This is a genomic window from Micromonospora sp. 050-3 (assembly GCF_046549335.1).
GTDB lineage: Bacteria > Actinomycetota > Actinomycetes > Mycobacteriales > Micromonosporaceae > Micromonospora > Micromonospora trifolii.
On the sequence record NZ_JAJPVX010000001.1, the window covers coordinates 280,742 to 1,200,842 of the forward strand.

782 protein-coding genes, 38 tRNA genes, 2 other RNA genes and 15 pseudogenes (2 of these 837 cut by a window edge) are annotated in these 920,101 nt (G+C 71.0%); 506 read left to right on the top strand and 331 right to left on the bottom strand.

The genetic code is table 11. The annotated features are described in order from the left end of the window. A protein-coding gene (locus tag ACLJOK_RS01360; protein WP_410815620.1) for an alkaline phosphatase D family protein crosses the window boundary here: on the bottom strand, nucleotides 1–453 show its 5' portion. 1,191 nt of this gene lie to the left of the window's left edge; the window shows 453 of its 1,644 coding nt (coding positions 1–453); its start codon is at nucleotides 451–453; its stop codon lies off the left edge, out of view. 204 nt (nucleotides 454–657) lie between these two features. Between ACLJOK_RS01360 and ACLJOK_RS01365 the strand changes: the two genes are divergently transcribed. From ACLJOK_RS01365 to ACLJOK_RS01395, 7 genes and pseudogenes are all read left to right on the top strand, one after another. Continuing rightward, nucleotides 658–1,137, top strand: coding sequence for a MarR family winged helix-turn-helix transcriptional regulator (locus ACLJOK_RS01365; RefSeq protein ID WP_410815622.1), 480 nt, complete (start codon nucleotides 658–660; stop codon nucleotides 1,135–1,137). A gap of 51 nt (nucleotides 1,138–1,188) precedes the next feature. Further along, a pseudogene (locus ACLJOK_RS01370) lies at nucleotides 1,189–1,534 on the top strand (transketolase); the annotation flags it as partial. Between the two features lie 170 nt (nucleotides 1,535–1,704). Continuing rightward, a pseudogene (locus tag ACLJOK_RS01375) lies at nucleotides 1,705–3,675 on the top strand (thiamine pyrophosphate-dependent enzyme); the annotation flags it as partial. Nucleotides 3,676–3,787: 112 nt separating this feature from the next. Then, nucleotides 3,788–4,228, top strand: coding sequence for a DUF3052 domain-containing protein (locus ACLJOK_RS01380; RefSeq protein ID WP_410815623.1), 441 nt, complete (start codon nucleotides 3,788–3,790; stop codon nucleotides 4,226–4,228). Between the two features lie 88 nt (nucleotides 4,229–4,316). Next, nucleotides 4,317–4,781: a peroxiredoxin gene (locus ACLJOK_RS01385; protein ID WP_410815624.1), complete on the top strand. Its 465-nt coding sequence runs from the start codon at nucleotides 4,317–4,319 to the stop codon at nucleotides 4,779–4,781. A 76-nt stretch (nucleotides 4,782–4,857) separates the two neighbouring features. Continuing rightward, nucleotides 4,858–4,929: transfer RNA gene (locus ACLJOK_RS01390), tRNA-Val, on the top strand. A gap of 128 nt (nucleotides 4,930–5,057) precedes the next feature. Then, nucleotides 5,058–5,606 carry a hypothetical protein gene (locus tag ACLJOK_RS01395; protein ID WP_410815625.1) on the top strand — a complete coding sequence of 183 codons (549 nt, stop codon included), beginning with the start codon at nucleotides 5,058–5,060 and terminating at the stop codon, nucleotides 5,604–5,606. Here ACLJOK_RS01395 and ACLJOK_RS01400 read toward each other — a convergent pair. The 3 genes from ACLJOK_RS01400 to ACLJOK_RS01410 form a co-directional block, all read right to left on the bottom strand. Then, complete coding sequence (locus tag ACLJOK_RS01400) at nucleotides 5,594–6,979, bottom strand: hypothetical protein (RefSeq protein ID WP_410815626.1); 1,386 nt, start codon at nucleotides 6,977–6,979, stop codon at nucleotides 5,594–5,596. The two genes, ACLJOK_RS01395 and ACLJOK_RS01400, sit on opposite strands and share 13 nt — an antisense overlap. Next, entirely contained in the window at nucleotides 6,976–7,479 is a 504-nt protein-coding gene (locus tag ACLJOK_RS01405) for a SigE family RNA polymerase sigma factor (RefSeq protein ID WP_410815627.1), read from the bottom strand. The genes ACLJOK_RS01400 and ACLJOK_RS01405 overlap by 4 nt, the downstream gene beginning before the upstream one ends. A gap of 92 nt (nucleotides 7,480–7,571) precedes the next feature. Further along, on the bottom strand, nucleotides 7,572–8,315 hold the full coding sequence (locus ACLJOK_RS01410; RefSeq protein WP_410815629.1) for an SDR family NAD(P)-dependent oxidoreductase: 744 nt from the start codon (nucleotides 8,313–8,315) through the stop codon (nucleotides 7,572–7,574). Nucleotides 8,316–8,553: 238 nt separating this feature from the next. Here ACLJOK_RS01410 and ACLJOK_RS01415 point away from each other — a divergent pair, with 238 nt between their 5' ends. Further along, on the top strand, nucleotides 8,554–9,183 hold the full coding sequence (locus ACLJOK_RS01415) for an HAD-IA family hydrolase (protein WP_410815630.1): 630 nt from the start codon (nucleotides 8,554–8,556) through the stop codon (nucleotides 9,181–9,183). Between the two features lie 10 nt (nucleotides 9,184–9,193). Here the strand turns inward: ACLJOK_RS01415 and ACLJOK_RS01420 are convergent, their stop codons facing one another. Continuing rightward, the gene (locus ACLJOK_RS01420) at nucleotides 9,194–9,787 is read right to left on the bottom strand and encodes a Pr6Pr family membrane protein (RefSeq protein WP_410815631.1); all 594 of its coding nucleotides are present in this window, start codon (nucleotides 9,785–9,787) and stop codon (nucleotides 9,194–9,196) included. Between the two features lie 9 nt (nucleotides 9,788–9,796). After that, nucleotides 9,797–11,113, bottom strand: coding sequence for a glycosyltransferase (locus tag ACLJOK_RS01425; protein ID WP_410815632.1), 1,317 nt, complete (start codon nucleotides 11,111–11,113; stop codon nucleotides 9,797–9,799). A gap of 127 nt (nucleotides 11,114–11,240) precedes the next feature. On the opposite strand from ACLJOK_RS01425, the gene ACLJOK_RS01430 reads away from it, so the two are divergent. After that, nucleotides 11,241–11,720: a GNAT family N-acetyltransferase gene (locus tag ACLJOK_RS01430; protein ID WP_410815633.1), complete on the top strand. Its 480-nt coding sequence runs from the start codon at nucleotides 11,241–11,243 to the stop codon at nucleotides 11,718–11,720. A 93-nt stretch (nucleotides 11,721–11,813) separates the two neighbouring features. Beyond that, complete coding sequence (locus ACLJOK_RS01435) at nucleotides 11,814–12,956, top strand: polysaccharide pyruvyl transferase family protein (protein WP_196925240.1); 1,143 nt, start codon at nucleotides 11,814–11,816, stop codon at nucleotides 12,954–12,956. A gap of 8 nt (nucleotides 12,957–12,964) precedes the next feature. On the opposite strand, the gene ACLJOK_RS01440 is transcribed toward ACLJOK_RS01435, so the two are convergent. Beyond that, entirely contained in the window at nucleotides 12,965–13,171 is a 207-nt protein-coding gene (locus tag ACLJOK_RS01440; protein WP_030488784.1) for a hypothetical protein, read from the bottom strand. A gap of 82 nt (nucleotides 13,172–13,253) precedes the next feature. On the opposite strand from ACLJOK_RS01440, the gene ACLJOK_RS01445 reads away from it, so the two are divergent. Beyond that, nucleotides 13,254–13,772: a DinB family protein gene (locus ACLJOK_RS01445; RefSeq protein ID WP_410815635.1), complete on the top strand. Its 519-nt coding sequence runs from the start codon at nucleotides 13,254–13,256 to the stop codon at nucleotides 13,770–13,772. Between the two features lie 27 nt (nucleotides 13,773–13,799). Here ACLJOK_RS01445 and ACLJOK_RS01450 read toward each other — a convergent pair whose 3' ends face one another. Beyond that, nucleotides 13,800–14,672 (bottom strand): carbohydrate kinase family protein, encoded by an 873-nt coding sequence (locus ACLJOK_RS01450; protein WP_410815636.1) that lies wholly within the window; start codon nucleotides 14,670–14,672, stop codon nucleotides 13,800–13,802. Nucleotides 14,673–14,865: 193 nt separating this feature from the next. Here ACLJOK_RS01450 and ACLJOK_RS01455 point away from each other — a divergent pair, with 193 nt between their 5' ends. After that, nucleotides 14,866–18,075, top strand: coding sequence for an SNF2-related protein (locus ACLJOK_RS01455; RefSeq protein WP_410815638.1), 3,210 nt, complete (start codon nucleotides 14,866–14,868; stop codon nucleotides 18,073–18,075). Continuing rightward, nucleotides 18,072–19,001: an SWIM zinc finger family protein gene (locus tag ACLJOK_RS01460; RefSeq protein ID WP_410815639.1), complete on the top strand. Its 930-nt coding sequence runs from the start codon at nucleotides 18,072–18,074 to the stop codon at nucleotides 18,999–19,001. Before ACLJOK_RS01455 ends, ACLJOK_RS01460 begins: the two co-directional genes overlap by 4 nt. A 46-nt stretch (nucleotides 19,002–19,047) precedes the next feature. Here ACLJOK_RS01460 and ACLJOK_RS01465 read toward each other — a convergent pair whose 3' ends face one another. After that, nucleotides 19,048–19,305 carry a DUF3040 domain-containing protein gene (locus tag ACLJOK_RS01465; RefSeq protein WP_091409372.1) on the bottom strand — a complete coding sequence of 86 codons (258 nt, stop codon included), beginning with the start codon at nucleotides 19,303–19,305 and terminating at the stop codon, nucleotides 19,048–19,050. A 431-nt stretch (nucleotides 19,306–19,736) separates the two neighbouring features. On the opposite strand from ACLJOK_RS01465, the gene ACLJOK_RS01470 reads away from it, so the two are divergent. From ACLJOK_RS01470 to ACLJOK_RS01490, 5 genes are read left to right on the top strand one after another with little or no spacing between them, the layout of a single operon-like run. Next, nucleotides 19,737–21,818: a DUF1800 family protein gene (locus ACLJOK_RS01470; RefSeq protein WP_410815640.1), complete on the top strand. Its 2,082-nt coding sequence runs from the start codon at nucleotides 19,737–19,739 to the stop codon at nucleotides 21,816–21,818. A gap of 8 nt (nucleotides 21,819–21,826) precedes the next feature. Further along, nucleotides 21,827–23,209 carry a DUF1501 domain-containing protein gene (locus ACLJOK_RS01475; RefSeq protein ID WP_410815642.1) on the top strand — a complete coding sequence of 461 codons (1,383 nt, stop codon included), beginning with the start codon at nucleotides 21,827–21,829 and terminating at the stop codon, nucleotides 23,207–23,209. After that, the gene (locus ACLJOK_RS01480) at nucleotides 23,206–24,624 is read left to right on the top strand and encodes a ferric reductase-like transmembrane domain-containing protein (protein ID WP_410815643.1); all 1,419 of its coding nucleotides are present in this window, start codon (nucleotides 23,206–23,208) and stop codon (nucleotides 24,622–24,624) included. Before ACLJOK_RS01475 ends, ACLJOK_RS01480 begins: the two co-directional genes overlap by 4 nt. Before the next feature lie 13 nt (nucleotides 24,625–24,637). Beyond that, nucleotides 24,638–25,216: an FMN-binding protein gene (locus tag ACLJOK_RS01485; RefSeq protein ID WP_410815645.1), complete on the top strand. Its 579-nt coding sequence runs from the start codon at nucleotides 24,638–24,640 to the stop codon at nucleotides 25,214–25,216. Between the two features lie 49 nt (nucleotides 25,217–25,265). After that, entirely contained in the window at nucleotides 25,266–25,988 is a 723-nt protein-coding gene (locus ACLJOK_RS01490) for an FAD:protein FMN transferase (RefSeq protein WP_410819195.1), read from the top strand. 263 nt (nucleotides 25,989–26,251) lie between these two features. Here ACLJOK_RS01490 and ACLJOK_RS01495 read toward each other — a convergent pair whose 3' ends face one another. Next, nucleotides 26,252–26,923, bottom strand: coding sequence for a bifunctional DNA primase/polymerase (locus ACLJOK_RS01495; RefSeq protein WP_091409390.1), 672 nt, complete (start codon nucleotides 26,921–26,923; stop codon nucleotides 26,252–26,254). A gap of 248 nt (nucleotides 26,924–27,171) precedes the next feature. Here ACLJOK_RS01495 and ACLJOK_RS01500 point away from each other — a divergent pair, with 248 nt between their 5' ends. The 7 genes from ACLJOK_RS01500 (at nucleotide 27,172) to mctP (ending at nucleotide 33,911) form a co-directional block, all read left to right on the top strand. Continuing rightward, the gene (locus ACLJOK_RS01500; protein WP_410815647.1) at nucleotides 27,172–28,401 is read left to right on the top strand and encodes a helix-turn-helix domain-containing protein; all 1,230 of its coding nucleotides are present in this window, start codon (nucleotides 27,172–27,174) and stop codon (nucleotides 28,399–28,401) included. Between the two features lie 16 nt (nucleotides 28,402–28,417). Further along, entirely contained in the window at nucleotides 28,418–28,990 is a 573-nt protein-coding gene (locus ACLJOK_RS01505; protein ID WP_410815648.1) for a flavoprotein, read from the top strand. A 118-nt stretch (nucleotides 28,991–29,108) separates the two neighbouring features. Next, nucleotides 29,109–29,945, top strand: coding sequence for a Nif3-like dinuclear metal center hexameric protein (locus ACLJOK_RS01510; protein ID WP_410819197.1), 837 nt, complete (start codon nucleotides 29,109–29,111; stop codon nucleotides 29,943–29,945). After that, nucleotides 29,935–30,672: a zinc ribbon domain-containing protein gene (locus tag ACLJOK_RS01515; RefSeq protein ID WP_410815649.1), complete on the top strand. Its 738-nt coding sequence runs from the start codon at nucleotides 29,935–29,937 to the stop codon at nucleotides 30,670–30,672. The genes ACLJOK_RS01510 and ACLJOK_RS01515 overlap by 11 nt, the downstream gene beginning before the upstream one ends. A gap of 3 nt (nucleotides 30,673–30,675) precedes the next feature. Beyond that, nucleotides 30,676–31,857: a bifunctional RNase H/acid phosphatase gene (locus ACLJOK_RS01520; RefSeq protein ID WP_410815650.1), complete on the top strand. Its 1,182-nt coding sequence runs from the start codon at nucleotides 30,676–30,678 to the stop codon at nucleotides 31,855–31,857. 162 nt (nucleotides 31,858–32,019) lie between these two features. Beyond that, entirely contained in the window at nucleotides 32,020–32,262 is a 243-nt protein-coding gene (locus tag ACLJOK_RS01525; RefSeq protein WP_410815651.1) for a DUF3311 domain-containing protein, read from the top strand. Further along, the gene (mctP, locus tag ACLJOK_RS01530; RefSeq protein ID WP_410815652.1) at nucleotides 32,262–33,911 is read left to right on the top strand and encodes a monocarboxylate uptake permease MctP; all 1,650 of its coding nucleotides are present in this window, start codon (nucleotides 32,262–32,264) and stop codon (nucleotides 33,909–33,911) included. The genes ACLJOK_RS01525 and mctP overlap by 1 nt, the downstream gene beginning before the upstream one ends. A gap of 510 nt (nucleotides 33,912–34,421) precedes the next feature. Here the strand turns inward: mctP and ACLJOK_RS01535 are convergent. After that, nucleotides 34,422–34,883 (bottom strand): MarR family winged helix-turn-helix transcriptional regulator, encoded by a 462-nt coding sequence (locus ACLJOK_RS01535; RefSeq protein ID WP_410815653.1) that lies wholly within the window; start codon nucleotides 34,881–34,883, stop codon nucleotides 34,422–34,424. A 54-nt stretch (nucleotides 34,884–34,937) separates the two neighbouring features. Here ACLJOK_RS01535 and ACLJOK_RS01540 point away from each other — a divergent pair, with 54 nt between their 5' ends. Beyond that, nucleotides 34,938–36,161: an MFS transporter gene (locus tag ACLJOK_RS01540; RefSeq protein WP_410815654.1), complete on the top strand. Its 1,224-nt coding sequence runs from the start codon at nucleotides 34,938–34,940 to the stop codon at nucleotides 36,159–36,161. Between the two features lie 16 nt (nucleotides 36,162–36,177). On the opposite strand, the gene ACLJOK_RS01545 is transcribed toward ACLJOK_RS01540, so the two are convergent. Further along, a complete protein-coding gene (locus ACLJOK_RS01545; RefSeq protein WP_410815656.1) occupies nucleotides 36,178–36,939 on the bottom strand; it encodes a sulfite exporter TauE/SafE family protein in 762 nt (253 codons plus the stop codon). A 127-nt stretch (nucleotides 36,940–37,066) separates the two neighbouring features. Between ACLJOK_RS01545 and rnpB (ACLJOK_RS01550) the strand changes: the two genes are divergently transcribed. Next, nucleotides 37,067–37,482, top strand: an RNA gene (gene rnpB, locus ACLJOK_RS01550) — RNase P RNA component class A. Between the two features lie 1,532 nt (nucleotides 37,483–39,014). Here the strand turns inward: rnpB (ACLJOK_RS01550) and ACLJOK_RS01555 are convergent. Together ACLJOK_RS01555 and ACLJOK_RS01560 are read right to left on the bottom strand one after the other, a co-directional pair. Continuing rightward, a complete protein-coding gene (locus ACLJOK_RS01555; RefSeq protein ID WP_410815658.1) occupies nucleotides 39,015–39,206 on the bottom strand; it encodes a DUF397 domain-containing protein in 192 nt (63 codons plus the stop codon). After that, nucleotides 39,193–39,999 carry a helix-turn-helix domain-containing protein gene (locus ACLJOK_RS01560; RefSeq protein WP_410815659.1) on the bottom strand — a complete coding sequence of 269 codons (807 nt, stop codon included), beginning with the start codon at nucleotides 39,997–39,999 and terminating at the stop codon, nucleotides 39,193–39,195. The genes ACLJOK_RS01555 and ACLJOK_RS01560 overlap by 14 nt, the downstream gene beginning before the upstream one ends. 264 nt (nucleotides 40,000–40,263) lie before the next feature. Between ACLJOK_RS01560 and ACLJOK_RS01565 the strand changes: the two genes are divergently transcribed. Both ACLJOK_RS01565 and ACLJOK_RS01570 read left to right on the top strand, forming a co-directional pair. Next, nucleotides 40,264–40,530 carry a hypothetical protein gene (locus ACLJOK_RS01565; protein WP_410819199.1) on the top strand — a complete coding sequence of 89 codons (267 nt, stop codon included), beginning with the start codon at nucleotides 40,264–40,266 and terminating at the stop codon, nucleotides 40,528–40,530. Then, a complete protein-coding gene (locus ACLJOK_RS01570) occupies nucleotides 40,527–40,793 on the top strand; it encodes a hypothetical protein (protein ID WP_410815660.1) in 267 nt (88 codons plus the stop codon). The genes ACLJOK_RS01565 and ACLJOK_RS01570 overlap by 4 nt, the downstream gene beginning before the upstream one ends. Before the next feature lie 74 nt (nucleotides 40,794–40,867). Here ACLJOK_RS01570 and ACLJOK_RS01575 read toward each other — a convergent pair whose 3' ends face one another. The 6 genes from ACLJOK_RS01575 to ACLJOK_RS01600 all read right to left on the bottom strand — a co-directional run bounded on the left by ACLJOK_RS01575 (nucleotide 40,868) and on the right by ACLJOK_RS01600 (nucleotide 47,762). Then, nucleotides 40,868–43,663, bottom strand: coding sequence for a TIM-barrel domain-containing protein (locus ACLJOK_RS01575; RefSeq protein ID WP_410815661.1), 2,796 nt, complete (start codon nucleotides 43,661–43,663; stop codon nucleotides 40,868–40,870). 192 nt (nucleotides 43,664–43,855) lie between these two features. Then, nucleotides 43,856–44,227: a hypothetical protein gene (locus ACLJOK_RS01580; protein WP_410815662.1), complete on the bottom strand. Its 372-nt coding sequence runs from the start codon at nucleotides 44,225–44,227 to the stop codon at nucleotides 43,856–43,858. A gap of 79 nt (nucleotides 44,228–44,306) precedes the next feature. Further along, a complete protein-coding gene (locus tag ACLJOK_RS01585) occupies nucleotides 44,307–44,804 on the bottom strand; it encodes a hypothetical protein (RefSeq protein ID WP_410815664.1) in 498 nt (165 codons plus the stop codon). A 534-nt stretch (nucleotides 44,805–45,338) separates the two neighbouring features. Continuing rightward, nucleotides 45,339–46,094 (bottom strand): hypothetical protein, encoded by a 756-nt coding sequence (locus tag ACLJOK_RS01590; RefSeq protein WP_410815666.1) that lies wholly within the window; start codon nucleotides 46,092–46,094, stop codon nucleotides 45,339–45,341. Between the two features lie 80 nt (nucleotides 46,095–46,174). After that, complete coding sequence (locus tag ACLJOK_RS01595; protein ID WP_410815667.1) at nucleotides 46,175–47,104, bottom strand: expansin EXLX1 family cellulose-binding protein; 930 nt, start codon at nucleotides 47,102–47,104, stop codon at nucleotides 46,175–46,177. 55 nt (nucleotides 47,105–47,159) lie between these two features. Next, the gene (locus ACLJOK_RS01600) at nucleotides 47,160–47,762 is read right to left on the bottom strand and encodes a TetR/AcrR family transcriptional regulator (RefSeq protein WP_410815669.1); all 603 of its coding nucleotides are present in this window, start codon (nucleotides 47,760–47,762) and stop codon (nucleotides 47,160–47,162) included. Between the two features lie 120 nt (nucleotides 47,763–47,882). Here ACLJOK_RS01600 and ACLJOK_RS01605 point away from each other — a divergent pair, with 120 nt between their 5' ends. From ACLJOK_RS01605 to ACLJOK_RS01615, 3 genes are all read left to right on the top strand, one after another. Then, nucleotides 47,883–48,719 carry an SDR family oxidoreductase gene (locus ACLJOK_RS01605; RefSeq protein ID WP_410815670.1) on the top strand — a complete coding sequence of 279 codons (837 nt, stop codon included), beginning with the start codon at nucleotides 47,883–47,885 and terminating at the stop codon, nucleotides 48,717–48,719. A 158-nt stretch (nucleotides 48,720–48,877) separates the two neighbouring features. Beyond that, the gene (locus ACLJOK_RS01610) at nucleotides 48,878–50,104 is read left to right on the top strand and encodes an epoxide hydrolase family protein (RefSeq protein ID WP_410815671.1); all 1,227 of its coding nucleotides are present in this window, start codon (nucleotides 48,878–48,880) and stop codon (nucleotides 50,102–50,104) included. Then, nucleotides 50,105–51,046, top strand: a complete 942-nt coding sequence (locus ACLJOK_RS01615; RefSeq protein WP_410815673.1) for a redoxin domain-containing protein — start codon at nucleotides 50,105–50,107, stop codon at nucleotides 51,044–51,046. It begins immediately after the preceding gene. Nucleotides 51,047–51,093: 47 nt separating this feature from the next. On the opposite strand, the gene ACLJOK_RS01620 is transcribed toward ACLJOK_RS01615, so the two are convergent. Then, nucleotides 51,094–51,969, bottom strand: coding sequence for a transglutaminase domain-containing protein (locus ACLJOK_RS01620; protein WP_410815674.1), 876 nt, complete (start codon nucleotides 51,967–51,969; stop codon nucleotides 51,094–51,096). Nucleotides 51,970–52,034: 65 nt separating this feature from the next. Between ACLJOK_RS01620 and ACLJOK_RS01625 the strand changes: the two genes are divergently transcribed. Continuing rightward, complete coding sequence (locus tag ACLJOK_RS01625) at nucleotides 52,035–52,610, top strand: GNAT family N-acetyltransferase (RefSeq protein ID WP_410815675.1); 576 nt, start codon at nucleotides 52,035–52,037, stop codon at nucleotides 52,608–52,610. Between the two features lie 122 nt (nucleotides 52,611–52,732). Here the strand turns inward: ACLJOK_RS01625 and ACLJOK_RS01630 are convergent, their stop codons facing one another. After that, nucleotides 52,733–53,323: a GrpB family protein gene (locus ACLJOK_RS01630; RefSeq protein ID WP_410815676.1), complete on the bottom strand. Its 591-nt coding sequence runs from the start codon at nucleotides 53,321–53,323 to the stop codon at nucleotides 52,733–52,735. A gap of 143 nt (nucleotides 53,324–53,466) precedes the next feature. Between ACLJOK_RS01630 and ACLJOK_RS01635 the strand changes: the two genes are divergently transcribed. The 4 genes from ACLJOK_RS01635 to ACLJOK_RS01650 are packed head-to-tail and all read left to right on the top strand — an operon-like array spanning nucleotide 53,467 to nucleotide 56,708. Further along, the gene (locus tag ACLJOK_RS01635) at nucleotides 53,467–54,339 is read left to right on the top strand and encodes an AraC family transcriptional regulator (RefSeq protein ID WP_112620297.1); all 873 of its coding nucleotides are present in this window, start codon (nucleotides 53,467–53,469) and stop codon (nucleotides 54,337–54,339) included. A 20-nt stretch (nucleotides 54,340–54,359) separates the two neighbouring features. Next, on the top strand, nucleotides 54,360–54,692 hold the full coding sequence (locus ACLJOK_RS01640; RefSeq protein ID WP_354942460.1) for a PadR family transcriptional regulator: 333 nt from the start codon (nucleotides 54,360–54,362) through the stop codon (nucleotides 54,690–54,692). Beyond that, nucleotides 54,686–55,711 (top strand): hypothetical protein, encoded by a 1,026-nt coding sequence (locus ACLJOK_RS01645; protein ID WP_410815678.1) that lies wholly within the window; start codon nucleotides 54,686–54,688, stop codon nucleotides 55,709–55,711. Before ACLJOK_RS01640 ends, ACLJOK_RS01645 begins: the two co-directional genes overlap by 7 nt. 31 nt (nucleotides 55,712–55,742) lie before the next feature. Further along, nucleotides 55,743–56,708, top strand: coding sequence for a hypothetical protein (locus ACLJOK_RS01650; RefSeq protein ID WP_410815679.1), 966 nt, complete (start codon nucleotides 55,743–55,745; stop codon nucleotides 56,706–56,708). Nucleotides 56,709–56,717: 9 nt separating this feature from the next. Here the strand turns inward: ACLJOK_RS01650 and ACLJOK_RS01655 are convergent, their stop codons facing one another. Next, nucleotides 56,718–57,215: an NUDIX hydrolase gene (locus ACLJOK_RS01655; RefSeq protein WP_410815680.1), complete on the bottom strand. Its 498-nt coding sequence runs from the start codon at nucleotides 57,213–57,215 to the stop codon at nucleotides 56,718–56,720. Nucleotides 57,216–57,390: 175 nt separating this feature from the next. On the opposite strand from ACLJOK_RS01655, the gene ACLJOK_RS01660 reads away from it, so the two are divergent. The 4 genes from ACLJOK_RS01660 (at nucleotide 57,391) to npdG (ending at nucleotide 60,837) form a co-directional block, all read left to right on the top strand. Next, nucleotides 57,391–57,594 carry a hypothetical protein gene (locus tag ACLJOK_RS01660; protein ID WP_030330129.1) on the top strand — a complete coding sequence of 68 codons (204 nt, stop codon included), beginning with the start codon at nucleotides 57,391–57,393 and terminating at the stop codon, nucleotides 57,592–57,594. A gap of 83 nt (nucleotides 57,595–57,677) precedes the next feature. Then, nucleotides 57,678–58,511 carry a histone gene (locus ACLJOK_RS01665; protein ID WP_410815681.1) on the top strand — a complete coding sequence of 278 codons (834 nt, stop codon included), beginning with the start codon at nucleotides 57,678–57,680 and terminating at the stop codon, nucleotides 58,509–58,511. A gap of 80 nt (nucleotides 58,512–58,591) precedes the next feature. Then, on the top strand, nucleotides 58,592–60,022 hold the full coding sequence (locus tag ACLJOK_RS01670; protein WP_410815682.1) for an RNB domain-containing ribonuclease: 1,431 nt from the start codon (nucleotides 58,592–58,594) through the stop codon (nucleotides 60,020–60,022). A 116-nt stretch (nucleotides 60,023–60,138) separates the two neighbouring features. Further along, a complete protein-coding gene (gene npdG, locus ACLJOK_RS01675) occupies nucleotides 60,139–60,837 on the top strand; it encodes an NADPH-dependent F420 reductase (RefSeq protein WP_410815683.1) in 699 nt (232 codons plus the stop codon). A 102-nt stretch (nucleotides 60,838–60,939) separates the two neighbouring features. On the opposite strand, the gene panB is transcribed toward npdG, so the two are convergent. Continuing rightward, a complete protein-coding gene (gene panB, locus ACLJOK_RS01680) occupies nucleotides 60,940–61,785 on the bottom strand; it encodes a 3-methyl-2-oxobutanoate hydroxymethyltransferase (protein WP_410815685.1) in 846 nt (281 codons plus the stop codon). A 210-nt stretch (nucleotides 61,786–61,995) separates the two neighbouring features. Further along, nucleotides 61,996–63,753 carry an NAD+ synthase gene (locus ACLJOK_RS01685; protein WP_410815687.1) on the bottom strand — a complete coding sequence of 586 codons (1,758 nt, stop codon included), beginning with the start codon at nucleotides 63,751–63,753 and terminating at the stop codon, nucleotides 61,996–61,998. Between the two features lie 284 nt (nucleotides 63,754–64,037). Here ACLJOK_RS01685 and glnA (ACLJOK_RS01690) point away from each other — a divergent pair, with 284 nt between their 5' ends. From glnA (ACLJOK_RS01690) to ACLJOK_RS01705, 4 genes are all read left to right on the top strand, one after another. Beyond that, complete coding sequence (gene glnA, locus ACLJOK_RS01690) at nucleotides 64,038–65,387, top strand: type I glutamate--ammonia ligase (RefSeq protein WP_238680543.1); 1,350 nt, start codon at nucleotides 64,038–64,040, stop codon at nucleotides 65,385–65,387. 89 nt (nucleotides 65,388–65,476) lie between these two features. Then, nucleotides 65,477–65,902 carry a DUF350 domain-containing protein gene (locus tag ACLJOK_RS01695; RefSeq protein WP_210787425.1) on the top strand — a complete coding sequence of 142 codons (426 nt, stop codon included), beginning with the start codon at nucleotides 65,477–65,479 and terminating at the stop codon, nucleotides 65,900–65,902. A gap of 114 nt (nucleotides 65,903–66,016) precedes the next feature. Continuing rightward, the gene (locus ACLJOK_RS01700; RefSeq protein ID WP_410815688.1) at nucleotides 66,017–66,709 is read left to right on the top strand and encodes a helix-turn-helix transcriptional regulator; all 693 of its coding nucleotides are present in this window, start codon (nucleotides 66,017–66,019) and stop codon (nucleotides 66,707–66,709) included. Nucleotides 66,710–66,858: 149 nt separating this feature from the next. Further along, nucleotides 66,859–67,242: a VOC family protein gene (locus ACLJOK_RS01705; protein WP_410815690.1), complete on the top strand. Its 384-nt coding sequence runs from the start codon at nucleotides 66,859–66,861 to the stop codon at nucleotides 67,240–67,242. 178 nt (nucleotides 67,243–67,420) lie between these two features. Here ACLJOK_RS01705 and ACLJOK_RS01710 read toward each other — a convergent pair whose 3' ends face one another. Beyond that, nucleotides 67,421–67,891, bottom strand: a complete 471-nt coding sequence (locus ACLJOK_RS01710; RefSeq protein ID WP_410819201.1) for a hypothetical protein — start codon at nucleotides 67,889–67,891, stop codon at nucleotides 67,421–67,423. A 181-nt stretch (nucleotides 67,892–68,072) separates the two neighbouring features. Here ACLJOK_RS01710 and ACLJOK_RS01715 point away from each other — a divergent pair, with 181 nt between their 5' ends. After that, nucleotides 68,073–68,957: a virginiamycin B lyase gene (locus ACLJOK_RS01715; protein ID WP_410815692.1), complete on the top strand. Its 885-nt coding sequence runs from the start codon at nucleotides 68,073–68,075 to the stop codon at nucleotides 68,955–68,957. Here ACLJOK_RS01715 and ACLJOK_RS01720 read toward each other — a convergent pair. Continuing rightward, the gene (locus ACLJOK_RS01720; RefSeq protein ID WP_410815693.1) at nucleotides 68,954–69,889 is read right to left on the bottom strand and encodes an LD-carboxypeptidase; all 936 of its coding nucleotides are present in this window, start codon (nucleotides 69,887–69,889) and stop codon (nucleotides 68,954–68,956) included. The two genes, ACLJOK_RS01715 and ACLJOK_RS01720, sit on opposite strands and share 4 nt — an antisense overlap. 113 nt (nucleotides 69,890–70,002) lie before the next feature. On the opposite strand from ACLJOK_RS01720, the gene ACLJOK_RS01725 reads away from it, so the two are divergent. From ACLJOK_RS01725 to mptB (ACLJOK_RS01745), 5 genes are read left to right on the top strand one after another with little or no spacing between them, the layout of a single operon-like run. Then, nucleotides 70,003–70,770 carry a type 1 glutamine amidotransferase gene (locus ACLJOK_RS01725; protein ID WP_410815694.1) on the top strand — a complete coding sequence of 256 codons (768 nt, stop codon included), beginning with the start codon at nucleotides 70,003–70,005 and terminating at the stop codon, nucleotides 70,768–70,770. Continuing rightward, nucleotides 70,770–73,793 (top strand): bifunctional [glutamine synthetase] adenylyltransferase/[glutamine synthetase]-adenylyl-L-tyrosine phosphorylase, encoded by a 3,024-nt coding sequence (locus tag ACLJOK_RS01730; RefSeq protein ID WP_410815695.1) that lies wholly within the window; start codon nucleotides 70,770–70,772, stop codon nucleotides 73,791–73,793. Before ACLJOK_RS01725 ends, ACLJOK_RS01730 begins: the two co-directional genes overlap by 1 nt. Then, the gene (locus tag ACLJOK_RS01735; protein ID WP_410815697.1) at nucleotides 73,786–75,399 is read left to right on the top strand and encodes a hypothetical protein; all 1,614 of its coding nucleotides are present in this window, start codon (nucleotides 73,786–73,788) and stop codon (nucleotides 75,397–75,399) included. The genes ACLJOK_RS01730 and ACLJOK_RS01735 overlap by 8 nt, the downstream gene beginning before the upstream one ends. Nucleotides 75,400–75,448: 49 nt before the next feature. After that, nucleotides 75,449–76,849: a polyprenol phosphomannose-dependent alpha 1,6 mannosyltransferase MptB gene (gene mptB, locus ACLJOK_RS01740; RefSeq protein ID WP_410815699.1), complete on the top strand. Its 1,401-nt coding sequence runs from the start codon at nucleotides 75,449–75,451 to the stop codon at nucleotides 76,847–76,849. 14 nt (nucleotides 76,850–76,863) lie between these two features. Then, nucleotides 76,864–78,339, top strand: coding sequence for a polyprenol phosphomannose-dependent alpha 1,6 mannosyltransferase MptB (gene mptB, locus ACLJOK_RS01745; protein ID WP_410815700.1), 1,476 nt, complete (start codon nucleotides 76,864–76,866; stop codon nucleotides 78,337–78,339). 60 nt (nucleotides 78,340–78,399) lie between these two features. On the opposite strand, the gene ACLJOK_RS01750 is transcribed toward mptB (ACLJOK_RS01745), so the two are convergent. The 3 genes from ACLJOK_RS01750 to glnA (ACLJOK_RS01760) all read right to left on the bottom strand — a co-directional run bounded on the left by ACLJOK_RS01750 (nucleotide 78,400) and on the right by glnA (ACLJOK_RS01760) (nucleotide 81,300). Beyond that, nucleotides 78,400–79,383 (bottom strand): hypothetical protein, encoded by a 984-nt coding sequence (locus ACLJOK_RS01750; protein ID WP_410815701.1) that lies wholly within the window; start codon nucleotides 79,381–79,383, stop codon nucleotides 78,400–78,402. Then, complete coding sequence (locus ACLJOK_RS01755; RefSeq protein ID WP_410815702.1) at nucleotides 79,380–79,745, bottom strand: PadR family transcriptional regulator; 366 nt, start codon at nucleotides 79,743–79,745, stop codon at nucleotides 79,380–79,382. The genes ACLJOK_RS01750 and ACLJOK_RS01755 overlap by 4 nt, the downstream gene beginning before the upstream one ends. Nucleotides 79,746–79,875: 130 nt before the next feature. Then, on the bottom strand, nucleotides 79,876–81,300 hold the full coding sequence (gene glnA / locus ACLJOK_RS01760) for a type I glutamate--ammonia ligase (RefSeq protein ID WP_112671701.1): 1,425 nt from the start codon (nucleotides 81,298–81,300) through the stop codon (nucleotides 79,876–79,878). A gap of 263 nt (nucleotides 81,301–81,563) precedes the next feature. Here glnA (ACLJOK_RS01760) and ACLJOK_RS01765 point away from each other — a divergent pair, with 263 nt between their 5' ends. Further along, nucleotides 81,564–81,962: an RDD family protein gene (locus tag ACLJOK_RS01765; protein ID WP_410815704.1), complete on the top strand. Its 399-nt coding sequence runs from the start codon at nucleotides 81,564–81,566 to the stop codon at nucleotides 81,960–81,962. A 151-nt stretch (nucleotides 81,963–82,113) separates the two neighbouring features. On the opposite strand, the gene ACLJOK_RS01770 is transcribed toward ACLJOK_RS01765, so the two are convergent. Next, complete coding sequence (locus ACLJOK_RS01770; RefSeq protein WP_347659390.1) at nucleotides 82,114–82,800, bottom strand: DUF4191 domain-containing protein; 687 nt, start codon at nucleotides 82,798–82,800, stop codon at nucleotides 82,114–82,116. Between the two features lie 207 nt (nucleotides 82,801–83,007). On the opposite strand from ACLJOK_RS01770, the gene ACLJOK_RS01775 reads away from it, so the two are divergent. Together ACLJOK_RS01775 and ACLJOK_RS01780 are read left to right on the top strand one after the other, a co-directional pair. Continuing rightward, nucleotides 83,008–83,178, top strand: a complete 171-nt coding sequence (locus tag ACLJOK_RS01775) for a hypothetical protein (protein ID WP_167362519.1) — start codon at nucleotides 83,008–83,010, stop codon at nucleotides 83,176–83,178. A 149-nt stretch (nucleotides 83,179–83,327) separates the two neighbouring features. After that, nucleotides 83,328–86,222, top strand: coding sequence for a helix-turn-helix transcriptional regulator (locus ACLJOK_RS01780; protein WP_410815707.1), 2,895 nt, complete (start codon nucleotides 83,328–83,330; stop codon nucleotides 86,220–86,222). 41 nt (nucleotides 86,223–86,263) lie between these two features. On the opposite strand, the gene ACLJOK_RS01785 is transcribed toward ACLJOK_RS01780, so the two are convergent. Next, nucleotides 86,264–87,982, bottom strand: coding sequence for a hypothetical protein (locus ACLJOK_RS01785; RefSeq protein WP_410815708.1), 1,719 nt, complete (start codon nucleotides 87,980–87,982; stop codon nucleotides 86,264–86,266). 53 nt (nucleotides 87,983–88,035) lie between these two features. Next, on the bottom strand, nucleotides 88,036–89,031 hold the full coding sequence (gene lipA, locus ACLJOK_RS01790) for a lipoyl synthase (protein WP_091407425.1): 996 nt from the start codon (nucleotides 89,029–89,031) through the stop codon (nucleotides 88,036–88,038). 453 nt (nucleotides 89,032–89,484) lie between these two features. Between lipA and aspS the strand changes: the two genes are divergently transcribed. Continuing rightward, nucleotides 89,485–90,771, top strand: coding sequence for an aspartate--tRNA(Asn) ligase (gene aspS, locus ACLJOK_RS01795; RefSeq protein WP_410815709.1), 1,287 nt, complete (start codon nucleotides 89,485–89,487; stop codon nucleotides 90,769–90,771). A gap of 40 nt (nucleotides 90,772–90,811) precedes the next feature. On the opposite strand, the gene lipB is transcribed toward aspS, so the two are convergent. The 3 genes from lipB to ACLJOK_RS01810 all read right to left on the bottom strand — a co-directional run bounded on the left by lipB (nucleotide 90,812) and on the right by ACLJOK_RS01810 (nucleotide 94,727). Then, the gene (gene lipB / locus ACLJOK_RS01800; RefSeq protein ID WP_410815710.1) at nucleotides 90,812–91,453 is read right to left on the bottom strand and encodes a lipoyl(octanoyl) transferase LipB; all 642 of its coding nucleotides are present in this window, start codon (nucleotides 91,451–91,453) and stop codon (nucleotides 90,812–90,814) included. 97 nt (nucleotides 91,454–91,550) lie between these two features. Then, the gene (locus tag ACLJOK_RS01805) at nucleotides 91,551–92,837 is read right to left on the bottom strand and encodes a hypothetical protein (RefSeq protein ID WP_410815711.1); all 1,287 of its coding nucleotides are present in this window, start codon (nucleotides 92,835–92,837) and stop codon (nucleotides 91,551–91,553) included. 57 nt (nucleotides 92,838–92,894) lie between these two features. Then, nucleotides 92,895–94,727, bottom strand: a complete 1,833-nt coding sequence (locus ACLJOK_RS01810) for a DUF2079 domain-containing protein (RefSeq protein WP_410815713.1) — start codon at nucleotides 94,725–94,727, stop codon at nucleotides 92,895–92,897. 218 nt (nucleotides 94,728–94,945) lie between these two features. On the opposite strand from ACLJOK_RS01810, the gene ACLJOK_RS01815 reads away from it, so the two are divergent. Then, entirely contained in the window at nucleotides 94,946–96,169 is a 1,224-nt protein-coding gene (locus ACLJOK_RS01815; protein WP_410815714.1) for a PHB depolymerase family esterase, read from the top strand. Nucleotides 96,170–96,265: 96 nt separating this feature from the next. On the opposite strand, the gene ACLJOK_RS01820 is transcribed toward ACLJOK_RS01815, so the two are convergent. Together ACLJOK_RS01820 and ACLJOK_RS01825 are read right to left on the bottom strand one after the other, a co-directional pair. After that, the gene (locus ACLJOK_RS01820; protein WP_410815715.1) at nucleotides 96,266–97,180 is read right to left on the bottom strand and encodes an LLM class flavin-dependent oxidoreductase; all 915 of its coding nucleotides are present in this window, start codon (nucleotides 97,178–97,180) and stop codon (nucleotides 96,266–96,268) included. 100 nt (nucleotides 97,181–97,280) lie between these two features. Then, nucleotides 97,281–98,180: a TIGR01777 family oxidoreductase gene (locus tag ACLJOK_RS01825; protein WP_410815717.1), complete on the bottom strand. Its 900-nt coding sequence runs from the start codon at nucleotides 98,178–98,180 to the stop codon at nucleotides 97,281–97,283. Between the two features lie 321 nt (nucleotides 98,181–98,501). On the opposite strand from ACLJOK_RS01825, the gene ACLJOK_RS01830 reads away from it, so the two are divergent. Beyond that, nucleotides 98,502–99,353, top strand: coding sequence for an NmrA family NAD(P)-binding protein (locus tag ACLJOK_RS01830; RefSeq protein WP_410815719.1), 852 nt, complete (start codon nucleotides 98,502–98,504; stop codon nucleotides 99,351–99,353). Between the two features lie 30 nt (nucleotides 99,354–99,383). Here the strand turns inward: ACLJOK_RS01830 and ACLJOK_RS01835 are convergent, their stop codons facing one another. Further along, entirely contained in the window at nucleotides 99,384–100,382 is a 999-nt protein-coding gene (locus ACLJOK_RS01835; protein ID WP_410815721.1) for an aldo/keto reductase, read from the bottom strand. 56 nt (nucleotides 100,383–100,438) lie between these two features. Here ACLJOK_RS01835 and ACLJOK_RS01840 point away from each other — a divergent pair, with 56 nt between their 5' ends. Further along, a complete protein-coding gene (locus ACLJOK_RS01840; protein ID WP_410815722.1) occupies nucleotides 100,439–100,825 on the top strand; it encodes a MerR family transcriptional regulator in 387 nt (128 codons plus the stop codon). Here the strand turns inward: ACLJOK_RS01840 and ACLJOK_RS01845 are convergent. Further along, nucleotides 100,822–101,304, bottom strand: a complete 483-nt coding sequence (locus ACLJOK_RS01845; RefSeq protein ID WP_410815724.1) for a hemerythrin domain-containing protein — start codon at nucleotides 101,302–101,304, stop codon at nucleotides 100,822–100,824. The genes ACLJOK_RS01840 and ACLJOK_RS01845 overlap by 4 nt on opposite strands. Before the next feature lie 121 nt (nucleotides 101,305–101,425). Next, the gene (locus ACLJOK_RS01850) at nucleotides 101,426–102,763 is read right to left on the bottom strand and encodes a low temperature requirement protein A (protein WP_410819203.1); all 1,338 of its coding nucleotides are present in this window, start codon (nucleotides 102,761–102,763) and stop codon (nucleotides 101,426–101,428) included. A 153-nt stretch (nucleotides 102,764–102,916) separates the two neighbouring features. Between ACLJOK_RS01850 and ACLJOK_RS01855 the strand changes: the two genes are divergently transcribed. Then, nucleotides 102,917–103,852: an SDR family NAD(P)-dependent oxidoreductase gene (locus ACLJOK_RS01855; RefSeq protein WP_410815726.1), complete on the top strand. Its 936-nt coding sequence runs from the start codon at nucleotides 102,917–102,919 to the stop codon at nucleotides 103,850–103,852. A 63-nt stretch (nucleotides 103,853–103,915) separates the two neighbouring features. On the opposite strand, the gene sucB is transcribed toward ACLJOK_RS01855, so the two are convergent. Together sucB and lpdA are read right to left on the bottom strand one after the other, a co-directional pair. Beyond that, nucleotides 103,916–105,754, bottom strand: a complete 1,839-nt coding sequence (gene sucB, locus ACLJOK_RS01860; RefSeq protein WP_410815728.1) for a 2-oxoglutarate dehydrogenase, E2 component, dihydrolipoamide succinyltransferase — start codon at nucleotides 105,752–105,754, stop codon at nucleotides 103,916–103,918. Between the two features lie 66 nt (nucleotides 105,755–105,820). Further along, the gene (gene lpdA / locus ACLJOK_RS01865; protein ID WP_410815730.1) at nucleotides 105,821–107,212 is read right to left on the bottom strand and encodes a dihydrolipoyl dehydrogenase; all 1,392 of its coding nucleotides are present in this window, start codon (nucleotides 107,210–107,212) and stop codon (nucleotides 105,821–105,823) included. Between the two features lie 178 nt (nucleotides 107,213–107,390). Here lpdA and ACLJOK_RS01870 point away from each other — a divergent pair, with 178 nt between their 5' ends. After that, nucleotides 107,391–107,720 carry a hypothetical protein gene (locus ACLJOK_RS01870; protein ID WP_354942500.1) on the top strand — a complete coding sequence of 110 codons (330 nt, stop codon included), beginning with the start codon at nucleotides 107,391–107,393 and terminating at the stop codon, nucleotides 107,718–107,720. Between the two features lie 48 nt (nucleotides 107,721–107,768). On the opposite strand, the gene ACLJOK_RS01875 is transcribed toward ACLJOK_RS01870, so the two are convergent. Beyond that, complete coding sequence (locus tag ACLJOK_RS01875) at nucleotides 107,769–109,343, bottom strand: leucyl aminopeptidase (protein WP_410815733.1); 1,575 nt, start codon at nucleotides 109,341–109,343, stop codon at nucleotides 107,769–107,771. Between the two features lie 162 nt (nucleotides 109,344–109,505). Between ACLJOK_RS01875 and gcvT the strand changes: the two genes are divergently transcribed. Next, a complete protein-coding gene (gene gcvT, locus ACLJOK_RS01880; RefSeq protein ID WP_410815735.1) occupies nucleotides 109,506–110,636 on the top strand; it encodes a glycine cleavage system aminomethyltransferase GcvT in 1,131 nt (376 codons plus the stop codon). Nucleotides 110,637–110,780: 144 nt separating this feature from the next. On the opposite strand, the gene ACLJOK_RS01885 is transcribed toward gcvT, so the two are convergent. From ACLJOK_RS01885 to ACLJOK_RS01900, 4 genes and pseudogenes are all read right to left on the bottom strand, one after another. Continuing rightward, nucleotides 110,781–112,076: a DUF2314 domain-containing protein gene (locus ACLJOK_RS01885; RefSeq protein WP_410815737.1), complete on the bottom strand. Its 1,296-nt coding sequence runs from the start codon at nucleotides 112,074–112,076 to the stop codon at nucleotides 110,781–110,783. Nucleotides 112,077–112,143: 67 nt separating this feature from the next. After that, entirely contained in the window at nucleotides 112,144–112,917 is a 774-nt protein-coding gene (locus ACLJOK_RS01890) for an adenosylcobinamide-GDP ribazoletransferase (protein ID WP_410815739.1), read from the bottom strand. A 198-nt stretch (nucleotides 112,918–113,115) separates the two neighbouring features. Beyond that, nucleotides 113,116–114,865, bottom strand: a pseudogene (locus ACLJOK_RS01895) (bifunctional adenosylcobinamide kinase/adenosylcobinamide-phosphate guanylyltransferase); the annotation flags it as partial. 59 nt (nucleotides 114,866–114,924) lie between these two features. Beyond that, nucleotides 114,925–116,724 (bottom strand): protein kinase domain-containing protein, encoded by a 1,800-nt coding sequence (locus tag ACLJOK_RS01900; protein WP_410815741.1) that lies wholly within the window; start codon nucleotides 116,722–116,724, stop codon nucleotides 114,925–114,927. A gap of 144 nt (nucleotides 116,725–116,868) precedes the next feature. Between ACLJOK_RS01900 and ACLJOK_RS01905 the strand changes: the two genes are divergently transcribed. Together ACLJOK_RS01905 and ACLJOK_RS01910 are read left to right on the top strand one after the other, a co-directional pair. Further along, entirely contained in the window at nucleotides 116,869–117,069 is a 201-nt protein-coding gene (locus tag ACLJOK_RS01905; protein ID WP_088949470.1) for a hypothetical protein, read from the top strand. After that, a complete protein-coding gene (locus ACLJOK_RS01910) occupies nucleotides 117,069–117,866 on the top strand; it encodes a site-2 protease family protein (protein WP_238680063.1) in 798 nt (265 codons plus the stop codon). The genes ACLJOK_RS01905 and ACLJOK_RS01910 overlap by 1 nt, the downstream gene beginning before the upstream one ends. A gap of 54 nt (nucleotides 117,867–117,920) precedes the next feature. On the opposite strand, the gene ACLJOK_RS01915 is transcribed toward ACLJOK_RS01910, so the two are convergent. From ACLJOK_RS01915 to nadA, 6 genes are all read right to left on the bottom strand, one after another. Then, the gene (locus tag ACLJOK_RS01915) at nucleotides 117,921–118,919 is read right to left on the bottom strand and encodes an aldo/keto reductase family protein (protein ID WP_354942507.1); all 999 of its coding nucleotides are present in this window, start codon (nucleotides 118,917–118,919) and stop codon (nucleotides 117,921–117,923) included. Nucleotides 118,920–118,963: 44 nt separating this feature from the next. After that, on the bottom strand, nucleotides 118,964–123,754 hold the full coding sequence (locus tag ACLJOK_RS01920) for a WG repeat-containing protein (protein ID WP_410815744.1): 4,791 nt from the start codon (nucleotides 123,752–123,754) through the stop codon (nucleotides 118,964–118,966). A 383-nt stretch (nucleotides 123,755–124,137) separates the two neighbouring features. Next, entirely contained in the window at nucleotides 124,138–124,698 is a 561-nt protein-coding gene (locus ACLJOK_RS01925) for a helix-turn-helix domain-containing protein (RefSeq protein ID WP_410815746.1), read from the bottom strand. A gap of 173 nt (nucleotides 124,699–124,871) precedes the next feature. Beyond that, a complete protein-coding gene (locus ACLJOK_RS01930; RefSeq protein ID WP_410815748.1) occupies nucleotides 124,872–125,465 on the bottom strand; it encodes a DUF3043 domain-containing protein in 594 nt (197 codons plus the stop codon). A gap of 113 nt (nucleotides 125,466–125,578) precedes the next feature. Continuing rightward, nucleotides 125,579–126,946: a UDP-N-acetylglucosamine 1-carboxyvinyltransferase gene (gene murA / locus ACLJOK_RS01935; RefSeq protein WP_410819205.1), complete on the bottom strand. Its 1,368-nt coding sequence runs from the start codon at nucleotides 126,944–126,946 to the stop codon at nucleotides 125,579–125,581. Between the two features lie 200 nt (nucleotides 126,947–127,146). After that, complete coding sequence (nadA, locus tag ACLJOK_RS01940) at nucleotides 127,147–128,346, bottom strand: quinolinate synthase NadA (RefSeq protein WP_410815750.1); 1,200 nt, start codon at nucleotides 128,344–128,346, stop codon at nucleotides 127,147–127,149. A 68-nt stretch (nucleotides 128,347–128,414) separates the two neighbouring features. On the opposite strand from nadA, the gene ACLJOK_RS01945 reads away from it, so the two are divergent. From ACLJOK_RS01945 to ACLJOK_RS01955, 3 genes are all read left to right on the top strand, one after another. Continuing rightward, a complete protein-coding gene (locus ACLJOK_RS01945; protein ID WP_410819207.1) occupies nucleotides 128,415–129,554 on the top strand; it encodes a glycerate kinase in 1,140 nt (379 codons plus the stop codon). Between the two features lie 181 nt (nucleotides 129,555–129,735). Then, on the top strand, nucleotides 129,736–130,104 hold the full coding sequence (gene erpA / locus ACLJOK_RS01950; protein ID WP_091407494.1) for an iron-sulfur cluster insertion protein ErpA: 369 nt from the start codon (nucleotides 129,736–129,738) through the stop codon (nucleotides 130,102–130,104). Between the two features lie 200 nt (nucleotides 130,105–130,304). Further along, nucleotides 130,305–131,285, top strand: coding sequence for a carbohydrate kinase family protein (locus tag ACLJOK_RS01955; RefSeq protein WP_410815752.1), 981 nt, complete (start codon nucleotides 130,305–130,307; stop codon nucleotides 131,283–131,285). A gap of 142 nt (nucleotides 131,286–131,427) precedes the next feature. Here the strand turns inward: ACLJOK_RS01955 and ACLJOK_RS01960 are convergent, their stop codons facing one another. Beyond that, on the bottom strand, nucleotides 131,428–131,661 hold the full coding sequence (locus ACLJOK_RS01960; protein WP_091407500.1) for a sulfurtransferase TusA family protein: 234 nt from the start codon (nucleotides 131,659–131,661) through the stop codon (nucleotides 131,428–131,430). Further along, nucleotides 131,658–132,809: a cysteine desulfurase family protein gene (locus tag ACLJOK_RS01965; RefSeq protein ID WP_410815754.1), complete on the bottom strand. Its 1,152-nt coding sequence runs from the start codon at nucleotides 132,807–132,809 to the stop codon at nucleotides 131,658–131,660. Before ACLJOK_RS01965 ends, ACLJOK_RS01960 begins: the two co-directional genes overlap by 4 nt. A 171-nt stretch (nucleotides 132,810–132,980) precedes the next feature. On the opposite strand from ACLJOK_RS01965, the gene coxB reads away from it, so the two are divergent. Beyond that, nucleotides 132,981–133,952 carry a cytochrome c oxidase subunit II gene (coxB, locus tag ACLJOK_RS01970; protein ID WP_266304854.1) on the top strand — a complete coding sequence of 324 codons (972 nt, stop codon included), beginning with the start codon at nucleotides 132,981–132,983 and terminating at the stop codon, nucleotides 133,950–133,952. A 9-nt stretch (nucleotides 133,953–133,961) separates the two neighbouring features. After that, a complete protein-coding gene (locus tag ACLJOK_RS01975) occupies nucleotides 133,962–134,387 on the top strand; it encodes a cytochrome c oxidase subunit 4 (RefSeq protein WP_196918976.1) in 426 nt (141 codons plus the stop codon). Nucleotides 134,388–134,542: 155 nt separating this feature from the next. Here ACLJOK_RS01975 and ACLJOK_RS01980 read toward each other — a convergent pair whose 3' ends face one another. The 4 genes from ACLJOK_RS01980 to ACLJOK_RS01995 all read right to left on the bottom strand — a co-directional run bounded on the left by ACLJOK_RS01980 (nucleotide 134,543) and on the right by ACLJOK_RS01995 (nucleotide 137,574). Beyond that, nucleotides 134,543–134,743 (bottom strand): hypothetical protein, encoded by a 201-nt coding sequence (locus ACLJOK_RS01980; protein ID WP_410815755.1) that lies wholly within the window; start codon nucleotides 134,741–134,743, stop codon nucleotides 134,543–134,545. A gap of 273 nt (nucleotides 134,744–135,016) precedes the next feature. Continuing rightward, nucleotides 135,017–136,063: an anthranilate phosphoribosyltransferase gene (gene trpD, locus ACLJOK_RS01985; protein ID WP_410815756.1), complete on the bottom strand. Its 1,047-nt coding sequence runs from the start codon at nucleotides 136,061–136,063 to the stop codon at nucleotides 135,017–135,019. A 91-nt stretch (nucleotides 136,064–136,154) separates the two neighbouring features. Continuing rightward, complete coding sequence (locus ACLJOK_RS01990; protein ID WP_091407513.1) at nucleotides 136,155–136,550, bottom strand: hypothetical protein; 396 nt, start codon at nucleotides 136,548–136,550, stop codon at nucleotides 136,155–136,157. Between the two features lie 103 nt (nucleotides 136,551–136,653). Then, nucleotides 136,654–137,574: a cytochrome c oxidase assembly protein gene (locus ACLJOK_RS01995; RefSeq protein WP_410815757.1), complete on the bottom strand. Its 921-nt coding sequence runs from the start codon at nucleotides 137,572–137,574 to the stop codon at nucleotides 136,654–136,656. Between the two features lie 108 nt (nucleotides 137,575–137,682). Between ACLJOK_RS01995 and ACLJOK_RS02000 the strand changes: the two genes are divergently transcribed. The 5 genes from ACLJOK_RS02000 (at nucleotide 137,683) to ACLJOK_RS02020 (ending at nucleotide 142,856) form a co-directional block, all read left to right on the top strand. Next, the gene (locus tag ACLJOK_RS02000) at nucleotides 137,683–138,282 is read left to right on the top strand and encodes a heme-copper oxidase subunit III (protein WP_112582810.1); all 600 of its coding nucleotides are present in this window, start codon (nucleotides 137,683–137,685) and stop codon (nucleotides 138,280–138,282) included. Nucleotides 138,283–138,352: 70 nt separating this feature from the next. Then, the gene (locus ACLJOK_RS02005) at nucleotides 138,353–139,189 is read left to right on the top strand and encodes a cytochrome c (protein ID WP_196925329.1); all 837 of its coding nucleotides are present in this window, start codon (nucleotides 138,353–138,355) and stop codon (nucleotides 139,187–139,189) included. Nucleotides 139,190–139,253: 64 nt separating this feature from the next. Then, a complete protein-coding gene (locus tag ACLJOK_RS02010; RefSeq protein WP_410815760.1) occupies nucleotides 139,254–140,342 on the top strand; it encodes a ubiquinol-cytochrome c reductase iron-sulfur subunit in 1,089 nt (362 codons plus the stop codon). Beyond that, nucleotides 140,339–141,970 carry a cytochrome b N-terminal domain-containing protein gene (locus ACLJOK_RS02015; protein WP_410815761.1) on the top strand — a complete coding sequence of 544 codons (1,632 nt, stop codon included), beginning with the start codon at nucleotides 140,339–140,341 and terminating at the stop codon, nucleotides 141,968–141,970. Before ACLJOK_RS02010 ends, ACLJOK_RS02015 begins: the two co-directional genes overlap by 4 nt. Before the next feature lie 193 nt (nucleotides 141,971–142,163). After that, nucleotides 142,164–142,856, top strand: a complete 693-nt coding sequence (locus tag ACLJOK_RS02020; protein WP_410815762.1) for a DUF4142 domain-containing protein — start codon at nucleotides 142,164–142,166, stop codon at nucleotides 142,854–142,856. Between the two features lie 107 nt (nucleotides 142,857–142,963). On the opposite strand, the gene ACLJOK_RS02025 is transcribed toward ACLJOK_RS02020, so the two are convergent. The 5 genes from ACLJOK_RS02025 to ACLJOK_RS02045 all read right to left on the bottom strand — a co-directional run bounded on the left by ACLJOK_RS02025 (nucleotide 142,964) and on the right by ACLJOK_RS02045 (nucleotide 148,467). Further along, the gene (locus tag ACLJOK_RS02025) at nucleotides 142,964–143,251 is read right to left on the bottom strand and encodes an Lrp/AsnC family transcriptional regulator (RefSeq protein ID WP_410815764.1); all 288 of its coding nucleotides are present in this window, start codon (nucleotides 143,249–143,251) and stop codon (nucleotides 142,964–142,966) included. A 79-nt stretch (nucleotides 143,252–143,330) separates the two neighbouring features. Next, nucleotides 143,331–144,200 (bottom strand): NDP-sugar synthase, encoded by an 870-nt coding sequence (locus ACLJOK_RS02030; RefSeq protein ID WP_410815765.1) that lies wholly within the window; start codon nucleotides 144,198–144,200, stop codon nucleotides 143,331–143,333. Continuing rightward, a complete protein-coding gene (locus ACLJOK_RS02035; protein ID WP_091407528.1) occupies nucleotides 144,197–144,739 on the bottom strand; it encodes an NUDIX hydrolase in 543 nt (180 codons plus the stop codon). Before ACLJOK_RS02035 ends, ACLJOK_RS02030 begins: the two co-directional genes overlap by 4 nt. A gap of 53 nt (nucleotides 144,740–144,792) precedes the next feature. Next, nucleotides 144,793–146,586 (bottom strand): RelA/SpoT family protein, encoded by a 1,794-nt coding sequence (locus ACLJOK_RS02040; RefSeq protein ID WP_410819209.1) that lies wholly within the window; start codon nucleotides 146,584–146,586, stop codon nucleotides 144,793–144,795. Nucleotides 146,587–146,712: 126 nt separating this feature from the next. Then, nucleotides 146,713–148,467, bottom strand: coding sequence for a DEDD exonuclease domain-containing protein (locus ACLJOK_RS02045; protein WP_410815766.1), 1,755 nt, complete (start codon nucleotides 148,465–148,467; stop codon nucleotides 146,713–146,715). A gap of 127 nt (nucleotides 148,468–148,594) precedes the next feature. Here ACLJOK_RS02045 and ACLJOK_RS02050 point away from each other — a divergent pair, with 127 nt between their 5' ends. Both ACLJOK_RS02050 and ACLJOK_RS02055 read left to right on the top strand, forming a co-directional pair. After that, entirely contained in the window at nucleotides 148,595–150,046 is a 1,452-nt protein-coding gene (locus ACLJOK_RS02050; RefSeq protein WP_410815768.1) for an NYN domain-containing protein, read from the top strand. A 72-nt stretch (nucleotides 150,047–150,118) separates the two neighbouring features. Next, nucleotides 150,119–150,838: a DinB family protein gene (locus ACLJOK_RS02055; RefSeq protein WP_410815769.1), complete on the top strand. Its 720-nt coding sequence runs from the start codon at nucleotides 150,119–150,121 to the stop codon at nucleotides 150,836–150,838. Between the two features lie 36 nt (nucleotides 150,839–150,874). Here ACLJOK_RS02055 and ACLJOK_RS02060 read toward each other — a convergent pair whose 3' ends face one another. Then, entirely contained in the window at nucleotides 150,875–151,408 is a 534-nt protein-coding gene (locus ACLJOK_RS02060) for a hypothetical protein (protein ID WP_410815771.1), read from the bottom strand. 221 nt (nucleotides 151,409–151,629) lie between these two features. On the opposite strand from ACLJOK_RS02060, the gene ACLJOK_RS02065 reads away from it, so the two are divergent. From ACLJOK_RS02065 to ACLJOK_RS02075, 3 genes are all read left to right on the top strand, one after another. After that, nucleotides 151,630–151,848 carry a hypothetical protein gene (locus ACLJOK_RS02065; protein WP_410815772.1) on the top strand — a complete coding sequence of 73 codons (219 nt, stop codon included), beginning with the start codon at nucleotides 151,630–151,632 and terminating at the stop codon, nucleotides 151,846–151,848. Nucleotides 151,849–151,950: 102 nt separating this feature from the next. Then, a complete protein-coding gene (locus ACLJOK_RS02070) occupies nucleotides 151,951–153,210 on the top strand; it encodes a M48 family metalloprotease (RefSeq protein WP_410815773.1) in 1,260 nt (419 codons plus the stop codon). Beyond that, nucleotides 153,207–154,331 (top strand): glycosyltransferase family 4 protein, encoded by a 1,125-nt coding sequence (locus ACLJOK_RS02075; protein WP_410815774.1) that lies wholly within the window; start codon nucleotides 153,207–153,209, stop codon nucleotides 154,329–154,331. The genes ACLJOK_RS02070 and ACLJOK_RS02075 overlap by 4 nt, the downstream gene beginning before the upstream one ends. 13 nt (nucleotides 154,332–154,344) lie before the next feature. Here the strand turns inward: ACLJOK_RS02075 and ACLJOK_RS02080 are convergent, their stop codons facing one another. From ACLJOK_RS02080 to ACLJOK_RS02110, 7 genes are all read right to left on the bottom strand, one after another. Next, on the bottom strand, nucleotides 154,345–155,007 hold the full coding sequence (locus tag ACLJOK_RS02080; protein WP_410815775.1) for a lysophospholipid acyltransferase family protein: 663 nt from the start codon (nucleotides 155,005–155,007) through the stop codon (nucleotides 154,345–154,347). Nucleotides 155,008–155,027: 20 nt separating this feature from the next. Further along, nucleotides 155,028–155,612, bottom strand: a complete 585-nt coding sequence (locus tag ACLJOK_RS02085) for a TetR/AcrR family transcriptional regulator (protein WP_410815777.1) — start codon at nucleotides 155,610–155,612, stop codon at nucleotides 155,028–155,030. Between the two features lie 238 nt (nucleotides 155,613–155,850). Then, nucleotides 155,851–157,509 (bottom strand): putative bifunctional diguanylate cyclase/phosphodiesterase, encoded by a 1,659-nt coding sequence (locus tag ACLJOK_RS02090; protein WP_410819211.1) that lies wholly within the window; start codon nucleotides 157,507–157,509, stop codon nucleotides 155,851–155,853. A 79-nt stretch (nucleotides 157,510–157,588) separates the two neighbouring features. Continuing rightward, nucleotides 157,589–158,398 (bottom strand): SAM-dependent methyltransferase, encoded by an 810-nt coding sequence (locus ACLJOK_RS02095; protein WP_410815778.1) that lies wholly within the window; start codon nucleotides 158,396–158,398, stop codon nucleotides 157,589–157,591. Between the two features lie 190 nt (nucleotides 158,399–158,588). Beyond that, on the bottom strand, nucleotides 158,589–159,257 hold the full coding sequence (locus ACLJOK_RS02100; protein ID WP_030337723.1) for a response regulator transcription factor: 669 nt from the start codon (nucleotides 159,255–159,257) through the stop codon (nucleotides 158,589–158,591). 7 nt (nucleotides 159,258–159,264) lie between these two features. Continuing rightward, nucleotides 159,265–160,956 carry a GAF domain-containing sensor histidine kinase gene (locus ACLJOK_RS02105; RefSeq protein WP_410815780.1) on the bottom strand — a complete coding sequence of 564 codons (1,692 nt, stop codon included), beginning with the start codon at nucleotides 160,954–160,956 and terminating at the stop codon, nucleotides 159,265–159,267. Nucleotides 160,957–160,970: 14 nt separating this feature from the next. Further along, the gene (locus ACLJOK_RS02110) at nucleotides 160,971–162,785 is read right to left on the bottom strand and encodes an AMP-dependent synthetase/ligase (RefSeq protein ID WP_410815781.1); all 1,815 of its coding nucleotides are present in this window, start codon (nucleotides 162,783–162,785) and stop codon (nucleotides 160,971–160,973) included. Nucleotides 162,786–162,903: 118 nt separating this feature from the next. Between ACLJOK_RS02110 and ACLJOK_RS02115 the strand changes: the two genes are divergently transcribed. The 6 genes from ACLJOK_RS02115 to ACLJOK_RS02140 all read left to right on the top strand — a co-directional run bounded on the left by ACLJOK_RS02115 (nucleotide 162,904) and on the right by ACLJOK_RS02140 (nucleotide 168,165). Next, nucleotides 162,904–163,359: an SRPBCC family protein gene (locus ACLJOK_RS02115; RefSeq protein WP_410815782.1), complete on the top strand. Its 456-nt coding sequence runs from the start codon at nucleotides 162,904–162,906 to the stop codon at nucleotides 163,357–163,359. A 31-nt stretch (nucleotides 163,360–163,390) separates the two neighbouring features. Continuing rightward, nucleotides 163,391–164,095 carry a hypothetical protein gene (locus ACLJOK_RS02120; RefSeq protein WP_410815783.1) on the top strand — a complete coding sequence of 235 codons (705 nt, stop codon included), beginning with the start codon at nucleotides 163,391–163,393 and terminating at the stop codon, nucleotides 164,093–164,095. A 76-nt stretch (nucleotides 164,096–164,171) separates the two neighbouring features. Continuing rightward, nucleotides 164,172–165,119, top strand: coding sequence for an ROK family glucokinase (locus ACLJOK_RS02125; protein ID WP_410815785.1), 948 nt, complete (start codon nucleotides 164,172–164,174; stop codon nucleotides 165,117–165,119). Nucleotides 165,120–165,130: 11 nt separating this feature from the next. Beyond that, a complete protein-coding gene (locus ACLJOK_RS02130) occupies nucleotides 165,131–165,823 on the top strand; it encodes an endonuclease/exonuclease/phosphatase family protein (protein ID WP_354942540.1) in 693 nt (230 codons plus the stop codon). A 117-nt stretch (nucleotides 165,824–165,940) separates the two neighbouring features. Beyond that, nucleotides 165,941–167,347 carry a flavin-containing monooxygenase gene (locus ACLJOK_RS02135; protein ID WP_410815787.1) on the top strand — a complete coding sequence of 469 codons (1,407 nt, stop codon included), beginning with the start codon at nucleotides 165,941–165,943 and terminating at the stop codon, nucleotides 167,345–167,347. Between the two features lie 23 nt (nucleotides 167,348–167,370). Continuing rightward, on the top strand, nucleotides 167,371–168,165 hold the full coding sequence (locus ACLJOK_RS02140) for an alpha/beta hydrolase (protein WP_410819213.1): 795 nt from the start codon (nucleotides 167,371–167,373) through the stop codon (nucleotides 168,163–168,165). 19 nt (nucleotides 168,166–168,184) lie between these two features. On the opposite strand, the gene ACLJOK_RS02145 is transcribed toward ACLJOK_RS02140, so the two are convergent. Continuing rightward, nucleotides 168,185–169,681 carry a trehalose-6-phosphate synthase gene (locus tag ACLJOK_RS02145; RefSeq protein WP_410819215.1) on the bottom strand — a complete coding sequence of 499 codons (1,497 nt, stop codon included), beginning with the start codon at nucleotides 169,679–169,681 and terminating at the stop codon, nucleotides 168,185–168,187. A 160-nt stretch (nucleotides 169,682–169,841) separates the two neighbouring features. Next, nucleotides 169,842–170,693, bottom strand: coding sequence for a DUF308 domain-containing protein (locus tag ACLJOK_RS02150; RefSeq protein WP_410815789.1), 852 nt, complete (start codon nucleotides 170,691–170,693; stop codon nucleotides 169,842–169,844). Nucleotides 170,694–171,247: 554 nt separating this feature from the next. Here ACLJOK_RS02150 and ACLJOK_RS02155 point away from each other — a divergent pair. After that, nucleotides 171,248–171,940, top strand: a complete 693-nt coding sequence (locus ACLJOK_RS02155; protein WP_238680101.1) for a lysophospholipid acyltransferase family protein — start codon at nucleotides 171,248–171,250, stop codon at nucleotides 171,938–171,940. A 52-nt stretch (nucleotides 171,941–171,992) separates the two neighbouring features. Here the strand turns inward: ACLJOK_RS02155 and ACLJOK_RS02160 are convergent, their stop codons facing one another. Then, nucleotides 171,993–175,481, bottom strand: a complete 3,489-nt coding sequence (locus tag ACLJOK_RS02160; protein ID WP_410819216.1) for an AAA family ATPase — start codon at nucleotides 175,479–175,481, stop codon at nucleotides 171,993–171,995. A gap of 132 nt (nucleotides 175,482–175,613) precedes the next feature. Between ACLJOK_RS02160 and ACLJOK_RS02165 the strand changes: the two genes are divergently transcribed. After that, complete coding sequence (locus ACLJOK_RS02165; protein ID WP_196918950.1) at nucleotides 175,614–175,871, top strand: hypothetical protein; 258 nt, start codon at nucleotides 175,614–175,616, stop codon at nucleotides 175,869–175,871. A 56-nt stretch (nucleotides 175,872–175,927) separates the two neighbouring features. Here the strand turns inward: ACLJOK_RS02165 and ACLJOK_RS02170 are convergent, their stop codons facing one another. Then, entirely contained in the window at nucleotides 175,928–177,148 is a 1,221-nt protein-coding gene (locus tag ACLJOK_RS02170) for an MFS transporter (RefSeq protein ID WP_410815790.1), read from the bottom strand. Nucleotides 177,149–177,359: 211 nt separating this feature from the next. On the opposite strand from ACLJOK_RS02170, the gene ACLJOK_RS02175 reads away from it, so the two are divergent. Then, on the top strand, nucleotides 177,360–177,509 hold the full coding sequence (locus ACLJOK_RS02175; protein WP_410815791.1) for a hypothetical protein: 150 nt from the start codon (nucleotides 177,360–177,362) through the stop codon (nucleotides 177,507–177,509). A gap of 148 nt (nucleotides 177,510–177,657) precedes the next feature. Here the strand turns inward: ACLJOK_RS02175 and ACLJOK_RS02180 are convergent, their stop codons facing one another. Beyond that, entirely contained in the window at nucleotides 177,658–178,350 is a 693-nt protein-coding gene (locus tag ACLJOK_RS02180; RefSeq protein ID WP_091407574.1) for a Crp/Fnr family transcriptional regulator, read from the bottom strand. 269 nt (nucleotides 178,351–178,619) lie between these two features. Here ACLJOK_RS02180 and ACLJOK_RS02185 point away from each other — a divergent pair, with 269 nt between their 5' ends. The 5 genes from ACLJOK_RS02185 to ACLJOK_RS02205 all read left to right on the top strand — a co-directional run bounded on the left by ACLJOK_RS02185 (nucleotide 178,620) and on the right by ACLJOK_RS02205 (nucleotide 182,178). Next, nucleotides 178,620–179,117: a polyadenylate-specific 3'-exoribonuclease AS gene (locus ACLJOK_RS02185; protein ID WP_238680272.1), complete on the top strand. Its 498-nt coding sequence runs from the start codon at nucleotides 178,620–178,622 to the stop codon at nucleotides 179,115–179,117. A 78-nt stretch (nucleotides 179,118–179,195) separates the two neighbouring features. Then, nucleotides 179,196–179,699 (top strand): pyridoxamine 5'-phosphate oxidase family protein, encoded by a 504-nt coding sequence (locus tag ACLJOK_RS02190; RefSeq protein ID WP_410815792.1) that lies wholly within the window; start codon nucleotides 179,196–179,198, stop codon nucleotides 179,697–179,699. 162 nt (nucleotides 179,700–179,861) lie between these two features. Then, entirely contained in the window at nucleotides 179,862–180,890 is a 1,029-nt protein-coding gene (locus tag ACLJOK_RS02195; protein WP_088949424.1) for a 6-phosphofructokinase, read from the top strand. Nucleotides 180,891–180,962: 72 nt separating this feature from the next. Then, nucleotides 180,963–181,781: a pyrroline-5-carboxylate reductase gene (gene proC, locus ACLJOK_RS02200; protein WP_410815794.1), complete on the top strand. Its 819-nt coding sequence runs from the start codon at nucleotides 180,963–180,965 to the stop codon at nucleotides 181,779–181,781. 46 nt (nucleotides 181,782–181,827) lie between these two features. Beyond that, nucleotides 181,828–182,178, top strand: a complete 351-nt coding sequence (locus ACLJOK_RS02205; RefSeq protein ID WP_036412622.1) for a DUF2203 domain-containing protein — start codon at nucleotides 181,828–181,830, stop codon at nucleotides 182,176–182,178. Between the two features lies 1 nt (nucleotide 182,179). Here the strand turns inward: ACLJOK_RS02205 and ACLJOK_RS02210 are convergent, their stop codons facing one another. Both ACLJOK_RS02210 and ACLJOK_RS02215 read right to left on the bottom strand, forming a co-directional pair. Then, the gene (locus ACLJOK_RS02210; RefSeq protein ID WP_410815796.1) at nucleotides 182,180–182,857 is read right to left on the bottom strand and encodes a class F sortase; all 678 of its coding nucleotides are present in this window, start codon (nucleotides 182,855–182,857) and stop codon (nucleotides 182,180–182,182) included. Continuing rightward, complete coding sequence (locus tag ACLJOK_RS02215) at nucleotides 182,854–183,723, bottom strand: DUF4397 domain-containing protein (RefSeq protein WP_410815797.1); 870 nt, start codon at nucleotides 183,721–183,723, stop codon at nucleotides 182,854–182,856. The genes ACLJOK_RS02210 and ACLJOK_RS02215 overlap by 4 nt, the downstream gene beginning before the upstream one ends. A gap of 206 nt (nucleotides 183,724–183,929) precedes the next feature. On the opposite strand from ACLJOK_RS02215, the gene ACLJOK_RS02220 reads away from it, so the two are divergent. Beyond that, entirely contained in the window at nucleotides 183,930–185,531 is a 1,602-nt protein-coding gene (locus ACLJOK_RS02220) for a glycosyltransferase 87 family protein (RefSeq protein ID WP_410815798.1), read from the top strand. Between the two features lie 32 nt (nucleotides 185,532–185,563). On the opposite strand, the gene ACLJOK_RS02225 is transcribed toward ACLJOK_RS02220, so the two are convergent. Beyond that, nucleotides 185,564–186,238: an NADPH-dependent F420 reductase gene (locus ACLJOK_RS02225; RefSeq protein ID WP_410815799.1), complete on the bottom strand. Its 675-nt coding sequence runs from the start codon at nucleotides 186,236–186,238 to the stop codon at nucleotides 185,564–185,566. 280 nt (nucleotides 186,239–186,518) lie between these two features. Further along, nucleotides 186,519–187,010 (bottom strand): glutathione peroxidase, encoded by a 492-nt coding sequence (locus tag ACLJOK_RS02230; RefSeq protein WP_410815800.1) that lies wholly within the window; start codon nucleotides 187,008–187,010, stop codon nucleotides 186,519–186,521. Nucleotides 187,011–187,177: 167 nt separating this feature from the next. Here ACLJOK_RS02230 and ACLJOK_RS02235 point away from each other — a divergent pair, with 167 nt between their 5' ends. The 4 genes from ACLJOK_RS02235 to ACLJOK_RS02250 all read left to right on the top strand — a co-directional run bounded on the left by ACLJOK_RS02235 (nucleotide 187,178) and on the right by ACLJOK_RS02250 (nucleotide 192,069). Beyond that, nucleotides 187,178–188,803, top strand: a complete 1,626-nt coding sequence (locus tag ACLJOK_RS02235) for a glycosyl hydrolase family 18 protein (protein ID WP_410815801.1) — start codon at nucleotides 187,178–187,180, stop codon at nucleotides 188,801–188,803. A gap of 181 nt (nucleotides 188,804–188,984) precedes the next feature. After that, nucleotides 188,985–189,521: a hypothetical protein gene (locus ACLJOK_RS02240; protein ID WP_410815803.1), complete on the top strand. Its 537-nt coding sequence runs from the start codon at nucleotides 188,985–188,987 to the stop codon at nucleotides 189,519–189,521. Nucleotides 189,522–189,589: 68 nt separating this feature from the next. After that, entirely contained in the window at nucleotides 189,590–190,996 is a 1,407-nt protein-coding gene (locus ACLJOK_RS02245) for a class II 3-deoxy-7-phosphoheptulonate synthase (protein ID WP_410815805.1), read from the top strand. A 38-nt stretch (nucleotides 190,997–191,034) separates the two neighbouring features. Further along, nucleotides 191,035–192,069, top strand: coding sequence for a threonine aldolase family protein (locus ACLJOK_RS02250; protein ID WP_410815806.1), 1,035 nt, complete (start codon nucleotides 191,035–191,037; stop codon nucleotides 192,067–192,069). 102 nt (nucleotides 192,070–192,171) lie between these two features. On the opposite strand, the gene ACLJOK_RS02255 is transcribed toward ACLJOK_RS02250, so the two are convergent. Further along, on the bottom strand, nucleotides 192,172–193,041 hold the full coding sequence (locus ACLJOK_RS02255) for a deoxyribonuclease IV (RefSeq protein ID WP_410815808.1): 870 nt from the start codon (nucleotides 193,039–193,041) through the stop codon (nucleotides 192,172–192,174). Continuing rightward, the gene (gene pknB, locus ACLJOK_RS02260; RefSeq protein WP_410815809.1) at nucleotides 193,041–195,029 is read right to left on the bottom strand and encodes a Stk1 family PASTA domain-containing Ser/Thr kinase; all 1,989 of its coding nucleotides are present in this window, start codon (nucleotides 195,027–195,029) and stop codon (nucleotides 193,041–193,043) included. The genes ACLJOK_RS02255 and pknB overlap by 1 nt, the downstream gene beginning before the upstream one ends. A gap of 188 nt (nucleotides 195,030–195,217) precedes the next feature. On the opposite strand from pknB, the gene ACLJOK_RS02265 reads away from it, so the two are divergent. Next, nucleotides 195,218–195,607 carry an Rv2175c family DNA-binding protein gene (locus tag ACLJOK_RS02265; RefSeq protein ID WP_410815810.1) on the top strand — a complete coding sequence of 130 codons (390 nt, stop codon included), beginning with the start codon at nucleotides 195,218–195,220 and terminating at the stop codon, nucleotides 195,605–195,607. Nucleotides 195,608–195,725: 118 nt separating this feature from the next. Here ACLJOK_RS02265 and ACLJOK_RS02270 read toward each other — a convergent pair whose 3' ends face one another. Both ACLJOK_RS02270 and ACLJOK_RS02275 read right to left on the bottom strand, forming a co-directional pair. Beyond that, nucleotides 195,726–196,808, bottom strand: a complete 1,083-nt coding sequence (locus ACLJOK_RS02270) for a polyprenyl synthetase family protein (RefSeq protein ID WP_410815812.1) — start codon at nucleotides 196,806–196,808, stop codon at nucleotides 195,726–195,728. A 9-nt stretch (nucleotides 196,809–196,817) separates the two neighbouring features. Then, a complete protein-coding gene (locus tag ACLJOK_RS02275) occupies nucleotides 196,818–197,207 on the bottom strand; it encodes a helix-turn-helix domain-containing protein (protein ID WP_410815813.1) in 390 nt (129 codons plus the stop codon). Nucleotides 197,208–197,543: 336 nt separating this feature from the next. On the opposite strand from ACLJOK_RS02275, the gene metF reads away from it, so the two are divergent. Continuing rightward, complete coding sequence (gene metF, locus ACLJOK_RS02280; RefSeq protein ID WP_112623915.1) at nucleotides 197,544–198,461, top strand: methylenetetrahydrofolate reductase [NAD(P)H]; 918 nt, start codon at nucleotides 197,544–197,546, stop codon at nucleotides 198,459–198,461. A gap of 41 nt (nucleotides 198,462–198,502) precedes the next feature. Beyond that, a complete protein-coding gene (locus tag ACLJOK_RS02285) occupies nucleotides 198,503–199,216 on the top strand; it encodes a CDP-alcohol phosphatidyltransferase family protein (RefSeq protein ID WP_410815814.1) in 714 nt (237 codons plus the stop codon). 60 nt (nucleotides 199,217–199,276) lie between these two features. Here ACLJOK_RS02285 and ACLJOK_RS02290 read toward each other — a convergent pair whose 3' ends face one another. The 6 genes from ACLJOK_RS02290 to ACLJOK_RS02315 are packed head-to-tail and all read right to left on the bottom strand — an operon-like array spanning nucleotide 199,277 to nucleotide 204,588. Next, nucleotides 199,277–200,764, bottom strand: a complete 1,488-nt coding sequence (locus ACLJOK_RS02290) for a phytoene desaturase family protein (protein ID WP_410815816.1) — start codon at nucleotides 200,762–200,764, stop codon at nucleotides 199,277–199,279. A gap of 12 nt (nucleotides 200,765–200,776) precedes the next feature. Then, complete coding sequence (locus tag ACLJOK_RS02295) at nucleotides 200,777–201,904, bottom strand: glycosyltransferase (RefSeq protein WP_410815818.1); 1,128 nt, start codon at nucleotides 201,902–201,904, stop codon at nucleotides 200,777–200,779. Continuing rightward, entirely contained in the window at nucleotides 201,901–202,779 is an 879-nt protein-coding gene (locus ACLJOK_RS02300; RefSeq protein ID WP_410815820.1) for a carotenoid biosynthesis protein, read from the bottom strand. Before ACLJOK_RS02300 ends, ACLJOK_RS02295 begins: the two co-directional genes overlap by 4 nt. Continuing rightward, entirely contained in the window at nucleotides 202,776–203,327 is a 552-nt protein-coding gene (locus tag ACLJOK_RS02305; RefSeq protein ID WP_410815821.1) for a GNAT family N-acetyltransferase, read from the bottom strand. The genes ACLJOK_RS02300 and ACLJOK_RS02305 overlap by 4 nt, the downstream gene beginning before the upstream one ends. Further along, the gene (locus tag ACLJOK_RS02310; protein ID WP_410815822.1) at nucleotides 203,324–204,103 is read right to left on the bottom strand and encodes a monooxygenase; all 780 of its coding nucleotides are present in this window, start codon (nucleotides 204,101–204,103) and stop codon (nucleotides 203,324–203,326) included. Before ACLJOK_RS02310 ends, ACLJOK_RS02305 begins: the two co-directional genes overlap by 4 nt. Next, nucleotides 204,100–204,588 carry a YbaK/EbsC family protein gene (locus tag ACLJOK_RS02315; protein WP_410815823.1) on the bottom strand — a complete coding sequence of 163 codons (489 nt, stop codon included), beginning with the start codon at nucleotides 204,586–204,588 and terminating at the stop codon, nucleotides 204,100–204,102. The genes ACLJOK_RS02310 and ACLJOK_RS02315 overlap by 4 nt, the downstream gene beginning before the upstream one ends. A gap of 445 nt (nucleotides 204,589–205,033) precedes the next feature. Here ACLJOK_RS02315 and ACLJOK_RS02320 point away from each other — a divergent pair, with 445 nt between their 5' ends. From ACLJOK_RS02320 to ACLJOK_RS02360, 9 genes are all read left to right on the top strand, one after another. Beyond that, on the top strand, nucleotides 205,034–205,483 hold the full coding sequence (locus ACLJOK_RS02320) for an SAV_6107 family HEPN domain-containing protein (RefSeq protein ID WP_007463070.1): 450 nt from the start codon (nucleotides 205,034–205,036) through the stop codon (nucleotides 205,481–205,483). A 102-nt stretch (nucleotides 205,484–205,585) separates the two neighbouring features. Continuing rightward, nucleotides 205,586–206,311, top strand: coding sequence for a hypothetical protein (locus tag ACLJOK_RS02325; RefSeq protein WP_196918923.1), 726 nt, complete (start codon nucleotides 205,586–205,588; stop codon nucleotides 206,309–206,311). Then, nucleotides 206,308–207,921 carry a DNA polymerase Y family protein gene (locus ACLJOK_RS02330; protein WP_410815825.1) on the top strand — a complete coding sequence of 538 codons (1,614 nt, stop codon included), beginning with the start codon at nucleotides 206,308–206,310 and terminating at the stop codon, nucleotides 207,919–207,921. The genes ACLJOK_RS02325 and ACLJOK_RS02330 overlap by 4 nt, the downstream gene beginning before the upstream one ends. Before the next feature lie 33 nt (nucleotides 207,922–207,954). After that, complete coding sequence (locus tag ACLJOK_RS02335; RefSeq protein ID WP_410815826.1) at nucleotides 207,955–211,329, top strand: error-prone DNA polymerase; 3,375 nt, start codon at nucleotides 207,955–207,957, stop codon at nucleotides 211,327–211,329. Between the two features lie 93 nt (nucleotides 211,330–211,422). Further along, on the top strand, nucleotides 211,423–211,599 hold the full coding sequence (locus ACLJOK_RS02340; RefSeq protein WP_334499276.1) for a hypothetical protein: 177 nt from the start codon (nucleotides 211,423–211,425) through the stop codon (nucleotides 211,597–211,599). A gap of 75 nt (nucleotides 211,600–211,674) precedes the next feature. Continuing rightward, entirely contained in the window at nucleotides 211,675–212,442 is a 768-nt protein-coding gene (locus tag ACLJOK_RS02345; RefSeq protein WP_410815828.1) for a methyltransferase domain-containing protein, read from the top strand. Continuing rightward, nucleotides 212,439–213,611, top strand: a complete 1,173-nt coding sequence (locus ACLJOK_RS02350) for an alkaline phosphatase family protein (RefSeq protein WP_410815830.1) — start codon at nucleotides 212,439–212,441, stop codon at nucleotides 213,609–213,611. The genes ACLJOK_RS02345 and ACLJOK_RS02350 overlap by 4 nt, the downstream gene beginning before the upstream one ends. Nucleotides 213,612–213,672: 61 nt before the next feature. After that, nucleotides 213,673–214,932 (top strand): DNA polymerase IV, encoded by a 1,260-nt coding sequence (locus ACLJOK_RS02355; RefSeq protein ID WP_410815831.1) that lies wholly within the window; start codon nucleotides 213,673–213,675, stop codon nucleotides 214,930–214,932. A 116-nt stretch (nucleotides 214,933–215,048) separates the two neighbouring features. Then, nucleotides 215,049–215,447: a DUF3040 domain-containing protein gene (locus ACLJOK_RS02360; RefSeq protein ID WP_030334542.1), complete on the top strand. Its 399-nt coding sequence runs from the start codon at nucleotides 215,049–215,051 to the stop codon at nucleotides 215,445–215,447. Between the two features lie 295 nt (nucleotides 215,448–215,742). On the opposite strand, the gene ACLJOK_RS02365 is transcribed toward ACLJOK_RS02360, so the two are convergent. From ACLJOK_RS02365 to ACLJOK_RS02375, 3 genes are read right to left on the bottom strand one after another with little or no spacing between them, the layout of a single operon-like run. Further along, nucleotides 215,743–218,217 (bottom strand): DUF3488 and DUF4129 domain-containing transglutaminase family protein, encoded by a 2,475-nt coding sequence (locus ACLJOK_RS02365; protein ID WP_410815832.1) that lies wholly within the window; start codon nucleotides 218,215–218,217, stop codon nucleotides 215,743–215,745. A gap of 16 nt (nucleotides 218,218–218,233) precedes the next feature. Further along, complete coding sequence (locus tag ACLJOK_RS02370) at nucleotides 218,234–219,532, bottom strand: DUF58 domain-containing protein (protein WP_410815833.1); 1,299 nt, start codon at nucleotides 219,530–219,532, stop codon at nucleotides 218,234–218,236. A gap of 1 nt (nucleotide 219,533) precedes the next feature. Continuing rightward, complete coding sequence (locus tag ACLJOK_RS02375) at nucleotides 219,534–220,589, bottom strand: AAA family ATPase (RefSeq protein WP_355494220.1); 1,056 nt, start codon at nucleotides 220,587–220,589, stop codon at nucleotides 219,534–219,536. A 403-nt stretch (nucleotides 220,590–220,992) separates the two neighbouring features. On the opposite strand from ACLJOK_RS02375, the gene leuS reads away from it, so the two are divergent. Beyond that, entirely contained in the window at nucleotides 220,993–223,833 is a 2,841-nt protein-coding gene (gene leuS, locus ACLJOK_RS02380) for a leucine--tRNA ligase (protein ID WP_410815835.1), read from the top strand. Between the two features lie 121 nt (nucleotides 223,834–223,954). On the opposite strand, the gene ACLJOK_RS02385 is transcribed toward leuS, so the two are convergent. Genes ACLJOK_RS02385 through ACLJOK_RS02395 form a run of 3 tightly spaced genes read right to left on the bottom strand, consistent with a single transcriptional unit; the run spans nucleotide 223,955 to nucleotide 226,591 of the window. Beyond that, nucleotides 223,955–224,638, bottom strand: coding sequence for a TVP38/TMEM64 family protein (locus ACLJOK_RS02385; protein ID WP_410815837.1), 684 nt, complete (start codon nucleotides 224,636–224,638; stop codon nucleotides 223,955–223,957). Beyond that, on the bottom strand, nucleotides 224,635–225,354 hold the full coding sequence (locus ACLJOK_RS02390; protein ID WP_196925380.1) for a type 1 glutamine amidotransferase: 720 nt from the start codon (nucleotides 225,352–225,354) through the stop codon (nucleotides 224,635–224,637). The genes ACLJOK_RS02385 and ACLJOK_RS02390 overlap by 4 nt, the downstream gene beginning before the upstream one ends. Further along, nucleotides 225,344–226,591: a MurT ligase domain-containing protein gene (locus tag ACLJOK_RS02395; RefSeq protein WP_196929998.1), complete on the bottom strand. Its 1,248-nt coding sequence runs from the start codon at nucleotides 226,589–226,591 to the stop codon at nucleotides 225,344–225,346. Before ACLJOK_RS02395 ends, ACLJOK_RS02390 begins: the two co-directional genes overlap by 11 nt. 355 nt (nucleotides 226,592–226,946) lie before the next feature. On the opposite strand from ACLJOK_RS02395, the gene mraZ reads away from it, so the two are divergent. The 25 genes and pseudogenes from mraZ (at nucleotide 226,947) to ACLJOK_RS02520 (ending at nucleotide 253,861) form a co-directional block, all read left to right on the top strand. Next, nucleotides 226,947–227,378: a division/cell wall cluster transcriptional repressor MraZ gene (gene mraZ, locus ACLJOK_RS02400; protein ID WP_124817664.1), complete on the top strand. Its 432-nt coding sequence runs from the start codon at nucleotides 226,947–226,949 to the stop codon at nucleotides 227,376–227,378. A 206-nt stretch (nucleotides 227,379–227,584) separates the two neighbouring features. Continuing rightward, nucleotides 227,585–228,695 (top strand): annotated as a pseudogene (gene rsmH, locus ACLJOK_RS02405) (16S rRNA (cytosine(1402)-N(4))-methyltransferase RsmH). Continuing rightward, on the top strand, nucleotides 228,685–229,290 hold the full coding sequence (locus ACLJOK_RS02410; protein WP_410815839.1) for a hypothetical protein: 606 nt from the start codon (nucleotides 228,685–228,687) through the stop codon (nucleotides 229,288–229,290). The pseudogene rsmH and the gene ACLJOK_RS02410 overlap by 11 nt, the downstream one beginning before the upstream one ends. A 3-nt stretch (nucleotides 229,291–229,293) precedes the next feature. Beyond that, nucleotides 229,294–231,501 carry a penicillin-binding transpeptidase domain-containing protein gene (locus ACLJOK_RS02415; RefSeq protein ID WP_410815840.1) on the top strand — a complete coding sequence of 736 codons (2,208 nt, stop codon included), beginning with the start codon at nucleotides 229,294–229,296 and terminating at the stop codon, nucleotides 231,499–231,501. A 52-nt stretch (nucleotides 231,502–231,553) separates the two neighbouring features. Further along, entirely contained in the window at nucleotides 231,554–233,116 is a 1,563-nt protein-coding gene (locus ACLJOK_RS02420) for a UDP-N-acetylmuramoyl-L-alanyl-D-glutamate--2,6-diaminopimelate ligase (RefSeq protein ID WP_410815841.1), read from the top strand. Then, a complete protein-coding gene (locus ACLJOK_RS02425) occupies nucleotides 233,113–234,510 on the top strand; it encodes a UDP-N-acetylmuramoyl-tripeptide--D-alanyl-D-alanine ligase (protein ID WP_410815842.1) in 1,398 nt (465 codons plus the stop codon). Before ACLJOK_RS02420 ends, ACLJOK_RS02425 begins: the two co-directional genes overlap by 4 nt. Beyond that, entirely contained in the window at nucleotides 234,507–235,631 is a 1,125-nt protein-coding gene (gene mraY / locus ACLJOK_RS02430; protein ID WP_030334519.1) for a phospho-N-acetylmuramoyl-pentapeptide-transferase, read from the top strand. The genes ACLJOK_RS02425 and mraY overlap by 4 nt, the downstream gene beginning before the upstream one ends. Before the next feature lie 375 nt (nucleotides 235,632–236,006). Beyond that, nucleotides 236,007–237,461 carry an FtsW/RodA/SpoVE family cell cycle protein gene (locus ACLJOK_RS02435; protein WP_410819219.1) on the top strand — a complete coding sequence of 485 codons (1,455 nt, stop codon included), beginning with the start codon at nucleotides 236,007–236,009 and terminating at the stop codon, nucleotides 237,459–237,461. Then, nucleotides 237,461–238,567 (top strand): undecaprenyldiphospho-muramoylpentapeptide beta-N-acetylglucosaminyltransferase, encoded by a 1,107-nt coding sequence (gene murG, locus ACLJOK_RS02440; RefSeq protein WP_354945337.1) that lies wholly within the window; start codon nucleotides 237,461–237,463, stop codon nucleotides 238,565–238,567. The genes ACLJOK_RS02435 and murG overlap by 1 nt, the downstream gene beginning before the upstream one ends. After that, nucleotides 238,564–240,129: a UDP-N-acetylmuramate--L-alanine ligase gene (murC, locus tag ACLJOK_RS02445; protein ID WP_410815844.1), complete on the top strand. Its 1,566-nt coding sequence runs from the start codon at nucleotides 238,564–238,566 to the stop codon at nucleotides 240,127–240,129. The genes murG and murC overlap by 4 nt, the downstream gene beginning before the upstream one ends. Further along, on the top strand, nucleotides 240,126–240,944 hold the full coding sequence (locus ACLJOK_RS02450; RefSeq protein ID WP_410815845.1) for a cell division protein FtsQ/DivIB: 819 nt from the start codon (nucleotides 240,126–240,128) through the stop codon (nucleotides 240,942–240,944). Before murC ends, ACLJOK_RS02450 begins: the two co-directional genes overlap by 4 nt. 245 nt (nucleotides 240,945–241,189) lie before the next feature. Further along, nucleotides 241,190–242,305, top strand: coding sequence for a cell division protein FtsZ (ftsZ, locus tag ACLJOK_RS02455; protein ID WP_238680143.1), 1,116 nt, complete (start codon nucleotides 241,190–241,192; stop codon nucleotides 242,303–242,305). 9 nt (nucleotides 242,306–242,314) lie between these two features. Beyond that, a complete protein-coding gene (locus tag ACLJOK_RS02460; protein ID WP_410815847.1) occupies nucleotides 242,315–243,058 on the top strand; it encodes a YggS family pyridoxal phosphate-dependent enzyme in 744 nt (247 codons plus the stop codon). A 191-nt stretch (nucleotides 243,059–243,249) separates the two neighbouring features. Further along, complete coding sequence (locus ACLJOK_RS02465; protein WP_410815849.1) at nucleotides 243,250–243,942, top strand: cell division protein SepF; 693 nt, start codon at nucleotides 243,250–243,252, stop codon at nucleotides 243,940–243,942. A gap of 30 nt (nucleotides 243,943–243,972) precedes the next feature. Next, nucleotides 243,973–244,278, top strand: a complete 306-nt coding sequence (locus ACLJOK_RS02470; protein WP_030334503.1) for a YggT family protein — start codon at nucleotides 243,973–243,975, stop codon at nucleotides 244,276–244,278. A gap of 44 nt (nucleotides 244,279–244,322) precedes the next feature. Continuing rightward, nucleotides 244,323–245,132 (top strand): DivIVA domain-containing protein, encoded by an 810-nt coding sequence (locus ACLJOK_RS02475; RefSeq protein ID WP_036411965.1) that lies wholly within the window; start codon nucleotides 244,323–244,325, stop codon nucleotides 245,130–245,132. An 80-nt stretch (nucleotides 245,133–245,212) separates the two neighbouring features. Beyond that, a complete protein-coding gene (locus ACLJOK_RS02480) occupies nucleotides 245,213–245,980 on the top strand; it encodes a hypothetical protein (protein ID WP_410815851.1) in 768 nt (255 codons plus the stop codon). Between the two features lie 10 nt (nucleotides 245,981–245,990). Further along, nucleotides 245,991–246,296: a DUF167 domain-containing protein gene (locus ACLJOK_RS02485; RefSeq protein ID WP_410815852.1), complete on the top strand. Its 306-nt coding sequence runs from the start codon at nucleotides 245,991–245,993 to the stop codon at nucleotides 246,294–246,296. A gap of 22 nt (nucleotides 246,297–246,318) precedes the next feature. Further along, nucleotides 246,319–247,818 carry a potassium/proton antiporter gene (locus tag ACLJOK_RS02490; protein WP_238680149.1) on the top strand — a complete coding sequence of 500 codons (1,500 nt, stop codon included), beginning with the start codon at nucleotides 246,319–246,321 and terminating at the stop codon, nucleotides 247,816–247,818. 228 nt (nucleotides 247,819–248,046) lie between these two features. Then, the gene (locus ACLJOK_RS02495) at nucleotides 248,047–248,466 is read left to right on the top strand and encodes a TraR/DksA family transcriptional regulator (protein WP_354945328.1); all 420 of its coding nucleotides are present in this window, start codon (nucleotides 248,047–248,049) and stop codon (nucleotides 248,464–248,466) included. Between the two features lie 64 nt (nucleotides 248,467–248,530). Continuing rightward, complete coding sequence (gene lspA / locus ACLJOK_RS02500) at nucleotides 248,531–249,145, top strand: signal peptidase II (RefSeq protein WP_410815853.1); 615 nt, start codon at nucleotides 248,531–248,533, stop codon at nucleotides 249,143–249,145. After that, nucleotides 249,142–250,086, top strand: a complete 945-nt coding sequence (locus tag ACLJOK_RS02505) for an RluA family pseudouridine synthase (RefSeq protein WP_091407730.1) — start codon at nucleotides 249,142–249,144, stop codon at nucleotides 250,084–250,086. Before lspA ends, ACLJOK_RS02505 begins: the two co-directional genes overlap by 4 nt. A 42-nt stretch (nucleotides 250,087–250,128) precedes the next feature. Next, entirely contained in the window at nucleotides 250,129–251,160 is a 1,032-nt protein-coding gene (locus tag ACLJOK_RS02510) for a hypothetical protein (protein ID WP_410815854.1), read from the top strand. Nucleotides 251,161–251,234: 74 nt separating this feature from the next. Continuing rightward, nucleotides 251,235–252,974 (top strand): AAA family ATPase, encoded by a 1,740-nt coding sequence (locus tag ACLJOK_RS02515; RefSeq protein ID WP_410815855.1) that lies wholly within the window; start codon nucleotides 251,235–251,237, stop codon nucleotides 252,972–252,974. Nucleotides 252,975–253,030: 56 nt separating this feature from the next. Further along, nucleotides 253,031–253,861: a DUF2567 domain-containing protein gene (locus tag ACLJOK_RS02520; RefSeq protein WP_410815857.1), complete on the top strand. Its 831-nt coding sequence runs from the start codon at nucleotides 253,031–253,033 to the stop codon at nucleotides 253,859–253,861. On the opposite strand, the gene ACLJOK_RS02525 is transcribed toward ACLJOK_RS02520, so the two are convergent. Further along, entirely contained in the window at nucleotides 253,776–254,483 is a 708-nt protein-coding gene (locus ACLJOK_RS02525; RefSeq protein ID WP_410815858.1) for an LON peptidase substrate-binding domain-containing protein, read from the bottom strand. The genes ACLJOK_RS02520 and ACLJOK_RS02525 overlap by 86 nt on opposite strands. A 106-nt stretch (nucleotides 254,484–254,589) precedes the next feature. Between ACLJOK_RS02525 and hisD the strand changes: the two genes are divergently transcribed. The 12 genes from hisD to hisF all read left to right on the top strand — a co-directional run bounded on the left by hisD (nucleotide 254,590) and on the right by hisF (nucleotide 262,750). Beyond that, nucleotides 254,590–255,912 carry a histidinol dehydrogenase gene (gene hisD / locus ACLJOK_RS02530; protein ID WP_410815859.1) on the top strand — a complete coding sequence of 441 codons (1,323 nt, stop codon included), beginning with the start codon at nucleotides 254,590–254,592 and terminating at the stop codon, nucleotides 255,910–255,912. After that, the gene (locus ACLJOK_RS02535; protein WP_410815860.1) at nucleotides 255,909–256,991 is read left to right on the top strand and encodes a histidinol-phosphate transaminase; all 1,083 of its coding nucleotides are present in this window, start codon (nucleotides 255,909–255,911) and stop codon (nucleotides 256,989–256,991) included. Before hisD ends, ACLJOK_RS02535 begins: the two co-directional genes overlap by 4 nt. Then, on the top strand, nucleotides 256,988–257,599 hold the full coding sequence (gene hisB / locus ACLJOK_RS02540; RefSeq protein WP_030334475.1) for an imidazoleglycerol-phosphate dehydratase HisB: 612 nt from the start codon (nucleotides 256,988–256,990) through the stop codon (nucleotides 257,597–257,599). The genes ACLJOK_RS02535 and hisB overlap by 4 nt, the downstream gene beginning before the upstream one ends. Next, nucleotides 257,599–257,769, top strand: a complete 171-nt coding sequence (locus ACLJOK_RS02545; RefSeq protein WP_167362522.1) for a hypothetical protein — start codon at nucleotides 257,599–257,601, stop codon at nucleotides 257,767–257,769. The genes hisB and ACLJOK_RS02545 overlap by 1 nt, the downstream gene beginning before the upstream one ends. Nucleotides 257,770–257,782: 13 nt before the next feature. Further along, nucleotides 257,783–258,415 (top strand): imidazole glycerol phosphate synthase subunit HisH, encoded by a 633-nt coding sequence (gene hisH, locus ACLJOK_RS02550; RefSeq protein ID WP_355580911.1) that lies wholly within the window; start codon nucleotides 257,783–257,785, stop codon nucleotides 258,413–258,415. 36 nt (nucleotides 258,416–258,451) lie between these two features. After that, nucleotides 258,452–258,775 carry a hypothetical protein gene (locus tag ACLJOK_RS02555; protein ID WP_410815861.1) on the top strand — a complete coding sequence of 108 codons (324 nt, stop codon included), beginning with the start codon at nucleotides 258,452–258,454 and terminating at the stop codon, nucleotides 258,773–258,775. A 14-nt stretch (nucleotides 258,776–258,789) separates the two neighbouring features. Continuing rightward, nucleotides 258,790–259,515 (top strand): bifunctional 1-(5-phosphoribosyl)-5-((5-phosphoribosylamino)methylideneamino)imidazole-4-carboxamide isomerase/phosphoribosylanthranilate isomerase PriA, encoded by a 726-nt coding sequence (gene priA / locus ACLJOK_RS02560; RefSeq protein ID WP_410815863.1) that lies wholly within the window; start codon nucleotides 258,790–258,792, stop codon nucleotides 259,513–259,515. Beyond that, entirely contained in the window at nucleotides 259,512–259,901 is a 390-nt protein-coding gene (locus ACLJOK_RS02565) for a RidA family protein (RefSeq protein ID WP_410815865.1), read from the top strand. The genes priA and ACLJOK_RS02565 overlap by 4 nt, the downstream gene beginning before the upstream one ends. An 81-nt stretch (nucleotides 259,902–259,982) precedes the next feature. Beyond that, the gene (locus ACLJOK_RS02570; protein ID WP_354945309.1) at nucleotides 259,983–260,429 is read left to right on the top strand and encodes a MarR family winged helix-turn-helix transcriptional regulator; all 447 of its coding nucleotides are present in this window, start codon (nucleotides 259,983–259,985) and stop codon (nucleotides 260,427–260,429) included. A 5-nt stretch (nucleotides 260,430–260,434) separates the two neighbouring features. Then, on the top strand, nucleotides 260,435–260,866 hold the full coding sequence (locus ACLJOK_RS02575; protein WP_274524390.1) for an organic hydroperoxide resistance protein: 432 nt from the start codon (nucleotides 260,435–260,437) through the stop codon (nucleotides 260,864–260,866). A gap of 47 nt (nucleotides 260,867–260,913) precedes the next feature. Then, nucleotides 260,914–261,909, top strand: a complete 996-nt coding sequence (locus ACLJOK_RS02580; RefSeq protein ID WP_410815868.1) for an NADP-dependent oxidoreductase — start codon at nucleotides 260,914–260,916, stop codon at nucleotides 261,907–261,909. Between the two features lie 73 nt (nucleotides 261,910–261,982). Next, the gene (hisF, locus tag ACLJOK_RS02585; RefSeq protein ID WP_112582731.1) at nucleotides 261,983–262,750 is read left to right on the top strand and encodes an imidazole glycerol phosphate synthase subunit HisF; all 768 of its coding nucleotides are present in this window, start codon (nucleotides 261,983–261,985) and stop codon (nucleotides 262,748–262,750) included. A gap of 5 nt (nucleotides 262,751–262,755) precedes the next feature. On the opposite strand, the gene ACLJOK_RS02590 is transcribed toward hisF, so the two are convergent. Together ACLJOK_RS02590 and ACLJOK_RS02595 are read right to left on the bottom strand one after the other, a co-directional pair. Beyond that, entirely contained in the window at nucleotides 262,756–263,217 is a 462-nt protein-coding gene (locus ACLJOK_RS02590; protein WP_091407765.1) for a hypothetical protein, read from the bottom strand. A 101-nt stretch (nucleotides 263,218–263,318) separates the two neighbouring features. Further along, nucleotides 263,319–263,990 (bottom strand): YczE/YyaS/YitT family protein, encoded by a 672-nt coding sequence (locus ACLJOK_RS02595; protein ID WP_410815871.1) that lies wholly within the window; start codon nucleotides 263,988–263,990, stop codon nucleotides 263,319–263,321. Nucleotides 263,991–264,049: 59 nt separating this feature from the next. Here ACLJOK_RS02595 and ACLJOK_RS02600 point away from each other — a divergent pair, with 59 nt between their 5' ends. Further along, nucleotides 264,050–265,504, top strand: a complete 1,455-nt coding sequence (locus ACLJOK_RS02600) for a PLP-dependent aminotransferase family protein (protein ID WP_410815873.1) — start codon at nucleotides 264,050–264,052, stop codon at nucleotides 265,502–265,504. Nucleotides 265,505–265,570: 66 nt separating this feature from the next. Here the strand turns inward: ACLJOK_RS02600 and ACLJOK_RS02605 are convergent, their stop codons facing one another. The 3 genes from ACLJOK_RS02605 to ACLJOK_RS02615 form a co-directional block, all read right to left on the bottom strand. Further along, entirely contained in the window at nucleotides 265,571–267,397 is a 1,827-nt protein-coding gene (locus ACLJOK_RS02605; RefSeq protein WP_410815875.1) for an AMP-dependent synthetase/ligase, read from the bottom strand. 137 nt (nucleotides 267,398–267,534) lie between these two features. Continuing rightward, on the bottom strand, nucleotides 267,535–268,482 hold the full coding sequence (locus ACLJOK_RS02610) for a terpene synthase family protein (RefSeq protein ID WP_410815876.1): 948 nt from the start codon (nucleotides 268,480–268,482) through the stop codon (nucleotides 267,535–267,537). A gap of 127 nt (nucleotides 268,483–268,609) precedes the next feature. After that, a complete protein-coding gene (locus tag ACLJOK_RS02615) occupies nucleotides 268,610–269,239 on the bottom strand; it encodes a TIGR03085 family metal-binding protein (protein WP_410815877.1) in 630 nt (209 codons plus the stop codon). Between the two features lie 172 nt (nucleotides 269,240–269,411). On the opposite strand from ACLJOK_RS02615, the gene ACLJOK_RS02620 reads away from it, so the two are divergent. From ACLJOK_RS02620 to ACLJOK_RS02630, 3 genes are all read left to right on the top strand, one after another. After that, nucleotides 269,412–271,295, top strand: coding sequence for an ABC transporter ATP-binding protein (locus ACLJOK_RS02620; protein ID WP_410815879.1), 1,884 nt, complete (start codon nucleotides 269,412–269,414; stop codon nucleotides 271,293–271,295). Nucleotides 271,296–271,350: 55 nt separating this feature from the next. After that, nucleotides 271,351–273,141, top strand: a complete 1,791-nt coding sequence (locus tag ACLJOK_RS02625) for an ABC transporter ATP-binding protein (protein ID WP_410815881.1) — start codon at nucleotides 271,351–271,353, stop codon at nucleotides 273,139–273,141. A gap of 83 nt (nucleotides 273,142–273,224) precedes the next feature. Further along, nucleotides 273,225–273,974 carry a DUF2470 domain-containing protein gene (locus ACLJOK_RS02630; protein WP_410815882.1) on the top strand — a complete coding sequence of 250 codons (750 nt, stop codon included), beginning with the start codon at nucleotides 273,225–273,227 and terminating at the stop codon, nucleotides 273,972–273,974. 18 nt (nucleotides 273,975–273,992) lie between these two features. Here ACLJOK_RS02630 and ACLJOK_RS02635 read toward each other — a convergent pair whose 3' ends face one another. From ACLJOK_RS02635 to ACLJOK_RS02645, 3 genes are all read right to left on the bottom strand, one after another. After that, complete coding sequence (locus ACLJOK_RS02635) at nucleotides 273,993–274,589, bottom strand: TetR family transcriptional regulator (protein ID WP_410815883.1); 597 nt, start codon at nucleotides 274,587–274,589, stop codon at nucleotides 273,993–273,995. Nucleotides 274,590–274,685: 96 nt separating this feature from the next. Further along, nucleotides 274,686–275,441, bottom strand: a complete 756-nt coding sequence (locus ACLJOK_RS02640; RefSeq protein ID WP_410815885.1) for an ABC transporter permease — start codon at nucleotides 275,439–275,441, stop codon at nucleotides 274,686–274,688. Further along, nucleotides 275,438–276,193: an ABC transporter ATP-binding protein gene (locus ACLJOK_RS02645; RefSeq protein WP_410815887.1), complete on the bottom strand. Its 756-nt coding sequence runs from the start codon at nucleotides 276,191–276,193 to the stop codon at nucleotides 275,438–275,440. The genes ACLJOK_RS02640 and ACLJOK_RS02645 overlap by 4 nt, the downstream gene beginning before the upstream one ends. Nucleotides 276,194–276,789: 596 nt before the next feature. Between ACLJOK_RS02645 and ACLJOK_RS02650 the strand changes: the two are divergent. The 4 genes and pseudogenes from ACLJOK_RS02650 to ACLJOK_RS02665 form a co-directional block, all read left to right on the top strand. Beyond that, nucleotides 276,790–277,074: pseudogene (locus tag ACLJOK_RS02650) on the top strand (phosphoribosyl-AMP cyclohydrolase); the annotation flags it as partial. A gap of 216 nt (nucleotides 277,075–277,290) precedes the next feature. Continuing rightward, on the top strand, nucleotides 277,291–277,725 hold the full coding sequence (hisI, locus tag ACLJOK_RS02655; RefSeq protein WP_410819221.1) for a phosphoribosyl-AMP cyclohydrolase: 435 nt from the start codon (nucleotides 277,291–277,293) through the stop codon (nucleotides 277,723–277,725). Then, nucleotides 277,722–279,275 (top strand): anthranilate synthase component I, encoded by a 1,554-nt coding sequence (locus tag ACLJOK_RS02660; protein WP_410815889.1) that lies wholly within the window; start codon nucleotides 277,722–277,724, stop codon nucleotides 279,273–279,275. Before hisI ends, ACLJOK_RS02660 begins: the two co-directional genes overlap by 4 nt. Beyond that, a complete protein-coding gene (locus ACLJOK_RS02665) occupies nucleotides 279,272–279,862 on the top strand; it encodes a Trp biosynthesis-associated membrane protein (protein WP_410815890.1) in 591 nt (196 codons plus the stop codon). The genes ACLJOK_RS02660 and ACLJOK_RS02665 overlap by 4 nt, the downstream gene beginning before the upstream one ends. A 27-nt stretch (nucleotides 279,863–279,889) precedes the next feature. Here ACLJOK_RS02665 and ACLJOK_RS02670 read toward each other — a convergent pair whose 3' ends face one another. After that, nucleotides 279,890–280,159, bottom strand: coding sequence for a hypothetical protein (locus ACLJOK_RS02670; protein ID WP_410815891.1), 270 nt, complete (start codon nucleotides 280,157–280,159; stop codon nucleotides 279,890–279,892). A 487-nt stretch (nucleotides 280,160–280,646) separates the two neighbouring features. Here ACLJOK_RS02670 and trpC point away from each other — a divergent pair, with 487 nt between their 5' ends. Genes trpC through trpA form a run of 3 tightly spaced genes read left to right on the top strand, consistent with a single transcriptional unit; the run spans nucleotide 280,647 to nucleotide 283,532 of the window. Further along, nucleotides 280,647–281,450, top strand: coding sequence for an indole-3-glycerol phosphate synthase TrpC (gene trpC, locus ACLJOK_RS02675; protein WP_030334428.1), 804 nt, complete (start codon nucleotides 280,647–280,649; stop codon nucleotides 281,448–281,450). A gap of 38 nt (nucleotides 281,451–281,488) precedes the next feature. Next, entirely contained in the window at nucleotides 281,489–282,727 is a 1,239-nt protein-coding gene (trpB, locus tag ACLJOK_RS02680) for a tryptophan synthase subunit beta (RefSeq protein ID WP_238667348.1), read from the top strand. Between the two features lies 1 nt (nucleotide 282,728). Then, nucleotides 282,729–283,532, top strand: a complete 804-nt coding sequence (gene trpA / locus ACLJOK_RS02685; protein ID WP_091407799.1) for a tryptophan synthase subunit alpha — start codon at nucleotides 282,729–282,731, stop codon at nucleotides 283,530–283,532. A 50-nt stretch (nucleotides 283,533–283,582) separates the two neighbouring features. Here the strand turns inward: trpA and ACLJOK_RS02690 are convergent, their stop codons facing one another. Beyond that, complete coding sequence (locus ACLJOK_RS02690) at nucleotides 283,583–284,206, bottom strand: NUDIX hydrolase (RefSeq protein WP_410815892.1); 624 nt, start codon at nucleotides 284,204–284,206, stop codon at nucleotides 283,583–283,585. A 102-nt stretch (nucleotides 284,207–284,308) separates the two neighbouring features. Here ACLJOK_RS02690 and lgt point away from each other — a divergent pair, with 102 nt between their 5' ends. Together lgt and ACLJOK_RS02700 are read left to right on the top strand one after the other, a co-directional pair. Continuing rightward, complete coding sequence (gene lgt / locus ACLJOK_RS02695) at nucleotides 284,309–285,490, top strand: prolipoprotein diacylglyceryl transferase (RefSeq protein ID WP_410815893.1); 1,182 nt, start codon at nucleotides 284,309–284,311, stop codon at nucleotides 285,488–285,490. A gap of 9 nt (nucleotides 285,491–285,499) precedes the next feature. Further along, a complete protein-coding gene (locus ACLJOK_RS02700; RefSeq protein ID WP_410815895.1) occupies nucleotides 285,500–286,687 on the top strand; it encodes an FAD-dependent oxidoreductase in 1,188 nt (395 codons plus the stop codon). 36 nt (nucleotides 286,688–286,723) lie between these two features. Here the strand turns inward: ACLJOK_RS02700 and ACLJOK_RS02705 are convergent, their stop codons facing one another. After that, nucleotides 286,724–287,569, bottom strand: coding sequence for a GNAT family N-acetyltransferase (locus ACLJOK_RS02705; protein ID WP_410815897.1), 846 nt, complete (start codon nucleotides 287,567–287,569; stop codon nucleotides 286,724–286,726). 144 nt (nucleotides 287,570–287,713) lie between these two features. Between ACLJOK_RS02705 and gltB the strand changes: the two genes are divergently transcribed. The 4 genes from gltB to ACLJOK_RS02725 all read left to right on the top strand — a co-directional run bounded on the left by gltB (nucleotide 287,714) and on the right by ACLJOK_RS02725 (nucleotide 296,099). Beyond that, nucleotides 287,714–292,426 carry a glutamate synthase large subunit gene (gene gltB, locus ACLJOK_RS02710; protein WP_410815898.1) on the top strand — a complete coding sequence of 1,571 codons (4,713 nt, stop codon included), beginning with the start codon at nucleotides 287,714–287,716 and terminating at the stop codon, nucleotides 292,424–292,426. Beyond that, entirely contained in the window at nucleotides 292,419–293,954 is a 1,536-nt protein-coding gene (locus ACLJOK_RS02715; RefSeq protein WP_410815900.1) for a glutamate synthase subunit beta, read from the top strand. The genes gltB and ACLJOK_RS02715 overlap by 8 nt, the downstream gene beginning before the upstream one ends. 174 nt (nucleotides 293,955–294,128) lie before the next feature. Beyond that, nucleotides 294,129–295,520, top strand: coding sequence for an MFS transporter (locus ACLJOK_RS02720; RefSeq protein ID WP_410815902.1), 1,392 nt, complete (start codon nucleotides 294,129–294,131; stop codon nucleotides 295,518–295,520). A gap of 69 nt (nucleotides 295,521–295,589) precedes the next feature. Further along, a complete protein-coding gene (locus ACLJOK_RS02725) occupies nucleotides 295,590–296,099 on the top strand; it encodes a hypothetical protein (RefSeq protein ID WP_410815903.1) in 510 nt (169 codons plus the stop codon). Nucleotides 296,100–296,420: 321 nt separating this feature from the next. On the opposite strand, the gene ACLJOK_RS02730 is transcribed toward ACLJOK_RS02725, so the two are convergent. Continuing rightward, complete coding sequence (locus ACLJOK_RS02730) at nucleotides 296,421–297,953, bottom strand: M1 family metallopeptidase (RefSeq protein WP_410815905.1); 1,533 nt, start codon at nucleotides 297,951–297,953, stop codon at nucleotides 296,421–296,423. Nucleotides 297,954–298,098: 145 nt separating this feature from the next. Here ACLJOK_RS02730 and ACLJOK_RS02735 point away from each other — a divergent pair, with 145 nt between their 5' ends. The 3 genes from ACLJOK_RS02735 (at nucleotide 298,099) to ACLJOK_RS02745 (ending at nucleotide 304,284) form a co-directional block, all read left to right on the top strand. Next, entirely contained in the window at nucleotides 298,099–300,795 is a 2,697-nt protein-coding gene (locus ACLJOK_RS02735; protein ID WP_410815907.1) for a hypothetical protein, read from the top strand. Between the two features lie 97 nt (nucleotides 300,796–300,892). Further along, on the top strand, nucleotides 300,893–303,427 hold the full coding sequence (locus ACLJOK_RS02740) for an FtsK/SpoIIIE domain-containing protein (protein ID WP_410815908.1): 2,535 nt from the start codon (nucleotides 300,893–300,895) through the stop codon (nucleotides 303,425–303,427). Between the two features lie 2 nt (nucleotides 303,428–303,429). Beyond that, entirely contained in the window at nucleotides 303,430–304,284 is an 855-nt protein-coding gene (locus ACLJOK_RS02745; protein WP_410815910.1) for a hypothetical protein, read from the top strand. Nucleotides 304,285–304,393: 109 nt separating this feature from the next. Here the strand turns inward: ACLJOK_RS02745 and ACLJOK_RS02750 are convergent, their stop codons facing one another. Genes ACLJOK_RS02750 through ACLJOK_RS02760 form a run of 3 tightly spaced genes read right to left on the bottom strand, consistent with a single transcriptional unit; the run spans nucleotide 304,394 to nucleotide 305,717 of the window. Continuing rightward, nucleotides 304,394–304,867 carry a hypothetical protein gene (locus ACLJOK_RS02750; protein WP_410815911.1) on the bottom strand — a complete coding sequence of 158 codons (474 nt, stop codon included), beginning with the start codon at nucleotides 304,865–304,867 and terminating at the stop codon, nucleotides 304,394–304,396. Continuing rightward, nucleotides 304,861–305,565, bottom strand: a complete 705-nt coding sequence (locus ACLJOK_RS02755; protein ID WP_410815912.1) for a hypothetical protein — start codon at nucleotides 305,563–305,565, stop codon at nucleotides 304,861–304,863. Before ACLJOK_RS02755 ends, ACLJOK_RS02750 begins: the two co-directional genes overlap by 7 nt. Further along, nucleotides 305,562–305,717, bottom strand: a complete 156-nt coding sequence (locus ACLJOK_RS02760) for a hypothetical protein (protein WP_410815913.1) — start codon at nucleotides 305,715–305,717, stop codon at nucleotides 305,562–305,564. Before ACLJOK_RS02760 ends, ACLJOK_RS02755 begins: the two co-directional genes overlap by 4 nt. A 345-nt stretch (nucleotides 305,718–306,062) precedes the next feature. Here ACLJOK_RS02760 and ACLJOK_RS02765 point away from each other — a divergent pair, with 345 nt between their 5' ends. The 3 genes from ACLJOK_RS02765 to ACLJOK_RS02775 all read left to right on the top strand — a co-directional run bounded on the left by ACLJOK_RS02765 (nucleotide 306,063) and on the right by ACLJOK_RS02775 (nucleotide 307,252). Continuing rightward, nucleotides 306,063–306,281 (top strand): winged helix-turn-helix domain-containing protein, encoded by a 219-nt coding sequence (locus ACLJOK_RS02765; protein WP_410815914.1) that lies wholly within the window; start codon nucleotides 306,063–306,065, stop codon nucleotides 306,279–306,281. Nucleotides 306,282–306,670: 389 nt separating this feature from the next. Continuing rightward, the gene (locus ACLJOK_RS02770; RefSeq protein ID WP_231394634.1) at nucleotides 306,671–306,958 is read left to right on the top strand and encodes a DUF6244 family protein; all 288 of its coding nucleotides are present in this window, start codon (nucleotides 306,671–306,673) and stop codon (nucleotides 306,956–306,958) included. Between the two features lie 6 nt (nucleotides 306,959–306,964). Then, nucleotides 306,965–307,252 carry a hypothetical protein gene (locus ACLJOK_RS02775; RefSeq protein WP_410815916.1) on the top strand — a complete coding sequence of 96 codons (288 nt, stop codon included), beginning with the start codon at nucleotides 306,965–306,967 and terminating at the stop codon, nucleotides 307,250–307,252. Between the two features lie 133 nt (nucleotides 307,253–307,385). Here ACLJOK_RS02775 and ACLJOK_RS02780 read toward each other — a convergent pair whose 3' ends face one another. From ACLJOK_RS02780 to ACLJOK_RS02800, 5 genes are all read right to left on the bottom strand, one after another. Then, a complete protein-coding gene (locus tag ACLJOK_RS02780; RefSeq protein WP_410815917.1) occupies nucleotides 307,386–307,796 on the bottom strand; it encodes a hypothetical protein in 411 nt (136 codons plus the stop codon). A 68-nt stretch (nucleotides 307,797–307,864) separates the two neighbouring features. Then, on the bottom strand, nucleotides 307,865–308,320 hold the full coding sequence (locus ACLJOK_RS02785) for a nitroreductase family deazaflavin-dependent oxidoreductase (RefSeq protein ID WP_410815918.1): 456 nt from the start codon (nucleotides 308,318–308,320) through the stop codon (nucleotides 307,865–307,867). Between the two features lie 78 nt (nucleotides 308,321–308,398). Then, entirely contained in the window at nucleotides 308,399–309,370 is a 972-nt protein-coding gene (locus tag ACLJOK_RS02790) for a hypothetical protein (protein WP_410815919.1), read from the bottom strand. After that, nucleotides 309,343–310,329 carry an SEC-C domain-containing protein gene (locus ACLJOK_RS02795; RefSeq protein WP_410815920.1) on the bottom strand — a complete coding sequence of 329 codons (987 nt, stop codon included), beginning with the start codon at nucleotides 310,327–310,329 and terminating at the stop codon, nucleotides 309,343–309,345. The genes ACLJOK_RS02790 and ACLJOK_RS02795 overlap by 28 nt, the downstream gene beginning before the upstream one ends. Nucleotides 310,330–310,435: 106 nt before the next feature. Next, a complete protein-coding gene (locus tag ACLJOK_RS02800; protein WP_410815921.1) occupies nucleotides 310,436–311,902 on the bottom strand; it encodes an MFS transporter in 1,467 nt (488 codons plus the stop codon). Between the two features lie 221 nt (nucleotides 311,903–312,123). Between ACLJOK_RS02800 and ACLJOK_RS02805 the strand changes: the two genes are divergently transcribed. After that, entirely contained in the window at nucleotides 312,124–312,705 is a 582-nt protein-coding gene (locus ACLJOK_RS02805; RefSeq protein WP_410815923.1) for a TetR/AcrR family transcriptional regulator, read from the top strand. Between the two features lie 13 nt (nucleotides 312,706–312,718). Here the strand turns inward: ACLJOK_RS02805 and ACLJOK_RS02810 are convergent, their stop codons facing one another. Then, on the bottom strand, nucleotides 312,719–314,077 hold the full coding sequence (locus ACLJOK_RS02810) for a pentapeptide repeat-containing protein (protein ID WP_410815924.1): 1,359 nt from the start codon (nucleotides 314,075–314,077) through the stop codon (nucleotides 312,719–312,721). A 204-nt stretch (nucleotides 314,078–314,281) separates the two neighbouring features. Between ACLJOK_RS02810 and ACLJOK_RS02815 the strand changes: the two genes are divergently transcribed. From ACLJOK_RS02815 to ACLJOK_RS02825, 3 genes are all read left to right on the top strand, one after another. Continuing rightward, nucleotides 314,282–315,058, top strand: coding sequence for an esterase/lipase family protein (locus tag ACLJOK_RS02815; protein ID WP_410815925.1), 777 nt, complete (start codon nucleotides 314,282–314,284; stop codon nucleotides 315,056–315,058). A gap of 174 nt (nucleotides 315,059–315,232) precedes the next feature. Continuing rightward, complete coding sequence (locus ACLJOK_RS02820) at nucleotides 315,233–317,443, top strand: M48 family metalloprotease (RefSeq protein ID WP_410815927.1); 2,211 nt, start codon at nucleotides 315,233–315,235, stop codon at nucleotides 317,441–317,443. A gap of 14 nt (nucleotides 317,444–317,457) precedes the next feature. After that, nucleotides 317,458–317,883: an effector-associated constant component EACC1 gene (locus tag ACLJOK_RS02825; RefSeq protein ID WP_410815928.1), complete on the top strand. Its 426-nt coding sequence runs from the start codon at nucleotides 317,458–317,460 to the stop codon at nucleotides 317,881–317,883. A gap of 24 nt (nucleotides 317,884–317,907) precedes the next feature. Here ACLJOK_RS02825 and ACLJOK_RS02830 read toward each other — a convergent pair whose 3' ends face one another. Beyond that, nucleotides 317,908–318,780, bottom strand: a complete 873-nt coding sequence (locus tag ACLJOK_RS02830; protein WP_410815929.1) for an aldo/keto reductase — start codon at nucleotides 318,778–318,780, stop codon at nucleotides 317,908–317,910. A 242-nt stretch (nucleotides 318,781–319,022) separates the two neighbouring features. On the opposite strand from ACLJOK_RS02830, the gene ACLJOK_RS02835 reads away from it, so the two are divergent. The 4 genes from ACLJOK_RS02835 to ACLJOK_RS02850 all read left to right on the top strand — a co-directional run bounded on the left by ACLJOK_RS02835 (nucleotide 319,023) and on the right by ACLJOK_RS02850 (nucleotide 323,498). Continuing rightward, complete coding sequence (locus ACLJOK_RS02835; RefSeq protein WP_410815931.1) at nucleotides 319,023–319,385, top strand: YciI family protein; 363 nt, start codon at nucleotides 319,023–319,025, stop codon at nucleotides 319,383–319,385. Between the two features lie 14 nt (nucleotides 319,386–319,399). Next, entirely contained in the window at nucleotides 319,400–320,899 is a 1,500-nt protein-coding gene (locus ACLJOK_RS02840; protein WP_410815932.1) for an FAD-binding oxidoreductase, read from the top strand. A gap of 269 nt (nucleotides 320,900–321,168) precedes the next feature. Continuing rightward, nucleotides 321,169–322,617: a pyruvate kinase gene (gene pyk, locus ACLJOK_RS02845; RefSeq protein WP_238680212.1), complete on the top strand. Its 1,449-nt coding sequence runs from the start codon at nucleotides 321,169–321,171 to the stop codon at nucleotides 322,615–322,617. Further along, nucleotides 322,614–323,498, top strand: coding sequence for an acyl-CoA thioesterase (locus ACLJOK_RS02850; RefSeq protein ID WP_410815933.1), 885 nt, complete (start codon nucleotides 322,614–322,616; stop codon nucleotides 323,496–323,498). Before pyk ends, ACLJOK_RS02850 begins: the two co-directional genes overlap by 4 nt. A gap of 69 nt (nucleotides 323,499–323,567) precedes the next feature. On the opposite strand, the gene ACLJOK_RS02855 is transcribed toward ACLJOK_RS02850, so the two are convergent. Further along, nucleotides 323,568–324,236 (bottom strand): YceI family protein, encoded by a 669-nt coding sequence (locus ACLJOK_RS02855; protein ID WP_410815934.1) that lies wholly within the window; start codon nucleotides 324,234–324,236, stop codon nucleotides 323,568–323,570. A gap of 291 nt (nucleotides 324,237–324,527) precedes the next feature. On the opposite strand from ACLJOK_RS02855, the gene ACLJOK_RS02860 reads away from it, so the two are divergent. Both ACLJOK_RS02860 and ACLJOK_RS02865 read left to right on the top strand, forming a co-directional pair. Further along, the gene (locus ACLJOK_RS02860) at nucleotides 324,528–324,992 is read left to right on the top strand and encodes an RrF2 family transcriptional regulator (protein WP_091407884.1); all 465 of its coding nucleotides are present in this window, start codon (nucleotides 324,528–324,530) and stop codon (nucleotides 324,990–324,992) included. Between the two features lie 154 nt (nucleotides 324,993–325,146). Further along, nucleotides 325,147–326,133 (top strand): sulfite exporter TauE/SafE family protein, encoded by a 987-nt coding sequence (locus ACLJOK_RS02865; protein WP_410819223.1) that lies wholly within the window; start codon nucleotides 325,147–325,149, stop codon nucleotides 326,131–326,133. Nucleotides 326,134–326,426: 293 nt separating this feature from the next. Here ACLJOK_RS02865 and ACLJOK_RS02870 read toward each other — a convergent pair whose 3' ends face one another. Continuing rightward, a complete protein-coding gene (locus ACLJOK_RS02870; RefSeq protein WP_410815936.1) occupies nucleotides 326,427–327,887 on the bottom strand; it encodes a pyridoxal-dependent decarboxylase in 1,461 nt (486 codons plus the stop codon). 227 nt (nucleotides 327,888–328,114) lie between these two features. Between ACLJOK_RS02870 and ACLJOK_RS02875 the strand changes: the two genes are divergently transcribed. Next, entirely contained in the window at nucleotides 328,115–330,349 is a 2,235-nt protein-coding gene (locus ACLJOK_RS02875) for a cellulose binding domain-containing protein (RefSeq protein ID WP_410815938.1), read from the top strand. Between the two features lie 200 nt (nucleotides 330,350–330,549). Here ACLJOK_RS02875 and ACLJOK_RS02880 read toward each other — a convergent pair whose 3' ends face one another. After that, a complete protein-coding gene (locus ACLJOK_RS02880; protein ID WP_410815940.1) occupies nucleotides 330,550–331,560 on the bottom strand; it encodes an LLM class flavin-dependent oxidoreductase in 1,011 nt (336 codons plus the stop codon). 72 nt (nucleotides 331,561–331,632) lie between these two features. Further along, nucleotides 331,633–332,112 carry an Lrp/AsnC family transcriptional regulator gene (locus ACLJOK_RS02885; RefSeq protein ID WP_410815942.1) on the bottom strand — a complete coding sequence of 160 codons (480 nt, stop codon included), beginning with the start codon at nucleotides 332,110–332,112 and terminating at the stop codon, nucleotides 331,633–331,635. An 83-nt stretch (nucleotides 332,113–332,195) separates the two neighbouring features. Here ACLJOK_RS02885 and ACLJOK_RS02890 point away from each other — a divergent pair, with 83 nt between their 5' ends. Beyond that, entirely contained in the window at nucleotides 332,196–333,374 is a 1,179-nt protein-coding gene (locus tag ACLJOK_RS02890) for a trans-sulfuration enzyme family protein (protein WP_410815943.1), read from the top strand. 3 nt (nucleotides 333,375–333,377) lie between these two features. Here the strand turns inward: ACLJOK_RS02890 and ACLJOK_RS02895 are convergent, their stop codons facing one another. The 3 genes from ACLJOK_RS02895 to ACLJOK_RS02905 all read right to left on the bottom strand — a co-directional run bounded on the left by ACLJOK_RS02895 (nucleotide 333,378) and on the right by ACLJOK_RS02905 (nucleotide 334,980). Then, a complete protein-coding gene (locus ACLJOK_RS02895) occupies nucleotides 333,378–334,028 on the bottom strand; it encodes an NAD-dependent epimerase/dehydratase family protein (protein ID WP_410815944.1) in 651 nt (216 codons plus the stop codon). 91 nt (nucleotides 334,029–334,119) lie between these two features. Next, nucleotides 334,120–334,656, bottom strand: coding sequence for a hypothetical protein (locus ACLJOK_RS02900; RefSeq protein WP_410815945.1), 537 nt, complete (start codon nucleotides 334,654–334,656; stop codon nucleotides 334,120–334,122). Between the two features lie 249 nt (nucleotides 334,657–334,905). Beyond that, nucleotides 334,906–334,980: transfer RNA gene (locus ACLJOK_RS02905), tRNA-Leu, on the bottom strand. A gap of 97 nt (nucleotides 334,981–335,077) precedes the next feature. Here ACLJOK_RS02905 and ACLJOK_RS02910 point away from each other — a divergent pair. The 8 genes from ACLJOK_RS02910 to polA all read left to right on the top strand — a co-directional run bounded on the left by ACLJOK_RS02910 (nucleotide 335,078) and on the right by polA (nucleotide 345,157). Further along, entirely contained in the window at nucleotides 335,078–335,701 is a 624-nt protein-coding gene (locus tag ACLJOK_RS02910; protein ID WP_130402813.1) for an ANTAR domain-containing response regulator, read from the top strand. Nucleotides 335,702–335,767: 66 nt separating this feature from the next. Next, the gene (locus tag ACLJOK_RS02915; RefSeq protein ID WP_410815948.1) at nucleotides 335,768–336,955 is read left to right on the top strand and encodes a hypothetical protein; all 1,188 of its coding nucleotides are present in this window, start codon (nucleotides 335,768–335,770) and stop codon (nucleotides 336,953–336,955) included. Nucleotides 336,956–337,321: 366 nt separating this feature from the next. Beyond that, nucleotides 337,322–338,473 carry a branched-chain amino acid ABC transporter substrate-binding protein gene (locus tag ACLJOK_RS02920; protein WP_410815950.1) on the top strand — a complete coding sequence of 384 codons (1,152 nt, stop codon included), beginning with the start codon at nucleotides 337,322–337,324 and terminating at the stop codon, nucleotides 338,471–338,473. Between the two features lie 66 nt (nucleotides 338,474–338,539). Then, nucleotides 338,540–339,523, top strand: coding sequence for a branched-chain amino acid ABC transporter permease (locus ACLJOK_RS02925; RefSeq protein WP_238680225.1), 984 nt, complete (start codon nucleotides 338,540–338,542; stop codon nucleotides 339,521–339,523). Beyond that, nucleotides 339,520–340,698, top strand: a complete 1,179-nt coding sequence (locus ACLJOK_RS02930; RefSeq protein WP_410815953.1) for a branched-chain amino acid ABC transporter permease — start codon at nucleotides 339,520–339,522, stop codon at nucleotides 340,696–340,698. The genes ACLJOK_RS02925 and ACLJOK_RS02930 overlap by 4 nt, the downstream gene beginning before the upstream one ends. After that, nucleotides 340,691–341,632, top strand: a complete 942-nt coding sequence (locus ACLJOK_RS02935) for an ABC transporter ATP-binding protein (RefSeq protein ID WP_410815955.1) — start codon at nucleotides 340,691–340,693, stop codon at nucleotides 341,630–341,632. Before ACLJOK_RS02930 ends, ACLJOK_RS02935 begins: the two co-directional genes overlap by 8 nt. After that, nucleotides 341,619–342,332 (top strand): ABC transporter ATP-binding protein, encoded by a 714-nt coding sequence (locus ACLJOK_RS02940; protein ID WP_354945233.1) that lies wholly within the window; start codon nucleotides 341,619–341,621, stop codon nucleotides 342,330–342,332. The genes ACLJOK_RS02935 and ACLJOK_RS02940 overlap by 14 nt, the downstream gene beginning before the upstream one ends. Nucleotides 342,333–342,457: 125 nt before the next feature. Next, the gene (polA, locus tag ACLJOK_RS02945; RefSeq protein ID WP_410815957.1) at nucleotides 342,458–345,157 is read left to right on the top strand and encodes a DNA polymerase I; all 2,700 of its coding nucleotides are present in this window, start codon (nucleotides 342,458–342,460) and stop codon (nucleotides 345,155–345,157) included. A gap of 157 nt (nucleotides 345,158–345,314) precedes the next feature. On the opposite strand, the pseudogene ACLJOK_RS02950 reads toward polA, so the two are convergent. The 4 genes and pseudogenes from ACLJOK_RS02950 to ACLJOK_RS02965 form a co-directional block, all read right to left on the bottom strand. Further along, nucleotides 345,315–345,659 (bottom strand): annotated as a pseudogene (locus ACLJOK_RS02950) (DUF3140 domain-containing protein); the annotation flags it as partial. Beyond that, nucleotides 345,646–345,864, bottom strand: a complete 219-nt coding sequence (locus ACLJOK_RS02955) for a DUF2945 domain-containing protein (protein ID WP_238680230.1) — start codon at nucleotides 345,862–345,864, stop codon at nucleotides 345,646–345,648. The pseudogene ACLJOK_RS02950 and the gene ACLJOK_RS02955, both read right to left, overlap by 14 nt. 36 nt (nucleotides 345,865–345,900) lie before the next feature. Beyond that, nucleotides 345,901–346,503 carry a Uma2 family endonuclease gene (locus ACLJOK_RS02960; protein WP_410815959.1) on the bottom strand — a complete coding sequence of 201 codons (603 nt, stop codon included), beginning with the start codon at nucleotides 346,501–346,503 and terminating at the stop codon, nucleotides 345,901–345,903. A 54-nt stretch (nucleotides 346,504–346,557) separates the two neighbouring features. Continuing rightward, nucleotides 346,558–347,364, bottom strand: a complete 807-nt coding sequence (locus ACLJOK_RS02965; RefSeq protein ID WP_410815961.1) for a class I SAM-dependent methyltransferase — start codon at nucleotides 347,362–347,364, stop codon at nucleotides 346,558–346,560. A 382-nt stretch (nucleotides 347,365–347,746) separates the two neighbouring features. Here ACLJOK_RS02965 and rpsA point away from each other — a divergent pair, with 382 nt between their 5' ends. Then, on the top strand, nucleotides 347,747–349,255 hold the full coding sequence (gene rpsA, locus ACLJOK_RS02970; RefSeq protein WP_406071547.1) for a 30S ribosomal protein S1: 1,509 nt from the start codon (nucleotides 347,747–347,749) through the stop codon (nucleotides 349,253–349,255). A 441-nt stretch (nucleotides 349,256–349,696) separates the two neighbouring features. After that, on the top strand, nucleotides 349,697–350,878 hold the full coding sequence (coaE, locus tag ACLJOK_RS02975) for a dephospho-CoA kinase (RefSeq protein ID WP_410819224.1): 1,182 nt from the start codon (nucleotides 349,697–349,699) through the stop codon (nucleotides 350,876–350,878). 8 nt (nucleotides 350,879–350,886) lie between these two features. Here the strand turns inward: coaE and ACLJOK_RS02980 are convergent, their stop codons facing one another. Then, entirely contained in the window at nucleotides 350,887–352,728 is a 1,842-nt protein-coding gene (locus tag ACLJOK_RS02980) for a hypothetical protein (RefSeq protein WP_410815964.1), read from the bottom strand. Between the two features lie 206 nt (nucleotides 352,729–352,934). On the opposite strand from ACLJOK_RS02980, the gene uvrB reads away from it, so the two are divergent. The 4 genes from uvrB to ACLJOK_RS03000 all read left to right on the top strand — a co-directional run bounded on the left by uvrB (nucleotide 352,935) and on the right by ACLJOK_RS03000 (nucleotide 357,448). Next, nucleotides 352,935–355,043, top strand: a complete 2,109-nt coding sequence (gene uvrB, locus ACLJOK_RS02985; RefSeq protein WP_210785907.1) for an excinuclease ABC subunit UvrB — start codon at nucleotides 352,935–352,937, stop codon at nucleotides 355,041–355,043. An 82-nt stretch (nucleotides 355,044–355,125) separates the two neighbouring features. Next, nucleotides 355,126–355,935 (top strand): helix-turn-helix domain-containing protein, encoded by an 810-nt coding sequence (locus tag ACLJOK_RS02990; protein WP_410819226.1) that lies wholly within the window; start codon nucleotides 355,126–355,128, stop codon nucleotides 355,933–355,935. Nucleotides 355,936–356,025: 90 nt separating this feature from the next. After that, nucleotides 356,026–356,394, top strand: coding sequence for a VOC family protein (locus tag ACLJOK_RS02995; protein WP_410815965.1), 369 nt, complete (start codon nucleotides 356,026–356,028; stop codon nucleotides 356,392–356,394). Between the two features lie 196 nt (nucleotides 356,395–356,590). Further along, complete coding sequence (locus ACLJOK_RS03000; protein WP_410815967.1) at nucleotides 356,591–357,448, top strand: helix-turn-helix domain-containing protein; 858 nt, start codon at nucleotides 356,591–356,593, stop codon at nucleotides 357,446–357,448. Between the two features lie 122 nt (nucleotides 357,449–357,570). Here ACLJOK_RS03000 and ACLJOK_RS03005 read toward each other — a convergent pair whose 3' ends face one another. Then, nucleotides 357,571–357,864: an antibiotic biosynthesis monooxygenase family protein gene (locus ACLJOK_RS03005; RefSeq protein WP_238680239.1), complete on the bottom strand. Its 294-nt coding sequence runs from the start codon at nucleotides 357,862–357,864 to the stop codon at nucleotides 357,571–357,573. A gap of 82 nt (nucleotides 357,865–357,946) precedes the next feature. Here ACLJOK_RS03005 and pnuC point away from each other — a divergent pair, with 82 nt between their 5' ends. From pnuC to ACLJOK_RS03020, 3 genes are all read left to right on the top strand, one after another. Further along, the gene (pnuC, locus tag ACLJOK_RS03010; protein WP_410815969.1) at nucleotides 357,947–358,603 is read left to right on the top strand and encodes a nicotinamide riboside transporter PnuC; all 657 of its coding nucleotides are present in this window, start codon (nucleotides 357,947–357,949) and stop codon (nucleotides 358,601–358,603) included. 35 nt (nucleotides 358,604–358,638) lie between these two features. Then, on the top strand, nucleotides 358,639–359,724 hold the full coding sequence (locus ACLJOK_RS03015) for an AAA family ATPase (RefSeq protein WP_410815970.1): 1,086 nt from the start codon (nucleotides 358,639–358,641) through the stop codon (nucleotides 359,722–359,724). 314 nt (nucleotides 359,725–360,038) lie between these two features. Next, nucleotides 360,039–361,037 (top strand): TerC family protein, encoded by a 999-nt coding sequence (locus ACLJOK_RS03020; protein ID WP_410815972.1) that lies wholly within the window; start codon nucleotides 360,039–360,041, stop codon nucleotides 361,035–361,037. A 100-nt stretch (nucleotides 361,038–361,137) separates the two neighbouring features. On the opposite strand, the gene ACLJOK_RS03025 is transcribed toward ACLJOK_RS03020, so the two are convergent. Then, nucleotides 361,138–362,061 (bottom strand): NlpC/P60 family protein, encoded by a 924-nt coding sequence (locus ACLJOK_RS03025; RefSeq protein WP_410815973.1) that lies wholly within the window; start codon nucleotides 362,059–362,061, stop codon nucleotides 361,138–361,140. Nucleotides 362,062–362,120: 59 nt separating this feature from the next. Further along, nucleotides 362,121–363,218 (bottom strand): mandelate racemase/muconate lactonizing enzyme family protein, encoded by a 1,098-nt coding sequence (locus tag ACLJOK_RS03030; protein WP_410815974.1) that lies wholly within the window; start codon nucleotides 363,216–363,218, stop codon nucleotides 362,121–362,123. A gap of 44 nt (nucleotides 363,219–363,262) precedes the next feature. Between ACLJOK_RS03030 and ACLJOK_RS03035 the strand changes: the two genes are divergently transcribed. Further along, nucleotides 363,263–364,060: a tyrosine-protein phosphatase gene (locus ACLJOK_RS03035; protein WP_410815976.1), complete on the top strand. Its 798-nt coding sequence runs from the start codon at nucleotides 363,263–363,265 to the stop codon at nucleotides 364,058–364,060. On the opposite strand, the gene ACLJOK_RS03040 is transcribed toward ACLJOK_RS03035, so the two are convergent. From ACLJOK_RS03040 to typA, 3 genes are all read right to left on the bottom strand, one after another. Next, nucleotides 364,029–364,730 (bottom strand): lysoplasmalogenase, encoded by a 702-nt coding sequence (locus ACLJOK_RS03040; RefSeq protein WP_410815978.1) that lies wholly within the window; start codon nucleotides 364,728–364,730, stop codon nucleotides 364,029–364,031. The genes ACLJOK_RS03035 and ACLJOK_RS03040 overlap by 32 nt on opposite strands. Before the next feature lie 62 nt (nucleotides 364,731–364,792). Continuing rightward, nucleotides 364,793–365,644: a serine hydrolase gene (locus tag ACLJOK_RS03045; RefSeq protein ID WP_410815980.1), complete on the bottom strand. Its 852-nt coding sequence runs from the start codon at nucleotides 365,642–365,644 to the stop codon at nucleotides 364,793–364,795. Nucleotides 365,645–365,757: 113 nt separating this feature from the next. After that, complete coding sequence (gene typA, locus ACLJOK_RS03050; protein ID WP_410815981.1) at nucleotides 365,758–367,626, bottom strand: translational GTPase TypA; 1,869 nt, start codon at nucleotides 367,624–367,626, stop codon at nucleotides 365,758–365,760. A gap of 133 nt (nucleotides 367,627–367,759) precedes the next feature. On the opposite strand from typA, the gene ACLJOK_RS03055 reads away from it, so the two are divergent. Together ACLJOK_RS03055 and ACLJOK_RS03060 are read left to right on the top strand one after the other, a co-directional pair. Beyond that, entirely contained in the window at nucleotides 367,760–369,181 is a 1,422-nt protein-coding gene (locus ACLJOK_RS03055) for a DedA family protein (RefSeq protein WP_410815983.1), read from the top strand. A gap of 35 nt (nucleotides 369,182–369,216) precedes the next feature. Beyond that, entirely contained in the window at nucleotides 369,217–370,092 is an 876-nt protein-coding gene (locus ACLJOK_RS03060; protein ID WP_410815984.1) for a transglycosylase SLT domain-containing protein, read from the top strand. A gap of 45 nt (nucleotides 370,093–370,137) precedes the next feature. On the opposite strand, the gene ACLJOK_RS03065 is transcribed toward ACLJOK_RS03060, so the two are convergent. Further along, nucleotides 370,138–372,264: an MMPL family transporter gene (locus ACLJOK_RS03065; RefSeq protein WP_410815986.1), complete on the bottom strand. Its 2,127-nt coding sequence runs from the start codon at nucleotides 372,262–372,264 to the stop codon at nucleotides 370,138–370,140. Nucleotides 372,265–372,387: 123 nt separating this feature from the next. Between ACLJOK_RS03065 and ACLJOK_RS03070 the strand changes: the two genes are divergently transcribed. The 5 genes from ACLJOK_RS03070 (at nucleotide 372,388) to ACLJOK_RS03090 (ending at nucleotide 377,578) form a co-directional block, all read left to right on the top strand. Then, nucleotides 372,388–372,903: a MarR family winged helix-turn-helix transcriptional regulator gene (locus ACLJOK_RS03070; protein WP_238680251.1), complete on the top strand. Its 516-nt coding sequence runs from the start codon at nucleotides 372,388–372,390 to the stop codon at nucleotides 372,901–372,903. Nucleotides 372,904–372,906: 3 nt separating this feature from the next. Then, the gene (locus tag ACLJOK_RS03075; RefSeq protein WP_410815987.1) at nucleotides 372,907–374,601 is read left to right on the top strand and encodes a CocE/NonD family hydrolase; all 1,695 of its coding nucleotides are present in this window, start codon (nucleotides 372,907–372,909) and stop codon (nucleotides 374,599–374,601) included. A 143-nt stretch (nucleotides 374,602–374,744) separates the two neighbouring features. Further along, on the top strand, nucleotides 374,745–375,617 hold the full coding sequence (locus ACLJOK_RS03080) for a hypothetical protein (RefSeq protein WP_410815988.1): 873 nt from the start codon (nucleotides 374,745–374,747) through the stop codon (nucleotides 375,615–375,617). A gap of 108 nt (nucleotides 375,618–375,725) precedes the next feature. Beyond that, on the top strand, nucleotides 375,726–376,301 hold the full coding sequence (locus tag ACLJOK_RS03085) for an ArsR/SmtB family transcription factor (protein ID WP_410815990.1): 576 nt from the start codon (nucleotides 375,726–375,728) through the stop codon (nucleotides 376,299–376,301). Next, nucleotides 376,298–377,578, top strand: a complete 1,281-nt coding sequence (locus tag ACLJOK_RS03090) for an MFS transporter (RefSeq protein ID WP_410815991.1) — start codon at nucleotides 376,298–376,300, stop codon at nucleotides 377,576–377,578. Before ACLJOK_RS03085 ends, ACLJOK_RS03090 begins: the two co-directional genes overlap by 4 nt. 48 nt (nucleotides 377,579–377,626) lie before the next feature. Here the strand turns inward: ACLJOK_RS03090 and ACLJOK_RS03095 are convergent, their stop codons facing one another. Further along, nucleotides 377,627–377,830: a cold-shock protein gene (locus tag ACLJOK_RS03095; RefSeq protein ID WP_007462771.1), complete on the bottom strand. Its 204-nt coding sequence runs from the start codon at nucleotides 377,828–377,830 to the stop codon at nucleotides 377,627–377,629. Nucleotides 377,831–378,023: 193 nt separating this feature from the next. Between ACLJOK_RS03095 and ACLJOK_RS03100 the strand changes: the two genes are divergently transcribed. Beyond that, nucleotides 378,024–378,707, top strand: coding sequence for a class I SAM-dependent methyltransferase (locus ACLJOK_RS03100; protein WP_410815993.1), 684 nt, complete (start codon nucleotides 378,024–378,026; stop codon nucleotides 378,705–378,707). Between the two features lie 100 nt (nucleotides 378,708–378,807). Then, a complete protein-coding gene (locus ACLJOK_RS03105) occupies nucleotides 378,808–379,416 on the top strand; it encodes a DedA family protein (RefSeq protein WP_410815995.1) in 609 nt (202 codons plus the stop codon). Between the two features lie 210 nt (nucleotides 379,417–379,626). Here ACLJOK_RS03105 and ACLJOK_RS03110 read toward each other — a convergent pair whose 3' ends face one another. Both ACLJOK_RS03110 and ACLJOK_RS03115 read right to left on the bottom strand, forming a co-directional pair. Next, complete coding sequence (locus ACLJOK_RS03110) at nucleotides 379,627–380,280, bottom strand: MBL fold metallo-hydrolase (RefSeq protein ID WP_410815997.1); 654 nt, start codon at nucleotides 380,278–380,280, stop codon at nucleotides 379,627–379,629. Nucleotides 380,281–380,287: 7 nt separating this feature from the next. Continuing rightward, nucleotides 380,288–381,004 carry a maleylpyruvate isomerase family mycothiol-dependent enzyme gene (locus ACLJOK_RS03115; protein WP_410815999.1) on the bottom strand — a complete coding sequence of 239 codons (717 nt, stop codon included), beginning with the start codon at nucleotides 381,002–381,004 and terminating at the stop codon, nucleotides 380,288–380,290. A gap of 178 nt (nucleotides 381,005–381,182) precedes the next feature. Between ACLJOK_RS03115 and rsgA the strand changes: the two genes are divergently transcribed. The 5 genes from rsgA to ACLJOK_RS03140 all read left to right on the top strand — a co-directional run bounded on the left by rsgA (nucleotide 381,183) and on the right by ACLJOK_RS03140 (nucleotide 389,778). Next, a complete protein-coding gene (rsgA, locus tag ACLJOK_RS03120) occupies nucleotides 381,183–382,253 on the top strand; it encodes a ribosome small subunit-dependent GTPase A (protein WP_410816000.1) in 1,071 nt (356 codons plus the stop codon). 205 nt (nucleotides 382,254–382,458) lie between these two features. After that, a complete protein-coding gene (gene uvrA / locus ACLJOK_RS03125) occupies nucleotides 382,459–385,404 on the top strand; it encodes an excinuclease ABC subunit UvrA (protein ID WP_410816001.1) in 2,946 nt (981 codons plus the stop codon). Between the two features lie 162 nt (nucleotides 385,405–385,566). Beyond that, nucleotides 385,567–386,052: a Rieske (2Fe-2S) protein gene (locus ACLJOK_RS03130; protein WP_410816003.1), complete on the top strand. Its 486-nt coding sequence runs from the start codon at nucleotides 385,567–385,569 to the stop codon at nucleotides 386,050–386,052. Nucleotides 386,053–386,236: 184 nt separating this feature from the next. Further along, nucleotides 386,237–388,225, top strand: a complete 1,989-nt coding sequence (gene uvrC / locus ACLJOK_RS03135) for an excinuclease ABC subunit UvrC (protein ID WP_410816005.1) — start codon at nucleotides 386,237–386,239, stop codon at nucleotides 388,223–388,225. Between the two features lie 890 nt (nucleotides 388,226–389,115). Further along, a complete protein-coding gene (locus ACLJOK_RS03140) occupies nucleotides 389,116–389,778 on the top strand; it encodes a C39 family peptidase (RefSeq protein WP_410816007.1) in 663 nt (220 codons plus the stop codon). Nucleotides 389,779–389,844: 66 nt separating this feature from the next. Here the strand turns inward: ACLJOK_RS03140 and recQ are convergent, their stop codons facing one another. Both recQ and ACLJOK_RS03150 read right to left on the bottom strand, forming a co-directional pair. Continuing rightward, entirely contained in the window at nucleotides 389,845–391,686 is a 1,842-nt protein-coding gene (gene recQ / locus ACLJOK_RS03145; protein ID WP_410816008.1) for a DNA helicase RecQ, read from the bottom strand. 76 nt (nucleotides 391,687–391,762) lie between these two features. Further along, nucleotides 391,763–392,107, bottom strand: coding sequence for a hypothetical protein (locus tag ACLJOK_RS03150; RefSeq protein ID WP_091403656.1), 345 nt, complete (start codon nucleotides 392,105–392,107; stop codon nucleotides 391,763–391,765). Nucleotides 392,108–392,358: 251 nt separating this feature from the next. On the opposite strand from ACLJOK_RS03150, the gene rapZ reads away from it, so the two are divergent. The 8 genes from rapZ to ACLJOK_RS03190 all read left to right on the top strand — a co-directional run bounded on the left by rapZ (nucleotide 392,359) and on the right by ACLJOK_RS03190 (nucleotide 399,460). Continuing rightward, entirely contained in the window at nucleotides 392,359–393,261 is a 903-nt protein-coding gene (rapZ, locus tag ACLJOK_RS03155; protein WP_238681786.1) for an RNase adapter RapZ, read from the top strand. Further along, nucleotides 393,258–394,325: a gluconeogenesis factor YvcK family protein gene (locus ACLJOK_RS03160; protein WP_410816010.1), complete on the top strand. Its 1,068-nt coding sequence runs from the start codon at nucleotides 393,258–393,260 to the stop codon at nucleotides 394,323–394,325. Before rapZ ends, ACLJOK_RS03160 begins: the two co-directional genes overlap by 4 nt. A 54-nt stretch (nucleotides 394,326–394,379) precedes the next feature. After that, nucleotides 394,380–395,360, top strand: coding sequence for a DNA-binding protein WhiA (gene whiA, locus ACLJOK_RS03165; RefSeq protein WP_210785006.1), 981 nt, complete (start codon nucleotides 394,380–394,382; stop codon nucleotides 395,358–395,360). A 268-nt stretch (nucleotides 395,361–395,628) separates the two neighbouring features. Continuing rightward, nucleotides 395,629–396,633 (top strand): type I glyceraldehyde-3-phosphate dehydrogenase, encoded by a 1,005-nt coding sequence (gene gap / locus ACLJOK_RS03170; protein ID WP_238649250.1) that lies wholly within the window; start codon nucleotides 395,629–395,631, stop codon nucleotides 396,631–396,633. Further along, a complete protein-coding gene (locus tag ACLJOK_RS03175; RefSeq protein WP_410816011.1) occupies nucleotides 396,630–397,829 on the top strand; it encodes a phosphoglycerate kinase in 1,200 nt (399 codons plus the stop codon). The genes gap and ACLJOK_RS03175 overlap by 4 nt, the downstream gene beginning before the upstream one ends. Further along, the gene (gene tpiA / locus ACLJOK_RS03180) at nucleotides 397,830–398,621 is read left to right on the top strand and encodes a triose-phosphate isomerase (RefSeq protein ID WP_410816012.1); all 792 of its coding nucleotides are present in this window, start codon (nucleotides 397,830–397,832) and stop codon (nucleotides 398,619–398,621) included. 96 nt (nucleotides 398,622–398,717) lie between these two features. After that, nucleotides 398,718–398,978, top strand: a complete 261-nt coding sequence (gene secG, locus ACLJOK_RS03185) for a preprotein translocase subunit SecG (protein WP_121653040.1) — start codon at nucleotides 398,718–398,720, stop codon at nucleotides 398,976–398,978. Between the two features lie 140 nt (nucleotides 398,979–399,118). Continuing rightward, nucleotides 399,119–399,460, top strand: coding sequence for an RNA polymerase-binding protein RbpA (locus ACLJOK_RS03190; protein WP_091403668.1), 342 nt, complete (start codon nucleotides 399,119–399,121; stop codon nucleotides 399,458–399,460). 17 nt (nucleotides 399,461–399,477) lie between these two features. Here the strand turns inward: ACLJOK_RS03190 and pgl are convergent, their stop codons facing one another. The 6 genes from pgl to tkt form a co-directional block, all read right to left on the bottom strand. Next, nucleotides 399,478–400,248, bottom strand: coding sequence for a 6-phosphogluconolactonase (gene pgl, locus ACLJOK_RS03195; protein ID WP_410816013.1), 771 nt, complete (start codon nucleotides 400,246–400,248; stop codon nucleotides 399,478–399,480). A 144-nt stretch (nucleotides 400,249–400,392) separates the two neighbouring features. Continuing rightward, nucleotides 400,393–401,409 (bottom strand): glucose-6-phosphate dehydrogenase assembly protein OpcA, encoded by a 1,017-nt coding sequence (locus ACLJOK_RS03200; protein WP_410816014.1) that lies wholly within the window; start codon nucleotides 401,407–401,409, stop codon nucleotides 400,393–400,395. Then, nucleotides 401,406–402,959 carry a glucose-6-phosphate dehydrogenase gene (gene zwf / locus ACLJOK_RS03205; protein ID WP_410816015.1) on the bottom strand — a complete coding sequence of 518 codons (1,554 nt, stop codon included), beginning with the start codon at nucleotides 402,957–402,959 and terminating at the stop codon, nucleotides 401,406–401,408. The genes ACLJOK_RS03200 and zwf (ACLJOK_RS03205) overlap by 4 nt, the downstream gene beginning before the upstream one ends. 2 nt (nucleotides 402,960–402,961) lie before the next feature. Then, on the bottom strand, nucleotides 402,962–404,611 hold the full coding sequence (locus tag ACLJOK_RS03210; RefSeq protein ID WP_410816017.1) for a glucose-6-phosphate isomerase: 1,650 nt from the start codon (nucleotides 404,609–404,611) through the stop codon (nucleotides 402,962–402,964). A 67-nt stretch (nucleotides 404,612–404,678) separates the two neighbouring features. Next, entirely contained in the window at nucleotides 404,679–405,854 is a 1,176-nt protein-coding gene (gene tal, locus ACLJOK_RS03215; RefSeq protein ID WP_410816019.1) for a transaldolase, read from the bottom strand. A gap of 16 nt (nucleotides 405,855–405,870) precedes the next feature. Then, nucleotides 405,871–408,009 carry a transketolase gene (tkt, locus tag ACLJOK_RS03220; RefSeq protein WP_410816020.1) on the bottom strand — a complete coding sequence of 713 codons (2,139 nt, stop codon included), beginning with the start codon at nucleotides 408,007–408,009 and terminating at the stop codon, nucleotides 405,871–405,873. Nucleotides 408,010–408,275: 266 nt separating this feature from the next. On the opposite strand from tkt, the gene ACLJOK_RS03225 reads away from it, so the two are divergent. From ACLJOK_RS03225 to ACLJOK_RS03235, 3 genes are all read left to right on the top strand, one after another. Continuing rightward, on the top strand, nucleotides 408,276–409,229 hold the full coding sequence (locus ACLJOK_RS03225) for a heme o synthase (protein WP_410816021.1): 954 nt from the start codon (nucleotides 408,276–408,278) through the stop codon (nucleotides 409,227–409,229). A 436-nt stretch (nucleotides 409,230–409,665) separates the two neighbouring features. Further along, nucleotides 409,666–410,001 (top strand): hypothetical protein, encoded by a 336-nt coding sequence (locus ACLJOK_RS03230; protein WP_088949242.1) that lies wholly within the window; start codon nucleotides 409,666–409,668, stop codon nucleotides 409,999–410,001. A gap of 13 nt (nucleotides 410,002–410,014) precedes the next feature. Next, a complete protein-coding gene (locus ACLJOK_RS03235) occupies nucleotides 410,015–410,935 on the top strand; it encodes a RimK family alpha-L-glutamate ligase (RefSeq protein WP_410816023.1) in 921 nt (306 codons plus the stop codon). A gap of 310 nt (nucleotides 410,936–411,245) precedes the next feature. Here the strand turns inward: ACLJOK_RS03235 and ACLJOK_RS03240 are convergent, their stop codons facing one another. Next, nucleotides 411,246–412,211: a COX15/CtaA family protein gene (locus ACLJOK_RS03240; protein WP_410816025.1), complete on the bottom strand. Its 966-nt coding sequence runs from the start codon at nucleotides 412,209–412,211 to the stop codon at nucleotides 411,246–411,248. 98 nt (nucleotides 412,212–412,309) lie between these two features. Here ACLJOK_RS03240 and ACLJOK_RS03245 point away from each other — a divergent pair, with 98 nt between their 5' ends. The 13 genes from ACLJOK_RS03245 to ACLJOK_RS03305 all read left to right on the top strand — a co-directional run bounded on the left by ACLJOK_RS03245 (nucleotide 412,310) and on the right by ACLJOK_RS03305 (nucleotide 422,452). Continuing rightward, complete coding sequence (locus ACLJOK_RS03245; protein WP_410816027.1) at nucleotides 412,310–413,110, top strand: helix-turn-helix transcriptional regulator; 801 nt, start codon at nucleotides 412,310–412,312, stop codon at nucleotides 413,108–413,110. Next, nucleotides 413,107–414,537: a Fe-S cluster assembly protein SufB gene (sufB, locus tag ACLJOK_RS03250; RefSeq protein WP_091403689.1), complete on the top strand. Its 1,431-nt coding sequence runs from the start codon at nucleotides 413,107–413,109 to the stop codon at nucleotides 414,535–414,537. Before ACLJOK_RS03245 ends, sufB begins: the two co-directional genes overlap by 4 nt. A gap of 57 nt (nucleotides 414,538–414,594) precedes the next feature. Then, a complete protein-coding gene (sufD, locus tag ACLJOK_RS03255) occupies nucleotides 414,595–415,737 on the top strand; it encodes a Fe-S cluster assembly protein SufD (RefSeq protein WP_410816028.1) in 1,143 nt (380 codons plus the stop codon). Then, nucleotides 415,737–416,063, top strand: a complete 327-nt coding sequence (locus ACLJOK_RS03260) for a non-heme iron oxygenase ferredoxin subunit (protein WP_091403693.1) — start codon at nucleotides 415,737–415,739, stop codon at nucleotides 416,061–416,063. The genes sufD and ACLJOK_RS03260 overlap by 1 nt, the downstream gene beginning before the upstream one ends. Continuing rightward, nucleotides 416,063–416,836, top strand: coding sequence for a Fe-S cluster assembly ATPase SufC (sufC, locus tag ACLJOK_RS03265; protein ID WP_410816029.1), 774 nt, complete (start codon nucleotides 416,063–416,065; stop codon nucleotides 416,834–416,836). The genes ACLJOK_RS03260 and sufC overlap by 1 nt, the downstream gene beginning before the upstream one ends. Nucleotides 416,837–416,856: 20 nt before the next feature. Further along, nucleotides 416,857–418,161 (top strand): cysteine desulfurase, encoded by a 1,305-nt coding sequence (locus ACLJOK_RS03270; RefSeq protein WP_410816031.1) that lies wholly within the window; start codon nucleotides 416,857–416,859, stop codon nucleotides 418,159–418,161. Beyond that, nucleotides 418,161–418,634 (top strand): Fe-S cluster assembly sulfur transfer protein SufU, encoded by a 474-nt coding sequence (sufU, locus tag ACLJOK_RS03275; RefSeq protein WP_410816032.1) that lies wholly within the window; start codon nucleotides 418,161–418,163, stop codon nucleotides 418,632–418,634. Before ACLJOK_RS03270 ends, sufU begins: the two co-directional genes overlap by 1 nt. A 67-nt stretch (nucleotides 418,635–418,701) precedes the next feature. After that, on the top strand, nucleotides 418,702–419,148 hold the full coding sequence (locus ACLJOK_RS03280) for a metal-sulfur cluster assembly factor (RefSeq protein ID WP_124821554.1): 447 nt from the start codon (nucleotides 418,702–418,704) through the stop codon (nucleotides 419,146–419,148). Between the two features lie 184 nt (nucleotides 419,149–419,332). Beyond that, nucleotides 419,333–419,941, top strand: a complete 609-nt coding sequence (locus tag ACLJOK_RS03285) for a TIGR03086 family metal-binding protein (protein ID WP_410816033.1) — start codon at nucleotides 419,333–419,335, stop codon at nucleotides 419,939–419,941. Between the two features lie 267 nt (nucleotides 419,942–420,208). Next, the gene (locus ACLJOK_RS03290) at nucleotides 420,209–420,841 is read left to right on the top strand and encodes a LysE family transporter (RefSeq protein ID WP_410816034.1); all 633 of its coding nucleotides are present in this window, start codon (nucleotides 420,209–420,211) and stop codon (nucleotides 420,839–420,841) included. 143 nt (nucleotides 420,842–420,984) lie between these two features. Then, nucleotides 420,985–421,632, top strand: coding sequence for an acVLRF1 family peptidyl-tRNA hydrolase (locus ACLJOK_RS03295; protein ID WP_410816035.1), 648 nt, complete (start codon nucleotides 420,985–420,987; stop codon nucleotides 421,630–421,632). Nucleotides 421,633–421,727: 95 nt separating this feature from the next. Then, complete coding sequence (locus tag ACLJOK_RS03300; protein WP_238682673.1) at nucleotides 421,728–422,027, top strand: muconolactone Delta-isomerase family protein; 300 nt, start codon at nucleotides 421,728–421,730, stop codon at nucleotides 422,025–422,027. Nucleotides 422,028–422,092: 65 nt separating this feature from the next. Then, a complete protein-coding gene (locus ACLJOK_RS03305) occupies nucleotides 422,093–422,452 on the top strand; it encodes a YybH family protein (RefSeq protein WP_410816037.1) in 360 nt (119 codons plus the stop codon). Nucleotides 422,453–422,523: 71 nt separating this feature from the next. Here the strand turns inward: ACLJOK_RS03305 and ACLJOK_RS03310 are convergent, their stop codons facing one another. Beyond that, nucleotides 422,524–423,447 (bottom strand): neutral zinc metallopeptidase, encoded by a 924-nt coding sequence (locus tag ACLJOK_RS03310; RefSeq protein ID WP_410816038.1) that lies wholly within the window; start codon nucleotides 423,445–423,447, stop codon nucleotides 422,524–422,526. 262 nt (nucleotides 423,448–423,709) lie between these two features. Here ACLJOK_RS03310 and ACLJOK_RS03315 point away from each other — a divergent pair, with 262 nt between their 5' ends. Then, nucleotides 423,710–425,314, top strand: coding sequence for an ABC-F family ATP-binding cassette domain-containing protein (locus tag ACLJOK_RS03315; RefSeq protein WP_410816039.1), 1,605 nt, complete (start codon nucleotides 423,710–423,712; stop codon nucleotides 425,312–425,314). A 22-nt stretch (nucleotides 425,315–425,336) separates the two neighbouring features. Here the strand turns inward: ACLJOK_RS03315 and ACLJOK_RS03320 are convergent, their stop codons facing one another. Then, nucleotides 425,337–425,936, bottom strand: coding sequence for a cadmium resistance transporter (locus tag ACLJOK_RS03320; protein ID WP_410816040.1), 600 nt, complete (start codon nucleotides 425,934–425,936; stop codon nucleotides 425,337–425,339). A 216-nt stretch (nucleotides 425,937–426,152) separates the two neighbouring features. Between ACLJOK_RS03320 and ACLJOK_RS03325 the strand changes: the two genes are divergently transcribed. The 3 genes from ACLJOK_RS03325 to ACLJOK_RS03335 all read left to right on the top strand — a co-directional run bounded on the left by ACLJOK_RS03325 (nucleotide 426,153) and on the right by ACLJOK_RS03335 (nucleotide 429,285). Beyond that, nucleotides 426,153–426,380: a helix-turn-helix domain-containing protein gene (locus tag ACLJOK_RS03325; protein ID WP_007462679.1), complete on the top strand. Its 228-nt coding sequence runs from the start codon at nucleotides 426,153–426,155 to the stop codon at nucleotides 426,378–426,380. Between the two features lie 46 nt (nucleotides 426,381–426,426). Next, nucleotides 426,427–427,194, top strand: a complete 768-nt coding sequence (locus tag ACLJOK_RS03330) for an enoyl-CoA hydratase/isomerase family protein (protein WP_112588650.1) — start codon at nucleotides 426,427–426,429, stop codon at nucleotides 427,192–427,194. Nucleotides 427,195–427,308: 114 nt separating this feature from the next. After that, nucleotides 427,309–429,285, top strand: a complete 1,977-nt coding sequence (locus ACLJOK_RS03335; protein WP_410819228.1) for an ABC transporter ATP-binding protein — start codon at nucleotides 427,309–427,311, stop codon at nucleotides 429,283–429,285. A gap of 39 nt (nucleotides 429,286–429,324) precedes the next feature. On the opposite strand, the gene ACLJOK_RS03340 is transcribed toward ACLJOK_RS03335, so the two are convergent. The 7 genes from ACLJOK_RS03340 to ACLJOK_RS03370 all read right to left on the bottom strand — a co-directional run bounded on the left by ACLJOK_RS03340 (nucleotide 429,325) and on the right by ACLJOK_RS03370 (nucleotide 434,233). Next, complete coding sequence (locus tag ACLJOK_RS03340; protein ID WP_410816042.1) at nucleotides 429,325–429,735, bottom strand: hypothetical protein; 411 nt, start codon at nucleotides 429,733–429,735, stop codon at nucleotides 429,325–429,327. An 84-nt stretch (nucleotides 429,736–429,819) separates the two neighbouring features. Then, nucleotides 429,820–430,338 (bottom strand): G/U mismatch-specific DNA glycosylase, encoded by a 519-nt coding sequence (gene mug / locus ACLJOK_RS03345; RefSeq protein ID WP_410819230.1) that lies wholly within the window; start codon nucleotides 430,336–430,338, stop codon nucleotides 429,820–429,822. Nucleotides 430,339–430,543: 205 nt separating this feature from the next. Further along, nucleotides 430,544–431,305 (bottom strand): SDR family oxidoreductase, encoded by a 762-nt coding sequence (locus tag ACLJOK_RS03350; protein ID WP_410816043.1) that lies wholly within the window; start codon nucleotides 431,303–431,305, stop codon nucleotides 430,544–430,546. Nucleotides 431,306–431,307: 2 nt separating this feature from the next. Continuing rightward, nucleotides 431,308–431,835 carry a hypothetical protein gene (locus tag ACLJOK_RS03355; protein WP_410816045.1) on the bottom strand — a complete coding sequence of 176 codons (528 nt, stop codon included), beginning with the start codon at nucleotides 431,833–431,835 and terminating at the stop codon, nucleotides 431,308–431,310. Continuing rightward, entirely contained in the window at nucleotides 431,832–432,650 is an 819-nt protein-coding gene (locus ACLJOK_RS03360; RefSeq protein WP_410816046.1) for a DUF692 domain-containing protein, read from the bottom strand. The genes ACLJOK_RS03355 and ACLJOK_RS03360 overlap by 4 nt, the downstream gene beginning before the upstream one ends. Continuing rightward, on the bottom strand, nucleotides 432,647–433,579 hold the full coding sequence (locus tag ACLJOK_RS03365; RefSeq protein ID WP_410816047.1) for a TIGR04222 domain-containing membrane protein: 933 nt from the start codon (nucleotides 433,577–433,579) through the stop codon (nucleotides 432,647–432,649). Before ACLJOK_RS03365 ends, ACLJOK_RS03360 begins: the two co-directional genes overlap by 4 nt. Nucleotides 433,580–433,660: 81 nt before the next feature. Next, on the bottom strand, nucleotides 433,661–434,233 hold the full coding sequence (locus ACLJOK_RS03370; protein WP_091403732.1) for a TetR/AcrR family transcriptional regulator: 573 nt from the start codon (nucleotides 434,231–434,233) through the stop codon (nucleotides 433,661–433,663). 77 nt (nucleotides 434,234–434,310) lie between these two features. Here ACLJOK_RS03370 and ACLJOK_RS03375 point away from each other — a divergent pair, with 77 nt between their 5' ends. From ACLJOK_RS03375 to ACLJOK_RS03385, 3 genes are all read left to right on the top strand, one after another. Beyond that, entirely contained in the window at nucleotides 434,311–435,171 is an 861-nt protein-coding gene (locus ACLJOK_RS03375) for a carbon-nitrogen hydrolase family protein (protein WP_410816049.1), read from the top strand. Nucleotides 435,172–435,236: 65 nt separating this feature from the next. Further along, nucleotides 435,237–435,881: an HAD family hydrolase gene (locus ACLJOK_RS03380; RefSeq protein ID WP_238681707.1), complete on the top strand. Its 645-nt coding sequence runs from the start codon at nucleotides 435,237–435,239 to the stop codon at nucleotides 435,879–435,881. 213 nt (nucleotides 435,882–436,094) lie between these two features. Next, nucleotides 436,095–437,027, top strand: coding sequence for a serine protein kinase RIO (locus ACLJOK_RS03385; RefSeq protein ID WP_410816052.1), 933 nt, complete (start codon nucleotides 436,095–436,097; stop codon nucleotides 437,025–437,027). A gap of 42 nt (nucleotides 437,028–437,069) precedes the next feature. Here the strand turns inward: ACLJOK_RS03385 and ACLJOK_RS03390 are convergent, their stop codons facing one another. Beyond that, on the bottom strand, nucleotides 437,070–437,318 hold the full coding sequence (locus ACLJOK_RS03390) for a DUF2630 family protein (protein WP_091403743.1): 249 nt from the start codon (nucleotides 437,316–437,318) through the stop codon (nucleotides 437,070–437,072). A 444-nt stretch (nucleotides 437,319–437,762) separates the two neighbouring features. Here ACLJOK_RS03390 and ACLJOK_RS03395 point away from each other — a divergent pair, with 444 nt between their 5' ends. The 9 genes from ACLJOK_RS03395 to ACLJOK_RS03435 all read left to right on the top strand — a co-directional run bounded on the left by ACLJOK_RS03395 (nucleotide 437,763) and on the right by ACLJOK_RS03435 (nucleotide 447,508). Further along, entirely contained in the window at nucleotides 437,763–439,100 is a 1,338-nt protein-coding gene (locus ACLJOK_RS03395; RefSeq protein WP_410819232.1) for a cytochrome P450, read from the top strand. Then, a complete protein-coding gene (locus ACLJOK_RS03400) occupies nucleotides 439,097–440,008 on the top strand; it encodes a terpene synthase family protein (RefSeq protein WP_410816053.1) in 912 nt (303 codons plus the stop codon). Before ACLJOK_RS03395 ends, ACLJOK_RS03400 begins: the two co-directional genes overlap by 4 nt. Next, on the top strand, nucleotides 440,005–441,621 hold the full coding sequence (locus tag ACLJOK_RS03405) for a prenyltransferase/squalene oxidase repeat-containing protein (RefSeq protein ID WP_410816054.1): 1,617 nt from the start codon (nucleotides 440,005–440,007) through the stop codon (nucleotides 441,619–441,621). The genes ACLJOK_RS03400 and ACLJOK_RS03405 overlap by 4 nt, the downstream gene beginning before the upstream one ends. A 124-nt stretch (nucleotides 441,622–441,745) precedes the next feature. Beyond that, nucleotides 441,746–444,325 (top strand): nitrate- and nitrite sensing domain-containing protein, encoded by a 2,580-nt coding sequence (locus ACLJOK_RS03410; RefSeq protein ID WP_410816056.1) that lies wholly within the window; start codon nucleotides 441,746–441,748, stop codon nucleotides 444,323–444,325. Between the two features lie 90 nt (nucleotides 444,326–444,415). Then, nucleotides 444,416–444,838 carry a roadblock/LC7 domain-containing protein gene (locus tag ACLJOK_RS03415; protein ID WP_238681720.1) on the top strand — a complete coding sequence of 141 codons (423 nt, stop codon included), beginning with the start codon at nucleotides 444,416–444,418 and terminating at the stop codon, nucleotides 444,836–444,838. A 5-nt stretch (nucleotides 444,839–444,843) separates the two neighbouring features. Then, on the top strand, nucleotides 444,844–445,230 hold the full coding sequence (locus tag ACLJOK_RS03420) for a DUF742 domain-containing protein (protein WP_238681702.1): 387 nt from the start codon (nucleotides 444,844–444,846) through the stop codon (nucleotides 445,228–445,230). Next, nucleotides 445,211–445,822 (top strand): GTP-binding protein, encoded by a 612-nt coding sequence (locus ACLJOK_RS03425; RefSeq protein ID WP_196924375.1) that lies wholly within the window; start codon nucleotides 445,211–445,213, stop codon nucleotides 445,820–445,822. Before ACLJOK_RS03420 ends, ACLJOK_RS03425 begins: the two co-directional genes overlap by 20 nt. Nucleotides 445,823–445,907: 85 nt before the next feature. Continuing rightward, nucleotides 445,908–446,243, top strand: a complete 336-nt coding sequence (locus tag ACLJOK_RS03430) for a YciI family protein (protein WP_410816058.1) — start codon at nucleotides 445,908–445,910, stop codon at nucleotides 446,241–446,243. A 29-nt stretch (nucleotides 446,244–446,272) separates the two neighbouring features. Continuing rightward, nucleotides 446,273–447,508 (top strand): RNA polymerase sigma factor, encoded by a 1,236-nt coding sequence (locus tag ACLJOK_RS03435; RefSeq protein WP_410816059.1) that lies wholly within the window; start codon nucleotides 446,273–446,275, stop codon nucleotides 447,506–447,508. A gap of 315 nt (nucleotides 447,509–447,823) precedes the next feature. Here ACLJOK_RS03435 and ACLJOK_RS03440 read toward each other — a convergent pair whose 3' ends face one another. The 3 genes and pseudogenes from ACLJOK_RS03440 to ACLJOK_RS03450 all read right to left on the bottom strand — a co-directional run bounded on the left by ACLJOK_RS03440 (nucleotide 447,824) and on the right by ACLJOK_RS03450 (nucleotide 448,529). Beyond that, nucleotides 447,824–447,976: a DUF397 domain-containing protein gene (locus tag ACLJOK_RS03440; RefSeq protein WP_410819234.1), complete on the bottom strand. Its 153-nt coding sequence runs from the start codon at nucleotides 447,974–447,976 to the stop codon at nucleotides 447,824–447,826. Next, nucleotides 447,956–448,159, bottom strand: a pseudogene (locus ACLJOK_RS03445) (Scr1 family TA system antitoxin-like transcriptional regulator); the annotation flags it as partial. The gene ACLJOK_RS03440 and the pseudogene ACLJOK_RS03445, both read right to left, overlap by 21 nt. A gap of 115 nt (nucleotides 448,160–448,274) precedes the next feature. Next, on the bottom strand, nucleotides 448,275–448,529 hold the full coding sequence (locus tag ACLJOK_RS03450) for a type II toxin-antitoxin system Phd/YefM family antitoxin (protein WP_410816061.1): 255 nt from the start codon (nucleotides 448,527–448,529) through the stop codon (nucleotides 448,275–448,277). 185 nt (nucleotides 448,530–448,714) lie between these two features. Here ACLJOK_RS03450 and ACLJOK_RS03455 point away from each other — a divergent pair, with 185 nt between their 5' ends. Beyond that, entirely contained in the window at nucleotides 448,715–449,188 is a 474-nt protein-coding gene (locus tag ACLJOK_RS03455; protein ID WP_410816062.1) for a hypothetical protein, read from the top strand. A gap of 77 nt (nucleotides 449,189–449,265) precedes the next feature. Here the strand turns inward: ACLJOK_RS03455 and ACLJOK_RS03460 are convergent, their stop codons facing one another. Beyond that, complete coding sequence (locus tag ACLJOK_RS03460) at nucleotides 449,266–452,118, bottom strand: aconitate hydratase (RefSeq protein ID WP_410816063.1); 2,853 nt, start codon at nucleotides 452,116–452,118, stop codon at nucleotides 449,266–449,268. Nucleotides 452,119–452,331: 213 nt separating this feature from the next. Between ACLJOK_RS03460 and ACLJOK_RS03465 the strand changes: the two genes are divergently transcribed. After that, nucleotides 452,332–453,096, top strand: coding sequence for a DedA family protein (locus ACLJOK_RS03465; RefSeq protein WP_410816064.1), 765 nt, complete (start codon nucleotides 452,332–452,334; stop codon nucleotides 453,094–453,096). Nucleotides 453,097–453,167: 71 nt separating this feature from the next. Here the strand turns inward: ACLJOK_RS03465 and ACLJOK_RS03470 are convergent, their stop codons facing one another. Further along, on the bottom strand, nucleotides 453,168–453,830 hold the full coding sequence (locus tag ACLJOK_RS03470) for a C39 family peptidase (RefSeq protein WP_410816065.1): 663 nt from the start codon (nucleotides 453,828–453,830) through the stop codon (nucleotides 453,168–453,170). A 536-nt stretch (nucleotides 453,831–454,366) separates the two neighbouring features. On the opposite strand from ACLJOK_RS03470, the gene ACLJOK_RS03475 reads away from it, so the two are divergent. From ACLJOK_RS03475 to ACLJOK_RS03485, 3 genes are read left to right on the top strand one after another with little or no spacing between them, the layout of a single operon-like run. Then, on the top strand, nucleotides 454,367–455,587 hold the full coding sequence (locus ACLJOK_RS03475; protein WP_410816066.1) for a macrolide family glycosyltransferase: 1,221 nt from the start codon (nucleotides 454,367–454,369) through the stop codon (nucleotides 455,585–455,587). A 3-nt stretch (nucleotides 455,588–455,590) separates the two neighbouring features. Next, nucleotides 455,591–456,076: a hypothetical protein gene (locus tag ACLJOK_RS03480; RefSeq protein WP_410816067.1), complete on the top strand. Its 486-nt coding sequence runs from the start codon at nucleotides 455,591–455,593 to the stop codon at nucleotides 456,074–456,076. Beyond that, a complete protein-coding gene (locus ACLJOK_RS03485) occupies nucleotides 456,073–457,017 on the top strand; it encodes a hypothetical protein (protein ID WP_410816068.1) in 945 nt (314 codons plus the stop codon). The genes ACLJOK_RS03480 and ACLJOK_RS03485 overlap by 4 nt, the downstream gene beginning before the upstream one ends. A gap of 4 nt (nucleotides 457,018–457,021) precedes the next feature. Here ACLJOK_RS03485 and ACLJOK_RS03490 read toward each other — a convergent pair whose 3' ends face one another. The 3 genes from ACLJOK_RS03490 to ACLJOK_RS03500 all read right to left on the bottom strand — a co-directional run bounded on the left by ACLJOK_RS03490 (nucleotide 457,022) and on the right by ACLJOK_RS03500 (nucleotide 459,260). Further along, complete coding sequence (locus ACLJOK_RS03490) at nucleotides 457,022–458,137, bottom strand: FUSC family protein (protein WP_410816070.1); 1,116 nt, start codon at nucleotides 458,135–458,137, stop codon at nucleotides 457,022–457,024. A gap of 146 nt (nucleotides 458,138–458,283) precedes the next feature. Next, entirely contained in the window at nucleotides 458,284–459,006 is a 723-nt protein-coding gene (locus ACLJOK_RS03495; RefSeq protein WP_410816071.1) for an alpha/beta hydrolase, read from the bottom strand. A gap of 65 nt (nucleotides 459,007–459,071) precedes the next feature. After that, nucleotides 459,072–459,260, bottom strand: a complete 189-nt coding sequence (locus ACLJOK_RS03500; protein ID WP_366337342.1) for a hypothetical protein — start codon at nucleotides 459,258–459,260, stop codon at nucleotides 459,072–459,074. Between the two features lie 19 nt (nucleotides 459,261–459,279). Between ACLJOK_RS03500 and ACLJOK_RS03505 the strand changes: the two genes are divergently transcribed. The 5 genes from ACLJOK_RS03505 (at nucleotide 459,280) to pulA (ending at nucleotide 467,700) form a co-directional block, all read left to right on the top strand. Further along, entirely contained in the window at nucleotides 459,280–460,095 is an 816-nt protein-coding gene (locus ACLJOK_RS03505; protein ID WP_410816072.1) for a hypothetical protein, read from the top strand. A gap of 38 nt (nucleotides 460,096–460,133) precedes the next feature. Next, nucleotides 460,134–460,523, top strand: a complete 390-nt coding sequence (locus ACLJOK_RS03510) for a hypothetical protein (protein ID WP_410816073.1) — start codon at nucleotides 460,134–460,136, stop codon at nucleotides 460,521–460,523. A gap of 97 nt (nucleotides 460,524–460,620) precedes the next feature. Further along, complete coding sequence (locus tag ACLJOK_RS03515) at nucleotides 460,621–461,301, top strand: hypothetical protein (RefSeq protein ID WP_410816075.1); 681 nt, start codon at nucleotides 460,621–460,623, stop codon at nucleotides 461,299–461,301. Between the two features lie 112 nt (nucleotides 461,302–461,413). Then, on the top strand, nucleotides 461,414–462,094 hold the full coding sequence (locus ACLJOK_RS03520; protein WP_410816077.1) for a cellulose binding domain-containing protein: 681 nt from the start codon (nucleotides 461,414–461,416) through the stop codon (nucleotides 462,092–462,094). A 110-nt stretch (nucleotides 462,095–462,204) separates the two neighbouring features. Next, the gene (gene pulA / locus ACLJOK_RS03525) at nucleotides 462,205–467,700 is read left to right on the top strand and encodes a pullulanase-type alpha-1,6-glucosidase (RefSeq protein WP_410816079.1); all 5,496 of its coding nucleotides are present in this window, start codon (nucleotides 462,205–462,207) and stop codon (nucleotides 467,698–467,700) included. 68 nt (nucleotides 467,701–467,768) lie between these two features. Here the strand turns inward: pulA and ACLJOK_RS03530 are convergent, their stop codons facing one another. From ACLJOK_RS03530 to ACLJOK_RS03540, 3 genes are all read right to left on the bottom strand, one after another. Beyond that, nucleotides 467,769–469,406 (bottom strand): hypothetical protein, encoded by a 1,638-nt coding sequence (locus ACLJOK_RS03530; RefSeq protein ID WP_410816080.1) that lies wholly within the window; start codon nucleotides 469,404–469,406, stop codon nucleotides 467,769–467,771. A 292-nt stretch (nucleotides 469,407–469,698) separates the two neighbouring features. After that, nucleotides 469,699–471,594 (bottom strand): right-handed parallel beta-helix repeat-containing protein, encoded by a 1,896-nt coding sequence (locus ACLJOK_RS03535; protein WP_410816082.1) that lies wholly within the window; start codon nucleotides 471,592–471,594, stop codon nucleotides 469,699–469,701. A 625-nt stretch (nucleotides 471,595–472,219) separates the two neighbouring features. Continuing rightward, on the bottom strand, nucleotides 472,220–473,701 hold the full coding sequence (locus tag ACLJOK_RS03540; RefSeq protein WP_410816083.1) for an aminopeptidase P family protein: 1,482 nt from the start codon (nucleotides 473,699–473,701) through the stop codon (nucleotides 472,220–472,222). A gap of 132 nt (nucleotides 473,702–473,833) precedes the next feature. On the opposite strand from ACLJOK_RS03540, the gene asnB reads away from it, so the two are divergent. Then, nucleotides 473,834–475,795 carry an asparagine synthase (glutamine-hydrolyzing) gene (asnB, locus tag ACLJOK_RS03545; protein ID WP_091405235.1) on the top strand — a complete coding sequence of 654 codons (1,962 nt, stop codon included), beginning with the start codon at nucleotides 473,834–473,836 and terminating at the stop codon, nucleotides 475,793–475,795. Between the two features lie 95 nt (nucleotides 475,796–475,890). Here the strand turns inward: asnB and ACLJOK_RS03550 are convergent, their stop codons facing one another. Further along, complete coding sequence (locus ACLJOK_RS03550) at nucleotides 475,891–476,979, bottom strand: lytic polysaccharide monooxygenase (protein ID WP_410819236.1); 1,089 nt, start codon at nucleotides 476,977–476,979, stop codon at nucleotides 475,891–475,893. Nucleotides 476,980–477,347: 368 nt separating this feature from the next. On the opposite strand from ACLJOK_RS03550, the gene ACLJOK_RS03555 reads away from it, so the two are divergent. The 3 genes from ACLJOK_RS03555 to ACLJOK_RS03565 all read left to right on the top strand — a co-directional run bounded on the left by ACLJOK_RS03555 (nucleotide 477,348) and on the right by ACLJOK_RS03565 (nucleotide 481,587). After that, on the top strand, nucleotides 477,348–478,499 hold the full coding sequence (locus ACLJOK_RS03555; protein ID WP_410816086.1) for an XdhC family protein: 1,152 nt from the start codon (nucleotides 477,348–477,350) through the stop codon (nucleotides 478,497–478,499). Between the two features lie 115 nt (nucleotides 478,500–478,614). Beyond that, complete coding sequence (locus ACLJOK_RS03560) at nucleotides 478,615–479,550, top strand: carbohydrate kinase family protein (protein WP_410816088.1); 936 nt, start codon at nucleotides 478,615–478,617, stop codon at nucleotides 479,548–479,550. 210 nt (nucleotides 479,551–479,760) lie between these two features. Further along, nucleotides 479,761–481,587, top strand: a complete 1,827-nt coding sequence (locus tag ACLJOK_RS03565; protein WP_410816089.1) for an alpha-galactosidase — start codon at nucleotides 479,761–479,763, stop codon at nucleotides 481,585–481,587. 14 nt (nucleotides 481,588–481,601) lie between these two features. On the opposite strand, the gene ACLJOK_RS03570 is transcribed toward ACLJOK_RS03565, so the two are convergent. Both ACLJOK_RS03570 and ACLJOK_RS03575 read right to left on the bottom strand, forming a co-directional pair. Continuing rightward, nucleotides 481,602–482,432 (bottom strand): MBL fold metallo-hydrolase, encoded by an 831-nt coding sequence (locus ACLJOK_RS03570; RefSeq protein WP_091403816.1) that lies wholly within the window; start codon nucleotides 482,430–482,432, stop codon nucleotides 481,602–481,604. Next, a complete protein-coding gene (locus ACLJOK_RS03575) occupies nucleotides 482,429–482,833 on the bottom strand; it encodes a thioesterase family protein (RefSeq protein WP_410816091.1) in 405 nt (134 codons plus the stop codon). The genes ACLJOK_RS03570 and ACLJOK_RS03575 overlap by 4 nt, the downstream gene beginning before the upstream one ends. Nucleotides 482,834–482,960: 127 nt before the next feature. Here ACLJOK_RS03575 and ACLJOK_RS03580 point away from each other — a divergent pair, with 127 nt between their 5' ends. Then, a complete protein-coding gene (locus ACLJOK_RS03580) occupies nucleotides 482,961–484,049 on the top strand; it encodes a phosphatase PAP2 family protein (protein WP_410816092.1) in 1,089 nt (362 codons plus the stop codon). Between the two features lie 114 nt (nucleotides 484,050–484,163). On the opposite strand, the gene ACLJOK_RS03585 is transcribed toward ACLJOK_RS03580, so the two are convergent. From ACLJOK_RS03585 to ACLJOK_RS03595, 3 genes are all read right to left on the bottom strand, one after another. Further along, a complete protein-coding gene (locus ACLJOK_RS03585) occupies nucleotides 484,164–485,681 on the bottom strand; it encodes a PH domain-containing protein (protein WP_410816094.1) in 1,518 nt (505 codons plus the stop codon). Nucleotides 485,682–485,724: 43 nt separating this feature from the next. Next, a complete protein-coding gene (locus ACLJOK_RS03590) occupies nucleotides 485,725–486,258 on the bottom strand; it encodes a PH domain-containing protein (protein ID WP_410819238.1) in 534 nt (177 codons plus the stop codon). Nucleotides 486,259–486,500: 242 nt separating this feature from the next. Beyond that, nucleotides 486,501–486,731 carry a hypothetical protein gene (locus tag ACLJOK_RS03595; protein ID WP_238682140.1) on the bottom strand — a complete coding sequence of 77 codons (231 nt, stop codon included), beginning with the start codon at nucleotides 486,729–486,731 and terminating at the stop codon, nucleotides 486,501–486,503. Between the two features lie 240 nt (nucleotides 486,732–486,971). On the opposite strand from ACLJOK_RS03595, the gene ACLJOK_RS03600 reads away from it, so the two are divergent. The 3 genes from ACLJOK_RS03600 to ACLJOK_RS03610 are packed head-to-tail and all read left to right on the top strand — an operon-like array spanning nucleotide 486,972 to nucleotide 489,990. Then, nucleotides 486,972–488,069, top strand: a complete 1,098-nt coding sequence (locus ACLJOK_RS03600) for an AAA family ATPase (protein ID WP_410816095.1) — start codon at nucleotides 486,972–486,974, stop codon at nucleotides 488,067–488,069. Beyond that, nucleotides 488,048–489,043 (top strand): DUF58 domain-containing protein, encoded by a 996-nt coding sequence (locus ACLJOK_RS03605; protein ID WP_410819240.1) that lies wholly within the window; start codon nucleotides 488,048–488,050, stop codon nucleotides 489,041–489,043. Before ACLJOK_RS03600 ends, ACLJOK_RS03605 begins: the two co-directional genes overlap by 22 nt. After that, nucleotides 489,040–489,990 carry a VWA domain-containing protein gene (locus ACLJOK_RS03610; RefSeq protein ID WP_238659225.1) on the top strand — a complete coding sequence of 317 codons (951 nt, stop codon included), beginning with the start codon at nucleotides 489,040–489,042 and terminating at the stop codon, nucleotides 489,988–489,990. The genes ACLJOK_RS03605 and ACLJOK_RS03610 overlap by 4 nt, the downstream gene beginning before the upstream one ends. Nucleotides 489,991–490,008: 18 nt before the next feature. Here the strand turns inward: ACLJOK_RS03610 and ACLJOK_RS03615 are convergent, their stop codons facing one another. The 5 genes from ACLJOK_RS03615 to ACLJOK_RS03635 form a co-directional block, all read right to left on the bottom strand. Then, nucleotides 490,009–490,164, bottom strand: a complete 156-nt coding sequence (locus ACLJOK_RS03615; protein ID WP_396795363.1) for a hypothetical protein — start codon at nucleotides 490,162–490,164, stop codon at nucleotides 490,009–490,011. 121 nt (nucleotides 490,165–490,285) lie between these two features. Further along, on the bottom strand, nucleotides 490,286–491,551 hold the full coding sequence (locus ACLJOK_RS03620; protein ID WP_410816096.1) for an acyltransferase family protein: 1,266 nt from the start codon (nucleotides 491,549–491,551) through the stop codon (nucleotides 490,286–490,288). Beyond that, nucleotides 491,548–492,453, bottom strand: a complete 906-nt coding sequence (locus tag ACLJOK_RS03625) for an alpha/beta hydrolase (protein ID WP_410816097.1) — start codon at nucleotides 492,451–492,453, stop codon at nucleotides 491,548–491,550. The genes ACLJOK_RS03620 and ACLJOK_RS03625 overlap by 4 nt, the downstream gene beginning before the upstream one ends. Nucleotides 492,454–492,551: 98 nt before the next feature. Further along, nucleotides 492,552–493,214: a response regulator gene (locus tag ACLJOK_RS03630; RefSeq protein WP_238682145.1), complete on the bottom strand. Its 663-nt coding sequence runs from the start codon at nucleotides 493,212–493,214 to the stop codon at nucleotides 492,552–492,554. Continuing rightward, nucleotides 493,211–494,440, bottom strand: coding sequence for a sensor histidine kinase (locus tag ACLJOK_RS03635; RefSeq protein WP_410816099.1), 1,230 nt, complete (start codon nucleotides 494,438–494,440; stop codon nucleotides 493,211–493,213). Before ACLJOK_RS03635 ends, ACLJOK_RS03630 begins: the two co-directional genes overlap by 4 nt. A gap of 155 nt (nucleotides 494,441–494,595) precedes the next feature. On the opposite strand from ACLJOK_RS03635, the gene fabG reads away from it, so the two are divergent. From fabG to ACLJOK_RS03655, 4 genes are all read left to right on the top strand, one after another. Further along, on the top strand, nucleotides 494,596–495,300 hold the full coding sequence (gene fabG / locus ACLJOK_RS03640; protein ID WP_410816101.1) for a 3-oxoacyl-ACP reductase FabG: 705 nt from the start codon (nucleotides 494,596–494,598) through the stop codon (nucleotides 495,298–495,300). 27 nt (nucleotides 495,301–495,327) lie between these two features. Continuing rightward, nucleotides 495,328–496,095 carry an enoyl-ACP reductase FabI gene (gene fabI, locus ACLJOK_RS03645; RefSeq protein ID WP_238682148.1) on the top strand — a complete coding sequence of 256 codons (768 nt, stop codon included), beginning with the start codon at nucleotides 495,328–495,330 and terminating at the stop codon, nucleotides 496,093–496,095. 100 nt (nucleotides 496,096–496,195) lie between these two features. Continuing rightward, nucleotides 496,196–497,224: a ferrochelatase gene (locus ACLJOK_RS03650; protein WP_410816102.1), complete on the top strand. Its 1,029-nt coding sequence runs from the start codon at nucleotides 496,196–496,198 to the stop codon at nucleotides 497,222–497,224. Between the two features lie 15 nt (nucleotides 497,225–497,239). Continuing rightward, nucleotides 497,240–498,019: an HAD-IIA family hydrolase gene (locus ACLJOK_RS03655; RefSeq protein WP_091403868.1), complete on the top strand. Its 780-nt coding sequence runs from the start codon at nucleotides 497,240–497,242 to the stop codon at nucleotides 498,017–498,019. A gap of 51 nt (nucleotides 498,020–498,070) precedes the next feature. On the opposite strand, the gene ACLJOK_RS03660 is transcribed toward ACLJOK_RS03655, so the two are convergent. Further along, nucleotides 498,071–498,865 (bottom strand): hypothetical protein, encoded by a 795-nt coding sequence (locus ACLJOK_RS03660; protein WP_410816103.1) that lies wholly within the window; start codon nucleotides 498,863–498,865, stop codon nucleotides 498,071–498,073. 296 nt (nucleotides 498,866–499,161) lie between these two features. Here ACLJOK_RS03660 and ACLJOK_RS03665 point away from each other — a divergent pair, with 296 nt between their 5' ends. After that, on the top strand, nucleotides 499,162–499,974 hold the full coding sequence (locus ACLJOK_RS03665; protein WP_410816105.1) for a DUF3097 domain-containing protein: 813 nt from the start codon (nucleotides 499,162–499,164) through the stop codon (nucleotides 499,972–499,974). Nucleotides 499,975–500,007: 33 nt separating this feature from the next. On the opposite strand, the gene ACLJOK_RS03670 is transcribed toward ACLJOK_RS03665, so the two are convergent. After that, the gene (locus tag ACLJOK_RS03670; protein WP_410816107.1) at nucleotides 500,008–501,309 is read right to left on the bottom strand and encodes a serine hydrolase domain-containing protein; all 1,302 of its coding nucleotides are present in this window, start codon (nucleotides 501,307–501,309) and stop codon (nucleotides 500,008–500,010) included. A gap of 120 nt (nucleotides 501,310–501,429) precedes the next feature. Here ACLJOK_RS03670 and ACLJOK_RS03675 point away from each other — a divergent pair, with 120 nt between their 5' ends. The 4 genes from ACLJOK_RS03675 (at nucleotide 501,430) to ACLJOK_RS03690 (ending at nucleotide 506,437) form a co-directional block, all read left to right on the top strand. Continuing rightward, nucleotides 501,430–501,903 (top strand): NfeD family protein, encoded by a 474-nt coding sequence (locus tag ACLJOK_RS03675; RefSeq protein ID WP_350853828.1) that lies wholly within the window; start codon nucleotides 501,430–501,432, stop codon nucleotides 501,901–501,903. A 5-nt stretch (nucleotides 501,904–501,908) separates the two neighbouring features. Continuing rightward, nucleotides 501,909–503,015 carry an SPFH domain-containing protein gene (locus ACLJOK_RS03680; RefSeq protein WP_354944501.1) on the top strand — a complete coding sequence of 369 codons (1,107 nt, stop codon included), beginning with the start codon at nucleotides 501,909–501,911 and terminating at the stop codon, nucleotides 503,013–503,015. 133 nt (nucleotides 503,016–503,148) lie between these two features. Further along, nucleotides 503,149–503,916 (top strand): hypothetical protein, encoded by a 768-nt coding sequence (locus tag ACLJOK_RS03685; protein ID WP_410816108.1) that lies wholly within the window; start codon nucleotides 503,149–503,151, stop codon nucleotides 503,914–503,916. A 319-nt stretch (nucleotides 503,917–504,235) separates the two neighbouring features. Then, entirely contained in the window at nucleotides 504,236–506,437 is a 2,202-nt protein-coding gene (locus ACLJOK_RS03690; RefSeq protein WP_410816109.1) for a transglycosylase domain-containing protein, read from the top strand. A gap of 146 nt (nucleotides 506,438–506,583) precedes the next feature. Here the strand turns inward: ACLJOK_RS03690 and ACLJOK_RS03695 are convergent, their stop codons facing one another. Then, nucleotides 506,584–508,431, bottom strand: coding sequence for a thiamine pyrophosphate-requiring protein (locus ACLJOK_RS03695; RefSeq protein WP_410816111.1), 1,848 nt, complete (start codon nucleotides 508,429–508,431; stop codon nucleotides 506,584–506,586). An 89-nt stretch (nucleotides 508,432–508,520) separates the two neighbouring features. Here ACLJOK_RS03695 and ACLJOK_RS03700 point away from each other — a divergent pair, with 89 nt between their 5' ends. The 4 genes and pseudogenes from ACLJOK_RS03700 to ACLJOK_RS03715 all read left to right on the top strand — a co-directional run. Beyond that, nucleotides 508,521–509,372: a TrmH family RNA methyltransferase gene (locus ACLJOK_RS03700; RefSeq protein ID WP_410816112.1), complete on the top strand. Its 852-nt coding sequence runs from the start codon at nucleotides 508,521–508,523 to the stop codon at nucleotides 509,370–509,372. A 47-nt stretch (nucleotides 509,373–509,419) separates the two neighbouring features. After that, nucleotides 509,420–510,871 (top strand): argininosuccinate synthase, encoded by a 1,452-nt coding sequence (argG, locus tag ACLJOK_RS03705; protein ID WP_410816113.1) that lies wholly within the window; start codon nucleotides 509,420–509,422, stop codon nucleotides 510,869–510,871. 47 nt (nucleotides 510,872–510,918) lie between these two features. Continuing rightward, a pseudogene (locus tag ACLJOK_RS03710) lies at nucleotides 510,919–512,208 on the top strand (PucR family transcriptional regulator ligand-binding domain-containing protein); the annotation flags it as partial. Between the two features lie 135 nt (nucleotides 512,209–512,343). After that, nucleotides 512,344–512,793: pseudogene (locus ACLJOK_RS03715) on the top strand (PucR family transcriptional regulator); the annotation flags it as partial. Nucleotides 512,794–512,849: 56 nt separating this feature from the next. Here the strand turns inward: ACLJOK_RS03715 and ACLJOK_RS03720 are convergent. After that, on the bottom strand, nucleotides 512,850–514,199 hold the full coding sequence (locus tag ACLJOK_RS03720) for a hypothetical protein (RefSeq protein WP_410816115.1): 1,350 nt from the start codon (nucleotides 514,197–514,199) through the stop codon (nucleotides 512,850–512,852). Between the two features lie 82 nt (nucleotides 514,200–514,281). Here ACLJOK_RS03720 and murD point away from each other — a divergent pair, with 82 nt between their 5' ends. Beyond that, a complete protein-coding gene (gene murD, locus ACLJOK_RS03725) occupies nucleotides 514,282–515,628 on the top strand; it encodes a UDP-N-acetylmuramoyl-L-alanine--D-glutamate ligase (RefSeq protein ID WP_410816117.1) in 1,347 nt (448 codons plus the stop codon). Nucleotides 515,629–515,635: 7 nt separating this feature from the next. Here the strand turns inward: murD and ACLJOK_RS03730 are convergent, their stop codons facing one another. The 3 genes from ACLJOK_RS03730 to ACLJOK_RS03740 are packed head-to-tail and all read right to left on the bottom strand — an operon-like array spanning nucleotide 515,636 to nucleotide 517,578. After that, the gene (locus tag ACLJOK_RS03730) at nucleotides 515,636–516,085 is read right to left on the bottom strand and encodes a hypothetical protein (RefSeq protein WP_410816119.1); all 450 of its coding nucleotides are present in this window, start codon (nucleotides 516,083–516,085) and stop codon (nucleotides 515,636–515,638) included. Then, a complete protein-coding gene (locus ACLJOK_RS03735) occupies nucleotides 516,082–516,567 on the bottom strand; it encodes a hypothetical protein (RefSeq protein ID WP_410816120.1) in 486 nt (161 codons plus the stop codon). The genes ACLJOK_RS03730 and ACLJOK_RS03735 overlap by 4 nt, the downstream gene beginning before the upstream one ends. A 39-nt stretch (nucleotides 516,568–516,606) precedes the next feature. Further along, nucleotides 516,607–517,578 carry a hypothetical protein gene (locus ACLJOK_RS03740; protein ID WP_410816121.1) on the bottom strand — a complete coding sequence of 324 codons (972 nt, stop codon included), beginning with the start codon at nucleotides 517,576–517,578 and terminating at the stop codon, nucleotides 516,607–516,609. 86 nt (nucleotides 517,579–517,664) lie between these two features. Here ACLJOK_RS03740 and ACLJOK_RS03745 point away from each other — a divergent pair, with 86 nt between their 5' ends. Both ACLJOK_RS03745 and ACLJOK_RS03750 read left to right on the top strand, forming a co-directional pair. Next, nucleotides 517,665–518,537: a hypothetical protein gene (locus tag ACLJOK_RS03745; RefSeq protein WP_410816123.1), complete on the top strand. Its 873-nt coding sequence runs from the start codon at nucleotides 517,665–517,667 to the stop codon at nucleotides 518,535–518,537. A gap of 31 nt (nucleotides 518,538–518,568) precedes the next feature. Beyond that, complete coding sequence (locus tag ACLJOK_RS03750; protein ID WP_410816124.1) at nucleotides 518,569–519,393, top strand: hypothetical protein; 825 nt, start codon at nucleotides 518,569–518,571, stop codon at nucleotides 519,391–519,393. Here ACLJOK_RS03750 and ACLJOK_RS03755 read toward each other — a convergent pair. Further along, nucleotides 519,377–520,273, bottom strand: coding sequence for a glutamate cyclase domain-containing protein (locus ACLJOK_RS03755; RefSeq protein WP_410816126.1), 897 nt, complete (start codon nucleotides 520,271–520,273; stop codon nucleotides 519,377–519,379). The genes ACLJOK_RS03750 and ACLJOK_RS03755 overlap by 17 nt on opposite strands. A gap of 239 nt (nucleotides 520,274–520,512) precedes the next feature. On the opposite strand from ACLJOK_RS03755, the gene ACLJOK_RS03760 reads away from it, so the two are divergent. Together ACLJOK_RS03760 and ACLJOK_RS03765 are read left to right on the top strand one after the other, a co-directional pair. Next, nucleotides 520,513–521,811: an aspartate aminotransferase family protein gene (locus ACLJOK_RS03760; RefSeq protein WP_410816127.1), complete on the top strand. Its 1,299-nt coding sequence runs from the start codon at nucleotides 520,513–520,515 to the stop codon at nucleotides 521,809–521,811. Next, the gene (locus ACLJOK_RS03765; RefSeq protein ID WP_410816128.1) at nucleotides 521,808–523,295 is read left to right on the top strand and encodes a CoA-acylating methylmalonate-semialdehyde dehydrogenase; all 1,488 of its coding nucleotides are present in this window, start codon (nucleotides 521,808–521,810) and stop codon (nucleotides 523,293–523,295) included. The genes ACLJOK_RS03760 and ACLJOK_RS03765 overlap by 4 nt, the downstream gene beginning before the upstream one ends. On the opposite strand, the gene ACLJOK_RS03770 is transcribed toward ACLJOK_RS03765, so the two are convergent. Further along, nucleotides 523,267–523,434 carry a hypothetical protein gene (locus tag ACLJOK_RS03770; protein ID WP_410816129.1) on the bottom strand — a complete coding sequence of 56 codons (168 nt, stop codon included), beginning with the start codon at nucleotides 523,432–523,434 and terminating at the stop codon, nucleotides 523,267–523,269. The two genes, ACLJOK_RS03765 and ACLJOK_RS03770, sit on opposite strands and share 29 nt — an antisense overlap. A gap of 597 nt (nucleotides 523,435–524,031) precedes the next feature. On the opposite strand from ACLJOK_RS03770, the gene ngcE (ACLJOK_RS03775) reads away from it, so the two are divergent. From ngcE (ACLJOK_RS03775) to ACLJOK_RS03785, 3 genes are all read left to right on the top strand, one after another. Beyond that, the gene (gene ngcE / locus ACLJOK_RS03775; protein WP_410816130.1) at nucleotides 524,032–525,447 is read left to right on the top strand and encodes an N-acetylglucosamine/diacetylchitobiose ABC transporter substrate-binding protein; all 1,416 of its coding nucleotides are present in this window, start codon (nucleotides 524,032–524,034) and stop codon (nucleotides 525,445–525,447) included. A 64-nt stretch (nucleotides 525,448–525,511) separates the two neighbouring features. Further along, nucleotides 525,512–526,420: a carbohydrate ABC transporter permease gene (locus tag ACLJOK_RS03780; protein WP_238681805.1), complete on the top strand. Its 909-nt coding sequence runs from the start codon at nucleotides 525,512–525,514 to the stop codon at nucleotides 526,418–526,420. Continuing rightward, nucleotides 526,417–527,316 (top strand): carbohydrate ABC transporter permease, encoded by a 900-nt coding sequence (locus tag ACLJOK_RS03785; protein WP_410816131.1) that lies wholly within the window; start codon nucleotides 526,417–526,419, stop codon nucleotides 527,314–527,316. The genes ACLJOK_RS03780 and ACLJOK_RS03785 overlap by 4 nt, the downstream gene beginning before the upstream one ends. 384 nt (nucleotides 527,317–527,700) lie before the next feature. Here the strand turns inward: ACLJOK_RS03785 and ACLJOK_RS03790 are convergent, their stop codons facing one another. Beyond that, nucleotides 527,701–528,687 (bottom strand): N-acetylglucosamine kinase, encoded by a 987-nt coding sequence (locus tag ACLJOK_RS03790; protein WP_410816133.1) that lies wholly within the window; start codon nucleotides 528,685–528,687, stop codon nucleotides 527,701–527,703. Nucleotides 528,688–528,893: 206 nt separating this feature from the next. On the opposite strand from ACLJOK_RS03790, the gene ACLJOK_RS03795 reads away from it, so the two are divergent. From ACLJOK_RS03795 to ACLJOK_RS03815, 5 genes are all read left to right on the top strand, one after another. Further along, entirely contained in the window at nucleotides 528,894–529,847 is a 954-nt protein-coding gene (locus ACLJOK_RS03795) for a MurR/RpiR family transcriptional regulator (protein ID WP_410816134.1), read from the top strand. Next, nucleotides 529,844–530,593, top strand: a complete 750-nt coding sequence (locus ACLJOK_RS03800) for a sugar isomerase domain-containing protein (RefSeq protein ID WP_410816136.1) — start codon at nucleotides 529,844–529,846, stop codon at nucleotides 530,591–530,593. Before ACLJOK_RS03795 ends, ACLJOK_RS03800 begins: the two co-directional genes overlap by 4 nt. A gap of 25 nt (nucleotides 530,594–530,618) precedes the next feature. After that, entirely contained in the window at nucleotides 530,619–532,031 is a 1,413-nt protein-coding gene (gene ngcE, locus ACLJOK_RS03805; RefSeq protein WP_410816138.1) for an N-acetylglucosamine/diacetylchitobiose ABC transporter substrate-binding protein, read from the top strand. Nucleotides 532,032–532,062: 31 nt separating this feature from the next. Continuing rightward, entirely contained in the window at nucleotides 532,063–533,004 is a 942-nt protein-coding gene (locus ACLJOK_RS03810) for a carbohydrate ABC transporter permease (protein ID WP_410816139.1), read from the top strand. Between the two features lie 165 nt (nucleotides 533,005–533,169). Next, nucleotides 533,170–533,973, top strand: coding sequence for a carbohydrate ABC transporter permease (locus tag ACLJOK_RS03815; RefSeq protein ID WP_410819242.1), 804 nt, complete (start codon nucleotides 533,170–533,172; stop codon nucleotides 533,971–533,973). A 45-nt stretch (nucleotides 533,974–534,018) separates the two neighbouring features. Here ACLJOK_RS03815 and ACLJOK_RS03820 read toward each other — a convergent pair whose 3' ends face one another. Both ACLJOK_RS03820 and ACLJOK_RS03825 read right to left on the bottom strand, forming a co-directional pair. Then, nucleotides 534,019–535,716 (bottom strand): ABC transporter ATP-binding protein, encoded by a 1,698-nt coding sequence (locus tag ACLJOK_RS03820; protein WP_410819244.1) that lies wholly within the window; start codon nucleotides 535,714–535,716, stop codon nucleotides 534,019–534,021. Nucleotides 535,717–535,766: 50 nt separating this feature from the next. Further along, nucleotides 535,767–537,473, bottom strand: a complete 1,707-nt coding sequence (locus tag ACLJOK_RS03825; protein WP_410819245.1) for an ABC transporter ATP-binding protein — start codon at nucleotides 537,471–537,473, stop codon at nucleotides 535,767–535,769. Nucleotides 537,474–537,623: 150 nt separating this feature from the next. Between ACLJOK_RS03825 and ACLJOK_RS03830 the strand changes: the two genes are divergently transcribed. Both ACLJOK_RS03830 and ACLJOK_RS03835 read left to right on the top strand, forming a co-directional pair. After that, nucleotides 537,624–539,303, top strand: coding sequence for a bifunctional 3'-5' exonuclease/DNA polymerase (locus ACLJOK_RS03830; protein WP_410816140.1), 1,680 nt, complete (start codon nucleotides 537,624–537,626; stop codon nucleotides 539,301–539,303). 171 nt (nucleotides 539,304–539,474) lie between these two features. Next, entirely contained in the window at nucleotides 539,475–540,068 is a 594-nt protein-coding gene (locus tag ACLJOK_RS03835; RefSeq protein WP_410819247.1) for an NTP transferase domain-containing protein, read from the top strand. Here the strand turns inward: ACLJOK_RS03835 and ACLJOK_RS03840 are convergent. From ACLJOK_RS03840 to ACLJOK_RS03850, 3 genes are all read right to left on the bottom strand, one after another. Beyond that, complete coding sequence (locus tag ACLJOK_RS03840) at nucleotides 540,065–540,901, bottom strand: helix-turn-helix domain-containing protein (protein ID WP_410816142.1); 837 nt, start codon at nucleotides 540,899–540,901, stop codon at nucleotides 540,065–540,067. The two genes, ACLJOK_RS03835 and ACLJOK_RS03840, sit on opposite strands and share 4 nt — an antisense overlap. 9 nt (nucleotides 540,902–540,910) lie before the next feature. Continuing rightward, nucleotides 540,911–541,747 (bottom strand): alpha/beta fold hydrolase, encoded by an 837-nt coding sequence (locus ACLJOK_RS03845; RefSeq protein WP_410816143.1) that lies wholly within the window; start codon nucleotides 541,745–541,747, stop codon nucleotides 540,911–540,913. Nucleotides 541,748–541,840: 93 nt separating this feature from the next. Further along, nucleotides 541,841–542,902 (bottom strand): LacI family DNA-binding transcriptional regulator, encoded by a 1,062-nt coding sequence (locus ACLJOK_RS03850; protein WP_410816145.1) that lies wholly within the window; start codon nucleotides 542,900–542,902, stop codon nucleotides 541,841–541,843. 16 nt (nucleotides 542,903–542,918) lie between these two features. Between ACLJOK_RS03850 and ACLJOK_RS03855 the strand changes: the two genes are divergently transcribed. Then, nucleotides 542,919–544,103 carry an MFS transporter gene (locus tag ACLJOK_RS03855; protein ID WP_410816146.1) on the top strand — a complete coding sequence of 395 codons (1,185 nt, stop codon included), beginning with the start codon at nucleotides 542,919–542,921 and terminating at the stop codon, nucleotides 544,101–544,103. 259 nt (nucleotides 544,104–544,362) lie between these two features. Here ACLJOK_RS03855 and ACLJOK_RS03860 read toward each other — a convergent pair whose 3' ends face one another. The 12 genes from ACLJOK_RS03860 to ACLJOK_RS03915 all read right to left on the bottom strand — a co-directional run bounded on the left by ACLJOK_RS03860 (nucleotide 544,363) and on the right by ACLJOK_RS03915 (nucleotide 561,678). Beyond that, entirely contained in the window at nucleotides 544,363–545,772 is a 1,410-nt protein-coding gene (locus ACLJOK_RS03860; protein WP_410816147.1) for a GH1 family beta-glucosidase, read from the bottom strand. Further along, the gene (yicI, locus tag ACLJOK_RS03865; protein WP_410816148.1) at nucleotides 545,769–548,000 is read right to left on the bottom strand and encodes an alpha-xylosidase; all 2,232 of its coding nucleotides are present in this window, start codon (nucleotides 547,998–548,000) and stop codon (nucleotides 545,769–545,771) included. The genes ACLJOK_RS03860 and yicI overlap by 4 nt, the downstream gene beginning before the upstream one ends. After that, nucleotides 547,997–548,884 (bottom strand): carbohydrate ABC transporter permease, encoded by an 888-nt coding sequence (locus ACLJOK_RS03870; protein WP_091404006.1) that lies wholly within the window; start codon nucleotides 548,882–548,884, stop codon nucleotides 547,997–547,999. Before ACLJOK_RS03870 ends, yicI begins: the two co-directional genes overlap by 4 nt. A gap of 1 nt (nucleotide 548,885) precedes the next feature. Next, nucleotides 548,886–549,854, bottom strand: a complete 969-nt coding sequence (locus ACLJOK_RS03875; RefSeq protein WP_410816150.1) for a carbohydrate ABC transporter permease — start codon at nucleotides 549,852–549,854, stop codon at nucleotides 548,886–548,888. A 67-nt stretch (nucleotides 549,855–549,921) separates the two neighbouring features. Further along, entirely contained in the window at nucleotides 549,922–551,226 is a 1,305-nt protein-coding gene (locus ACLJOK_RS03880; protein ID WP_410816151.1) for an ABC transporter substrate-binding protein, read from the bottom strand. A gap of 76 nt (nucleotides 551,227–551,302) precedes the next feature. Beyond that, nucleotides 551,303–552,334, bottom strand: coding sequence for a LacI family DNA-binding transcriptional regulator (locus tag ACLJOK_RS03885; protein WP_410819248.1), 1,032 nt, complete (start codon nucleotides 552,332–552,334; stop codon nucleotides 551,303–551,305). 581 nt (nucleotides 552,335–552,915) lie between these two features. Continuing rightward, nucleotides 552,916–553,824 carry an amidohydrolase family protein gene (locus ACLJOK_RS03890; RefSeq protein WP_410816152.1) on the bottom strand — a complete coding sequence of 303 codons (909 nt, stop codon included), beginning with the start codon at nucleotides 553,822–553,824 and terminating at the stop codon, nucleotides 552,916–552,918. Continuing rightward, nucleotides 553,821–554,630, bottom strand: a complete 810-nt coding sequence (locus tag ACLJOK_RS03895; RefSeq protein ID WP_328653024.1) for a metal-dependent hydrolase — start codon at nucleotides 554,628–554,630, stop codon at nucleotides 553,821–553,823. The genes ACLJOK_RS03890 and ACLJOK_RS03895 overlap by 4 nt, the downstream gene beginning before the upstream one ends. 103 nt (nucleotides 554,631–554,733) lie before the next feature. Then, entirely contained in the window at nucleotides 554,734–556,359 is a 1,626-nt protein-coding gene (locus ACLJOK_RS03900; protein ID WP_410816154.1) for a protein kinase domain-containing protein, read from the bottom strand. 120 nt (nucleotides 556,360–556,479) lie between these two features. After that, entirely contained in the window at nucleotides 556,480–558,180 is a 1,701-nt protein-coding gene (locus tag ACLJOK_RS03905) for a serine/threonine-protein kinase (RefSeq protein ID WP_410816156.1), read from the bottom strand. A gap of 83 nt (nucleotides 558,181–558,263) precedes the next feature. After that, nucleotides 558,264–559,598 (bottom strand): glycosyltransferase family 4 protein, encoded by a 1,335-nt coding sequence (locus tag ACLJOK_RS03910; RefSeq protein ID WP_410816158.1) that lies wholly within the window; start codon nucleotides 559,596–559,598, stop codon nucleotides 558,264–558,266. A 136-nt stretch (nucleotides 559,599–559,734) separates the two neighbouring features. Beyond that, nucleotides 559,735–561,678 carry an amylo-alpha-1,6-glucosidase gene (locus ACLJOK_RS03915; protein ID WP_410816160.1) on the bottom strand — a complete coding sequence of 648 codons (1,944 nt, stop codon included), beginning with the start codon at nucleotides 561,676–561,678 and terminating at the stop codon, nucleotides 559,735–559,737. A 42-nt stretch (nucleotides 561,679–561,720) separates the two neighbouring features. On the opposite strand from ACLJOK_RS03915, the gene ACLJOK_RS03920 reads away from it, so the two are divergent. Then, nucleotides 561,721–564,429, top strand: coding sequence for an MGH1-like glycoside hydrolase domain-containing protein (locus ACLJOK_RS03920; protein WP_410816162.1), 2,709 nt, complete (start codon nucleotides 561,721–561,723; stop codon nucleotides 564,427–564,429). 68 nt (nucleotides 564,430–564,497) lie between these two features. After that, nucleotides 564,498–564,965 carry a hypothetical protein gene (locus ACLJOK_RS03925; RefSeq protein ID WP_410816163.1) on the top strand — a complete coding sequence of 156 codons (468 nt, stop codon included), beginning with the start codon at nucleotides 564,498–564,500 and terminating at the stop codon, nucleotides 564,963–564,965. A 146-nt stretch (nucleotides 564,966–565,111) separates the two neighbouring features. Here the strand turns inward: ACLJOK_RS03925 and ACLJOK_RS03930 are convergent, their stop codons facing one another. Together ACLJOK_RS03930 and ACLJOK_RS03935 are read right to left on the bottom strand one after the other, a co-directional pair. After that, on the bottom strand, nucleotides 565,112–566,002 hold the full coding sequence (locus ACLJOK_RS03930) for a hypothetical protein (protein ID WP_410816164.1): 891 nt from the start codon (nucleotides 566,000–566,002) through the stop codon (nucleotides 565,112–565,114). Nucleotides 566,003–566,093: 91 nt separating this feature from the next. Next, a complete protein-coding gene (locus ACLJOK_RS03935; RefSeq protein WP_410816165.1) occupies nucleotides 566,094–567,251 on the bottom strand; it encodes an FAD-dependent oxidoreductase in 1,158 nt (385 codons plus the stop codon). A 100-nt stretch (nucleotides 567,252–567,351) separates the two neighbouring features. On the opposite strand from ACLJOK_RS03935, the gene ACLJOK_RS03940 reads away from it, so the two are divergent. Then, nucleotides 567,352–567,951 carry a TetR/AcrR family transcriptional regulator gene (locus ACLJOK_RS03940; protein ID WP_410816167.1) on the top strand — a complete coding sequence of 200 codons (600 nt, stop codon included), beginning with the start codon at nucleotides 567,352–567,354 and terminating at the stop codon, nucleotides 567,949–567,951. A gap of 53 nt (nucleotides 567,952–568,004) precedes the next feature. Here ACLJOK_RS03940 and ACLJOK_RS03945 read toward each other — a convergent pair whose 3' ends face one another. Together ACLJOK_RS03945 and ACLJOK_RS03950 are read right to left on the bottom strand one after the other, a co-directional pair. Continuing rightward, nucleotides 568,005–568,394 (bottom strand): hypothetical protein, encoded by a 390-nt coding sequence (locus tag ACLJOK_RS03945; RefSeq protein WP_410816168.1) that lies wholly within the window; start codon nucleotides 568,392–568,394, stop codon nucleotides 568,005–568,007. 53 nt (nucleotides 568,395–568,447) lie between these two features. Then, nucleotides 568,448–568,831, bottom strand: a complete 384-nt coding sequence (locus ACLJOK_RS03950) for a DoxX family protein (protein WP_410816170.1) — start codon at nucleotides 568,829–568,831, stop codon at nucleotides 568,448–568,450. 159 nt (nucleotides 568,832–568,990) lie between these two features. On the opposite strand from ACLJOK_RS03950, the gene ACLJOK_RS03955 reads away from it, so the two are divergent. Beyond that, on the top strand, nucleotides 568,991–569,905 hold the full coding sequence (locus ACLJOK_RS03955; protein ID WP_410816171.1) for an RNA polymerase sigma-70 factor: 915 nt from the start codon (nucleotides 568,991–568,993) through the stop codon (nucleotides 569,903–569,905). A 134-nt stretch (nucleotides 569,906–570,039) separates the two neighbouring features. After that, complete coding sequence (locus ACLJOK_RS03960) at nucleotides 570,040–571,128, top strand: serine hydrolase domain-containing protein (protein WP_410816172.1); 1,089 nt, start codon at nucleotides 570,040–570,042, stop codon at nucleotides 571,126–571,128. Between the two features lie 26 nt (nucleotides 571,129–571,154). Here the strand turns inward: ACLJOK_RS03960 and ACLJOK_RS03965 are convergent, their stop codons facing one another. Continuing rightward, entirely contained in the window at nucleotides 571,155–572,357 is a 1,203-nt protein-coding gene (locus tag ACLJOK_RS03965) for a low temperature requirement protein A (protein WP_410816173.1), read from the bottom strand. A gap of 178 nt (nucleotides 572,358–572,535) precedes the next feature. Here ACLJOK_RS03965 and ACLJOK_RS03970 point away from each other — a divergent pair, with 178 nt between their 5' ends. Further along, complete coding sequence (locus tag ACLJOK_RS03970; RefSeq protein WP_112602341.1) at nucleotides 572,536–573,114, top strand: TetR/AcrR family transcriptional regulator; 579 nt, start codon at nucleotides 572,536–572,538, stop codon at nucleotides 573,112–573,114. 30 nt (nucleotides 573,115–573,144) lie between these two features. Here the strand turns inward: ACLJOK_RS03970 and ACLJOK_RS03975 are convergent, their stop codons facing one another. Continuing rightward, on the bottom strand, nucleotides 573,145–573,789 hold the full coding sequence (locus tag ACLJOK_RS03975; protein WP_410816174.1) for a hypothetical protein: 645 nt from the start codon (nucleotides 573,787–573,789) through the stop codon (nucleotides 573,145–573,147). A 117-nt stretch (nucleotides 573,790–573,906) separates the two neighbouring features. Between ACLJOK_RS03975 and ACLJOK_RS03980 the strand changes: the two genes are divergently transcribed. Together ACLJOK_RS03980 and ACLJOK_RS03985 are read left to right on the top strand one after the other, a co-directional pair. After that, the gene (locus ACLJOK_RS03980; protein WP_410816175.1) at nucleotides 573,907–574,617 is read left to right on the top strand and encodes an HAD family hydrolase; all 711 of its coding nucleotides are present in this window, start codon (nucleotides 573,907–573,909) and stop codon (nucleotides 574,615–574,617) included. Nucleotides 574,618–575,026: 409 nt separating this feature from the next. Beyond that, nucleotides 575,027–575,812 (top strand): L,D-transpeptidase family protein, encoded by a 786-nt coding sequence (locus ACLJOK_RS03985; RefSeq protein WP_410816177.1) that lies wholly within the window; start codon nucleotides 575,027–575,029, stop codon nucleotides 575,810–575,812. 13 nt (nucleotides 575,813–575,825) lie between these two features. Here the strand turns inward: ACLJOK_RS03985 and ACLJOK_RS03990 are convergent, their stop codons facing one another. The 5 genes from ACLJOK_RS03990 to ACLJOK_RS04010 all read right to left on the bottom strand — a co-directional run bounded on the left by ACLJOK_RS03990 (nucleotide 575,826) and on the right by ACLJOK_RS04010 (nucleotide 578,616). Continuing rightward, on the bottom strand, nucleotides 575,826–576,101 hold the full coding sequence (locus tag ACLJOK_RS03990) for a hypothetical protein (protein WP_410816178.1): 276 nt from the start codon (nucleotides 576,099–576,101) through the stop codon (nucleotides 575,826–575,828). A 47-nt stretch (nucleotides 576,102–576,148) separates the two neighbouring features. Next, entirely contained in the window at nucleotides 576,149–576,580 is a 432-nt protein-coding gene (locus ACLJOK_RS03995; RefSeq protein WP_238678239.1) for a hypothetical protein, read from the bottom strand. Nucleotides 576,581–576,765: 185 nt separating this feature from the next. Then, on the bottom strand, nucleotides 576,766–577,467 hold the full coding sequence (locus ACLJOK_RS04000) for a VOC family protein (protein WP_410816180.1): 702 nt from the start codon (nucleotides 577,465–577,467) through the stop codon (nucleotides 576,766–576,768). A gap of 172 nt (nucleotides 577,468–577,639) precedes the next feature. After that, nucleotides 577,640–577,822: a DUF397 domain-containing protein gene (locus ACLJOK_RS04005; RefSeq protein ID WP_410819250.1), complete on the bottom strand. Its 183-nt coding sequence runs from the start codon at nucleotides 577,820–577,822 to the stop codon at nucleotides 577,640–577,642. After that, nucleotides 577,816–578,616, bottom strand: a complete 801-nt coding sequence (locus ACLJOK_RS04010; RefSeq protein ID WP_410816182.1) for a helix-turn-helix domain-containing protein — start codon at nucleotides 578,614–578,616, stop codon at nucleotides 577,816–577,818. Before ACLJOK_RS04010 ends, ACLJOK_RS04005 begins: the two co-directional genes overlap by 7 nt. Before the next feature lie 280 nt (nucleotides 578,617–578,896). Here ACLJOK_RS04010 and ACLJOK_RS04015 point away from each other — a divergent pair, with 280 nt between their 5' ends. The 6 genes from ACLJOK_RS04015 to malQ all read left to right on the top strand — a co-directional run bounded on the left by ACLJOK_RS04015 (nucleotide 578,897) and on the right by malQ (nucleotide 585,993). Next, nucleotides 578,897–579,151: a flavin reductase gene (locus ACLJOK_RS04015; RefSeq protein WP_112602373.1), complete on the top strand. Its 255-nt coding sequence runs from the start codon at nucleotides 578,897–578,899 to the stop codon at nucleotides 579,149–579,151. Nucleotides 579,152–579,479: 328 nt separating this feature from the next. Continuing rightward, on the top strand, nucleotides 579,480–580,766 hold the full coding sequence (locus tag ACLJOK_RS04020) for an ABC transporter substrate-binding protein (protein ID WP_410816183.1): 1,287 nt from the start codon (nucleotides 579,480–579,482) through the stop codon (nucleotides 580,764–580,766). Next, nucleotides 580,763–581,746: a carbohydrate ABC transporter permease gene (locus tag ACLJOK_RS04025; protein ID WP_410816184.1), complete on the top strand. Its 984-nt coding sequence runs from the start codon at nucleotides 580,763–580,765 to the stop codon at nucleotides 581,744–581,746. Before ACLJOK_RS04020 ends, ACLJOK_RS04025 begins: the two co-directional genes overlap by 4 nt. 1 nt (nucleotide 581,747) lies before the next feature. After that, nucleotides 581,748–582,584, top strand: a complete 837-nt coding sequence (locus tag ACLJOK_RS04030; protein ID WP_124816208.1) for a carbohydrate ABC transporter permease — start codon at nucleotides 581,748–581,750, stop codon at nucleotides 582,582–582,584. Between the two features lie 10 nt (nucleotides 582,585–582,594). Beyond that, nucleotides 582,595–583,803 carry an ABC transporter ATP-binding protein gene (locus ACLJOK_RS04035; protein WP_410816185.1) on the top strand — a complete coding sequence of 403 codons (1,209 nt, stop codon included), beginning with the start codon at nucleotides 582,595–582,597 and terminating at the stop codon, nucleotides 583,801–583,803. A gap of 180 nt (nucleotides 583,804–583,983) precedes the next feature. Beyond that, nucleotides 583,984–585,993, top strand: coding sequence for a 4-alpha-glucanotransferase (gene malQ, locus ACLJOK_RS04040; RefSeq protein WP_410816187.1), 2,010 nt, complete (start codon nucleotides 583,984–583,986; stop codon nucleotides 585,991–585,993). A gap of 9 nt (nucleotides 585,994–586,002) precedes the next feature. Here the strand turns inward: malQ and ACLJOK_RS04045 are convergent, their stop codons facing one another. Both ACLJOK_RS04045 and ACLJOK_RS04050 read right to left on the bottom strand, forming a co-directional pair. After that, the gene (locus tag ACLJOK_RS04045) at nucleotides 586,003–587,112 is read right to left on the bottom strand and encodes a winged helix DNA-binding domain-containing protein (protein ID WP_410816189.1); all 1,110 of its coding nucleotides are present in this window, start codon (nucleotides 587,110–587,112) and stop codon (nucleotides 586,003–586,005) included. A 107-nt stretch (nucleotides 587,113–587,219) separates the two neighbouring features. Continuing rightward, entirely contained in the window at nucleotides 587,220–588,143 is a 924-nt protein-coding gene (locus ACLJOK_RS04050; RefSeq protein WP_410816190.1) for an SDR family NAD(P)-dependent oxidoreductase, read from the bottom strand. Between the two features lie 56 nt (nucleotides 588,144–588,199). On the opposite strand from ACLJOK_RS04050, the gene ACLJOK_RS04055 reads away from it, so the two are divergent. The 5 genes from ACLJOK_RS04055 to wrbA all read left to right on the top strand — a co-directional run bounded on the left by ACLJOK_RS04055 (nucleotide 588,200) and on the right by wrbA (nucleotide 591,211). Then, nucleotides 588,200–588,643, top strand: coding sequence for a MerR family transcriptional regulator (locus tag ACLJOK_RS04055; protein WP_410816191.1), 444 nt, complete (start codon nucleotides 588,200–588,202; stop codon nucleotides 588,641–588,643). Between the two features lie 64 nt (nucleotides 588,644–588,707). After that, nucleotides 588,708–589,100: a hypothetical protein gene (locus ACLJOK_RS04060; protein ID WP_410816193.1), complete on the top strand. Its 393-nt coding sequence runs from the start codon at nucleotides 588,708–588,710 to the stop codon at nucleotides 589,098–589,100. A gap of 64 nt (nucleotides 589,101–589,164) precedes the next feature. Further along, entirely contained in the window at nucleotides 589,165–589,923 is a 759-nt protein-coding gene (locus ACLJOK_RS04065; RefSeq protein WP_410816195.1) for a HipA family kinase, read from the top strand. Further along, nucleotides 589,920–590,288 (top strand): DUF3037 domain-containing protein, encoded by a 369-nt coding sequence (locus ACLJOK_RS04070; protein WP_130402437.1) that lies wholly within the window; start codon nucleotides 589,920–589,922, stop codon nucleotides 590,286–590,288. The genes ACLJOK_RS04065 and ACLJOK_RS04070 overlap by 4 nt, the downstream gene beginning before the upstream one ends. Before the next feature lie 305 nt (nucleotides 590,289–590,593). Next, on the top strand, nucleotides 590,594–591,211 hold the full coding sequence (gene wrbA / locus ACLJOK_RS04075; RefSeq protein ID WP_410816196.1) for an NAD(P)H:quinone oxidoreductase: 618 nt from the start codon (nucleotides 590,594–590,596) through the stop codon (nucleotides 591,209–591,211). Nucleotides 591,212–591,306: 95 nt separating this feature from the next. Here wrbA and ACLJOK_RS04080 read toward each other — a convergent pair whose 3' ends face one another. Then, entirely contained in the window at nucleotides 591,307–593,229 is a 1,923-nt protein-coding gene (locus tag ACLJOK_RS04080; RefSeq protein WP_410816197.1) for an anthranilate synthase family protein, read from the bottom strand. A gap of 204 nt (nucleotides 593,230–593,433) precedes the next feature. On the opposite strand from ACLJOK_RS04080, the gene ACLJOK_RS04085 reads away from it, so the two are divergent. From ACLJOK_RS04085 to ACLJOK_RS04095, 3 genes are all read left to right on the top strand, one after another. Beyond that, nucleotides 593,434–594,846 (top strand): FGGY family carbohydrate kinase, encoded by a 1,413-nt coding sequence (locus ACLJOK_RS04085; protein ID WP_410816199.1) that lies wholly within the window; start codon nucleotides 593,434–593,436, stop codon nucleotides 594,844–594,846. Between the two features lie 99 nt (nucleotides 594,847–594,945). After that, nucleotides 594,946–597,483 carry a nitrate- and nitrite sensing domain-containing protein gene (locus ACLJOK_RS04090; RefSeq protein ID WP_410816200.1) on the top strand — a complete coding sequence of 846 codons (2,538 nt, stop codon included), beginning with the start codon at nucleotides 594,946–594,948 and terminating at the stop codon, nucleotides 597,481–597,483. Between the two features lie 5 nt (nucleotides 597,484–597,488). Further along, nucleotides 597,489–597,902 carry a roadblock/LC7 domain-containing protein gene (locus ACLJOK_RS04095; protein ID WP_196925059.1) on the top strand — a complete coding sequence of 138 codons (414 nt, stop codon included), beginning with the start codon at nucleotides 597,489–597,491 and terminating at the stop codon, nucleotides 597,900–597,902. Between the two features lie 82 nt (nucleotides 597,903–597,984). On the opposite strand, the gene ACLJOK_RS04100 is transcribed toward ACLJOK_RS04095, so the two are convergent. Beyond that, complete coding sequence (locus tag ACLJOK_RS04100) at nucleotides 597,985–599,328, bottom strand: GH1 family beta-glucosidase (RefSeq protein ID WP_410816202.1); 1,344 nt, start codon at nucleotides 599,326–599,328, stop codon at nucleotides 597,985–597,987. 848 nt (nucleotides 599,329–600,176) lie between these two features. On the opposite strand from ACLJOK_RS04100, the gene ACLJOK_RS04105 reads away from it, so the two are divergent. After that, entirely contained in the window at nucleotides 600,177–603,083 is a 2,907-nt protein-coding gene (locus tag ACLJOK_RS04105) for a glycoside hydrolase family 48 protein (protein ID WP_410816203.1), read from the top strand. Nucleotides 603,084–603,412: 329 nt separating this feature from the next. Here the strand turns inward: ACLJOK_RS04105 and ACLJOK_RS04110 are convergent, their stop codons facing one another. Then, nucleotides 603,413–604,021 carry a DUF3159 domain-containing protein gene (locus ACLJOK_RS04110; RefSeq protein ID WP_410819253.1) on the bottom strand — a complete coding sequence of 203 codons (609 nt, stop codon included), beginning with the start codon at nucleotides 604,019–604,021 and terminating at the stop codon, nucleotides 603,413–603,415. Nucleotides 604,022–604,251: 230 nt separating this feature from the next. Between ACLJOK_RS04110 and ACLJOK_RS04115 the strand changes: the two genes are divergently transcribed. Both ACLJOK_RS04115 and ACLJOK_RS04120 read left to right on the top strand, forming a co-directional pair. After that, nucleotides 604,252–605,139, top strand: coding sequence for a phosphatase PAP2 family protein (locus ACLJOK_RS04115; protein ID WP_410816205.1), 888 nt, complete (start codon nucleotides 604,252–604,254; stop codon nucleotides 605,137–605,139). Between the two features lie 8 nt (nucleotides 605,140–605,147). Continuing rightward, complete coding sequence (locus ACLJOK_RS04120) at nucleotides 605,148–605,816, top strand: maleylpyruvate isomerase N-terminal domain-containing protein (protein WP_410816207.1); 669 nt, start codon at nucleotides 605,148–605,150, stop codon at nucleotides 605,814–605,816. Between the two features lie 65 nt (nucleotides 605,817–605,881). Here the strand turns inward: ACLJOK_RS04120 and ACLJOK_RS04125 are convergent, their stop codons facing one another. Next, complete coding sequence (locus ACLJOK_RS04125) at nucleotides 605,882–606,745, bottom strand: DUF1028 domain-containing protein (protein WP_410816209.1); 864 nt, start codon at nucleotides 606,743–606,745, stop codon at nucleotides 605,882–605,884. 47 nt (nucleotides 606,746–606,792) lie between these two features. Then, nucleotides 606,793–608,013, bottom strand: coding sequence for a low temperature requirement protein A (locus ACLJOK_RS04130; RefSeq protein ID WP_410816210.1), 1,221 nt, complete (start codon nucleotides 608,011–608,013; stop codon nucleotides 606,793–606,795). 154 nt (nucleotides 608,014–608,167) lie between these two features. Here ACLJOK_RS04130 and ACLJOK_RS04135 point away from each other — a divergent pair, with 154 nt between their 5' ends. Together ACLJOK_RS04135 and ACLJOK_RS04140 are read left to right on the top strand one after the other, a co-directional pair. Continuing rightward, complete coding sequence (locus ACLJOK_RS04135; RefSeq protein WP_410819255.1) at nucleotides 608,168–609,151, top strand: LLM class F420-dependent oxidoreductase; 984 nt, start codon at nucleotides 608,168–608,170, stop codon at nucleotides 609,149–609,151. Then, nucleotides 609,148–609,939 (top strand): SDR family oxidoreductase, encoded by a 792-nt coding sequence (locus tag ACLJOK_RS04140; protein ID WP_410816212.1) that lies wholly within the window; start codon nucleotides 609,148–609,150, stop codon nucleotides 609,937–609,939. Before ACLJOK_RS04135 ends, ACLJOK_RS04140 begins: the two co-directional genes overlap by 4 nt. A 4-nt stretch (nucleotides 609,940–609,943) precedes the next feature. Here the strand turns inward: ACLJOK_RS04140 and ACLJOK_RS04145 are convergent, their stop codons facing one another. From ACLJOK_RS04145 to ACLJOK_RS04170, 6 genes are all read right to left on the bottom strand, one after another. Beyond that, entirely contained in the window at nucleotides 609,944–610,108 is a 165-nt protein-coding gene (locus ACLJOK_RS04145) for a hypothetical protein (protein WP_410816214.1), read from the bottom strand. A gap of 167 nt (nucleotides 610,109–610,275) precedes the next feature. Beyond that, nucleotides 610,276–612,633, bottom strand: a complete 2,358-nt coding sequence (locus ACLJOK_RS04150) for a DUF3488 and transglutaminase-like domain-containing protein (protein WP_410816215.1) — start codon at nucleotides 612,631–612,633, stop codon at nucleotides 610,276–610,278. Then, the gene (locus ACLJOK_RS04155; protein ID WP_410816216.1) at nucleotides 612,627–613,808 is read right to left on the bottom strand and encodes a DUF58 domain-containing protein; all 1,182 of its coding nucleotides are present in this window, start codon (nucleotides 613,806–613,808) and stop codon (nucleotides 612,627–612,629) included. The genes ACLJOK_RS04150 and ACLJOK_RS04155 overlap by 7 nt, the downstream gene beginning before the upstream one ends. A 14-nt stretch (nucleotides 613,809–613,822) precedes the next feature. Beyond that, a complete protein-coding gene (locus ACLJOK_RS04160; protein ID WP_112583044.1) occupies nucleotides 613,823–614,818 on the bottom strand; it encodes an AAA family ATPase in 996 nt (331 codons plus the stop codon). Between the two features lie 27 nt (nucleotides 614,819–614,845). Beyond that, nucleotides 614,846–617,470 (bottom strand): fibronectin type III domain-containing protein, encoded by a 2,625-nt coding sequence (locus tag ACLJOK_RS04165; protein ID WP_410816217.1) that lies wholly within the window; start codon nucleotides 617,468–617,470, stop codon nucleotides 614,846–614,848. Between the two features lie 193 nt (nucleotides 617,471–617,663). Continuing rightward, on the bottom strand, nucleotides 617,664–620,432 hold the full coding sequence (locus ACLJOK_RS04170; protein ID WP_410816219.1) for a tetratricopeptide repeat protein: 2,769 nt from the start codon (nucleotides 620,430–620,432) through the stop codon (nucleotides 617,664–617,666). Nucleotides 620,433–620,665: 233 nt separating this feature from the next. Between ACLJOK_RS04170 and ACLJOK_RS04175 the strand changes: the two genes are divergently transcribed. The 3 genes and pseudogenes from ACLJOK_RS04175 to ACLJOK_RS04185 form a co-directional block, all read left to right on the top strand. Next, a tRNA-Leu gene (locus tag ACLJOK_RS04175) sits at nucleotides 620,666–620,749 on the top strand. 430 nt (nucleotides 620,750–621,179) lie between these two features. Then, nucleotides 621,180–621,338 carry a hypothetical protein gene (locus tag ACLJOK_RS04180; protein ID WP_410816220.1) on the top strand — a complete coding sequence of 53 codons (159 nt, stop codon included), beginning with the start codon at nucleotides 621,180–621,182 and terminating at the stop codon, nucleotides 621,336–621,338. Nucleotides 621,339–621,477: 139 nt separating this feature from the next. Further along, nucleotides 621,478–621,773, top strand: a pseudogene (locus tag ACLJOK_RS04185) (VOC family protein); the annotation flags it as partial. Nucleotides 621,774–621,949: 176 nt separating this feature from the next. On the opposite strand, the gene ACLJOK_RS04190 reads toward ACLJOK_RS04185, so the two are convergent. Continuing rightward, complete coding sequence (locus ACLJOK_RS04190) at nucleotides 621,950–622,891, bottom strand: AraC family transcriptional regulator (RefSeq protein ID WP_410816222.1); 942 nt, start codon at nucleotides 622,889–622,891, stop codon at nucleotides 621,950–621,952. A 128-nt stretch (nucleotides 622,892–623,019) separates the two neighbouring features. Here ACLJOK_RS04190 and ACLJOK_RS04195 point away from each other — a divergent pair, with 128 nt between their 5' ends. After that, nucleotides 623,020–623,385, top strand: coding sequence for a nuclear transport factor 2 family protein (locus tag ACLJOK_RS04195; protein WP_410816223.1), 366 nt, complete (start codon nucleotides 623,020–623,022; stop codon nucleotides 623,383–623,385). Between the two features lie 311 nt (nucleotides 623,386–623,696). Here the strand turns inward: ACLJOK_RS04195 and ACLJOK_RS04200 are convergent, their stop codons facing one another. From ACLJOK_RS04200 to ACLJOK_RS04210, 3 genes are all read right to left on the bottom strand, one after another. After that, nucleotides 623,697–626,420, bottom strand: a complete 2,724-nt coding sequence (locus ACLJOK_RS04200) for an ATP-binding protein (RefSeq protein ID WP_410816224.1) — start codon at nucleotides 626,418–626,420, stop codon at nucleotides 623,697–623,699. A gap of 106 nt (nucleotides 626,421–626,526) precedes the next feature. Then, entirely contained in the window at nucleotides 626,527–626,799 is a 273-nt protein-coding gene (locus ACLJOK_RS04205; protein WP_410816225.1) for a hypothetical protein, read from the bottom strand. Continuing rightward, a complete protein-coding gene (locus ACLJOK_RS04210; protein WP_410816226.1) occupies nucleotides 626,796–627,164 on the bottom strand; it encodes a VOC family protein in 369 nt (122 codons plus the stop codon). The genes ACLJOK_RS04205 and ACLJOK_RS04210 overlap by 4 nt, the downstream gene beginning before the upstream one ends. Nucleotides 627,165–627,606: 442 nt before the next feature. Between ACLJOK_RS04210 and ACLJOK_RS04215 the strand changes: the two genes are divergently transcribed. The 5 genes from ACLJOK_RS04215 to ACLJOK_RS04235 all read left to right on the top strand — a co-directional run bounded on the left by ACLJOK_RS04215 (nucleotide 627,607) and on the right by ACLJOK_RS04235 (nucleotide 630,238). After that, nucleotides 627,607–628,146, top strand: coding sequence for a DUF308 domain-containing protein (locus tag ACLJOK_RS04215; RefSeq protein ID WP_410816228.1), 540 nt, complete (start codon nucleotides 627,607–627,609; stop codon nucleotides 628,144–628,146). Between the two features lie 36 nt (nucleotides 628,147–628,182). Next, nucleotides 628,183–628,440 carry a helix-turn-helix domain-containing protein gene (locus tag ACLJOK_RS04220; protein ID WP_410819257.1) on the top strand — a complete coding sequence of 86 codons (258 nt, stop codon included), beginning with the start codon at nucleotides 628,183–628,185 and terminating at the stop codon, nucleotides 628,438–628,440. 235 nt (nucleotides 628,441–628,675) lie between these two features. Next, nucleotides 628,676–629,506, top strand: a complete 831-nt coding sequence (locus ACLJOK_RS04225) for an oxidoreductase (RefSeq protein WP_410816230.1) — start codon at nucleotides 628,676–628,678, stop codon at nucleotides 629,504–629,506. Nucleotides 629,507–629,684: 178 nt separating this feature from the next. Next, complete coding sequence (locus ACLJOK_RS04230; protein WP_410816231.1) at nucleotides 629,685–629,954, top strand: TetR/AcrR family transcriptional regulator; 270 nt, start codon at nucleotides 629,685–629,687, stop codon at nucleotides 629,952–629,954. Next, a complete protein-coding gene (locus ACLJOK_RS04235) occupies nucleotides 629,930–630,238 on the top strand; it encodes a hypothetical protein (protein WP_410816233.1) in 309 nt (102 codons plus the stop codon). Before ACLJOK_RS04230 ends, ACLJOK_RS04235 begins: the two co-directional genes overlap by 25 nt. Nucleotides 630,239–630,367: 129 nt before the next feature. Here ACLJOK_RS04235 and ACLJOK_RS04240 read toward each other — a convergent pair whose 3' ends face one another. From ACLJOK_RS04240 to ACLJOK_RS04250, 3 genes are all read right to left on the bottom strand, one after another. Then, nucleotides 630,368–631,834, bottom strand: coding sequence for an arabinofuranosidase catalytic domain-containing protein (locus ACLJOK_RS04240; protein ID WP_410816234.1), 1,467 nt, complete (start codon nucleotides 631,832–631,834; stop codon nucleotides 630,368–630,370). 477 nt (nucleotides 631,835–632,311) lie between these two features. Beyond that, entirely contained in the window at nucleotides 632,312–634,387 is a 2,076-nt protein-coding gene (locus ACLJOK_RS04245) for a cellulase family glycosylhydrolase (protein ID WP_410816235.1), read from the bottom strand. A 511-nt stretch (nucleotides 634,388–634,898) separates the two neighbouring features. Further along, a complete protein-coding gene (locus tag ACLJOK_RS04250) occupies nucleotides 634,899–635,033 on the bottom strand; it encodes a hypothetical protein (RefSeq protein WP_410816237.1) in 135 nt (44 codons plus the stop codon). A gap of 176 nt (nucleotides 635,034–635,209) precedes the next feature. On the opposite strand from ACLJOK_RS04250, the gene ACLJOK_RS04255 reads away from it, so the two are divergent. After that, nucleotides 635,210–635,578 (top strand): CbrC family protein, encoded by a 369-nt coding sequence (locus ACLJOK_RS04255; protein WP_410816238.1) that lies wholly within the window; start codon nucleotides 635,210–635,212, stop codon nucleotides 635,576–635,578. Nucleotides 635,579–635,643: 65 nt separating this feature from the next. On the opposite strand, the gene ACLJOK_RS04260 is transcribed toward ACLJOK_RS04255, so the two are convergent. From ACLJOK_RS04260 to ACLJOK_RS04270, 3 genes and pseudogenes are all read right to left on the bottom strand, one after another. Further along, nucleotides 635,644–636,036, bottom strand: coding sequence for a PPOX class F420-dependent oxidoreductase (locus ACLJOK_RS04260; RefSeq protein ID WP_410816240.1), 393 nt, complete (start codon nucleotides 636,034–636,036; stop codon nucleotides 635,644–635,646). Between the two features lie 1,175 nt (nucleotides 636,037–637,211). Continuing rightward, nucleotides 637,212–637,484, bottom strand: a complete 273-nt coding sequence (locus ACLJOK_RS04265; RefSeq protein ID WP_410819374.1) for a hypothetical protein — start codon at nucleotides 637,482–637,484, stop codon at nucleotides 637,212–637,214. 14 nt (nucleotides 637,485–637,498) lie between these two features. Continuing rightward, a pseudogene (locus ACLJOK_RS04270) lies at nucleotides 637,499–637,906 on the bottom strand (BON domain-containing protein); the annotation flags it as partial. Between the two features lie 443 nt (nucleotides 637,907–638,349). Here ACLJOK_RS04270 and ACLJOK_RS04275 point away from each other — a divergent pair. The 3 genes from ACLJOK_RS04275 to ACLJOK_RS04285 all read left to right on the top strand — a co-directional run bounded on the left by ACLJOK_RS04275 (nucleotide 638,350) and on the right by ACLJOK_RS04285 (nucleotide 642,514). Continuing rightward, entirely contained in the window at nucleotides 638,350–639,534 is a 1,185-nt protein-coding gene (locus tag ACLJOK_RS04275) for a low temperature requirement protein A (protein ID WP_410816241.1), read from the top strand. Between the two features lie 346 nt (nucleotides 639,535–639,880). Further along, complete coding sequence (locus ACLJOK_RS04280) at nucleotides 639,881–641,479, top strand: GAF domain-containing protein (protein ID WP_410816243.1); 1,599 nt, start codon at nucleotides 639,881–639,883, stop codon at nucleotides 641,477–641,479. Between the two features lie 153 nt (nucleotides 641,480–641,632). Next, nucleotides 641,633–642,514, top strand: a complete 882-nt coding sequence (locus ACLJOK_RS04285; RefSeq protein ID WP_410816244.1) for a universal stress protein — start codon at nucleotides 641,633–641,635, stop codon at nucleotides 642,512–642,514. Nucleotides 642,515–642,671: 157 nt separating this feature from the next. Here ACLJOK_RS04285 and ACLJOK_RS04290 read toward each other — a convergent pair whose 3' ends face one another. Further along, a complete protein-coding gene (locus ACLJOK_RS04290; protein ID WP_410819259.1) occupies nucleotides 642,672–643,313 on the bottom strand; it encodes a response regulator in 642 nt (213 codons plus the stop codon). A 230-nt stretch (nucleotides 643,314–643,543) separates the two neighbouring features. On the opposite strand from ACLJOK_RS04290, the gene ACLJOK_RS04295 reads away from it, so the two are divergent. The 16 genes from ACLJOK_RS04295 (at nucleotide 643,544) to ACLJOK_RS04370 (ending at nucleotide 662,319) form a co-directional block, all read left to right on the top strand. Beyond that, complete coding sequence (locus ACLJOK_RS04295) at nucleotides 643,544–643,945, top strand: hypothetical protein (RefSeq protein ID WP_410816245.1); 402 nt, start codon at nucleotides 643,544–643,546, stop codon at nucleotides 643,943–643,945. Between the two features lie 23 nt (nucleotides 643,946–643,968). Then, on the top strand, nucleotides 643,969–644,916 hold the full coding sequence (locus tag ACLJOK_RS04300; protein WP_410816247.1) for a universal stress protein: 948 nt from the start codon (nucleotides 643,969–643,971) through the stop codon (nucleotides 644,914–644,916). 63 nt (nucleotides 644,917–644,979) lie between these two features. Beyond that, entirely contained in the window at nucleotides 644,980–645,852 is an 873-nt protein-coding gene (locus ACLJOK_RS04305) for a slipin family protein (protein WP_410816249.1), read from the top strand. Between the two features lie 124 nt (nucleotides 645,853–645,976). Beyond that, a complete protein-coding gene (locus ACLJOK_RS04310; protein ID WP_410819260.1) occupies nucleotides 645,977–646,657 on the top strand; it encodes a DoxX family protein in 681 nt (226 codons plus the stop codon). A 161-nt stretch (nucleotides 646,658–646,818) separates the two neighbouring features. Then, the gene (locus ACLJOK_RS04315) at nucleotides 646,819–648,375 is read left to right on the top strand and encodes an alpha/beta fold hydrolase (protein WP_410816251.1); all 1,557 of its coding nucleotides are present in this window, start codon (nucleotides 646,819–646,821) and stop codon (nucleotides 648,373–648,375) included. 72 nt (nucleotides 648,376–648,447) lie between these two features. Beyond that, entirely contained in the window at nucleotides 648,448–648,954 is a 507-nt protein-coding gene (locus tag ACLJOK_RS04320; RefSeq protein ID WP_410816252.1) for a flavodoxin domain-containing protein, read from the top strand. A 222-nt stretch (nucleotides 648,955–649,176) separates the two neighbouring features. Beyond that, nucleotides 649,177–650,628, top strand: coding sequence for a wax ester/triacylglycerol synthase domain-containing protein (locus ACLJOK_RS04325; protein WP_410816253.1), 1,452 nt, complete (start codon nucleotides 649,177–649,179; stop codon nucleotides 650,626–650,628). A 96-nt stretch (nucleotides 650,629–650,724) separates the two neighbouring features. Continuing rightward, nucleotides 650,725–651,243 (top strand): hypothetical protein, encoded by a 519-nt coding sequence (locus ACLJOK_RS04330; protein WP_410816254.1) that lies wholly within the window; start codon nucleotides 650,725–650,727, stop codon nucleotides 651,241–651,243. A 399-nt stretch (nucleotides 651,244–651,642) separates the two neighbouring features. Further along, nucleotides 651,643–652,677 (top strand): magnesium transporter CorA family protein, encoded by a 1,035-nt coding sequence (locus ACLJOK_RS04335; protein WP_410816256.1) that lies wholly within the window; start codon nucleotides 651,643–651,645, stop codon nucleotides 652,675–652,677. A gap of 188 nt (nucleotides 652,678–652,865) precedes the next feature. Beyond that, nucleotides 652,866–653,612 (top strand): cation-transporting P-type ATPase, encoded by a 747-nt coding sequence (locus tag ACLJOK_RS04340; RefSeq protein WP_410816258.1) that lies wholly within the window; start codon nucleotides 652,866–652,868, stop codon nucleotides 653,610–653,612. A 484-nt stretch (nucleotides 653,613–654,096) separates the two neighbouring features. Beyond that, nucleotides 654,097–656,502: a phosphoketolase gene (locus tag ACLJOK_RS04345; protein ID WP_410816260.1), complete on the top strand. Its 2,406-nt coding sequence runs from the start codon at nucleotides 654,097–654,099 to the stop codon at nucleotides 656,500–656,502. A 38-nt stretch (nucleotides 656,503–656,540) separates the two neighbouring features. Then, nucleotides 656,541–657,542 (top strand): Acg family FMN-binding oxidoreductase, encoded by a 1,002-nt coding sequence (locus tag ACLJOK_RS04350; RefSeq protein ID WP_410816262.1) that lies wholly within the window; start codon nucleotides 656,541–656,543, stop codon nucleotides 657,540–657,542. Between the two features lie 65 nt (nucleotides 657,543–657,607). Continuing rightward, nucleotides 657,608–660,295, top strand: a complete 2,688-nt coding sequence (locus tag ACLJOK_RS04355; protein ID WP_410816264.1) for a cation-translocating P-type ATPase — start codon at nucleotides 657,608–657,610, stop codon at nucleotides 660,293–660,295. A 48-nt stretch (nucleotides 660,296–660,343) separates the two neighbouring features. After that, complete coding sequence (locus tag ACLJOK_RS04360; RefSeq protein WP_410816266.1) at nucleotides 660,344–660,676, top strand: cupin domain-containing protein; 333 nt, start codon at nucleotides 660,344–660,346, stop codon at nucleotides 660,674–660,676. A gap of 78 nt (nucleotides 660,677–660,754) precedes the next feature. Beyond that, the gene (locus ACLJOK_RS04365) at nucleotides 660,755–661,642 is read left to right on the top strand and encodes a universal stress protein (protein ID WP_410816268.1); all 888 of its coding nucleotides are present in this window, start codon (nucleotides 660,755–660,757) and stop codon (nucleotides 661,640–661,642) included. A gap of 167 nt (nucleotides 661,643–661,809) precedes the next feature. Then, the gene (locus ACLJOK_RS04370) at nucleotides 661,810–662,319 is read left to right on the top strand and encodes a nitroreductase/quinone reductase family protein (protein WP_410816270.1); all 510 of its coding nucleotides are present in this window, start codon (nucleotides 661,810–661,812) and stop codon (nucleotides 662,317–662,319) included. A gap of 539 nt (nucleotides 662,320–662,858) precedes the next feature. Here the strand turns inward: ACLJOK_RS04370 and ACLJOK_RS04375 are convergent. The 4 genes from ACLJOK_RS04375 to ACLJOK_RS04390 all read right to left on the bottom strand — a co-directional run bounded on the left by ACLJOK_RS04375 (nucleotide 662,859) and on the right by ACLJOK_RS04390 (nucleotide 667,298). Beyond that, nucleotides 662,859–663,482, bottom strand: a complete 624-nt coding sequence (locus ACLJOK_RS04375; protein WP_410816272.1) for a universal stress protein — start codon at nucleotides 663,480–663,482, stop codon at nucleotides 662,859–662,861. A gap of 332 nt (nucleotides 663,483–663,814) precedes the next feature. Next, a complete protein-coding gene (locus ACLJOK_RS04380) occupies nucleotides 663,815–664,858 on the bottom strand; it encodes an NAD(+)/NADH kinase (protein ID WP_410816274.1) in 1,044 nt (347 codons plus the stop codon). Between the two features lie 291 nt (nucleotides 664,859–665,149). Beyond that, on the bottom strand, nucleotides 665,150–665,977 hold the full coding sequence (locus ACLJOK_RS04385) for an SDR family NAD(P)-dependent oxidoreductase (protein ID WP_410816276.1): 828 nt from the start codon (nucleotides 665,975–665,977) through the stop codon (nucleotides 665,150–665,152). Nucleotides 665,978–666,467: 490 nt separating this feature from the next. Next, on the bottom strand, nucleotides 666,468–667,298 hold the full coding sequence (locus ACLJOK_RS04390) for a hypothetical protein (RefSeq protein WP_410816278.1): 831 nt from the start codon (nucleotides 667,296–667,298) through the stop codon (nucleotides 666,468–666,470). Nucleotides 667,299–667,482: 184 nt separating this feature from the next. Between ACLJOK_RS04390 and ACLJOK_RS04395 the strand changes: the two genes are divergently transcribed. Genes ACLJOK_RS04395 through ACLJOK_RS04405 form a run of 3 tightly spaced genes read left to right on the top strand, consistent with a single transcriptional unit; the run spans nucleotide 667,483 to nucleotide 678,395 of the window. Then, on the top strand, nucleotides 667,483–670,671 hold the full coding sequence (locus tag ACLJOK_RS04395; protein WP_410816280.1) for a hypothetical protein: 3,189 nt from the start codon (nucleotides 667,483–667,485) through the stop codon (nucleotides 670,669–670,671). 3 nt (nucleotides 670,672–670,674) lie between these two features. Beyond that, a complete protein-coding gene (locus tag ACLJOK_RS04400) occupies nucleotides 670,675–674,532 on the top strand; it encodes a hypothetical protein (RefSeq protein ID WP_410816281.1) in 3,858 nt (1,285 codons plus the stop codon). A gap of 5 nt (nucleotides 674,533–674,537) precedes the next feature. Then, nucleotides 674,538–678,395, top strand: coding sequence for a hypothetical protein (locus ACLJOK_RS04405; RefSeq protein WP_410816283.1), 3,858 nt, complete (start codon nucleotides 674,538–674,540; stop codon nucleotides 678,393–678,395). Here the strand turns inward: ACLJOK_RS04405 and ACLJOK_RS04410 are convergent. Further along, entirely contained in the window at nucleotides 678,392–681,085 is a 2,694-nt protein-coding gene (locus ACLJOK_RS04410) for an AAA family ATPase (protein ID WP_410816285.1), read from the bottom strand. The genes ACLJOK_RS04405 and ACLJOK_RS04410 overlap by 4 nt on opposite strands. 538 nt (nucleotides 681,086–681,623) lie before the next feature. On the opposite strand from ACLJOK_RS04410, the gene ACLJOK_RS04415 reads away from it, so the two are divergent. Then, complete coding sequence (locus ACLJOK_RS04415) at nucleotides 681,624–682,100, top strand: YfbM family protein (protein ID WP_410816286.1); 477 nt, start codon at nucleotides 681,624–681,626, stop codon at nucleotides 682,098–682,100. Nucleotides 682,101–682,332: 232 nt separating this feature from the next. On the opposite strand, the gene ACLJOK_RS04420 is transcribed toward ACLJOK_RS04415, so the two are convergent. The 5 genes from ACLJOK_RS04420 to ACLJOK_RS04440 form a co-directional block, all read right to left on the bottom strand. Then, entirely contained in the window at nucleotides 682,333–683,829 is a 1,497-nt protein-coding gene (locus tag ACLJOK_RS04420; RefSeq protein ID WP_410816288.1) for a sulfatase, read from the bottom strand. Nucleotides 683,830–683,954: 125 nt separating this feature from the next. Continuing rightward, nucleotides 683,955–684,218: a hypothetical protein gene (locus tag ACLJOK_RS04425; protein WP_410816290.1), complete on the bottom strand. Its 264-nt coding sequence runs from the start codon at nucleotides 684,216–684,218 to the stop codon at nucleotides 683,955–683,957. Further along, nucleotides 684,215–684,646, bottom strand: coding sequence for a hypothetical protein (locus ACLJOK_RS04430; protein ID WP_410816291.1), 432 nt, complete (start codon nucleotides 684,644–684,646; stop codon nucleotides 684,215–684,217). The genes ACLJOK_RS04425 and ACLJOK_RS04430 overlap by 4 nt, the downstream gene beginning before the upstream one ends. A gap of 110 nt (nucleotides 684,647–684,756) precedes the next feature. Then, nucleotides 684,757–685,014 carry a recombinase family protein gene (locus ACLJOK_RS04435; RefSeq protein ID WP_410819263.1) on the bottom strand — a complete coding sequence of 86 codons (258 nt, stop codon included), beginning with the start codon at nucleotides 685,012–685,014 and terminating at the stop codon, nucleotides 684,757–684,759. A 21-nt stretch (nucleotides 685,015–685,035) separates the two neighbouring features. Further along, nucleotides 685,036–685,824: an SGNH/GDSL hydrolase family protein gene (locus ACLJOK_RS04440; RefSeq protein ID WP_357178101.1), complete on the bottom strand. Its 789-nt coding sequence runs from the start codon at nucleotides 685,822–685,824 to the stop codon at nucleotides 685,036–685,038. A gap of 53 nt (nucleotides 685,825–685,877) precedes the next feature. On the opposite strand from ACLJOK_RS04440, the gene ACLJOK_RS04445 reads away from it, so the two are divergent. The 3 genes and pseudogenes from ACLJOK_RS04445 to ACLJOK_RS04455 all read left to right on the top strand — a co-directional run. Further along, nucleotides 685,878–686,519 (top strand): TetR/AcrR family transcriptional regulator, encoded by a 642-nt coding sequence (locus tag ACLJOK_RS04445; RefSeq protein ID WP_410816292.1) that lies wholly within the window; start codon nucleotides 685,878–685,880, stop codon nucleotides 686,517–686,519. Nucleotides 686,520–686,522: 3 nt separating this feature from the next. Beyond that, a pseudogene (locus tag ACLJOK_RS04450) lies at nucleotides 686,523–686,702 on the top strand (DNA polymerase beta superfamily protein); the annotation flags it as partial. Continuing rightward, a pseudogene (locus tag ACLJOK_RS04455) lies at nucleotides 686,699–687,240 on the top strand (DNA polymerase beta superfamily protein); the annotation flags it as partial. The pseudogenes ACLJOK_RS04450 and ACLJOK_RS04455, both read left to right, overlap by 4 nt. A gap of 516 nt (nucleotides 687,241–687,756) precedes the next feature. Here ACLJOK_RS04455 and ACLJOK_RS04460 read toward each other — a convergent pair. Next, nucleotides 687,757–688,557, bottom strand: a complete 801-nt coding sequence (locus ACLJOK_RS04460) for a helix-turn-helix transcriptional regulator (protein WP_410816294.1) — start codon at nucleotides 688,555–688,557, stop codon at nucleotides 687,757–687,759. 95 nt (nucleotides 688,558–688,652) lie between these two features. On the opposite strand from ACLJOK_RS04460, the gene ACLJOK_RS04465 reads away from it, so the two are divergent. Both ACLJOK_RS04465 and ACLJOK_RS04470 read left to right on the top strand, forming a co-directional pair. Next, entirely contained in the window at nucleotides 688,653–689,129 is a 477-nt protein-coding gene (locus tag ACLJOK_RS04465; RefSeq protein WP_410816296.1) for a VOC family protein, read from the top strand. Between the two features lie 94 nt (nucleotides 689,130–689,223). Then, nucleotides 689,224–691,920, top strand: coding sequence for an AAA family ATPase (locus ACLJOK_RS04470; RefSeq protein WP_410816297.1), 2,697 nt, complete (start codon nucleotides 689,224–689,226; stop codon nucleotides 691,918–691,920). 59 nt (nucleotides 691,921–691,979) lie between these two features. Here ACLJOK_RS04470 and ACLJOK_RS04475 read toward each other — a convergent pair whose 3' ends face one another. Then, on the bottom strand, nucleotides 691,980–692,618 hold the full coding sequence (locus ACLJOK_RS04475) for an SRPBCC family protein (protein ID WP_410816299.1): 639 nt from the start codon (nucleotides 692,616–692,618) through the stop codon (nucleotides 691,980–691,982). After that, nucleotides 692,615–693,100: an SRPBCC family protein gene (locus tag ACLJOK_RS04480; RefSeq protein WP_410816300.1), complete on the bottom strand. Its 486-nt coding sequence runs from the start codon at nucleotides 693,098–693,100 to the stop codon at nucleotides 692,615–692,617. Before ACLJOK_RS04480 ends, ACLJOK_RS04475 begins: the two co-directional genes overlap by 4 nt. A gap of 502 nt (nucleotides 693,101–693,602) precedes the next feature. Between ACLJOK_RS04480 and ACLJOK_RS04485 the strand changes: the two genes are divergently transcribed. Further along, nucleotides 693,603–694,646 carry a DUF808 domain-containing protein gene (locus tag ACLJOK_RS04485; RefSeq protein ID WP_410816301.1) on the top strand — a complete coding sequence of 348 codons (1,044 nt, stop codon included), beginning with the start codon at nucleotides 693,603–693,605 and terminating at the stop codon, nucleotides 694,644–694,646. Between the two features lie 490 nt (nucleotides 694,647–695,136). Here the strand turns inward: ACLJOK_RS04485 and ACLJOK_RS04490 are convergent, their stop codons facing one another. Next, nucleotides 695,137–695,952 (bottom strand): hypothetical protein, encoded by an 816-nt coding sequence (locus ACLJOK_RS04490; RefSeq protein WP_410816303.1) that lies wholly within the window; start codon nucleotides 695,950–695,952, stop codon nucleotides 695,137–695,139. Nucleotides 695,953–695,991: 39 nt separating this feature from the next. On the opposite strand from ACLJOK_RS04490, the gene ACLJOK_RS04495 reads away from it, so the two are divergent. Next, nucleotides 695,992–696,618: a TetR/AcrR family transcriptional regulator gene (locus ACLJOK_RS04495; protein WP_410816304.1), complete on the top strand. Its 627-nt coding sequence runs from the start codon at nucleotides 695,992–695,994 to the stop codon at nucleotides 696,616–696,618. Between the two features lie 242 nt (nucleotides 696,619–696,860). Here ACLJOK_RS04495 and ACLJOK_RS04500 read toward each other — a convergent pair whose 3' ends face one another. Further along, the gene (locus ACLJOK_RS04500) at nucleotides 696,861–697,316 is read right to left on the bottom strand and encodes a DUF1772 domain-containing protein (protein WP_196926089.1); all 456 of its coding nucleotides are present in this window, start codon (nucleotides 697,314–697,316) and stop codon (nucleotides 696,861–696,863) included. 194 nt (nucleotides 697,317–697,510) lie between these two features. Here ACLJOK_RS04500 and ACLJOK_RS04505 point away from each other — a divergent pair, with 194 nt between their 5' ends. After that, complete coding sequence (locus ACLJOK_RS04505) at nucleotides 697,511–698,131, top strand: TetR/AcrR family transcriptional regulator (RefSeq protein WP_410816305.1); 621 nt, start codon at nucleotides 697,511–697,513, stop codon at nucleotides 698,129–698,131. Between the two features lie 515 nt (nucleotides 698,132–698,646). Here ACLJOK_RS04505 and ACLJOK_RS04510 read toward each other — a convergent pair. The 4 genes from ACLJOK_RS04510 to ACLJOK_RS04525 form a co-directional block, all read right to left on the bottom strand. After that, nucleotides 698,647–699,177 (bottom strand): YfbM family protein, encoded by a 531-nt coding sequence (locus ACLJOK_RS04510; RefSeq protein ID WP_410816306.1) that lies wholly within the window; start codon nucleotides 699,175–699,177, stop codon nucleotides 698,647–698,649. Between the two features lie 290 nt (nucleotides 699,178–699,467). Continuing rightward, entirely contained in the window at nucleotides 699,468–699,749 is a 282-nt protein-coding gene (locus tag ACLJOK_RS04515; protein ID WP_410816308.1) for a hypothetical protein, read from the bottom strand. A 336-nt stretch (nucleotides 699,750–700,085) separates the two neighbouring features. Beyond that, nucleotides 700,086–701,291, bottom strand: a complete 1,206-nt coding sequence (locus ACLJOK_RS04520) for a hypothetical protein (protein WP_410816310.1) — start codon at nucleotides 701,289–701,291, stop codon at nucleotides 700,086–700,088. Then, nucleotides 701,288–701,812 carry a SigE family RNA polymerase sigma factor gene (locus tag ACLJOK_RS04525; protein ID WP_410816312.1) on the bottom strand — a complete coding sequence of 175 codons (525 nt, stop codon included), beginning with the start codon at nucleotides 701,810–701,812 and terminating at the stop codon, nucleotides 701,288–701,290. The genes ACLJOK_RS04520 and ACLJOK_RS04525 overlap by 4 nt, the downstream gene beginning before the upstream one ends. Before the next feature lie 451 nt (nucleotides 701,813–702,263). On the opposite strand from ACLJOK_RS04525, the gene ACLJOK_RS04530 reads away from it, so the two are divergent. Then, entirely contained in the window at nucleotides 702,264–702,776 is a 513-nt protein-coding gene (locus ACLJOK_RS04530; protein WP_410816314.1) for a hypothetical protein, read from the top strand. 239 nt (nucleotides 702,777–703,015) lie between these two features. Here the strand turns inward: ACLJOK_RS04530 and ACLJOK_RS04535 are convergent, their stop codons facing one another. Together ACLJOK_RS04535 and ACLJOK_RS04540 are read right to left on the bottom strand one after the other, a co-directional pair. Continuing rightward, nucleotides 703,016–703,852, bottom strand: coding sequence for an SDR family oxidoreductase (locus ACLJOK_RS04535; protein ID WP_410819265.1), 837 nt, complete (start codon nucleotides 703,850–703,852; stop codon nucleotides 703,016–703,018). After that, nucleotides 703,842–704,204, bottom strand: a complete 363-nt coding sequence (locus tag ACLJOK_RS04540; RefSeq protein WP_410816316.1) for a nuclear transport factor 2 family protein — start codon at nucleotides 704,202–704,204, stop codon at nucleotides 703,842–703,844. The genes ACLJOK_RS04535 and ACLJOK_RS04540 overlap by 11 nt, the downstream gene beginning before the upstream one ends. A 78-nt stretch (nucleotides 704,205–704,282) precedes the next feature. Between ACLJOK_RS04540 and ACLJOK_RS04545 the strand changes: the two genes are divergently transcribed. Further along, on the top strand, nucleotides 704,283–705,077 hold the full coding sequence (locus ACLJOK_RS04545; protein WP_410816318.1) for a MerR family transcriptional regulator: 795 nt from the start codon (nucleotides 704,283–704,285) through the stop codon (nucleotides 705,075–705,077). A gap of 558 nt (nucleotides 705,078–705,635) precedes the next feature. Here the strand turns inward: ACLJOK_RS04545 and ACLJOK_RS04550 are convergent. The 3 genes from ACLJOK_RS04550 to ACLJOK_RS04560 all read right to left on the bottom strand — a co-directional run bounded on the left by ACLJOK_RS04550 (nucleotide 705,636) and on the right by ACLJOK_RS04560 (nucleotide 708,332). Next, a complete protein-coding gene (locus tag ACLJOK_RS04550; protein WP_410816320.1) occupies nucleotides 705,636–706,418 on the bottom strand; it encodes a hypothetical protein in 783 nt (260 codons plus the stop codon). A gap of 722 nt (nucleotides 706,419–707,140) precedes the next feature. Next, entirely contained in the window at nucleotides 707,141–707,713 is a 573-nt protein-coding gene (locus ACLJOK_RS04555; protein ID WP_410816322.1) for an OmpA family protein, read from the bottom strand. A 16-nt stretch (nucleotides 707,714–707,729) separates the two neighbouring features. Further along, nucleotides 707,730–708,332, bottom strand: a complete 603-nt coding sequence (locus ACLJOK_RS04560; protein WP_410816324.1) for a hypothetical protein — start codon at nucleotides 708,330–708,332, stop codon at nucleotides 707,730–707,732. 240 nt (nucleotides 708,333–708,572) lie between these two features. On the opposite strand from ACLJOK_RS04560, the gene ACLJOK_RS04565 reads away from it, so the two are divergent. After that, nucleotides 708,573–711,656: a BTAD domain-containing putative transcriptional regulator gene (locus tag ACLJOK_RS04565; protein ID WP_410816326.1), complete on the top strand. Its 3,084-nt coding sequence runs from the start codon at nucleotides 708,573–708,575 to the stop codon at nucleotides 711,654–711,656. On the opposite strand, the gene ACLJOK_RS04570 is transcribed toward ACLJOK_RS04565, so the two are convergent. Then, nucleotides 711,641–712,180, bottom strand: a complete 540-nt coding sequence (locus tag ACLJOK_RS04570) for an RNA 2'-phosphotransferase (protein ID WP_410816328.1) — start codon at nucleotides 712,178–712,180, stop codon at nucleotides 711,641–711,643. The two genes, ACLJOK_RS04565 and ACLJOK_RS04570, sit on opposite strands and share 16 nt — an antisense overlap. Before the next feature lie 221 nt (nucleotides 712,181–712,401). Here ACLJOK_RS04570 and ACLJOK_RS04575 point away from each other — a divergent pair. Beyond that, a pseudogene (locus ACLJOK_RS04575) lies at nucleotides 712,402–712,693 on the top strand (GNAT family N-acetyltransferase); the annotation flags it as partial. A gap of 7 nt (nucleotides 712,694–712,700) precedes the next feature. Here the strand turns inward: ACLJOK_RS04575 and ACLJOK_RS04580 are convergent. Continuing rightward, a complete protein-coding gene (locus ACLJOK_RS04580; RefSeq protein WP_410816330.1) occupies nucleotides 712,701–713,696 on the bottom strand; it encodes a DUF418 domain-containing protein in 996 nt (331 codons plus the stop codon). A 146-nt stretch (nucleotides 713,697–713,842) separates the two neighbouring features. Between ACLJOK_RS04580 and ACLJOK_RS04585 the strand changes: the two genes are divergently transcribed. The 4 genes from ACLJOK_RS04585 (at nucleotide 713,843) to ACLJOK_RS04600 (ending at nucleotide 717,129) form a co-directional block, all read left to right on the top strand. Next, on the top strand, nucleotides 713,843–715,000 hold the full coding sequence (locus ACLJOK_RS04585; RefSeq protein WP_410816332.1) for a sensor histidine kinase: 1,158 nt from the start codon (nucleotides 713,843–713,845) through the stop codon (nucleotides 714,998–715,000). Next, the gene (locus ACLJOK_RS04590) at nucleotides 714,997–715,635 is read left to right on the top strand and encodes a response regulator (protein WP_410816333.1); all 639 of its coding nucleotides are present in this window, start codon (nucleotides 714,997–714,999) and stop codon (nucleotides 715,633–715,635) included. The genes ACLJOK_RS04585 and ACLJOK_RS04590 overlap by 4 nt, the downstream gene beginning before the upstream one ends. A 248-nt stretch (nucleotides 715,636–715,883) precedes the next feature. After that, the gene (locus tag ACLJOK_RS04595; protein WP_410816334.1) at nucleotides 715,884–716,027 is read left to right on the top strand and encodes a hypothetical protein; all 144 of its coding nucleotides are present in this window, start codon (nucleotides 715,884–715,886) and stop codon (nucleotides 716,025–716,027) included. Nucleotides 716,028–716,184: 157 nt separating this feature from the next. Continuing rightward, entirely contained in the window at nucleotides 716,185–717,129 is a 945-nt protein-coding gene (locus tag ACLJOK_RS04600; RefSeq protein WP_410816335.1) for a TIGR01777 family oxidoreductase, read from the top strand. 74 nt (nucleotides 717,130–717,203) lie between these two features. On the opposite strand, the gene ACLJOK_RS04605 is transcribed toward ACLJOK_RS04600, so the two are convergent. From ACLJOK_RS04605 to ACLJOK_RS04625, 5 genes are all read right to left on the bottom strand, one after another. Beyond that, entirely contained in the window at nucleotides 717,204–717,332 is a 129-nt protein-coding gene (locus ACLJOK_RS04605) for a hypothetical protein (protein ID WP_410816337.1), read from the bottom strand. Nucleotides 717,333–717,407: 75 nt separating this feature from the next. Beyond that, the gene (locus tag ACLJOK_RS04610) at nucleotides 717,408–718,988 is read right to left on the bottom strand and encodes a multicopper oxidase family protein (protein ID WP_410816339.1); all 1,581 of its coding nucleotides are present in this window, start codon (nucleotides 718,986–718,988) and stop codon (nucleotides 717,408–717,410) included. Continuing rightward, on the bottom strand, nucleotides 718,985–719,401 hold the full coding sequence (locus ACLJOK_RS04615) for a hypothetical protein (RefSeq protein WP_410816341.1): 417 nt from the start codon (nucleotides 719,399–719,401) through the stop codon (nucleotides 718,985–718,987). Before ACLJOK_RS04615 ends, ACLJOK_RS04610 begins: the two co-directional genes overlap by 4 nt. Continuing rightward, nucleotides 719,398–719,754 carry an antibiotic biosynthesis monooxygenase family protein gene (locus ACLJOK_RS04620; RefSeq protein WP_410816342.1) on the bottom strand — a complete coding sequence of 119 codons (357 nt, stop codon included), beginning with the start codon at nucleotides 719,752–719,754 and terminating at the stop codon, nucleotides 719,398–719,400. Before ACLJOK_RS04620 ends, ACLJOK_RS04615 begins: the two co-directional genes overlap by 4 nt. Continuing rightward, nucleotides 719,751–720,290 (bottom strand): DUF3159 domain-containing protein, encoded by a 540-nt coding sequence (locus ACLJOK_RS04625; RefSeq protein WP_410816343.1) that lies wholly within the window; start codon nucleotides 720,288–720,290, stop codon nucleotides 719,751–719,753. Before ACLJOK_RS04625 ends, ACLJOK_RS04620 begins: the two co-directional genes overlap by 4 nt. Before the next feature lie 370 nt (nucleotides 720,291–720,660). Between ACLJOK_RS04625 and ACLJOK_RS04630 the strand changes: the two genes are divergently transcribed. From ACLJOK_RS04630 to ACLJOK_RS04655, 6 genes are all read left to right on the top strand, one after another. Continuing rightward, nucleotides 720,661–721,026 (top strand): MarR family winged helix-turn-helix transcriptional regulator, encoded by a 366-nt coding sequence (locus ACLJOK_RS04630; protein WP_410816345.1) that lies wholly within the window; start codon nucleotides 720,661–720,663, stop codon nucleotides 721,024–721,026. Nucleotides 721,027–721,115: 89 nt separating this feature from the next. Further along, entirely contained in the window at nucleotides 721,116–722,366 is a 1,251-nt protein-coding gene (locus tag ACLJOK_RS04635; protein WP_410816346.1) for an FAD-dependent oxidoreductase, read from the top strand. Nucleotides 722,367–722,701: 335 nt separating this feature from the next. Further along, nucleotides 722,702–722,878, top strand: a complete 177-nt coding sequence (locus ACLJOK_RS04640; RefSeq protein ID WP_410816347.1) for a hypothetical protein — start codon at nucleotides 722,702–722,704, stop codon at nucleotides 722,876–722,878. Nucleotides 722,879–723,273: 395 nt separating this feature from the next. After that, complete coding sequence (locus tag ACLJOK_RS04645) at nucleotides 723,274–730,215, top strand: amino acid adenylation domain-containing protein (RefSeq protein ID WP_410816349.1); 6,942 nt, start codon at nucleotides 723,274–723,276, stop codon at nucleotides 730,213–730,215. 26 nt (nucleotides 730,216–730,241) lie between these two features. Then, complete coding sequence (locus tag ACLJOK_RS04650) at nucleotides 730,242–731,153, top strand: pyridoxal-phosphate dependent enzyme (protein WP_410816350.1); 912 nt, start codon at nucleotides 730,242–730,244, stop codon at nucleotides 731,151–731,153. A gap of 31 nt (nucleotides 731,154–731,184) precedes the next feature. Beyond that, nucleotides 731,185–732,138, top strand: a complete 954-nt coding sequence (locus ACLJOK_RS04655; RefSeq protein WP_410816351.1) for a fatty acid desaturase family protein — start codon at nucleotides 731,185–731,187, stop codon at nucleotides 732,136–732,138. Nucleotides 732,139–732,575: 437 nt separating this feature from the next. Here the strand turns inward: ACLJOK_RS04655 and ACLJOK_RS04660 are convergent, their stop codons facing one another. The 4 genes from ACLJOK_RS04660 to ACLJOK_RS04675 form a co-directional block, all read right to left on the bottom strand. Continuing rightward, entirely contained in the window at nucleotides 732,576–732,956 is a 381-nt protein-coding gene (locus tag ACLJOK_RS04660; RefSeq protein WP_410816352.1) for an Mth938-like domain-containing protein, read from the bottom strand. 168 nt (nucleotides 732,957–733,124) lie between these two features. Continuing rightward, nucleotides 733,125–733,247 (bottom strand): hypothetical protein, encoded by a 123-nt coding sequence (locus tag ACLJOK_RS04665; protein WP_410816353.1) that lies wholly within the window; start codon nucleotides 733,245–733,247, stop codon nucleotides 733,125–733,127. Between the two features lie 14 nt (nucleotides 733,248–733,261). Then, complete coding sequence (locus ACLJOK_RS04670; protein WP_410816354.1) at nucleotides 733,262–736,147, bottom strand: glycosyl hydrolase family 95 catalytic domain-containing protein; 2,886 nt, start codon at nucleotides 736,145–736,147, stop codon at nucleotides 733,262–733,264. A 440-nt stretch (nucleotides 736,148–736,587) separates the two neighbouring features. Continuing rightward, nucleotides 736,588–737,190, bottom strand: coding sequence for a helix-turn-helix domain-containing protein (locus ACLJOK_RS04675; protein WP_410816356.1), 603 nt, complete (start codon nucleotides 737,188–737,190; stop codon nucleotides 736,588–736,590). Between the two features lie 79 nt (nucleotides 737,191–737,269). Here ACLJOK_RS04675 and ACLJOK_RS04680 point away from each other — a divergent pair, with 79 nt between their 5' ends. The 3 genes from ACLJOK_RS04680 to ACLJOK_RS04690 all read left to right on the top strand — a co-directional run bounded on the left by ACLJOK_RS04680 (nucleotide 737,270) and on the right by ACLJOK_RS04690 (nucleotide 740,325). Then, on the top strand, nucleotides 737,270–738,247 hold the full coding sequence (locus ACLJOK_RS04680) for an NAD(P)/FAD-dependent oxidoreductase (protein ID WP_410816357.1): 978 nt from the start codon (nucleotides 737,270–737,272) through the stop codon (nucleotides 738,245–738,247). Nucleotides 738,248–738,382: 135 nt separating this feature from the next. After that, complete coding sequence (locus ACLJOK_RS04685; RefSeq protein ID WP_410816359.1) at nucleotides 738,383–740,023, top strand: MFS transporter; 1,641 nt, start codon at nucleotides 738,383–738,385, stop codon at nucleotides 740,021–740,023. A 32-nt stretch (nucleotides 740,024–740,055) separates the two neighbouring features. Next, the gene (locus tag ACLJOK_RS04690) at nucleotides 740,056–740,325 is read left to right on the top strand and encodes a hypothetical protein (protein ID WP_410816360.1); all 270 of its coding nucleotides are present in this window, start codon (nucleotides 740,056–740,058) and stop codon (nucleotides 740,323–740,325) included. Between the two features lie 131 nt (nucleotides 740,326–740,456). Here the strand turns inward: ACLJOK_RS04690 and ACLJOK_RS04695 are convergent, their stop codons facing one another. Then, nucleotides 740,457–740,948 (bottom strand): hypothetical protein, encoded by a 492-nt coding sequence (locus tag ACLJOK_RS04695; RefSeq protein WP_410816361.1) that lies wholly within the window; start codon nucleotides 740,946–740,948, stop codon nucleotides 740,457–740,459. Nucleotides 740,949–741,399: 451 nt separating this feature from the next. Here ACLJOK_RS04695 and ACLJOK_RS04700 point away from each other — a divergent pair, with 451 nt between their 5' ends. After that, nucleotides 741,400–745,452, top strand: coding sequence for a hypothetical protein (locus tag ACLJOK_RS04700; RefSeq protein ID WP_410816362.1), 4,053 nt, complete (start codon nucleotides 741,400–741,402; stop codon nucleotides 745,450–745,452). Nucleotides 745,453–745,765: 313 nt separating this feature from the next. On the opposite strand, the gene ACLJOK_RS04705 is transcribed toward ACLJOK_RS04700, so the two are convergent. After that, nucleotides 745,766–746,326: a hypothetical protein gene (locus ACLJOK_RS04705; RefSeq protein ID WP_410816364.1), complete on the bottom strand. Its 561-nt coding sequence runs from the start codon at nucleotides 746,324–746,326 to the stop codon at nucleotides 745,766–745,768. A gap of 482 nt (nucleotides 746,327–746,808) precedes the next feature. Between ACLJOK_RS04705 and ACLJOK_RS04710 the strand changes: the two genes are divergently transcribed. Then, a complete protein-coding gene (locus ACLJOK_RS04710; RefSeq protein ID WP_410816366.1) occupies nucleotides 746,809–747,156 on the top strand; it encodes a hypothetical protein in 348 nt (115 codons plus the stop codon). A 98-nt stretch (nucleotides 747,157–747,254) separates the two neighbouring features. Here the strand turns inward: ACLJOK_RS04710 and ACLJOK_RS04715 are convergent, their stop codons facing one another. Next, nucleotides 747,255–747,974, bottom strand: coding sequence for a VOC family protein (locus tag ACLJOK_RS04715; RefSeq protein ID WP_410816368.1), 720 nt, complete (start codon nucleotides 747,972–747,974; stop codon nucleotides 747,255–747,257). Nucleotides 747,975–749,510: 1,536 nt separating this feature from the next. On the opposite strand from ACLJOK_RS04715, the gene ACLJOK_RS04720 reads away from it, so the two are divergent. Next, nucleotides 749,511–750,620: a hypothetical protein gene (locus ACLJOK_RS04720; protein ID WP_410819267.1), complete on the top strand. Its 1,110-nt coding sequence runs from the start codon at nucleotides 749,511–749,513 to the stop codon at nucleotides 750,618–750,620. 373 nt (nucleotides 750,621–750,993) lie between these two features. Here the strand turns inward: ACLJOK_RS04720 and ACLJOK_RS04725 are convergent, their stop codons facing one another. Together ACLJOK_RS04725 and ACLJOK_RS04730 are read right to left on the bottom strand one after the other, a co-directional pair. Next, complete coding sequence (locus tag ACLJOK_RS04725) at nucleotides 750,994–751,482, bottom strand: hypothetical protein (protein WP_410816369.1); 489 nt, start codon at nucleotides 751,480–751,482, stop codon at nucleotides 750,994–750,996. Nucleotides 751,483–751,613: 131 nt separating this feature from the next. Continuing rightward, entirely contained in the window at nucleotides 751,614–752,504 is an 891-nt protein-coding gene (locus ACLJOK_RS04730) for an alpha/beta fold hydrolase (RefSeq protein WP_410816370.1), read from the bottom strand. A gap of 56 nt (nucleotides 752,505–752,560) precedes the next feature. Between ACLJOK_RS04730 and ACLJOK_RS04735 the strand changes: the two genes are divergently transcribed. The 7 genes from ACLJOK_RS04735 to ACLJOK_RS04765 all read left to right on the top strand — a co-directional run bounded on the left by ACLJOK_RS04735 (nucleotide 752,561) and on the right by ACLJOK_RS04765 (nucleotide 761,687). Beyond that, entirely contained in the window at nucleotides 752,561–753,244 is a 684-nt protein-coding gene (locus tag ACLJOK_RS04735) for a TetR/AcrR family transcriptional regulator (RefSeq protein ID WP_410816371.1), read from the top strand. Nucleotides 753,245–753,427: 183 nt separating this feature from the next. Further along, nucleotides 753,428–754,606, top strand: coding sequence for a class I SAM-dependent methyltransferase (locus ACLJOK_RS04740; RefSeq protein WP_410816373.1), 1,179 nt, complete (start codon nucleotides 753,428–753,430; stop codon nucleotides 754,604–754,606). Nucleotides 754,607–755,253: 647 nt separating this feature from the next. After that, nucleotides 755,254–756,666 carry a hypothetical protein gene (locus ACLJOK_RS04745; protein ID WP_410816374.1) on the top strand — a complete coding sequence of 471 codons (1,413 nt, stop codon included), beginning with the start codon at nucleotides 755,254–755,256 and terminating at the stop codon, nucleotides 756,664–756,666. A gap of 20 nt (nucleotides 756,667–756,686) precedes the next feature. Further along, nucleotides 756,687–756,757 (top strand) — tRNA-Arg (locus tag ACLJOK_RS04750). A 10-nt stretch (nucleotides 756,758–756,767) separates the two neighbouring features. Next, nucleotides 756,768–756,839, top strand: a tRNA-Pro gene (locus ACLJOK_RS04755). 261 nt (nucleotides 756,840–757,100) lie between these two features. Next, the gene (locus ACLJOK_RS04760) at nucleotides 757,101–760,319 is read left to right on the top strand and encodes a discoidin domain-containing protein (RefSeq protein ID WP_410816375.1); all 3,219 of its coding nucleotides are present in this window, start codon (nucleotides 757,101–757,103) and stop codon (nucleotides 760,317–760,319) included. Nucleotides 760,320–760,778: 459 nt separating this feature from the next. After that, on the top strand, nucleotides 760,779–761,687 hold the full coding sequence (locus ACLJOK_RS04765; protein WP_410816376.1) for a hypothetical protein: 909 nt from the start codon (nucleotides 760,779–760,781) through the stop codon (nucleotides 761,685–761,687). 89 nt (nucleotides 761,688–761,776) lie between these two features. Here the strand turns inward: ACLJOK_RS04765 and ACLJOK_RS04770 are convergent, their stop codons facing one another. Beyond that, on the bottom strand, nucleotides 761,777–762,445 hold the full coding sequence (locus ACLJOK_RS04770) for an SAM-dependent methyltransferase (RefSeq protein WP_410816377.1): 669 nt from the start codon (nucleotides 762,443–762,445) through the stop codon (nucleotides 761,777–761,779). A 61-nt stretch (nucleotides 762,446–762,506) separates the two neighbouring features. Between ACLJOK_RS04770 and ACLJOK_RS04775 the strand changes: the two genes are divergently transcribed. Continuing rightward, on the top strand, nucleotides 762,507–763,145 hold the full coding sequence (locus ACLJOK_RS04775) for a TetR/AcrR family transcriptional regulator (RefSeq protein WP_410816379.1): 639 nt from the start codon (nucleotides 762,507–762,509) through the stop codon (nucleotides 763,143–763,145). 67 nt (nucleotides 763,146–763,212) lie between these two features. On the opposite strand, the gene zwf (ACLJOK_RS04780) is transcribed toward ACLJOK_RS04775, so the two are convergent. From zwf (ACLJOK_RS04780) to ACLJOK_RS04790, 3 genes are all read right to left on the bottom strand, one after another. Then, on the bottom strand, nucleotides 763,213–764,706 hold the full coding sequence (gene zwf / locus ACLJOK_RS04780; protein WP_410816381.1) for a glucose-6-phosphate dehydrogenase: 1,494 nt from the start codon (nucleotides 764,704–764,706) through the stop codon (nucleotides 763,213–763,215). A gap of 369 nt (nucleotides 764,707–765,075) precedes the next feature. Then, nucleotides 765,076–767,853: a TIM barrel protein gene (locus ACLJOK_RS04785; RefSeq protein ID WP_410816382.1), complete on the bottom strand. Its 2,778-nt coding sequence runs from the start codon at nucleotides 767,851–767,853 to the stop codon at nucleotides 765,076–765,078. Continuing rightward, the gene (locus ACLJOK_RS04790) at nucleotides 767,834–768,742 is read right to left on the bottom strand and encodes a shikimate dehydrogenase (RefSeq protein ID WP_410816384.1); all 909 of its coding nucleotides are present in this window, start codon (nucleotides 768,740–768,742) and stop codon (nucleotides 767,834–767,836) included. Before ACLJOK_RS04790 ends, ACLJOK_RS04785 begins: the two co-directional genes overlap by 20 nt. Nucleotides 768,743–768,870: 128 nt before the next feature. Here ACLJOK_RS04790 and ACLJOK_RS04795 point away from each other — a divergent pair, with 128 nt between their 5' ends. Continuing rightward, nucleotides 768,871–769,521, top strand: a complete 651-nt coding sequence (locus ACLJOK_RS04795) for a TetR/AcrR family transcriptional regulator (RefSeq protein WP_410816386.1) — start codon at nucleotides 768,871–768,873, stop codon at nucleotides 769,519–769,521. Nucleotides 769,522–769,572: 51 nt separating this feature from the next. On the opposite strand, the gene ACLJOK_RS04800 is transcribed toward ACLJOK_RS04795, so the two are convergent. The 4 genes from ACLJOK_RS04800 to ACLJOK_RS04815 all read right to left on the bottom strand — a co-directional run bounded on the left by ACLJOK_RS04800 (nucleotide 769,573) and on the right by ACLJOK_RS04815 (nucleotide 773,653). After that, nucleotides 769,573–770,550, bottom strand: coding sequence for a ThuA domain-containing protein (locus tag ACLJOK_RS04800; protein ID WP_410816387.1), 978 nt, complete (start codon nucleotides 770,548–770,550; stop codon nucleotides 769,573–769,575). A gap of 246 nt (nucleotides 770,551–770,796) precedes the next feature. Continuing rightward, nucleotides 770,797–771,600, bottom strand: a complete 804-nt coding sequence (locus ACLJOK_RS04805; RefSeq protein WP_410816389.1) for a citryl-CoA lyase — start codon at nucleotides 771,598–771,600, stop codon at nucleotides 770,797–770,799. Further along, the gene (locus ACLJOK_RS04810; protein WP_410816391.1) at nucleotides 771,597–772,793 is read right to left on the bottom strand and encodes a CaiB/BaiF CoA transferase family protein; all 1,197 of its coding nucleotides are present in this window, start codon (nucleotides 772,791–772,793) and stop codon (nucleotides 771,597–771,599) included. Before ACLJOK_RS04810 ends, ACLJOK_RS04805 begins: the two co-directional genes overlap by 4 nt. Before the next feature lie 56 nt (nucleotides 772,794–772,849). Next, a complete protein-coding gene (locus ACLJOK_RS04815; protein ID WP_410816393.1) occupies nucleotides 772,850–773,653 on the bottom strand; it encodes an IclR family transcriptional regulator in 804 nt (267 codons plus the stop codon). 145 nt (nucleotides 773,654–773,798) lie between these two features. Between ACLJOK_RS04815 and ACLJOK_RS04820 the strand changes: the two genes are divergently transcribed. The 7 genes from ACLJOK_RS04820 to ACLJOK_RS04850 all read left to right on the top strand — a co-directional run bounded on the left by ACLJOK_RS04820 (nucleotide 773,799) and on the right by ACLJOK_RS04850 (nucleotide 784,044). Continuing rightward, nucleotides 773,799–775,289: an aldehyde dehydrogenase family protein gene (locus ACLJOK_RS04820; RefSeq protein ID WP_410816395.1), complete on the top strand. Its 1,491-nt coding sequence runs from the start codon at nucleotides 773,799–773,801 to the stop codon at nucleotides 775,287–775,289. Further along, complete coding sequence (locus ACLJOK_RS04825) at nucleotides 775,286–777,064, top strand: thiamine pyrophosphate-binding protein (protein ID WP_410816397.1); 1,779 nt, start codon at nucleotides 775,286–775,288, stop codon at nucleotides 777,062–777,064. The genes ACLJOK_RS04820 and ACLJOK_RS04825 overlap by 4 nt, the downstream gene beginning before the upstream one ends. Nucleotides 777,065–777,170: 106 nt before the next feature. After that, nucleotides 777,171–778,325 carry an ABC transporter substrate-binding protein gene (locus ACLJOK_RS04830; protein ID WP_410816399.1) on the top strand — a complete coding sequence of 385 codons (1,155 nt, stop codon included), beginning with the start codon at nucleotides 777,171–777,173 and terminating at the stop codon, nucleotides 778,323–778,325. Between the two features lie 66 nt (nucleotides 778,326–778,391). Then, nucleotides 778,392–779,261 carry a branched-chain amino acid ABC transporter permease gene (locus tag ACLJOK_RS04835; protein WP_410816401.1) on the top strand — a complete coding sequence of 290 codons (870 nt, stop codon included), beginning with the start codon at nucleotides 778,392–778,394 and terminating at the stop codon, nucleotides 779,259–779,261. Further along, on the top strand, nucleotides 779,258–781,072 hold the full coding sequence (locus ACLJOK_RS04840; RefSeq protein ID WP_410816403.1) for an ABC transporter permease subunit: 1,815 nt from the start codon (nucleotides 779,258–779,260) through the stop codon (nucleotides 781,070–781,072). The genes ACLJOK_RS04835 and ACLJOK_RS04840 overlap by 4 nt, the downstream gene beginning before the upstream one ends. After that, complete coding sequence (locus ACLJOK_RS04845) at nucleotides 781,069–781,824, top strand: ABC transporter ATP-binding protein (RefSeq protein ID WP_410816405.1); 756 nt, start codon at nucleotides 781,069–781,071, stop codon at nucleotides 781,822–781,824. The genes ACLJOK_RS04840 and ACLJOK_RS04845 overlap by 4 nt, the downstream gene beginning before the upstream one ends. A gap of 93 nt (nucleotides 781,825–781,917) precedes the next feature. Continuing rightward, nucleotides 781,918–784,044 (top strand): PQQ-binding-like beta-propeller repeat protein, encoded by a 2,127-nt coding sequence (locus ACLJOK_RS04850; protein ID WP_410816407.1) that lies wholly within the window; start codon nucleotides 781,918–781,920, stop codon nucleotides 784,042–784,044. On the opposite strand, the gene ACLJOK_RS04855 is transcribed toward ACLJOK_RS04850, so the two are convergent. Next, entirely contained in the window at nucleotides 784,038–787,178 is a 3,141-nt protein-coding gene (locus ACLJOK_RS04855) for a hypothetical protein (RefSeq protein ID WP_410816409.1), read from the bottom strand. The genes ACLJOK_RS04850 and ACLJOK_RS04855 overlap by 7 nt on opposite strands. Nucleotides 787,179–787,209: 31 nt before the next feature. Between ACLJOK_RS04855 and ACLJOK_RS04860 the strand changes: the two genes are divergently transcribed. The 5 genes from ACLJOK_RS04860 (at nucleotide 787,210) to ACLJOK_RS04880 (ending at nucleotide 792,062) form a co-directional block, all read left to right on the top strand. Next, on the top strand, nucleotides 787,210–788,346 hold the full coding sequence (locus ACLJOK_RS04860; RefSeq protein ID WP_410816410.1) for a histidine kinase: 1,137 nt from the start codon (nucleotides 787,210–787,212) through the stop codon (nucleotides 788,344–788,346). Next, complete coding sequence (locus ACLJOK_RS04865; RefSeq protein ID WP_410816411.1) at nucleotides 788,343–789,011, top strand: response regulator; 669 nt, start codon at nucleotides 788,343–788,345, stop codon at nucleotides 789,009–789,011. Before ACLJOK_RS04860 ends, ACLJOK_RS04865 begins: the two co-directional genes overlap by 4 nt. Before the next feature lie 58 nt (nucleotides 789,012–789,069). Continuing rightward, nucleotides 789,070–789,993 (top strand): ATP-binding cassette domain-containing protein, encoded by a 924-nt coding sequence (locus ACLJOK_RS04870; RefSeq protein ID WP_410816413.1) that lies wholly within the window; start codon nucleotides 789,070–789,072, stop codon nucleotides 789,991–789,993. Then, entirely contained in the window at nucleotides 789,990–790,721 is a 732-nt protein-coding gene (locus ACLJOK_RS04875) for an ABC transporter permease (RefSeq protein WP_410816414.1), read from the top strand. The genes ACLJOK_RS04870 and ACLJOK_RS04875 overlap by 4 nt, the downstream gene beginning before the upstream one ends. A 276-nt stretch (nucleotides 790,722–790,997) precedes the next feature. Then, nucleotides 790,998–792,062 (top strand): trypsin-like serine peptidase, encoded by a 1,065-nt coding sequence (locus ACLJOK_RS04880; protein WP_410816415.1) that lies wholly within the window; start codon nucleotides 790,998–791,000, stop codon nucleotides 792,060–792,062. Between the two features lie 166 nt (nucleotides 792,063–792,228). On the opposite strand, the gene ACLJOK_RS04885 is transcribed toward ACLJOK_RS04880, so the two are convergent. After that, nucleotides 792,229–793,272 carry an NAD(P)-dependent alcohol dehydrogenase gene (locus ACLJOK_RS04885; RefSeq protein ID WP_410819268.1) on the bottom strand — a complete coding sequence of 348 codons (1,044 nt, stop codon included), beginning with the start codon at nucleotides 793,270–793,272 and terminating at the stop codon, nucleotides 792,229–792,231. Nucleotides 793,273–793,518: 246 nt separating this feature from the next. On the opposite strand from ACLJOK_RS04885, the gene ACLJOK_RS04890 reads away from it, so the two are divergent. Beyond that, the gene (locus ACLJOK_RS04890) at nucleotides 793,519–795,315 is read left to right on the top strand and encodes an NAD-binding protein (protein ID WP_410816417.1); all 1,797 of its coding nucleotides are present in this window, start codon (nucleotides 793,519–793,521) and stop codon (nucleotides 795,313–795,315) included. 115 nt (nucleotides 795,316–795,430) lie between these two features. On the opposite strand, the gene ACLJOK_RS04895 is transcribed toward ACLJOK_RS04890, so the two are convergent. From ACLJOK_RS04895 to ACLJOK_RS04920, 6 genes are all read right to left on the bottom strand, one after another. Continuing rightward, nucleotides 795,431–796,774, bottom strand: coding sequence for a M1 family metallopeptidase (locus tag ACLJOK_RS04895; RefSeq protein ID WP_410816419.1), 1,344 nt, complete (start codon nucleotides 796,772–796,774; stop codon nucleotides 795,431–795,433). Next, a complete protein-coding gene (locus ACLJOK_RS04900) occupies nucleotides 796,771–800,682 on the bottom strand; it encodes a Pls/PosA family non-ribosomal peptide synthetase (RefSeq protein WP_410816420.1) in 3,912 nt (1,303 codons plus the stop codon). The genes ACLJOK_RS04895 and ACLJOK_RS04900 overlap by 4 nt, the downstream gene beginning before the upstream one ends. A 196-nt stretch (nucleotides 800,683–800,878) precedes the next feature. Beyond that, nucleotides 800,879–801,133 carry a three-helix bundle dimerization domain-containing protein gene (locus tag ACLJOK_RS04905; protein WP_410816421.1) on the bottom strand — a complete coding sequence of 85 codons (255 nt, stop codon included), beginning with the start codon at nucleotides 801,131–801,133 and terminating at the stop codon, nucleotides 800,879–800,881. A 333-nt stretch (nucleotides 801,134–801,466) separates the two neighbouring features. Next, complete coding sequence (locus ACLJOK_RS04910) at nucleotides 801,467–802,411, bottom strand: hypothetical protein (RefSeq protein WP_410816423.1); 945 nt, start codon at nucleotides 802,409–802,411, stop codon at nucleotides 801,467–801,469. Continuing rightward, nucleotides 802,408–802,764 carry a PadR family transcriptional regulator gene (locus tag ACLJOK_RS04915; protein ID WP_410816424.1) on the bottom strand — a complete coding sequence of 119 codons (357 nt, stop codon included), beginning with the start codon at nucleotides 802,762–802,764 and terminating at the stop codon, nucleotides 802,408–802,410. Before ACLJOK_RS04915 ends, ACLJOK_RS04910 begins: the two co-directional genes overlap by 4 nt. 136 nt (nucleotides 802,765–802,900) lie before the next feature. Beyond that, on the bottom strand, nucleotides 802,901–803,323 hold the full coding sequence (locus ACLJOK_RS04920) for an ATP-binding protein (RefSeq protein ID WP_410816426.1): 423 nt from the start codon (nucleotides 803,321–803,323) through the stop codon (nucleotides 802,901–802,903). A gap of 207 nt (nucleotides 803,324–803,530) precedes the next feature. On the opposite strand from ACLJOK_RS04920, the gene ACLJOK_RS04925 reads away from it, so the two are divergent. Next, on the top strand, nucleotides 803,531–803,893 hold the full coding sequence (locus ACLJOK_RS04925) for an STAS domain-containing protein (protein ID WP_410819270.1): 363 nt from the start codon (nucleotides 803,531–803,533) through the stop codon (nucleotides 803,891–803,893). Here the strand turns inward: ACLJOK_RS04925 and ACLJOK_RS04930 are convergent, their stop codons facing one another. Continuing rightward, nucleotides 803,894–805,126, bottom strand: coding sequence for a PP2C family protein-serine/threonine phosphatase (locus tag ACLJOK_RS04930; RefSeq protein ID WP_410816427.1), 1,233 nt, complete (start codon nucleotides 805,124–805,126; stop codon nucleotides 803,894–803,896). Nucleotides 805,127–805,642: 516 nt separating this feature from the next. Then, on the bottom strand, nucleotides 805,643–806,857 hold the full coding sequence (locus ACLJOK_RS04935; protein WP_410819271.1) for an FAD-dependent monooxygenase: 1,215 nt from the start codon (nucleotides 806,855–806,857) through the stop codon (nucleotides 805,643–805,645). A gap of 103 nt (nucleotides 806,858–806,960) precedes the next feature. On the opposite strand from ACLJOK_RS04935, the gene ACLJOK_RS04940 reads away from it, so the two are divergent. Then, a complete protein-coding gene (locus tag ACLJOK_RS04940; RefSeq protein WP_410816429.1) occupies nucleotides 806,961–807,473 on the top strand; it encodes a MarR family winged helix-turn-helix transcriptional regulator in 513 nt (170 codons plus the stop codon). An 85-nt stretch (nucleotides 807,474–807,558) separates the two neighbouring features. Here the strand turns inward: ACLJOK_RS04940 and ACLJOK_RS04945 are convergent, their stop codons facing one another. Next, nucleotides 807,559–807,954, bottom strand: a complete 396-nt coding sequence (locus ACLJOK_RS04945) for a hypothetical protein (RefSeq protein ID WP_410816431.1) — start codon at nucleotides 807,952–807,954, stop codon at nucleotides 807,559–807,561. Nucleotides 807,955–808,051: 97 nt separating this feature from the next. Then, nucleotides 808,052–808,255 carry a cold-shock protein gene (locus ACLJOK_RS04950; RefSeq protein WP_043326981.1) on the bottom strand — a complete coding sequence of 68 codons (204 nt, stop codon included), beginning with the start codon at nucleotides 808,253–808,255 and terminating at the stop codon, nucleotides 808,052–808,054. A 411-nt stretch (nucleotides 808,256–808,666) separates the two neighbouring features. On the opposite strand from ACLJOK_RS04950, the gene ACLJOK_RS04955 reads away from it, so the two are divergent. The 3 genes from ACLJOK_RS04955 (at nucleotide 808,667) to ACLJOK_RS04965 (ending at nucleotide 810,543) form a co-directional block, all read left to right on the top strand. Then, nucleotides 808,667–808,840 (top strand): hypothetical protein, encoded by a 174-nt coding sequence (locus ACLJOK_RS04955; protein WP_357177827.1) that lies wholly within the window; start codon nucleotides 808,667–808,669, stop codon nucleotides 808,838–808,840. Between the two features lie 405 nt (nucleotides 808,841–809,245). Continuing rightward, nucleotides 809,246–809,908 carry a DsbA family protein gene (locus tag ACLJOK_RS04960; protein ID WP_410816433.1) on the top strand — a complete coding sequence of 221 codons (663 nt, stop codon included), beginning with the start codon at nucleotides 809,246–809,248 and terminating at the stop codon, nucleotides 809,906–809,908. Beyond that, the gene (locus tag ACLJOK_RS04965) at nucleotides 809,905–810,543 is read left to right on the top strand and encodes a vitamin K epoxide reductase family protein (RefSeq protein ID WP_410816434.1); all 639 of its coding nucleotides are present in this window, start codon (nucleotides 809,905–809,907) and stop codon (nucleotides 810,541–810,543) included. Before ACLJOK_RS04960 ends, ACLJOK_RS04965 begins: the two co-directional genes overlap by 4 nt. 78 nt (nucleotides 810,544–810,621) lie before the next feature. Here the strand turns inward: ACLJOK_RS04965 and ACLJOK_RS04970 are convergent, their stop codons facing one another. Next, entirely contained in the window at nucleotides 810,622–811,338 is a 717-nt protein-coding gene (locus ACLJOK_RS04970) for a cation transporter (RefSeq protein WP_410816435.1), read from the bottom strand. Continuing rightward, nucleotides 811,338–811,667, bottom strand: coding sequence for an ArsR/SmtB family transcription factor (locus ACLJOK_RS04975; RefSeq protein WP_410816437.1), 330 nt, complete (start codon nucleotides 811,665–811,667; stop codon nucleotides 811,338–811,340). The genes ACLJOK_RS04970 and ACLJOK_RS04975 overlap by 1 nt, the downstream gene beginning before the upstream one ends. Nucleotides 811,668–812,223: 556 nt before the next feature. On the opposite strand from ACLJOK_RS04975, the gene ACLJOK_RS04980 reads away from it, so the two are divergent. From ACLJOK_RS04980 to ACLJOK_RS05115, 28 genes are all read left to right on the top strand, one after another. After that, on the top strand, nucleotides 812,224–812,451 hold the full coding sequence (locus ACLJOK_RS04980; protein ID WP_410816438.1) for a hypothetical protein: 228 nt from the start codon (nucleotides 812,224–812,226) through the stop codon (nucleotides 812,449–812,451). Between the two features lie 125 nt (nucleotides 812,452–812,576). Further along, a complete protein-coding gene (locus tag ACLJOK_RS04985; RefSeq protein ID WP_410816439.1) occupies nucleotides 812,577–813,098 on the top strand; it encodes a SigE family RNA polymerase sigma factor in 522 nt (173 codons plus the stop codon). Next, complete coding sequence (locus tag ACLJOK_RS04990) at nucleotides 813,098–813,595, top strand: hypothetical protein (protein ID WP_410816440.1); 498 nt, start codon at nucleotides 813,098–813,100, stop codon at nucleotides 813,593–813,595. The genes ACLJOK_RS04985 and ACLJOK_RS04990 overlap by 1 nt, the downstream gene beginning before the upstream one ends. A 185-nt stretch (nucleotides 813,596–813,780) precedes the next feature. Next, nucleotides 813,781–815,010 carry a cytochrome P450 gene (locus ACLJOK_RS04995; RefSeq protein ID WP_410816441.1) on the top strand — a complete coding sequence of 410 codons (1,230 nt, stop codon included), beginning with the start codon at nucleotides 813,781–813,783 and terminating at the stop codon, nucleotides 815,008–815,010. Continuing rightward, the gene (locus ACLJOK_RS05000) at nucleotides 815,007–815,234 is read left to right on the top strand and encodes a ferredoxin (protein ID WP_410816443.1); all 228 of its coding nucleotides are present in this window, start codon (nucleotides 815,007–815,009) and stop codon (nucleotides 815,232–815,234) included. The genes ACLJOK_RS04995 and ACLJOK_RS05000 overlap by 4 nt, the downstream gene beginning before the upstream one ends. Nucleotides 815,235–815,565: 331 nt before the next feature. Beyond that, nucleotides 815,566–815,638: transfer RNA gene (locus ACLJOK_RS05005), tRNA-Trp, on the top strand. Between the two features lie 109 nt (nucleotides 815,639–815,747). After that, nucleotides 815,748–815,823, top strand: a tRNA-Pro gene (locus ACLJOK_RS05010). A gap of 176 nt (nucleotides 815,824–815,999) precedes the next feature. Then, nucleotides 816,000–816,074, top strand: a tRNA-Glu gene (locus ACLJOK_RS05015). Nucleotides 816,075–816,085: 11 nt separating this feature from the next. After that, nucleotides 816,086–816,158, top strand: a tRNA-Gly gene (locus ACLJOK_RS05020). Between the two features lie 143 nt (nucleotides 816,159–816,301). After that, nucleotides 816,302–816,381 (top strand) — tRNA-Gln (locus tag ACLJOK_RS05025). A 1-nt stretch (nucleotide 816,382) separates the two neighbouring features. Further along, nucleotides 816,383–816,458: transfer RNA gene (locus ACLJOK_RS05030), tRNA-Leu, on the top strand. An 88-nt stretch (nucleotides 816,459–816,546) separates the two neighbouring features. After that, nucleotides 816,547–816,645 (top strand) — tRNA-Gly (locus ACLJOK_RS05035). Beyond that, nucleotides 816,611–817,207: an LAGLIDADG family homing endonuclease gene (locus ACLJOK_RS05040; protein WP_410816444.1), complete on the top strand. Its 597-nt coding sequence runs from the start codon at nucleotides 816,611–816,613 to the stop codon at nucleotides 817,205–817,207. Before ACLJOK_RS05035 ends, ACLJOK_RS05040 begins: the two co-directional genes overlap by 35 nt. Further along, nucleotides 817,193–817,263: transfer RNA gene (locus ACLJOK_RS05045), tRNA-Gly, on the top strand. The genes ACLJOK_RS05040 and ACLJOK_RS05045 overlap by 15 nt, the downstream gene beginning before the upstream one ends. A 61-nt stretch (nucleotides 817,264–817,324) precedes the next feature. Further along, nucleotides 817,325–817,768: an HNH endonuclease gene (locus ACLJOK_RS05050; protein ID WP_410816445.1), complete on the top strand. Its 444-nt coding sequence runs from the start codon at nucleotides 817,325–817,327 to the stop codon at nucleotides 817,766–817,768. Nucleotides 817,769–817,880: 112 nt separating this feature from the next. After that, nucleotides 817,881–817,956: transfer RNA gene (locus ACLJOK_RS05055), tRNA-Leu, on the top strand. Nucleotide 817,957: 1 nt separating this feature from the next. Next, nucleotides 817,958–818,035: transfer RNA gene (locus ACLJOK_RS05060), tRNA-Thr, on the top strand. 6 nt (nucleotides 818,036–818,041) lie between these two features. After that, a tRNA-Thr gene (locus ACLJOK_RS05065) sits at nucleotides 818,042–818,114 on the top strand. A gap of 5 nt (nucleotides 818,115–818,119) precedes the next feature. Beyond that, nucleotides 818,120–818,193 (top strand) — tRNA-Met (locus tag ACLJOK_RS05070). A gap of 70 nt (nucleotides 818,194–818,263) precedes the next feature. Next, on the top strand, nucleotides 818,264–818,890 hold the full coding sequence (locus tag ACLJOK_RS05075) for a group I intron-associated PD-(D/E)XK endonuclease (protein ID WP_410816447.1): 627 nt from the start codon (nucleotides 818,264–818,266) through the stop codon (nucleotides 818,888–818,890). Beyond that, nucleotides 818,881–818,954, top strand: a tRNA-Leu gene (locus tag ACLJOK_RS05080). The genes ACLJOK_RS05075 and ACLJOK_RS05080 overlap by 10 nt, the downstream gene beginning before the upstream one ends. Nucleotides 818,955–818,968: 14 nt before the next feature. Then, nucleotides 818,969–819,041: transfer RNA gene (locus ACLJOK_RS05085), tRNA-Ala, on the top strand. Between the two features lie 26 nt (nucleotides 819,042–819,067). Beyond that, nucleotides 819,068–819,140, top strand: a tRNA-Asp gene (locus tag ACLJOK_RS05090). A gap of 5 nt (nucleotides 819,141–819,145) precedes the next feature. Continuing rightward, a tRNA-Ser gene (locus tag ACLJOK_RS05095) sits at nucleotides 819,146–819,235 on the top strand. A 1-nt stretch (nucleotide 819,236) separates the two neighbouring features. Further along, nucleotides 819,237–819,309 (top strand) — tRNA-Ile (locus tag ACLJOK_RS05100). A gap of 9 nt (nucleotides 819,310–819,318) precedes the next feature. After that, nucleotides 819,319–819,681: RNase P RNA component class A (gene rnpB / locus ACLJOK_RS05105), an RNA gene on the top strand. 12 nt (nucleotides 819,682–819,693) lie between these two features. After that, a tRNA-Arg gene (locus ACLJOK_RS05110) sits at nucleotides 819,694–819,766 on the top strand. A gap of 4 nt (nucleotides 819,767–819,770) precedes the next feature. Continuing rightward, nucleotides 819,771–819,844 (top strand) — tRNA-Pro (locus ACLJOK_RS05115). Here ACLJOK_RS05115 and ACLJOK_RS05120 read toward each other — a convergent pair. Next, complete coding sequence (locus ACLJOK_RS05120) at nucleotides 819,836–820,390, bottom strand: hypothetical protein (RefSeq protein ID WP_410816448.1); 555 nt, start codon at nucleotides 820,388–820,390, stop codon at nucleotides 819,836–819,838. The two genes, ACLJOK_RS05115 and ACLJOK_RS05120, sit on opposite strands and share 9 nt — an antisense overlap. 51 nt (nucleotides 820,391–820,441) lie before the next feature. Here ACLJOK_RS05120 and ACLJOK_RS05125 point away from each other — a divergent pair. The 14 genes from ACLJOK_RS05125 (at nucleotide 820,442) to ACLJOK_RS05190 (ending at nucleotide 821,652) form a co-directional block, all read left to right on the top strand. Continuing rightward, nucleotides 820,442–820,515 (top strand) — tRNA-Pro (locus ACLJOK_RS05125). A 5-nt stretch (nucleotides 820,516–820,520) separates the two neighbouring features. Continuing rightward, nucleotides 820,521–820,608 (top strand) — tRNA-OTHER (locus tag ACLJOK_RS05130). A 1-nt stretch (nucleotide 820,609) separates the two neighbouring features. Beyond that, nucleotides 820,610–820,685 (top strand) — tRNA-Lys (locus ACLJOK_RS05135). 3 nt (nucleotides 820,686–820,688) lie between these two features. Then, nucleotides 820,689–820,762 (top strand) — tRNA-Arg (locus ACLJOK_RS05140). 6 nt (nucleotides 820,763–820,768) lie between these two features. Beyond that, nucleotides 820,769–820,840: transfer RNA gene (locus ACLJOK_RS05145), tRNA-Lys, on the top strand. Nucleotides 820,841–820,842: 2 nt separating this feature from the next. Further along, nucleotides 820,843–820,920: transfer RNA gene (locus tag ACLJOK_RS05150), tRNA-Met, on the top strand. A gap of 86 nt (nucleotides 820,921–821,006) precedes the next feature. Then, nucleotides 821,007–821,078, top strand: a tRNA-Val gene (locus ACLJOK_RS05155). Nucleotides 821,079–821,090: 12 nt separating this feature from the next. After that, nucleotides 821,091–821,167, top strand: a tRNA-Glu gene (locus ACLJOK_RS05160). Nucleotide 821,168: 1 nt separating this feature from the next. Next, nucleotides 821,169–821,242: transfer RNA gene (locus tag ACLJOK_RS05165), tRNA-Asn, on the top strand. A gap of 1 nt (nucleotide 821,243) precedes the next feature. After that, nucleotides 821,244–821,315, top strand: a tRNA-Val gene (locus tag ACLJOK_RS05170). Nucleotides 821,316–821,335: 20 nt separating this feature from the next. Continuing rightward, nucleotides 821,336–821,409: transfer RNA gene (locus ACLJOK_RS05175), tRNA-His, on the top strand. 1 nt (nucleotide 821,410) lies between these two features. Further along, nucleotides 821,411–821,494 (top strand) — tRNA-Tyr (locus ACLJOK_RS05180). A gap of 5 nt (nucleotides 821,495–821,499) precedes the next feature. Then, nucleotides 821,500–821,572, top strand: a tRNA-Arg gene (locus tag ACLJOK_RS05185). Nucleotides 821,573–821,581: 9 nt separating this feature from the next. Then, nucleotides 821,582–821,652, top strand: a tRNA-Cys gene (locus tag ACLJOK_RS05190). Between the two features lie 34 nt (nucleotides 821,653–821,686). Here ACLJOK_RS05190 and ACLJOK_RS05195 read toward each other — a convergent pair. Further along, nucleotides 821,687–822,121, bottom strand: a complete 435-nt coding sequence (locus ACLJOK_RS05195) for a hypothetical protein (protein ID WP_410816450.1) — start codon at nucleotides 822,119–822,121, stop codon at nucleotides 821,687–821,689. A 167-nt stretch (nucleotides 822,122–822,288) separates the two neighbouring features. Next, on the bottom strand, nucleotides 822,289–824,559 hold the full coding sequence (locus tag ACLJOK_RS05200) for a glycoside hydrolase family 44 protein (protein ID WP_410816451.1): 2,271 nt from the start codon (nucleotides 824,557–824,559) through the stop codon (nucleotides 822,289–822,291). Between the two features lie 333 nt (nucleotides 824,560–824,892). Here ACLJOK_RS05200 and ACLJOK_RS05205 point away from each other — a divergent pair, with 333 nt between their 5' ends. The 3 genes from ACLJOK_RS05205 to fxsT all read left to right on the top strand — a co-directional run bounded on the left by ACLJOK_RS05205 (nucleotide 824,893) and on the right by fxsT (nucleotide 831,553). After that, a complete protein-coding gene (locus ACLJOK_RS05205; protein WP_410816453.1) occupies nucleotides 824,893–825,666 on the top strand; it encodes a hypothetical protein in 774 nt (257 codons plus the stop codon). Nucleotides 825,667–826,232: 566 nt separating this feature from the next. After that, complete coding sequence (locus ACLJOK_RS05210; protein ID WP_410816455.1) at nucleotides 826,233–827,735, top strand: effector-associated domain 2-containing protein; 1,503 nt, start codon at nucleotides 826,233–826,235, stop codon at nucleotides 827,733–827,735. After that, entirely contained in the window at nucleotides 827,732–831,553 is a 3,822-nt protein-coding gene (fxsT, locus tag ACLJOK_RS05215) for an FxSxx-COOH system tetratricopeptide repeat protein (RefSeq protein WP_410816457.1), read from the top strand. Before ACLJOK_RS05210 ends, fxsT begins: the two co-directional genes overlap by 4 nt. Before the next feature lie 12 nt (nucleotides 831,554–831,565). Here the strand turns inward: fxsT and ACLJOK_RS05220 are convergent, their stop codons facing one another. Both ACLJOK_RS05220 and ACLJOK_RS05225 read right to left on the bottom strand, forming a co-directional pair. After that, entirely contained in the window at nucleotides 831,566–833,380 is a 1,815-nt protein-coding gene (locus tag ACLJOK_RS05220) for an HEXXH motif domain-containing protein (RefSeq protein ID WP_410816458.1), read from the bottom strand. A gap of 23 nt (nucleotides 833,381–833,403) precedes the next feature. Next, complete coding sequence (locus ACLJOK_RS05225; protein ID WP_410816460.1) at nucleotides 833,404–833,580, bottom strand: hypothetical protein; 177 nt, start codon at nucleotides 833,578–833,580, stop codon at nucleotides 833,404–833,406. Nucleotides 833,581–833,716: 136 nt separating this feature from the next. On the opposite strand from ACLJOK_RS05225, the gene ACLJOK_RS05230 reads away from it, so the two are divergent. Beyond that, a complete protein-coding gene (locus tag ACLJOK_RS05230) occupies nucleotides 833,717–834,817 on the top strand; it encodes an alpha/beta fold hydrolase (RefSeq protein ID WP_410816461.1) in 1,101 nt (366 codons plus the stop codon). 111 nt (nucleotides 834,818–834,928) lie between these two features. On the opposite strand, the gene ACLJOK_RS05235 is transcribed toward ACLJOK_RS05230, so the two are convergent. Next, the gene (locus tag ACLJOK_RS05235) at nucleotides 834,929–835,165 is read right to left on the bottom strand and encodes a hypothetical protein (protein WP_410816462.1); all 237 of its coding nucleotides are present in this window, start codon (nucleotides 835,163–835,165) and stop codon (nucleotides 834,929–834,931) included. Nucleotides 835,166–835,563: 398 nt separating this feature from the next. On the opposite strand from ACLJOK_RS05235, the gene ACLJOK_RS05240 reads away from it, so the two are divergent. Continuing rightward, a complete protein-coding gene (locus ACLJOK_RS05240) occupies nucleotides 835,564–836,484 on the top strand; it encodes a fatty acid desaturase family protein (protein WP_410816464.1) in 921 nt (306 codons plus the stop codon). A gap of 149 nt (nucleotides 836,485–836,633) precedes the next feature. Here ACLJOK_RS05240 and ACLJOK_RS05245 read toward each other — a convergent pair whose 3' ends face one another. Then, complete coding sequence (locus ACLJOK_RS05245) at nucleotides 836,634–838,124, bottom strand: protein kinase domain-containing protein (protein ID WP_410816465.1); 1,491 nt, start codon at nucleotides 838,122–838,124, stop codon at nucleotides 836,634–836,636. 203 nt (nucleotides 838,125–838,327) lie between these two features. Between ACLJOK_RS05245 and ACLJOK_RS05250 the strand changes: the two genes are divergently transcribed. After that, nucleotides 838,328–839,599: a hypothetical protein gene (locus ACLJOK_RS05250; RefSeq protein ID WP_410816466.1), complete on the top strand. Its 1,272-nt coding sequence runs from the start codon at nucleotides 838,328–838,330 to the stop codon at nucleotides 839,597–839,599. A gap of 40 nt (nucleotides 839,600–839,639) precedes the next feature. On the opposite strand, the gene galE is transcribed toward ACLJOK_RS05250, so the two are convergent. After that, nucleotides 839,640–840,668, bottom strand: a complete 1,029-nt coding sequence (gene galE, locus ACLJOK_RS05255; protein WP_410816467.1) for a UDP-glucose 4-epimerase GalE — start codon at nucleotides 840,666–840,668, stop codon at nucleotides 839,640–839,642. Nucleotides 840,669–840,863: 195 nt separating this feature from the next. Between galE and ACLJOK_RS05260 the strand changes: the two genes are divergently transcribed. From ACLJOK_RS05260 to ACLJOK_RS05320, 13 genes are all read left to right on the top strand, one after another. Further along, nucleotides 840,864–842,042, top strand: coding sequence for an inositol-3-phosphate synthase (locus tag ACLJOK_RS05260; protein WP_410816468.1), 1,179 nt, complete (start codon nucleotides 840,864–840,866; stop codon nucleotides 842,040–842,042). After that, nucleotides 842,039–842,965 carry an HD domain-containing protein gene (locus tag ACLJOK_RS05265; RefSeq protein WP_410816470.1) on the top strand — a complete coding sequence of 309 codons (927 nt, stop codon included), beginning with the start codon at nucleotides 842,039–842,041 and terminating at the stop codon, nucleotides 842,963–842,965. Before ACLJOK_RS05260 ends, ACLJOK_RS05265 begins: the two co-directional genes overlap by 4 nt. Next, nucleotides 842,962–844,110: a class I SAM-dependent methyltransferase gene (locus tag ACLJOK_RS05270; RefSeq protein WP_410816472.1), complete on the top strand. Its 1,149-nt coding sequence runs from the start codon at nucleotides 842,962–842,964 to the stop codon at nucleotides 844,108–844,110. Before ACLJOK_RS05265 ends, ACLJOK_RS05270 begins: the two co-directional genes overlap by 4 nt. A gap of 3 nt (nucleotides 844,111–844,113) precedes the next feature. Continuing rightward, nucleotides 844,114–845,100 (top strand): Gfo/Idh/MocA family protein, encoded by a 987-nt coding sequence (locus ACLJOK_RS05275; RefSeq protein ID WP_410816473.1) that lies wholly within the window; start codon nucleotides 844,114–844,116, stop codon nucleotides 845,098–845,100. Between the two features lie 2 nt (nucleotides 845,101–845,102). Then, complete coding sequence (locus tag ACLJOK_RS05280) at nucleotides 845,103–845,930, top strand: MBL fold metallo-hydrolase (RefSeq protein ID WP_410816474.1); 828 nt, start codon at nucleotides 845,103–845,105, stop codon at nucleotides 845,928–845,930. After that, nucleotides 845,927–847,411: a YcaO-like family protein gene (locus tag ACLJOK_RS05285; protein WP_410816475.1), complete on the top strand. Its 1,485-nt coding sequence runs from the start codon at nucleotides 845,927–845,929 to the stop codon at nucleotides 847,409–847,411. The genes ACLJOK_RS05280 and ACLJOK_RS05285 overlap by 4 nt, the downstream gene beginning before the upstream one ends. Further along, the gene (locus tag ACLJOK_RS05290; protein WP_410816477.1) at nucleotides 847,408–848,277 is read left to right on the top strand and encodes a sugar phosphate isomerase/epimerase family protein; all 870 of its coding nucleotides are present in this window, start codon (nucleotides 847,408–847,410) and stop codon (nucleotides 848,275–848,277) included. The genes ACLJOK_RS05285 and ACLJOK_RS05290 overlap by 4 nt, the downstream gene beginning before the upstream one ends. A gap of 44 nt (nucleotides 848,278–848,321) precedes the next feature. Continuing rightward, nucleotides 848,322–849,515, top strand: coding sequence for a glycosyltransferase family 4 protein (locus ACLJOK_RS05295; protein ID WP_410816479.1), 1,194 nt, complete (start codon nucleotides 848,322–848,324; stop codon nucleotides 849,513–849,515). 55 nt (nucleotides 849,516–849,570) lie between these two features. Beyond that, nucleotides 849,571–850,356, top strand: coding sequence for a PIG-L deacetylase family protein (locus tag ACLJOK_RS05300; protein ID WP_410816480.1), 786 nt, complete (start codon nucleotides 849,571–849,573; stop codon nucleotides 850,354–850,356). Between the two features lie 288 nt (nucleotides 850,357–850,644). Further along, a complete protein-coding gene (locus ACLJOK_RS05305; protein ID WP_410816482.1) occupies nucleotides 850,645–851,403 on the top strand; it encodes an SDR family NAD(P)-dependent oxidoreductase in 759 nt (252 codons plus the stop codon). Nucleotides 851,404–851,465: 62 nt separating this feature from the next. Then, nucleotides 851,466–852,365, top strand: a complete 900-nt coding sequence (locus ACLJOK_RS05310; protein ID WP_410816483.1) for an AraC family transcriptional regulator N-terminal domain-containing protein — start codon at nucleotides 851,466–851,468, stop codon at nucleotides 852,363–852,365. A gap of 105 nt (nucleotides 852,366–852,470) precedes the next feature. Continuing rightward, nucleotides 852,471–853,307 (top strand): helix-turn-helix domain-containing protein, encoded by an 837-nt coding sequence (locus ACLJOK_RS05315; protein WP_410816485.1) that lies wholly within the window; start codon nucleotides 852,471–852,473, stop codon nucleotides 853,305–853,307. Nucleotides 853,308–853,373: 66 nt separating this feature from the next. Further along, a complete protein-coding gene (locus ACLJOK_RS05320) occupies nucleotides 853,374–853,955 on the top strand; it encodes a dihydrofolate reductase family protein (protein ID WP_410816486.1) in 582 nt (193 codons plus the stop codon). On the opposite strand, the gene ACLJOK_RS05325 is transcribed toward ACLJOK_RS05320, so the two are convergent. Continuing rightward, nucleotides 853,937–855,298: an FAD-binding oxidoreductase gene (locus tag ACLJOK_RS05325; RefSeq protein ID WP_410816487.1), complete on the bottom strand. Its 1,362-nt coding sequence runs from the start codon at nucleotides 855,296–855,298 to the stop codon at nucleotides 853,937–853,939. The genes ACLJOK_RS05320 and ACLJOK_RS05325 overlap by 19 nt on opposite strands. Before the next feature lie 47 nt (nucleotides 855,299–855,345). Between ACLJOK_RS05325 and ACLJOK_RS05330 the strand changes: the two genes are divergently transcribed. The 4 genes from ACLJOK_RS05330 to ACLJOK_RS05345 all read left to right on the top strand — a co-directional run bounded on the left by ACLJOK_RS05330 (nucleotide 855,346) and on the right by ACLJOK_RS05345 (nucleotide 870,540). Continuing rightward, a complete protein-coding gene (locus ACLJOK_RS05330; RefSeq protein ID WP_410816488.1) occupies nucleotides 855,346–856,815 on the top strand; it encodes a PLP-dependent aminotransferase family protein in 1,470 nt (489 codons plus the stop codon). A gap of 40 nt (nucleotides 856,816–856,855) precedes the next feature. Continuing rightward, nucleotides 856,856–857,830: a hypothetical protein gene (locus tag ACLJOK_RS05335; RefSeq protein ID WP_410816489.1), complete on the top strand. Its 975-nt coding sequence runs from the start codon at nucleotides 856,856–856,858 to the stop codon at nucleotides 857,828–857,830. Nucleotides 857,831–858,245: 415 nt separating this feature from the next. Continuing rightward, nucleotides 858,246–869,837, top strand: a complete 11,592-nt coding sequence (locus ACLJOK_RS05340; protein WP_410816491.1) for a putative Ig domain-containing protein — start codon at nucleotides 858,246–858,248, stop codon at nucleotides 869,835–869,837. Between the two features lie 16 nt (nucleotides 869,838–869,853). Then, nucleotides 869,854–870,540 (top strand): hypothetical protein, encoded by a 687-nt coding sequence (locus tag ACLJOK_RS05345; RefSeq protein WP_410816493.1) that lies wholly within the window; start codon nucleotides 869,854–869,856, stop codon nucleotides 870,538–870,540. A 67-nt stretch (nucleotides 870,541–870,607) separates the two neighbouring features. Here ACLJOK_RS05345 and ACLJOK_RS05350 read toward each other — a convergent pair whose 3' ends face one another. Beyond that, nucleotides 870,608–871,105, bottom strand: coding sequence for a hypothetical protein (locus tag ACLJOK_RS05350; protein ID WP_410816495.1), 498 nt, complete (start codon nucleotides 871,103–871,105; stop codon nucleotides 870,608–870,610). Nucleotides 871,106–871,470: 365 nt separating this feature from the next. Then, nucleotides 871,471–874,209, bottom strand: a complete 2,739-nt coding sequence (locus tag ACLJOK_RS05355; protein ID WP_410816497.1) for an ATP-binding protein — start codon at nucleotides 874,207–874,209, stop codon at nucleotides 871,471–871,473. A 136-nt stretch (nucleotides 874,210–874,345) separates the two neighbouring features. On the opposite strand from ACLJOK_RS05355, the gene ACLJOK_RS05360 reads away from it, so the two are divergent. Next, the gene (locus tag ACLJOK_RS05360) at nucleotides 874,346–874,942 is read left to right on the top strand and encodes a dihydrofolate reductase family protein (RefSeq protein ID WP_410816499.1); all 597 of its coding nucleotides are present in this window, start codon (nucleotides 874,346–874,348) and stop codon (nucleotides 874,940–874,942) included. A gap of 78 nt (nucleotides 874,943–875,020) precedes the next feature. Beyond that, nucleotides 875,021–875,365 (top strand): DUF1801 domain-containing protein, encoded by a 345-nt coding sequence (locus ACLJOK_RS05365; RefSeq protein ID WP_410816501.1) that lies wholly within the window; start codon nucleotides 875,021–875,023, stop codon nucleotides 875,363–875,365. 144 nt (nucleotides 875,366–875,509) lie between these two features. On the opposite strand, the gene ACLJOK_RS05370 is transcribed toward ACLJOK_RS05365, so the two are convergent. Continuing rightward, the gene (locus ACLJOK_RS05370) at nucleotides 875,510–875,833 is read right to left on the bottom strand and encodes a hypothetical protein (protein ID WP_410816503.1); all 324 of its coding nucleotides are present in this window, start codon (nucleotides 875,831–875,833) and stop codon (nucleotides 875,510–875,512) included. Nucleotides 875,834–876,059: 226 nt separating this feature from the next. Next, nucleotides 876,060–878,852: a BTAD domain-containing putative transcriptional regulator gene (locus ACLJOK_RS05375; RefSeq protein WP_410816505.1), complete on the bottom strand. Its 2,793-nt coding sequence runs from the start codon at nucleotides 878,850–878,852 to the stop codon at nucleotides 876,060–876,062. Nucleotides 878,853–879,269: 417 nt separating this feature from the next. Here ACLJOK_RS05375 and ACLJOK_RS05380 point away from each other — a divergent pair, with 417 nt between their 5' ends. After that, nucleotides 879,270–879,662, top strand: a complete 393-nt coding sequence (locus ACLJOK_RS05380) for a nuclear transport factor 2 family protein (RefSeq protein WP_410816507.1) — start codon at nucleotides 879,270–879,272, stop codon at nucleotides 879,660–879,662. 87 nt (nucleotides 879,663–879,749) lie between these two features. Here the strand turns inward: ACLJOK_RS05380 and ACLJOK_RS05385 are convergent. Next, nucleotides 879,750–880,232, bottom strand: a pseudogene (locus ACLJOK_RS05385) (sensor histidine kinase); the annotation flags it as partial. Nucleotides 880,233–880,566: 334 nt separating this feature from the next. On the opposite strand from ACLJOK_RS05385, the gene ACLJOK_RS05390 reads away from it, so the two are divergent. From ACLJOK_RS05390 to ACLJOK_RS05450, 13 genes are all read left to right on the top strand, one after another. Further along, nucleotides 880,567–882,096 (top strand): esterase/lipase family protein, encoded by a 1,530-nt coding sequence (locus ACLJOK_RS05390; protein WP_410816509.1) that lies wholly within the window; start codon nucleotides 880,567–880,569, stop codon nucleotides 882,094–882,096. 8 nt (nucleotides 882,097–882,104) lie between these two features. Then, on the top strand, nucleotides 882,105–884,084 hold the full coding sequence (locus tag ACLJOK_RS05395; protein ID WP_410816511.1) for a hypothetical protein: 1,980 nt from the start codon (nucleotides 882,105–882,107) through the stop codon (nucleotides 884,082–884,084). A 4-nt stretch (nucleotides 884,085–884,088) separates the two neighbouring features. After that, nucleotides 884,089–885,045, top strand: coding sequence for an AAA family ATPase (locus ACLJOK_RS05400; RefSeq protein WP_410816513.1), 957 nt, complete (start codon nucleotides 884,089–884,091; stop codon nucleotides 885,043–885,045). Nucleotides 885,046–885,048: 3 nt separating this feature from the next. Further along, the gene (locus tag ACLJOK_RS05405; RefSeq protein WP_410816515.1) at nucleotides 885,049–887,937 is read left to right on the top strand and encodes an SAV_2336 N-terminal domain-related protein; all 2,889 of its coding nucleotides are present in this window, start codon (nucleotides 885,049–885,051) and stop codon (nucleotides 887,935–887,937) included. Then, nucleotides 887,934–888,143, top strand: a complete 210-nt coding sequence (locus ACLJOK_RS05410) for a hypothetical protein (protein WP_410816516.1) — start codon at nucleotides 887,934–887,936, stop codon at nucleotides 888,141–888,143. Before ACLJOK_RS05405 ends, ACLJOK_RS05410 begins: the two co-directional genes overlap by 4 nt. A gap of 515 nt (nucleotides 888,144–888,658) precedes the next feature. Further along, complete coding sequence (locus ACLJOK_RS05415) at nucleotides 888,659–890,110, top strand: Mur ligase domain-containing protein (RefSeq protein ID WP_410816517.1); 1,452 nt, start codon at nucleotides 888,659–888,661, stop codon at nucleotides 890,108–890,110. Beyond that, nucleotides 890,107–891,387, top strand: coding sequence for an ATP-grasp domain-containing protein (locus ACLJOK_RS05420; RefSeq protein WP_410816518.1), 1,281 nt, complete (start codon nucleotides 890,107–890,109; stop codon nucleotides 891,385–891,387). The genes ACLJOK_RS05415 and ACLJOK_RS05420 overlap by 4 nt, the downstream gene beginning before the upstream one ends. Nucleotides 891,388–891,796: 409 nt before the next feature. Continuing rightward, entirely contained in the window at nucleotides 891,797–893,044 is a 1,248-nt protein-coding gene (locus tag ACLJOK_RS05425; protein ID WP_410816520.1) for an FAD-dependent oxidoreductase, read from the top strand. An 8-nt stretch (nucleotides 893,045–893,052) separates the two neighbouring features. Then, nucleotides 893,053–893,541 carry a MarR family transcriptional regulator gene (locus ACLJOK_RS05430; protein ID WP_410816522.1) on the top strand — a complete coding sequence of 163 codons (489 nt, stop codon included), beginning with the start codon at nucleotides 893,053–893,055 and terminating at the stop codon, nucleotides 893,539–893,541. 435 nt (nucleotides 893,542–893,976) lie between these two features. Further along, nucleotides 893,977–894,342, top strand: coding sequence for a hypothetical protein (locus ACLJOK_RS05435; protein WP_410816523.1), 366 nt, complete (start codon nucleotides 893,977–893,979; stop codon nucleotides 894,340–894,342). Between the two features lie 273 nt (nucleotides 894,343–894,615). Continuing rightward, a complete protein-coding gene (locus ACLJOK_RS05440) occupies nucleotides 894,616–897,801 on the top strand; it encodes a penicillin acylase family protein (RefSeq protein ID WP_410816524.1) in 3,186 nt (1,061 codons plus the stop codon). A 135-nt stretch (nucleotides 897,802–897,936) separates the two neighbouring features. Further along, complete coding sequence (locus ACLJOK_RS05445) at nucleotides 897,937–899,439, top strand: hypothetical protein (RefSeq protein WP_410816525.1); 1,503 nt, start codon at nucleotides 897,937–897,939, stop codon at nucleotides 899,437–899,439. A 233-nt stretch (nucleotides 899,440–899,672) separates the two neighbouring features. After that, entirely contained in the window at nucleotides 899,673–900,200 is a 528-nt protein-coding gene (locus tag ACLJOK_RS05450; protein ID WP_410816527.1) for a hypothetical protein, read from the top strand. Nucleotides 900,201–900,262: 62 nt separating this feature from the next. Here the strand turns inward: ACLJOK_RS05450 and ACLJOK_RS05455 are convergent, their stop codons facing one another. Continuing rightward, nucleotides 900,263–901,225, bottom strand: coding sequence for a zinc-dependent alcohol dehydrogenase family protein (locus ACLJOK_RS05455; RefSeq protein ID WP_410816528.1), 963 nt, complete (start codon nucleotides 901,223–901,225; stop codon nucleotides 900,263–900,265). Between the two features lie 81 nt (nucleotides 901,226–901,306). Here ACLJOK_RS05455 and ACLJOK_RS05460 point away from each other — a divergent pair, with 81 nt between their 5' ends. Then, nucleotides 901,307–901,876, top strand: coding sequence for a TetR/AcrR family transcriptional regulator (locus tag ACLJOK_RS05460; RefSeq protein WP_410816530.1), 570 nt, complete (start codon nucleotides 901,307–901,309; stop codon nucleotides 901,874–901,876). Between the two features lie 36 nt (nucleotides 901,877–901,912). Continuing rightward, nucleotides 901,913–902,182, top strand: coding sequence for a hypothetical protein (locus tag ACLJOK_RS05465; RefSeq protein WP_410816531.1), 270 nt, complete (start codon nucleotides 901,913–901,915; stop codon nucleotides 902,180–902,182). Between the two features lie 66 nt (nucleotides 902,183–902,248). On the opposite strand, the gene ACLJOK_RS05470 is transcribed toward ACLJOK_RS05465, so the two are convergent. The 7 genes from ACLJOK_RS05470 to ACLJOK_RS05500 all read right to left on the bottom strand — a co-directional run bounded on the left by ACLJOK_RS05470 (nucleotide 902,249) and on the right by ACLJOK_RS05500 (nucleotide 909,693). After that, a complete protein-coding gene (locus ACLJOK_RS05470; RefSeq protein ID WP_410816532.1) occupies nucleotides 902,249–903,460 on the bottom strand; it encodes an esterase-like activity of phytase family protein in 1,212 nt (403 codons plus the stop codon). Between the two features lie 180 nt (nucleotides 903,461–903,640). Further along, a complete protein-coding gene (locus ACLJOK_RS05475) occupies nucleotides 903,641–904,345 on the bottom strand; it encodes a hypothetical protein (RefSeq protein WP_410816534.1) in 705 nt (234 codons plus the stop codon). Next, the gene (locus ACLJOK_RS05480; RefSeq protein ID WP_410816536.1) at nucleotides 904,342–905,943 is read right to left on the bottom strand and encodes a hypothetical protein; all 1,602 of its coding nucleotides are present in this window, start codon (nucleotides 905,941–905,943) and stop codon (nucleotides 904,342–904,344) included. The genes ACLJOK_RS05475 and ACLJOK_RS05480 overlap by 4 nt, the downstream gene beginning before the upstream one ends. Further along, complete coding sequence (locus ACLJOK_RS05485; RefSeq protein ID WP_410816537.1) at nucleotides 905,940–906,812, bottom strand: ABC transporter ATP-binding protein; 873 nt, start codon at nucleotides 906,810–906,812, stop codon at nucleotides 905,940–905,942. Before ACLJOK_RS05485 ends, ACLJOK_RS05480 begins: the two co-directional genes overlap by 4 nt. Next, a complete protein-coding gene (locus ACLJOK_RS05490; RefSeq protein WP_410816539.1) occupies nucleotides 906,809–907,636 on the bottom strand; it encodes a hypothetical protein in 828 nt (275 codons plus the stop codon). Before ACLJOK_RS05490 ends, ACLJOK_RS05485 begins: the two co-directional genes overlap by 4 nt. Next, nucleotides 907,633–908,175, bottom strand: coding sequence for an RNA polymerase sigma factor (locus ACLJOK_RS05495; RefSeq protein WP_238680895.1), 543 nt, complete (start codon nucleotides 908,173–908,175; stop codon nucleotides 907,633–907,635). Before ACLJOK_RS05495 ends, ACLJOK_RS05490 begins: the two co-directional genes overlap by 4 nt. A gap of 177 nt (nucleotides 908,176–908,352) precedes the next feature. Continuing rightward, nucleotides 908,353–909,693 (bottom strand): carbohydrate-binding protein, encoded by a 1,341-nt coding sequence (locus ACLJOK_RS05500; protein ID WP_410816541.1) that lies wholly within the window; start codon nucleotides 909,691–909,693, stop codon nucleotides 908,353–908,355. Between the two features lie 228 nt (nucleotides 909,694–909,921). Between ACLJOK_RS05500 and ACLJOK_RS05505 the strand changes: the two genes are divergently transcribed. Next, entirely contained in the window at nucleotides 909,922–911,193 is a 1,272-nt protein-coding gene (locus tag ACLJOK_RS05505) for a CehA/McbA family metallohydrolase (RefSeq protein WP_410816543.1), read from the top strand. Between the two features lie 196 nt (nucleotides 911,194–911,389). Continuing rightward, nucleotides 911,390–912,475, top strand: coding sequence for a branched-chain amino acid aminotransferase (locus ACLJOK_RS05510; protein WP_410816544.1), 1,086 nt, complete (start codon nucleotides 911,390–911,392; stop codon nucleotides 912,473–912,475). A 42-nt stretch (nucleotides 912,476–912,517) separates the two neighbouring features. Here ACLJOK_RS05510 and ACLJOK_RS05515 read toward each other — a convergent pair whose 3' ends face one another. Beyond that, on the bottom strand, nucleotides 912,518–913,747 hold the full coding sequence (locus ACLJOK_RS05515) for a PucR family transcriptional regulator (protein WP_410816545.1): 1,230 nt from the start codon (nucleotides 913,745–913,747) through the stop codon (nucleotides 912,518–912,520). 242 nt (nucleotides 913,748–913,989) lie between these two features. Between ACLJOK_RS05515 and ACLJOK_RS05520 the strand changes: the two genes are divergently transcribed. The 5 genes from ACLJOK_RS05520 to ACLJOK_RS05540 form a co-directional block, all read left to right on the top strand. Beyond that, entirely contained in the window at nucleotides 913,990–914,907 is a 918-nt protein-coding gene (locus ACLJOK_RS05520) for a dihydrodipicolinate synthase family protein (RefSeq protein WP_410816546.1), read from the top strand. Nucleotides 914,908–915,126: 219 nt separating this feature from the next. Then, the gene (locus ACLJOK_RS05525) at nucleotides 915,127–917,130 is read left to right on the top strand and encodes a M6 family metalloprotease domain-containing protein (RefSeq protein ID WP_410816547.1); all 2,004 of its coding nucleotides are present in this window, start codon (nucleotides 915,127–915,129) and stop codon (nucleotides 917,128–917,130) included. 84 nt (nucleotides 917,131–917,214) lie between these two features. Continuing rightward, the gene (locus tag ACLJOK_RS05530; RefSeq protein ID WP_410816549.1) at nucleotides 917,215–917,649 is read left to right on the top strand and encodes a hypothetical protein; all 435 of its coding nucleotides are present in this window, start codon (nucleotides 917,215–917,217) and stop codon (nucleotides 917,647–917,649) included. Further along, the gene (locus tag ACLJOK_RS05535) at nucleotides 917,646–918,224 is read left to right on the top strand and encodes a TlpA family protein disulfide reductase (protein ID WP_410816551.1); all 579 of its coding nucleotides are present in this window, start codon (nucleotides 917,646–917,648) and stop codon (nucleotides 918,222–918,224) included. Before ACLJOK_RS05530 ends, ACLJOK_RS05535 begins: the two co-directional genes overlap by 4 nt. Nucleotides 918,225–918,351: 127 nt before the next feature. Further along, a protein-coding gene (locus ACLJOK_RS05540; protein ID WP_410816553.1) for a CocE/NonD family hydrolase crosses the window boundary here: on the top strand, nucleotides 918,352–920,101 show its 5' portion. 146 nt of this gene lie beyond the right edge of the window; 1,750 of the gene's 1,896 nt are visible here — the first part of the coding sequence; it begins with the start codon at nucleotides 918,352–918,354; the stop codon falls past the right edge of the window.

The window sequence follows — 920,101 nt, forward strand, 5'->3', positions numbered from 1 at the left end:
CGCCAGGGCGGCCGGCATGCTCCACGGTGCCGGGGCGGTGCGGGTGCGTCCGGTCGGCGAGACGTGGCGCTCGGCACGGAACCGGTAGAAGTACTCGCGCCCCGGCAGCAGGCCGGCCAACTCCACGTGCACGCTGTGCGCCGAGCGGGTGCGGGCGACCGCGACCCCGCGGCGCACCACATGCCGGAACCGCTCGTCGGCGGCCAACTCCCAGTGCACCGGCACGTCGCGGTCCGGCATGCCGCCGAGGCCGTCCTCGGCCAGTGGCTGCGGGGCCAGGCGGGTCCACAACACGAACCCGTCATGGTCGGGATCGCCGGAGGCCACACCGAGGGTGAACGGATAGGCCAGCGGCCGGCCCGCCGCCGCGCCGGCCGCCGCCGGCAGCCCGGTGGCCGCGCCCGCGGCGCCGAGTGCGCCGGACAGCAGGATGGTACGTCGGGACAGTGACACGAAATCCTCCCCAGAATCCGATCTCTCGTGACTAGGGGAGCCTCGCGAGCGTTGGTGGCCGGGAGGTGACGACGAGAGCCCCGGTCCGTCGCCGGCAGTCGAACACCGACGATCGCTGTCGATCCGTACCTGCCAGGCTTCAGCCCTCGCCGAGGAGTTTGATCGATGACCCGGGCGGCGAGATGGCGTGCGTACGATGTGGCGGTGGCGCCGCAGGTCGTTCCCGCAACAGGTGAGCCGGTGGACCGCGCCGGCCTCGCGGTCGACGTGGTGCGGCGGATGGCGCACGTCACCGACGCGCTGCGACACCGGCAGGGCACCGCGTTCGCCGAGTTGGGGCTCACCCCGGCGGCAGCCCGGGCACTGCGGGAGTTGGACCCGGACCACCCGCTGCCGGCCCGGGATCTCGCCGGTCAGTTGGGTTGCGACAGGTCGAACGTGACGGTGCTGGTCGACAAGCTGGAGCAGGCCGGGCTGGTCGAGCGCCGCACCGACCCGACGGATCGGCGGCAGAAGACGCTGCTCGTGACCGAGGAGGGCCGCGTCGTGCGGGCCCGGGTGATCGAGGTGATGTCCGACTCCCGACTCCTGTCCGGGCTGAGCGACGAGGAGCTGAGCACCCTTCGTGACCTGGTCTGGAAGGTGTCCGACGGCGGCTGTCCAGAGTCCTTCGGGCCGGAGTGAGCGCACCCCTGCCGGCCGTGTCCCACTGGGCGAGCAGGGCTTCCGTCGGTAATGCTGTCCGACGTGACCACCCCGCAAGATCTCGACGACCGGTTCCGGGAGACGCTGGCGGCGCTGCCTGCCGCCGAGCGGCGGCGTGACCCCGCCGACCCGGTCACCGACGACGCCCCGCTGACCGGCGCGCAGGTGCTGGACCTGTTCGACGCGCAGGTGACCAGTCGGCAGCTCGACCTGGCCGGCCGCTGGTTGCGCAGCTTCGGGGAGGGTTTTTACACCATCGGCTCGGCCGGGCACGAGGGCAACGCCGCGGTCGCCGCCGCGCTGCGTCCCACCGATCCGGCGCTGCTGCACTACCGCTCGGGCGCCTTCTACTGCCTCCGCGCCGCCCAGGCCGCCGCCGACCCGATGCTGGCCGCCGACTCCGAGTCGTCCGCCGACAGTGAGTCGGCAGTCGACGGCGCATCGACCCGCGACCCCGAGCCGACCGCCGATCCGCAGGTGTCCGAATCGGAGAAGGACGGGACCGAATCGACCTCGGCGACCGCGGCCGCCAACGGGTTCGGGACGTACGCCGACGCGGCCCGGGACGTGCTGCGCGGGATGGTCGCCTCCAGCCTCGAGCCGATCGCCGGGGGCCGGCACAAGGTGTTCGGCCGGGCCGACCTGGCCATCGTGCCGACCACCTCCACCATCGCCTCGCACCTGCCCCGCGCGGTCGGGATGGGACTGGCAGTGGAGCGGCTGCGCCGGCTGGACAGCGCCGGACGGCGTACCGGAGCCGGGGTGCGGGTCGGCAGCGGCGCGGGCGCCACGCACGCCCCCTGGCCACCGGACGCGATAGTGGTCTGCTCCTTCGGCGACGCCTCGGTCAACCACGCCAGCGCCACAGCCGCCTTCAACACCGCCGGGTGGTACGACCACGCCGGGCTGCGGATCCCGGTGCTCTTCGTCTGCGAGGACAACGGGCTGGGCATCAGCGTCCGCTCGCCGGAGGGCTGGGTCGAGGCGACCCTGCGGGCCAAGCCGGGCATCCGCTACTTCAGCGCTGACGGAGCCGACCCGGTGCGGACGTACGAGGTGGCGGCGGAGGCCGCGGCCTGGGTGCGCCGCAACCGGCGGCCGGCCGTGCTGCACCTGCGCACCGTACGGCTGATGGGGCACGCCGGGGCGGACGCGGAGTCGGCGTACCGCAGCCCGGCCGAGCTGGCCGAGGACCTGGACCGGGACCCGGTGGCCGCCACCGCGCGGCTCCTGGTCGATGCCGGCGTGGTGACCGGCGAGGAGTTGCTGGCCCGGTACGACGAGACCGGCTGGCAGGTACGCCGGCTGGCCGAGGAGGTGCTGGGCGAGCCGAAGCTGGCCTCCGCGGCCGACGTGGTGTCGGCGCTGGCGCCCCGCCGTCCGGTGCGGGTGGCGCGGGCGGTGGCCGACGCCGCGGCGCGGGCCAGCGGGCCGGGCGCGGGCGCCCGCGCGGAGGCGTTCGGCGGCAAGCCGCCGGAGTTGGCCGGGCCGATGACCCTGGCGCAGAGCATCAACGCCGCACTCGCCGACGGGATGCTCGACCACCCGCAGATGGCGCTCTTCGGTGAGGACGTGGCCGCCAAGGGCGGCGTGTACGGGGTGACGAAAGGGCTGCGCGACCGGTTCGGGGCGGCGCGGGTCTTCGACACCCTGCTCGACGAGACGTCGGTGCTCGGGCTCGGCCTCGGCGCCGGGCTGGCCGGGATGTTGCCGGTGCCGGAGATCCAGTACCTGGCGTACCTGCACAACGCCGAGGACCAGCTGCGCGGTGAGGCGGCCACCATGCGGTTCTTCTCGCAGGGGGCGTTCCGCAACCCGATGGTGGTGCGGGTGGCGGGCCTGGCGTACCAGGAGGGGTTCGGCGGGCACTTCCACAACGACAACTCGGTGGCCGTACTGCGGGATGTGCCCGGTCTGGTGGTCGCGGTGCCGGCGCGGCCGGACGACGCCGCGCCCATGCTGCGGACCTGTCTGGCGAGCGCGGCGGTGGACGGCAGTGTCTGCGTGTTCCTGGAGCCGATCGCGCTCTACCACACCCGCGATCTGTACGCGGATGGTGACGGGGAGTGGTTGGCCGGCTATCCGGAGCCGGGCGGGTGGGTGGCCGGGCACGTGCCGATCGGCCGGGCCCGGGTCTACCGGGTCGGCTCGGCGGACGACCTCACCATCATCACCTTCGGTAACGGGGTGCGGATGTCGCTGCGGGCAGCGGCCGTCCTCGCCGAGGAGGGCGTGGGCACCCGCGTGGTGGATCTGCGCTGGCTGGCTCCGCTGCCGGTGGCCGACATCATCCGGGAGTCCTCGGCGACCGGCCGGGTGCTGGTGGTGGACGAGACGCGCCGCTCCGGCGGGGTGGGCGAGGGCGTGATCGCCGCGCTGGTCGACGCCGGATATGTCGGTGCCGCACGTCGAGTGGCGGGAGTTGACTCGTTTGTACCATTAGGTCCGGCAGCACGCCACGTACTGGTCTCTGCGGAAGCCATTACCGACGGTGCCCGTACGCTGCTGGCACGGTAAATTCCGTTCCACCCGGTGCGCCACTTGCGCGCAGACCAACAACTGTGTGGACTTTGCCTGACGGCGTCGCAGCGACGCCGCGAGCAGGGACGAGATGAGGAGGCACGCGACAGTGAGCGCGACCGCTGGTCAGGCCGCCGACGGGGTACGCAGCCTGGCGGACCGGTTCGGGATGGAACCGGGGATGGTCGTCATGGAGATGGGGTACGACGACGACGTCGACCAGGATCTCCGAGACGCCCTGACCGACCGCTGTGGAGATCTGGTCGACGAGGACACCGACGAGGTGGTCGACGCGGTGCTGGTCTGGTACCGGGACGGCGACGGTGACCTTTTCGAGCTGCTCGTCGATGCCCTCGGCCCGCTGGCCGACAACGGCGTCGTGTGGCTGCTCACCCCGAAGGCGGGGCGTGAGGGGCACGTCGAGCCGAGCGAGGTCGCGGAGTCCGCGCCCACCGCCGGCCTTCAGCAGACCTCGACCGTCAACGCCGGCCGGGACTGGAGCGGCGCACGCCTGGTGCTGCGTCGAGGGGCCGCCAAGGCCAAGAAGTAGCCAGCGCCGCTCCGCTCGCCCGACGGTCCGCCCACCGCCGGGTGGCAGGCTGGTGCCGGTCACCCGACTCGACGCGAGGAGAGTTCGCATGCCCATCGAGGTTGGTGCCGAAGCACCCGACTTCGTGCTCAAGGACCAGAACAACCAGGAGGTCCGCCTCTCGGACTTCCGGGGCAGGCGCGCCGTGCTGCTGGTCTTCTACCCGCTCGCCTTCACCGGCACCTGCCAGGGCGAGTTGGGCGAGGTGCGCGACAACCTCGGCGAGTACGTGAACGACGACGTCCAGGTGCTGACGGTCAGCGTCGACTCTGCCTACAGCCACAAGATCTGGGCCGACCGTGAGGGCTACCAGTTCCCGATGCTCGCCGACTTCTGGCCGCACGGTGCCGTCGCCCAGGCGTACGGGGTCTTCAACGACGTGGCCGGCTTCGCCAACCGGGGCACCTTCGTCATCGACAGGACCGGCGTGGTCCGCTTCGCCGAGATGAACGGCCCGGGCGAGGCCCGCGACCAGCAGGGCTGGCGCAAGGCCATCGCCGAAGCGACCAGCTGACCGGGGTACGCCGTGCGCCCGGGTCGGTGGCGGGCAGGTAAGCTTGCCAGCCACCGGCCCGCCACACGGGCGATCCGGGCGCGTAGCTCAGTGGGAGAGCACCCGCCTTACAAGCGGGGGGTCGCAGGTTCGAAACCTGCCGCGCCCACACTCTGATCGGCAAACGAAGAGAGCCACCGGGATTACCGGGGCCCTCTTCGTTGTCTCAGTCGGCCTCCTGCGGCAGGATCCGCCACCGGCGACGACGTGCGCTCTGGGCACCGCCATGATGGGCGGGTGCAGGACACCGTCGCCGTCGCGCTGATCACCTCACTGTCCACCTTGGCTGCCGCCGCCCTGACCGGGCTGGTCGGCGCGCTCAGCACCCGTCGGCAACTGGCCCACCAACTCACCGTCGCCCGACAGGAAGGTGTCGAGCGCCGGGCGACGCGTCGGGATGAGCTGCGGCGGGACGCGTACGTCGGGTTCCTGAGCGCCTGCGACCAGGCGTACCGGCAGCTGGACCGGCGGTGGCTGGACACCGGCGGGGGTGAGCCGGTGCCCGGCTACGACGAGGCGTACGCGGCGATGCGTGCAGTGGACGAGGCGTACAACCTGGTGTTGCTGGAGGGCCCGGCGGAGGTCGCGGTGGCCGGTCGGGCCGTGTTGACCAGCCTCACCACCGAGTACGCCGACCAGCGCCGGTTCGGTGACGAGCCGGGCGACGGGAGCGCGCCGCTGCGCGACCGGCACCGGGAGCGCTGGCTCGCGGCGATCGAGGTACGGACGAAGCGCCGTCTCTCGTTCGTCGACGCGGTACGCCCGGTGGTGGGTCACGACGGCTGACGAGTCGACACTGTCCGGCGCGTCCGCCGATCGTCGAGCCACCGCCGGGTTTGTCCGCGGGTGCCGTAGAGGACAGCCCCGCCGACAAGCATCGTCAGTAGTCCCGTCCAAAGCCAGAACCGCCCGCCCACCCCGCCCGGTGGCTGTGCGTCGCGGACCCGTCCGTCGCGGATCACCTGATCGGCGACGTCGACGGCGTTCACCTGGGCGGGCGCGGTCAGCACGGTCCGTGGTGCGGTGTCACCGGCTGTGAGCGCCAGCACCCGTACGCTGCTCACCTGCTCGGCCGTCGCGGGCGGCCCGGTCTGCTCCTCCAGCGGACGCTCGGGCGCGTCAGGGTCCTGCTGGTAGGCGGCCACCAGCGCCGAACCGTCCGGCGCCCAGCCGAGCAGCCGGATGGAGACCATCCCCGTCACGGGGGGCAGGCGTAGTGGTTCTCCGTCGCGCCCGGTACGGGGGTCGACCCGGCGCAGCGTCCACTCACCGGTGGTCGGCTGTCGGGTGGCCAGCGTCAGCGTGGCCCCGTCGGGGCTCCACGCACCCTTGCCGGCCAGCCAGGATTCGTCGGGTAGAAGGAACGAGGAGAGTTCCCGACCCTGCACGTCGGCCACCGCGACGGTGCGGCCGTACTGGTAGGCGAGTCGGCCCGGGGCGGCGGCGACGGTCGACCCGAAGCGCGCCTCCTGCGCGCCGGACGCCAGCGTGGTCCACCGCCCACCGTCCCGCGGGACGATGCTCAGCACCGACGTGTAGGTGGCTCCGTCGAAGGCGACCGGCACCTCGTCCCGGACGACCAGCGACGCGCCGTCGGCGGACCAACCGACAGGTGTGCTCGCCACTGTGTTGGTGACGCTCGACTTCAGGTGCCGGGTCCGGCCGCTGGCCAGGTCGACGACGTCGACGCCGGGCTCGTCGCCGTCGGGCCGGGCGAGGTGCTGGCCGTCCGGAGAGAGGTGCACCGTCTCGCCCGCCGCCGCCTCCTGACCCGTGCGCATGATCCGGTAGCGGTCGGAGTCCGCGCCGACCAGCCCGACGATGCTCGCGTCGTTCCAGCCGCGCAGGCGTGGTGCGGGGCCACTGAAGATGACCGACGCGGAGCCGAGCCGGGGACGGTCGGTGACGTGCAGCGTGCCGATCGGCGGCAGGCCGAGCCGGTCGGGCAGCGCGGCGTCCGCGGCGGCGGGGTCGAGGGCAGAGGTACGGGTCAGCGGCACCGTCACCCCGGCCAGCGCGAGCAGCACCACAGCGCCGGCAGCGGCGGCCAGCCGGCGGCGGCGGGAACGACGGGCGATGGCGAGAGCGCGCTCGTACACCGGGTAGGTGGGCACGTCCTCGGCGGTGGACCGCAGCGCGTCGCGAAGTCGGACGGTCATCGGGTGCTCCTCTCCGCGGTGTCCCGCACCAGCTCCGGAGCGACGGCTCGCAGCCGGCGCAGCCCGTCGTGGCCGTGTCGCTTCACGGCGCCGATCGAGCAGCCCAGCACCTCGGCGACCTGGGCCTCGGTCAGGTCCTCGTAGTAGCGCAGCACGATCACCGCCCGCTGACGAGGGCTGAGCTGGAGCAGCGCCGCGTTCAGGGTCAGCCGCAGCGTGGTGGCCTCGCTGTGATCCGCGTCGGCCCGTTCGGTGGGCGTCGACTCCAGCCGCTCGATCAGCCGACGGCGTCGCCACCAGGAGATCTGCTGGTGGTACATGACCCGCCGCACGTACGCCTCCGGGTTGCCGTCGCGGACGCGCCGCCAGTGCCGGTAGGTCCGGGCGAGGGCGGTCTGCACCAGGTCCTCGGCGAGTTGGTGATCACCGGTGAGCAGGTACGCGGTCCGGCACAGCGCCGGCGAACGGTGCACCACGAACTCGTGGAACGACTCGACCATGCCCACCCCCTCTTTCAGGAGAAACGCCTCCCGCCCCGGAGATGGTTGAGGCCGGGCGGCGCCGGATGGCACGGCGACGCCGCCCGGGCTCCTCAGCTGGTGAAGCCGCCGTCCACGTTGACCACCGCACCGGTCACGTAGCCGGCCTCGGGGCTGGCCAGGTGCGCGACGGTGGCCGCGATCTCGGCGGGGCGAGCGTACCGGCCGACGGCGGTGAATCCGCTGATCGCCGCCGCGTTCGGCCCGTCCGCCGGGTTGGCGTCGGTGTCCGTCGGCCCGGGGTTGACCAGGTTGACGGTGATGGCCCGTGGGCCCAGTTCACGGGCCAGGCCCCGGGTCAGCCCGACCAGAGCTGTCTTGCTCATCGCGTAGAGCGTCAGCCCGGGAAAGACCGCCCGCTCACCGACGTTGCTGCCGATGCTGATGATCCGTCCGCCGTCGCCCAGGTGCCGCAGGGCCGCCCGCGCGGCGACGTACGGTGCCCAAATGTTGACGGCGATCGTCTGCTCCACCTCGGCCGGGCCGAGCTCGTCCAAGGCACCGACCAGGAACACCGCGGCATTGTTCACCAGGATGTCCAGCCGACCCAGTTCGGCGGCCGCCCGGTCGACCGCGCCCCGCACAGCGGCCGGGTCGGCGCCGTCCGCCTGGATCGCCAGCGCTCTGCGGCCCAGCGCCTCGATCTGCTTCACCACGATCGCGGCCCGCTCGGCGTCCTGCCGGTAGGTCAGCGCCACGTCGGCCCCGTCCTGTGCCAGGCGCAGCGCGATGCCGGCCCCGATGCCCCGGGAACCGCCGGTCACCAAGGCGACCTTGTCGTTGAGTGTCGTCGTCATGCAAACGATCATCTGGCCGTGCCGAGCTCCCGTCTGGCGGTCATCGGACGCCTCGCTCCGACCGCCAGGTCCGATACCCGCGATCCTCGGTGGCCTGCCGACCCGGCGGGCACCCAAGATCCGCGCAACGGCACGGATCCTGCTGCCTCAACAGGTGGGGAGGCAGCAGGATCACCGAAGTTGCGCGGATCTTGCGAGGCGGGGCAGGGTGGTGCGAGCGATTCGGGGAGCGTGTGTAGTGGAACTGGCAGGCATTGGCGCGGTGCTGTTCGACATGGATGGCACCCTTGTCGACTCCGACGCCGCCGTCGAGCGGGCCTGGGAGCGGTGGGCCGCCGAGTACGCCGTCGACCCGGCGGCGGCGTTGGCGATCGCGCACGGCAGCCCGGCCGACCGGACCATCCGTCGGCTGCTGCCCGCGCTCGACGAGGCCGCTGTCGCCGCTGCCGCAGCCCGGCAGTTGGCGTTGCAGTACGACGATCTGTCCGACGTGACGGCCACCCCGGGGGCGCACGAACTGCTGGACGCGCTGGCCCGGTTGGGGTTGCCCTGGGCGGTGGTGACCAGCGCCGACAGGCGGCTCGCCGAGGCCCGGCTCGGCGCCGCCGGCATCAAGGCGCCGGTGCTGGTCACTGTGGAGGACGTCAGCCACGGCAAGCCGGACCCGGAGGGCTATCTGCGGGGCGCGGCGCTGCTGGGCGTACCCGTGGCGCGCTGCCTGGTCGTCGAGGACGCCGAGGTCGGCCTGCGGGCCGGCCGGGCAGCCGGCGCGATGACCGCGGCGCTGAAGGGGCTCGACGGTGACCTGCGGCTGCACGACCTGGCGCAACTGGCACGCGGCCTGGAGGCGGCGCAGACAGCACCCTGAGCCGGCACTGTCAACCGGTGCGCCGTCCGCTCAGGCGGACGGCGGTCAGGGCGATCAGCAGCAGGGTTCCGCCGAAGAGCAGGGCGTTGAGGGCGAGGGTGGGATACCCGAGTCGGGGTACGTCGAGGAACGGGTAGAGGTAGCGGCCCTCGGCCCCGCCGAAGGCGCCCCTGACCAGGATCACCGTCAGCCACAGCAGCGGGTAGCCGAGCAGACTGACCGCGTACGCCGGACGCAGCACGGCCCGAGGTCGGCGGTGGAGCCACTGCGCGGCGGCCAGTGGCGGCACCACGGCGTGCAGCAGCAGGTTGGCGGCGTCGGAGACCAGCCCCCGAGCCTCGGGGGTCGCCACCATGGCGTAGCCGCTCCACGGGTTGGCCAGTACGAGGACGAAGACCACTGCGGTGCCGACGAGGTAGACGGTGAGCGCGGTGCGCACCCGGTCACCGCACCCGACCAGTAACACCACCAGGTAGGCCAGGTCCACCTGCACGGTGAAGTAGAAGAGCAGCTCGACGGGGTCCTCGCGGGCGGCGATCCCGGCGAGCACCAGCCCGACGGCGAGCACCAGCGCGGTGCTCACCCGCAGGACCCGATCGGCCACCGGCGGACGCTACCACCGCCGCATCGATGAACGCCACGACGAGAAGCCCCGCCCGGTTTCCGGCGCCGGGTCGACTGGCCGTTCCGACCTGGCCCCCGCATCACCTCGCCGCGCCCCGGGGATGGCAGCGCCTCCCGCCGGGCTGACGGGCGGCAGCGACGCGTACACCGTGACCAGCTCGGCCAGGTAGCGCTCCGCGGACCAGGCCGTCGCCGCCGCCCGGCCGTCCCGGATCACGGCCCCGCGCAACTCCCGCTCGGTCAACAGCCGGGTGAGCAACGCCCCGAACGCCGCCGGGTTAGGCTCGGCGACCGGCCGGGTGGTGCCGGTGCCGGGCCGCTCGGCGAGCAGAGTGTCCACCATGGCCACCGGCAGTCCGTACGCCTCGGCCTCGGCCAGCACCAGGCCCTGCGTGTCGGTGGTGGAGGTGAACGCGAGCACGTCCGCCGCCCGGTAGTGGGCGCCGACCCGGTGGCGTGGCACCGGACGGAGCAGGTGCAGCGCGTCGGTGACGCCGTACCGACGGGCCATCCGGCGGATCGCGAGCCGGTGTCGCCGGGCCCCGAGCAGCACCAGCCGGGCGGCCAGCAGCTCGCGGCGGACCTGGGCGAACGCGGCCAGCAGCAGCTCGGGGTTCTTCTCCGGCGTGGCCCGTCCCACAGCGAGCAGCACCGGCGCGTCGGCCGGAATGCCGAGCCGGGCCCGCAGCCGCCGCCGGTCGTCGGCGTCGGCGTGCGGTGCGGCGGCCGGGGTCGGCAGGACCACGATCGGGGTACGCCCCGCCATCGCCGCCATCATCGCCGCGGTCTTCGCCGAAGGGGCGATCAGGACGGTGGTGTGGGCCAGGAGGGTTTGCCCGAGCGCCGCCAGTCGGGCCTGTCGACCCGGTCCGGGGTGGGCGAGCGCCCACAGGTCGCCCGCCCGCCAGCGTAGGCCCAGCCGCAGGCCGGCGTACGCGGCCCCGATCGGGATCTCCGGGTAGTGCGCGGCGTACGCGACGAGGTCGGTGTGCCAGGTCAGCACGCTCGGTACGCCCCGGGTGGCGGCCCAGCGCAGGCCGGCGACGCCGAGCGGGCCGGTGGTGTGCACGTGCACCACGTCGACCGGTGCGCTGGGCGGCCGGGGCAGCGCCAACCGGTACGGCCGGGTCGGCACCGACAGCGAGGGCACCTCGCCCGGTCGGCGGCGACGCCGGGACAGTGGGCCGGGGCAGTGCAGCACGACCCGGTGCCCGGCGGCGCGCAGCAGCGCCACTGTGGTGCCGACCGAGGTGGCCACCCCCTCCGGGTTGGTGAGGTGGCTGTCGCTGACGTGGGCGATCCGCACGTTGCCATCGTCGCCCGCCCGCGCACCCCCGGCCGTCCCGTCCACTCCGGGCGGAGAAACAGTTGGCGTGGCCGGACCGGTTCTGCTGCACTACGTACCCGCTGGAGACGATGAAGGGGGAGACGCTGTGGAGTTGACGTTGACGCCGATGACGGCACAGGAGTTGGCCCGTCTGCTCGGATCACTGGAGCAGGGGTACGCCGAGGACCTGGTGGCGCACCGGGGGATGACCCCCGAGGCGGCCCTCGATCGGTCGGTCACCCAGATCCGGGAGTCGCTGCCGGCGGGCGCGGCCACCGAGGGGTCCCTTCTGCGGGTGGGCCGGGTCGGCGACACCGAGGTCGGCTGGATCTGGGTGACCCTGCCGACGGCCTCCGCCCCGGACCAGGCCTGGATCCACAACATCGAGGTGCACGAGGAGCACCGGGGACACGGATACGCGCGGCGGATGATTCAGCTCATCGAGGCCGAACTCACCCAGTTCGGCGTGCCCGAGCTGGGTCTGAACGTTTTCGGGACGAACACGGTGGCGATCGGCCTCTACCGCAGTCTGGGCTTCGAGGTCACCTCGCAGCAGATGGCGAAGCGCCTCACCTCGGCGAGCTGAGCCGGCGGCGGCCCGGGGACGGGTCCCTTCGGCAGGACTGTTCACCTGCCCAGCGGGAAACCGGCGCGGACCGCACCTGGGGAGGAGCGACGGATGACGCACGGCGCCGGACTGACCATCGGTGTGCTCGGCTCGTACGGTGGGCGAAACCTCGGCGACGAGGCGATCCTCACCGGCCTGCTCACCGATCTGCGCACGCAGGAACCGAACGCCCGGATCATCGTCTTCTCTCGGAACCCGGAGCACACCCGGGCCGCACACCCGGACGTCGAAGCGGTGCCCTGGGAGGGCGTGAGCCGTACCGACTCGGCCCTGGTCCTGGCCCAACTCGACCTGCTCATCCTGGGCGGCGGCGGCATCCTTTACGACCGGGAGGCCCGCCGCTACCTACGGGTGGTCCGGGTGGCCCAGGAACGGGGCCTGCCGTTGATCACGTACGCGGTGGGGGTCGGGCCGCTCAGCGACGGGGTGGACACCGGCATGGTCCGGGAAACGCTCTCCAGTGCGACCCAGGTGACCGTCCGGGACCAGGAGTCCCGGATGGTGCTGGAGGAAGCTGGCCTGCTCAACCCGATCACGGTAACCGCGGACCCGGCGTTCCTCCTGCAGCCGGAGGAGTTCCCGGCCCACCTGCTGGCCGAGGAGGGTGTGCCGGTCGGCAAGCGGTTGGTCGGGATAAGCGTGCGGGAGCCGGGCCGGGCCGCCGAACGCCTCGACGTGGACGGCTACCACCGGCTGCTGGCCCAGATCGGTGACTTCCTGGTGCACCGGATCGACGCGTACGTGCTGTTCGTGCCGATGGAGCGCGACGACATCCGGCACGCCCACGGGGTGCTGTCGCACATGGTCGCCGCCGAGCGGGGTCGAATCCTGCACGGCACCTACTCTCCGCAGCAGGTGCTGGGGTTGATGCGCCACTTCGACCTGGCCGTCGGCATGCGCCTGCACTTCCTGATCTTCGCGGCGATGGTCGGTACGCCGTTCCTGCCCCTGCCGTACGCCGGCAAGGTCTTCGACCTGGCCCAACGGCTCGGCGTGCCGGCGCTACGCGGCGTGGAGCGGGAGGTCGAGGGGCCGCTGCTGGCCGAGGTCGACCGACTCTGGGACGAGCGGGAGCAACGCGCCGAGGCCACCGCACGACGGGTGGCGGAGGTGTGCGATCAGGCGCGAGGCACCTCGGAGGTCACCCGTGGCGTGTTGGAGAGCCTGCGCAGCCAGACCCTGACCCGGGTCTGAGCGGGCGGTCACACCGCCGGGCCGGTCCACCGGTAGCGCCACTCGCGGGCCTCCTCGCGGGCGGTCTCCAACTCGTAGATCTGCGCGTCGGCCAGCCCACCGGAGCCGAGGTGATGGTGGGTCAGCGGCGGACGGCCGTTGCTGTCCAGTTCGACGGTGATGGTCTGCCCGTCCGCCGTGCCGCCGACGAGAAGGATCTGCACGGATGAAGCCATGCGCCCATCCTGCCCGGCGTAACGCCCGCCCGCAGCGGATAGCGGGGCAGCGGGGCGCCCGGCCCGTGGCTAGGGTCGGCGGATGGAGCAGACGATCGATCCCACGCTCGGTCCGGTGCTCGCCCGCACCGGCGACGAACGCGCCGTCCTGACCTCGTTCCTCGACTTCCACCGGGCCGTGCTGCTGCGCAAACTGCGCGGTCTCTCCGACGCCGACGCCCGCCGCCGGCTGGTGCCGTCGGCGACCACGCTCGCCGGGCTGGTCAAGCACCTGACCCTGGTCGAGCGGAACTGGCTCCCGACCCTGTTGGCCCCCGAGCCCGGCGACGTCTACCTGACTTCCGAGGAGGACGCGGTCGCCAGCTTCACGCTCGGCGACCAGGAAACAATCGCCGGGATCACCGAGGCGTACGAGCGGGCCTGCGCCCGATCCCGGGCGGTCGCCGCGAGCGTCGACCTCGACCACGTGGTGCCGCACGCGCAGCTCGGTGAGGTGTCGGTGCGTTGGATTCTGGTGCACATGATCGAGGAGACGGCCCGGCACGCGGGCCACGCCGACATCCTGCGCGAGCTGACCGACGGCGAGGCCGGCGCGCTCTGAGCCTCGGTCGGCGCACGCCGTCGGCCGTCAACCGGTGGGCAACAGGCCCGGCGGATACTCCATCCCGTCATGCGTACAGGCCGCAGCGGCAACCCGCGCCGCGTACCGGGCGGCACGCGCCAGTGGCTCGCCGCGCAACCGAGCGGCGATCAGGCCGGCCGCGAAGGCGTCGCCCGCCCCGTTGCTGTCCACCACCGGCTTGTCCGGGACGGCGGGCGGCACGGGCACCGCGGTGCCGTCACCCGGGTACAGCTCGGCGCCGTCCGCGCCGCGGGTCACCACCACCGTCCGCGGCGCCAGCGTGCCGGCGAGCGACGCGGCCCGGTCGCCCAACCGCACCCCGCTCAGCAGAACCAGGTCGGCGACTTCAGCGAACGGCTGATGGTAGGTGGTCTCGCCGTCCCAGTCGTGCAGGTCGGTGGAGAGCGCCACGCCCGCCGGAAGGGCAGCCCGCACGGCGGGCAGCGACGGCACCGCCCAGTCCATGATCGAGAGGTGGACGTGCCGGGCGTCGCGGACCAGCGCGGCCAATTCGGTGGTGGGAAACGGTGGACCACCCTGCCATGGGCGCGGGTCGTACAGCGACGTGCGTCGTCCGCCCGGGTCCACCAGGTTCACCGACCGGCGGGTGCCGCCCTGGTGCTCGGCCAGCAACGCCGGCACCTCGGCCCGGGTCAACGCCGCCCGGACCAGCTCACCCGCCGGATCGGCACCGAGGGTGTCGACCACCAGTACCCGCAGGCCGAGCGCCCGGGCGGCCAACGCCACCCCGGCACCGGTGTTGCCGATCCGCAGCTCGATCGGCTCGACGGCGTGGGAGTCGGCAGCCGGTAGCGGCAGCGCGGGCACCCGAACCCGTACGTCCACGCCAAGCCCACCAACAACAAGCAGATCAACCACGACACCGACGCTAACCCGTTGCCGCCCCCACCTCCAGCGCCCCGCGATCTTGCACTGACTGTGGCGACAAAAGGTGCACCCTTTGCAGAACATCGACACGAACTGCAAGATCGGCGCAGGTGGGGCGGTGGGTGCGGACGCCTGGTCAGGCGGGCCGCCTATCCTGGGGGCGGGCGGCGACTAGGGGGAGCAGGTGCTGGTCATCCACGGGCTGTGGTTGCCCGGCGGCAGCTCGACCGGCGGCCTCGCCGTCTGGGCCGAGGACAGCGCCGCACCGATCCCCGCTCCGCGTTCGGGCCGGCCGGCCCGGGAACGCCCGCACCCCTTCGCCGCCGGGCACACCGACCTGGCCGCCGTCCTCGCCGATGCCGCCGAGCCGAGCCGGCCGGACACCGCGTTGCTCACCCTGCCCACCCTGGCGGGCGCGCCGACCGACTCACCCGAGCTGATCCGGACCACCGTCGCACCTGCGGCCCGCGGCCGGCTCAACCTGGCCGGTTGGCGGGTCCCCACCCTGGTGTACGCCCCGGACGACGCCCTTTCGCTGCTGCAAGCCCTGGACGACATCCCGGCGGTGGCCGGGGCCACCCTGCGGCACCTCGCCGAGCTGGCCGACTTCGCCGCCGACCTGGTGACCCGTGGCCGCGTCCTCCCCGGCGTGCGCACGACGACGGCCGACCGGATGCCCGGCGCTGGCGCGACGGCGGCGTCGGGCCGTGCCGGGCAGGTGCCCGCGCAGGCGGTCTGGCGTCCGCTGCTGACCGGCACCGACGCCGCTTGGGCGCGCTCGCTGGCGCTGGCCCTACCACCGGCCGCCCGAGCCGTCGTCCTGCCGCCCGCTACCGAGTTGACCGCTGCCGCGCTGGTCGCGGATGCGCTGGACGCGTTGACCGACGCCGCCGCGAGGGCTGCGCTGGCGACCACCACGCTGGCCCGGGGGCTGCGCCCGGGTGGTCCGGCACCGGCCTGGCTGGCCGCGCTCGCCGGCCCGCAGCGCAACTTCACCATCGACCCGGCCGGGCTGGCCACCCTCTCCGGCGAACTGGACGCCTGGCAGCTCGACGCCGCCGGTGGCCCGGTGCGGGCCAGTTTCCGCCTGGTGGAACCGGCCCCCGACGAGGTCACCGAGCCGATCCTGGCCACCCGAGCGGTGCCCGCCGGCAGCGCGCCGGTGCCCGCCGGCGGTGCGCCAGTGCCGGTGCCTGTCGACAGCGCGCCGGTGTCGGTCGGGTCGATCGGTGCCGGGCGCTGGCGGTTGGAGTTCGGGTTGCAGGCCGCGGACGAGCCCGGCCTGCACGTCGACGCCGGGGAGATCTGGCGTTCGCCGCAGACCCTCGGCGGCCTGGTCGGTCGGACGACCAGCCCGCAGGAGACGCTCCTCGCCGAGCTGGGCCGGGCCAGCCGGCTCTGGCCGGACCTGGACGCCGCGCTGCGTACCGCCGCCCCGGAGGCGATGGACCTCGACGTCGAGGGTGCGCACCGGTTCCTCAGCGCGGGTGCCCCGGTGCTGCACGCGGCCGGTTTCGGGGTGCTGCTGCCGTCCTGGTGGCAGCGTCCGTCGGCGCGACTGGGCGCCCGGTTGCGAGCGCGCAGCCGCACCGCGCCGGGCACTGTGGGTGGCACCGATGCCGGTGTCGGTCTGGACGCCCTGGTCGACTACCGCTGGGAGATCGCGCTCGGTGACCAGCCGCTGTCCGCCAAGGAGTTGGCGGCGCTGGCCGAGACGAAGACCCCGCTGGTACGGCTCCGCGGCCGGTGGGTGGAGCTGGACCCGGGGCGGCTCGCGGCCGGTCTGCGCCTGCTCCGCTCCGCAGGCGAGTTGACCGTCGCCGACCTGCTCCGCCTCGGGCTGGCCGACGGCGAGGCCACCGGCGAGCTGCCGGTGCTGGAGGTGACCGCCGACGGGGCGCTGGGGGACCTGCTCGCCGGCGCTGTCGAGCGGCGGCTCACCCCGCTGGACCCGCCACCGGGCTTCCGGGGGACGCTGCGGCCGTACCAGCAACGGGGACTGGCCTGGCTGGCCTTCCTGCGCTCACTCGGCCTGGGCGGTGTGCTCGCCGACGACATGGGGCTGGGCAAGACTGTGCAACTGCTCGCGCTGCTCGCCGGGGACCCACCGGAGGCCGGGCCGACCCTGCTGGTCTGTCCGATGTCGCTGGTCGGCAACTGGCAGCGGGAGGCGGCCCGGTTCACCCCGGAGCTGCGGGTCCACGTACATCATGGTGCCGAGCGGGCGCGCGGGGCGGAGTTCACAGCGGCCGCGCACGGCGCGGACCTGGTCCTCACCACCTACTCGGTGGCCGCCCGCGACGCCGCCGACCTGGCCGGTATCGACTGGCACCGGGTGGTGGTGGACGAGGCGCAGGCGATCAAGAACGCGTCGACCCGGCAGGCCGAGGCGGTTCGCGCGCTGCCCGCCCGGCAGCGGGTGGCGGTGACCGGTACGCCGGTGGAGAACCGCCTCGCCGACCTTTGGTCGATCATGCAGTTCGCCAACCCGGGTCTGCTCGGGCCGGCCGCGACGTTCCGCAAACGGTTCGCCGAGCCGATCGAGCGGCACGGCGACGCCGAGGCCGCCGAGCGGCTGCGCCGGATCACCGGCCCGTTCGTGTTGCGCCGGCTCAAGACCGACTCGTCGATCATCTCGGACCTGCCGGAGAAGCTGGAGATGGAGGTGCTCTGCAACCTCACCGCCGAGCAGGCCGCGCTGTACCGGGTGGTGGTCGACGACATGCTCGCCCGGATCGAGACCAGCGACGGCATCGAGCGGCGCGGCCTGGTGCTGGCCACCATGACCCGGCTCAAGCAGGTCTGCAACCACCCCGCCCAGCTGCTGCGCGACGGCTCGCCGCTGGAGGGCCGCTCCGGCAAGCTGGCCCGGCTCACCGAGATTCTGGAGGAGGTGCTGGCGGCGGGGGAGCGGGCACTGCTCTTCACCCAGTACGCCGAGTTCGGTGCGATGTTGCGGGGTCACCTGTCGGCGCGGTTCGGCCGGGAGGTGCTGTTCCTGCACGGTGGCCTGGGCAAGGCCGAGCGCGACGCCATGGTGCAGCGCTTCCAGTCCGCGGAGGGTCCGCCGTTGTTCGTCCTGTCCCTCAAGGCCGGCGGCACCGGGCTGACCCTGACCGCCGCGAACCACGTGGTGCATGTGGACCGGTGGTGGAACCCGGCGGTCGAGGACCAGGCCACCGACCGGGCGTTCCGGATCGGGCAGAGCCGACGGGTGCAGGTCCGCAAGTTCGTCTGCGCCGGCACTGTCGAGGAGAAGGTGGCCGCGTTGATCGCCGACAAGCGCAGCCTCGCCGAGCGGGTGGTCGGCACCGGCGAGCAGTGGATCACTGAGTTGTCCACCGGCCAGTTGCGGGACCTGTTCGCCCTGGAAGCCGGCGCGGTGGTCGAATGAGCGAGCGAAGCTCTGACGTGAGCACCGACCGGTTCGCCGACTACGGGCGCCCGCGTCGGGTCGACGGGGGTCTGCGGGCGCGCAGCGCCCGGGGCGCGATCGGCCGGTCGTGGTGGTCGCGGCGTTTCCTGGAGGTGCTGGAGTCGTTCGCGCTCGGCACCCGGTTGACCCGAGGCCGGTCGTACGCGCGGGCCGGTCAGGTGCTCACGCTCGACATCACACCCGGGCGGGTCGACGCGGTGGTGCAGGGTTCCCGGCCGCAGCCGTACCAGGTGTCGATCGCGCTGAAGCCGTTCCCGGCGGCGCTCTGGTCCCGAATCGAGGACGAGCTGGCCGGGCAGGCGTTCTTCAGCGCCCGGTTGCTCGCCGGGGACCTCCCCGACGAGTTGGAGGAGCTGTTCGCCGCTGCCGGCGCGCCGCTCTTCCCGGCCGCAGTGGGCGAGTTGACCCAGCGCTGCAACTGCCCCGACTTCGCGGTGCCGTGCAAGCACCTCGCGGCGACGTTCTACCTGCTGGCCGAGGCGTTCGACGCGGACCCGTTCGAGCTGCTGCACTGGCGCGGTCGATCTCGGGCAGAGTTGCTCGACGAGCTCCGCGCCCGGCGGGCCGCGACCACCGGTGCCACCCCACCGCCCCCACCTGTCGACTCACCGTCCGGACCGGACGGTGCGGTGTCGACAGTGGATGCTGTGGTGCCGGTCGGTGCCGCCCGGGCGCTCACCGGGCTGTCGGCGACGCCACTGGCGGAGACGGCGGACCGGTTCTGGTCAGCGCCGGTGCCGCTGCCGGATCGGCCGCCCCGACTGGTGACCGGCACCGACCTGCTGCTGCGCCAGCTCGGAGCGCCGGCCCCGGCCATCGGTGGGCCGGGGCTGCTCGAACGGTTGCGCCGCGCGTACCGGGCGTTCGGTCCGGCCGACCGGTGAGCTGTCACATCCGCCAGTTGAGCCGTCCCGTTGAGCGGTTGAACAGTCACGTCCAGCGGCGGCGGAACCGCCACATGATCGCGGCATTGGCCACCAGCACCACCGCGCAGATCGCGCCGGTGAGTCGACCGGCGAACACGGCTATCGCCGGCAGCGACGCCCACAGCACGATGGTCAACAACATCAGGTAGCGGCCCCTGCGGGCCCGGGCCCTGTGGTCCAGCCGGTTGAAGAAGGCCGGGTCACTTTCCCGGAGCTGACGGGTGATCTGGTCGAATCTGCGCTGATCCTCTTTGCTGAGCATGGCGCTGCCTTCCCCTCACGCGTTCAGCGGTTCGGCGGCATACCCGCTGCGGTGGCGGCTCACGCTCGCCCGCTGCTGCTACTTTTCCTCCGCGCGAGCGCGCTTCACGTCCGGCTTACCTGAACCTTAAGTTTGCCTTTGGTGGTGAACGACGCCGAAACTGTCGCGTACGGCGGCGAGGTCCGGTCCGTGCTTGGCTGCCGCGCGTACGCCCTGCTGGGAAGGTCTGCGGGCAGGCCCATCCCCCCGCCCGCCGCCGCTGTCGCACTGAACGCTGTCTTAAGTGCCCTCACGAGTGGGTTCCGGCCACCTTGAAGGGCCCTGGGGCCTTGGTTACCTTGCCGTAGCAACCCCCTCAGGCAACAGTCGCCGCACCTGCCGCACCTGCCCGGTAGCAGCTTTCGGCGCTCATCAGAAATCGGGATTGGTACATGGCCGACCAGAATGTGCCACCACGCCGACCGCGGGACGACCGCGGTTGGGACGGACATCAGCACCCCAGCGCTGACGGCTACGGCGACCCCCACACGCCAGCGCCCTACGGCTACGACTCGCCCCACCCCTACCAGGGCGGCTACGCCGCGCAGGCCGACCCGCGTGAGCAGTACGCCGGGCAGCCCGCGCCCGCCCCGCGCGGTCCGCAGTGGGTCGGCCCGGAGGGCCTTGGCCGCCCGGCCCCGGCACGACCGGCCGGCACCGGACTGCCCACCCTCGACGATGACAACGAGCCGGGTCGCAAGGTCGGCCGACGTAAGGCGATGGTGGCCCTCGGCGGCACCGCCGCCGTCGTCGCCGGTGGCGCGGCGCTCGCCATGACCCCGCAGATCCGTGGCCTCTTCGGCGACGAGGCGGTGGCCGGCGACGCGACCGGCAGCACGGTGACCGACGGCACCGCGGCGCGGCCCAGCGGCCAGCAGCCCAGCACCGTGCGTACCTACACCGAGCAGAACGAAAGCTACATGGGCTCCCGGGCCGGTGAGGCGCTGAAGAAGAACGCGCCGGCCGGTGGGCGGACCTTCTCCGGCCCGGCCGCCGCGGCGGCGGCGACCACTGTGACAGTGAAGACGGTGCTGGCCAAGGACCCGATCCTGCACCTGGCCCGACGCGCCACCTTCGGCGTGACGCCCGCGGTGGTCGCCGACATCAAGCGCGAGGGCATGGACGCCTGGATCCGCGCCCAGCTGGCCCCGGAAAAGCTGGAGCCGAGCAAGGGCGAGCTGAAGCTCGCCGAGCTGCCGACCCAGAAGCTCTCCGTGCAGCAGCTGCGCGACCAGCGGGACAAGCTCAACGAGCAGGACGCCCAGCCGGAGCGGGAGATGGTCGACGCCACCATCGCCCGGCAGATCTGGTCCAAGCGCCAGCTGTTCGAGGTGATGGTCGACTTCTGGAACGACTTCCTGCACGTCGCCGCGGACTTCGACGGCGGCGAGGTGTACCGCAACTCGTTCGACCAGGACGTCGTGCGCAAGCACGCGCTGGGCAGCTACCCGGAGATGCTGGTCGCCGCCAACAAGCACCCCGCGCTGCTGATCTACCTGAACCAGAAGGACTCCCGCAAGGACGCGATCAACGAGAACCTCGCCCGGGAGAACCTCGAGCTCTACTCGGTCGGCGTCGACGGCGGCTACAAGGAGCCGGACGTCCGGCAGGCCGCCATGTTGCAGACCGGCCGCGGTGTCGACGACAAGGGCAAGTACGTCTTCCGCCCCGAGCAGCACTACGTCGGCAAGGTGAAGATCCTCGGTTTCACCCACGCGAACAACTCGGCCGACCCGAAGAAGGCCGAAGCGGCGATCGACGCCTACATCACCTACATCGCGACGCACCCGTCGACGGCGAAGTACGTGGCGCAGAGCCTGGCCACCCGGTTCGTCTCGGACACCCCGCCGAAGTCCCTCGTGGACCGGCTGGCCAAGACGTACACGACCAACAAGGGCATGATCAAGCCGGTCCTGATGACGCTGTTCTGCTCCTCGGAGTTCTGGGCCGGTGTGGGCCAGAAGGTGCGCCGGCCGATGGAGTACCTGGTCGCCACGTACCGCACCCTGGGCGTCTCGCCGGAGGCGTCGCCGAAGCACAACAACGGCGACAGCAAGCGCACCGCGTACGCCCGGGGGCTGCGCCAGATCCACGACAAGATGCGCGAGCTGGGCCAGTCCCCGATGGGTCATCCGACCCCGGACGGCTACCCGGACGTCTACGTCGCCTGGACCTCGGCCGGCACGATGGTCAACGGCTGGAACGAGGCGGGCGAGATCCTCGCCGGCTACCGGACCACCTTCACGTACTCGGCGCCGGAGAAGCTGGTCGCCAAGCCGCCGGCGACGGCCGGGGCGTACGTGGACGCGCTCTCCCAGCGGCTGGTGGGCCAGAAGCTGAGCACGCGGGAGAAGAACCTCATCCTCGGCGTGGCCGGTGTGGTGGCGACCACCAAGGTCGACGCCACGTTCAACGGGGCCATCACCGCCGTCGCGCGGGCGATCCTCGCTTCCCCCCAGCACCACCTCCGGTGAGGCACCCGATGGAGAAGACTGTGTACAACTCTTTCCCCCTGCACCCCGAATGCCCCGACGTGCAACGGCTGGCCGACAACCCGGCCGAGGCGTTGCTGCGCGCCGAGGCGGACATCGTCGCCGCCGAGAACGCCGCCGAGTTCGACAGGTACCGCACCCTGGAGGATCTGGAGGAGGCCCAGCAGGACGGTCGCGGCGTGACCCGGCGGACCTTCGTCGCCGGTGCCGCCGCCACCGCCACCGCGCTGGCCACCGCCCAGTTCGTCACCACCTCGGCGTCGTTCGCGGCGACCAAGACCGGCACTCTGATCCACGTCTTCCTCTACGGCGGGCTGGACGGCCTGAGCCTGATCGCGCCGGACAACGACGCGGTGCTCAACAAGGCCCGGCCCGACCTGCTGCTCGGCAACGACTCGCTGGCACTGGGCCGCGGCTTCAAGCTGACCAGCGCGTTCAAGCCGCTGGAGAAGTGGCTCACGGGCGGTCAGCTGGGCTTCATCCCGGCGGTCTCCGACGAGCGGCTGTCCCGCAGCCACTTCCAGGCCGCCGACGCCTGCAACCTGGGCGGGCTGCCCAACGAGACCGGCGGCCGGGGTTGGCTCGACGGTCTGGTCGACAACCTGGGCAAGGGCACCGCGTTCCGCAGCGTCGGCATCGGCAGCACCCTGCCCCGCTCGCTGGTCGGCAACAACGGCGCGCTGTCGCTGAACAACGTCGGCTCCCTGCGGCTCAACGGTGACGAGCGGTTCCGGGCCGCCACCGAGAAGGCCATCAAGGGGCTCTTCACCGGGATCAACCACCCGGTCGAGGAGGCCGTGCAGGAGGGCATGGGCGCGCTGGCCACCGCCCAGAAGCTCGCCGCCAAGCCGTACCAGCCCGCCGAGGGCGTCAAGTACGAGGGCGTCGGCAACGCGTTCCAGCAACTCGCCCAGCTGATCAAGGGTGGCGCCAACGTGCGGGTCGCCACCGTCGGCATGGGTGGCTACGACACCCACGAGAACCAGGGCACCCGTGAGGGCGGTCAGCTGCACCGCCGGCTGAACGAGCTGGCCAGCGCCATGGCCGCCTTCTTCACCGACCTCGGCCCGAAGGCCGCCGACGTGACGATCATGGTGTCCAGCGAGTTCGGCCGTCGGGTCGGCTCCAACAACAACGGCACCGACCACGGGCACGGCGGCGTGGTCACCCTGCTGTCCGGCAAGAAGCTGGCCGGTTCGCTGCTCGGCACCTGGAACGGGCTGGACAAGCTCGATTCCGGTGACGTGCCGGAGTACAACAACATGTTCAACGTCTACGGCGCGGTGGCGCAGGGCCGGTTCGGGCTCACCAACGCGGAGGTCGACAAGGTCTTCCCCCGCCAGAAGTACGCCCCGATGAAGCTGTACGCGTGACGCATTCGCACACCCACGCCGCCGGCCGTCGTACCGGGACCTCGTCCCGGCACGGCGGCCGGTCGGCTGCGCCCGTACCCCCGCAGAGCCCGGCCCGGCGCGGACCCGGCGGCCGACGGCTGCTGGGCGTGCTGCTCCTGGTCGGTCTGCTCGCCAGCGTGCTGCCGTGGTGGTTGGGCACCCCCGCCGGATCGTTGCGGAGCACAGCGGCCACCGTCACCGCGGCCGGCCGGATCACCGGACTGATCGCCGGCTACCTGCTGCTGGTGCAGGTGCTGATGATGAGTCGACTGCCGGTGCTGGAACGGTGGATCGGCGGCGAGCACATGGCCCGCTGGCACCGGGACATCGGCGCGACCCTGCTGGTCACCGTGCTGGCGCACATGTCGCTGATCCTGGTCGGCTACGCCGACCTGCGTAACCAGTCGATCCTCGCCGAGGTCGGCACGTTGCTCGGCGACTACGAGGACATGGTCTCGGCGTTCGTCGCCACCGGCATCATGATGCTCGTCGGGTTCAGCAGCGTCCGGGCGATCCGGCGGGCACTGCCCTACGAGCTGTGGCATTCGCTGCACCTGTCCAGCTACCTGATCCTGCTGCTCGGCTTCGGCCACCAGTTCACCCACGGCGCGCAGCTGTACAAGCCCGGCCCGGTGCGCACCGGCTGGATCGCGCTCTACCTGCTGGTGATCGCCGCCCTGCTCTGGGGCCGCGTGATCGCGCCGCTGGCGTTCAACCTGCGCTACAAGCTGCGGGTCGCCGACGTGGTCGCCGAGAGCACCGACACCATCTCCATCTACCTCACCGGGGAGCGGCTCGGTCGGCTGGCGATGCTCGGCGGCCAACACTTCCGCTGGCGGTTCCTCACCCGGGGCTGCTGGTGGCAGTCGCACCCGTTCTCCGTCTCCGCCGCCGCCAACGGCCGCTGGCTGCGGGTCACCGTCAAGGTGGTCGGCACCCACACCGCCGACCTGCGCGACCTGGACCCGGGCACCCGGGTCTGGGCCGAAGGCCCGTCGGGCACCTTCACCGCCGCGCACCGGCTGCGCGAGCGGGCGCTGTTGATTGCCGGCGGCAGCGGCATCACGCCGATCCGGGCGATGCTGGAGGAGCTGCCTCCGGGCGCCGCGCTCATCTACCGGGCCCGCACGCCGGCTGACGTGCTGCTCAGCCGCGAGTTGGACTGGCTGGCCCAGGAGCGCGACACCTCCGTCTGGTACGTCATCGGCTCCCGCGACGACCCCGGGCCCCGCCAACTGATGAGCCCCGACGGGCTGCGGCAACTGGTGCCCGACGTGGCCCGACGCGACGTCTACCTGTGCGGGCCGCCCGGTTTGGTGGAACAGTCGGTGCGTGCGCTGCGGCGGGCCGGCGTGCCCCGGCGGCAGATCCACCTGGCAACGTTCGAACTGTAGGAAGGGCATCCCCATGCGTCGCGCGCTCCTCGCGATCACCGGTCTGGCCGCCAGCACCACCGCGCTGGTGGTGTTCAAGGGCACGCCGGGCACCACCCAGGTCGCCCAGAACCTGCCGACCGCCCAGCCGGTCAACCCCACCCCGCAGGGTGTCGAGCCGAGCGCCGACCCGTCGAGTGTGGCACCGAAGCCGTCGAAGACCGGCGACGCGCCCACGTCGCCCAAACCCACAAAGAGCACCGCCCGGCCGTCCGGCACCCGCACCACCACGAAGGCCGCACCCCGGACCACCACCAAGGCACCCCAGTCGACCACCCGCCGGGTCACCGGCAACGGCTTCGAGAACGAGTACGGGTACGTGCAGGTGCAGATCGTCGTCTCGGGTAACCGGATCGTCGAAGCCGTCGCGCTGTCGCTGCCCAGCGGGGGTGAATCCGACATCCACAGCGGCGACGTCCGCAACCGTTACGACGGTGGCGGCGGCGAGGTGGTGCAGAAGCAGAACGCCAACCTCAACACCGTCTCCGGGGCCACCGAGACCAGCAACTCCTACAAGCAGTCGCTGCGGTCCGCCATCGAGCAGGCATTCTGACGTGCGGGCCACGCTGACCCGACCCGGGCTGTGCCGGGTCGAACAGATCATGGGTACGGCGATCACCCTGGACCTCGCCGACGATTTGCCACCGGCGGCGCTGCGCGAGTTGGCGGATGAGGTCTTCGCCTGGATGCGTGAGGTGGACGCCCGGTTCAGCACCTACCAGCCGGACAGCGAGGTGTGCCGCTTCGACCGGGGTGAGGTGCTGCTCTCCGAGGCGTCCGCGGACCTGCGGTACGTGCTGGAGGCCTGCGCCGACCTGTGGGGCGCCACCGACGGCTTCTTCGACGCGTACGCCACCGGTCGGCTCGACCCGTCCGGCTTCGTCAAGGGCTGGGCGGCCCAGGTCGCCTCGGACCGCCTCGTCGCCGCTGGTGCCGTCAACCACTGCGTGAACGCCGGCGGTGACGTACGGGTGCGGGGCCTGTCGCCGTCCGGGGAACCGTGGCGCATCGGCATCCGGCACCCGTGGGACGCGATGGCGGCCTGCCTGGTGCTCAGCGGGACCGACCTGGCCGTGGCCACGTCCGGCGTGTACGAGCGGGGGCGGCACGTGCTGGACCCGCGCCGAGGTGCACCGGCCAGTGGGCTGCGCTCGGTGACTGTGGTCGGCACCGACCTCGGGGTGGCCGACGCGTACGCCACCGCCGCCCTCGCCATGGGCACCCCCGGCCTCAACTGGCTGGCCCGCCTGGACGACCACACCCACGCGGCAATAACCGACAACGCCCGCCAGTACCAATCCGCAAATCTCCCCCTAACCGACTAGCGGAGGGGGCGGTGGGTGCCGGCTGGGCGGGAGCCGGTGGGGCGTGGGCGGCCGGGGCGGGAGCCGGACGGTCGGGTGCCGGCCCAGCGGCGCCCTGGGTGGCTGCGCCGGGGCGGCTCGGTGCCGCCGGGGTGAGGCGCTCTGTCGTTTGTGGACATCGTTCCCCCGTTCGTGGCGCGCGTTCGCGCTCTTGCCATGTCAACGAGGACCGGTGGCCCGGCGACGCTGTCGGGCACCGGATCGAATCGTCGACCGGGCCGGTTTCACATGCCTCGTCGGGGCAGCGGCAGGTGGCCGGGGAGCAGGTCGGGGGCGAGCGTCACCCCGGCGGCGCGCAGCGCCCCGATCAACGTGTTCTGCACGAGGTACGAATCCGGAAGCTGCCAGCGCGCCTGCTCCGGGGCGACCGCCCAGCGGACCGTGCCCTCCGGCAGCCGGGTGGGCGGCGCGGGGATCCACGAGCCCGGCCCGTGTCGGACCACGTGGAAGCAGTGCTCCAGCTCCGGCCGGAGCGGATCGCCGGGGCGGACCAGGAACATCCACCGCCCGGTGGGCGTGACCAGCACCGGCCCGCGTACGCCGGTGCCGGCCGGGTGGATCTGGACCGCGTCGAGTACGTGCCGGCCGAGGTGGGCGGGCACCTCCAGCACGTCGAAGGCCCGGCCGGTGGGCAGCAGCACCCCGTGCGGTCGGCTCCGCCACCAGGTCGCCACCCGGGCCGGGTCGGCGCTGGCGGCCAGCTCCCAGTTCTCCAGGGCCGGGTGGCAGCCCACTGTGGGACAGCCGGCCCGGCCGCAGACGAAGCGGCTGCGGGCCAGACAGGCACCCGGGGTGACCTCCCAGCCGTGTACGGCGTACCGGATGGCGACCCGGCGGAGCCGGACCCGTTCCAGCGGCGACAGTTCGGCAACGCGCGGTACGACATTCCCCCACATGTGTGCCAACTCCTCTCGTCGGGCCCGGCCTTCGCCAGGTCGCATGTCGAGCACCGTCACTGCCGTAACCCACGATCGTTGAGGTTGACGAACGGCTCGTGCAACTTGCACGAAAAGTACGAGGACCAGCTGTACGGCTGACGTACATCCTGTGCGACCAGCGAAAACCTGAAAGTGAACGGCAGTCGCCGCACCCGCGGACATCGCTCCGACTCGATTGGTCGTCGGTGGCAGGGGAGGATGGGGAGATGGACGAGCTACCCATAGGACGGCGAGTTGCCTACTGGCGGGGGCGACGCAAGATGTCGCAGCAGGTCTTCGCGGACCGGCTGGGCAAGTCCAAGAGCTGGGTGGACAAGGTCGAACGCGGCGTCCGGCGGTTGGACAAGTTCTCCGTCCTCTACGAGATCGCCGACATCCTCCAGATGGACGTCCAGCTGCTGATGGGCAAGGACCCGGAGCGGCGCGCCGACGCCCTCAACTGCATCGACCAGGTCGAGGTGCAGGAGATCCGGGCGGCGCTGGAACGCTACGACTCGATGAGCGCGTACTTCGACGCGGCGCCGTACCCGCCGCCGATGGACGACATGCGCAAGGCCGTCAACCACGCCTGGCTCACCTACCAGTACGGCCGCTACGGGATGCTCACCCGGGCGCTGCCGAAGCTGCTGCGCGACGCCCAGGCGGCCGACGCCGCCTACGGCGGTGAGCAGGCCGCCGAGGCGGCCCACCTGCTCGGCCAGGTCTACCAGATCGCCTCCTCGGTGCTGCGCAAGCTCGGCGAGTGCGAGCTCGCCTGGTTGGCCGCCGACCGGTCGATGGCGGTGGCCCAGCGGGCCGACGACCCGCTGCTGGCCGGGATCGCCACCACCCGGGTGTGCAACGCCCTGGTCGCGATGGGGCGCGCCCGCCCCGCGCTGGAGCTGAACGTCCAGATCGCCAACCGGCTGGCACCGGGCGGCAGCAACGAGGTCTCCCCGGCCCGCCTCTCGGTCTACGGGATGCTGCTGCTCCAGGGCGCGATGGCCGCGTCCCGTATCGGCGACTCGGCCAGCGTCGACGACCTGATCAACTGTGCGCAGGAGGCCGCCACCCTGCTCGGAGGCGACCACAACCACTACTGGACGTCGTTCGGCCCGACCAACGTTGAGCTGCACCGGGCCGCCGCCGCTGTGGAGCTGGGCGACGGAGGGCGGGCCGTGGAGGTGCACCAGCTGCGCATCGCGGAGCCCTCCTTCAACGCGCTGCTGCCCGAGCGCCGCGCCCACCACCTGCTCGACATCGCCCGCGGGTACGCCCAGATCGGTGACGTGGCGAACGCCGGCGAGATGCTTCTGCTCGGTGATCGGCTCGCCCCGTCGGAGATCCGCTGCCGGCCGATCGCGCACGAGGTGATGTCCGACATCCTCCGTCGCACACGTGGTGCGCCGCCTTCTCCGATAGCGGAGTTGGCTGAGCACATGGGAGTAGGGGTATGAGCGCGGAGCCGGTCTGATGGCCGGTGCAGCGCACAACAGCGGGCACCGCGAGGTGCTCTACGTCATCGCCTGCGGTTCGCCGCTGGCCCGGCACGTCGGTCGTCTGGTCGACCTCGCCCAACAGGACGGTTGGGACGTCTGCGTGGTCACCACGCCGGACGGCGCGAAGTTCGTCGACCAGTCGGCCCTGATCCGGCAGACCGGCCACCCGGTGCGGACGCACTACAAGAATCCCGGTGACCCGGACGTGCTGCCGCCCGCCGACGCCATGATCGTCTGCCCGGCCACCGTCAACACTGTCAACAAGTGGGCCGCCGGAATCACCGACACCCTGGCGCTCGGGCTGTTGGTCGAGGCCCAGGGCAAGGGCGTCCCCATCGTGGCGGTGCCGTACACCAACGCGGCGATGGCCTGCCACCCGGCGTTTCGTGCCGGAGTGGCCCGGTTGGCCGAGTGGGGCGTCACTGTGCTCTTCGGCGATCATGTGATCGCTCTGCATCCGCCCGGCACTGGGGAACAGCACCTGCACGCCTTCCCCTGGGCGATGCCGCTGGCCGCATTGCAGACCGTCTCCTGGAGCGCCGCCTAGCGCGTCCTGCAGATCTTCCACCCGACGCGGCCGGGCCGGGTGTCACCGCCCGGTGGCCCCGACGCCGGTAAGCTGGCCCGCCGTGAGCACAAGCGGATCCGCCCCCACAGTCAGCGAGGTGGTGGCCGCGCTCGAACGGCGCTTTCCGCCGGTCTGGGCGGAGGAGTGGGACCGGGTGGGCCTGGTGCTCGGTGAGCCGGCCGCCCCGGTCCGCCGGGTGCTCTGCGTGGTCGACGTGGTGCCCGAAACGGTCGACGAAGCCCTCGCTGCCGACGCGGACATGATCGTCTCGCATCACCCGCTGCTGCTGCGCGGGGTGTCGTCGGTCGCCGCGACGACCTTCAAGGGGCGGATCATCCACCAGTTGATCCGGGCCGGGGTGGCGCTCTACGCGGCGCACACCAACGCCGACGTGGCCTCCCCGGGCGTCTCCGACGCCCTCGCCGCCCGCTTCGGGCTCACCGGTCTACGCCCGCTTCAACGACCCGCGCCCGGCTCGCCCGCCCACGGCGACGACAGGGGTTTCGGCCGGATCGGCGAGCTGCCCCAGCCGATGACCCTCGCCGAGCTGACCCGGCACGCCGCCGCGGTGCTTCCCGTCACGTCCTGGGGAGTTCGCGCGGCGGGGGATCCCGGGCGTATGGTTCGTACCCTCGCCGTCAGCGGCGGGTCGGGGGACAGCTTCCTCGGCGCCGCGACCGCCGCCGGGGTGGACGCGTTCCTCACCGCCGACCTGCGGCACCACCCGGCCGGCGAGCACCTCGCCGCCGATGGTCCCGCCCTGATCGACGCCGCCCACTGGGCGACCGAACGACCGTGGCTGGACGACCTGGCCGCCTTCCTCCGGGAGGCGCTTGACGTCGAGACGCTGGTGTCCGACCTGGACACCGACCCGTGGACCGTGCACGCCGCCGCACCCGTTGTGGACGACAAGGAGCCCGACCGTGAAGGCTGACCCTCAGGTGCAGCGCCGCCTGCTCGACCTCCAGGCGATCGACACCAACCTCGCCCAGCTCGCCCACCGCAGGCGAACGCTTGCCGAGCGGGCCGAGCTGGAGTCGCTGGCCCGGGAGCTGTCGTCGATGGAGGACGAGCGGGTTCGCGCCCAGGTGGCGGTGGACGACCTGGACCGGGACATCGCCCGGTTGGAGAAGGACGTCGAGCAGGTCCGGGCCCGCAAGGAGAAGGACGAGAACCGGCTTGCCGCCGGCGGCGGCCCGGCCCGCGAGCTGGAGGCGCTCCAGCACGAGCTGGTCTCGCTCAAGCGGCGCCAGGGCGATCTGGAGGACGCCGAGCTGGAGCTGATGGAGCAGCGGGAGACCGCGCAGGGCGTACTGGACGGCGTGGAGCAGCGGCTGGCCGAGACCCGGGACAAGCGGGCCGCGACCGAGCAGCGCCGCGACGAAGCGCTGGCCGAGATCACCAAGGAGGAGGAGTTCAAGCGGGGCGCCCGTCAGCCGCTCGCCGGCGACCTCCCCAGCGAGCTCGTCAACCTTTACGACAAGATCCGCGAGGACACCGGGTTGGGTGCCGCGCTGCTCACCGGAGGCCGCTGCGGCGGGTGCCGCCTGGACCTGTCCGGCGCCGACCTGGCCCGGATCCGCAAGGCCGCCCCCGACGACGTGGTCCGCTGCGAGGACTGCCGACGGATCATGGTCCGCACCAACGAGTCGGGCCTGTAGGTCGTGGCGCCGCGCGTGGTCTCCATGGAGGCCGACGGTGGGTCCCGGGGTAACCCCGGCCCCGCCGGCTACGGCGCTGTGGTCCGCGACCCGGAGACCGGCGAGGTGCTCGCCGAGCGCTCCGAGTCGCTCGGCACGGCCACCAACAACGTCGCCGAGTACCAGGGCCTGATCGCCGGGTTGACCGCCGCCGCCGAACTGGGCGCCGCCGAGGTGGACGTCCGGATGGACTCCAAGCTGGTGGTCGAGCAGATGTGCGGCCGGTGGCAGATCAAGCACCCCGGCCTGCGGCCCCTCGCCGCCCAGGCCGCCGCGCTGGTGGGCCGGTTCACAGCGGTCCGGTTCAGCTGGATTCCGCGCGAGCAGAACCGGCACGCCGACGCCCTCGCCAACGCCGCCATGGACGCCGCCGCGGGTCGTCCGTCGGCGACTGCGGCCCCCGCCCGTCCTGCGACGACTGCAACCACCGGCCAGCCCTCGACGACGCCCGCCACCCTGATCGTCGGCAGCGACCCGGCGACCGCCCCGGCCTCCTGGGAGCCACGGCCGAGCTTCACCGCCACCCGGCTGATCCTGGTTCGGCACGGCGAGACCGCCTACACCGAGCAGCGGCGCTACTCCGGGCGCGGCGACGTGCCGCTCTCCGAGCGTGGCCGGGCCCAGGCCCGCGCCACCGGCACCCGGGTGGCCGAGCTGGCCCCGTCCGTCGCGGCCGTGCTCAGCTCACCGTTGTCCCGGTGTACGGCCACCGCGGCGTCGATCGCCGAAGCGCTCGGCGGCGACGTGCCGGTGCGCACCGAGGACGACCTGATCGAGTGCGACTTCGGCCAGTGGGAGGGGCGCACCTTCGCCGAGGTGCGCCAGCAGTGGCCGGGGGAGATGGACGCCTGGCTCGCCTCACCCCGGATCGCGCCGCCGGAAGGGGAGTCGTTCACCCAGGTCGCCGAACGCGCGCACCGCGTCATCTCGGGGCTGCTCACCGCGTACCCCGGTGAGACCGTTGTGGTCGTCTCGCACGTCTCGCCGATCAAGCTGGTGCTGCGCGACGCCCTCGCGGCCGGTGACGGCTTCCTGCACCGGCTCTTCCTGGACGCGGCCGGCATCTCGGTGCTCGACCTGTGGCCCGACGGCGGCGTGGCAGTGCGCACTGTCAACGACACCGCCCACCTCGCCACCCTCGACTGAGCCGCCGCACCCTCAGTTGGTAGGGCCGGTCGGGCGCGCCGTTCGGCGCAGCCGGCCGGCCGTTCGGCGCAGCAGCCTCCGGACGGGTCAGGTGACCGCCATCACAGAGTCGTAGCCTCCGGCCGTTACATCGAGAGCCACGACTCCCCGGAGGTGTGTCAGATGGCTGCACCCGAACCGGAGGCGCCGCCCACGGCGCCGACCAGGGCGAAGGACCACAGCCCCTGGAACTGGTTGCTCTTCATCCCCATCCTGGTGCCGCTGATCCCGGCGTTCTTCAATGGCGACTCGCCCCGGGTCTTCGGCTTCCCGCGCTTCTACTGGCTGCAACTGGCCTTCATCCTGCTCGGCGTCGGCACCACCACGCTGGTCTACCAGATGACGAAGAAGCGGGGTGGTTCCTGATGTGGCGTGACCATCTCACCGAGATCATCGTCTTCTCCCTGCTGTTCCTCCTGGTCAGCGCGATGGGCTTCGTGGCCGCCCGCTGGCGGGCACCCAAGGACATGGCGCACCTGGACGAGTGGGGGCTGGGCGGGCGCAGCTTCGGCGGCTGGATCACCTGGTTCCTGATCGGCGGCGACCTCTACACCGCGTACACCTTCGTGGCAGTGCCGGCGTTGATGTTCGGTGCCGGCGCGGCCGGGTTCTTCGCCGTGCCGTACACCATCGTCATCTACCCGCTGGTCTTCCTGGTGCTGGTGCGGCTCTGGTCGGTGTCACACCGGCACGGGTTCGTCACGCCGGCCGACTTCGTCCGCAAGCGGTTCGACTCGCCGGTGCTGGCGCTGCTGATCGCGATCACCGGCATCGTCGCCACCATGCCGTACATCGCATTGCAGCTGATCGGCATCGAGGCGGTGCTCAAGACGATGGGCGTCACCGGCGACAACGCGCTGGCCCGACACCTGCCGATCATCATCGCGTTCGCCATCCTGGCCGCCTACACGTACCAGTCGGGGTTGCGCGCGCCCGCGCTGATCGCGTTCGTCAAGGACAGCCTGATCTACATCGTGATCCTGGTGGCGGTCATCTACCTGCCGTACAAGCTGGGCGGCTGGGGTGACATCTTCGCCGCCGCGGACGCGAAGTTCGACGCCTCGCCCAACCCGAACGACGGCATCCTGCTCAACGGCAACAACCAGCTTCAGTACGTGACGCTGGCGCTCGGCTCGGCGTTGGCGCTCTTCCTCTACCCGCACAGCATCACCGGTGTGCTGGCCAGCAGGAACCGCGACGTGATCAAGCGGAACATGTCGGCGCTGCCCGCGTACAGCCTGCTGCTCGGGTTGATCGCGCTGCTCGGCTACATGGCCATCGCGGCCGGCGTGAAGCCGCTGCCCGGCGCGAAAGAGGGCACTGTCGACAGCAACACCGTCGTGCCGTTGCTGTTCGACCAGCAGTTCCCGGACTGGTTCGCCGGTGTCGCGTACGCGGCGATCGGCATCGGTGCGCTGGTGCCCGCGGCGATCATGTCGATTGCGGCGGCGAACCTGTTCACCCGCAACATCTACAAGGAGTACCTGAAGCGGGACGCCTCCCCGTCCCAGGAGGCGAACGTCTCGAAGATCACCTCGCTGGTGGTGAAGGTCGGTGCGGTGGCCTGCATCGTCTTCCTCGACCCGCAGTTCTCCATCGACCTCCAGTTGATCGGTGGCGTGATCATCCTGCAGACGCTGCCGGCGGTGGCGCTGGGCCTCTACACCCGCTGGTTCCACCGCACCGGCCTGATCGTCGGCTGGGTGGCCGGCATGGGCCTGGGCATGTGGATGCTCTACCAGGTGGCCAGCCCGACCCGGAAGCACTTCGGCGGCTCGGCGTTCCCGCTGTCGGAGTTCGGGTTCGACACCACCCGGACGATCTACGTCGGCATCGTCGCGGTGGCGGTCAACCTGGCCGTGGCGGCGCTGGTGACGCTCGCGCTGCGGGCAGCGAAGGTCGAGGAAGGCGTCGACGGCACCGAGCCGGACGACTACTTCGCCGACGAGGGCGACCCCCGCATCACCCCAGGCCCCGACCGCGACGCCGACTCGGCCCGCGAACCGGTCGCCTGACCCCGGGTACGCCCGGGCGCCGGCGTGTGTCGGCGCCCGGGCGTCCCTGTATCCGCGCGTTCTCGCGTGCGGCGCGTTCTCGCGTGCCCCGCGTTCTCGCGTGCCCCGCGTTCTCGCGTGCCCCGCGTTCTCGCGTGCCCCGCGTTCTCGCGTGCCGCGCGTTCTCGCGTGCCGCGCGCCGGGCGTTCTCGCGTGCCGTGCGTCGATCTTGCAGTTATGGCGCCCGTTCGGTACCGATTCGCCCCTGTTCCTACCCACGGTAAGTGCAAGATCGGCGAAGCTGGGACGTGCCCCGCGCCGATCTTGGACTTGTGGTGCCCAGTATGTGGCGCTTCACACCTCTTGTCCCCCACCATAAGTCCATGATCGACGAGCTGGGGGGCGGGCAGGGCAGGGCAGGGCAGGGCGGGGCAGGGCGGGGCGGGGCGGGGTGAGGCTGGGGTGAGCGGGGTGAGGCTCGGGGCTGCGAGGGCGGGAGGGTGCGGGGTGTAAGAGCAGGGGATTGGCGGGTTAGCGGGGGCGGTTGCGGTTTATTAGGGCCTGGTTTAGGCGGCCTAGTAGGGCTGCCAGGGTGTTGCGGTCTTCGGGGCTCCAGTCGGCCAGCATGTCGCCGTAGAGCCGGGTGCGGGCGGCCTGCACGGCGGCCATCCTCTGGAGGCCGGCGGCCGTGGGGGAGATGACGGTGCCGCGGCCGTCGGACGGGTCCGGGGTGCGGGTGATGAGGCCGTCGCGCTGGAGCGCAGACACCTGCCGGGTGACTGTCGAGCCGTCCAGGTTGAGGCGGGCGGCGAGCGCCGAGACGTTCTGCGGGCCGGCGTCGGCCAGGTGGCGCAGGATGACGTACGCCGCGCGGTCCAGCACCCGGTGCTCGGCGGTGCCGGTGGCCCGCCGGGTGGCCTCGCCGAAGCGCATCAGCAGGGCCACCTCGGTCTCGATCTGCCCGAGGGTGCTCGCGTCATGGTCGTCGCTCATAGCTGTATGATACAGAATAAGTACCTGTACCATACAGCTATCTGAGGAGTCGGAGTGGATCGGCGTTCCGAACCGAACCGCAGTGCCATCTACGCCACCACACTGGTGGCCTTCCTCGCCATCGCCGGCATCGCCGTCGTCGACCCAATCCTGCCGGCCATCGGCGAGGCGATCGGGGTCACCGCCTGGCAGGTCGAGCTGCTGTTCACCGCGTACATCGCGGTCATGGCCCTTGGCATGATCCCCGCGACGCTGGCCAGCGGCCGGTTCGGCTTCAAGCCGGTGCTCATCACCGGCGTCTCCGTGGTCGGCCTCGCCGCGATCCTCGCCTCGTTCAGCGACAACATCGTGCAGCTCTCCGTGCTGCGCGGCGTCTGGGGGCTGGGCAACGCGATGTTCTTCGCCACCGCCATGGTGGTGCTGGTCAACCTGGCCATCGACCGGGAATGGGTGGTGGGCCTCTTCGAGACCGCCCTGGGTCTCGGCTTCGCCGTCGGACCGCTCATCGGTGGTCTGCTCGGGCAGGTCAGTTGGCGGCTGCCGTTCTTCGTCTGCGGCGTCTTCATGGTCCTCGCCCTCGGCGTGGCCTCCCGCAAACTGCGCGAGCCCACCAACCGCCAGGCACCGGTACGCGTCGGCCAGATCTTCGCCACCTACCGCCGGCCGGCGTTCATCGCCCTCTGCGTGGTCACTGCCGCGTACAACTTCGTGTTCTTCGTGGTGCTCGGCTACACGCCGCTCTTCCTCGGCCTGGACGTCATCCCGCTGGGGCTCGCGTTCACCGGCTGGGGTCTCGGCCTGGCCGCCGGCATCATGGTGATCGGCCACCGCCTGGCCCACCGGATCGGCGCCGTGCAGACCGTCGGCGTGGCCATCGCCGGGCTGCTGGTCTGCATGGTCCTCTTCGCCACCTCCACCAGCACCGCCGAGGCGTTCGTGGTGCTGGTGCTCGCCGGACTCTGCATGGGCCTGGCCAACGCCAACCTCACCGACCTGGCGCTCGGCCTCGGCTCCAGCGACCGGCGCGTCGCCACCGGCGCGTTCAACCTGGTCCGCTGGGGCGCCGCCGCGCCGGCACCGATCATCTCCGGCAAGCTCGCCGAGCAGTCGCTGGCGCTGCCGTTCTGGGTCGGCTTCGGGGTGCTCGCCGTCGGCGTGCTCGTCTACCTGGCCTTCGCGCACCTGATGGCCGCCGGCTACGGCGAGCGGGTCCTCTGGTCCCGCTGGAACCGCGCCGCCGCCGACACCGAGCACGAGCCCGTCGGCGAGACCTACTGACCGCCGGTCGGGCGGTTCAGTGCAGGGCGCGCCAGAGCAGGTAGAGGCCGATCGTCGTACCGAACACCACGATCACCGTCTTGAGCACCACCGGCGGGAGCCGGCGGACGAGCCGGGCGCCCGCGTACCCCCCAATCAGGGTGGCCGGCGCGACCACCGCGACCGCCGCCCAGTTCAGGGGGCCGAACAGGGCGAACACCACGAGCGTCGTGAACCCCACCACCGCGGAGAGCAGATTCTTGATCGCGCTTACCCGGGCCAGGGTCGCGTCCAGCACCAGGGCCAGCCCGGCCACCAGCATCACCCCGAGCGCCGCGCCGAAGTAACCGCCGTACACCGCACCGAGCGCGACCATTGTCTGCACCGCGACCGTCCGCCGGCGTGGCGACAGGTCCCGGGGGTGACCGACCAGGCGGCGCAGCGGGTCCTGGAAGGCCAGGACCGCTGTCGCGCCGAGGACCAGAAAGGGTACGACCAGCTCGAACGCGCGGGCCGGAGTGGCCAGCAGCAGCAACGCCCCGACGATCGTGCCCGCGATGGTGGTAGGCACCAGCGTGGCCAGTGCGCGAGGGCGCGGCAGGTCCTGCCGGCTGCCTGCCACGCTGGCCAGGTAGCCGGGGAAGACGGCGACGGAGTTGCTGACGTTCGCCGGCACCGGGGGCAACCCGATCGCGATCATCGCCGGAAAGGTGATCAGCGAACCGCCACCGGCCACCGCGTTGACAGTGCCAGCGGCGAGACCGGCGGCGAGCAGCAGCGCGGCGTGGGAGAGATCCATAGCCCCACGAGGCTAGCCGTCGCCCCACGACACGCATTCGCCGGACCGTTCGTGAGCTGCGCGATCTTGCCCAGACGGGGCGGGAGTGTTGGAGCAGCGTCTGTCGTTAGGATGAGAGCGCGACGGACGAGTCGACCGGGCGGCCGCGTCGGCGGGCTTCGGCCCGCCGCCGAGGAACGTCCGGACTCCACAGGGCAGGGTGGTTGTTAACGGCAACCCGGGGCGACCCGCGGGACAGTGCCACAGAAAACAGACCGCCGACCCCTTCGGGGACGGTAAGGGTGAAACGGTGGGGTAAGAGCCCACCAGCACCCCGGGTGACCGGGGTGGCTCGGTAAACCCCACCCGGAGCAAGGCCAAGCAAGGGCCGTCACCGCAAGATGACGGCCCGGCGCAGACGCTTGAGGGCTGCCCGCCCGATGTCTGCGGGTAGGCCGCTGGAGCCTGCCGGCAACGGCAGGCCGAGATGGATGGCCGCCGCCGGAGCAAACCCCTCGGGGTACGCGCCGCGCACAGAATCCGGCGTACAGGTCGACTCGTCCGTCGCCCACCAGCTCAGAGCCTCGATCATGGCTCTGAGCTGGTTCTATGTTGGGGTGTCGATGGTCGTTCATGGTCAACATTGGGCGGCGTTTGACGCCCTGTCGACGCCCTGGAGACGCCCTGAGCGCCGGCTCAGTTGGGCTTGCCTCCGTCTGGGCGCAATCCCGTCGTGAGGGCTTTCGGGGTCGCGTTTCGGGGTCTGAGTCGATGCCTGGCGGCTGAGGGGAGAGCCGGGCACGTCCTGGCGGTGGAACTGGTGCCGTGACCCTGTTACCCGGTGGCAAGCCAGTCCTGGGGTTGGACTGGCGAGGCAGCCGGAAGCCCCGACCATCCGACCAGAGAAGCCGCGCCGGCTTCCGTCACGGCGCTGGGGCTGGTTCCTGTCCTCGGTGGGGCGGTGTCCCGGCGGCTGTCGGTGGCTCACCGCCCCGGCGCCGAAGGCGGTACCGGTGGGAGAAGGATCGCGTCCTGCTCGACGAGGACGAGCGGCTGAAGACTGGCGCCACCGAGCACGACATCCGTGGTGTCGCTCGTGTGATTCACCAGACGGTCATACCGCCAGCCCGCTTGCACTAGGTGCGCTCCTCCGAGCTGCGTTCATTGTTCGGGATCGCCGTATTAGCAGTATCGCCGAAAGTGCTGTGGAGACTACCCCGACTACCCAGACTACTGCAGCACCAACTCTCGCGGCAGTCCCCAGTTCACTGCTCAAAAATACCGGCACAAGAGTCCAGCCGAGCGCGAGTAAGCTCACGCCCGGAAACGTGAGAAGGGTAGGAACAAATGATCCGAGCAGGTGGGCTTCGCGCCTAGTGCGCAGGTTCCATCCCTCCCATTTGAGGCCTCCTGGAACCCGGCCATCCAGTTCTTCCCTGATATACCGGGCGACCTGCAAGGTTATGAAGTGTTGGGCGACCAAGCGACCGCATAAGAGGTAAGAACTTACGGGAATTATGAGAACAAGCAGGCTTGTCTGTTTGTTTGAAATAGCAAAGCCAAAAACGGCACCGGTAGACGTCAGCTGCAGGACCAAGATTTGATGCTGCACCCTTATTCGCTCCATGATTTCTTCCCGAAGTGCTGCGAACTCCGCGAGCGGACCTTCGTGCCCATTGGCATCCACCAGAGCCTCCTCTCGGTTTGTCCCAGGGTAGGCTACCGATGCAGCTCGACAGCGACTGACGTCAATCCGACTGGAAATATCCCTGGTGCGCAGCCGTATGGTAGGAAGGCCGCGTTCATCCGTTCCATGGACGGATGATCGTTTAACACTTGGGCGTCAGGCGTGACGGCCCCGGCGCGGGCAGCGGCACGGCGCGCTCGAGCGGCAACGCGTGTGCCTCGTTGCAGGGGCGCTTGAGAACGTGCGGAAGGGTCCTCCCACATCGGCGAGAGCGGACCAGGGCCCATCACAGCACGCGACATGGTTACGCGTGTCGCCGGCATCGTGTTAACGGGGGCACGTCATCTCGACGCATTGCGCCCACATCCCCCCGGCGTTAGGCACGGGCGCTTTGTGCGGCGGGAGTTGATTACCGCCGCGCGGCGATCTGAGCGACGAACGCCCGCCAAGCTGCCGGACCGAAGGCCAGGGTCGGGCCGGTAGGATCCTTGCTGTCCCGGACGCCGACGACGCCCGGCAGGTTGTCGGCGACCTCGACGCAGTTGCCCCCGGACGATCCGCTGCGCCGAGACTTGCGCCAGATGGCGTTAGTGAGGTCCATGATGGCTGTGCACTTCCTTCATCAGCTCGTTGGACTGGCGACGCGGGAGCGCTTCGTTCCTCACGTTTTCCCACCTCGTCTGAAGAGTATGTAGCCCATCTTCGTTGTCGACCACGATCCCGCCTAGCTGATTTTCGAGGTGCCCGACCCAGGTCCCGTCACCGGCCCGCGCCAGCGCGAACGGCCCGGACAGCCCGATGTGGAGGCCGGCACCCGCCGGGATCACGTGGATGTGAACGTGCGGCAACTCGGCGACGGTGACGAGGTGGGCGACCTGCTCAGCCATGATGCCGGCGTGCTCATCGCCCGCGCGGCGGAGCGTGGACTCATCCAGCACGGCCACCACCTGCGGCGGCGTATCGCCGGTCAGGATCTTGTGGCGGCTCATGCGAGCGCTTACCTGCTGGTCCACCTCAGTGGCCGACATGAGGTCGTTCAGGCGCATCACGACGCGGGCGTAGTTCTCGGTCTGGAGCAGGCCCGGGATCAGTAGTGGCTCGAAGAGACGAAGCTGTCGCGCGCCGCGCTCGGCGTCCAGCCATGGCAGAAACCACGACGGTGCGCCGAGTTTCACCACGAGGCGTCCGAACAACCCGTCGTTGTTGAAGGCGCGGTCCGCTCCCCGGATGAAGTCCATCGTCAGCGCCCGGGTGCCGCTCTCCACGGCACTGACGTGTGACGCGCTGAAGCCTGCCGCTCGCCCGAACGACTCTTGCGTCATCCCGGACGCTCCACGAGCACGACGGATCTCGCTCACGATGAAGTCCGCGAGGGGACTTGGCACGTCAGCCATACAGCTCTCCTCAAATCGGAGATCGACTACCCGAGGTGCCACACGCCTGGAGCCTGTTCTGCCAGCTCCGGCCCGGACACCTGGAACGCCTTCCGAGCGTAGTGCTCTCCACAGCAGAGTGTCACCAAGCGGCGCGGCTGGCAGGCCCACGAGATCCGGCGGTCGCGTTCGTAGCGGGGCCGCTCCCGACGGGCGTGCACTCACGGGAGCGGCCCTTCCCAACGGCACAAGGGGGAGACCGTGCCCGACGACAAACCCGAGAAGATGACGGCCGGTGACGTGGTTTACCTGACCACTGCGGCGAGCGTGCAGTTCCTGCGCCCGATCTTCGTCCGCGTCATCCGTGAGCTGCCCGAGCGGCACACGTACGACGGATGGGTCTGGATTGAGGGTTACCAGCTGAACGCGGCGGGCGACGCGGTGGCGCGGCGCGAGTTGTACGTGATGCGTGCGGGCGTGCGGTTGCAGGCCCTGCCCGTCAAACCGACCAGCAAAGCCAACCGCCGGCGGCGCCCGGTGCGGATCGGATGACCGCGCGCCCTCGCCCGCACCTGCCGATGCGCCCGGCGTGGTTGTGTCGCAACTGCGCCGCGCCCTGGCCGTGTGGCCCGGCTCAGCTCGCCCTCATAACCGAGTTCAACGGTCATTCGATCGCGCTGGCGTTCTACCTGGCTGCGTCGATGCAGGAGGCGATCGACGACGCGTACGGCCTGGGGCTGCGTCCGGACCCGTCCGCGATGCACGCCAGGTTCCTCGGCTGGTTGGCGCTGGCCCGCCGGCCCCACCGACGCTGAGCCCAGCCAAGCAACGAACCGGCCGGGTGGGTTGCCCCACCCGGCCGGTGTGCGGATCCCTGCAAAAACAGGCTCTAGTGCTTCTTGAACACCGGCATGGTGTCCAGCGTGGTGGTGATGTTCTGCGTGGTGCCGCCCCGGTACGTCTTCCCGGTGAAGATGTCCGTCCAGCTGTTGCCCGGCGGGAACCACACCGACGTGGTGGCGGTGGTGCCGGGCGTCGTCACCGGTGCCACCAGGTAGTCCGGGCCGTAGAGGTACTGGGAACCGGCAGTGGCGTACGCGGCCTGCTCATTCGGGTACGCCAGGTACATCGAGCGGACGATGGGCGTACCCGTGCGGGTGGCCTCCTTGGCGGCGGCGTAGGTGTACGGCAGCAGCTTCTCCCGCAGGTTCAGGAACTTCTTGGCCGACGCGTTCGCCGCCGGGCCGTACTGCCAGGGCAGCCGGTCGCTGTGGTTGGAGTGCAGCCGGTCGATCGGCTGGAACGTGCCGAACTGCACCCACCGGGCGTAGAGGTCGTCGGGCAGCTTCGTGCTGCCCGGTTCGGTGCCCGGCTCCTGGAGGCCGCCGGTGTGCCCGCCGATGTCGTGGCTGACCGCTGCCAGCCCGGTCGCTGCCGACTCGCCAGGCGTGTAGCCGACCTCCATCTGCAGGGTCGACCAGTCGGAGGTGGTGTCGCCGGTGAAGTGCAGCGTGGTGCGCTTGTCGGCCCACGGTCCGGTCGACACCGGGGTCGGGCTGCTGTAGCCGCCGGCCTGCAAGGAGCCGTACGCCCGGGAGAAGGCGAAGCCGGTCTTGTCGGCGTACTGCTGGTTGATCCACGCGTCACCGGTCACCCCGGCGAGCGAGGACTTCGTGTTGTCGCAGCACCAGTCCAGCCACCAGAGGTCCGGGCCCTTGCTGCCCTTCGGGATCATCCCGTCGTGGAGCTGCATGTACGCCTTGAGCTGGTCCGGGTCGCCGAAGTCGAACGCGTAGCAGTCGGGACCGCCGTTGCAGCCGACGCGCTGGAGCTTGCCCTTCGCGGTGGCCTGCGCCTGCGCGAACTTCGGGTCCGAGCCGAGGATGCTCGGGTGGATGTTGATGCCGGTGTGCAGGCCCTGCTTCCTGGCCCAGTCGAAGAACGCCTTCGGGTCGGGGATGCGGGTGGGGTCGATGCTCCAGCCGTTCCACTTGTCCGGCGCCTTGACGTCGGTGTCGAGGACGAGCACATCCAGCGGCACACCCTCGGCCTTGGCCCGGGTCACCAGGTTCTGGAACTCGGTGGCGGTGCGGTCGTAGTACTCGGAGTACCACACGCCGTACGCCCACTTCGGCAGCAGCTTCGTGGGCCCGGTCAGGGTCGACAGGTCCAACAGAGCACGGGTGAAGTCCTGCCCGTACGCGAAGACATAGCCGTCCTGTTCGGCGGCGGGCCGGGGCTCGGTGGTGCTCAGGGCCGAGGCCGAGTCGTCGAGCAGGTACCAGCCGTCCTGGTAGAGCAGGCCCGGGGCGGTGAGCGCGGAACCTGTCACGCCGTCCAGGCCCCGGCGGTAGCCGCCGAGCGGCGCATGCGGGGCGAGCAGCGGTGAACCCTTGCTCGTGACGGCGACCGTGTCGACGTTGACGTTGCAGCTGGCGTCAGTGGGGCAGCCAAGCATCACGGTGTTGGTGCCGCGGGTGAGGTGGACCGGGACGGAAACGGTGTTCCAGTAGTCCCACCCGCTGGTCGGCGGAAGGGTCGCCGTGACCGGCGCCGCCGTTCCCGCAGTGACCGACATGGTGCGCGTCTGGCTCGGCTGGGCGCCGGCCTGGCCGTTGGCGTACCGGATCTGCACCTGGTAGTCACCGGCCGACGGAACATCCGTCACGGTGAGCGTGTCGGCGGACATGGTGCTCTCCAGGCCGGCCAGGAATCCCGTACCGGAAGCGCCGTTGTGGTCGTTCGCGGGCCTCGCGCCGCCGGTCAGCGCGCCGGCCTCGGCCTCTCCCAGGGTGCCGAACCGCAAGGGCTGCGGCTCGGGCGTGGTCGGCGCCGGGAACGAGTCACCCGGGTTGACCACCGCGAGGCTGTCGACGTTCACGTTGCCGGAGTCGTTGGGACCCCGCACGACACTGATCTCGTGCCGGCCGGCGGTGAGGTCGACCGGCACGTTGGCCAGGCCCCAGGTGTCCCAGTTCGCTGTGGGCGGCAGCGTCAGCGTGTGGCCGGCGTCGCCGTCGACCTGCACCGCCAGGGTGCGGTCCACGTTCTGGCCGTCGCCGCCGGTGCTGTTGGCGTAGCGGACGGCGAGCTGCTTCGTGCCGCCCTCGGGAGCGTCGAGCGCGAACGTGACCGAGTCGCCGGACGAGGCGAAACCGGACGCGAAGCCGCGTCCGGTGAATCCCTGGTGGTCGGTGGCCACGCCGGGGCCGTTCAACTGCAGCGATTCGGCCTCGCAGAGCGCGCCGAACGCGCAGGCCGGGGCGGTGTGGCCGGCCCAGGGTTGGCCCTGCACTACCTGCTTGCCGGTCTTGAGCTGCACTGTGAGGTTGTCGGCGGTGAACGCGCCCGAGCCGACCCGGTACCGCAACGTCATCGCGCCGGTGTCGATGGTGAGCCAGCCGTGGTCGACGTGCTTCGTGAAACGCGTACGGGGGAAATCATCGCGCCCGATGGCGTTGAACGTGGCGGCGTCGGTAAACCTGCCGTCCTTCTGGTACTCGGTGCGGATCAGGGTCGGGGACAGCACCTCGAAACGTGCGTCGCCCGACCGTACGGCTTCGTCTTGCGCCGTGCGGTGACTGGCCTGGGCCGGCGCGGACGGGGCGAGCGCCAGCCCCGTGATGAGAATGCCGGCTGCCGCGGCCGCTGTCGCGCTGCGGCGGGGTGAGTTCCGATAGAGCAAGATGCGCTCCTCGTCTCAAATGGAGGAAATGAGTCGATGACAACGCTGTCACTCGCCCGAAACGCATGTCAACGGGCCTCGGAGGGTGTCCCTTCTCTCTTTCGCCAGTGATCGCACTCGTCCGGCAGGCGTCGCTGCGGACGGTGACGAAGACGGGTCGCCAGGTAGGTGAACTACCGCACGATCACCAGCTCAGACGTACGGGGTCCAGGGCTCGGGCTGCTCGGCGTCCCAGCCCAGCTTGTCGAGTGCACGCAGGACCGCGACCGCGCGGGGAGTCCAGAAGAGCAGGATCTGGTCGCGTCCCTCGACGTCGAAGCAGACGGCGGTCGCCGGCACCGGGAACCGTCGGTGAAACGGATGGTGCGCCAGCGCGGCCACGTAGAAGTGTTCCAGGGTGTCCGATCCGGTACGCGACGTGAAGGTCAGCGTGCTGTCGTCGGCATGCAGCTTCACTGTCGGCCAGGCCAACCGTCGGACGGCTCGGAGGGGGTCGCCTCGGGTGAAATCGAGGCGGTCAACGTAGGTGAGCCCGCCACGCGCATCGAAGGTTTCCGAGATCATCGTCGGATGGTACGGCGGGTCCGAAGGTCCGAAGCACGGCGGTGGCGGCCCTGGTCGAGCTGCGAACGCCCTCGGTGTCCTACCGCGATCCGGATTCGCCCTCCCAGCGTTTCAACACCACGGGCTTCTCACTCGGGGCGGGCCACACCAGCACCCGCAGCCGCTCCATCGTCTGCGGGGCTTCGTCGGAGTCGACCCCCAAGCGCTCCGCCTCGACGAGGTTGCTGCTCGCTGCCCGGACACGCACGGGCCCTACCGGCACCCGGACCCTCGCGGCATCCGGCTCGTAATCGGTGCAACCCATCACCACGATGCGGCCCGACCGCACCTGCATGCTCCCCTCGACCACATGGTCGTAGTCGGCGGAGTCGTCGACAGGCGGAGCGTCCAACACGTCGACTCTCACCGCGACCGTGACGTTGACCGACGTGCCGATGGCCATCGCGTCGTCGACCACGGCCAGCCGGTCCACAACCGCCTGGTCCGTCCATGCCTCGCTCAGGTCGCCCGTCGACCCGTCGTCGCTCAGGTGGATCTGGTGGTAGTCCGCGAAGAGTTCCACGTCCAACGAATCCACGCCACGCTCCATCTATCGGTATCGGGGGAATGGGGATGCCGCTCCAGGGTCAGTCAATCGATGCGCTCAGTCGACTGATGACTCGGAGCAGCTCGTCCCGATTGTGTGCGGCCTTGAGCCAGTTCGGCAGACGTGCCACCAGCGTCATGCCACCAGGTTGCGGGCCCCGCTCCCGAAGTCGAGCGCCGATGTATCCTGACAGGAGGTCAAGGTGGGCGCGGTTGAACGCCCAGAGCGTGTGCCCGCCACAGCATTGGGCCCTCAGCCACAGGGGCAGGTGGAAGAACGGATCCGCTGGACCGTTCCAGGACGAGACCTGAGATCCCTGTGGGGACCAGAACGCTGAGTACGCGCACCCCGGGCACGTGAGTCGACGGGGCCACGAGGCCACCCACCTACTGTTGTTCGGCTGTGGGGCGTTGACCGCCCGGTGCCCACAGCGTGGGCAGACGACGTAGATGTCCTCGGCTGCCAGCTCGTACAGACTGACCAACGGATCGCGGAACCGATCCTCCTCGTCGCCCTGGCTTTCGTTCACGACGGAGACTTTGCCGTGTCTCGTCCAGCCGGCTTTCGTCGTCGAGGAGGCTGGTGGACCGAATTCGGCTTGAGGTCTTCCTGACCCAGCCGGTGTGCGATGGCCTGGGCTTGAACGTCCGGGTCGGAACCGTCGACCGGGAAGGTCACGACGTAGCTTCCCGGTACTGCATAACGCTGCCCGCTCAGGTCGCGGGCGTAGTAGCTGATCTCGACCACGTCCGGACGATCCTCGGGCGCGCGGATCGCTACGTAGCTGCGGATCCAGGCTCCGCCGTCCTGGTCCCACCCCTCGCGCCACAGCGTGGCCTCAAGGTTCTCGGCAACCAACCGGGCTGGCCACGCTCGGGTAGCGCGCTGCGTCGCCTGGGCTATCTCCTCCGCGTACGCGTGCGAGTCGAACCGGAAGCTGCCCAGCCCGAGCTCCGGCCCTTCCTTGTGCACCCTCTCGATGACCGTCAGACGCCAGCGGTCCCAGATCACCTCAGAGCCGGCCTGACGGACGTGGACTGTCAGCCGGTCCTCGCCCATGTCGGATCCGCCTACCGCGACCTCTCGGGCTTCCGGGGCGACAGTAAGCCCGCCCGGTCCCAGCACCGATGAGGGTGTGAATCCCGCAACCGGCTGTCCGTGAAAGCCGTCTGTCGGGTACGCGGTCGCAACAACGTCGAGGCCGTTGACGAGGATTCGCATGCGGTGCGCCGTGAATTCGGCGGGGAACAGCAGCGGCTCCAGCCTCAGGACGTCGACCACCGGGGCAGTCTAGCCAGCGCGAACCTCGGCCAGCCGCCGCTTATTCCGGCACCGCGACCGGGTGACTCAAGGTCAAGCGGTCAGCAGCCGGGGCGGTCGAGTGGAACGGCGGCACCAGCGAGCGCTTCGACAGTCGCCGTCGGTGCGGCCGACTCCGTCGGCGTCGCTGAGGGCGCGATGGTGGGGCTCGGCGGGGCCGAGGGTGAGCTGCTGGGCGTGGGGGAGGCGCTGGCGAGAGTGGCCGTGCTGCGTTGCACCTGCTTGGTGACCAGGCGAATGCCGGTGGCGGTCGTCTGGCGTCCGTACACGTCGATGACCCTGATGCTGTACGGTCCGGGGCCGATCCCGCCCTCGATGGTCCAGTGGTTGTCGCTCTGCCGGGCGGCCTTGCGGAAGCCGCCGCCCAGTCCCTTCGCCTCGACCGAGCGGAGCGGGTTGCCGTGGTTGCCGACCTGCACCGCGAACCAGTATTTCGAGGCGCCGCCCTTCATCCGGAAGGTGAGCCCTCCGTCGAGCGGCGGGTTCACCACCGCCCGGTACGTCACTGACGCGATGCCCTGCGACCGATCGGCGATCTTGGTGAACGCCTCGGTGGACAGGTCGATCTTGCTGGATCCGCAGCCGCCGCACTGGTCCATCACCATGACCCGGACCTTGCCCTTCGGACCGGTCACCTCCAGGTAACTGCCGCAGGCCGCCGATCCGGAGTACTGGGACGCGCCGAGGGCCACGTAGAGCCGGTCCGCCGGAGGACCGGGGAAGGAGCAGTTGCCGCCCGAGCGGCCCGCGTCGTAGAAGCTGGCCTTTCCCTTGTGGACGGCGTTGCCCGTCGGTGGCGCGGCGCAGGCCGGGGTGGCGCCCCCGCGGACGGCGAGGGTGATGCCCAGGACGGCGGCCAGGGCGGTGACACCGGCGCCGGCTAACCAGTGTCTGACCCGTCGACTCGACCGGAGCGTGCCGGTTTCGCCGGCCGGGGTGTCGTTGTCGGGGGTCGTGCCTGGTGCCGTCACGGCGCCTGATGTTGCCGCACCGCGCTGTGGCAGCGCAAAGCCGTCCCACCAATCGTCACTCGCCGGATCGGCGGGGGCGCAATCCGTTGAGGGCGGTGCCGACGACGAGGTCGGCGTACTCGGCGGTGAGCGGCCCGCTGCGTTGCAGCCAGCGGTTGAGCACCGGCCCCCAGATCATGTCCACCGCCACGCCGAGGTCGACGTCGTCGGCGATCTGACCGGCCCGCTGGGCGCTGCGCAGGCGCTGCCGTTTGGCCTCCTTCAACGGCCCGTCCAACCGCTCGGCGTACGCCGCGGCCAGCTCGGGGTCGAGCGCGATCTCGGTGGCCAGCGCCCGCATCGGTTGCTCGTACCGGGGGTCGTTCATCTCCTCGACCGTCGCGCGCAGCACCAGTGTCAGGTCCGCCGCCAGGTCACCGGTGTCCGGCAGCGTCGGCGGCCCACCCTCGGTGGCCTCGCTGAGCATGAGGAAGGCGTCGAAGATGACAGCGCCCTTCGACGGCCACCAGCGGTAGATGGTCTGTTTGCCGACGCCGGCCCGCGCGGCGATGCCCTCGATGCTGAGCTTCGCGTACCCCATTTCCTGGAGCAGGTCGAAGGCCGCGGTGAGGATGGCGCGTCGGGAGGTTTCTCTCCGGCGGGCCGTGTTGGGCGTCATGGGCGAAAACGATAGCAGCAGACGAGACGGACCGTATCGTCTTGACGGCGGTGCCACCGCGGACCTAGTCTCGGCACATCGCGAGACGGACCGTCTCGTCTTGAAGTGCTTGGAGAACAGATGCGTACCTGGTTCATCACCGGTGCCAGCCGCGGCCTGGGCCGCGCCTTCGCCGACGCCGCCCTCGACCGGGGTGACCGGGTGGTCGCCGCCGCCCGGACCATCGCCACTGCCGACTTCGACGAGAAGTACGCCGACCGGCTGCTGGCACTGACCCTCGACGTGACCGACCGCGCGGCGGTCATCGCGGCGGTGGACACCGCCGTCGCGCACTTCGGCGGGCTCGACATCGTCGTGAACAACGCCGGAACCCTGTCCATGGGCATGATCGAAGAGTTCACCGAGGCCGAGGCGCGCGCCCAGTTCGAGGTCAACCTCTTCGGCGCGCTCTGGGTCGGCCAGGCAGTGCTGCCGCACCTGCGCGCCCAACGGTCCGGCCACATCGTGCAGGTCTCCAGCATCGCCGCGCTAGGCGGCTTCCCGAGCACCGGCCTGTACAGCGCGAGCAAGTTCGCCCTGGAGGGCATGAGCGAGGCGCTGGCGATGGAGGCGGCGGCCTTCGACGTCACCGTCAGCATCGTGCAGCCGGGCGGATACTGGACCGACCTCTACACCAGCGTGCGTGCCACCACCCCGATGGACGCCTACGCGCCACTACGCGCCGAGCTGGAGCGGCAGTGGGCGGAAGGGTCGATCGACAGCGAACCCCGGCTGGCCGCCGAGGCGCTGCTGCAACTGGTCGACAGCGACGAGCCCCCGCTGCGCCTCCTGCTCGGCAGCATGGTCTACGACCTGGCATTCGACATCGCCCGCCGACGGATGGACACCTGGGCGAGCTGGGAGCAGGTCAGCCGCGCCGCCGAACACGCCGTCGCGGGCCCCGGAGCTGACAGATGAGAGGGCTGCTCGTATCGCCACGAGCAACCTGTGCGGCGTTCTAGGCTCCGAGATATGGCGGCGGCGTGCCCAATCGTTGGCAGCACATAAGTCCGGGCAGCCTTTCACCCCATGATTTCTCCTCGCGAGGCGCAAACCTAGACGGAGAGGAAACACGCATGGCTGTCAAGACCAAGACTCGTCCGGGCACCACGGAGATTCGGCCGTTCTCGGTCGACATTCCTCAGGCCGACCTTGATGACCTGAAGAGGCGCATCAAGGCAACCCGTTGGCCGGACAAGGAAACGGTGAACGACCAGTCGCAGGGCGTGCCACTCGCGACCATTCAGGCCGTCGCCCGCTATTGGGAGAAAGAGTACGACTGGCGCACTGTCGAGGCGCGGCTGAACGACGTACCGCAGTTCATGACCGCCATCGACGGGGTGGACATCCACTTCATCCACGTGCGCTCGAAGCACGAGGACGCGCTGCCGCTCATCGTCACCCACGGATGGCCGGGTTCGGTGATCGAGCAGATGAAGATCATCGAGCCGCTCACCGACCCGACGGCGCACGGCGGGAGCGCGTCGGACGCCTTCCACCTGGTGATCCCGTCGCTGCCCGGCCACGGCTTCTCCGGCAAGCCGACCGAGTCGGGGTGGAACCCGCAGAAGATCGCGACCGCGTGGACGGAGCTGATGAAGCGGCTCGGCTACGACCGGTTCGTCGCGCAGGGCGGCGACTGGGGCGCTGTCATCGTCGACCAGATGGGCATCCAGGCGCCTCCGGAACTGCTCGGCATCCACACCAACATGCCCGGTGCGGTCCCACCCGAGATCGACCTGCTGTTCCAGGGCGACACCACCGGCGCGAACAACGCCATGGGCTCGCTGCCGTCCGGGCTCTCCGACGACGAAATGCGTGCCGCCGAGGAAGTCAACTTCGTCTGGAAACACGTCGCGTACGCCCTCATGATGGCGACACGGCCCCAGACGCTGACCGGGCTGGCGGACTCTCCGGTCGGCCTGGCGTCCTTCCTGCTCGACCACGACGCGAAGAGTCTGGCCCTGATCTCGCAGGTCTTCGACGGGGCCAAGGCTGGCCTCACCCGCGACGACATCCTGGACAACATCTCGCTCTACTGGTTGACGAACACAGCGGTTTCCGCGTCCCGTCTCTACGCGGAGAACAAGCTGTCGTTCTTCGCCGCCAAGGGCGTGAAGGTCCCGGTCGCGGTGAGCGTCTTCCCCGACGAGTTGTACGAGGCGCCGCAGAGTTGGGCCGAGCAGGCGTACTCCAACCTCGTCTACTACAACAAGCTCGACGTGGGCGGGCACTTCGCGGCCTGGGAACAGCCGAAGATCTTCTCCGAGGAGCTTCGCACCGCCTTCCGGTCGCTGCGCTAGATGGCCGTGCACCTGCCCCCGCTGAACGGGGCGGCCGAGTGGCTCAACTCCGAGCCACTCGGCCCCGCCGACCTGGGTGGGCGCGTCGTCCTGGTCAACTTCTGGACGCTGACCTGCATCAACTGGTTGCGCCAGGAGCCGTACGTGCGTGCCTGGTCGCAGGCCTACCGCGACGACGGGCTGGTCGTCATCGGGGTGCACACCCCGGAGTTCGGATTCGAGCACGAGGTCGACTGGGTGCGGCGGGCGGTGGCGGCCCGATCGATCGACTACCCGGTGGCGGTCGACAACGACTACGCGATCTGGCGCGCCTTCGCCAACAACTACTGGCCGGCGCTCTACTTCGTCGACACCGACGGCGTCATCCGCGACGACCACTTCGGCGAGGGACGCTACGAGCAGTCCGAGCGGGTGCTCCAGCAACTGCTCGGCATCGAGCGGAAACCCGTACCAGTCAAGGGACTCGGCCCGGAGGCGGAGGCCGACTGGGGCACCCTGCGGACGCCCGAGACGTACCTCGGTTTCAGTCGCGGCGAACACTTCGCGTCGCCGAACGGCCCGGCGCTCGACGAACGCCGCGCCTACCAGGTGCCGGAGAGCCTCGGCCTCAACCAGTGGGCGCTGGCGGGGGAGTGGACGATCGGCTCGGACAACGTCGTGCTGGACGGGGCCGGCGGCGGCATCGCCTTCCGGTTCCACGCCCGCGACGCGCATCTCGTGCTGGCCCCCGGGACGGGGCAGTCGATCCCGTTCCGCGTATCGCTCGACGGCGCGGCTCCCGGCCCGTCACACGGCGTCGACGTCGACGCCGACGGCAACGGCGTACTCCAGGACGGCCGGCTCTACCAGCTCGTCCGCCAGGACGGCGCGGTCCGGGAGCGGACCCTGGAGATCACGTTCGGCGAGCCCGGCGCCGAGGCGTACGCCTTCACCTTCGGGTAGGGCGTGTGTCGAATCCCTGGCCGGGCTTCGACACACGCCTGGCCCGCTCAGCGGCGCAGGTCGACCATGCTGACGGTGCCGGAGACCGGCGAGACGCTTTCCACCCGGGAGCCGGGGCGCAGGCGGGCGTCGCTGGCATACCGGTCGGCGAGCGCCTTCTCCGCGGCCTCGTCGCCGTCGTCGGCGGCGAGCAGCAACGCGGCGATCTCGTCCACGAGAGTGAGGTCGGCGGTGGCGACGTCGTCGGTCATCGCGTCAAGGCTGTCCCAGAGCAGCAGCTCGTCCTTCTGCCGGTGGGCCAGCTCCAGCAGGACGTAGTCGTGGATGAACCAGTCGCCTCGGATCGGCAGTTCCGGGCTCACGCCGTAGACGTCGGGATCGATCGCCCCAGCCCGGTACGCGGACCACACCCGCGATGCCGAGTCGAAGAGGCCGGCCTTCGGGTCGATGGCGTAGCCGTCGAACCCCCAGTCGCGGGCCGGGTCGAGCTCCGGGTCGGCCCACACCCACCGGTCGCCGTTCCAGTACTCCACCAGGACGTGGTCGTGGTGCCAGCCGGGCACGAAGTACGAGGCGAAGCCGACCCGGCTGCGGCTGGGAATACCGTGCTGACGGAGGATCGAGACCGACAGCAGTGTGTGGTCCCGGCAGCAGCCGGCCACCCGGTCCACGGCCGGGCGCTCAGCGCTCAGCGCCAGGGGAAATCGGGCCTGGTCGGTGTCGAGTACGCGGTCCACCCAGCGGAGGTTCACCTCGTCCAGCCGGTCGTCGGGCAGCTCGACGCCGCCGGCGCGGTAGTGGACGATCACGTTGCGGGCGGTCGCCGCCACTGTGGGAATGTCGGACGCCACGGCGCCGAGGAGCCCGCCGTGCCGACCGGGGTCGCTGTAGGGGGAGTGTCTCCGGTAGTCATCGAGGTCCATGAGGCCAGTCTCCGGCCCGCCACAGTGTCAGGGTCAAGGCGCTTTTCCGGATAGTGTCGACTGCTGTGACAACGCCTGAGATCACCATCGCCACCCCAGCGGACCGCGACGCGGTGGTCAAATCGCTGGTAGCCGCGTTCGTCAAGGATCCAATCCTGCGGTGCCTCTTCCCCGACGAGGAAACCTATCCGCGGTACGCCGCCGCCTTCTTCGGGCACCTCTTCGACAAGCGGGTGCACCAGTCGTCGATCTGGACGCTCGGTGGGGGCGCGTCGGTCGCCATCTGGGAGCCACCGGCGGGGTCGCCGACCGGGTCACCGGAGGGCGGGCTCGCCGCTCACTACCCCGCCGACGTGCTGGCCCGCGTCCAGAGCTACGACGACGCCGTGCACGCCGCCCTGCCGACGTTCCCGTTCTGGTACCTCGGCGTCCTGGGCACCCACCCCGACAGCGCCGGACGCGGTTGGGGCCGTGCCGTCATGCGGGCCGGGCTGGCCCGTGCCGCCGCCGAGGGCCTGCCGGCGATCCTGGAGACCAGCAACCCGGTCAACGTCGAGCTGTACCGCCGCGCCGGCTGGGAGGTGGCGGGCTTCCTGTCGGAGCCCGTGCCCACCTGGATCATGCAGCAGCCGCCGCGCTGAACCCGCTGATGGTCACTGGCAGGCTCACAGCACCGGCCCACGGCCGAATCTTGGACAGTTTCCGTTAGCTGATAACGGAAACTGTCCAAGATCTACGCGTGGCCGTCGGCGACGTGGGGTCATCAGGCGGCGAAGATGCGCGCGTAGATCTCGTCGATGATGTCGTTCTTCGCGAGGCTGTAGGCGCGGGGCCGGTGCGCGGTGTCCCGTGCGAGGCGGCGCTTGGTAGCGGCGTACCGCTCCCGGTCGTGCGGATGCGAACGCAGCCAGTCGCGGAAGAGCCGGTGCCGGATCGGTTCCGGCGCACCCTGCGGCCAGACGTGCAGGTTGACGTCCTCGGCGGGGCTGAGAAGCATCCGGTGCCCGTGCCACCAGGGCTCCCGAAGGACGAGCCGGTACCCGAGCCGTTCCAGGGCGGGGAGATAGGCGGCCTCCTCGGCGGTGTCCTCGATGACGAGGTCGACATCGATGACGGGCTTGGCGGCCAGCCCCGGCACCGCTGTCGACCCGACGTGTTCCACCCCGATGATCAGCCCACCCAGCGCTGCGGTGAGCGACGAACGGACGGCGACGAACCGCTGCGCCCAGGACATGTCGTACTCCTCGATGACGACGGACTCCCACGTCCGCGGCGGTTCGCCCACCAGGCCGGCGTCGACCTGTTCGGGGGTGCCGTGAAAGCGCTGCACGACGTTCTGCGGATACTCGGCCACGTCAACCTCCTCGGAAAGCAAAGTCCGCCAGGCTACGACACGACGATCGGTGCGGCAGCACCCGACCGATGCGGGCATCGGATGTCGGGTGGGCGACCGACCCCCCGACCTAGCGTCAGTGCTCGAAAGGGAAGGAGGCCCGGGTGCTGGATCGGCTCAACGAGGCCATGGCGTACATCGAGCGTCACCTCGACCAGAAGATCGAGGTCGCCGAGCTGGCGCGGATCGCGCTGACGTCGGAGTACCACTTCCGGCGGCTGTTCTCCGCACTGGCCGGGATGCCGCTGTCGGAGTACATCCGTCGGCGTCGGCTCACCGTCGCCGGAGCGGACGTGCTGGCGGGGGAGCGGACGTTGCTCGACGTCGCTGTGCACTACGGCTACGGCTCGGCGGAGGCGTTTGCCCGGGCGTTCCACGCCGTGCACGGCGTGGGCCCCGGAGAAGCCCGGCGTACGGGGGCAGCGTTGCGCGCCCAGCCCCGGATGTCCTTCCGACTCACAGTCGAAGGGAGCGGCAGCATGGAGTACCGAATCGTCGACAAGGACGCGTTCGCGCTGGTGGGGCGCAAGGCACGGGTCCCGCTGGTGCACGAGGGGATGAACCCGGCGATCGTCGCGTTCATCCGGAGCATCGACAAGGAGACGACCGAGCGGATCGAGGCGCTCTCCGATCAGGAGCCGAAGGGGATCGTCAACGTCAGCGACAACCTCGCCGACAGCCGGCAGGAGGGCACCGAACTGGACTACTGGCACGGGGTGGTGACCAGCGCCGCGCCGCCGGAGGACCTGGACGCGCTGCCGGTGCAGGCCGGGTCGTGGGCGGTGTTCACCACCTCCGGTGCGTTTCCGCAGGCGGTGCAGTACCTGTGGCGTGACGTGTTCACCCAGTGGTTTCCGTCCAACCCGTACCGCAGCCGACCTGGACCGGAGATCTCCCGGGTCCGGGTGTCGGCGGACGGCACCCAGGCGGACGCCGAGCTGTGGATTCCCGTCGAACGGGTACCCACCCCTATGTAGAGTTCCGATAGAGTGGCCGGATGCGGATGACGATTCCGGTCGCGAAGGTGCTCGCGGCGCTGCTCGCCGAGCCTGACGAGCAGCGCTACGGGCTCGACCTGATGCGATTGACCGGCCTGCCCAGCGGCACCCTCTACCCGGTGCTGCACCGGTTGCAGGGGGCCGGCTGGCTGGCCGCCGACTGGGAGGCGATCGATCCCGTCGCGGCCGGACGGCCGGCCCGCCGCTACTACCGGCTCACCGCCGTCGGGGTGGCGCAGGCCCGCCAGGCGCTCGCCGACCTGCGTGCCGCGATCCCCGACGGCCGTCGTTCGTGGGGCGGCACCGAGCCCACCGGAGCGCCGGCGTGGTGACCCGCCGGGCCGCCGAGCTGCTGTTGGAGTTGGCCGCGCGCCGCTGGCCGACCGAGGTTCGCGATGACCTGCGCCGCGAGTGGGCCGCCGAGCTGCACGTGCTCGCCGAGAGCGGTCACCGGACGAGGATGCTGGGCTTCGCGGTGAGCCTAGCCGTCAGCCGGGCCGGTGCCCCGATCGTCGACCGCAGCCTGATGCGCGGTCGGGTCGGCCGCACCGCCGCCGCACTACTGCTGTCCCCGATCGCCTGCGTCGGAATCGTGCTCGTCAGTGCGTACGCCCTCATGCCGATCGAGCGCATGGTGACCCAGGACTGGTACGAGCGGGTGCAGAAGCCGATCTGGACGGCGCTCACCGTCGGGTTGGCGGTGCTGCTGGCGGTGTTCGCCGTGCGCTGGGCCCGGCGCACCGCACTCGACGGGCCGCTACGCATCGCGCTCGGCGTGGTGCTTCCCATCGGCGTGACCGCTGTCGTGTTCCTGGCTGCCATCTCCCCGGACGAGCTGGTCACCTTCGTACCCGGGCTGCTGCTCTGGTTGGCCGGCCTGACGCTGGCCCTCTGGGCCGCGGCGAGCCTCGCAGGCCGGAATCGACTCCGCGCAGCCTGGTGGGTGGGCGTCCTCGGCGCACTCGCCGCCGCCGACCTCGCGGTGATTCTCGCTGTCGTCGACGTCATCGCGGCGGGCGGTCGCGCCGGCCCGGTCAGCAGTCCGACGCCATTGGGCGGCGTCGACTGGATCTCCTCGCCGCTGTGGCTCCTCGCCACCTGGACGGAATGGAACATCAGCCTGCCCCAGCCCACCATCTCATGGGAGATCTTCCACATCGTCACCAACGAGGTGCGGGCGGAACCCATGCTCTACCTGGCCTGCACGCCGTACGCGCTCGCGTACGCCATCCGGGCGGCCCGGTCGGCACCCACCACGCCGGTCGCTCTGGTCCGGACGGGCAGCGCCACGGGCTGGACATACAAGGCGAGTGAAAGGCCCCATCGGGGTCCTCGAGCGGCGAACGGGTGAGGACAACGGGAGCAACCACCGGAGCGCCGGCATGGTGACCCGCCGGATCGCCGAGCTGTTGCTGGAGTTGGCCGCGCGCCGCTGGCCAACCGACGCCCGCGACGACCTGCGCCGCGAATGGGGCGCCGAGCTGCACGTCCTCGCCGAGAATGGTCGCTGGACGAAGATGGTCGGCTTCGCCATGAGCCTGGCCGTCAGCCGGGCCGGCGCCCCGCTCGTCGACCGCAGCATGATGCACCGGCGGGCCCGCCGTACCGCCGCCGCCCTGCTGCTGTCCCCAATCGCCTGCATCGTGATCGTGGTCGGCAGCGTGCTGGCCATGAATCTCGTCTATACCTGGCTGAGCATGTGGGTGAGCTGGTCGACGCGTGTGCAACTGCCGCTCTGGTCGACGCTCACGGCTGGGTTCGCGGCGCTCCTGGCGGTGTTCGCGGCGCGTTGGGCGCGGTACAACGCGCTCGACGGCCCGTTGCGCATCGCACTCGGCCTGGTGCTCCCCGTCGGCGTGGCCGTCACCCTGGTCCTGTACCTCACCGACGCCGACAACCTGGCCCGCGCCGCACCCGGAGTGCTGTTCTGGTTGGCCAGCCTGACGCTGGTCCTCTGGGCCGCGGCGAGCCTCGCCGCCCGAGACCGCGTCCGCGCGGCCTGGTGGGTGGGCATCCTCGGCGCGCTCGTCGCCGCTGACCTCGCGGTGATCCTCCTCGTGGTCGACACCATCCCCGGTGGCACCGGCGTCCTCTCCGCCGACGGAATGCCGGCCGACACCGTCGACCGGATCTCCGCGCCGCTGTGGCTGCTCGCCTGCTGGACCGACTGGAACTTCGGCCTGCCCCGGCCCACCCCGTGGGAGATGTTCCTCATCACCGATCAGGCGCTGGTGGAATCCATGCTTTACCTGGCGTGCACGCCCTACGCGCTCGCCTACGCCATTCGGGCGGCCCGCTCGGCGCCGACCGCACCTGTTGTCCTCGCGGAGACGCCGTCGTCGGTCTGACAGCGCAGCTCAGTCGGGCACGTCGTCCCACGTCGTACCCGGCTCCAGGTAACCGGCCAGTTGGTTCTCGCGCAGCGCGTACGCGATGACCAGCAGGGCGTGCTTGTCCAGCTCGGGCAGCCGGTCCAGCGGGAACCACCGCACGGCCAGCGACTCGTCGTCGTTGACCCGGGCGGTGCCGGCCACCAGCCGGCACAGGAACCCCAGGTTCAGGTATTCGCAGCGGTCCCCATTCGGGTACGTGTGCGGGTGCGACACGGCGCTGGACATCCGTACCGGGGCGACGACCAGGCCCGTCTCCTCGCGTACCTCGCGGACCAGCGCGGTGGCCGGCTGCTCGCCCGGCTCGACGAAACCGCTGATCACCGACCAGCGCCCGTCGTCGGAGCGCTGGCCGAGCAGCAGCTCACCGGCGTCGTTGCGGACCACAGCGCTGACGCTCGGCAGCCAGAGCAGGTCGTGGCCGACGTGCTTGCGCAAACCCACTATGTAGTCCGGTGTCGCCATCCGGCGATCATAGATGTGCCCAACAGTGAGGCTCACCTGCGCATCTTCTGAAGTTCCAGTCCCACACGTTTCGCCATTTCGGCCCGACGAACGCAATGCATATCTACTGTGGAGATCGTCGGCGACTTGTGCGATCCGGTGGCGGCCGGCCGGATCGCGGTGCACAGTGATTCCCATGAGCGACAGCGAACGTGGTGGGCAGTTCTACTGGTGCACCCGGCATCACCGGGTCGAGACGGACGCCAACGTGTGTCCGGCGAAGCACGTTCTCGGCCCGTACGACTCGGCGGCCGACGCGGAGAACGCCCTGCAACGAGTGCAGGAGCGGAACGAGGCGTGGGATGCCGAGGACGCTCGTTGGGCCGGGGACGACAGATAGGCGGCGCGGGACGGCTCGCGCCGAGGTATTTCGTGCTCCGCGAGGACGCACGCGAGAGCACGTCCCCCGAGGAGGGAACCACGATGGCCGAAGCACAGCAGGCCACCAAGCGCCCGGCCGCCCGACGCACCACCGCGAAGAAGACTGCCGCGGCGGAGCGGAACACGGCGGCGAGCCGGACCACCCCCGTGCGCAAGTCCACAGCGGCTGCCGCGAAGGCACCGGCCCGCAAGGCCGCCGGCGGGGCGGGCCGCGCCCCGGCCAAGAAGACCACCACGGCGGCCACGAAGGCCCCCGCGAAGAAGGCCACGACCAAGACCACCGCCGCGGCCAAGAAGGCCCCCGCGAAGGCCTCGACCACCACCCGCAAGACAACCACCGCCGCCAAGCGGGCCCCGGCGTCGACCGCGCGCAAGACCACCACCGCCGCGAAGAAGACCACCGGTACGGCGAAGAAGACGGTGAGCGCGGCGAAGAAGACCACCGCCTCGGCAACGAGGAAGACCACCACCGCGGCGAAGGCCCCGGCGCGCAAGACCACCACCGCCGCCAAGGCCCCGGCGCGCAAGACCACCACCGCGGCGAAGGCCCCGGCGCGGAAGGTGGCGACCAAGGCGTCCGCCGCCAAGAAGACAGCGACGAAGAAGACGGCAGCGGCGAAGAAGACCGCGTCGACCCGCCCCAGCGGCGGCGCGCGCAAGGCGCCGGCCAAGAAGGCCCCGGCCGCGAAGGCGACGGGTACCTCGTCGACCACCGCCCGCAAGGCAGCGGCGAAGAAGGCCCCGGCGAAGAAGACCGTCGCGGCCAAGGCACCGGCCCGCAAGGTGACCGCCCGCAAGTCTCCGGCCCGCCCGGTCGCCGCCCGGGCCACCGCCCCCAGGGGGGCCCGCAGCGCCGCCCGCAAGGCGACCGGCTGAGCGCGGACCATCCCCTCGCCCGGCGGATTTTCGGCCGGTCACCGGAAGCGGATCACTCGTGGCGCTGTCAGGATTGACCCGTGGTCATCCGACGCGTACTCGCGCCCCGCATCGACTTCGGCGCGTTGCGCCGCGAGCTCGGCCTGCCCGAGGAGTTTCCGGCCGACGCCCAACGTGAAGCCGACGAGGCGGCTGCGGCACCGCCGCAGCCGCCCGTGGACAGCACCGACATTCCGTTCGTCACTGTCGACCCCGCCAGCTCGCGGGACCTGGACCAGGCGATGCACCTCAGCCGCCGCCCGGGTGGGGGCTACCGGGTGCGGTACGCGATCGCCGACGTCGCCGCGCACGTCACCCCCGGTGGGGCGTTGGAGGCGGAGACGTGGCGGCGGGGGCAGACCATCTACCTGCCCGACGGGAACGTGCCGCTGCACCCGCACACCCTCAGCGAGGGTGCCGCCAGCCTGCTGCCCGACGACGACCGGGCCGCGGTGGTCTGGACCATCGACCTGGACGCCGACGGCGGCACCGTGGCCGTCGAGCTGGCACGCGCCCTGGTCCGCAGCCGCGCCAAGCTCGACTACACAGGGGTGCAGGCGGCAGCCGAGGCCGGGCGGCTACCCGACCCGATCGCGCTGCTGCCGGAGATCGGCGACCGGCTGACCGCGCGTGGGCTGCGGCGCGGCGCCATCAACCTTCCGCTGCCCGAGCAGGATCTGGAGCCCGACGGTGAGGGCTGGCGGCTGGTGCTGCGCGCGCCGGTGCCGATGGAGGAGCACAACGCGCAGATCTCCCTGCTGACCGGGATGGCCGCCGCCGACATCATGCTGGCCGGCCGTGTGGGCCTGCTGCGGACGATGCCGGCGCCCAAGCCGGAGGCGGTGCAGCGACTGCGGGCCGCCGCCGCCGCGCTGGGCGTGCACTGGCCGGACGACGTGGGCCCGGGGCAGGTCATCGCCGGTCTGGACGCCGCCCAGCCGCGCGCCGCCGCGTTCATCGACCAGGCGGCCGAGCTGATGCGCGGTGCCGCATACACCGCCTTCGACGGGGAGCTGCCGGAGCAGCCGGAACATGGTGGCGTGGCGGCCGCGTACGCCCACGTGACGGCGCCGTTGCGCCGACTGGCCGACCGGTACGCCACCGAGGTCTGCCTGGCCCTGCACGCGGGCCAGCCGGTGCCCGACTGGGCCCGCGCCGCGCTGCCCCGGTTGCCCGAGGTGATGGCGAACACCGACCGGGTCGCCTCGGCGGCCGCTCGTGGCGCCGTCGAGTTGGCCGAGGCGGCGGTGCTGGAGCACCGGGTGGGCGAGACCTTCGACGCGGCAGTCCTCGACGTCGACGCACCGCCCAACGGCAAGTCCCGGCCCCGACCTCCCGGTGGCACCGTCGCGCTGGACGCACCGCCCGTACGCGCCCGCTGCCTCGGCCAACTGCCGCTCGGCGAACGGGTCCGGGTCCGCCTGGTCACCGCCGACCCGGCGGCCCGTACCGTCCTGTTCGAGCTGGCCTGACCGGGCCCGCCGGCCCTGGCCCTGTTCTCGCCCGCTGGCGCGGTCGTCCACGGCAGCGGGGATTCTCACAGTGCTCGGCGCTGCTGACGGACCGGGCGGTTTGCGAGGATGAGGCCATGGCATACGACGCGAGCACGCTGCCCGACGTGTCCGGGCTGACGGTCGGCATCATCGGCGGCACCGGCGACCAGGGGCGGGGCCTCGCCTACCGGTTCGCGCGGGCCGGCCAGACGGTGCTGATCGGATCCCGCTCGGCTGAGCGGGCCGCCGAGTCCGCGGCCGAGATCGCCGCCCTGCCCGGGGTGCCGGCCGGCGGCAGCGTCACCGGCGCGGCCAACGACGAGGTGGCCCGACGCAGCGACGTGGTGATCATCGCGGTGCCGTGGGACGGGCACGCCGCCACCGTCGCCGCCCTCGCCGAGCCGCTCGCCGGCCGGATCGTCGTCGACTGCGTCAACCCGCTCGGCTTCGACAAGCAGGGCCCCTACGCGCTGACCGTCCCCGAGGGCAGCGCCGTGCAGCAGGCCGCCGCGCTGCTGCCCGACTCCCGGGTCTGCGCCGCGTTCAACCACGTCAGCGCTCCGCTGCTGGCCGACCCGGAGGTCGACCGGATCGACCTGGACGTGCTGATCTGCACCGAGGACCGCGAGCTGGTCGACATCGTCGGCGCGCTCGCCGCCCGGATCCCCGGCATGCGGGGCATCTACGCCGGCCGGTTGCGCAACGCCCACCAGATCGAGGCGTTCACCGCCAACCTGATCGCCATCAACAAGCGCTACAAGGCGCACGCCGGCATCCGCGTCACCGACCTCTGACCCGAGCGGCGTGATCCACACCGGTTCCATGAAATCGCGGTGTCCCGGCGTCCGGGACACCGCGATCTCGGCACAGCCGAGTGGATCACGCCGTGCTCGGCCCTAGAAGGTGTGTTCGGCGGCGGGGAACTCGCCGTCGCGGACCTCGTCGGCGAAACGGCGGGTGGCGTCGGTGAGAGCGCCGGCCAGATCCGCGTACCGCTTGACGAAACGGGGCGCCTTGCCGGTCCGCAGCCCGGCCATGTCCTGCCAGACCAGCACCTGCGCGTCGGTGTCCGGGCCCGCGCCGATGCCCACAGTGGGGATCGGCAGCTCGTGGGTGATCCGCTTGGCCACCTCGCCGGGCACCATCTCCAACACCACGGCGAACGCGCCCGCCTCCGTGACCGCCCGCGCGTCGGCCAGCACCTCGTCGGCGGCGTCGCCGCGACCCTGCACGCGGTAGCCGCCCAGGGTGTGCTCGCTCTGCGGGGTGAAGCCGATGTGCGCCATCACCGGAATGCCGGCGCCGACGATCGCGGCGATCTGTGCGGCGTTGCGGCGGCCACCCTCCAGCTTCACCGCGTGACAGCCACCCTCCTTCATGAACCGGACGGCGGTGCGCAGCGCCTGGGCCGGGCCCTCCTCGTACGAGCCGAACGGCAGGTCACCGACGATCAGCGCCTGCCGGGTCGCGCGTACCACGGCCCGGACCAGCGGAAGCAGCTCGTCGGCGGTGATCGGCAGGGTGGTCTCGTAGCCGAACACGTTGTTCGCGGCCGAGTCGCCGACCAGCAGCACCGGAACACCGGCCTGGTCGAAGATCGACGCTGTGTACTGGTCGTACGAGGTGAGCATCGGCCAACGCTCGCCGCGCTCCTTGGCGGCCATCAGGTCGCGGGTACGGACCCGTCGGGTGGCCGGGCCGCCGTACAACGCGGTCACCTCGTTCGGAGTGGACTCCACCATCTCTGTCTCCCTTCCTCGAGGCCGCCTGCGCGGTCCCCGGGTTCCGTCGCGATCGTCGCACCGTGAGGCGGGCTGACGGCAGGGCCCAGTGCAAGATGTCACTCCACCAGCGCGGGGCCGCCCGGGAGGCCACCGGAGGACCGCGCCGCGAGGGCACCGCGCGGCGGCGCCGGGCCGCGCCACCGACCCGGCACCCCCAAGGGGTACGGCTCAGCCGTGCTCGCGCCACCGGCTGGTGATCGGCAGACGGCGGTCCCGGCCGAAGGCCTTCATGGAGATCTTCGTGCCCGGCGCCGACTGCCGTCGCTTGTACTCGGCGGTATCCACCAGCCGCAGCACCTTGTCCACGATCGCCGGGTCGTGACCCGACTCGATCAGCCCGTCGCGGCCGAGGTCGCCGTCGACGTAGCCGATCAGGATCGGGTCCAGGACGTCGTAGTCGGGCAGGCTGTCGCTGTCGAGCTGGCCCGGGCTCAGCTCGGCGCTCGGCGGCTTGCCGATCGAGTTCTCCGGGATCGGGGCGGTCTGGCCGCGCCGCGCCGCGTCCCTGTTGCGCCACTTCGCTAGCCGCCAGATCAGCGTCTTCCAGACGTCCTTGACCGGGTTGAAGCCGCCCACCGAGTCGCCGTACAGGGTGGAGTAGCCGACCGCCAGCTCGCTCTTGTTGCCGGTGGTCAGCACCAGGTGGCCCTCCTGGTTCGACAGCGCCATCAGGATCACGCCACGGACCCGGGCCTGGAGGTTCTCCACGGCCACGCCGGACAGCGACAGGTTGGCCAGGAAGCCGTCGACCATCGGCTGGATCGGCTCGACGCGGTAGTCCAGGCCGGTGCGCTTGGCCAGGTCGGCGGCGTCCTCCCGGGAGTGCTCCGAGGAGTGCTGGCTGGGCAGCGACACCCCGACCACCCGGTCCGGCCCGAGCGCGTCCACGGCGAGCGCCGCCACCACCGCCGAGTCGATGCCGCCGGAGAGACCGAGCACCACCGACGGGAACCGGTTCTTGTTGACGTAGTCGCGCAGACCCAGCACCAGCGCCTGCCACACCTCGGCCTCGTCGGCCACCGGCTCGATCAGCCCGCCGGTGGCGGCCGGGCCGGACGGCGTGGGCGGAATGCCGTCCAGCGTGCTGTGCACGATCCGCATGCCGTCGGCCAGCGTCTCGGTGGTCGGCGGGGTGGCGGCGGCCGGCAACTCGATGTCGTGCACGAGCAGGTGCTCGACGAACTGCGGGGCCCGGGTGAGCAGCTCACCGTCGGCGCTCACGATCATCGAGTCGCCCTCGAAGACCAGCTCGTCCTGGCCGCCGGTCATGTTGACGTACGCGATGGCGGCCCCCGCCTCGGCGGCCCGGCGGCGGACCAGCGGCAGCCGGATGTCGTCCTTGTTCAGCTCGTACGGCGAGCCGTTGATGTTGACGACCAGGCCGACGCCGGCCCTCCGGGCGGCGGCGAAAGGACCGCCGGCCTGCCACAGGTCCTCGCAGATCGTCAGCGCGACGTCCACGCCGCCGATCCGGACCACTGTCAGCGCGTCACCGGAGACGAAGTACCGGTCCTCGTCGAAGACCCCGTAGTTGGGCAGGTGGTGCTTGAAGTAGCGGGCGGCCACGACGCCCCGGTGCAGCAGCGCGGCGGCGTTGCGGGCACCCCGGCCCGGCTCGGCGTCCCCGCTGACCTGCGGCGGGCCGTCGGCGTCCAGGTAGCCGACCACGACCGGCAACTCGCCGAGACCGTCGGCGGCCAGGTCGGCGGCCAGCCGCTCCACGGCGGCCCGGGACGCGGCGACGAAGGAGCGCCGGAAGACGAGGTCCTCGACCGGGTAGCCGGTCAGCATCATCTCCGGGAAGAGCACCAACTGGGCACCAGCATCGGCGGCCTGGCGAGTCCAGCTGCGGACCAGGTCGGCGTTTCCGGCGAGGTCGCCGACGCTCGGGTTGACCTGGGACAGGGCGAGACGCAGGGTGGGCATGCCTTCATCTTGCCTCAGCCTCCGCGCGGCAATCCGTACCCTCGGACGAGATTGCCGCCACCTGCCGCGACGGGTGCCCGCGAGGGCGTGGCGGCAGGAGCTCGGCCGTCGTGGCGGCGGACGCGGCGGCACGGCGGGGGCCCTCGCTCGCCGGGCGGGACACGAGGGGACGGCCGGCGGCAGTTCGCGTAACGTCTGCGTAACCAGGCCCGGGAACACTGGGCGATCAGGTCGGGTACAGCCCGGCCAAGGCGGACAAAAGAGTGTCGCGAGGGGTTGGGGAAGTGGACCGTCAGCAGGAGTTCGTCCTCCGCACGCTGGAAGAGCGGGACATCCGGTTCGTCCGGCTGTGGTTCACCGACGTTCTGGGCACGCTCAAGAGCGTTTCGGTGGCACCCGCCGAGCTCGAGGCGGCCTTCGAGGAAGGCATCGGCTTCGACGGCTCGGCGATCGAGGGCTTCGCCCGGGTCTTCGAATCGGACATGGTGGCCATGCCCGACCCGACCACCTTCCAGGTCTTCCCCTTCGAAGGCGGGGTCAGCGGCGAGAGCGCCCGGATGTTCTGCGACATCCTGCTGCCCGACGGCGGCCCGTCCTGGGCAGACCCCCGGCACGTGCTGCGCCGCGCGCTGTCGAAGGCAGCCGAGAAGGGCTTTACCTTCTACACCCACCCCGAGATCGAGTTCTTCCTGCTCGAGAATGGTCCGCAGGACGGCTCGGTGCCCATCCCGGTCGACACCGGCGGCTACTTCGAGCACACCACCCACGCCGTCGCCCGGGACTTCCGCCGTCAGGGTGTGCTCGCGCTGGAACGGATCGGCATCTCGGTGGAGTTCAGCCACCACGAGGTCGCCCCCGGCCAGCAGGAGATCGACCTGCGTTACGCCGACGCGCTGACCACCGCCGACAACATCATGACCTTCCGGCACGTGGTCAAGGAGGTCGCGCTCTCCACCGGTGTGCAGGCCAGCTTCATGCCGAAGCCCTTCACCGACCAGCCGGGCAGCGGGATGCACACCCACCTGTCGCTGTTCGAGGGGGAGCGCAACGCCTTCCACGACAGCGGCGACCCGATGAAGCTGTCCAAGGTGGCGAAGTCCTTCATCGCCGGTCTGCTGGTGCACGCCCGGGAGTACACGGCGGTCACCAACCAGTGGGTCAACTCGTACAAGCGGCTCTTCCCGCAGCACCTGCCAGACCGGATCACCGAGAGCCCGGCGTACGTCTGCTGGGGTCACCTCAACCGGTCCGCGCTGGTCCGGGTGCCCGCTTACGGCAAGCCCAACTCCGCCCGGGTCGAGGTCCGCTCGTTGGACTCGGCGGCCAACCCGTACCTCGCCTTTGCGGTGCTGCTCGGCGCCGGCCTGAAGGGCATCGAGGAGGGGTACGAGCTGCCGCCCGGCGCCGAGGACGACGTCTGGTCGCTGACCAGCGCGGAGCGACGCGCCATGGGCTACGAGGCGCTTCCGGAGAACCTTGCCGAGGCGATCGACGTGATGGCCGGCTCCGAACTGGTCGCCGAGGTGCTCGGCGAGCACGTCTTCGACTTCTTCCTGCGCAACAAGCGGGCCGAGTGGGAGCAGTACCGCCGCGAGGTCACCCCGTACGAGCGGCAGCGCTACCTGGCGCTGTAGACGCAGGGGCTGACGCCGTTGCGCGCTGCCGCTATCGTCTCGATCACCGCGCCGGTACCCCTCCGGGCGGAGAGTCGGGAGGCAAGTCGGTGCTGGAGGATCTGTTCAGCGGTGCCTGGCAGAGCGTCGTGTTCGGGCTCGTCGGCGTCGGCCTCATGGCCGCCGGCTTCGGGCTCGTCGACCTGCTCACCCCGGGCCGGCTGCGAGACCTGATCTGGGTCGAGCGCAACGCCAATGCGGGGTTGCTGCTCGCCGCCAACCAGCTCGGCATCGCCGGGATCGTCTTCACAGCGATCCTGACCAGCTACAGCGACTTCGGCAAGGGGCTCGCCTCCACCGTGGTCTTCGGGCTGGTCGGGTTGGCGATCATGGCGTTGGCCTTCGTGGTGCTGGACCTGCTCACCCCCGGCAAGCTCGGCGAGGTCATCTGCTCGCCCGAGCCGCACCCGGCCGCCCGGGTCAGCGCCGCCACCCACTTCGGGGCCGCGCTGATCGTCTGCGCCTGCATCGCCTGAGGCGACTGCCCGCGTCGCCGTGCGGGCGGTCGTCCGCGTCGGCTGTGGCGGCCCTCCGCCTCGCCGTGCGGGCGGTCGCCGGCGGCGTCGTACCCCGGCCGTAGCGTGCCGGGTATGAACCGCACGGATCGCCTCTACGCGCTGGTCGAGGAGCTGCGGGCGGTGTCACCACGGCCTCGCAGCGCCCGCTGGCTGGCCGCGCGCTTCGAGGTGAGCAGCCGGACCATCGAACGGGACCTCGGCGCGTTGCAGGAGGCCGGGGTGCCGATCTGGGCCGAGCCCGGGCGCACCGGCGGCTACGTCCTGGACCGCGCCCGCACCCTGCCGCCGGTCAACCTGACGCCCGCCGAGGCGGTGGCGATGGCCGTGGCGCTGCACCGGCTCGCCGGCTCGCCGTTCGCCGGGCCAGCCACCACCGCGCTGCGCAAGCTGGTGGCGGTGCTGCCGGCCGCCGACGCCGCCGAGGCGCATCGCCTCGCCGGCCGGGTGCACCTGATCGGCGACGGGCCGGCCACACCCGTCCCGGCCACCGTCGCCGACGCGGTGGCCGCGCGGCGCGTGCTGCGCATCCGGTACGCCGACCGCGCCGGCGCCGACTCGACCCGTGACGTCGAGCCGCTCGGCTACCTCGGCAACGCCCGACACTGGTACCTGGTCGCCTGGTGCCGTCTGCGCGACGAGCTGCGGTGCTTCCGCACCGACCGGATCCGGAGCGTCTGGGCGCTGCCCGATGTGGTGCTCCGGGAACTACGCCTGACGGACCTCGACATCCCGCACGAGCGGGTCCGCCAGCTGAGCCTGGTCTGAAACGCGTCCGCAGCGCGGCCGGCCCGGGTGTCGTCGTGAAAACCCCGCTGGGTGATCCGGAAACACCGACAGGACGCTGTCGCCAACGGCCCCGAAACTGCTTCAGACGACGGCCGAACGGCCGGCACGGAAAATTCTGGAGGCAGTAGATGTCCAGGTCCACGACGCCCATCACCTGGTTCGAGATCGGCACCGACCGGCCCGAGGACGCGGAGCGGTTCTACGGAGAGCTGTTCGGCTGGACCTTCGAGGAGCAGGGCTCGACCAGCGGCGGGTCCTACCGCGTGACCGGGGCCGGTGGCGACACCGGCATCGGCGGGGCGATCCGGGCGACCGACGGGACGTCGCCGAACTACGCGGTGTTCTACGCCGAAGTCGCCGACGTGGCAGAGACCTGCCGGCAGGCCGAAGCGGCCGGCGGCCGGGTGCTGGTGCCAGCGCGTACGGCACCGAGCGGTCTCACGCTGGCCCACCTGCTTGACCCGGCCGGCAACCACCTGGGCGTGTTCACGCCCCCGCCCCCGCAGTCCTGACCCCTCCAGCGCTGTGGCGACGAGATCGACTCGGTTTTCATGATGTCGGGGTGTCCGAGTGCGTCGAGTACCGCGACTTCACGGAACCCGAGTGGATCAAGCCGCGAGCGCGGCACCGGCCGGGGCGTGGCGAGGCCGGCCCCGGTAGGCAGTGCCTGCCGGGGCCGGGCCCGTCGGACTACTTGCCGGGCGTACCTGCGCCGTGGTGGCCGCCCGGGCCACGGTGGCCACCGGTGCCGGGGAAGACGCCGGCCTCGACGGCCTTGGTGATGGCGTCGGCCTGCTCCTGGGTGAGCTTGCCGTCCTTGACCGCCTGGTCCAGGCGCTGCTTGAGCGCGGCCTGCCGGTCCTCGGCGGACGGGCGCTGCGGGCGGTCGGCCGGCCGGTGCTGCTCGCGGACCTTCTCCAGTGCGGCGGTCACCTTGTCGGTGGGCACGCCCAGCTCCTTGGCGAGCGCCTCGGCGAACTCGCCCTGCCGGTCGGCCTTCGCGCCCTGAACCGTGCCCGGAGCCGGGGCGGTGCTGGCGCTCGGTGTCGGCGTGGGAGTGTCGGCGGCGAACGCGATCGTCGGGGCCGCGATCCCGACGCCGAGGACGCCGGCGGTGGCCAGACCGGCCAGCAGGTGCTTCCTACGGATGGTGCGGGACATGCTGTCCTCCAGAGGTTCGGTCATCCTGCGCTGTCGTCACCGACAGTGACCGGGCAGTCTGGGCGGAAGCCGTGGCGACCCTGTCAGCGAGCTGACAATCAAGGCGCTGGCGAAATCGGGTTGTGTCGTCGCTGGCCGAGCGGTCAGGGTGGACGATCCACCGACGGAAGGACACCGCGGAATGACCGTCGAGATTCGGGAGATTCCACTCGTCGAGCCGGACGCGGGGCCGTACGGCATCACGCCTGGCCCGGACGGCGCGCTCTGGCTGACGTTGGCCCATGCCGGCGGCATCGCCCGGCTGTCGCCCGACGGCGAGGTCCGGACCTACCCGCTGGATCCGGCCGGCGGTCGCCCGTTGATCATCACGGCCGGACCGGACGGGGCGCTCTGGTTCACCCGCTCCGGGGACGACCGGATCGGTCGGATCACCGTCGAGGGCGAGCAGCGCGCCATCGCCCTGCCGGCCGGCACCGGGCCGGGCGGCATCGCGGTTGGGCCTGATGGCGCGCTCTGGTACGCCGGGATGACCTCCGACACGATCGGCCGGGTGGAGACCGACGGCACCCACAGCGCATTCCCGCTGCCGGTGAGCGGCGGATTCGCCTCGATGATCACCGCTGGCGCGGACCAGGCTCTCTGGTTCACCCTCAACCAGGCGAACGCGATCGGCCGGATCGACCTCGACGGCCGGGTGACGCTCCACCCGTTACCCACACTGAAGGCAGGTCCGGTCGGCATCACCCTGGGCGTCGACGGCGTCATCTGGTTCGTGGAGATCGCCGCCGGTCAGCTCGGTCGGATCGACCCGGATGGCGAGATCGTCGAGTTCCCGCTGCCGGACCGGGCGGCCCGCCCGCACGCGATCGTGGCCGACCCGGACGGCGGCGCGTGGTTCACCGAGTGGGGTGCCAACCGGATCGGTCACCTCGACCCCACCGGGCGGATCGAGGGCCACGCCCTGCCCACCCCCAACGCCGAACCGCACGGCATCACCCGCACCCCCACCGGCATCTGGGCCGCCCTGGAAATCGGCGCAGTAGCCCACCTGACCCCACCCGGTTAGTGGACTGCGGGGGTTGCGGTGAGGGTGGCGGCGGTGGTGTCGAGGGTGGCGGTTGTTCCTACCGGGACTGTGAGCTGGTTGGGGCCGTGGCCGATGGGGAGGCCGCCGAGGACCGGAACGCCCAGGTCGCCCAGGCGTTCGGTGAGTACGTCGACGATGGTGGTGTCCCAGCCGTCGCCGCAGTCGGTGAACTGCCCGACCGCCACCCCGGCCAGTCCGTCGAGCACGCCGGCCCGGCGCAGGTGGGTGAGCATCCGGTCGACCTTGTACGGGGGTTCCTGCACGTCCTCGATCAACAGCACCGCACCGGTCAGGTCGGGCAGGTCCGGAGTGCCGATCGACGCGGCGATCATGCACAGGTTGCCGCCGAGCAGGGTGCCGGTGGCGCGACCCGGGACGCGTACGCCGAAGGTCTCCTCGGTGGGGACCGCGGTGATCGACACCGGTTCGGTAGTCATCAGCGCCGCGTGCAGGGACTCGGCGGAGCGCAGCGGCGTCCGCTCGTCGCGCCAGGCCGCCCCGGGGCCGTGCACCCCGGCCAGGCGGGCGCCCCGCCACAGTGCGAACTGCAATGCGGTGATGTCCGAGAAGCCGGCCACCACCTTCGGGTCACGGCGGACGGCGGCCATGTCGATGGCGTCCACGATCCGTTGGGCGCCGTAGCCGCCCCGGGTGCAGATCACCCCGCGCACCTGAGGGTCGGCGAAGGCCGCGTTCAGGTCGGCGGCGCGCAGGTCGTCGGTGCCGGCGAGGTAGCCGTGGCGGGCGTACGCGTTCGGCGCCGGCACCGGGCGCAGGCCCCAGCCGGTGAGCAGCTCCATGCCCCGGGCCACCCGCTCCGGCGAGGTCGGCCCGGACGGCGACACCAGCAGCACCGTGTCACCCGGGCGCAGCACGGGCGGGCGTACGACGGCGGTGTCCTCGCTGATCACAACCGCAGAGCCTAATCACCTCGCAGTGGCCGGGACCCGCGCACGGGCGGCGGGAGGCCGCGCAGCCCGTGCCGGGGCGTGGTGCCGTGCGACGTACCGGCTAGCCTCGACCTGTGGCAACCGCGCTGGTGATCGAGAACGACCCGACGGACGACGCGCGCCGGCTGGGTGAGTGGCTGACCGAGGCTGGGCTGGAGCTGTGGGTGGTGCGCCCGCACGCCGGCGACGAACTCCCCGCCGACCTGGAGGGGTACGCGGCGCTGGTGGTGCTCGGCGGCGACCAACAGGCGTACCCGTTGCCGGACGGTTCTCCCGGCGCAGAGTGGTTTCCGGCAGTGGAGGGCCTGCTGCGCAAGGCGGTCCGGTACCGGGTGCCGACCCTGGCGGTCTGCCTGGGCGCGCAGCTGCTCGCCACCGCGCACGCCGGGTTGGTGGAGCGCAGCCCGTCCGGGCCGGAGATCGGCCCCGGCGTGGTCGGCCGGCGGGACGCCGCCGAGAACGACCCGTTGTTCCGGTACGTGCCGTTGATCCCGGACGTGCTCCAGTGGCACTCCGACGAGATCACCGAGCTGCCTCGGGGCGCGACCCTGCTGGCCGCCTCCACCCGCTATCCGCATCAGGCGTTCCGCCTCGGCGACCGGGCGTGGGGGTTGCAGTTCCACATCGAGTGCGACGCCGCGATGATCGCCGACTGGGCCACCGACTCGACCCAACTCGCCGAGCTGGGCTACGACCCGGAGTTGGTGGTCGCGGCCTGCGCCTCGGTGCTGCCCGACGTCGAGGAGGTCTGGCAACCGTTCGCCGCCCGGTTCGCCGCGCTGGCCCTCGGCGAGTTGGACGACAGCACGATGCGGCGCGGCCTGCCGCTGCTCGGGCACTGATGGGCCGGCCGACCAGGGCACCGGGCCGGCTCGCCAGGTACGGCTTCGGCACCGCCGAAGGCGACGGCGGCGCGCGCGCCGCGGACCTGCTCGGCCCCGAGGGGCTGCGGCTGTGGCAGCCGGCCGAGCAGGAGCCGGTCGACGAGGGCGCTGCGGAGCTGCTCGCCGGGCTGTCCCGGGCCGCCGACCCGGACCTGGCGCTGCGCCAACTGCACCGCATCGTGGAGGCCGAGGGCCGCGCCACCACCGAAGGCACCGCCGAATCGCCGCTGCTCGCTGACGTGCACGCCGATCCCGGGCTACGGCGGCGACTGATCGCGGTGCTCGGCGCGTCGGCGGCGCTCGGTGATCACCTGGTGGCCCACCCCGAGCACTACCAGGCGCTGCGGACCGCCCCGGACGGGCTCGCCCCGATCGCCGAGGGGCGGCTGGAGCCGGCCGACGGCGGCAACGCGGTGGCCGCGCTGCGGACCGCGTACCGCCTGGCGTTGCTGCGGATCGCGGCGGCCGACCTGACCGGCGGTCGCGGCCTGGAGCAGACGATGGCCGCGCTCTCCGCGTTGGCCGACGCGACGCTGTCCGCGGCGTACGAGATCGCGGTCGCGGAGCTGGCGGAGGGGACCGAGCGGCCCCGGCTCGCGGTCGTGGCGATGGGCAAGTGCGGCGGCGGCGAGCTGAACTACGTCTCCGACGTGGACGTCATCTTCGTCGCCGCCGAGGACGCCGACCTGTCCGCCGCGACACTGGTGGCGACCCGGTTGATTTACATCTGCGGGCTGGTCGCCTGGCCGGTGGACGCCGCGCTTCGCCCCGAGGGCAGCCGGGGCCCACTGGTGCGGACCCTCGCCAGCCACCTGGCCTACTACCGGCGGTGGGCGCGCACCTGGGAGTTCCAGGCGCTGCTCAAGGCCCGCCCGGCCGCCGGCGACCTGCCGCTGGCCCAGGAGTGGATCGACCAGCTCGCGCCGCTGGTCTGGCGGGCGGCCGAGCGGCCCGAGGCGGTCGAGGACGTTCGCGCCATGCGCCGCCGGATCATCGACCACATCCCGCCGAAGGAGCTGGAGCGCGAGATCAAGCGTGGTCCCGGTGGGCTGCGCGACATCGAGTTCGCCGTCCAGTTGCTGCAACTTGTGCACGGTCGCGGCGACGAGACGCTGCGCCCGCCCGGCACCATCCCGGCGCTGCGCGCGCTCGTCGCCGGCGGCTACGTCGGTCGGGCCGACGGCGAGGCCCTGTTGCGCGGCTACCGCTTCCTGCGCAGCGTCGAGCACCGGCTGCAACTCCAGGGCCTGCGTCGTACGCACACAGTGCCCGCCGATCCGGGCGCGCTGCGCTGGCTCGCCGCCGCGCTGGGTTTCACGGCCGCGCCGGGGCGCAGCGCCGTGGAGAGCTTCCGGGCCGAGTGGGTCACCCACGCCACCGAGGTACGCCGACTGCACGCCAAACTGCTCTACCGGCCGCTGCTGGAGTCGGTCGCCCGGGTGCCGGCCGACGGGTTGCGGCTCACCCCGGAGGCAGCCCGGAACCGCCTGGAGATCCTCGGGTTCGCCGACCCGGCCGGGGCGTTGCGCCACCTCCAGGCGCTCACCGGCGGGGTGAGCCGCACGGCGGCCATCCAGCGCACGTTGCTGCCGGTGCTGCTCAGCGAGTTCGCCGACGCGCCGGAGCCGGACCGGGGGCTGCTCAACTACCGCAAGGTCTCCGACAAGCTGGGCAGCACGCCCTGGTATTTGCGGCTGCTGCGCGACGGCGGCCCGGTCGCCCGTCGGCTGGCCCGGGTGCTCGCGCTGTCCCGGTACGTCGCCGACCTGCTCGCCCGCGACCCGGAGGCGCTGCGGCTGCTGGCCGAGGAGAACGAGCTGGCGCCACGCCCGCCCGAGGTGCTGCGGGAGGGGTTCCTGGCGGCGGCGGCCCGGCACACCGACCCGGTCGAGGCCACCAGCGCGGTGCGCGCGCTGCGACGTCGCGAGCTGGTCCGGGTGGCCTGCGCCGACGTGCTGTGCCGGGCCGGCGCGCTCGCGCCCAGCCCCACCCGGGCGGACGGCGCGAACCGTCCTGCCCGCGGGCTGTCCGACATCACCGCTGTCGGTACGGCGCTCGCCGACGTCACCGACGCCACGCTGGCCGCCGCGCTGCGGGCCGCCCAGGCCAGCCAGCCGGCACCAGCGGGGCTGCGGTTCGCGGTGATCGGCATGGGCCGGCTCGGCGGGTACGAGTCGAACTACCTCTCCGACGCCGACGTGCTCTTCGTCTACGACCCGCCGCCGGGCACCAGCGAGAGCGCCGCCAGCGCCGCCGCGCACGCCGTCGCCGAGGAGCTGCGCCGACTGCTCGGCGTACCCGCCCCCGACCCGCCGCTGGGCGTCGACGCCGACCTTCGACCGGAGGGCCGCCAGGGTCCGCTGGTACGCAGCCTCGCCGCGTACGCGCAGTACTACGCCCGCTGGTCGCGGGTGTGGGAGGCGCAGGCTCTGCTGCGCGCCCGGTTCGTCTGCGGCGACGCCGAGCTGGGCGCCGAGTTCGAGGCGATGATCGAGCCGGTGCGCTACCCGGCCGACGGGCTGACCCGCGAGCAGGTCGTCGAGATCCGGCGGATCAAGGCCCGGGTGGAAACCGAACGGCTGCCCCGTGGCGCCGACCCGGCCACCCACACCAAGCTGGGTCGCGGTGGGCTCGCCGACGTGGAGTGGGCTGTGCAGCTCGTCCAGCTCCGGCACGCCGGCGCGAATCCGGCACTGCGCGGCACGCGTACCCTCGACGTCCTCGCGGCGGCCGAGCGGGCCGGCCTGATCGACAGCACGGACGCCGCGGAGATGGCCGCCGGTTGGGCCCTGGCCGCGCAGGTCCGCAACGCGTTGATGCTGGTCCGGGGCCGGGCCGGCGACCAGTTGCCCCGGCACGGGGTGGAGTTGGCCGGGGTGGCCCGGCTGCTCGGCCGCGACGACCCGGGGGAGTTCCTCGACGAGTACCTGCGCACCGGCCGCCGCTCCCGCGCCGCGGCCGAACGGGTCCTCGATGCCTGACGCGTCGCCGCGCCCAACCGGGCTACGCATCGCGGGCACGGCGACCGGGGCCGCTGTGGTGCTCGCCGTCGCGTTCCTCCTCGCGCCGCCGATGGGCACCGACCTCGCTGCCCAGGTGGCCCGTGCCGGGTTCACCGAGCGGTACGGGGCCGCGCCGGTCGACTTCGGCTGGTACGGCGGCGTCAACCAGTACGGCTACAGCCTCTTCACGGCCCGGTTGGGCGCGCTGATCGGGGTGCGTCCGCTGGGCGCGGTCGCCGCCGTGGTCGGCGCGGCCGCGCTGGGATGGCTGTTCACCCGCAACCGGGCCCGCCGACCGCTGCTGGCCGGCGTCCTCGGCGCTGTGGTGCTGTTCGGCAACCTGGCGAGCGGTCGGATCACCTTCGCTGTCGGGCTGGCGTTCGGGCTGCTGGCGCTCTGCGCGGTCAGCGCGGAATGCCCACCGCGCTGGCTCCGGTTGACGCTCGCCGCCGGCTGCGCCGCCCTGGCGACGGCGGCGAGCCCGGTCGCCGGCCTGTTCACCGGGCTGGCAGGCGCGGCGCTGCTGCTGGGCGCCCTGCGAACCGGTGACGGGCCGGGCCGCCCGCTGCCCGGAGGCTGGCGAGCCGAACGACCACTGTCCGAGGGGTTCGTCCTGGCCGTGGCGCCCGCCGTCACGCTCGCCCCGATGGCGTTCGTCTTCGGCAACGGCGGCACCCAGCCGTACTCGGCCGAGTCGATGCGCATCAACGTCGCGCTCGCGGTGCTGGTGGCGGTCGTGCTGCCGCGCCGCCGCCGGGTGCTGCGCGTCGGCGCGGTGCTCACCGTGCTGCTGTTGATCGGGGCGTACTACCTGCCCAGCCCGATCGGTTCCAACGCGCTACGACTGCCGATGCTGTTCGCCCTGCCCGTGCTGGCCGGGTACGCCGCGTTGCCGGGGCCGTGGCTGGCCGCGCTGCTCGCCGCGACAGTGTGGTGGCAGTCCCCGGTGATGACGAGCGACGTGACCCGGGCCGGCGCCCCGGAAAGCGCCGAAAGCTTCTACCGACCGCTCGTCGCCGAACTCGACCGGCGGCAGCCGGCCGGGCGGGTCGAGGTGGTGCCGCTACGCGACCACTGGGAGTCCGCGTACCTGCCGCCGACAGTGCCACTGGCCCGGGGCTGGGAACGCCAGGTCGACAGCGACCGCAACGCGCTGTTCTACGACGGCAACCTGAGCGCGCAGACGTACGAGCAGTGGCTACGGCACGAGGCGGTGACCTACGTGGTGCTCGCCCCGGACGCACCCGCCGACCGGTGGGGCCGCGACGAGGCCGCGCTGATCCGCGCCGGCCTGCCGTACCTGCGGGAGGTCTGGCGAGACGCCACCTGGCAGATGTACGCAGTGGTCGATCCGACCCCGCTGGTCGGTGCCCCGGGCCAACTTGTCGCCGCCGACCGCGGTGCGGTCCGGCTGACCGCCACGCCGGGGGACGTGCCGGTCCGGGTGCGCTGGTCGCGCTGGCTCACCTTGAGCGGCCCGGACGGCTGCCTGCGACCGGGCGCGGACGGGTGGACCGAGGTGCGGGTCCGCGCCGCCGGCGACTACTCGATCTCCAGTGGGTTGGCACCGGCGCGCCACTGCTGAGCCGTGCCTGCCGTCGGCCTCCCACCGACGGGCTGGCAGCATGTCCGGCGTGCCCCCCCACCTCGCGCGCTGGACCGGCCTGGCCGGCTCGATGCTGCTCGCGCTCTCCGCTTTCCTCGGCGGCGCGTTCCCCAGCGGCCCCCTGCGCAGCACCCCGGTCAGCATCTGGCAGGGGCCCAACGGCCCGCTGATCCTCGCCGCCTGGGTGGTCGGCACCGGCCTGATGGCGTACGCCTGGTGGGCGTTGCGCGACGGGGGACCCTCGACGCGGTGGGCACTGGTCACCGTCGGGCTCTGGTTGCTGCCGTTGCTGATCGCGCCGCCCTTCGGCAGCCGGGACGTGTACGCGTACACCTGCCAGGGCGCCAGCTTCGTCGGCGGCATCAGCCCGTACGAGCAGGGCGTCTCCGCGCTGCCCTGCCCCTGGCTGGACACCGTCTCGGTCATCTGGCGCGACACCCCGGCGCCGTACGGGCCGCTGTTCGTTCTGATCGCGGGCGCCGTGGTGAAGGTCACCGGTTCGCTGACCGCCAGCATCGTGCTGTTCCGTGCGCTGTCGCTGGTCGGCTTGGTTTTGACCGCCTGGGCCCTGCCGGCGCTGGCGCGTCGGGCCGGTGTGCCGGCGAAGCGGGCGGTGTGGCTGGCGTTGGGTTCCCCGCTGGTCGCCGCGCACCTGATCGGTGGCCCGCACAACGAGGCGCTGATGCTCGCCGCGCTGGTCGGTGGGCTGGCCGTGGTGGCGGTGCACCCGGGCCGGCGCGGAATGCTGCTGGTCGGCGGGTTGCTCCTCGGATTCGCGGTAGCGATCAAGGTGACCGCCGTGGTGGTGGTGCCGTTCGCCGCGCTGGCGGCCACCGCCGGGCCGTACCGGATCCGCACGCTGATCCGCGACGGCGGCTGGGTGGTCGGCGGCACTGTCGCCACAGTGGTCGGCGTGACCGTCGTCGGTGGGCTGGACTTCGGTTGGATCGGCGGGCTGTCCCAGGGTGGCGCCGCCATCGCCTGGACGTCCCCGTCGACAGCTGTGGGCCAGACGGTCGGGTACGTCGCGGCGCTGTTCGGCGGTCACATCGACGCGCTGCCGGTCACCCGCGGGATCGCCGTGGTCCTCCTGGCCGTCCTGCTCGTCTGGCTCTGGTGGCGGGCCCGCACCCGTGACCCGCTGTACCACGCCGGCCTCGCGCTCGCCCTCACCGTCGCGCTCGCCCCCGTCGTGCACCCCTGGTACTGGACCTGGCCGCTGTTCGTGCTGGCGGCCACCGCCCAGCGCACCAGATGGTTCATCGTGGTCGCCCTGGTCGCGTCCTTCCTGGTGCTGCCCGACGGCACCGGGCTGCCCCGGTACACCAAGACGGTCGGGGCGCCGCTGATGACGCTGTTGGTGATCGTGCTGGTCATCCGGTTGGTACGGTCGGCTCGGGCGGCCCGTCAGCCGGTCGCCGCCGATTGAGGGAAGGTGCGCCGGTGACCGCTCCCGGCCCGCCCGTCTCGCCGCCGCCCGTGTCGTTGGCGGCCTCGGGTGCCCGGTACGTCGGTCTGGCCGGCGCGGTCCTGCTCGCCGTGGCCGGATACCTCGGCGGGGCGCTGCCCGATGCCCCGCTGGGCGTGACACCAGCGTCGATCTGGCGAACCCCGGACGGCCCGGCGACGTTGACCTGCTGGCTGATCGGCACCGTCCTGCTGGTCGGGGCGTGGTGGTCGCTGCGCGAGGGTGCGCCGTCGACCCGTTGGGCGTACGTCACCGCCGGGCTGTGGGCGCTACCGCTGCTGCTCGCGCCGCCGCTGGGCAGCCGGGACGTCTACTCGTACGCCTGCCAGGGCTGGACGTACGCGCACGGCGTCGACCCGTACACAGTGGGGGTGGCGGCGGCGGGCTGCCCCTGGCTGGACACGGTGGCCCCGATCTGGCGGGACACCCCGGCACCGTACGGGCCGGTGTTCGTCCTGCTCGCGGCGCTCGCCGTCGGCCTCGGCGGCGGGCTCACCGGCACCATCGTGGCGTTGCGCGTGATCGCCGTGGCGGGGCTGCTGCTGGCCGCGCTCTGCCTGCCCGCTCTGGCGCGGGCGGCCGGGGTGCCGGCCCGGCGGGCCGCCTGGTTGGCGCTGGCCGGTCCGCTGGTCGGCGTACACCTGGTGGCCGGCGCGCACAACGACGCGGTGATGCTGGGCCTGCTGCTGTGTGGCCTGCTGGTCGTGGTCCGTCGACCGGGTCGGCCGGCGGCGCTGCTGCTGGCCGGAGCGCTGCTCGGGCTGGCCGTCACGGTGAAGGCCACCGCCGTGGTGGTGGTGCCGTTCGCCGTGCTGGCCGGGATGCCCGGCCGCTACACCGTACGGGCGTTGCTGCGCCACTGTGGTTGGCTGGTCGGCGGGCTGCTCGCCGCGTTGCTGGTCACCTCGGCGGTGTCCGGCCTCGGCTTCGGCTGGGTGGGCGGGCTGACCCACAGCGGCGACTCCGAGCAGTGGACGTCACCACCCACCGCCGTGGGCTTCGTGGTCGACTACGCCGGCGCGCTGGTCGGCCGGGACCCGCAGGCGGTGCCGTTGGTCCGGGCGGTTGCGCTGCTGCTGCTCGTCGGAGTGCTGGTGGTGCTCTGGTGGCGGGCCTGGCAGACCCTGCGCGGGTCCAACGACGCCGGGCGGGTGGCGCGGGTCGAGACGACGGCGCCCCGAGTGGCGCTGCACGGCGCGGCGTTGGCGCTGGTCGCCACCGTCGTCCTGTCCCCGGTCTTCCACCCCTGGTACGCGACTTGGCCCCTGGCGCTGCTCGCGCTCACCGCCGCCCGTACGACGTGGTTCGTGCTGCCCACCGCGGCGGCAGCCTTCCTCGCCCTGCCCGACGGCACCAACCTGGCCCGCGTCACCAAGGCACCAGGTGCCCTGGCGATGACCGCCCTACTCCTGACCGTGCTCGTGCGCACCCTGCGCCGCTGGCGTCGTTGACCATGAGGTTGACGGGGGCGATCTGGACGGAACGCCTCGCCAACCTCATGATCGTCATCGTCAGGCTCGCGCCCCGCAGGTGGGGCACTGTTGGCCTGAGGGCTGGGGGGTGGGGGTTCGGCGGGAGCGGAACAGGATGGTCAGGAGTAGGACGGCGGGGCCGGCGAGCGCGACGGCGATGGCGGTAACGGCCAGTTCCGCGAAGGTGATGGCGCCGTATGCCGGGCCGAAGCTGTCGGCCAGGCCGGGCACCGCCAGGAAGCCGGCGGGGGTGAGCAGTGTGACGAGCGCCCAGCCGCCGCGGGTGTCCCCGCCCAGTGCCAGCCCCATGGCCAGCAGGGTCCCGACGACCAGCAGCAACCCACCGACGATGGGCAGGAAACGCGTCGCGGTGGGGGCGTAGTAGCCGCCCATCGCGTCGGCCCCCACCAGGAAGTGCGTCGCAGCCACCGCCAACATCGCGGACAGCAGCGGCGCGAGGCGGATCGCCCGCGATGGCCGGTCGGGCAGGGCGAGCCCCAGCAGGCCCAGGACCATCTGCGGCACCAGCACGAACAGCGGCGGTCGAGGTGCGTCGAGCACCGCTGCCACCGGTGGCAGCGCAATCGTGAGCAGGAGCGCGACTGTGATGGCCCACCGGGCGACCCGGCTCGGCGCGACGGCGATCACCACCGCCGCCAGCAGCCATGCCGCCCACGTGACGACACCGAGCGAGACGAACGGGCCGACGTGGGGGACGCCCCACTCCACGGGCGGCGGATGCAGCTCTGCCGTACCCCAGACTCCGGCGAGAGCGCTGGCGGTGACCAGGGCCAGCAGCGCCGCGAGGCGTACCCCCGGGATCAGGTCGGTGACGCCCGCGGCCCGCAGCCGCTGGCGGAGGCCGCCGCGCACCAGGTCCGCGGCGTCCGCCGGCGCCGGCCAGCGTTGGTCGGCGGCGGCCAGGTCGAGGTAGGTACCGACGATTTCGGCGCCGCGGGCGCGCCGGTAGTCGGCGGGGTACGCGCGCAGCAGCCGGAGGTAGCGGCGTTCCAGGTCGTTCATGCCAAGCCTCCGGCCAGGCGTGGGGTGGTCGGGAGGGCGGCGCGAGTCCGCTTGGACAGCCGGGCGGTGGCGGCTTCGACGTTGCGGCGCAGTCGTTCGGTCTCGGTGCTCAACGTGGTCTCGCCGCCGGGGGAGAGGCGGTAGTAGCGGCGCAGTCGGCCGTCCACCACCTCTTCCCGGTCGACCTCGACGAGGCCGGCGTCGACCAGCCGGTCGAGCGCCCCGTAGAGCGTCCCAGGGCGTAGCGACACGCGGTCGTCGGAGAGTGCGGCAACCTCACCGATCAGCCCGTAGCCGTGCATCGGCTGGGCGGCCAGCGCGGTGAGGATCAGGAATGTCGGTTCGCGTAGAGGTGTGTCCACGCCAGCAATATATCGGACGCGAAGGTATGCCGGGGGATGGCGCACAGCGAGCCGGGCCGGCTCCGCGTGAGCGGAGCCGGCCCGGCCGGTGTTCCAGCGACTGCTCAGCAGCCGTCGTGCGTCTGACTGCTCAGCAGTCGTAGTACATGGCGAACTCGTGCGGGGTCGGGCGCAGACGCACCGGGTCGACCTCGTTGGCGCGCTTCCAGTCGACCCAGGTGGAGATCAGGTCGGGGGTGAAGACGCCGCCGTCGAGCAGGTAGTCGTGGTCGGCCTCCAGCGAGTCGAGCACGGCCGACAGCGAGCCCGGCACCTGCTTGACGTCGCCCCACTCCTCCGGCGGGAGGTCGTAGAGGTCCTTGTCGATCGGCGTCGGCGGCTCGATCTTGCTCTTGATGCCGTCGAGGCCGGCCATCATCATGGCCGAGAAGGCCAGGTAGACGTTGGCCGACGGGTCCGGGACGCGGAACTCGACGCGCTTGGCCTTCGGGTTCGCGCCGGTCACCGGGATGCGGGTGCAGGCGGACCGGTTGCGCTGCGAGTAGACCAGGTTGACCGGCGCCTCGAAGCCCGGCACCAGACGACGGTACGAGTTGATCGTCGGGTTGGTGAAGGCCAGCAGCGACGGCGCGTGGTGCAGCAGACCACCGATGTACCAGCGGGCCATGTCGGACAGGCCGGCGTAGCCGGTCTCGTCGTAGAACAGCGGCTCACCGTTGAGCCAGAGGCTCTGGTGGGTGTGCATGCCGGAGCCGTTGTCGCCGAAGAGCGGCTTGGGCATGAAGGTCGCGGTCTTGCCGTTGGCCCAGGCCTCGTTCTTCACGATGTACTTGAAGAGCTGGAGCTGGTCGCCGGCGTGCAGCAGGGTGGAGAACCGGTAGTTGATCTCAGACTGGCCGGCGGTGCCCACCTCGTGGTGCGAGCGCTCCACGTTGAAGCCGGTGTCGACCAGGCGGCGCACGATCGAGTCACGCAGGTCGGCGTAGTGGTCGACCGGCGGGACGGGGAAGTAGCCGCCCTTGTACGCGGTCTTGTAGCCGCGGTTGCCGCCCGGCTCTTCGCGGCCGGTGTTCCAGGCGCCCTCGATCGAGTCGATGTAGTAGAACGACTGGTGCGCCGAGGTCTCGTGGCGGATCGAGTCGAAGATGTAGAACTCCGCCTCGGCACCGAAGTAGGCGGTGTCGGCGATGCCGCTCGCCGCCAGGTACGCCTCGGCCTTCTTCGCCACGTTGCGCGGGTCGCGGCTGTAGGCCTCGCGGGTGAACGGGTCGTGGATGAAGAAGTTGAGCGCGAGCGTCTTCTGCGCGCGGAACGGGTCGATGAACGCGGTGGCGACATCCGGGAGCAGGAGCATGTCCGACTCGTGGATCGCCTGGAAACCGCGGATCGACGAACCGTCGAACGCGAGGCCGTCGGTGAAGAGGTCGTCGTTGACGGACTCGACCGGCAGATTGAAGTGCTGCATCACGCCGGGCAGGTCACAGAAACGAACGTCGACGAACTTCACGTCCTCGTTCTTGAGGTATCGCAGCAGTTCCTCGGGATTGGCGAACACACATCCTCCTGGCACGTCCACGGGGTGGCTAGGCTTCTGGCGACGCTAGGGCCGGGGGGTTGCCCGGCCGTGTCTCCGTTGTTTCTGCCGTGTTACGTCCCTCGCGGAGCGTCAGCGACGCCCCGGTCCGCGCCTCCGGCCCGCCAGGAACGCCGTACCGACTGTGCCAGTGTAATGACATCTGATGCCTTTGGCCTGAATCGGCACACAGCGACGGCGGCACCCGGCAAGCCCTCATCGCGGCGCGGATACCCTTGACCGCTGTGACCAATCCGCACCTCCCGGCAGCGCCGGCCACCGACCCCACCTTCACCGCACCGAGCCTCGGTCGGCGGTTCGGAGCGCTGATCATCGACTGGGTGCTCTGCCTGCTGGTGTCCAACTTCTTCGCCGACCCGGTACGCGACGGCTGGGCCCCGGTGCTGGTGCTCGTCCTGGTGTACGGCATCTTCCTCGGCCTGTTCGCCCAGACTCCGGGCATGTACATCACCAAGATCCGCTGTGTGAACTGGAACGACGGTGGCCGGATCGGCGTGCTCCGAGGGCTGATCCGTGGCCTGCTGCTGGCCCTCGTCGTTCCCGCACTGATCATGGACGAGCACCGGCGCGGCCTGCACGACCGAATCGCCGGCTCGGTCATCGTCGACGCCCCCCGAGGCTGAGGCCGCCCCCAACAACGCCGGTCCGGGACCGCCACCTCGCCATCATGGCGAGGGTGGCCCGAGGCGGGCGCCGCGTCGGGGGCGGGCACCTGAGGGTGTACGCGAAGGAGCCGGACCCGTGCGGGTCCGGCTCCTTCGCGTACACCTGGGGTCAGCGGCCCCGCGACTGGCGGAAGGCGCCTGGCGGCCGCATGTTCTTCGGGATCGCGCCCTTGGGCATCTGCGGCCGGGCGGTGAGCGCCTTGAGTCGCTTGTCCAGCGAGTTGACGTCCTTGCCGGAGAGGGCGCGGGGCAGGCGCAGCAGCGTCGTCCGGAGCTTGCGGATCGGCAGCTCGCCCTCCTCCTGCCCGATCACGTAGTCGTGCAGGGGAGCGGAGCCGATCACCTTGGACAGCCGCCGCTTCTCCTGGCCGAGCAGGCCGCGCACCCGCTGCGGGTTGCCCTCGGCCAGCAGGATCACGCCCGGGCGGCCGATCACCAGGTGGATCATGTCCATCTGGGTGGTCGAGCTGACCGCCGGGGTCACCCGCCAGTCGCCGCGCATGTTCTCCATGATCTGCGCCGCCGCGCCGGGTTGCCCCTCGGCGGCGTTCATCATCGCCTTGTTGGAGCGCAGGTTGAGCACGATCAGCACCGCGAGCAGGATGAACAGGATGCCCAGCGGCAGCCAGATCCAGCCCCAGAGGATGACAGCGACCACGGTGAGCGCGAGCGGGAGCAGCACCGCTGCGGCGACCAACGGCGCGAACCACCGGTCCTGCTTGGCGGTGAACTGGAACACCATCCCGATCTGCTTCAGCCGCTGGCCGAACGAGACCTTCTCCTGGGGCTTTGCCATGCCGCAGAGTCTAGTGGTCGCCGCTGGCCCGGTTGATCCGCGTCCGGGTGCCGGGGCAGCTGAGTACCTTACGTCGCCGTACGCGCCCGGAGCGGCCGGGTAAGGAGGCTGCGGGTGGGGAAGATGAGGCGCCATGCCCATGCCCGGGTGGGGCCTTCGCGCGAAGAGTCGTCAGCAGAAGACGACGACGCCACGAAGGAGCCCGACATGTTCGGCAACGACGCAGATTTCCTGCTCACCCTGCACCGTACCCACGCCGCCGAGCTGCGCGCCGACGCGGCCGCCGACCGGCTCGCCCGGTCGCTGTCCCGCCCGGTCAGCCGCGGGTGGTTGGGCCGGCGCAGGCAGGCCGGTCGCACCGGCGACGCCCGCCGGTGACCGCGCCCAGCACGGCCGCCACGTCCAGCTCGGCCGCCCCGCCCACAGCGCCCGGCGGGCTGGCCGCTCGATCCGATCCGACCCCGCCGCCCGGCCGCCGGCCGATCGGCGGGGCCGGCGGGGCGGGCCGCCATGGCATGCTCGAACACGTGACAGTACGCGCCGCCAGCTCCGTCCTCGTCGGACGCCACAGCGAGACCGCAGCGCTGCGGGACGCGCTGGGCCGGGCGCGGGCCGGGGAGCCGACCACAGTGCTGGTCGGCGGCGAGGCGGGCGTGGGTAAGACCCGGCTGCTGGAAGAGTTTGCCGGCTGGGCCACCGACGGCGCGGCGCGGGTGCTCGTCGGCCAGTGCCTGGAACTGGGCGAGGCGGGTCTGCCGTTCGCCCCGTTCGCCGCCGCGTTGCGCGCGGTGCTCCGCGCCGACGGCCCCGAGGTCTTCGCCGGCTACGAGGCGGAGTTCGCCCCGCTCCTGCCGGAGCTGGGCCGCGCCTCCGCGACGCTCGCCACCCCGCGTGCCGTCCCGCTCAGCGACGCCCCGCGCGGCTACCTGTTCGACCTGGTCGCCGAGCTGTTCCAGCGGCTGGCCGATGCTCGCCCACTGGTCCTGATCATCGAGGACCTGCACTGGGCCGACCGTTCCACCCGCGACCTCATCGGGTTCCTCGTCCGGGCGGCGAGGCCGGGTCGGCTGCTGCTGGTCTGCACCTACCGCACCGACGAGTTGCAGCGCGGACACCCGCTGCGCCCGTTCCTCGCCGAGCTGGACCGGGCCCGGGGTGTGGAGCGGGTCGAGCTGGGTCGCCTGGACCGCGACGGCACCGCCGCGATCCTCGCCGACCTGCTCGGCGCCGAGCCACTCGCCCGCGCCGTCGACGATGTCCACGACCGCACCCAGGGCAACCCCTTCTTCATCGAGGAGTTGGCCGTCGCCGGTGACCCGATCGGCTGCGCGGCGCTCCCCGAGACGCTGCGTGACCTGCTGCTGGCCCGGGTGGACCGGCTCCCCGAGCCGACCCAGCGGGTGTTGCGGATCGCCGCCGCCGGCGGCACCCGTTTCGCCCACGACCTGCTCGCCGAGGTCGCCGGGCTGCCCGAGGCCGAGCTGGAGGACGCGCTGCGCGCCGCCGTCGCCGCCCAGTTGGTGGTGGCCGACCGGGACGGTGACTACGAGTTCCGCCACGCGCTGGTCCGCGAGGCCGTGCACGACGAGTTGTTGCCTGGTGAACACGCCCGGCTGCACGCTCGTTTCGCCGCCGCCATCGAGGCCCAGCCGCACCTGGTAGCCGCCGGCCGGGCCCCGGCCGAGATCGCCCACCACTGGTACGCCGCGCACAACCACCCGAGGGCCCTCGTCGCCGCACGAGCCGCCGCGTGCGCCGCCGCCGACCGGTACGCGTACGCCGAGCAGCGCCGGCTGCTGGAGCGGGCGCTGGAGCTGTGGGAGCTGGTGCCGGACGCCGCCGACCTGCTCGGCATGGACCACCTGGCGTTGCTGGAGCAGACGCTGGCCGCGGCGGTCACGGCCGGCGACTTCAGCCGGGCCATCACGCTGACCCGGGCCGGCCTGGCCGAGGTGGACGCCGACGCCGCACCGCTGCGCGCCGCCCGCCTGCTCAACCAGCGGGGTCGGTTGATGGCCCTGCTCGGCAAGAGTGACGGTCGCCAGGAGCTGGATGAGGCGTACCGGCTGGCCGCCGGCGGCCCCCGTGACGTGGCGCGGGTTCGGCTGCTCGCCGACATCGCCGCGCACATGGTCAAGATCGACCCCAAGCAGGCGGCCCGGGTGGCTGCCGAGGCTGCCGTGGACGGCGAGGCACTCGGCGAGGACCTGGCGCTGCTGCACACGCGGATCGCCCTGCTCTGCCACGGCGAGCGTGACCTGGAGCGGGGGTTGGCCGAGCTGAGCCAGGCCGAGGCCGTCGTCCGCGCGTCCGGGGACCCCACAGCCCTGGTGCTCGCCCGGGTGTACCAGTCGGACGTGCTCTGCGAGCTGGGCCGCTACGCCGAGTCGGCGCAGGCCGCCGAGGCCGGCGTGGCCGAGGCGCGACGGGTGGGGATCAGCCGTTCCACCGGGGCGTACCTGCTCTCCAACCGGGCCGAGGCGCTCATCGCGCTGGGTCGGTGGGACGAGGCCGAGGCGGTCTGCGCGGAGGCCGCCCGGATCGACCTGTCCGGTGTCACAGGGCTGCACTGGCTCCAGTTGGGCGCCGGGCTGCGGCTGGCCCGCGCCCACCCGGGCGCCGACGAACTGGTGGACCGGGCGCTCACCTTCCTCAACCGGCCGTACCTGTGGCCGAACCACCGCCTGCCCCTGCACGAGCTGGCGATCGAGGCGGCGCTGGCCGCGGACGACAAGGTCGAGGCGGTACGAGCGGCCCGCGTCGCGGTGGCCGACGAGAGCCTGCCGCAGCTTCCCCGGGAGGGTTGGCCGGTGCTCAGCGCCGTCGCGCGTACCGCGGCCCGGGTGGGTGACCGGGAGTTGGCCGCCGCCGTGGCGGCGCTCGCCACCGACCTGCCGGCGCGGCACCCGGCGGCCCGTGCGCACGCCGCCCAGGTCACCGCGCTGCTCGCGGTCGGCGACCAGACGCTGCCGGCGTGGCGTACGGCGGTCGACGCGTGGCGGGCCGACGGGCAGCCCTACCCGTTGGGTAGGGCGCTGCTGGCGCTGGCCGAGTCGACCGCGGCGGCCGGGGAACGCGACGAGACGGCGGCGGCGGTCACCGAGGCCACCGAGATCGGCCGGCGGCTGGGCGCGACCCCTCTGGTCGAGGCGGCCGCCACCCTGGCACGGCGGGTCGGCCTGCGCGGTGCCGGGGGCGGTGCCGGCGCGGACCTGCTGACCGCTCGGGAGCGGGAGGTGCTGCGCCTGGTCGCCGAGGGGCACAGCAACAGTCGGATCGCCGAGCGGCTGTTCATCTCACCGAAGACGGCAAGCGTGCACGTCTCCCGGATCATCGCGAAGCTGGGTGTGACCAACCGGGTGGAGGCCGCCGCCCTGGCCCACCGCCTCGGCCTGCTCACCGAGGCCGCCGCGCCACGCTGACGAGAGCACCGGGGCCGCCGCGCTGACGTGTACCGCCGAGGTCAGCGCGGCAGGTAGATGCGCCAGCCCTCGATGGTGACCAGGTCGAGGCTGCCCGGTGTGGATCGCTGCCGCTCGTCGAGCACCTCCGCCAGCGGTGAGCCGGCCGGCGCAACCCAGGCCGGTGCCGCCGCGCCGTCCACCTCCCGCCGGTACGCGGGGTAGCGGTCGAACCCGGGGCGCAGGGTGTCGTCGACGACGGCGCAGACCACCTGCTCCGCGCTGGCGAAGGTGAGCCGGTTGCAGGTCCAGTAGCCGGCCCGCACGTGCCGTACGCCGAGCTGACGCAGGGTGCTCACCAACTCGGTGTGCCGGGCCTCGGCGGCCCGGGTCGCCGGGACGGTCTGCGCTGCGCGCCAGGTGGCGTTGGCGGCGGTGCCGAGCGTGGCCGCGAGCAACACCACAGCTACCGACCGGGCCAGCGTCGACCCGACGCCGCGCCGGCCCGTCTCCGGCGGACGCAACCCGTGCCGGGCCGCCGCCCACACCGGCCAGAGCAACGCCGGAAGGGAGATGAGCAGGCAGGACAGGTAGCGGGAACTCTCCACCGGGGTGAGCCCGGCGGAACTGCTCACCGTGTACGCGCCGAGGGTGGCCGCCGCGGCCAGCACGAGCGCCAGCCGGGCCGCCGCCGCCACCCGAGGCGACACGACGTCGGGGCCGACAGCGGCAGGGCCAGCGGGGTCGAGGTCGGGGGTGCGCAGGGCCCGCCAGGCGGTGGCGGCGGCAATGGCCAGCAGCAACGGCAGCGCGAGCGCCCACCACAGTTGCCAGGTGGCGCACTGGCCGGGAGCGCAGAAGCCCATGCCCAGCGGCGGGCCGAGCACCAGGCCGCCGTGCAGCCGGTCCGGCCAGCCGGCTGTGGCGTTCGCACCGCCGGCCGCGAGCACGGCGTGCAGCGGGTTGCGCCCGGTCAGCAGGCTGTGCACCAGCAGTGGGGCCGCCCCCAGCACGGCCGCCGCCCCGAGCAGCGCCCCGGCGGCACCCCACAGCTCCCGGCGGCAGAACCCGACGAGGACCGCGCCGGTCGCCGCGACGTACGGCAGCACGAGCGGGTCGACCCAGATCATCAGCCCGGCCAGGAGTCCCCACGCGGCCCAGCGCGCCAGCCGCCAGCCGGGTCGCCCGGTGTCGGCCGTCGGCCCGTCGGGTCGCCCGGCGTCGGCCGATCGCCGCCCCGGTCGACCGGTGGCCAGATCCACGGCGAGCAGGGCCAGCGCCGCCCCGGCGGCGTTCATCTCGGGGTAGCCGCCGCCGGCGATCAGCTGGTTCTTGACGATCCGGTCGGAACCGAGGGCCAGCAGCGCCACCATCAGCAGCCCGAACCACCGGTCCCCGGTCAGCCGCAGCGTCAACCGCCAGATCAGCAGCAGGAACAGCGCGTACAGGGCCAGCGTGGGCAACCGCAGCCCGAGCAGCGACGGCCCACCGGCGAGGGCGAACACCGGCGCGGCCAGGTACGCCTCCAGCGTGCCCATGTAATGCTGGCCGTAGAACCAGACCGGAAAGTCCTCGCCCCGGGCGATGTGCAGCGCGGCCAGCCCCATTGTGGCCTCGTCGCTGTTCGTCGGCGGGGCGGCGCGCAGCAGCAGCCAGAGCCGGTAACCCACCCCGGCGAGCACTGCCAACCCGGTGAGCCAACCGACCAGGCCGGGGCGTGCGCCGGGTCGCGGGCGGGGCGAGTCCGCGCCGCGCGGCTGCTCGCGTACGCCGACGGTCATCACAGGATCATGACACCCGGGCGCCGAACGGCCGCGCGGCGCTGCCGGCGGAGTCAGCTGGCGGTGGCGACCGAGGCGGCGGCGCGGGCGTCGATGGCCTGCTTGTAGAGGCGACCGGCCCGGTACGACGAACGCACCAGCGGCCCGCTCATCACCCCGGCGAAGCCGATCTCCTCGGCCTCCTCGCGCAGCTCCACGAACTCCTCCGGCTTGACCCAGCGGGTCACCGGGTGGTGCCGGGGGGAGGGCCGCAGGTACTGGGTGATGGTGATCAGCTCGCAGCCGGCCTCATGCAGGTCGCGCAGCGCCTGCGAGACCTCGGCCCGCTCCTCGCCCATGCCCAGGATGAGGTTGCTCTTGGTGACCAGGCCGTCGGCGCGGGCCTGGCGGATCACGTCCAGTGAGCGGTCGTAGCGGAACGCCGGCCGGATGCGCTTGAAGATGCGCGGCACGGTCTCCACGTTGTGGGCCAGCACCTCGGGCCGGGAGCTGAAGACCTCGGCCAACTGCTCGGGGACGGCGTTGAAGTCCGGGATCAGCAGCTCGACGCCGCAGCCGGGCTGGAGGGCGTGGATCTGTCGGACGGTCTCGGCGTACAGCCAGGCGCCGCCGTCGGGCAGGTCGTCACGGGCGACACCGGTGATGGTGGCGTACCGCAGCCCCATCGAGACCACCGACTCGGCGACGCGACGCGGCTCGTCGGCGTCGAACTCGGCCGGCTTGCCGGTGTCGATCTGGCAGAAGTCGCAGCGCCGGGTGCACTGGTCACCGCCGATGAGGAAGGTGGCCTCCCGGTCTTCCCAACACTCGTAGATGTTGGGGCAGCCGGCCTCCTGGCAGACGGTGTGCAGCCCTTCGCGCGAGACGAGCCCGCGCAGCTGGGTGTACTCCGGGCCCATCTTGGCCTTGACCTTGATCCATGGCGGTTTGCGCTCGATCGGGGTCTCGGCGTTGCGCGCCTCGATCCGCAGCAGGCGCCGCCCCTCGGGGGCCGCCGTTGCGGTGCGCGCTGCCTGGCCGGTCGTCGGCGCGGAGTGCTCGATCGTCACGAAAATGAGCCTACGCCGGACGGCGGGTGTCTATGTGCGTCAGGCGACCGGCGTCACGCCCCGAACGTTGTGACGCCGGACACCGGGGTGTCGAAAATGTGCGTCACACGAGCGGGAATCGGGTGCTACGGTCTCCGCCAACAGCGACGACGGAGCCGAGTAGTGCCCCGACCCGCCAGTGCAGAGAGCCGCCGGTGCTGAGAGGCGGTCTGGCGCCGGGGTGCGAAGACCCTCCCGAGCTGCGGGAAGAACGGCCGCGGGTCATCCGCGCCCAGTAGAGCCCGCCCGGCTGGCCCCGGTCATCAGGCGACGAACGAGGCCCCCGTTTCGGCGGGGGTGAAGGTGTGGTGGCACCGCGAGGTTCCCGCTCGCCCACACCTCCCTGGGGCTGATGCGACGCTTTCGCCACCCCAGGGCGGCGCGGCGTGGCGATCGACCGAGGAGCAGCCCGCCATGCAACGAACCCTGTCCCAGCACCTGCCCGCCAGGATCGGCACGACAGTGCGGATCGCCGGCTGGGTGCACCGCCGCCGCCTGCTCAAGTCGGTGGCCTTCCTGATCGTGCGCGACGCCACCGGCCTTGCCCAGGTGGTCGTCACCGACCCGGCCGTCCGGGCCGAGCTGGAGAAACTCACCGAGGAGTCGGTCGTCGAGGTCACCGCGACTGCCACCGCGAACGGCACGGCGCCCGCCGGGGTCGAGCTGACCGACCCGACGGTACGTCCCCTCGGGTCGCCCGCCGCACCGCCACCGTTCGACCTGTACCGGCCGGCACTCACCGCGAGCCTGCCCACCCAGCTGGACAACGCGCCCACAGCGTTGCGGCACCCCACCCGGTCGGCTGCGCTGCGGATCTCGGCAGCCGCGGTGGCCGGGTTCCGGGTCGCACTCGACGCCCAGGACTTCGTGGAGGTCCACACGCCGAAGGTGGTCAGCTCCAGCACCGAGAGCGGGGCGAACGTGTTCGCGCTGGACTGGTTCGGCCGACCCGCGTACCTGGCCCAGTCGCCGCAGTTCTACAAGCAGCTGATGGTCGGCGTCTTCGAACGTGTCTACGAGGTGGGGCCGGTCTTCCGGGCTGAACCGCACGACACCGTCCGGCACCTCGCCCAGTACACGTCGCTCGACGCGGAGCTGGGCTTCGTCACCGACCACCGGGACGTGATGCGCGTGCTACGCGACACAGTGGCCGGGATGCTGGACGCGGTGAGCGGGCGGGCCGGCAGCGCCCTGGCGACGCTCGACGTCACGCCGCCGCAGGTGCCGGCGCAGATCCCGGCGGTGCACTTTACCGAGGCGCTGACGATCGCCGGCGCGCCCGCCGACGAGCCGGACCTCGCGCCCGCCCACGAACGGGCGCTGGGCGAGTGGGCCCTGCGCGAACACGGGTCGGACTTCCTCTTCGTCACCGGCTACCCGATGGCGAAGCGACCCTTCTACACCCACCCGGACCCGGCGCGGCCCGCGTACTCGAACGGTTTTGACCTGCTCTTCCGTGGTCTGGAGCTGGTCACCGGCGGGCAGCGGCTGCACCGGCACGCCGACTACCTGGCGGCGTTGGCGGCCCGGGGTGAGCCGGTCGAGCCGTACGTCGGCTACCTGGACGCGTTCCGGCACGGCATGCCACCGCACGGTGGCTTCGCCATCGGCCTGGAACGGTTCGTGGCCCGGCTGGTCGGAGCGGCCAACATCCGGGAGGTCACCGCGTTCCCGCGTGACCTGCACCGCCTGACTCCCTAGGAGGGGGGCGGCCCTCGGCGGCGACGTCGGGGGCCGCCGCTCAGATCATGACGAGGGTGGAGAGCCGGCGCTCGACCACCGGCAGCACGTCGGCAACGCTGATCGGGCGGCCCAGCTCGGCGGTGAGCGAGGTGACGCCCGCGTCCCGGATGCCGCACGGCACGATCCGGTCGAAGTACGTCAGGTCGCAGTCGCAGTTGATCGAGAAGCCGTGCAGGGTGACGCCCCGGGCCACCCGGATGCCGATGGCCGCCACCTTGCGGGCCGGCCCCCGGTCGTCCTCGGGCACCCAGACCCCGCTGCGCCCCTCGACCCGGCCGGCGGTCAGCCCGAACTCGGCGCACACGTCGATGAGCAGCTCTTCGGTCCGGCGCACGTAGGCGACCACGTCCACCGGGTCGGGCAGGCGCAGGATCGGGTAGCCGACGAGCTGCCCCGGCCCGTGCCAGGTGATCTTGCCGCCGCGGTCCACGTCGACGACCGGCGTGCCGTCCATGGGCCGGTCCCACGGTTCGGTGCGCTTGCCCGCGGTGTAGACGCTCGGGTGCTCCAGCAGCAGCACTGTGTCGCCGCGCTCGCCAGCCACCACCGACTCGTGCAGGCGCCGCTGCTCGTCCCAGGCGGCCTGGTAGTCGAGCAGGCCGGCACGGACGGCCGTCAGGCCGGGGGTCGTCGTTGTCACGGCATCCAGCCTAGTCCCGCTAACGACGATCATCCCTGGTGAGCCGCCTCACGAGGACCTCGTCCTGCCGGTTTCGGCACCGCTGGGCGGCTCGTTGTCACGCCGGAGCCGGGCCTGTCACAGCGCGGCGGCGGCGGATTCGGCGGAGGACGAGGGCGATTGCGAGCAGCATCGGCACGGCCAGCGTCAGGTAGACCCAGAGGGGGGCGGCGAACGGTGACGGCCGAGGCTCCGACCCGCCGAACGCGCCCCGGCTCAGCAGGTCGCCCGGCACCATCAGGTCGGTCGACCCGACCGGCCCGGTCACCAGCACCTCGCGGCCGCCGGAGGGTGACAGCACGGCGAGAACGGCCTGCCGATCCGTGTGTTGCTCAGTCCCGCTGACCTCCGTCACCACCGGGTCGCCGCCGCGCCAGCCGACGATCTCGCTGGTCGAGGCGGCGACCGGCAGCGGCTGACCGACGGCCTGACCGTTGGTGGAGTCCACGAACTCGATCCGCCAGGTGCGTGCCGCCGTCTGCTCCGGTGTGCAGCCCAGGCCGGCGCAACCCTCGAAGGCCAGCAGCGCGATCCGGCTGCCGTCGGGGTGCCAGGCGGCGGGGCCGGCCAGCATCCGCCGGTCGCCCAGGTCGACCTGCCAACGAGGATCGCCGCCGGCCGGGTCGACGACCACCAGCCGCTGCCGCTCGGCGAGCCGGGCAGGCAGGTCCGGCGAGCCGGTGACCGCCACCAGGTCGCCTCCGGGTGACCAGGCCGCCCCGTTGTGGACGGCGAAGGTGCCGGCCGCGACCACCCGCTCGGTGCCCTGGTACGGGTCGACGACGAGCAGGTCGTCGGGCTTCTCCGGGTCGTTGAGCTGCTGGTTGTCCGGCCCGTAGCTGATCACTTGATCGTCGTTGTTGCGGGTGCCGAGCACGCTCCGCCTATCAGGTGACCAGGCGTAAGGGTGCAGCCCGGCTTTCACTGCGCGGCGCTGCCGGCCGGTGGTGAGGTCCAGCAACTCGCCGGACTGCGGCCGCAGGTAGTGGCGCCCGTCGGGGGAGAGCAGCCCGTGCCCCTCGGCGATGCGGATCGGGATGAGCCGGTAGGCGCCGTCCCGGGCGACCAGCACCCCTGTCGACTCGAAGTAGCGGGTGCGGTCGGTGAAGAACAGCAGCGCGGCCGGACCGGCCGGGCGTTGCCCCACTGTGGCCTGCCACAGCCACGGATCGCGCACCCGGGTCGGCACCACCCCGACCGTGCTGTCGGCGACAGTGCTCCCGCCGGCCGTGCCGCCGGTGACAGTGCTGGTGGCGGCCGTGGCGGGTGGCGCGCCGAGCGCGCCGAGCCCCAGCGCGAGCCCGGCCACGGCGGCACGCCGCAATCGCCCGCCGGTCAATCTCATCGGCCCATTAGACGCGATGGCGGCCGGTCGTGATGCCCCGGCTGGCCGCGTCGCGGTCTACCGGTCGGCAGGGGGAACGCGCCAGAGCCAGACATCGTCGACCCGTTGCGGCTCGCCGAACAGGGCGGTGCCGGTACGCAGCAGCGCCCCCTCGTCGACCTCGAACTTCGCGCCGTGCACCTCGTCGGCGAGCACCACCGTCTCGATGCGCCAGTGCCGCAGGTCCGACTGGACCTCCCGGATCGTTCCGTCGGTGACGATGGGGACCAGCCCGGTGCGTCCGGCCTGGTCCATCAACGCGCTCAACGTGCGCGGCACCGGGCCGATCCGGCCCCGCCCGTCCGGCCCGCCGGGGCCGAGGAAGAAGCCGCCCGGGATGGCGAACTCGCCCTGCCGGTGCGACAACGCGTACGCCTGCCAACGCTGGCCGTCCGGGTAGATGTCCACAGTCAGCGGCACCGGGGTCAGCACCCCGTCGGGTGAGACGTAGTCCCGCCACGTGCCGGAGGTGATGAAGCGCGGGATCGGCTCCCGCTCGTCGGTCAGCAGCGGGGTGGGCAGCAGCGGCACGAGGGCCACCGCGAAACCCAGCAGCCAGGCCAGCTCCGTGGAGCGGTGCCGGGGTGGCGCGGCGCGCAACTGGTCGACGACGTACGCCAGCAACAGCCCGACCACCGGCGCGACCACCAGCGCCAGCCGGGCCGGTAGCGCGGCGTTCACCACCGGCAGTTGTCCGACCAGGTCGAACGGCATGGGCAGATCGGTGCGTCGGCCGTCGACCTTGGCGACCGGTCCGAAGGACAGCACCGTGAAGATCAGCGCGACGGCGCCCAGCGCCCAGAGGGTGGCCCGACGGTGCGGGTCGGCCCGCCGCCAGAGCACGACGAAACAGACCACTGTGAGCACCAGTAGCGGGATGCCGAAGAACGAGTTCTCCTCGGTCGGGTTCGGCGCCAGCGAGGTGCCCAACCCGGCCTCGCCGGCCAGCGAGCGGCGCGGGAAGGCGGCGAACGCCGCGATGTCCTCGGAGTGGATCACCGGGTCGAAGCCGGTGCCGTGGAACCGTTGCGGCCCGGCGAAGTGCAACCACAGGGGGTACGACAGCAGCACCCCGGCGACCACTGCGGTCACCCCGAGCCCGCGCAGGAAATTCGGCAGCGCGGCGCGGGCCTCCACCCGGTTTGCCGGGTGCAGGGCCCAGATGGCGACGAACACCCCCAGCGCCAGCGCGGTGAAGAAGAGCCCCTCGGCGGCGATCGAGAAGGCCACCGCGACCAGCACGCCGAGGATCACCCCGTCGCGAAGCCAGTGCCCGGCGCGGCGCAGCGCGAACAGCCGCCAGATCAGCAGCGGCACCAGCCAACCGGCGGTCCAGTTCAGGTGCGCGTTGGCGTGCGACACCATGCCGGGGGAGTAGGCGATGAACAGGGCGCCGACCCCGGCGGCCAGCCGGCTGCGGACCAGGTGTCGAGAGAGCAGCCAGTACCAGACCAGCGCGGTGGCGAGCAGGTTCAGGGTGAGGATCACCAGGAACGTCGCCGGCGGCCCGATCAAATACGTGAGCGGGGCGAAGACCACCGCGTACACAGTGATCGTCGTGTTGACCGCGAGATTCACGCCGTCCGGGACGTTGATCAGGTAGGTGAAGAGCGGGTTGTCCCCGTGGGTGACAGCGTGCCCGCCGAAGGCCAGCAGCCATTCGAACAGCGCCTGGTCGCTGGAGTTGACGGTGATGGTGCGGACGTTCGGGTCCCGCCACAGCCCACTGGTCACCCAGACGGCGAGCGCGAGCGCCACCAGCGCGACGATCAGGTCGGCCCGGCGGTCCCGGACGGTGCGCGGCGGTGACGCGGGTGCGGGCCCGGTGGCCAGCGACGGGGAGGACGGCACGCAGCGGACGTTACCAACCGGACCTGGACGGGCCGGTCAGACCTGCAAGGACGGGACCGTTGGGGACGGATTCGGTCCGCCACGTCCACGGTTTGGCGTACACAGCGTCCGTCGTGAATGTGTGAGTGTGCCCCATGTCATAGCGGCGACACATCGTCGTAACGTCACGGCAATTCGACCGTGACCCAGTTCACAGTCCGCCCCTTCAGGAGGCCGCCGTGCGCCGCTCCTCGTCCACCCTCACCCGGCTGCTCGGTGCGGTCGCAGGGCTCGCCCTCGCCGTAGCGGGCGCGGTCGCCGTCGCCGCACCAGCCCAGGCCGCCACCCTCACCCAGGTCACCGGGTTCGGCTCCAACCCCGGCAACCTCGCCATGTACGCCTACCGGCCGGACGGCCTCCCGGCCAACTCCCCGGCCGTCGTCCTGCTGCACGGGTGTACGCAGAACGCCTCCGGCTACTTCGCCAACTCCGGCTGGCAGAAGTACGCCGACCAGTGGAAGTTCGCCCTGATCGTCGCCCAACAGCCCTCCGGCAACAACGCCAACTCCTGCTTCAACTTCTTCGAGGCGGGCGACACCACCCGGGGTCAGGGCGAGGCGCTGTCGATCAAGCAGATGGTCGACCACGCCAAGGCGAACTTCGCGGTGAACGGCTCCCGGGTCTACGTCAGCGGGCTCTCCGCCGGCGGGGCGATGAGCGCGGTCATGCTGGCCACCTACCCGGACGTCTTCGCCGCCGGATCGATCATCGCGGGGATCCCGTACCGCTGCGCCACCAGCATGGTCAACGCGTTCAGCTGCATGAACCCGGGTGCGGACAAGACCCCGGCCGCCTGGGGCGACCTGGTCCGTGGCGCGTACTCCGGCTACGCCGGCCCGCGCCCCCGGGTGGCCATCTGGCACGGCACCTCGGACACCACTGTCACCCCGCTCAACGGCACCGAGTCCCGCGACCAGTGGACAAACGTGCGGGGCGTGTCGCAGACCCCGACCAGCACCTCGTCGCTGTCCGCCAACACCAGCCTCGAGGTGTACGGCAACGACGACGTGCGGCTCTACCGGATCTCCGGGATGGGCCACGGCACCCCGGTCGACCCGGGCTCGGCGGCCGAGCAGTGCGGCACCGCTGGCGCGTACTTCCTGGACACCATCTGCTCGACGTACCGTGACGCGCTCTTTTTCGGTCTGAACGGCGGCGGGACCAACCCGACCCCGACCCCGACGGCCACCCCCACCCCCACGCCGACCCCGACGGCCACCCCGACCACGCCGCCGACCTGCGTGACGGCCAGCAACTACGCGCACGTGGCGGCCGGTCGGGCGTACCAGTCCGGCGGCTACGCCTACGCCAACGGCTCCAACCAGCGCATGGGCCTGTACAACACCTTTTACACCAGCGCCCTCAAGCAGACCGCCCCCAACCACTGGGTAATCGGCTGCTGAGTCCCATCCCCAACCCCTGTTGATCAAGAGGTTTGCGTCATCCGGAAGCCGGAATCTGACGCAAACCTCTTGATCAACACGGCCGTCGGCGCGGGCTCAGGTCAGCCGGGCCAGTACCGGCGTTAGTGGATCCAGCGCGTCGTCGCGGACCACGAACCGGGTCACCCCCCAGCGCTGTTCGTGCTCGGCGACCGCCGTGACGATCTCGTCCACAGTGCCGATCAGCACGAACGGGGTGGCCAGCAGTTCGGCGGAGGTCATGCCGTTGCGCCGGGCCTGCTCGGCAGCGGCAACCTCCGCGTCGTCGGTGACCACCACCGTCTGCACCAGTGCCTCCAGCGCCGGCGGGTCGGTCCGGCCGGCCGCGCCGGCCGCCACGCAGGCCAGCTGCACCTCGATCTGGTCGGCCCGCCAGCGCGCCTCATGCTGGTGGCCGTCGGCGAGGGTACGCCCGAACCCGGTCAGCCCGACCACGTCGGCGTGCGCGCCGGCCCAGCGCAGCAGCGTCGAGTTCGCCGTACCCATTGTCAGCGGGACCCGGTCCTGCACCGGCCGGGGCTCGCGCAGCACCGCCTCGCGCATCGTCAGCTCCGCCGAGTCGACGGTGACCGAGGCACCGTCGAGCAGGGCGCGGACCGCCTCGGCGACGGCCACGCAACGGCGGACCCGGCCGGCCACGTCGGGCCGTTCCCGGCCCACCGCGCGCCACTCCGCCGGCGTGTGACCGGCGCCGACACCGAGCCGGGCCCGACCACCGGAGATCAGGTCGAGGGTGGCCACGTCGGCCGCGAGCAGCATCGGTTCCCGTACGCCGAGGTTCGACACGTACGAACCGAGCCCGATCGTCGAGGTGACCGGGGCGGCGGCGGCCAGCGCCACGAACGGTGACGTCACGTCGCCGGGGTGGTCGGCGGCGAGCAGGGCGTCGAAGCCGGCGGTCTCGGCCCGGCGGGCCAGCTCGGCCCAGCTCGCGGCGTCGGTCGGGGTGGCCTGGAGGGAGAAGGTCGCCATTGGTCCAGCATCGGCCTCCACCAGCTCACCGGCGACCCGCTGACCGCCGATTCTGCCGAGGGCCGAACCACCGGGCTGGGCGGGGCTCCCCGGGGTGGGGTTAGGCGGTCAGGGCTGCTTTCAGGGCTTGGGGGAGGGTGGGGTGCTGGTAGGGGTAGGCAGCTCTCGCCAGGACTCCGGGGAGGACTCGCGTGCTGGTGAGGGCCTCGTGGGCGAAGCCGCCGAGGACCACCTTGAGCGCCAGTGCGGGGATCGGGATGATCGCCGGGCGGTGCAGCTGCCGGGCCAGCTCGCTGGTGAACTCGATGTTCGTCACCGGGTTCGGCCCCACCACGTTCACCGGGCCGGCGACCTCGTCGTGGTTCAGCAGAAAGCGGGTCGCGTTCAGCCAGTCGGCCATCGAGATCCACGGCAGCCACTGCCGGCCGCTGCCCAGCCGGCCGGCGATGCCCAGCTTGAACGGCAGCAGCTGCGGCTTGAGCAGCCCGCCGTCGCGGTCCAGCGGCAGACCGGTACGCAGCCGGACCACGCGTACCCCGGCGTCCTCGGCCGGCCGGGTCGCGGCCTCCCACACCCGGCAGACGTCGGCCAGGAAGCCCTCGCCGGCCGGCGCGTCCTCCTCGACCGCCCGGTCGCCCGTGTTGCCGTACCAGCCGACGGCCGATGAGTTGAGCAGCACCCGGGGTCGGTCCGCGGCGGGCAGCCCGGCGATGGTGGTCGCCAGCGTGGTGGTGCTGTCCACCCGGCTGGTACGGATCAACCGGCGGTAGTCGTCGTTCCAGCGTTTGTCGCCGACGCCCGCGCCGGCCAGGTTGACCACGGCGTCGGCCTCGGCGGCCACGGCCGGGTCGAGCTGCCCGGCGGCCGGGTCCCACCGCCGCTCCTGCGGCCCGCCTGGCGCCCGACGGACCAGCCGGGTCACCTCGTGCCCGTCGCGGACGAGCAGGTCGGCCAGCCGGGTGCCAAGGAAGCCGGACGCGCCGGCCAGAAGGATCCGCATACCCCCATCTTCGTCCAGAACACCCCCGATGGATGCACGGCGCGGCCGACGTCACCGGCTGCGGGACGAACCGGCGAAGAAATTTGCAAACGCCCCCGGGTGGCGCGAAGAACGCAGGTCAACGGGCCTCCCGGGGGCCGAAAAATGCTCTCGCGCGCTTTCGGTGCCGGTCGCGTTTCCGCAGGTCAAAGCGAACGTGAATGCAGTGTTCGCGATTGCTTCCGGCATCGATCTGGCTGACCATGAGCCATCCGAGAGCGCCCCCGGGATGGCGGGGTCGGCTCACCGTGCCCGCCGTCGGGCGATACCTGAGGAGGAACAATGCCGATCCTGGTGACCGGAGCGACCGGAACCGTCGGAGGCAGCCTGGTCCGGCAACTGGTGGCCGCCGGCCACGACGTACGCGCACTGACCCGCGATCCCGCGTCGCCGGCGGCCGCCGCGCTGCCCAGCGGGGTGGAGGTGCTGGCGGGCGACTTCGCCAGGCCCCACACGCTGGCGCCGGCGCTGCGCGGCGTGACACGCATGCACCTGGTCGCAATGGATGGGTACGGACCGCTGAGCACCGGTGCGGAGATCCTGGAGCTGGCCCGGAAGGCCGGCGTTCGTCGGGTCACCCACCTCGGTCACAACGATCCGAGCCGGGCCGACGACGACCCGCTCGAGGCCCCGCACCGGCCGCTGCACCGGGCGATCGAGAACTCGGGTCTGGAGTGGACGCACGTGTTTCCCGGCGAGTTCATGGCGAACACCCGGGACTGGGCGCCCGCCATCCGGGCCGAGGGGGTGGTCCGGGCACCGTTCGGTGACTGGAACAGCGCCCTGGTCCACGAGGCGGACATCGCCGCGGTCATCCTGGCGGCGCTCACCGACGACGGCCATGCCGGCCAGGTCTACCAGCCGACCGGTCCGGAGCCGGTCCGGCGCCGGGACGCGGTCGAGATGATCGGTGCGGCGATCGGTCGCCCGGTGCGGTTCGAGGAATTGACCCCGGAGCAGGCCCGGGAGTACTGGAAGGACGACTATCCCGCCGAGGTGATCGAGTGGTTCCTCGAGATGGGCCGGTATCTCGACGGCAACGCCTGGGTCGCCCCGGACGTCGAGCAGGTGACCGGCCGCCCCGGGCGCACGTTCCGGCAGTGGGCCGGCGAGCACGCTGACGACTTCCGCTGACGACGCCCGGGGCGTGGACCGGCCCGGCGGTCAGGCCGCGGGGGCCGGACGAAGGTCGGTGAGGAGACGCTCCACCTCGGCGTAGGACTCGGGGCTCAGCGGGCCACGCTCCAGGGTGGCCAGGTTCTCGTCGGCTTGGGCCACAGTGCGCAGGCCGGGGATCGGCACGGTACGGGGGCTGCGCGCCAGCAGCCAGCCGAGCGCGCCCTGCGCCAGGGTGCGGCCGTCGGCGGTGAGCGCCTCGCGGACCTGGTCGACCCGGGCCGCCCAGCGTGGTGTCGGTCGGCCGTCGGTGAACCACTCCAGCCACTCCGGCGCCCGTCCGCGCACATCGTCGCTCCCGACCGCCCGGGTCGACCCGGTGAGCAGCCCCATCGCCAACGGCCCGCGGTTGAGGCTGGCCAGGTCGTGCTTGTCGCAGACCGCCAGCACCGCCGCGTTGTCGCGCAGCACCGACTCGTCGTGCTGGATCGCCGCGCAGCGCGGGCCGGCAGCCGCGAACGCCTCTGCCGAGGCCGGATCGTCGGTGCTCCAGCCGTACGCGCGAATCTTGCCCTGGTCGACCAGGGCCTCCAGGGTGTCGACCAGATCGAGCGCGGCGGGCACCGGCAGTGCGTTGATGTGCAGTTGGTAGAGGTCGACGTAGTCGGTGCCGAGCCGGCGGAGCGAGTCGTCCAGGCTGCGCACCGCGAAGGCCGGGCTGGCGTCGGTGCCGAGCGCCCGCCGGGTGCCCTCCTCGCTGACGTTGCCGAACTTGGTGGCGATCACCACGCTGTCCCGCCGCCCGGCCACTGCTTGACCGAGGATCCGCTCGCTGTGCCCGGCGCCGTAGTTGCTGGCGGTGTCGAACAGGGTCACCCCGAGGTCGAGCGCCCGGTGGATGGTGCGGATGGACTCGTCGTCGTCCACCTCACCCCAGCCGAACGGCTGCCCGTCGTCACCCCAGAGCGGGCCGCCGATGGCCCAGCACCCCATTCCGATAGCGCTCACAGTGATGCCGCTGCGTCCCAGCGTCCGTGTCGTCGTCATGGTCGCCAGCCTCCAACCTGGAGCGCGCTCCAGGTCAAGCACTACCATCTCGCGACATGAGCGGTTACGCCCCCTCGGAGGCCGCCCGCCGCAGCGGCTTCAGTCTGGACACTCTGCGGTACTACGAGAAGATCGGCCTCCTCGCTGACGTGGAGCGGACGACAGGCGGGCAGCGGGTCTTCACCGACGACGACCTCGGCTGGCTGGTGCTGTTCCGCTGCCTGCGCGACACCGGGATGCCGATCGCGCAGATGCGCCGCTACGCGCAACTGGCCCGCGACGGCGAGCACACCGCCGACGAGCGGCACGAGCTGCTGCGCCACCACGCGGCGCGGGTCGAGGAGCAGATGCGCCTGCTCCAGCGCCAGTACGACCACCTCCGGGAGAAGATCCGCTTCTACGAGCGTCTGCCCGGCACCGCACCGAGGTCGGAGGCCGGCTAGAGGGAACCGGGCGTGGTCAGGCCGAGTAGTTCCTCGGTCGTGCCGGTTCGACCGGTGAGCGCGTTCAGGGCGGTGACCAGCCGCTTCTCCTCGTAGCGGAAGTGCGACTCCAACAGGGCGGCCAGCCCGCCCAGCTCGGCGCGCACCTGGGCGACCGGCACCGCCGCGTCGCCGCCCAGCAGTGCCTCGACCCGTTCCAGGATCCCCGCCACCACCTCGTGATCGGTGATCAGGTTGTCGATGACCGGGCGCAGCTCGGGGGCCTCCTCGGCCAGCAACCGGAACGCGCCCGCGTCCTCGCCGGTGTGGTGTCGGCCGAGCGCGGCGCAGAAGGTCAGGCAGTGCGCCCGCAGGTCCCGGGACGGGGTGTCGAGGCTTGCCTGGAGCCGGGCCAGTTCCGCGCTGAGCCAAAGGTGGATTTCGATCATCTGATTGCCGACGGCGGCGAGCCGGCCGGCCGGTGAACCGGTTGGGTGCACGTTCGTCCCATGCTGTCCCCGCGCCTCCATGCCCACGGCGGCCTTCGGGCCGGGTGCACTGCGACGCTGCGTCGAAGTCTAGGGCCGGCCGGTCACGCCTCGAAACCCGGGAACGCCGCCGTCACGGAGTGGTCGGTTCGTCGGTCTCCCGGACGTCGTGCCAGCGCGCCCGCCAGGCGGCCTCGTGGGCCTCGTGGGAGGTCCGCTCCTGGAAGACGGCGGCCCGCAGGGCGTGCCGGGATTGCGCCATCACCATCACCTCCACGGCCACCAGCGCCACGCAGATCACTGTCGCGAGGGTGAGCGCGCCCAGCGCTGGCAGGTGTTGGCCGATCGGAAGGGCCGCCGTGAGGACCACTATGACGCCGACGCGGGTCCAGCTGACGGTGTGCAGGGTGCGTAACTGGAAGAGCAGGTTGACGGCGAAATAGCAGATCAGCCCGCCGAAGAGCATCGGCACCGCCGGCCCCTCGACAGTCTCGGCGATCCCGCCGGACGGGTCGGTGATCTTGTGCAGGACCTCCTCGTTGCCGATCGAGAAGAGGATCACCCCGGCGATCATCGGCAGGTAGAGATACGCGTACGCGTCGCGGGCCATCGCCACCCGGGGGGCGCCCTCCGCCGCGTGCAGGGCGATCCGGGCGGCCGGTCCGATGAAGTCGAAGTGCGCCCACCAGAGGGCGGCGGTGACCACGATGCCGAGCGCGGCGGCGGCCACCGCCGGCCAGGTGACCGGCTTGCCGAGCAGGTTGCCGCCCACGCCCGTCGAGATGATCGACTCACCCAGCGCGATGATCAGGATGAGGTCGTAGCGCTCGGTCCAGTGTTCGGCGCTGGTCACCCCCCAGCCCCAGGTCCCGACGATGAAGCCGGTGGCGTACTGCACCACCACCACCGTGATCCACAGCCCGTCGCGGACCAGGGCGGCCCGGTCGGGGTCGGTGATCTGCGGCGGGATGAGCGCGGCGGCCAGCAGCAGCACGATGCTCACCGCCAGCTCCGGGGCGAACCGCCGCAGTTGCCGCCGTTCCTGCGGACTGTCCCGCACCACGTGTTGATAGAGGAACATGTGCACGGCCCGGACCACGACATAGCTGATGGCCACCAGCATCGGGCCGGCGGCACTCCCCTTCGGGTCGTTGAACGCCTGCGGCAGCGCCAGCGCGAACGCGAACAGGGCGACCATCGCGATCACCATGAGCACCGGGACGTAGCCCTCGCCGAGCCGCACCCGGGTGGCGACCAGGCTGTGCACCACCCAGATCCACCAGAGCACGGCGAGCACCAGGCCGGCGTGCAGCAGCTGCCGACCGGAGATGTTCGCGGCGGTGGCCCGGGTGATGATGAAGAACGAGAAGACGAAGACCAGGTCGAAGAAGACCTCGAACTTGTCCACCCGGGCGCCCGGGGCGATCGGGACGGCCGGTCCCAGCTGTCCACCCCGCCGGTAGCCGCCCACGATCCCACTCTGGCAGCGTCCGGGCTGGTCGGAGGCCCGAACGGCGATGGCGACGGGGTCCGGCGTTACCTCCGGCCCGGGTCGGGGAAACACCGGGGCCGCGGCCTCCCGCAGCGGGCCGGTCGGTCCGCCCACCCCGGACAAGGATGGACAATGACGACCAACAACCCGATCACCACTTCGTTCGCCCATCACTCCACGGCCATGGACGTGATCCGGGGCGTGGACCTCGTCGGGCGGCGGGCGATCGTCACCGGCGGGTCCTCCGGGATCGGCGTGGAGACTGCCCGCGCCCTGGCCAGCGCCGGCGCGGAGGTCACCCTGGCCGTCCGCAATCCCGACGCGGGTCAGCAGGCCGCCAACGACATCACCGGCACCACCGGCAACGACCGTGTCCTGGTCGCCCCGCTCGACCTCGCCGACCAGGGTTCGGTCGCCGACTTCGTGGCCAACTGGGACGGCCCGTTGCACATTCTGGTCAACAACGCCGGCATCATGGCCGCGCCCCTGTCCCGCACCCCGCAGGGCTGGGAGATGCAGTTCGCCACGAACCACCTGGGGCACTTCGCGCTCGCCACCGGGCTGCGCCCGGCACTCGCCGCCAGCGACGGGGCCAGGATCGTCTCGGTCAGCTCCGCCGCCCACCTGCGCTCACCGGTGGTCTTCGAGGACATCCAGTACGACAAGCGGGAGTACGAGCCGTGGCAGGCGTACGGGCAGTCCAAGACGGCCAACGTGCTGTTCGCCGTGGAGGCCACCCGGCGCTGGGCCGACGACGGCATCCTCACCAACTCGCTGATGCCCGGCGCGATCCGGACCAACCTCCAGCGCTACGTCAGCGAGGAGGAGCTGGACCGGCTGCGCGCCGGTAACGCGGCGACCTGGAAGACCGTCGAGCAGGGCGCCGCCACCTCGGTGCTGGTCGCCGCCTCACCGCTGCTCGACGGGGTCGGCGGGCGCTACTTCGAGGACTGTCAGGAGGCCGCCCCCCACCAGCCCGGTGGGCGGACGGGAGTCGCCGCGTACGCGCTGGACCCGGAGGCCGCCGAGCGGCTCTGGCAGGTCTCGACCGCCCTGCTGAAGGGCTGAGGACCGCAGACGAGAGGGCGCCCCGGTCGACGACCGGGGCGCCCTCTCGGCGTTGCGGGTGGATCAGGCCAGGCCCAGCTCCGACTCGAAGTTGCCGGCCTCCAGCCGCTCCTTGACCGCGGTCAGGAAGCGGGCCGCGTCGGCGCCGTCGATCAGCCGGTGGTCGTAGGACATGGCCAGGTAGACCATCGACCGGATCGCGACGACCTCGCCCAGCTCCGGGTCGTTGACCACGACCGGCCGCTTGACCACGGCACCGGTGCCGAGCATCGCCGACTGCGGCGACGGCACGATCGGGGTGTCGAAGAGAGCGCCCCGGCTGCCCGTGTTGGTCAGCGTGAAGGTCGCCCCGGCCATCTCGTCCGGGGTGATCTTGTTGGCCCGGGTGCGCTCGGCCAGGTCGGCGATCCGCTTGGCGATGCCGCCCATGTTGAGCTCACCGGCGTTGTGGATGACCGGCACGAGCAGCCCGCGCTCGGTGTCCACGGCGATGCCCAGGTGCTCTGCGGCCGGGTAGGTGATCGTGCCGCCGTCCAGGTCCATGCTGGCCTGGATGATCGGGTGGGTCTGGAGCGCCTCGATGGCGGCGAGCGCGAAGAACGGCAGGAAGGACAGCTTCACGCCGTGCTTGGCCTGGAACGACTCCTTGGCCCGCGTCCGCAACTTGGCGACCCGGGTGACGTCCACCTCGACCACCGTGGTGAGCTGGGCCGTCTCGTGCAGCGACTGCTGCATCCGCTTGGCGATGGTCGCCCGGATGCGCGGCAGCTTCTCGGTGGTGCCCCGCTTGCTGCTCGGCTGCGGCTTCTCGGCCGGCTTGGCCGCAGCCGCGGCCGGTGCGGCCGTCGGCGCCGCGGCGGGAGCGGCCTTGGCGGCCTTGGCCTTCTCGGCGGCCTCCAGCACGTCCTGCTTGCGGATCCGACCACCCACGCCGGTGCCGTTGAGCGCGGCCAGGTCGACGCCGTGCTCACTGGCCAGCTTGCGCACCAGCGGGGTCACGTAACCGGCGGCCTCCTCGCCGGCACCCGGTGCCGGGGCGGACGGGCGCGGCGGCGTCGAGGTCGGCGCGGCCGGCTGCGCGGCCTGCTCGGTCTTCGCCGGCTGCGCCGAGCTCTCGGTCTCCGCGGCGGGCTCGTTGTACGACATGCCGGGGGTCGGCTCCTCGACCTTCGGCTCCGGCTTCGGCTCGGCCTTCGGCGCCGGCTTGGCCTCCGCCTTCGGCTCGGGCTTCGGCTCGGGCTGCGCCTGGGCCGGGGCCCCGCCGGCAGCGCCGATGATCGCGAGGTCGGCGCCGACCGCTGCGGTCTCGTCCTCGGCGACCTTGATCTCCAGCACCGTGCCGGCGACCGGCGACGGGATCTCGGTGTCCACCTTGTCGGTGGAGACCTCCAGCAGCGGCTCGTCGACCTCGATAGTCTCGCCGACCTGCTTCAGCCAGCGGGTGACAGTACCCTCGGTGACGCTCTCGCCCAGGGCGGGCATCTTCACCGCGGTGCCCTCGCCCGACGAAGCGGCGGCCGGAGCCGGCGCCTCGGCCGGGGCCTCGTCCTGGGCCACCTCGTCCGCGGTGCCCTCGGCGGCGGCCGTCGGCTCGGCGGCCGGCTCGACCGACTCGGCCGGGGCCTGCTCCTGCGGGGCGGCCTCGCCACCGCCGGTCGACTCGCCCTCACCGGCGATGACGGCCAGCTCGCTGCCGACCTCGGCGGTCTCGTCCTCGCCGACCACGATCCGGCTCAGCACGCCCGCAGCGGGCGACGGGATCTCGGTGTCGACCTTGTCGGTCGAGACCTCGAGCAGGGGCTCGTCAACCTCGACCGTGTCGCCCTCCTGCTTGAGCCAGCGAGTGACGGTGCCCTCGGTGACGCTCTCGCCGAGCCGGGGCATGGTGACCGATACCGGCATTTTCTGAGACTCCTTCATTCCCCTGGTGGGATCTTCGCCCGTCGCCGGACGCCGCGGTTTGGATGATCAGGCGTGCGCGTGCAGCGGCTTGCCGGCGAGGGCCAGGTGCGCCTCGCCCAGGGCCTCGTTCTGGGTCGGGTGGGCGTGCACGAGCTGGGCGACCTCGGCCGGGTACGCCTCCCAGTTGTAGATGAGCTGAGCCTCACCGATCAGCTCACCGACCCGGGCGCCGATCATGTGCACGCCGACCACCGGGCCGTCCTCGACCCGGACCAGCTTCACGAAGCCGGTGGTCTTGAGGATCTGGCTCTTGCCGTTGCCACCCAGGTTGTAGTTGTACGTCTTGACCTTGTCGGCGCCGTACTGCTCCTTGGCCTTCGCCTCGGTGAGACCCACCGACGCCAGCTCCGGGTCGCAGTAGGTGACGCGCGGGATGCCGACCTCGTCGATCACGGCGGGGGTCTGCCCGGCGATCTCCTCGGCCACGAAGATGCCCTGCTGGAAGCCCCGGTGCGCGAGCTGGAGGCCCGGGACGATGTCGCCGACCGCGTAGACGTTCGGCACGCTGGTGCGCAGCCGCTCGTCGGTCAGCACGTAGCCGCGGTCCATCTTGACGCCCTGCTCCTCGTACCCGAGGTTGGCGGTGTTCGGGCCGCGACCGACGGCGACGAGCAGCAGCTCCGCCTCGACGGTCTCGCCGCCCTGGATGGTCAGCTTGACGCCGCTCTCGGTCTTCTCGACCTTCTCGAACGGCTTGCCGACCTTGAAGTTGATCTTCCGCTTGCGGAACGCCCGCTCCAGCGCCTTCGACGACTCCTCGTCCTCGGCGGCGACCAGCCGGGGCAGCGCCTCGACGATCGTCACGTCCACGCCGAAGGACTTCCACACGCTGGCGAACTCGACCCCGATCACGCCGCCACCGAGCACGATCACCGACGACGGCACCCGGTCCATCGTGAGGGCGTGGTCGCTGGTGATGATCCGCTCGCCGTCGACCTCCAGGCCGGGCAGGCTCTTCGCGTACGAGCCGGAGGCCAGGACGATGTTGCGGCCGGTGTAGCGCTTGCCCGCCACCTCGACCACGTTCTTGCCGACCAGCTTGCCGGCGCCCTCGACGACTGTGATGTTCTTCGAGCCGCCCACCAGGCCCTGCAGGCCCTTGTACAGGCGGGAGATCACGCCGTCCTTGTACGAGTTGACCCCGGCCATGTCGATGCCGATCAGCTCGGCCTTCACACCGAACTGCTCAGACTCGCGAGCCTGGTCGGCGATCTCGGCCGCGTGCAGCAGCGCCTTCGTCGGGATGCAGCCGTTGTGCAGGCAGGTGCCCCCGAGCTTGCCCTTCTCGACCAGCGCGACCTTCAGGCCCAGCTGGGCGGCGCGCAGCGCGGTCGCGTAGCCGCCGCTGCCACCTCCGAGAATGACAATGTCGAAGGTCGCTTCGTTCGGCTCGCTCACGTCCAACTCCCAGGTCGCGTCGCTGCATCGGGGGTCACGGGGATGTAACACGGACACACCCCACCTCGGTCATCTTGTCACCACTGAGCACAGGGTGCGTACTGAGGTGCCCAACGACACGTCATCGACACGTACCCTTGGCACCGTTGTCGATGACGCACGGTGGGGGAGAGATCCGGTGGGCTTGTTCCGGCGCCGCAAACAGGCGGCTGTGCCGAGCCATGACCGTGCCGCCGATCGTGGCGATCTGGAGCATCTGGAGAACTTCATCCGGAGTCGGCGCGGCGTCGAGGCGTACATCGAGCCCCGGACGACCGTGACGGAGACCACTGTCATCCTGATCGCCGACGACGGGGAGTGGACCCGCCGGCGCATCGACGGCCCGGACGGGGCCCGGCGCTTCGCGTACCGGATGGGCATTCCGGTGTACGACGTCCGGCTGATGGGCTACCCGCAGCGGATGCGTGACTTCAACGAGCGCCGCAAACGGCGCCCCGAGCGGTACTGACCTACGCGAAGGGGCCCCCTGCTCGAGGGGGCCCCTTCGCGTGTCCCGTCAGCCGTTGGTGGCGACGTCCTCGACGAGCTGCACCAGCGTGCGGACCGGTACACCGGTGCCGCCCTTGGTCCAGTAACCGGTCGGCTCACCCGAGTGGTAGCCCGGCCCGGCGATGTCGATGTGCGCCCACGCCACGTCGTCGGTCACGAACTCGCGCAGGAACACACCGCCCTGCAGCATGTGACCGGCCCGGTCCATCCCGGCGTTGACCTGCGAGATGTCCGCGACATCCGACTCCATGCCCTTACGGACGTCGTCGGGCAGCGGCATCGGCCAGGCCGGCTCGCCGACGGCGTCGCCGACCACCTTCACCCGGTCGCACAGCTCCGGAGTGCCCATCACGCCGGCCATCCGCTTGCCCAGCGCGATCACCTGGCCGCCGGTCAGGGTGGAGGTCTCGAACAGGTAGTCGGTGCCGTCCGCGCAGGCGCGGGCGATGGCGTCGCCCAGGATCATCCGACCCTCGGCGTCGGTGTTGAGCACCTCGACGCGCTTGCCGTTGAACATGGTGATCACGTCACCCGGCCGGTAGCTGGTGCCCGACGGCATGTTTTCCGCCATCGGCAGGTACGCGCTGACCGCCACAGTCGGCTTCAGCGCGGCGATCGCCAGCATGGCCGCGCCCACCGCGGCGGCGCCCGCCATGTCGGACTTCATCTCCCACATGCCCTGCGCCGGCTTGATCGAGATGCCGCCGGTGTCGAAGGTGATGCCCTTGCCGACCAGCGCGACCCGCTTGCCGTTGCCGCCGCCCTGCGGGGTGTAGGTCAGCTTCACCAGCCGCGGCGGGGCCTCCGAGCCCTGCCCGACCGCGACGATGCCGCCGTACCCGCCGGCGGCCAGCGCCGCCTCGTCGAGCACCTCGACGCCGAGGCCCGCCTCGCGGGCCGCGCTGGCGACCGCGTCGGCGAACGACGGCGGACGCAGCTCGTTCGGCGCGGTGTTCACCCAGTCCCGGCTGAGCCGGACCGCGCCCGCCACCGCCTGCGCCCGGGCGATCTCCGCCTGGGCGCCTGCGTCGCCGGCGTCCGGCACCGCGATGAGCACCTCGGCCACCGGCTCCCGCCGGGTCGGCTGGGGCCGCGTCTTGTAACCGGCGAACCGGTACCCACCCAGCAGCGCGCCCTCGGCGACCGCGCGCAGCTCCGCCGACGCGTCAGTGTCGTCCGGCAGCGGCAGCGCCAGCGCGACCTTGGGGGCGCCCGCCAGGGCCCGGATCGCCGCACCGGCGGCCCGGCGCAGCGTCTCCGGGGCCGGGGCGGCACCCGACGGCTCCGGGCCGAGCCCGACCGCGGTGACCAGCGGGGCGGTCACGGTGCCCAGCGTGGCCAGCTTGATGACCTCACCCGGCCCGCCGGTCGCGCCGAGCAGCGCGAGGGTCTCGGTCAGCTTGCCGTCGAACGCGGCCGCGATGCTCTCCGCGCCGCTGGCGAGCAGCAGGGTGCCGGCGAGGCCGCTGGTGGCGCCCTGCTCTCCGGTCTGGCTGTGCACGCCGATCACGATCGCGTCGACGGCGAGCTCGGCCGGGTCGGTGTCGACCAGGCTCAGGTTGGTGGTGCGGGGTGAAGTCACTGAAGCTACTCCGGGCGGGCCGGGCCGGTCGCGGCGTCGCGTACCAGCGGTGAAGGTCTCCGGCGGAACCTACCCGCCGGACGTCATGGCTGTCCCGCCGACAGCGCCAGCGGGCTCCCGCCGATGCTAACCAGCGACGTTGCCCCCGGTAAGTTGCCACCCATGACCGACGTGACCTCCGACGCCGCCGCGACCCGGCTGCGCCGTTCCCCGCTGCACGAGCGGCACACCGCCGCCGGAGCCAAGTTCGCCCCCTTCGGGGGCTGGGAGATGCCGCTGGAGTACGCCGGCGGCGGAGTGCTCAAGGAGCACACCGCTGTGCGTACGGCGGTCGGGGTATTCGACGTGTCACACCTGGGCAAGGCCCGGGTGAGCGGCCCCGGCGCGGCCGACTTCGTCAACTCCTGCCTCAGCAACGACCTCGGCCGGATCGGCCCGGGCCGGGCGCAGTACACGCTCTGCTGTGACGACGCCACCGGCGGCGTGGTGGACGACATCATCGCCTACCTCTACGCCGACGACCATGTCTTCCTCATCCCGAACGCGGCGAACACCGCCGAGGTGGTGCGCCGGTTGCGCGCCGCCGCGCCCGCGCAGGTGACCGTCACCGACGAGCACGAGGCGTACGCGGTGCTGGCCGTGCAGGGCCCCCGCTCGGCCGAGTTGCTGGCCGCCCTGGACCTGCCCACCGAACACGGCTACATGAGCTTCTCCGCCGCCAGCCTGGCCGGCTTGGAGCTGACCGTCTGCCGTACCGGCTACACGGGCGAGCTGGGCTACGAGCTGGTGGTGCCGGCGGAGCACGCTGTGGCCGTCTGGGACGAGCTCTTCGCCGTCGGCGCGACGTTCGGGCTGCGTGCCTGCGGGCTGGCCGCCCGGGACACGCTGCGGACCGAGATGGGTTACCCGCTGCACGGGCAGGACCTCTCCCTGGACATCAGCCCGGTGCAGGCCCGCTCCGGCTGGGCGGTCGGCTGGGACAAGCCGGCCTTCTGGGGCCGCGACGCGCTGCTCGCCGAGAAGGCCGCCGGCCCCCTGCGTACGCTGCGCGGCCTGGTGGCCGTCGACCGGGCCATCCCCCGCCCCGGCATGACCCTGCACGTGGGCGACACCCAGGTCGGCACCGTGACCAGCGGCACCTTCTCGCCCACCCGCAAGCAGGGCATAGCGCTGGCCCTGTTGAACACCAACGCCAACCTCGCGGACGGCGACGAGGTCGAGATCGACATCCGAGGCCGCCGAGCCCCCCTGAAGCTGACGAAGCCCCCCTTCGTAACCCCCTCAGTGAAGTAACCCCCCACCCGGCCCCGCCCCCCACCCACTCCAGACCTGGTTGATCATGAAGTTATTGCCGCGACACGCCGACGGCGGTGGCAATAACTTCATGATCAACGCGGAAGGGGGGCCCGGGGACCGGGCGGGACCTGGGGTTGGGGGTCAGCGTGAGGGGGTTGGGGGTTCGCCTGAGTCGAGGACTGCTTGGGTCCAGCCGCCCTCGATGACGCCTGTCGCGTCCAGGACGGCCCAGTCGACTACGTCGGACGCCTCCACGACCACCGGGGCGCCGATGCGGACGCTCTGGTCGGTGTTGGCGTCGCTGGCGCTCACGCCGACGATGCGTTCCGGGGTCTCCCACGAGGTGACGCCCGCCCAGACGTACTCCGGGCCGTCGTCTCCGGGCAGGCCGTACTTCACCACCAACTGCGACTCGGTGGGGAGAAGGCCTGCGACGAACCGGGCCCGCGCGTCATCCAGCGCGGCCCGGGCGGTGGCGACCGCACGGCTCATCGCGTCACCGGAACGGGCGTAGCGCACGTCCGGCTGGATCCCGGAGAACAGGGTCGCGCAGGCGGCTGCGTAGTAGCGCCCGTCCGGGCCGGGGTGCCCGGCCGGCGGGCGCAGGCTGAGGAACGAGTCGGCCTCCGGGTCGGTGGCCGGGTCCAGTTCGAGGCGGAGCAGCACCGGGGCGGTGGCGCCGTGCTGCTCCGGGTTGCCGTACGCCACAGCGATGTCGTGGCCGGTGACAGTGGCGAGCACCGGCAGCTGCACGAACGCCGGCACCTCCTCGCCGGTGAGCCCGTCGGTCCAGTCCCGCAGCAGTCGGCGGGCCGCACCGGTCATCACCGCACCCCAGGCGCGGGTGAGATGGTCGGGCACCCCCTGGGTCTGCAACTCCAGCAGACCGAAGCGGCGCAGCCCCTTCGTGGTGAACCAGAGACCCTCGGTGTCCGAGGAGTACGGCACCAGCACCCAGTCGACAAGTCGGATGCGGCCCTGCTCGTCGGGGAGGGAGCGCAGCGCTGTCGCCGGGTCGAGGAACTGGAGGCCGAAGACGTCCACCACGTCGCTGTCGACGGACTCCGCCACGGCGGCCGCGACCGCACGGGCGGCCCACTCGTGCGCGGGTGGCCAGCCGGGCCGGTACTCGGCCTGTACGACCACCAGGTGCGTCGCCGCCGCCAGCCGGTCCAGCTGCTCCTTGGTGGCGCCGAACGCGGTGAGCAGGTCCGGTGGCAGCTCGGGGAACTCGGCGATCGGTCGGGTGTCGACGCTCATCAGCGGGCTGTCGAGCATCTGCCGGGCCAGCCCGTGCACCGGCTCGGCCAGCCGGCCGGTCAGGGCCGCCACCGCGGTCTTCGCACTGACCTTCGGTAGCCCCGCCATCGGCACCAGGTAGGTCGCGCTGAGCGACTCCGGCACCGGAACGGGCAGGAAGTCGTCCGTGATGAGCATTGTGGGATCCCCCGGTGGCCGCGCCGGTGTTGTCGAGCCGAACGCTACCCGGCCCGCCGGGCCCGGTTCAGCCGGACAGCACCAGACCCAGGTAGACCAGCGTGGTGACCACCTCGACGGTCGCTCCCAGGACGTCGCCGGTGATCCCGCCGAGCCGGCGTACCACGTGGTTGAGCAGCGGTAGCGCGACGGCGATCGCGGCGACGACGGCCAGCGGCCCCTGCCACGGACGGCCCGGCACCGCTGGCACCGCCAGCAGCACGACGGCGACCGCGCCGGCGGCCACTGCCACCGGGCCGACAGTGCCGGCGACCAGCGCACCCAGCCCGTCGGGCCGGGCCGCCGGCACTCCCCGCCGGCAGGCCACAGTGACGCCGAGCCGCCCGGCCGCGGTCGCCGCGACCACCGCCGCGAGGCACGCCGGCCAGGACCGGCCGGCGAGGTCGGCGAGCGCTGCCGCCTGCACCAGGAGTACGACCACCAGGGCGACCACCCCGAACGGGCCGACGTCGGGCTTCTTCATGATCTCCAGGGCGGCCGCGCCCCGCCGGTACGAGCCGAGCGCGTCCACGGTGTCGGCCAGCCCGTCCAGGTGCAGCCCCCGGGTGAGCAGCGCGGCGACGCCGACGGTCACGCCGGCCGCCACCAGCGGTGGGGCGAGCGCGCCGGTCAGCAGCAGCACACCGGCCAGCAGGGCGCCGAGCAGCGCGCCGACCACCGGGGCGAGGGCCATCGCCGTGCCGGCGACCGGGCGGTCGATGCGTCCGGCCCGCACCGGCAGCGTGGTGAACGTGGTGACCGCCAGCCGGGCTCCCGCGAGCAGGCGTGGCTCAGCCGGCACGCCAGCCCGACGCCGGCTGCTCGTCCGCCCCGGTGCTGGCCGGGCCCGGCCCGGCCGGCTCCGGCTCGGCGAAGTTGGGCTCGGTCGAGTTGGGCTCGGTCCAGTCGGGCTCGGTGAGATCCGGGTCGGCGTAGCTCGGGTCGGCGTAGCTCGGGTCGGTGGACTCCGGTTCGTCGGCGGGCGGGTCGGTGTCGTCCGTGCCGCCCAGCGACGGGTGCACCGGCAGCGCGGCGGACAGCGCCAGCACCGAGCGCAGCAGCGGCAGCGCGACCAGCGCGTTCGCGCCCTCGCCGAGATCCAGCCGCAGGTCGAGCAGCGGGGTGAGGCCCAGCACGTCGGCGGCGAGCCGCACGGCCGGGTGCCCGCCGTGGTCGGCCAGCAGACACCAGTGCCGGGCCTGCCCGGCCAGGTCACGGCTCACCATGCCGGCGGCCAACCCGACCGGCCCGTCGAGCAGCACCGGCACCCGGCGGGCGGTGGCGCCGAGCAGCACGCCGGTGGCCACCGCCACGTCGCCGCCGCCCAGCTCGGCCAGGATGTCCTTGGCGCCGCGCGACGAGCGTCGGGTGCGGTGCAGCGCGTCGCGAACCGCCGCGCAGCGGATCATCCACGCCGCGTCGTCGATCTCACCGGCTTCGGTGATCACCCGGCCCAGCACGGCGGGCGGCTCCGCGCCCGCGGTCGCCGCGAGCACCGCCGCGGCCGCCGCCTCGGTGCCGGCGCCGCACGCGCCGAGCACCAGCAGTTGTACGCCGGCGTCGGCGGCTTGTTCGGCCAACCGCCAGCCGTAGCGCAGCGCGGAATCCACCTGCTCCGGCGCGAGGGCCGGCTGGTCCTCGATCGGCGCGGAGGCCGGAGCGTCCACCACCTGGAGACTGGCGCCGCCCTCGGCGGCCAGGCGTGCCAACGCCCCCTGGCCGGCGCGGGCCTGTGCGGCACGGCGCGCCGACTCACCGGCGACGGTGCCGGCCGCCGCCCCGCCGGCGTGGTCGCCGTGCAGCAGCAGCACCCGCACCGAGCCCCAGGCGGCGGGGGTCGAGGTGCCCTGGGTGGCGGCGGCGAAGCCCACCACCCGGTCCAGCACGCCCAGACCGGCGCCCGGTACGTCCAGCGTGGCCAGCCGGTCCACCGCCTGCGGGCCGGCGTACTCGTCGGGCATCGGCAGCTCCATGCCGGGCTGGATGACCAGCCCGGTGGCCACCATCGGCAGCGCCATGGTCGGTGCGGCCCACGGGTTGCCCGATTCTGCGGTCGGGGTGGCCGGCGGCGTGTGGGTCAGCACGTCGGGCAGCTGCACCTCGGGGGTCGGCTCGCTGTCGGCCAGGCTCGCCACCACCGCGGCGTTGGCAGCGGCCGTCGGCGCGGTCACTGTGGTCGGAGCGGGCGACTCGGTCGCGCTGGCGACCGACTTGAGCCAGACCGGCTGACCGGCGACGACCAGCACCACCGCGTCGCAGGCGTCGGCGACCGCGCGGTTGGCCGCGCCCAACGCGTCGGTGAACGCCCGGCCCAGCGGGGTGGTCGGCACCAGCGACAGCCCCACCTCGGGGCTTACCAGCACCACTCGCGCCGCACATCCGCGGATCGCCTCGGCCAACTCGGCGATGGTCGCCACGTCGTCGGCGGGCTGGTGGTCCGGGTCGAGCAGCACCGTCACCCAGCCGCCCAGGTCGTCGACGAGCAACAGCTCGTTGGGCTCGGCGGACTCCAGCACGTCGGCCAGCCGGCGCGGATCCTCGGTGGTTTCCTCGGTGGTCCAACTGCCCGGCCGTCGGGCGCGGTGCGCCGCCAGCCGGGTCGCCCACTCGGTGTCCTCCGGGTCGCCCTCGGGCGCGGTGGCGACGTAGCGGACCACCGGCGCGTCGGTGACCAGGGACTCGGCGAACTCGGACTTGCCGGACCGGATACCGCCGAGCACCAGGACCGTGTTCCACCCGTCTACGGACATGCCCGTACCTTAAGGCCGCCCAGGGTTGCGGTGCCTGCCGGCCCGGTGCTCCCCGTCGTTCAGTCGCAGTGTTCGAACCCGCTGCCGTAACTGACCCCGCCGGTGGAGCCGCCCCACTTGACGCACGTCCCGGCGGCGCTGGCCCGGACCGGCCCGGCGTAGTAGTCGAAGGACCCGCTGTCGGTGCTGCGCGCCCGCCCCTGCACCTCCAGGTACGCCGAAACCGCCGACTTCGCGCCGACCGCGGTGTCCTTGAGGGTGACCACGCAGTTGGTGCCGGTGCCCGCGTGGAACAGCAGGAACACCCGGCCCTTGCGCTGACCGTCACCACCGGTCAGCGTCGCCGAGTCGATCACCTGGTAGCCGCTGCCGCACGCCTGTGCCGCCGTGTACGGGTTGGGCCGGCTCGACGGGGTGCGGGTGGGCGTTGGTCGGCTGCTGGTCGTACCTGTCGGTGTGCTGCCCGGCGTCGTGGTGCGCGGGTCCGGGGCGTCGGTCGGCGCGTGGGTCCCTGCCACGGTCGGTGCGGCGGACGCGCTGCGGCGGGTGCCCGGTGCGCCGCTGGGCGAGGATCCCGAGGTGCTCGCACCTGCGGCGTCGAGCGCGCCACCCTCCGGGGCTGCCACCGATTCGCCGGCCAGCGCGGGCGGACTGTCCGCCCCACCCCCGTCGGGCCGTAGGGCCGCCACGGCCACGGCGATCATCGCCACGCAAGCGACAGCGCCGACCCCGACCAGCAGGTGCCGGCGTCGGCCGGACGGCCCGGTCCGCAACACGTCCTCACGGGTCGACTCCGGGCCGGTCACCGACGAGGCCGCGAAGCCTGCCGGCGTGCGCACGGCGGCGGCCCCGAGAGGCGCGGGCTGCCCGGTCGGCGTCGGCCCGGCCGAGGGCGTCTGTGCCGCCGGCGGCGCGGGGGCCGGGACGGACGGCGCGGGGGCGGGCGCGGCCGGGAGGGCCGAGAGGGCTCCCGGGGTGGGTGCGGCCAGCGCCCACGGTGGGCGGGCCGACATCGGAATGCTCGCCAGGGTCGCGTCGCGGGCATCGGCGGCGGCAGCGGCCAACTCAGCGGCGCTGCCGAACCGGTCCTCCGGACGCTTGGCCAGCGCGCGGGCCACCACTGCGGCAACCGCCGGTGGGGTGGCCGCCGGCAGCGCCGCCGCGTCCTCCTGGGCGTGCCGCAGCGCCACCGCGAGGGGGTTGTCACCGTGGAAGGGCGGCTGCCCGGCCAGGCAGAAGTACGCCACCGCGCCGAGCGCGTAGATGTCGGTGGCGGCCGAGACCGGCTGCCCGGTGGCCTGCTCGGGAGACATGTACGAGGCGGTGCCGAGCACCATGTTCGCGGCGGTGAGCCCGGCCATGTTGCGGGACCGGGCGATGCCGAAGTCGACGAGCACCACTGTGCCGTCGGCCTTGACCAGCAGGTTGCCCGGCTTCACGTCCCGGTGCACGATGCCGGCGAGGTGGGCGGTGTGCAGCGCCTCGGCGGCCTGGGCTAGCACCGACATGGTGGTGGCCGGATCCAGCCGCCCCACCCCGCGCACCCGGGCGGACAACGGCTCGCCCTCGACGTACTCCATCACCAGGTAGTCGACCTGGCTGCCGTCGTCGAGCGCGGCCTGCCCCACGTCGTGCACCGGGACCACGCCGGGGTGCCGCAGCGCTGCCAGCATCCGCGCCTCGGCCCGGAACCGGGCGGTGAACTCCGGATCGGCCACCAGCGACGGCAGCAGCACCTTCACGGCGACCTCGCGTTCCAGCAGCACGTCAGTGCCGCGCCAGACCGCTCCCATACCCCCCGTCGCCACCCGCTCGCCCAGCCGGTACCGGTCGCCGAGCAGCACTCCCCGTGTCAGCACCGAGCCACCGTACCGGCCGACGTCGATCGGACTGATCCACCCCGTGGGTCCCGCCGGGGCGAGCGAGCGGCCGTTGCGCGCCGGGCCGACTACGCTGGCGAGGGTTCGTCCCACGGGGACTTCAGCGGCGAGGGGAGACGCGGCATGGCGTGGAGCTGGCGGTACGAGGGCACGGACGGTCAGACGGTCGAGGGACCGGCGGAGTCGTTCGGCAGCCAGGCCGACGCCGAATCCTGGATCGGTCAGACCTGGCGGGAGCTCGCGGCGTCCGGCGTCACCTCGGTCGCGCTCATGGAGGACGACCGGGTGGATTACCGGATGAGCCTGCTGCCCACGGCCGAGTGATGGCCTACGACCGCCCGGGCGGCGACGGGCTGGTCCTCGGCGTACCCAAGGCGGCGTTCCGGCCCAGCCCGGTCTTCCTCGGCCTGGTCGCGCTCTTCGCGGTCAGCGGGGTGCTGACCTGGAACGGGTACGGCAACGTCCGGTTCAACGTGTTTCTCTTCGTGGTGTCCGGCTGGCTGGTGTCGCTCTGCCTGCACGAGTACGCCCACGCGGTGGTGGCCTACCGGGCCGGCGACCGGGACATCGCCCACCGCGGCTACCTGACGCTCAACCCGTTCAAGTACACCCACCCGCTGCTGTCGATCGTGCTGCCGGTCGTGGTGGTGCTGCTCGGCGGCATCGGCCTGCCGGGTGGCGCGGTCTGGGTGGACCGGCACTCCATTCCGGGCCGGCTACGGCACACCCTGGTCAGCCTCGCCGGCCCGGCGACCAACGTGCTGTTCACCTTGGTGTTGGTGGCGGTGGTGCGGCTCGGCGCCCAGTCGGATGGGCCGGTGGAGTTCTGGGCCGGGGTGGCGTTGCTCGCCTTCCTCCAGCTCACCGCCAGCGTGCTGAACCTGCTGCCGGTGCCCGGCCTGGACGGCGGCAACATGATCCAACCGTGGCTCAACCCGCAGTGGCGCAAGATGTACGACCTGTTCGCGCCGTACGGCTTCATCCTGCTCTTCGCGCTGCTGTGGAACCCGCGCATCGGCGGCTGGTTCTTCGACGCGGTCTTCGCGGTCGGTGACCTGCTCGGTCTGCCGTCGTGGCTCTACGCCACCGGCCTGGAGCTGATCCGCTTCTGGCAGAGCTGACCTGACCCGGCCCGGTCGGCGCGAGAGTTTCGCGCCGACCGGGCCGGAACGGCGTCAGGGACGCTGCGCGGGGGACTCGGTCTTCGCCGGGTCCCGCTCGACGATCGGCCCGACGATGTCGTCGATCGCCTGGAGCAGGTCGGCGTCGAGCTTCACCCCGGCCGCCTTCACGTTGTCGTGCACCTGCTCGGGGCGGGACGCGCCGATGATCGCCGACGAGACGTTCGGGTTCTGCAGCACCCACGCCACGGCGAGCTGGGCCATGCTGAGCCCGGCCTGCTCGGCGAGGGGCTTGAGCTGCTGAACCCGGGTCAGCACGTCGTCGTTCATGAACCGGGAGATGAAGCCCGCACCCGACTTCTCGTCGGTGGCGCGGGAACCGGCCGGCGGCGGCTGGCCCGGCAGGTACTTGCCGGAGAGCACGCCCTGCGCCATCGGCGACCAGACGATCTGCCCGATGCCGAGCTCCTCGCTGGCCGGCACGACCTCGGTCTCGATGACCCGCCAGAGCAGCGAGTACTGCGGCTGGTTGGAGACCAGCGGGATGTGCAGCTCCCGGGCGAGCGGGTGGGCGGCGCGCAGCTGGGCGGCGGTCCACTCGGAGACGCCGATGTAGTGCGCCTTGCCGGAGTGGACGACGTCGGCGAACGCCTCCATCGTCTCTTCCAGCGGGGTGCTGCTGTCGTAGCGGTGGGCCTGGTAGAGGTCCACGTAGTCGGTGCGCAGTCGGCGCAGCGAGCCGTTGATCGACTCCATGATGTGCTTGCGGGACAGGCCACGGTCGTTGCGGCCGGGCCCGGTCGGCCAGTAGACCTTGGTGAAGATCTCCAGGCCCTCACGGCGCTCGTTCTGCAACGCCCGGCCGAGCACGTCCTCGGCCCGGGTGCCGGCGTACACGTCGGCGGTGTCGAAGGTGGTGATCCCCGCGTCGAGAGCGGCCCGGACGCAGGCGAACGCGGCGTCCTCCTCGACCTGCGAACCGTGGGTGATCCAGTTGCCGTACGAGATCTCGCTGACCATCAGGCCGGAACGGCCCAGGTGTCGGAATTCCATGTACCGACCCTAGCTCTAGTGGATCAACAGTGACGACCGGTGACTCAGAGCACCGGGTTGGCATCGGTGAGTAGCCGGTCGATCTCCTCCAGCACCTCGGCGCGATCGCGGTGCACAGGGTTGATGAGCGGCACGCCGCGCCGGTCCAGCGCGCCCCACCGCCCGTTGTCGTTCTTGACCAGGAACGCCACCGGGTGGATGACCAGCATCGGGTGCGCCGGCGGCACCAGCACCGTGCCGGTGCGGTCCACCACGCCCCGCCGACCCGCCACGTCGACCACGGCGAGCCCTTCGTCGGTGAAACCATCGATCTGCTGGCCGTCGGCCAACTCGGTGACGAAGCCGTGGTAGCGGGTGGGCACGATGACCCGACCGGTCCGGTCGACCGCCCCCCACCCCTCGCGCCGCACCGCGGCCAGCCCGCGCCGGAACGGTCGTACCTCGGCGAAGTTGGGCGCGACCTGCACCGCGCCGGTCGCGTCGATCGCCGTCCAACCGCCCTCGCCGACCACCCAGGCCAGGCCGTCGCTGAACGGGTGCGCGGCCCGGAAGGACGGCGGGATCACAGTCGTACCGAGCAGGTTGATCAGCGACCAGCGGTCGGTGTCCGGCCGGCGGACCCAGGCCAACCCGTCGTGGAAGGGCTGCGCCTCGGCGTACCGGGCGGGGATGACCACGTCGCCGTCCTGGCTGGTGTAACCCCACAGCGGCCCGTCCCGGTCCGGCAACGGGGGTCGGTCCCGGTCGAGCACCTCGTCACGACCCCGGGGGTACGGCCCGAAGCCATCCGCCTCGGCCCGGACGGTGACCGCGTCGAGGGCCACCCGGACCCGGTCGAGCAGTTCGGCGTCGCCCGCGCCGCGCAGGTCGAGCGCCTTCTCGAAGTGCTCGCAGGCCTCCATGAGCCGTCCCTGGTCGTAACACGACCGCCCGGCGTGCTCGTGCAGCGCGGCCCGCAACCGGTCGGGCAACTCCACCGAGTTGGCCTGGGCGAAGAGCTGGTCGGCCTCGGCGAAGTCGCCGCGCCAGCGCAGCACGTGGGCCAGCCGGGCCTGGGCCAGCGCGGTCCGACGCAGCTCGCCGGTGGCCTCGGCGTAGGTGAGGGCGAGCCGGCCATCGGCCAGCGCGTCGTCCAGGTCGCCGAGAATCCGCGAGGCCACCGCCCGCAGGCTGAGCAGCCGGGCCCGGGCACGGTTGTCGACCGCCGAGCCCAACTTCTCGGTCAGCCGCCGCCGCATGGCCCGCAGGTCGTCCGGCTCCGTCAGCTCCTCGCGCAGGGTGACCGGGTCCAACCGCCACCGGTACGCGGCCAGCACCTGCTCCGGGTCGCCCGGGTCGGCCAGCGACGGGCGGGCCACCACCGGCGGTGCGTCGTCGGGTGGCGCGGACACCGGCTCGTTGTCCCCGTCCGAGCCGCTCCTCGGGCCGGGTACGGCCGAGGCGGGTGGCCCGGACGTCGGCGCCACCGACGCCGGCGGCCCGGACGTCGGTACCGCTGTCGCCGGCGGCCCGGATACGGGTGCCGCGGCGGGCGGTGGTGTCGAGGCCGGTGGCGCGGAGACGGGCGCCGCTGCGGGCGCTGGCGGTGCGGAGACTGGCGCTTCGGAGTACGGCTGCGCCGAGGCGGGTGGTGCGGACACCGGGGCCGCGGTCGGCGCTGGCGGCGCGGAGACGGGCGCGGCGGCGAGGGGCGGCGCGGAGACGGGGGCTGCGGTCTGCGCTGGCGGCGCGAAGACGGGCGCTGTCGCGGACGCTGGTGGCGCGGAGACGGGTGCTGCGGGCGGGGCCGATACCGGCGGCGCCGGGGGAGCGGAGACCGGCGTGATCGAGACTGGCGGTGCTGAGAACGGCGGTGCCGAGACGGGCGGGCTCGTGTCGTCCGCAGACGTTACGGACGGTGCCGCCTCGCCCGGCCACTCGTCGGCTCGCGAGTCATCCGCCGGGCTGGTGCTCGGATCGTCGACCGCGTCCGTCGGCTCGTCGGGTGGCGCGAGTTCGTCCGTCGGGTCGTGCTCGACCGGATCGGTGTCGTCGTCGGGAGAAGCGGTGAAGGGCTGCCGGTCGACCTCGGCTTCGAGGTCGGCTTCGGCCGGCTGGTGCGGGATTGCGACGACAGGTGCGCCGGAGACGGGCTGGTCACCGTCGAGCATTGCCGTGTCGAAACTGGGCTGCGGGTCGTCGTCCAGGTCGTCCGCCCAGAGCCGGGGAGCACCGGAGACGGGATGGGCAGGCGGCGCGGAGACCGGGTCGGAGGCGTCGTCCGGTGTCGACCCGCTGGCGTGCTCGTCGGCCACGTCGACGTGGGTGTCGGCCGCCGGCGTCGACGTCTGCGCGTCCGGTGCGACAGGTGTCGCGGAGAGGTCGGGGTCCCCGGCCGTCGACTCGTCGCCCGGGTCGAACGACCGCTCGTCCGTCGTCGGCTCGCCCTGGTCGGATTCGGCGGGCTGAGCGGGGCTGAACCACGCATCCGGCCCGCGGGTGCCCGGGACGTCGTCCGGCTCGTGAACGGCCGCCACCGGCTCTTCCGAGGGCGGCGGCGGGGGTACGTAGCGGCGCGGCGTACCGGGGGCCGGCGGGAGCGGCGGCGCGACCTCCGCCGCAGGCGGCTGCGAGGCCGCCGGAACCGGAGCCGCGCGGGTCGGGTCGGCCGGGGTCGGGTCGGGTCGGGTCGCCGGTGGCGGCGGTGCCTGCCAGGTGGGTGGCGGGGCCACCGACGGGCGGGCGTCCGCCGTCGGGGCCGGTCGCTCCGGCGAGTACGGGCGCTGCGGCGCGGCCGGTCGATCCGGGGCGGCCGGTCGGTCGGCGGGGTGCTGCCGCTCCGCGGGGGACGAGCGGTCCGGGGAGACCGGGCGGCGGTCGGTCGCCGGGGTGCCGGCCAACGGGTCGCTGACCCGACGGCGGTCCGGACCCGGCTCCTCGCCGCGCCGCTGGTCCGCCGGACGGTCCCTGGTGTCCGGGCCGGGGTAACGCGGGGGCGGTGCGGGATGCGCTCCGGATGCCGGTGGCGGTTCGGCCAGCGGCCGGCGTCCCGATGGCGGGGCATCCGAGCGTTCGTCGGCGACGGGCGGGTCCACCGGCGCGGGCAGGTACTCCAGCCGCAGGCGCGCGGCGGGTGGCCCCGAGACGGGCCGGTCGGAGGCGGGGGAGACCGGGGCGGCCGACACCGGCCGGTCCCAGCCGGGCGCGGCGGGGGAGACGGGGGCGGCCGACACCGGTCGGTCCCATCCGGGGGAGACGGGTGCCGGTGACACCGGTCGCTCCGGGGAGACCGGCATGGCACGGCCGGAGGCGGGCGGCGCCGTCGCGGCCGGGCGTACCGGTCGCTCGTCGTACCGCGCCGGAGTGGCCGCCGGACGCTCGTCGGGCCGCGACTTGGCCGCCGGCCGGTCGGGCCGGGCGGCCGGCCGCGGCGCGACGCCCGGCTCGGCGCTGCGGTACGGGTCCGTGGTGCGGTGCTGCTCGGCGCTGCGGTGCGGGTCGGTGGTGCGGTGCGGGTCGGCGCTGCGGTGCGGGTCGGTGGTGCGGTGCGGCTCGGAGCTGCGGTGCGGGTCGGCGCTGCGGTGCGGGTCGGTGGTGCGGTGCGGGTCGGTGCGGTGGCCGGGCTCCCGGGTGCGGTCCGAGGTGCGGTCCTGCCGCACCGGACCCGGTGCTGGCCAGGGCAGGCTGCCGTCCGACCGTTGGCCCGGCTGCGGCCGGGGCTCGCGGTACGCGTCCTCGCGGTAGCCGTCCTCGCGGTGGCCGTCCTCGCGGTACGTGTCCGGGCGGGCCTGCTCGCGGGGTCGCCGGTCCGGGTACGCCTCGGCGCGGGCCGCCGCCTCACGGGGCTGCTGCCGGTGCGGGTCGGTGTCGGGCCGCCGCCGGTCGTCGTCGAGGCGGGGCTGATCGGGCAGGTCCGGCTCGGGGCGACGTCGTCGTCCACCGTTGGGTGAGGCCGCAGCGCCGATCCCGTCGTCCGCGCGGTAGCGCGGTTCCGGGCGGCGCTGGTCGTCGGCGGCCCGGTCCGGGTACCCGTCGGCGCGGTATCGCGTGCGGCCGTCCACGGGTGCCCACGGGTCGACCCCGTCGGCGATGCGGCCGTCGTTGTCGCGGGTGGGTCGGACGCCGTACCCGTCGCCGGGGTGCCGTTCGTGACCAGCTGCCGGTCGTTCCGGTGTGCCGCGCCGACGTGGTGCGTCGTCCGGCTCGGGCACCCAGCCGGGTTCGGGCCGGGGCGCGGGGGAGACCGGCGGGGAGCCCCGGTAACCCCGATCCCGCTCGGTGGGCTCCTGCCGGGGACGGCGGCTGTCGTACCGCTCGGGGGTGGGCTGGTCCCGGTGCCAGGCGGCTTCCCGCGCGGGCCCCCGCTCGTCGGCGGGGCGTCGGTCGGACCAGGCGGTACGTCGGTCCGACTCGGGCGAGCGGCGTTCGTCGCGGCGGGGCGGTTCGGGCAGCGGACGACGGTACGGCTCGTGGTCGTAGTGGCGGGAGTCGGCGTTGTCGGGCCGGCCGTAGGCGGAGGCGTCCGCCGAAAGCTCGTCGTCGCGGAGTCGGCTGTAGGCCGATGCCTCGCCCGGCTCGTCGTCCACCCAGGATCGGCCGTGAGGCGCCTGGTCCGCCGGTGGTTCGTCGGACCAGGACCGGCCGAGGTAGGTGCCGTCAGGGCGGGTGGGCGCGAGCGGCGGCACCTCGGCGCGTCCGGACACTGTCGCGCGCCCGCGCGGTGGCGGCTGGTGCGGCATGCCGATGTCGCCGGGGTAGCGCTGGCCGGGGAACTGGGGGTGCCACTCGGAGGTCGGCTCGCCCACCCAGGACGGTTCGTTCGGGTCTGGCCACCGGTCGGTGTAGCGGCCGTTCATCCGTCGAGCCCGTCGCCACACCCGGCCGCTGGGCCGATTCTCGCCGGGGGTGAGGTGTCCGCAGCCGCCGTCGGGTGACCGCTGGGCGTCCGGTCGCCGCCTGCCACGCCCCGGTGGCCGGCTCGCGTCCGCTCGCTCACGCGTTGTCACCTCGTTGCAAATTGTCGCGCTGGGGCCGCACGTGCCGGTCAGATCGCCGCTCCGGCAGGCCGTGGCTGCGGATGGAGGGTAACGGCGTGGGCTCGCTCACCGCCACTGTGGCGCCGCCCACCGGCGCAAACGTTATCCCATTGGTTTCGGACATTTGGTCCTATAAGCGAAACTGAACTCCGACCCTACCGCACGCGAGGACCCCCCGGCTGCGGCGGGATCGCCGTCCTCGTTCAGGGGTGCTCCATGATGAGGACGGCGAACGTACCGGGAGCGAGCGCCTCGTAACGGTGCGGGGCGTCACCGGGGAACGTGGCGTAGTCGCCGGGGTCGAGTTCGACCGGCGCCGCCTCGGGCCCCACCCGCAGCCGGCCGGCAGCGACCACCACGTGCTCGATGCTGCGCGGGGTGTGTCCGTGCCCGGCCCGGATCGCGCCGGGTTCCAGCCTGATCAGGTAGACGTCCCGGCGCAGGTGCGCGGCGCCGGCGCTGAGCAGCGTTCCGCTGAAGTCGGCCTGCTCGGAGCGGACCTGCGGCCCGTCCCCGGCCCGGATGACCCGTACGCCGTCGTCGACGGGCTCCACCAGCCGGCTGAACGGCACACCGAGTGCGACGCCCAGCGCCCAGAGGGTCTCCACGCTCGGGTTGCCGGTGCCCGACTCCAGTTGGGAGAGGGTGGACTTGGCCACCCCCGCCCGGCGGGCCAGCTCGGTCAGCGAGATGCCGACCCGTTCCCGCTCCCGGCGCAGGGCGGCGGCGATGGTGGCCAGCGGGGCAGCCGGTTCCGAAGGCATGCCTTCGCTCCATTGGGTCAAACGTTCGGTCTGGCGAACAACGGCAACCCGTTCAGCATGATGAACGCACGACAGGATCCGCGCAGTTACGGCGAAACTGCTGCCTCGGAGATCTCCTGAGGCAGCAGTTTCGCGGAAGTCGCGTGGATCCTGGAGGTGCGGGAGCCCGGGGGTCAGACCTTGTCGCCCAGCTTGACCTGGGGCGCCGGAGCGCGCATCCGCCGGAAGGTGATCGACCGCATGACCGCGTAGAGGAAGAGCGAGCCCATCCGCTGGTCGCTCTTCGGGAAGCGCTCCCGGACCAGCTTGCTGATCTTGCGGCAGATCAGCACCGAGTCGACGACCACGCCCAGCGCCAGCGCGCCCCAGAGCACGTTGGAGACCAGCCGGACCAGCGGCGGCATGGCCCCGTTCGACCCGACCAGCACGACCAGCGCGCCGCCGAAGAACCAGGTGCCGACGGTACGCCGGGAGTCGACAACGTTGCGGGCCAGCAGCCGCTCCGGGCCACGGTCGCGGGGGCCACCCTCGCGGCGGAACTCCGACGCCGCCTCGGCGCGCAGTTGACGGCGGCGCTCCCGCTCCTCCTCCTTGGTCAGGGGGCGAGTGGGGCCGGCCGGGCGACGGCCGACGGTCGGCCGCTTGGGCGTCTCCCGACCCTTGGCCGGGGTGTAACCCCGGGAACGCTCGGCGGTCTCCTCGGGGGTCACCGAGGAGACGGCCTCGTCGACGAGGTCGGTGGACTTGCGGCGAAAGAGCGACGGCACGCGGCAAGGGTAGCCAACGGTCCGCGCCCGGTGCACATCGCGGTACAGCGGCCGACGGCTCCAGGTCGCAGTGCGACCTGGAGCCGTCGTAGCCGAACGATGGGTGACCGAGGTTACGGACGCTCGGCGTGCGCGCCCAGGTCGGCGAGCTTCGCCTCGAAGTCCTCGTAGCCCCGGTTGATCAGGTCCACGCCGTACACCCGGGAGGTGCCCTCGGCCGCGAGCGCCGCGATCAGGTGGCTGAACCCGGCCCGCAGGTCCGGGATGACCAGGTCGGCCGCGTGCAGCTTGCTCGGCCCGGCGATCACCGCGGAGTGCTTGAAGTTACGCCGGCCGAAGCGGCACGGGGTGCCGCCGAGGCAGTCCCGGTAGACCTGGATGTTGGCGCCCATCGAGTTGAGGGCCTCGGTGTAGCCCAGCCGCTGCTCGTAGACCGTCTCGTGGACGATCGACAGGCCGCGGGCCTGGGTCAGCGCCACGACCAGCGGCTGCTGCCAGTCGGTCATGAAGCCGGGGTGCACGTCGGTCTCCAACGCCACCGCGTTCAGCTCGCCACCCGGGTGCCAGAAGCGGATGCCGCCCTCCTGGCCGGGGTCGCCCAGCTTCGGCGCGCGGGCGTCGGTGACCTCGTACTCGCCGCCGACCGAGCGGAAGATGTTCAGGAAGGTCATCATGTCGGCCTGCTGCGCGCCCAGCACCTCGACGTGACCACGGGTCGCCAGGGCGGCGGCCGCCCAGCTCGCCGCCTCGATCCGGTCCGGGATCGGCCGGTGGGTGTAGCCGTGCAGCTTGGGCACACCCTGAATCTCGATCACCCGGTCGGTGTGGACCTTGATGATCGCGCCCATCTTCTGCAGGATGCAGATCAGGTCGATGATCTCCGGCTCCACTGCGGCGTTGCGCAGCTCGGTGACGCCCTCTGCCATCACGGCGGTCAGCAGCACCTGTTCGGTGGCGCCGACGCTCGGGTACGGCAGGGCGAACTTGGTGCCGTGCAGCCCGTTCGGCGCGGACAGGTGCAAACCCTCGGGCCGCTTGTCGACGGTGGCGCCGAACTCGCGCAGGGCCTGGAGGTGGAAGTCGATCGGGCGCGGGCCGATGTGGCAGCCGCCCAGATCCGGGATGAACGCGTGCCCGAGGCGGTGCAGCAGCGGGCCGCAGAACAGGATCGGGATCCGGCTGGAACCGGCGTGCACGTTGATCTGGTCGGTGCTGGCGCTCTCCACGTTCACCGGGTCGAAGACGAGCTCGCCGTCCTCGGTGCCGTCGGTGACCTTGACGCCGTGCAGGCCGAGCAGACCTCGCACCACCTCGACATCGCGGATCTTGGGCACGTCGAACAGTCGGCTCGGGCTGTCGCCAAGCAACGCGGCGACCATCGCCTTCGATACCAGGTTCTTCGCGCCGCGCACGCGGATCCGCCCTTCGAGCGGAGTGCCTCCGTGCACAACCAGGACGTCGTCGGTCAACGCAACCTCCAGCGCGTCGGTGCTGCCGTGTTGATGGTGGGGCGCCTGAACGTCGTCGCTACCCCGGATGCGGCCATGTCGAAACGGCCCGCGTGTGTCGTCGCTTGGGCAGCATAGCCCTCGGTGACGAGAAAGGACTCGGTCACATCGGCGTGTGTGGCATTAATCGGTGATCCGGCACTTTTGCGTACCAAGAGCGCTACGGATCGTGATCAGGACACCGCCGGCGGCGGAGTGTCCGCGCCGGGCAGCGCGAGCATCTGATCCAGCGCCACCCGGGCGTGGTGCGCGGTGTCGACGTCCACCGTGATCTGGTTGACGACCCGGCCCGCGACCAGCTCCTCCAGGGCCCAGACCAGGTGCGGCAGATCGATCCGGTTCATTGTCGAGCAGTAGCAGACGGCCTTGTCCAGGAACATGATCTGCTTGTCCGGGTGCGCCAGCGCGAGCCGGCGGACCAGGTTCAGCTCGGTACCGAGCGCCCACGCCGAGCCGGCCGGAGCCGCCTCGATCGTCTTGATGATGTATTCGGTGGACCCGACGTAGTCGGAGGCCGTGACCACCTCGTGCCGGCACTCCGGGTGGACCAGGACGTTGACCCCGGGCACCCGCTCCCGTATGTCGTTGACGCTGTCCAGCGTGAACCGGCCGTGCACCGAGCAGTGCCCCCGCCACAGGATCATCTTGGCGTCGCGCAGCTGCTGCGGGGTGAGCCCGCCACCGGGCTTGTGCGGGTCGTAGAGCACGCAGTCGTCCAGCGACAGGCCCATCTCCAGCACCGCGGTGTTGCGGCCCAGGTGCTGATCCGGCAGGAAGAACACCTTCGACCCCTGCTCGAAGGCCCAGTCCAGGGCGCGCTTGGCGTTGGACGAGGTGCAGACCACGCCGCCGTTGCGGCCCACGAAGCCCTTGATGTCGGCCGAGGAGTTCATGTACGTCACCGGCACGGTGTCGCCGGCGATGCCCAGCTCGGACAGGGTGTCCCAGGCCGCCTCGACCTGGCCCAGCACCGCCATGTCCGCCATCGAGCAACCCGCCGCGAGGTCGGGCAGGATCACCCGCTGGGTGTCGGTGGTGAGGATGTCGGCGCTCTCGGCCATGAAGTGCACGCCGCAGAAGAGGATGTACTCCGCGTCCGGGCGGGCCGCGGCCTCCCGGGCCAGCTTGAACGAGTCGCCCGTCACGTCGGCGAACTGGATCACCTCGTCGCGCTGGTAGTGGTGCCCCAGCACGAAGACCTTGCTGCCCAGCTTCGCCTTCGCGGCGGTGGCACGGGCCACCAGATCCGGATCGCTGGGCGCCGGCAGGTCGCCCGGACACTCGACGCCGCGCTCGGTGTCGGGGTCGCTGCCCCGGCCGAGCAGCAGCAGAGCCGTCGCCGTGTTGGAGGGTTCCACCCAGGTCGAAGTCACGTAGCCCATGGTCCCACAGCGCGAGCGCGACGCAGCTTCGCTCGGTGTGGGCTGCCACACTGCTCGGCATGCGCGTGCTGCTCTGCCCGGACAAGTTCGCCGGCACCCTGTCCGCACCGGAGGTGGCCACCGCCGTCGCCGAAGGTTGGCGCACCGTCACCGACGGAGACGATCTGCTGATCCGGCCCCTCGCCGACGGCGGGCCGGGCTTCGTGGAGGTGCTCGCCGAAGCCCTCGGCGGCCGGCGGGTGCCGGTGTCGACGGTCGACCCGCTGGGCCGGCCGGCTGCCGGTGAGATCCTGCTCACCGCCGACGGCGCGACCGCCTATCTGGAGAGCGCGCAGGCGTGCGGCCTGCACCTGCTCTCCGCGGCCGAGCGCGACCCGAAGACCACCACCTCGTACGGGCTGGGTCTGTTGGTGGCCGCCGCGGTGGAGAGCGGTGCCCGCACTGTGGTGATCGGGCTGGGCGGCTCCGCCACCAACGACGGCGGCGCCGGAATGCTCGCCGCGCTGGGCGTGACAGCCCTCGACCAGGGCGGCGCCGCGCTGCCGTACGGCGGGGCGGCGCTCGCCGCAGTCGACGCGCTGGACGGCGTTCCTCGACTGCGTGGCGTCCGGCTGGTCGCTGCCACCGACGTGGACAACCCCCTGCTCGGCCTGCACGGCGCGAGCAATGTGTTCGGCCCGCAGAAGGGCGCCGACCGCGCCGACGTGCTGCTGCTCGACGCGGCCCTGGAGCGTTTCGCGGCGGTGCTGGAACGGGACCTGGCCGGTTGCCCGGCGGGGCTCGGCGTGCTGCCCGGGGGCGGGGCCGCCGGTGGCATCGGCGCGGCGCTCCTCGCCCTGGGCGGCGACTGCGAGTCGGGGATCGGCCTGGTCACCCGGGCCACCCGACTCGACGCCGCGCTGGACACCGCCGACCTGGTGATCACCGGTGAGGGGTCGTTCGACCACCAGTCGCTGCGCGGCAAGGTCGTCGCCGGGGTGGCCGGCGCCGCCCGCGACCGGGGAGTTCCCTGCGTGGTGGTGGCCGGGCAGGTGAGCACCGGCCGGCGGGAGGCCGCCTCGGCCGGGGTGACCGACGCGTACAGCCTGGTGGAGCACTTCGGCGGCGATGAGGGCGGCGGGCTCGACGCGGCGCTGAGACGGCCCGCCGAGGGGCTGCGCGAGTTGGGCGCCCGGCTGGCCCGGCAGTGGAGCCGCTGAGCGTCCCGACCGCCAGCGAGCCCGCCCCGACCGAGGGCCGACCTGCGGCGGGGGTCACGCCACGCGGGTGAGCCCGGCCAAGGCGGCGTACGATCGGCTGAGGACCACAACCGGGAATCACTGGACGGCGCGCGACGTTGGCCAGTGCGTCCGGACCCAAACCGCGCAGGGAGACTTCCACGTGACCACGCCAGCGCAGACCGAGTCGACCGAGGCCAAGGCCCCCACTTCCGTCGTCCTCACCGACGTCGCGGCGCAGAAGGTCAAGGCCCTGATCGAGCAGGAGGGCCGCGACGACCTGCGGCTCCGCGTCGCCGTGCAGCCGGGCGGCTGCTCCGGCCTGCGGTACCAGCTCTTCTTCGACGAGCGTTCGCTCGACGGTGACGTCGTGACCGACTTCGGTGGTGTCGAGGTCGTCGTCGACCGGATGAGCGCCCCGTACCTTTCCGGCGCGACGATCGACTTCGCCGACCGGATCGACGCACAGGGCTTCACCATCGACAACCCCAACGCGGGCAGCTCCTGCGCCTGCGGTGACTCGTTCAACTGAGTCACGCACCACACACCAGCGACGATGGGGCCGTTCTTCGGGACGGCCCCATCGCCGTACCGGCCGGCGGTCGCACCGGCCTGGGAGCGGTCCCGAAGGGGGCCGTGGCGGGCTGGTTGCCGTTGTCCGACCGAGCGGTGACCATCGGGTTGCCGTCCCGGTAGGCTGACCGCGCCCTGCTCCCGACCCCGAGGGTTGACATGAAGATCGCCGTCACCGGCTCGATCGCCACCGATCACCTGATGAGCTTCCCCGGTCGCTTCGCCGACCAGCTCATCGCCGATCAACTACACAAGGTGTCCCTCTCCTTCCTGGTGGACGACCTGGTGCTCCGCCGCGGCGGCGTGGCGGCAAACATCTCCTTCGGGATGGGTCAGCTCGGGCTGCGCCCGGTGCTGCTCGGCGCGGTCGGCGCCGACTTCGCCGACTACCGCTCCTGGCTGGAGCGCCACGGTGTGGACTGCGACTCGGTGCACATCAGCGAGGTGGCGCACACCGCCCGCTTCGTCTGCACCACCGACACCGACATGTGCCAGATCGCGTCGTTCTACGCCGGTGCGATGAGCGAGGCCCGCAACATCGAGCTGGCCCCCGTCGCCGACCGGCTCGGCGGTCTGGACCTGGTGCTGGTCGGCGCGAACGACCCCGAGGCGATGCTCCGCCACTCGGCCGAGTGCCGCACCCGCGGGTACGCCTTCGCCGCCGACCCGTCCCAGCAGCTCGCCCGGATGCCCGGCGAAGACGTGGTGGCGCTGATCGAAGGCGCCGACTACCTGATGACCAACGACTACGAGAAGTCGCTGTTGCAGAGCAAGGCGCAGCTCAGCGACGACCAACTGCTGGACCTGGTCAAGGTGCGGGTCACCACGCTGGGCAAGCACGGTGTGGAGATCGCCGGGCGCGACATCGACCCGATCCACGTACCGATCGCACGGGAGATCCGGGCGGTCGACCCGACCGGCGTGGGCGACGGCTTCCGGGCCGGTTTCTTCACCGCGCTCTCCTGGGGCCTCGGCCTGGAGCGCGCCGCCCAGGTCGGCTCGCTGCTGGCCACGCTGGTCCTGGAGACCGTCGGCACCCAGGAGTACGACGTCCGCCGCGACCTGTTCGTCAAGCGGCTCGCCGAGTCCTACGGCGACACCGCAGCGGAAGAAGTCCGCCCCCACCTCCTCCCGGCGTAACCCCCTCCTACCTCGTCGATCATGGAGTTGTGGTGCCCGAATGGTCGCCTTCTATGGCTTCTGTCGCCCACCACGACTCCATGATCGATGCGCGGATGGGCGGGGTGGCTTTGGCGGGACGCCAAGCCCTCGCCGCGCCGGGTTAGTGGGTGCGGCGGACGTCGTAGGCCGGGCCGTCCGGGCCGTTGACCGAGCCTAGGAACTCCTGGCCGCGCATCCGGCACCAGGCGGGAATGTCGACAGCCGCCGCCGGGTCGTCGGCCAGCACCCGGACCACAGTGCCGACCGGCACCTCGGGCATCCGTCGCGCCGCCGCGATCACCGGCAGCGGGCAGCGTTGCCCCCGGCAGTCGATCACCTCGTCCGGCATCGTCACAGCCCCACCACCCCGGCCTCGGCGCGCAGCCCGGTGACGATCCCCGGCAGCTCGGTCAGGAACCGCTCCACGTCCGCCTCGGTCGTCTCCCGGTGCAGGCTGACCCGCACGTTGCCGTGCGAGAGCACCCCCATCGCCTCCAACACGTGCGACGGGCGCAACGTGGACGAGGTGCAGGACGAGCCGGACGACACGGCGAAGCCCCGCCGGTCCAGTGCGTGCAGCAGCGCCTCCCCGTCAACGTACAGACAGGAGAAGGTGACCAGGTGGGGTAGCCGGAGCACCGGGTCGCCGACCACCTCCACGTCGGGCACCTCCGCCGCGACCCGCTCCCGGACCCGGTCCACCAGGGCGGCCAGCCGGGTCGCCTCGGCCGCCGCGTCGGCCGCCGCCGCGCGCAGGCTCGCCGCCGCCGCCACGACCGCGGGCAGGTTCACCACCCCTGGGGTACGTCCGCTCTCCCGCTCGTCAGCCGGCCAGGGTGACTCCCAGCGAGTGCCCTTCCGGACCGCCAGAACCCCCACGCCGGGTGGCCCACCCCACTTGTGGGCGCTCGCCGTGAGCACCGACCAGCCGGCCGGCAGGGGCACCCGGCCCACCGACTGCGCCGCGTCCACGTACAGCGGCACACCAACCTCGGCGCACGCCGCCGCCGCCTCGGCAACCGGCTGCACCGTCCCCACCTCGTGACTGGCGGTAATCAACGCGGCCAGCGCGACCCCGGGAGCCCGAACGGCTGTCGACCACGCCGTCAGGTCCAGCCGGCCCAACCGGTCGACCGGCACCGCGGTGGCGGTCCCGCCCGCGCCGACGTGCCGCTCCGCCGCGTGCAGCACCGCCGAGTGCTCGATCGCCGAGTGCACCAGCGTCGACCCGACCCGGCGTCGCCCCGCCAGGCCCCCGAGCACCGCGCCGTGGGCTGCGGTCGTACCGCTCGGTGTGAAGGAGACCTCGTCGGCGCGGACGCCGAGCGTCAGCGCGGTGGCCTCGCGGGCGGCGTCGAGCAGTTGCCGGGCCCGGCGGGCCTGCGTGTACAGCTTGCCCGGGTCGGCCCAGCCGTCGTCGAGCGCGGCCAGCAGCGCCTGCCGCGCGACCGGATGCATCGGCGCGGCGGTCGCCGCGTCCAGGTAGACCGGGGATGCGCTCACAGAAGAAGACGCTATCGCGGCGGTATGCCTAGGATCCCCCCGATGGGGGTCGGACAGTGACCCCACCACGGCCGAGTCCGTCATGGTCGAGTAATCTGCGACCGTCGGTGACGCCTTTGCCGCAGGTGCTGAGGAAAGACGCACCGCGGCGCGCTAGGGAGGCAGGACCAGGTGGTCGCAAGGAGTTCGGAGGTACGGCCGTCGGCCGTACGGCACAGCGCTTCCCCGGGGGTCGGTGGACGCCGGGGGCGTGGTGCTGGTCGCCTGGCCGGGCTCGGTCTCGGTGGCGTGGCGTTGCTGGTTCTGCTCACGGGCTGTGACGTGGGTCAGACGTTCCACGGCTTCGGCTGGCCGCAGGGCGGCATCTCGCCGGAGTCCAAGCGGATGTACGACCTGTGGATCGCCTCCTGCATCGCCGCGCTCGCGGTCGGCGTCTTCGTGTGGGGCCTGATCTTCTGGTGCGTCGTGCGCTACCGCAAGCGTGGCAACGCGCTGCCGGTGCAGACCCGCTACAACATGCCGATGGAGTTCCTCTACACCATCGCGCCGATCCTGATCGTCTCCGTGCTCTTCTACTACACGGCGATCGTGCAGACCGACGTCGACAAGTTGTCGAAGAACCCGGACGTCACTGTCGAGGTCGTCGCGTTCAAGTGGAACTGGCAGTTCAACTACCGCGACGGTCAGGGCACGGAAGCCCGCACCACCGCGTCGACGCTCGGCACCAGTGAGGTCATCCCGGTGCTGGTGCTGCCGACCAACCGGTCCATCCGGTTCGAGGAGACCAGCCGCGACGTCATCCACTCGTTCTGGGTGCCGGAGCTGCTCTTCAAGCGGGACGTCATGCCGGGCAAGATCCGCAACGTGTTCGAGGTCTCGAGCCTGGACGCCGAGGGTGCCTACGTCGGGCGCTGCGCCGAACTGTGCGGCAGCTACCACGCGTTCATGAACTTCGAGCTGCGGGTGGTCTCGCCGGAGAAGTACGACCAGTTCCTCGCGGCCAAGCAGAGCGGCAAGTCCACCCAGGATGCGCTGTCCGCGATCGGTGAGCAGCCGTACGCGACGACCACGCAGCCGTTCGACACGCGGCGGACGCAGGACAACTTCAACCCGGACGACGTTCCGGCCCGCACGGGAAGCTGAGGCAGCCGCATGAAGACCGAGTGGCGTATCTTCCTGATCATCGCCGGGTTCCTCTTCGGTGCCACCATCCTCTACGGCGCCTGGACGCACGGCGAGTCGGGCGGCGTCGAGTGGGTCGGCACCGTCGCCCTGCTGCTGTCGTTCCTGCTCTGCTCGATGTGCGGTGGCTTCTTCTGGTTCGTCTCCCGCCGCATCGACCTGCGCCCGGAGGACCGCCCGGACGCTGAGATCGCCGACGGCGCTGGTGAGGTCGGCTTCTTCAGCCCGGGCAGCTACTGGCCGTTCGGTCTGGCGCTGGCCGCCGCGATCGCCGCGCTCGGCATGGTGTTCTGGCAGTACTGGCTGATCGGCGCCGGCCTGCTGGCCGTCGTCTTCTCCGCCTGCGGGCTCCTGTTCGAGTACTACAGCGGCACCCGGCGTACCGCCGAGCACTGACCCACCCGGTCGCCGTCGCGACCGACACGGCACGACGAAGGCCCGTTCCCCGAGTGGGGGAGCGGGCCTTCGGCCATGTTCCACCCCGCCTCGGGTGGCGCGGCGGTCAGGGGGTCAGGCGGTCAGGCGGTGCGGGTGGCCAGGCGGCGCTGCGGTCAGGCGGCGCGGCGGGCGGGCTGGCTTCGGCGGGCGGCCAGCCGGGTGACCGGGAAGGCGACCGTGCCGACCACCACTGCGGCGCCGCAGTCGGTGCAGATCAGCTCCGGACAGTCGGTGCCGTGGCTGTCGACGCAGGGAGGCGCCTCGAACAGCGCCACGCCCTCGCAGACGTCGCAGTAGAGCTCGCGGTGCGACACGGGCGTCTCCTCTCGGATACCAGGCGGACCGCGATCGGATGCGACAACGACGCACCGACGGCAGCAGAGAACTACTCAGCTGTAGTTTCCCAGACGGGTCCGACAAATCTCCGCGCACGGTCGCCGCTGGTCGGCATCGGCGCGTGATCCACTCCACTTCAGTGAAGTTGGGGCATCCGGGCTGCACGGACACCACGGATTCAAGGAACCCGAGTGGGTCACCCGCCGAGACGCCGACCGCGGACGGCACCGGCGGGTCGGGTGGTGGTGAGGTCAGGCGGCGGTGGCGGTCTCGATCCAGCGGTCCAGGGTCGCGGCGGCCGCGCCGGAGTCGATCGACTCGGCCGCGCGGGCCAGGCCGGCGCGCAGCGCCTCGGTCAGGTCGCCGTCCAGTGGGCCCTGGGTGGCCAGCGCCGCCGCCGCGTTGACCAGCACCGCGTCCCGGACCGGGCCCGTCTCGCCGGCCAGCAGGCGACGGGCCACGCCCGCGTTGTACGCGGCGTCACCGCCCCGCAGGTCAGCGAGGGTGGCCCGGGGTACCCCCAGGTCCGTCGCGTCCAGCACAGCCTCGCGTACGGTGCCGCCCTGCGCCGCCCAGATCCGGGTCGGCGCGGCGGTGGTGAACTCGTCCAGCCCGTCCTCGCCGCGCATCACGATCGCCGAGTCGCCACGGCCCGCGAACACGCTGGCCATCACCGGGGCCATCCGCAGGTCGAAGCAGCCGACCGCGCCGGCCCGGGGCCGGGCCGGGTTGGTCAGCGGGCCGAGGAAGTTGAAGAAGGTGGGCACGCCGACCTCGCGGCGGACCGGGCCGGCATGCCGCATCCCGGGGTGGAAGCGGGCCGCGAAGCAGAACCCGATGCCGGCCTCCTCGACACAGCGGGCGACCTGCTCCGGGCCGAGATCCAGCGGGATGCCGAGGAACTCCAGCAGGTCGGCGGTGCCGCACAGGGAGGAGGCGGCCCGGTTGCCGTGCTTGACGACGCGGACGCCCGCGCCGGCGACCACCAGCGCCGTCATCGTGGAGATGTTGACCGTGTGGGCGAGGTCACCGCCGGTGCCGACCACGTCGAGCGCGGTACGGCGCAGTTCCTCGGGGAGCTTCACCGGGACCGCGCGACCCAGCATCGCCTCCACCAGGCCGGCCAACTCCGCGGGGGTCTCCCCCTTGGCCCGCAGCGCCACGGCGAAGGCGGCGATCTGCGCCGCGCTCGCCGAGCCGGTCATGATCTCGTCCATCGCCCAGGCGGTGTCGGCGGTGGAGAGTTCGTCACCGCGCAGCAGCGCGTTGAGCAGGTGCGGCCAGGTCCGATCGCCCATGGCGGGCCTCCCGAGCATGCGAAGTGCGGGTGGGCTGGAACCGGCGCCGAGGAGATCCGGCGCCGTGGGGGTGCCGGAGGAGCGTGGGACGTCAGGCGGGTGCGTGCGTCCGCAGCAGCTCGGCCACCGTGCCGCCGGTGGTCACCGGGTCGAGCGGGTGCACCAGCGTCGCGTCGACCTCGGCGTACGCGGCGAGCCATCGGTCGGCGGCGCGGGCGATCACCAGACAGGTCGGGGGAGCGTCGTCCCGGTCGTCCTTGACCTGGCGGGCGATGCCGATGCCACCGCCCGGGCTCGCCTCACCGTCGAGCAGCAGCAGGTCGATCTCGTAGTCGTCGACCAGCCGGATGGTCTCCGCGTAGGTCGACGCCTCGACGAACTCGATCTGCAGACCGGGAGCTGGCCGGGTGCCGACAGCCATCCGCATCCGATCACGGACCTGCGGGTCGTCGCTGTAGAGCAACACGGTGCAAAGACGATCGGTCATGCCGGAACTCCCACCTCGTAGCTGCCCGCAGATCGTACCGGTCGGCGTGACGTAGCCGACATCCCGCCCGGCGTCGCGCGTCGGGGCGAACCGTCCGGGCAGCTCAGGCGGGCGCGGCGTCGGCGGCGCGTTCGCGGGCCTCCTGGCGGTCCAGCTCGCGGTCCACCCGGCGGGCCTCCCGCTCGGACTGCTTGACCCACTGCACCACCAGCACCGCGAGCATGGTCACACTGACGAACTCGCCACCGGCCCAGAGGATGCCGCCGGCGACCACCTGGTCCTGCCACGGGTCGGCCCAACCGAGGTTGAGCGACGGGTACCAGTCGCCGCCGAAGAGCGTGCTGCTCTGCATGATGGTGAGGCCGAGCACTGTGTGGAACGGCACGGAGAGCAGCATCAGCAGCGCACGCGCCGGGTACGGCCAGCGGCCGGGCAGCGGGTCGAGGCCGAGCAGCGGCCAGAAGAACACGCAGCCGGTCATGATGAAGTGCGCGTGCACCAGCTCGTGCGCCCAGGCGTGTTCGAGGGTGTAGCGGTACAGATCACTGAAGTAGAGCACGAACGGGTTGACCACGAAGATGGCGAACGCCACCAGCGGGAAGCTGTAGACCCGGGCGACGCGGCTGTGCACGATCGCGAGCAGGCGCTTGCGTGGCCCGACCGGCAGGGTCCGCAGGGCCAGGGTCATCGGCGCGCCGAGCGCCAGGAAGATCGGCGCCACCATGGAGAGCACCATGTGCTGGATCATGTGCACGGACAGCAGCGCGGTGTCGTACGCGTGCAGCCCGCTGACCGTGACGAGCGCGATGCCGCCCAGGCCGGGGCCGAGGAAGAACACGGTACGGGCGATCGGCCAGCGGTCGCCCCGCAGGCGCAGCCGGTACACCCCGTAGAGGTACAGGCCGGCGGCGAGCACCAGGCCGAGGGCCAGCCAGCTGTCCAGCCGGGTCTCGGTCAGCACCGCGCCGACGGTGAACGGCGGCGGGTCCGAGGTGGCGGCGAAGATCGGATCGACGTGCAGCACGCTTTTCAGGCTAGGCCAGGCGAACCGGACCCTGACGCTCGGGCCACGGAAGGCGCAGGTTTGCCACCCCGCTGATCGGCGGCCCCGGTCAGGGGCAATAATGACGGCGTGACTGCGGCCCCAGCCATTGACAAGAGCCGGATCCACTCTCTGACCCGACCAAACATGGTCAGCGTCGGGACGATCGTGTGGCTCTCCAGCGAACTCATGTTCTTCGCGGCGTTGTTCGCGATGTACTTCTCTATCCGCGCGGCTGCGCCGGAGCAGTGGGAGAAGCACACCGAAGCGCTGAACATCCCGTACGCGACCACCTTCACGGTGATCCTGGTGCTGTCCTCGGTGACGTGCCAGCTCGGCGTCTTCGCGGCGGAGAAGGGTGACGTGCACGCGCTGCGGCGCTGGTTCACCGTCACCTTCGTGATGGGCCTGATCTTCGTCCTCGGCCAGCTGAACGAGTACCGGCACCTGGTCGCCGACGGCATCAAGATCAACGAAGACGGGTACGGGTCGGTGTTCTACCTGACCACCGGCTTCCACGGCCTGCACGTGACAGGTGGTCTGATCGCCTTCATCATCTTCATGGTCCGCACGACCATGGGCCGGTTCACTCCGGCGCAGGCGACGTCGGCGATCGTCGTGTCGTACTACTGGCACTTCGTCGACGTCGTGTGGATCGGGCTGTACGCCATGATCTACTGGCTCCAGTGATCTTGCGCGTCACATTCCGCGCTGCTGCTCCGTCCCCTGAGACAGGTCCAACCGGTTAAGGACACCGCTCATGACTTCTGACAACGACCGCCGACGCGGTCTGCTCGCGCGGCTGCGTGAGCGGCCCGCCGCGCGCAGCAGGGGCCGCCGCCGGCTGGGCGCCGCGGTCCGGCTGATCGCCGCGCTGATGCTCGCCGGCGGCGCATACACCGTCTTCGCCCCGGGCGCGCAGGCGCAGGACAACCCGCAGCTGACCGGCGCCGCCGCCGAGGGCAAGGCGCTGTTCGACGTGAGCTGCGTGACCTGCCACGGCCGCAACGCCCAGGGCGTCGAGGGCCGCGGGCCGAGCCTGATCGGCGTCGGCGCGGCCTCGGTCGAGTTCCAGGTCAGCTCCGGGCGGATGCCGCTGGCCCGCCAGGAGGCCCAGGCGCACCGCAAGCCCCCGGTCTTCACCGACGAGCAGACCCGTCAGCTGGCCCAGTACATCCAGGAGCTTGGCGGCGGCCCGGTCGTGCCCGAGGGCGACGACCTCCGCGAGGACGGCAACATCGCGTCCGGCGGTGAGCTGTTCCGGATCAACTGCTCGCAGTGCCACGCCTTCGGTGGTGGCGGCGGTGCGCTCTCGTCGGGCAAGTTCGCCCCGAGCCTGCACCCCGCTACCGACCGCCAGATCTACGCGGCGATGTTGAGCGGCCCGCAGAACATGCCGGTGTTCGGCGACAACCAGCTCCGGCCGGAGCAGAAGGCCGACATCATCGCCTACATCCAGGAGACGCTGAAGCACGACCAGGACCCGGGTGGGCTCAACCTCGGGCGGTACGGCCCGTCCACCGAGGGCCTGGCGATCTTCCTGGTTGGCATCGTGGCGCTCGTCTTCGCTAGCCTGTGGATTGCGGGTAAGTCGTGATCGAGCAGGCCATCCGATTCAGTGCTGTGGTGCCGCTCGGCGCCACCCGTAGCGAGGTGACGGCATGAGCACCCACCCCGAGCACCAGGCCCCGGAGGGCCGGGAGCCGCTCGACGTGAACGACCCCAAGCTGACCCGGTTCGACATCGTTCGTGAGGGCGCACGCCGCGACGACATCGAGATCGTCCACTACGAGCCGCAGGTGCTGCCGGGCACCAAGGCGGAGCGTCGGCTGACCCGGGTCGTCGCCGGCTTCTTCCTGCTCACCGGCCTGGCCGCGACCGCGTTCATGGTCATCTACATCGCATGGCCGTGGAAGTACGAGGCGGGCCGGGGCGGCGACAAGTTCTACACCCCGCTGCTCGGCTTCACCCTCGGCGTGGCGCTGCTTGCCGTCGGCTTCGGCATCCTGACCTGGGGCAAGAAGTTGCTGCCCAAGGAGGTCTCGATTCAGGACCGGCACGAGGGCCAGGTGGACTCCGAAGGCCGCACGATCACCAGCCAGACCATGCTCTACATGGCGGACGAGCTGGGCGTGAAGCGTCGCCCCCTGCTCGGCATCTCGCTGCTGGCCGGTCTCGCGCCGGTCGCCGCGGTCGCCGCGGCGCCGCTGGTCGGCGGCCTGATCTCGCAGCCGCACAAGAACAACCAGATGTTCACCACCGGGTTCGCCACGGCCGAGGGCGGCGAGCGCATCCGCCTGGTCCGCGAGGACGGCCGTCCGGTCCGTCCGGCGGACATCAGCACCGGTGGTCAGATCACCGTGTTCCCCGGCATCGACCACGGTGTGAGCAACAAGCACGCCGACTCGCCGACGCTGCTGATCCACCTCCGTGACTCGGACGCGCAGGAGTCGCGCCGGGCCAACGAGAAGATCGGCCACGGCGACTACATGTGGGGCAACTACGCGGCGTTCTCCAAGATCTGCACGCACGCGGGATGCCCGGCCAGCCTGTACGAGCAGCAGACCAACCGGCTGCTCTGCCCGTGCCACCAGTCCCAGTTCCTGATCACCGACAACGCCCGGCCAGTCTTCGGCCCCGCCAGCCGGCGGCTGCCGCAGCTGCCGATCGAGGTGGACTCCGAGGGCTTCTTCGTGGCGAAGTCCGACTACACCGAGACCGTCGGGCCTGATTTCTGGGAGCGGCCATGAAGCGTCGAAAGTTTGACCTTGCGGCGACGCCGGGCAAGGCCGCGGTGGGAGTGGACGACCGCTTCCAGGTGGCCACCCCGCTGCGCAAGCTGCTGAACAAGGTCTTCCCGGACCACTGGTCCTTCCTGCTCGGCGAGATCGCGCTGTTCTCGTTCGTCGTGCTGCTGCTGACAGGTGTGTTCCTCACCTTCTTCTACGAGCCGGCGATGACCGAGGTGGTCTACGACGGCAGCTTCGCGCCGTTGCAGGGCACCCCGATGTCCGCCGCGTACGCCTCCAGCCTGGACATCTCGTTCGACGTCCGTGGTGGTCTGGTGATGCGGCAGATGCACCACTGGGCGGCGCTGCTGTTCATGGCCGCGATCGTCGTGCACATGCTCCGCGTCTTCTTCACCGGCGCCTTCCGCAAGCCGCGCGAGACCAACTGGATCATCGGTTCGCTGCTGTTCTGGGTTGGCTTCCTGGCCGGCTTCACCGGCTACTCGCTGCCGGACGACGGCCTGTCCGGCACCGGCCTGCGGATCGCCTCGGCGATCATGCTGTCCATCCCGGTGATCGGCTCCTGGGTCACCTCGTCGATCTTCGGCGGCGAGTTCCCGGGCACGATCATCATCAGCCGGTTCTTCATCGCCCACGTGCTGCTCATCCCGGGTCTGCTGGTCGCGCTGATCAGCGTCCACCTGGGTCTGGTCTTCAAGCAGAAACACACCCAGTGGCCCGGCCCCGGCCGGACCAACAACAACGTGGTCGGCGAGCGGATGTTCCCGCGGTACGCGCTGAAGCAGGGCGGCTTCTTCATGGTCGTCTTCGGCGTCATCGCGCTGATGGGCGGTCTGTTCCAGATCAACCCGATCTGGTTGTTCGGCCCGTACGAGGCGTGGGTGGTCTCGGCCGCCAGCCAGCCCGACTGGTACGTCATGTTCCTCGACGGGTCGACCCGACTCATGCCGGCCTGGGAAATCAACATCCCGCTCGGCGACGGGTACGTCATCCCGCCGCTGTTCTGGCCGACAGTCGTGCTGCCCGGCATCCTGGTGGGCCTGTCGACGATGTACCCGTTCCTGGAAGCTCGGCACCTCAAGGACCGCAAGAACCACAACCTGCTCGAGCGTCCCCGGGACGCCCCGGCCCGGACCGCCGTCGGCGCCATGGCCGTGTCGTTCTACATCGTGCTGACGCTCTCCGGCGCCAACGACGTGATCGCCGACAAGTTCCAGATCAGCTTGAACGCGATGACCTGGGCGGGCCGGATCGGCCTGCTGGTGGTCCCGCCGCTGGCGTACTACGTCACCTACCGGCTCTGCCTGGGTCTGCAGCAGCACGACCGGGAGGTGCTCGCGCACGGCGTGGAGACCGGCATCATCCGGCGCCTGCCGGACGGCCGGTTCGTCGAGGTGCACCAGCCGCTCAGCGCGTCCAACGGGCGCGCGGACGGTCACGGTCAGCTCGACTACGTCGGCTGGGTAGTGCCCAAGAAGATGAACCGGCTGGGGGCCCTCGGCCCGGCCATCCGGGGCTTCTTCTACCCGATCGAGAAGCCGGTCGAGGCGCCGGTCTCGCCGGGGCACCCGCCGGTCGAGGCCCGACCCGAGCGCGAGGAGATCGGCAGCGGCGAGAGCCGCCGCTGACCGCCCAATCGCACAGTTAAGGGGCGCCCGCCGGATTCCGGCGGGCGCCCCTTCGTATTCACACCCCGCGACCCATCCGACCAGGAGTCGGACGGCCCTGATGGGACCGGTCGACCCCGCGCGACGGGCGATCGCAGGAATAACCCCGGTGAGCCGGGTATCCGTGCGGTCCAACGTCTCAAGGGGGGGAAGCATGTTGGGTATCAAACGCCTCGGCCTGTTGGCCGCGCTGGTACTGGTCGGTGTCGCGCCGGCTGCGGCCGCGCAGGCCGCGGCACAGCCGTCAACGCAGGACACCCAGTACCTGCAGGCGGTACACCAGGTCAACCTGTTCGAGATCACCGCTGGTGACCTGGCTCAGCAGAAGGGTCAGGACCAGGGGGTCAAGGACCTGGGCGCAATGCTGAAGACCGACCACACCCAGCTGGACCAGACGGTGCAGCAGACCGCGTCGCAGCTCGGGGTGGAACTGCCGAACGAGCCCAGCGCCGATCAGCAGGCGGTCATCGACAAGCTGAACAACGCCAGCGGTGCGGAGTTCGACCGGCTCTGGGTGACCAGTGAGCTGGCCGGCCACGTCCAGTCCATCCAGGCCACCCAGACGGAGATCTCGCAGGGCTCCGAGCAGTCGGTGGTCCAGTTGGCGCAGACGGCGCTTCCGACGCTGCAGACGCACTACGACGAGTTGGTGGCGCTCGCCAACAAGCTCGGCATCCCGGTTCCGCAGACCAGCGCCAGCGGTACGCCCAGCCCGGGCGGCACCGGCACTGAGTCGCCGGCTCCGGGCGGCACTGTCACCGAGTCGCCGGCTCCGGGTGGCACCGGCACCGAGTCGCCGGCTCCGGGCGGCGGCACCACCGAGGTACCGGCTCCCAGCGAGAGCTGACGTAGCCACAGTAGACGGCCGGTCCACCCAAAACGGGGTGGGCCGGCCGCCCTGCGCGCGCTACGCGCCGCCGTGGGGGCGGCGCGGGCCCCGCAACGGCGAGCGGGTCAGTCGGTGCTGGCCAGACCGATCGCGAACGCCTCCTCCAGGTCGTGCTGGGAGTACGCCCGGAAGGCGATGTGCGACTCGGTGTTGAGCACGCCCGGGACCTTGGAGATGCTGCCCGCGATGACCTGTGCGATCTGGTCGAACTCGCGGACCCGGACGATGGCGATGAGGTCGACGTGCCCGGCCACCGAGTAGACCTCGCTGACGCCGGGAAGGTTGGCCAGGTTCTCCGCCACTTCGGGGATCGCATCGGTGGCGCAGTCGATCAGCACGATCGCGGTGATCACGGGGCATTTCTCCGTTCGTCGGCGTCGTCGCCCATGCTAGATGTTCCGGCCCGAGACCGGAGGCGGGAGCCGTCGGGGCTCAGCCCTGGGCGGGGCAGGGCACTGTCAGGTCGCTCCCGGCCCGGATCACGTTCCGCAGCCGCTCGCCGGCCCGTACTGTCGCGCCCGGCCACACCACTGTGCGGGACACGTCGCCGGCCACCCGCGCGCCCGCGCCGACGACCGACTCCACGCAGTGGCCGGTCACCGTCGCGGACTCCTCGACGAGAACGCCGCCGGCCGCGGCGTGCAGGTTGGCCGCCAGGTAGTCGGCCGGGGTGCCGGTGTCGAAGAAGGTGCCCGGGTAGGGCACCACGGCCAGGGAGCCCGCCGCCTCGGCCGGACGCCACACGGCGCGGACCAGGTCCGAGAAGACGACCGGCAGGTCCCGGACCAGCCGCCAGGGCAGCAGCGAGAAGCCCGTGAAGCAGTGCCCGGAGAAGGTGCCCGGCGCCGCCGGGTCCGGCGCGGGCTGGCCGAGCAGGCGTACGGTGTGCCCGTCCCAGCCGTCGAGCAGGGCGGCGACGTCCGGGCCCGGGGGAGCGGCCGGGTCGGCGAGGTACGCGTCGGCGTTGCCGACCAGGACCGGCCGCCCGTCGATCCAGTCCCGCAGGTTGGCCACCCCTCCCGCGGTGCCCAGTGGGTCGCCCGGCTCCACCGACAGGTGTGCGCGGTCGCCGACGTGCGCCACCACCTGGTCGCCGAGGTAGCAGGCGTTCACCGCAACCCGGCCGGGACCGGTCAGGCCCAGGCCGGCCAGCCGCGCCAACGCCCGGTCCAGCAGGGGTACGTTGCCCACCGGGCAGAGCGCCTTGGGCACCCGTTCGGTGAGCGGGCGCAGCCGCGTGCCCTCGCCGGCGGCCAGCACCACCGCGCACAGCTCCGCCGGAACACCGGCCGCGACGGTCACGGAGTGTCGTCGGGCACCGGCGGCGGGAACTGCCCGGCCAGAGGCCCGATGTCGTAGTAGGCGAGCAGCCGGGCCGTCGGCCAGGTCAGCTTGGGCAGGTCGTCCAGAGGGTGCCAGGCGGCCTCGAAGACCTCCCCGCCGTCGACGGTCAGCTCGGTGCTGGACGCCGGCACCTCGGCCTCGAAGACCATGTCCACCCAGCCCTTGGCATGCACGATCGCGTTCGGCACCGCCGGGCGGAGCCGGGACGGTGGGAGCCGGACGCCGGACTCCTCGAACAGCTCACGGGCCGCGCCCACCACCGGGGCCTCGCCCCGGTTGAGCAGGCCGGCGGGGAGTGACCAACCCTTGCCGGGGGGCTGGCGCAGCATGAGCAACCGACCCGCGCCCGTCGCCTCGGTGTCCCGGACCAGGGTCACCGCGCCGACGATGTACTTGGGTACGGCCAGCCGGACCAGACGCCGACGCACCGGCAGCGGCAGTCGGTAGAAGGCCTGGTAGAAGAGGGCCCGACCGGTGGCGCGGGAGCGGGGGATCATGACTCCAGGCTAGTGGTCACGAATGTCCTTCGGACGCGCCGGGGCCTGTCTGGTCACTGTCGATGGTCGACCAGGTCGATGAGCTGGCGAACCACGGTGTCCGGTTCGATCACCCGGTCGAAGACCGCGACCAGCAGGGTCTCCAGGTCGGGGTAGCCCAACTCCTCGGAGAGGCGCAGCAGCGGCAGGTCACTGGCGAGGCCCCGGTTGTGCTGGCGCAGGGCGAGCCCGATGGTGGCCCGACCGAGGCGCACCTTGTCACTGATCGTGATGCCCGGTTCGGTGTGCTCGGCGAACCACCTGTTGATCTGCATCTGCGCGTGCGGCGACTTGACGAAGGTCAGCCACTCCCGCCGGGGGCCGCGCGGCGCCACACCGGCCTCGAAGCCGTTGTCGCCGTCGTTCTCGGTGAAGATCTCCACCACGTCGCCCTCGTCCAGCTCCGAACTGAGCGGGGCGAGCCGACCGTTGATGCGTGTGGCGAGGCAGTGGTCGCCCCGGTCGTTGCCCAGCTCGTACGCGAGGTCGACAGGCGTGGCGCCGGCCGGCAGCACTACCTGCCGTCCGTCGGCGAAGACCTGGATCTGCCCCTCGGCCAGGTCGCAGCGCAACGACTCGTAAAACTGTGCCGGGTCGGCGGCGTCCGGCTCCCAGTCGAGCACCCGGCGCAGCCAGTCCAACTGCTCGGCGCGGGCCGCGGCGGTGCTGCTGCCGGAGTGGGGGAAACGGAAGTCGGCGGCGATGCCGTACTCGGCCGAGCGGTGCATCTCCTCGGTGCGGATCAGCACCTCCACCGTGCGGTCCTGGGGGCCGCAGACGCTGGTGTGCAGCGAACGGTAGAGGTTGTTCTTCGGTGAGGCTATGAAGTCCTTGAAACGGCCGGGCACCGGTCGCCAGGTGCCGTGGATCGCGCCCAGCGCGGCGTAACAGTCGGTGGCCGGGCCGTCGACCACCACCACGATGCGGGGCAGGTCGTACGGGGCGGTGTGGCCGCCGGCGATGGTGTCCTTCCAGATCGAGTACAGGTGCCGGGGACGGGGGCTCACCTCGGCGTCGACCCGGCTGCGGCGCAACGCCACCCTGGTCCGGGTGACCACCGAGTCGAGGTACGAATCCCAGCCCGGCCGATCGTGCACGTGCCGGGCCAGCCGGGCGTGCTCGTCGGGCTCAAGGTGCAGCAGCACCACGTCGTCCAGCTCGCGTTTGAGGGTCTGGATGCCCAGCCGGTCACAGAGCGGGACCAGCACCTCCTGGGTCTTGCGGGCGATCCGTTCCCGCGACGACGCCGAGCGCACCCCGAGCGTCCGCATGTTGTGCAGCCGGTCGGCCAGCTTGATGATCAGCACCCGGACGTCCTTGGCGGCCGCGACGATCATCTTGCGGACCGTCTCCGCCTCGGCGGCCTTGCCGTAGAAAGCCTTGTCGAACTTGGTCACCCCGTCGACCAGGTGGGCAACCTCGCCGCCGAAGTCCTCGGAGAGCGCCTGGAGGGTGTAGCGGGTGTCCTCCACAGTGTCGTGCAGCAGCGCCGCGACCAGGGTGGTGGTGTCCATCCCCAGCTCGGCGCAGATCTGCGCCACCGCGAGGGGATGGGTGATGTACGGTTCCCCGCTCTTGCGGAACTGCCCGCGGTGCATGTTCTCCGCGATCGTGTAGGCACGGCGCAGCACCGCGGGGTCGGTGCCGGCGTGGATGCCCCGGTGGGTGCGGACCAGTTGGGTGACCGGGTCCGAGTCGGTGGTTGGCCAGCTGAGCAGCGACCGCAGCCGGCGGGCGAGCGGCAGCTCACCCGGCTGTGTCGGCAGGGCGCCCCCCAGGGCGGCGCCGTGTCCGGCGTCGACGTCCACGAGGGACACCTCCTCACCCCGGCTCCGCATCGCCGGGACCCGGCGGGGGAGCAGGCCCACGAATCGGGCAGGACTGCACTTCTCTAACAGCCTAAGCGAGTCGACGTCGTCCGATCGGTCAGTTGGTCATGAGCGTTCGGTCGAGAGTTGGTGGGACGCGCCGCCCTCGGCCTTCGCCAGCAGGTCACGGAACCGGGCCGCGCCACTCGCCGGAGAGGACCAACCGGAGGACATCTCGACGAGTCGGGTCTCCGGTCGCTCCAACCAGGACAGGATCCGCTCGGACTCCTCGGCGGTGGCGGCCGGCACCGGGCCGTGCCCGCCCGACACCGTCTCGGCGGTGGCCCGGATCGTGGTCAAGGTGGGTCGCGGGTGCACGCCCGGCGGGGACACCCCCGCGCCGGCCAGCCGGCCGTGCCGGACCAGCGCCAACTCCCAGCCGCCCCGGGCGGCCGGCCGGGCGGCGGCCAACTCGACGATCCCGGTCAGCGCGGCCAGCCGCTGCATCCGCACGGTGGCCCGCAGCACGGCGGCCAGCCGGGACCGCACCACTGCGGCCTCCTCGTAGCGCTGGTCACGGGAGAGCACGTCGATCCGCGCGAGCAGGGCGTCCACCACCGGCTGGGGGTCGCTGGCCGTCGCTGTGCGGAAGGGCGCGGCGGCGCTGTCGTCGTACTCCTCGGGGGTGATCTTGTGTTCGCAGGGCGCCGGGCAGCGACCCAGCTCGGCCAGCGCGCAGGCCGGCGTGACGGTACGCAGCGAGAGCCGGTGCGTGCACTGGCGCAGCGGCACCGCGTCGTGGAAACCGGCGGCGGCCAGCTCGGCGGCCCGCCGGGAGGTGAACGGCCCGAGGTACGCGGTGTCGGTGGGGGAGAGATCGCGGACGATCGACAGCCGAGGGTACGGACCGTCGGTCAGTTTGAGCCAGACCATCCGTTCCGGGTATTTGGACCGGCGGTTGTACGGCGGGGCGTGCGCGGCGATCAACCGCAGCTCACGGACCTCGGCCTCCAACGAGTGGGCGCACTCCACCGCCTCGACCCGCTCCGCCGCGCCCAGCATCTCGGAGATCCGGGCACGCTTCTCGCCGGCGGTGAAGTAGCTGCGCACCCGGGTGGCGATGTCGACCGAGGTGCCCACGTAGAGCGGCCGGTCGTCGGCGGCCCGGAAGATGTAGACCCCCGGAACCTTGGGCAACCCCTCGGCCAGGTGTCGTTTGCGGCGCTGGGTCGGGGTGACCGCGCGGGCGAACTCGATGGCGTCGCCGACCGTGTCCACCCGGTGCCCGCCCAGCCGGCCGATCAGCCCGTGCAGCACGTCGACGGTGGCCTTCGCGTCGTCCAAGGCCCGGTGGGTGGGCTGGGTGGGGGTGCGGAAGTAGGCGGCCAGGGTGCCCAGCTTGCGGTTGGGCACCTCGTCGCGGGTCAGCACCCGGCGGGCGAGCGCCGCCGTGTCCAGCACTCGGGGGTTGGGCCAGCGGTATCCGTGCTTGGCGCAGGCGGCCTTGAGGAAGCCCACGTCGTACGGGGCGTTGTGGGCCACCAGCACCGCGTCGTCGATGAACTCCAGGAAGCTCGGCAGCACCTGCTCGATCGGTGGCGCCGGCACCAGCATGGCCTGGGTGATGCCGGTCAGCACTGTGATGAACGGCGGAATCGGCTGGCCCGGGTTGACCAGGGTCGCCAGCACCCCCAACTGCTCGCCACCGCGCACCTTGACCGCGCCGATCTCGGTGATGCCGCCGCCGTCCGGCGCGCCGCCGGTGGTCTCCAGGTCGACCACCACGAAGGTGGTCGCGTAGAGCGGCAGCGCCGGGTCCACCCCGCCCACCGCCGGGTCGAGACCGGCCAGTGACTCCTGGACGTACTCCGCCTGTGCCATCGGCGGCACGCTAGCGCCACGGTCCGACACTCCCGTCGCAGCGGTCCCATCCGTCACCATGGGGCTAGGATGAGAGATCGGCTCACTCACCGGGCGGTGGGCCCGGTCGCGGTGGGAGACTTGCCACATGCCCCTCACCGAGCCGTACGACGACCACCTCCCGCAGGAGGATCCGGTCGCGCTCGACGGGGCCCTGGGCAACCCGGACGACAACGTAGTCAACGACACATCTGGCGCATCGGGCCCGACCACGGGCGACGGCCCCGCCGCCGAGCCGGAGCCGACCCTGCCCGAGCCGGTCCGGCAGCGGATCGTGACGCTGACCGCCGCGGTGCTGCCCACCCTTCCCACCGACGAGGTCCCGGTGCCGTTGCGCCGGGTGGCCAAGTTCGCCCCCAACCGACGCGCCCGGCTCGGCGCGCCGGTCATCGCCGCTCAGCTCACCGCCGACCCGCTGTTCCGGCAGCGGGTCACCGCACGGGTCCTGGCCGACGCCGGTGACCTCGGGGCGGCAGTGGTCGAGGGCACCGCACCGGCCGCCGCCGACCCGGTCGAGGTGGCCGCGCTGGCCTACCTGGCCCGGCCCCGTGGTTGGCGGGAGCTGATCGACGCCAGCGGCGCGGCCGTTCGCGCCGAGGCGGACAGCGCCGTCGTCGCCGAGTTGGTCCGCGAGGCCGAGCAGCGGGCCACCCGGGCCGAGCACGACCGCGCGGTGGCCCGGGTCGAGGCCGAGAAGCTCCGTGACGAGCTGGCCCGCGTCCGCGAGGAGCTGGGCCAGCTCCGCGAGGAGTCCCGGCAGGTGGCCCGTACCTTGCGGGAGACCCAGGCCCGCGAGCGGAAGGCCACCGAGCTGCTGGCCACCGAGCGCGGCCGGGCCGCCCGCGCCAGCGCCGACGTGGACGCCGAACTCCGCCGCGCCCGAGCCCGGCTGGCCGAGGCCGAGGCCTCCGCCGGGGTGGCCCGGGCCAGCGCCAAGGAGGCGCGCTCGGTCGACGACGCCCGGCTCTGGCTGCTCCTGGAGACCATCGGCCAGGCCGCCGTCGGGCTGCGCCGGGAGCTGGCGCTCGACCCGGTGGACAAACTCCCCGCCGACTTCGTCGCCGACGCCTTCGCCGAGCAGCCGGGCACCGCCCCGGCCGGCCCCGCCGCCCGCGCGCGGGACACCGACGACCCGGCCCGGCTCGACCAACTGCTCGCCCTGCCCCGGGCGCACCTCGTGGTGGACGGCTACAACGTCACCAAGCGTGGCTTCGGCGAGATGTCCCTGGAGCAGCAGCGCAAACGCCTGATCACCGGGCTGGGCGGGATCGCCGCGCAGACCGGCGACGAGGTCACAGTGGTCTTCGACGGCGCCGAGCGGATGCACGGGCTGCCGCCCGCGCCGCGCGGCGTACGGGTGCTCTTCTCCCGCAAGGGAGAGACCGCCGACGAGCTGATCCGGCGACTGGTGCGCGCCGAGCCGTCGGGCCGGCCGGTGGTAGTGGTCTCATCGGACCGCGAGGTCGCCGACGGGGTACGCCGGCACGGGGCGTACCCGCTGGGCGCGGACTCGCTGCTACGGCGGCTCGCCCGCTCCTGACCCGCCGTGGGCTGTCCGGCTGTCGTACCCGAGCGCTAGCGTCGCTGCTGTCGCTGACGGGAGGGAGTCGCCATGGCACAGGACGACGTCAAGGACTTCGTCGACCGGGACCTGCGGGGTGCCCGGTTCAACAGGTCGACGCTGGCCGCTGCGGTGATGCGCGGCGTCGATGTGGATGCTCTGGACATCGACGCGCCGTGGTTGGCCGAGGGCACGTTCCTGATCAACGGCGTCGATGTCGTGCCGCTGGTCGAGGCCGAGCTCAACCGACGATTTCCCGGGCGCGACCTCCGACAGGCCAAGAATCCGGACGACCTCCGCGTGGCGTGGGCGGCACTCGAACGGGCCTGGGCGGCGGCGGTCGACCGGGCTGTGTCCATGCCCGAGGGTGCCGTCGACGTGTCGATCGACGGGGAGTGGTCGTTCGCGCAGACACTGCGCCACCTCGCGTTCGCCGCCGACACCTGGCTGGGCAAGGCGATCCTGCGCCTGCCGCAACCCTTCCACCCGCTCGGGCAACCACACGCCGAGTACGAGACGGACGGCTTCGACATCTCGATCTTCGCCGTCGAGCAGCCGACGTTCGCCGCGACCCTGGAGCTACGGGCCGAGCGGCAGGCGATGGTGCGCGACTTTCTCGCAGCCGTCACGCCGGACCTGCTCGCCGAGACACGGCCGGCCGCCTGGTGGCCCGAGAAGCAGGTGTCCGTCCTGCACTGCCTTCACGTGATCTTCGACGAGGAGTGGCAGCATCTCCGCTTCGCCCTGCGTGACCTCGACGCACAGGGCTGAGCTCTCGCCCCCGACGGCCGCTCGGGCTGTGGCCGGTCAGGTTGTCGGTAGTCGCCGGGCCAGCTCACGACGCAGCGCGTCGGGGCCCGGCGTCATCCAGGTGAGCCGGACGACCAGCTCGTAGGGGCCGCGTCCGGGAGTCGACCACTGCCCGGGTCGCATGGGGGGCCGCGTCTGCTCCGGGTCGAGTGGCCTGACCACCAGCCGCGGGTCCAAGCGGCCTCGCACCTGGGCGCTGGCCATGTTGACCCAGTCGATGCTGAGCCCGGTCCCGTTCGGTCCGCTCAGGTGCAGCGTCTCGTCGGTCAGCCGCAGCGGCAGACGAGGCTGACGGCGCAGCTGCCAGTTCGTGGTCAGCCCGACGATGGCGCCGATCATGCCGAACCGCAGCAGCACCTGCCACCACACCTCGTCGAACACCATTGTGTAGAAGGCGAGGAGAGCCGCGGCGCCCAGCACAACGAGGACCATGGCGAGGCGGTGTCGGCGCGGGGAGTACCGGAAGTCCACGACGGACGAAGCATCGAGGTCGGCCACCATCGCCCAGTGCCCGGGTGGCCGGTCGGTCAAACGATGCCCTTCTTCGCTTGATCGACACGAGTTCCTTGATGTCGGGGGTTCCGGCCGGGTGGGATACCCCGATTTCGCTGATCTGGAGTGGATCTAGCCCTGAAACGGGCGGTCGGACGGGGTTCCTGTCGTACCCGGTGGATAGTGTCGATGTCACCGACGGTGCTCGGTCGGCGACGGCGAGAATCGCCCCGGGCGCCGCGAGCCGATCAGGAGGCGTGATGCTCATCGACTGCGACGGGTGCGCGAAGCGGGCCGACGGCTGTTCCGGCTGCCCGCTGACCGCCCTGTTCGACGAGACGTCCCCGGCGGCCGGGTTGGTCGCCGCCGAGGTCGAGGCCATCGAGGTGTTCGCCCGGGCCGGCTTCGACGTGGAGGTGTTGGCCGCACCCGCGCGCCCGGAGGCGGCTCGGCCTCGTGCCATCCGCCGCGTCGCCTGAGCGCGACACCGCGCCCGGAAGCGGGCTTCTCGCGGGCCATAGGATGAGCGGTCACGGCGGGAGGAGCGGCGCGATGAACGGGGAACAACGGGCGGTGACGCGGTGACCCCGCGCGGCTGGGCGCTGCTGACCCTGGCCGGGCTGACCCTCGCGCTGGTAGTGCTGGCCGCGCTGCTCATCCCGTGGCACCGCCCGCCGGCACCCCGGGCCGACCAGCTCGCCGCGCTGGGTGACCTGCCGGCCGAGCAGGTGGCAAAGGGTAGGGAGTTCCGGGCCGCGCTGCGCCCCGGCAGCTATGCCGCGCTCGCCGTGGGGCTGCTGATCGCCCTCGCGCTCGGGTTGACACCGCTGGGCAGTCGCCTGGTGGAGCTGGTGGGCCGGCCGTTCGGTGGGCACTGGGCCGCACAGGCGGTGCTCGGCGGGTTGGCGGTGGTGCTCGTCGCCGACCTGGTGACGCTCCCGTTCGCCGCCTGGCGGCAGAGCGTGCTCACCCGCTACGGGTTGAGCACCAACGGCTGGAGCGGCTGGGCGGTCGACCTGCTCAAGTCGTACGCGGTCAGTGCGGTGATCGGCGCGGTGGCGCTGTTCGGCTTCTACGCGGTCATCCGGCTCGCGCCGCGCTGGTGGTGGGCGTTCGGCGCGGCCGGCGCCGCGGTGCTGGTGGTGCTGCTGTCGTTCGTGCTGCCGGTGCTGGTGGAGCCGGTGTTCAACCGGTTCACCCCGATGGAGCAGGGCCCGTTGCGCACCGAGCTGATGAGCATGGCCGCCCGCGACGGGGTGCCGGTTCGCGACGTGCTGGTCGCCGATGCATCCCGCCGCACCAGGGCGGTCAACGCGTACGTCTCCGGTCTCGGGCCGACCCGACGGGTGGTCGTCTACGACACGCTGCTGCACGAGGCGACCCCGGCCGAGGTGACCGCCGTCGTGGCGCACGAGTTGGGGCACGCGAAGGACTCCGACGTGGCGGCCGGCACGCTGACCGGGGCGCTGGGCGCCGCGGCCGCCGTGGTGGCGCTCTACCTGCTCGGCTCGTGGGGGCCACTGCTGCGGCTGGCCGGTGTCGACTCGGTGGCCCAACCGCGCGCGTTCCCGCTGCTGGTCGCTCTGGTCACGGTGGCCGGGTTGGTTGCCGCGCCGGTGCAGGCGCTGATGTCCCGACAGGTCGAGGCCCGGGCCGACGCGCACGCGCTCGCGCTCACCAACGACCCGGAGTCCTTCGAGTCGATGCAGCGCCGGCTGGGCTCGGTCAACCTCGGCGACCCCGACCCGCCCCGCTGGGAATACCTCTATTCGGCCTCACACCCGTCCACAGTGGAGCGGATGGCCGCCGCCCGCGCGTACGCCCGGGAGGCCGGCCGATGAACCGCACCCTGCTGATCACCAATGACTTTCCGCCCCGCCCGGGTGGGATCCAGTCGTTCGTGCACAACCTCGCGGTCCGTCAACCGGCCGGCTCTGTTGTCGTCTACGCGTCGAGCTGGCGCGGTGCCGCGAAGTTCGACGCCGACCAGCCGTTCGAGGTGATCCGGGAGCGCACCCGGGTGCTGTTGCCCACCCCGTTGATCGCCCGCAGGGCGGCCAGGTTGGCGCGCGCGTACGACTGCGACACCGTCTGGTTCGGCGCGGCGGCCCCGTTGGGTCTGCTCGCGGCCGGCCTGCGGCGTCGGGCCGGCATCCGTCGGGTGGTGGCACAGACCCACGGCCACGAGGTCGGTTGGGCGGCGGTGCCGGCCGCCCGGCCGGCGCTGCGGCGCATCGGTCGAGGTGTGGACGTGACCACCTATCTCGGCGAGTACACACGTAGTCGGTTGGCCCGGGTGCTGGACGGGGTGACCGATCTGCGCCGTCTCGCGCCCGGGGTCGACGTGGACACCTACCATCCGAGCGTGGACGGTGAACAGGTCCGGGCCCGGCTCGGGTTGACCGACCGGCCGGTGGTCGTCTGTGTGTCCCGGCTGGTGCCGCGCAAGGGTCAGGACACCCTGATCCGGGCCCTACCGGAGATCCGCCGCCGGGTGCCCGACGCGGCGCTGTTGATCGTCGGTGGCGGGCCGTACCGGGCGACCCTGGAGAAGCTGGCCCGCCAGACCGGTGTGGAACGGGATGTGGTGTTCACCGGCACGGTGCCGTCGGTCGAGTTGCCGGCGCACTACGCGGCCGGCGACGTCTACGCGATGCCGTGCCGCACCCGCAACCGTGGCCTCGACGTCGAAGGGCTGGGCATCGTCTACCTGGAGGCATCCGCGACCGGCCTGCCGGTGGTCGCCGGTGACTCCGGGGGCGCACCGGACGCGGTCCGGGAGGGGGAGACCGGCTACGTCGTGCGCGGCCGGGACGTCGCCCAACTCGCCGACCGGGTCGCCCGGCTGCTCGCCGACCGGGACCTGGCTCGTCAGCTGGGCGCGGCCGGCCGGGCGTGGGTGGAACGGGAGTGGCGCTGGGAGGCGCAGGCGGAACGCATGGCGGCACTGCTCGCCGGCTGATCGCCGCCCGCGTTCAGCTCTCCCGGGTGGGCGCGTAGCGCGGCACGTACTCCTGGCCCGTGAGCTGCTGGATCGCCGCCATCACCTCGTCGGTGACCGTCCGGATGTCACGCGGCCCGGTGATCCGGTCGGCGACCGGGATCGGCGGGCCGAATCGCAGTGTGACGGGGTGTCGACGGGGCAGCCGCGCGTCGACCGGCAGCACCTCGGCGGTGCCGAGCACGCCGACCGGGATGATCGGCACCTCGGCGTCGCGGGCCAACCGGGTCATCCCGACCCGGCCCCGGTAGAGCCGCCCGTCGGGGGAGCGGGTGCCCTCCGGGTAGACGGCGACCAGGCCGCCGGCGCGCAGCACCGGTATGGCGGCGTCGAGGGCGCGCAGGGCGGCCCGGCCGTCGGCGCGGTCGACCGGGATGGCGCCCATGCCGGCGACGATCCGCCGGTTGAGCCAGCCGGCCGGACCTCGCCCGTTGAAGTACTCGACCTTCGCCCAGAAGGTGACGTGTCGGGGCGTCGAGGCGACGAGAAACAGCTCGTCGGCGACGGACAGGTGATTGCCGGCGAGGATCGCGCCGCCGTGTCGGGGCAGATGCTCCAGCCCTTCCACCCGGGGTCGCCAGCCAAACCGCAGCGTGGTGCGGACGGTCAGCTTGGTGACGTCGTACAGCAGGGGCACGTGTCCTCCGGGGTCGAGTTTCAGGCGGGCGCGGGGCCGAGGTGGGCCTCCAACGCGGCGCGCAGCAGGGCGTCGTCGTCGGTGGCGCCGGTGGCCAGCGGCAGGCTGCCCCAGGCCCAGAGTTGGGCGATGCCGTGCAGGTTCGCCCAGAGCGCGCCGGCCAGCACCGCCGCGGGCGCGTCGGTGGGCCGGCGCGTCTGCGCCACCAGATCGGCCAGCATTGCGAACAGCGGCAGGCTCGTCTCGCGCAGCCGAAGCCGGCCGCTGTCCAACAGGTCGTGGCGGAACATCAGCTCGAACATGCCGCGGTGGGCCGCCGCGAAGTCCAGGTACGTCCGGGCCAGCGCGGTCAATCGGGTACGCGGGTCCGGATCGACGTCACGCAACGTCCGCTCGACCTGTGCGGTGAGGTCGGCGAAGCCCTCCCTGGCGATGGCGGAGAGCAGGTCGACGTGGGTGGGGAAGTAGCGGCGCGGCGCGCCGTGCGAGACCCCGGCACGACGGGCGATCTCCCGCAGCGACACCGCCGACTGGCCCTCGCGCAGCAGCAGGTTCACTCCGGTGGCCACCAGCCGCGCCCGCAGCCCGGTCTCGTCCGCGTCCATAGACAGTGTCTACCAGCCGTAGTAGACGCTGTCTACCTCCAGTGGGGGATCCCGCTCGTCCACTCGTCAGTTGGGGCCGGCTCAACCGCCGACCAGCGTGTCGCGGCATCACGCTCAACGGAGAGTCTCGCCCAGACTCACCCCGTGCCGCCGATGTCTTCGATCAGCCGGCTCGACCCGAACCTCGTGTGATCCACCCCGGTTTCATGAAGATGCGGCGTTCTGGTGTCAGGGATGTTCAGCGGATGCGGGCCAGGATGCGATCGGCGGGGGCCGGGCGGCCGAAGTGCCAGCCCTGGGCGGCGTCGCAGCCGATCGCGCGTAGCCGCTCGGCCTGCCCGGCGGTCTCCACCCCTTCGGCGGTGACGGTCAGGTCCAGCGCGTGCGCCAGCGAGACCAGCGAGGCGAGGATCCGCTCGTCGGTGCGGCCGACGGAGGGCGACCGCAGGCCGGCCACGAACTCCCCGGCCACCTTCAGTTCGGTCACCGGCAGGTCCCGCAGGTACGCCAGGTTGCTGTAACCGGTGCCGAAGTCGTCGATGGCGATGCGTACCCCGAGGTCGGCAAGGACCCGCAGTGCGCGGACCGGCTCCTCGGCGGTGCTCATCATCGTGCTCTCGGTGATCTCCAGTTGGAGCCGCTCCGGTGGCAGGCCGGTCTGCCGCAGCAGCGCGCGGACCTCCTGCACCAACCCGGGCCGGTGCACCTGTCGTACGGCCAGGTTGACGCTGACGAACGGCGCGGCGGCACCCCCGGCCGACCACGCCTCGGCCTCGCGGCACGCCTCGGCCAGCACCCATCCGCCCAACTGGACGATCAGGCCGGTCTCCTCGGCCAACCCGATGAAGCTGTCCGGGCGCAGCACCCCCAACTCGGGGTGCCGCCAGCGGACCAGCGCCTCCACGCCGACCAGGCTGCCGTCGCGCAGTGAGGTCAGCGGCTGGTAGTCGAGGTAGAACTCGCCTCGCTCCAACGCCGCCGGGATGGCCGCGGAGAGCGCGTAGCGGGCCAGTTCACGTTGGTTGCGCTCGGCGTCGTAGAGCGCCCAGCGCGCCCCACCGGCGGACTTCGCCCAGTGCAGCGTGCTGTCGGCGGCCCGCATCAGGTCCGTGGGGTTGGCCCCGGCCACCTGGCGCTCGACGATGCCGATGCTCGCCGAGATCTGCAGCTCGTGCCCGTCGACCAGTGCCGGTGTGCGTACCGCGGCGAGCGCGGTCTCGGCCACCGCCACCATGTCGTCGGTGCCGGCGGTGCGCTCCACCAGGATGACGAACTCGTCGCCGCCGAGCCGGGCCACCAGGTGCTCGCCCATGGCCTTGCGCAGCCGTTCGGCCACAGTGGCCAGCAGCAGGTCACCGATCTGGTGGCCCAGGGTGTCGTTGACCACCTTGAAGCGGTCCAGGTCCAGGAAGCACACCCCTACCCGCTGCGCGCCCCGGCCCGGCTCGTTGAGCGCGGCGGCGAGGCGTTCGGTGAACAGCGTCCGGTTGGGCAGGCCGGTGAGCGGGTCGTGGGTGGCCTGATGCCGGAACCGGGCCTCGCTGGCCCGCAGCGCCCGCTCGGCCTGGGTGCGGGCCCGCATGGCGGCGCGGCGGATCGACTCCTGCTCGTCGAGCGTCCGGTCGCGCAGCGCGCGGGCGTAACCGGTCGCCACTGCCGCCAGCAGCCGGGCCATCCGGTCCTCGACGTCCTCGGCCACCAGACCCAGGTCGCGCACCAGACGGAGCTGGATGACCTCGACGGTACGACCCAGCCCCTCGGCGGAAGCGATGTGCGCGGCGACCAGTTCGGCGCCGACCCGGTGCCCGGCACGCAGGTCGAACGGCTCGGTGAGCAACGCCCCGGCCAGTTGCCCGGTGAGCCGGTCCAGCAGGGACTCCAACTGGGCCTGGGTCATCGGTAGGTAACTGGTGCCGGAGACCGCCTTCGCCCAGGCCCGGGCGAACGTCCCCGGGTAGGGGGTCGCCCCGGGCGACTCAGTCACCGAGGCGCCCGACGCCGCCCATGAAGACCGCGCGCTCGGCGTCCTCCGCGCTCTCCGGGGTGTCCGGTCGCCACTCGGGCACCCAGACCACGCCGGGGTCGAGAAGCTCGAACCCGTCGAAGAGCGCGGTCAGCTCGGCCCGGCTGCGCACTGACAGCGGGTTGTCGGTGCGCCGGTAGACCCGCTCCGCCTCGGCGCGTTCGTCCTCGCTGCGCCCGTCGTCGCTGGCCTGCGACAGCACCAGGAAGCTGCCGGGCGCCAAGGCGTCCCGCAGCGTCCGCAGCAGCTCCGCCGGCCGGTCGTCGTCGGAGACGAAATGCAGGACGGCCACCACCATCACGGCCACCGGTTGACTCAGGTCGAGCAGCTTGCGGACGTCCGGATGGGCCAGGATCGCCTCCGGGTTGCGCAGGTCCTCCTGCACGACCACGGCCTGCTCGTTGCCGGCGAGGATCTCGCGGCTGTGCGCCACCGCCACCGGGTCGACGTCCACATAGACCACTCGCGACCGCGGGTCGAGCTGCTGGGCGATCTCGTGCACGTTGCCGACGGTCGGGATGCCCGAACCGATGTCCAGGAACTGCCGGATTCCGGCGTCGGCGAGGTGGTGCACGGCCCGGCGCAGGAACGCCCGGTTGGCCTGGGCCATCAACGGCGCCTCGGGCACCGCGGCGACCATCGCCTGCGCCGCGGCCCGGTCGGCGGCGAAGTTGTGCGAGCCGCCGAGGTAGTAGTCGTACATCCGCGCGACGCTCGGGCGCTCGATGTCGATGGTGTCGGGTGCCCAGTCCGGCCGCTGCATGCGTTTCACCCCTCGAATCCGCGATGCGAGCGTCGTCGCCCGCGCGGGTATTGTGCACCCGCCACGCACGCCAGACCATAGCGCGCCGAAGGTTGCCCGCCGACGTCGGTCGATGCGCGACGGTCCGCGCCGGGGAGAAGCTGGCGCGGACCGTCGGTCGCGTCGTCCCGCTCGACGAGCGGGAGGCCTGTCAGAACTTCGGCGCGTCCGGTGCCTCGAGCAGGCCGAGCCGGAGTGCGGTCATCAGGGCCTGAGCCCGGTTGGCCGCGCCGAGCTTCTCGTAGAGCTTCGAGATGTGCGTCTTCGCCGTGGACTCGCTGACGAACAGCTGCTTGGCGATGCCCGCCACGCTCATGCCGTCGGCGAGCAGCCGCAGCACCTGCCCCTCGCGGGGAGACAACTGCGGGCCGGACGGGGCGAGCCGACGCTTCATCGCCTCGGCCAGGTCGGCCGCTGTGAACGCGCTGGGGGAGGAGGCGGCGTGCCGTGCGGCGGCCACCACCTCGTCGGCCGGGGCGGTCTTCGGCACGAAGGCGCTCGCGCCGGCCTCCAGAGCCCCGAAGAGCTGGTCGTCGCCGGCGTACATGGTCAGCACCACGATGCCCATCGACGCGCTGGACTTGCGCAGTGCGCGGGTGGCCTCCAGGCCGCTGCCGTCGGGCAGCCGCAGATCCATGATCACCACGTCCGGCTGCAAGGCGCCGGCCTGGCGTACCCCCTCCGCCGCCGTGGCCGCCTCACCGACGACCTCGAACTGGCGGTCGCGCTCGAAGGCGTGCCGCAAACCCTTGCGAATCAGGTCATGATCGTCGACAAGGAGGACCTTGGTACGGGTGGCCGGTATCGGACTTGTGGTCATCCTCGGGTTACTCCCCTTCTGGTGCTGCGCTGCCGCGCACGTTATCGCGCCGGGCCGAGGTGCCGAGAACCACCGCCACAGTCGTGCCGCTGGGTTGCCGCGGCCTGATCTCCAACCGGCCCCGGATACGTTCCGCCCTCTCGGCCATGATCGCAAGACCGTACCGCCCGTCCGGGCGCTGGTCAGCCATCCCCTGACCGTCATCCGACACTTCTATTTGCGCGTACGGGGGGTCGATCTCACACGTGACCCACAAATTCGACGCCCCGGCGTGCTTGCGCGCGTTGGTCACCGCCTCCTGCGCGATGCGCAGCAACTCGGCCTCGGTGGCGGCCGGCAGGCGGGCGGTGGACTCGTCCAGCGAGAGGTGCACCCGCAGCCCGCCGGACGCGCCCACCGTGCGCGCGTACTCGGCGATCGCCGCGGCCAACCCACCCTGCCGGTCCACCTCGCTGCGCAGCTCGAAGAGGCTCAGCCGCAGCTCCTGGATCACCCGGGTCACCTCGCCGCGCAGCGTACGCAGGGCCTCGGCGGTCTCGTCGGCGTCGTCGAAGACGGTGGCCAGGGCGTTGTCGATGCCGTAGCCGACCATCACCAGTTCCTGGGCCACCCCGTCGTGGATCTCCCGGGCCAGCCGCTGCCGCTCCTCGTTGGTGGCCAGCGAGCGCACCTCGTCGAAGAGCAGCGCCGCCTCCAGTCGCAGCGCGGCCGGACGGGTCAGCGCGGTCACCCGGGACACCACCGGCGGCGGGTACGCCTGCGCGACGTCGGCCTCCAGCACCACCAGCCCCACGGTGCGCACCCCGGCGACCAGCGGAATGATCAGCGCGGACACGTCGCCGCCGCGGTGCGAACGGGACTGCGAACGGGCGGCAGTGGTGGCCTGCTGGGTGGCCCAGGCGTCGGCGATCGCCGAGTCCGCGTCCAGCGTCGTCTCCCAGTCCACCCGGTCGACGCCGGCCTGGGCGAGCACCACGAGCCGACCCCCGCCGCTGGCCGACAGCACCGCGCCCCGGTCCGCGCGGGCCACGGTGCGCAGCTCCTCGATCAGGTGCTCGGAGATGCCGCCCGGGTCCAGGGTCGCCCCGGGCAGTTGCCGGGCCACAGTGCGCAGCTGGGTCAGCAGCCGGGTGGCCTCGGCGTACGGCTGGGGTTTGCCCTCACCGCGGACCGCCATCACCCGGTGTAGCGTGCCGGCGGCGTAGAGCCCCAGCGCGGCCAGGATCAGCCACTGCGCGCAGACCGCGAGGTAACCCAGCTGGCCGAGCTGGGGCCCACCGTCGACCCGGGTCAGCGCACCGCTGAGCAGCAGGGTGGCGGCGGTGACCACGAGCAGCGCGGCGCCCTCCGGGAAGCGGCGGCGCAGCGCGGTGACGGTCACCGGCACCGCCAGGTAGGGCAGCACCGCCGACGCGCCCAGGCCGTCGACAGTGCCGCCGATGGACGCCACCGCGGCGACGTGGCTCGCGGCCAGCCCCAGCACCACCACCTCGGCCACCCGGCCCAGCGTGCCGACCAGCCGGTGCTGCGGTGCCAGCAGCGACGGCAGCCCGGCCACCGCCAGCAGCGCGATCCACCACAGCTGGGTGACGTCGCGGGTGGCGAACAGGGTCAGGATGGCGACCAGCGCCAGCATCACCAGGCGGGCGGCCGCGGCGAGGGGATGCGGGTGCGGTGCGGTGGCTGTGGATGCGGGCACGTGACGGATGGTAGTCAGCCTCGGTAGATATCGGCGATCTCCGCCGCGTACGTCTTGTGGACAACCTGGCGCTTGACCTTGAGCGACGGGGTCAGCTCGCCGGTCGCCTCGGTGAAGTCGTGGGGCAGGACCCGGAACACCTTGATCGCTTCGGCCTTCGACACGGCCTGGTTCGCGGTGTCGATCGCGGCCTGGATCTCCTTGCGGAGGCCCTCGTGCTCGCGCAGCTGCTCGATGGTGGTGTCGAGGGGCATCCCGGCGTTCTCCAGCCAGGTCGGCAGCGCCTCCTCGTCGACGGTGACCAGCGCCGCGATGAACGGCTTCCGGTCACCGACCACGACACACTGGCTGATCAGCGGGTGCGCCCGGACCAGGTCCTCCAGCACCGCCGGGGCGACGTTCTTGCCGCCGGCGGTGACGATCAGCTCCTTCTTGCGGCCGGTGATGCTCAGGTAGCCGTCCGAGTCGAGCTGGCCCAGGTCGCCGGTGCGGAACCAGCCGTCGGCGCTGATCGTCTCGGCGGTCGCGGTCTCGTTGCGCCAGTAACCCTGGAAGACCAGCTCGCCGGAGATCAGGATCTCGCCGTCGTCCTCGATCCGCACGGTCACGCCGGGCAGCGGACGGCCCACACTGCCCATCCGGGTGCCGCTGGGCAGGTTCGCGGCGGCGGCGGGCGAGGTCTCGGTGAGGCCGTAGCCCTCCAGGACCGTCACGCCGATGCCCCGGAAGAAGTGGCCCAGCCGGGCGCCGAGTGGCGCGCCGCCAGAGATCGCGTCCCGGCACCGTCCGCCGAGCGCGGCCCGCAGCTTGCGGTAGACCAGCCGGTCGAAGACGACGTGCTGGGCGCGCAGCGCCAGGCCTGGTCCGCCCGGGGTCTCCAGCGCCTCGCTGTACGCGATGGCCACCTGCTCGGCGCGGGCGAAGATGCCGCCCTTGCCGTCCGCCTCGGCCTTCTGCTTGGCGGCGTTGTAGACCTTCTCGAACACCCGGGGTACGGAGAGCACGAAGGTCGGCCGGAACGCCTGCAGCTCGGCGACCAGGTTCTTGGTGTCGGCGCAGTGCGCCATCGTGGCTCGTGCCTGCACGACGCCGATCTGGATGAGTCGGGCGAAGGCGTGCGCCAGCGGGAGGAAGAGCAGGGTGGTCGCGCCGGCGTTGAACAGGTTCGGCAGCACCGGCACCGCGTTGGCGATGTCGGCGTACATGTTGCGGTGGGTGAGCACGCAGCCCTTGGGTCGGCCGGTCGTGCCGCTGGTGTAGATGATCGTGGCCAGGTCGCCGGCGCGGACGGCCTTGCGCCGCCGCTCGACCTCGGCCAGCTCGACAGTGGCGCCGGTGGTGACCAGCTCGTCGACCCCGCCGCTGTCGATCTGCCAGACCTGGCCCAGCTCGGGCAGCCGGTGCCGGACACCGGCGATCAGGGCGGCGTGCGCCTCGCTCTCCACCACGACGGCGACCGCGTTGGAGTCCTCGAGGATCCACGCGGCCTGCTCGGCGCTGGACGTCTCGTAGATCGGCACGGTCACCGCGCCGACGGCCCAGATGGCGTAGTCCAGCAGTGTCCACTCGTAGCGGGTGCGGCTCATCAGCCCGACCCGGACACCGGGCTCGATGCCGGCGGCGATCAGCCCGCGGGCCACGGCGGCCACCTCGTCGCGGAACTGGAGGCAGGTCACCTCGGTCCAGGCGGTGACGGCGCCGTCACCGCTCGCGGTGGGTCGGGCGAACTGGACGGTGTCGGGCGCGACTTCGGCGTTGTCCCAGACCGGATCGGTGAGGTTGGCCGCGTCGCCAACTGTGACGATCGGCGGGACGGAAAACTCGCGCACCTGCACTCCTTCGTGCTCGCACTGGCTGGGCCGGCCGCCGCCGTGGCGTCGGCATGTGACGAAACCTACCCGGCGGGCGGTCGGGGTGAGACATCCAGGAGGCGGGTAGCCTCCCCCCATGGCGGACTCCTCCACCCAGTCGATCATCATCGGCGCCGCACCGAATCGGGTGACGGCGGTCATCTGCGACTTCGCGCGCTACCCGGAGTGGACCGACGCTGTGCGTCGCGCCGAGGTCGTCGAGGAGTACGAGGACGGCTACGCCAGTCAGGTGCGTTTCACCATCGACGCCGGGGTCATGGCCGACGAGTACGTGCTCGCCTACGAGTACGCCGAGGACCTGTCCCGGATCGAGTGGCACCTGGTCGCGCCCTCGAAGATGCAGAAGGCCCAGCGTGGTTCGTACGACCTGGTGGGTAACCCGGACGGCAGCACCACTGTGACCTACACGCTGGAGGTCGACCTGTCGGTCGGCATGCTCGGGATGTTTCGGCGCAAAGCCGAGAAGATGATCATGGACACCGCGTTGAAGCAGCTCAAGCGCCGGGTAGAAGCAACCGGGGCGGCGCAGTGACGTGTCCGGTGGCACGGTAGAGGAGCCGACGGTGAGCGGAACGGATCCGGGTTCGGCCCGGGAAGAGGCGGAGCGGCTGGTCGCCACCCTGCTGGCGGGGGCGCGACTGGCCTCCGCGGGCTCGGCGGGCGGCGCGTTCGGCTCGTTGGGCGGGATGCTGTCCGGTGTCCTCGGTCACAGCGCGGGCCCGGACGCACGCTCCGGCACCGGTGGTGCTTTCGCCACCGGTTCGGCCGAATGCTGCGTCTGCCCGGTCTGTCGGGGCATCGCCGCGTTGCGGGACCCGAGTCCGGAATTCGCCGAACGGCTCGCGACCGGCGCCGGCGACCTCGCCGCGGGCGTCGCCAGCCTGCTCCGCGCGTTCACCCCGGCGGAACCGTCTGCACCGAGCCCCGCCGAGCCGACCGCGGAGCCGACCGCCCCGCCCTCGCCGGCACCCACCGCGAGCACCGACGACGTGTTCCCCGCGCCGGCACCGAGCGCCCCGCCCACCGCGACCGTCGACGACCACGTGTGGCGCGATGCCACCCGTACCGGGCATGATTCTCAGCCGGCGCCGGAGCGGGATGTCTGGTCGGTCGCCACCCGGACGGCGGACCCACTCGCCCCGGCCGCCGTACCACCCGTCGACGAGGCCGGGACGGCGACCGTACCGGCACCGACCACCCGTCCCGTGGTGCCCGCCTCGCGGGTGCCCGATGACGCCGACGCGGAAGCATCGGGCGACGGCGCCTGAGCGCGGGACCTTCCGACCCGGACCGGCAATGGGCCGGGACCGGGGCCGGAGAGCACAGCAGAGGGGGGCGGTAGCGGTGACGCTGACCATCGGAGTCGACGTCGGTGGCACGAAGGTGGCCGGCGGTGTCGTGGACGACACCGGCGCGGTCCTCGTGCAGACCCGACGGGACACTCCCGCCGATGACGTGGCCAAGACCCGCGACGTCATCATCGAGTTGGTCGGCGAGCTGGCTGCCGGGCGGACCATCGAGGCCGTCGGCATCGGCGCGGCCGGTTGGATCGACGCCAGCCGTTCGACTGTGCTCTTCGCTCCCAACCTGGCCTGGCGTGACGAACCGCTGCGCGAGTACGTCAGCGAGGCCGTCGGGCTGCCCGTGATCGTGGAGAACGACGGGAACGTCGCCGCGTGGGCCGAGTTCCGCTACGGCGCGGCCCGCGACGCCGACGACTCGATGATCATGTTCACCATCGGCACGGGTGTGGGCGGCGGCATCGTCCTCGGCGGCGACCTGATGCGCGGCGCGCACGGCATCGCCGCGGAGTTGGGCCACATGCTGGCCGTGCCGGACGGGCACCAGTGCGGCTGCGGCCGGCTGGGCTGCATCGAGCAGTACGCCAGCGGCAGCGCCCTGGTCCGGTTCGCCCGGGCCGGCGCCCGGCAGGAGCCCAACCGGGCCGCCGCCCTGCTGAAGCTGGCCGGCGGCGAGGCCGAGGCGATCACCGGCCCGATGGTGACCGCCGCCGCGCAGGGCGGCGACCCGGTCTCCGCCGAGGCGTTCGCCCAGATCGGCCGGTGGCTGGGCACCAGCCTCGCCGACATGGCGCAGATCCTCGACCCGCAGACCCTGGTGGTCGGCGGCGGGGTGATCGACGCCGGTGAGCTGCTGCTCGGCCCCACCCGCCGCTCGTACCTCGACGCGCTCGCCCAGCGTGGTCGCCTGCCGGTGGCCGAGGTGCTCCCGGCGGAGCTGGGCAACAGTGCCGGGGTGATCGGCGCCGCTGACCTGGCTCGCCGGATCTGAGGCGGTCCAGGATGGGCGTGCCGCTGCGCGTGGTGTCGTACAACATCCACAGCCAGCGCGACGACACCGCCGCCCTGGCGGCGGTGGTCCGGGCCGCGACACCGGACGTGGTGATCGTGCAGGAGGGGCCGCGCCGGTTCCGGTGGCGGCAGAAGTCCGCCACGTTGGCCGAGTCGTTCGGTCTGGTGGTGGCCGCCGGTGGGCTGCCCGCCCTGGGCAACCTGCTCCTGACCAGCCTGCGGGTCCAGGTGCTGGGCACCCGCTGCCAGCGCTTCCCGCTGACCCCCGGCCGGCACCTGCGCGGCGCCGCGTACGCCGACTGCCGGGTCGGTGACGCCCGGTTCACCCTCGCCGGCTCGCACCTGTCCACCGACCCGGCCGAGCGGCCCTCCCAGGCCACCGAGTTCAAGCGTGGCCTGGACGCGGCGACCAGCCCGGTGCTTGCCGGGGCGGACCTCAACGAGGGCCCGGACGGTCCCGCCTGGGCCACCGTGTCGCGCGGGTTGACCGACGCGGCGGTGGCGGCCGACCGGGCCGAGCGGCTCACCTACTCCTGCGCCGACCCGCGCCGGCGCATCGACGCGCTCTTCGTCGACCCGCGGATCACAGTGGTCGACTACGACGTGGTGGACACCCCGCAGACCCGCCGGGCCAGCGACCATTTCCCGGTCCTGGTCGACCTGCTGCTGCCCACCACCGGCTGACCCCCGACCCCGGCTCGACAGTCCGCGGGTCCGGCTCAGGACTGGACATCCGGCTCGGTTGTGGAGAGGATTTCGCGGCGACCGGCACGCCTGCCGTACCAAAAGGAGATGTCCCCGGTGTCCACCTCCACCGACCACGGCCGGCCCGACCCGGAGGCGACCTCGCCCGCGTCGAACAGCGACGGCCGCCCGGTCTCCGACCGGGGCGACACGGTCTGCGTCATCGGGGCCGGGGCCAGCGGCCTGACGGCCATCAAGAACCTGCGCGAACACGGGTTCGGCGTGGACTGCTACGAGCGGGAGACGGGCGTCGGCGGCGCCTGGAACTGGCGGCACGACCGCAGCCCGGTGTACGCCAGCACCCACCTGATCTCGTCGAAGCCGTTCACCCAGTTCCCCGACTTCCCGATGCCGGACTCCTGGCCGGACTACCCGCACCACGGTCAGCTGCTGTCCTACTTCGAGCGGTACGCCGACCACTTCGACCTGCGCTCGCACATCTGGTTCGGCACCGAGGTGATCCGGGTCGAGCCCGTCGAGGGCGATCGGTGGGACGTGACCACCCGCTCCACCGGCGGTTACGGCCCCGAACGCACCGCCCGGTACGCCGCAGTGGTGATCGCCAACGGCCACAACTGGTCGCCGAAGCTGCCCCGCTACGAGGGCCTCGAACAGTTCCGCGGCGAAATCATGCACGCCTCGTCCTACAAGGACCCGGCGCAGCTGCGCGGCAAGCGGGTGCTGGTCGTCGGCGCCGGCAACACCGGCTGCGACATCGCCGTCGAGGCCGCCCAGCAGGCGTCGCGCTGCTGGCACTCCACCCGCCGCGGCTACTGGTACGCGCCGAAGTACGTGCTCGGTCGCCCCGCCGACCAGGTCAACGACAGCCTGTTGGCGCTGCGGGTGCCGCTGCGGGTGCGGCAGTGGCTCTACCACTGGACGCTGCGGCTGACCGTCGGCGACCTGACCCGCTTCGGCCTGCCCAAGCCCGACCACCGGGTGTACGAGACGCACCCGATCGCGAACAGTCAGCTCGTCTACTACGTGGGTCACGGCGGGATCGGCCCGGTGCCGGACGTCGCACGGTTCCACCCGTACGCCGTGGAGTTGGCCGACGGTCGCGAGATCGACCCCGAGGTGGTCGTCTTCGCCACCGGTTACCTGCCGCGCTTCGAGTTCCTCGACGCGTCGGTGTTCGGTGACAGCGCGGGAGCGGGCCGGCCCACGCTGTGGCTCAACGCGTTCACCCCGGGGCACCCGACCCTGGCCGTCGCGGGCCTGCTGCAACCGGACTCCGGGCTGTTCACCCTGTCGCACTGGCAGACGGTGCTCTTCGCCCGGCTGCTACAGGCTCGCCGGGACCGGCCGGAACGGGCCACGGCGTTCGCGCAGCGGGTGCGGGACCGGGCCGGGGAGCGGTACTCCGGGCCGGTCAAGGACAGTAGCCGGCACTGGTTCGAGGTCGGGCACGCCGACTATCTGCGCGCGATCCAACGCGCCCTGAGCGAGCTGGAGGGCAAGTGAGCGCGAGTAGTGACCTGCGGATCATGCGGGGTCGGGAGTGGTCCCGGCCGGTCCGGCCGGCCCGGCGGGAGGTGCTCAGCGCGGTCCCCGAGCTGGAGGAGGGGCGTCCGCCTCTGCTCTTCGTACCCGGGTTCGGGCACGGCGCGTGGGCGTTCGCCGAGCACTGGTTGGGTCACGCGGCGTCGCGGGGGTTCCCGGCGTACGCGGTGAGCCTGCGCGGGCACGGTGGCAGCGAGCCGGCGCCGGAGGCGACGCTGCGGGCGTACGCCCACGATGTGGTCCAGGTGGCCGCGAGCCTGCCTCGGCAGGCGGTGCTGGTGGGGCATGGCGCCGGCGCTCTGGTCGTGGCGCACGCGTTGGCCCGCTACCCGGCGCGGGGCGCGGTGCTGGTGGCGCCGGTCTTCGGCGGCTGGGGAGTGCTGGGCGCGGCGTTGCGCCGCAACCCGGCGGGCACGTTGCCGGCGGTGTTCGGCGGGCCGTTGCGGCTCAACCGGGGGCAGTTGTTCAGCCGTGAGTTGCCCGACGAGGAGGCCCGGCGGTACGTCGGACGCCTCGGTCGGGCGGGTCGGCGGGCGCAGTGGGCGCTGCTGGGTGAGCCGGAGGCCGAGCCGGCCGTGGGCGCGCCTCCGGTGTTGGTGCTGGGCAGCCCGGACGACCGGGTGGTGCCGGCGTCGACGTTGACCCGGGTGGCCCGCCGGTACGGGTCGGCCCCGCTGCTGTTCCCCGGGATGGGCCACGACCTGATGCTGGACGCGCGGTGGGCGGAGCCGATCGACGCGATCCTGGACTGGCTGGAGAAGGAGCCGGCGGCGCACTGAGCAGCCGGGCCGTCGGCGGTCAGCCGCCGGGCTGGTGGACGGCCGGGCTGCCGGTCGGGGTGGCCGGCCGGGGCACCCGAGCGGTGCCGTCGGAGCCGGCGTCGGTGCTGGTCAGGCGACTGACCAGGGCGCCGCCCTCGTCCAGGGCGTGCAGGTAGGAGCGGGCCCAGGCCCGGATGTCGTGCTGGTGCAGGTGGGCGCGCATGGCCCGCATCCGCTGGGTGGTGTCGGCCGGGTCGGCCCGCAGCGCCGCGCGCAGGCCCTGCTTGAGCCCTTCCAGGTCGTGCGGGTTGACCAGGTACGCCTGGGACAGTTCGGCGGCGGTGCCGGCGAACTCGCTGAGCAGCAGTGCGCCAGTGTCGTCGACCCGCGCGGCCACGTACTCCTTGGCGACCAGGTTCATTCCGTCGCGCAACGGGGTCACCGCCATCACGTCGGCGACCCGGTAGAGCGCGGCCAGTTCGGCCCGGTCGAAGGGCTGGGTGAGGTAGTGGATCGCCGGCTCGCCGACCCGGCCGAACTCGCCGTTGATCCGGCCGACCTCGCGCTCGATACGCTCGCGCAGGATCTGGTACTGGCCGACGCGTTCCCGGCTCGGCATGGCGACCTGCACCAGCACCGTGTCGCGGACCTTGACGTCGCCGCTGGCGAGCAACTCGCTGTACGCCTTGAGGCGCTGCTCGATGCCCTTGGTGTAGTCCATCCGGTCCACGCTGAGGACGACCTGCCGGGGATCGCCGAGGTCCTGGCGGAGCCGGTGGGCCCGGGCGGCCACGTCCGGGCGGTCGGCGAGCGCTGCCATCTCGGCGGTGTCGATGGAGACCGGGAACGCGCCGATGCGGACGACCCGGTCGTCGATGCCGATCCGCCGGTCGGTGGCCGGCAGCTCCAGCACCCGGGTCACCAGCTGGGCGAAGTTGTGCGCCGCCTGCACCCGCTGGAAGCCGACCAGGTCGGCGCCGAGCATGCCACGCAGCAGTTCGGCCCGACGGGGCAGTTGCATGAACAGCTCCGGCGGCGGGAACGGCACGTGCAGGAAGAACCCGATGCGCAGGTCCGGCCGGAGCGCGCGCAGCAGACCGGGGACCAGTTGCAGGTGGTAATCCTGCACCCAGACCACCCCGCCCGGCTCGGCCACCTCCGCGGTCGCCGCTGCGAAGCGCTGGTTGACCCGCTGGTACGCCTCCCACCAGCGGCGGTGGTGCTGCGGCTGCTCCACGGAGTCGTGGTAGAGCGGCCAGAGGGTCGCGTTCGCGAACCCCTCGTAGTGATCGCGCAGGTCTTCCGGGCTGAGCGCCACGGTGTGCATCCGCACGCCGTCCACGTCCGGCAGGGCGGGGGCCGCCCCGGTGCCACCGGCCCAGCCGACCCAGGTCGCCGGGGTGTGCCGCAGGAGCGGGTGCAGCGCGCTGACCAACCCACCCGGGCTGCGCCGCCACTCGCAGGCCCCGTCGGGGGCCTGGTTGTCGTCGATGGGGAGGCGGTTGGCGACCACCACGAGAGAACTCTGTCGCATCTCGGGCATTCCGATCAGCAGAGGGCTGACCGCCGCGAGCAAGGAAAAACCGGTCAGTCAGCGGGGGAAGTGACGTACAGCGGTATTCCTACTGACAGTAAGTTACACCACTGTTACGCCCCCGGCGGGGCCGCTGCCGTCCCGGGATGCGGGCCCGACCTCAGACGACGGCGCCGTTGTCCGGGTCGTCCTCGTCCTCGTCGCCGGGGCGCAACCGCCAGATCAGCGTGACGAAACCGGCCAGGATGCCGGTGAACCCGAACAGGGTGACCGCCGAGCGGTCGATCGGAAGCAGCCACGGGAAGAGGAACAGCACGAACCCGACGACCACCCCGAGCACGCCGATCACCGCGTACTTGCTGACCCGCGGCAGCGGCGGCGGGGGCGGCGGGTGGTAACCCTCGTCGTCCTCGTCGTCGGGCAGGTCGGCGCCGAAGGTGTCCAACCCGTCGAGCAGCGACGGCTCGTCCGGTCGGGTGCCGCGCCCCACGGAGATCCCGGAGATGTCCGTCGCGGACGGTAGCCGGCGAACGTCGGTGGCGGTCGGACCGGGTTCGTCGGTGCCGGAGCGGGTCAGCGGCCCGGAGGTCGGTTCGTCCCGAGTCTCCCGTTCGTCCACGTCCTCCGAGGCCGGCCACGGGTGGTCACCGGGAGTGGAGGTGGTGTGGAAGCCCGCCACGATCCGCGCCCACTCGGCGTCGATGTCCGGTTCGTCGCGGGCCGGCGGCTGCTCCGGAGCGGTCTCGTCGGCGAGCTGGGTCAGATAGTCCCGTGCGGTGGTCAGGTGCGAGCGGTCGACGTAGAGCCGGTCGACCGGCCGGGCCGGCACGGTGGTGGTGCGGGTGACCGGGTTGAGGTCGGCGGAGGGCTGGAGGTAGGCGGCGATCCCACCGGCGGCCAGCACGTCGAGCAGGTGCTCACCGACGCGCGGATCGACGTCGCCGACGACGGCGTACTCGTTCGCGTCGAGCCCGTTGTCCCGCCGTCCCCGGCGGGCCCCACCCGCTGACACCCGGACATCCCCCTTAACGCGCCTTTCGGCGCGGCCACCGCTGCCCTTCGGCGCCCGTGCGCACGCCGTGCTCTGAATCGTGACACGTCAGGGCATGGTTCCGGGAGTGCGTTGTGTCGCGTCTTCCAAAGTCACGGCTGCTTCCGCAGGTCGCGGCGGGGCTTCTTTGTCCGTTCTTGCGCGACAAGTGCGATCTCGGTGATCGTTGGCAGCTGGGCGACGTGACACGCCGAGCGAGCCTGGTTCGTTGCGTTCGGTGCGACGTTCACCGTCGGCGCGCTCGTCCTGGTCCCGGTGTCCGTCTTCGCCGACCAGCGGGTCAAGGACCCGGCATTCGACATCGGCGAATGGGTGATCCTCTTCCCGTTCTGGATGGCAGCAGTGCACGCCCGACCACCTGCTCGCGGCCCCGCTGACCGGGGCCAATGCCCTCTGGTGGTGAGCGTGGGCCTGGGTCTATGCGTCGGCTCCGTTGTGGTGAGAGCGCTCGCTTCGTAGGCTCGGCGGCGACGACGGCTGGCGCTGTCGCGGGCACACCACGGGAAAGGACGCCGGTGCTCTACTGGCTGCTGAAGTACGTCATCCTCGGTCCGCTGCTCAAGCTGATCTTCCGCCCGCAGGTGGAGGGCCTGCGCAACGTGCCAGCGACCGGCCCGGTGATCCTGGCGAGCAACCACCTCTCGTTCTCCGACTCGATCTTCACGCCGTTGATCACCGCCCGGAAGGTCACCTTCGTCGCCAAGGCCGAGTACTTCACCGGCAAGGGGATCAAGGGCTGGCTGACCAAGATGTTCTTCGTCGGCACCGGCACGATTCCGGTGGACCGTTCCGGCGGCCGGGCCGCGCGCGCCGCCCTGGACACCCAGTTGCAGGTGCTGCGCGCCGGGGGAGTGGCCGGCATCTACCCCGAGGGCACCCGCTCCCCGGACGGGCGGCTCTACCGGGGCAAGACCGGGGTGGCCCGGCTCGCCCTGGAGAGCGGCGCGGTCGTGGTGCCGGTGGCGATGCTCAACGCCGACGAGATCCAGCCGCCGGGCAAACTCATTCCCAAGATCGATCGGGTGAAGATCCGGTTCGGGGCGCCGCTGGACTTTTCCCGCTACGCCGGGCTGGCGGGCGACCGGTTCGTCGAGCGCGCGGTCACCGACGAGATCATGTACGAGTTGATGGAGCTCTCCGGTCGGGAGTACGTCGACGTCTACGCCCAGAAGCTCAAGGAGCCCGTCCCGGCGCCGCTGGCCGCCTGAGCCACCGCCCTGCCGGCCCCGCCCTGCCGGCCCTGCCGGGTCCGCTCGGCGGTCAGGGCAGGTGGAGCAGGGCGGGGGCGTGGTGACGGGTGGCGAAGTCGTGCAGGCGGGCGCGGGTCGCCACGGCGGCGGGTGGGTCGGTCTCGGCCAGCGGACCGATGGCCAGCGCCAGCGTGATGACCTCGTCGGTCACGTCGGTCATCCGGGCGTAGCTCGCCGCCGCCGAGCGCAGCAGGTTCGCCGCGGTCGAGGCGTCCCCGGCGTGCCGGGCCAGCGTGGCGTCGGCGACCTGACCGGCGGCGTCAGCCCACGGCGTCATCCGGGGCGCCCGGTCGAGCAGCTGCCGGACGAGCCGGGCCGCGTCCGCGCCGAGCACCCCGGCGACGTGCCCGACGGCCGGCACCCACTCCGCGAACGGAATCATCCGGGTCCGTTGCCAGTCCTCGTCCAGCTCGGTGAGCAGCGCCATCGCCTCGTCGCGGCGGCCCTGCACCGCCCGGCAGAGGGCGGCGTGCGCCAGGGTGGAACGCAGCACCCGGTGGAAACCGGTGCGCCGCGCCGCGACCAGCGCCTGCTCGACCAGATCCCCACCCGGTCCGTCCGGCCCCGCGGTTTCGTCGGGCCCGACCAGCTCGGCTCCGGCCAGCCCGCGCATCCAACCCGAGACCGCCACGATGTGCAGATCCCACTCCGCGGTCGGCCGCCGGGTCGACTCGGCCGCCATCGCCAGCGCCGCCGTCCAGTCACCCGCGTAGTACGACCGCGCCCACTCGTCGGCGAAGCTGGTGGCCAGGCTGTGCTCGCCGCCCAGGTCGAGGGTGAGCTGCTCGTCGACCAACCGGGCCGAGCCGGCCAGGTCGCCCTCCTCCTGCAACGCCCAGGCCAGGTTCTGCACCGCCCGGCGTCGACTGGTCAGCCGCTCCACCCGGCAGTGCTCGGTCACCTCCGCCAGCTCCGGGAACGCCGAGGCGGAGCCGGCCAGGTAGCGCGCCACGGCCAGGGTGATCCGCGCGTTGGCCTGGACCTCGCGCAGCTGGAGCCGCTCGGCGAGGGACGCTGCCGCCCGCGCGGCGGTGCACGCCGGCTCGGTCTCCGCGTTGAGCATGTGCACCCGGGCCAGCTCCAGCAGGGCGCCCGCCTTCTCCTGACTGTCCGGTAGGTCGCCGTAGATGCCGATCGCCTGGTCCAGGCAGTGCAGGGTCGCCGACCGGTCGGCCCGACTCCAGGCGGCGGTGGCGAGCAGCGTCCAGGCCCGCGCCGCCCCCGTCCGGTCGCCGCTCGTGGTGAGCCGCTCGGCCAGCCGGGTGAGGGTGTCAGTGCCCCCCGCCACCAGGAAGGCGTCCCCGTCCCGATAGAACGCCAGCTCGGCGTCGAACAGCTCCAGCGCCGGGTCCGGCCCGACGTCCAGGGCCAGCGCCCGCCCGACCAGCGCGGCGGCGGTGTCCAGCGCGTGCAGCTCGTACGCACGGCGGGCCGCCCGGTGCAGCGCGGCCCGCGCCGACGGGGCGTAGGGGGCGGTGTCCAGCCCGACCGTCCGGGCGATCTCGTGCGCCGCCCAGCGATGGTTGGCCAGCACCTCGGCCAGGTCGTACTGCCGGCCGTCGGTGAGCTGCGCCATCCAGTCGGCGGTGCGTTGGTGGCGCAGCACCCGCTCGGCCCTGGGCAGCCGCTGGTAGCAGACGTCGCGCACCAGGATGTGCCGGAACCGGTACTCGGACTGGCCGGGCATCGTCGACGTGCTCTGCTCGTACACCAGGTCGCGACGTTGCAGGCGGTCCAGCGCGCGCTCGACCCACTCCACTGGCCGTCCCAACGCCATGGCCACCGGCGCGGCCCAGAACACCACGCCCACCACGGCGGCGGCCTGGAGTACGGCCCGGTCCGCCGGGTCCAGCAGGTCGAGCCGGTTGGCGATGACCGCCTGCACGGTGCGGGGCATCTCCGCGCCACCGTCGAGGTCGGGGCGGGCGGCCGAACCGACCGCGTCGAGCAGGCCGCCGTCCAGCAGCATCCGGGCGTACTCCTGGGCGTAGAGCGGGTTGCCGTCGGCGAACTCGATCAGCGGGGTACGTGAGCTGGACGGCAGCGTCGCCTGCCCGAGGAGCAGCGAGTAGAGCGCGTCGATGTCGGTGTCGTGCATCGGCGGCACCGAGATGGACATCGCGCCACTGATCGTGCCGGTCCAGGCCGGGTGCCGTTCCCGCAGCTCCGGCCGGGCGGTCGCGACGACAAGCAGCGGTACGCCGCGCGCTGACGCGCCCAACTGCTCGACGAAGGCGAGCATCGCCTGGTCGGCCCAGTGCATGTCCTCGAAGACCAGCACTGTCGGGCCGGTGGTCGCCAGGGCGATCAGGAACCGCCGCCAGGCGGCCTCGGTCTCACCGGGGGTGAGTCGTTCGCCGGGTACGCCGATCAGCGGCCCGAGCGCCTCGGCCAGCCGGGTCGCGTGCGGATCGGCGAGCTGCCCCAGCCGGGCCCGCAGCCGTTCGCGCAGCGCGGCCGGGCCGTCGACCTCCGGCACGCCCACCCAGGTCTTCACGATGTCCGACAGGGCTGCCCAGGTGACGTTCTCGCCGAACGGCGGGCACTGCCCGACGAGCCAGGTGATCGGCGGGCCGGGCAGGCTGCCGGCGTGCCGGGCCAGTTCGCGCAGCAGCCGGCTCTTGCCCACACCGGCCGGGCCGAACACCGTCACCAGCTGGGAGGTCCGCTCGGTCACCATCCGGTGCAGCGCGTTGACCAGCAGACCGCGCTCGTGTTCCCGGTCCACCATCGGGGTCAGCTCGGCGCCGCGCGGGTCCCGGTGTGGTCGCACCTGGACGGCCAGCCAGATCCGGCTCACCGCGGAACGGCCGCGCAGGGTGACCGGTGGTTGGTCGGCGTACTCCATCTCGTGTCGGGTGGCCGACCAGGTGCTCTCGTCGACGACGACACCGCCCGGCGGGGCGAACCCCTGGAGGCGGGAGGCCGTGTTGACCACGTCTCCGGTCACGAAGGCCTGCCCACCGTCGCGGGTGGCGGAAAGGTCGACCAGGGCCTCGCCGGTCGCGATGCCGACCCGGAAGCCCAGCGGCGGCTGCGGACCGGCGGGCTGGCGGGCCAGGTTCCGTTGCAGCTCCAGGCCGGCGCGGACGCACCGCAACGCGTCGTTGTCGGTGGCCACCGGTGCGCCGAACAGCGCCATCGCCGCATCGCCGATGTACTTCTCGACCACCCCGCCGTACTGGTGCACGATCCGGCGCACAGTGGCGAAGTAGGTCTGTTGCAGACTGCGGGCCTGCTCCGGGTCGGCCTGCTCCGCGTAGCTGGTGAAGTCCACGATGTCGACGAAGAGCACGCTGACCTGACGCCGGTCCTCCTGCACCGTGACGACGTGGTCCCGCAGCGGTTGGCCGCAGCTGGTGCAGAAGTTGACCTCGGTGCTGTTGGCGTGCCCGCAGTGCGCACAGTTGACCCCGAGCGGCTGGCCACACCCGCCGCAGAAGCGGTCGTCCGGCCCGGCCGCGCGTGCGCAGTGTCCACACTTGAGGTCGATGTTCAGCTCCGTGGGCGAAAGAGGTCAGTATCGCGGCCGGTCGGCCCAGTCGGGTACCCGACGTGCGGACGGGCAACGGCGTCGATCGGTCGGGGTTAGTGTTCCGTACCAGGAAGTTTCATGTCAGGGAGAGTGCCCGTGCAGGTACGACTGTCCGCCTCGTGGACCGATCCGGGTGGCACGCAGTGGGCGCCGGGCGACACGATCGACGTCGATGCGGTCACTCTCGCCGAACTTGAGGAGCAGGGCATGGTGGAAGAGCCTGAGGGTCAGTCGGGCGGGTCGGGGGAGACCACGACCACCTCGTCGAGCACGTCCACGGCTGGTAAGCCGACCGATCCGAAGAAGATCGGTCCGGGGCCGGGTGCGCCGCCGGCCGACGGCAAGGAGAACTGATCGTCCGGGTGCGGTCGGCGGGCCAACGGTCCGTCGGCCGCACCCGTCGTGCAGCCTCACCCGTTGGCCGCCGCGAACCTGCCCGGTGTCGGCAGCCGTAGCCCGAGGGCCCGGGTGAGCAGGGGAGCGATCAGCCCCAGGGTGGCCAGCACACCCAACCCCGAGATGACCAGCACCCATCGTGGCCCGACCACCGCCAGCAGCGGTGCGCCGACGGCGTAGGCCAGTGCCTCCGCCGCGTACGGGAACATGTAGACGGTGCCGAACACCACGCCGAGCCGTTCGGCCGGCACGTTCTGCTGGATGAGGGTGTCGGCGGCGACGTTGTGCCAGCCCGCGCCGACACCGGCGACCGCCTGACCGGCTATGGCGAGCGCGATCACCGGGCTGAGGCCGGTGGCCAGCGTTCCGGCGCCGAGCGCGAGCAGCGCGCCGTAGAGGACCAGGTCCATCCGGATGCGTACGCCGGTTCTCGCCAGGCACATCGGACCGAGCACCATGCCGACGCCGTAGGCGGTGCCCAGCAGACCGATCGTGACCTCGGTGGCACCCAGTTCGGCGCGTCCGAGGGGGACGATGGCGAGGTTGTCCAGCGCGGCGAACATCACCATCACCAGGAACCCGACCGAGACCGCCCGGACGACGCTGTGCCCTCGGACCACCCGCAGCCCTTCGCGCAGCACCGTGTGCAGTGGCTCGGACCGGCGGGTCGCGCCGGTCGTCGAGAGTGTCCGGACTCCGCCGATCAGCAACGCGGAGAGGACGAACGTCGCCGCGTCCACGAGCAGCGTGGCGGTCAGCCCGAGAGTCGCCAGCAGGAGGCCGCCGGCGGCTGGCCCGGCAGCGAGCCCGATGTTGACACCGGTCGCGAGTTGCGCGTTCGCCGCCGGCAGTTGTTCGCGTTCGACCAGGCGGGGGAGGAGGCTGCGCCCGGCGGGAGTGAACGCGGTGGCGGCCGTGGTAGCCGCGGTGATCAGCGCCAGCAGGACGGGCAGGGGCGGCGCGAGCAGCGCGACGGCGAGGTACGTCAACGCCTGGGCGGTGTCGCAACCGATCATCAGCCGGCGCTGGTCGAACCGGTCGGCCAGGGCGCCGAGCAACGGTCCGAGCAGCCGGGGCACCGTCGACGCCAGCAGCAGCAGGGCGACCGCGCCGCCACCGTGCCGGTCGTAGACGGCGATCAGCAGCGCCGTCCGGGCCAGCTGGTCACCGGTGTACGACACCAGGCGCGCCGACCAGTACCGACGAAATGCGACATTGCCGCGGAGTAATGACATGACCGGTGGCTCCTCACTGCTGCGGGTATGTCGGCACGGGCCCTGGAACAGGGGCGGGCGCGGCAACCTTGTCAGCGCGGTGTGGGGGCCAACAACCGCTCTTCAGCCAGTGATTCATGTCGATTTGTCCTATTTCGTCCCACGGTTTTGCGCCGTAGCGTCCTCGGCAAGACAGGCACGACAGGCACCACACATCGACCAGGAGGACGGCATGGCAACCACGACGACGACCACCACGACCGCGAGCGGCTGGGCCGGACCGGGTATCTGGGTCGGACCGGGCTTCTGGGCGGGCCCTGGCTTCTGGGCGGGCCCCGGCTACCAGTCGGCCGCGACCCGTTGGCCGGGCGCGACCCGCTGAGCCCGATCCGCTGAACCGCGAGAACGGTGACGCCGGCTGCCACTGGCAGCCGGCGCAGCCGTGCGTACGGATGGGGGAGCGGGCGGCGACGAGTGGCGCCTGTCCAGATCGGATGTTCGGCCGGCGACGAACCGGGCGGGCCGGTCGGTCAGCGGTCGGCCATGCCGGCGCGGCGGCGCAGCGCGGCCACGTCGGTCACCACGATCCGGCGGCCCTCGGTACGCAGCCAGCCTCGGCTGGCGAACGAGCCGATCGCCTGGTTGACGCTCTGCCGGGAACCACCGGCCATCTCGGCCAGTTGGCTCTGGTTGAGCTCGATCGTGATCATCGGGGCCTGGCTCTCGCCGGCCAACCGGACCAGCGTCTTCGCCACCCGACCGGGCAGGTCGAGGAAGACGTGGTCGGCGTTCTGCTCGGTGAGTCGGCGGATCAGCCCGCCCAGTGAGCGCATCACCGCGTCCAGGATGCGTGGGTTGGAGTGCACCAACTCCATGAACGCGCCCCGCGAGAGAGCGAGCGCCGCGCAGTCCTCGATGGCCTCGGCCGAGGCGGACCGGGTGGACGCGTCGAGCAGGGAAACCTCACCGAGCACGTCCGGTGGACGGATAACCGACAACACGGCCCGCTCGCCGGTGGGTGCGGTGCGAAAGACCGCCACTGCGCCGCGGCGCAGCACGATCAGCGACTCACCGGGGTCGTTCTCCACGAAGAGCAGTTGGCCCTTGCGGTAGGTGCGCGGAACGGCGGCGGCGATGACGCGCTGCCGCACCTCGGGCTCCAGCCCGGCGAACATCTCAACACCCGTGAGCGCGTCACCCGGCTCTGGCAGGCGAACCTCCACGGCCCAACCCCTCCCCCGGTCATGGACCACAACTCGCTCACCGGGCGAACCTGATGGGCCCCGACAAGGTGAACTGACACCGATTCGGCGTCCGGTAGCGGTACACATCAGATCATGACGGTCCGGTCGCTTGCTGTACACCCCTCGAAGCACTTCCGTGACCGTCACGAGCTGCGACGTGCCGTTCACGAGGTGTCGCCGTGGCTCGGTCGACCTCGGGGCGGCCCCCGCCTGGCGCGGCCGTGCGGCGGTGGGCGAGGATGCCCGGAATGGTCTACCGCTACTTCTACGACTGCGAGTTCATCGAGGACGGCACGACCGTCGACCTCGTCTCGATCGGTGTCGTCGACGAGTACGGCCGCGAGTTCTACGCGGTCTCCACCGAGTTCGACGACTCCCGCGCCGTGCCCTGGGTCCGACGCAACGTGCTGGACAAGCTGCCCTCCCCGGCGGACCGGGCCTGGCGCTCGCGGGAGCGCATCCGCGACGACCTGTTCGACTTCCTGGTCGAGCCGATCCGGGACCGGCCGGGGGAGCAGCTGGAGCTGTGGGCCTGGTTCGCCGCGTACGACCACGTGGTGCTCGCCCAGCTCTGGGGTGCGATGCCGGCGCTGCCCCGGGAGATTCCCCGCTACACCAAGGAGCTGCGGCAGCTCTGGGACGACCGGGGCCGGCCGCCCCTGCCGGACGCGGACGCGGCCCGGCACGACGCGCTGGTCGATGCCCGGCACAATCTGGCCCGCTGGCGGGCGATGACCGCCCGTTGAGCGGTGGCCGCGCCGCCGTAGGTTTGACCGGTTCTGTCCCGGGCAACGGTTCGACCAGCCGAGCCGAGGGAGATTGCCATGAGCGACCAGCCGAGCAGCGCCGCGGAGGCACGCGCCCGGGTCACCGGCCTGGCCCGGGCCGCGCGAATCTGCATGCTCACCACTACTGCTCTGGACGGGCGGCAGGTGAGTCGACCGATGGGGCTCCAGGAGGCCGAGTTCGACGGCGAGTTGTGGTTCTTCGCCTACGCCGACTCGGCCAAGGTCCGCCAGATCCGGGTGAACCCGGAGGTCAACGTCGCCTTCTCCGACCAGAAGCACAACGCGTGGGTGTCGATCTCCGGCACCGCCACCGAGGGGTTCGACCGGGCGCGGGCCGAGCGGCTGTGGAACCCACTCCTCAAGGCGTGGTTCCCCGACGGGCTGGACACCACCGGTCTCACGCTGATCAAGGTGCACACCAGCTCCGCCGAGTACTGGGACTCGCCGAACAGCACAGTGGTGAACCTGCTCGGCTACGCGAAGGCCGCGGTCACCGGCCGGCCACCGAAGGCCGGCGAGAACCACGAGGTGACCTATTGACCGGGGGCTGCTGCCCGGGGCGCGCTGTCGTCGTACTGGCGGGCCGACTACAGTTCGCAGTGACGGCCCGCCCCGGGCCGGCAACGGCGCCGATGGTCTGACCTGACACATACCCTGGGGCATATCGGGCTTTACCTGATGCTCCAGGAGGATGAGCGGATCATGCGTATCGGCGTGCTCACCGGCGGCGGCGACTGCCCCGGTCTCAACGCGGTCATCCGGGCGGTGGTCCGCAAGGGCGTCGCCACTTACGGTCACGAGTTCGTGGGCTTCCGGGACGGCTGGAAGGGCCCGCTGGAGGGTCTGTCCCGCCCCCTGGATATCGCCGACGTTCGCGGCATCCTGCCCCGCGGCGGCACCATCCTCGGTTCGTCCCGGACCAACCCGTTCAAGATCGAGAACGGCGTCGAGCGGATCAAGGACAACCTCGCCGCCCAGGGCGTGGACGCGCTGATCGCGATCGGCGGCGAGGACACCCTCGGCGTGGCCACCAAGCTCTACGAGCTGGGCGTGCACGTCGTCGGCGTGCCGAAGACGATCGACAACGACCTCGGCGCCACCGACTACACCTTCGGCTTCGACACCGCTGTCAACATCGCGATGGAGGCCATCGACCGGCTGCACACCACAGCGGAGAGCCACCACCGCACCCTGGTCGTCGAGGTGATGGGCCGGCACGCCGGCTGGATCGCCCTGCACGCCGGCCTGGCCGGCGGCGCCAACGTGATCCTGCTGCCCGAGCGCCAGTTCGACGTCGAGCAGGTGGCCGGCTACGTCGAGAAGCGCTTCCAGCACCAGTACGCCCCGATCGTCGTGGTCGCCGAGGGCGCCCAGCCGCTCGACGGCCAAATGGTCCTCGCCAACCAGGAGCTCGACTCGTTCGGCCACGTCCGCCTCGGCGGCATCGGCCAGTGGCTCGCCGAGCAGCTGGAGGCCAAGACCGGCAAGGAGGCCCGCACCGTGGTGCTGGGCCACATCCAGCGCGGTGGCACCCCGACCGCCTTCGACCGGGTGCTCGCCACCCGCCTCGGCCTGCAGGCCATCGACGCCGTCAACGACGGCGACTGGGGCAAGATGGTCGCGATGCAGAGCACCGACATCGTCCGGGTGCCCCTCGCCGAGGCCACCCGCGAGCTGAAGACCGTGCCGCTGGAGCGGTACGCCGAGGCCGAGGTCTTCTTCGGCAGCTGATCGATCGTCGGCGGCGCGGCGGGCCTACGGGTCCGCCGCGCCGCGACCCAATGCGAGGGGGTACGGGCCGACATGTCCGCCGCAGTGCACACGGTCGCGGTGATCGGCGCGGGCAAGATCGGTGAGCTGATGCTCTCCGGGTTGCTGCGCTCGGGATGGCCGGTGGACCGGCTGCTGGCCACCGCCCGCCGGCCCGCTCGCGCCGAGGAGCTGACCGCCCGTTACGGCGTACGGGTGGTCGACAACCTGACGGCTGTGGACGAGGCGGCGGTGCTCGCGGTCTCGGTGAAGCCGCAGGACGCCGCCGCGCTCCTCGACGAGATAGGCCCCAAGGTTCCGGCCGACAAGCTCGTCATCTCGCTCTGCGCCGGTCTGCCCACCAGCTTCTTCAGCCGCCGGTTGCCCGACGGCACCCCTGTGGTGCGGGTGATGACCAACACCCCGGCGCTGGTCGACGAGGCGATGACCGCGATCTCCGCCGGCGCGCACGCCACCGGGGCGCACCTGACGTTGGCCGAGGAGATGTTCAAGCCGCTCGGCCAGACGATCCGGGTGCCCGAGTCGCAGCAGGACGCGGTCACCGCGCTCTCCGGCTCCGGCCCGGCCTACTTCTACCTGCTGGTCGAGGCCATGATCGACGCGGGGATCCTGCTCGGGCTGCCCCGCCAGGTGGCGCACGAGCTGATCGTGCAGACCGCGATCGGGTCGGCCGTGATGCTGCGCGACTCCGGCGAGCACCCGGTCAAGCTGCGCGAGGCGGTCACCTCACCGGCCGGCACCACCATCTCCGCGATTCGTGAGCTGGAGAAGCACGGCGTACGCGCGGCGCTGCTCGCCGCGTTGGAGGCCGCCCGGGATCGGGCCCGCGAGCTGGCGGCACAGGCCGACTGAACGGTCGGGGCGCGTCGCGGGGCCGTGCGTGCCGCATACTGGCCCGGTGTTCACACTTGCCCAGGCCCGGCACCTGGTGGCCACCCTGCAACCGCGCGTCGACGAGTTGATCCGGGTCCGGGCCGACCTGGCCGAGTTGCGCGCCGACCTGGCCGACCACGGCGTGAGCGCCCTCGGCGGGCTGGCCGAGGTCAAGGCGCTGGAGGCTCGGCTGCACGCCGTCGTCGACGAGCTGCACCAGCACGACATCCAGGTCAAGGGCATCGCCCCGGTGCTGCTCGACTTCCCCGGCGAGCGGGCCGGCCGCGCCGTGCTCTGGTGCTGGCTGGAGGGCGACTCCGACGTGCGCTGGTACCACCGGGCCGAGTGCGGCTTCGCCGGCCGCCGCCCCCTCTGACTCAGCCCGCCGCGGACGTCGGCAGGACCGGGTCGGGGGCCTCGGTCACCGCGAACACCACCACGTTGTCGACGTAGTGGCCCCGCCGCCTGTCGAAGTCGCCCCCGCAGGTGACCAGGCGCAGCTCCGCCCCGGGCGTCGGACCGTAGACCACCGCCGTCGGAAACTGGTCCTTGCGGGTACGCAGCGACCCGGTCACCCGGAACGGCAACCGCTGGCCGCCGCGCCACACCTCCACGAGGTCGCCGGGCCGTAGCTCGCCGAGCCGGGCGAAGACCGCAGGGCCGCGTCGTGAGTCCAGATGCCCGGCGAGTACGGCCGGGCCGGTGTCGCCCGGGGCCGGGCCGCCGCCGTACCAGCCGGCGGTGTGGAAGTCGGTCGGCGGAATCAGCGCGCCGGCGCGGTCCAGACCCAGCACGGTGAGCGGTGAGTCGACGTCGATACGCGGTACGCGTACCCGCGTGGGTGGACCGTGTGGCGTGGGCGCGGCGGCCACTGACGGGCAGTCGTCGTCGCAGCCGGGGTGCCAGGTCGCCACCGGCGGTGGCGGGCCGGTGGTGGCCAGCCCGACCCCGGTGCCGACGGCCAGGCAGACCGCCGCGCCGGCCGCGACCAGCGCGACCAGCGGTACCCGGCGGTCACGGTGCCGCCGGATCGACGGGTCCGGCCCGGCGCTCACCAGGTGGTGCGCCGCCGCCGACGCCAGAGCAGCAGGGCCACCGCGCCGACCGCCGCGGCCAGACCGCCGGCCACCAGGGGGTACGCGTCGAGCCCGGCCCCGGCGGTGCCACCGGCGCCGGTGTCCACCCCGCCGGCCGGGACGACGATGCCGCCCTCGGCGTCGCGGCGCAGCTCGGCGGTGAGCCCGCCCTGTTTCGCGTCGAGCACCAGCAGCGAGTAGACCGCGCCGCCGGTGAGCCGCACCTCGGCGTCGGCGCTCGGCCCGCCGGCACCCGTCAGCTTCAGCCGCCAACTGCCCGGCTCAACCTGCTGGTAGTCGGTGGTGGTGGCGAACTGCACCCCGTCGGCGATCATCGGGCCGTCGGCGGCGGCCACGTCGAGCACCGGGGTCCGCACCGACGCCTGCACGACCCGCACCTTGGCGCGGCCGTCGGTGGGGGCGCTGAGATCGTCGTTGAGGACCCGCAGGCCGAGGTCGGCGTGCCGGCCGACACCGGCCACAGTGAACGCGTCGCCGCTGGTCACCGCGACCTCGGTGGTCAGCACCGGGGGGTCGCTGGCGGGGGCGCCGGCCTCGCGCATGGCCACCGCGTACCGGCCCGGCGCGAGTTCGAGGTAGTCGGAGACCACGCCGTAACCGACACCGGGAAAGACCTGCGGCTTCGCCGCGCCCGGCGCGGCCAGGTAGACGTCCACCGCCGGGGTGTCCGGGGAGAGGTGCGCGAGCCGGACGTATCCGACGGTGTCCGCGCCGGTCGCGGCGTTGGCCGGAATCGGAATGGCGGCGGTGGCGAGGGCGGTGCCGAGCAGGAGCGCGCCGGAGCCGGCCAGCAGCCGGCGGGGCACGGTACGGAGCGTGTGCATGTCGCCTCCGGGGGCACGTTCGGTGAGCGGGCGGCAACCCAGAGAACAGGGTCCCGTGAACAGGACTGTGGCGCAAGTTGCCACAGCGATGTTTTTGTAGTCGCTGTGCCGCGCTCGCCTCGCGCGGTCCGACCTGACCCGGCCGAAGCCCCGTGTCTGCCGTTACGGGGCCGTCGCGGGCCGCAGTGGTCGCCTATTCTCGGGCGATGCGGGATCGCCGGGTGGCGCTGGCGTGGGCGGCCTTCGTCGTCGTCGCGCTGGTGTCCTGTGTGCTCGTTCTGCGCCGCTCGGACCGCCTCCCCGACCTGCACATCTACTACGGCGCGCTGTCCGATCTGCGCGTCGGCAGGCCGCTGTACGGGTATGTGGCGGAGAACGGCGGGCCGTTCACCTATCCGCCGTTCGCCGCTCTCGTGCTGTGGCCGATCACCGCCGTCAGCGAGGGCGTACTCCAGGGGATCTGGCTGGTGGCGACGTGCGCGGCGGTCGTCGCCATCGCTGGGTCGGTCGGCGTCGCGCTGACCACCCGACGTGCGCGGCGCCCGCTCGTCGTGGCGCTGGTGGCCACAGTGCTGATGCTCTCCGCGCCGGTGCAGAGCAATCTACGCTTCGGGCAGGTCAGCATCTTCATCGTGCTGATGGCCCTGCTCGACGGGCTGGGCGTCGTCCCACCCCGACTGCGCGGGACGTTGGTCGGGGTGGCAGCGGCGATCAAGCTCACCCCGCTGCTGTTCGTGGTCTACTTCCTCGCCGTCGGGCGCTACCGCGACGCCGGCCGGTCGGCGGCCACGTTCGTGGCCTGCGCAGGGCTCGCCGCGATCGTGCTGCCCCGGGAGAGCTGGTCCTACTGGACCGAGACCATGCGACAGACCTCCCGCATCGGCAATCTGGCCTCGTTGGGCAACCAGTCCCTGCACGGAATGTTGCTGCGCGTCGGCGTCGACGAGACGGCGCTGCCTCTGCTCTGGGCCGGCATGGTGGCGGTGGTCTGCGCGGCGGCGCTGCTCCGGGCCCGACAGTTGACGCGGCAGGGCCTTCCCGGGCACGCCGCAGTGCTCGTCGGCTGCGCCACAGTGGCCGCGTCCCCGGTGTCCTGGACCCACCACCAGGTGTGGCCGGTGCTCGCCGCGATGCTCCTGATCGGCGCGTCCGGCGTCACCCAGCGGGCCGCCGGAGCGGCGCTGCTCGCCGCCATGGTCGTCTCGTTGGGCGCGGTGCTCAGCCCGATCTCGACACGGCCGGGGGTGCAGTTCCTCTTCGAGAACGCCCGCGCCGTCGGGGTGTGCCTCCTGTGCCTCGTCGGCTTCGGCGGTGTCGCCGTCGCCGCCCAGCGCACGAGCAGACGACCGGCCACCGGCCGTGCCTGGCTGCGGGTGGGCGTCACGGCCACTGTGGCGGTCGCGTTCTTCGCCGTGCAGCCGCTGCCGGCCGGGGCCGACCCCACCTTCAAGGCGTACCGCCTCGACGACGTGGTCAACCCGCGATACTTCTTCGTCTGCCGTGGTCCGGCCGAATGCGCTGCCTACGCCACCGACGTGCCGGTCACCTTCGGCGCCCGCGCCGAGAAGACCAAGGTCCGGGTCAACGGCGTGGTCTCCCCGCAGGTGACCCGCCTGGAGTACTACTCCGCCCCGGGTGGCGCACCCAGGGCCATTCCGCTGCTCGCCGCCTACCCGGGCACGCGTACCTTCTCGTTCCGGTCGGCGACGATGGCGCACGGCCGGCTCGTCGCGTACGCCTCGGACGGGCAGCAGATCGCCAGCTACGAGGACGAACTCGCCGCCGCCCTCCGCACGACCACCCGGTAGGCGATCGCGGGGAGGGCCGCGGCGGGCCTTGCTCAGCGGGTGGCGGCGGCCAGGGCGGTGCGCAGCTTCGCGGCGTCGCCCGGGGCGGGGTGCTCCCAGTCGGTCGGGCTGGCGGAGTAGAGCGTGCCGTACGCCGGGGTGTCCGGCTGGTAGCGCCACCCCTCGGCCAGCGGGCCGACGTCCACCGCGTCGTAGCCGATCCGGTCCAGGAAGGCGGTCACCTCGGCCTTCGCGGCGACGTCGTCACCGGCGATCGCGATGGCGCTGCGGTCGGCCGCGCCGGACGGCCTGGGGAGCGCGGCCAGGCCCTTGAAGTAGATGTTGTTGAAGACCTTGACCACCCGCGAGTCCGGCAGGTGCCGCTGGAGCAGCTCGCTGCTGGTGGTCTCGCCCGAGTCCAGTTCGGGAAAGGTGCCGTCGCGCTGCGGGTAGTAGTTGTTGGTGTCGATGACGACCTTGCCGGCCAGCGGTTCCACGGGCACCGCGCGGTACGCCTTCAGCGGCACACTGACCACCACCAGGTCGCCGACCTGCGCCGCGTCCTGCGTGGTGCCGGCGCTGGCGTGCGCGCCCAGGGTCTCGACCAGGTCGGTGAGGGTCTCCGGGCCCCGCGAGTTGCTCAGCACCACGTCGTAGCCGGCGTCGACCGCCAGTCGGGCCAGGGTGCCACCGATGTTGCCACTGCCGATCAGTCCCACAGTTGTCATGCTCGTTCCCAACCTCGTTCACCCACGACGCATTCCCGACCAAACTGGTGGGTTATTTCGATTGCCCGCCGCCGGGTAGCTGCGCAGGCTGCTCGCGACCTTCGCCGTCGCGGCGGGTGCCTGGTCGCGCCGCGAGCCCGCCCTGCACAACGTACTGCTCACCCTGGTCGCCGACCGGCTCTCCGGCGACGTGCCACTCTCCGGTGACGAGCGGTTCGGGAGGCCACTACATCCGTGTTCGAGCGAGATCAAGGCGGCGCCGTGGAGCGCCCCGGGGGCGTCAGGAGGTGGGGAGGGCCTTCTCGACGGCTACGCGCAGGTCGTCGGAGTCGGGCTCGACAGTGGGGGCGAAGCGGGCGGTGACCGAGCCGTCCGGGGCCACCAGGAACTTCTCGAAGTTCCAGCGCACGTCTCCGGTGTGCCCGTCGGCGTCCGGGGTGCCCACGAGCGCGGCGTAGAGCGGGTGCCGGTCGGGGCCGTTGACGTCGACCTTCTCGGTCAGCGGGAAGGTGACCCCGTAGTTGACCTGGCAGAAGTCGCTGATCTCGGCGGCGCTGCCCGGCTCCTGCCCGGCGAACTGGTTGCACGGCACCCCGAGCACCACCAGGCCTCGGTCGGCGTAGGAGTCGGCGAGCGTCTGGAGGCCGGCGTACTGCGGGGTGAGGCCGCAGCGCGAGGCCACGTTGACGACCAGCAACGCCTTGCCGCGGTAGCGGGCCAGGTCGGCGGGGCCGCCGTTGAGGGCGTCGATCGGGATGTCGAAGACGGTCATGGGCCGAGGCTACGCGTCGACCGGGCGTCCACCCGGGGTGGGCGCAGCGTATGCACTCCGTGCACCAGGAGAAATCGAAACATTCACATCTTGACGAACTGATGACGCCGTGAGTACCGTCTCACCATCTCTTTTGGAAAGTTTCCTAACAGTTCGGGAGACGCCGCATGAAAAGATCGCTCCGCCGGGCCCTCTGGGCCGGTGCCGTGGTCGCCGTGACCGTCGCAGCGGTGCCGGTGACCACCGCGTTCGGCGCCGGCACGGTCACCACCACCTTCACCAAGGCGCAGGACTGGGGGACCGGTCACGAGACGAGGGTGACCGTCACCAACGGTTCCAGCGCCACGGTCACCACCTGGCGCATCGAGTTCGACCTGCCGTCGGGCACCACCATCAGCAGCGCGTGGGACGCCGACGTCACCAGCAGCGGCAACCACTACGTCGCGGTCAAGAAGAGCTGGGCAGGCGGCATCGCCCCCGGCGCCTCGTTCAGCTGGGGCTACAACGGCAGCGGCGCCTACAAGGCACCGCTGAACTGCACCATCAACGGTGCCGCGTGCGGCGGCGGGACGACCCCGCCGACCACCACTCCGCCGACCACCACCCCACCGACGACGACGCCGCCCACCACCCCTCCGCCCACCACGCCACCGCCGACCACCAACCCGCCGAACCCGGGTGGCAAGAAGATCGTCGGCTACTTCGCCGAGTGGGGCGTCTACGGGCGCAACTACCACGTCAAGAACATCCAGACCAGCGGCTCGGCCGCCAAGCTGACCCACATCCTGTACGCCTTCGGCAACACCACCGGCGGTCGTTGCGCCATCGGTGACAGCTACGCCGACTACGAGAAGGCGTACACCGCGGCGGAGAGCGTGGACGGCGTCGCCGACACGTGGGACCAGCCGCTGCGCGGCAGCTTCAACCAGCTGCGCAAGCTCAAGCAGCTGAACCCGCACCTCAAGGTGATCTGGTCGTTCGGTGGCTGGACCTGGTCCGGCGGCTTCACCCAGGCCGCGCAGAACCCGGCCGCGTTCGCCGAGAGCTGCTACAACCTGGTCGAGGACCCGCGCTGGGCGGACGTCTTCGACGGCATCGACGTCGACTGGGAGTACCCGAACGCCTGCGGTCTGACCTGTGACACCAGCGGCCCGAACGCGTTCAAGAACGTGATCAGCGCGCTGCGGTCGAAGTTCGGGTCCAACGCTCTGGTCACCGCCGCCATCACCGCGGACGGCAGCAACGGCGGCAAGATCGACGCCACCGACTACGCCGGTGCCATCGGCAACCTCAACTGGTTGATGCCGATGACCTACGACTACTTCGGCGCGTTCGCCGCCCAGGGTCCGACGGCACCGCACTCGCCGCTCACCTCGTACACCGGCATCCCGCAGCAGGGCTTCAACTCCGACGCGGCGATCCAGAAGCTCAAGAGCAAGGGCGTCCCGGCCAACAAGCTGCTGCTCGGCATCGGCTTCTACGGTCGGGGCTGGACCGGTGTCACCCAGGCCGCTCCGGGTGGCAGCGCCACCGGCGCGGCGCCGGGCACCTACGAGGCCGGCATCGAGGACTACAAGGTCCTCAAGAACACCTGCCCGGCCACCGGCACGATCGCCGGCACCGCGTACGCCAAGTGCGGCAGCAACTGGTGGAGCTACGACACCCCGTCGACCATCAACGGCAAGATGACGTACGCGAACAACCAGGGCCTCGGTGGCGCGTTCTTCTGGGAGCTCTCCGGTGACACGAGCAACGGTGAGCTCATCGGCGCCATCAAGGGCGGTCTCGGCTGAGCCGAGGGCCGACGCACCACCCACACGGCGGGAAGGGGCCCGCACCGTCCCTTCCCGCCCGTGACACAGCGGCCCGGTCGACGCCCAGCGTCGGCCGGGCCGCCGCCGTTGGGCTCGGTCAGTTGGATGTGGCAGACTCGCGGCTCGGCACGTCTCGATCTCACCGCCGACGGAGGTGATCATGCGCCCGACCCACCGCAGGCTGGCAGCGACCGCCGCCGGGCTGGTGCTGCTCCCGGTTAGCCTGGTCGGCTGCGGAATCGGCGACAAGGACGAGGAGAAGTCCGCCGCCAAGCCGGCCCGAGCCCCCGCCGAGGAGGCCACCACCCGCTCCCGTGAGCGCGTGCAGGCGTACCTCGACGCGATGGCGGCCAAGGACGTCGCCGCCGGCCGCAGCCAGCTCTGCGCTCTGCTGCACGACGGCTTCGACCTGGGTGCCACCGGCCCCAACGGTGACTTCGCCGACCACTTCCAGGTTCCGGAGGCGGCCATCACCGACGTCCGGTCCGGTCCGCTCGGGCAGGAGGTCCGCGTCTCGGTCTCGGTCGCTGTCGGCAAGCGCACCGTCATCCGGCCGCTGGTCTTCACAGTCACCCGGGACGGCAGCGACTGGTGCATCGCCGGGGAAGCGCCGGGCAGGTCGGACACTCCGTCGTCGCCCCCACCGCGTCCTGAGGGGGCGCCCCCACCGATTCCTGGGCCGAGCCCGGGGGTTTGATCTCCCATCTGCCGGAACCGTCCCCCTCGCCGCCCGGCCACCCCGACCGTCGCCGTACGCTTTCTGTCATGCGCCATGAGTGGCATCAGCTGAGCCATCCCGCGGTGGGCAGCCCGGGCCTACAGACCAGCCGACCGACCGTCGACTCCGCCGAGGACGCCGCGCTCGGTCTGGACCGTTGGCGGGAGCTGCCCCGCGAGCAGGTCCCGCCGTGGTCCGACCCGGCGGCAGTGGCAGCGGTCTGCAAGGTCCTCGACACCGTGCCGTCGGTCGTCGCGCCCTACGAGGTGGACCAGCTCCGGCAGAAGCTCGCCCTGGTCTGCGAGGGCAAGGCGTTTCTGTTGCAGGGCGGTGACTGCGCCGAGACGTTCGTGGACAACACCGAGAGCCACCTCTTGGCCAACGCCCGCACCCTGCTCCAGATGGCGATCGTGCTCACCTACGGCGCGTCGCTGCCGGTGGTCAAGGTCGCCCGGGTCGCCGGGCAGTACACGAAGCCCCGCTCGCTGCCGACCGACGCCCGCGGCCTGCCCGCGTACCGCGGCGACATGATCAACTCTCTGGAGGCCGACCCGGCCGCCCGGGTCGCCGACCCGCAGCGCATGATCCGCGCGTACGCCAACTCGGCGGCGGCGATGAACATGCTCCGGGCGTACCTCGCCGGCGGACTCGCCGACCTGCACGCCGTGCACGACTGGAACAAGGGCTTCGTGAAGAACTCCCCGGCGGGGGAGCGTTACGAGGCGATCGCCCGGGAGATCGACCGGGCGCTGGCCTTCATCCGGGCCTGCGGCATGACCGACGACGAGGCGCTGCGCACCGTCACGCTCTACTGCTCCCACGAGGCCCTCGCCCTGGAGTACGACCGGGCGCTCACCCGGGTCTCCGACAGTCGGGCGTATGGGCTCTCCGGGCACTTCCTCTGGATCGGCGAGCGCACCCGGCAGATCAGCGGGGCGCACATCGACTTCATCTCCCGGATCGCCAACCCGATCGGGGTCAAGCTCGGCCCGACCACCTCCCCGGACGAGGCGATCGAGCTGTGCGAGAAGCTCAACCCGGACAACATCCCCGGCCGGCTGACCCTGATCAGCCGGATGGGCAACCACCGGGTACGCGACGCGCTGCCGCCGATCGTCGCCAAGGTCACCGCCGCCGGCGCCAAGGTGGTCTGGCAGTGCGACCCGATGCACGGCAACACGCACGAGTCGTCCAACGGCTACAAGACCCGGCACTTCGACCGCATCGTCGACGAGGTGCTCGGCTACTTCGAGGTGCACCGGGGGCTGGACACCCACCCCGGTGGCCTGCACGTCGAGTTGACCGGCGAGGACGTCACAGAGTGCCTCGGCGGCGCCCAGGGCATCGAGGACCTCGACCTGCCCGACCGGTACGAAACCGCCTGCGACCCGCGACTGAACACCCAGCAGTCGCTGGAGTTGGCGTTCCTCGTAGCGGAGATGCTGCGTGGCTGAGCTTGCGAGCCCCGCAGTCGCCAGCCGAGAGGATGACAGTGCCTGATCTGTTCGTGGACCTGCGGTCCGACACGGTGACCCGACCCACCGCCGGGATGCGGGAGGCGATGGCCACCGCCGTTGTCGGTGACGACGTCTACGGCGAGGACCCGAGCGTCAACGCGCTGGAGGCCGAGGTCGCCGCGTTGTTCGGGCACGAGGCGGCACTGTTCGCCCCGAGTGGGTCGATGGCGAACCAGATCGCCCTGCAACTGCTGGTGTCGCCCGGCGACGAGTTGCTCTGCGACGCCGACGCGCACGTGGTCACGTACGAGATCGGCGCCGCGGCCGCGTACGGCGGGATTTCCTCGCGGACCTGGCCCGCCGTGGGCGCGGACATCGACCCGGAGGTGGTGGCCGGGATGATCCGGCCGGACGGCTACTTCGCCGTCCCCACCCGCGCGATCGCCGTCGAGCAGACCCACAACCGCGGCGGTGGCGGAGTGATTCCGCTGGCGACCCTGCGGGATCTGCGCGGGGTCGCCGACGAGGCGGGCGTCGCGCTGCACTGTGACGGCGCCCGGATCTGGCACGCGCACGTCGCCGACCGGGTGCCGCTGATCGAGTACGGCCGGCTCTTCGACACGCTGTCGGTGTGCCTCTCCAAGGGTCTCGGCGCGCCGGTCGGTTCGCTGGTGGTGGGCAGCGCGGAGAAGATCGAACGTGCCCGGCTGATCCGCAAGCGGATGGGCGGTGGCATGCGCCAGGCCGGCATTCTCGCCGCCGCCGGTCGGTACGCGCTCGCGCAGCACATCGACCGGCTGGCCGACGACCACGCGAAGGCGGCCCGGCTCGCCGAGGCGGTCGCGCCGTTCGGTGTGCTGGCCACCACGGTCCGTACGAATCTGGTCGCGCTGGATCTCACCAAGCACACCCTGGACGCCCGGGCCCTGGCCGCCGCGGCGCGGGCGGAGGGCGTACTGATCTCGGTGCTCGGCCCCCGTACCGCCCGCCTGGTCACCCACCTGGGCGTCAGCGACGCGGACATCGACCGCGCCCTAACAGCCCTACCCCGAATCCTCGCCGCCCCCTAAAACGCCCCTACCCCCAACCCTTCGTTCACGGCGGTGATCAAGAGGTTCGCGTCAGATCCCGGTCGCCGGGTGACGCAAACCTCTTGATCAACGAGGTTGGGTTCAGGGGTGGGACAGTCGGGTGAGGGTGCTGATGTCGGCGGCGTGGCCTACGTGCTTCTCGCTCGGGGTTTCCACGACGATCGGGACGCCGGCGGTCGCCGGGTGGGCCATCAGCTCGGCGAAGGCGGGCTCGCCGATGCTGCCCTTGCCGATGTTCTCGTGCCGATCCCGGGTGGAGCCGCACAGATCCTTCGAGTCGTTGGCGTGAACCAGCCGCAGCCGGTCCGCACCGACGGTGGCCACCAGGGTGTCCAGGGTCGCCGTCATGCCGCCCTCGGCCGCCAGGTCGTGGCCGGCCGCCCAGGCGTGGCAGGTGTCGAAGCAGACCCCGAGCATGGGGTGCCCGTCCACCGCGTCCAGGTAGGGCCCGAGCTGCTCCACCCGGGAGGCCAGTGACCGGCCACCGCCAGCGCTCGGCTCGACCAGCAACATCGGCCCGCCCGCGTCGGCAGCCCAGTCGAGCAGCGGCAGCAACACCTCGCGGACCTGTCGCATCGCCGCTTCGGCGTGCCCCTCGTCCACCGAACTGCCCGCGTGGAACACCACCCCGCGCGCGCCGATCGCCACGCCCCGACGCAGCGCGTGCGACAGCGTCTCGGCCGACTTCTCGACAGTGGCCGGCGTTGGCGAGCCCAGGTTGACCAGCAGCGCGGCGTGGATGAACGCGGGAATGCCCCGCTCGGCGCAACCATCGCGGAACAACGCGTCCTGCACCGGGTCGCCGGCGGGCAGTGCCCAGCCTCGCGAGTTGGAGACGTAGACCTGCACCACCTGCGCACCGGTAGCGTCGGCGTACGGCAGGGCAGCCTTCGCCAGCCCACCCGAGGTCGGAGTGTGCGTGCCCACCGGCCGCGCGGAGACCGTCGGCATCAGAAGCACGTCAGGGTGACCGGGGTGCCGGGCGCCACCTGCGAATTCTCGCCCGGGATCTGGATCCGGACCACGGCGTTCGGGTTGATCGCCAGCGTCACCGGGAAGCCCTGGCCCTCCAACGCCTGCTTGGCCTGTTGGCAGGGCAGGTCGATCACCCGCGGCATGGCTACCAGCGGTGGCCCCTTGCTGACGTCCAGCTTGACCTCGGTGCCCTTCTCCACGCCGGCGCCATCGGCCGGGCTCTGGCCGAGGATCTCGTCCCTCGGCTTGTCGGAGTCCTTGTAGGTCTCCTTCAGCACCAGGTTGAGCTGGGCCAGGGCCGTTCGGGCGTCGGTCAGGCTCTTGCCGACCAGGTTCGGCACCGTCACCGGCGCCCTGCCCCGGCTCAGGATGAGGGTGACCTTCGCACCGGGTTTGACCTCGGTGCCCACCTTGGGGGAGCTGTCCACCACGACCCCGGCCGGCAGGCTGTCGTCGTAACGGGCGGTGCCCTTGGCCACCACCAGCTTCACGTTGACCAGGTCCGCCTCGGCGAGCTCGAACTCCTTGCCGATCACATCCGGTACGGGGAAACGCTCCGGGCCGAGGGAGAGGGTCAGGGTGACAGTGCCACCCTTGACGATCTTGGCAGCGGACGCCGGGGACTGCTCCAGCACGCTGTCCTTCGGGGCCTTCTCGTCGAAGCGCGGCTCAGCGTACTTGAGGAGAAGCCCGGAGCGGTCGGCCCGCGCCTGCGCCTCTGCCTTGCTCAGGCTCACCAGCTGCGGAGCGTCCGTGTAGCGACCGACGCCGAACCACCAACCCCCGATCGCGGCAACCAAGCCCAGCGTCACCACCACGGCAGCGACGGCCAGCCGGCCACGGGGGTTGCTCAGCGCCGCGCTGCGCAGCGCGGCGAGCCGGGCACCCAGGCCCTCCGCCGGCTCCGGGGCGGCCCTACGTCGCCCCGGACCCTGGCTGCTGGCACCCTCGGGCAGTCGTGCCCACGACGGGCGGTTGGGCGGCTGGACCGTCGCGACCATCATGGTCGGCTGGGAGAGCGACGGTTCGTCGCTGACCGGGCGGAGTACTGCGGTGTGGCTGTTGGCGTCGCCCAGACGATCCCGCGCCACCTGCACCTCGGCCAACAACGCGCCGGCGTCCGCCGGCCGCGCGCCCGGATCACGCCGGGTGGCCCGCTGCACCAGGTCGTCGAGGACCGACGGCAGGCCCGGCACCAGCGTCGAGGGCGCTGGCACGTCCCGGTCGACGTGCTGCCAGGCGACGTCCACCGGGCGGTCCCCGTCGTACGGCACCCGGCCGGTGAGCATCTCGAACAGCACGATGCCGGCCGAGTAGACGTCGGTACGCGGATCGGCGCGGCCCTCGGTGACCAGCTCCGGGGCGACGTACGCCACGGTGGCCATCAACTGGTTGCCCTGCTCCTCGTCGGCGCTCGCCTCGACCGCCCGGGCCAGCCCGAAGTCGGCCACCTTCACGACGCTGTCGACAAGGTTGGCGACGCCACCGGTGGGCGCTTCCGCGACCAGCACGTTCTCCGGTTTGACGTCGCGGTGCACGAGACCGGCGCGGTGCGCGGCGGCGATCGCGGCGAGCATCTGCTCGGCGATGGCCAGCGCCTCGTCCGGGTTGAGCCGGCGTCGCTCGGCCAGCACGTCACGCAGCGTGCGGCCCCGGACGTACTCCATCACCAGGTACGGCAGGCCGGCGTGTGTGCCCTGGTCGTAGACCGCCACCACGTTCGGGTGGGTCAGGCGGGCGATGGTCTTCGCCTCGTCGGTGAACCGGGCCACGAAGTTGGCGATCCGGGCCCGTGCCTCGCTCGCCTGGGTCGGATGAATGATCTTGACAGCGACGGTGCGCTCGAGGCGTTCGTCGGTGGCGGTGTACACGGTCGCCATGCCACCACGGGCCACGCGACCGCGAATGCGGTAGCGCCCGTCGATAAGCGAGCCCAGCAACGTGTCGGCGACCTGAGTGTCCATCGGCAGGCAGTCTATGTGTCCAGGGGGTGAAGGATGAACAGGATGCTACAGCCGTACGCCGAACCGGTCCGCCCCGCCGCGCTCCCCGCCCCTTATTCGCTGGTCAGCGGCGATCAACAGAGTGGGTGCCGACGGGTCGCCCGGGGTGCCGGTGGCTCGTCGCGGCGGCGGCGTGGCAGGGTGGTCGGGTGACCGAACCCGTACCCGACCAGGCCGCGCCCGGCCTGGAGCTCGCCGGCCCCACCGACCCGGCCGACTGGTTGACCCTGCCCGACGTCGCCGAACGCCTCGACGTGTCGATCAGCAAGGTGCACCAGATGATCCGTGACCGGGAGCTGTTGGCGGTCCGCCGCGACGGCGTCCGCCGGATCCCAACAGATCTGGTTGCCAATCAGACCGTGCTCAAGCACCTACCCGGCGTGCTCAATCTGCTCGCCGACAACGGCTACGACGACGAGGCCGTCCTGCGCTGGCTCTACGAGCCGGACGACACCCTCCCCGGCGCCACCCCGGCCGCCGCCCTCTCCGGCGACCAGGCCCGCGAGGTGAAACGCCGAGCCCAAGCCCAAGGCTTCTAACCCCCGTCCCGCCCCCGTTTCCCCGCGTTTCCACGCGTTGATCATGAGGTTGGCAGCACGACACGCCGAGGCGAAGGTCGCTAACCCCATGATCAACCCTGGGGGTGGGGGTGGGGGGTTAGTCGGATCGGCGGGTTGCGGCTATGGCCAGGTCTACCAGGGCCTGGCGGGCTTCGGTGTCGAGGTCGACGGCGGTCAGGGCGGCCAGGGCGGCGTCGGTGAGTGTGACGATCCGCTGTTCGGTACGGGCCAGCGCCCCGCTCCCCGAGATCACCTCGCGGAGCCGGGCCACCCCCTGCTCGTCCAACTCCGGGTCGCCGAGCCGGCCGAGCAGCAGCTCGCGGCCCGCGTCGTCGGTGGCCTCCACGGCCGCCGCCACCAGATAGGTGCGCTTGCCCTCGCGCAGGTCGTCCCCGGCCGGTTTGCCGGTCAGCGCCGGGTCGCCGAAGACCCCCAGCACGTCGTCGCGGAGCTGGAACGCCTCGCCCAGCGGCAGCCCGTACGCCGAGTAGGCCGTCCGAACCTCCTCCGGCGCGTCGGCCAGCGCGGCGCCGAGCAGCATCGGACGCTCGACTGTGTACTTCGCGGACTTGTACCGGGCGACCTTGCTGGCCCGTTCCACCGAGGTGTCCCCGGTGACCTGCGTCAGCACGTCGAGGTACTGCCCGACGGTGACCTCGGTGCGCATCTCGTCGAAGACCGGCCGGGCCCGGGCCAACGACCACAGGTCCAGGCCGGCGGAGTGCAGCAGCTCGTCGGACCAGACCAGGCACAGGTCACCGAGCAGGATGGCCGCGGCGTCGCCGAAACCGTCCGGGTCGCCGCCCCAGCCGGCCTCCCGGTGCCGGGTGGCGAACCGTCGGTGTACCGCGGGCTCGCCGCGACGGGTGTCGGAACGGTCCATCAGGTCGTCGTGGATCAGGGCGCTGGCCTGGACGAACTCCAGCGCGGCCAGGGCGGTCACCACCTGGTCGGCGTCCAGCCCGCCGGCCCCCCGGAACCCCCAGTACGCGAATGCGGGACGCAGCCGCTTGCCGCCGCCGAGCACGAACGCCTCGATCGCCTCGGCCACCGGACCCAGCGCGTCGTCCACGGCGGCGAGCCGGACCCGTTGGCCGGCCAGGAACTCGGTGAGAGCCTTGTCGACCCGCTGCCGCAGGCCGGCGCGGTCGACGGGGGACTCGGGAGCAGCGTGGGTCACGCACCGACGCTAGCCGGTCGCCCGTGCCCGTGCTCCACCGCCACGCGTAGTCCCGCCGGTGCGGCCGGGGCCCGTCCGCCCGGCCGGTCGCGCGCCGGCCGCCGCGACGCGGCCCGGCCCGGTGGCCCGCGTCGAGCCGGCCCGACGGGTGGCCACGGCGGCCTCGGCGAGCGCCACCAGCGGCACGTCCAGGACGACGGCGAGCCAGCCGAGCCAGAACCCGCCGGGCACGCGACGCTGTCGTTCCCACCGGGAAACCTCGTGCCGACTCAACGTCGGCACCCCGGCGGCGGCACACAACTCGGCGGCGGCTCGCTGCTGGCTCCAGCCACGGGCCAGTCGGCACCGGGCCAGCAGCGGCCCGAGCTGCGCGGGGCGCGGCGATGCGGGCGGGATCATATGTCCTCCTGGCGGGCGTCGGTGCGGTGACGACCTACCCGCCCGACCGGACGGGACCGGCGTCACCGCTCGGTTGCTGACCCCCGCGCGGGACTCGGGCCACCCCCGCCGCCCCTCCCGCACCATCCCTTCCTACCTCGGAGGTACGACGCCTTTCCGCCCGTCGGGTCGGTGCGCGCGCTGCGACACCGCCCAGGGGCGCACGGCGCGACACCGCCCAGGGGCGCACGGCGGGCGTGTTGTGACACCGCCCACCGGGTCGGGCAGACCGGGCGGCACCGGCCGCTGGGTGGGAAGGGCCTGGGTCCTGGTGCCATCGACCGCTAGAGTCGGGTCGTGGCGCTCGGTCTTCCCTCGACACTCCCCAATCCGCAGCCGGCGATCGGGGAGCTCATCCGTGAGCACCAGCCGACCTTCTCGTTCGAGTTCTTCCCGCCCAAGACGGAGGCGGGGGAGCAGCTGCTCTGGCAGGCCATCCGCGAGTTGGAGTCGCTGCGCCCGTCGTTCGTGTCGATCACGTATGGCGCCGGCGGCTCGACCCGGGACACCACAGTGGCGGTGACCGAGCGGATCGCCACCGAGACCACCCTGCTGCCGATGGCCCACCTCACCGCGGTCAACCACTCCGTCGCCGAGCTGCGGCACGTGGTCGGCCGGCTCGCCGGGGTGGGGGTGCGCAACGTGCTGGCCGTTCGCGGCGACCCCCCGGGCAACCCGGGTGGTGAGTGGATCCGCCACCCCGAGGGCGTGGACTACGCCGAGGACCTGGTCCGGCTGGTGCGCGACGCCGGCGACTTCAGCGTCGGCGTGGCGGCCTTCCCGTACAAGCACCCCCGCTCGCCCGACGTGGCCAGCGACACCGCCCAGTTCGTCCGCAAGTGTCGGGCCGGCGCGGAGTTCGCGGTCACCCAGATGTTCTTCGACGCCGACGACTACCTGCGGCTACGCGACCGGGTGGCCGCTGCCGGCTGTGACACCCCGATCCTGGCCGGCGTGATGCCGGTGACCCAGTTCAGCACCATCGAGCGCTCCGTGCAGCTGTCCGGTGCGCCGTTCCCACCGGCGTTGGCGGCCCGCTTCGAACGCGTCGCCGACGACCCGGACGCCGTCCGCCGGCTCGGCATCGAGCAGGCCAGCGAGATGTGCCGCCGGCTGCTGGACGAGGGCGTGCCCGGAATCCACTTCATCACCCTCAACCGGTCCACCGCGACCCGCGAGGTCTGGCAGAACCTGAAGGCCGGCGCCCGCGTGTGAACGCTGCTGCGACACCTGTTGCCCGGCACGACGGTTGATCCGTGGTGGGCACACAGCTGAACTGGGATCAGTACGCCACGGCGTGGGCGCGGTTGCACGGCGGGTTCGACCCTCGGGTCGCGGCGCCGGTGGTGCGTGCCTGGCTGCGATTCGCGTACCACGTGGGATATGTGCTGGGTCGGCTGCGGGTCAGCCCCACCGCGGTCACAGTGGCCGGGGTGCTGCTCTGCTTCTGCGTACCGTTGCTGGTGGGCCGGCCGGGGGACGGGCCGTTCCTCGGCGCGCTGTTCGTGCTGCTCGCCGCTGTGGCGGACAGCGTGGACGGTGCGGTGGCGGTCGCCACCGGCCGCACCACACGGCTCGGCTACGTCTACGACTCGGTCGCCGACCGGCTCGGTGAGGTGGCGTGGCTGCTGGCGTTCTGGCTGGTGGGCGCGCCGGGTGGGCTGGTCGTCGCGGGTGGCGCGCTGTCCTGGTTGCACGAGTACGTCCGGGCGCGGGCGGTCGCCGCCGGCATGCGGGAGATCGGCGCGGTGACAGTTGGCGAACGCCCCACCCGGGTCTCGGTGGCGCTGGCCGGCTTGCTGGTCGCCGGGCTGGCCGGGCTGATCGAGCCGGACCTGGCCGCCGGCACCATCACCATGGCGACCGCGGTCTGGGTGCTGCTGGCCGCTTTCGGCCTGGGGCAACTGCTCTCCAGCATCCGCCGCACCCTGCTCGACGCCGACCGAGCGGGCCAACCCGACGCCGGCTGAAACAGACACCGGCTGAAACAGGCGCCGACCGAAACAGACACCGGCTGGAGCAGGCCGGGTCTACCAGGCGGGGCCGATCTCGTCGGCGACGATCTGCGCGGAGAGCGTCACCATCGGCAACCCGCCGCCCGGGTGGGTGGAGCCGCCCACCAGCCACAGCCCGTGCGCCGGGCCCCGGTTCGCGGGGCGGAGCAGCCCACCGGCGGTGCCGTAGATCGAGCCACCTGGCGCGCCGGTCGCCACGTCCAGGTCGGCGGGGGTGCGGATCTCGCGGAACAGCAGCCGGTCGCGCACGTCCACCCCGCGTCGCGCCAGCACGTCCAGGATCCGGTCGGCGTACGCGTCGGCCAGCCCCGGGCGTCGCCAGTCGACAGCGCCCGCCGCGGTGCCCTGCCGAGCGGCGTTGACCAGGACGAACCACGCCTCGTGCCCGGCTGGGCGGACCATCGGGTCGTCGGCCACGGTGACGAACACCGCCGGGTCGGCCGCCGGCCGGGCCCGTACGCCGCGCCCGGGGTCACCGAAGACCGCGTCGAACTCGGCGTCGTAGTCGTCCGGGAAGAAGACGTTGTGGTGGGCCAGCCCGGTGCTGCCGGAGACGCCGAGCAGCAGCACGAAGCCGGCGAGGCTGCGGTCGGTCAGCCCGGCCAGCCGTCGCGGGTTCGGCAGCAGGTCACGGTAGACGGTGAGCGCGTCCACGTTGGCCACCACCACGTCGGCGGGCACCGGGGCGGTGACGCCGGCGAGGCGTACCCCGTGCACCCGGCCGCCGGTGGCGTCGATCCGGGTGACAGTGGCGTCGGTCTGCACGACCACGCCGAGGTCTAGGCAGCGGGTCAGCAGCGCGTCGGCGAGCGTGCCCAGCCCGCCGCGCAGGTACCAGCCGCCGAAGGCCAACTCGGCGTAGGGGACCGCGACCAGCGCCGCCGGTGCCCGACGTGGGTCGGCGCCGGTGTAGGTGGCGTACCGGTCCAGCATCATCCGCAGCCGTGGGTCGGACAGGTGCCGGCGGCCCAGGCCGCGCAGACTGCGGCCCGGGGCGATGGCGGCCAGGTCGCCGACGCGCCAGGCCAGCGACGCGAGGTCGCGGGGAGAGTCGACGGTACGGCGCAGGATGTCCCGCGAGGAGGCCTGCCACACCCGCGCCGCCCGGCGCCACAGCCGCTGCCAGTCGGCTGCCGCCCGGTCACCGAACGCGGCCCCGATCCGGGCCGTGAACTCCACCGGGTCGGCGCACGAGTCCAGTGTCGGGCCACCGTCGGCGAAGACGTGCCGGACGATCGGGTCCAGCGGGACCAGGTCCAGGTACTCGTCGAGCTTCGCCCCGGTCGCCTCGAACAGGTCGTGGAAGACCTCGGGCAGGGTGAGCAGGCTCGGCCCGGTGTCGAAGTGGAACGACCCGGCCGGGGTGTCGTGCGCGTACCGGCCGAGCTTGCCCCCGACCGTGTCGGCCCGCTCGAAGACGGTCACCTGGTGCCCGGTAGCGGCCAGCCGGGCGGCGGTGGCGAGGCCACCCACCCCGGCGCCGACGACCACGATCCGCGCCATGCCGCGTCCTCCCTAGCTGACCGGGCGGCCCCGCCAGGTCAGGCGGCGTCGCTTTCGCAGATGGTACGACCGCAGGGTCAGCCAACCGAGGACCACGACCGACACGGGGTGTGCGAGCGCGTCGGGCCACCACCGACCACCGGTCGCGCGGGCGGTGAACACCCGTCCGGCCACCCCGAGCAGGTAGCCGGCCAGGCCCACGGCGGCCACCCCCCGTGCGCCGGCCGCCGCACCCGCGAGCGCGATCAGCGGTGGGGCGGTGTAGAGCAGCAGCAGCGCCGCCACCACGGCTGCCGCCGCGCTGGGGTGCCCGAACGACGCCCAGAGCGACTTCGAGTACCCGTCGCGCAGTTGCGGCCAGTCGTCGTACATCCGGCAGGTGGCCAGCCGGGAGCCGTCGGCCAGGGCGATCCGCCCGCCAGCCCGCTTGACCGCCCGGGCCAGCTCGACGTCCTCCAGGATCTTGTCGGCGACCGCGGCGTGCCCGCCGGCGGCGGTGTAGCCGGCCCGGTCCACCACCAGGAACTGCCCGCCCGCCGCGGCCAGCGACGGCCGCGGCGAGCGTTCCATCGCGCGCAGCGGCAGGAAGGTAAGCCACAGCCACTGCAACAGCGGCTGCACCAACCGGTCGCCGGCCGTCGCCACCACGATCCGGGGGTACGGCGACAGCAGCGTCACCCGGGCGGCGCGCAACTCGGTGACGGCGGCGGCCACGGCGTGCGGGGCGAGCACCACGTCGGCGTCGACGAAGACCAGCGCGGTGGCGTCCGGGTCGGCCCGGGTGGCCAGCTGCCAGCAGGCGTGCGGCTTGCCCAGCCAGCCCGGCGGCGGGGCGACCCCGGTGAGCAGCGTGACCCGGGGGTCGTCGCCGGCCACCGCGCGGACCACGTCGGCGGTGCCGTCGGTGGACCCGTCGTCGAGGACCATGACGCGCAGCCCGGGTACGCCGCGCTGGGCCAGCAGGGCGCGTAGGCAGGGCGTGACCCGGGTGGCCTCGTCGCGCAACGGCAGCAGCACGGTGACCGGCTCGTCGACGTCGTCGGGCCGGTCGGTGGGTCGGCGCAGCCACCGGGTGGCGTTGAGCCAGGTGTGCCCGGTCAACGCGGCGACGGCGATCAGCAGGACGAGCAGGACGGTCATCGGGTCGCGTCGACGCCGGGGCGGTGTGGCTGGTGGGCCTCCTGACCGGGGTCACCGCCCCGGCGGGCACGCAGGAGGGTCACCGCCAGGGGTACGGCGGTCACCGACATGCCGGCGGCACCCCAGAGCGCCGAGGCGGGCAGGTCGAGGAAGACGGCGTGGGCCAGGATGCTGGAGAAGTACGTCCACAGATAGAGCGCGAGCATCGGGTGGTCCCGCCGATCGGTGTGCTCGGCGGCCGGCCCGGCCAGCGGGCGCAGCGCGCTCATCATCAGCACCGCGAAGAGCAGCCAGCCCAGGTAGTTGCTGACCGGGATGCCGGCCAGGCCGGGCAGGGCCGGGGTGGCGTCGCGCCAGACCCAGTAGCCCTCGGCCACCATCTGCGGGTCGAGGAAGAGGTCCCAGGCGGCCAGCCCCACAGTGGCCAGCGCGATCCGCCCCGCCCATCGACCCACAGTCGGCCCACTGCCGCCGGCTGTCGACCCGCTGCCGCCGGCCGTGGCGGCCCTGCCGCCGGTCAGTCGGACCGCTGCCAGCCAGGCCGGCCAGGCCATCCAGGTCCAGGCCAGCGGAATGATCAGTGGCACGCCGGCCAGCTTCGGGCCCAGCTCTCCGGAGTAGTCGTAGCTGCCGAACGGCACGCCGGTGGCCACCCCGATCGCCTCGATCGCGAACCCGCCGCCGGTGGCCACCGCGACCAGCGCCGCCGCCACCCGTGGACCCCGGCTGAGCAGCGCGTGGCCGACCGAGAGCAGCCAACCGAGGACGACGGTGGCCACTGTGAGCCCGGCCCTGGTGGCGCCGGTGGTCAGCGGGTAGCAGATCTGGGCGAGCACCAGGACGGCCAGCAGCGTCCAGGAGATCCGCCGGGTCATGACGCCGGTGGCTCGAGCGGCAGATCCCGACCGAGGACGCCGAACGGTCGCTCGTCGCCGGGGAAGTGGAAGTCGCGCAGCACGTCGACGAAGCCGAACCGTCGGTACAACCGCCAGGCCCGCGAGGTCTGCTCGTCGGCCTCCGGGGTGGACAGCAGCGTGGTGTCGCCCTCCGCCATGCCGAGCAGCGCGCGCAGCTGACCGGTGCCCAGGCCGTGCCCCTGCGCCGGTGGCCGGACGTGCAGTTCGACCACCTCGAAGCAGTGGGTGAGCCAGCGCGTGCGAGTCGGGGCGTCCAGCGCGCGGTGCACCTGGTCGTGCCACCACTGACCGGAGGCGCCCAGGTAGCCGTAGCCGAAGCCGGCGAGCTGACCCTCGCTGGTCAGGCTGGCGACCGCCCGGAAACCCGGCCGGCGGACGTGGGTGGCGATGTAACCGCGCCGGGCCTCCAGCAGGTCGGTGCGGTATCCCATCGCCTCGCCGTAGACGGCCACCACGTCGTCCAGCCGCCGGACGAGATCGTCCGGCGTCCAGCGCACCAACCTCATGCCCGTCCACCCTTCACCGTTTCCGGGCCGCCGTCGGCGACCCACCCGAGCACCGACCGGTCGCCGACCACGTCGCGTACCTCGAACCGGGCGAACAGCTCCTCGGCGTACCAGCCCGCGGTGGGGGTTCGCATGATCGCCGCCCGATGCTCCGGGTGACGGTACGCGAACGCCACCAGGTCCGTCGGGTCGCGCCACACGCTCACAGTGCCCTGCCAACCCAACGGCGCCTCTCCGACCCCGAACCGGGCCAGCAGCCCGGGCGCGTCGCGCAGGGCGGCGGCCACCGGCGGGATCGCCCGCCAGAAGGTGGCCGCCCGGCGGGCCCGCAACCGGGCCCGGGTCAGCGCCAGCACAGGGCCGGTGACCCGACCGCCCGACGGGTCGCCGAACGGCCGCTGGCCGGACCACTCGCCCCGGCTGGTCAGCGGGCGTAGGTCGATCCGCGCCTGGGCGTGGGCTATGCGCGCCCAGGCCTGCCCGACCGACGAGTCGTCGAAGCCGGCCGCCGCGGCGGGAGAGTCCCAGACGGTCAGCGCCGCCCACCGGGTCAGGTCGGCGTCCCGTGGCCCGAAGTCGGTGCCGGTCCCGGTGCCCAGCAGCTTGCCGAACCGGACGCCGGGGAGGGCCCGCAACCGGCGGGGGTCCACCGCCATCCGGGTCAGCGCCCGGGGCAGCGCGCCGCGGGAGGTCCGCCACACGTGCAGCGTGACCAGCTCCGGAGCCGCGCTCGCGTCGCCGCTGTGCCTGCTGGTGCGCTCGCTCCGCTCGCTCACGCCACCTCGGCCGGGGTGCCGGCGGTGACCCGCAGCAGCTCGGGGTAGGTGGTCGGGAAGACCGCCTGGGGTACGCCACCCGCGGCCCAGATCTCCGGGTACGCCGCCAGCGCCGTGTCCACCAGGGTGCGCAGCGGGTGCGGGTGCCCGAGTGGGGCGACCCCGCCGATCGGCTGCCCGGTGTGGGTCCGGACGAACTCCGGGGTGGCCCGACGGAGTCGGGTGACGCCGATCGATGCCGCCAGGCCGGCGGTGTCGACCCGGTGCGCGCCGGAGGTGAAGACGAGCAGCGGTGTGTCGTCCGCGTCGAAGATCAGTGAGTTGGCGATCTGGCCGACCTCGACGTCGAGCGCCTCGGCGGCCGCCGAGGCGGTGTGCACCGCGTCGGGCAGCAGACGGACCATGCTGGGCTCACCGGCGCCGTCGAGCGTCCCGGCGGCGGTGAGCGCGTCCTGCACCGCCCGTGTGTTCGGGTGTGGCTGCATTCCGCCATTCTTCCCGGTCCGTTGGTGGCCGGTTCAGTCGGCCGGCACGCTCGGCGCGTCACACGTTGCATTTTCGTCGGAGGGGAGGTGTACTGTCAGCAGCAGTTAGAACGAGTGTTCGATTGCCTCGAACGCCCGTTCCAACCAGCCGGAGCGCGGCGTTTCGCGGCGCCACCTCCGGGCGGTGCGGCTCCGCGGGCCGCACCTGGGTTTCCGGGCAGTCGCGAGCCTGGTCCCAACAGGCAGGAGCGTCGCCCGCCGCCCACGACCCCCGGGCGGCGGGCGACGCACCCGCCGGTCCGCCGGCCGGGTGTGGTGTGGGGAAGCATCCACACCCGGCCGGCCACACCCGGTGCGTCTTCCTCCGCACCACCCCGACCTCGGCGTCTCGTCGGTGGCATCAGCCGCCGGAGTGACGTCTCGGCCACGTGGAGGAGAGACATCCATGCCGACCAACCCGGCTCAGGCACCGACGGTGCCGGCGCACGTGCTGCCGCACCGCACCCCCGCCCAGCTCCTCACGTTGGCCCGCCGTGGGCTGGTCGAGGCCGGCCAGACCCGACCTGACGGCCTGCGCTACGCGGCTGCCCACCTGGCCGCCCTGCGCGCGGCGGCGGCCCTGCTCGCCGCCCGGGCCCGACCCGCGCCGAGTCGACGCAACCGGATCACCAGCGTGTGGGTCCTCCTCTGCGCCGTCGCTCCGGAGCTCGACGAGTGGTCCCGGTTCTTCGCCGCAGGGGCCAGCAAGCGCGCCGCCGCCGAGGCCGGCATCCCCCGGGTGGTCAGCGCCCGGGAGGCCGACGACCTGCTCCGCGCTGCCGAACAGTTCGTCACTGTGGTGGAAACCGCGCTCGGCGTGGCCCACCAACCGGCCCTGGACGGCCTCGCCGCCTGATCCCGCCGTGCCACCGGCCGCCCCGTGGGGGGAGCCGGGCGGCCGGTGGCACGGCGTGCCGGTCCTGATCTGATCCACAGCAACGACGGGGGAGTTGGTCCAATGGCGGGCCGCATGGTGGTCGGTTCCGCCGCGCTGGCCGATCTGGTGCGCCCGGCGAGCGCGCCCGACCCGGTCGGTGGGCACCGGGTGCTGCCGGTGGTGCCCGAGCTGACCGGTCTGCTGCCCAACCGGGGCCTGCGCCGGGGCAGCACCATCGCTGTCGCCGCCGGCCAGCCCCGCCGCAGCGGTGGCACCTCGCTGATGCTGGCCCTGCTCGCCGAGGCGTCCCGGGCCGGCTCGTGGTGCGCCGTGGTCGGGGTGCCGACGTTCGGGGCGGGCGCGGCCGCTGAGCTGGGCATCGCCCTGGACCGGCTGGCCCTGGTGCCGAACCCCGGCCCCGAGTGGGCCACAGTGGTCGCCGCGCTGATCGACGGGGTGGACGTCGTGGTCACCACAGTGCCGGCCTCGGTCTCCGCCTCGGTCGCCACCCGGTTGGCCGCTCGGGCCCGGCAGCGCGGCAGCGTGCTCGTCCCGTACGGCCGGTGGGACGGCGCGGACGTGACGTTGCAGGTGGTCCGGGGAGTCTGGGAGGGGCTCGGACTGGGCCGGGGGCGGTTGCGCCGCCGGGAGATCACCGTCTCGGCGCGCGGGCGCGGGGCGGCCGCCCGGCCCAAGGAGATCAAGGTCTGGCTCCCGGGTGACGAGCTGACCCGGGTGATCCCTCGTACGCTGCCGTCGCCAGTGGGTCGATCGGCCGCGCCACTCGCCCTGGTCGGTCGGGGGTGACCGGCGCGCCGGCACGCACGCTGCTGCTGTGGTGCCCGGACTGGCCGGTGCTCGCCGCCGAGATCGTCGACGGGGTGCCGGCGACCGGCCCGGTCGCCGTGCTGCACGCCAACCGGGTGGTCGCCTGCTCCGAGCGGGCCCGCGCCGAGGGGGTGCGTCGAGGGCTGCGCAAGCGGGAGGCGCAGGGGCGCTGCCCGCAGCTCACCGTCGTGGAGTACGACCCCGGCCGGGACGCCCGGGCCTTCGAGCCGGTGGTCGCCGCGGTGGAGGAGCTGGTCGCCGGCGTCGAGGTGGTCCGTCCGGGTGCCTGCGCGGTGGCCGCCCGAGGGCCGGGCCGTTACCTCGGCGGCGAGGAGGCTGCCGCCGAGCGGATCATCGAGCACGTGGCCCAGTCGTGCCTGGTGGAGAGCCAGGTCGGCATCGCCGACGGGGTGTTCGCGGCCGGGTTGGCGGCTCGCGCAGGCCGGGTGGTGGCACCGGGCGGGACACCGGAGTTCCTGGCCGGGTTGCCGGTCGAGGCGCTCGGCCGGTCGGCGCTGGCCGACCTGCTGCGCCGGCTGGGAGTGCGCACCCTCGGCGACTTCGCCGCACTGCCGGCCGGCGACGTGCTGGCCCGGTTCGGGTTCGACGGTGCGTTGGCCCACCGGCTGGCCGCGGGGCGGGACCACCGCCCACTCGCCGTCCGACAGCCGCCGGCCGACCTGACGGTGACCGCCGAGCACGACGAGCCGATCGACCGGGTCGACGCGGCGGCGTTCGTGGCCCGGGCGTTGGCCGAGCGGCTGCACGAACGGCTGGCCGGGCACGGGCTGGCCTGCACCCGGCTCGGCATCGAGGCGGTCACCGAGCACGGGCAGGAGCTGCACCGGGTGTGGCGGCACGATGGCCTGCTCACCGCCGCGGCCATCGCCGACCGGGTGCGCTGGCAGCTCGACGGGTGGCTCTCCGGCAGCAACGGCCGCGCCGGTGCCCGACCGGCCCGACCGACGGCCGGCATCATCCGGCTGCGACTGATCCCGGACGGGGTGATCGCCCAGGCCGGTCTCCAGGCCGGCCTCTGGGGGGAGACCGGCGAGGAGCGGGAACGCGCGCACCGGGCGTTGAGCCGGGTGCAGGGCATCCTCGGCCCGGAAGCGGTGGTCACCGCGGTGCTCGGTGGTGGGCGCTCCCCGGCCGACCAGGTGCGACTGGTGCCGTGGGGCGACGAACGCGTCCCTGCCCGCCCTGGCCCGCCGGCCGATGCCGGTGCCGACCCGGCCACCGGCCGGGGTGCAGGCGGGTCTCCGCCGTGGCCGGGCCGACTGCCGGCGCCCGCGCCGGCGGTGGTGCTGCCCAGCCCGCTCGCGGCGACGGTGCACGACGCCGCCGGCGAGCCGGTGGTGATCAGCGCGCGGTTGGCGGTGAGCGCCCCACCGGCTCGGCTGGTGGTCGGCACCGGCCAGCCGGCGGAGATCGTGGGCTGGGCCGGCCCGTGGCCGGTGGACGAGCGGTGGTGGGCGCCGGTCGAGGCTCGCCGCCGGGCCCGGTTCCAGGTCAGCCTGGCCGACGGTGCCGCCCTGCTGCTGGCCGTCGAGGCCGGGCAGTGGCTGGTGGAGGCGATCTATGACTGAGCCGGTGCTCCCCAGATCGGAGGCGGATGCTCGATGAGCTTCCACAACCCGAAGATGCCCTGGTCGGAGCTGGAACGGGTGCTCTCCGGGCGGGCCAGTGGAGGCTCCGGCCGGCGGTCGCGCGAGGAGCGGCACCTGCACGTGGTCGACCCGCTCGCCGTGGACGCCGACGGCGGCGACTCCCCGGCCTGGAGTCGTCGCCGCGAGCAGTACCAGCCGCCGGAGCTGACCCGCCCCGACGGCGTGGTGCCCTACGCGGAGTTGCACGCGCACACCAACTTCAGCTTCCTCGACGGCGCCAGCCACCCCGAGGAGTTGGCCGAGGAGGCGGCCCGGTTGGGGCTCACCGCGCTCGCCGTCACCGACCACGACGGTTTCTACGGGGTGGTCCGTTTCGCCGAGGCGGCTCGTACGCTGGGCCTGCCGACCATCTTCGGCGCGGAGCTGTCCCTCGGCCTGCCCGGTCCGCAGAACGGCGAGCCCGACCCGCACGGCGCGCACCTGCTGGTGCTCGCGCACGGCCACGAGGGGTACGCCCGGCTGGCCACCACCATCGCCCGCGCCCAACTGCGCGGCGGGGAGAAGGGCCGCCCGGATTACGGGGACCTGGAGGAGGTCGCCGCCGAGCTGCGTGACCATGTGCTGGTGCTGACCGGCTGCCGCAAGGGACACGTGCCGGGGGCGCTGCTCACCGAGGGGGTGGACGCGGCGGCCCGCGAGCTGGACCGGCTGACCTCGCTCTTCGGCGCGGAGACGGTGGCGGTGGAGCTGACCGACCACGGTCACCCCATCGACGCCGACCGTAACGACGCGCTCGCCGAGCTGGCCGCCGCGGCCGGGTTGCCGACGGTGGCCAGCAACAACGTGCACTACGCCAGCCCCGGCCGGCGTCGGCTGGCCACCACCGTCGCCGCGGTCCGGGCCCGACGCAGCCTGGACGAGATCGACGGCTGGTTGCCCGCGGCGGCCACCGCCCACCTGCGCAGTGGCGCGGAGATGGCGGCCCGGTTCGCCGCGTACCCGGGTGCGGTGGCGCGGGCCGCCGAGTTCGGTGCCGAGTTGGCCTTCGACCTCCAGCTCGTCGCGCCGCAGCTACCGGCGTACCCGGTGCCGCCGGGGCACACCGAGATGAGCTGGCTGCGGAAGCTGACAGCTGACGGGGCGCACGAGCGCTACGGGCCGCCGCAGGCGCACCCGACGGCGTATGCGCAACTCGACCACGAACTGAACATGATCGAGGAGCTGGGTTTCCCCGGCTACTTCCTGGTGGTCTACGACATCGTCACGTTCTGCCGTGACCAGGACATCTATTGCCAGGGTCGGGGTTCGGCGGCCAACTCGGCGGTCTGCTACGCGTTGCGGATCACCAACGTGGACGCGGTCCGGCACCAACTGCTCTTCGAGCGGTTCCTCGCTCCGGAACGGGACGGCCCACCCGACATCGACGTGGACATCGAGTCCGACCGTCGGGAGGAGGTGATCCAGCACGTCTACACCCGCTACGGCCGGGAGCACGCCGCCCAGGTCGCCAACGTCATCTCCTACCGGCCCCGGTCGGCGGTGCGGGACGTGGCCAAGGCGTTCGGCTACTCGCCGGGGCAGCAGGACGCCTGGAGCAAGCAGATCGACAGGTGGGGCTCGGTCGCCACTGTCGATGTCGAGAACATCCCCGAGCAGGTGGTGGAGTACGCCAACGAGTTGCAGACGTTCCCACGGCACCTGGGCATCCACTCCGGCGGCATGGTGATCTGCGACCGGCCGGTGATCGAGGTCTGCCCGGTGGAGTGGGGGCGGATGCCCGGGCGCAGCGTCCTGCAATGGGACAAGGACGACTGCGCCGCGGTGGGCCTGGTCAAGTTCGACCTGCTCGGCCTGGGCATGCTCTCCGCCCTGCACTACGGCTACGACATGATCGGGTCCCGGCTCGACCTGGGCGACATGACCCTGGACGACCCGGAGGTCTACGACATGCTCTGCCGGGCCGACTCGGTCGGGGTGTTCCAGGTGGAGAGCCGGGCCCAGATGGCCACCCTGCCCCGGCTCAAGCCCCGCGAGTTCTACGACCTGGTGGTCGAGGTGGCGCTGATCCGCCCCGGCCCGATCCAGGGCGGTTCGGTGCACCCGTTCATCCGGCGCAAGAACGGCCAGGAGCCGGTGACCTTCGCGCACCCGCTGATGCGCAACGCCCTGGAGAAGACCCTCGGTGTGCCGTTGTTCCAGGAGCAGCTGATGCAGCTCGCCATCGACCTGGCCGGCTTCGACGCGGCCGAGGCCGACCAGTTGCGCCGGGCGATGGGCGCGAAACGGTCGGTCGAGCGGATGACCCGGATCGCCGACCGGCTCTACGCCGGGATGGCCGAGCGGGGCATCACCGGCGAGCTGGCCGACGACGTCTACCGCAAGCTCACCGCGTTCGCCAGCTACGGCTTCCCGGAGAGCCACGCGATGAGCTTCGCCTACCTGGTCTACGCCAGCTCCTGGCTCAAGCGTTACCACCCGGCGCCGTTCCTGGCCGCGCTGCTCAACGCCCAGCCGATGGGTTTCTACTCGCCGCAGACCCTGGTCGACGACGCCCGCCGGCACGGGGTGGAGGTCCGTCGTCCGGACATCAACGCCAGCGGGGCTCTGGCGGTGCTGGAGTCCACCCCGGAGACCCGGTGGGGCAGCGGGCCGGGGGAGCCGCCGCACGCCTGGGGGCTGGGCGGCCCCGCCGTCCGGCTCGGCCTGTCCAGTGTGCGGACCCTCGGCGCCGACGTGGCCGAACGGATCGAGGCCGAACGGGTCGCCGGTGGACCGTACCGGGACATGCCGGATGTTGCCCGGCGGCTCGGTGTCACCGCCGCGCAGCTGGAGGCGTTGGCCACCGCGGACGCCTTCGCCTGTTTCGGGCTGAGCCGGCGGCAGGCGCTGTGGGCCGCCGGTGCGGCGGCCCAGGACCGGCCGGGCCGGCTGCCCGGCACGGTGACCGGCGCGGCGGCGCCCACGCTGCCCGGGATGGAGGCGGTGGACCGGCTGGTCGCCGACGTGTGGGCCACCGGGTTGTCGCCGGAGAGTCATCCCGCCCGGTTCATCCGGGGTCAGCTCGACGTGCTCGGCGCGGTGCCGATCGCCCGGCTCGGCCGGGTGGAGCCGGGGCAACGGATCCGGGTCGGTGGCATCGTCACCCACCGGCAACGCCCGGCGACCGCGGGCGGGGTCACCTTCCTCAACCTGGAGGACGAGACGGGGATGCTCAACGTCACCTGTTCGCCGGGGCTGTGGCAGCGCTACCGGCGGGTGGCGCGGACCAGCGCCGCGCTGGTGGTCCGGGGGCGGTTGCAGCGGCACGAGGGGGTGACCAACCTGGTCGCCGACCGGCTGGACGCCATCGAGCCGCCGGTGAGTCCAGCCTCCCGTGACTTCCGGTAAGAGAGTGATCCACATTACGGTTTCCTGCGCCGTCGAGCGGGAGACTCGTCCCGAGCGGGCAGAGCGGCCCGTGATCCGTGAGGGGGAACAACAGTGACGGGAAATCACGCGTACACCGGTGGAATCGCCAACGCCCGGCGGACCCGACTGGGCACCGGCTGGGTGCCGTCGCACCTCGCCGACCCCCGCGAGTACGAGGTGACGAACGGTCCGGTGGCCAACGAGCGCCGGTCCCGGGCGGAGGACGAGGCCGAGGGCGCCGAGGCCTGACCGACCGCCGCCCCACGCACCGATCGGGCGTGTGGTGGGCGCGCCCGCCACACGCCCGCACCACCACCGGGCCGGGTGACTAGGCTCGGCCGGGTGGAGCAGACCCGAGGCCGGTTCGCCGAGCCGCCGCTGACACCCCGCACCGCCGTGATCTGGTCGGTGCTCCGCGCTGAGCTGGACCGGCGCGGCGACGCCGAGCTCACAGTGCTGGACGTGGGCGGCGGCACCGGCGGTTTCGCCGTTCCGCTGGCCCGTGCCGGGCATCGGGTCACCGTCGTCGACGCCAGCCCCGACGCCCTCGCCGCGCTTACCCGCCGCGCCGCCGAGGCCGGGGTGGCCGACCGGATCGCCGCAATGCAGGGCGACGGTGACGCCCTCGCCGGGCTGGTCGAGCCGGCCGGCGTCGACCTGGTGCTCTGCCACGCCGTCCTGGAGGTGGTGGACGACCCGACGCCGGTGGTGGCCGCGCTGGCCACCGCGCTGCGCCCGGGCGGCGCGGCCAGTGTGCTGGTGGCCGGCCGGGCCGCCGCCGTGCTGGGCCGCGCGATGAACGGGCACCTGGACGTCGCGACCACCCTGGCCGCCGATCCGGCCGGCACCGCCGGCCCGCGTGACACGCTGCGCCGACGCTACGACGCCCCCGGTGCCGCCGCGCTGCTCGGCGCCGCCGGGCTGGTGGTCGAGGAGATCCACGGGGTACGCGTGCTGGCCGACCTGCTGCCGGCTGCGGTCGCCGACGGGCAGTCCGCCGCCGTGGTCGAGCTGGAACGTGCGCTGGCCGCCCAACCGCCGTACCGGGACCTGGCCGCCCAACTGCACCTGTTCGCCCGCCGGCCGGCATGATCGCCGAGGCCGGTGGCCGGCCGGCGCCGCTGGAGATCCTCGGGCCGGACCACGGCGGCGGGCGTCTCGCCGACGTGCTGCCCAGCGCGCTGGCCGTGCTGGGGGTGCCCGGCTCGACAGACAGGCTCGGGCTCCGGCCCGAGCTGACCGGGGTACGCCGGATCGCCGTGCTGCTCGTCGACGGGCTCGGCTGGTACCAACTGCCGACCGCGGCGCCGTACGCGCCGACTATCGCCGGGCTCGCCGCGATGGTGGCCCGGCCGCTCATCGCCGGTTTCCCGTCCACCACGCCGACCAGCCTGGTGTCACTGGGCACCGGTGTCGCGCCGGGCGCGCACGGGGTGCTCGGCTTCACCGTGCGGGTGCCCGGCACCGATCGGGTGCTCACCCACACCGACTGGGCCGCGGATCCGTCGCCGCTGCGCTGGCAGCCGGTGCCCACCCAGCTGGAGCGGGCCCGCGCCGCCGGGGTGACGACGAGCGTGGTGAGCCGGCCGGAGTTCGGCGGCAGTGGGTTGACAGTGGCCGCCAACCGGGGTGGCGACTTCCGGGGTGCCGCCGGCGGGGACGCGGTGGCCACCGCCATGCTGACCGCGCTGGCCGCCGGGGCCGGGCCCACACTGGTCTCCGGCTACCACGCCGACCTGGACCGGCACGGCCACGTCAGCGGCGTCGACTCGGCACCCTGGCGGGTCGCCGCGACCGAGGTGGACGCCCTGGTCGCCCGGCTGGTCGACGGGCTGCCGCCGGACGCGGCGCTGCTGGTGACCGCCGACCACGGGCAGCTCGACATCCCTGCCGCGCACCGCTTCGACCTGGACACCGATTCGCGGCTGCGCGCCGGCGTTCGGCTGGTGGCCGGCGAGGCCCGGGTGCGCTACCTGCACGTCGAGCCGGGCGCTGTCGACGACGTGCGGGCCGCCTGGTCGGAGGTGTTGGGCGCCACGGCCCGGGTACGTACCCGCGACGAGGTGGTGGCCTCCGGCTGGTTCGGGCCGGTGCCCGAGGAGCACCTGGGCCGGATTGGCGACGTGGTGGTGACCTGCAACGACACGTACGCGGTCATGGCCAGCCGCACCGAGCGGCCGATGGCGTCGAAGTTGGTGGCCTACCACGGGTCGGACACCGCCGCGGAGCTGACAGTGCCGCTGCTGGTCGTGCGGGGCTGACCCGGGACGGTTCGGCCCGCTGGCCGATGGTGGTGTCGCACCCCCGGGTTAACCTGCCGGGATGGGCCGCAGCCAGTCGTTGCCCCGGGGCGACGATCCGCGCTTCGGGCCGGACGCCGACGACTCCGCCAGCCCGATCCTGCACGTCGACATGGACGCCTTCTTCGCCGCCGTCGAGGTGCGCCGCCGCTCCGATCTGCGCGGCCGACCGGTGGTCGTCGGCGGTGTCGGCCCGCGCGGGGTGGTCAGCTCGGCCAGCTACGAGGCCCGCCGGTACGGCGTCCGCAGCGCGATGCCGACCAGTCAGGCCCGGGCCCGCTGCCCCCACGCGGTCTACCTGCCACCGGACTTCTCCGCCTACACGGCCGCCTCCCGGGCCATCATGCAGATCTTCCGGGACGTCACGCCGTTGGTCGAGCCGCTCTCCCTCGACGAGGCGTTCCTCGACGTGACCGGTGCCCGTCGGCTCTTCGGCTCCCCGGCCACCATCGCCCGGCTGATCCGTCGCCGGGTCGCCGACGAGCAGGCGCTGACCTGCTCGGTCGGAGTGGCGCCGACCAAGTTCGTGGCCAAGCTGGGTTCCACCCGGGCCAAGCCGGACGGCCTGCTGGTCGTGCCCCCGGGGCAGGTGCTCGAATTTCTGCACCCGCTGCCGGTGGACGCCCTGTGGGGGGTGGGGGAGCGCGCCGCCGAGGCGCTACGCCGGCTCGGCCTGACCACCGTCGGCGACCTCGCCGAGGCGCCGGTGGGCATGCTCCGCCAAGCCGTCGGTGCCGCCTCGGCGTCGCACCTGCACGAGTTGGCCTGGGGGCGCGACCCGCGCGGGGTCAGCCCCGAGCACGTCGACAAGTCGATCGGCGCCGAGGTGACCTTCGACGTCGACGTGGCCGACCCGTTGGAGATCCGCCGTGCGTTGCTCGCGCTCAGCGCGAAGGTCGGTGTCCGGTTGCGCGGCTCCGACCTGGTCGGGCGCACCGTCTCACTCAAGGTCCGGCTGGCCGACTTCCGCACCGTCAGCCGATCTCGCACCCTCGACGTTCCCACCGACACCGCCCGCGAGATGTTCGACACGGTCTGGGCGCTCTACACCGCGTTGGACCCGGGCGAGCGGATCCGACTCGTCGGTGTCCGGGTGGAAGGGCTCGCCCCGGCGCAGGGCACTCCTCGGCAACTCACCCTCGGCGCGCCCGAGCGTGGCTGGCGCGAAGCGGAAGCTGTGGCGGACGCCGCCGCTGCCCGTTTCGGGCGGTCCGTCATAGGTCCGGCCAGTCTGATGTGCGACCGTGATCCCCGTCGAAACGAAAATCCACCCCGCCCATAGGTCGTCCCGCTTTCCGACGCGCGACCCCCCTCGTAGACTTGCGGGTAAGCAGCCGGTTGGCTGCCACGGTCTGTCGGCCCGAGTGGGCCCGACCAACGTGACCGGGGAGGAGTGCCGTGCCGCTCTCGGAGCACGAGCAGCGGCTGTTCGAGCAGATCGAGCGGTCGCTTGCCGAGGACCCCAAATTCGCCTCGGCCGTGCGCGCCAGCGATCCGCGCTTCCATGCGCGGCGTCGCCTGCTCGTCGCCGCCGGCGTCATCATCGCTGGCTTGGCTCTACTGGTCTATGGCGCGGTGATCAAGACTCCACCACTGGCGGTGGCGGGCTTCGTCGTCATGCTCGCGTCGGCCGCGTTCGCGGTGCAGTCGCACCGGCGGGCGCAGTCACCCGACCTGCACGTGGTGGGCGGCACGACGAGTCGTCGTCGTCCCCGCGGTGGCCGATCCGGTCGCCGGTCGTCAATCCTGGACCGCATGGAGGACAGGTGGCGGCAGCGCCCGGAGGGGCACCGCTGAGCCGGCCCCGCCGCTGAGGCGGGCCGTACGCCGCGACGAGCGGTCGCCGGGCAAAGGCCCCGGCGACCTCCGTCGTATCCGCGCGCCCTCTACGCTGCGCGCCTTCTCCGCTGCGCCCTCTCCCGCATGATCGTGCTCAGCCCTCTCCCGCATGATCGTGCTCGATCCTGCAAGTAGTGGCATCGTGCGCGAGGGGAGGGGCCTCTTTCCTGGATCGGGCACGACCGTGGAAGGCGGCAGCTGAGGCGGGTGGGGCGGCGGTGGTGACCGCCGCCCCGGACCTGGAACTGATCGGTCAGCGAGCGGCCCGGTCGGCCAGCAGCCGCCGAGGGTTCCACCGCAGCAGTCGGTACCGGGCCTGCCCGGTGAGCGCCACCATTCGGCCGGACCTGTCGGCCATGGCGGTGCGCCAACGCAGCAGCACCGACGGCGGCAGCACGGCGGCGAGCAGGCGGGTCCGTCGGTCCGCTCGTGTGGCGAGCGCCCCACGGACCGCGCGTAGCGCCGGCAACAACCGCTCACCGGTCAGCGGATCCCGCGCGTAGCGGGCCCGCTCCTCCGCCCGGCCGAGCAGCCGCGCCGACCCGATCGCGTCGTCATCGTCGAGGGCCTCCCGGACGAGCCGGTCCGCGGTCGCCCTGGGCGTCTCGGTCGGATCGACCGGGACCCGGAAGTCCACAAGCGTGTCGAGCAGCTCCGCCCAGGCGGCGTGCGCATCCGCGCGGGCCCGGTTGGCGTCCGCGCTGACCACCATCGGACGTGCTGCCCCCGGCTTGCTGTCGCCGTCGACCCTGGCAGATGCCATCGCCCCGCTCACCGCGCGGCCACTGCGTCGGCGGCGCAGGGCCATCCGGCGCAGCGCGGGCACCGCGAGCAGCAGCAGCAAGGCCACCAGGCCCGCTGCCCACCAGGGCCAGACCGGCGGTTGCTCGTTCGGCGTCGTCCCGCCGAGAGCGAGCCCGTCGTCGGTGTCCCGGTCGGCGTTGTCCACGTCAGACGGCTCGGCCGAGGCTCCCGGCTCCGTCGGGGCGCCCGTGGCCTCGCTGCTCGGGTTGGTCGCCTCCGGCGCGTCAGTGTCCGGTGCCCAGGCCGACCGCGTGGAGCCGGGCACCCCGTACGCCGGGGTGGCGTCGAACGGCACCCAACCGGCCCCGTCGAAGTAGACCTCGGTCCAGGCGTGCAGGTTGAGGTTGGTCAGCGTCAAGGTGTCACCGTCGCGCTTGCTGCCGTTGGTGAACCCGAACGCCACCCGGGCCGGGATGCCGGCCGCGCGGACCAGCCAGGCCATCGCCGCGGCGTACTGCTGGCAGTAGCCGACCTTGTTGGTCAGAAAGTTGACGATGTCCTGACCGCTGCTGCCGCTTTCGGTGCTCAGCTGGTACTTGAATCCGTTGTCCGCCGAGAAGTGCCGGTAGATCGACAGCACCCGGTCGTACTCCGTGCGTTTGCCCTGGATCAACCCCTTGACCAGCTCCTCCACCTCGGGCACCGGCCCGGGGGTAGCGGTCATCTGTCGGCGTACGGGGTGTTCGGTCGGCAGTACCTTCGCAGCCCGCAACGCGTCGGGCGTGAAGGTCGAGCGGACGTAGTCGAAGGAGTACTTCCGACCGCGGGAGTTCTCCCGGTTGGAGAAGACGACCTGCTGGTTGGCGTCGTAGAGCCAGTTGTCGCTGAGGTCGTCGGCGCTGGTCGGCTCGGCGTACACGGGCATCAGCGACATGCTCAGGCTCTTGGTGACCTCGACGGTCGCCTGGTAGGTGGCCTGCTGCACGCCTGGACCGGCACGGTCGGCCGGGTTCGGCAGGTCCCCGTTGACCGACCGGCCGCTGGGGTTGCGCGCCTGAAAACCAGCGGGACGCAGCTCGTCGGCGACCGCGTAGCGCAGGTAGAACGGGCTCTGCTCGGACGTCTTCACCTTGACCAGGTCGGCCACCTGGGACTGGTTGAGCTGACCGGCGAGCGAGGCGAACAGGTCGATCCGACCCGACGTGCCGCCCGAGCCGGACCCGTTGCCGGATCCGTTGCCCGGCCCCCGGCTGAGCGAGTCGAGCAGCCCGCCGGTCATGCCGGGCACCGCCAGCGGCAGCACCACCGCCAGGGCCACCCCGACCGCCGCCAGCCGGCGGCCGGCGGACGCCAGCGGAGAGGCCTCCCACACGTCGACGTCACGGCCGTCACCGGTGAACCGGCGCCCGAAGCGGCGCACCCGGTCGACGTTGTCGGTGACCAGCAGCCAGAGATAACCGGCGGCGCCCACCACGAACGGCACCGCGGGGACGCTGTCCACGTAGACGGCGACCGGCACGGAGTAGATGGCGAGCATCGGCAGCCCCGCCAGTGCGGGCCGGCGCAGCCCCACGGCCAGTACGTCGACCAGCACGGCGACCGCGCCGACGCCGAGCACGGCGATGAACAGCAGCGGGTCAGTGTCCGGGACCTCGACCCCGTACGAGCGCATGTCCTGCACGGAGCCGGCGAGCAGGTCGCCGAAGTACGCGAACGTGCCCGGGGTGGGCAGGATCGCGAGCAGCTCCTGGCCGCTGGGGAACAACCAGGTCAGGGCGAGCATCAGACCGGCCAGCATGCCTAGCACCTGACCCCACAGTGGTGCCCGGGCGAGGCGGGTCAGCGCGGCCACCCCGGCCACCACGGCGACCGCGATGATGGACTCGATCAACCACGTCCAGCCCTGGAAGATGGCCGACAGCGGCGCGGCGGCCAGCAGCGTGGCAGCGGCCGCCACCACGCCGATGTTCCGACTGCTGATCATGAGGGAAGCCTTCCGTTCATCGCACACCGCCGGCGACCGTCTCGGCCAGCGCGGCCCGCAGGGCGAACCCCTGGGCGCCCCGACCGACCTGCGGCCACAGCGCCGGCAGCCGGCCGCCGTGGTCGACGCCGACCACCCGCCAGCCACTCTGCAACATGGCGAGGACGGCGGCGGCGTGGGCGTGCTCCGCCTCGGACCGGGCCTTCTCCGGCAGGCTGAGCCAGGTGGAGCTGTTCAGCAGGAAGCCGACACAGGTGGCGCCGTTGCCCCGCAGCCCGGCCAGCAGCTCCGCCTCGGCGACGCTCACACTGCCGAACAGGCCGATGATCAGACCACCGTCGGCGCGCTGGCGGACCCGCTGCACGAGGCCGGTGACCTCGGCGCGCTGATCCAGTCGGACCTCCGCGAGGTGGTCGAGCAGCGCGCCGTCTCCGCCGGCCTCCGAGGCGTCCACATCTGCCCCCGAGCCGGTGACCAGGCGCAACTTGTAACCGGCCTGCCGCAGGTGGACGGCGATGCTCGCGGCGGCCGAGACCGACCACTCGAAACTGGCCGTCGGCCCCTCGCCGCGGTGGGCGTACGCCCGGGTGTCCAGGACGACTGTGGCCCGGCTCTCCCACGGTTGCTCCTCGCGGCGCACCATCAGCTCACCGGTGCGGGCGGTGGACTTCCAGTGCACCCGGCGCAGGTCGTCGCCGCGCCGGTACTCCCGGGTCGCCGCGTCGTCCTCGCCGTGCACCGCCACCGAGCGGGCCCGGCTGTCGCCGCTGCCCGCGTACTCCCCGGGGAGCCGGACCGACGGCAGCGGGGTGACCTGCGGGATGACCGTCAGGTGGTCGGTGCTGGGGAAGGAGCGGGTGAGCTCGCAGAGGCCGAACGGGTCGGTCATCCGGACGACCAGCGGGCCCACGTCGTAGCGACCCCGCACGTCGGCCCGCACCGTGTACGCCACGGAGCTGGCCTGGTGCGCGCCGAGGCGCTCCAACACCACCCGGGGCCGGCTGCCCAGCGCGTAGGGCAGCCGGTCCTCCAGGAGCAGGGTGCCGGTCGGCAGCCGGGAGAGGTTCTGTAGGCGCAGCACCACCCGGGAGTTGGCGCCGACCGGAACCCGGTGCGGGTCCAGCGAACGGTTGCAGGCCAGCTTGTAGCGGCTCCGCCCCACGTAGGCGGCGGCCAGCAACGGCAGGATGGCCAACAGCACAGCCACCCGGAGCAGGTCCTTCTCGCCGAGGATGCCGGCCGAGATCGCCGCCGCGACCGCAGCGGCGAGGAAGGACCGCCCGCGGGTGGTCAGCCCGCGTAGCCCGGCACGCACGTCATGGCCTCCGCGGCTCGTAGGGTGCGCGACCGTTGCCGGTGGCGGGGGGCCGGGTGTCGTACGGGTTGCGCTGCCGGTCATGTGGCAGCGGCAGGCGATGCACCAGCTCGGAGACGATCGCGTCGGTGGTGCGCCGGGCGAGCTGCGCGTCGGCGGTCGGGATGATCCGGTGGGCGAGCACCGGCACCGCCAGGGCCTGAAGATCGTCGGGAAGGACGTAGTCGCGGCCCTCCAGGGCGGCGACCGCCCGGGCGGTGCGCAACAGCTGCAGGGTCGCCCGGGGGGACGCGCCGAGCCGCAGGTCGGGGGCCTCGCGGGTGGCGGTGACCAGGTCGATCGCGTACTGCTTGACCGCGTCGGCGACGTGCACCTGGCGGACGGTGGCGATCAGCTGCCGGACGATGGCCGCGTCGGAGACCGCGCGCAGCTCGTTCAGCGGGTCGGTGGCGCCGTGCCCGTCGAGCATGGCCAGCTCGGCGTTGGAGTCCGGGTAACCCATGGCGATGCGGGCGGTGAACCTGTCGCGTTGCGCCTCCGGCAGCGGATAGGTCCCCTCCATCTCGATCGGGTTCTGGGTGGCGATCACCATGAACGGGGTCTGGAGCTGGTACGTCACCCCGTCGACGGTGACCTGCCGCTCCTCCATGCACTCCAGCAACGCCGACTGGGTCTTCGGCGAGGCCCGGTTGATCTCGTCGCCGACCACCAGGTTGGCGAACACGGCACCGGGACGGAACTCGAAGTCGTGCGTCTCCTGGTTGTAGACGCTGACCCCGGTGACGTCGCTGGGCAGCAGGTCGGGGGTGAACTGGATCCGCCGTACTGTGCAGTCGATGGACCGCGCGAGGGCCTTGGCAAGCTTGGTCTTGCCGACACCCGGGACGTCTTCGATCAGGAGGTGACCCTCGGCGAGCAGGACGGCCAGGGCGAGCCGCACGGTGGCGGTCTTACCCTCGATGACCTGCTCGATGTTGGCCACGATGGCCTCGCTGGCGGCGCGGAACTCGTCGTGCGGCAACAAGCCGCCCACCTCGTCCCAGGTCTGTTGTGTCACGGGCCTCCTCCTCGTCGCCGTCACGGCAGCTCTCTAGAGAGCACCTGGACCCGCCGTTGGGTTCGCGACGTCGAGCCTCGTTTGCCGCAGGAATCTCACTAGTCTCTCAGGCTAACCATGTTTGTCGTTATCGCCGACCCCCGCAGGTAGTCCGTCGGTTACGCACCGATATTCGCCAGCTCGGGGGAACGGGGTTCAACCGGCCCGGGGGCCGGCAGCGCGAACCGTGGAAGAGGTACACTGCGGGGCATGGCCGGAGTCTTCCTGCTTCTTACCGGGCCGTGCTGATGCGCTGAACGCAGCGACAGCACGGCGGCCCCTCCTGCGCGAGGGGCTTTTTTGTGCCCGCCGCCGGCCCGGCCCGGTGGTGCCGAGACGAAGCGAAGCGAAGCGAGGAGAGACGATGAGTGAGGCAGCCGCACCGGCGGGCGACATTCCCCCGTTCCGGTACACAGCGGCCCTGGCCGACGAGATCGAGATTCGTTGGCAGGACACCTGGGCGCGCGAGGGCACCTTCCACGCACCGAACCCGACCGGCCCCCTGGCCGACCCGACCCACCCGCGCGCGGGCGCGGAGAAGCTGTACGTGCTGGACATGTTCCCGTACCCCTCCGGAGCGGGCCTGCACGTCGGCCACCCGCTGGGCTACATCGGCACCGACTGCTACGCCCGCTACCAGCGGATGGCCGGCCGCAACGTGCTGCACGCGATGGGTTTCGACGCGTTCGGCCTGCCCGCCGAGCAGTACGCGGTGCAGACCGGCACCCACCCCCGGACCACCACTGTCGCGAACATCGAGCGGTACAAGGCGCAGCTGCGCCGGCTGGGGCTGGCGCACGACGAGCGTCGCTCGGTGGCCACCATCGACACCGAGTTCTACCGCTGGACCCAGTGGATCTTCCTGCAGATCTTCAACTCCTGGTACGACCGCGACGCCGGCCGGGCCCGTCCGATCGCCGAGCTGATCGCCGAGTTCGAGGGCGGTAACCGGTCCACCCCGGACGGCCGCGCCTGGGCCGAGCTGAGCGTCGCCGAGCGCCGCCAGGTCGTCGACGACCACCGCCTGGCGTACGTCTCGCAGGCGCCGGTGAACTGGTGCCCAGGGCTGGGCACCGTGCTGGCCAACGAGGAGGTCACCGCCGACGGCCGTTCCGAGCGGGGCAACTTCCCGGTCTTCAAGCGCAACCTGAAGCAGTGGATGATGCGGATCACCGCGTACGGTGACCGGCTGATCGACGACCTGGACACACTGGACTGGCCCGAGCCGATCAAGCTGATGCAGCGCAACTGGATCGGCCGCTCCACCGGCGCCCACATCGACTTCCCGACCAGCGCGTCGCCGGTGCGGGTGTTCACGACCCGCCCGGACACCGTCTTCGGCGCCACCTACATGGTGCTGGCGCCCGAGCACGAGCTGGTCGACACGCTGGCGCCGGCCAGCTGGCCCGACGGCACGAGGGACGCCTGGACCGGCGGGCACGCCAGCCCCCGGGAGGCCGTCGAGGCGTACCGCAAGGCGGCAGCCGCCAAGACCGACGTCGAGCGGCAGTCCGACTCCAAGGAGAAGACCGGCGTCTTCATCGGCGCGTACGCCACCAACCCGGTCACCGGTGGGCAGATCCCGATCTTCATCGCCGACTACGTGCTGGCCGGCTACGGCACCGGCGCGATCATGGCGGTGCCGGCGCAGGACGAGCGGGACTGGGCGTTCGCCGAGGTCTTCGAGCTGCCCATCGTCCGTACCGTGCAGCCGGCGGAGGGCTTCGACGGCAAGGCGTACACCGGGGACGGTCCGGCGATCAACAGCGCCGCGCCCGAGCGCGACCTGGACCTGAACGGCCTGGGGGTCGCCGACGCCAAGGCGGCGATCATCGCCTGGCTGGAGGCGAACGGGCACGGCACCGGCGCGGTGACCTACCGGCTGCGCGACTGGCTGTTCTCCCGGCAGCGTTACTGGGGCGAACCGTTCCCGATCGTCTACGACGAGACCGGCGCGGCCATCGCCCTGCCGGAGGAGATGCTGCCCGTCGAGCTGCCGGAGGTCGACGACTTCTCACCGAAGACGTTCGACGCCGACGACGCCAACAGCAACCCGGAGACCCCGCTGTCGCGGCGGCGCGACTGGGTCGAGGTCGAACTGGACCTGGGTGACGGGCCGAAGCGCTACACCCGGGAAACCAACGTGATGCCGCAGTGGGCCGGCTCCTGCTGGTACGAGCTGCGCTACCTGGACCCGACAAACAGCGAGCGGTTCGTCGACGCGGAGAACGAGCAGTACTGGATGGGCCCGCGCGCCGACGGTGACTGCGGGGGCACCGATCTGTACGTCGGTGGCGCCGAGCACGCCGTGCTGCACCTGCTGTACGCGCGGTTCTGGCACAAGGTGCTGTTCGACCTGGGGCACGTGTCGTCGTTCGAGCCGTTCCGCAAGCTGTTCAACCAGGGCATGATCCAGGCGTACGCGTACACCGACTCGCGCGGCAGCTACGTGCAGGCCGAGGAGGTCTTCGAGCGTGACGGCGCCTACTACCTGGGTGACCTGACGGTCAACCGCGAGTACGGCAAGATGGGCAAGTCGCTGAAGAACGTGGTGACCCCCGACGACATGTGCGCCGCCTACGGCGCGGACACCTTCCGGGTGTACGAGATGTCGATGGGCCCGCTGGAGGTCTCCCGCCCCTGGGAGACCCGGGCGGTGGTCGGCTCGTACCGGTTCCTGCAGCGGGTGTGGCGGGCCGTCGTCGACGAGCAGACCGGTGCCCTGCGGGTCACCGAGGACCCGGCCGACGAGGCGACCCGCCGGCTGCTGCACAAGGTGATCGACGGGGTCCGTGCCGACATGGACGACATCCGGTTCAACACAGCGATCGCCAAGCTGATCGAGCTGACCAACGGGCTGACCCGACTGTCGTCCACGCCCCGTGAGGTGGCCGAGCCGCTGGTGCTGATGGTGGCGCCGTTCGCCCCGCACGTGGCCGAGGAGCTGTGGCGCAAGCTGGGCCACGACACCTCTCTGACGTACGCGGACTTCCCGACCGCGGACCCGGCGCTGCTGGTGGCCGACACGGTGACCTACCCGGTGCAGGTCAACGGCAAGGTCCGTGGCCGTATCGAGGTCCCCGCCGACGCCGCCGAGGAGACGGTCCGCGCGGCGGCCCTGGACGCGGTGGCCGCGACCCTGGCCGGCAAGGAACCCCGCAAGGTCATCGTGGTCAAGGGCCGGATGGTCTCAGTAGTCGCCTAACCCTTCGAAGTCCCGCCCCGCCCCGCCTCCGCGATCTTGCAGTTTCGGTTTGGTTTTTGCCCTTTGTGTCCGGTAATGCCGTGACAGGAAGTGCAAGATCGCGGGGGTGGGTGGGGTGGGGTTAGACGGGCATGGTGCGGCGGCGGCGTTCGGCGCGCCACCACTGGTAAATGAGAACCAGGCTGGCGATCAGGCCGAGGCTGGCCGGGGCGGCCGCGTACCAGTTGACGTGGCCGGGGGAGCTGACCGCCGCGCCGAGCGCCGCGTAGCCGAAGGCGGTCGGCGCGGACGCGATCACGCTGCCGGCCAGGAACGGCAGCACTCGGGCGCCGGTCGTGCCGTAGCCGTAGCTGACCAGGCCGAAGCCGGCGATCGGCAGCAGCCGGACGGTGACCACACCGAGCACGCTCTGCCGGGCGAACCAGCCGTCGAGGCGGGCCAGGCGACCGCGGACCCGTTCGGCGACGAACTCCCGACCGAGCAACCTGCCGACAGTGAACCCGATCGCCGCGGCCACCAGTGCGGCGCCCAGGGCGTACGCGGCACCTTCCAGCGGGCCGAAGATCGCCCCCGCGGCGAGCGTGATGAAGGTTCGGGGCACCAGCGCGACCAGCAGCAGAGCGCCACCGAGGATCGCCGCCACCGGGGCGAAGTCGCCCAGCCGGTCGGCGATCAACGGCAACTGTGCCGGATCCGGCCGGGGCACCAGCAGCAGCAGTAACCCGCACCCGCCGATCAGCAGGACGAGCAGGGCGAACCGGGCGGCCGACGGCTGCCGGAGCAGCCGCCGGACGGCACGGATCATGCCCGGGCGGCGGCCACCGCGGAGCGGCGCTCGTTGCGGAGCCGGTCCGACCAGGTGTCGTCCAACGGCGGGAGCTGGTGTGCCCCGGTGGCCCAGCGCAGCAGCAGGTCGGCCAGGGCCGGGTTGCGCGCCAGCGCCGGCCCGTGCGAGTAGGTGCCCAGCAGCTTGCCGCGCCACGCGCCCTCGGTGGCGCCGTCGTTGCCCACCCCGGCGGTGACCCGGGCCAGCGGGGAGACCTCCGGACCGAGGTGGGTGCGGCCGCCGTGGTTCTCGAAACCGGTCAGCGGGGGCAGGCCCAGCCGGGGGTCGATCTCACCGGCCAGCTCACCCACGGCCCGGCTCTCGCCCCGGTCGGACTGCAGGTCGAGCAGCTCCAGCCCGCGGCACTGCACACCCTTGGCGAAGAACGAGGTGCCGAGCAGTTGGTAGCCGGCGCAGACGCCGAACACGACCGAGCCCTGCGCGACGGCGCGGTGCAGGCCGCCGTCGGCGAGCAGCCGCTGGGCGCCCAGCGCCTGCGGGCCGTCCTCGCCGCCGCCGACCAGGTAGATGTCGGCGGTCGCGGGCAGCCGCTGGTCGGAGCGGACCTCCAGCACCTCGACCGGCATCCCGCGCTGACGGGCCCGCCGGGCGAGGATCAGGGCGTTGCCCCGGTCTCCGTAGGTGGAGAGCAGGTCGGGGTAGATCCAGACGATGCGCAGACTCTCAGATGACACGGTCCAACTCCGCTCGGATGTCCTGGAACGCGGTGTAGTTCGCGATGACCTCCAGCCGCCCGGGCGGGACCGACCGGAGTGCGTCGTCGAACGTGCGGACGTGCTGGAACGGCACGTCGTTGACGTCGAGTCGAACCGCCAGGTCGTATGCCCGGTCGCCGGTGATCAACACCTGCCGGCCGCGGAGCGGGGCGAAGTCGACGTCGTAGAGCCAGGAGGTGTCCAGACCGTCGGGGTCGCGCGCGTTGATGGAGAGCAGGGTCGGCGCGTCGTCGGCCATGTCGAACGCCTCCAGCCAGCTGGCCGGGTTCTTGGCCAGCAGCAGCCGGATGTTGCGCCCGTCCTTGTCGACCTGCGCGTAGCGGCCGGCCACCGAGGTGACGATGCCGAGGCGGGACACCGCGTCGACCGGGCGGACGCCGAACTCGGCGGCCACCGCCAGCGCGGTCGCCGCGTTGCCGAGGTTGACCTTGCCGGGTAGTTGGAGCGAGACCTTGTGCCAGGCGCCGGTGGGGTCGAGCACGCCCTCGTCCTCGACGACCCAGTGCGGCTCCGGTCGGCGCAGCGGGCAGCCGGTGCACCACCACTGCTCGCCGGAGCGCTGGATGGTGGAGCCGCACTCCGGGCAGACCCAGGAGTCGTCGTGCCAGCGTTGGCCGGCACTGAACCACGTCACGTGCGGCGGTTTGATGCCCCGGGCGGGGTCGCCCGGTGGGGTGGCGGCCCACACCACCAGCGGGTCGTCGGCGTTGGCCACCACCCGTACGTCGGTGTGCCGGACCAGCGCCGCGCGCCAGAGCTGCGCCATCATGGCGACCTCCTTGGCGCGGTCGAGCTGGTCGCGGGAGAGGTTGAGCAGCGCGACAACGTGCGGCTCGGTGGCCTCCAGCACCTGCGCCAGGTAGTGCTCGTCGACCTCCAGCACCGCGTACGGGGTGCTGCCGGCCTTGGCCAGCGCCGAGGTGTGGCCGCTGGGCATGTTGGCGCCGAACGAGTTGGTGGCGACCCGGCCGAGCACGCCGACCGCGGCGGAGGTCAACCGGGTGGTGGTGGTCTTGCCGTTGGTGCCGGAGACGAGCGCGATGGCGCGCCCGGCCGACAGGTGAGCCAGCAGGTCCGGGTCGATCTTCAGGCCGATCCACCCGCCGATCACTGAACCGTCGCCACGGCCGGCCGCCCGGGAGAGCGCCGCGGCGGTCCGTGACACGGAGCTGGCCACCTTGGCCCGTAGGGGCATTTTCGCGTCCGTCACGCGAGCGAGGTTACCGGACCGCCGGCCCCACCAGATCGCCGCCGACGGTGAACCGTTCGGCCGTGGTGGCTGCGCGGGTGGCCGGGTCGGCGTCCCCCGGACGGAGTCGATCAATGTCGGAAAGCGGACCACGCCGAGGGGCGGCCGGAGCCCTCCACTCCGCTCCACCCCTTGTGACGTGCGGTTTTGCCTCCGGGTCAGGCGCGCCACGCGGGCGAATTTGGTTGCGGGTGGAGGGAAGTGGAGTAGAGTGGGGACCAATGGTGAGGCCGGGAGGGCTCACCGGCCCGGGGGGTCAGCGGCGCCGCGAACGCCGCTCAAGGGCGAGGGGGTTGGGCCGATGTTTCTCGGCACCCACACTCCGCGCCTGGACGAAAAGGGCCGGTTGATCCTTCCGGCCAAGTTTCGGGATGAGCTGGCGGGGGGTGTCGTGGTCACCAAAGGGCAGGAGCGCTGCCTCTACGTCTTCCCGACCCCTGAGTTCCAGCGGATCGCGGAGCAGTTGCGCGCACAGCCGATGACCCACAAGGCGGCCCGGGCCTACAGCCGGGTCTTCTTCGCCAGCGCGCACGACGAGGTTCCGGACAAGCAGGGTCGGGTGACCATCCCGGCTCACCTACGGGCCTATGCCGCGCTGGACCGCGAGTTGGTGGTCATCGGCGCGAGCACGCGGGTGGAGATCTGGGACAAGGTCGCCTGGGAGACCTACCTCGCCGACAGCGAAGACGACTTCGCCGACATCGAGGAGGGGGTGCTGCCCGGCGGTCTGTAGGGCGGTAACGGCGCCCGACGTACTGCGAGATCTCCAGCCGCTTTCGAGTTCCTGGCATCACTTCCCCGGTGCCAGGCGCACGATCCAGTCATCGGGCGACGGCCTGGTGTCAGGCGGGAGCGGATGGGGATCTGGCGGTACGACGGCAGCGCCGTCCGACGACAGGCGCACGAGAAGAACGGACGTTTCAACCAGTGGGGGTCATCATGGGGGAGTTGCGCGGCACGCACGTGCCGGTGCTGCTCGAGCGGTGTCTCGAGCTGCTGGCCCCCGCGCTGGGTCGAGGCGGCCGGACGGTCTACGTCGACGCGACGCTCGGCCTGGCCGGGCATGCGGAGGCAGTGCTCGAGGCGCATCCGGAGACGGTCCTGATCGGGCTCGACCGGGACACCGAGGCGCTCGCTCACGCGCGGGTCCGGCTGGCCCGGTTCGCCGATCGGGTGCACCTGGAGCACGCCGTCTACGACGAGTTGCCGGACGTACTGGACCGGCTGGGCTATCCGGCCATCGACGGCATCCTGTTCGACCTGGGTGTCTCGTCGTTGCAGCTGGACGCGCCCGACCGCGGGTTCGCGTACGCCCAGGACGCGCCGTTGGACATGCGGATGGACCAGACCCGGGGGGTGACCGCCGAAGAGGTGGTCAACACGTACGCGCACCCGGACCTGGCCCGGGTGCTGCGGGTCTACGGCGAGGAGAAGTTCGCCGGTCGGATCGCCTCGGCGATCATCCGGCAGCGGGAGCGGGCCCGGATCACCTCGTCAGCGCTCCTGGCGGAGCTGGTTCGGGACTCCATTCCGGCACCAGCCCGACGAACGGGCGGGCACCCGGCAAAGAGAACGTTTCAGGCTTTACGGATCGAGGTAAACAGAGAGCTGGCAGCGCTGGAGACAGCGTTGCCATTCGCACTCGACGCACTGACCGTGGGCGGTCGCATGGTGGTCCTGTCCTACCACTCGCTGGAGGACAGGCTCACCAAGGCGGCCCTCACGGACCGGGTCCGCAGTAAGGGCCCGATTGACCTCCCGGTCGAGCTTCCCGGGTCCGGTCCGACGTTCCGGCTGCTCAGCCGGGGCGCCGAACTGCCCGGGGAGGCGGAGGTCGCCGCGAACCCGCGGGCCGCCTCGGTGCGGCTGCGGGCCGCGGAGCGACTCGACCCGAACGCGACAGAGCAAGGGCGGACCGACCGCGAACGGTCTCGCCGACGGGTGAAGGGAATGCACCAACCGGGCACGGGGTCCGCCTGATCCGTGGGGGGTCAGGGGCACCGGGACGGTTAGAGGGACGGATGTTGAGGGGGAGGGACATGAGCATTGACAAGCGCGACCGCCGGGACGTCACCGGCGGCGGGCAGCGCGCACCGCGGTCGGGGGGCCGGACCGCGGCGGAGCGGGCTCCGCGCCTCGGAAACGGTACGCCACGCATCGATCGAACGAATCGGCAGGGGGAGACTCGCGCCCGGGGGGCGCGCGAGTTCCCGACTCAGGGCACTGCCGCGCTGCGACCGGTCGAGAAGGCCGCCAGTGCCGCCAGCGCCCGGCCACCGCGACTGCGGGTGGCGCCGCCGCCGCCGATCTCGGTGCCGCGTGCGCCGTTCGCGGCGCTGATCGTGGTGCTGGTGGTCGGCGGGGTGCTGGGCATCCTGGCGGTCAACACCAAGATCAATGAGAACGCGTTCCGGCTGGAGCGGTTGCAGCAGCAGCAGGCTCGACTGGACCTGGAGAAGCAGCAACTGGACAAGCAGATCGCCGACGCCGAGGCGCCGGGCAACCTGACCGCCGAGGCGCGGCGGCTGGGCCTGGTCGACGCCGGCGAGCCGGGCTACATCCGGCTGCCGGACGGCAAGACCATCGGTGTGCCGCAGCCGGCGAACGGCCAGCCGTCGGTGACCAGCCAGGGTGCGGGAGGCTGACCGGTGCCACCAAGGTCGGACGAACCGCGCCGGGACCCTACGGGGTCCCGGCGCGGTTCTGCACGTGATGCCGGGCCCGCCGATGGCGAGCCGCGCACCGGCGAGCCGGGTATCGGGGGCATCTCCGGCGCACGGGCGTACACCCCGAGGGGTCGGACCGTGCGTGAGGAGCGTGGCACGCCGGCGCGCGGTCAGGGCGCCGAGCAGCGGCGTACTCCGCGCAGCACCCGGTCCGGTGACCCGTTCCGGCCGGCGTTGCAGGTGCTCGACGGTGGCCGGGCCGCCGCCCGGGTCGGCCGGCGCGACGCTCCGGCCGCCGGACGCGGTGGTGTGGTGCGCACCGTCGCGCCGCGTACCCCCCGTGCCCCTGGTGAGGACGAGCCGCCGCCGCGTCGCCGGACCACGCCACGCGCGCCGCGGCGCACCGACCGACCGGCGGCCCGCCGGCCGTCCCGCAAGCCACGACGCCCGCCGAAGCTGGCCGACTCGCGGCTGCGGCTACGGCTGGGCACCGTGCTCGCCCTCACGCTCTTCGCCACCATCGGGATCCGGCTGATCTTCCTCCAGACGGTCGACGCTCCGGCGTACGCCGGGGGTGGCATCAGCGACCGCCTCCGCACTGTCGAGCTGCCGGCGCCGCGCGGCGCGATCTACGACAGCACCGGCGCGCCGCTGGCCCGCAGCGTCGAGGCGCGGTACGTGTACGCCGACCCGACCGAGGTGAAGGACTCGGCCGCCGTCGCCAAGGCGCTCTCCCCGCTGCTCGGCATCCCGGTGTCGAAGCTCGTCGAGCTGATGAAGCCCCGCAAGCTGGAGGACGGCAAGGCGTCCCGATTCGTGTACCTGGCGCGCGGGGTGGAGATCTCCACCGCCAAGCGGGTGCAGGCGCTGGAACTCCTCGGCATCGGGGTGCACCGCGACGAGCGCCGCGAGGTGCCCGGCGGTGACCTGGCGGCCAACCTGATCGGCTTCACCAGCCAGGACATGGTCGGGTTGGAGGGGCTGGAGGCCCGCTACGACGAGGTGCTCGCCGGCCAGGACGGCAAACGGGTGTACGAGGCCGGCCTCGGCGACCTCGGGGCGCCCATTCCGGGTGGCTACAGCCGGACCACGCTCGCCAAGCCGGGCAGTTCGCTCGCCCTCACCATCAACCGCGACCTCCAGTTCCGGACGCAGCAGATCCTCAGCGCGGGCATGGCCCAGGCGCCGGGCGGCACCGGCGCCGCAGTGGTCATCGAGATTCCCTCCGGCGCGGTGCTTGCTCAGGCAAGCAACCCCACCTATGACGCGGCGAAGCCGGTGCCCAGCGACCCGGTCGCCCGGGAGGACGCCGCGACCAGCTTCGTGGTCGACCCCGGCTCCGTGCACAAGGCGATCACCTACGGCGCGGCGTTGCAGGAGGGGGTGATCACCCCGGACACCACGCTGCCCATCGCCAACAGCATCAAGATGGGCGACACCTGGTTCTCCGACACCCATCCGGCCAACGGCAAGCGGATGAGCGTGCCGGGAATGCTCGCCTACTCGTCGAACGTCGGCACCATCACGATCGCCGAGGAGCTCGGCCGGGACCGGTTGATCGACTACCAGAAGCGGTTCGGGCTGGGCAAGCCCACCGGCGAGGGAATGCCCGGGGAGGCCAGCGGCCGACTGCTGCCGGCCGACGAGTGGAGTGGATCGTCGCACGGGTCGGTGCCGATCGGGCACAGCGTCGACGCCACGCCGTTGCAGATGGCCGCCGCGTACGCCGCCATCGCCAACAACGGCACGTACGTGCAGCCGCACCTGGTCAAGGAGGTGATCGGCCGGGACGGCAAGCGCACCCCCGCGCCCGCCCCGGCGACCCGGTCGGTGCTCAGCCCGCAGAACGCCGCGGCGCTGCGCACCATGCTGGAGGCGGTCACCACCGTCGACCATGCCACCGGCACTACCGCCGCGGTCCCCGGTTACCGGGTCGCCGGCAAGACCGGCACCGGGTGGCGGCTGGTGAACGGCAAGAAGCAGCCCGGTGAGGTGTCCTCGTTCATCGGGATGGCCCCCGCCGAGAACCCCCGCTACGTGATCGCCGTCTTCGTCTACGCGCCCAACGGCGGGGGCGCGGCGATCGCCAATCCAGCGTTCCGCGACATGATGCAGTTCACTCTGCGTCACTACCGGGTGCCGCCCTCGACTGGCGGATCCGCGCCCAAGTTCGTGGTCTATCCGCGCTGAGCAGCAACGGCGGGACATCATCGGTGAGTGCCGACGAACCACCGGGGCGGCTGTGCGGCCGGAACCGGACGACCGGGTAGGGTCTGACGCCGTGCCCGGCAATCCACGTCCACGTACCGTGACCGGAGTCCGGCTCGGTGATCTCGCCGTCCGGCTCGCCGTCGACCTTCCGGCGGACGCCGCCGCGGTGGTCGTCTCCGGGGTCACCCACGCCAGCCAGGAGGTTCGCCCCGGCGACCTGTACGCGGCGCTGCCCGGTGCCCGTCGGCACGGCGCGGAGTTCGCCGCCGGCGCCGTCGAGGCGGGTGCCGTGGCGCTACTGACCGACAGGGCCGGTGCGGAGTTGGCGGCGGGAACCGGTCTGCCCGCCCTGGTGGTGCCCGACCCGCGCGCCGTGCTCGGCGAGCTGGCCTCGGCCGTGTACGGCGACCCGACCGCCGACCTCACAGTGATCGGGGTGACCGGCACCGCGGGCAAGACGTCCACCGCGTACCTGATCGAGTCGGGGCTGCGGGCCGCCGGGCACACCACGGGGCTGGTCGGGACGGTGGAGACCCGGCTCGGTGATCTGGTGATCGACAGTGTCCGCACCACCCCCGAGGCGACCGACCTGCACGCCATGTTGGCCACCGCCCGGGAGCGTGGGGTCACCGCCGTGGTCATGGAGGTCTCCAGCCACGCGCTGGCCATGGGCCGGGTAGGCGGTGTGCGGTTCGCCGTCGGCGGTTACACCAACTTCGGCTCCGACCACCTGGACTTCCACGCCGACAGCGACGACTACTTCGCCGCGAAGGCCCAGCTCTTCGACGGGCGCTGCGCTGTCGAGGTGCTCAACCACGACGACCCGGCGTTGAAGCCGCTGCTCAAGCCGACCACTGTCACCTACTCGGCGGTCGGCGAGCAGGGCGCGACCTGGTGGGCCGACGGTGTTGACGGTGAGGGGTACGCGCAGCGGTTCACCGCGCACGGCCCGAACGGCGTGGCAGTGTCCGCCGGTGTCGCGCTGCCCGGCCGACACAACGTGGCCAACGCGCTGCTGGCCATCGCCGCGCTGGTCGGCGCCGGGGTGGACCCGGTGACCGCGGCGACCGGTGTGGCCGCCTGCGGGGGCGTCCCGGGCCGGCTGGAGCTGGTCGACGTGGCCGCGCCGGTGCGCGGGGTGGTCGACTACGCCCACAAGTCGGACGCGATAGTGGCCGCGCTGGCGGCGCTGCGCGAGTTGAGCGCCGGCCGACTGATCTGTGTGATCGGCGCCGGTGGGGACCGGGACCGGGGCAAGCGGCCGGTGATGGGCGCCGCCGCGGCGGAGGGAGCCGACGTGGTGCTGGTGACCGACGACAACCCGCGCACCGAAGACCCGGGGGAAGTTCGCGCCGAGGTGCTCGCCGGGGCGTACCGGGCCGGCACTGCCGCTCGGATCATCGAGGTGGCGGGCCGCCGCGCCGCGATCGACGAGGCGGTCCGGCTGGCCGAGCCGGGGGACGTGATCGCGCTGCTCGGCAAGGGCCACGAGCGCGGCCAGGAGGTGGCGGGTCAGGTGCTTCCGTTCGACGACAGCATCGAGTTGGCCGAGGCGCTGCGGGCCCGCTTCGGGGACCTGGCGGGTCAGCAGTGATCACGCTGAGCCTGGCCGAGGTGGCCGCGGCGGTCGACGGACGGCTGGTGGCCGCCGACCCGGCCGCCACCGTCACCGGCTCGGTGGAGTTCGACTCGCGCAAGGTGCGGCCCGGTTCGCTCTTCGTGGCCTTCCCGGGGGAGAAGGTCGACGGGCACGACTACGCGGCGACGGCGATCCAGGCCGGCGCGGTGGCGGTGCTCGGCAGCCGCGAGGTGCCCGGGGTGCCGATGGTGCTGGTCGACGACGCGCTGACCGCGATGGGCCGGCTGGCCCGCGCGGCGGTGGACCGGCTGCCCGGGCTGACCGTGATCGGCGTGACCGGCTCGTCCGGCAAGACCACCACGAAGGACCTGATCGGTCAGCTCACCGCCCGACTCGGGGCCACTGTGGCGCCACCCGGCTCGTTCAACAACGAGCTGGGGCACCCGTACACCGCCCTCCAGGCCGATCCGGGCACCCGCTACCTGGTCATGGAGAAGGGCGCGCGCGGGGTCGGGCACGTGCGGTACCTGTGCGAGCTGGTGCCGCCCCGGATCTCCGTGGTGCTCAACGTCGGCACCTCGCACATCGGCGAGTTCGGCTCGCAGGACGCCATCGCCCTGGCCAAGGGCGAGCTGGTGGAGGCGCTGCCGCCGGACGGGCTGGCCGTGCTGAACGCCGACGACCCCCGGGTGGACGCGATGGCGAGCCGCACGCAGGCCCGGGTGGTCCGCTACGGCGAGGCGCCCGACGCCGACGTGCGCGCCGAGGACGTCACGCTCGACGAGCGGGGGCACCCGTCGTACACCCTGGTCACCCCGGAGGGACGCGCGCCGGTGCGGCTCCGCCTGGCCGGCCGCCACCAGGTCGGGAACACGCTCGCGGCGGCGGCGGTCGCCCGGGAACTGGGCATGCCGCTGACCGAGCTGGCCACGGCCCTCGGTGAGCTGGGCCTGGTCTCGACCCGACGGATGGACGTCTTCGACCGCCCCGACGGGGTGACCGTGATCGACGACTCGTACAACGCCAACCCGGCCTCGATGGCGGTCGCGGTGCGGGCGCTCGCCAGCATGGGTCAGGGGCGGCGTACCGTCGCGGTGCTTGGTTACATGGCCGAGCTGGGCCCGTTCGAGTACGACGGCCACGCCGAGGTCGGCCAACTCGCGGCCGAGCTGGGTGTCGACCGGCTGCTCGTGGTGGGTGAGCCGGCTGCGCCGATCCACGAAGGCGCGAGAGCTGTAGCAAACTGGGGAGGAGGGTCGGTGCTGCTCACCGATCAGGCGGCGGCCGTCGAGGTGCTGCGGAGCGAGCTACGACCGGGTGACGTCGTCCTGGTCAAGGGCTCCCGGTACCGGACCTGGGAGGTGGCCGACGCCCTGCGCGCCGACGCCGGTGGGGAGTCGACCCGATGAGGGCGGTCATCGTCGCCATCGGGGTGGCCTTCCTCGTCTCGCTCTTCTGCACCCCGATCGCGATCAAGGTGTTCACCCGGCTCAAGGCCGGTCAGCCGATCCGCTCCGACGGCCCCGCCATGCACCAGGGCAAGAAGGGCACGCCCACGATGGGTGGCGTGGTCTTCATCCTGGCCACGGTGATCGCGTACGTGGCCGGGCACCTCGCCCTGACCACCCTGCCGGACCAGCAGATCGCCCAGGTGGAGCCGACCATCACGGCCCTGGTGCTGCTGGGGTTGATGGTCTTCTCCGGCGCTGTGGGCTTCCTCGACGACTTCCTCAAGGTGCGCAAGCGCAACAGCGCCGGGCTGAACAAGCGCGGCAAGTTGCTCGGCCAGATCCTGGTCGGCGCGGTCTTCGGGGTGATCGCGCTGTGGTTCCCGAGCACGATGACCAACGGTTCGGGCCTGGCGACCAACACCGAGACGGTGGGCAGCACCACGCTGAGCTTCATCCGGGACATCGACTTCCTGGAGGTCAGCAAGGTCGGCGCGGTGATCATCTTCATCTTCGTGGTGATGGCCGCGACGAACGGCGTCAACCTCACCGACGGCCTGGACGGTCTGGCCACCGGCGCGTCGGTCATGGTGCTCGCCGCGTACGCGCTCATCGCGTTCTGGCAGTACCGGCACTGGTGCGCCGACCCGAACTACACCCAGCCGTACTGCTACGAGGTCCGCGACCCGTTGGAGATCGCGTTGATCGCCGGGGCGGCGGCCGGGGCCTGTGTGGGCTTCCTCTGGTGGAACACCTCCCCGGCGCGGATCTTCATGGGCGACACCGGGGCGTTGGGGCTGGGCGGTCTGATCGCCGGCATGGCGATGTCCACCCGCACCATCCTGCTGCTGCCGATCATCGGCGGGCTCTTCGTGATCATCACGATGTCCGTGGTGATCCAGATCATCTCCTTCAAGACCACCGGTAAACGCGTGTTCCGAATGTCTCCGCTCCAGCACCACTTCGAACTGGCCGGCTGGAGCGAGGTCAACATCGTGGTGCGCTTCTGGATCATCGCCGGCATCGGCGTGGCCATCGCCCTGGGCCTGTTCTACAGCGAGTTCCTCGCCAACATGACCTGATCCCCGCGCCCCGCGTCCACCCCCTCGACCGTCGATTTGCACTTTCGGATGGCGGAGCGTCCTTTTAGGGGTGTTGTGTCGCCACAGAAAATGCAACATCGACGCGGGAGGGCGGCGGGAGGGCGGCTCGGGGGGCGGGTTCGACACGCCCGGTGGGGCGTTGTGGGGCGGTGGGGCGTGTTCAGCGGTGATGATGTCGGGGTGGGGGAGGAAATCGGCACCGAGGGCAGGGCAGGCGAGCGAGCGCGGCGGTCGCCGAGCGCGGCGCGTACACCGTTGGCGGCCGGGGCGCGCGGCCCGGAGCCCGGCGCGGCGGCCCGCGAATCCGGGTCGGGGGCGCGGGAGCCCGGGCCGCCGGGACGCGAGCCGGAGGCCGTGGCGGCGACCCCGCTGCGCGGTATCGACGCGGCCGGCGGGCTCGCCGCGCTGCGCGGCCTGCTGGACCGGCCGCTGACCTCCTACTACCTGCTGCTGTCCTGCGCCGGCCTGCTGCTGCTGATCGGGCTGACCATGGTCTTCTCGGCGACCAGCGTGAAGGACTACGCCGAGGACGGCAACGCTTCCGCCTCGGTGACCAAGCAGGCCATCTTCGCGGTGATCGGCATCGGCGCGTTCTGGGTCTGCCAGCGCCTGCCCGCCAGCACCTACCGGTCGCTGGGCCGGCCGCTGCTGTTCACCTCGATCGCCCTCCTGGTGGTGCTCAACCTGCTGGTCGCCTACGCCCGGCTGACCCATCAGGATTCAGGGCGGATCGGGCCGGTCGAGGCGCGACTGAACTGGCTCTTCGTCGGCGGGATCCAGCTACAACCGTCCGAGCTGGCCAAGTTCGCGATGGTGCTCTGGGGTGCGCACCTCGTCGCCCGCAAGGGCGCCGCGCTGGGTTGGTGGCGCGAGCTGGCCACCCCGCTCTTCCCGGTGGTCGGCCTGCTCTTCGTCCTGGTCGGTTACAACGACACCGGCACGATGCTCTGTCTGCTGGCCCTGGTCGTGGGCCTGCTCTGGGCCGCCGGAGTGCGGATGCGGGTCTTCGGTGCCCTCGCCACTGCCGGGCTGATCGGCATCGGCCTGCTCGTGGCGGTGGCCTCGCTGGGCGCCGGCTCCGGCGAACGCGGCGCTGACAACTACCGCCTCGCCCGGCTGGACATGTTCTTCAATCCACCGAACCCGGAAACCTGCAAACTGAACGACTGCCTCCAGTTCTACCAGGGGCGGCTGGCCATCGAGCACGGTGGCTGGTTCGGTGTCGGGCTGGGCAAGGGCAGCCTGAAGTGGGACTGGCTGCCCGAGGCACACAACGACTTCATCTTCGCGATCATCGCCGAGGAGCTGGGCGTGATCGGGTGCGTCGTGGTGCTCACCCTGTTCGCGGTCATCGCGTACACCGGTTTCCGGATCGCCCGGCGGGTCGACGACCCGTTCCGCCGGCTCGCCGCCACCGCCGTGACCACCTGGCTGGTCAGCCAGGCCGTGATCAACATCGGTGGTGTGGTGGGGCTGTTGCCGATCACCGGTCTGCCGCTGCCGTTCATCTCCGACGGCGGAAGTGCCCTGGTGGTGACGTTGGCCGGCATCGGCATGCTGGCGTCCTTCGCCCGCGCCGAACCCGATGCGGCCAGAGCACTGCATGCCCGTCCGCCGGCCCGGTGGGTCCGACTACTCTGGGCCCCGTTGCCGCCGCTTCCCGGCCGGCGTCGCCGACCGGCGACGCCGCCCGCCGGCCGAGGGTCCGTGCCCCGGTCCCGCGAGCGGCGCCATGACGATCAGGCCGCGCCGCGCGGGGTCCGACAGGACCGCAGCCGCCGGGGTACGGCGAGCGAGAGGAGACGCTGATGGGTCCGCTGCGTTCGGTGGTGCTCGCGGGAGGTGGCACCGGGGGGCACGTCTACCCGCTGCTCGCCTTCGCCGACTGCCTGCGCCGACACGACCCGGGCGTCCGGATCACCTGCCTCGGCACACCCCGGGGCATGGAGAACGACCTGATCCCGCCGCAGGGCTACGACCTGCGGCAGATCCCCGCGTACCAGTTGCCCCGGTCGGTCAACATGAACCTGGTCCGTACCCCGGGCCGGATGTGGACCGCGGCGCGCGCCGCGGGCAAGGTGATCGACGAGGTGCGCGCCGACGTGGTCGTCGGCTTCGGCGGGTACGTCTCGGTGCCGGCCTACCTGGCCGCGTGGCGCCGCGAGCTGCCCATGGTGATCCACGAGGTGAACGTGCCACCGGGCGTGGCCAACAAGCTGGGCATGAAGTTCACCAAGAACGTGGCCGTCGGCTTTCCGAACCAGCCGAGCCAGGCCGAGTCGCTGCGGGACGCCACAGTCGTCGGTGTGCCGCTGCGCCGCGCCATCGCCGGTCTGGACCGGTACGCGCTGCGCAACGCCGCCCGCGCCCACTTCGGGCTCCGCCCGGACCTGCCGGTGCTCTTCGTGTCCGGCGGTTCGTCCGGCGCCCGCTCGATCAACCTGGCGGTCTCCGGAGCAGCCAAGGAGTTGGCTCGCAACGGCGTGCAGGTGCTGCACGTGATGGGCGCCCGCAACGAGCCGGTGCCGATCCCCACCGACCTGCCGGTGCCGTACGTGACGTTGCCGTACCTGTCCGAGATGGAGTTGGGCTACGCCGCCGCCGACCTGATGCTGGCCCGGGGCGGGGCGATGACCGTCGCCGAGGTGGCAGCGATCGGGTTGCCCACGATCTACGTGCCGTACCCGCACAGCAACCAGGAGCAGCGGCGCAACGCCCTGCCCGTGGTGGAGGCCGGCGGTGGGCTGCTGGTCGACGACGGGGAGCTCACCCCGGACTGGCTGGAGCGCACCGTCATCCCGCTCATCCGGGACCCACAGCGGCTCTACAACATGGGTGCGGCCGCCGGGTCGTACGGCCGGCGCGACGGCGACGAGGCGCTGCGTTCCTTCGTGCTGGCGGCGGTGGCCCGATGACCGCGCAGTTCACCCCGGCCGGCACGCTCACCGCCGAGGACCTGGGCGCCGTCCACCTGATCGGAGTGGGTGGGGTGGGCATGCTCGGCGTGGCCCGGCTGCTGCTCACCCGCGGCATCCGGGTCTCCGGCAGCGACCTGCGGGAATGGCCTTCGCTGGCCGGCCTGCGGGCGCTCGGCGGCACCATCCACCTCAGCCACGAGGTGACCAACCTCGACGGCGTCGACACCGTCGTCTACTCCTCGGCCATTCCCCAGGACCACCTGGAGCTGGTCGAGGCGCGTCGGCGCGGCCTGCGGGTGCTGCACCGCTCGGAGGCGCTCGCCGCTGCGATGACCGGCCGTCGCGCGGTGGCCGTCGCCGGCACGCACGGCAAGACCACCACCACCTCGATGGTGACGATGGTGCTCCAGCAGGCCGGTGTGGACCCGTCCTTCGTGATCGGTGGGGAGATCTCCGAGGTCGGCTCGGGCGCCCACCACGGCACCGGCGAGCACTTCGTGGTCGAGGCGGACGAGAGCGACCGCTCGTTCCTCATCTACCGCCCGTACGTCTCGATCATCACGAACGTCGAGGCGGACCACCTGAACACCTACGGCGACTACGCGACGCTGGAGGCGGCGTTCGTGGAGTTCGCCCGCCTCACCGACCCGGACGGGTTCATCATCACCTGCGCCGACGATCCGGGCGGTCGGCGGTTGGCCGAGAGCCTGCGGTCCGAGGGACGACGGGTGTACACCTACGGCGAGGCCGCCGACGCCGACCTGCGGTTGACCGACATGGTCTCCTCCGCACGGGGGGTGCGCTACCTGGCCGCGATCGACGGCCGGTCGCTGGGCGAGTTCCGGCTGCCGGTGCCAGGGCGGCACATGGGGCTGAACAGCGCCGCCGCGGTGCTGGCCGCGTACCTGCTGGAACTGCCGCTGGAGTCGGCGGAGGCCGCGCTGGCGGTCTTCCCCGGGGTGCGACGGCGCTTCGAGCGCAAGGGTGTCGCGGACGGCGTGCTGGTCTACGACGAGTACGCGTACCACCCGACCTCGATGACATTGGCCAACCAGACGTTGCGCGAGGTCGCCGGGGACGGCCGGCTGATCGTCGTCTTCCAGCCGTACCGGCTGTACCGCACCCGCGACAACCAGGCGGAGATCGCGGAGGCGCTGGCCATCGCCGACGAGGTGGTGCTGTTGGAGGTCTTCGGGCCCGGTGAGTTGCGTCAGCCCGGCGAGGGCTCGGCGGCACTGATCGCGGCGGTGGATCTGCCCGCCGACCGCAAGGTCTTCGTGGAGTCGTGGGAGCAGGCCCCGGTCGAGGTGGCCCGTCGCGCCCGCTCCGGGGACGTGGTGGTGACCATGGGCGCCCCGCCGATCTCGCTGATGGGCGACGAGCTGCTGGTCGCCCTGGGTGAGCGTGCGGCCGGCTCGGCACCGAGCGCGACCGTCGACCCGGTGGCCACCACGCCGGCGATCGGTGATCCGGTGCCGGGTGGGGCAACTTCCGGTGGCGACGGCGCGGCTCTCGGTGGCACCGCCGTGCCCGGCGGCTCGGCGCCCACGGCCGGATGAGTCCCGGCCCGGCCCGCGGGCGGACCAGCGCCGCCGACGGTGGCGCCCCGCGCCGCGGTCCGGCCCGGCGGTGGCAGCTGGTCCGGGCGGGCCGCGACGCGGTACCGCCCTCGACCCGCCGGTTCATGGCCCGTGCCCGGCAGCGTCGCATGCGTGCGGCACTGCCGTGGGCGGTGGCCGCCGGGGTGCTCGCCCTGGCCGGGCTGATCGCCTGGACGGTGCTCGGCACCGGGCTGTTCGGTGTGCGCGAGGTACGCGTGGAGGGTGCCGACCTGGTCACTCCTGTCCAGGTGCACGACGCGGTCGGGGTGCCGGACGGTGTGCCGCTGGCCCGGGTGGACCTGGCCGCCGCCGCCCGTCGGGTCGGCGCGCTGCCAGCGGTGGAGCGGGCCACGGTCTCCCGGGACTGGCCTGGCGCGCTGGTGGTGCGGGTGACCGAGCGGAGCGCGGTGGCGGTGGTGCCGCAGGGCGAGGTGTTCGCCCTGATCGACAAGAGCGGGGTGGCGTTCCGGACGGTGGAGCGACGCCCCGCCGACCTGCCACAGGTGACTGTGGCCCGGCCGGCCGCCGACGACCCGGGCACCCGGGCCGCGCTGGAGGTGCTCGTCGCGCTGACGCCGCAGCTGCGCGCGGAACTGGTGGACGTGAACGTGGCGGGGCTGGCCCGGATCAGCCTGCGGCTGCGCGGGGACCGGACGGTGGTCTGGGGCGACGCGACCCGGGGTACGGACAAGGCTCGGGTGGCCACCGCGTTGCTCGACGAGGACACCGACCGGATCGACGTGAGCGCGCCGGATGTGGTGACCTTTCGGTGACCAGTGAGCGTGCGCGGACGTGACCCGTGGCGCTCCGCGCGGCGACACGCCGCCCGGGTCCTTGGCTCATCGCGCGGTGGCGCTTACGTTGCCTCGAAGAGCTTCAGTGGTTGACATAACTGTAAGCCTCTAGTAGAGGGTTAGGGTTTACCCCTGATCCTCGTTGGTGACAGCTGTCGTCGGCCGCTGGTCTGGCCACGCCGTAATCGGTCGGCCGAAGCCAATCTCGAAGGAAAGGACCGGAGATGACACCTCCGCACAACTACCTGGCGGTCATCAAGGTCGTCGGCATCGGGGGTGGCGGCGTCAACGCCGTCAACCGGATGATCGAGGTTGGGCTCAAGGGCGTCGAGTTCATCGCGATCAACACCGATGCGCAGGCGCTGCTGATGAGCGACGCCGACGTCAAGCTCGACGTCGGCCGCGAGCTGACCCGTGGCCTGGGGGCCGGGGCCAACCCGGACGTCGGGAAGAACGCCGCCGAGGACCACCGCGACGAGATCGAGGAGGTGCTCAAGGGCGCCGACATGGTCTTCGTGACCTGCGGCGAGGGCGGCGGCACCGGCACCGGCGGCGCGCCCGTGGTGGCCAACATCGCCCGCAAGCTCGGCGCGCTGACCATCGGCGTGGTGACCCGGCCGTTCTCCTTCGAGGGCAAGCGCCGCCAGGTGCAGGCCGAGACGGGGATAGACGAGCTCCGCAACCAGTGCGACACGCTGATCGTCATCCCGAACGACCGGCTGCTGGCCCTGGGCGACCGCAACATCAGCATGATGGATGCGTTCCGCACTGCCGACCAGGTGCTGCTCTCGGGTGTGCAGGGCATCACCGACCTGATCACCACCCCGGGTCTGATCAACCTGGACTTCGCCGACGTCAAGAGCGTGATGAGCGGCGCCGGCAGCGCGTTGATGGGCATCGGCAGCGCCCGCGGCGAGAACCGCGCGGTCGAGGCGGCCGAGGCAGCCATCTCCAGCCCGCTGCTGGAGCAGAGCATGGACGGCGCGCGGGGCGTGCTGCTCTCCATCGCCGGCGGCTCCGACCTGGGCCTGTTCGAGATCAACGATGCCGCCCAACTGGTCACCGACGCGGCCCACCCGGACGCCAACATCATCTTCGGCGCGGTCATCGACGACGCGCTCGGTGACGAGGTGCGGGTGACGGTCATCGCGGCGGGCTTCGACGGCGGCACACCGGCGTACAAGGCGGCCGAGCCGACCCGCAAGACCAACACCAACCAGCCGGCACCGCAGAGCACTCCGACGCCGGCGCCGGCCACCAACCCGGCTCCGGCCCAGTCGCCGCGTCGCGTGCTCTTCGACGACGTGGACGTTCCCGACTTCCTCAAGAACGGGTCCTGAGCACCGCCGATGACCGACAGCTCAGCCACTGTACGACCAGATCGGCAGGCCGAACTCGCGGCCGGTCTGGCCCAGGTTCGGTCCCGGGTCGATGACGCCTGCGCGCAGGCCGGCCGGGACCGTGCCGAGGTCACGATGATCGCGGTGACGAAGACCTACCCGGCCAGCGACGTGTTGGCGCTGGCCGGGCTCGGGGTTACCGACATGGGGGAGAACCGCGACCAGGAGGCGGCCGGCAAGGCCGCCGAGGTGGCTGCCGCCGGGGTGGGTCCCCGCTGGCACTTCATCGGCCAGTTGCAGCGCAACAAGGCCCGCTCGGTGGTCCGCTACGCCGACGTGGTGCACTCCGTCGACAGTGTCCGGCTGGCCCGGGCGTTGGCCACCGCGACCGCCGACCGGCAGGAGCCGCTCGACGCTCTGGTCCAGGTGAGCATCGACGGCGACGCGGCCCGGGGCGGAGCCCTGCCCGGCTCGGCGGATCAGGCCGCCGGTCTGGAGCCGGTGGCCGAGGCGGTGGCCGACGCGCCGGGGTTGCGTCTGGTCGGTCTCATGGCGGTCGCTCCGCTGGGGTGGGAGCCGGAGCGGGCCTTCGCCCGGCTCGCGGAGGTTGCCGACGCGTTTCGGGCCGTCCATCCGGGAGCCACCGCGTTGTCCGCCGGTATGAGCGGCGATTTCGAAATCGCGATCCGTTACGGCGCGACACATGTCCGCGTCGGTAGCGCGTTGCTCGGAATGCGTCCCACGCTGCGGTAGCCTGACCGCGAGACAAGCAAATTACATCAGTGTTGTTTCAGGGGCGGGCGTCTCCTAGTCGGGGGTCGTGGCGCGCGACGCGAATCGCGCGCTGGGGGATTGCCGTTCCGGTCCGATGGGCATGGTTGTCCACTCGCGACGGGCGACATGGCACGGGGGCGCGTGCCGCACGGCGGACGGAAGGGCGCGGGATGGGTGCACTGCGCAAGGCGGGGGTCTGGCTCGGTCTGGTCGAAGAAGACGACGAGCGGGCCTACGACGACAGTGGCTACGACAAGGGTGGCTACCGCGACTCGCGTTACCGGCAGAGCCGGTACGCCGAGGAGTTCGCCGACGACGACGAGGACGACGCCGAGGAGCCGCCGGCTCCCCGGCCGCGCGACAGCGGGCGGGGTCGACTGTCCGAGCGGTCGAGCGGGCGGTTGAGCGAGTCCGAGCGCGGTGACGGTGAGCGGCCGGAGCGGGTCGAGCGGTCCAGCGTCCGGTCGATCACCAGGTCGTCGGCGGGTGAGACCTCCGGTGCGTTGACCTACCACACTCGGGACAACCTGGCCCTCGCGCCGCAGGTCACGTCGCGTGAGCGGGCCCTGCCCGAGGAGGAGCAGCGTTACCAGATCACCACGCTGCACCCCACCACCTACCGGGAGGCGCGCACCATCGGTGAGCACTTCCGCGACGGCGTCCCGGTGATCATCAATCTCACCGAGATGGATGAGGCCGATGCCCGCCGTCTGGTGGACTTCGCCGCCGGACTGGCGTTCGGCCTGCGCGGTACGATCGAGCGCGTGACCAATCGGGTGTTCCTGCTCTCACCGGCTAACGTCCAGGTCACCGCAGAGGACAAAGCCAAGATCGCTGAGGGCGGCTTTTTCAGTCTGAGTTGACCCCGCCCGACCCGAGGGACGTCGCTGACCGTGTTGTCGATCTTACTGCAAGTGTTGTACCTGATCCTTTATGTCTTCCTGCTCCTTCTTCTGTCCCGGTTCGTGTTGAGCGCCGTCCTTCAGTACGGCCGTCGCTGGCAACCCGGGCGTGGAGCATCGGCAGGATTGGAATCCGTGTGGAGCGTCACTGATCCCCCTCTCAACGCGTTGAGGCGTGTGATCCCTCCGCTGCGAATTGGTACCGTGAGCATCGACCTGGCCTCCCTTGTGCTCCTGGTTATCCTGTTCGTGCTGATGGAGTTCGTGTTAGGGCCGTCGATCAGGGCATCTGCCTGATGACCGACGCGCTTTCGCGGCCGCAACTGACCCGAGGAGTTTCGATGCCGCTGACCCCGGCCGACGTCCACAACGTCGCCTTCAAAAAGCCGCCGATCGGCAAACGGGGGTATGACGAGGAGGAGGTCGACGCCTTCCTTGACGAGGTCGAGCGCGAGCTCGCCCGTCTCATCGAGGAGAACAACGAGCTGCGCGCCCAGGTGGAGCGCGGCGGCCGTGGCGGTGCCCCCGCCGGCCCCGGCGGCGACGCCCGACTGGCGGCGGAGCTCAACGATGTCAAGGCCCAACTGGACCGGGTGCAGCGCGACAAGTCGGCGGCCGAGCAGGCTGCCCGCGCGATGCAGGCCGAGCTGGAGCAGGTCCGCGCGACCGGCGGCCCGGCCGGCGGCGTCACCGGCGACGGTGAGCAGCAGGCCCTGCGCGTGCTGATGATGGCCCAGCGCACCGCCGACGACCACGTGTCCGACGCTCGCCGCGAGGCCGACCAGCTGCTGTCCGAGGCTCGCAGCAAGGCCGAGGAGGTGACCCGGGAGGCGCGCGCCAAGGCTGACGCCCTTGAGCGGGACGCCCGCCAGCGGCACCAGGAGGCCATGGGCGGCCTGGACGCCAAGCGCACGGCGTTGCAGAAGCACATCGAGGAGCTCAAGCAGTTCGAGCGCGAGTACCGCACCCGGCTCAAGGCGTACCTGGAGAGCCAGCTGCGTGACCTCGACGGTCGTGGCCAGGGCCTCGAGGCCGAGATGACCCGCTCCGAAGCCGGCCGGGTCGCTGGCGGCAACGGGCTGGCCGCAGCGGGTCTCGCTGGTTCTTACGGCGGCGGCGGGCGCTCCGGCGCCCTCGAAGCCGGACGCTGAGCACCGGCCGGCGATCGCTGTCCGCCAATGGTGACGGTCGCCGGCCCGGCCTGGACGGTTCGACGCGGCGGGGGTGAGCCGTGATAGTCGCAAGTCTTCTGCTCATCCTCGTCGCGGTGGTGCTACTGGTGCTCGGCCTGGCCGGTGGCTCCAGCTTCTTGTTGGTCATCTCCATCGCGGCCAGTCTGCTGGCCGCCGTGGCGTTGGTGGTGGGCGCCCGCCAGGCAGCCGCCAACCGCGCCATGGCGGATCCCGGCCGGACCGACCGGCGGCACCCCGACGCGCCCCGCACGGCCAGCCAGGCCACACCGGGGTTCGCGTACGGGCCACCGCTGGTCGAGCCGGAAGTGCCGGTCCAGCACGTGCCCACGACGTTTGGTACCGGCGGCACCGGGTGGCGGCAACCACCCGAGCCGCCGGTCGACCATGCGCCGCCGATCGACCATGCGCCGCCGATCGATGAGGCCTCGCCGGTCGCCCCGCCGTACGTCGATGACGCGTCGCCGTTCGTGAGTACGGCCGACGACGTGCCCTCGCGGGCCCGGCCGGTCAGCCCGGCGTCGCCGACCGCGGCGTCGAGCGACGACGTGTTCGACCCGGCGGTCGCGGCGGTCGACGAGCCGGCCGCCCAGCAGATCACGGCCGCCGAGGCGGCCCGGGTGGCCCGTCTGCTGGACGCCGTCGAGGTCGTCGACGGCCGCCCCCGATACCACCTCGACGGCTGCCCCCACCTGATCGGCTGGCAGCCCGAGACGTTGCCGGTCGCCGAGGCCGTGGACCTCGGCTTCAGTCCGTGCGCGCACTGCGCGCCGGCGACTGCTCTCCTCGCCGACGCCCGGCCGATCTGAAGCGGCGCCGGTGCCCGCTCAGGACACGCTCACCGTGGCGGTACGGGTGAAGCCAGGCGCCTCCCAGGGCCGGGTGGGTGGCCGCTTCGACGGCCCGCACGGGCCCGCCCTCGTGATCGCGGTCCACGACCCGGCCGTCGACGGTCGGGCCACCGAGGCCGCCCGCCGGGCGTTGGCCGGCGCGTTGGGCGTCCGACCGGCCGCCGTCTCACTGCGTGCCGGCGCGGCCAGCCGGGACAAGCTCTTCCTCGTCGATCGGCCCGGCCCGGAGTTGTCCGAGGTGCTGCGCCGCCTGCGCGACGGATCCGCCGAGTGAGGACAGCCCAGGCAAGGCAGCCGTGACGCCCGGGTTGGACATCGCGCTGCTGCTCGGTGCGGCGGTGCTGCTGGTCGCTGTCGGCGCGGTGCGACTCTCCACCCGGCTCGGCGTGCCCAGCCTCCTGGTCTACCTGGCTCTGGGCGTGGCGATCGGCGAGAGCGGGTTGGGAATCCGTTTCGACGACGTCGAGCTGACCCGGACCCTCGGCTTCTGCGCGCTGATCGTGATCATCGCGGAGGGCGGCCTCACCGCCCGGTGGACGACGCTGCGCCCGGTGCTGGGGCTGGCCTCCGCGCTCTCCACGGTCGGCGTGATCGTCAGCATCGTGGTGGTCGGCGTGGCCGTGCACCTGCTGCTCGGGCTGGACTGGCGGTTGGCGCTGCTCTACGGCGCGGTGCTCTCGTCCACCGACGCGGCGGCCGTCTTCGCCACCCTGCGCCGACTGCGGCTGCCGCCCCGGCTGGTGGCGACACTGGAGGCCGAGTCGGGGATGAACGACGCCCCGGTGGTGCTGCTGGTGGTGCTGCTGTCCCACCGGGGCTTCGCGCACCCGTGGTGGTACGAGGTCGCGCTGGTCTGTTACGAGCTGGGCGTCGGCGCGGCGGTGGGCGTGGCCGCTGGCGTCGCCGGCACCTGGGCGCTGCGCCGGGCGGCGCTGCCCTCGGCCGGGCTCTACCCGATCGCCGCGGTGGGCATCACAGTGCTGGCGTACGCCGCAGGGGCGGTTCTGCACGCCTCGGGCTTCCTCGCCGTCTACGTGGCCGGGGTGTTGCTGGGCAATGCCCGCCTGTCGCACCGTCAGGCGATTCTCGGTTTCGCGGACGGGCTGGCCTGGCTCGCCCAGATCGGGTTGTTCGTGCTGCTCGGGTTGCTGGCCTCGCCGGGCCGGCTGGACGCGGCGGTGCTGCCCGCGGTGGTCGCCGGGTTGGCTCTGGTGCTGTTGGCCCGGCCGCTGTCGGTGGCCGTGTCGGCGTTGCCGTTCCGGGTCGGCCTTCGAGAACAGGCGTTCCTGTCCTGGGCCGGGCTGCGCGGGGCGGTGCCGATCGTGCTGGCCACCATTCCGCTCTCCGAGCGGGTGCCCGGCGCGGAGCGGCTCTTCGACGTGGTCTTCGTGCTGGTGGTGATCTTCACGCTGGTGCAGACCGGGACGCTGGGGCCGTTCGCCCGCCGGTTGCGGGTGACCGCGCCGGCCGAGGCCGCCGAGATCCACGTGGAGACCGCGCCGCTGGAGCGGATGCGGGCGGATCTGCTCCAGGTGGAGGTGCCACCGGGTTCGCGCCTGGCTGGTGTGCACGTCGACGAGCTGCGTCTTCCACTGGGCGCGTCGGTGACACTGGTGCTGCGCGACGGCGTCGGCTTCGTGCCCGCACCGGACACCCGGTTGAAGACCGGCGACAGTCTGCTGATCGTGGCGACCGCAGGGGTGCGGGACGCGGCGGAACGGCGATTGCGGGCGGTCAGTCGGCGCGGTCGTCTGGCCCGATGGTTTGGTGAGTACGGGGATGAGGTGCCCAATTGATCTGCTAGCGTTCCCTTTGCCCCAGTTAGGCAGGGCTAGGGGCTGTTAGACGGTGCGACGGTGCGGCACGTTGTCGGACGCCTGTACGTTCCGTATTCTTGCCAACCTCCGGAGTGCGCGGCCATCGTCGCCGTGCGCCCCTTTTCGTACATAGGGGACGCCCTGGTCGGCGCCCCCTGACCAGGCGCCGCGGACCGCGCGGTTCCCCCCCGGCCGAGGGAGCGACCCATGGCGAAGCCATCCGACACCAGGACCGCCGGGCGCAAGCCGGCGGCGAAGGCCACCCGCAGCACCGCGGAGACCGAGAAGATCCGGGCGGCGCTGGCGGCGCGGCGGGACGAGCTTCGTGCCGAGTACGATCAGACGCTGAGTGAGATCACCGAGCTGCAGCGCGATCGGCTGACCGACTCGGCCGGGGACGACCAGGCCGACACGGGCACGAAGACGCTCGAGCGGGAGCAGGAGATTTCTCTCGCCAACAGCATTCTGGAACGGATCACGCAGGTGGAGCGCGCTCTGGAGCGCCTCGACGAGGGTGGTTACGGCTGGTGCGCGCGGTGCGGCAACCCGATCCCGGTCGAGCGCCTCGCCGCCTTCCCGTCGGCCACCCTGTGTGTGACGTGCAAGCAGCTGGAGGAGCGGCGCTGAGGTCCGTTCCCCGGCGGCGATGAGACGGTGAGCGATCACCGCCAAGACTGTCGATGGGGAGCGCATGACCGCAGTACCGTCCGCCGAACCCGGCCGCACCGACCCGGGCGGCGGCAACCGCCGGCCCCGGGCCGTCGCGATCCTCGCCGGGGTCGCCCTGGTGGCCCTGCTGGCCGACCTGGTCACCAAGCACCTGGCGCTGGCCGCGCTGACCGACCGGGAGCCGGTCCGGCTGCTCGGCGGGTTCGTCTACCTGAGCCTGACCCGCAACAGCGGCGCGGCCTGGAGCATCGGCGCGGACCACACCTGGATCTTCCCGCTGATCACCATCGGTGTGGTCGGTTGGATCGTCTGGATGGCGTTGCGGCTGCGCTCGCTGCCCTGGGCGATCTCGCTCGGCCTGGTGCTCGGTGGCGCGTTGGGCAACCTCGTCGACCGGATCTTCCGGGCGCCGTCCCCGTTCCACGGGCACGTGGTCGACATGATCAGCCTCTTCGACCCGTACGGTCAGGTGTGGCCGGTGTTCAACCTGGCCGACAGCTCGTTGGTCTGCGGCGTGCTGCTGGCCGTCCTGTTGGAGCTGACCGGCCGCCAGCGTGACGGCCGACGGGCGGGGCGCGACGACGACCCGGCCACGACTGACGCCGCGTCGGGCGCCGAGCAGCGGGAGCGGGCATGACCTCCGCGTTCGCCGCTGGCGGCGACCACCGTTCCCTTCCGGTTCCCGACGGCCTCGACGGCATGCGCCTGGACCAGGCCGTGTCCCGCCTGTTCGGGCTCTCCCGCACCGCCGCCGCGGCACTTGTCGACGCCGGTGACGCGCTGGTCGACGGCTCCGCCCGGCCCAACTCGCACAAGGTCAAGGCCGGCTCTTGGCTGGACGTCACGCTGCCCGCCCCTGTCGCGCCGCCGACCGTGGTGCCGCAGGCGGTGCCGGGCCTGCGGGTCGTCTACGCCGACGACGACATCGTCGTGGTCGACAAGCCGGTCGGGGTGGCCGCGCACCCGAGCCCCGGGTGGACCGGGCCGACGGTGATCGGCGCGCTCGCCGCGATCGGGCATCGCATCTCCACCAGCGGCGCCGCCGAGCGCCAGGGAGTGGTGCACCGGCTCGACGTGGGCACCACCGGGATCATGGTGGTGGCCAAGAGCGAGCAGGCGTACACGGCGCTGAAGCGGGCCTTCAAGTACCGCGAGGTCGACAAGGGCTACCACGCTGTGGTGCAGGGTCACCTTGACCCGCTGCGCGGCACCGTCGACGCCCCGATCGACAGGCACCCCACCCACGACTACCGGTGGGCTGTGGTCTCCGGCGGCAAGCCGAGCATCACCCACTACGACACACTGGAGGCGTTCCCGGCGGCGAGTCTGGTCGACGTCCGGCTGGAGACCGGCCGGACCCACCAGATCCGGGTGCACTTCTCCACCCTGCGGCACCCCTGTGTAGGTGACCTCACCTACGGCGCCGATCCCACCCTCTCGGCCCGTCTCGGCCTGGCCCGGCAGTGGCTGCACGCCCGCGAACTGAGCTTTTTGCACCCCCGAACGGGGGACGAGGTCCGGTTCGTCAGCGACTACCCTGACGACCTGGACCGTGCGCTTCAGATCCTGCGTGACTGAGCGGCGACCGCCCGACACCGTTCCACAGAGGGGATCCCGCCCGTGCGCGCCGGCAACCTGCTGCGGCAGCTGGACCAGCGGTTGCTGCCGCCGCTGACCCGGGCCGTGGCCCGGCTGGGCGACCGGTCGTCGCGATCCGGTGTGCTCAGTTGGGCCGCCGTGCTCTCTGCGGCGGCGGTGTTGGGCACCGCCGTCTGGGCCGTCGACGACACTCCGGTCGGCGACCGGACGGTGGGCGAGGTGACCCGGGTCGGCGTTGCCTACGGCGACTCCGTCCCCGGCTACCTGCGGTCCGCCGCGGCCGACCTGGCCGCGCTGCCCGCGTCCGCCAAGGCCGCCGAGGGTGGGACGTACGCGCTGGTCACGCTCGATGCGTACCTGCCTCCGCAGCGGCTGGCGACGGTGCTCGGCGACGTCGGGGTCTCGACCGTCTTCGGGCGGGTTCCGCTGCCCGGCCGGCAGACCGAGATCGTCAAGATCCCCGCGCTGCGGGTGCCTGACGACGTGGTCGCCGGGATGGAGCAGGTGGCGGCCCGCAAGGAGGCCGAGGCCGCCGACTACCGGGCCAGGGCCGCCGCTGTCGACGGCGACGGTGTGGGCGAGCGGGAGTTGCGGGAGCAGTACGCCAGCGGCGCCGAGGTGGCCGCCGCCGAGGCGGCCGCGTACCGCACCGGCTGCGCCTGCGTCTACGCGGCGGTGGTTCGCGCGACCCCGGTGGCGCTGCGCGGTGTGGCGGCCCGCCCGGATGTACGGGCGGTCGACCCCGCCCCCGAGGTGTACCGGCTGGACCGGACGGTCTTCACGCCGCCCCTGCCGGAGCAGCGCGACGTGGTGCGCCCGCCGGTCGACACCGGGCCGAGCCCTGCTCCGACCCAGTCCGAGCGGCCAGCGCCGGTGAACAGCGCACCAGCGCCCTCGACCCCCGTGGGCGAATCGTCGGAACCCGCACCAGTCGTGACGATTCCGTCACCCGAACCGTCGAAGCCGGAGCCCACCGAGTCGGCGCCGCCGAGCGTCACCACCTCGCCGGACGCCACCGCCGCCGAGCCGTCGCCGTCGTCACCGTCGTCGTGATCTGCGCCGGCTGGTGTGCGCTCTGAGGTGTGGTCCGAATAGGGTTGGGTTCGTAGCCTGTCAGACAGAGATCGATGGCGCTGGGAGGGCGGGCCGTGGAGGGCAGTGAGACCGGCTGGGGCCGGCCGGCCGAACCAGCGCCGCGGTGGCGCGCGTTGTTGGACCGTGCCCGGCTGGGCGGTCGCGGCGCGGAGCAGACCGAGCCGGAGCGGCGCGGCGAGGAGCCGCCGCCGGACCCGCTGCCACGGCGTGCGGCCCCCAACGGCTACGCCGGGCGGGCACCCGCCGTCGGGCATCCGGCCGACCTGTCGTACGGCGCGGAGCCCGGTTACCGGGCCGAGGCGACCTACCGGGTCGACCCCGCCTACCGGGCCGAGCCCACCTACCGGGCCGAGCCGGACTACCGGGCCGAGCCGGACTACCGGGCCGAGCCGGCGTACCGGACCGAGCCGGGTTATCGGACCGAGCCGGGTTATCGGGCCGAGCCGGACTATCGAGCGGAGCCGGCGTACCGGACCGAGCAGCCGGACTACCGCGCCGAGCCGGGTTACCGGGCGGAGCCGGGCTACCGCGCCGAGCCGGACTATCGCGCCGAGCCGGACTATCGCGCCACGCCCGGCTACCGCGCCGAGCCGGACTACCGGGAACAGCCGGACTACCGGGCCGAGCCGGACTACCGGGCCGAGCCGACGTACCGGGCCGAGTCGGAGTCTCCGGCACGCGGCCCCGATCCGGTCCCGTCGCGCTACGCGTTGCTGGACAACGGCTACCGACCGGGCGACCCGCCGGAGTCGCGCTACGCCCTGCTGGAGACCGGCTACCAGCCGGAGACCGGCTACCCGGCCGTCACGCCACCGCCCCCGCCGGTCGTCCCGCCGCCCGCGCCGCCGGTCGCCGTGCCCGTCCCGCCGTCCGTCCCGCCGCCGCCCGCCCCGGCGGTCGGCTCGGCGGTCGCCGAACGTGCCTATCCGACCCGGATCGAATGGCGCCCACCGGCCGTCGACCCGGAGCAGGAGCGCGCCAACGGGGTGCTCCAGCGGGACCTGGGCACGCCCCGGGTGTTCGCCTTCGCCAACCCCAAGGGCGGGGTGCACAAGACGACCGCCACAGTGCTCGCCGCGGCGACGGTCGGCAGCGTCCGCGGCAAGGGCGTGCTGGCCTGGGACGACAACGAGCTGCGCGGCACCCTCGGCCTGCGCGCCGGCAGCGCCCGGCACGCCCGGACGATCCGGCACCTGATCAGCGACCTGGCCCAGATCGAGATCCTGGAGGACGCGACCCTGCTGGACCGGCTGGACGACTACCTGCGGCACGCCTCCGACGGCTCGTACGACGTGCTGGCCGGCGAGGAGAGCCCGCGCTTCGCCCAGCGACTGGACCAGTTCACCGTCCGGCGGGTGCTGGAGCTGCTGCGGCGTACCCACGACGTGGTCTGCGTGGACACCGGCAACAACGTGGAGAGCCCCAACTGGCGCACTGTGATGCAGGCCGCCGACCAACTGGTGGTCACCACAGTGCCCCGGGAGGACGCGGCGTTCAGCGCGGACTGGATGCTCGACCTGCTGCACGAGGAGGGCATGGGCGAGTTGGCGGACAACGCGATCACCCTCATCTCCTGCCCGACGCCGGGTCGCTCGACGCTCCAGGACGACCTGGAGCGGCACTTCGCCACCCGTACCCGGGGCGTGGCCGTCGTGCCGTACGACCCGGCTCTGGAGACCGGGTCGTCGATCGAGTACCACCAGCTCCAGCCGGAGACCCGGCAGGCGTGGCTGCGGGCCGCGGCGATGATGGTGGAGCCGTTCGCCCGGTGAGCTGGTCTGCCGCCACCGGAGCCCCGGCCGCGCACCGGGCCTGAGAGGATCATCGGGTGAGCCCGGACAACCCCGACCGCGAGCGGCCCGTCGACGAGCCCGACCAACCCGCGCCACCCCGTACGCCGGACGCGAAACCGCCGGAGGTCGACCCGTCGACCGGGACAGCGCCCGGCGAGTTCGGCCCGGGCCACCTGCCGGCCTCGGCGGCGTACCAGAGCTCGCTGGAGCTTCGGTTCGACGAGCCGCGACGTCCGCTGCGTGCCCTGGCGACGGTGCTGGGCGCCGTGCTCGCGCTGGCCGCACTGGGTGTTCCGCTCGGCCTGCTGTGGGCCGCGCTCGCACCGGACACCCCGGTGCTCAAGACCGCCGAGGGGGCGATCTACGCCGAGCCGCAACCGGAGCAGCCAATCGCCGCCGACGGCTGGTTCAGCCTGCTCGGGCTCGCCTTCGGGCTGCTCGTGGCACTCGCCCTGTGGTTCGTGCTGCGTCGGCGGCGCGGCCCGGTCGGGTTGCTCGCCGCGGTGCTCGGCGCGCTGGCCGCCGCGCCGGTGGCCTGGCAGGTGGGACGGCGGATCGGCCTGGCCACCTTCGACCGGCTGCTGGCGACCGCCCCGGCCGGGCAGGCCTTCAGCAAACCCGCCGACCTGCGGGCCGGTGGGGTGGACTGGCTGCTCGGCGTGCTGCCGGTGCCGCACGGCAACCTGCTGCTGCCGGCGTTCGGAGCCGCGGTCATGTACACCCTGCTGGCCGGCTGGTCGCGGTGGCCGGGGTTACGCCCGGAGCCCGAGCCGGGGGACTTCAGTTGGGTGTCGGCGGGGACGCCAGCTCCGCCAGCGGCACCGGAACCGCCCGCACCTGACGCAGCAGAGCCGCCTCGCGGTTGAGCAACCGCAGCTCGGCGCGGAGCCGGGAGGCGGTGTCGTCGATCGCCAGCAGCCGTTGCCGGTCGTCGACGGTGAGCGCCGCGGTCGCCGCCACCAGGTGCGAGAGCACCGTCGGGTCCTCCGGCAACTGCTCAGAGATCTCCTCCGGGTCGGAGCGGATCAGGCCGAGGTACTGCCGGAACACCGCGATCACCCGGGCGGCCAGCAGATCGGCCACCTCGTCCGGGCCGCCCGGGTCGGGCAGCCACTCGACGTCGGCGGTCAGGTAGGGCTCGGCGCTGTCGTCGACCTCGGCGATCCGGAACCGGCGGCGGCCGACAGTGACGATGTCGTAGCCACCGTCGGCCAGCTCGGTCACCTGGCGCAGCTCGGCGGTGCAGCCCACCTCGTGCAGCGTCACCTCGCCGACGCTCGATGAGGCCGGGGCGCCGGCGGGGCCGGCGGGCGCGACCTCCCAGCCGGACTGGATGGCCACCACGCCGAACTCGCGCGGGGCACCCTCGGGCAGGTCGACCAGGTGTCGGACCAGCGCCCGGTAGCGCTCCTCGAAGATGTGCAGCGGCAGCACCAACCCGGGAAAGAGCACCGTTGCGAGCGGGAAAACCGGCAGCCGTGCGGTCACATGGTCGAGCCTAACCAATCTCGCCCCCGGGGGCGTGGCCCGGCTCACCGTCCCGGCGGACGGGCGGCTCGGGTGGACGTCGGGCCGGCCGCCTAGACTCGCAAGGGTGCTGAATCGGATCGACCTGCGCGACGGTCTCGGTGACCCGCGCCGCCTGCTGCCCCGTGCCCAGCTCGACGTGTCCGTCGCCGTCGAGCGCATCCGGCCCCTGGTCGAGGCGGTCCGTGAGCATGGGTACCCAGCGATCCGGGAGGCAAGCGAACGTTTCGACGGCATCTCCCCGGAGGTGCTGCGGGTGCCGGTCGAGGCGATCACCGAGGCGGAGGGCGTGCTCGACCCGGCGGTGCGTGCCGCGCTGCTGGAGTCCATCGCCCGGGCCCGTCGGGTGCATGCCGACCAACGGCGCACCGACCACACCACGAAGGTGGTGCCCGGCGGCACTGTCACCGAGCGGTGGCTGCCGGTCGACCGGGTCGGCCTGTACGTGCCCGGTGGCCTGGCGATGTACCCGTCGACAGTGGTGATGAACGTGGTGCCCGCCCAGGCGGCGGGGGTGCGCTCGCTGGTGGTGGTCAGCCCGCCGCAGAAGGACAACGGCGGTCTGCCCGACCCTCGGGTGCTCGCCGCGTGCGCGCTGCTCGGCGTCGACGAGGTGTACGCCGTGGGCGGGGCCCACGCGGTGGCGATGCTGGCGTACGGCGCGGCGGTGGACCCGGCGGGTGAGCTGCGGTGCGACCCCGTCGACCTGATCACCGGCCCCGGCAACATCTGGGTGACCGCCGCCAAGCGGCTGCTGCGCGGCGTGGTCGGCATCGACGCCGAGGCCGGGCCGACCGAGATCGCCATCCTGGCCGACGACACGGCCGACCCGGCGCACGTGGCCGCGGACCTGATCAGTCAGGCCGAGCACGACCCGCTGGCCGCGAGCGTGCTGGTCACCCCGTCGGTGGCGTTGGTCGAGGCGGTCGAGGCGGAGTTGGCCCGGCAGGTGCCGGCGACCAAGCACACCGAGCGGGTCACCACGGCGCTGACCGGTGAGCAGAGCGGTGTGGTCCTGGTCGACGACCTCGAGGCGGGGCTGCGGGTGGTCGACGCGTACGCGGCCGAGCACCTGGAGATCCAGACTGTCGACGCCCGGGAGTGGGCGCTGCGGGTCCGCAACGCCGGGGCGATCTTCGTGGGCGCCTGGTCGCCGGTCTCGCTCGGCGACTACTGCGCCGGCTCCAACCACGTGCTGCCCACCGGCGGCTGCGCCCGGCACTCCTCCGGCCTGTCAGTGCAGTCTTTCCTGCGCGGCGTGCACCTGATCGAATACACCGAGGCCGCGCTGCGCGAGGTGGCCCCGCACGTGGTCACCCTGGCCAACGTGGAGGACCTGCCCGCGCACGGCCAGGCGGTCCAGGCCCGTTTCCCGGGAGGGGCGGCGTGAGCGAACGCACCAGCCTGGACGATCTGCCGATCCGGGCGGACCTGCGGGGGTTGTCGCCGTACGGGGCGCCGCAACTGGACGTGCCGGTGCGGCTCAACACCAACGAGAACTCCCACCCGGTGCCGGAGCCGGTGGTCGAGGCGATCGGCAAGGCGCTCGCTGCCGAGCTTCGTGAGTTGAACCGCTACCCCGACCGGGACGCGGTGGCGCTCCGCGCCGACCTGGCCGAATACCTCGGGCACGGGCTCACCGTCGAGCAGGTGTGGGCGGCCAACGGCTCCAACGAGATCCAGCAGCAGCTGCTCCAGGCGTTCGGCGGGCCGGGGCGTACCGCGCTCGGCTTCGTTCCGGCGTACTCGATGCACCCGCTGCTGGCCCTCGGCACCAGCACCCGGTGGGTGCCCGCCGCGCGCGGCGTCGACTTCGGGTTGACCGCCGAGGAGGCGGTCGCCCAGGTCCGCGAGCACCACCCGGACGTGGTCTTCCTCTGCTCGCCGAACAACCCCACCGGCACTGCACTGGACCCGGCGGTGATCGCCGCGGTGCTCGACGTCGCGCCCGGCATGGTGGTCGTCGACGAGGCGTACGCCGAGTTCGCCCGGCCCGGGACGGTCAGCGCCCTCGCGGTGCTGCCCGGCCACCCGCGGCTGGTGGTCACCCGGACGATGAGCAAGGCGTTCGGCTTCGCCGGCGGCCGGCTGGGTTACCTGGCCGCCGACCCGGCGGTGGTGCGGGCGGTGCAGCTCGTCCGTTTGCCGTACCATCTCTCCGCGCTCACCCAGGCCGCCGCACGCGCGGCGGTGGCCCACCGCGATGCCCTTCTCGGTACGGTGACCGCGATCATGGCGCAGCGGGACCGGATCGTGGCGACGTTGCGCGAGCGAGGGTTGCGGGTCGCCGACAGCGACGCCAACTTCGTGCTCTTCGAGGTGGGCGGCGACCAGACCATCGTCTGGAACGCCCTGCTGGCGCAGGGGGTGCTGGTTCGTGACGTCGGCCTGCCCGGCTGGCTGCGGGTGACCGCCGGCACCGCCGCCGAGACCGACGCCTTCCTTTCTGCAATGGAGACTTCGCAATGAGTCGGACCGCCCGGGTGGAACGGATCACCAAGGAGACCAAGGTCCTCGTCGAGATCGACCTCGACGGCACCGGTGCCGCCGAGATCAGCACCGGCGTCGGCTTCTACGACCACATGCTGCACCAGATCGCCCGGCACGGCGGCTTCGACCTGACCGTGCGCACAGTGGGTGACCTGGAGATCGACGCGCACCACACGATCGAGGACACCGCGCTCGCCCTGGGTGCGGCGTTCGACCAGGCGCTGGGCGACAAGGCCGGCATCCGGCGGTACGGCTCGGCGACCGTGCCGATGGACGAGGTGCTGGTCCGGGCCGCGGTGGACCTCTCCGGTCGGCCGTACGTGGTGCACGACGAGCCGGTGCTCGCCCCCTACATCGGGCCGGTCTACGCGACCAGCATGACCCGGCACATCTGGGAGTCCTTCGGCCAGGCGGCCCGGGTCACGCTGCACGTCGACGTGCTGCGGGCAGCCCGGCCCGGTGGTCACCCGGACGCGCACCACGTGGTGGAGGCGCAGTTCAAGGCGGTCTCCCGCGCGTTGCGCGAAGCCACCTCGATCGACCCGCGTTCGGCCGGGGCGATCCCGAGCACGAAGGGCGCTCTCTAATGGGTGCCGCATTGCCGACGTTGCTGCTGATCCTGGCCGGGGTGCTGGTGGGCGGCACCTGGTCGCTCTACCGGCAGGGCGCGCCGAAGGCTGCCGTGCTGATCACCGCGGCGCTCGCGGTGCTCGCCACTGTCGCCGGGGTGCTGCGGCTGCTGCCGGAGAACGGGTGATCGGGGTGACGACATGAGTGATGTGGTGGTGCTCGACTACGGCTCGGGCAACCTGCGCTCGGCGGAACGGGCGCTGGCCGCCGCCGGAGCGGACGTCCGGGTGACCGACGACCTGGCCGCGGCGGCTGCCGCCGATGGCCTGGTGGTGCCGGGTGTCGGCGCGTACGCGGCGTGCATGGCGGGGATCGAGGCGCTGGGCGCCGGCCCGGTGATCGCCGAACGGGTGGCTGCTGGCCGGCCGGTGCTCGGCATCTGCGTGGGCATGCAGGTGCTGTTCGAGCACGGCGACGAGCACGGCGTGGTGACCAAGGGGCTGGGCCTGCTGCCGGGCGGGGTGACCCGGCTGGCCGCCACCCGGTTGCCGCACATGGGCTGGAACACGGTCCGGGCACCCCGGGAGTCGGTGCTGTTCGCCGGGTTGACGGAGCAGAGCCGGTTCTACTTCGTCCACTCGTACGCGATGGGCGACCCGGCGGCGCTGGCCGCTGCCGGTGCCACTGTGACCACCGCCCACCACGACACGGATTTCGTCGCGGCGGTGGAGCGTGGCTCGTTGTCGGCGGCCCAGTTCCACCCGGAGAAGTCCGCCGACACCGGTGCCGCGCTGCTGCGCAACTGGCTCGCCACGTTGCCCAGCGGTGACTGAGCGCCGTCGCGCGGTGCCCGAGCGGCGGGCGTCGCGGTGAGCCGGGAACGCGCCCGCCGGCGTGCGGAGCGGGAGGCGGAGCAGGCCCGGGATCGGGCGGTACGGCAGCGCCAGGTCGCCCGCCGGCAGCGCCGTCGCGCTGTGGTCCGCGGCTTGACGCCGCGGCTGCGGCGGGGTCGCTCCGGGCGGCTGGCCCGGCACACTCGGGGTGAGCGGGCCGCGATCGTGCTGCTCACCGGCGCGGCGTTGCTGCTGATCTGGACGTTCGTCGACAACCTGGCGTTGCGTATCGCGCTGATCGTGCTCCTGCTGCTCGTACTGCCGGCGATCGTCGTGATCGCCCTGGACCGTCGTACCTGATCGAGGAGAAGACCTTGAGCCTCACCCTGTTACCCGCCGTGGACGTCGCTGACGGCCGGGCCGTCCGGCTCGTGCAGGGCGCCGTCGGAAGCGAGAGCATCTACGGCGACCCGTTGGACGCGGCGCTGGCCTGGCAGCAGGACGGCGCGGAGTGGATCCACCTGGTCGACCTGGACGCGGCGTTCGGTCGGGGCACCAACGCGCACCTGCTCGCGGAGGTGGTGCGCCAGTTGGACGTGAAGGTGGAGCTCTCCGGGGGCATCCGTGATGACGAGTCGCTGCGCGCGGCGCTGGGCACCGGTGCGGCCCGGGTGAACATCGGGACCGCCGCCCTGGAGGACCCGGTCTGGTGTGACCGGGTGGTCGCGGAGTACGGCGACCGGGTGGCCATCGGGCTGGACGTGCGGGGTCACACCCTGTCGGCGCGGGGTTGGACCCGCGACGGCGGTGACCTGTACGAGGTGCTGGAGCGGCTGGACAAGGCGGGCGCGAGTCGGTACGTGGTCACCGACATCACCAAGGACGGCACGATGCGCGGGCCGAACATGGATCTGCTGCGCGAGGTGTGTGCCCGTACGGACCGGCCGGTGATCGCCTCGGGAGGGGTGTCCACACTGGACGACCTGCGGGCGTTGGCGACTCTGGAGTCGGCCGGGGTGGAAGGTGTGATCGCCGGCAAGGCGCTCTACGCGGGTGCCTTCACTGTGGCCGAGGCGCTGCGGACGCTGGCCGAGGCGTGACGACGACCCGGCTGGGGTCGGGTGGCCCGTGGGAGCAGCGTTACGGGTACTCCCGGGTGGTCCGGGCCGGTGAGCGGGCCTGGACGGCCGGTTGCACGGCGACGGTGGACGGCCGGGTGGTGCACGTCGGTGACGCGGCCGCGCAGACCGCGCAGGCGCTGCATATCGGGCTGGCCGCGCTCGCCGAGGTGGGTGCGGAGCCGGGCGACGTGGTCCGGACCAGGCTGTACGTGACGGACCGGCTGCACGCCGACGAGGTGGGCCGGGCGCACAACGTGGTCTTCGGCGCGGTCCGGCCGGCGGCCACCCTGGTCGTGGTGGCCGGTCTGCTCGACCCGGAGCACCTGGTCGAGGTGGAGTTGGAGGCGTACCTCGGCGATCGCTGAGGTAACGCGCCCGAGCGGCCTGCTGGTCGCCCTGCGGCCCATTAAGTTGTGCGCAACTTAATTGTGGGCTACGGTTCAGCGGTGACCGATGACCTGGTGCTGCGCCGGCAGGTGTGCTTCGCGCTCTACGCGGCGTCGCGCGCCCTCACCGACGTCTACCGGCCGATCCTCGACGAGGTTGGGCTGACCTACCCGCAGTACCTGGTGCTGCTGGTGCTCTGGGAGCGTCCCGACGACGCCCCCACGGTGTCCGAGTTGGGCGCCGAGCTGCGACTGGACTCCGGCACGCTCTCCCCGCTGCTCAAGCGGCTGGAGGGGGCGGGCCTGGTGGTGCGGCGGCGGTCGGCCCGCGACGAGCGGCGGGTCGAGGTGGGCCTCACCGAGCAGGGCCGGGCGCTGCGCGAGCGGGTCGGCGACGTCCCACTGCGGATCGCGCTGGCCACCGGGCTGGGCTTCGACGAGCTCGTCGCGCTGCGCGACACCCTCACCCGGGTCACCGACACCATCCATCGACAGAAGGAGCAGTGACTCTCATGCAGGTTATCTACACCGCGTCCGCGACCGCCTCCGGCGACGGCCGGGACGGCCACGTCGAGACCTCCGACGGCACGTTCGCGCTCGACCTGGCCGTGCCGAAGGAGATGGGCGGCGCCGGTGGGGCGGCCAACCCCGAGCAGCTCTTCGCCGCCGGTTACGCGGCCTGCTTCCACAGCGCGCTGCGGCTGGTGGCCCGCCGGGCCAAGGCTGACGTGACCGGTTCCGTGGTCGGCGCCGAGGTGGGCATCGGCCCGAACGGCAGCGGCGGCTTCGGTCTCACCGTGCAGCTCGTCGTCGACCTGCCCGCCGCGCCCCGCGAGGTCGCCGAGCAGATCGTCGAGCAGGCCCACCAGGTCTGCCCGTACTCCAACGCCACCCGTGGCAACGTCGACGTCACGCTGACCGTCCGCGAGACCCTGTCCGCGTGACCTCGCGGCCCCAGGCCCCCATCCGCGGACGAGAGGACGACCACCCCGTGACCAGCAACCGCGAGATCCACCTGGCCAGCCGCCCCCAGGGCTGGCCCACCGAAGACACCTTCCGGCTCGTCGAGACCGAGGTCCCGACGCCCGGACCGGGCCAGATCGTGGTCCGCAACCAGTACCTGTCCGTGGACCCGTACATGCGCGGACGGATGAACGACGTCAAGTCGTACGTGCCGCCGTTCGCGCTCGACGCGCCGCTCGACGGCGCCGCGATCGGTGAGGTGGTGGCCAGCGAGGCGGCGGACATCGCCGTCGGAACCACAGTCCTGCACGGGCTGGGCTGGCGGGAGTACGCGCTGCTCGACGCCACCGCGGCCCGCCCGGTCGACCCGAGCATCGCCCCGGCCAGCGCGTACCTGAGCGTGCTCGGCATGACCGGGTTGACCGCGTACGCCGGGCTGCTGGAGGTGGCCGCGATGAAGCCCGGCGAGACGGTCTTCGTCTCCGCCGCTGCCGGCGCGGTGGGCAGCCTGGTCGGCCAGATCGCCAAGCTCAAGGGCGCCGGCCGGGTGATCGGCAGCGCCGGCTCGCCGGCCAAGGTCGAGCGGCTGCGGGCGCTGGGCTTCGACGCCGCCTTCGACTACCACGACGGGGTCCGCGAGTCGCTGCGGGCGGCCGCCCCCGACGGCATCGACGTCTACTTCGACAACGTCGGCGGTGACCACCTGGAGGCCGCGATCTCGGCCATGAACCTGCACGGTCGGGCCGCCATCTGCGGCATGATCGCGCAGTACAACGCCACCGAGCCGCCGGCCGCCCCGCGCAACCTGGCGCTGGTCATCGGCAAGCGGCTCACCCTGCGCGGCTTCCTTGTCAACGACCACAACGACGTGCGAGCGGCGTTCGTGCGCGACGTCGCGGGCTGGCTGCGCGACGGCACGCTGTCCTACGACGAGACGATCGTGGACGGCATCGAGAACGCTCCGGAGGCATTCATCGGCCTGCTGCGCGGCGACAACCTCGGCAAGATGCTCGTCAAGGTGTGACGCAGAGCTCGTGCACGGCGGTCGACCCGATCGGGTCGACCGCCGGTGCGGGTGCGGAGGATAGGCTCGCGGCATGACGGTGGCGGTACGGGTGATCCCCTGTCTGGACGTGGACGCCGGGCGGGTGGTCAAGGGGGTCAACTTCCTCGACCTTCGTGACGCCGGCGACCCGGTGGAACTGGCCGCCGCATACGACCGGGCCGGCGCGGACGAGTTGACCTTCCTCGACGTCACAGCGTCCTCCAGCGACCGGGGCACCATGCTCGACGTGGTGCGCCGCACCGCCGAGTCGGTGTTCATCCCGCTGACCGTCGGCGGTGGGGTCCGGCAGGTCGCCGACGTGGACACACTGCTGCGCGCCGGGGCGGACAAGGTCGGCGTGAACACCGCCGCCATCGCCCGTCCGGAGCTGATCGCCGAGATCGCCGACCGGTTCGGCCGGCAGGTGCTCGTGCTCTCCCTCGACGTGCGGCGCTCGCCCAACGGCGGCACGCCCAGTGGCTTCGAGGTCACCACCCACGGGGGTCGGCGCGGCACCGGTATCGACGCCGTGTGGTGGGCGCACCGGGGCGCCGAGCTGGGCGCGGGCGAGATCCTGCTCAACTCGATGGACGCCGACGGCACCAAGGCCGGCTTCGACCTGGAGCTGATCGCCGCGGTGCGCGCGGTGGTGGACGTGCCGGTGGTGGCCAGTGGGGGCGCCGGCGAGGTGGCCCACTTTCCGCCCGCGATCGGCGCCGGCGCGGACGCGGTGCTCGCCGCCAGCGTCTTCCACTTCGGCGAGCTGACCGTCGCCGAGGTCAAGGACGCGCTGCGCCTCGGCGGCCATCCGGTGCGCTGAGCCGCTCAGCGCTCGCCGGAGTGCCCCTCCGGTGACCGACGCGGGGTGGGGATCGAACGGACCGCGTACTCCTGGACGGCCGCCGCGTGGTCGGCCTCGTCCAGGATCCAGTCCGCGCTGCCGGGCGCGTGCCGGCGGGTCAACACACCCTGCACGGTGTCCACCATGGTCGCCACACCCGCGCGCGGGCGGGTGCGCCACAGCTGCTCACCCTCGGCGGTGATCCGGAACCAGCCGTCGGCGACGCTGACCAGCCCGGCGCCGACCAGCCGTTGGACCGCGGCCTCCACCTCGTGTCGCTGCGGAATCGCGTGGTTGAGGTGGTCGGCGGTGGAGAGCACGTCGGTCAGGCGAACGCCCTCCGGCCGCCGGCTTGTCGCCGACCGACGGTGCCGTCCGGCCCCGCTCGCGATGACGAGCGACACGAAGATCCAGGCGTCGTTCCAGCGCCAACCGTTCTCCCCCATGCAGAGATGATGACGGCGCGCGTCGCGGAAGGGAACACCCACCCTCCAACCGGTGCGCGGCACCACCACCACGTACCGGTTCGCGGACGGTCGGTGAGGGTTCAGCCGGCAGGGGTGGCCGGCGCGGGGTTGCCCGGTGGGGGCGCGGCGCTGTCCGGCGCGGTGGCCTCCGGCACGGCGAACAGCGGGATGAAGAACTGGGCCAACGGGCCGATGGCCAGGGCGTACGCGACGGTTCCCACGCCGACCGTGCCGCCGAGCAGCGCGCCCAGCGCCAGCACGGTGACCTCGATGACTGTGCGCACCAGTCGGATCGACCGGCCGGGCCGGCGGGCCACGTACCCGGTCATCAGACCGTCGCGGGGACCCGGCCCCAACCGGGCACCGAGGTAGAGAGCGGTGGCGGCGCCGTTGGCGACGATTCCGGTGATCAGCATGGCGATCCGGACGCTGAACGGGCCACCCGCGGGCAGCAGGGCCAGTGTGGCGTCCACGACCAGGCCGATCACCACGACGTTGCTGACGGTGCCGAGGCCGGGCCGCTGCCGCAGCGGGATCCAGAGCAGCAGAACCAGCGCGCCGACGCCGATGGTGACAGTGCCGAAGGAGAGCTTGGTCAGCTCGGAGAGCCCCTGGTGGAACACGTCCCACGGGTCGAGGCCCAGGTCGGAGCGGATCATCAGGGCCATGCTGACGCCGTAGACAGTGAGCCCGAGGTAGAGCTGGACCAACCGTCGAACCGGCCGGTGCCGCAGATTGCCAAGCAGTGCCATGCATGCCACCCTAGGTGCCAATCCTCGTCGAGGAAGAAGCCAATATCCGAGGAGTGGCTATGACCGGGCAGGTGCGCGGCGTCCAATTGGCCCGTCTGCTCGGGCAGTGGCATGCCCTGCCGGGCCGCCGCCGCAGTCCCGACTACGCCGCGCTGGCCGGCTCGGTGCGCGGGCTGCTCGCCGACGGCCGGCTGCCGCTGGGCGTCCGCCTCCCGGCGGAACGGGAGCTGGCCGAGGCGCTGCGGATCAGCCGGACCACCGTCACCGCCGCCTACCGAGAGCTGCGCGAGACCGGGCACCTGGCCAGCCGGCGGGGCGCCGGCAGCTGGACGATGCTGCCCGGCAACCACCGGGTGGCCAGCACCGGCCTGTGGACCCCGCTGGACGACCGGGAGATGCTCGACCTCGGCGTGGCCGCTCTGGCCGCCCCGCCGCAACTGCTGTCGGCCGCGCGGGCCGCCACCGAGGACCTGCCTCGCTACCTGAGCGGAGCCGGTTACCACCCGACCGGCATCATCGAGCTGCGCGAGGCGGTGGCCGACGCGTACACCGCCCGGGGTCTGCCCACCTCGGCCGACCAGATCATGGTCACCAGCGGCACCCAGCACGCACTGGATCTGGTGCTGCGGCTCGCCCTGGCCCCGGGTGGCACCGTGCTGGTCGAGTCCCCGACCTACCCCAACGCCCTCGCCGCGCTGGCCGGCCGGCGGGCCCGGATCACCACCCACGGTCTGGCCGCCGACGGCGGCTGGGAGCCCGACCTCCTGCTGGGCAGTCTCCGACAGACCCGGCCCAAGCTGGCCTACCTGATTCCGGAGTTCCAGAACCCGACGGGGCACCTGATGCCCGCCTCACTGCGCGAGCGCGTGGTGGCCGCCGCGCACGCGGTCGGCACCGATCTGATCGTCGACGAGTCTTTCGTGGATCTGTCGATGGACGGCACCGAGGTGCCACCCCCGGTCGCCATCTACGACCGACACAGCCGGGTGGTCAGCATCGGCGGGATGAGCAAGCCCTACTGGGGTGGCCTGCGGATCGGCTGGGTGCGCGCGTCCGCGCCGCAGGTGCAGCGGCTGGCCGCCGTGCGGGTCGGGGTCGACATGGCCAGCCCGGTGCTGGACCAACTGGTCGCGGTACACCTGCTCGCCGACGCCGAGGCCATCGTCGCCGACCGCCGCGTCCAGTTGGCCGTCCAGCGGGACGCCCTGCTCGGCGCGCTGGCGCACCAACTCCCGGAGTGGCGGGTCACAGTGCCACGGGGAGGCGTGACGCTCTGGGCCGAGTTGGACGGCCCGGTCTCGAGCGCGCTGGCCCGGGCCGCGGAGGAGGTGGGCGTTCGGCTGGCTCCCGGCCCCCGGTTCGGTCTGGACGGCACCCTGGAGCGCTTCCTGCGGCTGCCCTTCACCCTGCCCGCGGCGGACCTCGTGGAGGCCGTCGGACGGATCGCGGCGATCCGCTACGACCTGGACCGCGCCGGCCGCCAGCGGTGGCGCGAGCCGGCTGTCATCGCCTGAGCACCCCCGCTGCCACGAACGCCGGTGGCCCCGCACCCGAGCGGGTGCGGGGCCACCGGCGACGCGTCAGAGCTCGGCGAGGGTGCCCGCGTACATCTTGTCGATCTCGGCGGAGAAGTTGCTCTCCACCCCACGCCGCTTGATCTTCAACGACGGGGTGATCTCGCCGTCCTCGATTGTCAGGTCGCGCGGCAGGATGGCCACCTTCTTGATCGTCTCCCAGCGGTTGAGCTTGGCGTTGAGCTGGGCGACGTACTCCTCGACCATCGTCTGGGCCTCAGCCGACGCGACGATCTCGGTGTAGCTGCGCCCTTCGAGGGGGCCGCCGGCGACCCAGCCCCGGATCGCGTCCGGGTCGAGGGTGACCAGCATCGTGCAGAAGTTGCGGGCCTGACCGACGACGACCGCCTGCGAGGTGTACGGGCAGATGGCCTTGAACATCCCCTCGATGTGCGACGGCGCGATGTACTTGCCGCCCGAGGTCTTGACCAGGTCCTTCTTGCGGTCGGTGATGCGGAGGTAGCCCTGCTCGTCGAGGGTGCCGATGTCACCGGTACGGAAGAAGCCGTCCTCGGTGAACGAGGCGGCGGTCTCCTCCGGCAGGTTGTGGTAGCCGCGCATCACCGGCCGACCCCGGACCAGGATCTCCCCGTCGGTGTCGATCTTGCACTCCAGGTCGCCCATCGCCCGGCCCACGGTGCCGATCCGTAGCCCGGCCGGTGGGTTGACGAAGTTGCCCGCGCTGGTCTCGGTCAGGCCGTAGCCCTCGGAGATCGGCAGGTTCGCGGCGGCGAAGAAGGTGGCGATCTCCGGGCTGAGCGGCGCGGCGCCGGACACCAGCACCCGCATCCGGCCGCCCAGGCGGGCCTGGAGCTTGCTGAACACCAGCTTCTCGGCCAGCCCGTAGCGCAACTTCAGCCCGGCCGGCACCGGCTTGCCGGCCTGCTCCAGGGTGACCTTCTCCTTGCCGACGCCGACGGCCCAGCCGAAGATCTTCGCCTTCGCGCCGCCAGCGCCCTGCGCGGTGGTCACGGCCTTGTTGTAGACCTTCTCGAACACCCGGGGAGCGCCGCACATCAGCGTCGGACGGATGACCGAGAGGAGATCGACCAGCCTGTCCACCCGCCCGTCGACGTAGGTGGGCAGGCCGACGTGGATGGCGCCGCAGAGCAGGGTCTTACCGAACGAGTGGGCCAGCGGCAGCCACAGGTACTGAAGGTCGTCGTCGCGTAGCAGCCCGACCTCCGCCTGCGCCACGGCCTCCCAGCACCAGCCGCCGTGCAGCAGCTCGACGCCCTTGGGTTGGCCGGTGGTGCCGGAGGTGTAGATCAGGGTGGCCAGGTGCTCCGGGCCGATGCCGGCCACCAGCATGTCGATCAGCTCCGGCTCGGCGGCCAGCGCCTGGGTGCCGCGCTCCTCCAGGTCGGCGAGCGTCAACTGCGCGATCGGGGCGTTCGGATCGACGGTGCCGTCGAGGAGCACCACGTGGGTGAGCGCGGGCAGTGTCGCCCCGGCGATCTTCGCCGCCTGGGCCGGGTTCTCCGCGAACAGCACCTTCGACCCGGAGTCGGCGATGATGAACGTCGCGTCGGCCGGCTCGGTGGTCGGGTAGACGGTGGTGGTCGCGCCGCCGGCGCACATGATGCCGAGGTCGGCGATCACCCATTCCAGCCGGGTGTTGGCGAGGATCGCGACCGGGTCCTCCTGGCCGACGCCCAGGCCGTGCAGGCCGGCGGCGACCGCCTTGGCGCGCTGACCGACCTGTGCCCAGGTCAGCCAGACGGGCCCCGAGTCGTCGGGGTTCGGGGACGCGAACGCGTTCCGGTCGGGGGTGGCCGCCACGCGCTTGAGGAACATGTCCGGGATGGAGCGGTACGGTACATCGAGAGCCATCGCTGTAGCCGCCTTCGGGGGTGGTGGCGTGACGGTCGTCACGTCATGATGGTTACCGAAGAGTATGGCCTGTCGCCGTGCATCGGCTAGCCCTGGTGATCGTCCGGCCGGCCCATCCCACCGACCGGTACGGCCGATCAGGCGTACCGGGCGGCCACCATTGACCAGTCGTAGGTGGCCCGGACCCAGTTGCGCCGAGCGGTCAGGGCGTCGCGGATCCCGTCGTCGTCGGCGGCGCGCAGCGCCTCCTCCGCGTCCAGGTAGGTCGCCAACCCCTGGTTGAACCGGTGTGCGGCACTCCGGAGCGCGGTCGCCTCGTCCGCGTCGCTGTCCTGGGCGATCACCGTGACCAGGTTGTGCGCGTCCGGGTCGACCTGGCTCTCCTTGCCGTAGGAGAAGAGGTCGTTGCACCAGCAGACCAGGTCCACCGCCAGCAGGTCCAGGGCGACCAGCCCCGGGTGGGCGCGCTGGGCTGGCCCGGAGGGCCGGGTCGACGCCAGGTCGGTCAGGGTGAGGCAGGGGTGCACGCCGCCGATGTGCCGGCGCAGCTGCACGTACTCCGCCACCTCGGGTACGCGCCGACGTTCCCGGTTGCCCGCCTCCCAGAGCAGCGCCAACAGGTACTCGCGCATCTGGCTGACGAACCGCAGCAGTAGTCCGGCGTGATCGTGCAGCCGGGTCCGGCGGCAGAGGTCGTGCAACGCGTCGCCCAGTGGTCCGACGGCGGGCGGTACGACGTACGGGTCACCACAGCGGTCCAGCACGTCGAGCAGGGTGCTGATCGCCGGGCCCAGTCGGACCGGGTCGGCGCCGAGGCCGTCCTCGTCGCAGGCGTCGTCCATCACGAAGAGCCAGCTGATCAGGTCTGTGAGCAGCCGCAGGCCCTCCACCGAGCCGTCCGGGCAGGCGCGGCCGGCCAGTCCGGCGGCGTCGGCCCGTTCCAGGCGGTGCACACGTTGGCTGGAATCGACCAGCCCGAACGTGCGCGCCCACTCGATGCTCTCACCCGCCACCTGGTCCGTGGCCCCGTGGCGTCCGGTGGGAAACGGGGGTTCCCGCAGCGCCGAAATCGCGAAGTCCCGCACAGTGCGCCCCCACTTCGTGCCGCCCGGCGCGGAGCGGCGCGGTGAAGCGTACGGGAGGAGGTATCAGCGTGTTTCGCTGGGTGTGGGAAATTCCACAGTAGTTTGGTGACCGTTTACGCACAGATAGTCACATGCCCAGGTTGGCGGCCCGTAGCCGCCGAGCCGCCTCCGCCGAGCCGTTCAGTTGGACCCGGGCCACCCGTTGCCGGCCGGAGAAGAACAGCACCAGCTCGGCCGGGGCGCCGACCAGGCGCAGTGGCTCACCACCGCGACCGAGGGAGATCTCACCGTGGCCGGGCGCCTGCACGTAGAGGTCCGCCGGGAAGCGACGCAGTGCCAGCCGGGCCATCGGGGCCGCGCGTTTCCAGAGCGCGCTCTGCAGGCCGGTGGACAGATCGCGCGGCTGCCACCCGGAGCCGGCCCGCCGGACGTCCTCGTGGTGGATGAAGAACTCCATCGTGTTGGCCAACTCGTCGGTCAGCGGGTTGCTGACCGGGCTCCACAGCGGCGGTCGGCGCACCTGTGCCACCAGTTCGGGGTAGGACCGTGCGGCGAGTCGCAGACGGACCCGCTCGGCGTAGCCGCGCAGCGGCGGCAGCACGATCCCACCCGCCGCGTCCGGTCGGCGCTCCCGCAGCACCAGATGCGCGGCGAGGTCACGGGTCGCCCAGCCCTCGTTGATGGTCGGGGCGTCCGGCCCGAGGGCCAGTAGAAGATCGGCCAGCGCCTCGCGCTCGGCTCGGGCGTACCGCGGCATGGCCCGATCGTAGGCCCGGTGGCCCGTCGGCGCGCGACAGCGGACGCGGGTCGGCGCCTGCGGCACGCCGCCGTCCGGTACGTGATGGTCGACATATCCAGTCAGGGTCGGCGGCACTGGCCCCGACCGGTAAGGATGAGGGAGATAATTGCGGCTTACGGCGGGGGAGAGTGTGGCGAGCAAGACAAGTCGGGACGTTCTCAGTCGAGGGCTGGGGGTCCTGCGGCAGGCGATCCGTGAGCAGCCGAGGATCTTCTCGGTGGCGGTCGTCGGAAGCGTGCTCTTCGGCGGGATGATCATTGTCAGCGCGCGGGTGGTCGGCTCGGTCATCGGTGAGGTGGCGCTCCCGGCCATCGAGCGCGGCGAGGCGGGCGCCGGCACCCTGGCGCTGGCCGCGGCAGCGTTGTTCGGGATCAGCGTGCTGCGGGTGGCGGGCATCTTCGGCCGCCGGCTCGGCGCCGGCTACATGCAGTACCGCCTCCAGGCCTCCTACCGCCGCAGGGTGACCCGTCGCTACCTGGAGCTGCCGCTGTCCTGGCACCACCGCAACTCCACCGGCACCCTGCTGTCCAACGCCAACTCGGACGTGGAGGCGGCCTGGTACCCGATCGCGCCGCTGCCGTTCGCCGTCGGCACGCTGGTGATGCTGGTCGGCGCGATCGTGTCGCTCTTCGCCACCGACTGGGCGCTCGCCCTGGTCGGGCTCGCGGTCTTCCCCGCGCTGTTCGCGCTCAACGTCGTCTACTCCCGCCGGATGGCCCCCCGGCAGGCCCGGGCGCAGCGCCTGCGCGCCGAGGTCAGCGGGATCGCCCACGAGAGCTTCGACGGCGCCCTGGTGGTCAAGACGATGGGCCGCGAGGCCCAGGAGACCGCCCGGTTCGCGGGCCGCGCCGGTGAGCTGCGCGACTCGCTGATCGCGGTCGGCCGCCTGCGCGGCATCTTCGACCCGCTGCTGGAGACGCTGCCCAGCCTCGGCACCCTCGCCGTACTGGTGGTCGGAGCGTTCCGGCTGCGCCAGGGCGCGATCAGCGTGACCGAGCTGGTCAGCGTGGCCTTCCTCTTCACAGTGCTGGCGTTCCCGGTGCGGGCCATCGGTTGGGTGCTGGCCGAGCTGCCGCGCAGCGTCGCCGGCTGGGACCGGGTACGCCGGGTGCTCGACGCCACCGGCGAGATGCCGTACGGGCAGCGGGTGCTCGACCCGGCCGGCACCGGCCCGGCCACCCTCACCTTCAGCGACGTGCACTACTCCTACCCGCCGGCCGAAGCGCACCCGCCCGGCGCGCAGGTCCTCGGCGAGGTCGGCTTCACTGTGCCGTCCGGTCGGACGGTGGCCCTGGTGGGGCCGACCGGCGCCGGCAAGTCCACCATCGCCTCGCTGGCGGTGCGCCTCGTCGACCCGGACTCCGGCACTGTGAGCCTGGACGGCGTGGACGTGCGCGAGCTGACCTCCGCGTCGTTGGCCGGCACTGCGGCCCTGGTCGCCCAGGTGCCCTTCATCTTCGACGACACGGTCCGCGCGAACATCGCCCTCGACCGGTCCGGCGTCGACGACGAGGTGGTCTGGGCGGCGCTGCGGCTGGCCGAGGCGGACGGTTTCGTCGCCGCGCTGCCCGACGGTCTGGACACCATGGTCGGCGAGCGGGGCACCTCGCTCTCCGGCGGTCAGCGCCAGCGGCTCACCCTGGCCCGCGCGCTGGCCGGTCGACCGCGCCTGCTGGTGCTCGACGACGCGACCAGCGCTGTCGATCCTCGAGTGGAGGCGGCCATCCTGGCGGGGCTGCGGTCGTCGACCACGGAGGCGGGGGTTCCGGCCGCGTCGATCCTGGTGGTGGCGTACCGCCGGGCCACCATCGCGCTCGCCGACGAGGTCATCTACGTGGAGCACGGACGGGTGGTCGCCCGGGGCACCCACAGCGAGTTGTTGGCCACCGTGCCCGGCTACGTGGACCTGGTCACCGCCTACGAGCAGGCCGAGGTGGAACGGGCGCAGGAAAGTTCGTACGGCGACGACGTGGCGCCGCTGCCGTCGGGCCTGGAAATCGAGGTGGACCGGTGAGCGCGAGGAGTGCAGCGCAGCGGAGCCCCGCAGCCGCGAACGGAAGGCGGGACCGGTGAGCGCGACTACGGTGAACAGTGACGAGCAGGAGGCCCGGCAGGAGACGACCTGGCAGACCCTGCGTCGGGGCCTGGCGCTCTCGCCGGAGCTGCGGATCGGTCTGGCCGGCACGTTGGCCCTGGCGTTGGTCTACATGGTCGGTCGGGTCGCCGTGCCGGTCGCTGTGCAGCAGGGCATCGACCGGGGCCTCGTCGGTGGTCTGAATCTGAACGTGGTCTGGACGGTGGTGGCGATCACCGCGGCGATCCTGACGGTCACCACGATCTGCGGCTACCTGATGATGCGCCGGCTGTTCACTGTCAGCGAGACGGCGCTGGCCAATGTCCGGACGCGCGCGTTCCGCCACGTGCACGACCTGTCGATGTTGCACCAGCAGTCGGAGCGGCGAGGTTCGCTGGTCTCGCGGGTCACCAGCGACGTCGACCAGATCACCCAGTTCCTCCAGTGGGGCGGGGTGATCCTGCTGGTCAACCTCGGTCAACTGGTGGTCACCACCGCCGTCATGCTGGCGTACTCCTGGCAGTTGACCCTTGTGGTGTTGGCCGCGTTCCTGCCGGCGGTGTTCGTGATCCGGCAGCTGCAGAGCCGCCTCGGCACGGCGTACGCGACGGTGCGCCAACGCACCGGGACGTTGCTCGGTGCGATCGGCGAGAGCGTGGTGGGCGCGCCGGTGATCCGGGCGTACGGGATCGCCGGGCGTACCGAGCGGCGGCTGGACGAGGCGATCGACCGGCAGCGGCTGGCGCAGCAGCGGGCGATCCGGATCAGCATCGTGGGCAGCTCCGTCGGGGAGTTGGCGGCGGGGCTGGCGCTGGCGGGCGTGGTGGTGCTCGGCGTGCTGCTGGGGGTTGACGGCACGCTGTCGATCGGCCAGCTGACCGCGTTCCTCTTCCTGGTGACGCTCTTCATCCAGCCGGTGCAGATCGCCACCGAGGTGCTCAACGAGGCGCAGAACGCGATCGCCGGCTGGCGTCGGGTGCTGGACGTGCTGGACGTCGCCCCGGACGTGGCCGACCCGGGGGAGCAGGGGCGGGAGCTGCCGGGCGGGCCGCTGGACATCCGGTTCTCCGGTGTGCGGTTCGCCTATCCGGGTGGTCCACCGGTGCTGCACGACATCGACCTGGAGATCCCGGCGAAGAGCCGGGTGGCGGTGGTCGGTGAGACCGGCAGCGGCAAGACCACCTTCGCCAAGTTGCTGACCCGGCTGATGGACCCGTCGGCCGGGGCGGTGCTGCTGTCCGGGGTGCCGCTGACCGACGTCCGGTTCGACTCGCTGCGCTCCCGCGTGGTGATGGTGCCGCAGGACGGGTTCCTCTTCGACGCGACGGTGGGGGACAACGTCCGGTTCGCCCGGCCGGAGCTGACCGACGATCAGTTGAGCGCCGCCTTCACCGAGCTGGGCCTGTCGGACTGGCTGGAGGGCCTGCCGGCGGGCCTGAACACCCCGGTCGGGGAGCGCGGCGAGGCGCTCAGCGTCGGGGAGCGCCAGCTTGTCGCGTTGGCCCGTGCGTACGTGGCCGACCCGGACCTGCTGGTGCTCGACGAGGCGACCAGCGCTGTGGACCCGGCGACCGAGGTGCGGTTGCAACGCACGCTGGACGCGGTCACCCGTGGTCGGACCACCCTGGCCATCGCGCACCGGCTTTCCACGGCGCAGGCCGCCGACGAGGTGATCGTTGTGGACCGGGGCCGGGTGGTGCAGCGCGGCCCGCACGACGAGCTGGTCCGCGACGCCGACTCGGTGTACGGCCTGCTCTACGCCTCCTGGCTGGAGCAGACGCGGTGAGGTGCGCGGTGTGGTGGACGCCGACGGGCGGGTGCTCTAGGCTCCGGGTTAGGTAAGCCTAACCTCTGAAGGAGGTCGCGCCCATGCGGCCCAACTCCGCCGAGATCGTCCGTACCCTCGTCGCCGGCCGCCTGCCCGGCCTCGTGCACCTGGCCCACCGGCCGGGTCCGCACCACGCCCGGCATGTCACCGACTCGGACGGGCGGGTGCTGCTGCTGGTGCCGGTGGCCAGCCACCTGGCCGCCGCCCTGCAGCCGGCCGCCGGGGGCAGCGACGTGGCGGTGGTGCTCGACGTGCTCGACCTGCCACCCGCCGCCGGCGCGCCCGGCCTGGGTCGCGCGTGGGTGTCCGGCTGGGCGGCCGAGCTGCGCGGCGACGAGGCCCGCCACGCGGCTGTCGAGTTCGCCGCTGTGGAGCCGACCGGCGACCTGCTCGACCTGGGCACCCGGTTCCGGCTGTTCCGCTTCGAGGTGGTCGAGGTCCGCTGGGAGCGGGCCGGCGTCGTGCAGCGGATCGACCCGGTGGAGTACGCCGAGGCCGAGCCGGACCCGGTGCACCCGGTCGAGGCCCGCCTGCTCGCCGACCTCGCCGAGTGCCACGGCGCCCAGGTGACGGAGTACCTGCGTCAGCAGCTCGGGTTGACCGAGCAGACCCCGGACGGGCCGCCCCGGGTGGTGCGCATCGACCGCTACGGGCTGGTGGTGGCCCTCGGCCAGCCCGGTGCCCGGCGTCGGGTCCGGCTGGCCTTCCCGGGCCCGGTGGCCGACCCGGCCGAGCTGCCCCGCCTGCTACCGCCACTCCGACTAGAAGCCAACGCCCGCCCCCCGCGCTGACCGGGCTTCAACGCCGAGTCAGCTGGGCAGGGGGCCGGTGAGGTAGCGCTGGATCGTGGGGCCGATCGCGGCCACCAGGGTTTCCGGATCCGCCGAGGCGACCGGCTCAAGGCGCACCACGTGCCGCATCATGGCCAGGCCGATCATCTGGGTGGCCACCAGGGAGCCCCGCAGCGGTAGCTCGGCCGGATCGACGTCGAGGTTCTCCAGCACCCGGCGCAGCACCTGGGTGGTGACGAACTCACGCAGCAGTCGAGCGGTCCACTCGTTGCTCACTGCGGAGCGCAGCAGTGCCTGTGCGGCGCTGCCGGCCGGGGAGTCCCAGACGCCGAGGAAGATGCGCACCATCCGCTCACCGGCACCGTCCGGGTCGCCGGCGAGCACCTTCGGCACCAGCTGACCGGGGTCGACCGGAAAGTTCATAGCGGCCAGGAAGAGCTGGTCCTTGCTGCCGAAGTAGTGGTGCACCAGCGCCGGGTCGACCTGCGCCGTACCGGCGATGCCCCGGATCGAGGCGGCGTCGTAGCCACGTTCGGCGAACGCCGTCCGCGCCGCGTCGAGAATCGCCTCCCGGGTGCCCGGGTTGCCGGGTCGCCGGCCGGTCCGCCGCGTCATCGCCGCCCTTCGTTAGTCCGCCTCGGCCCGTCGTGGGCCGGCCCGGCCCACGCCGGGGTCGGCTGCCGCGCTGGCCGCCGCCCCCGGCGCTGGCGGTCAGCCGCTGCGTCGGCGCAGGGTGGCCGCCGCGAGCACCAGCGCCAGCACCACCGCGCCGAGAACCACAGCGACATCGCGCCACATCCGGCCGGTCGGTTCGGCGTGGGCGCCGACCTCCTGCAACGCCTCGATGGCGTACGACAGGGGGAAGGCGTCACTGAGCGCCTGGAGCCAGCCGGCCATCTGGTCGCGGGCCACGAACAGCCCGCAGAGCAGCAGTTGGGGGACCACCACGACTGGCAGGAACTGTACTGCCTGGAACTCGGTGCGCGCGAAGGCACTGCACAGCAGCCCGAGGGCGACGCCGAGCACGGCGTCGAGCACGGCGATCCCGAGCACCAGCCCGATGCTGCCGGCGGTCTTCAGATCGAAGACCCAGTACGCCACCGCGGCGGCGACGGCTGCCTGCACGGCGGCGGCCAGCCCGAACGCGATGCCGTACCCGAAGAGCAGATCGAGCTTGCCCAGCGGTGTGGTGAGCAGCCGCTCCAGCGTGCCCGAGGTGCGTTCCCGCAGCATGGCGATGCTGGTCACCAGAAACATGATCACGAAGGGAAAGATGCCGAGCATCACCAGCGCGATCCGGTCGAAGGTGGTCGGCTGGCCGGGCGGGGTCGGCTGGTCGGCGTACATGAAGTAGACAAGGGTGAGCAGGGCGGCCGGCACCACCACGAGCAGCGCGATGGTCCGCCGGTCGTGCCGGAGCTGACGCAGGATGCGGCCGGTGGTGGCGGCGAGGATTCGCGGGTTCATGCTGTCTCCCGTGCGGCTGTCGCGTCGGTGCTGGTGGCGGCGGTCTCGCCGGCCCGGATGAGCCGCAGGAACGCCTCGTCGAGGTCGTCCACTCCGGCGGCGGCGCGGATCGCGGCCGGGCTGTCGTCGGCGATCAATTGACCCTGGCGGATCAACAACAGTTGGTCGCAGCGCGCCGCCTCGTCCATCACGTGGCTGGACACCAGCAGGGTGGTGCCGGCGGCGGCCATCGCGTGGAACCGGGCCCACAGGTCAGCCCGCAGCACCGGGTCCTGGCCGACTGTCGGCTCGTCGAGGATGACCAGCTCCGGCTCCCCGACCAGGGCGCACGCCAGCGAGGCTCGGCTGCGTTGACCGCCGGAGAGGGTGCCGACCAGCTGACCGGCGGCCTCGGACAGCCCGACATCACTGATCGCCCGGTCGGCCTCGACGCGCCCACGCCCGTACAGGGCCGCGAAGTACCTGGCATTCTCCCGGACGGTCAGGTCGGCGTAGACGCTCGGCGCCTGGGTCAGATAGCCCACCCGGTGCCGTAGCGCGGGGGTGCCCGCCGGTTGACCGAGCACGGTGACCGTCCCGCCACTGACCAGCTGCACCCCGACCACCGCCCGCATGAACGTGGTCTTGCCGCTGCCGCTGGGGCCGAGCAGCCCGGTGACCGCGCCGCGCGGAACCCGGCAGCTGATGCCGTCCAGCACCCGCCGCCCACCCCGGTCCACGACCAGGTCTCGGACGGCTATCGCATCGTCCATCACACACCTCCACAGAAACTCATCACCTGTTGAACTCAACGCTAGATGAAATACCGCGTCGGGCGCAACGCCCGCACCGGTGTCCGGCTGCCGACCGTCGCGCGGAGCGCGAGAACGGGCAGTAGGCTCCGGACCGGACACGAAGTCCGCCAACGGGCATTGCGCGCCGATCGGACGTACGGCACGATGGCGCGGTGGGTCACGCTCCGTTACCGAATAGCGGTTTTCTTGAGGATTGGGCCGCGCGGTTGCGGCAGGCCGCCGAGCGGCCGGTCGTCGGCATCCTGTTGCGCGGCAGCCACGCCCGCCGCGCCGCCACCGCGCACAGCGACGTCGACCTCGACGTGTTGGTCGGCGGCGCCCCGTACGCGGCCCGCCGGGCCTACCTGGCCGAGTCCGCAGGCCAGGTCACTCACGTCTCGGTGGCCGCCCGGGACGTCCGGTCCTGGGTGCACCGACTCGGCGAACCGGCCGACTGGGCCTTCGGACTGCCGGTCACCGCGCCGGCGCGGCTGCTCTGGGCCGACCCGCACTGGCGGCCCCGGATCGACCTGCCGGTGCTCTGCCAGCCCGCCGAACCACCCCGGCTGGAAGAGATGATCGCCACGCTGGGTAAGGCCGCCGCCGCCCGCGCTGCCAGCGATCGCCTCGGGGTGAGGCTCGCCGTCGCCGACCTGGCGCGGCTCTGCCCCTCGGTGCTGCGCCCGGCCAACCCCTCCGTGCGGGTCCACTCCCGCCGGGCGGCCTTCGCGGCGGCCCTGGAACTGCCGGTGTCCCCACCCGGCTACCGGACGGACATGCTGCTCTGCCTCGGGCTGCGCCCGGGTGCCACCGGGCAGCTCTGGGCCGCCGCCGTACGGCTGGTCGCCGGCACGCTGCCGCTGATCCGGCCGTACGCCGAGGAGATCGCCGACACGGCCGGCGCGGACCTGGCCGCCGCCCTGGTCGACGGCCGGCTGGACCGCTACGTCGCCCAACTGGCCCGGCCGGCCGGGCCCCCGCCGCAGCCTCGGCCCTTGTCGCAGTCGGGGCCCTCGCCGCAGCCCTGGCGGGAGCGGTCGGCGGTGCCCGCGCCGCGTGCGGGAGAATTGGTGACTGTGCCCGTACCTGACTCGCCGGTGACCGGCGTACCCAGCGATCCGAACGAGCTGGCCGCGCCCGTGCCGGCGCGCCCGTCCCGGCTCGACCCGGCCATCGCGGCCCAGCTGCGCCGCACCGCCGACGGTCTGGTTGCCGCAGTGGTGCGTGCGCACGACTCCGGTGAGGTGCTGATGGTCGCCTGGATGGACGACGAGGCGCTGCACCGCACCCTCACCACCGGCCGGGCCACCTACTGGTCGCGCAGCCGCAGCGAATACTGGGTCAAGGGCGCCACCTCCGGGCACCACCAGTACGTGCGGTCGGTCGCCCTGGACTGCGACGGGGACGCGCTGCTGGTGAGCGTGGACCAGGTCGGCGCGGCCTGCCACACCGGGCACCGGACGTGCTTCTTCACCGAGCTGCCCGTCACCGGGACGGAGGCGCACCAATGACCGACGGCACCCTCAGCCCCGACCTGGCCACCTTCACCGCGCTCGCCGCCGACTGGCGGGTGGTGCCGGTCACCCGGCGACTGCTGGCCGACGCGGAGACCCCGGTCGGGGTCTACCGGAAGCTGGCCGGTGGACCGGGCACGTTCCTGTTGGAATCGGCCGAGCAGGGCGTCGGCTCGGCCGGCATGGCCTGGTCGCGGTACTCGTTCATCGGCGTACGCAGCAGCGCGACACTGATCGAGCGCGACGGCGTGGCGACCTGGCTGGGCCAGCCGCCGGCCGGGCTGAGCACCGAGGGTGACCCGGTGCGGATGCTGCGGGAGACGGTGGCCGCGCTGGCCGGCCCGGTCGGGGACCCGTCCGACGACCTGCCGCCGCTGACCGGGGGCATGGTCGGCTACCTCGGCTACGACCTGATCCGGCGCTTCGAGCGGTTGCCCGAGCTGACCGAGGACGACCTGGGCGTCCCGGAGCTGGGCATGATGCTCGCCACCGACCTGGTGGTGCTCGACCACTACGACGGCTCGGCGATCCTGGTCGCCAACGCGGTGCTGCCGCCGTTGGACGCCCCGGACCGCGCCCCGCAGGTCGCCGCCGCCTACCACCACGCGGTGGGCCGGTTGGACGCGATGACCACGGCGCTGTCCCGGCCCATCCCGCCGATGATCTCCACGGTCGAGCGTCCGCCGGCCGGCGAGGTGCTCTGCCGTACGCCCGACGGCGGCTACCCCAAGGCGGTGGAGGCGGCCAAGGAGGCGATCCGGGCGGGTGAGTGCTTCCAGATCGTGCTCTCCCAACGCTTCGAGCGGACGACCCACGCCGACCCGCTGGACGTCTACCGGGTGCTGCGCACCAGCAACCCCAGCCCGTACATGTACCTGCTGCGCTTCGACGGGTTCGACATCGTCGGCTCGTCGCCGGAGGCGCACCTGAAGGTCACCGGGGCCGCGGACGGGCGGCGCCGGGCGTTGTTGCACCCGATCGCCGGCACCCGGCCGCGGGGCGGCACCGCCGCCGCCGACGCCGCGCTCGCCGCCGAACTGCTCGCCGACCCGAAGGAACGAGCCGAGCACGTGATGCTCGTCGACCTAGGCCGCAACGACCTGGGTCGGGTCTGTCAGCCCGGCAGCGTGGAGGTGCCCGAGTTCGCCACCATCGAGCGGTACAGCCACGTCATGCACATCGTCTCCACAGTCACCGGCACGCTGCGTGACGACCAGAGCGCCTTCGACGCGCTGGCCGCGACCTTCCCGGCCGGCACGCTCTCCGGGGCGCCCAAGGTGCGCGCCATGGAGATCATCGAGGAGTTGGAGCCGGTCCGGCGTGGCCTCTACGGCGGTACCGTGGGCTACTTCGGCTTCGGTGGCGACCTGGACATGGCGATCGCCATCCGGACGGCGCTCATCCGTGACGGCCGCGCCTACGTCCAGGCCGGGGCGGGGGTCGTCGCCGACTCGGACCCGGCCGCCGAGGACCAGGAGACGCGCAACAAGGCCGCGGCCGTGCTGGCCGCGATCGCGGCCGCCGAAACCCTCCGGCCCGCCCGTTGAGTGGCGGGGAGCGGTCCGTCGTGGGCCGGCGCGCGTTGACGTACGCCGTGCTGCTCTGCCTGGCCGGCGCGGGCCTGGCGCTGTGGGCCGCGACGCGCAGCTGGTCGGTCGAGCTGACGGTACGTCCGGCGCCGCTGCCGCCGGTGCGTGACACCCACAGCGGTGCGAGCCTGCTGCCCTGGCTGCCGGCGTTGGCTCTGGTGACCTTGGCCGGGGGTGGCGCGGTGCTGGCCACCCGGGGTCGCCTGCGTCGGGTGCTCGGGGTGTTGCTCGGCCTGCTCGGGCTGGCCGTTGCGGCCGGTGGCGGGTACGGGCTGGTGGCCGACGTGGGCGGCGCGGTGAGCCGGCAGTGGCCGGCGCTCTGCCTGCTCGGCGGTCTGCTGGCCGCCGTGGGCGGCTGGTGGACGGCGATGCGTGGCGGTGACTGGCCGGCGATGGGCGCCCGGTACGAACGTCCGGCGCGGACCGCTCCGGAGGCCGCGTCGGCGCAGGGCGACCCGGCCGGGCCGCCGACGCCCTTGGCGGGGCGGCGGACCACCGAGGCGTGGGACGCGCTGGACCGGGGCGAGGACCCCACCGCCGACTGACGCAGTGGCCGCAGCGCCGGCGGGCGGTCAGCCGACCGGCTGGCGCTCCCACTGGGCGCGGCTACTGACGGCGCGGGCGGCGGTCAGCTCGGCGACCAGGCGGTTCAGCTCGGCGCGTTGGTCGGCGCGGGCCCGGTCGGCGCAGACCGCCTCCCAGGCGTTGCCCCGGGCCGTCCGCATCCGTCCCTCGCCCACCACGGCGCGTTCCACGGTGTGCACCACTCCGACGGCGAGCGACGCCACCGTCCGCGAGATGGTGGTCAGTCCGATGGTCGGTTGCGGCTCGGAAATGCTCATGGTCACCTCGCACGAGGAGTTGCTGCGGTCGGGGCAGGCGCGCCATCGAGTCTGCCCGAGGACGATGCTCGCCGGTCGACGTTTCGCCGCGGTGACCGCCCGGTCAACTGTCTCGCCCCGGCCGTGACCAGGCACCGTCCGTTTGGCCTTGAGCTTGCTCACAGCATCGATCGACATCGTTGTGGTCAGGCGCGGAGGGGAAACTGGTGGCATGATCGATGGATCGGCCCGGTCTGACTGCGGCCGGCAGGCTCCATACCGCGTGACGGTGGTCGATACCGGAGGTGGCGCTGCGTGACAACCCCTTCACGGCAAGTCGGCCATTATGCCGCAGCCCTTTTCGTGAGCAGCGCCATACCCCCGGCATTCGGTGTCGGTCGGCTGCCCCTAGCATCGGCCCATGACGCCCGGAGAGGGGAGTCCGTTCGTGACTGCTGAGCATGCGCACGCGGAGGGGGACGAGGCCGGCCAGGCAGCGTCCGTAAGCGTGCTCGACGAGATTCTGGCCGGCGTGCGTGAAGACGTCGCCCGGCGCCAGGAGCAGGTTCCGCTGGAGCGGATCCGTGAACTGGCAGCGGCTGCGCCGCCGCCCATGGACGCGTACGCGGCGCTACGCAAGCCCGGCGTGGCCGTGATCGCCGAGGTGAAGCGCTCGTCGCCGTCCAAGGGCCGGCTGGCCGAGATCGCCGATCCGGCCGACCTCGCGGTCGACTACGCGGCCGGTGGGGCGCGGGCGATCAGTGTGCTGACCGAGGGCCGCTGGTTCGGCGGTTCGCTGGACGACCTGGCGGCCGTTCGTGCCGCGGTCACAGTGCCGGTGCTGCGTAAGGACTTCGTGGTCTCCAGCTATCAGATCCACGAGGCCCGCGCGCACGGCGCCGACCTGGTTCTGCTGATCGTCGCCGCACTCGAGCAGAACGTCCTGATGGGCCTGCTGGAGCGGATCGAGTCGCTGGGCATGACCGCTCTGGTCGAGGTGCACGACGAGGAAGAGGCCGACCGCGCGCTGGAGGCCGGCGCGCAGGTGATCGGGGTCAACGCCCGTGACCTGCGTACCCTGGAGGTCGACCGGTCGGTGTTCGAGCGGATAGCGCCGGGCCTGCCCAGCAGCGTCGTCAAGATCGCCGAATCCGGCGTTCGTGGCCCGCACGACCTGATCCGGTACGCCTCCGCGGGCGCCGACGCGGTCCTCGTGGGCGAGGGCCTGGTCACCCAGAAGAGCCCCCGCGAGGCGGTCGCCGAGTTGGTCAACGCCGGCAACCACCCGGCAACGCCCCGGCCGGTGCGCTGACCCCGCGCCGGTCTGACGTCCCACCGAGAGGATTTCCGATGAGCGCCGACGCGCTGGCCCCGGTGGCCGGCCCGCAGCCCGACTCCGCCGGCCACTTCGGCCGCTTCGGCGGTCGGTTCGTTCCCGAGGCCCTGGTGGCCGCGCTGGACGAGCTCGACGGGGCGTGGCGTACGGCGATGGCGGACGAGTCCTTCCGGGCCGAGTTCGGCGCGCTGCTGCGCGACTACGCCGGCACGCCGTCGCTGCTCTACGAGGCCCGACGGTTCTCCGCGAAGGTCGGCGCGCGGGTGCTGCTCAAGCGCGAGGACCTCAACCACACGGGTGCGCACAAGGTGCGCAACGTGCTCGGCCAGGCGCTGCTCACCAAGCGGATGGGCAAGACCCGGGTGATCGCGGAGACCGGCGCCGGCCAGCATGGTGTCGCCACCGCGACCGCCGCCGCCCTGTTCGACCTCGAGTGCGTGGTCTACATGGGCCAGGTCGACACCGAGCGGCAGGCGCTCAACGTGGCCCGGATGCGGATGCTCGGCGCCACTGTCGTCCCGGTCACCAACGGTTCGCGCACCCTCAAGGACGCGATGAACGAGGCGATGCGCGACTGGGTGGCCAACGTCGACGAGACGCACTACCTGATCGGCACCGCCGCTGGCCCGCACCCGTTCCCGGCGATGGTGCGCGACTTCGTGCGGGGCATCGGTGACGAGGCCCGTCAGCAGTGCCTGGACCTCACCGGTGGGCTGCCGGACGCCGTCACCGCCTGCGTCGGCGGCGGCTCCAACGCGCTCGGCATCTTCCACGCCTTCGTGGGCGACGAGGCGGTGCGGCTGTACGGCTTCGAAGCCGGCGGCGACGGGGTGGCCACCGGCCGGCACGCGGCGAGCATCACCGGCGGGTCCGCCGGGGTGCTGCACGGCACCCGCACGTTCGTGCTTCAGGACGCCGACGGGCAGACCCTGGAGTCGCACTCGATCTCCGCCGGCCTGGACTATCCGGGCGTCGGGCCCGAGCACGCGTGGCTGCACGACACCGGCCGGGCGAACTACCTGCCGGTCACCGACGACGAGGCGATGGCCGCGTTCGAGCTGCTCTGCCGCACCGAGGGCATCATCCCGGCGATCGAGAGCGCGCACGCGCTCGCCGGCACCGTCGCGCTGGCCCCGAAGCTCGCCGCGGAGCTGGGCCGGGAGCCCACCATCGTGGTCAACCTCTCCGGGCGGGGCGACAAGGACGTGCACACCGCCGGCGACTACTTCGGCATCCTCGACAAGGAGCGGTGAGATGAGCCGGATCGGGGTGGCCTTCGACAAGGCCCGCGCCGACGGACGGGCACTGCTGGTCGGCTGCATGCCGGCTGGTTTCCCCACCGTCGAGGGCAGCATCGCCGCGATGACCGCCATGGTCGAGGCCGGCGTCGACGTGATCGAGGTGGAGATCCCCTACTCCGACCCGGTGATGGACGGGCCGGTGATCCAGCGGGCCAGTGACATCGCGCTTGCCGGGGGCGTACGCACCGCGGACACGATGCGCATCATCGAGGCGGTGGCGGCCACCGGCGCCCCGGTGGTCACCATGACCTACTGGAACCCGGTCGAGCGGTACGGCGTGGACGTCTTCGCCCGTGACCTCGCCTCCGCCGGCGGCACCGGCCTGATCACCCCGGACCTCATCCCCGACGAGGCCGACGAGTGGCTGGCCGCCTCGGACGCGCACGGGCTGGACCGCACGTTCCTGGTCTCGCCGTCGTCCACCGACGCCCGGCTGGCGATGACTGTGCAGCATTGCCGCGGCTTCGTCTACGCGACCGCCGTGATGGGGGTGACCGGCGCCCGGGCGCGTACCTCCGACGCCGCCCCGACGCTGGTCTCCCGAGCGCGTGCGGTGACCGACCTGCCGATCGGTGTCGGCCTGGGGGTGGGCACCGGCGCGCAGGCCGGCACCGTCGCCGGTTACGCCGACGGGGTGATCGTGGGCAGCGCGCTGGTCAGGTGTGTGCTCGACGCACCCACCGAGGCCGACGGGCTGGCCGCCCTGCGCACGCTCAGCGCCGAGCTCGCCGAGGGTGTCCGTAACCCCACCCGCTGAGCCCGGCCCGTCCGCGACCACGCGGCGGACCTCGGGACGGTTGCGGCCCGTCAGGGGTGCAGGGACGACGGGTCCGCTGCCTCGCCGCGTTGCTCCGGTGGCTGCCCCGCTCCCGGATGCCCGTCCTGGTCGGTCCTCGGCCGCCGCGCGTCCTGGTCGGTTGCCGGCTGGCCGTCCTCGGCCGGGCGAGCCGCCGGCAGCGGCGCGGAGGTGACGGTACCGGTGGCGCAGGGGACGTCGCGGAGCACGCCGGAGCGGCCGGCCGTCGCGTCGATGACGGCGGCCCGGGTGAGCGGGGTGACCATCTCGGGCAGCGCGTCGGGGGAGTGCCAGGACAACCGGCAGCCCGGCGGTGGGTCGCTGGCGGGTCGGACCCCGGCCGCGCGGGCCCGGAACACGTGCACGAGGACGTCCGGCAGCGGCCCGGCGCGTCCGGCGGCGGCATCTCCCGAGGGGACGCTCAGGTGGTAGACCCCGACCAGGTCGATCAGCTCGATGTCCCAGCCGGTCTCCGCGCGAATGTCACGTAGCGCCGCCCCTACCGGGCCCTCGGCCGGGCGGAGCCGTCCGCCGGGCAACGCGTAGCGGCGGGAACCCCGACCCTGCTGGCAGAGCAGCACCCGACCGGTGTCGTCGGTGACGACCGCGGCGACCGCCCAGGTGAGCGCGCTCATGGACAAAGAGCCTACGGCGGTGCAAACCAGAAGTCACCGGGATGCGCCCTCCGGCGGCCCGGGGTGCCGCTGCGGGGGTGTGCAGCGGTAGCGTGTGCACCCGTGACCCTCGCCTCGCTCTCCCCCCAGGCGGCCCTGCCCAGCCCCAGCACCGCGGTCTGGCAGCTCGGGCCGGTGCCGATCCGGGCCTACGCGCTCTGCATCATCGCCGGCATCGTGCTGGCCTGCTGGGTGACCGAGCGCCGGCTGCGGCAGCGCGGCGTCGCGCCCGGCGCTGTGCTCGACATCGCCGTCTGGGCGGTGCCCGCCGGCATCATCGGCGCCCGGATTTACCACGTGGTCACCTCACCGGAGAAGTACTTCGGCGCCGGCGGGGACCCGATGAAGGCGTTCGCCATCTGGGAGGGCGGTCTCGGCATCTGGGGCGCCGTCGCCGGTGGCGCGGTCGGTGCCTGGATCGCGGCCCGACAGCTCGGCATTCCGTTCGGTGTGGTGGCCGACGCCCTGGCCCCCGGGCTGCCGCTGGCCCAGGCCGTCGGTCGGATCGGCAACTGGTTCAACAACGAGCTCTTCGGTGGCCGGACCACACTGCCGTGGGGTCTGGAGATCCACCGGATGGACCCGGACAACCCCGGGCACGCGTTGCGCGACGACGCCGGCCAGCCGATCCTCGAACCGGGTCTCTACCAGCCGACCTTCCTCTACGAGGCGCTGTGGAACCTCGGCGTCGTGGCCCTGGTCCTCATCCTCGACCGCCGGCTGAAGCTGGGCCGGGGCCGGGCGTTCGCGCTCTACGTGATGGGTTACACCGTCGGCCGGTTCTGGATCGAGCTGATGCGCACCGACGAGGCCAACCAGATCCTCGGCGTCCGGCTCAACGTCTGGACCGCCGCCCTGGTCTTCCTCGGCGCCCTCATCTACTTCGTACGCGTGCGTGGCCCTCGGGACTACCTGATCCCGCTCGGCCCGGCGGCGACGACGACCCCGCCCCCCACGTCCGACCTGTCCCAGGTCGACCTCTCCGAGCGGGAGACCCCCACACGGGCCGCCGCGCCGGAGGGCTACCGGGTGGTGAGCGAGGAGCAGTACGCCGCCTGGCAGGACACCGGCGTCGTGCCGCCGGCGAACGACGACGACTCCCGGCCGGATGACGGCGAGCCGTCCGACGACACGGCAGCCGCCGACCTCGCGTCGAGCGACGACGAGCCGGCGGACGATCCGTCCGCCGCCCGCACCGACCGGGCCGACGCCACTGGCGCGCGTCCCGCCGACCGGGACAGCTGAGCGGCACCGATGCGTAGCGCGGTGGTGGTCGGCGCGGGGGTCGGTGGCCTCGCGGTGGCCGGCGCGCTGGCCCGTTCCGGCTGGCAGGTCACAGTGTTGGAACGCGCCGAACGGGTCCGCCCCGAGCCGACCGCGGTGGTGCTCTGGCCCAACGGTGTCCGCGCGCTCCAGGCACTCGGCCTCGGCGCCGGCCTGGCCGCCATCGCCACCCCGTTGCCCGACGGTGGGGTCCGTCGCCCGGACGGGCACTGGCTCGTGCAGCCCCGGCCCATCCCGGCCGACCGGATGCCGGTGGTGGTGCACCGGGAGGATCTGCACGACGCGCTGATCGCCGGCCTCGGCGAGCGGGTCGAGTTGCGGACCGGGGTGACAGTGCGTCATGTCCGTGTCGAGCCGGGCGAGCGGCCGGGAGTCAGCGATGGGCGGCAGACCATTGAGGCCGACCTGGTGGTGGCAGCCGACGGCACGGACAGCGGTATCCGCCGGCAACTCGCGCCCGAGTCCCGGGTGGTCAGCTCCGGGTGCGCCGCCTGGCGGGCCGTCATCCCCTGGTACCAGGCACCTCGACTCCCCGACGATCAGCCGCTGGCCGGTGAGATTCTCGGCGCGGGCTACCGGTTCGTGGCCGCGTCGCTGGGCGAGCGCGGCTCCTCGGGCGGGTCCACCCGGGGCGGCATCTACTGGGTGGCCACCGCCGCCGGCGCGCCCCGCCCGGAACCACCGGAGACGCAGCTCGCCCTGCTGCGCCGCTGGTACGCGGGCTGGCCCGCGCCGGTCGGCGCGCTGCTCGACGCGACCGAGCCGGCCGACCTGGTCCAACAGGAGGTTCGCGAGCTGCGCCCGCTGCCCCGGGCGTACGGCTTTCCGGTCGGGCCCGGTGGGGTGGTGCTGCTCGGCGACGCGGCGCACGCCATGCCGCCGCACCTCGGGCAGGGCGCCTGCCTCGCGTTCGAGGACGCCGCCACGCTCGCGTCGCTACTGCGGGAGGCCCGACTGCCCGACGCCGTCCAGGCGTACGACCGGGTGCGCCGCCCCCGGGCCGCGACAGTGGTCCGGCAGACCCGGCGGATGTCGGCGGTGCTCCAGACCCGGGGCCGGCTGGCGCTGCGCGCCCGGGACGCCGCACTGGGCACGATCAACTCCCGACTGATCTCCAGCGCCGTCGCCTCCGCCGCCCAGTGGCGCCCACCGACCTGACCCCGGTCGCGGGGCAGGTCAGCGGGACGGGGCGGGTCAGGGAATGAGCGCGGCGGGTTCGGCGATGCAGGCGGTGCCGATTCGGCGGAAGCCGACCCGTAGGTAGACCCGCGCGATCTCTTCGCTGCCCGCGGAGAGGAAGACCAGCTCGGTGCCGGCCGCCAGCAGTTCCCGGGCCAGGGTGGCGGTGAGCGCGGCGCCCAGCCCGCGTCGTCGGGCGGACGGCAGGGTGGCCACCCCGGCGATCTCCGCGACGTCGTCGACCCGCATCGCCATGCCGCTGGCCAGCGCGCCCTCGGTCGGCGTGCCGGCCAGCGCGGAGATCCGTCGGCCATCGGCGATCCGGGCGCGCTCCTCGTCGAGCGCGGCCAGTTCGAGTTCGGTGACGGCGGCGTCGCGTTCGGCCGGGCCGGCCTCGCCGGGCGCGGTGCCGGCGGCGGCGAACGCCACAGCTGCCACCGCACGTCGGGCGGCGACATCGGCGGCGAAGCCGGGGGAGTCCGCCGCCAGCACCCGCACCGCCGCGTCGGAGATCGTCGCCGGGTCGGGCAGCGCGCTCGGGTCGAGCACCATCAGCGGCGCCTCCAGCACGCTGAGCCCCGCCGAGCGGGCCACCGCCAGCAGCTCGGGGGCCGTCTCGTGCACCCACTCGAAGGCCTCCGGCAGGCCCAGCTTTCGCTGGCGCTCGCGCACCGAGGTCACGTCGGCCAGCGACGGCGGCTCGGTGGCGTCGATGCGGGGGCGGGCGTAGAACGGCCAACCGGCGCCCTCGCGGACGAACAGCACCAGCCCGCCATGATCCTCCGCACCGGCGACGTCGCGGGGCACCGCGTCGTAGAAGCGTTCCAACCGGTCGAAGACATGCTTGTGTAGCGGATCCACCGCGCGAGACTACACGTCCCAGCCAATGGACGGTGTGATCAATCTCGGGTGGCCGTGCGACCCCGGCCCTAACGTAGACTCAATAGACCCACGGGCCGACGTCGTCCCCACCATGATCCAACCTGAGTGACGACAGGAGGCCCGGTGGCTCAGCCGTACGCGGACACAGAACAGCCGCACCCGCACAGCCCGCAGGCGTCCCCGACGCCCCACCCCCGTCCGTCTGCCCAGGGCCTCTACGACCCAGCGCAGGAGCACGATGCCTGCGGCGTGGCCTTCGTGGCGGACCTGCACGGCCGGCGTTCACACTCGGTCGTCGCCAACGGGCTCGGCGCGCTCTGTCGGCTGGACCACCGGGGCGCCCGTGGCGCGGAGCCGAACACCGGCGACGGCGCCGGCATCATGATCCAGGTGCCCGACGCGTTCCTGCGCGCGGTGGCCGACGTCGCGCTTCCCCCGGCGGGCGAGTACGCCACGGGACTGGTCTTCCTGCCCGACGACGATGCCGCCGAGGCGCGTGCCCGTCGGGTGGTCGAGAAGTACGCACTGGTCGAGGGCGCCGACCTGCTCGGCTGGCGGGACGTGCCGATCGACCCGAGTGACCTGGGCGAGACCGCCCTGGCGGCGATGCCCCGGGTCCGGCAGCTCTTCCTGGCCGCGCACCGCCTCACCGACGCGCCCGACGGGCCGGCCGGCTCCCCGCTGCGCGGCATCGAGCTGGACCGGGTGGCGTTCTGCCTGCGCAAGCAGGCCGAGCGGGAGACCGCCGAGCGCGGCGTCCCGGCGTACTTCCCGTCGCTGTCCAGCCGCACCATGGTCTACAAGGGCATGCTCACGCCCGACCAGTTGCCGGCGTTCTACCCGGACCTGCGCGACGAGCGGGTGGACAGCGCGATCGCGTTGGTGCACTCCCGCTTCTCCACAAACACCTTCCCATCCTGGCCGCTGGCGCATCCGTACCGGTTCATCGCCCACAACGGCGAGATCAACACGATCCGCGGCAACCGCAACTGGATGCAGGCCCGCGAGGCGCTCCTGCGCTCGCCGAACGTGCCGGGCAACATCCGGCGGGTCTTCCCGGTCTGCACCCCCGCCGCCTCCGACTCGGCGAACTTCGACGAGGTCCTGGAGCTGCTGCACCTGGCCGGGCGGAGCCTGCCGCACGCGGTTCTCATGATGATCCCCGAGGCCTGGGAGAACGACCCGGGGATGGACCCGGCCAAGCGCGCCTTCTACCGCTTCCACGCCAGCCTCATGGAGCCGTGGGACGGCCCGGCGTCGGTGGCCTTCACCGACGGCGAGATCGTCGGCGCGGTGCTGGACCGCAACGGGCTGCGCCCGGGGCGCTGGTGGCAGACCGACGACGGGCTCGTGGTTCTCGGCTCCGAGGCGGGCGTCCTCGACCTCGACCCGGCCCACGTGGTCGCCAAGGGGCGCCTCCAGCCGGGCCGGATGTTCCTGGTCGACACCGTGGCCGGGCGGATCGTGCACGACGAGGAGATCAAGTCCGAGTTGGCCGCCGCCCAGCCGTACGGCGAGTGGCTGCACGCCGGGCTGATCGAGCTGAACGACCTGCCGGCCCGCGAGCACACCGTCTACACGCACGACTCGGTGCGCCGCCGGCAGCAGACCTTCGGCTACACGGTGGAAGAGCTGAAGATACTGCTCGGGCCGATGGCCCGCACCGGCGCCGAGCCGCTCGGCTCGATGGGAACGGACACCCCGATCGCGCCGCTGTCCACCCGGCCGCGGCTGCTCTACGACTACTTCCACCAGCTCTTCGCCCAGGTCACCAACCCGCCGCTGGACGCCATCCGCGAGGAGTTGGTGACCAGCCTGGCGTCGACCATCGGGCCGGAGGGCAACCTGCTCGACCCGGGCGCCGCGAGCTGCCGGCAGATCGTGCTCCCGCACCCGATCATCGACAACGACGAGCTGGCGAAGATCCTCTCCATCGACGAGGACGGCGACCTGCCCGGCTTCAAGGCGGTCCGGGTCTCCGGGCTGTACCGGATCCGGGAGGGCGCCGCCGGGATCAAGGCACGGCTGACCGAGATCTGCCGGCACGTCTCCGAGGCGATCGAGGACGGCGTGCGCATCCTGGTGCTCTCCGACCGGGACTCCAACGCCGACCTGGCACCGATCCCGTCGCTGCTGCTCACCGCCGCCGTGCACCAGCACCTGGTCCGCGAGCAGACCCGTACGCGGGCGGCGCTGATCGTCGAGTCCGGGGACTGCCGGGAGGTGCACCACGCGGCGGTGCTGATCGGCTACGGCGCGGCAGCGGTCAACCCGTACCTGGCGTTCGAGTCGGTCGAGGACATGATCGCCACGGGCGCGTTGGCCGGGGTGGAGCCCGCTGCGGCAGTGCGCAACTACGCGAAGGCGCTCGGCAAGGGCGTCCTGAAGATCATGTCCAAGATGGGGATATCGACGGTCTCCTCGTACTGCGGGGCGCAGGTCTTCGAGGCGGTCGGCCTGGACAGCCGGCTGGTCGAGCGCTACTTCCGGGGCACCCCCAGCCGCATCGGCGGGGTCGCGCTCGCGGGCGTGCACACCGAGGTGGCCGCCCGGCACGCGCTGGCCTGGCCGCCGACCGGCACCGCCACTTCTGACCGGTTGGAGGTCGGTGGCGAGTACCAGTGGCGCCGCGAGGGTGAGCTGCACCTGTTCAACCCGGAGACGGTCTTCCTGCTGCAACACGCCACCCGCAGCCGGCAGTACGACGTCTTCCGGCAGTACACCGCCAAGGTCGACGCGCTCGCCGCGCAGGCCGGCTCGCTGCGCGGGCTGTTCACCCTGCGCACCGGGGTCCGTCCGGCGGTGCCGATCGAGGAGGTCGAGCCGGCCACCGAGATCGTCAAGCGGTTCGCCACCGGCGCCATGTCGTACGGGTCGATCTCGGCGGAGGCGCACGAGACGCTCGCCATCGCCATGAACCGGCTCGGCGGCAAGTCCAACACCGGTGAGGGCGGCGAGGACGTCGAGCGGCTGCACGACCCGGCCCGCCGTTCGGCGGTCAAGCAGATCGCCAGCGGCCGCTTCGGTGTGACGAGTGAATACCTGGTCAACGCCGACGACCTCCAGATCAAGATGGCCCAGGGCGCCAAGCCGGGTGAGGGCGGTCAGCTGCCCGGCAACAAGGTCTGGCCGTGGATCGCCCGGACCCGGCACGCCACCCCCGGCGTGGGTCTGATCTCCCCGCCGCCGCACCACGACATCTACTCCATCGAGGACCTCGCCCAGTTGGTGCACGACCTCAAGTGCGTCAACCCGGCGGCCCGGGTGCACGTCAAGCTGGTCAGCGAGGTCGGCGTCGGCACCGTCGCCGCCGGGGTGGCGAAGCTCAAGGCGGACGTCATCCTGATCTCCGGCCACGACGGGGGTACGGGCGCCTCTCCGATGAACTCGCTCAAGCACGCCGGCACCCCGTGGGAGTTGGGGCTGGCCGAGGCGCAGCAGACGTTGTTGCTCAACAAGCTGCGGGACCGGGTCACAGTGCAGGTCGACGGCCAGCTCAAGACCGGCCGGGACGTGCTGGTCGCGGCGCTGCTCGGCGCGGAGGAGTTCGGCTTCGCGACCGCGCCGCTGATCGTCGAGGGCTGCGTGATGATGCGGGTCTGCCACCTGGACACCTGCCCGGTCGGCATCGCCACCCAGAACCCGGTGCTGCGGGAGCGCTTCACCGGCAAGCCGGAGTTCGTGGAGAACTTCTTCCTCTTCCTCGCCGAGGAGGTCCGGGGGTACCTGGCCGAGCTGGGTTTCTCCTCGATCGAGGAGGCGATCGGGCAGTCCGAGCTGCTCGACGTGGCCCCGGCGCTGACGCACTGGAAGGCGCACGGGTTGGACCTGGCGCCCGTCCTGCACCTGCCGGAGCTGCCCGCCGGTGCGGCCCGACGCGGGGTCCGCGCGCAGGATCACGGCCTGGATCAGGCGCTCGACAACGAGCTGATCGCGCTGGCCCGTCCGGCTCTGACGGACGGGGCGCCGGTGCGCGTCGAGGTGGCGGTGCGCAACGAGCACCGCAGCATCGGCGCGATGCTCGGCGGTGAGGTGACCCGTCGCTTCGGTGGCGCCGGCCTTCCCGAAGACACCATCGAGTTCGTGCTGCACGGCACGGCTGGGCAGTCGTTCGGCGCGTTCCTGCCGCGCGGGGTGACCCTGCGCCTGCACGGCGACGCCAACGACTACGTGGGCAAGGGTCTCTCCGGGGGCCGGCTCATCGTCCGTCCGGACGCCGCCGCGCCGTTCCTCGACCCGGACGCCGAGCCGGGGCAGCGGGCCGAGGATCAGATCATCGCCGGCAACACCATCCTGTACGGGGCCACGGCGGGCGAGGTCTTCCTGCGCGGCCGGGTGGGGGAGCGGTTCGCGGTGCGTAACTCCGGCGCGATCGCCGTGGTCGAGGGCGTCGGTGACCATGGCTGCGAGTACATGACCGGCGGCACTGTGGTGGTGCTCGGCGCGACCGGCCGGAACTTCGCGGCCGGCATGTCCGGTGGCACGGCGTACGTGCACCACCTGGACCGGGCCCGGGTCAACGCGGAGCTGGTCGACCTGTTGCCGCTGGGCGAGCAGGAGCAGTCGCTCCTGCACGAGCTGGTCCAACGGCACGTGGCCGAGACCGGGTCGGCGGTCGCCGAGGAGTTGCTCAAGCGGTGGCCGGAGGCGGTGGTCGAGTTCACCGCTGTGGTACCCCGCGACTACCGCCGGGTGCTGGAGATCATGCGGGCCGCCGAAGCAGCCGGCCGCGACGTCGACGACGCGGTCATGAAAGAACTGACCGCGCCCGCTGTGCCGGCGATGCCGGTGCCGCCCGCCCCGCGGGTGGCTGCCCAGGAGGTGGCACGTGCCTGACCCGAACGGTTTCCTGCGCTACGACCGGCGACTGCCGGCCCGCCGCCCGGTGCCGGTGCGGATCAGCGACTGGCGGGAGGTGTACCCGCCGGCCGGCGAGGAGTTGGTCCGTGAGCAGGCCACCCGATGCATGGACTGCGGCATCCCGTTCTGTCACGACGGCTGCCCGCTGGGCAATCGCATCCCGGACTGGAACGACCTGGTGCGTACCGGCAACTGGGACGCCGCCGTGGAGTCGCTGCACGCCACCAACAACTTCCCGGAGTTCACCGGCCGACTCTGCCCGGCGCCCTGTGAGGCGGCCTGCGTGCTCGGCATCTCCGGCGGTCAACCGGTGACCATCAAGCAGGTCGAGGTGGAGATCGCCGACTTCGCCGCGGCGCGCGGGTTCACCCCCCGCCCGGTGCCGGCGCCGTCGGGCCGGTCGGTCGCCGTCGTCGGCTCCGGGCCCGCCGGCCTCGCCGCCGCGCAGCAGTTGGCCCGCGCCGGTCACGCGGTGACGGTGTACGAACGCGACGACGCGATCGGTGGCCTGCTCCGGTACGGCATCCCCGACTTCAAGTTGGAGAAGCGGCACATCGATGCCCGGTTGGCCCAGCTCACCGCCGAGGGGGTGCGCTTCCGCACCGGCGTGAACGTCGGGGTGGACGTCACCGCCGAGCAGTTGCGCGCCGAGCACGACGCGGTGCTGCTGGCCTGTGGCGCGTTGCAGGGCCGGGACACCCCGGAGACCCCGGGGCGGGCGCTTCGGGGCGTACACCAGGCGATGGCCCACCTGGTCGCGGCGAATCGCGCGGTCGCCACGGCGGCCATCGAGCAGGCTGGCGTGGTGGCCACCGGTGAGCGTCGGCTGGCGCGGGCGGTGTTGCCGGACGGCACCCCGATCGACGCGGCCGGCAAGCACGTGGTGATCATCGGTGGCGGTGACACGGCGGCCGACTGTCTCGGCGTCGCGCACCGCCAGGGCGCCGCGGGCGTGCACCAGCTCGACCTGTACCCGCAGCCGCCGCAAGAGCGCGACGAGGCCCGGGACCCGTGGCCGACCTGGCCGTGGGTGCTGCGCAGCTACCCGGCGCACGAGGAGGGTGGCTCGCGGGTCTTCGCCGTTGCGGTGCAGGAGTTCGTGGACGACGGCACCGGCCAGGTGCGGGCGGTGCGGATCGCCGAGGTGACAGTGGAGAAGCGCGACGGCCGGCGGGTCGTCACAGTGGTGCCGGGCTCCGAGCGGGAGTTGCCGGCTGATCTGGTGCTGCTGGCGATCGGCTTCGAGGGCACCGAGCAGCAGCCGCTGCTGGCCCAGTTCGGCGTGGCCCGCAACCCTCGGGGCGCCATCGACGCCCGCGACGACTGGCAGACCGACGCCGACGGGGTGTTCGTGGCCGGTGACATGCACCGGGGCGCCTCGTTGATCGTCTGGGCCATCGCCGAGGGGCGTGCGGTCGCCGCCGCCATCCACGGCTATCTGGGCGGTGTTGGTGCGTTGCCGGCCCCGGTCGGCCCGGCCGCGCAGGCTCTCGCCGCCCGCTGAGGTGCTGGCGTCCGGTCGGTGCGGCAGGTCCGCTGCCGTACCGACCGGACATTCCCGCTGGTGAAGCCGCTCACAAATATGGGCAAAGAGGTTTAAGTCGGCAAGACTTGCCGGCTGCCGAACCGCGCCGCGATCGGTGTGAATGATCATGCTGCCGATCGCTGGAGGTTCGTCGTGGCCAGAGGTGCCACCTTCGCCGCGTTGCGCCACCGCAACTACCGGATCTGGGCGCTCGCCGGATTCGTCTCCGTCATCGGCACGTGGATGCAGGTCCTCGGGGTCAACTGGTACGTCCTGAAGGAGACCGGCTCGGCGACGTCCATGGGCTTCGCCGTGCTGCTCCAGGCGGCACCCACGTTGCTGCTCAGCGTCTGGGGCGGTGTGCTGGCCGACCGACTGCCGGCCCGCCCGTTGCTGATTGCCGCCCAGGGCGCCCACGCGGTGCTCGCCGCCGGACTCGCGGCGGTCGCCCTGACCGGGGTCGGCGGCCTGCCGCTGATCTTCGCGATCTCGCTGGCCACCGGTGCCGTCTCGGCCATCGAAGGCCCGGTGATGGGGCGCTGGTCCGCCAGCCTCGTCGACCGGGAGACGCTGGGCAACGCCCTGGCGCTCGGTTCGCTCACCAACTCCGCCGGCCGCATCCTCGGCATGAGCCTCGGTGCCGTGGTGGTGGCCGCCGTCGGCCCCGCCCTGCTGTTCGGCATCAACGCGGCCAGCTTCGCCGCCGTGGTGGTGGCGCTGTTCGCCGTACGCCCGGGAGCCGCGCCCGACCTCCCGGTCCCGGACGCCGCCCGGGGCGGTGTGCGTGCCGGGTTCGCCTACCTGCGCGGGCAGCCGGTGCTGCTCCTCGCGCTCGCCCTGTCGTTCGTGCTCGGCAGCCTGGGCCGCAACTACCAGGTGACAATGGCCGCGATGAGCGACGGTCCGCTGCACGCCGGCGTCTCCGGGTACGGCCTGCTGTCGACGGTGTTCGCGGTCGGAACGGTGGTGGGTGCGCTCGTCGCGGCCCGCCGGAGTTCCCTGGGCTACCGGACGCTCGTCGTCGCGGGCCTGTTCGCCAGCGGGTTGCAGATCGTCGCCGGCCTCGCACCGGGCACCTGGAGCTTCGCCGCGGTGATCCTGCCGATCGCCGCCGCCGCGGTGGTCATCGACACCACCGTCGGCACCCGCGCCCAGCTCGACACCGACGGCGCGATGCGGGGCCGGGTGCTCGCCGCCCTGGCGGTCACCGGCTCGGTCTCCGCCGCGGTCGGCGCACCGCTGCTCGGCTGGCTCGCCGAACACGCCGGACCCCGGCAGACGCTCGTCCTCGCCGGAGCCGCAGCGGCGATCGCCACGGCGGCGGCGGGCGTCGCCCTGGACCGGCAGCGCGGCCAAGCGGCGACCCTCGCGCTGGTCATTCCGCGACCACGCCATCCGGTACGACGAGTGGCGTTCCGGGCCGCCCGCATCGTCCGGCCCACCGGTGCGGTCTGTGTCATCGCGCCCGCCGACGCTGGTGCGGTGCGCTCGGGCGGGGTACGGCTCCGGGAGTTGGCCACCGCCGGGGCGGTGACGAACCGCTGAGACAGCTGTCACCCCCGGCGGCCCGCTTTCGGGACCGGACGACATGAAGATCATCGTTACGCTGCGATCATGGACATTGAGGAGCGGCTACGGCGAACCCGCCGTTGGCTGTGGATCGTGCTGATCGGGCTCTTCCTCAGCGGTGTCACCGCCTTTCCGCTGGAGATCGAGGTGCGCTGGCTGCTGCGCGTACTGGACCCGCTCGCCGGCCAACTGCCCGCGCTGGTCGCCTGGATCGAGCGGGTGCACACCGGGCTCGTGACGGCCGGCGAGGACTACCCGTTCCTGCTCTACGGCACCGACTGGTTGGCCTTCGCCCACCTGGTGCTGGCGGTGGCCTTCTGGGGGCCGCTGCGCGACCCGGTGCGCAACGTCTGGGTGGTGCAGGTCGGCATGATCGCCTGCGCGGGCATCGTTCCGCTGGCGCTGATCTGCGGCCCGATCCGGGACATCCCCTGGTTCTGGACGCTCGTCGACCTGTCCTTCGCGGTCGGGGCGTTCCCGCCGCTGTGGTTTGCGTACCGGCACATCCGCGGAGTCGAGGCGAGCATTGCCGACGCGGCGACGCCGACGTCCTGAGCCGTCCGACCTCTGCCCGATCTGCGCACGCTGTTCCGCGCAGGCGCCGCCCCTGCTGCTGGCGACGGCCCCGCCGGTAGGCCAGCGCCCGTTGTACGTCCTCACGTCCTTTGCTCTGCTTCAACCCAGGCAACGCCGCACGTCCGATATTCGGACAACCGATGTTGCGTCCGTTGAAGCAGAGCAAAGGACGCGCAAGGGCGGGACCACCCCCGGGTCGCAGTGATGATGGCGACTGAGTCTGCTCCGGCACGACCAGCGAGCACCGACGGAAAGGGCCGCCGCGTCAGCGACGGCCCTCTCGTCGGTGCTGACCTGCCTCTAGTGCGACATCAGGTGGTGCGACTCGCGGATCTTGGCCCAGGACTTGGGCTCCGCCGGCGGGGCGGCCTTACGGGCGGCGCTGGCCACATCGGGTCGGCCGGCGGTGAACAGCCAGGTGGTGAAGAGGTCGTCCAGGTCCAGCCCGGAGATCCGCTCGGCCAGGGCCTGGAACTGCTCGATGGTGCCGTTGCCGTAGCGGCGCTCGGCGGTCCAGGTCGGCAGGATCTCGAAGAACGCGTCGTCGCCGACGGCCAGCCGCAGCTGGTGCAGTGTCATCGCGCCCCGGTCGTAGACGGCGTTGTCGAAGACCCGAGCGGCACCCGGGTCGCCGGGCAGCACCTGCCAGAACTCGTCGTCAGCCGGGTAGCTGGCGTAGGTGAAGTCGAAGACCTCCTGGGCGGTGCCCTCGCCCTGCTCCTCCGACCAGAGCCACTCCGCGTACGAGGCGAAGCCCTCGTTGAGCCAGATGTTGCGCCAGTCGGCCACCGAGACCGAGTCGCCGAACCACTGGTGGGCCAGCTCGTGCGTCACGACGTAGGTGTTGGCGCCGCGTCGCCAGAAGCCCGGCCCGTACACCGGTCGGGTCTGCGTCTCCAGGGCGAAGCTGATGCCGTCGATCGGCCCGGCCACGCCGCCCTGCGCCTCGAACGGGTACGGGCCGAAGATCCCGCTCTCCCAGTCGACGATCTCGGCGGTCCGCTCGATGCTGGCCCGCGCGGCCGGCCCGAGAGCGCCCAGCGAGGTGCTGTACGCGTTGATCACCGGCTGGCCGCTCGGCGTGGTGTCGGTGACGATGTCGTACTGGCCGATGGCCATGAAGGCCAGGTAGGTCGCGGTGGGGGAGGTGGTTCGCCAGATCCACCGGGTGCGGTTGCCGGCCTCGGCCAGCGGCGGCCTCGGCTGCACGCCGTTGCTGATCACCTCGACGCCGGTGGGCACCGACACCGAGATGTCGTAGGTGGCCTTGTCCAGTGGGTGGTCGTTGCTCGGGAACCACCACCACGCCGACTCGGGCTCGTTGACGGCGAGGGCGCCGTCGTCGGTACGCGTCCAGCCGGTGTAACCGTTGACCAGGGCCTCCGACGGGACACCGGAGTAGCGCACGACGATGGTGAGCTGCTGGCCCCGGGCCACAGTGCGGGCCGGGGTGACCACCAACTCGTGCGCCCCCGCGGTGCTGGTGCTCGCCGCCCAACCGTTGACCCGTACCGACTCGACGTCGAGCAGGAAGTCCAGATTGAACGTCGAGAGGTCCTGAGTGGCGGTGGCGAGGATGGTGGTGGTGCCGGTGAGGAGGTCGGTGGCCGGTTCGTAGCGCAGCCGGACGTCGTAGTGCTCGACGTCGTAGCCGCCGTTGCCGTAGTCGGGGAAGTAACTGTCGCCCAGTCCGGGCGCGCCGGGTTGCGGCGCGGCGGAGACGACCGGACGGCCCCAGCCCGTCGGGGCGGCCTGGCCGGGGGTGCCGGCGAGCATGGTGCCGGCGGTGGTGAGGGTCAGGGCGGTGGTGGCCGCCGTGAGGACTCGTCGCACGGGGTGGACTCCCTCCATCGGGTGTTCGCCAGGCCAACCTAATCGACAACTGTGAACGTCGCCGGCCCGCCACACCCATCGGCGGTCGTCGCCCTCTGGCGTGCCTTGCCCCGCAAGGTCACACTGTGTTGATCGGAGGTGACACGTGCGGCGCTCGGAGTTGCCCAAGCGGGAATTGATCGGCCAACGGCAGTCGACAGCGGGCCGGGAACGGCTACCGGCCGGCGGTTTGGAGTTGTTCGCGCTGCTCGCCCGGCTGTTGCGGCGACCCCGCCGCGGCGACCGCCGGCTGCCGCTACTGTGGCTGGTCCGCTCCGACACCGCGGATCTGATGGTGCCGCTGCGCCGGTTCCTCGGCCAGGGCCCCCGGCGGCGGGTCCCGCACGCCGTGCTGGACGCCGACGCGCCGCCCGGCGCCGGGGACGTGTCGGCGCTGCTGCGTGAGCTGCACCGGCAGCTCTCCCTGGAGGCCTTCGGCGCCGCCCGACTGCGCTTCCGGCACTATCCGCTCGCCGACTGGCTGATGCAGCAGAGCCTCAACCTGGGCATCGACGCCGACGACAGCCGCGCCGCCCTGGTCCGCCGGCTGCGCGACCGCAAGGGCCCGCGCACGCCGGAGGCGTTGCCCTCCGGAGGCGACGCGGTCAGCATCGTCTCCCAGGTGCTGCTCTGGCTGGTCCGTCGCGCTGTGCCGGGGGTGGTCTTCCGGGCCGCCGTCTCCGGTCGGGTGCCCGTGCTCGGGCGGCACTACAACTGGTTCATGCGCCAGCAGTATCTGGCGCCCCGGCAGTCGGTCACCTTCCTCGGCTTCGCCGAGCGCCTCACCGCGGGCTGGCGCGACGGGGAGCAACCCGACCAGGTCAACAAGCTGCTGCTGCACGCGTTCCTGGAGGACCTGCGGCAGGCGTACCGGCGTCGGCCGTGGCGACCGTCGGACTGGCGGCGCACCGCGTACCCGGCGCTGCTGATCGACCACGTCGCACCCGGCAACGTCGGCGGTGAACTGGTCCGCCTGATCGGCGACGTCCGCACCGAGACCGGCCGCAACGACCCGCTGCTGATCGTCGCGTCCGGCGGTCAACCGCCACCGGACCTGCCCGAACCGCACCCGTTGACCGAGGCCGACGAGGCGTACGACGAGTGGGCCGGGGCGCTGCCGGAGATGCGGCGGCTGCGCCGCCCGGCCACCTGGCTGGTGGCGCTGCGTCCCGACGAGACCGACATCGGCCCACCGTCACGTGGCGGGCTGCGGCCCTTCTCCGCTCCCGACCCGCCGTGGTGGTCGCGGCGCTTCCTGCCGACGGCGCTGTGCCTGGTGCTGGTGGCGACGCTCGGCCTGTGGGTGGCGAGCCGGTGGGGGCCGGGCTGTCACCCCTCGCTCACCGGCCAGGTGTCGGTCGAACTGGCGGCCAGCGGCGAGTGTGTCGGCTACAGCGACAGCGCCGCGCAGGTGTTCAACAACGACCCCGGCCAGGACCGGCTGCGCACCGTTCAGGAGCGCATCTTCGCGCAGAACCGCGCCGCCGAGGAGGTCTGGCAGCGCAGCGACAGACGTCGTCCCTTCCTCACCCTGGTCTACCTCGGCACCCTCACCGGCAACCGGACCCGCGCCGACGAGGAGTCGTACGTCTCCGAGCGCGAGGAACTCGAAGGGATGGCCACCGCCCAGTACGCGTTGCTGAAGGAGTCGGCCGGCGCCGACGGCGCCGCGCTGCTGCGGATCGTGGTGGCCAACGGTGGCCGCCAGATGATCTACGCTGATCGGGCCGTGGCGATGCTGGCCGAGCTGGCCCGGGACGACCCCACTGTGCTCGGGGTGGTCGGGCTGGTGGAAAGCCGCACCAGCACCGCCCGCGCGCTGCGCGAGCTGAACCAGGTCGGGCTGCCGGTGCTGGCGCCCACCCTCTCCGCCGACAAGATGGACGCCAACTCCCGCCTCTACCTCCAGATCTCCGCCCCGAACAAGGACCAGGTGAAGCTGGTCGACGCGTACGCCAAGCAGGTGCTGAAGGTCAACGAGGCGCACGTCTTCTACACCACCCTGGAGGGCAGCACGCTCACCGAGGACCTCTACGTGGGCACCCTCGTCGACGGGCTCCGACAACAGTTCGGCCCTCGGATCACCCGCCTCGACGAGTGGCGCAACGGGCAGCGGCTGATCGACGAGTGCGGCTACACCGGGATGCTCTTCTACGCGGGTCGTTGGTCGGAGTTCGACGGTTTTCTGCGGGCGCTGCGCGAGTGCGGCGGCAACCCGCCCCGACACCTCGTCGCCGACGACTCGGCCAACCGGTACATGGCCAACCCGGGGCTGCGCGCCGCCGCGCCCGGCAACCTGCCCGTCACGTACGTCTCCGAGGCGGCCCTGGCCACCTGCGCCGCGCTGCGGGCCGCCCAGGACCGGCGCGACGACGACGCGCGAGCCAGCTTCCTGTCCTGGATCCAGGCCGACGACCTGCTCGACCCGCCGCGCTGCCGGCCCGGCTCCGAGGAGCAGGTCGGCGAGCGGGTCAGCCTCGCCTACGACGCGTCGATGATGCTGGTCCGGGCGGTGGAGAGCCTCGCCGCCCGGCTGCACCACGCCGACCCCCGGCAACGCTGGCAGCCGGATTCGGTCAACCCGGTGGGCGTGCACGCGGAGGTGCTCCGGCAGAACGCCGGACAGGGCTACCCGGGGGTGGCCGGGCTGATCCGGTTCACGCCCGACTCGGGGGAGCCGGTCGACAAGCGGCTGGCCCTGATGCGGGTGGAGCAGGTGCCCGACGTGGCGAGGGCGCCGGTGGAGGTGTTCCGCTGCGGGGCGGCCGACGCGTCCGGCTCGGCGGCGTGCGGCCCCGCCTGACCGGTCCGGCGTGACACGTCCTCGCAGGACTGTCCGGGTGCCGTCGGTGTCCGTTAGGGTTCCTGGGACCAGGCGGCCGTGGCGTTGGGGGCAGAGGGTGGGCAGGCTCGCGTCGGCGTACGGGCAGGCGGTCAACTCCCACCGGGCGGCTCGGGCGCATCTGGACACTGCCCGCAGCGTCCTGGGGGCGGCGCCGACCTCCGTCGCGCCGATCGGCGCCGACGACCTGGTGGCCCGCCTCGCCGGCCTCGGCGGCGCCCTGGCCACCCCCGCCCCGGGTGTCACGCCGCTGACCGACGAGCCGGCCGCGGTGCGGATCGGCGAGGCGTCCACAGCGGACGGCACCTTTCCGGTGTTGGTCCCGCTGGGCGGCGGCCACCACCTCGCCCTGGACACCGACGCCCGGGACCCGCAGGTCGCCGGGCTCCTGCGGGCGTTGGTGCTGCGGCTGGTCGCCACCGCGCCGCCCGGTCAGGTCTGCGTCGCCGGCATCGACACCGCCGCGCTCGGCGCCACCTTCGGCCCGCTGCGACCACTGCTCGACGCCGGGGTGCTCGACCCGCCGGCCACCGGCGAGGCCGAGGTAACCGCGCTGCTGGACTCCGCCGAGCAGCACGCCCGCGCCGCGCAGCACGGTCAGCCCGCCGCCCGCCGCCTGCTGGTGGTGGTCGCCACCGCCGCGCCGCCGCCGCGCGAGCTGGCCCGGCTCGCCGCGCTCACCCACGCCGGCCCGGCCGCTGCCGTGTGCGTGCTGCTCGCCGGCCACCCGTCCCGGCTGCCCGGCGAGAGCGCGCCGCCGCTGGGCGGCACCACAGCGGTGCGGCTCAACCAGGGGTACGCGCACGTCGGCGACCCACCCGGCGCCCCCTTCAGCGCCGACGGCAGCGGGCTCGCCGCACCAGTCGTGCTCGACGGAGACCCGCCGCCCGCCTCGGTACGCGCGCTCGCCGAGCACCTCGGCACCGCCACCCGTCGCGCCGACGCGTTGCCCTTCACCGACCTGCTGCCCGAACGGCGCTGGGCCGAGTCCGCCGGCAACGGCCTGCGTACGGTGATCGGCCGGGCCGGCAGCGGTGCCGCGCTGACGCTCGCCTTCGACGACGCCACCCCGCACTGGCTGGTCGGCGGGCGCACCGGCGCCGGCAAGACCGTCTTCCTCCTCGACGTCCTCTACGGGTTGGCCGCCCGCTACTCGCCGGCCGAGTTGCAGCTCTATCTGCTCGACTTCAAGGAGGGCGTGAGCTTCACCGAGTTCGTGCCCACCGGTCGGGACCCGTCCTGGCTGCCGCACGCCCGTGCCGTCGGCATCGAATCCGACCGCGAGTACGGTCTCGCCGTGCTGCGCGAGCTGCGCCGGGAGGCGCAGCGCCGGGCCACAGCACTCAAACGGCACGGTGTCACCAAGCTCGCCGACCTGCCCCCTGACAGTCCGCTGCCGCGCATCGTGACGGTCATCGACGAGTTCCACGTGCTGCTCGCCGGCAACGACGCGTTGGCCCGCGAATCCGTCGACCTGCTGGAGGAGTTGGCCCGCAAGGGCCGCTCGTACGGCATCCACCTGGTGCTCGCCAGCCAGAGCATGACCGGCATCGAAGCCCTCTACGGGCGGGCCGAGGCGATCTTCGGGCAGTTCGCGTTGCGGGTGGCCCTGCCGGGCGGTGGTGGGGTGCTCGACCAGCTCAACGCCGCCGCCGCGGCCCTGCCGATCGGCTCCGCCGTGGTCAACACCGCCGCCGGCGCGGTCGGCGCCGACACAGTGCTGCGCTTCCCCGACGCGCACGCCGCCGCGGCGGACCTCGCCGCCCTGCGCCACGACCTGTGGCAGGCCCGCCCGCCGGGCTCGCGGGCCCCTGCGGTCTTCAAGGGGTACGAAGCCGCGCGGATCGAGGACGACAGCACGTTCGCCGGGTTGCGCCCCGGCGGTCGACGCCCGATGGCTCTGGTCGGCCGAACCGTCGACGTGCACGGCACCACAGCACTGTTCCTGATGGACACCACCCCCGGTCGGCACCTCGCCGTGGTGGGCACCGCGCCGACCGGCGCGGACGTGCTGCGCGCCGCGACGCTCAGCCTCGCCCGCCAGCACACCTCCGGCGACGCCCGCTTCCACCTGGCCTGCCTGGTCACCGTCGCCGACCCGATCGCCGACGACACCGAAACGCTGCTGCGGGCCGCCGGCCACCCGGTCCTGCGCCTCGACGCGGCCGGGCTGCGCGACCGGATCGCCGCGCTGGCCGCCGAGCCCACCGGCCGCGAATACCTGGTGGTGTTCGGCATGGACGCCGCCGCGCCCGTCCTCGGTGCCACCGACCCCGGCACCTTCCGCTCCGGCCTGGACGACCTGCGTACCGTCCTGCGTCAGGGCCCCGGGCAGGGTGTGCACCTGCTCGGCTGGTGGCGGGGGCTGCGCCGGCTCGCCGACGACCTCGGCGGCACCCAGAACCGCGACGACGTCGCCTGCCTGGTCGCGCTCAACGTGCCCGGTGCCGAGCTGGCCCTGCACCTCGGAGCGCACGACCTGGCCTACACGCCCCGCCCCGACCGGGCGCTGCTGATCGACAGGCACGACCAGCGCACCCGGCTGATCGTCCCGTTCGTCGGCGACGGGCACGAGCCGGACGGGGAGCGGTGACAGTGTCCTTCGAGGAGTACGCGGCGCTGGCCCGACAACTCTCCGCCCAGCACCGCGCCGGGGAACAGCACGCCGCCGCCGAATCCGCTCGCCGCCGCGACCTGCACGCCGCCGTCGACTACCTCCAGCAGCGGCTGAACGCCCAGGGGCAGCGCCTCGACCAGCTCGGCCGAGCCATCGGCGTCGACCAGCCACCCGCCGCCCCGGCCTCCGCGCCGGGCGGGCCGGGCGAGACTGCCGCCTGGCCCGGCCCACCCTCCGGGGCCGGCCCCTTCGCCGCCCCCGGCACCGGGGACGGGGAAACCGCCGGCGCAGCCGGCGCGCCGGGGCAGGCGGAGGTCGGGGCGTACCCCCAGTTGCCGGCGGGGGAGGCGCGGCTGGCGCTGCCGACGGCGGTGAGCCCGGCGGGCGGCGGGGTGCCCGCGCAGCGCGCGGCGGCGGCCGACCCGGCGGTGGAGTTGGAGCTGGCCCGGCGGATGGCCGACGAGGCCGACCGGCACGGGCAGCAGGCGGAGTTGCTGGCCCAGCGGCCGGCGCTGCTGCCGACGTGGTCGCCGCTGGCCCGGGCGGTCGCCGTCTACGCCGGGTGCGGCGCGGCGGCCGGGATGCTCGTGCTGATGCTGGTGCTCGCCTCCGGGGTCGGTCTGGTCGACGGGTTCACCCTCGGCGCGTGGATCTGCGCAGGGTTGCCGGCGGTGGCGTTCTTCGGCGGGTACCTGGTGCTGGGCCGGTGGGGACGGCCGGCGATGGTCGCCGGCACCCCGCCGCGGTACCTGCCGCTCGGGTTCCTGATCTGTTTCCTGGTGGTGCCGATGGCCTACTGCGCGTACCTGCTGATGGTCCGCGGCCTGCGCTGACCCCGCCGGCTGGCCCCGAGCATGATCCACTCGGCATCTCGGAAATCGGGGTATCCGCGCCAGCGGGATACCCCGACTTCAGCTATCCCGTGTCGATCTTCGGGCTGGTTTAGCGCCGGTCTGGTGCGACTGATGCGCCTGCCTGCTGGGGATCCGCGCCGTGGGCCCTGTCGTCGGCGGCGTGTGCGGCGGCCACGAGGACTTCGTCGAGTTCGCGGTCGGTGAGACCTTCGTCTTCGAGCAGGCCGAGCAGCAGCACCGTCCGCGCGACGATCGCCGCCGCATCGTGGGGCACGGGCGGACGCTCACCGAGCGCTGCCCACACCAGCGCCTCGGCCAGGACCGGGTCCACGTCGCGCCCGGTCGCGTCGTAGCGTTCCCGAGCGGACGCCACAAACCGGATCACCGGCGCGCGATCCTGCCCCGCGACGAACCGCCGCCGTACCGCCACCAACAGCGCACCGGCGAGCAGGTCCGCGTACCGCCGCCAATCCGACTCGGCGAACCGGCCCAGCCGGCGCTCGTGGCCGCGCAGCCGCCCGGTCAGCAGGCCGCGTAGGGCCGCCTGCGGGTCGGTCACCATCGTCGCCCCCTGATCATCGTGAGTGCTCTCCTGTGTGTGCGTGGCCTGGTCAGTCGATGCCGCTTGGTCACCAGAGCGCTCGCTGCCCGGCAACCGCGAGCGATCACTTCGGCGCTGCCGGCGTCGCGGGCCCTGCCGTGGTCGGCGTCGTGGTCGGCGTCGCGGTGGCTGGTGGGCCGTTGCGGCGTGGGCGTTGTCGCCGGCTCTCCAGCCACTGCCGCCGCCGAGCGCTCGGTGGGTGCCGCCACCGAACCGTCAATCAGTGCGGCTACCGAGCGTTGGATCCGGCAGCCGCCGACCGCGAGCCGGGCCACGACCAGGTCCAACCGGGTGATCGCCGCCGCGAGGTGCCGGGCCGCGACCATGTCCGCCACTTCCCGGGTACGCCGCAGCCGGTCCTCGGTCGCGCCCAAGCGCCAGCGGACACGGGCGGCCAGCGCGGCGGCTTGGTCCGCGTCGACCTGGGCGGCGCGCAGACCGGCGAGGAGGTCCCCGACCGAGCCGCCCGGTGACTCCCGATCGGCGGCCAAGCCGGCGTAGAGCAGGCTCAACGCCCGCCAGCACTCCGTGACCGCGTCCTGCCAGGGCAACCGCCGGCCGGGCGGCCCTGTCCCGTGCAACTGCGCGCCGGCCCGATCGGTGGCCGAGATCGTCGCCAGCCAAGCGGCACGCAGGTCGTCCACGGCATCGGTGCTCACTCGCCGGCCTCGGCACTGGACTTCACCAGCAGGGCGAAGCGCACATCGGTACAGGGGTAGTCGACGCCGCACCCGCAGAGCCAGCGACGGACCACCCGGGGCGGATGGGCGAAGAGGACGTCGTCGGCGTCTTCGACGTCCTCTTCGGACACAAGGCGATGGCCTTGCTCAGCTGGTGCTGGTGCTGGTGCTGGTGGGTCGGTGGGGGATTCGTCAGGTCGATCGGGCATCGGGGGCTCCCGTCGGGTCGTCTCCTAGCTGCTCACGGCTCTTGCGTCGGGGCGGCGTGCGGGCACGACCCCGGCACGCCCGGTCGAACGGGGGGACCGACCGACCGGGCGCTTCCTGCGCGGTGGGAACGAACCAGCTCCTCGGGTGCTGACCAGGGAACTTGCTCAGGTCGGAGCCTAGGATAACAAGCTATCGCAGTCAAGCTATCACTTGCGATAACAAGGTGAGGAGTGGTCGAATGGCGGTGCTGACCAGGGAGTACCGCCATGCCACCAAGCCCCAAGTGGGTTGCGCTTGCCGAGCACATCCGCAAGCAGATCGCCTCGGGCGAGTTGTCGCCCGGCGACAAGCTGCCCTCAACCGCGCAGCTCTGCCAGATTCACGGCGTCTCCGCGATCGTCGTGCGCAATGCGATGCTCACGCTGAAGGCCGAAGGGCTCGTGGTCGGTGTGCCCGGCGTGGGCGTGTACGTTGCGGAGCGTTGAGTAGCTGGGGCGAATCCCCCCCGCACGGCTTGATCTCGGATCTGCTGCTCGTAATGACCAACGCCGTTGCCCTAGCCGGGTGCTGTTCGTCAGCCGCACTGCCTCGTCGATCATGGAGTTGTGGTGAGAGACAAAGCACCCGTTGTTGGGCCAAATCAGGCACCCTAACCGCTTGATCGACGGGGGCCGGATTTCCCTCCCCGCGATCTTGCACATACTGTCCCGACGTAAGGGGCATTCCGCGCATCTCGGCGACCGAAACTGCAAGATCGGCCGAACGGCGCGTTCTGGATTAGCGAACCTGGTGTCGGGAGCGATCACGCGGTCGCGCTGGGTGCGCGAATCTCGTACGCTCCCATGTGGTCTCTGCCGGTGCGGTGGTGGAGGCGATGGTCGACCACGGGGAGGTGCGCGTGAGCGCAGCACAGATCATCGCGAGGTTGGCGGCGGCGTCGCAGAAGCTGGACGAGGCGAAGGCCAAGACCGCAGCGGCAGCACAGGACGCAGCCGAGGCGCGAGCACTCGTCGCCGGTGCGCTGGAAGGCGTAGCCGCTGGTCCGCTGGTCGGCATGATCGACTCGTACCGTCAGGCGCTCGCTCAGGCGTCTCAGGGTGGCGACCCGGCCAAGCAACATGTGCAGGAGACGATCGCCAAGGTCCGAGCGCTGGGAAACTGACCACGGGTGGTGGCAGCGCAATCCAGCCCGCCTTTCACCCACGAGATAAGCGAACTTTCGCCGGACATCGCTCAGCAGGAACGATGGGCCGAGGTCTCCGCAGACGACGTGCAAGCCATCCTGGCCGCCGTGACGACGGGCAATCCGCCACGAGTCGCGAACACCGCCGGCGGCGTGAGTGCGGTGTTCGTGGTCGCAGCCAATCTCCTCGCCACAGCCTCTCAACCCGATGAGGGGGAGTGGTGGTTCAACTACCTGGACAAGGTGGAGGCCGCCATTGAGGCGGCCGGGTGACGGGCGTGCCTGATCCGATCACCCGGGACGGCGCCAGTGATCCGGTGATGAAAAGTAGGTGTCGAAGAGGTTCTGACGTACTCCTCTTCACATGCCCCGTCAACGAGCGTGCGGCGATGGCACGGCTGCTCGCTCAGCGGGTGATGCGGAACGTCTGCTCGAAGTTCGGGTAGTCGCAGACGTCCTGGTTGCACAGCTCGAATCCTCCGCTGATCAGCGCGACACCCTTGTGCAGGACCAGCCCGCCGCCCTCCACCCACGCTCGTCCGGTCACTGCTTGCGGCTCGCCGGTGCAGCTGTTGAGAGGCGCCCAATCGCCTGCGTAGGCGACCCGGTTGCCCGACCGCTGCCGGACGATCAGCTCAGTGGCGCCGGACAGGCCGGCTGGGCAGGTCACGGTGAGGGTGATGTCCACGGCGACGCCGCGGGCGACCAGGGTCGCGGAGGTGACGTCGACGGTGCTTGCCGCGCTGGCCGGCGTTGGCGCCAGCATGACGGATAGTGACAGCCCGAGTAGTGCCATGGCGGTGATGATGCGGCGCACGAGGTCCTCCTTGCCGGAGTGGGGTGCTTACCTAGGGTCACCCTAGCCCTCCCCGGCACTGAGGGATATCAATCCATGGCGGGTTCACGCTCGATGACGATGACCGGGATCTCGCGGTCGGTTTCCTTCGCGTAGCGGGCGTACGTCGGGAAGACCTTCGTCATCACCGGCCACAGCCGGACACGCTCCTCGCCGGTCGCGGTCCGGGCCCGGCCGACGATCCGTTCCGCGCCGACCTGGATCTCCACCGCCGGGTCGGCGCTCAGGTTGAGGTACCAGGCGGGGTGCTTGGCCGCGCCGCCGTTGGACGCCACCAGCAGATAGTTGTCGCCGTCGCGCCCGTACATCAGGGCCGTGCGGCGCAGCGTGCCCGATCGGCGTCCGCGGGTGGTGAGCAGCAGCGAGGGTACGCCGTGGAAGGTGCCCCCGTCGGCGCCGTCGGTCCGCACGTAGCGCCGGATGTGGCTGGCGACCCAGCCAACCGGGCTGTCCTCGATCGTCTCGTGCTGCTCTGCCGCGGTCACGGGCCCACCTCCGCACTGGAGCCTAGCGGCGCGGCGAGCCTCCGCGCGGCCTGGCCCGCGTTGCGGCCCAAGCAGTCGTCACGAGGCCAGCAGGTCGAACAGGCCACCGACGACGAAGAGGACGGCCGCAGCCCACCGGAGGAGGCGAAACGGCCGAGTCTGGTTGAGCAGTCCGCCGTAGCCGGACAGTAGGCCGCCCCAGACGCGGTAGGGCGCCGCTGACACGAGAAGACGCAGTGTCGGGAAGGAGATGATCGTGGCTATCACGGTGAGTACGAGGCCGGGATAAGTCCAGGACGCCCCCTTGTTCGTGAAGCCGGCAGTAAAGGCGACGAGGCCGACGAGCACGCCGGCCGCGCCGAGGACGACGAGGCAGCCACTGTCGGAGCGCTCCATGTCCAGGACCAGGTTCCGTTCGTCCGCTGGTAACTGGCTGCCGATCAGCGCGTTGATTCGGCTCCGGGCGTAGGCCTGCTGTTGCGGACACACGTCAAGCTCGTGCCGTCCCCCGCAGGTGTGTGCATCGGGGATCGCGGCCATGACCTGACTGTGGAAGTCGAGGTAGGTGGCAAGTGCCACGTTGAGCCCCGCGGGAACGGCATCCGGAGGTTTGTTGACAAGGCGCACGTAAGCGAGTGCCTGGCCGGGCGAGACGAACGTGGTTGTCCGTACGACGTCTTTGAGGACGTTTGCCTGGAGCTTCAGTAGCCGACGAACCTGGCGTTTGCGCCGCGTCCGGCCCAACGGCCCGTCGGCGCGCTCAATGGTCCGCTGTCCCCACTCCTTGAGCTGCTCCGGATCGGGCAGGTCCAGAACGACGGTGAGCCCGGCCAGGTAGAGCATCGACTTGCCCAGCCGACCCCAGAGGACCATGGCCAGACCGAAAAGCTCCAGGTTCTCCGTGGGCCTACCCGCGAACCACGCGTCCAGGACGTCGCCCAAGCCCCACATCCAAGACTCCGACCGATAGCGATAGCTACGAACAGGTCGATGGTGGCAGGTGGGGGAAAGCGCGGGAACGGTCAGCCGCGCGAGCGCGGCAGGCAGCACTTCTTGTACTTGGCGCCGGACCCGCACCAGCAGGTGTCGTTGCGGCCGGGCGGCCAGGCTGTCACGCCCGACTCGTCGAGGCTGTCGGCGTACTCGTCGAGGGTTTCCTCGCCTGTGGGGTCGCTGCCGGTGCGTTCGGCGAAGGCCGCCAGGTCGGCGACCGTGCCGACGACCACGCCCAGGTCGGCGCCGCCCATCCCGGAGGCGTCGACGAGGGCGCGCTCGATCTGGGCGCGGTGCTCGTCCCAGGTGGCGGGGTAGCTGTCGACGAGGGTGGGCCAGCGCAGCAGCAGCGCGGTGAACTCCGCCTGCGGCCAGAACAGCAGCGTCGCCGGGCCGTCGTCGAGGGCGTCGAGCGCGTGGGTGCTCGCGGCACGCAGCCGGTCGGCGAGGTTGTCGTACTCGTCGTGGGGTAGGCCCTGCTCTTCGCGCAGGTCGTGCCGCCGTTGGGCCAGGCCGTAGATCATGGCCGCGGCCTCGTCCTGGGCGTCCTCGGACTCGTGCTGCTGGGCGCGGGTCCGTTCCAGGATGGCGTCCAGTGCCCCGGTGAGCCATTCCAACGCCGTGTCGGTGTGGTCGGACTCGGCCAGCTCGTCGATCAGGTAGGTGGCCGCGGGGTCGGTCTCCAGCAGCGGACGCAGGGCGGTCAGCTCAGCCATGCCCTCGTCCGAGCGGCCGAGGCGCAGCAGCAGACCGCCGCGCACCGCTCGGGCGTACGCGTTGTCGTCCGGCTGCTCGGCGATGGCTCGGGTGGCCAGGGCGAGCGCGTCGGCCAGGTCACCGGCCTGTTTGAGGATGTCCGCGGCGACCAGCAGGGCGTAGCCGGTGTCGTCGGGGTCCGCGACCCGCCCCTCGTCGACGGCGCCCACCAGTTCGGCGACGAACGCGGCCGGGTCGGGGCTCTTGAGGCCCAGGGCGCCGATCTCGTCGATGCGGTCGGCGGTCAACAACTCGGACATGGGCGCATCCTGAAAGACGACTGTCGGTGGGTGGGGAGAGCGGTCAGCGTACTCCTGAGCATGGCGCAGCCCGGGCGGCGAACCGCCCGGGCTGCGACACGTTTCCTCAGCGGGTCGCCGGCATGGTGGCGAACTCGCCGGCTAGCTCCGACTCGACGATCGTCGCGGCGGACGGCCGGCGACCGGCCGACGGCCGCCGGGCGGACGGGACGGCGAGGGCCGCGAGCGCGGCGGCAAGGGCGATCGCCGTGAGGACGAGAAACCCCATCGTGAAACCGGCCTCCCGGGGCAGGCCGTTGGCCTGCGGGTTGGCGGTGATCACGCCGCTGACCACTGCGGCGCCGATCGCGCCGCCGATGGTGCGGATGTTGGCGTTCATGCCGGTCGCCACGCCGGTCTGGCTGGCGGGCACGCTGGCGACGATCAGGTTGGCCATCGACGCGAAGGCCAAACCGATGCCGAGGCCGACCAGGCCACCGGCGATGGCGACCTCCCAGCGGGTGTCGTGCGCGGTGGCGAGCATCGCGGAGGCGGCCACGTTGAACGTGGCGCCGGTGGCGAGCTGCGCCTTGGCGCTGAAGACGGCCTGGAGTCGCCCGGCGATGATGCCCGCGACGAACATCGCGCTGACCATCGGGAGCATGAGCAGACCGGCCTGGCTGATGCTCGCCCCGAAGCCGTAACCGGCGGCGGTCGGGGTCTGCAGGAACTGCGGGAGGAACGCGTACACGGAGAACATCGACGCGCCGTAGAGCAGGGCGACCAGGTTGGTGGTCCAGACGCCGGGCAGGCGCATCATCCGCATGTCGATCAGCGGGTTGCTGGACCGCAGTTCGGTGACCAGCCAGCCGGCCAGCAGCACCACGGCCAGCGCCAGCAGACCGAGCACCCGGGGGGAGGTCCAGCCCCAGGTGGCTCCCTGGCTGATCGGCAGCAGCAACGCGACCAGCCAGGCGGAGAGCAGCAGTGTGGCGCGCCAGTCGATGCGACCGGGGGTTCGGACTGGTGACTCGGGCACGAACAGGTGCGCGGCCACGGCGGTCAGCCCGACGACGACCATCGGGATCCAGAACAGCCAGCGGTAGTCCAGCGTGCTGACGATCGGGCCGGCCAGCACGATGCCCAGGCCACCGCCGACGGCGACGATGGCCGAGATGGCGGCCACGGCGGTGGAGACCCGCGCGGCGGGGAACTCGTCGCGGATGATGCCGAACGACAGCGGGAAGACCGCTCCGCCGATGCCCTGCACGACCCGGGCGATGATGAGGACGCCGATGTTCGGTGCGATGGCGGCCAGCAGGCAGCCGAGGGCGAGGGCGGCGAGCGCGACGACGAGCATCCGCTCCTTGCCGACCATGTCGCCGACGCGTCCGAGGATCGGCGTGAAGATCGACGCGCTGAGCAGGTAGGCGGTCAGGACCCAGGTCACTGTGTTCTGGGAGGTGTGCAGGTCCTGCTGGATGGTCGGCAGCACCGGGGTGATCAGCGACTGGAGCATCGCGAAGAACCCGGCGCCGGCCGCGAGCACGGTGAAGGTGAGCCGACGCGAGCTGCGTCGGGAGGTCACTGCCACGAGAGAAAACTCCCTGATTACGTACGGGATGAAGGCTTGTCGCCCGTCGTCTGTGACGGGGTGGTCTGTCGGGGTCCGGGCGATCGGGGTGGCCAGGCGGCGATCGGGCGGGTCCCGAGGTAGAGTAACCGGAGGCAGGCCTCCGGGATTCCGGAGGGGTGCCTCCACTAAGCTAGCGGAGGGTTTCCTCCGGATGCAACCGGGGTGAGGTGACGCACGTCATGACCAGCGCGGGGCAGGCGCCCGAGGTCTTCGCCCAGCGGCCCAAGCGGGCCGACGCGCGGCGTAACTACGACGCCCTGATCACGGCGGCGCGCGAGGCGTTCGCCGAGAACGGCTCCGCCGCCTCCCTGGAGGACGTGGCCCGTCGGGCCGGCGTGGGCATCGGCACGCTCTACCGCAACTTCCCGACCCGGCGGCACCTCTTCGAGGCCGTCTACGTCGAGGAGGTCCGGGCGCTGTGCCACTCCGCCGAGGGTCTGGCCGAGCTGCCACCCTGGGACGCGCTGGTCGCCTGGCTGCACCGCTTCGTCGCGTACGTCGCCACCAAGCGGGCGCTCGCCGAGCAGTTGCTGCACGACTCCGAGATCTTCACCAGCTGCCGGGCGGAGATCTTCTCCGCCGGTGAGCCGCTGATGCGTCGTGCGCAGGCCGCCGGTGTGGTCCGTGACGACATCGGCTTCGACGACGTGGTGCGGCTGATCAGCGGCCTCACCATGGCCCAGTTCCCGTCGCCCGAGCAGCGTGACCGGGTGCTCGGCGTGGCCCTGGACGGCCTGCGCCCGCCGGCCGCGTCGCGCTGACGCCCCGTCCGGGTCAGCTGTCGACCAGCAGCAGCCACTCGTCGTCGAGCCGTTCGGCCGTCGTGCCGGCGGGCCACGCGTGATCGCCGCCGGCCGCCGCCCGCGCCTGGTCGAACTGCGGCGGCTGGCTGAACTCGGCACCGTCGAACCTGCCCGCACCCTGGAACCGCGCCCGGCCGAAGTTCGCCGCGCCCTCGAAGCGGGTCTGCTCGAAGCACGCCTCGGTGGCGAACACGGTCCAGCGGAAGAGCGCCATGTCCGCGAAGCGGACCGCGCGGAACCCGGCGTACCCGGCGAACGCGGTGCGCTCCATCGACAGGCCGCTGAGGAAGGTGGCTTTCCGGAACCTGGCCCCGTCACCGAAGTGGGTCGCGTCGAAACTGGTCGACTGGTCGAAGACCGCCCGGTGAAATGACGTCGGGCCGGCGAAGCGCGACCGCCGGCAGGACAGGCCGTCGGCGAACCCGGCTCGGTCGAAGCTGGCCTGACCCTCGAAGCGGGCGGCGTCCAGGAAGACCTCCGCCTCGGCGGTGAGATCGTCGAAGACCACGTCGCCGAAGGTCGCCGCCCCGAGCAGGAGCCGCCCTCGCGCCGTCGCGCCCGCGAAGGTGGTCGTGCCGGTGAACACCGCATCGGTGAAGTTCGCGTCGACGAGCGTGCAGCCGGCGGCGTCGAAGTCGACAAGCGTGGCGCCGGCCAGGTCGAGCCTCAGCTCCGGCCAGTGGGCCGCGTCGTCCGCGCGCAGGTGCCGGGTGAGCACGCGCTGCGCGCTGCGCCGGACCTCCGTCTCGCGCGGCTCGCCGTCGGGCGCCGGCATTCGCAGGTACGCGCAGAGCACCGCCGCGATCGTCGGGCGCTGCCCCGGGTTGTCCTGACCGAGGCGCTCCAGCGCGTGCAGGCCGCCGAGGCGTACCGCCGCGCTGTCGTTGCCGAGCAGCTCGACCGCCCTGGTGTAGAGCTCGGTCAGTCGACGCTCCGCCGCGTCGTGCTCGGCGGACCCGGACTGCCGGTCCTGGTGGTGCTGCGCGGCCTCGGCCACCGCCTCGGCGTGCGCCTGCACTCGGTCCCGGTGCACCTGGTCCCGTGCGGCGACGCCCTCCTGGTGCCGCTGCGCGCGTTCGGCGATCCACTGGCGGCGGGCGGCGAGCAGCAGCGCGAGCCCTCCGCCGGTGCCGGCGACGACTGTCAGGCCGGTGCGGATCGCGTCGATGCGCAGCGTGGCGCGGGTGTCCGGTTGGCTGGCCCGGTCGGCCTCGGCGAGCAGCAGGTCCAGTACCAGCCAGCCCAGGGCGATGGCGACCAGCAGGCCGACCAGGACCAGCCACCACGGCATCACCCGCAGCTCGCGCTCGGTGGGTTCGTCGACAGCCACGGCCACAGCATGCCAGTCACCATCGGTGTCCGATATGGAGCGCGGCGGTATGACCGTTTACACCCCCGCCGGAACAACGGGTTACCGGCGCGTAACAAGTCATTGACGTTTCTGAATTGTTGCGGGGATGATCGTCGCACGGTCGACCGGACACCCCCACCCACCTGCCCGGTTCGCCGGGTGCCTCCCCCCGGAGGTGCAGCGATGCTGCTCCGAAAGACCGCCCTCGTCCTGGCCCTCGCCACCGCCGCGCTGCTCGCGTCCACCGCCACGGCGACCGCCGCCCCCGCCGCCTCCACGACACCCCTCGCCACCGCCGCGGCGGCCAACCCCGTCATCGTGGTCGGCGGGCTCAGCGGCGTCGCCGTCGCGTACGAACCGATCGCCGCCCGCCTGCGCGCCGACGGCTACCGCACCTTCATCTACCAACTGCCCGGGCTGGGCCTCGGCGACATCCCCACCTCGGCCCGCGCCTTCGCCGGCTACGTCGACCAGGTTCGCGCCAGCACCGGTGCGGCGACCGTGGACGTCGTCGCCCACTCCGAAGGTGGCCTGGTCAGCCGGTACTACCTCAAGCGGCTCGGCGGCACCGCCACCGTCGGTCGGTACGTCAGCCTGGGCACACCGCAGTACGGCACGTACGTCGCCAACATCGTGGCGTTTCTGGGCCTGGGCAGCTGCGCCGGCGTCGTGGCCTGCCAACAGATGACCATCGGCTCGGCGTTCCTCGCCGACCTCAACGCCGGGGACGACACCCCGGGCGCGGTGCGCTACACCACCATCCGCACGTTGCAGGACGAGTTGGTCCGGCCGACCGGCAACGCCGCCGTCAACGACGGTGCGACGAACGTGCTGGTCCAGGCGTACTGCCCGCTACGGGTGGTGGGGCACCTCGGTCTGGTGCTCGACGGCACCGCGTACACCATCGTGCGTGGCGCCCTCGTCGACGGCCCGGTGCGACCCAACTGCCTCGCGCTCTGATCCGCTCCGGTGCGGCGGTCCCGGAGGGGACCGCCGCACCGGACCCGCGAGGGTGAGTGTCGGGTGCGCGACGATCCCGCGAAACGGTGTGGCAGACATCAGGTGTCCTCGATAGCCTGCTCCGGCTGTCCATCCCCGACAGTGGACGCCATCCTCCGAGAAGGAGCAGCGCTCATGACCGAGCCGCCCACAGTGCCGCCGGAGAACACCCCGCCGACAGTGCCGCAGCTCGACGTCCGGGCCGCTCAACCGCCGTCGGCCGACACCCCGCCACCGACCGGCGGGTTCGCCGACCGCCCACCGGGCTACCCCAGCGCGCTGGTCTGGCTGCGCGCCGGGATCCTGCGGGACTGGCGCGGTGTGCTCGGCGCGTTCGTCGCCACCTGGTTCTACCTGCCGGTCGCGCTGCTCCTGGCGTTCTGGGGCGGTCTCACGTTCGGCATCGCCGGGCTCTTCGCCATCGGGACCGGCGCCGACGACCAGGTGCCCCAGGTGCTGCGCGACGCCCCGCTGATCGGCTCCCTGATCGAGGCGTTCCTGACCCGCTCCGGCGGGCTGCTCGGCGGCATCGCCGGCTTCGCCATCGGCTTCCTGGTCGGCTTCCTCGCCGTGCTGGCCCTGCCCTGGATGGGCGTCGCCGACGAGCCCTTCGCACTGCTCACCGGCCTGATCGGCACTGTCGTCGCGGCGGCGCTGATCGGGGTCCTCTACACGCTCTACCGGGTGCTGCTCGAACCCCGTCTGCTGGTCGTTTCGGGAGCGCGCCAGCCCAGCCGCCGCGAGTACGCGCGGCTGCGCCCCGTGCTCGACGACTGCGCCCGACGGCTCGGCCTGCCCAGCGTGCCCCGGCTGCTCATTGAGGACGACCCGGTCCTGAGCAACGCGCGCACGTACGCCCGACACGTGGTGGTCACCACCGCCGTGCTGACCGAACCGGACGACGAGGTGGCCGCGCTGCTCAGCCACGAGCTGGTGCACTGGCGCACCGGGGACGAGATCACCAGCGCCTTCGTCCGCGGCGTCGGCCTGCCGCTGACCCTCGCGCACGCCCTGCCGACCTGGCTAATGCGGACGTTCCCGCACCCGGGCACCAACTTCGTGGTCTTCGTGTTCTTCTGGCCGGTGCTGCTCACCATGCGGTACGTGGTGCTGCCGCTGCACGCCCGCGACGTGCGGGCGGCCGAGTACCGTGCCGACCTCGGCGCGGTGCTCACCGGGCACGTCGACGGGCTGCGACGCATCCTGGAGCGGCGGCTGTCCTTCGAGACCGGGCGCAGCGGCTGGGACGAGGCGGTCTGCGCCACCCACCCGCCGCACGAGCTGCGGCTCGACGCGCTGGAGCGGGCGTCGCTGACCGGCGCGCCCGCCGGCGCGACCGAACCCGTCACCGTCGATCGGCTGTTCAACTCCGCCGGCACGGTCGGCACCCGCCGCACCTGGCTGCTGGTCGGCGCCCTCACAGTGGTCGCCTGCCTCGGCACCAGCGGGCTCGGCGTGGTGCAGTGGGCGTTCTTCCGCCCGCAGGCGGCGATCGACGGCTACTTCGCCGCCCTCGCCGACCGGGACAGCGAGGCCGCGCTCGGCTACCTGACCGACCAGGGCAGCGACACCGACACCAAGCTGCTCGCCCAACTGCTGCGTGGCAAGGGCTACCAACCACCGACCGACGTCGAGATCAGCTCGCTCGAGCGCGAGGGCGACAGCGCCACCGCCACTGTGGCGTACCGGCTGGGTGACGCGCGGGAGACCGCCACCCTCACCCTGCGCCGCGAGGACGAGACCACCGCGGGGCTGTTCCACGGCTGGCGGTTGAGTGGCGGGCCGACCCCGCTCAACGCCGCGATCGCCGACCCCGGGGTACGGCTCAACGGGGTGGAGCTGCCGGTCGCCACCGAGGGCCCGCCAGTGGTGCTGTTGCCCGGCGGCTACACAGCGACCGGCCCGTCCAGCGCCCTCAGCGAGACGCCGAGCGCGACAGTGCTGGTGGGCCCGGGGGAGACCGCCGCCGTCCTGCAACTGGCTCCGGTGCTCAAGCCTGCGGCGATCGAGGCGGTCGAGGCGCGGGTACGAGCCTGGTTGGACGAGTGCGCCAAGCAGACGGTGACCAACCCGCCGGGCTGTCCGTTCAGCTACTACAGCGGCTCCAGCTCGCCCCAGAAGGTCACCTGGAAGATCCTGGAGTACCCGAAGCTCGCCGTCGAACTCACCGGCCCGGCCAGCGCCCAGGTCTCCACCCCGACCCAGACCCAGGGCATGGTCGAGGTCAGCGGCACCACCACCTACTTCGGCACCAGCTCACCGTTCAAGGACGAGGACGCGTTCACAGTCGCGGGCGTCGCCACCGCCGACGGGGACGACGTCGCCTTCCGACCCGCCACCAACTGACCGGGAGACAGACCGTGACCGACAGCGACGCCGCAGCCCGGCTGCCCGTCCGGCTGACCATCAACCCCCGGCAGCGCCAGCCACCGTCGGTCGACCTGCTGACCTGGATCCACCGCCGCCCCGAGTACCGGCCGGTGGTCCGCCCGGCCGGCGGCGGCGGGGGCCGGCCCGGCTTCAGCGACGCGGTGATCATCGCGGTGCTGGCCCAGGGGCTGCTTCCGGGGTTGTTCAACCTGTTGCAGTCCTGGGTGGACCAGCAGCGCACCGAGGCCAGCATCCGGATCCAGACCGGGGACACCGAAGTGGAGTTGCAGGTGAGCGGGCGGACCGACTCGGCTCGGCTGCTGGCCCAGGCGACCGAAGCGCTACGCGCCGCCCGCGAGCCCGGTCCGGACGGACCGACGGCGCTCGGGAGCCCGGGTTCGGACGCCGCCGACTGAACCGACGGCGTCCGGACCGGTGGGTCAGCTCGCCTTGGCGAGCGACTCGAACTCGTCGTCGGTGAGCCGAACGTCGGCCGCGCCCACGTTCTCCTCCAGGTGCGCCACCGAGGACGTACCGGGAATCGGCAGCATCACCGGTGAGCGACGCAGCAGCCAGGCCAGCGCGAGCTGAGCGGGCGACGCCCCGTGCGCGGTGGAGATGGCGTCCAGCGGGCCGCCCGGGCGGGCCAGCTCACCCGTCGCGATCGGGAACCACGGGATGAACGCCAGGTCGTTGCGCTCGCAGTACTCCAGCACGTCCTCAGCGCTGCGGTTGGCGAGGTTGTACAGGTTCTGCACGGACGCGATAGTGGTGATCGCCCGGGACTCCTCGATCTGCGCGACGCTCACCTCGGACAACCCGATGTGCTGGATCTTGCCTTCCTCCCGCAGCAGCGCCAGCTCACCAAGCTGGTCGGCGAGCGGCACCTTCGGGTCGATCCGGTGCAGCTGGTACAGCGGGATGCTGTCCAGGCCGAGGTGGCGCAGGCTCAGCTCACACTGCTGGCGCAGGTACTCCGGGCGGCCCACCGGACGCCAGTCGCCCGGGCCGGAGCGGGTCAGCCCGGCCTTGGTCGCGATCACCAGGTCATCGGCGTACGGGTGCAGAGCCTCCCGGATCAGCAACTCCGAGACGAACGGCCCGTACGAGTCGGCGGTGTCGATGAACGTCACGCCCAGCTCGACCGCACGGCGCAGCACGCGAACCGCCTCGGCCGGGTCCTTCGGGTCACCCCAGACACCCGGGCCGGTGAGCTGCATGGCCCCGTAGCCGAGCCGGTTGACGGTGACGTCGCCGCCGATCCGGTACGTGCCGGACGCCTTCGCGGGCTGCTCACTGATATTTGTCGCCATTGCGCGATCCCCAATCGTCTCGTCGTGGCGGGCGTGGACAGCACGGGCATGAAGAGCCCACCCGCCACCGATCGATCATCCCCCGGAACCCCGCCGCCATGCCGGCGGTCGGCCGAGTGTGGGCGCGGACACGCAGTGGGCGCGCCGAGCCGAGTTGCCGGGAAGCGCCCGGTACGACCGGGTGGTCCGTGCGACGCTGGCCGAAGCCGGTGCGTTCCGGCGTGACGGCGGAGGGAGCACCCATGGGAGTGCCGCAGGTCAACTTCGCGCTCGACACGTACGAGTGCATCGTGATCTATCCCGGCGCGGCCGGGCGGGCCCTGCCCCCGGAGACCGTGCAGCGGTTGCAGGCCGAGCACGCCGAACACATGCAGGCGTTGCAGCGAAGCGGCATCGTCCTGGTCGCCGGCTCGGTGGACGGGCCGGCGCGCGAGCCCGATCCGCCGATCGGCTTCGGGCTGGCCCGCACCGGCAGCGTCGACGACGTCCGCAGCGTGCTGGAGGCCGACCCCGCGGTGCAGGCCGGGCTCTACCGGGTGGAAGTGCTCACCTTCCTCTGCCCGGCCGGTTCGTTGGAGTTCCCGCTGGTCAAGGCCGATAGCTGAGCCCTGGTCCATCGGTGGCTGTCGTGATGACGACGGCGCTCGCCCGGCTGCCGGTGCTACGGTCGCGCCCAGCGCGGGCCGCCGCCGGGGCGTACCCGGTGTCGTGGGTCGGCCCCGGTCGAGGAGTCGCCATGCTCTCCGCCGCCACCCCCGATGTCGCGTCGGCCACCGCCCGACTGCGCGCCCTGCTCGGCGACCGGCTGCACGAGCCGGGCGATCCCGGTTACGCCGCCACCACCCGAATCTGGAACGGCGCTGTGGCGCGCACGCCCGCGCTGGTGGCCCAGTGCCAGGACGCCGACGAGGTGGCCGAGGCGGTCCGCGTCGCCACCCGGTGCCACCTGCCCCTCTCGGTCCGCTCCGGGGGGCACGACTGGGCCGGCCGGGCGCTGCGCGACGGCGCTCTGGTGCTGGACCTGACCGGGCTGCGCGCCGTGCGGGTCGACAGGGAGGCGGCCACGGTGACCATCGGCGGCGGCGCCACGGCGGCCGATGTGCTCGCCGCCGCCCGCCCGTACGACCTGGTGGTCCCCACCGGCGTTGTCGACGCCGTGGGGATGGCCGGGCTCACCCTCGCCGGCGGGTACGGCCCGCTGTGCGGCCGGTTCGGTCTGGCCCTGGACAGCCTGCTCGGCGCCGAGGTGGTTCTCGCCGACGGCCGCCGGGTCACCGCCGACCCCCGGCACGACGCCGAGCTGTACTGGGCGCTGCGCGGCGGCGGTGGGAACCTCGGCATCGTCACCGAGCTGCGCTTCCGCGCGCACCGGCTGCCCGGCGTGCTGGCCGGCATGATCATGTTCGCGCTCTCCGAGGCGCCGGCCGTGCTGCGCGGCTACGGCGCGCTGGTCGCCGAGGCCCCGGACGAGCTGACCGTGATGGCCGGTTTCCTGCCCGGCCCGGCCGGCGAGCCGGTGATCTTCGTCTGCCCGTTCTACAGCGGCCCGGACCTGGCCGCCGGGGCGCCGTGGCTGGACCGGCTGCGGGCGCTGGGCACCCCGCTGGTCGACCAGATCGGCCCGATGCCGTACGCGGACGCGTTGCGGATGTTCGACGGCGGGATGGTCGACGGCAACCACTACCTGCTGCGGACCCGGTGGTTGCCAGCGCTCACCGACAGCGCGGTGGACACGCTCGTCGACGCCGCCCGGCAGGTCACCTCGCCGTTCTCCGCGCTGGCCGTGCACCACTTCCACGGCGCGGCCACCCGGGTCCGCCCCGCCGACACGGCGTTCGGGCTGCGCACCGACCACCTGATGACCGAGATCATCGCGGTCTGGGCGCCCGGCGACGAGGCCGGCCCGCACCGCGAGTGGGCCGAGCGGACCTCGGCGGCACTCGCCCCGCACGCCCTGCCCGGTGGTTACCCCAACCTGCTCGCCCCGCAGGAGACCGATCGGGTCCGGCTCGCCTACGGCGCGAACTGGGCGCGGCTGCGCCACGCCAAGCGCCGCTACGACCCCCGCGACCTGCTGCACGCGGTGCCCACCCTGCCGCCCTCCGGGCACCCGGAATGACCCGCCACGCGCGGCCCCCGGAGCACCCGACATGAGCCGCCGCCTGCCGCCCTCGGGGCACCCGCGGTGAGCCGCCGCCGGGAGCACCCCGACAGCGCACGCCGACAGAGGCGTACGATTCCCGGCGCGCGGTCGCTGATGCCCGTCGCCACAACGTTCCCGGTGTGGTTCCGCCCGCCGGCCCGACGCGCGCCGCGCGTCGTTGGACAACTGTTCCGCTGCCTGCAAGGGGTCGGCCCCGAGTCCGACCTGAAGGAGAGACTAGCCTGATGGGCGTGACACGCCGCGTAAAGATCGTCTGCACTCTGGGTCCCGCCACCTCGTCCCCGGAGCGCATCCGGGGTCTTGTCGAGGCCGGCATGAACGTGGCGAGGCTCAACTTCAGCCACGGCAGCCACGCCGACCACGAGGCGGTCTACCGACTGGTCCGGGAGGCGTCGGAGGCAACGGGTAAGCCGGTCGCCGTGCTCGCCGACCTGCAGGGCCCCAAGATCCGGCTCGGTCGGTTCGCCGACGGCCCGCACGAGTGGCGCACCGGTGACTCGGTCGTGATCACCGGCGACGACGTCATCGGCACCAAGGAGCGGGTCTCCTGCACCTACACGAAGCTGCCGCACGAGGTGAAGCCCGGCGACCGGCTGCTGATCGACGACGGTCGAGTCGCCGTCGAGGTCACCGACGTCACCGGCAACGACATCCGCTGCCTCGTCACCGAGGGCGGCCCGGTCTCCAACAACAAGGGCGTGTCGCTGCCCAACGTGGCGGTCAGCGTGCCCGCCATGTCGGACAAGGACGCCGAGGACCTGCGCTTCTCCCTGGGGCTCGGCGTCGACCTGGTGGCGCTCTCCTTCGTCCGCTCCGCCGAGGACATCAAGCTCGTCCACAACATCATGGCCGAGGAGGGCGTGTTCCGGCCGGTGCTCGCAAAGGTCGAGAAGCCGGAGGCGGTGGAGCACCTGGAGGCCATCGTGCTGGCCTTCGACGGCGTCATGGTCGCCCGCGGTGACCTCGGTGTCGAGATGCCGCTGGACGAGGTCCCGCTGGTGCAGAAGCGCGCCGTGCAGCTGTGCCGGGAGAACGCCAAGCCCGTCATCGTGGCCACCCAGATGCTCGACTCCATGATCGAGAATTCCCGCCCCACCCGGGCGGAGGCCTCCGACGTCGCCAACGCGGTGCTCGACGGCGCCGACGCGGTGATGCTCTCCGGCGAGACCAGCGTCGGCAAGTATCCGGTGCTCACCGTCAGCACCATGGCCAAGATCGTGACGACCACCGAGGCCGGTTCCATCGGGGTGCCGCGGTTGCAGCACGACCCGCGTACCCACGGTGGCGCCCTCACCGTCGCCGCCTCGTCGATCGCCCGGGCCATCAACGCCAAGGCGCTCGTCGCGTTCTCGCAGACCGGCGACACCGTGCGACGGCTGTCCCGCCTGCACTGCGACCTGCCGCTGCTGGCCTTCACGCCGGTCCCCGAGGTGCGTGACCAGCTCGCCCTCACCTGGGGCGTGGAGACCTTCCTGATGCCGTTCGTGCAGCACACCGACGACATGTTCCGCCAGGTCGACCAGGCGCTGCTCGGCCTGGACCGGGCCAACCCCGGCGACTACGTGGTGATCGTCGCGGGTAGCCCGCCCGGCACCCCCGGCTCGACCAACACGCTGCGCGTACACCAGCTCGGCTCGCTGGTCGACGCCGCGTCGGCGCGGGCCCTGCAGTGAGCGACGGTCGGGTCGCGGTCGGCCAGGCGGCGGTGGACCAGCTGCTGGAAGTGCTCGACCTCGACCCGACCGGGGAGATGTCCTTCCGGGGGATGAGCCCCCCGGTCGGCCCACAACGGGTGTACGGCGGCCAGGTCGCCGGTCAGGCCCTGGTCGCCGCCGGCCGCACCGTCGACCCGGAGCGGTTCGTGCACTCGCTGCACGGCTACTTCGTCCGCCCCGGCGACCCGGTCGAGCCGATCGTGTACCAGGTGGAGAACATCCGCGACGGCCGGTCCTTCTCGGTCCGCCGCGCTGTCGCCCTCCAGCACGACAAGCCGATCTTCTTCATGTCGGCGTCGTTCCAGCGGGCCGAGGAGGGCCTGGACCACCAGGCCACGTCCCCGCTGGACGTGCCCCCGCCGCAGGACGTGCCGACGATGACCGACCGGCTCTCCCGCTACCCGGAGCGGCTGGGCATCTGGGGTCAGATCCCACGACCGATCGACGTGCGCTACGTGGGTGAGCCCGGCTGGGTCCGCCCCGGCGACCGGCCCGCCGACCCGCACCAGCGCGTCTGGATGCGCATCGACGGCAAACTGCCCGACGACCCCCTGCTGCACGCCTGCGCGCTCACCTACGCCTCGGACCTCACCCTGCTGGACTCGGTGCTCTCCGCGCACGGCGAGGTATGGGGGCCGGGCGGGTTGGTCGGCGCGAGCCTGGACCACGCGCTCTGGTTCCACCGGCCGTTCCGGGCCGACGAGTGGTTCCTCTACGACTGCCTGAGCCCGTCGGCGTCCGGCGCGCGAGGGCTGGCCACCGGCCGGATGTTCACCACGGACGGCCGGCAGATCGCCAGCGCTGTCCAGGAGGGTCTGCTGCGCCGCGTCGGCGCCTGACGCTGTCGCTCATGCCCGCCAGGTAGTTGTCGCTCATCCCCGCCAGGTAGCTGGCGGGGATGACGTCGTTCAGGCCTGGTAGATGGCTTCGCCGGCGATCTCGATCTGCACCGTCTTGCCGACCAGCACCCCGCCGCTCTCCAGGGCGACATTCCAGAGCAGGCCGTAGTCCTCACGGTTCATCTCGGCCGTCGCGCTGAATCCGAAGATGTTCTGCCCGTACGGATCCTGACGAGCGCCACCAAAATTCACCTCCAGGTCGACAGCCCGGGTGATCCCCTTCACTGTCAACTCACCGGTGAGGACGAATCGTCCGGGAATGCCGTCGGACTGCGGCGGAACAATGTGACTCCGGCCTCGTCCGCCCAACCGGTGGTTGCGCAGACGCGCCCACTGGAATATGGGGTCCTCGTTGCCCTGCCATTTAATGCCGGTGCTTCGATATTCGAGGGTGGGAAAACGCTCCACGTCGAGGAAGTCGGCACTCTTCAGATGCGTGTCCCGATCAGCACTCCCGGTGGTGATGCTGGCCGACATGATGGTGGCCGTCACCGAGGAGAGCAGCGGGTCCTCCGCCACGAAGATCTGCGCCGTCGCCTCGGCGAACTCGCCGCGCACCGGGCTCACCATCATGTGCCGGGACAGGAAACCGATCCGCTTGTGCGCCTGATCGAGAAGATAGGTGCCGGCCACCGGGATGGTCATGCCGTCCCAGGTGCGTGTGGCGATATCGGTCATCGTGTTGCCTTCCCCCCGAGCAAACCCGGGTGTTTATCAATATGTTGCTGGCGGCCGGGTAAACGGCCAGACATTCGTACTCCCGCCCAGCATAGGGACGCTCCGGACCGGCATTTCCGCCGCCACCGTACGGTGGATCATGACGTACTTCACCGGTCCCTACCGGCGGCCGTTCATCGGTCCCCGCCGGCGGCCCGGACGCGCGCCGGCGGCGCTACTTTCCATCGATGCGTGGCCGATCGGCCGAGGGTCGCCAGCCCGCCCGGTTGACCAGGGACTAACCTTGCCGACATGCGCCTCTCCGCCCGGGTCGACTATGCCCTCCGCGCGGCCGCCGAGCTTGCCGCGACGGCCAGCGGCCCCGGGCGCGGCCGGCCGGTCACGGCCGACCAGATCGCCCGCGCCCAGGAGATCCCGCCGAAGTTCCTGGAGAGCATCCTTCTCCAGCTGCGCCGGGGCGGCATCGTGCACGCCCAGCGCGGCCCGGAGGGCGGCTACTGGCTGGCCCGCCCCGCCGAGGAGATCTCCCTCGCCGAGGTCATCCGGGTGATCGACGGGCCCCTCGCCCACGTACGCGGGCAACGCCCCGAGCAGCTCGGCTACCACGGCCCGGCGCACGCCCTTCAGGAAGTCTGGATCGCTCTACGGGCAAGCGAGCGGGAGATCCTCGAACTCGTCAGCGTCGCCGACGTGGCCGCCGGCACCCTGCCCGCGCGGGTCACCGAGCTGGCCGCCGACCCACGCGCCTGGATCTGAGCGCCGGCTCGCCTCCAGCTACATGCCACCTGGTCGCTGACCCGGCGTACCGCCCGGGCGCGTCCCATCCACCGATCGGGGGCTTGACCCTGGCTGCCCCATCCCGCATTGTCGACCAAGTCGATAGGAGATGCCGAAAAGTCTGGGGGCGCTCGTGCGCAAGCTGTTGGTCCTCGCTCTGGTCGGGCTCGTCGCGCAACTGATCGATGGTTCGCTCGGCATGGCGTACGGCTTGACCTCGTCCACTCTGCTGCTGGTCGCCGGGGTCGCCCCGGCCGCCGCCTCGGCCTCGGTGCACCTGGCCGAGATCGGCACCACGCTCGCCGCCGGGGTCGCGCACTGGCGGTTCGGCAACGTCGACTGGCGGGTGGTGACCCGTATCGCCCTGCCCGGCGCGATCGGCGCCTTCGCCGGCGCCACAGTGCTCAGCTCAATCTCCACCGAGGCCGCCGCACCGTGGATGGCCGGCATTCTCTTCACGCTCGGCGCGTACCTCCTGATCCGCTTCGCCCGACCACTGCGCACCGACCGGGTCGGCGGACGGCTCCGCGGTCGTTTCCTCGGCCCCCTGGGCCTGGTCGCCGGCTTCGTCGACGCGACCGGCGGCGGCGGGTGGGGCCCGGTGGCCACCCCCGCGCTGCTGGTCTCCGGCCGCATGGAGCCCCGCAAGGTGATCGGCTCCGTGGACACCGCCGAGTTCGTCGTGGCCGGCGCGGCCAGCATCGGCTTCCTGATCGGGCTGGGCACCGAAGGGTTCCTGCTGCCCACCGTCGCCGCACTGCTCATCGGCGGGCTCATCGCCGCCCCGCTGGCCGCCTGGCTGGTGCGAATCGTGCCCGCCCAACTGCTCGGCGCGGCAGTCGGCGGCGTGATCGTGCTGACCAACGCCCGTACCCTGATGCGTTCCGCCGAACTGGACGGTTCGGCCCGCCCGGCCCTGTACGCCCTGCTCGCCGCCGGCTGGCTGGCCGCCCTGGTGCTGGCCGTGCGCGCCCTACGCCGTACCCGCAGCGCCCGCGCCGAAGCCGCGAGCGCTTCACCCGCGGCCGCTGCTGTCGCGCCCGCCGATGCCCCCGACCTTGCATCCGCCGGCGAGGTCCCGGCCGATCTGGCCGCAACGGGTACGTCCACCCCGCGCTGAATCCCGTCCCGCCCGCCCGCCGATGCCCGGTCAAGGTCGTCATCGCCGAGGTTGAAACCCCAAGATCGCGCAACATCCTGGATGTAGTGGCATCCCGGTTTTTCGTGGCCACTACATCCTGGTTCGAGCGTGACCTTGACGGCGGTTACGCCCCGAATCCCACTTCCGGTCGGCACGGTGGTCGTCGTCAAGATCCGCGCAATATCAGGGATGTTGCTGTCTCTCGCGCGGCGGAGGCAGCAACACCTCGGAAGTTGCGCAGATCTTGGCGCGGGGCGCGGGGCGACGGCGGGTCAGGGGGTACGCAGGGTGTTGGCTGCCTCGGAGAGCAGGGTCCAGGCTTCGTCGATGTGCGCTTCGGTGGTCTGGGGTGAGCCGACCGCCAGCCGCAGCGTGTACCGGCCGGCGACCCGGGTGTGCGTGAGGTGCACCCGTCCGGTGGCGTTCGCCGAGGCCAGCAGCGCCGCGTTGGTGTCGTCGTCGGCGCGCAGTCGGAAGCAGACCAGTGAGAACGGGTGCGCCGCCGCCACCTCGAACCGGTCGTCGGTGCGGACCCGTTCGGCGAACCGTTCGGCCAGCGCCACCCCGGAGCGGATGTGCGCCCGCAGCCCTTCGGCGCCGTACCAGCGCAGCACGAACCACAGCTTGAGGGACCGGAACCGCCGGCCCAGTGGCACCTGCCAATCCCGGTAGTCGATCACCGCGCCGGATTCGGAGGCCGCGTTGCGGAGGAACTCCGGCAGTACGGTCAGCGCCTCGATCAGTTCGGCCCGGTCGGCCACCCAGAACGCGTCGCAGTCGAAGCCGGTGAGCAGCCACTTGTGCGGGTCGAAGCAGTAGGAATCGGCGTACTCCAGGCCGGCGTGCGTCCACCGCAGCTCGGGGCAGACGGCGGCGGCGCCCGCGTACGCGGCGTCCACGTGCAGCCAGATCCCGTACTCGGTGCAGATGGCCCCGATCTCCGGCAGCGGGTCGACGGCGGTGGTGGAGGTGGTGCCGATGGTCGCCACCACGATGGCCGGTACGTCACCGGCGGCCAGGTCGGCTTCGATGGCGGCCCTCAGTGCGTCCGGCAGCATCGCCTGGGTGTCCGGGTCCACGTCGATCGACCGGATTCCGTCGCTGCCCAGCCCGGCGATCCGTACCGCCTTCTCGATGGAGGAGTGCCCGTGGATGGAGGTGTAGGCGCGGTAGCGCCGATCGATGCCGGTGTGCCGCCAGCGGCCGCCGCTGGCCCGGTGCAGTGCGGCCAGGGTGGCCACCAGCGTCGCCGAGGACGCCGAGTCCTGGATGACCCCACCGCCGGCGCCGGTGGAGCGGAACCGCTGTGGCAGGTCCAGCAGGTGGGCCAGCCAGTCCATCATCACCGTCTCCAGCTCGGTGCAGGCCGGGCTGGAGGCCCAGAGCATGCCCTGGACGCCGAGCCCGGAGCTGACCAGGTCGCCGAGCACGCTCGGGCCGGAGGTGTTGCCGGGGAAGTAGCCGAAGAAGCCCGGGTGCTGCCAGTGGGTCAGCCCCGGTACGACGATCGAGTCCAGGTCGGTGAGGATCGCCTCGACCGGTTCGCCCCCGGTGGTGGGCGGTTCGGTGGGCAGGGCGGCGGCCACGGTGCCCGGGGGGTCGGCCGGGGCGACCGGTAGTTGTTCCATTGTCGCCCAGTAGTCGGCGATCCAGTCGACGACGGCGTGGCCGGCGCGACGGAATTCGGCGGGGTCCATGTGGTGAGCGCTCACCCGGACGAGTTGATCAGGCATCGATCACCGAGGCAAGAGTGCGATCCGCAGCCAAGCGATGATGGTCGATGTTGCATGTCGGAAAGCGCTTGCCTTACGATGCGCGGTGAGTCGGATCCGTGAGTTCCAGGGCGTTTCACCCCGATCAGATCGCCGTCCGCCGCCGTCGCGGTGGGGTCGGTCCACTGTGCTTCCCGGGCAGGGCCGGTGGGTCGTGGCGATCATCACCGGATCCCCGGAGGCAGTCCATGCACCCGTCCAGACATCGGCTGACCCTGCTCGCCGCCACGACGGCCGCCACCGTCGCGGCCGGCACCCTCGGCACGGTCGTCGCCTCGGCCGCCGCCGTCGGCTGCCGGGTCGACTATCAGATCACCAACCAGTGGCAGGGCGGCTTCGGCGCCAACGTCACAGTCACCAACCTCGGCGACCCGGTCAACGGGTGGGCGCTCACCTGGTCGTACGCAGCGGGCCAGCAGGTCACCCAGGCGTGGAACGCCGTCGTCACCCAGTCCGGCGCCCAGGTGACCGCGCGCAACGTCGACCACAACGTCGCCATCGCCACGAACGGCAGCGCCTCGTTCGGCTTCAACGGTTCGTGGGCCGGCAGCAACCCGGTGCCGGGCAGCTTCGCGCTCAACGGCACCACCTGCACCGGCGCCCCACCCACCGACGAGCCGACCACCCCGCCACCCACCACCCCGCCACCCACCACCCCGCCCCCGACGTCGGCCGGGGTGGTGCAGATGGAGGACCTGGACCGAGGGCTGATCAGCGTCCGCTCCGGCAGCGGCAACCTGGTCTCCTGGCGGTTGCTCGGCACCGAGACCTCCGGGGTGGCGTTCAACATCTACCGGGGATCCACAAGGGTCAACGCCAGCCCGATCGCCGGCGCCACCAACTACCTCGACAGCGGCGCGGCGGCCGGCTCGGCGTACACGGTGCGGGCCGTGGTGGGCGGCGCCGAGCAGGCGGCGTCGGCGCCGGCGCTGCAGTTCGGCGCGGGCTACCTGGACGTGCCGTTGCAGGTCCCGGCCGGGGGCAGCACCCCCAGCGGCGAGAGCTACTCATACAGCGCCAGCGACGCCTCCGTCGGTGACCTCAACGGCGACGGCAGCTACGAGATCGTGCTCAAGTGGGAACCGTCGAACGCCAAGGACAACTCGCAGTCCGGCTACACCGGCAACGTCTACGTCGACGCGTACACACTCACCGGCACCCGGTTGTGGCGGGTCGACCTGGGCCGCAACATTCGGGCCGGAGCCCACTACACCCAGTTCCAGGTGTACGACTACGACGGCGACGGCCGCGCCGAGGTGGCCATGAAGACCGCCGACGGCACCCGCTCCGGCACCGGTCAGCTCATCGGCTCCTCGTCGGCGGACTACCGCAACTCCAGCGGTTACGTGTTGTCCGGCCCGGAGTACCTGACCATGTTCAACGGGCAGACCGGCGCGATCGCCTCCACCGTCAACTACGACCCGCCGCGCGGCACAGTGTCGTCCTGGGGCGACTCGTACGGCAACCGGGTGGACCGGTTCCTCGCCGGCACCGCGTACCTGGACGGGCAGCGCCCTTCGCTGATCATGGCCCGGGGTTACTACACCCGCGCGGTGATCGCCGCCTGGGACTTCCGCAACGGCACGCTGACCAAGCGCTGGACGTTCGACTCGAACTCCTCCGGCAACGGCGCCGCCGCGGGGCAGGGCAACCACCAGCTCTCCGTGGCCGACGTCGACGCCGACGGTCGCCAGGAAATCGTGTACGGAGCCGCCACCATCGACGACAACGGCCGGCTGCTCCACTCGACGGGCAACGGCCACGGCGACGCCATGCACGTGGGGGACCTGGACCCGGGCCGCGCCGGCCTGGAGGTGTTCAAGGTCGACGAGGACGCCAGCAAGCCCAGCTCCTACTTCGCCGACGCCCGTACCGGTCAGGTCCTCTGGTCCACACCGGCGTCCGGCGACAACGGCCGGGGTGTCTCCGCGGACATCTGGGCGGGCAGCCCCGGCGCGGAGTCGTGGTCGTCAGCGGTCGCCGGACTGGCCAACACCAGGGGGCAGAACGTCGGTCGCAAGCCGTCCTCGGCCAACTTCCTCGCCTGGTGGGACGGCGACGCGGTGCGGGAACTGCTCGACGGCACGAAGATCGACAAGTACGGCACCGGCGGTGAGACCCGGCTGCTCGACGGCAGCGGGGTGGCGTCCAACAACGGCACCAAGTCCACGCCGGCGCTCTCCGGCGACATCCTGGGCGACTGGCGCGAGGAGGTGATCTGGCGGACCACCGACAGTCGGGCGTTGCGCATCTACAGCACACCCACGCCGACCAGCACCCGGATCTACACCCTGATGCACGACCCGCAGTATCGGGTGGCGATCGCGTGGCAGAACACCGCCTACAACCAACCGCCGCACCCGGGGTTCTTCATCGGCAACGGAATGGGCACCCCACCCACGCCGGACATCCACTTACGTTGATGCAACCCCTGGCGGTCCCGAGCGGGGTCGCCTAGGGTGGCAGGCACCGGGCCGCAGCCGCGGAATCCGCTCAGCTCCGGCCCGGTGCGCCACACCGCGGCATTCCCAACCCGTCCCGACCGGGAATGCCGTACCACCACCGGCACCAACATTAGGCACCGTCCGGGTCGGCGGGGTGACGCTGACGTGAAGATCGTGTTTCACGCGCTCTGGCGTAGACCGCCCACCACCTGCTCGGCGATCAATTCGTACGACCGCACCCGGTCCTGCACGTCGTACACCAGCGTGGTCAGCATCAGCTCGTCCGCGCCGGTGCGCTCCAGCAGCTCGGTCAGCTGTCGACGCACCGTCTCCGGTGAGCCCATCGCCTGACCGTCACGGCGCGCCACGACGAACTCCCGCTCGATCTCCGAGTACGGGTACGCCGCAGCCTCGTCCGGCGTCGACAGCGGCTCCGGCCGCCCGGAGCGCAACTTCAGGAACGACAGGGCGCTCGGCCCGGCCAACCATTCGGCCCGCTCGTCGGTCTCCGCGCACACCGCGTTGACCGCCACCATCGCGTACGGCTTGTCCAACCACTGCGACGGCCGGAAGTTCTGCCGGTACAGGGCCAACGCCGGCAGGGTGTTCTGCGAGCTGAAGTGGTGCGCGAAGGAGAACGGCAGACCGAGCAGGCCGGCGAGCTGGGCGCTGAAACCGCTGGAGCCCAACAGCCACACGGCCGGCTGCTCACCACGGCCCGGCGTGGCGATGATCTGCCCCGGCTTCTCCCCGCTGAAGTAGTTCATCAGGTCCGTCAGCTCGCGCGGGAAACCCTCCGCAGACAGACCCTCCATGGTGCGCCGCAACGCCAGCGCGGTCACCTGGTCGGTGCCCGGCGCCCGCCCGATGCCCAGGTCGATCCGACCGGGGTGCAGCGCCTCCAGGGTGCCGAACTGCTCGGCCACCACCAGCGGCGCGTGGTTGGGCAGCATCACCCCGCCCGACCCCAGCCGGATCGTCGAGGTGTTCGCCGCCAGGTGCGCCAGCAGCACCGCGGGGGCGGAGCTGGCGATCGCCGGCATGTTGTGGTGCTCGGCCACCCAGAACCGGTGGTAGCCCAACTCCTCGGTGCGGCGGGCCAACTCGGTGGTGGCCTGCAACGCCTGGCCAGCGGTGGTGCCCTTGGCGACCGGGGCAAGATCAAGAACAGACAACGGTACGGTGATCACACGGTCAGCCAACCCGTCACCGGCCGGCTTTGTTCCGGCATACGGGTTTTCGTCGGCCACCTCACCCGCCGCTCAGCCCATCCCACGCGCCTGCTCGAAGATCAAACTGGTCTGCGTGTGCTGCACCACCGGGTCGACCGCCAGGTGGTCCAGCACGAAGTCCCGCAACGCGTCGCCGGACGCCGCCCGTACATGCAGCACGTAGTCCTCCGCGCCGGCAACGTGAAACACCGACACCACCCCCGGCAGCCGCACCGACCGGGCCCGGAACGCGTCCACCGCCGCCCGCTCGTGCGCCGTCAACCGCACCGACACCAACGCCTGCAACGGCAGACCGAGCGCCGCCGGATCCACCTCGGCGTGAAAACCACGGATCGCACCGCGCTCGCGCAGCGCCCGGGTACGCGTCAGACACGTCGACGGCGCCACGCCCACCCGCTCGGCGAGGGCGTTGTTCGGCAGTCGACCATCCGCCGCCAGCTCGGTCAGGATCGCGCGGTCCACCTCATCCAGGGCCGGATACGGCCGCACATCATTCGGCTCAAGGGGCATTCCGCCATCCTCGCCCGAACCCAACACGGAAACCAACCCGGATCGCAGAATGATCTGCCGAACTGTTGCCCACCAGCCGCCAGATGTTCGACGCTACCGCCATGACAACGATGGACACCCGGGCCGTACACGCCGGCCGCGACGACCTCCGCACCCTCGGCGTGCACGTACCACCCATCGACCTGTCGACCACCAACCCACTGCCCTCCGTCGACGACGGAGGCGCCGCGTACGAGCAACTCGCCACCGGCGGCACCCTCCCCGCCGACGGCAGCGCCGTCTACCAACGGCTCTGGAACCCCACCGTCGCCCGCTTCGAAGCCGCCCTCGCCGAGCTGGAAGGCACCGCCCAGGCCGTCGCCTTCGCCAGCGGAATGGCCGCACTCACCGCCACACTGCTCGCCGCCGCCCGCGACGACCGCCGGCACGTCGTCGCCGTCCGACCCCTTTACGGCGGCACCGACCACGTCCTCGCCACCGGCCTGCTCGGCACCACAGTCACCTGGACGCGCCCCGACGAGGTCGCCGCCGCCATCCGACCCGACACCGCACTGGTCATCGTCGAGACACCCGCCAACCCCACCCTCGACCTGGTCGACATCGCCGCCCTCGCCGCCGCGGCCGGCGACATCCCACTACTTGTCGACAACACCGTCGCCACCCCCGTCCTGCAACAACCCGCCCGCCACGGCGCCACCCTCGTCCTGCACAGCGCCACCAAGAGCATCGGCGGACACGGCGACGTCCTCGCCGGCGTCGTCGCCTGCGACGACACCTGGGCCGTACGGCTACGCCAGGTCCGCGCGGTCACCGGCGCGATCCTGCACCCCCTCGGCGGCTACCTGCTGCACCGCGGCCTGCAAACCCTCCCGCTGCGGGTCCGCGCCCAACAGGCCACCGCCGAGAAAATCGCCGGCTGGCTCGCCGACCACCCCGCCGTACACCGGGTGCACCACCCCTCGGTGGACGACCCGGCGGCGCTGGTCGGGCGTCAGATGTCCGGACCCGGCAGCCTGCTCGCCTTCGAGGTACGCGGCGGCGCGCCCGCCGCGGCCGCCGTCGCCGGCGCCTGCCGCCTCATCACCCACGCGGTGTCCCTCGGCGGCGTGGACACCCTCATCCAGCACCCCGCCTCACTCACCCACCGGCCGGTCGAAGGCGACGCCAAACCCGCCGCCGCCCTGCTGCGCCTCTCAGTCGGCCTCGAAGACCCCGAGGACCTGCGCGCCGACCTCGCCCACGCCCTCGACACGATCGCCTGACCCTCAGCGCAGCTCGCGGTTGCCCAACACCCGCACTGGCGAACCCTGCCGAGCCACCCGCAACATCGCCCGACCGATCCCGTCGGTCGTGGTGACCTGGTTCGGCAGCAACCGACGTAGCAGCGGGAACAGCGGACGGGTGACCGCGTACCCGAACCGGTACCACCGCGTCTTCGACACCGCCCCGTACGTCGGCTGGATGAACCCCGGCCGCGCCGCGTAACCGTTGGGCAGCAGATCCATGATGGCGTTCTCGGCACGCCCCTTGACCCGCGCCCACATCACCCGACCCTGACCCGACGAGTCGGTCCCCTGACCCGAGACGTAGACGAACGTGACCTGTGGGCTCACCTCCGCGAACAACCGCGCCGCCGCCATCGGGTAGTCGTAGCTGACCCGCGTGTACGCCGCCTCGTCCAGGCCCAACGAGGACACCCCCAGGCAGTAGAAACACGCGTCGACACCTGTCAACTCGGCCCGCACCGCGTCCAACTCGCCCACGTCCGCGACCGTCAGCTCCCGCAGCTTCGGATCCTGCGCACCGGTCGGCCGCCGACCGACAGTCAGCACCTCCCGCACGTCATCGGCGAGCAGGCACTCGCGCAACACGCCCTGACCGACCATCCCGGTCGCACCGAAGACAACCACCCGCATCAGATCCACCCCTGTCGCCGCCCACCGCCACCGGCCGTCCGCCCGCGCGTCAGCCAGGCTCCCACGGTCGACGTGATCCGCGAGGTACCGGTCAGGACTTGGGGCCGACGTGCCGGTCCAGCGTGGCGACGGCGTCGCGCCGCGCCACCGACAGCGAGTTGCGTCGGTTCATCCGCCAGGCGATGCCGAGCAGGTCGAGGCTCCACTGGCAGAGCGCCATGATGTCGGCCGACTCGTTCACGAACATGTAGCGCGGGTAGACGTACGCCTTGCCCCGCACTGTCACCCGGTTGGCGAACCGACAGCCGTCGGAGTGGAACAAGCCACGCAGGAAGTCGCCCGGGTGTCGCTCGAGGATGGGTCGCTGCCAGTCGGCCAGGACGATCGGTCGCTGGTGCTTCTTACCTGGGCCGTGCTGAGGCAACAGGCACGGCCAGTGGGTGCCGTAACTCTGCACGCCCACGCAACCTTGCTTCTGGACCCGTTGTACCTTCGACGCCAGCACAGCCCGCATGGCCACGTCGCAGGCCTCGATCAGCCCGGGCCAGACGTCGGAGCAGTAGATGCGCAACACCGGAACGCGCGCCGACGTCACCAGGTGGCCATCGCTGAGGTAGAGACCGAGCAAATAGGCATAGGCTTCAGGGTCTGTCGGACTGTCGACACCGTCACGACAGCGGAAACAACGGAGCTGTGTGCCCGGGAACTTCGCCTCTGGCCGGTCGTTGCACCAGTGCCAGACCGTCGGGTAGGGCAGGCCTACAGCCCGAGCGGTGTCCGCGACAGTGCTGCCTGCGAGAAAGAACTGCCGCGTACGGGCACGGATCTCAGGTGGATGCACGAGACCATGCTCGAACACCCGTGCGACATTAATTTGTGCCCTCGGTGGGATTCGAACCCACACTGTATGGAGTTTGAGACCATTGCCTGCTGCCAGTTGGGCTACGAGGGCGCTTCCCTGATTCAGCCCTGACAGGATACCCACTACGCTGAAGGCGGTGACACCCGGCTGGGCGGGTGTTGGGTTCCGACTGGTGGGGGTAGGGCTGGTGGCTGAGATGCCGACGGATGCCGAGCGTAGGCGCGTACTGATCGCCGAGGACGAGGCGCTGATCCGGCTGGACCTCGCCGAGATGCTGGTCGAAGAGGGTTACGAGGTGGTGGGGGAGGCCGGTGACGGCGAGACAGCCGTCCGCCTCGCCGAGGAGTTGAAGCCCGACCTCGTCATCCTCGACATCAAGATGCCGATCATGGACGGGCTGGCCGCCGCCGAGCGCATCGCCGGTGCCCGGATCGCCCCGGTGATCATTCTGACCGCGTTCAGCCAGCGTGATCTGGTGGAGCGGGCGCGGGCGGCGGGCGCTATGGCGTACCTGGTGAAGCCTTTCCAGAAGAGCGACCTGGTGCCGGCGGTGGAGATCGCGCTGTCGCGTTACTCGGAGGTCGCGGCGCTGGAGGCGGAGGTCGCGAGCCTGACCGACCGCCTGGAGATCCGTAAGTCGGTGGAGCGTGCCAAGGGCGCGCTGATGACCACGTACGGGATGACCGAGCCGCAGGCGTTCAAGTGGATCCAGCGCACGGCGATGGACCACCGGATGACCATGAAAGAGGTTGCCGAGCGGATCCTCGCGGAGACCGCCGGCGGCGAGGTGTCGCAGCAGCCGACCGTCTGAGCGCTCCTGGTGACAACGGGCTGCGCTGGGCCACCGTGCGCGGTCTCCGGTGGTTAGCATCGACGGGTGTCCGTCCGACGGGTGATTGCGGTGTTCGGCCTCTTCGCGCTGCTGCTCGCCGGCTGCGACGGGTCGGCCGCGCCGAGTGGCGCGGGGTCGACGACGGCCGCGGTGCCGGCGCTGCGGCCGGGTTGGCAGCCGTTGACGCTGCCGGCGCCGCCGGGTGGCCCGGGCCGTCCTCTGCTGCGGGACGCGACGTCGTGCGCGGGTCGGTGGTTTGTGGTCGGTGGTGTCCTGGCCGCCGACGGTGGCACGCGTCCGGCGGCCTGGACCAGCGTGGACGGTACGACGTGGACGGTGCTGCCGGTGCGTCCGGATTCCTTCTACGGGCGGCAGAACGTGTTCCTGTCGGCGGCCTGCCGTGATGGTCAGGTGGCGTTGATCGGCGCGAAGGTCGGCGGTGCGCACGGTTATCCGCGGGTGAGCACGTGGCGGCAGGTGGCAGATGGCGCGCTGATCGAGGTGCAGGCGTCGTTCGAGACGTACGGCGGGCCGACGGCGGTGAACGTGTCCCGGCTGGCGGCCGGCCCGCAGGGTTGGTTGATCGTCGGTAACCGGTCGGCGGGTGCCGCGTCCTGGGTGGCGTCGCCGGCCGCGGCGGAGTTCGCGCTGGTCGAGGGCGCGCCGGAGCTGGCCAGTGACGCGGTGGGGGTGACCTGGGCGTTCGACGCGGTGGCGACGTCGTCGGGGTGGCTGGCGGTGGGTGGTTTGTTGCCGGCTGGGCGGATCGACCGTGATCCGGCGGTGTGGTCGTCGCCGGATGGGCGGTCGTGGCGGCGCACTGTGTTGCCGGGTGGGTCGGAGTACGAGGAGATGCAGCGGGTGGTGCTGGCCGACGGGGTGCCGGTGGCGGTCGGGCTGCGCGGGGGGACGTTCGGCGCGTGGCGCCAGGAGGCGGCGGGTTGGGTGGCCGTCGGGACGTTCGGGCGGCGGGCTGGGCCCGGGGTGCCGGGGGTGGGGTCGCTGGTGTCGTCCGGTGGCAGTCTGTTCGCCGCCGTGACGGATGGGGCTCGGAATTCGGTGTGGGTGTCGACCGACCGGGGTGGTTCGTGGCGGGAGGCGACGATGCCACTCGATGTGCCGGCGGGCGTGGACCGGGACGTGACGCTGGTGGCGGTGGGTGACCGGTGGTGGTTGGCGGCGGACGACGGCACCCGGGCCGGGTTGTGGTGGGCGGCCGGCGCGGGCGCCTGAACGTTGACGGTGCGGTGACACTTCCACCCGCTACGCGGCCCGCGTGGACGTTTCCGCAGGTCAGTCGACTTTTAGTCAGGTGCGCGCGGTCCGGGTTGCTGCGGGTGGAGTGCGACCGGGCGTGGGTTTAAGGACCGTCTGGCCGGTTCACCTGTTACGGACATCGACATGATTGCCCACGTCTTCGTAACGGTTTCGCAGACCCAGCCTTCAGGCCTTCCGGGACGGTATGTCGTGTCGGTACGCTCCGCCATCACGAGCCGTAACGCAGGGGGTGTCCCTGCGGGGTGGGTGGAATTGCGGGTTTGCTGCTGTCGCCGTCGCTTCGGGTCAGTCGCATCCGCATCTCGAGGAGGTCAGGAAGCCGTGAGGCGAAGCTATGTACGGGCGCTGGGTACCGTGGCGCTCGCCGCGACCCTGGTGGTTGCGGCTGGTTGCCAGGATTCCGGTGGCGGCGAAGGTGGGACCGCGTCGGGTGACTGCGGTGGCAAGATTGCGATCTTCGGTGCGTTCACGGGTGACAACGCGGGTCTGGTGATCCCGTCGCTCAACGGCGCGAACCTCGCCGTGGAGCAGTTCAACGCGGCGAACCCGAACTGCAAGGTCACCATGCAGCAGTTCGACACCCAGGGTGACCCTGCGGTGGCGACCCCGTTCGCGAACCAGATCGCGGGGGACAACTCGTTCCTCGGTGTCATCGGTGGTCACTTCTCCGGTGAGTCGGACGCGACGATGCCGATCTACCAGGCTGCCGGCCTGGCGATGGTCAGCCCGTCGGCGACCCGCACGGACCTGACCCAGAAGGGCAACACGTCCTTCTACCGGGTGGTCGGTAACGACGGCACGCAGGCCGGTGCCGTGGCCAGCTACCTGAAGACCCAGAACGCGCAGAAGGTCTTCATGGTCGATGACGCCAGCGCGTACGGCGCGGGCATCACCGAGGAGCTGGGCAAGCAGCTCGGCCCGCTGGTCGTGAACAAGGACAAGATCCAGGAGCGGCAGACGCAGTTCGACGCCACCGTCTCCAAGATCAAGTCGTCGCAGGCCGACTTCGTCTTCTACGGCGGCTACACCCGTGAGGCTGCTCCGCTGGTGAAGCAGATGCGTGCCGCCGGCGTCAACGCCAAGTTCGTCGGCCCGGACGGTCTCTACGACACCGCGTTCCCGTCGGGTGCCTCCGGCGGCGCCGAGGGCGCGATCATCACCTGCCCGTGCCTCCCGGCCGACAAGGCCGGCGGCACCTTCTCCGCCGACTACCAGAAGAAGTTCGGCATCCCGCCGGGCTCCTACGGTGCGGAAGGCTTCGACGGCGCCACGATCTACCTGGACGCCTTCAAGGCTGGCAAGAAGACCCGGGCGGACATCCTGGCGTTCGTGAAGGCGTACGACAAGCAGGGTGTGTCGAAGTACATCAAGTTCGATGCCAAGGGTGACGTCGACCCGACGAAGGTTGTCATCTGGGCTTACCAGATCAAGGGCAACGCTATCGAGGCGCTGCAGGAGCTCAAGCTCAGCTGACGCCCACGCAATGGAGTGCGGCCGGGGTGTTTCGCCCCGGCCGCTCTCGATTCAAGGAGACCCCCGGTGCATTTCGATGAACTGATCGGCCATCTCGGCCAGCACACGGTCGATGGCCTTTCCAAGGGCGCCATCTACGCCCTGATCGCCCTTGGTTACACCCTCGTCTATGGCGTCCTTCGTCTGATCAACTTTGCGCACTCCGAGGTGTTCATGGTCGGTACCTTCGCGGTGCTGATCCTGTGGACCCAGCTCGGGGTGCAAAATAACCCCCCTGTCGGCCAGGCGATCCTGTTCCTGGTGCTCGGTCTGGTCGTCGCTGCTGTCGCCTCGGGCGGTACGGCCCTGGCGCTCGAGCGGATCGCGTACCGGCCGTTGCGGCGCAAGAACGCGCCGCCGCTGATCTTCCTGATCACCGCTATCGGCCTGTCGCTGGTCTTCGTGGAGCTCTTCGGGCAGGTGCTGCCGAAGCTGCTCGGTACGGTGTTGCCGGAGGCGTTCGGCCGGCCCCGGCAGATCGTCGGTATGCCGACGATCATTCAGCAGGAAACCCTGTTCACCATCGGCAACACCGCGATCACGAACATCCAGCTGATCGTGTTCGTGGCGGCCGTGGCGATGATGGCCCTGCTGGACTGGTTCATCAACCGCACCCGGTACGGCCGGGGCGTGCGAGCGGTGGCCCAGAACCCGGAGACCGCCGCGCTGATGGGCGTCAACCAGGAGCGCGTGATCATGCTGATCTTCGTGCTCGGTGGCATCATGGCCGGCGCCGCTGCGCTGCTGTGGAGCATGCGGTTCGGCTTCACCCAGAACAGCATCGGCTTCGTGCTCGGCCTGAAGGCGTTCACCGCCGCCGTGCTGGGTGGCATCGGCAACCTGCGCGGTGCTCTGCTGGGTGGTCTCTTCCTCGGCGTCGTCGAGGTCTACGGCGCCACGCTCTTCGCGTCCAACTGGGAGGACGTCATCGCCTTCGTGGTGCTGATCGTGGTGCTGATGTTCCGGCCCACCGGCCTGTTGGGTGAGTCGCTCGGGAGGGCCCGCGCATGATCGACAAGATTCGCTCCGCAGACCGCCGTCGGGTCGGCATCCTGACCTCGGTCGGCGACCGTTGGGGGGCCCTGCCGAAGTGGCAGAAGGCCATCGGTGTGGTGGCTCTGATCGTCTTCCTCTACCACCTGCCGTACCTGGGCAAGCTGCCCGGCGGTCTCATGATCCCCGGTCTGAACAACCTGCGTACCGACTCGATCGAGGGCGGCAACAACTGGGCGGGCGTGCTCTTCGTCTGCGCCATCTACGTGCTGGTCGCCATCGGGCTGAACGTGGTGGTCGGTCTCGCCGGCCTGCTCGACCTGGGCTACATCGGCTTCTTCGCCATCGGGGCGTACAGCGTCGCGCTGTTCGGCTCGGTGAACTCGCCAGTGGTGAAGTGGATCCAGCAGGAGTTCAACCTGCCGCCGACGTGGGCGGTGACCTGGGGCATCTGCCTCCTGCTCGCGATCGTGCTGACGATGATCTCCGGTGTGCTGCTGGGTTGGCCGACGCTTCGGTTGCGCGGTGACTACCTGGCCATCGTGACGCTCGGCTTCGGTGAGATCATCCGCATCGTCGCCCGCAACGCCACAGGTGTCACCAACGGTCCGGTCGGCATCTCGGCCATCCCGGGTCCGGAGGGTCCGCCGTCGGCGGACAACAAGGTCTTCGGTCTGATCGACGCGAAGCCTTGGTACTGGCTGGCGATCACCTTCGTGCTGTTGATTGTGGTCCTGGTTCGCCGGCTGGAGCACAGCCGGGTCGGTCGCGCCTGGCTCGCGGTCCGTGAGGACGAGGACGCCGCCGCGGTGATGGGCGTGTACCCGTTCAAGTTCAAGCTGTGGGCGTTCGCCATGGGCGCGGCGCTCGGTGGCCTGTCGGGCTTCCTCTTCGGTAGCCGGAACGCGTTCATCGACCCGACCCAGTTCAACGCGAACCTCTCGATCCTCTTCGTCGCCATGGTCGTGGTCGGCGGTTCCGGCAACATGATCGGCGTCTCGCTCGGCGCGGTCCTGCTGGCGTATCTGCCGGAGCGGTTCCGCGACTTCGCCGACTACCGGTGGCTGGTCTTCGGGTTGGCCATGGTGCTGGTGATGATCCTGCGTCCGCAGGGCCTGATCCCCAGCCGGCGGCGGGCCCGCGAGTTGAAGGACCGCGCGGCAGAGGCAGAGGAGGCGCCCGCTCATGTCTGACCAGACCACCAGCACGTCAGCGCCGAAGATCCCGGCCCAGCCGGGGCCCCGGTCGGTACTGCTCGAAGTCGACGACGTCACGCTCCGCTTCGGCGGCGTGGTCGCCCTCGACAAGATCAATTTCCAGATCTACGAGGGCGAGATCCTCGGTCTCATCGGTCCCAATGGCGCCGGCAAGACCACCAGCTTCAACGTGATGACCGGGGTCTACAAGCCGACCTCCGGAGCGGTCCGGTTCCGCGGCCAGAAGGTGACCGGCCGTAAGCCGCACCAGATCAGTCAGTTGGGCATCTCCCGGACGTTCCAGAACATCCGTCTCTTCCCGGAGATGACGGCGTTGGAAAACGTCATGGTCGGCACCGACTCCCGGCACAAGACCAGCGTGCCCGGGGCGCTCTTCCGGCTGCCTCGGCGCAAGCCGAAGCCGCACGAGTTGCCGCAGGTCACCGCCGCGTCCGGGATCGTCCGGACCTGGCAGCAGGTGCGCCGGACGTTCGCCAAGACGTTCGGGTTGTCCCGGCACATCCTCGAGGAGCGGGCCGCCGAGGCCAAGGCGCTCGAGCTGTTGCGCTTCGTCGGGATCGCCGACCGGGCCAACGACGAGGCGCGCAACCTGCCGTACGGCTACCAGCGCCGGTTGGAGATTGCCCGCGCGCTGGCCACCGAGCCGAAGCTGATCTGCCTGGACGAGCCGGCCGCCGGCTTCAACCCGGCGGAGAAGGAGGAACTCCTCACCCTGATCCGCAACATCCGTGACATGGGCCTGACCGTGCTGCTCATCGAGCACGACATGCGGCTGGTCATGGGTGTCACCGACCGGATCGTGGTGCTGGAGTTCGGCCGCAAGATCGCCGAGGGTGCGCCCGCGGAGGTCAGCCGCGATCCGAAGGTGATCGCCGCGTACCTGGGGGAGCCCGCAGATGACGCTGCTTGAGCTGGAGAACGTCGCCGTCGCGTACGGCCGGATCGAGGCACTGCACGGGATCAGCCTCACCGTCAACGAGGGTGAGGTGGTGGCCCTGATCGGCGCGAACGGCGCCGGTAAGACCACCACCATGCGGGCCATCTCCGGGACCCGGTCGCTGGCCGAGGGGAAGATCACGTTCAACGGCGAGGACATCAGCAAGCTCCGGGCCGACCTGCGGGTGGTCCGGGGGCTGTGTCAGTCGCCCGAGGGACGGCAGATCTTCCCGGGTATGACCGTCATGGAGAACCTGGACATGGGGGCGTACACCCGGCGGGACTCCGCCGGCATCGCCGCCGACCTGGAGCGGGTGCTGACCCTCTTCCCGCGGTTGGCCGAGCGGCGCAAGCAGGCTGGTGGCACCCTCTCCGGCGGCGAGCAGCAGATGCTCGCGGTCGGTCGGGCGCTGATGAGCCGGCCGAAGCTGCTGCTGCTCGACGAGCCGTCGATGGGGCTGGCCCCGCTGGTGATCCGGCAGATCTTCGACATCATCACCGAGATCAACCAGCAGGGCACCACGATCCTGCTGGTCGAGCAGAACGCCCAGCAGGCGCTGTCGCGGGCACACCGCGGTTACGTGCTGGAGACCGGTCGGATCGTGAAGGAGGGGTCCGGTCAGGACCTGCTGCACGATCCGTCGGTCAAGGAGGCGTACCTCGGCGTGGCCTGAGCCACCCAGTTCGGCGGCCGGTCATCCCCTGGCGGGGGGTGGCCGGCCGTCGGCGTTCGGCTCGGCGTCGCGGCACCCCGTGCCGAGCGCCAGGGATGTCGGTGCGACGGACTAGAGTCGCTGCCGTGACAGCTACGACACCGCGCCTGCTTCTCGTCGACGGACATTCCATGGCATACCGGGCGTTCTTCGCCCTGCCTGTGGAAAACTTCTCCACCACGACGGGTCAGCCGACCAACGCGGTGTACGGCTTCACCTCGATGCTGATCAACGTGCTGCGCGACGAGCAGCCCACCCACATCGTCGTGGCCTTCGACGTCTCCCGCCACTCCTTCCGCACCGACAAGTACGCGGAGTACAAGGCCGGCCGCAGCGAGACCCCGACCGACTTCAAGGGCCAGGTCAGCCTGGTCAAGGAGGTCCTGGCCGCGCTGCAGATCCCGGTGGTGGAGAAAGAGGGCTTCGAGGCCGACGACGTCATCGCCACGCTCGCCTGCCAGGCCCGCGACCAGGGCATGTCGGTGCTGATCAGCAGCGGTGACCGCGACGCGTTCCAGTTGGTCGACGACCAGATCACTGTCCTCTACCCGCGCAAGGGCGTCTCCGACCTGGCCCGGATGGACCCGGCGGCGATCGAGGCGAAGTACGGCGTTTCGCCACAGCAGTACCGGGACCTCGCCGCGCTGGTCGGCGAGACCAGTGACAACCTGCCCGGCATCCCGGGCGTCGGCCCGAAGACCGCCGCCAAGTGGATCACCACGTACGGCGGGGTCGACGGCGTGATCGCCCGGGCCGACGAGATCAAGGGCAAGGCCGGCGACAGCCTGCGGGAGCGGCTCGCCGACGTGATCCGCAACTACGAGATCAACCGGCTCATCTCCGACCTGGAGCTGCCGCTGCGCCCGGAGGAAACCCGCTGGACGGGTTGGGACCGGGAGGCGGTGCACCAGGTCTTCGACACCCTGGAGTTCCGCATCCTGCGCGACCGTCTCTACCAGTACCTGGAGGCGGTCGAGCCGGAGGCCGAGTCCGGCTTCGACCTCACCGGCGAGGTGCTCACCGAGCCAGGCGCGCTGGCCGGCTGGCTGACCACGCACGTCACGGCCGGCACCCCGGTCGGGTTGGCGGTCAAACTCGACACCGGCCCCAACCGCCGGCACACCGCCTCCATCACCGGTCTCGCGCTGGCCACCGCCGGCGGCGCGGCTGCCTGGGTCGACCCGGCACGTCTCGATGCGACCGACGAGGGCGCCCTGGCCAGCTGGTTGGCCGACGCGCAGCGCCCCAAGGTTCTGCACGACAGCAAGCCGGCCGTGCTGGCCTGCGCCGCGCACGGCTGGCACCTCGCCGGCATCGTCCGGGACACCCAGATCGCCGCGTACCTGGCCCGCCCCGACCAGCGGTCCTACGACCTGACCGACCTGGCGCTGCGCTACCTGCACCGGGAGCTGCGGGTGGACGTCCCGGAGTCCGGCCAGCTCACCCTCGACGGCCTCGGCGACGAAGGGGTGGTCGAGCAGAACCTCATGCTCCAGGCCCGGGCCACCCTCGACCTGGCCGACGCGATCGACGCCGAGCTGTCCCGCGACGGCGAGCAGTCCGCCCGGCTGATGGCCGGCGTGGAGCTGCCGTTGATGCGGGTGCTGGCCACCATGGAGAGCACCGGCATCGCCGCCGACACCGACTATCTGTCCGAGCTGGAGGCCCACTTCGCCGCCGAGGTGAAGGCCGCCGCGCAGGGCGCGTACGAGGCGGTGGGTCGGGAGTTCAACCTCGGCTCGCCCAAGCAGTTGCAGGAGATCCTCTTCACCGAGCTGGGTCTGCCGAAGACCAAGAAGATCAAGACGGGCTACACCACCGACGCCGACGCCCTCCAGTGGCTCTACGCGCAGCAGCCGCACCCGGTGCTGGCCCACCTGCTGCGTCACCGGGACGTGGCCAAGCTCAAGTCGACAGTCGACGGGCTGCTCAAGTCGGTCTCCGACGACGGCCGGATCCACACCACCTTCAACCAGACCGTTGCGGCCACCGGTCGGCTCTCCTCCACCGAGCCCAACCTGCAGAACATCCCGATCCGCACCGAGGAGGGCCGGCGGATCCGGCGGGCCTTCGTGGTGGGAGACGGCTACGAGTGCCTGCTCACCGCCGACTACAGCCAGATCGAGATGCGCATCATGGCGCACCTCAGCTCGGACGACGCGCTGATCGACGCGTTCAACTCCGGCGCCGACTTCCACGCCGCCACCGCCTCGTCGGTCTTCGGGGTGCCGCTCGACGCGGTCACCCCCGACCAGCGCCGCAAGATCAAGGCAATGAACTACGGCCTGGCGTACGGGCTCAGCGCCTTCGGTCTGTCCCAGCAGCTCAGCATCAGCACCGAAGAGGCGCGCGGTCTGATGGAGAACTACTTCGCCGGCTTCGGTGGGGTGCGCGACTACCTCCAGCAGGTGGTCGCCCGGGCCCGCCAGGACGGCTACACCTCCACCATCCTCGGTCGGCGCCGCTACCTGCCCGACCTGGTCAGCGACAACCGGCAGCGCCGCGACATCGCCGAGCGGATGGCGCTCAACGCCCCCATTCAGGGCTCCGCCGCCGACATCATCAAGGTGGCGATGCTGCACGTCGACACCGCGCTCGGCGAGGCCGGGCTGCGCTCGCGGATGCTGTTGCAGGTGCACGACGAGTTGGTCTTCGAGGTCGCCCCCGGTGAGCGGGAGGCCCTGGAGGCCCTGGTCCGGCGGGAGATGGGCGGGGCTTACCCGTTGTCAGTGCCGCTGGAGGTGTCCGTCGGTCTGGGCCGCGACTGGAACAGCGCCGATCACTGATGTGGTTGCGGTGTGGGGGTTCCGGGGCAGCCCGACCCACTCCGGGCGGTCAGGCTTGATCCCTGCGTGGGTCGGGCTGCCCCGGAACCCCTGACCGGGTCGCCCTGGTCGCGGCCGCTGCCTGAGGATGTGATCTTGGGTCGTCCGGTGTCGGTTACTTCATGGGGTCGTGGCCCCAGTTCATGAGGGACCAGCGCCACTTGGTGTCGCGGACGTTGCCGGAGGGGCGCTGCGCCATGTGCCGGCGTACGTAGCCGACGACCTTGCGCATGTGCTTGTAGTCGCCCTCTGACAGGTCACCGCGTTTGCGGCGGAGCAGGTTGATGATCTTCCGTCCGGATTCGTGCCCGACGGACTCGCCACCACCAGCACGACCGCCCTTGTGCCAGCCGACCTGCTTCGACTCGTCGGTCTCCAGCCATGTGGACAGCTCACCGGGCTTCATGTTCACCGCTTCGGTGAACTCCCGGTAGGTGTCCCGCCCGTCGTCACCTCTGCTCATGACGCAGCGCCTCGGGGCGGTGGGCCACCTCGCGGCCCGTGCCGTCACTGCGGACCCGGTACTGCGGGTCGTCGGGGGCCGCGTTCACGGCCCGCCCGCGGATCCGCGTCCGCTCGGTGATCGTCCCCCGCACCACGCCGTACGCGCGGCTGCCGTGGGCCGACCAGGAGACATGGTCGCCCTTGTGGAATCGCTGTTCGGCCATGGTCCTCGGCTACCCGTGGCGGCCAGGGCGAAACGACTACGGGGTGATCTCGGCGACCGGCAGCTTGATCTCGAACGGCTCGGTCAGCTCGATCACGTCGGTACCGTCGGCGACCAGCTCGTACTGCCGCTCACCGCCCGGCCCCACCCGGTCGCCGATCCGGTACGCGTACACGTGCACCGGGTCCTGCTCGATCCGCCAGTAGAACGGGATGCCGGCGGCGGCGTACTCACCCGGTTTCGCGAACCGGTCGACCCGTCGGGTGCCGGGCGAGACGATCTCCACGGCGAGTACGACTTCGTGCGGCCGTAGCCAGGACCGGTCGGACAGCACGTCAGCGCGGCACAACAGGACATCCGGGCGTCGGCTGGTGTGGTCATCGAGCTCGACTGCTACGGCCTGGGTGGCCCGGATCTCCGCCGGCGCGTGGCTTCGCAGCCACCTCCAGAGCAGGCCTGAGATGTCCTGGTGACCGAGGGTTGGGAAGGGCATCACCCGGACGGCTTCGTCGACCAGTTCGACACGCGGGCAGTCGTCCGGCAGGTTCTGCAGGTCCGCGACCTGATAGTCGGCGCGTTGTTGTCGTGCCGGGTCCGGACGCCAGCGGTCCGGCGGCGTCGGGTTCGGCCATGCGCTCACCAGCGGACCGTAGCGTCCGTGGCGCGCGGGGCCGTCGCACTGAGCGTGCGGCGCTCAGGCGGTGGGCTTCTCAGTGACGAAGATGGCGGTGCCGGGAAAGAGTCGTCCGCGCAGCGGGCTCCACTGCCCCCAGATCCCCTCGTGTCCCTCCGGCCACTCCGGCTCCACCAGGTCCAGCAGCCGGAACCCGGCGCCGACCAGCTCGCGGATCCGGTCGCCGAGGGTGCGGTGCTGCTCGACGTAGGTGGCCACGCCGGTCTCGTCCTGTTCCACGTACGGGGAACGGTCGAAGTACGAGTGCACGGCCGTCAGGCCGCCCTCGCCGGGGTCGTCGAGAAAGATCCACCGCATCGGGTGGGTCACCGAGAACACCCACCGGCCGCCCGGGCGCAGCACCCGGTGCACCTCGGCGAGCAGCGCCGCCGAGTCGTCCACGAACGGGATCGCGCCGAACGCGGTGCAGGCGACGTCGAACGACCGGTCGGCGAACGGCAGGGCGAGCGCGTCGGCCTGCACCAGCGGTACGCGTACCCCGGTGCGGTCGGCGGCCTCGGCGGCGTGCCGCAACATGCCGGCGGACAGGTCGAAGGCGACCGGCCGGGCGCCCTGGGTGGCGAGCCAGCGGGCGGCGGCCGCGGCGCCGGCGCCCACCTCCAGCACCCGCCGCCCCGACACGTCGCCGAGCAGCCGGGCGTCGGCCTCGCGCAGGCCCTCGGGGCACCACACGAAGTCCACGTCGCCGAGGAACCCGCCGTGTTCGGCCTGGTAGTCGTCGGCGTCGGTGTCCCACCAGCCGCGGTTGGCGCGCCGGGCCTCGGCGTCACCCACCCGGCGCCGGGTAACCCGGCTGTCGTCATCCACGCGCTCACGCTAGGCCCCACCCACCCCATTGGGTACGGCGGCGCGTCCAGGATCCGCACGACTGTCGCGGAGCGGCCGAAGGGGCTGCTGTGACGCAGGAGACAGCAGGGGTGTTTTCCGGGCGATTGTTCGGCTTTCGCAGCTCATCGCACGAAGAGAACCCGGGAGGGCTTGCACGCTGTGGTAATGCGCACGGTAGGCTAGACGATGCGCTCGCGGATCGCGTTGCCTCGGCAGGGAGCAGGTGCGCGGTCGACGGAGCCACATCATGATCTCACTAGGCGATCGTTCGGTGTGCCCGGCGACGGATCCGCTGGCGCGAACAGGTCACTGCGACACACCAGCCTGCTGTGACAACCCACCGACCGGAGCAACCGCCCACATGACGAGCAGCATCGAGGCCCCCTCGAGCGCCACCCGGGTCACCCACGACGATCTCGGTTCCGAGGAGGCATTCCTCGCCGCGATCGACGAGACCATCAAGTACTTCAACGACGGCGACATTGTCGAAGGCACCGTCGTCAAGGTCGATCGGGACGAGGTCCTGCTCGACATCGGCTACAAGACCGAGGGTGTCATCCCCTCTCGGGAGTTGTCGATCAAGCACGACGTGGACCCCGCCGAGGTTGTGACGGTTGGCGACCACATCGAGGCCCTGGTCCTCCAGAAGGAGGACAAGGAGGGTCGTCTGATCCTCTCCAAGAAGCGGGCACAGTACGAGCGGGCCTGGGGCACGATCGAGAAGATCAAGGACGAGGACGGCGTCGTCCGCGGTTCGGTCATCGAGGTGGTCAAGGGCGGCCTCATCCTCGACATCGGGCTGCGCGGCTTCCTGCCCGCTTCCCTGGTCGAGATGCGTCGTGTACGCGACCTGCAGCCGTACGTCGGGCGGGAGCTCGAGGCCAAGATCATCGAGCTGGACAAGAACCGCAACAACGTGGTCCTGTCCCGTCGGGCCTGGCTGGAGCAGACGCAGTCCGAGGTGCGCACCGAGTTCCTCAACAAGCTGCAGAAGGGCCAGGTCCGCAAGGGCGTCGTGTCCTCGATCGTCAACTTCGGCGCCTTCGTGGACCTGGGCGGCGTCGACGGTCTGGTGCACGTCTCCGAGCTGTCCTGGAAGCACATCGACCACCCGTCCGAGGTTGTCGAGGTGGGCCAGGAGGTCGAGGTCGAGGTCCTGGACGTCGACCTGGACCGCGAGCGGGTCTCGCTGTCGCTGAAGGCGACCCAGGAAGACCCGTGGCGGCAGTTCGCCCGCACCCACGCGATCCAGCAGATCGTGCCGGGTAAGGTCACCAAGCTGGTCCCGTTCGGTGCGTTCGTCCGCGTGGACGACGGCATCGAGGGCCTGGTCCACATCTCCGAGCTGGCCGAGCGCCACGTGGAGATCCCGGAGCAGGTCGTCCAGGTTGGCTCCGAGGTCATGGTCAAGGTCATCGACATCGACCTCGAGCGTCGCCGGATCTCGCTGTCGCTCAAGCAGGCCAACGAGGGCTTCGTCGAGGGCGAGGAGCACTTCGACCCGACCCTCTACGGCATGGCTGCCACGTACGACACCGAGGGCAACTACATCTACCCGGAGGGCTTCGACCCCGAGACGGGCGAGTGGCTCGAGGGGTACGACAAGCAGCGCGAGACCTGGGAGAACCAGTACGCCGAGGCTCGTGTGCGCTGGGAGGCCCACACCAAGCAGGTGCAGACCTCTCGGGCTGCCGACGCCGAGGCTGCTGCCAACCCGACTCCGGTCGTCCCGGCCGCTGGCGGCGGCGGTGGCGGCACCACCTCTTCGTCCAGCCCGGCCCCGAGCCGGCAGGCCGAGGAGCCGGCCGGCACGCTGGCCACCGACGAGGCGCTCGCCGCACTGCGGGAGAAGCTCGCCGGCGGTAAGTGACCCGCTGAACGACGACGGGCCCCGTCCCCGCGATCTCCGGATCGCTGGGGGCGGGGCCCTCGCCGTACCCGCCGTGCCCCCGCGCCAGCTGCGGGCGGGGCGTGGCCAGGGGCGCGAGTTGCGGGCGCGGCGTGCCCCGGGCGAGTTGCGGGGGCGGTGCGCCGGCGGCTGGGCGCTGTGGCCGGCGCGGCATGCTCGGCGGCTGGTGCGACCGCCAAGATCGTGCTCGATCCATGATGTAGGGGCCTCCCGGGCACCGCACGCCACTACATCCTGGATCGAGCACGATCTTGCGGGCGCGGGCGCGGGCGCGGGCGCGGGCGCGGGGTCGGATGCCGGGCGCCGGGACGGGAGTGGTCGCGGCCGAGGCGGGGTGGGTTGAGAGGTCGCCGGGCCGTGGCTGGGTTTGGCGGCGGGCTGTCGATCCGGTTGACTGTTCGGGTGCTGAGGGTGGGGTTGACCGGCGGAATCGGGTCAGGCAAGAGCGCGGTGGCCGCGCGGCTCGTCGAGCGGGGCGCGGTGCTCATTGACGCCGACCGGGTGGCCCGGGAGGTGGTGGCGCCGGGTACGGACGGGCTGGCCGAGATCGTCGCCGCCTTCTCCGACGCGGTGCTGGACGCCGACGGCGCACTGGACCGTGCCGCACTGGGAGCTGTGGTGTTCGCCGACGAGACCGACCGCCGTCGACTGGAGGCGATCACCCACCCCCGGGTCCGGGCCCGCACCGCGGAGTTGGCCGCTGCGGCGGCACCCGACGCGATAGTCGTCAACGACGTACCGCTGCTGGTCGAGGTGGGCCTCGCTCCGACGTACCACCTGGTGGTCGTGGTGCAGACGGCCGTGTCGACCCGACTGGAGCGGCTGGCGCGCGACCGGGGGATGGGTCGCGCGGAGGCCGAGCGGAGGATCGCCGCCCAGGCCGACGACGCCCGCCGCCGGGCTGCGGCGGACGTGGTGCTGACCAACGACGGGAGTCTGACGGCACTGCACGATGCCGTCGACCGGCTCTGGAAGCAGCGGTTGGTGCCCTACGAGGACAATCTGCGCCAGCGGCGGGTGGTTGCGCCGGACGCGGCCGAGCCGGCCGGGGCCGACGCGAGTTGGCCGGAGCAGTACGCGCGGCTGGCCGCCCGGATCCAGCACGCGCTCGGCTCGGATGCCCTACGGATCGATCACATCGGTTCCACGGCGGTGCCCGGCCTGGCCGCCCTGAACGTCATCGACGTGCAGGTGGCGGTCGCCAGCCTCGCCGACGCCGACGGGCCGTTGGCCGATCGGCTGGCGAGCGCCGGGTTCCCGCGGGTGCCGGGGCAGTGGTGGGACGACCCGCGCCCGGCCGGCCAGGGCCGGTGGGAGAAGCGGCTGCACGGCAGCGCGGACCCGGCCCGGCCGGTTCGTCTGCACGTGCGGCTGACGGATTCGCCGGGCTGGCGGTACGCGTTGCTGATGCGCGACCACCTGCGTGCCGACCCGGATCAGCGGGCCGCCTACCTGGTGCTCAAGCGGGACCTGGTCGACGCGGCGCCGGAGGCCGGCGATTCCGGCACGGCCCGGAACCCGTGGTTCGACGAGGAGTACCTGCGGGCCGAGCAGTGGGCCGCGCAGACCGGCTGGCGCCCCTGAGGGTGCCGTCAGCGGGCACCGGGCCGAGGGGCCGAAGGTCGAGGGGCCGAAGGTCGAGGGTTGGCGGCCAGTCGGGGCACGACGGCGGGCTGGAGATCCAGGTGCGCCCACGCGCCCGCGTCGGTCCGCAACTCGAGCCTGCGGAGCGACCCCTCCCGGTCGAGCCAGTACCGCAGCCGGGCGTCGGCAGGACCCGACTCGATGACGTCCACGGTCCGTCCGGCGGTGAAGTCCTCGCGTACCCGAACGGCTGCGCCGCGCTGCCCGACCGACCCGGCGGCGATTGCGGCGTCGACCAGCACACTCAGGTCGTCCCGGCCGGGCCGGGAGACCCGCCAGGCCCCGGCCGGGGGCGGCAGCGGCGGCCGGGCCGGCGCCTCCGCGGTGCCGCCGCCGGCATCGACCGCCGGCAGGTCCGCCCGGGCCAGACCGGCGGCGTCGCGTCGCAGCAGGGTCCGGCGATCCGGTACGCCCAGGTCGGCGACCGCGAGGTACGCGGTACGCGCGGTCCAGCTCAACCAGCCGGCGCCCCGCAGGTTCGTGTCAGTGCCCATCGGCGCGGTCATTGTCACAGTGGCACCGCCCTGGGCGCGGAGCCGGGCCGGCAGCCGGTCGAGCCGACGCTGCTCGGCGTCGGTCAGCGCGCGGGGCAGACCGGGGCGGCCGCCGAGTGCGTCCACCGGTCGTAGTGTCGGTCGGTCCGCGCGGTTGAAGATCATCGTGACCGGGCCGGCGCCGGGCAGCCGGGTCACCAGTTTGTGCAGTCGGGCGTCGTGATCGAGCCAGTACCGGGTCTGTCCGTCCGGGGCGGGCGTCGCGGCGCCGGGGGTGCCGATGGCCGTGCTGGCGGCTGGCGCGCCGCTGGGCAGTGGTGCCTGTATGACGTCCAGTGGGCCGGCCGGCACGGTCTCCCGGGCGATCCAGCGCGCCCCGTCGGACGGTGCCGGGCGGGTCGTGGTGTCCGGGCGGTCGGCGGCGAGATCGAGGAGCAGGTCGAGCACCGGTGCCAGGTGCGCCCCGGGTGCCAGTCGGTGCAGCCGCCACCGGTCCGCCGGGGGCATCAGCGGTGGGGACGCGGGGGTGGGCACCGCAGCCGGATCGGGCCGGATCACCAGCACCGGACCGCTCCTCTGCAACAGCCCGCGTTCGGCACCCGCGCCCGGCCCGCCCACGTCGAGGTAGAGCAGCGACCGGGACCAGTCCACCCAGCCCACCAGTTCGATGCGGGCGGCGCCGGTGCCGGCAGTGACCCGTACGCCGGCGCGTAGGTCCCGCAGGTTGGTGACCCGCGTGGCGGCCAGCCGCTCGCCCTCCGCCAGTGTCAGCGGCCGGGCCGGCTCGGGCGGGTCGGGCGCCCAGCTCAACAGCCCGAGCACCAGGGCCGTCGCGGATGTCACCGCCGTCAGGCCGAGCAGCAGCAGCACCGTACGCCGACGACGCCCGGCCGAGGGCGGGCCGGCGGTGTCGGCGGCCTCGGTGGTGTCGGTGGTGTCCGGGGTGTCGTCGCGGCGGGTGGTCTCGCGGTTCCGCGCGGCGGCGGCCCGGCGCGTGTCGTCGGTCTTGCGGCCGGCGGTGGCTCGGCGCGAGCCGCCGCTGGTCCGGCCGGCAGTGGGCCTACCTCCGGTGTCGCTGGGGGTCCGGCTGGCCGCCGAGGCACTGCCGGCCGGACCGGTGCGGTGCCGCCCGGTGCTCGGGTCGTCCGGCCGGGGGGTGGCGGTGCGGGCGGTGTCGGGCGCCGGGGTCGGGGAGGTGTCCACGGAGATGAAACGGGCGGGGAGGCACCGGGGTGACGAGCAGGGGCGCTCGCGGCGGCCGGTCTGCGCCTCGAGCGCGACCACACGGGTGCGCACGCCGGACGAGCCGGGTGCTGCGACCGCAGTGCCGGGGGTGACCGGCCGTGATGTTGGCCTGGCCACCGGCCCGGTCGGCCGCCGCGAGCGGCCTACATGAAGAGGGTAGTCCCGGTGACATGGGCCACACAATGGGAATATTGAAGCCGATCACGTACCTGGCGTGACGGCCGTTCCTGTCGGACCTCCGGCGTACCGTTGATGGCATGGCGCTCGACATTCCCCGGCTGGACAGCCGCTTCCAGGTCGTCAGTGACTTCCAGCCGGCCGGCGACCAACCGGCGGCCATTGATGACCTTGAGCGCCGGGTTCGGCGCGGCGACCGCAACACCGTTCTGCTCGGCGCGACCGGCACCGGCAAGAGCGCCACCACGGCGTGGCTGATCGAGCGGCTGCAACGCCCGACCCTGGTGCTCGCCCCGAACAAGACGCTCTGCGCGCAGCTGGCGAAGGAGTTCAGCGAGCTGCTGCCGCACAACGCTGTCGAATATTTCGTCTCGTACTACGACTACTACCAGCCCGAGGCGTACATCCCGCAGACCGACACCTACATCGAGAAGGATTCCTCGATCAACGAGGAGGTGGAGCGGCTGCGGCACTCGGCGACGATGTCGCTGCTCACCCGCCGCGACGTGATCGTGGTGGCGACCGTCTCGGCGATCTACGGCCTGGGCACTCCGGAGGAGTACCTCAACCGGGCGGTGAAGGTGCAGATCGGGCAGGAGCTCGACCGAGACCAGTTGCTGCGCCGGCTGGTCGACATCCAGTACACCCGCAACGATATGGCCTTCCAGCGGGGCACCTTCCGGGTCCGCGGCGACACGCTGGAGATCATCCCGGCGTACGAGGAGCTGGCGATCCGCATCGAGCTGTTCGGTGACGAGGTGGAGAAGCTCTACTACCTCAACCCGTTGACCGGTGATGTGGTCCGCGAGGTCGACCAGCTGGTGATCTTCCCGGCCACCCACTACGCGGCAGGTCCGGAGCGGATGGAACGGGCGATCCGCGACATCGAGGTGGAGCTGGCCGAGCGCCTCGCCGAGCTGGAGCGGCAGGGCAAGCTGCTGGAGGCGCAGCGGCTGCGGATGCGCACCACCTACGACATCGAGATGATGCGGCAGGTGGGCTTCTGCTCCGGCATCGAGAACTACTCGATGCACATGGACGGGCGGCTGCCCGGCAGCCCGCCGCACGCCCTGCTCGACTACTTCCCCGACGACTTCCTCACAGTGGTCGACGAGTCGCACGTGACCATCCCGCAAATCGGCGGCATGTACGAGGGCGACGCGTCCCGCAAGCGGATGCTCATCGACCACGGCTTCCGGCTGCCCAGCGCGGCCGACAACCGGCCGCTGCGCTTCGACGAGTTCCTGGAGCGGGTCGGCCAGATGGTCTACCTCTCCGCGACTCCCGGCACCTGGGAGATGGAGCAGGCCCAGGGCGAGTTCGTCGAGCAGGTGATCCGACCCACCGGTCTGGTCGACCCGGAGGTCGTGATCAAGCCGACCAAGGGCCAGATCGACGACCTGATGCACGAGATCAAGCTGCGGACCGACCGGGACGAGCGGGTGCTGGTCACCACGCTGACCAAGAAGATGGCCGAGGACCTGTCCGACTACCTCCTGGAGAACGGCATCCGGGTGCGCTACCTGCACTCGGAGGTCGACACGTTGCGCCGGGTGGAGCTGCTGCGCGAGCTGCGCAAGGGCGACTACGACGTGCTCGTCGGCATCAACCTGCTCCGCGAGGGTCTGGACCTGCCCGAGGTGTCGCTGGTGGCGATTCTCGACGCCGACAAGGAGGGCTTCCTGCGCAGCGGCCGTTCGCTGATCCAGACCATCGGGCGGGCCGCCCGTAACGTCTCCGGTCAGGTGCACATGTACGCCGACAAGATCACCCCGTCGATGGCGGCGGCGATCGACGAGACCGATCGGCGTCGGGCCAAGCAGATCGCGCACAACGAGGCGCACGGCATCAGCCCGGAGCCGCTGCGTAAGAAGATCCACGACATCCTGGACGACATCTACCGCGAGGCGGAGGACACCGAGAACTCCAGGGTCGGCGGCGCGGTGCGTCAGCTTTCCCGAGGCAAGGCGCCGGTCAAGGAGACCCGCAGCCGGAGCCGGTCCGCCGCGACCACCACCTCACGGGAGGGGATGGCCCGCGCCGACCTCGCCCAGCTCATCCAGGAGCTCAACGACCAGATGCTGGCCGCCGCCCGCGAGCTTCAGTTCGAGTTGGCGGCCCGGATCCGCGACGAGGTCTCCGACCTGAAGAAGGAGCTGCGCGGCATGGACGCCGCCGGCGTGAAGTGACGGCCACCCGGTCGGCCCCGCCCAGCGCACCGCTCGGGCCCGGCCGACCGGGGCACGCGAAGGGCGGGCACTGTTGACGGCGGTGGTGCCGATCGGCGAGATGGTTCTCGGGCTGCCCGACGTCAGCCTGCGTCCGTTCGTCGACAGGTACATGGGCTACCGGGAACGGGCGGACGTGCCACTGGTCCGCCGGGAGTCGGCGGGCGTCTTCGTGGTGCTGATCCTGGGCTGGGGTGCTCCGCTGGACGTGACCGACCCGCGCAGCGCGCAGCGCGGCGTCACAGCTGTCGACTCGTTCGTGGCCGGCACCTTCGACAGTTGGTGCACCACGCGCACCGTGGGCGTGGGGGAGGGCGTCGAGTTGCTGCTCGCCCCCCTGACCGCCCGCCGGCTTCTCGGTCTGCCGCTGAGCGAGCTGACCAATCGGGCCGTCGGCGTCGGGCAGCTCCCGGGCCGTTGGCTGGATCGGCTGCGTGCCCGGCTCGCCGAGGCCCCCGCCTGGCCGGAGCGGTTCGCCCTGCTCGACCGTGCGCTCACCGCCCGGCTGGCGGCGTCCCCGCCGGTGGACCCGCGGCTCGACTGGGCGTGGCGATGGCTTGCCGCCAGCGGTGGGCGGGGGAGCGTCGGTGCGCTCGCCGACGAGATGGGCTGGAGCCGGCGGCACCTCGCGTCCCGGTTCCGGCAGGAGGTCGGGCTGCCGCCCAAGATGGCCGCCCGGCTGCTGCGTTTTCAGCGGGCTTCAGCCGCATCGACCCAGGTCGGGGTGGACGGGCGGGGAGTCGACTGGGCCGCCCTGGCGGCCGGCTGCGGTTACTACGACCAGTCCCACCTGATCCGGGACTTCCACCAGTTCGCGGGGGCCACGCCGGCCGCGCTGCTCGCCGGCCGGTGACGACGGCCGGTTGACCCGAGTCGGGTCGGCGATCCGCCGAGGTCACATTCGTCCAATCCGGATCCGCGTCGCCGGCCGCAGAATCGAGTCATGCGAACCATCTATCCGATCTTCCGTTATCCCGATCCCCGCGCCGCGATCGACTGGCTCGGCGCCGCCTTCGGTTTCCGGGTGCATGCCGTGCACGAGGCGCCGGACGGCACCGTCGCGCACGCCGAGCTGGTCCTCGACACGGGCATGATCATGTTGGGCGGTCGGGCCGACGCCGCAGCCCGGCCGGCCGACGACGACTGGTCGGTCTACGTGGCCGTGCCGGACGTCGACGCGCACTGCGCCCAGGCCCGCGCGGCCGGCGCCGAGATCATCCGCGAGCCGTTCGACACCGACTACGGCTCCCGTGACTACGCCGCCCGCGATCTGGCCGGCAACGTCTGGTCCTTCGGCACCTACCGACCCTGAGCCCAGCCACGCCGATCGGGGACGGGCGGCCCGCCGGGGCCAGCCTTCGCGGCCTGAAACTGCAGTGACCTGCGGAAACGGTGTGTGCGGGCTGGCCTGGCCGGCCGCCGGCGTCGAATGCCCTGATTGCGGTGCGCGAGCGCACTATTGCACTGGGTGATCGTCCTGCGTAGTCTCCCTCGGTGGGGAGGCCGGGATGCCGCTGCCAACAAGTCCTGTCATTCGACGTGCACGTCTCGGCGCAGAGCTGCGCCAACTCCGTCGGCGCGAGTCGCTGACCCTGGAGCAGGTCTGCGACCGGCTGGGCTGGGCCTCGACGTCGAAGCTGTCCCGCATCGAGCTGGGTCAGAGTCGTCCGGACCTCGCCGACGTGCTCGATCTGCTGGATGTCTACAAGGTGCCCACGCCCGCCCGGGAGGCGCTGATCGTCATCGCCCGGGACGCGGCGACCAGCAGAGGCTGGTGGAAGACGCTGGGCGAGATGAGCGAACGGCAGCGCACCTACGCCGAGTTGGAGGCGGGCGCCGCCGACATCGTCGAGTACCAGCCGTCGGTGGTGCCGGGGCTGCTCCAGACGCCCGCGTACGCCCGGGTGTGGGTCACGGCCGGCGCCCAGCTCACCCCGGAGGTCGATGTGGAGGCCGAGGTGCGCGCCCGGGCCCTGCGGCAGGAGGTGCTGCGGCGGGCCTACCCGCCGCGCTACACGGCGGTGCTCGCCGAGGCCGTCTGCGACCCGGGTGACCTGCCGGTGGCGGTCTGGCGTGAACAGCTACGTCATCTGGTCGCCGTGACCGGTCTGTCCCACGTCACGGTGCGGCTGCTGCCGCGCGGGGCGGCCGGTGGCGGGCTGCATCCGCTCACACCGTATTCCTGCTACGCCTTTCCCGACCCGGCGGACCCGCGCACGGTGATGCTCGAGGCGTTGACCACCGACGTCCGGTTGGCCACAGTGCTCGACGTCGACCGCTACGAGCGGATGACCGCGGCGCTGCTGGCCGCGGCGCTGTCACCGGAGGAGACGGTCACCGTGCTGGCCCGCCGCGTCGGCGAGTAACGGCTCAGGGGTGTCGACTGTGACGTGCCGCGCGGCCACCGGGCCCGGCGCCCCCGAGTCCGTCGGGACCGGCGGCCGGCGCGTGCGCCCGGCACGATAACCGTGGGGTACGACAGCCCGGCTCAGGCCGGTACGTCGAGGAAGTGTTCGACCACTGGCGGTCCAGCGAAATGCGGCCCGATCAGCGCCCGCCACGTGTCGAACCGTTCGGTGGCCCGGAAGTTCTTCTCGTGCGCCTCGACCGAGTCCCATTCGACGAGCAGCACGAAGCGGGTCGGTGACTCGATTCCTCGGGTCATCCGCACGGACCGGCAGCCGGTCGCCCCGGCGAGCACCGGGTGACCCTCGGCGTACGCGGCGGCGAAGGCGTCTTCGTGTCCGGGTAGTACGTCGATCAGCGCGACCTCAAGCACCATGTCGGACAGCCTCCCACGGCGATCGGGGCAGTCGGTGTCGCGGGGTCTGTTCCGACGTCGCCGACGCACCTAGGGTGGCCTCGTGATCATCGATTGGCTCACCGGCACCGCGTTTCGGGTGGCCGGTACGGGCACCACCTGGGCGGAGCTGCTGGGGTTTTTGACAGGTGTGCTCAACGTGTGGCTGGTGGCCCGGCAGAAGATCGCCAACTGGCCGATCGGCATCGCCAACGTGCTGCTGCTCATGGTGCTGTTCTGGACCGCCGGGCTGTACGCCGACGCCGGGCTTCAGGTCGTCTACGTGGCGCTGGGCTGCTACGGCTGGTGGCACTGGCTGTTCGGCGGCGAGCGGCGCACACGGCTCACGGTGAGCCGGACGGGGGAGCGGGAGTGGCTGGCGCTGGCCGCCGCCGGGGTGCTGCTCACCGGGGCGCTCTGGGTGTTGCTGGACCGGGGCACCGACTCGACGGTGCCGCTGCCGGACGCCTTGACCACGGCGCTGTCGCTGCTGGCCACGTACGGGCAGACCCGCAAGCGGGTGGAGAGTTGGTGGCTCTGGATCGCCGCCGACCTGATCTACATCCCGTTGTACGCGTACAAGGGGCTGCACCTGACGGCCGTCCTCTACCTGGTCTTCCTCGCCCTGTGCGTACTCGGGTTGCGCGCCTGGCGGGCCGACCTGCGTCGGGCCGACCGGCCGAGCGCGGTCCCGCCCGGCCCGGCCCCGGCCACCGCGTGAACGCCGAGACATCCGGCCGTGCGCCGGCGCCACGCGTGCCGGCGCGCTCGGCCGCGGCGGAGTTCGGGCACGGAATGGTGGTGGGCAAGTTCTATCCACCGCATGCCGGCCACCACGCGCTGATCCGTGCCGCCGCCGCCCGCTGCGCCGAGGTGACAGTCGTCGTGGCGCCCTCGCGTCGGGAGTCCATTGCGCTTCCGCTGCGCCTCGACTGGCTGCGGGAGGTGCACGCGGACACACCGTGGGTCCGTGTCGTCGGCCGGTACGACGACCACCCGGTGGACTACGCCGATCCGGCCGTCTGGGACGCGCACTGCGCAGTGTTCCGGGAGGCGGTCGGGTCGGATTCGGTGGACGCGGTCTTCTCCTCCGAGGCGTACGGCGTCGAGCTGGCGCGCCGCTTCCACGCCGTACCCGTGTCGGTGGATCCGGATCGGCGGACCGCGCCGGTGTCCGGGACGGCGGTGCGCGCGGACCCGGCGGGTCACTGGCGGTGGCTCAGCCCGCCGGTGCGGGCGTGGTTCGTCCGGCGGGTGGTGGTGGTCGGGGCCGAGTCGACCGGGACCACGACGATGGCGGCGGCGCTCGCCGAGCACTACGGCACGTCCTGGGTGCCGGAGTACGGCCGGGAGCTGACAGCTCGCAAGCTGGCCCGGCTGCGGGAACGAACGCCGGAGGCGACAGTGTTCGACGTCGCCTGGGACCGTGACGACTTCCGCGTTGTGGTCCGCGAGCAGCAGGCGGCCGAGGACGCGGCGGCCCGGACGAGCGGGCCGCTGCTGGTCTGCGACACCGACGCGCGGGCGACGGCGGTGTGGGAGGAGCGCTACCTGGGCAGCGCGTCGGAGGAGGTACGGGCGGCGGCGCGTCGGCCGGCGCTGTATCTGCTGACCGATCACCGGGGGGTGCCGTTCACCGATGACGGGCTGCGCGACGGTGAGCACCTGCGGGCCTGGATGACCGAGCGGTTCCGGGCCGAGCTGGCCGGGTGCGGGGTGCCGGTGGTGGAGCTGACCGGATCGCACGCCGATCGGTTGGCCCGGGCGGTGCGGGCCTGCGACGACCTGCTCGCCACCAGCTGGTCGCTCGCCGACCCGATCGCCGCACCCGACGTGCACTAGCCTCCTAGGAAGCCATAGGCGGTGTGACGCATCGAGCGGGTGTCCGGCGCCACCGGGTGCCCGGGGTGTGATCACGGGGCGTGGTGGGCAACAATGGTCACCGAGGAGGGGAGTATTCCCCCGCAACGGAGTCGTCAGCACGGTCGATCGCCGGAACCACGGCGTCCCGACCCGGCTCCGTAGGTCGCCGCCCCTTTGTGGGGCGACGGCGGAAGAGACCTCCGACAGTCACCAGAGTGAGCGACAGCGGCACGCCGGCTCCCGCAGGGGCGTACGGTGTGCGCGACGCCGCGTGTCTGCCGGAGGAATGAACGTTGGATGTGTCCGGATTGGTGTGGGCGGGAACGCTTGTCGCACTGACTGCGGTCCTGCTCGTCGACCTGTTGATCATCGGGCGACGCCCGCACGAGCCGAGTGTGCGGGAGTCGAGCCTCTGGGTCGGCTTTTACGTCGGCCTCGCCCTGCTCTTCGGTGCGGGTGTCTGGCTGACCTCCGGGGCCAGCGCGGCCGGCCAGTTCTACACCGGCTGGCTCACCGAGTACAGCCTCTCGGTGGACAACCTCTTCGTCTTTGTGATCATCATGGCCCGCTTCGGCGTGCCTCGGCAGTACCAGCAGAAGGTGCTGCTCGTCGGCATCGTGCTGGCGCTGGTGATGCGCGGCGGGTTCATCGCCGCCGGTGCTGCGCTGATCACGCAGTTCTCCTGGGTCTTCTACATCTTTGGCGCGTTCCTGATCTACACCGCGGTGAACCTGGCCCGGCAGGGTGAACCGGACGAGGACGAGTTCTCCGAGAACCTGCTGATCCGGTGGAGCCGCAAGGCGTTGCCGATCTCGAAGGACTACGACGGCGCGAAGCTGACCACCCACGTGGCCGGCAAGCGGCTGTTCACGCCGATGCTGATCGTGATGATCGCGATCGGCACCACCGACCTGATCTTCGCGTTGGACTCGATCCCGGCGATCTTCGGCATCACCCAGGAGCCGTACCTGGTCTTCACCGCGAACGTCTTCGCGTTGATGGGCCTTCGGCAGCTCTACTTCCTGCTCGGTGGCCTGCTCGACCGGCTGATCTACCTGAGCTACGGCCTGGCCGTCGTGCTCGGTTTCATCGGGGTCAAGCTTGTGCTGGAGGCACTGGCCGACAACAACCTGCCGTTCATCAACGGCGGCGAGCACGTCGGCTGGGCACCGCACATCCCGATCTGGCTGTCGCTGCTGGTCATCATCGGCACCCTGGGCATCGCCACCGCCGCCAGCCTGATCAAGTCCTCCCGGGACCGGCGCCGCGAGTTGGCCGACGCCCGACGCTGACCGGTCACCGGCCGGGTGCGGACAATGCGCCCGGCCGGTGAAGGGCCTGTTTCGCACGTGCTGGCCGGCTTGCGTCGGGCCCACACTTCCGAAACGCGCCCTAGACCCGGTGCGCGCCCACGAGCGTGGCGGTCCGGTCGGCCGGCAGTTCCTCCTCGATGACCCGTCGCCGCCGGTAGCAGGCGTGCAGCATCCGGCGCTGGCCGCCGTCGCCGGGGGTGGCGGTGACGATGCCGATGTGGTGGATCTTGCGGCCGGGTCGGGCGAAGAAGTAGAGATCGCCAGGGCGTTCCGCGCCCAACGACAGCGGGGTGGTGGCCACGGCCTGGTCGTCGGCGTCGCGGGGCAGCAGCACCCCGAACCGACGCCAGGCCAGATGCACCAGCCCCGAGCAGTCGATGCCGTGCGCGGAGAGACCGCCCCAGATGTAGACCACGTCCAGTAGGCGCTGTGCCACAGCGAGCGCCTGCGCGGCGGTCGGCGACGCGGCCGAGGACGCGACCAGGTGGCGCTCGGGCAACCACAGCGGGGTGGCCCGGCCGGGGACGTGCACCGGCCGCCAGTCGTCGAGCGAGGGGCCGGCCGGGACGAGCCGGGTGCCGACGACGACGCCGGGGAGCACCACCGGCCCGTTCGGGGCGGCGTGCAGCCCGGTGACGGTGGCGTCCACCACCAGGGGGTGGTCGGTGCTGGTGTGGGCCGGGTCGAGAACGGCCAACTGCTCGGCGGGGAGCCAGCCCGGGTAACCGCGGGGGTCCAGCTTGGCGGCTGGTTGTTCGACGGCGACGACCCGGGCCCAGCCGTCCGGGCGTAGCTCGCTGACGAGGACCCGCTCGCCGAGCAGGAGTTGGCTCAGCACGCAGTCGCCGACCTGCTGGTCGGTGTCCATTCCGGAAACCCAGGTCGGGATGTCGGCGCCGGCGGTCAGCGCCGGACTGTCGACCGGGCGGACGGCCTCGGGGGAGGTCCACAGCGTCGCCACGGCGACCCGGACGACGGCCTCGCGGCCCGGTTGCAGCTCCACGTCAACCCCCAGATCGTGTCGGCTGTCCAGGGGAACCCTATGAAAGAAACCGACGGTCATCAACCACGAGCCTGCACTTTTGCTTCAGCCAGGCCGGAAATGCCCAGGCCAGGGGCGTCCGGCAGCACCACTGTCGCCCCGTCGTAGCGGATGCCGCCCTGCACCGGTGACCACGCCAGCCACCAGGCGGCGTCCAGGTCGGCGACCGCTGTGGTGCCGTACGCGGCGACCAGGCTCGTGGCCGCCCCGATGCCGACCTGGCTCTCCATCATCGAGCCGACCACGGTGCCGAGCCCGTGCGCGGTGGCCAGGTCGAGGAGGGTACGGGCCGGATGAAGCCCACCGCACTTGGCCAGCTTGACGTTGACCAGGTCGGCGGCCCGGCGGCGGATCACCTCCACCAGGTCACGGACCCCGAAGACCGCCTCGTCGGCCAGGATCGGCACTGACACCCGGTCGCTGACCCAGGCCAGCCCGTCCAGGTCCCAGCGGGCCACCGGCTGCTCGACCAACTCCACGTCGAGCCCGGCGTCCTCGATGCCGCGGATCACCCGGACCGCCTCGCGGGGCGTCCAGCCCTGGTTGGCGTCCAGCCGGATCCGGGTGCCCGGGCCCACGGCTGCCCGTACCGCGCGTACCCGGTCAAGGTCAGTGGCCGCGTCGGTGCCGACCTTCAACTTGAGCACGTCGAAGCCGTCGGCCTGCCGCTGGCGTGCCGCGGCAGCCAGGTCCACCGCGTCGCCCGCGGCGAGGGTGACGTCCGTCGGGACCCGCAGCGTGGTGCCCCCGAGCAACCGCACCAGGGGTACGCCCAGCCGCCGCGCGGCGAGGTCGTGCAGGGCGACGTCCACCGCCGCCTTCGCGGCCTCGTTGCCGACCACGGCGCGCTGCACCTCGGCGCAACGGGTCACCAGGTCGTCCGGGTCACGGCCGATCAGTTGTGGGCCGAGCAACTCGCGGACGCACGCCTGCGCGCCGGCGACAGACGCACCGGTGACCTGCCAGACCTGCGGCGCCTCACCGAAGCCGGACCGGCCGTCGCTGTCGACGAGCTCGACGATCAGGGTGTCCACAGTGGTGGTACGGCGCAGCGCGGTGACGAAGGGAGTGTGTAAGGGGGCGGAAACCCGGTGGGTGCGTACCGCCGAGATCGTCATGTGAGGCACCCTATACGGAGGTTCACCGCGGGAGGGGAGACCGGATGACCGGGCAGGGCTGGGAGCTGGTGGGTGCACCGAACGCGCGTGACCTGGGTGGGCTCGTCGGCGCGGACGGGCGGCGGGTCCGCGTCGGGCAGTTGATTCGCACTCCGGCGCTGGGTCGGCTGACCGACGAGGACCTACCGGTGCTGGCGAAGCTGGGGCCGGCGTGCGTGGTGGATCTGCGCGACGCCTCGGAGATCGCTGTCGCTCCGGAGGACCGGTTCGCCGGTGAGCCACGGGTGGTGCGCCTGCCGGTGCACGACGCGGAGCACCCGGTCTTCACGTACGTCTCGGCGGTGCTGCTCGGTCACGACCTGAACGCGTACGCGGAGCTGGCCCGGCAGGGCACGGCGGGGGCGATGGCGGCGATCTACAGCTGGTTCGTCACCGGGGAGTCGGCCCGGGTCGGTTTCGCCGAGGCGGTGCGGCTGGCGACCCGGCCGGAGAATCTGCCGCTGCTCTACCACTGCTCCGCCGGCAAGGACCGCACCGGCTGGTTGACAGTCATCCTGTTGACGGCGCTCGGGGTGGACGAGGCGGCCATTCGCGCCGACTACCTGCGCAACAACGAGCTGACCGACAGTCTGCGGGCGGTGATCGTCGAGGCGATGCGCCGGCGGAACCCCGAGCTGGACGTCGACGCGGTGGTGCCGGTGCTGGAGGTCCGCGCCGAGTATCTCGACGCCGCTTACGCCGAGGTGCGTCGGGTGCACGGGTCGTTCGACGCGTACCTGCGCGACGGGCTGGGGCTCACCGACTCCGACCTCAGGGCGTTGCGGGCGCAGTTGCTGGAGTGACCGGAGCGTCAGTGGGTGTCCCGGTGCGGGCGGCGCGGCCGGTGACGATCAGTGCCTGGCCGGCGGCGTAGGTCGCCATGACCAGCACCGGCGCGCCGGGTGGTTGGGCCACCTCGGCCACCCCGGCGGCGATCAGCAGGTCGGAGCCGAGGAACAGCGCGGCGCCGAGACCGACGCGCCAGCCCTGGGTGGCGGCGGTGCTGGCCATGGCGGCCAACGCGAGCGCGTAACCGGCCACCGGCACGGCTAGCCCGACGTCGGTGAGCCCGGCCCACATCCAGGTCAGGGCGACGACGGTCAGCACCGCGTACCCCAGGGGGACGGCGACCAGCGGCGCACGGCGCAGCGCGGTCGCGGCACCGTGCCGGGTGAAGGCCGCGAGGTAGCAGAGGTGCGTGCCGAGGAAGCAGGCCATGCCGGCGAGGAACCAGCCGGTGCCGTCGATCATGAGCGCGACGTCGCCGCCGGTGGCAAAGGCCAGCGCGGCCAGGACCAGCCGGTCGGGTCGGGCCGCGCGTTCGGCGCTGACCCGCCACAGGTACGCGGCCAGCAGCGGCATCAGCAGCGGCTTGGTGAGCAGGAAGGCCAGGCCGCCGCCGGTGGCGTTGGCCAGGAGGTTCGCCGCCGTCACGACGAGAAAGGCGATCAGCACGGTGCGACTGCGGGGCATCTGCGGCTCCGGGGTGGGGGTGCGAGCAGCCTAGCCCGCAGGCACCGCTGTGGTCGGTCGGGTCAGAGCTGGTGGCGGGCCGCCCAGACCTGCGCCGAGATGTGCGCGATCAGCAGGCAGGCGTCGTCCTCCATCTGGTCCTCGCTGTCGGCCAGGTCGGTGGTGGTGCAGACGGCGATCAGGTACGGCGGGGCATCGTCGGGCAGCACCACGCCGGCGCCGTGGCGGACGCCGCGGACCCAACCGTTCTTGTGCGCGATGCGGGTGCCCGCGGGCAGGCCGGCGGCGAGGTCCTCGCGGTGTTCCTGGGCGAGCAGGACGTCCAGCATGGAGGTGCAGGCGGCCGGTGAGGCGAGTGGGCCGGGGGTGTCGGCCCCGGTGGCCAGGGCGCCGAGCAGGGCGGCCAGGTCGGCGGCGGTGACCGTGTTGGTGATGCCGGCCTCGCGGGCGGCGAAGTCCTCGATGCCGCGGCCGGTGACGCTGTTGCGGGCACCGGCGAGCGCCCAGACCTCGGCGACCGCGGGCAGCCCGACATGGCCGAGGACGAGGTTGGTGGCGAGGTTGCTGGAACGCACGATCATCCGGTCGGCCAGCCAGCGCAGCGACGCGGTGCCGCCGATGCGGTCCCAGACCGCGTCGTCGTTGTCGTAGGGCCGCGCGTTGGCGAAGCGGGGTGCGCCGGGCTGGGCGGAGTCGAAGTCGTTGACGACCGGGACCGGGGCGTCCAGGTCCAGGGTGCCGGCCTCGGCGGCGCGGTGCAGGGCGGCGAGCACCGCCACCTTCATGGTGCTCGCGGCGTAGTGGCCGGCGTCCGCGTGGCGGGTGAAGGTCGGCGGGGCGTCGAGTCGTCCCACGTACGCGGAGACGGTGCCGGGCACCCGGTCCAGATGGGCGTCGAGATCATCCCAGGTCATGCCGGTGACCGTAGCGGATCGGGTGTGGGCGGGTCCGCGTACCCGTCGGGGGAAAGACGACGGGCGCGCCGGCCGCAAGCGGCCGACGCGCCCGGTGTCGGGTGCTGGTGAGATCAGCCGGCGTGCTTGCGGCGGGCGGTGGCCCGGCCCCGCAGCTGCTGGTCGAGCACCACCTTGCGGATGCGCACCGTGGCCGGGGTGACCTCGACGCACTCGTCCTCGCGGCAGAACTCCAGCGCCTGCTCCAGGGTGAGCTTGCGCGGCGGGACCAGCTTCTCGGTCTCGTCAGAGGTCGACTGCCGCATGTTGGTGAGCTTCTTCTCCTTGGTGATGTTGACGTCCATGTCGTCGGAGCGGGAGTTCTCCCCGACGATCATGCCCTCGTACACCTCGGTGGTCGGCTCGACGAAGAGCTGACCGCGCTCCTGCAGGTTGGTCATCGCGAAGGCGGTGACCGCGCCGGCCCGGTCGGCGACCAGCGAGCCGTTGTTACGGGTACGCAGCTCACCGAACCACGGCTCGTAGGACTCGAAGACGTGGTGCAGGATGCCGGTGCCCCGGGTGTCGGTGAGGAACTCGGTGCGGAAGCCGATCAGGCCACGCGCCGGAACGAGCCACTCCATCCGGATCCAGCCGGTGCCGTGGTTGACAAGCTGCTCCATCCGGCCCTTGCGGGTGGCGAGGAGCTGGGTGATCGCGCCCAGGTACTCCTCCGGGGCGTCGATGGTCAGCCGCTCGACCGGCTCGCAGGTCTTGCCATCGATGACCCGGGTGACCACCTGCGGCTTGCCGACGGTCAGCTCGTAGCTCTCGCGGCGCATCTGCTCGACCAGGATGGCCAGCGCCAGCTCGCCGCGGCCCTGCACCTCCCAGGCGTCCGGGCGCTCGGTGGGCAGGACCCGCAGCGAGACGTTGCCGATCAGCTCCTTGTCGAGCCGGTCCTTGACCATGCGGGCGGTGACCTTGGCGCCCTTGACCCGGCCGACCAGCGGCGAGGTGTTGGTGCCGATGGTCATCGAGATGGCGGGCTCGTCGACGGTGATCAGCGGAAGCGCTACCGGGTTCTCGACGTCGGCGAGGGTCTCACCGATCATGATCTCCGGGATGCCGGCGACGGCGATGATGTCGCCCGGGCCGGCGGTCTCGGCCGAGGTGCGCTCCAGGCCCTCGGTCATCAGCATCTCGGAGATGCGGACCCGCTGGGTGCTGCCGTCGGTGCGGCACCAGGCCACCGTCTGACCCTTGTTGATGGTGCCCTGGCGGACCCGGCACAGCGCCAGCCGGCCGAGGAACGGCGAGGCGTCCAGGTTGGTGACGTGCGCCTGCAACGGCGCGCCGTCCTCGTACGAGGGTGCCGGGATGGTGTCCAGCAGGGTGCGGAACAGCGGCTCCAGGGAGGTGCTGTCGCTCGGCACCGAGCCGTCGGCGGGCTGAGTCAGCGAGGCGACGCCGTCGCGGGCGCAGGCGTAGACGATCGGGAAGTCGATCTGCTCCTCGTCGGCGTCCAGGTCGAGGAAGAGCTCGTAGGTGTCGTCCACGACCTCCTTGATCCGGGCGTCCGGACGGTCCACCTTGTTGATCACCAGGATGATCGGCATCCGGGCCCGCAGCGCCTTACGCAGCACGAAGCGGGTCTGCGGCAGCGGGCCCTCGCTGGCGTCGACGAGCAGCACCACACCGTCGACCATTGTCAGGCCGCGCTCCACCTCGCCACCGAAGTCGGCGTGGCCGGGGGTGTCGATGATGTTGATGGTGACCGGGTCGGAGCCGTCCGCCGGCAGGTACCGCACGCCGGTGTTCTTGGCCAGGATCGTGATGCCCTTTTCCCGCTCCAGGTCACCGGAGTCCATCACCCGCTCGGTGTTCTCGCCGCGTGCGCCGTACGCGCCGGCCTGCCGCAACATGGCGTCGACCAGGGTGGTCTTGCCGTGGTCGACGTGAGCGATAATGGCGACGTTGCGGAGGTCGGTGCGAAGCTGCATACCCTCTATCCTTCCGCCTGCGCTCGCGCAGGCTGCGTCGGGGTCACCCCCAGGTGCCCCTGATCTATGGTGAAACCGCTGTGCCGGTGGTTCTCCCGGCTGGCATGCTGGCACCCGTGTCCCGGGGGCCTGAGTGCACGACCTGCTGACCTGGGTGCAGGGTCTGCCCACCCTGTGGATCTACCTGGTCGCCGCGCTGATCGTGGCGGGCGAGACCGCGGTGATCTTCGGCCTGCTCGTGCCGGGTGAGGCTACCCTGCTGCTCGTCGGCTTCCTCACCTACAACGGTACCTTGCGGCTCGGGCCGGCGTTGTTCGCGATGATCGTCGCGGCGGTCCTCGGCGATGGGCTGGCCTTTCGCGCCGGACGGCGGTACGGCTCCCGGCTGCGCGCCGGGCTGGGTCACCGGGTCGGGCCGCAGCGGTGGGCCCGCGCCGACGCCATGCTCGCCCGCCTCGGTGGGCGAGGGGTGTTCGCCGCCCGATGGGTGGCTTTCGCCCGGACCCTGGTGCCCCGGCTGGCCGGTGCGGCCGGCATGCCGTACCGGCGGTTCGCCCTCTGGAACCTGGCCGGGGTGGTGACCTGGGTGGGCGGCTCGGTGCTGCTCGGTCACCTCGCCGGTGAGTCGTACGACACGGTCTCCCGGCTGCTCGGCCGGGCCACCGGGGTGGCGTTCCTGCTGCTGGCCGGCCTGGTGGGCGTGGTGCTCGTGGGGCGGTGGCTGGGTCGTAACCCCGACCCGGTGCGCGCGCTGCTGTCCCGGGCCGGCGCGCTGCCCCCGGTGCGGTGGCTCACCGCCCGCTACGGGGTGCTGTTCTTCCTGGTGGCCATGCGGATCGGCCCGGCCTGGACGCTGCTGCTCAATCTGGCCGCCGGGCTGCTGCTGCTGTTCGCCGCCGGGCTCGCCATCGCCGGTCTGCTCGCGGTGGCGGTCCGCAACAGTGGGCTGGCCGCGCTGGACGGCGCCATCGCGGGGTGGTTCGCCGCTCGGCGCACCCCGGACGCCGCCGACGTCACACTGGTAGTGGTGTCGGTGGTACGCGGGTCGGTGCTGATCCTGTTGGTGGCGCTGGTGGCGGCGGTGCTGGCGTGGCGCAACCGACCCTGGCGGGCGGACCTGCTCAGCGTGGTCGGAACGGTCGGCGCATTCGTGCCGCTGGTGGTGCTGGCCGTGGTGGCCGAGCTGACCGGCCCGCACGGGACCGCCCCGGGCGGCGGTGAGGTCGCCCCGCTCTCGACCCAGAACGCCGTGGTCGCGGCGAGCTTCTGCACCCTGGCCTGGCTGGTGTCGCGCAGCGCCCGCTGGCCGGTGGCGGTGGCCGCCTGGACCGCCGCGGCGGCGGGGGTGCTCGGGATCGGCGGCGCGCGGCTCTACCTCGGACTGGAGACGGCGAGCGGAACGGCCGCGGCGGTGCTGCTCGGGGTGCTCTGGACTGTGGTGTTCATGGTCGCCTGGGCGACCCGGGACCGGGCGGTGGGCAACGGTCAGCCCCCGGTGGACCAGACTCCCCGGCGGCCGTCGCAGGGGCACCGCCGCCCGGTCGAACCTTGTTAGGGTGCGGCGACAATCACACCGGGGGAGGCGACGACATGGTGCGACGCACCGATCGGCTGGGTGCCGCTGTGCTCGCCGGGCTCCTGCTGGCGAGCGCGCTGGTCGGCTGCGCCGCCAAGGGGGAGAGCCCTTCGGGCCTGGCCGCGCCGGCCGCCGTCACCGACGGGCCGACCGATGCCTCGTCCGACGAGGTCAGCGGGGAACCGAGCCCGTCGGTGAGCGCCGTGGAGTCGATGGGTGCCGCGCCGAGTCGTAGTGCGACCCCGAAGCCGAAGCCGACGAAGAAGCCGACCCGGGCGGCGCCGAAGCCGCGCCCGGTGCCGAAGCCACCCACCGAGACCGAGGTTCCGCCGGCGCCCCCGAAGCCCGCACCGAGTTCCTGCAAGCCGACCTACAAGGGCAGCCAGGCGACCCGGGCCGAGGTGAAGGCGGCGCTGACCGATGCGGCCGACCGCACCTACTGGCCGGTCTCGGCGCCAAAAATCAAGATTCCGCTCACCCTGCTCAAGGCCACCGCGTGGCAGGAGAGCGGCTGGCAGTCCAACATCTACGCCTGCGACGGCGGGGTCGGGCTGTTGCAGGTGATGCCGGACACCGCGACCTGGATGAACCAGCGGTTCGAGGAGAGCTACAAGATCGACGCCTACCAGGACAACGCCTACCTCGGCGCCACCTACCTGGCCTGGGCGACGAAGTACATCGGCGACATGTACTTCGAGTCCGACTTCCGGCTCGACCCGGCACTGTGCACCAGCGAGCTGAATTCCTGCCTGCTCAACGCGGTCATCGCCGCGTACAACTTCGGGCACGGTGCGGTGGCGCAGGAGGGGAAGCCGCTGGCCATCCCCAACCCGTCGTACGTGCGCAACGTGCGGGCGCTGATGAGCGAGTGCGTCTGCCTGGCGTACTGACCTCGACGGGGCCGTGGCGGATTCGCCGCGGCCCCGACGTGTCGGTCAGTCGTGCGCGGCGACCGGCTCGGGCGAGCGCGGGCTGGCCCGCACCGGGTCGCGCGTGATGCGGCCGGGCCACCAGAAGCGGTCGCCGAGCAGGAACGCCAGCGCCGGCACCAGGACCGTGCGGACCAGCAGGGTGTCCAGCAGGACACCGATGCAGACGATGATGCCGATCTGGGTCAGGGTGATCAGCGGCAGCACGCCGAGCACGGCGAAGACAGCGGCGAGCAGCACTCCGGCGCTGGTGATCACACCGCCGGTGACCCGCAGGGCGGAGAGCATCCCGGCGCGGGTGCCGGCGCTGCGGGCGTCCTCCCGGGCCCGGGTGACCAGGAAGATGTTGTAGTCCACCCCGAGCGCCACCAGGAACACGAAGGCGAGCAGCAGCACACCGCTGTCCAGGGCCGGGAAGCCCAGCACGTGGTCGAAGAGCAGCCAGGCCGCGCCGAGGCTGGCGAAGTACGACGCGATCACCGTGAGCACCAACAGCAGCGGCGCGAGCAGGCCGCGTAGCAGCAGCACGAGCACGGCGCCGACGAGCAGCAGGATGATCGGCAGGATGAGTCGCAGATCGCGGTCGTTGGCCTCGTCGGAGTCGTACGTGGCGGCCACGGAGCCACCGACGATCGCCCCGGACGGGGCGTCGGCGCCGGCGGCGGCCGGCGGCGCGGAGTCGGGAACGGCGGCGACCGCCGCCCGCAGCGCCTCGATCGCGCGGTCCGAGGCGGTGGTGCCGGGTTCGGCGTCGAGGACCACGTCGACCTGGGCGACGGCCGCGCCGGCGTCGCCGGGGCGGGCCGAGGCGACACCGGGCACCGCGGTGGCGGCGTCGGTGACCGCCCGCACCGCCGCCGGGGTGGTGATCACGGCGACGGGTTGGGTGCTGCCGGCGGGGAAGGCCCTGGCCAGGGTCTGCGCCCCGGTCACCGCCTCGGGCTCGGCCCGGAACTGTTCGGTCTCGGACAGGCCGGTACGGATGCCGAGCCCACCCAGTGCCAGGCCGCCGAGCAGCACTGTGGCCAGCGTCGCGACCACCACCGGGCGGCGTTGCACGGCGGCGCCGAGTCGACCCCAGAGCCGACCCTCGCGGACCGGGCCGCCGACCCGGGGTACGAACGGCCAGAACAGGCCACGGCCGAAGAGCACCAGCACGGCGGGGAGCACGAACAGGGCCGAGAGCATGGCGAAGACCACACCGGTGGCGCACGCCACTGCCAGTGCCCGGTTGGTCTCCTGCTCACTGAGCAGCAGGGTGAGGACGCCGAGCACGACGGTGCCGCCGCTGGCGAGGATGGGCTCCGCGGTGCGGCGCAGCGCGGCGCGCATCGCCGCGAACCGGTCCTCCTCGCGGCGCAGTTCCTCCCGATAGCGGGCGATGAGCAGCAGCGCGTAGTCGGTGGCGGCGCCGAAGACCAGCACGCTGGCGATGCCGGTGACCTGACCCTGCTGGAGGTTGATGCCGACGCCCGGCACGATGACGTCCACCGCGCGCAGGGTGAGCTGCTCGGTCGCGGCGACCACGACCAGCGGCACGATCCACAGGAACGGGCTGCGGTAGGTGATCAGCAGGAGCAGCGCGACCACGGCGGCGGTCACCACGAGCAGCGTGACGTCGGCGCCGTCGAACACCGAGGAGAGGTCGGCGGTGAACGCCGGGGCGCCGGTGACCTCGGCGGTCAGCCCGTCGGGCAGGTTCGCGAGGGTGGCGCGCAGCTGGGTCACAGTGTCGGTGACGACCTCCTGCCCGCCGGCGGTGTCCAGCGGCACGGCGACCAGGGCCACCGCGCCGTCCGGGGAGATCTGGGCGGGGCCGACCTGCCCACCCACCGCGAAGCGGCGCAGGTCGTCGGTGCGAGCGCCGACTGTCGTCCGGTCGGTCTCGCTCAGTGCCCCGCCGTCACCACGACTGATCACCACGATGGCCGGCTGGACGTCGCGCGACGGCAGCTGATCCTGGAGTCGTTGCACCTGGGTCGACTGCCACTGCACGGACAGGCCGGTGGCGGAGACCGGCGCCGGGTTGTCCGGCTGGGGTGTCCCGAAGACGGCCGCGCCCACGACGATCGCGGCGGCCACGGTGAGCCAGGCGGCCAGCCGGCCACGAGCGACTCTGGTGAACACAGACATCAGGTGACCTCAAGGTCCTTCGAAAGTCGAGTATCTTGATAGCCGAGATTATCCGGGGCTGTTCTATGCTGCAACCCGAGGGACCGACGACGGGAAGAGCGGCGCGAGGTGGCGACTCACGGCATGTACCGACGGCGCGACACGCGCCGCGAACAGCTGGTCGCGGAGATCACCAACAACCTCCGGCGGTACGCGGTGGACGCCCAGCAGGTCGGCCACGCCTTCGCCAACCTGCACGGCCTCAACCCGACCGACCTGCAAGCGTTGATCGCGGTGATGGACGCCGAGCTGCTCGGTGACCCGATCACCCCCGGCCGACTCGGCGAGCAGCTGAACCTCTCCTCCGGCTCGGTCACGGCCCTGATCGACCGGCTGGAGCGGGCCGGGCACATCCGCCGCGACCGGGACACCGTCGACCGGCGCAAGGTGCTGCTGCACTACGCCGACCAGGGCGCCGCCCTGGCCATGCAGTTCTTCCAGCCGCTGGGCGCCCGCACCGACACGGTGATGGCCCGCTTCAGCGAGGACGAGCTGGAGGTGGTGCACCGGTTCATGGCGGAGATGAGCGAGTCGCTGCGGGGGCACCGCGACGCGGTGCGCGCCGCCCGGCCGGAGTCACCCCGCCGCCCGACGGGCTGACCGGTGCCCGACCGGCTCGTCACACGCCTCGCCAGCGCCGCGCTGCGCCTGCCGCCGACCCGTCCCGGCCCGGTGCGGGTCAGCCGTGACCTCCCGGTGCGGGCCCGCGACGGTGTGGTGCTGCGCACCGACCACTACGCCCCGGCCGTCCGAGGCGCGCCGACAGTGCTGATCCGCACCCCCTACGGGCGGGGTGGACCGCTGCGGCTGCTCGGTCGGCTGCTCGCCGCCCGGGGTCGGCACGCGGTGATCCAGTCGTGCCGGGGCACCGGCGGCTCCGGTGGAACGTTCGCCCCGCTGGTGCACGAGCGCGACGACGGCGCGGACACCCTGGACTGGCTGCGTCGCCAACCCTGGTGGTCAGGGCAGCTCGGCATGTTCGGGGTCAGCTATCAGGGCTTCGCGCAGTGGGCCCTGGCCGCCGACGCCGACGAGGAGCTGCGCGCGATGGTCGCCGTGGTGACCGCCTCGGCCACCCGCGACTCGACGTACGCGGGGGAGTCCTTCGCCCTGGACACCGTGCTGACCTGGGCGGAGCTGCTGCACGCGCAGACCGTGCCGTGGCTGGCCCGGCAGTGGGAACTCAAGCGCGGGCAGCCCCGGCTGGCCGCCGCGCTGGATCACCTTCCCCTGGCCGACGCCGACCGGGTGGCCACCGGCGTGACCATCCCGTTCTTTCAGGAGTGGCTGCGCCACCACACGCCCCAGGCCGCGTACTGGCGGACCCGGGTCTTCGCCGACCAGGTCGCGAAGGTGCGGGCGCCGGTGGTCATGGTCACCGGTTGGCACGACATCTTCCTGCCCGCCCAGCTCGACGACCACGCCGTGCTGCGCGCCGCCGGCACACCGCCGCGCCTGGTGATCGGCCCGTGGACGCACGGCAGTCCCGGACTGTTCGTGGCCGCGCTGCGCGAGGGGCTGGCCTGGCTCGACGAGCACCTGCCGGCCGCGCCTCGATCGCCCGGTCCGGCGCGGCCAGCCCGGCCGCCCGTGCGCATCCACGTCAGCGGTGCCGGCGGCGGCTGGCGGGACCTGCCGGACTGGCCGCCACCGGCGACCGAGACCGCCTGGCACCTGCAACCCGGTGGCGAGCTGGCGGCACGCCCACCGGTCGCGTCGACACCGGACGCACTTCGCTACGACCCCGCCGACCCCACCCCGTCGCTGGGCGGTCCACTGCTCGTCGCCCAACGGGCCGGCCCGGTGAACAATCGGCCCGTCGAGGCCCGCCCCGACGTGCTGACCTACACCAGCGCCCCGCTGACCGGGCCGGTCGAGGTGATCGGCCCGGTCCGCGCCGAGATTCACCTCCGCAGCGACCTGCCGCACCTGGACGTCTTCGTCCGTCTGTGCGACGTGGACAGTCGGGGTCGCTCGTGGAATGTGTGCGACGGTCTGGTGCGGGTCACACCCGAGCGCTTCCCGGCCGATCCTTCCGGAGCGCTGCGGGTTCCGGTGCCGCTCTGGCCGACCGCGTACCGGTTCGCCGCCGGGCACCGACTGCGGGTGCAGGTCTCCGGTGGCGCCCATCCACGGTGGGCCCGCAACCCCGGCACCGGGGAGCCGCTCGGCACGGCGGTGACGCTGCGTGCCGGCTGGCGGCAGGTTCTGCACGACCCGGATTACCCCTCGGCGCTGCTGTTGCCGATCGTCCACTCTGCCCAGCGTAAATATCCATTTCGAACAGACCCCTCCTGAGCTGGGCGTTTGTCGGAAAAGCGGGCTATGGTTGAGTCAACGCCCGGCGCCGTGCATCAGTAGGCCGGGCTCGTCCAAAGCCCAACACCGCGTACGCGGTGTGATGTCGTGCCCCGGTCCCGCCCTCTCGAAAGGGGGACCCCATGACCCGGGCCCCGGCAAATCTTCTCGCCGTCCGAAGCCTCCTTCTCACTCACCTCGACAACGCCCCTGGCCCAGACGACCTGGATCCGGGCGAGGTCGGCATCGTCGGTGACTCGGCCCACCGAGGTGGCTACCACTGCGGATCGGACCGGGTGGTCTCAGGCGACTACTCGGTGGTCGAGTCGCCCCGCGATCGGGCCGGGTTGACCCTCGACGCGGCCGCGCTGGACGTCGGCCCGTTCGATGTCCGCTCCGGCGGTCGTACGAACACCCTGCCCAGCTTCTCGGTCTGGTGCGTCGCACAGTGCGCCGCGAACGCGACCGACACCCGGGACATCCGCGAGATCATCTACAGCTCCGACGGCACCACCGTGAAGCGGTGGGATCGCCTCGGCAAGCGCACCAGCGGCGACAGTTCGCACCGCTGGCACACCCACTTCAGCTTCTTTCGCGACGCCATTAAGGCCAGCCGCGACCAGCGGCCGCTGTTCCGCCGCTACCTCAGCTCCATCGGACTCCTGGAGGACGACATGACCCCCGAAGAACACAACTGGCTGGCCACGGTCCACAAGAACCTCACAGTGCTGGACGGCCGCAACCCGGTCGGGCAGATCTACACCCGGATGGCGATGGGTCAAGACGCCACCGTCGAGAAATACACGTCGACGCACCCGACGCTGAAGTCGCTCGCCGTGCAGGTGACCTCCCTGGAGACCGCGCTGACCGCGCTGGCCAAGCGGGACTTCGCCGACGAACCGGCGATCGTCCAGGGCGTGCTGGCCTCGCTGACGCCGGAAAAGATCGCCGCGGCGATTCCGCCCACCATGGCCCGGCAGGTCGCCGAGGAGTTGGCCCGCAGGCTGGCCGCCTGAGCGAGGGGGCGGCCCGTGGCCCGCGGGCCGCCCCTTCTCGACGCATCCGCAACAGCTCTTGAGCAATAAACATTGCGCAAGAGCTGTTGCGGATGTCATTCTGTCGACATGGACAGCTCCGACGTACGCCAGATCACCGACTCCCGGGTCTTGGCCGCCATGTCCCACCCTCTGCGCCGCCGGCTGATGGACGTGTTCAAGGTCCACGGGCCCTCCACCGTCGGGCTGCTCGCCGAGCGCACCGACCAGGCCCCCGCGAACGTCAGCCACCACCTCAAGGTCCTCGCCGCCGCCGACCTGGTCACCGAGGCGCCCGAGTTGGCCCGGGACCGCCGCGAGCGGTGGTGGCGCCTGGTCACCCGGAAGCTGCGCTGGTCCAACGCCGACTTCGACGCCGACCCGGCCGCCCGAGCGGTGGCCGACGCCGCCACCTCGCTCAACCTGGACCGGCACGTCGCCCTGGCCCGGGCCTGGCACGCCGCCGACGAGAGCACCCAGGCCACCTGGAACGACGCGCCGTTCTCCACCGACCACTGGCTACGCCTCACACCCGAGGAGTTGGCCGAGCTGAGCCGCGAGATGATCGACGTCCTCGCGCGCTGGGCCGACCGGGAGCTACCCGACGACGACGCCGACCGCAGGCCGGTCTTCGTGTTCGTCCACGGCGTACCGGCCCGACCGTGACCACCGCCACCCGCGGCGACTCCACCGACGTCCGGCCGACCGGAGGGCTGCTGCGGCACCGCGACTTCCGGCTGCTCTGGGCCGGCCAGGCGGTCAGCAGCGTCGGCAGCAACGTCACCACTGTCGCGCTGCCCCTGGTAGCGGTCGCTGTCCTCGACGCCGGCACCTTCCAGGTGGCGGTGCTCACCGCCGCGGCCTGGCTGCCCTGGTTGCTGATCGGCCTGCCGGCCGGCGCGTGGGTCGACCGGCTGCCCCGCCGACCGGTGATGGTGATCTGCGACCTGCTCTGCGCGGTGGCCTTCCTCAGCGTGCCGCTGGTCGCCCTGCTGGATCGGCTCACCGTCGCGCAACTGCTGGTGGTCGCCCTCAGCGCCGGCACCGCGCGGGTCTTCTTCGAAACCGCCGACCAGGTCTACCTGCCGGTGCTGCTGCGACCCGGGCAACTGCCGGAGGGCAACGCCAAACTCCAGGCGACTCAGACTGTCAGCTACGTCGTCGGACCCGGCCTCGCCGGCCTGATCGCCCAGCTCATCGGCGCCGTCGCCGCACTGCTGCTGGACGCGCTCACGTTCCTGCTCTCCGCGGTGTTCCTGCTGCGCATCCGCACCCGCGAACCACGCGTACGCCCCGCGGAACGGTCCCGATCGCTGCGCCGGGACATCACCGAGGGCCTGCGTTTCGTCATCCGGGACCCGTACCTGCGGGTGCTGACGGTCTTCGGCGCGGCCAGCAACATCGGGCTGACCGGCTACCAGGCCGTTCTGGTGGTCTTCCTGGTCCGCGAGCTGCGTCTCGAGCCGGGGCTGGTGGGTGGGCTCATCGGCGTGATGAGCGCCGGCGGGATCATCGGCGCGCTGCTCGCCACCACTGTGGCCCGGCGCTGCGGCACCGCGCGGGCGCTGCTGATCGCGGCGGCGCTCACCGGCCCGCCCGCGCTGCTCATCCCGCTCGCCGCACCCGGCGTCGGGCTGGCCTGGCCGGCCGTCGGCGGTCTGCTGATCGGCCTCGGGGTGGCCATCGGCAACGTGGTCAAGGGTGCCTTCCGGCAGACCTACACGCCGCACCACCTGCTGGGCCGGGTGACGGTGAGCATGCACCTGCTCAACTACGGCACGATCCCGCTGGCAGCCGTGCTGGCCGGTGCGATCGGCGCACGTTACGGCGTCGGGACGGCAATCATCGTGATGACCGCCTGGCTGGCGCTCACCCCGTTGATTCTGTTTGTCGGGCCAATCCGGAGGCGGCGGGACCTGCCCGCCGCCCCGGCGGCGTCTTGAGTGCGCTGCGACGGCGGCCGGAGACCGGCCGCCGTCACCGGCACGGAGCTACATCGGGCGGACGTTGTCCGCCTGCGGACCCTTCTGCCCCTGGGTCACCTCGAACTCGACCTTCTGGCCCTCGTTGAGCTCCCGGTAGCCGCTCGAGGCGATGGCGGAGTAGTGGACGAAAACGTCCGGCCCTCCACCGTCCTGCTCGATGAAGCCGAAGCCCTTTTCCGAGTTGAACCACTTAACCGTGCCGGTTGCCATGCATCTCTCCCTGTTCAAAGCGGCTGACCCTCGGCCTCTGGCCGATGATCGCCCGTACCTGTTCGACAGTAACGGGCAAAACCCCGATCCGCTGGCCGAAGTGCCGTAGGTATTTGACTGAACTCGGGTGAACTCTGCGCGGCGGCATGTGAAACCCGCCCCGACCAACCGCCGCTGGGGCATGCTTGCGCCGATGAAGGATGCCGCAGCCGACGCGCTGACCGAGCTGGAACGCGAGATCCACGCACCCGGCGCCGGTCTGGACCGGCTCCGGTTGATGCCCACCCCGTTCGTCCCGGAGGTGCGGCTTCACCTGGCCGAGGACGCGATTGTCTGGTGGGCCCGGATGGAGGCCAACGCCGGACACACGCTGCCGGCGCCCTACTGGGCGTCCGCCTGGGCCGGCGGACAGGCCCTCGCCCGCCACCTCCTCGACCACCCGGAGCTGGCCGCCGGCCGCCGGGTGCTCGACCTCGCCGCCGGGTCCGGGCTGGTGGCCATCGCCGCCGCGCTGGCCGGCGCCGCGGAGGTGATCGCCAACGACATCGACCCGTACGCCGTCGCCGCCGTCACCCTCAACGCGCGGGCCAACGACGTCACCGTCGACGCCACCGGGGACGACCTGCTCGACAGCACCGACGCGAAGGTCGACCTGGTCGTCGCCGGGGACGTCTTCTACGACCGCGCGATGGCCGACCGGATGCTGCCCTTCCTTCAGCGGGCCGCCGCCGCAGGGGCCGACGTGCTGGTCGGCGACCCCGGCCGCGGACACCTACCGACAGACCGCCTGACCGTGCTGGCCGACTACCCGGTGCCCACCACCGAACCGTCGGTCGACTCGTCGCTCCGCCACGTCCAGGTGCTACGCCCCGCCTGAGGCGGACCCCGAGTCAGGGGCGACCCCGAGGCGGATACCAGGGGTCACTCGGGGCTACGACCCGATGTCCGAAGTGGTACCGCGGCCATAGCGTCAACGCATGACGCAATGGCTGGCCCAGATCGGAGAACTACCGATTCTGCTGCTGATGGGTGCGCTCGGGCTCGTCATGCTCTTCGACGCCGTACCCCTGCTGGGTGTCCTCGTCCCCGGCGACGTGGCGATCCTCGCCGCCGTCGGCGTCGGCCGCCCGAGCACCGGGCTGGCCACGTTCGCCGCGGTACTGATTGGCTGCCTGGCCGGCTGGTCGCTGAGCTTCCTGGTCGGCCGTCACTACTCCGACCGACTGCGCGACAGCCGCCTCGGCGGCTGGATCGGCGAGAGCCGCTGGACAGCGGCCGAAGGAATCCTGCGCCGCGGCGGCGGCCGGATGATGGTGGTCGCGCCGTTCCTGCCGGTCTTCAACGCGCTGCTGCCACTGGCCGCCGGCGGGCTGCGGATGTCGTACCGCCGATTTCTCGGCTGCGCGACGCTCGGCGCGGCCGCCTGGGCCGGTCTCTACCTCGCCCTGGGCACCGCGTCACGGTCGGTGGCCGGGCTGCTGCCGGGCGACCCCAGCCCACTGCTGGTCACGATGGGGGTCGGGCTGGTGCTGGCTTCCGTCGCGTTGCTGGGAGCGCGGCGGCGGTTGTTCTCCGTCGTTGGCTGAGTTTGTCTTCGTTCTGGGGGGCGCGGGGGGCTCTGGAGCCGGGTTGCGGTGGGGGCGGGGGGCCCGCGCCGTGCCCGGCTCCTGGGCCGGGCACGGCGGGCCCCCGCCCCCGTCGTGGTTCCGGCTCGCGCGCGGAGTGCCACCACCGCCGGCGGGGTTTTGATCTTGGTGGTTCTTGGTCGACGGGTGGTGATCTTGGTTGGTGGTGGGTTACCAGCCTCTGGCTTTCCACTGGGGGAGTGCGGGGCGCTCGGCGCCCAGGGTGCTGTCCTTGCCGTGGCCCGGGTAGAACCAGGTGTCGTCCGGGAGTCTGTCGAACAGCTTGTGCTCGACGTCACCGATCAGCGCCGCGAAGCGCTCCGGGTCCTTGTCGGTGTTACCCACCCCACCCGGGAAGAGACTGTCGCCGGTGAAGAGGTGCGGGGTGCCGGCCGGGTCGCGGTAGAGCAGCGCGATCGAACCCGGGGTGTGCCCCTTGATGTGGATGACCTCCAGCGCGCAGTCGCCGACCGCCACGGTGTCGCCGTCGGCCAGCCGCTCCGCCTCGATCGGCAGCCCCGCCGCGTCGTCGGCGTGCACCAGCGCCCGGGCGCCGGTCTTGGCGACGACCTCCTCCAGCGCCACCCAGTGATCCATGTGCTGGTGGGTCGTCACCACGGCGGTGAGCCCACCGGCACCGATCAGTTCGAGCAGCCGGGGCGCCTCGTTGGCGGCGTCGATCAGCACCTGGTCACCGGTGCCCGTGCAGCGCAGCAGGTAGGCGTTGTTGTCCATCGGACCCACAGACAGCTTGCTGATGGTCAGCCCGTCCAACTCCCGAACCGCCGGTGCGCCGCCGTGCGTGACGTCTCCGCTGTATGTCATGACGTTTCTATATCCATTCCGGTGGAGTAGGCAGGGGACCGTCAGGGGTGACGGAGAGCAGGGCGCCGTCGGCGCGGCCGATCAGCCAGGCGGCGAGGTCGGGGGCGGGACCGGCGACGACCGGGGCGTCCACACGCTCCCCGATCACCACCTCGTGCTCGCTGCCGTCGAGGCGCAGCACCATCGACGGCGGTGTCGGCCCCATGGCGTGATGACTGGCCGCCTCACGCAGCAGACGGTGGGCGAACGTCTCCGACCAGTCAGCGGCCCGGTAGTCGGCGGCCAGATCAAGGTGGTGCACCTCGATCTCCCGCAGCCGGCCCCAGACGAGCAGAGCCGCCGGCCACGGGCCCTTACGCGCCTGCACCGTCGCCGCCCAGGCATCGGCCGGCATCGCCGCGACCGCCTCGGAGAACAGGTCCGCGGTGCGTCGCAGGTCGTCCAGGTGCGCGGCCGGTGGCCGGCTCGAACCGGCTGCGATGTCCGCGGTGCGGGCGTCCAGCGAGGCGTACATCGGCAGCGCCTCCCCGGTGCGGGCAGCGGTGAGCAGGTTGACGAAGCCGTCGGCGTTGCGCGCCACGTGAGCCAGCACGTGGCCGCGCGTCCAGCCCGGCAGCAGCGACGCGGCGGCCAGATCCGCGGCGTCGAAAGAAGCGGCGGTACGCAGTAGTCGGCTGGTGGCCGCGTCCACCTCGCCCATCAGCAGCAGCGGATCCGTGGTCACCCGTCGACCCTAGCGGTCCGCCGTCGCGCCGTCGCCGGGGAAATCGCTTTCGGCGCGTCGGCGCGCGACCTACCGTCAGCGGCAGACGCGGCACCGGGACATCGGACGGAGGTGGTGATCATGCCGGACGTGGCACGCGTGTTCCGCCATCACCAGCTTCGATACCGATGAGGATGCCATGACGATCGATCTGACCGCCCTCGGCTGGGACGCCGAGCGGACGGCGTACGCCGCGCGACGCGGCGAGCACCAACCGGGTCGGGTGGCCCGGGTGGACCGGGGGGTCTGCACGGTGCTCACCGCAGTCGGCCCGGTCCGGGCCAGCCTGGGTGGGGCGGTGCTGACCGCCGCCGCGCGGGACCCGTCCGCGCTGCCCTGCGCCGGGGACTGGGTGCTGCTCACCCACTGGCCCGACCGCCGCCTCACGGTCGAGGCGGTGCTGCCGCGGCGAGGCGCGCTGATCCGGCGCACCGCCGGCAAGGACGCCAGCGGCCAGGTGCTGGCCGCCAACCTCGACGCCGCCGCAGTGGTGGAGCCGGTGCACCCCGAGCCGGACGTGGGCCGGATCGAGCGGCTGCTCTCCCTGGCCCACGAGTCCGGCGCCCGGCCACTTGTCGTACTGACAAAGGCGGACCTCGCGGCCGACCCGGCCGCGCTGGCCCGCCAACTGGCCGCCGTCGCCCCCGGGGTGCCGGTGCTGCCGGTCAGCGCCGAACGAGGCCTCGGGCTGGAACCGCTGCGCGCCGAGGTGGCTCCCGGCCGCACGCTCGGCCTGCTCGGCCCGTCCGGTGCTGGCAAGTCGAGCCTGGTCAACGCCCTCGTCGGGGCGGTGATGATGCCCACCCAGGCGATCCGGCGCGTCGACGGCAAGGGTCGACACACCACCACCTGGCGGGCCCTCGTACCCATTCCCGGTGGCGGTGCGGTGATCGACACGCCCGGTGTCCGGGCGGTCGGCCTGCTGGACGGCGCAACCGGGCTCGACCGGGCGTTCGCCGACATCGCCGGGCTGGCCGAGGGCTGCCGGTACGCCGACTGCGGCCACGACGGCGAGCCGGCCTGCGCGGTCCGGGAGGCGCTGCACACCGGCGAGCTCTCCACCCGTCGGTGGGAGAGTTGGCGGCGGCTGCAGGGTGAGGTGGCCCACGAGAGCCGACGGCGTGAGGCCCGGGTGGCGGCGGAGCGGCGCGGCGGGTGGCGTTCGGCCCGGCGTCGGGCCGCTCGTCCGCCGACGCCCGGCGGCTACTGAGCGGGCGCGCGTCGACGCGCGGGCGCCCGTGCTTGCGGGCGGCGCGGCCGACCGGGCTGAGCTGGGGGAATGTGCGGGCGAGGGAAACTGTCATACCTCGGGGCTAGAGTTGCCGAGGCGTGTTTTCCGCGCCCGCACGACCGCTCAAGACCACCCAGAGCGGGACAGATCCTTCGCTTCGTCTTCTCCCGGGAGTACACGCACCGTGGCCGACCGACTGATCATCCGTGGCGCGCGCGAGCACAACCTGCGTGACGTCAGTCTCGACCTGCCCCGGGACGCACTCATCGTGTTCACCGGGCTGTCCGGGTCGGGCAAGTCGAGCCTGGCCTTCGACACGATCTTCGCTGAGGGGCAGCGCCGCTACGTCGAGTCGCTCTCGTCGTACGCCCGGCAGTTCCTCGGTCAGATGGACAAGCCAGACGTCGACTTCATCGAGGGCCTGAGCCCGGCCGTCTCGATCGACCAGAAATCCACCTCGCGCAACCCGCGCTCGACCGTCGGCACCATCACCGAGGTCTACGACTACCTGCGTCTGCTCTACGCCCGCATCGGTGAGCCGCACTGCCCGGTCTGTGGTGAGCGCATCTCCCGGCAGAGCCCGCAGCAGATCGTCGACCGGGTCCTCGCGATGGCCGAGGGCACCAAGTTCATGGTGCTCGCCCCGGTCATCCGTGGCCGCAAGGGCGAATATGTCGACCTCTTCGCCGAGCTCCAGGCCAAGGGCTACGCCCGGGCCCGGGTCGACGGCGTGGTGCACCCGCTGACCGAGCCGCCGAAGCTCAAGAAGCAGGAGAAGCACACCATCGAGGTGGTGATCGACCGGCTCACCGTCAAGCCGAGCGCCAAGCAGCGCCTCACCGACTCGGTCGAGGCCGCCTTGGGCCTGTCCAGTGGCCTGGTCCTGCTCGACTTCGTCGACCTTCCCGAGGACGACCCGGACCGCGAGCGCCGCTACTCCGAGCACCTGGCCTGCCCCAACGACCACCCGCTCGCCATCGAGGACCTCGAGCCCCGGGTCTTCTCCTTCAACGCGCCCTACGGCGCCTGCCCGGAGTGCACCGGCCTGGGCACCAAGAAGGAGGTCGACCCGGAGCTGCTGGTCCCCGACCCGGAGCGCAGCCTGCGCGAGGGCGCCATCCAGCCCTGGTCCACCGGGCACAACCTGGAATACTTCCTGCGCCTGCTGGAGGCGCTCGGCGAGGCCCAGCACTTCGACATCGACACCCCGTGGCGGGCGTTGCCGGCGCGGGCGCAGAAGACGATCCTGCACGGCTCCGACGATCAGGTGCACGTGCGTTACCGCAACAAGTACGGCCGTGAGCGCTCCTACTACACCGGCTTCGAGGGCGTGGTGCAGTGGATCGAGCGCCGGCACTCCGACACCGAGTCCGATTCGTCCCGCGACAAGTACGAGGGCTACATGCGCGACGTGCCGTGCGCGGCGTGCGGCGGGGCCCGGCTCAAGCCCGAGGTGCTCGCGGTCACGCTGGCCGGCAAGAGCATCGCCGAGGTCTGCAACCTGTCGGTGGGCGAGTGCGCCGACCTGCTCGTCGGCATCGAGCTGACCGACCGGCAGAAGATGATCGCCGAGCGGGTCCTCAAGGAGATCAACGCCCGGCTGCGGTTCCTGCTCGACGTCGGCCTGGACTACCTCTCCCTGGACCGCCCGGCCGGCACGCTCTCCGGCGGTGAGGCACAGCGCATCCGGCTGGCCACTCAGATCGGCTCCGGCCTGGTGGGCGTGCTCTACGTGCTCGACGAGCCGTCGATCGGGCTGCACCAGCGCGACAACCACCGGCTGATCGAGACCCTGATCCGGCTGCGCGGGCTCGGCAACACGCTGATCGTGGTGGAGCACGACGAGGACACCATCCGCACCGCCGACTGGATCGTCGACATCGGGCCCGGCGCGGGTGAGCACGGCGGCAAGATCGTGCACAGCGGCTCGGTTCCGGCGCTGCTGAAGAACAAGGAGTCGATCACCGGGGCGTACCTGTCCGGTCGGCGGTCGATCCCGACGCCGACCGGCCGCCGCCCACAGGACCCGGCCCGCGAGCTGGTGGTGCACGGGGCGCGGGAGCACAACCTGCGCAACCTGACCGTCGGGTTCCCGCTGGGCCAGCTGATCGCGGTCACCGGCGTCAGCGGCTCGGGCAAGTCGACGCTGGTCAACGACATCCTGTACGCGGTGCTGGCCAACCAGATCAACGGCGCCCGGCTGGTGCCCGGCCGGCACACCCGGGTCTCCGGGCTGGAGCACGTGGACAAGGTCGTCGGCGTGGACCAGTCGCCGATCGGCCGGACGCCGCGCTCCAACCCGGCCACCTACACCGGCGTCTGGGACCACGTCCGCAAGCTCTTCGCCGAGACCAACGAGGCGAAGGTCCGCGGGTACGGCCCGGGGCGGTTCTCGTTCAACGTCAAGGGCGGGCGCTGCGAGGCGTGCTCCGGTGACGGCACCATCAAGATCGAGATGAACTTCCTGCCCGACGTGTACGTCCCCTGCGAGGTCTGCAAGGGCGCCCGGTACAACCGGGAGACCCTGGAGGTGCACTACAAGGGCAAGACCGTCTCGGACGTGCTGGAGATGCCGATCGAGGAGGCCGCCGAGTTCTTCTCCGCCATCCCGCCCATCCACCGGCACCTGAAGACCCTTGTCGACGTCGGCCTGGGCTACGTCCGCCTCGGGCAGCCCGCGCCGACCCTCTCCGGCGGTGAGGCGCAGCGGGTCAAGCTCGCGTCCGAGCTGCAGAAGCGCTCCACCGGGCGGACGGTCTACGTGCTCGACGAGCCGACCACCGGCCTGCACTTCGAGGACATCCGCAAGCTGCTGATGGTGCTGGAAGGGCTCGTCGACAAGGGCAACACGGTGATCACTATCGAGCACAACCTCGACGTGATCAAGACCGCGGACTGGCTGATCGACATGGGTCCCGAGGGGGGCCACCGAGGCGGCACCGTGCTCGCCACCGGCACCCCCGAAGAGGTCGCCGAGGTGGCCGAGAGTCACACCGGCGAGTTCCTGCGCCAGGTGCTCAAGCTCGACGGCAAGGCCAAGGGTGCGGCTGCCGCCACCACCCGGGCCGCCAAGGCCAACGGCGTGACCAAGGCGCGGGCCAGCCGTAAGGTGCCGGCCGCCGCGCGCTGACAACCTGTGCGTGTTCGAGGGGCGGGGTGGGTCGGTTGACGACCCGCCCCGCTCCATTTGCCGGGTCGGACGAATGCCGCGATGAACCATCCGGCACAGTTGCCCGTGTGGAGAAGTGTGGCCGGCTTTCGACCGGCGCAGCGGGCTAGAGAGAGGCGAGGCATGAGTGACGATCAGGCGCTGACCGGTTCGGGTACGCAGACACGTCGTACCCTGCTCACCGGCGTCGGGGCGGTCGGCGCGGCCGTCGTGCTGGCTGCTTGCGGCAGCGACGACGGCGGCAGCGGCAGTGACGCACCCACCAGTGGTGGTCCCGCCGTGCCCAGCACCGGTGACGCCGGCGGCGGCGACCGGCAGAATGCCCAGTCGTTGGCCACCACCGCCGACATCCCGGTCGGAGGCGGCAAGGTCCTCGCCACCGACGGCGTGGTCATCACCCAGCCCGCGGCGGGCCAGTTCAAGGGCTTCAGCCCGATCTGTACGCACCAGAACTGCCCGGTGACGAACGTCGACGGCGGCACCATCAACTGCACCTGCCACGGCAGCAAGTTCTCGATCGAGGACGGCTCGGTGAAGGCCGGACCGGCCACCAAGCCGCTGCCGCCCAAGGAAATCAAGGTCACCGGCGACCAGATCTCGCTGGCCTGACCCGACGCGGAGCCGGTGGGCTGCCCCGGCCCCACGTTGACCGGTCGGTCGGCCCGGCGTCGCAGGATCGACTCGCGTTTCGGGAAGTCGGGGTGTCAGCGGTGTGCCGACACCCCGACTTCCGGGACGCCGAGTGGATCACGCTTGCCGTGGGGTGTCGGTGCTGCGGACTAGGCTTGTTGGTGTGGCTGACCCCTCGACCTATCGCCCCGCACCCGGCACCATCCCGGAGCTACCGGGGGTCTACCGCTTTCGCGACGGCACCGGCCGGGTGATCTACGTCGGCAAGGCGCGAAACCTGCGCAGCCGACTCAACTCCTACTTCGGCGACGTCTGGAACCTGCACGAGCGCACCCGGCAGATGGTCACCACCGCCGAGTCGGTGGACTGGATCACCGTCGGCACCGAGGTCGAGGCGCTCCAGCAGGAGTTCACCTGGATCAAGCAGTACGACCCCCGGTTCAACGTTCGCTACCGCGACGACAAGTCGTACCCCTATCTCGCCGTCACCCTCGACGAGGAGTACCCACGGCTCCAGGTGATGCGCGGCGCCAAGCGCAAGGGCGTGCGTTACTTCGGTCCCTACTCGCATGCCTGGGCCATCCGGGAGACCCTCGACCTGCTGCTGCGGGTGTTCCCCGCGCGGACGTGCTCCGCCGGGGTGTTCAAGCGTGCCGGCCAGGTCGGTCGCCCCTGCCTGCTGGGCTACATCGGCAAGTGCTCGGCGCCGTGCGTGGGCACCGTCTCCGCCGACGAACACCGGGCGATCGTCGACGGGTTCTGCGACTTCATGGCCGGGCGCACCGACACCATGGTCCGCAAGATCGAACGCGAGATGACCGACGCGAGCGAGCAACTGGAGTTCGAGCGGGCCGCCAAACTTCGCGACGACGTGGCCGCGCTGCGCCGGGCCATGGAGAAGCAGACAGTGGTGCTCGGCGACGGCACCGACGCGGACGTCGTCGCGTTCGCCGACGACCCGCTCGAGGCGGCCGTGCAGGTCTTCCACGTCCGCGACGGCCGGGTCCGCGGCCAGCGCGGCTGGGTGGTGGAGAAGACCGAGGACCTGACCACCGGGGACCTGGTGCACCACTTCTGCACCCAGGTGTACGGCGGCGAGCACGGCGAGGCTGACGTGCCTCGCGAACTGCTGGTCCCCGAACTGCCCGCGGACGCCGACGCGCTGGCCGAATGGCTCTCCAACCACCGGGGCAGTCGGGTGTCGCTGCGGGTGCCGCAGCGTGGCGACAAACGCTCACTGATGGAGACGGTGGAGCGCAACGCCAAGGACGCGTTGGCCCGGCACAAGCTCAAGCGCTCCGGTGACCTGACCACCCGGGGCAAGGCACTGGACGAGATCAGCGAGGCGCTGGGCATGAGCACCTCGCCGCTGCGCATCGAGTGTTACGACATCTCCCAGATCCAGGGCACCGACGTGGTCGCCAGCATGGTGGTCTTCGAGGACGGGTTGCCCCGCAAGAGCGAGTACCGGCGGTTCATCGTCCGGGGCGCCACCGACGACCTCTCCGCGATGTCCGAGGTGCTCCGCAGGCGCTTCGCCCGCTACCTGGACGCCAGGGCCGAGACGGGTGAGGTGGGCGTGGAGTCCGCCGACGACGCGGCCGCTCCCCAGGACGCGGTCGAGCCGCAGGTCGGCGTCCTGATCGATCCGACCACCGGCCGACCACGGAAATTCGCGTACCCACCGCAGCTGGTGGTCGTCGACGGCGGCGCCCCACAGGTCGCGGCCGCCGCGCAGGCCCTCGCCGACCTGGGCATCGACGACGTGGCCCTGTGCGGGCTGGCCAAGCGGTTGGAGGAGGTGTGGCTCCCGGACGACGAGTTCCCGGTCATCCTCCCGCGCACCTCCGAGGGGCTCTACCTGCTGCAACGGGTGCGTGACGAGGCCCACCGGTTCGCCATCACCTTCCATCGGCAGCGCCGCTCCAAGCGGATGACCGAGTCGGCTCTGGACCAGGTACCCGGCCTGGGCGAGGTGCGCCGCAAGGCGCTGCTGCGGCACTTCGGCTCACTCAAGCGACTCTCGGCCGCAACTGTTGACGAGATCACCGAGGTGCCGGGGGTGGGGCGGCGCACCGCCGAGGCGATCCTGGCTGCCCTCGACAAGGACACGAAGGCCGGCGACGGCGCGGAGGCGAAGCCCAGCACCTGAGCACCGTCCTCGCTCGCCTGGTAGGAGGCGGCCGACCAGCTCACGCTGACTGCCCTCACTAGCCCCTTGATGGGCGGTCGCGCCCCGATGATCGTGCCCGATCCTGGATGTAGTGGCCACGTGGCATCGGGAGGGGTCTGTTTCCTGGATCGAGCACGATCATGCGAGGCGCGAGGTTCCGCACGCGCGTTTCCCCGTCCGGCCGCCGAACCGGGACGGCGGGTCGAGGGCACGGTGCACGGCGCCCAACCGCACGATGCTCTTGCCCCCGGCTGGGCCGGTCCGCAGGACGCTCTTGCCCCTGAATCGGTCCAGTCCGCGACGATGCCCTGCCCCCTGAGTCGGCCCGATCCGCGCCCACGCTCTGGCTCCGCGTCGGCCCGGTCAGGGCGCGCGAACGGCGCAGACCGGCATGATCGACTCGGCTTTCATGATGTCGGGGTGTCCCCGGCGCCCGGACACCGCGACTTCCAGGAACCCGAGTGGATCACGACGCCGTGAACGCCGTGTCGGGTTCGCCAGGTGGGCGGCGTGGATGGTTTGTCGGGTTTGGCCTCAGGTGTCGGGTGGTCGGGGCCACCCCGGCGGCGGAATCGTGGGCCGGGCCGGGTCGTTATACCTGGCAGACCGCCGCGACTCTCGGGTCGTGGGGCGCGGCAGCCGCCGGGAACATCCGCCAGGCCGCCCCGGTTACATCCCCCGCACGGCCGAGCACCACAACGGCCGGCCCCCGCGGGTAGGCGGAATGACCTGCCACCGGCAACGGTTACACCCTGTCCCGACGCCGACCCCCGTGCGGGTCACCGGGCAGAACCCCCTCGAACTTCCCCCCGCACGACCACAGCCCCCGAGGTTGTGTGGGCACCCCCGATGCAGAGGAGCACGCCATCATGCGTACCGATCTGATCCGTAAGACCGCCCTGACCGCCGCCGGCCTTGCCTTCACCGGCGGCGCCATCGCCGGCCCCGTCACCACCGCCTTCGCCGCGCCGAGCACCAACAAGCCCACGACGCAGACCCAGACCGACCGTAAGGGTCACGGTGAGCGGGAACTCGGCGTGCGCTACGAGGCACAGCCGAACTTCTACTACTGCGGCCCCGCCGCCACCCGCAACGCCCTGAGTGTGCAGGGCAAGAACATCAACGTCGACGACATGGCCAAGGAAATGGGCACCACCGAAGCCGGCACCAACTCCATCAACGACATCACCCCCGTGCTGAACAAGGAAACCGGCAAGACCAACGCCTACCGGTCCGTCGAGATCAGCACCCCGGATGCTGACGCCAAGCAGACCGACACGCTGCGCGCCGACATCGTCAAGACCGTCGACGACGGCCGGGCCGTGGTCGCCAACATCGCCGGCACCAGCACCGACACCACCGGCACCAGCCACTCCTACGAGGGCGGGCACTACATCAGCGTCGTCGGCTACCACGACAACGGCAACACCGTCACCATCGCCGACTCCGCCGACCCCAACCAAGCCGCCTACCAGATCAGCGTCGAGCACCTCGCGGACTGGATCGCCACCCGCGGCTACGCCACCAGCTGACCCCTGCACACCAGCACACACCGAAGGGCCGGACCCCACCACGGGACCCGGCCCTTCGGCATGACCTCAGTCGGTGGCGAGGACGGCCAGGATCTGCTCGCCGTACTTGGCGAGTTTGTTCTCGCCGACGCCGTTGACCCGGGACAGGTCGGCCAGTGTGCTGGGCGCGTCGCTGGCGATCTGTCGCAGCGTGGCGTCGTGGAAGATGACGTACGCCGGGACGCCCTGCTCCTTGGCGGTGGTCGCGCGCCAGGCTCGCAGCCGTTCGAACAGCGACGCGGCGGCCGGGGTCAGCTCGGCCACGACTGTGGACGCGCCGCGCGGCTTCGATGAGCGGCTCGATGCCGGCTTCTCCGGCTCGCGGCGCATGGTGACAGTGCGGCGGCGACCGAGGACGTCGGCGCTCGCCTCGGTCAGCGCCAGCGTGCCGTAGTCGCCCTCCACGGCGAGGAGCCCTTCGGCGAGCAGTTGCCGGACCACGCCCCGCCACTCGGCCTCGCTGTGCTCGGCGCCGATGCCGAAGACGGTCAGCGAGTCGTGACCGTACTGGCTGATCTTGTCGGTCTGCTTGCCGAGCAGGATGTCGATGCAGTGCCCGGCGCCGAAGCGCTGGTTGCGTTCGCGGTCGAGGCGGAAGACCGCGGAGAGCAACTTCTGGGCGGCGACGGTGCCGTCCCAGGACTCGGGTGGGGTGAGGCAGGTGTCGCAGTTGCCGCAGGCGGCCGTCGACGTCTCGCCGAAGTATTCGAGCAGTTGGACCCGCCGGCAGCGCACCGTCTCGCAGAGGGCGAGCATCGCGTCCAGGTGCGAGGCCAGGTTGCGGCGGTGGGCGAGGTCGCCGTCGGACGTCTCGATCATCTTGCGTTGCTGGACCACGTCCTGAAGCCCGTACGCCAGCCAGGCGGTGGACGGCAGGCCGTCCCGGCCGGCGCGGCCGGTCTCCTGGTAGTAGCCCTCGACGGACTTGGGCAGGTCGAGGTGGGCGACGAACCTGACGTCGGGCTTGTCGATGCCCATGCCGAAGGCGATGGTGGCCACCATGACCAGGCCGTCTTCCCGCAGGAAGCGCTGCTGGTTGCGAGCGCGGGTGCCCGCGTCCAACCCCGCGTGGTACGGCAGCGCGGCGACCCCGTTGGCGGTGAGGAACTCCGCCGTCTTGTCGACCGAGGCCCGGGACAGGCAGTAGACGATGCCGGCGTCGCCGGGGTGCTCGTCGCGCAGCAGGGTCAGCAGCTGCTTGCGGGGCTCCCGTTTGGGCACGATCCGGTACTGGATGTTGGGCCGGTCGAAGCTGGCCACGAAGTGCCGGGCGTCGTCGAGGTTGAGCCGGGTCGCGATCTCGGTGCGGGTGGCGCTGGTCGCGGTGGCGGTCAGGGCGATGCGGGGCACCTCCGGCCAGCGTTCGTGCAGCATCGACAGCGCGAGGTAGTCGGGGCGGAAGTCGTGCCCCCACTGGGACACGCAGTGCGCCTCGTCGATAGCGAACAGGGAGATGCGCCCCCGGTCGAGCAGGGCGAGGGTGGACCGGACGCCGAGCGCCTCCGGGGCCAGGTAGAGCAGGTCCAGCTCGCCGGCGACGAAGGCGGCCTCCACCCGCCGCCGGGCGTCCAGGGTCTGGGTCGAGTTGAGGAACCCGGCGCGTACGCCGACCGCGGTGAGGGCGTCCACCTGGTCCTGCATGAGCGCGATCAGCGGGGACACGACGACGGCGACCCCGTCGCGGACCAGGGCCGGGATCTGGTAGCACAGGGACTTGCCGCCACCGGTGGGCATCAACACCAGCGCGTCGCCGCCAGCGACCACATGGTCGATCACGTCCTGCTGGAAACCACGGAACGCGTCGTAACCGAAGACCCGGCCCAGCACGTCCAGGGCGTCGGAGGCGGTACGCAGGTCGGTGGGAGCCATCCGGGGAGTCTACGAGCCGACCCCGACAGCGCCCGCCCGGCGCACCCGGGTCGGGTGGACCGGACGGGCGACGCGGTCAGCCGGGCTGGCTGGACCGGTTGGCCAGGCCGCGTGGCGGTGCCTTCATCCCGACCACGATGTCGACGATCTCGATGTAGCGGGCCTTGTTGCCCATGCGGAAGGCGGTGGCCGCCGCGTTGATCTCCTCGAGGGTGTCGGCCTCGACCATGGTGACCTGGTCGTACTTGCCGTTCACCCCGGTGCAGACGACGTGGGTGAGCTGCTTGGCGAAGCGGCCCAGGTCGCGGGCGTGCTCGGCGGAGATCTCGTGGATGCCCTCGCGGCCGAGGGCGAAGTACTCGGGGCTGATTCGCATGAACAGGAAGCCGACGTACTTGTTCTTGTCCGCCAGGTCGTGCATCGCACCCTCCAGATATCGGTCTGACCTGCGACGATCACGTTGAGCGTATTGACAATTACTGATCGTCATCAAGTGTGCGCGCTGTCGGGAGGGCGACCCTCGAGACGGTCCGCGGGCGCCGCCCGGCCACGGGTGCCGGGCCGCGACCCGGTGGCGGGATAGAGTCGCTGATTGACCAATCGCGGCCAGGGCGGCCGCGGCGCCACGGCTTGGGGGTACGGGTGAGCGAGGCGCGCACAGCCGGTGACCGGATCGACGGCCCGGATGCCGATGACGAGCAGGTGGCGGCCGAGTCGGAGACCACCCTCGTGGTGGTCACCGGCCTCTCCGGAGGTGGCCGCAGCACTGTGGCACGGGCGTTGGAGAACGTCGGCTACTACGTCGTGGACAACCTGCCGCAGGCCTTGATGCTGGACATGGCCGAGCTGGCGTTCAAGGCGGGCGGCGCGGCCCGGCGTACCGCGATGGTGCTGGACGTGCGGTCGCGGGCCTTCTCCACGGACCTGGCCGGGGCGATCCGGGAGCTCAAGGAGCGCGGGTTCTCGCCTCGGGTGGTCTTCGTCGACGCCGACGACGAGGTGTTGATCCGGCGGTTCGAGAGTGTTCGGCGTTCGCACCCGTTGCAGGGTGACGGGCGGCTGGCCGACGGCATCGCTGTGGAGCGCGGTCTGTTGGAGGAGGCCCGCGACCAGGCCGACGTGATCATCGACACCAGCCACCTGAACGTCAACCAGCTCCGGCGGCGCATCGAGGAGCTGTTCGGCGGCGAGGACGCCCGGCGGCTACGGGTCACCGTGCTGTCGTTCGGCTTTAAGTACGGCCTGCCACCGGACGCCGATTTCGTGTTGGACGCCCGCTTCCTGCCGAATCCGTACTGGGTGCCGGAGTTGCGGGAGCACACCGGGCGGGAGGAGGCGGTCAGCGCGTACGTGCTGGGCCAGGAGGGTGCGGACGCCTTCGTCGCCTCGTACGCCGACCTGGTCAACGCCACCACGACCGGCTTCGAGCGGGAGGGCAAGCGGTACCTCACCGTGGCCGTGGGCTGCACCGGCGGCAAGCACCGCAGCGTGGCCATCGCCGAGGAGTTGGCCAGCCGACTGCGTCACTCCGGGTTGGCGGCGAACGCCCAGCACCGCGACCTGGGGCGGGAATGACGGCGCGGCGGGTGGTGGCGTTCGGCGGCGGGCACGGGCTATCCGCCTCGTTGCGTGCGCTGCGCCACTGCGCTCCGGAACTCGACCTCGACATCACAGCGGTGGTCACGGTGGGTGACGACGGCGGCTCCAGTGGTCGGCTGCGGGCCGAGCGGGGTGGCCTGCCGCCGGGAGATCTGCGCCAGGCGCTGGTGGCGTTGGCCGGGGACCACCCGGCCACCCGGCGCAGCGCCGGGCTGTTCCAGCACCGCTTCGCCTCCGTACCGGTGGGCGTACCCGGATCTGGAGCGACCGGCCCGGGCCCGGCGGCGGGCGGCGACCCGGACCGGGACGGCGCGGCCCGGCGCGGCACCGACGGGGCGTCGGCCGGGACCGACGGTCTGACCGGGCACGCGGTGGGCAACCTGGTGCTCTGCGGCCTCATGGAGTTGCTGGGCGACCCGGTGGCCGCGCTGGAGCACGCCGGCGCGATGCTCGGCGCGGTGGGCCGGGTGTTGCCGATGTCCCGCCAACCGGTCGGCATCGAGGCGCGGGTACGCGGTGCCGACCCGGCCGCCCCGGACGAGGTGCGCACGGTCAGTGGCCAGCACCAGGTGGCCGTCACCACCGGGCGGGTCGAGTCGCTGCGCCTCACCCCGAGCGCCCCACCGGCCTGCGCCGAGGCCATCGAGGCGATCCGGGCGGCCGATTGGTTGATCTTCGGGCCGGGTAGTTGGTACACGAGTGTGCTTCCGCACCTGCTGGTGCCGCAGTTGGCCGACGCGATCGTGTCCACCTCGGCCCGGCGGCTGGTCACGCTGAACCTCGCGGCGGAGAAGGAGACCCTCGGGCTCTCCGTCGCTGATCATCTCGCGGCGCTGCACTGGTACCTGCCCGAGCTCAAGGTGGATCTTGTGCTTGCCGATGCCAAGGCGGTGGGTGACCCCGAACCGGTCGAACGTGCGGCAGAATCGCTGGGTGCCCGCCTGGTCCTCGCCCCCGTCGCCGTTGTCGACGGGACTCCCCGCCATGATCCGGCTGCCCTGGGCGCCGCGCTGGTGCCTGTCCTGGGCGCCGATCGTTAGACACGTACGTAATCTCCGGCGACACGCCGGAACAGGTCCGTGAGGGGACGCACAATGGCGATGACGGCCGCGGTCAAGGACGAGCTGAGTCGGGTCGACGTGCCCAAGCCCTGCTGTCGGCGGGCGGAGATGGCCGCGCTGCTGCGCTTCGCCGGCGGGCTGCACATCGTTTCCGGCCGCGTGGTGGTGGAGGCTGAACTGGACACCGGGGCGGTGGCCCGGCGGCTGCGCCGGGAGGTCGCCGAGGTCTACGGCTACCCCAGCGAGATCCACGTGCTGGCCTCCGGTGGGCTGCGCAAGGGCAGCCACTTCATCGTGCGGGTGGTCAAGGACGGCGAGGCCCTCGCGCGGCAAACCGGCCTGCTCGACGTGCGGGGTCGCCCGGTTCGCGGGCTGCCTCCGCACGTGGTGGCGGCCAACGTCTGCTGCGCGGTCTCCGCGTGGCGGGGCGCGTTCATGGCCCATGGCTCGCTCACCGAGCCGGGTCGCTCCAGCGCTCTGGAGATCACCTGCCCGGGGCCGGAGTCGGCGCTGGCGCTGGTCGGCGCGGCCCGCCGCATCGGCATCACAGCGAAGAACCGCGAGGTACGCGGGGTGGACCGGGTGGTCGTCAAGGACGGTGACGCGATCGCCGCGCTGCTCACCCGGATCGGCGCGCACTCCAGCGTGCTGGCCTGGGAGGAGCGCCGGGTACGCCGCGAGGTGCGGGCCACCGCCAACCGGCTCGCCAACTTCGACGACGCCAATCTGCGCCGTTCGGCGCGGGCGGCGGTCGCCGCGGCCGCCCGGGTCACCCGTGCGCTGGAGATCCTCGCCGACGAGGCGCCCAACCACCTGACCGACGCCGGTCGGCTGCGTCTGGAGCACCGGCAGGCGTCGCTGGAGGAGTTGGGAGCCCTGGCCGACCCCCCGCTGACCAAGGACGCCATCGCGGGGCGGATCCGAAGGCTCCTGGCGCTGGCCGACAAGCGGGCCCGCGACCTTGGCATCCCGGATACGGAAGCAGCCGTCACGCCCGACATGCTCGTGGTCTGATAGGACGGTGGGGCCGCACGGTGCGCCCCGGGTGCACGACCCGGCGCAGCGTGGTCTCGCACGCTCGGATAGGGTCGCTGCGTACGGCAAGGGGGCCGACACCGGCACTCCTCGTCGTGCCCCACCGCCTCGGGCGGTCAGGTCCTCAGACCGCGCGGCGGGGTGGCCGAGATGAACCGTCGACGGCCGGCTCCAACGGTCGGCGCACACCATTCCCGCCGGCCCGTTGTCTGAAGCCGGCGGACCAGAACGCGAGGAGATGGGACCTGTGACCATCCGGGTTGGCATCAACGGCTTTGGCCGAATCGGCCGTAACTTCTTCCGGGCAGTGCTGGCGTCTGACGCCGACATCGAGGTCGTGGCGGTGAACGACCTTACCGACAACGCCACGCTCGCCCACCTGCTCAAGTACGACAGCATCCTCGGTCGCCTGCCGTACGAGGTCAAGGCCACCGCCGACGAGATCACCGTCGGTGGCAAGACCATCAAGGCGTACGCCGAGAAGGACCCGTCGAAGCTGCCGTGGGGCGAGGTCGGCGCCGACGTCGTCATCGAGTCGACCGGCTTCTTCACCGACGCCACCAAGGCCAAGGCGCACGTCGACGGCGGGGCCAAGAAGGTCATCATCTCCGCCCCGGCGAAGAACGAGGACGTCACCGTCGTCATGGGTGTCAACCACGACACCTACGACCCGGCGAAGCACACCATCATCTCCAACGCCTCGTGCACCACCAACTGCCTCGCCCCGATGGCGAAGGTCCTGCACGACACGTTCGGCATCCAGCACGGTCTGATGACCACGATCCACGCGTACACCCAGGACCAGAACCTGCAGGACGCGCCGCACTCGGACCTGCGTCGTGCCCGGGCCGCCGCGCTGAACATCGTCCCGACCTCGACCGGTGCCGCCAAGGCGATCGGTCTGGTCCTGCCGGACCTCAAGGGCAAGCTCGACGGGTACGCCCTGCGGGTGCCGATCCCGACCGGCTCGGTCACCGACCTCACCGTCAACGTGGGTCGCGAGACCACCGTGGACGAGGTCAACGCCGCGCTGAAGGCCGCCGCGGACGGCCCGCTCAAGGGCATCCTGGTCTACAACGAGGACCCGATCGTCTCCAGCGACATCGTGACCGACCCGGCGTCGTGCATCTTCGACGCGCCGCTGACCAAGGTCGTCGGCAACCAGGTCAAGGTCGTCGGCTGGTACGACAACGAGTGGGGCTACTCCAACCGCCTGGTCGACCTGGTCAAGCTGGTCGGTTCGTCGCTGTGAGCATCCGGACCCTCGACGACCTGCTCGCCGAGGGGGTGTCGGGTCGGCGCGTGCTGGTGCGCGCCGACCTGAACGTCCCGCTCGACAAGCAGACCGGTGCCATCACTGATGACGGCCGGATCCGCGCGGTGCTGCCGACTCTCGGCGCGCTGGTCGAGGCCGGCGCGAAGGTGGTCGTCTGCTCGCACCTGGGCCGCCCGAAGGGCGCTCCGGACCCGCAGTTCAGCCTGGGCCCGGTCGCCGGGCGGCTCGGTGAGCTGCTGGGCGCGCCGGTGCACTTCGCCACCGACACCGTCGGTGATTCCGCCCGCTCCACCGTCGCGGACCTGGCCGACGGCCAGGTCGCCCTGCTGGAGAACCTGCGTTTCAACGCCGGCGAGACCAGCAAGGACGAGGCCGAGCGGGGCGCCTTCGCCGACCAGCTCGCCGCGTTCGGCGACGCGTACGTGGACGACGCGTTCGGTGCCGTGCACCGCAAGCACGCGAGTGTCTTCGACGTGCCGGCCCGGTTGCCGCACGTCGCGGGCCGGCTGGTGCTGCGTGAGGTCGAGGTGCTCTCCAAGCTCACCGGTGCCCCTGAGCGCCCGTACGTGGTGGTGCTCGGTGGGTCGAAGGTGTCCGACAAGCTCGCCGTGATCGAGGCTCTGCTGCCGACTGTCGACCGACTGCTCATCGGTGGCGGGATGTGCTTCACCTTCCTCAAGGCCCAGGGCCTGGAGGTGGGCACCTCGCTGCTGGAGAAGGACATGGTCGAGACCTGCCGCAACCTGCTGGAGCGGTCCGGCGGCAAGATCATGCTTCCGGTCGACGTGGTTGTCGCGGACGCGTTCGCTCCGGACGCGGCGCACGACACGGTGCGGGTCGACGGCATCCCGAGCCACCGGCTCGGCCTGGATGTCGGCCCGGAGACGGTGGCCGGCTTCAGCGCCACGCTGTCCCAGGCGAAGACGATCTTCTGGAACGGCCCGATGGGCGTGTTCGAGATGCCGGCCTTCGCGGCGGGCACCCGGGGGATCGCCGAGGCGATCACCAAGGCCGACGCGTTCAGCGTCGTCGGCGGCGGTGACTCCGCAGCGGCCGTCCGCGCCCTGGGGCTGGACGAATCGTCCTTCGGGCACATCTCCACAGGTGGTGGCGCCTCCCTGGAATACCTCGAGGGCAAGACCCTCCCCGGCATCGCGGCCCTGGAGAACTGAATGTCGAGCACCACCCGCCGGCCGCTGATGGCCGGCAACTGGAAGATGAACCTCAACCACCTCGAGGCCAACCTGCTGGTGCAGAAGCTGGCGGCGAGCCTCACCGAGAAGCAGCTCACCGCCGTCGAGACGGTAGTGCTGCCGCCCTTCACCGACCTGCGCACCGTGCAGACCGCTGTGGACGGCGACAAGCTGCTGATCGGCTACGGCGGGCAGGACCTCTCCCCGCACGCGTCCGGCGCGTACACCGGGGACATCTCCGGGCCGCTGCTGGCCAAGCTCGGCTGCACCTACGTGGTGGTCGGGCACTCCGAGCGGCGGGCCTACCACCACGAGGACGACGTGCTGGTCAACGCCAAGGTCAAGGCGGCGCTGACGCACGGCCTGACGCCGATCCTGTGCGTGGGGGAGGGGCTGGACGTCCGCGAGCAGGGCACCCACGTGGCGCACTGCTCCGACCAGCTCGACGGTGGCCTCGCCGGGCTCACCCCCGAGCAGGTGCGGCAGGTCGTGATCGCGTACGAGCCGGTCTGGGCGATCGGCACGGGCAAGACCGCGACGCCGGACGACGCCCAGGAGGTCTGCGGGGCGGTGCGTCAGCGACTGGCGGAACGCTTCGACCAGGAGACCGCCGACCAGGTTCGGGTCCTCTACGGCGGCTCGGTCAAGGCGTCCAACATCGCCTCGATCATGGCCCAACCGGACGTGGACGGGGGCCTGGTGGGGGGCGCCAGCCTGGACGCCGAGGAATTCGCTCAGATCTGCCGGTTCCCGGAGCACCTCGCCCGCTGATCGCTCGGTATCCTTGACACCGCCCGTCCGCCGGTCGGTGCCGCCGTGCCCGATCAGACCGGGCGAGGATCGCTACGAGAGGAACTGACCCCAGCCATGCCGATCTGGTTCGCATACACGTTGATCGTGTTGCTGGTCATCACGAGCATTCTGCTCACCCTGCTGATCCTGCTGCACCGCGGCAAGGGCGGTGGTCTGTCGAGCATGTTCGGCGGTGGCGTCAGCTCCAGCCTCGCCGGCTCCTCGGTCGCGGAGAAGAACCTGGACCGTTACACCGTTCTGGTGAGCGTCGTCTGGTTCGCCGCGATCATCGGGCTCGGGCTCTGGCTGCGCCTCCAAATGAACAGCGGCGCCTGAGCAGGCTCAGTAAGTCGTACAATCTGCGCGCGGTTCGTCACTCGACGGGCCGCGCGCAGGCTTTTCTCCGCTGCACCGCGTCGCCCGCCGCTCCACCCCCGAAGACGGCGGGTCCCCTCCGACGACAGGAGCGAGCAGCCGTGCCGAATGGCAACGTTATCCGGGGAGCCCGGGTCGGGTCCGCACCCATGCGCCCGGACGAGCGGCACCAACCCGCCCCCCGACAGGACGTCAGCTACTGGTGCCGTAACGACCACCGGGTCGACATCCGGATCGCCGCGGACGTCGAACCGCCACCCCTGTGGGACTGCCCCCGCTGTGGCCTACCCGCAGGCCGGGACGCCCAGAACCCGCCAGGTCGGGTCCGCGCCGAACCGTACAAGAGCCACCTGGCGTACGTGAAGGAGCGGCGCACCGCCGAGGAGGGGGAGGCCCTGCTCGCCGAGGCGCTCGCCGCACTACGCCGTCGACGCGGCGAGTAGCGGGCTCCTCCGCGCGCTCAGCGCAGGCTGCGCAGTCGGACGGGTACGTCGGCTGCGGCCGCCCGGTCCAGCAGCCAGCGGGTGCGGTTCACCCCGTGCACGCCGGCCGCCGGCAACTGCACCGGCCCGGCGCCGGCCAACGCCATACCCACCGCGCGAGCCTTGTCGGCTCCGGCGGCCACCAGCCAGACCTCCTCGGCGGTGTTGATCGCCGGCAGGGTGAGGGTGGTCCGCGTCGGCGGTGGCTTGGGGCTGCCCCGCACGGCGCTGACCGGCCGGGTCTCGTAGCCCACCGGGTGCTCGGGGAAGACCGAGGCCACGTGGCCGTCCTCGCCGACGCCCAGCATCAGCACGTCGAAGTGCGGCAGGGTGGCGTGCCCGGGCCGGGCGGCGCGGGCCAGCTCCTCCGCGTACGCGGCAGCAGCCGCCTCGGGGTCGTTGCCGGCCGGGCCGTCCGATGCCGGCATCGCGTGCACCCGGGCCGGATCCAGCGGCACCACGTCCAACAGGGCGGCGCGGGCCTGCGTCTCGTTGCGGTCCGGATCACCGGTGGGCAGGAACCGTTCGTCGCCCCACCACACGTCGACCCGGGACCAGTCCACCGCGTCGCGGGCCGGCAGCGTCGCCACCGCCCGGTACACGGCCGCGGCGACCCGACCTCCGGTGAGCACCACCGAGGCTTCGCCCCGGTCGGCCTGGGCGTCGAGCAGCTTCACCAGCAACCGGGCCGCCACGGCCTGCGCCAGCAGGTCGGCGTCGGCGTGGACGGCGACACTCGCCTCACTCATGGTTGCGCCTTCGTTTCCCGACCGCGAGGCGGTCGCTGTCGTGCCCGGGGCGGTGTGCCCGAGGTGGTGGGGCAGAAACCCCGGAGATTGCGGGGCAGGGCCGGCGCGTACCGGCCCTGCCCGACGTCGTGCCCCCGGCTGGGCTCAGCCCTCGCCGCTCGTGCCGACGTGCGCGGTGACCCCGGCCTCGGCACGCTGCGCGGTGGCCGGATCCTTCCAGACGTGGACCCGCTGCGGGGGGCGCTGATCCAGCCCTCGCAGCCCGACCGTCGCGCCCAGCGCCTCCGCGTACACCTGGTCGGCGTCCAGCCGGCGCAGCTCCTCGGCCAGCTCGTCGCCGAGCGGGCGGCGTACCAGCGGCAGGGCCCGGTCGTCCTGGCCCGTCCGCCGGAACACGGCCATGCTGTCCTCGCGGGTCAGCGTCAGCTGGTCGCCGTTGGCGCAGCTGAGCTGCACCTCCCGCATCCGGGGGAACTCGTTGCTGTCCACCCGGTGTGGGGTGATGCCGAGCCGGCTGGACAGCCAACCGGCCATCAGCGCCGCCGTCGGGTCGGTGGGCGGCGCGACGATGGTCGCCTCGGTGACCTGGGCGCTGGTGGTGTCGAACGCCCCGGCGACCAGGGTGCGCCACGGGGTGATCCGGGTCCACGCCAGGTCGGTGTCGCCCGGGGCGTAGTCCCGGGCACGCTGGCGCAGCGCCTCCACCGGGTCGGCGGCCTGCGCGGAGTCGGTGATCCTCCGGTCGGCCACCACCCCGAGGAAGTCGGTGGCGATCTCCGCCGGTGGCTCGCCGTGCCACCAGGTGACCACCGGTACGTCGGGAACGAGCAGCGGCATCACCACCGACTCGGCGTGCAGGGACAACCGGCCGTACATCCGGGTGACCACCGCCTCGCACGGGCCGAGCCGGCCACCGACCACGATCTCCGCGTCCAGTCGGTTGCGGTCCCGCTCGATCTCCGAGCGGACCACCACCACGAGGCGGCACGGGTGCGCGGCGGCGGCGATCGTCGCCGCGGCCTCCGCCTCCCGGACCCGCTTCTCGTCCACGACCACGATGAGGGTGAGCGCCATGCCGCTGGCTACACCGCCGGCGCTGCGCCGCTCGGCGGCGAGCGCCTTGACCACCTCGTTGCCGGTGGTGTCCCACAGCCCGATCATGCTCGTCTCCAGGCGCGGCCCTCGCGGGCCAGCATCTCGTCGGAGGCCCGGGGGCCCCACTCGCCGGCCCGGTACGGCTCCGGGGTGGTGCCCTCCCAGGCGTGCTCCAAGGGGTCGATCACCTGCCAGCTCTGCTCGACCTCGGCCGCGTCCGGGAACAGGGTGCGGTCGCCGATCAGCACGTCCAGCACCAGACGCTCGTACGCCTCGGGGCTGGACTCGGTGAACGCCTCGCCGTACTGGAAGTCCATCGCGATGTCGCGGACCTCCATGGTCGTGCCCGGCACCTTCGAGCCGAACTTGAGCACCACGCCCTCGTCCGGCTGCACCCGGATGACCAACTGGTTGTTGCCCAGCGACTCCATGTCGGCGTCGTTGAACGGCAGGTGCGGCGCCTTCTTGAACATGATGGCGACCTCGGTGACCCGCCGGGGCAGCCGCTTGCCGGCCCGGATGTAGAACGGCACCTCCGCCCAGCGGCGGTTCTGGATGCCCAACCGCACCGCCACGTACGTCTCAGTGGTGGAGTCGGCGGGGACGTCCCGCTCGTCCAGGTAACCGACAGCGCGTTCGCCGCCGACCCAGCCGGGCAGGTACTGACCACGGACGGTGTCCCGGGTGACGTCCTTGGGCAGGGTGATGGCCTTGAGCACCTTCAGCTTCTCGGCCCGGATCTCGTCGGCGTCGAAGCTGGTCGGCTCCTCCATCGCCACCAGGGCGAGAAGCTGGAGGAGGTGGTTCTGCAGCACGTCGCGGGCGGTGCCGACGGTGTCGTAGAAGCCGGCACGGGTGCCGATGCCGACGTCCTCCGCCATGGTGATCTGCACCGAGTCGACGTACTTGGAGTTCCACAGCGGCTCGAACAGGTTGTTGGCGAACCGCAGGGCGAGGATGTTCTGAACCGTCTCCTTGCCCAGGTAGTGGTCGATCCGGAAGACGTCCTGACTGGTGAACACGTCGTCGACGAGGTCGTTGAGCGCCTTCGCCGAGGGCAGGTCGTTGCCGAACGGCTTCTCCACCACGACCCGGCGCCAACCGCCGGACTTGTCGTTGTCGGCCATCCCGGTGCGGGCCAGCTGCTTGAGCACGACGGGGAACGCGGCTGGCGGGATGGAGAAGTAGAACGCCGCGTTGCCAGTGATGCCGTGGGTCTGGCGCAGATCGTCGAGTGTCGAGGCGAGGGTGTCGAAGGCGGCGTCGTCGTCGAACGACCCGCCGACGAACTTGATGTTGCCGGCCAGCCGCGCCCACACCTCGTCCCGCCACGGGGTGCGGGCGTGCTTGCGGGCAGCCTCGCAGGCCAACGTCTCGAAGTCGCCGTCACCCCAGTCGCGGCGCGCGAAACCGAGCACCACGAAGCCCGGCGGCAGCAGCCCTCGGTTGGCCAGGTCGTAGACCGCGGGGAGCAGCTTCTTGCGGGCCAGGTCGCCGGTCACCCCGAAGATCACCAGAGCGCAGGGCTCCGGGATCCGGGGCAACCGGCGGTCCTGCGGGTCGCGCAGCGGGTTCACCGAGCCACCTCCTCGCTCCGCTTCAGTCACGTCGTCCATCCTCACGCCCGCAGATCACCGGCCGCGTTCAGTAGTTGGGCGACACCGGCGGCCCGGTCGGTCAGGTGCAACCGCAGCAGCGGCCGCTCCCGACCGGCGAGAGCCTGCCGGTCCCCGGCGGCCTGCGCCGCCTGCAACTCACCGAAGGTGTACGGCTTGCCCGGCACCGCGAGGTCCTCGGCGACCGCGCCGGTCACCTGGAGGTAGCTGCCCACCTGCGGGCCGCCCTTGTGGTATTGACCCGTCGAGTGCAGGAACCGTGGACCCCAACCGAAGGTGACCGGCCGGCCGCCCGCCTGGGCCAGCAGCGACCGCAGCCGGGCGGCGTCGGCGTCGGCGAACCGGTCGAGGTACGCCATGACCGCGAGGTAACCGTCGTCGCCCAGCCCGTCGAGCAGCCAGCGCAACACACCGGCCAGGTCCCCGGGGGCGCCCTGCGGGGCGTACACCTCGATCGCGCCCTCGGTGAACGACGGCGTCTCCGCCGGCAGGCCCGAGGCCAGGATCTTGTTGGTGTTCTCCTTGGACTCGGTGACGTTCGGCTGGTTGAACGGGTCGATGCCGAGCACCACGCCGGCCACTGCTGTGGCGTACTCCCAGGCCAGGAACTGCGCGCCGAGCGGACCGTTGACGGCCACGTCCGGGGTGGCGCCGCCGCCCGGCACGTCACCGGGGGCCAGCGCGCCGCCGTAGCTGACCGTCAGCACGTCCGCGCCGGTGGCGCCGGGGCTCTGCGGGGACTCCACGACCACCGGGAGGATGCCCACCCCGGCCTTGCCTGTCGACTCGGCGATCAGCTGCTCGGCCCAGTCGCCGAGCCCGTCGATGCCGGTGCCGTCGGAGACCAGGGCGACCTTGTCCCGGGCCAGTGTGGCCGCGGCGCCCAGGGCGGCGCCGAGCGCGAGCGCCGGGTTGTTCTGGTCCGCGCCGAGCGACGTGGCCAGCGCGTCGGCCTGGTCGAGCAGCTCCGCGACCTCGACCCCGGCCAGCGCCGAGGGCACCAGACCGAACGCGGTGAGCGCCGAGTAGCGACCGCCGACGTTCGGGTCGGCGAGCACTGTGAACGCGCCCATCTCGGCCGCTGTGGTCTCCAGCGGCGAACCCGGGTCGGTGACGATGACGAAGTGCCGGCCGGCCTCCGCCTCGGTCATCCCGGCGTCCAGGAACGCCTGCCAGTACGCGCGCCGGTGGCTGTCGGTCTCCACCGTCGACCCGGACTTGCTGGCCACCACCACGACGGTGCGCTCCAGTCGGTCACCGAGCGCCGCCCGGACCTGGCCCGGGTCGGTGGTGTCCAGCACCGTCAACGGGCGACCCAGCGTCCGGGTGATCACCTCGGGCGCGAGCGACGAGCCGCCCATGCCGGCGAGCACCACATGATCCAGGTCGGCCAGCTCCGCGGTCAGCTCGGCCAACTGAACGAGCAGCTCACGGCTGCGCCGGTGGGTGTCCACCCAGCCCAGCCGGATCTTCGCCTCGGCCTCGGCGTCCGGACCCCACAGGCTCGCGTCCTTGCCCGCCAGCTTGCCCGGAACGCCGGCCTTGACCAGCGCGTCCCGGGTCGAGGCGGGCGCGGCCTTGTCGACCGCGTCCGCGCCGTACACGGCGAGCCCGGCGGCTGCCTCCACCGGCCCTGAAAGTAGGTCGCTCATGCCGTCACTCCGCTTCGCTTCGTGCCGTCATGAGGCGCCTTCGCGCTGAGCTTGCTGATTCGCTCGCTCATGCGCCACCGGCCTTCTCGGCGGCCTTGGCGTTGCCCTTGGCGGCCTTGTTCGGCGCTCCCTTGCCCTTTGCCGCGGCCTCCAGCGACTTGCGGACCCCGTCGAGCAGCTCCTGCCAGCTGGCCTCGAACTTCTCCACGCCCTCGCGCTCCAGGGTGACGATCACGTCGTCCATGTCCACCCCGACCGACTCCAGGTCGGCGAAGACCTTCCGGGCCGCGTCGTAGGCGCCGGTGATGGTGTCGCCGCGGGTCTCGCCGTGATCGGCGTACGCGTCGATGACCGACTCCGGCATGGTGTTGACAGTGCCGGGGGCGATCAGCTCCTCGACGTAGATGGTGTCCCGGTAGTCGGGGTTCTTCGTCGAGGTGGAGGCCCAGAGCGGCCGCTGCGGATGCGCGCCGGCCTTGGCGAGCGCCTTCCAGCGGTCCGACGCGAACACCTCGGTGTAGCGCTCGTACGCCAGTTGGGCGTTGGCGACGGCGGCCTTACCCCGGAGCGACTTGGCCTGCTCGGAGCCGATCTTCTCCAGCCTCTTGTCGACCTCGGCGTCGACTCGGGAGACGAAGAACGACGCCACCGAGCCGATCTTCGACAGGTCGTGGCCGTTGGCCTTGGCCTGCTCCAGACCGGCGAGGAACGCCTCCATGACCGCCGAGTAGCGGTCCAGACCGAAGATCAGCGTGACGTTGACGCTGATCCCCTCGGCGAGCGTGTCGGTGATCGCCGACAGGCCCTCCTCGGTGGCCGGGATCTTGATGTAGAGGTTGGGGCGGTCGACCAGCCACCACAGGGCCTTGGCCTCGGCCACCGTCCGGTCGCTGACGTGCGCCACCCGGGGGTCCACCTCGATGGAGACCCGGCCGTCGACACCGTCGCTGCCGTCGTACGACGGGCGCATCACGTCGCAGGCCCACCGCACGTCGTAGGTGGTGAGCATGCGCACCGACTCCTCGACCTCGATGCCACGGGTGGCGAGGTCGCGCAGCTGCCAGTTGTACTCGTCGGCGTCGCTCAGCGCCTTGGCGAAGATCGTCGGGTTGGTGGTGACACCGGCCACGTGCTTCTCCCGGCGGAGCTGGTCCAGCCCGCCGGAGCTCAGTCGTACGCGGGAAAGATCGTCGAGCCAGACCGCCACGCCTGCGGCGGTGAGTTCATTCAGCTTGTCCGTCATGCCGTCCACGCTCCCCTCAACTGCCGGTCGTGAAACCGGTGATGTCGCCGACCCGGGCCAGCGAGGCGTGTGCCGCCGCCACGATCCGGTCGCCGGTGAACCCGAACTGCTCGAAGAGCACGGTGTGCGGGGCACTCGCCCCGTAGTGCTCGATGCTGACGCTCTCGCCGAGGTCACCGACGACGCCGCGCCAGGACATCGCGATGCCCGCCTCCACGCTCACCCGTGCCTTTACCCCGCGGGGGAGCACCGATTCCCGGTACGCCTCGTCCTGCTCGTAGAACCATTCCTGGCAGGGCATCGACACGACCCGCGTCGGGGTGCCCTCGGCCTCCAGCCGCTCCCGGGCGGTCAGGCAGAGCTGCACCTCGGAGCCGGTGCCCACGATGATCACCTGCGGCTTGCCGTTCGACGCCTCGGCCAGCACGTAGCCACCCTTGGCGACCCCCTCCGCGCTGCCCAGGACACTCCGGTCCAGGGTCGGGAGCGCCTGGCGGCTCAGCGCCAGCGCAGTCGGACGGTCGGTGTGCTCCAAGGCCAGCCGCCACGCCCACGCGGTCTCGTTGGCGTCGGCCGGGCGGACCACGTCCAGGCCCGGGATGGCGCGCAGCGCGGTCAGGTGCTCCACCGGCTGGTGGGTGGGGCCGTCCTCGCCGAGACCGATCGAGTCGTGCGTCCAGACGTAGGTCACCGGCAGCTTCATCAGTGCGGCCAGCCGGACGGCCGGGCGCATGTAGTCGCTGAACACCAGGAACGTGCCGCCGTACGGGCGGGTGCCGCCGTGCAGCGCGATGCCGTTGAGGATCGCGCCCATGGCGTGCTCACGGATGCCGAAGTGCAGCGTGCGGCCATACTCGTGACCGGGGAAGTCCTTGGTCGCGTGCTCCGCCGGGATGAACGACGGCTCGCCCTTCATGGTCGTGTTGTTGCTCTCGGCCAGGTCGGCCGAACCACCCCACAGCTCCGGCAGCACCGGCGCGAGCGCCTCGAGGACCTTGCCGGAAGCGGCGCGGGTGGCCACACCCTTGGCGTCGGCGGGGAAGACCGGCAGCGCGTCGATCCACCCGTCGGGCAGCACTCGCCCGGCCATCCGCTCGTACAGCGCGGTGCGCTCCGGGTTGGCCTTCTTCCAGGCGTCGAACGCGGGGGTCCACTCCTGCTCGGCGGCGGATCCGCGACCCATCACGCCCCGGGCGTGGGCGAGCACCTCCTCGTCGACCTGGAAGGTCTGCTCCGGGTCGAAGCCGAGGATCCGCTTGGTGGCCTTCACCTCGTCGGCGCCCAACGCCGAACCGTGGATCTTGCCGGTGTTCTGCTTGTTGGGCGCGGGCCAGCCGATGATGGTGCGCAGCGCGATGAAGGAGGGACGGCCGGTCTCCGCCTTGGCGGCCATCAGCGCCTCGTACAGGGCCTCGGCGTCCTCGTGGTAGTCGCCCTGGTCGGCGTCGCCGCTGCGCCAGTCGACGGTCTGCACGTGCCAGCCGTACGCCTCGTAGCGGGCGGCCACGTCCTCGCTCTTGGCGATCCGGGTGTCGTCCTCGATCGAGATCTCGTTGTCGTCGTAGATCACGGTGAGGCTGCCCAGTTGCTGGTGCCCGGCGAGGGCGCTGGCCTCGTGACTGATGCCCTCCTCGATGTCGCCGTCGGAGACGATGCACCAGATGTTGTGGTCGAAGATCGACGCGCCCGGCTCGGTTTCGGGGTCGAACAGGCCGCGCTCGCGGCGGGCCGCCATGGCCATGCCGACAGCGTTACCCAGGCCCTGCCCGAGCGGGCCGGTGGTGGTCTCCACGCCCGGGGTGTGCCCCTGCTCGGGGTGACCAGGCGTGAGCGAGCCCCACTGCCGCAACGACTGCAGGTCAGCCAGGCTCATCGGGTAACCGGACAGGAACAGCTGGATATAGAGAGTCAGGCTGGAGTGGCCTGCGGAGAGGACGAACCTGTCGCGGCCGGGCCAGTTCGGGTCGGCCGGGTTGTGTCGCATGACGCGGTTGAAGAGGAGGTACGCCGCGGGCGCGAGGCTCATCGCGGTGCCCGGGTGACCGTTGCCGGATTTCTCCACGGCGTCCATGGCCAGCACGCGGACGGTGTCTACGGCCCGGCGATCGAGGTCGGACCAGTTCAGTGCGGAGTGCTCGGGTCGTTTAACAGCCACGATGGTTGTGCTCCTCGGCAGATGGGCGGAACCCTCACCGATGACCTTATCGACCGTCCCTAAACATGCGCCCAGGGATCTGTGCATGGTGTGCGCTACGTGACCATCCAGATGCTCGGTTCAACCCGGTGGTGTGACGGCCCGCACCGTTGTCGGGTCGGCCGGGCAGCCAAAACGACGACGCGTAGTGTGTGGGGCGGTATGCGGACCCGAGCGGTCCCGACCAATCCGATCTCCCCGTGCCCGATGCCGGAAGGTGGCAATCCGTGAGCATGATCACCGAGCGCCCGGCGAGCAACCCGGCCGGGCAACACCCGGCGCGGGCGGCCGAGGGCCCGGTGGCCCGGCGGGACGTACGCGCTGTCCTCTCGGCGTACGTGGCGCTCACCAAGCCGCGGATCGTCGAGTTGCTGCTGGTCACCACCGTCCCGGCGATGATGCTCGCCGAGGGCGGGCTGCCGTCGCTGTGGCTGATGGCCATCGTGCTGATCGGCGGCTCGCTCGCCGCCGGCGCGGCCAGCGTTCTCAACTGCTACATCGACCGTGACATCGACCAGCTGATGCGGCGGACCAAGCGTCGGCCGCTGCCGGCGCACACGGTGTCGCCGCGAAGCGCGTTGATCTTCGGTCTGGTGCTGGCGGCGGTGTCGGTGGCCCTGATGGCGGCGTTCACCAACCTGCTGGCCGCCGGGCTGACCCTCGCCGCGATCGCCTACTACGACCTCGTCTACACCCTGTGGCTCAAGCGCTCCACCCCGACGAACACCTTCTGGGGCGGCGCCTGCGGGGCGGCACCGGTGCTGATCGGGTGGGCGGCGGTGACCGGTTCGCTGGCGCCGGCCGCCTGGGGGCTCTTCGCTGTGGTCTTCTTCTGGCAGATGCCGCACTTCTACCCGCTCGCCATGAAGTACAAGGACGACTACGCCCGGGCCGGCATCCCGATGCTGCCCGTGGTGGCCTCGGTCCGCCGGGTGAACGCCGAGATCCTGATCTTCGCGTGGCTCACAGTGCTCACCTCCCTGGCCGTCTGGCCGCTGGGGCTCAGCGCGATCTACGGGGTGCCGACCCTGGTGGTGGGGGCCATCTTCGTGGTCGAGGCGCACCGGCTCTGCCGGCGCGCGACGCGCGGCGAGGCGGTCAAGCCGATGCGGCTGTTCCACTGGTCGACGACGTACCTGACGATCGTCTTCGTGGCCGTCGCGCTCGACGCGCTGATCTGACCCGTTCCGCCCGGCCCGGCCCTGCCCTTCGCGTCCCATGCGATGGCCTCCGCCTGTCGGCTGCCTTCGTCCGTCGGCTTCGCCGGCTTGTCGGCTTCGTTGCGCTGGGGCTCGGTTCGTCGGCCCTCGCGCTGTCCGTCAGCCATCGTCCCGTGGCTCGGCCCGACTGTCGAATGCCGCCGATGATCTACGGACTAATCATGGACGTGGATGAGTTGTCCGGGTTTAACGTCACATCAGAGTAACTTTCGGCATGAGTCGGATCGGCTCAACCCGGGGCGGTTCGAGGGTGATTTGCCTGCGTGCTTTGAGCGTAAAAGTCGGTAAATAAACGGACAGCAAACCTGTGGTCGTCCTTAAACCCGTAGGTAATTGGCATCACAAAAGGTTCATGGTTCTCGCCCCACGGGGTGCAACTCTGCTTAGGCTTCGCGTCATGGCAGATGGTTCCGATACGACGCTGACGGCCGAGCAGACCGCCGGCGAGCAGACGCCCCAAGGCCTGGTCGCGGGCCTCAAGGCGTTCGCGGCTGGACACGGCGGTGCGAAGGCGGTCATCGAGTACGTCGGCAAGCGTGGCGCGCGGATCGTCCTGGTGGGTTCCGACGGTGAGTGGGGCGACCAGTTCGCCGACGACACCGTCACCGCCCGGGAGGCGTGCGCCAAGGCGGGAGTCACCGTCGAGAACGCCTGGGAGCGTGAACTGATGGACCAGATGCGTCCGAGCAACGACCTCTGGCGGTCGATGGCTCGCCGTACGATGGCCCGCTGAATAGACAGCTGAATTGACCACATATCACCAGTCGACCCGGGGGGAACCCCGGGTCGCTCTCGTCACCTGCGCCGACCTGGCCGACCTCGACCCGGACGATCGGCTGGTCCTCGCCCCGCTCGCCGCCCGTGGCGTCGCCGTCCAGACCGTCATCTGGGACGACCCCGACGTCGACTGGTCGTCCTACGACCTGGTCGTGCTCCGCTCACCCTGGGACTACGCGCTACGCCGCGACGAGTTCGTGTCCTGGGCGGCCACCGTGCCGACGCTGGTCAACCCGGCCGACGTGGTCCGCTGGAACACCGACAAGCGCTACCTCGCCGAGCTGAGCGCCGCCGGGGTGCCAACAGTGCCGACGTCGTGGATCGGGCCGGGGGAGAGCTGGCAGCTGCCCGCCGAGACCGGCGAGTACGTGCTCAAGCCCGCGGTCAGCGCCGGCAGCCAGGACACCGGCCGGTACGACCTGGCCGACCCGGAACACCGGGACCTGGCCGCCGCACACGTTCGCCGGCTCTCCGAGGCCGGCCGGGTCACCATGGTCCAGCCGTACCTGCGTGCCGTCGACACCGAGGGCGAGACCGCTCTGCTCTTCCTCGCCGGCCCGGAGGGGCTCGCGTTCAGCCACGCGATCCGCAAGGGCCCGATGCTGTCCGGGCCGGACCTCGGCCCGGACGGGCTCTACAAGGCCGAAGAGATCACCGCCCGCACCGCCCGCCCCGAACAGCTGGCGGTGGCCGAGCAGACCCTCGCGACGGTGCCCGGTGGCACCCGACAGCTGCTCTACGCCCGGGTCGACCTGATCCCCGGCCTGGACGGGGAGCCGGTCCTGGTCGAGCTGGAGCTGACCGAGCCGTCGCTCTTCATCGGGTACGCGGACGGAGCCCCCGACCGCCTCGCCACCGCGATCGCCACCCACCTGGCCCGCAACGCCTGACCCCCGCGGCCGGCCGGCGCGGACCCCGCGCTCGCCGTGCCGCGGTGCGTCCCCCGCCGCCTGCAAGATCGCGCAACATCCTGGTTGTAATGGTTTCCCGGCGTTTCGTGGCCACTGCATCCTGGTTCGAGCGTGATCTTGGCGGCCGTGGGTGCCCGTACCTGGGTCCCGGTCTCTCCGGGGGCGGTGTTCGTCGTCAAGATCCGCGCAATACCAGGGATGTTGCTGTCTCCCGCTTGTCGGAGGCAGCAACATCCGGCAAGTTGCGCAGATCTTGGCCCAGGGCGCGCGGGGCTAAGCGGCCTGGCGGTCAGGCGGTGACGGGTACCGGGGAGGCGGCGTCGGCCGGGGTGGCCTGGGCGGCCGGCGTGACCGGCCGGCGTTCCCGGGTGGACCACTGCACCGACAGGGCGGCCAGCAGCACCAGGCAGGAGCCGAGCATGTGCGCGCCGACCAGGAGTGCCGGTACGTGGGTGAAGTACTGCACGAAGCCGATCAGGCCCTGACCCAACTCCACGGCGACCAGGATGATCGCGGCGCGGGTGGCCCGCTGCGCGCCGACGGCGCGGAACGCGAAGATCAGCGCCACCGAGAGGCCGATCAGCAGGAAGACCCCGTCGGCGTGCACCTGCGAGATCGTCTCCGGGTCGAGGCCGTTGCGGGCGGCGCCGTGGTCCCCGGCGTGCGGGCCACTGCCGGTGACCCAGGTGCCGACGACCAGCACGGCGACGGTGACGCCGGTGGCGACCCGGGCCAGCGCGCGCAGCGGTGCGGGCACCGCGGCCACGGTCGGGCCGTCGGGGTCGCCGATGCGTCGCCAGAGGGCGTACGCGGCGGCGATCACCGCCATCGAGGCGAGGAAGTGCAGCCCGACCACCCACGGGTTGAGGTTGGTCAGCACGGTGATGCCACCGATCACCGCCTGGGCGGGGATGCCCAGGAAGACCGCCACGGCCAGTGCGAGGAGCCCTGGTCGGCGGGGCCGGTGCAGCAGTACGGCCAGCACGGTGGCCAGCGCGATGAGACCCACCGCGAAGGTCAGCATCCGGTTGCTGAACTCGATCACGCCGTACACGCCCATCTCGGGCGTGGTGACGTAGGAATCGTCGGTGCACCGGGGCCAGGTGGGGCAGCCGAGGCCCGAGGCGGTCAACCGGACAGCCCCGCCGGTGACGACGATCCCCACGTTCGCGATGATCGAGGCGAGCGCGAGGCGGCGCAGCAGGATGCCGGAGACCGGACGGACGATTCGGTTCACGGCGCAAATCCTACGCACCGTAGTGATCGAGGTTCGTCCGACTCCGTCGGCTCGGTGGTTCGGATCACCGGGGCCCGGGTTTGCGACCCTCCGGGTAATTACGTAACGTTGGCGTTGTGAAAAACGCGGCGGCGCTCTCCGGGCACCAACCGACGGCCGTACCGGCCCTCGGTGCGCCCGCCTCCGCGCCTGCCGTGACCACGTCGGCCGGCCTCGCCGGGCCGGCGGCGGCCGAGGTCTCCACCCGGGATCGGGTCACCCAGTTGCTGCTGGAGCAGGGAGCGACCACCGCCGCGCAGCTTGGCGCAGCGCTCGGGCTCAGCCCGGCGGCGATCCGCCGGCACCTCGACGCGATGCTCGCGGACGGTGACGTCTACGCCCGTGAGCAGACCGTGCAGGGCAGTCGCGGTCGAGGGCGCCCGGCCAAGGTGTTCCTGCTGACCGAGGCCGCCCGGGTCCGCTGTGGCACACACCACTACGACAACATGGCCACCGCCGCGTTGCGATGGATCGCCCGCAGCGGCGGCTCGGGCGCGGTCGAGGCGTTCGCCACCGAGCAGGTCTCCGCTCTCGAATCCCGTTGTCGGACGGCCATGGAGGACGCCGGCGACGAGCCGCTGGCTCGAGCCGAGGCGCTCGCCGCGGCGCTCACCGCCGAGGGTTACGCTGCCAATGCGACCACGATCGCCTCTGGCGGCCAGCTCTGTCAGCACCACTGCCCGGTGGCGCACGTGGCCGCCGAGTTTCCCCAGCTGTGCGAGGCCGAGACCGCGGTTATCTCCCGTCTGGTCGGCACTCACGTACAGCGTCTGGCCACCATCGCGCACGGCGACGGGGTGTGTACCACGCACATCCCGACCCAGCCGGGCCGCGCTCAATCCGGTAATCCCGTAACCACTGTGAGGACAGATAGATGACCGAGCAGATCGTCCAGCCCCTGACCCAGGAAGAGCAGCTCGCCGCCCTGGGCCGGTACGAGTACGGCTGGTCCGACCCGGACGCCGCCGGGGCGGTCGCCCAGCGCGGCATCAACGAGGCGGTGGTGCGGGACATTTCGGCGAAGAAGAACGAGCCGGCGTGGATGCTCGACCTGCGGCTGAAGGGCCTGCGGCTGTTCGGCCGTAAGCCGATGCCGGCCTGGGGCGCGGACCTCACCGGGATCGACTTCGACAACATCAAGTACTTCGTGCGGTCGACCGAGAAGCAGGCCACCAGCTGGGAGGACCTGCCCGAGGACATCAAGAACACCTACGACCGGCTGGGCATCCCGGAGGCGGAGAAGCAGCGGCTGGTCGCCGGTGTCGCGGCGCAGTACGAGTCGGAGGTCGTCTACCACAAGATCCGTGAGGACCTTGAGGAGCAGGGCGTCCTCTTCCTGGACACCGACACGGCGCTGCGCGAGCACGAGGACGTGTTCAAGGAGTACTTCGGCACGGTGATCCCGGTCGGCGACAACAAGTTCGCCGCTTTGAACACCTCGGTGTGGTCCGGTGGCTCGTTCATCTACGTGCCTAAGGGCGTGCAGGTCGAGATCCCGCTGCAGGCCTACTTCCGGATCAACACGGAGAACATGGGCCAGTTCGAGCGGACGCTGATCATCGTCGACGAGGGTGCGTACGTGCACTACGTCGAGGGCTGCACCGCGCCGCTCTACTCCTCCGACTCGCTGCACAGCGCGGTCGTGGAGATCATCGTGAAGAAGAACGCGCGTTGCCGCTACACGACCATCCAGAACTGGTCGAACAACGTCTACAACCTGGTCACCAAGCGCGCCGTTTGCCACGAGGGCGCGACCATGGAGTGGGTCGACGGCAACATCGGCTCCAAGGTGACCATGAAGTACCCGGCGGTCTACATGACCGGCGAGCACGCCAAGGGCGAGGTGCTCTCGGTGGCGATGGCCGGCGAGGGCCAGCACCAGGACGCCGGCGCCAAGATGGTGCACGCCGCGCCGCACACCTCCTCGACCATCGTGTCGAAGTCGATCGCCCGTGGCGGCGGCCGCACCTCGTACCGGGGTCTGGTGCAGGTGCTGGAGGGTTCGCACCACAGCCGGAGCACTGTCAAGTGCGACGCGCTGCTGGTCGACACCATCTCCCGCTCGGACACCTACCCGTACGTCGACATCCGTGAGGACGACGTGTCGATGGGGCACGAGGCGACCGTCTCCAAGATCAGCGACGACCAGCTCTTCTACCTGATGAGCCGGGGCCTGAGCGAGGACGAGGCGATGGCCATGATCGTGCGCGGCTTCATCGAGCCGATCGCCAAGGAGCTCCCGATGGAGTACGCCCTGGAGCTCAACCGCCTGATCGAGCTTCAGATGGAGGGCGCGGTCGGCTGACGCCGCCCGCCCCACCGAGTACCTGACACCGTCGTCGTAGAACAGACCAAGGAAGAAATGACTACCCAGGCTTCCGCGCCGCCCAGCACCAAGTCGCAGGCGCTGCGCTCGTACGACGTCGCCGACTTCCCGGCCCTCACCGGCCTGGAGGAGGAGTGGCGTTTCACCCCGCTCAAGCGCCTCCGCGGCCTGACCAGTGAGGCGCCGGCCGCGACCGGCGCGGTCCGACACGAGTACGGCGACCTGCCCGAGGGCGTCGCCATCACCCGCGTCGGTCGTGACGACGAGCGGGTCGGCAGTGTGCTGACTCCGGTCGACCGGGTCAGCGCGCTGGCCTACGGTGCCGCCGCGGACGCCCTGCTGCTGCGGGTGGCCCCCGACGTGGTGCTCGGCGAGGCGGTGCGGCTGCGGGTGGTCGGCGAGGGCGTCGAGCAGCCGGCGTTCGGTCACACCTTCGTCGAGGTGGGCCGGTTCGCCGAGGCGACTGTGGTGCTGGAGCACGTCGGGTCGGCCACCCTGGCCGACAACGTCGAGGTGGCCGTGGCCGACGGCGCGAAGCTGACGCTGGTCACGGTCGCCGACTGGGCCGACGACGCGGTCCAGGCCCAGCACCTGAAGATCAAGCTGGGCCGGGACGCCAGGGTCATCCACATCCAGGTCTCCCTGGGTGGCGACCTGGTCCGGCAGTTCACCAGCGTGGAGTACACCGGGCGCGGTGGTGAGGCCGAGCTGTACGGCGTGTACTTCGCCGACTCGGGCCAGCACCTGGAGCACCGGCAACTGGTCGACCACAGCGTCCCGGACTGCCGCAGCTACGTCGGCTACCGGGGCGCCCTTCAGGGCGAGAGCGCGCACACCGTCTGGGTGGGCGACGTGCTCATCCGGGCCGAGGCGACCGGCACCGACACGTACGAGATCAACCGGAACCTGCTGCTCACCGACGGCGCACGGGCGGACTCCGTACCCAATCTGGAGATCGAGACCGGCGAGATCGCCGGCGCCGGCCACGCCAGCGCGACCGGCCGCTTCGATGACGAGCAGTTGTTCTACCTGATGGCCCGGGGCATTCCGGAGAGTGAGGCCCGCCGGCTGGTGGTCCGTGGTTTCTTCGCCGAGCTGATCAACAAGATCCCGGTGGAGTCGCTGCGCGAGAGCCTCGGCGACGCGATCGAGGCCCGGCTGACCAAGGCGGGCGCTTGATGATCCGCATCTGCTCCACCGAGGACGTGCCGAAGGGCACCGCGATCAGCGCGGATGTCGACGGCACGCCGATCGCCCTGGTGCACGGCGAGGACGGCGGTTTCTACGCCGCGTACGACGAGTGCTCGCACGCCTCGGTCGCGCTCTCCGAGGGTGAGGTCGATGGCTGCACGCTCGAGTGTTGGCTGCACGGCTCGCGCTTCGACCTGCGCACCGGCGAGCCGACCGGCCTGCCCGCCACCGAACCCGTCCCCGTCTACCCCGTCGAAGTCCGCGACGGAGACATCTACCTCAGCCTGACGCCGAGTAATGGAGTGACCCGATAATGAGCACCCTGGAGATCCGCGACCTGAAGGTGTCGGTCAAGCTGCCCGAGGGTGAGCTCAAGCCGATCCTGGCCGGCGTCGACCTGACCGTGAAGTCGGGCGAGACCCACGCGATCATGGGCCCGAACGGTTCCGGCAAGTCCACCCTGGCGTACTCGATCGCCGGTCACCCGAAGTACGAGATCACCGGCGGCACGGTGACCCTCGACGGCGAGGACGTGCTGGCCATGACGGTCGACGAGCGCGCCCGCGCCGGCCTCTTCCTGGCCATGCAGTACCCGGTCGAGGTTCCCGGCGTCTCGGTGGCGAACTTCCTGCGGACCGCGAAGACCGCCATCGACGGCGAGGCGCCGAAGCTCCGTACCTGGGGCGGCGAGCTGCGCGGCGCGATGGAGCGTCTCCAGATGGACCCGGCGTTCGCCCAGCGCAACGTCAACGAGGGCTTCTCCGGTGGTGAGAAGAAGCGGCACGAGATCGTCCAGCTGGAGCTGCTCAAGCCGAAGATCGCGATCCTCGACGAGACCGACTCCGGTCTCGACGTGGACGCGCTGCGCGTGGTCAGCGGGGGCGTCAACCGGGTCCGCGACAACGGTGACACCGGCGTGCTGCTGATCACCCACTACACGCGGATCCTGCGCTACATCAAGCCGGACTTCGTGCACGTGTTCATCGCCGGCCGGATCGTGGAGCAGGGCGGCCCGGAGCTGGCCGACAAGCTTGAGGCCGAGGGCTACGAGCGGTACGCCGCCGGGGCCGGCACGGCCAAGGCCTGAGCGGGAGAGGCGCTGCCGAGATGACCAGCATCGCGATCCCTTCGGGGATGCCGCAGTACGACGACGTGCCGCGTTTCGACGTGGCCCGGGTGCGCGCCGACTTCCCGATCCTCGATCGGGAGATCAACGGACACCCGCTGGTCTACCTCGACAGCGCCAACACCTCGCACAAACCACGCCAGGTGCTCGACGTGCTCGACGAGCACTACGCACGGCACAACGCCAACGTGTCGCGCTCGGTGCACACACTGGGCACCGAGGCCACCGAGGCGTACGAGGGGGCGCGGGCGAAGATCGCCGCGTTCATCAACGCGCCGAGCACCGACGAGGTGGTGTTCACGAAGAACTCCACCGAGGCGATCAACATCGTGGCGTATGCCTTCTCGAACGCCTCGCTGCGTCCGGACGCCGACAGTCGTTTCCGGCTCGGTCCGGGCGACGAGGTGGTGATCTCCGAGATGGAGCACCACTCGAACATCGTCCCGTGGCAGTTGCTCTGTGAGCGGACCGGCGCGACCCTGCGCTGGTTCCCGGTCACCGACCAGGGGCGGCTGGACGAGTCGGGCCTGGAGGATCTGGTCACCGAACGGACGAAGATCGTCTCGCTGGTGCACATGTCCAACATCCTCGGCACTGTCAACGCCACCTCCCGGATCACCGCGCGGGTCCGCGAGGTGGGCGCGCTGCTGCTGCTGGACTGCTCGCAGTCCGTGCCGCACCTGCCCATCGACGTGGTCGACCTGGACGCCGACTACATCGTCTTCACCGGCCACAAGATGTGCGGTCCGACCGGTATCGGAGTGCTCTGGGGTCGGGGTGAGCTGCTGGCGGCCATGCCGCCGGTCTTCGGCGGCGGCTCGATGATCGAGACGGTCACCATGGCCCGCTCGACGTTCGCCGCGCCACCGGCCCGCTTCGAGGCGGGCACCCCGCCGATCGCCGAGGCGGTCGCGCTCGGTGCGGCGGTCGACTACCTGACCGGCATCGGGATGCGGGCCATCCAGTGGCACGAGAAGGAGCTGACGGCGTACGCGCTGGACGCTCTCGGCTCGGTGCCGGACCTGCGGATCTTCGGTCCGACAGTGCCGGTGGGTCGGGGCGGCACCATCTCGTTCGCACTCGGTGACGTGCACCCGCACGACGTGGGTCAGGTGCTCGACTCGCTCGGCGTGCAGGTGCGGGTGGGCCACCACTGTGCCAAGCCGGTGTGCAGCCGGTTCGGCGTCCCGGCCATGACCCGGGCCTCGTTCTACCTCTACACCACCACCGAGGAGATCGACGCTCTGGTGGCCGGTCTGGAGCAGGTGCGGAAGGTGTTCGACTGATGCAGCTCGACCAGCTCTACCAGGAGATCATCCTGGACCACTACAAGCGCCCACACGGGCGCGGCCTGCGCGACGCCGACGACTCGGATGACCGGGTCGCGGAGGCGCACCACGTCAACCCCACCTGCGGTGACGAGGTCACCGTCCGGGTGGCCACCGACGGCACGGTGCTGCACGACATCTCGTACGACGGGATGGGCTGTTCGATCAGCCAGGCCTCGGCGAGCGTGCTGCACGAGTTGCTGCGTGGTCGCGGCGCCGGGGAAGCATTCGAGGTGCACGAGGCGTTCGTGGAGTTGATGTCCGGACGTGGCCAGGTCACGCCGGACGAGGACGTGCTCGGTGACGGGGTTGCTTTCGCGGGTGTGGCCCGTTACCCCGCCCGGGTCAAGTGCGCGCTGCTGCCGTGGATGGCGTTCAAGGACGCCGCGGCACGCGCCGGTGTGGGCGTGAGCCCGGAGGTGAAGGCGTGAGCGTGCGTCAGCGAGCGAATGACACAGTGGTGCCTTGTGGCATCACGAAGCGATGCGGAGGGACGGCATGAGCGAGAACACCGCTACCGAGGCGACGCCGGAGGCCGGTGACACCACAGTGGTGCCGCAGACCGACGCCGCGACGACCGATGGCACGGGTGACGCCGCCGCTCCTGCGGGCGGCGTCAGCAAGGCCATGATCGCCGACATCGAGGAGGCGATGAAGGACGTCGTCGACCCGGAGCTCGGCATCAACGTGGTCGACCTGGGCCTCGTGTACGGCGTCCACGTCGACGACGAGAACGTCGCCACCCTGGACATGACGCTCACCTCGGCGGCCTGCCCGCTGACCGACGTCATCGAGGACCAGACCCGGCAGGCGCTGACCACCGGCCCCGGCGGCGGCCTGGTCAACGACATCCGGATCAACTGGGTGTGGCTCCCGCCGTGGGGCCCAGACAAGATCACTGACGAGGGTCGGGACCAGCTCCGCTCCCTCGGCTTCAACGTCTGACCCGATCCCACGTCGTCGAGCGCGGTACCCGTCCGGGTGCCGCGCTCGACGCGCTTCATACCCGCGCGAAATTAGTGGAACGGATCGTTCCGGTCTGCTAAGCTAGGTCCATCAAACGGAGCGGAATATTCCGCTCCGACGGCGGGTGGGACAGGTCGCGGGAGACCGGCAGAGAGGCAGAACGATGAGCGAGATGGCGGCGGGGCAGTGGCGGACCGTGCTCGAAGAGGCGCACGCGGCGCTTCGAACGACCGTCGAGGGGGTCCCGGCCGACGCCTGGGAGCGGCCCACCCCGTGCGAGCTGTGGAACGTTACCCAGGTGCTTCAGCACGCGACCGGCGACCAGCTCGCCTTCGCCGCGGCGATCGAGGGCGGGCCGGGGCCGGCGGAGGACCCGTTCGCGCCCTCCGGTCAGGTCGACGGTGACAAGCTCGCCGGCCTGCGCGCCGCCCTCGACGCATCCGCCCGGGCCTGGAGGGGTGTCGCCGACGACGACCCGGCGGTGCCCACGCCGCTGCCCCAGGGCAAGCTGCCGGCCGAGGTCGGCGCCGTAGCGTGCGCCCTGGACGCGGCAGTGCACGCCTGGGACATCGCGGTGGCCACCGACCAGCCCTCCCCGCTCAGCGCCGACCTGGCCCGCCCCCTGCTGGTGGTGGCCCGGCAGATCGTCGAGCCGCTGCGGGCCTACGGCGCGTACGCCCCGGCGATCGACCCCGCTGCGGAGTCCGACGAGGTCGCCGCCCTTCTCTCCTACCTCGGTCGCGACCCCCGGTGGCCCGGAGTTCAGCTCTGATCGGTCGGCACACCTCCGAACAACCCAAGATCGCGCTTGATCATCCTGGTTCGAGCACGATCTTGGCGCGGGGCGCGGGGCGCGGGGCGCGGGGCGCGGGGCGCGGGGCGCGGGGCGCGGCGAAATTCGGTGGCGGGGGCGCGGGCTCGGCGCGGAAGATGCGCGTGTGATTGAGGCGTACCCGAAGCAGGTTCCTGTCCGTGCGGCCACTGCCGCGCGTCGACAGCGCACCGTGCCCCGGTCCGCCTCGATCCCGCGCCCGCCGTCGTGAGCGGCGCGTTCCTCGCCGGTCTCGTGGCCGGCTACGGCGTCGCCATTCCGGTCGGCGCGATAGCGATTCTCATTCTGGGGCTCAGTGCCCGTACCTCGTTTCGGGTGGGTGCGGCCGCAGCGCTCGCGGTGGCGACGGCCGACGGGCTCTACGCGGTGGTGGCCGTGCTCGGCGGTGCCGGCCTGGCCGGGATCATCGCGCCGGTCGCCGGGCCACTGCGGGTGGTCGCCGCAGTGGTCCTGCTGGGTCTCGCCGGGCACGGCCTGTGGCAGACGTGGTCCGCGCACCGCACGCAGCGGCCGCCGACGGCACGCGACGGTGGCGGCATGAGCACTCCGGGGCGGGCCTACGCGGCGCTGCTCGGGTTGACCCTGCTGAACCCGATGACGGTGCTCTACTTCACCGCGCTGGTGCTCGGCCGCCGGGACACCGCCGACTCGGGCGTGGTCCCGGCGGCGCTCTTCGTGACCGGGGTGTTCCTGGCGTCGGCGAGCTGGCAACTGGTCATCGCCGGCGGTGGCACTGTGGTCGGCCGGGCGCTCACCGGGCCGCAGGGCCGGCTGGTTACCGGCCTGGTCTCCAGCGCGCTCATCGCCGCGCTGGCGGTGGCCGCGTTACTGCCAGGCTGAACGGTCACGGCAACCATCCGACGGATCAGCCACCCGGCCGAGGCCCGACCTCGCCGGGTCGGCGGTGTCGCCTGGTGTGTTCCTGGCCGGGCCCGGGGCCGCCCGGGGGCCCGGATGGGTTCGCTGTGCCGTACGGTCGGGCGATGACCAGTCGACCAGCGGCCGGCGGCGGCCGGTGGGTCGACGTCGACCCGGCCCGCGTCGGCCGCTGGGTCGAGGGCTTCGCCGGCCGGCACGGCCCGCCCACCACCAGCACTCAGGAGTACGGCCTGCTGCTCGCCGCCCCGGACGGGGCAACCGCCGAGCTGCACTCCCCGCCGGGTGCGCCGGCCGGCGTGGATGTGGCCGGGTTCGTGGCCTCCGCCGTCCTGCCCCGCCGGATCGGCCTGCTGCTGGCCCGCAAGGGCGCGGTGGCGCTCGGGGTGGCCGAGGGCGCCGACCTCGTCGTCTCCAAGGTGGACACCCGGTACGTGCAGGGGCGCACCGCTGCGGGGGGATGGTCGCAGCACCGGTTCGCCCGCCGGCGTGACAACCAGGCGAAGGCGGCGCTGGGTGACGCGGCGGACCTGGCCGTACGCCTGCTGTTGCCGGAGGCGGCGGCGCTCACCGCGCTGGTCTGCGGTGGTGACCGGCGGGCGGTGGACGGGGTGCTGGCCGACCGACGGTTGGCCCCGCTCGTGCCGTTGCGGGCCGAGCGGCTGCTCGACGTGCCGGAGCCCCGGCACGCGGTGCTGGTCGCGGCGGTGGGTGCGGCCCGGGCGGTACGGATCCTGGTGCGCGACCCCGACTGACCTCGGTCTTCGTCGGCGGCGTCAGTGGGGAGACGATCGCCACGCAAAACGGGGTTCGCGGCGTGCTGGCCGGCCGGCGGCCGGAGGATGGGCGCGTGGAGTTTCTGGTTGACATGGTGACGACGGTGCCGCAGGGAACGTCGGAGGACGGCGTCGCCGACATGCGTGCGCGAGAGGCGGCGCGTTCGGCCGAGCTGACGGCCCAGGGCAGTCTCCTGCGGCTGTGGCGGCCGCCGCTGGCGCCGGGGGAGTGGCGTACGTGGGGGCTGTTCCAGGCCGACGACGCCGATGAGCTGGAAGCCGTGCTCGCCTCGATGCCGCTGCGCGCCTGGCGGCGCGAGACCGTGACGCCGTTGACGCCGCACCCGAACGACCCGGGTCAGCCGCCTCGCTGAGCCTGCGAGGGCACGCCGGCTCGACAGGCACGCCAGGGAACACGTCAGTCAGCAGGGAGATCATCATGTCCGAGGCGCAGATTCTGCGTACCGTCCTCGACCGGTGGAAGTCGGCTGTCGACGCCCACGAGCCCGATCGGGTCGCGGCGTGCTTCACCGACGATGCGATCTTCCAGGGGTTGCAGCCGTACACGGTCGGTCCTGCCGGCGTCGCCACGTACTACGCGGGACAGCCGCTCGGCCTGACCGCCGCGTACGACATTCGGGAGATCCGCCGTCTCGCCGACGACGTGGTCCTCGGCTACCTGGAGGTGGAGTTCGGCTTCACCGACCGGCCGGCCCTGACCGTCAACCTCGGCGTGCTCCTGCGGCGGGTCGACGACGACTGGCTCATCGGCCACTACCAGGTCTCACGGCTCACCTGAGCCGGAAGCTTCGGCAGGAATGACGATCGTGGCAGGCCCGCCGAGGGGCCTGCCGCGATCTCGGGGCGAGGTCAGAGCTGGTCGGTGCCGAAGGTGTCGCAGGTCTTCGGGTCGCCGCGGTCGTAGCCCTGGCTGAACCAGCGCTTGCGCTGCTCGGACGTGCCGTGGGTGAACTGGTCGGGGTTGACCCGCCCGCCGGAGCGCTCCTGGATGCTGTCGTCGCCGATCGCCTCGGCGGCCTGCACGGCCTCGCTGATGTCGGTCTGGGTGATGGACGTGAACAGCGGCTCCTGGCCGGTCTTGTCCTTGCTCTCGGTGGCGTGCTTGGCCCAGGCGCCGGCGTAGCAGTCGGCCTGCAACTCCAGCCGCACGGAGGCGGATTTGGGACCGCTCTGGTCGCCCTGGCCGGCTTTCGCGTTGGTGCCGAGCAGGTTCTGGATGTGGTGGCCGTACTCGTGGGCGAGCACGTAGGGCTGGGCGAACTCGCCTTTGGCGCCGAACCGGGAGGCCAGCTCGTCGTAGAAGCTCAGGTCGATGTACACCTGCTTGTCGGCGGGGCAGTAGAACGGGCCGACGCCCGAGTCGGCCTGTCCGCAGCCGGTGCTCACGGCGGCCTGGAAGAAGTTGGTGTCGGTCGCCTCGTACTTCCCGTTGCCCAGCTCCGGGTACGCCTTCTGCCAGTAGGCCTGGATGCTGTTGACGTAGAGCAGGTTGCGGCAGCGTGCGTCGTCGAGACGGTCGGGGTTCGCGGTGGAGCACGCCTGCTCCAGATCGCTGCCCCCGGCCTGGCCGCCCTCGTCGCCGTTGGTCATGGCGTTGAGACCGAACCCGCCGCCGAGCAGGGCGACGAGAACGGCCACCACGATGCCGATGATGCCGCCCCGGCCGCCACCGCCGGGGATGGGGATGCCCATGCCCCCGCCCGACCCGCCACTACCCCGTCCCAGGTCGTTGGCCTGGGAGGTGTCGAGCTCGGCCCGCTCGTTGAGTTCCATGCTGACCCCGATCGCCGTATGCCGTGAATGTCTTTTGTGTGTCGTTTCGTCCATCGAGTGCCGGACGGGGTCCGGACAGGCGTTCCGATACCCGATGATCTTGATCGGTAATCCGGGCGGGCCGTCCAGCGGCGCCCGGTACACTTGTCGGGTGCTGCGCTGCGAAGGCTGAACCGCCCCGCGCCGTCGGGCCCCTTGAGCCCGCCGGCCGTTTCGCGTGCCCCGAGTCAGCCTTCCGAACCCCGAGAGCGAGCCCGCAAACATGATCACTGCCACCGGCCTGGAACTGCGTGCCGGTTCCCGGATCCTGCTGTCCGACACCACACTGCGCGTGCAGCCCGGTGATCGGATCGGCCTGGTCGGTCGCAACGGCGCCGGCAAGACCACCACGCTGAAGGTGCTCGCCGGCGAGGGGCAGCCGTACGGGGGCCAGATCGACCAGCGCAGCGCCATCGGCTACCTGCCGCAGGACCCGCGCACGGGTGACCTGGAGGTCACCGGCCGCGACCGGGTGCTCTCCGCGCGCGGGCTGGACGTGCTGATGTCCCAGATGCAGGAGATCGAGGCTCGCCTCGCCGAGGACGCCAGCGACAAGATGGTCCGTCGGTACGGCGCGCTGGAGGACCAGTTCGCCGCCCTCGGCGGGTACGCGGCCGAGGCTGAGGCCGCGCGGATCTGCGCCAACCTCGGCCTACCGGACCGGGCGCTCGCGCAGACCATCGGCACCCTCTCCGGTGGTCAGCGTCGGCGCATCGAACTGGCCCGGATCCTGTTCCGCGACGCGGGTGAGAACGGCGGCGGCATCCTGCTGCTCGACGAGCCGACCAACCACCTCGACGCCGACTCGATCACCTGGCTGCGCGGCTTCCTCGCCAATCACAAGGGCGGCCTGATCGTGATCTCCCACGACGGCGCGCTGCTGGAGTCGGTGGTCAACAAGGTCTGGTTCCTCGACGCCACCCGGTCGGTCATCGACGTGTACAACCTGGGCTGGAAGGCGTACCTGGAGGCGCGCGAGACCGACGAGCGCCGCCGCCGCCGGGAGCGGGCCAACGCGGAGAAGAAGGCCGGCGCGCTGATGGCGCAGGCCGACAAGATGCGGGCCAAGGCCACCAAGACCGTGGCCGCGCAGAACATGGCCCGCCGCGCCGAGAAGCTGATCTCCGGCCTGGAGGAGGTACGGGTCTCCGACCGGGTGGCCAAGGTGCGCTTCCCCAACCCCGCCCCGTGCGGCAAGACCCCGCTGACCGCGACCGGCCTCTCCAAGTCGTACGGCTCGCTGGAGATCTTCACCGACGTCAACGTCGCGGTGGACCGGGGCTCCCGGGTGGCCATCCTCGGGCTCAACGGCGCCGGCAAGACGACCCTGTTGCGGATGCTCGGCGGGCTGCTCGACCCGGACACCGGCGGGGTGCACGCGGGCCACGGCCTGCGGTTGGGCTACTACGCCCAGGAGCACGAGACGCTGGACGTGGAGCGGACGGTGCTGGAGAACATGCGGGCCGCCGCTGTCGAGCAGTCCGACACCGATCTGCGCAAGATCCTCGGCGCGTTCCTCTTCTCGGGTGACGACGTGAACAAGCCGGCCGGGGTGCTCTCCGGTGGTGAGAAGACCCGGTTGGCTCTGTCCACGCTGGTCTGTTCCGGGGCCAACGTGCTGCTGCTCGACGAGCCGACGAACAACCTCGACCCGGTCAGCCGGGAGCAGGTGCTCGACGCCATCGCCAACTATCCGGGCGCGATCGTGCTGGTCACCCACGACCCGGGTGCGGTGCTGGCGCTCAAGCCGGACCGGGCCATCCTGCTGCCCGACGGCGACGAGGACGCCTGGAGCGACGACCTGCTCGAACTGGTCGAGCTGGCCTGACCGAGGCTGCTCGGCCGGCTTCTCAGCCGAGCAGGTCGGCCAGTCGGCCGAGCACGCCGGAGCTGACCAGGATCACCAGCCCGATGGCGATGAAGATCGTCGGCACCAGCCAGGCGCCGGCGCGCTCGACCAGCCGGACCACCCTCCGGTGCCCGCCCAGCCAGGCCCCGGCCACACACCAGAGCGCGATCAGCAGCACGAAGACCAGCAGGAACACCGCGCTGTCGGCCACGCCGAGGGCGCGGAAGACGGGTACGTAGACCGCGACGTTGTCGGCGCCGTTCGCGATCGTCACCCCGGCCACGCCGAGCGCCCCGGCGACGACCGCCGGCGCCTCGTCGTCGCCCGAACTCCGCAGCGCGCGTACGCCGAGCGCGATCGGCAGCAGGCCGAGCAGCCCCGTCCACGGGTCGGGCACCACCAGAAGTCCACCCGCAATCACCGCGCTGGCCAACGCGAGCGCGCCGATGCCGAGGTATTGTCCAGCGACAATTTCCCAGGTGCGGGGTTGGCCGGTGGTGCGGGCCGCGACGAAGAACAGCGTCAGGATGACGATGTCGTCGATGTCGGTGGCGGCGAAGACCACGGCCGCCGCGCCGGCGGTGCTCAACAGGTCGATCACGACCGAAGGCTACGGGCCGTCGGCAGCCGCCAGCTTTCAGCGGTGGTACGCCCGGACGCCGCGGCGGGCCGGATCGCCAGGATCACTCTATCGGGAAGCTGACATTGCATAGCGTGTCGGTTGGCGAAGAGTTGATATCTGGCGCATGATCGTTCGAGGCGGTCTAATAGGTGGGACCGTATCCGAACCGCACAGTCTGGGACGTGAGGACACAGCATGGCAGCCACTGGCACAGCCACCAGCACTGAGAAGGGTCGCCGGATCGTCGGAGCCGAGCGTCAGACGCTCGCCAAGGACCTGGTAAAGCGGTACACCTCGGGGGAGAGCATCCGCGCGTTGGCGGCCTCGACCGGCCGTTCCTACGGGTTCATCCACCGAGTGCTCACCGAGTCCGGCGTGCAGCTGCGTCAGCGCGGTGGCGCCCGGCGCCGCAAGAAGGCGTGACCCGCCCCTCAGCGTCGTCCACCAGCGCCGCGCCCCGGGACGTCCGGTGACCGCCGAGGCGACCGGGGTTCGGCTGACTTGCGACGGGCCGGTCGCCACGGTGACGTTGTGCCGGCCCGACGTGCTCAATGCCCAGACGCCCGCGATGTGGCAGGCGATGAGCGACTTCTCCCGCGACCTGCCCGGCGACGTGCGGGTGGTGGTGGTCCGCGGCGAGGGTCGCGCGTTCTCGGCCGGCCTCGATCTCGCCGTGGCGGGTGCCTCGGGTCCGGGGTCCTTCGCTGAGCTGGCCACGCTGCCCGAGCAGGAGTGCGCCGAGCGCATCGCGGAGTTCCAGGCCGGTTTCACCTGGCTGCACCGGCCGGATGTCGTCTCCGTCGCGGCCGTACAGGGCCACGCGATCGGTGCCGGCTTCCAGCTCGCGCTCGCCTGTGACCTGCGAGTGCTGTCCGCGGACGCGAAGCTGTCGATGGCCGAGGTGACCCTCGGCCTGGTGCCCGACCTGGCCGGCACGAAACGCCTCGTCGAGTTGGTCGGATATTCGCGGGCGTTGGAGATCTGTGCCACCGGCCGCCGGTTGGACGCCGCCGAGGCGGACCGGATCGGGCTGGCCACCCTGGTCGTCCCCCCGGCCGAGCTGGACGACGCGGTGCGGGACCTGACCGCCGGCCTGCTCTCCGGGGCCCGCGACGCGGTGGTGGAGATCAAGGCGTTGCTCGCCGGTGCCGGCGGGCGGTCGCACGCCGACCAGCAGCGCGCCGAGCGGGAGGCACAGACCCGTCGGCTGCGTGACCTCGCCGGCAGGGGAGAATAGGTAAGGACCGCACGGGAAGATCCGGGTTACGACCGAGGTTGTCACACTCGTCGGGAGAATTGACCTGACGGTGCGGTCCGCCCGGCAACCCGGAGGTGAGCGATGTCCAACCCGATGTCCGGCGGTGGCATGGCCGGGTGGAGCATGCTCCGGTCGATGCGCAACCGCGACGAGGTCTCCACCCACCGGCTCAAGCGCGGGGTGGCCCGCCGCATCGTCGCGTTCGCCCACCCCTACCGGCGCGACATCATCGTCTTCCTGGCCACCGTGGTGTTGGCCGCCATCATCGGCGTGGCCACTCCGGTGCTCGCCGGCGACGTGATCAACGCGATCAACCGGGGGGGCACCGAGGCCGGCCGGCTCGTGGTGCGGCTGGCCCTGTTCATCGCCGCGCTGGCGGTCGCCGACGCGCTGCTGTCGCTGGCCCAACGGTGGTATTCCGCCCGCATCGGCGAGGGCATCATCTTCAACCTGCGCACCCGGGTCTACGACCACGTGCAGCGGATGCCGTTGCAGTTCTTCACCCGTACCCAGACCGGCGCCCTGGTCAGCAGGCTCAACAACGACGTGCTCGGCGCCCAGAGGGCGTTCACCTCCACCCTGTCCGGTGTGGTCAGCAACGTGATCCAGCTGGTGCTCACCGCGGCGGTGATGTTCACCCTCTCCTGGCAGATCACCGCGCTCTCATTAGTGATGTTGCCGATCTTCATCATCCCGGCGCGTCGGGTCGGTCGGCGGCTGGCGGACATCACCCGCGAGGCGTACAACCTCGACGCCAAGATGAACGCGACCATGACCGAGCGGTTCGGGGTGGCCGGCGCGCTGCTGGTGAAGCTCTTCGGCCAGCCCGAGATCGAGGCCCGCCGGTTCGGCGACCGGGCCGAGCGGGTCCGCGACATCGGCATCCAGTCCGCGATGTATTCCCGAACGTTCTTCGTGGCGATGCTGCTGGTCGCCTCACTGGCACAGGCGCTGACCTACGGTCTCGGCGGCTGGCTCGCGGTGACCGGCGGCGTCAGCGCCGGCACCGTGGTGACGCTCGCGCTGCTGCTCACCCGCCTGTACGGGCCGCTCACCGCGCTCTCCAACGTCCGGGTGGACGTGATGAGCGCGCTGGTCTCCTTCGACCGGGTCTTCGAGGTGCTCGACCTCAAGCCGGGCATCGTGGAGAAGCCCGACGCCGTGCCGGTGCCAGTGGGCGCCGGCCGGGTCGACTTCCGCGACGTGCGTTTCCGCTACCCGAGCGCCGCCGAGATCTCCCTCGCCTCCCTGGAGGAGGTCGCCACGCTCGACCGGACCGTCAACGAGCCGGTGCTCAAGGGGGTCTCGTTCAGCGTCGAGCCGGGGCAGATGGTCGCGCTGGTCGGCCCGTCCGGGGCGGGCAAGTCGACACTGTCGATGCTCATCTCCCGGATCTACGACGTCAGCGACGGGCAGGTGCTCGTCGGCGGGGTGGACGTGCGCGACGCGACGCTGGCCTCCCTGCGTGACGAGATCGGTGTGGTCACCCAGGATTCGCACCTGTTCCACGAGACGATCGCCGAGAACCTTCGCTACGCCAAGCCGGACGCCACCGACGACGAGATCTGGGCCGCACTGGCCGGGGCGCAGGTGGCCGATCTGGTCCGGGCGCTGCCCGACGGTCTGGACACCACTGTGGGGGAGCGCGGCTACCGGTTCTCCGGCGGTGAAAAGCAGCGCATCGCGATCGCGCGGCTGTTGCTCAAGGCCCCGTCGATCGTGATCCTCGACGAGGCGACAGCACACCTGGATTCGGAGAGCGAGGCGGCGGTGCAGCGGGCGCTTTCGGTGGCGCTGGCCGGGCGTACCGCGCTGGTGATCGCGCACCGGCTCTCCACAGTGCGCGACGCCGACCAGATCCTGGTCCTGGACGGTGGGCGGATCGTCGAGCGGGGGCGGCACGAGGAGTTGGTAGCGGTCGGCGGGCTCTACGCCGAGCTGTACCGGACCCAGTTCGCGGTCGCCGACTCGCCCGCCCCGTTCGTCGACGCGACAGGTCCCGAGCCGGTGGTCATGCCGCTGGGCACCTACCGTGCCGACGAGGTGCTGCCGCCCGCCGCCGCCAACTGACGTGTGGCGACCGGGCCGTCGACACCTGGCTTTCTCGGCTCAGTCGGCCACGAACGCCGCGATGGTGCTGGCCAAGGGCGTGCAGGCGAACAGACCGTATGCGGCGGCGAGAGCGGTGGAGGTGACGCACCACCGGTACAGGGTCGCCGGGCAGCGGCGGCGCGTCGCCACCAGCACACCGACCCCGGCCACCGCGAGCAGGATGCCGGGCACCGGCCCGAGCAGGGTGAGGTAGAAACCCGGCACGCCGAGCAGCCAGCCCGGCACGATGAAGGTCCAGGTCGGCGGGTACGGCCGAGGAGCCCACAGATAGGGAACGACGGCCGCGGCGAGGTAGGCCGCCACTGTGTACAACTGGATGCCGACCAGCGTTCGGATCAGCCCGGTGGATGCCTCGGCGGGGGTCTCGAGGGTCGAACCTCGGGCCGTGCTGGCGGGCACATCCGTCATGGTCACCCCACTGTGGCGGAATCGCGGTCTGCGATGAGGGTAGGTGCGCCCGTGCGGCGCGACAAGGCCGTCGCCGGCCGCTCGTCAGAACGCCGCCACGCGCAGCTCGGCGAAGGCCAGGCCCAGGGTGACCGGGGTGAAGTGCGCGTTCAGGCCGCTCGGGTTGGGCAGCACCCACAGCCGAGCCCCGGCCAGTGCCTCCGGCTGCGGCCCGAAGGTGGCCTTCGGCCGCTGAAAACCGATCCGGTACGCGGTCACCCCCACCACGGCCACCCAGCGCGGCCGGTACCGGGCCACCTTGTCGGTCAGGATCGCCGCGCCGTCGAGGAGTTCCTCGGCGCTCAGCTCGTCCGCGCGGGCGCTGGCCCGGGCGGCCATGTTGGTGATGCCGAGCCCGAGCGCGGGCAGCTCGTCCTGTTCGCTGGGGTGCAGCAGCCGAGGGGTGAACCCGCCCCGGTGAAGGGCGGGCCAGAACCGGTTGCCCGGCCGGGCGAAGTGCCACCCGGTCGCGGCCGACCACAGGCCCGGGTTGATGCCGACGAAGAGCACCGCCAGCCCCGGCGCGAGCACGTCGGGAATGGTCCGGTCCGCAGCCGCCGCCAGGTCCGCCCGGGTCTCGGTCGGGTCGTCCCGGCCGCCAGGTCCGTCCGGGTCGGCGCGTTGATCGACTCGAGTTCCTGGAAGTCGGGGTGTCCTGGTCGCTTCGACCGCCCGGTCTCCTGGAGGCCGAGTCGATCAACGGCCGGGTAGTCGGACTGAGCCTTCTCGGGCGGCGTCACGGCGCGGGCAGCTCGGGCCCCGTCGGGGGTCACAGCCCGCGCAGCGCGCCGCCGTCGACCGGCAGGGTGATCCCGGTGAGGTAGCTCGCGGCGGGGGAGAGCACGAACGCTGCCACCCGGCCGAACTCGGCGGGGTCGCCGAGGCGGCGCAGCGGGATGCTGGCCTCCGCGTCGGCGCGGGCGCGATCCGGGTCGCCGGTCGCGGCGAAGAGCTCCCGGTTGCGGTCGGTCATGATCCGGCCGGGCAGCAGCCCGACCACCCGGACCCCACGCGGGCCGTAGTCGTCGGCGATGTCCTTGGCCGCGCCGACGAGGCCGGGCCGTAGACCGTTGGAGATGCCGAGGCCGGGCACCGGGCCACGAGCCGAGGTGGAGAGCACCAGGCCGATCGCGCCGCCCTCGGGCAGTGCGGCGGCGATCGTGCGGACCGCGCGGATGGTGCCCAGGAAGACGGTTTCGAAGGAGAGCCGCCACTGCTCGTCGGTGATCGCCGCGGCGTTGCCGGCCGGTGGACCACCGACCGAGATCAGCGCGCCGTCGAGCCGGCCGAAGTGCTCCTGAGCGGCGGCGACGAGCTGCCCCGGGGTCTCCGGGTCGGTCAGGTCCGCGGTCAGCCCGACGGCGTGCTCCGGGCCACCCAGCTGCTGCGCGGCGGCGGCCACCGCGTCCGGGTCCCGGGCCGAGAGCACCACCCGTGCGCCGTCGGCGACCAGGCTCTGCGCGGTCGCGTAGCCCAGACCGCGGGAGGCGCCGGTGAGGACGTACACGCGGTCGGTCAGTCCGAGATCCATAACTACGATCCTGCCGCATCCGCCACGGCGTCGCCAGCAAGGGTGGATACCCGTGGGGCGGGGCGCAGCAGGCGTACCCGGCCGGCGATCTGCACCACGACGGCGCCGCCGGCGCGGCCGACCGCCGGCGCCCGGCGCGGACGCGGAGCCCGGAGCCCGTCGTAGCGCAGGCGCGCCTCCCGGCCGGCCAGCTCCTCGGCGGCCGCCGGGGGGAGCGCGTGCTGGGCGTGCAGGGCCCGGGCCAGGTCCCAACCGTCGCGCAGCGATCCGGCGGTGGGTCGCCGGGCGGCCCACTCGGCGAAGGTGGTCGGCCACCTGGCGCCGAGGCCGGCGGCGAGCAGTGGCCAGTGCCGGGCCACCTCGCCGGCCCGCTTACGCAGCAGGGCCGCGCGGGTGGCGGCCAGCGGTCCCGGCGCGAACCCCGGCGGGGGTGGCCCTCCGGCGACCAGCGCCGCGACCAGTTCGGCCTGCCGTTCGGCGAGCCCGGCGCGGGGCGTGGGCGCGGAGTCGCCGTCGGATGCGCCAGTCATGTCACGGCCGGGAAGCCCGCGGCGGCGGCCAGGGCGTCCAGTTCGGCGCGGAGGTCGGCGGCCGGCGGGTAGTGGCCGTCGCGCTCCAGCAGCAGCGCCGGCGGTCGCCGACGGGCGCAGAGCGCGCCGACCAGCTCCAACACTGCTGTCGGCACGGGGTCGGTGTGGGTGTCGTGGTAGAAACCGCCGTGCTCCGCGCCGCCGGCCACGTGGGCGTACGCGACCCGCTCCAGCGGCAGGCGGTCCAGCAACGCCAGCGGGTCGCTGCCCCGGTTGTGGGCGTTGGCGTGCACGTTTGCCACGTCCAGCAGCAGCAGTGCCCCGGTCCGGTCGAGGATCTCGGTGAGGAAGTCCGCCTCGTCCAGCTCGTCGTCGGGCCAGTCGACAAGCGCGGCGATCGGCTCCAGCGCGATCGGCACCGGAAGCTCGGCCTGTGCCCGCGCCACGTTGGCGCAGACCACGTCGACGGCTTCCCGGCTGCGCGGCAGCGGCAGCAGGTGACCGGCCTCCAGGCCGCCGGCCCGGACGAACGCGATGTGCTCGCTGACCAGCGGGGCGTCCAGGCGTTGCGCCACCGCGGCCAGGTGGGCGACCCGGGCCGGGTCGACCGGCTCGGCGCCGCCGAGGGAGAGCCGCACCCCGTGCGGTACGACGGTCACCGCGCGTTCCCGCAGCTGGGTGAGGCCGGGTGGGAGCGGCCCGGAGGCGGGCACCCCCTCGGCCACCACCTCGACGAAGCGCAGGCCGGGCAGCTCGGCCACGAAGCCGGCGATTTCCGGACGCCAGCCGATGCCGACCCCGGACGGGCCGGTCATCCGCCGCACCCGCCGCCGCCCCCGCACCCGCCGCCTCCACCGCCGCAGGAGCTGCCGCCGTCCCCACCGGAACTGTCGCCTCCGCCACCGGACGATCCGTCGGAGCCGCCCGTCCAACCCCCGCTGCTGGAGATGGCCTGACGCTGGATCTCGGCCTGCTCGGCGAAGCCCGGGTCGAGGGCCCAGAGCGAGGCGGTGCCGTACAGGGCCACGCCCATCGCCGCGCCGGCCGCTCCGTAGGTGGCGTAGGCGGGCGCGGAGGCCGGCGCGAGGTGGGTGTGCTCGCCGCGCACGGAACGAAGGGCGGCGCGACCGGCCCGGGTGCGGACGGGTGCCCGGCGCAGCAGCAGGGCCGCGCACAGGAGGGCCGCCAGGGTGAGCAGCAGGTAAGCCACCGGGCGCCCGCTGAACAGGCCGGAGAACAGCCGGAGCACGCCGAGGCCCAGCAGGGCCCACAGGAACTGGCTCCAGAGGCGGGCGCGGGCGCGCTGTGTGTCGTTCGTCAGCAGCCCGCGCTGCTCCAGACCGTTGCGGATCTGGTCCAGCGCGGTGCGTACGCGCTGGTCCTGGGGCAGGTCCCGGACCCGGGAGTGCTGGTGGGCGGCCCAGCGGATGGCCTGATCCAGTGGGGTGAGCCCGGTCGGCGCGGCACCGACGGTGGTCAGCCGACGGTCCGGTCGTACGCCGACCGCGCCGCTGCCGCGCAGCCCACCCAGCGCCGCGTGCACAGCGAGCTGGGGGCCACCGTTGAGGTAGGCGACCTGCTGCGCGCCGAGCGGGTCGACTGTGGTGTGCGCCGGGGCGGTCAGCAGGCGGATCCGGTGGTACAGCGCGATCGCCACCACCACGATGGCCGCCGCGATGTAGTACCGGAGGAAGGTCGGGCCGGAGATGCCCCAGGTGTCGCCGGACGCGGCGTGGACGATCATCGACTGCTCCTGTCACCGGAGGGATCGGCGGCCCCATTGTGGAGCAGCCTCGCCACGGTCGACCGACCGGTGTCCGCGCGGTCAGTGGCGGCGGACCGCCTCCTCGACCAGGTCGAGCACCGGGCCCAGGTCACCGGCCGGTCGGCCCATGGCCAGGTGCAGCACCAGGCCGTCGTAGGCCAGCTCCAGGAACTGGGCCAGCACGTCGATCGGTACGTCCTCGCGTAGCACCCCGGCGTCGCGCTGGCGGGCCAGCCGGTCCCGGGTCGCCTCCGCGATGGCGGCGGACCGTTCCGCCCAGCGCCGGGCGAACGCCGGGTCGGTGCGCAGCCGCCGGGAGACCTCCAGTTGGCTGCCCAGCCAGCCGGTGGTGTCGGGGGAGACGGCGCGGGCGAGCAGATCGCGCATCACCTGCACCAGGCCGTTGCGGGCCACCGTCTCGACCATGGCCGCGGCGTCGTCCTCGGCGACGGCCAGGAAGAGCGAGTCCTTGTCGCGGAAGTGGTGGAAGATCGCGCCACGGGACAGGCCGGTGGCCTCCTCGAGGCGGCGTACTGTCGCCCCCTCGTAGCCGAGCCGGGCGAAACACGCCCGGGCCGCGGCGAGGATCTCCTGCCGGCGAGCGTCGAGCTGGTCCTGGCTTACTCTGGGCACACGTCGATCGTTGCAGGTCACCCCGGGGCATGCAAACCGTACGTACGGCTTGGGATGTCGCCGACTACCATCGCCCGGTGACCCAACCCCGCACCCTGCCCAACTCCCCGCTGACAGTGGCCACCGTCCAGGCCACCCCCACGCCGGGCGACGTCGCCGGCAACGCGGTCATGGCCGCCGATCTGGTCCGCCGAGCCGGCGAGCGGGGTGCCCGGGTGGCCGTCCTGCCGGAGCTGTTCCTCTGCGCGTACCACCCGCCGGTCCTCGCCGCCGACCCGGCCGGCACTGACGTCGCTGCCGATCCGGCCGGGATGGTCGCGGATCCCCGGCTCGATCCGCTGCGCGTCGCGGCGCGCGAGGCCGGCGTCGCCGCGCTGGTCGGCGCCGCCGTCCGGCACCCCGACGGCCGGCGGACCATCGCGGCGCTGGTGGTCGACCGGACCGGCGAGGTGCGGGTCGGGTACGACAAGCAGCAGTTGTGGGGCGACGAACGGGAGCTGTTCACCCCCGGCGAGCGGGGTGCCACGCTGCTCGTCGACGACTGGCGGCTCGGGCTGGGCATCTGCTACGACGGCTGTTTCCCCGAGCACGGCCGGGCCGCCGCCCTCGACGGCGCACACGCCTACCTGTGTCCCAGCGGATACCTGGCCGGTTCCGAGCACCGCCGGGATCTCTACTACGCCGCGCGTGCCCTGGACAACACGATGTTCGTGGTCTTCGCCAACGCGGTCGGCGGCGTCGACCCGTGGCGGTTCAACGGCGGCGCGGCCATCTACGACCCCGAGGGGCGGGTGCTGGCTCGCGGGGCGGACGACGGCGCGGCGGTGCTCGTGGCGACGCTGGATCCCGCCGTGCTCGCGGCCACCCGGGCGGCCCACTCGATGCTCGTCGATCGGCTGTCGGACCAGGGTGGCCCGCGGCTGTCGATGCCTGGCTGAGCCCTTCGTCAGCTCGATACCCGCCGCATCTGTTGGCGGACACGTCGGTCCCGTAGGGTGCCCGAGTGCCACTGCTCCTGCTGGACCTGGACAACACCCTGCTGGATCGGGCCGGGCCGTTCCGCCGCTGGGGTGAGCGCTTCCTGGACAGCATCGGCGCGCCCCACACCGACATCGACTGGCTGATCTCGATCGACGCCGACGGTCTGACCGACCGCTGGGACCTCGCCGACGCCATCCGGGACCGCTACGAGCTGCGCATTCCCTCGATCGACCTGGTCGAGGAGCTGCACGACGGGGTGGTGGCGCAGACCCGGCTCGACCCGCTGACCGCCTGCGCACTGCGGATCGCCGACGACGCCGGCTGGGTGCCGGTGGTGGTCTGCAACGGCACCGTACGCGTCGAGGACGCCAAGATCCGCCAGACCGGGCTGGACCAGTACGTCGCGGACTGGGTCATCTCCGAGGAGGCCGGCGTCAGCAAGCCCAACCCGAGAATCTTCGCGCTCGCCGCCCAGCGGGTCCGAATGCCGCTGCGGGGGGCGTGGGTGATCGGTGACAGCCCGGAGGCGGACATCGGCGGTGCCGCCGCCGTCGGGCTGCCCAGCGTCTGGCTGCACCGGGGGCGGACCTGGACGGACGTCCGGTTCGCGCCGAGCCGCACCGTAGACGGGTTGATCGCCGCGGTCGCCACAGTTTTGGCCCGCTGAGGGTCTCCGCGCGCCGGCGGTGGGGCGTCGGAGCGGCCGTTCGGGTGGTGGCCCGGTAATTCGGTTGACCGGCGGACGTGGTGGTACGAGCATTGTCCGCGCATGGTGCATCCCGGGCGTGTGCCCGGTCGAGGACAGGGGGTCGGTCATGGCCGTCTTTGCAGGTCGCTTCCAGCTGCCTATCTCAGCCTCGACCAAGGGAACCTCACCACAGTGCGCGATCACGACCTTCCGGCGCTTGAGCGCCGAAGCCGCGGCAAGAGCCGCTTCGACGACGACGAACCGCAGTTTCTAAAGCGCGGGCGGCCCACCGAGCCGCTCGCGGACCCCGACAGCGAGCCCGACCCGGACACCGGCGAGCGCTGGTCGTCCTGGGACGACGCCGTGCACGGGCCACAGCCGTACCCTGCCTGGCTGGTCACCGAGTTGGCCGCCAAGGACACCGAACTGGGTGTGCTGAAGACCGGCAAGGAGGCGGACGTCCACCTCGTCCGTCGGGCGGTGCCGGACACCGACCGGTCCTGCCTGCTCGCGGTGAAACGCTACCGCGATCCGGAGCACCGGTTGTTCCACCGCGATGCCGGTTACCTGGAGGGCCGTCGGGTGCGCCGGTCCCGAGAGAACCGGGCGATGGCCGGCCGGACGGCGTTCGGCCGGCAGATGATCGCCGGACAGTGGGCGGCGGCCGAATTCGCCGCGCTCAGTCGGCTCTGGGAGATCGGCGCCGGGCACGACCGGATCGCCGTGCCGTACCCGGTGCAGGTGCGGGGCACCGAACTGATGCTGGAGTTCGTCGGTGATGCCGAGTCGGGGGAGGCGGCACCCCGACTGGCCCAGCTGCGACCCGGCCCGACCGAGCTGCGTGACCTGTGGGCCCAACTGGTGGAGGCGCTGCGGGTGCTGGCTCGGGCCGGTTACGCGCACGGCGACCTGTCGCCGTACAACCTGCTCGTGCACCAGGGCCGGCTGGTCGTGATCGACCTGCCGCAGGTGGTCGACGTGGTGGCGAACCCACAGGGGTCGGAGTTCCTGGCCCGCGATGTGCGGGTGGTCGGCACCTGGTTCGCGGCCCGGGGTCTCCCCGCCGAGCAGGTCGACCCCGCCCTGTTGACCCGGGAGTTGCTGCACGAGGCGGGCCTGCGCTGATCGGAGCGGGTCGGGCGGCCACCGCCCGACCCGCCACGTCGGCTATTGCAGGTAGCGCTCCACCTCGGGCTTGGGGCGTTCGCCCTGGGCGTCCGGGTCTCCGTGGGTCTCCCGGGCGGCCCGTCGGCGGCGCAGCAGGTCCCAGCACTGGTCGAGGGACTCCTCCAGGGCACGCAGTCGCTCGCTGGCCTCGCCCTCGGTGCCCGACTCGTGGGCCTGGGCGTCGGCACGCAGCTTGTGTTCCTCATCGACCAGCTCGGAGATCCGGTTCAGGATGGTCTTGTCGTCCATGCCACAGAGCCTGGCACAGGGTGCCGGGCATCGCCCGGATTCGGGGGTACCGGTGCGTCCCGGGTCACCGACCCGCACCGGCCAGGCCGACACCGCCAGTCCGGTGCCGATGCCGCAGCCGGGCTGGCGCAGCGCGGCCGATCCGGCCACGGCGCTGGTTGGTCAGCCCACCCGGCGGGTGCTGCACCTGAATATCCATTCAGGATTTGAGCGAGGTGGAAACATCGACGAGCGTGCGCGCGCTTAGATGGAAATTGCGCCGTCCGCAAGTCTGGAGGTGCCCCTCGTTTGGTGAGATGCTTCCGTCGGCCCAGAAGGTGAAAGTTTCATCAACCTGCCCGACCGAAGTGGACCGCTGCGGTCGCCGGGACGACGAGGAGACGTGGTTCGATGTCGCAGGTGTCCGAGGCGCGCCCCGCCACCGTCAGCATCGAGCCCCGGACAATCCCGTTACGACGCGCTCTGCCGGCACTGGTCCGCGATCCGCTGGGCGCGCTCGTCGACTTCGCGCAGGACGCCGACGGCGACGTCGTCCGGCTCAACCTCGGCTCGTTCCGCCCCTATCTGGTCAGCCATCCTGAGCACCTGCAACGCGTCCTGCGGGACAACGTTGCCAACTACACCCGGGACGGCGACGGGTTGCTCTGGCGACCCGTGCGTCGAATCGTCGGTGACGCCATCCTGGTCGCCGAGGGTGAGATCTGGGAGTCCAGCCGAGGCGCGCTGCAACCGTTGTTCACCGCCAAGCGGGCCGAGACGCTCGTCGACAAGATGGCCGAGGCGATCAACGAGGCGGTCGACGAGTGGCTCGAACCGGCCCTCGCCGGTCGCCCGATCGACGGTGGCGCCGAGCTGACCCGGATCGTCCTGCGCACCACCATGCGGGTCCTCTTCGCCGACCGGATCTCGGTCCCCGACGCCCTGCGGATCAGCGCCGCGCTGGACACCGTCACCACCGCGATGCTCCCCCGACTACTGATGCCCGCCGTGCCGTACGCGGTGCCGATGCCTGGCGACCGGCGTTTCGCCGACGCGGTGCGCACCATCGACGAGGTGGTGCTGCCGATCATCCGAGAGGCCCGGGCCCATCCCACCGACGGCGACGACATCATCTCCACGCTCTGCCGGCCGCGCGCCGACGGCAGCGAACCCGACGAGTACGCGATCCGCGGCGACGTGGTCGCGATGTTCTCCACCGCCACCGAGACCACCATCGCCCTGCTCTCCTGGCTCTGGCCGGTCCTGGCGTCCCGACCTGACGTGGCCGAGCGGATGACCGACGAGATCGAGCGGGTGGTCGGCGCCGAACGGGTCGGCCGCGAGCACCTGCCCCAGCTGCGCTACGGCCGGATGGTGCTCGACGAGATGCTGCGGCTCTACCCGGCCGGCTGGATGATCCCGCGCACAGCGGTCGGCGACGACGTACTGGGAGGGGTGCGGGTCAAGGCCGGCGGCACCGTGCTGGTCAGCCCGTACGTCACCCAGCGGATGTCGACGTTCTGGACCGACCCGGCGCTCTTCGACCCGGAGCGGTTCGCACCGGAGTTGCCCCGGCGGCGCTACCGCTACTCCTACTTTCCGTTCGGCGGAGGCCCGCACCAGTGCCTCGGGCAGTACCTGTTCCTGCTGGAGGCCCAGCTCATCGTCAGCACCGTGCTGAACCGCTACCGCTTCCGGCTGCGCGAACCGGTCGATCTCACCCCTCGGATGGGCGCCTCGCTGCAACCGAAGCAGCGGGCCGAGGTCATCCTCACCCCGGTCGAGCGCCCGGTCGCATCGTGACGGAGACCCCGCGACCGGCGCGGGCCGGTCAGGACGCTGTCGCCGAACAGGGCCGGGTGTGCGCGCTCGCCGTGCGCGGCGTACGCGACCTCCAGGATGTCACCGCCGCTCACCCGGAGCTGTTTGACGCCGCGCCGTTCGACCCGGCGCTGCTCAGCTCGGTGGCCACCGCCATCGCCTTCACCGCGCCGTGGCACACCGCCGCGGAATTGCGGATCACCACCCGTACCCTGCTCTGGGTCTTCGCCGCCGACTGGCAGGTCGACTACCTCGCGCGGTCCGTCGACGACGTCCGGGAGGTGGTGACCGACTGCCTCGCGGTGGCCGACGGCGCTGCGCCGCCACCGGGGCGACACCTGGCCCGACTCCTGGCCGACCTGCGCGACGAGCTGACTACCGTGCCGGCGTTCGTCCGGCTGCGGCCGATCTGGCGCGACGAACTGGCGCGGATGTTGGCCGCCGTGGCGCGGGAGTGGGACTGGAAGCACCTGCCGACCGACCCGACGACCGGCCGGCGCCTGCCAGACCTGGACCGCTACCTGGACAACGCCGACAACCTCGCCTGTTCCTTCGTCAACGTCACCCACTGGATCGCCACCGGCGACGAGAAGACCCTCGCCCAGCTGACCGACCTGCTGGACGCCGGTCGTGGCGTGCAGCGCGTACTGCGGCTGGTCAACGACCTGGCCACCCACCGTCGGGACGCCGAATGGGGTGACCTGAACGCCCTTTCGTTTGTCGACGACCCGGCGCAGGTGCACGACCGTCTGACCGAGTTGACCGCACGGTCTCGGGGGGACCTGGCCGCCCTCGCCGAGCGGTGCCCCCGCCAGGCGGACTACCTCAACCGGCAGATCTCCTTCACCGAGGGCTTCTACCAACTGTCGGACTTCTGGGGCGCGCGGTGAGTAACTGCGCCACCCGGGTGCTCGCCGACGCGGCTACCGCCGCCGACCCGGTCGCCGCCACCGCCCGTGAGTTGATCGCCGGCCTTGGTCTGCGGCCGTGGGGGCAGGTCGCCGCATCGGTGTACGAGACCGGGCGGCTGGTCGCCGTCGCGCCCTGGCTGACCGGGCACCACCAGCGGATCGCGTTCCTGCTGCGCAGTCAGCGCCCGGACGGGGCGTGGGGCCCACCCGAGGGGTACGCCCTGGTGCCGACGCTGAGCGCCACCGATGCGCTGCTCGCGGCGCTGGCCGACGGCAGGGCCGGGACGGAACTGCTCGCCCCGGTGGCCCGTGGGCTTGGCGCGCTCGTCGGCACGCTGCTCCCCACCGACGCCCGGACCCTGCCGGACACCCCCGCGCTGGACCTCATCGTCCCGGCGCTGGTCGACACCATCAACGACCGGCTCGCCCGGCTGGAGCGGGTCACCGCCGCCGGCCTGCCCCGACGGCCGTTGCCGCTGCCCACCGGGCTCAACCGGGACCGACTGCGCGCGGTGCGGTCCGCGGTGGCCGCCGGAGTGGCGCTGCCACCGAAGCTGGCCCACTTCTACGAGATCCTGGACGCGACACCCACCGACGCCGGCCCCACGCTCACAGCGGTCGGCGCCTCACCCGCCGCGACCGCGGCCTGGCTGACCGCGGCCGGCCCGGCCGCCGGCCCTGCCGCGCACGCCTTCCTGCGGGCGTTGATCCGCGACGGAGGCGGCCCGGTGCCCTGCCCGGCACCGATCACCGTCTTCGAGCGGGCCTGGGTGCTCAGCGGCCTGACTCGCGCCGGGATCACGATCAACCCGCCGGCCGCCGTCCTGGAGAGCCTGACCGCTGCCACCGCCGGCCAGGGCATCGCCACCGGCGACGGCCTGCCGACCGACGCCGACACCACAGCGGTGTCGCTCGACGCGTTGGCCCGGCTCGGCCGTCCGGCGGACCCGGCCAGCCTGTGGGCGTACGAGACGGCTGACGGTTTCTGCACCTGGCCGGGGGAGGACGGCTTCTCGGTCACCACCAACGCCCATGTGCTGGACGCCTTCGGTCAGCACCTGATCCGGCACCCGGACGCGGACGCGCGTTATCACCGGGCGGTCGACCGGCTGAGCACTGTGCTGACCGGGCACCAGCGCGCTGACGGCGCCTGGCAGGACCGGTGGCACGCCTCGCCGTACTACGCCACCGCCTGCTGCGTGCTGGCACTGGCCGAGTTCGGGCGGGGTGCGGCCGCCGCCGAGGCGGTGGACCGCGCGGCCGGCTGGGTGCTGAGCAGCCAGCGCGTGGACGGTTCGTGGGGGCGGTGGGACGGCACCGCCGAGGAGACCGCGTACGCCCTCCAGGTGCTGCTGACGGTGCCGACCACGGTGCCGCGGGTCGAAGACGCCGTGGCGCGGGGGCACGCCTACCTGCACGAATCCGCCGTCCGGGAGCACCCTCCACTGTGGTACGGAAAGGAGCTGTACTGTCCGACAGTCATCGTCCGTGCCGCTGTGCTCACCGCCTGCCGACTTGCCGGCATCCGTGCCTCCGGCGTGGACCGATCGGTGGTGGATTGCGGTTACCAGTCAACAAAAACAGCAACTTGAGGGGTTGTGTGGACACTGCTAGCGTACGCAGAGCCTCAGCCCCGGATGCCCCGCTGTGGTGGGACGTCGCCCCCTCTGATCATTCGTTGATGAGCTGAGTCAACGCCCGGCCTGGGACGGTTCAATGCGTTCTCGCGGTACGAGTATCCGCACCAAGGTTGTCGCCCTGCTGCTCTCCCTGGTCGCGCTCTGGATGTTCGCGGCGTGGGTGACCCTGCGTGACGGCTTCAACCTGCTCGGTGTCCAGTTGCTCAACAGCAAGGTCTACACGCCGAGCGAGCCGCTGTTGCAGGAGCTCCAGGTGGAGCGGCGGTTGACCCAGGCGTACCTGAGCAACCCCGAGGCCGCGCAGCGGACGGCACTCGAAGCCGAGCAGCGCAAGACCGCACAGCTGGCCGCCGACTTCGCCGCCTCGGTGCGCAACTGGCAGGTCGACGTCGCCGGCGGCTCCGCACTGGACACGCAGCTCGGTATGACGATCGCTGAGGTCAACGGGTTGGAGCGGACCCGCTCCGAGGTGCTGGACCGCAAGATCGACCGGATCGCCGCCGCCGAGGCGTACACCGACGCGATCGAGTCGATCTTCCAGATCTACGACGTGACGGGCAGCCTGGACGACAAGCAGATCGCCGGCGAAGCCGCGGCCCTGATCCAGCTCAACCGGATGAAGGAGCTGATCTCCCAGGAGGACGCGCTGCTCAGCGGCCTCTTCGGCAACGGTCGGATGAGCGGCGCCGAGTACGCCCGCTACGTCGCGCTGGTCGGCTCGGAGCGGTTCGTCGGTGAGGAGACCCGGGTCCGGCTCGCCGACTCCGACCAGCGCCGTTACCAACAGCTCGTCGAGGGTGAGGCGTTCACCCGACTGCGCGCCGTGCAGGACAGCATCATCCGCGAGGGCCGGCCGTCGACCCAGCTGCCGGTCGGCGCCGAGCAGTGGCGGGGCACCGTCGAGCCGGCGCTGGCCGAGGTGAACGACGTCGTGACCGCCGGCGGTGAGGGCATCGTGGACCGGGCCACCAGCGTCGCCGTGATGGTCGTCGTCCGGCTGGTGCTCGCCACCGGCCTGGGTCTGCTCGCCGTCATCGCCTCGGTCGTCGTCTCGATCACCACAGCGCGGAATCTGCTGCGCCAGCTGGACCGGCTGCGGGAGGCCGCCTGGCAGCTCGCCGACGAGCGGCTGCCCCGGGTGGTGGAGCGGCTCGGGCGCGGCGAGGAGGTCGACGTGGCCACCGAGGCGCCACCGCTGGAGTTCGGCACCGACGAGATCGGCCAGGTCGGCAAGGCGTTCAACGCGGTTCAGGAGACCGCGCTGCGCACCGCCGTCGAGCAGGCCGACCTGCGTCGCAACGTCCGCGAGGTCTTCCTGAGCCTGGCCCGACGCACGCAGGCGCTCGTCCACCGCCAGCTCACGCTGCTCGACGCGATGGAGCGCCGCGAGCACGACGCGGAGGAGCTGGAGGACCTGTTCCGGGTCGACCACCTGGCCACCCGGATGCGGCGCAACGCGGAAAACCTGATCGTGCTCTCCGGCTCCACCCCCGGTCGGGCCTGGCGGCGCAACGTCCCGATGGTCGACGTGGTGCGCGGCGCCGTGGCCGAGGTGGAGGACTACACCCGGGTCAACGTGCTGCCGCTCGGGCCGGTCTCGCTCGCCGGCCGCGCGGTCGGCGACGTCATCCACCTGCTCGCCGAGCTGATCGAGAACGGCCTGTCGTTCTCCCCACCACACACGACCGTCGAGGTCCGCGGCCAGGCGGTCGCCAACGGGTTCGCCATCGAGATCGAGGATCGGGGCCTCGGCATGAGCGAGGAGGACCTGGCCGCGGCGAACCACCGCATCGTCGACCAGTCCGAGTTGAACCTCGCCAACGCCGCCCGCCTCGGGCTCTACGTGGTGAGCCGGCTGACCGAACGGCACGGCGTGCGGGTACGGCTCAAGGAGTCCGCCTACGGCGGCACCACCGCGGTCGTGCTGATTCCGCTGGAGTTGGTCACCGAGACCGGCGCCTCCCCGGATGACTCCGGCTCGTTCCGGGCCGGTACGGCCATCCCGATGCCGTCGGCGCCCGCCACGGACAGCGGCCGCCCGGCGTCCCTCGCGCCGGTCGCGCTCGCCGCGCCGACGACCACCGCGCCGGAGGTGGCGGTGACCTCGGCGGTGCCGGTGCCGGCCGACACCACAGCACCGACGACGGACGAGGAGGCCGAGGCGGACACCGTTCTCCCCACCCGACAGCGGACCACCCCGGCAACCGGCACCCCCGACCTGCCCACCCGCGCCCGGCGCGGCCCGGCTCAGCCGTCCCTGGAAGCCCCGACAGTGCCCACCGGCCTGCCCGCCGTCGACCGCACCCGCCCGGAGGCCCCCGACGGAGAGCCGCAAGCCCGCGACGGAGAGCCGGTCGAGGCCGGCGACGCCGGCCCGACGCCCGCCCGCGCCGAGGCGGAGCGGACCGACTCCGGCCTGCCCGTCCGGGTCCGACAGGCGAACATCGTGCCCGAGCTGCGAGACGACCCTGCGGCGTCCGAGACCGACGACGAGGATGTGGTGCGCCCACCGGAGCAGGTTCGCCGGATGATGAGCTCCTACCAGACCGGCACCCGCCGTGGGCGGACCGACGCGGCTCGGCTGCTCGGTGGCGCCTCCGGCACCCCGACTGCGACGCCGTCCGAGCCGACCGACGAGGATCCACAAGCGACCTGACCGAGCACCGACGACGCGGGTTTCCGCACGGTGTGACGGTCAAGCCCCAGACGAACACGGCGCACAGCCGGGCGAGAAGAGGACGACGAAGTGACCCAGAAGACGGCTTCGAGCGCCGACCTGACGTGGTTGCTGGATGACCTGGTGGGCCGGGTGAAGCAGGCCGAACACGCGGTCGCGCTCTCCACCGACGGCCTCTTGATGGCCTCCTCCCAGGGGTTGAACCGGGACGACGGCGAGCACCTCGCAGCGATGGCGGCCGGCATCCAGAGCCTCGCCCGAGGCGCCGGCAAGCGTTTCGGTGGTGGGCAGGTGCAGCAGACCATCATCGAGATGCAGTCGTCGTTCCTGTTCGTCACCGCGGCCGGCCGCAATGCCTGCCTGGCGGTACTGGCCAGCGAGGACGCCGACGTCGGCCTGATCGCCTACGAGATGGCGATGCTGGTGACCCGCGTCGGCAAGTACGTCGCATCGCCGTCGCGCGGCACTGATCAGCAGGTCGGCGAGAGGTAGCGGCGATGACGGTCCAGGGGGAGTCGGCAGACCATCAGTGGGTGGATGACCACGCGGGTCCGGTGGTGCGTCCGTACGCGGTGACGCGTGGTCGGGCCCGCCCGGTCACCGGCACTTTCGACCTGATCTCCCTGGTCACGGCGACCCAAGCCGAGGTCACGCCCGAGGTCGGTCTCGGTCCTGAGCATTTGGCGATCGTCGGGCTGTGCCAACGCATACAGTCCGTCGCCGAGATCGCCGCCCATCTCGACCTGCCGGTGGGCACCATCCGGGTGCTTCTCGGTGATCTGGCGGCCCGCAGCCTGGTGCAGGTCCGCGAGCCGCAGACCACGGCCGGTCTTCCCGACAACAGCATCTTCGAGGCGGTAATCAATGGACTACGGGCACTCTGACCGGCCGGCGGGAGCGACGCCACTGCCCACCGCGATCAAGATCCTGGTCGCGGGCGGCTTCGGCGTGGGCAAGACGACGATGGTTGGCGCGGTCAGCGAAACCCGGCCGTTGCGCACCGAGGAGGTGCTGACGGAGTCGGGGGTCGGCATCGACGACCTGTCCGGGGTGGAGGGCAAGACCACCACCACCGTGGCCATGGACTTCGGCCGGATCACCATCAGCGACGACCTGGTGCTGTACCTGTTCGGCACGCCGGGGCAGGACCGGTTCTGGTTCGTCTGGGACGAGTTGGCGTTGGGGGCGATCGGCGCTGTGGTGCTGGCCGACACCCGGCGGCTCGCCGACTGCTTCCCCTCGATCGACTATTTCGAGGGTCGGGGCACGCCCTTCGTCGTGGCGGTCAACTGCTTCCAGGATGCCCGGAAGTACCGGCTCGACGAGGTGCAGGCCGCGCTCAACCTGGACCCGGGCGTGCCGGTGCTGCTCTGCGACGCCCGGCAGCGCGAGTCCAGCAAGGAGGTGCTCGTCACGCTGATGGAGCACGCCATGAAGACCCGCGAGGCCCGCCGCCGCGCCGCCAGCGGAGACTGACCAAAGTTTTTCGGGGGAGGGTGTCCGGAACGCTGCCGGCCGATCGTCATGCTGGCGACACCCCGAGAAACCAGGGAGCGACCAGATGAAGTACATGATGTTCGTTTGCAGCGACACCGAGCCGGACACCGACCCCACCGAGCTGCCCGACATCTACAAGTGGGTGGCGGAGAACGACTCTCGTGGCCGCCGCCTGACCGGCAACGTGTTCGCGTCGACCAGCGCGGCCACCACCGTCCGAGTTCGTGACGGTGAGCTGCTCATCTCCGAGGGGCCGTTCGCGGAGACCGCCGAGGTGATCGTGGGCTTCGACCTGCTCGACTGCGCCGACCTGGACGAGGCGATCGAGGTGGCCCGCACCCACCCGATGGCCCGCGAAGGGCGACTGGAACTGCGTCCGTTCGCGGACCTGTCCGACTGACCGACTTGTCCATCTCGCGAAGCCGGCCGGTGCGCACCCAGGCACCGGCCGGCGCGGTGGCGGCGGAGGCCGTCGCGGCCGCCAGCGTCGAGGCGTACCCCCGGATCGTCGCGACCCTGATCCGGGTGACCGGGGACTGGGCGTTGGCCGAGGACTGCGCCCAGGAGTCGTTGACAGTCGCGCTGGAGCGTTGGCCCACGGACGGTGTGCCGGCCAACCCGGGCGGCTGGCTCATGACTGTGGCGCGCAACCGGGCGATCGACGTGCTGCGCCGGGCCACCGTGGAGCGGCGCAAGCTGCACGACCTGGCGTTGCTCGCGCCGGACGACGCGCAGCCCGAGCCCGAGGTGAGGCAGGACGTGGTGGACGACCGGTTGCGGCTCATCTTCACCTGCTGCCATCCGGCACTCGCGATCGAAGCCCGAGTGGCGTTGACGCTGCGAACCGTCTGCGGCGTGCCGACCGCTGACATCGCCCGTCTCCTGCTGGTCAACGAGTCGACGATGACCCGCCGGTTGACCCGGGCGCGGACCCGCATCGCCCAGGCCGGCATCCCGTACCGGGTGCCGAGCGGGCCGGCACTGACCGAGCGGCTGCCCGGCGTCCTCGCCGTGCTGTACCTGCTGTTCACCCGGGGCTACGTCGCCGACGGCGAACCGGCCTTCGCCGACGAGGCGGTCCGGCTGGCCCGGCTGCTCGACCGGCTGATGCCCGACCAGTCCGAGGTCACCGCGCTGCTGGCGCTGCTGCTGTTCCAACACTCCCGTCGGGACGCCCGCCGCGACGCCGCCGGCAACCTGCTCACCCTGGAGCGGCAGGACCGCGACCGGTGGGACCGTGCCGCCATCGCCGAGGGCCTGACCGCCCTCGATCGGGTACGCCACGACGGGCCGTACGCCTGGCAGGCCCGGATCGCCGCCTGCCACGCCACAGCTGCCTCGGCCGACGACACCGACTGGCCGACGATCGCGCGGGCCTACGACGCGCTCGCCGATCTCCGCCCCTCGCCGGTGATCGCGCTCAACCGCGCGGTCGCGCACGGCTACGCGTACGGGCCGGACGCCGGGTTGGCCCTGCTCGACGCGGCGCGCGCCGGGGGCGGACTCGACGGCTATCCGCTCGCCGTGGCCGTGCAGGCCGATCTGGTGGCCCGGCAGGGCGACCGGCAGCGCGCGGCCGGACTGTTCCGGGAGGCGGCGGCAGCGGTGGGCTCGACCGCCGAGCGCCGTGCGCTGCTCGACCGGGCTGACGAACTCGCCGGGTAGGGCGGCGGATGCCGGCCGGTCCGGTCCGGCTTCGGTCTGGCTCGGCGTCGGTCCGGCTTCGGTCCGGCTCGGCGTCGGTCCGGCTTCGGTCCGGCTTCGGTCCGGCTTCGGTCCGGCTCGGCTTCGGTCCGGTCCGGCTTCGGTCCGGCCGGGCTCCGGGCAGAGGGCTCAGTCGCGTCCTTTGCTCTGCTTCACTCGGCGCAACACTTATCGCGCATTGTCGTTGCGTGCGTTGAAGCAGAGCAAAGGACGCGAACCTGAACCGGCGGGCCCGGACGCCCACCGAGGCGAGCCCGGACAACTACCGGGGAGAGGTCAGCCGCGCTTGGCCAACACCAGGAACCGGGCCCAGGCCGCCGGGTCGAAGGCGAGCATCGGACCGGCCGGGTCCTTGGAGTCGCGTACGCCGATGACGCCCGCGAGGTTGTCGGCCACCTCGACGCAGTTTGATGCTGCCGCTTCCCTGATGAGATTGAGGGACTGCGCCCGCGGCAGGGCGCCGTCGCGAATGCGTTCCCACCGTCGGTCGAATGTAGCAACGTCGGCAACGTTGTCGATGAGCTGCGCCTGCGCCTGGCTGTCGACGTGCGCGACCCGCGCCCCGTCCGGCATCTCTGCCACTGTGAACGGGCCATCGAGGCCCGGCCAGGCCCTGATAGACCGGGCCGACGACCTCATGCGCGAGGGGTTAGTCACGCCACCAGGATCGGTACGTCGTACTTCTGGATGCGGTCGCCCCGGGTGACCAGGGTCAGCCCTTCGTGCCTCATCCGGGGAGCCCGAAGCCGCGAGCAACCTCGTCGTTGACCTCGTCGGAATCCCAGTCACTGGTGAGATCCAGCGAACCGCGCAGAGACCCGCGACCGGTGCGTGTCGTACGACGAAGAGGAACGACCTTGGCGACCGGGTTGCCAGCCCGGCTGATCACGATCTCCTCGCCGTGCTCGACCCGTTTGATGATGCGCGACAGGTTCGTCTTCGCATCGTGGTTGTCGAACTGCGCCGCAGCTTCACCGGCCACCGTGGCACCTCCTCTGCAAGAAGTTAGCCCGTGGCGGGGCCCGGAACAAGGAGCGACCCGGGAACGACGCAGGCTGCCTCCCGCCGAGGGCGGGAGAGAGCCTGGTGACGTCGGTACGTCTGCGCTGAGCGTTCACCCCTGTCGCCAACCCCGTTGGCGCGACTGGCGACCGATATGGTGGCCGCATGGCGTTGCCGTTCGTCGTTGCCCTGCGCGGTTATGACATGCGTCAGGTCGAGAGTCTCTTCGCTGAGGTCGATGGGGCTCTGGCCGCTGACAGCGCTGTGTTGCGGGCCGGCGCGCGGGACGCGCTTCGGGCGACCACCCTGCGGCGGCGGATACGGGGCTACGCTGCCCGGGACGTGGATGCGGCGATAGCCCAACGGCTGGCTGCGCTCGCGCTCCCGGGCACCCGGAGCGAACCGGCGCGACCACTTGCCATCACGCCGTTGCCGTTCGTGGTTACTCTGCGCGGTTATGACATGCGTCAGGTCGAGAGTCTCTTCGCTCAGGTCGATGGGGCTCTGGCCGCTGACAGCGCTGTGTTGCGGGCCGGCGCGCGGGACGCGCTTCGGACGGCCACCCTGCGGCGGCGGATACGGGGTTACGCGCGCCGCGCCGTGGATGACGCGGTAGCCGAGCGCCTACGGGCGCTCTGACCGCGAGTCTTCCTCGGCTTCGACGGCGAAGGCCGCCCCCGCCAAAGCGGGAGCGGCCTTCGACCAGCCGTACGCGATCAGTTGGCGATCATGCGGCGCAGCACGTACTGCAGGATGCCGCCGTGCCGGTAGTAGTCCGCCTCACCGGGGGTGTCGATCCGCACCACGGCGTCGAACTCGACGCCGGTGTCGGTGCTGACCAGCACGGTACGCGGGGTGTCACCGTCGTTCAGAGCGGTCACCCCGGTGATGGTGAACGTCTCGGTGCCGGTCAGGCCGAGCGACTCGGCGGTGACGTCCACCGGGAACTGCAACGGCAGGACGCCCATCCCGATCAGGTTCGAGCGGTGGATCCGCTCGTACGACTCGGCGATGACAGCCCGGACGCCCAGCAGCATCGTGCCCTTGGCCGCCCAGTCCCGCGACGAGCCCGAGCCGTACTCCTTGCCGGCCAGCACGACCAGCGGGATGCCGGCCTCCTGGTAGGCGACGGAGGCGTCGTAGATCGAGGTCTGCTCGCCGGTGAGGTGGTTGACGGTGAAGCCGCCCTCCACCCCGGGCACCAGCTGGTTGCGCAGCCGGATGTTGGCGAAGGTGCCCCGGATCATCACCTCGTGGTTACCCCGGCGGGAACCGTACGAGTTGAACTCGTGGCGCGGCACGCCGTGCTCGGCCAGGTACGAGCCGGCCGGGGAGTCCGCCTTGATCGCGCCAGCCGGCGAGATGTGGTCGGTGGTCACCGAGTCACCCAGCTTGGCCAGCACCCGGGCAGCGGAGATGTCGACGACAGGGCTCGGCTCCTGCTGCATGCCCTCGAAGTACGGGGGCTTACGCACGTAGGTGGAGTCGCTCTCCCACGCGAAGGTGTCGCCGGTCGGGGTCGGCAGCGACTGCCACCGCTCGTCGCCGGCGAAGACATCGGCGTACGCGGCGCTGAAACCGGTGGCGCCGATCGCCTGGGCGATGACGTCCTGGATCTCGGCGCTGTTCGGCCAGATCTCGCGCAGGTAGACCGGGTTGCCCTCGGAGTCCTCACCGATCGGCTCGTTGGCCAGGTCGATGTCCATGGTGCCGGCCAGGGCGTAGGCGACCACCAGCGGCGGCGACGCCAGGTAGTTCATCTTGACGTCCGGGTTGATCCGGCCCTCGAAGTTCCGGTTGCCCGAGAGCACCGAGACCACCGACAGGTCGTGCTCGTTGACCGCGGCGGACACCTCCTCGGGCAGCGGGCCCGAGTTGCCGATGCACGTGGTGCAGCCGTAGCCGACCAGGTTGAAGCCGAGCTTGTTCAGGTACGGGGTGAGGCCGGCCCGCTCGTAGTAGTCCATGACGACCTTCGACCCGGGCGCCAGGGTGGTCTTCACCCACGGCTTGCTGGTCAGGCCCTTGTCGACGGCGTTGCGGGCCAGCAGCGCGGCACCGATCATCACCTGCGGGTTGGACGTGTTGGTGCAGGAGGTGATCGCGGCGATCACCACGGCGCCGTGGTCCAGCTCGTACTCGACGCCGTCGGCGCCGGTGACCCGGATCGGGTTGCTGGCCCGGCCGCCCGCGCCGACCGCCGCGGTCTCCAGGTCACGCGGCTCGTCGGCCGGGTCGCTGAACTCGTTGGCCGGCGGGTCGCTGGCTGGGAAGGACTCGGCGCTGGCTTCGTCGGCCGGGCCGTTGGCGCCGCGCGGCAGCTCCTCGCGGGGGACACCCGGCTTGAGGTCACGCTCACCGACGGAGTCGTCGGCCACGTAGTCGGTCAACGCGGAGCGGAACAGCGTCTTCGCGGCGCCCAGCGGCACCCGGTCCTGCGGGCGCTTCGGGCCGGCGAGCGACGGCTCGATGGTGCCGAGGTCCAGCTCCAGGCGCTCGGAGTACTCCGGCTCGTGGTTCGGGTCGTGCCAGAGGCCCTGCTCCTTGGCGTACGCCTCGACGAGCGCGACCTGCGCGGCGTCGCGGCCGGTCAGCTCCAGGTAGCGAATCGTCTCCGCGTCGATCGGGAAGATCGCCACGGTGGAGCCGTACTCCGGGGACATGTTGCCGATGGTGGCCCGGTTGGCCAGCGGCACTGCGCTAACGCCGGGGCCGTAGAACTCGACGAACTTGCCGACGACACCGTGCTTGCGCAGCATCTCGGTGATGGTCAGCACCAGGTCGGTGGCGGTGGTGCCGGCCGGCATCTCACCGGAGAGCTTGAAGCCCACCACCCGGGGGATCAGCATGCTGACCGGCTGGCCGAGCATCGCGGCCTCGGCCTCGATGCCACCGACGCCCCAGCCCAGCACGCCCAGGCCGTTGACCATGGTGGTGTGCGAGTCGGTGCCGACCACAGTGTCCGGGTACGCCTGGCCGTTGCGCTCCATGATGGTCCGGGCCAGGTACTCGATGTTGACCTGGTGCACGATGCCGGTGCCCGGCGGGACGACCTTGAACTCGTTGAACGCGGTCTGACCCCAGCGCAGGAACTGGTAGCGCTCCTTGTTGCGCTCGTACTCCAGTTCGACGTTGCGAGCGAACGCGTCCTCGCGGCCGAACAGGTCGGCGATGACCGAGTGGTCGATGACCAACTCGGCCGGGGCGAGGGGGTTGACCTTGCTGGCGTCGCCGCCCAGGTCACGTACCGCCTCGCGCATGGTGGCCAGGTCGACCACGCAGGGCACGCCGGTGAAGTCCTGCATCAGGACCCGCGCCGGGGTGAACTGGATCTCCACGCTCGGGGCGGCGGTGGAGTCCCACCCGCCGAGCTGGCGGATGTGGTCGGCGGTGATGTTCGCGCCGTCCTCGGTCCGCAGCAGGTTCTCCAGCAGGATCTTCAGGCTGTACGGCAACCGGGCTTGGCCGTCCACCTTGTCGATCTTGAAAATCTCGTAGCTCGCGTCTCCGACGCGTAGCTGGGTCTTCGCACCGAAGGTGTCGAGGCTCGCCACGTCGTACTCCTTCACACCAGCGACCGTGAGTAGTCCTGAGCAGTCTGTCGCACCGGTCGGGGTGCCGCCGAGGTTAGGTGACACTTACCGCCCGATTCCGCTTCCAACAAAACCGTACGTCCGTCTTGCTAGATGCGCAACCTGGCGTCACGGGTTGGGTGGCGCACGACGGCGCGGCGTCGACGGGTCGGCGGGGTAGGGTCGGGGCCGATTCGGAAGGGGTGCCGAGTGATCGACGTTCAGCACTGGCTCTCGGCGCTGCCTCCGGGCGTGGTCTACCTGATCGTCGCCGGAGTGATCGGCGTGGAGAGCATGGGCGTCCCGCTGCCCGGCGAGATCGTCCTGGTCAGCTCCGCCCTGCTCGCCGCCACCGGTGTGGTGGAGCCGGAGTGGGTGGCCAGCGCGGCGGCGTTCGGCGCCATCGTCGGCGACTCCATCGGGTACGCCGTCGGCCGACGCGGCGGTCGTCCGCTGCTCGCCCGGCTGGGCAGACGGTTCCCCAAGCACCTCGGCCCGGCGCAACTCGCCCGTGCCGAACAGAGCTTCGCTCGGCACGGCGTCTGGGCGGTCTTCTTCGGTCGGTTCGTGGCACTGCTGCGGATCCTGGCCGGGCCACTCGCCGGGGCGTTGCACGTGCCGTACCGCCGCTTCCTGGTAGCCAACGCGGCCGGCGGGTTGGTCTGGGCCTTCGGCACGACGTACCTGCTCTACTCGGTTGGCCGGGCGGCCGAACACTGGCTGAAGGACATCTCCTGGGCCGGGTTGGTCCTCGCGGTGCTCGCCGGGCTCGGCAGCACCTGGTGGCTGCGCCGACGCGCGCACCGCGTCACGTCAGCCGACGGCGCCGCTGGCATCGAGGCGGCCGAGGTGGCTTCCGGCGCGGAGGCGGCCGAGGTGGCTTCCGGCGTCAAGACGGCCGAGGTGGCCCCCGGCGGTCGGTCGACTGCGCTGGCGTCCGGCGGCGATTCGGCCCAGACGGGCAACGAGCGCTGACCTGGGCATGCCGAAGGGCCGGGTCCCGTGGTGGGGTCCGGCCCTTCGGTGTGTGCTGGTGTGTGCAGGGGTCAGCTGGTGGCGTAGCCGCGGGTGGCGATCCAGTCGGCGAGGTGCTCGACGCTGATCTGGTAGGCGGCTTGGTTGGGGTCGGCGGAGTCGGCGATGGTGACGGTGTTGCCGTTGTCGTGGTAGCCGACGACGCTGATGTAGTGCCCGCCCTCGTAGGAGTGGGTGGTGCCGGCGGTGTCGGTGCTGGTGCCGGCGATGTTGGCGACCACGGCCCGGCCGTCGTCAACGGTCTTGACGATGTCGGCGCGCAGCGTGTCGGTCTGCTTGGCGTCGGCGTCGGGGGTGCTGATTTCGACGGACCGGTAGGCGTTGGTCTTGCCGGTTTCCTTGTTCAGGACGGGGGTGATGTCGTTGATGGAGTTGGTGCCGGCTTCGGTGGTGCCCATTTCCTTGGCCATGTCGTCGACGTTGATGTTCTTGCCCTGCACGGACAGGGCGTTGCGGGTGGCGGCGGGGCCGCAGTAGTAGAAGTTCGGCTGGGCTTCGTAGCGCACGCCGAGTTCCCGCTCACCGTGACCCTTGCGGTCGGTCTGGGTCTGCGTCGTGGGCTTGTTGGTGCTCGGCGCGGCGAAGGCGGTGGTGACGGGGCCGGCGATGGCGCCTCCGGTGAAGGCGAGGCCGGCGGCGGTGAGGGCGGTCTTACGGATCAGATCGGTACGCATGATGGCGTGCTCCTCTGCATCGGGGGTGCCCACACGACCTCGGGGGCTGTGGTCGTGCGGGGAAAGTTCACGGCGACGTCGGCGATCCAGGGGGACCTGCTCGGCGTTGCGGGGGATGTAACCGGGGCGGCCTGCCGGGTGTTCCCGGCGGCTGCCGCGCCCCACGACCCGAGAGTCGCGGCGGTCTGCCAGGTATAACGACCCGGCCCGGCCCACGATTCCGCCGCCGGGGTGGCCCCGACCACCCGACCACCGACGCCAAACCCGACAACCCACTCACCCCGCTCAGCTGGCCGACCCGACAGGGCGGCCATGCCGGTCTGCGCTGGGCCGCCACCGACGAAACCGGACATCCGGCGCCAACAGGATGTTGAAGCTGATCAGTCGCCGGACGATCCGAACCGGCCGCTGATGGGTCAAGTACCTGGTCCGCGACGCGCTGCCACCAGGCAACATCTAGGCTCTGACCGAGAAGGGTGGATCATGGACGCTGCAATTTGCCGGGACCTGGCTCCTTCCCCACCCGGGGTCGGCCGATGAGCGCACTGGCTTTCCTGAACATCGCCATGAACGGGCACATCAACCCGACACTGCCCGTTGTAGGTGAGCTTGTTCGTCGTGGTCACTCCGTCACCTATCACACGACGCCGGCCTACGCCGAGCAGATCGCGGCCACCGGGGCACGGGTGTTCCTCTACCCCGGGGACGACGTACCGCTCTCCGGCCCGCCGACGCCCGTCACGGTGATGGAGCAGCTTGCGCGTACCGCCGTACGCGTGCTGCCCGCCGTCCTCACCGACCTGCGGGGCACCCGGCCCGATCTGATCGTGCACGACTCCCTCTGCCCGTGGGGGCCGGTGGTCGCCCGGGAACTCGGCGTGCCGCCGGCAACGTCGTTCACCACGTTCGCCTTCAACCGGCACGTGCCCAGCCCGACCCGCGGCTCCTGGGAGCTGCTCAGCGCGGCCGCGGCCCTTCCCCGCTCCACCGTCGGGTACCTGAGATCGCGGTGGGAGCTGCGCCGTCGGTACGACACACGCACCTTGCCCATGATCGACCTGGCCAACATCCGTCAGCCGCTCAACCTGGTCTACACCTCGCGGGCGTTCCACCCCGAGGCGGACAGTTTCGACCAGTCCTATCAGTTCGTCGGACCGAGCATCGGTGACCGCCGAGCGGATTCGTCGTTCCCGGTCGATCGATTGCGGGACCCGGTGATGTACGCCTCGATGGGCACGGTGTTCGACGCCCCGCAGTTGCTGCGCACCTTCGCCGACGCGCTGGCCCCGCTGGGCGGCACCGTAGTCATTTCCACCGGACACACCGATCCCGCCGATCTTGGCCCGCTACCGGGAAACGTGCTCGCCCACCGTTCCGTACCGCAGTTGGAGGTGCTGGCCCGTGCGGCGCTGTTCATCACTCACGGCGGAGTGAACAGCGTCAACGAGGCCCTGTACGCCGGCACCCCGATGCTGGTGGTCCCCCAGGGCGCCGACCAACTGCTGGTGGCTTCCCGCATCGTCGAGCTCGATGCCGGCCTGTCGATCCGCACCGAGGACGTCACGGTGGAGGTTGTACGGGCCCTCGCCCAGCGTTTGCTCGACGAGCCTCGGTTCCGGGCCGCCGCGAGCACCCTGCAGGTCGCCCAGCGTCAGGCGGGCGGCTACGCGCGTGCCGCCGACGTACTCGAGCACTTCGTGCAGCAGACCGGCTCGGTCGCTCAGTCGGGCTCTGCCGATTTGCCGCCACCGGGCTGACCGATGTCTCCCATTGTCGCCATCCTGCTGCTGGTCGCCGGGCTGTCCGAGGCCGCCGGGCGTCTCCTGCCGGTGGTGGCACGCCTGTCCGGCGTGTCCCACGCGAGGGTGGTCGGGTTGTTGCTGGCGGGCGCGATCGTCGACGGCGCGGTGTTCGCGCTCTGGCCGCTGTCCGCGTGGGCCGTTGCCGGTCTGGTGTTGCCCACCGCACCGTCCGACGCCCTGGTCTGGACACCGGGCCTGGCCGTTCCGCTGGTACTTGCTGGGGTTCTCGCGTTCCCGCTGCTCGGGCCACTGCTGCACCTGTTGCTCATGGTGGGAGTGGGGGCCGGCCTCGCCGGTGCTCTCGCCACGGTGGCCGGAGTTGGCTGGTGGGAGGCCGCCGGCTGCGTAGCGATCGCGGGAGTCGGGCTCGGTGTCTCCGTCGAGGCTGTCCGCCGCCTTGTCGTGAAGCTCAACACCAGACGAGCACCGGAGCCGGTCGCGTGATCGGACTGGCGCTCCTGCTGCTGCTCGGAGGGCTGGGACTGGTGCTGATCGCCGAGGCCCTGCTCGCCCGCTACGAGGTGCTGGTCTACGCCGCAGGATGGCGCACACCCACCATCTCCCGCGCCGAGGGCATGTCCTACGCCCGAGGGGCGGATCCGGACCGCCCTCCGGACGCCTACCTGGTCTATCTGGACGGCATCGGGAAGCGCCGTTTCCACGACACCCGCGATGGTGGCCGACTGGTCAAGGCCCTGATCAACCGAGCGCCGGAGCTCCGGGTGCTGGGCCAGGTGCAGCCCTACTCCCCGCTCGCCGTGCCGCTCGCCGACCGGCCGGTCTGGACCTGGCTGCGCCGCCGCATCGGGCTACTGCTGTTCCTGCACAACGTGATGCAGATCTTCGTCGCCGCCGACCGCCGCTACCGTCCCCTGTACAACCGTGCCGTCGGTGCGCAGATCGCCACCGAACTCCAGGTCGCCGGTTACCGGCAAGACAGCGGCATACCCGTGGTGTTGCTCAGCTACAGCGGTGGCGCCCAGGTCGCCAGCGGTGCGGTGAACGAACTGTGGTCCCAACTGCGTACCCCGCTCTGGCTGATCACTCTCGGTGGGTTCCACAACGGTGCCAACGACATCACCCATGCTCAGCACCTCTACCAGCTCACCAGTGCCGGTGACTGGATCGAGCGAGTCGGCACCTGGATCTTCCCGCAGCGGTGGCGGCTGTTCCGCTGGAGCGGATGGAACCGGGCCGACCGCGAAGGCAAGATCACCGTGCACCGGCTCGACCCTGCCACGCACATCGGTCCCCGCAGCTACATCGCCCCGGAGGCCCGCCTGGCTGATGGGCGCAGCCACCTCGACCGGACCACCGACACCGTGCTCGCGCTGATCCGGGATCGCCTCAACCTGGCGGCCGAGACCGACGGCCCGCTGGCCTGAACGCTCACACGTCGGCGTTCAAACCGGCCCGCTGATTCGCCTCCGTCTGGGGGAGCCCGGAGATCTGGAGCAGTTGACTGACGACAACGCGTAGTTGCGAGACGACGACAGCCCCGGAGGACCCGACACCCTCGGCGCATGCCTCGTTGATGTCATTGATCACCTGTAGCGCCCGCTCCCGCGCGCGGTCCGGCTCCCGTCCGGCCAGGAAGTCACGATGCAGGAGCCTGAACGCCTGGCCGAAGTGCTCGATCGCCGTGGAGAGGCCGGCCGGCAACGTCTCCCCGGCGTGTAGTGCCGACACCGCCCACTGCACCATCTCGCGGCTGCTGGTGTAGGCGAGCTCCAGGTGTTCGGCCGCCCGCGCGTACCGACGCATGATGCCCAGCCGTCTCCTCCGCCACGGTGAGAGAATCGCGACTTCACATGCTGCGGCGACCACATCGGCCGTGTTTCGTCGTGACGCCTCCGTCGCTCGCAGTCGCTGTAGGGCATCCTCGGCCTGCCGCACGTCGCGGTGAGCCAGTGCATTGGCGATGGCGGTCATCTCCCGGGCGATGGCATCGACTGTCGGACCAGCGGCGCGGTGCACGATCCGCACCGGATTGAGCGGCAGAATCAGCAAGGCCACCACGATGGCCACCACCACACCGACCAGCGCATTCGCCGTCCGGGGCACGGCCAGGTCCGGCCGGTCCGGAGACACTGTGCCGAGCAGGACGGCGGTGCTTCCCGCCTGCACCATGACGGCTCCGGTGCCACGAAAGACGGCTGCCGCCGAAATGGCCAGTGCCACGACCACACCGGTCTGTATTGGTCCCGCCCCGATGAACCGTATGATCCCGTTTCCGACCAGCACCCCCAGGAACACCCCGGCGAGAAGTTCGAGAGTTCGACGGGCCCGATTACCGATGGCCGCCGCGATGGTGCCGACCGCGGCGGCGGGTGCGAACAGCGGCTGCGGATTGTGCAGCACGTCGCTGGCAACGAACCAGGCCAACCCGGCGGCCACCCCCGCCTGCACCGCGAGAATGAGGTAAGTGCGAAGCCGTTCGTAGGCCTCCCGGCCCTCGCGCAGCGCACTTTCCGCCGGTCGGGCACCCCGACGTCTGCCGCGCACTTCTCACCCCCCACCACCGACCGGCTCTCTGACGATCGTCGTACGGCGGCGAACGTCGGGTGCGAGAGATCCCCCAATCTGATGCGGCACCGGCGGACGTCTGCGCATCCGCGGGCGGAGGGGGTTATTCGGGCCGGCGGAGTGGGTCAGCCGGCGTCGAGCAGCTCCAGGACCGCGTCGCGGGCGGCAAGGACGGCTGCCTCGGATTGCGGGCCGTGGTTGAGGATGTCGAAGGAGTGCTGGCCGTCCGGCACCTCGATCACCCGCATCGGCCAGCCCTGCGCGGTCGCCGCAGGCAGGAACGCGTCGATGCCGGCCAAGACCGGTGGGATGTCCTGGCCGGCGCGGGTCAGGACCAGTGGCACGCCAGTGCCGGAGCTGAGGGCTTCGACCGGCAGGAACCGGGCGTCGACCTCCCAGCCGGGGAACGGGACGAGCAGCGGGTACGTCAGTGCGATCCCGCGTAGCCACGGCGGCGGAACGCGGAGCCAGTCGGCCGCGAAGAGGCCGCCGCCGGAGAAGAACCACAGCACCACCCGCTCGCTGTCGACCCGCGGATCGGCGCGGACCTGCTCGACCATGGCGGCGATGTCGTCGGCTGCGGCGGGCAGCGCCGACAGGTCGGACACCTGGTAGCTGACCAGCGCGGTGACCACGCCGCTCGCGGCGAGCAGCGCGCCGTAGCCGCGGTAGAGCAGCCAGTCGCGGGGGTCGGGCGCGTCGGGTGGCAGCGGAGCGCCGTGCACCACCACGACGGCGGGCGCGGAGCCGGTGTGGGTGGGCAGGTGCAGGTCGACGTTGCCGTGTCGTTCGACCGGCGCGGCCGGGGTGGACAGGACGAAGGGCCGTTGTGCGACGGGCGTCGTCATGCCCTGATCGTATCGATCATCGACCTGCCCGGTTGCCCCACTGACGATCTACAGGGGACGGTGGGTCAGGCCGGGTCGCCGGGCTTCGCGGCGTCGCCGGCCTGGGCGTGCCGCTCCAGCAGCCGCTGCCGGATCTCCTCGGGGGTGTACGCGCGCCGCCGCCGTTCGGCTCGCGCGATGACCACACCGGAGGCCGCGACGCCGGCGAGCCCGGCCAGCCCGAGAACCTTCCACCACCGCATTTTTTGCCGCATCGGCCTAGGCTAGACCCTCATGAGCATCAGCCTGGATGAGGCCGTCGAGTTGACCCGCACCGGTGACGTGTGGGTGTTCCGGGGTCGCAGCGTGCCGGACCGGGCGATCCAGTTCACCACCAACAGCCCGGTGAACCACGTCGGGATGGCGGTGGTGCTGGACGACATGCCGCCGCTGATGTGGCACGCGGAGTTGGGCAGGTCGTTGCCGGACCTGTGGTCGGGCACCCACCAACGCGGTGTCCAACTGCACGACCTGCGGGACGCGGTCTGCGTGTGGGCCAACCGGTACGGCCAACGGGCCTGGCTGCGCCAGCTCGACCCGCCGGCCGACGCGGAGATGGAGCGGGCGGTGCTGCGGACGATCGCGCGGTTGGACGGTACGCCGTTCCCGTCGACCGCCCAGTTGGCGTGGCGCTGGGTGCGGGGTCGGGTGCCGGCGCTGCCGCGCCCCGGCGGGCTACCCGCGCTGCCGCACCTCGGTCGGCTGTCGGCGCTGTCACGCCTCGGCCAGCCGACACCTCGACCGACCCCGACCGACCGCCCCAGCCAGGCCAACCGCGCCAACCCGGCCGACCGCCCCAACCAGTCCGACCGCGCCACCCCATCCGGCCCGGTCAGCTCGGCCCGGTCGGCGGGGGAGCGGGACCGGGCGCTGGAGACGGCGTACTGCGCCGAAGTGGTGGCGGTGACCTATGAGGCCATGGGGTTGCTGCCGGCGGGTCGGCGTCCGAACTGGTATGACCCGGGGCGGTTCTGGAGCGGGGACGACCTGGGTCTGGCCGCCGACGCCCGGTTGGGTTCGGAGATCGAGGTGCGGGTACCGCCGCGCTGAAGGTTTGACCTGGGCGGTGACCGGCAATTGCTGTGACCGTGAACGCCTCCACGGATCTTGACACGTTGGCCGACTTCTTCGACCGGTACGGCGTGGCGTTGACCTCCGGCGACCTGCCGGCCATCGCCGGTTGTTACGCCCTGCCGGGGTTGGTGGTGGCGGACACCTACAGCTTCTCGTTCACGTCCGCGGCGGCGGTGGCGCTCTCCTTCGTGGGCGCCGCGCCCGACTACCAGGACCGGGAATTGGTCGCGGCCCATGCCCGGATCGAGGACGCGCAGCAGGTGTCCGCGTTGTTGACGATGGTGGCGGTGGAGTGGGAATTCCTGGACAGTCGGGGGCAGGCGGTGCCGGGTGAGCGTTACCGCTACCTGCTTCGTATCTCGGATGACGGACCACTGATCTGCACGGTCGTCCGGACGGGCTGACCGACCGGGGCCGGTCGGCCCGATCCGTACCCGCCCGGTTTCCGGTCCGTGCGGCGCTGGCTACGCTGTCGCGTCGGTGGGGACGAGGGGAGACCTGATGGCGGTGCGGCCGGACGGTGTGGCGGATTCGCGGGCGGCGCGGGTGTTGGCGTCGATGCCGTGGATAGTGGTGCTGCTCGGTGTGTGCGCGCTGGTGGTGCTCCTGGTGATCGCGCTGTTGTCGTTTCGGACCAGGGAGCGGGAGGCGCCGCCGCAGGCCGCGCCTCCGGCGTTCCTGCCGACAGTGCCGGCCGCCGCGTCGGCCACCGGTGGGCCGACTCCGGCCGCTGTGGAGCGGCGCTCGGTGTCGCCGCGACCGTCGCGCAGTAGTCGGACGCCGTCGCCGCGGGCCACAGTGACCGGCTCGCCGACTCCGGGGCGGACGAACGTCCTGGCGGCGCCGCCGGCATCGGCGGACGACACGGTCGGCGCCCGCTACCAGGTCGGTACGAACGGCTGGGACGGGGACTCGGCGGTGCTGTCGCTCGCCAACGAGTCGAGTCGGTCGGTGGACTGGCAGGTGGAGTTGGTGTTCGACGACGACACCTGGACTCTGCGGTTGAGTGATGACTCGGGCGTCTCGGTGCGGGGGCGCGGGCACGGGGAGTTCGTGTTGCGCGGCACCCGTTCGCTGGATGCGGGTGACTCTCGGACGCTTCGGCTGCGCGTCGGCTGGGGTGACTCGGCGCAGCGACCGCTCAAGTGCACGATCAACGGAGTCGACTGCCGGATCGGCTGAGCCGGAGCCGGAGCCGGAGCCGGGTCGTGGTGCGGTGACGCTGCGCGGCCAAGGCTTTCCGGGCCGGGCCGCCGATCGCTACGCTGCGCGGACGGTCCGCTGAAGGAGGTACATGTCCGGCATGCGCCGTGTTCCGCGCCCGCCACACGGTCCGGTCGCGATTGCCACGTCGCCCTGGATCGTGGTGGGCGCCGGTGTCGTCGTGATGGTGGTCCTGCTCATCGTGGCCCTGGGCGCGTACCGGGGACGTAGCCCCGCGCCGGACGGCGCGCAGCCGCCGGCGCTGCCGGTGCCGTCGGCCGTGGTGGCACCGAGCGTGGCCACGTCGGTGCCGTCTCCGGCGCCGGTGCTGCCGGGAATATCCGGGCGTGCGAGCGGGCTGCCGCCGAGCGCCGCCGCCGGGTCCGGTTCACCGACGGTCGGTCCGACCGGGAAGCCGACGGCGACACGGTCGCCGAGCCGGGCCGCGCAGGGGCAACCGGCGATGACCGGGCGGTACCGGGTGGTGCAGAGCTTCGACGGCGGTTTCATCGGCGAGGTGGCGATGGTCAACACGTCCGCCCGGAGCCGTGGTTGGACGGTGCGGTTGGAGTTCTCCGGTGGACGGCTGGTGACCGCCTGGGTGGAGGGCGTCCCACAGGGAACGGTCCGCCAGTCCGACAACGGCTTCACGTACGTCAGCGGGGTCGAGGTGTCGCCCGGTGGTTCGGTGTCGTTGCGGTTCCACATGGAGCGGGCGTCCCACACACCACGGGAGTGCACAGTGGACGGGGCGCGCTGCAACGGGTTCTGACCGGCCCTTCTGCAAGGATGCTGCTTTGTTGCGACCATGTTTGCAAGGTATTGCAGAATGTTTCGGCAAGGGTTAGCGTGCGGCCAATCAGCGACCAGAGGAAGGCGTCGATGAAACCCCCGCCGTTACCGCGCACCGCCCTGCTGGCCCTTGCCTCCCTGCTCACCGTCACGCTCGTCGGCGCTCCGGTCGCCGTGCACCCCGCCGCCGCGGGCCCCCGCCCGTCCGACGGCGCCCCGCTCGCGATCGGCGGCGCGACCCAGTGGCGTGCCGAACCCACCGCCGAGGCGCTGCTGAAGGCCGGCGGCAACTCCGCCCGAGCCGAGCAGTTCTACTTCGTCCTGCCGGACCGGTTCGCCAACGGAGACCCCCGCAACGACCGGGGCGGCCTCACCGGCGACCGGCTGCGGACCGGCCTCGACCCGACCGACAAAGGCTTCTATCACGGCGGCGACCTCAAGGGCGTCATCGACAAACTGGACTACATCCAGGGGATGGGCACCACTGCGATCTGGCTCGCCCCGATCTTCAAGAACCGGCCGGTGCAGGGTGCCGGCAACGACGTCTCGGCCGGCTACCACGGCTACTGGATCACCGACTTCACCCAGGTGGACCCGCACTTCGGCACGATGGAAGAGATGAAGCGGCTGGTCAAGCTCGCCCACCAGCGCGGCCTCAAGATCTACCTCGATGTGATCGTCAACCACACCGCCGACGTCATCAAGTACGCCGAGGACAAGTACGCGTACGTGGACAAGGCGACCTCGCCGTACACCGACGCGCAGGGCCGGGCGTTCGAGGACCGCAACTACGCCGACGGCTCCCGGGCGTTCCCGCCGGTCGACAAGGAGTCCTTCCCGTACACGCCGACGTTCGCCGACCCGAAGGACGCGAGCGTCAAGGTCCCGGCCTGGCTGAACGACGCCGCCATGTACCACAACCGGGGTGACTCCACCTTCGCCGGCGAGAACAGCGAGTACGGCGACTTCTTCGGCCTCGACGACCTGTGGACCGAGCGTCCCGAGGTGGTCCGGGGCCTGACCAAGGCGTACGGGGACTGGATCGGCGCGACCGGCGTCGACGGCTTCCGACTGGACACCGTGAAGCACGTCAACATGGACTTCTGGCCGCAGTTCAGCCAGGGCATCGAGCGGGCCGCGGAGAAGGCCGGCAAGAAGGACTTCTTCATGTTCGGCGAGGTGTACAGCGCCGACCCGGAGATCAGCTCCAGCTACGTCCGCCAGGGTGGCCTGCCGGCCACCCTCGACTTCGCCTTCCAGGAGGCCGCGCGGGGCTTCACCGCCGGCGCCGGCTCCGCGAAGGCGCTCGCCGACGTGTACGCCCGCGACGACCTCTACGCGGCCCGGGACACGGACGCGGGCCGGTTGACCACCTTCCTCGGCAACCACGACATGGGCCGGATCGGATCGTTCATCGCCGGTGGTGGCAGCGACCCGGCCAGCCACCTGCGTCGTGACCAGCTCGCGCATCAGTTGATGTTCCTGACCCGTGGCCAGCCGGTGGTCTACTCCGGCGACGAACAGGGCTTCACCGGCCCGGGCGGGGACAAGGACGCCCGCCAGGACATGTTCGCGTCGAAGGTTCCCGACTACCTCGACGACGACCTGCTCGGCACCGACCGCACCCACGCCAGCGACCAGTTCGACTCGACCCACCCGCTGTACCGGACCATCGCCGACCTGGGCCGGCTGCGTCAGGCCCACCCGGCGTTGCGCGACGGTGTGCAGGTCACCCGGTACGCGGACGACGGGCCGGGTGTCTTCGCCGCCTCCCGGATCGCCCCGGCCGACCGCACCGAGTACGTGGTGGCCGTGAACAACGCCGACACCGCGCAGACTGTCACGGTGGACACCTGGTCGGCCGGCGCCACCTTCACCGGCATCTACGGCGGCTCAGGCGACGAACAGGCCGGGGGTGACGGCGAGCTGACCCTCACCGTGCCGCCGCTGTCGGCGGCGGTGTACCGGGCCGGCAACCCCATCGCACGGGCGGCCGACAAGCCGACCATCACCATCACCAACCCGGTTCCGGACGAGCCGGTCGCCACCCGGGCGGCGGTCACCGCCCGGGTGACCGGCGACCCGCTGGCCACCGTCGCCGTCGCGGCGCGGGTGGCCGGCGGCCGGTGGACGCTGCTGGGCAGCGCCGACCACGCCCCGTACACGGTGCAGCACGACCTGACCGGCCTGGCCGGCGGCACCCGTGTCGAGTACAAGGCGGTGGTCCGCGACGGCCGGGGCCGTACCGCCACCGCCCGGTCCACCGCCGTCGTGGGGACCCCGGCGCAGGGCAGCTCCCGGGAGTGGGCGGTGGTGCACTACCAGCGCCCGGCCGGGGGGTACGACGACTGGGGGCTGTACGCGTGGGGGGACATCGACCCGGCGTACGTCACCGAGTGGCCGAAGGGGCAGCCGTTCGCCGGGGAGGACTCCTACGGCCGGTTCGCCTGGGTGAAACTCAAGCCGGGCGCGACGTCGGTGAACTTCCTGGTTGTCGACAAGGCTGGTACGAAGGACGTCGCCCAGGACCGCAGCATCGACGTCACCCAGACCGGCGAGATCTGGCTCAAGCAGGGCGACCCGGCGATCTACCCGAGCAGGCAGGCGGCCACCGGTGAACCGGCCCCGCCGGTCGAGGAGGGCACCGCCGTGCTGCACTACCGGCGGGCCGACGGCAACTACGACGGCTGGGGCCTGCACCTGTGGGACGGTGCGGCGAACCCGACCGAGTGGTCAGCCCCGCTGCGACCGACCTCCATCGACGCGTTCGGGGCGGTGTTCCGGGTGCCGCTCGCGGCCGGCGCCACCGGCCTGAACTACATCATCCACCAGGGCGACACCAAGGACCTGCCCGACGACCAGCGGCTCGACTTCGCCAGCGCCGGCCGGGAGGTGTGGCTCCTCGCCGCCACACCGGGCCGCCTGCTGCCGTCGACGGCCACCACCGCCAGCGGAGACACCGACATCAGCAAGCAGAAGGCGCACTGGATCGACAGGTCCACAGTGGCGTGGCAGACACCGCCGACCGACGGCAGGACGTACGCGCTGGTCACCGCGCCCACCGGCGGGGTCAGCGTGGTCGACGGCGAGCTGACCGGCACGTACACCACGATGCCGCTGCGGGCGCAGCGCAACGGGCTCACCGAGGCGCAACGCGACAGGTTCCCGCACCTGTGGTCGTACCGTAGCTTCGCCCTGGACCGGGCGGACCTGGCCAAGGTCCCGGCGGCGCTGCGGGGGCAGCTGCTGGTCACCGAACGCGACGCCGAGGGTGCGCTGCTCGCCGCGACCGGCGTGCAGATCCCCGGCGTGCTCGACGACGTGTACTCCCGGGCGGCCGACGCCACCCTCGGGCCCACGTTCGCGGGCCGGACGCCGAGCCTCGCGCTGTGGGCGCCGACCGCCCACAGCGTGCGCCTGCAGCTGTTCGACTCGCCCACCGCCGCGCCGAAGACGGTGCCGATGCGCCGCGACGACCGCACCGGTGCCTGGTCGGTGCGCGGCGACCAAACCTGGACCGGCAAGTTCTACCGGTACGAGGTGCGGGCGTGGCAGCCGGCGGCGCAGCGGATAGTCACCGCGGCGGTCACCGACCCGTACTCGGTGGCCCTCGCCGCGGACTCCACGCACAGCCAACTCGTCGACCTGAACGACCCGGCGCTGGCACCCTCCGGGTGGCGCACGCTGCGCAAACCGGCACCGGTGCCGGCAGCGAAGGCGCAGATCACCGAGCTGTCCGTGCGGGACTTCTCCATCGCCGACGACACAGTGCCGGCCGAGCGGCGGGGGACCTTCCTCTCGTTCACCGACCCGAAAACCGCCGGCATGACCCACCTGCGGGCGCTCGGCGACGCCGGGGTCACCCACCTGCACCTGCTGCCGGCGTTCGACTTCGCGACGATTCCGGAGAAGCGGGCCGACCAGCGGCAGCCGGCCTGCGACCTGGCGGCGCTGCCGCCGGACTCGGCCGAGCAGCAGAAGTGCGTGGCGGCGGTCGCCGAAACCGACGGCTACAACTGGGGGTACGACCCGCTGCACTACACGGTGCCCGAGGGCGGCTACGCCGTCGACCCGACCGGCGCGGCGCGGACCACCGAGTTCCGGCGGATGGTCGCCGGGGTGAACGACGCCGGGCTGCGGGTGGTCATGGACGTGGTCTACAACCACACGTCGGCGGCCGGCACCGATGCGAAGTCGGTGCTCGACCAGATCGTGCCCGGCTACTACCACCGGCTGCTGGAGGACGGCGCCGTGGCCAACTCCACCTGCTGCGCCAACACCGCCCCCGAGCACGCCATGATGGGCAAGCTGGTGGTCGACTCGCTGGTCACCTGGGCCCGGCAGTACAAGGTGGACGGCTTCCGCTTCGACCTGATGGGTCACCACCCGAAGGCGAACATCCTGGCAGTCAGGGCAGCCCTGGACCGGTTGACCGTCGCCCGCGACGGCGTGGACGGCAAGGCGATCATGCTCTACGGCGAGGGCTGGAACTTCGGCGAGGTCGCCAACGACGCCCGTTTCGTCCAGGCCACCCAGGCCAACATGGCCGGCACCGGTATCGGGACCTTCAACGACCGGCTGCGCGACGCGGTGCGCGGCGGCGGACCGTTCGACACCAACCCCCGGGTGCAGGGTTTCGCCTCCGGGCTCTACACCGACCCGAACGGCGATGCGGTCAACGGGTCACCCGCCGAGCAGAAGGCCCGACTCCTGCACGCCCACGACCTGATCAAGGTGGGACTCACCGGCAACCTGCGCGGATACCGGTTCACCGACACGGCCGGGCGTGAGGTCACCGGGGCGCAGGTGGACTACAACGGCTCCCCGGCCGGCTACACCGCCGCGCCGGGGGAGGCCGTCACCTACGCCGACGCGCACGACAACGAGATCCTGTACGACGCGTTGGCGTACAAGCTGCCGCAGGCCACGACGGCGGCGGACCGCTCACGGATGCAGGTGCTGGCGCTGGGCACTGTGGTGCTGGGACAGGGCACCGGGTTCGTCACCGCCGGCACCGAACGGTTGCGGTCGAAGTCGCTGGACCGCAACTCGTACAACTCCGGTGACTGGTTCAACCAGATCCGCTGGGGCTGTGCACGGGGCAACGGGTTCGGCGCCGGTCTGCCGCCCGCGCCCGACAACGAGGACAAGTGGTCCTACGCCAAGCCGCTGCTGGCCGACCCGGCGCTCGTGCCGGACTGCGCGGCGATCAACACCACCGACGCCCGGTACGCCGAGTTGCTGCGTATCCGGGCGTCGTCGCCGGTGTTCGGGCTGGCCACCGCCGAGCAGGTACAGCGGCGGGTGGCGTTCCCGCTGTCCGGTGCGCAGGAGACGCCGGGTGTGCTGACCATGACGCTGGACGCCAGTGGGCTGGGCGGGCCGTGGAAGTCGCTGACCGTCGTCTTCAACAGCACCCCGTCGGCGGCCAACCAGACGGTGACCGGACTGCGCGGAGCGGACGTGGCACTGCACCCGGTGCTTGTCGACTCGGCCGACCCGGTGCTGCGTACCGCCTCGTTCGACAGGGCGGCCGGCACGTTCGCCGTACCAGCGCGCAGCGTGGCGGTCTTCGTCCAGAAGTGACGTGAACCGGCCCCCTTCCGCGTCTCGCGGAAGGGGGCCGGTCCGTTGTGCTGGTGCTACGTGATCGATCAGGCGAAGCAGTTGTCGATCGTGCCGCCCGGGATGGCCAGGCAGTTGGTCGGACGGTTCGCGGTGATGGCGGACTTGTCGTCCAGGTTCACGTCTCCGAAGAAGCTGAAGACACCGCCCGGCTCGAAGGTGGAGAAGTTGTGGGCGACCTTCGTCTTCGACAGGTTGACCTCGCCGAAGATGTTGAAGATGCCGCCGCCGACTCCGATCGGACCCACGGCCCGGTTGCCGACGACCTCGCTGTCGCGCAGCGTGGTGACGCTGCCGGCGTTGAAGAGCCCGCCGCCGAAGAAGCCGGCGGTGTTGTCCTTGATGCTGCTCTTCTCGAACGTGGCCACGCTGTCGAAGGCGATGGCCACACCGCCACCGACACCGGCGGTGCTGTTGCGCTCCACCGTGACGTTGTGCAGGTTCAGCTGGCTGTCCGCCGCGGCGATACCGCCACCGGCGAGAACCGCTGTGTTCGAGACGAACTTGGTCTCGTACGCCGTGGTGTTGCCCTCGATGTCGAGGTAGCCACCACCGAAGCCGAGCGTCTCGTTGTCGGTGATCTCGGCCTTCTTGAGCTCGACCGTTCCGCCGTCGACGTCCTCGGTGAAGATCTCCGCGGCACCGTTGGAGATACCGCCACCACCGATGACGGCGGTGTTGTCCTTGATCTTCGACTCCTCGACCTTGAGCAGCCCGGCGTTGAAGACGCCGCCACCGAAGAAGAAGGCGGTGTTACGGGTGACGGTGCTGTGCCAGATCTTCGTGGTGCCGAAGTTGGCCACACCACCACCGTTGCCGCCCGACTGGTTCAGGACGACCTCGGACTCCAGGATCTCGGCGGTGCCACCCGGCTGAACCAGGATTCCGGCACCGTCGTTCTCCTCCGGCTGCTCGACGAGCGGCGTGACGACGCCCGGCGTGGCCTTCGGGGTGACCTTCGGCGCGGCCTTCAGGCCCGCCTTCGGGTTGGCCTGCCGCGCGGTGAGCGCCTGGGCCAACGGGGTGCCCGCCTTCACCTGCGCGGCGAGCGCCTCGGAGTCCGAGTAGGCCGCCCAGACCGCGGCCGGCTCGACACCGTTCTCCAGTTCGAGGGTCTGGCCACCCTTGATGGTCAGGCCCTTGATGGTGAGGTGACCACCGGCGCCGACGTTGAGGATGCGGAAGTAGTCCGCCGTGGCTTCCCGAGAGATCGTGGTGTGCTCACCCTTGAGCGTGATCCGCTCGGTGATGACCGGCAGGCCGTTGCCCTCGTAGTCGTTGCGGGTCAGGTTGTAGGTGCAGCCCTTGGCCAGCTCCAGCACACCGCCGTGCTTGTTGTTGGCGAACACGATCGCCTGAATCAGCTTGTCGGTGTCGCAGGGCACCTCCTTCCCGCGCTCGTGGTCCTTGTCCCGGTCCTTGTCGTCCCGGTTCTTGTCCTTGTCCTTGTCCCAGTCGCGTCCCTCGTCACCCCGCTGGTCGCCGTCCTTGCTGACCTGCGCGGTGTTCCAGTTCAAGCCGACCGCTCCGGCGCTGCCCGCGACGCCCACCGCCGCGAGACTGATCACGCCCGTCAAACCGGCCACGCCACTGGCGAGCCAGAGCTTGCGGCGGCTCTTGGCCGTCGCCCGCCCGGAGGCTTCGTTGTTCGTTAGGTAGTTGGACATCGGAGCTCTCTGCCCTCTCCTCGTACCAGACAGGGTCGCCGCCGTCAGACGGGTGTCCCCTGCTACAAATCGGTTGTAGCTCCCAAAACCACCGTATGAGAAGGTTCCTCGCCTCGCGGGCTTATCCGAGAGAAGCCCACATTCGGTTCATGTTGCCCCCACCGGGGCCTGGATCGACACACGGCCCCCCAAGCCGGCCTGCACGCGCCTGACCTGCCCAAATGGGTACGCCCCTCCGAGCCGGTGACGGCTCGAAGGGGCGCCCCCTTCTATGTGGTTCAGCCCCACCCGATCAGGCGAAGCAGTCCGTAACGTTGAAGCAGTTGGTCGGGCGGTTGGCAGTGACCGCGGACTCGTCGTCCAGCGTCACGGTGCCGCCGACGCTGTTGAAGATGCCTCCCGGCTCAAGGGTGGAGAAGTTGTGCGCCACCTTCGTCCGGTGGAGTCTGACCTCGCTCCCGTCGGCGTTGACGATGCCGCCGCCACGGGCGAGCGGACCGACGGCCCGGTTGCCCACCACTTCGCTGTCGCGCAGCGTGGTGACGCCGTCGTCGTTGTAGAGGCCGGCGCCCCACAAGACCGAGGTGTTGTCGTTGATCCTGCTGCTCTCGATCGTCGCGACGCTGTCGGAGCTCACGAACAGGCCGCCACCCTCGCGAGCGGTGCTGTTCCTGACCACCGTGGCGTCCTTGAGGGTGAGTTGGCTGTCCGCCACCGCGACGCCACCACCCTCGAGCACCGCGGTGTTGTCACTGACCGTCGTCTGGTGCAGTGTCGTGGTGCCCTCGACATCCAGCACGCCGCCGCCGAAGCCGAGCGTCTCGTTGTCGGTGACCTCGCTCTTGTGGACCCAGACCGAACCGCCCACAACGCCCTCGCTGCGAATCGCCGGCGCGCCGTTGGAGATGCCACCGCCACCGATGATCCCGGTGTTGTCCTTGATCTTCGACTCGTCGACCTGGAGTACGCCGGCGTTGAAGATGCCGCCGCCGACGAAGAAGGCGGTGTTGTGCGCGACCGTCGTCTTGCCGAGCCTGGTGCTGCCGAAGTTGGCCAGGCCGCCGCCGCTGCCGCCGGACTGGTTGTAGAGCAACTCGCTGTCCAGGATCTCCGCGCGACCACCGGGCTGCACCAGCACCCCGGCGCCGTCGGTGAACCCGGGCTGCTCGACCAGCGGTACGACGGCCGTACCGGCACCCACCGGCGCCGCTGCGGCTACCGGCTTGGCCGGGGCCGCCTTGGTCGCTGCCGCGGCTTTCGCGGCCGGCTTGGCGGTGGCCTTGGCGGGTGCCGCCTTAGCGGGTGCCGCCTTAGCGGGCGCTGCCTTCGCGGGTGCTGCCTTGACGGCGGCCTTCGCGGCCGGCTTGGCGGCGGTTGCCGCCGGTTGCGCTGCTGCTGCTGCCGCCGCCGCTGGCTTGGCGCTGGGTGCGGCTGCGGCGGCGGGCGCCGCTGCGGCCGGTCTGGCCACGGTCGAGCGGACCGGGGCCGAGTACGGTGCCCAGACCGTCGCCGGGTCAGCGGTCATCGGGGACTGAAGCGTCTGGCCACCCCTGATGCTCAGGCCCTTGAGAGTGAGGTGCCCGCCGGCGCCGACATTGAGGATGCGGAAGTAGTCGGCAGTGGCCTCGCGGCCGATGGTGGTGTGCTCACCCTTGAGGGTGATGTGCTCGGTGATCACCGGGAGGCCGTTGCCGTCCTGGTTGCGAGTCAGGGTGTAGGTGCAGCCCCTGGCCAGCTCCAGCACGCCGCCGTCCTCGTTGTTGGCGAACGTGATCGCCTGGATCAGCTTGTCGGAGTCGCACGGGACCTGCTTGGTGCGGTCCTTCTCGCCGTCCTTGCCGTCCTTGGCGTCCTTGCCGTCCTTGCGCTCTTTGCCATCCTTGCCGGACTGGTCGTCGAAGCCGCTCCAGTCGTCGCCGCTCCACTCGTCGTCCTGACCGCCGTCGTCCTTGGCGCCGCCCTTGTCCGCGCCGCCGTCATCGCTGACGGTCTGCCGGTTGGTCGACGGCTGCGCGTCCGACACCTGGTCGGACTTCGGCTTGTCGTCCCGAGCGGCGACGCCGCCGAGGGCCGCCAGGCCGACCACGCCGGTCAGCCCGGCCACACCGGCGACCCAGAGCGCCCGCCTTCGCCGTGTCGGCGGAGCCGCCGAGGCCCCGCCGTCGGTACTCGTTACGTCGTTGGACATCAGAGCCTTCCGCCCTTTCCTGCTACCAGACGGGATCGCACCGCCCGAGGCGCCACGACCAGCTACAAATGGGTTGTAGCCTCTGATCCTCACCGTATGAGAACCATCTTCGCGATGCGGACTTATCTGAGACAACCACGCATTTGGCGCAGGTCAGGCGAGGGCGACCGAGTGGTCCTGACCGGTAGGAAGCGCCCTGAGCAGGGCGAATACCGACGGACTGCGGGCGCTCGGTAAGCCGAACCTCGCCCCGCCCGCATGCCGTCGCCACCGTGCGGGCGTCACCGCGGGTCGACGGTGCGCCGCGCCGTCGGGTCTCTTCGCCGGTCTGGCGGGTCCGGTGTCAATGCGTCGCAGCCGGTGTCGCTGTCGGCTGTCGGTGCGCGGGCGCGGCCGCCTGGGGGTGTGCGGTTACCGAACGGTGCCCGCCCGCAAAAGCGTGATCCACTCGACTTTCTTGAAGGCGCGGTGTCCGGGCGGCCGGGACAGCGCGACTTCAAGGAAACCGAGTGGATCACGGCCGGAGGCCCATGGCCCGCCGGCCCTCAGAAAGGGCCGGCGGGTCAGGGGCGGGGCTTGATCCGCCAGCCCCAGCTGGGTAGGCGGGCTAGCTGGGCAGGCGGGCTTAGCTGGGCAGGCGAGGGCCGGCTTCGCGCTGCTCGGCCAGCCAGGTCTCCACCTCGTCGGAGGTGCGGGGCAGCCCGGCCGACAGGTTGACCGCGCCGGTCGCGGTGACCAGCACGTCGTCCTCGATCCGAATGCCCACGCCGCGCAGCTCGGCGGGGACCAGCTCGTCCTCCGGCTGGAAGTACAGACCGGGCTCGACGGTGAGCACGTAGCCCTCGCCCAGCGCGCCGTCGCGGTACGTCTCCTTGCGGGCGTTGGAGCAGTCGTGCACATCGATCCCGAGCATGTGGCCGAAGCCGTGCAGCGTCCACCGCCGGTAGACGGTCGACTTCTCGTCCATCGCCTCGTCCACGCTCACCGGCAGCAGACCCAGCTCGGCTAACCCTTCGGCGAGCACCCGCATGCAGGCCAGGTGGACGTCCTTGAACTTCACCCCGGGGCGGATGGCCTCGATGCCGGCCTGCTGCGAGGCGTACACGATGTCGTAGACCTGGCGTTGCAGCGCGGTGAACCGGCCGCTCACCGGCAGGACCCGGGTGACGTCGGCGGTGTAGAGGTTGTGGCCCTCGACACCCATGTCCATCAGCAGCAGGTCGCCCGGTCGGGTCGCGCCGTGGTTGTGCACCCAGTGCAGGATCGTTGCGTGCTCGCCGGCACCGACGATCGAGCTGTACCCGACGTCGTTGCCGTCGTGGCGGGCCCGCAGCGCGAAGACGCCCTCCAGCAGCCGCTCGGAGACCGCCCGGTCGGCCGGCAGGATCCGGGCCACGTCCTCGAAGCCGCGGACGGTGGCGTCGATCGCGTCCTGGAGTTGGCCGATCTCCCACTCGTCCTTGACCAGCTTCATCTCCGAGATGGCGATGGCCAGCTCCCGGTCCCGGGCCGGCTGGCCCTCGGCGCGGGGCCCGGCGTAGGGGCGGACGGCCGCGTCCACCTGGGCGTCGAAACCGCGCAGCACCCGGGTACGCCCCGGAGCCAGGTCGGCGAGGGTCGCCTCCAGGCCGGTCAGGTCGGCGGTGGGCAGGCCCAGCTCGGTCGACTTCTCGCCGAGGGTGTGCCGCCGGCCCACCCACAGCTCGCCGTTTCGGCTGCGGAAGAACTCGTCGGTCTCCCGGGAGGACCGGGGCCGCATGTACAGCGTCGCGTCGTGCCCCGAGCCGTTCGGGCGCAGCACCAGCACGCTGTCGGCGTCGTGGTCGCCGGTCAGGTAGGCGAAGTCGCTGCCCGGCCGGAACGGGTAGTCGGTGTCGTTGGCCCGGACCTTCTCGGTGCCGGTGGGGATCACCAGCGTCTCGCCGGGGAAGGCCGCCGAGAGGGCCGCCCGCCGCTTGGCGTAGTTGGGCGTCTCCGGGCGGGGCGTCACGGGGAGCGCCGTGTCGCTCCAGCCCTGCCGCATGAAGGACAGGAACGCCTCCGGGAAGTCCGGATCGTGCGATTCCGTACCGTCCGTCGGCGTACCGTCGGTCTGTCCCTCGGTCATTGCGCCGCTCCCTCCGCTTCGTTGCTGGTCCCGACGGTACCGCGCGTCCGGTTGGCGGTAACGCCCCCTGGGAGTCGGGTGGATCGACGGACGGCTGCAAGGGCCGACAGCGCGCGTGGAAAGATGGCCACCATGTGCGGACTTCTGGCCTTCTTCAGCGCGAACGGCAACGCCGCAGCGCATCGCGACCACATCGCCGGAGCGTTGGAATGCCTGCACCACCGCGGCCCCGACGAGACCGGGGTCGAGGTGGTCGGCGACGCCTCCGGCCGGTACGCGGACGGCGTGTTCGCCCACAAGCGGCTGGCCATCATCGACGTCGCGTCGAGCCACGAGCCACTGCCCTACGCGAACGGCCGTTACCTGCTGACCTTCAACGGCGAGATCTACAACTACATTGAGCTGCGCGAGGAGTTGATCAGGAACTTCGGCGCCCAGTTCGCCACCGCCGGTGACGGCGAGGTGATCGTCGCGGGCTACCACTTCTGGGGTGAGCAGGTGCTCACCCGGCTGCGGGGCATGTTCGCCTTCGTCATCTGGGACCGGCAGGAACGCCGGGCCTTCGGTGCCCGCGACTATTTCGGCATCAAGCCGATGCACTACCTGGAGACCGCCGACGGCCTCTACCTGGCCTCGGAGAAGAAGGCGCTGCTGCCCTTCGCGCACAGCAACTACCAGGGCGACGCGGGCGTCGACACGGCCAACCTGAGCCACTACCTGACCCTTCAGTACGTCCCCGAGCCCGGCACGCTGCACAAGGGCATCAGCCGGATCGGCTCCGGGGAGTACCTGAACTGGACCCCGGGCGGTCGGATCGACGTACGTCGGTGGTACCGGCCGGTGTTCCGGCCGGCGCCGGTCGACGACGAGCAGAAGCTCTACCACGAGATCCGCGAGACGCTGCGGGAGAGCGTGCGCATGCACATGCGCTCCGACGTGCCGGTCGGCTCGTTCCTCTCTAGCGGCATCGACTCCACAGCTGTGGTGGCGCTGGCACGGGAGTTCAACCCGAACATCCTGACCTTCACCGTCGGCTACGACGTGCCCGGTTACTCGGAGATCGACGTCGCTCAGGATTCGGCCCGGCACCTCGACGTCACCACGATCCCCACCAAGATCGGTCCACAGGACATGATCGACGCGCTGCCGAAGATCGTCTGGCACCTGGACGACCCGGTCGCCGACCCGGCGCTGGTGCCGCTCTACTTCGTGGCCAAGAAGGCCGCCGAGCACGTCACTGTGGTGCTCTCCGGTGAGGGCGCGGACGAGTTCTTCGGCGGTTACACGATCTACCGGGAGCCGCTCTCGCTGGGCACCGTCAACGGCCTGCCCGGCGGGGTGCAGAAGGGGCTGCGCGCGGTCTCCAAGGCGATCCCGCAGGGGGTCAAGGGCAAGAGCTTCCTGGAGCGCGGCACCACCCCGATCGAGGAGCGTTACTACGGCAACGCCCGGATGTTCACCGAGGAGGAGAAGCAGCACCTGATGCGCCGCTACGACCCCTCGGTGCGCTACACGGACGTCACCGCCCCGATCTACGCCGAGTGCACCGAGCTCGACGACGTCACCAAGATGCAGTACGTCGACCTCTACACCTGGCTGCGTGGCGACATCCTGGTCAAGGCCGACCGGATCTCGATGTCGCACTCGCTGGAGGTGCGGGTGCCGTTCCTCGACCGTGAGGTCTTCGACGTCGCGGCGAAGATCCCGGTCGACCTGAAGCTGCCGCCGCGCTCCGACGCCACGAAGTACGCGATGCGTCAGGCGTTGCAGGGTGTCGTGCCGCCGGCCATCGTCAACCGCAAGAAGCTGGGCTTCCCGACCCCCACCCGGGTCTGGCTGCGCGGCGAGATGTACGAGTGGGCCCGGCACGTGCTCAGCACCTCGGGCGCGGGCGACCTGCTCGACCTGTCGTACGCGCTGCGGCTGCTCGACGAGCACAAGCGGGAGGAGGCCGACCACTCCCGCAAGGTGTGGACGGTGCTGATCTTCTGCATCTGGCACGCGATCTTCGTGGCCAAGACCCTCGACCCGGGTATCCAGCGCAACCAGTCTGCCCTGCTCACCAAGCCGGTGGTCGGCTCCATGGTCCGCTGACTCTGCCCCACCCTGTTGATCAAGAGGTTTGCGTCACCGGAAACGGTCCGGATGACGCAAACCTCTTGATCATTTCAGGGTGGTGGTGGTGATGGTTAGCGGCGGGCGCAGGTGACTGTGGGGAGCCCGTTGGTTCCTGTGGAACTCGCCAGGAAGCCGAACGTTGTGGTGCCCTCCGGTGCGACAGTGCCGTTGTAGGCGACGTTCGTCGCTGTCACAGTCGAGCCGGACGATGTCTGGGTGGCACCCCAGATCTGACTGATCGCCTGCCCGTTGGGCCAGGTCCAGTTCGCGGTCCAACCGGAGAACGGCGTACTGCCGTGGTTCATGATCGTGACCTCGCCCTGGAAGCCGCCCTGCCAGGCGCTGGACACCTTGTAGGTGGCCATGCAGTCACCGCCGGACGGCGGTGGGGTGGTCGGGTCGGTCGGCGGATCCGTCGGGTCGGTCGGCGGATCGGTCGGCGGGTCGGTCGGGTCGGTCGGCGTGCCACCCGGACCCACACCGGTGACCTGGCCGCTGCCGCCGTCGAAGGTCACGTCGGAGCAGCCGAAGAAGTTCTCCTGCGAGTCCGAGCGGACCCAGCGGGAGTAGATGATGTGCTTGCCACTCTTACCCGACGGCAGGTTGCCGCTGAAGTAGTAGTGCCCGTCGTTGCTGCCGACCGAGCCGCGCTGCGGCGGGTTGGTCACCGTCAGGAACGGCTCCTCCAGGTCACTCCAGGCCAGGGCCCGGGTCGGGCTCCAGCTGTTCTTCGTCACGTAGAAGTAGAACGTGCCCGGGTGGTGCGCCCAGTTGCTGTACTTGAAGTCCAGCCGCGCCCCGGCGGTCAGGTGGGTCAGCGGCCAGTCGGTGCGGGGCAGGTCGTAGCCGCGGAAACCGGTTGCACCGCCGCTGCACAATTGCCCGTCCGGAATGAAGCCGGTGGTCCGGCCGCCAGCGTCGGAGCGCAGCACGCTGAACCAGTTGTACAGCGAGTTCGCCCCGCTCTGGGCCACGGCGGCGGAGCACGCGGGATTGTTCGGCCTGATCTCACCGGTCTGGCTGCGGCCGTCCTGCCAGCAGAGGTAGGTGCGGCTGCCCGGCGTCATCGCCGCGCCGTGCGCGGCGGCCGGCTGAGGATTGGACGCCAGGGCGACAGCGCCCAGCGCGAGGGTCATGGCCGCGGTGAGCAAGGCGGCCATACGGGAACGGTTCACGGGTTCTCCTGACTCGCGAGGGGCGCTGGCTGAGCCGCCCCGCCGCAATCGGGTGGGATGTGGCGTGATCGCCCCGCTGTCGTGAGCGGTGCGACGATCACGGCGACGTGCCCCGGCGGAAAACAGCCAGTGGACGTGCGCCGTCAACGGTCCTGTCCTGGACCGGTGCCCTCGCGTCTAACCAACCCGGCAACCGGCGGCGCCGCAGCCCTCGCACCGCCCGGTACGCGTCATCCCACCACGCCGCAGGGGCCGACCGCAATAGGTCTTCCTCGATGCATCAGAAGACCCGCCGGTCGCCGTTGAACGCCATATCCTGCGTACGGGGAGCGGGAACGGAGAGGCGGCCGCCGGTGCCGGACGTGTTCGACGAGGTGCACCGTCGGTGCCGCGACGGCGACCCGGTCGCGCTGGCCACCGTGGTGGCCACCTGGCACTCCGCCCCGCAGCCGCCCGGCGCCGCAATGGTGGTCACGACCGACGGCACTGTCATCGGCAGCGTCTCCGGCGGCTGCGTCGAGGCGGATCTCTACGAACGGGCCCGCCGTGTGCTCGACACCGGCCAGCCCGCGCTGTGCCGCTACGGGATCAGCGACGACGACGCGTACACAGTGGGTCTGACCTGCGGCGGCATCCTCGACGTGTTCGTCGAGCGGATCGACGCGGGCGCCCTGCCGGCGCTGGACGCTGTCGCCGCCGCCCGCCGTAGCGGCCACCCGGCGGCGATCGTCACCTGCGTGGCCGCCGACGCCGGCACTTCTCCGGGCACCGGGCCGATCGACCCGGCCCGGCGGCTTGGTCGGCGGCTGGTGCTGACCGGCCAGCGGTCCGTCGGCTCGCTCGGCGACGACCGGCTCGACGACGCGGCCAGCGCCGACGCCCTCGGGCTGCTCGCCGCCGGGCGCAGCGGGATGCTCCGGTACGGGTACCACGGGCAGCGCCGGGGCGGCGGCGTCAGCCTCTTCGTGACCGCGTACGCCACCCCGCCCCGGATGATCGTGTTCGGGGCGATCGACTTCGCCGCAGCGGTGGCCCGGATCGGCGCGTTCCTCGGCTACCGGGTCACCGTCTGCGACGCCCGGCCGGTCTTCGCCACCGCGCGGCGCTTTCCCGAGGCGGACGAGGTGGTGGTGCAGTGGCCGCACCGCTACCTGCGTACCGAGTTGGCGGCCGATCGGCTCGACGAGCGGACAGTGGTGTGCGTGCTCACCCACGACCCGAAGTTCGACGTGCCGTTGCTGGAGCTGGCGCTGCGCCACCCATTGGCGTACGTCGGCGCGATGGGCTCACGGCGCACCCACGACGAGCGACACAAGCTGTTGAGCGAGGCGGGGCTCACCCCGGCGCAGCTCGCCCGGCTCGCCTCCCCGATCGGGTTGGACCTTGGTGGTCGTACCCCGGAGGAGACCGCGGTGAGTGTGGCCGCGCAGATCGTCGCGGCCCGGTGGGGCGGCACCGGCCGCCCCCTCGCGGTACTCGACGGGCCGATCCACCAGCCGGGGTAGAGCGCACGTCGGTGCGTGGCCTTCGGCGCCCATCGGGCCGCGCGCTGTGCCAGCCTGGTGCCACGGAGATCGGATCGGATTTGCGGCGGCCGGTGGCGACGACGAGAGGATCGGCATGGGATACGCGGTGGTGCTCGGCGAAGCGCTCGTCGACCTGCTCGACAGCGACATCGACGGGGAGCGGGTCTATCGGCAGGCCATCGGCGGCGGGCCGCTCAACGTCGCCGTCGGGGTGGCCCGACTCGGCGGCGCGGCGCAGTTCGTCGGCTCGCTCGGTGACGACGCGCTGGGCGGCCGGATCCGCGCCTTCCTCACCGCTGCCGACGTCGGGGTGGCCGGTGCGATCACGGTCCCGGCGCCGACGACGCTCGCGGTGGTCACGTACGCCGGGCCGGAGCCGGACTTCCGTTTCTACGGCGAGCCGGCCTCCTACGGACTGCTCGGCCCCGACGATCTGGACCTGGCGCTGCTGGAGGGCGCCGACGTGCTCTACTGCGGTTCGATCGTGCTGCTGCGACCCGACACGCTGGCCGCCGCCCGCCGTGCCTGGTCGCTCGCCCCCGGCCTGCGGGTCTTCGACCCGAACGTACGCCCCCGGCTGCTCAACGGGCCGGCAGCGCTGGACGGGCTGCGCGAGGTGGTGGCCGAGTTCGCCGCCGGCGCGCACCTGGTCAAGCTGAGCGCCGCCGACGCGGTGCTGCTCTATCCCGGTGAACCGGTCGAGGGTGTGGCGGCGTACCTGCGTGAGTTGGGGGCGGCCACTGTGGTGGTGACGCTCGGCGCGGCCGGTGCGGTGCTGGCCGCCGCCGAAGCCGACCCGGTCCGGGTGCCGGCCCCCACTGTCGACGCGATCGACGCCACCGGCGCGGGTGACTCGGTGATGGCCGCGCTGATCGCCGACCTGCTGCGCGACGGCGAGCCGGAGGACCCGTCGGGCTGGGCCGATCGCGTCGCCTTCGCGCTGCGGGTGGCCGGCCTGGTCTGCGAATCCCCGGGCGGCGCCACCGCCATGCCCACCCGCACCGCAGTACAAAACCGCTTCAACACCTAACCCGCCCCGCCCCCGCCCCCTGCCTGCGCCGATCTTGCGCTTTCGGTCGACGTTTGGTCCGCTTTACCCGCCTTTGGCCCCGCGCAAAGTGCAAGATCGCGGCAGGGGTGGAGCGGGGGTGGGGCGGGGCGTGTGGGTTGACCTCGGGTTTTGTGAGCGTTAACATCGACGATGCACGATGGAAACGTGGGTGTCGTCGGGGAGGTTCTGATGCGGGTGGTTCTGGCACCTCTGGCGTTCCGCCGCGTCGCGGCCCTGCTGGTCATGCTGCTCGTGGCCGCCGGGATGGTCGTCGCCGACCCGCCGGAACGGGCGGCCGCGTGGGGCAACGGGGTGGCCGACACCCCGCCGATGGGGTGGAACAGCTACGACTCGTTCAACTGGAGCGTCACCGAGGCCGACGTCCGGGCCAACGCCGACTACATGGGCGCCAACCTGCGGCAGTTCGGCTGGGAGTACGTGGTGATCGACTGGGCGTGGTACTACCCCGGTCGGCACAACAACAGCCCCAACCAGGACGCGAACCTGCAACCCCGGCTCCGGATGGACGCCAACGGGCGGCTGCTGCCGGACACCACCCGGTTCCCCTCCGCCGCAGGTGAGAACGGGTTCAAGCCGCTCGCCGACTACGTCCACGCGAAGGGGCTGAAGTTCGGCGTCCACCTGATGCGCGGCATTCCCCGCCAGGCGGTCGCCGACAACGTCCCGATCCTCGGCACCACCTGCCGCGCCAACCAGATCAACAACACCACCACCGCGAACTGGCTCAACCTGATGTGGGGCCTGAACATGTCCAACCCCTGCGCCCAGACCTACCTGGACTCGGTGTTCCAGTTGCTGGCCTCCTGGGGAGTCGACTACGTGAAGGTTGACGACATCGCCGCCCCGACGTACCGGCAGTCGGAGATCGAGGGGTACCGAACGGCCATCCAGCGCAGCGGCCGCCCGATGGTGCTGAGCCTGTCACCCGGCCCCACCTCGCTGGCCAGCGGCGCGCACGTCCAGGAGAACGCGCACATGTGGCGAATCGTCAACGACCTGTGGGACAACTGGTCGTCGGTCGACGCGCTCTTCGACCAACTGCGCAACTGGACCCCGTACCGCGCCACCGGCGCCTGGCCCGACGCCGACATGATCCCGATCGGCCGGCTCTCCAAGTACGGGCCGGTGGGGTCGCCGCGATACTCCAACCTGACCGCCGACGAGCAGCGCACCCTGATGTCGCTCTGGGCGATCAACCGGGCGCCGCTGATGTGGGGTGGCAACCTGGTCGAGAACCGCGCCGCGGAGCTGGCGTTGATGACGAACGCCGCTGTCATCGGGGTCAACCAGAACAGCGCGAACAACCGTCAGCTCTACGGCGGCAGCCAGCAGGTGTGGGTTGCCGACGTGCCGGGCAGCACCGATCGGTACGTCGCCCTCTTCAACCGCAACAGCAGCGCGGCGCAGGTGTCGGTGAACCTCGCCGACCTCGGGATCGGAGCGGCCGCCGTGACCGACCTGTGGTCCGGCGCGGCACTCGGCACGGTGACCGGCACCCTCACCCGGTCGCTCCCGGCCCACGGGTCCGGGCTGTACCGGCTGGCCCCGGGCACCACGGTGCCGGTGCCGACCACGTACACCCTCGCCGCGCGACACAGCGGCAAGCTGCTGGACGTGTACAACAACGCGACCACCGACGGTGCCGAGATGGTGCAGTGGGCAGCGAACGGTCAGCCCAACCAGCGGTGGCGGTTCCAGGACGCGGGCGGGGGTTACCAGACGGTGGTCAGCGTGCACAGCGGCAAGTGCCTGGACGTGAACGGCGGCGCGACCGCCACCGCCGACGGGGTCCGCGTGATCCAGTGGAGCTGCAACGGCGGCACCAACCAGCAGTGGCGCGTACAGGATCTCGGCTCGGGGTACGTGCAGCTCGTCGCCCGGCACAGCGGCAAGTGCCTGGAGGTGGTCAACGCCGCCACCACCGACGGTGCCCGCCTGGCCCAGTGGACGTGTGGCACCGGCACCCATCAGCAGTGGCGGCGTACCCAGGTGTAGCTGCGCCGGGTGGGTCAGGCTGTGCCGGTCAGTTCCAGGTAGCCGCGGTGGGCGGCGACCAGGGCCGGGCGGGCCCCGAAGGGTGCCTCGGCGGCCACCCGCTCCGGCGGGGCGCTGCCGGTGTGCGCGGCCCGGATCAGCCAGGCCAGCTTCGCCAGCTCCGCGTGCTGGGCCCGGACGAAGTCGACGTCCACCGGGTCGCCGTGGCCCGGGATGACCACGGTGCGCGCGGTGGTCAGCCGCAGCAGGTCCGCGACCGCGTCCGGCCACTGCAAGGGGTACGAGTCCTCGAAGGCGGGCGGGCCGCTCTGCTCCACCAGGTCCCCGGCCACCAGCACGTCGGCGTCCGGCACGTGCACCACCAGGTCGGCCTCGGTGTGCCCCCGCCCCGGGTGGCGCAGCAGCACCCGCCGGCCGCCCAGGTCGAGGACCGTCTCGACGTGCACCGTGTGCGTGGGGGCGAGCAGCGGGGTGTCGGCCAGCTCGGCGGCGAGCGCCGGGTGCTCCGTGCGCAACTCCTCGTACGCCTCCCGGCGCAGCCGCTCCGGCTCCTCGCGCAGGGCGGTGGCGGCCAGTTCGTGCGCGTACACCGGGCGGGGTGGGTCGCCGGCCAGGACGGCGTTGCCGAAGCAGTGGTCGTAGTGGTGGTGGGTGTTGACCAGCGTCAACGGACGGTCGGTGACCGCCCGGACGGCCGCGGCCAGTTCGGTGGCCTGGGCGGCCGAGGAGAGCGTGTCCACCAGTAGCGCCTCGTCGTCGCCGACGACCAGTGTGACGTTGACCCGCAGCAGCGGTTCGGCCAGCACGTGCACCCGGTCGGCGACCTCGACGAAACCGGCGTTCACGACGCCCGCCCGGCCCGCTCGACGAAGCGTTGCCGGTCGACCAGGATCCGGTCCACCCGGCCCCGGGCCAGCGTCTGGTCGCCGTCGCTGACAGTGACCTCGAACGACAGCCGGCGACCGTCGACGGTCGCCAGCAGCGCCTGCGCGCGGACCGTCCGGCCGACCACTGTCGGCGCCAGGTGCTCCAACTCGACCCGGGTGCCCACTGTCGTCGACCCGGGCGGCATACCGGTCGCCGTCGCCGCGACGGTGGCCGCCTCGGCCAGCGCCACCACCCGGGGAGTGCCCAGCACCGGTACGTCCCCGGAACCGACCGCCTGGGCGGTGTCCGCGTCGGTGACCGTCAACTCGACCTGGGCGGTCAGGCCCGGCGCGAAGGCCGGCTCGGGCTGCTCCTGCATGGTCGTCAGCCTAGGTGCTCGCTGGAGGCGTCGAGCACGCGCCCGACGATCCGGGCGCACCCACCCCCAACGGCCAACGGGTGGTCCCCGTCGGTCGATGCCGTCCCCGTCGTTAACCTTGACCCCGATGGCCGTCGTGACTGACCCCCAGCCCCCCGCCCGGACCGACCCGCCCGCGTCCCCGGACGGGGGTCGTCGGCGTGTCGTCGCCATGACCGTCTGGGCGGTGGCTTTCGTCGCCGCGTGGCTGGGCATCGGGCTGCCCACCGACCCGGCGTACGCCTTCGTCTGGATCTGGCTGGCGACCATCGCCTGGAACAGCGAACGGCCGTGGCGTAGCCACCTGCGCTTCGCCCGCGACTGGGTGCCGGTGGTGCTGCTGTTCGTGATCTACAACCTCTCGCGCGGGTTCGCCGACAACGGGGCCACGCCGCACGCGATGGAGCTGATCGTCGCCGACCGGTTCATGTTCGGCTGGGCCACCGGCGGTGAGGTGCCCACCGTCTGGTTGCAGCAGCACCTCTACCACCCGCAGGTGCACTGGTGGGATGTCGCGGCGAGCTGGGTGTACTTCTCCCACTTCGTGGTGGCGCTGACCGCCGCCGCGGTGCTCTGGCTGCGCGACCGGCACCGCTGGGCCGCGTACATGCGGCGCTGGGGTTTCCTCTGTGCGGCCGGCCTGGTCACCTACTTCATCTACCCGGCCGCCCCGCCCTGGTGGGCGGCGCAAAACGGCCTGCTCACCGAGGTCGCCCGGATCTCCACCCGCGGTTGGAAGGCGTTCGGCATGCACGGCGCCGGCAATGTCCTCAACGCCGGTCAGATCGCCTCCAACCCGGTCGCCGCGATGCCGTCGCTGCACACCGCGTGGGCGTTGTTCGTGGTGCTGTTCTTCCTGACCGCCACCCGTCGTCGCTGGTGGCCGCTGCTGCTCGCGTACCCGCTGGCGATGACCTTCACCCTGGTCTACTCGGGTGAGCACTACGTGATCGACGTGCTGGTCGGCTGGGCGTACGTGGGGTTGACCTTCCTGGTGGTCGGTCTGGCGGAGCGCGGCTGGGCGGCCTGGCGGGTCCGCCACCCGAGCGCCAAGGCGGCACGGCCCACGGTGCAGCCCAGCGACCCGACCGACCCCCCGCCCGGCCAACCCGAGCCCCCCACACCACGCGGCCCAGACACCACGACCACCCACCCCGCAGTCCCCGCCGACCACTAACCCCCGGCTCCCGGCCCGGTGATCATGAAGTTATTGCCCTCCCGCACGGCGTGTCGGGGCAACAACTTCATGATCAACGCGGGGAGAGGCGGGGAGGACCGGGAGGGGTGGGGGTCAGGGTTGGGGTTGGGTGCGGGCCTGGTGGGCTCTAGTGGTCAGGTCGGCCGCCAGGGCCCAGGCCTCCGCCAGGTCGCGGTCCTGGGCGGTGGCGCCGGAGCCGCCAGCGGTGTCCGCGTGCACGGTGGCCAACCCGAGGCGTCGCTGGATGGGCCCCTGGACCACTCGCACGCTCTGGATCCGGGCGTACGGCACGATCACCAACTGCCGGGTGAGCCGCCCGGACCGGGTGGCGAACACCCGCTCGAACAGCCCCGCTCCGAACGCGGTGCGGCCCAGCGGGTGCAGCCAACGGGTTCGGTGCGGCGGCGGGCTCAGCGTGAGCGCGTCGAGGCGTACCCCGGGAAGCACCTCGGCGACGATCATCGTCGCCGTCGGCAGGTCGCCGACCGGCAGCAGCCGGTCGGGCCGGTTGCGGTCGTCGGCCTCCGCGACGGAGTAACCGGCCACCTCCAGTCGTAGCCGCAGCCAGCCCTTCATCCGCCACAGCAGCGGCCAGGTGGCCCGCACGGTCTGCACCCGTTCCAGCGGCACGGTCTGCGCCCGTGTCTCCAGCAGGCCGTTGTGCACCCGCAGCGTGCCGCCGTCGCGGGCCAGCCGGAAGTTCCAGTCGTCGAGGACCCGGCGGATCGGTTGCAGCAGCACACCCGCCATCGCGGTCAGGGTGCTCGCCACCGCGACGAACGACCACGAACCGGCGGTGAGGAACTGCACCACGACGAAGGCCACACCGAACGGGAGCAGGAACGCCTGCGGGGTGAGCAGTTGGCTGATCAGCAGGTTCTGGTTGCGTACCGCGTGCAGTGGCCGGCCCAGCACGGCCGCCGGTGGCGCCGTCTCACCCGGGGCCACCGGGGCCGCCGCGTCGCCGGGCGCGGGCTGCTGCGCCACCCGCCCGGCCAGCGCCAGCAGACGCTCGCGCAGCTGGGCCGCGTCGGCCACCCCGAGGTACGCCAGTGGCGCCTCGGTCTTGCCTCCGCCGACCACTTCCAGCCGCAGCTCGGCCAGGCCGGTGAGCTGGGCGAGCAGCGGCCGGACCACCTCGACGGCCTGCAACCGTTCCAACGGGATGGCCCGGGTACGCCGCCAGAGCAGCCCCTCGTACACCCGTAGTTCCCGGCCGACGACGTGGTAGCCGGTGTTGTACCAGCTGATCACCGACAGCACTGTCGCGCCGAGTGCCAGCACCGCCACCATGGCGGCGAACCAGCCGAAGCCCACCCGGGACAGCGTCGACCAGGACAGCCCGGCGATCACCACGACCAGGGACTTGGCGCCGTGCAGCACCGGGCTGAGCGGGTGCAGTCGTTGTCGGGGTTCGCCCTCGCCGCCGCCCGGTGGTGCCGCCCCCGGCGCGGGCGCCCCCGGCGGCACCGCCCCTGGCGGAACCGACCCCGACGGTGCCGCGCCAGCGGGCGGCGCGCCAGTGGTTGGCGCGCCGGTCGGCAGCACCGGCCCCGGAGGCGTCGGGCCGGTGGGTGGCACGGTGCTCGGCTCGGCGGGCCCGTCGCTCATCGCAGCGACCCTCGGCGCGGTCGGCGGCTGCCCGCGCGGGTGCTCACAGCCCCTCCGCCCGGTCCTCGCCGAGCGCGGTGAGTCGATCGCGCAGCCGGGACGCCTCCGCGGGACGCAGCCCGGGCACCCGGGCGTCGCTCGCCGCCGCCGCCGTGTGCAGCTGCACGGTGGCCAGGTCGAAGGCGCGTTCCAACGGCCCGGCGCTCACGTCGACGAACTGCATCCGCGAGTACGGCACGATGGAGAGCCGGCGCACCAGCAACCCGTGCCGGACCAGCAGGTCGTTCTCCCGCTCGGCGTACCCCCAGGCCCGAACCGCGCGGACGATCGCGACGGCCCGCCACGCGCCGAGCACCACCACGACGGCCACGGCGAGCCCGAACAACCAGTGGCCGCTGAACGCCCAGCCGACGCCGGTCACCGCCAGCCCGATGGCGACCACGATCGCCAGGCGGATCAGCTCCACCCAGATCAGGTCGGTGGAGATCGGCTGCCAGTTGACAGTGTCCGGCCAGGGCTCCAGCGGGCCCCGGCCACCCGGCGCGGCCGTCAGCAGCGCGCCGGGCTCGGGCGGCAGGAGGCCCGGCGGCGGCAGGTCGGGCGCGCGCTGGTCGGCGGCGGGTGCCGGCCGGTGACCGGGCGGCAGTGCGCCCGGTGGCAGCGGCGCGGGTGTGGAGACGTCCGGCGCGGTGGGCTCCGGGCCGAGCGTGCCGGGTGCCGGGAACGCGCCGGGCGGCGGATCGACGCCGGGTGGTGCGGTGGCCGGGGTGGGCGGCCAGGACGGGGAGGTGGGGCCGGGGGAAGCCGGAGGGTCGCCGCTCACAGGTCGAGCGTAGGCGATCCGGGCACCGGAGTGACGGCACGCAGGAAGCCTCGAGCGTCGAGGAAGTCGCCGAGACTGCCCCGATGCTGGGCGCAGGCCAACCAGGTCTTGCGCCGATCGGCGTCGTGCAGACGGGGATTGTTCCACTCCAGCGCCCAGACGGCGGCGGACCGGCAGCCCCGGGCCGAACAGACCAGGGCCTCGTCGGCGGGGGAGGGGATGCTCATCCCGACCAGTCTAGGGCGGCGGGACGGAGAGGTTGAGCGCCGGGCGACCACGGGGGGAGCCGCCCGGCGACGGGGTGAATCGTACACGCGGCGGGCCGGTCCGCGCACACCCGCGATGCGTGATTCGGCTGCCGGGACGGCGCGGTCAAAATCGGCTTCTCCCCACCTCGACACTCAGCAAGGCGTGCGAGTCTTGATACCGCACAAGCCGCGACGACCGACAAACGCTGTGGAGGACCGGTGGCCCAGCCGACCATGCCCGACGCCCCGACGCCGAACGGAGCGGCACCTGCCCCGGTGACCACGCCCGCGCAGGACGCCAGCCTGCTGGAGAAGGGCCTGTTCGAGATCAAACGTGTGATCGTCGGGCAGGACCGGATGGTGGAGCGGATGTTCGTGGCGCTGCTCGCGCGCGGTCACTGCCTGCTCGAAGGGGTGCCCGGGGTGGCCAAGACCCTGGCGGTGGAGACCCTCGCCAAGGTCGTCGGTGGGTCCTTCGCCCGGGTCCAGTTCACCCCGGATCTGGTGCCGGCCGACATCATGGGCACCCGGATCTACCGGCAGTCGAGCGAGAAGTTCGACGTCGAGCTGGGCCCGGTCTTCGTCAACTTCCTGCTCGCCGACGAGATCAACCGGGCGCCGGCGAAGGTGCAGTCCGCGCTGCTGGAGGTGATGAGCGAGCGGCAGGTGTCCATCGGTGGGGAGAGCCACCGGGTACCGGACCCGTTCCTGGTGATGGCCACCCAGAACCCGATCGAGCAGGAGGGCGTCTACCCGCTGCCGGAGGCGCAGCGGGACCGGTTCCTCATGAAGATCGTGGTGGGCTACCCGACCGACGCTGAGGAACGGGAGATCGTCTACCGGATGGGCGTGGCCGCGCCCGAGCCCACAGCGGTGTTCGACACCCCGGAGCTGATCGCCCTGCAACGCAAGGCGGACCAGGTCTTCGTCCACCACGCACTGGTCGACTACGCGGTCCGGCTGGTGCTGGCCACCCGCGCCCCGGCCGAGCACGGCATGCCCGACGTCGCGCAACTGATCCAGTACGGGGCCAGCCCGCGCGCCTCGCTGGGTCTGGTCCGGGCCACCCGCGCCCTGGCGCTGCTGCGCGGACGTGACTACGCGCTGCCGCAGGACGTGCAGGACATCGCACCGGACATCCTGCGGCACCGGTTGGTGCTCAGCTACGACGCGCTCGCCGACGACGTGCCCGCCGACCACATCGTGCAGCGGGTGATGTCGACGATCCCGCTCCCGGCGGTCGCCCCCCGGCAGCAGGCCACCCCGCCGTCGATCGCGCCGCCGCCGGGCGCTGGCTGGCCCGGGCAGCGCCCGTGACCTCACCCACCCCTCGTCCGGCCCCCGACCGCAGCGAGGCCGTGCTGTCCCGTTTGCAGCTGCTCGTCACCCGCAAGCTCGACGGTCTGCTCCAGGGCGACTATGCCGGCCTGCTGCCCGGGCCGGGCAGTGAGGCGGGAGAGTCCCGGGAGTACCGCCCCGGCGACGACGTGCGCCGGATGGACTGGCCGGTCACGGCCCGGACCACCACACCGCACGTGCGGCGTACGGTCGCCGACCGGGAGCTGGAGACCTGGCTCGCGTTGGACCTCTCCGCCAGCCTGGACTTCGGGACCGGGCAGTGGCTCAAACGGGAGGTGGTGGTGGCCGCGGCGGCCGCCATCACCCACCTGACCGTGCGGGGAGGTAACCGGATCGGCGCCGTGATCGGCACCGGTGGCGGGGCGTCCGCGCCGGCCCGACGCTGGCGGGGCGGACCACCGCCGTCCGGGCCCGGGGTGCTCACCCGGCTGCCGGCCCGCTCCGGCCGCAAGGAGGCGCAGGGCCTGCTGCGTGCCGTCGCCGGCACCGCCATCCAACCCGGCCGTGGTGATCTGGGCGCCCTGATCGAGATGCTCAACCGTCCGCCCCGCCGTCGCGGGGTGGCAGTGGTGGTCTCGGACTTCCTCGCCCCGGCCGAGCAGTGGGCGCGGCCGATGCGCAAGCTGCGCGTCCGCCACGACGTACTGGCTATCGAGGTGGTCGACCCGCGTGAGCTGGAGCTGCCGGACGTGGGCGTGTTGCCGGTGGTCGACCCGGAGAGCGGTGAGCTGCACGAGGTGCAGACCGCCGACCCACGGCTGCGGCAGCGCTACGCCGAGGCTGCCGCCGCCCAACGGGCCACGATCGCCGCCGCCCTGCGCGGCGCCGGAGCGGCCCACCTGCGTCTGCGTACCGACCGAGACTGGCTGCTGGACATGGTGCGATTCGTGGCCGCGCAGCGGCACGCGCGTACCCGGGGGACGACACGATGATCCGTTTTCTGCAACCGTGGTGGCTGCTGGCTGTGCTGCCGGTGTTCGCCCTCGCCGCGTTCTACGTCTGGCGGCAGCTGCACCGCCGGGCGTACGCGATGCGGTTCACCAATGTGGACCTGCTGCGTACGGTGGCGCCGAAGGGCCTTGGCTGGCGTCGGCACGTCCCGGCGACCGCGTTCCTGCTCTGCCTGCTGGTGCTGGCCACCGCGCTGGCCCGTCCCGCTGTGGACACCAAGGAGCCGCTGGAGCGGGCCACCGTGATGCTCGCCATCGACGTGTCGTTGTCGATGCAGGCCGACGACGTGGCGCCGAACCGGCTGGAGGCGGCCCAGGAGGCGGCCAAGCAGTTCGTCAGCGAGCTGCCGGAGAGCTACAACCTGGGCCTCGTGTCGTTCGCCAAGGCGGCCAACGTGCTGGTGCCGCCGGGCAAGGACCGGGACGCGGTGACCAGCGCCATCGACGGGCTGGTGCTGGCCGAGGCGACCGCGACCGGTGAGGCGGTGTTCACCTGCCTGGAGGCGATCCGGTCGGTGCCGGCCGATGGCGCGGCGGGCATTCCGCCGGCACGGATCGTGCTGCTCTCCGACGGTTTCCGGACCTCGGGTCGGGCGGTGGAGGAGGCGGCGGCGGCCGCGCAGGCGGCAAACGTGCCGGTCTCCACCATCGCGTTCGGCACCGACACCGGTCAGGTCGACATCGGCGGGCAGTTGCAGCGGGTGCCGGTGGACCGGTTGGCCCTCGCGGAGCTGGCCGAGACCACCGAGGGTTACTTCTACGAGGCGGCGTCGGTGAGCGAGCTGAAGCAGGTCTATCAGGACATGGGCAGCTCGATCGGGTTCCGCACCGAGCCGCGTGAGGTGACCCAGTGGTACGCCGGGGTGGCGTTGCTGCTGGCGCTCTGCGCTGGCGCGTTCAGTCTGCTCTGGTCGTCCCGGATGCTGTAGCCGGTGCGCCGGCGGCGGTCAGTGACCGCCGCCGGCGAGCACGAAGACGATGGCCACCCAGACGGCGGCGAGGGTGAAGCCCAGCGGGGCGACGTAGCGGCTCATGACGGCTCCGGGTGGCGGCTGGACGGTCCGCGTGCGGGGGCGGACCGCAGGGGGTGGGGACGCGCACACGAAGTCGTGACCGGGCGGCTCCCGGCGACCGCCCAGGTCGGGCGGCGCGGCACACTCACCTCGGCAGCTGCCGACATGGTGGGGAGCGGAGCGGGGTCAGCTCACCAGACTGAGTCGTGGCTCAGCGGGTCTGACCATCGGCCCGGCCACGACTGGGAGGATCGCTATCTCGCACAGCGATCACCTCCTGCAAGTCGGGCGGGCCGGAACGTTGATGATCGTACACCTGCGGTGCCGACGGAACACACTCGGCCGACCGGCGGGCGACCGCTCCACCGCTCGGTCGGCGACGCCCCTCGCCACCAGCGCGTACGCCCTGGCGAAACGACCTCGGCCGACCCACCCGCACGACGGTGACCAGGACCACGGCGAGCAGCGGCAGCCAGCAGCAGCGCGCCAGCACCCACCCCGGGCTGTCCGGGGCGGTGTGCAGACCGGGCAGGGCCAGCCCGCCGCGGGCGGTGAGCGCGGTCACCGCCACCAGTACCGGCTGGTGCCACAGGTAGATCCGAACAGCGGACCGGTTCACCTCGGTCACCGCCCGGCCCGGCAGCGGCCGGGTCAGCAGCCGGTGCAGTGCCGGCCGGGCGAGCAGCCCCAGCCCGACCTGGGTCACCGCCAGCGCCACGACCAGCAGCGACGGCGGGTTCAGGTTGGACACCCCGGCCCCGGGCACGCCGACCGCGCTCACCGGGTAGCCCAACGCCAGCAGCGCCGCGAGGGCGACCGCCCCGCCGGCCGCCAACGTGCCGCCCGCCCGCCGGCCGTCCAGGCGCCCGTCGGCGTGCGCCACGCCCAGCAGGTACGGCACCGACCAGGCCGCCAGCACGGTGACCGGGGGCGGGTCGGTGCCGGCCGGCAGCAGCCGGACGGCCAGGTCGAGCGCGGCCACCACAGCCACCGCCGGCGCCGCGCAGCGCGCCACCCCCCACCGGCGTACGGCGAGGCGCAGCGGGCCGGTCACCGCGACCAGGAACACCAGCGGCAGCAGGAACCACAGCGGGCTGACCGCGAGCCGCAGCGCGACGGCGAGCGTGTCGTCCGAGGTGCCGACGACGGTGGCGGCGAGCAGTACGGCGGCCCCCACACCGAGCAACGCCACGGTGGGCAACAGCAGCCGCCGCAGCCGACCGGCCAACCAACCGCCCGGGCTGCCCGGGTGACGGGCCAGCGACCGGGTCGAGCCGAACCCGGCGGTGAAGAAGAACAACCCGAGCGTCTGCAACACCCAGGTGACCGGGGCCAGGTCGGGCAGAGCGGTCAGGGGACTGGCCTGGCGCAGCCCGCCGTCGCCGGTCAGCACCAACCCGGTGACGAGCCAGTGCCCCAGCACCACCCCGCCGATGGCGTACGCCCGCAGCGCGTCGACGGCACGGTCCCGGCTCACCGGGCGTCTCCGATCCGGTCGGCCTCGACGCCGCCCAGCACGACCGACGCCACCGCGACCAGCGCGGCGCTGCCCGGCGCGAGATAACCGTCGTGCCCCGCCACCCCGCCTGCCGGCAGCGCTCGGGCGCCGAACGCCGGGTCACCGGGTCGCCGGCCGAAGCCCAGGCCGGGCAGCCGCACCTGCGGTACCCGACGGATCCAGTCGGTCGGCGCCTCGGCCGCCCAGAACCGCCGCCCGCCGGGCAGGTCGTCGGCGCGCTGCACGCCGGCGCCGACACCGCCGAGGCTGACCACGTCGGTGACCTGGTCAGGGGCGTCCGCCGCCGCCAGCGACACCACCAGCGCCCCGTAGCTGTGCCCGACCAGCGTGATCGTCGCCGCCGGACGCCGCCCGGCCAGCTCCCGCAGCAGCGTGGCCAGACCGGCCGCGCCGCGCCGGGCGCTGACGCCACCGGCTGCGGTCAACACCCCGTCGGGCGGGTCGTAGCCGAGCCAGGCCAGCACCGCGACCCGTGCCGCCGGGTCGGTCGCCCGCAGCTCCCGGTAGAGCTGCCCGGCCTGCGCCGCCGGCGCCCGCCGGGCCACCCCGCCCAACCCCCTGTCGAAGTCGGCGAGCGTGCTGCCGACCCCCGGCACCAGCACGACGATCCGGTCCGCGTCGGCGAGGTCGCCGAGCACCTCGACCGCGCGGCCGTCACCGCGCTCGTCGAACAGCAGGAACCGGCGTCCGTCGGCCGCCCAGTCCGCGTACGGGGGGCCGGCCGCGCGCATCGCCGCCGCCATCACGGGGTACGCCTCGACGAACCCCGCCGCCGTGGCCGGCTCGGGTCGGGTCGGCAGAACCAGGTTCACGCCGAGCAGCGCGGCCATCGCCACCCGGCTGGCACCTCGTCGTCGCATCACGTACTCCCTCCGGAATGTCGTCCGGAGGAGAGTGCGCCCAGGGGCGGGGCCCGGTCGTCGTCCCGCAGAGCCGTTCCCGGGCTGGCTCCACAGGGCTACTCGCCGGCGGCCACCAGACCCGTCTCGTACGCCAGCACCACGGCCTGGGCCCGGTCGCGCAGACCCAGCTTGGCCAGGATCCGCCCGACGTGCGTCTTCACTGTCTGCTCGGCCACCACCAGGTCACCCGCGATCTCCGCGTTGTTGCGGCCCCGGGCGATCAACCGCAGCACCTCGGTCTCGCGCGGGGTGAGCCCGGCCAGGTCGGTGGGGCGCGGGCGGCGGCGGTCCGGACGGTTCGCGAACTCGGCGATCAACCGGCGGGTGACCCCCGGGGCGAGCAGCGCGTCCCCGGCCGCCACCACCCGCACCGCCTGCACCAGATCGGCCGCCGGGGCGTCCTTGAGCAGGAACCCGCTGGCCCCGGCGCGCAGCGCCTCGTACACGTAGTCGTCCAGGTCGAAGGTGGTGAGGATGAGCACGCGGGGTCGCTGCGTCGACCGGTCACCGAGCAGCTTGCGGGTGGCCTCCAGCCCGTCCATGACCGGCATCCGCACGTCCATCAGCACCACGTCCGGGTCGAGGTGGCGGGCGGCGGCCACCGCCTGCGCGCCGTCGGCGGCGTCCCCCACCACCAGCAGATCCGGTTGGGCGGCGAGCAGCGCGCCGAAACCCTGCCGGACCATCGCCTGGTCGTCGGCGATCAGCACCCGGATCATCGGTCCCCGCCCTCCGCGTCGTACGGCAACTCGGCCGCCACCGCGTAACCCCCGTCGGGCAGCGGCCCGGCGGTGAACGTACCGCCCAGCGAGGTGGCCCGCTCCCGCATGCCGGTCAGCCCGTGCCCGGAGCCGCCGTCGGCGGTCGGTTGGACGTCGGCCGGGGAGTTTTCGACGCGTACCCCCAGACCGGACCGGCCGGCGCGGACGGTGACCCGCACCGCGGCGCCGGCCGCGTGGCGGGCCGCGTTGGCCAGGCCCTCCTGGACGATGCGGTACGCGGCCAGCCCGACCGGCGCGGGCACCCGGTCGTCGTCCACCGGTTCGACGTCCAGGGTGACCCCCAGCCCGGCCCGGCGTGCCGCGTCGACCATCGCGCCCAGGTCGGTGAGGTCCGGCTGCGGCGCGGTCTGCGGCCCGCTCGTCTCGCTGCGCAGCACCCCCAACAGCCGCCGCATGTCGGTGAGCGCGTCGCGGGCCGACGCGGCGATGGCGACGAACTCCGCGGCTGCCGGGGCCGGCACGTCCGTCAGCCGGTACGGGGCGGTCTCCGCCTGCACAGCGATCAGCGACATGTGGTGAGCCACCACGTCGTGCAGCTCCCGGGCGATCCGGGTGCGTTCCTCCAGCACCGCGCGGCGCTCCTGCTCGCGTTCGCTCAGCTCGGCCTGCGCGGCCAGCGCGTGCCGGGACAGCCGGTTGCGGCGGATCAGATCGCCGACGATCGCCAGCGCGCCGAGCAGCAGCAGGACGGGGACCCGGTTCTCGGGATGGACCAGGGTGAGCACCGGCACCGTGCTGATCGTCACCACCCAGGCCAGCACCGGCCGGTCGACCCGTGCGACGACCACCGCCACCACCGCGATCGACCCGAGCGCCAGCGGCGGGGTCCACGGCCAGGCCTGGTCGGCCGGGGCGTTGAACGTGCAGATCAGCAGGGCCAGCACCGTCAGCCGCCAGGCCAGCAGCGGACGCCGGGGCAGCGCCAACAGCGGCGCCACGGTCATCGCCGCGAACAGGAGCGCGATCGGCGGCGGTAGGCCCCAGTCGCTCTCCACCGTCAGCGTGATCAGGAAGAGGCCGAGCGCGGCGAGCAGGCCGACCGGGGCGGCGTAGCGGGCCGGCCCGGGCCAGCGGGCCAGCAGCGGCCGCTCGGGCCGGGCGTCCGGGCCGAGCACTGTCTGCCGCAGGGCCCGCAAGGCCACCGCGATGGGATGCCGGTTCACCACCCGGAGGCTACGGGCCGACCTCGCCACGAGGCGTGCCACCAGGGGTTGATCCCGGTGTCGTACCCCAGTGTGACGCGACTCCCGTTAGCGCTTACCTACCGGTAACGCCTAGGCTCCGACGCGTCCGTGCTGACCATTCGCAAGGGGGAACAGTGGCCCGTACCGTGCTGGTGACCGGGGGCAACCGGGGAATCGGCCTGGCCATCGCGCAGGCCTTCGCCAAGCAGGGCGACCGGGTGGCGGTCACCCACCGCAGTGGGGATGCGCCCGACGGGCTGTTCGGCGTCCGCGCCGACGTCACCGACGCCGCCTCGATCGACGCTGCGTTCGCCGCCGTCGAGGCCGAGCTGGGTCCGGTCGAGGTGCTGGTCGCCAACGCCGGCATGACCGCCGACACGCTGCTGCTGCGCATGACCGAGGAGCAGTTCACCGACGTGGTGGACACCAACCTCACCGGCGCGTTCCGGGTCGCGAAGCGGGCCTCCGGCAAGATGCTCCGCGCCAAATGGGGCCGCATGATCTTCATCTCCTCGGTGGTCGGCCTCGCCGGCGGTGCCGGGCAGGTCAACTACGCCGCCAGCAAGGCCGGCCTTGTCGGCGTCGCCCGCTCGATCACCCGGGAGCTGGGCAGCCGCAACATCACCGCGAACGTGGTGGCGCCCGGCTTCATCGACACCGACATGACCGCCGGCCTCACCGGAGACCGCAAGGCGGAGATCCTCAAGTCCATCCCGGCCGGCCGGATGGCCAGCCCGGACGAGGTCGCCGCAGTGGTCACCTGGCTGGCCTCGGACAGCGCCGGGTACGTCTCCGGCGCCGTCATCCCGGTCGACGGCGGCCTCGGCATGGGCCACTAACCCTTTTGACTACGGAGGAAATCTGCGATGTCCGGACTGCTCGCCGGTAAGCGGCTGCTCGTCACCGGTGTCATCACCGACGCCTCGATCGCCTTCTCGGTGGCGAAGCTCGCTCAGGAGAATGGCGCGCAGGTCGTGCTCACCGGCTACGGCCGGCTCTCCCTGGTCGAGCGGATCGCCAAGCGGCTGCCCGAGCCGGCGCCGGTCATCGAGGTGGACGTCACCAACACCGAGCACCTGGCCGGCCTCGCCGACCGGGTACGCGAGCACGTCGACGGCCTCGACGGTGTCGTGCACTCGATCGGCTTCGCCCCGCAGAGCTGCCTGGGCGGCGGCTTCCTCGACGCGCCCTGGGAGGACGTGGCGACAGCCCTGCACGTCTCCACCTTCTCGTACAAGTCGCTGGCCATGGCGGCACTGCCGCTGATGTCCCCGGGCGGCGCGGTGGTCGGCCTGACCTTCGACGCGACGAAGGCGTGGCCGGTCTACGACTGGATGGGCGTGGCCAAGGCCGGCCTGGAGTCCGCGTCCCGCTACCTGGCGATGCACCTGGGCAAGCAGGGCATCCGCAGCAACCTGGTCGCCGCCGGGCCGCTGCGCACTATCGCCGCGAAGTCGATCCCCGGCTTCGACCAGTTCGAGGACGCCTGGGCCGAGCGCGCCCCGCTGGGCTGGAGCCTCACCGACCAGGAGCCCGCCGCGCGGGCCTGCCTGGCGCTGCTCTCCGACTGGTTCCCGGCCACCACCGGCGAGATCGTCCACGTCGACGGCGGCTACCACGCCATCGGTTCCTGACGCTGCACCGTGACGCTCCCTGGTCACCGTCCGCGTGATCCACGCGTCCGGACCAGGGGGCGTCGCCGGGACGTCCCGGCCGAGGGGCAAGAATGACCCCATGTCGTACGACGCGGTGGTGCTGGTGTCCTTCGGCGGGCCCGAGCGGCCCGAGGACGTGATGCCGTTTCTGCAGAACGTGACCCGGGGCCGGGGTGTGCCTCCCGAGCGACTGACCGAGGTCGCCGAGCACTACCAGCACTTCGGTGGGGTGTCGCCGATCAACCAGCAGTGCCGGGACCTGCTGACCGCCGTCCGCGCCGACTTCGCCGCGCACGGTGTCGACCTGCCCCTCTACTGGGGCAACCGCAACTGGGACCCGATGCTCGCCGACACCGTGACGCAGATGCGCGACGACGGGGTCACCCGGGCGTTGGCCTTCGTCACCAGCGCGTACGGCGGCTACTCGTCCTGCCGGCAGTACCAGGAGGACATCGCCGCCGCCCGTGCCGCCGTCGGCCCCGACGCCCCGGTGATCGAGAAGCTGCGTCAGTTCTGGGACCACCCCGGCTTCGTCGAGCCGCACGTCGACGCGGTCCGGGCGGCCCTGGGCCAGCTCGACCCGGCGAAGCGGGACACCACCCGGCTGGTCTTCACCGCCCACTCCATCCCCAACTCGATGGCGGCCAACGCCGGCCCGCACGGCGGCCGGTACGAGGCGCAGCTGCACGAGACCGCCCGGCTCGTCGCCGCGGCAGCCGCACCCGACCTCGGGTACGACCTGGTCTGGCAGAGCCGCTCCGGCCCGCCGCAGGTGCCGTGGCTGGAACCGGACATCAACGACCACCTGACCGCCCTCTCGCAGGACGGCACCACAGCTGTGGTGGTCAGCCCGATCGGGTTCGTCTCCGATCACCTGGAGGTCGTGTGGGACCTGGACACCGAAGCGCTGGAGACGGCGAAGCAGCTCGGCCTGGACTTCGTCCGGGCCGGCACGCCGGGCACCGACCCGCGCTTCGTGACCATGGTGCGTGAGCTGGTCACCGAGCGAACCGACCCGGACGGCGCGCAGCTGCGCCGCCGCCTGGGCGAGCTGCCCATGTGGGACAGCTGCCCCACAGTCTGTTGCGTGCCGACCCGTCGCCCCTGACCTCTGAGGATCATCATGCATGACCGTAAGCCCGTGCAGAGTTGGCTGACCGACATGGACGGCGTGCTGGTGCACGAGGGCCAGCCGGTGCCCGGCGCCCCTGAGTTCATCAACCGGATGCGCGCCTCCGGCAAGCCGTTCCTGGTGCTGACCAACAACTCGATCTACACCCCACGGGACCTGACGGCCCGGCTCAGCCGGATGGGGCTGGACGTGCCGGAGGAGTCGATCTGGTCCTCCGCCCTGGCCACCGGTCAGTTCCTCGCCGACCAGCGGCCGGGTGGCACCGCGTACGTCATCGGTGAGGCCGGGCTGACCACTGCGCTGCACGCCGTCGGCTACGTGCTCACCGACTTCGCCCCCGACTACGTGGTGCTCGGCGAGACCCGCACCTACAGCTTCGAGGCGATCACCAAGGCTGTCCGCCTAATCAACGACGGCGCCCGGTTCATCTGCACCAACCCCGACGTGACCGGCCCGTCCGTGGAGGGCGCGCTACCCGCCGCCGGCTCGGTCGCCGCCATGATCTCCAAGGCGACCGGGGTCGAGCCGTACTTCGTCGGCAAGCCCAACCCGATGATGATGCGCTCGGCGCTCAACACCATCAACGCGCACTCGGAGAGCACCGCGATGATCGGTGACCGGATGGACACCGACATCCTGTGCGGCCTGGAGGCGGGGCTGGAGACCATCCTGGTGCTCACCGGGATCAGCAGCCGCACCGAGGCGGAGCGTTACCCGTACCGGCCGTCCCGGATCATCAACTCGGTCGCGGACCTGCTCGACGAGATCTGACCAGCCCGGGTCGCCCTCGGCCACCGCGCCGCCGCAAGGTGCCGGCGGTGGTCAGGGGCGCAGGGGGGCGTTGCAGGCGGCCACCAGCGCCTGTCGGCAGGCTGCGGTGAGTGGCCGCAGTGCCGCGTCCCGTTGCTGCGCCTCGTAGTTGTTGATCGCGCCGCCCGGTGCGGCGTGCCCGGCCAACGCCAGCACCCGGTCGAGCACCGCGGCCCGGGCGAAGAGCCGGCGGGCTCGCGGGTCGAAGCCCGGTGGCAGATCGGTGGTGCCGTCCGGGCGGCGCAGCGCGGCCAGCGCGCCGGCCAGCTCGGGCCGCCACTGGGCCACGTCGAGGCGGGTCAGCACGGCGGTCGTCTCGGCCAGCGCGGCGGCCAACTCGGCCTCCGCCTCGGCGGCGCCGGGCAGTGCGAGTGAGGCGGACGGGGCGTTGGCCGGCAGCGGGTAGACCCGCCAGAGCACCGTCTCGAAACAGTCTCCGGAGCCGGAGGTGTGCAGCCGCACCTGGGGGATCAACCCGAGCCCGCCGGCGACCACCGCCTCGCCCGTGACCAGCGCCGCTCCGGCGAAGTCGCCGGGGCCGGGCAAGCCCCTCGGGTCGCCCGGCGCGGGCAGCACCAGGCGGATCTCGTCCGGGGAGAGCTTGGCCAGGGTGGGCAGCGCGGCACCCAGCGGAACGTCGGTCCAGGTGCCCGGGGCGTCCGCGACGAGGTGTTCCTCGTCGCCGGCGATGGCGTTGGCGACCTCGTCGTACGGCACCAACCCGGCGCGCCACGCGCGCACCCAGGCAACGAACCGGCTGGACCGGCGCGGCGCGAGTGTGACCGCGCCCGTTGCGGGGGTGGACATGCCGAAAGGGTACGTGGTCACGACCGGCCCTGTCTCGGCTGCCGCTCCGGTCGCCCGGCCTGCCCCCAACTGCCCCCTTCGCCCCACCCCGCAACCCCTCACCCCACCCCACCCCACCCCACCCCACCCCCACGTCGATCAAGGAGTTGTGGTGGGCGATAGCTGGTGATTGGAGCCTTTCGTCAGGCACCACAACTCCATGATCGACGAGGGCGCAGCGGGTGTGGCGGTGAGGCTTGCTTGGGCGGTGTGTCGGGAGGGCGGGGGCGGGGGTTCGGGGTTTAGCGTGATCGACCATGGCGGGGCGATACGGCGAGGACGTGTTGGCGGGCGACTGGCGACGGCGCAAGGTCACCCCGGAGGTGGACGCCGAACCGGATCTCGTGGTCGAGGACGCCGACTCCGGGTTCTGCGGCGCGGTGGTGGGCTTCGAGGCCGGCGCTGTGGTGTTGGAGGACCGGCACGGTAAACGGCGCAACTTCCCGCTGCTGCCGGCGGCGTTCCTGCTCGACGGCAGCCCCGTGACGCTGCGCCGCCCGACCCGCGCGGCGGTGCCGGCGGCCCGTCGGCGGACCGCGTCCGGTTCGGTCGCCGTGGACAACGTCCGGGCCCAGGTGGCGAAGGCCAGCCGAATCTGGGTGGAGGGCATCCACGACGCCGCGCTGGTCGAGCGGATCTGGGGCGACGACCTCCGCATCGAGGGCGTCGTGGTCGAGCCGTTGGACGGCATCGACGCTCTCGACGACGAGGTACGCAACTTCGGCCCCGGCCCGACCCGACGACTCGGCGTGCTCGTCGACCACCTGGTGCCGGGCAGCAAGGAGAGCCGGATCGTCGCCCGGGTGAACTCGCCGCACGTGCTGGTGACCGGGCACCCCTACGTCGACGTGTGGCAGGCGGTCAAGCCGGCTGCGTTGGGCATTGCGGCCTGGCCGGTGGTGCCGCCGGGGCGGCCGTGGAAGGAGGGGGTCTGCGCGGCCCTCGGGGTGGCCGAGCCGGCCGACATGTGGCGGCACATCCTGTCCCGGGTGAACAGCTTCGCCGACGTGGAGACCCCTCTGATCAACTCCATGGAACGCCTCATCGACTTCGTCACCGAGCCGGCCTGACCGCCTGGTCCGCCAGGTCCGCCCGGCGGCGGGTCAGGGGGCCTCGTCCGGGCTGCGCGTGAAGACGAACGTGGCGATGTCGACAGCCCGCGCCCGTCCGCTGTCGTCGCGCAGCACCGACAGGATCTCGCCGGTCTCCGGGCCGGAACGTCCCCGCCAGCGGTCCGTCCCCTCGGCGGTGAACCGGCTGACCCGCTCACCGCGTACGTGCGCCACCAGGTCACCCGCGTCCCAGCTCAGGTCCAGCGAAGTGCCCATCCACCACCAGCGACCGGTCAGCTCGGCCAGCTCGGCAGCGGGCGCGGCGGTGGCCGGCCGCCACGGCTGCGGGAACGCCGGTTCGGCGTCCAGCACTGTGGTCAGCAGTTGGCGGCCGAGCCCGGTGATCGGGAAGCCGTACGAGTTGGCGAAGCCGACCACGGCGGTCCGGGTGGGTCGGTGCACCAGGAGGGCGGCCACGTACCCGGGCATCGAGCCGCCGTGCCCGACGTACACGCGCTCGCCGTCGCGGTAGAGCTCCAGCCCCAGGCCGTGCCCGCCGGTCCAGGAGTCGGGGTCGCTGATCACCACGGGGGCGCACATCTCGGTCAGGGTCTCGGCGGCCAGCACGGACGGGTCGGGGTCGGCCAGGAAGGCGGCCCAGCGACCCAGGTCCTCGATCGTCGACCAGAGCTGCCCGGCGGGGGCCATGGCGCCGGTGTCGGTGCGGGGCTCCTCGCGCAGCGTGCCGTGCCAGGGGTGGACGACGTAGCCGCGGGCGTACGGCTCGGTGGCCGCGTAGGTGGTGCGGCGCAGGCCCAGCGGGGTGAGGATCCGTTCGTCGAGCAGGTCGGCCCAGGATGTTCCGGTGAGCCGTTCGAGCAGTCCGCCGAGCAGCCCGTACGCCAGGTTCGAGTAGTGGTACGCGCGGTGCGGGGGGTAAGCGATCTTGTCGGCGTCGACCTCGGCGAGCAGGGTGGTGAGGTCGACGCCCGCCGCCCGCTCCCACCAGTCGCCCTCGGGTTCGCGTTGGATGCCGCTGGCGTGGCCGAGCAGTTGGCGCACTGTGAGCGCGCCCATGCCGGTGCCCGGCAGGTGCTGCTCCAGCCGGTCGTCCAGGGCCAGCCGGCCGGCGTCGCGCAACTGCATGATCAGGGTGGCGGTCATCGTCTTGCTGATCGAGCCCACCCGGTACTGGAGGTCGACATCCGGGCGGGGGTGGTCGCCGGCGACGGCCACATGCGTCAGCGTGCCGTCGCGGACCACGCCCAGCACCAGCGACGGGGTGCGACCGTCGGCCTGTGCCTGGGCGGCCCGGGTGTCGATCTGTCGGGCGGTCTCGGGTAGCAGGGTCAACGGGATCTCCTCGGGTCGGGCCGCCGATTCGTGGTGTTTTGGCGGGCCGGAAAGGGTCCCGCCGAGCTTACTGATCTTCGCGGGGAGGCCGCGCGTGCATTTGCGTGTCACGATCGGGGGGTGGACGCCGTGGTGTGGATCGTTTTGGGTGTGCTGCTGGCCGTCGCCGAGATTTTCACGACGACGCTATTTCTGATCATGTTCGGGGCCGGTGCGTTCGCCGCCGCCGGTGCGGCCGCACTGGGAGCGCCGGTCGCCGTGCAGGCGTTGGTCTTCGCTGTGGTGTCGGCGTTGAGCCTGGTGGTGGTCCGACCGGTCATCCGGCGGCACAGCCGCTCCGCGCTGGAGAGCGGCGAGCAGCCGTTCGGCGTGGAGGCGATCGAGGGCTCCACGGCGCTGGTGCTGGAACGGGTGGACGCCGAGCAGGGTCTCGTCAAGATCGACGGTGAGTTGTGGAGCGCCCGGTCGTACGACACGACACAGGCTTACGACCCCGGTCAACGGGTTCGGGTGATAAAGGTCCGGGGCGCTACCGCCCTGGTGTGGCAGGACGATGTTTCTTCCGCCGGCGAGTTGCCGGAATCGAGAGGGTGAACGGGATGACCTTAATCGGGGTGGTGGTGATCGCGGTGGCGTTGATCGCCGTGATAACGCTGGCCAAGGCTGTGCGGATCGTGCCGCAGCAGCGCCAGGACGTGGTGGAACGGCTCGGCAAGTACAAGCGCACCCTCAGCCCCGGCCTCAACCTGCTGGTGCCGTTCATCGACGCGGTCCGTACCAAGGTCGACATGCGGGAGCAGGTGGTCAGCTTCCCGCCGCAGCCGGTGATCACCTCGGACAACCTGGTGGTGTCGATCGACACGGTTCTCTACTTCAAGGTGGTCGACTCGGTCCGGGCGACCTACGAGATCTCCAGCTTCCTCCAGGCCATCGAGCAGTTGACCGTCACCACGTTGCGTAACGTGATCGGTTCGCTCGATCTGGAGCGGGCGCTGACCAGCCGGGACGAGATCAACAGGCACCTCTCGGGTGTGCTGGACGAGACCACCGGCCGCTGGGGCATCAAGGTGACCCGGGTCGAGATCAAGGCGATCGAGCCGCCGGCCAGCATCCGCGACTCGATGGAGAAGCAGATGCGCGCCGAGCGGGACCGTCGCGCGGCGATCCTGACCGCCGAGGGGCACAAGCAGTCGGTGATCCTCACCGCCGAGGGTGACAAGCAGTCGGCGGTGCTGCGGGCCGACGGTGACCGGCAGGCCCGGATCCTTCAGGCCGAGGGTCAGGCGAAGGCGATCCGGACGGTCTTCGACGCGATCCACCAGGCCAACCCGAGCCAGAAGGTGCTCGCCTACCAGTACCTCCAGGCTCTGCCGCAGATCGCCCAGGGCAGCGCCAACAAGGTCTGGATCATCCCGGCCGAGCTGACCAAGGCCCTGGAGGGGATGGGTGGCGCGCTCGGCGGGCTGAGCCAGATGGTGGGGGATCTGCCCGCACCGGAGGCGGCCGAACACGCGAGCCAGGTCGAGCGCGAGGCCGCGGAGGCGGCGCAGGCTGCGGCGGACGCCGCCCAGCAGATCCACGACGAGGTACGCGTCGCCGAGGCGCAGGCCACCGGCGGCCAGGGGCCGAAGGGGCTGCCCGCACCGGAGCCGGTGTCGCCGACCAGCCTCGTCGAGGACCCGGCCGACCAGCGCGAGCGCGGCTGATCACGGCTTAATACGAGAAAGACTCATGGGGCGCTCCGACGCCTGCCACGATCGGTCCTAGGACGGGTGGTGACCAGGCAATCGGGGCGCCCCGGCGCGTCGGTGCACCGCTCGACGACGAGCGAGGTGACGCATGAAGGATCCGGCGAATCGGATGTGGTCCTCGGCCCCGGTGCCCGGCGCGCACGACCCGGTCGCCCCGCTGGGCTCCCGGCGCAGCGGTGGCGGGTTCGGCGTACTGCCCTTCGTCGGCGAGCCGACCCCGGGCGCCCCCGCCACGAACGCCAGTTGGGCCTGGTCGGTGCGTCGGTTCGCACGCGCGGCGGTCTGGCTGCTGCCCGCGTACGCCATCCTCTACGGCGCGGTGGCGATGGCCAGCGACGGAGGGGTGGGCAACGACCCGTATCCGGCCGACGGCCGGGCGGTGTACCTGATTGGTTGGGTGGCCGCGGTCTGGCTCGGCCTGCTCGCGCTGCTGGCGCTCACGGGGCTGCTGGCCGCGACCCGCAGCCGCCGGGTGGCCGCCGCCGGGCTGCTGGTCAGCATCGCCGGCACCGTGCTGATGCTGCCGTTCGCCGGGTTCGAAGAGCAGACGCCCGTCTTCGGCGCCACCGCGCGGTCGCTGGTCCTGGTCGGCGCGACGTTCTACAGCGTGGGCTGGTTCCTCACCGGGTGGGCGGTGGCCCGCTCCGGCACCTTCAGTCTCGGCGACGGCGTCATGCTGATCATCGCCGCGCCGCTGCTCGGCCTCGGCGGCGCCCTGATCGGCTCGTTGCAGACCTTCGGCGCGATCTTCGTGCTGATCGCCGGCATCGGCATCGGCTACCGCTCCGGACGCCTGATGCCCCGCGAAACCGCCCGAGACGCCGCCACCGCCAGCCTAAGTACCCCAAACCCCTAACCCACCCACCCCATCCGGCCCTAGGGCCCGCCTCTCACCGGTTGATCATGAAGTTATTGCGCTCGGCACCGGCGTGTCATGGCAATAGCTTCATGATCAACGCAGGCCAATCCGCCGGCCCCGGACCGCCCTCGGTCGACCCCGGTGATCATGGGGTTGGCGGGTGATTTCGTGATCAGAACTCCCGCTAACCCCATGATCCACGGGGGGCGGGGGGTGGGGGGCGGGGTGGGAGTTGGCTGGTGGGTGGGCGTGAAGTTGCTGACAATCGCGCGGTGAGGGTGGTCGGTTGGCGGCTTTCATGGCAATCCTGGGGAGCATGGCCGCCCCCCGCTCGCCGCTGTCGCGGCTGTTCACCGTGCTGCTCGCCGGCGTGTTGGCCGGGCTTGTCCTGGCAGTCGCCGCGCTGCCGGGCAACCTGCTGCTCGGGCTCACCGCCCGCTCCGCGCTCGGGTCGTACGCCGCGTTGCCGGCCTCGCTGAAGACCCCGGCAACCCCGCAACGTTCGTACCTCTACGCCAACGACGGCAAGACGCTGATCACCACCTTCTACGACGTAAACCGCACCGACGTCCCCCTGTCGGAGATCGCCCCGGTCATGCGGCAGGCGATCGTGGCGGCCGAGGACCGGCGCTTCTACGACCACGGTGGCGCGGACCTGCGCGGCCTGGCCCGGGCGCTGGTGGCCAACGTCAAGGGTGGCGGCACCGAGCAGGGCGGCTCGACGCTGACCATGCAGTACGTCCGTAACGTGCTCAAGACCGACCCCACCCGCACCGCAGAGGAGCGCGCCGCCGCCACCGACCCCACCGTCGGGCGCAAGATCCAGGAGATCCGGTACGCGAGCGCGCTGGACAAAAGCCTCGGCAAGGACGAGATCCTCGACCGGTACCTGAACATCGCCTACTTCGGCTCCGGCGCGTACGGGGTCGCGGCGGCCAGCCAGCGGTACTTCGGCAAGCCTCCGGCGCAGTTGACCCTCGGCGAGTCGGCCCTGCTGGCCGGTCTGGTGCAGTCCCCGGACGCGTACAGCCCGATCAGTGGCGACAAGGACGAGGCGGTGGCCCGCCGGTCGTACGTGCTTGACTCGATGGTCGCCACCAACGCGATCACCGCCGCGCAGGCCGCCCAGGCCAAGGCCGAGCCGCTGGCCCTGCACCCCACCGCCCAGCCCAACGGCTGCACCGCCGTCTCCCAGGGCCACGACGACTGGGGCTACTTCTGCGACTACCTGCGCCAGTGGTGGCTGACCCAGCCGGCCTTCGGGGCCACCGCCGCGGAGCGCGAGCAGGCGCTGCGTTCGGGCGGCTACACAGTGGTCACCTCGCTGGACCCGAAGATCCAGGCCACCGCGCAGCAGCAGGCCACCAAGGTCTACTCCTACGACAACAAGCGCGCCCTGCCGATCGCGGCGGTCCAGCCGGGCACCGGGCGGGTGTTGGCGATGGCGGTCAACCGGCACTACAGCCTCGCCGACAACCCGGCTGGGCAGGCGAACTACCCGAACACCGTCAACCCGTTGATCTCCGGCGGAGCCAGCGTCGACGGGTACCAGGCGGGTTCGACGTTCAAGCTGTTCACCATGCTCGCCGCGCTGGAGTCGGGCCGTACCCTCTCCACCGGCTTCGACGCGCCCGCCAAGCTGCCCACCCGCTACCCCGCCGAGGGGCCGGGCAGCTGCGACGGCCACTGGTGCCCGGCGAACGCCAACCCGGACTGGATGGACGGGTACCGGATGATGTGGGACGGCTTCGGCCGCTCGGTGAACACCTACTTCGTCTGGCTGGCCGAGCAGGTCGGCCAGGACAAGGTGGTCCAGATGGCGCAGCGGCTCGGCATCACGTTCCGCGCCGACTCGGACGCCGCCTTCGCCAAGAACAACGCCGCGAACTGGGGTTCGTTCACCCTGGGCGTGGCGGCCACCACCCCGCTGGACCTGGCCAACGCGTACGCCACGGTGGCCGCCGAGGGCACCTACTGCACGCCGGTGCCGGTGGTCTCGGTGACCGGCGCGGACGGCACGAAGGTGCCGGTGGGGCAGCCGTCCTGCAAGCGGGTGCTCGACGTCGACGTCGCCCGTGCCGCTACCGACGCGGCGCGCTGCCCGGTGGGTCAGCAGTCGGCGTTCGGTCAGTGCAACGGCGGCACCGCCACCGGTGTGAACGACATCCTCGACGGCCGACCGGTGGCTGGTAAGACGGGTAGCTCGGAGCAGAACTCCACCGAGACGTTCGTCGGTTTCACCCCGCAGGTCGCGGTGGCCGGTATCGCGGCCAACCCGGACGACCCGGCCGACTCGGTGGGCTCGGCGGTGCAGACCAAGGTGATCGACGCGGTCGCCCGGGTCATCGCCACCGCTGTGAAGGGCCAGCCGCAGAAGGCGTTCGTCGCGCCGAGCCACGACCTGGCCGGCGACGCGCACCGCCCGGTGGAGCGCCCCGCGGTCCCGGACCGCCAGCAGGACCCCACCGACGACAACCCCCGCTCAGCCCTCCAACGCTGGCTAGACCGCCGAGGCTGACCGCCACACTGCCTCCCTCCCTCCCGCGCCCTCACCCGCCCCACCCCCGCGATCTTGCACTTTCGGTCGCCGAACAGCACCCTTTGCGGGCCTTTGTCGATGCAGAAAGTGCAAGATCGGCGCGGCGCGGCGCGGCGCAGGGTGGGTCAGGGTTGGCGGCGGCGGGGGCGGTAGCTGGCCAGGGTGGCGGGGAGGCCGCGGCGGATGATGCCGGCCCAGTCGGTGTCGCCGCGCAGCACCGCCGCCGCGGTCTTGCGGGCCTGCTCGACGGTGAAGTGCGGTGGCAGCATCAGCTCCGCCGGGTCGACCAGGGCGTTGATCACCACCGGCCGGTCGGCGGTGAGCGCCCGGTCCCAGACGTCCCGCACCTGGTCCGGTGAGTCGATCAGCTCGCCGTGCAGCCCGAGCACCTCCGCCCACTGGTGGTAGGCGATGTCCGGCAACTGCTGGCTGTCCGGGAACATCGGCGTCCCCTCGGTGGAGCGCTGTTCCCAGCTGACGAACGCCAGGTCCCGGTTGTTAAGCACCAGCACCACGAAGCGCGGGTCGGCCCAGCTGCGCCAGTACTTCGCCACGGTGATCAGCTCGTTGACGCCGTTCATCTGCATGGCGCCGTCGCCTATCAGCGCGACCAGCGGCCGGTCCGGGTGGGCGAACTTGGCGCTCAACGCGTACGGCATGGCGCCGCCCATGGACAGCAGCGTGCCGGAGAGGCTGGCCAGCATGCTGGGGCGTACCTGGATGTGTCGGGCGTACCAGGCGGTGGTGGTGCCGCAGTCGACAGCGAGCAGCACGTCGTCGGGCAGCCGCTCGTTCAGGGTGTGGAAGAGCAACTGCGGGTTGACCGGGTCGGCGGTCTGCTCGGCCAGGTCGTGTTGCACGCGCCGCCACGCCGAGGTGGCCTCGGTGATCTCCGTCCGCCAGGCGGTCGGCCCGGGGCCGGGCCCCAGTTCGTTCAGCAACGCCCGCAGCGTGGGGCGGGCGTCGCCGGTCAGGTTCACCTCGGTCGGGTACCGCAGCCCGAGCTGGGTGCCGTCCAGGTCGATCTGCACCGCGCGGGCCTGCCCGGGCTGTGGATAGAACTCCGAGTACGGCATGTTGCTGCCCACGATCAGCAGCCGGTCGCAGCCGCTCATCAGCTGCCAGCTCGGCCGGGTGCCGAGCAGCCCGATCGCGCCGGTCACCCACGGCTCGCGGTGGTCGACGGCGGTGAAGCCGAGCAGCGCGGTGGCCACGCCGGCCCCGAGCCGATCGGCGATCTCGCGGACCTCGTCGCGCGCGCCGAGGGCACCCTGGCCGACCAGCATGGCCACCCGTTGCCCGCCGCGCAGCACCTCGGCCGCCCGGCGTACGTCAGCCTCCGGCGGGATGGTCGGCGTGCTGCTCGGCGCGTTGCTGGTCTGGTAGTAGCCGTGCGCGTGCGGCGGGTTCGGGACGGCCGGCTCGTCCTGGAGGTCCAGGGGCAGGATCAGGGCGGTGACGGTGCGCCGGGCCAGCGCGGTCCGGCACGCCCTGTCGACCAGGTGACGTACCTGCGCGGGGTGGTCGAGCTGGGCCAGGAACGCCGCTGCCACGTCCTTGTAGAGGGCGAGCAGGTCGACCTCCTGGTAGTAGCCGCCGCCCTCGGCGGTGGTCGCTGTGTGACCGACGAGGGCGATGACCGGTTGGTGGTCGAGCTTCGCGTCGTACAGGCCGTTGAGCAGGTGGATGGCGCCCGGCCCGCTGGTGACCAGCGCGCAGCCCAGCGGCCCGCCGCCGTACTTGACGTGCGCGGAGGCGGCGAAGCCGGCGGTCTCCTCGTGCCGGACCTGGATGAACTGGGCGCGGCCGTTGGTGCGTTGCAGCGCGGAGGTCATACCGTTGATGCCGTCGCCGGGATAGCCGAAGTAGCGGTGCACGCCCCAGCTGAACAGCCGCGACACGATGTGGTCCGCGACGGTCGGACGCCGGGGCAGAGTGCCCACTTGGCCCGGCGTGGTGTCGTCTGCGCTCACCTGGCTGGTCCTTCCCGTCGCGTCCCAATGCCTGCCGGTCATTCCCCTTCTTCTTCGGACAAAACACCACGCCGGGCGGGCCTCGAAGCGTGCTGCTCCGCGTCCGGCAGAATCGTCGGGTGCCCGTCCACCAGATCACCGACCCTGACGACGACCGGATCGCCGACTACCGGGCGCTCACCGACGTCGAGCTGCGCACCCGCTGGGAACCGCCGCACGGCCTGTTCATCGCCGAGGGGGAGCTGGTGCTGCGCCGGGCGTTGCGCGCGGGCTACCCGGCCCGGTCGTACCTGGTCGACGCCAAGCGGGTCGACCAGCTCGCCGACCTGGACACCGGCGACGCGCCGGTCTACGCCGCGACACAGGACGTGCTGCAACGGGCCACCGGCTTCCACGTACACCGGGGGGTGCTGGCGTCGTTCCACCGCCGGCCGCTGCCGACGGCGGCCGAGGTGCTCGCCGCCGCGCGCCGGGTCGTGCTCCTGGAGGACGTGAACAACCACACCAACCTCGGTGCGGTCTTCCGGGGTGCCGCAGCGCTCGGCATCGACGCGGTGCTGCTGTCGCCATCCTGCGCCGACCCGCTGTACCGGCGCAGTGTCCGGGTCAGTATGGGTGAGGTCTTCGCGATGCCGTACGCGAAGCTCGACCGCTGGCCCGAGGGCCTGGACCAGGTACGGGAGGCCGGCTTCACGGTGCTCGCCATGACGCCCGCCCCGGACGCCGTACCGATCCAGCGGCTGACCCCGGCGCAGCGCGAGCGGGCGGCGTTGCTGCTCGGCGCCGAGGGGCCCGGACTCACCGCGGCGGCCCAGGCCGCCAGCGACGTGCGGGTGGTCCTCCCGATGCGGCGCGGCGTCGACTCGTTGAACGTGGCCGCCGCGGCGGCGGTGGCGTTCTGGGAGCTGGGCCGCGACGATCCGCCGTTCGGCGGCGAGTAGATCGCTTCGGCTTGCATGGCCATGCGTTCTATTGCATAATTTTCCCCGTGTCCAAGGTTCTCACCTCCCTGCCCACCGGCGAACGTGTCGGCATCGCCTTCTCCGGCGGCCTCGACACCTCTGTCGCGGTCGCGTGGATGCGCGACAAGGGCGCCATTCCCTGCGCCTACACCGCCGACATCGGCCAGTACGACGAGCCCGACATCGCCTCGGTGCCCGGCCGCGCGCTCAGCTACGGCGCCGAGGTCGCCCGCCTGGTCGACTGCCGCGCCGCCCTGGTCGAGGAGGGCCTTGCCGCGTTGACCTGCGGCGCCTTCCACATCCGCACCGGCGGGCGGGCGTACTTCAACACCACCCCGCTGGGCCGCGCCGTGACCGGCACCCTCCTGGTGCGGGCGATGGTCGCCGACGACGTCCAGATCTGGGGCGACGGCTCGACCTTCAAGGGCAACGACATCGAGCGGTTCTACCGGTACGGCCTGCTGGCCAACCCGATGCTGCGCATCTACAAGCCGTGGCTCGACACCGCCTTCGTCACCGAGCTGGGTGGGCGTAAGGAGATGTCGGAGTGGCTGCTCGAACGCGGCCTGCCCTACCGGGACAGCACCGAGAAGGCGTACTCGACCGACGCCAACATCTGGGGCGCCACGCACGAGGCGAAGACCCTGGAGCACCTCGACACCGGCATCGAGACGGTCAACCCGATCATGGGCGTCCGGTTCTGGGACCCGTCGGTCGAGATCCCGACCGAGGACGTCACCGTCGGCTTCGACCAGGGCCGCCCGGTCACGATCAACGGCAAGGAGTTCGGCAACGCCGTCGACCTGGTGCTGGAGGCCAACGCCATCGGCGGCCGGCACGGCCTGGGCATGTCGGACCAGATCGAGAACCGGATCATCGAGGCCAAGAGCCGCGGCATCTACGAGGCGCCCGGGATGGCGTTGCTGCACTACGCGTACGAGCGGCTGGTCAACGCCATCCACAACGAGGACACCCTGGCGAACTACCACAACGAGGGTCGCCGCCTCGGTCGGCTGATGTACGAGGGCCGCTGGCTGGACCCGCAGGCGCTGATGCTGCGCGAGTCGTTGCAGCGGTGGGTCGGCACGGCGGTCACCGGCGAGGTGACGTTGCGGCTGCGCCGGGGCGAGGACTACTCGATCCTGGACACCACCGGCCCGTCGTTCAGCTACCACCCCGACAAGCTGTCGATGGAGCGTACCGAGGACTCGGCGTTCGGCCCGTCGGACCGGATCGGTCAGCTCACCATGCGCAACCTGGACATCGCCGACTCGCGGTCGAAGCTGGAGCAGTACGCCTCCCTCGGCCTGGTCGGCGGCGGGAACACGCAGCGGATGATCGGGGCCGCGCAGGCCGCCTCGACCGGGTTGATCGGCGCGATGCACGAGGGCGGCGCGGAAGCCATCGCGTCCCGGGGCGTCGCCTCGCCCGAGGACGAGGCGCTCGACCGCGCCGCGATGGAGTTCGGCGTCGACTGACCCCTCACGTCGGTGGCAGGTCGAGTTCCGGCGTCACGGACGGTAGCGTGGCGGCCGTGTTCCCTACCGTCCGTGAGGTCCTCGCCCTGGACCCGGTCCGCCACGGCGCGCCACGCGTGGTCGCCGGCGACGAAGGGCTGGACCGACCCGTTCGCTGGGTGCACGTCGCCGAGGTGCCGGACATCGCCACGCTGCTCGGCGGTGGCGAACTGGTGCTCACCACCGGCATCGGTCTGCCCGGGGACGACGCCGGGTTGCGCGCGTTCATCGGCGACCTCGCCGACGTCGGAGTCTCCGGGCTCGTCGTCGAGCTGGGCCGCCGGTACGTCAGCGGGGTGCCCCGGGTGATGGCCGCCGCCGCCGAGCGGCGCGGGTTGCCCCTGGTGGAGCTGCGCCGGGCCACCCCGTTCGTCCGGATCACCGAGGCGGTGCACGCGCTGATCGTCGACGCGCAGCTCACCGAGCTGCGCGCCACCGAGGAGATCCACCAGCGGTTCAACGACCTCTCCGTGGAGGGCGCCGACGCCGCCGAGGTGATTCGACAGGCCGCCGAGCTGTCCGGTTGCCCGGTGGTGCTGGAGAACCTGTCCCGGCAGGTGCTCGGGTACGACCCGGCGGGCGAGAGCGCCGAGCTGCTGCTGGACGGCTGGGAGCAGCACTCCCGGCGGATCCGCCCGGCCGGGCGGACCGCGTACGACGCGGACAGCGGTTGGCTCGTGACCACCGTGGGCGCCCGAGGGCAGGACTGGGGTCGGCTGCTGCTGCGCTGGCCGGCCAGCGGGGACGTGCCCAGCGCCCAGGCCGTCGAACCGGGCTCGCCCACCCGGCTCACCATCCTGATCGAGCGGGCCGCGTCCACCCTCGCGCTGGGCCGGCTGATCCGCCGCGACGCCGAGGGCCTGGAACGGCAGATCCACCGCACCCTGCTCACCGCGCTGCTCGACCACTCCCGCCCGGTGGACGAGGTGGGGCTGCGGGCCAAGGCGCTCGGCGTGGTGCTCGACCGGCGGCACCTGGTCGGCGTCATGGTCCGGCACCGTGCCGACGACCCCACCGGGGAGATCGGCCCCGAGGCCGGCCAGGCCCGGCTACGCGATCTGTCCGAGGCGGTCGGCCAGGCCCTGCGGGAGGCGAAGCTGACCGCGCTGACCAGCGCCGTCGACGACCACTCGGTGGGCGCGCTGCTGGCCCTACCGGACCCGGCCGCCGAGGACCGCGCGCTGTCCGCGTTCGCCAGCGCCCTTCGTCGGGTACGCCTCGACGCCGGCACCGGCCGGCCGGCACCCGGTGTCGAACCGGCTCGGGCCGCCTCCGGCGTCGACATGCCCCGTCCCGCATCCGACGCTTTCCGTGCGGCGGTCGGCACCGATCCACCCCGCGCGGGCTTCGGCGTAGATCCGTCCCGCGCGGCGTTCGGTGTCGAGGCCGGCCGGTCGGGGGTCGGTGTCGATCCGTTCCGGGGTGCTGGCCCGGGTGGCGTGATCATTGCCGCCGGCTCCGGGGTGGGCACCCTGCGGGAGGCCCGACGGTCACTGGTCGAGGCGCGGCAGATCGCCGAGGCGGCCCGGCGGGACCGGCGCGACCTGCCGATCTTCCGGCTGCCGCACGTCGGCCTGGCCGGGCTGCTGCACCTGCTGCGCGACGAGCCCCGCCTCCAGACGTTCGTGGAGCGTGAACTCGGCGCGCTGCTGGAGTACGACGCCCGGCACCCCCGGGAACGGCTGCTCGACACCCTGCGCGCCTACCTGGAGCAGGGACGCAACAAGTCCGCAGGTGCCGCCGCCGCCCACCTGTCCCGGCCGGCCTTCTACGAACGCCTGGCCCGCATCGCCCGCATCCTCGACGTGGACCTGGACTCGGTAGAGGCCAGCCTCTCCCTACACGTAGCCCTACTGGCCCTGGAAGCAGTCCGCACCCCCTAACCCCACCCGTGCCCGGGGGCGGGCCGGGGAAGCGGCCCCGGGGAAGGGGGACGGGGTTAGGTGAGGGAGTTGAGGGCTTTGGCGTAGGTGGGGGGGATGTGGTTGGGGCCGCCGGGGGTGAAGACGTCCGAGTTGGCCACAGCGGACCAGGCCGTCTCCGGGACGGCGTCGACCAGGGCCTGGATCACCGGGGCGTCGCGCCACTGGTCCTGCTCGGCGAGCAGGCCGAGCGCCACGACGGACTCCTCGACCTCGCCCACGCACTCGAACGGCTTGTGCCCGTCCACGCCCAGCAACTCGCGGTAGCCGGGGATCTGCGACTCGTCGGCCAGCAGGTCACCCCCGAAGATGCCCACCACCCGCTCCCGGGGCATGAACGGCGCCATGGCCAGGAAGACGAAGCGGCACTTCGGGCAGTCGCGGCACCAGCGCTCACTCGCGTCGCGCAGCTTGAACGCCTGGTTGCAGCTGGTCACCACGTCGTCGTACCGGGTGAACTCGGCGAAGAGCCGGGCGATGTGCAGCTCGGACAGCGAACGCAGCAGGGAGAAGTACGGGTCGGTCAGGCCGGCGTGCTCGGCCAGCGACGCCCGCAGCAGCCCCTCCGCCTCGACGCCCTTGGACCACTGGTGGTTGATCTCGTGGCCGTTCCAGACCAGGTTCGGGTCGGACGCCGAACGCTCGTTGGACATCACCACCGGGCCCAGCCCGTGCAGGACGGCGGTGGCCACCGCGATCAGGGAGTTGATGGCGGTGACGGGGATGTGCCCGTTCAGCGCGCCGGCCGCGTTCAGGTCGAACAGCACCGGGTCGATGCGCCGCCGGGCGGCCAGCGGGACCAGCCCGGACGCCTCGTTGACGGCGACGATCACGTGGTTCGGGTTGACCGAGAACGGCACCGGGTCCAGTTCGGCGCGGCGCAGCGCCTCCAGGCTGACGATCGAGTCCTTACCGCCGCCGACCGCCGAGAGCGGGCGACGGTCCGAGTCGTTGTACACCCGGGGTGCCACCGGTGTGCCGGCCGGCGCCTCCGGGCGCAGCTCGAGCACGTGCGGCAGTTGGTTGCGGTACGCGTACTCCGCGAGGCCCCTGGTGTAGACGGCCGTGACGTAGTCGACGGTGGCCGCGCCCAGCGGCGCCGGCAGCACGAGTCGGGGCGGCGCGGCGGCCTTGTAGTAGCTGACCCCGGCGACGAGGTGCAGGACCTCCAGCACCCGGTTGAGGGTCGCCACCGTCTTGTCGGAGGGCGGCTCCACCGGCAGCGGGAGCGTGATCACCTCGGTGAACCGCTGCTCACCGGCCGGGCCGGTCAGGGCGTAGTCGAACAACACCTCGCCGGTGGCGAAGTCGATCGAGTAGGACGGGAAGGTGAAGGCGTCCATCCGCCGGAGCTGCTCGTTGGGCACACGCCATACTAGGCCCTGGTTCGTCCGGCCGTGTCCGGACCGGACCCGCCCCGCCGCCGCCGTGACCCACGAGGAGAGCCCCGTGCGCCTTTCTGACCTGCGCGGACGTACCGTCGCCGTCTGGGGCACCGGTCGGGAGGGCCGGGCTGCTGTGACCGCCATCGCCGCGCACGGCCCGGCCGAGCTGGTCGCCGTGGACGACAGCACGAACTTCCTGTCGCTGCCCTGGGACGGCCCCCTGGCCGAGGCGGCGCCGCTGGTCACCGGCGAGGCGGGCTTCGAACGGCTGGCCGCCGCGGACGTGGTGGTCCGCTCCCCGGGCGTGCCGCAGACCCACCCGTGGCTGATCGAGCTGCGCCGCCGCGGGATCCCGGTGACCCAGGGCACCGCGTTGTGGATGGCCGACCACGCCGCGCGCACCGTAGGGGTCACCGGCAGCAAGGGCAAGAGCACCACCTCCAGCCTGATCAGTCACCTGCTCACCGCGATGGGGCGGCCGAACGTCTTCGGCGGCAACATCGGGGTGCCGACCCTGGACCTGCCGGACGCGGAGCTGTACGTGCTGGAGCTGTCCAGCTACCAGTGCAGCGACCTCACCGACTCGCCCCGGGTGGCGGTGGTCACCGCGCTCTTCCCCGAGCACCTGGACGCGCACGGTGGGGAACGGGAGTACTACCGGGACAAGCTCAACCTGCTCGCCCACGACCCGCAGACGATCGTGGTCAACGGTGGCGACCCCCGCCTCGCCGCGGAGTTGGGTGAGTTGGCGGCGGTGCGGGCCGGTCGCCCCGACACCACCCACGTCGGCACCGGCGCCGACGGCACGCCCTGGTTCCACTTCGGTGACCAGCCGCTCTTCCCGCGTGCCGTTCTGCCGCTTGTCGGCCGGCACAACGAGGGCAACCTCTGTGTCGCGCTCGCCGTGCTCGACGCGCTCGGCGTGGACGTGGTGGCCGGCAAGGACCACCTCGCCGTCGCGGTCGCCGAGTTCCAGGGGCTGGCCCACCGGCTCACCGAGATCACCGACCCGTCCGGGCTGACGTTCGTCGACGACACACTGGCCACCAGCCCGTACGCGGCCATGCACGCCATCGACGCGTACGACGGGCGGCCGTTGACGGTGATCGTCGGGGGCAACGACCGGGGTCTGGACTACACGCCGTTGGCCGAGCACCTGGCCGAGCGGGAGCTGACAGTGATCGGAATTCCGGACAGCGGCACCCGCATCGTCGAGGTGCTCGCCGGCCTGCCGAAGGTGCGTACCGAACTGGTCGACGACCTGGTGGACGCGGTCCGGCTGTCCCGCGAGGTGACCCCGGCCGGCGGGGTGGTGCTGCTGTCCCCGGCCGCGCCCAGCTACGGCCGGTTCCGCAACTTCGAGCACCGCTCCGAGGTCTTCGCCCAGGCCGTCGCCGACACCGCCCGCTGAGCCCAGCTCAGCGGCGGGTCCAGGCCACCGACGCCAACGGGTCCTCGACGGCGACGAGCCGGTCGACGTACGCCGTCAGGGTGCGCACCGTTTCGGATACGTCGGCGCAGCGCTGTCGCTCCTCGTGCAGCAGGTGGCGGCCCTCCGGCCAGCCGCTGTTCGACTCCGCGCCGGCGAAGAGCACCAACTCCACCCAGACCTCGAACCCGGTCGGGTCCGGTCGCACCCCGGCCTCGACGCGCAACTCGGAGAGGTCGTGGTCGGGATCGAGCGTGGCGACTCCACTGCTGCTGAAGAGCACCGTGCCGGTCTGAAAATCGGTCAGGTAGGGGTGGCCGCCCGGCTCCGCGTCACTCTCCCGGATGACGAGTTGGGTGACGGCGTACGCGACGAGCCGACGGTGGGCGTGCAGGAACGCCGCGAGGAGCCGGGCCAGGTCCGCATCGGCCTCGGTCACCGCGTCACCACCAGGTGTACCCGCTCGAGGAAGGTGACCGGGGACTCCAGTTCCTCCACCATGGCGGCGAGAGCGTCGATGGCCGCCGCGCTGTCCGGGCGGACCTGCCGGGCGTCGTGCAGCGAGTGCTCCCCGAGGGGGTACGGGGACAGCGCGGCATCGCGCATGATGGCCAGGACCGTCACCGAGGCCGAACACTCCGCAGGTTCGAGCAGCACCGTCGCTGAGATGTTCAGCTCGCACACGTCGTCCCGCGTACTCAGATCCCACCCGTCCGGGGCGGGCGAGGCGCCCGCGACCCGGTAGACGTAGCGGCTGCCGACGCGCATGCCGGTCTCGGTTTCTTCGAGGTGGAAGAGCGGCCCCATCTCGGCGTACTCGCCGGCTGTGCTGGCCGCGTGTGTCTCGTCCATCGCCGTGCCGAGCCGGTCGTGGATCCGATGCAGCGCCGTCAGGAACTGATGGATCTCGGCAGTGGACACGCGAGCGACTGTAATCGGCGCGGTGACCCCGTAGGGGGGTCAGCCAGGCTGTCTCGCGGCGGTGTGCAGGGCGCGCATCGAGCGGATCGCCGAGCGGATCTCCTGGAGGTAGCGCCCCGGCGTGAGCGTCTGTTCGGGCAGCACCGCCAGGTCGGCCAGCGTCGGGTCCACACCGACAGTGTCGATGGCGCACCCGTACGGCACGGCCAGCGTGCGCAGCGCGTCGCAGTGCTGGAACGGCACGTAGATCGGCGCGGTGACCATCAGGACCTTGTCGCCCGGCGCGAGCCGTACGTGACCGGCCCAGAACCGCTGGGTGTCGGCGGTGTGGGCCCTCCGCTGGTCCGGTTCGCTGGACGGCGCGGCCAGCACCCGGATCGGCGGCAGCCCGTCCGGTCGGTAGGTCCGCGACGACCAGGAGTGGTGCGGGTGACCAGCGTCGACGCCGTCCTGCTCCGCCGGGGCGGTCACCTCGAACACCCGGCGGACCGCGGTGTCCAGCACGTCCACCTCGGTCTCGTCGGCCGGTAGGCCCGCGTCGGCGAGCGTGCGGCGTTCCCAGTCCGACAGCGGCCGGAAGCTGCCCAGGACGGCGACCTCGCCGCTCACCGGTAGGCCGGCGCGGAGCAGGTGCGCGGCGTAGGCGACGCGACGTACGCAGGCGTGCGCCAGGCCGCCGAGCACCACCAGGTGGGCGTACGCCGACCGGGCCGGTGGCACCGAATGGATCAGCCCGAGCGCGGCAGCCGCGTCGAGCACCAGCGTCGCGGTGGCCGGGTCGAGGTCGGGCTCCCGGGCGTCGGGCCGCTCCCGGCCGCCCCGGAAGTCCCAGTGGTGGGCGGAAAAGCCGTCGAGGAAGCGGAGCACGTCGGTGAGGTCGCCGTCGGGCCAGGTGCCGCCGAAATGGGAGACCAGGCCCTGGAGCGGGGTGGAGCAGACCCAGGCCTGGATCTCCGCCGTGATCCGCTCGTCGTCAGTACCGGTCGACGACGCCGCGTCCGCTCTGTGCACAGCCGGATGCTACCGGCCCGCTGCGGTGAGGCCACTGGTTGTGGTTGCTGTCTACGCTGGCGGGAGCGGCTGATTGGGGGATCTCGATGACCCGTGACGTGGCCCGTCAGCGGTTACGGCAGAGCGGCGGTTCCACCGCCGGCTTCGTCCGGCTGGTGGCGCACACCGACCCGGTGGCGTTGGTCGGCATCACGCTGTCGGTCACCCTCAGCATCGTGCTCGACCTCAGCAACGCTGCCTCCGGGGTGGAGTCGCTGTTGGCCGGCCTGATGGGCATCACCATCTCGCTGTTGGTCGACTCACTGGCCCGCGCGGAGCGCCGCTTCCACCTGCGCACCCTGCTGGACGGCCCGCCCTGGTTGGTCCGCACCACCACGGAGCTGGCCGGGGCCATCCGGGAGGCGGCCGAGCAGCACGCGGGCACCCGGGTCGCGGTGGAGGCGCAGCGGCGCTACGAGCAGTTCCGGTTGGAGGCCGAGCAGCTCGCGGACGGTCGGATCATCCGGCGCGGTGACGAGGACGAGGACCTGGTCGGCGCGACCCGCGCCTGCGTACGTCGGCTGGACGGCTTGACCAACGTGATGCCCCGGGTGAGCGGGGAGCTGAGCTGGTGGCGCAGCGAGATCGGCCGGCGCTACTGGGAGGCCAACGTGGAGGCCCTACAACGGGGTGTCCAGATCACCCGGGTCTTCGTCTACGCCAGGCTGACCGACGATCTGTCCGCCCTGGTGGAGAAACAGCGCGCGGCCGGGGCGCGGGTGGGTCTGCTGCCCCTCGGGGTGGTGAGTCCGCATCTGCACATCAATTTGACACTCTGGGACGGGTCGAGCTGTTGGGAGGCCCACATGACCGCGCACGGCGAGATCGGTGAGAATCAGTTCTCGGTCAACCGGACGGACGTCGCTCGGCTCACCCGCGTGTTCGACCTCTGCGCGAACGCCGCGACCTTCCAGGACTGACGGCCCCCACCGGGGCGGGAACGGGTGAGCCATGACGTGGAGCGCGGTCCTGCTGGTGACGGCCGTGGTGTGGGCGGTCAGCGTGATCCGCTCCGTCCGGCTCCGCGCGCTGGTCTACAGCCTGCCGTTGCCGATGACGCTCGCCCTGCTCACCACCGACTATCGGGTGGACGGCGCGCAGGTGTTCGGTGTGCTCGGGCTCAACCTCTTCTTCGTCACCGTGACGGTCACCCACCAGCTGTGGCGTTGGCCGATCCTGCTCGCCGACGTCGCGGGGATCGCCGTGTACGTGGCGCTGAGCGCCGGCCTGTTGGCCGTCGACATACCGTTCGAGGTGGCCCTCGCCGGCACGCTCGTGCTCTGGCTGGCGGCCATCCTGTGGCTGCGCCGTCGCGCCCGCCGTGGCGCCGGCCCGCGCGCCGCTCCCGCCGAGGAGGCGGTCGCCGTCGCGGAGACTCGCCCGGACGGGCTGCCGGCGTTGCTCAAGCTGGTGGTGATCTTCGTTGGGGCGGTCCTCACCCAGCTGCTCGGTGCGGTGCTGCGCGGCATGGTGGTGACGTTCCCGTACTCGGGGGTGCTGGTCGCCGTCGAGGCCCGCCGGCAGTTGGCCGAGTTCAGTCGGCACTTCGCCCGCAACAGCCTCGCGTTGGTCGGCTTCCTCACCGCGTACCACTACCTTCAGGACGTCTCGTCGGCCGCGGCGCTGGGCGCCGGCTGGGCGGCCTTCGCGGTGGTCGCCGCCGCCCTGCACCTGCCGTTGCGCCCCCGCCAGGTCGCGCACGCGCGAGCGGCGAGCCGTCCGCCGAGGGCATTGCGGCCGGCGACCAAGCCACAGACACCTACCGGCCTGCCCTGACCAGCTCGGCGATCCGGGTGAGCGGTTCGGCGTACACGGGCCAGTCGAGGCCGTCGACGCTGAGCGTGGGGCGCCGGCGCACGCCGTCCACCGCGCCCGCGCGCACGATCGCGGTCAGCAGGTCGTACGACCAGGCGGGCTCCAGCAGCGTCCGAAGCTCGGGCACCTCGGGGCGGAGCAGCGACAGCGCGCCGACGAGGGCGGCGGCGGCCCAGTTGGAGGTGCCGCCGACGAGCAGCGCGTCCGCGCCCACCACGCACCGGATCCGCTCGCCTGAGGCGACCACCCGGCCGATCAGGTCCGCCGGCAGAAGGCCCATGCCGAGTTCGTTGCCGCCGTCGCCGATGCCGATCCGGTAGGCCGACCCGGAGGTGTAGAGCCGGTCCAGGGGTGCCGTGTGCGCACCGATGTCCTCGCCGCGCATGTTGCGGGGCCGACCGTCAACGCCGGGACCGACCCGTTCGCAGGCGATGAGGTGGGTCAGCCGGCCGTACTCGGGCAGCAGGGCGACGGCCCAGTCCTGGTAATCGCGCAGCGGCGCGACGTCGACCGGCAGGCCCGGCGCGGCGGCCGCGACGGCCGCCTCGACGACCGGGGCGCAGGGCTCGTCGGTGACGAGCCGGCACCGGCCACCGAGCAGGCGCAGCGCGGCGGCGATCTGGACCGCGCCGAGCGGGCCGTCGGTCTCCGCGGCGGGTGGCTCGGCGCCGGGAATGAAGAACCCGGTGAACACCGCGGCGTCGGGCGCCCCGGCGGCGGCGAGCGACCGGGCGGCGGCCAACAGCCCACCCGCCGCGGGCACGGCCAACGCCTCGCTGCCCCGGCCCACCTCGCGCGCGGCGACGAGCTCCAGCTCGGCGATCGTCTCTTCGAAGCTCACCGTGTGCCTCCCCGGCGACAGTGGACCGACCCACTGTAGCGGTGGACGGCCAGACTGCGGATCGAGTGGGTCTTTCCCATGAGTACTGCGGAAATCATGGGTCAAGGCCAACCCATGCCGTGGAAACCGTTGACGTGCTGTCAGGTCGGGGCGCCCATGCGCTACAGGCTGACAGTTGTTCGCATCGGCCGGCGGTGGGAGCGTGCGGTATCCACGAACGCCGCTGAAGGGTTGCCACGATGACCGACGACCTGCTGGCCCGGCACCGGGCCGTGCTCCCGTCCTGGATGCCGTTGTACTACGCCGAGCCGATCGAGCTGGTCTCCGGCTCGGGCCGCCGGGTCACCGACGCGCAGGGCCGCAGCTACCTGGACTTCTTCGGCGGCGTGCTGACCAACATGATCGGTTACGACATTCCGGAGATCCGGGAGGCCGTCGAGCGGCAGCTCGCCACCGGCGTCGCGCACACCTCGACGCTCTACCTGATCCGGCAACAGGTGGAGCTGGCCGAAAAGATCGCGCAGCGCTCCGGCATCCCGGACGCCCGGGTGTTCTTCACCAACTCCGGCACCGAGGCGAACGAGGCGGCGCTGCTGGTCGCCACCAACCACCGCCGCTCGCACCAGATCCTGGCCGTGCGCAACAGCTACCACGGCCGGTCGTACGCGGCGATGGGCGTCACCGGCAACCGCAACTGGTCGGCCAGCGGCCTCAACCCGCTCCAGGTGGCCTGGCTGCACTCCGGTGACCGGGTGCGCGGTCTGCTGGCCCGGCTCAACGCCGAGGAGCAGGTCGACGCGGCGGTGGAGGACCTGCGCGAGGTGCTGGCCACCCAGACCGCCGGCGACGTGGCCGCGCTGATCGCCGAGCCGATCCAGGGCGTGGGCGGTTTCGTGCACCCGCCGGACGGGCTCTTCGCCGGTTGGAAGAAGGTCCTCGACGAGCACGGCATCCTGTTCATCGCCGACGAGGTGCAGACCGGTTGGGGGCGTACCGGGGAGCACTTCTGGGGTTACCAGGCGCACGGCGTCACCCCGGACCTGCTCACCTTCGCCAAGGGCATCGGCAACGGGTTCGCCCTCGCCGGGGTGGTCGGCCGGGCCGAGGTGCTGGAGTCGGTGCCGGCCATCAGCTTCTCCACCTTCGGCGGCAACCCGATCTCCGCGGCGGCCGGCAACGCGGTGCTCGACTACCTGATCGCGCACGACCTCCAGGCGAACGCGGCCCGCGTCGGCGCGATCCTCGCCGACGGCCTGCGGTCCGCCGTGGGCGGTCTCGACTGCGTCGCCGAGGTACGCGGAAAGGGGCTGATGCTCGGCGTCGAGTTCGTCCGACCGGGCAGCAGTGAGCCGGACCCGGCGCTGACCAACCGGGTCTTCGAAGCCGCCCGCGACGGTGGCCTGCTGACCGGCAAGGGCGGGCTCTACGGCAACGTGCTGCGGATGGGTCCACCGTTGACGCTGACCGAGGAGGAGGCCCGGGAGGGCCTGGCGATCCTCGTCGACGCGATCCGTTCGGCCTCGGGGGTGGCGGCATGAGCATCGGTCACTTCATCGACGGCAAGCGGGTCGGCGGCACCTCCGAGCGGCGCGGCGACGTGTTCGACCCGGCGACCGGTCGGCGTACCGCCGCTGTCGAGCTGGCCTCGACCGCGGACGTCGACGTCGCCGTGCAGGCCGCCGCCCGCGCGGCGCGGGCCTGGCGGGACGCGTCGCTGGCGCGGCGGTCCGCTGTGCTGTTCGCCTTCCGGGAGTTGGTGCACACCCGGCGGGACCGGCTCGCCGAGGTGATCACCGCCGAGCACGGCAAGGTCCTCGCCGACGCCGCCGGCGAGGTCCAGCGCGGTCTGGAGGTCATCGAGTACGCGTGCGGCCTGCCGTCGGCGCTGCGCGGAGCGTTCAGTGAGAACGTGTCCACCGAGGTCGACTCGTACACCATCCGGCAGCCGCTCGGGGTGGTCGCGGTGATCTCCCCGTTCAACTTCCCGGTGATGGTGCCGCTGTGGTTCGTGCCGGTGGCGGTGGCCTGCGGCAACGCGGTGGTGCTCAAGCCGAGCGAGAAGGACCCGAGCGCGGCGCTGCTGCTGGCCGAGTGGTTCGCCGAGGCGGGCCTGCCCGACGGGGTGCTCAACGTGGTCAACGGCGACAAGGAGGCTGTCGACGCGTTGTTGGAGCACCCGGAGGTGCGGGCGGTGTCGTTCGTCGGCTCCACCCCGATCGCCCGGTACGTCTACCAACGCGCAACGGCCGCCGGTAAGCGGGTGCAGGCGCTCGGTGGGGCGAAGAACCACATGGTGGTGCTCCCGGACGCCGACCTGGACCTGGCCGCCGACGCGGCGGTCAACGCCGGGTTCGGCTCGGCGGGGGAGCGGTGCATGGCCATCTCCGTGGTGGTGGCGGTGGAGCCGGTGGCGGACGCGCTGGTCGAGCGGATCGCCGCGCGGGTGACCGGTCTGCGCACCGGCGACGGCCGACGGGGCTGCGACATGGGCCCGCTGGTGACCGCCGCGCACGCGGCGAAGGTGCGCTCCTACGTGGATGCCGGTGTCGCCGCCGGCGCGGTGCCGGTGGTGGACGGGCGGGACGTGACGCCGGACGGCGACCCGGACGGCTTCTGGCTCGGCCCGACGCTGTTCGACCGGGTGACCCCTGACATGTCGATCTACACCGACGAGATCTTCGGGCCGGTGCTGAGCGTGGTCCGGGTCGACTCGTATGACGAGGCGGTGGACCTGGTCAACGCCAGCCCGTACGGCAATGGCACGGCGATCTTCACCAACGACGGTGGTGCGGCCCGCCGTTACCAGCACGAGGTGGAGGTGGGCATGGTCGGGATCAACGTGCCGATTCCGGTGCCGATGGCGTACCACTCGTTCGGCGGCTGGAAGTCGTCCCTCTTCGGTGACCTGCACGCCCACGGCGAGGACGGGGTGCGCTTCTTCAGCCGGGGCAAGGTCGTCACCAGCCGCTGGTTGGATCCGCGGCACGGCGGGGTCAACCTCGGGTTCCCCACCCAGACCTGAGCAGTCGCAGCACGCCCGCCCCGGCCAGGTACGCCACCAGCGCCGGGACGGGCGTGCCGAGCGGCTCCGGGGCCCGCGGCGATGTGGTGCTGTTGACCAGCAGCGCGGCCACCACGGCGGCGTAGCCGACCACCGCCAACGCCGCGCGGTGCGGTGCCGGCCGCTGCGCGCCTCCACCGGCCCGAAGATGGCGACCAGCACCGCCAGAACGGCGCTGGGGCGGATCAGGCGGGCACTGCGGTCGATCAGCCAGCCGGCGGCGTCGCCGCCGCGGGCCCGCAGCCGGGTCAGCGAGGCCGCGTTGGCATACCCCCCGACCAGGAAGAAGACCGGCATCACCTGGGCCAGCCAGGTCAGCGGGTACGCCCAGCGCAGGTCGCCGAGCGCGGAGTGCCCGGGGGGCTGCCCGCCGGGGTCGCGCCCGATCACCGTGACGCTTCAGTGTCCGAAAACGACCATGGTGATGGCGAGCGCGCGGAGCAGGTCGACGCACCGTTCCCGCCCAGCCGGGGTGCGCTCGGCCAGTTGGCGCAGACGGCGCATCGCCCCAGGCTGGGCGACCCGGCGACGGCTGGTGGTGATAACGGTTCGACAGTCAGGACTTGAAGTCCGAGCCCGGCTGTCGTAGAAATTCTTCAGGAACAGAGCTTGAACTGAAGAGAACTACCGCCCCTCGCGCGGCGGACGCCTCCCCCCACAGACCGGCGATCCGCCCGACCCGACCCGAGGAGAACCCATGAACAGGCGTGACATCCTGCGGCGCAGCGCCGCCGCCGGCCTCCTGGCCACCCCCGCCGCCGGCCTGCTGTCCGGCTGCGCCACCAGCGGTGGCGGTGACAAGAACGATGCCGAGACCTACCAGGGCACCAAGAGCGCGCAGAACCCGCTCGGCGTGAAGGAGGACGCCCCACTCGAGGTGGTGATCTTCGGCGGCGGCTTCGGTGAGGAGTACGCCAAGGCCCACGAGGCCATGTACACCGAGAAGTACCCGAAGGCGAAGATCAAGCACTCCTCCACCCAGGAAATCAGCAAGACCCTCCAGCCGCGCTTCGTCGACGGCACCCCGCCGGACGTGGTCAACAACTCCGGCTCCAGCCAGATCGACTTCAACGGCCTGGTCAGTCAGAACGCCCTCGCCGGCCTCGACGACCTGCTCGCCGCCCCGAGCCTCGACATCCCCGGCAAGACGGTCAAGGACACCCTGCTGCCCGGCGCTGTCGAGGTCGGCTCCTACGACGGCAAGTTCCTGGTGCTCAACTACACCTACACCGCCTACGGCATCTGGCACTCCGCCAAGCTCTTCGCCGACCGCGGCTGGTCGTACGCGAAGACCTGGGACGAGCACATCGCGCTGTGCAAGCAGATCAAGGCCGCCGGCATCGCCCCCTGGACGTACGCCGGCCTGCACCCGCGCTACATGAGCTGGCCGCTGATCTCCACGGCCATCAAGCTCGGCGGCCCGTCGGTGGCGACCGCCATCGACAACCTGGAGCCGAACGCCTGGAAGTCCGACTCGATGCGGACCGCGGCCGACGCCTGGCACCAGATCGTCAAGGACAAGTACATCCTGGACGGCTCGCCCGGCCTGGACCACAAGCAGTCACAGACCGCCTGGTGCCAGGGCAAGGCCGCCTTCATCTCCTGCGGCTCCTGGCTGGAGAGCGAGCAGAAGGACGTCACCCCGGCCGGGTTCAACATGACCATCGCGCCGACGCCGAGCCTGGGCAGCGGCGACAAGCTGCCGTTCGAGGCGATCCGGGGCACCGCCGGGGAACCGTTCATGGTGCCCGCCAAGGCCCGCAACGTCGCCGGCGGCCTGGAGTACTTCCGAACCATGCTCTCCAAGAAGGGCGCCCAGGACTTCACGAAGAAGGTCGCCAGCCTCACAGTGGTGGCCGGCGCCACCGAGGGAGTCGAGCTGCCGTACGGGCTGAGCACAGTGATCAAGGCCCTCGACGCGTCCGGCGCCAACGGCTTCAACTGGGTCTACAACAACTTCTACCGCAAGTTGGAGCGCAACCTCATCGACGCCGCCTGCGGCGAGTTCTTCAGCGGCCGGATCAGCCCCACCGAGTTCCTCGAACAGTGCCAGAAGGGCGCCGACTCGATCGCCCAGGACAGCTCGATCAAGAAGTACAAGCGAGCGGCCTGACCGCCCGGCCGGTGGGGGAGAGGTCCGCCCCCACCGGCCGTACCCCAACGGAGAGGTCCCTCTCGTGAAACATGGCAAGTGGCCGCTGATCGTCACGTTCCTGGTGCCACCGGTGCTGCTGTACGTGTTCTTCGTCGTCTCGCCGTACCTCCAGGCGTTCCAGATCTCCACCACCGACTGGCTCGGCTACTCGGCGGACGCCAACCCGGTCGGCCTGGCCAACTTCAAGACCCTCTGGCACGACGACTACGTGTGGAACGCGCTGAAGAACAACGCCATCCTGCTGGGTCTGGTGCCGGTGCTGACCATCGTGCTCGGGCTCTTCTTCGCCACCATGCTCGCCATGGGCGGGCGCAAGGGCAGTGCCGGCGTCACCGGTGTACGCGGCGGCGCGCTCTACCGCACTGTCTACTTCTTCCCCCAGGTGCTCTCCGTGGTGATCATCGCGCTGCTCTGGAAGGAGGTGTACCACCCCAACCAGGGGCTGCTTACCAGCGCCGCACACGCGGTCGGCCTGCCCGCGCCGACGTGGCTCGGCGACCCGGCGACCGCCTTCTGGTGCGTGCTGGCGGTGATGGTCTGGAGCAATGTCGGCTTCTACGTGGTGCTGTTCGGCGCGGCGATGTCGGCAGTACCGAAGGAGATCTACGAGGCGGTGCTGCTCGACGGCGCGTCCCGGTTCACCACACTGCGCCGGGTCACCCTGCCGCTGCTCTGGGACACCGTCCAGGTCGCCTGGGTCTACCTGGCCATCTTCGCCCTGGACGGGTTCATCCTCGTGCAGCTGATGACCAACGGCGGGCCCAACTTCTCCACCGACGTGATCGGCGTCCGCATGTATGACACCGCCTTCGGCAGCGAGACCAAGTTCGGCTACGCCTCGGCGATCGGCGTGGTGATGTTCTTCCTGACCCTCTCGGTGGCGGTGCTGTCGCTGCGGGTCGGCCGGCGCGAACGGATCGAGTACTCGTGACCACTCTGGATCAGCCCACCGCGACCGCCCCGACCGTGGTTGCCAGCGGGGACCGCCCGGTGCGCCGGGAACTCGGCGTGGCCAACGCGCTCTCGCACGGCTTCCTGCTGCTCTGGGGCCTGCTGACCGTACTGCCACTGCTGTGGATGTTCATCAGCTCGTTCAAGACCAACGGTGAGATCCTCGCCGACCCGTGGGGGCTCCCCGGCGCGCTGCACCTGGACAACTGGGCGCGGGCCTGGACCGGCGCGCACATCGGCCGGTACTTCATCAACAGCCTGGTGGTGGTGACCGGCTCGGTCAGCCTCACCATGCTGATGGGCGCCACCGCCGCGTACGTCTTCGCCCGCTACGAGTTCCGCGGCCGCCAGGTCGTCTACTACCTGTTCGTCGGCGGCCTGATGTTCCCGGTTTTCCTCGCCCTGGTGCCGCTGTTCTTCGTGGTCCGCAACGCCGGCCTCTTCAACTCCTGGCTCGGGCTGATCCTCGTGTACGCGGCCTACTCGCTGCCGTTCACGGTGTTCTTCCTGACCGCGTTCTTCCGGACCCTGCCGACCTCGGTGGCGGAGGCCGCACTGGTCGACGGCTGCGGTCACTTCCGCCTCTTCCTCCGCGTGATGCTGCCAATGGCCCGTCCGGGACTGATCAGCGTGGCGATCTTCAACTTTCTCAGCCATTGGAACCAGTTCCTGCTGCCGCAGGTGCTGTTGCAGGGCGACGAGTCCAAGTGGATGCTGGCGCAGGGGCTGTTCGCGCTCTCGGTCAGCCAGGGCTACGCGGGTGACTACGCTCGGCTCTTCGCCGGGTTGAGCATCGCGGTGCTTCCGGTGCTCGCCGTCTACGTGGCCTTCCAGCGGCAGGTGCAGGCGGGCCTCACCGCAGGGCAGCTCAAGTAGGGTCCACCCACCGCTGACCGATCCCGATCATCGCCCTCTGCGGCCCGATCGGCCTTCCCACCCCGCCTGCGGTCCGGTCCGCCCCGACCCGATCCGGCGAGCCGCCCCCGACCCACCCCGATCCCCCCAAGATCCGCGCAACTTCGGTGAAACTGCTGCCTCAGCACGTCGTGAGGCGGCAGTTTCACCGAAAGTGCGCGGATCTTGGCCGTGCTGGAATGGGTCGCGGGGTTGAGGCGCGTTGGGGTGGGTGTCGAGCGGCGGCCAGCGCCTTGATCGTGCTCGATCCTGGATGTAGTCCCCTCCTCGCAGCGTAAGGCCACTACATCCTGGTTCGAGCACGATCATGAGTGGGCGCGGCGCGGCGGGGCGCGGGGCGGTGGGTCAGGGGGTGGGGAAGAGGCGGGCGTGCAGGGCGGCTGGGTCGGTCACCTCGGGTAGGCCACGGGCGGCGAGCCAGGCTGCGGCGGCGGCCCCGTCTCCGGCGGTCCGCAGTGGCGCGTCCGGCCAGTGTCGCGTGATCTCGGCTCGGACGGCGGCGGCGAGCGGGGTGTCCGCGGTGAGCAGGCCGCCGCCGAGCACGATCGGTGTCACCGCCCCGGCGGGGCGGATGCGGCTCACGCTCTCGGTGAGGTGCGCGGCGGCGTCGGTGATCAGTTCGGTGGCGACCGGGTCACCGTGGGTGGCGGCGTCGACGACCAGCGGCGCGAGCTGGGCCAGTTCGACGGGGGGTCGACGGGTCACCGTCTGGATGGTGGCGTCGACGGTGTCCCGGGGGCGGGCGGCGATGTCGGCGCTGCCCAGGATTTCGGTGAGCACCGTCGTGGTCAGCGCGCCCAGCCCGCGGCCGGCGTCGAGGTCGGCGAGCAGCCGGCGCACGGCTTCCCGACCGAGCCAGAAGCCCGAGCCGGCGTCGCCGAGGAGCCAGCCGTGGCCGTCGGCGATCCGGTCGAGCCGCAGCTCGTGGACCTGGGCGGTGATCGCGCCTGTGCCGGCGATGAGGATGGTTCCGTCCGCGGCGGCGGTGCCGGAGGCGTACGCGACCAGGGCGTCGCCGTGCACCTCGTACGGGCAGCGCAGGCCGGCGTCGTGCCAGGCCTGGTCGAAGGCGGCCCGCCCGGCAGGGTCGGCGAGCAGCCGGCCGGCTCCGGCGAGCCCGATGGTGCCGGCGGCCGCCCGCGTCGGGTCGACGTCGGCGAGCGCCTCGCGGAGCGCGGTCAGCAGTTCGGCGGCGGCGCGCTCGGCGCCGTGACTGGTGGGGTTGCCGCCGCCGGCGCGGCCGGTGCCGACGCGGTGCCCGGTGAGGGTGAGGACGGTCGCCCGGGTGGACGTACCGCCGATATCGAGACCCACCACGACGGTGTCGGACATCGGCACGAGTCTCCTTGCGCGAAACGGCGATCTGGCTTGTTCATGCTGGTCGGCGGGGTCGTGCGGGGCAAGTTGTGGCGGGCGTGGAGGGCTGTGCGGCAGGTAACAGTTTGAAAACTTCGCCCACAGTCTTGACACAGAGGGTCGTTCAGTAAGAACTTTTACCACTAACAGTTAACAGTCTTTTCGGAAAGCAGGGGCGTCTCATGGTTGATCACGAGGTGGACACCGCCGCGGGGACCGCGGTGGTCGACGCCGACGTGATCGACCGGCGGACCTCGGCTTCCGACGGGGTGTTGGCCCGGGTCCGCAACGGGCTCGGCGAGTTGACGGGCGCCCTGCGCCGGGTCGCCGAGCACGTGCTCAGCGACCCGGAGGCCGCCGCCCGCTCGACAATCGTCGAGCTGGCCGAGCGCAGCGGCACCTCACCGGCGACCATCACCCGCTTCTGCCGGGCGATGGGCTTCGAGGGGTACGCCGACCTGCGACTGGGCATCGCCTCCGAGACCGGCCGGGCGCGCTCGGCCGGTTGGACCGTCGACATCGGACGGGAGATCCAGCCGAGCGACCCGCTCGGCCGGGTGCTCGACCAGATCATGGCCGCCGACACCCGGGCCATGCACGACACCGCCACCCTGCTCGACCTCACCGAGGTGGAGCGGGCCGCGGTGGCGATCGCCGGTGCCAGCAGGGTGAACATCTTCGGTGCCAGCGGCAGCGCCCTGGTCGGTGAGGAGATGCAGTTCAGCCTGCATCGCATCGGTGTGGCGGCGTGGGCGTGGAACGACGTGCACGAGGGGCTGGCCAGCGCCGCGTTGCTGCGAGCGGGGGACGTGGCGCTCGGCATCTCGCACACCGGGCAGACCCGGGAGACGATCGAGATGCTCGCCGAGGCGGGCAGCCGGGGAGCCACCACGCTCGCGCTCACCGGATTCCCCCGCTCGCCGTTGGCCGAGCTGGCCGACATCGTGCTGCTCACGGCCAGCCAGGCGACCACCTTCCGCCCGGACGCGCTCTCCGCCCGGCACCCCCAACTGGTGGTGCTCGACCTGCTCTACATCGCCGTCGCCCAACGCACGCACGACCGCGCGCACGCGGCCTTCCGGCGGACAGCGCAGGCCGTCGACGGGCACAAGGCAGCGAAGGGAGCCCACTCATGATCAGCGCCCAGGGGTACGCGGACGCCGTCCGCCCGGTGCTCGACCGGCTGCTCGACTCGGAGGCCGACGGGATCACCCGGGCCGCCGACCTGATCGCCGACAGCCTGCGCGACGGCGGCGTGCTCCAGGCGTTCGGCGCCGGGCACTCGGAGGCGTTCGCCGCCGAGTTGGTCGCCCGGGCCGGCGGGTTGGTCCCCACCAACCGGCTCTCGGTACGGGACCTGGTGATGCACGGTGACGCCCCGCGTGACGTGCTCGCCGATCCGAAGCTGGAACGTGATCCCTCCATCGCCCACCACATCTACACGCTCGCGGCGCCCCAGCCGCGCGACGTGTTCGTGGTGGCGTCCCAATCCGGCATCAACGGCTCGGTGGTCGAGCTGGCGGCGCTGGTCACCGAGCGCGGTCACCCGTTGATCGCGGTCACCTCGGTCGAGCACACCGCGCGGGTCGCCCCACGGCACCCGTCCGGGCACCGGCTCGCCGACCTCGCCGACGTCGTGCTGGACAATGGCGCGCCGTACGGCGATGCACTGCTGCCGCTCGAGGGCGGCGGCGCGGTCTGTGCGGTCTCCTCGGTCACCACGGCGCTGCTGGCGCAGTTGTTGACCGCGGAGGTCGTACGACGGTTCCACCAGGCCGGGGAGGTACCCCCTATCTACCTCTCCGCCAACGTCCCCGGCGGGGACGAGCACAACCTCGCCCTCGAGTCGCGGTACGCCGGGCGCCTCCGGCGTACCGCCTGACCCGACACCACAAGGAGAGTCAAAGATGTCGGATTCCCCCGAGAACATCGGTGACCTGAGCCGCCGGACCTTGCTGCAGCGCGCCGCGGCGGCTGGTCTGCTCGCCGTTCCGGCCGCGGGCATGTTGAGTGCCTGCGCCGGCAGCGAGCCGACCAAGTCCGCCGACAGCGGTGCGGCGAAGAGCAAGGACAACCCGTTCGGCGTCAAGGACGGCAGTGCCGTGAAGGTGGTCGTCTTCAACGGCGGTCTTGGCGACCAGTGGGCCAAGGAGGACAAGGTCCTCTTCAACGCCAAGCACCCGAACATCACCGTCAACATGAGCTCCACCCAGAAGATCAAGACCGAAGAACAGCCGAAGATGGCGACCCAGCCGAGTGACCTGGTGATGAACTCGGGCGCGGACATCATGGACCGCAGCACGCTGATCAACGAGGGCGCGATCGAGCCGCTCGACGACCTGCTCACCGCCCCGGCCTGGGACGGCGAGGGCACCGTCGCCGACTCCCTGCTGCCCGGCACGGTCACCGACGGCACCCAGAACGGCAAGTTCTACGTGGTGAACGTCGCCTACACCGTCTGGGGCAACTGGTACAACGCGGCGCTGTTCAAGCGTGAGGGCTGGCAGGCGCCGGCGACCTGGGACGACTTCTTCGCCCTCGCGCCGAAGATCAAGGCCAAGGGCATGGCGCCGTACGTGCACGACGCCGCGCACGGCTACTACCCGCGCTGGGCGCTCTTCGCCAGCATCTGGAAGGCCGTCGGCAAGCAGCCGATCATCGACATCGACAACCTGAAGGACAACGCCTGGAAGGCCGACGGCATCGTCGCGGCGCTGGAGCCGTGGGAGAAGCTGGTCAAGGACAAGCTGCTGCTGCCGGGCAAGCTCGACCACACCCAGTCGCAGCAGGCCTGGCTCGACGGCAAGGCGGCGTTCATCCAGGTCGGCACCTGGCTGAAGAACGAGATGTCGGCGACCATCCCGCCGGGCTTCGAGATGACCCTCTCGGACTACTGGACCAAGCCCGGTGACAAGGCCGCCAAGGACGTCTTCGCCTCCTCCGGCGAGGGCTTCGTGGTGCCGAGCAAGGCCCCGAACAAGGAGGCCGCGAAGGAGTTCCTGCGGGCCATCCTCTCCAAGGCCGGATCGGCGAAGTTCGCCGAGCTGACCAAGTCGCTGGCCTCCACCAAGGGCTCCGGCGACAACGTCCAGGACACGGCCCTGGCCTCGGCCAACACGCTGATGAAGAGCGGCAGCACGGACCTGATCTCGGTCAAGTTCCCGGACTTCTACGCCGACCTGGACAAGGAGAGCCAGAACCTGGCCGAGGAGCTGATGGCGGGGCGTCTCACCGCACAGCAGTTTGTCGACAAGATGCAGGCGGCCGCCGACAAGGTCGCGAAGGACTCCTCCGTCAAGAAGCAGACCCGCACCGCCTGACAGGCCTGATCAGCTAGAGAAGTGAGTGACCATGCGGCACGGTGTTGCGCGTTTCGTCACGGGTTTCCTGGCCTTGCCGCTCGGGCTGTACCTCTTCTACGTGGTGTGGCCCTTCGTGCAGGCGGCGGGATATTCGCTGACCGACTGGGGTGGTTACTCGGACACCCAGAACTTCGTCGGTCTGGACAACTACGTCCGGCTGTTGTCGGATGAGTTGATCAGGAAGGCCTTCTGGCACAACGTCTTCTTCCTGATCACCGTGCCGCTGTTCACCATCGCGCTGGCCCTGTTCCTCGCGTTCCTGCTCAATGTGGGCGGACGCGAGGACAGGGCCGGCATCCGAGGGGTGTTCGGCTCCGGCATCTACAAGATTATTTTCTTCTTCCCGCAGGTGCTGTCACTGGTGGTCATCGCCGTGATGTGGCAGCAGATCTACCGGAGCGACGGTCAGGGCCTGATCAACGGTCTGATGATCAAGGCTGGTCTGGTCGACGCGGACAACCCGATCGCCTTCACCTCCGACCCGGAGCCCTTCCTCGGCGTGCCGGCGGTGCTGTGGTGGCTGCTGGTGATCGCGGTCTGGAGCGGTGCGGGCTTCTACATGGTGCTCTTCAGCGCGGCCATGCAGTCCATCCCGAAGGACATCTACGAGGCGGCGCTCCTGGACGGGGCCAGCCGCTTCCACACCTTCTTCCGGATCACGTTGCCGCTGCTGCGGGACACCGTCTCGGTCGCCTGGGTCTACCTGGGCTTCATCGCACTGGACATGTACGCCCTGGTCTTCGTCATGACGCCCAGCCAGGGCGGCCCGAACCACGCCAGTGAGATCTTCGCGTCGGTGCTGAACTTCACCGCGTTCCAGAAGGGCCAGTTCGGTTACGCCTGCGCGATGGGTGTCGCCTTGGCGATCTTCACGATCCTGCTCGCCGCGGCGCAGCTCAGGATCACCCGTCGTGAGCGTATCGAGTACTGAGGAGGCTGGACGATGAGCACAGCGACTCACGATGGTCTGACCCGTCCCGAACAGAGCCCCGACACTTCACCCGAGGGTGGCGCGGACGGGGGGTCCACCGCGGCCAAGGTCGGCGGCAGGTTGTTCAACGGCTTCTCCCACGTCTTCCTGCTGGTCTGGGCCGTGATGGTGATCTACCCACTGCTGTGGGTGGTGATGTCGGCGCTGAAGACCGACTCGGAGGTCATCCGCCATCCGCTGTCCCTGATTCCGGCGAAGCTCAACTGGGACAACTTCGCCCGGGCCTGGACCGCGGGGCACCTCGGTTCGTTCTTTCTCAACACAGTGCTGGTGCTGGCCGGCAGTGTCACCCTCACCATGCTGCTGGGCTCGATGGCCGCGTACGTGCTGGCCCGCTACGAGTTCCCGGGCAACCGGCTGATCTACTACGTGTTCCTCTCCGGCCTGACCCTGCCGGTCTACCTGGCCGCGGTTCCGCTGTTCAAGGGCGTCTACAACACCAGCGTCTACCTACCGCTGCTCGGCCCGAACAAGCACCTCATGCTGATCCTGGTCTACGTCGCCTGGTCGCTGTCGTTCACTGTCTTCTTCATGCACTCGTTCTTCCGGACGCTGCCCAACACCATCGCCGAGGCGGCCATGGTGGACGGCGCGTCGCACAGTCGGCTCTTCTTCAGCGTCATGCTGCCGATGTCCAAGCCCGGCCTGATCAGCATCGGCATCTTCAACGTGCTGGGGCAGTGGAACCAGTGGTACCTGCCGACCCTGCTCATGCAGTCGGTGGCGGGTGAGGAGAAGAACCAGGTGATCGCCCAGGGTCTGATCGAACTCTCGGTCAACCAGGGCTACAAGTCCGACTGGTCGGGCCTCTTCGCCGGGGTGACCATGGCGATGCTCCCGGTGCTCGTGGTCTACATCATCTTCCAGCGGCAGGTGCAGTCCGGCCTCACCGCGGGCGTCGGCAAGTAGGCAGCTCGACCGGAAGGGGCACCTCGGCAACGAGGTGCCCCTTCGTCATCTCGGGTGCTCGTCGACCCTGGTGTGCCAGGAGCGCCACAGGGCTGCGTACGCGCCGCCGGCCGCGACCAGCTCGTCGTGGCTGCCGATCTCGGTGATCCGACCGTCGGCGAGCACGGCGACACGGTCGGCGTCGTGGGCGGTGTTGAGCCGGTGCGCGATTGCGATGACGGTCCGCCCGACCAGCACGGCGGCCAGCGCGCGTTCGGTCCGGCGGGCGGTGGACGGGTCGAGCGCGGCGGTCGCCTCGTCCAGGATCAGCGTGTGCGGGTCGGCGAGCACCAGCCGGGCCAGCGCGAGCTGTTGGGCCTCGGCCGCACCGAGTTGACGGGCCCCGTCGCCGAGCTGGGTGCCCAGGTCGTCGGGCAGCTCGGCGAACCACTCGGCACCCACTGTGAGCAGCGCGGCGCGCATCTGTTCGTCGGAGGCGTCGGGCGCGGCGAAGGAGAGGTTGTCGCGTACCGAGCCGATGAAGACGTGGTGCTCCTGGGTGACCAGGGCGATCCGGCGGCGTCGCTCGGCCGGGTCGAGGTCGGTGACCGGGCAGCCGCCGATGCTGACGACGCCCTGCCGCGGCGCGTCGATCCCGGCCAGCAGCCGGGCCAGGGTGGACTTGCCGGCACCGGACGGGCCGACGACGGCCAGCCGCTCACCGGGCTGCACCTCCAGGTCGATGCCGTGCAGCACGTCCGGCCCGTCGGAGTAGGAGAACCGGGCGCCACTGACGACGAGCCGCTCGCCCCGTGACGAGGCGGTCGCGCCGGGTGCTTCCGGCGGGACCATGCCGACGCCGAGCAGCCGCGCGTACGACGCGAAGCCGCGTTGCGCCTGCTCGGTCCACTGCAACAGCCGGTCCAACGGGTCGATCGCCTGTTGCAGGTAGAGCGCGGCGGCGACCACCGCGCCGAGCGACACCATGTCCCGGGAGAGCAGGTAGCCCCCGACGAGCAGGACCATGGCCACCGGCAGCGGATAGCTGGCCTCGACGACCGAGAAGAACACGGTGCGCAGCGCGAGGGTCGCCCGACGGGCCCGCCACACCATCGTGATGCGGGTGGTGCCGTGCTTGATCCGGTCGTCGGCCAGCCGCAGCGCCTCCACAGTGCGCGCGCCCTCGGCGGTGGTGGTCAGCGTCTCGGTCAGCTCGGCCGCGGCCGCGCCCTCGGTGAGGTACGCGGAGCTGGCCCGGCGCAGGTACCAGCGGGTCACCGCCACGATCGACGGGAGCCCGGCCAGCGCGGCCAGCCCGAGCAGCGGGTGCAACAGGAAGACGGCCCCGAACAGCAACGTCAGCTGCACAGTGGCGATGACGATGGTGGGCACCACGTCCCGGACGGTGGTGCCGACCGTCGACACGTCGACCGAGCTGCGGGTGGCCAGGTCCCCGGAGCCGGCACGCTCGACGACCGAGACGGGCAGCCCGAGAGTTCGGGAGACGAACTCCTCGCGCAGCTCGGCGACGGCCCGTTCGCCGAAGCGGTGGCCGGCGTACTGGGCGTACCGGGAGAGCAGGGCGCTGACCAGGACGCAGCCGGCGATGGCCAGCGCCAGCCGGTCCACAGTGGCCACGCCCGCGCCATCGGTGACCCGGTCGACGATGGTGCCCAGCAGCCACGGCGGGGCGAGCCCGGCGACCGCGGCGGCGCCGTGCAGCGCCAGCACGACCCCGACGGCGCGCCGGTGCCGGCTGATCATGTCCTGCAGGGCCCGGCGGACGGTGCCACGGTCGGCTACCGGCAGCCGGCTCACCGGTATGCCTCCTCGCTGCCGCGGGCCACCAGGTGCCGGTAGGCCGGGTCGTCGGCGAGCAGGTCGGCGTGGCTGCCGGTGGCGGTGATCCGGCCGGCGCTCAGAAGCGCGACCAGGTCGGCCCGGCCGAGCAGCAGCGGCGACGTGGCGATCACCACTGTGGTCCGCCCGGCCCGAGCGGCCCGCAGCCGCTCGGCGATCCGTGCCTCGGTGTGCGCGTCCACGGCCGACGTCGGGTCGACGAGGATCAGCACCTCCGGTTCGTTGCTCAGCGCCCGGGCCAGGCGCAGCCGTTGGCGTTGACCGCCGGAGAGCGTCCGGGCTCGGGCGTCGATCGGGGTGTCCAGCCCGGCGGGCAGGGCGTCGACGACGTCCTGCGCCGAGGCGGTCCGCAGGGCCGCGCCGATCCGTTCGTCGTCGCCGTCGGCCCCGGCGCGCAGGATGTCGCGCAGCGTGCCGGCGAAGAGGTAGGAGTCGTGGTCGGCGACGAGGATCCGCGCGCGGACCTCGTCCAGGGCGACCTCGCGCAGCGGCACGCCGCCCCAGGTGACGTCGCTGGCGACGTACCGGCCGAGCCGGTCGGCCAACGCCACGGCCGCCGTCGGGTCGTCCGCCGCCACAGCTGTCAGCTGGCCGGCGCGCACGGTCAGACCGGTCGCCGGGTCGTGCAGGTCGGCCGGAGCGTCCGGCGCTGCCAGGTCGTCCGGCCGGCGTGCCTCGGGTACGACGCCCGGCCACCGGCGGCCCGGGCCACCGACGTCGTCCGGTGTCACGTTGAGCAGGTCGGTGATCCGTCGAGCGGCGACCCGACCGCGGATGAGCTGGTAACTGCCCTCCAGCAGGAACCAGACCGGCACGATCAGGGTCGCCACGTAGCCGTAGACGGCGACCAGCTCGCCGATCGTGACGTCACCGGTCACCGCCATCCGGGCCGTCAGCCACACCACCGCCGCAAGGAACAACCCGGGGATGGCGACAGTCGCCGCGTCGATCCAGCTGTTGACCGCGCCGACCCGGTAGCCCTCGGCGCGTAGTTCCTGGGACCGGGCCGCGTACCGCCGGGCGAACAGGTCCCGGCCGCCCACCCCGGCGAGCACCCGCAGCCCGGCCACGATGTCACCGGATCGGGCGGTGAGCGCGCCCTGTTGCCGGCGGTAGATCGATTCGACCTGCTCCAGGCGGCGCAGCAGCGGCCCCACGATCAGACCGACGACCGGCACCCCCACCAGGACGCAGAGCGCGAGCATCGGGGAGATCGACCAGAGCACCACGGCGATCACCCCGTACGCGATGATCGCGCCGACGCCCGGCCCGGTCAGCGTCAGCACCTGCGCCGTCCAGTCGATGTCGGAGCCGCCGATGGTGGACACCTCACCCGCCCCGACCCGGCGGGGCAGCACCGCGCCGATGCGGGACAGGTGGCGCAGCAGAACCTCCGCCGAGCGGGCCTTGGCGTCCTCCCGGAGGAAGGTCATCGTGCGGTGCCGCATGATGCCCAGGTAGGACAGGCCCACGCCCGCGACGACGATCGCCGCGACCCAGAGCGCCAGGGCCCGGGTATCGCGTGCGCGCAGCCCGTCGTCGACGGCGCGGGCGATCAGGTAGGGCCGCACCGAGAGCCCGATCATCCAGGCCGTGCCGATCAGGCTGCCGCGCAGCACCCGCCAGGGTTGGCAGCGGACCAGCCACCAGAGGTAGCGCATCGGACCGCGGGCGTCGGGGGTGCCAGGATCGGGATGCGGGATCTGCGGAGGCACCCGATAACGCTACCGACCGGCTCTGACACCTCACCGCCCCGATCATGGTGAGGTGCGCCTCCGTTTCTGTCGGACGGGAGAGGCAGAATCACGTTCGTGCTGGTGGCGGTGGTGTCCGACGAGCGGGGCGGGGGAGTGCTGTGCCCGCTGGACGCCACCGGCCGGCCGACCGGCCCGCCCGAGGTCGTCACCGATCTGGTCGCCGCGGTCGCCGCCCGCGAGGCCGCCGAGCACCCGCGCTGGGTCTGGTCGACCGCCACGGCGGTCTACCCGACGCTGCTGCGCGCCGGCGTCCGGGTCGACCGGTGTCACGACGTGGAGTTGACCGAGGCGTTGCTGCTCGGGCACGTGGGCCGTTGGGGCGAGCCCCGCTCGCTGGCCGCCGCCTGGGCCCGGCTGACCGGCGCGGCGGTGCCGCCCGACCCGCCGCCACGCGCCGCCGCGCCACCCGGGCACGGGCAGGGCGCGCTCTTCGACACACTGCCCGGTCCGCCGGGCCCGGGCATCGAGGCGCTGACCCAGGTGTACGCCGAACAGCTCACCCGCGTCTCGGCGACCGAGCACCCCGGCCGGTTCCGGTTGCTGGTGGCCGCGGAGTCGGCCGGCGCGCTGATCGCGGCGGAGATGGGCGTCGTCGGGCTGCCCTGGCGTGCCGACGTGCACAACAAGATCCTGCACGAACTGCTCGGCGAGGCGTCCCCGGTCGGTGGTCCGCCACGCCGACTCGCCGAGCTGGCCGCCCGGATCGCCGACGCGCTCGGCGTACGCGGCCTGCACACCGACTCCCCGGCGGAGCTGCTGAAGGCGTTCGCCCGGGTCGGGGTGGAGCTGCCCAACACCCGGGCCTGGGTGCTGCGCGGGGTGGACCATCCGGCGGTGCCGCTGGTGCTCGAATACAAGGAGCTCTATCGGATCTGGACGGCGCACGGCTGGTCCTGGCTCGATCAGTGGGCGCGGGGCGGCCGGTTCCAACCCGAGTACGTGCCGGCTGGTGTCGTCTCCGGCCGGTGGGCAACTCGGGGTGGCGGCGCGTTGCAGATCCCCAAGGTGATCCGGCGCGCGGTGGTGGCCGATCCGGGCTGGCGGTTGGTGGTCGCCGACGCCGGCCAGTTGGAGCCTCGGGTGCTGGCGGCGGTCTCCGGCGACGCGCGACTGGCGGCGGCGGGCGGTGCCGGCGACCTCTACGCGGCCCTGGCCCGGGACTCGTTCGGCGGCGACCGGGCCAAGGCCAAGGTGGCGCTGCTCGGCGCGATGTACGGGCAGACCGGCGGGGCCGCGGTGCCCGCGTTGGCGGTGCTGAAGCGCAGCTACCCGACGGCGTTCGGTTACGTCGAGGCGGCCGCGCGGACCGGTGAGACGGGTGGGCTGGTGCGGTCGTGGCTGGGGCGCACGTGTCCGCCCGGCTCGGCCGGGTTCGGTGATCTCGACGACGAGCCCTCCGATCCGGAGGGTGCGGCTGATCCGCACAGTCCGCGGGCACGTGCCGCCCGGTCCCGGGGGCGCTTCACCCGCAACTTCGTCATCCAGGCCACGGCGGCGGAGTGGGCCTCCACGTTGCTGGCCACGCTTCGGACGGAGTTGTCCGGCACCGACGCCGAGCTGGTCTTCTTCCAGCACGACGAGGTGGTCGTGCACGCGCCGGCCGATCAGGCGGACGCGGTCGCCGAGGCTGTCAACCGGTGCGGCGAGCGGGCCTCGGCGCTGCTCTTCGGTGCGACGCCGGTCCGGTTCCCACTGGACCTGTCCATCGTCGACTGTTACGCCGACGCGGCCTGACCGTCGGAGTATCAGTGTCGGCGGATGCCGGTCGTGTAACGGTTGTGCTATTTCTCCTTTTCGCCCCGCCACCCTCGGCTGGCCGTCCTCGTTGCAGTGTCCGTAGGAGGGGACGGATCGGTCACGGTCCGTCCCGTGCTGGAGGGGGCGCAGCTGAACCGGATCGCAGGAATGATCATCGCCGCAGGCGGGGGACGACGTATCGGTGGTCCCGAGGCGCTGCTGCACCAGGGCGGCAAGCCCCTGGTGAATCAGATGATCGACACGATGACCGAGGCGGGCTGCGAGCAGATCGTGGTCGTCCTGGGTGCCGCCGCCGAGCAGGTCCAGGAGACCGCTGACCTGGGCAAGGCCACCGTTGTGATCAACAAGGCGTGGGGCACCGGAGTCGGCTCGTCCATCCGGGCCGGCCTGGCCGCGATGGACGACGAGGGGATCGAGGCGGTGGTGGTGGTGCCGGTCGACATGCCGGGCCTGACCGCCGAGGCGGTCAGCCGGGTGGCCGCGCTGCCGTACCCGGACGTGCTGGTCTGCGCCACCTACGACGGGTTGCGCGGCTACCCGATGCTGTTCGGCCGTCGGCACTGGCCCGGCATCGCCACCCTGGCCAGCGCCGACGTGGGTGCCCGACCGTACCTGTTGGCGCACAAGGACCAGATCGTGGACATCGCCTGCGACTCGGTGGCCGACGGCAGCCGGATCGACACCCCGGAGCTGATGGAGCTCTACGGGCTCACCGTCCCGCCGCAGCGCGTCGGGGTCTAGGCGGTCGAGGGCGCGGGCCACGCGACGTGGTCGATCGCGAGCCACGGCGCGGCGGCCACCGCCGTGGGCGTCTGCCCGGCGAACTCCCACACGTCGCGGTGCAGGTGTGACTGGTCGACGTAGCCGCTCTCGGTGGCCGCAGCGGCGGCGGAGTGACCTGCGGCGAGCAGGTGCGCGGCGTGGTCGAACCGCACCAGGCGGGCGGCGCGTTTGGGTGTGATGCCCAGCTGGGCCCGAAAGCGGGACAGCAGGCGCTTGCGGCTCCAGCCGACCTCGTCGGCCAGGCTGTCGACCCGTATCCGGCCTCGGCTGGTGCGGGTCCGTCGCCAGGCGTGGGCGACCTCCGGATCGGGCGGTCGACGGGCGTCCAGCCGCCGGCCGAGCATCTCCGTGGCGATGGCGAACCGTTCGTCCCAGGACTCGGTGGCGCGCAGCCTGGCCTCCGCGCGTTCGGCGGCGCGGCCCCAGACGTCGTCGAGGGAGACCACAGCCCCGCAGAGCTCCGTCGACGCGCCGAGCACGGCGGCCGCGGCGACCGGCTCCAGCCGGATCTGGAGGCACTCGCCGAACCCTCGGCCGGTCGCCCGGAGGTCGCCGGGAAGCAGGCCGACGACGGCGCTGCCACTTCTGTGCTGGCCGTCCACGGCGTAGGTGAGGCCCGTTCCCTCGCTGAGGTCGACGATCAGTGTGATCGACGGGTGCGCGACCATGGCGATGTCCACCGGTGCGCGGGCGTGGTGCCGGAACCCGGCCATGCGGACCCCCGGCAACCGGGCCGACGGGCGCGGGACCACCACGTCCACCAACGACCAGTCGAGCGGGGTCGTCCCCATCTGCCGAGTCTAGGCAGTCGGGGTCGCCGGTGGTGTGCCCGCGGCCGCTGCCGTGAAGCCCAGCAGCAGCCTGCTGGTCGCCTCGGGCGCTTCCAGCATGGGTACGTGTCCGACGCCGGGCAGCAGCTCGACCCGTGCCTTCGGCACCGCGTCGTACCGGTGCGCCGACGACGGCTCCCAGCGGGGGTCGCCGCCGCCGAAGACCACCAGCACCGCGACGTCGAGGGCGGCAAGGCGCTCGGGCACGTTGCGTTCCTCGATGTACGCGTCGTAGGCGCGCAGCACCGACCTCAGCGTGCGGTACGTGAGGTGTCGGACGTCGCTGACCAACTCGTCCGGAACGTCGACCGGACGCGCGCAGGTGACGTTGATCCCCCTGCGGATCATGGCGTCCGACCGCCGCGCCCAGAGAAGCGGACCGAGGGGCGGAGCCAGCAGGGCCCGGAGCAGGGCCGGCTGTGGAAGCAGAGCGTCGGGACTCGGGCCGGTGCTGACCAGTGCGAGCGAGTGAACCAGGTCCGGGCGTCGTTCGGCGAGCGCGGTGACGATGTAGCCGCCGCTGGAGTGGCCGAGCGCGACGACGGACCGGACGCCGAGGTCGTCGAGCACCGCCGCCACCCGGTCCGCCTGGTCGGGCACCGCGTACGACGGCGAGGCCGGCGACCGGCCACAGCCCGGGAGGTCCACCCGGATGACGTGGTGGTGGCCGGCGAGCGCCGGCACCAATGGATTCCAGGAGGCGCCCGACATTCCCGATCCGTGGATCAGCACCAGCGGCGGCGCCTCCGGCGGACCGTCGTGCACCACGTGCATTCCCTGCGACCGCGCACCGTTGTACTCGCTCATGGGTACGACGATGCCGGGCCGGCGGTCGTCCGTCTTGGACAAATGTCACCGCGGGACGGCTGCTCGGCTTCGGAACGGTCGTCGCGCTGCCGCTCAGCGTGAACGGCGGGTGGTGGTGCGCGCCACGACGTGCCACTGGTGCTGCGGCGAAGCATGGGTGGGGCGCCCGAGTGCTACGCGTGCGCAGTGGGCCCCCTGGTCGCGCAGGGACTGGGCCAGGGTGGTCAGTCCGGCGTCCGCGGCCGCGTCCGAATCGTCCCAACCGGTCAGGGTCAGATCGTCGGGTAGGCGCAGGCCGGCTCGTGCGGCGGCGCGCAGGGCCCCGAGGGCCAGCTCGTCACTCATCGCGGCGATGGCGTCCGGTGGCTCGGCACCCTCTAGCAGCTCAAGAGCGAAGGATTCCCCTTCTGTGCTGTGGTTGACCGGGCAGCTGGCCAGCCTCAGTCGCGTGGGCGGGTGTCCGGCCTGCGTCCAGGCGTCGAGGAAGCCTTCCCATCGGTGGCGGGTGACCGGGTACTTCATGCCGATCACCTCGTCGCCGGTGAGTAGGTGGCGTGTGCGCCTCCGGTCCAGCGGGAAGCCGAGCACGAGCGGGCGGCGGGCTTCGGCGAACGCGGTCTGTCCGATCGCGGCGGCGGCGGCTCGGTCATCGATGCCGATCACGGGCATTCCTCGCCCGTGCGGGCCGGCGTGCACCACAGCGGGCAGGCCGGTGTCGGCGACGGCGTCCAGGACCGGATCATCGTCGCTGGTGGTCCAGACGACGAAGCCGTCCACTGCTGCCTGCGCGACGCGCTCGGCGTCGGTGAGCGCGCCAGTGATCGGGACCAGGGTGAGTCCGATGCCTTCGGCGGCGCACACGTCGGAGACCCCCGCGAGGAAACGCGCCGCCTGGGGATCGTCGAAGGCGTAGCTCAACCGTTCGCCGAGCACGACGCCGAGCGTGCCGACCCGCCCACTGCGCAACCCTCGGGCGGCCGGGTGTGGCCCGGGATAACCCAGTTTCCGCGCCGCCGCGCGCACCTTCTCCGCAGCCTCGGCGGAAACCCTTCCCGGCTGGGAGTACGTGTAGGAAACCGTCATCGGCGAGACGCCGGCAGCGCTCGCCACCTGCCGCAGCGTCGGCCGCTTGGGGTTGTCCGCAGGGCGGTTCATGGCACAGACTCTATCTGTGTATCGATACACAACGCGGCGGCAGGCCGAGACTGAAACGTTCGTACGGGATTCGCCGACAGTGCTTTCGTACGCCGCCCTGGGCTGCTGGACGTTCTGGCTGTACGCCTTCGGGCCGGCGCTGACCCTCCTGCGCGACGAGTGGGGGTTCTCCTACACCCTGCTCGGCGTCTATCAACTGCTCCTGGCGGCGGGCGCGGCCCTCGCCGCGATTGGGTTCGTGTCGGCGGCTCGCCGTCTGGCGAGGGGCGTGCTGTTGTGGTGCTCCGCCCTCGCCGCGGTCATCGGCGCGGGTCTGTTCACCCTCGGCGATGGCGTACCGGCCACCCTGCTCGGAGCCGTGGTGCTCGGTCTGGCCGGGACCACGATGCTCACAGTGGTCCAGGCGGTTCTGTCCGACCGACACGGTGATCGGCGGGACCGGGCGTTGACCGAGGCCAACGTCGGCGCCGGCGCCTCCGCGGTGTTCGCTCCGCTGATCCTCGGCCTGCTGGCGGCCAGCGCGCTGGGCTGGCGCGCCACGTTCGCGTTGCCCGCCGCCGTGCTCCTGCTGCTGTACCTGCGCTACGGCCGCCAACCGCTACCGGCGGTGCCGCAGCCCGCCACCGCGACGGGAGCCGGAGGCTTGCCGCTGGCCTGCTGGCTGTTCGCCGTGCTGACCGCGGTCAGTTCGGCGATCGAGTTCTGTCTGGTGTACTTCGGCCCCCAGATGCTCATCCACGCCGGCATGTCCGCGGCCGCCGCCAGCACCGCGCTGAGCAGCAATTACCTCGGCATCCTGATCGGGCGGCTGCTCGGCGCGCGGCTCACCCGCCGCCCCGGCCGCGCCGTCGCGCTGCTGTACGCCTCGTTGGCGGTTACCGGCCCCAGTTTCGTGCTGTTCTGGCTGACCGACCAGCCGGTTCTGGCCGTCCTCGGGCTGTTCCTGTGCGGGGTGGGCATCGCGAACCTCTATCCGCTCTCGCTCGCGCTCACCCTCGGCGCGGCCGGCGGACACGAGGACCGGGCCAACGCCCGCTCGCAACTGATCCTCGGCGTGGTCGCCGGCGTCGCCCCCTTCCTGCTCGGCAGCCTGGCGGACCGGTACGGGCTGGTCACCGCCTTCGCCCTCGAACCGGTCCTGATCGGCATCTGCCTGCTGATGCTGTGGGGCGGGCTTCGTGCCCGCCGCACCGGCACGTGAGCCGAACGCCCCGCTGCGCCGACGACGCGCGCGCCCGACAGGTCACCCGGCCATTCTGGCCGCGCTGTCGTACGCCGCCGCTCGGGCGATCACCTCGGGGGTCGCGCGGGAGGGATGGCCGCTGTCGAATGGCGGTTGTGGGTCGTACTCCATCCAGAGCTGAATGGCCTCTGCGGTCGTCCGGTCCCTGACTTCGGCGTTGATGGGTCCAGGGCAAGGCCCTGAACCCACCAACACCAGGTCAGGCACCGAGGCCGAGTCAGTCCTGTGCCTGGTCCAGCTCACCGGTGGCGGCGAGGCGCTGGTACCAGTGGGCGCTGTCCTTCCAGGTGCGTACCTGGGTGTCGTAGTCGACCCGGATGATGCCGAAGCGACGGTCGTAGCCGTAGCCCCACTCGAAGTTGTCCAGCAACGACCAGACGAAGTAGCCGCGCACGTCCGCGCCCTGCGCGCGGGCGTCGGCGGTCGCGCCGATGTGCCGACGCAGGTAGTCGATCCGCCGCTCGTCGTGGATCCGGCCGTCGGCCGACACCACATCGTCGAACGCCGCGCCGTTCTCGGTGATCATCATGGGCTGGCTGGGGTATTCGCGCTGGAGGCGCAGCAGTAGCTCGGTCAGCGCCGGCGGGTCGATGTTCCAACCCATCGCCGTGTACGGGCCGGGCTGCGGCAGGAAGTCGACGTTCTCCGCGGCGACCCACGGCGTCGACGTCGACGCGCCGTGCCCGTCGGCGTCGGAGCGGGCCGACACCCCGTCCCAGGCTCGGACCAGCGTGCTGGAGTAGTAGTTGACCCCGAGCACGTCCAGCGGCACCGCGATCAGCTTCTCGTCGCCCTCGCGGACGAACGACCAGTCGGTGACGGAGGCGGTGTCGGTCAGCAGGTCGGCCGGGTACTCCCCGTCCAGCATCGGGCCGAGGAACGCCCGGTTCGCCAACGCGTCGATCCGCCGGACCGCGTCCTGGTCGGCGGCCGAGTCGGACGCGCCCCGGATGACGTGCAGGTTCAGCGTCACCGACAGCTCGGCGGACGGGGCCAGCTCCCGGACCACCCGACCGGCCAGGCCGTGCGCGAGGTTGAGGTGGTGCACCGCGGCCAGCGCCGCCGCCGGCTCGGTCCGACCCGGCGCGTGCACGCCGGAGGCGTAGCCCAGGTACGCGGAACACCACGGCTCGTTGAGCGTCGTCCAGGTGTGCACCCGGTCGCCCAGCGCGCCGACGATGCCCGCCGCGTACTCCTGGAAGCGCAACGCGGTCTCCCGCGCCGCCCACCCGCCGGCGTCCTCCAACTCCTGCGGCAGGTCCCAGTGGTACATCGTGGCCACCGGGCGGACGCCCCGCTCCAGCAGCCCGTCCACCAGCCGCGAGTAGAAGTCGATGCCGGCCTGGTTGAACCGGCCCGAGCCGCCCGGCTGCACCCGGGGCCAGGAGATGGAGAACCGGTACGCGCCGAGCCCGAGGTCGGCGATGTGCCCGAGGTCGTCGGCCCACCGGTGGTAGTGGTCGGCGGCCACGTCGCCGGTGTCGCCGTTGAGGGTGCGGCCGGGTGTGTGGCTGTAGGTGTCCCAGATGGACGGTCCGCGCCCGTCCTCGGTCGCCGCGCCCTCGATCTGGTACGCGGCGGTCGCCGAGCCCCAGACGAAGCTCTCCGGGAAGTGGTGTTGCGTCATCGTTCCGTCCCCTGGATCTCGCAGATGTAGCCCGTCGAGGTGCCGGCGACCAGTTCGGCGCTGGCTGTCCCACCCTCGTAGCGCACGTCGAACTCGGCGCCCGGCCCGTTGCCGGGTGACGGTACCCGTACCCGGGTCCGCTGCCCCTCGGTCGGTGCGTACACCCGTAGCCGCACATCGTCGGCCCACTCGTAGTCCGGTCGGTCGGTGCGCGAGCCGAACGGGATGACCGCGCCCGGTCGGGCCAGCACCGGCAGGCTGTCGAAGCCGTGCTTCTCGGTCAACCAGGCCGGGCCGGTGACCTGCGCGCCGGTGACCAGGTGCGTCCAGGTGCCGGCGGGTACGTAGTACGTGACGTCGCCGTCGGCGCTGAGCACCGGGGCGACCAGCACGTCCGGGCCGAGCATGTACTGCCGGTCCAGGTGCGCCGTCGCAGGGTCGTCCGGGAACTCCACGAACATCGGCCGCATCACCGGCGTCCCGTCGCGGTGCGCCTCCTGGGCGGCGGCCGCCAGGTACGGCATCAGGCCGAGCTTGAGGTGGGTGAAGTGCCGCAGCACGTCCACTGCCTCCTCGTCGTACGCCCACGGCACCCGGTACGAGCCGGACCCGTGCAGCCGGGAGTGCGAGGAGAGCAGCCCGAAGGCGACCCACCGCTTGAACACCGCCGGGTCGGGGGTGCCCTCGAAGCCGCCGATGTCGTGGCTCCAGTAGCCGAAGCCGGACGCCGCCAGCGACAACCCGCCGCGCAGCGACTCGGCCATCGCGGCGAACGTCGACTCGCAGTCGCCGCCCCAGTGCACAGGGAACTGCTGCCCGCCGGCGGTGGCCGAGCGGGCGAACAGTACCGCCTCGCCCTCGCCGCGCTCGGTCTCCAGCAGCTCGAAGACCGCCTTGTTGTAGAGGTACGAGTAGTAGTTGTGCATCCGCTGCGGGTCCGAGCCGTCGTGCCACACCACGTCGGTCGGGATGCGCTCGCCGAAGTCGGTCTTGAAGCAGTCGACGCCCATGTCCAGCAGCGCCTTGAGTTTGCCGGTGAACCAGCGGACCGCTTCCGGGTTGGTGAAGTCGACAAGCGCCATGCCGGCCTGCCACTTGTCCCACTGCCAGACCGAACCGTCCGGGTTGCGCACCAGGTAGCCGGCCTCGCGGCCCTCCTCGAAGAGGTACGAGCGCTGCGCGACGTACGGGTTGATCCAGACGCACACCTTCAGGTCGCGCTCGTGCAGCCGGCGCAGCATCCCCTCCGGGTCGGGGAAGGTCGCCGGGTCCCAGACGAAGTCGACCCAGTGGAACTGACGCATCCAGAAGCAGTCGAAGTGGAACACCGACAGCGGCAGCCCCCGCTCGGCCATCCCGTCGACGAACTCGGTCACCGTCTTCTCGTCGTACGAGGTGGTGAACGAGGTGGACAGCCAGAGGCCGTACGACCACGCGGGGATCCGGGCCGGACGGCCGGTGAGGGCGGTGTAGCGACGCAGCACGTCCTTCGGCTGGGGCCCGTCGATGACGTAGTAGGTGAGCGACTGACCCTCGACGCTGAACTGGGTCTGCGTGACGACCTCGGAACCGACCTCGAACGAGACGTGCTCCGGGTGGTCCACGAAGACCCCGTAGCCGGCGCTGCTCAGGTAGAACGGCACGTTCTTGTACGCCTGCTCGCTGGCGGTGCCCCCGTCGGCGTTCCAGATGTCGACGGTCTGCCCGTTCTTGACGAACGGCCCGAAGCGCTCGCCCAGCCCGTACACCGTCTCACCGACGCCGAGGGCGAGCCGTTCGTGTACGTGCCGGCGGCCCTCGGCGTCGGTGACGACGCCGATGCTGCGCGCTGTGGACGCGGTGACCAGCCGGTCGCCGTGCAGGAAGTCGACCCGCCACCCGTCGATGAGCGCGACCCGCGCGGTCAGCTCGCCGGTGGTCAACGTCGCGCTGAGCCCGGTGACGTCGACGGTGACCGGGTGCGTCTCGTCGGTGCTCAGCCCGAAGTGCGGCTCACGGGGCAGCCCTCCGGTGTGGTGGGCGATGGTCACTCCGATGACGCCGGGGGCGGGGGAGAAGAACCGCACGGTGACCAGCGGGCGGTTGAGGGTGTCGCCGCGTCCGGTGATCTGACCGGTCGGTGCGAAGACGGTGAAGCCGCGCTCGTCCGGCTCGACCGACTCCACGGTGCCGGGGCGCAGGACGCTGACGCCGGGGCGCAGCTGCCAGTACCCGTCGGTGAACTTCACTTCTCGGCTCCTGCCGTGATGCCGCGCGCCAGAGTGCGCTGGAAGATGAGGAAGAAGAGGATGGCCGGCACCAGGCTGATCAGCGCGCCGGCGTTGGTGGTCGGAGCGTCCATCAGCCGGTCGCCCTGCAACGACGCGAGCGCGACCGGAATGGTCTGCGTCTGGTTGTCGATCAGCATGACCAGCGGGATGAGGAACTCGTTCCACGTCCAGATGAAGAAGAAGATGAGCAGCACCGCAAGGGTGGGCCGCAGGTTGGGGAAGACCACCCGCCAAAGCACGGTCCACTTGCCGGCGCCGTCCAGCGCGGCGGCCTCCAGCAGCGAGCGCGGGAACGTGCCCATCACCGACGCGAGCAGGTAGGTGCCGAACGCGCTCTGGATCACGGTGAAGATGATGATCACCGAGAGCTGGGTGTTGTAGAGGCCGACCTGCTTCGCCACGTAGTACAGCGGGTAGATCAGCGCCTCCTGCGGCAGCATGTTGGCCAGCAGGAAGAGCCCGACGATCCACAGCCGGCCACGGACCCGCCCGATGCCCAGCGCGTACGCGTTGAGCAGTGACACGGCGACGCCGAGCACGGCCACCGAGCCGGCGATGACCGCCGAGTTCCAGAACTTGAGCGGGAAGTTCACTTCGGTCCAGTACGTGCGCAGACCCTTTGTGTAGAACTCCGTCGGCCAGCTCAGCGGGCCGCCCGACGAGTAGTCGCCGGGCGACTTGAACGCGTTGAGCAGCATGAACGCGAACGGCACCAGCATGACGAGCGCGCCGAGGGTGACCAGGGCGAGCACCACCCAGCGGCTGACGCCGCGGTGGTGTCGATCGCGTACGGGCCGGGCCGGCGTCACCGGCGCGGTGCTCGGTGTGAGCGTGACGGCCATGTCAGAACCCCCGGTCCCGGCGCTCGCTGCGGGCCTGCATCCAGATGAAGACCCCGGCCACCACCACGATGATCAGTGTCAGCACCATGGAGATCGCGGAGCCGTAGCCGACCTGCAGCTTCTTGAAGAACGTGTAGTAGGCGAAGTACGACGGCACGTTGGTGGCGTTGTCCGGGCCGCCCCGGGTCAGGGCGAAGATCGGCCCGAACACCTTCAACGCGGCGATGGTGCAGGTCAGGGCCACCACGAAGGTCTCCGGCCGGATCTGCGGAAGGGTGATCGCCCGGAACCGGTGCAGCCAGTTCGCGCCGTCGACCTCGGCCGCCTCGTACAGTTCGGGGTCGACCCGCTGCAACGCCGCCATGAAGACGACCACCGGGTAGCCGATCTGCACCCAGATCATCACGGCCATCACGGCCGGCAGGGCGGTGCCCGGGTCGCCGAGCCAGTCGTGGCGTAACGCGCCGAGACCGACCGCGTCGAGGAGGCTGTTGAACGCGCCGTCGGGGCGCAGGATCCAGCCCCAGACGATGCCGGCCACCACGACGGGCAGCACCTGCGGAAGGTAGAACGCGGCCCGCAGCGCGGCGGCGGTGCGGGGCTTGAACCGGCGGCCGATGACGTCGAAGAGCACCGCGGCGAGCAGCAGCCCGAGCACAGTGGGCACCACCACCATCGCGACGAGCATCCAGACGGTGTTGCGGAACGACGCCCAGAACACGTCGTCCTGCAGCAACTGCTGGTAGTTGTCCAGGCCGACCCACCTGGGGTCGCCGATGCCTGACCACTTCGTCAGCGACAGGTAGAGGGTGCCGACCAGCGGCGCGCCGATGACCAGGAGAAAGAGCACCGCTCCGGGGAGCAGGTAGAGCCAGTACGCCGCGTTGCGGCTGCGGCGTCCGCGGCTGGGCGCGGGCGGGGTGGGGGTCGCGGCCGGCGGTGTGGCGGCGACCGTCTCGGAGACTGCCATGGAAGATCCTTCCCAGCGGGGCGGGCGGGCGCGCCGGTCGTGCCGGTCGCGCCCGCCGCTCGCCGTGTCACTTGCCGGTGATCTCCTTGACGCCATCGGCGTACGGCTTGGCGATCGTGTCGAGGACCTGGTCGGGCGACTTCGAGCCGTTGATCAGACCCTGGAAGCCGGAGACCAGCACGTCGTAGTAGCCGGGGACCGGCCAGTCCGGGTAGAAGGCGAGCCCGTCCTGCTTGCTGACCGTGTTGAAGTCCTCGATCAGCTTGCGGTCCTTCGGGTCGCTGATCTTCGACGCGTCAGCGGCGACCGGAACACCACCGTTGTTGCCGATCAGATCCTGGATCTCCGGACGCAGGGTGATGTCGATGAAGTCGTACGCCAGGCTCTTGGCCTTGCTGTTCTCCGGGACCACCCAGAGGTTGCCGGAGGAGCCAGCCTGCAGGGTGTTGCCCGGGAAGAGGAAGGTGTCCCAGTTGGCCTTCATCTCGGTCTTGAACCGGCCGTACCACCAGCTACCCGAGACGATCATCGGAACCTTGCCGCCGATGAAGGCGGTGCCCATGTCCTCAGCCTTGAGGCTGGCCGAGTTCTTCGCGACGTAGCCCTTCTGCACCCACTGGGCGAAGGTGTCAGCGCCGTACTTGAGCGGGTCGGCCTTGAAGTCGACAGGGTTCTTGTAGAGCTGGTAGTTGTCGACGAACTGCCTGTCGCCCTTGGAGAGGGCGAGCTGGTAGAAGAGCTGCCCGGCCGGGTACTCGGCGCCGGCCATGCCCAGCGGGGTGACGCCCTTGCCGACGAAGGTGTCCATCGCGGCGGTCATCTCGGCCATGGTGGTCGGGACCTTGACGCCGTTCTGCTGGAACAGGTCCTTGTTGTAGTAGACGGTGACGTACTCGCCGTAGTTCGGCACACCGAACCACTTGCCGGAGCCCATCACGCCCTTGTCGCTGTACCGGGCGGTGGTCTGCAGGCTGGGGCTGAGCTTGCCGGCCCAGCCGCGCTTGTCGGCCTCGCTGCTCAGGTCGGCCAGCAGACCCTGGGAGGAGAGCAGCCCGGCGGTGGCGTTGCCCTTGTTGTACTCCATGATGTCCGGGCCCTCGGACGAGTTGATGATCATGCCGGCGTTCTGCTGGATCTGCTCGAACGCCTTGCGCTCGAAGCGCACCTCGACGCCCGGGTGCTCGGACTTGAAGAGCTCGATGGCCCGGTTCCAACCGACGCCCATGGCGCTGTTCTCGCTCTCGTAGTGCCAGAGCTTGAGAACCTTGGCGTCGCTGTCGTCCCCGTTGTCACCACCGCCGCAGGCGGCCACGGTGGTCGTCGCTGTCGCCGCCAGGGCGATCGCGGCGACGAGCCGGCGGAATCGCTGCATTAGCATCCTCCTCGTTGAGTATCTAGCCGGTACTTCACGAGGCCCGTCGTCGCGTTGCAGCGCGGCGGCGGGCCATTTACTGATCGGCCCCCAGTGGTTGGCGGCTTCGAGGTGCGGCGGTCGAACCCCGGATCTCCAACGCGCACGGCAGCAGTTGCTGGTGACGAAGGTCAGCGGGGCCGTCCAGGTGGCGCGTCAGCGCCTCGATCGCGATCCGGCCGAGCGCCGAGCCGGGTGACGTCATAGCGGTCAGCGCCGGGGTCGCCAGTTCGGCGACCTGCGGTGAGGTGACCATCGAGACGACGGAGACGTCGTCGGGCACCGACAACCCGCGGCCGGTCAATTCGCCGAGGATGCCGAAGATCGCCGTTTCGTTCATGGCCAACACCGCGGTCAGCTCCGGGGCCTGCGCGAACGCGGCGGCCAGGGCGGCCCGCCCGCCGGCGGCGCTGTCCTCGGCCGCGATCATCACCGGCTCCAGGCCGTGCCCGGTCATCGCCGCGGTGAAGGCGTCACGGGTACGCAACGCGGGCCCGTAACCGCTGGCCAACGTGGCGGCCGAGTGGTTGACGTAGACGATCCGCCGGTGCCCCAGGCCGACCAGGTGCGCGACGGCCTCCCGGACGGTCTGGTCGAAGTCGATGTCGACGTAGGAGAGCGTGCTGGTGTCGCCGGTGCGGCCGATCAGCACCAGCGGCACCCCCGCCTCCTGGAGCACTGTGACCCGCTCGTCGGCCAGTTGGACCTCCATCAGCACGACCCCGTCGAGCATCCGCTGACTGGCCAGCCGACGCAGGTCGTCGAGGTCGCCACCGCCGACCGGCGAGAGCACCAGGTGGTAGCCGGCGACGCTGGCCGCGGCGGCGGCACCGGTGACGAAGGCGGTCTCGGTGGCGCCGAGGCCACGTTCGTCCATCGGCATCAGCAGGCCGAGGATCCGGCTGCGGCGACTGGCCAGCCCCCGGGCCATCGCGTTGGGCTGGTAGTCGAGCTGCGCCATCGCGGCGAGCACCTTGTTGCGGGTGGCCTGCGAGATCGGCCGGGTCCCGGTGAGCACGTACGAGACGGTGCTGACCGAGACCTGTGCGAGGCGGGCGACGTCGTGCATGGTGGCCACAGCGCACCTCCTCCGGCCTGGGGTGGGACCGCTCCCGAACGTCGTCGAAGCGTTTCGACGAAGCGGTTCGACAGGACGCTAGGCCACCTGTTACGGCGACGTCAATAGCCGATGTCGAAAAGAATTCAGGTGCGCGTGGGGCCCTCGCCCAGCCCGCCCCGCTCTCGGTCGGCCCCGCCCCGCCCCGCCCCCGTTGGTCGGTGATGGTCGTGGTCAAGATCCGCGCAGCATCGGGGATGTTGCGGCCTCCCACCCGTTAGAGGCAGCAACATCCGGGAAGTTGCGCGGATCTTGGCCGCCGATCATGGGGTGCGACGACAAGATCATGCCCGATCCTGGATGTAGTTCCCTCGTGTCGTCGCGGAGGCCACTACATCAAGGATCGAGCACGATCTTGGGCGCGGGGCGCGGGGCGCGGGGCGCGGGGCGCGGGGCGCGGGGCGCGGGGCGTGGGGCGCGGGGCGTGGGGCGTGGGGCGCGGGGCGCGGGGCGCGGGGCGCGGGGCGAGGGCCCGGGGCGACGCGGTGGGGCGAAGGCAAGTGCGCGGCGCCGCGGGGCGCGCCGGTCGCGGGTCAGGGCAGGTTGAACAGGGTGGCGGCGTTTTTCCAGCAGACCGCTCTCAGCCAGTCGTCGCCCAGGTCCAGTCGGGCCAGCCCGGTCACCTGGTCGGCGTAGGGGTACGGGATGTTGGGGAAGTCGCTGCCCAGCAGGACCTTGCCGGCCAGCCCCAACTCACGCAACCGGGGCAACTCCTCGGCGGGAAAGGGGACGAACTGGTCGAAGAACGGCGTGAAGGCCATTGTGGTGTCCAGCCGGACCCGCTCGTACGTTTCGGCGAGGTCCAGGAAGGCCCGGTAGTCCGGAGCGCCCATGTGCGCCACCACGGCGGTCAGCCGAGGGTGGCGGGCGAGCAGGGCGGCGAACGGGTCCGGGCCGGTGTTGGCGGTTCCCACCGGGGCGTGCCCGGCGTGCACCACCACCGGCACACCCGCGTCGGACAGCATCCCCCACACCGGGTCCAGCGCCGCATCGGTCGGCGCGAAGCCGCCGACCTGAAGGTGCAACTTGAACACGCGGGCGCCTTCGGCGAGGGCCGCCTCGACGTACCCGGGGGCGTCCGGCTCAGGGTAGAACGTGGCCGAGGCCAGGCACCCGGGGGTGTCGCGGGCGAAATCCAGCGTCCAGCGGTTGAGTTCCGCCGCCATGCCCGGTCGGTGCGCGTACGCCAGGGCGCTGAACGCCAGCACCCCGAGCCGGCGCAGGTGCGCGACCCGGTCGGCGTCGCTCCACCGGTAGAGGATCGGCCACTCGGTGCCGACCAGCGGCCCGGCGGCGTCGAAGTAGGCCCACACCCGACGCAGCAGGCGTGGCGGCAGGAAGTGCACGTGCACGTCGGCGAGGCCGGGCAGCCCCAGGGCGCGGCAGAACTCCGGCACGCGGTCGTCCTCGTCCGGCGGGACCACCGGCGCCGCATCGGTCATATGTCGATGTCGAATCGGCTCAGCACCGAGGGCGCGATCAGGCCGACGGTGGCCAGCGCCGAGACGACGGTCAGTGCGATGCGCATCCCGACCACCTCGGCCTTGCTGCCGACGCGCAGGGCAATGCTGTTCGGCAGACCGATCATCATCCACATGCGGCGCTTGATCGGGATCGGCCAGAGGATCGGTACGCCCGCTCTGGTGATCATGTCGCCGAGGATGTGCACGAAGCAGCCCACGCCCAGCGCGGTGCCGATCAGCGGATAGCCGCGTCCGCCCGGCAGGTTCGCGAAGGTGAACCAGGCCGCCCCGGCCGACGCGAGAGTGATGATCACCCACCCGGCCCGCTCGGCCCACTCGTCGAACAGCCCGCGCAGCGCCAGGCCGAACATGAAGAACAGGATGGTGATGACCGCCCACTTGCCGTACGCGGCGCAGAGCGCTGTGGTGCCCCAGCCAACCAGCAGTGTGAACGGCAGCGTGTGGGTCAGCGTCCGGTGCCCGTTGTTGCGGCGGGGGTCCCTGCTGAGCTTGGTGGCGTAGTAGACCCCGAGGGAGACCTTCTCCATCACCTCGGCGGCGAAGAGCGAGAAGACTCCGAAGGTACGGGCCACTGTGGCCCCACCCTGGTTCTTGGTCACCTTGCCCGACATGTCGAGGTCGGGAAAGAGCGCGCCACCGGCGCACACAGCGGTGCCCACCGCCAACGCGAGCGGCGACTGGTGGTAGTCGGCGAACTGCTCCAGTGCCCAGGAGCCAGCCAGCCACACCGCCGCGCCGGACAGCGCGTGTTGCGGTCCCATCATCTCGGCTCACCCTCCCCAGGGATCTTGAGCGCCCAAAACTACGCCACTGTAGTCAGCGTCGGCGCTGCAGGGGCATCACCCAAGAAGTCCACATCGGACAGGGTCACAGGGTGGGGGTGAAGCTCTGCCGGATCATCGGCAAGTATGCCGCGTTGACCTGCCAGTCGAACTCTTCTGTCAACCACGAGACGGTGTAGGAGCGGTCGGCCGAGGTGTTGGCCAACAGCCGGAAGCTGTGCACCGGAACGCCGACGGCGTTCTGCCAGCCGCACTCCCACACCGCGCCACCTTCGAAGATGTCCATCGCAGAGATGTCCACCTTGCGATAGTCCGGCAGCGCGGCACTCGCTGTCAGCCGAGCCTCCTCGGCCTTCCAGTGCGCCACCGGATCCGGGCGGGCCGGCCCCGCCTCGACGCTGAGCACCCGGGACCCGCCGGATTTCCGGAAGCAGGTCACCGAGCCCTCGGTCCAGCGCGCCCACCCGACCGGCGCGGCGATCCGGAACCCGGTCGGGTCGTCGTACCAGGTCCAGCCCTCGCGCAGCCCGTACTTCACGTCGGGTGGCGGTGACACCGCCACCACCGGGGTCGCCGCCGGTGGCGGGGACGACGTGCAGGCGAACGCCGCCGGGCGGGAGGTCGGTGCGCCGCCGCCCGAGCCGGACGGTGGGGTCCGATCGTCGTGCCGGTTGACCAGCGCCAGCGTCACGCCACCCGCGACGAGCACAGCGGTGGTCACACCACCCAGGGCGATCAGGCGCCCTCGCCGACCAGGTGGGCGTTGCTTGCTCGGGGCTGGCGTGGCCGGCTCGCCCGACGGGGCCACCGGTTCGACCGGGTGCGGCGCGATGGCCCGTCCGGCGCTGCGGATCGCCGCGACCGCCGAGGAGCGGACCGCCCCGGCGGGCTCGTCGTCGCTCGTCGCGGCGCTGCGCAACAGCGGCTCCGCCTCGGCGGCGGTCAACCGCCGCCAGGGGTCGCGCTGCAACAGGCCGATGAGGGCGGGACGCAACGGGCCGGCCCGACGCATCGGGTCCGGTGGTTCGGTGGCCAGCGCGCTGAGCGTCGCCATCGCGCTCGACCGCGCGTACGGTGACTGCCCCTCGACCGTCGCGTAGAGAGTCGCGCCCAGCGACCACATGTCAGTGCGAGCGTCGGAGACCCCCTCGCGGGCCCGTTCGGGCGCGACGAACTGCGGCGAGCCGAGCACAGTGCCGGGCCCGGTCATCACACCCTCGCCGCCGTCGAAGGTGGCGAGCCCGAAGTCGGTGAGCACCACCCGACCGTCGTCGGCCACCAGTACGTTGTGCGGCTTCACGTCGCGGTGCAGCACCCCGGCGGCGTGCGCGGCCCGCAACGCGGCGAGCACCGCCAGCCCGATCCGGGCGGTGCGCTGCGGGCTCAGCGGCCCCTCGGCACTGATGATCTGCTGCACCGATCGCGACGGCACGTACTCCATCACGATCCAGGGGCTCTCCCGGTCGTGGACCACGTCGTAGAGGCGGACCACGTTGGGATGGTTGAGCCGGGCGGCGGTACGTGCCTCACGCAGGGTTCGTAGCCGCAACTCCTCGCGCTCGGTCTCGGCCAGCCAGGACGGCGGCACGACCTCCTTCACCGCCACGTCGCGATGCAACATCTCGTCGCGAGCAAGCCACACCCGGCCCATCCCGCCGGTGCCGACCAGGTCGAGCAGCCGGTACCGACCCGCGATCAGCAACTGATGCACGGTCGCTTCCCCCTCGGTCACCCCGGGACCCACGATAGTCACCAATGCCGGCTTTCTCATCCACTGAGCGGCCTCGATCCACGACGGACGGTGGTCCGGATCATGGCCATACGGTGCAGGTCAGCGGGGTGGTCGGAAACTCTTTCGGGCCAGTTCCCAGTCGGCTGCGGCCCCGGCCCAGTCCTCGTCCCTGGTGATCCAACCCAGCGTCCAGCGGTCAGCGCCGAGGACCTGTTGTCGGGCGTGCAGCCACGGGCCGTGCGGCGTCTGCCAGCGGAGCTCCCACTCGGCGCCGCCGTCGCCCGCGGCGAGCTGGATCTCGTCGTACCCCGGCAGGGAGCCCCCCCCGGCCGCCGCGTCGCGGGCGGTCCGCAGGAGCTCCAGGGGATCGACGGCGCCGCCTTCGGCGACGCTGAAGGCCCGCCCGGTCGCCGGGTCCTGGAAGCACGCCACAGTGCCGTCGCGGGAGGTCAGCCACGTCGCCGGTACGGAGACCCGGAAGCCGGCCGTGTCGGCGTGCCAGACCCAGCCGGGCGGCGGCCGGAGTTCTTCGCCCGCTGGCGGCGTGCCGGCCTGCACCGGTGTACCGGCGACCTCCGGGCGGACACAGGCGAACGGGGGCGGGGGGACGTTCCGCCCATTCGGCGGCGGGCCGGGCGGCGGACCGGGCCCGAACGGTCCGCCGTTGGGCGGACGGTTCGGCGGCGGGGAGGACCAGCCGGTGGGGTTGCTGGGCTTGTCTCCGACGAGGGTCAGCGCGGTGCCGACGCCGGCCACGACGGCCACCAGCAGCGCCACGGCGACCACCGCCACCCGACGCGCGGTGCGCCCGGCGGCCGCCGGATCCGGGGCCGGCGTGGGGGAGGCGCCACCGGCTGCGGCCGGGGCGGCCGGGTCGGGCAGCGGAACGGTGGGGTCCTGGTCGTCGGGGTCGTCCGACGTGGCGGGCTGGCCGACGAGCCCTGGCACCGGCCGGTCGGCCGAGGGTCGGTCGGTCGCCGACGGCGGGTCGACGCGGCCGGTCGCGGCCGTCCTGAGCAACCGACGGGCCGTCTCGTGGTCGAGGCGCTCGCGCGGGTCGCGGCGCAGCAACCCGTCCAGCACCGGCGCGAGCGCCCCGGCGTGTGGGGCAGGGTCCGGCGGGCCGGCGGCCAGCGCGCTCAGGGTGGCCATCGCGGTGCTGCGGGCGTACGGGGACTGCCCCTCCACGGCGGCGTGCAGGGTCGCACCGAGCGACCACAGATCGGCGGCCACCGTGGACACCCCCTCGGCGGCCCGCTCGGGGGCCACGTACTGCGGGGAGCCGAAGACCATGCCAGGGCGGGTCATCGCGCCGTCGCCACCGTCGAAGGTGGCCAGCCCGAAGTCGGTGAGCATCACCCGCCCGTCGTGCGCCACGAGCACGTTCTGCGGTTTGATGTCGCGGTGCAGCACCCCGGCGGTGTGCGCGGCCTGGAGCGCGTCGAGCACGGCCAGCCCGATCCGGGCCGCGCGGGCCGGCTCCAGTGGCCCCTCGGCGTCCACGACGTCCTGCAGGGTGCGGGACGGGACGTACTCCATGACGATCCAGGGGCTGCCGTCGACCGCGACGACGTCGTAGAGACGGACCACGGCGGGGTGGTTGAGCCGGGCCGCGGCGCGCGCCTCCCGCATGGTGCGTGAGCGCACCTCGGCCCGTTCACCTTCGGCCAACCAACTCGGTGGAACGATCTCCTTGACCGCTACCTCGCGGTGCAGCATCTCGTCGCGGGCGCGCCACACCCGACCCATGCCCCCGCGACCCACCAGGTCGAGCAGCTGGTACCGACCGGCGATCAGCACCTCTGCACGCTCCTCCTCAGCCGCTGTCCGGGCTACACCCTAACCAGCGGATCGGAAGTCACCTATCGGTCGTCCGACTCGGCTCAGCAGGCGGCGTGGTCGGCGGCGGCGAGCAGGTTCCCCTCCGGGATGGCGATCCGGGTCCGCCCGCCGCTCAGTCGGGCGGCGGCGCGTCGGGCCTGCACCGGGCCGTGTTCGCGACGGGCGGTGGCGTAGCTGGCGGCAGTGCGGGCCGCGATGGTGGTCCAGCCGTACCGCTCGCCGACCATCGTGCGGGCCCGGCGGGCCAGCCGCCGAGCGAAGACCTCGTCGCCGAGCAGTTGGCCGACAGCGCCGGCGAGGGCGTCCGGGTCGCTGTGCGGGAACGTCACGCCGGTCACGCCGGGTTCGACGATCTCGGCGAGGCCGCCGGTACGGGCCACGGCGAGCGGTGCTCCGGCGGCCGCCGCCTCCAACGCCACCATGCCGAACGGCTCGTAGAGGCTGGGAACCACTGTCGCGTCGGTGGCGCCGAGCATCGCCGGTAGTTGGGTGGAGTCGAGGAACCCGGTGAACCGGACGGTCGAGCTGAGCGCCAGTCGCCGGGCCTCCGCCTCCAACTCGGTGCGGTACGGGCCGTCGCCGGCGATCACCACGCGCAGCCCCGGGTGTTGTTCGCGCAGCCGGGGTACGGCGTGCACCAGGTGCTGGACGCCCTTCTCGTAGACCAGCCGCCCGGCGTACCCGACCAACGGGCCGTCCCCGGCGAACCGTGCCCGGGCCGACGCGACCGCCCGGGGGCGGGCCCGCCAGGCCCGGTCGTCGACCCCGTTGGGCACCACGTCGACCTGGGCGGTCGGTACGCCGAACAGTGCTGTCACCTGGTCGCGCATGTAGCCCGAGCAGGTGATCACCCGAATGGAGGAACTGCTGAGCCAGTGCTCGACGCCGTGGATGGTGCGGTTCATCTCCTCCGGCAGCCAGCCCTGGTGTCGGCCGGCCTCGGTGGCGTGCATGGTGGTGACCAGGGGCAGGTCCAGGTGCTGGGCCAGGGTGACGGCCGTGTGGGCGACGAGCCAGTCGTGGGCGTGGATGACGTCGTAGGAGCCGGCCTGGGTGGCGCGCAGGGCGGTGCGGGTGAGGGTGTGGTTGAAGGCCATGGTCCAGGCCAGTAGTGAGCCGGTGGCGAGGGGGAAAGTGACCGGGTCTTCGGGGGCGCGCAGGATGCGTACGCCGTCGGCGTACTCCTCCAGGGGTGCGCCCTCGGAGTGGCGGGTGACGACGGTGACCTCGTGGCCGGCGGCGGCGAGGGCGACGGAGAGGGCGTGCACGTGTCGACCGAGACCGCCGACGAGCACCGGCGGGTACTCCCAGGAGAGCATCAGCACCCGCAGCTGTCGGGCGGGGTTGATGTCGATCACGTGGGCATCGAGTGACATGCGGCCCCCTTTGAGTTGTCGCCGGGCGCGCGCCGACCGACACCGAATCGATGTCGCCGCCGCGTCTGGATCGAGGCCAATCCTGCCGGGATCGCGATAACCAGCGGCGACACCACCGTTGCGGTCGTGTAAAGCGCTACTGGCTCTTTCGCCGCACCCGCAGCAGCTCGGCCACCGACCATGCCTGGAACGGGCACCCGGTAGCGGTGTGCGGCGCGAGGCCATCGGCCGTCTCGCTCACCGAGCCTAACCCATATTCCATCAAATGGGCCTCAATGCTAACGAATATGTCATCGACGGACATCTTCCCCCGGCGCGCGGCGTCCACGTACGGGCCGAGCAACCACGGCCAGACCGTGCCCTGGTGGTAGCCCCCGTCCCGGTCGGCCGGGCCGCCCCGGTGCCGGCTGACGAACTCCGTGGAGTCCGGGGCCAGACTGCGCGGGCCGAGCGGGGTGAGCAGCCCGCCGGCTACCCGCCGCAGCGTCGCCTCGTCCGGCTCCATCGGCGCGTACGGCAGCGACCAGGCCAACAGCTGATTGGGGCGCAACGCGTCGTCGTCGTGCAAGGCGGCGCCACCCAACGGGTACGCCGGCGCCGGCGCGTCCAGCACGTCGTGCAGCCAGCCGGTCGGGGCCGGGAACCGTTCCCGGAACGAGGCGGTGGCCTGCCGGTGGCGTCGCCACAGCTCGTCGGCGTCCCGCCCGGCCAGCTCGGTCAGCTCCGCGATCCCTGCCAGCCCATTGATCCACAACGCGTTGACCTCGACCGGCTTGCCCGTGCGCGGGGTGACCGGCACCCCGTACACCCGGGCGTCCATCCAGGTCAGCGCGGTGCCGGGAGCGCCCTGGGTGAGCAGCCCGTCGGCCGGGTCGACCCGGATCCCGTACCGGGTGCCGGCCGCGTGGGCGTCGATCACGGCGCGCAGCGCGGGCAGCAGCTCGTCGCCGAGGTCGGTGTCGCCGGTGACTGTGACGTGCCGGCTCACCGCGTGCAGGAACCACAGCGTGCCGTCGACGGTGTTGTACTCCACCCGACCGGTGTCGGCCGTGTTGGCGAGCATCCCCTCGGACAGCGTCGCCGCGTACGCCCGCAGCAGCTCCCGACCCTCGTCGGTGCGACCCGTGCAGAGGAACAACCCCTCGTACGAGATCATCGTGTCCCGCGACCACGCCCCGAACCACGGGTAGCCGGCCACCACGTCCACCGCCGCCTGGTCGGTGCGCACCACGAACGCGTCGGCGGCCAGCGCAAGGGTGGCGTCCACGTCGTCGGCCGGCTTCGCCGTCGCCACCACCCGCCGGTTGCGCCGCCTCGCCGTCGTCACGATCTCCTCCGCCGGCGGCGGCTCCTCGTCGAGCCGACCGGCCCAGGCCCGCACCGACACCGTGTCGCCGGGGCGCTCCAGCTCACCGGAGAAGCGGCCCGCGTACCAAAGGTCCTCGTCGGCGTTGAGACCACGGTTGGCCTCCTCGCGATGGTGCACGCCCAGCCACCACTGCCCCTCCGGCGACCAACCCGGGCCGGCGAGCCGGTACGCGCCCTCGACCACCGCGCCGTCGGCCACCGCCTCGACCTGCGGGACCGGGCCGTCGGCCCGCCGTTCGCCGTGCGCGTCCCGCCAGGTGCAGGCGGCCGACAGCTCCAGCCGGACCGGACCACCGGCGACCAGCCGGTGCACCACAGCGACGCAGGAGCGGCCGGGCAGCATGGCCAAGTCCCGTTCGATCACCACCGCGCCGATCCGCCACCGCCACCGGGGCAGCCCGTCGACCAGGTCGAAGCGCTCCAACAGCTCGAAGCCGCGCGGGTCCACGTCGCCGGAGGCCCACTCGTGCGCGCCGAGGCGCACCCGCGCCCCGGACGGCAGGGTGACCGCCGGATCGAGGCTGGCCAGTCCCACCTGGCGGGACGCCGGCGTTTCGCCGGAAACCACCAACAGGCCGTGGTAGCGCCGTGTCCGCAGCCCGCCGACAGTGCCCATCGCGTAGCCGCCGAGGCCGTCGGGGATCAGCCACTCCCGGCTGGCCGCGCTGGTCAGATCGCCGCAGATCTGCGGGCCGAAGTGAATGTCGATCAACTTTCCTCCACCGGCGGCGGGGTGTAACACGCCACGACGAGAATGGCCGCTGTGGTCAAGTACCGCGGCGACGTCAAAGATGTGCACGTGATCACTGACCGATCGTCCTCCGACGCCTCGCCACCCGACGCTGAGCGGCTCCGGCTCGCCCAGGCCGACTCGGGGGAGCAGGACTGGCGTGCATGGGGTCCCTATCTGTCCGAACGGGCGTGGGGGACGGTACGGGAGGACTACAGCGAGCACGGTACGGCCTGGGACTACTTCCCGCATGACCACGCGCGGTCCAGAGCCTACCGGTGGAATGAAGACGGGATGGCCGGCGTCTGCGACGAACGACAGACCTTCGCGTTCGCCCTGGCCCTCTGGAACGGCAAGGACCCGATCCTCAAGGAGCGGATGTTCGGCCTCGGCGGCGACGGCGGCAACCACGGCGAGGACGTCAAGGAGTACTGGTGGTACGAGGACTCCACGCCCACCCACTCCTGGATGCGCTGGCGCTACCACTACCCGCAGGCCGCCTTCCCGTACGACGAACTCGTCGCGGTCAACGCGTTGCGCGGCCGCGACGACACCGAGTACGAGCTGGTGGACACCGGGATCTTTGACGACGACAGGTACTGGGCGGTGACCGTCGACTACGCCAAGGCGTCCCCGACCGACCTCTGCATGGTGGTGACCGTCGCCAACCGGGGCGACCAGGCGGCGACACTGCACGTCCTGCCCACCCTGTGGTTCCGTAACACCTGGTCCTGGGGCCTGCCCGGCGGCGACCGGATCCCCCGGCTGACCGGCCAGGGCACCCGCCTCGTCGGCGAACACCGGGTGCTCGGCCAACTGCTGCTGGAGGGCGACGGCGGCCCGGTGCCGCTGCTCTGCGACAACGACACCAACGCCGAACGGCTCTGGGGCCTGCCCGGCCGCTCCCCGTACCCGAAGGACGGCATCAACGACCACGTCGTCAACGGCGCGGCCAGTGTCAATCCGGCCCGGGAGGGCACCAAGGGCGCGCTGCACTACGTGCTTGACGTGCCGGCCGGCGGGCAGCGCCAGATCCGGCTGCGGCTGACCCGCACCGCATCGCCGCCGGCCGCCGCGCCGCCGCCCCCGGCCGACCTCAGCGACGGCTTCGAGGCCGTGGTGTGGGCGCGGCGGGCCGAGGCGAACCGGTTCTTCGCCGGAGTGATCCCGCCGGCCGCCACACCCGACGAGGCGCTGGTCGCCCGGCAGGCCATCGCCGGGCTGATGTGGGGCAAGCAGTTCTACCACTTCGACGTCAAACGCTGGCTCGAAGGCGACCCGGGCTCGACACCGCCGCCGGCCGGCCGTCGGCACGGGCGCAACAGCGCCTGGTGGCACATGACCAGCTTCGACGTCATCTCCATGCCTGACCCGTGGGAATACCCCTGGTACGCGGCCTGGGACCTGGCCTTCCACTGCGTGAGCATCGCCCGGGTCGACCCGGGCTTCGCCAAGGAGCAGATCCTGCTCCTGCTCCGCGAGTGGTACCTGCACCCCAACGGGCAGATCCCGGCGTACGAGTGGGCGTTCGGTGACGTGAACCCGCCGGTGCACGCGTGGGCGGCGCTGAAGGTGTTCGAGATCGACGGCGGCCGGGACTACGACTTCCTGGCCCGGGTGATGCACAAGCTGCTGCTCAACTTCACCTGGTGGGTCAACCGCAAGGACACCGGCGGCAACAACGTCTTCGAGGGCGGCTTCCTCGGGCTGGACAACGTCGGGCCGTTCGACCGCTCGGCGGCACTGCCGGTCGCCGGGGTGCTGGAGCAGTCCGACGGCACCGGCTGGATGGGCATGTACGCGCTCAACCTGCTGGACATGGCGATCGTGCTCGCCGAACACGACCGGACCTGGGTGGACACCGCCACCAAGTTCTTCGAGCACTTCGCCTACATCGCCGCCGCCGCGTACGAGCAGGGGTTGTGGGACGACGAGGACGCCTTCTTCTACGACGTGCTGCGCCTCGCCGACGGCACGAAGGTGCCGCTGAAGGTCCGCTCCGTCGTCGGGCTGCTGCCGCTGGCCGCCACCACCCGACTCACCGCCCGGACCCTGCACCACCTACCGGAGCTGGGCGCCCGGCTGCGCTGGTTCCTCACCAACCGCCCGGAGTACGCCCAGGTGATCGGCGCTCGCCGACTGGGCCCCGACGGCCGGCAGCAGCGGCTGCTGTCCATGGTCGGTCCGGAGCAGGTGGTCCGCCTGCTCGCCCGGATGCTCGACCCCGACGAGTTCCTCTCCGACTTCGGCCTCCGTACGCTGTCCCGCGCGCACCTGGACAAGCCGTTCTCGGTCACCCTCGGCGGGCAGGAGTTCTCCGTCGGCTACGAACCGGCCGAATCGACAAGCGGCCTGTTCGGGGGCAACTCGAACTGGCGCGGACCGATCTGGATGCCGACGAACTTCCTGCTGATCAGCGCGCTGCGCGACTATGCGGCGTTCTTCGGTGACGACCTTCAGGTGGAGTACCCGACCCGCTCCGGGGTGAAGCGCACCCTTGACGAGATCGCCGACGACCTCTCCGCCCGGCTGATCTCGCTCTTCACCCAGGACGACTGGGGTCGACGGCCGATCTACGGTGCCGCTCAGATGTTCCAAACCCACCCGGACTGGCGGGACCTGATCGCCTTCCCGGAGTACTTCCACGGCGACAACGGGGCCGGCCTGGGCGCCTGGCACCAGACCGGCTGGACGGCCCTGGTAGCCGACCTGATCCTCACCCTCCGCCGCTGACCCTCGCCCGCCCGTGCCGTGGGCTGCGGGGGCGCGATTGTGGGCACCATTCACTATCGTGATCGGCTGTGGGGGAGTCGGTGAAACCGGTGGGCGAGGTGCACGTCCTCGGTCAGTCCCGGGTGTGGCCCGCCATCGCGATACCGGGTGTTGCCGTGGTCGTGGTGATCGTCATCGGGGTGCTCTTCGACCAGTTCTTCTGGACCGCCCTGACGGTTGGCGCCGCCTCGATCATCGTCGCCGTCGTGCGCTTGCGAAACGCGGTGTTCGCCGACGACCTGGGGTTGCTGGTCCGCGATCGCTCAGGCCTGCGGCGTTCGTACGCCTGGACGGAGATCGAGCGCATGGGCTGGGTGAATGCCGGGATGTGGGGGAGCAACCTGTTGGTCTTTCCCCGAGGCGGTCCCTACGACGTACCGGGACCCAACGCATCCACCGATGTGGGGCGCATCTGGCGTCTGGGCCGTCGACGGTCCGCGGATCCCATGCCTGAGCTGCTCAAGGCCCATGGCATCAAGGGGCTGTTCGATCAGTGAGTTGTTTCCCCCGTTATTTCCACGGCGACAACGGGGCCCGACCAGCTATCCCGCATGATCGCGCTCGATCCATGTTGTAGTGGCATCGCCGGCGTCGGCAGGCCACTCGATCCTGGATCGAGCACGATCATGTCGGTCTGCTCGAACTATTCGGTGAACACCTTCACAGTGTCGGCTAGTCCGTCGTTTCGGTTGATGCCGACGAAGAATTCGCTCCCCACGTGGGTGACATCTTCGATCTCATCGACCAAGTTGTTCCCCGGAATTCCGATGTCACTCTCCACATCGCCGCCGGACCAGTTGTACTGGTACACCCAATTCCACCCGGTGTCGGGCGTTGAGGTGTTGATTGACTTGGTGTTCCAGATATAGTTCTCCGAGCAGTCGATGCCCTGGTCGGAACGATTATCGTGACTCGTCAGATTGCTCTTTACCAGCGTCCATCCACTCGTGAGCGCGCCGGCGCCGGGATGGGTCCACAGACTACCCAACCGTCGGGCAGCATATTTGCCGGCTCCGCCGGCAGCCGTCGCGCTGTAGCAGAGGCCGCTGATGTTGCCTATCGATAGACGCACTTCCCCGGTTGTGCCAATAGATCCGTCGGCGTTCAGGCGCACGATTGTCACCTTGTCGCTCAGAAACGCGGATTGGCTTCCCTGGGTGGCAATCAGGGCCGGGCCCTGGCCCAGATAGTTCGCGTTGTAGGCGAGGTCGTTACCGTGGCCGAGCGTGGGTATGGAAGTTGGCGCCCCGGCGCAGACCCAGCTCGTGCCGTCCCAGGTGGAACCGTCGCGCAACCACCTGGACAGGACGGGCTCCGCGCCGGCCGCCTTGGTGAAGATGATGTAAAGCTGGCCGCCTGGCCCTGCCACCATGCCTTGCATGACCGTGCGACCGTCCTTGCACGCACTGCTGTTCGGGATGTTGAGCCGTTCCGCTCCGCTCCTGTCCGTAGCAGCGTAGGCAGATGCCGCTGGGGCGATAGCGATTCCCACTGTGAGGGCGAGCACGGTCGCGACGCGCGATAGTTTCTTCAATTCGGTGTCTCTCCTCTAGGAGTAAGGCGAGAGGAGGGTATCAGTTGATGTCGACTTGTCTATGTTTTTTGGGTTGTGGCGCGGGCACCACTCAGCGGTTCGCGCGTTCGATGCCTCGCCGGACGAGGCCGCTGATGCCGGGCACTGTGATCGCCCGGATGGTCAGGTCGCTCATCCAGACGTGGAATCGGCTGGGTGGCGCGTACTGGGCCATTCCCCGGCGGGCGAGTGCCTGCCGTTTGCTGACCTCCGGGCGCAGTCCGGTCTCCCACTCGGCGAGTGCTGCCGGGATGTCGTCGGCGTGTCGCCGTAGGGCGGCGCCGAGGTGGTCGGCTCCGGTCAGGGCGAGGGCCGCGCCGTGTCCGGCGAAGAGCGTCACGCACCACGCCGCGTCTCCGAGCAGTACGACGCGGCCGGTGCTCCAGCGCGGCATGACCACCTGGCTGACGGCGTCGAAGTAGGCGCTGGCCGGGTCGTTCTCCAGGTGGTCGATCGCGTCGGGCACGCCACCTGACAGATCTCCGAACGCGGCCCGCAGCGCGTCGACCGGTCCGCGTCGCAGGTCGCCGGTGGGCTCCGCGCTGCGGTAGGTGAAGAACGCCGACGACCGCTTCGGACCCAGGTTGACGATCGCCGCGGTGCGCCCGGGGCCGATGTACGTGGTGGCGGACGACTCGGGCACGCCGGGCACCGGGTGGGGCAGGGGGAAGGCGGCCACGAGGTACGGGAGGTCCACCCGGAAGTCGGGGCCGAACACGGCGGTACGGGTGGCCGAGTGCACCCCGTCGGCACCGACCAACAGGTCGGCCTGCTCGACGGTGCCGTCGCTCAACTCCACGCGTACGTGATCGGTGTCCTGGTCGATGGAGGTGACGGTGGTGGCGAAGCGGATGTCGACTCGGTCCTGCACCGCTTCGAAGAGGCTGGCTTCCAGGTCGCCGCGGAACACCGAGAGGGCCCGCTTGCCGAGTGCGGCCTCGGCGATGGCGGTTGGCACTGTGAACTTGGGTCGTCCGTCGGCGTGGACCAGCACTGTGGTGAAGAGCCCCAGGTCGGCGGCGGACAGCGCGGGGAGCAGGCCGAGGCGTTCGGCGGCGTCGTAGCCGGGCCCGATCAGGTTCACCATGTAGCCGCTGCTGCGCCGGGCCGGGGCCCGTTCGGCCACGAGGACCTGCCAACCGTCCTGGTGGAGTCGCAGGGCTGTGGCCAGCCCGGCTATCCCCGCGCCCATGATCACCGCACGTTTCATCCAGCACCTCGCCACCTAGAATGAGCATCTGCTCAAACTAGTATGAGCGACTGTTCATACCGACGCAAACGGCGGCGGCGCAACCGCCTAGACTTCAGCCATGCCGCGCGGAGTCGCCATCCCAGCGCTCAGACAGCAGCTCTTCGCTGCCGTCGAGCGGTTGATCGTGGAAGAGGGTCCAAGCCGGCTCACCGGCCGGGCCGTCACGCGTGAGGCCGGCGTCGCGACCGGGCTGCTCTACGCGCACTTCGCGAACTTCGACGATTTCCTGACCGGATTCGCGGTCGACCGCGTCTTCCACATCACCGGCGAGGTGGCCGGCCTGCCGGAGCGCGCCGGGTCCGGCACTGTCGCCGACAATCTGCGCCAGGCCGTCCTGGCCACGCCGTTGGGCACGCTGACGGCGTTGACCCGGCTGACCGCCTTCCGGCCGGAGTTGACGGCGAACGTCGAAGCGGTCCTGGGCAGCGGGATGTCGGGGCTACGGGGGATCGAACGCGCGGTCGCCGACTACCTGGCCGCCGAGCAGACCCGTGGGCGCGTGCCGGCCGGCGCCGACGCCGAGGCACTGGCCCTGGCGGTGGTCAGCGTCCTGCACCACGTCGCGCTGACCGGCCCCACCGACCCGTCAGCGGATCACCGGATCCAGCGGGTGATCGGCGCGCTCACCGACGGTTTCACCGCGGCCGCACCCTCCTGAGCGCTTGAGCCGTGGTGGCTCCACTTCGCGGCTGTGCCGAGGCCCGCGAGGGCTCACTGATAGCCGACGTGAACAATCAGCTTGCCCTCCTCGGGGCGGGCCCCGACGTAGACGGTCGCAGGGTCCAATACTGTCGGCGGCAGGCGCAGCCCCTCGGAGAGGCCCATCTCGCGGGCCAGGTCCTCCGGTGACTGCCCCGTCGCCGGCACCAGTGTGATCGTTCGCCAGCATCCACCGGAGGCGCACTCCATGCTCTCGTCGGCGACCGTCGCCCCGGAGGGCACCTCCGGCATCCGCGACTTCGGCGGCAACGATCCCTCGGTCTTGAACACCTGCAACCACAGGAACGACAGGACCCACAGGCACGACAGCAGGCCCAGCGTGACGGACACGGCCACGAGGGTGCGCTTGGTGCGCCTGCGCAGCGCGGTCCGCGACGTCATCGCGCGAGGATAGCCGGGTACTGTCGATCAGCCGGGGCCGGAGTGGGCCCAGGTCAGCCGGCGAAGGGCTCGGGTCCGAGGCGGCCCCAGGCCACGAACGCGGCCACCGTGAGGTAGAGCAGATTCAGCCCGACGAACCTCGCCTCACCATGGCGCAGGTGGGTGATCATCGCGCCGATCATCAGCAGGACCCAGCAGATGGCGGTCACCGGCACCAGCACCGGTGCGATGTCCAGGACGGCGGGCAGGATCAGACCGACCGCGGCCAGGAGTTCGAGGACGCCGAGGGTCTTGACGAAGCCCACGCTGGCGTCGTCGGTCCAGCCGCCGCCGTTGGCCGCGGCCAGCTTCTGCTTGGGTACGAATGTCTTGGTGATGCCGGCGGCCAGGGCGACTGCGGCCAGCAGTCCGGCCGCGATCCACAGTGCCAGGTTCATGAGTTCTGCCTCCGTCTCGGGTCACACAGGAGACACCGCCGGCCGGTGCGCTGTGACGGCTCGTCGAGTGACGAGGAGCACGGGCTCCCGGCGTCACAGAAGGCCGGAGGCCGGTGTCTGGTGGGCGACGCGGCCGAGTTCGGCGAGACTGGAGGACGCATGGATGCTGGAGGCGGAATCATGGGTGCGGACGGCCGGGCGGACCACGCCGTCGACGTGTTCGTCAGCCACCGGAACCTGCTCTTCACAGTCGCCTACGAGATGCTGGGCTCGGCCGCCGACGCCGAGGACGTACTCCAGGAGACCTGGCTGCGGTGGGCGGACGCCGATCTCGCCGCGGTGCGGGACCAGCGCGCCTACCTGGTCCGGATCACCACCCGCCTGTCGCTCAACCGGCTCCGGACGGTCGGGCGGCGCAGGGAGTCCTACGTCGGCTCGTGGTTACCCGAGCCGCTGTTGACCGCACCCGATGTCGCCGACGACGTCGAACTCGCCGAGAGCGTCTCGATGGCGATGCTGCTGGTGCTGGAGACGCTGGCGCCGACCGAGCGGGCGGTGTTCGTCCTCCGCGAGGTCTTCGACCTGGCGTACGACGAGATCGCCGAGGCGGTCGACAAGAGTTCGGCCGCGGTCCGTCAGATCGCCCACCGTGCGCGGGCGCATGTCGCCGCGCGGCGGCCGCGCGGGATGGTCTCGCCGGCCGAAACCCGACGTGCGCTCAGCGCGTTCCGGCTCGCGGTCGAGACCGGCGACGTGCAGGCCCTGCTCGACGTCCTCGCGCCGGATGTCGTGCTCCTCGGCGATGGCGGCGGGATCAAGCAGGCGCTGCTGCGGCCGGTCGCCGGGGCCGACAAGGTGGCCCGCCTGCTGTGCAGCACACACGCCAGGACGGCGACCATGTCGCTGCACCCCGCCCAGGTCAACGGTCACCCGGCGCTGGTTCTGCGCCTCGACGGCGCGGTCGACACGGTCCTCGCGCTGCGTATCGACGACGGTCTCATCAGCGGGGTCTACGCCGTGCGTAACCCCGAGAAGCTGTCGCACATGCGGAGCGAAACGGCCCTACGCCGCTGATCGCCCGGATCCGCTCTCAGGGGTAGCCCCGGGTGTTCCCGGATATGTCCGTCGCGCCTACTGGGTCAGGCTCGATCTCGACGAACTGTTCCCAGGGGGTCGGGATGAAGCGAGTGCATCGGGCGTTTGTCGCTGTGACGACGGCTCTTGCGGTGATCGGGGTGCCGGCAGTCGCCAGCGCCGCATCGAAGGGAGCGGATCGCGGCGCACTTCAGAAGCGGCTGGACGACGTCGTGGCCGCCGGGGCTGTGGGTGCGTTGGCGGAAGTGCGTGACGAGCATGGCGTCTGGCGAGGCGTCAGCGGTGTCGCCGAACTGGGCGGGCCACTGCCGGTCCCGGTGGAGGGCCGATTCCGGGTGGGCAGCATCACGAAGACGTTCGTCGCCACAGTCGTCCTGCAACTCGTCGACGAGGGGTGGTTACGGCTGGACGACACTGTCGACCGATGGCTGCCCGGAGTCGTTCCGGACGGTCACCGCGTCACTCTGCGCCAACTGCTCAACCACACCAGCGGTCTGTACGACTATCTGCGTACGCTGCCGCTGCCGCCGGAGCCGGAGTTCCTGGACAACCGGTGGCGGACCTGGAGCCCGGCCGAGCTTGTGCAACGGGCGGTGGCCAACCCGCCGGTCTTCGACCCGCCGGGTTCGGCTTTCGCCTACTCGAACACCGCCTACCTCCTGCTCGGTCAGATCGTCGAGGAGGTCACCGGCCAGTCGTACGGCGAGGAGATCAAGCGCCGAGTCATCAAACCGTTGCGGCTGCGCGACACCTCGGTGCCGGGGGGATCTTCGCGAATTGCCGGGCCCCATCCGCACGGCTACGTGCCGATACGGCAGAACGGCCAGACGAGCCCTGTCGACTACACGAGGATGAACCCGTCGGTGATGGGCGCAGGTGGCGAGATGATCTCCACGACGAGCGACCTCAACAGGTTCTTCGCCGTACTGCTGGGTGGGCGCCTCCTGCCGGATCACCTGCTCGAGGAGATGAAGACACCGGGTGTCGAGGGCGGCAGGTACGGGCTGGGGCTGGCCTGGTGGCGGGACACCTCGTGCGGAGTCCGTGTGTACGGCAACGACGGCGATGCCCTGGCGTACCAGTCCTGGTCGTACCTGACCGAAGACCGGCGCCGCCAGGTCACGATCGCGCTCACGCCCGACTTCCCCGGTGACCCGGACGACGCCGTCGACGCCTTCCTGAACAGGGCACTCTGCGGCTGACTCTCGGCCAGGGCTTCGACACAGCGCTAGTACGGGGGCGTGGGCGTCTCCGGCGACCGGTGGCGGGAGCGTCGCGCGTCCGCTCCGGCGACGCCGAGCAGCACCACGGCCGCGACCGCGCCGGCGGTGAGCGGCCGCAGGTGCAGTGCTGCCGGGATCAGCAGGCCGAGGGCCAGCAAGCCGGCCAGCCGGGACCGGGAGACCCGACCGAAGACCTGATATTCGAGCGCCGATCGTCCGGCGAGGAAGAGCACCGGGCCGCCGAAGATGGCGATGAGCCAGGCCGCCGGGAGGTGCCCGAGCGGTTCGGTGATGAACAGCTCGAAGCCGACGCCGGTCAGGACGATCCCCGCGATCATGACCAGGTGGGCGAACGACATGTCGGTCGCGAGCCGGGCGGCGTCGCGGGAGCGGTCGATGGCACCGTCCAGCACCCTTCCCGCGATGTGGAAGTAGATCCGCCAGAGCAGGACGGTGGTCGTCAGCGCAAGGAGGAAGCCGCCCGTCTGGTCGGCATGGAACTCGCTGCCGCTGTACGCCAGCCCGATGACGAAGACCGCCTCACCGATCGCGATGAGAAAGAACTGTTGGTACCGCTCGGCCAGGTGCTCGGCCGCGATCACCTGCCCACCGATTCGCTGCGCGCCGATGCGTGGGGTCGGCCAGCCGAGGAACAGCCCGGTGTAGTCGATCAGCACGGCGAGGGTCCAGAGGGTCCCGCGGACGGTGCCCGTGCTGGCCAGGCCGCCGATGACCCACAGTGGCGCGCTCAGACCGAACCAGACCAGGACTCGGGAGGTTTGCCGAGGGTCAGGTCGGCCGTGCCCGGCGATGTGGAAGTAGACCACCCGGCCGATCTGGAGGCTGACGTAGGTGATGGCAAAGAGACTGGCTCGGGCGCCGAAGCCGTCGGGCACCGCCACGGCCATCGTCATGGCGCCGATCATCGTCATGACGATGACGGTCTGGACGATCGGCGTTTCCGGGTCCAGCCAACTGGTCGACCAGACGGTCAACGACCAGACCGCCCACAGGGCCAGGAACAGCAGCAGGGCCTGACCGAGCCCCGCGTACACGCCGCGTTGGCCGTCGGTGAAGTCGACGATCACCCGCGCCGAGATTCGGGTGAGGGCGAAGACGAAGACCAGATCGAGGAAGAGTTCCAGGAAGGTCGCCCGCTGGAAGCTGGTCTCGCCACGCACCAGTCGCCCGCCGTGGGTCTCGCTCATCGGCTCGCCACGCGCCGGTGTCGCCGAACGATCACGTGCCCTCCCGTCGCGGTGATCTCCTCGCCTAACGAGCCAGGGGGCGGCGGTGGCACGTGGAGCGAGAGGGCCGGCGACCCACAACAGTCACCAATCCGTCACCCGACCGCTACGGCAGGTGTACACCTCTACGCTCGTGGGCGTGCCCGGACCTGCCGAGAAGGCCACTGAACAGGACCGGCGTGACCTCATCGTCACGGTCGCGCGAGAGCTGGCCGAGACGGAGGGCTGGGCGGGGGTGACCACCCGACGGCTCGCCGAACGTACCGAGATCGACATGGGGGACATCTACCGGCACTTCGCCGATCTGGAGGCGCTGATCGCCGCCGTCGCGGTGTGCGCCTTCGCCGATCTGGCCGCCGACCTCGCCGAGGCGCACGCGGAGACCGCCGGCAGCCCCGAGGGGGTCTGGCCGGCGGTCGCGACCGCGTACCTCGACTTCGCGTACACGAATCCCGAGGTCTATGACGCGATGCTCGCGCTGACCCCCGACCTTGCCCTCGGCGTGGATGGTGTGCCGGCGGCGCCGCGGGCGGTCTTCGCCGAGCTGCGGGCGGCCCTGACCCCACTGGCCGAGGGGCGGGATCCGGACACCCTCGCCGAGGTGGGTTGGAGTCTGCTGCACGGCGTGGTGATGCTCACCCGCGGTGGCCGGCTGCGACCCGAGGGGCAGGAGGACCGCGAAGCGTTGATCGCGCAACGGTTGCTGCGGTGGCCCTGACCGGGCCGCCGCCGACGCCCCCGACCGTGGTCAGTTGATGGGCTCGCGGTCGGCCGGGCCCTTGTCGGTGAACCGGAACGTGGTGTTCAGCTTGGTGTTGCCCAACTCTTTGAGGACCAGGCCGTTGCCGGGGAGGTGCTGGAGGAACCGGGTCTCGCTGCCGATCGCGTACGTGCCGTCGCCCTTGGCGATGATGGTGAACCGCTGGATCGGGTCGTCCTGGTCGCAGACGACGGCTCCGATGGTCAGTTCGGGCTCGATGTCCAGACCGTTCACCTGCCAGCAGGACGGGTCGTCGTTGGCGGGGTGGTCGTCCTTCGTGCCGAATGCCCTGATCACGTACCGGTCGCCGCCGATCGGCGTCGGCACGAACAGGGTGCGACCGCCGGTGTCGCCGCCCTCCTCGAGTCGCCCGCTGATCTCCAACGGCTGCCCCGAACCCTGCACGCGGGTGATCGTGACCTCGCGCTTGCCGGACAGCAGCGGGTCGGTCGCCGCCGCCGATGACGTGGCCGGCGCCGCTGCCGTCGGCGTCGGCGCGCCTGTAACGACGCCAGACGGCGTCGGCGTGCCCGCCGCAGTGTCCGCCGCGTTGTCCGCACCGCCCTGGCACGCCACCAGCGCGCTGGTGCAGGCCAGCATCGCCGCGCCGGTGACCCACTTCATGGTGACCATGCCGTACTCCTCAAGAGCGTCCCGAACCTGTCGAGCGGAAAATCATGGGCTTCGCCGTTTGTCTGCCGCCTATCCTGTCTCTCGGTCTTGGGGCCGGTGGCACGGGGAGGGGTTGGCATGACGGTCGGCGTGGCGGCGCGACGGCAGGCACAGGTTTTGATCTTCGATGCGGACGACACGTTGTGGGAGAACAACGTCGTCTTCGAGCGGGTGATCGACGACTTCCTGGGCTGGCTGGACCATCCCACCCTGGACCGGGCCGCGCTGCGGGCCGTCCTCGACGACATCGAGCGGGCCAACGCGGTGGCGCACGGGTACGGCAGCAAGGTCTTCCTGCGCAGCCTGGCGGAGTGCCTGGAGCGGCTGCGCGAGCGGCCGGCCACCGACTCGGAACGTCAGGAGATCGACCGGCTGGCGGTGGCCCTCGTCGAGCACCAGGTGGAGCTGATGCCCGGGGTGGCCGACGCGCTCGACGAGCTGGCCGGCCGGCACGAGTTGCTGCTGCTCACCAAGGGCGACCAGGAGGAGCAGCAGCGCAAGCTGGACGCCTGCGGCCTGCTGCACCACTTCAGGGCCGCGCACATCGTCGCCGAGAAGAACATCGACACGTACCGGTGGCTCACTCGGGAGCACGGCTTCGCGCCGGACGACGCGTGGATGATCGGCAACTCCCCGAAGTCCGACATCCTGCCGGCGCGGGCGGCCGGGTTGAACGCGGTGTTCATTCCGAACGCGAACACCTGGGTGCTGGAGGACGACGAGCTGGACCCGACCGACGGCGGGGTGCTGCGCCTCGCCGCGTTCCGTGACCTGCTGAGCCACTTCTGACAGTGCCGAAGCCAAACAGCGTCGGCGATCATGGACGCGTTACGCCGACCTGCCCGATTTTCATCGTGGTATCAGTCCTGCCGTCGGTCGTCCGACGCGGCTTGTCCGGCCGGCCGAAGCCCGCCTAGCCTGGTCCGGCGCTCACGGCCCTTCGGGGTGTGTCGGGGCGCGTCGGCGTTCGGCGGGTGAGCACCGTGGAGCTGAGTGCGAGGTGGCTGGCTCACCCCGTTCTGGCGCGTGGCGTCGTGCCACGCCCGCGTCGCGGGGTGCCGGAGCTGTCCGCTTCCCTGCCGGACGGCCGAGGGTCAGGGCCGGGTAGTTGCGGACCCGGTCCTGACCCGGCCCGCGAATCGTCCGATAGGGCGGAGCGGGGCAGACCGCGCGTCGGTTCGACTGACAGGATTGCGGCATGAAGCGCAGATCTCTCCTTCTCGGCGCGGCGGCGGGTCTGGCCGCCCCGGCCGTGCTCACCCCGGCCGCGCCCGCACTCGCGGCGGACCGGCCGCTGCGGCCGGGCTGGGGCACGCCCCCGGGCCAGCGACCCTGGTCTTTGCCGCAGCTGACGAACCGGGCCAGCGCGCTGACCACGCTGCCGGCGGAGACGAAGCAGGTGATCATCGTCGGCGCCAGCAGCTACACCACCACCTACGCCACGCTGGAGGCGTACGTGCGGGTCCGCAACGGCTGGCATCCGGCCTCGGCGTCGTTGCCCGCCCGGATCGGCTCGAAGGGCTTCAGCGACAACCACGTGGAGGGTGTGCCGACCACGCCGACCGGCGTCTACTCGATCGGCCCCACCATGTACGGCATCGCCGCCAACCCGGGCGTGCTATATCCCTACCATCGGCTGGTCAGCGGTGACTGGTGGAACGAGAATCCGTCGTCCGCGCGCTACAACACGTTCCAGCAGAGTGCGACCAGCCCGGGCGGGGCCAGCGAGGCACTGTGGAAGGAGGTCCCCGCGTACACGCACTTCGCGGTGATCACCTACAACATGCCGCCGAATGTGCCGAAGCCCGTGCCGAACGCGGGCAGCGGGATCTTCCTGCACGAGTTCAGCACCGGCGCCGGCAACGCGACCGCTGGCTGCGTCTCTCTCGCCCACGCTCACCTGGTCGATGTGCTCAAGTGGCTGGACCCGGCGCTGTCACCGCGCATCGTGCTCAGCCCGTACGCGCAGCTCAGCCGATACTGAGAGCCGCCGCGACTCAGCCGGCCTCGCGCCGGACGATCGCCACCGCCACCCGGCAGAACTCGTCCATGTCCGGGTTGAACCCGGCAGCGATGTCGGGATGCAACCCGGAGCGGGTCTCCTCCAACAGTCGCTGGCAGACCTGCTCGACCGGTTCGCCGGCGTAGCCGGCGCGGACCCGGTCGATGGCCGCCTGAAGCGCCGAGGTCAGCTGCTCCTCCAGCGGGCCGCGCAGCTTCTGCTGCACAGGATCGAGCCCGCGGGGGTCGAGCGTGACATGTGGCTCCGACATCGGTGCTCCCTTCGTCGGCGTCCGCGATACCCCACCGCGGACGTCGGTCAAACCCCGGTCGGTACGGCGGCGACCCGTACCTGGTAGGAAAACTCCTCCGCCGGCTCCTCGTGGTACGACAGCCGGCGGATCTGCCGGTCGTCGTCGTAGAGGGCGACGTCCACCAGCACGCCGAGGTGGGCGAGGCCGATGCTCGACACCCGCTTCTTGTCCTGCAACACCGCGCAGACGCCGCCGAGCAGGGTGCTGGCGTCGGACGTACGGTGCCCGGGCGGGCAGCGCAACACCAGGTCCACCTCGATCGGCCCGGGCAACGGCGTCCAGCCGGTGCGCTGGGCCGCGACGAGGGCGGCCTGGAGCAGGGTGCGGACCCTCGTCGCCTGCCGGTGCCCGGCGGCGAAGATGGACAACGCTTCGGTCTTGACCGGTGGCAGGCCGCTCACCTCGAACGTCAGGGCGAGAGCGCGGGTGTCCTGCACGACGGCACCTCCTCGTTGGGACGATCCTGCCGAAGCGGCGGAGCGGCGGTGGGATGTTCCCGCGATTACCAACCGATCGGGCAGGCATGGGTCGGCCGGAGGCGTGTCGACGGCGGCGGCGAACGCGCCGGCTACGGCGCTAGGAAAACGCTAGCCGACGACGCCCGCGCTCGGTAGTCGGTCGTTCACCCGGTGGGGCGTGGTGCGAAGGCGCAGAACTCGTTGCCCTCGGGGTCGGCCAGCACCCACCATCGGCTCTGGGCGCTCGGCTCCCTCAGCAGGGTCGCGCCCGCCGCGATCAGCGCCATCGGCTCCGGGTCGACCAGGTCGACGTCCCAGTGCAGGCGGTTCTTGACCGTCTTGGGCTCGGGCACCCCGACGAACACCCAGTAGTCCCAGGGGAAGCCAGCCGCACCGGCCACCGACGAGGTGGTCGAGTCGTGCTCGATGGTGCCGCCGACCACCCCGGCCCACCAGGTCGCCTGGGCGGCCGGGTCGGCCGAGTCCACGACCAGCTCGAACGGGCCCGGTCGGGTGCCCTCGCGGGCCGGGAACGCGCAGAACTCGTTGCCCTCCGGGTCGTCGAGCACCCACCAGGTCGCCTCGCCGTCCGGTTCGCGAACCAGTCGGGCGCCGTCCGCGAGCAGTGCCGCCGGGTCCGCGCCGGCCAACCGCAGATCCAGGTGTACGCGGGTCGTGCCGACCCGAGGCTCGGGCACCTTGTTCACCCAGATGGACTCGGCGTTGGAGCGCGCCGAGCGCGGGTCCACCCGGGTGTCGTCGTCGCCGGCATCGGCCACGTCACCGTCGAGCATCCGGGCCCAGAAGGCGCCGAGTGCCAGCGGATCGTTGGCGTCCAGACAGAGGTCCTTGAAGCGCGCGATCATCGTTCCAGCATGCCTGGTCCGGGCGGGCCGCCCGTGGAACAAGCGCCGCGTGCCGCTCGACTGCCTCGTCGATCAAAGGAGTTGTGGTGGGTGACAAAGTCCCCGCGTAACCGCAAACCGGGCACCACAACTCCATGATCGACCGGCCCCTGGTCGCGATCTTGCGCGCGGGTCAGTGCTGCTTGGCGTACTCGACGAAGGTCTTCCAGGCCGTCGGGTCGACGTGCAGGGTGCCGCCGTCGCGGTCCTTGGTGTCACGCACCAGCACCACGCTCGGCAGGTTGTCGGCGACCTCGACGCAAGCTCCGCCGTTGCCGCCGGACCGGGTCGACTTCCGCCACTGTGGGGTCAGCATGCCCATGACTTCGCCACTTCCTTGATCAGCTCGGTTGACTGCCGGCGGGGGAGCGCCTCGTTCCGGACGATCTCCCACGTCTTCGCCAGCTTAGCGACGTCGGTTGACGCATCGACGATCTGCGCGGTGAGCTGGTTGTCGGCATAGGTCACGCGCTCACCGTCCGGCATCTCGGCGATGATGAACTGACCGCCCAATCCCAGGTACATCCCAGCATCCACCGGCACGATGTGCACCTGGATATGCTCCGCCGTCGCCAACTGGACCAGGTGCTCGCACTGCTCGACCATGAGGCCTGGCTGGTCGAGCACCGGCCGGCGCAGCACCGCCTCGTCCAGCACGGCGATGAGCTGCGGCGGGCGCGGGCGGTGCAGGATCGCCTGGCGCTCCAACCGGGAGGCGACGATCCGGTCCACATCTTCGGCGTCGAACCGGCCACCGGCCAGCGTCGCGCGGGCGTACCGCTCGGTCTGGAGCAGGCCTGGCACGTAGGCCAACTCGAACCAGCGCAGCGTGGTCGCCTCCCGCTCGAACTCGATCCACTCACGCAGCCAGGCCGGCTCGGCGTCGAGCCGGGCCAACCCGTCCAGCATGCGGAGGAAGCGTCCGCCGGTCTGGTGGTGGGTGTCGACCGCCCTCATGTACTCCTTCGTGGGCGGTCGCCCGCCGGTCTCCACCGAGCTGACGTGCGAACCCGAATAACCGATGCCCCTGCCGAAGTCGTCCTGACTGAGCCCGAACCCCGTCCGGAACAGACGCAGTTCCTCCAGCACGTAGTCGGTGACGGTCCCCATCGATTCCCCAACCTTCGCTCAGTCTGGCTCGGCGTGTCCCTCATGGGTGCTCACCTGGACCGCTGAGCTGCACAGATGGCGCGAGCACGTATCGACGGTAGTCGCCTCATCACCACACTGTCACCAGTGGCGGGTCCGCTGGTGGCCGGAATGGCGGCGGTGGGCCCTGCCCTCCGGGGTCGCTCCCGTTTTCCCCCTTGCGGGAGCGGCCCCTCCCTGTCCCCGAGGAGGTTGATGTGCTCACCCCGATAACCCAGCAGCCCTCGGCGCGGTGGCGGTGATGGTGGTCCGGCCGCCCGTCCCGCACGTCGCCATGCGCCCGCTGTGGCGGTGCCGCAACTGCGGCACCGAGTGGCCCTGCCAACCGGCAAAGCTCGCTCTGCTGACGGAGTACCGGACCAGCCGAACCGCGCTGCTGATCTACCTCGGCACTCTGATGCACGAGGCGACGAACCAGCTCACCCAACTCCACCCGGATCATCCACCGACCAGGATGACCGAGCGCTTCCTGTCCTGGGCCAGGGCCCGGAGTTGACGCTCGGCCCGCCGTCTTTTGGGCGCGCGGTCCCAGCGCGTGATCGACTCGCCTTCCTGAAAGGCGGGGCTTCCCTGGCGCGGCGATAGCGCGACTTCCAGGAAGCCGAGTCGATCAAGTACGCGGCGTCGGCGCAGGGCAAAGGCGGCCGTCGCTGCGAGGACTTCCGCTGTGACAGCCAGGTTTCGTGGCTTCACGGGCGGGGCAGAGTAGCCGCTACAGAGCATCTGGGCCGGTGTTTCCGCAGCTTGCCGACTCGGAATCGGCTCGCCGTGCGCCGGGGCACGGATGCCCTCCCCGGTCTTTCGCCGAGGAGAGGGGGAGGGCGATGACGGACCCCGAAACGGCTCGACACCAACGCCGGCCGGTTGTTCGGCTGGGCGTGGCAGCCGCCGCGCTGGCACTCGTCGCGCCGCTGGCCGCGTGCGGCGCGGACGACGCTGGTGGCCCACCGACGATCAACCTGTACTACCCGCCCGAGCAGAACCTGCAGAAGGTCGTCGACGACTGCAACGCGCAGGCCCAGGGACGGTACGAGATCGCCTACCGGGTGTTGCCCCGACAGGCCGACGACCAGCGGGTGCAGATGGTGCGCCGGCTGGCCGCCGAGGACAGCGGGATGGACCTGCTCGGGCTGGACGTCACCTGGACCCAGGAATTCGCCAGCGCCGACTGGATCCGCGAGTGGACCGGCCAGGACAAGGCCGAGGTCGAGCAGGGCACCCTCACCGGGCCGTTGGACACCGCCCGGTACGAGGACAAGTTGTACGCGGCGCCGAAGAACACCAACGTCCAGTTGCTCTGGTACCGCAAGGACCTGGTGCCGCAGCCGCCGACCACCTGGGACCAGATGATCAGCGCGGCCCAGCAGCTCAAGGACCAGGGCAAGCCGTACCAGGTGCTCACCATGGGCGCGCAGTACGAGGGTCTGGTCGTCCTCTACAACACCCTGGCCGAGAGCGCCGGAGGGAAGATCCTCAACGACGACGGTACGAAGGCCGTGATGGACGAGGGCACGGTCCGGGCGTTGGAGCAGCTGAAGAAGTTCGCCACGTCGGGCGTGACCTCGCCGTCGTTCAGCAACGCCACCGAGGACCCGGTCCGGCTGGAGTTCCAGTCCGGCTCCGGTGCGTTCCAGGTGAACTGGCCGTTCGTCTACCCGGCCCTTCAGGAGGCGAACCCTGAGCTGGCCAAGCAGGTCGGCTGGGCTCGGATCCCGGGCGTCGACGAGGGCACCCCCAGCAAGGTCACCATCGGTGGGGTCAACCTGGCGGTCAGCTCCTACTCCAAGCACCCGGAGCAGTCCTTCGAGGCGGCCCGGTGCATCCGCAGCGCCGAGCACCAGAAGTTCTCCGCCATCAACGACGGTGTGCCGCCGACCATCGAGGCGGTCTTCGACGACCCGGAGATGACCGAGGCGTACCCGATGAAGGACACCATCCTGGAGGAGCTGAGGGAGCCGGCGACGCGGCCGCTGACCCCCGCCTACCAGAGCATCTCCACAGTGATGTCGGCGATCCTGTCGCCGCCGTCCGGGATCCGTCCGCAGCAGACCGCCGACGAGCTGCGCGGGGCCATCGCCGATGCCCTCCAGTCCAAGGGGGTCCTGCCGTGAGTATCAACGCCACGCCGACCGGCGCCGACGTCGCCGCCGAGGAGACCCGGCGGCCCGCCGCCGTACCGAAGCAACGCGGCGGCCGTCGCAAGCCCCCACTGAGTGAGAACAAGAAGGCCGAACGCCGACTCGGGCTCCTGCTCTGCGCGCCGGCCGCGCTGGTCATGATCCTGGTGACCGCATACCCGATCATCTACTCGGTCTGGCTGTCGTTGCAGCGCTTCGACCTGCGCTTCCCCGACCAGCGTGAGTTCATCGGGCTGGAGAACTACGTCACGGTGCTCACCAACGAGTTCTGGTGGACCGCGTTCGGGGTGACCATGCTGATCACTGTGGTCACCGTCGCCGTCGAGCTGGTGCTCGGCATGGGCCTGGCGATCATCATGCACCGCACCCTGGTCGGCCGCGGCCTGGTCCGGACCTCGGCGCTGATCCCGTACGGGATCGTCACGGTGGTCGCCGCGTTCTCCTGGCGGTACGCCTGGACGCCCGGCACCGGCTACCTGGCCGACCTGTTCAGCGACGGCGCGCCGCTCACCGAACGGGCCAGCTCCCTGGCGATCATCATGCTGGCGGAGATCTGGAAGACCACCCCGTTCATGGCGCTGCTGCTGATGGCCGGGCTGGCGCTGGTCCCGGAGGACCTGCTCAAGGCGGCCTCCACCGACGGCGCGACCGCCTGGCAGAAGTTCACCAAGGTGATGCTGCCGGTGATGAAGCCGGCGATCCTGGTCGCCTTGCTGTTCCGCACCCTGGACGCGTTCCGGGTCTTCGACAACATCTTCGTGTTGACCGCCGGAGGCAACGAGACGTCCTCGGTGTCGATGCTCGCCTACAACAACCTGATCCGGGGTCTCAACCTCGGCATCGGTTCGACGATGTCGGTGCTGATCTTCATCACCGTGGCGATCATCGCCTTCGTCTTCGTGAAGCTGTTCGGCACCGCTGCTCCGGGCAGCGACGACGGAGAGAGGCGCTGACATGGCTGTCGAAACCACTACCAGGGCAAAGCTGCGCTGGGGTCTGCTCGACGTCCTCGTGGTCGTCTTCGCGCTGGTCCCGGTGCTGTGGATCGCATCGCTGTCGTTCAAGACACCGGCCACCCTCACCGACGGGAACTTCATCCCCCGGGAGTGGACGCTGGACAACTACCGGACCATCTTCGACACCGACCAGTTCGTCCGGGCGCTGGTCAACTCGATCGGCGTCGCGCTGATCGCCACGCTGGTCGCTGTGGTGCTCGGCGCGATGGCCGCGTACGCGATCAGCCGGCTGGACTTCCCCGGTAAGAAGCTGCTGGTCGGCGTCTCCCTGCTGATCGCGATGTTCCCGCAGGTGTCACTGGTGTCACCGCTGTTCGAGATCGAGCGTCAGCTCAAGATCTTCGACACCTGGCTCGGGCTGATCCTGCCGTACATCACCTTCGCGTTGCCGCTGGCGATCTACACGCTGTCGGCGTTCTTCAAGCAGATCCCATGGGACCTGGAGAAGGCCGCGAAGATGGACGGCGCCACCCAGGGCCAGGCGTTCCGACGGGTGATCGCGCCACTGGCCGCGCCCGGGCTGTTCACCACCGCGATCCTGGTCTTCATCTTCTGCTGGAACGACTTCCTGTTCGCGATCTCGCTGACCTCGACCGAGCGGTCCCGCACGGTGCCGGCCGCGTTGTCGTTCTTCACCGGCGCGTCGCAGTTCGAGGACCCCACCGGGGCGATCTGCGCCGCCGCCGTGGTGATCACCGTTCCGATCATCCTGTTCGTTCTCTTCTTCCAGCGTCGCATCGTGTCCGGTCTGACCTCCGGCGCGGTAAAGGGATAGGTGGGTAGTCATGGCTGACATCGTGCTGGACAAGGTGAGCAAGAGCTTCCCGGACGGGACCGTCGCCGTGCAGGACGTCGACCTGGAAATCGCCGACGGCGAGTTCGTGATCCTGGTCGGGCCCTCAGGCTGCGGTAAGTCCACCACCCTCAACATGATCGCCGGGCTGGAGGACATCAGCTCCGGTGAGCTACGCATCGCCGGACAGCGGGTCAACGACAAGGCCCCCCGGGACCGGGACATCGCCATGGTGTTCCAGTCGTACGCGCTGTACCCGAACATGACAGTGCGGGAGAACATGGCGTTCCCGTTGCGGCTGGCCAAGCTCGACAAGGAGACCATCGACCGCAAGGTCGACGAGGCGGCGAAGGTGCTGGAGCTGACCTCGCTGCTGGACCGCAAGCCGGCCAACCTCTCCGGTGGCCAGCGTCAGCGGGTGGCGATGGGCCGGGCGATCGTCCGCCAGCCGAAGGCGTTCCTGATGGACGAGCCGTTGTCCAACCTCGACGCCAAGCTGCGGGTGCAGATGCGCACAGTGGTGTCCCGCCTGCAGAAGCAGCTCGGCACCACCACCGTCTACGTCACCCACGACCAGACCGAGGCGATGACCCTCGGCGACCGTGTGGTGATCATGCGCGGGGGCGCGGTGCAGCAGGTCGGGCCGCCACAGGAGCTGTACGACCACCCGAAGAACCTCTTCGTGGCCGGCTTCATCGGCTCGCCGTCGATGAACTTCCTGCACGCCGCGGTGCAGGACGGCGAGTTGCACACCGCCCTGGGCGCGGTGCCGCTCGGTGACCGGGTCCGCCGGGAGCTGGAGGCGGCCGACGCGCCCCGCGAACTGATCGTCGGTATCCGGCCGGAGCACTTCGAGGACGCCGAACTGGTCGACGACGACACCCGTCGCCGGGGCATGGAGTTCGAGGCGCCGGTGGACATCGTCGAGTCGATGGGCTCGGACAAGTACGTGTACTTCACCGTCGAGGGGGAGAAGGCCAGCGCCGCCGAGTTGGAGGAACTGGCCGCCGACGCGGGCGCCGCCGACTTCGCCGGTGCCGGCGGCAACCTGGTGACCCGGCTGTCCGCCGAGTCCCCGGTCGCCGAGGGGCAGACGCGCCGGGTCTGGTTCAACCTGGAGAAGATCCACCTGTTCGACCCGGCCAACGGCCGCAACCTGACCCTGCACGAGGGTCGAGCCGCCGGCGCCCTCGCCGACTGACAACCCCCGTTCGCGCCGATCTTGCACTTTCGGTTGCCGATACAGGTGGAATACCCCTTGTGTCGGGACAGGAGATGCAAGATCGGCGCGGCGGGGGTTGCGGGGCGGGCGCGGGGGCGGGCGGGGTTTGGGCGGGAGTGGCATGGTGATGGCAGGTCGCGTCATGAGGCGGGGGGCGGGATGAACCGACGATTGGCCGCGCTGGCCAACGCGCACGGTGTTTCCACCTGGTACGAGGATTGGCGGCACCGCCGCGTCGAGGTCGCACCGGAGACCGTGGTGGGTGTGCTGGGGCTTCTCGGCGTGGATGCCACCAGCCCGTCGGCGATCGCCGACGCGCTCACCGCCGCCCGTGCTGTCGACCGGAGCGCCCTGCCGGAGACGGTCGTGCTCACCCACGGCCGCAGCCGGGCGCTGCCCGGCCCGGGGGTGATGACCCTGGAGGACGGCGGCCGCCGCGCTGTCGACGGTGAGCTGCCGGCGGACCTGCCGCTGGGGTGGCACCGGCTGGCCTGCGCCGACCGTGAGGTGACAGTGGTGGTGGTGCCGCGCCGGCTGCCGGTGCCACCGTCGAGCTGGGGATGGATGCTCCAGCTCTACGCTCTCACCTCGGAGCGTTCCTGGGGCATGGGCGACCTCGGTGACCTCGCCGAGTTCACCGGGTGGGCCGGTGCCACCGGGGCGGGTCTGGTGCTGCTCAACCCGCTGCACGCGGTCGGGCCGGCGCACCCGGTGGCCACCTCACCGTATTCGCCGGCCAGTCGACGCTTCGTCAATCCGCTCTACCTGCGGGTCAGCGACACCGCCGCGTACCGGGCGGCGGACCCGGCGACCCGTGCGGTGGTCGACGCGTTGCGTCCCGACCGGGGGCCCCTGATCGACTACGACGAGGTGTGGGCCGCCAAGCGGCGGGCCCTGGAGTTGCTGCACCCGTACGCCCAGCCGGTGGATCTTGCCGCGGACCCGGCGCTGACCAGCTTCGCCACCTGGTGCGCGCTCGCCGAGCGGCACGGCAACGACTGGCGGGCCTGGCCGGCGGAGCTGCACCACCCGGATGCGCCGGCGGTCGCCGAGCAGCGTCGGCACCTCGCCGACCGGGTCGCCTTCCACGCCTGGCTGCAACACCTCTGCGACGAGCAGCTCGACGCCGTCACTGCGGCGGCCCGCTCGGCGGGGATGCCGGTCGGTGTCGTGCACGACCTGGCCGTGGGCATCGACCCGGGCGGCGCGGACGGGTGGCAGCTCGCCGACGTGCTGGCCCAGGGCGTGCGGGTCGGCGCGCCGCCGGACGACTTCAACCAGCTCGGCCAGGACTGGGGGCTCGCCGCGTGGCGCCCGGACCGGCTCGCTGCCACCGGCTACGCCGCGTACCGGGACATGCTGCGCCGCGTCCTGCGGCACGCGGGTGGCCTGCGGGTCGACCACGTCGCCGGTCTGTGGCGACTGTGGTGGGTGCCGCCGGGCGGCGGCGCGGCCGAGGGCACCTACGTGCGCTACGACGCCGAGGCGATGCTCGGCATCCTCGCGTTGGAGGCGCACCGGGCGGGCGCTGTGGTGGTCGGTGAGGATCTCGGCACGGTCCAACCGGCGGTGACCCGAGGGTTGCGGGGGCGCAACATGCTCGGCTCGACAGTGCTGTGGTTCGCTCGTGACGAGGCCGGTGACTTCGTCCCACCGGCCCGGTGGCCGCGCAACGCCCTCGCCACGATCTCCACCCACGACCTGCCCACCGCGCCGGGCTTCCTCACCGGTGAGCACGTGCGGGTGCGCGACGAGTTGAAGCTGCTCGGCACCGACGTGGCGGTGGAGCGGGCCCGCGCCGCCGCCGACCGGGACCGGCTGATCACGATGCTGGCCGCCGAGAACCTGCTGCCCGAGCCGGCTCCGACCGCCGATGCGGCGTCGCCCGAGGCGGCTGGGGCGCCCGACGACGGCGAGGTGGTGGTGGCGATGCACGCGGCGCTCGCGGCCAGCCCGACCCGGCTGCTCGGCGTCTCTCTTTACGACGTGCTGGGCGAGGTGCGCCAACCCAACATGCCGGGGACTGTGGACGAGTATCCGAACTGGCGGCTGCCGCTGCCGGCCAGCGTGGCGCAGATCCGCGCGGACCCCCGGGTGGCCCGCATCGTCGACCTGCTCAGCGCCGCCCGCCCCCGACCGGCCGACCCGACGCCAGCTGTCGAGGAGTGACCGGCCCGGTCAGGTCAGCCAGTCGAAGCGGGCCGGCAGCCCGAGGAAGTCGGCGTAGCGCCCGAGCGCCTGCTCCACCCGGGCCCGCGCGGCGACGTCGAGGGTCGTGAGCGGCTGGATCGTCACTGTGACGGCGGTGCGGCCGACCTTGCGCTTCCACACGCCCACCACCCGACCGGCGCGGACCACAGTGGCCTGGAAGATGCCGTTGTTGCCCGGCACCACGGCCGCCTGGTGGCCGGGGTCGAGCATCAACGTGCGGTCCCGGAAGCCGAGCAGATACTCGTCGAAGCCGGGCAGCGCCAGCACGTCGTCCGGTGCGGTGCGCGGCGCGTCGGCCACTGCCGCGTCGACGGACATCGGTGTGCCGTCGACGCGTACCGTGCTCAGCGCATCGTCGGCGGCGGCCAGGCCGCGCCGGGCGTCGGTCAGGGTGAGGCCGCTCCACCCGGCGAACTCGCGGTCGGTGACCGGGCCGTGCCCGCGGACGTAGCGGTGGGCGAGCAGGGCCAGCGCCTCGTCCCGCTCCAGCCGATGGGATGTGGGTGCCCACTCGTCGAGCAGGGCGAAGGTCTGGTCGGTGCCGACGTTCGGCGCCACGCAGGTCACGCCGCGAACGCTGGCATACCACAGCAGGTGGTAGCCACGTTGCCCGTCGGTGCCCAGGCCGGCCGCCCGCAGGGTGGCCAGGCACTGCGCGCGGGTAAGTCGACCGCCGCCGGCCAACGCGGCGCCGAGGACGTCCGCCGCCCGGTCCGCGTCGGCCTCGGTGAGCCCGAGCTGCGCCCGTCGGGTCGCCACGCCGGCCAGGGACCGTACGCCGGTCAGCTCCAGCATCCAGCGGGCGTCGGCGGGCGGGACGAGGTGCACGGTGCCCCGCATCGGCCAGGTGCGCAGCGCCTCGCGCCGCTCCAACGCCGCCTGCACGTCGGTCATGCGGTGACCGGGTAGCCGGGCGCCGAGCGACCACAGCCCGCTGGCCAGGTCCTGTGCCTGCATCGCGCCGAACCACTCGACCACCTCGGCGACGGTGCCGGGTCGGGTGCTCGGGTGTGGGCGCAGCAGCAGGCTGGTCATCCGCAGCGCCAGCGCGTCGGCCGCGCTGAGGTCGACAGGCATCGGCAGCCCTTCCCGAGGAGAAGACCCAGTTTAGGAGCCGACCGCATGGCCGGGGCACCCCGGCCGGTACGCGGGGCCGACAGCCGGAGCACCAGGTACGCGAGGGCTCAGTTGATGAGGTCGAGGCCGGTCAGGTCCGCCGACAGAGCCCAGAGACGGGCTGCCGCGCTGCCGTCGGTGGGGCTGCCGTCGGTGCGGCGGCAGTCCATGCAGTAGTCGCCGCCGCTCGCGTCGAGGTGAGGTGACGTGGCGGCCCAGACCTGGGTGGCCGCGCCCTGCTCGACGGTCTTGAACAGACCCGGAGCGGAATTCCCGTCCGCGTCGATCCAGCCCGCGGTGACCATCTCCTCGACGGCGAGGTGTCGTTGCAGAGGAGTGCGGATCCAGCCAGGGTTGACGGAGAAGGCTCGGACGCCGTGCGGTCTGCCGAGCAGGTCGAGGTGTCGGGCGAACAGGACGTTCGCGAGTTTGGACTGGGTGTAGGCCTCCCACTTGTCGTAGCCGCGCTCGAACTGCACGTCGTCCCACCGGATTCGCCACGCCGGGTCGCGCCCGGAGGCGACCGCGACGACACGAGCCGTGCCGGCAGCGATGAGCGCGGGCCACAGCAGGTTCGCCAGCGCGTAGTGGCCGAGGTGGTTGATCGCGAACTGCTTTTCCCAGCCGGGTCCCACCCGTGTCTCCGGGCAGGCCATGACGCCGGCGCTCGCGATCAGGATGTCGAGGGCGGCATGGCTGCTGAGGAACCGTTCGGTGAACGCGCGGACGGAGGCGAGGTCGGCGAGATCGATCTGGTCGACCTCGATCTCGACTCCGGCGGCGTCGGCGAGTGCCCGCTGCGCCACGTCCGGCCGGAGAGCTGGGACGACGACCCGAGCCCCGGCCTGGGTCAGCGCGAGGGTCGTGGCGAGTCCGAGGCCGGAGTAGCCGCCCGTGACGACTGCGGTCTTGCCGGTGAGGTCGATTCCGGTGAGGACGTCCCCGGTCGTGCTGTGGGCACCGAACGTGGTGTGGGTCGTATCGCTGGTCATGTCGCGGACGCTAAATGCTAGACCGAGGTCTAGGTCAACGGGTTACCGTCGACGCCATGGCGGACATGGGCCTGAGCATCGGGCAGGTGGCGCAGCGCACCGGCTTGAGTGTGCACACCCTGCGGCTCTACGAGCGTGAGGGTCTGCTGGCCAGCGAGGTGCGGCGTGACGGGTCGGGCCGGCGCGTCTACAGCGCCTGGGACGTCGAGTGGCTGGCGAACTGCGTCAAGTTCCGGGCCTCCGGAATGCCGCTCACGACGATCAGCCGCCTGGCCCAGCTCGTTCGCGCGGGCAGCGGCAACGAGGCCGAACGGCTCGAACTGCTCCGCGCACACCAGCGCCACATCATTGAGCAGTTCGCGCAGCTGCGCGACTGCCTCGACCTCATCAACGTCAAGGTGGCCAGCTACGAACGACACCTCAGCGCCGGCGCCTCCGGAGATCCCTGGCACGAGGAACGCCTGCCCGCACCGGAAAAGCACCGGATCGACGGGGCATAACGGGCCGCGCACGGGGGATGCGGCGGCCGGAAGTGCGCGCGTCGCGCGTACGGAAGGGAATCTCATGACTGCCGCAAGCGAGCCGGCGCGGGGCGCCGGTGTGACGGCCGGGTCCCGCGGACATCGGGGGGACGCCCGCGCGAAGACGAGCGCCGCGGCGACGTTCGCCCTGGTGTTCGGAGTGGCCGCTCTGTTCAGCGTGTTGACGGCGATCCTCGCCTGGCTGGGGTTGGTGCTCGGCATCATCGGGATCATCCTCGGCATCGTCGGGCTCAAGATGGCGCGCCGACCCGGGGTCACCGGTCGTGGCGTGTCGATCGGCGGCCTGGTGCTCAGCATCCTGGCCGTGCTGATCGGGCTCGGTCTGGCCGCGGGGATCACCACGTTCGTGAACAACGAGAACGCTGTGGACCGCCTCCAGACCCAGGTCGACAAGCTGCGCGACAAGATCGACTGACCGGCGCGTGCCGCTCTGGGCCGGGCCGCCACCCGTTCCGGTCGGCCCCAGTAGGGTGGGCGGCGTGCTCCGCCAGGTCACCGCGATCCGTTACGTCACCCCGCTGCGCGAGGGTGGGTCGCTGCCGGGCGTGGTGGAGGCCGACGACCTGGGCACCTACGTGGCGAAGTTCCGAGGCGCCGGGCAGGGGCCCAAGGCGCTGATCGCCGAGGTGATCTGCGGTGAGCTGGCGCGCCGGCTGGGGTTGCGGGTGCCGCCGCTGGTGGTCCTCGACATCGACCCGGTGATCGGGCGGGCCGAGCCCGACCAGGAGGTGCAGGAGCTGCTGCGCAACAGCGGCGGCGCCAACCTCGGGATGGACTTCCTGCCCGGGGCGCTGGGCTTCGACCCGGTGGCGCACACCGTCGACCCGGAGTTGGCCTCCCGGGTGCTCTGGTTCGACGCGTACGTGGAGAACGTCGACCGGAGTTGGCGCAACCCGAACCTGCTCGTCTGGCACCGGGAGCTGTGGCTGATCGACCACGGCGCCTCGCTGTACTTCCACCACAACTGGCCGCGCGCCGAGGCCGCTGTGCACCGGGCCTACCGCGCGGAGGATCACGTGCTCGCGCCGTACGCGTCGCGGCTGGCCGAGGCCGACGCCGAGCTGGCGCCCCAGGTCACCCCGGAGTTGCTCGCCGAGGTGCTGGCCCTGGTGCCGGGGGAGTGGTTGACCGCCGCCGACTTCGAGACGGCCGACGCGGCGCGGGGCGCGTACCTGGATCACCTGTCCCGCCGGGTCGCCCGCACGGCCGACTGGCTGCCATCGGGGAGCGGGGCATGAGGCAACCCTTCGAGTACGCGCTGATCCGGCTCGTGCCCCGCATCGAGCGCGGCGAGCAGATCAACGTCGGGGTGTTGCTCTACTGCCAGCAGCGCGACTTCCTGGCCGCGCGAACGCACCTGGACGCCGACCGGGTTCGCGCGCTGGCGCCCGACGTCGACCTGCCGGCGGTGGCCGCGGTGCTCGACTCCTGGGACCGGACCTGCTCGGGTGACGGGCCGGCCACCCGGATGCGGCTCGGTGAGCGGTTCCACTGGCTGGCCGCGCCGCGCAGCACGATGATCCAGACGGGGCCGGTGCACACCGGTCTCACCGTCGACCCGGCGGCCGAGCTGGACCGGCTGATGGCGGCCCTGGTCCGCTGAGCCGAGGCGCGGGCGAGGCAGGGGCGCGGGAGCGGTGGTCGTCCCCTGATCGCGCTACGCCAGCGCCGTTGCCGGCGGAGCGCGATCCCCCGTTCAGGTGCCCGGTGCGGGGCGGCGGCTCAATCCCGCCGGCACCGATGGCATCAGGATCGTCGTCCGCGCGCGACGTCGGGCCGGAACGACCGGGAAGTTGCGGAAAACTTGAGCCGGCGGACCGGTATCCGGGACGACCTCGGGCTGTCGTTAGAGCGCGTCCGCAGCGGGTAGTCGCGGGAGCTGATCCGAGACGAGAAGGGGACACTCTGATGGCTGCCCAGACCAAGGTAGCGGTGATCTACTACAGCGCCACCGGCACCACCTACCAGATGGCGCAGGCCGTGTGTGAGGCCGCCGGGGACGCTGGCGCCGACGTGCGCCTGCGCAAAGTGCGTGAGTTGGCGCCGGACGAGGCGATCCGTTCGAACTCCGGCTGGGAGGCGCACCGCCTGGAGACCCAGGACGTGCCCGAGGCGATGCTCGACGACCTCACCTGGGCCGACGTGGCGATCTTCGGTGCGCCGACCCGGTACGGCATGATCGCTGCCCAGCTGAAGCAGTTCATCGACACCACCGGCCCGCTCTGGTCCCAGGGCGGGCTGGTCAACAAGGTCTACTCCGCCTTCACCTCGACGGGCACCTCGCACGGCGGGCAGGAAACCACGCTGACCTCGCTCTTCAACGTCTTCTACCACTGGGGCGGTGTCGTGGTCACCCCCGGATACACCGACACCAGCCAGTTCATCGCCGGCAACCCGTACGGTGCCTCGCACACCAGCAACAACGGGGAGATCGCCCCGGATGCCGTTGCGCTCGAGGCCTGCGCGCTCACCGCCCGGCGCGCCGTGCAGCTGGGTGCCGCGCTGAAGGCGGGCCTGGCGGGCTGAGCGGCTGACAGCTGAGGGCGACCGGTGGCGCGGGCGGGGGCTCTCGGCCCGTCCGCGCCACCGGTCCATTCAGCCCTACCCCCGGGCCGGGGCGACTATGCGCCTCCACGCGGCGCGGACAGCTCGTCCGGGCGCGACGCAGGTAGCAGCTCGGTCACCAGCTCGCTCAGCACGGCGAGCCCGTCCGGGCTGAGCACCGACTCCGCGTGGAACTGCACCCCGGCGAAGCCGCGCCCGCGCAGGGCGTGCACGGCGCCGTCGCCCGGGTCCCGGGCCAGCTCCACCGGCCCGTACGCGGTGACCAGCCGGTCGGTCTCGGCGCGGGCGGTGAACGTCGAGTAGAACCCGACCCGGCGGGTCCGGCCGAACAGCTGCACCTCCCGCTGCAACCCCTGATAGGGCGCGTCCCGGCGGTGCAGCGTCAGCCCCAGCAGCCCGGCCAGCACCTGATGGCCGAGGCAGACCGCGAGGGTGGGACGGCCGGCGGCCAGCAGTCCGGTCAGCAGCTTGCGCAGCGCCAGCATCTTCGGTTCGTCCGCGCTGCCCGGGTCGCCCGGCCCGGGACCGGCGACCACCAGGTCGAAGTCGTCGACCGGGCCGCTCGCGTGCCACTGGCGGGTGGTCACCGCGAGACCCAACGCGCTCAGCTGGTGGGCCAGCATTCCGGTGAAGGTGTCCTCGGCGTCCACGATCAACACCCGGCGGCCGACCAGCTCGGGCAGTCCGGGTGCGTCCGGTGACCGCTGGTCCAGCCAGAACCGCGCCAGCGGTGCGTTGCGCGCGGCCAGCGCGTCGCGTACCGCCGGGTCGTCGGCCAGCCGCGCGACCGGCCCGCGGTCGCCGACGGCCGTCGCCGGTCCGAGGCCGAGCGCGGCCAGCACCCCGGCGGCCTTGGCGTGCGTCTCGGCCACCTCGCCGGCCGCCGTCGAGTGCCGGACCAGTGTCGCGCCGACCGGAACCCGCAGTCGGCCGGCGGGGGAGATCTCGGCGGTCCGGATCAGGATCGGGGCGTCGAGGGTCTGCCGGCCGGCGTCGTCGTGGCCGAGCAACGCCAGCACGCCCCCGTAGTAGCCCCGGCCCCGGCGCTCGTGCCGGGCGATCACCCGGCAGGCGTTCTCGATCGGGCTGCCCGTCACGGTGGGGGCGAACATCGTCTCGCGCAGCACCTCCCGCACGTCGCGGGTGCCCCGCCCGGCGAGCAGGTACTCGGTGTGCGCCAGGTGCGACATCTCCTTCAGGTACGGCCCGATCACCTGCCCACCGTGCTCGGCGACGGTGGCCATCATCTTCAGCTCCTCGTCGAGCACCATGTACAGCTCTTCGGTCTCCTTCTCATCGGCGAGGAAGCGCAGCAGGGCCGCCCGGTCGACGACGCCACCGGGACAGCGGAAGGTGCCGCTGATCGGGTTCATCATCACCAGTCCGTCGTCGACGCTGACGTGCCGCTCCGGGCTGGCGCCGACCAGCGTCCGGGTGCCGGTGTGCACCACGAACGTCCAGTACGCGCCGCGTTCGGCGATCAGCAGCCGGCGCAGCGCGGCCAGCGCGGCTCCCAACGGCGGGCCCTGCACTGTGGCGTGCAGGGCGCGGTGGATGACGAAGTTCGCGCCCTCGCCGCGGCCGATCTCCTCGGACAGCACCCGCTGCACGGTCCGGGCGTACTCCTCGTCGCTGACGTCGAAGCCGGCGTCGGTGGTGCGCACCGGTTCGTCGGGCAGCGCGGCGAGGGCGGCGGTCAGCGGGATCCGTTGGTGCTCGCGGACCTGGAGGAACTCCAGCGGGGCGCCGTCGTCGACGCAGGCGAACCCGCGCTCGGTGATCTGCCGGAACGGCACCAGGGCCAGCGTCCGCGCCCCGGGCGGGCCCGCCGGAAGCGGAAGGTCGGTGAGCTCTTCGACGGTGTCCACCGAGCCGGTGAACAGGTCCAGGTCGTCAGCGCCCTCGCGGCGCAGCAGCGCGAAGGGGCCGGGGTCGACGCCGTGCGCGACGGCGGAGAGCAGGTCGGTCAGGTGGGTCATCGGAGTCTCCGTCGGGCTGGGTGCCGCCGTCGGGCGGCCCTCCGGCCGGGAGATCCGGCGACCGCCTCGATGGCGGCCGCGTGGATGGAGCTACGCGCGGGAGATGGCCGCCGGGTCGGCGGGCCACCAACTGGTCAACTGCGCGAGCATGTGATCCACCCTACGCGCCCGTCAGCCGGCTGGCACGGGGTAACTTGACCGGCGATGAACATTCTCGCGCTCGACCTGGGCACCTCCTCGGTACGCGGGCTGGTGCTGGACGCGGACACCCAGCCGCTGCCCGGCGCTCTGGCCCGCCGCAAGGTCGACCTCGCCATCGGCGACGACGGCACCGGCACGCTGTCCGGCCGGGATTATCTGGCGAGCCTTGTCGAGTGCCTGGACGAGCTGGCCGACTCGGGGCACCTGCACGACGTCGGCCTGGTGGCGGTCTCCGCCCAGTGGCACTCGGTGCTCCCGCTGGACCGCGACGGTGCCCCCCTGGGCCCGGTGGTCACCTGGCTGGACACCCGGCCCGCCCCCGTCGGGCGCACCGCCGGGCCGGCCGACCCGGACGGCTTCCACCAGCGCACCGGCTGCTGGTGGCACCGTTCGTACTGGTCGATGCGGTTGCCCTGGTTGCGTGAGCAGTCCGGCACCCCGATCGCCCGGTTCGTGGGTCTGCCCGAGTACGTGTTGGGCGAGCTGCTCGACTCGGCGCCCATGTCGATCTCCCAGGCCTCCGGGACCGGCCTGCTGGACCTGCGCACCCTGCGCTGGGACGAGGAGGCGCTGACGCTGGCCGAGGCGCGGCCGGAGGAACTGCCGCCGCTGGGCGGGCTGGACTGGCACGGCCGGCTCCGGGTCGACCTGGCCCGTCGGTGGCCGCAGTTGGCGCAGGCCCGCTGGTCGCCGCCGGTGGGCGACGGTGGGGCGTCGAACGTCGGCTCGGGCTGCGTCGACCCGAGCCGGGCCGCGGTCACAGTGGGCACCTCCGCAGCCGTACGGCTGATGCAGCGGATCCCGGCGGGCGAGCCGATGCCGCGCCTGCCCGAACGGTTGTGGCGGTACCGGGTCGACCACGACCACGTGGTGACCGGGGCGGCGTACGCCAACGGCGGCAACCTCTTCGCCTGGGCGGACCGGGAGCTGCGGTTGCCTCGGGGCGCCGAGCTGGACGCGGCGCTGGCGCTGGTGCCGGCGGGCGGCGGTCGGCCGGCGGATCCCCGCTTCGGTGGCGACCGGGCGCCCGGTCTGGCGCCGGCGGGCAGCGGTGAGCTGCGCGGTCTCAGCTTCGGCACCACAGCGGTCGACATCCTGGCCGGGCTGATGCAGGGGTTGTGTGAGATGGTCGCCGAGGATCTGGGCGTGCTGGAGTCCACCATCGACAAACCGGTCGGCGTGGTGCTGGGCGGCGGTGCGGTGGCCGCCTCGGTGTGGTGGCGGCAGGCCTTCGCGACCGCGCTCGCACCGCGACCGGTGTCGCATCAACGTAACCCGGAGATCGGCGCCACCGGTGCCGCGTTGGTGGCGCTGGGGCGCTTCGGTGACGCTATCGAGCTCGCCGACATCGGCCGGACGGACGAGCTGGTTTTACCGACCACGGCAGGACGTTCCCACCCGCAGTATCCTTCCTGAACCTCGGCCTCGCCCGGGCCGTTGACAGCGGTACCGAGCCTGGTTGGATGGACTGCGCTCCCCCGACCGCGGTGGACGCGGTAGGACGGAGGAGGCAGGGTGGCGGCAGGTCCCGACCCGGCGAACGGCGCGGTGTCGAACCATCGCCGACGCCGCTTCGATGTCCGAGTCGTTCCGCATCGACGGCGGTCGCCGTTCCGGCTGCGCGACTGGCGGATGAGCACGAAGCTCGCCACAGTGCTGCTGGTGCCGTCGATGGCGTTCCTCCTGCTCGCCGGGGTGCAGACCAGCGCCCTGGTGGGGCGGACGACGGTGTTGAACGACTTCTCCAGTCAGGTCGGCATCGGCCGGCAGATCACCGCTGCGGTGCACCAGCTCCAGCAGGAGCGTGACCGCTCGGCGGGGGAGCTGGGTGAGCTGCGTAAGGGTGGTGACCGGCAGTCCGCCGCGAACGACCTGAAGCCGTTGCAGGCGGCCACCGACAAGGCCATCGTGGACCTCAGTCGGGCCGCCGAGCCGCTGGCGGACGCGGACGCGTCCTGGCGGGTGGCCTTCTCCGAGGCGCTGGAGGCGTACGACCAGGTGGTCGACATCCGCTCGGCGATTCCGCCGGCGGTGCTCAGCACCGAGACCATCCTGGGTAACTACCACCGTGCCGTCGGGGCGTTGCTCGACCTGCTCGCCGAGCCGACGCCCGGTCAGAACCAGCCGGCGTTGAACGACGCGGTGCTGCGCTACGTCCAGTTGGCCCGGGTCAAGGAGCTCTCCTCCCGGGTGCGGGCCCAGCTCTACGCCGCCGCTCGCGCCGGTGCGTACGGCACCGAGGACCGGGTGGTCCTCGCCGACCTGCGCGGTCAGCAACTCACCGCGCTGGGCGCGTTCCGGGTGGCCGCGACCAGTGAGCAAATCCGCCGCTACGACGAGACCTCGGTGTCGCCGATGTTCCTGGTCGCCACCGGGTTGGAGGAGCGCAGCCTGTCCTCCGGCGGCGCGTCGCCGCAGGTGCTGCCGTCGGAGCAGTGGTGGTCGGCCAGCCAGCAGCGCCAGGAGCTGCTGCGTCAGCTTGAGGCGGGTGTGCTCGACGACGCCGTGCGGCAGGCCGAGGAGGCCAGCGACGATCAGCTGCGGACGACCCTGCTGGTCGTCGGCGGGGTCGTCACGGTCCTGCTGGCCGCCCTGCTGATCTCGTTGCTCATCGGGCGGTCGGTCGCCCGGTCGATGCGGATGCTGCGCAGCCAGGCGCTGCGGATCGCCCAGGTCGAGTTGCCGGACGCCCTGGACCGGCTGAAGACCGTCACCGGTGGGGTGCCGCGCATCGACGTCGCGCCGGCGGTGGTCCGCTCGCTCGACGAGATCGGCGAGCTGGCCGAGGCGTTCGTGGCGGTGCACCGCAGCGCGGTCACCGTCGCCGTCGAGCAGGCGCTGATGCGGCGCAACGTCAACGCGATGTTCGTCAACCTGGCCCGCCGTAGCCAGGTGCTGGTGGAGCGTCAGCTGGAGCTGTTGGACGACCTGGAGCGCGAGGAGAGCGACCCGGACCAGCTGGAGAACCTGTTCAAGCTCGATCACCTGGCCGCCCGGATGCGCCGTAACGACGAGAGCCTGCTGGTGCTCGCCGGCACCGACTCGACCCGCCGGTGGAACCGGCCGGTCGGGCTGGGTGCGGTGCTGCTGGCCGCCGCCGCGGAGATCGAGCAGTACCAGCGGGTCCGGATCGAGTCGGTGGCCGACGTGCACGTGGTCGGGCACGCGGTCGGCGAGTTGGTGCACCTGCTGGCCGAGCTGCTGGAGAACGCCACTGCCTTCTCCCGCCCGGACACCGTCGTGGTGGTGACCGCCCGGGTCGAGGCGGGCGCTGCGCTGATCGAGATCGTCGACCGGGGTCTCGGTATGAGCCCGGCCGCGTTGGTGCAGGCGAACGAGGTGCTGGCCAGCCCTCCGGCCGCGGACGTCGCGGCGGTGGAGCGGATGGGGCACTTCGTGGTCAGTCACCTGGCGGCCCGGTTGCGCGTCGGCGTGCGGTTGGAGGGCGGCGAGGACGGCCTGGTCGCCCGGCTCGCCCTGCCCGAGGTGTTGCTGGCCCCGGCGGGCAGTGTGGAGCTGGATTCGCCCCCGTCGGCGCGGATGCTGGCGGCGAGCGCGGCGCGAGGGCTGGTTCCGCAGTCCGGGGCCGCCCGGCAGCCCGCTGCCCCGGTGCTGAACGGCGGGGTACGGGACCTGCCGGTGGCCGGCCGCCCGCCCGGCGTCGGCGTGCCGCGTCAGGGCCGCCCGGTGCCGGTACGCGCCGAGGACGTGTTGACCCCCGCCGCTGCTCGCGGTGCCGGCGGGGGCTGGTATTCGCGGCAGGGCCCGACCGCGCCGGTGGTGCCCGCTGCTGCGGCGCCACCAACGATCCCGGTGACCGCCGGCACCAATGAGCGGGGATTGCCGATGCGGGTGCCCATGGCGCAGTTGAGCGCGGTCACCCGTTCGGCACAACCGATGACGGCACCGACCCGCACCGACCCGGACCCGGAGGCGGTCGGCGGCATGCTCTCGCGGCTCTACAGCGGAGTACGGCGCGCCGAGGCTGAGGACACCACCGAGATACCCGTGCCACCGTCCGGGGGGCACGACGAAGGGGGACGACGACAGTGACGACGTTGAGCCAGGAGGCGCGTGACCTGAGCTGGCTGGTGAGCGCGTTCGCGGAGCGGGTGCCGGGTGTGGCGCACGCGGTGGTGGTCTCCTCTGACGGGCTGCTGGTGGCGATCTCCGATCACCTGCCGCGGGACAACGCGGACAAACTCGCCGCGGTGACCTCCGGGCTGATGAGTATCACCGCGGGCGCGGCCTCGATGTTCGACGGCGACGTCGTCAAGCAGACGGTGGTCGAGATGGGCCGTGGCTACTTCCTGGTGATGCAGATCCGCGACGGTTCGATTCTGGCCACGCTGGCCGCCGGTGACGCGGACATCGGCGTGGTCGGCTACGAGATGGCCCGGCTGGCCAAGCAGGCGGGGGAGATGCTCACCCCGGCCCTGCGGGCGGAGTTGCAGCAGGCGCTGCCCCGCTGAGTGTGAGCCGGCCGAGGCCCGGACGGTCACCGGCTCACCCGAGCCGAGCCGTCCGGGCCCGGACGTCCGGGTGGCGGCGCGGTCAGAAGCCGCCGTCGGCGATGACGGAGCGGTACCAGGTGGCGGAGTTCTTGAGCACCCGTCGCTGGGTGGCGTAGTCGACGTAGACCAGGCCCCAGCGCTGGTCGTAGCCCTGGTCCCACTCGAAGTTGTCCAGCAGTGACCAGACGTGGAAGCTCTCCAGCGGCACTCCGTCGGCGATGGCCCGGTGCGCGGCGGTGAGGTGGTCGCGAAGGAAGCTGATCCGCCCGGTGTCCTGGATGGTGCCGTCCGTGCCCAGGGTGTCCGGGGTGGGCAGCCCGTTCTCGGTGATGGTGAGCGGGATCGGGCCGTATTCGCGGGTGATCCGGGTCAGCAGGTCGTACATCCCCTCGGGGTAGATCTGCTGCCATTCGGCCTCGGAGGTCGCCCAGCGGTGTGCGGTGCCGCCGTCGCCGGTGACGTAGATCGGGGTGTAGTACTGCACGGCCAGCAGGTCGATCGGCGCGGAGATGGTCTTCAGGTCGCCGTCGCGGATGCCCTGGACCATCCGGCTCTGTGGGCCCAGGTCGGCCAGCAGGTCCTCCGGGTAGCTGCCCCTGAGCAGGGAGTCGAGGTAGAGGCGGTTCTCGTAGGCGTCGTAGAGGTGGGCGGCCGCGGCGGCCTGCGGGGAGTCGTCGGCGGGGTAGCAGGGGTGCAGGTTGAGCGCGGGGCCGATGCGGCTGTCGCTGCCGGTGGCGCGCAGCGCAGCGACGGCGAACCCGTGGGCGAGTTGCAGGTGGTGGGCGACGAGGTAGGCGGCGTCCGGGTCCTGCCGGCCGGGGGCGTGGTGGCCGGTGAGATAGCCGTTCTGCACCACGGTCTTGGGTTCGTTGATGGTGAGCCAGGCCGGCACCTGGTCGCCGAGGGCGCGGAAGACCACGTCGGCGTAGTCGGCGAAGCGGTGGGCGGTGTCGCGTGACTCCCAGCCGCCGGCGTCCTGGAGCGCCTGCGGGAGGTCCCAGTGGAACAGGGTGGCCATCGGGGTGATTCCGCGCTCGTGCAGGCCGTCGAGGATTCGGCGGTAGAAGTCGAGGCCGCGTTGGTTGGGCGTGCCGGTGCCGTCGGGCTGGATCCGGGGCCAGGAGATGGAGAAGCGGTAGCTGCGCAACCCGAGGTCGCGCATGAGGTCGAGGTCCTCGGCGTAGCGGTGGTAGTGGTCGATGGCCACGTCGCCGGTGTCGCCGTTGCGGGTGCGCCCTGGGACGCGGCTGAAGGTGTCCCAGACCGACTCGCCGCGCCCGTCCTCCTTGGTGGCGCCCTCGATCTGGTACGCGGAGGTGGCCGCGCCCCAGCCGAAGTTGTCCGGAAAGCGCAGCGGGCCGGCGGGCCCAATAGGTATCGACATGGATTCTCCTCATGGATACGGGGCCACCGCCGAAAGATTCGGGAGCGCTCCCATGATAGGGCAGACGCTGCCGGCCGGTCAGCCGGCCGTCAGGACGGCCGGCGCTGGCTGATGGGAGGCGGGTGTGTGGCCCCGAGCAGCGAACGAGGCCGTCCGGGCGGCGCGGCGCGCCTGTCCCGTCGGCCTCTTTTCCTATCGTGTACGGGGGTTTAGTGTGGGGACGGGGGAGGGCAACCCCCGTCCCCACCGTAACTGCACACACACGGGCGAGATTTGGGTCCTGCCGTGCGTGTCGCGCGGGAGCCGGGCCACGCGAGTGGCTCTGGTTCCACCTCCCTCCCTGTGGTGGGACGATGGCTGACGACGGCGTCCGGGCTGGCCCGTCGTCGGCCCTCGGTCTGGTTCCCCGGGCTCGTCAGAGACGCTCCCAGCGATCTTCTTGTTGGAACCTTGTCGATGGAAGCGCTCCCATCGACCGATGTTGCGACTGTAACGCCCGTCACGCCTTTGTGAAAGACCCAAAACGAGATCGAAACAAGGAGCTGATCCGGCTCTCCGCGCGCTTGTTGTGGGAGCGCTTCCATGGCACACTGTCGATTCGACGCGACAGGAGCCACATCGCGTGAGTGCGGGTCCACCGAGGGCAACCGGCAGCACCAGCTCCGGTCACGGTCACCCGAGCGCAGCCGGCGGGACCCCCTCCCGTGCGGGCTGCACGCCCTACCCCGGCCGGGCCCGGGGAAGACCACCTTCCCGGCGCCTCGACATCCCCGCGGACCACCACCACCCTCGCGGGCAGGCGCCTCGCCGGGGACCATCCCGGCCTGGTCCGAGGAGACACCGCGCACATGAGACAACTGGCAATACGCCGGCGCGTGGCGCTCGCCGCCGCCGCGCTGCTCGCCATCGGCGGGGTGACCCTGCCGGCCGGCGCCGCACAGGCCGCACCCGCCTGCGACGTGGTCTACGCGACCAACGACTGGAACACCGGCTTCACCGCGAACGTCACCATCAAGAACCTGGGTGACCCGGTGAGCAACTGGACGCTCAAGTGGACCTTCCCGACCAGCGGTCAGCGGGTCACCCAGGGCTGGTCGGCAAAATTCAGCCAGACCGGCAGCGAGGTCACCGCGACCAACGAGTCGTACAACGGCAACCTTGCCACCGGGGCCTCCACCACCATCGGCTTCAACGGCGCCCACTCGGGCAGCAACCCGAAGCCCACCTCGTTCACGCTCAACGGCACCCCCTGCAACGGCACCCCGGCCAACCAGCCGCCGACGGTCTCCCTCGGCCTGCCGAGCGGGCCGTTCACCGCGCCGGCCGACGTGCCGCTGACCGCCACCGCCAGCGACCCGGACGGGACGATCAGCAAGGTCGAGTTCTACCGCAACGGCCTGCTGATCAACACCGACACCTCCGCCCCGTACGCGTACACCCAGGAGGACCTGCCGGCCGGCAGCTACACCGTCCAGGCCAAGGCGTACGACAACGCCAACGGCATCGGGGTCGACGAGAAGGCGTTCACCGTCGGGGCCGCCACCGGCCCGACACTTGTCGCCACGCCCTCCGCGGTGAGCGTCGCCGAGGGTGGCAGCGCCACCTTCAACCTCAAGCTCAGCGCCGCCCCGACGGCCAACGTGCCGGTCACCCTCACCCGCACCGGTGACACCGATGTCACTGTCTCGCCGGCCACCGCCACGCTGACCCCGAGCAACTGGAACACCGGGGTCACCGTCACGGTCGCCGCTGCGGAGGACACCGACACCGTCGGCGGCGCCGCCACCATCACCGCGTCCGCCACCGGTCTCGCCTCGCTGGCGGTCAGCGCCACCGAGATTGACAACGACACCCCGGGCGGCGACAACGCCTACACCGCGAAGTTCCTCGAGCAGTACGGCAAGATCAAGAACTCGGGCTACTTCAGCCCCGAGGGCGTGCCGTACCACTCGGTCGAGACGCTGATCGTCGAGGCGCCCGACCACGGCCACGAGACGACCTCGGAGGCGTTCAGCTTCTGGCTCTGGCTGGAGGCCTACTACGGCAAGGTCACCCAGAACTGGGCCCCGTTCAACAACGCCTGGACGGTGATGGAGAAGTACATCATCCCCACGCACGCCGACCAGCCGACCGCCGGCTCCGCCGGCACCCCGCAGTACGCCGCGGAGTACAACCTGCCCAGCCAGTACCCGTCGGCGCTGAACCCGAACGTCTCGGTCGGTCAGGACCCGCTGCGCTCGGAGTTGCAGTCCACCTACGGCACCGGCGACATCTACGGCATGCACTGGCTGATGGACGTCGACAACACCTACGGCTTCGGCCGCTGCGGTGACGGCACCACCAAGCCGGCCTACATCAACACCTTCCAGCGGGGCACCCAGGAGTCGGTGTGGGAGACCGTTCCGCAGCCCTCCTGCGACACCTTCAAGCACGGCGGTCAGTACGGCTACCTCGACCTGTTCGTCAAGGACACCGGCGCCCCCGCCAAGCAGTGGAAGTACACGAACGCCCCGGACGCCGACGCCCGCGCCGTGCAGGCCGCGTACTGGGCGCTGACCTGGTCCAAGGCGCAGAACAAGCAGGCCGACGTCGCGGCCACCATCGCCAAGGCCGCGAAGATGGGCGACTACCTGCGGTACGCGATGTTCGACAAGTACTTCAAGAAGATCGGCAACTGCGTCGGGGCCAGCACCTGCCCCGCCGGCAGCGGCAAGGACTCGGCGCACTACCTGCTGTCCTGGTACTACGCCTGGGGCGGCGCGTACGACGCCAGCCAGAACTGGTCCTGGCGGATCGGCTCCAGCCACAACCACTTCGGCTACCAGAACCCGTTCGCGGCCTGGGCGCTGACCAACACCCCGGAGCTCAAGCCGCAGTCGTCGACAGCTGTCGCCGACTGGACCAAGAGCTTCGAGCGGCAGCTGGAGTTCTACACCTGGTTGCAGTCCGCCGAGGGCGGCATCGCCGGTGGCGCCACCAACAGCTGGGACGGTAGCTACGCCCAGCCGCCGGCCGGCACCAGCACCTTCTACGGCATGTTCTACGACGTCGACCCGGTCTACAACGACCCGCCGTCGAACCAGTGGTTCGGTATGCAGGCCTGGTCGATGCAGCGCATCGCCGAGCTGTACCAGCAGACCGGCAACGCGAAGGCCAAGGCCCTGCTGGACAAGTGGGTGCCCTGGGCGATCGCCAACACCACCCTCGGCACCAACTGGTCGATCCCGTCGGACATGGCGTGGACCGGCCAGCCGACCACCTGGAACCCGTCCAACCCGCAGCCCAACACCGGCCTGCACGTCGAGGTCATCAGCAAGGGCCAGGACGTCGGTGTCACCGCCGCCTACGCCCGGATCCTGATCGCGTACGCGGCCAAGTCGGGCAACGTGGCAGCCAAGAACACCGCCAAGGGGCTGCTCGACGCGCTGTCGGCCGCCAGCGACGCCAAGGGTGTCTCCACCACCGAAAAGCGTGGCGACTACCGGCGCTTCGACGACGTCTACAACGCGTCCACCGGGCAGGGCCTCTACGTCCCGTCGGGCTGGACCGGGAAGATGCCGAACGGCGACACCATCGCCGCCGGCAAGAGCTTCCTCGACATCCGGTCCTTCTACAAGAACGACCCGGACTGGCCCAAGGTGCAGGCGTACCTGGACGGTGGTGCGGAGCCGAGCTTCAACTACCACCGGTTCTGGGCGCAGGCTGACGTCGCCATGGCGTACGCCGACTACGGCAGCATGTTCCCGAACGGCTGAGACGACCCGGGGTGGGTGGCGTGGACCGCCCACCCCGGGGTCCGGCCCGGGTCCGGGGAACGACGGACCGGGGCTGGCGGACGGCCTGACACCCACGGTCAGGCCGGGGTGGGCCGGCCATCTGGCCGACGCAGCGGATCGGCTGGCCCACCCCACCGCCCGGACTGGAGCCAGCCGCGAAAAAGCCCAGAAATTCGGGCCGTCGCGGGATCACACCGAGGTCAATGACGGAGTAACGTACGTCACCGGAGAGGCCGCTCCCCCCGTGGCGGCCTCTCCACTTTTTTGCTCCGAGCCCGGCCGCCTTTCCACCCCGGGCCCGGCCGGTTTCAGCGAGGCCGCGCGACCGGGTGCCGCAGCCCCGGGTGCCCGGCCGGCAGCGAACGCCGCAGCACCACCCAGCTCAGCGCCAGCGCCGCCGCGACCAGCGGCCAGGTCAGCGCCACCCGGGCCACCACCAGCGCGAGCACCTGGCCGCTCAGGTAGAGCGGCACGAACACGGCCAGCCGCAGCAGGTAGGTCGCCGTCCACACCCAACTGGCCCGGCCGTACCCGCGCAGCAGCGCCGGGTCGCGCCGCCACCCGGCCCGCTGACCCAGCACCGCGCCGACCAGCACACCCAGCAGCGGCCACCGCACCACGATGCTGACCGTCCACGCCAGAGCGCTCGCGGCGTTGGACAGGACCTGGATCAGAAAGAAGTTCTCGGCCCGGCCGGTGCGCACCGCGATCAACGCCGCGACGCAGACGGCCAGCAGCCCGATCAGCACCGAGCGCGGCCGGTCACCCCGACGCAGCCGTACGCCGGCCACCACCGCGCCCACGGCCAGCGCGGCACCGACCCCGCCCCACAGCGACTCGCCGCCCAGAAGCCAGCCCGCCGCGAACGCCAACGGCGGCAGGGTGGCGTCGATGGCACCGCCTCGTCCGCCCAGCAGATCCGTCAGCGACTCGGCCCGTACCGGCCCGCCCGGGTCGGTGTCGGCGCCGGTCGGCGCCGGCCCTGCCGACGCCGAGTCGTCGCCTTCACGCTGCTCGGGACCGGGTTCGTCACTGCCGCTGTCGCGCTCCGGTGTTCCGCTCACCACCGCCTCCTCGCCTCCGGCACAACCTAACCGGCGATCGGCGGCGGGCCACCGGTCGGACCGCCGACACCTGCCGCTACGGTGTGCGGATGCGCGCGACGGCACGGGGTTGGACCGCGGTCTGGTTGGTCGTACTGGCCCTCGTCCAGGCGGCTGCCTTCCTCGCCGTGTGGCGGGTGGCCGTGCACCTCGAGATCGGTCAGTGGGTGGACACTGTCGCCCTCACCGGTAACCGGATCGGGCAGGACACCATCGACGGTCCGGTCGACAAGATCCTCAACGCGATGTCGGTGGTCTCGTTGCTGGCCGCCACCGCGATGATCGGGTTCATCGCGCTGATCCGGGGGCGCATCGCCCTGGCGATCACCGCGACCCTGCTGATCGCCGGAGCGAACGTCACCACGCAGCTGCTCAAGTACGGGCTGAACCGGCCCGACTTCGGTGTCGACCCGGAACGCGCCGCGGTGGGCAACAGCCTCCCGAGCGGGCACGCCACGGTGGCCGCCTCGGTGGCGGTCGCGCTGATGCTCGTGCTGCCGCGCAAGGTGCGGGCCGTCGGTGCCTTCATCGGTGCCGGCTACGCCGCCGTCGCCGGGGTCGCCACCCTCTCCGCCGGGTGGCACCGGCCCAGCGACGCCGTCGCCGCGTACCTCGTGGTGGGTGTGTGGGCGGCGTTGGCCGGGCTGCTGCTGCTGGTCACCCAGCGGGAGCAGGCCGAGATCGCCCCCGGCGACGCGCACCGGGTCGCGGCGCTGGTGCTCGGGCTCGGCGGAGTGCTCGCCCTGGTGGCCTGCGGGCTCTCCCTGTCCTGGCTGCTCGACCTGCGCGACACCGGGCCGGAGGAGTTGGCCCGCCGCCCCCTGTTCGTCGGGTACGCGGGCAGCGCCGCCGGGATCGCCGGCACGATGGCGGTGGTGATGGCCTTGGCGCTCACCGTCGTGCACCGGCTGGTGCCCCGGGTCAAGGGCTGAGCCGCCCGGTGGAACCGGTGCGGGCGGCGTTCTCCGCCGAGTGCGCGCGGTTCACCGAGATCCTGGCCGAGCTGACCGACGATGATCTCAGCCGGCCCACCGACTGCCCTCCGTGGAATGTCCGGTACCTGATCGCGCACACCCGCACCGGGGTCGGCCGACTGACCGACATGCTCGCCGCGCCCGCCCCGCCCCGCGCCGAGGTGGACGCCGCCGGCTACTTCGGCGCGGCGAAGTTCACCGCCGAGGTCGACGCCGACCGGATCGCCGGCGGCCAGCGGGAGGCGCTACAGGTGGACCGGACGGCGTTAGCGACCGAGTTCGACCGGGCCTGGCGCGCCACCGAGGCGGCGGTCGCCGCCGCGCCGCCCGACCGGGTGGTACGAACCCGGCACGGCGACGCGATGCGCCTCGGCGAGTTCCTGCGGACCCGGGTGGTCGAGGTGGGTGTGCACGGGTTGGATCTGGCCACCGCGCTGGGCCGGCCCCCGTGGCTCACCCCACCGGCGGCCGAGGTCATCGCCGAGCTGCTCACCGGTGGACGACCGGCACCGGCCGGGTTGAGCGGGGACCGGCTGACAGTGATCCGCAAGGCCACCGGGCGGGCGGTGCTGACCGCCCCGGAACGGGCCGCGATCGCCGCCGCCGGCTTCCGTTGGCTCGCCTTCGGCCGCTGACCCCGGGTCATGCGGAACCGCGGCCGTTCGGGCGCTGCCGGCCCCTTGCTGCTGGCGCCGACCGGTCAGCTCGCGGCGCGGGGAGCGGGGACGTGCGGGGCGACACCGCGCAGGTGCGTCAGCACTACCGGGTCGATCCTCCCCGGCACCAGCCGCTCCTCCAGGTTCTCCAACCCGGCCCAGGAGATCAACGCCGCTTCCGTGCCGGCCTCGTGCACCGGATGGCCCAGCGCGCTGAGCAACGCCGCCACCTCGGCGGCGACCGCGCCGCTCAGGTCGAGCAATGTGGCCGGGTCGGGCCGGCCGAACAGCATGGTGTGCACAGTGAGCAGGCGACCCAGCTCGGCGACCGGGTCGGGGTGGTCGTCCACGCGCAGGTCCACCATGACGTCGCTGGTGCCGCCGTACCCGCCGCCGCGCTCGACCACCAGCAGGCCGGCGCTCTGCCGGCCACGCCGGTCGCCGCCGGCCTCGTCACCGGCCCGCAGCGCGGCGACCAGCCGCTCGGCGAACGGCAGCGCCGCTCCCGCCAGCCAGGCCTCGCCGAGGGCGTCGACGACCTCCGGGCCGGTGAGCACGTTGCCCTGCGCGGCCCAGCCGTCGCCGGTCCGCCCGCCGGCCCACTGATGGCAGGCCGGCCCGGTCCAACTGGCCCCCGAGCCGGTGGCCCCCACGACGCCGAGCTGGCGGTGCTCCCGCTCCGGGTCGGCGGCGATCAGCCCGGCTACCACGTCTGCGGCGGCCACCCCGGTGCGCAGCAGAGTGAGACCCTGCGGGCGGTAAGCGAGGTTGACGTGCGCCTGGGTGGCCAGCGCGCCCACCTCGGCGGCGGCGGCCGGCACCAACGCCCCGGCGGCGAGGAACTTGCTGGCGACGGCCACGCCGTGCAGGCGGCCGTCGGCGGAGCGGGCGACGAGCGAGAAGGTCACCGGCCGAGAGTAACCGTCCCCGCCGACGCGACATCAACGCGCGAGGCTCAGAACGGTGGGGTGGCGGCCTCCGGTGGGGCACCGTGGGCGCGGCGGGCGTCGGCCACCGCGACCGCGCCCAGCACCAGCACCCCGACCGCGGTCGCGATCACACCGGGCAGGTACAGCAGCGGCACCGACGACGCCACCAGCACCGTGACGGCGATCCCCCGGGACGGGGAGATCCGCCCGAACACCTCGTACTCCAGGCGGGCCCGGCCGGCCAGGAACAGGGCCGGTCCACCGAGCACCAAGGCCAGCCACGGCCCCGGGATCCGCTCCAGCGGATGATTGATGATCAGCTCGTAGCCGATCGCGGTGGCGGCGAGACCGATCACCATCAGCAGGTGGGTGTCCGCCGCCGAGCGGCCGATGGTGGCGGGGTGGCGGGCCTTCATGACCGCCTCGCCCAGGATCCGCCCGGCCCGCTGCACGTAGATGCGCCACAGCATGATCGAGGTGGCCAGCGCCAGCGCGAACGCCCACACGTGCCCCGACTCGAACGGGCCCGCGCTGTACGCGAAACCCGCCACCAGGATCGTCTCGCCCAGCGCGACGAGGAAGAACTGCTGGTACCGCTCGGCCAGGTGTTCCCCGGCGATCTCCCACTTCGAGATCGTCGAACGACCCAGGCCGGGCACCGGCCAGCCACAGCGGGCGGCCAGGTACTCGATCGCCAGCGCCGCCGACCAGAGCAGCACCTGCGCGTTGGTGCTCATCATCGCGCCGCTGATCCAGAGCACCCCGGTGACGGCGAAGATCACCGCCATCCGCACCTTCAACCGGCGGTACGGGTGCGGCCCGAGCGCGATCGACAGGATCACCGGCCGGGTCACCTGGGCGATGACGTACGCCACCGCGAACATCAGCGCGGTGTCGCTGAACGCCCGGGGGATCGCCACCCCCATCAGCATGCTGCACACCAACGCGGTGATCACCACGGTCTGCAACGGCACCCGGTACGGGTCGTACCGGCTGGTCGTCCACGCGGTGCCCTGCCAGACCGCCCAGAGCGCCAGCAACAACAGCAGTGTCTTGCCGCCGCCGGTGACCGTCCCCCAGCCGTGCTCCCGGCCCGGTTCCCGGGTCAGATCCTCGAACGCGCGCGCCGAGATCCGGGTGAGCGCGAAGACGAACACCAGGTCGAAGAAGAGTTCCAGGAACGTCGCCCGGCCGGGCGTGGCCGCCGCCGGGACCGGCTCCAGGTGTCCCGCTGCCCTGGAACCCATGGTCAGCGGCCTGCGCCGTCGGTCCGGTTCACCTCGAAGTGGTAGCACTTTCCACAGGTGCGCACGGCCGGAAACCGGCGATTCTGCCCAACCCGGGGATCTTGCTCGGGCAGGCGTCAACGGGCACGATCGACCGGTGACGAATCGATGGGGCATGACGGTGCCGCTGGGCGGGATCGCGCTGGCGCAGCACGACGCGGCCTACGCGGCCCTCGACCGGGCCGGGTTCACCGACGTCTGGTCGTCCGAGGTCGCCGGGACCGACGCGTTCACCCCGCTGGCGCTCGCCGCGGCCTGGCAACCCGGCCTGCGGCTCGGCACCGCGATCACACCGGTCTTCACCCGGGGCCCCGGCCTGCTGGCGATGAGCGCGGCGGCGCTTGCCGAGGCCGCGCCGGGCCGGTTCTCGCTCGGCATCGGCGCGTCCTCACCCGTGCTGGTTCGGGACTGGAACGCGGTGCCGTTCGACGAGCCGTTCCGCCGCACCCGCGACGTGCTGCGTTTCCTGCGCGCCGCACTGGCCGGCGAGACCGTCGACGAGGCCTACGACACGTTCACCGTCCGCCGGTTCACGCTGGAACGGCCGCCCGCGGTGCCGCCACCGATCCTGCTCGCCGCGCTGCGCCCGGGGATGCTCCGGCTGGCCGGTGCGGAAGCCGACGGGGTCATCCTCAACTGGCTCAGCGCCGACGACGTGCCGCGCGCCCTCGCCGAGCTGGGCGAGCGCCCCGCCGGCTTCGAGGTCGCCGCCCGGATCTTCGTCTGCCCCACCGAGGACGCCGCGTACGCCCGGGCGCTGGGCCGCCGGCTCATCACCAGCTACCTCACAGTTCCGGCGTACGCCGAGTTCCACCGCTGGCTCGGCCGCGACGAGACGCTCGCGCCCATGTGGGAGGCCTGGGCCGCCGGTGACCGGCGTGGTGCCGGCGCGGCCGTGCCCGACGAGGTGGTCGACGCGCTGGTGCTGCACGGCTCACCGGAACGGTGCCACGCCGAGGTGCGCGGCTACGCCGACAACGGTGTGGACGTACCGATCATCGCGCTGCTGCCCACCCCCGAGGTCACCGCCGGCGGCGCGACAGCGCTGCTCAGCCTCATCGCCCGGTTGGGCACCAACTCCGTGGAGGCGTCCGCGTGAACCTCACCGACCGGATCGTGGTGGTAACCGGCGGGGCCGGCGGCATCGGCGCGGCGCTGTCACGCCGGTTCGCCGCCGAGGGAGCCGCCGCCGTGGTGGTCGCCGACCTGGACGCCGACGCGGCCCGCGCGGTGGCCGAGGGCATCGGACCGCTCGCGCACGCCCGCGCCCTCGACGTCACCGACGAGGAGCAGGTCCGCTCGCTGGTCGCCGACACCGAGCAGCGGTACGGCCGGATCGACCTGTTCTGCGCCAACGCGGGGGTGACCACCGGCGGGGGAGTGGAGGTCGACGACGCCGGCTGGGACCGCTCCTGGCGGGTCAACGTGCTCGCCCACGTCTACTCGGCCCGCGCGGTGCTGCCCGGAATGCTCGCCCGGGGCGGCGGGCACCTGCTGCACACCTGCTCCGCGGCCGGTGTGCTGACAGCTGTGGGCGACGCCGCGTACACAGCGACGAAGCACGCCTCGGTGGGGTTCGCGGAGTGGCTGGCCATCACCTACCGGGACCGGGGCATCCGGGTCAGCGCGCTCTGCCCGCAGGGGGTGGACACCCCGATGCTCGCCGACGGGCTCGCCGACGGTCACCTCGGCGCCCGGGTGGTCGCCGCGTCCGGTGCGGTGCTCACCCCGGACCAGGTCGCCGACGCGGCCGTCGCCGGGCTGGCCGAGGAACGCTTCCTGATCCTGCCGCACCCCGAGGTCGCCGACTACGCGCGCCGCCGCGCCGAGGACCCGGACGGCTGGCAGGCCGGCATGCGCAAACTCATCCGCCGGCTGACCGCCTGACCCGCTATCGCAGCGGAACGCGTCCGACGGCCAGGAGATGGGAGCTGGCACTGATCAGCGCCGGCTCGCTGCTGTAGAGCCGGGCGAGGTCCAACGCCGCAGCGAAGACCGCGTGCCGCGTCGGTCCGTTCGCCGCCGCCTCCGCCGCCGTCCAGGCCGGGCCCTCCACTCCGTGTACGACGACATCGGTCAGCCCGGCGGCCGCGTACTCGTCGGTGATCTCCTCGACCCGGTGGAAGTAGGCGTGGGTGAAACCGATCCGCGGCTCGTTGACGGCCGTCGGTGATCAAGAGGTTTGCGTCAGAAGTGGACCCTCGATCGACGCAAAGCTCTTGATCAACGCGGGGAGCGGCGGGCGCGGCGCAGGGGAGTGGGGTGCACGGACCAGAGCAGGCGGCGCCACCAGGGGCGCGCGGAGCGCAGGGTGGCCACGTAGGCGGTGGCCACCTCGGCGGCGCGAGCCGCCTGGTCGGGCGTCGCGGCGCCGGGGGCGAAGCCCACCTGATTGAGCAGGGCCGCCAGCTCGTCGACCGCCGGGCTGGACGCGTCCGCCGCCGCCGTGCCGCTGGCGGGCGCGACGGCGCCCGGGTCGGCGGTCGTGTCGCCGCCGGCCGTGCCCGCTCGGGCGTCGGCGAGGGTCTGGCGGGCGTACCGGGCCACCTCGGTGGCGGCCAGGTCGTCCCCGACCGGTCTGCCGGCCAGCCGGAGCGCGTCGGTGACCTCCCGCCAAGCGCCGGCGATGCGCTGGCCGGGGTCGCCCCCTACGAGTCGGCTGCGGGTGAGGGAACGGCGCATCGCCAACAGGGTGAGCAGGAGTGCCCCCACCACCAGCAGCAGACCGCCGCTGCCGCCGGCGACCAGCACCGGTGTGGAGACCCCGTCCGGGCCGGGCGGGGCGTCGGGCGCGGCTGCCGGCTCCGGTGAGGCGCTCGGCTCCGCGGTCGGTGCCGGTGCCTCCGACGGCGGCGGGTCCTCCGGCGTCGGGCGGAAATCCTCCTCCACCGGTCTCGGCTCGTCGTTGGGGCGGGGCAGCGGGTCGAACGCCACCCAACCCAGCCCGTCGAAGAGCACCTCCGGCCAGGCGTACGCGTCACCCGCCAGCACCGGCCCCTGCCCGCTGGTCCGGAAGCCCACCACCACCCGCGTCGGTAGCCCGGAGAGCCGGCCGAGGACCGCGAAGGCCGCCGCGAACTGCTCCGAGGTGCCCTCCTGCCCGCCGCCGTTGCGGGGCCCGAACAGGAAGAACCCCAGATTCGGGTACGCGTGCCCGCTCGGGGCGTCCGCCACCACCCGGTAGTGCTCGGCCAGGAACTGCTCGATCGCCGACGCCCGCGCGAACGGCGCGCCGTTCTCCTCCGCGAGTTGGGTGGCCAGCCGGCGCATCGGGTCGGGCACCCCGTCCGCGACCCGCAGCACCCGGGCCACCTCCTCGCCGGCGGGCACGTTCGCGCTGGCCAAGAGGTTGTTGTCCGGGCGTTCCTCGGCGGAGGTCACCGAGTACCGCAGCCCCGGCGTCAGCCCCTCCGGCCGGATCAGCGTCCCGCTCGCCGGGTCGTACGCCACCCGCGCCCCACTAACCTCCCGGGGTGTCGCCACCGCGGGCAGCAGCCGGCCGCTCAACTCGGCCACGCTGATCTGCTGCCGGACCGTCTGCACAGTGCTGTCCCGGGCCGCGGTCGCGGCCGGCAGGATCCGACCGGCGTTGCGGTACGTCGCGCCGACGCGCCAGGTCACGCCGTCGTAGTCGCTGAGCACCGCCAACCGGATCCGCACACTGCGCGCGGTGTCCGTCGCCGGGTCAGCCTCGGGCGGGGCGTCGGCGGGCGGTGCGTCGGGGCGTTGCGTGCTCACGTCGAGGAGCTTCTGCTCCGGGTGCAACGCCCAGCCGGAGATCCGGATCAACGGGTTCTCGTCGAGCGTCTGCACCTGCGGTGGCTCCACGTAGCGGCGCGGGTCCACCGGCCGGCCGTCGACCTGCTCCGCGACGACCGGGCCGAGCAACGCCACCAACCCGACCACCACTGCCACCCCGAGCGCCGCGCTGGCGGCCAGCCGCAGCCGCACCGCCGCGCGTACCCCGGGGGTCAGCTCGGCGGTCGGATCGCCGCCGCCCGGCGCGGTCCGGGTGGGGGTCGCCAGGCCGAGGGCCGCGACCGCGACGAACACCACTGTCGATCCCAGGGCCGGTTCGGCGTTCGGGCCGACCACGTAGAGGGCGGCGGCGTAGAGCCCCGCCGCCGGCAGGTAACCCAGCAGCACCCGGCCGGTGCGCAGCGCCACCTCCGCGCCGGTCAGCCCGGCCAGCCAGGCGGCGACGACCGGCACCAGCACAGTGTCCGGGGTCGGCTCCACCGGGATCATCGCGGTGAGCAGCCGGGGGATGCCGTTGCGGGCGGCGTCCGCGGTGACCTCCAGCAGGCCGCCCGGCAACTCCGCGCGGGTGGCGGCCAGCCGCAGCGACCACAGTGTCCAGCCGGCCATCGCGGCCACCGACACCGGCGCCACCAGCCAGGACGGCAGCCGCCGGGCGGCCACGCTGACCAGCACCGAACCCGTCGCCGCGCCGACGACCAGCCAGGTCAGCAGGCCACCGGCGTACACCCGGCCGAGCACCACCCCGGCGAGCGCCGTCAGCCCGATCAGCGCCAGCGGGAGGACCGCCGCGCGCAGCACCCGCAGGGCGCCCGTCACCACCGGCGTACCCCGTCCCACTCGGCGGCGAACTGCGCGCCGTCGGCCGCGTCGACGACCACCAGGCCGGCGGTGCCCGGCGGCGTCGGCTCGGCCGCGCCGAACACCCCGACCAGCACCGACGGGTACGCGCCGCGCAGCGCCCCGACGTGCCCCAGCTCGTCCCGGCCACCCGGCCCGGTCAGGAAGATCAACGTGTCGCCGAGCCGGTCCTGCCGCAGCCGGGTGGTGGCTGCCCGCACCGCGTCACCGTCGTCGGACAGGTCGGCGGCGGCGAGCCGGTCCAGCGGCCCGAGCGCGCCGTCGGCCTCACCGTCGGGCGTCGTGACGGGCGCCGGCTCCGCCGGCTCCGCGGCGGCCAACAGCAACAGCACCGGCAGGTCGGCGCGGTGCGCGGCGGTGACGATCGACGCCGCCGCCTCACAGGCCGACTCGAACGACTCCGCCACCCCGCCGATCCGCTGCGGGTGCGCGGCGGCGCGGTTGTCCAGCAGGACGACCAGGCGCGGCAGGCTGGTGTCCACGTTCTCCCGCACCATCAGCTCACCCACGCGGGCGCTGGTGCGCCAGTGCACCCGGCGCAGCTCGTCGCCGACCACGTACTCCCGCAGCGAGTCGAACGTGATCGACCCGTGCGGGACCCCGTCCACCCGGCCGTCGAGGCTGCGCCCCGAGCCTCGGGGCACCGCCGTCAACGGGTGGATGCGGGGGTGCACCCAGACCGGCACCGCCGCTCCGTACGGGCGGGCCAGCGCCACCAAACCCAGCGGGTCGCGCCGGGTCACCCGCAGCGGACCGACCGGCACCACCCCACGACGGTCAGTCGGCACGTCGTAGCGGACCTCGGTGTCCCGGCCGGGCCGCAGGCGCAGCACGGGCACCGGCACGGTCCGCTCCCCGCACCGGTCCTCGGCCAGCAGGTTCGCCGAGCGCAGCCGCCCGGTGTTGCGCACTGTCACCGTCATGCTCGCCGGCTCGCCGCGCGCCACCCGGTCCGGGTCCGCGCGTCGGGTCACCGTCAGCCGGGGCCGCCAGGCCGCGACCAGCGCGGCGTAGCCGACGGCCGCGCCGGCTGCCGCGCCGAGCAGCGTCAACTCGGGGTACGCGAACCGGAAACCCACCCCCAGCAGCACCACGGCGGCGACGAGCAGCCCGACTCCACGGGCGGTGATCCCCATCGCGCTGCTGCCGGTCAGCCCTGCACCGGAGCGGGTTGCCCCGACGGCAGCGGCACCGGCACCGAGGCGACGGCCTGGCGCAGCACCTCCGCGGGGGTCATCCCGCGCACCTGGGCGTCCGGGGTGAGCAGCAGCCGGTGGGCGAACACCGCCTCGACGAGCGCCTTCAGATCCTCCGGCATGATCCAGCCACGCCCGTCGATCAGCGCGTACGCGCACGCCGCGCGGGTCAACGCGATCACGCCCCGGGGGCTGACCCCGACGCGCACCTGCGGGTGGGTGCGGGTGGCCGCTGCCAACCGGACCGCGTACGCGTAGAGCGGCTCGGCGATGTGCACCCGGCGGGCCATCCGGACCATCTCGCCGACGGTGGCGGTGTCGGTGACTGGGGCGAGCGCCTCGGGGGACCGCACTGTCGCGCCGCGCAGCACCTCGACCTCGACGGCCTCGTCCGGGTACCCGACGGACAGCTTCACCAGGAAACGGTCCAACTGCGCCTCGGGCAGCCGGTAGGTGCCGTCCATCTCCACCGGGTTCTGGGTGGCGACCACCAGGAACGGCGACGGCACCGGGTGCCGGACCCCGTCCACGGTGACCGTGCGTTCCTCCATCACCTCCAACAGCGCCGACTGGGTCTTCGGCGACGCCCGGTTGATCTCGTCGGCGATGACGATGTTGGCGAAGACCGGCCCCGGATGGAACTCGAAGTCCCGGGTCGCCTGGTTGAAGATCGTCACACCGGACACGTCCGAGGGGAGCAGATCGGGCGTGAACTGGATGCGCCGCCACTCACCCTTCACAGTGGCGGCGATGGCCCGGGCCAGGGTCGTCTTACCGACCCCGGGCACGTCCTCCAGCAACACGTGACCCTGGGCGAAGAGCGCGGTCAGCGCCAGCCGCACCACCTGCGGCTTGCCGAGCACCACCGCGTTGACGTTCTCGGCCAGCCGGGCGGCCAGGGCGGCGAAACCCTGCACCTCCGGCTGGGTGAGCGGCTCGTGGGTGTTCACGGTCGGTGGTGCTCCTCGCCTGGTGTTTCAGCAGGTGGGCAGGACGTTGATGGTGTCGCCGCCCTCCAGGTTGAGCCAGGCCCAGGGGATGTAGTTCTTCCCCTCGTAGCTGACCTGCACCCACCAGGTGCTGCGCTTCTCGTTGTTGTAGATGTAGGCGTAGACCTCTTCGCCCGACTTCTTGCAGTACGCCTGTAGCCGGCTGCCAGGCTTTGCCCAACCCACCTGCTTGTCGTTGTCCTGCCGGGCGACCGAGAAGATCTCGTTGCCGTTGCGGCCTTCCCGGTCCCGGTCACAGTAGGTCGACTCGGGCCCGGACGCGCCGTTGCGGCAGGTCGCGATCCCGTACAGCGGCTGCGTCTTCTGGGCCCGCGTCGCGGTGCCCTTACCGGCGGCGTTGCTTGCCGTCACCGTGAACGTGTAGTTGGTGCCCGGCGTCAGGCCGGTCATCGTGATGCTGGAGCACGCGCCGGCCTTGGCCGGTTCGCCCGTCGTGGTCAACGTGCAGGTGGCCTGACCGCCACCGGCGTCCACTGTGAACGTGACAGTCGCCCCGGTGGCCGTCGACGACGCGCCGGTCACCGTGACCCGTGGCTCGGCCACAGTGCGGGCGGTGGCGGTGGCCTCCGGGCCCGGCCCCGCCTCGTTGACCGCCTTCACCTTCACCGTGACGTTCTGGCCGTTGCCCAGCCCGGTGACTGTCGTGCGGGTGTCGGTCACCTCGCTGACCCGCCCGCCGACGTCCACCAGGTACTTCGTCACCGGCCTACCGTTGGCCTCGGCCGGCGCCCACTGCACCGTCACCGCGCCCGGCTGGTTGGCGACCGTGCCGGCGCGCAGGTCGAGCGGCCGACCGGGCGCCGCGAAGGGCACCACAGTGTTGCTGACCGGGGACGCCGCCGACCCGGCGCCCTTGCTGTTGACCGCCACGACCGTGAACGCGTACTGGGTGCCGAACTCCAGCTCACCGGCGGGCACCACCAGCTCCGTCTTTGTCGACTCGCCGGCCGGCGCGTTCGTTCCCGCCGAACTGGCCGTCACCGCGTACCTCGCGATGGTGTTGCCCTGCCCGTTCGCCGCCGGCCACTTGACGAGGACAGTGCCGTCCGGCCGCTCCTGGGCGGTGACGCTCGCCGGCGGGTCGGGCACCGCCGCGGTCGGCGTCACCGGGTTGCTGTTGCGCGGCGGGCCGTCGCCCTTGGCGTTGACGGCGTGCACCGCGAACCGGTACGTCTCGCCGTTGGTCAGACCCTTGACCTCCACCGCCCGCTGGTTCGCGCCCACCTCCAGGCGCTGCCCGGCGCCCTGCACCACGTACTTGATGATCTCGGCGCCGTTGGCGGCGGCCGGGCGCCAGCTCACCCGCGCCTGGGCGTTGCCGGCGGCGGCGGTGACGCTGCGCGGCGCGCTCGGCTTACCCACCCGCGGCTTCTTCGGCGGAGGCGGCGGCGGGGGGACCGGCGGGGGGTCGCCGCCGAGCACGTCATTGGCGTACTTGTTGACCTCGCGCACCTGGTGCTTGTCGTCCACCACCCGGGCGGTCGCCGAGTCGGGGGAGTTGATGAACAGGTGGTTCTCCCGGACCTCCAGCTCCAGCGGCCCGTTGGCCCGCCCGCGGATGGTCTCGACCAGCTGACCCGCCGCGTCGAAGGAGTAGATGGTGCCGGTGGCCTCGTCGGCGCAGTAGAACCGGTTCGCCCAGGCCACCGCCGGGCTGAGCCGACCCCCCTCACCCGGCACGGTGAACCCGCTCTCCTGCCCACCGTCACCCACCAGCAGCACCCGCCGGTCGGCCGTCACGGTGATTGGCACCCGTGGACCGCTGGTGCGCGCGGGAAGCGCCGCCGGGCCGGACAGCGTCAGTGGCGTCGGATGCACTTCGCCGTGCTGCACCCGCACCAGCTTCCCGGCCGTCCGGTCGAGCACCGCCACCCCGTCGTCCAGGGTGGAGATCACCAGCTCGTGACTGGCGTCGGCGACGTCGTACGACTCGACCCGCTGCGGGCTGAGCCCGGCACCTGCGGGCGCGGCCGACGCCGGCGCGGACGGCAGCTTGGCGGCGGTGATCGCCGAGACGGTGCCCTCGCTGGGCACCGCGATCCAGAGTCGACCCTTGCCGTCGAAGGTGCCGCCGGTGATGCCCGGCGGATAGCGCACCGGCTCGCCGACCGGGGTGAGCGATCGCGGGTCGAGCTGCCGGACGATGCCCTGCACGGCGTCGACGACGAACGCCGCGTCCTCGTGCAGGGCCACACTCACGCCCAGGCCGGGGGTGGTCCGGGTGGTCGCGCTGAGTTGAAGGGTGGCCAGGTCCAGGGAGCTGACCTGCCCGGTCTGCAGGTCCCGCAGGATCAGCAGCCGGTCGGTCTGGGTGATCTGCATCGGATGCTGCCGGGCGCCGGGGATCTCGGTGCGGGTGTCCACCCGGGCGGTGACCCCGTTGACCCGGGCCAGCTCGCTGCGCGCCGTGCTCCACAGCCAGGAACTCGCGTCGTAGTTGGCCACCGCGTTGTCCGCCGCGCCCAACCCGAGGGCGGTCAGCCCCATGGCGGCCAGCAGCGCGGCCACCGTGCCGACGGTTACCAGCCCGCCGCGCAGCCGGGACCGGGAGCGGGGGGCCTCGGTCTGTACGGCGTCGTCGATGCTGGCCACAGCCGGCTGCCTCCCCTGAGTCGTGGCAGGTGGCGCGCCTTCCGGCGACCCCTCCCCTGAGCCGGGTGCCATCATATGGCGCTGGTGGTGGCGGGGGAACCCGCACGGTCACCCCTGTGGATACCGAGCGTGTGCGTTGTGGACGTCCAGCTCAGCCCGGATTCCGCTCCACTCGGCGCGGTTTCGGCTCGACTCAGCGCGGCGACGGTCGGCCCGACGGCTCCCCACTCGACGTGGCTTTACGCTCCCGCGCGGTGCAAACCTGCCCGGAAGTCGCAAAGCTGTCAGTGGAGTAGACCGCCAACACGGTGAAACAGTGATCCACTCGGGAGTTCAACCCGTTGACCGTGTAGCTGGTCCGGCCTGGGTCCACGGTGGCCATCACGCCCAGGGCCTGCCCGGCTCTGCCCGCGGCCACCATGAACGGCACCGCGCCGCCGGTCGGGTCCGTCCAGGTCAACGTGATCGTGGTCGAGTCGTCGCGCAGCTTCAGGTCGCCCGGCGGAAGTCCGACCGCCGTCGGTGCCGCGGCCGTCGGCGCGGTCCCGGTCGGCGGCGGGTCGTCGCGGGTCAGCACCACCGCACCCAGGCCCGCCACCGCCGCGACGGCCACCCCGGCCGCCACGACCGCGCCGATCAGCACCGCCCGGTTGCGGCCCGTCGAGCCACCCTCATCGGCGTACGCCGGCCGGTACGCCTCCGGCGCCGGGTGGTACTGCTGGCCCGGGTACGGCGCCTGGTGCTGGTCCTGGGCCGGGTACGGCTGGTGGTGGTACTGCTGGGCCGGTGGCGGCGCGGCTGGCAGTGCCAGCGCCGTGTCGGCGCCGACGGCCGGTGACCAGGCCGGCTGCGCGACGGGGCTCGGCTGCGCGGCGATGGGGCTTGCCTGAGCGATGCTCGGGTGTACCGGGGCGGCCGCGGGATGCGTCTGCGCGGCAGTGTGGCTGAATTGGGCGGCGGTGGGGTTCGCCTGCGCGACCGTCGGGGTGGGCTGGGCGGTGGCGGACCAGCCCAGACTGGCCTCGATCCCAACCGGGCCGCCTTGCGCCGGAACGGACGGCAACACCACGGTCTCGTCGGACAGCGCGCTACGGGCTCGCTGAGTCGGCACCACCGGGGCGTCGAGGATGCCCAGCCCGGAGTCACCGTCCGCACCGGGGCCACCCGCGTCCATCATGGTCTGCCCAGTGGCTGTGTTCTGCCCGGCGGACGTGTTCTGCCCAGCGGTGACGGCCTGCGCGGCCGTAGTAGTCGGCGTAGGCGTCGTGGTCTGGCCGGGGGAGTCGGCACCTGAAGTTGGCAGGGGCTGCGGTGGGGCGCTGCTGCTCCAGGGCGGTGCGGTCAACCCCCACGGTGGCACGGGTGGTGCGCTCACCGGAGGCGCGGAGACGGGTGGTCCATAGGGCGGCCCGGAGACAGGCGGCCCGAAACCGGGCGGAGAGGACACCGGGTAGGTGTGGCCGGGTGGTCCGGACACGGGTTGGCCGTAGCCGGGTGGTGCGGACACGGGTTGGCCGTAGCCGGGTGGTGCGGACACGGGTTGGCCGTAGCCGGGTGGTGCGGACACCGGGTAGGTGTGCCCAGGTGGTGCGGACACCGGCTGGGCGTAGCCGGGTGGTGCAGAGACCGGGTACGGCTGCGCCGGTGGCCCCGAGACCGGGTACGGCTGGCTGGGGGGCGCGGAGATCGGATGCGGGGTCACCGGCGGTGCGCTGATGGGCTGGGCCGGTGGTTCGCTAACCGGGTACGCCGGCCCTGGATGGTCAACGGCCGGGAGGGGCCTGCCAGGTGATGTCGCCTCGGCACCGGACACGTTGTGCGATTCGCCTGAGGCGGTTGGTCGGGCGGCGGACCGGGCGGCCTCCTCGGCTAGCAGTGGCTCGATCTGCCGTACCCGGATCGTGGGGTCGTCCCAGCGAGGTGCCGGCACCGCCGGTGTCGACGCCGGGGCGGTCGACGCCGGCGCGGTTGGGGTTGACGAGGGTGGCACGTCGGCCACCGGAGGGGTCGCCTGGTCAGCCAGTCGTTGACGTGGTGCCACGGTTGGTCCGGTCGGCGATCGGTGTGGTGATCGCTGCGCGGGCGGCGTCGTCGACGGGCCCTCGACCCCCGGCCGGGGCCTCGGGCCGACCGCTGGCCGGGACGGGCCGCCTGGTTGCTCGTCGGCGCGCTGACGGGGCGGCGTCGCGGGTCTGGGTGCGGCCGTTGGCGGGCCGGGCTGCGCCGGCGCGACCGAGGAAGCTGTCGGCTGAACGGGCGTGGCCCGGAGGGCTGGAACCGGTGCTGCGGTGGCGTTGCTGGACGACGTGGGTGCGCGTACCGCTGAAGGGGTTGGTGGGGGCGCGGCCGGCGGTTGCGGCGGCGCCCACTGTGAGACGGCGGGCGGCGTGCCACCGGCGGAGGGCCGCATCGCGGCGAGGGTCGCCAGCGACAGGGTCGGGCCGGACAGCGCCGACCGGGCACCCGACTCGGTCACCGGGGCGCCCGGGGCCGGACCGGACGTCGGCGCGAGGTGCTGCTCGCCCGGCGCCGTGGGGGGTGGGCCCAGGTAGTCGCGGGCTGCGCGTACCGCCGGATGGTTCTCCCCGAGCGCGGCGGGCCCGGCGGTGGCGACGCGGGTGTAGTTGCGGCGGGCCTCGTGCCGGTTGCCGAGTTCCTCCGCCACCTCGGCGAGTTCGAAGGCGAGCGCGAGCATCAGCGGGTCGGAGTGCTCCCAGCGCCGCTCGCCCGCCGCGAACGCCTCCTCCAGCACCCGGCGCGCGGCGAGCGGGTCGTCCCCCTCCCGGTGCAGCCGTGCCAGCACATGCGCGGTGTGCAGCACCTCGGGATGGTCGTCACCGTAGGGCGGGGGAGCGTGTTCGACGGCCTCCGCGAGCAGGTGCCGGGCGGCGCTGAGGTCGCCCGCGGCGCGCAGGGCGAGGGCTCGGTGCTGGGCGGCTGCCAGGGGGGAGGGATGGGACACGTGGCAATGCTGCCGTCACAAGGCCACCGGACGCTACCCGGACACGCCCCGACGGTGTGTCGGTGCGGCCGTTTTGAGGCAGCTTGAGCAGCGGCGGAAGCGCTTGGGGAGAGGCGCCGGAAGGCAATGTGCATGATCCACGAGTGGCGTGTACAGTAACTCCCCGTGCGGCCCGCCGCGCCGACCACCGGATGGAAAAATCATCTGGTCGGCGAGGTAGGCTGAACGTGCAGGTCCGGGTGGCGGAATGGCAGACGCGCTAGCTTGAGGTGCTAGTACCCGTATAGGGTGTGGGGGTTCAAGTCCCCCCTCGGACACATTATTTCCCCACGAAGCGTGATTCCTCTTCGCGTTTCGAGCGATCCCCGTCCCGTTGGGCGGGGATTTTTGCTGTGCGGGGCAGGACGCTCGTCGGAGCGGTGAGCGGGAAGACCGCCGTGTCAGTTTCAATGGTCCAGGCGTCGTGGTCGCAGACGATGATCATGCCCGACCACGACGCGGCGACGCTGAACCGGCGGTACGCGCTTCCGATGCCGGGCTGGTCCGACCGCGCCGCCGTGGCGGAGTTGGCCGCCGCCGGCGCAGCGATCCTCGGGGACGACCCCGCTGCGGCGCGCGACCGCCGAGCGCATCTTCGACACGGAGCCCGCAGTCCAGATGGCCAACCAGATGGGCATGGTGTTCTCCAAGCTCGACTGTTAGCCGCGCTGGCGCGAGCGCCTGCGCGAACTCGCGATACCGGCGCTCGTGGTGCACGGTCGTCGCGACCCGTTCTTCCCGCTCGGCGACGGTGAGGCGCTCACGCGCAAGATTCCAGGCGCGCGGCTGCTCGTGCTCGATAAGGCCGCGACCGTGATCTCCGAGGCGGCCGCCGATGAGGTCGCCGCGGCGATGCTCGCGCTGTAGAGGTACATCGGCCAACTGCGGGAGGTCGGTCGAAGGCTCATCCAACTACCAATACCGCGTCCACGACGAACCGCTGGGAACCTTCCGACCCACCCCTCGACCCCGAAAACTCATTAACCACGCGCCCGGTTCAACGGGGTGGGTCGTCATTCGGCAGTCGGGCGCCCAGACCGGGACCAGACCGGGATCCTGCTCGCTCGCGCCGACGGAGAACACCAACGCGCCGCATGCGGTAACCAGGTAGCCGGCCGAGTCGGGTTCTTCTTCCGCGTCGACGACTTCGACGCCGCCTACCGGCAGATGGTCGACGCCGGTGTCACCTTCGTCCGGGAGCCGCGGACCGAGCCCTATGGCCGGGTCGCGGTCTTCCTCGACATCGCCGGCAACCGGTGGGACCTGCTTGGGTCACCTGACGTCGCCGCACTTGCGAGCTGAGGCGCCAAAGTCATCCATCCTGACCGGCCGCCGGTCGGGTGACTTTGCAATTGACGGCGCTTGAAGGTGTCTCGTAATGGCTGCGGCACAGCCGGGACGCACGAACCTCACGACGCGCCAGCTGGCGAGGGCCGCGGCCGCTCGGGTGGCGGAGGCCGCGGCGACGCGCGGAGCGTTCAGTGGCCGGCAGGATCGATGTCACCGGCAGCACGGGATGTCCGGTAGTCCCGAGGGGGCGCTCCCATCACCCGTTTGAAGGCGGTGCTGAAGGCGGCCTCCGAGCTGTAGCCCAACTCGGCGGCGACCGAGGAGACTGTCCGGTCGGACTTCAGCAGGATTTGCTTGGCCGTGTGCATGCGCAGGCTCAGCAGGTACCTACCGGGGCTCTCCCCGACGACCGCCTTGAATTTCTCCGCGAAACCCGAGCGTGACATTCGCGCCGTTCTCGCGAGCTCGTCGACGGACCAGGTGCGCGCGACGTCGTCGTGCATCATTGTCAGGGCCGCGTCCACCCCGGGATCGAGCAGCGCCGCCACATGCGCGCGTTCACCAGGAGGTCCAACGGCGCTGGCGGTCAGATGAGCGCGCAGCCCGTGCAGCAGGATGATGCGCGCCAGATGGTCGAGCATGAGCGTCTGTCCCGGCCGGGGGGCGGCCGTCTCGTACGTCAGGAGTTGAATCGTCGCCCGAAGCACGCCGGTAGGGTCCGCGTCGGCGGCGAGGTGTACGACCGAAGGAAGTGCGTTGAGCAGCAGTTCGCCGTTGGCGCGGTCGAAATGCAGGCGCCCGCCGACCAGGGTGGTGTCATGGCCGTTGCCGCAGTAGCCGAGGTCGTCGCCCGACGTCCAGATCTCCTCCGAACGCACGGCGGTGATCCCCGGAGTGCTGGCAAGCTGGTAATCCTGGCCACCGACCACCAGGTAGCAGTCGCCCTGCCGCAGGTGCAGCGGTGCCTTGACGGTCTCCACGGTGAGCCAACAGGCTCCGGAGATCACCACTCCGAACTTTACGTGCATCTGGCCGCGGAAGGCGATCGCCCACTCACCGCCGGCTCGCAGCTCTGCGCAGACGGCACCTTCGATGTTCGACAGGGCCAGCACATGGGACAGGGGATCCATTTCGACTCCGGGACGATCGCGAAACAATTCTGGCGCTTCTCGCACGCGTTTGGGGCAACCCTAGAAGCTAATCTTGGATCTGGCAAAGAACAACTCGAAGGGAATAGACGATGAGTGACGATGTTTGGGTGATCGGCGACAAGGCGTATGACGCCCTGATCCAAGGGTTCCAAACTGGTTCGTGGGAGGGCTTCTTCGACCTGTTTGACGATGAGGTGGACGTGATCCTCCCGGCCCCGCAGACCGGTCACTTCACCGGGGTCGAGGGGCGGGAGAAGCTGGTCGGGTTCTTCAGCGTGTTCACGCCCGGTGCCAGCCGGTTCGACAAGGTTGAGGTGATTTCCAGGACCGTCGCCGAGGATCGCGTCGTCTTCGAGGACTGGGCTCGGGGTGTCTTCTTCAACGAGCCGTACGCGGCCCGGCACTGCATTCACGTCATGGTCCGAAACGGCAAGGTCGTAGGCTTTCACGAATACAACCGACCGCTCGACTGAGCGCGGCCTATCGAGCGTGCGCCAACAGTAGTAGAGCGCGGATGGCCAACGCTGCGATCGTCCTCGTCTGCGATCTGCACGACCGGGCCCAGAATTAGATCGTGCTCGGCGGGTCGACCGCCCACACGGCCGTGGAACCATATCGACGGGCGTGTGGGCGGCAGTTCGGCGATGACGCCGAGTGCGGCGTCGATCGCGGAAGACTTCATCCCGGAATGCTCCTCGGGTTCCGCCTGACATAGACCCGTGCACGAATCGCGACTTTGTCGCGGTCGACCTTGCTATCGCATGTCCGCTTGCCCGGCCCGGGGTCAGCGGTCGCGCAGAGCCGCCGCCAACTCCCTGCGCGACCCGATGCCCAGCTTGGTGAAGACCTTGCGCAGGTGCCACTCGACCGTGCGCGGACTGAGGAACAGCGCGGCGCCGATCTCCGGGTTGGTCCGGCCCGCCACGGCGAGTCGCGCGATCTGCGCCTCTTGTGGAGTGAGCTCGACAGGTGTGCCAACCGTCCGCTTGCGGACGGTCTCGCCGGTGGCCAGAAGCTCCCGGCCCGCCCGCTCGGCGAATGCCTCCGCACCCATCGTGGCGAACGCCCCGTGAGCGGCGCGCAACTGGGTCCGGGCATCGGCGCGGCGGTTCTCCCGGCGCAGCCACTCGCCGTACAGCAGTCGGGCCCGGGCTAGTTGCAGATTGAGCTGGCCGGGGGTCAGCCGCTCGATCGCCTCGCGGTACCGGTCCTCGGCCTGCCTGGACGGTCCTGCCAGGGCGTCGGCGAGGGCCCCGACGCCGAGTGCCCAGTTGGTGCCGGCGGCACTGACCCGCTGCGCAAGGCGCTCGCGGGCCTCGCCGGCCACGTCGGCATTCCCGACTCGTACGGCGGCCTCGACCAGCTCGCCGAGCGTCCAGTTGAAGACGGCGAGATCTTCGTACTCGGTAGCCTGACGCGCGGCTTCCAGCGCGCCCGGATACTGGCAGAGCCCGTTGGACAGCACCGCCCTGGCGTAGCCGGCCAGGCCGAGCAGGCGACCCTCACCACGTGCCTCGGCGTCCTTGATGGTCGCGTCGATCAGCTCCATCGCGGGCAACTCCCGGCCCCGGTGTGCGGCCAGGGTGAGCGACGCGGACGGATGCGGCGCCATCCCGGTGGCCTGGCCGAGGGCATCGGCCTCGTCGAGCAGGTCGGACGCGTCGGCGAAGCGCCCGGCGAACACCAGGGCTCCCGCGCGGAAGGTCAAGGCCGTGGGGAGCAGCGACAGCGCTCCGGTGGTACGGGAGATGCGGACCGCCTGTTCGGTGAGCCGATACCAGGCCGCGTCGTCCCACACCTCGTGCGCGACCGGCCCGGCCAGCCAGAGCAGGTGCAGATTCTCGTCCGCCGTCATGGTTCCGAGGGCCCGACGGAGATGCGGCACGGCGGGCGCGTACCCCTCCAGGGCCCACGCCGTGAGGCCGGTCAAGAACAGGCCCGTGGGCTCGTCGCCGGCCGGCACGCCGCGGGCGGCTTCTGCCGCCCGGCGCGGGTCACCGCCAGCGAGGCGGCCGGCGTGCACGGCGGCGCCCACCGCCGAGAGGTACGTCATCCGCGCCGCACGGAGATCGAGTTTTTCAAGGCGGCGAGCAGCCGCGAGCAGTGGTGGCCCGGCGGCCCTGCCGGGGTTGAGCGCGAAGGCGGCTTGCGCCCGCAGACGTTCCACCCCGGCCTGCTGCAACGGTTCGAGCGGACCTAACTCAGCTGCCGCCAGCAGATCCGGCACCTGATTCAGCTCCCCGGCCTCCAGTCGGGCCCGCGCGGCGCCCAACGCGCGGGCGGCACGCGGCTTCGGGTCCGGGGTCAGCTCGGCGGCGCGCTCAAGAAAGGACGCGGCGGCGGACCGGCCGCCCCGGGCGAGCGCCCTGCCGGCCGAACGCTCCAGTTCCCCGGCGACCTCCTCGTCCGGCCCGAGGGCGGCGTGCGCCCGGTGCCAGGCGCGGCGGTCGGGATCGTGCTCCGGGTCGGTCGCCTCGGCGAGCGCACTGTGCACCTCGCGCAGCTCGGCGGCCTCGGCCGACCGCCAGATGGCCGAACGCACCAGCGGGTGACGAAACCGGACCCGGGCCCCGAGCTCGACGAGCCCGGCGGCTTCGGCCGGCGCGGCGGCTTCGGGCCCGACCCGCAACCGATCGAGGGCGCGCCACAGCAAGGTCACGTCACCCACCGGCTCGACCGCCGCGGTGAGCAGGAGCCGGCGCGTGTTCGCCGGAAGCGCGGCGATGCGCCGTTGAAAGCCCTCTTCCATCCGGTTCACCAAGGGCGTCGCGGCCTGTCCGCCGAAGCCGAACGCCAGCTGCGCCGGCGTCAGGCCGCGCGGCAGTTCGAGCAGTGCGAGCGGGTTGCCGCGCGTCTCGGCGACGATCCGCTCACGGACCCGGTCGTCGACTGGCCCGGACAACACCGAGTCCAACAGCGCCCGCGCCTCCGCGGCCGGCAACCCGTCGACGCGTAGTTCCGGCAGGCTGGCGAGGATCTGTTCGTCCCCCGGGCTGCGGGAGGCGAAGACCAGCGCGATCGACTCCTCGTCCAGCCGGCGGGCGACGAAGGTGAGGATGACCTCCGACATCCGGTCCATCCACTGCACGTCGTCCACGATGCAGACCAGCGGCCGTTCCGACGCGGCCTCCGCGAGCAGACCGAGCACAGCGAGGCCGATGAGCAGCCCTTCCGGCGGATCGCCGGCGCTCAGCCCGAAGGCGGTGGCGAGGGCGAGCCGTTGCGGCTGTGGCAACGCGTCGAGGTGACCGAGCAGCGGTGCGCAGAGTTGCTGCAGCGCGGAGTAGGCGATCTCGGCCTCTGGCTCCACCCCGGCGGCCCGGGTCACCCGACCGGCCGAAGCGTTCTCGCTCAGGTAGTCCAGTAGTGCGCTCTTACCGGCACCCGCTTCGCCGCGGAGCACCAGCACCCGGCTGTGTCCGGCACGGACGTCGCGCAGCAGCCGGTCGAGCGTCTCTCGCTCGCGCCGCCGCCCCCGCAACGCGGAACTGTCGGTGTTACTCGTCACGTCACCCTCCCCGGCGGAGGGTACACCGAGTGAGATCACCAACCCCGCGTACGGCCTGCTCAGGGCTGCGGTCCCTCACGCGACACCGCGAGGGACCGGGCCGAAGTCAGGAGCCGAGGCCGGCGGCCCGCGCCATGTACTCGGCGTACCAGCTTGGCCAGTCCGGGGCCTCGTGACCGAGTTCCGCCTCGTGCCGGCCGTGCGCCACAGCGGCGTGGCGCAGGGCCTGTTCCACCTCGAGCACCGAGCCGTAGACAACGTGGGTGATACGTCCCGGGTGCCGCGCGGTGACCTCCTGGAGCACGAAGCCGTTGCCGTCCGGGTCGTTGAACGACGCGAACGAGCTGTACGAGCGCCGATCAGGCTGAGGGCCGGTCACCCGGTCGCGGGTGCCGGCGTGGTGGAACACGCCACCGGCGTCCCACGGGCGACCAACTCCGCCCGGGCGGCGACGACATCGCCCACCGAGAGATGTACTCCCTGCACCGATCCCGGCGCGGCGTCGGACACTCCCTCCCCGATGATCAGCGAGGTAGCCGAGCCGGGCGGGGTGAAGTGCACGACGCGGAAGCCGTCCGGGGCGATATAGTCCACGTCCTGCCGGAAACCGACCTTGTGGTAGAAATTCCTGGCCCGGTCTACCTCCGAGACCGGCAGGACGATGACCTCGAGCTTGAAATCCACGATCTCCACCCCTCCGCTGCGCAGGATGCCGTTCGACGTCCGGTCCTCACCGTCGCGCACCGGACTCAGGTGTCGCCCCAGGAAGAACCCTGGCAGGCACCCTGGCCCTCACCGGCCCAGCGCGATCGTGCCCGCGTGGAGGAATTCGGCGACGGCGGTACCGGTGATCGTCACGCTGTCCAGCACGTCACTGTCCTCATCGACGAGGAACTTCACTGGCCGCGATTAGGGTGTCGCGGCGGAGCAGTACAGCGGCCACCTCGCCCCCGGACCGGCACCGATCGCCACCACGTCGACGTTGCGAATGCCCCGACATTGTCCCGATGTTCGCCAGTTGCCCCGGGACTGCCTGGTCTACGACGGCAAGTGCCAGGGCAGGCCGACGGGTCGGGCCGACCGGAGGCCAGTGCCTACGCCAGGGTGCCTCCCTGGGGCCATCGAACGGCCAAGCCGGAAGAGTCGTCCGGGTAACCGACAAGACCGGCAGAAAGCTGACACTCGGATGTCTCCCCTCCTTCGCATCTACCTCGTCCGTGGCCTCGTCGCGATCGGCTGGGCCGCCGGATTCTCGGCGGTCAGCGACTCGCTCACCGCCGTCACCGTCGTTCTTCTGATCGCCTACCCACTCATCGACGTGGTGGCCTCGCTGCTCGACGCCCGCGAGGATCCCGGCACCCCGGCCCGCAAGCTGCAGCTCTTCAACACCACGCTGAGCGCCCTGGCGGCGCTCGCCCTCGGGCTGGGGGCCGTCAGCGGGATCGGCGCCGTGCTCTTCACCTTCGGCGTCTGGGCGATCGTCTCCGGCGTGGCCCAGCTCACCGTCGCCGTCCGTCGCAACAGCCCGGAACTTGGCCGCCAGTGGCCGATGCTGATCGCGGGCGCTCTCTCGGTCATCGCCGGTGCGACGTACCTGCCCGCCGCCCTCGGCGCGGAACCGAGCCTCGGCATGCTGATCCTCTACACCGCGGCCGGCGGTGTCTTCTTCGTCCTGCAGGCTGCGACCCTGGCCTGGCGGCTACGCCAGCGGACCGTTCGGGCCTGATCGACTGATCGACGTTGTGGTGGAGCGTTTGCTCGCATCGGGGTAACCCCGGCGGCTTACGTCAGGGAGCAGCGGCTGCTGGCGGCACGGGTGTTGCTGTCTGATCCGAAGCAGCACGTGCGCTCCGTCTCGGACATCGGGGTGGCTGTTGGGCTGGGTGAGTTGAGGACGTTCGAGCGGGCATTCCAACGGCAGTTCGCAACGACGCCCGCACGCTGGCGGCGCGCGCAGCAGGCGGATCGAGCCGACTACCCATCTGGCGAACCTCTTCGACCTCGCCCACGTCAAGGGTGAACGCTAAGGAATCCCGCACACCCGCTCGAACTAACCCCGGCCGGCGCTGGACTCAGTCCGCCACGGAAAGGGATGAGATCCACCCGGGCAGGAAGTCGTGACGGCGGTCTGCTCCTTGTTCTCCGACGAGCCCCGTGCATCACCCGCACCCACCTCGCCGTTGACCGCGGATTGCGCGCCTGAACCCGACCTGTGCCGCTGACATCTGCCTAAGAAGAACAGAAAGGGTCACGAGATGAGCAAGACTTGGTTGATCACGGGGAGTTCCCGCGGACTGGGCCGGCAACTCGCCGAATCCGTCCTCCGGGCCGGTCATTGCCTGGTGGCAACCGCGCGGCGTCCCGACCAGCTCACCGACCTTGTCGACAGCTATGGAGACCGGGTCCGCGCGATCGCACTGGATGTGACAGACCCCGCCGCAGCACGCGCCGCTGTCGGGACGGCGGTGCAGGCGTTCGGCCGCCTGGACGTCGTGGTGAACAACGCCGGTTACGCCGACGTGGCCTCGATCGAGGACATGCCCGAGGACGAGTTCCGGGCGCAGATCGACGCGAATTTCCACGGGGTGGTCAACGTGACCCGCGCCGCCCTGCCGACCATGCGTGAGCAGGGAGGCGGCCACATCATCCAGATCTCCTCGGTCGGCGGCCGGGTGGGCGGCCCAGGCTTGGGCGCGTACCAGGCAGCGAAATGGGCGGTTGGGGGATTCTCCGAGGTACTCGCCAAAGAGGTGGCACCCTTCGGGATCAAGGTCACCGTCGCCGAGCCAGGTGGCATGCGCACCGACTGGGCCGGCTCCTCGATGAGGACGCTTCCGATCAGCGACCCCTACAAGGCGGTCATCGAACCCACGATCGCCCGCCTGCGCGCCGCGAGCGGTAACCAGCCGGGCGACCCGGCGCGGATCTCCCAGGTGATCCTCGACATCACCGAGGTTCCCGACCCGCCTGTGCATCTGCTGCTCGGCGCCGACGCGGTGGCGGTGGCACAGGCCGCCGCGGAAGCTCTCGCCGCCTCGGACGCCAAGTGGCGCGCGGTGAGCGAGTCCGTCAGCTACGACACCTGACCGCCATCGGAAGGAGGCAGCTCGGCTGTCGCTGGAAGCTGCCTCCTTCCGCCCTGACGAACTTGGGCGAGAGGAGGTGCCGGCGGCGCGTAAGGTGGCCGCCAGCAGTGCCGAGCGTGTCGGGGAAGTCTCAGAGGTAGAGCCATGAGTACCAGCGGTCAGCCATTGGACTTCCAGCGTGCCCGTAGCCCCGAACAGCGCCCTGCGCGCAGACCTGGCCGAGATGCCGGTAAGCGACATCAGCCTGCGTGAACTCGTCCGACGGGTCGGATTGTCGAAGACGAACGTTGTCCGCTACTTCGAGACCCGCGAAGCGGTCTTCTTCGCCCTGCTCAACCAGGCCATCAGCGAGCTGCTCGACGACCTTCCTAGCGAACTGCCACACGCGACGGCCACCCAGCCACTGTCTCTCCCGGCCCCGTCATGGACGCCCTGGCCCGGTCGATAGCCAGCCGACCGCTGATCTGCGAACTCTGGAGCTCGCTGGGCACCGAACTCGAACGCAACATCCCCGCAGACGCCGTCCGGGCATTCAAACTCACTCACACCGAACTGCAAATTCGCATCGCCGGGATTGTCAGAGGATTCATCCCCGCGTTGACCCTGCCGGCATCGCGGGAACTGGTGTCCCTGACGGTCCTGCTGATCGCCGGCCTCTGGCCGTTCGCCAACCCCTCGCCGGCCGTCGCGGAAGCCGAACCGGACGCAGGTGCAGCGCGGCGGTTGAGCTGAATGCGGATCAGGGTTGGGGCTTGGGCGATGATTTGGTGTTGGACAGCCCGCTACTGCTCAGAAATCGCCGGTCGGGCCGCGCCGTGGATTTCGGGGGGCGGCACGACCGGCCTGGTGATGTGGTGGTGGTTAGCTGCGGGTGGCCCATTGTTGGTTGGTGCCGCCGTGGCAGGCCCAGAGGTGGATTTTGGTGCCGTTTGCGGTGCCGTAGGCGCTGGCGTCGAGGCAGAGTGCGGATTGGACGCCGGTGATGGTGCCGTTGGCGTTGAGGTTCCATTGTTGGTTGGTCTGGCCGTTGCAGTCCCAGATGATGGCCAGGGTGCCGTTGGTGGTGCCTGCGCCGTTGGCGTCGAGGCACTTGTTGCCGTTCACCTGGAGTTGTTTGTTGGCGGTGTAGGTCCAGCGTTGTGCGGTGTTGCCGAGGCAGTCCCAGAGTTGGACCTGGGTGCCGTTGGTGCTGGTGCCGTTGGGCACGTCGATGCAGCGGCCGGACTGGCCGCCGACGAGTTGGACGCCCGTTTGCGGATTACCGCCCCCGGCGGTCGCGTACCCGGCGGCGGCGATGTTGGCTTGGACGGCGTTCTCGGTGGCGGCCGTCGGGTAGCCGGAGGTCAACACACCCTCGTAGAAGGTCCCCCGGCCGGAGACGCTGTTGTCGCCGCCGATGCCGAGCAGGATCGCCCCTTCCTTCTTCATGGGGTTGTAGCCGTTGGGGCGTCGACCGTCGAAGTAGGTCGTCAGACCACCCGACTGCCCGTTCCCGCCCCGGATCGCCCAGTGGTTCGGCTCACCCTTGACCATGGCGGTCACGAAGCGGTTGTTGATGGGCGCGATGTTGTTGTATCCCGCGTTCACCCCGGAGAACAGCCCCCACTCCAGGTCGGCCATGATCCAGGGCCCAGCGCCAGCGCCGTAGCCCCACTGCTTGTTGGCGCCGAAGTAGACGGTCTCCATAATGGCGGGTGCGTCGGCCTGGCCGTCGGTCTGCGCGTTGCCGTAGTCGAAGCAGCACCACTGGTTGTAGTGCGTGCCGTCCACGACGGCGTAGATGCCCTCGGGCTGGTCGCCGGTGGCGATGCCGTTGGTGTTGTTGTTGCGGTAGCCGGTGCCGGGAGCGATGTAGACGCCGTACGCCTTTTGGCCGCCGACGGTGATCGGGGCGGCCTTCGCGTCGGCGAGGTTGTCCCACCCGCCGGGCTGGGGACCGGGCCAGTAGCCGGGTGGGGCCTGGGTGAGACGGTTGTTGCGGCCAGACTGGTCGTAAATGATGGTGATCACGCAGTTCGTGTTGGCGCAGAACGAGTCCTGCGTGGCGGCGTTGACAACACCGCCCGCGCTCAGCACCCCGACGTCGCGGGTGGTGTTGTCCGACGAGCGGCGGACCTGGTAGAGCGGGCCGTTGTACGCGCCGTATAGCGCGCGGGTGGTGCTGTGCGCCGCGACGCACGGCGTACCGCCGGAGGCGTAGATGTCACACGGTCCTGTGCCGGCGGCCTGGGCGGACGGCGGGTTCGAGACCACGTAGGTGCCCGCTGCGGCTAGGAGCAACGGGATCCCTGCGGCCATGAGGCGGCTTAATTTCGTCTTCACGTCCATCGAATCCTTCCTGTGTGGCGGTGTGGCGGTGTGGCGGTGTGGCGTGTGGCCGTGGCATCGACTCGAATCGTGTGGCGTGCGCTACCTGTGGATCGGGGTTTGTCAGGAGCGGAGCTTTCGTGGCAACCCTGTCTGACCTGCAGACAGAGCTTGGCGATCATTCGTGCCAGGTTGGTCGAATCGATTCGCTTGTAGTCTCGCCCATCGATACGTTATACGTCCAGCGTCTCGTTGGCGCGGATGAGTGCTGAGCACTCCTCGCCAGACAACGGCTTATGCCACCGACCCCGTTCCGTGTGGACCTGGGTGGGGCCAGCGTGGAGTGATCCCTGGGTACGCGACCTGCCGGCCAGTGCGCGCCAGAGCACCAGCAGGTCCACCTGGGTGACGCCGGCGACCGAGACGCGCTCGCGGTGGACGTTCGGTAGCCAGGGCATCGCCGATGCCCTGGCTACCGAACGTCGGTGTTTGCTCCGGTCAGGAAACGCTGCCGGTGACCGACGTTCCGGACTTCGTCCCGCGGTACGTGAGTTGCGTGCCGCTCCAGAAGTGGAACGTGAGGGTGACGGTCGAGCCGTCGTTGACCTCGGCGAAGAACTCCGGCTTCAGCAGGATGGTGTTCGCCGCGTAGTCCGGTTGGAAATTGCTCCAGAACTCCTTGTACGTGGTCCAGTTGGCCGGTCCGGCGGGGCTGCCGTCGGCGTACTTGGCTTCCATGGTGGCGAGTTGGTCACCGCGGAACTGGGTGGGAATGGTGAACGAGCTGGTCGTGCCGGTGGCCGCGGCCTGCGTCGGCAGGTCGTAGGAGATGATGCTGATGGGCCAGGGCACGCCCTGCGAGAAGTGCGCTTCGAGGTTGGCCTTGACGCCCGGGGCGCGGTTGCCGACCAGACGGGTCAGCGCCGAGCTGGTCAGGGTCAGCGTGGTGCCGGAGACGGTGTAGTCGGTGCCGCTGGTCAGGACGGTGCTGCCCTGCCGCAGGCTTCGGAACGAGGCGCCGTTGAGGTTCAGGGTGAGGGACTTGCTGGTGATGGTGCCGGTGCGGGGTACGTAGATCTGGTCCGAGGACGCGGTCGCGGACCGGGTGGTCCAGCTCGCCTTCATCAGGGCGTACAGGCCGGGGTCGCGCCACTGGAGGTCGTTGCGGTTGAGGAACGAGCCGGCGTCCCAGAGCATGGTGGTGAGTTTGCGGATCCGCGCCTGGTAGCCGACGGCCTCGAAGAACTTGAGCAGTTCGCCGCGTTCGATGATGCCGGGCCGGGTGTAGTCGTAGCTGAGCAGGGCCCACTCGCCGACGATCACCGGGATGCCCTTGGCGACGAAGGAGTTGTGTACCCGGTCGAAGCCGTCGACCATGTCCTGCTCGACGTTGGCGTCGTAGCGGGTGCCGCCGGCGATGTTGACGCTGAACGGCCACCATCCGTAGAAGTGGACGGTCGCCGCGATGTTCTTGTCGCCCAGCTGGCTGATCGTGGTCGCCAGCGCGTCGAGCTGGGCCTGGTTGGAGTTAGTGTTCAAGGTGGGCAGCACGAGCAGCCGGGTGGTGTTGTTGCCGCCGGACTGGCGCAGGAGTCGGACGAACGCGAGGTTGAGCTCACGCAACACCTCGTCGCTCTGAGCGTCCCCGGACGTGCCGGTGAACTGCGGTTCGTTGATGCTCTCGAAGACGAGCTTCGACGAGTGGCTGCGGAAGATGGTGGCGATCTGGGTCCAGAGCGCGGTGTAGCGGTTCTCGACATTAGTGCGGTCGCCGGGGTAGCCGTTGATCCACTGCCAGGAGTCGTGGTGCAGGTTGACCAGCACGTAGAGGCTCTCCGCGAGTGCCCAGTCGACCATCTGGCGTACGCGGCTCAACCAGGCCGCGTCGATGGTGTAGGTCGGGGCGGGCCCGTGGTGGTTGCTCCAGGTCACCGGGATCCGGATGCTGTTGTAGCCCTGTGACTTGATCTGGCGTAGCAGGGCCTGGGTGACCAGGGGGTTGCCCCACGCGGTCTCGTCGGGGATGGCGTCCATGGTGTTGCCCAGGTTCCAGCCTGGCTGCATCGCCGCCACCGTGGCCATCGCGTCGCCACCCGCCGGCGGGGGATCGGTGGGAGTCGGCGTCGGGGTCGGGGTCGGCGTGCCCACAGTCCCCGTACAGGTGACCCCGTTCAGGGCGAACGAACTCGGAGCGGTGTTGCCGCCTGCCCACGACCCGTTGAAGCCGAAACCGACAGTCGCGTTCGTGCCGATGGCCGCGTTATAGCTCAGATTCTTCGCGGTGACCTGGTCACCCGACGAGGTCACCGTCGCGTTCCACGCCTGGGTGACCCGCTGACCGGATGGGAACGTCCAGGTCAGGCTCCAGCCGTTGACCGCGTCACCGAGGTTGGTGACCTTCACGTCGGCGGTGAAACCGCCCTGCCACTGCGACGGCACGGTGTACGCCACCTGACAGCCGGCCGCCGCCTGGGCGTTGCCGGCGACCATCAGGCCTGCCACCAGCAGTGTGAACACTGCGCCGACGACGAGGCTGACCCGTCGATAAGTCGTTCGGAGGTACTGCGTATTCATCAGGAGAACTCCTCGCCACGGTGGGCAGGGGGGTGGGGTCCGGACCGCAGCCGTCGGCCGTCCGGACGACACTCCGGATCGGCACGGAACAGGTTGAGGTCTCCACCAGGGGGTGGACGGTCGAGGGTAGGCGCCGTGGCTCCCGGTGAGTCGGTGGTCAGCCTGACCTGGCGGCGCGAATGCCGACCAGGCCGCCCGGAGCGACTAGCCGTGCTGCCCGTGGACCGCCGCGGCGGCCGGTGCGGTCGAGCGAAGCATGGAAGCGTGCCCTTCGCCTCTGCGGCCGACGGTAGCTGTTATCGCTAACACTGCGCAAGCCATAGATGCCTGCCGTTTAATGGCGCGTTGGCCGTGCGCCTGGCGCGCTAACGGTGACTACTCTCGCTGGCTGGCGATCGTCACGCCGGGGTGCGGTAGCAGGGGCACCGCGGCGACGATCGCGACGAACGCCTCAGCGCCGGGACGTCGAAGATCAGAAGTGCTCCCGAGTCGTCGGCGAATGGCCCGCCCATTACCAGCCGGCCTTCTGGTGCAGGGCCTGGAGATGCTCCCGGTGCGCCGGTCGGGCGGCGAGCCGGTCGGGTTGGCCGCCGAAGGACAGCTCCAGGACGAACGCAGGTTCGTCCTCATCGAGACGGTCTCCCAAAGTTCCCTATTCAATCCGGCAAGCCACAAGCGTTCTGTCAAGAACGTCCTTCGGCGGCGGACGCGGATCGACGATGGCGTCGATCGCTGCGCCCGCCCGCTGGCAGTCCACGGTCCGTCAGGGGCGATCTTCTCTATCGTCCTGGCCGGTCCCGTCCGAGTCAGCCGCATGCGACAGTGTCTGGGCTGTCGGGCGACGGACGCTGCTCCCGGTCCAGGCCGACGTGTTGCGGGCGGCGGCGGCCGCGGCCGTTCACGTATGACGGCCCGGTCTATGCGGTGGCAGAACTGGCCAGGGCGCTGTGCCCGTGGTGCATCGCGGACGGTCAGGCGGCGGCGATGTTCGATGCGCAATTCACCGATGCGAGCTGGCGGGTTCCGGACGATGTGCCTGCTGACGTGACCGAGGTGGTTCTTCGCCGAACGCCTGGCTTTGTGGGTGGCAGCTGTGGTACCTCATCGGTGAACCCGAAGGAGTCAGCGTTGGCATTTTCCGCAGAGGCGGGGGCGGTGTCGCTCATGTCGAAAAGAAGTACGTCGCAGTGAGTGCCGCTTAGACCCGCTTGGCACGGAATTTCGCTGGTTCGTCGAACCTCTACATTGGCCTGACGCTATACTGAGTCGAGGCTGATCTCGAGTCCGACAGCCCGGCCGCCGTGCTTGCGGAGGCAGCCGACCAGCGTCACGATCGTGAACCAACGGAATTTGTTTCCGTATTTTGCGGTCATCGCGCGCTTGGCGATGCGCAACTCCGACGCGGGGAGTACCCGCGCGTGGCCTGGTCGCCACCGGTCGTGAGGTTCACCGGCAAAGTTGGACGGCGCCACCTCGACTGTCGAGTTCCTCCGGATCCGCCGCACTTTCCAGGAGCGGCCGGGTGTATACGCGTACAGGTTCCCTCCGGCTGACGCCAGCCAGACCGGCGTCGACACCGGTGACCCATCCTGACGGAATGTCCGCAATGCAAAGTACTCATGCCCATCAGCATTGACTTGACTTGTCATGAGTCCAGTCTTCCCGAGATCTGCTAGGGGCAGCAAGCAATCATGCGCGGCGCATCCACGCCACGGACTCTCGTGCCGCGGACAGTGCGCGCAGGCACACGACGAGTCGTCACGTTTGGTGTTCGGAGTTCCGTGGCACCTGGCATCCTGAACTGCCGATGAGCCGATGCTGTCCCGTCGTTGACCAGCGCCTCGTCGGTGGACCCTAAGGCGTCAGCACGAGTTGGCTCAAGCCTCAGGAGCAGGTGACATCCGCACACGCTGAAGAGCGTGCATGCTGCGGCCGACGATCCTACGCGGCCGACGGCTGCCGGCCAGGCCAGGCGGGTTTACCCTCCCGGCACGACGGACGCCATGGCACCGAGGGACGGAATGATGATCAGCATCCGGACACGACACGACGCGACGTCGTCGTGGTGGACCCGGACCGCTCCATGGCCGCAGCCCGGCAGGCACTGTGTGACCGCAACCCGGGCATGACCGATGCAGAGGCGGCCGAGGCGGTTATTGGCGCCGACGACGCCGTACACGCCCTGCTCGATCGGGACGGAACGCTCGCCGCCGACGCCGTGGACGGCGAGATGGTTGATGTGGGTGGACGTCGGCCTTGGGTTTCGGGTGAGCGGCCGGCCGGATGGCCTGTCGCCGGCCGGTTGGCTGCGAGAGGTGATACTCGACGACGCCCAGCCCCTGCAGGACTACGGCTGTTTCCTTCCGGAGGACCCTTCGCGGTGTCCCGTGTCCGGGATGGCGTGGAATCCTCACCACGGTCCGAGTGACTGCGCGCGGATGGCAGATGGAAGTGCCGAAGAGTAGGCGCTCGTCGAACGGCCAACGCCCAGCACGAGTTGGCATCGCGCGCGTTCACCCGGGCCCACCCAGGGGCGTCCGCCCGGTCGTGGCGAGAAGCGTGTTCCCGCGTCGGCCAGCGATCGGGCCGGGTTGGTGGGATCAGTCGCTCGGGCGCGCTGCGGGGTTCCCGGATCTCCTACTCTCGACCGCGTGAAGGTCGCTGAGATCCGCCGTTATCCGATCAAGTCGATGATGGGCGAGGTGGTGCCGGCCGTTGAAGTGGGTGAGCGCGGCTCATCCCGCCGTAGCCGGACAACCGAGCCGGCTCCGCGACGCACGAGACGTTGCAACCGCTGACCCGCTTGATCAGTTAATCGGCGTACTCAAACGGGTTCTGCCACCCGCACAGCCTCGACCTCACCAGACCTCACCCCATGGACCCGGTCCGGCGTGTCACCAGACCCGGCCAACGTTGATTGGCGGACCTCCGCCCGGGACGCCACGGTCCCGCTGAGTTCGATCTCAGTGCCGATGACGCGGACCGTGATGTGCTGGCCGTCGAACCGGGCCTTGCGGACCAGGGCTGTGGTGATCTTCGCCTTGGCTTCGGTCGGGGTGATCGTGGCCTTCGGCTCCAAAGAGATGGTGTTGACCATGCCCGCACTCCCCGCAGGGCGGCCATCGCCGCACGCGCTGCTTCACGCTGGTACTCCCAGGTGAGCGTGCCGGACAAGGTGATCACGTGGTGGTGGACCTTCGCCTTTACCGCTCCGGCCGGGACGTGCACCATCCGATCGAGCGCGTCGAATGCCTTCCGGGCGATGTCGGAGTCCTCGCGGGGCGCCCACACGTTCTTCACCCCAATCTCGTCCGCGACCGCGGTCACGCCACGTACGTGCATCACCGCACGGGTCGCCGCTTCCTTCTCCGGGTAGGTCTCGACTTGACCCGACATGGTGATTGCACCATTGTCGACGGGGGTCGCGATCCGGTCGGAGTTGACGCTCGGAGTCCACTCCAGCTCGTCCACGACCGCCGTCTTCAGCTTGTGCTCCGTCTTGTGCATGATCTGTGTCATGGCCCCACCCTGCTCATTGGGCCGATCGGTCAGCTGTTCGGCGAGTTGATGGACGCGATCGAGGCACGCTTCTACCGGCCTGAACCCCGGCGCCGGGTCCGGGACTTGGGTGGCCGGGCTGCTCGCGCTACGCCGACTGTTCCACGCCCTCGAACCGCACGACGCGTCGCCGACATCATCGCCTGGTCAATCTACCGACGTCGAGACCAAAATCAAGCCAAGATCAGCCACTGTGCCCGGCAAGCCCTCACCGAACCATGAAACGGATCTTCTGCTGGAGTCTTAGACACATCGATTACACCGCGCAGTTCATCCACAATCCCGGATACAGTGCGGTCATCGGAGCATCTGCGACGATGAACGAATCGCCCGTCGGTCTGACTTGCCCGTGGTATGACTCTGCCGGGAGCCGGTAGTCCGGACGGGTAAAGAAGCGGGTTGGAATGAAGACGGAGAAGCGCCCCGGGCTGGTCCGCGATCTTGGCCAGCCGAAGCAGGCCACCTACGTCGAATTGTTCTTCGATGTGATCTACATCTTTATCCTTTTCCGGCTCTCTCAGACCCTGCTCAACCGGCTGGACTGGACCGGCGCTTACCAGACGCTGATCCTGCTGTTGGCAGTGTGGTGGGTCTGGTCGTACACCAACCTGGTGACCGACACCCTGGACTCACGGCTGATCCATATCCAGTTGCTGGTAATCGCCACCATGTTCGGCGGCCTGCTAATCTCCACGGCTATCCCGGAGGCGTTCGAACAGCGCGGACTACTCTTCGCGATCGTATACGTCGCGATCAACCTGGGCCGCAGCTCCGTGCTCGCAATCGCTCTGCGCCGGGATCCGCTCGGCTGTCGACCGCTGCGCGCAGTTCCCTGGTTTGTGGTCTCGGCGGTGCCCTGGTTCGCCGGCGCGCTGGTCGATGAGACAGCCCGGGTGGCGCTATGGAGCCTGGCCATCGCAATCGACTACCTGGCCGCGCTCTCCGGATGGCCGACGCCGAAGCTCGGTCGCACGAACCCCTCAGAATGGAATCTGGCCAGCGAACATCTCGCCGAGCGCTACCGGCAGTTCATCATCGTCGGACTCGGTGAAACGGTCATCACCACCGGACGAACATTCCACGCCAGCGAATTCAGCCTCCACCAAGGTATGGCGTTCACGGTGGCTTTCGGTACCACCGTGCTGCTCTACTTCACCTACTTCTACCGCACCCGGGAAAAGCTCGGAACAGCCTTCTCCCATGCGCACGAGCCGGGCTTTCGAAACAGGGAATCCTCCTTTGCCCATCTGTTCATGGTGGCCGGCATCGTCGCCATCACCGTCTCCGATGAGATGGCGATCGCGCACGCGACGGCAGCGGCCCCGGCGTCCTGGACGGTGATCGTCCTGGGCGGACCGGCGCTGTTCCTCGCCGGACACGCACTACTCGGACGGCACGTGTTCACCCGCGTGTCCACGCCTCGGCTGATCGGGCTAGGCGTGCTCATCGCCATCGGCCCGCCCCTGGTCGGGCAACCCGTACTGGTGCCCGCTGCGGCAGCCGCCGTCGTGCTCGCAGGGGTCGTCGGGTTCGACCTACTGCGCGGTGGCCGGGAGGTGGGCGATCAATCCTTGCCCCCGCGGCTCTGAACCCGCCCACACCCAGCTCAGCCGCAAGCCCTCACTCAGCTAACGGTCTTGTCTGCAATTGAATGGACCTCATCCCTGGAAGATGCGACACCGCCAAACCCGTTCCGGCTTTCGACAGGGCTAATGTGATGAGGTGAGCGCACGGGGCGAGTTAGCGCAGGCCGCCGTTCTGGACGGGGCCGCAGCGTCGGCACCGCGCCGATGGCCCCAACAGCGGGTGCGAATCGCCCCCAAAGCCCTGATTGCGCCGAATCTAGCATTATTGATGTTCGTCGAGGGCGCGGCAGCCCGGTCGCGGAGCATCGCCGCTGTACCTCGCCGGAGTTCCATCGGGTCGGTGACGTGAATGGCGGGCCGGGAGCGGTTGTCGCCGCTGCTGCAGGCCGTCGTCGGCATCGGCAGCGATCTCGACCTGCGCAGCACCCTGTCGCGGATCGTCGTGGCGGCCTGTCAGGTAGCCGGCGCCCGTTACGCTGCCCTGGGCGTCATCGGACCTGACCGCAGCCTCGTCGAATTTATCACCGATGGAATGACCGTCAGCGAGCAGAACCATATCGGTGACCTTCCCACCGGCCGTGGCGTGCTGGGTCTGCTCATCGATGAGCCATTGCCGATCCGGTTGCCGGACATCAGCAACCATCCACGTTCGCTGGGCTTCCCGCCCGGCCATCCGGTGATGCGCTCCTTCCTCGGGGTTCCGGTCCGCATCCGCGACCAGCTGTACGGCAACCTCTACCTGACCGAGAAACGCGGTGCTGCCGAGTTCAGCGATGCCGACGAGGAGATCGTCATCGCCCTCGCCGCCGCGGCCGGGATCGCTCTCGACAATGCCCGGCTCTACGAAGCGGCGGGCCGGCGCCAACGCTGGCTCCAAGCGACTGCGGAGATCACCGACACTCTCGTCGGGCAGGTCGATCGCACCGATGTGCTGCGGCTGGTGGTGGACCACGCCTGCGAGGTCGCCGACGCCGCGCTCGTGGCCATCCTGCTCCACAACGAGACGACCGGTGAGCTGCGTGTCGAGGTCACCGCGCCGTCGAACGCGGCGCTGGACCGGGCGTCGATCCCGCTCGACGGCACGCCGTTCGAGCAGATCATTGCCGCCGGCGGCCATGTCCTGATCGAGAATCTGGACGCCGCCGCGGTCTGGCCCGCACCGTTGCCGGCAGGACCGGCGCTGCTGGCGCCACTGGCGATGACCGGAGCGGTGCAGGGGGTGCTCGTGGTGATCCTGCCGACGAGCAGCGTGGGCTTCGACGGCGCGTCTGACATCAACATGATCACCACGTTCGCCTCCCAGGCTGCCCTCGCCGTCGAGCGGGCACGGGTACAGGAGGAGCGCGAGATGATGGTGGTGCTCGCCGATCGGGAGCGCATCGCACGGGACCTGCACGACGTGGTGATCCAGCGGTTGTTCGCCACCGGTCTCGGCCTGCAAGGGCTGACGCGCCGCGCCGAACCTCCAGACGTCCGGGAGCGCCTGGACCAGTCCATCGACGAACTCGACGCGACCATCCGCGACATCCGCAACGCCATCTTCGGCCTGCACAAGCCAGCCCTCGGATCGGTGCGCGCCGCGCTGACAGCGGCCGCCGACGAGGCGACGAAGAGCTTGGGTTTCCGACCGCACCTGACCATCACCGGGGCTGTTGACCTCGCGGTCCCAGATTCGCTGCGCGCCGACCTGATTGCGGTCCTGGGGGAAGCGCTGTCGAACATCGTCCAGCACGCGCGCGCGATAACTGTCACGATCGCTGTCGCAGTTGACGCAGGTCGCCTCATCCTGCGGGTGGCCGATGACGGCGTCGGCATCGGCGCAGCAACGGGCGGCAACGGGCTCGGCAATCTCCGCAGCCGCGCCGAGGAGCGCGGCGGCACCTTCGTCGTCACCGACGTCCACCCCCATGGCGCCATGCTGGTGTGGGACGTGCCCCTCAAGAGCTGACCGCTCTGCCAATTCCTCCACCGCCTCCCGAGAGTCCCGGTCCTACCAGGTCTTTCGGCACTTCGCGCACCTGCTGCCGTCCGCGATCCTGGAGACCGGCCACCCATCGCCCGGTCGAGGCCGGCAACGCCGGCCGCAGACAGGAGGCCATCGATGGAAGAGTCCACGGGGCAGGTCGTGGTCGGCGTCGACGCTGACGCCCCCACCACCACCGTCATCGCCGCCGGAGCTCGAGAGGCAATCCGGCTCCACCTCGGCCTGCTGCTGGTCTATCCGCTCCCGGCATCGCCACCATGGTTGGTCGGCCTCGAGCCACCGCGTGCCGGCGGTGCGCCGCGGCCGGCCCAACGCCTGCTCGATCACTTGGTCGACAAAACAGCGGCTGCGCACCCCGGCGTCGACGTGCACGGCATCCTTCACAGCGGCAGCCCGGCGGGCGCGCTGCTCGCCGGCTCCGCCAACGCAGAGCTCATTCTGGTCGCGGCCGACGCCCGAATCCGGTACGGCGGCCTGCTCGCCGGACCAGTCAGCACGCAGGTGGCCGCACACGCCCGAACATCGGTCATCGTCGTGCCCACGTCCGAAGGCCCTCGGCCGGCCGGGCCGGCGAAGGTGGTGGTGGGCATCGACGGCTCCCGTGGCAGCGCCCAAGCAGTCGCGTTCGCGTTCCTGCAGGCCCGGGCGCGCACCGCGCACCTGCATGCGATCCACGTGTGGGAGTCGCCGAGCTGGCACGGCGTCAAACCGAACCTCATGCCCGCGTTCACCACCGGGCCACTGCACACCGCGGCCGATGAGATGCTTCGCGAAGCGACCGTCGACGGGGAATCAACGTATCCAGACGTCACGGTGGTGCGAAAAGTGCTGTATGGCGACAACCCAGTACATGCCCTCAACAATGCCGCCGCTGATGCCGACATTGTCGTCGTCGGCGCCCGCGGTCGTGGTGGCTTCGGCAGCCTGCTGCTCGGTTCGATCAGCGACGGTCTGGTGCGGTACGCCACTCGCACCGTTGCCGTCGTCCGAGATGGATGATCGCGTGACCGGGTCGAACGGCCCGCGGTCGGCGAGTCGGTTGGCACTGAGTCTGCGCGGCAGATCGGGCTGTACTGAAGTCCGATGAGACTAACTGCCATTACTAGCGCCGCCGTATCGAAATGGCTACCGGCCGGCCTGGCACCGCTGGGTCCGATCAGCGAGAGCTGCCCCGCATCAGGTTGGTGGCGAGGACTGCCGCCTGGGTGCGCCGCTCGAGGCCGAGTTTCGTCAGGACGCTCGAGACGTAGTTCTTCACCGTCTTGTCGGCCAGGAACATCTCCTGCGCGATTTCCTTGTTCGTCATGCCCTGGGCGATGTGCCGAAGAATCTTCAGTTCCTGGTCGGTCAGCGACTTGAGCTCATCGGGCGCCTTCGCACCATCGCGGATACGTGACAGCACTCTGGCGGTGACCGCCGGATCGAGCAGCGACTGCCCAGCGGCAACCCGGCGCACCGCGTCAAGCAGATCGACACCCCGGATCTGCTTCAACACGTATCCGGCGGCCCCGGCCATGATCGCCGCGAAGAGAGCCTCGTCATCGTCGTACGACGTCAGGATCAGCCCGTGAATGGTGGGGTCGATGGCGCGTACGTCCCGGCACACGTCGATCCCGTTGCCGTCCGGCAGGCGGGCATCGAGGATCGCCACGTCCGGCCGCAGCGCCGGTATGCGGTGCGCAGCCTCCACCGCTGACCCGGATTGTCCAACCACCTCGATGTCGCCGTCCTGAGTCAGCAGCTCGCAGATGCCGCGACGGACGACCTCATGGTCATCGAGCAGAAAGACACGAATCATCCTTCCGTTGTACTCCTGAACGGCCTGGTTGAGCAGGGTCCAACGGCCCTTCCTGGCAGGTGCGCCATGAGACACACGAAGTTTTCGGGTCTTATGGCCCTGCCCGTCCGCTCCCTTCCGGCGCGCACTGCCACCGGTGGGCTCGGTGCCGATGTCGCGATCGAAGGCGTCGGCCTGCCCGCGACGTTCGAGCTCGCCGCCGACCTGGTGGTCCTCGGCCGCACCCGCTGATGTCCGCCGGGCCACCGTCCCGCTCGACGATCGCCTCGTCGGGCGGGTTCGACCTGCTGATCCAGGCGATCGGCATCTACCAACGCGGGTACAACGGCCCCCACCGGCAGGGCCCACCGCCTCTGCCCCGCTCAGCGGTGCTGGCGCAGTCTGAGCGTATGCAGACCGACAGCGATACGGCGATCACGGTAGTCACCCGGGAGCGATGGTTTCGCACCGCTGGCACCGCGCCGTTGATCGTGGACATTCAGCCGTGGCGCGGGGATGTCGAGGTGTCAGGTCTGCACCTGTACACCGACCGCGAGGCGTTCCGGGTCGAGCAAGCGCCCGCCGGGCAGCCGGCAACTGCACCCCGGCGCATCGGCAACGACCTAAGCACGCACGTCCCGCTGCGCCCGTGAACGTCGACCAGACAGGAACTCTCATGTCCCAGATTCCGATTGTCGTGGCAGGGCTGGACGGCTCGCCGTCCAGCTTGGTGGCCGCCGAGTACGCCGCCACTCTCGCGCTGCGCCGGGGAGCCGAGCTGCGGCTGGTGTCGGGTTACCTCACCCCGTTCTACGGTTTCGGACCGACCATGATGTCTGAGCCCTACCTCGGCGGCGTCGATCAGGGCGAGGAGGAGGCCGGCAACGTGCTGCTGCACGACACCTCCGAGCTGCTGCACAAGCAGCACCCGGAGCTGGGTGAGGTGCAGTGCCAGCGGATCGCCGGCGGCGCCGCGTCGGTGCTCGTTGAGCAGTCGCGCACCGCCGCGGTGACCGTGGTGGGCGCCCGTGGCGTCGGCGGCTTCGCCGAGCTGCTGCTCGGCTCCGTGTCGGCGCAGCTCGCCGCGCACGCCCACGGCCCGGTCATCGTGGTCCGGCCCCCGGTCGCCGACACGGTCATCGAGCGTGGCCCCGAGCAGCCGGACCTGCCGGTGCCCGCCCTCGGGCCGGTGCTGGTCGGCATCGACGGTTCACCGGCCGCGGACGCGGCCCGGGACTTCGCGGCCACCGAAGCCGACCAGCGGCAGGTGCCGCTGATCCTCGCGCATGTCTACTGGCCCGGCCCGTGGGAACGCTTCGCCGGCAACGACGTCGACGCGCAGGCCGCCGCGGAGCGCACCGCCGAGCAGGAAGCTCAGCAGGTCCTCGCCGACGCCGCCGCGACCGTGCAAGCCAGCCACCCGCACGTCAACGTGCAAACCCGGCCGATCCGCAGCCTCAACGCCGAGCACAGCATGATCGACGCGTCCCGTGACGCCGCGTTGACCGTCGTCGGCTGCCGTGGCCACGGTGGCTTCGCCGGACTGCTGCTCGGCTCGGTCAGCGGCGCGCTCGTCCACCACGCCCACGGACCGGTTGCGGTCATCCACGCCGGCAAGCACTGATCACCAGCTCGCCCCTGTACGCAGACGGCTCCGGGTTTCCGGGGCCAGCAAGGGGAACGCATTATGACCACCACCATCTGGATCATCGTCGCGACGGTGGCAGTGCTGCTGCTGGCGCTGTCCCTCAAGGTCGTCAAGCAGTACGAGCAGGGGGTGCTGTTCCGGCTCGGTCGGGTCATCCGCGTCAAGAAGGCCGGGCTGACCGCGATCATCCCGTTCGTCGACGTGCTGCACCGGGTCAGCCTGCGCATCATCACGATGCCGATCCAGTCGCAGGGCATCATCACCCGCGACAACGTCAGCGTCGACGTCTCCGCCGTCGCGTACTACCGCGTCACCGACGCGGTCAAGTCGGTGGTGGCAATCGAGAACGTCGAAGCTGCCATCAATCAGATCGCCCAAACGACCCTGCGCAAGGTCGTCGGCCAGCACACCCTCGATGAGACGCTGTCCGAGACCGACCGCATCAACCTCAACATTCGCGAGATCCTCGACGTCGCCACCGAAGAATGGGGCGTCGCCGTCACCCTGGTCGAACTCAAGGACATTCAACTGCCCGAGAGTATGAAACGGGCGATGGCCCGCCAGGCCGAAGCCGAGCGGGAGAAGCGCGCGAAGATCATCGCCGCGGAAGGTGAGGCGCTTGCCGCCGACGCCCTCGGCACCGCCGCCGACATCATGATGGCGCACCCGCTCGCCCTGCAGCTCCGAAACCTGCAGAGCCTCGTCGAGCTCGGCGTCGACAAGAACTCCACAGTCGTCTTCCCCGCCCCGCTGATGTCCACCATCGGCGAGTTGGGCTCGTTCCTGGCCCGGGAGAACGCCGCCGCCACCGCAACCCCGCCGAGCGTGATAGCCACGCCAGCTCTCGACCAGCCGCTGCCCGCTCAGCCCGAGCCCAACGGCAAGGCACTGCTTGCCGGCGCCACCCCGTAGAAGATCGATTGTCTGGTCGCCGTCTGTCGTAGGGGACGGACGGCGGCCGGGCTCAAACAGCCGACCCACCGGGCGTACGCCCGGCGGACACCGCACCATCAGCCCAAGAAGGATCGTGAGTGCGATGGTCGACATCGCCCGGAACCACAACGCCGCAACCCCCACCGCCGCCGGCCCCACGATGCCACCGACAGCGCCCCTGGCCGTCGCCGTACCAGACGCGGCCCGCCGGCCCGCCGCCGGCCGGCAATCCGAAAAAGCCGACGCCAGGCCCACCGGTCGTGACTCGTCAGCGGCATTACCCGCCGCCGAAAGCCGCTCTGCTGTCGCTGCCCGTTACCTGTTGGCGGGCATCCGGATCGCGCTGGGCTGGGTCTTCCTCTGGGCGTTCCTGGACAAGCTGTTCGGGTGGGGATTCGCCACCCCGTCGGCGCGGTCCTGGCTCAACGGCGGCAGCCCCACCGCGGGCTTCCTCGGCGGCTCCGAGGGCCCGTTCAGTGGCTTCTTCACCGCCATCGCCGGAAACACCGTCACCAACGTGCTGTTCATGGGTGCGCTGCTAGCCATCGGCACGGCGCTGATCCTCGGCATCGGGATGCGGCTCGCCGCTATCGGTGGCGCGATCCTGGTCGTCATGATGTGGGCAGCGGTGCTGCCGCCGTCGAGCAACCCGTTCATGGACGACCACCTCATCTACGCGGCCATCCTGATCGTCCTGGCCCTGCTCAACGCCGGGAACACGTTCGGGTTCGGCAAGGCGTGGTCGGCCACCCCGCTGGTCCGTAACGCCACCTGGCTCAAGTAGCCAGGCCCGCTGCGGGTCACCCGATGATTTCGCGGTGGCCCGCAGCGCCCGGGTTCCGGCCGCCCGGCAGCAGCGCTTCGGGCGGAGGCTCACAGTGTTGCTCCGGACCGGGTGACTGATCAGGCCCTGTTACCGAATTTCTCGCCGAACGAGGTCCCATGATGAGCCACCCACTCCAGCAGCAGCAGCAGCCGTCGGTGGTCGTGCCCGGCTGGTGGGACCGGCGCATTGGCACCGGCGCGGCAGTCGCCGCCGCCGGTCTGTACGGCCTGACAGCCGCATGGGTGACACCACGGGGACCGGTCACCACCCTGAACGCACTGCTCGCCATCGGTGCCGGTCTGCTCGTCGGTGTGATCGCCGCGCTCGTCATGCGCTCCCGGTGGGCCATGCTTCTGGCGCCGGTCACGTTCGTCGCCGTGTTCGAGTTGGCGCGGATCGCGACTGTCGGGCCGCTGGTCGACGGGCTCCATCTCGGCAGCACCTACGGCATCGTGGCGTTCGTGCTCGGTCGTGGCCTTCATGGCGTGCTCACGGTCGTACCCATGATCATCGGTGCGGCCCTGGGCGCGGCGGCGGCGCGCGGCCTCGACGGCAGCAGGCAGATCCGGACCGGCCGTGCGTCGGTCGGGAGGCGGGCGCGTGCCGCCGTCGCCGGGCTGGCCGTGCTGGGACTGATCGCGCTGTCCGTCGCCGTCATCCGCCCGGCGCGGACCGACGCCATCGTCAGCGCGGATGGTGAGCCGATGCCCGGCAGCGTCGCGGAGCTGACCCGGGTGCCGGCCGGCGGCCACGACCTCGCGGTCATGATCCGTGGAAACAGCGTCGACCGCCCGGTGCTGCTCTACCTTGCAGGCGGTCCGGGTGGCAGCGACATCGGCGCGATGCGCAAGCACGGCCAGGACCTCGAAAAAGCTTTCGTTGTCGCCACCCTCGACCAGCGGGGCACCGGCAAGTCCTACGACAACCTCGACTCAACCGCGACCCTCACCCTGGACGCAGCGGTCGCCGACGTCATCGACGTGACCGATTACCTGCGTGAACGCTTCGGGCGGAACAAGATCTACCTCGTCGGCAACTCCTGGGGATCGATCTTGGGCGTCCTCGCCGCCCAGCGGCACCCGGAGCTGTTCCACGCGTTCGTCGGCGCCGGGCAGATGGTCAGCCCTCGAGAAACCGACCAGATCTTCTACACCGACACCCTTGCCTGGGCCCGCTCCACCGGCAACACGCAGCTGGAACGGCAGTTCGTCACCAGTGGACTCCCGCCGTACACGGCGATGCTCGACTACGAGCCGGCGCTGACCTACGAGCACCAGATCTACCCCTATGACGACACCCTCGTCGCGGAGAGCGCGAACGGATTCTCCGACAACCTTTTCGTCGCCGAATACAGCCTGATGGAGCAGCTCCACGGGCTGGCCGGATTCCTGGACGTGTTCACCGTCCTGTACCCGCAGCTGCAGGACATCGATTTCCGCACCCAGGTCACCGAGCTTCAGGTGCCCGTCTATCTCGTGCAGGGAAGGCATGAGGCCCGCGGTCGGGCCGAACCGGCCCAGCAATGGTTCCAGCTCCTCGACGCACCGACTAAGAAGATGGTCATCTTCGAGCTGTCCGGACACCGCACGCTGTTCCAACAGCCCGACCTCTTCTACCAGCTGATGACCACCACCGTGCTTGCGCAGACGTCGTGGGGTCACCGCGCCGGCGGCTAGGAAGCCGCCTTCTCGGCAATGGGTGCGGCAGGCAACCGCCTGCCTACCAGGTCAACGGAAGGGTAGTCAGCCATGAGAGTTCTCGTCGCCGCCGCAAGCAAGCATGGATCCACAACGGAGATCGCTACTCACATCGCGACCGCCCTACGAGGCGGATTGCCGTCCGATTCCGTCGTCGATGTCGCCGCTGCGGCAGAAGTCACTGACGTGACCTCGTACGACGCACTGGTGCTGGGAAGTGCTGTCTACATGGGACGATGGTTGGAGGAAGCCCGCAGCGTGGCAGCGCGGATCACCTCGAATCCACCGCGTTCAGTGTGGCTGTTCTCCAGCGGCCCGATCGGTGACCCGCCCAAGCCCGCTGAGGCTCCGGCCGAGGTCAGTGACATCGTCACCTCCGTGAACGCACGCGATCATCGCGTCTTCGCCGGTCGCCTCGACCGCCACCGGCTCGGTCTCGCGGAGAAGGCCATGGTCATGGCTCTACACGTTCCGCAGGGCGACTTCCGGGACTGGTCGGCGATCGACACCTGGGCTGGCCAGATCGCCTCCGAACTGCGACAGCCCGTCGCCGGGTAAGCCCTCCGACACCTGAGCATTCCTGCCACAAGGAAGCACACCGCTCATCGCACGCGCCTGGTCAAGGGTGTGCGGTGCAGATGTAGCTCTGGACCCCGGTGGCGCTCCGCCCACCACCATCGACTCGGACTGTCAGGCGCGAAAGCACGTCCGGGGTCCGCCGTTCTTCACGGCCCCTGACCGAACGCCACGGCCCACCCAAAGGATTCGTAGGAGGTCTTCGTGACCATCGGATTCGTGCGGCTCAGCGCCGTGGACCTGACCAACCTGGCGATCGAGGCGCCGGACACTCCGATGCACGTCGGCATAGTGGCTGTGCTCGACGGCGCGTCGATCTGCGACGCGGACGGGCAGTTGCGGCTGGCCGAGATCCGTGCCGACCTCGACCAGCGGCTCAGCAGCGTGCCCGAGCTGCGTCGGATCGTCCACCACCCGGGGTGGCTGGCTGGCCCGCCGCTGTGGGTCGACGATCCGTCGTTCGACATCAACCGGCATGTGAACGGCATTGCGCTGTCCCCACCCGGCGACGAGGCCGCGCTGATGCGGGTGGCCGAGGAACTGCTGGCGCCGCTGCTGGACCGCGCCCACCCGATGTGGCGGATCTGGCTCGTGACCGGCCTACCCGACGGTCGCGTCGCCGCCATCCTCGCGCTTCATCACGCGATCGCCGACGGCCTCGCCGCGGTCAGACTCCTCACCGCCCTCCTCGCTCCCACCGCAGCGGCCCCGCATTCCGCCTGGTCGGCTGCCGACGCGCCGGGTTGGCGCATGCTGGCTCGAGACAACCTCCGGCTCAGGCTGAGCACCCTCCGGCGGCTCGTCCACCGGCCACGAACCCGCCGGCTCGCCGGCACGCTCGCCATCAGCCGGCAACTCCTCGGCCACGCATGGCACGCGCCCCGAACCTCACTGACCGGCCCGGTCGGCCCACACCGTGCGCTCGCCGTTTTCCGCCTCGACCTCGCAACCGTCAAGGACGTCGCGCACGCGCACGACGGGAAGGTCAACGACGTTGTGCTCAACCTGGCCGCCGGAGGCTTGCGCGCTCTGCTGCGGTCCCGGGGTGAGCGCGTCGACGGGATCGACATCAACGCCACCGTCGCAGCGTCACCCCGCATCCGCACACCAGCACCCCGCACCGGCAACCGGGCGGGCATCATCGTGGTCAAGCTTCCGCTCGGCGAACCCGACCCGGCCGTACGACTGCGTCTGGTCAGCGCGAACAGCAGCACCGCCAAGCGCGAGCAGATGCTCACCACCGAGCAGTGCCTGCTGCTCTGGTTGGCGCGGCTGGGCCTGCTGCGGCGCTTCACCCGCAGGCAACGCCTCACCACCGTCGTCGAGAGCAACGTGACCGGCCCACCCGCCCCGATCCGGCTGCTGGGGGCGGATGTCATCGACATGATCCCGATCGGGGCGCTCGCCGGGAACCTCGCCATCTCGTTCCTGGCGTTCTCCTACGCCGGCGTGCTCACCATCACCGTCAGGGTCGACGCCGACCGCCACCCCGACGTTCCGGTGCTGGTCGCCGCCATGGCGGACGATTGGCGCTCACTGGTGGCCATCGCCGAAACTGATCAGCTTATGCGGCAGGCTGACGCCTCGACGGGCACCCGGACATCATCCGGTCCCGGTCCGGTGGGGGTGGGATCAGCGACCGATGCAGGTCGCTGAGACCAGCGGGCCGGCGTCCGAGGGCAAACCAGAAGCTCTGGTAGGCGGCAGCGCGGTCATAGAGGCCCTTCGACCCTGTTCTGCCAGCCTGCGCAGGTGGACCGTGAAAAAGTGCAGACAACAAGGGTTCACGCGAGAACTCCACTCGCGACAACAGGACGTCGTCCGGCGACGGTGTGGGCCCTTGTCGGCCTGCTGGCGTTCCTCGGCGTGAGCGGACTGTTCGGCGGAGTCGGTCTGATCTTCGGTATTTGGGGAATGGACCAGATACCCCGCGAGCCACTCGACCGTATTCCCCTCATTGACAGCTGGCTCGTTCCCGGGCTGGTGCTGGCCGTGGGCTTCGGCCTGGTATCGCTGATCGCCGCGTACGGTGTCCTACGCCGGCCACCATGGCCATGGCTCGCGACCGCCGGGCACCTGACCGGCCGTCACTGGTCCTGGTCGGCCACGATTCTGCTCGGGCTGGGTCAACTGGCCTGGCTCCTGGTGGAGTTCCGTTACGTCGGCCCGTCGCCCCTGCTGTTCGTCTATGGCACGGTCGGTGCCGCTCTCACCGTGCTCCCCATGCTCATGCCGGTGCGTCGCTATCTCACCACGGAGCGCATCCCGTGACCGTTCACCCCGATCGTCGGTCGCCCGGTTCGGCGTCATCTGGCGCGCTTCCGCCGGTGGTCGAGCGGTACCTGAATCGCGCCGTCTCAGATCGCGACCGGGTGCCGCAGATGGTGCGGGTGACCCAGCAGGACCCGGAACGGATGGCAGCGCTTCAACGCCACCGTCGGTGCGCGAGCAACCGACGTCAGGGCCAAAAAGCCCTGAAGGGCCGCGGGAGACCGGTCAAACGTTCGGGTCTTGTGGCCCTGTCCGACACGCCGCCTCCCGAGGCACGGTTGAGTCGAGCATGAGGACAGGAGGCGGCGACGTGGTGACACGCACACGGCGGATGACCGTCGTGGGGACTCCCGGTGCGATCGCGGGGGACAGGGCTCGGAAGTCTCGGAGTTCGCTGCGATGACTGCGGTTCCCGAGGCCGTGCCCGATGAGGCGGCCGACCTGACCGGACCGGAGTCCCGCGTCCGAACGCGGTTGTACGAGAACGGCGTCTGCGTCGCGCGGGACCTTCCGGTCGCGGAGATCTCCGCGCACCTCCATGACCCGAACTCCGTGGTGTGGCTCGATCTGTGTCGGCCCACCGCTGGCGACTTCGAGATGGTGGACACCCAGTTCGGGTTGCACGAGCTGGCCATCGAGGACGCCCTCCAGGAGTCGCAACGCCCGAAGCTTGACCGGTACGCCACACACCTGTTCATCAGTGCCTACGCGGTCAAGATCGAGTCTCCGGGCATCCGGCTGCGCACCAGTGAGATAGCCGTGTTCCTGACCGACCAGGCGTTGATCACCGTCCGCAAGGACGAGGGCTTCGACATGGCGCCGGTCCTCGCCCGCTGGGACTCCTCGGCCGATCTCGCGAGTCACGGCGTCGCGTTCCTGCTCCACGGCCTGCTCGACCATGTCGTCGACGGGCACTTCCGTGCGGTCGGGCAGCTCGACGAGGGCATCGAGAGGCTGGAGGAGTTGCTGTTCGGCGAGCGCCGGGCGCAGATCCAGGCCGTGCAGCGGCGCTCCTTCGAGCTGCGTCGCGACCTTGTGGTGCTGCGTCGGGTGGTGCTGCCGATGCGGGAGGTTCTCAACGGCCTGCTGCGTCGGGACCTGCATGTCGTCGACGAGGTGATGACGCCGTACTACCAGGACGTCTACGACCACGTCCTGCGGGTCACCGAGTGGACCGAGTCTCTGCGCGACCTCGTCGCGACGACAGTCGAAACGAACCTGACTATCCAGGCCAACCAGATGAATCTCATCATGAAGAAGGTGACCAGTTGGGCGGCGATCATCGCCGTCCCCACCGCGGTCACCGGCTTCTACGGCCAGAACCTGCCCTACCCCGGATTTGGCTCCCAAGGGGGAGTGCTGGCCTCAACAGCCCTGATCGCGGCGCTCTCCGCCGGCCTGTACGGGGTCTTCAAACGCAAGGACTGGCTGTAGCGCACGGCCGGCCGGCGCAGCGCCGGCCGGCGGTCAGTCCGCACCGCTCCTCCAACGGCCGTTCTCTACGGAGGGGCTGCCTGCGTGTTCGCCAACGAGCCGCCCTGAGCGGTTAAAAGGGAGCCACGGTGACATCCGGTCCGCAGACGTCCATCCCACAGAGCGGAGTTGGGTCCGCATCGTTGGATGTGACGGGAAGACTGGACCGATTGGAAGTCAGTTCGCGCGGGCTGTCGGCCGACGACGCTGCGGCGCGGCTGACCCGCGACGGGCTCAACGAACTTCCGGTAGCCCGTGGTCCGTCGGTCCTTCGCCGGTTCATGGCCCAGTTCACCGACCTGTTCGCGGTGATGTTGCTGGTCGCCGCGGTGATCACGTTCATCGCCTACGAGCTGGGCCGGCCGCGCGACGCCGGTAACCTGCAGCTGGCGGTCGCGATCCTGGCAGTGGTGCTGCTCAACGCGGTGATCGGCTTCGGACAGGAGTTCGCCGCAGAACGGACGGCCGAGGCGTTGCGGGCCATGGTGCCGCGTCGCAGTGTGGTCCTGCGCGACGGGGAACGCGTCGACGTGCCGGCGGTCAGCCTGGTCGTCGGCGACATCCTGGTGCTCGAGGCAGGCGACGCGGTGCCCCCGACGCAGGTCATCGAGGCGCACGGGTTGACCGTCGACAACTCCGCACTGACCGGCGAGAGCGAACCGGCCCGGCGTACATCTGACGCCGTTGCCGCCGGTGTGGCGTCGCTGGACGCCAGCAACCGGCCTGTTCCACACCGCAGCGCTGTCCGTGGCGGACTGGGCGATCTCGTGGCCTGCGGTGTTCTGCTGCCGGCCGCGGACGAGATTCGCAAGGCCGTGCTGCGTGCACAGCGACGCCACGCGGGCTCGGTAAGCGTAGGAACCGCACCGACCGGGCCGTCGCACGCTGTTCGGTGACACCCGGCCCGCAAATTACATCGGGCCGACAGGTTCCAGCCGAGCCAGTCGGGAAACGGTTTGTCGGTGACGGTGAAGCCGGGATCCCCGGACCCGCGCTGAAATGATCGAGGAGCGTCCGATGCGCGCCTGTATTCGCGCCCGCCATGCGCCGCCGTAGCGACACGTCCGCCATCTGATCCAGACCTCGGTAGCAGCCGGAAGAGACAGGCCCGGCTTGAGGGGTCTTCTGGCCCTGACCATCTGCCGATGGCGAGCGCAGACTGAGCACATCGTCGAACGTGGCGCGTTGGTCTCCCCACGGGAGCCGCGCGGCGCTCGCGTCCTCGCTGCACCGATCAGTCTTGGGCATCGCGCCAAGGGCAATGGCAAAGAGTTGGCCGCAACGGGGCGCTAATGACCGTCCCGCGCCCTCGGCGGGCCGTCGTCATGCAGGCGCGTACCGCAATTTCTTCCGCTACCGATAGGAAAGGCGGCGGTCCTGATGACCGCGACCCGCACCGCACCTCTGGACACCGTATCGACTTTCCGTGTGGCGGCGGGCGAGCCGTTGGGGTCCGATGAGCTGGAGCGCATCGACGCGTACTGGCGCGCGGCGAACTACCTGTCGGTCGGGCAGATCTACCTGATGGGCGACCCGCTGCTGCGCGAGCCGCTGCAACCGGTGCAGGTCAAGCCGCGGCTGCTCGGGCACTGGGGCACCACTCCCGGTCTGAACCTGCTCTACGCCCACCTGTCACGGATCATCGCCGCGCGTGGCCGGGAGGTCATCTACGTGACCGGCCCGGGTCATGGTGGCCCCGGGCTGGTCGCGAACACCTGGCTGGAAGGCACCTACTCGGAGATCTACCCGCGGATATTGCAGGACGCGGTGGGCATGCAGCGGCTGTTCACCCAGTTTTCCTTCCCCGGCGGCGTCCCGTCCCATGTCGCGCCGGAGACGCCCGGGTCGATTCACGAGGGCGGTGAACTGGGCTATTCGCTGTCGCATGCCTACGGCGCGGCCCTGGACAACCCTGACCTCGTCGTGGCGTGCGTCATCGGCGACGGTGAGGCCGAGACCGGCCCGCTGGCCGCGTCGTGGCACTCGAACAAGTTCCTCGACCCGGTCGGTGACGGTGCCGTGCTGCCGATCCTGCACCTCAACGGCTACAAGATCGCCAACCCGACCGTCCTGGCCCGCATCGGCGACGACGAACTCCGCAACCTTCTCGAGGGGTACGGGCACAAGCCCTACCTCGTCGCCGGCGAGGACCCCACCACCGTCCACCAGCTCCTCGCCGCCACCCTCGACGTCGCCTTCGACGAAATAACCGAGATCCAGCGGGCCGCCCGCGAGGATGGGGTCACCGAACGGCCACGCTGGCCGATGATCGTGCTGCGTACCCCCAAGGGGTGGACCGGCCCTCAGGTCGTCGACGGGCTGCAGGTGGAGGGGACGTGGCGCGCCCACCAGGTCCCGCTGACGGCGGCCCGCGACGACGCCGCCCACCTCGACGCCCTTCAAACGTGGATGCGTTCCTACCGACCGGAGGAGCTCTTCGACGCCGACGGCGCGCCGCAGTCCTGGGTGGTCGACTGGCTGCCACGAGGCGAGTTGCGCATGTCGGCGAACCCGCACACCAACGGCGGTAGGTTTCCCCGTGACCTGGAGTTACCCGACTTCCGGGACTACGCGGTCAAGGCCGGTGAAATCGCCGAGGCGACGCGGGTGCTGGGCGGGTGGTTGCGCGACGTCATGGCAGCGAACGTCGAGTACCGCAACTTCCGCCTCGTCGGCCCGGACGAGACAGAATCGAACCGGCTCGGTGCCGTCCTCGACACGACCGGCAAGGCGTGGCAAGCCCGAGTCGATGAAGTGGACCAGCACCTGGACCGGCACGGCCGGGTCATGGAGATCCTCTCCGAGACCACCTGCCAGGGCTGGCTGGAGGGTTACCTGCTCACCGGCCGGCACGGGTTGTTCTCCTGCTACGAGGCCTTCATCCACATCGTTGACTCGATGTTCAACCAGCACGCGAAATGGCTCAAGACGACCCGGCACCTCGGCTGGCGCAAACCCGTGCCGTCGCTGAACTACCTGCTCACCTCGCACGTCTGGCGCCAGGACCACAACGGCACCTCCCACCAGGACCCCGGCTTCATCGACCACGTCGTCAACAAGAAGGCCGAAGTCGTCCGGGTCTACCTACCACCGGACGCCAACACCCTGCTCTCGGTGGCCGATCACTGCCTGCGCAGCCGTGACTACGTCAACGTCATCGTCGCCGGCAAGCAACCCGCCCCCACCTGGCTCGACATCAACGAGGCGGCCCTGCACTGCGCTCGCGGCCTCGGCATATGGGACTGGGCGAGCAATGACGACGGCGACCCCGACGTGGTTCTCGCCGCCGCCGGTGACGTGCCGACCGGCGAGATCCTCGCCGCGACCGACCTGCTTCGCCAACACCTGCCCGACCTCAAGGTGCGGGTGGTCAATGTGGTCGACCTGATGCGTCTACAGCCCGACTCCGAGCACCCGCACGGCTTGCCGGACCCGGAGTTCGACGCCATCTTCACCACCGACCGGCCGGTCATCCTGGCCTACCACGGCTACCCGTGGCTGATCCACCGGCTGACCTACCGGCGCACCAACCACCACAACCTGCACGTCCGCGGCTACAAGGAGGAGGGCACCACGACGACACCGTTCGACATGCTCGTCGTCAACGACATGGATCGTTTCCACCTCGTCATCGACGTCATCGATCGGGTTCCCGGACTCGGCCGCAAGGCAGCCGTCCTGCGCCAGCAGATGGTCGACAAGCGCACCGAGCACCGCGCCTACGTGCGGCGTACCGGCGAGGACCTGCCCGAGATCCGCGACTGGGTGTGGGTGCGCACGCCCTGACCGACCGGACGTCCGATGACGCAGAAGGAGATCCGACCATGAGCACCGACGCTTCCATCCGGGCCGCAGACACCCGGGCCGACACCCGGGCGCTGTCCGCCGCCGCCGCGGCGGCGGGGCACGCCCCGTCGATTCACAACACGCAACCCTGGCGGTGGCGGGTGACCAGCAATGAGCTGGACCTCTACCTTGATCACAGCCGGGGCCTGGAGGTCACCGACCCGGACTCCCGCCTCGCCGTCCTGAGCTGCGGTGCCGCGCTGCACCATGCGCTGGTGAGCCTCGCCGCCGCCGGCTGGCATGCGCTCGTCGCCCGGATGCCGAACCCGGCGCACCCCGACCACCTCGCGCAGGTGCGCCTCGACCACCAGATCCCGGTCACCCCGGCTGCGGTACGCCACCGGCAAACCATCGCTCTACGGCAGACCGACCGCAGGCCCGTCGTGAGTGCCCCGGTCGCTGCCGACAAGCTGCACTCCATCGTCACGGCCGCCGAGTCCGCCGGCGCTCATCTACACCTGCTCCGACCCGACCAGGTGTACGACCTGGCCACCGCTGTCGATCACGCTCAGCGCGCCGAGGCTGATGAGGTCGACTGGCGGACCGAGCTGGCCTACTGGACCGGGGGTACCCGGCCGTTGGGGACCGGCGTTCCGGACTCCGCCATCGGTGATCGTGCCTCGCAGACGACTGTGTCCGGTCGGGACTTCGGCCACTACGGGGACCTGCCCATTTCCGAGGCGCACGAGAACGTGGCCACCTTCGCGATTCTCTACGGGCTTGAGGACGGCAAGCTCGACTGGCTCCGTGCCGGCGAGGCACTCTCGGCCGCCTGGCTCACCGCCGCCGAACTCGGCGTGTCCGTCCTGCCGTTGAGCGCCACGATCGAGGTGGCCGTGACCCGTGAGCAGCTGCGGCGTCTGCTGGCCGACGTCGGTTACCCGCAGCTCGTGCTGCGCTTCACTACCGCGGACCCGGCCGGCACCGCCGCTCCGCACACTCCGCGAATTCCTGCCGAACAGGTCATCGAGCGGGCCTGACCAGCCGTCGCGCACGACCGGCCCCGCGAGGCTGTCACCACGATCGAAGAAGGCGGCGAACCACAGTGACCATATCCAAGACTCCTGTCGTACCGGATGTGGGCTCGGCGCCCCGGCCGAACGGCGATCTGCGCCCCGCCTCGGCCGATGCTGGTGGCCTGTCGTCGGGCGACGCCGCGGCGCGGTTGGCGCGTGACGGCGGCAACGTGCTGCCGACGCCGCAACCCACGCCGCTGTGGAGAAGGATCGTCACCCAGCTGCGCGACCCGTTGGTGCTGGTCCTGCTCGCTGCGGCAGGGTTCACCCTGGCGACTGCCGACTTCACCGACGCGGCCGTCATCCTGTTGGTCATCGCCGTCAACACCACCGTCGGGGTGCTCCAGGAGATCAAGGCGGAGCGGGCCATCACCGCCCTGTCCGCCCTGACCGCCCCGGCCGCCCGGGTGGTCCGCGACGGCCGGCAACGCGAAGTCCCCGCCGCGGACCTCGTCACGGACGATCTGTTGATTTTGGCCGAAGGCGATGTCGTACCCGCGGACGCCCGACTCGTGGAGTCGGTCGCGCTGCTCGTCGACGAGGCGGCGCTGACCGGAGAATCCGCGCCCGTCGACAAAGCCGTCGCCACTACCGGCGCGGACTCGGCTTCTTCAGCGGTCGTGTCGGCCGGCACGGTCGTGGTCCGGGGCCGGGGACGTGCCGTCGTCACCGCGACCGGTGCGGCCAGCGCGATGGGCCGCATCGCATCCATGATGGTCACCAGCCCCGGCCTGACGCCTCTGCAACGTCGCCTGGCCGGCGTGGGTCGTCAGCTCGCTGTCGGCGCGCTGTTGCTGTGCGGGCTGGTCCTGGCCCTCGGCCTGGTGCGCGGACAACCGTTGCAGCTGATGATCGTCACCGCGATCAGCCTCGTGGTGGCCGCCGTACCGGAGTCACTGCCGGCCGTGGTCACCCTCAGCCTTGCCCTGGGCGCACGCAGGATGACCGCCCGCCACGCGGTGATCCGCAGGCTGCCGGCAGTGGAGACCCTTGGGTCGGTGACGGTCCTGGCCACCGACAAAACCGGCACCCTCACCGAAGGCACCATGGTCGTCCGGCGGTTGTGGACCCCACACGGGGACGCCTTCGTCAGCGGTTCCGGCTTCGCCCCGGACGGGCAGATCCACCGAGACGGCGAGAACATCGTCGCCGGCCAAGCCGGCGACCAGGCTCCCGACCTCGTGGAGCTGATGCGGGCGGCCGTGCTCTGCAGCGATGCGTCGCTGCGAGCGCCCAGCCCCGACAACGACGACTGGCTGGCCGTCGGTGATCCCACCGAGGCGGCGCTACTGACCGCCGGCGGCAAGCTCGGTATCGACGTCGACGCGCTGCACCACGAGTTGCCCCGACATGGTGAGGCGCCCTTCGACAGCGACCGCAAGCGGATGAGCACCGCACACCAGTTGACCGATGGCCGCATGCGGATCATCTGCAAGGGTGCCCCAGAGTCGCTGCTGCAGCCGGCGATCATCACCGACCACCCTGACGTGCTGCGTCAGGCCACCGACTGCGCTGACACCCTCGCCCGAGAGGGTTACCGGGTCCTCGCCGTGGCCCAGGCCGAACGCGACACCGTGCCCGGCGACGCCGCAGGCTACGAGCGCGGCCTGCGACTTCTAGGCCTCGTCGCGATCCTCGACCCGCCGCGCGCATCCGCCGCAACCACCATCGCCGCATGCCGCGACGCCGGAATCACCCCGGTCCTCATCACCGGCGACCACCCCGCCACCGCCACCGCGATCGCCACCGAACTGCACATCATCGACGTCGGCGAGACGGCGGTCGACTGTCGTACCACCGATCCGGGCCCGGCGGCCACCCGCGGCGTACGGGTCTTCGCCCGCGCCACCCCCCAGCAGAAGGTGGCCATCATCGACGCCCTGCGTGCCGACGGCGAGGTCGTCGCGATGACCGGCGACGGCGTCAACGACGGCCCAGCGCTGCATCGCGCCGACATCGGCGTGGCCATGGGCAAGCGCGGCACCGAAGTCGCCCGCCAGGCCGCCGACCTGGTCCTCGCCGACGACGAACTCGCCACCGTCGTCGCCGCCGCCCACGAGGGCCGCCGCGTCTATGCCAACATCCGCCGGTTCCTGCTCTACGCTCTGTCCGGCGGCGCCGCCGAGATCGCCGTGATGCTCGTCGGGCCCTTCGTCGGCCTGCCCCTGCCGCTGCTCCCGGCCCAGATCCTCTGGATCAACCTGCTCACCCACGGCCTGCCCGGCCTGGCAATGGGCAGCGAACCCGCCGACCCCGACGGCATGCGCAAGCCCCCTCGCCCGCCGGCGGAAACCGTCCTCGGCGCCGGCCTGTGGCAACGCGTCCTGCGCGTCGCGGCGGTCATCGCCGCCGTCACCATCGGCGTCGGCGTGTGGGCGCACACCACCGACCGTCCGTGGCAGACCCTGACGTTCCTCGCTCTGGGCCTAACCCAACTCGCCGTGGCCCTGGGATCACGCGCCCGCCCCGGCACGACGGCCAACCCCATGCTGTTCGCCGCCGTCGGCGCCGCCCTGCTGCTGCAACTCGCCGCCATCTACGCTTCGCCGCTGCGCGAACTGCTCGGCACCGAACCGGTCGCCGCCACCGACCTGCTGATCGTGACGGCCATGTCCGCCCTGGGCTACGCCGCCATCCGCCTCGACCGCCGCATCCACTCGACCCCACCACCGGCAGGGGTTAGTCGGCCCCTTTCAAAATCCCCGGAGTCGACCTGAGCTGGCCGGTTCACGAGAATCCGAACGACGAGACTGACAGGACCTGTCATGCAGAAGTTGTCCCTGACCGCACTGGCCCGCCAGCAGCTCCAGCTTGCGCACAGCGCCTCCAGCGGCCGCAGCAGCTCCACCGTCTACGGCGGCCACGAGCACAAAATCCGCCAGACCATGATCGCGCTGACCGCCGGCCAGATGCTCAGCGAACACGAGAACCCCGGCGAGGCCACGGTCCACGTCCTGAACGGCCGAGTTCGGCTCGGCGCGGGCGAAACGTCCTGGGACGGCGTATCTGGCGACCTGCTGATTGTGCCGGACCGCCGGCACACGCTGGAAGCGCTCGAAGACGCCGCGGTGCTGCTCACCGTAGCCAAGCACCCATGACGGGCCCGCATCGCCGCCCATCCCATTGCCGCGTGCAGGACCTACCGAACGTTCATCAGTGTCCAACGGAGGTAAACCATGACCGGCTCACCCATCCTTGTTGGAGTCGACGGCTCTGACTGCAGCCTCGTCGCGGTCGACCTCGCAGTCCGTGAGGCCGCGCTACGCGGACGCCCGGTACGCATCGTCTACTGCGACCCATGGGCCGACCATCCCGCCTGGACGCACAACGACCCGGCCGGCGAACTGACCGGCGGCCTTCTGTCCGACCCGCAGCAAGCCATCCGGGCCGCCATCGACCGAGTGAACACTGACGAGGTGCCGGTGACTGGCGAGGTGCTGGCCGGAAATCCGACTCCCGTCCTGATCCGCGAATCAGCCGACGCGGATCTCCTCGTGCTCGGACACCGAGGCCGGGGCGGGTTTCCCGAGCTGCTGCTCGGTTCGGTCGCGGTGACGGTGGCCGCGCACGCCGCCTGTCCTGTCCTGATCACGCGCGGGACGCCGACGACCGGAGGTGAGGTCCTGATCGGCGTGGACGGCTCACCGGGCAACAACGCCGCCATCGGTTTCGCATTCCACGAGGCCACGCTTCGCAGCGTTGATCTGCGGGCTCTGCATACTCGAACCGAATCGAACAACACCGACCACGGTTCGATGGCAATGGACGACTCCGGGTCCGAAAACCTCGGACACGACCAGGTCCTGACGGAGGCGCTGTCGGGCTGGTCGCAGAAGTATCCGCAGGTGGTCGTGCAGCGGCAACTGGCGGCCGGCCGAGCGGCGCATGCGCTCGTCACCGCCAGCGACCGCGCCCAACTCGTCGTACTCGGGGCCCGCGGACGCGGCGGGCTTCATGGTCGCCGCCTCGGCTCGGTCAGCCACGCCGTCCTGCACCACGCGGCCTGCCCGGTCACCATCGTGCACGACAACGCATCGCAAGAACAAGGGGCCGCGACAACCTAGACATGCCGCCCTGAGGCGCCGGGCGCTTGCCCACGCGCGGCTGGCCGGCGGTCCGTCGAGGCCGTCACCGCGTGGCAGGTGCCGTCCATGTACGACTATGCCTATGAATAGACGCCCAAGCGCAGCCGATGAAACCTACGCTGCCGCACAGACAGGAGCCTTTCTCCATGATGGCGATCCACGACCATTTCGCTCAGTGGATGTACCAGCACGGCCGTCCCAATCGTCTGGCCCGCATCCTGAACCGCATATCGGCCCTCCAGTTCAGTAGTGGGATGTTCGCGCCGCGCAACTGGGTGACGTTGGAGGTTCTCGGACGTCGAAGCGGTAAGCCCGTGACCTTCCCCCTCGTCGTCGCGGACCACCTGGGAGAGCGTTATCTCGTGTCGATGCTGGGAACCACCTCGAATTGGGTGGCCAACGTGCGAGCCGACGGCGGTCACGCCGTCATCCATCACGGGACACGCGAAAAAATCCTGCTGAAGGAGGTCGACGTCGGTGCGCGCGCGCCAATTCTGCGCCGCTATCTCGCTGTTGCTCCCGGTGCCCGCCCACACATGGCTGTCGACCGGCGGGCACCGTTGTGCGACTTCGAGCGCGTGGCGGCGCAATACCCGGTATTCCGCGTTACGCACGACCCTTCGCTGCCGGCGAAGCTCAGCCATTGCGGCTGGTAGTACTTAGTTAGCGCTCATGGTCCACCCGCCGACGATCACCGACGCATCGGAGTTGCTGCTGGGGATGGCTCTACCCGTACGGTGCGGCCGTAGCCGCAGGCTTTCCCCCTCGGACACCAGTACGTGTGAAGATCCACGCGAGAGCAACTCCGCTCGTGCGGTGCGGTTGAGCAGTTCTGCGATGTCGTCCGCGCTGTGGCTTTCGAGGCCTGTCTTGGTGATCATCTGTACGTCCACTCTGCCAGCATGCGACAGCCGAATAGGCTCGATATTGACACCTCCTTAACGTCACGGGCGTGCGCTAAACCGGGCTGACATGCGGGCGGTGGTTACGGTCGATTCGACCCGCGCGGCAACTCGTGGGCGACGGGTCGAGTACCTCCTCTGGCCGAAGATCAGGCACCGCGGGGAGTGGCAGCCGGACGAGCCATTGACACGCCTATCTCCCACGAGCGGAACGTCTGCCAGGTTCGCGTACTCGTCGAGGCGGTAGCCCACGCCCCGCACTGGGACCAGCGGTTTGGCGGGCTCGGGACGGTTCACGTCGAGCGCCGATCGCGGCCCACCGCCCGCAGGGATCGACGGATGGCCGCTGCTCGGGCCCACGGTGGTGGGGGTACGACGACGACCGGGACGTGTGCGTGTGCCACGCAGTACCGGGTTGTGGGGCTGGCGATGCGGCCAAAACGTCCGCGTTGCGTGCCCACGACGAGGAGGTCGGTCTCCCGGTGCGCGTATTCGACCAGCACCGGTCCGGGCAGGCCTTTTATGGCGACCAGGTCCACGGCAACGTCGGTGGGGACGGCCCCCATGGCAGCGGCGAACGCGTCGGGCCCGTATCGGTCGGCTTCGGTCGCCAGCTCGCGGTGCCACCGGCGATTCGCCGCGCGGTTGTGCCACACCGGCGTGAACGTCCAGGCACGAACGGCGTGCACGTGGCCACCACAGATGCGTGCCTGCGCCACGGCCCACCGCAGCGCGTGCAGGCCCGCGATCGATTGCTCGACTCCGAGGACCAGCCGCGGGGCTGGCGCGCTGTCAGATGGGCCGCTTTCACCGATTGTCACGAACGTGGGTCCAATGCGCGCCGAGGTAGGAGGTGTGGGGGATAACTGCCGTGTCCAGCGCGTCGAGTCTCGGGCTGCCGACGATCGATCAAGCACGGCACGCGTTCATTGCCGGCAGATCGGACATTGGGCTGCTTCACCGTCGTGCACACGTCAGTTCCATCAGATGATGGTGCTCCTGGCCGCGCGACGACGTCCCTGTCCGCCACACGTTTTTGACGCCGCCACGTCCTTCTGCTACACGGTGATAACGCTGATCGGGAGGATTGACATCGCACCAAACGGCTACGGCTCTTCGCTCTGGCGTATGTCCTCGAGGTCCAGCTGACCGTGGATTTGGCGGCGGTCGTCTGGCTGAAAGGTCCGGTCTCGTGCAGCCTCTCCAGATCGGCGCGCTGGGCCAGCACCACGGCGCGGTGCACCCGCCTTTATGTCGGCAAGTGCAGGTGTTGGAGGTCCTCGGGTACCGGGAGCTCCGGTCGATAGACCAGCAGCGGCGGTTGGCTGCCGGTGTCGGCGTGGGCGGCAGGCGCGTCGGCGAGGGAGAACTGGTCCCGGAGGCGGCCGAAGAAGTCGTCGACATCGGCGACGATGAGCTTTGCGCGGCGTCGGGCGGGGTAGACGGAGACCCAGTCGCCGGGGTCGAGGATTCCGTGTACGCGTCCGTCGACGACGACGGCGACCTGACCCGATTTCGGGAGAACCTGCACGCCTACGGGTTCGTCCGGGGCGGTGACCATGCTGCGGTTGAACGCCATGTGGGGGGCGACCGGGGTGAAGACGAGGGCGTTGAGGCGCGGCGAGAGGACCGGTCCGCCGGCAGCGAACGAGTACGCGGTGGAGCCGGTCGGTGAGGCGACCAAAACGCCGTCGGCGGAGTAGGTGGCGAACAGCCGCCCGGACAGGTACACCGCCACGCTGGTCTGCCGGTCCCTGCCGAGTTTTTCGAACACGACGTCGTTGAGGGCGTTCAGGCCCAGTGGGACACCCCAACCCACCTCGTCGGGCGTGCCCGGGCGGGGAAGGGGCGGGACGGGATCGGGACCGCGCCCGTAGCGGAGCATAGTCCGCAGCTCCGGTGGGACCTGCAGCGGCCGCGACGCCCGCAGGGTGAGCAGCATGCGTTGCTGTATGGGTGCGCGGCCGGCGAGGGCGGCGCCGAGCACCCTCGGCAGGTCCGTGGCTGCGAACGGGGTGAGGAAGCCGACCCGGCCGGCCTTCACGCCGAGAACGGGTGCGTCGGCTTCGACGGCGACGGCCAATCCGCGCAGGAGGGTTCCGTCGCCGCCGATGGTGACGACGAGCTGCGGTCGCTGTGCCATGGCGGCCAGCACGTCGGCGGGGCTCTGATCGTCCTGCCAGACATTCAGGGCCTGCGACGCGGCACCGTGCTCGGCGCAGATCCGCGACACCATGTCCGCCGTTTCGGCGGCCTGCGGCCTGGTCGGGTGTACGACGACGGCAACGAGCATCCGAACTCCCTCCACGCCCTCTCGGCTGTCGACGTCATTTGACGATGGAGACTGCGGCAATACTCTACGTACAGGGTCCACAGCATGCCGTGAGCATTGCGTCATCACCGGGGCTGGTCTCTGCGTCCGGTGACCGACCGAGACTCGCCCCGATTGGCGAGCCACCGAGAACGCATCGTTTCGGGCCCAGAGCGCAGGTGCTGCCGGCAGTCGGCCGGGACTGGGCCGCCGCCTGCCCGCCGGGTGACTCGACGATCTGTGGCACACCTGTGCTGCTGCGTGTTACTGGACTCACGCTGCACGTTGGCTCGCGCTCGCCCCGACGGCACGCTCGCTGAGCTGCCAGAGGCGCTCCACCGCCGCTGCGTCAGCCACGAGCGGCGCGGGCACCGCTGGCAGGAGACCTTCAAAGTAGGCCCCGTTGACCGGAACCTCGCCGGTGGCCGCTCGCAGGACCGCCTGCATTCCGTCGATCGCTGGGCCACCACTGCGGCCATAGACACCGAGGAGCCGCGTTGCCACCACGCCCGGGTGGACATTGGCGACCGTCACCTCGGTCCAGGACCTGTCAGCCAGCGCCACCCCGAACATGGTCAGCGCCAGCTTGGCCTGCGCGTACGCGGTCACCGGCGCGTACCGTCCGGTGCGGTTCAGATCACTCCACGGCAGGTCACCCATCCGGTGCAGGCACGACGACACGTTGACCACTCGCGCGCCGCGCTTGCCGCGCAGCGCCGGCAGCAGCGACCTTGTCAGCAGGTACGGTGCGAGGTAGTTGACCTGCCACGACAGTTCGTTGCCGTCGACCGTCTCTGCCCTGCGCTCGGCGCCAACCATTGCTGCGTTGTTGATGAGCAGTCGCAGCCCCGATGACTGGGCAACCACCGCGTCGGCGAGCGCACGCACCTGCGACAGCTGCGCGAAGTCCGCGATCATCGGCTGGACCGGTGCCGACGCCGCGACGGCGTCGAGCAGCCGCCGCGTCGCGTCTCGGCCCTCGGTCTCGGTCCTGGCGTGCAGCAGCACGTGCCAGCCGCGGGCCGCCAACGCGCACGCGACCTCGAAACCGATGCCGCTGCTGGCCCCGGTGACCAGAGCGGTCCGGGAGACCTCGTCCATCTGGCTCCTTCACGCCGGTGTGCTGTCAGCTGTTGGGTTGTGCTCTTGTCGAAGAAGCAAGAGTTTGCGGCGGGTTCGAAGCCGAACCGGCCCGAACCCGCCGCGTGACGGGGTGGAGGCGTGGAGAGCAGCCAGCGACATGCGCCGCGCCCGGATGTGGGGGACGGCGATGCCCTGTCTGGACCGCACCGGTCGCCCGTCCACTACGGCTGGGCTCGGACAAGCCCGCCGGGGTGCGCCACGTCAATTTGGCCACCGTCGTTCCTTCCACCTCGTCCTTGCGACAAGGAGCACATCGCGTACGGAATGTGCGCCACAAGGCTCTTCACACCGCTGATACGGAACCCGGCCGAGAATTGACGCCGCCGATACGCCAGCTTGCCGTAGGAGACCGCCGGTTCCGTAACGAATGGCGCCGGCGGTGGATCGTGTCGACCGATGCGCATCTTCGCGCCGGCACCAACCGGCTCGCCTGACTGCGTAGGTGCCGTTATGGCCGTGTCAAGAATCGGCCCGTGGTCGTAACGGGTGTGTGAAAGCCGTCGACGGTGGTCGACCCGGCGGACTGAAATGGCGCCACATGGACTCGATGCGCGGGTCCGCACGGTCGCCGGAGGTTTGCCATGGCGGTGGATCGCAACCTGTGGGAAGCACGGGGCGCGCAGCAGACGCCGACGGGCGTCAGCGTCGCGATCGGCTGGACGGCGATGATCGCCGCGTCCCTCGTGGCGGCGGCGCTGTTCTCGCGCTCGGAGATGCCAGAGCGAGTGCTCGTTGTCGCTGTGGCGGCCGGTGCCTTTGCGGCGCTGGTTCCTGACCTGCGCGCCGCGGTGTCACGCTGCGCGTCCCCCCGGGTCATCGTGGTGACGTAGCGGTACTGGTCACCGCCGCCGAAGAAGAAGCCCGTCATCGAGTTGATCTGCTTGACCACGGCCGGGTCCTGTGCGGCTTCCGGTCGGTCGAGGTCGATCGGGATCCACTGGGCGTCGGCCACCCCGTAGGACCGGAACAGCTTGGCGTAGTAGTCACCGTTGCAGACACTGTTGTTGCAGTCCGGGGTGTCGGCGTCCGGGTCCTCGGACGGCGCCGGGGCGGCCGCGGTGAAGATTCCGATGCGTGCCTTGCCGGCACCGCCGGCCAGCCGGACGATGTCACCGTAGATGGCGGCGTTGTCGTCGGCGAGTCCGCCGCCGACCAGCACGAGGCTCCCGCCGCGCGAGTGGTTCGACTGGGCCGAGGCCGGTACCGAGGTCAGCGGGACGCTCATCGCGAGTGCGGTGCACGTGCCGACCCCGAGGGTCAACAGGCGGCTCAAGGGCATGACTGCTCCTCACTGGAAACCGTGAGGGCGGACCGAGCAGCAGCGTACGACAGGTCACCTCTCGCGAACATCAGTTGCCATCGGACCACCACCGCGGCGGCACTCGCAAGGTAGGTAGCGGGTCGGCACAGTATGGGCAGCGGCTACCGATGTCACTGCAAGCGGCGCAGGCCAGGGTGGGCGTATGGCCTTTACGCCGTCGTTCGCCCTCACCCGGGCCGAGGACCAGCTCGTGTTGCAGGTGTCGCTCAGCAACCTGCAGCCCCAGCTGCGCCCCGGCCCCCCAACCGGCTACGACCTCAAGCTGGTCGCCGGCGCCGCACAGGGGCACCTGTGGGTGCAGTTCCCCCCGCAGCAACTCCTGGAGAACGCCGCCCGGGGCGCCAGCCCGCGACTGGTGCAGACCAAGCCGGTCTTCACGCCACCCAGCGACGTGGTGCTCGTGGTGCGCTCGTCGGACGGCCCGATCGACCTGTCCGTCGCCGGTATCCTGGCCGCGATCTCCCGGCTGGAGATCGTCCCCGGTGAACACGGCGGCGCGGTCGACCCGCTCGACGCCCGGCCACCCCGGCCGGCCACCTCGGCGTACCACCTGGTCGCGGCCGCGATGGCCGGGCACCTCGGCCGGCCCGAGGACCCGGCCGCGGCGGAGGACCGGCACCAGGACCGCGCGGCCCGCCGGGCCGCCGTCAGCCCACCACGATCCAGTGGTACGTCCGGCGCCCGCGCCGCCGACGCCGCGCTGGTGGCCGCCCCGCCGCCGGGCTTTCCGCAGGCGTCGCAGTTCCGCCTGCCCTACCTGCTCAACCTTCAGTCCCCCGGTGGCCACGTCCGACTGCGGCACGCCGCCGCAGCCCGGGTGAACGCCGGGCGCACCGCCCTGTGGAGCACCCGGCTGGAGGTCACCTCGGTGGACTTCTCGGCCAGCGCCGAAGTGCCACTGGCGGCGCGTTTCACTCACACCCCGCAGAGCGGTGCACCGCAGCCGGGGTGGGCCGACGACGTCAACGACGCGCGGCTCAAGAACACCCTCAGGGCCGACCTGTGCGTCGAGATCTCCGAGCAGTCGCGCACCATAGCGCCGGCCACCGTGCGGCGGCTCGCGCTGAGCAGCCTGGGCGGCTGGCTCAGCGTGCGTGGTGACTGGCCCGACCCGCCGCCGGGCTCCACCCCGGCGCAGATCGCCGCGACCGTCGCGCAGTGGCGCCACGACACGTCGATGGGGCGCGACCAAGCTCAACGGATCGTCGTGGTGGGCCGGCTCTACCCGTTCGGCCACCGGGCGATCTTCACCGAGGAGACGGTTCGGCGCTTCGAGAGCGGCAGCACCCGGGTCGCCGCGCTGCGCACCGCGGCGACCATCCTGGTCACTGATCCGCAGATGCCGTTCGTGCCGCCCGCCACGTCGGTGGACGACGCGGGCGGCGACGCTCATCGGCGCTGGCCGTTCACCCGCGTCGATGTCGTCACCACTGTGACCCCGCCGCTGGAGGCTGTCCAGCCGCCCGCGGGGATGACCGGTTCACGGGTGCTGTTGCTGGACGCCGCCACACCATTCGCCTATCAGTTGATCGGCTACGACCATGAGGGCAATCCGGTGCCGTTCGCGCTGCCGCTGCTCTTCGTGCCCGGCACCGCCTCCGATGCGCAAGCCCGGGCGTTGTGGGACACCCTCGGCGGCGGAGCACAGGTGCCCGAGAACGTCTTCCGGACCATCCAGGCCGGTGGGCAGCCGATGGCGGTCGCCCCGATGCCGGAGCCGGCAACGGCGGCGATCCGGTCGGCGGCCGACCTGGAGGTGCCCACGCCGGAGCAGGCCACGACGGTGCTCGCCCGCAAGGTCGACCTGGCGCTGGATGCCGCCACCGGGCTGCCGGTCGCCGAACGGATCGTCGGGCGCATCGCCGCGCTGGACCGCTACGCGCCGGGGGCGAAAGAGGCGGTGTTGCAGTACGCCGCGCCGTACACGCAGGCGCTCTTCGACGGGGCGAACGCCCAGGGACAGGTCTTCCTGAAGCTGTTCGGCGAATCGCCGGCGGTCGGCCTGGCGCAGGAGGCCACCGGCGGGCTGGCCGCCCTCGCCCTGAGCACCTCGGCGATCTCCCGGCAGTTCGGGGCGCTGGCGGGTGCGGACCTGACCACCCTGGCGGCCGGGGCGGTGGACCTGTCGTTCCTCAAGGACGCCGACAAGCTGCTGGGTCTGGCCAGGATCAAGGATCTGCTGCCCACCGACGAAGGCATCGTCCGGGAGCTGGGCAAGGCCTACAAGATGGTCAGCGACCTGGTCGACGGCGTCGCGTCGCAGGTGATGACCTGGGACACCAAGCTCTTCGGCGACAAGCCACAGGCCCGCTTCCACCAGGGCTTCGTGGTGTTGCGGCCGCTGCGGGAAAAGCCCGGCGACCCCAACAGGGCCAACCTGAGGATTACCCAGACCACCGAGGTGGACACCGCCCGGCTGGAGACCCGGTCGACCAGCGAGTGCCTGGTCGAGCAGGTGGAGTTGCAGATCCACTCCACCACCACGCCGGCCTTCGACACCGTGCCGCTGCTCAGCGTGCCGATCAGGAGCATCCGGTTCACCAGCAGGGACGCCGGCAAGCCCGACGTCGACATCAAATTGGGTGCGCTGCGCTACGGCCAGGTGCTCGCCTTCATCGCCACCCTGGCCGAGATGATCGACCAGGAGGGCTTCTCCGACCCGCCGGCGCTGACCGTGACGCCGACCGGGGTGCGGTCCGGCTTCAGTTTCCCGGTGCCGTCGCTGGCGATCGGCGTCTTCGCGCTGGAGAACATCGCCATCTCCGCCGGCGCGGAACTGAACTTCACCGGCGACCCGTACCCGCTGTCTTTCGATCTCGGCTTTTCCACCCCGGACAACCCGTTCCGGCTGACCATCGCCGCGCTCGGCGGGGGTGGGCACCTCGCCATCGGCGTGGCCACCACCGGTCTGGTCAAGCTGGTCGGCGCCCTGGAGTTCGGCGCCTCGCTATCGGTCGACCTGTTCGTGGCGCGCGGATCGGTGGAGGCGATGGGTGGTGTGCTCTTCGACATCGACGCCAGCTTGGACATCGCCCGTATCGGCGGCTATTTCCGCATCCGTGGAGAGGTCGAGGTCCTGAGCATCATCAGCGTCTCGATCACCTTGACGCTCACCCTCGACTACGACCTCAACTCCAACGAGCTGTTCGGCTACGCCGAGATCGCCGTGGAGATCAAGGTGCTGTTCTTCAGCGAGTCGGTGGTGGTGCCCATGGAGCGCCGCTTCGCCGGCCCCAGCGCCGACCCGACCTTCGCCCAGTTGATGGCGCCGACCGGGCGGCCCGGCCCGCGCCCGTGGGACACCTACTGCGCCGCGTTCGCACAGGAGTAGACGATGACGTACAGCGTGCTCTGGACCGTTCTGCCGGCCGGCTTCGCCGACGGCAAGGCGCAGCTCAGCCTGGTCGCCGCCCCGCGCGGCCAGGGCATCACCACGATCGGCGGTACGCCGCTGGCGGACTGGCCGGCGGTGGTCAACGCCCTCGGGCCACTCTTCCTGGCCGACACCGGTGGCGGTGAGCCGCAGCCGCTGACCCGGCGCAGCGGCCCGGCGTCGTCGCCGCTGTGGACGGCGCTCTTCGGCCCGGCCACCAGGGTGCTCACCAAGGCTGGTGGGCGCCGTGCGTTGGGAGCTGCCCGACCGGGGCCGACCTTCGCCGCCACCGCCACGGCTCTGGAGCTGATGTATGCCAGCGTCAACGACACCAACCCCACCGACTCGCTGGGCGCCGACCATGTCGTGCGACGGGCGATCGCCGCGCTTGCCACAGTGGACAATGACCCCCGGGTGGCGCGGGCGATGGGCCTGGAGGCCGGCGCCGCCCTGCTCGCCCCGGCGACGACGTCGAACGCGACGCTGACGACCGCGGTCCAGCGGCTGCGCCAGGAGGGCCACGAGGATCTGGCGATGGCGCTGCCGATCGCGGCCTACGCCCGGTGGCTACGCCGCGCAGGCGGCCCCCGCAGGGCACCCGGCCCGGGCGGGCGGGCCGCCGGTGGTCCGCTGGCCGGGGTCAACTCGGTCGCCCAGGCCGACTTCCACCAGGTCTGCACCCTGCTGATGGCGCACCCCGCCCTCTCTATACCGCTGGGTCTGCGCGTTGATGTCGAGATGGCCGCGTTCGACGGCGCGCGCACCGTCCGGGTGGTGGACGCGGCCGGTCAGCCGCTGAACGGTCCGGTGCCCCGCCCCCAGCCGTTCAGCGCGGTGGTCAGCGACCTGCCCGCGCGTCGGTTCACCATGGCCACCGAGCCGGACGCCCGCGCCGAAATCGTCGGCGGGGTCCTCAACCTGCGCAACCCGGCAACCACCTACGTGCTGACCAGTGTGGATGTGGCCAGCCTGAGCGGTCAGCTGGCGGCGGCGTCGACCGCGTCGGCGCGCTCGGGCGAGCCGCTGCCGGCCCGGCTGCCGGTGCGCCGTGACGTCGGTCTGACCCTCGGCCAGCAGGCCCGCGCCGAGGCGGTGGTCAGCCACGCCACCACCCGCACCGACGCGATCGCCTCGGCCGGCGCGCAGGCCCCGGCGGTGCTGTTCGCCGACGACGTGACCACCGGCTACCGGGTGGACGTGGCCACCGACGGCGGGCCGTTCCGGTCGCTCATGCGCCGCCGGGTGCGCTACACGGTGGGTGAGGTGATCGTCGACGCCGACGACGAGGGCCGCACCGAAGCGGTGGTCGCCGCACAGCAGGATGACGAGTTCGGCGTCGTCCGGCTCGTCGTCGGCGAGGAAATCGCCGGGTGGGACGGCTGGGGCCTGTCGGTCGGCAAGCCGGGGCCGAAGGTGGGCGGCGACGGCCGCAACAGCCCGGAGGTGGAAGAGATCGACAACGTCCTCGCGCCCGGCTACCCGCTGCGCGCGGAGATCACCGCCGCGCCGGGCACGCTACCGCGGCTGCGTTACGGACGCAGTTATCAGCTCCGGGCCCGGGCGGTGGACATCGCCGGCACCGCGATCGACCCGGACGTCTGCGATCCCACCCAGGTGCTGCCCGCGGTGCGCTACCTCCGCCACGAGGCGGCCGGTTCGCCCACCCTGGTGCCGACCAGGCGCTTCACCGAGGGCGAGTCGCTGCTCCGGCTGGTGGTGCGCAGCGACGGCCAGGGCACCCTGCTGGGCACCTGCGAGCGTCACGTCGCCGCGCCGGACAGCCCGCAGATGCTGGCCGAGCGGCACGCCATGTTCGACGCGGCCTTCGGGCCGCAAGCTTCCCCGGCGGTCCGCGAGCGGATGTTCGCCGTCGCCCGTCGGGAGGAGGGCTCGTTCCTCGACCAGATGGTGCCCGGCCCAAGCGGTGCGATGGTGCCTCAACCGGGTCTGCAGCTGGTCACCAGCGACCCGACCAGGGTGGTCAAGGGCACTCTGCCGGTGCCGCGCGGTCGGGCCCTGCCCAACGGCGCCTACGTGGTGATCGACGCGCCGGCCGCCCTGCTGCCCTACCTGCCGGACCCGGCCGTCGCGGGCGTGGCCATCGGCGGCGTGCCGGGTGCGTCGCCCGTGGTGAGCACGGGGTACGGGGGCAGCTGGCCGGATCTGCCGCCGGCGAAGCTGGTGGCGCGCCCGATGGCGGCCGGCTCCAGCGTGGTACAGGTCTCGGTGAAGAAGTCCGGTGGCCGATCGGTGCTGATCGTCGAGGTTCCCCCCGGCGTGGAGCAGACCTTCGAGCTGTCCAGCACGCTGCACCCCGACCGTCTGGACCACCTCGCCGTCGGCGCCGCCAATCCGCAGGACGTCCTGGACGGGCAGGTTCTGGGCCTGTCCTCCCGGCAACCCGTCACCGTGGTGCACGCGGTGCAGAAGCCGCTGGTGGCGCCGGCCCTGATCGGGCCGCCCACCGTCACCGCGACCGGCCTGACCGGGCAGGTCAGCGTCACCGTGCAGGTGCAGGCGCACCGGCCGACCACCGGCCGGGTGCACCTGGCGGCGTCCTGGCTCGAAGCGGTGGACGCCGGCACCGGCAGCGTCAAGCCGCAGGCGCGCACCGCCACGCTCGCCCCTACGGACCTGGAGCGCACCGGTGGACCGGTGACGCTGAGCGCGTCGCAGTTCTTCGGTGACACCAAACACCGGGCGGTCACCTACCGGCCGGTCGGGTCGACCCGGTTCCGGGAGTACTTCCCTCCCGTGCCGGACGGCGATCAAAGTCAACTACGCGAGGGCGCCGCGATGCTGGTGCACGTGCCCAACCGGGCAGTGCCGCCACCACCGGACGTGCACTCGGTGGTGCCGTCGTTCCGCTTCACCAGGGGCATGGAGTTCGGTGAGTGGACCAGCACCCGGGAGACGATGGGTGTGCGGGTGTGGCTCAACCGCCGCTGGAACCGTACCGGTGAGGGCGAAATGCTCGGTGTGGTGCTCTTCGCCAGCCCGGCCGACGGTGACGTGGAGGAGGGTCGGGCGCTGTCCGGCCTGGTCACCCGCTGGGGCAGCGACCCGATCGAGGAGATCGGCCTCGGCGACCAGCAGCACTTCGTCGCCGGCGACTTCGACACACCGGGTCAGGTCACGAGCACCGTCACGCTGCTGGACGCGGCCGCGGGCGGCCGGCAGGTCACCGTGATCGGGCACCCGGTGCACTTCGACGCCGAGCGTGACCTGTGGTTCGCCGACATCGACGTGGACGTCGACCTCGCGGTGTGGCCGTTCCTGCGGCTGGGACTGGTGCGCTTCCAGCCGCACTCACTGCCCGGCCGCGCGGTGTCCCGGGTGGTCACCACCGACCTGGTCCAACTGCCCCCGCACCGGCAGATCAAGGTGAAGAAGTTCGGGACCACCGGAGTGCGGGTCAACGTCTTCGGCAAACCCGCCACCGCCAGCGAGTTCACGATGCGTCACGAGCGCCGGATGCCCGACCCCTTCCTGGCCAGTGCCGACATCGGCTCCGACATCGGCGTCCGGGCACAGGAGGGCACCACCGGCACGCCCGGTGACGGCTGGCGGGTCACCACCCTGCCCGCACCGCCCGGTGGCATCGCCGCGATGCGCCTGGAGTGGGTGGCCGCCGGGGCGCCACCGGAACAGCTCATGCGCGAGCTGCGCGCCGGCCGGGTCGTGGTGCAGGAACGCCAGCGCGGCTGGGCGGTCACCGGCCCGGGCGAAGCCCTGCGGACGGTCTACACCGAGGTCCTCGACCGCGCGGTGATCGATCCCAACCCGCCGACCACCACCGCCGCGACCGAGGAGAGCTGAGCACAGTGGACGTCTTCGGACTGCACATCCGCGACGAGATCCGCATCGATCAGGCGTTCGTCGACGCTCTGCCGACCTCGCCCGCCAGCGGTGGTCGAGCGCTGGTTTTAATCGGCCGCCGGGTGGTGCTGCTCGGCGCGGTGATCCGCGGCTTCCGCAACGTCTTCGTCGTCGGTGACGAGGTGGTCGGCGAAGGCCCGGCCGGTAAGCCCTCGCTGGCGATGGAGGTGCCCGGCACCCCGGCGCAGGGCGAGGAGGGTCTCTCCGGCCGCCAGCTGGTGATCCATGCCCGCAGGCTGACGGGCGTCTCCGCCACCAGCACCGGGCAGCGGGGCGGTAAGGGTGCGACAGGGGACCCCGGCCCACCGGTCAACGACCCGAACGTCTCGCGGACCACGGCGCTGCCGCCGCTGCCGCCACCGCCCCCGCCGCCGATCGGCGGGCATCCCGGTCTACGCGGTCACCCGGGCAGCCCTGGAGGAGCCGGAGGTCCGGTGCACGTCTTCTACGTCGAGGCCTCCGGCACCAACACCTTCGCCGGAGTCGGCGGCCCGGGTGGCGCGGGCGGCGACGGTGGACCAGGTGGGCCAGGCATTCCGAACGAACCGGAGAATCAGGGCCCACAGGGGCCGCCGGGGGAGCCGGGTGGCCAGGGCGGCGCCCGCGCCGCCGAGGTGCTGGCCCGCACCCCGCAGCAGTACGACGAGGAACTACGCCCACAGCTCTCCGGGCGCGGTGGCGACCGCTGGGCCGAGCAGCGCGGCAGGCAGGCGTGGTACGAGTTCCGCTCCGGCAACCTGGTGGAGGCCGAACGGGAGTACGCCGCCGCCGAGCAACTCCGCCCGGGCAGCATGGCACCGCAGCTGCGTGCCCTCATGGCCGATCACCGCACCGAGATCGGCGTAGAGCGCGACCTGGAGCTGGACCTGGTGCCGGCTGTCGACTTCTACGCCGGGCAGTGGCGCGCGGCGGCGGACACCCTCCGGGCCGCGCTGTTCGCGCCCGGCGACGGCCCGGTGCTGCTTGCCGGCGATCAGCCACGGCTGCTGCGGGCCCGGGAGGCGGTCCGCACCCAGTTGACCGCGCTGCTGGGCGACCAGGGGCCGCTGGAGGAGACCATCGGGGAGAGCGGCCGGCGCCGACGGGCAGCCGCCGAGCAGGCCCAGCAGGCATCCGGGCAGCTGATCGGCCAGAGTGTGCTGCGCATCCAGGAACGGCTCGGCGACCTGACCGCCGCCGAGGCGCTGATCTCGTACGGCTCAGGCTCTGTCTCCGGGTCTGACCTGGTCACGACGATCGCCCAGGTGCTCGGCGTACCCGACCCCACCCAGCCACAGGGCGCTGCGGGGCTGCTGTTGCCGGCGGACACCACCCTGCTGGTCGACGCCGGCACCGCGGCTGGCGGCCCCTACCTCGCCGGGCGGCCCACCACCACCGAGCTGGCCGCGGCCGGTGTGGGCCTGGACACGCACGGTCAGTGGGCCCAGATCGGCACCCCCGGGTCCGGGCGGGTGGTGCACCTGCGCAGGGTCGCTGCCGACCTGCGCGCCGCCCAGGCTGACGGGCCGCTGCGGGACCTGCTGATCGAGATGACCGAGGCCTGCCACAGCTGGCGGTTGGCGACGCTACGGCTGCGCCAGATCGCTGGCACGACGGCGGCCATCGCCGACCTCAAACGGCGCGCCCGGGAGGCCATCGGGGACCTGGACTCGGTGGACACCGACGACCGGCCGGCCAAGTCGGCGGTGTCCCGGCTGCTGCGCGGCCTGCTCTGCCTCTTCGACGCTCTGGACCTCTGGAGCCAACGGGCCCAGCGGGCGTTGAAGCTCTACATCCTGGACCGCGGCAACCCCGGCGGCATCTCGGGACAGACCGCGGCGCTGGCCTACCCGGACCTGGATCTGGACCTGGACGAGAAGGTCACGCCCGACTTCCCGGTGGGCGCCTACGACCTGATGATGAACGCCATCTTCACCAGGGACCCGGTGGCTGAGCGCGACCGGCACCGGGACAAGGGGCGGCCACTGGTGGTCCAGGACGGCACCCAGGTGATCCACAACGCGTTCTCCGTCGGCGCGCACACCGCGGCGATCAACCGGTTCGTCAACGCCAAGTCGCTGTGGTTCGACCTGCCGCTGGCCAAGCTGCCGCCCGGGCTGGCCGAGATGAAGGTGGTCGGGGTCACCGTCAACCTGCGGGGGATGGCCGGCAACGACAACAGCTTGCCGATGACGATCACGCATGCCGGCTTCTCCCAACAGCGCGACCTTGATCTCGGCGTGCACGACCTGACCGGTCCACCGGCCACCCAGGAGCTGGTGCTGCGCTTCGAACCGGCCACCCAGGTGTGGACCGGCGACACGGCCGCCGTCGCCGGCAAGGAGCACCTGTTCAGCCTGTACGGGCGTGGCCTCACCGGCGGCTGGACGCTGGCCTACGACTCGGTGACGGTCCCGTTCACCGGCCTGCAGCAGGTCGACGTCAACATCCAGTACGAGGCGATGGAGTCCCTCGACTCGGTGTCGCTCAAACGGGTGGAGCACGCCCGCACCGGGCTCTTCGTCGGGGCCCGGGCCACCGGCCGGGTCCTGCTCACCGGCCCGGCGCCGGCCGGCGGCAAGCGGGTCACCCTGCACAGCAGCCGGCCCGACCTGGTCAAGGTCCTCAGCGGGGTCGACGTCATCGCGGGAGCGTCCACGGCCGACTTCCCGATCGACGTGCTGGCACCCACCGGTCCGCAGCCGATCGACATCTCGGCCAGCATGGCCGGCGTCCGGCGTGAGGCGATCGTGCACGTGCCGCCGCCGGTGCCGGCAGCGCCGCTGGTGACGACAGTGCCCCTGGGCGGTCCGGGCGCCGTCGCGGCGGTGGCGGTGTCCCGCGACGGCGCCGGCGGACGGGTCTTCGCCACCCATTCACCGCACGACCGGCCCGACGACGACGGCACTCTGAGCAGCTGGGACCTGGCCCTGACCCAGGCGCGGACGGCCACCGTGGGTCACGGGCCGCGCGCGCTCACCGTGCACCCGCAGGGCAACCACGGATTCGTGGTCAACGGTGGCCACCACGACTTCGCCGTGCAGCGCTTCGAGGTGACCGCAGGCATGCCACAACCGGGCATCAGCAGGCCGATCGGGCTGGGCGTGGTCGACGTGGCGCTCGACCCGGCCGCCCAGCGGCTCTACGTCGTGCACCAGGGCGGTGCGCCGCCGGTGGGAGTCGACATGCACGTGCGAGTGCTCGCCCCGACTGACCTCAGCGACCTGGACGCGGTCGGTGACGAGGACGGCTTCGCCGGGATCATCGCCGCCGCGGTGGACAGCACCGCGGCACGCGTCTACGTTGCCCGGACCTACCGCGCCGGCGTACCGCAGACGGCAGCCATCTCGGTGATCACCCGGCGCGCGGACGGCCGGCACGCGATCACTGGCACGATCGACCTACAGGACGTGCTGCTGCAGCCGGTCGACGTGGCGGTCGACGTACCGGCCGGGTTGATCTTCGTGTCCTGTCTCGGCGGCAACACCACCCACCCCTCGGTCGTGGTGCTCGACCAGGGCGACTTTCCCACCGACGGCGGCACCCGGCCGGTGCCCGCCGGCGCGGTGCTGCCGGTGCCCGGCGGTGGGCGGGCGGTGGCCACCCGACCGGGGACCGGCATCGGCTACGTCGCGACCTCAGCCGGTCTGCTGATGGTGGACGGCCGCTCCCGGGCCCTGCGCGTGGCGGTCAAGCTGGGCGACGCGCCGTGCTCGGTGGCGGTCGACCCGGTCACCGGCGTGGCCTACGTCGGTGACTTCGTCGCCGGCACCCTGAGCCGGGTGCTCACGCCGGCCGATGTGGCGCCTCGGGCGTGGCGCTAGCCGGGACCGATGCCCCGAGCGCGGGCCGCCGCCGCGGCCTCCTGCCGGGTGCGCACCCCCAGCTTGTCGAAGATCGCCGCGACGTGATGGTCCACGGTGCGCACCGACAACACCAGGTCGGCAGCGATCTCGGCGTTGGTCCGGCCGGCGCTGAGCTGGCCGAGCACCAGCAGCTGCCGCTCGGTGAGGTGAGCCGGGTTGGCCCGGGTGCCGCGGCGCGCGCCACGCGGGACCCGGGCACCCCGATCGCGCAGCCGGCCCCGGACCAGGTCGGCCGCTGCCACCGCGCCGAGCCCGTCGAGCATCTGCAGACCCCCGGCAACCGTTTCCGCGTCCGGGGATTCGGCCAGCTCCAGAGCCTGCTCGTACGGGTCGCCGTGGGTCGCCCACTGCGCCGCTGCGGTGGCCCAGTCACCACCGGCACCGGCCGCATACGCCTGGGTCACCACCAGATCGGACGCCTGCGCGCCCGCCACGTCGGAGGTCTGCGTGCCCGCCGCATCGTTCACCGGGCTGCTGACCGGCTCGACAATGACACCCAGACGGACCAGATAGCGCACCGCCTCGGCCCGGAACGGCGCGGCACCCGGGTGCGCGAGGCGGGGCAGCAGCTCGGCCGCGACCTCCTCCGCGCGCTGACGGTCGTTGGTGAGCCAGGCCCACTCCAGGTAGGCCAGCCCGGCGTACGCCATGCCCAGCAACAGCCGGCCGCGACGCGCCCGATCCCACGCCTGCGCCAGCAACGGCGCCGCGGCCGGGTCACCCCGGCGGGTGCGTAGCCGGGCGTACCAGGGGACGCTGTAGACGTACAGCATGTCCGGGGGATTCTGGCGCTGCGCCAGCGCGCGCAGACCCGGCTCGGCGTCGTCCCAGCCGCCGCGGCGCAGCTCGACCAGCAGCTGGTGCACCCGCATGTTGTAGGCGTGCGACCAGAAGCCGTGCTCCTCAGCGAAGGCCAGCCCGGCGCGCACGCACTCGGCCGCCTCGGCCAGGGCGCCCATCCGGAAGAGCATCTCGCCGAGATTGGTGTAGCCGCGCGCGACGTACTCCAGCAAGCCGTCCTCGCGGGCCGTGTCCACGCTCTGGCGCAGCATGGCCAGCCCACCGGCATCACCCACCTCGATCCGAGCGATGCCGAGATAGTTGAGGCACAGCGTGTCCAGGTCGGTGCGGCCGGCCCGGCCGGCCCGCTTGCGGGCCGACTCCAGGGCGGTGACCGCCCGCGCGAAGTCGTCGGTCAACGCCAGGATCGCGCCCTGATAGAGGAGTGCGTGTGCCGCTGCCGCGTCGTCGGCCTGGTTGTCGAGGACCCGCACGGCCTCGCCCGCGGTCCGCTCAGCGGCGTCGGTCTCGCCAGCCATGAACTGGTGCCGGGAGACGCGGACCAGGCAGCGACCCCGGGCCGGCTCGTCGCCGAGCGCGGCGTACTCCCGGGCGGCCTGCTCGCCGACCCGCACCGCCTCATGGAACCGGTGCGCGTTGTAGAGCTCCCAGCCGTACTCGTCCAACAGTGCGGCGCTCTCCGCGCCACCCAGCCGGTCGCGGTAGGGCAGCACCGACTCGAGGAGCACCAGTGCCTGCCGGTGTGAGCCCGCTGCCGCTGCGGCTCGGGCCGCGCTCGGGCCGACCGCGACCACGGTCGCCGGATCGTCCCCGGCGACCGCGTGGTGCACCAGGCGCCCCCGGTCCGGCGACGACTCGGCCCGCAGCGCCGCCAACACCCGGCGGTGCAGCAGCCGTCGACGCAGCTCAGGCAGGTCGGCCTCGATCGCCCGTCGGGCCAGCTCGTGTCGGAAGGCCAGACCGTCCGGCCGTACCTCGATCACCCCGTTCTGCTCCGCCTCGGCCAGCGCGGCCAGCGCCTGCGGCCCGAGGAGGATTGCGGCCAGGTCCACCCCGACCGCCCGCGGGACCACGCAGAGCTGCGCCAACGCCTCCTGACAGGCGGGTGCGAGGCGCCGGCACCGGGCGCGGACCGCGTCGCGCACCGCCCCCGAGGCGGCCGAGCCGTCGGACGCCAGCGACTCACTGACGAAGAACGGGTTGCCGCCGGTCAGGGCGTGCAGCGCGGCACCGTCGTGGCCGGTGCCGGCCGCCATCCGGGCCACCGCGGCTGCGGACAGCGCGGCCAGCGGGACTCGGACCACCGGCGCCGCGGTCAACGATCCCAGCAGGCGGTGGACGGGGTGGGCATCGTCGACGTCGTCACGCATGGTCAGCAGCAGGACGGCCGGCAGCGGCCCGATCCGTCGGGCGGTGTAGACCAACACGTCGATGGTCGCCTCATCTGCCCAGTGGATGTCCTCCACCACAAGGAGCGTCGCGGGGGCGCCGCGCAGCTCGGCCAGCATCGCGGGCAGCACAACCGCCAACGGGTACGCCCTGGCCGCGGCGCTCGGTGCGGTTGGTAGGTGCGGTGCGGCCAGGGCGGCCTCCAGAGGGCCCCCATGATTCGCCACCGCCTCGCGCAACGGCGCCAGAGGAGCCGGGGCGATCAGATCGTCGCAGCCGCCGGAGCGTACCCGCACCGCAGGATCGACCTCGGCGAGCAGCTGGCGCACCACGCTGGTCTTGCCGATCCCCGCCTCACCGGTGAGCAGGGCAACCGAGCCGGCACCGCCCAGCGCGGCGTCGACGGCGGCCCGCAGCGTGGCCAGCGCAGACCGGCGCTCGAGGAGCTGCGTAGGCATTCCTCGATGGTGCCACCCACATCGGGGGCGAGTCCGGTTTGAGACGGCTTGCTGACCGTCCTATCCGAAGCCGGTGCCTCGCAGGGCGTTCACGCTGGAGTTCAGAGCGGAGATGGTCGAGGTGTGCCGGCGTGGAAACCGGGGTCTCGGTCAGGTCGCGAACGGGTGTCGATATATCCGATCAGGGTTCAGGGCGGCCCCTGGTGCAATCGCTTCGTCCAGGAGGTGGCGGCGCGGCGGCTCAATGTGGAGCAGCTCGGCGAGGACGGCCATCCACTGGGTGCGCATCGGCAGTCAGAGTTGCCCGACGCCCCGGCCTGACCGGGTCTCGCACTGCTCTTCGCTGCCATCCGCTGCCATCCGCTGCTCAATGAATAGGTGAACGTCCTTCACGGGCATGACCTTCGATTGACATGATCGCCTTGACCTGCGCACACACCCCTGGCAGGCGACATGGAGCCTTGTCGACCGCTTCGCAGAACCGCGGAGCACTCCGCGGTGAAACAGCGTCCAGTGCACGCCCCGTACGATCGCCGGCATGTTAGGGGTGCACTTCGCCATTACGTCCGAGCAGGAGCGCTTGCTGCTAGCGGCAGACGACGACAAGGTGGGCGAGTTCCTTGAGGAGATAGAGGAATCTCGGGACGACAACGCTTTGACGGTAGACACCGACAAAGCCTGGGATGCGATCCACCGCTGCCTGACCGATGGCACGCTCGACCCAGACGGCGGCCTGTATCCGTGGTCTCACGCGGTGCTCGGTGGCCGGCAACTACACGATGACTCTTACGTCGTGTACATCAGCGCCGCCGAGGTGAGGGATGTGGCCGAGGCACTGCGAACTGTCGACCGAACCTGGCTACGCCGCCGCTTCGATGCGATCGATGGTCGCGACTACGGCGGTGCCCAGGACGACGAAGATTTCGAGTACACATGGAACAACTTTGATGATGTTCAGACGTTCTACGAGCGGGCCGCCGCGGCGGCCCGCTCAGTAATCTTCACCGCCACCTGAGTCAAGATCAGGCGACTCATCTACCCCTCAGGGGGTTAGCCGGTGTGCTCTCGTCGCCCTGAACGTCGAGAGGCATCAGGACCTCACGATCGACTGCTCATCTAATGAGTAGCCTCTCCGATCCGTCGTGCTCGTGCGGCGCCAAATGCGTCCGGCCCGGCGAGGCCGGCGATCGGCCCTGGCCTGCGACGGGGTGAGGCCGCAGGTCAGGGCCGTTGCGGTTCATGCGCCGTCAAGCCGGCACGTGACCTGCCGTCCAGCACGCCGAGTGGCTGTGGCAGGCGACGTACGCCGCGAGCGCGTTGTGCAGCGCCGCCAGTCGCGTTGCCGAGAGCCCGGCGGCGATGTTGTAGAGCTGGTGGGGGTCGATGGTTCGGTTGTAGTACTCGCGTTCGCCGTTTGAGTACTCGACGTAGGTGTAGGTCGCTGTCCGTAGGGCGTCGTAGGTGACGGGGCTGCCGTTGCGGCGGTCCTGGGCGTCGGGGTCGTCGGCCGTCTGGTTGGGGCCGTGGTGCTCGATCAGCGCCCCGGTACGCCAGTTCAATGCCGGGTCGCCCTGCGCGAGGGGGAGCAGGTTGCGCCCGTCGACGTGTGTGCCGACGTCGGCGGCGCCGATGCGTTGGAAGGTTGGTGCGAGGTCGATGTTCTGCACGATCTCGGCACGTTGCGATCCGGGGACGACGCCCGGCCCGGCGACGACGAGCGGTACCCGTACGTCAGTGTCGAAGGCGGTTTGCTTGCCCCCGGTGAGCCGGTACTCGCCCATGTGGAAGCCGTTGTCGGAGCTGAACACCATGTAGGTGTTGTCGGCGATGCCGCTGGTGGTGAGTTGGGCGCGCAGGTTGCCGATGAGCCGGTCGACGGCCTGCACGGACTGGGCGCGCTTGCGGAAGTTCGTGTCCAGGGTGCTCTTCTCCTGCGCGGTCAGCGGTCCGTTGCCGGCCAGCCAGGATGGCGGGTTGGTGGGCAGTCGGTCGTATGCTGCGGTGCGCGGGGCGGTGAGTCCGGGAAAATCGTCGAGGTCTTGGTTGGCCGGGGTGAACGGGCTGTGCGGGGCGAAGGTCGAGACTTCCAGCAGGAAGGGCGTGTTGGCCGCCGCCGAGCGCTGGATGAAGTCTTCGCCCTTGCGCGACAGCACGTTGGTCAGATAGTCGGCCGGTTGGTTGCCGTAGTGCACGACGGTGTGGTTCTCGTTGAGGTCGTAGTTGTACTCGGAGTACCCGTTGCCGGCCACGTACCACTCCGACCAGCCGGGTGGGACGTACGGCAGCGAACCACCCTGTGTGTCCGCCGGTAGGTAGCCGTTGAGGTACTTGCCGAGGAAGCCGGTCCGGTAGCCCTTGCCCTGCAATGCGGTAGCGAAGGTGCGGTTCTCGTTGCCCCGGCCCTTGAAGACCGCGAACCCGCCGTCGGCTCCACCATTGGTGAACACGCCGGTGTCGTGTGGGAACTGACCGGTGAGGATCGACGAGCGCGACGGGCAGCACAGCGAGTCGGTCACCGTGTAGTTGGTGAAGGTGACCCCCTCACTCTGTAGTCGCTGCACCTGCGGCAGGTATTGCACGAGGTTCCACGCGAGGTCATCGACGAGGACGAAGATGATGTTGGGTGCGGTGGCAGTGGACGCCGGGGGAGCGGGCTCCGCGCCGCGTGCCGGTGTCCAGGCTGCGAGCAGAGTCAGCCCGGCCACGAGGGTGGCGGCGAGGAGGCGTCGGTAGGTGATAGCCATGCTGCCAAGCCTGGTTAAGACTTGTCAGCATATATTCAACAAGCGGTGATGATCCGATCAACACCCCGGTAGCCGCACAGCCCGGCCCGACCTCTTCGGCAAGGCCGAAGAGGTCACCACCTTAGCTAGGGTTGCGCGAGCTTCAGAGTTGCGCTGAGCGTCATCGGCGGTGGGGCAATGGTTCGTGTCGCCCCTCGGACACAAATGATTTGCCCACGGTGTGCGCTGAGATCCACTGCAGCGCGCACCGTTTGCGTTTCGGTCTGGTAGGTGACTCGGAGTCCGAGTTGCCGGTAGACCTCGGCTTTGTCGTCCGGGTCGGCGTCGCGCAGCACGGCGACGATGTCGCCGAGCGCTCGGACCAGGTCGGCGATCTGGGAGCGGCTCATCCGGCGCGGCTCGGTCTGCTGGGTCGTTTGAAGATCAGCTTCGGCTCGTGTCCGTTCGGCCTGGCTTTGGTGATCCAACCGGTGACTAGTGCGGGGTCTGCGCCGGCGTCGAGGGCGGCCCGGTACTGGGCGAGCTTTGCGTCACAGGCCGCGATCGTGGCCTGTGCTGCGGCCGTCTGTGGCGTTGTGTCCGTTGGTTGGGCGTCGCACATGGCGGTGATCGTTTGGTCGAGGTGGTCCGGGGTGAACGCGGATGCCAGCCACTCGTCGAGCGGGTCGGTGAGGGCGTCCTCGCGCAGGTAGACGTTGCGGGGGTGTTCGACCTCGTTGGCCAGGGCGTATTCCTGGGGGAAGCGGCAGCGGTAGTAGGCGGCGCCGTGGTTGTACTGGCCTTGCATGCATCGCTGGCAGACGGCGCAGTAGATCATCCCCCGGAAGACGTAGGGGTTGCGGGCGCGGCGTTGGCGCTCCTGACGGTCGACGGCTCGCGCGCGACGGGTGAGTAGGGCTTGAGCCTGCTCGAAGGTCTCGTCGTCGATCAGGGGCGGATGGGTGATCTCTTTCGAGGATGGCCGCTTTTGGACCAGGCGATGCCGCTGCGGTGTCTGTTGCGGGCCCGGTCGTGTGCTGATGGGCAGGGCACGTGGTTGGCGGTGAGTCCTTCGGCGATGGCGAATAGTCCGTAGCCGGCGAGGAATTCGTCGAAGATCCGGCGGACGATGGGGGAGGTCTGGGCCTCCGGGGTGAGCCCGCGGAGGTGTCTGCCGTCGGCGGCCTCCCCGTTGCCGCAGGTCAGAGTCGGCGCGGCGTCCTTGAACTACACCCAACGGCTGGCTTTCTCCGCGGTCGCGTCGTGCGTGTGGCCGTCCTGCTGGTGGGCAACATCCGATTCCGCGGCCATCGGCAGGACCGCCTCGAGGATCGTGGCCGTCTGTGCAGCGAGCGTTCGGCCCCACACGCGGTATCCAGCTGGACCGGGATGGAAGCGATCCGAGGCGTAGAAGTCGTCTCGTTCGACGGGCAGGTGCCCGACCGGCAAGTGGAACACGCTCTTGTCCCGTCGAGCCACGCCGGTGAGTTGCCGGTCCAGCCGGCGCGCGTGCATCCCAAGCAGCAGCCGCACTGGCGCGGGCAGGGCGGGAAAGCGGTGCACGGGGGGCAGCCCCGCCAAAAGCACAGGGATCGGGGCACCGACCCGACGCCTAATCACCGCCACCAGAAGCTCGACATCGCTCCGAAACCGGCGGGGCCGCCGCAGCCGGACCGCATCGTTGACCCCCACCACCACAAGGACCACCTGCGGGCTCCATCGCGTGTGTGGATCTGTAATGCCGTCCATCAGGTCTGTTCGGATCGTTCTGGCCGTCGCTCCCGATCGTGCCACGACCCGCCAGGACAGGTGCCGCCCAGTCAATGCGGCGAGCGCAGCCGCAGTCTGACCGGCCAAGGCCGTCTGATGGTCGGCAGCACCGACCCCGGCCGCCGCGGAGTCGCCGAGCACAGCCAGCCGAAGGGGCTCTCCGCCGCCGGCCACTGTTCCCCAGTCGTCTCCCTGCGCTTCGGCAAGTCGCGGGATCCGTGCCCGGATCCGAGCCGCACCCAACATGCCACCATCCCCTCATAACGCTGTTATGCCAATAACACCGTTATGATGAACTCGTGTCAAGAGCGAGTACTGATCAGCGGCAGGAACTCGTCGAAGTCGCTGCTCGGCTGCTGACCGAGCAGGGACCCCGGTCGCTGTCCGCGCGGGCACTGGCACGCGAGACAGGCACGTCCACGATGGCCATCTACACGTACTTTGGCGGCATGCCCGGCCTGGTGAGGGCTGTCATCCAGGAAGGCTTTTCCCGGCTGGCCGACCGGTTGGCGACGGTAAAAGCCAGCGACGATCCCGTCGCTGACAGCTTCCAGTTGGCAATCGCGTACCGGCGATCCGCGCACTTGGCGCCTCACCTGTACGCCGTGATGTTCGGCGGTTCAAGCATCGCAGGGTTCCAGTTGTCAGAAGAAGACCGACACCTCGGTCTCTACACGCTGCGCGTGGCCCGGGATGCCATCACCCGATGCATCCAGACGGGCCGGTTCCGTCCCGCCGACCCCTGGTCCATCACCCAACACACGTGGTGTCAGCTCCACGGGCTAGTCAGCCTCGAACTTGCCGGCTTCCTCACGTCAGCCCGCCCATTCAACGACGAGTTCTGCGGGTACCTACGGGACCTTGCGGTTGGTGCCGGCGACACACTCGAGCAAGCCCAGGCATCGATGGCGCTAGCCCTAGACAGGGTGAACAACACCTGACGGCAGCTTGTCGAGCGGCATACGGTTCTCGCCGTTGTGGTCGGGTCGCGGGCGTACGGGCTCCATGACCTGGCCTCCGACTACGACCGGCGTGGTGTGTAGGTGGCGCCCACGCAGGCGTTCTCTCATCCCGACAAGCCGCCCACTCACCTCGACGGCCCAGCGGTGGAGCAGCTCTCCTGGGGTTCGAGCGCTTCTGGCCGCCGTCGGCCGCCGAGGTAGCCCGCGCCCTGCCCGTCCGCTGCTGTTCGTCACCGTTAGCGGTGCGCATCTGTACGGATTCGCCTCCATCGACTCCGACCTGGATCTGCGGGCCGTGCACCTGGTCCCGGCTGAGGAGGTTGTCGGGTTGCGCACCGGTCCGCAGACGTTGCAGCACCTGGGCGTGCGCGACGGTGTCGAGTTGAAAGCGGTCAGCCACGATCTGCTGAAGGTCGTCAAGCTGCTGAACGGCCGCAACGGGTACGTTCTGGAGCAGGCGCTGTCACCGCTGGTGGTGGTGACCACTGAGGTGCACGCCGAACTTATTTCCTTGGCCCCGCGGCTGGTCACCCGTCACCATGCGCACCACTACCTCGGATTCGCGGCAACCTAGGAGGAGTTGTACGCCAAAACCGGGCAGCTCAAGCCTGCGCTGTACACGCTGCGAGTCCTGCTCACCGGGATCCACCTGATGCGGACCGGCCGCGTAGGGACGAGCCTTGGCGCAGGCCCTTCAGGCTGCCGTGAGGGTACGAGCCGAGCGCCGAGACGCCGCGCCCGAAGTGCTCACCGACGCAGGACTGAGACGAGGGATCTGACCTGCGGTGATGCGGCTGAGCGCTGCGGCGTGACCACTCAGTGCTTTCTGTAGTAACCGATGACAGCGCGTACGTGGCGGATGGGTGCCGATAGTGTCTTCGGCGTGGACGCGAACGAGACCACGCCGCATCTGTTTCCCAATCGCTTTGCGGATGCGGTGGGACCCAATGCAGGTGATCCGGCGCCCGCGATCACTGCCGCTGCGTCGGCCACTCGGTCGCGACCCGGCCGAACAACATCGTCTTCCACGCGGACCGTCAGGACACCGAGGCGGCGGGTTGGCGGCATCGGCTAGCGCTGATCGACGAGCCGCAGCGGATGGGCGGACGGCGTTCAAGTCGTTCGTGGAGCTGACTGCGCCTGAACGGCGGCAGATCGTCATGCTACCGGCGACGATCGCGAAGCTGAGCGGCCTCGAGGTCCGGATCCGGTCCCGTCAACCCAGTCGATCCAGCTTCTCGCGAGCGGTGGTGTCGGGCCGAGGCGTGAGGACCACGAGGCGCAGGTCGGTGTTCTGGGTGGTCAAAACGTTGGCGTCCAGCGGGATGGCCCCCACGTCCGGGTGTACGGCGGTCTTGTGCGCGCTCTCGTGATTGGCCACCGCGCGGAGGGCCCAGAGGCGGCAGAACCTGTCGTTTCCGGCCATCCGCGAGATCAGTGCCGCCACGTTGGGATCGTTCGGATAGCGGGCGCTGGTGGCGCGCAGGTCGGCCACCAACGACTGCTCGAAGTAGGCGCGCTCGGTGTCGGTCTGGCGGACTCGGGGGTTTCGGGACTCGAACTGGACGATCAAGGCGTTGCGATCGTCGGCGGTGGCGCCGGCGGGGTCGCCGAAGACGGCCGCGAACAGCCGGTTCCAGTGCAGCAGCCGCCACACGGCGTCGTAGACGGCCACCGGGGTGTCGTCGAGGTGGTCGATGACGCGGTGCAGGCTGCTGGGGATCAGGTGGGGTATCCGGTCCGGGGCCGCGGCGAAGCCGGCAAGGCGCATCAGGTGCGCCTGCTCGTCGTCAGAGAGTCGTAACGCGCGGGCCAGGGAGGTGCACACCTGCGCCGATGGTGTGGCGGCCCGGCCCTGTTCGAGGCGTGCCACGTATTCGGGGGAGATGCCGGCCAGTGCTGCCAGCTCGCTGCGTCGTAGCCCGACGACGCGGCGACGAGAGGCGTTCGTGAGACCGACAGCGGCCGGGTCCGTGCGATCCCGCCAGGCCCGCAGCGCGGCTCCGAGGTCATTCATGAACCCCATGATCCGCCATCGGTCCGGGGAGCTGGGTGGTACCAGCGGTACGCGGAAGACCTGTGCCTTCCACAGTGCTGGCTCGGCCCTTCAGGATGGAGATCATGAGCAGAGTGACCAGAATGCATCACATCGGAGTGCCGGTCAGCGATTTGGCGCGGTCGGTGAGGTGGTACGAAGACGTCCTCGGCATCGCGCCGAGCGGCATGACGATCTCGGCGACGAACCCGGCGATCGGTGCGGTTGTCGAGGTCGAGAACGCGTCGATGCGGGCATCCTTCGCGTTGGCCGGTGACAACGTCCTGCTGGAACTCATCCAGTACGACAGCCCGCAGCCGAGGCCCTTCGCCGGGCGCAACTCTGACGTTGGGGTGATGCACCTGTGTTTTGAGGTCGACGACCTCGACTCGGCGCACCGCGACCTGGTGCGGCGGGGCGTGCACGTCAACGCCGATCCGGTCGTGCTCCAGGACGGCGATGGCGTCGAAGCGGGGGCGCTGGCAGGGACGAAGATCCTTTATCTCCGTGACCCCGACGGCATCCAGCTGGAACTGTTCGAGTTGCCCTCGTAGGAGCGCCGACTCCGGACCCGGCGCCCGTCCCGGATACCATCGGTGGGGCCGAACAACCGGAGGGCATCATTCGTCCGGCGACACGCAGAAGCTGATGACAGATATCAGGTCGGGATTGTTCGTCGCTCGCGTGGCGGAGTTGGGCGAGATCGCCTCGGTGACGGCAGCCGCGGCGCGGGGCCGTGGCGGGGCGATGCTCGTTCTCGGTGATGCGGGGATCGGCAAGTCGACGCTCATCGGTGCGGCCGCTTCGCGGCTCGACGGATGGCGGGTGCTGCGGGCCGGTGGTGTCGAGTTCGAGAGCGAGCTGCCCTACTCGGCCCTGCACCAGTTGTGCGCCCCCGTGCTCGACCACCGCGCTGGGCTCCCCGTGCCGCAGCGGAGCGCGCTCGACGCGGTGTTCGGGCTGCAGGCCGGGGCCACGCCGACCCCGATGCTTGTCGGCCTGGCCGTTCTCGGCCTGCTGAGTGCCGTAGGCCGGCGCAGGCCGGTGTTCTGCGTGGTCGACGACGTGCAGTGGATCGACTCCGGCTCGCGGCAGGTACTGGCCTTCGTCGCGGCACGCGTTGCGGCGGAGCGGGTCGCCATGGTGTTCGCTGGCCGTGACGCCGCCTCGGTGTCGGGGCTCGGTCGCCTGCCCGCCCTCACTCTCACCGGGCTCAACGATTCGGAATCCCTCACCCTGCTGCGGTATCGGGCGCCATTCGGCCACGAGGCGGCGATCGTGCAACGGATCCTCGCCGAAGCGGCCGGCAACCCGCTCGCCCTGGTGGAGTTCGCCCGCGACGCCGGACCGTTCGGGCTACCCGGGGACGCCGGGCACCGCGCCGTGGAACACCGGTTCGTGAGTCGGTTCCTGCGGCTGCCGGCACCCACGCGCTCGGTTCTGGCGCTGGCTGCGGCGGAGCCGACAGGCGACCTCGTTCTGCTGCGCCGCGCGATGGCGATCCAGGGGCTGGACGCCGTGGACCTGGCCGCGGCCGAGGACAGCGGCCTGTTGGTGGCCGGGCCCCGGGTGCACTTCCGGCATCCGTTGGCGCGTTCCGCGGTGTACCTGTCGACTGGCGCCGGGGCGCGACGGCAGGCGCACGCGTCGCTCGCCGCCGGTACGGACGCCGACGTCGATCCCGACCGTCGCGCCTGGCACCAGGCGAACGCGATCACCGGCCCGGATGAGGAGACCGCGGCCGAGCTGGAGCGTTCGGCCGGGCGGGCACAGCGCCGCGGCGGACTCGCGGCCGTGGCCGCGTTCCTCGAGCGCGCGGCCCGACTGACACCCGGCCGGTCGCGGCGGGCCCGCCGGTTGTTGTCCGCGGCCCGGGCGCGGTTGGGCTCGGGGGCACCATCTGCCGCCCGGGAGTTGGTGTACGAGGCCGAGCGTCTCCACCCGGAGCCCGCCGACCGCCACGCCGCGCGGCTGCTGCGCGCCACGATCGACTATCACGTGGCGCGCACCATCCCGGCGACGATCGCGCTCATCGACGCGGCCGACGGCGTGGGGCCCGACGAGGTCCGCGAGACCTACCTGGAGGCGTTCGCGTCGCTCATGTTCAGCGTCGACGAGCCGGGGAGGTTACGGCGGCTCGCCCTGCACATCCGGGAACGGGTACCCCAGCGTCAGCCGCCACGTCCGGTTGACCTGCTGCTGCGGGCATTGGTCGAGCAGCATCTTCGCCCGGTGGACGAGGCGCTGCCCATGATGCGCCGTACGGTCGACGCCTTCCGGGACCACGCCCGCACGCCCGGCGCGGATCCGGGGTGGATGGAACGTGCCTGTGTGTTGAGCGTCGACATCGGTGACAGCGATGCCATGGAGCAGATCGCCGACCGTCAGGTGGAACTCGCCCGGGCGCAGGGGGCCTACGCGATCCTTCCCCATGCGTTGCGCTTCCAGGCGGTCGCCCGGACGATCGTGGGTCGCTTCGCCGACGCGCAGGTCTGCATCATCGAGGCGCGTGCGGTCGACGAGGCCGCCGGGACGTCAAACCTCGTCGGGTCCGACCTGATGCTTGCCGCCTGGAGCGGGGACGTCGAACGGTTCCGCGAGATCCGGGAGAAGCTGCGCGACTGGGTGGGGGTGAAACCCACCGCGCTGCACTACGCGATCGGCGTTCTATGCAACGGCAGCGGCGACCATGAGGCCGCGATTGACGCGTTGCTGCTCGTACGGGACCAGCACCGGCGCGGGGCGTACGCCGCCTCCGTCTTCCACCACGAGATGGTCGAAGCCGCCGCGTACGTCGGACGTCCCGAAGAAGCCAAGGAATCGGCTAAATGGATCGGGGATGTCGCACGGGTCAACCCGAACGCGTGGACGACCGGTGCGCATCTACTGGCGAGTGCGCTGCTCGACCCGGGGCTCGGCGCGCAGGACAACTACCGTGCCGCGATCAGCCGGTTCGCCGGGAGCAGGATGCGAGTCCACTACGCGCGTGCCCGACTGCTCTACGGGCAGTGGCTGCGACGGGTCGGCCGTCGCGCCGAGGCGCGGGCGGAGCTGCGCGCCTCGCACGAACTGCTCTCCACCATCGGCGCGCGCGGGTTCGCCGGCCGCGCCGCCCGCGAACTAGATGCCATCGGCGAGCCGACCCTGGCCGACGACGCCGATCCGCTCGCGGCGCTGACCGCACGGGAACTACTCGTCGCCCGCAAGGTCGCCTCCGGCGCGGGTACCAAGGAGGTCGCCGCGCTGCTGTTCGTCAGCCCGCGAACGATCGACGCTCACCTGCGCAACCTCTACCGCAAACTGGGCATCACCTCACGCCGGCAGCTACGAGAACTACTCCGCTGACGGAGCCGGGCGACGAAAGGGCCCCGCCGGCACGAGACCGGCGGGGCCCTTGGGTCGCGTCAGCGCCGGGGACGGTCACACTCCCGTTCGGCACGCGTCTTCAGCTCCGTCAGCCACGTCTCCAGGCCCGCCCTGAGAGCCGCGGTGGAGAAGGCGACGTCCTGCTCCACCTGGTCACCGCGCCACGTCTCCTCGGTACGCACGAGAACCCGGCCGCCGATCTCAGTGAACGTCCACACGTGCACCCCTTCGTCGATGCGCAGACCCGCACCGATCGCCGGGCCGTCCCACCGAAGGCACCTCTGGTGCCGAAGCTGCCGGACTGTGGACGTGACGACGAGGGTCGTGGCCTGATTCAGCGCGGTCTCGGGGACGGGTGTCGTCCATCGGAAGGATGAACCGGGACGCAGTGGGCCACGATCGAGCCGCTTGCTGGACAAAACGGGCTTCTGCCACGACGGCCAGCTTTCCACGTCCGTCTGCAACTTCCAGACGGTCCGTAGCGGAGCGTCGATCGTCGTCTCCGTCCGATAGTGAATCTTCGCCGCGGTGTCGACAGTCCGTCCCGCACAGCTCACCGTCGCGCGGTCGGAGCCAACATCACGCCCGACCTCGGCCCGAGCCGGCGCACCTGCGGCGCCCACGAGGCCGGCCACAACCACTGCCGTCGCGGCGGCGGCGAACACACGGTTCTTCACGACGCGGTCACCGCCTCGGCGGCACCCTTGAGTCGTTCCAGCCACCTGGCGAGGGTCGTGTCGAGGCCCTCCTGGAACGGCGCGGGGTCGGCATCGACAGGCGGGCCGGCGAAGGACTCCTCGGTCGACACCTCCACACCGTCGCCGGCTGGAGTGAGAGCCCAGACGTGGACGCCGAGGACCCCGTCCGGTCCGTCACCGTATCCCCGCCAGACGAGGCGTTCCCGCGGCCGTACCTGAACGATCGTCGACTCGATCTCCATGCCCGCGGCCGACCAGCGGAACACGGAGCCCGGCGCGATCGGACCGGGTGTTTCCACGCGTGCGTACGCGATGTCTGGCAGCCAGGTTGTCCATGCGTCGATGTCGGTGAGGATCCGCCACACGGCTTCCGCCGACGCGGTCACCGTGACGCTGTGGCGGCTGACCACCGGGGCCGACACGTCAATGCCGGCCTCGTCGGTGTCCGTAATGTTCTCCATCGTGAAGCCTCTCTGCGGTCACTGACCATCGGATCGCCGGGCATGAGAGCGAGCCGCTCGATCCACACCCGGCAGATGCGATCGTGCCAAGACGGCAACCGCTACACATCGGCAAGAACTACCTAGTTCGCGGTACGTGCGCCGGCCAGCCGTCGGCGCGGGTTCTGCCTGCGCTGTGTGTGGCAACCGCCCCCGCGCCCTCCTGCCGCGGTTGACCTCTTCGGCGGCACCGAAGAGGTCCCACGTCCGCTCAGCAGAGTTACGAAGGTCTAGCTTCCATCTACGCCGGCCCTGGCTAACGGTGACTGCGGCGGACGGGTTCGGCCTGAGCTGGCGCCAGGTGATGACCCGGACGCGGTGGTGGCGGGTCGTCGGCCGAGCGCGATAGTCGCTCACCTCGAGCTCTCGCCCGATATGCGACCGGGTGGTGGCGTGCCGCGCGCAGGGACCTGAGCGAGAATGGTCCAGTTCGAATTCTGCGCAACCCTGGAAGGACCCTCCCTTGGCCGGTGGACTCGTAGCCCTGCTGGATGACGTGGCGGTGCTGGCCCGGGCCGCTGCAGCGTCGATCGATGACATCGGGGCGGCCGCCGCGAAGGCCGGCGCCAAGGCTGCGGGTGTCGTCGTCGACGATGCTGCCGTCACGCCGCAGTACGTGCGGAGCCTGGCGTCCGAGCGCGAGTTGCCGATTATCAAGCGCATTGCTGTGGGGTCGCTGCGCAACAAGTTCTTCATCATCCTGCCGGCGGTGCTGCTGCTCAGTCAGTTCGTGCCTTGGCTGCTCACCCCGATCCTCATGCTCGGCGGCGCCTACCTCTGTTATGAAGGCGCGGAGAAGGTGTGGGCCAAGATCGCCCATCACGGTGCCTCCGGCGCGGGCGAGGATGAGGTGCAGGACGAGACGACACTGGTGTCTGGGGCGGTACGAACCGACCTGATCCTCTCGGCGGAGATCATGGTCATCAGCCTTAACGAGGTGATCGATGAGGCGTTCTGGTCCCGCCTGGCGATCCTGGCTGTCGTCGCCGTCGTCATAACCGTCCTGGTGTACGGCGTGGTGGCCCTGATCGTAAAGATGGACGACGCCGGGCTGCGCCTGTCGCAACGTTCCGGCGCCGTCGCCACGTTCGGCCGCGGTCTGGTGAGGGCGATGCCGGTTGTCCTCACCGTGCTGACGGTAGTCGGCACCGCGGCGATGCTGTGGGTGGGCGGGCACATCCTGCTGCTGGGCACGAACGAGCTGAACCTGCACTTCCTGTACGAGGCCGTGCACCACGTGGAGGTCGCCGCCCACGACGCCACGGGTGTTCTCGGCGGGCTCGTCGGCTGGCTCGTCAACACGGTGGCCAGCGCGATCCTCGGGCTGATCGTCGGAGCGCTGGTCGTGCTGGTCATGACTCTCACGCTCCACCGCCGCACATCCAAGGCTGCGGCTGCGGCTGCGGCTGCGGCGGCCACGACTCGTACTGACGGCACCATCCCCGCGCCGCCGAGCCGTGCATCTCGGCGTCTCGACGCTCCTGCGGATCGAGCGCCGCGCGGTTGACCGCAAGATCATCGCAACTCGACCACGCGGTCAGGCGTCCTGGTGTCGAGCCGCGCTCAACCCGGCTGAGCTGCGCGGGTCGTCCCGGGCCGACCTGCGGCCCTTCGTGCTCTTCCTGGCCGCGGCGTGCTCACCGATGCCGGAGAGACGAGGGGCCTTGACCTGCGGTGATGGAGGTCGGGCGGTGCGGCGTGACCTCCCAGTAGAGGTCGAAGTGATCAGGCGTTGCTGCGCCCAGGATGGCTGGCGCCGGCCGGCGTCTCGGTTCGCGTAAGGCCACGTCTGCAGGCATGCTGCAGATCGATGTGGAGCGTTGCGGGTGAGCTTGCTGGACTCCGCCGCAGTTCCGTCATTCGAGACGCAGATCCCACCCGGAACGTCCTGAGCAGGCCCTTCAGTCTGGAGACCTCTGCGGCGGACCCGAAGAGGTCGGCCCGTTTGCTCTCGGTCGTCAGTTGAGCGGCGTCCGCTCTCGCCGATGAGCGGATGTCTATGCCTGCGCGCTCTCCGGCGGTTCGACGCGCTGCTGTGCTGGATGGCGACGCTGGCCGTCGGGTAGATCGGCCTGCCGATGTGACTCAACGGGACCGGTGCGTCGGTTATTCGGTATCGCCTGGATGGGAACGGATGTCAGGCGGATCAGGGTGATGCTGTAGGCGACGATCCACACGACCCAGATCAGCCAGCCGACAAGGCCGAGGAGACTGACCGTACCGGGGTCGTCGATGGCCAGAGGGCTCAGCACGGCCGAGCCGAACTGGAGTGCGGCGGCAAGCAAACCGATCCCGCTGTGCCAGCGGCGGATCAGGCCGTCGCGTCGGCCGCTGATGGACAGGCCGGTCATGGCCAGTGCCAGGAAGGTGCCGTTGAAGACGAACAGCGCGTTGTGTAGTGCCCAGAGCCCGGCGATCGTGCTGCTGTCCTGCGCGGTCGTTGACGCGAGCGCGAGCCGGGTGGCCATCACGCCGGTGAAGGTGACGTTCTGCATGATCACCCCGGCGAACCCGACCAGGGACCAGGCTGTGCCGTGCTCGCGGTCGGAACGCCACAGCACGGAGACCGCGCCGGCGCCGAACAGGGTTGCCAGCACCCAGGCGATCGGGGCGAGTGCTGACGCGAGGCCGACGGTGTTCTGTTGGGTGGTGAAAAACTGGACAACGTCGTTGGTCTCAGCGCCGGTGTGGGGCAGGCCGGCTGGCACCAGGAAGGCGTTGGTGGAGGCGATCAGGATGGCGAAGCCGAGTCCGGCGAGTCCGGCGATCCGCGAGAACGTCCAGGTGCTTCCGACGCCGAGTTTACGCAACATATATTCAATATAAGGCCCGGAAACTGAAAGAGGCAAGCCATGACCGACGAGACAGGCAGGCGGAGGTACGAGTCACTGCGCCGGGCGGCGCAAGCGGCAGAGACCAGGGGTGGGATCGCCAGCGCCGCTCGTCGACTGTTCCTCTCCCGCGGCTGGGCGGCGACCACGGTACGTGACGTGGCACGGGAGGCCGGGGTCTCGGTGCCGACCGTCTACGCGGTGTACGGGAACAAGACCGGGCTGATCCAAGCCCTGGCCGACGCAGCCGACATCGCCGCGAATCCATCGCAGTCGCTCGCCGAACTGGAAGGGGCCGAGAACGATCCGGTGCGGCAACTCGCGGCGATGGCCGGCTACGACCGGCGCCTCTTCGAGCGCGCCGGTGACATCATCGCGCTCGTGCGCGAGGCGGGCCGCACCGAGCCCGAGCTGGCGACCGCCTACCGCGACGGCCGTCAGCAGGGGGACGAAACCAGGATCCAGGTGTTCTCGTCGTGGCCGGGCGGCGTTCTCCGGCAAGGATTGGACATTTCGTCGGCCGTCGACATCTACGCGGCGATCTGCAACATCGACGTCTACACCACACTGACCGACGAACGCGGCTGGCAACCCGATCAAGTCGAACGCTGGTGGACCGAGGTCCTGGCCCGCGAACTCCTGACCTGACGTGTCATGAGGCGCCTCATGACAGGCCGTCCTGGTACGGAAGATTACGAGGTAGACGACGACCACGAAGGCCACGCCACCTCGTCCCACGGGCACCGCATCCAAAACCAGGCGGGTTCTGGCCGCGACTGACCGTCGGCAAGCCGGTCGCACTTGATCCGGTATCCGCTTCTGCAATCCCCTACACCACAACGGATCCCGTCAACTCACTTCACGCGGTCAACGGGTAACCCAACACTCTCTCAGCCGACCGTGGCGACCGAGAGAGCGACGAGCAGGAAGGCCGCGAGATAGGCCCACGAACGGTATCCCTGAAACCACTCCCAGCGGTTACGGCGCTCTTGCCAGCGCTCCGGAGGGAAATCCTTGTCCCAGCGCAGTGTGGACAGGTTGATCGGCACGTTCACGACCACGGTCGTGACGATGCCCGTGGCCCAGGTCGCGGCCGCAACCCAACGCAACACCTCGGGCAACCCCGCCCCATCAGGGCGGGCCGCGTAGCTGATAGCCAGCACGAGCGAAGCCGTCATCAGCACCGGCATCACAATCCCGAAGGTACGCAGCAGACCCTGTTCGACCAGGATGTGGTCACGCGGCGCCAGACGCTTGACCACCGGATGCACAAAAGCATAGGAGCCGAACTCGGCGCACGCCGTGAACCCCAGCACCGCGACGGTGGCGAACATCAGCACGTCCACACCCGGTCCTCTCATCGTGCCGGACTGCACAGTGTCACGCCCCATCGGCGAGCTGTGCCTCAGCATCCGCGACGTGACACCGCACATGAGAAGGCACGGCTGGAGCCGATCGCCGCGATCGCCGGTGCTCCCGCCGAGGTGGCCGATCGGCAGCGTATCGCAGAGATTATTGATTGATTGATAACATGTCAACCATGGGCCAGAAACGAATCTCCTCGTCCCAGCGACGCGCTTCCGTGCTCGCTGCGGCGATCCGGATCTTCGGCAGCAAGGGCTTCGCCGCAACCACCACGGCAGACATCGCCCGCGAGGCCGCCGTGAGCCAGCCCTACGTGGTGTCCCTGTTCGGCAGCAAAGACGCGCTCATCCGAGCCGCGATCGAGCACGCGCTCGACAGAGTGGTCGAGGTGTTCGAGCAGACGATCGACGACGACGCACCTGGCGACCTCGCACCGCGTATCGGCATCGCCTACCTTCAACTGTTCAAGGAGCAGGGATTGCAACTCTGCCTCGCGCACGCCTTCACCGCCGGCACCGATCCGGAGATCGGGCCACTCGCCAGAGACGGCTTCCTCCGCGTCTACCGAGTGCTCGTCAACCGCGGCGATCTCACACCCGAACAAGCCAGTCAGACCCTCGCCGCCGGCATGATGGCCAACGTCATCCTCGGCTTACGTCTGGCCGACGACTATGACCGTGAACCCGTAATACGCGAACTCCTCTCGGCGACCTACCCGAGCAATGTCGAGCTCCTCAGGACCGTCACCGGTGCCTACGATGGCGTCGCCCCTCTACAAGGTGGGGCCGGCGTTTGATCCGCTGGTGGGTCAGGTCAACGACGGGACGGTCGGATCGTTGGGTTGCAGCACATCCGGCTATCCCGGCGTCCGGCGCTCACGCTGATCGAGTATCCGGATCTGCCGCTGACAAGGCGCGGCGATCGTGCGCGGTCTCCCCGATCGACCGATGCGGCTGCGGGAGCCAGCGCTGGTGCCCACCAAGGCCCTGGGCCGGCAGCTAATGATCGGCGGCCTGGTGCGAGCCCGGTTTGGGGGAGCAGGTTGGGAGCCATCCGGCTGGGCTTGTCTTCAGGTGGTCGACCTTCAACGTCGAGGGCCGGGGTCGCTCACCACGTTCATCATCGGGATCCTGCCGTGGCGTGGCGACGCACCGCCTACTGAGGACGACGTTGCCCGTCGCACTACGAGGACTCCGGCGTCGGGGCCGTCCATAGGGTCTGGGCTTGGCGTGCCACGATCCGTAGGGCGCAAGACATGGCTGCCTCTGTCTGACATGAGCACTACCGGCGCTGCGGCGGCTGGGCCGCCGATCAGTCAAGCCAGCAGATCACCCCGGCACCATCGCGGGCGGCTGCAGCGAAGAAGGTCTGGACGCCTGGCAGATAGTGGGCCACCCACGCGAGTTCGCTGGGCCCCTCCCAGGGGCCGGGGTAGATGTCGGCCCGTTTCAACTCCTGCGGATCGACGCCCCGAATGAGGCCGTCTTCGGTGAGCGCGGCCAGTCGCGAGGCCGCCGTCGCTACTTGGACTGGCGTCAGATAAGAGGGTGGTCCGTAGCCCCAGTCATCTTCGAGGTTCTCCAGGAAATCGAACATCTCCTCGCTGTCAGGCTCGACGTCTGGCAGCTCCACGAACCTCTCCGCGCCCAGGACCAGCGGAATTCCGAAGCCCAGCCGATCGAGCAGGAAATCAAGCCCGTTCCATGCCTTGTCGGTGGCCGCCCAGCGTTCGGAGTTGTCGTCCCGTTCCGTCATGGCGAGTTCGTAGGCCCAGTCGAGGTCAGTTCTCGCCTGCTCCAGTTCGTCCGACGAAACGCGCAACCAGTTGCCGTTCATGCTCATCGCGCGAGCCTAAGTGCTGGCTACGACAGTTCCGTCGACAGCGGGCGAACGTCTCCGGCAACCTGGCGGCGCACTGTTCTGCCGCTGACAGGCGCGGCGATAGTGAGCGTGCTCCCCGATCGACCGATGCGGTTGCGAGAGCCAGCGCTGGTGCCAACCAAAGCACCGGGCCGGCAGCTCACGATCGGTCGGCGGTCGGCGGCCCGATGCGAGCCCAGTCTGGGGAGCAGGGTGGGAGCAGCGGGGTGCCCGAACGGCCTTGAACTGCGCCCAACGGCGCCGAACGGCACTCAACTGCACCCACAGTTGTTGGTGATGGCCAGACAGTTGACGTGCCAGTTGTAGAGCGCTTCGGCCGAGTCGTTGGAGCTGTAGCGGATCGCTCGGCTGGCCTGTTCCAGGCGTTCGTCCGAGGGCGTTTTGTTCGCCTCCGCCGTTCGGCGCAGGAGGTCCGCGACGATCCAAACCTTGATCATCGATTCGGTGGAGTTGGTCGACTTGGCACTGTTGGCCGAGCCGGCGGTCTGCCCGCTCTCGCGGTCCAGCAGTGCCCACGCGACGAAGCCGTCCACCGGCACCGATAGCGGTGCGGCGGCCAGGGTCGGCGGCGGTGGCGGGGTCGCGCGGGCGGCGGGGTGGTGGGGGTGGCGGATGCGGAGTCGGTCGGATCGGGGGTGGTGGCGAGTCTGGCGTACGCGGCAGGGACCAGCAGGACCCCGCCGAAGACGATCGCCGCGACAGCGAACACCATGATCACGCGAGGGCAGGCTCCAGGGGGATGGGCCAAGGGGGTACGTGTTGCAGATGGGCGGTACGGGGGCGGGCCGCGCCGCGGTGACCCGACCCGCCCCGTACCGGTGTCAGCTGGTCTGGCCGACTTCGTTGACGATGCCGAGGTCCATCACGGCTCAGAAGGTGATCTTCGCGGCGCTGCTCGGCAGGCCGGCGGAAGAGCCGATGAAGAGGTGGTCGGCGTACTCGGCCGGTAGGTGCATCGAGTGGGTCACCCGACCGGCCAGGTCGACCACGAGCAGGCGGTCGTACTCGTCATCACCTGGTCCGAGGACTGGGGCGGGCTGGTCCGACGCCGGTATCCCGCCCTGGTCGTGGAAGACGCGGATCAGCAGATGCTGATCATCCGTCCAGCCGATCAGGCCGCCGGAAATGGGCACCTTGAAGCTGTGCTGGACCGCCCCGGTTGCCGGATCGACCACCGTGACGGACGTCTGCTGCACCCCATCGGAGTACGGCGCTAGCGCCAGTTGCCCGCCGTCCGGGAAGAAGCTGACGTCGTCCAGCGGGCCGCCGCTGGCGGGAACGGTACGCACCACTCTGCCAGCCAGGTCATAGAAGCGGATCCCGGTCACCGTGGGCTCATCGACAGACTTGGAGAGCGTCAGCGCGAGCCCGTTACTGTCTGGCGTCCAGATCAGGCCGGTGGCCTGGTCGTTCTGCGCGGCCAGGTCGGGCAGTGGGACGAACGTTGTCGTGAGCGTCTCCGGATCCACCAGCACGAAGCCGGGCGTACCCGTTCGCGGCATGTGGGTGAAGAGGATGCGCTGCCCGTCCGGCGACCAGCGCCCGTCGCTCGAATAGCCGGGGAAGCGGGCGTCGCTGGCGCTGCCGAAGTCGGCGATCCACCGTACGTTCCCGCTGGCGCGGTCCAGTACGCCCGCCCGGGTTGGATAGCGCAGACTGTTGTCACCCGTCGCGACCAGCACCTGGCTGCCGTCCGGGGACGGCATGGCATACCGGTACGGCACCCGGTCGTACCGGCCGGTCTTCGCGTTCAGTAGGAGCGAGTACTGAAAGTGCGGGCTCGGATCATCGATCTTCGGATCGCGGATGCCGCTGTACGCGGTCACCACGAGTGGCCTCAGCCCGTTATCGGCGAACTGGTCGCCGGCCGTACCGCTGATCGGGGCGATGACGGCGACCACGCCGATCAGCGCGGCGCAGATCGCCGCGGCGAAGCCACCGCCGACGGCCAGCCGGGTGACCCGTTGCCGGCGGGCGCTGACCAGTGCGGCCTGGGCCAGCCCGACCGGCGCGGGCGCGGTCTCGGCCAGTTCCTCGAATGCGGTCCGGAGCGCTCTGGTGAGGTGCGGGTTCATCGGTCTGCCGCCTCCTTCGTGGCGAGGATGTCGAGCCTGGGACAGAGCTCGCGCAGCCGGGCGAGAGCCCGTGCGGCCTGGCTGCGTACCGTGGATTGGGTGCAGCCCAAAATCTCCGCGATCTCGCTGTCCGGCCGGTCTTCGAAGTAGCGCAGCACAAGCACCGCCCGGTGTTTGGGCGCGAGCTGCGCCAACGCCTGTCTGAGCGCCAGGTTGAGGTCGACGGCGGCGGTGGCGTCGGCCGTCGTCGCGACCTCCGGCAACTGTTCAGTGCTCACCTCGCGCCCCCGCCGGAGGCTGCGCCACCAACTCGTCTGCTGGCGGTACAGCGCGGTGCGCAGGTACGCCTCGGGGTTTCCGGTGCGGATCCGCCCCCAGTGTCGGGCGCCCTTGGTCAATACCGTCTGGAGTAGATCCTCGGCCTGCTGACGGTGCCCAGTCAGGGCGAGCGCGGTCCGGAACAGTGCGTGCGAGCGGGCCGCGATGAAATCGCTGAACTCCCGATCGAGGTCAGCATCCATAGGTGTACCTATCCCTCATGCCGATAACAACGCCAGGCCCGCGGTGGCTGCTGCTCTGCCGGCCAAGACATTTGCCGCCTGACCCCGCCTGGCCTCGGACGAGCACGATCTCAGACCCGAATCCGCGGGTAGTTGACGCGACACGGCGGGCCAGGCAGAGGTTGAGGGCTTTATTCGAGCGTTCCCGTGGTGGCGACATGGCCGCTGCGGCGCTCGATCAGCTGACCCTACCGACCACCTTGACAGCGAGCAGTAGCAGACGCCGCCCAGGTGGTGCCGCTCGATCACCTCGGCCGGTGTCTCCACGCTGCAGAGGTGGACCTGCATGGGGAGGTGGATACAAGATCTCGGAGGCCAGTGCCGTCGCGTGCCGTGCCCGCTCCAGTCCTTGCCAGATCTGCTTAGCCTGATAGACACGGCGTCCTCAGGGGGTAGCAGTAAAATGTCGCAGTTGACCAATGTTTTGGCCCTTGTGGTTGCGTTAGCCGCCGTTGTCACATCGTCGTTCTTGGCCGGGCGAGCGCTTCGATTGAACCAGAACGCCAACCATCTGCCCATCGTGCTCGATGCACTCAAGGCGCAACGATTGCCAGAATTCACGCGTCGAGAGGCGGAGCTGTGGGAGGAGCTGCCCAAGCATGACGTCGCCCTGGGCTTCACCAGACTCCCGGAGCCGCTCCGAGGTCGCGCCTTCGAAGTTAGTTGCTACTACCAGCACCTGAGCTATCTTGCGGAATACGGTCTGGCCGACTGGGACTTCATCGCAGTGCAGACCACTTACCGGATGTTACGAACCTGGGGTTGCATTCAGGCGCATGTCTATGCGGAGCGGAAGTACCGTGGATCGGAAAGCTCCTTTCTGAACTCGTACGAGGTATTTGCCGGAAAAGTAAAGCAAACCGACATCGACGCCGCGACTGCGCGGCTTTACCGCCGAGGGCAGCGCCAGCGCGAACTTCGTTGAACATCGCCCCCCGCCCACGGTGACTTGGCGTAGTCGACGGACGGTCGCGACCCCTCCCGCAGGCGGACCGACGTCGATGGTTGCTGCGTACTTCGTGGCATACGCGGCTCTGCACTTCAAGCAGTACGCGACAACTACTGCACCGAACCGCCTTGATCACTGCCCGAAACCCGCCGACTAGCCTGCCCAAACCGCGCCACAGAGCACGGGCACCTGACTGATCGAGACCGTTTGCGGGCTCAGACGGTCGGGACTGTTCCGCCATCGATCACGTACTCGGCGCCCACGATGGCCGAGGCGCGGTCCGAGACCAGGAACCCGACCAGGTCGGCGATCTCCTCAGTGTTGGCAAACCGTCCCAGGGGTACGCCTCCGAGGGAGTCGTAGATGCTCTGCTTGGCTTGTTCGCGGCTGATCCCGTTGCCCTCGGCGATTCGGTCCACGAACCTCTCGTAGGCCTCCGTCTCGATCCCGCCGGGGCTGATCGCGTTGACGCGGACGCCGCGCGGGGCGAGCTCGTTGGCGAGCCCCTTGCTGTAGGTGCGCAACGCGGCTTTCGCTGCCGCGTAGGCCAGGGACGCGTCGTACTGAGGAAGTTCACGCTGGATCGAGGTGAAGTGCAGCACGACCGCCGATCCGGACTCGATCATCGCCGGGAGGAGAGCTCGATCGAGCCGCACCGCTCCGAGGAAGTTCAAGTTCAGCTCGATCATCCACTGATCGTCGGTGATGACCGCGAACCCACCGGACGGCGTCGAGGCACCTCCGACGACGTGCACCAGGATGTCCAGTGCGCCGCCGGTCTCGGCGATCCGGTCGGCCACCACCTTCGCGCCCTCGACCGTCGAGGTGTCGGCCTCAATGAACCGGTCGGGGTGCTCGTACCCCTCGGGCATCGTCCGGGCCGTCACGTAGACGTCGGCGCCCATCTCCCGCAGTCTCTCGACGACGGCCTTGCCTGAGCCCTTCGATCCGCCCGTGACCAACGCACGGCGTCCATCGAGACGATCGCGATCTGAAGTAGGCACTCTCTCTCCTCTGAAGATTGACGTGGTGCGGGTCTTATCAAGATCCATGGTTGGCGATGACGAGTTCGGTGACGAAGTCCTCACGGATAGTGAACCGGTAGTCGAGTTCGGCGACGCCGCCTGGGAAGGTTCCCTCGAGCCGCAGGGTCACCACCCAGTGGCAGTCGTCGATGCGAGCAGCACCGATCTGCTCGGTCGTGTACTCGAACTCGGAGCCGGCGGTCCGCAGAAACGCGTAAATCTGCTCTCGGCCGCGGAAGGACTCGCCCTGATCGACGGCCACCGCGTCCTCGGTGAAGAACGAGGATGCTGTGTCGGCGTCGCGAACGACGTGAGCGGCGAGGAAACCGCGGACGGTGGTGGGGAGTGGATCGGACCGGAGGTCGTTGTGGTGTGTCATGAGCCCACCGTGTGGCCTCGCGGTGCAGGAAGGTCAAGCGCTGGACTCTCCCCCTGGGGGAGCCTTCATACTGCGGAGGTGCTGACAATCGGGGAGTTCTCGCGCCTGACCCACCTGAGCGTGCGGACCCTGCGTCGGTACCACGAGAGCGACCTGCTGGAACCCGCCGTAGTGGACGAAACCTCCGGCTACCGCTACTACGCCATCGAGCAGATCCCGACCGCCCAGGTCATCAACCGGCTCCGCGAACTCGACGTCCCCCTGGGCGACGTGCAGCGGATCCTGCGGTCCCCGGACCCCGGTGTCCGCGCGACCCTGATCGCCGACCACCTCCAACGCCTGGAGGCCGAACTCGACCGCACCCGAGCCGCGGTCGCGTCGCTGCGCCGCCTGCTCCGGCCCGACCCCGCGCCGATCAAGGTGGAGCTCCGCGCCGAGCCCGCCCGCACGGTCGCGGCGGTGGCGGCGGTGGTCGACGAGGGCGAGGTCGAAGCCTGGTTCGCGGGCGCAATGGCCGAGTTGGAGGTGGCCGTTGGCGACGCGGTGACCGGTCCACCGGGTGGCACCTACGACAACTCTCTGTTCGAGCAGGGCCGCGGTCACGTGTTGGTCTACCTACCGACGGCCGCTCCACCTCGTACCGGACGGGTGCACGCCGCGACCCTACCCGCCGCGGAACTGGCAGTGGCCACCCACGTTGGCGAGCACGATGGCATCGAGGTCACCTACGGCGAGCTCGGTACCTGGGTCGTGAAGAACGCGATGTCGGTGGCGGGGCCCGTGCGGGAGATCTACCTCGTCGGACCTAAGGACGCAAGCGATCCAGCCAGGTGGCGCACCGAGATCGGGTGGCCGGTGTTCCGAGTGACCTGAGTGGGTCGGCGGACCGACGGTCGAGAACGTCACACGAATGCAACCGTCACCACACAGGGCGCCGCTCACTGCGTCAGCGGTCTCCTACCTATGACTCTTAACGTCCGGAAGAACCGCTCCACCAGGCCATCGGTCTGCGCCCCCGGTTTTGCCCGCGACGACCGCGCCGACCGCGTCGACGTGCGGGCCAGGCACGGGGTGTGGCGGCGGGCCCCGCGTACCGCACCGATCCGCTCGAACACCCGCCGGCCGACCCCAACGCCACGACGGACGGCACCACCACCAGCTCGGCACGTCCGCTGGCGGCGTAGGCGACGACCAGGGATGACGTCGAGCGGCTCTACCGGCCTGGCCGGCCCGTGACCGTGCACTGGAACGTCGAGTCAACGGGCGACCAGGGGGTACCCCGCTGCGGCTCGAGTTGACCGCGAGCCTGACCGATCGTTCAGCACCCTGGACGACCTCAAGGCCGGCGCACGATGGGCCCCACCCGTTCCCGGGTTGGCTACCTTCACGGGCCGCAAGGGTTCGACCATCCGGCACGCCCGGGGAGCAAGGTCAACTCCCGGCTGGCGCTCCTGTGTAGCGGCGTCGCCCGGCGCCCGCCGCCGAGTTGCTCGTGGCCTTCGGGGCCGGGGTGGCAATCGGCGGTGGCGCGACGGCCTTCAACGGCCCTGGGATACCCAACTCCTCCACCACCCAAATTCTCTTCGCCGGTATCTCTTCCTTGGTCTGGAAGTTGTTTGGGTCGCCGCTGTGGTCGTGGCGCCACGCGTCGTTGCCGTCGAGGGCGCTTTTCGGCATGTCGAAGGCGAGGACGATCCCGCCCTCGCCGGCGACGTCGCGCAGGGTTGGCTCGCCGCGTTTCTTTCCCATGGCCCATTCGGTGTGCTGCCGGGCGTAGGACAGTGCCAGGTCGAAGTCGAGGGTGACGGTGTTCCAGCCATTGTCCTTGCTCTCGCTGGCGACATCGTGTTTCTCCCAGCGCTTGCAACCGATGTCGCTGCCGGCTTTGCCCGGCATCAGCCCCGTGGCCTGGATGCCGTCGCCGTAATAGTTGCACCGGTTGGTGCCGTGGTAGAACCGGTAAACGTCCGCGGGCGGCGGCTTCTGAGGCGGGTTGGCCAACAGCCACAGCTGTTGTTGCACGTTGTTGTGCCTCAGAAGCGCCTCCTCGGTGGTTGTGTCCACGCCGAGGTGCTCGAATGCGGTGGCCAATCGGTACAGGATCAGCTTGTCCGCGACGGCGACGAGCTCTGGCGCGGCGTACTTCGGGGACAGGACGATGGTGTTGGTGCCCGGCACGTGGTCGCTGCCGACGGGCGTGTGGAGAAGACCCACCGTTAGTGGAATGGAGTATCTGGTTTCGATAGCTCTCACGACATCGGCGACCACCTGCTCGGCCGCGAACCAGTGCGCCAGACGCGCGGACAGTGTCTGATCCGGGACCGGTGCTGATAGTTGCGCCCGTGCAGGGTCAGCGGTGGCGTCCCGTGGCGGGCGGGTCGGCTCGTCGGGATGGACAGGCCCCGTGGGGGCACCGGATTGGACGGGCACCAGTGGGGGCCGAGGAGTCTGCTCGGTGGGTAAATGATTCGGCTGCATTCCGTGAAGTTACGCATAGCCACCGCCGCGAGTAATCGTGTAGTCATCAAACGGACCCGGGGATGCCTTGGTTCTGCGGTCGTGGCAGCTCCATGACCGACCGCCGCCATCGTGATATTTATTAGCAGCGATGAGTACCTCCGACATGGGCTAGACCAGCGACAGGCGGACGCGACGCTTCGGTGCGCGAGCCCAACCGCGGCCGCATCCTGGGCGAACCCGAACTGGTCAGGGCTCGCTGCTCTCCGGCCTGGCTGGTGCTCTCGACCCCCGGCATGTCGACCCTTGTCACGGAGTCAGGCTGCGTCGATGGCGATTGTGGGTGCGGTCGTGGTGGCTCGGCGGGACCTGCTGTGGCGCCGCGCGGGGCCGAGCCCGTCAGTTCCCGCAGCATCCCCGCAGCAGCCCGACCAATGGGTCAGCTCGACCTGGTCCCGCCGTGCCCGTACACAGATGGATCATTTGTCGAAACGGATCTCGACCCGTCGGTTGCTGGCCCGGCCCCTCGGGTTGTCCTTGCCCGCTATGGTGTTCGCCGCGACGGGTCGCGTCTCCCCGAAGCCCTCAATCGCGTAGGTGAGTTGGCTGTCGACGAGTCCCGGGGCCAGAGCGTCTCGAACCGCCTCGGCTCTCCGGCGGGACAACGCCAGGTTGGCCTCGTCGCCACCCACCGAGTCGGTGTGTCCAAAGATCTGGACCGTGCCGGTGGCCTGCTCGCGGAGTCGCGTCGCGATCTCGGTCAGCCGGGTACGGGCCGCCGGAGAGATATCGGCCTTGCCGAAGGCAAAAAGCACGTCCGCCGCCAGGGTCAGCTCGATGCGCCCACCGGACTCCGCCTCCCGGGTGTTGCCGTCGAGGTCCTCGGTACGTAGGAACACGTCCTCGATCGGCGCCTGAATGTCGAGGATCGGGCTGCTCACCTGATTGCCGATTTTACGCGTTGGTCCGGGCAGGACCGCGTCCGGGGACGTCGGCGCGGCCCAGGCGACTGCCGGATCACTGACCAGCAGGAGGGCCAGTGCGATCGCCACCGGCGCCACTTGCCGGCTAACCGAGCGGGACATTCTCGAAGACCGGAACGCGGGGAATGACGACGTCGACGGCGGTGACATCGTCCGGCGGGGCGCCGAACATGGCATACAGGTCCACCGACTGACCGCCCTGAACGAATACCGACTGGAGGTCGGACGAAGCGAGGTACTTCACCTGACCGGGTTGCGCGTCCGGTTCGCCCGTCCGGGCCACCAGGTGCCGCTTGCGATTCTTCCGGTCGATCAGTGTCACACCCGAGAAGGCCAACGAGGGGGTGTCGCCTTGAAAGGCGCTCGCGATCTGCCAGCGGTTCGGGCTGCCCGCGGCATCCGTGCGGGTCAATCGGACGCTGAGATTGACGAACCCGTTGTCTCGCCGCAGCGGGTACAACTCCACCTTGATCGAAAAGAGGGTGCCACCTTCGCTGATCTGAATGTCACGACTCGCGACGGCGGCGCCGATCGGCTCGGGCTGACCCGGGGCGGCACCGATCGTGTCCTTCGAATCCTTGGTGGCACCCTCTGTTTGGTCGGTCCTGTCGAAACCACAGCCGGTGAGAGCCAGGGTCATCGCCAACGCGAGCGAGCCGGCGCGGATTGTGTGATGACGCAAGAGCACGACATTCCTTCCCGTGGACCGGTCGGTCGCCGCGGGCTGCCGACCGCGTGAGTTTCAGATACTCGCCGTCCCCGTTCGACGTGAGCGCGGCTGGTGCCGGCCGCACGTCTAAGCCGGACGGCTCGTTGACCGTCGGTTGGGGTAGGCGCAATGATCCGCAACCGTGGATGCAGGAGCTTTGCAACTGGCTTGCAGACCACCACAGGGGGACCCGCATACTCGCGGAGAGGGGGCAGGTCGATGGAGTTCCGGGTGTTGGGCACTGTCGAGGCGTGGGCGCAGGGCGCGCGGATAGACCTCGGCGGGCGTCAGCCCCGACTGGTCCTCGCGGTGCTGCTGCTCGAGCCCGATCGACTGGTGTCGGTGGACCGGCTGATCGACCTGGTGTGGGGTCAGGAACCGCCACGCAGTGCCCGAGGCACCGTCCAGGCGTTGATCTCGCGACTGCGCGCCGCGCTACGGCAGGCCGGGGCGCCGGTGGAGTTGATCGGTCGCGAGCCCGGCTACCTGCTACGGGTCGATCCACTGGCGGTCGACGCGCACCAGTTCACCGCACTGGTCGCGCAGGCCCGTACCGTCGACGACGACACCGCGGTGGACCTGTTCGACCAGGCGTTGGCTCTGTGGCGCGGAGAACCGCTCGCCGACGTGGCCGACGAGCAGGTGCGACACCTGCTCTGCGCGCGCCTGCACGAGGCCCGCTGGGCGGCAGTGGAGGATCGGGCCGACGTTCTGCTGCGGCATGGCCGTTCCCGGCAGGTCGTCGACGAGTTGACCGACCCGGTGGCCTGGCAACCCAGCCGGCAGCGGCTGGTAGGTCAGCTCATGCTCGCCCTCTATCGGGAGGGCCGCGCGGACCACGCGCTGGCCACCTATCGGCAGGTCCGCGATCGGCTCGCCGACGAACAGGGCCTCGATCCGGGTGCAGCCCTGCGCACGCTTGAGGCACTGATCCTGCGTGCCGACCCGACCCTGGAGTTGTCCGCCGAGGCCGCCAGATCAGGCGGGGGAGCGGGCTCCCCGCCGGTTCGCCCTGCCGGGCTGCCACACCGCATCCCGCACCTCGCCGGCCGGGACTCCGAGTTGGCCCGGCTCAACGCCGGGCTGACCGAACCGGCTGTCGGCACCCGAATCTGGGTGCTCAGCGGCACCGCCGGGGTGGGCAAGACAGCTCTCGCCCTGTACTGGGCGCACCAGGTCAGCGCGGCGTTTCCCGACGGGCAGCTGTACCTGGACCTGCGGGGCTTCGACGCCGACCGCGACCCGGTAGCGCCGCAAGCGGCGCTCACCCAGCTGCTGACGGCGCTCGGGATCGACCCGAGAGCGGTGCCGCACGACGTGGACGCCCGGGCGGCACTGTTCCGCTCGCTGCTGGCCGACCGAGACGTGCTACTGGTCTTGGACAATGCCCGTGACGTCGGCCAGTTGCTGCCGCTGCTCCCGTCCTCAGGCACGGTGCTGGTCACCAGTCGGCACCGCCTCGGCGAGTTGGTGGTGCGAGCCGATGCGCGGTCGCTCCCGCTCAACGTGCTCACACCAGTGGCGTCGATACGGCTGCTGACGACGCTGCTCAGCGAGCCGGTCGTGCAGGCCGAGGCGACCGCGGCGGCCGAGTTGGCCCGGCTTTGCGGTCACCTGCCGCTGGCACTGCGCATTGCCGCGGCGAACGTCCAGGCGCCAGGGGGACCGGACATCGCCGGGCTGGTCCGCGAGCTGACCGACGGGGACCTGCTGGGCGGGCTCACCGTCGATGGCGCTGAGGAGGGCGCAGTGACGAAGGCCTTCGCCCTGTCGTACCGGGCGTTACCGGCCACGCTGCGGGACATGTTCCGCCGGCTCAGTCTGGTACCCGGGCCGAGCATCACCGCCGGCCCGGCGGGCGCGCTCGCGGACGTGCCGACGGCCACCGCCACCCGACGGCTGCGCGCGCTGGCCGCAGCGCACCTCCTGGAGCGACATCCCGGAGATCGCTACCGCTTCCACGACCTGCTGCGCCAATACGCCATGGACCGGGTCACCGGGGAGGAAGTCCCGGCCGCCCGGGAGGCGGCCCGGCAGCGGTTGTTCGACCACTACCTAGACATGGCGGACGCCGCAGGCCGTCGAATCATTCCGCACTTCGTACGGCTGCCACGCCCGCCGGGCACGGACCCGTTCACCGACACCGACGCAGCCCTGGCCTGGCTCGACGCCGAGTCGGCGAACCTCACCGCGGCGGTGGAGCAGATCGCCCTGCAGGGGCCCAGACGCTACGCCTGGCACCTCACCGACGCGATGCGCGCCTACTTCCACCAGCGGGGTCGCCGTGAGGAGTGGCTGATCACGGCGATGGCGGCGCTCGCCGCGGCCCAGGCCGATAACGACGCCCAGGCCCAGGCCGCGATGCACCAGAGCATCGCGCTGGTGCAGGTCAACAGCGGCCGGTACGAGGAGGCACGCCAACACCTGCTCGACGGACTGCTCTGTACCGATGTGGATTGCTGGGAGGAGGGGCGTAACGGCATCCTCAACAACCTCAGCGCGGTCCACCAGCGCCTGGGTGACCCGCGAGCGGCGATTCACTGCGCCCGGCTCTCATTGGCGCTCAGCCGTCAGTCGGGCAACGACGGCGGCGAAGCGATGTCCCTGGCCAACCTCGGCTTCTCGTACTGGCAGCTCGGCGCCTTCGTGGAGGCCGACGCGCACTTCTCGGCGGCACTCGAACGGGGTGAGCGCGCTGGAGCGCACTACAACGTGGCCGTGCTCCTGGTGGACCTGGCGAACGTGCGCCGGGATCGGGGCGACCACACCGGCGCCGATGACCTGTACGCCCGTGCGCTCGTCGCTAACCAGGATCTCGGCTACCGCTACGGCGAGGCGACCGCTCTCGCCGGTCGGGCGGTGCTCTGGTGTGACACCGGTCGGGCAGAGAAGGCTCTTTTCGACGCCGAGCGGGCGGTGACGCTGACCAGGGAAATCGGCGACGAAGGCACCGAGGCGTGGGCGGTGGACGCGCTGGGACGGGTGCTGCTGGCGCTGGGACACCTGAGCGAGGCGGCCGATCAGCACGGCCGGGCGCTCGATCTGGCGCGGCGCACCCGCTTCTGCTGGGGTGAGGCGACGGCCCTGACCGGCCTCGCCGCAGCAGCGTTGGCCGCGGATGATCCGGTTGCCGCAGGCCGGCACGGCCGGGCGGCATTGGCCCTAGCGGCCCGCTCGGGCTACCAGCCGATCGAGATCCGGGTTTCCCGCATCCTCGCCCGCGCCGCGGAGGAGGCCGGGGACGCGGCCGAGGCGCTGCGGCTCGACGAGCGCGCGGCACGGCTGGCTCAGTCGAGCAGATAGCCGGCCGGGACCGCGTCGGTGAGCCAGACGCCGTTGGCGCTGCGGTGGAACACGTGCCCGGCGGCGGCCATCGTCGCCGCGTCGATGGTGAGGATCACGACCCGACCGGCCCGTCGGGCGCCGACCCGGTGGGCGGTCTCGGTGTCGGCGGAGAGATGGACGTGGTGCCGGCCGCCGCGGTGCAGGCCGGTGGCCCGGATCGACTCCAGCGCACCGGCGCTGGTGCCGTGATAGAGCCGGTCCGGTGGAGTCACCGGGGGCAGCCCGAGGTCCACCGGGACCGAATGGCCCTGGTTGGCCCGGATCCGCAGCACCCCGTCGGTGCCGCGCTCGACAGCGAACCGCTGCTTGTCGTTGCCGGCGACGACCGCGTCCAGCTCGGCTCGCTCGATCCGTAGGGCGGCGAGCAGAGCGTCGACGGGGGTCCAACCAGCCGGGTCGAGCACCAGGCCGGCCCGGTCGGGATCGTGCCGGAGTGCCTTCGACATCCGTTTGCTCAACTTCACCAGGCGCTCGCGTTCCACTGTGGCATTTTGGTCGATCACCGTCGCTCAAATCGAGAGGTTTTCCGGCGACGCCGAACCCGGGTTTTTCTCCGGTGGGCCTGTCGGGTACGGCCCGCCGGCTCCAACCTGCCTACTGGAAAGGCGGGCCACCCCGAAGCTCGTCGCGTCCTGGACCCTCGAGGAGGCCGACTCTGTTCGATGAACATCACATCGCCGCGCACCCTCGGCGCCGATCATGACGGCGGCCCTTTCTCGCCGACGGGCTGGCCGAGGCGTCGTACTGGGTCCCGCCGTACGCGCGCGGCCGCCGCATTGCCCCGCGAGCGCTGAGCGCGTTCACCGCCTGGTCCTTCACCACCCCCCCTCGGCCTCCACCGCGTCGAGCTGGCGCTCTCGACGGCGAGCGTCGCGTCCTGCCGGGTGGGGCGGCACGCCGGCTTCACCGCCGAGGATACGAAGCGCAGCGAGGCCCGCCATACGGACTGCTGGCACGACATGCACCTGCACGCCTGCATCGCCAGCGACGGCTGACGGCTCGTCAGGCGCGGCGGATCGGCACCCGCTGCCACCAGGTGAGACACCGCCAGAGCCATTCGAGCGGGCCGTACCGGAAGGAGCGCAGCCAGAGCACGCTGAAGATCGCCTGCACGACCCCGATCGCCAGGCCCAGTCCGACCACGGCGCCGTAGGAGGACCGGGAGCCGATGTCGAACAGCGCATCACCGGCCACGATCAGGAACGACGCGGCGACGTAGTTGGTGAGCGCTACCCGACCGAGCGGCGAGAGCAGCGCGCCGAGCGGGCGTCGCAGGGCGGTTCGCATCAGCAGCAGGAACCCGACGGTGAAGAGGAAGGCGAAGGCGAGGCCGGCCGGCAGGATCCGGTAGTTGGCGGTCGGACCGACTCCAGCCCGGAACTGCAACCAGCCCGTCACCGCGGCGACCGGCACCGCGACGGCGAGTGCGACCGCGAGTTGCCGGCCCCGCGACGGCAGCGTGTCCGGGATGCCGTACTCCGCGATCGCCAGGCCGAGCAGGAAGAGGCCCGGGATGATGAAGAGACCGTTGAAGGTCAGCGCGGCGGCGAGGGTCAGCACGATGCCCAGCCCGAGCGCCCAGCGGCGGGACAGGTACGACGCCGGCAGGAGCACGACCAGCCCGAACACGGCGTAGAACTTCAGCACCTCGCCGGGCTGGATCAGGGTGTGCAGCGCGCCGAAGAGGCCCAACCAGAGCAGCCGGCGCAGCAGCACCAGCCGGGGGCGGTCGGTGCGCGGAGCCGCCGTACGCAGGAAGAGCGAGAAGCTGATCCCGAAGAGCAGCGAGAAGATCGGGAACGGCCGCTGTACGAAAATCAGTTCCCAGACGTACGCGCCGAGATGCTCACCGGCCGGTCCGGAGACCCGGGTCAGGTGGGTCATCTGGACGATGTTGAACATGACGATCCCGAGGAGCGCGAGCCCACGCAGCGCGTCAAGTTCGTCGATGCGTCGGGGCCCAGCTGGTTGCGCCACGGGATCGGTCGGGTGTGCCATCCGGCAATGCCACCGCAGTCGTACCCGGTCGGGACAGGCCCGGAGGTCGCCTCTGCAACCTACCTTCGTCGCGTCCCCCGGTCCCTTCGTCGGCACTCTCGCCGCTCGCCGCGCTGATCCGGGCCGGCCCGGCTAACCTGCAACGCATGAGCGCGGTGGACCGCCGAAAGGTGCCGCCACTCGCCGCCGACGTGCTGCTGGTCGTCGTCGCGGCCACGGCCGGCGTGGCCCGTGAGGTCGCCTTCCCGAGCGCCGGGTCGAGGCATCTCCCGGCCCCCGTCTGGTTCTACGCGGCGGTGCAGATCGGCGCGGCGGCTACCCTGCTGCTGCGCCAGCGCCGGCCGTACCCGATGGCCCTGGTCATCGCCGGCGTGAGCCTGCTGGTGCCGGCGTCGGCGGTCTTCCTCGCGCCGTACGCGGTGATCGTCTTCGGTCGCGACCGCCGGCGGTCCTGGGCGGTGATCGCGGTGCTCGGGGTGTGCTGGCCGCTCGGCGCGCGGCTCTGGACGGTTGACGACCCGTTCAGCGGGCCCGCACTGCTGGCCATCTCGGCCCTGCTCGGCCTCTACGTGAGTGCCCGCCGTCGGCTCGTCGCGGAGCTGCTCGACCGCGCCGAACGCGCCGAGCGGGAGCGGCTGCTCCTTGCCGAGCAGGCCCGTAGCGACGAGCGGCTCCGGATCGCCGGCGAGATGCATGACGTGGTGACCCACCGGATCAACCTGATGGTGCTGCACGCCGGTGCGCTGGGCACCAGCACGACGGATCCCGCCGTTCGCAGCGCCGCCGAAGAGCTGCGGACGACGGGCTGCCAGGCGCTGGCCGAGCTGCGCGACCTGGTCGGCGTGCTGCGGCATGGCGACCCACCGACAAACCGCGTCGCAGCGGAGGACCCGGCTGTGGAGGGCGACTTGAACGATCTCGTGACCGACTCGCGTGCGGTCGGTCTGCCGGTCCGTCTCGACGAGGAGGGTGACCCGTCGGCACTGGCACCGGCCGTGCGGCGCACCCTCTTCCGGGTGGTGCAGGAATCCCTGACGAACGTCCACAAGCACGCGCCGGGCTCGCAGGTGGCCGTGTTGATCCGCTATCAGCCGGATCTGGTGCGCGCGACCGTGACCAACGACCGGCCCGACCGTGCCCCCGATCCGGACCTCGCCGCCGCCGGCGGGGGCTCCGGCCTGGCCGGCCTGCGGAGTCGGGTCGACGTGCTGGGCGGCACCCTGGCCGCGGCGCCGACCCCGGAGGGCGGCTTCGCGGTGCGGGCCACCCTGCCCGGGTACGTGCCGACGACCGCGACGCGATGATCCGGATCCTGCTCGTCGACGACGAACGGATGGTCTGCGCCTATCTGCGGACGATTCTCGGAGCAGCCCCGGACGTCGAGGTCGTCGGCGAGGCGTACGACGGCGCGGAGGCCGTGGAGGCGGTGACCCGGTACCGCCCGGACCTGGTCCTGATGGACCTGCGGATGCCGGGCGTCGACGGGCTCACCGCCATCGAGCACCTCACCCGATCCTCGGCGCCGCCGAGGATCGTCGCGCTGACCACGTTCGACCTCGACGAGTACGTGTTGCGGGCGATGCGGGCGGGTGCCGCCGGTTTCCTGATCAAGTCGACGGCGCCGGAGGATCTCATCAACCTGGTGCGAGTCGCCGCCGCAGGGCACACGGTGCTGTCCCCGACGGCGACCCAGCGGCTGGTGGCGAGCCGGCATGACGGAGAACGGGTCCGCGAGCTGGTCGCCACACTCACAACCCGGGAGGTCGAGGTCCTCGGCTGTCTCGGAGCCGGCCGCTCCAACCAGCAGATCGCCCGACGACTGCACCTCTCCGAGGCGACGGTCAAGGGGTACGTCTCCCGGCTGTTGGAAAAGCTCGGCTGCGACAACCGCACGCAGGCGGGCCTGCTGGCGCACCGGGCCGGCATCCCGGCGAACTGAGAGCACCCGGCTCAGTCGGTCAGCATGAACCACGTCCCGTACAGGGTTTACATCTGGCGCACTCAAGACGGGGCGGCCGCCCGACGCGCTTGCCGGAGTTCGACGCAGTCTAGGTCGAGGTGTCACTCGGAAGTACGCGTAGCGGGTTGTGTCGATCCGTGCATCGCAGGGTCGTGGTGCGAGGGCGCCAGGTGGCCGCGGTGCCGCATCGCAGTCGATGGTACGTGGGCAGGCAGGGCGGTTCCGCCGTGATCACTGCCGTCCTCGTGGTGTACCTGGTCAAGGTAGGGCTGGACATGGTGGCCAGCAGCATCGGTGTGGTGCTGCCGCTGGGGTGCAAGAACGGGCAAGGCCACTGCTACGGCCGGTGGCCGCGACTGACGCCGACATGAGCTATCAACCGCTGGGTGCAGGCCAGCGAAGTAGGCACGTAGCGAAGGTTCACTGTGCCCTGCCCTGCCGTGGCAAGGCGGCCGGAGGTCCGGCGTAGCCGTACGCTCACGGCGTGGTTGAACATGTTCAAAATGAGGTGTCGGATGAGGAGGGGCTGTGAAGGTCGTCATTCCCGGTGGGACCGGGCAGGTCGGCACGATTCTGGATCGGGCGTTGACTGCGGAGGGTCACGCCGTTGTGCTGTTGACACGCTCACCGAAGGGTGAGCGGCAGGTCCACTGGGACGGCTCCACGCTTGGCGATTGGGCCAAGCAGATCAACGGCAGCGATGTGGTCATCAATCTAGCGGGACGCAGTGTGAGCTGTAGGTACACCGTGGAGAACCTCGAAGCCATGATGAGTTCCCGTGTGGAGTCAGCGCGGGTTGTCGGCGAGGCCATCGCCGAGGCGGCCCGGCCACCCAAGGTTTGGATGCAGATGAGCACCGCGACGATCTATGCGCACCGCTTTGACGCGGCCAACGATGAGTACGGCGGTCTGATCGGCGGTGGCGAGCGCGGTGTGCCCGGCTACTGGGCGTACAGCGTCAAGATCGCTCAGGATTGGGAAGGCGCGCAGGAGCAGGCGGCGGCGACTCCGGACACCCGTAAAGTTGCGCTGCGGTCGGCCATGGTGATGAGCCCCGACCGCGGTGGTGTGTTCGACGTGCTGAGCTGGCTGGCGCGGCTCGGACTTGGCGGACCGGTCGCGGGCGGCAGGCAGTATGTCTCGTGGATCCACGACCAGGACTTCGCCCGCGCCATCCGATTCCTGATCGAACGCGACGACCTCACCGGGGCTGTGAACCTAGCCGCACCCGGCCCGTTGCCACAGCGGGAATTCATGCGAGAGTTGCGTTCAGCCTGGCGGATGCCGGTCGGCCTGCCGGCCACCAGGCTGATGGCTGAGGTCGGCGCGTTCGCAATCCGGTCGGACACCGAGCTGCTGCTGAAGAGCCGGCGAGTCACCCCGGGACGCCTCTCTGATGCTGGTTTCACGTTCGGCTATCCGAAGTGGCAGACCGCGGCCGAAGACCTGGCCTCACGGCGCCGCCGAGGCTAGCGACCTCGCGCCAAAGCCGAGACGACGAGCGACCACACTTCCAGTGACGAATCGCGCCGACCGGCGGTGGAAGGTCACGCGTCCTCCTTGCCGCGATCTGCGTTCGAGCCGCCGGCCAAGTCACCCTCGACGATGAACACCTCGGACTCGCGGGTCTCACCGAGATCCGGGCTTGCCTGGCCCGTGTAGTCCGGCAGGGACAACGCGGGCCGCCGTCGCGGCCGCGTTGCATCCACCCGGGACCACGTCATGGTCGACAAGGGCAGCAGTTCGAAGGCTCAACTCACGACGAAGTTGGCCATCATGGCCATGTCTTCGTGTTCGAGGTTGTGACAGTGGAAGATGTATTTGCCCTGGTACCCGTCGAAGTGGATGAGGATCTTGGCTTGTTCGCCGGGGCGCAGGTCGATGGTGTCCTTCCAGCCCGCGTCGAACGGACCTGGGCCTCCACTGCCCCGAGCCAGGACTTGGAAGGGACTGAGGTGGATGTGGACGGGATGGTGGAAGTCGGCGTTCAGCTGCCAGATTTCGGTGCTGCCGAGGCGGACGTGCGCGGCGATGGAGTCGGGGCTGAACGGGGCTTGGGAGATGAGCCAGCCGTCGTGGTCGTTGACGTCACCGGCCCGGAAGTCGAACTTGCGGGTGACGACCGCGTCGGCTGGCCGCAGAACCGGGATGGTGGAGAGTCGATCCGGCACCGTGAATGTCTGCGGCCGGCCTTCGCCGACGACGAATCGCATGACCTGTCCCATTGCTGCAGTGCCGAAGTCGTTGACCAGGGTGACTTCGGCGCCCGGGGCGTAGTGGGAGAAGTCGACGAGTACGTCGAGGCGTTGGGCGGGGGCCAGTTCGAGGTGGTCGTGTCGGATGGGTTCGGTGAGAAGACCTCCATCAGTGCCGATCTGGGTGATGGCGGACGGGGGCGCCGGGTCAAGGCGCAGTGACAGTCGTCGGGCGTTGCAGGCGTTGAGCAGGCGTAAACGGTAGGTGCCCCGTTCGACCGGTGCGATGGGCCAGGGTGTGCCGTTGACGAGCATGACGTCACCGAGCACGCCGGCGACGTAGTCGCCGTGGACCCCGTGTTGGTTCACCAAGGTGGGGTCGAGGCTGGGGTAGAGCAGCGATCCGTCGGTGTCGAAGCTGCGGTCGGTGATCATCAGTGGCAGCTCATGCTCGTTGTCCGGCAGGCGAAGATCTGCTTCTTCGTCGTCGTGGTGCAGGTGGAAGCCGGCCAGTCCTCGCCAGACGCTGGGACCGGTGAAGTCCATGCGGTGGTCGTGGTACCACAGGGTCGCTGCCCGCTGCTCTAGCGGGAAGGTATAGGTCCGCTCACCTTGTCGGGTGTCGCCGCCGGTGACCATGTCGTGGCCGCTGCCCGTGTGTTCATGGCGGTGGTGCCGGGTGTAGTAGCTCATGTCGGTCGGGTAGACGTAGTCGGTCGGGTAGCCGTCGCTGTCCTGTGGTGTCCGTCCGCCATGCAGGTGGACGACGGTGGGTAGCGGCAGGTTGTTGGTGTGCCGGACTTTGACGGTGCGGCCTCGTCTGCTGCGGACGGTGGGCCCGGGAAAAGAGCCGTTGTAGGCCCACAACTCGGTCGACAGCCCAGGCAGGATCGTGGCCCTCGTAACGCTTTGCACGATGTCGTAGTAGTCGGTGGTCGCGTCGGAGCGGGTCGGGCGTAGTACGGGCGGGAGGGTGAGCCGCCGTCGGAATGGCGGAGGGAGCGGTGCGCGGCTGGGCAGGACCTTGCCGGTGGAACTGGCGCCGGCGATGCCGCTGACGAAGGGGACGCCGATCCCGGCGGCGGCGATCCCGGCTGCGGCGATGCCGAGGAAGGTTCTGCGGCTGATGGCGCTCATCGGGTCTTCCTCCACGCAGCGGCGGTGAGTGCGATCAGCAGCACGATGATGGTGACGCCCAGGGGGATGTGCACGGCCAGGATCAGTTGATAGCCGAGCCAGGTCTGCAGTGCGGTCAGGACGATCAGCACGATCGACGCGGGCAGCGGCCAGCGTGGGCCTGCCCCGGCGCGGCGCCACAGGGTCGCGGTGACGACGCTGGCCGCGAGCGCCGCGACGGTGGAGGTGGCGGTGTCCCGGTGCAGGTGCAGTGCCCCGTAGCTGCCGGACAGGAACTGGCCGGCGAAGACGGCCTGGTCGAAGGCCAGAACCGCGGCGGTGGTGATGGTGAGCCGGAACAGCCAGATCGGCCACCGCCGCTTCGACGACGTGGGTTGGGACTGCAGGGATGGTGTGGTCCGCGTGGTCGTCACGATGCGTCGAATGCCAGGGTGTGGTGAGAGCGGATGACCTGCACGTCGGCGAGCAGGCGAGAAGCCGCCATGCTGGAACGGCCGCCAGGGCTGGCCAGCATTGCCGCCAGGGCGTCGTCGTCGCGCCAACGCGCGTGGTGGATGACATGTCGCCCGTCGTCGGACCGGGTCAGTGTCGAGCCGAGGAAACCGGGCGTGTGCTCCAGTACGTCGTGGCCGTTGGCGGTCAGCATCGCGTACAGCTGGTCCTGGTGTTGTTCGGTCACGGTGAAGACGCTCGTCACGGTCAGCTCGCCGCTGGTCGCTGCCGGATTGTCTGGTCGGCTTGCTGGGCCTTCGGTAGGGGTGGTCATCGCTGAGCCGCCAGGGTCTTGCGGACGGCGACAATCGTGACCGCGACGAGGGTGGCGAAGATCGGTCCGGTGGCCGCGTGGGCGACGGCGAGTAGGACGGTGTCGCCCCGGTCATACAAGATCACCTGCACGGCGGCGTTGATGACGTTGATACCGATCGCCGCACTGGTGGCGGCCAGGTGGACGCGGCCCAGTGCGGGGTTGCGGTACCAGTCATGAGGGCCGCCGGTGACCCGGTTGAGCAGTAGTCCGGTCAATGGCCGGCGCGCGATGATGGTGGCCAGGCAGGCCATGATCACGGCGAACGGGATCAGGGTTGGGACCAGGAAGAAACCCCGCGCGTCGCCGGTGACGGCGGCGACCACCGCGCACACCGTCACGACAAGGATGCCGATCAGCGCCGATCTCGGAGACTGTCGGCGCGCCAGCCGAAGGCCCAGCCCGGCGACAGCGGCTGCGGCCGCAGCGATGATCGCCGGGTACAGGGCGGCCACGACGTTCACTGCCACGAACACCAGGCCCGGCGCCGCGGCCATGACGATCCCGATCCAGCGGTCCGGGTCGCTCCATGTCTGCCTGATCGCCGCCCAACCCGACTCCGGTCCCTGGGGACGGCGTTGCGGCGGGCCAGATCGCGGTTGTGGTTGGGGGTGGCGGCTGACGCCGTGCTCGGGCATCCGATCGCCGATCGTAAGGGTCGCTCGTTGGTCGCTCATGGGAAAATGGTTACACGTGAAACGGTTTCTTGCAAACCTGTGTCAGGTGAGATAGTGTTCGACTGTGCCTATAGATCCAGTTTCCGCCAGCCAGTCAGCTACGTCCGGCACTCCGGAGAACCCGGAGGAAGGGTCACCCTTTGCGATCGGGCTGCTGCTGCGTCAGGCGCACGACCGCGTGGCGGCGGCGATGGACGGCGCTCTGGCGCCGTTCGGCATCGAGCGGCGCCACCTGATGGTGATGATGCGGCTGCACGCCTCGGGTCCGCTCAGCCAACGTGACCTCGTCGCGCAAACAAACCACGACAAAGCCTCGATCGTCCGGATTGTCGACGACCTCGAACGACTCGACCTCGCTTCACGCCAGCTGGTGCCCGGCGATCGGCGGCTGCGGGCCGTCACCCTGACCGAGCACGGCCGTGATGTCTTCGCCCAAGCGCACCAGGCTGCCGAACCCGCCGCCGCGACCGCAACCGCTCTTCTCACTCCAACGCAGACTCAGCAACTCCAGCGGCTCCTGCGCACGATGGTCGCCCCCGTGAACCCACCCGACTGATACCCGGCCGCTCACCGCCCGTCTCAAGCCGCCCGATGTCGTCCGGCGGGCCCTTACCGTCAGCTCGCTGGCACGAAAGGCAGCACCTCATGCGCGTTCTCATCATCGGCGGGGGCCTCGGCGGGCTCACCCTCCTGCACGGACTACGAAGCGCAGGAATCGACGCCCGAGTGTTCGAACGATCGGCGCACCGCGCACAGCAACCGGCCAGCTACGGGATCCACCTCAACGCCGATGGCCTGCGCGCCCTGCACGCCTGCCTCCCCGATCAAAACTGGAAGATGATCGACGCGGCCGGAACTCCCGTACCGCTGATCATCCGATTCCACGATCCCCGCCGCGGCGTCCTGGCCACCATCGACAAGAGGTTCCCCGAGGACACCACCGACCCGATCACCAAACGCCGCGCGATCAGCCGCGGCAAGCTCCACGAAGCCCTCCTGCACAACACCCGCACCGAAGACGAAGCGGAACCTCTCGTGCACTGGGACAAGAAGTTCACCCACTACGAGCTACACAGCGCCGGCGTCCGGGTGTACTTCGCCGACGGCTCCCACACCGACGGCGACATCCTGGTCGGCGCCGACGGCAGCAACTCCCGGGTACGCCACCAACGTCTTCCCGGCCTGCAACGTCAGGAACTCGGCATCATCAACATCGCCGGCCGCGTCCCCCTGGCAGGCACCGTCGCCGCCGCCCTACCAGCCGACTTCACCGACGGCGGCATCAACAACGTCGTCCCCGCCGGCAACGGGTGGATGTTCCTCTCTACCTGGCCCAGTGGCGATCCCGACAACACCGACGTCAGCAACGGCGCCGCCGAGTACGTCGTCTGGGCCTGGGCCGGATCGGAGAACTCGTACCCGCAGGGAATGAAAGACCTCGACGAAATCCAGCTCAAGCGACTCGTCGCCGAACGCGTCCACGACTGGGCAGCACCGCTACGGACCCTGGTCGACGCCACGGACGCCGCGACCATCACCACCGTGCCGCTACGGACCATGCCCCAGCTCCCCGAGTGGGCACCCTCGCGAGTCACACTCCTCGGCGACGCCATCCACAACATGACACCCATGGCAGGCATCGGCGCCAACACCGCCCTGCGCGACGCCGACCACCTCCGCCGAGCCCTCAACACTGGCACCGACCCGGTGAATAGCATCGGTGTCTACGAAACAGCGATGCGACACTACGCCAACCAAGCCCTAGCCCTCTCGACCCGAAACGCCACCAACGCCGCCCTCGCCACACCAGCGAACCGGACCGCATTCCGTGCACTTCTCCGTGCTAGCGCGGCCATCCCCGCCCTACGGCGCAAGATCTTCGGGCCGTCGATCTAATGGACCATGACATCTCTGAGGGCCATCCTGGCTTCGCGACAGCCGGAGCGGCGACCGAACCGGCGGTCGGCGCCTCTGACGGAAACGCTTCGGCACGAACGGCGGCCAGTCCAGCTCGTGAACGCTCATGCCGCGCAGAGAGCGCGGAAGGACAGCTCAGTCGACCCAGTTCGTTGCAGCTCTCGGGATGGCTGGCGTCGGTCGGCGTCGAGTGGTGCCCCGAGGAGCCGCTCGACACTCATTCGTTCGCTAAGAGTTCACGTTCGGACGTCAGTCAAACTGCTCCCGTAGTGGAACCTTCAAGGAGGCTGATTCCCTCGACGACTGGTCAACCCATGATCATTGTTGTGGTTCTTACGCTGGCACTGTTCGGCGCGACGACGTTTTCCGCGCTGCAGCAACCGCTCGCCCGTAGCCCGGTCGCCCATCATCGCCTCACCGGAGTACTCCTCGTTATGAGCCTTGCGGTTGTCGTCGCGCTGATCACGACCACGCTCGTGGTCTATCTGTGACGTGGTGACCATCCGCCAAGCGGTCGTCGGCGTGGCAGCCGGATCAGCTGATGACGGCGGGCGGAGCCCATAGCGGGCGGCGGTCTCGCTGAGAGACGCCGATCGCCAGCCAAGTGCGCTGGCAGCTGATCCGTCAGACGAGACCGCGACTGCATGAGCGGTGCATCTGCGTCGTCGTCGCGTTCACGCACAGTTCATTGCCGACGGGTGGGCGTTGACCATGTTCCCGCAGGCGACCGCAGCACTGGCCGGTGGGCAGTGGCGTTCACGAGGTGAACGCACCCGTGATCAAGGTCCTTCCGGGCGTCGGCCGGTGTTCATCCGCGAACCCCAGTAGGTCCCTAGGGTCTTGCGCCGGCACGCCTTTCGCTGTCTGCGACACCTGGGAGCCCTTCATGAGTCAGGCCATCGACACCCGCACATCGCCGGTGGGGGAGGGTCCACTGTGGCAGGCGATCGTCGCGCAGGCCCGGCGCCAGCCCGCGGCTGCGGCGGTGGTCGACGGCGCGGGTGACCTGACCTACGCGGAGTTGGTTGCCCGCGTCGAGGAGCGGGCCGCGGAGTTGACGGTGGCCGGGGTGTCGGACGGCGACCTGGTGGGGCTGCGCATGCCGCGCAGCCGCGACGCTGTCGTGGCGATGCTTGCGGTCCTGCGGGTGGGCGCGGGCTACGTGCCCATCGACCCTGCCTATCCGGCGGCCCGTCAGGAACTCATCCTCGCCGACGCGAGGCCCCGGGCGGTCATCACTGCGGACGGTGTCACCGCGACGGACACCCCGCTCGGAACGGAGGCGTACGCAGCGGCTGGCGCGGGAGCGGCCTACGTCGTGTACACGTCCGGGTCGACCGGGCGGCCCAAGGGCGTGCTCGTGCCGACGTCCGCGCTCGCCGCGTTCTGCGCCGCCGCCCGGCAGCGCTACGAGCTCACCGCCGCCGACCGCGTCCTGCAATTCGCGTCGCTGAGCTTCGACGCCAGCGTCGAGGAGATCTTCCCGGCGCTGACCTGCGGGGCGGCCGTCGTGCTGCGCGACGATGACATGATCAGCCGCCCCGACCTGTTCCTGGACGGCTGCGCGCGACTCGGCATCACCGTGCTGGACCTGCCGACCGCGTACTGGCACGACCTGGTCGCCGCCCTGGACCGTGCCGAGGCGACGCTGCCCGCCACGGTCCGGCTGGCGATCATCGGGGGCGAGGCCGCGCGGCCCGACGCGGTGCGCCGGTGGCAGCGTGCTGCCGGTCCCGGGGTACGGCTGCTCAACACCTACGGGCCGACCGAGGCCACAGTCGTCGTCACCGTCGCCGACCTGACCGGCTGGGCCGGCGACGCCGTGCCGATCGGGCACCCGCTGCCCGGGGTCACCTGTCGCGTACTGGCCGCGGACGGCGGCGAGACTCCCGACGGCGAAGCCGGGGAGTTGGCGATCGGCGGAGCCCAGGTGGCCACCGGGTACCTGCGCCGGCCGGAGCTGACCACCGAGCGTTTCCGGCCGGGGCCTACCGGCCGTGAGTACCGCACCGGGGACCGGGTGCGCCGCGCCGCGGACGGGTCGCTGGAGTTCCTGGGGCGCCTAGACGAGCAGATGAAGATTCGTGGCTTCCGGGTCGAGCCGGGAGAGATTGAGGCGGCGCTGCGGGCCGCGCCGGGCATCGAGGACGCCGTTGTGGTGCTCGGTGAGCGGGGCGGCCAGGCGCGGCTGACCGGACACGTGGTGGCCGACTGCGGGATCGACCTGATCGTGGTTCGCGCCGCCCTGGCCGACGTGCTTCCCGCGTACCTGGTCCCGGCTGCTCTGGTGCGCCACGACCGCCTGCCGCTGACCGTGCAGGGCAAGGTCGATCGGCGGGCCCTGGCCGCGGTTGTCCCGGACGGCCCGGTCGTGGACACCGGCCTCACCCCGGCGCAGCGCGCGGTGGCCCGGATCTGGACGGCGGTGCTCGGTCTCGCGCAGGTACGCCGGGACGACGACTTCCTCGCACTCGGCGGCGACTCCCTCGACGCCGTACGGATGATCAGCGCCCTGCGGCACGAGCACGGCGTGGAGCTGACGCTGAGCCGGCTGTACGCGGCGCCCACCCTGGCGGAGGTGGCGACCCTCGTCACGAGCACCGGCACCGGCGCGGTGGCCGAGACGGCCGCCGTGGCCGAGGGCGTCCCGGTGGCGCTGAGCTCACTGCAGCGGGACTTCTGGGTCGCCGAGCAGGTCTGCGCCGACCTGCCCGCGCACACCCTGGGTATCCGCTACCGCTTCGCCGAGCCGGTCGACCCCGCCGCGCTGGCCCGAGCCCTCACTGCGCTGGCTCGTCGACACCCACTGCTGCGGGCCCGGTTTCCCGACGACGGTGCCGAGCCGCGGATGGTGATCGGCTCCGACGCCCTGCTCGAGCTGGTGCAGGGTGAGCCGGTCACGGCGAAGTTCGATCTCGCCGCCGGGCCGCTCGCGCGGGCCTACCTGGGCGTCGACGGTACGGAGCTGGTTCTGGTCGTGCACCATCTGGTGTTCGACGGCTGGTCCGCCACGGTCGTCGGGGAGGAGTTGGCCGCGCTGTACCGCGCCGCCCGTACCGGTGCTGAGCCCGACCTGGCCCCTGCAGTCGCGCTGCCCGATCTGGCGGTGCGGAACACGGCCGCCCGCTCCGACGCGGCGCTGCGGGAGTACTGGCGGCAGCGGTTCGTCGACGCGGACCTCGACCTGGAACTGCCCGCCGACCGGCCGCGCCCGGTGGCCCGGTCCTTCGCCGCCGCGCGGCTGACCCGTCACGTCGACCCGGCGCTCCTCGAGCGGCTGCGCGGCTACGGCCGAGGCGAGCGCGCAAGCCTGTTCATGGTGGTGCTGGCCGGACTGCAGACGGTCCTCGCCCGCTACACCGGCCGAACCGACGTGACCGTGCTGACGCCGGTCGCCGGGCGCACCGGAGCGGGCGAGGCCGCCCTGGTCGGACCGCTGCTCAACATCCTGCCCATGCGGGGCGACGTGGCCGGAGCACCGACGTTCACCCAACTGGTCGCGCGGGTCCGCGACGCCGTCCTGGCCGACCTCGACCACCAGACGCTCGCCCTGCCCGACCTGATCGACGCGTTGGCGCGGCCCGGCAGCGGCAACCGGAACCGGGTCAGCCCGGTGATGCTCACCGTGCACAACACGCCGGCACCGCGCGACACCGCCGTCCGGTACGCCGGGGAACTCCCGCCTGCCGCCACCATGGTGGACCTCGCCATTGGCCTGGACTTCCCGGTCGACGGACCTGTGCTGACCATCGACTACGCCACCGAACTGTTCGACGAGGCGCGGGTGGCGGCGCTGGCCGACCACCTGCTCACCCTGCTGACCGCCGCCGCGAGCGACCCGGGCACCGAGGTGCTACGCCTGCCGCTGCTGACCGCCGAGGAGCGGCACCGGATCCTGCACGACTGGAACGACGTCACGGTGCCCGTTCCGGACGCGACGACGGTCCACGAGCTGTTCGAGCGGCATGCCGCAGCCAGCCCCGACGCGCCGGCGCTGACGTTCCGCGGCGACACGATGAGCTACGGCGACGTGAACCTGCGGGCCAACCGCGTCGCCCGGCGGTTGCGGGCCGCCGGTGTCCGACCCGGCGACCGGGTGGCGATCTGCCTGGACCGGGGCATCGACCTGTTCGTCGCGATGTGGGGCGTGCTCAAGGCCGGCGCGGCCTACGTGCCGCTCGACCCCGCCTACCCGCGCGAACGGCTCGACTACATGCTCGCCGACAGCGGTGCCACAGTGCTGATTGACGCCGCGTACCTGCAGGGCCCGCTGCCGGAGGACGGCAGCGACCTGCCGCCGGCCGCCGCGGCGGACGACCCGGCGTATGTCATCTACACCTCCGGCTCCACCGGCAAGGCCAAGGGCGTCGTCGTGACACACCGCAACCTGGTGCACGCCGCCGACATGTGGCAACGCGCCTACGACCTCCGCCCGGAATGGACGTACCAGCAGGCGGCCAGCTTCTCCTTCGACATGTTCGTCGGGGAGACGCTGCGGGCCCACACCAGCGGTGGGCGGCTGGTGGTCGTGCCCCGGGAGACGCTGCTCGACCCGGCCGACCTGTACGAGCTGATGCGCACCGAACGGGTCGAGTGCACCGAACTGGTTCCGGCCGTGCTGCGCGGGCTGCTCGCGCACGCCGACCGCACGGGCGCGGGCCTTCCCTGGCTGCGGATGCTCATCGGCGGCGGCGAGAAGTGGCACGTGCACGAGTACGAGCTGGCCCGCCGTCTGGTCGGGCCGCACGGCCGGGTGGTCAACGCGTACGGCGTGACAGAGGTGACCGTCGACAACGTCTGGTTCGACGGATCCGCGGCGCATCTGCCCGCCGAGGCGCCGCTACCGATCGGGCGCCCGTTTGCCCGCAACCGCGTGTACGTGCTGGACGCCCACGGCGAGCCGGTACCCGCAGGTATCGTCGGCGAGCTGTACCTGGGCGGGGCCGGTGTCGCTCCCGGATACCACAGGCGGCCGGAGCTGACCGCCGACCGTTTCGTCGATGACCCCCACGCGCCCGAACCCGGCGCCCGCATGTACCGCACCGGCGACGCCGCCCGCTTCCACGCCGACGGCACTGTCGACTTCCTCGGCCGCCTCGACGACCAGGTCAAGGTCAACGGTTACCGGATCGAACTGGGTGAGGTGGAGGCCGCACTGGGCGCCCTGCCGGGCGTCGCGTCGTGTGCGGTCGCCGTGCACACCCCGACCTCGGGTATCGCCCGTCTGATCGGATACGTGGTCACGGCCACCGGCGGGGAGGCTGACGAGGCCGCGCTCCGCGACGCGCTGGGTCACGCCCTGCCCGTGCACATGGTCCCCGCCCGCGTGCTGACCCTGAGCGCACTGCCGTTGACGCCCAACGGCAAACTCGACCGGCGCCGTCTGCCCGCGCCGCCGCAGACCGGTGCCACAGTGACCGGCCCCGCGCCGGGGACACCACGCGAGAAGGCGATCGCCGAGGCGTGGTCTGCCGTGCTCGGTGTCGCCGACGTCGGTCTTGACGACAGCTTCTTCGCCCTCGGCGGGGACTCGTTCGCGGCGCTGAAGGTGGTCCGGCAGATCACGCCGGCGCCCACGCTGCTCGACCTCTACCAGCAGCCGACCGTACGCCGACTCGCGGCACTGCTGGACAGCCGTGTGGAGAGCCCGCCCGCCGAGCGGCGGATGCTGCACCGGCTCACCCCACGCGACGCGGACCTCGCGGCGGGTGGCGTGACTGTCGTCGGCGTTCCGTACTCGGGTGGCAGTGCGGTCGCCTACCAGCCGCTGGCCGACGCGCTGCCATCCACCTGGGCGCTGCTGGCCGTGGAGTTGCCCGGGCACGATTACGCCCGCCCCGACGAGCCGCTGCTGCCCTCGGCCGAGGTTGCCGAGCGGGTGCTCGTCGAGCTGCAGGCGGTCAGCGGACCGGTGTTGCTGTACGGCCACTGCCTCGGCGTCGCCGTCACGATGCAGATCGCCCGGCGGGCCGAGGAGGCGGGCGTCGAGCTCGCGGGTGTGGCGCTCGGCGCGGGCTTCCCGACGGCCCGGCTGCCGGGACGGATCTTCGACTGGTTCTACCGGTTCGTGCCGACCGACGCGATGACCTCGGACCGCGAGTACCTGGCCTATCTGCGGGGGCGCGGCGGCTTCACCGACGTGGACGACCCGCAGCAGCAGGCGTTCGTGCTGCGTAACGTCCGGCACGACGCCCGCGACGCCGAGGAGTTCTTCACCGCCGCCTACGGGGAGCAGACCGCCAGACTGAAGGCTCCCGTGCTGGCAGTCGTGGGCTCGCGCGACCGGGTGACCGAGCACTACCAGGAGCGCTTCCACGAGTGGGAGCACTTCGGCGGGGGCGGTGTGCACCTCGCGGTCCTGCCCAAGGCTGGGCACTTCTTCGTCAAGTCGCACGCGCAGCCGCTGGCTGCCGAGCTCGTGGCGTTCGCGGGCGGCGCGACGACCGAACCGGCGCACCAGAACCACCAGGCGGGGCCGGCGCCGAGTCTCGCGCGCTTCGCGACGGTCGCCGCCGGTCAGTTCCTCTCGATGATCGGCAGTGGGCTCAGCGCTCTCGTCCTCAGCATCTGGGTCTTCCAACGCACCGGATCCCTCACCGACTTCGCCGTCGTCAACGCGATCGGCCTGCTGCCCGGCATCTTCGTCGGGCCGATCGCCGGCGCGGTCGCCGACCGCTGGGACCGGCGACGGGTGATGCTTGCCAGCGACACGGTCGCGGGCCTGTCCATGGTGGCGCTCGCGGTGACGGTGTTCGCCGGTGGCGGCCTACAGCTCTGGCAGATCTACCTGGCGGTGTCGGTCACCTCGATGGCTGGCGCGTTCCAACGGCCCGCCTATCTCGCAGCCGTCGCCCAGCTGGTGCCCAAGCGGTTCCTCGGGCACGCCAACGGCATCAGCCAGCTCGGCGTCTCGGTCGGCACCGTGTTCGCCCCGCTGCTCGGCGCCGGCCTGATCGCCACCATCGGCGTTTCCGGCGTGCTGCTCATCGACACCGCCACCTTCGTTGCCGGGGTGCTGTCGCTCCTGCTGGTGCGGTTTCCGAACCTGATGTTCCACCGGCGGGAGGAGACGTTCCGCACCGAGATCGCCAACGGCTGGCGCTACATCATCCGCCGCCCCGGCCTGCGCGCCGCATTGCGGTTCTTCATCGTCGACCATGCCTTCTACACGCTCGGCTTCGCCGTCATCACCCCGATGCTGCTCATCGAGCAGAGCCCGGCGGTGCTCGGTCTGGCCCTGGGCGCCGGGGGCGTCGGAGGGCTTGCCGGCAGTGTGGTCATGGGCGTCTGGGGCGGGACCGTCCGCCGCGCCCATGGCCTCATCCTCTTCATGGGTCTGGCGAGCATCGCGATGACCGTCGTCGGGTTCGGCACCGGCCCGGTGTGGGTGATCGTGGGCATGTTTCTGCTGACCTTCGGTGAGTCGCTCGCCGAGGGGCACTGGATCGCCGTCGTGCAGACGAAGGTCGGCTTCGAGTTGCAGGGCCGCGTCCTGTCGATCTTCATCTCACTGATGATGCTCACGATGCCGATCGGCTACCTGGTGGTCGGCCCTCTCGCCGAACGGTACGTCCAGCCGGTGCTCGAGCCCGGCGGCGCCCTCGCCGGCAGCGTCGGTGAGGTGCTCGGCACCGGACCCGGCCGCGGCCTCGCGCTGCTGGTGATCGTCAGCGGCCTGCTGCAACTCGCGTGGGCCGTTCGGGGCTGGCTCGACCGCCGGTTGCGCCTGCTCGAGGACGACCTGCCCGACGCCCTCCCACCCGCCGAGATCGGCTCCCGCGACGACCTGCAGCGCGCGGCCGACGCCGCTCTGTCCACCCCCCGCTGACAATCACCCTCGCGAAAGGCCGCCACATGTCCGTCGACACCTACGTCGAGCACCCCATCGACGCGTACGGGACCCCTCTGATCGACGCGCAGGACCTCGTACCCGGCGCCCGGATCCTCATCAAGGACGAGACCCGGTACGCGTCCGGAAGCCACAAGGAACCGGCCGCACGCCAGGTCGTCGCCCGGGCGATCGCCGACGGTCGACGGCGCATCGTCATCGCTACCTGCGGTAACTATGGACGCGCGATGGCGATGGCCTGCGGCGCCATCGGCATGCCCTGCACCGTCGTGCTGCCCACCGGCTGGAGCGACGGCGGAGCCTTCATGCGCGCGGCCGGTGCGGACGTGCACCTCATAGACGGCAGCTACGAGGACGCGGTCGACGAGTCTCGACGGCTGGCCACCCTCGACGGCGCGATCGACGGCAACGTCGACGGACCCTACGTCGAAGCGGTGTTCACCGGCCACGGCACCGTCGCCCATGCCCTGCACGCCGAGCTCAACGAACCGCCGGCGGCGCTGTGGATCCCGGTCGGCAACGGCACCACCGTCATCGCCGTACACAGGGCGCTGGGTCAGCTCGGGTGGGACGTCCCGCTGCACGGCGTCGGCTCGGCCGGCAACAACCCGCTGGTGACGAGCTGGCCGGGACCGTACCGGATGCTCGACCCGGACGGCGTCACCACTACCGACCACAACCAGCCGCTGGTCAACTGGCATGCGCTGCAGGGTCCCGAGGCTCTCAATGCGATCAGGGCCAGCGGCGGTGCCGTGCACGCGGCCACCGACGACGAACTGCTCACCGCTGGGCACCTGCTCGCCGATTACGGAGCCCAGCCCACCGCCGCCGGCTCGGTCGCCCTGGCCGGGCTGCTCGCGCACGCCCGCAGCACCGCGTTGGCCGGAACCCACGTCGTCCTGCTCAGCGGCCGCTGATCCCACTCACACCCGCCTGCGAGGAAGAACCATGACGCTCACCGCCGCGCCCGCGTCCACCCCCACCCTGCTGTTCACCCGCGCCCGCACCGCCGGCGCCGACGAGCGCGTCTTCCTCGGCAAGCTCGGCGTCCTGGCCCTGATCACCGCGGCCGGGGCCACCCTCGCCCTGCGTCCGGAGCCGGTCGCGGTCGTCGCGGGTGTGCTGCTGCTAGCCGCCATGTACACCCACGCGGTCGAGCTGCAACACCAGGTCCTGCACCACTCGGCGTTCCGCAGAGCCTGGCCTCACCGCCTGGTCGGGGTGCCACTCGGCCTCCCACTGTTCGTCGTCTACAGCCACTACCGGGTGCGGCACCTGCAGCACCACCGCTTTCTGGGCACCCCGCACGACACCGAGTTCTTCGGCTTCGACACGCGCCAATCGCTGACACTCGCGGCGCTGCTGCGCGGTGCGTTCGACTACCACCGCGTCCTGGTCGTGCTCCGGGACGTCGTCCGCAGCGCGGCCGGACGGTGGAACTACGAGTTCGGTGACATCAGCCCGAAAATGCGGCGCCACGTCGTTCAGGAGCACCTGGTCCAAGGTGCCGCAGTCCTTACCGCCATCGGTCTGGCCCTCGCCGGTCTCGGTGAGTACGTGCTGCTGCTCTGGGTGCTGCCGGTCGTCGCCGCCGTGCCGATGCACTTTCTCGTTGAGCTGCCCGAGCACATCCTCTGCGACACCGAGACCACCAACGTGCTCCACAACACCCGTTCGATCCGTGGTAGCTGGTTGAGCACCTGGTACACCAACGGCAACAACCTGCACATCGAGCACCATGCCGCGATGAGCGTACCCATCAACCAACTCCCCGCCCGGCACGAGGAAACGAGGCGGCTCGCCAGACACGTCGAGCGGGCGTACACCGACTTCTACCGCACGCTGTGGCAGGCGCTGCGCGCCCCGAAGCAGCACCCCGAGCGGCCACGGGAGGGCTGCTAATGGGAGACAAGAAGAACGCCGCAGCTTACTCACCAGAGGTCGACGCACGGGGGTCGCATCAGGACGGTCGCCGCGATCCTCGCCGCCGTCCTGGTTTCGGTCGGGATGGTCGCGATGCCCGCGCGGGCCGCGGACGCTTACACGCAGGTGTACGAGTTCAGCGTCGTGCTGCTCGGCTGGGACGGCGAGGGCTCGAACGTGGCCGCGAAGCTGGCCTCGCCAGCGGTCAGGTAAGGGTGCTGGTGGGCCCGCGGATCACCAGCTTGGTGGGTAGGATCGTCTCCGCCCGCCCCGCTGGTTTCAGCAGATGGTCGGCCGCCACACGCCCCTTGTCGGGGTGCGGCTGGTGCACAGTGGTTAGTGCGGGGGTGGCCCATGCTGCCGATGGTGCCGCTGCCAGCGTGTCTGTGGTCGTCTAGCAGGTCGAGCCGAGTCGTCTAGCAGGTCGAGTGGAACAGCCCTGCGACGGCGGTGCCACCGGTGGCGAGGTCGTTGTAAATCTGGACTGCCTCGGTGGTCTCGACCACGTGGACGGTCACCCCGCGCTCCTCGAGCAGCCTGAGGGTACGCGGGTCGACCTGCAGTTGCAGTTCCATGCCACGCGACAGAACGACGGTCTCGGCGCCATGAGATAGAAGTTCCTGGACATCTTCCGGCTGGATGCCGGGGCTGTGGCGGGTACCGGTCTCGGACCAGTCCCACGGGCGGCCACCGCCGGGGTAGAGCTTGAAGTCTTTGCCAACCCCAATTCCCTCGACGTCCATCCGACCCCACGAGATCGACAGAACGAGCGGCGAACGAGTTGCTTCGTTGGACACGGCGTCTCCTCGTTGGAGGGAGCCGCGACGGCGCTGCGGCACGGACGGAGCTTAACGCCACCAACCGCCTAACAGCTCCGCCAGCGGTCAGCCGATCAGCAGGCCGCACGACTTTATAGACCCTGCAATGATGCAGACCATGTCATCGATGCCCGGAACTTCACGTCGTCACATGGCGTAGTTGACCTGGCCTTGCAACTGGGAGCAGATCGGGTGCAGGTTGGCGAAGAGGTCGGCACGCTGCTCCCAGCATGGCCGGTGTCCCAGGAGTTGCGGGTCGTCGGTCGTCACAATGACCTCCTTTCTCAGGCATCAAGGATCTGCCATTCCTGGCTGATCTCACCGCTGGCCGGTTGCTGGACCGCCCTGGCGCCGTCCGCGGTGGAGCCGCCTTCGACACCGACACACCAGCCGTTGCTCACATTGACGAACCGGTAGTACCCGCTGGTCGTCGCCGGTACGAGATTCCACCACTGGTTACGTCCGCCGTTGTCGGCCCATTGAACGAGTGCCGCGCCCTGGCCCGAGCCACCTGGACTGTCCAGGACCTTCCCGCTCTTGACACCGGACAGCCGGAATGAGCCATCGCTGTTGGGTAGCAGCCGCCACTGCTGGTTGGTTGCGCCAGTCCACGGCCACTGGATGACAGTTGCCCCGTCCGTGGTGGAGCCGCCGTTGACGTCCAGCACCTTTGCGCTGCGCCGGTTGAGCAGTCGAACGACGCCGCCGGTGGCGGGCAGACCTACGACAACCTGTATCTGTTGCCCGGCCGTCAACGAGATCACCCGGGCGTGCGGGCCGAGCGGCGAGGGGGTGACCGTCGTAGACGTGGTGATGGATGCCATCCCGCGCCGGCTGAGGAGGGTGATCGCCTGAGTGATCGTCGAGGTGAGTACCACGGTTACTGAGCGACCAGGAAGATCCCAGGAGAGGCTGTGGATGCGGACCTGGTTGCGTCCGCGGACCCCGGTGATGGTGCCTTTGGCGAGCTGACCGGGCACGGCGGGCAGCAGCTCGATGACGCCGGGCCTGGTGTACACAAGCGCTTCGCTGAGCACGGCCGGCAGCGTGTTGGCCGCATCGGCGTTGTAGGTCTCCAGGTTCGGGTTGTGTGCCGTCATCAGTGACCGGAAGATCATGTTGTTGCCGACGATCTTCCGGAGGTTGCTGTAGACGCCGGCGCCGTCCTTGAGTCGAGTGGAGGCGAGGGCTCGATGCAGGCTGCCGTGCGCGGAGGTGTTCTCGTCACCGCGCAGCGCCAGGGCCCTGAGCGCGGCGGTGACCAGACCGGGCGCCTCCTCGGGATTGATCTCGTGCAGGGGCCATGCGCCGTACAGGTGATGGACGTGCCGATGGTTGTAGCGATCCGTGAGTCCCGGCCAGGACCATTCGGCGAGGGCTCCGCTGCCGTTGATGGTGTAGGGCGGGAGCTTCGCCAGCAGGGCCGTCCAGCGTGCGACGCCTTGGCCGGCGCCCTGTTCGACACCGAGCGCGTTGGCAGCCTCGACGGCCGCCCGCAGGGCGTGTCTGCCGGCCTGGATGTCGCCGGTGGCGTTGATCGCCAGCAGGACGCTCGTGCTGGCCGGCGAGTTCTCCATCGAGAACGACGGTACGAACACCACACGGCCGGCCGAATCGGTGCGGGTCAGGAAGTCCTCGTAGAACAGGGCCAGCTCCATCAGCGCCGGTCCCAGCTTCTCCGCCAGGAACGTCCGGTCCCCGGTGACCTGGTAATACTCAAGCAGCGGGTAGAGCAACCAGTCCGCGCCACCGGTCCAGCACTGGCCGGGGAAGCCGGGGTCGAAGTGCAGCATGTAGCCGTACTCGCCGTCGGTTCGTGACGGGGCCAGAAAGCCGCGGGCGCCGTACAGGTTGCGAGCGTTGGTGCGCCAGTGAGCGAGTTGCCCGAGGATCAGGTTGACGTAGCCCTGCATAGCATCGGTGAGGTCGAGGATGTTGCCGCCGGCGACCTGGAGATTGATGTTGGCATCGGTGGTGAAATCGTCGGCCCAGGCGCCATTCCACGTGCCGGCCCAGATTCCGGTCAACCGCGGCGGCAGTACGCCGCTGGAGCTGATGAACAGGTAACGGCCGCTGTCGTAGAGGCGCTCCAGCAGGGCCACATCGATGGTGTTGCGGTTGGCGTTCTGCCGGGCGATCAGCTCGGTGGTCGACAGCTGCCGGTCGGCGGCGGAGACGTTCAGGTCCAGTCGGGAGCGGTCGTACATCGCCGAGTGCAGGGTGACGTGCCGGGTCCGCAGCTCGGCGTAGTCGGCGCGCACCGCGGCCTGCGCCGCGTGCAACGGCTTGCTGTCCCAAGCCGTGGCTGACTCGTAACGATCGAGTTTGGTCAGCAGGAGGAGTCTGGTTGCCGCGGTGACGACGATGCTCGACCCGTTCGCGGCTACCGTGCCACCGGTGGCGACGACCCGGGTGACGCCCTCGAAGCCGAACGCGCCCTGCCCGGACGGGTAGGTGCCTCGTAGGTTCAGGTAGCCGGAACCGTCGATGACGCTGGCCAGGGTGGTGAAACGGACCGAGCCGGGGACGCCCGCGAGGGATGTGTTGGCGCTCAGCGTCGCCTCGATCGATCGGCCGGATGCCGGGGTCAGTTCGTGTACGACGACGTTGTCGGCTCGGGAGGCGAAGGCGCGGCGAGTCCAGGTGCCGTTGCTGTCGGTCCAGGTGGAGGTGACCTCGCCGGTCCGGAAGTCGGTGATGCGGGCGTATCCGTTGGCCGTGGTCATGCCTGGCGTGCTGATCCGCAACTCAAAGCCGGGGTGGTAGGTCTGGGTCCAGCGCAGGCTCCAGCCGGCCGCGAAGTCCGTGTTGGCTCCGGCGTAGTTCCCGGCCAGCGCCTTGTCTCGTACGCCGGCCAACCGCCCGGAGATAACTGGTGGGGTCACGCCCCGGCTGCCGTTGGGCATCACGAAGCGGTGGTGGTTGAAGATCACCTTCTCGAGGGTCGGCGTTCCGTACAGGACGGCGCCGTACTCGCCGTTGCCGGTGAGGAACCCGTCCGTCCATGTTGTCGCCGCGGTCGCGTCGTAGATCCCGCGCTCGGGCAGCGCGACCTGGGGCGCAACGGCGGCGGCCCGTCCGGCGCCCACGGCAGGGATCAGGGCAGTGGAGCCGGCGGTCAGCGCGGTGGTGACGAGCAGGCGCCTACGGCTCACGGGCAGGTCTGTCATTCGAAGTTCCTCTCGGCACCGAGGCTGCATTCTCGAATCGATTCGACGGCCGCCAGCGTCGTCGGTCACCCGGGAGGGTGAGCTCGGCCGACACGTAGATGTGATTAACCGGCAACCTGGGCACTGAGTCAAGGATTTAGGCCCATCTATCTTACGTTGAAGCCTGAAACCCTATCAATCCTGACAAAGGCCGCAGCAAAGGTAGGATGAAAGGCCCGCCGGCATCACGATTGACGCTGCAGAAAATCTCTTGGTCGCCGGACCTCAACCGAACCGCCGTAAAGCGGACCGGAATAACGGCAGAGATCAGAGTTCGCCGCCCGCCACCGGTCGAGGCAGCCCAACGACCACAACCTCGCCAACGCCCTGTCCGCCATGACGGGCGGCGGCCGGCGTGGCGCGCCCCCAGAGTCCGCGCCGTCAGTCGGTGGTCACGTCCGTTATCCGGCGCTGTCCTGGCGTCGTAGCGTCTTTGGTCTCGCCCGGAAATGGACCTGTTCACCCTGCTGGCCGAACAGACTGAGGAACTCGGCCCCTTCACCGTCGAGCGTCCCGAACCAGTGGGGGGTACGGGTGTCGAACTCGGCGGCCTCGCCGGGCCGGAGGACGAGGTCGTGACTGCCGAGCATGAGGCGTAAGCGCCCGTTGAGGACGTAAAGCCACTCGTAACCCTCATGCGTGCGGAGGTCCGGCGTGTCCGATCCGCCTGCCTCAATCACAATCTTGAACGCCTGGATGCCACCTGGCCGCCGTGTGAGCGGGAGCAGGGTCGCCCCGTCGCGCCTGACCGGACGGAGGTTGATCCGAGGGTCGCCGCTCGCAGGGGCGTTGACGAGGTCGTCCAGCGTGACCTGGTAGATCTTCGCAAGTGGGAGCAGCAGTTCGAGGCTGGCACGTCGTTGGCCCGATTCCAGCCGCGACAGGGTGCTCTTCGAGATGCCGGTTCTCTCGGCCACGTCAGTGAGGGTGAGGCGGTGGCTGCGCCGCAGCTGTTGAAGCCGAGGGCCGGCGGCAGTGATGGCCTCTTCCATGTCATCGGACATCCCCCGATGTTGCCATAACTGGGAAGGAAGTTGTCGTTTTGCCGGTTGCCGCGCACTGTCGTGCCCGGAGGTGATCGACGTGAAGAACTACGGAGAACGGGCCGCGCGAGCGGTTGATGTTGTGATCATCGGTGGTGGTGCCGCCGGGCTGAGCGGAGCGTTGATTCTCGCCCGTTCCCTGCGCTCGGTTGTCGTCATCGACGCAGGTCAGCCGCGCAACGCCCCTGCGGACGGGGTGCACGGTCTGCTCGCCAGGGAGGGCACCGTGCCTGGCGAGTTGCTGGCGGCGGGCCGCGACGAGGTCCGCGGCTACGGCGGGGAGATTCTCCCTGGAGAGGTCAGTGGTGCCCATCGTGACGACGACAGGTTCGTCGTCACGCTCGCCGACGGAACGCAGTTGCGGGCTCGTCGTTTGCTGGTCGCGACCGGCCTGGTCGATGTGCTGCCTGACGTGGCCGGGCTGGCACCGCAATGGGGGCACGACGTCGTGCACTGCCCGTACTGCCACGGCTACGAGGTACGCGGACGGGCCATCGGCATTCTGGCCACTGGCGCGCCGTCGGTGCATCACGCCCTGTTGTTCCGCCAGCTCAGCGACGACCTGGTCTACTTCACCCACCGCAGCGAGCTCACCGAGGAGCAGCAGGAACAGTTCGCCGCCCTTGGCATCGACGTGGTGACCGGGGAGGTGGCGGCCGCCGAGGCCGTCGATGGGGATCTGACCGGGCTGCGGATGGCCGACGGCCGTGTGGTGCCGCGCGAGGTCATCGCGGTGGCGACGCGGATGGAGGCGCGCGCCGGTTTCCTCAGCGAACTCGGGCTGCACGCCGTGGAACACCCCAGCGGTATGGGGCATCACCTGCCCGCCGACCAGTTCGGCCGTAGCCAGGTGCCCGGGGTGTGGCTGGCCGGGAACGTGACCGACCTGACCGCTCAGGTCGGGGCGGCCGCGGCCGCCGGAGCGACCGCCGGACAGCACCTCAACGCCGACCTCGTCGCGGAGGACACTCGCGCGGCGGTCGAGCGCCACCGCCGCGCGAGCGCAGGTTCTTCGTAACCAGCACGACCCGAATCTGACCGAAGGTCGGCACCACTGTCCGACCCGAAGCCGAGGTTGGCCCAGCGCGCAGCCGGCGGCCCTCGCCGCGCCGCGCAGGGCCAATCTTCGGCGGGCACCACAAGGAAGGTACCCATGACCAACACGAACCCTCCTGAGGTTGCCGAGGCGCTGCAGTTGCCGGTGACACGGCACCTTGGCTGGGCACTCGCGCTCATCTCGGTCACTCAGCTGCTGATCGTGCTGGACGGCTCGATCGTCACCATCGCGCTGCCTGTCATCGGCGCGGACCTCGACATGTCCGGCGCCAGTCTCACCTGGCTCACCATCGGCTACGCGCTGTTCTTCGGTGGGCTGCTGCTGCTCGGTGGCCGGCTCGGTGACATGTTCGGCTACCGGCGGATGCTCGTGACCGGCATGGTGGGCTTCGCCGTCGCATCGGTGCTCGGCGGTCTCGCCGCGAACGGGCCACTCCTGCTCGGCGTGCGCATCCTGCAGGGCAGCAGCGCCGCGCTCATCGCCCCCGCCGCCCTGGCCCTGGTCACCACCACCTTCCCACTGGGTGCGGCGCGCAACCGCGCCTTCGGCGTCTACGCCGCGATGTCCGGCGCCGGAGCCGGAATCGGCCTGATCATCGGCGGCTGGCTGACCAGCATGGACAGCTTCGTCGGAATCGAGCTGGACGGCTGGCGCCTGACCTTCTTGCTGAACGTCCCGATCGCGCTGGCAATCGCCGTGCTGGCCCCGAAGCTGCTGCGTGAGTCGCCCCGCCGGCGCGGGCTCGTCGACGTTCCGGGAACCGTCACCGGTTCGCTGGGCATCGTCGGTCTGGTCTACGGGCTCACCAGGCCCGGTGAGGGGCATGGCTGGGACGACCCGGCGACGATAGGGACCCTGGCCGTCAGCGTGGCCATGCTCGTCATCTTCGTGCTGATCGAGCGGCGCGCAGCCCATCCGTTGCTGCCTCTGCGGATCTTCCGCAACCGGGTCCGGGCGGGTGGCTACCTGGCCCTGACGCTGGCCATGGCTTCGATGTTCGCCATGTTCTACTTCCTGACCCTGTTCGTTCAGCAGATCCTCGGCTACTCGCCGCTGCGGACCGGCATTGCCTTCTTGCCGTTCGCGCTCGGGATCGTGGTGACGGCGACCGTGGCGGGCAGGGCGATGACGCGGATCCAGCCGCGGATCATCGCCGGCATCGGCACCCTGCTGGCCGCCTTCTCGATGGCGATGTTCGCACGGCTTTCGGTGGACGACAGCCCGGCCGCCGCCGTGCTGGCCGCCCTCGGCGGCACCACGGTCGGCGGGAATGTCAGCTACTGGGGCCAGGTGTTCCCGTACCTGATCACCATGGCCGTGGGCATGGGAATGGTGCTGGCCGGCCTCACCCCGGCCTCGCTCTACCGGCTGGCACCGCAGGACACCGGCGTCGGCTCCGGCCTGTTCAACGCCGCCCAGCAACTCGGTGGATCAGTCGGCCTCGCCGTACTCAGCAGCGTGTCCCTGCACTTCACCGGGCAGCGCACCGAGCAGGTGATCGGCCCGATCACCACAGCACTTCCTGGCGACCCCGAGGCCGTGGAGCGGGCACTGTTGCAGGCGACCTTCACCGAAGGAGTCACCCACGCCTTCCTGGTGGGTTCGATCCTCCTGCTGATCGCGTCGCTGATCGTCTGGACGAACACCCGCGTCCAGCCGAATGACGCAGATGGCGCGCCTCGACCGACGATGTCCTCGGAAGAGTCGGTCCGCTGCTCGATCGGGCATGATGGATAGGCATCCGGTGCGGTGAAGCGAGGGAGTGCGCCGTGGAGCTGCAACTGCGCATGTCCGACAAGGCTCGAGATTTCGTCGAGCAGATACTGCACGAGATGCTGGTGCGATTCCCGATTACTCGGGTCGAGGCGGTGGGCCGGGTGAATCAGGCTTGGGGACACCTCGACCACATCGGCGATATGGACCTGATCTTCCACGAAACGCCGGACGACTGGGCTCGTACCATCTACTACGGTAAGGACTCGCGCTGGTGGCAAGGCGAGGATGGGCTCAAACCATTGCCGTACGAGTCGGACGCCTGATAGGGCATTTGTTGGTCGCAGTGGCGAAAGGCGTTGCTGGCCCTTGAGACACCCGGGTCGACACCCAGCCGGCCGGATGACGGATCTCAGGGCCCCCGCGCCGCCGGGGGACCCTGACGTCCGCCTGCTGTTCAGCTGATCCAGGGGGTACAGGTCCAGGCGCCGCCGAGGAAGTTGTAGCAGGCCTGGTGCTCGTCCCAGGAGTCGAGATCCTCGAGCATGTTGGTCCACACTCCGCCGTTGGTGGAGGGGAACTGCTTGCTGAGGCTGCCGGCGTACCAGTAGCCATAGGACGACCACACCCGGCGCTCGATGCGCACTGTGAACGTCCCACCGTTGTAGCGGAGGTACTGGTCGTTCTGGAGGCGTGCCCAGGCCGCTCTGCAACTGGACGACTTCACGACGACGATGCCGAGTCCGCTGTCGTAGCCGCCGCCGGTCCAGCCGTGCCGGGTGCCGCTGCATTGGCCGTTGGGATTGACGTTGTGACAGCCGGTGCCCGAACACGCGGCCAGCGCCGGCGACGCCGGTACCGCCGCGGTGACCACGCCGAGTCCGATGAACGCCACCAGGGCGATCAGCGTCCGCACCAGGCGATGCTTCCGGACCTTCCCTACCTTCATGCTGTCCTCCTCAGTCGTGCTGCATGTCGTGGTGGTGATCCTTCGGCGTCGCCGCATCGCGGCCGCATCGTCAGGTCATCCGCGCGGTGTTTCGCCGCCATCGCCGTCGGCATGGGCGACCTCGAGCGTGTAGCCGCCCGTGCTCCGGTCGAGGTGGGCGCCGAAGAGCATCCCGCCGGAGCCGGGACAGGCAGTTCTCAACCTGGTTAACAGCGGTGGTGGGCAGGTTGCCCGACCAGAGCATGTCGATCATGTCCGTGGTCGCGACCGTCCGGCCGCGACTGACAAGCAGCATCGCGATGACCCGCTGGGTGCGCAGGCACCCGTGCCGGATGCCACCTTGGACGTGCCGTGACGCCGGCGCGGTACGCCCACGATGGCATCGTGATGCGCCGACGGTGAGCGCGGTTCCGACACTGCATCGACCCCACGTCATCCGGGAGGAACCGCAGTGTCAGCATCACCGCCCCGCCCCGCCCCGCCCCGCCCCGCGCTGCCGCGCGGGCTCAGTCCCGGCGCCGCCCGTCGCGGCGCCACCGTCGCGCTCGCCGCCGTCTCGATCGTCGCCAGTGGGCTCGTGGCGCTCCCCGCCCCGGCCGCCGCGGCGCCGGACCCGCCGCCCCCGAAGGATGTGGCGTCGACCGCGATACCGCCCGGTCAGCGCGACTCGACCCTCAAGCAGGGCTGGCGGAAGTCGCAGGACCGAGCCTGGACCCTCTCCGGCGACATGACCGGCCTGCATGTGCTCGTGGCGTCGGCCGCCTCCGGGTACAGCTGGACGACCGCGGCCACGCTGAGCGAGCCCGGGCTGGAGACCGACCAGTGGATCGGCAACGGCTGCCTCACCGAGTCGGGCCGGCGGCTCGTCGTCACGTACGCGCCCCGCGCCTACACCAACAAGCCCGACCTGTTCGACCGCGGTGCCTTCGTGGCGGTCGTGGACCTCAAGGACCAGTCCGTCCGGAAGGTAGCCGCGCACGCATCCCTCGCGTACTTCAGCCCCGGCTGCGGTACCGGTGAGAACGTCGTGCTGAGCACGTTCACCGGCGGCGACACCGGCTCGGGCAAGACCCGCCTGACGCAGCTCGACGCCGCGACCGGCACCGCGTCCGCGCCAATCCAGGTAGCGGGCCAGCTCACCTCGGCGCTACCGGTCAAGGGCCAGATCCTCGCCGCCGACAACGGCGCGCTGGTCAAGGTCGACGGCAAGGGTCGCCGGTCGGCCGTCGCGAGGACCACCGGGGTACCGTTCCGGCTGGCGGCCAACGGCGATGCCGTCGTATACATGGATGCCGACAGCAAGGCCGGCCGGGTCAAGCGGACCGTCGTGAGGTCCGGCGCGACGGCCACGCTGGCCGAGGGCGGCACGACCGATATGAACGTGGTCAAGGGCGCGGGCGGTCGGGTCGGCATCACCGGTACCCCCGGCAAGGTGCACAAGCTGCCCAAGGGTGTCGCGAAGCTCGACGCGACCGTGCAGGCGGAGATGTCCAGCGAGGGTGACCTGCTGCTCGACGACATCAAGTGGACGACCGACCCGCGGGCGGCGCAGGCCGCGGACGGCCGCCGCGGACGCTCGCTCACCATGAAGGCCAAGGTGCCGGCGTCCGGCCGCAGCGTGGACTTCGCGGTCGAGCCGACCACGCCGACGTCGGGCGACGCCGGCGCTCGGGCGAACCCGAAGACGCCAAGGCGGGCCCGGTCGGCACCGGGTGCCACGACGCTGGCGACACCGCTGCACGACCCGGTCGACGCTGCCGCCTGGTGCGCCATCCCCCGCAACGACGTGCGGGTACAGGTGTACCAGCCGCGCGCCCGGGAGATCGAGTGGGTCGTCGACATGGCGGTGCAGGACGCGCTGATCCTCAACCGGGGCAACAACTTCAACCAGTCTGGCCTGCCCGGCTACAACGTCGCACAGTGGTTCCCGATGCGGCCGCTCAACGGCGGCGGCCACGTGCCCGCGCAGATCATGCTCGGCATCCTCGCCCAGGAGTCGAACCTGTGGCAGGCCTCGCCGCACGTCCTGCCCGGCGAGTTCGGCAACCCGCTCATCGGCAACTACTACGGGCTGGACATCTACGACGCCGACACGAGCGACGACTGGAAGATCCGCTGGGACAAGTCCGACTGCGGCTACGGCGTCGGGCAGGTCACCGACGGCATGCGCAAGCCCGGGTTCCAGAAGCCGAACGAGGTCCCGCTGCCGTACAACCAACAGCTGGCCATCACCGTGGACTTCGCCGCGAACATCTCCCAGTCGCTGCGGATCCTGCAGGACAAGTGGAACCAGGTCCACGCGTACAACATGAAGGTCAACGGCGGCGACCCGCAGTACATCGAGAGCTGGTTCTTCGCGGTGTGGGCCTACAACACCGGGTTCTACGCGCCGCAGGGCAGCACGGACGGTCCGTGGGGCGTCGGCTGGGCGAACAACCCGGCCAACCCGCGGTATCCGGCGAACCGGAAGGCGTTCCTGGAGTTCACCTACGACGACGCGCGGCACCCGAGCCACTGGCCGTACCCGGAGAAGATCATGGGTTGGGCCGGACACCCGCTCAACGCGATCGAGAAGCCGGACACCTACACCGACGGCTACCGGTACGCGTGGTGGAGCACGAACGACGGGCGCGAGCGGGTGAAGCCGCACCTCCAGACGTTCTGCGACCAGTCCAACGACTGCTACTACGGCAACAACCTCCCGCCGACGGCGCCCGATGTGATCGACGAGCCGGCCGGCCCGTGCCACCACGAGAACGTCATCGGCGAACGGGACCTCAAATGCTGGTACAACCAGTCCGCCGACTGGAAACCGGGCTGTCTGGACTGTGGTAAGGCCGCCATCAGGTACGACCCCGGCTGGGCGTATCCGGCCGCAGGGGTGAGCTACTACCCGAAGTGCGGCACTGACCTGCCGGCGAACGCGCTCGTGGTCGACGACGTGATCAACGAGGTCGTCAGCCCACGCCGTGACGAGGCCGGTTGGTTCTGCACCCGACGAACGAACAGCGGCACGTTCACGCACGGGTTCGCCGGCGAGACGCAGAACGGCACGCTCCAGTACCCGGGCAAGATCGACCTGCACCAGGTCGGCGGCGGGTACGGCGCGCACTACTGGTTCACGCACACCCGCGAGCCGGGCAGCAACCTCTACGTCAGCGGAACGTGGACGCTGGACCGCACGGTGAACGGCTGGATGCGGGTCATGGTCCACATCCCCGATCACCTCGGAACCACGCAGCAGGCGGCGTACAAGATCACGACGAAGAACGGCGTGGTCAAGACCCGCATGGTCCAGCAGCGCGGGTACGCGAACCGCTGGGTGGCGCTCGGCGTGTTCGAGTTCAACAACGTCCCAAAGGTGGAGCTGACCAACATGGTGTCGGACCTGACACCGGAGGAACTGGCGCAGTTGCGGGACGACGTGCCGGCCAGTGGGCAGGGCGACCTGGCCTTTGGCCGGCCGCAGGAGAACGTGGCGTTCGACGCGGCGGCGTTCATCCCGCTGCCGGGCAAGCCGCAGCACCAGGTGGTGGCGCTCGGCGACTCGTTCTCGTCGGGCGAGGGCGCCTCGCCGGTGAACGGCTCGGACTACTACCGCGAGACGGACAACAACAGCAACAACGCCTTCCGCAACGGCTGCCACCGCTCGAAGAAGGCGTGGTCGCGCAAGGCTGTGCTGCCCGGGTCTTCCACGCCGATCGGGCCGCGGGCGGACATCACGAGCCAGCAGCACGACGTCAACATGGACTACCACCTGATCGCCTGCTCGGGCGCGGAGACGGAGAACATCCTGCCGCTGCGTACCGTCAGCAACGAGCCCCGCAACGCCGACAATGAACGGGGCAAGGGCCAGTACCTGGAGGTGTCCCAGCTCGACAAGGGCTACCTGGACGAGAACACCACGCTCGTCACGATCTCGATCGGCGGCAACGACGCGAAGTTCGGCCCGGCGGTCAAGGAGTGCCTCGTCATGGCCGGTCCGCTGGACTGCTTCAAGGCGAAGCTGTCGGGCGAGACGGACACCGTGGACGCGTCGACCAGGCGCCGGATCACCGACACAGTTTCCCGGTCCAACACGAAGGTGCTGGAGGAGATCCGCAAGAAGGCGCCGAACGCCAAGATCATGCTCATGGGGTACCCGAAGATCGTAGAAGTCGGCGGCGACCCGCTCTGCGCCATCAAGCTCGTCCTCAGCGACGAGGAGCGGGTGTGGCTGTCCGAGATGAGCGTGCTGCTGCGTGACAAGCAACTGGACGTCGTCCGCGACTTCAACACCGCACACGGCGGGACGATCGCGTACTACTCCGACCCGATCGACGAGTTCGCGGGCAAGTCGGTCTGCGGCTCGCCGGTGGGCATCCACGGGATCGTGACGGACAAATCGCCGGGTGACATCCCGGACGGCCCGACGTCGCAGCAGTCCTTCCACCCCAACAGCCCGGCCGGTGTCAGCCTCTACGCTCAATCGATGAATTTCACCGTCACGCAGATGTACCCGTGACGAACGCGTCACGATCCGGGAGCCCGGGCGGCCGTCGGTTGCTCGGGCTCCTGGCCCCGCTCGTGCTCTGCATTGCCAGTACCGATGCATGCTCCTCACTCGAGGAAGGTGCCCACCAGACGCCGTCGAGCCGGCATCTAGTACGGGCGCGGTGACCCGGCCCCGACGGCAAGCCGCCCGGCCTGGCCACAGGCCAGGCCGGGGCGGCCAGCCACCCAGGGCCGGTATGCCGCGTGCAGTTGCCGAGAGATCGTCGAGGAATGTCGAGGACCAGTGCGGCCCGCCGCCCAGCGAAAGGAGTTGCTGCCAGCGGTTACTGGTCGTTGTAAGTCCAGCTAGGCGGCGGCGAAGAGCATCCGTGCCAGGTGCCGGCTGCCGAGTCGTAGAAACAAGCCTGCCATTCGAGCAAGCTTCCGATGCCGTAAGCGTGCTGGGTGCCGTTCTCGTAGTAGTCCTTGTTGCACACGCCCCAGTTGCCGGCGCCCAGCTTGTTCACGCAGGAACCCTCGCGGTAATCCACTGTGTACCAGCCGGGATAGGTGTCGAGCCGGTTCGTCCACGACGCGGTCACCGATCGGCCATCAGAACTGTTGTCGAGCACCCACCACCGGTCGCCGGACCGCTCGAAACAGGCCTGGGCGCCGGGCGTCCACTCACAAATCGCTCCCGCTGGTGGCGCGCCTGAAGGGGTGGCGGTGTTCCACTCGTACGGGTTGATCGAGGTAACGGTCGAGTCGGCCGCAGCGAGTTGCGAGACGGGTGTTGCCGCGGCGGGAGCGGCAAGCACCGGTGCGGCCGACGTGATCGCCACGCCAACTAGGAGGACCAGTCCCGCCAGAACCGCCGAGGCTCTCTGCTTGATAGAGAGGTTCATTCCCCTTGCCTTCCTTCCGTGTCGAGTGGCCCGCAGGACGAAGATCGGCCTGCTCGACTACATCGATCTGGCGGTAAGCCTGACCTGCGGCTGGCGAGGTGGAACAGGGTCTGAGGTGTGCGGAACAGTTTCGCTCACGCCGCCTCGGCGGCTGCCTGCGGGCGTCGGCATGGATAGTGATGGCGGCTGCACGATGCCGCAGGTCAGAGTCGGTCCAGTGTCCTGTTTCACCGCGGAGTGCTCCGCGGTGCTGCACGCGGTCGACAAGCCTCTATGTCGCCCGCTAGGGGAGACGTGCAGTGCCCTGACCAGGACCATCAGGCTTGAGAGCTCCTCGGCGGACCGAAGGTGCCGGCACCGATGCTCTGCGTCCTCAGAGACGGGCGATCCCCGCGCCTAGCCGAGGAGCACATGCGTCGTCTCCGTAAGCCGCAGTCAGCTCAGCTCAGCGTCAGGAATCATGGCGTCGTAGGGTTCGTGGCATGCACAGCACCCTGACGGAGCGCGCTCGGTGCCTCTATGGCGACGAGTATCGGCCCACTCCGCCGCGATGCAGCGCTGATCACGACGAGCGCTACCTCATTGAGGAATTAACCTTCGCTGATGCGGAGTCGATCCTCGCCATGCTGCGCGAGCTGTGCCCACACGTGGTTGACGGCCTCTTGCCGATCTGGGTGCGGAACCTGGCCTATCGGCTGGTCCTTCTGCAGCGTCCCGATGAGCCGGCGCTGTTGAGAGAAGCTGCGCAGAACCTCTGGCTGCATGGCCCCGATGGGGATGACATCGCGGCAGACCTCACCCGCCGCGCCGAGGGACTGGAAGCAAGCTGAACCGGAAGCCCAGCAGTCAGGGCGTCTGGGTCGAAGCGGGCGCGCATCGCGTCGATGTCCAGCATGTCGAGCGCGGTGGCGACGACGCGGACCGTGGGTCACCGCAGTGCTGCTGCGAGGTCGGCGGCGTTGTCGAACGCGGGTGTCGCCCTTTCGGATTCGTCTTGTGTGAGCGTGACGGACTGGGCGCGGACCAGCATGTCGGCCGCAGTCTTCGGATCCTGCAGCACCATGGCGAGTTCGGCGCGGTAGACCAGGACCTCCACCTGCTCGACCGGGTCGTCGTCGGCTTGTAGGCGGGCCAACGCGCTGTCTAGGATCCGAACGGCTTGTCCGACGCTTCCCCTGGAATCGGCTTGCACGACAGCATTCGCCAGGGCCTTGGCCAGCCGCCCGGCAGGCGTGGCGGCCGGCATGGGCGCGTTGGCGGCGTCCCGAAAGACGCGGATCCAGTTGCCGCCCGGGTCGATGACGCTGAATCCGCCCAACCCGTCGGCGTTCTTCCGCGCCCTAGGCCGGGTCATCCGCGGCGTTCCGAACACCAGTACCTTGCCGTACGCGGCGCGCATGCCGGCTGCGAATGCCCGATGTAGTCCCTCGATGTCCGCGGTGAGTACGAGACAGGAGCCATAGGACTGCTCCGCGTCAAATCCGGCGATCTCGAAGAACTGCAGATGGAGGTCTTCCCGCTGCACCCCCACACACGCGTTGGGCTTGCGTTGCTTGTACGTGGTGCGGAAACCGAGAACCCTGTAGAAGGTCTCGATGTCGTCAATGGATGCGCACGGCAGCAGGGGAACGGTCCGCTCGTTGGTCATGCCTCCTTCCTAAGCGTCGCAGGGTGTCCGTCGCACATGGAAATAGCCGATCATCGCCTACGATCATCCGATCGGCTGATGACCCAGAACGCAAGGCGGCCGCCCGAACCATTGGCGGCGCGTTCCTGCCTGCCATGTGTCTCGCCAAGATCAGGCACTCGGATCTGCCGCTGACAAGCACGTCGCCGATGAGCGGCTGCCGACCCGGGAGTAATACGAGCGGCCAAGTTCCGGTCGTGTATTGGAAATCATGCGCCGGCAGGTGAAGCGATCTGCCGACCTGGCGTTCACCAACACGCTGTGGCAGGTAGGTGGCGGTCGTCCCTGCGAGGCTGCCGATGGACAGGGCGAAGGCCAGCGGGAGGAACAAGTCCGTCGGGGCGGCCGGAATACGGCAGACCGGGGCCCCGAGGGCGGATGGGGCGCGGTCGACGCCTGGTTCGCCGACCTCGACCCGCAGTGCTCGCCACCATGACAAAAACGGGTGGCCTCGCCAGCCCGTCCCGCCCTACCTTGCAATTGGATCTTTCTTCTGCGACCCACTCACGAGAGGACTTCACCCCGCGTGACGCCGCCTGCTCTTTAGACCTGACACCTTCCCCGTGCATCGGTCGCCGACGTCGCCGTCGGCTCTTCTCCCATGCCTTCCGTCAGGTCTTCAGAGGGATCATGTCTACGCTTCCTCATCTCGTTTCGTCCTGGGCCCTTCGGCGCCCGCACCTTCTCCTGCTCGCGATTTGCTGCGTCCACTGCCATTCCGGCCTCGCCAGCACCGGCGAGGGCAGGTTCCGCGTCAGTGCCAACGGCAAACTCCGCGACATCCCGCTCCTGTTAAAGGGCTACTCCGGCAACTCCTCCCGCCGTGGGCCTGAGCTGGGGCGAGAGGCAAGGTGGCCTGGTCCCGGACTGCATCATGCGGCGGTCCGCGCGCGGTCGCTCATGACCGGGCGCGAACGAAGGTCAGGCCCGGACCGATACCGGCGACGAAGGTGAACAGCCGGATGCATACAACCGATGCCGCTGCTGCTCCGCTCAGCCGATTCGGCGGACGTGCTGCAGGCTGTCCGGCAGCTGCGAGCCGGCTGGGCGGCGACCGTCGAGCGGCTGCGAGCGACGCCCAGGGGGTCGAAGCAGTAGTGCGTCGGTGGCGAATGGTCGCCGGTGGAGGCCCAGCACCAGATGGTGTTCGTGCACGACTCGTGGTTCCGCCGCTGCTGTCTGGGATCGACCGAGCCGTTCACAGCGATCGGGCTGGCGCCCGACTTCGTCCCTGACCAGGAGGAGCAGGGCTGGGCCGAGCGGCGGCCCCCAGTCTCGACGAGGTGCTGGCCGCGCAAGACGTGCGAGGCACTGACCTAGAACGTTGGCCGTCGACGGTGACGGCCGATCAGCTCTCCGGGTTGGCCACCGTATGCCAGAGAGAAGCCGGTGTTGGAGCGCGTACCGGGCGGCGCGCTACTTGCCGCAGCGTGTCCCGGATGGCAATATGCCGCCCATGATCCAGAGAATCGAGTCCTTCCTCCGCCAGTGAGCGTGATGACCGAGCCCGGACTGCTCGGACCCCAGATCACCCTGTTTGAACACGCTCTACGTCTGCATCAGCAAGATCCTGACGGTGCGCTGCCACGCGACGGCGAGCCGTATCCGGACGAAGACCGTTACCGCCCCCAACTGCGGAACCGGACGGCAAGCGATCGAAGACTCGACGGGGTCGATGTCGCTGCCATTCTCGACAAGCACTTCAGTGAGCCTGACGCGCCGGTAAGCGAACTTGCCGACGCGTTGCGCGACCTCTACGTGCCCATCCATCGCAACGAGCACATCGCTGCCGCGGCGCTACGCGCCGATCGGCGACGAGTACAACAGACCGGCCGATGGCTCGTGCGGCACAGCGTGGACCGGGGCCCGGCCACTGTCGGACTGGCGCTGATGGGCACTGACTTTGCCGAGGACGATATCCCGCTGATCCAGACCATCGGCCTGCTGTCGAACTGGTTCGGGCCGTTGGCCGCCGAGGCGTTGCAACGCCGCCGTAGAGGCAGTGAGGCGTTGCTGTGGCTCGCCCAGCGTGTGGCCGGCTGGGGCCGGGTCTACGTCGTCGAGGCCATGTGCCGACGCGGCGGCTCCGCCTCTCGAGCGTGGCTTCTGCGGCACGCCTGCGACGGCGATTACCTCAACGGCTACTTCGCTGGCCAGGTCGCCACAACAGCGCACCTGCACGAAGCGATCACCAGCACTGAGGCCGACGATGCCCTGATCGATCACACCGGCCGACTCCTGAAGGCCATGACCGATTGCGGTGGAATGGGCACGACCCTCGAGCATTACCCGCCGGCGCCCGTCGTCCTGGCTGCGCACGCTGCTCACCTCGCCCGGCAGACGCCGACCGCCAGCCGGTACGTCGACGCTGCGGTCATCGCCGACCATTTAGCGACCAAACCTTCGAACCGATGCGGTTGCACCGCCGAGCAGCGAGACCACATCGTTCGGCAGTACCTCGCAGTACTCGACCGGCCAGACTGGTGCGCCACGGTCAGCGCAGACCTTGACCAAACCAGCGACTTCTTCACCTGGTTCGCCGGGAACGTGGCGGCGCGGCTACGCCTCCGAGCGTTCGAGAAGTTCGCCAGCGATGATGATCGATGAGGCCCTGACGAGTCGGTCCCACTTGCGGCGCCGCACCCAGCGGTCCCTCTGTGGTGACCTTTCAAAGCACCCGAAGGCGTCAGCGTTGGCGCTGCCGCGCAGGCGGTAGGGCGGCCTCCACTCGTGCCGATGTGCGCGCCTTCGGGAGGATGTGAGCATGCCCAGCCGCTTAGCGAGTGACAAACTGAGTGACGACTGAGGTCGCCACCTCTCGGCGACCCGTGGACGACGACGGATAGCTCGCTGGGCGTCACGCAGTTGGACCGTAAGTTGCTCAAAGGCCGCTGACTCAGGTGCCGCAGGCCGCACGGACATGCGAATCGGCGGTGACCGTCCGGGTGACGGTCACCGCCGACTGCGTCATCGAACCTGGTCAGGCGGCCGAGCAGGCGGTGTCCAGCTCCTTGATGGCGGCTTCCAGGGCCTTCTTGCTGGGCTTGGCGTCGGCGGACTTGTTGTACGCGTCGCTCAGGGCCATCATCTCGTTCTGGATCTTCTCGGAGGTGGCGGTGACTGCCTCGTTGGCACTCATCGAGTGCGCCAGGATCGCGACCGAGCCGGCGGCCCACTGGGCACTGACCGCGAAGTGCCCGGCTGGCGGGCCGATCTTCTCGGCCTTGGTGATCTTGGCCGCGTTGTCCTTGATGTCCTTCTTGATGTCGGTGCAGGCCTTCACTGTGGCCGCGTCGTTGGCCGCGGTGCTGGGCGCGGTGGTGGCCGCGCCGCCGGTCGGGGCGGCGCTCGAGGCTGCCGGGGACGGCGCGGTTGCGGTGCCCTCGGAGTCGGGCTGCGGATCGCAGCCGGACATCGCGATCGCCGCCGCAACGGCAAAGCCACTCAGGACGAGTCGAGTTCGGTTCATTGATGTTCCCCCATGATCTTCATGTTCGGCGCACGCTACCAGCCCCGGTCGGACGGGTGGGATCAGTTAATGGGCCGACGAGCACCGAGCCCTAGGTCTGGAGCTGGATGCGAGGCGCGCCGTGGCTGGCCTCAGCCAACCCGGGTACGGATCTCGCGGACCACGGTCGGCCAGACTTCCTTTGGCAGGTCGTGACCGGTGCCGGGCAGTTCGACGTAGCGGGCGTCTGGCACCGACGCGGCGATGCGGCGGCCGGCGGCGGGGCGGATCAGCGGGTCCTGCTCGCCGTGTAACACCAGGGTGGGCACGCGGAGCTCGCGCAGGCGCGGGCCGTGCCAGGTGGCGCTGGTCTGCCGGGCCTGGGCACGGCTGTTGCGGACACCGCTGGGCAGCCCGGCGTCGAGTTCGCGCTCCACGCGGAGGCGGGCGTCATGCTCGTCGAACGGGTGGCCGGGAGAGGCGACCGCCCGCAACAGGGCCAGGCCGGCCGCCACGTCGCCGTCGCGGCCGGCGGGCTGGCGCATGCGCGTCAGGCGCGCCAGGAACGGCAGGCGCACATAGCGCAGGACGGCGGCACCACGAATGTCGCTGGGCACGGCGGCGAAAGAGGTCACGGTGCGCACCCGCTCCGGGTGGCGTAGCGCGGTGCGCTGAGCGACCAGGCCGCCCTGGGAGATGCCGAAGAGGTGGGCGCGCCGCCATCGGAGCGCGTCTAGCACGGCGACGGTGTCGTCGGCCATGTCCTCGGCGGTGTAGGCAGGCGGCCGCCGGCGGAACAGCGCGGTCACCGGATTGCCAGCCGGGGTGTCGTCGAAGTGGGTGGAGCCGCCGGCGTCGCGGCCGTCGAACGAGGCCACGTGGAAACCGGCGTTGATCAGCGCGCCGACCAGCCCGTCGGGCCAGTAGAAACGGGACACGCCGAGCCCCATGAGCAGCAGCAGCGGCTCGCCGCCGGCGCCGCCGAGGTCGTCGGCCGCGAGGTGCACGTCGCCATTGCGTGCGGTGTACGGGGTTCTGGCCATCTCCGCCTCACTTATTCGGGAACGGCGTTCGCGAACACCGTATGCCAATAGTTAGGATGGACGCAATCGAGAGGGGTGGCATGGAGGCGATGCCGATCTGGCTTCGGAAACGGCGCACGGGAGTGGGCCGGCCGGCCGAGCGGTCCCGGACGGAGGTGACCGCCGCGGCGATCGCGCTGGCCGACGGACAAGGGCTGGCCGCGGTCTCGATGCGCCGCATCGCCGCAGAGTTGGGCACCGGGGCCGCGTCGCTCTACCGCTATGTCGACAGCCGGGACGACCTGCTCGACCTGATGACCGACGAGGTGGCTGCCGCCTATCAGCTGCCGGCGCCGGGTGGTCCCTGGCTGCCGGGCCTGCTGGAGGTGTGCAGACAGGGGCGCGAGCTGATGCGGCGGCACCATTGGCTGCCGGAGCTGCTGCTCACGCGCTCGGCGCTCGGCCCGCACGGTACCGATCTGCTGGAGCACGTGTTGGCGGTCCTCGCCGGGCATCCGGCGGATGTGGGCCGCAAGCTGGAGGCGTTTGCCGTGATGAACACGCTCACCGCCGCGTTCGTCCTGAACGAACTCAACGGGAGCTCCAGCGCCCGGCAGAGGCAGGGCGCCTACCTGGCCCACGTGATCGCGGCGGGCCGGCACGCCCACCTGACGGCGGCGTTGACCGACGGGCCGCTGGTGCCTGCGCCACGCTTCGAGGACGTGATGTCGCGGGTTCTCGCCGGCTTACTGGAGGAGTGATCAGCCGGCGGCACGCAGGATGCCTGTCATCGCGGCCAACGGCACCGACAAGGCGGACCCGGGTGCGAGGGTCGGCGGGCTCAGGCCGCGGTCGGCTGGGACTACAGCCGGGTCGTTGACCGCCACACCGACCTGCGGAGCCGCAGTGCCTCGCGGGTCAAACCGTCACCAATGTCCGCACGGATGAGCACCGCCACGACGAGGTCGTTACGGAAACACGACCGCTCTCACCTGACCGAGCCGTGGCCATGCAAACCAGCGCTGGCGAGCACCTGGCCCCGCCGCATCGCGGAGCACGATCGTCGGCCCACCGTGACAACGACAGGTGTCACCGATGAGGCGACCCGTCGTGGTCAACACGCGCGCCGCGTCGACCGACCCGGCATCCGGGAGCTCGGCCAGAATTTCACGGTCGGCAAGAGGACCGCTGTCCTCACCACCTTCGACAATCTGCACGGCGTGTGCCCGAGACCAGACCTCGTCGAGCCACTCGATCATGGGGACATCCTGCGCCACCCTACGATCATCGCAGGCGCGCTCACGCCGACCACCCACACTCAGGACACAACGCACTTTCATGCCGCTGGTCGAGGGTTCGGCCTGAAGAGCTGTTCCCGAGATGATGTTGGTGTGGTCGACCAACGTGCCAGCTTCGAGTTGCTTGACAGCGACGCCCTGGAGCAGTCCGCGGTGGTGGCGAACTGCGCCATGAACCGCGAGCGGCAGCTGTCCGGCGTCAACAGCTACACCAGGGAGCTGGGGTTCAACCCTCTTGACGTTTTCGCCGCCGGCCCTGTTGGCGTCGGCCGGGCTGAGCCTTTGGCAGTCGCTGGCTGGTTGGATCTGTGCTGCGGTACTGGTCGAGCGCTGATCCACGCTGCCGAGGAGCTGCGGCTGGCAGGGTTGACCGAGCGGACAGTCCTCGTCGGGGTGGACCTGGTTGACGCCTTTGATCCCGTAGCGGCACCGCCGCTGAACCTGGAGCTGATCTGCGCCTCCGTGGCTAACTGGGCACCAACGCGGACGTTCAACCTGATCACCTGTCTGCACGGACTGCACTACGTCGGCGACAAGCTCGCCGTCCTGACCCGTGCGGCCGGCTGGCTGACTCCCACCGGCCGGCTCGTGGCCGACCTGGACCTGTCCAGCATTCGGCTTCCCGACGGGCGACCCGCTGGGCAGCGCCTCACCGCCCATCTCCGCGCCGCCGGGTTCTCCTACGACTCCCGTCGCCGCCGGATCAGCTGCACCGGCCGCCGCGACGCCCGCCTCCCGTACAAATACCTCGGCGCCGACGATCGCGCTGGTGCCAACTACACCGGACAACCCGCCGTGCACTCCCATTACGCCGAAGACCACTGACCGCACCGACAGTGTCCGCATATGCCGCAAAGTGCCCGGCGCGGCTGAAGCGCTACGCGTCCCGGAAGACCCGCAGCCGCGAAGCTGCGATGCCTGTCCCATGCTTGCGCCAGTTGCTCGTCAGACAAGCGGTGCAGCACGTAGACGCGAGGGTCGAAGTCCCATGACCCGCCATCGTCGTCATTGGTAACCATGACGAACCAATATTCGCGACCGCCATAAAGGGCGACGCCGGTGATAGCGCCGTCGTACCAATCGCTGAACCACTCTTTCCGGACGCCGCCTAGCTCAGGCAGACCCGTAAGGCGCGCAGCGGCATGCACATCGTCCACCGTACTGCCGGGCGCCGGCTCAAGAAGCCGGTCTCTCTTCTGCCGCCGACCGCGCGGGCTGCGCCTCGGTACCGGGTCGCGTTGACTGACGTCGGCCTCGCTCTGCTCGATGAGGACGTGCCGAAGCGGAGCCCCAAGGCGCCTGGGCGACGCCAGGGCCACGGGCCCAGAATTGGGGGAGCAGGGCGTGAGCAGCCGGGTGGCCTGGCGCGGTGGCAGCCGTTGAGCTGAGGTTGAGCACGCCCTGGTGTGGTGCCAGGGCACAGCTGTGAATCGCATTGCTTCGGTCCTGTCGTGCCTGCCAGGATGCCCGTCATGTCAATCGCCGAGATGTCTGCGGAGGATGCGCTGGTCGCGCTGCACGGGTCGCTGGATGAGCGGCGTCGGCCGGAAGAGGTCGCGCATCTGGTGCTGCGGGTCGTCGGCGGCCAGTTGGGGCTTCGCGAGCGGATGACGTTGGGGCGGGCGGCCCGTGCCGCGGCGCGGTGGAACGGGTGGAGTTCCATGTCGACCGACTTCGCGCGGCCGGTCGGTGCTGCTCGTCAGGTCGACGCGGCAGTGCGGTTGTTCGAGCTTCAGCAAGGCGGCGTCGACCCGGAGGATCCGGCTTCGCTGCTCGATTTCTCGGCCCGTCTGAGCGAATCGCTGGGCGCCGCCGATCCGGTGCGGTTGGACTTTCTGCAAGACCGGTTGAACCGCGAGGCCCGCGCCGCGGTGGGGATCGAACTGTCGAAGCGGCAGTACAACAGGCGGTTCCGGGTGACGCAGCGACTCTCGGCGAAGGCTGACCGGCTGGCGGTCGAGCAGACCAAGCGGCAACTGACGATGGTCGCGCGGGCCGGGTTCGCGGCGAGCATCGACCGGAGCGCCTTCCTGGCTGATCCGTGGGCCGGCTGTTTCGTGGCGTACCTGACCGCCAAGCGCAAGCTGCGGCGGGAGTTCACGCTGGCGGGGCGGGACAATCCGTACGATGACATCGCGGATCTGCTCTTCCAACGCTGTGCCGCCGACTCGGCGACGGACTGGTGGATGATCGCGCAGGCATATCCGACGCCGTCCGTGCTGGCCCGGCTGACTGACGCCCAGCGTGGTGAGCTGCTGGGCCGATGGTGGACGACGATGCGCCAGATCGCCGCCCTGCTCAAGCGGGTGTGGTCGGCCAGCGAGTTCGACCAGGCGACAATGATCGTGCGGCGGGGTAACGATTCGTCCACGTGGAACCTGTTGTGCGGCGCGTACAACGCCGCGAGGGCGGCGTGGATCGCGACGCTCGACGCCACGGGCAGTCTCGTGCTGCTGGACACCTCCTGTCCGGGCAAGTCGATGATGTTGATCGCGGCGGACCTGGCCGCGTGGCATCGGTCGACCGGCGGCGGCCTGCACCCCGACGTCGGCGTGTGGGCGCGGCTGCCGCTGCCGTGGGACGTGCTCGACGGCACTGCCACCTGTACCCGTGCCGACGTGGACGCGGCGTGCGGCGACGGTGGCGTCGACCCGGTCGCGTCGGGTTGGTCGGGGCCAAGGGCGCAAGCAGCCGTCGGGGCGTTCCGGCCGACGCCCGAGTTGGTGCACGGGATCTCGATCGTGGACCCGGTATGGGCGTCCATCCTGGGTGCCGCCGGGGCGTTCTCCGGAGGGAAGGTCAAGGGCGGCCTGAAGCTGCCGCTGATTCCGGCGGATGTCGTGGTCAGCGACCTGCCCGAACCGGGTGGACACCCCGGACCGTGATCGGGCAGCATGGTCGGTGTCCGTCGTAGCTCAGTGGTAGAGCGCCCGGCTTCTACCCGGGTAGACGCTGGTTCGAGCCCAGTCGTCGGTGCGCGTAAAGATCCGTTGTAGCTCAGTGGTAGAGCACCCGGCTAGGGACCGGGAGGACGCCGGTTCGAGCCCGGTCAACGGATCTCCCGCCGTAACCATCCGGTGCGCCGAGGAGTAGCGTGAATCGGACATCGACCGCAGTACCGAGCCGGCCGCTCACGAGCGGTCGGCGGTCGGCGGCCCGTTGCGAGCCCGGCCCAGGGGGAGCAGGTGGGGAGCAGCGGGGTGCCCTGAGCCGCGCCCGAAGTGCTCGTTGACCGCAAGCCCGGCGAGGCGGCGTCTTGTGACGACACATGACGATGGATACGGTCAACGCGCTCGTCACGCTTCAACGGGGGTTGTCTGTGTCGACTGTCATCACGCCTGCGGCTGCCCGCTGGCGCGCTCGGCTGACCGTCCTGATGCTCGGCGCGTCCTGCCTCGTCGCCGTCTCCGCACCCGGCCCGGCCACGGGTGCCGGACCATCTGTCAGCCGATCGGCAGCCAGTCAGCTGGCCGCCATCGAACCGCCAGCTGACATCGTGTCCCGGATCGCCGGCCGGCCGCATCCCCGACTGCTCGCCACCGCGGAAACCTTCAACAGCGCGCGGAACCGGCTCGCGACCGACAGCCGGGCACAGCGATGGTTCACCGCGGTACGGGAACGCGCCGATCGGGTCCTCGACACCAACGCGGAGAAGTTGCCGACCAACGAGCGGTTGACGAGCGGCGAGGTCACCGCCGACGACGTGAAGCGCCGGATCTACGCGCTGGGTCTGGTTTGGAACATCTCCTCCAGCGGAGGAACCAACCCGCAGGAGTACGCCCAACGCGCGAGGGCGGAACTCATCGCCGCCGCCAGCCTGCAGACCTGGAACCCGCACAGCAAGTTCCTCGACGTCGCGCACATGACTCACGCCCTCGCGATCGGCTACGACTGGTTCTACCAGTTCCTGTCCGCAAGCGACAGGACGACGATCCGCGACGCGATCATCAGGCACGGCATCGATGCGACCCTGCCCCTGCTGGGCGGAGGAAACTTCACCGCGCCGCACAACTGGAACATCGTCTGCAACGGTGTCGCGCTGGGAGCGCTGGCTATCGGCACCGACGCTGGCGACGCGGCCCGCACCAAGGTCAACGATCTGCTCGTCGGCAGCGTCCGCTCCATCCAGTACGGCATCGCGGAGTACGGCCCCGACGGCGCCTATGCCGAAGGTCCGGCCTACTGGCTCCTCGCCACCGAATACCTCGTCACCTGGCTGGCCGCCTTCACCACCGCGACGGGCACCGACTTCGGCGTCTCCGGCCTGCCCGGCCTGGCGAAGACCGGTGACTTCGCCATCCACGTCAGCGGACCGAAGGGATCGCTCTTCAACTACGGCGACGGCGGTACGGGCTTCTACAACTCACTCACCGCCGGGGGCCGGCAGGTGCCATATCTGATGTGGCTGGCCCAGCGTTACCAGCGGCCCGAATGGGCCGCCTGGGCAGCCGCCCGGGCCGACGAGGGCGCCACGCCGCTGGACATCCTCTGGTATGACCCGGCAACCGCGACCGGAGCCACCCATCCAGCCGCGACCGATGCCTACTTCCGGCATGTGGAGGTGGCCACGGCGCGCAGCGACTGGGCCGATCCGAACGGCGTCCATGTCGCCACGAAGGGACTGCGAGCCGGTTCCGATCCGGTCGCCGGCCACCAGAACCTGGACGCCGGTTCGTTCGTCCTGGACGCGGGCGGGACACGCTGGTTCGAGGAGCTCGGCGCGGACGACTACGACCTGACCAACTACTTCACCTGGCAGAGCAACACCGGCGGCCGGTGGGACCACTACGTGAACCACCCTCAGGGGCAGAACACCATGCTGCTGGGTGCGGGCCCGACGCCATCCACCGCCCTGGCCCAGGGCGCCCGGATCGTGTCGACCGGCTCTTCCCCCCAGCAGTGGCATGCCATCACCGACCTGACCGCCATGTACGGCGGCCGGGTGCAGCAGGCCCGGCGCGGCATCCAACTCTTCGACGACCGTCGTCAGGTGCTCGTCCAGGACGAGGTGCGGTCCACCACGGCGATCGACTACCGGTCCTTTCTGCACACCCGCGCCGACGTCGTGATGGCCCCGGACGGGCGGTCCGCGACCCTGCACCGGGGGGACGAGCGCCTCGCGGTGCAACTCGTCGGCCCAGTCGGTGCGAAGATGTCTGTCGGACTTCCCGCCCCGATGCCGGGCAGCCCCAACCCGCCGGGGCAGAACTCCCAGCCGGGGCTCCGGAAGCTCGTCGTAGACCTGCCCGGTGTCACCAACGCCACCCTGGCGCTGCGCCTGGCCCCGTTGTTCGGCGGCGAGCAGCCGCCAGCGGAGCCGTCCCTGACACCGCTCGCCAACTGGTCCCTGCCGGCACCACCGACGACCCAGCTGGCCGGGTTGCACGTCAACGGCGTACCGGTGGCCGGTTTCACGCCGAGCCGCTTCCGGTACGAGGTGGTGGTCGCACCTGGCACCACCGATCCACCGCAGGTCACGCCGGTGAGCCAGAGCGGCGGGTACGCCCAGGTGACCCAAGCGGCCGAACTGCCCGGCACTGCCACCGTGGCCACCTACCGCCAGGACGGGGCCGCCGGTCCGAGCTACAAGGTCCACTTCCGGGTGCCGGGGAAGACCCGCAACTCGTTGCCCATCGCCTCGGTGACCGCCGGCGAGTCCGCCAACCGGGCCGCGGCCACCATAGACGCCGACCTGGGCACCACCTGGGCAGGCTCGACCCTCGACGTCGACCTCGGTGCGCAGCGCACCGTCGGTGCGGTGAACGTCGCCTTCGCCTTCGGTTCGCAGCGAAGCTTCGCATTCGACGTGCTGACCTCCACCGACGGCACCAACTGGCAGACCGCCGCGACGAGATCAGTCTCCTCCGCCGCCACGGACAACGCCGAGGTGTACCCGATCACGCCGACTACCGCTCGCTATGTTCGCATCGTCGGGCAAGGTAACTCGTCCACCAGTTCCACTGTGGTCGCCGAGCTCCGGATCTACGCCAACACCACCGACGCGTACGCGGACATGCCGGCCCGCCGGATGACGCCGGCAGCCGACGCCTTCGTCCGCTGTGGCAGCGAAGCCGGCACCAACTTCGGCAAGGAAAAACAACTGGAGATCCGCAACCATCCGAACGACCCGACGGTCAATGCCTCGCTCCGGCGGTTGAGCTACCTCCGGTTCGAGCCGACCTCCGTCCCCGGCACGGTCCGCAGCGCCACCCTGTGGCTCTACGGCGGGATGGCTACCGACCCCGACGTGGACTTCACCACGTCCGCTGTCCTCAGCGTGAAGGACCCGTGGGCCGAGACCGGGATCAAGTGCGACGGCCGCCCGGCGTTGGGCACGATACTCGGCGTCATCGGCATGGACGAGCAGAAGATGTGGCGTCGCCTCGACCTCACCAGCCATGTCAAGGACCAACTGGCCGCCGGCAAGCCCATCAGCATCGGCGTCGCCCAACTGGCGGCGGGTTACGGCCCGTGGGTCGGCCTCAACAGCAAGGAGGCCGACTTCCAGCGGCCATTCCTCGAGTTGACGGTCTCTTGACCGGGAGCGGAGCCGGTGCGATGGCTTTGGCATGGCGCGCCTGCGGGCGGTTGCGGGTACAGCGCCCGCTGACGCGACCAAGGAGGCGCAAGGGCGAAGTGGTCAGGTGGCGCTGTTCCCAGGATGGTCGGCGCCGGCCGGCGTCTCGGGTTGCCTAACGCCGCGCCTGCAGGTGCTGTAGATCGACGTAGAGCGTTTCGGGTGAGCGGGCTGAAGTCCGGACCGTCTGGAGACCTCTTCGGCGGATCCGAAGGCGTCAGCACCGGCGCTCGGGTTGTCAGTTGGGTGGCGAGCGATTCGCCGAACTGCGGCTGACCCGAGGGCGGCAGACGTGAAACCGTGGTGCGGTCCTCACCGGGGCTGTGGATGATGGTTGGCGTGACTGGGAAGGGCAGCGGGTCCGCGGAGCAGCGCCTGTACGACGCTGTGGCGCATTGGAACACCGACACCGGGTACGGCATGGCGGACCTGATCCATGCCGCTTGTCAGGCGCTGATCGACGGGCTGGACTCGCCGACGTTGCGTGAGCTCGCCGGTGCGTCGGCGCATGACTCGTCCTGGGATATCGGCGATCTCGTCGGCAAGTCGCTTGAGGAACTAGGGATTCCCTATCCGGGCACTGTTCCTCCAGGCTTCGCCCTTGCCGCAGGTGGAGGAGTCGCCCGCCGGCCGGGAGTCGACTCTCTCCGTCTGGAGGTATCGCCGGTGCCCAGCCACGCGGGCCGCGGATTCCAGGTGCGGGTCTACGTCAACGGTACGGAGATGACCTCTGCCGGAGCGGGTCTCGGGATGGACCCGTACGACGTCCTTGTTCCCACCAATCGTCTCGTGGCCGCCTCCGACTCCGAGCCGTGCACCGTTCCGATCGCCCGATGCGAGTGCGGTGTCTACGGCTGTGGATCCACAGACGTCACCATTGCGCGGGATGGCGATCTGGTGCACTGGGACTGGTCGCTGGAGGTGCCCATGATGCGGGGCGTGTCGTTCGTAGCTGCGGAGTACGACGTGGAAGTCGCACGGGTGGCCGCCGATCATTCGTGGGAGACGCCCGAGCGAGCAGCCGGACGACGTGTCCTGACGGACGTGGACCGCGAGCGGCTGCTTACCTACAACCTCCGACCGAGTTGGGTCGCCAACGATTACCGCGATCAGGAGCTGTTTCAGGTCGCCCTTCAGCTCGACGGTGACTACCAGATCTTCGTCGGCACCCCGTGGCGCGGTCGCAGCGCCGAGGAGTTGGCGGGCGAGGTGTGCGCCACCTTGGCACTTCCTCCCAGCGCCTGGCACGCCACCTGGCAGGCCATCATCCCCACGCTGACCAGACCGCCGAAGATCGCGGGGCCTTCCTGGCGACCCGCGCGGTTCTAGCAGCAGCTAGCGAGACGCCTGAACAGGCGGCGACTTGCTCGGGCGGCGTGATATTTGCCAAACGTATAGAAACCCGCGACCGGCGATTGCTAGGCGTCGCGGCGCAGCGTGAACCAGAAGGTCGGCACCGCGTTGGTGCCCGGTGTGACGTCGATTAGTTCCCAGCCGGGGAACCTGGCGCGGAGCTCGTCGGCTGTGACGCCCGCCGCCCACGACGTGACTTCGGGGATCGGATTGCCGAGCGGCTCCGGGCCGTACCCGAACATCAGCAGCCGTGCTCCGGGAGCGGCGCGGTGGGTGAGGCCGGCGGCGTAGGCGTCGCGGCGGTGTAGCGGGACGCCGCAGTAGCAGCTCAGGTCGAAGAACAGGTCGAAGGGGCCCGGCACGTCCAGCTCGTCGAGGCGGGTGGCGTCTCCGTGCAGCAGTCGTACCGCCACTCCCGCCGCCGCAGCCTTCTCCCTGGCCTGGTCGACGGCGCGGTCGATCAGGTCGACGGCCGCTACCTCCCAGCCGTGCCGTGCGAGGTAGATGGCGTTCGTCCCCGTGCCGCAGCCGAGCTCGAGGGCGCGGCCGGGCGGCAGCGCGCCGTGCCCCTCGACCAGGTCGACCAGTTCAGGCGGCGTCACGCCGGTGTCCCACGGAGGCTTGCCGGTGCGGTAGTAGCCCTCCAGTGCGCGGTGGACGGCCTCCTCCTCCGGGTCTCGCTGCGTCGACGGCAGGTCCGGTTGCGGCTTCTGGGTGGCGTTGGTTTGGCTCACCGTCTCCTCCAAGAATTTAGAGTTGAACTCTAGTGACATACTCTAAAGATAGACTCGCAATATGGACACGGTCAAGCGGCCGGACAAGCGAGCCGAGCGCTCACGCCGCACCCGCGAGAAGGTCGTCGAGGCGGCTCGCGAGCTGTTCCTTGCGCAGGGTTACGGGGCGACGAGCCTGCAGGAGGTCGCGGACCGCGCGGGCGTGGCCGTCCAGACGGTCTACTTCGTCTTCCGCAACAAGCGCACGCTGTTCAAGGACGTCGTCGACACGTCCATCGCCGGGGACACTGAGCCGGTCGCCACAATGGATCGCGAGTGGTTTCGCGCCGCGTGCGCCGAGCCCACCGCAGCCGGGCAATTGCGCGCGCACGTCCACGGCACCCGCGAGATCCTGGGCCGGGTCGCCCCGATCATGCCGCTGATTGCGGCTGCCGCAGCCACCGACCCTGAGATCGCCGTGCAGTGGCCGGACGGCCCTGACCCGCGCTACACGGTGCATCACGCAGCTGCCGAAGCCTTGGTCGGCAAGCCCGACATCCGTCCCGGCCTCTCCACCGAGATGGCGGCGGACGTGCTGTTCGGCCTGCTCAGCCCGCAGCTCTACCTGATCTTCGTCCGCGACCGCGCCTGGTCAGCGGACACGTGGGAAGAGTGGGCCCGCACCGCCTTGACCTCCCAACTCTGCGCCGAACCAGGCTAAGCGGACGGACGTCACGATCGTCCTCCAGCCCGCGCTCAGCAGCGCGGCCACTCTCGTTGTGACAGGTTCACGCGGAGTTGCGCCACTTGCGGCCGTGCCGGCCGATGAGCCGGTCGGCGTCGGTCGGGCCCCAGGAGGCGGCCTCGTAGGTGGGGATCGGCGAGTTGTCCTTCTCCCAGTTGTCGATGATCGGGTCGACGATCCGCCAGCACTGCTGCACCTCGTCGCTGCGGATGAACAGCGACGCGTCACCGATCAGCGCGTCCAGGAGCAGACGCTCGTACGCCTCCGGGGACTCCTCGACGAACGTCTGGTCGTAGGAGAACTCCATGGTGGCGGTGCGGACCCGGAAGGAGTGGCCCGGCACTTTGGCACCGAAGCGCAGGGAGATGCCCTCGTTCGGCTGGATCCGCAGGATCAGCGCGTCAGCCTCGAGGCCGGTGAGCTGGTCGGTCGGGATAGGCAGGTGCGGCGGCCGCTGGAACTGCAGTGCCACCTCGGTGAGCCGGGCCGGCAGGCGCTTGCCGGTGCGTACGTAGAACGGCACCCCGGCCCAGCGCCAGTTGTCCACGTTCAGCCGCATAGCGGCGTAGGTCTCGGTCCGCGACAGGGGGTCGACGCCGGCTTCCTCGCGGTAGCCGGCCATCAGTTCCTCGCGGGTGCCGCCCCGGGTGTACTGTCCCCGGACCGCGGCCTCGGCGATGTCCCGGTCGGTGGGGAGCCGGATCGCCTGCAGCAGCTTCACCTTCTCGTTGCGCAGGCCCTCAGCCTCGAATGAGGCAGGTGGCTCCATCAGTGCCAGCGCGAGGACCTGGAGCACATGGTTCTGCACGATGTCCCGCATCGCGCCGGCGTCTTCGTAGAAGCCGCCGCGGCTGCCGACGCCGAGGGTCTCGGCGACGGTGATCTGCACGTGGTCGACCCAGGAGCGATCCCAGATGGGCTGGAAGATCGAGTTCGCGAAGCGCAGCGCCAGCACGTTCTGGACGGTGTCCTTGCCCAGATAGTGATCGATACGAAAGACCTGGTGCTCGTCGAACGCGCTGTGCACGACGCCGTCGAGCTCACGGGCCGTGACCAGGTCGCGCCCGTACGGCTTCTCGATGACCAGGCGGGAGAAGGAGCCTTCGCGTGGCTGGTTGAGCCCGACACCGGCCAGTCCGTTGATCACCGGCGCGAAGGCCGCGGCCGGGGTGGACAGGTAGAACAGCCGGTTGCCGGACGTGCCCCGCTGTGCGTCCAGCTCGTCGAGGGTCTTCACGAGCCGCTCATAGGTTTCCGGGTCGTCGTAGCCCCCGGCCACGTACCGCACGCCGCCCTGGAGTTGGCGCTTGCTGGCGATGGTGCGTTCGCCGAGGGCGCTCTCGGCGAACTGCTCGTCGGTCATCGACGTGCGCGCGACGCCGACCAGCGCGAACTGGTCCGGGAGTCGCTCGTGCCGAGCCAGGCTCTCGACTGCGGGCAGCAGCTTGCGCCGGGTCAGGTCACCGGAGGCACCGAAGATCACCAGCGTGGCCGGCGGGGCACTCCGCTCCTGGATGAGCTGAGATGCGTGGTCCATAGTCTGCGTTCCTCCGGGCACAAGGGGTGTGGGTTGGGGGTGCCGCGCTGTCATGCCAGGAATTGTGCGGCTATGGCGGAAGTGTCCGGGGGCCACGCGGCATGGCCCGTTGGTCGCGGAGCTTGAGCGTCGCATGCCGGGCTGACGGGTAGGTGATTCGGTGCGGTCTGTCGGCGTGCGGGGTGGGCTACGAACGATCGTGGCCGGGCAGCCCGCGGAGATCAACGGGCTCGCCGAAAGAGCCGTCGGGAACCGCCAGGGTGCGGCCGGCGGGCCCGTCCGGGACGCCGAGGCCGTGAACGGGCCGGCCTCTCAATCTTCCATGAGTGCAGGCGTTTTCGGAGGTAAGGGGTTGGAACGCCGCGGCCTTCACGCCGCCCGGGTGGGCCAGTGCGCTTCTGACGCGTGGTCCAGGTGGCGGCGTGCCGCCGAGATCGACATCCGGGCGTGTTCCTTGGCGCCCACCTGTGCCACGAGGGTCGCCCGAGGGATCTCCAGGGCGTAGGGAATTCCGGGCGGTAGGGCGGCGAGGATGCCGCGCACGTCGATGCCGCCCTCGCCTGGAAAGAGACGCTCGAAGCGTGCCGTGTGGATGAGCCCGTCGACGGTGGCAGGCACGTTGGCTGCGGCGTCGCAGACGTGCGCGAAGTGGAGCCAGTCGGCTGGCAGTTCACGAAGGTCGGCCAGACTGGATCCGGAGCGGGCGAAATGCAGCAGGTCGATCAGTATCCCGGCGTTGGGCTGGCCAGCGGCCCGCAGTACCCGCGTGGCCTCGCTCAGGTCGGGCGTCTCCGTCCATGACGGAAACTCGAGGTCAATTGTCAGACCCAGTGGTCGAGCCAGCTCACACAGTTGGGCGAACCGGTCGATCTTTCGGGCCCGGTCGGGGTCGGGCAGCTGGGTGATGACGTGTCGGGCACCGAGCTCGGCGCCGGCCTCGAGGAAGCGTTCGAAGTCGTGGGGGTCCTCGTGCGGGCCGATCCGTGCCAGTTCGATGTCCAGCACGTCGATTCCGGTGGCCGCAAGACGTACCTTCGTCGTCCTCATGAGTGCCGGATCGGTCGCAAGGGGATAGTGCGGCTCCTGCGGCGTGACCCGGGTCAGGCGCAGACCGACGTAGCGGTATCCGGCCTCTGAGGCCGCTTCCACCAGTTCCGGCGGAGACAGGCTCAACGCGGTCAGGTGCGCCAGCGAGTAGTCGTGCGTCGCGACGTTCGGTGGCTGGGGCGTCTCCCGTAGGACGATCAGGCGGCGTTGTCGATGCGCGGCCATACGTACCGGCGCGGCGTCGGTGGCGCCGTACCCGGCATATCCGCCGATCCGCTGTACGACCTCGAAGAAGATCCGGGAGCCGAGCATCTCGGTGTGGAAGTGCAGGTACTCACCGTGTGCGTCCCGGTCGTAGAGGATCGAGTGCTCACGCATGGCCGCGAGTAGCTCCGGTTCCAGAGCGAGTCGGCCGTCGAGGTCGTCGTAGTAGTTCTGCGGAATCGTCAGTACGGGGGCGCCGAGTTCGCGCATCGCCTTCGCGCTGGCGATCACGTCGTCGCTGCTGAAGGCGAGATGTTGCGGGCTCGGGACGGCGGGCGCCCAGGTGCCGCGTCGCAGCGGCGCTGTGTTGAGCGTGATCCGGAAGCGTTGGTCCGGGCTTGCGGCGGCCCGGCTGCGAATCAGCCCGAACGGCGCGGCGACCTCCGTCGTGGCGTCGAAGCGCAGCCCGAGCACCGAACGGTAGAAGAGGGCGACGTGGTCGAAGTCGTCGACCGACGCGGTGAGCGACACGTGATCGGTGGCGGTGACCAGGCCGTCGTCGCGGGCCGTGATGCCGGTGGGGGCGAAGTCGTCGAGCCAGCTGTCGTCCGCGCCGGTGCGGCAGAAGAAGACGGCGGTGCCGTCGGGTGCGGCCACGGAGCTGAGGTCGGCCTCCTCGGGCTGGCGAAGGCGAGGCAGGACGGGTGCCAGCATCTGCTCCGCGCGTTCGGCCGACGCGGCGGGGTCGCTGCTCTCCACGGCCAACGCGCAGATCGCGGCCGTGCCGGCGGTGACTGTTCGCTGTGGTGCGAAGTTCAGCAGAACTCGGGCATTGCCCTGTTGCCACAGCTGCACCGGCTTGGACCGGTGTTGCCCGCAGTGGGCGAAGCCGAGTGCGGTCAGGGCCCGCGCAACGAGAGGGCCGGAGATCGGGTCGACGGCCAGTTCGGTGAACACGTGCGTACCGAGGCGTGGGGTGGGCCGCAGACCGAGTGCCCGCAGCCGTTCCCGGACGGGCGCGGGACCCTTGGCCGTCACGGACTCCTGGAGGGCGAGCATCGCGCGCATCCCGTCGATGGCGGCCTGGCGTGGATCCGCCTGACGGTAGACATCGTTGAACGCCTCAAGGGACATCGGTCCCGCATAGCCGGTAGCCAGGGCGTAGCCGACGAAGCCGGTCAGGTCGAACGAGCCCAGCCCGGGCAGCAGCCGGTGGTGTCGGCTCCACTCGGCCACGTCTGTCTTCCGCCGCGGCGCGTCGGCGAGTTGAAGGTGGAACACCTTCTCGCCGGGGATGACCCGGATCGCGGACGGGTCGTCATCACGGGAGAGGACGTGGAAGCTGTCGAGGCAGAGACCGAGTGCCGGATGATCGGCGCGCCGGACGATCCGCCAGGCGTGCGCATAGGCGTTGACGAATCTGCCCCAGGCCTGGGCTTCGTACGCGATTCGCAAACCTCGCCGATCGGCCCGGCCGGCCAGCTCGCGCAACTGCTCGGCGGCCAGGTCGTCGTCGTCGACCGCGTCTGCCGACTCCGACGAGCAGACCAGCAGGGTGTCGACGCCGAGCTGCTCGAGCACGTCGAACTTGCTCTCCGCGCGACGCAGGTTGGCGCGGAACAGGTCGGGTGGCACCGCCTCGAAGTCGGAAAACGGTTGGTAGGCGGCGATGCGGAGGCCGCGCCGGGCGCACTCCTGCCGGATCCGCGACGGCGACCACGCCGAGGCGATGAGGTCGCTCTCAAAGATCTCGACCCCGTGGAAGCCCGCCGCGGCGGCGGCGGCCAGCTTGTCCTCGAGGGTCCCGGAGAGGCAGATGGTCGCAATGGTCAGCTGCGGCGCCGCGCCTGCCCCGTCGGTCGGGCCGGTCGAGGAGTCACCGTTGGTGACGAACATGTGTGCTCCGCCTTCCGGGTGGGGGGTGGACGAGTTCATAGAACTGACGCAGCATCCGTTCGGCGTCGGGCTCGACGGCGGTGAACAGGCGGAAGGATTCGGCAGCCTGGAAGGCCGTCATCCGGCCCCCGTCGAGCACCTGGCACCCGCGGGCGCGTGCGGCCACGATCAGCTCAGTGTCGAGCGGTCGGTAGACGACGTCGGCGACCCAGAGCCCCGGTCGCAGCAGCTCTACGGGGAGCGGCAGACCGGGGTGGCCCTCCATTCCGGTCGGCGTGGCGTGGGTGAGGCCGTCGGAGTCGCGGATCGCGTCCGCCAGGTTGCTCATCGGTCCCGTCTCGGCCCGACGCTCGCCGAACCGTCTGGTCAGGCGCCGCGCCAGCGCGTCGCTACGCCGCGCGTCGGTGTCGAACACGCTCACGGTTCCCGCTCCGAGCGACAGCAGGCCGTGGGCGACGGCGGCACCCGCGCCGCCGGCACCGAGCACTACCACCCGATCGAGTGCCACATCTGGCATGCCCGTGGTGAGGGCTTGGACGAAGCCGGGTAGGTCCGTGTTGTGGCCGACCGCACCGCCGTTGGTAAAGAGCACCGTGTTGACCGCACCGACGGCAGCGGCGTCGGGGGAGACGACGTCGAGGTGCTCGATGATGAGCTGCTTGACCGGGTGGGTGACATTGACGCCGTCGAAGCCCGCGAGCCGGACCGCCGCCAGCACCTCACCGACAGCCGTGGCCGGCACCCCCATGACGTCGAGGTCCAGGATGCGGTAGCTGTATCTCAACCCGAGCGCATCGGCCTGCCGCTCGTGCAGGGCGGGGCTCAGCGACGTGCCGATCCCGGAGCCGATGAGGCCGACCAGGGTGCCGCGGCCGTTGCGGACTGTCACCAGATTCCCTCCCGAGTCGACAATGTACGAACCGGTTAGTTACTTATACGCGGGGACCGGTGTGTGCGGAAGGGGCGGCGGCGATCTCGGTGGCTACAGTGAATTCACCCCGATGGGAGGAGCCGTTGATGCCACGGACACCGGCGGTCGTGGCGGCGCCTGCCGCCCGGGACGCGGACCGGACACGGTCGGAGATCCTCGCGGTCGCCACGTCAGAATTCGCCGACAAGGGGTTCGCCGGCGCACGCGTGGACGAGATTGCCGCGAGGACCCGCACGACGAAACGGATGATCTACTACTACTTCGGTGGCAAGGAGCAGCTCTACATCACTGTGCTCGAGCAGGCGTACGTGGGCATTCGGGCGTTGGAGCAACAGCTCGACGTGGAGCATCTCGATCCGAGCGACGCGATCCGGAAACTGGCGGCGTTGACGTTCGACCACCACGAGGCCAACCCCGACTTCATCCGGCTGGTCAGCATCGAGAACATTCATCGCGGCCGGCACATCGCCCGCTCGAAGATCCTGTCCGGGCTGGCCAACCCCGCGTTGGACGTGCTGGCCCGCATCCTGGAACAGGGCCGCGTCGCCGGCCGGTTCCGCGCCGACGTCGACCCCGTCGACGTCCACATGGTGATCAGTGCGTTCTGCGTGTTCCGGATCGCCAACCGGCACACCTTCGATGCGATCTTCAAGCGGGACATGCTCGACCCCGTCCGCCGCGAGCACTACCGGACGATGCTCGGTGACGTCGTGCTGGCGTACCTGACCGCGCGGTGACGGACCGCCGCGTGGCGCCGGGACGCACCACCGTGTCCCGGCGCCGGCCGGCTATCGGCAGAACGGGCCGCGCCCCATGGCGGACTCGATGCCGCCGAGGACGTGGTCGAGAAAGTGCCGGTCGCCCGTCATCGGGGCTTCCGTCCAGGCCTCCACCGCGTGGCCCAGCGTGGTGACCCAGGACCGGCCCCCGTCGTAGTACTGGCACCAGGAGACGGGGTGGTTGGCACCGTGGCCGGGGTGCCCGCTGCCGCCCCGCGGCCCCTCGGGCAGCGTCGACTCGTCGACCTTGGCGAGCACGCGGACCTGACTGGGGAAGGGAACCAGGTTGTACCACTCGTCGGCGAAGTCCCAGCGTGCCGGCAGGCCTGCGGTGGAGACGTCACGCCGGTTGGTCGTCACCACGGTGCCAGGCTGGTTACGGCCATGGTCGTAGTAGTTGGCGCCGCCGAGCAGCCCCTCGTACCACTCCCAGTTGTACTCCGTGCCGAAGGCGTTGTGGACGCCCACGAAGCCGCCGCCACCGCGGACGTACTGCCGCAGCGCGGTCTGGGCGGCGTCGTCGAGGGTGTCGCGGGTGGTGCTCATGAAGATGACAGCGTTGTACCGGAAGAGGCGCGACGGCGAGGAGAGCTGGGTGACGTCCTCGGTCCAGTCGACGGCGAAATCGTGCTCGGCGCCGAGCTTGACGAGGGCGCTCTGCGCGGCGTGCTGCGGGGTCAGTGGTGGGTTGAGCCCGGGGGCCAGGGCAGGGCCGAGGTGGGCGTGGCGGGGGCCGGCGGTGCGGCTGTAGACGAGGACGCGGTATCCGGTCGTGGGGTCGAAGTTGCCCCAGTCGTGGTAGCAGTCGGGATCGGTGCCACGGCAGACGCCGTAGTCGGGTCGGCCGAGGTTCTCCGCGCCCCCGTCCTTCTGCGGGGGCCTCGCCCGCTCGGCGACGCTGGGCACGGAGGTGCCGAGGAGCATGACGGCGGCGGTGAGGGCAGCGCCGAGAGCCGCGCTGAGGACTGTGGTACGCCGTAAGGGCATGAGTGCTCCTTGTGCAGGGACGGCGTGTGGTGGTGGTGGGCGTCGCGTTCAACGCCGGGCACGAGGTCCGTCAGGTGGACCATTCGTACCGTGTAGAGGTACGCCGAATATATCGACGGTCGAACCACCCAGCAAGACAGAAACCGTTGCATCGCAAGGGTTTTCGCAGCGTCGAGAGGTGCTGGGACGCAGCCGTGTGCACCCTGCGCGGTGGCGCGGGGTGGCCGGCGTCGGGCTTGGCGTTCGTCAGGCGTTTCCCAGGTATGTCGGCGTGATGGTCGGCGGCATCGGGCCCTTGTTGCGCCGCCCCTGTCCGGTCTCCTCCCAGGCGTGCGCGAGGATCCCGACGCTGCGGCTCAGCACGAACAGCCCACGGGCCAGCGGGGGAGCGAAGCCCAACTCGCCGTAGACGACGGCCGTGCAACCATCCACGTTGATCGGTACGGGCTGCGAGCGTTCGCGCGCGAGGATCGCCTCGACCGCGATCGCCGCGCTGAGGTAGGCCCCCTCGGCCACGCCGTCGGCGACCGCTTCCTCGACCCGACGCAGCAGAGGCTCACGGCGCGGATCCACGTGGTGGAACCGGTGCCCGAATCCGGGCAGGTACCTCGACTGGGCGCGCCACTCGTCGACGACCGATTGGGCGGCGTGCTCCAGTGAAGCGCCGACCGCGTGGCGAGCCGCCACCTCGCCGAGCATGGTCAGACACTGTTCCCCGGCGCCGCCATGCACGTCGCCGAGAAGGTTCACCCCGCTGGCGACGGCGTTGTTCAGGCCGATGCCGCAGGTGGCGGCCATCCGGGCGACCGCGATCGACGGCGCGTGCGGGCCATGGTCGACGGAGGCCACGAGGGCGGCCTCCAACAGCCGCTCCTGACCTCGCGTTGGTGGCTGTCCCCGCAGTAGCAGCCAGATCACCCCGACGAAGCTCGTGTCGCCGATGACCTCCTGGATCGGGCGGCCGCGCAGCTCGATGACGTCGGGCTCGACGCGGGATACGGCGGTGGCCCACCAGTCCGCGACGTCCCGTACTGTCGGCGACCCGCTCACGACGCCGCCACCCCGTCGGTGGCGCCCAGGCTGGCGTTCTCGGCCAGACCGAGTTCCCCGTTGTGCTCGCCGAGCAGTGGCGGAGCCGACTCCGGCCGCAGTGGCGCTCCGTTGACGAGCACACCGTTGCCGCTCACCCGCAGGGTCCGTTGTGACTGCCCGGGAAAGGGCAGATCGGTGAAGAAGCCACGCGAGTGGAGCTGTTCGAGCTGGACCGCCTGCGGGACGGTCAGGATCCGCGCGGCAGGTACACCCGCACCGGAGAGCATTGCTTCCCACTCCACAGCTGGGCGCCGCCGGAGCGCATTGTTGATTTCACGGTTGAGCGCCGTCCGGTTGGCCTTGCGCGCCTCCCGGTCGGCGAACCGCTCGTCGGTGACGAGGTCCTCGCGGTGAACGAGCCGGCACAGAGCCTCGAACTGCTCCTGCCGGTTCGCCGCGATGTTCAGTGGACCGTCCGCGGCGTCGAACGTCCCCGACGGCGCGGCGGTGGCGTTCTGGTCACCCATCGGCTCGGGTGGTACCCCGCTGACGAGGTAGTTGGACGCCGCCCAACCCATGGCCGACAGAGATGCCTCCAACATGGAGACGTCAAGGAAGACCCCTTCACCGGTCCGGGATCGACCAGTCAGCGCCGCGCAGATCGCCATGGCAGCCACGAGACCGCCGACCGAGTCGGAGACGGGGAAACCGACCCGCAGTGGCGCCGTCTCCGGTGTGCCGGTGATGCTCATCATCCCTGAGAGGCCCTGGATGATCTGGTCGTACGCCGGCGCCTGACTCATCGGGCCGGTCTGCCCGAAGCCCGAGATGGCGCAGTAGACCAGGCGCGGGTTGATCCGGTGCAACACGTCCCAGCCGTAGCCGATCCGGGTGAGCACGCCGGCCCGGAAGTTCTCGAGGAGCACGTCGGCATCCAGGACCATCCTCTCGAAGGCCGCCCTGTCGGCCGGGTCCTTCAGGTCGAGTTCGATCGACTTCTTACCCGCGTTCTGGGCCAGGAACGAGGCGCCCATCGCGGTGCGGTTCAGCGCGGCTTCCGGCCCGAGTCGGCGGGCCAGGTCGCCCTGCCCGGGTTTCTCGATCTTGACGACCTCGGCGCCGAGCAGCATCAGGTGGTAGCTGCAGTAGGGCCCGGCCAGGACATTCGTCAGGTCCAGGACTCGGATGCCGTGAAGCGGTCGTTCGTCCATGTTGTGTGCCCCTCGGTCGGTGTCGGCGGCCGAAGCCGGGTGTCGCCAGCCGGCGACTAGCCTGCGAGTGGGTGGTCGAAGCCTTTCTCCGCCAGGCGGGCCGCCGCATCACGCAGGGCCTCGACGAAGGTCTCGATCCGCTCGGGTGTGAAGCGCAGGGTCGGTCCACTGAGGCACAGGGCCGCCACCACGGGGACGGATCGTCCGCCGATCGGCACCGCCACCGCCGACAGGCCCGGCTCCCGTTCGCCGGCGCTGGTCGCGTAGCCCTTCAGCGCGGCGTCGTCGATCCATTCACGCAGGGTCGCCACATGTGACGCGCCGCCGGGTGCGGTCGCCGCGATGCGACCCAGCAGGGCCTCGGGCGCGTCGCGGAGCAGGATCTTGGACGACGCGCCGGCCCACATCGGCAGTTCGTCGCCGACGCGTACGACGTGCCGCAGTGCCTGGGGACTCTCCTCCTGGGCGACGCAGACCCGGTAGATGTCGCGTGTCATGTACAGGTTGACGGTCTCGCGGTGCGTGGCCGCGAGTTCGCGCATGAGCTGGCGGGTGTCGGCCGGCACCTCCCAACTGCGGTGGGCCAGATGCGCCCAGCGCCACAGCCCGGGCCCCGCCGTGTAACCGTGACTGGTCGCCCAGAGCAGACCGTTCTGCTCCAACGTCTGGACCAGCCGGATCGCTGTCGTCTTCGCCAGCCCGGTCTGCTCCACGATCTCCCGGATCGTGACCGACGGGCGATGCTCGGTCAGCAGGGACATGATCTCCATCGCGCGCTGGACGCTGCGGACGCCGCCGGCATCCGCAGCGTCGGGAGTGGAGCGTCGCAGGGACGGGCCTTGGTTGGCCGCGGATGCCATGGTCTCGGGTCCTCCGTCTGGGTTCACACCCCTGTAACAGATTTGGCATCGCCTATTGCCAGGGGCCCTCGCCGCCCGTACGTTACACCTAGTCCACAGAGCGGTCCAGCAGTACCACCAGGCGGTCCACCTTTCAGGAGGGACGATGCTCGACGACCGGATCAAGACTGCGACGCCCCCCGATGTGACCGAGGTCGGTTGCCTGATCGCCGGCGAGTGGATCACGGAAGGGGCGCGTGCCGCCAGGGTCGGTCCGTGGGTCAGGAGCACTGTCAGCGCCGCCCGGCAGGCGACCGACGAGGACGCCCGCACCGCGCTCGCCTACGCACGCGGCGGCGCCAAGGTCGTCGCCCGGATGTCTCCGTCAGCTCGCGCGCAGGTGCTGGAGCGGGCGGCGGTCGCCGCCTCGGCGCAGCGCGACCGTCTCGCCCGGCTGCTCGCGCTGGAACTGGGCAAGCCGATCAGGGACGGGCTTAATGAGATCGACCGGGTTGCCGACACCTTCGCGGTGTCCGCCGCCGAGGCACGGCGGATCGGTGGTGAGGTGCTGCCGGTCGCCGGTTGGGCCCGGGGTGTCGGCACGACAGCCCTGACCCATCGCGCACCCGTCGGCGTCGCGTTGGCGATCACGCCGTTCAACGCGCCGGCCAACCTGCTGGCCCACAAGCTGGCCCCCGCCTTCGCGGCAGGCAACACCACCATCGTGAAGCCACCACCTCAGGCACCGGCGGCGTCCGCCGCCGTGGTGGCGCTCCTGCTGGAGTCAGGGATGCCGCAGGAGGCCGTCCAGGTGCTGCACGGTGACGGCAGCCTCGGCGGCGTGCTCTGCGCCGCGCCGGAAGTCGGGGTCATCAGCTTCACCGGGAGCGTCACCACGGGCGCGGCGGTCGCCCGAGCGGCTGGCGCCAAGCGGCTGGTCCTGGAACTCGGCGGCAACGCCGCCACGATCGTGTGCGAGGACGCCGATGTCGCCGCCGCCGCCCGCATCTGCGCTGCCACCGGCTACAGCAACTCGGGTCAGAGCTGTATTTCGGTGCAACGCGTCTACGTCCACCGGGCACGGTTTGACGAGTTCCTGGAAACCTTCACCCGCGAGGTGCGGAAACTCGTCGTCGGCGATCCGCTCGATCCGGCCACCGACGTCGGCTCGATGGTCGATGACGACGCCGCCGAGCGCGTGGTCGCCTGGGCCGCCGAAGCGGCCGACGCCGGGGCGACCATCACCACCGGTGGACGTCGCGACGGCGCCACAGTCGCCCCGACGGTCGTCGCGTCCCCACCTGCCGACGTGCGGCTGATCCGGGACGAGGTGTTCGGGGCGGCCGTCAGCGTGCTGCCCTACGACGACTTCGCCGACGTGGTGGCCGCGTGCAACGACAGCCGGTACGGCCTTCAGGCCGGCCTGTTCACAAACGACGTCCGCCGGATCGTGACCGCCTGGCGCGAACTCGAGGTCGGTGGCCTCGTCGTCAACGGCTCGTCCAACTTCCGGCTCGACCATGTGCCGTTCGGCGGGGTCAAGGACTCCGGGTTCGGGCGTGAGTCGCCGCGCTGGATGGTCGATGACTACACGGTGGTCAAGACACTCCTGCTGCGCGGCATGTCCCTGTTCGGCGACCAGGAGGGCACCCAATGAGCGTCGATCAACGTGTGGACACCACCACGACCGGTGACCGCCGGGTGTCCGCAGCGGAAGCCATGGTGGCGCAGCTCGAAGCCTACGGTGTGGAGTACGTCTTCGGGACCTGCGGGCACACCAACATCGCCCTGCTGGACGCCATCGGGCGCAGCGACATCCGGTTCGTCATCGGCCGACACGAGCAGGCCGCGGCGCACGCCGCCGACGGGTACGCCCGGGCCACCGGCAGACCCGGCGTGCTGCTCCTGCACGTCGGCCCCGGGATGACCAACGCGGTCACCGGCGTGCTCACCGCCGCCATGGATTCTGTTCCGTTGGTGGCCATCAGCGGCGACATCCCGTCGTACTACCACGGTCGGCACCCGCACCAGGAGATCAACCTGCACGCCGACGCCGACCAGACCGCGATCTACCGGCCGTTCGTCAAACGGGCCTGGCAGGTGCACCGGGCGGCCGATCTGCCGCGATTCACCGAACGCGCCTTCTGGACCGCGACCTCCGGGCGCCCCGGCGCGGTGCTCCTGAGTGTGCCGATGGACCACTTCTCCCGCCCGGTCGAGCCGGAGACCGCCACCGCGTACCCGCTCGCGGCCCAGGAGCGCCCCGGGCTGCCGGCGGATGTCGCCGGGCGTATCGCCGACCTGTTGGTCTCCGCCGAACGACCGCTGGTCTACCTCGGCGGCGGCCTCCGTCGCGGGCCCGGACTCGCCGCCCTGCGCTCACTCGTCGAGCACCTCGACATCCCGGTCGCGCACTCGCTGATGGCCAAGGGCACGCTGCCCGACAGTCATCCGCTGCTGCTTGGCATGCCCGGCTTCTGGGGCCTGGAGATCACCAACCGCCACACGCGGGAAGCCGACGTGGTGTTGGCGCTGGCGACCCGCTTCGCCGAGACCGACGCCAGTTCCTGGGACCGCAAGCACACCTGGCAGTTTCCACCCGGCAAGCTCATCCAGATCGACATCGACCCGGCCGAGATCGGCCGGAACTTCCCGGTGACCCTCGGTGCCGTCGCCGACGTCACCAACGCTGTCACGGCCATCGAGTCGGCTGTCCGCAAAAGGGAGCCAGTCGCGCGGCGGCGGCCCGGGCTGCGGGAGACCATCACCGCGACCCGCCGGACCCTCTTCACCGAGAGCCGGGAACGTGGCACCAGCGCGCAGTTCCCGCTGCGGCCCGAACGGATCCTGGCCGACCTGCGCGCGATCCTCCCCTCCGACGCGGTCCTCGTCACCGACGTGGGCTGGAACAAGAACGGCGTGGCCCAGTGCTACGAACTGCCCGACGAGGGACGGTTCATCACACCGGGCGGCGCCTCGACGATGGGGTTCGGCCCCGCAGCCGCAGTGGGCGTGCAGATCGCCCAGCCCGAGCGCACCGTGGTCGCCCTGATCGGCGACGGCGGGATGAGCGCACAACTACCCGCGGTGCCGATGGCCGTCGAGCAGGGCGCCCCGGTGATCTTCGTCGTCATGAACAACCGCTCGCACGGCACGATCTCGGATCTGCAGGCGACGAACTTCGGGCAGAGCTACGGCTGCGACTTCCTCGGGCCGGACGGCCTGCCCTACAGCCCGGACTTCGCGGCCTACGGCCGGGCGTGCGGCGCGGACGGCCACACGGTCGCCAGCGCCGAGGAGTTCGGCACCGCGCTGCGCGCCGCCCTGGCCAATCGCCGGCCGGCGGTGCTCGACGTACCCATGATCAACGAACCCGTGCCGACACCCGGCCACTGGAACATCAAGGACATCTACCAGGGCGTCTTCGACTGACGGCACAACCCACCACGTCCTCGCCGGCCGCCGACCCCTTCGGCCCGGCCCCGTCTCCGCACCGCACCCGAGTTGCCCGCCCCGTGACAACGACCCGAGGTGACCCATGATCCGCAGCGCACGGCGACACGTCGCCACCCCCCTTCTCGCCCTCTCCCTCGCCTTCGCTGCCGGCTGCTCCGCCCCCGGAGAGGAGCGATCGGGCGACAACGGCGACACCGGCCCCATCAAGATCGCAATCGCCAACGCACAGAGTGGCCAGCTCAGCTCCCTCGGCGCCTGGGAACTCAAGGGCGCCAAACTGGCCATCGACGAATGGAACAAGAACGGCGGCGTCAACGGGCGCCAGATCGAGGTCGGCGTCTTCGACAGCCAGGGCGACCCGACCGTCGGCACCAACCTCGCTCGCAAGATCGCCAGCGAAGGGTACGTCGCGATGCTCGGCACCGCCGAAAGCGCCGTCACGATCGCCATGGCCCCGATCCTTCGCCAAGCGGAGATCCCCAACATCACCTCGGGCCAATCGCCGGGTCTGGTCGGGGTGAAGAGTCCGTTCCTGTTTCTCAACGGCCCGACGAGCGTGACCTACGACGAGTCCCTCGCGAAGCACATCGTGGACGGCAAGGGAATCAAGAGCTTCGCGCTCATCACCAACAACGGCTCGTACGGCAAGGGAGAGCACGACTCGTTCACCAAGGCGCTCGGCAGTCGGGGCGTCAAACCGGTGGCCGACCAGGTCGTCACGACCGACCAGAAGGACTTCAGCGCCGCGCTCACCAACATCCGGCAACGGAACCCACAGGTGATCTTCCTCGGCGCCGAAGAGGTGCAGTCCGGCCTGATCGTGAAGCAGGCCCGCGACCTCGGTATCCGAGCGACGTTCGCGGGCGCCGCGCCCCAGGGCACCCCGGTCTTCATCGACACCGCCGGCGCCACCAACGCCGAGGGCACGATCGTCAGCACGCCGTACCTGAGCAACGAGGTCGACGACGCCTCGCGCACCTTCGCCGCGGCCTACCTCGCCGCCCACGGCGAGGCGGCCGAGATGCACGGTGCGAAGGCCTACGACGGAGCGCAGATCCTGTTGACCGCGCTGAAGAACAGCAGCAACGCCACTGGAAAGGACCTGTCGGACGCGATCCGCGCCGTCAAGCACAAGGGCCTGCTCGGTGACTTCGCCTTCGACGAGACCGGCGTCGGCATCTTCGCCACCTCGATCGGCACCATCACCAGCGGCAAGTTGGTCCCGGCCCAAGGCTGAGCCAGGCGGGGCGGTTTCCCGCGAGCCGCCCCGCGCCATCCCGTCGAACCGGGTCAGGGGAGAAGCATGCAAGTCTTTCTACAGACATTCATCGGCGGGATGAGCCTCGGCGCGATCTACGCGCTCGTCGCGATGGGCTTCTCGCTCGTCTACCGCACCATGGGACTGGTCAACTTCGCCCACGGCAGCGTCGTCATGATCGGCGCCTACCTGGCATCCACCTTCTACCTGTCGCTGACCCTGCCATTCGCCCTCGCGATGGTGGTCGCCATCGGCGTGACCGGCCTCATCGGGGTCATCATCGAACGCGTCCTGCGGCCCTTGGAGAACAAGGACTTCGACCTCATGCTGATCGGCACGATCGGTTTCGGCATCGTGCTGGAGGCCCTCGCCATCATTATCTGGGGCGCGACCGGTCGGGCCGTCCCGTCACCCGTGCCCGCCGCACCGCTGGAGATCTTCGGCATCCGTGTCCGCACGTACGACCTCGTGGTCCTCGCCATCGCGGGTATCGCCACCGTGCTGCTCGCGTACTTCCTCCAGCGCACGAAACGCGGCGTCGCCATGCAGGCAGTGGCGATGGACCACCAGGCCGCGACGGCGGTCGGCATCCACGTCGGACGCAGCAACTCGATGGCGTTCATGATCGGTGCCGGTCTCGCCGCACTGGCCGGCGGACTCGTCGGCCCACTGCTGTACGTCAACCCGGCCATGGGCGGCCTGCTCGGGATCAAGGGATTCGCCGGCGCGATCCTGGGCGGCTTCGGCAGCATCCCCGGTGCGATCCTCGGCGGAATCAGCATCGGCGTGATCGACTCGTTCGCGGCCGGGCACTTCCAGGGCTACTCCGAACTGGTCACCTTCCTGATCTTCACCGTCATCATCATGATCCGGCCCACCGGCATCTTCGGCGAGAGGACGGTGAACCGGGCATGAGATACCGCCTCGCCACCATCGCGGTGCTGGGGATCGCCGCCTGGCTGCTCCCGTACCAGCTCAACTCCTACGCCATGCACGTGGTGAACGTGATGCTGCTGTACGCGATCCTCGCGGTCGGCCTCGGGCTGGCAATGGGTGTCGCCGGTCAGATCAACCTCGCCCAGGTCGCGTTCTTCGGCGTCGGCGCGTACGCGACCGCCGTGCTGACCGTCAAGGCGGGCATGGGGTTCTGGACAGCCGCCGTGCTCGCGGTGATCGCCACCGCGGCCGTCGGACTGGTCGTCGGCACACCCGCGCTGCGGGTGCAGTCGCACTATCTCGGCATCGTCACCCTCGGGTTGGCGTTGGCCTTCACCAACTGGGTCACCAACTCCCACCTGGCTGGAGGTGCCGAGGGGATCCCGGGCATCCCAGGCCCGACCCTGCCGGGGGTCGACCTGTCCGACGGGTACCTCTACTACTACCTCGAACTTGTGCTGTTCGCGGTGACCCTGGCCTTCGGGCTGTTCGTCGTGCACACCTCGCTCGGCAGGCGGATGCGCGCCATGCGCGACGACTCCCTGGCGGCCGGCGCCGTCGGGGTCGAGGTGCCGACGCTGCGGATGACCGCGTTCCTGCTCGCCAGCGTCTACGGCGGCGTCGCCGGTGTGCTCTATTCCGGGCTGATCGGCTACGTGGCACCGGAGACGTTCAGCATCGCCAACATGTTCCTGCTGCTCGCGATGGTCATCATCGGCGGCCGGCAGAGCCTGGTCGGCTGTGTCGTCGGCGCGATCGGGCTCGCCCTCATCCGCGAACTGCTGATCGACTACCCGACGTACGCCCAGGTGGCCTACGGCAGCGTGGTCGTCCTGACCGTCGTCTTCGCCCCCACCGGGCTGGCTGGTCTGCCGCGCCGCCTCGGCTCGGTGGCGGCACGTCTGGGCTGGCGCGGTCGAGGCGGCGAGACGGCCGGCGCACTGGGTGCATTCCATCCGTACGACGTGACACCACCCGCGGCCGGCGACGCCACGGCCATGCTGGAGGTGCGCAACCTCAGCATGCACTTTCGAGGAGTCAAGGCACTCACCGACGTCAGCGTCACAGTGCCGGCACGACAGGTCCGGGGGATCGTCGGCCCCAACGGCTCGGGCAAGACCACGTTGTTCAACGTGATCAGCGGTTTCTACCGGCCGACCGACGGCCGCGTGATCCTCGACGGCCGCGACGTCACCGCCGCCCGCCCGTACGCCCTGGCCCACGCCGGGATCGCGCGGACGTTCCAGAACCTGCGGCTCTTCTCGGCGCTGACGGTCCGGGACAACGTGCTGGTCGCCCTCGACCCGACCCGCGCCCGCAGCACCTGGCGCTACCTTCTGCTGCCGCTGGGCGTCTGGAGGCGCGACAACGCGTTGCGGCGCGAGGCCGACTCGCTGCTCGACCGGTTCGGACTGGTGGCCTTCGCCGACAACCAGCCGTCGGCCCTGCCCTACGGCATTCAGCGCCGCGTCGAGATCGCCCGCGCGATGGCGGCCCGGCCCCGGCTGCTCCTGCTCGACGAACCGGCGGCTGGCCTCAACGGCGACGAGGTCCGGCAGCTGTGCGACATCGTCCGCTCGATCCGCGACTCCGGGGTGACGGTGGTCGTGATCGAACACAACATGGGGATGGTCATGTCGTTGTGCGACCACGTCACCGTCTTCGCCCACGGCGCGATCATCGCCGACGGGCCGCCCGCGCACGTCGCGGCCGCACCCGAAGTCATCGAGGCGTACCTCGGCGAGTCGATGGCCATGCCCGCTCCGACGGTCTCGGAGGCCCAGCGATGACAGCCATCCGCGACCAGGCCGACGCTGCCGCCGTCCGTGGCGGACGCGCCCTCTCCGTCGACGGCCTCTCCGTTCGCTACGGAGGGGTGACAGCGGCCCAGGACGTCTCGTTCACCATTCAACCCGGGCAGTCCCTCGGCATCATCGGCGCCAACGGCGCCGGCAAGACGTCGACCCTCAAGGCCTTGATGGGCCTCGTGCCACGGACCGTCCGCTCGATCCAGTTCGGGGACCGGGACCTCACCCGGGTACCCGGACGGAACATGGTCCGCCACGGCATCGGGTACGTGCCCGAGGGCCGGCACGTGTTTCCCGGACTGCCGGTGGAGAAGAACCTCCTGCTGGGCGCGTACACCCGGCGCTGGAACGGCCCGACCCTGGAGACGCTCGACGAGGTCTACGAGCTGTTCCCGATCCTCCGCGAGATGCGCGGTCGGCTGGCCGGCGCGCTGTCGGGCGGTCAACAGCAGATGCTGGCGATCGGGCGGGCCCTCATGTCAACGCCGCAGCTGATGCTGCTCGACGAGCCGTCGATGGGTCTGTCGCCCAAGCTGGTCAGCGAAATCGTCGTGGTGCTCAAGAGACTCAAGGAACGTGGCCTGAGCATCCTGCTCGTCGAGCAGAACGCGCAGCTGACGTTCGAGGTGACCACCGAGTGCCTCGTGATGGAGAACGGCGCCGTCGCCATGACGGGCACCTCCGCGGCACTCCGTCAGGACCCGCAGGTCCGCAAGATCTATCTCGGGCTCTGAGGATGCCCGCCACCCGGGACCGCACCATCGTGTAACTGGCATCCCGAGCTCCCCGAACGGCCGCCGAGACGGCCGAGGAAGAGGTGACCGCAGATGACACACATCGACCGGAGGAACGTGCTCAAGGGTGCCGCAGCCACCGCCGTGGCCACGGCGGTGGGCCCGGCTGTCGCTGCGCCACCCGCGGTCTCCGGCGGCAACCACCCGCCGTCCTCCGCCGACCTTGCCCGCTTCGATACGCCCGGAGACCAGAACTTTCCCAAGGTCGGGGGCAACCTGGGCAACCAGAACTACACATCGCTGCGCCACATCGACAGCGGCAACGTCCGCCGGCTGCGCGGTGCCTGGGTCAACCGGATCGAGGGTGGCCTCGCCACCGGCAACAGCCAGAGCACGACGGTGGCCGTCGACGGCGTGCTCTACATCGAATCCGCGCTCGGCAACGTCATCGCCGTCGACGGTGCGACCGGGCAGACCAAATGGCGCTACGACCAGACCCGTGGCGCGCTGACGCGGCGCGGCGTCGCGGTCGGCGGCGGCTACGTCTACACCAAGTCCAACGAGAACTACGTCATCGCCCTCGACCAGGAGACCGGCCAGGTCGCCTGGGAGCACCAGGTCAACGGCTACGGCAACATCGAGAAGGTGGCCGTCGTCTACCACGACGGACTGCTGTTCTGCGGCACCAACGACGGGCCCCGGGGAGCCGCCCTGGCCCTCGATGCCCGCACCGGCGACGTGCTCTGGCACTTCTGGGGCACCCCCGGGCCGGGAGAGTTCGGCAACGACACCTGGGAGGGCGACTCCTGGGCGGAGGGCGGCGCAACGCCGTGGATCCACCCGGCCGTCGACCCCGACCTCGGCCTCACCTACTGGACGTTCGGCAACGCCCGCGGCAACAACTCCTCCCAGGACGGGTCCGCGCGCGGCGGCCAGAACCTCTTCGCCAATTCGCTCGTGGCGCTCGACCTGCGTACCGGCGCGTACCGCTGGCACTTCCAATCGATTCACCATGACATCTGGGACATGGACAACGTCATGTCACCTGTCCTCGCCGACGTCCGGATCCGCGGACGGAAACGCAAGGTCGTCGTCTACGGCAGCAAGTCCGGCATGTTCTTCATCCTCGACCGCGTCGACGGCACGGCCCCACTGGGCATCGTGGAGCGGCGCGTGCCGCAGGAACCCCGCCAGAAGACGTGGCCGACCCAACCCTTCCCGGTGCAGGGTCCGTGGACCGAGCAACGGGTCGTCGACCAACCGCTGGGCACCTCGGTGCCGGGCGACCCCAACCGGGCGGTGCCCAACTACGTGCGGGGCGCGTTGTACGACCCGCACTGGGAGACCCCGATCCTGTCGATCCCGGGGCACGGCGGTGGGGCAGACTGGTCGCATCTGTCGTTCAGCCACCGCACCGGCCTGGTGTACACCGGATTCGGCTATGTCGCCGCGGCGCACTCGCTCACTGAGAGCAGCAACGGTCTGCGCCCCCCGGGTGAATACCAGACCGGCGGCATCGTCGCCGTCGACGTCAGCACCAACCAGGTCAGGTGGAAGCGCCGGACGCCGTACTCGCTGGCACACGGCAACGGCATCCTCACCACCGCCAGCGACCTGCTGTTCATCGGCCAGCCCGACGGCAACCTACTCGCCCTGAACGCCCGCAACGGCCACGAGCTGTGGCGCTTCCAGACCGGCGCGGCGATCAGCTCCAGCCCGATCATGTACCGCGTCGGCAACAAGGAGTACCTCGCGGTGTACGCCGGCGGTACCAGCATCCCGTACGGCAACTCCGCACCGCGTGGCGACTTCCTCTGGGCCTTCGAGATCAACGGGCACGTCGCGCCCGCGACCACCCCGCCGCCTCCGGTGATCCGCCGTCCGGTTTCCGGAAGCCCGGTCGAGGGCGCCGTCGTCGGGAACACGGTCGTCGTCGGACGGACCTACAACGCCTCGACCGGTGAGATCGGCACCGCCGAGTCGTTCGCGGTGGCGGGTATGGCACCCACCCACCTGCGGGTGCCGCTCGGCACGACCGTCACCTTCACCAACCATCCGGGTAACGCCGGTGTCCGTGGTGCGACGCAGTTCTTCGAAGGACTCTTCGACGTGCGGCTCGCCCCCGGCGAGTCGTTCCGGTACACGTTCGGGCTTCGCGGCGAGTACTTCTTCAACGATCCGGGAAGCCCACGCTCCACCGGCAAGATCGAAGTCTACTGACCCGCGTCGTCCCGCTGGTGTGGCCCTCGACCGCGCCAGTGGGGCCCCCGTCCTAGTCCGAGTGACAGGAGCAGGCCGGCGGCGGCCAAGGCGATTCCGGCGGCGGCGGTGTATGCGGGGAGTTGGGTGGGGATGCCGAGGTGGACGGTGATGCCGAGAATGCGGGACAGGCCCCAGGGCAGCAGCGCGAGCTGGTCATTCCACACCGTCAGCGCGCGTTCCAGGCCCACTACCGAGACCAGGGCGGACAGCACGCCGAGGGGCACACCCGCGGCGGTGAGGGTCAGGCCGACGGCGCTTCGACGGCGCAGGCCGTACCGGTCCCGCAGGACCACGGCGACGGCCACGAACAGCCAGCAGAACGCCGCGAACGCGACGGTGACGTACGCCGCGCGCAGACTCGGCGCAGTCCAGAAGGCGAACCAGTAACCGCCCGGTCCGCGCCCGGCGAGCGCCGCGAGCAGCAGCACGCTGCGCAGCAGCGCGACGCCGCCGACCACGGCCCACAGGTGGAACGGATCCCGGCGGCCGACGACGAGGCGTACGACGAGGGCGAACAGCGCCCACCCACCGAGGGTGACCAGCAGGTGCGCCGGTGCGGCGAACCAGGTCAACACGAGCCGGCTCGCCACCAGCACCACGGCCGGGACCAGCCACACCACCACCCGGTCCGCCCGTGTCATGGGCGTCGGCAGCGCGGCCACCCGCCACGGCCGGAGCGCGCCGAGCAGCAACCCGCGCGCGGCGGCTGCGCCGAACCCGCGCCCGTACAGGCCGAGCAGCACCACCAGCAGGATCGACCCGAGCATCGCCCGGGCCGCCCAGGCCATCGCCGGGTCCCGGTCGGCGCGCCGCGCCCCGAGGTCGGCGGCGGTGAAGTTGTACGCGGGCAGGTCCAGATCGGCGCCGTAGCGCTGCCGGTGCGCGTCGCGCGCGTCGTGGTACGCGACTGCGGCCAGCCGCCAGTCTCGGCGGGCGGCCGGGGCACCCGTGTCCAGCCACTGGGCGTGCCGCAGCACCATGGCCCGGTACGCGCTCAGCGTCTCGAACAGGTCGACCTGGTAGTCGAGGGTCGCGGTGAAGCGCCCACGCAGTTCGGCGTCCCGCCAGGTCGCCGGTTCGGTCGCGGCGACCAGGTCGCGCATGCGCCGGGCCAGCACGACGGCCTGCGTGCCCTCCTCGATCGCCTCGTCGACGCGGCCGCCGGTCACCGCGTAGATGCTGTCCAGCGCCGCGGAGTCGCCGGTCGGGATGTCCCACTCGAAGATCCACATCATGGGCGGCGGTTCCAGCCCGAGCGCCCGCACCGAGCGGTCGGCGTACGGACCGATGTAGAGGCCTTTGGTGACCGCCTGCCGGGACAGCGCCATGGCCTGCCCGATCGCGGCGACGGTGGCCGGGTCGCCGGAGAACGTGCGGTACGCCCAGTCCGCGGTGACCTGCGCCGGGTCGGCGTGCGGGTCCCAGGCCAGGCGGCCGACGGCGTACGTGTTGAGGTCGTAGAGCTGCCAGAACCCCGTGCGCAGGTACAGCGACATGGGCCCGGCGCGCAACGGACCGCCGTCCTGGGTCCAGTTCCAGACGCCCTCGACGTTCGGGTTGGCGGCGAGGAACGCGCGCAGCGCCTGGCGGTGCAGCGGGCCGAGGTCGTTGGGCAGCGACCCGAACGCCTCGAACTCGCGCCGGGCCTGGAACTCCACGATGCGGCGGTGCCCGCCGCCCAGCAGCGTGGTGTTCAGCGGTAGGTGGCTGTAGAAATCGCCCAGTGTGTACTTGGTGGACACGATCAGGTGCGGATCGTCGAGCCCGCCGAGGACCTGCGCGTACGACAGCGGGTTGGTGTGCAGGTCGCCGACGGCGCCGACGCCCACCGTCCACGTGCGGAAGATGATCTCCTTGCCGGCTGGTCCCGCGGTGTCCAGCAGGGCCCGCAGCATCGCGCGCACTGACGTCTCCGTGGTGACCGCGAGCCTTGACGAGTAGTCCCAGCCGCTTCCGGCGTACACCTCGCCGCCCTCGCCGACGCGGACCATCAGGCCGTCGACGAACGGCATGCTCTCGAACAGCTCGGCCAGACCGGCCTGGTAGACCGCCCACAGCCGAGGGTCGGCCACGTCGAGACCGCCGACGGTCCGCGTCAGGTATTCCTCCAGCGGGGGCGACACCGCGAGCATGTCGGTCAGCAGGAAGACCCGCACGCCCATGTCCTCGGCGTACCGGAGGACGGGGCCGAACGCCGCTACCATCGCCCGTGCGCGCTCGACGTGCGGGTCACCGGGCGGGTAGACCGCGCGCCCGTCGCCGACCTTCGTGAACGTGACGTACTCCAGGAAGCCGGGCACGACGATTCCGTTGAATCCCTGCGCCACCGAGTGGTCGACGAACTGCCGAAACTGCGCGTCGATGCGGGCCACCGCGCCAGCGTCCACCCACGGCGCGCGAGGCAGCACCGCCGACCCGACCACGTCGGTGTTCAGGCCATAGTCGTCGCCGGCGGCGAAGACGGCCGGGTCGGGCTCGCGCCCCACCGAACCCGCGTCGGTCAGCCGCAGGCCGAGCCGGGGGATGACCACCCGACCCGCGTCCGCCGCGGGGAGCACCTCGGCACCGGAGCGGATCCGGTCGGCCAGCCGGTACATCCCGGCTGCCACGCCCGCGACGTCGCCGCCCTGGACGGCCAGCTCGGCGCCGCGCACGTCGAGTCGGTACGACTCGGGCGTACCGCCGAGGGTGGCCAGCACGCCCGCCCGCAGTGTGCTCACGGCCGACAGGTCCGTGCCCGCGCCGGGCGCCGTGCCGGTGCCCGGCGCGGCCGTCGCGGACCTGGCCGGGCTCGACGCGGGCGGGACGAGCAGCGGCCGGGGCAGGCCGCGGGCGACGACCGCGTCGGCGATGGCGGCCGCGGCCTTCCTGATGCGCAGTTCGTCGGGCACGACGAGGGACGCCAACGGCGGGACCGGTGCGGGCGTCCGCGCTGGCGCGGCGACACCGTCCTCGTGCGGCACGGCGGCGGGGGCGTGGCTCAGCCCCAGCGTGTCGCCGACGCCCCAGGCCGTGGCAGCGCCGAGCGCCAACAGGACCGCCGCGGCGACGAGCAGCGGGTACGGCCGGCGGACCTGGGCAACGTGAGCCACGCTCGCATGATAATGGCCGTAGGCTGAGTCAATGCGGTCCGGACGTGCCCTCGTCGGGCTCACCACGCTCCTGACCATCGTGTTCGCCGTTCCCGAGTGGCGGATCGTCGAGGAGTACCCGCTCCGCGCCATACCTCTGCTACTCGCCAACACCCTGCCGGTGCTGGCGATCCGGTGGAACCCCGTCGCCATCGCGCTCGTCTTCGGTGTCACGTACCCGCTCTGGCTCGAAACGCCCTTCGACGGAGCGCACGAGGGCCACTTCCTCCAGTCGCTGCCGCTGATGGTCGCCCTCTACGCCGCCGGCGCCTGGCGTCGACCGCTCTGGCTGCGGGCCATCGCCCTCATCACCCCCCTGTGGATGATGGCCGCCGTCCTCACCGGTCAGTGGCCGGTGAGCGTGACCGATCTGCTCTACGTCGCCGTGGTCTACGGCGTGGTCTGGGCCCTCGGAGTCGCCATCGACGACCGGCAGCGCTACGCCGAGGACCTGGAGGTCAAGGCCGAGCAGTTGCGGGCGGCGCAGCGGGCGCTCGCCGAGCGCGCCATCGCCGACGAGCGGTCCCGGCTCGCCCGCGAGCTGCACGACGTCATCGCCCACGCGATGAGTGTCATTACCGTGCAGGCCGGCGTCGGCGCTCACCTGGTCGCCGTACGTCCGGCGCAGGCCGCCGAGGCGCTCACCATCATCGAGCGGACCGGTCGGGAAGCGTTGTCGGAGTTGCGCCGCATGCTGACAGTGCTGCGCGACCCGGCCCGGAGCGACCAGGTCGGCCCGGCGCCGGCGCCGCAGCCGGGCCTCGCCGACGTGCCGTCGCTGGTGGCCGCCGCAGGCGACGCCGGGGTCGCCGTCACCGTCGCGGCCTCCGGACCGCCGGTGCCGCTCCCACCCGGCCTCGACCTGGCCGCCTACCGGGTGATCCAGGAGTCGCTCACCAACGTCATCAAGCACGCTCCGGGCGTACGGGCGCAGCTCACGATCAGCTACCAACCAGATCGGCTGTCCGTGGAGGTCCACGACCGTGGCGCCGCCGATCCGGCGTACATTCCTGGCCAGGGCCTGCGGGGGATGGCCGAGCGGGTCGCCCTCTACGACGGTGAGCTGTCGACCGCTGGCGGACCCGACGGGTTCCGGGTGACCGCGACCTTTCCACTGGAGGCGCCGTGATCCGAGTGCTGATCGCCGACGACCAGGCGCTGCTGCGGGCCGGCTTCCGGGCGCTGCTCGACTCCGATCCGCAGATCGAGGTGGTGGCCGAGGCCGAGGACGGGGAGAGTGCGGTGGCCGCCGTCGCCGTACACCGACCCGACGTGGTGCTCATGGACATTCGGATGCCGAAGCTTGACGGGATAGCGGCGACCCGCAAGGTGCTGGCCGCCGTCGACCCGCCGCACGTGTTGATCCTGACGACCTTTGACACCGATGAGAACGTCTTCGACGCCCTGGAGGCGGGGGCGGTGGGCTTCCTGGTGAAGGACACCCCGCCGGCACAGTTGCTGGAGGCTGTCAGGTCGGCGGTGCGCGGCGGTGCTGTCATCTCGCCATCGACGACCCGCCGCCTGGTCGACCATCTGGTCGCCGCTCGGCTTCGGCGGGACCGGCCAGCGCCGCCCGCGCTGGCGGCCCTCACCGGGCGGGAGCGAGAGGTGTTGGGACTCATCGCCCGCGGCTGCTCCAACCGGGAGATAGCCGGCCGGCTGCACATCGCCGAGCTGACCGCGAAGACCCATGTCTCCCGGGTCCTGACCAAGCTCGCGGTGGAGAGCCGGGTCCAAGCGGCTGTGGTCGCCTACGAGACCGGGCTGGTCCAGGCCGTACCTCCTTCGGAGTAGCCGCGAACACCGCCTTCGGCGGACGTACCCGGGCCCGGGGCTCTCGTAGCGTCACCTCATGGATGTCGTGAGGGTCGAGAATCTCCGCAAGAGCTACGGGCGCGTGGTCGCCGTCGAGGACGTGTCGTTCACAGTGCGGCGGGGCGAGATCTTCGGACTGCTCGGCCCAAACGGCGCCGGCAAGACCACCACTGTGGAGTGCCTTCAGGGTCTGCGGGGGCGCGACGGGGGGCGGGTTGAGATCCTGGGCCTGGACCCGGCCCGTGAGCCGGATCAGTTGCGCCGGCGGATCGGGTCGCAACTGCAGTCCTCCGCCCTGCCCGACCGGCTGCGGGTGGCCGAGGCGATCCGGCTCTTCGCCCCGTCGGGGTCCGGCAGAGACGTCGAGGCGGCGCTGGTGGCCTGGGACCTGGCCGCGCTGCGGCGCCGGCCGTTCGCCGCACTCTCCGGCGGCCAACGGCAGCGGCTCTTCCTCGCCCTGGCGATGCTCGGCCAGCCGGAGGTCGTCTTCCTGGACGAGTTGACCACCGGGTTGGACCCGCAGGCGCGCCGCGTGACCTGGGATCTGGTCCGAGGGGTACGCGACCGGGGGGCCACAGTCGTCCTCGTCACCCACCTCATGGAAGAGGCGCAGGCACTCTGCGACCGGGTGGCCATCGTGGACGGCGGACGGGTTGTCGCGCTGGACCGCCCGGACATCCTTACCGCCCAGCAGGGCGGCCCGATCACCATCACCTTCACCGTCGACGGTCACGACGTCGGCTTCCTCGCCGGAATACCGGGCATCAGCAACGTCAGCACCACCGGCGGTGTCGTCACCGTCGCCGGGCAGGCCCGGGCCACGGTGCCGGTAGCGGCCGCCCTCGCCGAACGGCGGCTGTTTCCCGCCGACTTCCGGACTCACCATCCCACGCTCGAGGACGTCTTCCTCGCCACCACCGGTCGCCGGCTTCGCGACGAACCACAGAGGGGACCGCAATGACCGCCCGCATCGTCTGGACCGAGATCAAACTGCTCGGCCGGGAACCGATCACGCTGCTGATGAGCCTGGCGTTTCCCGCCCTCCTGCTGGTCCTGCTGGCCGGCTCGTTCGGCAACGAGCCCGATCCGGAGATGGGCGGCATCGGCGGCGTCGACTTCTACGTGCCCGTGTACGCCGCCGCGGCGATCGCCGTGATGGGCTTCCTCGGCGTCCCCACCCACCTGGCCGCGTACCGCGAACGGGGAGTGATGCGGCGGTTCCGCGCGGCCGGGGTCTCCGCCTGGCCGCTCGCGGGTGCACAGATCATCGTCACCGCGCTGATGGCGGCGGTCGCCGCCGCCTTCATGACCGCGATCGGATTCGGAGGCTACGACCTCAACGCACCGTCCTCGACCATCGGGGTACTGGCCGGGTTTCTCGTCGGCACGCTGGCCTTCGCGGCGCTCGGAGTCCTACTCGGGACGCTACTACCGACCGCGCGGGCCGCTCAGGGGGTGGGACTGCTGCTCTTCTTCGGGCTCTTCTTCATCGCCGGTGGCGGGCCCCCGCCGTACCTGCTGCCCGACACCCTCAACACCGCCGTCGACTTCACCCCGATGGGGCCGCTGATGGACGCGGTCAGCGACCCGTGGCACGGTGACGGGTTCAACGTGACCGCCGTGGCGGCCCTGCTCGGCATAGCCGTGATGGCCACGCTCCTCGCCGTCCGCCGGCTCGCCCGAACCTGAACCGGGTACGACTCGGCGGCTATGACATAGATGGGATTACATGTCTTGTCTGATCTCAGGTATGAATGCCGAAGGCACGTCTCGGTGCTGAGTCCTGAGAAGGAGCGACAGATGAAACATGCCCTACGACGCCTACGAACGGGGGCGGTCGCGCTCGCTGCCTGCTCACTTGGGCTGAGCCTACTGTCGGTACCCGCCGCGGAGGCGTACTCGGTCGCCCCTCTCACGCCACAATCCGAGCGGGCGCCGGAATCGAACCAGTTCTCTGCTGAGGGTGTGACCACGATCGGTGAACTCCGCACCGTCGACAGTTCCCTGTCCTACGCCCCCAGCGGCGGGACGCAGATCATTCAGCACCCCGGTGCCACCTATGTCAAGGTGCACTTCAGCTCACTGCGACTGGCTCAGGGCGACTACGTCACCGTGTCGAGCCGCGACGGCAAGGAGAGCTACCGGTACGACCGTGACCTGAACCGGGCGACGGGTTCGGACTACACCACCGACGGACAGCCGGGTTTCTGGGCGATGTCGGTGGAGGGCGACACCGCGGTGGTGACACTGCACAGCAGCCGCCCCGCACGTGGCAGCGCCGCCACCATCGACCGGTTCTGGCGCGGCTACGACCGTACGGAAATCGCCGCGCACAACTTCTCCACCCAGTCCGTGTGCAGCACCGACGCCCGTCGGGACGTGGTCTGCTACCAGAACAGCCACCCCACCGAGTACGCCCGGGGCAGGGCGGTGGCGCGGCTGCTGATCAGCGGTGGTGGACTGTGCACCACCTGGCGGGTCGGCAACACCAACCGGATGCTGACGAACAAGCACTGCTTCTCGACGCAGTCCGCCGTGAGCGGCAGCGAGATGCAGTTCAACTACCAGTGCGCCACCTGCGGCGGCGCGAATCCCGGCGCCGGCACCAAGGTCAGCGGTGCCACCCTCTACAGGGTGAGCAGCGGCGGCTCCAACCAGCTGGACTACACCCTGTTCTCGGTCAACAACTTCGCCGCCATCCAGGGATTCGGCACGCTGTATCTGGCAACTACCGCCACCAGCAACGGCACCCGGATCTATGTCCCCGGACACGGCGACGGCAGCGCGAAGCGGCTGTCGATCTACGAGGACACCCAGAACGGCGCGACCTGCGCCGTCCGCAACGCGAACTACAACACCTGGAACATCAGTTACAGCTGTGACACCTCCGGCGGCAACTCGGGTTCACCCGTGCTGAACGCCAGCCACCGTGTGATCGCCCTGCACCACCTCGGCGGTTGTCCGTCGAACCAGGGCGCGAAGGCGCACCTGATCTACAACGAGATCGCCAGCCTGATCGACAACGGCTGAGACGGTGGGCCGCCCAAGCGCGCTCCGCGCCTCGGCGGCCCACCGGCACCCTCGCCGCTCGACCTCGGCGACGGCATCGCCGGACGACACCGCTCGCCGATGACGTCAAACACGGGCTTCAGCGCCAGGGCCCGCCGTTCGGCGGACCCTGGCACCCGGGAGAAGATCAGCGCAGGGTGTCGATGTCGATGACGAACCGGTACCGCACGTCCGAGGCGAGCACCCGCTCGTACGCGTCGTTGACTGCCTCGGCGCCGATGACTTCGACCTCGGGAGCGATGCCGCGCTCGGCGCAGAAGTCCAGCATCTCCTGCGTCTCGGCGATGCTGCCGATGCTGGAGCCGGCGAACGAACGTCGATTGCCGAACAACGCGAAGACGGGCACCGGCAGCGGCTCCGCCGGGGCACCCACGCTGACAAGCGTGCCGTCCAGACGCAGCAGACCGAGGTAGCTGGCCATGTCGATCGGTGCGCTGACCGTGTTGATGATCAGGTCGAAGCTGTTCTTGAGCACCTCGAACGTCGCCGGGTCCTTGGTGGCGTAGTAGTGCTCGGCTCCGAAGCGCATGCCGTCGTCCTTCTTGCCCAGCGTCTGTGACAGCACGGTCACCTCGGCGCCCATCGCCGCGGCGATCTTGACAGCCATGTGGCCCAGACCACCCAGGCCCACCACGGCGACCTTCCTGCCGGGACCGGCGTTCCAGTGCGCCAACGGCGAGTACGTGGTGATGCCCGCGCACAGCATCGGCGCGGCCGCCTCGTACGGGATGCTTTCCGGCACCCGCAGCACGAAGTCCTCGTTCACGACGACGTGGGTCGAGTACCCGCCCTGGGTCACGGTGCCGTCCCGGTCGACGCTCGCGTACGTCTGGGTGTTGCCCTTGAGGCAGTACTGCTCGTTTCCGGTGCGACAGTTCTCGCACTCGCGACACGAGTTGACCATGCAGCCAACGCCAGCACGGTCGCCGACCGCGTGGCGGGTGACGTCGGCGCCGATCTCGGTGATCCGGCCGACGATTTCGTGACCGACGGTGAGCGGGTAGGGAACGCTGCCCCAGTCGCCGCGCACGGTGTGGATGTCGGAGTGGCAGATGCCGGCGTAGCGGATTTCGATGAGCACATCGTGCGGGCCCAGGTCCCGCCGTTCGATCGTGGTCCGCACGAGTGGTTCGGTGGCGGAAGGCGCGGCGATGGCGTTGACGGTGAAGATGATGTCCTCCGGTGACGTGATGCTGACCTACCTGCACCTCACCACAGCCGTGGCGGCGGGACCTAGCCGGGAGGCGGTGGGAACTGGCCGCGGGCCCTGCCGCATTACGCTGAGGCGGTTCTACGCCCATGCTCGGCGTCCGCGACGTCACGGCCGCACAGATGCGCTGGGATCGGCCACCACCCGCACGCCTAAGCCGGCCTCGTGGTAGACGCCACCCTGGGCCTCGTCGTTTACCATTCGACTGTGTCCCAAGACACCAGACAGAGCTCCACCGCGGAGCAGGCTCGGCAGCGGTTTGTTGTCTGTGGGGACGGTGCGGTGGCTCGCCGTCTGGTCACTGAACTGGCAGACCGCTACGGTGTCGCGGTCACCGTGGTCCTGCCGTCGTTGAGCGACCACCACGTACCCGGCTTGGCTGACCTCGCTTCGGAATTCAGCGTGGCGGAGGGGCAGCCGGAGATCATCATGGCCCGTCGCCTGACCGGGGAGGTGCTCGATCAGGCTGGGGTCCGGGAGGCTGCGGCTGTGGCGTTCGTCGGTGTCGACGACGTGACCAATGTGGATGCCGCGATGATCACCAGGGACCTGGCTCCCGATGTTCGGCTCGTGGTCAGACTGTTCAATCCGGTGCTCGGCGAGGGCGTGGCCACGATGCTCGGGGACTGCGCCGTACTCTCGGGATCCGAGATCGCCGCGCCGGCGTTCGTTGCCGCCACGCTCGGGGACGCGACGCCGACGTACGTGCGGCTGCCCGACGGTGAGCTTCTGCGTAGCGCGATGCGCAACGCCGTTGACCCGGCCGGTGCGGATGTGGTTTGCGGCTTGGCCGACACGACCGGCGCGGAGCCGGTCGTCCTTCCAGCAGACCAGGATTCGGCAGACCTGGTACTCGTCCGCGCATACGGGCGGCCCCGAATGGACCCACCGCGTCGAAGGCCACGCCTGCTTCGGGCCCTCGGCTTGGTGTTCAGCCGCAGACTGCGACTGGCGATGGTCGGCACGGCGGCGATACTCGCCGCGGCCAGCGTCCTGCTGGCGTACACCCGCGGCGTGAACCTCGCGGAGGCGGCCTACCTGACGCTGCTGACAGTGATGGGAGCTGCCGAGGTCGACTCCGCCGCACCGCTCACCGAAAAGGTGACCGCGGTGGTGCTGGTGACCACTGGGGTGGCGCTACTTCCCACCGTCACGGCTCTGGTGGTGGACTCACTGGTGCGCGCCCGGCTGGCGGTCGCTGCTGGCGGCATGATCGAACCGATCGACAACCATGTCGTATTGGTGGGACTCGGCAACATCGGCACCAGGGTTCTGGAAGAACTGCATTCCGTCGGCATCTCAGTGGTCGCCGTCGACCGCGCGGAGTCGGCACGAGGCATCGGTGTCGCCCGTGAGCTGGGTCTGCCGGTGATTGTCGGCGACGCGACCCGCCCCGAGACACTGCGAGCCGCGTCCGTACACACCTGCCGAGCGCTGGTTGTTCTGACCGACGACGACGTCACCAACCTGGAGACCGCCCTGTCCGGGCGGTCCTCGCATGAGGCGGACCGAGCACGGTCGGCAGCAATCAGGCCCCCATTGCGGGTGGTGTTACGGCTGTTCGACGACGGCTTCGCGGAACGCACGCAGCGCATCCTGAGCATTAACGAATCACGTAGCGTCTCATCGTTGGCGGCGCCGGCGTTCGCAGCCGCCATGATGGGCCAGCAGGTCATCGACACCATCTCGGTCGGCCGCCGGGTATTGCTGGTGGCCGAGTTCCCCGTGGGCGCCGGGTCCGAACTCGAGGGACGGTACTGCCGCGACGTCGACCAGCCGGGCGCACTGAGGGTGATCGCGGTGCGGACCGGTCGGACGGGACAGACCATCTGGTCGTTACCGGAACGTCGGCCACTGGTCCGCACCGACCGGCTGATCGTGCTGGCCACACGCGCCGGTCTCGCGGCGCTGCTGCCCCGCACCGTACCCAGCTCCGACGCTGAACCACTGGCAGATGTCGCGCCCTTGCAACTGCTTGCGCCGGCCCCGCGCGATGGTGAGTGAACGCTCCTCGTAGCCCCGACCGTACTCCGAGCATCGCACGTCGTGCTGATACCGGATTCAATCGTTCCAGGTCGTGCAGGTCATGTAGGTCGAGGACCGGCCGCAGCGGGCTTGGTCAGCGAGGTGGTGGGGGCAGCGTCGGGCTGTCGAGCCAGGCGGCGAACAGGCCGTCCAAGGGCTCGCGGGCGAAGCGCTGGGCGTGCAGGCGGAACTGCTCCGTCGTCACCGTGGAGTGTGGGTGCTCGGCGACCCAGGCTCGCAGGAGCGTGAAGAAAGATTCGTCGCCCACCCTCTTACGCAGGGCATGCACGGTCAGCGCGCCACGCTTGTAGACCAGCGGGTCGAACATCCGGTCGACGCCGGGATCTGCGACGACGACGTGGCGTGGGCGAGCCGCGACCCACGCGTACCACTGCGCGGCCAGGGCGTCGGTTGGCAGGTCGCCGCAGACGCCGGACCACAGCCACTCGGCGTAGGTGGCGAAGCCCTCGTTGAGCCAGATGTGCCGCCAGTCCGCCACCGTGAGGCTGTTGCCGAACCACTGGTGGGCCAGTTCGTGCACGATCAGCCGCTCGTGCGTGCGCCGCCCGTCGACGTGGTTTCGCCCAAAGACCGCCATGCCCTGCGCTTCGACCGGATCGTCGAGGTCGTCGTCGGCGACCACGACGACGTACTCCCGGAAGGGGTACGGCCCGAAGAGTCGCTGCAGCGCCGACATGATCTGGCCATGCCGGCCGAAGTCGTGCGCGGCGTTACGGCGCAGCGCGGGCGGGATCGCCGCGCGCTGCGCCACCTCACCGACAGCGAGATCGACCATCTCGTAACGTCCGATCTGCACGCTCATCAGGTACGGCGAGGTGGGCTCGCGGCGCTCGTACACCCAGGTCGTGCCGCCCGCGCCGCGCTGCTGGAGTACGGGATCACCGGTCACCAAAACGGTGTACGGGGCGGGGGTTGTGACTGCCACCCGGAAGGTGGCCTTGGCACCGGGTTGGTCATCGCACGGAAACCACGACGGCGATCCGTTTGGCTGGCTGGCCACGAGCACCCCGTCGGTGAGTTCCTCCCACCCGAGCTCGCCCCACCGGCCGGAGATGGGCACCGGCTTTCCCGCGTACCGGATCTCCACCCGGAAGGTGTCCCCGGCGCCGATCGGCCGCTCCGGTTTGATCTGCAGCTTGTCCGGCCGGTGCAGGTACTTCGCCGGGCGCCCGTCCACTCGGACGTCCTGGACGCGCAGCCGACCGAGATCGAGAGTGAACCGCGAGAGCGACTGCAGAGCCGCCGCGGTGATGTCCGCCCGGCCAGCGAGCCGGTTCGACACGACCCGGTAGTCGAGGTCGAGGTCGTAGTGCAGTACCCGGTAGCCGCCGTTGCCGTGCTCGGGCAGGTAGGAGTCGCCGGAGCGACCGGCGCCGGGCGTTGCGCCGCTCGACGCCGACGCCGCCTTCGGATTCATGCCGACCGTGCCGCTGGCGCCGACCAGGTGGTGATCGGATTGCCCAACCAGCGGCTGTCGCACGGCACGGCGTCGCCGCGGGTCACCAGTGAACCGGGCCCGACTGTGGTCCGCGCGCCGATGCTCGCGCCCGGCAGGACGATGCCGTGCGGGCCCAGCGCGGCTCCCGCGCCCAGTGTCACCTGGTCCATGCTCATCACACGATCATGGAACAGGTGGGTCTGCACCACACAACCGCGGTTCACCGTCGCGCCATCGCCGAGGCGCACCAGGTCGTACTCGGGCAGCCAGTAGGTCTCCAGCCAGACGCCACGGCCGATCTTCGCACCGAGCGTGCGCAGCCATGCCGTCAGCAGTGGCGTGCCGGTAGCGAAACGGACCAGCCACGGCGCGGCGAGGACCTCGACGAACGTGTCCGCGAGCTCGTTGCGCCACACGAAGGAGGTCCACAGCGCGCGCTCGGCGACCCGGAAGCGCCCGACCAGCAGCCACTTCGCGGCCGTCGCGATGGCGGCGGCGACGATCGCCGCGCCCAGCAGCACCGGCCCGGCCGCGAGAGCGGCCGCCCACCACCCGGCAACCCGCCAGACCAGCGAGAGTACGGCGAGGACGCCGATCGCCAGGGCGCCGGCGCACATCACCGGAACGATCCGGCACAGCTCGATCGCAGCTCGGGCCAGCTTCAACCGGACCGGCGGGTCGAAGGTGCGGCTGGTGTCGGCTGCTTCCACGGTCCGGCGCAGCGGCATCGGCGGTGCGCCGAGCCAGGACGAACCCTTCTTCGCCTTGAACGGCGCTGACGACAACACCCCGACCAGGCCCCGCTTCGGCACCGAACGTCCGGGCGCGGCCATTCCCGAGTTGCCGAGGAACGCCTGCTTACCGATGCGGGCCGGAGCGACGCGCAGCCACCCGTGGCTCAGCTCGTAGGTCGCGACCATTGTGTCGTCAGCCAGGAAGGCCCCGTCGGCGACCGTGGTCATCGCCGGCAGCGCGAGCACTGTGGATGCCTCCACCCCGCGTCCCACCTTGGCACCCAGCAGCCGCAACCACACAGGTGTGAAGAGGCTGGCGTAGAGCGGGAACAGCCCCACCCGGGCCATCCCCATCAGCCGCTCGGTCGTCCAGACCTGCCACGCCACCCGCCCCTGCACCGGGTGGTACCCGGCGCGCAGGCCGATGCTGAGCGCCCGGACGGCCACGAGCACCACCAGCGCGTAGCCCACGACGTAGGCGACGGTCGCCACCGCGACGGTGGCCAGCACCGCGCCGACAGTTGGTCGGATGGCGAGCGTCCAGCCCAGCAGGGCGAGCGCCGGCAGGGCGGCCACGACCGGAACCAGCCCCAGCAACTGGGCTGTCAACCCGTACGCGACCGGCCAGAGGCGTGCACCCGTCCGCGATCGAGAGGGACGCTGCCCGGGCCACCCGTCCGAATCCTTGGCAACCGCGGCTGCGGCTGGTGAGCCGGCCCAGTGCTGGTTGGCCGGTACGGCGCCGGCCACCGTCGAGCCCGCGGCGACGCGGGCGCCCTTGCCGATCCGAGCGCCGGGCATCAGGGTGCTGCGGGAACCGACCCGGGCGTCGGCGCCGACGCGAACCCTGCCGATGCGGACGACATCGCCGTCGACCCAGTGGCCGGACAGATCGACCTCCGGCTCGATCGCCGCGCCCCGGCCGAGCTTCAGCAGGCCGGTCACCGGCGGCGCGGAGTGCAGGTCGACGTCGGCCCCGATCTGCGCGCCGAGGGCCCGGGCGTAAGTGATCATCCAGGATGCTCCGGCGACGCTGGTGGCGCCGGTCAGCTCGGCGAGGCGTTCGGCGGCCCACAGCCGCAGGTGCACGCCGCCACCGCGGGGGTAGCTGCCGGGGCGTACCCCACGAAGCAGCAGTCGCGCTCCCGCGGCGGCCAGGGTTATCCGACCCGGCGGGCTGAACAGCACGAGCCAGCCCAGCGCCACCCACCACCAGGAGACGACCGGCGCCCAAGGTGCGGGAGCGAACAGGGCGAGGACGTTGCCGAGGGCGGCCAGGACGGTCAGCCAGCGCAGCCCGACCAGCGCGAGCATCGGCACCATCATCGCGGCCTGGATCAGCCCGGTGCGCCTCGGCACCGGCCGGACCTCCCGGCGCGTCACCGCCGTGGTGTCGAGCGCGTCGAGCACCGCCGCGAGCCGCGACAGTTTCGGGTGGAGGTAGATGTCGGCCACCGAGACGCGCGGGTGCCGGCGCCGGATCCACGCCACCAGTTGCGCCGCGTTCAGGCTGCCGCCGCCGTAGGTGAAGAAGTCCGCGTCCGCCTCGGTGGGGCGTACACCCAGGATCTCCGCCCAACCGCCGGCGAGCCACTCCTCCGTCGCGGTCAGCTCAACCACAGTGTCGCCCGGGGTGGCCAGCGGCCAGGGCAGCGCGGCCCGATCCACCTTGCCGGATGTCCGGGTCGGCAGCGCATCCACCACGGCCAGCAGCGGCACGAGCGCGGCCGGCAGCTGCTCACGGATCCGCAGCGCCGCCGTCGCCGCATCGAAGGTGACGCCTTCGTGCGGAACCACGTACCCCACCAGCAGTTGATTGCCCGCGGCGGTGCGCTGCACCGCCGCGGCCGCACCGGCGACGGTGGGCAGCGCCTGCAGCGCGGCGTCGATCTCACCCAGCTCGATCCGGCGTCCGCCGAGCTTCACCTGCTCGTCACCGCGACCGACGAACAGGAGCCCCTCGGGCTCCGCCCGGACGATGTCCCCGCTGCGGTACGCCCGCTCCCAGCCGAGCGCGGGCAGCGCCGCGAACTTCTCGGCGTCCTTGCCCGTATCCAGATAGCGGGCGAGTCCCACCCCGCCGATGACCAACTCGCCGGTCTCACCCATCGCTACCGGAGCGCCGGATCCGTCGACCACGGCGAGCTCCCAGCCGGCCAGCGGCAACCCGATGCGGACCGGTCCCTCGCCGGTCATCCGCGCGGCGCACGCGACCACCGTCGCCTCGGTCGGTCCGTACGTGTTCCAAACCTCGCGACCCTCGACGGCCAAGCGCTGCGCGAGCTCCGGCGGGCAGGCCTCCCCACCAAAGATCAGCAGCCGCACCTCCTCCAGCGCCTCGACCGGCCACAGCGCAGCCAGCGTCGGCACCGTCGACACCACCGAGATGCGCTGCTCGGCCAACCACGGACCGAGGTCGACACCGCTGCGGACGAGCGACCGCGCGGCCGGCACCAGACACGCGCCGTGCCGCCACGCCAACCACATCTCCTCGCAGGACGCGTCGAACGCCACCGACAGCCCGGCCAGGACCCGATCCTGCGGGCCGATCGCCTCGCTCGCCTCGTCGGCGAGGAACAACTGCGCCTCGGCGTCCACGAAAGCCGCCGCCGCGCCGTGGCTGACCGCCACACCCTTCGGGGTGCCCGTCGAGCCGGAGGTGAAGATGATCCAGGCGTCGTCGTCCGGGCCGGGCCGGCCGGTCCGACCCGCGGGGGTACGACGCAGCGACACCGCCAGCCCGTCACCAAGGACCGCCACGACCCCCGCCTCGGCGAAGACGAGCTCGGCGCGTTCCTCGGGATCGTCCGCGTCGACCGGCACGTAGGCCGCGCCCGCCGCGAGAACGCCGAGGATCGCCAGGTACAGCTCTGCCGTACCGGAGGAGATCCGGACGCCCACCCGGTCGCCGACACCGATGCCGTGCCCGGAGAGCGACCTCCGTACGGCCTCGACCTCATCGGCCAGGTCGCGGTACGTCAATGTGGTGGCACCGCTGTCGAGCGCACCCGCGTCGGCGTGCGCGCGCACGGAGTCGTCGAGAATGTCGACCAGCGTGCGGCGGGCCGGGGCGGAGGCGGATCGGAACACCGCAGGGATCGTCGGTGCGGCAGCTGACGGCGGTAGCGCGACCACCTGGGGTTCACTCGTCACGGGCACCCGGCGTTCACCTTTTCGTCTTGCGGATCGGCGTCAACCAGGCGCGCGGCACGCGGACCCGCCCTGGGCAGCCCTCAACGCTACGTCGCACCTGGCCGCAAGCGACGGCATCGTGTCCACCACCACAGCGACCCGTGGGAACGTCGAACGCCTGCGAAACGCCACCGGCCGATCACAATCGTGTCAGGGATCAGGCCGTCTCGTCGCTACGGATGTGAACGGTCCCACCGTCGTTGCGCAGTTCCTCCGTCACCTGCTTCTCGGTCAGGGCGACCAGGTGCGAGTCGACGCTCGCCTCGGCCTTGAGGCGGTGGTGCGTTTCGTGCACGAGGGCGGAGATCTCGCTCTCGTCGGCATCCGGGAATCGTTGTCGCAGCGTCTCGACCTGGCGTTGCAAGGCGATCTCCGGGTCAACGAGTCCACCACTGGCTGCGGGTTCGGTCATCACACACCTCGCACGTCGTCTTCATGGTCTGCACAGGTAGTGCCCCGGACATCCACTCGACATTCCGTCGTTTGCGCAAAGTTCACCTGCGGGAGCAGGCCTTCTCGCTCCGTCGGTGGGACGTTCGAGAGTGCCAGTTCCGTCAACGTTTCGGCAGTCCATGATCATCATCGTGGTCCTCACGTTAACGCTGTTCGGCGCGACGACGTGGACGGCGCTGCAGCAACCGCTCGCTCCAGCCGCTCGTTCCGGCGTACCTTCTCGACAGTGGTCGCCGTGGCGTGGTCGCCCTGCGATGTGTCTTCGGGGATCTACGCGGAGCGACCACGTGGCCTAGAGGGCGACTTGCTGGCGGGCGGCCATCCTGCTGATCGCGACGTTGATGGCGAAGATCCCGGCCAAGGCTGCCAGGAGCACAGTTCGGGCGCTCAATTCCCCATACTCGCGCTGCCAGTCCGATGGCTGGTAGGGCAGCGTAGCCAGGATTGGCACCAGAAGGAGCACGCTGGCAGCGATCGACATCCGCACATCCAACGCCGCGCCAACGAGAGCCGCCACCAGCCCACCGGTCACGATAACTGGCAGCGTGAACGGGTCTTCCCACCCGTTGAGCGGATTAGGCGTCATGATCGCCACGATCATCACCGCGCCAACAAGGCAGGTCCATGGTCGCGTGTCCCGTGGTTGGCGCGCTCGAAGCAGCGGCACCATCGTCAGCACGGCCAACAAGCATGCCCACGTCGGAAGTTGCACGGCCAGGTGGAGAACTGCCTGCAGCCCCAACGGGTGTACCTCGCCGCCCATCTCCAGCTCTGCCGCGTACCACCCGGAATACCACACTTGCGCACCGAGAGCGCCGACGGTCATGGCGAACGCGAGGCGGTAGCGAGCCCATGCCGCACCGGCCAACGCGAGAAGCAATAGTCCCGGTGTGGCCAGGCTTCCGGCGAAAACCAAGAAGTCCAAAGGGATCCCAGGCAGCAACAACTGCACCACGGCGGGCTTGGCTGCAAGGGCGATGCCACACACGAGCAGGGACAGCGCGGTCAATCGCAGCGCGGAGTGCAGCAATGCGGCTCGGGAGCCGAGCCGGTCCACGCCGGTACGGACCCGCAGACCTGCCACCACGAGTGCCGCGGACTCCCGAAGGCTCAGGTGCCTCCGGTCCATCGCACCCCCGCCCAGCAGCGTTTCCAACATCTCGTCGGCGCGGTACTGCCGATAGGCCCGAGGGTAGGCGCGCAGCAGCCACCGGTAGCGGCGCTCCAGCCCGGTCATGCCGGCACCGTCCGCACCGTCGCAGCCGTCGACGGCACGGAACGGTCTCGAACGATCCGAGCCGCAGCGGCCAACCGCGCCGCCTCCTCCTGTAGTGCGGACAACCCGTGCTCGGTCAGCTCGTATGTGCGGCGGGCGCGGCCGTTGACCACCGACTCCTCGCAAAGTCGCACCATCTCCTCGCCGGTGAGCCGGTCCAACGCGGCGTACAGCGTGCCAGTCGTCAACCGCACCCGCCCGTCGGACAGGTCCTGCACGCGCTTGACGATGGCGTAGCCGTGCAACGGTTCGTCCTGCAACGCGGCGAGGATGAAGTAGGTGGGTTCACGCATCGGCACGGAGGGTTTAGGCATGTCATCAACATAAGCAGATCAACAACCTATTGGTCAAGGGCGAATCTTCCCCGCGGTAGGACCAGGAATGACAGCCGAAAATCTCGTCGCGGCGTGAGCCGCTGCGGCGACGCGTCGCACGGGCTCTGCTCACCGGTCAGCGGGTAGGTGCTGCTCCGGCGTCGCTGAGGTGTTTGGTGATGCGGAGCAGCACCTGGCCCGGCGCGCCGGTGACGAAGGCGGCCGTGTCGGCGAGTGCGCCGATCAGGGGCAGTCCACGGCCGCCGATGGTGAGCGGGGCGGGGAGGTCGGCGTCGAGCTTGGTGTTGTCGGGGCTGCGACCGCGGTTGCCGACCTCGATAAGGCAGACGTGGTCGTCGACGCCGATGGTGATGTCGACGTCGCTGCCGGGGTCGGCGTGGATCACCGCGTTGGCGCATGCCTCGCTGATCAAGACAGCCAGGTTGGCGCGGGTGTCCTCGCTGATGTCGGTGAGGCTCAGCAGAGTGGCGAGAATATGGCGGGCGCGGGTCGCGGAGGATGGTTCGCGGGGGAGTGACAGCGTCATGCTCACCCGCATCTGCGTTACTCCTTCTGGCCCGTGCATGACCCACCGGATCACTGTCGACATCCTAGGGCGGAATGCGCCGGTGTTGATCAGCGCTACCGCTGTCTCACCGCTACCCCGCCCGAGCTGAGGTGAAACGGCCGGGGTGTACACCCGCCGGCGGCGGTTCACCCGCTGGCGAACTAGGGTGAGCGGGCATCGTCGGCGTGGGAGGTTGTGGTGGATCTGCAGTTGTCGGTCCGAGCTGGCCGGGGTTGCACCGTGCTCGAGGTGCGCGGCGAGCTGGACATGGCGACGTCCCCGCAGTTGCGTGAGGGTCTGCAACGGCTGGTCGACGCCGGTGACCGTCGGGTGGTGGTGGACCTGGCTGGGGTGGGTTTCATGGACTCCAGCGCGCTGGGCGCGCTGGTCGTGACGTTCAAGGCGTTGCGCGACGTCGGCGGTCGGCTGTGCCTGGCCGCGGCGCAGCCCGCCGTGCGCGGCGTCCTGTCGGTCACGTCGGTGGATCAAGCTATCGACGTCTACGACAGCGTGCCGGCGGCTGAAGCCGATATGCGTCCCACGGACACGCCAGGCCGCTAGTCAGTCGGGCAGCGCGGTGCTGGCGCGCGCCTGGTCGGCGCCGGCGCTGGTCTGCCGGTCCTCGGTGTGTCCGCCGTGCCAGTCGATGATGAACAGGGTGGCGTCGTCGGCCAGCGTCGGTCCGCTGACCTCGAGCACGGCGTCGGCCAACGCCCGGACAGCCTCGCGCGGGTGCAGACCGGCGATCGACCGCAACATGGCCGGCAGATCCAGGCTGGCGGCGTTGCGCTCCCGCACGCCGTCGGTGATCACCACCAGACGGTCGCCGGGGCGCAGCGTGACCTCGCCGGCCCGGTATGAGGCCTCGGCGAACATGCCCAGGGGGAAGTTTCCCGGCAGGGGCAGCGCCCGGGTGTCTCCGTCGCGTACCAGCATCGGCGGTACGTGCCCGGCGTTGAGCAGCGCGCACACCCCGCTGCGCAAATCGAGACGGCCCAGCACTGCGGTCACGAAGCTGCCGGGCACGGCGCTGTGTGCGGCCACGTCGGCGTCCGCGGCCTGGGCCTGCTCGACCAGGCCCACCCCGCGGCGGCGACTGTTGCGCATGCTGCCCACCCCGAGGGTGGCCGTCAGCGCGCTTGCCACCCCGTGGCCCATCGCGTCGGTGACACTGAAGTGCAGCACGTCGCGGGCGAGGCTGTAGTCGAAGGTGTCCCCGCCGACGCTTGCGGCGGGTTCCAACCAGCCAGAAAGGGTGAACGCGCTGGCCTCACAGGTGAACGAACCCGGCAGCAGGCGGCGCTGGATCTCCCCCGACAGGGTGAACGGGGTCGTGCGCTGCCCCCACTCGAACAGGTCGGTGTGTCGCCGGTTGGCGATCACCACGAACGCCAGGACGTGCGCCGTGCGGGCCAACTCCGCCAACTCCCGGGCATCCGGCTCCGCCGGCAGGACCATCTCCAGCAAGCCAATCGCCTCGCCGCGGTCGGTCACCGGCGCCCACACCGTCCACCCGTCAGGCTGCCCGAGGACCTGCACCGTCTGCGTGCGCAACGCCTGCTCCGTGGGACCACCGTCAAACGGCATGACATTGGCAAGCTCGTCATCCTCCCGGCGTCCCTCCTCGGCACCGTGCAGTGGCACGTGCGCCAACCGGACCAGCGCCCGACCGCTCAGGTCCGCGATCAGGAACGCGACGCTACGTGCCCCCAGCGCCGCACCGAACTCCCGGGTGACGGCCTCGACCGCTTCGACCGGCGAGGCGTTCTCCGCCGCATCCAACATCTGAGCCATGATCCGTCCTCGACTGCTTCCCACTGCCGGAGCTTACGAGACCCGGCCGGTCATTGCCTCGGCGCACGACCCCGCAGCGTCGACAACCCGGACAGCGTCTCCAGCCCGCCGTGACTGTCAACCCCCTGACGCGCCCGGCGGCGACCGTCGCTCGCAACCGACGAGGCCGCACCTGGTTCGGGAGATCCGTGGGCGTCACCTATGGCCGGCCGATCGCAACCGGGATTCCGGCGACTCGTCGAGGGGTTCGCCATGGCGATACTCACACTGCGCGGCGGAATGTCTCCGGAGCAGGTGCGCGACGCTGATCCTCGCCGCGCTGTCCGGCGTGGCCGGACTCATCGCCTTCTTCGCCGCCAGACAGGTACGCGTCCGCGACTGGTCCGCGTTCGGCGTAGGCCTTACTCGGTACGGTGGCTGCTGATTGGCAGTGTGGCTCGGCGGCAGAGTGCCGGCCCGCTTCAGTGAAGGAGGAATCGGCAGGGGCCAACCGGCGCACCGGTCATCGGAAGCTCGTCAGCGGTCGTGGGCGGCCGGCTGATCGTCAATCGGGCGGTCGAAGTCGATGCGGTGGTCGTACAGCCAGGCAAACGCCCCAGGGGTATTGAACTTCCTCATGAACAGGGGAAACGTCACGTCGCGCAGGACTCGACTCAGGCCGGTGGCCGCCTTGCTGCGGTTGACCTGTTTGGCTCCCGCCAGCACCTTGCTGACGCGGTCGGCGCGTAACCGTTGGTACGCCTGGAACGCCGTAGTCGGATCGTCCCGATCTCGCAGACAGCGGGCCAGTTGCACGGCGTCCTCGAATGCCATCGACGCGCCTTGGCCGGAGCTGGGTGAGCTGACGTGTGCGGCGTCACCGATCAGGACGACGCGTCCGCGGTGCCACCGCTTCGGGGTACGCATGTCGTGCATGGGAAACCACGTGTAGTCCGGCCGTGTCGCGCGGATGAGCCGCGTGGCCGGCGACCTGTCCCCGGCAAAGACTTGCAGCAGTCGCTGTTGCCATTGCGAGCCGGTGATCGCGGCTAGGTCGGCTGCTGTGGGTTCGTCGGCCCACGGCAGGTTGGCGAACCACCAGACGCTGCCGTCCGTGCTGGCCATGGAGGCGAAGAACGCTCGCCTGCCAAAGACCATGTTCATCACACCGGGCTCGGATTGCGGTGTGGCCTCGCGGGTGATCCCGCCCGTGCCGATGAGCCCGACGTATCGGGGTCGTGGTGCGTGCGGGTCTACGAAGCGCCGGGTCGTCGAGGCGATGCCGTCGGCGCCGATGAGCAGGTCGCCGACAGCTTCCGTGCCATCGGTGAACACCGCGGCGACCTGGTCACCGCGGTGTTCGGTGTGGGCCAGGCGCTTGCCGTGGTGGATGGGCACGCCGCGGCCGAGGGCCTCTTGCCGCAGCGCCGCGTAGAGGTCGTAGCGTCCGATGACGATCGGGAGCGTCCCGTCGGGCAGCGGAGTGCCGGTGTGTCCTTCGCCAAGGCGGCTGCCGTTGCCGAGCCACATGACGCCTCGGGGTACCGGGAAGCCGGCGTCGCGGACGATGGTGTGCGCGTCGAGGGTGCGCAGTGCGTCGAGACCGTTGAGGGAGATGCCCATGCTGGCACCCACGTCGTGAGCCGTGGTGGCGTACGCCTCGTAGACGGTGGCGTCGATTCCGACCTTTTGTAGTGCGATGGCGGCGGTCGGACCCGCGACACCGCCGCCGATGATCAGTGCGTGAGCCATGCTTTCTCGTTCCTGTTCTACGCTTCCCACGGAGTCATCACACTCGGGAAGTAACTTCCCATGGAAGTTACTTCCCGAGGAAGCTATCCGGAATGGGGTGGGCATGTCAACGGGGCACGAGGCGCTCGTGGCGGCTGCCTGGGTGGAGATCCCGCAGTTCGTCAGTGCCACCGCGCTGTTCCAGTCGGCGGTCGCCGACCAGGTCGGTGTACCGGTCAACGACCTGCACTGCCTCAACCTCGTCAGCACGGGTCTCGCCGTCACACCCACTCAGCTCGCCGAACGGATGGGCATGACCACCGGCGCGGTGAGCAAGATGCTTGACCGGATGGAGGCGCAGCGCCTCGTCCGCCGTGAGCATGATCCGCACGACCGCCGCCGGATCACCGTGCACGCCCGGCCCGATCGGACCGACGAACTGGCCGCGCTCTACCAGCCGATGGCCGCGTACCTGACCGAGCACATCGCCGGGTTCACCGACGACCAGCTGCGCCTGCTAACCGACTTCGCCCGCACCGGCCGCGAAGTGGCGCTGCGCGAGGCCACCCGACTCCGTGAGGGCGGCAGGCCACACTCCACGCGGAAACGCCGGCCTCCGGATGGTTTACCGAGCTGATCGCGCGGCGTCCTGGATGGATGAGGCGGTCGGCCCGCTCTCGGGCTTGTGCGCGATTTGCTGTTCGGGACAGGGTTGGGACTGGTCAGGTCTGACGCGCCGTGATGGGCCGGCGTAGTTCGGTCACCAGCGACCGTACCCACGGCTGGCGGATGGTGGGTTCGCCGGCTATCGCTGCGGCAAGCCCGGCTCGCCCTTCGGGCGAGCGGCCGTAGGCGACGAGGGCCACGGCTTCGGCGAGGGCGGCCAACGTCTTGGGATCGCGTGCCGGGACGTGCGTGTCCTGGTCGAGCCACCGTACGACGGGGAACGAGCGGGTGATCTTGTGCTGGTGGTCGCCGAAGTACTCCCACAACCATCTGCGCAGGTGGACGCCGACCTGTCGGCGCCGGTACTGCTGCCACGGCCGAAATTCTACCCGGCTGGGCGCGTTCGATCTCCAGAGTGGAATGTCGCCGAACTGCGGAGGAGGGTCAGCCATGCGCATCTGCGCCGCACACGTCCGTTGTGCGGTGAGCGCGTGAAACGCCGAACGGCGGCCCGCTGAATCAGTCGGGCCGCCGTTCGCGGAGTGTGGATCAGAGCGGGCGGATGTTCTCCGCCTGCGGGCCCTTCTGGCCCTGGGTGACGTCGAACTCCACCTTCTGGTTCTCGTCGAGGCTGCGGAAGCCGCTCGCCGAGATCGCGGAGAAGTGGGCGAAGACGTCGGCGCCGCCGTCGTCCGGGCTGATGAAGCCGAAGCCCTTGTCGGCGTTGAACCACTTCACGGTACCTGTAGTCATGTCTGCTCCTCGCAGGCTGTTAGAGACCGCACTGTGCGGACCCTTACGCCGCTGCGTTGATCACCCGCGTCGAAACGACACGAAAAACGAAAAGCGCCTGGATAGGTTTCAGTTAACCCATCAGGCGCTAGAAAACGTCTACGGAAATCAAAACTGCAACTGGGCAACCGTAGCACATGATCTGTCGCGGAGCCCGTGGAGGTCAGTGGACCTGGTGCCTTGTCTGCTTCATCGATGCCGCCCTGGACACCGACCACGCGCTGATCCGCCTGCGCGGAAGGGTGCCACGCAACGCTGGCAGCCATTACACCGGTGCTTGCCAGCCGACCGGACGGCCATGCCGGAGCTCGCCGCCCAGCTCACGAGCGGGCCCGACGAGCGGCGGTCCGGAAGACGACGGATACTCGCCTGATGACTGGACCGGATCTCGACCCCGAACAGTATCCGCCCATCGACCCCCGCGAACCGGTGCCCGACGACGCGGGCGTCCTTCTGCCCGGCGCGCCGGACGAACTGCCCGAAGCCCCGACCGAACCGATGCCGGACGATGGTGGCAACGCCGGCGGTGTACGAGAGCCGGCATAGATCCGTCCGCGAGCGGGCGCGACACCAACCCGACCGCCGGTGCCGCCGCCGACGCGCACGACCACCGCCGCCATCGCGACCGCCGCCACGGCACTGTGTGCCAACCGCCGGGCTGCGACAGCGGCGACCGTCGCGCCTCGTCGGCGGTGCGCGGGCCGTGTTGAGGGCCGGCAACGCGGCGGTGAGCACCACGAGATTCATCACCGCGGCGGCGGCCGCAGACGCCGCAGCACACGAGGCTGGCCAGGGGCGATGGCGAGGAGTGCCGTCAGCAGGGTTGGGCCCACCTCGTCTCAGGAACTTGACAGCAATTCGGTACAGCCGTCTCTGTATCGTCCGCATCGGACTGCGCCGCTGTAGGTGGGCGGGCTGATCACATTGCTCACGCGCGGACGAGGACGGGAAATGACGAGGAACACTCGCTTGACCTTGGCGTTGATCGCGGTGGTGGTGCTCGTGGTCGGCGGTCTGCTGGCCGTCAACCGTCCCGACCAGCCTCCCGCTGCGACCACTGATGCTGGCGTGGTCGAGGCGACGGTGCTGGTGCGCGAGGACAGCCATCGATTGTCCACCGCGCCGAATGGCAAGGTGACCCTTGTCGAGTTCCTCGACTTCGAGTGCGAGTCCTGCGCCGCCGCGTACCCGGCGGTCAAGCAGATCCTTGCCACCTATCAGGACCGCATCACCTTCGTGGTCAGGTATTTCCCGATCCCGAGCCACCCGAACTCGGACCTGGCCGCGCGTACCGCTCAGGCCGCCGCGAACCAGGGCCGCTTCTCCGACATGTACGTCCAGCTGTTCGAGAATCAGGCCCGCTGGGGCCACAAGGAGCAGCCACAGACGGAGGCGTTCCTCGGGTACGCCAGTACTCTCGGCCTGGACATGCCGCGCTTCCAGCGCGACCTCGACGACCCCGCCACTGCCGCGCGGATTGCCAAGGACAAGGCCGACGGCGCAGCCTCCGGTGTGCAGGGCACCCCGACGTTCTTCCTCAACGGCCGGCAACTGACCGACCTGCGCGGCCAGGACGACCTCGTCGCCGCCATCGACGCCGCGCTGGTCGAATGAGCGCCGCCACCGTCGACGCGCACGCCGAGCGGACCTCGCTCGAACAGGCTTTCCTGTCTCGGGCCACCGCCTGGATCTGCGCCGTCGGTGGCGTTGTCGGGATGCTCGCCGCCACGATCCTCATCGTCGAGAAAATCAACCTGCTCGCCGATCCCAGCTATGTGCCGAGCTGCAGCATCAACCCCATCTTGTCCTGCGGTTCGGTCATGACCACACCACAGGCCGAGGTGTTCGGAATCCCCAACCCGCTGATCGGCGTCGCGGGGTTCGCCGTGATCAGCACGATCGGCGTCGTCCTGCTGGCCGGTGTGCGACTGCCCAGCTGGTTCTGGTTGGGACTACAGGCCGGCGTTACGTTCGGCGTGGTTTTCGTGCACTGGCTGATCTACCAGAGCCTCTACGTCATCGGCGCTCTGTGCCCGTACTGCATGCTGGTCTGGGCGGTCACCATTCCGATTTTCCTGTACGTCACGCTGCGCACCCTGCGCGACCACGGCGGTGCGCTTCCCGGGCCCGTTCGGCGGGTCGCCGCCGCTGCTGCCAACTACCACAGCCTCATCCTCACCGGCTGGTACACGGTCATCCTGCTCGCGATCCTGCACCGCTTCTGGGGTTACTGGATCACTCTCGTCTAGCCGGTCCGCTGCCTTGCGGCTCGCCGCGCGGAAGGTGCGGTGAGTCGAAGGATGCTCCCCCGCCCGCAGGCCCCCCGTTCAGCGGGTGTCGGTGGTGCAGCACCCGTCGCTGGATCCGCTGGCGTCGCTGCGGCCGGCGGGGGAGCGCAGGGCGGCACCGGGCGCGCAGCAGGTGTCGCCGCGCCAGGCTTCGCGGCCTTCCTTGACCGCGACCGCGGCGATGATCAGAGCGGCGGCGGGGTCGGCCCACCACCACCCGAACAGCGAGTTGACCGTGAGCCCGACCAGCAGCACCCCCGAGAGGTACGTGCACAGCAGGGTCTGCTTGGAGTCCGCGACGGCTGACGCTGACCCGAGTTCACGCCCCGCGCGGCGTTGTGCGGCCGACAGGACCGGCATCACCGCCAGGGATACCGCGGCCAGGACCAGACCGATCGTGGAGTGATCCGCGCGGTCGGCGCCGACGAGCGCGCGCACCGATTCGACGGACACGTAGGCGGCGAGGGCGAAGAAGGACATCGCGATGATCCGCAGCGCGGCGCGTTCCCGGCGTTCGTGGTCGGGGCCGGAGAACTGCCAGGCCACTGCGGCGGCGGAGGCCACCTCGATGACGGAGTCGAGCCCGAACCCGATCAGCGCGGTCGAGGAGGCGATCCGGCCGGCGCTGATGGCGATGACCGCCTCGATCACGTTGTAGGTGATCGTCGCGGCGACGAACAGGCGCACCCGCCGGATCAGGATCGAGCGACGGGCCGGCGACGGGCCAACCGACATCAGCGGAAGTGGCGCGTTCATCAGCAGCACCCCTCGGATTCGGTGGCCGGGCAGGCGGCTGGATCGACGGCCAGGACCAGACCGAGCAGGTCTCCGAGGGCGTGCGCGAGGCGGGCGTCGGCGAGTTCGTAGCGGCTGCGGCGGCCTTCGGGTACGGCGACGACAAGGCCGCAGCCGCGCAGGCACGCCAGGTGGTTGGAGAGGTTCTGCCGGCTCGTGCCCAGCAGGTCGGCAAGCTCTGCCGGATAACCGGGCCCGTCGCGTAGCGCGAGCAGGAGCCGGGCGCGAACCGGGTCGGACAGGGCATGACCGAACCGGGCCAGGACCTGCCCGTGCGTCAGCGTCTCCACCCAATGACCGTACATCGCACCGTGAATTAACGCGACGCTGAACTGTGGTGTCATCCAGGGTTTGACTTGGCACGACGACCACGGGTCAGCACGGAATCACTCACCGAAACCCTTTTCCGTGCGGCAGGGTGACCCCAGACATCGAAGGAAGTCGCCTCCGCGGCGGTGACGAGTCGCTGGTCGTCCCCTCGTCGGCACGGTGGGCGGCTCGTCGAGCTTGGACCGCGTCAGTTCGGCGTGCGGCCGTCTGAGCGGGGCCGCCTAAAGATCTTGAAAAAATTCCGGTTGGCGGCAACCTGCGGGCGACGGATCGCATGTACCCGGATGTCAGCGATGATCGCCACGATCCATAGGGGTCCAGAAAATGTCTGCACGTCACCTCCTGCTGCTGCCCGTCGTTACTGTCCTAATTGGACTGTCCGCCTGCGACTCCGGCGCGCCATCTGGTTCTGGCCCGACCGCATCTGCTCCGACGTCGGCAGCTGCGGCAACTGGCACCCCCAGCGCGTCGCCCGCTGCGGCTACCCCTGCGGCCGGGGTCGCCGACTGCCCCTCGGTGACGACACTCCAGACGCTGGTCGAGCTTCCGAAGGGCTGGACGTTCGGCAGTGTCCAATGCGTCAAGGACTGGGCGGGAGCCGACCCGCAGGGCCCGACCGCCGGTGACGGCGTCTACCTGTTCCACTACGTGGCCAGTACCGGCTGGAAGTACTACGGCGACGGCAGCGGCTATGACTGCAAGGATCTCGGCCTCACCGAACCGGCGCCATTCTGCATCTCCTGACCGGGGAGACCGCGGCCGGTTGACTGCGACGCACGCCAGCTAAGGTGTGCGCCACAGTCAACCGGCCGCATCGACGCCGCCGCTGCCTGAAGGACTTTGGGGTACGTGGGGGGGACGAGCGGGGCATGGCGGACTCCATAGACGATCTTTTCTGTGAGTTCGTGCGGACCCGCTCGTCGGCGTTGCTGCGGACGGCGTTCCTGCTGACCGGCGACCGGCACCTCGCCGAGGACCTGGTGCAGGATGCGCTGGCCCGGACCCATCGGGGCCGGCGCCGGCTCAATGATCCCGGGCACTTCGAGGCGTACACCCGCACCGCCATGTACCACCAGCACGTGAGCTGGTGGCGGCGGCGCCGCAGGGTAGTCGAGTCCCTGCCCGGGGAAATGGCCGACGTGGTCCAGCCCGGCAGTGACCATGCTCGCCGTACCGATCTCAAGCTTGCCCTGTACCAGGCTCTCGCCCAACTCACCCAGCGGCAACGGGCCGTGCTGGTGGTGCGGTTCTTCGAGGACCGCAGCGAGGCCGAGGCCGCGGAACTGTTGCAGTGCTCGGTCGGCACAATCAAGAGTCAGACCAGCAAGGCGCTGGCCCGCATGCGGGAGATAGCGCCCGAGCTGCTCTCGGCCGTGATGGAGGAGGCCTGATGACCGACGACCTCGGGCCGCTGCGTCAGGCCATGTCCGATCTGAGCGAGCACGGCGGCACCACCGACATGTACGAGCGCGCCCTGCGCAGATCCCGGCAGGTACAACGACGGAGGGCGGTCACCACCGGCGCCGCGGCGGTGGCGGTCATGTTCGCCATCGGCGGTACGGTCGCCTTCGCCACCCGCCACCGGCCCGACCCTCCGACACCACCCGCATCCACCCGCACCAGCGACGGACCCCAGAATCCCACCTGTCCGTCGACGCAGACCCTCGGGACCCTGGTCGAGCTGCCGGCGGGCTGGTCTTTCGATTCCAGGGCAGTGGAGTGCGTCGAGACGTGGGCGGCGGCCGACGTGCAGCGTCCGGACGCCAGCGGCGTCATCTACCTGTTCCACTACACGGCCGGCACGGGCTGGCGATTCCAGGACCAGGGCACCGGATGGGACTGCAAGGACCTCGGCCTGACCGAGCCGGCGTCGTTCTGCGTCTCCTGACCGCCGTCGCCTACGCACGCGGACCCGCCTCCATGGCGATCATCGGCGTCTCCCGCTACGATCCGATTTCGTAAGATTACCGAGCGTCAATGTGTGCTGTTCGCAAGCCCTGGACGCTGGCACCCGGCGCCGCTACGAACTGGTGCCGGCCTGAGGATCACGCCCTCTCGACGAAGGGAATCCCGATGACGGAGAGCGCGCAGACCACCGAGAGCCGAACCATCCCGCCCGCGCGGCCGTACCCGTTCAGCGTGCCCGACCGCCTCGTCGTCGATCCAACCTACGGCGAGCTGCGCGAGAACGAACCGATGACCCGGGTCAAGCTCCCCTACGGCGAGGAGGCGTGGCTCGCCACCCGCTACGAAGACGTCCGCACCGTCCTCGGCGACGTGCGGTTCGGCCGCGCCCCAGCCGTCCAGCGCGACGAGCCCAGACTCACCCCGCGCCAGCAGTACAGCGGCATGCTGACCCTGGACCCGCCCGATCACACCCGGCTGCGCCGGCTGGTGGCGAAGGCGTTCACCGCACGTCGGGTAGAGGCGCTGCGACCCCGGACCCAGGAGATCGCCAACGCACTTGTCGACAACATGGTCGGGCTCGGCCCTCCGGCTGACCTGGTGGAGCACGTCGCCACACCGCTGCCGATCCAGGTGATCTGCGAACTGCTCGGGGTCCCGTACGCCGACCGCGACCGCTTCCACATCTGGTCCGAGGCGATCGTCTCGACCACCTCCCTACCCATGGAAACGATCCAGGAGTACCTGAACAATCTCTGGGGCTACATCGGTGGTCTCGTCGCCGAGCGCCGCCGCGAGCCGGGCATCGACGACCTGCTCGGCGCGCTGGTGCGGGCCCGCGACGAGAATCAGGATCGGCTCAGCGAGACCGAGCTCGTGGAGCTGGCCGGAGGGCTGCTCGCGGCCGGCCACGAGACCACTGTGACCCAGATCCCCAACTTCATCTACGTCCTGCTGCACAATCCGGACCAGCTCGCGCGGCTGCGAGCCGACCTATCGCTGGTGCCGGCCGCGGTCGAGGAACTGTTGCGGTACGTGCCGCTCGGCGTCGGCTCCTCCTTCGCCCGGTACGCCAAGGAAGATGTCGATGTCGGCGGGGTGCTGGTCCGGGCAGGTGAGCCGGTTCTCGGCTCACTGTCATCGGCGAACCGGGACGGAACCGTCTTCCCCGACCCGGACCGGCTGGATCTCGACCGCGAGCAGAACCCGCACCTGGGCTTCGGGCACGGCGTCCACCACTGCGTCGGCGCGCAGCTGGCCCGCATGGAATTGCAGGTCGCCGTCGCCACCCTCGTGACCCGCCTGCCCGGATTGCGGCTCGCCGTACCGGAAGCCGATCTGCAGTGGAAGCGGGGCATGCTGGTGCGGGGCCTGCTCGGCATGCCGGTGGCCTGGTGAGCACCGCCTGGCGGATCGGGGTGGACACGCGCCGCTGCATCGGCACGAGCATCTGCGCCGGTACCGCGCCCGAGCACTTCCGCCTCGTCGACGGCCTGTCCGCGCCGCTGGCCCACGTCGTCGCCCCGGCCGAGGTCATACTCGACGCCGCCGACTCCTGCCCGGTGGAGGCAATCACGGTCCGCGACACCACCGACGACCGGCTGATAGCGCCCCAGGAGTGACCCGAACACCCGCTAAGGCTGGCTGTGAGTCACATGAAGGTGGCTCGGAATATCCGTTGCCATCCGATCGGCACAGCGCCTACCTTCAATGAGCAAGGCCGTTCCGACCAACCCAAGGAGTTCCCCGTGTTGCAGCACGCCTACACCGAAACCACGCGGTTCATGCCGCGCGGCGGTGTCGTGCTGCTCCCGATTGGGCGAGCCCACGATCTGTGCGCGAGTGAGTCGAACTGGAAGCCGGGGTGGCGGCGCGAATAGCGCCAGCGCAAGCTGCGAAGCCGCCCACCCCGACAGGGATAGGGCGGCTTTCTCGTTACTGGAACAACTTCATAGGGGCGTAGCTCAACTGGTAGAGCACCGGTCTCCAAAACCGAAGGTCGCAGGTTCGAGTCCTGCCGCCCCTGCTTTTCGTCCCGGCCGCGGCCGGAGGCGTCGCAAATTCTCAACTTCACAGTGGATGGCATGAGCAAGACCCCGGCCGGCGCCTGCATGGGCCGGCCGGGGGCACCACCTCCGGGACGAGGGAGACGGCTGACCCGCTCGCTTTGGGAGCGAGAGACACGGGGTTCGACACCCCGGTCCCGGACCATGGGGCAGACCGGAGGTCGAGGGGGGTTCGAATCCCTTCTTCTCCACGCAATCAAACCTCCTGCCCTAACCGGTAGCGCACGGCAGTGAAGTCCCGAGGAATCCGTTCGAGTCAGGGGAGGGGCACGTCGGCAGGGGACCCTCCGGGCGAGGCTCCCGGCGCGCTGCCGGCTCCATGGGCCATTGGAGCTGTCGGCAAAGCTCACCTGGTTCTCAGCCAGGAGATCGTCGGTTCGAGCCCGACATGGCCTACGCACTATCACGCGGTACTAGCTCATCTGGTAGAGCACCACGCTTCCAACGTGGTGGTGCGGGGTTCGAGTCCCCGGTACCGCTCGACGGGGCAGGGAAACAGGGGCGGCGGATGCCGTGAGACCAGAGGCCGGGTGCACAGCCTGGTCGACGGCCGACGCGGGGTAGCTCCCCGAGCCAGCGCGGAGGGTCACCGCCCCCGAGTACCTGCCCCGGCACAACATCGGTCCGGGTTGGGCTGCTGGCAGGCTCGACGGGACTTTGGATCCCGGCACAGACGCAGGTTCGATTCCTGCACCCGGAGCCACGCCGAGGTAGCCCAACCGGCACGAGGCGCGAAGCTCAAACCTTATGTCGATGCGGGTTCGAGTCCCGCTCTCGACACACATGCCGGCGTAACTCAGTTGGCAGAGCGCGCCCCCGGTAAGGGCGAGGCCGGCGATTCGATTCCGCCCGATGGCTCCACGCGGTTGTAGCGCAGTTGGTAGCGCATCTCCTTGCCAAGGAGAAGGGGACTGCCACGGTAAAATTCGGACATGGCAAGGCATGGCACGCGATCCTGCTACGTCCAGGGGTGCCGCGAGGCAGCCTGCACCGAGGCGAACGCGGCTTATGAGCGCGATCGCAGGTGGGACAAGTACCGCCCGAAGGTCTTCAAGCTGCGCGAGATGTCCCCGACCGAGGTGGCCTGGCTCGCCGGGCTGATGGAGGGTGAGGGCTCGTTCATCGTGATGCGTGTCGCGGCCACCGAACGGCAAAAGGCGCGCATTCGAGTCCGGCTCTCATTGCAGATGACCGACCAGGACGTCGTGCAGCGCGTCGCCGACACGGTTGGCCTGGGCAACGTCCATGCTCACCCCCGGCAGCAGGACCACCACAAAGACACATACGTCTGGACGATTTCCCGGATGAAGCCGGTGGTGGAACTCGTGAGGTTGGTCCTGCCGCTGATGGGCTCCAGGCGAACCGACCAGATCAATGCCATGCTCGCTGCCGTCGATGAAGCCGGTGGACCCGCTCGACGCCAGCGGCGGCACGGCACCTCGAAGTACCAGTACGACGGGTGCCGCTGCGAAACGTGCACGTCAGCGAAGGCAGCGGCGAACGCCCGACGATATGCGGCTGTGGTGTAGGGGCAACACAGCACCTTGCCAAGGTGCCGACGCCGGTTCGAATCCGGTCAGCCGCTTTTGATTGACGGATCATCTGTCAATTCGTCCAACCACCCAGGACCCGGAAGGAGGGACCTGGTGGACGCCGTACTCGTCATCAACGCCGACCTTGGACCCCTCCGCCGGGTCACGGTCGCCCACGCGATCCGGATGCTGTGCCGCCGGGTCGCCGAGATCCACGAAGCCGAACCGGACCGGCACCTCGGCGTCCTCCCGATGCCTAAGCTCGTCGGCCTCGTCCGTTACGTCGTCACCCGGTGGCGGTACACCAAGGGCCCTGCCTGGTCCAAGGGCGGTGTCCTGGCCCGCGACGACCGTCGGTGCGGCTACTGCTCCGGTCCGGCCGCGACGGTCGACCACATCCTGCCCCGCTCGCGGGGCGGGCAGAACACCTGGCGGAACACCGTCAGCGCGTGCGCCCCGTGCAACCAGGCCAAGGGCGACCGGACCCCGGCCGAGGCCGGCATGGTGCTCCGCAACAGCCCGGTTGTGCCCGCGTGGGGGTCGCTGGCGCGGCGCTGACCCGGCCGGCGGGCCATCACCCCGCCGGCCGCGATGGGAGCTGATGTAACCGGCAGCATCGCTGGCCCTGACCCAGCTCGTAGAGGTTCGAATCCTCTGCTCCCAGCTCGATGCCCTCGTAGCCCAGCGGTAGAGGCACGGTCGTGAGGCGGCCGACAGGGCAGGTTCGAATCCTGTCGAGGGCACCAAGCCGGCGTAGCTCAGAGGCCAGAGCACCGCCCTTGTGTAAGGCGACGCGCGCCGGTTCGATCCCGGCCGCCGGCTCCACACCTTGCCGCCGTAGCTCACCGGGTAGAGCGTCCGCCTCGTAATCGGAAGGCAGTCGGTTCGAGCCCGACCGGCGGCTCTCTCGCCGACGTAGCTCAGGTGGTCAGAGCGCTCCGCTCATAACGGAGAGGTCCGGGGTTCGAGTCCCCTCGTCGGCACGCAGCACCACCTGCCCGGGTGGGCAAACTGGCAAAGCCGCCGCATCTAATTAGCGTAGGATTGCTAGTTATGGGCAACCCGCGCACCTACACCGACGACCAGCTCCGCAACGCCGTTAAGGGCGCGACCTGCTGGGCAGACGTCATGGAAGCCATCGGCAAGTCACGGACAGCAGGCCGTACGAGTGTCCAAGCTGTCGCGGCCCGCCTCGGCCTCGACGTGTCGCACCTGACTCACGGCAGCAACCCTCGCCGGCTCGTAGCGCCAGCGCACCCGTTCAGCCAGCCAGCTCAGCACGGCGGACGATCGGGGTTGAGCATCGCCGCCCGATGGTTCATGGATCGGGGTTACAACGTCTCGGTCCCGCTAGAGCCGGGCGCATACGACCTGATCGCAGAATCCGACACTGGCCTGCAACGGGTGCAGGTCAAGACCACCGGAACGACCGAGAGCAACGGACGCTACCGGGCTGTCCTGCGGCGGACGGTGTACGACGCCAGCGCGCGGGACACCGCTCGCGGTCGCATCCGAGTCACGGGCTACACGGAGGACGAGATCGACTTTTTCTTCATCTCGACAGCGGGCGCCCTCGACTACCTCATCCCGGTAGAGGCGGTGAGCGGCGCGCAATACATCGTCCTCGACTCGAAGTACGCGGCGTTCGCAATCGAGGCGAGGAATCACATGCCCGGCTAGCCCAACTGGCAGAGGCGTCCCGTTCAGGGCGGGAAGGGTCGCGGTTCGAATCCGCGGTCGGGTACTCAGCAACACCATGGGGTCGTAGCTCAGTTGGTAGAGCGTCGCATTCGCACCGCGAAGGCCGTCGGTTCGATTCCGTCCGACTCCACTCCCCCGGCTCCTGGCCGGGACCATGCCGACGTAGCTCAGTGGTTAGAGCACCCGACTGTCGATCGGGGGGCCGCGGGTTCGATCCCCGTCGTTGGCGCGCATGAAGGGTTGGCCGAGTCTGGTCGATGGCGCCGCGTTGCTAGCGCGGAGCGGGTCACACCGCCGGGAGTTCGAATCTCTCACCCTTCGCCAAGCCGTCGTAGCTCAGCGGTTAGAGCACCGAGCTGATAACTCGGGGGCCGGAGGTTCGATTCCTCCCGTCGGCACGCAGCGAGAATGCCAGCCAGGCGACCGCGTCGAGCCCACCAGCTCGCCGAGGAACGTCCGGGCTCCGCAGGGCAGGGTGGTTCCTAACGGGAACCCGGCGAAAGCCGCGGGACAGTGCCACAGAGAACAGACCGCCGGCAGCACCACCGCCGGTAAGGGTGAAACGGTGGGGTAAGAGCTCACCGCGCTGCCGGTGACGGGAGCGGCACGGTAAACCCCACCCGGAGCAAGGTCGAACAGCACGCGGGCGGCCCGCCTGATGCGTGCGGGTTGGCCGCTAGAGCCTGCCGGCGACGGTAGGCCGAGATGGATGGTCGCCCCCACCCCCGTTGGGGGTGGGACAGAACCCGGCGTATCGGCCGGCTTCCCTCGCCGCAGCACATGCCCCCGTAGCTCAGTGGATAGAGCACGAGATTACGGATCTCGGTGTCGCTGGTTCGATTCCAGTCGGGGGCTCTTTCGGGATATGGCGCAGGTTGGTAGCGCGCTGCACTGGGGGTGCAGAGGTCGTCGGTTCGAATCCGGCTATCCCGACTTCAGGTATTGCCCATCGCATTGCTCCAACCCTCCCACACCGATCATGCGGATTTTCGTCGGGGCCTTCTTGACGCGACGAAAGCTCGCCACCCTCCTCGGTTCCGCCCGCGCCTCGTAGCGCATGTGCAGGAGAGTCAGCTCAGGCAGTCCTTTGATTGCCTCTGCCACGCCATGCAACCTCAGGTTCTTGAGCTTTAGCGCCAAAGTTTGAGAAGGGTGGACTATGGCTGGCCCCCTGGCAAGCCACCCGATCGCGGACCATCTCATTCCGCCCAAGAGCGGGCTTGACCAGAACTTCTCCTGATAGAAAGCGTGGAAAGTTATATCCACGATCGGGACGGCGGAATCGTTGGCGACGTAAATCACGGTCTCGTCGGCTTCCCTGGACGCCCAAACTCGGACGGTGCTCCGCTCGGCGCGGCGGCGGCGCCGGACCTCGCTGAGGTACACGGAGAGAGCAACGAGCGCCGCGGCAAGCGTTCCGAGGGCTTCGAGTGCGCCCCACCCGGCCCACTCCCAGGGGGACGCTGATGTCGACGACACGCACCGGAGAGTAGTAGGTCTCAGCACGGCGCGTAACCCCCGCGCCGTCTACGGGTTGTAGCGCAGTTTGGTCGCGCGCTTGCTTCGGGAGCAAGAGGACGCAGGTTCGAATCCTGTCAGCCCGACTCATGGGGTGTAGTGCGGAACAGGTCCGCAACCGGTCTCGAAAACCGGCACCGGGTGAAAGCCCGAGGGTTCAACTCCTTTACGCCCCGCCACGCGCCGTTAGCTCAGTTGGTAGAGCTTCCGACTCTTAATCGGAATGTCGCAGGTTCGATCCCTGCACGGCGTACCAAATCCCCCGGTAGCTCAGTGGATAGAGCGCTGGTTTCCTAAACCGGGTCGTCGCAGGTTCGATTCCTGCTCGGGGGACAACACGGGCCGCTAGCTCAGTGGTAGAGCTGCCGACTTTTAATCGGAGTGTCCAGAGTTCGATCCTCTGGCGGCCCACTTGCGGGATGGCGCAGTCATGGAAGCGCGCTGGGCTCATAACCCAGAGGCCGCCGGTTCGAATCCGGCTCCCGCTCCCAACGGTCCTGTCCGTTCGGGTTGGCCCTGGCACAGGGAGTGCCAGGCGTAAGCGCGGCACACACTCCGCGACCAGCCCCCTACTCGCGCCCTGGTAGCTCAGTGGGAGAGCACCGGTTCGACAAACCGGGGGTCGCTGGTTCGAATCCAGCTCGGGGCACGTGAACCACCTGGCGCGGTGGACGAATGGAAGAGTCGCCCGGCTTTCACCCGGGAAATGTGCGGGTTCGAGTCCCGTCCGCGCTGCCATTCCCCTGTAGCTCAAAGGTAGAGCGGCCGGCTGTTAACCGGCTGATCTTGGTTCGAGTCCAGGCAGGGGAGCCACGCCCGTATAGCTCAGTGGCAGAGCACCGGTTCCACACACCGGGTTGCCCTGGTTCGAGTCCAGGTGCGGGCACTGGCCTTCGGGCCGTAGATGTGGCTGTAGCTCAACGGTAGCGCGCCGGGTTGTGGTCCCGGTGATGGCGGTTCGATTCCGCTCAGTCACCCCAAGGGAGTGCGCCACCGATGGTGAGGTGGGCCGGGCTGTAACCCCGGTGCGTTCGCGCTCAGGGAGTTCGAATCTCTCCACTCCCACGCATGCCCGCGTAGCTCAGGGGATAGAGCACCAGCTTCCGGAGCTGGGTGTCGGGGGTTCGATTCCCTCCGCGGGCGCTTCTGCCTGGTCGTGTGCCCGAGTGGTCAGGGAGCGGTCTGCAAAACCGCGCACGCCGGTTCGATTCCGGTCACGGCCTCGAATGCCATCCACTGTGGAGTCGATTGGTTCGGTCAGCCGCCCGGGCAGCGGGTGTCACCGCCGCTGTGTTCCACACAGTGCCCCGGCGGACCGGGCGTCGTCGCTGCCGGCGCCGGATCCAGGTCCCGGCCGGCGAGGACAGCGATCGGTACGGCGGGCACGGCGATCACGGCGGTCAGCACCAGGAAGACGGCTGCGGTGCGTGCCCGTCGCAGTTGGTACGCGACGAGCGCGATGAGGAGCGGCCCGGCGGTCGCCACCACCGCGGCGACCAGTAGGGCAACGCTCGCCTGACGTTTGAGGTCCTCGAACTCGCCGGATTGGTCGCCGTAGCTGACGCTCCACTGCTTCAGGCCGATGCCCAGCCACCACATGGCTGCCGCGACCAGTCCACAAACCCAGATTAGGGCCAAGAGGCCGACGATCGGGACACCACGTCGATCTGTGCCGACTGCTTCAGACGTCATGCGGTCTAGCCTGGATGGCGCAACGCGGCTGGGTATGAGTCGGCGTACTCACGTTTGCTCTCCTGTCGCGGGATTGGCTCGGGCCGCGCTTGAGAGCGAGGGGGCCGGGGTGCCGCTGCGCCCCGGCCCCTCCGCCCTGCTTCGTAGGGGAGTGGGGGTCTCTCAGGTCATCCGCAGCGTTGACCGTTGAGGTTGAAGGCGGTTGGTACCGGGTTGGTGCCGCTCCACGTGCCGTTGAAGCCGGTGCTGGTGGATGCGCCGGGGGCGAGTTTGCCGTTCCAACTCATGCTGTCTGCGGTGACGTTCGTTCCGTTCTGTTTCCAGGTGGCCGACCAGCCCTGGCCGACCTTCTGGCCGGTGGTGGGGAAGTTGAAGGCGAGTTGCCAGCCGTCGATCGGGGTGGTGCCGGTGTTCTTGATCGTCACGGTCGCGGTGAAGCCGCCCGGCCAACTGTTCGCCGTGTAGCCGACGGTGCAGCCGACGGTCGGGGCGGTGGGCGCGGTCCGCACGGTCAGGCCGGGCGAGGCCGCCGAGACGTTGCCCGTTGCGTCGCGGGCGGTTACCACGAAGGTGTACGGGGTGTCCGGCGTCAGCCCGGTGACGGTGTACGTGGTGCCGGTGGCGCTGCCCACTTTCACGATGCCGGTGGTGTCGACCCGGTGCACGTCGTAGCTGGTGACGGCGGTGTCGTCGGTGGACGGCGTCCAGGCCAGCGCGATGCTGTCGCCGGTGATCGTGCCGGCGGTCGGCTTGCCCGGGGCGGTCGGTGACTGGGTGTCGCCGGGCGTGGTGTCGCGCGGTAGCACAAGGTGGGTGATCGAGTTGGCCGGGAAGGTGGCCGTGAGGCCGGTGGCGGTCACCGGCTGGTCGGCCTCGCGGACGACGCCGGCGAGGTTCGTCTCGCTGTAGCGGTAGACCTGGGCGGTGCTGGCGGAGGCGCCGGTGAGGGCGACCGGGCTGGTCAGGTCGTCGCCGGTCTTGTTGACGACGACCACTGTGAGTGCCTTGTCGGCGTTCCGTTCGGCGGCGTACACGGCCAGTTTGCCCTGGTCGGCGCTGGTTGCCTGGACGGAGGTTTCGCCGAACGCGCCGCCCTTGCCGTCGTAGTTGCGGTAGACGCGGAACGCGTTGGCCGCTGGCTGGTCGGCCGTGGGTGCGGTCCAGAGGGTGGCCAGGTCGAGCCCTTCGCGGCCGAAGATGCCGAGTACGTCGGCCTGGGCGAGCGCGCCGTTGAGCGACCCGTGGGCGCCCCAGCTGTACTCGGTCATCGCGATCTTCGTGCCCGGGTAGTGCTGGTCGACCAGTTCGCGCAGGCGCGGAATGTACCGGACCGGACTGTTGATCCAGCTCTCGTCCACGTAGGTCGGGTCCCAGAGTTGGCGGGTCGAGCGTAGTCGCAGCGCCTGGGTGTCGGCGTCGCCGGCCGCGTCGCCCAATACGCCGGACTGTTGTGGGTAGAGGTGCACGTCGAAGTAGTCGAGGATGCGTGTGCCGTGCTGCTGCTCGTACTCGTGCATCCGGTCGAGGTACCACGGGCCGAGGTCCTGGCCGCCGTGCGCGGCCTTGTCCGGGGGGTTCGACCAGCAGCCGGTGCGCGAGCAGGTGTCCTGGTCGAGGCCCGAATAGAGGATCGAGTTCAGGCCCCAGCCGACGGGACCGAGCGTTTTCGCGCCGGGGTCGGCGGCCTTGATCGCGGCGGCGTACTCGTAGGTGCGGTCGCGTAGCTCGTCGTAGCCCAGCCCGGTCGGGCGGACGTCGCGGTGGGTGGAGTGCCACAGGTCCGGCTCGTTGTCCAGGTTGTAGAACTGGACCCCGCCGTCGGCGGCGGCGCCGAACTGCTCCTTCAGGTGGTTGACGAAGTCGGTGGCGTATTCCGGACCGACGGCGACGCTGGTGTCCTCCGGATCGTTGCCGGTGACCGGTGTTCCGTCGGGCTTTGTGCCGTTGCCGCAGTCCGGTGCCCAGGGGTCGGTGGACTGCTGGGGGCCGTACTTGGCGACGCTGAAGCCGCACGCCCGCGACCGGTCCTTGGCGATCCGGCCGAGCATCGGCATTGTCATGACCGTGGCGGCGCCGGTGGCGTTGTTTTGCTGCACGAACCGGTCGGTCTCCGAGCCCTCCGGGAGGTCGTCCGGACTCGGGTTGTCGTTGGGGATGTTCTCGAAGTACCAGTCCGACGCGCGGTTGGTGGTGTCGGCACGGAAGTTGTAGCGGGTGGTGGCGTTGCCGCCGTAGCGGTGCACCGGCAGCCGCAGGTCGCGGGCGAGGGCCTCGTCGGCGAAGTTCATGCCGTAGATGTACGGGCTGATCTGGTGCCGGGCTGCTGTGGTGTCCACGGCCAGCGCCGGGCCGGCCGCGGCCAGGGCGGGCTCCGGCAGGGCCAGACCGCCGAGGGTCGTGGCGAGCAGGACCGGGAGTAGAGCTGTGGTGGGTCGCACGAGCATTCCTCTCGAATAGGAGCTCGACGATGGGAGCGCTTCCACAGCGTTGCGCTTTCCTGGCTCTGAGTCAACGCCGGAGGACTCGTTGTGGATCATGTCGGACTCGACGGCCGACCGACTGCCGGCCGACCGAAGCCGACCTCTTCGCATATAATGACGCCCATCAATGCGACTGGCTGATGCGGCAGCGCCGGAACAGCTCGGATCGCCGCAGTGCGGGGGCAACCGCGCCACAGCGGTGCGAGCGGGAGCACCTCAGCGTCGCATGGCCGGAACGTTCCTGCTGGCTCGGCCCCTGTCGTGGGGAACCAGCCGTCTTGGAGGATGACAATGCGCAGTTTTCTCGCGGTGTTCAGCGCCGCCCTGATCCTCGGCGCCGCAGCCGGCAGCGCTCCGGCTGGCGCGTCGGGGGCCTCCCCGCCCTCGTGCCCCCGTGGCCTGCTCTTCTGTGAGGACTTCGAGCGACTGCCTCCCGGGGGGCCCAGCACGTTGAACTGGGGCGTCGACACCCGCCACGGCACGCTCACCGTCGAGCGTGCCCGCCGAGGCAACCAGGTGCTGCACATCCACACTGTTGACAACGGACGCGCCTTCCTGCGCGTCGACGACTTCGCCGCGCCGGGCAACCGCTTCTACGGCCGGATGCGTCTGCGCGTCGATGCCTTCCCCACGGCCCCGGACTGGGCGCACTTCACGCTGGTGGAGGCGACCGGCACCGGCAGCGCGGAGGTCGTCCGTCCGGTCGGTGGCCAGTACGCGCCCACGGTCCCCGGAACCTTCTGGGGGGTCGGTGCCGACGGCGGTCCGACCGGCGACTGGACCAACTGGCGGGAGTCCGCCCCGGTCGCTGAGGACACCTGGCAGTGCTTCGAGTGGAAGATCGACGCGGCGGACAACCGCGTGGCGGTGTGGATCGATGGCGTGGCGAACCCAGAGCTGACAGCCTCCACGAGCGACCACGGTGGCAACAATGTTCCCTTCGTCCTACCGGCGGTCGACACGGTGAAGATCGGCTGGCAGCTTTACCAGGGCGGCACGACGCCGGGCGAGTTCGACCTCTGGATCGACGACATCGCCCTTTCGAGTAAGCGGCTCGGTTGCTGATCTAAAGCCCTGGGTGGCTCGGAGGCTCTCGACACATGGGGTCGTGATGTCAGGTCCGATGAGTGTCCTGCCGGGGTGCGGCTTTGCTACCGCACCCCGGCGGCGTCTCCGGACAGGTCAGGCCGAGAGGTGAGGCGCCAGCTTTGCGGCGGTGTGGCCGGTCTCCACGGCCGCCACCGCCTCTGCGCTCTGGTCGAAGAGGCCAGCCTGGCCACCGAGGCGGCCAGGCCGTCGTCGCTCACACTCGTGCCAACCTCGGCCTGCGGCGGCTGGTCGAGGCATCGAGCCCGGCGGACACCACGAAATTCCAGCTTCGGGCGGCGGCCGAATCGGCCCTCGTGCACAACGGTGGCGGCATGATCGTCGACCCGCAGCATGACCGTCCACCTCGCCCTCGCCCCGACGTGCGGAAGCGAACTCCTGTCGCATCGCAGCAGCCATATCGTCGCTGTCGCGCATCGTTTCTGGTCGTGGTCATAGGTCCCGTCGGGGACCGTCAGAAGGTAGCCTGTGACGACCGGGGCCCGCCCGGGCCCGGACCGCCATGCCCTTAAACCTGTGAGTATATGAAGACTGCGCAGACCAGCGGTGAACAGGTGCGGCACCGGATTCAGACGGTGCTCGTCGGTGTGCTTGAACGCACCCGGCTGATGCGGGGTCAGGCCAGTCGCCAACTCCTCGTCGAACAACTTCAGGATCGTCTCGGCCCATTCTCGCTTCGTGAGCACCCCGAGTTGCGGCTGCAGATGGCTGAGCTGGTGCGTGCCTGCAGCAGACGCGCCGACGGGCTGCAGATCCTGGTGGAGACGGTCGAGCACCTGGAACCGGGCACGGAGGAGGTCGTCCGGTTGCAGCGTCTCCGGGACGAGTGGGAGGCGGTCGAGGTTCTGACCGAGGAGGACTGGAGCCGGCTGCGTCCGCTCCTGAGCAACCTCGTGCCCGTCAACCTGACTGTTCTGTATCAGCGCGCCACCGAGCACCGGTCGCCCGGGCCGCCGTCGTGGTGCGTCGACGCCTGGCAGGCGTTCGTCCACCTGGCCGGGCAGAACGCCGGCCCGGACGGCCTGCCGCCGAGCATGGCCTTCCTGGCGTTGCTCGAGGACCAGGTCGACGCGCAGGACGCCCGGTGGCTCCGGTTGCGGAACGGTCGGGTGGCCACCGGGCAGGGGCTGACGTCACAGCTGGAGGATCGGCGGGCATACCTGCAACGCGGCGGTGAACAGCCGATGGGTACCACGGCGTATCTGGTCGTTCAGGTCGAGCCGCATTTGGATCCCGATGGCAGCGATGACACCTATGCGTTGTCGCACTTCCGTCAGTGGTATGGCGCAGACTCCTGGCATTCCCGGCAGGGTGAGCCCCGCCTGGTCCGTCTTCACGACCTGGAACGTGAGGTGGAGCGGGTGATCGAGCAGATGGAGATCGAATGGTCGGACCGGACCGGCACGGTCGTGGTCGAGTTCGTCCTGCCGTGGGAACTGCTCAACGTCGGGGTGGACCGTTGGCGCAAGGAGATTGACAGCTCGCGGCCGATCGCTTTGGCCATGGACTATCCCGTGGTGGTTCGCAGTCTGGAACGGCTGCGTACCCGGCGCTGGCACCGTGCCTGGCACCAGCGCTGGCGGCAGCTGCTCGCGGCTCCCGCCCACAGCGTCGTCTTCTGGAGCCAACCCAGTGGCAAGGACTACTTCACCCGGCTCGAGACGGAGCTCAAGGCGGACGACCGTGTGGTCTCACTCGTTCTCAGCGAGCCACCGACGCAGCGCGGCGAAACGGGCCAGCAGGAGATCGAAGCGGCCCTGCGGGCCGGGCTGCCGGTGATCATCTGGCATCGGGGCGACTGTACCAGCGCCGAGTTCCGGGAAGCGGTCAGCAGTCTGGTAAATGATGGAGGTCTGGGACAGCTGCCGATGCGTGCTAAAGAATTGCGGCATCAGGCGCTACAGCTCGAGCCCGCGTTGCGGGACGGCCACATTGGTCACCACCTGACGATCCTCTGGGACGATCCGGAGCGCAGGCCCGACGCGCTGGGCGCTTCCGCTGGTCGAGGAACAGGGGAGAGTTGGTGACCGGAGGTGACGCGGAGGGCACCTGGGAGGCGATCTCTCAGGCGCTGCGCCCGCTGTCCGGTTCCTCGCCAGCGCCGGCGGCCGGGTGGGGCGTGACGGTGCTGGTCGATGCCGTCCGCTCGATGGCGGTGTGGCGCGACACCGTCGATCGCGTGGTGGCGGTGTTGCGCGATCACGAGGGTTTCGCCGGCGTCGAGGTGGTCCCGTTCGACTCCTCCGAGACGGGGCAGGCCGTTCTGGCCGGGCAGGTCGCGATCGACGGGCGGATCGTGCTGGTGCTGTCCGACGGCGCCGGACCGGCCTGGCACGCCGGGACGATGCCGGCGTTGCTTCGGGTCTGGGGTCTCCGCGCGCCCGTCGCCATCGTGCACCTGCTGCCGCAACTGCAGTGGTACCGGACCGGTATCCGGCCTCGTCGCCTGCGGTTGCGGCGGACGGCGCGCGGCGGTGCCGCCAACGCCGATCTCGCGTGGGAGGTGCACAACCCCGTTCCGGACGTCCTCGACGATCCCGGGCCCGAGGGCGGCGACCCCGTCCCGGTGCCCGTGCTCGAACTCGACCCCCGCTGGCTCGCCGCCTGGGTCCGGCTGCTCACCGGCGGCGAGGCGAACCTGCCCGCGGTGCTGGCAGCCACCGGGCTCCCGGACATCGTCGCGCCGCCCGCGTCGGAGGGGGCACCGTCCGCGCGGACGCGGGTGCGCGAGTTCACCGCGTGGGCGACGCCGACGGCGGTCACGCTCGCCACGCAGCTCGCCGCCGCCCCGCTCAACCTGGCCGTGATGAGGTGGGTGCAGCGGGCCCTGATCCCGGATGCGCAGACGTCACATCTGTCCGAGATCCTCAACAGCGAGCTGCTGCATCCGGTGCCCGTCGCGGCGTCGACGGCCGAAAGCGCCGAGGTCACCTACGAGTTCCATCGGGGAGTACGCGAGGAACTGCTCGCGGCCGGGCGCCGCGCGGACGCGCTGCGGGTGTTGCGGGTGGTCGATGAGCAACTGGGGCCTACGGTTCCGGCGGTCCGTGGGCTCAGTCGGATGCTCGATGACCCCGACGCCACGCCGGTGCCCCCGGTGACCCCGGAGACCGCCCCGTTCGTACGGGTCGAACAGGCAGTGCTCCACGCCCTGTCCGGCCGTTATCTCGCCCGCGCGCGCCATCTGCACGACGCGCTCGGTGCCGACGCGGAAACGCCGTCGACCATTGCTACGCGGAGCGCGCCCCCTGTGACAATGATGGCGGCAGCGGGCACCGATGATCGGACGTCAGAAGGAGCGCCAGTCGTGTCGAGCAGCGTGGCGGATGTGGTCGTGCCGCAGAGAACACCAGCCGGCGCGCCCGCCATCTGGGGCAGCGTCCCACCTCGTAACCCCAATTTCACCGGCCGCGAGTCGCTGCTGGGGCACCTGCACGAGCAGATGCTGCAGGGTGTGACGGCGGTGCTGCCGCACGCGCTGCACGGCATGGGCGGCGTCGGCAAGTCGCAGCTCGCGATCGAGTACGTCTATCGTCACCTGGACGAGTACGACGTGATCTGGTGGATCCCGTCGGAACGTCCGGCCCAGATCGGCAATGCGTTGACCGAGCTGGCCCAGCGCCTGCAGCTGCCGGTGGGGCCGGAAGCCAACGCCGCCGTGCCGGCCGTGCGGGAGGCGCTGCGGCTGGGGCAGCCGTACGCGAACTGGCTCTTGATCTTCGACAACGCGGAGAGCCCGGAAGCGGTGCGGCGGTACTTCCCCAACGGTGGATCCGGCCGCATCATGGTCACCTCCCGCAACCCGCAGTGGTCGAACATCGGCCGCCAGCTCGCGGTGGACGTGTTCGCCCGGCAGGAGAGCGTCGATCTGCTCCGTCGCCGCGGCCCGGACCTCAGCGGAGAGGACGCCGATCGGCTTGCCGAGGCGCTCGGTGACCTCCCGCTGGCCCTGGACCAGGCGGCGGCCTGGCTCGCCGAGACCGGCATGCCCACCGACGAATACCTGCGGCTGTTCGAGGAGAAGCGCATCGAACTGCTCGAAGTGTCGGTGCCGCTGGACTACCAGCTGCCGGTCGCCGCCGCCTGGAACGTGTCCCTCGACCGTCTGGCCGACTCCAGTCCCGGAGCGCTGCGGCTCCTGCAGGTGTGCTCGTTCCTCGCCCCCCAGCCCATTCCCCGGACCCTGTTCAACCGTGGCCGAGCCGGCAACGTCCATCCGGTACTCGACGAGGTGCGGCGCGACCCGATGCGGCTCAACCGGGCCATCCGTGAGATCAATCGGTACGCCCTGGCCAAGATCTACCATCGGACCAACTCGATCGAGATGCACCGCCTGGTCCAGGCGGTGCTGATCAACCGGCTTGACGACGCCGAGCAGACGACGATGCGGCACAGCGCGCACGTGATTCTCGCCGACAGCGACCCGAACGACCCGAGTTCACCAGCCAACTGGCGCACCTACGCCGACCTGTTCCCGCACGCCCTCGCGGCTCAGGCGTACCAGTCCACCGACCCGTGGGTGCAGCAGCTGATCGACAACCTCTCCCGCTATCTCTACTGGTGGGGCGACCACCAGACCGCATTCGACCTGGCCAGGCTGGCCTACGAGGCCCGGCGTGACCAGTTGGGCACCGCGGACCCGTCCACCCTGCGGATGGGCCACTGGATGGGCTGGCTGCTGTTCGTTCTCGGCCGGTTCGAGGAGGCGGCCCGTCTTAACCAGGAGGTGCTCAACACCTACCAGGAGACCGTGGAGGAGGACAACGAGGACCTCCTGCGCGCGCTCGGCGCCGTCGCCGCCGACCGCCGGGTGGCAGGGGATTTCCAGGGCGCCCTGGAACTTGCCGAGGAGATCTATCAGCGGCATGTGCGGGCACTGGGCCCCGACGATGTGGAGAGCATCACGGCGGGCCACAACCTCGCCGTGAGCCTGCGGCTGTGCGGTGACCTGAAACGGGGCTACGAGATCGACCAGCAGAACCAGCGGCTGCGGATCCAGCTCTTCGGCGCGGATCATCCGATCACCCTCGAGAGCACCCGCAGCCTCATCACCAACCGGCGTGAGCTCGGCGACTACGTGGGCGCCCGCGCCGAAGCGCAGGCGGTCGCCGACCAGCTACGCCATCAGCTCAGCCCCGGCCATCCGCAGACCCTGCGGGCATTGCGGTCACTGGCGGTGGCGCTGCGCACAGCCGGTGACCACGAAGCGGCCCGCCGAATCTCCGGTGAGGTCCGCGACAGCTTCCTCCGCCGCTATGGTGAGGACCACCCGGACACCGTCGTCGCCTCCCTGCACCTGTCGACCGACCTGCGGGAGACCGGCGACCTCGACGGTGCCGCCGAGCTGGGTGAGCAGGTGTACAACAGCTACCAGCGGTTGCTGGGGAACGAGCGGCACCCGCACACCATCGCCGCCCGGCTCAACTGGGCGGTCACCGAGCGGCTGCGCGGCCGGGTGGCGCAGGCGCGGCAGATGGACGAGGAGGGTTTCGCCCAGTTGCGGGAGCAACTCGGTGACGACCATCCGCTCACCCTGGCCGCGGCGCTCAACCTCGCGAGCGACCTCTACGCCGAGGGGCACTACGCGCAGGCGTACGAGCGGGATGTGGACGCGACCGAACGACTGCGGCGGGTCCTCGGCGCGGAGCATCCGACCACTCTGGCCGGCTACGGCAATCTGGCCATGGACCTGCTCAAACTGGGTCGCGAACAGGAGTCCGCGGAGCTGCACGCAGCAACGGTGGCTCAGTTCCGGCGAGTTCTCGGCGACGATCATCCGGCCACGGCTGCCGCAGTGGACCTGAACCGGCGGGCCAACTGCGACATGGACCCGCTGCCGCTGTAGGGGGCCGGCCGGTCATCGCGGGCCGATCCAGGCGGCGAGTTCCACCGGACCGGCGTCACCGCCGCAACCGCGTACGGCGCGGTGCACGGCACGTACCAGCTCAGGCCGGTCTCGCAGCGCATCCGCGGCTGGGCCCGGCCGGCTATCCGCCAGGATCAGCCCGAGCCCGGCCCAGGCGCCCGGCCGGTCGGAATCGGTCGACAATTCGTACAGATACTCGCGCCGGGCGGTGTCCCGATCACCGGCCACCAGCGCCAGATCGGCGGGGCGCGCACCCGTCACCCGCGCGTGGATCGCTGCCGGGTCCGCCCGAAGGCGCTCGAATCCGGTGGCGTCGGTCAGGCGCCAGAGCTCCAGGACCGCTCGCGCGTCGAGCCCCTGGGCGTTCGGGTCGGCTTCCACCGCCGGTGCGACGGTAGGCAGGTCCGGCCGGTCGGCGCCGGCCATCCAGCACTCCGTGAACGCGGTGACCACCTCTGCGGGCGGCCGCAGATGATGAAGCCGCCACCGGGCCCGATGGTCGGCGACGGCGTCGTGGGCGGCGGCGAGTGGTTGGTCGGGGACGCTGTCGGTCTGCCAGCGGTCCACGGTAGCGGTGAGGCCTGCCACGAGTCGGCGACCGACCTCGGTGAGCTGCGGCAACTGCGCTATCAGAGCGAGTACGGTACGCACCTGCCGGCGCCACCGGGCGAACTCGAAGTGCGCCAACGTGCCGGCGCCGTCAGTGGCCCCGTGGCTCAGCGACCGCCAGAACTCGGTGATGCCTGCGAACGCGTACACCCCCTGCAGCAGGCCACCCAGCGGCCGGGGATCGTCTCGCCACGGCGCGTACAGCCGCCGGGCGGGCTCGCCGGTGTGCAGGGGAGCCAGGTGCAGGAGAGCGCCCAACTTGATGTGCTGGAACTCGTGGACCATCGTCACCGCGAGCTCGGTGGCGTCACGCGGCTCCGACATGATCATGCAACCGAAGGCGTCGCCGGCCGAGGCGCTCATCGTGCGGAACCGCTCCGCCGGCGGCTGCGGCACCACCGAGAAGAGGCCCCGGGTCATCGGCGATGCCAGCGCCGGGCTGGTCTCGACGAGCAACTGCCACGCCTGCGTGAGCAGACCGCGCCAATGACTGAGCTCCGGTTCACTCAGCGCCTGGGGCGGCGTCGGAGCCCGCAGATTCCGGTACGGGTCGAGGCAGTCCAGCCGCACCGCGAGGGTATGACCGTCAGCCTGGATGTGCACACTGGACACGGCCTGCCAGCCGTCGCCGCCGACCCGCACCTCGCCTGCCGGCGTGCCGACGACACCGTGGCCGGCGGACCCGCGCACCTCGGTGCTGTCCCACCGGGCTGCTCCCGGCACCGGGACGGCACCGAGGGTCGGCAGCACCGCGAAACCGTCGCGGACCGGCACGGTCATGCGGAAGTCGATACCGGCACGTAGGGCTGCCGCGGCGGCGAGGGAGTGCAGATAGCCGAGGTCGACCCAGAGCGGCGCCGTGGAGCGGGCGGTGCCGCGCAGACGCCGCAACGTGTAACCCGCCCAGACCCCCGCCTGGGGGTGCAGCAGCAGGTCGTCGACCTTGGCCGGGTCGTGCCGTTCCGCCTCGGTGAGCAGGTCCCAGGCGGCCCGGACGGACGGGAGCGGCCCGGTGTCGTGGTCGGGGCCGACGATGTCGAGCACGGCGCGCAACTGCAGGAGACGCCAGCTCCGCTCGACGGTGAGGAGCTGAGCGATCGTGTTCACATCGCCGCCGCCGGAGAGAAGCGCGCTGACGTGCTGCTCGTCGAGTCGGTGTCGGCGGCGCGGCCTGCTCACGGCGTCGTCACCGCCCATCCAGGAACTCCCGGCCACACATGTCAGTCGACGCGTTGAGGATTGTAGCCACTGGTGATGCTTTCGGGATCGTCAATGCGACGCAGTAGTCGGCGCATGGTCGGAGCGAGGATCCGCTCGTCGTACGTCGGCAAATCGGCAAGTGTCACCTCCGTGAGGTCTATCAGATCCGACTCGATGTCGTCGATCGATCGGCTCACTGCCGGTTTCTCCTCACGTCGTGCGGTCCCTGCAGTCATCATGTCGCACGCGGAGACGATTCCGGAAGCTGCAGGTGACGTCGTTAGCCCACTTTGGACGCCGCCACAATTTGCCTACCCCCGGTAGGTTGTCGCTATGCCCGAGCGCCTCGGAGTCGTGTTCGTACACGGGTTTCTGTCGTCGTCGGCCACCTGGTCGCCGATGCTGCGGCTGATCGAGACCGATGCCGACCTCGGGCTCGTCGACCCCCACACCTTCGAGTACCCGAGCCCACCCGTCTCGCTGAACCCGCTGCGCCGTATTCCGGACATCAATGACATCGCCGACAGTCTTCGCACGTATCTGACGCATCTCTGCGGCGGCCACTCCGGAATTGTTCTGGTCACGCACAGCCAAGGCGGTCTTGTGGTGCAGCGGATGCTGGCCCGGACCCTCGCCGCCGGACGTGGGCCGGAACTGGCCCGCATCCGCCGGATCGTCCTGTTCGCCTGTCCCAACTCCGGGTCCGACCTGGCCCTGCTGCTTCGCCGGGGCGGCCTGTGGCGACACCCCCAGGAACGCGAACTGCGACCGTTCGACCAGGCCATCTCCGACGCGCACCGGATCGTCGTCAACCAGATCATCCACGCCACCGCGGTCACGGCCGCGACCTGCCCGATCTCGGTCGTCGCGTACGCCGGCGAACGCGACGGAGTCGTGACGCCCGTCTCGGCGAGGAGCGTCTTCCCCGAAGTGGGCGTGTTGCCCGGCGACCACTTCTCGATCATCAAGCCGGACTCGCACGGGCAGCGGTCCTACGTGGCGTTGAAACGCCACCTGAAGGAAGCCCTCTCGATGACCGAGGTTCCGGCGCCGCGACCGTCCGGCGAACGACTGGCCCCGACGACGCGGTCGGCCCGTGTGACGGCCGCCGCGTACCGCGCCCTGGTAGATCGGTTGCTTGCCGTCCCGCGGATGGCCGAGCCGGCCTTCCGCGAACAGGTCTACGACCTCCTGCCGCCGGTGATCGTGCACCAGTTACGGCGCGACACCGCGGCCCGGGTGGAACTGTTCTCGCTGGTGCGGAGTTTCGAGCACTACCGGCACCTGGCACCGGGGCACTCCCTCGCCTCTGCCCTGGAGACACTCGTCCCCGACCATCCGACGGTCGCCGATGTGATCGACGCGCTGTACGGTGCGGGTCTGTACGACCCCGGCGACGACCGGGGCGGGCGCTTGCAGGACGAGCTGACGTAGTGCGGCGATGCGGGCCTTCCTGATGGGAGGCCGAGGTCATGAAGCCGGTGGTGCGTGCAGCTCGGCAACCCTCCCTGGGTTCCCGGCTCGATGTAGGGCTGCGGGCCGGGGTCAGCTGCGCGGCACCGCGGGCAGGCTGACCGGCGACCCTTGCGGCGAGGCGTCGATTCGCCCGCCGAGTGCGGGAGCAGTGCCGTCATCGAACTGGCCGCCGACGTCGCCCGCCGCAAAGTCACCCTCCTGGCGGTGACGTCGGAGAGTGAGTGTGCCCGCCGCTCCGGTCAGCGCCCCTGCCGCGAAGGCAAGGATGAGTGCTCGCCGCGCGGTGGACTTCCTTTTTCGTGCCATGACCGCTCCCTGAATTCGACGTGCCTGCCGTGTCCTGATTGTCGGACCCGACTGACGGAGCCGCGCGTCTAATCGGCAGACATGCATGAAGCGAGTCTCACTCGCGTGCGGGGCATCGTGGGCTGGTTTCGGCGTGCGAGAGGCGGCGTTCAGGAAGACTGAAGCCATCAGCGGCGGTTCGCATGTCGATTTCTGCAGGATCACGCATGAACTTCGTGCCCCGATCACGGCTGACGGCGGGGTCGGTGAGCTGATGGCGTGGCTGACGAGGAGTAGCGACGGTGAGTGAAACAGATCTTGGCGCCCGCAGTGATCGTGGCAGTGATTACGCCGACCTGTCCCGCCTGGTCCGAGGCGCGGGTCTCCTCGACCGGCGGCCGCGCCGCTACGCGGTGCGGGTGACTGTGGTGTTGGTTGGTCTCGCGCTGATGGGCGTCGTGTTCGTCCGCCTCGGCTCGTCCTGGTGGCAGACGGCTACCGCCGCCGGCGTCGCAGTGCTGTTCGCGCAACTGGCGTTTCTCGGTCACGACGCCGGGCATCGGCAGATCCTCCGATCCCGCCGGGCGAACGACGTGATCGGCTTTGTCTGTGCAAACCTGGTGAACGGGATCAGTTACGGCTGGTGGGTCGACAAGCACAATCGCCACCACGCGCATCCCAACACCGAGGGCCGCGACCCTGACCTCGTGGTGGCTCCGCTGTCCTTCACCCCGGGTCAGGCCGCGACGCAGCGCGGCCTGCGCGCGCTGTTCGTTCGGCATCAAGCGGCGCTGTTCTTCCCCCTGCTGATGGTGGAGGGTCTGCATCTGCATGCCGCCAGCGTCCGGGCGGTCGTCTTCCGCAGCGGGCTCAGGCGCCGACGAGTGGAGGCCGGGCTGCTCCTCCTGCACTCCGCCGGCTACCTCGCGATCGTGTTCCTGGTCCTGAGCGTTCCGCAGGCGATCGTGTTCATCCTGGTCAATCAGGCCCTCTTCGGCCTCTACCTGGGCAGCTCCTTCGCCCCGAACCACAAGGGGATGCCGATCCTGACCGAGGCCGATGACGTCGACTACCTACGCCGTCAGGTCCTCACCTCTCGCAATGTGCGCGGGGGCCTGCTCCTCGACGCACTACTCGGTGGGCTCAACTACCAGATCGAACATCATCTCTTTCCCAGCATGCCCCGGCCGAACCTGCGCCACGCCCAGCCACTGGTGCGCCGGTTCTGTGCCGAACATGGCATCGCGTACCACGAAACCACCCTGATCCAGTCCTGGGCCCAGGGGCTGGCACACCTGCGGACAGTCGGGGCCGCATCGACCCGAACCGGCAACGACTGAAACCGCGTCCACAACCTCTTGACCAGCACACTGTTGGCGCCGTCGCCACCGCGCTCGGAAGGCGGGTGTTCAGGTCGGTGTGCCCGCCGCTGGCGATGACCGCGGTGAACCCGCCGACGGCCGGACCAATCAGATCGCGCGTCGTCCGCTCACTGACGGCTCTCCTTTATCTTCGGCAATGGCGTACCGTCGTCGCACCGCGCCTTGATCTCGCTCTTGTTGCCTGCGGACAGCAGCACCACCTGGATCTCCTTGACGGGCCCCGGGTCGTAGTCCCTGATGCTGTAGCCGGGGGCAGGAGCGACGTTGACAACGCGAGCCTGATCGCCGGTGCAGACCACAGTCACCACGCCACCTAGTGCCCGAACGGGTGTACCTGGCTTCGGGGAGGTCGGCGCTGGCGCGGCATTGGACGGCCTGGTCAGCTGCTCGGCACTGGGTGACGTTGGGAGGCCAGGGCTGGCCGAGGAATTGGCTCTGGCGGTCGGCTGAGCCGGCCCAGCCGGAGCGGCCAGCGTGCGGTTTGGTCGTGAGGATGGTGCGGGCTCGGCGGAAGTCTGGCGGGGTGCAGGTGGCTCAGTGGTGGCCGCATCGAAGGCGGCGTCGGGCGGGGTGGCACCGTCACGTGTGGCGACCCCGCCCGAGATGCCATCGACGGGTGCGAACTGGGGGAGCAGGAGCGAAATTGTCCCTGCCACCGCCATCAGAACGGGGATCAACACGGCGTGTGGGATGCGGCGGCGCCGACTGGCAGAGGAACCGGCGGTAGTCGGTGCCGACTCGGGTACCCGCTGCGCAGCCTGATCCACTCGCCGCTCGGCGTCATCGGACAAACCGTGCAGGGCCGTCGCCACCTCTGCGGCGTCCGGCCGATCCGCGGGATCCCTAGCGAGGCAACGGTCGAGGAGACGGTGAACCTCGGGTGACACTCCCTCGATGTCAGGCAGCGGTGCCGGGTCGACGTATACGTGAGCAGTCAACATCTGCGTGGGGGTCTCCGCCGACCAAGGCAGCTCGTTGGTCAGCGTTCGGTACAGCAACAGTCCGAGCGCGTAGACGTCGGAGGCAGGCAGGACAGTGCCACCGGCGAGCCGTTCGGGCGCGAGGTAGGCCGCGGTGCCCAACAGTTGTCCGTCCGCCTCCAGCTCCGGCCGACCGACAGTGGTGGCGATACCGAAATCGACCACCTTCACACCGGCCGGTGTCAGCATCACGTTGGACGGCTTGATGTCCCGGTGCACCAGTTGACGTTCATGCGCGGCGGCGAGCGCCTGGGCGACCTGCGCGCACGTCCGCATCGCGGCGGCCGGCGGCAGCGGACCGGTGGCGAGTCGCTGGGACAGGGTCTGGCCGGGCAGCAGTTCCATCACCACGTACGAGACCTGGCGGCCGGCGGCATCGGTGTGCTCGCCATAGTCGTACACACTCGTCACGTGCGGATGCCAAAGGCCCGCTGCGGCCCTGGCCTCTGCCTGGATGCGTTGCCGTGCGCCTCGGGCGGCGGCCTGCGTGCCGGCCAGGACCTTGACGGCCACCGCACGTTCGAGGACGCGGTCCCACGCCCGCCAGACGATCGACATGCCGCCAGAGCCGAGACGGCTCTCGACCTGATACCTGTCGTCCAACAGATCACCGACCATCACTGGGACAGCTTGCCAGAGTGGACTCGCGGCGGCATGGCGACCGATTTCGACGCTGGTCAGAAGCGTTCACGACCAATGCGACTCGACGATGTCCGACTGCGGTGCGGCCGAGTCGATGGCATCATGCCCAGGATCACGGATGTTCATCGATCGAGGGGGCGACGGTGCACGGAGCAGACAGATCGGCGACCCGGCGGCGGATGCGACAGCTCACCGCCGGCATGGTCGGCGCGTTGGCCGTACTGGCCGCCGTTCCGGCACCCGCCCGGGCGGCCACGTGGTCCCCGATCCAGGTCGTGTCGGAGGCAGGTTGGAGCGGGCAGGACCAGCCCTTCGTCGCTGTCGACCGGCAGGGCGACTCGCTGCTCGCCTGGGCTGGCTGCGACAGCAACACGAGCGGTTGTTACGACCAGGTGAAGGCGCAGACCGCCTCGGTCGACGGCCTGCTCGGGCCGGTCCAGACGCTCTCGCCGCTCGGCGCGTCCGCGTCGTGGCCCAAGGTCGCGTCCGACGACGACGGCGATTCCGCGGTGGTGTGGGTACAGGACGGTCTCGTGGCGGGCCGCCGGGTGTCGTCCACCGGCGAGCTGGGCCCGCTGCGCACGATCGCGACGTGGAACGCGATCAGTCCGGCGGTCGCGGTGGACCCCTCGGGTCTGGCGCTGGTGACCTGGACGGAGATCCGCGACGGCGCGTACACGACGAAGGCCCGTTACTTCGGCGCGGACAGCTTGCTCGGCCCGGAGCTGACCCTGGGCGTCGGTGCGGACCAGCCGGTTGTGGCCGTCGACCGCACCGGGATGGCCCTCGTCGCCTGGACGGAGAACTACGAGCGGGTCGTCGCGCGCCGGGTCCGCCCGGAGGGGGTTTCCGCCGTGCGGGCCATCGCTGGGGCGGCCACCGACGTCAGGTACGCCAGCGTTGCGGTCGCCCTGGATCGGGACGGAGACGCGGTGATCAGTTACCGGTGGTCGAAGGCGGGTGAGCCGCCTCGCCTACGGGTGCGGCATTACGGCCACACCGACACCTTGGGCAGTGTCATCAGCGTGTCGCCGGCCGCCCACGAGCTGAGCCTCTTCGATGAACTCGCCGGCGACCTCGACGGTGACGCGGTGCTGACCTGGGGCCGTTGGACCTCGGACGGCACGCAGGTCTTTGCCCGCTCGATCTCCAGCACCGGCGCCCTCGGCGCGGTCACCAGGCTCGGTGCCGGCGACTGGCCGAAGGTCAGCCTGGACGACGACGGCGACGGCCTCATCACCTGGCAGGCCCCCAGCCCGGACTTCTCGACCAGCCGGGTGCACGCCAGGACCATGGGGCAGGACGGTGCGTTCGGGGCGGCCGAGATCCTGGCCCCCGACGGGCGCTTCGCGCAGCCGGCGTCCAGCACGACGGGCCGATTCTCGGTGATCTGGCAGAAGGGGTCCCACCCGAGCGACATCCGGGCGCGCTTCGGTGGGCAAGCGGGCTGACCCGGCACCTTCGGAGCGCGAAGAAGACAATCTCGTCGAGTCAGCCGGCCAGTTGCCGACGGCGTGCCGCCAGGTCCTCCAGCACCTGACCGCGCCGGTCGTGCCAGGCCAGGGAGTCGGCGATCCCGGTGGACAGGTCGCGCTGCGCCCTCCAGCCCAGCACCTCCCAGGCCCGCCGGCTACGGGTGAAGCCGCCAGCGGTGTCTCCCGGGCGCCGGGGTGCCTCACGGACCAGAACCGGACGGTCCACCACCGCGTTGAACGCCGCGACCAGCTCCAACACCGTCGTGCCGGTACCACTGCCCAGGTTGAGGGCGGTGTGCGGAGCACCACCGACGGCGAAGATGTCGTCGAACCGGTCCAGCGCCCGAAGGTGGGCGTCGGCCAGGTCCCAGACGTGGACGTAGTCACGCAGCCCCGAACCGTCGCGGGTGGGCCAGTCCAGGCCGTTCACCGAGAACGGCACACCGGTCTGGTGCGCCTGCATCAACCGGCCCAGTGCGTGCGAGGGCGCGGCGACCTGGAGCCCGGTGCGCAGCGCCGGATCCGCGCCGATTGGATTGAAGTAGCGCAGGGACAGCACTCTCAGTGGGCTGCTGGCCGCGATGTCAGCGAGCATCCGTTCCACCACCAGCTTCGTCTGCGCGTACGGGCTGGTGGCGTGCAGTGGCGACACCTCGTCGACACCGAGATCCGCGTCCGGCCGGTAAATGGCCGCGGACGAGCTGAAGATCAACCGGTGTACGCCGTGCGCGAGCAGTCGGTCGACGAACTCCAGGGTGGCGGAGACGTTCGCCCGGTAGTAGTCCACCGGCCGGGCCACCGAGTCCGGCACCGCGATCAGGGCCGCGCAGTGGACGACCGCGTCGATGTCGGGATGCCGGGTCAGCAGCCGGTCCACCCCGTCCGCGTCCGCGATGTCGCCGAGATGGAAGGACCGCTCCCGGCAGAATTCACGACGACCGGTGACCAGGCTGTCCAGCACCACCGGTGTGTGGCCCGCGTCGATCAGGGCGGACGCCACAGTACTCCCGATGAATCCTGCCCCACCCGCGATCAGCACCTTCACGAGCAGACCTCCCCCGGCCGGAACTCGGCAGCGCGCCGTACCCTTCTGCATTCTTTTCACAGCGCAGGGCTCTTGACCTGGGAAATTGACCGATCGGTGCGCCGCCGGGACGTCGACAAGGACTGATGACTGATTGGCGGCTGGCCGGGTAGGCGGCGGCTCGGGTCGGACGTGCGGGTCGAATCAGGAGGCAGCATGACGGGGGAGCGCATCGGGGTCGCGGTGGTCGGACTGGGTGGAGCGGTCGCGACCACTGCGATAGCCGGGGTGGAGTTGTTGCGGTTGGGCATGACGGACATGTCGGGACTGCCCCTGGCGCACCGCACCGATCTGGTGCCGTACGAGTCGATGGTCTTCGGGGGTTGGGACCTGGCTCCGGACGACCTGGCCAAGGCGGCACACCTGCACCGCGTGGTGGAGCCGGCTCACCTGGACACTGTCGCGGGGCCGCTGGGGAAGATTCAGCCCTGGCCGGCCGTGGCGGACCCGGCGTACTGCCGCAACGCCACCGGAGCGAACGTGGTGCCGATCGGGCCGCTGCGCGAGCGGGTGTCGCACCTGCGCGCCGACCTGGGCCGGTTCAGGTCGGCGCAGGACGCGCAACGGGTGGTGGTGGTCAACCTGGCCTCCACCGAGGCCCGACCGGATTCGGCGTCGCCGGTGCTGCAGAGTCTTGACGGGTTCGAGGCTGGGCTGGACGCCGACGATCCGGTCATCACCCCGGGTCTGCTCTACGCGTACGCGGCGATCCGGGAGGGTTGCCCCTACGTGAACTTCACGCCCAGCCTGGGGGCCGACGTTCCCGCGCTGTTGGAATTGGCCGTTCGGGAGAGCGTGCCGGTGGCTGGCAAGGACGGCAAGACCGGGCAAACGCTGATCAAGACGGTGCTCGCCCCGGCCTTTCGGTCCCGGGCGTTGACCGTGGAGGGCTGGTACTCGACGAACATCCTGGGCAACCGGGACGGGCAGATCCTCGACGACCCGTCGTCGTTGGCCAGCAAGCTGGACACCAAGGGTTCGGTGCTCAACCAGATCCTCGGTTACGACGTGGACGACCACGTGGTCCGGATCGACTACTACCGGCCGCGCGGTGACGCCAAGGAAGCCTGGGACAACGTCGACCTGATCGGCTTCCTCGGGCAGCGGATGCAGCTCAAGGTGGACTTCCTCTGCCGGGACTCGATCCTCGCCGCGCCACTGGTGCTGGACCTGGCGCGACTCATGGCGGAGGCTGCCCGCCGCGGTGAGAGCGGTGCGCAGGAGCAACTTGGCTACTTCTTCAAGGCCCCGATGACCCGGGACGGCCGGACCCCCGAACACGCGCTGCACGCGCAGGAGCGGACACTGCTGGACTGGCTGGACGCGGCGGCATGACCACCGCGTTGGCGGCACCGCCGGTCGACCGACTGGCAGCCGTGACACCCACGCTGCGCCAGATCGGCGACCTCAAGCGGGTCCGGGTGGCCCACGCCGAGGGCTCGGTGGCCGAACGGGCGTTCTCCCGAGCATGGGCGGCCATCGCCGGCGGCGCCGACCCTGCGGTCGTCGCCGACCGGGAGTGCGCCGCCGCGCTGGCCGGGGCCCGCCTCGGTGGGATGGACGCGGCTACCCTCACCGCCTGCGGACTGGCGGAGACCGAGGTGGAGAGCGTCCTGGCCCGCGCCGTCGACGAACTTGTCGGCTCGTTGCACCCGGACACCGGACGCCGGGTGCGAGCGGCGCTGCCCCACCTGGTTGCCCAAGGCATGCCGGACGCGCCGGTTCCGTCGTTCGTGGCGGCCCTGCGCCGTCAGCCTCGCGCCGGCGCCACCGCCGCGGGACAGCCACGCCTGGTGGTCGAGCCAGCCGAGAACCACGCCGAGCACTGCTGGGCCGTCGCCGTGTACGGAGCGCTGCTCGCTGACGACACCGGCGCCGACCCGGCGCAGGCGTTCCTGCTCGGCCTGGCCCACCACCTGCACAACGCCCGGCTACCCGACGCGGGTTTCGCCGGTGAACTGCTGCTCGGCGCGTACCTGCAGCCGATGACCGACCGGCTCACCGAGTGGGAGTTGGCCGAGTTGCCGAACCCACTGGCCGCCCGAGTCAACGCGGTGTTGGCGTTCCGGGTGGACGCCGACACGCCACTCGGACGGACCTTTCACAGCGCGGATGTACTGGACCGGGTGCTTCAGGTGCATCATCACGCCCGCGCCGCCGCGTTCACCGTCGAGCACGCCCTGGTGGACCTGGCGCTCGTGCACGACGGCCCGGTGGTGGACTACCAACGGGCCGTACTGCGGGCGGCCGGGCTGTGACCGCCGTCCGCGCGGTGCCCGCCACCACAGCGACCGGGTGGCGTGGCCCCGACGGCGCGCCCCTGCACGCCGACACGTCGTGCACCCTCACTGACGGAGTGCGCCGCTGGCCGGTGGTGGAAAACATCCCCTGGCTGCGTCCGGACCGCGACGATCTGCGGGAGCAGGCGGTGGCCGCGCTCGACGCGGGTGAACCGGACCTGGCCGCTGTGACACTGCTCGCCGACTCCGACGACTGGTGGGACGGCCCGGCGCCGCCGGCGGATCAACTCCGTGCGGCCCTACGTGCCAGCACCCTGCGCGACGCGGTCGAGCTGCTCGGTCTCGGCCGTGTCGGGGTCTACTTCCTGCACCGCTGGTCCGACCCGAGCTGGTTGGCGGCTCTGGCGCTCACCGCCGCACATCCGCCCAACGGTCGGCCGGTGGTCGACGTGGCCTGTGGGACCGGCCACCTGCTGCGACACCTGGTCATGCACGGCCATCGCGATCTGACCGGCGTCGATGTGGTCTTCGCCAAGCTCTGGCTGGCCCGCCGGTTCGTGCTGCCGCCCGACGCGCCGGTGGCGCTGGTATGCGCCGACCTGACCGCGGCCTGGCCGCTACCACCTCAGGCGGCGCCTCGCCACGTGGCCTGCCACGATGCCCTCTACTTCCTGCCGGACAAGGCTGCCGTGGTGGCCGCCGCGCTCGCCTGCGCAGGGCCCGACGGGGCGGTGCTCCTCGGTCACCTGCACAACGCACAGCACCCCGCCGGCACGACCGGGCTACCGCTGCCACCCGCCAGCTGGGCGGCTCTGCTGCCGGGTGCCAACGCGTACGCCGAGGAAGAACTGACAGCGGCGACGGCGGCCGGGCGGCTGCCCGCTCCGGCCGACCCCGCCGCGCTGATCGGCACCGAGGCTGTCGGCCTGGCCCGGGACGCGGGCGACGCACCGGCCGACGCGGCCCTGCTGCGGCCCGCGCCGGCGAGCCCGCTGAGACCCAACCCGCTCTACACCGACGGGGTCCGCCGCTGGCCCGACCAGCGGTGGGCAGCCGAGTACGGCGACCGGGCCGCCGCGTACCTGCCGGAGCGTTGGCCGACGGATCTGGGCCCGGACGCGGTGCGACGTCGCCTCCTGCTTGACCTGCCCGAGCGGTGGTGAGTGATGAAACCGGTCGGGTGGGGTGTGGTCGGCTGCGGCTGGGTCGCCCGTGACCACGTCGCCCCGGCGATCCGCGCGGCCGGGCACCGGCTCGTCGCCGCCTGCGACCCGGATCCGGCCGCCGCCCGTGGGCTCGCCCCGGATCGGGTGGCCACGACCGACCTGCACAAGCTGCTCGATCATCCGGAGGTCGAGGCGGTACACGTCGCAACCCCCAACCACACCCACGCCGACGTGGTGGCGGCGGTGGCCAAGGCGGGGCTGCCGGTGCTGTGCGAGAAGCCCTTGGCGGCGACTGTGCCGGACGCCCGTCGACTGGTCGACGCGGCCGGCGGCGCCCTCGCCGGGGCTGCCTTCGACCAGCGGTTCCACCCCGCTCACCAGCGCATCGCCGAGATGGTCGCGGCTGGTGAGCTCGGCACGGTGACCGCGATCCGGATCGTCTATGGCTGTTGGCTGCCCGAGCGGTGGAGTCCGGACGGCCGACCGCACGACAACTGGCGGATCGACCCGGCCCGCTCCGGTGGCGGGGCCCTGGTGGACCTGGCCCCGCACGGCGTCGACCTGGTCGGTGTGCTGCTCGGCGACGACCTGGTCGAGCTGACCGTGCGGACCCAGCGGCGGGTGCATCCCTACCCGGTGGACGACGGAGCGCTGTTGGCCGGCGTGACCGGCGGTGGGGTGCTGGTCCAGGCACACGTGTCGTTCAACACCGCCGATCCGCTTCCTCGGCGCCGACTGGAGGTGGTCGGCACCGACGCGCAACTTGTCGCCGTGGACACACTGGGTCAGAGCGCCGGCGGCACACTGACCCGGCTCGACGCCACGACCGGGGCGGCCACCGAGGTGCCGTTCGACGTTGGCATGACTCCGTTCACCGGTCAGGTGCGCGCCTTCTCCGCCGCCGTACGCGAAGGCGGTTGGCAGTGGCCTCTGGACCGGGACCTGCGCCTGCACGAGCTGCTGTGCACCGCCGCGGAGAGGAGCTGACAGTGCCCCTCCGCCCGTACGCCTGCGCGAACTGCGGCCACTGGCAACGCTGGTTCGCGTCCCCGCCGTCCTGTCCGGTCTGCACGGACGTGCGCAACGCGCTGCCCGAGGACGGCTGGCAGTTCATCTCCGCCGAGGAGGTGGCGGTCGGACGGCAGGCACGCTCGACAGTTGTCGCTCCCGGCGTCACCGGCTACTGGTGCGAGCCGCAGCTCGGGCTCGGCACCACCGGCTGGGTGATCGAGACCGACGCCGGTCTGGTCGGTTGGGAGGCGGCCGGCTGGTACCCCGCCGATGCTCTCGCCGACCTGCGCGCCCGCGGTGGTCTGGTCGCGCTCGGGGCGAGCCACGTGCACGGGTACGGCGCTCTGTGGCAGCTGCAGGACGAACTGGCCCCGCCGGTGCTCGCGATCGGGGTCGACGATCTCGTCTGGACCAAGGCGTTCCAGGTGACCTGGCCAACCGACGATCGGCACCTGCTCGCACCCGGCCTGGTGATGTACCGAAGCGGCGGCCACTTTCCCGGCCACAGCGTGCTGCACGACGAGCACCGCGGAATTCTGTTCGTCGGTGACCTGATCAAGGTGGAGTTGGCCGGCGAGACACCGATCGGCCTCTCCTGCCACAAGGCCTTCCACGCCCAGATCCCGCTCTCACACGCCGAGGTGCGGCAGGCCCGCGACCTGGTCGAGACGCTCGACTTCGACGCGGTCGCCACACCCTTCGAGTACGCCGCGCCGGTCTCTCACCGGCAGGTGCTCGCCCTGTTCGACCGGCAGTTGCGGGGGCAGCCGACGGCCGGACCCATACCGATCGAGGAGCTGACGTGACCCGAGCCGCTGAACCGCGTACCCCCACCATCTTGGCGACCTCGGTCGTCGACCGGCTCGCCGCTGCCCTGCCAGCCGGCGAGGTTGGTGATTTCGACGTCTCCAAGCTGGACCGGCTCGGTCTGCCGGTCGTCTCCGCCGATCACCTCGGCGACGGCTGGCCCCGGGCCGCCGCCATGGGTTACGGCGCCACCCTCGAGCAGGCGCGCACCGGCGCGTACGGGGAGCTGGCGGAGGCCCTGTTGCTGCACGGACAGCTACGGGCCATGGTTCCCCGGCGGGCCTCGTACGCGCAGCTTCGCATCGAGCTGGGCGCCGACGGTGTCGTGGATCCCCGGTCGCTGGTGCTGCCCGCCGGCACCACTGTCGACGACGACCAGCCCCGCTCCTGGCTGCCCACAGTACGGTGGCGTACCGGCGAGTCGGTGCTGGTGCCTGCGGAGTTCTGCGGTTCCGCGAGCGAGGACCTGCCCTGGCAGGACCCGGCCGAGCGGCTCGTCACAGTTATCACCAACGGGTCGGGCGCCGGCGACACCGTCGAACGGGCCGTCGCACACGGCCTCCTGGAACTCCTGCAACGCGACGGCAACACCACAGCTTTCCGGGCCATGGACGCCGGCGTGGTGATCGACCTCGACGAGGTCCGGGACCCGGTGACCCGAGCCACCCTGGACCTGCTGCGGGCCGCCCACATCGACGTGGTACCGAAGCTCGCCTCTACCGCTTTCGGGCTGGTCGACGTGCACGTCGTCGGCATTGACCGGGAGCCGGAAACCCCGCCGCTGGCGGTCACCGCCTGCGGGGAGGCCGCCCACCCGGACCGGGAGACCGCACTGCGCAAGGCGCTGCTGGAGTACGTCTCATCCCGCTCCCGCAAGGTCTTCTCCCATGGGCCGTTGGAAGCGCTGCGGCGGTTCACGCCGGAGGCGTACTGGCGGCGCGAGTTCGCCCGACCGGCCGAATCACAGGAGACCCGTGCGCTGACGGCGATGCGCGAGTGGACACACCTCGACGGCGGGCAACTACGTGCCCTGCTGGAACCCGTGGTGCTGGCCCAGCGCAGCACAGTGCCCTTCACCGCGTTGCCCACCGTCACGCCCGGAAGCCTCGACGACCCGAGCGCACTGCTGGCGGACCTGCTGCACCGGCTCGCCGAGTTCGACGTGTTGGTGATCGTCGCACCCGGCGACGGGGCGGTGGCGGTCAAGGTGATCGTGCCTGGGCTCGAGGCGGAAACCATGTCGTACGGGCGCATCGCGGCGCGTGGGGTCGAGCGCCTGATGGAGAAGGACTCGCCGCTGGTAGGGCTCGGGGTGCCCCCGCACGGCGGTGCCGCACCGGTGGTCCTCGACCCGGCCGGCCGGGAGCGGCTGGGTGGCGATGCCTGGCTCGACCTGAGCCTGGTCGCCCGGACGATCGGCCCGCTCTATCCGCTCTACCGCGAACCGAGCCGGCACGTCGTCGCCCGGAGTCAGACATGAGCCTGCGATACGCCTACAACACCAATGGGATGACGTCGCACCGCCTCGACGACGCACTCGCCCTGCTCGCCGACTGCGGCTACGACGGCGTCGCTCTCACTCTCGACGTGGCCCACCACGACCCGTACGCGCCCGACCTCGCCGGGCGCACCCGCCGGCTGGCCCGCCGCCTCGACGCGCTCGGCCTCGCGAGCGTGGTGGAGAGCGGTGCGCGGTTCCTGCTCGACCCGCGGCGCAAACACCATCCGACACTGATCTCGCCGGGCGAGGACGACCGGACGCGGCGGCGCGACTTCCTGCGCCTCTGCGTGGACGTCGCTGTCGAACTGGGCAGCGAGGCGGTGTCGTTCTGGGCCGGCGTACCCGAGCCCGGCACCGACCGTGACCACACCTGGCACTGGCTCGTCGCCGGCGTCCGCGACGTCGTCGAGTACGCCGGCCGGCACGGCATGACGTGCGCCTTCGAGCCCGAGCCGGGGATGCTGGTCGACGACTGCGACGACTGGGCCCGGCTCGCGGCCGAGGTCCCCGGCCTCACACTGGCCCTGGACACCGGCCACTGCCTCGTGTCCGGCCGGTACGACCCGGCCGCCGCGGTGCGCGCCTTCGCGACCAGTCTGGGCACGGTTGCCATCGAGGACATGCCCCGAGGCCGGCACGAGCATCGCGCCCCCGGCGAGGGCGATCTGGACTTTCCAGCGGTGCTCGGCGCGCTGACCGAGGCAGGCTATCCGGGTCTGGTCAGCCTCGAACTCTCCCGGGACGCACATCGGGCCGACAGCCTGGTGCCTGCCGCACTGGCCGCGCTGCGCCACGCCGAGCAGCAGCCCCGCACATCCGCCGAGTTGAAGGTCGCTGTCCGATGAGGATCTGCTTTGTGTCGCGCCGATACTGGCCGGCAGTTTCGGGGATGAGCGCGTACGCCGAGAACCTGCTACGGCACCTGGTCCGCGCCGGCCACGAGCCCACCCTGGTGTCCCAGTACCGGGGCGACACTGCGGGCCGCGCCGTCTACGGCGGCGGCCCACCACCGCCGGAGCGGGTGCCTGCCGGCGTCGAGGTGCACGCATTGGAGGCGCGCGGGGAACAGGCCGTGGGCCGGGGCGAGCCGGCGGACTTCGAGGCGGACGTCGCGGAGATGACCGACACCGTGCTGCGGCTGCACGCCCGCCGACCCTTCGACGTACTGCACGCGCAGTACGCGTACCCCAACGGGCTTGCGGTGCTCCGTGCTGCCCGGGCGGCCGGACTTCCCGCCGTGGTCTCCGTGCAGGGTGGCGACGGTCACTGGGTCGGCACCTGCTGCGCCACACACCGTCACCTGGTGCGGGCGGTCTTCGCGCACGCGCCGGCACTGCTGATCGGGTCGCCGTCGTTCGCCGCCGAGGTCAGCCAGCGGCACGACCTCGATCCGACCCGCTTCACCGTCGTACCCGGCGCCACCGACACCGAACGATTCGTGCCGGTCGCGTCCCCCGGTCGGGTCTCGGACCCGGCAGTGCTGCTGTACCACGGCCGGGTCGACGCGCGGAAGGGCGTGCTCGACCTGCTCGACGCGGTCGCCAAGCTCCGTGCGGAAGCGGTTCCGGTGCGTCTGCTGCTCTCGGGCATCGGCCCCGACCTGGGCACCGTCGAGACCCGGATCACCGAGTTGGGCCTCGTTGACATCGTCGAAATGCTCGGCGCGGTGCCGTACGAGCAGGCCCACGAGGTGTACGCGCGGGGAGAGATCTTCGTCAGTCCCACCTACGCGGAGGGCTTTTCCAACACCATCCTGGAGGCGATGGCCAGCGGCCTGCCGGTCATCTCCACCGACGTGGTCGGCGTCCGCGACTGCGTGCGTCCGGAGGAGAACGGTCTGCTGGTGCCGGCCGGCGATCCCGCGGCCCTGGCGGCGGCCGTCCGCCGCCTGCTCAACGACCCGGCGCTGCGCCGTAGCCTCGCCGGGCAGGCCCGCAGTGACGTCGAGCAGCAGTGGAGCTGGCCGGTGATCGCAGGTCGGATCACCGCCGTCTACAACGGGTTGGCCGCACCCATACCGGAGATCCCTGACCCGCCGGTCGATTCGAGCTGTCGCTTCCGCGCGGCACCGCACCTGCTGTGAGCGCGAGGATCAAGCCGGGTGCGCGAGCCCCGCAGTCCCGAACGACGGACCGCCGGTGACGACGCGCCCCGGGGTCGCGGTGGCGGTCAGCCCGCACCTGGACGACGCGGTGTTCTCCGTCGGCGGCACCCTCGCAGCGCTGGCCGCGACGGGTTGGACGGTACGAGTGGTCACCTGCTTCACCGCCAGCGTGCCAAACCTGTCACCGTTCGCCCTGGCCTGCCAGCTCGACAAGGGGATCGCGGGCGACGTCGACTACATGGCGCTGCGCCGGGCGGAGGACGAAGCAGCCTGTGCGGTGCTCGGGGTGCAGCCGGTACACCTGCCACTACCTGAGGCGCCGCACCGCGGTTATCCCGACCCGGCCGCGCTCTTCGCCGGTGTCCGAGCCGATGACCGGGCGGCAGCGGCCCTCGTACCGGCGCTGCGTCCGCATCTGGCGGACGCCGACGTGATCCTCGCGCCGCAGGCCCTCGGTGACCACGCCGACCATCGCGTCGTCACCGAGACGGTCGCCGCGCTCAGGCCGGACGGCCTGTGGTGGCGCGACGTGCCGTACGTCAGTCGGCAGCCAACTGCGTCACCGTGGCGCTGCGTGCCCGACGGTGTCGAGGAGGCGGGCGCCGACATCAGCGATCATCTGGCCAGTAAGGTGGCGGCCGCCACCAGCTATCACAGCCAACTCGGGTTCCAGTTCGGTCAGATTGGGGTGGCTCCGCTGCTGCGGAACCTCGCCGCCGAGGAGGCTGCCAGGTTGGGCCTGCCGGGCGCGGTCGAGGCGTTTCGCGGGAGGGTGGACCGTCTCCGGTTGATCAGCGCGGTATCGCCGGGGTCCGCTTGATGGACATGCGCCGTCAGCCTCGAAGCGGGAGTCACTGAAGGACCGTCACTGCGACTGAGCGTCCGCGCACTGGCTGGTTGCAGCGCCGGTCTCCTGGATGCTCCGCAGCTAGTTGCGGAAGGGCGAGGCGTACCCCGCGGACTGCTCACGCGCAGGCACTGCGCGGCGAAGAGGATTGGGCAAGAGGCGAAGAGGATCGTTCTTTTCGCGGGCCCAGCACAGCGGTCTCCTGGAAGAGACACATTTCCCACGGATTCCGACGAATCCTCGAGGCCCAGGAGGCCCACCATGAAGGTAGCCGTCGTCACCGGTGCAAGCTCCGGCATCGGCCAGAGCGCCGCCGTGCAGATCGCCCGGCGCGGTACCGGCGTCATCCTGACCTACAGCTCCAACGAGCAGGGCGCCAAGGACACCGTCGCGCGGATCGAGCAGCAGGGTGGCACTGCCGCCGCGCTGCACCTGGATCTCGGCGACACGGCGGGATTCACCAGCTTCCGGGAGGCCGTTGCGCAGGTGCTGCGCGAGACCTTCCAGCGGGACTCCTTCGACCACCTGGTCAACAACGCCGGATTCGCCGGCATGGCGATGATCGAGGACACCCGGGAGGAGGAATTCGACCGGCTCACGGACGGCCTGTTCAAGGGGCCCTTCTTCCTCACCCAGGCCCTGCTGCCGCTCCTCGCCGACAACGGCGCCATCGTCAACCTGACCAGCAACTCCACGCTGCCCCAGGTGACCGCGCCGGGATACTCCGTCTACGCGGCTCTCAAGGGCGCCGTGGCAGTGCTCACCCGCTACATGGCCAAGGAGTTCGGTCCCCGCGGCATCCGCGTGAACTCGGTCGCACCGGGAGCCACAGTCACCCGCTTCGCCGACGACGCATTCAGCAAGAACCCGCAGATCATCCCGGAACTGGCCAAGACCTTCACTCTCGGCCGCGTGGGTGAGCCCGACGACATCGGCATGGTCATCGCCATGTTGGTCTCCGAGGAAGGCCGGTGGATCACCGCGCAGGACATCGAAGTCTCCGGAGGTCAGAACCTCTGAATGTGTGCCCAATCCTGCCGGGCCAGCAACCCCGTATGGAGGTTTGTACAAGAATGGCTTCCATGTCTGCCCTGGATGAGATGCGTGAGCTCCTCAACCGGCACGCGCGGCCCGACATGAGCACGGCGATCGAGGGCATCCGGGTATGCAAGTTCAACCATCCGAATGCTTCGGCGGCCGGGATGTCCGGGACCGTGCTCGCAGTCATCGCCCAGGGCGGCAAACGCCTCGCCCTGGGCGAGCGCCTCTACGAGTATGGGCCCGGCGAATACCTGATCGCCTCCGCCGACCTGCCCGTCACCGGCCATGTCCTGGACACCGGGCAGCCCACCCTCGGCTTCGGCATGACTCTCGCTCCCTCAGCCCTTGCTGAGTTGCTCCTGGAAGCCGATCCCCGAGACCTGCCAGCCACCCCACGCGCCGCATCACCCGGCATTGCCGTCTCCACGGCCTCGCCGTCACTGCTGGACGCCATCGTGCGCCTGCTGCGGCTGCTGGAGCAGCCCGCGGACCGCAAGATCCTCGCTCCCATGGTCAAGCGGGAGATCCTCTGGCATCTCCTGCGCGGTGAGCAGGGAGTCGCCATCCGCCAACTCGGTCTCGCCGACAGCGGACTGGCCCACATCAGCCGCGCCGTGCGTCAGATCCGGGAGAACTATGCCAACGCCTTTCGCGTGGAGGACCTGGCGGAAATCGCCCGCATGAGTGTCTCCGCGTTCCACCGCAACTTCCAGACCGTCACCGGGATGAGCCCCATCCAGTTCCAGAAACGCATCCGTCTGCAAGAAGCCCGGCTCCTGCTCGCCAGTCGCCCCTCCGACATCACCGGTGTGGGCCTCAGCGTCGGCTACGACAGCCCTTCCCAGTTCAGCCGTGAATACCGCCGCATGTTCGGCACACCACCCAGCAAGGACACCCAACTCCGCACTCCGCCAGCGGACCTCGTCACTGCGCTGCCCTGAGCTTGAGCCGGTCTGCCGGGACGGCAGTAGAACGGTCCAATTCCCACTGCGGGCGGGGCAGCGTGGCTGGACCATCCCGGCCGCGATGCCGGCGATACTCTGGGCGTGGAGTACGTGTCCAGAGTGCCGCGACCGCCGCTGGACGGGCTGATCGACGACCTCTACTACCTGGAGGGTGCGCCGCCGTACGCCCGGTTGACGCTGCCGCCGCCGTCGGCGTTGCTCATCGTCAACCTCGGTGCGCCGTTCCGCATCCGCGCCGGCGCCGACATCGAGGCGGCCGAGTACGCCGACGGCTGCGTGGTCACCATGCCCACCCGCGCGTGGGAGTTCGGCTACCCACTCCGGACCCGGTCCGTCGGCGTGCACTTCAAGCCGTGGGGCCTGGCGCCGTTCCTGCCGATGCCCGCGGCCGAGCTGTGCGACCGGCCGGTCACGGTGGAGCAGATTTGGGGCCAACCCGCCATTGCTGAGCTGCGGGACCGGCTGGCGACGGCGACCGGGCCGTACGAGATGCTGACGCTGCTCGAGGAGGAGCTGACGCGACGGCTGTGCGAGACCGCGGGTCTGGGGCTGGTCCGCCATGCGAGCAGCGTCATCGCGGCGACCGGTGGGACGGTGGCGATCGGCGACCTGACGACTTCGGCCGGTGTCAGCAGCACTCACCTGGCGCAGCGGTTCAAGGAGCTCATCGGCGTCACGCCGAAGCGGCTGGCCCGCACCTACCGCTTCGCGGCCACAGTGCTCTCGATCGACCCCGCCGGACCGATCGACTGGGGTGACCTAGCCGGTGGCGCGGGCTACTTCGACCAGGCCCACTTCGGCCACGAGTTCCGGGCGTTCACCGGGCTCACGCCGACCCGGTACCTCGAAGTCCGGCGGCGGTTCCTGCGCGAACATCCCGGCCACGTGCTGGACAGTTGGCCGCTGCCAGCCGATTGATTTCTTACAAGAGCGACAGCTCACGACACGCTAACTTGGGGGCACCCCCAAGCAGAGGAGAGCCCCGTGGGCAAGGTGGTCATGTACAGCTCGGTGTCGGTGGACGGCTTCATCGCGGACGAGAATGACCAACCCGGACCGCTGTTCGACTGGCTGTCCAGCGGGGACGTGCCGTTGGACGAGAGCGGCGAGTTGAAGGTGTCGCGAACGTCCTACGACTACACCCGGTCGTACTGGGACGAGATCGGCGTCACCATCGCCGGCCGCCACGTCTTCGACATGACGGACGGCTGGGACGGGAAGCCTCCGGGCGGGGTCGACCACGCGGTCGTCGTGACGCACCGGCCGCAGCCCGAGGGGTGGGACCCAGAGGCGCCGTTTCACTTCGTCGACGGCGTCGAGGCAGCCGTGGCCAAGGCGCAGGAGCTCGCGGGTGACCGCATCGTCGAGGTCGCCGCTGGCGACGTCGGTGGCCAGGCGCTTGCCGCGGGACTGGTCGACGAGGTGCGCATGGACGTCGTACCCGTCGTGTTCGGGTCCGGCAAGCGCTACTTCGGGTCGGTCCAGGCGCAGCACCTGTTGGAGGACCCTGACGTGGTGATTCAGGGCAATCGGGTGCTTCACCTGCGCTATCGGGTACGCCGTTGACCTTTCGCCCGGATGTTGTGGTTGAGGTGGAACACGTTGTGCGGGTCCCAAATCGTCTTGAGTGCGGTGAGCCTGGCGAGCTTGGCGGCCGGGTATGCGCGGCGTACCCCGCGTTGCCCCTCGTCGGCGGCGATTGAGTTGACGTAGACACCGTCGGCGTACGGGTCGAGCGCGGCTCCCGCACCGCGAGCCGCTGCCATCCGGATGTCGTCTTCGGACGGCTCGGTCCAGCGGGAGCCGGCGCCGAACTCGAACATGGTGCCGCGGTAGCTGAACGCGGCGTCGGCGTCCGCGACGTCGGCGATGGCGCCGCCGTGCGCCTGCAGGCCGACGTTGGCCAGGTGGGCGCCGGTGTGCAGGTCCGATGCGCCGCGCAACAGGAACGCCTCGATCGCGGCAGTGGGGAACCGCCGCAGGTAGTGCGCGCTGGAGTACCGGCGGTAAGCGTGGCCGCCGACGGTGTCGTCGCGTTGCTGCAGTTGCAGGTATGAGGGGGTGGTGACCCGCTCAGCGATCGGGCGCCCGAGCGCGCGCATCGCCGGCAGCAACCGGTGACCCTGTGCCGGGTCGCCGACCCATACGAAGCCGACGGTGGCGATTGGGCCGCTGGCCGTGCTCTGGACATCGGCGGTGAAGGTCGCCTGCCTCGGCGCGACGGCGTTGAGGTCCCGCCAGCCTTCGAGCACCGGTACGGCGTCCTCGGCGCGGAAGTCGAACTCGGCGACCAGGGTCTGCGTTCCGGTGTGGTGCAGTTGGAATTCGAAGTCGGTGACGATGCCGAAGTTGCCGCCCCCGCCGCGCAGGCCCCAGTAGAGGTCGGGGTTCTCGGTTCGCCTCGCGGTCACCACCTGCCCGTCCGCGGTGACCATCGTGTAGGAGACGACGTTGTCGCAGGCCAACCCGTGTTGGCGGGCGAGCCAGCCCATGCCGCCGCCGAGGGTCAGGCCGCCGACGCCGGTGTGCGAGACGTTACCCGCGGTCGTGGCGAGGCCGTACGGCTGCGACGCCCGGTCGAGTGCGCCGAGCAGCGCGCCGCCCTGGACCCGGGCGCGTCGTCGGATCGCGTCGACCCGAACGCCGTTCAACGGGGTCAGGTCGATCATCAGGCCGTTCGCGGGGACGGCGTGGCCGGCCACGTTGTGCCCGCCGCTGCGTACCCCGATCTCCAGGTCGAGTTCGCGGGCCAGGCGCACCGCGGCCACCACGTCGGTGACGCTCGCGGCCTGCACGATCATCCGCGGGTGCCGGTCGATCATGGCGTTCCAGACGGTGCGGGCCGCGTCGTAACCCGGACTACCCGGGGTGAGGAGGCGGCCGTCGAAGTGGGGACTGGTAGTTGTCATACATCGGAGCCTGACGGAAATCGGTACACCCGGTAAGGTCCGATTTCATGGGCCGAATCAGGACCAATTCGAGCACTGCGGAGGACCTGCTCATCCATGTCGACCGGTCCGCTGCCGAACCGCTGCACCGGCAGATTGCCGCCTCGATCCGGGACAGCATCCGGGCCGGCCGGTGGCGTCTGGGAACGTCCCTGCCGCCCACCCGCACCATCGCAGCCGATCTGGGAGTCTCCCGCGGCGTCGTGGTCGAGGCCTACCAGCAACTCGTCGCCGAGGGCTACCTCACCAGTCGGGCGGGCGGCTACACCCGGGTCGCGGTCGAGCCGGTCCCGCCGTCGGCGGGTCGGCGCGGCGGGGATCGACCGGCGGCCCGGATCGACTTCGGGTACGGCCGCACCGACGTGTCGTCATTCCCTCGGGCCGCCTGGCTGCGTTCGGTGCGAACGGTCCTCACCACCACGCCGAACGAACGCTTCGCCTACCTCGACGGGCGTGGCGTACCCGAACTGCACGCAGCCCTGATCGACTACCTCAGCCGGGTCCGCGGCACGTCGGCCCGACCGGAGAACGTCGTGATCTGCAGTGGCTACGGTCAAGGCGTCGCGCTGATACTCCAGGTGCTCGCGGCGCGCGGCGCGCGCAGGGTGGCCGTCGAGGACCCGTCCGCCGACGATGACGCCCGCCTCGTCGCGGCCGCCGTCGGCCTGGACGTGATCGGGGTCCCGGTCGGGCCAGACGGCATTCTCGTCGAGGAGCTCGAACAGACCGACGCGGACGCCGTCGTGCTGACGCCCTCGCACCAGTGGCCCACCGGCGGCGTCCTGTCGGCCACCGCGCGGGCCCGGGTCATCGGCTGGGCGCAGCGTCGCGGCGCAGTGGTGATCGAGGACGACTACGACGCGGAGTACCGCTACGACCGCTCGCCCGTCGGCGCCATGCAGGGGTTGGCGCCCGACGCCGTCGTCTACTGCGGCACCGCGAGCAAGACCCTCGCGCCAGGGCTGCGCCTCGGGTGGCTGCTTGCGCCGTCACACCTGGTCGACGACATAACGGCGGCGAAGGTACGGGCCGACCGCGGCTCTCCCGTCATCGACCAACTCACCTTCGCCGACTTCCTCACCCGCGGCGAATTCGACAGGCACCTACGGCGCATGCGCCCGGTCTACCGCCGCCGCCGCGACGCACTCCTGGCCGCGCTGCGCGCACGGCTGCCGGAACTGGAACCGGTCGGTGTCGCGGCGGGCCAACACGTCGTGACCTGGCTCCCGCACGACCTCGACGAGGCCTCGGTCGTGGCTGGCGCCGCCCGGCGCGGACTGGTCGTGCAGGGCGTCTCCCGGTACCGACTGAGCCCTGCCGGACCCGGTGGGCTGATCTTCGGCTACGCCACCCTCACCGAACGCTCCATCACCGACGGAGTGGAAGCCCTTGCCGACGCGGTCGCAGAGGTCCGTACGCACCCAGTTGCAGGGCATTTGTCAGGGCAATCGTGGATGGCGGCGGTGAGTTCCAGTTAGGATAAAACCCCCATACTTCATCTCAAACCACCCTGAACAGGTGTCGATTTTGCCTCACATTTCAGGTGCCGTGCTGCTGGTGCTGCTGGCATTGACACCGATCGTGTCGACGAACACCGTTCCGCCGGACCAGTCGGACTTCTCACTGAGTGTCAGCCCCAGTCGGATGGTCGTACCAGCCGCCGAGATTGGGCGGCCGCGGCAGTTCACCGTGAGCAACCGGGGTCGATCGGCGATCGACGTGTCGATGCGAACGGCGAGTTTCGCGGTGGACCCCACCGGAGAGTTGACGTTCCGTTCGGACGCGGCACACACGGCGATCGACTGGGTCACGCTGGACCCGAAGCGTTTTCGGCTGGCCCCCGGTGCGACCGAACTGGTGGACCTCCGGATCGCGGTGCCGCCGAACGCCGAGCCCGGCGAGCATCAGGTCGCGGTGATCTTCTCGGCGCCACCGCCGGCCGATGCACCCGGGATGACCATCCGCCGCAGTGTCGGAGCGCCGGTCTACGTCACGGTGCCGGGCGACGCGATCGAGTCGGTGCAGGTCGCCGAGGTCGATGCGCCCGGTTTCGCGCTGAGTGGTCCGCTGGCGCTAACCGCGACGGTACGCAATGTCGGCACCCTCCATCGCGACTTCGTCGCCGCCGACCGGTTGCGGGCCCGGGTGGCGGGGGAGGACGTGACGTTTCCCGACTTCACCCTGCTTCGGGACGGCAGCCGACAGGTCAGCGCCCGGTGGGAGGATCCACCCCTGGTCTGCGTCTGTCGGGTGACCGTCGCGGTGTCGAACCCAGACGGCCGTTCGGGGAGTGCGCAGGCCACGGTCGTCATCGTCCCGTTGCACCTCATCGGTCCGTTGGTCGGGGGCCTCGGGTTCCTGCTCCTGCTCGGCTGGATGCTCCGGCGTCGCCGGGTCGGCACCGCTGCGGTGACGCCGCAAGCGTCCACGTTGGCCGCCGATGGAGAGCACCAGGCGCCGCCGACGTGGGTCGTCGACCACCGAAGCCGGTAGTCGAGGCGTTGTCCCTCGTTCTGTCCTGATTGGTCCGTCCGGCCCGTCTATCGCGACCGGCCGAGCAGTTCTCATGATTCACGAAATGACGCTCTGGCTCGCTCCTTGTCGGTGTTTTGTCCTGTTTTTACGAATTAGGCGGTAACGAGGCATATCGGCCGGCATACCCTAACTGAGGCTTATGGAGGGGTTGGCGCATGCTGATGGCGATGGTGAATGGCTTTACAGCGAGGTGGGGCTGGAACGGTGCGGCCGCGACGAACGGTATGCGTACCGCCGCGACGGTCACGGTCCTCGGCGGCTCGGACCTGGTCCGTTGAACGCCCGCACCCGTACACGGTCCCGGCGTGTCTTCGGCCGCGGTGAGGTCCGACGCCGAACCGCCTTCGGCGTCGTCAGCATCTTGCTGGCCACTTTGGTTGCCGTACTCAACCCCGTCGTCGCCGAGGCAGCGGGCACCGTCCTGTTCAACCAGCCTTTCCACAACAACACCCCGGACGGCCTCGGCCCCATCTTCGTGCCTGCCCTGCCGGCTACCTCCACCACCACGAACTTCGCCTGCCTGACCGCCTCCGGCAACACCAGCACCGGAGTGCTGCGCAGTTGCGCGACGCAGACCGACGCACCCGGCAGCGGCAAGCTGAGGCTCACTGACGCCACCATCAACCGGACCGGCGGTCTCTTCGGAGCGACCAGCGTGCCCACCGCGTCCGGGCTGGACATGACCTTCAACCTCTACCAGTACGGCAACACCGGCGGCGCGGACGGGATGACCCTGGTCCTCGCGGCGGTCGACCCCGCCAACCCGACCGCGCCGGCCACCATCGGCCAGTCCGGGGGAGGGCTGGGCTACACCGGCACCAAGACCCTGCCCGGCCTGGCGAACGGTTACCTGGGTATCGGCTTCGACGTCTTCGGCAACTACAGCACGAGCAACTACCAGGGAGTCGGTTGCGTCGACCCGCCCTACATCACCGCCAACAGAATGCCGGGGCAGGTGGTGGTCCGGGGCCCCGGACGAGGCACGGTCGGCTACTGCGCCGTCAACAGCACCGCCACCGCCGCAACTGCCCCGGTGGTCCCACTGCGGGCGAACACCCGCGCCGCCTCGGTCGTCCCGGTCGAGGTGGTGATCAACCCAACCGGCTCCTCGTTCACCACCGCCTCCGGTCTGGTGGTCGCGGCCGGCCGCTACATGGTGTCCTTCAGGCCGGTCGGCGCGAGCGTCTCGCGGGTCCTGGAGGGCCCGCTGCCAGCGGTCGCCACCGGCCTCTACCCCTCGCCGACCTGGCTCAACAGCAGCGGCATCCCGCGCCAACTCGCCTTTGGCTGGGTGGCCTCCACCGGCTCGGTGGTGGACAACCACGAGGTCGACAACACCAACGTGGTCACCTTCAATCCGGTGCCCGACCTCAACGTCACGCAGACCAGCTACACCGGGCCGAACCCGCAGCCCGGTGACCCGGTCAACTACACGGTCGTCCCCTCGGTCGCGGTCGGCTCCAACGAGACCGCCCCGGTATCGATGACCGCGACCACGCCGACCGGTGTCGTGCCGGTCGGCGCCTTCGGCAGCGGCTGGGTCTGCGGGGCCCCGTCCGGGCAGACCATCACCTGCACCAACAGCAACGGCCCGTTCGCCAACGGGACGTCGCTGCCACCGATCTCGGTGGTCGGCATCGTCACCGGGTCCAACGTCACGCCCGCGATCATCCAGACCCAGTCGACCGTCACCGCGTCGTCCATCGACGCCAATCCCGGCATCTCCACCACCACGGTCGTGGGCACGCCGCCGGCGACGCCGAGTGGGATAACCGTCTCGCCCGCGACGAGCACGATCGCCGGCGGCGTCGCGGTGACGGTCGGCGGGACGAACATCGCCGGGGCGACCGCCATCGAGATCGGCACCACGGCGCAGCAGCAGGCCGGCACACCGGTCGTCCTGCTGCCCTGCCCGTCCGGCCCGGCGGCCGGCTGCTTCACCGTGAACGCCAACGGGACGTTGAGCATCTCGTCCATGCCCGCGCGCAGCAGCGCCGCCACCGTGAACGTCACCGTGGTCACCCGGGGTGTCGCCGCCGCGGCCAGCTACGTCTACACCGACGTGCCCGCCACCCCGGTCGCCCCCACGGCGACCGCCGGCCTGGCCAGCGCCACGGTCACCTGGACGGCGCCGGCGAGCAACGGCAGCCCGATCACCAGCTACATCGTGACCCCGATCCGCAACGGGGTGGCGCAAACCCCGATCACCTACGACGCGTCCACCACCAGCCGGGTGATCTCCGGGCTGACGGTCGGCGCGAACTACACGTTCACCGTCGCGGCGGTCAACTCGATCGGCACCAGCGCGACGAGTCCGGCGTCCACCGCGGTGGTGCCGTACGCGGTGCCCGGGGCACCGACCATCACGGCGGCCAGCGCCGGTGACTCGTCGGCCACGCTGACCTGGACCGCGCCCAACGCGAACAGCAGCCCGATCACCTCCTACGTCGTCACGCCGTACATCAACGGCGTGGCGCAGACCCCGCAGACCTTCGCCAGCGCCGCGACCACCCAGACGGTGACCGGGCTGACCCCGGGCACCGCGTACACGTTCACGGTGACGGCCCGCAACGCGGGCGGCGCCGGACCGCCCTCGGCGCAGTCCGCACCGGTCACGCCGAACGCCTCGCCCAGTCTCGCCAACCCGCCGCCACCCGCCGGCGAGGTCAGCGTCCCCTACAGCAACCAGCTCACCGTCATCGGCGGTACGGCGCCGTTCGCCTGGTCGATCAGCGCGGGAAGCCTGCCGCCCGGCGTGAACCTGAACGCGAGCACCGGTCTGCTCTCCGGCACCCCCACCACTGCCGGCACCTTCGGCTTCACCGTGCGGGTGCTGGACGCGAGCGGTCAGGCCGCCACCCAGGCACTGAGCATCGTCATCGCGCCGCTGCCCACGCTGACCTTTCCGCCACCACCGCAGGGGCAGGTCGGCATCGCCTACAACACCCAACTGACGGTAAACGGAGGCACGGGACCGTTCGTCTGGTCGGTGAGCGCAGGTAGCCTCCCGCCCGGAGTCACCCTGAACGCGAGCACCGGCCTGCTCTCCGGCACCCCCACCCTCGGTGGCAACTACTCCTTCACCGTCCGGGTGGTCGACACCTTCGGTCAGGCCGCCATCCGGACGGTCTCCCTCGGCATCACCGCGTCGCCGACGCTGACGTTCCCGCCGCCACCACCCGGCCAGGTCGGCATTCCCTACAGCAACCAGCTCACGGTCAACGGCGGCACCGCGCCGTTCGTCTGGTCGGTCAGCGCGGGCACGCTGCCGCCCGGTCTCACCCTGAACGCGAGCACCGGTCTGCTCTCCGGCACCCCGACCACCGCGGGTAGTTCCAGCTTCACGGTACGGGTGGTCGACGCCGCCGGCCAGCAGGCGACCCAACCGGTCACCCTCGTCATCACCACCGGGCCGCTGGTCGTGGTGAAGACCTCGAACGTGAACACCGTGGCGGCCGGCGGAACGGTGAACTACACGATCAGCGCGACCAACACCGGCTCGGCCGCACTCAGTGGCGTGACGATCACCGACCCGCTCGGAGGGGTGCTCGACGACGCGACCTACAACGCCGACGCCACCGCCACCTCGGGCACCGTCACGTTCGTCAGCCCGACCCTGAGCTGGACTGGCAACCTGGCCGCCGGCGCAGCCGTGACCATCAGCTACTCGGTCACCGTGGCCAACCCGTCGACCGGTGATCTGGTGCTGACCAACACGGTCACCTCGCCGACGTTCGGTAACTGCGCCACCGGCAGCCTCGACGCCCGGTGTACGGCCACCGTGCCGGTCTCCGCGCTCACCATCGTCAAGACGGCGAACATGACGACCGCGACTCCCGGCGACGTGGTCCGGTACACCGTCACGGTCACCAACACCGGCCAGGCGGCCTACCCGGCCGCGACCTACACCGACGCGCTCGGTGGGGTGCTCGACGACGCGGTCTACAGCGGAGACGCGGCGGCGACGACCGGTGCCGTCTCCTTCAGCTCCCCGAACCTGACCTGGACCGGCATTCTGGCCGTCGGTGCCAGCGCCACCATCACGTACACGGTGACCGTGCGCCTGCCGGACCCCGGCGACAAGGTCATGACCAACACGGTCAGCTCCGGCAGCCTGGGCAGCAACTGCCCGGCCGGCGCCAACGACACCCGTTGCACGGTGACGGTCACCGTGCTGGTGCCGGGCCTGGTCCTGACCAACACCGCGAGCACCGCGAACACGACGCCCTCGTCCACCGTCGACTACACGGTGACCATCACCAACACCGGGCAGACCGCGTACACGGGCATCAGCGCCACCACCTCGCTGGCTGGGTTGCTCGGCGACGCGACGTACAACAATGACGCGACCACCACCGCCGGTGCGCTGTCGTACACCAGCCCGAACCTGACCTGGACCGGCGACCTGGCGGTCGACGCCACGGTGATCATCACGTTCAGCGTGACGGTCAGCTCCGCGACCACCGGCGGACGAGTCCTGACCAGCGTGGTGTCGTCCTCGGCGGTGGGCAGCAACTGCGCCCCCGGCAGCGTCGACCCGCGGTGTACCGCGGCGGTGACCATCCTCATCCCAGGGCTGACGCTGCTCAAGACGGCGAGTGCGCCGAGTACGACGCCGGGATCGGTGGTGACCTACCAGGTCGCGGTGACCAACACGGGCCAGTCCGCCTACCTGGGCGCGAGCTTCACCGACTCACTGGCCGGGGTGCTCGACGACGCCGTTTACGACGGTAACGCCACCGCCACCTCCGGGACCGTCAGCTACACCAGCCCGACCATCTCCTGGAGCGGTGACCTCGCCGTCGGCGCGTCCGCGACGATCACCTACTCGGTGACCGTCAACGATCCCGCGACCGGCGACCGGTCGATGGCCAACAAGCTGGTCTCTCCGACGCCGGGTGCGAACTGTGCCACCGGCAGCGTCGACACCCGCTGCTCGACGACGGTCGCCGTGCTGCTGCCCGGATTGACCCTGACCAACACGCCCAGCGCGGCCACCGCCACACCCGGCGACACGATCGGCTACACGATCACCATCGCCAACACCGGGGAGACGGCGTACCCGGTGACGACCAGCGTGACCAACTCGCTGACCGGTGTACTCGACGATGCCGTCTACAACGCCGATGCCACGGCCGACAGCGGGGCCGTCGGCGTGTCCGGGTCGGTGCTGACCTGGACCGGCGCGCTCGCGGTCGGCGCGACCGTCACCGTCCGGTTCTCCGTGACGGTGCAGGTCCCCGACACCGGAAACCGGGTCCTGACCTCGACGCTCAGCTCAACGGCGGTCGGCAACAACTGCCCGCCCGGTTCGCCCGCCGCAGCGTGCACGGCGACCGTCACCGTGCTGCTGCCCGGACTGACCATCGTCAAGACCGCGAACAGCGCCACCACCGTCCCGGGCGGCGTGGTGACCTACACCATCACCGTGACAAACACCGGCGAGACGGCGTACGCGGCGGCGGCCTTCACCGACTCGCTGGCCAACCCGCTCAACGACGCCATCTACAACGGTGACGCCACCGCCACGTCCGGGACGGTCAGCTACACCACTCCCAACCTGAGCTGGGTGGGCCCACTGGGTCTCGGCGCCGCCGCCACCATCACCTACTCGATGACCATCCTCGACCCGGACCCGGGCGACAAGTCGCTGGTCAACACGGTGGTCTCCAACACCCCGGGCAGCAACTGCGCGACGGGCAGCAGCGACGCGCGGTGCACCGCCACGGTGCGGGTTCTGGTGCCGGCACTGACCATCACCAAGGTCTCCAGCGTGCCGACCACCACACCGGGCGCGACCGTCGGCTACACCGTCACCATCAGCAACACCGGGGAGACCGCGTACCCGACTCTGACCGTCACCGACGCGCTGGCCGGCGTGCTCGACGACGCGGGCTACAACAACGACGCGGTGGCCTCCGCCGGCACGGTCAGCTTCGTCAGCCCCGACCTGACCTGGAGCGGAGCCCTGGCCATCGGGGCCTCCGTGACGATCACCTACTCGGTGACGGTCAACGACCCGGTCACCGGTGACCTGATCCTCACCAACCGGGTCAGCTCGACGGCGGTGGGCAGCAACTGTCCGACCGTCGGCGGCAGCGATGCCCGCTGCGCGGTCAGCGTGCCGGTGGCCCGGCTCCTGATCGTCAGCACCACCGACGTCGCCACCACCACACCGGGCGGAGTGGTCCGGATCAACGCCACCTACACCAACACCGGCCAGGTCCCCTACCAGGGCATCAGTGTCGCCTTCGACTCGGCCGGCCTGGGCACCAACGTCACCGGCAACGGCGACCAGACCGCATCCTCCGGCACGCTGACCCTCGGTCCGACCGGCGCGGTCTGGACCGGCGACATCCCAGTCGGCGCGACCGTCACGCTGAGCGGCAGCATCACGGTGTTCAACCCCTACCTGGGCGACCCGTTGCTCACCGCCACGTCGGTGTCGGCTGCCCCGGGCAACAACTGCCCGGCAGGCGGTTCCGACCCACGATGCTCGATCAGCGTGACCGTGCTGATACCGGGTCTCGCGCTGGAGGTCGTCGCGGACACGGCGACCGCGGTGCCGGGGCAGACTGTCGGTTACACAGTGACGATCACCAACTCGGGCACCTCGCCCTACACCGCGATCAGTGTGGCCAACTCGCTGGCGGCGGTGCTGAGTGACGCGACGTACAGCGGCGACGCGGTGGCCAGCACTGGCACCCTGACCTTCACCGGTAGCACCCTCACCTGGAGCGGTGACCTCGCGGTCGGTGCGGTCGTGACGATCACCTACTCGGTGGTGGTGCTGTCACCCGATCCGGGCAACAAGATCATGCTCAACAGGCTTCAGTCGAGCGCTGTCGGCAGTTCCTGCTCCGCGACGGCTCAGGCGCCCGGCTGCACCTCCACCGTGCTGGTTCTCACCCCGGCGCTGACCATCGGAAAATCGGCGAGCGCCGTGACGACGTCGCCGGGCAGCACGGTCGCCTACACGCTGACCATCACCAACAGTGGACAGATCCCGTACGCCGCGACAAGCGTGGCCGACGACCTGACCGGCGTCCTCGATGACGCGGCCTACAACGGGGACGCGAGCGCCACGGCCGGTACTGTCTCCTTCACCGCTCCGGTGCTCACCTGGAGCGGCGACCTGGCCGTCGGCGCCACAGTGACGGTCACCTACACGGTGACCGTCGACAACCCGGACACCGGGAACAACTCGCTGGTCAACGTCGCCAGCTCCGCCGCGGCAGGCGCCAACTGTCCAGTGGGCAGCGCCGACCCGGCGTGCACGGTCACCGTCGCGGTCGCGGACGAAACTCAACTGACGTTCGCCAAGACCGCGAGTGTGCCCTCGGCTGCCGTCGGTGCGGTGGTCACGTACACGGTGGTGGTGTCGAACTCCGCGCTGACCCCGTACCTCGCCGCGACCTTCGACGATTCCCTGGCCGACGTGCTCGGCAACGCCGTCTACAACAACGACGCCTCGGCCGGCGGGGTGGGCACCATCAACTACACCGCCCCGGTGCTCACCTGGACCGGCGACGTGCCGGCGGCCGGCTCGGTGACCATCACCTACACCGTGACGGTGCAGCCGGTCACCGGTGACAACCTGATGGTCAACACCCTGGTCTCCGACTCCGACGGCGGAAACTGCGGCGTCGGCAGCGTCGACCCCCGGTGCACCGCCCAGGTCACCGTGTCACAGGTGACCATCCTGAACACCGCCGACAGGGCCACCGTGCTGCCCGGCGGCACGGTCGTCCTCACCACCACCATCACCAACGACGGCGGCACCGCCTACTTCGGCGCCTCCGTCAACCTGGGTGGCGCCGACCTGCTCGACGACGCCGTGCCGATCGGCGACACCGCCTCCTCCGGCGCCCTCGTGGTCGGCCCGGGCGGTCTCAGCTGGACCGGTGACCTGCCGGTGGGCGGCGTGGTCACCATCGCCAGCAGCTTCCAGGTGCGCAACCCCGATCCGGGCGACAAAGTCATCTCAAGTACGGCCAGCTCGGCGATCCAGGGGAACAACTGCCCGGTCGGCGGCACCGATCCGCGCTGCACCGTCCGGGTGGACGTGCTGGTGCCGGCTCTGAGCATCGTCAAGGTGGCCAACGCACCCGTCACCACACCTGGCAGCACGGTCGGCTACACCATCACCATCAGCAACACCGGCACCGCCCCGTACCTGGGCGCCGTGGTCACCGACGACATGACCGGCGCGCTCGACGACGCGACCTTCGGCAACGACGCCACCACCACCGTGGGTGGCCTGTCGTACGCGGCCCCGACCCTGACCTGGACCGGTAACCTGCCAGCGGGGCAGAGCGCGGTCATCGCGTACACCATGAGGGTGTTGAGCCCCGACCCGGGCGACAAGACGATGGTGAACGCCGTCTCCTCGACCGAGGTCGGCAGCACGTGCCCACCAGCCAGCTCCAATCCGGACTGCTCCGTTCTGGTGCCCGTACTCACGCCCGGCCTGGGGATCACCATCACCGCCGGTACGGCCAGCACGACGCCCGGCGCACAGGTGGGTTACACCATCGCCATCGTCAACACCGGGCAGACCGCGCAAACCGGCGTCACGGTGACCAATGCGCTGGCCGGGCTGCTGGACGACGCGACCTACAACGGCGATGCCGTGGCGACCACCGGCACTGTCACCTTCACCAGTCCGAATCTGCTCTGGACGGGCAACCTCGCCCCCGGGGCGACGGCAACGATCACCTACTCCGTCACGGTCGCTGTGCCGGACGCCGGCGATCGGCTCCTGACCAGCCGGGTCAGCTCCGCGGCCGCCGGCAGCAGCTGTGTCGTCGGCAGCACCAACCCGGCCTGTACGGCCACCGTGACGGTCTCGGTGCTCAGCATCGTCAACACGGCGAACGCCCCCACCTCGGTGCCGGGTGGCACGGTCCAGTTCACCACCACGGCCACCAACACCGGGACGACGCCGCTGACCGCGATCGAGATAACGACCAACTTCGCCGGCTCGGAGGACGACGCCACGTACAACGGCGACGCCGCGGCCTCGACCGGCACCCTGGTCCTGGTGCCGGGCACGTCGTCCATTCGGTGGACCGGTGACCTGCCGCCCGGCGCGGTGCTCACCATCACCCGTTCGTTCACGGTGAACGACCCCGACCTGGGTGACCGCGTCATGACCTCGGTGGCCAGCTCCACCGCCCCCGGCAACAACTGTCCGTCGGGCGGCACCGACCCCGCGTGCACGGCGACCGTCACGATCCTCATCCCGGCGTTGACCGTGCTCAAGACGGCGGACCGGGCCAGCACCGTCCCCGGCGGCACCGTTGGCTACACGATCACCGTCACCAACGCCGGCGAGACCCCGTACACCGGGGCCAGCGTCACCGACAGCCTGGCTGGCCTGCTCGCCGACGCCGCCTACAACGGCGACGCCAGCGCCAGCTCGGGCCTCGTCTCCTACAGCGCGCCGACCCTGACCTGGACCGGCGATCTCGCCATCGGGGGCAGCGCCGTCATCACCTACTCGGTCACCGCCAACGAGCCGCAGACCGGCGGGCGAAATCTCGTCAACACGGTCAGCTCCACCGAAGCCGGCAACAACTGCCCGGCCGGGAGCCTCGATCCGGCCTGCACCGCCACCGTCCAGGTGCTGCTGCCGGCCCTGAGCATCAGCAAGAACGCCAACGCCGGCACCACCACACCGGGTGGCACGGTGGGCTACACCATCACCGTCACCAACATCGGCCAGACCGCGTACACCGCCGCCACCCTGAACGACAGCCTCGCCGCCGTGCTCGACGACGCCACCTTCAACGACGACGCGGTCGCCACGACCGGTGTCGTGTCGTACGCCGCGCCGACCCTGACCTGGACCGGTGACCTCGCCATCGGGGGCACCGCCGTCATCAGCTACTCGGTTGCGGTGCACAACCCCTCCTCCGGAGATCGGAGCATGACCAACGCCGTCACCTCCGCCACACCGGGCAGCAACTGCCCGACCGGGGGGACCGATCCGGCCTGCGCGGTCACCGTCACCGTGCTCATCCCCGCGCTCAGCGTCACCAATGTCGCCGACGTGGCCACCACCACGCCGGGCGGCGTCGTCCGGTTCACCGCCACCTTCACCAACACCGGCCCAACGCCGTACGTCGGCATCCGGGTCGTGACCAACGCCGCGAACGTCTTCGACGACGCCCGGCCGAACGGGGACCAGGTCGCCAGCTCCGGCACGCTGACCGTGGTCGGCGCCGACGTCACCTGGATCGGCGACATCCCGGTCGGCGGCGTCATCGTCATCACCGGCACGGTCACGGTCAACGACCCGGACACCGGCAACCGGACCCTGGCCAGCACCATCACCACCGACGCGCCCGGCAGCAACTGCTCCACCGCAGCGCCCGGACCCGGATGCACCGTGAGCGTCGCCGTGCTGCTGCCCGGCCTCGTCATCGACAAGACCGCCGACAACCCGACCAGCACGCCAGGTGGCACCGTCACCTACACCATCACCGCCACGAACACCGGCGAGACCGGGTACGTCGACACGGCGATCACCGACTCGCTCGCCGGACTGCTCGGCGATGCGGCCTACAACGCGGACGCCACCGCGAGTTCCGGGGTGGTCTCGTACGCGGCGCCGGTGCTGACCTGGCGCGGTGACCTGCCGATCGGCACCGCCGTGACGATCACCTACACCGTGACGGTCAACAACAGCCAGACGACCGGACGCGTCCTGGCCAACAGGGTCACCTCCGACGCGCAGGCCAACAACTGTGCGGTCGGCAGCATCGACCCGAGGTGCAGCGTCCGCGTCGCCATCCTCGTCCCCGGTCTGGGCATCACCAAGACGGCGGACACCGCCACGGTCACCGCCGGTGGCACCGTCACGTACACGATCACGGTCACCAACACCGGGCAGTCGCCCTACACCGGCGCGACCCTCGCGGACTCACTCGCCGGAGTGCTCGACGACGCCGTCTACAACGCGGACGCCACCGCCAGCTCCGGTCTGCTCTCCTACGCGGCGCCGGTGCTGACCTGGACCGGTGACCTGCCGGTCGCGGCGGTCGCGGTGATCACCTATTCGGTCCAGGTGAACTTCCCGGGCACCGGCGACCAGAGCCTGGTGAACACCGTCAGCTCCAGCACCGTGGGAGCCGATTGTCCGGGGTCGCCGGCCTGCACCGCCACGGTCGCGGTCCGGATCCCCGAACTGAGCATCACCAAGACCGCCGACACCGGCACGGTCGTCGCTGGCGGGACCGTGCGGTATTCGGTGCTGGTAACCAACAGCGGGCAGGCGCCCTACAGCGGCGCCACATTCACCGACTCACTCGTCGACGTCCTCGACGACGCCGTGTACGTCGGCGACGCCGTCACCACCACGGGCGTGCTGTCCTACACCGCCCCGGTGCTCACCTGGACCGGTGACCTGCCTATCGGCGCCACCGCCGCGATCACCTACAGCGTCACCGTCAACCAGCCGGTTTCCGGCGACGGAAATGTGGTCAACACGGTGGCCTCCACGACCGTCGGTAACACCTGCCCGGCGGGTGGAGGCGGCGCAGCATGCACCGCAACGGTCGTCGTGGCCGCGCAGTCGATCACGCTGTCCGGCCTGCCGGCCGGGTTCACCCTGACCGGTCGGCCCCAGCAGGTGGTCGGCCAGCCGGAAGCGGTCACGATGACCGTCACCACCAACAGCCCCACCGGGTACGCCGTGACAGTGCGCGGGCTGGCGCCCGAACTGGTCGGGGCGAATCCCGAGAATCCGTACACGATCCCGATCGAGAACCTGCGGGTACGGGAGAGCGGTACCAGCGTCTTCCGGGGACTCTCCGATGTGACGCCGGTAGTGGTGCACCGCCAGTCCGGGCCCTCGGCGCCCGGCGGGGACGCGATCGGCAACGACTACGAAGTCAGCATCCCCGCGGTCGTAGCCGACGAGTACTCCGCGACGTTGGAATACGTGGCGATCACCGAGTAACAGCCTGAGGAGCATCATGCGAAGGATCCCTGTCCTGGCGACCGCACTGGCGGCCTGGGTGCTGGTCGGGCCAGCAGTCGACCCGGCGCAGGCGGCGGCCCCGACGCCGAAACCGTCCGCGTCGGCCTCGCCGCCCGGCCCGCTGCTCAGCATCACTGTGGACGACGGCCGGACTGAGGTCTCGGCCGGCGACGAGCTGACGTACCGGCTCACCGTCCGCAACCTCGGCGCCACCACTGTGGCCGACATCAAGGTCTCGCAGAGCATGCCGACCGGGTTGACTCTCGTCTCGGCCGACCGCGGGGGCAAAGCCCGGGACGGCGCGGTCACCTGGGCCACCGATCTCAAGGTGGGTCAGGAATCCACCTTCACCACTGTGGCCCGGGTGGGTGAGACGCCAAAGGACCTGCTGCGACTCGCCACGGTCGCCTGTGCCACCGCCAAGGGCGGTACCAAACCACTCGTGTGCGCGACCCACTCGGATCTGCTTCCGGCCGGCGCTGTCGCCCCGGCCGCGGAGGATACCGGCACATCCTGGCTCTGGTCGGCAGGCGCGGCGGCGGCGCTGCTCATCATCGGCCTGGGCGCGTTCGTGCTGCGCCACCGCAACCGCCGGCGCCGGGTCGCACCCGCGCACGCCTACCCGGCGTCGCGCCCGACCGAGAGCACCGACCGGATGGCCGGCGCGGTCAGCGTGGATTGAGCGGGCCTCGGGTCCCGGCGGCCGCCGAGGTGCGGTTGCCGGGCCTGCGGATGGCGTCCGGCGCCGATCAGGCGACCGAGTGGGTGACCGTTCCGGTGTAAACACCAACCACTGTGGACGGCGTCAACTCAAAGATCAGAGTCGGGTTCCAGCTGGCACTGTTCAGGCCGTCGCCGGTGGTCCTGCGGAACGCCGTCGACGGTGCGGCGAGGGACACCGCCTCGGCCGCGGTGGGCTGACCCGGTACGAGAACGCCCGTGCCCGCGTTCTGGGTAGCTGGCCCAGACCAGTAGTCGATCATGCTGGCCGGGATGGTCTCTTCCGGCGTCGCGCCGCCTGTGGTGAAGTCACTTGCGGTCACGGTCGCCACCCAGGTCGCCGCGAGTTGCGCGCGATCGTCGATGACGGTGACCGTGCCGAGTTGACCGCTGATGCCCTCGACGGGTGAGCCGTGACCAAGGTCGGCGCTCGCCGGCACGATGATGGAGAGTTCACCGCCGGCGACGACGACGGTGGCCGTGACGTCGCCGGTGCTGTCGGCCCGGGCGGGCGTGGGAAGACCCACGAGACACGCCGCTCCGATCGCCACGGTCACTTCGAATGACCTACGCATAGCCGTCCCCGTCATCACGCCCAGTTCGCTGTCTCTGCTCGCACCGAGCGTAACCGCCGCGCACCCTGCGCACTCGCGAAGCGGACATAATGGAGGCCCGCGATCGGTCGTGCCGGCGGTGCTGGACTACCACCTACGCAAGATCTTTTGGAAGCCTCGGCAGCACGTCACGCCGAGAACCGGTGAGACGAGACGCACTTGCCGCGCCTCGATCGGGCAGCGCATCGTCGGCCGCGAAGTCTGGGCCTGGTCGGTCGGAACCGCATCCGGGTCTGCCCCCACCGCAGCCGGGCTCAGCCTGATCTTAAGTTTCCTCCTCAGTGAGCCGGGACACTGACACCTAGGTCGACGAGGTCCCGCCGGCCCTCGGCGGCGCGATCGGGCAACAGCAGGAGCGTGCATGCTCGTTCGAACCGGGCACCGATGCGCTCCCACCCCGCTACGGCGTCGGTGAGAGCTGTGGCGTCGCCGTCAAGACGACCTCGGGCGCGGGCGGTGCAGGCGGAGACCCACGCGCTCTCGTGCCGCTCGGCGGCTGACAGCAGGTCCGGAGCGTCCGAGAGCCCGGCGACGACGGCCAGTTCGGCGCCAACCGCCTGTGCGTAGGGCGGAGACCAGCTGCGGGTGCCGTTGAAGGCCAGGCGAACGAGCACGGCGGCGTCCTCCAGCCGGCCGGTGTGGAGGGCGAGCCGCGCGTCGACCATCGTCAGGAACGTGGGGTGCGGGGGTAGCGCGCCGATGACGTCGATTGCTCGGGAGCGCCACAGCGCGTACCCCTCGTCGTCGCCGCGCAGCCCGTGGACGAGGGCGACAGCGGCCATCGGCGGCGACATCGTGCCGGTGCGTGGCCGGCCGGCCCGCCGCCACCCTTCCCACGCGGTGCCCGCCATCCGCAGTGCCTCGTCGAAGCGGCCGCTGAGCACCAGCGGCGTGAGCAGGAGTGCGGCCGAATGATAGGAGCTGCCGGCGAGGTCGTCGTCCATGGTCCGCTGGCCGATCGACAGAGCGGCCGGCAGGTCGCCGACGCCGAGGGCGGCCAGGTGGGCCATCCGGTAGGTGTCGATGATCTCCGGGGCGGCGTTCGGGTCGTGCCGGGGCATCGCAGGCAGCAGAGCCAACCGTTCGTCCATGATCCGGCGAAGGTCCGCGGCCCGCCCGGCCACGAGGTCGGCGGTGCCCACCGCGTCCAGAGCCGCGCTGATCAGTACCGGATCATCGGTGGCCCGGGCGGCCGCCACGGCCGCCTCGGCGAGTGCCAGGTCGGCCTGGCGCCGGTCGGAGGTCGCGGCCCAGGCCGCTGCCTCGGCGAGGTGGGCTGCCACCACGGCGTTGCTCGACCCGTCGGCTGCCGACGTCGCCGCGTCGAGGAGTTCACACAGTCGCTCGTACGGAATCTCGGCGTCGAACCCTGCCGGGTGCCGCTTCGCAGTGGTGACCGCCTGCGCCAGCGCGATGGCCGTGCCTGCACGATCTCCGGCCGACTGGGCCAGGTTCGCGGCGCCGATCAGCAGGTCGAAGGGCCGCTGACCGTCGTCGCCGATGGCATGGGCGACGGCGGCGGCCGCGTGCAGGTCCGCTGCGGCTTCGCCCGGGGCGGGTGCCCGTTCGGCGGCGGTCCGGTAGTGACCGAGCGATTCCATCAGAAACCGCCGTGTGTAGGCGAGATGTGCCAGTGCGCGAGCCAGTCGGTGGGGCAGCTCACCCGGGCCTTCGGGGGCGACGGCGAGGGCCTCCCTCAGATCGTCGGAGAGGCGGTCGAACTCTTCGTACCACTCGTCGCCGTCCAGCTTCGTCTCGAGCTCGGTGGCGACGTCCGCCGCCCAGCGCAGGTGCCGGGCCTGGACCTCCGGCAGCTCTCCCGACGCGTCCAGCCGCTCGATGGCGAACGCGCGCACCGTCTGCAACAGTCTCCACAGCGCCGCGGCGCCTCGGTGGTGGACAGTGACCAGGCTCTTGTCCGCCAGCCTGCCGAGCACGTCGGCGATGGCGCCGCGCGGGCTCCCGGCGGAGCTCACCGCGGTGACGGCGTCGAGGTCGAACGCGCCGGCGAAGACGGCGAGCCGTCTGAACAGTGTCTGTTCCTCGTCATCGAGCAGGTCGTGGCTCCAGCCGATGACCGCGCGCAGCGAGCGGTGCCGCTCGGTCCTGCCCCTGCCGCCGGCCACCAGCCGCAGGTGGTCATCGAGCGCGGCCAGCAACCCGGTCTCGCCCAGGCTGGCACTGCGCGCGGCCGCCAACTCGATTGCCAGCGGCATGCCGTCCAGTCGCGCGCAGAGCTTGGCGATCACGGCAGGATCCGCCGCGAACCTGGGATCCGCGGCGGTGGCGCGGTCGATGAAGAGTCGCTCGGCGTCGGACTCCAGCGGCAGCGGGCCCAGCAGCACGGTACGTTCCCCTCGTATGCCGAGGCGTTCCCGGCCGGTGGCCAGGATGCGCGTGCCTGGACAGTCGGCCAGCACCCGCTCGGCGAACGGTGCCACGGCGTCGATCACGTGCTCGCAGTTGTCGAGCACCAGCAGCGATCGACTCTCTCCGAGCCGCTCAACCACGGCGTCCTCGAGTGACTGTTGGGGTCGCTCGCTGACGCCGAGCGCGGCGGCCACTGCCTGTGCGACGTACCCGTCACGGGCGGCGGTGAGGTCCACGAAAGCCCCGCCGGAGGGGAAGAAGGGTCCCGCCGCCTCGGCGATCTGGCCCGCAAGCCGAGTCTTCCCCATCCCGCCGGTTCCGACGAGGGTCACGAGTCGGGCGTCGCGCAGCGTCTCCATCAGGTGCGCGCGCTCGGCGCTCCTGCCGACGAAGGTGGTGAGCGCCAGCGGCAGACCGGCCAGCCTCCCAGGTACCGGCGCACCCGCCTGCACCTGTACGGCGAGCTCGCTCAGTGCCCTCCGGTCGGCGACGCCGTACTTTCGCAGCAGCGACGAGACGTGGTTCTCCACGGTTCGCACGGAGATGTGCAACCTGCCGGCGATGTCGGCGTTGGACCGGCGCGCGCCGAGCATGACGAGCACCTCGATTTCTCGCTTCGACGCTCGGGCGGGATGCGTGACGGCCATCGCCCCATCATGGCCGACGCTGAATCGATGCTGCGTGGTCCAGTGAGTGGTGGAATGCGTGGTCGCCACCGATGCCCGCCCCGTCCCCGTGCAACAGGCTCTACCCGAGTTCACCGAGTCCACGTGGGGAGACATCATGGGACGTGTCGTTTTGTCCATCTTTACCAGCGCCGATGGGGTCGTCGACGACCCGCAGCGGTTCACCTTCCAGTTCGTGAGCGAGGACTCCATGCGGACCGGGCTGGCGCAACTGCACGCCGCCGACGCGCTGCTGCTCGGCCGGGTGACCTACGAGGGGTTCGCGGCGTCCTGGCCGAGCATGACCGACGAGGCGGGCTTCGCTGACAAGATGAACAGCATGCCCAAGTACGTCGTGTCGACGACGCTGGACCGGGGCGAGTGGAACAACACCACAGTCATCACTGACAACGTCGCCGAAATGGTCACCAAGCTGAAGACCGAGGTGAACGGCGACATCCTGATCTACGGCAGCGTGTCACTGGTCAGGTGGTTGCTGCGCAACGAACTCGTCGACGAACTGCGCCTGGTCACCTACCCCGTCGTGATGGGCGGTGGCGTGCGGCTCTTCGAGGATTCGGACGAGCCAGCGGTCCTCCGACTGGTCGGCACGCAGGCGTTTGACTCGGGAGTGGTCGTGCTGACCTACGCTCCGGCTGGGGAGAAGCTCGCCGGGTGGGGTCAGGAGCCCGGGGTCCCAGGCGGTGAAGGGTGAGAGCGCAGGCACTCCACCCTCGTCCACCACACGCACGCTAGGCACCTGCCTTTGACGAACACCATGAAGGGGACAACCGTGAACGACGACGTCACCCAGTACATCAACAAGACGCAGCCGTGGCAGATCGACGTATGCGAAAAGCTGCGTGCGATGATCGACGAGACGGTTCCAGGTGTCGAGGAGCGGCTTCAGTACGGCAAGCCGCACTACTTGAAGAACGGCCATTACGCCGCCGTCATCGCGGTAGCCAAGTCCAAGGTTTCGTTCATGGTCTTCAACGCGACGGAGATCCCCGAGGTCAAGGGATTCCTGCGGTCGATGGGAAACGGTGAACGCAAGACCGTCGACATCACGGAAGGACAAGACGTCGACTACGGCACACTCGCCGGTTTCCTGGGCAAGACCACGGCGGCCCTGTAGGCGCAGCGCGTCTGCCGAGGTGCGCTGAGCCGGCCTGGCTGACGCGGCTGGTCTCCAGGTCGGTTCGGCGCCCACCACGGTGGGGCCTTTCGAGCACACTGCACCGCGGTCCCTGCTTGAGCGCCCTCCGTGGTCATCGGCCGGTCAGCAACGCGCGGCGGACACCTGGATGGTTTCCGTGGTGGGAAAGTAGTGCTGGCCCGGGTCCAGACTGTCGTCGGTCAGGAGCCAGCTGCCGCCGGTGAGGGTCCACTCGTAACCGCAGTAGCCGGGGCCGATGTAGTAGCCGGCGGCGTTCGCCCAGAACTCGCTCGTACGGTGGCCTGCGGCGAGGACCGTGTCGTAGTTTCCGCGCGTGTAGTTGCCGTCCCGAACGTGGATCACCCCCACACCGATCTTGCTGCTGTTGAAGATGTAGTTGGACGCCGCGCTGGCCGGGGCAGCCACGGCAAGTGCGGCTGCGGTCATGCCCAGAGCCGCGCCTACAGCGACGGTCTTCTTCGGCAGAGACAGGGCTCGGTCCTCCCTCTTCGCGGCACCGTCTCGACACCGACGATTCCGTGCCAGCCTGGGGCGGGCGGCATCTGTTAGGGACGATCGTGCTGAATCGATGTTGGGTTCTGGTTGGGTCGTCTCGATCGAGCTCATGAGACAGGGCAGAATCAAACGGCGGACAGGTCCCACCTACGCAGGTCTACTGATCAGGCGTTGTCTGTTTCACGGTGCCGTCCGAGAGCAACTCAGCCAGCCGGGCACGCATCTCGTCGAGGCGACGATCGCCCAGTGTCTCGAGGATGGTGACGGCCTCCTGCATGGCCGCGACGGCGGCGGGAATGTCTCGTCGCGCTGCTGCGACGTCGGAGCAGCCGTGCAGGGCCCAGGCTTCCCGCATCCGGTCGCCGGTGCTCCTTGCGAGTCGGACTGCGGTGTTGTAGTGGGTCTCGGCCAGGTCGACGTCGTCGCGCAGGAAATGCAGCCGGCCGAGATTGGTGTGGACGCTCGCGGACAGCCATTCCCGGTTGCCGGATCGGTCGGCCGCGGCCAGCGCCGACGTGTAGGAGTCCAGGGCCTCCTGCTGGCGGCCAGCCCGGCGATGCAGGAGTCCGAGGTTGTGTTCCACCTTGAAGATGAGATCGGGGTCGTTCAGCAGGTTCGCGGAGTGCCGGGCCCGCAGCAGTGGTGGGAGTGCTTCGTCGAGTTCCCCGCTTTCGACCAGCATCCCACCGAGGCTCGCCTCGACGTCGGCCAGGCCGGCGTGGTCGACGTTACGTTGACACAGTGCACCGGCGCGCTGGTAGGCGGCCCGGGCCTCGACGCGGTGCAGCAGGAGGCTGTGTGCCACGCCCAGGCTCCCCTGCAGCGTGGCCTCGCCGGTGCTGCTGCCGGCCATGGCCGCGGCCCGGATCCCCTGCTCGGTGACGGCGATCCAGGTGTCGCGATTGGCCCGGCGTTGTAACCAGCCGCGAATGTTGGCCGCGAGGGGCCAGACGAGATCAGGGTGCCTCTGAGCGTGCTCGGTGATCATCTTGATGATCGTGTCCGACTCGGCGTCGACCCAGCGGACGGCTGCGGCCGTATCGGGCAGTTCAGGGAGGAGCAGATGAAGCGGGTCGGGGGCGCCCTTACCGTCAGATCCGCCTGCGGTCGGCCGGATGCGTTGCTGCGCTTGGCCAGTTGCCCGCCCGTACCAGGACAGCAGTCGTCGTTCCGCGTCGGCGCGATCGGCCGACGTGTCCTCACGTTGGCACTGCTCGCGGGCGAAGATGCGAGTCAGCTGATGGAGGCTGACTCGTCGCGCGTCGAGGGCGACGAGGTTGACCGCGGTGAGCCTGCCGATCAGCCCGGTCAGCACGGAGCCGGACATGACACCGGCCAGTGCGGCCACGGCACCCAGCGGGATCGCACCGGCAGCTGACAGTCCGAGGCGGCGCAGGAGCCGACGGTCCGGGGTCGCCAGCCTCCGGTACGACACCGCGATGACGGCGTGCACACTGACGTCGCCATCGGTGGTGGTGAGCCGGGCGATGCGTGTTCGCTCATCCTTCAGGTCCGCCACGAGGATGCCTGGCCGGGCTCCCAGCCGCAGGTGAGCTCCCACGATCCGCAGGGCCAGCGGCATCCCATGGCACAGCTCCACCAGCGTACGGACGTCGCCACTCGCGGGCTCGGACATCCCGGCGGTCTCCAGAAGCAGACGGGTAGCCGGCTCGACGGGCAGTGGGGTGAGTACCAGCAGATGAAGGCCTTCGCGGGCGACGAGCCCGTCCAGCCGATTTCGACTGACGATCACCAGGAGGCTGTCACCGCTACCCGGCAGGAACGGCCGGGCCTGCTCCGCGGTGCTCACGTTGTCCAAGACCATCAGAACCGTTCGGCTGGACAGCAGTGAGCGCAGCTTCGCCGCACGCGCCTCCGCCTGCTTCGGCACATCGTCCGGGGCGACGCCGAGATCGATGAGAGTCCGGGCCAATGCCGTCGTCGCCGGAGCGTCGTCGTCGAGGTCGAGGTAGACCTGCCCGCCGGGGAAGCCTCGCTGGTGTTGATGGGCCCAGTGGGTGACCAAAGCTGTCTTGCCCATACCACCGGCGCCGGTGACGACCATCGAACCGCGGAGCCGTTGGCCGGGACCGACCCTCTTGTGCAAGCTGTCCAGGACCGAAAGCTCATCCTCGCGTGCGACGAAGTTGCTGGGTGGGGCGGGCAGCTGCATCGGCCGAACGGCATCGGAGACGGCGGACGGCGCACCCGCTGGCGTAGGACCGCGCAGGATCGCGGTGTGCAGCTGTTGCAGGCGAGCGCCCGGGTCCGCACCAAGCTCGTCGGCGAGTAGGCGCCGGGTCCGCTCATAGGTGGTCAATGCCTCCGCCCGGCGGTCACTGCGAACAAGCGCGAGCATCAGCTGTGCCTGGACACGCTCGCGCAGCAGGTTCTCCGTCGCCAGAGCCGAAAGCTCGGCGCACAACTCGCGGTGCAGACCAAAGCTGAGTTCGATGTCCACGCAGCTTTCGAAAGCGATCATGCGCTGCTCGCCCAGGTGGTCGGCGGCTGCCCGTACAAGCTCGTTGTCGGCAGTGCCCTGGTACGCCTCCGGCGCGCGCCACAGCCGGAGCGCCTTCCGGTAGCTCCGGCGCGCCTCGGCGAGCCGGCCCCGCGCCTCGTCGTGGGCGGCGCTGCCGACAAGCGCCACGAACTCGCTCGCGTCAAGCTGGTGGCCGTCCAGCACCATTCGGTAGCCACCGGTCGCACGAACGATCGATTCGGTGCCCAGGTTGCGACGCAGGTGATGGACGAGTACCCGCAGTGCCACGCGCTTACTGTCGTTCGGGCCGTGGCCCCACAGGGTTTCCATAAACGTGCCATCGGTAACCGTTCGACCGTCGGCGGCAAGGAGGCACGACAGCACCACCTGATGTTGACGCCCGCCGGCCGGCACCCCCGACCCAGATGCGTCGACGGCTCGCAGGGGTCCCAGGACTTCGAACCGCATGGATTCCTTCCTCGGACTCACCCGGCGGGAATTTCGGTCGTGGCACGACGGCCGTAGCTCAGCGAGCCAAGCGCCCCCAGGCCAAGAATTCGGGACCACAACTGGCACCGACCTTTGGCCAACATCGAGCCAACATGCTGTTGAAAGACTGCCTGCCATCGGGGGCCGACACGTTCATCGAGGTGACAGAGCCAGCCATGAAGCCCATGGCCGGCCTGAACGGTCGGGTGCGCCACAGTGTCGGTGGAGGTGGCGGAGTGCCAACGTGAACGCCACCTCCGCCTTCGGTCGGCTCTCCTTCGACAGAGTCGGCCCGAAGCCCTTGCAACGACCGCGATGGATCCACTGTAAGAAAGTAGCGCTCAAACGCCCCAGCGGGGCCTCCGGCAGCGGTAAGGAACCCCGTACGCTGGTGCGGTGATCGACTTTCGCGCGGCGGTTGAAGCACGTGATCCTGATGCCGTCGCGGCGGCCCTGGCCGAGAACGTGGTGTTTCGCAGCCCGGTGGCGTTCAAGCCCTATCCGGGCAAGGCAATCACCGCGGCGATCCTGCGCGGCGTGCTGCGGGTTTTCGAGGATTTCCGGTACGTCCGTGAGCTGAGCGGCGACGACGGTCGCGATCACGCGCTGGTGTTCGAGGCGCGGATGGGCGACGTCGCCATTGAGGGCTGCGACTTCCTGCACCTGGACGAGAGCGGCCTGATCGACGAGTTCACGGTCATGGTTCGTCCGCTGTCCGCCGCACAAGCCCTGGCGGCCGCGATGGCCGCTCAGTTCGAGCAGATTCAGCGTGAGGCCGCCGCCGGCTAGCGCGTCCCATCCTCCAGGTAGACCGGGTGTCGGTTTGTTGAAGGGGTGGCGCCGGCGGCGGTGGATCATCGTCTGCGCGGTCGGTGGCCGACAAACTAACGTGCTGCCGGCGCCGGCTGTTGAAAAGACTGCGGCGTGTCCGCCGTGTGACTCCACGATCTGCCGCACGATCGCCAGGCCGAGCCCCGTGCGCTGGTCGTTGGACTCGTCCCGGCCGGCGGTTTTGCACCAGAATCGGTCGAACACCCGGGCTCTGGCGGTCCCGACGATGCCCGGTCCTTCGTCGATGACGGCGAGCCACAGCCAGCCTTCGACGCGGCCGGTCGAGACGGTGATCGCCCCGTCCGCAGGGGAGGGGCGTACCGCGTTGGAGAGTAGGTTGCCGGCGGCCCGGCGTAGGGCGTCCGGGTCGCCGATGTAGGTCAGCTCGCCGCCGAACTGGGGCGCAGACACAGCCGCCGCGGCGGCGAACAGGACGACGCCCTCGCTGGCGGCGCGGGCGGCGGCGCTGACGTCGGTGTCGGTGTCGCGGCGGGCGGTGGCGAGCAGGTCCTCGCCGCAGCGGGACATGCGGCACCGGGTCGGCCAGCCCTGGCATGGGACGTAGCTCGGGACAGGTGCCGGCGTGCGGTTGGGGGGCCGGTTTCGTTCCCGACTCAAGCGGCGCGCCACCGGTCTTCGGCAGGATGATGACCTGCGGTAGGAACCCGTTCTCGTCGACCTCGATCGGGGTGCTGCGGCGGTAGGCCGGTCGGCCGAGCAACCATGCCTCGACCATGGGCATCAGCGATTCAAGAGACGACGCAAGGTGTGAATACCAAGCCAACAGCTGCGGCGCGGGTGGGCGGGCCATTCGCTCCCGCGCTCCAGACTGGACAAGTCGACCGAAGGGAGGATTTTCTGGGTGCATGTCGTGTATAGACTGGTCGTCGCGCGGCATAACGTGATCCTCAGCCACAGGAGACGGATGCGTTTCAGGCAGCGGTTTCGTGACCTTCTCATTGTGATCCCCGGCATCGGGGGTAGCGAGCTCTACGACGGTGACCGGCCGATATTCAAGCCGATGACGCATACGCTGCGACGGGTCGCCGTCGAGGGCACGCGGGCGCTGGATCAACTCGCCGCCGACCCGGCGGCCCTAGACGATCCGGAACGCGAGCGCAACGTCCACGCGCCACGGCTTATCGGCCTGCCGGTCTCGCTGCCCGGCCTGGCGAAGGTCAACCAGTACCGAACATTGCGCGAGTCGCTGCACGACGCGTTCGAGTTGACGGACGGATCGGTTACCGAACCGGGTCCGCTGGCGAACTACTTCGAGTTTCCCTACGACTGGCGCCGCGACATCCGAATGCCCGCAGCCCAGCTTGCCGATTTCGTCAACCGTGAGCTGCCGCGCTGGCGTTCGCACCTGAGCGGGGCACCCGCGAAGACCGTGATCGTCGCGCACAGCATGGGCGGCTTGGTCGCCCGCCATTACCTGGAGTCACTTGACGGAGCGCGCGACTGCCGCGCTCTCTTCACGTATGGCACGCCATACCGCGGATCGTTGGCCGCGCTGGGGGTTCTGGCGAGCGGGCTGCGTCTCGGCGACATCGCCGTGCCGAACGTGGCCGAGGTGCTACGCCGGTTCACGTCCGTACATCAGTTATTGCCGCGTTTCCCCGCAATTTGGGACCACCGGTCAGCGAACGTCCCTACCCGCCCCACCCGCATCTCCGACCTCGGCCCCCGGGTCGGTGACCTCGACACCCGCCGGGCCGTCGAAGCACTGAACGGGCTGCACGACCCGCCCGATACCGGCAGTCTCGCCGATTGGGGTGTGCGCTGGGTCCCGGTCGTCGGGTACGGTCACCCGACGTTGCTCTCGGCCACCCTCGACCGCAGAGGTCTGCGTACCGGCACGGCTCCCATTCGCCGCGACGAGAGTGATCCATGGCGCGACAGCGGGGATCGGACGGTTCCGGCGTTCTCCGCGCTGCCGGTCGGCCGGGACGGCAAGCCCGAGCCGTCCGTGCGTTACTTTCCGGTGAATCAGACCCACTCCACGGTTCACTGTCGGCCTGCCTCGGTGAACCAATTGGTGATGGAGCTGTCTCACCTCAGTGGCTCGCTCAGCGACCCGGACCTGCAGACCGATCCCACCCATCCGGCGACCGACCGACCGACCGGGGCATTCGAGCCGTCGATTGGTATCGACCTTGCGGACAGCACCGAGCCGGGTGAACCGGTCGTGTTGCACTGCACCGTCCCACCCGGCTTCGAGCGCCGCTTGCTGAATGTCCGGCTCGATCCGCCCGCCGCCACGGCGACGGCGACTGTCGCTCACGACGATGCCGGATTCACCTGGACCGCGGACGGCCTACCGGCCGGCACCTACGAGGTACTGGTTGATGTCGACGGCCACAGCGCCGCCGACATCGTCGAGGTGGGCTGACGGCTTCGATGAGCGACCCCAGCACCTATCAGGGGCGGCCGTGGCCCGCGTGGGAGAAGGACCGTCCGCAGGATCTCGCCCGGTATGTGAATCAGTGGGCGGCCAGAGACGCGTTCGAGCAGTATGGCGGCGGCGATCGTACCGTTAAGTCGGTGGTCGCCGACGAACCGAAGGATCTCGCGCGCGGCATCTATGAGTACCTTCGCCACTTCGACCTCCCCTACCTGGACGCACGCATCGACTTCACCGACTACAGCCGGGCGCGGCAGTCGATTCGCAGCCCTTTTGAGGTGCGCGACTCTGGCGGGAACTGTCTCGACATAACTCTCACCTTCGCCGGTCTTTGCCTGCTCAAACAGGTCCGGCCACTGCTGATCACGTGTGAGAGCCACGTCCTGCTGGCGGTGTGGATCGGTGGCATGGTCAGCTCGGTCAGCGGACCGGACGGCTGGAACGACGGCGAGCACGGCTGGTTGTCTGGCGGCCTCGAGACCAGCCCGGTCCGTCTCGCGGCGCAGCGGCTGCGCGCACTCGTACCCCGGGAATGGCTGTTCATCGAATGCACCGCGCTGTTGTCGAATCGGTCGCGCCCCTCGCTGCCCTTCGACGAGGCCGTCGAGTCTGGCTACCGCACCGTCGAACAACAGCAGGTCACTCATCTCATCGATCCTGGTTTCCTGCTGAGTACCCGCTATCAGGACAGAGCGTTCTGGCCGGTGCGCGGGCAGCCCAGTGAGCCGCGGCTGGGTGCCGTCGGCCAAGCCTGCGTAATCGGTCATCTCGAGCGGGTCGGCACCGGCCTGCGCCGGCCGGAGCCGGGCACCCGCCCCGCACTCGACGCCTTCCGCGCTGGGCTGCCGGCGATCAACGACCGGGGTCTCGCCGCGATGTTCGACCGTGACGTCGTGCGGCTGACCGAGGCACTGCGGGTCATGGCATTTCTCGACAGCTGGATCATGAAACCCGAGGTACCGCTCACCGTGCTCCGGCGAGCAATGACTCGGCTGGATGTCCAGACGCTGGCCCCCGGCGCCGACACCGTCCAGGATCACCTCGAACACGTGGCTCTGGCACGCAGCCAGCCGGACGACGACTGCCGGCGCCGTCTGGTGCTCTACGTCTTAGAGTTGGCGGTGGCGCAGGACTGGAGCGTTCAGCATCCGTTGCTGCGGGAATGGGTGAGCGACTTCATCGGTGACGACGTCACCGCTCTGGTTGAGCCGATCCGCGCCCGGCGGCGTGCCAGCGACTACCGCCTCATCGTCGCAGCCCGGGGTCAGACGCCGACCGGCGGCCCCTGGCAGGTGATCGCCTGGTGGTGCGAGGCCGGGCAGGTAAGCCTGCGGGTCGACTTCGCCGACGCCACCGCCGCGGAACTGCTTGGCAGGATCGCCGACGCGGTCCGCTGGGGGCGCGACTGCGCCGCCGGAGACGGCGTCGAGCTCGGCCGCGTCGATGTGATGTTGCCGTCTGACGAACTGGTGAGGCTGCATCCCGAGGAGGCGGAGGTCGACGAGTGGATCGGCCGGCACCATGATGTGGTTGCCGGCTGGAACCGTTGGCTCACTCCAGGCGCCCACGAGCGGATGCTGTTAGAGGACATCGAACGGATCGCCGCACTCGTTGCCGGGCAGGAGCGCCGGGCGAACGTGCGGTGGATTGACGCCAGCGAACCGCAGTTCGGTCACCTCATCGACCGACCGCTGAGCTTCCTCTCCTGCCCCGATAATGTCCAGCAACTCGAGGAGTTGCTCGTGCGCTCACCGACAGTGTTGTGGCCGGAGCCGCCGACCCGCTTCGACGATCACGGCGATGACCGGCTCGTCGAACTTGAGCGGTTCTGGCAGCTGATGCCGGAACGCCTCGCGGCGGCGTATCGCAAGCGACGGGCCGGCGAGCGGGAACCGACCGCCGACTGGCGGGCCGTCTGGCACGACAGCGTACTGCTCGCCCTGCTCGGGGAGCTTCGTCTCGGTGAGAGTCGGTGACGCCATGACCTGGGACCCCTACTACCGCGGCGACGGAGAGGTGCGCTCTGGCCTGGTCCTGCCGCAGCCGCCACCGTGGCGGACCTTCCCGCGCCCATCGCTGGCGGGTGGCGAGACCTTCCGGCCCCCGGCCGAGCTGGTGGAGGCGGTCAACGCCGCACTGATGCTGCGCCGGCCCCTGCTGGTCACCGGGCCGCCGGGCGCGGGCAAGTCGACACTGATCGAGTCCGTCGCCTTCGAGCTCGGGCTCGGGCCGGTGTTGCGCTGGCATGTGAACTCGCGCAGCACCCTGGCCGACGCGTTGTACCGCTACGACGCCCTCGGCCGAATCCATGCTCAGCAGCTGCTGAAGTCGTCCGCGGCGGAGGGCGCGAAGAAGGTGCCGACCGTGGAGATTGGCCGGTACCTGCGGCTCGGGCCACTCGGCACGGCTCTGCTGCCCGCGCAGCGCCCGCGGGCGTTGCTCATCGATGAGATTGACAAGAGCGACCTGGACCTGCCCGGTGACCTGCTCGACGTGTTCGAGCGGGGCGAGTTCGACATTCCCGAGCTGAGCCGGTACGACCAACGCGACGTGCCGGTCCGCCTCTGGGACAGCACCGACGAGTCGGTCATCGAGGACGGGCGTGTTCGGTGCACCGAGTTCCCGATGGTCGTCCTGACCAGCAACGGCGAACGCGACTTCCCGGCACCGTTCCTGCGACGGTGCGTCCGGGTCGCTATGCCCGGCATCGACAAGAAAGCGTTGAAGCAGGTCGTGATCGCCTACCTTGGCGACGACGCGATCAGCGAATGCGCCGACCTCATAGAACGGTTCCACAGCGACCAGCTCGACAAGAAGGTGGTCGCCGTCGACCAACTGCTCAACGCGGTGTTCGTGATGACCGGCCAGAATCCGCCGACGCCCGAGCGCCGGCGCAGACTCGTCGACCTGCTACTTCAAGAGCTGCAGGACGGCTGACGGATGGCGACCGGCCTCAACGGCGTCGTCAGTGTGCTCGGCCACCGCGACTTCGACCTCGACGCGCTGGGGATGGCCGAGGCGCTCTGGCTGGCGTCGCGCATGCCGGCCGCCACCGTCAGCGACCCCGTTGTGCCGCCGTCCGCCGCCGACGTCGCACCATCGCCGCTCGGCGACCCGCCGCCGGCTTCCCTACCCGCCACCGGCAGCGCGGACCCGCCGGCCACCGCCCCTGCCGCGCCGGAGCCGCCGCCGTCCGCGCCCGCCTTCGCACCGTTCCGGTCCGCCGGTGGTGGCCGGGCCACCATGCTGCATCGCCGTGCCGGCCGCGCACTGCCGCTGGCCGCCGAGATCGGGCGCGCCCTGCGACCGCTGCGCAGGCGACGCGCCACGGGCCGGCGGCACGAACTCGACGCCGAGGCGACCGCGCGTGCCTACGCCGAAACCACGTTGCTCCTGCCCGTGTTCCGGCCGGTCCCTGACAGATGGTTTGATCTCGACCTCGTCGTCGACGTCTCCCCGTCGATGGTGGTTTGGCGCGACACGCTGCGCGAATTCACCGCCATGCTGGAGTTCGCCGCCGCCTTTCGTTCGGTGCGCCGTTGGCGACTCGGCCCGGACGGGTTGCGCACCGCCGCTGGCCACCGCGTTCCCGGGCGCACTCTGCGGGCCCGCTCCGACACCAGGATCGTCCTGCTCGTCTCCGACTGCCTGGGTGAACCATGGCAGTCGGCCGAACGCTGGAATTTGGTCCGCGAGTGGATCGCGGCCGCCCCGATCGCGCTGCTGAACCCCCTGCCCAGCCGGCTCTGGCACGCATCGGCGCTGGACATCCCGATGGTTCGGCTCACCGGGCGGCAACGCAACGGGCAATTACTGTTCACCGTCCCGTCCGCGGCGGAACTCTGGCGTCGACGCCATCACGACGGTACCGACCCGCCAGGTGCCTGGCTACCACTGCCCGTGGTGACGTTGGACCCGAGATCGATCGCGCGGTGGGCGGCCACGACGACCCGTACCGGCACCCAGGGATGCGACGGCGCCCTCGTCCCACCGGAAGGGCGACTCGCCAGCCGCACGGAACCCGTCGCGGCGACCTCGCCGCAACGACTCGTGCACCGATTCCGGATGAGCGCGGGACCACTGGCCACCAAACTGGCCGCACTGTGCGCCGTGGTCGACACAATCCCGTTGTCCTGGGTCTACATTATTCGCGAGCGGCTAGTCGCCGACGCCACGGCCATCGACCTCGCCGAGTTGCTCGTTGGCGGGCTCGCCACCATCTCGGGCGAGCCGGGTGACATCGTCTTGCGGTTTCGGCCGGGAGTGGCGGCCGCCTTGCGGTCGCTTCAGTCCAGCGCCGACTCGCAGTCGCTTTACCACGCCATGACCGAAGGGCTGCGCACTGCCACCGGATCAACGTGGACGTCCGCGATGGTGCGCGACCTCGCCGGTGCGACGGCGATACCGTCCGGTGCGGCCCCGATGGCCGAGATCGCGCTCGCCACCCTGCAACGCCTCGGTGTGATACCACCGGCGGCGGAACCCGCAGCCGCCGCGGCGAAGCCTGGCACCGGGCCGTCGCAGCCGCTGGCCGGCCTCGACGAGGCCATGGCCGGCCGCGACGTCGAGAAGTTGCACGACATCGCGATGGGGCTCAGGCAAAACCCGAAGGACGCGCTGCCAGCCGCCCGCCGCTTCGCCATCGCGCTCGCCGATCTGATCCGCGCAGGTATCGACGACGAAAAACTCGTCGTCGACCTTATGGACAGCCTGCATCTGGTCGTCATGGACATCGCCAATTCCGGCGATGAGAGCCTGCCTGACCTGGTGGGGCCGCTGATCGGAGAGCTGATACAGCGCGGACGTGGCGGGCCATTCGTCGCCATGCTGCAACGGTCGGTGGCGATCGTGCACTCCAAACACCACCGGTACGGCTCGGCGGAGCAGTGGCTGCACGATGCCTGGAGGTATGCGTACCGCCAGCTTGCCGATCGGAGCGGGCGCTGGGCCCGCGATGTGCGTAGCCGTGAGGCGCTGCAACAGGTGGCATTGCAGGCTTGCGGATTGTTCAGCCGCATCCTGGAGTTCCGGCTGGCCGATCCGGCGTACGCCGGCGCTGAAATCGGGTCGTCCGAGCAGTGGTCCGAGATGCGGCAGCTCGCCGAACTGGCGCTGCGCTCGGCTGCTTTCGCCTACGGCGAGCTGACCGACATGGCCGCTGAAGAACCGTTCCCAGTCGTGAAGATCCGCCGGCGCGCCGCCACGACTAACTGGAACGTGCAGACGCGCTGCATGCATCTACGAACCCTGCTGCTGCAAGCCACCCTCGATGCCGCCGAGGCCCAGCGCATCGACGACCTGACCGATCGCGCCCAGTTGGAACGGGGCACCACGCAGGTGATCGTCGACACCGTGCCGCCCCTGTTCCGGGAGACCAGCCGGTACCTGCTGTCGGGCGCCCAGCAGAACGAGCTGACCCGCATCGCGATGCACTACAGCCTGCTCGACCGGATGGCGTTCCTGCCGCCGGCATCGTCTGCCGACGGACTTCCAGCCCATTTGCGGCAGCCCATTCGCCTAGCCGGAGCCGCGGATACGCCCGGGTTCGACATCGAGGCGGCCACATCGTTCTTGATCGCTCGCAACAACGATGCCGGCATCCTCGCCTGTGTCGCCCACCCCGTCGTGCGCGCCGCGTTCAGCAGGCGCAGTCGGCCTGACCAAGCCCCGGCATCCGCTGCGTCGCCGTACCTTCGCTGGCTTGAATCCACCCCGCCCGGCAACGCATTTCGTCGGCTGATCCTGCGCGGCGAGGTGCTGGCCTGGTCGCAAGCACGGCAGGCGCGCCGTGGCATGCTGGCCACTATGGGGGAACGGTTCTGGAGATGACCGATATTGATCCTCCCGAGGCCGGAAGACGGGGCGCGCGTGCTGCAGCGCTGCATCGCCGCCGGGCCGTGCTCGGCGACATCCGCGCCCTGCTGAGCGCCCCGGCCGTCACCCCCCAAATCGCCGCCTCTGGCGGTACGCCGTCACCGGCCGCGCCGCTGGACGACTACCTGGCTCGGCTCGACGACTTCGCGGCCCGTCAGTAAGACTTCCGGGCCGTCGGATGGAAACGTCAGGACGCCGTGGCCGACGACCTGTCCACCGATCTTACGAATCAAGGTCGAGCCCGTCGCCCGCTGGCTCGGGATGCCCCCGGACGCCGGGCCTACACCGCGGTCTGCCCGGCATTCGACGCTGCGCCGGTGACCGGCTCCCCGACCATGATCAGTCGGCCGATCCGGTAAGTCGCAACGGGCAGCGTTCCGGCCGCGTACTGCCTCCGGGCGGTAACGTACGCGATCCCTGTGGACGCTGCCCACCCCTTCAACTTCACCCGAACCCCATAGAAACCCAAAGAGCCCTAAAGATTCCCAACACGCCTGCAGTTGTTAGCCCTGGGCTGCGCTATCGACATCGACGGTCTCGAAAGCTCCACCGGCGGGCCGGCCGGCCAGCACTGCACCCATACCCCTAGCATGTACTTGCCGGGAAATCCGGTCCACGACCCGAGCTGCGCCGGCAATGTGTCGGGCGATGGCCGGCGCCCGGTGATGATGAGGGGTTGGTCGAGAGTCGCTTGTCAGCAGGCCACGTTCATCTGATCGGGTGCCTCGGGCAGGGGATGCAGCCACTCGCCCAGCTGTACCGCTCGACGGGCGTCCGGGTGACCGGTTGCGACAGTCGGGTCGCCGAGCGGCAGGGCACCGCCGAGGCGGCGGAGCTTGCCATTTACGGCGTGTGCGTGACCGGGCACGACCCAGCCCACCTCGGCACCGACGTCGACGTAGTCGTGCACAGCGTCGCCGTGTCAGTTGATCATGCCGAGCTCGCGGACGCCCGCCGCCGCGGCATTCCGGTCCTCACGCGAGCGGCCGCACTGGCGAAACTCCTGCCCCGCATCGCTGACCGGACGGTGGCCGTCTCCGGAGTCACCGGCAAGTCGACCACCACGGCGTTGGTGGCCCAGCTGTACCGGCTGCTCGGCCAGGACCCGACGCTGTACCTCGGCTGCGCCCTGCCCGACGACACTCCTCGCAGCATGGCGGACAGGGCGATCGGCGATATTGTGGGGCGCGATCCAATCGCGGTGCTCGAGGCTTGCGAATACCAGCGGGGCATGCTGAGATACGACGCTGACGTAGCGACCGTGACGACGAGTTTCTGGGGCGAGCACACCTCGACCTATCCGGACGCCGCCTCCCTGCGTGACGCTTTCACCCAATTTCTGTCCGCCGCTCCACGTGCGGTAGTGCCCGACGGGGAAGGGGACCTGCTCGCTCTGCCACTACGCGACCGGGACCGGATCATTACATTCGGCGCCTCGCAGCGAGCTGACTTGCGACTTACCGAGCTCCGGCACACGGAGCAGGGTTTCCATGCCCGCTACGCTCACCACGGGCAGGTAATCGAGGCGCGGACGCGGTTCTCCGGCCGGCACAACGCCCTCAATCTGGCCGCGGCGCTGGCGAGTCACCTGGCCGCAGGGACGCCGTTGACCGCATTACAAGCGCTGACCACCTACGACCGCCTTCGTACGCCGTGTCGGCGCCTGCAGCTGGTTGGCCGGGTTGGCGGAACCGACCTCTACGACGACTACGCCCACAATCCTGTGCAGTTTGTGGCCGCCCTGAAGGTTCTCCGGCACCGGTACAGCGGACCAATCGGCGCCTATTACTTGCCGGGCGGCTTCGGCAGGTTGCACGCCTTCGGCGACGGTTACCTCAGAGCTCTCGCCCAGTTCGACCGTGTGGTGCTGGCACCGTCGCGGCGCGGTTTCGAGGATTCGGTGAGCACTCCGGACGAGTCAGCATTTTCCGAACGCACCGTCCGCCGGCTGCGGGCACTCCGGATCCCAGCCGACATCGTTCCGATGGACAAGCTCAGCCTCGATATCTTCGACGGTTGCGCCGCCGCCGGCTTTTTCGGGGCGATCCGGATGAACGGGATCCTGCCCGGTCTGCTGACTAGCCGGGAACACATCGTCGAAGCCAATCCCACAGCGATCCCGCGATGACCTGGATCGCCATGGTGGAAAGCAATCTGACCGGCAGCGGGTTCCAGGCCCTCGCTGCCGCACACGCCCTCGGTTGCGACGTGCTGTTCCTGACCCGGAGTCCTCAGCTCTACCTCTCTCGGCCCGGCGTAGCGCCGTTGTTCGAGCGGTACGTCGGCGAGGTCGTCACCGTCGACACCGACGACATCAACGCCCTAGAGGAAAAACTGCGTCCGATGATGCCAGGGCTTCGCGGGGTGGTGACGTTCGGCGAATACGCCGTCATCAGCACCGCCGCTGTGGCCCGCCGGCTCGGGCTGCCAGGGCCGGACCCCGACGCCGTCCGCCGGGCCCGCAACAAGGACGAGTTCCGCAGTATTTGCCGCCGCTCCGGCCTGCCGACACCGCGGTATGCGGTGCTCAGTGAACTTGACGCGGTCGCGGCGGCGGTCGCAGCCGTCGGCCTGCCCTGTGTGGTTAAACCGGTCGATGAGAGTGCCAGCGTCGGGGTTCGGGCATGCTTCGACCTCGCTGAGGTGACTGACACGGTGGCCGGACTTCTCGCCGCTCCGGCAAACTCCCGGGGGCAGGCGCGGACTAGCCGCGTGCTGATTGAGGAATGTCTGGTCGGGCCCGAGGTCAGTGTCGAGATCATCGCGGCCGGCACCGAGGTCGTCGTGCTTGGAGTCACCGACAAGGTCCTGGCCGGGATGCCGGCCTTCGTCGAGGTCGGCCATACCTTCCCGTCCGGCCTCGCCCTGGAACTCGTCGAAGCGTGCGGTGCCGCCGCCGTCAATGCCGTGCGAGCCGTTGGGTTGACAGACTGCGTCGCTCACGTCGAATTGAAGGTGACCGCCGACGGCCCCCGTCTCATTGAGCTCAACGCCCGGCCAGCCGGCGATCGGATCTGCGATCTCGTCCGGCTCGCCACCGGCATCGACGTCATCACGGCCGCACTGCGGATCGGCGTCGGCCTCGCAGTGGACTGCAGCGCGCGGAAGTCCGGGGCGGCTGCGATCCGGTTCCTGACGCCCGTGCCCGGGCGGGTGCGGCGGATTCGTGGCCTGGAGATCGCTTGCACCGTTCCGGGTGTGGTGGACGTCGTCGTCTCCGTGACGGAGGGAAGCGAGATTGGTCAACTGCGCAACTCCCATCGCCGGGCCGGTCACGTCGTCGCCGAAGCCGACACGGCATACGCGGCGAGTCACGCTGCACAGACCGCGAGTGCCTTGATCCTTGTGGAGACCGATGTGGAGGCAAGGAGTGGTGATTTGATGCTGGAAGGGCCGGAGCAGTGATAACGATCCGCTCGATTCGGACGCCGCGAGTTTCGGCGCCCCGCGAGGGTCGATCCCGATGTCACGCCGCCGGACAGCAACCACCGACACCCATGTCGGCGAGATCATCGACGATCAGGGGCGTGGCGGCTTCGATGAGTTCCATTCGATGAGTTCCAGCGGACATCGCGGACCACGGGGACATTGGTCGTCGGCGCTGAGGCGTGTGTGAACGAGGCTCCGTTCGATCCCGATCGGCCGAGACGCTGACGACATCGGGTCGGCACATCGTGCCCTGACCACCGGAGAACACCATGCCTCCCAGCCTGCCGGGGGTGCTGCCACGGTCCGAGGTGGTCGGTCGGGGGCCTGGCGGACCGGGGCATGCCGGCGGCCTTGCCCAAATCATCTTAGTCATTAAGATAATCACATGGTTTCGTCGACAGACTTCTCGGTGGCGATCGCCGGTGCCGGCCTCTCCGGCCTCTGCCTCGCCCAGTACCTGATGCGCGCCGGCATCGACGTGCACGTCTACGAACGGGACCCGGGCCCCTTCGTTCGGCGGCAGGGCTACCGGATCATCCTCGACCGGTACGGGCTGTCGGCGTTGCGCGAGAGCCTGCCCCGCTCGCTGTACAACCTGGCGCTGACCACCGGCGACGAGCCCGGCGGGCACCTACGCTTCACCGACAGTCGGCTGCGTGACGCGTTCACCATCACCTTCAAGGACGAGCCGTACGCGACCCGCCAGGTCGACCGGCTGACCCTGCGGTCGATCCTGCAGTCCGGGCTGGACGGGCGCATCCACTACGGCAAGGACGCCGTCGCTGTGGACAGCGGCGACCCGAAACGGCCGCGGCTGCGGTTCTCCGACGGTGGGGCCGCCGCGGCAACCGTCGTCGTGGGCGCGGACGGCGTCGGCTCGGCGCTGCGCGCGCAGATCATGCCGGACGCGCACCCGGCGAACACCCCGATGGCGGGCATCTACGGCAAGTCACCCCTGCGGCGCAACGGCGAGAGCGTCATCCCGGACGCGCTGCGTACCAGCGGGGTCCTGGCCATCGCCGACCAGCCAGGCCGCGCCTTCTTCTTCACCTCCATGCGGTTCGGCGAGAGCCCGCCGGAGGCGTTCGCGCGCCTGGCCCCGGGCAGCTACGCGCCCACCGGCTACGACTACGTCATGTGGGGGCTGTTGCTCCGGCAGGAGGAGGTGCCCATCGGCGTCCGCGGAGACCTGCTGGCGCTGTGGCGGCTGGCCTCCCGGATGAGTGCGGACTTCCACCCGGTCATCCGGCGGCTGGTCGGCACGGCCGAGTTGGACGCCACGGTGCTCAACCTCTTCGCCACCGGCCGACGCCCGCGCCGGTGGCCGGTTCCCCGGGCGACGATGATGGGCGACGCCGTGCACGTCATGCCGCCGTTCGGCGCTCACGGTGGTAACACGGCTCTCCGCGACGCCGCCCTGCTCGGGCACCAGCTGGTCGAGGCCCGGGCCAGCGGCGCGCCGGTGGAGGAGGCGATCGCCCGCTACCAGGACGAGATGGTGCCCTACGCCTTCCGTGCCGTCGACACCGCCGCCGGGCTGATGCGCCGACTCACCGGGGGAGCGGCCGCACCGCACTGGGTGCTGACCCGCGTGTTACCTCGGCTGCACCGGGTCACCGTGCCGGAGGCATGATTGCGGGCATGTCCCACCAGCCGGCCCGTGCGTCCGCGATCGCCGACCTCATGCGCGGCGGGCGGGAGACGTCGCGGCTGTCCATGGTGTTCCGGTACGCCATCGCGGAACGGCTGGGCCTGACCGTGAGCGACCTGGAGTGCCTGGACTACCTGGCGGACGTCGGGTCCGCCACCGCGGGGCAGGTCGCCGAGCGGACCAACCTCACCACCGGGGCGGTGACCAGCATGCTCCGCCGGCTCCAGCAGGCGGGCTACGTGACGGCCGAGCGCGATCCGGCGGACCGGCGGCGGGTGATCGTTGCCCTGCGGCCGGAGCGGATGGCCGAGTTGGAGCGACCGTACGAGAGGTTCGCCGAGCGGGCGGAGCGGCTCATCGAGGGCTACAGCGTCGAGGAGGTCACGCTGTTGGTCCGGCACTATGACCGCATGCAGGCGATGTACCTCGCCGAGTTGGACCGCCTCCGCAGCGGCGACACCGCGCAGCGGTCTGCCTGAGGCGGCGTCGCGCGACCGGCCGCTCTCCCGGCCTGCTGTCTGACTCCAGCTTCTGACCAACATTTAGCCAACATCCTCTTGCAATACTGCGAGCAGCGGGGCCAACCAATTCAACGAAGCCGGAGCGGCCTGAGCGTCCGGTCAGCTGCAGCGGAAACGTCGGTGGAGGTCGCCCTGAGTCCCGGAATCGGTCTCGCAGCCGAGGCGAGGGCAGCCCCGGTAAGTCCCATGGACGATCCGCCCACCGAAGGTATGGCAATCCTGAATGCGCTCAGGGTGGGCGCCTGAGCAAGTCGGATCCCAAGTCAGAATGGAGAAACTGCTGTGCGACCTATGAGGCGACGAGGGCTCTTCACCGTGGTTGTGGCACTGATTCTGTCCATGGTGCTCCCCGCAAATCTGGCCTCCGCATCACCCGCCGGGTCCGAACCTTCGATGACGACCAGCAAGCAGGCTGCGGAGGCGGCGCTGCTCCGCTTCGCGGCGCTGCACAATCCCGCGTCCCTCGCAGCGGGCAACTACATCGGCAATGCCTGGGGCGGCGGTCTCGGCGTCATCCATGTTCGGGATGGCAAGTACACGCACGGCACTCATGATGCCGTCCTTCCGTTCAACAAGTGGACTGACGAGTGGTTCGGCTGGGCCAACGCCGCTGGCTGGTACACCGGGGCCAACCACTGCACCAGCCAGATGCGCTCCGACGGCGGTGGCCCCTGGTACCGGCAGCTGCCGGACCTCGGGCCAGGTCAGCACTTCATCGGTCTATCGACAAGCTACGTCGTTTCTGTGTACGACTGTTAATAAGGTGACGCGGCAGGGGGAGATCCACCACGAGGGTGGATCTCCCCCTGCCGCGTCACTCGCCGACGACGCGTGGTAGGTGGCGAAACGTCGGCATTGGCGCGTGGTGAACGACGGGTATCCCGGGCGGGGGTCCTACGTCGATCATTGCCCGAGGATAGATATGAGTCACTCTCACCTCCTGGCGGAACGCCCGGCCGCTGAGGGCGAGGCGTCGGCACCGGAAGCCGGGCGTGACCGAACGGCCCGACTCCGCGTCCCCGGAGGATCGCCATGACCCGTCCCGCTCTCCGTAACCGGCTCGCGGCGTTCACCGCCGCCGTCCTGACCGCGAGCGTCCTGACGGTGACCCCGCCGTCACCGGCGCTGGCCGCCACGACGTTCGCCGCCAACGACTACTGCCTCGGCCAGTGCGCCGACATTTTGCCCCCTGGGCAGAACGGCAACGCCACGCTGGTCGCCATCCTGGCGCACCAGGCGCTCGGCACCCGCCCGGCGCACTCCAGCGACCAGCTCGACGAGTACGCGAACCTGGTCTACAACTACGCCGGGCTGACCGACGAGCAGATCGCCCACTTCTACAACGACGCCTCGTTCGGCGTCCCGGCCGCGCAGGTGGAGAGCACCGTCTCGCCGCGATCGGACGTCACGATCGTGCGGGACAAGGCCACCGGCGTCCCGCACGTCACCGGCACCACCCGCGCCGGCACCATGTTCGGCGCCGGCTACGCCGGGGCCCAGGATCGGCTCTGGGTGATGGACCTGCTGCGGCACGTCGGCCGCGGAAACGTCACCTCGTTCGCCGGCGGCGCCCCCGGCAACCGTGAGCTGGAGCAGAGCGTCTGGGCAAACTCGCCCTACTCGGAGGCGGACCTCCAGGCCCAGGTGGACGCGCTGCGCACCAAGGGCGCCCGGGGCCAGCAGCTCTACACCGATGTGGTCGACTACATCGCCGGCATCAACGCCTACATCGACAAGTCGATCGCCGAGGACAACTACCCGGGTGAGTACGTGCTCGCCGGCGCCGGCAAGCCGAAGCACTTCACCATGACCGACCTGATCGCCACCGCCGGCGTGATCGGCGGGCTCTTCGGCGGAGGCGGCGGCAGCGAGATCCAGTCCGCGCTGGTCCGGGTGGCCGCCCGCGCCAAGTACGGCGCGGCCGAGGGTGACCGGGTGTGGGCGGCGTTCCGCTCGCAGAACGACCCGGAGGCCGTGCTCACCCTGCACGACGGGCAGAGCTTCCCGTACGGGGCGACGCCGCCCGGCGCGACCAGCACGGTGCTCCCCGACGCCGGCTCGGTGGTCGCCGAGCCCCTCGCCTACGACGCCACCGGTGGGGCCGCCGCCCGTACCGGCGCCAGCACCGCCACCAAGGAACTGCTCGGCGGCCTGACCAACCTGCGCGCGCACGGCATGTCCAACGCGGTAGTGGTCTCCGGGCGGCACACCACCACCGGTAACCCGGTGGCCGTGTTCGGGCCGCAGACCGGCTACTTCGCGCCGCAGTTGCTGATGCTCCAGGAGTTGCAGGGGCCCGGCATCAGCGCTCGCGGCGCGGCGTTCGCCGGGCTCAACCTCTACGTGCTGCTCGGCCGGGGCCAGGACTACGCGTGGAGTGCGACCTCCGCCTCCCAGGACCTCACCGACACGTACGCGGTGCCACTGTGCACCACCGACGGCAGCACCCCGACGCTGCGCACCAACCGCTACCTCTACCACGGGCAGTGCCTCGCCATGGAGGCGCTGGAACAGCGCAACTCCTGGTCACCGACGCTGGCCGACTCCACCCCGGCCGGCTCGTACACACTGCGCGCGCTGCGCACCAAGTACGGGTTGGTGGCCCACCGGGGCCTGGTGAACGGGCAGCCGACCGCGTTCACCAAACTGCGCTCGACCTATCGGCACGAGGCCGACTCGGCGATCGGCTTCCAGGCCTTCAACGACCCGTCCGCGATGGGCAGCGCGTCGGCCTTCCAGGCGTCCGCGGCCGACGTCGGGTACGCGTTCAACTGGTTCTACGTCAACTCCACCGAGGCGGCGTACTACAACTCCGGCGCGAACCCGGTCCGTCCGGCCACCGCCGACCCGAACCTGCCCACCAAGGCCGAACCGACGTACGAGTGGGCCGGCTGGAACCCGGACACCAACGACGCCACCTACACCCCGGCGTCGGCGCATCCGCAGTCGGTCAACCAGGACTACTACGTCAGCTGGAACAACAAGCAGGCACGGGACTTCGGGGCCGCCGACGGCAACTTCAGCTTCGGCTCCGTACACCGAGCTCAGCTGCTCGACGGCCCGGTGCGCGCCGCGATCGCCCAGCGCAAGCTCGGCCGCGCCGACGTCGTCAAGATCATGGCGGATGCGGCGGTGACCGACCTGCGCGGCCAGCAGGTCCTCGGCGACCTGCTGCGGGTGCTGGACAGCACGCCGGTCACCGATCCGGCGCTGGCCGACGCGGTGGGCAAGCTGCGCGCCTGGCAGCAGGCCGGGACCCGCCGGGTGGAGACGTCCCCCGGCTCCAAGGTCTACCAGCACGCCGACGCCATCCGGATCTTCGACGCGTGGTGGCCGCTGTTGGCCTCGGCGCAGTTCCGCCCCGGCCTCGGGCCGGACCTCTACGCCGCGCTGGTCGACGCCATCGAGGTGAACGAGGCGCCGTCCGGCGGCCAGAACGGCGGGCGCGACGGCGCCGCGAGTTGGGCGTTGCAGGGGCAGGCGCACAAGGGCTCGTCGTTCCAGCACGGCTGGTGGGGCTACGTCGACAAGGACCTGCGGACCGTCCTCGGCGACCCGGTGGCCGGTGGGCTGGGCCGCGCGTACTGCGGCAACGGCAACCTCGGCGCGTGCCGGCAGTCCCTGCTCGACGCGCTCGGCCAGGCCGCCGCCGTGCCGGTCACCACTGTCTACCCGGGCGACAAGTCCTGCGGGGCCGGCGACCAGTGGTGTGCCGACTCGATCGCCCAGTCCGGGCTCGGCGGCATCACCCACCCGGTGATCGCCTGGCAGAACCGTCCCACCTACCAGCAGGTCGTCTCGTTCCCGGCGCGCCGGGGCGACGACGTCACCAACCTGGCGCAGGGCCGTCCGACCACCGCGTCGAGCACCCAGTTCCTGACCGGCCACACGCCGGACAAGGCGGTCGACGGCAGCCTGGGCAGCCGGTGGGCCAGCAGTTACAACGACAACCAGTGGCTGCGGGTCGACCTCGGCGCTGCCCGCAGCGTCAGCCGGGCCGTGCTGCGCTGGGAAGCCGCGCACGGCACCTCGTACCGGATAGAGGTTTCCGGCGACGGCACCTCCTGGACGCCGGTCTTCGCCACCACCACCGGAAACGGCGGCGTCGACAACGCCACCTTCGCCCCGGTCACCGCCCGCTACGTGCGGGTGTACGGGGTCAAACGGGCCACCTCGTACGGGTTCTCGCTCTACGAATTCGAGCTGTACGGACGCTGATCTCGCCCGGAGGGGGCGGCGGGAACCGCTCGCCGTTCCCTCCGGTGCGTGCGCAGGGCCATGGCCCTCCAGGCGACCCCGCGTCGCACGAGCCAGGGGAGCGGGGCTGTCGTGCCGGTCGGGTAGCTTCGCCGGGTGCTTGATCGAGTGGTACGGCCCGGCGATGTCGCAGTGATGAGGCTGTCAGACGGCGGATTCGGGGCATGTCAGGTTTCGGGCGTCGATGGCGACGTGACGTCGGCTTATGCGCTGCGCTGGCACTCCGTGGATCGGCCGAGCCTGAACGAACTACGCGGTGTCGAGCTGCTGACGCTTGACCACCATGCCCATAACGGGCGCCTCGCTCACTTGTCGATTGGCAGTTGGCATGCGGTGCCGCAGGGATTCGCGTGGATCGGAAGCCTGCCCGTTCCTGAGGGCGTGCCGGCGTTGTCGGACCAGTACTCGGGCTGGCAGGCACTTGCCGGCCATGTGGTCAGGCAGCGCCGCTGGGACCGGGAGCTACCGGCGGCAGCGAAGGCCGCCTACGGTGCGGCGGCCACTCGCGGTCACACCGACGTCGACTTCGGCGCTGGGGCGGTGACGCTCGGAGCGGCGACACCACGACTGGACCTGAGCGGTGAGGGGCCGTTGCGGGTGCCTGCGTCCGGGCCGGTCCGGTGGTCGGCTCTCGATCAGCTGCCCCGCTGTACGGCGTTGACGTGGACCGGCCCGGACCGGGGCCTCGCCCGCGCGTTGGCAGACCGCCCTGTTGTCTCGTCGCTGACGTGGTGGGACGCCCCGCCGGTCGTGGATCTGGCCGACACCGGTCTACAACATCTGTCGCTGGCTGGCGTGGATGTTCGCGAGGTGCGGCTGCCGCGTGGCTTGAACAACCTTGAATTGGCCGCCGTGGACCGGCGCTTGGCCGTGTACGCGGCGGACGACGGCCGGTGGCTTCACCTTCTCCTGACCAACGTCGACGCGGAAACGTCGACTCCTGCGGGCCTGCACGGTGTCCGTGAGGTCGCCCTCGACGGCAGTGGCACCATGTCCGCCACTGCGGTGCGGGAACTGGAGGAGCTGGAGAGCCTCCGGATCCACTGGCGCAAGCCACCGGGACAGATGATCGATGCTGCGGCTCTCGCCCGATCGACCCGTCTGGCCGTCATCGAGCTTGTCGATGGCTACGGCCTGGAAGCGGACACCCTGCCGGACCTGGCCTCGCTGACGCAGCTGAGTATCAGCGGTCTACGGCGATCGATCGTGCCCGCGATGAAGGCACGGTACCGCAGCACCCCAGTCCGTCTTGTCATCGAAGGCGCGAAGCCCGACACCTGGCTGGCCGCCAACGTGGACAACCGGTTCCGGGACTGGGTTGACGACGACGCTCAAGGCGGAGCCGCCGCCTGCAAGGCGTATGCCCGCGCGGTTCGCGCCATTGACAAGGTTCCTCAGGACCGTGGTGGGCGTGCAGACGAAGCTGAAGCGGCTTTGCGCACCCTGGTCGGGGCGCTCAACAACATCGATCAGAAGTACGAGATCATCGACACGCTGCGCCGAGAGGAAGCCTTCGACGCGTTCATGGAGCTGGCCGCCCGGGCTGAAGTGCCAGCGCATCGGGCCGACCAGTGGTTCGACGACTGGCGTGACTTCTAACCGAAACCACCCGGCGACGTTGTGGGCGGCAGAGGGCTCCCCTGCCGACGGAGCCGCCGAGACCACCGATCGCCCGGCAACGCCTCCGGCTTTCCGAATGACCCCGATCTCGCTCTGCCAGGCGTGTCGGCCACCGCGCACGGGATGCGAAAGCTCCCCGCTGCCTGAAGTGTCCGACTAGGTTCTGGTGGGGCACCGCTTCAGGTTGGTGGGCCGTAAGGAGCTTGATCGAGATGCGGGACGTAAACGAGGAGTTCCTGGTTGGCCTCGCAGAGATCGCAGCCACGCTCTTCGGGACATTTCTCGTGGGCGTGTTCTTCTATCTGGACTCAGGGCAGCGCCGTGCTCGCCAGTCCGGGGCTGACCGATACGTGCGTTCGGGTGTGCGGGGCGTGTTCCTGCTGACCGGGCTGCCGCTCGTCGTGCCACTCGCACTCGCCAATCTTGATCCGATCTGGGGGGCGCTGGTGTTCGTTGTGCTCAGTGCCCTGCTGGTCGCAGCCTCGGCGGATTCGATATTTCGGATTCTGCGGAATCGCAGCTCACGCACGTCGGTCGCGCTCGCCGTAAACGAGGTCGTGTCGGGCATAGCTGTGCTCTTTATCATCGCGACACCCTGGGTCCTCGGCGGATGGATTCCGCCGCGATCCGCGTTCGTCCCCTCACTGGTGTTGGCGCTCGGATGCGGATTCCTCAGCACAGTTGCGCTCGTCATGACTCTTTTTGATCCACCACCAGGCGGGTTCGTTTCCAATCGGTGACCGGCTCACCTGCGGACGTCGGGGCCAGCGCTGCGGTTCGCTGCCCTGAACGAATCCGTTGACTACGAGGTCAGGACGATCCTTCCGAAGACCTCGCCACCGTCCATCTTCTGGTGCGCCACCACCGCCTGCTCCAGCGGCAGGACCTCGTGCACCACGGTGTGGAGTTCCCCACGATCGGCGGCGGCGAACTGCTCCGTGCGCACGGCCTGTCGAGCGGCCTCCGTCACCGTCGCCGTGCTGAAGGTGGCGAACGACATCGACTTCTGAAATGCGGCCATCAACCTCGTCCCGAAGTCCGCGGGCGGTTGGCCGCCGACCGCGCCGACGGCCACGAGACGGCCGTTGGGGTTGAGTCGGTCGAAGAACGTGGGCATGCCCGGACCCGCGACGACGTCGATGATGACGTCGTAACCGGTGGGATCATTTGAACCCCCTGCCCCGGAGCGGTCCAGCACGTGGGTCGCGCCAAGGCCGCGGAGTCGACGGCCGCGCTCAGGCGACGAGGTCGTGACCGCGACGGCACCGGCACCACCGCTGACCGCGAGCTGCACCGCCATGATCCCGATACTGCCGGCCGCGCCACGGACCAGGACGCTCTCGCCTGGCGAGAAGTGCGCGTGAGCGAGGCCGAAGTGAGCCACGACCCCGGAGCTGCCGAGCGTCACGGCGTCGACCGCGGAGAGACCCGCCGGCAGGGCCAGAACCTCCCCGATCGGGGCGACCGCCTGCTCGGCGTAGCCGCCGCCCGTACCGGTGAAGGCCCAAACCCGTTGCCCGACCCACGCGGGGTCGACGCCGTCGCCCACGGCCGTGACCGTGCCGGCAACCTCGCCGCCCGGGATGTGACCCTCGCGGAAGCCGTACGCGGCGAGAGCACCGCTTCGGATCAGGACGTCGGCGCCAGCCACGCCCACCGCCTCGGTGGTGATCAACGCCTCGCCCAGGGCGGGCACCGGGACAGGCAGGTCAACGACCGCCAACCCGCGGGGATCGCCGAACTCCCTGATCATTACTGCCTTCACTGCTCGTCACCCTTCCCAAACCAGCCCTGCGGACGCCCGAACGGTAGTGGACGCATGCGTCCGTTTAGCTAGAGTGAGAGAGTGGGCGGCCATTTGACTCGGAACCTGCGGTCGGACGCGTTGGACAACCGTGAGCGGATCCTCGACACCGCTCGGGCGGTCTTCGCCGCCGAAGGCATGGACGTGCCGATGCGTGAGATAGCCCGGCGCGCCGGAGTCGGCCCCGCCACCCTCTACCGCCGATTCCCCACCAAGCAGGCGTTGGCCACGGAGGCCTTCGCGGATCAGATGAACGCCTGCGTCGCCGTCGTCGACGAAGGGCTCACCGACCCGGATCCCTGGCACGGACTGTGCCTCGTGATCGAGCAACTCTGTGAGCTGCAAGCTCGAAGCCGAGGCTTCACCGCGGCGTTCACCTCGGCATTTCCCCACGCCGTGGATCTCGCCGCGAAGCGGGAAGCCGCCCTCGCCTCGCTCGCCGAACTGATGCGACGGGCCAAGGGCACCGGCCACCTGCGGCCCGACGTGGTCCTGGACGACCTCGTCCTCATGCTGATGGCCAACGGTGGCCTGTACGCCACCTCGACGAACGCCCGGGTTGCCGCCTCTCGACGCTTCGCCGCACTCACGATCGAGGCGTTCCGCGCCTGATCGGCGCCCAGCCGGCGGTACGCGGACAATGGCGGGATGAAGCGAGACGTAAGCCTGATGCGGTTGACCGGGACGCGCGCCAACGGTGCGGTGGCGACGGGCGCGGCGGCTACCGGGGCGCGGGCTGCGGGGGCGGCCTCGACCGGTGCCCTCGCCGTGGGGGCGCTGGCCGTGGGGGCCGTGGCCGTCGGGGCGCTGGTCATCGGACGGCTGGCGATCCGCCGGGCGGTCGTGCGGGAGCTGCGCGTCGGTCGGTTGGAGATCGACGAGTTGGTGGTGCACAGCCGACCCGCTGCTGAGGGATGACCCACGCGGATGGCCGCCCGGGACGGGGTGGACAGCCGGTCGGTCTGCCCACCCCCTGGCACCGGGTCAGTAGCGACGCAGGACGCGCTTGTCCGCGTCCAGGTGGCGGTCGAGTTTGATCACGATGAACTCGTTGTTGTCCGCCTGGCCGGCCGTCCGGCCCGCAGATGACGGGAAGTTGTTGTCGTTGAGGACGGCGAGCGTGCGGTCGTCGAGGATCACCACGTCCTCGATCGTCTGGAACGGGAACGTGAACGTGTCACCGAACCCGCCGACGTGCCGAGGGTTGGCGATTGCCATGAGGTCGGCGACCAGCGTCTTGTCGAGCAGTCCGTCGCGGTTCCGGTCGCGCTTGTCGGCGAGATAGATCTTCTTGACCTTTGCCGTCTCGCCCTGGCCGTTGTCCCGCTCGATGATCAAGAAGCGGTCGCGATCGACCATGATGGCGTCACCGATCGCGTGGGCAGGAGAGTCGAGCGCGTAGGTCCAGCGCCGGCCGGTGTAGGTGTTGGCCCGGGTGTCGAACTCGTTGAGCCGGAGAGTGCCCTCCGGGTCGCCAGTGATCGTGCCCTCAAGTAGCGGGTAGAGCATGCGACCGTCCGGCGACTGGGCCATGCCCTCGAAGCCCTTGCTGCTGGCGAGGTTGGCCGGGGTGGCACCGCGGCCCGGGTTCTCGGGGGCGAACACCCCCGGCAGCGGCACCGGCGCCTGTAGTAGGCGGCCCGCCCGATCGACGTGCAGCAGGTACGGACCGAACTCGTCGCCGAGCCAGTACGTGCCATCCGCCGTCCGGGTGATCGACTCGACGTCGAAGTCGGCTCCGGTGAGCACGCGGTCGGCACGAGTGAGCGGGAACGGCACCTTGCCATTCGGGTCGGTCAGGTTGATGCCACCGACCACGTCCACGGTCCCGCTGCCAAAATCGGGCGCGACCCGCTGAACACGCAGCACGAAGTCGGCACTGTTGGCCTTGTTGCCGAAGCCGTTGTCGGACAGCACGTCGAAGGTGCCGTCGGTGTTGCGCAGGACGCCGCTGAACCCCTGGATCGGTTGGTCGGCGAACGGCGGGATGATCCCATTGATGGGGGCACTGCCGAGCGACGAGCCGGACGGTTCGCTGCCGGGAACGAAGGTCGCCGCTGGCAGCGCGGCGAACGTCAACAACTCAGCCTGGCCCCACGTGCTCCGCTCGGCCGCGGCCGCGGTCGCGGCGCCCGGCAGCGTCAGGGTCAGGGCGACCACCGCTGCAGTCAGGCCCACCCGCTTGCTTACTGCCATCAATCCTCATCTCTCCGGGTACGAGCAGGACGTTCTCGGTCCGATGGCACCGTAGAGCGACGCGGTTAACTCGAACTGGCCACAGGGGAATGCACGCTCAAACCGTGCTGTCACTTTGTCGGCGGCCTCGACTGAGGGCTCCCGGCGGGGTGTGCTGCGCCGGCGGATGCCGCCCGGCAGTCAGCCGCGGCGGGGGTGCCGGCGGACGGCGAGCACGCCGGCGGTCGCCAGCAGCGTCCCTGCCAGGAGGTACGTCCAGCGGTCGTGGGCAGCGCCCCAGCCGTCGCCCACGCCGACGAGGAGCGCCACCGGGGCCGGCAGCAGCGCCACCACCGTCATCCCGAGCAGCAGCATCGGGGCGGCGAGTGGACTGCCGATCCCGCGCGGTGAACGCCGCCAGCCGATTGCCGACGCCAGGAAAGCGACCGCCGCGACGGTAGCGGCCTCGCGGGTCAGGTCCGTGTACGGCAGCGACGCGGTTTCCGGCCCGGACCGTGTCACCAGCAGCGCTGCCGCCCAGCACGCGCCGCCGACGACAGCGGCGGGGACCGCTCGTACCAGCGCGGCGAGCCAGGCCGGAACCGGCAGGGTCTCCGTGGTCGGCTTCGCCGGGTCGTCGAGTACGAACGTGACGCCGAGGCCGACGCAGGCCAGCACCAACCGCAGCAGCGTGATGTGCTCGTCGGGAGGCAGAACCGATCCGGTCACTGCCGGTGGGGTCACGATCGCCACACCGACGACCCCGGCCGCCAGCAGCGGCGGGATCCGCGTTGCCCGCAGCGTCGGCCAGACCAGCGCCGCCACCGTCCGCAGTCGCTTACCCCGCCTCGGCACGAGCCCGCCGGCCGCCGGCCCCGACGCGCCGACGACGGGCACGTCGCTCACGGGACGCACGGCAGCGCTTCGTCGTCCGGCGCGAGCGGCTGGATCGGCACCCCGAAGATGGCACCGAAACGCTCCAACGGTGTGTCGGGCGCCGTCAGCTCGGCCCAGTGCCGCTCGACCAGCGGTGCCACCTCGTCGGGCGACCGTTCCAGCAACTCCAACGCCGGTGCCGCCGCCCGGTCGGGTGCCAAGATGCCGTACAGGCCCGATGTGTCGCTAAAGACGAGCGCACCGGTGCTCGTCTCGTCCAGCGAACGCATCCCGGCCAGGGTGGTCGGCGACGCCCGCCCGACCAGCCACACCAGGAGCGCCGCCCCCGCCCCGCAGAGGAAGTTACCCCCGTCGTACGCCTTCGCGGCCATCAGCCGGTAGGCAACCCCGGCGGCCAGGACGGCGGCTGCCCGATCGTCGCCCCACGCGATGTCGACCCGGACTGCCTCCGGGGTGCCCGCCGCCGCGTCCTCGACCTTCCAACCGGCCACCGCCTGCATGGCCTCGGCGACGGACCCGGAACTCTCGGCCGAGATCTCCTCGGCGAGGGACCGCTGCCGCACCGCGAGCGGTGGCCCGGACGAGGCGGCGCTGTCCGGCACGACCGCGCGTACGGAGGCGACCACCGACTCCCACCCGGGAACGAACCCGTCGAACCCGTCGAAGTAGCAGTAGGTGACGTCGCCGCGCGGGACGCACGACTGGATGCTCGCCGGCCGGTATTCGACAATCGCGCGGGTCACCGCGATGTCGGGGTCGGGTCGCGACTGGGCCAGCCCGCCGCCGACGGTGAGGATCAGCCCGACGGCGAGCCCGGCCGCGACGACCGACCGCCGTGCGTGGGCCCGAGCCACGGCGGTCGCGACGAGCAGCACGGTGATCCCGACCAGATAGACCAGGTGCCGGGCCGCGGGCCGGTCGGAGACACCGGCGGGCACCGGAGCCGCGAACTCACTGACGTAGACCGGAAACAGGAAGCGCCAGCCGGTCCCGATGAGGGTCACGATGATCGCCGCGTACTCCAGCACGAGGACGAGCAGGACGACCAACGGGGCGATCAGCACGGAGCGGATCAGCACCCCGGCGAGCACCCCGATGGCGCCGAGGAGCAGCGTCAGCGCCGACGGGGTCAGCAACGTGGCGACGTCAACAGATCCGGCAGCGCCCGGCAGCGCCGCGGAGACCCCGACCCGGATGCCGACCAGCAGCAGGGTGAGGGCGGCCAGCGACAGCAGGGCCAGGAGAAACCCGCCGACCCGCCAGGCTGGCGGCAGGACCAGCACGTCGTAGGACGCGTCGACGTGGTGGCGGTGCGCCCGTAGCGTGACGAGGTTCGCCACGATCAGCGCGGACCCGCCGAGGATCGGCAACGCGAGCAGCTGGATGGTGATCAGCTCGTCGGGGAGCACCGGATATCGGTTGGCCGAGCCGGACAACGAGCCCCACAGCCACGGGCCGAGGAACAGGAGCGCGGCCGCGATGGTGAGCGGGTGTCGCAGCATCCGGATCGACTCGAACCGGGCGAGTGCGAGGAGCGCTCGCCGACGCCCATGCGTGGACGACGGCGTTGGACGGGCCGGCGCGGCCACCGTCATTGTCGCGGTCATCGCGCGCCGCCCGCGATCGCCGACGCCTCGGTGCCGGCGCCGACAAGCGTCAGGTAGCCGTCCTCGATCGACGGCTCCACCAGCGCGGCCCCGGGTGGGGGGTCGCCGACGTGACGGTGCAGCCCCGTGCCTGTCCGCCACGACGCCAACGCCCCTGCCTCCCGCGCCGCGCTCGTCCACACCCGCCCGGCGGCCAGCCCGGCCAGCTCCGCCGGGGTGCCCTCGAACCGCACTCGGCCCCGGTCGAGGACGATGACCTCCTGGCACAGCTGCATGACGTCCTCGGTCTGGTGGGTGGAGAGCAGCACCGTCTTGCGCTCGCCGAGGTCCGCGATCAGCTCCCGGAACCGCAGCCGCTGCTCCGGGTCGAGGCCGACCGTCGGTTCGTCGAGGATGATGAGGTCCGGGTCGCCGACCAGGGCGGCCGCCAGCGCGAGCCGTTGCTTCATGCCGCCGGACAGGGTGCGGATCCGGGATCGCCGTCGGTCGTCGAGGCCGACGGCGGAGAGCACCCGCGCAACCTCGGTGTGCCGCGTCGTCCGGTGGGTGAGCTCCTTGAGAATCGCGACGTAGTCGACGAACTCGAACGCGGTGAACGACGGGTGGAAGCCCGGGTCCTGCGGCAGGTAGCCCAGCAGCCGCCGGACCGCGAGCCGCCCTGGTGGTGTGCTCGGGTCGTGGCCGAAGACCCGTAGCGTTCCGCCGTCGGCTGGCAGGGCGGTCGCGACGATCCGCAGCAGCGTCGTCTTGCCCGCGCCGTTCGGGCCGAGCAACCCGGTCACCCCGGTGCGCAACGTGAACGACACGTCCTGCAGCGCTGTGGTGCGCCCGTACCGCAGCGTCAGACCGTCTGCCTGAACGGCAGTCATGAAACCCTCCTCATCAGGTTGGGGACGTGATAGCGGTCGTAGGTGCCGCGCTGACGGGACAGCGCCACCGCGGCGATCCCGCCGACGATGACGACGCCGACCTGCCCGGCCACTGTGAAGACGAGCCGGTCGCCGAAGGTGGCGGCGACCACGGCCGCCCAGCCGACGCCGACGACGACAGCGGCCGGCCCCGCGCCGAGGCGAGGCGAGAGCAGCAGCGACAGCACTGTCAGGGCGAGCGACGGCAGGAACCAACCGGTCGCGCGCAGCCCGTACTCGTAGATGAAGAGGCTGGCCACCGCGGACAGCGCGGTGGTCGCGGACAGGACCGCGAGGCACCGCAACAGCAGTAACCGGAACGAGCGGATCGGGGCGACCACAGCGATCTCGTCGGTGGGGTCGATGCCGGGCGCGAATGACATCGCGACAGCGACCAGCGGCAACAGCGGGGCGACGACGAGGAACACGACCGGGTCGGTGAACACGGCGACCGTTGCCGTCAACGCGGCCGTGACAGCGATCGCCGCCAGCCACGACAGCCGCAGCGCCGGCGTCGCCGCGAGCAGCCGCGCGGTGTGGTCGGGAACGCCCACCGCGATCATCAACCGTTCGACAGGCCCCGGTCGCGGCGCGTCCAGGGCGGCGTCGAGGCGGGCCCAGCCTCCGTCGATCGCCCACCTCAGGTCGGCGGTCGCGGCGGCGGCGAGGCGTTCGCGGCACTCATCGCACGCGGCCAGGTGCGCCTCCGTGGACCACAGACCAGGGGCGGCGAGGGTACGGGTGGCGTAGGCGCGTAGGTCCTCGTCGAGCAGGTGCCAGGTCATGTCAACTCCTCTCGCAGCTGCCGGCGGGCGCGCATCGCCCGGGTCTTGACGGTGCCGGCGGGGATGCCGAGCAGGACGGCGGCCTCGGCGGTGGAGAGGCCGTCAAGGACGGTGGCGCGGATGACAGCGCGTAGCTCCGGGGAGAGGCGGGCGAGAGCCCCGCCGAGGTCGCCGTGCTCGAGCCCGATCAGTACCTGCTCCTCGGCGGACGACTCGTCGCGGCCGCGCAGGCGGGCCAGGAGCCGGCCGAGCCGGTCGCGGGACGTGCGGCGACGCAGCGCGTCGATGAGCCGGCGCGACCCGATCCGCCACAGCCAGGCAGCGGCGTCGGTGTCGCGAGGCCGGAACGAGGCCGCGGCGCCGGTCCACACGGCGAGGAACGTCTCCTGCACGACGTCGTCGATGAGGGCGTCGTCGGCGCAGCGGTAGCACAGGCGCAGGCGCAGCCACGGCGCGTGCCGGCGGTAGAACGCCTCGAACGCGTTCCGGTCGCCGCCGGCGATCAGGGCCAGGAGGCCGACGTCGTCCTGGACGGTCATGCCTACCTATCGCAGCGGGACCGAACTTTGGTTCGCAATACTGGCACGACTTTTCGTCAGTGCTCGGCACGCCGCCGGAGCGGACGACCGAGTGCGGTCCCGGTGTCGACCAGGCGAAGCGCCGGGCCTACCGCCAGCCGGCCTTCCGGCAGGCGGTAGGCCCGGCGTCGGCACCCGTCAGCGGCCCTGCAGGCGCTTCACGTTGTCGCCGAAGGTCCAGCCCTTCGACCCGTCCCAGTTCGCCGACCAGGTCATCAGGCCCTTGAGGCCGGGCACGGAGTTCCAGGCCTGCGTGACCAACGACGTCGACATGTAGCCGCCGCCCGCCCCGGTCTGCGCCGGCAGGCCCGGGACCTGCTTGTCGTACGGCACCCGGATGGTGGTGCCCTGGATGGTGAGGCCGTTGTTCAGGCACTGCGTCTGCACAGTGAAGCCCTGCACTGTGCCCGCCGGGTACGAGTCGCCGGCGCAGCCGTACATGCTGCCGTTGTAGTACTGCATGTTCAGCCACCAGAGCCGGCCGTTGTCCACGTACTTCTTGATGATCGGCAGGTAGGAGCCCCAGATCGAGCCGTAGACCACGCTGCCGCCGGTGACGTATGCCGTCTCCGGTGCCATGGTCAGACCGAAGTTCGACGGCATCCGGGCCAGCACGCCGTCAATGATCCGGATCAGGTTGGCCTGCGACGTGGACAGCGTGTTGATGTTGCCGCTGCCGGTCAGGCCGGTTTCGATGTCGATGTCGATGCCGTCGAAGTGGTAGGCCGTCAGGATCGGCACGATCGTCGCGATGAATCGGTCGGCGACCGCTGTGGAGCTCAGGTCGATGCCCGCGGCGGCTCCGCCGATCGACATCAGGACGGTGGCGCCGGCCGCTTTGGCCTGGCACATCTCGGCCGGGGTGGACACCTTCACGCCGGCGTCCATGCCGTTCTCCCAGAGGACAGTGCCGTCCGAGCGGATCACCGGGAACGCCGCGTTGATCACGTTGTAGCCGTGCTGGCTGAGCCGGCTGTCGGTGATCGGGATCCAGCCGAGGCCGGGGTGTACGCCGTTGGAGGCCCCGTCCCAGTTCTCCCAGTAGCCCTGCAACACCTTGCCGGTGGGCCGTGACTTCACCCCGCAGGCCCCACCGGTTGGCGGCGGCGTGGTGGGGGGAGGCGTGGTCGGTGGTGGCGTGGTGGGCGGCGGGGTCGTCGGTGGTGGCGTGGTGGGCGGCGGCGTGGTTCCCGAGCACGCGCCGAGGTCACGCCAGAGCGACGGGGTCGAGGCGGGGTTCCAGCCGGCGCCGGGGTGCGCGGTGTGGGTGACCAGCGCCTGGTAGAGCCGGCCGCCGTAGGTGACCTGGGCGCCCGCCTGGTAGGTGGGGCCCTCGGCCCAGGTGGGGGCGGTGCAGGCGACCATCGGGACGACGGTGCCCGAGGGCGCGGCCGCCATGCTGCTGGGGACGAAGGCGACGGCGGCCGTGACGGTCATCGCCGCCCCGGCTACCACTGCGAAAATCCGACGGCTTCTCATGGTTCACTCCCCAGGCTTCGACGACCCGCGACCTCCACATATTGACGTCCGTGACGGTTAATATCAAGGGTTGTTTACAGATACCGGGAAGTCGGGGAGCGGCCGGCTGGAGCGTCCACCGTCCGTTGAGTGGGACATCGCGCTGCGGGTCTCACGCGTACCGCAGTGTTCGCCTGACCGACGACTCGGCTTGACGTCTCGGTCAGATCTATCTACATCCATATAGCTATGACTGGACATCACCCGCACCACTGCCATCACGACCACGGGTCCGACGACGACGTGCCGTACGGCCAGGTTGAGATCCCCGCCGGCTTCGGCCGACGGGCGCTGCTGGCCGGTGCCGGCGGAACGCTGATGCTGGCCGCGCTACCGACCGCCGCCAGGGCGGCCAACACGACGATGGCCGGCGCCCCGACCGCGGCGGTCGGCGCCGGTCGGTCGTCCCGGATCACCCAGGGCACGATGCTGGTCCACACCGACATGCACAACCACACGGTCATGTCGGACGGTGACGGCAGCGCCGAGGCCGCGTTCGCCTCGATGCGCGAGGCCGGTCTGGACGTCGCCGCGCTGACCGATCACGCCACCCTCTTCGCCATTGACGGGCTCAGCTCGTCCGAGTGGCGGACCACCGGTGACCTGGCCAACGCGGCCAACGACCCGGGTCAGTTCACAGCGATCCGCGGGTTCGAGTGGTCGCATCCGTTGCAGGGGCACATCAACGTCTGGAACACCTCCGACTTCGCCGACCTGTTGCGGGCCGGCAGCCCCGGCAGCCTGTACAACTGGCTCGCCGGCCGGCCCGGGGGCCTGGCGAGCTTCAATCACCCCGGTCGGGAGGCGGGCCGGTTCAACAACTTCTCCTTCAACGCCTCGGCCCGCGATCAGCTCGTGGGGCTGGAGATGTTCAACCGGACCGACGACTTCCTCTTCGAGGGCTGGTCGTCGGGTGTGACGTCCCCGCTGGTGGCCTGCCTGAACGCCGGTTGGCGGCCGGCTCTGACCGGCGTCACCGACGAGCACGGCACCAGTTGGGGCTTCCACGAGGGTAAGGGCCGCAGCGGCCTGTGGGTCGCCGAGAACACGCGCGCCGCGGTGTTCGAGGCGATGGCTGCCCGCCGTTCCTTCGCCACGCGCGTCTCGGGCCTACGGGTGGACGCCAGCGCCAACGGCGTACGCATGGGCGGGGTGCTGAACGTGACCTCCGGCGACGTCCGGTTCCTGCTGGATCTGGACCGCGGCTCGGCCTGGGACGGCAAGCCCCTGCGGATCCAGGTCCTCCGTCCCGGCACCTCGGCGCCGACCGTCGTCGACGTCATCGACACCGTCAACGGTCAGGTCACCGACTTCACAGTGCCGCTCAACGTCACCGACGGCGACTGGGTGGTGCTCCGGATCTCCGACCCGTCAGTGCCCAACGGAACCCCCGGCCCAGCCGGCCACCCGTGTAACGACTTCGCGGTGGCCTACACCAGCCCCTGGTGGCTCCGGCCCTGACCGTCGAGGTGCCGGTCGCGGCACTGCCGACCAGCCGCAGGCGGCTGCGTCGGTCGTTCCGGGACCGGCCTCAGTCTGTCGACGACCGGCGACAATACGGTCGGTATCCTGCACCGGTCATCCGACAACCTTCCCCTGCGTGTTCGTTCTCGGTGACCTGAGCGCCCAGGGATGCGGCCATTGAGAGGACCCGGCGATGAGCCTGTCGTTCCCGTTGCACCAGAATCCGAGCCCGGCGAGCGCGCAGCGGCGAGCCGAGATCATGGCGAATCCGGGGTTCGGCACGTACTTCACCGACCACATGGCACGGGCGGTGTGGAGGCCGGACGGCGGCTGGCAGGACTCCGAGATCATCCCCTTCGGTCCGATCCTCATGCACCCGGCGGCGGCCGTACTGCACTACGCCCAGGAGATCTTTGAGGGGATGAAGGCGTACCGGCACCGCGACGGCTCGATCTGGTCGTTCCGGCCGCAGGCCAACGGCGAGCGCTTCGCCCGGTCCGCCCGACGGCTGGCACTACCCGAACTGCCGGTTCCGGACTTCATGGCCTCGGTCGAGGGGCTGGTCCGTGCCGATCAGGTGTGGGTGCCGGACGAGGACGAATACAGCGTCTACCTGCGGCCGTTCATGTTCGCGTCCGAGCCGTTCCTGGGGGTCCGCCCGGCGAAGGAGATCACCTACATGGTGATCGCCTGCCCGGTGGGCGCGTACTTCTCCGGTGGCGTCAAGCCGGTCTCCATCTGGCTCTCCACCGAGTACACCCGGGCGGCGCGGGGCGGCACGGGCGAGGCGAAGTGCGGCGGCAACTATGCCTCCAGCCTGGCGCCGATGGTCGAGGCCGCCGAGCACGGCTGTGAGCAGGTCTGTTTCCTGGACGCCGCCGAGGGCCGCTACGTGGAGGAACTCGGCGGAATGAACGTCTACTTCATCACGGCCGACGGCCGGATCATCACCCCGGAACTCGGCACGATCCTCGAGGGCGTCACCCGGGGGTCGATCCTCATCCTCGCCAAGGACCTCGGCCTGGATGTCGAGGAGCGCCCGGTGGAGATCCGGGAATGGCAGGAGGGCGTGGCCTCCGGCGCGATCACCGAGGTCTTCGCGTGTGGCACCGGAGCGGTGGTCACGCCGGTCGGGCGCCTGGTCTGGGACGGCGGCGAGGTGACGGCCCCGAAGGCCGGCGCCGAGGACTCGGTCACCATGCGGCTGCGCCGCCACCTGCTCGACATCCAGTACGGCCGGGCCGCCGACCCGTACGGCTGGATGACCCGCCTCGTGTGACGAGGACCGTGCCGGACGGTCCCCACGGCCGGGGCGGTGGCGTCACGGCGTGCGGTAATGGCCGCTGAGCCGGCCGAGCTTCATGGCCAGGTGCAGGCACAGCCGTTCGTTGCCGTCCTTGAGGTCGGTCCCGGCGAGCTGTTCCACCCGTTGCAGCCGGTAGTAGAGGGTTGTCCGGTGCAGTCGGAGCTTCTCGGCGGTCGCGTGCGCGTTGCCCGCCAGGTCGAGGTAGGCCTCCAGGGTCTCCAACAGCACCTGGTGGGCGTCGTCGCGCAGCAGCCGCTCCAGACCGGGATGGACACCCGCGACGTCGAGATGCTGGCTGTCCAGTTGAGAGAGCACCCGGTAGATGCCCAGGCCGGCCCAGGAGACCACCCCGCCCAGCGCGGGCAGTTGCGTGCCGACCCGGGCGGCCTGCGCGGCCTCCTGGTAGGACTCCACCGCTCTGGACAGCCCGGGGCGAGGCTGACCGATCCCGGTCACCGTCCGGTCCACCGAGGCCAGGCCCCGGGTCGCGGTGCCCAGCGCGTCATTGAGGTGTCCGGCGGAGGCTTCCGGCGAGGGTCGGCCGGCGACCCGGTCGCCGCAGACCAGCAGCACCCCGTGGTCGTGCCAGACCAGGTGCAGCGTCTCCCGCACGCCGATCCACCGGCGGGTGCTGACCAGGGCCTGTTCCAGGGCGATCCGGGCCACCTCGTCGGGCTGCCGCCCGGCGGCCGGCACGAGCTGGGCGACGAGCGCGACGGTCGACCCGTCGGCGACCACCACGCCTTCCTCCAGCAGCGCCCGCGCCGCGTGCTCGCGCGCCTGCCGACTCTCCACCAGCAGGGTGCGGGTGGCCTCGGTCTCGCGCTGTGAGGCGAGCTCACCGAGCAGGTTCTCCCGGTACAGGGCCAACGACAGGTCGGTGAAGGGGCCGGTCGCGGTGGCGATGTCGGCGTCGGTCATCGAACCGTCCGCGTCGATGAACCAGACGAACCCGAGCAGCAGGTCGTCGTGCCGGATCGGCACGCAGACCCTCGCCAGCAGGTCCAGCTCGGTGCACGCGGGGGTCCGGATCGGCGCGTGCGCCGTGAGCACGCCCTTGTCCCGGAACCAGGCGATCACCTCCGGCGTCGTCTGCCGGCGCAGGATCGACGTCCGGCGGACGTCGTCCATCGGGCCGTCGTGCTCGCTGTAGGCGACCACCCGCTGTCGCCGGTCCTCGATGAGGGCGGGTCGCCCCACCCGGGCGGCGACGGCGTCGACGATTCGCTGGAGCTCACCGTGCATAAAACTCCCCAGGTTGCGCTGCGTGACAGGGATCGCGCGACCGCCAGTCCTTACCCTCCGGTGCGGGTGGGTCATCGCGCAAGGTCCACTGTCGAAGTCACGACAAAAGGACGGGCGGCCTCGCGACGGTTCCGGCATCTGTCCGAAGACCGGGGGCGACGGACGTTCCTAGGGTTCCGGTACGGACCGCACCAGCGCCGCCGCGCACGGTGCGGGTGGGATGACGGGCGGGGGATTGCCGAGTGGGAGCTGGTAGGCCCTGGCGGGGCGTGCTGGTCGCCGTCACCACGCCGTTTCGCGCCGACCTGTCGGTCGACTTCGACAAGCTCCAGGAACACGTCCGTTGGCTCGCCGCCGAGGGGTGCGACGGGGTCACGCCGTGCGTCTCGATGGGGGAGTGCCGGGCTCTCTCCGACGACGAGCGGGCCGCCGTGGTGAGGGCGACGGTGCAGGCTGCGCCGTCCGGCTGCGCTGTGGTGCCGGGCGTCGGTGGTTACGGCAGCAGGCAGGCCCGCCGTTGGGCGGAGCAGGCCGCCGAGGCCGGCGCCCACGGCGTGCTCGCACTGCCACCCGACGGGCCCGCCGCCCGCGCCGCCGACGTCGTCGCCCACTACCGGGAGGTGGCGGCGGTTGGCCTGCCGGTGGTCGCCCACAACGACCCGTACGAAACCCGGTTGGACCTCACGCCGGACCTGCTGGCGACCGTCGCCGAGATCGACGGGATCGTCGCGGTCAAGGAGGTCACCGCCGACGTACGCAGGTTGCATCGCCTGCGGGACCTCTGCCCGCACATCGACGTGCTGGTCGGCGCCGACGACGTGGTGCTCGAACTGGTGCTGTGCGGCGCCACCGGATGGGTCGCCACACTGCCCAACGCGTTGCCCCACCAGGCGGTGCGCCTGTACGAGCTGTGCGTCGCCCGCGACCTGGGCCGGGCGCTGCCGCTCTACGCCGAGCTGCACCCGATCCTCGGCTGGGCCTCCCGCCCGGAAGCCGTGCAGGCCGTCAAGCTCGCCATGGAGTGCGCCGGACGGTTCGGAGGGCGGTGCCGCCCACCACGCGGGCCCCTGCCCGGGGCTGCCGCCGACCTGGTGCGCCGCGACGTGCTGCGGGCCCTCGCGGCAACTGCCGATCCGGCTTCCGGGGCCGGCCCTGGCTGATCCGCCGACGGGCGCCGGTCATTCAGGTGTCGGAAGTCGTCGGCCCACCTGCCGACATCTGCACAGTGACCGGTACCGGCCCGTACTCCTAGATTCGCTGCGCGGCCTGCTGACAGGTGTTCCGCGACACCCCCACCGGGACGCCAGCGCCGCGTTCCTCCGACGAGAGGTGGTTCCGTGCACCGTGCTACCCCCCACCGATCACGGCTGAGGCGGGCCGTGCTGGCCGCAGCCGTGGCGACCACGCTCGTGGCGACCGGGGCGGCGCAGGCCGCCGCGGCCCCGGCCAACCCGGCCGGCGGCACCGCGCCGTTCCAGGTCCTCGATCCGCAGGCCTGGCAGAACCCGGACACGATGACCTGGAACGACTACAAGGCCGTGCCCGGCAAGAACTGGGCCGACCCGAGCGTGTCCGGCTCGGTCCGCAACTTCAAGATTGCCCTGGTGGCGCTCGACTATCCTGACGAGACGTTCGCGGTTTCCCAGCGGGCCCGCTCGACGGTCTTCGGCAACCCCCAGTCGGTCGCGACAAACATTCCCCGGACGGACGTGCCGAAGTTCTACCAGGACTTCCTGAACACCCCGAACACCCTCAACAAGGGCCACACCCTGCACGAGTACTGGATGCAGGACTCCAACGGCCGCTACGGCGTCGACCTCACCGGGTTCGGGCCGTACCAGATGCCGTCCAAGTCCTACCAGTACGGGCTGGACAACGGGTTCAACCCGGGCGCCTGCCCGAGCGGGGACGTGTGTAGCAAGAACATCCGCACCGACGGCCTGGGCGCCTGGCGGGCGGCCGTCGGCGAGGAGGTCGCCAACCAGTACGAGCTGGTGTTCATCCTCAGCGCCGGCCAGGACGAGTCGTCGACCTGGCAGGAGTTCGGGCAGATGATCTTCCAGAACAAGGAGGACGTGCCGGACGCCTGGGGCCCGCCGGACCCCAACCTGCCGAACTGGGCGAAGACCCGCTACGTGGACTGGACCTCGTGGAAGGCGGCGGCGACACTGTGGCCGAACGCCGGCGGCGGTTCCTCGACGCAGGGGGAGAGCTCCGGGATGGGCGTCTACGCCCACGAGTTGACCCATCTGCTGGGCATCGGCGACAACTACAACAACCCGTACGGCGAGCCGCTGCGCAGGGCGTACACCGGGATCTGGAGCATGATGTCGCGCGGGTCGTTCAACGGCCCGGGTGGTCCGCACACCCGCTGGCAGATCCCGCCGACCAACGGCGGCTCAATGGGCTCGCTGCACACGGTGCGGGACAAGCTCAAGATCGGCCTGCTCGGTGAGGAGCACGTGCTGCGGCTGTCGCGGGAGGCGCTGGCCTCATCGGGCCTGGTGGTCGCGCAGGTCACGGCCCGGGCGGTCGACGCCGGCCAGAAGGGCCTGAGCGGCGTGAACATCGCGCTGAACAAGGACCTGTCGCCGACGTGTGGTGTCACCACCGACCCGTTGTGCGACGGCGGCAACTTCAACAACTACACAGTCGAGGTCGTCGACCGGATGGGCGCGGACTCCTTCACCCCGGACAGCGGCGTGCTGCTCAGCAAGACGAAGAACGCGGACAGCGCGCCGTTCCAGTGGGTGGTGGACGCCAACCCGCAGGACATCGACATGATCGACTTCTACCGGCCCGACGGCACCCCGCAGAAGATCACCATGGGTGACTACCGGCAGCTCTCCGACGCGCTGTTCCACGCCGGAGCGGACACCGGCAGCCAGTACGAGTACGTCGACGAGGCCAACCGGCTGCACTTCTACATCATCGACCTCAAGCGGGACTCGGCCGGCTCGCTCTCCTACACCGTGGCGGTGCGTTCGCTCGACGGCACCGGCGGGCCGAGCAGTCACGGCGTGTTGCTGGGCAAGGGCGAGGTGAGCGGCGGCGGCAAGCCGACCAACCGCGGGGTGACCTGCTCGTTCGAGCTGACCAACACCGGTTCGTACTCGGCCGGCGGGCAGCAGCACCCGGAGAACGTCAGCGCGTACCTGAAGTCGGACGTCTACCGCCTGTCGGCGGAGGTGGCCGGCAAGGGCTGGCGGACCTGGCTGCCCAACCAGATCGCCACCGCGCAGTTCGGCAAGGCCACCACTGTCAAGGTGTCGGTGGGTGCCACCGCCGCCGCCGCGGACACCGGTTTCGTGAAGCTCACCGCGACCTCGGAGAGCGATCCGACGAAGACGGTGACCAAGCAGTGCCGGGTCGAGAAGTCCTGACCAGCGTCCGAGGTTGACCCCGTTCCTGCCGGGTCCGCGGCGGTAACCGTCGCGGACCCGGCAGGCGGGCGGAAGGAGGATGACGTGCGGCGAAGGATCATGGCTCTGCTTCCCCTGCTGCTGGCCGGCGCGACCGGTTGCGGCGCCGTCGGCACCGCCCAGGAGACGATCTCCCCGACGACCGTCCGGGTCCTGGTTCGTGACATCAACATCCGGGCCGCGGGCGTGGACTGCGCCGGCACCGGTCCGTACCAGCACTTCCACAACCGGGCGCCGTTCCGCGTGCTCGACCCGGACGGGACGGCGCTGGCCAGCGGGCAGCTGCCGGCGGGGACCGCGGTGGCCGCCTTCGCCGAGGATCTGGGGGTCGAACGTCTGCCCACCTACTGCGAGTTCGCCGTCGGAGTGCGCGTGCCGCAGCGGACCTCCTATCGGCTGGAGGTGGACGGCCGCCCGGCGCTCGACCTGACGCCGGACAGCAGCGAGGGCCCGGCGCTGGTGGCGGTGGTCCCGTCATGAGGCGGGCACTCCTGCCGCTGTTGCTGGCGGCGGCGCTGCTGGGCGGATGCAGCACGCCCGAGCCCGCGCCCGCGCCGGCACCTGCCGGAGGGGCGGCGGCGCTGCCCGGGCCGGTCCCCGCCGACCTTGCGTTGCGCCCGGCACCTGGCACCGCCCCGGCAGCCCCGGCGTTCACCGGCACGTTGACCGACGGCACACCGTTCGCCGCCGCCGAGCTGTGGGCGCAGCGTCCCGTCGTGCTCACCTTCTTCAGCTCCTGGTGCACCACCTGCGCCAGCAGCCAGGCCGCCCTCAGCGAGCTGGCCCGCAGCTATCGGGACCGGGTGGTCTTCGTCGGCGTGGCCGGCGCGGACCAGGCCGACGAGGTCCAGGACTACCTCCGCGCTCACCGGGTGGAGTACCCGGTCGTCCTGGACGACCAGCAGACGATCTGGCGGTCGTACGCGGTGCGGGAGCCGCCGGCCGTCGTGCTGGTGGCCAAGGGTGGCGCCCTGCTCCGCGGCTGGCCGGGTGGGCTGGACGCCCCGACACTCGACCGGCGGCTGCGGGAACTGGTGCTGGCGGACCAGCCGTAGTCCCCGTCGCCCAGGCCCTCGGTGCGGCCCCGTCGAACCACACCCGGTGAAGTTCCTACACGTGCAGGTGGTGGCACAGGCCACCGGCTCGTAGCGTACGCAGCCTCGGACACATCAAGGAGATTGCATGCCAACAGTGGGAACGCGCTGGCGCACAGGCGTGGCCGTACTGTCCGCGACTGTGCTCGCCGCCCTCGGCGCGGCGCCGCAGGCGCTGGCAGCGGACAGCCCGCCGTCGATCGTCGTCCAGGACGGCGTAACCCAGCCGGTGTTCGGCTATGCCGACGCCATCCGGGAACGCCTGTTCATCGACTCCACCTTCGACAGCGACAACGACGGTCTGCGCGACATCATCGCGATCGACCTGATGCGGCCGGCGGCCACCGCGCAGGGCCTCAAGGCCCCCGTGGTGATGGACGCCAGCCCCTACTACTCGACGGTCTGCCGAGGCAACGAGTCCGAATGCAAGGCGGACCTCGACGGCGACGGGCTGCTCGACAAGTGGCCGCTGTTCTACGACAACTACTTCGTGCCGCGCGGCTACGCGGTCATCCTGCTGGACATGGTCGGCACCAACAACTCCACCGGCTGCCCGACCACCAACGCCAACCAGGACAATCTGAGCGCCAAGCAGGCCATCAACTGGCTCAACGGCCGGGCCACCGCCCGCAACGCCGCTGGCGAGGTCGTCAAGGCGGACTGGCACAACGGCAAGACGGGGATGATCGGCAAGTCGTACGACGGTTCGCTGGCCATGGCCACTGCGGTGACCGGCGTGAAGGGCCTGACCACTGTCGTGCCCATCAGCGGACCGACCGAGTACTACGACTACGTGCGCAGCAATGGCGTGATCACCCGTGGCAACAGCTACGTGTCCTCGTTGGCCAACACGGTCACCAACCCCGAGCGCCGGGAGTACTGCAAGCCGGTGCGCGACGCGATAGGCGCCGCCGACGGCGACGAGCACGGCGACTACACGGCCTTCTGGAACGAGCGCAGCTACGTCAAGAAGGTCCCCAACGTCACCGCCAGCGTGCTGCTCTACCACGGCCTCAACGACGACAACGTCCGACCGGACCACTTCAGCAAGTTCTGGTACGCCCTGGCGGAGAACAACGTGCCGCGCAAGCTGTGGCTGTCGCAGGAGGGCCACGTCGACCCGTTCGACTCGCGCCGGGCGGTGTGGGTGTCGACGCTGCACCGGTGGTTCGACTTCTGGCTGCAGAACGTCGCCAACGGCATCATGGATGAGCCGCGGGTGGACCTGGAGCGTTCCGCCGATGTGTGGGAGACCCACGCCGACTGGCCGATCCCCGGGAAGGCCGACACGGAGGTGTTCCTCCAGCCCGGCACTACCGGCGCGGGCGGTCTCGGGCTGGTGCCCACAGCGAAGCCGGCGACCGGCGCGTTCCAGGACAGCCGCACGCAGAGCCAGAACACCATGATCCTCAACCCGGACGTGGTGCAGCCCAACCGGCTGGCCTTCCTCTCCGCGCCACTCACCGCGCCGCTGCACATCTCCGGCACACCCACTGTGCAACTGCGGGCCTCGGCCGACCAGACCGACACCAACCTCGGGGCGATCCTGGTCGACTACGGCACCGACGAGCGGGTCGCGCACCGGGCCTCCGGCGAGGGAATCATCACCCTGACCACTGAGGACTGCTGGGGCCAGAGCAGCCCGACGGACGACGGCTGCTACAAGCAGACGACGAAGCGGGTGGCCACGGCCGACTACGAGCTGGTCACCAAGGGCATCATGGACGCCCAGAACCGGCAGTCGATCCGGGTCGCCGTGCCGCTGGTGCAGGGGGAGTCGTACAACTTCAGCTTCCCGCTGCTGCCCGAGGACTATGTCTTCAAACCCGGCCACCGGA

Bases quoted from the DNA above. Each gene is read 5' to 3' on its own strand.
- ngcE (WP_410816138.1), top strand. From the start codon at position 530,619: ATGTCGGATTCCCCCGAGAACATCGGTGACCTGAGCCGCCGGACCTTG.
- ACLJOK_RS04775 (WP_410816379.1), top strand. From the start codon at position 762,507: ATGGACACGGTCAAGCGGCCGGACAAGCGAGCCGAGCGCTCACGCCGC.
- ACLJOK_RS01495 (WP_091409390.1), bottom strand. From the start codon at position 26,923: ATGTGGGGGAATGTCGTACCGCGCGTTGCCGAACTGTCGCCGCTGGAA.
- ACLJOK_RS04710 (WP_410816366.1), top strand. From the start codon at position 746,809: ATGCACAGCACCCTGACGGAGCGCGCTCGGTGCCTCTATGGCGACGAG.
- ACLJOK_RS04245 (WP_410816235.1), bottom strand. From the start codon at position 634,387: ATGAATACGCAGTACCTCCGAACGACTTATCGACGGGTCAGCCTCGTC.
- ACLJOK_RS04050 (WP_410816190.1), bottom strand. From the start codon at position 588,143: ATGACCAGCGATACGACCCACACCACGTTCGGTGCCCACAGCACGACC.
- ACLJOK_RS01650 (WP_410815679.1), top strand. From the start codon at position 55,743: ATGGTGACCCGCCGGATCGCCGAGCTGTTGCTGGAGTTGGCCGCGCGC.
- ACLJOK_RS04020 (WP_410816183.1), top strand. From the start codon at position 579,480: ATGACGGACCCCGAAACGGCTCGACACCAACGCCGGCCGGTTGTTCGG.
- ACLJOK_RS04430 (WP_410816291.1), bottom strand. From the start codon at position 684,646: ATGATCTACTGCGCCGTCTGCCAGCGATGCATGCAAGGCCAGTACAAC.
- ACLJOK_RS02750 (WP_410815911.1), bottom strand. From the start codon at position 304,867: ATGGTGACCGACCCGCAGGCGGCCCTACGCGGCCTGCTGACCGGGCGG.
- recQ (WP_410816008.1), bottom strand. From the start codon at position 391,686: ATGGCTCCCACCGACCTGCGTACCGCCTCCGACGCCCTGGACGTGCTG.
- ACLJOK_RS05465 (WP_410816531.1), top strand. From the start codon at position 901,913: ATGAAGCGAGACGTAAGCCTGATGCGGTTGACCGGGACGCGCGCCAAC.
- ACLJOK_RS04745 (WP_410816374.1), top strand. From the start codon at position 755,254: ATGTCAATCGCCGAGATGTCTGCGGAGGATGCGCTGGTCGCGCTGCAC.
- ACLJOK_RS03095 (WP_007462771.1), bottom strand. From the start codon at position 377,830: ATGGCAACCGGCACGGTTAAGTGGTTCAACTCGGAAAAGGGCTTCGGC.
- ACLJOK_RS02640 (WP_410815885.1), bottom strand. From the start codon at position 275,441: ATGAACCCGCGAATCCTCGCCGCCACCACCGGCCGCATCCTGCGTCAG.
- ACLJOK_RS05235 (WP_410816462.1), bottom strand. From the start codon at position 835,165: ATGGCACGAAAAAGGAAGTCCACCGCGCGGCGAGCACTCATCCTTGCC.
- fabI (WP_238682148.1), top strand. From the start codon at position 495,328: ATGTCCGGACTGCTCGCCGGTAAGCGGCTGCTCGTCACCGGTGTCATC.
- ACLJOK_RS03875 (WP_410816150.1), bottom strand. From the start codon at position 549,854: ATGGCAGTCTCCGAGACGGTCGCCGCCACACCGCCGGCCGCGACCCCC.
- ACLJOK_RS04420 (WP_410816288.1), bottom strand. From the start codon at position 683,829: ATGGCTATCACCTACCGACGCCTCCTCGCCGCCACCCTCGTGGCCGGG.
- pgl (WP_410816013.1), bottom strand. From the start codon at position 400,248: ATGAGTGAGGCGAGTGTCGCCGTCCACGCCGACGCCGACCTGCTGGCG.
- ACLJOK_RS04685 (WP_410816359.1), top strand. From the start codon at position 738,383: ATGACCAACACGAACCCTCCTGAGGTTGCCGAGGCGCTGCAGTTGCCG.
- ACLJOK_RS02515 (WP_410815855.1), top strand. From the start codon at position 251,235: ATGGCGCTGGGAGGGCGGGCCGTGGAGGGCAGTGAGACCGGCTGGGGC.
- ACLJOK_RS04825 (WP_410816397.1), top strand. From the start codon at position 775,286: ATGAGCGTCGATCAACGTGTGGACACCACCACGACCGGTGACCGCCGG.
- ACLJOK_RS03530 (WP_410816080.1), bottom strand. From the start codon at position 469,406: ATGTCCAACTACCTAACGAACAACGAAGCCTCCGGGCGGGCGACGGCC.
- ACLJOK_RS04105 (WP_410816203.1), top strand. From the start codon at position 600,177: ATGAGACAACTGGCAATACGCCGGCGCGTGGCGCTCGCCGCCGCCGCG.
- mraZ (WP_124817664.1), top strand. From the start codon at position 226,947: ATGTTTCTCGGCACCCACACTCCGCGCCTGGACGAAAAGGGCCGGTTG.
- ACLJOK_RS01855 (WP_410815726.1), top strand. From the start codon at position 102,917: ATGACGACCAACAACCCGATCACCACTTCGTTCGCCCATCACTCCACG.
- ACLJOK_RS04930 (WP_410816427.1), bottom strand. From the start codon at position 805,126: ATGGCTCAGATGTTGGATGCGGCGGAGAACGCCTCGCCGGTCGAAGCG.
- ACLJOK_RS02765 (WP_410815914.1), top strand. From the start codon at position 306,063: ATGCCACCAAGCCCCAAGTGGGTTGCGCTTGCCGAGCACATCCGCAAG.
- ACLJOK_RS04285 (WP_410816244.1), top strand. From the start codon at position 641,633: ATGGAAGAGTCCACGGGGCAGGTCGTGGTCGGCGTCGACGCTGACGCC.
- tpiA (WP_410816012.1), top strand. From the start codon at position 397,830: ATGTCGAGCACCACCCGCCGGCCGCTGATGGCCGGCAACTGGAAGATG.
- ACLJOK_RS03870 (WP_091404006.1), bottom strand. From the start codon at position 548,884: ATGGCCGTCACGCTCACACCGAGCACCGCGCCGGTGACGCCGGCCCGG.
- ACLJOK_RS03005 (WP_238680239.1), bottom strand. From the start codon at position 357,864: ATGGTGCTTGAGGTCGCGCTGATCGACGTACTACCCGGACACGAAGAC.
- ACLJOK_RS02050 (WP_410815768.1), top strand. From the start codon at position 148,595: ATGCCCCTCACCGAGCCGTACGACGACCACCTCCCGCAGGAGGATCCG.
- ACLJOK_RS03975 (WP_410816174.1), bottom strand. From the start codon at position 573,789: ATGGTCACCATGAAGTGGGTCACCGGCGCGGCGATGCTGGCCTGCACC.
- ACLJOK_RS04030 (WP_124816208.1), top strand. From the start codon at position 581,748: ATGGCTGTCGAAACCACTACCAGGGCAAAGCTGCGCTGGGGTCTGCTC.
- ACLJOK_RS03610 (WP_238659225.1), top strand. From the start codon at position 489,040: ATGATCCGTTTTCTGCAACCGTGGTGGCTGCTGGCTGTGCTGCCGGTG.
- pknB (WP_410815809.1), bottom strand. From the start codon at position 195,029: ATGGACACTCAGGTCGCCGACACGTTGCTGGGCTCGCTTATCGACGGG.
- ACLJOK_RS04935 (WP_410819271.1), bottom strand. From the start codon at position 806,857: ATGGCTCACGCACTGATCATCGGCGGCGGTGTCGCGGGTCCGACCGCC.
- ACLJOK_RS05195 (WP_410816450.1), bottom strand. From the start codon at position 822,121: ATGACGTCTGAAGCAGTCGGCACAGATCGACGTGGTGTCCCGATCGTC.
- ACLJOK_RS05490 (WP_410816539.1), bottom strand. From the start codon at position 907,636: ATGACCTGGCACCTGCTCGACGAGGACCTACGCGCCTACGCCACCCGT.
- ACLJOK_RS05360 (WP_410816499.1), top strand. From the start codon at position 874,346: ATGGGACGTGTCGTTTTGTCCATCTTTACCAGCGCCGATGGGGTCGTC.
- ACLJOK_RS04960 (WP_410816433.1), top strand. From the start codon at position 809,246: ATGACGAGGAACACTCGCTTGACCTTGGCGTTGATCGCGGTGGTGGTG.
- ACLJOK_RS04650 (WP_410816350.1), top strand. From the start codon at position 730,242: ATGTCCGTCGACACCTACGTCGAGCACCCCATCGACGCGTACGGGACC.
- hisB (WP_030334475.1), top strand. From the start codon at position 256,988: ATGAGTCGGACCGCCCGGGTGGAACGGATCACCAAGGAGACCAAGGTC.
- ACLJOK_RS02450 (WP_410815845.1), top strand. From the start codon at position 240,126: ATGAGTCCCGGCCCGGCCCGCGGGCGGACCAGCGCCGCCGACGGTGGC.
- ACLJOK_RS01615 (WP_410815673.1), top strand. From the start codon at position 50,105: ATGGCCGTGCACCTGCCCCCGCTGAACGGGGCGGCCGAGTGGCTCAAC.
- ACLJOK_RS02145 (WP_410819215.1), bottom strand. From the start codon at position 169,681: ATGCGACAGAGTTCTCTCGTGGTGGTCGCCAACCGCCTCCCCATCGAC.
- ACLJOK_RS01655 (WP_410815680.1), bottom strand. From the start codon at position 57,215: ATGGCGACACCGGACTACATAGTGGGTTTGCGCAAGCACGTCGGCCAC.
- ACLJOK_RS03575 (WP_410816091.1), bottom strand. From the start codon at position 482,833: ATGCAGGAGCAGCCCGAGCCGGCCTTCGCGCCGGGCCTGACCGCCCAG.
- ACLJOK_RS04275 (WP_410816241.1), top strand. From the start codon at position 638,350: ATGAAGACGGAGAAGCGCCCCGGGCTGGTCCGCGATCTTGGCCAGCCG.
- ACLJOK_RS04990 (WP_410816440.1), top strand. From the start codon at position 813,098: ATGACCGACGACCTCGGGCCGCTGCGTCAGGCCATGTCCGATCTGAGC.
- ACLJOK_RS05405 (WP_410816515.1), top strand. From the start codon at position 885,049: ATGGCGACCGGCCTCAACGGCGTCGTCAGTGTGCTCGGCCACCGCGAC.
- ACLJOK_RS03480 (WP_410816067.1), top strand. From the start codon at position 455,591: ATGTCTCCCATTGTCGCCATCCTGCTGCTGGTCGCCGGGCTGTCCGAG.
- ACLJOK_RS03430 (WP_410816058.1), top strand. From the start codon at position 445,908: ATGAAGTACATGATGTTCGTTTGCAGCGACACCGAGCCGGACACCGAC.
- ACLJOK_RS04585 (WP_410816332.1), top strand. From the start codon at position 713,843: ATGAGCGCGGTGGACCGCCGAAAGGTGCCGCCACTCGCCGCCGACGTG.
- ACLJOK_RS02185 (WP_238680272.1), top strand. From the start codon at position 178,620: ATGGTCTACCGCTACTTCTACGACTGCGAGTTCATCGAGGACGGCACG.
- ACLJOK_RS02575 (WP_274524390.1), top strand. From the start codon at position 260,435: ATGCAGGTTATCTACACCGCGTCCGCGACCGCCTCCGGCGACGGCCGG.
- ACLJOK_RS04470 (WP_410816297.1), top strand. From the start codon at position 689,224: ATGACAGATATCAGGTCGGGATTGTTCGTCGCTCGCGTGGCGGAGTTG.
- ACLJOK_RS04345 (WP_410816260.1), top strand. From the start codon at position 654,097: ATGACCGCGACCCGCACCGCACCTCTGGACACCGTATCGACTTTCCGT.
- ACLJOK_RS02660 (WP_410815889.1), top strand. From the start codon at position 277,722: ATGACCGACGGCACCCTCAGCCCCGACCTGGCCACCTTCACCGCGCTC.
- ACLJOK_RS03310 (WP_410816038.1), bottom strand. From the start codon at position 423,447: ATGGAACTCAACGAGCGGGCCGAGCTCGACACCTCCCAGGCCAACGAC.
- ACLJOK_RS01620 (WP_410815674.1), bottom strand. From the start codon at position 51,969: ATGGACCTCGATGACTACCGGAGACACTCCCCCTACAGCGACCCCGGT.
- proC (WP_410815794.1), top strand. From the start codon at position 180,963: ATGTCCGCCGCAGTGCACACGGTCGCGGTGATCGGCGCGGGCAAGATC.
- ACLJOK_RS01990 (WP_091407513.1), bottom strand. From the start codon at position 136,550: ATGACCGATCGTCTTTGCACCGTGTTGCTCTACAGCGACGACCCGCAG.
- ACLJOK_RS04260 (WP_410816240.1), bottom strand. From the start codon at position 636,036: ATGACAAGTCAAGTCAATGCTGATGGGCATGAGTACTTTGCATTGCGG.
- ACLJOK_RS05440 (WP_410816524.1), top strand. From the start codon at position 894,616: ATGACCCGTCCCGCTCTCCGTAACCGGCTCGCGGCGTTCACCGCCGCC.
- ACLJOK_RS02090 (WP_410819211.1), bottom strand. From the start codon at position 157,509: ATGACCCAGGCCCAGTTGGAGTCCCTGCTGGACCGGCTCACCGGGCAA.
- npdG (WP_410815683.1), top strand. From the start codon at position 60,139: ATGGCATACGACGCGAGCACGCTGCCCGACGTGTCCGGGCTGACGGTC.
- ACLJOK_RS03535 (WP_410816082.1), bottom strand. From the start codon at position 471,594: ATGTCCAACGACGTAACGAGTACCGACGGCGGGGCCTCGGCGGCTCCG.
- ACLJOK_RS01710 (WP_410819201.1), bottom strand. From the start codon at position 67,891: ATGTCCCGCACCATCCGTAGGAAGCACCTGCTGGCCGGTCTGGCCACC.
- ACLJOK_RS03800 (WP_410816136.1), top strand. From the start codon at position 529,844: ATGATCAGCGCCCAGGGGTACGCGGACGCCGTCCGCCCGGTGCTCGAC.
- ACLJOK_RS01705 (WP_410815690.1), top strand. From the start codon at position 66,859: ATGTCCAGGTCCACGACGCCCATCACCTGGTTCGAGATCGGCACCGAC.
- ACLJOK_RS02505 (WP_091407730.1), top strand. From the start codon at position 249,142: ATGACCTCCGCGTTCGCCGCTGGCGGCGACCACCGTTCCCTTCCGGTT.
- ACLJOK_RS02600 (WP_410815873.1), top strand. From the start codon at position 264,050: ATGACCGGGCAGGTGCGCGGCGTCCAATTGGCCCGTCTGCTCGGGCAG.
- ACLJOK_RS02055 (WP_410815769.1), top strand. From the start codon at position 150,119: ATGGCACAGGACGACGTCAAGGACTTCGTCGACCGGGACCTGCGGGGT.
- ACLJOK_RS04070 (WP_130402437.1), top strand. From the start codon at position 589,920: ATGAGGCAACCCTTCGAGTACGCGCTGATCCGGCTCGTGCCCCGCATC.
- ACLJOK_RS02215 (WP_410815797.1), bottom strand. From the start codon at position 183,723: ATGCACACGCTCCGTACCGTGCCCCGCCGGCTGCTGGCCGGCTCCGGC.
- ACLJOK_RS02005 (WP_196925329.1), top strand. From the start codon at position 138,353: ATGACTTCTGACAACGACCGCCGACGCGGTCTGCTCGCGCGGCTGCGT.
- ACLJOK_RS02065 (WP_410815772.1), top strand. From the start codon at position 151,630: ATGCTCATCGACTGCGACGGGTGCGCGAAGCGGGCCGACGGCTGTTCC.
- ACLJOK_RS05430 (WP_410816522.1), top strand. From the start codon at position 893,053: ATGTCCCACCAGCCGGCCCGTGCGTCCGCGATCGCCGACCTCATGCGC.
- rsgA (WP_410816000.1), top strand. From the start codon at position 381,183: ATGACGATCGATCTGACCGCCCTCGGCTGGGACGCCGAGCGGACGGCG.
- ACLJOK_RS02885 (WP_410815942.1), bottom strand. From the start codon at position 332,112: ATGCCCCTTGAGCCGAATGATGTGCGGCCGTATCCGGCCCTGGATGAG.
- ACLJOK_RS04055 (WP_410816191.1), top strand. From the start codon at position 588,200: ATGGCGGACATGGGCCTGAGCATCGGGCAGGTGGCGCAGCGCACCGGC.
- ACLJOK_RS01435 (WP_196925240.1), top strand. From the start codon at position 11,814: ATGACGCACGGCGCCGGACTGACCATCGGTGTGCTCGGCTCGTACGGT.
- ACLJOK_RS04415 (WP_410816286.1), top strand. From the start codon at position 681,624: ATGTTAGGGGTGCACTTCGCCATTACGTCCGAGCAGGAGCGCTTGCTG.
- ACLJOK_RS01405 (WP_410815627.1), bottom strand. From the start codon at position 7,479: ATGGTCGAGTCGTTCCACGAGTTCGTGGTGCACCGTTCGCCGGCGCTG.
- ACLJOK_RS04100 (WP_410816202.1), bottom strand. From the start codon at position 599,328: ATGTCGATACCTATTGGGCCCGCCGGCCCGCTGCGCTTTCCGGACAAC.
- ACLJOK_RS04035 (WP_410816185.1), top strand. From the start codon at position 582,595: ATGGCTGACATCGTGCTGGACAAGGTGAGCAAGAGCTTCCCGGACGGG.
- ACLJOK_RS03550 (WP_410819236.1), bottom strand. From the start codon at position 476,979: ATGGCCGCCTTGCTCACCGCGGCCATGACCCTCGCGCTGGGCGCTGTC.
- ACLJOK_RS04785 (WP_410816382.1), bottom strand. From the start codon at position 767,853: ATGTTCGTCACCAACGGTGACTCCTCGACCGGCCCGACCGACGGGGCA.
- ACLJOK_RS03540 (WP_410816083.1), bottom strand. From the start codon at position 473,701: ATGACCGAGGGACAGACCGACGGTACGCCGACGGACGGTACGGAATCG.
- ACLJOK_RS04360 (WP_410816266.1), top strand. From the start codon at position 660,344: ATGCAGAAGTTGTCCCTGACCGCACTGGCCCGCCAGCAGCTCCAGCTT.
- ACLJOK_RS04810 (WP_410816391.1), bottom strand. From the start codon at position 772,793: ATGGACGAACGACCGCTTCACGGCATCCGAGTCCTGGACCTGACGAAT.
- ACLJOK_RS04740 (WP_410816373.1), top strand. From the start codon at position 753,428: ATGAGCACCGCCACGACGAGGTCGTTACGGAAACACGACCGCTCTCAC.
- ACLJOK_RS01385 (WP_410815624.1), top strand. From the start codon at position 4,317: ATGCCCATCGAGGTTGGTGCCGAAGCACCCGACTTCGTGCTCAAGGAC.
- gcvT (WP_410815735.1), top strand. From the start codon at position 109,506: ATGACCGACGTGACCTCCGACGCCGCCGCGACCCGGCTGCGCCGTTCC.
- ACLJOK_RS03880 (WP_410816151.1), bottom strand. From the start codon at position 551,226: ATGCAGCGATTCCGCCGGCTCGTCGCCGCGATCGCCCTGGCGGCGACA.
- ACLJOK_RS02170 (WP_410815790.1), bottom strand. From the start codon at position 177,148: ATGTCATTACTCCGCGGCAATGTCGCATTTCGTCGGTACTGGTCGGCG.
- ACLJOK_RS05375 (WP_410816505.1), bottom strand. From the start codon at position 878,852: ATGCGGTTCGAAGTCCTGGGACCCCTGCGAGCCGTCGACGCATCTGGG.
- ACLJOK_RS01825 (WP_410815717.1), bottom strand. From the start codon at position 98,180: ATGCGGATCCTTCTGGCCGGCGCGTCCGGCTTCCTTGGCACCCGGCTG.
- ACLJOK_RS02870 (WP_410815936.1), bottom strand. From the start codon at position 327,887: ATGCCTGATCAACTCGTCCGGGTGAGCGCTCACCACATGGACCCCGCC.
- ACLJOK_RS04815 (WP_410816393.1), bottom strand. From the start codon at position 773,653: ATGGCATCCGCGGCCAACCAAGGCCCGTCCCTGCGACGCTCCACTCCC.
- ACLJOK_RS04830 (WP_410816399.1), top strand. From the start codon at position 777,171: ATGATCCGCAGCGCACGGCGACACGTCGCCACCCCCCTTCTCGCCCTC.
- ACLJOK_RS04655 (WP_410816351.1), top strand. From the start codon at position 731,185: ATGACGCTCACCGCCGCGCCCGCGTCCACCCCCACCCTGCTGTTCACC.
- ACLJOK_RS01805 (WP_410815711.1), bottom strand. From the start codon at position 92,837: ATGAGATTGACCGGCGGGCGATTGCGGCGTGCCGCCGTGGCCGGGCTC.
- ACLJOK_RS03230 (WP_088949242.1), top strand. From the start codon at position 409,666: ATGGCAGATGGTTCCGATACGACGCTGACGGCCGAGCAGACCGCCGGC.
- ACLJOK_RS02605 (WP_410815875.1), bottom strand. From the start codon at position 267,397: ATGGCTCTCGATGTACCGTACCGCTCCATCCCGGACATGTTCCTCAAG.
- ACLJOK_RS03895 (WP_328653024.1), bottom strand. From the start codon at position 554,630: ATGATGGGACCGCAACACGCGCTGTCCGGCGCGGCGGTGTGGCTGGCT.
- ACLJOK_RS04580 (WP_410816330.1), bottom strand. From the start codon at position 713,696: ATGGCACACCCGACCGATCCCGTGGCGCAACCAGCTGGGCCCCGACGC.
- ACLJOK_RS01475 (WP_410815642.1), top strand. From the start codon at position 21,827: ATGGAGAAGACTGTGTACAACTCTTTCCCCCTGCACCCCGAATGCCCC.
- ACLJOK_RS01610 (WP_410815671.1), top strand. From the start codon at position 48,878: ATGGCTGTCAAGACCAAGACTCGTCCGGGCACCACGGAGATTCGGCCG.
- sufD (WP_410816028.1), top strand. From the start codon at position 414,595: ATGACTACCCAGGCTTCCGCGCCGCCCAGCACCAAGTCGCAGGCGCTG.
- ACLJOK_RS02035 (WP_091407528.1), bottom strand. From the start codon at position 144,739: ATGATCCCCCGCTCCCGCGCCACCGGTCGGGCCCTCTTCTACCAGGCC.
- ACLJOK_RS05400 (WP_410816513.1), top strand. From the start codon at position 884,089: ATGACCTGGGACCCCTACTACCGCGGCGACGGAGAGGTGCGCTCTGGC.
- ACLJOK_RS02295 (WP_410815818.1), bottom strand. From the start codon at position 201,904: ATGACCGTCCTGCTCGTCCTGCTGATCGCCGTCGCCGCGTTGACCGGG.
- ACLJOK_RS03160 (WP_410816010.1), top strand. From the start codon at position 393,258: ATGACGGCGCGGCGGGTGGTGGCGTTCGGCGGCGGGCACGGGCTATCC.
- ACLJOK_RS04905 (WP_410816421.1), bottom strand. From the start codon at position 801,133: ATGACCGAACCCGCAGCCAGTGGTGGACTCGTTGACCCGGAGATCGCC.
- ACLJOK_RS01910 (WP_238680063.1), top strand. From the start codon at position 117,069: ATGGCCTACGACCGCCCGGGCGGCGACGGGCTGGTCCTCGGCGTACCC.
- ACLJOK_RS01570 (WP_410815660.1), top strand. From the start codon at position 40,527: ATGACCGCGCGCCCTCGCCCGCACCTGCCGATGCGCCCGGCGTGGTTG.
- murG (WP_354945337.1), top strand. From the start codon at position 237,461: ATGGGTCCGCTGCGTTCGGTGGTGCTCGCGGGAGGTGGCACCGGGGGG.
- ACLJOK_RS04215 (WP_410816228.1), top strand. From the start codon at position 627,607: ATGTCTCCCCTCCTTCGCATCTACCTCGTCCGTGGCCTCGTCGCGATC.
- ACLJOK_RS04985 (WP_410816439.1), top strand. From the start codon at position 812,577: ATGGCGGACTCCATAGACGATCTTTTCTGTGAGTTCGTGCGGACCCGC.
- ACLJOK_RS01715 (WP_410815692.1), top strand. From the start codon at position 68,073: ATGACCGTCGAGATTCGGGAGATTCCACTCGTCGAGCCGGACGCGGGG.
- ACLJOK_RS03340 (WP_410816042.1), bottom strand. From the start codon at position 429,735: ATGACGGATGTGCCCGCCAGCACGGCCCGAGGTTCGACCCTCGAGACC.
- ACLJOK_RS02305 (WP_410815821.1), bottom strand. From the start codon at position 203,327: ATGAGGTTGGTGCGCTGGACGCCGGACGATCTCGTCCGGCGGCTGGAC.
- ACLJOK_RS04290 (WP_410819259.1), bottom strand. From the start codon at position 643,313: ATGATTCGTGTCTTTCTGCTCGATGACCATGAGGTCGTCCGTCGCGGC.
- ACLJOK_RS04225 (WP_410816230.1), top strand. From the start codon at position 628,676: ATGAGCAAGACTTGGTTGATCACGGGGAGTTCCCGCGGACTGGGCCGG.
- ACLJOK_RS05470 (WP_410816532.1), bottom strand. From the start codon at position 903,460: ATGGCAGTAAGCAAGCGGGTGGGCCTGACTGCAGCGGTGGTCGCCCTG.
- ACLJOK_RS04995 (WP_410816441.1), top strand. From the start codon at position 813,781: ATGACGGAGAGCGCGCAGACCACCGAGAGCCGAACCATCCCGCCCGCG.
- ACLJOK_RS04460 (WP_410816294.1), bottom strand. From the start codon at position 688,557: ATGAATGACCTCGGAGCCGCGCTGCGGGCCTGGCGGGATCGCACGGAC.
- ACLJOK_RS03985 (WP_410816177.1), top strand. From the start codon at position 575,027: ATGAAGCGCAGATCTCTCCTTCTCGGCGCGGCGGCGGGTCTGGCCGCC.
- ACLJOK_RS02830 (WP_410815929.1), bottom strand. From the start codon at position 318,780: ATGGCGACAAATATCAGTGAGCAGCCCGCGAAGGCGTCCGGCACGTAC.
- ACLJOK_RS03595 (WP_238682140.1), bottom strand. From the start codon at position 486,731: ATGAGCATCCCCTCCCCCGCCGACGAGGCCCTGGTCTGTTCGGCCCGG.
- ACLJOK_RS03885 (WP_410819248.1), bottom strand. From the start codon at position 552,334: ATGCACGACGTCGCCCGCCTCGCACAGGTCTCGGTCAGCACCGTCTCG.
- ACLJOK_RS01580 (WP_410815662.1), bottom strand. From the start codon at position 44,227: ATGATCTCGGAAACCTTCGATGCGCGTGGCGGGCTCACCTACGTTGAC.
- ACLJOK_RS02475 (WP_036411965.1), top strand. From the start codon at position 244,323: ATGCCGCTGACCCCGGCCGACGTCCACAACGTCGCCTTCAAAAAGCCG.
- ACLJOK_RS04630 (WP_410816345.1), top strand. From the start codon at position 720,661: ATGGACGGCGCTCTGGCGCCGTTCGGCATCGAGCGGCGCCACCTGATG.
- ACLJOK_RS04950 (WP_043326981.1), bottom strand. From the start codon at position 808,255: ATGACTACAGGTACCGTGAAGTGGTTCAACGCCGACAAGGGCTTCGGC.
- ACLJOK_RS04955 (WP_357177827.1), top strand. From the start codon at position 808,667: ATGACTGGACCGGATCTCGACCCCGAACAGTATCCGCCCATCGACCCC.
- ACLJOK_RS03410 (WP_410816056.1), top strand. From the start codon at position 441,746: ATGCGTTCTCGCGGTACGAGTATCCGCACCAAGGTTGTCGCCCTGCTG.
- ACLJOK_RS01440 (WP_030488784.1), bottom strand. From the start codon at position 13,171: ATGGCTTCATCCGTGCAGATCCTTCTCGTCGGCGGCACGGCGGACGGG.
- ACLJOK_RS03270 (WP_410816031.1), top strand. From the start codon at position 416,857: ATGACCAGCATCGCGATCCCTTCGGGGATGCCGCAGTACGACGACGTG.
- ACLJOK_RS02860 (WP_091407884.1), top strand. From the start codon at position 324,528: ATGCGCCTCTCCGCCCGGGTCGACTATGCCCTCCGCGCGGCCGCCGAG.
- ACLJOK_RS01775 (WP_167362519.1), top strand. From the start codon at position 83,008: ATGTTCGGCAACGACGCAGATTTCCTGCTCACCCTGCACCGTACCCAC.
- ACLJOK_RS03470 (WP_410816065.1), bottom strand. From the start codon at position 453,830: ATGCGTACCGATCTGATCCGTAAGACCGCCCTCACCGCCGCCGGCCTC.
- ACLJOK_RS04565 (WP_410816326.1), top strand. From the start codon at position 708,573: ATGGAGTTCCGGGTGTTGGGCACTGTCGAGGCGTGGGCGCAGGGCGCG.
- ACLJOK_RS02855 (WP_410815934.1), bottom strand. From the start codon at position 324,236: ATGACCGATATCGCCACACGCACCTGGGACGGCATGACCATCCCGGTG.
- ACLJOK_RS01835 (WP_410815721.1), bottom strand. From the start codon at position 100,382: ATGACGACGACACGGACGCTGGGACGCAGCGGCATCACTGTGAGCGCT.
- hisH (WP_355580911.1), top strand. From the start codon at position 257,783: ATGAGTGATGTGGTGGTGCTCGACTACGGCTCGGGCAACCTGCGCTCG.
- ACLJOK_RS05260 (WP_410816468.1), top strand. From the start codon at position 840,864: ATGACGGGGGAGCGCATCGGGGTCGCGGTGGTCGGACTGGGTGGAGCG.
- ACLJOK_RS04315 (WP_410816251.1), top strand. From the start codon at position 646,819: ATGAGCCACCCACTCCAGCAGCAGCAGCAGCCGTCGGTGGTCGTGCCC.
- ACLJOK_RS04875 (WP_410816414.1), top strand. From the start codon at position 789,990: ATGACCGCCCGCATCGTCTGGACCGAGATCAAACTGCTCGGCCGGGAA.
- ACLJOK_RS03210 (WP_410816017.1), bottom strand. From the start codon at position 404,611: ATGAGCGACCTACTTTCAGGGCCGGTGGAGGCAGCCGCCGGGCTCGCC.
- ACLJOK_RS01660 (WP_030330129.1), top strand. From the start codon at position 57,391: ATGAGCGACAGCGAACGTGGTGGGCAGTTCTACTGGTGCACCCGGCAT.
- ACLJOK_RS02795 (WP_410815920.1), bottom strand. From the start codon at position 310,329: ATGTCCGAGTTGTTGACCGCCGACCGCATCGACGAGATCGGCGCCCTG.
- secG (WP_121653040.1), top strand. From the start codon at position 398,718: ATGCCGATCTGGTTCGCATACACGTTGATCGTGTTGCTGGTCATCACG.
- ACLJOK_RS02700 (WP_410815895.1), top strand. From the start codon at position 285,500: ATGCGTAGCGCGGTGGTGGTCGGCGCGGGGGTCGGTGGCCTCGCGGTG.
- ACLJOK_RS05210 (WP_410816455.1), top strand. From the start codon at position 826,233: ATGAAGACTGCGCAGACCAGCGGTGAACAGGTGCGGCACCGGATTCAG.
- ngcE (WP_410816130.1), top strand. From the start codon at position 524,032: ATGAACAGGCGTGACATCCTGCGGCGCAGCGCCGCCGCCGGCCTCCTG.
- ACLJOK_RS02350 (WP_410815830.1), top strand. From the start codon at position 212,439: ATGATCGCCGAGGCCGGTGGCCGGCCGGCGCCGCTGGAGATCCTCGGG.
- ACLJOK_RS02245 (WP_410815805.1), top strand. From the start codon at position 189,590: ATGCGCCATGAGTGGCATCAGCTGAGCCATCCCGCGGTGGGCAGCCCG.
- ACLJOK_RS01700 (WP_410815688.1), top strand. From the start codon at position 66,017: ATGAACCGCACGGATCGCCTCTACGCGCTGGTCGAGGAGCTGCGGGCG.
- ACLJOK_RS04240 (WP_410816234.1), bottom strand. From the start codon at position 631,834: ATGGACGTGAAGACGAAATTAAGCCGCCTCATGGCCGCAGGGATCCCG.
- ACLJOK_RS03940 (WP_410816167.1), top strand. From the start codon at position 567,352: ATGCCGCGCGGAGTCGCCATCCCAGCGCTCAGACAGCAGCTCTTCGCT.
- ACLJOK_RS04410 (WP_410816285.1), bottom strand. From the start codon at position 681,085: ATGCCTACGCAGCTCCTCGAGCGCCGGTCTGCGCTGGCCACGCTGCGG.
- ACLJOK_RS02995 (WP_410815965.1), top strand. From the start codon at position 356,026: ATGCGAACCATCTATCCGATCTTCCGTTATCCCGATCCCCGCGCCGCG.
- pyk (WP_238680212.1), top strand. From the start codon at position 321,169: ATGGGCGTGACACGCCGCGTAAAGATCGTCTGCACTCTGGGTCCCGCC.
- ACLJOK_RS03965 (WP_410816173.1), bottom strand. From the start codon at position 572,357: ATGAGCGAGACCCACGGCGGGCGACTGGTGCGTGGCGAGACCAGCTTC.
- ACLJOK_RS03425 (WP_196924375.1), top strand. From the start codon at position 445,211: ATGGACTACGGGCACTCTGACCGGCCGGCGGGAGCGACGCCACTGCCC.
- ACLJOK_RS03860 (WP_410816147.1), bottom strand. From the start codon at position 545,772: ATGACGCAACACCACTTCCCGGAGAGCTTCGTCTGGGGCTCGGCGACC.
- ACLJOK_RS03790 (WP_410816133.1), bottom strand. From the start codon at position 528,687: ATGTCCGACACCGTCGTGGTGGGTCTCGATATCGGCGGTACGTCCACC.
- ACLJOK_RS04620 (WP_410816342.1), bottom strand. From the start codon at position 719,754: ATGACCACCCCTACCGAAGGCCCAGCAAGCCGACCAGACAATCCGGCA.
- ACLJOK_RS03150 (WP_091403656.1), bottom strand. From the start codon at position 392,107: ATGCACGACCTGGCGGACAAGAACAAGTACGTCGGCTTCCTGTTCATG.
- ACLJOK_RS05330 (WP_410816488.1), top strand. From the start codon at position 855,346: ATGGGCCGAATCAGGACCAATTCGAGCACTGCGGAGGACCTGCTCATC.
- ACLJOK_RS01785 (WP_410815708.1), bottom strand. From the start codon at position 87,982: ATGACCGTCGGCGTACGCGAGCAGCCGCGCGGCGCGGACTCGCCCCGC.
- ACLJOK_RS01565 (WP_410819199.1), top strand. From the start codon at position 40,264: ATGACGGCCGGTGACGTGGTTTACCTGACCACTGCGGCGAGCGTGCAG.
- ACLJOK_RS03660 (WP_410816103.1), bottom strand. From the start codon at position 498,865: ATGTCCACCCCCGCAACGGGCGCGGTCACACTCGCGCCGCGCCGGTCC.
- ACLJOK_RS01945 (WP_410819207.1), top strand. From the start codon at position 128,415: ATGCGCGTGCTGCTCTGCCCGGACAAGTTCGCCGGCACCCTGTCCGCA.
- ACLJOK_RS04300 (WP_410816247.1), top strand. From the start codon at position 643,969: ATGTCCCAGATTCCGATTGTCGTGGCAGGGCTGGACGGCTCGCCGTCC.
- ACLJOK_RS04395 (WP_410816280.1), top strand. From the start codon at position 667,483: ATGGCCTTTACGCCGTCGTTCGCCCTCACCCGGGCCGAGGACCAGCTC.
- ACLJOK_RS01975 (WP_196918976.1), top strand. From the start codon at position 133,962: ATGAAGACCGAGTGGCGTATCTTCCTGATCATCGCCGGGTTCCTCTTC.
- ACLJOK_RS03990 (WP_410816178.1), bottom strand. From the start codon at position 576,101: ATGTCGGAGCCACATGTCACGCTCGACCCCCGCGGGCTCGATCCTGTG.
- ACLJOK_RS02075 (WP_410815774.1), top strand. From the start codon at position 153,207: ATGAACCGCACCCTGCTGATCACCAATGACTTTCCGCCCCGCCCGGGT.
- ACLJOK_RS03030 (WP_410815974.1), bottom strand. From the start codon at position 363,218: ATGACGATCTCGGCGGTACGCACCCACCGGGTTTCCGCCCCCTTACAC.
- pulA (WP_410816079.1), top strand. From the start codon at position 462,205: ATGAAACCCCCGCCGTTACCGCGCACCGCCCTGCTGGCCCTTGCCTCC.
- ACLJOK_RS05250 (WP_410816466.1), top strand. From the start codon at position 838,328: ATGCGACAGCTCACCGCCGGCATGGTCGGCGCGTTGGCCGTACTGGCC.
- ACLJOK_RS05295 (WP_410816479.1), top strand. From the start codon at position 848,322: ATGAGCGCGTACGCCGAGAACCTGCTACGGCACCTGGTCCGCGCCGGC.
- ACLJOK_RS01830 (WP_410815719.1), top strand. From the start codon at position 98,502: ATGCCGATCCTGGTGACCGGAGCGACCGGAACCGTCGGAGGCAGCCTG.
- ACLJOK_RS05515 (WP_410816545.1), bottom strand. From the start codon at position 913,747: ATGCACGGTGAGCTCCAGCGAATCGTCGACGCCGTCGCCGCCCGGGTG.
- ACLJOK_RS02365 (WP_410815832.1), bottom strand. From the start codon at position 218,217: ATGATCAGCAGTCGGAACATCGGCGTGGTGGCGGCCGCTGCCACGCTG.
- ACLJOK_RS04490 (WP_410816303.1), bottom strand. From the start codon at position 695,952: ATGTTGCGTAAACTCGGCGTCGGAAGCACCTGGACGTTCTCGCGGATC.
- ACLJOK_RS05345 (WP_410816493.1), top strand. From the start codon at position 869,854: ATGCGAAGGATCCCTGTCCTGGCGACCGCACTGGCGGCCTGGGTGCTG.
- ACLJOK_RS03365 (WP_410816047.1), bottom strand. From the start codon at position 433,579: ATGATCGTCCACGCCGCGTCCGGCGACACCTGGGGCATCTCCGGCCCG.
- ACLJOK_RS02615 (WP_410815877.1), bottom strand. From the start codon at position 269,239: ATGCCGCGGTACGCCCGAGCCGAGCGCGAGGCGCTGGCCGATCTTCTA.
- ACLJOK_RS03140 (WP_410816007.1), top strand. From the start codon at position 389,116: ATGCGTACCGATCTGATCCGTAAGACCGCCCTGACCGCCGCCGGCCTT.
- ACLJOK_RS02140 (WP_410819213.1), top strand. From the start codon at position 167,371: ATGCGGGGTCGGGAGTGGTCCCGGCCGGTCCGGCCGGCCCGGCGGGAG.
- ACLJOK_RS04305 (WP_410816249.1), top strand. From the start codon at position 644,980: ATGACCACCACCATCTGGATCATCGTCGCGACGGTGGCAGTGCTGCTG.
- ACLJOK_RS03890 (WP_410816152.1), bottom strand. From the start codon at position 553,824: ATGACCGATGCGGCGCCGGTGGTCCCGCCGGACGAGGACGACCGCGTG.
- ACLJOK_RS02015 (WP_410815761.1), top strand. From the start codon at position 140,339: ATGAAGCGTCGAAAGTTTGACCTTGCGGCGACGCCGGGCAAGGCCGCG.
- mraY (WP_030334519.1), top strand. From the start codon at position 234,507: ATGAGGGCGGTCATCGTCGCCATCGGGGTGGCCTTCCTCGTCTCGCTC.
- trpB (WP_238667348.1), top strand. From the start codon at position 281,489: ATGAGCGCCGACGCGCTGGCCCCGGTGGCCGGCCCGCAGCCCGACTCC.
- whiA (WP_210785006.1), top strand. From the start codon at position 394,380: ATGGCGATGACGGCCGCGGTCAAGGACGAGCTGAGTCGGGTCGACGTG.
- ACLJOK_RS04725 (WP_410816369.1), bottom strand. From the start codon at position 751,482: ATGAACCGAACTCGACTCGTCCTGAGTGGCTTTGCCGTTGCGGCGGCG.
- ACLJOK_RS04190 (WP_410816222.1), bottom strand. From the start codon at position 622,891: ATGGATCCCCTGTCCCATGTGCTGGCCCTGTCGAACATCGAAGGTGCC.
- ACLJOK_RS01915 (WP_354942507.1), bottom strand. From the start codon at position 118,919: ATGGAATTCCGACACCTGGGCCGTTCCGGCCTGATGGTCAGCGAGATC.
- ACLJOK_RS02545 (WP_167362522.1), top strand. From the start codon at position 257,599: ATGGGTGCCGCATTGCCGACGTTGCTGCTGATCCTGGCCGGGGTGCTG.
- ACLJOK_RS02300 (WP_410815820.1), bottom strand. From the start codon at position 202,779: ATGACCCGGCGGATCTCCTGGACGCTGCTGGCCGTCCTGGTGCTCGCC.
- ACLJOK_RS03360 (WP_410816046.1), bottom strand. From the start codon at position 432,650: ATGACCGGCCCGTCCGGGGTCGGCATCGGCTGGCGTCCGGAAATCGCC.
- ACLJOK_RS04335 (WP_410816256.1), top strand. From the start codon at position 651,643: ATGACTGCGGTTCCCGAGGCCGTGCCCGATGAGGCGGCCGACCTGACC.
- ACLJOK_RS02320 (WP_007463070.1), top strand. From the start codon at position 205,034: ATGCCGACCAACCCGGCTCAGGCACCGACGGTGCCGGCGCACGTGCTG.
- ACLJOK_RS04465 (WP_410816296.1), top strand. From the start codon at position 688,653: ATGGAGATCATGAGCAGAGTGACCAGAATGCATCACATCGGAGTGCCG.
- ACLJOK_RS05220 (WP_410816458.1), bottom strand. From the start codon at position 833,380: ATGGGCGGTGACGACGCCGTGAGCAGGCCGCGCCGCCGACACCGACTC.
- ACLJOK_RS05480 (WP_410816536.1), bottom strand. From the start codon at position 905,943: ATGACCGCGACAATGACGGTGGCCGCGCCGGCCCGTCCAACGCCGTCG.
- ACLJOK_RS01920 (WP_410815744.1), bottom strand. From the start codon at position 123,754: ATGAACGGCCGCTACACCGACCGGTGGCCAGACCCGAACGAACCGTCC.
- ACLJOK_RS03285 (WP_410816033.1), top strand. From the start codon at position 419,333: ATGAGCGAGATGGCGGCGGGGCAGTGGCGGACCGTGCTCGAAGAGGCG.
- ACLJOK_RS01410 (WP_410815629.1), bottom strand. From the start codon at position 8,315: ATGACGACGACACTCAACGACAAGGTCGCCTTGGTGACCGGCGGTTCC.
- ACLJOK_RS01560 (WP_410815659.1), bottom strand. From the start codon at position 39,999: ATGGCTGACGTGCCAAGTCCCCTCGCGGACTTCATCGTGAGCGAGATC.
- aspS (WP_410815709.1), top strand. From the start codon at position 89,485: ATGCAACGAACCCTGTCCCAGCACCTGCCCGCCAGGATCGGCACGACA.
- ACLJOK_RS04800 (WP_410816387.1), bottom strand. From the start codon at position 770,550: ATGCCCTTACGGCGTACCACAGTCCTCAGCGCGGCTCTCGGCGCTGCC.
- ACLJOK_RS02175 (WP_410815791.1), top strand. From the start codon at position 177,360: ATGGCAACCACGACGACGACCACCACGACCGCGAGCGGCTGGGCCGGA.
- ACLJOK_RS03455 (WP_410816062.1), top strand. From the start codon at position 448,715: ATGGCGTTGCCGTTCGTCGTTGCCCTGCGCGGTTATGACATGCGTCAG.
- ACLJOK_RS02355 (WP_410815831.1), top strand. From the start codon at position 213,673: ATGGGCCGCAGCCAGTCGTTGCCCCGGGGCGACGATCCGCGCTTCGGG.
- ACLJOK_RS02410 (WP_410815839.1), top strand. From the start codon at position 228,685: ATGAGCATTGACAAGCGCGACCGCCGGGACGTCACCGGCGGCGGGCAG.
- ACLJOK_RS04385 (WP_410816276.1), bottom strand. From the start codon at position 665,977: ATGGACGAGGTCTCCCGGACCGCTCTGGTCACCGGGGCCAGCAGCGGC.
- ACLJOK_RS02770 (WP_231394634.1), top strand. From the start codon at position 306,671: ATGGTCGACCACGGGGAGGTGCGCGTGAGCGCAGCACAGATCATCGCG.
- ACLJOK_RS02805 (WP_410815923.1), top strand. From the start codon at position 312,124: ATGACCAGCGCGGGGCAGGCGCCCGAGGTCTTCGCCCAGCGGCCCAAG.
- ACLJOK_RS04535 (WP_410819265.1), bottom strand. From the start codon at position 703,852: ATGGATCTTGATAAGACCCGCACCACGTCAATCTTCAGAGGAGAGAGA.
- ACLJOK_RS03920 (WP_410816162.1), top strand. From the start codon at position 561,721: ATGGCCGCTGTGGTCAAGTACCGCGGCGACGTCAAAGATGTGCACGTG.
- ACLJOK_RS03765 (WP_410816128.1), top strand. From the start codon at position 521,808: ATGAGCATCGGTCACTTCATCGACGGCAAGCGGGTCGGCGGCACCTCC.
- ACLJOK_RS03070 (WP_238680251.1), top strand. From the start codon at position 372,388: ATGTACCGACGGCGCGACACGCGCCGCGAACAGCTGGTCGCGGAGATC.
- ACLJOK_RS01665 (WP_410815681.1), top strand. From the start codon at position 57,678: ATGGCCGAAGCACAGCAGGCCACCAAGCGCCCGGCCGCCCGACGCACC.
- ACLJOK_RS04010 (WP_410816182.1), bottom strand. From the start codon at position 578,616: ATGGGGACCGTCACCGACTACGTGCTGGAGGAACTGCGTCTGTTCCGG.
- ACLJOK_RS03505 (WP_410816072.1), top strand. From the start codon at position 459,280: ATGAGCATCAGCCTGGATGAGGCCGTCGAGTTGACCCGCACCGGTGAC.
- ACLJOK_RS02230 (WP_410815800.1), bottom strand. From the start codon at position 187,010: ATGACCGTCTTCGACATCCCGATCGACGCCCTCAACGGCGGCCCCGCC.
- ACLJOK_RS05275 (WP_410816473.1), top strand. From the start codon at position 844,114: ATGAAACCGGTCGGGTGGGGTGTGGTCGGCTGCGGCTGGGTCGCCCGT.
- ACLJOK_RS03495 (WP_410816071.1), bottom strand. From the start codon at position 459,006: ATGACGACGCCCGTCGCACAACGGCCCTTCGTCCTGTCCACCCCGGCC.
- ACLJOK_RS04080 (WP_410816197.1), bottom strand. From the start codon at position 593,229: ATGACCCACCTGACCGACCTGCTCTCCGCCGTCGCGCACGGCGTCGAC.
- ACLJOK_RS02195 (WP_088949424.1), top strand. From the start codon at position 179,862: ATGCGTATCGGCGTGCTCACCGGCGGCGGCGACTGCCCCGGTCTCAAC.
- ACLJOK_RS03035 (WP_410815976.1), top strand. From the start codon at position 363,263: ATGACCGGGCAGGGCTGGGAGCTGGTGGGTGCACCGAACGCGCGTGAC.
- ACLJOK_RS04370 (WP_410816270.1), top strand. From the start codon at position 661,810: ATGATGGCGATCCACGACCATTTCGCTCAGTGGATGTACCAGCACGGC.
- ACLJOK_RS04850 (WP_410816407.1), top strand. From the start codon at position 781,918: ATGACACACATCGACCGGAGGAACGTGCTCAAGGGTGCCGCAGCCACC.
- ACLJOK_RS04380 (WP_410816274.1), bottom strand. From the start codon at position 664,858: ATGCTCGTTGCCGTCGTCGTACACCCGACCAGGCCGCAGGCCGCCGAA.
- ACLJOK_RS02275 (WP_410815813.1), bottom strand. From the start codon at position 197,207: ATGATCCCGCCCGCATCGCCGCGCCCCGCGCAGCTCGGGCCGCTGCTG.
- ACLJOK_RS04610 (WP_410816339.1), bottom strand. From the start codon at position 718,988: ATGAGCGCCATCAGCCGCAGAACCTTCCTCGGCATCGCCGCAGCCGGG.
- ACLJOK_RS03825 (WP_410819245.1), bottom strand. From the start codon at position 537,473: ATGCGCTACCTCTGGTGGCTGGTCCGCTGCCAACCCTGGCGGGTGCTG.
- ACLJOK_RS02690 (WP_410815892.1), bottom strand. From the start codon at position 284,206: ATGAGCGCGCTCACCTGGGCGGTCGCCGCGGTCGTCACCGACGACACC.
- ACLJOK_RS03580 (WP_410816092.1), top strand. From the start codon at position 482,961: ATGGCCGTCGTGACTGACCCCCAGCCCCCCGCCCGGACCGACCCGCCC.
- ACLJOK_RS03815 (WP_410819242.1), top strand. From the start codon at position 533,170: ATGGTGATCTACCCACTGCTGTGGGTGGTGATGTCGGCGCTGAAGACC.
- ACLJOK_RS05040 (WP_410816444.1), top strand. From the start codon at position 816,611: ATGGCAAGGCATGGCACGCGATCCTGCTACGTCCAGGGGTGCCGCGAG.
- ACLJOK_RS03760 (WP_410816127.1), top strand. From the start codon at position 520,513: ATGACCGACGACCTGCTGGCCCGGCACCGGGCCGTGCTCCCGTCCTGG.
- ACLJOK_RS03745 (WP_410816123.1), top strand. From the start codon at position 517,665: ATGACCCGTGACGTGGCCCGTCAGCGGTTACGGCAGAGCGGCGGTTCC.
- ACLJOK_RS03565 (WP_410816089.1), top strand. From the start codon at position 479,761: ATGCGGGTGGTTCTGGCACCTCTGGCGTTCCGCCGCGTCGCGGCCCTG.
- ACLJOK_RS02630 (WP_410815882.1), top strand. From the start codon at position 273,225: ATGCGGCCCAACTCCGCCGAGATCGTCCGTACCCTCGTCGCCGGCCGC.
- ACLJOK_RS04350 (WP_410816262.1), top strand. From the start codon at position 656,541: ATGAGCACCGACGCTTCCATCCGGGCCGCAGACACCCGGGCCGACACC.
- ACLJOK_RS01730 (WP_410815695.1), top strand. From the start codon at position 70,770: ATGGGCCGGCCGACCAGGGCACCGGGCCGGCTCGCCAGGTACGGCTTC.
- ACLJOK_RS05395 (WP_410816511.1), top strand. From the start codon at position 882,105: ATGAGCGACCCCAGCACCTATCAGGGGCGGCCGTGGCCCGCGTGGGAG.
- ACLJOK_RS03950 (WP_410816170.1), bottom strand. From the start codon at position 568,831: ATGAACCTGGCACTGTGGATCGCGGCCGGACTGCTGGCCGCAGTCGCC.
- ACLJOK_RS02010 (WP_410815760.1), top strand. From the start codon at position 139,254: ATGAGCACCCACCCCGAGCACCAGGCCCCGGAGGGCCGGGAGCCGCTC.
- sucB (WP_410815728.1), bottom strand. From the start codon at position 105,754: ATGCCGGTATCGGTCACCATGCCCCGGCTCGGCGAGAGCGTCACCGAG.
- ACLJOK_RS02290 (WP_410815816.1), bottom strand. From the start codon at position 200,764: ATGGCGCGGATCGTGGTCGTCGGCGCCGGGGTGGGTGGCCTCGCCACC.
- ACLJOK_RS04295 (WP_410816245.1), top strand. From the start codon at position 643,544: ATGTCCGCCGGGCCACCGTCCCGCTCGACGATCGCCTCGTCGGGCGGG.
- ACLJOK_RS04730 (WP_410816370.1), bottom strand. From the start codon at position 752,504: ATGGCCAGAACCCCGTACACCGCACGCAATGGCGACGTGCACCTCGCG.
- lspA (WP_410815853.1), top strand. From the start codon at position 248,531: ATGACCGCAGTACCGTCCGCCGAACCCGGCCGCACCGACCCGGGCGGC.
- ACLJOK_RS01400 (WP_410815626.1), bottom strand. From the start codon at position 6,979: ATGACCGTCCGACTTCGCGACGCGCTGCGGTCCACCGCCGAGGACGTG.
- ACLJOK_RS04720 (WP_410819267.1), top strand. From the start codon at position 749,511: ATGACCGAGCCCGGACTGCTCGGACCCCAGATCACCCTGTTTGAACAC.
- ACLJOK_RS04695 (WP_410816361.1), bottom strand. From the start codon at position 740,948: ATGAAGGTAGGGAAGGTCCGGAAGCATCGCCTGGTGCGGACGCTGATC.
- ACLJOK_RS02240 (WP_410815803.1), top strand. From the start codon at position 188,985: ATGCGCCCGACCCACCGCAGGCTGGCAGCGACCGCCGCCGGGCTGGTG.
- ACLJOK_RS04045 (WP_410816189.1), bottom strand. From the start codon at position 587,112: ATGCCTGTCGACCTCAGCGCGGCCGACGCGCTGGCGCTGCGGATGACC.
- ACLJOK_RS04910 (WP_410816423.1), bottom strand. From the start codon at position 802,411: ATGACCGGGCTGGAGCGCCGCTACCGGTGGCTGCTGCGCGCCTACCCT.
- ACLJOK_RS02045 (WP_410815766.1), bottom strand. From the start codon at position 148,467: ATGGCACAGGCGGAGTACGTCCAGGAGTCACTGGCCGGTCTCGACCCG.
- panB (WP_410815685.1), bottom strand. From the start codon at position 61,785: ATGGTGGAGTCCACTCCGAACGAGGTGACCGCGTTGTACGGCGGCCCG.
- ACLJOK_RS03820 (WP_410819244.1), bottom strand. From the start codon at position 535,716: ATGATCAGCCGGCACCGGCGCGCCGTCGGGGTCGTGCTGGCGCTGCAC.
- ACLJOK_RS04590 (WP_410816333.1), top strand. From the start codon at position 714,997: ATGATCCGGATCCTGCTCGTCGACGACGAACGGATGGTCTGCGCCTAT.
- ACLJOK_RS04640 (WP_410816347.1), top strand. From the start codon at position 722,702: ATGATCATTGTTGTGGTTCTTACGCTGGCACTGTTCGGCGCGACGACG.
- ACLJOK_RS04645 (WP_410816349.1), top strand. From the start codon at position 723,274: ATGAGTCAGGCCATCGACACCCGCACATCGCCGGTGGGGGAGGGTCCA.
- sufC (WP_410816029.1), top strand. From the start codon at position 416,063: ATGAGCACCCTGGAGATCCGCGACCTGAAGGTGTCGGTCAAGCTGCCC.
- ACLJOK_RS05510 (WP_410816544.1), top strand. From the start codon at position 911,390: ATGAGCCTGTCGTTCCCGTTGCACCAGAATCCGAGCCCGGCGAGCGCG.
- ACLJOK_RS02495 (WP_354945328.1), top strand. From the start codon at position 248,047: ATGGCGAAGCCATCCGACACCAGGACCGCCGGGCGCAAGCCGGCGGCG.
- ACLJOK_RS05290 (WP_410816477.1), top strand. From the start codon at position 847,408: ATGAGCCTGCGATACGCCTACAACACCAATGGGATGACGTCGCACCGC.
- ACLJOK_RS01925 (WP_410815746.1), bottom strand. From the start codon at position 124,698: ATGCCTTCGGAACCGGCTGCCCCGCTGGCCACCATCGCCGCCGCCCTG.
- ACLJOK_RS01840 (WP_410815722.1), top strand. From the start codon at position 100,439: ATGAGCGGTTACGCCCCCTCGGAGGCCGCCCGCCGCAGCGGCTTCAGT.
- ACLJOK_RS03315 (WP_410816039.1), top strand. From the start codon at position 423,710: ATGATCACTGCCACCGGCCTGGAACTGCGTGCCGGTTCCCGGATCCTG.
- ACLJOK_RS01545 (WP_410815656.1), bottom strand. From the start codon at position 36,939: ATGGATCTCTCCCACGCCGCGCTGCTGCTCGCCGCCGGTCTCGCCGCT.
- ACLJOK_RS03350 (WP_410816043.1), bottom strand. From the start codon at position 431,305: ATGGATCTCGGACTGACCGACCGCGTGTACGTCCTCACCGGCGCCTCC.
- ACLJOK_RS03560 (WP_410816088.1), top strand. From the start codon at position 478,615: ATGGGATACGCGGTGGTGCTCGGCGAAGCGCTCGTCGACCTGCTCGAC.
- ACLJOK_RS02325 (WP_196918923.1), top strand. From the start codon at position 205,586: ATGGCGGGCCGCATGGTGGTCGGTTCCGCCGCGCTGGCCGATCTGGTG.
- ACLJOK_RS03665 (WP_410816105.1), top strand. From the start codon at position 499,162: ATGGCGGGGCGATACGGCGAGGACGTGTTGGCGGGCGACTGGCGACGG.
- ACLJOK_RS04060 (WP_410816193.1), top strand. From the start codon at position 588,708: ATGACTGCCGCAAGCGAGCCGGCGCGGGGCGCCGGTGTGACGGCCGGG.
- ACLJOK_RS03935 (WP_410816165.1), bottom strand. From the start codon at position 567,251: ATGAAACGTGCGGTGATCATGGGCGCGGGGATAGCCGGGCTGGCCACA.
- ACLJOK_RS01735 (WP_410815697.1), top strand. From the start codon at position 73,786: ATGCCTGACGCGTCGCCGCGCCCAACCGGGCTACGCATCGCGGGCACG.
- ACLJOK_RS01750 (WP_410815701.1), bottom strand. From the start codon at position 79,383: ATGAACGACCTGGAACGCCGCTACCTCCGGCTGCTGCGCGCGTACCCC.
- ACLJOK_RS03080 (WP_410815988.1), top strand. From the start codon at position 374,745: ATGACCCGGGCCCCGGCAAATCTTCTCGCCGTCCGAAGCCTCCTTCTC.
- ACLJOK_RS03000 (WP_410815967.1), top strand. From the start codon at position 356,591: ATGCCGCTGCCAACAAGTCCTGTCATTCGACGTGCACGTCTCGGCGCA.
- ACLJOK_RS02930 (WP_410815953.1), top strand. From the start codon at position 339,520: ATGATCGACAAGATTCGCTCCGCAGACCGCCGTCGGGTCGGCATCCTG.
- ACLJOK_RS02335 (WP_410815826.1), top strand. From the start codon at position 207,955: ATGAGCTTCCACAACCCGAAGATGCCCTGGTCGGAGCTGGAACGGGTG.
- ACLJOK_RS04845 (WP_410816405.1), top strand. From the start codon at position 781,069: ATGACAGCCATCCGCGACCAGGCCGACGCTGCCGCCGTCCGTGGCGGA.
- ACLJOK_RS03650 (WP_410816102.1), top strand. From the start codon at position 496,196: ATGTCGTACGACGCGGTGGTGCTGGTGTCCTTCGGCGGGCCCGAGCGG.
- ACLJOK_RS04920 (WP_410816426.1), bottom strand. From the start codon at position 803,323: ATGCGGGTGAGCATGACGCTGTCACTCCCCCGCGAACCATCCTCCGCG.
- ACLJOK_RS05265 (WP_410816470.1), top strand. From the start codon at position 842,039: ATGACCACCGCGTTGGCGGCACCGCCGGTCGACCGACTGGCAGCCGTG.
- ACLJOK_RS01955 (WP_410815752.1), top strand. From the start codon at position 130,305: ATGAAGATCGCCGTCACCGGCTCGATCGCCACCGATCACCTGATGAGC.
- ACLJOK_RS04495 (WP_410816304.1), top strand. From the start codon at position 695,992: ATGACCGACGAGACAGGCAGGCGGAGGTACGAGTCACTGCGCCGGGCG.
- ACLJOK_RS05535 (WP_410816551.1), top strand. From the start codon at position 917,646: ATGAGGCGGGCACTCCTGCCGCTGTTGCTGGCGGCGGCGCTGCTGGGC.
- ACLJOK_RS04130 (WP_410816210.1), bottom strand. From the start codon at position 608,013: ATGGGTTCCAGGGCAGCGGGACACCTGGAGCCGGTCCCGGCGGCGGCC.
- ACLJOK_RS04915 (WP_410816424.1), bottom strand. From the start codon at position 802,764: ATGCCTAAACCCTCCGTGCCGATGCGTGAACCCACCTACTTCATCCTC.
- ACLJOK_RS03110 (WP_410815997.1), bottom strand. From the start codon at position 380,280: ATGACATACAGCGGAGACGTCACGCACGGCGGCGCACCGGCGGTTCGG.
- ACLJOK_RS03355 (WP_410816045.1), bottom strand. From the start codon at position 431,835: ATGACTGGCGCATCCGACGGCGACTCCGCGCCCACGCCCCGCGCCGGG.
- ACLJOK_RS02465 (WP_410815849.1), top strand. From the start codon at position 243,250: ATGGGTGCACTGCGCAAGGCGGGGGTCTGGCTCGGTCTGGTCGAAGAA.
- ACLJOK_RS05075 (WP_410816447.1), top strand. From the start codon at position 818,264: ATGGGCAACCCGCGCACCTACACCGACGACCAGCTCCGCAACGCCGTT.
- ACLJOK_RS02875 (WP_410815938.1), top strand. From the start codon at position 328,115: ATGCACCCGTCCAGACATCGGCTGACCCTGCTCGCCGCCACGACGGCC.
- ACLJOK_RS01535 (WP_410815653.1), bottom strand. From the start codon at position 34,883: ATGAGCGACGACCATGACGCGAGCACCCTCGGGCAGATCGAGACCGAG.
- ACLJOK_RS03980 (WP_410816175.1), top strand. From the start codon at position 573,907: ATGACGGTCGGCGTGGCGGCGCGACGGCAGGCACAGGTTTTGATCTTC.
- ACLJOK_RS04835 (WP_410816401.1), top strand. From the start codon at position 778,392: ATGCAAGTCTTTCTACAGACATTCATCGGCGGGATGAGCCTCGGCGCG.
- ACLJOK_RS01770 (WP_347659390.1), bottom strand. From the start codon at position 82,800: ATGGCAAAGCCCCAGGAGAAGGTCTCGTTCGGCCAGCGGCTGAAGCAG.
- ACLJOK_RS02835 (WP_410815931.1), top strand. From the start codon at position 319,023: ATGGGAGTGCCGCAGGTCAACTTCGCGCTCGACACGTACGAGTGCATC.
- ACLJOK_RS02940 (WP_354945233.1), top strand. From the start codon at position 341,619: ATGACGCTGCTTGAGCTGGAGAACGTCGCCGTCGCGTACGGCCGGATC.
- ACLJOK_RS02085 (WP_410815777.1), bottom strand. From the start codon at position 155,612: ATGGACGCGGACGAGACCGGGCTGCGGGCGCGGCTGGTGGCCACCGGA.
- ACLJOK_RS01460 (WP_410815639.1), top strand. From the start codon at position 18,072: ATGAGCGAGCGAAGCTCTGACGTGAGCACCGACCGGTTCGCCGACTAC.
- ACLJOK_RS01555 (WP_410815658.1), bottom strand. From the start codon at position 39,206: ATGGACCTCACTAACGCCATCTGGCGCAAGTCTCGGCGCAGCGGATCG.
- mctP (WP_410815652.1), top strand. From the start codon at position 32,262: ATGTGGCGTGACCATCTCACCGAGATCATCGTCTTCTCCCTGCTGTTC.
- ACLJOK_RS02020 (WP_410815762.1), top strand. From the start codon at position 142,164: ATGTTGGGTATCAAACGCCTCGGCCTGTTGGCCGCGCTGGTACTGGTC.
- murC (WP_410815844.1), top strand. From the start codon at position 238,564: ATGACCGCGCAGTTCACCCCGGCCGGCACGCTCACCGCCGAGGACCTG.
- sufU (WP_410816032.1), top strand. From the start codon at position 418,161: ATGCAGCTCGACCAGCTCTACCAGGAGATCATCCTGGACCACTACAAG.
- ACLJOK_RS02895 (WP_410815944.1), bottom strand. From the start codon at position 334,028: ATGCGGGTGGTTGTCTTCGGTGCGACCGGGATGGTCGGTCAGGGCGTG.
- ACLJOK_RS04820 (WP_410816395.1), top strand. From the start codon at position 773,799: ATGCTCGACGACCGGATCAAGACTGCGACGCCCCCCGATGTGACCGAG.
- ACLJOK_RS02595 (WP_410815871.1), bottom strand. From the start codon at position 263,990: ATGGCACTGCTTGGCAATCTGCGGCACCGGCCGGTTCGACGGTTGGTC.
- ACLJOK_RS04320 (WP_410816252.1), top strand. From the start codon at position 648,448: ATGAGAGTTCTCGTCGCCGCCGCAAGCAAGCATGGATCCACAACGGAG.
- ACLJOK_RS02670 (WP_410815891.1), bottom strand. From the start codon at position 280,159: ATGAGCATTTCCGAGCCGCAACCGACCATCGGACTGACCACCATCTCG.
- ACLJOK_RS02935 (WP_410815955.1), top strand. From the start codon at position 340,691: ATGTCTGACCAGACCACCAGCACGTCAGCGCCGAAGATCCCGGCCCAG.
- ACLJOK_RS01490 (WP_410819195.1), top strand. From the start codon at position 25,266: ATGGGTACGGCGATCACCCTGGACCTCGCCGACGATTTGCCACCGGCG.
- ACLJOK_RS04440 (WP_357178101.1), bottom strand. From the start codon at position 685,824: ATGTTGGGTGCGGCTCGGATCCGGGCACGGATCCCGCGACTTGCCGAA.
- asnB (WP_091405235.1), top strand. From the start codon at position 473,834: ATGTGCGGACTTCTGGCCTTCTTCAGCGCGAACGGCAACGCCGCAGCG.
- ACLJOK_RS01445 (WP_410815635.1), top strand. From the start codon at position 13,254: ATGGAGCAGACGATCGATCCCACGCTCGGTCCGGTGCTCGCCCGCACC.
- ACLJOK_RS04525 (WP_410816312.1), bottom strand. From the start codon at position 701,812: ATGGATGCTGACCTCGATCGGGAGTTCAGCGATTTCATCGCGGCCCGC.
- ACLJOK_RS01885 (WP_410815737.1), bottom strand. From the start codon at position 112,076: ATGCTCATCACGGACGACTTCCTGCCCGTTCCGGTGCCGGAGTCGCTC.
- ACLJOK_RS02385 (WP_410815837.1), bottom strand. From the start codon at position 224,638: ATGATCCGTGCCGTCCGGCGGCTGCTCCGGCAGCCGTCGGCCGCCCGG.
- ACLJOK_RS01600 (WP_410815669.1), bottom strand. From the start codon at position 47,762: ATGACGCCCAACACGGCCCGCCGGAGAGAAACCTCCCGACGCGCCATC.
- ACLJOK_RS03475 (WP_410816066.1), top strand. From the start codon at position 454,367: ATGAGCGCACTGGCTTTCCTGAACATCGCCATGAACGGGCACATCAAC.
- ACLJOK_RS02235 (WP_410815801.1), top strand. From the start codon at position 187,178: ATGAAAAGATCGCTCCGCCGGGCCCTCTGGGCCGGTGCCGTGGTCGCC.
- ACLJOK_RS03835 (WP_410819247.1), top strand. From the start codon at position 539,475: ATGATCATCGCCGCAGGCGGGGGACGACGTATCGGTGGTCCCGAGGCG.
- ACLJOK_RS05355 (WP_410816497.1), bottom strand. From the start codon at position 874,209: ATGGCCGTCACGCATCCCGCCCGAGCGTCGAAGCGAGAAATCGAGGTG.
- ACLJOK_RS03850 (WP_410816145.1), bottom strand. From the start codon at position 542,902: ATGAACCGCCCTGCGGACAACCCCAAGCGGCCGACGCTGCGGCAGGTG.
- ACLJOK_RS02095 (WP_410815778.1), bottom strand. From the start codon at position 158,398: ATGCAGCGGCCGGACTGGGCACCCGACACCATCGACATCGAGCGCCCG.
- ACLJOK_RS03045 (WP_410815980.1), bottom strand. From the start codon at position 365,644: ATGACCTGGGATGATCTCGACGCCCATCTGGACCGGGTGCCCGGCACC.
- ACLJOK_RS01505 (WP_410815648.1), top strand. From the start codon at position 28,418: ATGGCCGGTGCAGCGCACAACAGCGGGCACCGCGAGGTGCTCTACGTC.
- ACLJOK_RS05310 (WP_410816483.1), top strand. From the start codon at position 851,466: ATGTCTGCCCTGGATGAGATGCGTGAGCTCCTCAACCGGCACGCGCGG.
- ACLJOK_RS05325 (WP_410816487.1), bottom strand. From the start codon at position 855,298: ATGACAACTACCAGTCCCCACTTCGACGGCCGCCTCCTCACCCCGGGT.
- ACLJOK_RS03515 (WP_410816075.1), top strand. From the start codon at position 460,621: ATGGCGGTGCGGCCGGACGGTGTGGCGGATTCGCGGGCGGCGCGGGTG.
- ACLJOK_RS04265 (WP_410819374.1), bottom strand. From the start codon at position 637,484: ATGGTCAACACCATCTCTTTGGAGCCGAAGGCCACGATCACCCCGACC.
- ACLJOK_RS03630 (WP_238682145.1), bottom strand. From the start codon at position 493,214: ATGATCCGGGTGCTGATCGCCGACGACCAGGCGATGGTCCGGCAGGGT.
- ACLJOK_RS01905 (WP_088949470.1), top strand. From the start codon at position 116,869: ATGGCGTGGAGCTGGCGGTACGAGGGCACGGACGGTCAGACGGTCGAG.
- ACLJOK_RS04735 (WP_410816371.1), top strand. From the start codon at position 752,561: ATGGACGCAATCGAGAGGGGTGGCATGGAGGCGATGCCGATCTGGCTT.
- ACLJOK_RS03305 (WP_410816037.1), top strand. From the start codon at position 422,093: ATGTCCGAGGCGCAGATTCTGCGTACCGTCCTCGACCGGTGGAAGTCG.
- wrbA (WP_410816196.1), top strand. From the start codon at position 590,594: ATGGCTGCCCAGACCAAGGTAGCGGTGATCTACTACAGCGCCACCGGC.
- ACLJOK_RS05450 (WP_410816527.1), top strand. From the start codon at position 899,673: ATGCGGGACGTAAACGAGGAGTTCCTGGTTGGCCTCGCAGAGATCGCA.
- ACLJOK_RS03845 (WP_410816143.1), bottom strand. From the start codon at position 541,747: ATGAGCGAGTACAACGGTGCGCGGTCGCAGGGAATGCACGTGGTGCAC.
- ACLJOK_RS01525 (WP_410815651.1), top strand. From the start codon at position 32,020: ATGGCTGCACCCGAACCGGAGGCGCCGCCCACGGCGCCGACCAGGGCG.
- ACLJOK_RS03690 (WP_410816109.1), top strand. From the start codon at position 504,236: ATGGCCGCCCCCCGCTCGCCGCTGTCGCGGCTGTTCACCGTGCTGCTC.
- ACLJOK_RS03260 (WP_091403693.1), top strand. From the start codon at position 415,737: ATGATCCGCATCTGCTCCACCGAGGACGTGCCGAAGGGCACCGCGATC.
- ACLJOK_RS05245 (WP_410816465.1), bottom strand. From the start codon at position 838,124: ATGGTCGGTGATCTGTTGGACGACAGGTATCAGGTCGAGAGCCGTCTC.
- trpD (WP_410815756.1), bottom strand. From the start codon at position 136,063: ATGGGCGATCGGACCTGGCCGCACCTGCTCAACGCGCTGCTGCGCGGT.
- uvrB (WP_210785907.1), top strand. From the start codon at position 352,935: ATGGCGCTCGACATTCCCCGGCTGGACAGCCGCTTCCAGGTCGTCAGT.
- ACLJOK_RS04155 (WP_410816216.1), bottom strand. From the start codon at position 613,808: ATGGGGATCACCGCCCGTGGAGTCGGGCTGCTCGTCGCCGCCGTGGTG.
- ACLJOK_RS03040 (WP_410815978.1), bottom strand. From the start codon at position 364,730: ATGCCCCGCAGTCGCACCGTGCTGATCGCCTTTCTCGTCGTGACGGCG.
- ACLJOK_RS03325 (WP_007462679.1), top strand. From the start codon at position 426,153: ATGGCAGCCACTGGCACAGCCACCAGCACTGAGAAGGGTCGCCGGATC.
- ACLJOK_RS04965 (WP_410816434.1), top strand. From the start codon at position 809,905: ATGAGCGCCGCCACCGTCGACGCGCACGCCGAGCGGACCTCGCTCGAA.
- ACLJOK_RS03945 (WP_410816168.1), bottom strand. From the start codon at position 568,394: ATGACGTCGCGGACCGCGCTGCGCAGGCGCACCAAGCGCACCCTCGTG.
- ACLJOK_RS04765 (WP_410816376.1), top strand. From the start codon at position 760,779: ATGGCGGACCTGATCCATGCCGCTTGTCAGGCGCTGATCGACGGGCTG.
- ACLJOK_RS04670 (WP_410816354.1), bottom strand. From the start codon at position 736,147: ATGACAGACCTGCCCGTGAGCCGTAGGCGCCTGCTCGTCACCACCGCG.
- ACLJOK_RS02820 (WP_410815927.1), top strand. From the start codon at position 315,233: ATGACCGAGCCGCCCACAGTGCCGCCGGAGAACACCCCGCCGACAGTG.
- ACLJOK_RS04390 (WP_410816278.1), bottom strand. From the start codon at position 667,298: ATGCCCTTGAGCCGCCTGTTGACCCTCGGGGTCGGCACGTGCACCGCA.
- ACLJOK_RS02645 (WP_410815887.1), bottom strand. From the start codon at position 276,193: ATGGACGATGCGATAGCCGTCCGAGACCTGGTCGTGGACCGGGGTGGG.
- ACLJOK_RS04400 (WP_410816281.1), top strand. From the start codon at position 670,675: ATGACGTACAGCGTGCTCTGGACCGTTCTGCCGGCCGGCTTCGCCGAC.
- ACLJOK_RS04505 (WP_410816305.1), top strand. From the start codon at position 697,511: ATGGGCCAGAAACGAATCTCCTCGTCCCAGCGACGCGCTTCCGTGCTC.
- ACLJOK_RS04000 (WP_410816180.1), bottom strand. From the start codon at position 577,467: ATGATCGCGCGCTTCAAGGACCTCTGTCTGGACGCCAACGATCCGCTG.
- ACLJOK_RS03625 (WP_410816097.1), bottom strand. From the start codon at position 492,453: ATGCGACGACGAGGTGCCAGCCGGGTGGCGATGGCCGCGCTGCTCGGC.
- ACLJOK_RS01605 (WP_410815670.1), top strand. From the start codon at position 47,883: ATGCGTACCTGGTTCATCACCGGTGCCAGCCGCGGCCTGGGCCGCGCC.
- ACLJOK_RS04625 (WP_410816343.1), bottom strand. From the start codon at position 720,290: ATGGCCGCGGCGCCGGGCCTGGTGTTCGTGGCAGTGAACGTCGTGGCC.
- ACLJOK_RS02220 (WP_410815798.1), top strand. From the start codon at position 183,930: ATGCGGGATCGCCGGGTGGCGCTGGCGTGGGCGGCCTTCGTCGTCGTC.
- ACLJOK_RS04540 (WP_410816316.1), bottom strand. From the start codon at position 704,204: ATGACACACCACAACGACCTCCGGTCCGATCCACTCCCCACCACCGTC.
- ACLJOK_RS04005 (WP_410819250.1), bottom strand. From the start codon at position 577,822: ATGCTGACCCCACAGTGGCGGAAGTCGACCCGGTCCGGCGGCAACGGC.
- ACLJOK_RS04235 (WP_410816233.1), top strand. From the start codon at position 629,930: ATGGACGCCCTGGCCCGGTCGATAGCCAGCCGACCGCTGATCTGCGAA.
- ACLJOK_RS03680 (WP_354944501.1), top strand. From the start codon at position 501,909: ATGACCTTAATCGGGGTGGTGGTGATCGCGGTGGCGTTGATCGCCGTG.
- ACLJOK_RS04840 (WP_410816403.1), top strand. From the start codon at position 779,258: ATGAGATACCGCCTCGCCACCATCGCGGTGCTGGGGATCGCCGCCTGG.
- zwf (WP_410816015.1), bottom strand. From the start codon at position 402,959: ATGGACGACGTGACTGAAGCGGAGCGAGGAGGTGGCTCGGTGAACCCG.
- ACLJOK_RS04705 (WP_410816364.1), bottom strand. From the start codon at position 746,326: ATGAACCTCTCTATCAAGCAGAGAGCCTCGGCGGTTCTGGCGGGACTG.
- ACLJOK_RS04310 (WP_410819260.1), top strand. From the start codon at position 645,977: ATGGTCGACATCGCCCGGAACCACAACGCCGCAACCCCCACCGCCGCC.
- ACLJOK_RS04425 (WP_410816290.1), bottom strand. From the start codon at position 684,218: ATGAGCCGCTCCCAGATCGCCGACCTGGTCCGAGCGCTCGGCGACATC.
- rpsA (WP_406071547.1), top strand. From the start codon at position 347,747: ATGACGAGCAGCATCGAGGCCCCCTCGAGCGCCACCCGGGTCACCCAC.
- ACLJOK_RS04480 (WP_410816300.1), bottom strand. From the start codon at position 693,100: ATGGAGAACATTACGGACACCGACGAGGCCGGCATTGACGTGTCGGCC.
- ACLJOK_RS03200 (WP_410816014.1), bottom strand. From the start codon at position 401,409: ATGATCGGGCTGTGGGACACCACCGGCAACGAGGTGGTCAAGGCGCTC.
- ACLJOK_RS03280 (WP_124821554.1), top strand. From the start codon at position 418,702: ATGAGCGAGAACACCGCTACCGAGGCGACGCCGGAGGCCGGTGACACC.
- ACLJOK_RS05420 (WP_410816518.1), top strand. From the start codon at position 890,107: ATGACCTGGATCGCCATGGTGGAAAGCAATCTGACCGGCAGCGGGTTC.
- ACLJOK_RS03065 (WP_410815986.1), bottom strand. From the start codon at position 372,264: ATGTCTGTGTTCACCAGAGTCGCTCGTGGCCGGCTGGCCGCCTGGCTC.
- sufB (WP_091403689.1), top strand. From the start codon at position 413,107: ATGACCGAGCAGATCGTCCAGCCCCTGACCCAGGAAGAGCAGCTCGCC.
- ACLJOK_RS04365 (WP_410816268.1), top strand. From the start codon at position 660,755: ATGACCGGCTCACCCATCCTTGTTGGAGTCGACGGCTCTGACTGCAGC.
- ACLJOK_RS01685 (WP_410815687.1), bottom strand. From the start codon at position 63,753: ATGCCCACCCTGCGTCTCGCCCTGTCCCAGGTCAACCCGAGCGTCGGC.
- ACLJOK_RS05230 (WP_410816461.1), top strand. From the start codon at position 833,717: ATGCCCGAGCGCCTCGGAGTCGTGTTCGTACACGGGTTTCTGTCGTCG.
- ACLJOK_RS04860 (WP_410816410.1), top strand. From the start codon at position 787,210: ATGCGGTCCGGACGTGCCCTCGTCGGGCTCACCACGCTCCTGACCATC.
- ACLJOK_RS05435 (WP_410816523.1), top strand. From the start codon at position 893,977: ATGACGACCAGCAAGCAGGCTGCGGAGGCGGCGCTGCTCCGCTTCGCG.
- ACLJOK_RS02395 (WP_196929998.1), bottom strand. From the start codon at position 226,591: ATGCCCCTACGGGCCAAGGTGGCCAGCTCCGTGTCACGGACCGCCGCG.
- ACLJOK_RS05500 (WP_410816541.1), bottom strand. From the start codon at position 909,693: ATGAGAAGCCGTCGGATTTTCGCAGTGGTAGCCGGGGCGGCGATGACC.
- ACLJOK_RS03585 (WP_410816094.1), bottom strand. From the start codon at position 485,681: ATGAGCGACGGGCCCGCCGAGCCGAGCACCGTGCCACCCACCGGCCCG.
- ACLJOK_RS03295 (WP_410816035.1), top strand. From the start codon at position 420,985: ATGACCAGTCGACCAGCGGCCGGCGGCGGCCGGTGGGTCGACGTCGAC.
- ACLJOK_RS02190 (WP_410815792.1), top strand. From the start codon at position 179,196: ATGAGCGACCAGCCGAGCAGCGCCGCGGAGGCACGCGCCCGGGTCACC.
- ACLJOK_RS02115 (WP_410815782.1), top strand. From the start codon at position 162,904: ATGGCGGACTCCTCCACCCAGTCGATCATCATCGGCGCCGCACCGAAT.
- ACLJOK_RS03910 (WP_410816158.1), bottom strand. From the start codon at position 559,598: ATGTCACTCGATGCCCACGTGATCGACATCAACCCCGCCCGACAGCTG.
- ACLJOK_RS04715 (WP_410816368.1), bottom strand. From the start codon at position 747,974: ATGACCAACGAGCGGACCGTTCCCCTGCTGCCGTGCGCATCCATTGAC.
- ACLJOK_RS03795 (WP_410816134.1), top strand. From the start codon at position 528,894: ATGGTTGATCACGAGGTGGACACCGCCGCGGGGACCGCGGTGGTCGAC.
- ACLJOK_RS03955 (WP_410816171.1), top strand. From the start codon at position 568,991: ATGGATGCTGGAGGCGGAATCATGGGTGCGGACGGCCGGGCGGACCAC.
- ACLJOK_RS03500 (WP_366337342.1), bottom strand. From the start codon at position 459,260: ATGCGGCAAAAAATGCGGTGGTGGAAGGTTCTCGGGCTGGCCGGGCTC.
- ACLJOK_RS02315 (WP_410815823.1), bottom strand. From the start codon at position 204,588: ATGCAGCCACACCCGAACACACGGGCGGTGCAGGACGCGCTCACCGCC.
- ACLJOK_RS02815 (WP_410815925.1), top strand. From the start codon at position 314,282: ATGCTGCTCCGAAAGACCGCCCTCGTCCTGGCCCTCGCCACCGCCGCG.
- ACLJOK_RS04635 (WP_410816346.1), top strand. From the start codon at position 721,116: ATGCGCGTTCTCATCATCGGCGGGGGCCTCGGCGGGCTCACCCTCCTG.
- ACLJOK_RS05495 (WP_238680895.1), bottom strand. From the start codon at position 908,175: ATGACCGTCCAGGACGACGTCGGCCTCCTGGCCCTGATCGCCGGCGGC.
- ACLJOK_RS05410 (WP_410816516.1), top strand. From the start codon at position 887,934: ATGACCGATATTGATCCTCCCGAGGCCGGAAGACGGGGCGCGCGTGCT.
- ACLJOK_RS04795 (WP_410816386.1), top strand. From the start codon at position 768,871: ATGCCACGGACACCGGCGGTCGTGGCGGCGCCTGCCGCCCGGGACGCG.
- ACLJOK_RS03420 (WP_238681702.1), top strand. From the start codon at position 444,844: ATGACGGTCCAGGGGGAGTCGGCAGACCATCAGTGGGTGGATGACCAC.
- ACLJOK_RS03655 (WP_091403868.1), top strand. From the start codon at position 497,240: ATGCATGACCGTAAGCCCGTGCAGAGTTGGCTGACCGACATGGACGGC.
- ACLJOK_RS03750 (WP_410816124.1), top strand. From the start codon at position 518,569: ATGACGTGGAGCGCGGTCCTGCTGGTGACGGCCGTGGTGTGGGCGGTC.
- ACLJOK_RS01640 (WP_354942460.1), top strand. From the start codon at position 54,360: ATGCGGATGACGATTCCGGTCGCGAAGGTGCTCGCGGCGCTGCTCGCC.
- ACLJOK_RS04280 (WP_410816243.1), top strand. From the start codon at position 639,881: ATGGCGGGCCGGGAGCGGTTGTCGCCGCTGCTGCAGGCCGTCGTCGGC.
- ACLJOK_RS04970 (WP_410816435.1), bottom strand. From the start codon at position 811,338: ATGAACGCGCCACTTCCGCTGATGTCGGTTGGCCCGTCGCCGGCCCGT.
- ACLJOK_RS03105 (WP_410815995.1), top strand. From the start codon at position 378,808: ATGACGCAATGGCTGGCCCAGATCGGAGAACTACCGATTCTGCTGCTG.
- ACLJOK_RS01470 (WP_410815640.1), top strand. From the start codon at position 19,737: ATGGCCGACCAGAATGTGCCACCACGCCGACCGCGGGACGACCGCGGT.
- ACLJOK_RS05505 (WP_410816543.1), top strand. From the start codon at position 909,922: ATGACTGGACATCACCCGCACCACTGCCATCACGACCACGGGTCCGAC.
- ACLJOK_RS04015 (WP_112602373.1), top strand. From the start codon at position 578,897: ATGGTGGTCCGGCCGCCCGTCCCGCACGTCGCCATGCGCCCGCTGTGG.
- malQ (WP_410816187.1), top strand. From the start codon at position 583,984: ATGAACCGACGATTGGCCGCGCTGGCCAACGCGCACGGTGTTTCCACC.
- ACLJOK_RS03335 (WP_410819228.1), top strand. From the start codon at position 427,309: ATGTCCGGCGGTGGCATGGCCGGGTGGAGCATGCTCCGGTCGATGCGC.
- ftsZ (WP_238680143.1), top strand. From the start codon at position 241,190: ATGACACCTCCGCACAACTACCTGGCGGTCATCAAGGTCGTCGGCATC.
- ACLJOK_RS04085 (WP_410816199.1), top strand. From the start codon at position 593,434: ATGAACATTCTCGCGCTCGACCTGGGCACCTCCTCGGTACGCGGGCTG.
- ACLJOK_RS02955 (WP_238680230.1), bottom strand. From the start codon at position 345,864: ATGGCCGAACAGCGATTCCACAAGGGCGACCATGTCTCCTGGTCGGCC.
- ACLJOK_RS02460 (WP_410815847.1), top strand. From the start codon at position 242,315: ATGACCGACAGCTCAGCCACTGTACGACCAGATCGGCAGGCCGAACTC.
- ACLJOK_RS03810 (WP_410816139.1), top strand. From the start codon at position 532,063: ATGCGGCACGGTGTTGCGCGTTTCGTCACGGGTTTCCTGGCCTTGCCG.
- leuS (WP_410815835.1), top strand. From the start codon at position 220,993: ATGAGTGAGGCAGCCGCACCGGCGGGCGACATTCCCCCGTTCCGGTAC.
- zwf (WP_410816381.1), bottom strand. From the start codon at position 764,706: ATGGACCACGCATCTCAGCTCATCCAGGAGCGGAGTGCCCCGCCGGCC.
- tal (WP_410816019.1), bottom strand. From the start codon at position 405,854: ATGACGGACAAGCTGAATGAACTCACCGCCGCAGGCGTGGCGGTCTGG.
- ACLJOK_RS03520 (WP_410816077.1), top strand. From the start codon at position 461,414: ATGTCCGGCATGCGCCGTGTTCCGCGCCCGCCACACGGTCCGGTCGCG.
- ACLJOK_RS05305 (WP_410816482.1), top strand. From the start codon at position 850,645: ATGAAGGTAGCCGTCGTCACCGGTGCAAGCTCCGGCATCGGCCAGAGC.
- ACLJOK_RS05370 (WP_410816503.1), bottom strand. From the start codon at position 875,833: ATGACCGCAGCCGCACTTGCCGTGGCTGCCCCGGCCAGCGCGGCGTCC.
- ACLJOK_RS01500 (WP_410815647.1), top strand. From the start codon at position 27,172: ATGGACGAGCTACCCATAGGACGGCGAGTTGCCTACTGGCGGGGGCGA.
- ACLJOK_RS04940 (WP_410816429.1), top strand. From the start codon at position 806,961: ATGTCAACGGGGCACGAGGCGCTCGTGGCGGCTGCCTGGGTGGAGATC.
- ACLJOK_RS02130 (WP_354942540.1), top strand. From the start codon at position 165,131: ATGGGCGTGCCGCTGCGCGTGGTGTCGTACAACATCCACAGCCAGCGC.
- ACLJOK_RS03390 (WP_091403743.1), bottom strand. From the start codon at position 437,318: ATGGACGACAAGACCATCCTGAACCGGATCTCCGAGCTGGTCGATGAG.
- ACLJOK_RS03685 (WP_410816108.1), top strand. From the start codon at position 503,149: ATGAAGGATCCGGCGAATCGGATGTGGTCCTCGGCCCCGGTGCCCGGC.
- ACLJOK_RS01465 (WP_091409372.1), bottom strand. From the start codon at position 19,305: ATGCTCAGCAAAGAGGATCAGCGCAGATTCGACCAGATCACCCGTCAG.
- ACLJOK_RS04510 (WP_410816306.1), bottom strand. From the start codon at position 699,177: ATGAGCATGAACGGCAACTGGTTGCGCGTTTCGTCGGACGAACTGGAG.
- hisF (WP_112582731.1), top strand. From the start codon at position 261,983: ATGACGGTGGCGGTACGGGTGATCCCCTGTCTGGACGTGGACGCCGGG.
- ACLJOK_RS02725 (WP_410815903.1), top strand. From the start codon at position 295,590: ATGGACATTGAGGAGCGGCTACGGCGAACCCGCCGTTGGCTGTGGATC.
- ACLJOK_RS02100 (WP_030337723.1), bottom strand. From the start codon at position 159,257: ATGACCACAAGTCCGATACCGGCCACCCGTACCAAGGTCCTCCTTGTC.
- ACLJOK_RS04135 (WP_410819255.1), top strand. From the start codon at position 608,168: ATGACGGTGCCGCTGGGCGGGATCGCGCTGGCGCAGCACGACGCGGCC.
- typA (WP_410815981.1), bottom strand. From the start codon at position 367,626: ATGCAGCTTCGCACCGACCTCCGCAACGTCGCCATTATCGCTCACGTC.
- ACLJOK_RS05425 (WP_410816520.1), top strand. From the start codon at position 891,797: ATGGTTTCGTCGACAGACTTCTCGGTGGCGATCGCCGGTGCCGGCCTC.
- ACLJOK_RS02635 (WP_410815883.1), bottom strand. From the start codon at position 274,589: ATGACGCGGCGGACCGGCCGGCGACCCGGCAACCCGGGCACCCGGGAG.
- ACLJOK_RS02225 (WP_410815799.1), bottom strand. From the start codon at position 186,238: ATGACAACTGTGGGACTGATCGGCAGTGGCAACATCGGTGGCACCCTG.
- ACLJOK_RS03085 (WP_410815990.1), top strand. From the start codon at position 375,726: ATGGACAGCTCCGACGTACGCCAGATCACCGACTCCCGGGTCTTGGCC.
- ACLJOK_RS02590 (WP_091407765.1), bottom strand. From the start codon at position 263,217: ATGGGGGAGAACGGTTGGCGCTGGAACGACGCCTGGATCTTCGTGTCG.
- ACLJOK_RS02890 (WP_410815943.1), top strand. From the start codon at position 332,196: ATGTTCGACGCTACCGCCATGACAACGATGGACACCCGGGCCGTACAC.
- trpA (WP_091407799.1), top strand. From the start codon at position 282,729: ATGAGCCGGATCGGGGTGGCCTTCGACAAGGCCCGCGCCGACGGACGG.
- ACLJOK_RS04520 (WP_410816310.1), bottom strand. From the start codon at position 701,291: ATGAACCCGCACCTCACCAGAGCGCTCCGGACCGCATTCGAGGAACTG.
- ACLJOK_RS04870 (WP_410816413.1), top strand. From the start codon at position 789,070: ATGGATGTCGTGAGGGTCGAGAATCTCCGCAAGAGCTACGGGCGCGTG.
- ACLJOK_RS04675 (WP_410816356.1), bottom strand. From the start codon at position 737,190: ATGTCCGATGACATGGAAGAGGCCATCACTGCCGCCGGCCCTCGGCTT.
- ACLJOK_RS04895 (WP_410816419.1), bottom strand. From the start codon at position 796,774: ATGAATCCGAAGGCGGCGTCGGCGTCGAGCGGCGCAACGCCCGGCGCC.
- ACLJOK_RS03130 (WP_410816003.1), top strand. From the start codon at position 385,567: ATGAGTGACGATCAGGCGCTGACCGGTTCGGGTACGCAGACACGTCGT.
- ACLJOK_RS02255 (WP_410815808.1), bottom strand. From the start codon at position 193,041: ATGCCGACGGTCTCCGCGCGGCCGGTGGGCACGCACACTCCGACCTCG.
- ACLJOK_RS03840 (WP_410816142.1), bottom strand. From the start codon at position 540,901: ATGGGGACGACCCCGCTCGACTGGTCGTTGGTGGACGTGGTGGTCCCG.
- ACLJOK_RS04945 (WP_410816431.1), bottom strand. From the start codon at position 807,954: ATGGCTGACCCTCCTCCGCAGTTCGGCGACATTCCACTCTGGAGATCG.
- ACLJOK_RS05485 (WP_410816537.1), bottom strand. From the start codon at position 906,812: ATGACTGCCGTTCAGGCAGACGGTCTGACGCTGCGGTACGGGCGCACC.
- ACLJOK_RS01820 (WP_410815715.1), bottom strand. From the start codon at position 97,180: ATGGCGACCTTCTCCCTCCAGGCCACCCCGACCGACGCCGCGAGCTGG.
- ACLJOK_RS03100 (WP_410815993.1), top strand. From the start codon at position 378,024: ATGAAGGATGCCGCAGCCGACGCGCTGACCGAGCTGGAACGCGAGATC.
- ACLJOK_RS03060 (WP_410815984.1), top strand. From the start codon at position 369,217: ATGGTGCGACGCACCGATCGGCTGGGTGCCGCTGTGCTCGCCGGGCTC.
- ACLJOK_RS01485 (WP_410815645.1), top strand. From the start codon at position 24,638: ATGCGTCGCGCGCTCCTCGCGATCACCGGTCTGGCCGCCAGCACCACC.
- ACLJOK_RS05205 (WP_410816453.1), top strand. From the start codon at position 824,893: ATGCGCAGTTTTCTCGCGGTGTTCAGCGCCGCCCTGATCCTCGGCGCC.